Raw genomic sequence first — 916,103 nt, 5'->3', positions numbered from 1 at the left:
GAAGGTCGCGACATACAACGGTGGATAGCCTGTGCGCGGCCAGCGTCGTGGCGCACCGGCAGGCGGCCGCGAAATCATTTGCCTCATCTTCTATGCAGCCTGCGGCACGTCGGTCAGAGGTCCGTCTGGCCGAGGTGTCAAATTCAGTCAAGCGGCGAACGATATCACGCGCGGGAGCACTTGGTGACGCGCCAGTTCGAGAAATGGTCGATAGATCGCTGGGCGAAGGCATCCTTACCGCCCCTGGAAGATAGATGTGTCGTGCGCGGTGCAAGTCTCGTCGCATCTTCGTCGCGCCGATGAGACGAACCGGCAATTACTGCGTACTTTCCCTATTCCCGTCTACCATAACGTCGGTATCATTTGCGCCCCACGCCAGCGATACCCCGGGCGCTCCGCAGGATTTCTGCGTCGAGACGCTAAATAGTCGCTGCGTCGTGCCGTTAATTGGACGGACCACTTAATTACGTCACTTGCTTACTAAGGAATGATCGGGCCGGCTGTTCCGCCCCGATGCTGACTGTTTTCAACGCGCAAACACCGATATGCCCGATCTGCACTGGACCATTCCGGTTGCGCGCTGGTCCTTTTGGCCTGCCACCGCGACCGCCGCGCCTGACGTGAGCTTCGTCGCGCCGATGGCGCGGCGCCGGCTCAGTGCGCTATCGCGGGCCGCGCTGAAGGTTGCCTTCGATTGCGCATCGGCGCTGCCGGCGGTGCGCGTCGTGTTCGCGTCGCGTCACGGGGAACTGCGGCGCACGACCGGCATCCTCTGCGACATCAGTGCAGGCGAACCCGTCTCGCCGACTTCCTTCAGCCTCTCCGTTTTGAACGCGATGACCGGCGTATTCGGCATCGAGCGCGGCGACCGTGCGCCCGCGAGTGCGGTGTCGGCGGGCGCGCAGACGCTCGGCTACGCGTTGCTGGAAGCCCACGCGCAATATGCGACGGATGCTTCGTCCCCGGTGCTGCTCGTCTACGCCGACGAGCCTGCCGATCCGGCCTTTGGAACGATCGAAGACGAAGTGGAGGGCGGCGCGCTCGCGATCTTGCTCGATGCGTCCGCGCAAATCGGGCGACTCGAATGCGTGCGCACAACGTTCGCCGATGACCGGAGCAACGCGTTCGCGAGCGCCCGATGCGTCACGCAAAGCGAAGCGGTCAGGCAGTGTCTGAACGCGAAAGCGCCCGTCCAATGGCGCGGCGCGACGTCGACATGGCAATGGAACTGGCATGAAGGCGTGTGACTATTACTGGCGCCTTGTCGCGACGGCCCTTGCGTTCACTACCTTCGGCATCTGCGGCCTCGGCTTCTCACTGATCGTTTTTCCGATCGCTTCGGTGTGGCCGCATCGCGCGTCGAAGCAGCGCATCATCGCCGGGATCATTCACGCGTTTTTTCGCGCGCTCGTCGCCGTGCTCGTCGGGGTTCGCGTGATGAAGCTCGACGTGAGCGGCGCGCACGCGCTCAATCGCAAAGAGAAGGGCGCCGCGATCGTGGTCGCCAACCATCCGACCTGGCTCGACGTCATGGTGCTTCTGTCGCTCACGCCGCGCGCATGCTGCGTCGTGAAGAGCGCGCACTGGAGCAATCCGTTCTTCTGGGGCGTCATGCGAGCGGCGGATTACGTGAGCAACGCAGACCCCGTCGAACTCGTGGAAGAAGGCGCGCGGCAACTCGCGCGCGGCTACACGATGATCGTCTTTCCGGAAGGCACGCGCAGTCCCGCGCGCAACCGCCTGCACGATTTCTCGCGCGGCTTCGCGCACATGGCGCTCCAATCGCGCGCGCCGATCCTGCCCGTCCTGATCGACTGCGACCCTCCCGCGTTCACCAAAACCATGCGCTGGCACGACGTGCCCGAGCGCGCGTTCCATATGCGCGTGAGCGTGCTCGACGCGCTCGGAGCCGACGCGCTCGTCACTCGCGATGAACCGCCCGCGCTCGCGGCCCGAACCCTCACGAACACGCTGCAAGCCCACATTACCCGGCATCTGATCGACCATGGATTCTTTAAAGCTTGAAATCAAACGGCTTCTGATCGAAGCGCTCGATCTCGAAGACCTGACGCCCGACGATATCGCCGACGATGCGCCGCTCTTTTCCACCGATGGCGTCGGTCTCGACTCCATCGACGCGCTCGAGATCGGCATCGTGCTGCGCAAACATTATCAACTGACGATCGCCGCCAACGACGAGCGCGCGCGCGAGCACTTCCGCTCGATCAACACGCTCGCCGAACTGGTCGCAAGCCAGCGCGAGACTGCGCGCGCATCGGACGACACTGCAACAAGAGGGGAATGATTGTGACCGACACCGAAATCCTTGAGCGCATCCGCGCGATCTTCGAAGAGAACTTCGGCATCGCGCCCGAGCGCGTGACGCCGTCCGCGCATCTGTTCGAGGAACTCGACCTGGACAGCATCGATGCGGTCGATCTCGCGATCAAGCTGCAGGAGATGACGGGCCGCCGCATCAAGCCCGAGGAGTTCAAGTCCGTGCGCACGGTGGGCGATGTGATCGCCGCTGTCGAGTCGCTCCTGGCAGCGCAGGACTGATGCAGCCGCAGACCGCCCGCACCCGCGACGACGCGCATCGCAGCTCTATCGGCCCTGCGCTGAGCGTCGCGTTCAAGCTCGCCTATCCCGCCGCTATTCTGTGCGGCTGGTTCTGGAACGCGCCGCGCTATCTCGGTTGCCTGCTGTTCGCGCTGGTCTGGCTGCAGCGCTGCGCGGGCACGGGCGTTCTGGGCGCGTCGCTGCGCACGCTTACGCGCGTGGAATGGGCGGTCGGGTTCATGTTGAGCGCGGCATCGGCCGCGATCGTCTGGACCGACAGCGAGCGGTTGCTCCATATTTATCCGTCTCTCGTGAATCTCGGCTTGCTGATTGCATTCGCTTCGACGCTCGTGCGCGGCCCGTCGATGATCGAAAAATTCGCGCGCATCCGCACGCCCGATCTCAGCGAACCCGCCGTGCGTCACACGCGCCGCGTCACGCAAGTCTGGTGCGCGTTTTTCGCGGCGAACGGCCTGTTCTCGCTCTACACGGCACTGTACTGGTCGCGCGAGGCGTGGTCGCTCTACAACGGCGCGATCGCATACGGCTTGATCGGCGTGTTGCTCCTCGCCGAGGTCGCGTGGCGTTATCTCGTGATTCTTCCGCGCGCGCGGCGCATGGAAGCGGAGGCGTCATGATCCCGCTGCACGAACTGCTCTCGCCAAGACGCGATGCACGAACGCCAGTCTGTCGCGACGACACGACCGACGCGGTCATCACGCATGCCGCATTTCGCGCACGCGTGGCGTCGCTCGCGTTGCAATTGCGCCAAGAGCCGGCGCGCCGTTATGCGCTCTCTATCGACGATCCATTCGACTTCGCCTGCGCACTGTTCGCGCTCTTCGCATGCGGCAAGACGCCGGTGATTCCGGCGAGTTCCGCTCCGGGCTATCTGGCCGATCTCGCCGACGCCTACGACGCCGTCCTGACGGATGCCGTCATAGCCGCTGCAACCGTCGACACGCGCGGGCTCGACACGCTCATGCTGCGCGTGGATTCGCGCGCCCCGCTCACGCTCTACACGTCGGGCAGCAGCGGTACGCCGAAGCCGATCCACAAGACGCTCGCCCAGTTCGACGCCGAAGTGCAGACGCTGGAGCGCGACTGGGGCGCGCTGATCGGCGATGCGACGATGCTTGCGAGCGTGCCGCATCGCCATATCTACGGTCTGCTGTTTCGCATCTTGTGGCCGCTTGCGGCGGGCCGCGCTTTCGACCGCGCGATTTGCGTCGAGCCGCAGCACATTCAGACGCGCATCGCGCGATGCGGTGCAACGGCCATGGTCTCGTCGCCGGCGCAACTGGCGCGCTGGACGGAACTCGCCGGTTTTGCATCGCTCACGCCTGCCCCGCGTGCGTTCTTCTCGTCGGGCGGGCCGCTCGCGAAGGACACGGCGCTCCAATACGCTGGCGTGTTCGGTCACGCACCTGTCGAGATCTACGGGAGCACGGAGACGGGCGGCATCGCATGGCGCAGGCAGAATGAAACGGCGGCGTGGCGTCCTGTGAGCGGCGTGGCAGTGCGGCGTGCCGATGACGGCGCGCTCGAAGTGCGCTCGCCGCATCTGGGCCACGATGACTGGCATCGCACCGACGACGCCATCGCGCTGGACGCCAACGGCCGCTTCACGCTGGAAGGCCGGCTAGACCGCGTCGTGAAGCTCGACGGAAAGCGCGTCTCGCTGCCCGAGCTCGAAGCGCGTCTCACGCTGCATCCCTACGTGGCAGCGGCAAGCGTGGTCCCGCTCGCGGGCGCGACGCGTGAACGCATCGGCGCTGTGATCGCGCTGACCGACGCGGGCTGCGCCGCGCTCGATGAGATCGGTCGCGCGGCGCTCGCAATGATCTTGCGCCGTCATCTCGCCGCCTACTTCGACATCGTGCTGTTGCCGCGTTTCTGGCGCTTTCGCATCGCGTTGCCGTTCGATGCGCGCGGCAAGCTGCCGGTCAAGGCGGTCGCGGCGGCCTTCGGTCCGCGCGCCGAAGGCTTCGAGTTGCTCGCCGAATCGCGCGCGGGCGACACCTTGCGCTATGAACTGCGCGTGCCGCCTTCGCTCGCTCATTTCGCCGGCCACTTTCCGGGCCTGCCGATTCTGCCCGGCGTCGTGCAGGTCGACTGGGCGATCCGGCTCGCGTCCGAACATATCGCGGCGGTGCGTGCAATCGAAAGCGTCGATCGACTGAAGTTCATGGCGCCCGTGCCGCCCGGCGCGGTGCTCGAACTACGGCTCGCGCACGATGCCACGCGGCGGCGCGTGCAGTTCGCTTATCGCATGAACGGACGCGAATGCGCGTCCGGCGCGATCGTGTATCGGGAGAACGCATGAGCGGTGCGACTATCGCGGCGTGCATCGTCATCCCGATCTACAACCACAAGGACGCGATCGGCGATACCGTCGCGCGCCTGAGCGTTCACGGCTTGCCGATGTTCGTCGTCGACGACGGCAGCGACGCCGCGACGCAAACCGTGCTCGGCAAGTTGGCGTGCCGGTATCGCAAGGAAATGACGCTCGTGCGTCTGCCGGTGAACGGCGGCAAGGGCGCTGCCGTGATGGCGGGCCTGCGCGCGGCGCGGCGAGCGGGCTTCACGCACGCGTTGCAGATCGACGCCGACGGACAGCACGACGCGAACGACGTGCCGCTCTTTCTCGACGCGGCGCGCGCCGAGCCGGGCGCGGTCATTCTCGGCCGCCCGGTCTATGACGAGAGCGTTCCGAAATCGCGCTTGTATGGCCGCTATCTGACGCATGTGTGGGTGTGGATCGAGACGCTGTCGTTCACCATTCGCGATTCGATGTGCGGCTTTCGCCTGTATCCGCTCGATGCCGCGTGCGCGCTCATCGACAGCGTGCGGCTCGGCACGCGCATGGACTTCGATATCGAGATCCTCGTGCGTCTCTACTGGCGACGCCTTGCGTTCCGCTCGATCCCGACGCGCGTCGTGTATGCGACGGACGGCGTATCGCATTTCGACGTGCTGTGGGACAACGTGCGCATCAGCGCCAGTCATACGCGGCTCGCGTGCGGCATGGTGCTGCGCTCGCCAATGCTACTCGCGCACAAGCTGATGCCGCGCATCACCACTGCTGGCGACGCCGGGCCGGGCTGGTGGCGCGTCGCGGAGCGCGGAAGCCGCATCGGCATGTCCTTGCTCGCGCTTAGTTGCCGCGTGTTCGGCATGCGATTCACGGGGCTGTGGCTGCATCCTGTGGTCGGCTATTTTCTGCTGACGGGACGCGATGCGCGCGCGGCATCCCACCGGTATTTCGCGCGTCTCGCCGAAGCCGCGCCGGGCGAACGCACGCCGCGTCCCGGCTGGCGCTCTGCGTATCGCCAGATGCTCGCATTCGCGCAGTCGGGGCTCGACAAGCTCGCGGCGTGGTCGGGCCGGATAGCCGATCACGACGCCGTCTTCGACGACCCCGCGCCTTTCGAAGCGCTCATTGCGAGCGGGCGCGGCGCGCTCGTCCTCGGCGCGCATCTCGGCAACCTCGAAATGACGCGCGCGCTCGCCGCCCGCAACGGCCGCGCGAAGGTGACGGCCATCGTTTATACGGAGCACGCCAGGCGCTTCAACAGCGTGCTGTCTTCGGCGAATGGTGACTTCGCGAAGCATCTGATTCACGTGAGCGACTTCGGCCCCGATACCTCGATGATGATGCAGGCGCGCATCGACGCGGGTGAACTGCTGGTGATCGTCGGCGACCGTGTGCCCGCGCATGAGTCCGGCCGCACGACCGAGGCGCGTTTCCTCGGCGCGCCTGCGCCGTTCGCGCAGGGCCCGTATGTGCTCGCGCACGCGCTCGGCTGCCCCGTGTATCTCTTCTTTTGCCTGAAGGAGAACACGGGCCGATATCGTATGTACTTCGAACGATTTGCCGAGCGAATCGAGTTGCCGCGCCGCGAGCGCGCACAACACATCGCGGCATGGGCGCAGCGCTATGCGTCGCGACTGGAACACTATTGCCGCAAGGCGCCGTATCAATGGTTCAATTTCTTCGATTTCTGGGCGCGTGCCGGCAAAGCCTCGCCGATGCCCGGGTCCGGTTTCACCGAAAGCAGGCGTCATGGATCAACTGAATAACAAGAAGACGCTCACCGCGAGCGCGATGGTCGAAGTGCCATTTCATGATGTCGACGCAATGCACGTGTGCTGGCACGGCCACTACCTGAAGTATTTCGAAGTGGGGCGTGCCGCGTTGCTGCGCGCATTCGATTACGACTACGGCGACATGCTGGCGTCGGGCTATGCGTGGCCTATCGTCGAGGCGCATCTGAAGTACGTGCGTCCGGCGCGATACGGGCAGCGCATCGACGTGCGCACGGAACTGCTCGAATACGAGAACCGCCTGAAGATCGCGTATGAACTCGTGGATTGCGTGACGGGCGATCGGCTGACCAAGGGCTATACGATTCAGGTCGCCGTCGACGCGGCCACGCAGGAGTTGCAGTTCGTGTCGCCGCCCGTGGTGTTCGACAAGCTGGAGCGCGTATGGTCGCGTCGATGAAACTTCGCTGCGCGCGTGCCGCGCTCATCGCGTTGCTGCTGACGGCGACCGCAGGCGCGCTTCATGCAGCCACGCCCGCGCAAAGCGCAAGTCAGGATGCGGCGCTCGTCTCGCAAGTGGCTTCGCGGCTGGGTCAGATCAAGGGCGTGCGCGCGCAGTTCACGCAGACGCAGACGCTTTCGGCCATGAAGCAACCGCTCGTGAGCACGGGCACGCTCGTGTTCTATCGGGAGCGCGGCGTGATCTGGCGCGTGCTGACGCCATATAAGGCCACGTTCGTCATCACGGACGCAGGCGTCGCCGAAGTCGATGCCAACGGCAAGCGCATCGGCAGCAAGAGCGCCCGAGGCGTGCAAGGCGTCGCGCAAGTGTCGAAGATGATGCGCGCCATGCTCGGCGGCGACCTGTCGGCGCTGTATTCGCAATTCGATGTCGACGCGCAAGGCTCGCCGTCGCAGTGGACGCTCGATCTCAAGCCGAACCAGCCGCAACTCGCGCAGGCCGTCAAAGCGCTGCAAATGAAGGGCGGCGCGTTCCTGCAGAGTCTGAGGATCGATCTGGCAAGCGGGGACGTCACGCAGATCGACTTTACGAAGAACGAAGCGCTCGACGCGCTGCCTGCCGCCGAGCGTACCTTGCTGGGAGCGCAGTGATGCGGATGGAAGGGCATCGCAGCGCCTTGACGCTTCTCGCCATACGAGCCGCGTGGTTCGTGCTCGCACTCGTGGCTGCGTGGTATTGCGTCTATCGTTTCCAGGGGCCGTCGCCGCTGGAGACGAACCTGCTCGCGCTGCTGCCTGCGACAGAAGCCGATCCCGTCGCCGAAAAAGCGGTGGATCGACTCGCCAATGCGCTGGGCGACCGCACCGTGTTCCTGATCTCGAGCCGCAATGCCGACCACGCGAAGGCGGCGGCGAAGCGCTACGGCGCCGCGTTGCGGGAAAGCGGCGCATTCGCGTCCGTGACGGCGGAGCTGCCGCCGTTCGACGTCGCGCAGATCGCGGCTCTATATGCGCCGTATCGATTCGGTCTCCTGACCCGCGATGACCGCGACGCGCTCGCCAACGCGACGAACGGCGCGCAGGCGCTCTCCGACGCTCTGATGCAGCGCATCTACAACCCGGTGCACGGACCGCTCGCGACGCAACTCGCCGACGATCCCTTCGGCTGGCTCGAACACTGGCTCTCCGACTTGCCGCTCGCCACCTCTGGCCTCGAACTCGAAGACAACCTGCTCGTCGCACATCGCGGCGACATGACGAGCGTACTCGTCGTCACGACGCTGCACGGCTCGGCATATGAATCGCGCACTCAGCGCGCGGTGTTGTCGGCGGCGGCGCAGGCACATGCAGACATGAAGACCGCATGGCCAGATACAACGGTCGCGAGAGCCGGCGCCGTGTTCTACGCTCAGGCGGCGCGCAGCGCGTCGGAGCGCGAAGTGCATCTGATCGGCGTCGTGTCGGCGTGCGGCATCGCGCTTCTCATGCTGTGGGTCTTCCGCTCGCCGCGGCTCTTGCTGCTCGGCTTTTTATCGACGGCGCTCGGCATCGTGTGCGCGCTCGCGTTCACGATGCTCGTGTTCGGCAAGCTCCATTTGCTGACGCTCGTGTTCGGCGCGAGCCTGATCGGCGAAGCCGTCGATTATTCGATCCAGTATTTCGTGGTCTATCTCGGCGCGCAGCGCGAATGGGATGCACGAAAGGGCGCGCGATCGGTGCGGCCCGCGCTCTCCGTGGCGCTCGCTACCAGTCTGCTCGGTTACGCGATACTCGCGTGGGTGCCGTTTCCCGCGCTCAAGCAGATCGCGTGTTTCGCGATGGCCGGCATCGGCGTCGCATTCGCGTCCGTGATGTCGCTGCTGCCCGCGCTGCTCGTGAAGGGACCGACAGCCGCGCGGCGACGCCTCTTCGCGCACTCCGCGACGCTGCTCGCACGCTGGCGCGGCGCGATCGGCGGCAAGCGCGCGTGGCTTCTCGCGGCCGTTCTCGTGGCCATTGCGCTGCCTGGCTGGCTGCGTCTTGCCAGCGACGACGACATCCATCTGCTGATACAACGCGACCCCGTGCTGGTCGCGCAGGAGAACGAAGTGCGCGCGGCAGTCGGCGTCGAAGACACCGCGCAGTCCTTCGTGGTGCGGGGCGGCTCGGAGCAAGCGGTGCTCGAACGCGCGAAAGCGCTCGGCGAAAGGCTCGATGCGCTGACGGGCGACCAATCGGTCGACGGCTGGCGCTCGGTCACCCAATTCGTGCCGTCTGCCCGAACTCAGGCGCAAGCGCGCGCGCTCATCGCGCAACACGTGTTCGCCGATCCGGCCGCGTTGCGCGCGACGCTTTCGCGCGCCGGCTTCCGCGATGACATCGCCGACGCGTGGATGGCTTCGTTCGGCCATGCGCATGCCGAGCCACTGTCGGTCGGGCGCTGGCTCGCCGCGCCGTGGTCGCAGCCGTTTCGGCATCTGTGGCTCGGTCCATACGATGCGGCCGGTCAGCGCGGTTACGCCGCCATCGTGATGCCGCGCCGCGTGACGCCGAAGAACGAGCCGGCGCTCATCGAAGCCGCGCGCGCGATCGAGGGCGTGACCTTCGTCGACAAGGCGGCGAGCGTCTCGAAGCTCTTCGGCGCGTATCGCGTCGATAGCGGCATGTGGCTCGGCGGCGCGCTGGTGCTCGTGCTCGCGCTGTTGATTTTGCGCTATGGTCCGCGCGGCGGCATGGCGACGACGCTGCCCGTGCTGCTCGCCGTCGGCGGGACGCTCGCGGCGTTCGGCTACGCCCGCGTGCCGTTCAATCTGTTCAACTGCCTCGCGCTGATGCTCGTGCTCGGCGTCGGCGCGAACTACGCCGTGTTCCTGCGCGAGGGATGCCTGCGCAGCGACGCCGATCTCGGCGCAGTCTGGGCGGGCGTGCTGCTCTCCGCGGCGACGACGCTGCTGTCGTTCGGACTGCTCGGCATGAGCGCGATGCCCGCATTGAAGAGCTTCGGCGCGACGCTCGCGCTCGGCATCCTCGTCGCGGTGTTGCTCGCGCCGATGAGCATGCCGCCTGAAAGGAGAAACCACGCATGACGCTGCCATCCGTCTATCTGCATGCGCTCGGCATGGTCAATGCGCTCGGCGGCGACCTCGATTCCATCGCGTCCGCGATGACCTCGGGGCAATCGCCGGGCATGGGACCGATGCGCACGCGCCGCGGCGATGCGTTCGTCGGCCGCGTGCTGACTTCGCTCGACGTTGCGCCTACTGCGCCCCTCGCGCGCTTCGACTGCCGCAACAACCGCCTGCTGCTCGCCGCGCTCGAACCGATTCGCGCCGAAATCGAAGCGGCGCGCGAGCGGTACGGCCCGGCGCGCATCGGCGTCGTGCTGGGGACGAGCACGTCGGGGATATCGGCGGCGGAAGAGGCGTTCCTGCATCGCGCAAAAAAGGGCTGCCTGCCAGAGAGCTTCGACTATCGGCAGATGGAGATTGGCACGGCCGCGCCGTTCGCCGCCGCCGCGCTCGACGTGCAAGGCCCGGCGTTCACGCTCTCGACGGCATGCACGTCGAGCGCGAAGGCGTTTGCCGCGGCCCGCAGACTCTTGCAACTCAAGCTTTGCGATGCCGTGGTCGTCGGCGGTGTCGATACTTTGTGCGAGCTCACGTTGCAAGGCTTCGAATCGCTCGAATCCACGAGTATCGAACGCACCAATCCGATGAGCCGCAACCGCAACGGCATCAACATCGGCGAAGGCGCGGCCGTGTTTCTGATGACACGCGACGAAGGCGCCGTGCGTCTTGCGGGCGTGGGGGAATCCAGCGATGCGCATCATATATCCGCGCCGGACCCGCGCGGCGTCGGCGGCGAGCTCGCGTTGCGCGCGGCGCTCGCGGATGCCGGCGTCGCGCCCGCCGACATCGGCTACGTGAACCTGCACGCGACGGCCACGCGCAAGAACGACGAGATGGAAGCGCATCTGATGGCGCGCGTCTTTCCGCAAGGCGTGCCGACGAGCGGCACGAAGCCGATGACGGGGCATCTGCTCGGCGCGGCGGGCGCGACGGAACTCGGCTTCGCGTGGCTCACGCTCACGCGATCCGATTGGCCGTTGCCGCTGCATCGATGGGATGGCGAGGCGGACGCCGATCTGCCTACGCTTGATCTCGTGCAGGAAACGCGCTTCCTCTCGCGCGAAGCGGGCACGCGCCATGTCATGAGCAACTCTTTCGCGTTTGGCGGCAGCAATGTCAGCCTCATTCTCGCAGGCTGACGATGACCGGACACATTCAAAGCGACGAACACGACGGCCCGTTTCCGCCGATCGAAACGATCATTCCTCATCGCGGCACGATGCTGCTCGTGGACGAAGTGATCGCGTGCAGCGATGCCGCGCTCACCGCGCTCGCCACCGTGCGCGCCGACGCGTGGTATGCCGACGAACACGGCGCGATGCCCGCATGGATCGGCATCGAACTGATGGCGCAGGCCGTCGCCGCGCATGTCGCGCTCGTCGCGATGCGCGCGGGCGGTCGCGCGCGTCCCGGCGTGCTGCTCGGCACGCGCAGCTATCGCGCGCATGTCAGCGCGTTTTCTCGCGATGCACGGCTCGCCATTCGCGCGGAAGAAGTGCTGCGCAGCGAAGAGGGCCACGGCGCGTACGAATGCACGATAGACCGCGATGGCGAGCGCTGCGCCGAAGCCGTCATCAAGGTCTTTCAACCACACGATTTTCAGACATTCATCGAAGGGAGCTTCAGTTCATGAGCCGGCGCGTTCTCGTAACGGGCGCAAGCCGCGGCATTGGCCGGGCGATTGCGTATCAACTGGCCGCTGACGGCTTTGCCGTCACCGTGCATTGCCGCACCGGACGCGCCGAAGCAGAAGCGGTGACGGCTGGCATCGTTGCGCAAGGTGGCACGGCGCGCGTCGTGCAGTTCGACGTGCGCGATCGCGCCGCGTGCCGTGAAGCGCTCGAAGCCGACGTCGCCGCGCACGGCGCGTATCACGGCATCGTATGCAGCGCGGGCGTGACGCGCGATGCAGCGTTTCCGGCACTCAGCGACGAAGATTGGGACGTCGTGATCGAAACGGGCCTCGACGCCTTCTACAACGTGATCCATCCGCTCACCATGCCGATGGTGCGCGCGAAACAGGGCGGCCGCATCGTGACCATCGCGTCGGTGTCCGGCGTGATGGGCAATCGCGGACAGGTGAACTACAGCGCGGCGAAAGCCGGTCTCATCGGCGCGACGAAGGCGCTCGCGGTCGAGCTGGCGTCGCGCAACATCACGGCGAACTGCGTCGCGCCCGGACTGATCGATACCGGCATGCTCGACGACGTTCCTGTCGAACACGCGCTGAAGACGGTGCCGATGAATCGCGTCGGGCAGCCGAACGAAGTGGCCGCTGTCGTCGGCTTCCTCATGTCGGATGCGGCTTCTTATGTGACGCGCCAGGTGATCGGCGTGAATGGCGGGATGATCTGATGAAGCGCGTCGTTGTTACGGGCATGGGCGGCGTCACGGCGCTCGGCAGTTCGTGGAATGAAATCGAAGCCGCGCTGAAGAGCGGACGCAATGCGGTGCGCCGCATGCCGGAGTGGGACTTCTTCGAAGGCCTGCATACGCGCCTCGCGTGTCCGCTGCCCGCGTTCGAGCAGCCTTCGGCCTGGCCGCGCAAGAAGACGCGGTCGATGGGCATCGTGTCGATGTACGCGGTACGCGCGAGCGAACTCGCGCTGGCGGACGCGGGCCTCGACGGCGACGCGTCGATCAGCGACGGACGCATGGGCGTCGCGTACGGATCGTCCTCGGGATCGGTCGAGCCTATTCGCGCGTTCGGCACCATGCTGCGAACCGGCTCGATGACCGATGTCACGTCGAACAGCTACGTGCAGATGATGCCGCACACGACGGCCGTGAACGTCGGCCTCTTTTGGGATCTGAAGGGCCGCATTCTGCCGACGTCGTCGGCGTGCGCGTCGGGCAGTCAGGCGATCGGCTTCGCGTATGAAGCCATCGCCACGGGCAAGCAGACGATGATGCTCGCCGGCGGCGCGGAAGAGCTCTCGGGTCCGGCCGTCGCCGTGTTCGACACGCTCTACGCGACGAGCACGCGCAACGACGAGCCGCATCTCACGCCGCGTCCGTTCGATGCGAAACGCGACGGACTGGTTGTCGGCGAGGGCGCGGCGACGCTCGTGCTCGAAGACTATGAGCACGCCGTGGCGCGCGGCGCGACGATTCATGCGGAGATCGTCGGCTTCGGCTGCAACTCGGATGGCGCGCACATGACGCAGCCGACCGCGAGCACGATGGCGCGCGCCATGCAGCTCGCGCTGCACGACGCGCGGCTCGATCCGCAGGCCATTGCTTACGTGAACGCGCATGGCACGTCCACCGATCGCGGCGACGTCGCGGAAAGTCATGCGACCGCGCAGACCTTCGGCGAGCGCATGCCGATCAGTTCGCTTAAGAGCTACGTCGGACACACGCTGGGCGCTTGCGGTGCGCTGGAAGCGTGGTGGACCATCGAAATGATGAAGCGCAACTGGTACGCGCCGACACTCAATCTCACCGAAGTCGATGCCGCCTGCGCGCCGCTCGATTACATCGCGGGCGAGGCACGCACGATCGACGCCGAATACGTGATGAGCAACAACTTCGCGTTCGGCGGCATCAATACGTCGCTCATTTTCCGGCGCGTTCGATGAACCGAGCGCGAGGCATGCAGCGCGTCGTCGTGACGGGCATGGGCATCGTATCGTGTCTGGGCAATGCGCTCGACACGGTCAGCGCTGCGTTGAGGGAAGGGCGTTCCGGCATCACGCGCATCGACGCGTGGCGCGAGCGAGGCTTCGGCTCGCAAGTGGCGGCGGTGGCGTCGGTGGCAGATGAGCCGCCTTTCGATCGCAAGCTCGAACGGTTCATGGGCGAGACGGCGCGCTTCGCGTGCCACGCCGCGCGCAAAGCCATCGACGACGCGCGGCTCGATCACGCCCTGCTGCGTTCGCCGAAAGTCGGCGCGGTGATCGGCTCGGGCGTCGGCGCGATGGCCGAGTACGACGCGGCACTGTGCATCGCGGTGACGCGCGGCATCGAAAGAACGCCGCCGTACACGGTACCGAAGGCGATGAGCAGCACCGCATCCGCGAATGTCGCGCAGGCATTCGGCATCGAGGGCGTCGCGTATTCGCCTTCGTCGGCGTGCACGACATCCGCGCTCGCCATCGGACAAGCCATGCAGTTGATCCAGACCGGACGTCAGCAGATCGTGCTCGCGGGCGGCAGCGAGGCGCTGCACGACAACATGACGCTGATGTTCGACGCGATGCACGCGTTGTCGCGCGGTTTCAACGAAGCGCCTTCGCAAGCCTCGCGCCCTTACGACAGCGCGCGCGACGGCTTCGTGATCGGCTCCGGCGCCGGCGTGCTGGTGCTCGAGGCGCTCGAACACGCGCTCGCACGCGGCGCGCGCATCTACGCGGAACTGACTGGCTTCGGCGAGAGCACGGACGGCGCGGGCATGGTGTCGCCGCACTCGCACGGCATATCGCGGGCGCTACGCATGGCGCTGGACCAAGCGGGCGCATCGCCCGATTACATCAACACGCACGCGCCTTCCACGCCGCTCGGCGACGTCGAAGAACTGCGCGCGTTGCAGACGGTGTTCGGTGCGAACGTGCCGCCATTTTCGTCGACGAAGGGCCTGACGGGACATCCGCTCGGCGCGAGCGGCGTGCATGAAGCGATCTACACATTGCTGATGATGCGCGACGGTTTCATCGCAGGCACGCGAACGGCCGGCTCGCCTGAACCGCTCGCGCTTGGCATGCCGCTCGTGCGCGAGACAGGCGAGGCGCGCATCGAGCGCGCGATGTCAGTGTCGTTCGGTTTCGGCGGCAGTTCCGCGAGCCTCGTGTTCGAAAGATTTCAGCCGCTGCCCGTCGGCGCATAACGGGCGCTTATCTATGACCACACAGAAGCGAAACCGCACTATGAAAAAGATAATCCTTCTGACGATGATGGCTGGCGCGTTCATCACGCAAGCAGGCTGCACGACGCAGGTCCGCTCGCTGCCGATGCCGCAAGCGGCGCAGACGCAAAGCGCGAAGGACGTCACGTTGTATTTCGGCGACCAGAAGCACGCGAACGTCAAGACGATGCTCGGCAAGAAGGAAGTTGCGGTGCGCGTGCCCCGCACGATGGACGGCCAGGATGCGACGTGCAATATCGCGCTCGGCAAGGCGCTCGATCAGTTGCGCGACTATGCGCGCGAGCAGCACGCGGACGCGGTGATCAACGTCAGGACGCGCTTCCAGCACACGGAGACCGCGTCAGCGACGGAGTTCATCTGCGGCTCTAGCAATAACGGCTCGACGCTCGCCGTGCGCGGAGATATCGTCAAGCTGGACGTCGAATAAGCGATCAACCACGAACTCGAAACCTATGAAGCGTCTTTTCTTTTGCGCGGCACTTGCCGCCATGCTGCTTTCGTCGCAAGCGTTCGCGCGCAATACGATCCGGATCTATCCCGTCGCACCCGCGCTGGTCAGCGAACCCGATAAGGTCGACAAGAACATTCCGCTCTATTTCGCGGGACAAGCGCATCCGGCGGTGGTGAAATCGCTCGGTGTGTTCGCGACCAACAAGAAGACCAACGCGTTCGGCAAGAGCGACGAGGACGCTTGCCAGCACGTCTTCCTTTCGGCTGTGATGGAGTTGCAGGAGCGCGCCCGCAAGGAAGGCGGCGACGCGGTCATCAATATCAAGAGTAACTACCAGAACGTGGAGCGCGAGAGCGCAACGGAATTCACGTGCGGCGCGGGCGCCGTGGTTGCAGGGGTCGCGCTGAAGGGCGAAGTGGTCAAGCTGAAGAACTGAGGCAGAAGCCGGGAGCGGCGCATGCCTCGACGCATGCGCCGCTCGCTCGTCATGCCGTCAATCAGAGGTCTTTCTTGCGACGACGTTCACGAGCGTTTCACGCCGCTTCCCGGGCTTCGGCGTATGGAGCCCGATGCGTTCGAGCAGCCCGAAATCTTTCGCGCGGCTCCACCACAGATACGGCAGCGAAACGTTGTGCGGTCCGAAGCTGAAACCGCCGTTGCGGATCATGTCGAGATAGCCGTCGGCGCTCTTTTGCACTTGCATCGGATGACGAAAAAGCAGCCGGATGACCCAGGACTTGATATAGGCATCCGTCGATTCGGCGAACATGAGCACGCCGCCTGGCTTGAGTACGCGACGGAATTCGGCAAGCGCGCGTTCCTGTTCGACGAGGTGATGAAACGTCTGATGACAGAAGACGATATCGGCGCTCGCGTCCTGCAGCGGAAGATTCGCGCAATCGCCGTGAAGCAACTCGATTTGCGTCGCTGCCGTATCGGGGCGCTGGGCGCAGACTTGCGCGGATTGGGCCGCAAGCGCGAGCGACGGCTCGTGAAAGTCGATGCCGACGATGCGCTGCGGCTTGAACGCTTGCGCAAGCAGACGGAACGACAAGCCCTGACCGCAGCCGACATCGACGATCACGGGCGCGGTGGGCAACGGAAAGTCGATGAGGCGCTTGAGGTCGTTGATCGCGACGCGCAGAACGTGGTGCTCCCACGTATGCGTGCGCAGGAACCAGACGCCGAAAGATGTCTCGGGCACGAACGGCACATTCGATGTTTCGGTGAACTGCACGATTGAATCCGGTAAAGAAGTGTTGGTGTTATTGATGCATGGTCCGCGCGTGATTGTAATCGCTGATGCGCGGCGAATGTGTCGTGTTTGCAATACGTCGCTGCGTGCGACGAAAGGAAGTAGAAGATGAACACAGAAAATTCGATGAACGCTGAAGTCGATGTCGCCATCATCGGCGCGGGACCGTCGGGCGCGGTCGCTGCCGCGCTGCTGCGCAAAGCCGGTCGATCCGTGCTGGTGCTCGAACGCCAGCATTTCCCGCGCTTTTCGATCGGCGAAAGTCTCTTGCCGCAAAGCATGGCGTATCTCGAGGAAGCGGGCATGCTGCGCGCGGTCGTCGAAGCGGGCTTTCAGTACAAGAACGGCGCGCAATTCGTGTATCGCGATCAGGCGGCGGCTTATGACTTCCGCGACAAGCATTCCGACGGATGGGGCACGACGTATCAGGTGGAACGAGCGGTATTCGACGACTTGCTCATCCGCTGTGCGATGGAGCAGGGCGCGGACGTGCGCTTCGGTCACACCGTGCTCGCGATGAAGACGGGCGATGCGCCGGTGCTCGATGTCGTCGACGAAGCCGGTACGCAGTATCAGGTGCATGCGCGCTTCGTGCTCGACGCAAGCGGTTTCGGACGCGTGCTGCCACGGCTTCTCAACCTCGAAGCGCCGACGCGCCTTGCCACGCGCGCGGCCATTTTCACGCATGTGCGCGACGGCATTCCGGTCGAGGCGCACGATCGCAACAAGATTACCGTGGCCGTGCATCCCGAGCATCGCGATGTGTGGTACTGGATGATTCCGCTCGCGAATGGGCGGTCGTCCGTGGGTTGCGTGGCCGAAGCGGCGTTTCTCGACGTCGATGAAGCCGAGCGCGAGCAGAAGCTCCGTTCGCTGATTCAGAGCGAACCGACGCTGAACCGCTTGATCGGCAATGCGCCTTTTCTGATGCCGGTGCGGCATATCGGTGGTTATTCCGCGAACGTCGAAGCGCTGCACGGCGAGGGGTATGCGCTGCTCGGCAACGCGGGCGAGTTCCTCGATCCGGTGTTCTCGTCGGGGGTGACCATTGCGCTGCGTTCGGCGCATCTCGCCGTTGAGACACTCGACCGTCAATTGAATGGCGAGGTCATCGACTGGCACGCGCATTACGACGTGCCGTTGCGCCGTGGCATCGACACGTTCCGCGCGTTCGTTGAGCGCTGGTATTCGGGGAAATTGCAGGACATCATCTTTGCACCGAATCAGACGCCTGTGATCCGACGCATGGTCAGCGCCGTGCTGGCCGGGTACGCGTGGGACGAGACGAATCCGTATGTCGCGGATGCCGCGCGACGGCTGGATAGCCTGCATGCCGCGTGCATGCTGCGTGATTGACGGAAGCGGAAGCGCCGGCTGCGGGTTGGCCGGTTGACTTAAATTGACGCACGAGTGTCCGTCGCGGCGTTCGACGCGGCTGCAATCAGGTGCGTGAGCGCAGGACAGGCCGTCGGTGCATATGTTGTTGTGAGCCACGTCGACCAGAACCATGGCGTCCTCGTACTGACATGTATTCCTTCCACTGGCGCCGGAAATAGCAGATTCCAAAACGTGGGATAAACCTCGCGCGATGGCACAGACGAAGCCAGCATTTACTTAGAATCCCCGCAGTGAATTAGCAATCCGCAACGCCCATCAACCGTGTTTTCCCTGATATCAGTCTTGGTATCCTCGACGCCGAATAAGTGATTGGACCCGCATGCGTCGTCAGACTAATCTTGCGCAGGACTCAATCCTGAGTCGAGGACCCCGGACTCAGAGCCGCGGCAAAAATGATCCATCAGGAGACGATAATGAAACAGACCCGACGCACGGTGCTGAGCGCAATGCTTGGTTCGGTCCTGTTGTTTGCCGCGGGCATCAGCGCACATGCCGAGAACAAGCAGATCACGCTGGGCTTCGCGCAGGTCGGCGCCGAAAGCGCGTGGCGGACCGCCAATACCGTCTCCGTTAAAACGGCCGCCAAGGACGCGGGCATCAACCTCAAATTCTCCGATGCCCAGCAGAAGCAGGAAAATCAGATCAAGGCTATCCGCTCCTATATCGCCCAGAAAGTGGATGTCATCGCGTTCTCTCCGGTCGTCGAATCCGGATGGGAGCCGATTCTCGTCGAAGCGAAGAACGCCAAGATTCCGGTCATTCTCACCGACCGCAATATCGATGTGAAAGACAAGTCGCTCTATGTGACGATGATCGGCTCCGACTTCCTCGAAGAAGGCCGTCGTGGCGGCAAGTGGCTGGAAGATCACTATAAGAACGAGAAAGGGCCAATCAATATCGTGGAATTGCAGGGCACGGTCGGCTCGGCTCCGGCCAACGACCGGCGCGCGGGTCTGCTGGAGGTCATCAAGAACGACCCGAAGTTCAAGGTCATCGCTTCGCAAAGCGGCGACTTCACGCTCGCGGGCGGCAAGCAGGTCATGGAAGCGTTCGTGAAGACCTACGGCAAGCAGATCAACGTGGTCTACGCGCATAACGACGACATGGCGCTCGGCGCGATTCAGGCGATGGAAGAGGCCGGCATGAAGCCCGGCAAGGACGTGACCGTCGTTTCGTTCGACGCCACCAAGGGCGGCTTCGAAGCGATGATCGCCGGCAAGATCAATGTGGACGTCGAATGCAGTCCGCTGCTCGGGCCGCAGTTGATGACCGCAGTGAAGGATATCGTCGCGGGCAAGCAATTGCCCAAGCGCATCGTGACCGAAGAAACCATCTTCCCGATGAGCGTGGCCGCGCAAACCCTGCCGCAGCGCAAGTACTAAACGCGTGCGCGTCCATCGCGCAGGCGTTTTGCCGCGCGATGGACCATTCTTTTCTCTAGCCGGCGCTCTCCATGACCGACGCTCCCGTGCTCGAAACGATCGGCCTGTCGAAGTCTTTCCCCGGCGTGCGCGCGTTGCATGACGTCCGCTTTCGCTTGTTCCCCGGCGAGGTTCACACGCTCATGGGGCAGAACGGCGCGGGCAAGTCGACGCTCATCAACGTGCTCACCGGCGTGCACGAGCCCGACGCCGGCGAGATCCGGCTCGCCGGCCAACCGGTGCACTTCACCGCGCCGCTCGAAGCGGAAGCGGCCGGCATTCAGACGCTGTATCAGGAAGTGAATCTGTGCCCGAACTTGTCGGTGGCCGAGAACATGTTCGCGGGCCGGCAGCCGAAGCGGCGCGGCGCAATCGACTGGCGAACGATTCACGCGCGCGCACAAGCGGCGCTCGCCGAACTCAACGTCACGGTGGACGTCACCAAGTCGCTCGATACGTATCCCATCGCGGTGCAGCAGATGGTGGCGATCGCGCGGGCGCTGTCGGTCGATGCGCGCGTGCTCATCCTCGACGAACCCACATCCAGTCTCGACGACGGCGAAGTCACGCGGCTCTTCGACGTGCTGCGCAAACTGCGCGATTCCGGTCTCGCGATTCTCTTCGTCACGCACTTTCTGGAACAGACTTACGCGATATCCGACCGCATCACGGTCATGCGCAATGGCGAGCGCGAAGGCGAATATCTCGCCAAGGACTTGCCCGTCGAACTGCTCGTGTCGAAGATGGTCGGCCATGAACGCATGACCGAGCGGCTGGAACGCGCGGCGACGGAAGCGCCCGCTGAACAGAGCAGCGTGGCGCCGTTCCTGGAGATGCGCGGCGTGGCGCGGCGCGGCGTGATGAATCCCGTCGATATCGACGTGCAGCCCGGACAGATACTCGGACTCGCCGGTCTGCTCGGCTCGGGCCGCACCGAAACCGCGCGGCTTCTGTTCGGCGCGGAGCGTTCGGATGCGGGCGCGACGCGTATCGGCGGCAAGACGGTGAAGCTGCATTCGCCGCGCGATGCGGTGCGTCACGGCATGGGCTACTGTCCCGAAGACCGCAAGAAGGAAGGCATCGTCGCGGATCTCTCCATACGCGAGAACATCATCCTCGCGGTGCAGGCGCGGCGCGGACTGTGGCGCTGCATCGGCAAGGCGAAGCAGCGCGAGATCGCCAATCGCTATATCCAGCAGTTCGGCATCAAGGCGCGCGACGCGGAGCAGCCCATCGGCCTGTTATCGGGCGGCAATCAGCAGAAGGTGCTGCTTGCGCGCTGGCTCGCGACCGAACCGAAGATGCTGATTCTCGACGAACCGACGCGCGGCATCGACGTGGCCGCGAAGTTCGAGATCATGGACCGCGTGCTCGCGCTGTGCGCGAAGGGCCTTTCCATTCTCTTCATCTCGTCGGAAGTGAGCGAGGTCGTGCGCGTGAGTCACCGGATCGCGGTGCTGCGCGATCGACGCAAGGTCGCCGAAGTCGCGGGCCATACTGCGTCCGAAGATGACGTGTACCGGCTCATCGCGGGAGGCTCGGAATGAACACGATCAAGGCAATGTCTCAGCATCCGCTCGTGTGGCCGTGCCTGACGCTGATCGCGCTGTGCGTGCTCGATCTCTCGCACAACGCGAACTTCCTCTCCATCACGATGCTCGACGGCCATCTGTTCGGCGCGCCCATCGACATTCTCAATCGTGCGGCGCCGCTCGTGCTCGTGTCGCTCGGCATGACGCTCGTGATCGCGACGCGGGGCATCGACATCTCCGTGGGCGCGATCGTCGCCATCGCGGGCGCGACCGCCGCCACGATTCTCGCCGACGATCCGTCGCGCGTGCCGCTCGCCATCGCGGCGGCGCTCGGAGTCGGCGTGCTCGGCGGCATGTGGAACGGCTTGCTGGTGGCGTTCATCGGCATGCAGCCGATCATCGCGACGCTCATTCTGATGGTCGCGGGACGCGGCGTCGCGCAGTTGCTGACGGGCGGACAGATCATCCCCATCGGCGCAAAGGGCTATCTGCTCGTCGGTGGCGGCTATCTTGCGAGCGTGCCGTGTTCCGTGTGGGTCGCATGCGGCGCGCTCGTGCTGACCGCGCTCCTCGTCAACCGCACGGCGCTCGGCCTGTTCATCCGCGCTATCGGCGTGAATCCGGTCGCGACGAGGCTCGTCGGCTTGGGTTCGAGCATGATCGTGTTCGGCGTGTATGCGTTCTCGGGCCTTGCGGCCGCGATGGCAGGCGTGCTCGCCAGTTCGAACGTGCGCAGCGCCGACGGCAACAACGCCGGGCTGCTGCTCGAACTCGACGCGATCCTCGCCGTCACGCTCGGCGGCACGTCGCTGCTCGGCGGGCGCTTCAGTCTCGCGGGCACCGTGCTCGGCGCGCTCATCATCCAGACGCTCACTTACACGACATATTCCATCGGCGTGCCGCCCGAAGCGACGCTCGTCGTCAAGGCGGCGGTCGTGCTGGTGGTGAGCGTCATTCAATCGGCCACTGCGCGCACGGTGCTGATGCGTCAGTTGAAGCGCGTCTTCCCGGTCGCATCGAAACAGCCGCTCGCGGAGTCATCGAAATGAGAAATGTGTTCGACCGCGTGACGGACCCGCGCGTCTTGCCCATCGTCATCACCATCGTGCTGTTTGCCGCGCTCTTCGGCTTCGGTTCGGTGATGTACACCGGCTTCTTCTCGCTGCAAGTGCTGCTCGGCCTTTTGATCGACAACGCGTTCCTGCTGATCGTCGCCATCGGCATGACGTTCGTCATCGTGTCGGGTGGCATCGATCTGTCGGTCGGCTCGGTCGTCGCGCTGACCACCATTCTCTGCGCCGTCTTCGCCGAGAAGCTGCACTGGCCGGTGTGGGTCATCGTGCCGCTGGTGCTCGCGGCGGGCGCGCTCTACGGAGCCGCCATGGGCGCGCTCATTCACTTCTTCAAGCTGCAGCCGTTCATCGTGACACTGGCCGGTATGTTCCTCGCGCGCGGCGCCTGCTTTCTGATCACGACGCAATCCATCACGATCAACGATCCCACTTTCCACGCGCTCTCCGGGTTTCATGTGGATGTCGGCGGAGCGTCGGTCACGGCGGGCGCGCTCGTCGCCGTCGCGACGCTGCTGGTGGCGATCTTCGTCGCGCACTTCACGCGCTTTGGCCGCAACGTCTATGCGGTCGGCGGCAACGAACGGTCGGCATTGCTGATGGGCTTGCCGGTCGCGCGCACCAAAGTCGGTGTCTACGCGTTGAGCGGTTTCTGTTCGGCGCTCGGCGGCGTGGTCTTCACGCTCTATGTGCTCTCTGGATACGGGCTGCAAGGGCAGGGCATGGAACTCGACGCCATCGCCGCGACGGTGATCGGCGGGACGCTGCTTACGGGCGGCGTGGGTTACGTGATCGGCTCGGTGTTCGGCGTCGGCATCCTCGGCACTATTCAGACGCTGATCACGTTCGACGGCACGCTCAGTTCGTGGTGGACGCGCATTGTCATCGGCGCGTTGCTGTGCGCGTTCTGTTTGCTGCAACGCGTGATCGAGCGGCACGCGGCTCGTCGGAAGTCGAACGGCACCACGCTCGGGGAAGGGCTGAAGCGCAAGAACGCACCGGAGCCGTTGACGTCCGATGCGCCCGGCGAAGCGAAGCCGCTCGGATTGGTGCCGCGCAGTTGACGCCGCGCTGACTGTTCACGACAGTCTTCGCATCGAGCAACGTTGTGCTCAGCGAGCCGAACGCCTCATTCAAGCACTCTCGCGGTCGATGATCGCAAACCCCGTGTCGACCCTCAGTGCCGGTTGCGCGGGGTGCCTTCCGTCCAGCCTGTCTACGAGCGCCTCGGCGGCCAGTCTGCCGATGGTGGCGCCGTCGATGCCCACCGTCGACAGCGAAGGATGAACATGCGCCGCGGTGCTCAAATCGCCGAAGCCCATCACGGCCACGTCGCGGGGAATGGCGATGCCGCGCTTCGCCGCCTCCGCGAGAATGCCCTGCGCGAGCGTGTCCGTGCTGCACACGATGACCTCGGGCAAGCCGCGGTCCAGCAGTCGACCGAAGCCTTCGCGCCCGGTCTGGAGCGTGGCCGGAGCGGGCAGCACTTCCATCGGTACGTCGCCGATTCCGTGGCGCTTCAGTTCGTCGATCAGGCTCATGCTTCGCCGCACGCCGCGCGGGTCGTCGGCCGACAAGACCGCGAACCGCCGATACCCCTTCGCCAGCAGATGGCGCGCGACCTCGACGCCGACTGCTTCGTGTGAGAAGCCGATCAGCATGTCGATAGGGTCGTCGGTCAGGTCCCATATCTCGATGATCGGCACCTTCGTTCTGCGCAGCCGTTCTCGCGTGAGCGGCGAATGCTCGGTGCCGGTCAGGACGATGGCGTCGGGCCGTCGCCCGAGCAGCGTCTCGACAAGCTGCTCCTCGCGCTCCGGAAGATAGTCCGTCAGGCCGAGCAACGTTTGATAGCCGGCAGGCGCGAGCGTCGCCATGAGGCTCTGAACCATGTCCGTGAAGATCGACGTGGCGATGGTCGGCAGCAAGAGGGCGATCAGATGGCTCTTGTTCGTCGCGAGCGCGCCCGCCAGCAGGTTGGGCACGTAGCCGGTGGCGCGCACGGCATCCATCACGCGCTGGCGCGTTTCCTCGCGAACGAGTTCGGGGCGCTTGAGCGTGCGCGAGACGGTCATTGCGGTGACGCCCGCCAGACGCGCGACGTCTTCCAGCGTCACACTGTCGTTGGCTTCTGTCGAACCGAGCTTGGCCGGCGCGTAACTCTCTTCCATTCAAGTCCCCTTGTCTCGTTCGATTGTAGCCTCAGAGGCTCACGTCCGAACGATCGTCGAAATAAGACATCGTATCTCTGGGCAACGGGAAAACCCGGATTTCAGCGATGTTTGCGCTAACATATGCTTCGCTAACGATGAGACATCGCACAACTTAGCCGGAGACGACGATGGAGCGAGGCATACAACGGACGGCAACTTCCATGGCCGGCGACTCACTGGACGAACGAGCGGTAAGCACCGACGGTCAGGCTTCGAGCTACGCCGGACGCAGCAAGGCGCGGTTCCTGATCGTCTTCATGCTCTTTCTCGTCACGACGATCAACTACGCGGACCGCGCGACCATCTCCATCACGGGTTCGTCCATCCAGAAAGCGCTGCACATCTCGCCGGTGGAGATGGGTTATATCTTCTCGTCGTTCGCGTGGGCCTATGTGATCGCGCAGATTCCGAGCGGCTGGCTGCTGGATCGCTTCGGCTCCAAGCGCGTGTACGCATTCAGCATCTTCTTCTGGTCGTTGCTCACGGCAGTTCAAGGCTTCGTTGCCGCATTGCCAGTCGGCGTCGCGTTCGCCACGCTCTTTCTGATGCGCTTTCTCGTCGGCGCGGCCGAAGCGCCCGCATTTCCGGGCAACGCGCGCCTGACGGCGACGTGGTTTCCCACCGCCGAGCGCGGCACGGCATCGGCCATGTTCAATTCGGCTCAGTACTTCGCGACCGTGCTGTTCTCGCCCATCATGGGCTGGATCACGCACGCATACGGCTGGCCGCATGTCTTCTATGCGATGGGCGCGCTCGGCATACTCGTCGCCGGCCTGTGGTTGAAGACCATCTACGCGCCGCGTCAGCATCCGCTCGCCAATGAGGCCGAGCTCCGCTATATCGCCGACAACGGCGCGATGGTCGACCTCGAAGACCGGCAAGTGGCGAAGGAACGCCGCGCCGCGCAAACGCATACGCATACGCAGAACGGCAGCACGCATGGCCGTCATGCGCTCGCGCAATTGCTGAAAAGCCGCATGATGCTCGGCGTGTTCATCGCGCAGTACTGCATCACCACGCTCACGTACTTCTTCCTGACCTGGTTCCCGATCTATCTCGTGCAGGAACGGCATATGTCGATTCTGAAGGCGGGCGTGGTCGCATCCATTCCGGCCATCGCCGGCTTTCTCGGCGGCCTGCTGGGCGGCGTGGTGTCGGATCGGCTGATGAAGCACGGCTTCTCGACGAGTACCGCGCGCAAGGTGCCGATCGTCGTCGGCCTGCTGCTCTCGACCTGCATGATCGCGTGCAACTACGTCGATAACCAGTGGCTCGTGATCGGCATCATGGCGGCGGCGTTTTTCGGCAAGGGCATCGGCGCGCTCGGCTGGGCTGTGGTATCCGACACGGCGCCGAAGCAGGCGAGCGGCCTGTGCGCGGCGCTCTTCAACACGTTCGGCAATACGGCGGGCATCACGACGCCGATCGTGATCGGCTATCTCGTGCAGGGAACCGGCTCGTTCGCGGCGGCGCTCGTCTTCGTGAGCGCGAATGCGTTGATTGCGATCGTCTGCTACGTGTTCGTCGTCGGCAAGATCGAACGCTTCCAGCTGGCCGAATCAACGCATTGAATACGCTTAAAGTTAGGAAACCAAATCAAGTCGCCGTCGAATCCACACGACGCGCGCATTGTCCAAATCAACCGATGGTATTTCGCTCATGTCCATGACTTCGACTCGCGTCAACGCGACGCCCACCGTTACCGAATTGCGCGTGATTCCCGTTGCGGGGCGCGACAGCATGCTGATGAACCTGTCGGGCGCGCATGCGCCGTTCTTCACGCGCAATATCGTGATTCTTACGGACAGCGCGGGCAACACGGGCGTCGGCGAAGTGCCGGGCGGCGAGAATATCCGCAAGACCATCGACGACGCGCGTGCGCTCGTCGTGGGCCAGTCCATCGGCAACATGCAGGCAGTGCTCAATCGCGTGCGCACGCAGTTCGCCGACCGCGATGCGGGAGGGCGCGGCCTGCAAACCTTCGATCTGCGCACGACCATCCACGCGGTCACTGCGCTGGAAGCGGCGTTGCTCGATCTGCTCGGGCAACATCTCGGCGTGCCGGTCGCGGCGCTGCTCGGCGAAGGCCAGCAACGCGACGAAGTGGAGATGCTCGGCTATCTGTTCTATATCGGCGACCGCAATCGCACCGATCTGCCGTACGCATCCGGCGAGGACGGCAAGGACGACTGGGAGCGCCTGCGCACCGAAGTCGCGCTGACGCCGGAAGCGGTGGTGCGGCTCGCCGAAGCGGCGCAGGCGCGTTACGGGTTCAACGACTTCAAGCTGAAAGGCGGCGTGCTCGCCGGCGATGCGGAGATCGAAGCGGTGACGGCGCTCGCAGAACGTTTCCCGGATGCGCGCGTGACGCTGGATCCGAACGGCGCGTGGTCGCTCGCGGAAGCCGTTCGCCTGTGCCGCGATCAGCACGATGTGCTGGCTTATGCTGAAGACCCGTGCGGCGCGGAGAACGGCTATTCGGGCCGCGAAGTGATGGCCGAGTTCCGCCGCGCGACGGGCCTGCCGACTGCGACGAACATGATCGCGACCGACTGGCGTCAGATGGGCCACGCCATTCAACTGCAATCGGTGGATATTCCGCTCGCCGATCCGCACTTCTGGACGATGCAAGGCTCCGTGCGCGTGGCGCAGATGTGCAACGACTGGGGCCTCACGTGGGGCTCGCATTCGAACAATCACTTCGACGTGTCGCTCGCGATGTTCACGCACGTCGCGGCCGCCGCGCCGGGCAAGATCACGGCGATCGACACGCACTGGATCTGGCAGGACGGCCAGCGTCTGACGCGCGATCCGCTGCAAATCGTCGGCGGCAAGGTGAAGGTGCCGAGCACGCCGGGTCTCGGCGTCGAGCTGGATATGGACGAGATCGAGAAGGCGCACGCGCTGTATCAGCAGCACGGACTTGGCGCGCGCGATGACGGCATCGCCATGCAATATCTCATTCCGAACTGGAAGTTCGACAACAAGCGGCCTTGCCTCGTGCGGTGAAGCGGGTCGATGAAGCGCATCGATGAAGCGCACGGTGCGCGCACCGTGCGTCACTTCGCGTCATAGAACCGCGGCGATCATGGCCCTCGCCAGTCGTTCAAGCGCATCGCCGCGATGCGCGTGAACGACCACTCGACTCGCACCGCCGCATCAAACAGGCGTGCAATCGCGCAAATACGCATCCACGCTCGCGGCCGGCATCGGCTTCGAGAAGTAATAGCCCTGAATGGCCGCGCCGCCGAGTTCGCGCACGATCTGCAACTGGTCCGTCGTTTCGACGCCTTCGATGATGCATGTCACGCCGAGGTCGTGGCACAACGTGATGAGCGATCGCACGATGTTTCTGCTTCGCGGATTCGCGCCGATATCGCTGATAAAGCTCTTGTCGATCTTCAGCTTGTTGATAGGCAACGCGTGCACATAGCTGAGGCTCGAATAGCCGGTGCCGAAATCGTCCAGCGAGATGCGCACGCCGACCTTCTGAAGCAGCGCCATGTTCGCGTTGGTCTGCGCGAAGCTGTGCATCAGCGCGGTTTCCGTCAGCTCGATCGCGATGCGCTGCGGCGACACGCGGCTTGCCTGAATGATCTCGATGAGCCGGCGCGTGCGCGCTTCGCTCGCGATATCGTAGGGCGAGACGTTGAAGGAAAGATCCACGTCCTCAGGCCAAAGCTCCGCTGCGGCAAGCGACTTCTGCAACAGAATGGGCGTGAGATCCGCGATGATGCCGGCCTGCTCCGCCACCGGAATGAACGTGCCCGGCGGCACCGCGCCCAGCACCGGACTCTGCCAGCGCGCGAGACTTTCGAGCGCGAGCGTGCGGTTCGTCGATGCATCGACGATAGGCTGAAACACCGGATAGAACTCGTCGGCGAGATTCGCGCCGCGCAACGCCTGCTCGACCGCGCCTTGCTCTTTCAACAGTTGCTCGTGTTCCAGCGAGAACATGACCGAGCGCGAACGGCCCGAACGCTTCGCATGATAGAGCGCGTAGTCCGCGCGTTCGTAGAGGACATCGGCCGTTGCCGCGGCGCGCGGATACATCGCGAAGCCGATCGAGCATCCGACCGATGTCACGAGGCTGCCGACGGCGATGGGCCTGCTCACGGCCTGAATGATCGCATCGGCGGATGCCTGCAGCGAGGCTTCGTCCGCATCCACGACGATGAACGCGAACTCGTCGCCGCCCACGCGCGCCAGCAACGCGGCGTGGCTTGTCATGCGTTCGATGCGCCGCGCGATCTCCGCGAGCACGTGGTCGCCCACGCGGTGCCCGTGCGTGTCGTTGACGGGCTTGAAGCCGTCGAGATCCACGACGCCCACCGCCACCGTGCGCTTCGTCGCGGCCGCCTTCGCAATGGACGACTGCAACTCCTCGAAAAACTGCCGGCGGTTCGGCAGGCCGGTCAGCATGTCGAGGTTCGCGAGCCACACGTTCTCCTTGCTCAACGCAGCTGTTTCGGCCTCCGAACGAATCAGGCTCGAAAAATCGCGCTGATAGCCGAACATGACATAGCTCATCAGCGCGACGGTGATCGCGATGTCCACCGCCGATGCCGTCGCGCCGATATCGCCCATGCTCAGCATGAAGCCGAGGAACGGCAGCATCATCGCGAAGGCGACGAGCGCGGCCGCCGCGCGCAGATGCATCAGGCAGAAGAAGCCCGCCATCGTCGATGCCACGATCTGCATCAGGATGAAGTACTTCGCGTGAACGTCGGCATACTTGAACAGCATCACGTCGACGCCCATTGCGAAGACCGCGCTCACGATCAGCACGGTCGTCGCGCGGGCGAGATGGCGGCGCGCTTCGGCGTCGGTCACGTCGTCATGGCGATGGACGATCCACCAGCAGCCGCGCCAGACGAGCAGCACGATGAAGATCGACGGCATGCCGAGCGCGAGCCATGCAGGCGCGCGCTGACCGAACACGATCATGATCGACAACATCGTGACGACGAGCGATGCGTAGAACGGCGGAATCTTCGCTGCAAATGACCGGAACTGCGCAGTGGCGACGCCGGGCAACGTCTTCATCTCGTGGTGCACGACATCCTCTCAGTGGCTGTCTTCGCGCGCGGGGCGTTGCTCATGCCGCAGCGTGTTCGATGCGGAATTGCGACACCGTCTGCGATAGATGACGCCCCTGATGATCCAGCGCCTGCGATGCCGCAGCCGCCTCTTCGACGAGCGCGGCGTTCTGCTGCGTGACGCGGTCCATCTGCGAGATCGCCTGATTGACCTGCTCGATGCCGCGGCTCTGTTCGCCCGTCGCCGCCGCGATCTCGTCCATGATGTCCGACACGCGGCGCACGGCGGTCATCACGTCGCTCATCGTCGTGCCTGCGTCCTGCGCCAGCGCGAAGCCCGCTTCCACCTTCGCCACCGACGCGCCGATCAGTTCCTTGATCTCCTTCGCCGCATGCGACGAGCGTTGCGCAAGCGAGCGCACTTCCGACGCCACGACTGCAAAGCCGCGCCCCTGTTCGCCCGCGCGCGCGGCTTCGACTGCCGCGTTCAGCGCGAGAATGTTGGTCTGAAACGCAATGCCTTCGATGATGCCGATGATGTCCGCGATCTTCGTCGAGCTCTCGCTGATAGCCGTCATCGTTTCGACGACGCGCGTCACCACGGCATTGCCTTGTTGCGCCACATGCGACGCATTGCTCGAAAGCGTGCTCGCCTGCTGCGCGTTGTCGGCGTTCTGGCGGACCGTCGAGGTCAGCTCTTCCATGCTGGCCGCCGTCTCCTGCAGCGACGACGCCTGCTGTTCGGTGCGCGCCGACAAGTCGGCGTTGCCCGAGGCAATCTGCATGGAGCCGGTCGCGATGCTGTCGGCCGCCGTGCGCACTTCGGCGATCAGGGTGACGAGGCTCTTCTGCATCGCGTCCATCGACGAGAGCACGCTGCCCGCCGGCACCGCGCGAGTGACCGCGACGGGGCTGAGATCACCGGACGCCACGCGCTGCGTGATTTCCTTGAGCGTCGCCGGCTCGGTGCCGAGCGCGCGCGTTAGTCCGCGCGTAATGATGACGCCCGCGGCCACCGCAGCCGCCACCGCCGCGAGGCAAATGGCGATGAGAATGGCCCGCTGCGTCGCGAAGTGTTCGTGCGCTTCGGCCACGAGCGTCTCGGCGCGCTCGTGCGTGTAAGCGGAATAGGCGTCGGTGGCGCTCACGAGCGCGGCCAGCAACGGGCGGCAGTCCTCGTTGATCTTGCGCACGGCTTCCTCTTGACGGTGCTCGGTCGCGAGATTGACGATCGCCTGGGCGACCGGCGCATACAGCGCTTCGATGCGATCGATCTCGGCGACGAGCGAGCGTGCCTTCTCGGTGGTATCGGTCGCCGACGCGATCATCGAGTCGAGCTTGGCGAGGCGCGCGGAGACATCGGCTTGCGCCTGCGCTTCGGCGGCCTTCTCGATATCGAAGTCGGCGGGCGTCGTCACGAGCGCCATGTTGCGCGCCGCGATCGCGCGCCGGTCCACCGCCTGGCGGACTTGCTCGCCCAACACGGCGCGGGTGTTGATGCCTTCGACAAAGCTGAAGAAGCGTTGATTGGCGTCGCCGAGCGCGTTGATGGACACCGCCGATACGATCAGGACGACCGCCGTTAGCAGCGAGAATGACAAGGCCAGTTTTGCCTTGACCGACATGGTTTTGAGGTTCATAGCGTGTTTTGTGTGTTCGCCGTGGTCTTCGGCGCCGCAGGCGTTGTGCGCCCGCGTCGTTTTTAGGAACTTCCGTTTTTACCAATTGTCGAGGTCTTGTCAAAGCGCCCGATGCGAGCCATAATTACCACGTGAGGAAGAAACGCGCGGTAATTGCGACCGAAGGCCGAAATAGACAGCGAAATGGCGTATTAAGAGTAGATTTAACAGAAGAATCGCGCAAGCTAAAACTTCCATTTCTATCAATTTCGGCGATTGTGCTTTTATCTGAAGGTAGCTATCGTTTGCGCCTCGTTCGCGCTTTATCGTAAGGACCGCATGACTAAGGAAGACGATCCCATTCTCACCACGCGCGACGTCGCGGCGCGCCTCGGCGTTTCGGTGAAGACCGCACAAACGTGGATCGAGCAGGGACAAATCGAATCATGGAAGACGCCGGGCGGACATCGGCGCGTGCGCGCGAGCGCGGTGGATGCACTGCGGGAGCAACTCGGCAACCGGCGTCCCGCATCGGAGCGTACAGAGAGCGCCGTGGCGCTCGTCGTCGCGTCGGATGCAGCGTTGCCGTCGTACGTGGAGGCGGCCGCGGCTGCGGGACTGCGCGCCATCGGCCAGAGCGATTCGCTCAACGCAATGCTCGACGCGGGCATCGCCATGCCCGCCGTGATCGCGGTCGAACTGATGCGCGGAGACTGGGAGCGCCTGTCGATGTGCCGGCGGCTGCTCAACTCGCGCGATCTCGCGCACATGCGCATGCTTCTCGTCACCGACATGTCCGCCGCGCAAATCGAAGCGGACCTGGGCGGCCTGTCGCGCGTTGCGTTGCTGCCAGCGCCCGCTGACAAGCCCGCTTTCGCTGCTGCGCTCGTTGCGTGCCTGTCGCTTGCGCCCCCGGACGATCAGGACGCGTCGTCTTATCCGGTAGCGGCGAACGAAGCCGCGCGCCTGCGGGCGGTCGAGCGCACGGGACTCGTCGATTCGGCGAGCGATCCCGAGTTCGACGAGGTCGTGCAGATCACAGCGGAGACGCTGCGTGTGCCGATCTGTCTCATCACGCTGCTCACGCCGGACCGGCAATGGTTCAAGGCGCGCTGGGGACTTAACGCTCAGGAGACGCCGCGTTCGTGGGCGTTCTGCAACTACACGGTCATGCAGAACGATGCCTTCGTGGTGGAAGACGCGGCGGCGGATGCGCGCTTCGAGGCCAATCCGCTCGTCACCGGCGAGCCGCGCATCCGCTTCTATGCCGGGGCCGCGTTGCGCGACGCAGAGGGCAACGCGCTCGGCGCGCTGTGCGCAATCGACCGGCAGCCACGCGTGATGGACGCGACGCAGAAGCGGCGGCTTGTCAATCTGGCGGCGCTTGCATCGAACCGCATTGCGCTCGTCACGCGCAAGCGGCAGGATCGCTGGAACAGGTAGTTCAGACGCGCGACATGAGCAAGCGGATGCCCGCTGCGCCGAATACCAGCGCGAGGCACGCATCGAGGCAGCGCTGCATGCGCGCGTACAGGCGGCGCGGCGCTGCCATCGAGAACAAGACCGCATACCCGCCGAAGACGCTCATGCCGATGCACACGCACCCCGCGACGACTGTCAGCGTGTGCATCGGCTGCGTTGCGGTGGATGAGCCGAGCGCGGCGACCGACATCCACACGAGAATGGCCTTCGGATTCGTGAGATGCAAAAGCGCGCCGCGCGCATAGAGCCGTCGCGCGTCCGTTACCGGAGCGTGTCCTGAAGCGGCGCGCACGGACCCACGCCACGCCGCGCGAGCCGACTTCGACGCGAGCCACAGTAGATACGCCCCGCCGCACATCTTCAGTGCCATCAGGAAGCCGGAATAGGCAGCGAGCGCGGCCGACAGGCCGAGCGCGGCTAGCACCGCCCACGTCAACGAGCCGGACATGACGCCCGCCGCGAACGCCAGCGCTGCGCGCCTGCCGGACGTGCTCGCGATCGACATGATCGCCAGATTGCTCGGCCCGGGGCCGGCCGTTCCCACGAAGTAGGCCGACCAGGCGAGCAACAGGTTGGCGTCGAAGAAGGTGTGTGCATTCATGGCGGATTTCTCTCGTTGGTTCGCCCGAGTTTCCGCAGGCCGTACCGGTCCGAACAGAGACAATCCGCTGCGGCCGGTACAGGCCAGTTCGGCCAGTTCGGGCCGCGATGTCTGCTCGCTCTGCGCGCCGGCCCACATACATCGCTTGATCCGAAACGGCACAGCGCCTACAGTGGACGCTGTGCTTTCGTCCGGCCTTAGCAGCCATTACGTATTCCTAATCGAATGAAGGATGCGATATGAACAAGCCGCCGTCGCCCGTCACTACCGATCAGCTTGCTCCTGAGAGGCTTCTACAGATAGGCATGGGCTTCTGGGCCTCCAAGACGCTGCTCTCTGCGGTCGAACTCGGCGTTTTCACGCAGTTGGCCTCCGGTCCGCAGGAAGGGGCGGAACTTGCCGCTGCCCTTGGACTGCATCCACGCGCAGCGAGCGACTTTCTGGATGCGCTCGTCGCTCTGGGCCTGCTCGACCGTGAAGGCACCGTCTACAGCAATAAGGCCGACACGGATCTGTTTCTCGACAGGGCCAAGCCGTGTTATGTCGGTGGATTGCTGGAAATGGCCAACGCGCGACTCTATCCCTTCTGGGGCGCGCTCACCGAAGCGCTCGTGACCGGTCTGCCGCAGAACGAAGCGAAGCGCGGCGGCAATCCGTTTGACGCGATCTATCGCGATCAGGCGTCGTTGCGCGGCTTCCTTCAGGGCATGACGGGCGTGAGCCTCGGGACGGCTCGCGCCATTGCGCAGAAGTTTTCCTGGGGCGATTACAGCACCTTCGTCGATATCGGCGCGGCGCAGGGCGCGCTGCCGGTGCAAGTGGCGATGGCGCATCCGCATCTGACGGGTGGCGGCTTCGACTTGCCGGCGGTCGGCCCGGTATTCGAGGAGTACGTCGCCGAGCACGGCCTGAGCGAACGATTGCGCTTCTATCCGGGCGACTTCTTCAAGGACGAATGTCCGTCGGCGGATGTTCTCGTGATGGGGCACATTCTGCACGACTGGTCGTTGCCGCAAAAACTCGAACTCCTTGGCAAATGCCATGCGGCCTTGCCTGTAGGCGGCGCGCTCGTGGTCTACGACGCGGTCATCGACGACGAACGCCGCGAGAATGCTTTCGGCTTGCTGATGAGCCTGAACATGCTGATCGAGACGCCGGGTGGTTTCGATTACACCGGCGCGCAATGCCGCGAATGGATGCAGCAGACCGGCTTCAGCAACATACGCGTCGAGCCGCTCGTCGGGCCCGATTCCATGGTGATCGGCTACAAATGACGCGATGCAGCGGCCGGCACTTGCATGGCGTCTTACCGTCCGACGCCTCCACGCGATTCGATGCACGGCAAGCGGCACATTTCCGCCGTTTCGCTTTTGCTCAGAAATAACGTCCCACTGCTGAAATCGCTATATATTGGGATCATCGAGGTGTTCGCGCCCGACGGTTCCCGTGGCAGTGCGTGACCCGAACTCGCGCGCGTCTGTGCAAGGACGGATTGCACAATGGACGAACAAGACGAAGTCTCTCTGGAGTTGCCGCCGCCGCATCGGAATTTTGCGGCGACGCGTGCGATCATCGTCCTTCTCGCGGTCATTTCGGTACTCGGCCCCCTTCTTTGCGTGTGCGGGTACGCCTGGTTCGACTACCACCGCAGGCTGTCCGAAGCATTCGACGAAGTGGATCGCCTGACGCTGGTCGCCGAAGAGCAGGCCGCGACCGTGCAGGGCCTGAACGCAGAAGTGCTCGACCGTATCGCCGAGCTCATGGGCGAGCAGAGACCGGACTGGATCGTCCGTCGGCAACAGAACGTTCATGAATCGCTCAACGCGATCGTCGGCCGCTTTCCGCAGATCGCGAGCGCCGCGGTCTACAGCGCAACGGGACAACTGCTCGCGAGTAGCCGCTTCTACCCGGTTCCGGACGTGTCGATCAGCGGAAGCGAGACGCTACAGGCGGCGTCACGTGTGCGGGGAGAACCTCATATCTCGCTGGCGCAACCCGGCTTCATTACGGGTAGCGACGTGTTCACGGTAAGCACTTCATGGGTCGATAACGAGGGTAGGTCGCTCGGCGTACTCGCAATCGCGCTACGACAACAGTACTTTCTGGACTTCTATCGCGAACTGACTGGAGGCGAGCCTTTCGTTCTCATCGGCCTGTATCGTGCCGATGGCGGAATACTGGCGCGCTTCCCGAATTCGCGGCCTCAAGCGACGTCGGCGGCGGACCCGGGAATCAAGCACGCGATTGTAAACAACGCGCGGTTCGGGCACCTGCTTTCGGTTTCACCGGTCGACGGGCGCGAGCGGGTGCTCGCCTACCGGCGCGTGGGCGGCTATTCGCTGTATGTCCTGGCTGGCATCGAGACCGCTTCTATCGCCGCTAAATGGCGCGCCAATCTAGTCGCCATCACGACCATCTTGCTCGTTCCTTGCGTCGTCGTATGGGTGCTGCTGTGGATGTCATTGCGTAGGCTCGGCGAAGAGGAAATGGCGTGGCAGAACTGGCATAGCGAAGTCAGCCGACGCGTGTCCGCCGAAGAATCCAACCGACAACTGCGCCGCATGGGCGCACTCGGTAACCTCGTGGCCAATGTCGCACACGACTTCAACAATCTCCTGATGGTCGTGAACGCGAACGTGGAGTTGGCGCGACGCAAGCGCTACATGAATCTCGAGAAGGAAGTGTCGGCCATTCAGCACGCGGCGAAAGGCGCGCAAGGGCTCGCGCGTCGCCTGATGACCGTCGCACGCAAGCAGCCGGTCAAGCTCCAGTGCCTGAACGTTTGCGAATGGCTCGAGACCATGCGCGATCTGATCGAGACTTCGCTTGGCGAGCACGTCGTGCTGGATCTTCAGCTCAAGGGTCGAACGGCCAGCGTCATGGTCGACCCTGTGGAACTGGAAGCGGCCGTCATCAACGTTTGCGTCAACGCCAAAGACGCGATGCCACTCGGTGGGAAATTCACGGTTCGCTGCGAGTCCATCACGCTCTCGGAGCAGACGTTCGACTTGCCGCCCGGCGATTATGTGCTGCTGCGCTTCACCGATACCGGCAAAGGCATGACCGATGCGGTGCTGCGGCGCGCATTCGAGCCGCTCTTCACCACGAAGGCGGAAGGAGCCGGCACCGGGTTGGGACTTGCGCAAGTCATGGCGACATGCGAGCAGGCGGGCGGCACCGCGCGCATAGAAAGCGCGCCTGACCGCGGGACGACGATCAGCGTCTACCTGCCGCGTGTCGAGTGCGAGGAGGGTCGCGCCGAGGCTGCTGCCGAAGCGCTTCCGGATGAGGCTGCAGACGGGTTGGCTTCCGGCGTCAGCGTGCTTCTCGTCGAAGATAATCAAAGCGTCGCTGATGGCATTGCCGCGGTGCTCGACGTCCTCGGTTGCACTGTGCGGCATGAGTTGACGGCCGACAGTGCGATCGCACTGCTAGAAGGCGGATACCACGCCGACCTTGTGCTTTCCGACGTTCAGATGCCCGGCAAGCTCGACGGACTCGACCTCGCGGAATACGTCCGCAATCGTTGGCCGAGTCAGATGATCGCGCTCATGACCGGCTATGCGCAGGAATTGAGACGCGCATCCGAAGCCGATGTTGTTATCCTTGCCAAACCATTCGACATTAGCGAGCTGCAATCGGTGGTGAAGAGCTGCGCGCGCGATTGATACCGGGCGCGCGGAGTGGATTGGCGGGTGTTAAGCGAGTCATAAGCTACAGCATCGGAATATGCGTTGGCGCTGATGTCAAAAAAACTAGACGTACGGAGACAAAACCGGGTGAACGCTCTCGACTCGTCCATTCAACTTTGGCTGCTTCACATTCTCCCTTCATCAGGCCTCTTTGCTCACGCGGTCGGCGTGGTGGCGGAGTTCTATCTGTTCAAGGGGCTTATTCCGCTCGCCATCCTGTGCGCGATCTGGTTCAAGCAGGGCAGTACGTCGAGTTACCGTCGCGAGATGGTGATCGCAATTGTGCTATCAGCACTGCTTGCCTTCGCCGTCGGACGCCTTCTTGCGCTCGTCTTGCCATTTCGGCTGCGGCCGATGTATGACCCGGCGTTTGCTTCGAGCTTTCCCGGCGCGAGCCACGCAGGCGATCACCTGCGACTGTGGAGTTCGTTTCCCAGCGACCATGCGGCACTGTGGATGTCGGTCGCAGTGGGTATCTTCCTCATCTGGCGATGGATCGGTGTGCTGGCCGTGTTGCATTGCCTGCTGCTCATCTGCTTGCCGCGCGTGTACCTGGGGCTTCACTATTTCACCGATGTCGTTGCAGGCGCGCTGATCGGAACGGCTGTCGTCACGCTGATGACGCGCGCCCCAATCAGGACGCGATTCGCGCCGCGCATCGTGAGCTGGGTGATTCGACGACCGGGCACGGCATCCATGCTCGCATTTGTTTTCTTCTTCGAACTCGCCACGATGTTCGATGAGCCGCGACTGCTTGCCATCGCGCTCTACAAGATGCTCTGACGCATCGCTAAGGCACGCTGCCTCGTGTCTGCACTGCGAGCCGCGATGCATTTCTGGCGGTTAGCTCTGCTACGTCAACGCCTATTCTCCATACGAATACGCGATAACCCTAAGTCGCCCGAACTACTCAGCCGCATCTCGTGCATGCATACGCTACTCAGGCGACAACTGCATGTCGCACCGGCAGAAATAACCCATTCGGAAGTTTCTTCCTGCTGAATATTTTCAGGCGAATTTTTTTCTGAAATCGTTGTTTACAGTCATCTCATTAGACGATAACCTTGCTTCCGTGCTGACCGATTCGGAAAAGGATGCCTCGAACGAAGCGGTTAGCAAGACGAGTCGGTAAGTAATACCCTTGAACCAGTTTGCATCGGTGACCATCAGTAGTGCGGTCATCGGCCTTCCTCGGCAGGCAATCGTTTGCTGGCTTCACCGCCAGCGCGACAGGAACCAGGCATAGCTCTACGGCCGGTTCAACGCAGTGCGACCGAACCGGTTCCCCAGTAAAGCGAAATACGTTCTTGGTCGTCGGCATGTCATGCCGGCAACCTACTCAAACTCTGCGAGCGAATGCTCGCTCCTTAGTACTGCCAAGTGATCATGAACAACATTCAAGCTACGCAATCCCCGAATTTCCTGTCCAAGGCGAAGGCCGCAACGTTTGCAACCGCAGTGGTCCTGAGCGCGTTGCTCACGGCTTGCGGCGGCGGTGGTGAAGCCGCTATCGATGCCGCAACCAACAAGTCCGCCGATCTGCCGCAGGCAACCGATAAGGCAGCGACCACCGGCTCCATCTTCTATGGCGCGAACGGCCATATCACGAACGGCGGCGCGTATGACAGCACTGCGTACGCAACGCAGCTTGCCCACCTTCAGGACCTCGGCGTGAAGATCTACCGCAACGACGTCTACAGCCAGGCGTCCGCGAAGGTTGTCGCTACGGTTGCGAAGACGTTCGCCGCAGGCGGTGTGCAGGTTTATCCGGTGATCATGCTTGGCCTGAACTTCAACAGCGAGCAGGCGGCCTACAACGCCGGTTACACGCTCGGTCAGCAGACTGCGCAAACGTACAACTACACGTACTACGAAGTGGGCAACGAGATGGAAGCCCACACGCTCGCCGGCAACTACGACGGCAATGTGTGGAACCACTACAGCAATCAGCCGTTCACCATCGCGCGTGGCGCGATCCGCGGCATGATCGCCGGCGTGAAGTCGGTCAACAGCTCGGCGAAGATCATCGTCGACGGTACGTGGAAGCACACCGCGTTCTTCCAGATGCTGGCAGACGGCTCGCAGCCGGACGGCACGCATGGTCACCCGACCGTCAGCTGGGACATCACGGCGTGGCACTGGTATTCCGACCAGGGCGACATGACCCACGCCTGCGGCAATACGGGTTGTCACGACGTCCTCGGCGTGCTTCAGTCGATGGGCAAGCCGATCTGGATCAACGAATTCGGCGTTCGTCCGACCTACGGCACCTACTCGTCGATCGCGTCGTACATGACCGGCAGCCTGATGATGCAGCAGTTCTACAACAATGCGGCCAAGTACAACATCCAGTCGATTCAGGCTTTCGAGATGTATGACGACAGCGAAGGCGCATATGGCCTGATGCAGGGCGACGGCAAGACGCAGAAGCCTGCTTTCACCGCGGTCAAGAACTTCATTGCAACTCACCCGAAGTAAGCAGTCGAAAGGGCCTCCGGGCCCTTTTTTTATGTTCGAATGTTTATGGCGGTGTAGTTCGCATTCCGAAGTAAGGAGCCGAAGCGCCGCGCTCGCAGCGCTGTTGCGAAAGAACCCCGCGAACACCTCGTGCAAGTCCCGGTATCGCAACGTGCTGTCGCTGGTTATGATGCTGGCTTCGAATCCCGCACAGGCTCGCATTGCCACATGAAGGACGAACGCCTCGTCGAAATGAGGATATTCAAGGCCGTCGCGGAGACCGGCGGCTTCACGGCTGCGGCGCTCATGCTGGATCTCCAGCAGCCGTATGTCAGTCGCGCCGTCTCGACGCTGGAAAAGCGTCTCGGCGTCGCGTTGCTCAGGCGCTCGACGCGCCGTCTGCAGGTCACGCAGGAAGGGCAGCAGTATCTTGCGCTCTGCAAGCGCATTCTCGATGAGATCGATGTCGCCGAAGCGCAGCTCTCGCGCGCGGGACAGCATATGACGGGTGGCATCCGCGTCACGGTGGCGACTTCGTTCGGCATGGACCAGATCGTGCCGCTCATTCCCGGCTTTCTCGAACGCTATCCGGGGCTGCGCGTTCGGCTGTCGCTGTCGGATACGCTCGCGGATGTGATCGGCGAAGGGTTCGATGTTGCGATCCGCATGGGCAGTCTTCAAGACTCGAATCTGGTGAGCCGCAAGCTGTGTCATCTCCAGCGCGTGGTGACTGCTTCGCCTTCCTATATCGCGCGTCACGGCGTGCCGTTGACGCCCGCGGATCTCGCGCACCACAACTGCCTGATGTGGGAGCCGCCGATGGACCATTTGAATCATTGGCCCTTCGTGATCGACGGCGAGCGCACTTCCATGCTCATCAACGGAAACTTCCAGACGAGCAGCGGCGTGAGTTCGGTGTATATGTGCCTCGCGGGCGTCGGCATTACGCGCATGGCGGAGCATATGGTGCTTCCGTCCATTCGCAGCAACATGCTCGTGCCACTTCTCACGGACTTTCAGCCGAGCGACGAAACCGCGATCTATGCACTGTATCCGCGCGATTCGTCGCTTCATCCGCGAGTCCGGGCGTTCATCGACTACATTGGCGAAAAGCTCGAGCGGCCGCCGTGGGCCGCCTGAGCCATCGCGCTATTTGTCGTCCAGCGTATTCGGCAGGCGCATCGTCATGGCCGCACCGAGCACGAGGAATGCGGAAATCACATACATGCCGACGTCCGACCTGCCCACAGTCACGTTCAGCATGCCGACGAGATACGGCGACACGAACCCGGCGATATTGCCGACCGAGTTGATGAACGCGAGCGCCGCAGCCACCGATGCGCCGACGAAGAGACTCGTCGGCAACGCCCAGAAAAGCGCGACGCACGAATACACGCCGGCCGCAGCGATGGAAAGACAGACGGTGGTCACGACAGGCCCCGCCGACAACCACATGCTGGCGGCGAGCCCTACCGCGCCGACCAACATGAATAGCGCGAAGTGCGCGCGGCGGCCGCCGGTGCGATCGGCGCTGCGATTGGAGAAGTAAAGCGCGATAGCCGCGACGATATTCGGAATCGCAGAGTAGAGGCCGATGGCGAAGGGGTCGGTTACGCCGCTGCGCTTGATGAGCGACGGCATCCAGAAGCCGAGTGCATAGAGGCCCATGATGAGGCAGAAGAAGATGGCGCAGAACTGCCACAACTTCCGGTTCGCGAGGAACGCACTGGCGCTCGAATGATCGATCTTGCCTGCGTTCTCAGCGCGGATCTCCGCGAGTACGTCTTTGCGCTCGTCTTCGGTAATCCAGCGCGAGCGGGCGGGGTCGTCGTCGAGAAACGCCAGGACAATGAAGGCGAGCACGACCGCCGGAATGGCTTCGATCAGAAAGAGCCATTGCCACGCGGCGAGATGTGCGTTGCCGGAGAATGCGTGCAAAATATAGCCGGAAATAGGGCCTCCGACGACGAAGGCCAGCGGCGCGCCCATCACGTAGATGGACATGGCGCGGCCGCGATAGCGTGCCGGAAACCACAGCGTGAGCAGATACATGATGGCCGGCGCAAAGCCGGCTTCAGCGGCGCCGAGCAGGAAGCGCGCGATGTAGAACATCGTCGGCGTCTTCACGAAGATCATTGCCGCCGAAATGACGCCCCACGTCAGCATGTCCGCGCGATCCACTTGCGCGCGCCGACCTTTCGCATGACGAGATTGCTGGGCACTTCGAAGAAGAAGTAGCCTGCGAAGAAAATGCCCGAGCCGAGGCCGTAGATGGCGTCGTCGAAATGCAATGCATCCAGCATCTGCAATTTGGCGAAGCCCACATTCACGCGGTCGAGATACGCGACCAGATAGCAGATCAACAAGAGCGGCAACAGCCGCCAGTAAGCCCGGTAATAGGTGCGGCTCGTGTCGGCCGGCGTGACGGCTTCTTCGCCATATAGCGCTTCCATGCTTGTCTCCGGTATAGTTTTTTGCGCTGCTTGCGGCATGCGCATTCAAGCTTTCGCGCATGCCGGCCCTGCGGGGACACCTCGTTGAATCAGTCGAGGTAATCGGGCTCCTGTTCCGCGATCTCGTAGAGCATGGTCTGAAAGTGCAGCCAGCTGATGAAAGAGTTACCGAGATGCTCGTGCGAGTATTCGGCGAACTTGGGATCGATAGGAATCGGGCGCGATTCAGTTGCGTCCATCAACAACTGCATCTTGCAGCAATGGTCCAGAGCGATGAAGGTCCACACGGCGTCGTCGATGCTGTGCCGGCTCGCCGTGAGCAGCCCGTGGTTCTGGTGAATGATCGCCTTGTGCTCGTTGAAGGCGCGCGCGATCGGATTGCCCGACTCGTTCGCCACCGGCACCTTGCCGGCGCCATCGCGCACGACGGTATGGCTCCCGTAGAACATGCACGCGTCCTGTGTCACGTAATCGAGCGGCTTGCCCATGGCGGCCCACGCATCGCCGTGCACGGTATGCGCATGGCATGAGCCGATAATGTCCGGATTTTCCGCATGAATCGCCGAATGCAGCACGTAGCCCGCGCGATTGACCGCGTATTTCCCTTCGATAACCGTGCCCGAATGATCGACCAGCACCAGTTGCGAGGTCTTGGTGCGCGACCATGGCACGCACATCGGATTGGTCCAGAAGAGCTCCGGATGCTCGGGATCTCGCACGGTCAGGTGTCCGCCGAAACCGAAGCTGAAACCGTGGCGGGCGAATATGCGGCACGCTGCCGCGAGATGTTCCTTGCGATACCTGCGCTCCTCGGCGGAAGTCGAAAACTTGGGCTCCTGCGGGAAGATCAGGCCATCCTGCGTCGGGCTATAAATCGATTCCTTGGCGTCCATTAACATGCAAGCGTCTCCTCGTTGATGTTCGAGGGGCCAGTATAGAAGCGGATTTCCGGACGATTCAGGGGCCGTCAGGAATAGGTTCTATGCATGTGCAAGGGCAAATGGATGACGCCGGCTACTTCGGTGGCTTGCTTGAGCGGGGTGCTTGTTTCGGGGCGGCGTCGGGCTTGCAGCCGGGGTCCTGCAAGCGGGCCCGCGCCGCGTCGACATCGTTGGGGTAGGTGATCTCGTCGGCGACCGGGTTGTACCCGGCGCATCGATAACGGTCGAGGTCCGAGCGGACTTGCTCGCGGGTGGGGTCGGTGGAATCGGCGTGTGCCTCTAAAGGCAATAGCAGTCCGAGCGACAAGGCGCAGAAGACAGCGAGGCCAGCCGTCGTGCGTTTGCCATTACGGTGCCAGTCGCGTAGCAAAAGCGCCCGGCATGGGGCCGTTTTATTGCGAGCCATTCGAGTTCTCCGTGCTGTCAAGCGCCGGCTACTGCGCCGATGATATCGGCAACTTCTGCGGCAAGTTTTGCAGAAGCTGAGTGGCATGTTGGAGATGATTCTCTCCGATCGGCACGCCTCGCGCCGCGAACGCTTTCACCTGCGCGTCTTCGCCGTGCTGCGCTTCGCTTGCATACAGCGCATTGCCCATCTGATGAATATGCACCTGGGCGATCGCATATTCGCGGTCGAAGGCCGCGCCCGTCATGGTTCCGAGCTCGTCGTATAGCGTGCGGTTCGCCGGATCCATCGCCTGTAACAAGCGAACGTGTTTCTCATCCGCAATCTGGGACAACTCGCCGTTGATGCGCGTATGTTCGGCTACCATTTTCTGCCCGAACTCACGGACCGCCGGTGAGCCACCGCGCTCGGACGCGAGCTTGCCGAGATCGACCTCGGCCTTGCCGACGCTCGCTGCGGTCAGCATGAATTGCTGGTCCGTGGGGCTGACCTGCGCGCCGGACTGCATCAGACGGCAACCCGTGGCTGAAAGGGCGGCTGCGCAGACGAGGGACGCGAGAACCGCTCGACTGTATGGCCGCTCTCTAAGCGCGCCCGCCGCCTTTGTATCCGTATCGCCTTGATAAGCCGGGTGCGCCGGCGCTTTCGAATCCTGACACGTCGCGCTCTCCGTTCGGGTTTGCGTTGCTGACAGCAAGCGCAGCAAAGCGCGGTCCACGAGCGCGGCACATTGCGGTGGCCTTATTGCTAAGACTTGAGTGCCGTATCGAGTATGCGAGAACCGGTAACCGGAAGCACTTCCCGCGCGAGTTCGACGCGATTGCGGCCATTGTCCTTCGCGCGATACAGCGCCTCGTCCGCCTGCTTCAGCAACTGCTCGATGCTTGCATCGGCGGCGCCGAGGTAAGCCACTCCGATGCTGCACGTATAGGAAGGCAGGGCCGAATCGCTCGTGCTCGCAATGCTCGTCTGCAATGCGCGTGCGAGCCCCACTGCCTCGTGGACACTGTCGCACGGAAACAGCACGGCGAATTCTTCCCCGCCCCAGCGTGCGAACTGCGCTTCGGGAGGAAGCGAAAGACTCGCACGTCGCGCGAAGTCCACGAGAATCTCGTCACCCATCGAATGACCGTACGTGTCGTTGATCTTCTTGAAGTGGTCGAGGTCGATCAGCAACAGCGAGAGATAACGCCTCACCTTGCGAGGCGCTTCTCGCGACATGGTGTGAGCGCCCAGAAGGGCGCGTCGATTGAGCAGACCCGTGAGAGGATCGATGCGCGACAGTTGTTCGAGATGAACTCTCAGCCGGTTGACGGCTGTGAGCATGAAGCCGACCGTGATGCTCAGCGACATGAACGCGCCACTGCTCAAGTAGACCATTTGCATCCGGTCGTGCGCGTACAAGCCTTCGTGCGACGCGTCCGGTTGCAGGGACGTCAGGACTCTCGCCGATGCGATGACCGTTTCGAACGCGAACAAGGTGCCGACGACCTTCGCCCCGCTGTCGTCCCGGCCGAAGCGCAGCAACTCATACGCGAGGCGCGCGAAAAGCAGTGTGAGGATCACGTTCGTACACAACGCACGCCCGAAAGGCGTGAAGTGCACCCACGTCATCCAGCTGAGACTGACTGCATCGACGATAGTCAACGCTGCAATGAGCCGTATGAACGTTGGACGGCCGAGGTAGCGTTGGCTACCGATGAGCCAGAGTCCGATGCTGCCGACGATACACGCATTGCCGACGACGACCGATAACCAGTCGGGCAGCGCACCGCGCAGCGCCATCACGAATGCGGCGGCAGAAAAGAGCAGCGAGCCCTGCGCCCATTGCGCGACACCTAGAATCGTTCTAGGGAATGTCCTGCCGATGGAGGACATGACCAGGGCCATCAGCCCAGGCATCACGGATGCCATCAGCAGGACGGTACGCAAGTCGAACGTTGGCATGATGGGCTTGTCGGTGCGCGATGAAATGGGTTTCTCAAGCGTGGTATCGCCGCCATGAAGCCTTGAGGCTTGCAAGCGCAGACAAGCGTGGGCGAGGTAGCCGTCTCCGACGCAACTGGCGGTGGACTCCTTGCGCGTACTGCTGGTGAGGCTCTGTCTACTTGCGTCGGTCAAGGACAGTTATCGGCGTTACGAGGCGAAACTTTAGATAAGCGCGTGTCGTCATGGCAGAGTCGGCAATTGCGGACTATTCGCGCATGATTATTGTCGCGACGACATTTGTCTCCTGCCGCCAGTGCTTCTTGACATAGTGCATACGCACAGATACTCTCCCGTGCTATCGAAGCACTGTAAGCCGCTTCTCATCGGACGAAAAAGTGCATACGCACTCAAGCGAAATGACGACCCCCTCCACGCAACTCCCATCGACGACCGCGCCTCCAATGAGCCGGCCCGCGCGCCGCATTCCCTGGATGCTGCTCGCGCTCGGACTGGTCGCGGCCATACTCATCGCGGCGCTCACTTACTGGGCGCTCGTTCTGCGTTTCGTCCAGACGACCGACGACGCCTACGTCGGCGGCGATGTCACCGTGCTCGCGCCGAAGGTGAACGGCTTCGTGACCGACGTTCTCGTGCAGGACAACCAGCGCGTGACCGCAGGGCAAGTGCTCATTCGTCTCGATGCCCGCGATTACGACGCACGTCTCGCCCAGGCGAATGCCGAAGTATCGAGTGCCCGTGCAGCCGTCGAGGAACTGCGCGCGAAGGACGCATTGCAGGCCGACTTGATCAATCAGGCACAGGCGGAAGTGCGCGCGTCAACGGCCGAACTCACGCGTAGCGGACAGGACCGCGTGCGTTATCGTGAGCTCGTGAAGGACGACGCGGTGTCGAACCAACTCGTCGAACGCGCGGACGCCGACTACAGCAAGGCGCAGGCGTCGGTGGACAAGAGCGGGGCATCGCTCGTCGCGGCGAAGCGTCAGTTGTCCGTGATCGACGCGCAGATCGCCGATGCACAAGCACGCGTGGCGACCGCCGAAGCCGCGCGGCGGGTGGCGCAACTGAACGTCGAATATACGACCATCCGCTCGCCTGTGGACGGCTATGTCGGCAATCGCACCGCGCGCGTCGGCGTGCTGGCGAACGTCGGCACATCGTTGCTCACCATCGTGCCCGCGACCGGCCTGTGGGTCGATGCGAACTTCAAGGAAGACCAGCTCAAGAAGATGCGTGCCGGTGACGAGGCCGATGTGGAACTCGACGCATCGAACATTCCGTTCACGGGCCACGTCGAAAGTCTCGCACCCGCGACGGGAGCCACCTTCAGCGTGCTGCCCGCGGAGAACGCGACGGGCAACTTCACGAAGATCGTCCAGCGCGTGCCTGTGCGCATTCGGCTCGACGTGCCGAAGGGCGCCGAGTCGGTGCTGCGTCCCGGCCTGTCCGCGACGGTGAAGGTGCACCTTCGCAAGCACAACGGTTGAGGCACTCATGAACCGAAACGTGCTCGACAATCCGGCTGAAGCGCCCGTGAGGGGGCGCGTCTTTGCCTTCGCGCTCATGTGCCTCGGCTTTTTCATGGCGACGCTGGATATCCAGATCGTCGCGTCATCGCTGAAGGATATCGGCGGCGGACTATCCGCTAGCCAGGACGAGCTGTCGTGGGTTCAGACGTCGTATCTCATTGCGGAAATCCTCGTCATTCCGATGTCCGGCTGGCTCTCGAAAGTGTTCTCGACGCGGTGGCTCTTCGCGGCCTCCGCCATCGGCTTCACCGTGACGAGCATGCTGTGCGGTCTTGCCTGGGACATCGACTCGATGATCCTCTTTCGCGGCCTGCAAGGCGCGCTCGGTGCAGCGATGATCCCAACAGTGTTCACCACCGCGTTCGTCCTCTTTCCCGGCAAGCAGCGGATCATTGCCTCGACGACTATCGGCGCGCTTGCATCTTTGGCACCGGCCATCGGCCCGGTCATCGGCGGATGGATTACCGACCAATGGTCGTGGCACTGGCTCTTTTATCTCAATCTCGTGCCGGGTCTGGTCGTTGCCGTGCTGGTGCCGAAATACGTGCATATCGACAAGCCTGACCTCACGCTGCTGAAGAAAGGCGATTATTTAGGCATCCTACTCATGTCCGGATTCCTCGGATGTCTGGAATACGTGCTGGAAGAGGGCCCGCGCAAGAACTGGTTCGGCGACGGCGCCATCATCGCGTGCGCGTGGATCTCGGGCATCTGCGGATTTCTGTTCATCGTTCATGCGTTGACGGCGAAGGATGCCATCGTCGACTTGCGGGCGTTATGCGTGCGCAACTTCGGTATCGGCAGTCTGCTTTCCTTCGTGACCGGCATCGGCATCTTTACGTCGGTCTTTCTCACGCCGGTGTTTCTCGGCCGTGTGCGCGGCTTCGATTCGTTGCAGATCGGCATTGCCTTGTTGTCGGTCGGATGCTTTCAGTTGGCATCGATCGGCGTGTACGGCTACGCGTCGCGCATCATCGACATGCGTGTACTGCTTGTTTTCGGTCTGATTTGTTTCGGCCTGGGCTGCTACTTCTACACGCCGCTGACCAATGAATGGGGCTGGCAGCAACTCCTGTTGCCCCAGGCCTTGCGGGGCATCGGCCAGCAATTCGCGGTGCCGCCCATCGTGACGATGGCGCTCGGTTCGCTGCCGCCATCGCGTCTCAAGTCGGCTAGCGGGTTGTTCAATCTGATGCGCAATCTCGGCGGCGCGATAGGTATCGCGGTGAGCGCGACCATGCTCAATGACCGCTTGAATCTGCATTACCTGCGGCTGGCCGAAAACGTGACCATCGGACGGCCCGCCATCGAAGACGTGCTCGCGCGCAGTTCCGCGCATCTCGCCGCCGTTGCAGGCGATGCCCTCGATGCGACGCAGGCCGGTCTCGCATCGCTCAACGCGATGGTGCTGCGCGAGGCGCTCGTTCTGACCTTCGCCGACTGCTTCTATGTGCTGGCGCTGTGCTTTTCCGTGGGGATCGTCAGCGTGCTATTCGCGCGGCCTATCGGCAGCGCGCCGCCGTCCTCGGAAGCGCATTGAGGACATTATGAAGAAAATATATTTAGCCATACTAATGATGTTCGCGCTTGCGGCCTGCGCGGTGCAGCCCGCCACCCACGCCGACTTGCCCGCCACGGTGCGAACCACCGCGCCGGCCGACTGGAGCGTGAACGTGCCTACGGCAGACACAGATGCCGCGACATGGTGGAATCAGTTCAACGATCCCGTCATGCACGCACTCGTCGCGTCCGTGCTAGACAGCAATCTGGATCTGCAAGCCGCAGTCGAGCGCGTAAAGCAGGCGCAGGCTTTGACGACGCAGCGTCGCGCCGCGCTCCTGCCGCAGCTCGATGCCAACGCAGGCGCTTCCAATACGCGGCAGAATACGCCGCCGCCGTTAGGCTACGTTCGTGAGGCGGGATTCGGTCTCGCACTGAGTTGGACGCCAGATGTGTTCGGCGGCGAGCGGCTCGAACTGCTTGCGTCGCAGGCGCAACTCGTCGGGCGTGAGCATGCGGCGGATCAGATCAGGCTCGCGCTAGCGGCGGATACCGCATCCGCTTATGTGGACCTGCGGTGGGCGCAGGCCGAACTGAAGATCCTTCAGGACAACCTGGTCATCCGCGAACGCGCGCTGAAACTCACGCAGCGGCGCTTGCAATACGGTCTTTCGACGCAACTCGATGTCGCTCGCGCGCAGAACCAGTTGAGCGATGTGCAAGCGCGCATTCCGCGCACGAACGCGACCATTCAACATCAGCTGAGCCTGATCGCGGTGTATGCGGGCCGCACGCCGGAATCCGCCGATAGCTTGCTGCTTGCCGATGCAGGGGCCACGCCGGTCATACCGGTGCCTGCGCAAGGCGCGCCGCAGATGTTGCCGTCGGACGCGCTGTTGCATCGTCCGGATGTGCTTATCGCTTATGCGCAGGTTCAGCAGCGCGCCGCCGAAGTCGGCGTCGCGCGCGCCGAGCGTTATCCGAAGTTCTCGCTGCGGCTGACGGACGGCTTGCTCGCGTCGTCGTATCTCGGCTTGCCGACGCTCACCGACAACCTGTTCTCGGCCGCGCTCAACGCGACCAGTCCCATTTTCAACGCGGGCCGCATTAGCGCGGAAATCGAGCAAAACGAAAGCCGGATGCGCGAGTCGGAATCGAACCTGCGTCAGACGCTGCTTCAGGCGTTGAAGGACGTCGAAGACACGCGCAGCGATCTCGTCAGCAGCGCCGATCAGACAGCGCGTCTGAACGATGCGCTCGCCGCGTCCGGGAAATCGCTCACGCTTTCGACGCAGCTTTACAAAGGCGGCGCGGCGAGTTTTCTCGACGTCCTCGACGCGCAGCAAGCGTATTTGCGCGATGCAGACGCGCTCAATCAATCGCGCCGCGAACACGCGCTCGCGGCCGTGGCGATGTATCGGTCGCTGGGGGGCGGGTGGAGCGTGACGAACGATGATGACGCCATCCGCACTGCGATGAGTCGGTGAAACCTTTTGCGGTCATGCCCGCTCGCGGGACTGTCTTGCGGCTATTCAGTTTCGACCTACGCGCAACAGTTGGTGATGCTAACTAATGCTGCCAGGACGAACCCGAATAGAAATACTGTCCTAGCCCTACGGTGAACACGAGGCAGCCATACAACGCATGCTCGAAGCAAGCCAGTGCGAGCGATCGGCGCTCTCGATAAGTTGCGGCGAACAATGCGCCGCCGATAGCCGTCATCGCGGGCGCGACCCAGTTAAGGAAGATGACGTGCGCATAGCCGAAAGCCAAGGCGGACGCGGCGATATAGCCTCGATTCGCGCCGAATAGCGGCTTATAGCGGTGCAGCAGGAAGCTGCGGAAGATCAGTTCCTGTGGCCACACAGACAAGACCGGGTAGAGCAGCATCACGAGGAGCCACGTAGCAGGATGCTCGCGCGGCAATGACAGCAACGCATGTGGCGAGAAGTGCCACACGGCCAAAACGACGAGACACGAAAGGACGGCGAAGCGCAGCATCACGGGCCTGAGTCCAGCCCGAAAACGGCGCCAGTTCCAGTCGTTCTCATAGACCGACGGTCTTCGACGTCGCTCGAAGTAGTGAATGCAAAGAGGCGCGAGCCAAATTATGGCGAGGAGCACGGCGGTTCGTCGCGTGCTCAGGATGAAGACAGGCAGGCCCGTATAGAGCGCGAGGAATTCGGCCCATAAGGCAAGCGGCCTTGAAGTGAGTTTCGTATCGTTGGCGTGGCGATGCATGGGCGAGCGAGGCCTGCTATAGGCGCCGACTACCGCGCTCACCCATATCGAACTCACTCACGGCGTAGGCGGTGCACCAAGATCGGCGGCGGTCTTGCGCTCCGCATCGAAAACAATGCGCCGCGCTTCCCGATCGTACACGCATCGCACGCGCGCGCCTTCGACGATATCGCCCTTGAGCATCTCTTTCGCCAGTTCGTTTTCAATGAGTTGACGAATCTGCCGGCGCAATTCCCGCGCGCCGAATTCCGGCCGGTATCCGGCTTTTCCGAGGTATTCGACGACCGATCCGTCGAACTCCAAATCGATGTCCTGACTGTGCGCCATGCGCCTGACGTGCTCCAGTTGCAATTGCACGATCTGCCGGATTTCCTCACGTCCGAGCGACTTGAACAAGATGATGTCGTCGATGCGGTTCAGGAACTCGGGCCGGAAATGCTGACGCAGCACGTTCATCACGCCGCTTCTCACGGAGTCGTCCGCGTCGCTGTCCGAACTCGTGAAGCCGAGGGTCGCGCGCCTTTGTCCCGCGATCACGTCGGACGCGAGGTTGCTGGTCGCGATGATCAGCGTGTTGCTGAAATCGACCACCCGTCCTTTGCCATCCGTGAGGCGTCCGTCGTCGAAGACTTGCAGCAGCACGTTATAGACAGCGGCGTGCGCCTTCTCTATCTCGTCGAGAAGAATCACGCTATACGGACGCCGGCGCACGCGCTCGGTCAGTTGCCCGCCTTCTTCATAGCCCACGTAGCCGGGCGGCGAACCGATCAGCCGCGACACGGCGTGACGCTCCATGTATTCGCTCATGTCGACACGCAGCATGGCGTCTTCATCGCCGAACACGACTTCGGCCAATGCCTTCGCGAGTTCGGTCTTGCCCACGCCCGTCGAGCCGAGAAAGAGAAAGACCGCGATCGGCCGGTTGCGTCCCTGAAGGCCCGTTCGCGCGCGCCGCACTGCATCGCTTACCGCGCGCACGGCTTCCTCCTGACCGATCACGCGTTCATGCAGGCGCGCCTCCATGTTCAGCAGCCGCTCGCGCTCCTGCTCGGTCAACTGAGTGACCGGAATGCCCGTGAGCGTCGCGACAATCTCGGCGATCTGCGTCACCGTCACATTCGACGTATTCGTGCCGATGCGCTTCTTCCATTCGTCCGTCGCATCGTTGAAGGCTTTCTGCTTGCCGGCGATCTCGGCATCGAGCGCGTGCGCGCGGTCGTATTGCTTGCGCGACGCTGCGTAGTCCTGTTCGCGGCGCAGTTGCGCGAGTTCGGACTCGAGTTCGAGAATGGCCGCGGGCCGCGACGTGGCCGATAGATTGACGCGCGCCGCTGCCTGATCGACGAGATCGATTGCCTTGTCCGGCAGAAAGCGCCCGCTGATATAGCGATCCGACAACTCGGCTGCGGCGACAATCGCATCATCCTGAATCGTCACCTTGTGATGCGCTTCGAGGCGGTCGCGCAAGCCGCGAAGAATGTTGATGGTTTGCGCGACGCTCGGCTCGGGAATCAGCACGGGTTGAAAGCGCCGTTCGAGCGCCGCGTCTTTCTCTATGTGCTTCTGATACTCGGCGAGCGTCGTCGCGCCGATCAGGTTCAGTTCACCGCGCGCCATCGCGGGCTTGAACACATTCGCGATATCGAGTCCGCCTTCGCCGCCGCCCTGTCCCGCGCCGACGATCGTATGCACCTCGTCCACGAAAAGCAGCAACGTCTCGCGGTTGGCCGTAATCTCGTCGATGACCTGCTTCACGCGTTCTTCGAACTCGCCGCGATACTTGGCGCCCGCGACCATCGAGTTCACGTTCAGTTCGATGAGCCGCTTGTCGCGCACCGACTCGGGCACATCGCCGCCGATCATGCGTTGCGCGAGACCTTCGACGACTGCGGTCTTGCCGACGCCCGGCTCGCCGATGAGCACCGGATTGTTCTTGCGCCGACGGGCCAGAACTTCCACCATGGTTTCGATCTCGCTTGCCCTGCCGATCACGGGATCGAGATGACCTTCGCGTGCGAGCGCGGTCAGGTCGCGGCTGAACTTGTCGAGGTTCGGCGTGCGCGAAGGCGGGCCGTCTTTGTTAGGCGGCCCGCCCGCGCCGACCGTTTGCGTCGTCAGCCGCCGCAGCGCCTGCGCGTCCACGCTCATCTTGCCGAGCAATTGCCCGGCGAAGCTGTCCGGCACTTCGGACAGGCCGATCAACAAGTGTTCAGGCCCGATGTAGCTATGCCGCAACTGACGCGAGGCCACGAATGCGCGGTCCAGCGCGCTCTTCAGGCGGGGCGATACGCCGATGGCGCCGCTTGCGGGCGGCGGCACGCCTTCGCGGCGTTGCACGTTCGCGTCGATAAAGCGGCGCACTTCGTTCGCGTCGATGCCAATGTTCTTCAGCATCGACTGCACGACGGCGTTATCGGCAAGCTCGTACAGAAGGTGCTCGGTATCGACTTCCGTACGTCCGAATTGCACGGCGCGTTCGGCCGCGCGCATGAGCATTTCTTTCGCGCTGTCGCTCAAATAGCGCTCCAGCCCGACGCCTTGCGCGCTCGTCTCGCGCTCGGGCGAGACGCGCTGCGCCGCTGCATCGGGCTGGCCGGGGTTATCGCTCATGAAGAGCGCTTCGAAAGGGGATAAGGCGCGTTGATGTCGCGTCAACTGCGCATAGTGAAAGTCGCAGACATTCAGGACGTGCCGGCGGCCATCGCGCAGGACCGCCAATCGAACGGTCGCCGGCCGGGCGCCGCATACATCGCACATATGAGGCATGGTTCGTTTCCCTGTCTCTGAACAAGTGAAGGACGCGCATGCGCGCAGACTCACAGGGCGCGCAACGTTCGTACCCGGCAACGCCAGTGCGGCGCGGCGATTGCTTGACGCAGCAATCCGTTCTGGAGCAGTCCGATGATTCGTTTTATTGCTTTCTTTCTGCGCTTTGCTGGTGGCTTGTTGATCGCAGCGCCCATGTCCGTATTTGCGCAAACGTCCACACAGCAAGTACCGATGACTCGCGCGCGGGCGCAGTGCGAGCTTCGGGAACTGGAAAGCGTCGGCTATCAGCCATGGCAAGAAGATTTCTACTACCCGCGAAACTTGCAACTCGCGCAGGCACGGCTTGCAGCGAAGAAGCGCGCGCAAGGGTTGGAAGGCGTAGACACTTGCGCGGGTAGCGACGCTGCAAAGACGCAGTAAGAGGCGCGTTTATCGACTCTCTACCGCAGACGCGACGCTGCGACCGACTATGCTGCTGGCTGCTTATTGCTGCTGCCATCGCCGAGCGTGTTGCCGCTTCCGCTTCTATCGGAGGCGCCGTCCACTTCGGTCTGCTGCCGCTCCTCGCGAGCCCGTTCGCGCTCCGTCTCGCTTGGCTGCTTGTTTTGCTCTCCAGAAGTCTGCTCGCTCATGGTCACGCTCCGTTGGTTGAGAACGATAGCGCCGCATGCGTCATGCCCGTCGAGAGGCGGTATCGCCATAACCTGGGCATAGCCATTGCAGGTGATGCGATAGCCTGTGCGATACCACGTGAAATAGGAAGGAGGGCGCTTTGCCAGGCGGCGGCCCTGCCATCAACCAAACGGAGTCAGTCATGGCCAGACACGCGAATAGCCCGTCGGGACCCGGCAACCCGAGAGCCGTCGAGACGTCGGATATCACTGAGGAAGAAGGGCTCGTCGAATTGTCCAGCAAGGAAGACACGATAGGCGGGACGGAAGGTGCCGGCGTGCAGCGTCGGGAAGGCGGCAGTAACGAAGACGGCGCGGCGTCCGTGAAAGGCGAATGACGTGGCGTCGTAAGGCGTGTAGCCGCTATTTCAGGTGGCTACACGCATGAGCAGTGCGCGTTGTCTGCTTAAGGATGCGCATGGCGCTCGCATCGCGCGATGCGCTGAAACTCCGACGCAAATTGCAAGCGGTGGCCCTGCGTTGCGTAGCGGCCTAATTCCACGGTCTCGCCCGCGCTGCGAACGAACAGTCGTACGCCTGCGCCGTTCTGCGCGACAAGCAACGTCACCCACCGCGTGTTGAATTGATGCGTGCATTTACGCCTGCCGCATATTGATTCGACGACGAGAACATCGTCCTGCAAGGTAACGAGTTCGCCGTCAACGGCATGCCGCGCATACACGAAGAAGCAGCACCAGATCGCGCAAGCGTGAACGAGCGCGGCAGCGTAAAAGAGAACGCATCCGTTCAGTGCATGCATGGTCGAAGCGAACGCGACCGGAATGACAGAAAGGCCCGCGCACGCGATAGCGAACGACGCCGGACTGCACGACGAACGGCGGTAAAGAAGCCATTGTCGCGAGGACTGGATGTCGGCCATACGCGCTCCACGAGATGTCGCCATGTCGGCATTGCAGAGCAATCGGTAGTCCCATGCACCGCTCGAAACGGCGATACAACGGCATGCCGAATGCTCTTTCTCAGCGCCACTGGAGAGCGCCATGACCGACATCCATCACTCGATCGCAGATCCCGCAATTCCGCATTCCGACTCGCACCACGTCCCTCACGGCCTGCGGCGATGGTTGTTCACGACGAACCACAAGGACATCGGCACGCTCTACCTTGCCTTCTCGTTCATCATGTTTCTGGTGGGCGGAACAATGGCGCTCGCCATTCGCGCCGAACTCTTTCAGCCCGGCTTGCAATTTTTCCGGCCCGAGTTCTTCAATCAACTGGTCAGCTCACACGGTCTCGTGATGATCTTCGGCGCGATCATGCCCGCGTTTGTCGGCTTCGCGAACTGGATGATTCCGCTGCAGATCGGCGCAAGCGACATGGCATTCGCTCGCATGAACAACTTCTCGTTCTGGCTGCTGCCGGTGGCGGCGGTGTTGCTCATCGGGCAGTACTTTTTGCCGGGCGGCGCGATGCAGGCGGGATGGACCATGTATGCGCCGTTGTCGGTGCAACAGAGCGCGGGCATGGACCTGACCATCTTCGCGATTCACATCATGGGCGCGTCGTCGATCATGGGCGCGATCAACATCATCGTGACCATCCTCAACATGCGCGCGCCGGGCATGACGATCATGAAGATGCCGCTTTTCGCATGGATGTGGCTCATCACTGCGTACTTGCTGATTGCGGTGATGCCGGTGCTCGCGGGTGTCATCACGATGGTGCTGTTCGACCGGCACTTTGGGACCACGTTCTTCAATGCAGCGGGCGGCGGCGATCCTGTCATGTACATCCACCTATTCTGGTTCTTCGGGCATCCGGAGGTGTACATCATGATCCTGCCGGCGTTCGGCATCATCTCGCAAGTCGTGCCGGCGTTCTCGCGCAAGCCGCTCTTCGGCTATAGCTCGATGGTCTACGCGGGGTCGTCCATTGCGGTGCTGTCGTTTCTCGTCTGGGCGCATCATATGTTCACGACAGGGATGCCGGTGTCCGGTCAGCTGTTCTTCATGTACGCGACGATGATTATCGCCGTGCCCACAGGCGTGAAGGTGTTCAACTGGACGGCCACCATGTGGCGCGGCGCGCTTACGTTCGAGACGCCGATGCTCTTTGCCATCGGATTCATTTTCGTCTTTACGATCGGCGGCTTTACCGGTGTGATTCTGTCCATGGCGCCGCTCGACATTCCGCTGCACGGCACGTATTACGTGGTCGCGCACTTCCACTATGTTTTGGTTGCGGGGTCGTTATTCGCGCTCTTTGCCGGGTGGTACTACTGGTCGAGCAAATGGACCGGCCGTCTTTACAACGAGACACGAGGAAAGATTCATTTCTGGATCACGATGATCTCGTTTAACGTGACGTTCTTCCCGATGCATTTTCTCGGGCTGGCCGGCATGCCGCGTCGCTATGCGGATTATCCGGCGCAATTCACCGAGTTCAATCAGATTGCGACCATCGGCGCGTTCGCGTTCGGACTGGCGCAGGTGTATTTCCTGTTCTTCGTCGCGTTGCCAACCTATATGCGAAGCAGTAGTACCCGGCCCGTCGCCGAGTCGCCCTGGGATGGGGCGCAGGGCCTCGAATGGACGGTGCCGAGCCCCGCGCCGTATCACACGTTCGAGACGCCGCCTAAGGTGGTGTGAGATGCGGTGCGCGTAGGTTTAGTCGAGAAAGCAAGCGGCGAACTCATGACGCATCGCGAGTTCGCCGCCAATACTTCAGTCATGGATCAGACGATCTGCTCCAATGCGCGGGCCACTCGGGCGACGGCCGCATCCACATCGTGCAGCTTGTCGAGACCGAATAGCCCGATGCGGAAAGTCTTGAAATCGTCGGGCTCGTCGCACTTGAGCGGAACGCCGGCCGCCACTTGCAAGCCGGCATCGGCGAACTTTTTGCCGGAGCGGATGCCGTCGTCGTCCGTGTAGCTGACGACCACTCCCGGAGCCTCGAAACCCTCCGGCGCCACGCTCTTGAAGCCCTTCTCGGCCAATAGCGCGCGCACGCGTTGACCCAGTTCGAGTTGCTCCGCGCGTACCTTGTCGAAGCCGTAGGAGTCCGCTTCCTTCATCGCATCGCGCAGCGTTTCGAGACTGTCCGTGGGCATCGTCGCGTGATAGGCGAAGCCACCTTTTTCGTAGGCTTCCATGATCTGCAGCCATTTGAGCAGGTCGCAGGCGAAGCTGGTGCTCGTCGTCGCTTCGATCCTTTCGCGCGCGAGGGGACTGAGCATCACGAGCGCGCAGCACGGCGAAGCGCTCCATCCTTTCTGCGGTGCGCTCAGAAGGACGTCGATGCCGCTTGTCTGCATATCGACCCACACGGTGCCGGAGGCGATGCAATCGAGCACGAACATGCCTCCGACCGCATGCACCGCGTCCGATACGGCGCGCAAGTAGCTGTCGGGAAGCATCACGCCCGATGCCGTTTCGACATGCGGGGCAAAGACCAGATCGGGCTTGTGCTCGGCGATGGCCGCGACGACTTCATCCACCGGAGGCGGCGCATACGGGACCTGTCTGCCTTGCTGCGCCGGACGGGCCTTCAGGACGACGGACTCGGACGGAATGCTGCCCATGTCGAATATCTGCGTCCAGCGGTAACTGAACCAGCCGTTGCGAATGACGAGACACTTCTTGTTCGTCGCGAATTGACGCGCGACGGCTTCCATGCCGAAGGTCCCGCTGCCGGGAACCACGGCGGCCGAATGCGCGTGATAGACCTTCTTGAGCAAGGCCGAGATGTCGCGCATGACGCCCTGGAAGCGCTGCGACATATGATTGAGTGACCGGTCGGTGAAAACGACTGAATATTCGAGAAGTCCATCGGGGTCCACATCGGGGAGTAAACCTGACACGCTCGCCTCCTGCAATGGCAGAAATAGGGGATTCAATTCATTCTAACGAAAGCCGCGTACAGCATGCACGGCGGCCTCAGCTCGAAGCCGTAAGCTCAACCTGCCGAGGATACATCCATCGAGGACTTTGTTCCGGTTCGATGTTCGCAATCGATTGTCCAAATATAGATAGAGCTACTAACTATCTGGCGACAACCAACATTTCCTGCCCGGCACGATCCCTGCGACAAACGGCGACCGCCGCTAGAATGAATTCGACTCTTCTGCTGTCGCCACCAACGCTTTCATCGAAACTTTCCATCTGAAAGGAGTCTGGACATGATGAACCGGGACAATCCCGTCTGGCTGATTACCGGCTGTTCAACGGGCTTCGGCCGTGAATTGGCGAACGCGGTGCTCGAACGCGGCTGGCGCGCGGTCGTGACGGCCCGCGATCCGTCGAAGGTGCAGGACATCGTCGAAGGGCGCGAAGACCGCGCGATCGTCCTGCCGCTCGACGTACAGAACCGCGAACAGATCAAGAACGCCGTCGATCAGACGATGCAACGCTTCGGCCGCATCGATGCTCTCGTGAATAACGCAGGTTACGGCTACCTTGCGGCGATCGAAGAAGGCGAAGACGACGTGGTGCGCGACATGTTCGAAACCAACGTGTTCGGTCTCGTCGATATGACGAAGGCGGTGCTGCCCGTCATGCGCGCGCAGAAGAGCGGCATCGTGATTAACGTGTCGTCTATCGGCGGACTCGCCAGCTTCGCCGCGACAGGCTACTACCACGGCACCAAGTACGCGGTGGAAGGCATATCGGAATCGCTCGCGACGGAACTGAAGCCGCTCGGCATCGACGTGATGATTGTCGAGCCGGGCCCGTTCCGGACCAACTGGGCGGGGCCGTCGATCAAGTCCTCGGGGACCGAGATCGCCGACTATGCGGCGACCGCGGGCGAGCGTCGCAAGCAGACAGCGGCTCGCAGCGGCAATCAGGCGGGCGATCCGGTGCGCGCGGCGCATGCCATCATCGAAGCCGCGACTGCGGATACACCGCCGCTGCGTCTGCTGCTCGGTAAGACCGCGCTGGAACTGGCGCGCAAGAAGCTCGACATGCTCAAGCGCGACTTCGACACGTGGGAAAAGACGACGGTGGGCGCGGATTTCCCCGAAAACGAAGCGTAACGGGCCGCGAGTGCGTCACTCGATCACGCGCAGCGCTTCGGCGAGATCCATGAGCGGCACCGGCTTCACGAAGTGACGCTCGAACCCGGCGTCAGCCGAGCGCTTGCGGTCTTCGGGCTGACCGTAGCCGGTCAACGCAAAGAGACGCGGCGCGTGAGCCCCGTGTTGCCGTTGCAGCGTCCTGGCAAGCTCGTAGCCGTCCATGCCGGGCAAGCCGATATCGAGCACGGCGAACGCCGGGCGAAAGTCCGCCGCGACTCGCAGTGCCGTTTCCGGCAGGCTCGCCGTCGCCACGTCGAATCCGAGTTCGGTAAGGAACGCTTCCATCGCGAGAAGACCGTCTTCGTTATCGTCGACGAGCAGCACGCGCACGCCGTTTCCGTCGGGAAGCGAATGCCAGTACGGCAATGCGTCCACCGGCGCGAGCGCATGCGGTGCGGTCGGCAGCGTCACGACGAAGGTGGACCCCTTGCCCGGCCCTTCGCTCGTCGCGGTGACGGTGCCGCCATGCAGCTCGACGAGATTCTTCACGAGCGCAAGGCCGATCCCCAATCCGCCTTTCGCGCGGTCGATGGTGGTTCGTCCCTGCTCGAAGATGGTGAAGAGGCGAGGCATCAGTTCGTCGCTGATGCCGGCGCCGTTGTCGGACACGGAGACCACGATCTCCGTCGCACGCGTCACGGCTTCGACGCGGATGGTGCCGCCCGCATCCGTGTATTTCGCCGCGTTGTTGAGCAGATTGCCGAAGACCTGCGTGAGCCGCGTGAGGTCCGCGGAGATCAATGCGCCGTCGTCTCTCACGGAGAGCGACAGGGTTTGGCCGCGCTGCTCGATCAGCGGACTCGCGGCCTCGATCGCCCGCGTCAGCACGGACCCGATTCGCACGGGTTCCAGATGCAGCTCGATGGACCCGCGCGTGATGCGGCTCACGTCGAGCAGATCTTCGACGAGCCGCGACAGATGCGACACCTGCCGCTCGATGATCTCGTGATACTTGTCCGAGGCGCCGCCACGATGTTTGCGAATAAGGCCGAGCGCGGTCGTGATCGGCGCGAGCGGATTGCGCAGCTCGTGACCGAGCATGGCGAGAAATTCGTCTTTTGCGCGGCTTGCCGTCTCGCGTTCGTGAGCGGCCCGCGCGGCCTGCAAACCGGTGGCCGCGAGCGAGGTCGCCGCGCGGAGAAACGCGAGATCCGCGACGGTGGGAAACGAGGGATCCGCCGAGCCGAACCAGACGCTGCCCTGTGCGGCCGTGTAGCCCATGCTCATGCGCACGAGCCGTTGCGCGCCGGCCGGCGTCGCCTGAAGCACGGCTCGCGGGCTGATGGGCATGCTCCGCCACGCTTCGATAGCCGGCTCCCAGGCGAGGCGCGTATCGGCGGTGGCTTGCGCTTCGGACAGACGCAGGCTATCGAAGGGAGGGGCGTCCGGAAGCAGCGGCACGTGCGCGTAGCAAATATCCAGACGCACGATTCGCTCGACGGCCTCTGTCATCAGTGCGATGACCGTGCGGCCGTCTCGCCCCGCCCATAGCGCGGGCAGCGCCAGCAGACCCATGAGATCGCGCAGGCTGCGCTCGGCGGCTTCCCGCGACAGCGCCTCGATAGCCGCGTCAGCGGTCATGCTCTTCCAGAGAGGCGCCGGAGCTCAAAGCCGGCTCGTCGCCCGGCGCGGATTCGGCGGACCGACGCCGTTTGAGTTCGCGAATCATCTCCGAAGGCGGCGTGAAGAAGGGATTCTCCTGCACCACGCCGTTGATGAGCGTCATCGGGTGCGTGCGCAGCAGGTCCATGAGCATCGCGCCAGAGAGCTTCGCCATGTCGTACACGCAGATGGCGGGCTGGCGGTTGCGGGCGAGCACCTCGTTGACCTCGGCTTCGTATTCGATCAGCTTGGGCGCAGTTTCGATGTCCTGGAATATCCAGTCCATGTTCCCCATGATGCGCAGACGCGAGAATCCCGCGTCGCGGCCGGTCCCCGTCAGATGCTCGACGGCGGCCAGCATCTGGTCCTTGTCGAACACGCCTTCGTCATTCAGATACGCATCGCCCCAGGGCACGAGTTCGAGCTGGCCGCAGGCCTCGCAGTGCGCCGCATCGATGCCCGATGCCGTGAGCCGCGCGCGATGGTCGGCGAACAAGGCGGGATCGATGATATGCATGACCTTTTCGCCACTTTCGACCGCCTCCTTGAAGAAGGGATTGAGCGTTGCGTACTCTTCGTCGCGGCTGTTGAAGAACGCGCAGACGTGATACGCGTCGAGCGGCGTACCGGCCAATTTAGGCGGATGCATGAAGGCCTTCTGGTGGGGAATAGGAGGGGGGCGCGGCAATGATACGCTAGACGCGCGGCACCAGTCCGGTAATTCGTCGCGCGCTTGCGACCGTTGTAACGGCGCAAACGCCGGCAAAGACGCTTGCCATGCGCGGGTTTGCCCCTAGCGCGCGATAAACAAATGGAATCGGTTCCGGAGGAATTGTGATTGGATTTCTGACCGGCGCCGACTTATCGTGCCTCAGTCCAATGCCGCCTTGCGCGCGTCGGAATCGACACCCGGCCTCGCCGAAAAAACTATATCCAGGAGACATACCCCATGGAGCAATCCTCCACTGCGCCGCGCGTGCCGGAATCGGACGCGAGCGGCGCGCAGTTCGTCGCGTCCGACGACCGCGCTTCGCCGCGCGTCCGGCGAATTCAGCGTACCGCGCTGGGTTTGCTCCTCTTGAGCGGCATCATCAACTATATCGACCGCGCCACGCTGTCCATCGCGAATCCGCTGATCCGCCATGACCTCGGGCTGTCGGTCGCCGAAATGGGCCTGCTGCTTTCGGCGTTCCTGTGGGCGTATGCGTTCGCGCAACTGCCGGCCGGGGCGCTCGTCGACCGCTTCGGCGCGCGCATCATGCTGGCCGTCAGTCTCGCGACGTGGTCGGTGGCGCAGGCGTTCGGCGGCGTCGTGACGAGCTTCGGCCAGTTCTTCGCCGCGCGCATGGTGCTCGGCATCGGCGAGGCGCCGCAGTTTCCGACGAGCGCGAAGGTCGTGCGCGACTGGTTCGGCAAGAAGGAGCGGGGCGCCGCGACCGGCATCTGGAACAGTTCGTCCACGCTCGGCACCGCGATTTCCGCGCCTTTGCTGACGGTGGTGATGTTGGCCGTCGGATGGCGATGGATGTTCGGGATCATGGGCATTGCCGGTCTCGTCGTGGCGCTGTGCTTCTACGCCGTGCATCGCGACCCGCGTCAGGTCGAGCTGACGCAACGCGAGCGCGCCTACCTCACGGATGTCGATGGCGAAGTGCAGAGCCGGCCGACGTGGCGCGAATGGCGGCGCCTCTTCGAATTCGGCACGACGTGGGGCATGCTGCTCGGCTTCTTCGGCACGATCTACGTCTTGTGGCTCTATAACGCGTGGCTGCCGACGTATCTGCAGATGGAGTTCCATCTGACCATCTCGAAGTCCGGATGGGTGGCCGCGGTGCCTTATCTCTTCGGCGTGATCGGATCGCTCTCCGGCGGCAAGATCTGCGACGTGCTCGCCCGGCGCGGCGTATCGGCGGTCAATAGCCGCAAGTACCCGATGGCGGCTTCGCTCTTCGGCGTCGCTGTGTTCACGGTGCTGACCGGCCTCACGCACAGCGCGACGCTGGCGGTCGTGTTCATCTCCATCTCGATGCTGCTGCTTTACGTGTCGAGCAGCGCGGCCTGGGCGACGGCTTCGGTGGCCGCGCCGGCCAACTGCACGGCGTCGATCGGCGCGATGCAGAACTTCGGCGGCTACTTCGGCGGCGCGCTCGCGCCGGTGGTGACGGGTTTCATCGTGCAGCAGTCGCACTCGTTCCAGCCCGCGCTTTTCGTCGGGGCCGGCGTGGCGTTCGTCGCGGTGATCGGTTATTGGGTGCTGGTGCGTGGCCCGATTCCGCCGGCCGCGCTCGACGAGCGCGCATAACGGCAAACCGACCGCACACCGCCGCGACGCCCGCTATCGTTGATACGTTAGCCGGCGAGCGCGGCGGGAAACGCAATCTCATAGCGCGCGGCGGTGGCTTCCAGCGCCGGCGCGATGGTCGGATGCAGCACCACGCCGTCGCGCAACTGGTCGCGCTTCAAACTCCATCCGCGATCGCCCGGCATCCGCACGCTCGATGTTCCCGGGCGCGGCGGATTCTCCCTGCAAGCGTCGCCGATCCAGTCCATTTGCCGCTCGAACGCAGCGGGACCGCCGAAGGCCGCGGGATCGTACAGCGACAGAAACACGGTCGCGCCCCAGCCATCCGGCGGATCGGCACGGCCGTGACCGGCGAGACCGCCCGTCAGCGCCTCGATCAAGAGCGCCAGCCCGAAGCCCTTATGCCCCCACGTCATGCCGCCGACCGGAAGAATGGAGCCCGGCGGCTCGGCTGAGAGCACGGCGGGATCGCGGCTCGGGTGTCCTTCCGCATCGAGAAAGCAGGCTTCGTCGAACAGCTCGCCCGCTTTATGGCGGCGCGCGGTCATGCCGTTCGTCACGGTGGATGCCGAGATGTCGATCAGAAACGGCGTGCCCGACGTGGGGATGCCCGCTGCGATCGGATTCGGCGTGAACACCGAGCGCGTGCCGCCGTGAGGCGCGACGCTTTGCACCGCCGGATCGGAACTCGCGAGCACGATCATGAATCCGTCCGCCGTGGCTTTCTCCAGGTAACTCGCAAGACAGGCGATGTGGTGGCTGCGCCGGATCACGAGCGTCGCGCTGCCATATTCCTTTGCTCTCGGCGCGAGCGTTTCGATGCCGCTCAGAACGAGCCACGGGCCGGGAAGACGCCGGCCATCCCACAACACGCTGGCGCCGCGGTCCGACACGACCTCCGGTTCGCCGGCGCACGTCATCGCGTCGTTCTCTATCTCGCGGATATAGCCGGGGAGCAACGCGAGGCCATGCGTGTCGTGTCCCATCAAGTCGCCGTCGACGAGCGTGCGCGCCACGGCGTGCGCTTTCACGTCTTCCATGCCGGCTTTCGTGAGCAGATGTCGGGCGAAGGCTTGCAGTTCATCGGCGGAGTATCGGACTGGTGTGTTCATCGTGATGGGTTCGGTCAGGGTAAGAGTTCATGCACTGCGCAGAGCCTTAAATTTTCCGATGCGCTTTCGATAAGCGTCCAATCGCGAATTGAGTAGAATCAATTCCATTCGGTTATGAGTCGGCGCACGTTTACCCTATGTCGCAAGATTCCACGCTCTCCGCTGCGCAGGTGCTGACGAAGCTGCGCTTCAGGCATCTCCAGTTGCTCGAACTGCTGGGGCGTACGCGCAATCTGCGCATCGCGGCCGAACAGATGCACATCACGCAACCGGCCGCGACGAAGATCCTGAGCGACCTGGAAGCGATGTTCGATGCGCCGCTCTTCGAACGCCTGCCGCGCGAAATGCGGCCGACCGATCTCGGGGCCCTCTCAGTGCGCTACGCCAGCACGACGCTCTCGAACCTCGGCAAGTTTTCGGGCGAGTTCGCGACGTTGAAGAACGGCGGTTATGGCCACCTTACGATCGGGTTCATTCCCGCTTCGGCCGCGCAACTGGTCACCGCCGCAATCAAGGAGATACAGCGCCGACGCCCGCGGCTCATCATCAAGCTGGTGGAGCAGAGCAGCGATCAACTCGCGGCATGGCTCGAAGAAAGGCGCATCGATGTCATGGTCGGACGCCCGACCGAAGCGCGGCACGAAGCACTGTTCAATGTCGTGGACCTATTGGCGGAACCGGTGCGCGCGGTGGTCGGGCAGCATCATCCGTTGTTGAAAGAGCGGCGCGTGGAGATGACGAGCCTCGGGCAATGGCCGTGGATTCTGTATCCGCAAGGCACGGCCATGCGGCAGCTATTCGAAGAGACGTTCGCGGCGGCCGGCATGGTCGCGCCGGTGGGCATCGTGGAAACGCCTTCCATTTTTTCGACGCTGGAGTTGCTGCAAGCCACCGACATGATTTCGCTTCAGCCGCAGGCCGCGATGGACAAGTACGTGAAGCACGGCCTGCTCGGTTATCTCAATGTGCCGATACGGCGCACCATGTCGAACTACAGCGTCATCACGCGAAAAGACGAGACGACTTCGCAAGCGATGGACGAGTTCGTCGGCATCCTGCTCGCGATCGCCTCGCAGCACTCGCGTTGACCTGCACCGCTATGCGTCGCTTCTCGTCTGCATGGCGAGCCCCGGCTCGCGCTCGCACACTTGCGCCTGCCAATGCTCGATGCAGCGTCGCAGTGCATCCTGAAGCGTCGGCAACACGGCCGCCCTTCGGCTCGCAAGCGCGCGATAGCGTGGCTGCGGCGCGCGCGGACGCATCGACTCGACGTTGCGCGCCTCGATGAGACTCGTATCGAGACCGGCGAGGCTGACCGCCTGAACCGCGAAATCGAAGCACGTCAGGGCGCCGCGGCTGCTCAGATGCACGATGCCCGACTCGCGGTCGATCAACAAATCGAGGCACGCGTGCACGAGGTCGGGCGCATAGGTCGGCGATATCGTCACATCCTTTGCGGCGACGAACGCGCGGTCTTGAGCGAGGGCGTGCAAAGTCGGGGCGAGAAAGTCTTCGCTGTCCCATAGACCGAAGACAGGACCCGTGCGAACAACGAGCGCCTCCGGAAAACGCCTCAACACCTCCCGTTCGGTCTCGACCATGCGACGGCCGAGACGATCGAGCGGGCTCACCTCGTCGGTTTCGACATACGGCTGCGTCGCGCGGCCGTCGAACACGCGATCCGACGAGAAGACGAGATATTCGATTCCCGCTGCGGCGCAAGCGTCGGCCAGCGCGGCGGCTGTCGTCGTCATCGTGCGAAGGCGATCGCTCGTACTGCGCCCGGCTTCATCGGCATCCGGAGGATCGATTGCATTGACGACGGCCCACGGCTCGAACGTGCCGATCGCATCGTTGCCGAGCACGTCGTCCGCCGACACGGCGGCGTACCGCAAGTCGCGATGTGCGCAGGTGGTTGCGAAAAGTTGCGCCAGCGCGCCGTCGCCGACGATGAGAATCGGAGCAGGTGAGTGCGTCAGATGACTTTGACGCGCCGGTGCGGCCAGTGTGCCCGATGCGTCCAGCACGACCGGCTCGCAGAGAAAGCGTCCCGGTCGGCGCCACCATCCCGTGCCATGCAGAACGGGATGGTCGTGCGGACGGCCCGCCGCGAGATCGCGCATCAGCGCGGCAACGGCTGTTTCGCGCGGCTCGTGTCCGCGCACGTCGAATGCGCCGGATTCGTAGTAGCCGCGCTCTTCCGTGACGAGGCAGTTCCAGTCGTACGAGCCGAGCAGCGCCCACACCGTCACGGCGCGCACGTCAGCGCCTTGTTCGCGTGCTTCGCTCGCGGCGGTCCAGATTTCATGCAGCCAGCGCAACTGGTCCTGACGCGTCGAGTCGATGTGCGCTTCCGTGACCGCGAGCGGCAGGCGATACCGCTGCCACGCTTCGTCGATCACGGTCTTTATGCCCTGCGGCGGATGCGCGAGGGCGCGCGCCGCTTCGATGTCGGCGAGGCGCTGGCCGTACCATTCGCACCGGTACGCTTGCGGATACTGATGCGTCCGGTGATCGAGCCAGCGTTCGCTCGTGATGTAGTAGTTGATGCCGACGATATCGGGCGGACACGGATTGTCGACGAACCATAGAACATCTTCTTCCGCCACGCCCGCATCCACGAAGTATCGCCACAGCGCATGCTCCGGCGTCACCTTTCCGCACAGCAGATCCCACGAAAGCCAGCGCCGCTCGTTGTAAAAGTTGACGAGCCCGGCCATGGCCGGCGTGCCTTGCGTCTTGCCTAGATCGTCGGTTTGCACGAGCTTCGCGTGCGGGTTGACCTTGCGCACTTCGCGCATCGCATGCACCGTCGCCTTGCATTGATTGATCAGCGCTTCGAGATACGTCCGGTCACTCGTGCCGTGCGGATGCCACACGCCGTAAAGCCCGCTGAATCGCGCGGTGGTGTTCGGCTCGTTGACCGGCGTGTAGTACGAAAGCCACGGATAACGCTCAGCGACCGCTCGTGCGAATTCCGCGAGCCTTTGCGCAAAGTGCGGGTCGAGCAATCCGCCGGGCAGCGGCCCGCTTCCGTGATGCAGGAGGCCCGCTATCGGCTCGACGCCCAATGCGCGAAGCGTGGGCAAGCGCGCATCGAGCCATGACCAGTCGGCTTCGTCGATACTCGACGGGGCCGTTCTTTCCCACAGCACCGGATAGCGCAGCGCCCGTATGCCGAGCGAGGCGAAGCGCTGAAGATCGTCCTCCCGCGTCGCGTGACCGTTACGGTCCAATTGGCTGAAGAAGGTGTCCCGCACCCGGTTGACCGTGCATTCCAGTCCCCCCCACAGCACCATCCGATCATCCATATCCAGCATCCCGAAAATTAGTACGACGTGAGAGCGTGTCCACGACGCACTCAAGCACTCGCTATGCCGTCGCCCCGCGCGATCAGTGTTTGCCCCGAGCACGCTCGCGCTGGAACAACGATTGCCGCTTATGTCGCAGATTTGTCAGCAAGCGCGACGACACCGCGCATGAGTGCCTTGCCGGACTCTGCGTGCGGGCCGCCGCGTGCGCGATGCGTAGCGTCACCCGGCTTCAACGCGAGGCGAAAGCAGCCGAGCTTCGGACTCACCGACGCAATCGATGAATGTCCGGGCGGACTTCCGCCCGCCAGTGACTTCCGGAGGCACTCCCTTGCGCGAGACCCAAGCCCGATCACAACCCGCAGCCGCCACCGCGGCCGGGTCCGCAGACAGTCCGTCGACGCACGCTCGCCCGCACATCTCCATCGCGCGCTCGGGCCTGCCGCGGACGTTCCTATGCCTCTCGCACCTTCGCTGGAACTTCGTGTATCAGCGACCGCAGCACTTGCTCTCGCGCATCGCGAAGCAGGCGGAAGTGCTCTTCTTCGAAGAGCCTCGACGAACGGGCAATGATGCGCCTTCGCTGGACGTTCGTACTACTAATGAAGGCATTCGAGTGCTGACGCCCTGCCTTCCTTCCGGCTTCACGCAGGAAGAGGACGAGAGCGCCCAACGCGCGCTGCTCGACGCGTATCTGGCGGACACGCGCACATGGGATCTCGGTCTCTGGTACTACTCGCCGATGACGCTCGCTTTTACCGATCATCTGGATGCAAGGCTCGTCGTGTATGACTGCATGGACGAGCTTTCCGCTTTCAAGAACGCGCCGCCGCAACTCAAGGAGCGCGAAACGCGGCTCATCCGCCACGCGGATGTCGTCTTCACGGGCGGCCAGAGCCTCTACGAGTCGAAGCGGCGTTTTCACCATAACGTGCATGCGTTTCCGAGCAGTGTCGATGTCGCGCACTTCGCGAAGGCGCGCGAGCCGCTGTCGGAGCCTGACGACCAGACGCCGATACCGCGCCCGCGTCTCGGCTTCTACGGCGTGCTCGACGAGCGCTTCGACGCCGCGCTGATCGGCGCGGTCGCCGCCGCGAGGCCGGACTGGCAGTTCGTCATGCTCGGCCCCGTGGCGAAGATCGGGCCCGCTGATCTGCCGCATGCACCGAACATTCATTATCTCGGCCAGAAGTCCTACGACGATCTGCCGCGCTATCTCGCCGGCTGGGACGTCGCGCTGATGCCTTTCGCCATCAACGAGGCGACGCGCTTTATCAGCCCGACGAAGACGCCCGAATATCTCGCGGCAGGCCGCCCCGTGGTATCGACGCCCATTGCCGATGTGGTGTCGCGCTATGGCGAGAGCGGCGTGGTCCGCATCGCCGGCGATGCGGTTTCGTTCGAGCGTGCCATCGAAAACGCGCTCGAGGACGGACGGGACCGCGCAGCATTCATCGGCCGCGTCGAAGCGGTGCTGGCCGGAACTTCGTGGGACAACACGTGTGCCGCAATGCTCGCCGAGGTGAAAAAATGCGCATCGTAGAAACGACAGCAAACGGATCTTCCAATTCCGGCTCGAGCGATCATCCGTCACAGCCCGATGCGCGCCCACAGCAACGCAAAGGCTTCGATTATCTGATCGTCGGCGCGGGTTTCGCGGGTAGCGTGATGGCCGAGAGGCTCGCGAGCGAGTACGGCCAGCGCGTTCTGCTCATCGACCGGCGCCCGCATATTGCAGGTAATGCCTATGACGAATACAACGCGGACGGCATTTTGATTCACCGTTACGGGCCGCATATCTTTCACACGAACGCGCGGCGCGTATTGGACTATCTGTCGCGTTTCACGGCATGGCGACCGTACCGGCATCGCGTGCTCGCATCCGTCGACGGCATGCTCGTGCCGGTGCCGATCAATCTGACTACGCTCAATGGCCTCTATTCGCTCGACCTTTCGCCGCAGCAGGCGGAAGCGTTTCTCGCGGCGCGCGCCGAGCCTCTTGCAGAAATAAGGACATCTGAAGATGTCGTCGTGAGCAAGATCGGGCGGGAACTGTACGAGAAGTTCTTTCGCGGATACACCCGCAAGCAATGGGGCATGGACCCGTCGGAACTGGATCGCTCGGTGACTTCGCGGGTGCCGGTGCGCACGACGGCCGACGACGGCTACTTCAACGACGAGTATCAGTGCATGCCGCTCGAAGGATATACACGCATGTTCCAGAAGATGCTGGCGCATCCGAATATCAAGGTCATGCTCAATACCGACTATCGCGAGGTTCGCGAAGAGGTGACTTATCGCAAGCTCGTTTATACCGGCCCGATTGACGAGTACTTCGATCACTGTCTCGGGAAACTGCCTTATCGCTCGCTCGCATTCCGGCACGAAACGCTGGATCAGGAGCACTTTCAGTCGCTTGCCGTGGTGAATTACCCGGCCGAGAAAGTGCCCTTCACGCGCATCACGGAGTACAAGTATCTGACGGGCCAACAGCATTCGAAGACGAGCATCACGTACGAGTATCCGAGCGACGAAGGCGACCCTTATTACCCGATTCCGCGTCCCGCGAATGCGGAGTTGTTCAAACGCTACGAGGCGCTCGCGGAGGCGCATCCCGAAGTCGTCTTTGCGGGCCGGCTCGGAAGCTACCGCTACTACAACATGGATCAAGTGGTGGCTCAGGCGTTGAGCCTCGTCGAGCGCATGGCGGCGACAGAGGGATTCAAGAGTCGCGCCGAGGTGGCTACCGTCTGATTCTTGCGACTCCAGGGAAGGTATGTTTTACCGTGGTTTTTAGGTTTGTCGTGTCTTGCAGGTAAGGGTCGATTAACTCTACACTTTCGCCGCGATGGAATTTCCGGGTATGGCCATCGCGATGGAAGTGAAATCGGCATTCCTTACCGAGGACGATCGAATCGTCGCCTCGAACAGCGACGATGCACCGAGCATCACTGTCTGGCCCGGTGCCAGTTCGACACTGCAATGCGCGGTGCCGGACATCGATCATCCAACGCAAGACCATGTCGAAGCACGAGCAGGAAATGCTCCTTTTTGTCTCCCTGCAAGGAGCAATCGGGACGCTGGCCGGATTTATCGGCTATTTCGTCGTCGGTGTCGATGACACCGACGCCATGTTTCGTTTTACCGCCTATATGCTGTGCGACGCGAGCGGCGCAGCGCTCTTCGTCTATTTGCTCGGCCCGCGCCTGGGACTCACCGGGCGGCGGCTGATGCGCCTCAGTTTTCTCGTGCCCGGCGCGCTGCTTCTCTGTGGCGGCGACTCCATTCCGGTGATGGCGGCCGTGTACGGCTTCTTTCTCGGACTCACCTGGAGCGCGCGTTACTGGCTCGAAATGAGCGTGCTGACCGACACCGAACGCGATAGCTACGCCTCGCGCTCCGGCGCGCTCGCCGTCGCGGGCGGCATCATCGCGACGCTCATTGCCACGCTCTGCCTCGCGAAGACGGACAACAGCAGTCACGTGCTGTACGTGGCGTATGGCGTCGTGTGCGTCATCGCCGGTCTGGCGCTCGGGCGTCACGTGTCCGAAGCGCCGATGGTCCCCGCGACGAACCCGCTCGGCGTCATCGCGCAACCGGAGTTTCGCGCGTGTTTGCCGCTCTTCTTCGTCGAGTCGGGGCTGCTCGGGGTCGGCGGCGCGGTGGGCTCGGTCGGCGCGGCCATGTCGCTCGGTTCGGCCAGCGACCTCGGCTGGGTGTCCACCGTCGCGGGACTGGCGGGCGCAGTCGCGCTCTACATGACGCGCAAAAGCCGCGGCGTGCATAACCGCGCGGGCTGGCTCGGCTGGTCGTGCCTCGCCGTCGCCATTTCGTTCGTCCTGCTCGGGTTCAGCGCGTGGCTTCCTGCGCTGTTCGTCGCGCATTCGATCCTTCGCGCGGCGGCGGGTCCGTTCCTCAACGCGAGCGAGCATGTGCTCAATCAGCGCGCGCTCGACATACGCGGCGAACTCGTCGACCGGATCGTCGCGCGAGATCTCGTGATGCTCGTCATGCGCATGGCTTCGCTGCTCGCGTTCTGGTGGCTGTCGAGCGCGATGTCTCCGGCGCATCTGCTCGAACTCGGCTCGGCCGTGCTCGCGCTCGGCGCTATCGCCGAATATCGCGTCGGACAAACGTGGTTCGGCGCCGCCACGCGCGGCCGGACCGCCGGGGCGCTGGACGGTTCGCTCAACTAACGCGCCTTTACGCGCTATTCCACGATGCGCGCCGCCAGCCGGTAGCGGTTCCTGCCTTCGCGCTTCGCCTCGTACATGGCGCTGTCTGCGGCGGCGAGAAGCGCATCCGGCGTCGTTCGCGCCCGCGCATTGCAGACGACGACGCCCACGCTCGTCGCGATGCTCACCTCGTTACCTGCGAGCGTGAACGGGCGGTTCATGGCGCTGCAAATGGCATCGGCGATGCGCGCCGCGGTGGCTTCGTCCGCCACGCCGTGACTGACGATCACGAACTCGTCGCCCGCCAGACGGCTCGTGAAATCGCTATGCCGTACCGTCTCCGTGAGCCGGGCGCCGACCAGCCGCAACAACTCGTCGCCCGCTTCATGACCGTATGCGTCGTTCACCGGCTTGAACTCGTCTAGGTCGAGAAAGAACACCGCGAGCGCCTGCCGCGTGGCGCTGTCGGACGCGATGTTCTGCGTGAGGTGCAGCAGCAACGCACGCCGGTTCGGCAGGCCGGTGAGCGCGTCCCGCATGGCTTGCGCGCGTAGCTGGCGTTCGGCCTGCCTGCGGGACGTCACGTCCTGCGCCATCATGTAGAAACCGATCACTTCACGTCCGCGCATGTCGGGCACGAGCGATACGCTCCACGTGCGCGGACTGGCCTCGTGATCCTCCACATCGTCGTGTTGCAGCCGTTCGCCCGCGAGCGCGCGCCGAAAGGAAGGCGTGAGCGTTCGATACATGGCAGCCGGCATCGCCGATTCGACCGGCTTGCCGCGCATGGACGCGGTGTCGCGCCCGAGCAGCCGCCGGTAGCCGTCGTTGTTGAACTGATAGCGCAGGTCCCGGTCGACATAGGCGATCAGCACCGGCATGCTGTCCGTGACCTTCTGGATCGCTTCGCGACTTTCGATGATCTCCGCCTCCACGCGCTTGCGCTCGCTGACATCGGTGATGAACGCGAAGAGCGTCTCGCCGTCCGGCGTCGCGGCGGTCGAGATACGCAGTTCGGCCGGAAAGAACTCTCCCGAGCGGCGCTGCGCGGTGACTTCCGTGGCTTTCGAAAGGATCGTGGCCACGCCGGTTCGGATGAAGCGGCGCATGCCCGCGTCGTGAGCGGCGCGCCACGCGGGCGGAACGATGGTCTCGGTCATCGGCAGGCCCATGACCTCGTGCCGGGCCCAGCCGAACATGTGCTCGGCCGCGTCGTTCCACTCGGTGATATTGCCTTCGCGGTCTATCGCGACATATGCGTCCTGCGCATTGTCGATGACCGCCTGAAGATGCTCGTTCTGCGTGCGCAGCGTCGCTTCGATCGTCTCGCGCCGCGCCACTTCGCCGCGCAGCCGCATGTTGGTCGCGCGCAGTTCGGCCGTGCGCTCGTTCACTTGCTCTTCCAGTGCCGCGCGATGCTCGCGCTGCAGCCGCTCGTTCGCCTTGCGCGCCTCGATGTCCTCGACGATCGCGATGAAATGGAGCGGCTCGCCATTGGCCTGCCGCACGAGCGCGACGTGAAGCTGAACCCACAGCTGCGAACCGTCGCTGCGCAGATAGCGCTTTTCCATCGCGTAGGTCGGGATGTGTCCCGCGAGCAGTTGACGCAGATTCTGCAGATCGCTTTCGAGATCTTCGACGAACGTGATCTGCTGGAACGTCAGCGCCACGAGTTCGTCGGCGCTGTAGCCGAGCATTTCGCAGAGGCGCGCATTCACGTCGATGAAGCGCCCATCCGGCGCCACGACCGCAGCGCCCATCGGCGTCTGTTCGAAGATCGTGCGGAATCGCGTTTCCGAGAGGCGAATGGCCTGCGTGTCCGCGTGATGCAGCACGCGCGCCGAATACGTGCTTTCGCGCGACAGCAGTTCGCGCTCGACGATGGCGGCAAGGTCGCGCATGACCGCGGCATCTTCGGGCGACAGCGCGCGCGGCACCGTATCGATTGCGCAGAGCGTGCCGATGGCATGGCCGTCGCTCGAACGCAGCGGCACGCCCGCGTAAAACCGCACGCACGGCGGACCCGCGACGAACGGGTTATCGGCAAAACGCGGATCGTTGCGCGCATCTTCGACGACGAGCATGTCCGCTTCGTGCAGCGCGTGCGAGCAGAACGAGACATCACGCGATGTTTCGCACGCTTCCAGTCCGAGGCGCGACTTGAACCATTGCCGATGCTCGTCGACGAGCGACACGAGCGCGATCGGCACGCCGAGCACGCGCGCCAGCACGCGCGTGACGCGATCGAACGCTTCTTCGGCGGGCGTGTCCAGAATGTGCAGACTGCGCAATACGCGTACGCGTTCGTTTTCGTCGTCGGGCAGGGGAGCTACTTGCATGAAGGGCGCTTTTGAAGCATGAACGCGGAGAGTACGGTTCATTCTAACGGGTGCCGCCGGGTGCGCTCGCTGGCCCGAGGAGCGCGGAGACTTCCCGGGCCGCCGTGAACCCTCACTCCTGCCGCTGCTGCGACGCGATTTCGCCGAGCAGCGAGAACAGCTTGCCCACGTCGAGCGGTTTGACGAAGTGATGATCGAACCCGGCCGACAGCGCCTTGTCTCTGTCCTGTTGCAAGCCGTATCCGGTCACGGCCACGAGAACGGCATCGGCCGTGCGCGGCTGCTTCCTCAAAAGAGATGCCAACTGATAGCCGTCCATATCCGGCAGGCCGATATCGAGAAGACACACGTGCGGTATCCATTGCTCGGTTTCGTGCAAGGCGGTGATGCCGTTCGCGGCCACGCGCACCTCGTTGCCGAGCGTCTCCATCAACATGGCGAGCGTCTCAGAGGCGTCGATATTGTCGTCGACGATCAGCACTCGCAGCCGCGTCAGGAAGGGCGCTTCCCGCGTGTCGTCGGGTTCTGGTTTTCTTGGCGTCTTCATCATCTCGGCATGAGGAAGACACACGACGAACGTGCTGCCCTTGCCGGGTCCGGCGCTATACGCTCTGACCGTGCCGCCATGAAGCGCGACGAGGCTTCGAACCAGTGCCAGCCCTATGCCGAGCCCTCCTTGCGTGCGGTCGGAACTGCGCTCGGCTTGCGTGAAGAGATCGAACGCGTGTGCCGCAATGTCGGGCGTCATGCCGATGCCGTTGTCCGTGACCGTTACCTTGATGAACTTGCCTTCGACCGCGACGGAGAACTGGATATCGCCCTTTTCGGGCGTATATTTCGCGGCGTTGTTGAGCAGGTTGACGAAGATCTGCGTCAGCCGCTTTTCGTCGGCGCGCACCAGCGCAGCGGAAGACGGCGTGAGCAGCGACAGCCGATGCCTTTTCCGCTCGATGATCGGCCTGACCTGCTCGATGGCGTCAGCCGCTATCCGGTTGGCATCGAGCACTTCCATGTCGAGCTTGATGAGCCCTTGCGTCACGCGCGACACGTCGAGCAGATCGTCGATCAAACCGGTCATGTGCTTCACTTGCCGCGAGATGATCTCGCACGATTTGCTGACGCGCCGCGCGTCGTTGGGCGCGGCGCGCATTAGTTGCGCGGCGCTCGCAATCGGCGAAAGCGGATTGCGCAGTTCATGAGACAGCATCGCGAGGAACTCGTCCTTGCGCTTGTCAGCAAGACGCAGTTCTTCTTCTGCGTTGATGCGGTCCGTGATGTCGAGTTGAGCGACGACCGCGCCGACCACGGCGCCATGCTCGTCGCGTATCGGCGCGCCGGTGCTCAGTAGCGTGCGCCGGTTCGGTGGATCGTCGAAGCTCTCGATCGACACGATGTCCGTCGTCGGTCCGATGCCCTCGAGCACGCGCGCAATCGTCCAGTCATGCGCGTTCAGCATCTGCCCGTGCTTGTCGGAATGATCGGCCCAGCGTCCTTTCCACTGCGCGAAATCGTCGATGGTCGCGGGGCGCGGATGCGCTTGTCCCCATAGCTGCACGAAGGAGCGGTTCACGCGCTCGATGCCGCCATGCTGATCGCACACGACGATGCCGATAGGCGCCGCTTCGAGCACGGCGTCGAGGCGGCGCGTGGCGTCCAGTGCCTCGCGCGCCGCGGCGCGCGCGCTTTGCTCGCTCGCGAGAAGCCGCTCTTCGCTCTTGCGCTGCTCCGTGATATTGGAGAACAGCACGCCGACCTGATTCGGCATCGACGCGTCAGGACGGAACGCATAGATGTCGAACCAGCGGTCCAGCTTCGACGCCTTCACCTGAACGTGGATCGGCACGCCGTTCTTCGCGACCGAGCCGTAGATGTCGAAGAAATGGCGGTCGTGGCCGGGCACCAGTTCCGACATGTTCCTGCCCAAGGCGTTGGTCACGCTCGTCTGCGCTTCGAATGCGGGATTCGTTGCGATAAAGCGGTAGTCGACGGGTTCGCCTCTATCATCGAACGCCATCTCCACGACGCAGAATCCCTGATTGATCGCGTCGAAAAGAGTGCGGAACCGTTGTTCGCTTGCGGCCAGCGCTCTTTGTGTCAGATGCGCGGCAGTGACGTCCGTGGTCGTGTGAGAGATGCAGATCAGCGAGCCTTCCGCGTTGAAAATCGGCGTATTCACCGCGCTCCAGAAGCGCTCTTCATAGCGCATGCTGCCGTCTTCGGCGCTGACCCATAGCGGAAAGCGCTGTAGCGACATGTGATCGGCGCGGCCGCTTTCTCTCGCTCGCGCAATGGATTGGCGCAACGCCTCGACACCCGTATCGTTCGGATCGGATTCGTTATGAGGAAAGATCTCGAAGAGGCTCTTGCCCACCATGTCTTCGCGACGCAGCGTCGAGACCTTCAGGAAGGCATCGTTGACCGCGAGGACGATAGCCTCGGGCGTAGCAGAGAGCAGGTAGCTGCCGACAGGGGCGGTGTTGAATATCTCTTCGAATAATGATGGCGAAGCCATAGGCACGGTGACGCACGAAATGCTGCGTCGCTTTTTGCATGGACGAACTCTTACCCTCGCAACGTCCGTGCCGCCCCCGATTAACGCGGCCGCTGTAACGCGGCCGCGCATGCGATCAATGTTGCGGCGCGCCCTCCCATGCCGGCAGGGTCGCCCCGTGATACACCGCGAGAATGGTCGATGCGACATTCGCCTGCTGATAGCTCTCGACGAGCGTCTTCGCCCACGGCGCCTGAGCGTCCTTCGCGTTGACGGCAATGAAGTTGCGATACGGATTGCCCGGCACTTTCTCCTGCGCAATGCGCTCCTGCGGAATCTGAATGCCCGCCTTGATCGCCCAGTCGGTGTTGACGACGGCAGCATCCAGATCGCCGATGGCGCGCCCGACGATGCCCGCATCGAGTTCCTTGATCTGCACGTGCTTCGGGTTGTCCGCAATGTCGCGAGCGGTCGGCAGGAGACCGACGTTATCGCGCAGTTTGATGACGCCGTTCGCCTGCAACAGCAGAAGCGCGCGGCCTTCGTTGCTCGGATCGTTGGGGACGCCGATCGCCGCGTTCTGCGGCAGATCCGCGACCGACTTCACCTTGCGCGAATAGAGCCCGATGGGCTGCACATACGTGAAGCCGACAGGCACGATCGCATAGTGGCGCGCCTGAATCTGCGCATCGAGATACGGCTTGTGCTGGAACGAGTTCGCGTCGAGATCATGTTGCGCGAGCGCCTCGTTGGGCTGCGTGTAATCGGAGAAGGTCGTGACCTTCACCGTGATGCCGTGCTTCGCTGCGTTGGCCGCCACCGTGCGCCAGACATCCTCGTCCTCGCCCGACATGATGCCGACGCGAACCGTCTGGCCGGCGGCCTGAGCCGGCTGCAACCCTGCCACGCCCCATGCGAGCAGAACCGAGAAGAGAGCGGATTTGAATGGCGTGAAAGTCTTCATGGAAGCGACGTCGTCAGTGGAAAGAGACGTGATGCTAGGGGCGCGCATACGTCGCCGCAAACAATATCGAACGCTATGCATATTGCGCGCGCAGGCTGCAATGCTTATCACGATTTCTCGCTTAGGCCGCGCGGCGAGCGTTGTTACGATGACCGGGAATGCGGCATCGACGATGCCATCGCTCATCGCCCGAGGAACCACGAATGTCATATGAAAACGCGCCGCCGTCGTCGACTCGCAGACGCGCGCTCTTCACACTCGCCGCGCTGGGCGCGAGCGCGCTTGCATCGAATGCCGTGCGCGCCGACGATGCCGGCAAGACCCTGCGAATCGGCTATCAGAAATACGGCAACCTGGTTGTTCTGAGAGCGCGCGGCACGCTCGAGAAGCGCCTCGGCCCGCAAGGCGTCACGGTGCAATGGCTGGAGTTTCCGGCGGGGCCGCAACTGCTCGAAGGGCTCAATGCCGGGGCCGTCGATATCGGCACGGTCGGCGAGACGCCGCCCATCTTCGCGCAGGCAGCGGGCGTCGATTTCGTCTATGTCGGCAGCGAGCCGCCAGCGCCGCGCGCCGAGGCCATCGTCGTGCCGAAAGATTCGAACATCCGCTCCGTCGCGCAACTGCGCGGCAAGAAAATCGCGTTGAACAAGGGCTCGAATGTGCATTACCTCTTCGTCGAGGCCCTCAAGAAGGCGGGGCTCTCATACGCGGACGTTCAGCCGGTCTATCTCGCGCCCGCCGATGCGCGCGCGGCCTTCGTGCAGGGCAGCGTCGATGCGTGGGTGATCTGGGACCCGTATCTCGCCGCTATCGAGCGCCAGGCGAACGCGCGTCAAATCGTAGACGGCACCGGGCTCGTGCGCAACATCCAGTACTACGTCGCGACGCGCAAGTTCGCCGCCGGCCAGCCGCAGATCGTGCGCGCAGTGCTGGAAGAACTGGATCATGTCGATCGCTGGGCGCGCGACAACGTGCCGGCGGTGGCGGCGCAACTGTCGCCGCTCGTCGGGCTGGACACCGCGACGATCGAGCACGCGTTGCAGCGCACCGCGTACGGCATCGAAGCCATATCGCCCGCGACGCTCGCGTATCAGCAGCAGATCGCCGATACGTTCACGAATCTCAGGCTGATCCCGAAGAAGCTCGACGTGACCGAGGCGCGCTGGAACGTCGCGTAAGATCATTCGCGGTTCTAACGAATTAATCTCTACGAGAAACGCCCAAGCATGAATGTCTTCTGGTTCATTCCGACTCACGGCGACAGCCGCTATCTGGGCACGTCGCAAGGCGCGCGTGCCGCCGACTACGACTACTTCCGCCAGATCGCCGTCGCCGCCGACACGCTCGGCTACGAAGGCGTGCTGCTGCCGACGGGCCGCTCGTGCGAGGACGCGTGGGTGGTTGCATCGAGCCTCATCCCCGCGACGCGCCGCCTCAAGTTCCTGGTCGCGATCCGGCCGGGCCTCAGTTCGCCGGGACTCTCCGCGCGCATGGCGTCCACCTTCGACCGGCTTTCGAACGGGCGCCTGCTGATCAACGTCGTGACAGGCGGCGATCCGAACGAACTCGCGGGCGATGGCGTCTTCGAAAGCCACGACACGCGCTACGAAATCACCGATGAGTTTCTGAGCATCTGGCGCGGGCTGCTGGAAAGCTCGCACGAGAAGGGCACTTTCGACTTCGCGGGCAAGCATCTGCGCACGGAAGGCGGCAAGGTGCTGTATCCACCCGTGCAGCGGCCGCATCCGCCGTTGTGGTTCGGCGGATCGTCGGCGGCGGCGCACGAGATCGCGGCGAAGCATATCGACACGTATCTGACGTGGGGCGAGCCGCCTGCCGAAGTCGAGAAGAAACTCGCCGACATTCGCCGCCGTGCCGAGGCGGAAGGGCGCAGCATCCGCTTCGGCATTCGCCTGCATGTGATCGTGCGCGAAACGGAAGCCGAAGCCTGGGCCGATGCGGACAAGCTCATCAGCAAGCTCGACGACGAAACGATCCAGCGCGCGCAGGCCCAGTTCTCGAAGATGGACTCCGAAGGGCAGCGGCGCATGGCCGCGCTGCATGGCGGCAAGCGCGACAAGCTGGAGGTCTATCCGCATCTGTGGGCGGGCGTCGGGCTCGTGCGCGGCGGCGCGGGAACCGCCCTCGTCGGCAATCCGCAGCAGGTCGCCGGGCTGATGAAGCAATACGCCGAACTCGGGATCGAGACGTTCATTCTGTCCGGTTACCCGCATCTTGAGGAATCGTACCGCTTCGCGGAGCTGGTGTTTCCGCTGCTGCCGCGCGCGCAAAAGGCGTCCGCGTCAGGGCCGCTGTCGGGGCCGTTCGGCGAAGTGATCGGCACATCCGAGTTGCCGAAGGCCGCGCAGGGGTGAGAGCCGCGATGAAGCGAAACCAAACGCTGCGACGCGCCGGCGTGCGCGTCTTGCCGTGGATCGTCCCGTTGCTGATTCTGCTTGCGTGGGAAGCCGCCGCGCGCTCGGGCGGCCTGTCGGCGCGCGTGTTGCCCGAACCGCTCGCGGTCGCGAAGGCCGCGTGGTCCGTGTGGCAGTCGGGCGAACTGTGGGCGGACGTAAGGATCAGCGCGTGGCGCGCGTTCGCCGGTTTCGCGGTCGGCGGCGGCATCGGTTTCGTGCTCGGTCTCGCGACGGGACTCTTTCGGCCCGCCGAGATCTTGCTCGATTCGACCGTGCAGATGATCCGCAACATCCCCGCGCTCGCGATGATCCCGCTGCTTATTCTGTGGTTCGGCATCGGTGAAGAGGCGAAGCTCGTGCTCGTCGCGCTCGGCGTGTTCTTCCCGGTGTACGTGAATACGTATCACGGCATTCGTTCCGTGGACCGCGATCTGATCGAGATGTCTCGCAGCTATGGCCTCTCGGGCTTCGCGCTGTATCGACATGTGATCTTGCCCGGCGCGCTGCCGTCCATTCTCGTCGGCGTGCGCTTCGCGCTCGGCCTGATGTGGGTGATGCTGATCGTCGCGGAGACCATCTCGGCGCAATCGGGCATCGGCTACATGACGATGAACGCGCGCGAGTTCATGCAAACGGACGTGGTCGTGCTCGGCATTCTGCTCTACGCAGCGCTCGGCAAGCTCGCGGACATGGCCGCGCGCGCCATCGAACGCGCAAGCCTGCGCTGGCATCCTGCTTATCAAAACGAGGCGCAGCCGTGACTCTGATTTCTCTCGAAACCCTGGATCTTCGACGGCCCGCATCGCGCGCCGCGGAGCCGCTCGCCAGAGCGCCTGCGAGCCGCGATGTCGCCGTGTCGCTGCGTGGCGTCGAGAAGCGCTTCGGCGAGCGTCGCGTGCTGGCTGACCTCGACTTCTCGATCGAGCGCGGCAGTTTCGTGTCGATCGTCGGTCGCAGCGGCTGTGGCAAGTCCACCTTGCTGCGGCTCATTGCAGGTCTCGACGAAGCGTCGGGCGGCGTGGTCGAGCGCCATGCCGCGACGCCCGGCGGTGCCTTGCAGGTTCGCATCATGTTTCAGGATGCGCGGCTTCTGCCGTGGAAAAGCGTGCTCGACAACGTGATGATCGGGCTGCCGCATAGCAGGCATGGCGGACGCAATCGGCGCGAAGAAGCCCGCGCGACGCTGGCCGAAGTGGGTCTGTCCGAGCGCGAGAAGGAGTGGCCGACGCGGCTCTCGGGCGGTCAGCGGCAGCGCGTGGCGCTGGCGCGGGCGCTGGTGCATCGACCGGACCTGCTGTTGCTCGATGAACCGCTCGGCGCGCTCGACGCGTTGACGCGCATCGAAATGCAGGGCTTGATTGAGCGGTTGCGGCGCGAGCACGGCTTCACTGCGCTGCTCGTCACGCATGACGTACAGGAAGCGGTGTCGCTCGGCGATCGCATCGTGCTGATCGAAGAGGGGCGTATCACGCTGGATACGCCGGTGTCGTTGCCGCGGCCGCGTTCGCGAACCGCGAAAGAGTTTGCCGAACTCGAAGAACGCGTGCTGTCGCGCGTGCTGCGTCCGGCTTGAGTCCGGCTTGAGTCCCCGCGTGGCGCTAACTCTGCGCCACCGCCACCTTGTTCTCCACGACATGCCATGCGTCGGGCCGATGCGCGCCGAACGCGTGCGCGAAGCTCGCGGCCTGCTGACCGACCGTGCGCAGCTGCGCGACGACCTTCGGGTCCGAGCAGGTATCGGCCGATTCGAAGCGCGTCTCCAGCGTGTTGACCGCCGCGCCGAACGGCGTCGGCCAGCCGCGCAGCGCATGCACGATCGAGCGCAGCGATGTCAGCACGGTGCCCGCCGCCTGCCAGCCATACGCGGTGACGATGCTGCCCACCGCGCGGCCGTCGAGATACGGACGCTCGTCCGAGCGCAGTTCTTCGAGCGTATCGAGCGCGTTCTTGACCAGCCCCGAGATGCCGCCGTGATAGCCGGGCGTGGCGATGACGAGCGCATCGGCGGCGCGCACGGCTTCGATGAGTTCGTGCTGCTCGTCCGTGAGTACGCGCGATTCGGGCGCATAGTGCGGCAAGCTATGCAGGAACGCGCCGCCGAACAACTGCACGCTCGCGCCGGATTCTTGCGCGCCCTTGAGCGCGAAGGCAAGCGCGCGTTCTGTCGATGACGCAGGCCGCGTCGTGCCGCCGATTCCGACCACGAGCGGACGGCGCGATGTTTCGGTTCGGGTCAAGTTCGATGCTCCTTCGATGTGAACGGTGCGAACCGTCGGACCGATCATCATAGCCAGCGGTCGGGCGCTCTGGAACGCATCATTTTCGCTAAGGATATGCACGGTTGTGCGAGGCCTCGGGCGCTGTCTTCTGAGGCGCTGGGCGAGCGGCTGCCGCATGCGGGATGCGGGTCGCGCAGCGTTAGCGCGTAGACTGTACGTAATGGACGTAACGGTCGACGTCTCGTCGCAGCGCGACGGCTGCCGATCCAAGTCACAAGGGACAACCATGGACGCGCGCATTCAGCGGGACATCGTGGTCATCGGGGCGTCCGCAGGCGGCGTGCCCGCGCTCGGCGCGCTGCTCGCCCGTCTGCCGGCGCAGTTGCCGGCGACGCTCCTCATCGTCATGCACATTTCGCCCTACGGACCAAGCGCGCTGCACACCATTCTGGCCCGCACGACGAATCTGCGGGTCGTCGCGGCGACCGACAACGCGCCGCTCGCAAACGGCACCGTCTTCGTGGCGACTGCGGACCGGCATCTCATGCTCACGAACGAGGGCGTGCGGATCACGCGCGGTCCCAAGGAATGCCGCGCGCGCCCGGCCGTGGACGTGCTGTTCCGCTCGGCGGCGGTGGCATACGGCGAGCGCGTGATCGGCGTGATATTGACCGGCGCGCTCGACGACGGCACCGCCGGACTCTGGGCAGTCAAGGACCACGGCGGACTCGCGTTCGTGCAGGACCCGCTGACAGCCGACCATCCGTCCATGCCGGAAAGCGCGATCGCGCACGTGGAAGTGGATTTCGTCGGTGGCCTGGACGCACTGGCCGGCAAGATCGTGAGCGCGGTCGTCACGCCCGCCGGCAGCCCGGCGCGTGGCGTGTCCGCTCGCACGTACGCTGCCATCGAGAACAGGATTTCGGAGACTGGGGACGGGGGGAGGCGAGTTTCATGAAGCTCGGCAACGTTTCGCGATACACGTGTCCGGATTGCAACGGCGTGCTTACGCAGATAGAAGAAGGGGCGATCATCCGGTTCAGATGTCACACCGGCCACGCGTTCTCGATCAAGACGCTGATCGCGGAAATCGACGAGGCCATCGACGGCGGCTTATGGACCACGCTGCGCGCCATCGAAGAAAGAATCATGCTGCTGCGCCAGATGGCCGATCTCGCCGAACGTGCCGGCTCCGCGCTCGACGCCGCCGCGTATCGCGAGCAGGCCGACGAAGCCGAGAAGCGCCTCGTGCCCCTGCGTCAACTCGTGCCGGACCCCGATTCTCTGACATACGCCAGCCGGGTAACGTGAGCCCGGTCACTCGGCTTGCTGTTCGTTCGTCTCACAGTCCGCTTTGAACCAGGCATCCACCTGACGCTGCGCCGCTTGCAGATCCTCCGGATAGTACGGGTCGTACCATCGCGACGGGTCGTAGCCCGCTTGCCTCAACGCCGTCAGTTCGCTTGCGTTCCGCGCGCGGTTCGGAGGCGCGTTGCTCCGAAGCGCAGCGAGGTCGCGGCATTGCGTCGGACTTAAGTGCGCGGCGTTAGTCGGCGGGCCGCTGGCGGCACAGCCCGCTAGCAGGCAGGCGAGCGCCGGGAGCATCGGCAGGAGTTTCATGGCGGTCGTTCCTTCATTGAGTGTGCTGACAAGCCGGAGCAAAGCGGATGCCTCTACGTGCAACCGTAACGCATCTTCTGCCCGATGTCGGACCGCGAACGGTGCTACGAGTCAGCCATTGCGCCAAAACGAGTGTTTGCTCGACCAAAGCATGCCTTTCGGAAAATATAATTAGGACATTTGACGAAGCGCGCAAGACCTCCGCCGACATATGATGACAATCACCGGCTCCGCGTAACCGATACGCGCGAAATCGCTCGCGTCCTGCGCACGGTGCCCGGTGCATCTCAATCGAAAGAGGATAGCCACAATGTACACAATCGACCGCGACGCACTCGCTCACGCACAGCTTGCCGGCGGCGCCGCAAAAACCACCGGCGGCACCGGCAGCACCTGCCCGGCCGGCGGCTCGACCACGCCGTCCGGCGGCACCAGCACGCAGACCGGCACGGCCACGTCTGTCATCACCGTGAACGGCCAGCAAGTCATCAATCAGACCGTCACGTTCTGATTGCGCAAGGCACGAAGGCGAACCATGCGTTCGCCTTCGTGCTTTCATAACGTTGCGGACTCAGGAGGCTTTCATCGCTTTGCCGGCGCTTCCGGCGCGCTTCTGCAATGCTTCGGTCGTTTCCCCTTCGCCGTCAGGACGCCAGCCGGGCGGGCGAAGCAGAAATCCGATCGCCTGAGTCGCGCTCTTCGCGTGAAATACGTCTTTCGCGAGGCTCACCCAGTGCTCCGTCTGAACGACGAACGGATTGCGCGACGTGGTCGGCGTCGTGAGGCCGTAGCGGCACGGCTCATCGGCGCGTTCCTCCACATACGTGCCGAACAGGCGGTCGAAGATGACGAGCACGCCTCCGAAGTTCGCATCGAGATACGCCGCGTTCGATGCGTGGTGCACGCGGTGCGCAGACGGCGTGTTGAACACGTATTCCAGCCAGCCCAGTTTCGGAATCCAGGTGGCGTGCAGCCAGAACTGATAGAGCAGGTTGATCGACAGCGCGGCGAGCACCACTTCCGGCTTGAGACCGAACCACACGAGCGGCGTGAAGAACAGCGCGGCGCCGGTGATCTTCGAGGTCCAGCCGAGCCGATACGCCGATGAAAGCGTCAACTGGTTCGGCGAATGATGGACCGCATGCGTCGCCCAAAAGAAGCGCACCGTGTGCGACGCGCGGTGATACCAGTAATAGCAGAACTCCATGCCGATAAAGAGCAGGAAGACGGTCAGCGGCGTGTTGGTCGTGACCGTGTGAATGCGGTGCTCCCACGCGAACGCGAAGAACGGCGTGGCGAGCGAGAGCGGCACGAACGCGAGCAGCTTGCGGCCGATCAGATCGGCGAGCGAGATCCACACCTCATGCCAGGCGAACGCCTTGTCGGTGCCCTTGTGTTTGCGGCTCAGCCAGACTGCTTCGATCATCGACGCCGCGAGCACGATGACGAGCACATACACCGATAACTTTCCGATCGCTTCCATGTTTTCCGCCGTGGGTGGGTTAGGCATGTGCGCACTGTAGCGATCGGGCTTGTTAAAAACCACGCGCAGCTTGTGTCGCGGAATGTCATGCGCTCGTGTCGTGAAAGGCTTGCTCACGCATCTGGTCGTCGCTACAATTGCGAACAATTCCTATTTACTCACGCTCGTTACATGGCCGAAGCCGCACGCTCTTCCGTTACCGAGGCACCGTCCGCATGAGGCGCGTGCTCGTGCGGCTGCATCGCTGGTTCGGCGTGGCGACCGCGCTGTTTCTGTTCGTGTCGGGGTTGACTGGCGCCATCATCGCGTGGGATCACGAAATCGACGCTTGGCTCAACCCCTCCTTCTTCCATGCGCAGGCTCAGGCCGCGCCGCTTGCGCCGCTCGATCTCGCGCGGCGCGTCGAGGCCGCCGATCCGCGCATTCAGGTGACCTATCTGCCGCTCGGCGTCGAGCCGGGCCGCACGGCGCAGCTGATGGTCGTGCCGCGCACGAATCCGTCGACCGGTGCGCCATACGCGATCGACTTCAACCAGATCGCCGTCGATCCCGCGACGGGCGCGGTGCAAGGGCGCAGGATGTGGGGCGCGGTGTCGCTGGCGCGCATCGACCTGATGCCGTTTCTCTACAAGCTGCACTACACGCTGCATTTGCCGGTCGTGGGCGGCTTCGATATCGGAACGTGGCTGCTCGGCATCGTCGGAATCGTGTGGTTCTTCGATAGCGGCATTGCGCTCGCGCTGTCGTTCCCGAGCGTGAAGGCGTGGCGCAAGTCGCTCGCGTTTCGTTTCAGGCGCGGCGGATACGCGCTCACGTTCGATCTGCATCGCTCCGGCGGCGTGTGGATCTGGGCGCTGCTCGTGATAGTGGCGCTCACGTCCGTTTCGATGAATCTGAGCGATCCGGTCGTGCGTCCGGTGGTCTCGCTGTTCTCGACGCTCTCGCCGTCGTTCACCGAAAACACTGCGCTCGTGCGTCCAGGCCCGGCGGGGCGCGCCCCCGCGACGCGCGAGCAGATTCTGACCGCCGCCGCGAGCGATGCGAAGCGCGAGCACATTGCCGCACCGATGGGCGCGCTGTACTACGTGCCGACGCTGGAAGCGTACGGCGTCGGCTTCTTCGCGCCGGGACAGGACCACGGCGACGGCGGGCTCGGCAACGCATGGCTCTACTACAACGGCCACACGGGCACGCTCGCGGGCTCGTCGATTCCGGGGCGCGGTTCTGCGGGCGACATCTTCATGCAGGCGCAGTTTCCGCTGCATTCGGGGCGCATCATCGGCGTCGCGGGACGCATCGCAATCAGCGCGGTCGGGATCGCGGTGGCGGTGTTGAGCGCCACCGGGCTCATCATCTGGATGCGCAAGCGCGCGGCCCGCCGGCATTCGGCGGCAGCCAATGCGCGGGCAGGGCGCGGGCGATCGGTCGCATCGTGATGGCCCTTGCGGCGGATAAGGCTCGCCTTGGCGGTTCCACGCCGCCGCCGCGACCACTACGGACGGTATAAAATCAGAAGTACCCGCCTCGCGCTCTATGGCAGCACGTCAATCATGGAACCCACTTCGAGTAAGGAAGCGCCTCGCAGGCGCCTGTCAAAGCGATCGCTCAATGTGCTGTCGGCACTGGTCGGGATCGCCACGCTCGCGCTCGGCTTAGGCTGGCTGATCTACAGCTGGAAGGTGGATCTGGAAGTGCCGTACTTCGCGATTCCGCTCGTGCTCACGGTGCCCGTGATCGCCGCGGTGGCGTTTCGGAACATGTGGGACTAGCGTTGCGACTGACGGCAGAATGGCCGAACGAAGGACAAAAAAAATCGCCGCGATGAACGCGGCGATTTTTTTTGAAGCGAATGCGTTGGTAGGCTCGATTGGACTCGAACCAACGACCCCCACCATGTCAAGGTGGTGCTCTAACCAGCTGAGCTACGAGCCTGTGAAGCCGCGCATTATAGAGACCCTCGCCGCGATGCACAAGCCCGGCGGTTCGAAATCTTCTCGCCCCGGGGACGAGCGCGGTGCACCGCGCTAAAGCATTTTCGCGCCCAGACGTAAACAAGAGCTAAATGATCTCTATCGCGGCCTCGTCAGCCGCTCATACTTTCAAGCCCTCGCTTCGTGACGCCAATGTCTCATCACACTGCCCCTGGCTCCACCGGCGCGCCGCGAACGGGCCACGGTTCTGCCCAGAACCAGGGTTTTCTGTCGTTCTTCCTCAATGCCTGCGCGAAGCGCGCGGGCGTCTCCTGGCGTGACGCCTTCGCGCCTCTTCTTGCGGCGGTCGGCGCGTATGCGCTCGTGCATCTGACGCTCGCGTCCGTCTCGACGCTCGGCGCGATGTGCGTCGGCGCGGTGGCCGCCGTCGCCGTCGGTACGCTCGCCTTGCGGCGCGCGCTCGGTGTCACCGCGCGCCATGATGCGACCGTCGCGCTCGTCAAGGCGCTGCTCGACGCCAATCGCGACTGCCTCAAGCTGCTCGACACCGATGGCCGCCTGCTCCGGATCTCGGAGTACGGCGCCGAACTCATGCGCGCGGCGGGCCCCGAACAACTCGCCGGCGCGGATTGGCTCGGCTTCTGGAGCGGCAGCGAGGCATCGGCGGCGCGCGACGCCTTCGATGGCGCGCTGCAAGGATCGCGGACATCGTTCACGGGGACGTGCCCGACGACCGCCGGCGAGCCGAAGGTCTGGCAATCGCGGCTCATACCGGTCGAAAAGGGCGGCGGGGGCATCTACGGCGTGCTGTGCGCATCGCTCGACGTGACGAAGGAAGCCGAACTCGCCGCCGACCTGCGGGCGAAAGAAGCGCTCATGTCCGAGATGGAAGCGCATATCGGGCTTTGCTTCTATTCGTATAGCGCGGATTTCAGCTATTTCCATCACATCAGCGCGGGCTGTGCGTCCGTGTTCGGCCTCGCGGCGTCCACGCTTCGCGAGCGCCCGGAAGCCTGGATCGACGTCGTGCTGCCCGAGGACCGGCCGCTTGTTCAGGCGGCGATGCAGCGGCTCGCCGAGACGTCGGTCGGTGGACGCACCCAGTACCGCATCCGCGCGAACGGCGGCGAGATCCGCTGGGTGCAGAGCACCGCGTATCCGATCCTCGACGCCGCCGGAAACGTCGCGCGCGTCATCGGCGTGACGGAGGACGTGACGGCGGAGCAGGAACGGCTCGTCGAACTGGACCGGCTAGCGTACACCGATTCGCTCACCGGCCTCGCCAACCGCGGCGCGCTCGTGCGCGGTATCGAGGAACGCTGCCGGCAGGACGCGACCTTCGCGTTGATGTTCGTGGATCTCGACCGCTTCAAGGTGCTCAACGATACGCTCGGTCATACGGCGGCCGACCGGCTGCTCAAGTCGCTCAGCGAGGACATTCAGGCGTCGCTGCCAGCGGGCGCTTTTCTCGCGCGGCTCGGCGGCGATGAGTTCGCCGTGCTGATCGACGACGCGCAGGACAAGGATCATCTCGCCGGCATCGCGAAAAGCATTCTCGGCGCGCTGCGGCGAACGGGCGAGCCGACGCCCGCGGGCACCTTCGTCACGGCGTCCATCGGCATCTCCGTGTTCCCGGAAAACGGCGCGGACCACGAGACGCTGCTGACGAGCGCCGACATTGCGATGTATGCGGCCAAGAAAGCGGGGCGCAACGGTTTCCGCTTCGCCGATCAGGTCGCGACGGGCCGGATCGTCGATTTCAGGCTTGAGCGCGACGTGCCCGCTGCGCTCGCCGCCAACCAGTTCGTGCTGCACTATCAGCCGATTTATCAGCCGCATTCGCTCGAAATGTGCAGCGTCGAGGCGCTGATTCGGTGGCGGCATCCCGCGCATGGGCTCGTGCCGCCCGACGTATTCATTCCGATCCTCGAAGAAAGCGGCTTTATCAACGAGGTCGGCGCGTGGGTGATGGACGAAGCGTTGCGGCAGCTTGCGCAGTGGCGCCAAAGCGGCGCGCATGGGCTCGGCGTGTCGGTCAACGTCTCCGCGCGTCAGCTGCGCGATGCGGCGATCGTCGATGTCGTCAATACCGCGCTGCGACGGCACGGGCTGCCGGCGTCGAGTCTGCAACTCGAATTGACCGAAAGTGCACTGATGGAGAACCCGGAGCTCGCGCAACGCACGCTGCGGGCGCTGAAGGAACTGGGCGTGCGCATCGCCATCGACGATTTCGGAACCGGCTATTCGAGCTTGCGCTACCTCGCGGACTTCTCGCCCGATACGCTCAAGATCGACCGCTCGTTCATCGCGCGGCTGGAAAGCGATTTCGCCATTCACAAGATCGTGCGCGGCATCATTCAGCTATCGCATGCGCTCGGCGTGACCGCCACGGCGGAGGGCGTGGAATATCCGCCGCAGTTGCGGCTCCTGCGCGACGCGCAATGCGACTTCGTGCAGGGCTATCTGTTGAGCAAGCCCGTCGCGCCGGAGCAGGTTTGCGGACTCTCGGTCTTGGGAAGCGGCGCAAGCAATGTCGGAACGGTCGCCGCGCAACACGCCGGGGCGGTGCCGCATACGGCGTGAGCAAGCGGCTGCCGGCGTATCGCGTCAGCCGTTCAGTTCGTCGTGCAGCGCGACGTATTCCTGCGCGAGCTTGTGGCGCGGTTCGAGGTAGATCATCGGCCGCGCGTGCTGATGGCTCTCGCGAATCTTCACCGACGACGAAATGTGCGAAGCGAGCACGGGCAGATCTTCGGCGCGAAGTTCATCGACGAGCTTCTGCGGCAGACTGGCGCGCGGCTGAAACTGGTTGATGACGATGCCTTCGACCTTCAGATCGGGATTGTGGTCGTGGCGGATTTCCTGCACGTTCTCCAGCACCGAATACAGCGCGCGACGAGAGAAGTCGTCGCAATCGAACGGAACGAGACAGCGTTCGACGGCAATCAGCGCCGAGCGCGTGAAGAAGTTGAGAGCGGGCGGCGTGTCGATATACACGGCGTCGTAATCCGACAGGCCCTTGAGCGCGTCGCGCAGCTTATAAATCTTGTAGCGCGATTCCAGCTTGCTTTGCAGCGTGTCGAGGCTCGGATGCGACGGCACGATATCCAGATTCTCGAACGGCGTCGCATGAATGAACGAGTCGAACGCGGGCTCGCGAAAGCTGTAACTCAGCGCCGATTCGAAGAAGCTCGCGAGGTTAGGATGCGCCTCATGCGCCGCGCCGCCGAGCAGATACTGGCTCGCGTTGCCTTGCGGATCGAGATCGACAACGAGCGTGCGCAGACCGCGCGACGCGCTGATCGCCGCCAGATTACAGACGATAGTGGACTTGCCTACGCCACCCTTTTGATTGAAGACGACACGTCGCATCGACTGGCTTCCCCTGAATGTGTACGGGCGTTCGTGAAAGGACAGCATCGTGCGCTGCATGCGCGAGCGTCAGGCGCAGCGTTATACGCTTTGCGTGATAGTAGCGCATCGCTCTTTCGGGCTCGAAGTCACGGTCGGCCGATACCACGTGTTAGCGCATTTCAAAGCCGTTCGCAGCCGAGTACACTTTATTCGCGGTGTCGTTGCCGCGAAAGGAGGTCGCGATGAAATTCGTCGAACTGTTCAGGCGCGCCAGGCGGGGCGTCACGGTCGGTCACGCCGGCGACGCGGAGCCTCATCACAAGGATCATTCAGGCTCCGTGCAGAAGCAGGCCAGAAAGCTATGGGACGCGGTCGGCCGCAGGCGTCATAAGAACGCGAAGTGGCATTAGCCGTCATGCGCCGGTGTCGTCGGATTCAATGCGCGATGCCGGCGTTCGCCCGTCGATCACACACTGCGATGCTCACTAGCCGCCGGAGATCGCGCGGCTTTCTCATTGAGCGGAAATGACTAAAAGGCCGCGGCGCTTTCGCGCCGCGGCCTTCATGCCGCTCACACTCACTCAGACTCACTCACACTCACTCACACTCACACTTGCGCCTGTCCGCCGTCGACGAAGAGTTCGGCGCCGTTGACGAAGCTCGCATCGTCCGAAGCGAGGAAAAGCGCTGCGGCAGCGATTTCGTTCGGGTCGCCCACGCGGCCCATCGGAATGCGCGACGCGAGGTAGTCGAGCAAGCCTTGCTGCTGCGCGGCATCCGGGCCCGCGAGGTCGACGAGGCCGGGCGTCTTCGTCGCGCCGGGGCTAATGGTGTTCACGCGGATGCCGCGATCCTTCAGGTCGAGAATCCAGCTGCGGGCGAAGTTGCGGACCGCCGCCTTCGACGCCGAATACACGCTGAATGCCGCCGTGCCTTCGATGGACGCGGTCGAGCCGGCCAGAATCACCGATGCGCCTTTCGACAACAAAGGCAGCGCCTTTTGCACGGTGAAGAGCGTGCCCTTCACATTGCGGTCGAACGTGTCGTGATAGTGCTCCTCGGTGATCTCGCCGAGCGGCGACATGGAGCCGCCGCCTGCGTTCGCGAACAGCACGTCGAGCCGGCCTTTTTCGCCGCGAATCTGCTCGTAGAGCGCGTCGAGCTGGTCGAGCTTCGACGAATCGACGCGAACGCCCGTGGCGTTGTCGATCGCGGCGACTGCCGCATCGAGTTCGGCCTGACGACGGCCGGTGATATAGACGTGAGCGCCTTCCGCGGCGAAGCGCTTGGCGGTGGCGAGGCCGATGCCGCTGGTTGCGCCGGTAACGAGAGCGATCTTGCCTTCGAGTTTGCGTGCCATGATGTTTTCCCTATCCAATTTCGTTAAGCGATGTAAGGAGGATATCGACGCACGCGTCGTTTCGAAATAGACTGGCCTGCAAACCATCATTGCAGGAATGAAATGACGAAGCTCCCCGATTTCGAAGGGCTGGCGATGTTCGCGAAGGTCGCCGAAGAGGGCTCGTTCGCGGCGGCGGCGCGGACGATGGGCGTGTCGGTCGCGACGGTCTCGCGCGGCGTGGCGAGGCTGGAGGAGCGGCTCGGCGCGCGGCTTTTCAATCGCACGTCGCGCCAGCTCGCGCTGACGGAATTCGGCGGCACGATCGCGGAGAAGGCCGGCGACCTTTATCGGCAAGCAGAGGAGGCGGAGAACGCCGCGAGAGAGATGTCGGTGCAGCCGCGCGGGCTTATTCGTCTGGCCGTGCCCATGTCGTTCGGCGTGCGCTGGCTCGCACCATTGCTGCCCACCTTCCTGCGCACCTTTCCCGACATATCGCTGGACCTGCATTTGTCGGATGCGACGGTCGATATCGTCGCGCAAGGCTTCGATGCGGCGCTCAGAATCGCCGCGTTGCCCGATTCCTCGCTCGTGGCAAGGCGGCTGTGCGCGGTCTCGCAGTTGCTCGTCGCATCGCCGGAGTATCTCGAACGATTCGGCCGGCCGACGCACCCGCGCGACCTGATCGGCCGGCCGTGCCTCTCGTACGCCTACCGCGCGGGCACCGAAGTCTGGCGCTTCGTGAACGACGCGGGCGACGAGGAACCGGTCACGCCGGTCGGGCCGTTGCGCGTCACGAATTCGGATGCGCTACTGCCGACTTTGCTCGATGGACTCGCCATCGCGGAACTGCCCGAATTCATCGCGGGCGAATATCTCGCCGACGGGCGGCTGGAAGCGATTCTGACCGACTGGCACCTGACCCGAGGCGGCCTGTACTTCGTCACGCCATCGGCACGGGCGCGTCCGGCGAGAGTGACGGCGCTTGCCGATTTTCTCGCGGCGCACCTCGCGGAACCGGTGTGGCTTTCGCCGCAAACGAAGGCGGCTGCGCGCGGCAGCGCGCATGCACCGCGCCGTCGTCGCGTGAACGGTTAGCTGTCTCTCAACTCACGCCTGATGAGCTTTCCGGTCGATGTCATCGGCAGCGATTCACGATATTCGATCGAGCGCGGATATTCGTGCGCGGCGAGACGCGTGCGCACATGGTCCTGCAGTTCGCGAGTCAGTTCGTCGCTCGGTGAGAAGCCCTCGCTCAGGACGACGCACGCTTTGACGATCTCGGTCCGCTCGGCATCCGGCACGCCTACGACGGCCACCAGCCGAACGGCGGGATGGCCGAGCAGGCAATCTTCGATGGGTCCCGGCCCGATGCGATAACCCGCGCTCGTGATGACGTCGTCGTTGCGGCCCACGTAGTGGACGAAACCGTCGCTGTCCATGCGGCCCAGATCGCCCGTGAGCAGATAGTCGCCCGCGAATTTCTCGGCTGTGGCCGCAGGATTGTTCCAGTAGCCCAGGAACATGACGGGGTCCGGCGTCTTGATCGCGATGTTGCCGATCTCATCCACCGGCTGCACGACGCCTTGGTCGTTCACCACGCGCACGTCGTGTCCTGGCGCCGCGCGTCCGATTGCGCCGGGCCGGGCCGGAAACCAGTTGCCGCACGACGAGACGACCATGTTGCATTCGGTCTGACCGTAGAACTCGTTGATGGTGATGCCGAGTGCTTCGCGGCCCCACGTCAGCAGCTCTGTGCCTAGCGATTCGCCTCCGCTCGCGACTGAGCGCAGCCGCAGGTTCCATCGCTCGCGCGGCGCTTTTTCGGTACGCAGCATCTTGAGCGCGGTCGGCGGCAGGAATACGTGCGTCACGCCGTGACGGCTCATCAGATCGAACGCCGCGCTTGCACTGAACTTGTCGAAGCGATGCGAAACAACGGTAGCGCCGTGGTGCAGCGCGGGTAGAAGGACATCGAGCAGGCCGCCGATCCATGCCCAGTCCGCGGGCGTCCAGAACATGTCGGTCTGAGTGATCGAACCGCCATGCGACATCTCGACTCCCGGAAGATGACCGAGCAGCACGCGATGCGCATGTAACGCGCCCTTCGGCTTGCCTGTGGTGCCGGACGTATAGATGATGACGGCGGGGTCATCGGCTCTTGTGGCCACGGGCTCGAAGGTGTCGAACTGCACGGCGAGCGCCGTGTCGAAGTTCTCGACTGCGCCGCTCGCTTCGGGCTGCGCGCCTGTCACGAACACCGTGCGCAGCGCGGGCAACCGGTCGCGAATGCCTGCGATTTTTCGCGCGCCTGCGGCATCGGTCACGAGCACGCTGGCTCCGCTGTCGCGCAGGCGAAACTCCAGCGCTTCCTCGCCGAAGAGCGCAAACAACGGCACCGAGATCGCGCCGAGCTTGAAAGCAGCGATATGCGCGATGGCCGTCTGCGGCGATTGCGCGATCAGGATCGCGACCCGACTGCCCTGCACGATGCCATGCGCACGAAAGCAGTGGGCGGCGCGATTGCTCTGGCTTCGCAACTCCGCGAAGGTCATTCGTTCGATGCTGCCGTCGCGATGTTCGTGGATCAGAGCCGTGTCGTCGGGACGCGAGGCCGCCCATTTGTCGCATACGTCCACGCCGATGTTGTAGTGCTCGGGAATGGCCCAGTGAAAGCCCTCGACCGCATCTTCGTAACTGGTTTCTTTCGACAGCATGGGGCGGCTCCTTGAAAGCGTTCGTTGTTGCGCGCGAATGGCGCTTGTTTTGAGGCTTATCGCGCGGGTCCGGTCATTGCTGCGGTGCAAGGAATGAGGCCGCGTCTGCGCTCGATTCTGCCAGCGTATCGCGTTACTTTCCGCAATGTCGACGGAATCGGGAGGCATGAAGTGATCGCGTTCGCGTGTGCGTCGAAGATTGCATGGCTTCGATTGCTGCACTCGGCCACTAGAGATATGCTTGGACGGTTCGCGGTCGTCGAATGCAGGTCAACCGGAGACAACGGCTTGGTCAAACGCGCATGGATCTACCCCTGCTTGTTCGCCTTGAGCGCCGTACTTGGCGGATGCAACAAGAGCGGCTCGCAGAACGCAACTCAGGAAACCGGGGCAAGCGCCAGCCAGGCGCCTGCACAAGCTGGCGCCGCGAGCGGCGCGCAGGCCGCATCGGGCCCGCAGGAGCGAGGCGCATTGCCTGCCGTCGCGAAGGCGCAGTTGCCGGGCGAAGCCGCCGACACATTGCGTCTGATCAAAGCGGGCGGCCCGTTCCCGTATCGAGATGACGGCGTGCTCTTTCGCAATAGCGCGGCGTTGCTGCCGCAGCAGCCGCGTGGGTACTACCACGCCTACACCGTCCGCACGCCAGGCTCGACGGATCGCGGGCAACGCCGCATCGTGTGCGGCGGTCCGCGCAAACAGACCAGCGAGTGCTACTACACCGACGATTACTACGCGAGCTTCAAACGCATATCGGAGTGACGCGAGTCAGTCAAAGGGACTCGCGGTTACTCGTGTCGGCTGGTGTATAGGCATCCTAACAATGCGGTAGTGCAATGAAGCCGGCATGGTCCCATGCCGGCCTTTCGAAGCGGAACGCGTGAAGCTCAGGCAAGCGCAATGCGCGCGTCACCGAGCGGCCGCAGCTTGCCCGGATGCACGGCACGGCAGAGCGCTTCGACGAAGAAGAAATCGCCGAACATGGTCGCGCCATCCACGCCGATGTTATGCGGCTTCGAATAGCAGGAGTTATGCAGCAAGCCGTGCTGGCCGTCCTTCGTGAATTCTTCGCGGCACAATGCTTCGAGCATCGCGGTGCCGTGGCGCTGCCACTTTGCGCCGACCTGCGTATCCGGATGCAGACGCGCCATTTCCAGCAGCGCCGATGCAACCACCGCAGCGGCCGCGGTGTCCTTGATTTCCGCATCGCGGCCTCGGGCGTCGAAGTCCCACGGCGGCACCAGACGCCCTTCCAGGCGACGCAGATAGTAATCGGCAAGACGTTCGGCGAGGTCGAGATACTTGCGCTTGCCGGTTTCGCGCGCAGAGTTCACGTAACCGTAAACCGCCCATGCCTGACCACGGCTCCACGCGGATTCGTCGAAGGCGCCCTGAAACGTATAGCCGCGTTTGCGCGCGCCGCTTTCCACATCGTATTCGACGGCGTGGTAAGTGGAATCGTCATCGCGCACGAAGGCGCGGGCGGTCATCTCGGCGTGCGCATCGGCGGCTTGCCGGTAGCTGCCGTCGTCGGCATGATTCGCGGCCCAGTAGAGCAGCGACAGATTCGCCATCGTGTCGATTGCCGATGCGCTTCGGCCACGCGGATCCGACAGCGGTCCCCATGACGCGAGATAAGCGCCGTCGCGAGTGGTCACGAGCCGCGCGCGCAGCTTGTCGGCGGCTTCGAGCGCCAGGTCCGCGAACCATTCGTCGCCGGTAATGTGATGCCCCGGCACGGCGCTGCTATCGAATATGAAGCCGATGTCGTGCGTATTCGGGTCTTGCGCGCGCTGCCCGACGAGCAGCATGCGGGCACGCGCCCATTCGAGGAAGCGCGCCTCGCCGGTATGCAGATACGACGTCAGCAGAAGCCCGACCCAGAAGCCGCAGAACCAGTTGCCGTGGCTCCACGCGTCGCCGTCATAGCCCGCGGAAAGCGAGGCGGGCAGACGTACCCATTGGCCGTCGGGACCGGTGACTTGCGGGAATTCGACGCCGAACGTGAGTTCGTCGGCGGCGACTTTCTGTGCAGTCTTGTCTAGCGTTTCGCGAAACAGCCTGATCTGTTCCTCGGATAGCGCCATCGGATTCGTTGCGTTCGACACGGTGTCTCCTTGAGTTCGTCATGCGCAGGACGATTCTAAAAAGAGCCTGCGCGACGGCGTTAGGATGAAACGCGTGAACTGTTGGACATTTCCGCACTCAGGCGGCGCACGACGAATCAGATATGCAGCTTGTCGAGGCTGCGCCGGTAGTCGATCGGTGAACGGCCTGTGTGCTTGCGAAAGCAGCGGCTGAAATAAGCGGGATCGTCGAAAGACAGCATGGCGGCGATCTCCGCCACATTCACCTCGGAGTGAAGCAGCAAACGCTTGGCCTCGAGCATCACGCGTTCCCGAATGAGTTTGGGCGCGGTGCTGCCGAGTGCCTGCCGCGTTGCCTCGTTCAGAGCCCGTTCGGTCACGTTCAGGAGGCGTGCGTAGTCGGATGCTTCGTTCACCGAACGAAAGTGTTTCTCCAGCAGGCTCTTGAAGCGGCGCGAGAGCAGCACGCTGCGCGAGGCGGCGGCGTCGCGCATGGCGGCGGCGTCGCACATGCGCGCCACCTTGATCAGGAATACATGCAGCCAGGCCCAGATCGCGTCCGTGTAGCCGATTTGCTCATCGCGATACTCTTCGCGGATTCCGTCCATCACGCGCGAGAGTTCGCGGACCTGTGCATCGTTCAGATGCAGGCACGCACCGAGCTGTTCGAAGTTGTAGACAGGCACCTCGGTTTCGGTGTGGCGGTTCTGCACGCGAAACGCGAAGAACTCGGACGAAAAGCTGATCGAATAACCGAGCGTGTCGGCGGAGAGATCCAGATCGTGAATCTGCCCCGGCGTCATGAAGTACAGCGTATTGGGGCGGACTTCGTAGCGCACGGAATCGATCACGTGCGAGCCGCTGCCGGCGATCACCCACATCACATGATAGAAGTCGTGCCGATGCGGATAAACGAGCGTCGATTTCAGCGCCTCGATGGGCGCGAGGTGAAAGTCCGGCGTCTTGACGTGCGCGCCGTATTCGTAGTCCTCGATCCTGATGACCGGGACGTGGCAACAACAAGCGGTATCCAACTGTCTCCTCCCTGTTGGCGGCGCTGTGTCCCGCGCCTGCCAGCCTGCCCGAAAATCGCGGGCCACTGCACGCAGTGTAGCGGTGCAGTGACCGTCGACGTTACTGGCATTTACACCATGCAAGGTGTGGTGCGGAGGTCATGCGGCGAGATTGCGGGCCATCAGCGCCTGATCGAAGCGCAGTTCCTTGAGCGCGGAAAGCCCGCTCAGCACCACACGTCCCTGCTGGTTTCGAACGGTCGTATCCATAACGAGGATGCGCTTTGCCGGCTTCTTCTCGACGACGCACACGTTGATCGTCACCGTGTCGCCGATATAAACCGGCCCGAGAAAGCGCAGTTCCTGCCCGACGTAAGCGAAGCCCGGGCCCGTGAGTTCCGTGTGGGCTGCCGACACAAGCGCGGCCGTCAACAGCCCATGCACCACGCGCCGTCCGAAGGGCGAGCATTCGGCAAACGCATCTTCCATGTGCAGCGGGTTCAGATCCCCCGACAGACGTCCGAACGCGTTCACTTCCGCTTCTGTCACCGTATGCACGATCACCTGCGTGCGGCCGATCTCGACATCCTCGAAGCGCAGGAGCGCCGGCCAGTTGTTCGGTTGTGCGCTCATGCTTCTCTCCTCGATGTCAACGCAATGCCGCCCTCGACATAAGCGTCGATCTCTTGCGGCGTGTAACCCAGTTCCGCGAGCACTTCGCGGGTATGTTGTCCCTGTTTCGGCGGATGACGGCGCAAGGGCGGCGTCTCGCCGTCATAGCGGACCGGATGCGCGAGCACCCGCACGGGCCCCGCCTGCTCATGCTCGAACGACACGATCATCTGATTGTGCAAGACCTGCGGATCGTGCTCGACCTGTTCGTAATCGTTGACGGGCGCGAACCAGATGTCGTGTTCCTCGAAGGTATGCATCCACTCTGCTGTCGTGCGCGTCTTGAGGGTGTCGTAGACAAGGCGATTGATTTCCTCGCGGCGCCGGACGTTATCCTTCGGATGCGTGAACTCCGCGAGGGCGGGACACGACAATGCGCCCGCGAGTTTCTGTACAGGCGTGAGCGACATCGCGATGTAGCCGTCGCGCGTCTGATACACGCCATAGGGCGCCGGATGAAAGCGGCTGCCGGTCGGCGGATGCGTGCGCGCCCACAGCGGCCCCTTGTTCATGTAGTACGTGAAGGGCTCGATCTGTAGATCGAGCGCGGCGTTGAGCAGATTGCTCTCCACTCGCGTGCCCACGCCGGTCCGCTCGCGCGCCTGCAACGCGGCCACCACGCCGAATGCGGCCAGCGCGGCGGCATGCTGATCGACGATCGCCGAGCCGACCGGCGTGGGCGGCGACTCCGCATCGCCGGAGAGCATGGTCATGCCGCTCATCGCCTGAAGCAGCAAGTCCTGCCCCGGACGCTTCAGATACGGACCCGAAGAACCGTATCCCGTGCAAGAGCAGTAGACGAGGCGCGGATTGACCTCATGCACCTGCGCGTAACCGAAGCCCATCTTGTCCAGCACGCCGGGCCGATAGTTTTCGATGAGCACATCCGCTTCGCGGATCAGACGCCACACGATCTCGCGTGCGGGTTGCTCGCGCAAATCGAGCGAGATGCTTCGTTGATTGCGGTTGCCGAGCAGAAAGAACACGCTCACGCCTTCGACGAAGGCATCCGCGCCGGTCCAGCCGCGTTCGAATGCGCCGCCCGGCGGCTCGATCTTGATGACATCCGCGCCCACGTCGGCGAGCATCTGCACGGCGGCGGGCCCTTGCAAGAAGTGCGTGAAGCTCAATACCTTGATGCCTTCCAGCATAACGTTCCCCTCGGTTCCGAAGCGCGTTCACGCGAGCAGCGTGCGCGCGATGATCATGCGCTGTATTTCCGATGTGCCTTCGACGATTTCGAGCACCTTCGCGTCGCCGAATGCGCGGGCGACCGCGAACTCGGCCATCACGCCGTATCCGCCATGAATCTGCACCGCCTGATGCGCGGCCTTCATCGCGTGTTCGGTGGCGAAGAGCTTGGCCTGCGAAGCCTGCGCGTCGAACGGCAAGCCGGCATCCTTGAGCGCGGCGGCGTCGTAGAGCATGAGACGCGCGGCATGGGCATCGGTGGCCATGTCGGCAACCTTGAATTGAAGCCCCTGAAAGTCGGCGATGGCTCGCCCGAACGCGCGCCGCTCCTTCATATAGGCCATCGAGCGTTCCAGCGACCCTTGCAGGATGCCCAGTGCAAGCGCGCCGATAAGAATGCGTCCGGTGCTGATCTGCGCCAGCGTCTGACGCAGCCCCGCGCCGCGTTCGCCGAGAAGCTGATTCGCCGGAATGGCGCAGCGGTCGAAGAACAGTTCATGCGTGATGGAAGCGCGCCAGCCGATCTTGCGCAGCTTGCGTCCCTTGCTGAAGCCCGGCGTCCCCTGCGGCACGATGAAATTGGAGATCTCCTTGCGGCCGTCGGGTCGCGTGCCCGTCGCCGCCGCGATCACCGTCGGCCCGCCTATCTCCGTGCCCGAATTGCTGATGAAGGTCTTCGCGCCATCGATGATCCACTGCTCGCCGTCGAACACCGCCCGCGTGCCGATGTTCGCCGCATCCGAACCTGCGTCCGGCTCCGAAAGACCGATGGAACCGATCTGCGTGCCGTCGAGAATGGGCCGCAAATAGCGCGCTTTCTGTTCGGTGGTGCCGTAGTTGTTCAGCAGGCTCGCGACGGTGGAATTCGCCATCAGCGCATTGGCGACCGCGCAATCCACGCGGGCCATTTCTTCGAGCACGATCACGAAGGAGAGCCAGTCGCCACCGCCGCCGCCGAACGCGTCCGGATAGGGCAAACCGGTGAAGCCGAGTTCGCAGGCATGCCGCCAGAGCGCATACGGAAACGCCTCGTCCTCCCAGAGCGATTCCGACTGCGGTGCGACTTCGTTTTCCGCGAAGCGTCGCACCGCTTCGCGGATCATCGTGTGCTGTTCGCCGAGCCAGTGAGGCTGATTGAGCGTTGTCGTCATGGCGTGACCGGTGCAAGGTGGGTGCGGGCCGTGCGTCGCGCGGACTGGCGTTCGAGGAATTGCCGCAGCCCGGCCCGCGCGCCCTCGCTCGAAAAGTTCACCGCGTATTGCGCGGCTTCGAAATCGAGTCCCGCCGACAAGGGCAACTCGTTCGCGCGGTTCAGGGCCCGCTTCGACATTTCGATTGCGAACGGATCGTAGGAAGCGAGGGTCGCGGCCAAGGACTGCACGGCGTCGAAGAGCTCGTCAGGAGCCGCGAGCCCGTGAATGAAGCCGTACGCCTCGCATTCCTGCGCGGAAAAGCGCCTGCCGCTCATGACGAAGCGTTTGGCGCACGCGAGCCCCATCTTGGCGACGGCGAGTTGCGTGCCGCCCCAGCCGGGCATCGTGTTGAGCGTGATTTCCGGGAACGCGAAGCTCGCGTTGGTCGAGGCCACGATGAAGTCGCACGCCAGCGCCAGTTCGAAGCCGCCGCCGAGCGCATAGCCGTTGACCATCGCGATGGTCGGCTTCGCGCAATCGTGCAGGCGCAGCAGCGCGCGCTGACCGGCCACCATGTCGCGATAGGCGGCGACGCCATCGAGAGAGACGAGGCGCTCGATATCGTTGCCCGCGGCGAAGGCCTTGGCCCCGCTGCCGGTGATCGCGATCACGCGCGTCGCTTCGTCGGCGAGAGCTTCTTCGATGCTGGCAGAAAGCAAAGCCAGCATCTCGGGCGTGAATGCGTTGAGCTTGTCGGCGCGATTGAGTGTCAAAAGACGCAGGCTGCCGTGCTGCGTGGAGAGAACGGGAAGCGGGCTATTCTGCATGGCGTCACAGCACTTTGAGATAGGTCTTGCCGGATGCGACGACGACGCCGTCCTGGCGCGTCACATCGGCGGCGAACACGCAGACGTTGCGCTCATCGTCCTTCTCTTCGAGCGTCAGACGAGCGGTCACGGTATCGCCGATGAACACGGGTGCATTGAACGTGATGTCATAGCGATACGACACCGCGCCGGGGCTTGGCGCCTTCCGCGCCATATGGCCCATGACGGTCGAGAGAAACCCGACCGACAAGCAGCCTTGCGCGATGCGCCGCTCGAAGCGCGTGCCTTTCGCGTATTCCTCGTTGAGATGCACGGCGTAAAAGTCGCCGACGATGCCGGCAAAACCGTAAATGTCGTATTCGGAAACGGTCTTCGCAAAATCGGCTGTGTCGCCGATTGCATAGCAATCCATATGAGGGCGTTTGGCCATGTCGTGATCTGTCGTGATGGGTCGTGGTCGGTTGCGTGAATACGGTGCGATGCGTTCCGGCACCGTGCCTTTAGCGTGAAACTCACTTTAAAGAGAGCCCGCCTGCAACCGGTAGGACGGTTCACGCGATCTTTTGGACTTTTTTGCAGCGCGCGGGATCACGCGGGACAGCGCCGTAAAAAAGTCCAAGAAATTCGAAAACCGGTCCTAACGCACCATCGCTGCGATCACAAATACTTGCGTCAACCCGCTGGCCTTCGAGCGCGTCGCAAGACGGCAATCTGCCGATGCGAGGCGTGGGCCGGGCGGTGTCCATATCGAGCAAGGAGACAACATGAGTTCGCTTTCCAGAGCGCAGAGCATGCTGCGCGTGGCGATGAGCGCGGTGCTTGCCGCAGTGTGCGTATCGGCATCGACGGGCGCTATCGCGCAGGACAAGGTCGTGATGAAGCTCGGCCACACGCTGGCACCCGACAACCACTATCAGCTCACGGCGCAGGTGTTCGCCAAGGAAGTCGCGGCGCGCACGCATGGCCATGTCGAAATACAACTGTTCCCGCAATCGCAGCTGGGCGGCGAAGTACAGATGACACAGGCATTGCGCACCGGTACGCAAGACCTGATGATTTCCGCGCAGGCGCCTATCGACAACACCATCAAGCAGTGGCAGATCTTCGACATGCCGTATCTCTTCTCCAGCATGGACGAAGCGAACGCCGTGCTGCAAGGTCCGGTCGGCCGCAAGTATCTCGACATGATGAAGCCCGTGAACATGATCGGCCTCACGTGGCTCGCGGTGGGCGAACGCAATCTGTTCACCACCAAGCGTCCCGTCAATTCGCTTGCGGACATGAAGGACCTCAAGGTGCGCGTGATGCAGAGCCCCGGCTATATCGCGGGCTACAAGGCGCTCGGCGCCAATCCGACACCGCTCGCCTATAACCAGTTGTTCCTCGCGCTTTCGCAAGGCCTCGTCGATGGCGCCGACACTTCGCCCGAACAGTTCGTGCAAGACAAGTTCTCGGATGTCGCCAAGCATTTCTATGTGACGCACGTGAACTATCTGCCCGTTGTGCTGGCGATGAGCAAGGCGTCATGGGACAAGCTCTCGCCCGCGGACCAGAAGGCGTTTCAGGAGTCCGCGAAGATCGCGGCCGACTACGACCTGAAGGAATACAAGCATGAATACGACGCCGCTATCGCCGCGATGAAGTCCAAGGGCATTCAGGTCACGACGGTCGACACGGCACCATGGGCGCAGGCGACGAAGGCGGCACGCGATGAACTGATCGCGAAGATTCCGGACGGCCCGGCGCTGTATCAGGAAATCAACACGGCCAAGCAAGCGTCGGCGGTCGCGTCCAAATGAACGATGCGAACGACGCCCGTGGTTCCAACCCGGCATCGGAGGTGACACGCATGGAAAAGCTCGCTCGCGGCTTGATGTTCGTCGACGACATCGTGCTCAGGATGAATCTGTTTGTCTGTAGCTGCCTGCTGCTCGCGGCGGTGATCGTAGCCGGACTCGGGGTGTTCTTTCGCTTCGTGCTGCACGATTCACTGTCGTGGTCGGACGAAGTGTCGGCTTATCTGTTCGTATGGCTGACGTGTCTGGGCGCCGCAGCCGGCGTGAAGCTGCGCGCGCATCCGGAAGTGCGCGTGCTGGCGGACCGCATGCCTGCTGCCATCGCGCCGCTGCTCAAGGACTTCACGGACTGCGCGATTCTCGCGCTCGGCGCGGTGTTCGTGCTGTACGGCACCGACATGCTGGCGCTGATGGGCACCGAAACCGCCGCGTCGATTCCGATTTCGATGGTGTATCCGTATCTTTCGATCCCCGTGTGCGGCGCGCTGCTCGCGTTTCATTCGCTCGTGCGCATCGTCGTCTCGCACCTCGCGCCGCAGGCGCAGACCGATGCCACGCTGATCGAAGGCGTGTCCGAACATCTCTAGGATAAACATCATGTGGGCAATCGCTTTTGGAGCAGGGCTGCTCGGGCTGGGCGTGCCGGTGGCCATCTGCATCGGCATAGCGGCGACCATCGCGCTGTCGATCAACGGCACGCCGCTGCTCGTCATTCCGCAGCAACTGTTCTCGAACCTCAACAACGTGGGCCTGCTCGCCATTCCGTTCTTCATGTTGACGGGGGCGATCATGGACGCGGGTGGCGTGTCCAAGCGCATCATCGAGTTCTCGCAGGCGCTCGTGGGCTTCATGCGCGGCGGCATCGGTCAGGTGACGATCGTCGCGAGCATGTTCTTCGCGGACTTGTCCGGCTCGGCCACGGCGGACACTGCCGCGATCGGTTCCGTGATGATTCCCGGCATGGTGAAGAAGGGCTATAACCGTGCATTCGCGGTGGCGCTGCAATCGGCGGCGGGCTCGCTCGGGCTGCTGTCGCCCGTGTCGATGAGCATGCTGGTCTACGCGTACACGGCGAACGTTTCGGTGGGCACCATGTTCATCGCGGGCATCTTGCCGATGCTGCTCGTGGTCGCGTCGTTCATGATCGTCAATTACGTGACGGCCGTTAAGAACGACTACAGCGCGGTGGAGCCGTTCGATGCGCGCAAGCTCTGGACGACGTTCCGCGAGGCGTTCTGGGCACTGCTCACGCCGATCATCATTCTGGGCGGCATTCTCGGCGGTATCTTCACGCCGGTCGAGGCGGGCGTCGTCGCAGCGGTCTACGTGACCCTGGTGAGCGCGTTTATCTTCCGTACGCTCAAGCTCTCGCATTTCAAGGACATACTGGTTCGCACTTCGGTGAACACCACGCGCGTATCGTTCCTGCTCGGGCTTGCGTTCGTGCTCGGGCGATATCTGATCGAAGCGCAGATTCCGCTGCACGTGGCGAACAGTTTCCTCGCGGTCACCACGAGCGCCATCGTGCTCTTGATTCTGATCAATCTGTTCCTCATCGCGGCCCATACCGTGCTCGAAACCATTTCGAGCATCGCGGTGGTGATTCCGGTGTTCTTGCCGCTCGTCGTGCAGATGCATATCGATCCGATCGTGTTCGGCGTGATCGTGCTCATCAACTCGGCCATCGGCATCAATCTGCCGCCGATCGGCTTCTGCCTCTTCACGGCGGCGTCCATAGGCGGCGTGTCGGTGGAGAAGGCGACTCGCGCGATTCTGCCGTTCATCTTCGCGCTGGTCGTCGACCTTCTGCTGATCATCTTCTTTCCGCATATCCCGCAGTTCCTTCCGCATCTGCTGGGGGCGAAGTGAACGTATGGGGATGGCGTTCGCTTCGGAGCGGTAATACGTGAGCGTGGCTTACCTGGACAAGGGTAAGCCCGTTCGGCTCTGAGCCGGGCGCTGCGCTGGCAGCGATGGTGGGAATGCTGATCGAAGTGCCGGTCATGGCGCTCGTCGCAGGCGTCGTCAGCCCTGCGCAGCGCTGGTATGATGCGCGCTCAGGCTGAGGACAACAATCGATGAGCGCGCTAACCAATGGCCGGAGCCCCCGCTGATGCCTTCCGACTTGCTCAACGTCACACTGCCGTTACTCGACACGCCGGACCTCGATAAGCTCGCGCCGCGCGCCGTCTCGACGCACGCGCCGCGCATCCTGCTGCTCTATGGCTCGCTGCGTCCCACGTCGTACAGCCGCTTGTTGACGCTGGAAGCCGAGCGGATTCTCCGGCACTTCGGCGCCGAAACGAAGGTCTTCGATCCACATGACCTGCCGATTGCCGACAGCGTTCCGGCGGATCATCCGAAGGTCGTCGAGCTTCGCAAGCTGTCGGAGTGGTCGGAGGGACAAGTCTGGTGCAGTCCCGAGCGCCACGGCACGCTGACCGCCGTGTTCAAGAATCAGATCGACTGGCTGCCGCTCGAACTCGGCGGCGTGCGTCCGACGCAAGGCCGCACGCTCGCCGTGATGCAGGTTTGCGGCGGATCGCAGTCCTTCAATGCGGTGAACGCGCTGCGCGTGCTGGGCCGCTGGATGCGCATGGTGACGATCCCGAACCAGTCGTCGGTGGCGAAGGCGTATCAGGAATTCGATGCGAACGGGCGCATGAAGCCATCGTCATACTATGACCGCGTCGTGGATGTGATGGAGGAGTTGTACAAGTTCACGCTGCTCGTGCGCGACCGCTCCGATTACCTGACGGACCGCTATAGCGAGCGGAAGGAGAAAGCGCCCGCCGTGGCGGCGACGCTCGCGAACGCTGCGATGAGCCATGAGCGCGATGCGAAGACTGCGGACAGCGACGACGGGGAAGTGGAATAGGGGGGGCAGCGCATCGCTGACCAAACCTTGCGAGGCGTGACGATGTCCGGTTTCTGCGGACTCTGACGGAGCACAGATACGCCAGAGCGCCCCTCAACTCCTGCGCCTGACGCGAGCTTCAGGCGTTGGTCTAGCCATCAGCGCCAGCGGTGACGAATTCAGACTCCGTATGTATCGTCATATATCGCGCGAAGTGACGCTCCTTCGTACGTCCAACACGGTGCCGGCGCCACGCTGTATTCGAGACACAGATCTCTTCGAGTGGCCGCCGTAAGCGACATCTCGTCTCCCTCGAACTCGACTGTTCGATCGTTGACGACGATTGCCGCCTTGCCGGTCAACACAGACCGCAGTTCGGCGCCCTTGGGAATACCCATTTCCTCGAAGTTCAAGTTTGGCCTGCGCGATTTCATGCGATCGCCAGCGGACTTCGAGAGTTCGTCAACTGACGACGGCTGACGTTCTACTTCGACAGTCACATCCTCGACGTGCAAAAGACGAAGAAGGGCGATTGCCTGCTCCGGCTCAATTTGGAAGAACTCGCGTTTAGGGTTGATCCGGTTGGGTGCGAACGCGAGATGGAGCGCTCGCTCGACCTCTTCGCCATTCCTCACTTTGCAGGCGAATTCAACGGTAAAAGGCACGGGTACGCCCGTGGTGTACAACTGGCCAATGCGCGTGTTGGCGTCTTCCTGCCTCGTGTGACCGATCTTGACCAAACCCGGCATGGCTGGATTAGTCAAGACATAAACAACACACAACTCCATGCTTCACATCCCGACTGTCGGCCTTCTGTTTCTCGCGGCAACGTTGCGCCTTTGTTGGCGCGCAGCGTTGCCCGAATTGCTTCCGTCGTATGGTGCCAGGAATCGCTGCGTGGTAGACCACCGCAATGTCATTTATTGTCAGCCTTACGGACTGCCAATGCGTCGGGGGGCTAGTAATGCCTCATCCGGTCGCTACGTCCAAGCGCGCTGCGCCGCCCGGTATGCGGGCTGAGCATAGTCAGTGCGTCGCCACCGCTGCTCGCACCCCCTCAATTCGCCAGCGACAAATACGGCGAACTAAAAGCCTGCGGCGGAAACACCGCCTGCGCGCCGCCCTGACGCGTGAAGCTATAGCGCACATACACGGCGGCGAGCCATTCGCGATACTGATACGCGTTGCCGAACGATGCCGTCGCGCCGAACGCGAGCTGCGGCGCGAGCTGGTATTCGCCGGTCGCGTTGAGCGAGTATGAAACGCCCGTCTTGCTCGACCCCGGGTAGACCGCGCCCGCGTCCGGATTGAGCGGTGAACTCGCGGCTGCGGACTGACGCGCGCTGTCGGTCGGGAAGTAGTTCGACGCATCCTGCCGGTAATGCTGCACGCCGATCGATCCCTTCACGTCGTAGCTGAACATCCCCAGCCGTCCCATGTATTCGACCGGAAAATTCAGGATCACGTACTGCTGCGGGCTGAAGTAACCGCCCTGTCCGTACGTGAAGTACGAGAGGTTCTTGTCGTAGTGCATCAGCGTGGCGTTCGCGCCCACGGTCAGCGTCTGATCCGCATCCTTGATGAGACGCGTATAGATGCCGCCGCCGCCTTTCACCGCGCTGTTGGTCGCGACGTGCTTGCCGTCGAGAAACTGGTACGCCGCGTTCACGTAGACGCCGTTGGTGCTGTCGTCCCAGCCGAGCGCGGCGCGCGCGCCGCTCGATGTGACGCCGCCCCATTCGAGGCCCGCGCCTGCATCGCGCGCGCCGGCGTAGGACAAGAGGCTGTCGGTGACGGCGCGCCGCGCGACGGCGAGCGAGTACGACACTTTGTCCGTGATGGCGTTCTGATACTGCAGTCCGCCGACGACGTTGGTTTCGCGAAAGCCGAGCGGCGTCGTGCCGACATCGGCCTGGATGTTGCGGTTTTCATAGCCGACGGAAAGGCCGACGCCCGTCGCCGTCTGCGAGCCGAAGTCGTTGGTCAGGCTCGGCGAATTGTTGCTCGCGCCCGCGCCGAATCGCGCGAGCGTGTTGTTGCTGCCGCTCGCGGTGCCGGCATCGAGCGTGACGGGCGTGGCGCGCAGCACGATATGGCCGTTGCCCGCCTTGATGCGGCCTTCGATCGGCGCTTCGATGTCGGTCAGGTTCGACAGGCCGTTCTCGCCATTGCGATTGCGAAACAGCACGCCGCCCGTGATGGTGCTGGCCTGCTCGCGGTTGATTGCCGCCAGTTCTTCCGCGACGCCCACGGTTTGAGGGTTCGTCGCTGGTGCAGGCAAGCCCGAGGCGCCCATCGATGCCGCCGTCGCGGCGCGCTGCGCGGCTTGCGGCTGCGCCGCGTAGTAGGGCTGCGCATAGCCGGCGGGCGGCTGCGGGATGTACGGCTGCTGGGCGTATTGTTGTTGCGGATAAGGCTGCTGCGGATACGGTTGCTGCGGATACGGCTGCTGCGAATACGGCTGCTGCGAATACGGCTGCTGCGAATACGGCTGCTGCGAATACGGCTGCGGCGCGTACGCTTGCTGCTGATACTGCTGCTGCTGATACGGCTGTTGCTGATAAGCCTGCTGCCCGTACGCGTACGGATCGGCCGCACGCGCCTTCTGCGCTGTGCTCTTGCGCGTCGCTGTGCGCTTGCCGACCGGCACGCTCGCCGCGGCTTGAGGTGCGTAGGCGTTGGCTTGAGCATCGCGGGCGGCTGGGGACATCGGCCAAGGCGAACTGTCATAGCCGTCCGATGCGGGCGGGTATGCGGGAGCCTGTTGCGCGTACGGCTGATAGCCCTGCGGCGGATAACCGTTCGCCTCTTGCCCGGGATACGGCTGAAGCGGCGCGCCCGATTGCGCCGCGCCGTAAGTGTCGGGACCGTAGCCATTGCCGTAAGCCGTCGCCGGCGGTGGGGCATAAGCTCCGCGTTGCGCCGGACGGTAGCTGTCCGATCCGTAGCTATAGGCACGAGCCGGCGCGGAGTAACCGACGGATAGCGCTGTGCCATCGGCTCGCGTCGGCTGCTCGCCATAAGCGCCCGCTTGCGCCGAGCCATAGCCATCGCCACCATAGCCGCCTAACTCGCGCCGACTGCCCGCTTGCAGCGTGCCATCGGAAGCACCGTAACCGCCCTCTTGCGCCGAGCCGTAGGCATCGCGGCCATAGCCGCCGAACTCGCGCGGACCGCCCGCTTGCCCCGTTGCATCGGTAGCGCCGCCATAACCGCCCGCCCGCGCCGACCCAAAAGCATCGCCACCATAGCCGCCAAGTTCGCGTCGACTGCCTGATTGCCCCGTGCCATCCGAAGCGCCGCCGTAGCCGCCCGTCTGCACCGATTCATAAGCATCGGGACCAAAGCCGCCGCGCACAGCGCGACCGCCCGCTTGCGCCGTCCCATCCGCTGCACCGCCATAGCCGCCGCTTGCGGCCGCGCGCGGTGTCATCGAAGGAGCGGAATAAGGCACAGAATAAGGCGCTGCACCAGGGAGACTAGGTGGCGGATAGGACGGCACGGCTTGCTGATTGTTCGGTAGGGTGACGGGCCGATACGCGCCCGCGTTATTCGCACTCGACGATGAAAGCGACGCCGCAGCCGTATCGACCGCGGTCTTGCCTTCGAACGGATTGGTGCCCGGCAGCGGCATCGAAGCGATGCGTTGCATCGCGCTCTGCCAGTCGCGCGGCACGCGATTGCTTTGCCCGGACGCGTTCGCCGTCGCAGGCGTATTCGCGGCGACGAGCGAGCGTTGCAGGAACTGCGCGGCGAGATCCAGCTTGCCTTCCGCGCGATACATCCGGCCGATGCCCGCGAGCACGCCCGGATCGTTCGGCGCGGCGTCGTAAGCCTGCTTCGCGAGCGATTCGGCCAGCTTGAAGTCGCGCACGCCGCTTGCCGCCGACATCGCCGCCGTCTGCAAGCCCACGTCGTCGGGACGGCGCGAGAGCGCCGCGCGGTAACACGACAACGCGTTGCGGTCATCGCCCGCCGAGGTGTACATGCGGCCGAGCGCCGCTATCAGGTCGGCATTGTCGGGCATCGCGGCGAGCCACGGCGAGATCACGTCGTAAGCGGCGGCGAGGTCGCCTTGCCTGCGCACCGCATCCGCCTGCGCGATCACGATGCCCACGTTCAGATTGTCGAAGTCGCGACGCTGCTGCGTGGTGAGCTGCGTCGCGGAAAGACGCCGCATGACGAAGCCGAGTTCGGCATCCTGATGCGTGGCGGACAAAATGCCCGCGTATTGCAGTTGCAAGCCGACATCGTTCGGCGCATTCGCGACCGCGCCGCGAATCAGCGACAGCGCGCGCGCCGGATCGCCCGCGTTCACATACGCCGACGCAACCGCACCCATGAGTTCCGCGTTGCCCGCCGCGACCGGCTCGGCGCTGCGCAGGATCGCGAACGCCTGCCCGTTCTGGCCGGCAGCGGCGGCGCGCGTCGCGAGTTCCGCCTGCTGATGCACCCACAAGCGATGCTGCAACGTCGTCATCGCGGACGTGCGCTTTGCCTGCGGCACGCGGTCCAGTTGCGCGAGACCCGCCGACCAGTCCTGCGTCTCCGCACAAAGCAGCGCGCTCGCATAGAGAGCGTCGGTCATGTCTGGATGCGTCGCGAGCAGGCCGTCCATCATGCTGCGCGCATTGCCGACCGCGCCCTGACGCACGTAGATGCGCGCGAGGTCGAGCCGCAGCCACGGATCGTCCGGCATGTTGAGCAGAGCGTCTTCGAAGAGACTGCGCGCCGCGCCGAGATCGCCCCGCGCTTCGGCGGCGCGCGCCTGAGCGGCCTGCGCCTGACCGCGCAGCGTGTTGATGCCGCCGGCTTTCGCCTGCTGCTCCGTATTGAGCTTGTTGGCGAAGGCGAGCGCCTCGTCGCCGCGGCCCTGCGCGGCCAGCGCGCCGACGAGCCCGCGGATCGCATCGGGATTGTCGGCCTGACGGCGCAGCGCCATGCGGTACGCGGCTTCCGCGCCGCGCGGATCGCCGTTTGCAAGCAGCATTTCGCCGAGCAGCACTTGCGCCGTGACATCGGACGGATCGACCGCGATGGCGCGCTCGAAGAGCGCCTTCGCCTGCGCGATCTGGCCGTTGCTGCGCGCGCCGATGGCATCGCTCGTATAGGTCCAGTACGTTGCGCTCGTGAGCGCGTCCTTCCAGCGCGCCGGGTTGCCGGCCCGCGACGCGCGTTCGAGATACGTGCGGGCCTCCGCGAAACGCTCCTGCTTCAGCGCCGCGACGCCCATGCCGCCGAGCGCGTCGGCGTCGTTGGGATTACTCGCGAGCACCGACGAAAAGCGCGCGCGCGCCGCCGCGAGGTCGCCGTGATCCAGCGCGGCGAAACCATCCGCGACGGTGCGCCCGCGCGCATCGACGGCGGCGTCGGCCTGCGAGCGTTCGCGCGCGGACCTGTCCTGCTGCACCATCGAATCGAAGCGGGCCTTCACGGCGGCATCGTCCGGCGAGGCTTGCAGATATGCCTGATAAAGCGGCGCATCCGATGCCCGCGCGCCGAGCCACAAAAGCGCCTGCCGCCAGCTTTTCTTCGCGTCCGCGCCGACCGCGCTGTCGCCCGACAGCTTCGCGAGCCGCGCGATGCCGTCGCGCCGCGTGGCATCGCGATACGTCAGATGCTGCGCATACGCAAGCTGATAGCGCGGATCGTCCGGATTCTGGCGCGCCAGCTGTTCGAGGCCGCGACGCGCTTCGTCCCAGCCTTGCGGCGTGGCGGCGAGCGCCTGGTAATACTCGAGTTGCAGCGCGGGCGTCGCGGGCTTGCCGTCGATCGCGCGCTTGTATTCCTGCACCGCCGACGCGCTCTGTCCGCTTTGCGCGAGACGCCGCGCGTCGTTCACGGTCTGATCGCGCGAACTGGTCTCGCCGAGACGCCGGCCGAGTTCGTCGATATTCGGATAGTTCGGCGCGACCTGACGCAACTGCGCGAGATACTGCTGCGCGCCGCTGCCGTCCTTGCGATCCGCGAGCACCATGCCCATGCCGAAGAGCGCGTCCGGCTGCTTCGGATTCACGCGCAGCACTTTCTGCCACGCCTGTTCCGCGAGGTCGCCGCGCCGGTGCGACTGCCAGTACTTGCCCTGATCGATGAGCACCGTAAGCGGATCGGTCGTCGCCGCCTGCGCCCAGGCCATTGCCGGCGCGGCGCACAGGAGCGCCGCGATCACGCGTTTGCGAGTCGGGATCAGCATGCGCTTCTCCACATCGGCACGAGGCGGCCCAAGTCATCGAAGTGATAACGCCCGTCGATGAAACCGCCGCCGAAAAGTCCGAGCACGCGGTCGTAGTAGACCGGCTCGCGGCCCGCGACCGGCGGCGCGGCCAGCGCTTCGAGACGCGCGCGCGCGAGGCCGAGGCCGCGTTCGTCGTTCAGCGCCTTGAAGTACGGCGCGAGCGCGGCCCAGTACGACAGCGGACCTTCGCCGCTCGCCGCGCCGCTCATGGTCGAGACCTTCTCGGGCGGAAAGCCCGTTTGCGCGACGCTCGCGCGCATGCCGCCGAGCGCGTCGAGCCACGGACGCGCGAGCGGATCGCCCGGCGACGCCATGCCGGCCCACAGATACACGCGGATCGCGTCGTAGCTGCCCACATCGCCGTTCTTCGGATCGACGACGAACTGGCCGTTGCCGCTCGCCTGATAGGCGGCCCAATCCGGCGCGTAGCCGCGCGGCGAGGTGATTCTGATCATCTTCGCGGCGTTCTGCGCGAGCTTCGTCCACGGGCCGTCCGGCATGTCCTGCGCGAGGCCGCGCAAGACCGGCAACGGCAGATAGCCCGGATTCAGCCGCGTGAGCTGGCCGGTGCGAAAGCCTTGCGGGCCGGGCAGCAACATGGGACCGAGTCCCGGCAGATCGGCGACTTCCTGCTTCACGATCTGCGTCGCGAGCGCGTAGGCGAGCTTCGTGTACGCCGGCTCTTTCCAGAGACGCCCGGCCTGAAACAAGTCATAGGCGATCCACACATCGGAGTCCGAAGCGGAGTTCGAATCGATGACGCCGAACGATCCGTCCTGCCGCTTGCCCCATTGCCACGCGGGCAGGCGCAGGCTCGCCGCGTCGAACTGATTGGCCGAGAGATTCGTGCGCGTCCAGTTGAGCACGCGGTCGAAGGTCGCGCGGTCGTTCGCGACGAGCGCGAAGAACATCGCATACGACTGACCTTCGGACGTGGTTTGCTGCGTCTCGGTCGAGCGGTCGATCACGCGGCCGTCGGCCTGTACGACACGCTCGACGAATAGGCGATACGCGGGCCAGTCGCACTGCTGCGCGGCCTGCGCGCCGGGGGCGGCCGCCGCGAGCATCGCGCCGGCGAAGAGTGTGGCGGTGGTTGGCCGCATGTCAGTCCCTCAAACGCCGCGCGGCGATCGAACGCAGCGCGCGATAGAACAGGGCGGCGATGATGAGCGAGGCGAGCACGCCCGCGATCACCAGCAGAAACGGGTGCGAGGAAAGCGCCCAGCGCATGTAGTGCATCGGCGAGAGATGGCCGACGTAATACGCTTCGCCGTTCGACGTGACCGTCACGGTGCGGCCGTGGATCACAGCCATCGCGCCTTGAATCGACGGCAGCAGGTCGTTGTCGAGCAGGGCGGCGGACAGATCGGCGTCCGACTGCCCCGCCGCGCTGATGAGCGCGACCGCGCTGCGTCCGCTCTTGAGCGGCGACTCGAAGCCGGTCAGGAGCGCATCGCCGCTCGCACTCACGAGCGAAAGGTCCGCGCGCGCGGGCGAGCGTTCCGGACCTTGCTCGCCGTGCCACCAGTCGACGAGCTTGAACGCCACATCGGAAAGCTGGAAGGTGCGGGCGTCGCCATCGCCCGAAAAAGGCATCTGCTTCGCCCAGCGTTGCAGCAAGGGCTGGCGTCCCGGCGAGCCGAGAATCAGCAGGTCCTTGTCCGCGAAGCGGTCCACGTCGTTCGCGCTCGTCACGGTCACGCCCGTCACCGGATAACCCGTCGATGCGCCCATGCGGCCCATTTCCAGCAGATACAGGCTGTAGTCGGCCGAATTCGGCTCGTTCGGCAGCACGACCGCCGTCTGCGAGAGGTCCGCCATGCGCGTGAACGGAAAGCCGCCGTTCGCGAACGCGGCCAGATCGGGCAGCGCCATGTAGTGCGGGAAGCCGGAAAGGTCGATGGTCGAATTCGGGTCGACCGCGCCCACGACGTTATCCAGCACGCGGCCCTGGCATTCGCCGGTCTTCGGGATGTCGTAGTAGAAGTGCAGGCGCAGTTGCGCGCGCGGCGTGATGAGCAACGGCGGCAGATAAATCTCGCGGCGCGCGGCGACCGTCTTGTCCGGCAGCACGCGGCTGAAGTACGTGCCCAGATCGAACGTCGAAGTGGACACGGCCGGAATGCGCAGCGACTGCACGAAGCCGTTGTTCACGCTGATATTGAGCGACGAACGGTCGGGCGCCGGGCGCACCGTATAGCGATAGCGCAGGTCCACCGGCACGCCCTTCGTCTGCCACATGAAGAGATCGGGCGGCACGCGCAGGTTCACGCGCACCGCGTCGGCGTCGTAGCCGTGCGCGGTCAGGTCCTGTGCTTCGGCCAGTTCGCCGAAGCGCACGGGACGGTCGGCCGGCAGCCAGTTCGGCGCGTCGTAGGGGCGGCGCGGTTGCAGGTCGTTGAATTGCGTGATGGTCGCGCTCGTTCCCGACAGCGCGTTGCGGCCGATGCCCAGCGCCTTCGCGGCTGTCTTCAGTTCGTTGTCGTCGCGGCCGAGCACGAGCAACAGACGCCCGCGCGCGTTCGCATCGCGTTCGACGAGCGCGATGGTCGGCCCGGACACCGCTGGGATAGCGACGCCCGCGACTTTCGCATCGCCGACGGCGAACACCACGGCATTGCCCGACAGCGGCACGTTGTCGGTCTGCGCCGGGAAGATCGCGCCGCGATAGCCCGCGAGCGAGCCGAAATACGACGCGACGGTGCCGGCCGCTTCCAGCGCGGCGAGGCTCGGCTTGCCCGCGAACACGAACGGCAGTTCGAGACGGCGCACGTCGCGGCGGTCGAAGAAGGGCAGCGGCAGCGCGGCGAGGTCGGGCTTGCCGGCAATCGACGCATACGTGAGATCGAGCGAGCTCGCGTTGCTGACGGTCGCCCATAGCGTCGAACTGGACGGGTCCTCGCACTGCTGCGTGTAATGCCCGATCAACTGCACGTTGAGGTGATTGAACTCGGTGATGAAGCGCGGATCGATCGCCACGTCGCGGGCGACGAGCGTGCCCGCCTGATCGCGCGGCACGGGCAGCGTCGCCGCGACTTCGCCGTTGATCAGCACCTTCAGTTGCGAAATGGACGGCAACAGCGACGGCGAATAGCTGTAGATCAGATGCAGCACCGCGCCCGTCACCACTTCGTCGCCGCGCACCGAGAACGCGATGCCGTTCTGGCCGTCGGTGCCGCGCAGTTGCAGCGGATCGAGCGCGCCGTAATCGGCGAAGGTCAGCGTCTGACGGCGGCCGCCAGGCACCAGCGTGCCGGGATCGGCGGTCGTCGGCATGCGCGAGGTGAGCGGCTTGTCCGGCTTGCCGGAGAAGGCGGGAACGGGCATCGCGAGCGCCGGCTGCTGGATCGCGGCGGGGTTGTAGACGACGGCCGGACGCGGCGCAGGTACTGCGCCCACGCCGGTCGCCTGCTGCGTGCCGCTCGTCGGCGGCGCGCTATCCGCCGCCGCCGCGATGGACGCGAACGGCGCGGCGAAGGCGGTCTGCAACGCGACGAAAACCGCGAATGCACGCGCCAGAGGTCGTTCGCAAAAACGCGGCGCGCGCTCGCCCGTTCGTTGTTCAACGCGCAACTTCGACATTCCCATGCCCATTATCGGTCTTTGGTTTTCAGCTTGTTCACATCGACCGGGCGCTTGTTCATCCAGGTGCGAAGGTCACTGTACAAATGCTCGAACAATCCCGCGATGCCGCGCGTGCCGACCAGCAGCACATGCGACAAGCCGCGCAGCGGCGTATCCGGGCGGCGTCCCTCGGACCAGCCGGTCCAGGCATCGGCGCGCGCGAACGTCGTCTTTACGAAGTCGTATTCCTGCTCGCGCGTGAGTTCGGAGAAGCGCAGGCCGACGCGGCCCGGCTCGGTATAACCGACGGTCGCGGGGAACGCGTATTCCTCGTCGCCGCGAAAGAGCGAGACGGTGACGCGCTCGTGCATCGGCACGGCGATCTTGCCCGGCAGCGCGACGCCCACGCCGCCTTCCGAATAGTCGATGGTCTCGCAGGCGAGCGTGCGCCCGGTCGAGAACTTGAGCATGACGGGCATCTTCATCGACACGCGATGCGTCGCGCGCACCTGCTTGCGCTCGCTCGCCGCCGCCACCGACGCGCCGAGAATCAGCATGTTGTAGACCGTCCAGCACAGGTTGAGCAGCGTCGTGTTCACTTCGCTGCGTACGTGCCAATACATGACGATATGCACGATGCCCGCGACGAAGCCGAGCAGGTTCAAAAGCAGCAGGAACAGATACGGCCGCGAGATGGTCCAGTCGAAGTAGTCCTTCGCGATCTGGCCGCCTTTGGCCGTCACGTTGAACTTGCCGAGCTTCGGGTTGATGACCGCGAGCAGCGTCGGCGCGGTGATGTACGACGCGAGCACCGATTCGTACACTTCGGCCCAGAACGAATGGCGGAAGCTGCGCTGCATGCGCGAATTGGTGATGCTCGCGTGCATCATGTGCGGCAGCGCGAAGATGGCGATGGTGCTCGCCGCCGCTTCGATCACGTGCGCGCCGAAGAACAGGTACGAGAGCGGCGCGGTGAGAAACACGAGACGCGGCACGCCATAGAAGAAGTGCAGCATGCCGTTGAGATAACACAGCCGCTGGCCGATCTTGAGGCCCTTGCCGGTGAGCGGATTGTCGATGCGGAAAATCTGCGTCATGCCGCGCGCCCAGCGAATGCGCTGGCCGATATGCCCGGACAGGCTTTCGGTGGCGAGACCGGCCGCCTGCGGGATCGCGAGATACGCGGTCGTATAGCCGAGCCGATGCAGCTTGAGCGCCGTATGCGCGTCTTCCGTGACGGTTTCGACCGCGATGCCGCCGATCTCTTCGACCATCGACCGGCGCAGCACCGCGCACGAGCCGCAGAAGAAGGTCGCGTTCCAGAGATCGTTGCCATCCTGCACGAGACCGTAGAACAGTTCGCCTTCGTTCGGCACCTTGCGGAACGTGCCGAGATTGCGCTCGAACGGATCGGGCGAAAAGAAGTGATGCGGCGTCTGCAGCATCGAAAGCAGCTTGTCGCGCAGGAACCAGCCGAGGCAGACCTGCAGGAACGAGCGCGTCGGGATGTGATCGCAGTCGAAGATGGCGAGATATTCGCCCTTCGTGATCTTCAGCGCCTCGTTGATGTTGCCCGCCTTCGCATGGCGGTTATGCGTGCGGATGGTCCAGTTGACGCCGGCTTCCTCGCAGAACGCCTTGAACTCGGGACGGCGGCCGTCGTCGAGCACGTGAATCGCGAGTTTGTCGGTCGGATAATCGAGCGCGAGCGCGGCGTAGATCGTCGGCTTCACGACCGAGAGCGGCTCGTTGTAGGTCGGAATGAAGATGTCGACGGTCGGCCACTGGCTGCGGTCCGCGGGCAGCGGCAGCGGCTTGCGCTTGAGCGGCCAAGCGGTCTGGAAGTAGCCGAGCAGCAGCACGAGCGCCGCGTAGACTTCGGCCGCGACGAGCAAAAGGCCCCACGCGGCGTCGAGCGGGCGTTCCCAGTACGTGGTCTCGGTGAGCCGCCAGTACATGTAGCGGCCCGACGCGACGATGGACAGCATGATCATCACGAGCGTCGCGTATTGTCCTTGCAGACGCCGGAATCCGAGCGCGCAGACGAAGCAGATGCTCGCGAACGCAAGCTGCTGGCCGAACGCGAGCGGCACCGTCACGACGAAGTACAGCGCGAACGCGGCGAACATCGTAAGGAGAACGACGACGATGCGGCTGCCCCAGATGCTGGCATCGACGAAACGTTCGAGCCGCGAGGTCGCGACGCTCACCTCCGTCTCGGGCGACGGGATCTTGGCCGAAGTCATGCGAGCTTCCTCGACGAAGCGGCCATCGCATCGATAGCGGCGAGCAGCCACTCGCCGCACGCGCGCAGATCGGCGGCGGCTTGCGAGAGCGGATCGTAGTGAATGAGCGTGGTGTCGCACGCGAGCGATTCACAGACGCCTTCGTCGTGATGGATCACGCCCGGAAACAGCTTCGCGCCGAGCATGTTGCGCAGCACCTTGAGCACGTCCTTGCTCAGCTGGCGCGACTGGTCGACCTGATTGACGACATAGCCCTGGCCGGCGAAGTCCTGTCGCGGCGCGGCGTAGGCATCGACCATGCGCTCCATGCCGGGAATCGCGGCGTAGGAGGCGGCGTCGGCCAAGACCACGTTCAGCGCGAAGTTCGCGGCCGTCAGCGCGGTGCGCGTGTAGACCGACGAGCCCGGCGGCGTGTCGACGATCACGATGTCGTTCGCATCCAGCGCGAGCGCATCGAGCGAGCGCGCGAGCCACGACGGGTCGCTGTCGACGAGCGCCTCGAAGCGGCGGCGGTCGTCCTCGGTCACGGCGCCGTAGGGCAGCACGGTCACGCCATCGACGCCGTCGAACATCACCGACTGCCACGGCTCGCGGCTCAGCGTCGTGCGCGAGATGCCGTCGATGCTGTCGAGCGGAATGCCGAAATGCAGGCGCAGCGCGTTCTGCGGATCGAGATCGAGCACGATCACGCGGCGGTTGCGCGCGGCCACCACCGAGGCGAGATTGGCGGCGAGCGTCGTCTTGCCGACGCCGCCCTTCGCGGAAACTACCGTGATGACTCTCATAAGCGGGGAAGGCGGCCGGCGCGCGTGTTCGTGGGTTCGCTCACCGCGCGGCCGGCGTGCCGCAGACGTTCGAACAGGACGTTGAGTGAATCCGCCGGTGCGTCCGTCGCCTCTTGCGCTTGCGGCTTGAAGAGCTTGCCGAGGATGGACTGGGGCGCGGAAGGCGCGGGCGCGCTCGGCACGCTTTTAGGCACTTGTGCCGGGGCGCGGCGCGCGGGTTCCGGCTTCAGCGCGGCGGCTGCGTTCGCGACCGGCGGAACCGATGCAACGGCAGCAACGGTTGCAACGGCCGAATCAGGAATCGTTCCTGTCTCGTCCGACGCCGATTCGCCCGTCGCCGCAAAGCGCAATGCGCTCAGCGATTCCGCGCCGGGCGGAGTGACCGGCGGAATCGCGCGGCGATGCGCGCGCATGAAGAGCTGGCGCTTGCCGCGATTGATGGGCATGCCCGTGGGCTGCGTGTCGGATGGCTCGCTCGAATGCACTTGCGCCTCGCGGCGCGGCCCGATGTCGGGGATGGCGGGCTGCGCGAAGTCGAGCGTCGCGAGCAGCGGCCAGCGGGTGCGCGCCGACTGCGCCTCGTTCTCCCGGCCGATTTCCTGGTAATCGCCTGCATTGCCGCCGAAATGGTCGAACAGCTTCTGGATATCGCGCGAAGTACTCATGATGCCGCTTCCTCGTCGTGCCTTACGTGATGCGTGGCCGGTACTGCTCGTTGTGGTCCGCCGAACCGGGCGGTCGATGCCGCCGCGTCGAGGCGGCGGTCACCGGTATTCGAAATGCCGGATTCAGACTGCGGCGCGCGCGAGCCTGAACTCGATGGCGGCGTCGCCGCCGAATTCGCTTGCCTGCCGGATAGCGAGCCCTTGCGCGCCCAGGCCGGCGAGCCACTGCTGATACGCGCCTTCGAGAAACGCCGGCGTCCACGCGAGGGCGCTCTCGCCGAAGGCCGGCAACGGCGCGCAGTAATGCACGATGCTCAGGTGGTCGCGCTCGTCGGACAGTTCGACGAAGCCCCAGTCGGTGTCTCGCCACAGCGCGTTGAGCGCATCCGCGAGCGCGGACGTCGAATCGCAGGGCGGCAGCGCATGCGCCTTCGCGAAACGGCTGCCCACGCGATGCATCAGCTCGCGCAGTTCGCCATGTCCGATCTGCGCCTCGAACTCATCCGCGAGCGCGGACAGCACGCCGCGCCATTGCCTGGATATTTGTCTGTCCAAAAGATAATCGAAGATAGCGGCCATGTTTTTATTAGGGCGTGCGAGCACCGATCCGGACGTTTGTCCAGGCGCTATTACCGCCAGAACTTACTTCAATGCGTTTTTTTTTGCCAGTGAAAAGACTAGCTGTTGTTTCTGTCAGTTCGGCGAATGCGGCGGGGAAGCGGCTGTTTCTGGGATCTCGCAGCTCAAGTGAACGTAAGCTGGACAAGCCTTCCCGCGTGACGGCGATGACATGCAACGGCCTTCGCGGCGGCGGCAGTGTACCATCTCGTTAATGTGCCGAAGCCATGCGTCGCGGGTGTTATTTCATCCCGATCGACCCTATGCGGAACTAATTACTTGAGCGATTTCGTCGCCGCTTTATCGTTTGTCTAAGCGTCGTGGGCGTGAATGCGGCCATTGCCAATGGGATGTGGCACGCGACCGGCTGGCGCGTGCGCGGATTGCGTGGTGTCCCGATTACATCAAGCGGCCCCATTCATAATCGACGCTGTCCGGCGTCAACGGGAACAAGCCCGCGCCGGGCGTGAATGTCAGTTCACCGAAATAAATGTGATCGTCCACGTTATAGAGGTCGACCCGCACGAAGTCGAAATCGCTTGCCAGGGTGCGCGCTACCCATAGGATTTCGTCGAGATTGTGCGGACGGGGAGCGGGCGTGTCGCTCTGCGAGTAGTGCCCCATCTTGATGTCGAGCCGGTTCCAGTGAGCGTCGTAGATATCGCCGCGTGGATGTCCTTCGAATCGATCCGAAATCACGAGAATGAAAATCTGCGGATCGTCGGCGTTTCTGTTGAAGACATGGATCTTGATATCGGGCGGCACCTTGTTGTCCGGCCCGAGAAGGAGCTTCTCGAACAGAATGCGGCGCTCGATAGCCTGATAGTGCCGTTCCCTCGCCACCGTGAAGAAGTTCGTCGACAACCAGCGCTGCGCCAGCGCATTCAGCGCCTCGAACGAGGTCTCGCGCTTGTCCCTGACGAGCTTCACGAACCCGCAGCCGTGATTCGCCTTCATCACGAAGGTGGAAGGAAGCGCGTCGAAGTCGCGCTGGGTGAAAGTGGACGGCGCGGCGAACAGCGGAATCAGATACTTTTCGCCGATCTTGTCCGCGACATAAGCGCGAACCTTCAGCTTGTCGGAGAGATCGGTATAACGCGGGTCGGGCGCAAGGCACCGCTGCAAGACCTTCTCGTTGAACGTGGCCGGATTGCGCAGATTCGGGAAGCGGCCGATCCTGCGACGATGATAAAGGCTCAGCAACACCTTGTCGGGCAAGCAAACCTTGATACCGTGAATGAGCATTTGTCTTGCGGTCATTCATCTGCCTCCATCGTCAGCGGTCGACTCGAACGCTCGCTCAGTTAGGATTCTCGACGCGACGTGGCTCGACAAGCGAGCCCGACGGCGGAACGGTCAAACGAGAATGAAGGCACTAACTGGGTGGACGGTTGTAACCGACCGCTACCTCGTCGCCATGATAGGTGTGGTCGTCCGCGCTCGTGGGCGTGGCGTAGCCGAACGTTCGAACGAGCAGTCTTTCCAGATCCGCATCGAGCGCTTGGCCGTTGAATTCGTTCTCCACCTTGCGACGAGCGTTCGTGCGCATCGCCTGCACATCGACCTTTCCCTCCACGATTGCCGAAAGCGCCTCGGCGATGCCGCTTGCCGAACGCTCCTCCACGAGCAGGCCTGTCACGCCATGCGTCACGAGCTCCGGTATGCCGCTGTGCCGGGTCGCGACGACCAGCACGCCCGTCGCCATGGCCTCCATGATCGACACCGGAATGCCTTCCATGTCGCCGTTGCTGGCCACGACGGAGGGCAGCAGAAACACGTCTGCGCTCTTCAGTTCTTCGAACACGCGCTCGTGCGAGCACTTGCCGAGAAAGTTGATCTCGTTCGTACTGGACGACGCAGCGCTGCGCAGCGCGTCTTCGAGCGGTCCGAAACCGATGAGGTTCAACTGCACCGGATGCCGGCAACCACGCACTCCTTCGATGGCGTACGCCAGTCCCTTTTTTTCGGTGAATCGCGCCACGCTCAGTACCTTGAGCGGGCGATGCAACGGCCGGTTGCTCGCCTGCGGAGTCAGCCGGTGCGTTTCCACGCCCACGTGGTGAACCTTCGTTCGCGATTCGGGCGCGCCCCATTCGATGAGCCGGTTGCGCCAGAGATTACTGATCGGCAGTAGCAGCGGGCTCAGGCGAAAGAGGCGCCGATAATGCGGCAGCCATCGCTCGACGACCGCGTGATCGCTCATGTCGGCACCATGAAAGACGGTGACGATAGGCCCGCTCAGCAGTCCGGCTTCCTTCAGATACATGGCGCGCACGCCGATGGGGCCGAAGTGCGCGATCACGACGTCGAAGTCGATGCCCTCCGTGTCGCCGCCCGACACGATGTCGATGAATGCAGAACGACACCCGGTCGCCGCCGCGCGAAGGGCGACAGACAGGCGCTTGCGCCGCTTGTCGTCGATGCAAGCCAGGGCGCCGAGCTTCGCGCACGACACGGAGTGGCGCAGCATGCTGACGTCTTGTCGAAAGACGCGCAACTCCACGCGTCCCCGCGTGGGGTCCACCGCAGTGTCGTCGTACTTCGCAGCCAGGGCGAACACCTCGTGACCGCGCTCTGCGAAGCCTTTCATCTGACGGAGAACGAACGTTTCGGACGGAACCGGCAATCTGTCGACGATGAATGCAATTCGCATCGGCTACCCTCGGAAATGTGGTCGCGTCAAACGCAGTGCATTCGCGTGACTGGCGATGCCACGGCATGGCACGTGTCATCGTTGCAGTCATGCACTGGCTTGTCGTTCGTCTTGCCGATGGTAGTCGATCGAAAATGGAAATGCACTCGCTGCGTGGCCGCCGCAAGCGATTCATTCGTCGTACGAATCGACGGGGAGTGCTGTCCTTGCCGGCTCAACAAGCGGGCAAGCGGTAGAACATTTCGTTCACCGAACGATGTCTACGCTTGCCGGCTGAGGCTCAGCGGACGTTCACGCAGCGAAAGCCTGCATAGACGTACTGATAGTGCCCCTGAAACCAGTTGCGAAAGCTCGGGCGCAGCATGCATGCAGCCGTGCGCGGAGAACCGCCCTTGATGACGAAGTGCTTGCCGTCGAAGAAGTTGGCGGAATAGCCGAGATAGAAAGGAAACGGCTCGAAGCCTGTGAGCGGGCCGAAGGTCGTGGATGTCCACTCCCAGCCGTTGCCGTATTGCCCCTCCACGCCGAAATCGCTGCGGTTATCCGGATGCGCCTGCACGGGCGTCGGGTCCCAGCGGCGGAAGTCGAAGTTGCCTTCCGCGACGTGCGGCGCGCCGATGGCCGCGCGCTGCCACTCCGCTTCCGTCGGCAGGCGCTTGCCGGCCCAGCGCGCATAGGCGTTCGCTTCGGCATAGCTCACGTAGACCGGCCAGTCGAGCGGCAGCGCGATCTCCTCGAACATCGTGCGCAGCTTCCAGCCCGAGTCCGTTGGATGCTGGTTGTCGGCGCCTTCGTCGCCGCGCACCCAGAACGCCGGATGCGCGATGCGCTGCGCTTCCTTCCACGCCCAGTCGTCGTCGGTCCACAGCGCGCGGTTCCAGTAACCGCCCGCGTCGATGAAGCGCAGATAGTCGCCGTTCGACACCATGTAGCGGTCGATGTCGAACGCAGGCACGTCCAAGCGCATTTCGCCGAATTCGTTGTCCCAGCCGAAGCGCTGGCTTTCGCGCGAGAGGCCGAGCGTCACGCTGCCGGTCGGAACGTGCACGGTTTCATGCGAGAGCGCGCGATCCGTTGTGCGCTCGGACGCGGCATCGGCCGGTGCTTTTTTCCTGTCGACCGGTAATTGATGCAACATGTACGCAAGCGTCTCCGCGTGCATCAGCCGATGCTCGATCGCGACTTCGAGCAGCTTCGCGGGCGACTCGTCGGCGGAAACGGGGTGCGCGACGAGCGTGATGGGATCGAAGCGCGCGTCGATGTCCGCGCGCACTCGCGCACGGTATGCGTGCACTTCGTCGAGCGAGGGCCAGTCGCCGGGTTGGTCCGTCGGCAGACCGCCATCCACCGGGTCGATGCCGAACGCGAATAGCTGGTCGTAAGCAGGCTGGGCGTTCGGCAGATGGAACAGGCGCTGGTCGAACAGATTGCGGTCGAACGCCTCGAGATGGCCGATATAGAATACGATACGGTGGCGCTCGGCAATCGGCCGATCGTACAGATGCTCGCGCTTGACGATGTCGAAGAGTTCATCGGTGACGCGGCGCGCTTCGGCGAGCCGGTCGAGCAGCGGATGACGCAGGGATGGTTCGCGATTCATGTCGCTCGGTCTCCGTGGCAGGCCAAGGCTGTGCCCTGGAAAACGAAAAGACTAATGCGAAGCGAAGCGCGTGCCAAGCCGATAATGGCCGGCGTTTGTTCGGGCGCGGCGAAGAATCCGGCACGAAGCCCCACCGGGCGGGGCGGCAGGCTAAATGTCAGGTACTGCGGTCAGATACTGCGCAGGCGCTCGAAATCGCGGATGCGAATGGATTTGCCGTGCGCCTCGATCAGCCCGAGCTTGTCGAAGCGCGACAGCGTACGGCTCACGGTTTCGAGCGTCATGCCGAGATAGCTGCCGATGTCGTCGCGCGTCATGCGCATGGTGAACTCCGTCGCCGCATAGCCGCGCCGCGCGAGCCGCGCCGACATATCGAGCAGAAGGCGCGCGACGCGTTCGTCGGCGCGCAGCATGCCGAGTCGCACGACATGGTCCGATTCGCGGTTGATCGCCTGGCTCATCATGCGGTGCATGCGCCGCTGAAGCGCGTCGGTTTCGCGGCACATGCGCTCGAAAAGCGCGTACGGCACGACGCAGACCGTGCTGTCTTCCAGCGCCACCGCGTCGCACGTATGCCGCCCGTCGCCGATGCCGTCGAGACCCAGGGCGTCGCCCGCGAGTAGCAGTCCGGTAACGCGCTCCCGGCCGCCGTCGCGGCTGCCGTCATGCGTGACCAGCGTCTTGAGCGAGCCGGAGCGCACCGCGTAGAGCGAATCGAACGGGTCGCCGGTGCGAAACAGCGCCTCGCCGCGCCGTATCTTGCGCGTGACGGAGATGATGTTCTCCAGCCGCGAGACATCGTTGGCGCACAGCCCTTCGGGCATGCACAGATGGCGCATGGCGCAGCTGGAACAATGCGCGGCCCGGCGCCGCATGGAAGACGATTCGGACATGGCGGACTTCGTTTCTTGATAAATGACAAAACGATTGTCCCATGGCAGACGTTGCCGGCACCGCGAAAAAATGCCGCGCCCCCGCGCCTTGCCCGATGCTTACATCATGGGTTAGCCGCGGTGTCCCGAACGTCCTGAACGTTTGAAACGCCTGCCGCCGACGGAATCAGCAGCACCGGCAGCGTGGCCTGCCGCAGACAACGCTCGGCCACGCTGCCGAGAATCAGCCGTTGCATGCCCTTGCGGCCGTGCGTACCCATCACGAGCAGGTCGGCATTGAACGTGCTGGCAGCCGAGAGAATGAGCGAGGCGACGTCGTCGCTCGCGGTGGCGTCGGCGGTCACGACACTGCCCGCAATGCCGCTCGCTTTCATCGCCTCGGCGGCCTCGCGGGCGAGCGTCGCGCCTTGCTCGGCGAGCCCCGCCTGCAATGGCGACGGATCGTAGCCGGGGAAGTCCATGTAGAGCGGCGCGCTTTCGACGACGTAGAACGGCTGCATGACGGCCTCGTGCTGGACCGCCAGATCGAGCGCCGTCTGGAAGGCGCGTTGCGACGTGCGGCTGCCGTCGATGGCGACGATGATGCGTTTGAACATTGGCGTGTGCTCCGTTGATCGATGTCGAAAGCGCGATGGCGTTTCGCTGCGTCTCGGTCGTTCGGACCCGCAAACGCACGGGCAGGATAGCGCGCGCAGGCTCGCGCATTTCTGAGATGAGTCGATCCGCCGCACGCAACGCCGTACAATTCGTCTTTCCACCGACTAAGCGCCCGCTTAACACCCGACCGCATGACCGACGCCCGCACGACCGACGCCCGCACGCCTGACGCCCCTTCTCACGCACTTGCGTTCCGCACGGCTCTTTACGCGATGCTCGGCATCGGCCTCGTCAACATGCTGGTCGCGCTGGACCAGACCGTGGTCAGCACGGCGCTGCCGTCCATCGTCGCGGAACTGCACGGCTTCGAGTATTACGCGTGGATCGCGAGTGCCTACCTGCTCGCTTCCGTCGTCACCGTGCCTGTGTTCGGGCGGCTCGGCGACTACTTCGGGCGCAAGCGCTTCGTCATCGCGGCGGTGATCACGTTCACCGTGGCGTCCGTGCTGTGCGGGCTCGCGCCGAACATGCTGTTTCTCGCGCTGGCTCGCGGGCTGCAAGGCGTCGGCGGCGGCATGATGGTCGGCACCGCGTTCGCCGCGATTCCCGATCTTTTCCCCGATCCGCGCACGCGCGTGCGCTGGCAAGTGGTGCTCGCGGCGGCCTACGGCATCGGCACGGCGGCGGGGCCGTCGCTCGGCGGCTGGATGAGCCAGCACTGGGGCTGGCGTTCGACCTTCCTCGTCAATCTGCCGGTCGGCGCGGCGGCGCTGTACTTCATCTGGGCGCATCTGCCGAATCTGCACCGGCCGCGCGAAGGCGGCGTGAAGATCGACTGGCTCGGCGCGGCGCTCGTCGCGCTCGTGCTCGGCGGGTTTCAGTCGCTGATCGAGTCCGTGCCGAAAAGCGGCCTCTCGGGCGGCAACATCGCGCTCGGCTGCTTGGTCGTCGCGGGCGCGGCGGCGCTCCTGGTCTGCGAACGGCGCGCGACGCATCCGATTCTGCCGCTCGACATCTTCCGCGATCCGCATCTGGTCACGCTGTTCACGCTGTCGTTTCTCGCGGGCTTCGTGATGTTCTCGCTGATCTTCTTTGCGCCGCTCTTGTTGCAGGGCGGCTTCGGGCTGTCGCCGCAGGAGGCCGGGCTGCTCGCGACGCCGATTGCCGCGTGCATCGCCATCGGGAGCTTCGTGAATACGCGTATCGTGATTCATCTGCGCAAGCCGACGAAGATTCTGACCATCGGCTTTTCGCTCTTGCTGGTGGCGTCGGTCGCGCTGGCGTTCGCGCGCGCCACGACGCCGCATGTCTGGATCGAGTTGCCGATGGCCGCGGTCGGCATCGGCCTCGGCTTCGTGCTGAACAACATGAACGTGTTCGGCCAGGAGATCGCTGGCCGTGAGCGCTTCGGCATCACGACGGCGCTGCTGCAATCGACGCGCATGGTCGGCGGCATGCTCGGCACGAGCATCGTGGGGACGATCGTCGCGCATCATTACGCGAGCGTCGTGACGCGCACGATCAGCGTGCTCGGCGCGGGCGCAGCGGCGCAATGGCAGCCGCGTTTCGCGGACCCGCGCATTCTGGTCGACGAAGCGTTGCGCGATACCATGCAGCGCGAGCTGACGGCGGCGGCGCTGGACGCGCCCGCGCTCTTCGACGCCGCCCGCGATGCGCTCGTGCAGTCGGTGCACATCGGCGTCATGCTGACGGGCGTGGCCGCGCTCGTCGCCGCGCTGCTCGTGCGGCGCATCGGGCATATCACGTTCCGGCGGGCGGGCAAGGGCTGAGCGGCACGCGTAATGCGTGCGCGGCACGTTCACACTCGTTGGCGCCCGTGACGGGCGGCAGCACCAGCACGGAGAAATCACCATGATGATCACCGGAGAAATGCTGATCGGCGCGACGGCCGTGCGGGGCACGGACGCCACGCTGCGCGCCTTCGACCCGGCGCGCAACGTCGATCTCGAACCCGTGTTCGGCGGCGGCGGGGCGGCGGAAGTCGCGCGCGCGTGCGAACTGGCCGACGCCGCGTTCGATCCGTATCGCCAGGCACCGCTGGAGACGCGCGCGCAACTGCTGGAAGCGATTGCGGACAACATCCTCGGCATGGGCGATGCGCTCATCGAGCGCGCCCAGGCCGAATCCGCGCTGGCTAAGGCGCGGCTCGAAGGCGAACGGGCACGCACCGTCGCGCAGTTGCGGCTCTTTGCGTCGCTCGTGCGCGAAGGGCGCTGGCTCACCGCGACGCTCGATTCCGCGCAGCCGGAGCGCAAGCCCGCGCCGCGTCCGGACCTGCGCTTGCAGAAGATTCCGGTCGGACCGGTCGCCGTGTTCGGCGCGAGCAATTTTCCGCTGGCGTTCTCGGTGGCGGGCGGCGACACGGCGGCGGCGCTGGCGGCGGGCTGTCCGGTCGTCGTGAAGTCGCATCCGGCGCATCTCGGCACCTCCGAGATGGTCGGGCGCGCGGTGCAGAAGGCCGTCGCCGAGACGGGCCTGCACGAAGGCGTGTTCTCGCTCGTCGTCGGCGCGGGCAACGCCATCGGCGAGGCGCTTGTCGCGCATCCGGCGATCAAGGCGGTCGGCTTCACGGGCTCGCGGCGCGGCGGGCTGGCGCTGATGGAGATCGCAGCGAAGCGCCCGGAGCCGATCCCGGTCTTCGCGGAAATGAGCAGCGTCAACCCGATGTTCGCGCTGCCGGGCGCGCTCGCCACGCGGGGCGAGTCGCTCGCGGCGGGCTACATCGACTCGGTGACGCTCGGCGTCGGACAGTTCTGCACGAACCCGGGGCTCGTCTTCGCGCTCGCGGACGCCAAGCTCGACGCTTTCGTGGATCACGCGACAGCCGCGCTCGAAAAGAAGGACGCGCAGACCATGCTCACCGCAGGCATCGCGGCGGCGTACGAGGACGGCATCCGGCATCGCGATGACTCGGGCGCGCAGCGCATCGCGACGGGAAAGGAGACGGAGGCGGCGAGCGGCGCGCTGCCGGCGCTGTATCGCGTGAGCGCGGAGCAGTTTCTCGCGACGCCGCATCTCGCCGACGAGATTTTCGGGCCGACGTCCGTGATCGTCGCGTGCGAGGACGAAGACCAGATGATCGCGGTGGCGCGTCAGCTCGAAGGCCAGCTGACCGCGACGCTGCTGATGGATAACGACGATATCGACTTCGCGCGGCGCCTGTTGCCGGTGCTCGAACGCAAGGCCGGGCGGATTCTGGCGAACGGTTTTCCGACGGGCGTCGAGGTGTCGTACGCGATGGTTCACGGCGGCCCGTATCCGGCGACATCCGATGGCCGCTCGACATCGGTCGGCGCAATGGCGATCGAGCGTTTTCTGCGGCCGGTCTGCTATCAGGACTTGCCGGCGGCGCTCTTGCCCGAGGCGCTCGCCGACGACAACCCGCTCAATCTCTGGCGCCTGCGCGATGGCGAACTCGGGCCGAACTGACAACGCCGTGTCCTCTTGCTGTGCTCCGTCCAACGTTCAACGTTCAACGAGAATCCGAACCGATGACCCTTTCCGACCGCCGCTATCCCGACCCCGCCGTACGCGTGCTCGATCCGCGTTTCAACGCGCTGCGCATTGCATCGGCGTCGGTCGAGTGTCTTTATCAAGGGGCGCGCTGGTCGGAAGGGCCGGTGTGGTTCGGCGACGGGCGGTATCTCTTGTGGAGCGACATACCGAACAACCGCATCCTGCGCTGGGACGAGGAAAGCGGGCAGGTCGGCGTTTTTCGCAAGCCGTCGAACAATGCGAACGGCAACACGCGCGACCGCGAAGGGCGGCTCGTGACCTGCGAGCATCTCACGCGGCGCGTGACGCGCACCGAGTACGACGGCTCCATCACCGTGCTCGCGGACCGCTATGACGGCAAGCCGTTCAATTCGCCGAACGATGTCGTCGTGAAGTCGGACGGCTCGATCTGGTTCAGCGATCCGACCTTCGGCATCGACGGCTTCTACGAAGGCGAAAAGCAGCCCTCGGAACTCAAGCCGTGCGTGTATCGCGTCGACGGCCAGAGCGGCGAGATCACCGTGATGATCGACGACTTCATCGGCCCGAACGGACTCGCGTTTTCGCCCGACGAATCGGTGCTGTACGTGGTCGAGTCGCGCTCGACGCCGCGCAAGATCATCGCGTTCGACGTGCTCGACGGCGGCCGCGCGCTCGGCAAGCGGCGCGAATTGATCGACGCGGGTCCCGGCACGCCGGATGGCTTTCGCGTCGATATACACGGCAATCTGTGGTGCGGCTGGGGCATGGGCGATGCCGAGCTCGACGGCGTGCGCATCTTCACGCCGCAAGGCGAGGCGATCGGCCACATCGACCTGCCGGAGCGATGCGCGAACGTGTGCTTCGGCGGCCGGCATCGCAACCGGCTCTTCATGGCGGCGAGCCACGGGCTCTATTCGCTTTACGTCAACACGCAAGGCGTGAAGGGCGGCTAGGCGGGACGCGCGGCGGTCTTCTCCATGATCCGCTCAGGATGGGCGCTCGCGCGAAAGCCGAAGCGCGCATAGAGCCCGTGCGCGTCGGACGTGACGAGCATCATGCGGCGCAAGCCCTGCAAGTCGGGATGCGCCATCACGCATTCGATCATCCACTTGCCGAGGCCCGCGCCCTGACGCTCGGGCAGCACGAAAACGTCCGCCAGATAGGCGAAGGTCGCGGTATCCGTAATCATGCGTGCATAGCCGATCTGCCGCGCGCCTTCGAAAAGGCCGAACGCGAGCGAATGACGCGCCGCGCGCTCGACCGTTTCGCGCCCGACGCCCGGCGACCAGTACGCCACTTCGCTCAGATAGCGGTGAATCACGTCGAAGTCGAACGAAGCGATGTCCGTCGTCACGCGCCATTCGCCACGAGTCCATTCCATCGGGCTGCTCCTTTCCAGGCAAGCGCCGAGCTTAAGCGAACCACGCGCTCAATGCACGGCATACACGCGGCCGGTTTCCGCGCCTTCCACGCTGCGGCTATAGGCGAGCGCCACGCGCGCGCCGCTCGCCGCCTCGAAGCCGCGAAAATACGGCCCGAAGCTCTCGCGCGCTTCTTCCAGCATGGTCGGGCTCACGGCGTTGATGCGCAGGCCGCGCGGCAGTTCGATCGCCGCGCCGCGCACGAAGCCTTCGATTGCGCCGTTGACGGCTGCCGCGCTCGCGCCTAGCCGGATCGGCTCCGCGCCGACGATGCCGCTCGTGAGCGTGAAGGAGCCGCCATCGTTCAGATAGTCGCGCGCCGTGAGCACGAGGTTGACCTGGCCCATGAGCTTGTCGTCGAGGCCCATGCGAAACTGCGCGGGTGTCATCTTGACGAGCTCGCCGAAGTGGACATGACCGGCCGTGGCGACGATCGCATCGACTCGGCCGATGGCATCGAAAAGGCGCTTGATGCTGTCCAGATCGAGCAGATCGACGCGATGGGCGCCACGCGTCGCGCCGATCTCGATGACTTCGTGACGCGGTTGGAATTCGGCGCAGACGGCCCGGCCGACCGTGCCGGTCGCGCCGATGACAGCGATTTTCATGAGCAGCCTCGCAAGCGTTGCAGTGAAAGAACGGCAACGCATTGTGCCCGCGCAAAGGCGCGCTGAAAAGCCGCTGCAGGAAGCGGCGTCACGCGGCCCGACGCGCAGGCATCGGCGAGAGCAGGAACAGCGACGCCGCGAAACGGCACGCGAGCGTCAGCCCCGACACCACGGCCGCTGCGGGGAAGACGTGCCATTGCAGCGCGAGCGTCGGCGCGACCAGCGCCACCGTGACGAAGCCGAGCGCGACGGTCAGCCAGCGCGCCCATTGCAGGCGGGAGGCGACGCACAGATACAGCAGGCCGACGAGCACACGCGACACGATGGATGCCGCGACCGGATGGCTTGCCGCATCGCCCGGAAAGCCCATGGCGAGCGCGAGCCCGAGTTCCGCCCACGACAGCGCGTACGCGGCCCCGAGGCACGCGAGCGCCGACTTGAACCGTTGCTGCGCCGCGCTGCGTTCGGGAGCGGCGGGACGCGCTTCGCGCAGCGCCTCGCCGTCGCCGGTCTCGTCCGTGGCGTTCAGGCCGTCGTAGGTCTGACTCGTGGTCATCACCTTCCCCTTTATTCGAATGTATGCGGTCCCGGATTCTTGTCTTTGGTTCGCCCGTGAAAGAGCAGAAGGCATGCCGCAATCGTTGTGCCTGCCTCTCGCCGGCTTCGGAATGATCTTTGCTGTGATGCTATCGACGTCACGACAAAAGGAGCCGACGATGAGCAACACGAAAGAGCAGAACCCGACTTCCGAGCGCGATGAAGGCACGGTCGACAAGGCCGTGGAAGACACCTTCCCGGCCAGCGATCCGCCCGCAACGGGCGGCGTGACCCGCATCGAGACGGACGACGAGAAGGACGAAAAGAAGTAAGCGAAGAGCGGGCGGCCGCGTCCTCAACGCGCGGCCGCCCGATTACTTTTGAGGCCGTTCACGACCGTTCGATCACGATCAGCCGCGACGGCCGAAAGTGGTTCAGCGCATAGTGCGTGCGTCCTTGCAGCGTATGGCCGTGCGCATCGCGCGCGACGAAGCGCAGATGTTCCTCGACGTCCGGCACCGCGGGCGCGACCATTCCCCGATCGATGACGCGATACCCGTTCGCCACCGCGAGCGCGAATCCCTTGTGCCCCGGACGGCTATCGAAACCGGCGAGGACGCCGCTCGCCTCCGGCACATGGTTCGATAGCGTGGCATTCGAGAAGATCACGGCATCGGGTTCGCGGGCGAGCATTTCCGCTTCGCGCTTCGCGTGAATGTTCTTCGCGTCGGTATCGACGGTGTCGTCGAGCGTGTCGTCGTTGAGCACATCGACGCCACGCGGCCGGCGCTGCCCGGCATCCGTCACCGCCGCCGGTGCTGCCGCTGCCGGCTCGGCTTGCGCGGGTTGCGGGCGCGCGTCGCGGCCGGACTCTGCCGCTTGCGCATCGCTCATGCGGATGTGCGCCGTCTCCGTCGACGGCGTCTTGATGGGACTGTCGGCCGCGCGGCCGGCTTGCCTGTCTTGCGGCTCGTTGGATTCGGCGTTGTTCATCTGGCGTTCCTCCTGCAAACAAAGAAGGGCTTCGGCAAAAGTCGTTCCGGTTTTTTAGCGACGGAACCGCCGCCCTCATCCGATGGACATGGTCCCGGCCACCCAAAATTTCGCGGGCGATTTTCGAGACTAAGGGCTTTCACTACCAGTATTATTTGTAGCTTGTCGCCGGCAAAGCGCAATAGGCGCGGAACGCCAACAATTCAGGAGGGCGCGTTCAGGACACCTGCCGGCGTGACAGCAATGCCATTCGAAAGAGCAGGGCACTTTAAGACGGGTGACTCATGCAACACGATGCCGCCTTTTCGCATAGAGGCTATCTGCTGAACTGCGCGCCCGCACGGACGGCAGAAGGCACGTACCAACCTTACGTGGTGATCTCGCGATCGAGCGACGGCGAACTGGTCGCGAACCGCTTCTTTCCCGCGGACCTGCGCTTTCGCAGCGAGGACGAGGCCATCGCGCACGCGCGCGACTGGGCCGTGCGCTGGATCGACGCGAGTCACGTCACGGTCTAGCGCCGGGAGCCGCGCCCATGATTCGCAAACGATTGCGCGCAACCTATGCTGGACGTGGGCCGCGCGCGTTGCGGCACGGTCGGTCGAAACCGGGTACTCTTGGCGTTCGTCCGCCGCGCCGGCCACGGCGGTTGTCACCATCGCTCAGAGATTGATACGCAGAACATGGCTTCGCCCAGCAGATCCGTGCCGCCCGGCACTTCGCCCGAATCATCCGGTGCCGTCACCGCTCCCGCACCGCGCGAATGGGGCTTGTCGCGCATCGTGGCGGAGTTGCGCGAGTCGCGCGAACAACTGCATCGCACGCGGCATCCGCTCGGCATCCGCGAGCTGCCGTCGCGCGACGCCATCGTGAAGATCGTCAACGGGCTGCGCTCCGCGCTCTTTCCGACGCATTACGGCACGCCCGATCTCACTGACGAAAGCGTGGACTACTACGTCGGCCAGACGCTCGAAACCACGTTGCGTCTGCTGCACGAGCAGATTCGCCGCGCCTTGCGCTTTCTGCCGGAACATCGCGAGACGAGCGACGCCGACCTGAGCGCGAAGGCGTTCGAAACCGCGCGGGAGTTCGGCGCGCAACTGCCCGCCATCCGGGCCCTGCTGGTGTCGGACATTCTGGCTGCGTTTTCTGGCGATCCGGCCGCGCAGCACATCACCGAGATTCTGCTGTGCTATCCCGGCGTGTGGGCCATGATGCATCATCGGCTCGCGCATGCGCTGCACCGTCTGGGCGTGCCGCTGCTCGCGCGCTTCATCAACGAGATCGCGCATTCGCTGACGGGCATCGACATTCACCCGGGCGCGACCATCGGCCCGAGCTTTTTCATCGATCACGGCACGGGCGTGGTGATCGGCGAGACGGCGGTCATCGGCGAGCGCGTGCGCGTTTATCAGGCCGTGACGCTCGGCGCGAAGAGCTTTCCCGCCGGTGGGGACGGCATGCTCGTGAAGGGCAATGCGCGGCATCCTATCGTCGAGGACGATGTCGTGATCTACGCGGGCGCGACCATTCTCGGGCGCGTCACCATCGGCAAAGGCTCGGTGATCGGCGGCAACGTCTGGTTGACGCACAGCGTTCCGCCGGGGAGCAACGTGTCGCAAGGCAAGGTGCGCGAAGGCACGGGCGCCGATGCGCCGCGCAACGGCTTCGGCGCATGAAAAGCAAAAGGGCCGCGGCGCGGCCCTTTTGCTTTTTCGTTAGCCTCTTCAGGTATTCGACACGCTGAAGCCGGACGGCTGCCCGACGATGGCGAGAAATTCGCGCCGCGTGGAAGGATCGTCGCGGAACGAGCCGAGCATGCGCGAGGTCACCATCGAGACGCCCGCCTTATGCACGCCGCGCGTGGACATGCACTGGTGCGCGGCTTCGAGAATCACGCCGACGCCGAGCGGTTGCAGCACTTCTTCGAGCGTATCGGCGATCTGCGCGGTCATCTTCTCCTGAATCTGCAGGCGCTTGGCGAAAGCATCGACCAGACGCGCGAGCTTGGAAATGCCGACGACGCGCTTGTTCGGCAGATAGGCGACGTGCGCGCGGCCGATGATCGGCACCATGTGATGCTCGCAATAGCTCTCGAAGCGAATGTCCTTGAGCACGATCATCTCGTCGTAGCCCTGCACTTCGGAGAACGTGCGCGCGAGAATCTCGTGCGGGTTCTGCGCGTAACCGGCGAAGAACTCCTCGTAGGAACGGACGACGCGCGCCGGCGTGTCGAGAAGACCTTCGCGGCGCGGATCGTCGCCGGCCCAGCGCAGGAGCACGCGCACGGCGGCTTCGGCTTCCTCGCGCGTCGGACGATCGGCTGATTCAGCGGGCATGTCCGAGCCGGTGAGATGATGGGTGTGCGGGGCGCTCATGAAAGCTCCTGTCGGTCTGTGTTCGGATATCAGCCGACATTGTTCCACGTTTTCGAATGCCCTTATGCGCGTCAGGTGTTTCAGGCTGTTACGCCCCGCATTCCCGCCAACCTTCAGGCGGGCTGGTGCTCCACGCCGCCCAGCACCATCCACGACACGCCGAACATGTCCTGAACCATGCCGAAGCGTTTCGCGAAAAAGGTCTGCGTCATCGGCATCTGAACCTGTCCGCCCTTGGCGAGCGCATTGAAGTACTTCTCGGCCTGCTGCTCGTCGTTTGCCGTGAGCGAGAGTGACACGCCCTGAAAATTCGGCTTGCCGCTGCACATGCCGTCGGACGCCATCACCGTTGAATCGCCGATGGTGAATGCCGTATGCATGATCTTGTCTTCGGAACCGGGCGGCATGCTGCAGCCACTCGCCGCCTGGCTATCTCCTTGCTTGCCTGCGTCGGGATTGTCGCGGTAACGCATGGTCATCAGCACCTGCGCGCCCAGATGCTCGCGATAAAACGACACGGCTTCTTCGCAGCGGCCTTCGAAAAACAGATACGGTTGCACTGTCATGTCTGCTCCTTGGGTGAGGACGGTCAGGATGCTTCGTCGGGGTCCATGTCCATCATGAGCGGCACGGACGCGTGTTCGTGCACCACGCGCCAGTCGCCGCCGATCTTCCGGAAACACACGGTCGCGCGCACGATGTCGTCGCGTCCGCCCGCCGCCACGCGATTGAGCGAGTGCGCATACGCCAGCTCGCCGCTGACCGCGATATGCATCTCCACGATGTCGAACGCGAGCGGGCCGCTGATGCTGTCGAACCAGCGTTGCCAGTTGTCGCGATAACGCTCCACGCCGGTTATCGAAGCGGGCGGCACGACGTCGAACACGACGACATCGGGCGCGTAATGGGCGACGAGCGCCGCTGCGTCCTTTGCCAGCACGGCTTGCCGCCAGGCTTCCGTCAGTCCGCGAATACGCGCTTCGTCACGCGCACGGTCGTTCTCGTCGTTCATGTTCGCTCCAGGCGACGGGCAGGTCTCACTTGTGTACAGCGTCCACAAAAAATAGCAGAGATAATGGACAGTGTCCACATAGGACCGTCACCGTCGGAGATAACAAGAAATCCCATGACAAAAGCCAGGCCGCGAAACACTTACAGACACGGCGACCTTCGGCGCGCGCTCATCGACGCGGGCATTCAGCTCGCCCGCGAAGGCGGCCCCGATGCCATCGTGTTGCGCGAAGCAACGCGCCGTGCGGGCGTCGTGCCGAACGCGGCGTACCGGCACTTCGAGAACAGGGACGCGCTGTTGTCCGAGGTGCGCTCGGCGGCGCTGTCGTCGGTGGCCGAGGCGATGGAAGAAGAACTGGCCGCGCGCCCGAAGAAGCGCCGTCGCGCCGATGCCGCCCGTGCGGGACTGCGCGCGGTCGGCGCGGGCTATTTGCGCTTCGCGCAAGCGGAAACGGGTTTGTTTCGCACCGCGTTCGCGGCGGCCCAGGCGGAATGGAGAGAGCACGATGAACCGTACGGAGCAGGACCGAGCGGTCTGGACCCGTTCCAGCTTTTGAGCCGCGCGCTCGATGACATGGTGGAAGCAGGCGCGCTCGATGCGCGGCGTCGGCCCGACGCGGAATATCTCGCGTGGAGCGCGGTGCACGGCTTTGCGCTGCTGCTGATCGAAGGACCGCTGCAAGGGCTGGGCGCGGAGTCGGTCGAGCCGCTTGCCGCGCGGCTTCTGTCGATGGTCGAAAACGGCTTGTGACGCTAGAAGCGGAGCCGTCACGGGCCAGTTTTTGTCGCAAAGGGAAGAGGGCGCGTAATTAACCGATAATGTCGCCTCGTCGCCGCTTGCTCCCTTAGCCGTCAACCGTTCAGCAATCAAGCTCGTCACGCGCCCGATGTTCGCCAACCTGCTCGTTCAACTCGTCAATGGCCTGGCCGATGCCTGCGCGCTCTTTCTCGTCGCCTCGGGACTGTCGCTGATCTTCGGCGTCACGCGCATCGTCAACTTCGCGCACGGCTCGCTGTACATGGTGGGCGTCTATGTCGCCTATAGCCTGACGAGCCGGTTCGGGGCGAGCGTCATGGGGTTCTGGGCGTCGATTGTCGGCGCGGCGCTGATCGTCGGCGCATTGGGCGCGATCATCGAAGTCAGCGTGCTCAGGCGTATCTATCGCGCGCCGGAGCTTTTTCATTTACTCGCGACGTTCGCGCTCGTGCTGATATTGCGCGACGCCGCGCTCTACCTATGGGGACCGGACGACCTGTTCGGGCCGCGCGCGCCGCATCTCGCAGGCGCCGTGTCATTGCTCGGACATGCGTTGCCCGTCTATGACCTCGTGCTGATCGTCGCCGGTCCGCTCGTGCTGGGCGTGCTCTGGTACGCGCTCACTCGAACGCGCTGGGGCACGCTGGTGCGGGCCGCGAGTTCCGATCGCGAAATGCTCGGCGCGCTGGGCGTGAATCAGGCGTGGCTCTTCACCAGTGTCTTCTTCGCGGGCGCATGCCTCGCCGGCCTCGGCGGCGCGCTGCAAATACCGAGGATGCCGGCGAATCTCTCGCTCGATATCGACACCATCGGCAATGCGTTCGTGGTCGTCGTCGTCGGCGGCATGGGCTCGATTCCGGGCGCATTCGTCGCGGCATTGTTGATCGCGGAGATCAAGGCGCTGTGCATCGGCATCGGGCAAGTGTCGGTGTTCGGTATCGCGTTCTCGCTGTCGAAGTTCACGCTGGTCGCCGAATTCGTGTTGATGGCTGTCGTATTGGTGTTTCGTCCGTGGGGCTTGTTCGGGCGCGCGCAGACCGTTGCACGAACCGCCGCGCCCGCCGACAGGCCGCTTTCACCGGCAACGGGCCGCGTCAAGCTCGGCTGGGCCGTCGTGGTCTTGCTGCTCGCGCTCGCGCCTTTGGCAGCCGGCGTGTTCCCGTATCTGCCCGTGTTGCTCGTCGAAATCCTGATCGCCGTTCTGTTCGCCGCGAGCCTGCATTTCATCATGGGGCCGGGCGGCATGCATTCGTTCGGACATGCGGCTTATTTCGGGCTGGGCGCTTATGGCGCGGCGCTTTTTCTGAAGGCGTTGGCCTTGCCGATGGAAGCGGCGCTCGCGCTCGGGCCGCTCGTTGCGGGCATCGGCGCGATCGTCTTTGGATGGTTCTGCGTGCGGCTATCCGGTGTTTATCTTGCGATGCTGACGCTCGCGTTCGCGCAGATCGTGTGGTCGATCGTCTATCAATGGGATGCGGTCACGGGCGGCAGCAACGGCCTTCTCGGCATGTGGCCGTCGCCGTGGCTGTCATCGCCCGTTGCGTATTACTACCTCACGCTCGTTGCCGCGATAGTCGGCGTGTGGCTCTTGCGACGACTGCTCTTCGCGCCGCTCGGATTCGCGATGCGCGCGGGCCGCGACTCGCCGTTGCGCGCGGAAGCCATCGGCATCGATGTCGCCCGCGTGCAATGGATCGCCTTCGTCGCGGCTGCGCTCGTATGCGGGCTGGCCGGCTCGCTATACGCATTCTCCAAAGGCAACATCTCGCCGGAAGCCATCAGCGTCGGTCGCTCCGTGGACGGTCTCGTGATGGTGCTGCTCGGCGGCATTCAGACGCTCGCGGGACCCATCGTCGGCGCGGCGGTGTTCACGTGGCTGCAAGACACGGTCGCGCGGCAGACCGACTATTGGCAGGCGTTGCTCGGGGCCGCCATTCTCGTGCTGGTCGTGGCGTTTCCGCAAGGCATCGCAGGCTTCGTGCGTGACCGGTTCACGGAGGCGCAATGACGCTCCTGCGCATCGACAAGCTGTCCAAGTCCTTCGACGGCGTGAAGGCCGTCGACGACGTGTCGTTCTCCGTCGAGGCAGGGCAACTGCTCGCGTTGATCGGCCCTAACGGAGCCGGCAAGTCGACGTGCTTCAACATGATCAACGGGCAACTCGAGCCCACGTCGGGCAGCATCCATCTGGACGGCCACGACATCACGGGAAAACGTCCGCGCGATATCTGGCGGCTGGGCGTCGGCAGGACGTTTCAGGTGGCCGCTACGTTCAATTCGATGACGGTGCTCGAAAACATGCAGATGGCGTTGCTCTCGCACGAGCGGCGCGCGTTCGGCTTTTTCTCGCGCGTGGCGTCATCGAACGAAGACGAAGCCATGGCCTTGCTCGATCTCGTCGGCATGGCGGCGCACGCGCGGCGCAGTTGCGCAGTGCTCGCTTACGGCGACGTCAAGCGCGTGGAACTGGCGATGGCGCTATCCAACCGCCCCAAACTGCTGCTGATGGACGAGCCCACGGCGGGCATGGCGCCCGAGGAACGCAACGCGCTCATGGCGCTCACCGCGCGCCTTGCCAGGCAGCGCAACATGGGCGTGCTCTTCACCGAACACAGCATGGACGTGGTGTTCGAACATGCCGATACGCTCGTCGTGCTGGCGCGAGGCCAGTTGATCGCGGAAGGCGACGCCGATGCGATCCGCAACGACGCCCGCGTGCGCGAGGTTTATCTCGGCACGGGCGCATCGTATGCGCCGCGCGCCGTGTCGATCGACGGAGCCGCGCAATGACGCTCTTGCGTGTCGATGCGCTGAATGCGTTCTATGGCCGCGCGCAGATTCTGTTCGACGTCGCGCTCGAAGTCGGGCAAGGCGAGGTCGTCGCGCTGATGGGCCGCAACGGCGCGGGCAAATCCACGACCATGAAAGCCATCATGGGCCTGCTGCCGCGCGTGAGCGGCACGGTCATGTTCATGGGCGAGAACATATCGGGAATGGCGCCGTATCGCATCGCGCGACGCGGGCTCGGTTATGTGCCGGAAGATCGCCGCATCTTCGGCGACCTGACCGTCATCGAGAATCTGGAAACGGGCCGCCAGCCGCCGCGCGAAGGCGCGCCGCGATGGACGCCGGACACGCTCTTTCGCGTGTTTCCGAATCTCGGCGAAATGCGCGAGCGCCGCGCGAGCCGCATGAGCGGCGGCGAGCAACAGATGCTGACCGTGGCGCGCACGCTGATGGGCAATCCGCGCGTCGTGCTGCTCGATGAGCCATCGGAAGGCGTGGCGCCGGTCATCGTCGAGCAGATGGCCGATATGATTCTCCGGCTAAAGCGCGAAGGGCTCGCTGTTCTGCTATCGGAGCAGAACCTGCACTTCGCCGAACTCGTCAGCGACCGCGTGGTCGTGCTGGAAAAAGGCCAGGTTCGCCATGCCGGAGCGATGCAGGCGTTCGTTCGCGACGATGCCGCTCGCCGCGCTTATCTGGGCGTTTGAGCCCGAAGCATAACGTTACAGGAGAAGCATCGATGATTCATCAAGCAGGAAAAGTGCTGCGCGCGAGCGTGGCAGCGCTTGCGGCCGTCGCGGCGTGCGCCGCGCACGCGGACAGCATCAAGATCGGCGAGATCAATAGCTACAAGGCGCAGCCCGCGTTTCTCATGCCCTACAGGAACGGCTGGAATCTCGCGCTCGAACAGATCAACGCGGCAGGCGGCATCGACGGCAAGAAGCTCGAAGTCGTTTCGCGCGACGACAACGGCAATCCCGGCGATACCGTGCGCGTCGCGCAGGAACTGGTTTCGCGGGAACAGGTGAAGCTCCTGTTCGGCGGCTATCTGTCGAACACGGGCCTCGCGCTCGCGGACTACGCGAAGCAGCGCCGCATTTTCTTCCTCGCCGCCGAGCCGCTCACCGACAAGATCGTCTGGCAGGACGGCAACAAGTACACGTATCGCCTGCGGCCATCGACGTATATGCAGGTCGCCATGCTCGTCCCCGAAGCGGCCAAGCTCAAGAAGAAGCGCTGGGCGCTCGTCTATCCGAACTACGAGTACGGTCAGTCGGCCGTGGCGACATTCAAGCGCTTGCTGAAGGCCGTGCAGCCCGATGTCGAGTTCGTCGCGGAACAGGCGACGCCGCTCGGCAATGTCGATGCAGGCGCCGTCACGCAGGCGCTCGCCGATGCGAAGCCCGATGCCATCTTCAACGTGCTCTTCAGCGCCGACCTCGGCAAGTTCGTTCGCGAGGGCAATACGCGCGGGCTTTTCAAGGATCGCGCGGTGGTGTCGCTGCTGACCGGCGAGCCTGATTACCTCGATCCGCTCGGGGCGGAAGCGCCGGTCGGCTGGATCGTCACGGGCTACCCGTGGTATGCCATCGACACACCGGCTAACAAGCAGTTCGTCGCCGCTTATCAAGCGAAGTATCACGACTATCCGCGCCTGGGCTCGGTCGTCGGATATACGGCGATGATGTCGCTCGCCAATGGCCTCAGGAAAGCGGGCAGCACGGACGCGGACAAGCTCGCGGCGGCATTCAAGGGTTTGCCGGTGAACACGCCGTTCGGGCCGATCGTCTATCGCAAGCAGGACAATCAATCGACGATGGGCGCTTATGTCGGCGTCACGGCGCAGAAGGACGGCAAGGGCGTGATGACGTCGTTCCGCTATATCGACGGCGCGAGCGTCCAGCCCTCGGACGAAGAAGTGCGAAAGCTGCGCCCGGCGGACTGATTACGCCTTGGGAAAGGGCTTGCTGACGAACTTCGACCCGGCAAGCCCGAAGCGCCACGGCACATCCATCGCCTTGCTGATGCCGATGCGCGGACCCGTGACGACATCGCATGCCTCGTCGGGCGGCTGAATATCGAACGGCGCTTCGAGCAGCGACGCGCCGTTGTCCTTGTGCGTGATGCCGAGCGCCTGCGCGAGCCGCCCCGGCCCCGAACACAGCAGCTTCAGCGGTTCGACGCCGCGCCGCTCGCGCATGACGTCGATGCCGGTCAGCGGCTCGATTGCGCGGATCAGCACGCCCGCGCCGTGGCCTGCTTCGCGGCACACGAAGTTCAGGCACCAGTGAATGCCGTACGACCGATAGACGTAAGCATGCGCGGGCGGCCCGAACATGGACGCGTTGCGCGGCGTGGGGCCGGAGAACGTGTGCGAGGCGGGATCTTCGCGGTCGTACGCTTCCGTTTCGACGATGCGACCGCCGACGCCGTCCACGGTGAAGATGGCGCCGATCAGGCGGCGCGCGACTTCTTCCGATGCGGCCGAGAAGTCGATGAAGGGATGTTTGATTCTGGGGCTCACAGGCATCATTCTAATCAACGACGCTCACAGGAGACGCGTGATGAAAAAGTCTTGGTTCCTCAGATTCTCCAATGCGCTTTCGCAAATCACGGGCCGGGCATCGACGTTCGTCATCGCGGTCGTGCTGGTCATCGCGTGGGCGGTGTCCGGACCGCTCTTTCACTTCAGCGATACGTGGCAGTTGGTCATCAATACCTCGACGACTATCGTCACCTTTCTCATGGTCTTTCTGATTCAGAACACGCAGAACCGCGACACGGCGGCCATGCAGATCAAGCTCGATGAACTCATACGCGCGACGGAGCGTGCGCATAATGCGCTGCTCGATCTGGAGGAGCTGGATGAAAAGCAGTTGACCGCGTTTCGCAAGCGGTATGAGAAGCTCGCAGAAGAGGCGCGGGGCGGTATTGCGTCTTCGAGCAATGACATCGAATTGACCGGTGCGCCGGCCGAGCACGATAGATGAGAGTCCATGAAGAACGCATGACCGATGCATCTCCAAACCGCGTGACAACGGGACATGAATCGGGCACGGCCGTTGCTCGCCCCATCGACATCTCCACATCACAAGGAGCACCGACATGCCCGAGAAGAAAACCCTCGAACGCGCCGAGAAAGCCAAGCGCGCAGGGAAGTCGCCGAGCACGCAGGCGGGGGCGTTCGTGAAGGAGCAGATCGACCACGTGCGCGAAGGCAAGCACGGCGCGAAGTCGGCCAAGCAGGCCATTGCCATCGGCCTGTCGGAGGCGCGGCGCGCGGGCGTCAAGCTCAAGCCGCCGAAGAAGGGCGAAGCCTCGGAAGGCACGCGTAAGAAAGCCGCGCAGGATACGAAGGCCGCGCATCGCAAGACCAAGAGCCCGAGCACCGAGTCGAAGGCGAAGCGATCCGCCACCTCCACGCGCGTGCTCAAGCGCGAAAGCTCGAAGGCCGCGTCGCACAAGTCGCTGTCGAAGCAGGCGCACGCGAGTGCCAGCCGCCGCTCGGCCGCCGACCGCTCTGCCGCCGCCAGGAAGGGCTGGGCCACGCGACGCGCGAACGCGGCGGGCAAGAAGTCGCATTCGGCTTCGCGTCACGCATCGCGTTGAGGCGGTCTTGCGCGGGCCCTAGCGTGCTCGCGGAAGAAAGCATGCAGCGCTAGCCTTAGTGGTTCGAGCGCGAGATAATCCGTGCGCGGGATGCTGTGCATCGCGCCGAACACGGCCTCGGTCGTCGCGGAGATGAACGCCGGCTCCGAGTGAATGAAATTAATACGAACCACTAAATATGCGGATCGAACGCGCGCCGCTCGTCACGACGACGCTCGGCACCACGCGCGAGCTTGTCAGTTTTCACTTCGGCGTACCCGGTGCGCACGAAAAGGTCTACGTGCAGGCATCGCTTCACGCAGACGAGACGCCCGCCATGCTCACCGCCTGGCGCCTCAAGCAGCGGCTCGAAGAACTCGAAGCGAGCAGGCGCGTGCGCGGCCAAGTCGTGCTCGTGCCGGTGGCCAACCCCATCGGTTTGTCGCAGCATGTGCTGGGTCAGTTCATCGGACGCTTCGAGAGCAACAGCGGGCACAACTTCAACCGCCACTTTCCGATGCCGCCTGCAAGCGCGTTGGTCGAACGCATTCGTCCACGCTTGTCGGCCACGGATGCCACGCACAACACCCGGCTTCTGCGCGCGGCGGTGCGCGAGATGCTCGGCGAAATGACCGCGCCTAACGAATTCGAAGCGTTGCGGCTCGCGCTGCTCAGGCATGCATCCGACGCGGACATCGTGCTCGATCTGCATTGTTCGCGCGAAGCGACGATGCATCTTTATACCAGTCCCGCAAGCTGGCCCGCCATCGAGCCACTTGCCCGCTACCTCGGCGCGAACGGCGTGCTGCTCGCGACCGATTCCGGCGGCCAGTCGTTCGACGAGATTCACGCGTTGCTGTGGAACGAAGTGCGTGCGTTGCTCGGCGACGGCACGCCGCTCGGTGCGCCGAACATCGCCGCGACGGTGGAGCATCGCGGCCAGCGGGACGTGGACTATGAATACGCAGAGCGCGATGCGGAAGCCATCGTCGACTTCCTGATCGCACGCGGTGTAATCGAAGGCGAGGCGCGCGCGCTGCCGCCGCTCGCGCAATCCGCGACGCCCCTCGCAGGCAGCGAGCAGCTGACGGCGCCGGTGAGTGGCATCGTCGTGTACCGCGCGGCAATCGGCGCGATGCTGAAGGCGGGCGATGCAGTCCTCGACATCATCGATCCGCTGACGGATGCCGTGACCACCGTCACCACGAAGAACGATGGCGTCTTCTACATGCGACGCGCCATTCGCTTCGTCTATGCAGGCGCGCCGATCGGGCGAATCACCGGTGCAACGGCGTTCAGAACCGGCGTGCTGATCGGCGCGTGACGCGGCGAAAATGCCGCGGCACCCGCCTGGTCTTTACCGCGCGTCGGTGATGGTCTGATTCAACGTCTTCCCCGCGATCACCGTATTGTTGAGCACGATGTCATGCACGTTGTACGCGTAGATCGGTCCGGGCGTGGTCGCCGTGGCCGGTCCCGCTGCGACAGGCGTGCCGAAATCGCAATTGGTGATCGTGACGCCGGCAATGGCGGGAATCGCGGGCCTCGGCGCGGGTCCGTTGTAGTCGAACGCAACGGGACCTTGCGCGACGATCGCCTGAAAGCATGAGCCGGTCACGCCGTTCAGCGTGACGTTGCTCGCCTTCACGTTCGAGATGTTGACGTTCTGCACCAGCGCCGGCCGCGTGCGGATGGCGTCCTTCGACGGCTGATAGTCGCAATCGAACGTGATGATGCCGCCTTGCGCCGCCGGCGGATTCGCCGCGCTCGCCGTGACCACGCCGAGCGGCACGGTCGCGTTGATCGGGCTGCCCGCGAGCAGGCTGCTGCCGTAACCCGACGGCGTCAGACTCACGCCGTTAGGCAGCGTCACGTTATCGACGTAGAAGTTCTTCACGAAGCCGCCGCGATTCATGTTGGTCTTCACGCGAATCGCGATATTGAGCGAGTTCGTCGCCCAGAACTTGTTCAGCATCTGAAGGTTGCGCGCATAGATGTTCTGCACGCCGCCGCCCATTTCGCTGCCGAGCGTGATGCCGCCGTGGCCGCTGTTCATCGTGCAGTTCTGGATGACGTGATTCTGCGCGGGACCGTATTGTGTATCGAGGTCCTTACCCGACTTGATTGCGATGCAGTCGTCGCCGGTGTTGAACGTGACGCTGTCGCACAACACCATGTCGCAGGCGTCGGGATCGAAGCCGTCGTTGTTGGGCCCGATGCTGTCCACCGTCACGCCGGTAATGACCACATTCTTGCAATCGGTCGGATGATGCTGCCAGAACGGCGTATTGATGGTACGGTAGCCTTGCATCAGAACATTAGTACACCCGATGAATTCCACCATGCTCGGCCGCAGATAATGTCCGATGCCGAAGATGCGCTTTTCGATCGCCACGCCCGCTTCCGACAGCGCGGGCAGATAGTTTTGATCCTGTTGCCACGGCGTCGCGGGATCGGTGAGCTTGGCGTAAAGCGCATCGGAAATACCGGGCGCGGCGGTTTTCAGATCGACGTTGTTCGGATTCGCGAACGCCTGCGAGGGCGTCGACGAGCCTGCGTAGCCGTAGGCGCCGCTATTGCCTTTCCACGTCCACCAGCACGTCGACGTGTTGCCGCTGCCGGCGAACGGCGTCATCGCCTGGCCGTTGAGGACGGATGTATCGCCTTCGCCGGTGATCGCGATGTTCGTCTGATTGCGCGCGTAGACGGGCGGGCCGTAGTTCAGGCAGTCGTTGGCCTGCCACCGGCTGTAGTAGAGCTTGCCGTTCGCGCCGCAGTCGATCGGGCCGTCCTTCGCGTAGTCCGCCGGATTCGGGCTGAAGAAGATTTCGCAATTCGCGCTCAGGTGAAAGTCGACGTTGGATTGCAGGATGATCGGCCCCGCGCAATACCAGTTGCCGGCCGGCACGACCACGCGTCCGCCGCCCGCCGCGCTGCACGCCGCGATGGCCGCGAGGAACGCGGGGCGCGAGTCGAAGGAGCCGGGCGCCTGCGTCTGGTCCGCGCCGGTGCTGAGCGGCGACTTCGACGGATCGGTGTACGGGCTCGTTGCGGCGATCACGGTACACGGCTTTGCGCCGTAATCGGTGACGAGGAACTGGCGGCTCGGCACCATCGACGTGGACACGTTCTTCAGCGCGTTGATGATCTGCGTCGCGGAACCGGACGGGCCCCAGATCGGGTCCTCGGGCGTGGTCGGGGCGCTCGAATCGTGGTTGCCGCCTCCGCAGCCGGCGAGCACGCTCAGACTGCCGAGGCCGCCGATGAGCGGCGCGCTCGCCGACGCGCCGGCGAATTTCAGCAGCGAGCGGCGGCGGGCAGAAGCGGGGGCGGTGGGGCGCTGTTTCATGCTTGTCTCCATTCCGGTATCGACCGGTTTTGATGTAGGCCGCTTCGAATGATGTCGTATGACGACTTTTCAGCGTAAGCAGCCATGTAAGAAACCGTTTTCCTGTCCGACGATACCGACGCCATGCAAGGCGCGTCAAGGCGCGCATCCGCACTTCATGCTCGGGACTTTCCCGTAAGGAAGCGATTACGCGCGCAGCGCATCTCATATGACATCATGCGTCACTATTGCCGCCGCCGTCCGACGTCGAATCGCAGGCGGCTCTAAAATTCACGCTTCGCTTCCCGAATGGAGGAGCCATGCTGACCTTCGAACTGCACGCAGAGACGCCGACGCTCGATATCGCCTACGCCGACGCCGGCCCCGCCGATGGACCGCCCGTCATCCTGCTGCACGGCTGGCCGGACGCCGCGCGCGCCTGGTCGAACGTCGCGGCGCGGCTCAACGCGGCGGGCTACCGCACCATCGTTCCCGAATTGCGCGGCGCGGGCGGCACGCGCTTCCTGCGCGCGGGCACCATCCGCGATGGCTCCGGCGTCGCGCTGGCGCAAGACGCCGTCGATCTGGCGGATGCGCTCGGCATCGCCCGTTTCGACGTGGTCGGTCACGACTGGGGCGCGCGCGCCGCCTACACGCTCGCCGCGCTGTTCCCTGACCGCGTGAGGCGCATGGCCGCCATCGCGCTGGCGTTTCAGCCGCGCGGCAAGTTCACGTTGCCGCGCGATTTCGCGCAGGCGCGGCGCTTCTGGTACCAGTGGTTCATGTCGCTCGATGACGCGCCGGACGTGATCGCCGCCGATCCGAAGGGCTTTGCGCGCATCCAATGGGATACATGGTCGCCGCCCGGCTGGTTCGACGAAGCGGAGTTCGCCGCCACCGCGCGCGCGTTCGACAACCCGGACTGGGTGCCGATCACGCTGAACGCGTATCGCCGCCGCTGGCGCAGCGATCAGCCGTCGGACCCGGCGCTCGAACCGTTGTACGAGCGGCTTGCGACCATCGAGCGCATTGGCGTGCCGGCGGTGATGATCCAGGGCGGCTCGGATTTCTGCGATGACGTCTCGATGTCCGAAGGACAGGAAGGCTGCTTCACGGCGGGCTATCGGCGCGTCGTGATCGACGGCGCGGGGCATTTTCCGCCGCGCGAAGCGCCCGACGCCGTCGCCGATGCGCTCATCGCCCACTTGCGCTGACGGCGAGCGGGCGAGCTACTTGCAAGTGCCGGGCGAAGGCTTCGCCCGCTTTTTGCGACCGGTACTGTATGGGTGTACAGTACCGGTCGCTGCGGCAGGCGCCTGCCGCCGGACAACCGCGCGGCGCCGCCCACGGCCTCACAGGCCGTCCATCACATTGAACCGGTTGAAAAATTGGCATCGAACAACGCAATCCGCATTCGCGGCGCCCGTCAACATAACCTCAAGAATCTCGATATCGACTTGCACACCGGCCAGATGACGGTGGTGACCGGCCCGTCCGGTTCGGGCAAGTCGAGCCTCGTGTTCGACACGCTCTACGCCGAAGGCCAGCGCCGCTACGTCGAAACGTTCAGCGCGTATGCACGCCAGTTCCTCGACCGCATGGACCGCCCGCAGGTCGATCGGGTGGACGGCGTGCCGCCCGCCATCGCCATCGACCAGACGAACCCGGTGCGCAGTTCGCGCTCGACCGTCGGCACGATGACCGAGCTCAACGATCACCTGAAGCTCTTCTACGCGCGCGCCGCCGAACTCTTCGACAGGAAGACCGCGCATCGCGTGCGGCACGACACGCCCGAGACCATCTATGCGGAACTGCTGGAGCGCACGCGCGACGGCGATCCGCGGCTCGCCGTGACGTTTCCCGTCGAACTGCCGGACACGACGAGCGACGACGAAGTCGCGCAGTGGCTTTCCGCGAGCGGCTACACGCGCGTGCAGGCGAAGCGCCACGTTGAGACGGAAGCGGGCGCGCGGCAAGTGCTCGATGTCGTCGCGGACCGGTTTCGCCTACAAGGCACGGAGCGCTCGCGGGCGCTGGAGGCCATCGAAGGCGCGCTCTTGCGCGGCAGCGGTCGCGTGAACGTGTATGTGCTGAAGGACGAAGCCGAACCCGATATCTGGCGCTTCTCGACCGGCCTGCACAGCCCGGAAAGCGACCTGCGTTATGCCGATCCGCAGCCGGCGCTGTTCTCGTTCAACTCGGCCTACGGCGCGTGCGAGACGTGTCGCGGTTTCGGGCGCGTGATCGGCGTGGATTACGGCCTCGTCATTCCGGACGAGAAAAAGACGCTGCGCGAAGGCGCGATCAAGACGCTGCAAACGCCCGCGTGGAAGGAGAATCAGGATGATCTCGTGCGCTACGGTGCGAAGGCGGGCATCCGGCTCGGCGTGCCGTGGAGCGATCTGACGCAGAAAGAGCGCGACTGGGTCATCCACGGATCGCCGGACTGGACCGGCAAGTGGGGCAGCCAGTGGTACGGCGTGCAGCGTTTCTTCGACTATCTGGAGTCGAAGGCGTACAAGATGCACATCCGCGTGCTGCTTTCCAAGTACCGCAGCTATACGACGTGTCCCGCCTGCGCGGGCGCCCGGCTCAAGACGGAATCGCTCTTGTGGCGCCTCGGCACGAAGGAACAGGCCGACGCGGTGCTCGCGCCCGCGGACCGCTTCTTGCCGAACGGCGTCGACTGGACGCGCGATCAGCTCGAAGCGTTGCCGGGCCTGACCGTGCACGACCTGATGCTGATGCCGATCGAGCGCATCCGCCGCTTCTTCGATTCGCTCACGCTGCCGTCCACGTTGCTGGACGAGGCGCTCAAGCTGCTGCACGCCGAAGTGCGCACGCGCCTCAAGTATCTGTGCGACGTCGGCCTCGGCTATCTGACGCTGGACCGGCAAAGCCGCACGCTCTCGGGCGGCGAAGTGCAGCGCATCAACCTGACGACCGCGCTCGGCACGTCGCTCGTGAACACGCTGTTCGTGCTGGACGAGCCGAGCATCGGGCTGCATCCGCGCGATCTGAACCGCATCGTGGAGGCCATGCACCGTCTGCGCGATGCGGGCAATACGCTCGTCGTCGTCGAACATGATCCTTCGGTGATGCTCGCGGCGGATCGCCTGATCGATATGGGACCGGGGCCGGGCGAGCGCGGCGGGCAGATCGTCTATGACGGCACGCCCGACGATATTCAATCGAGCGACACGCTCACCGGCGCGTATCTCGGCGGCCGCAAGCACGTCGCGCACGCGTCCAACTGGACGCGCCGCGCGGTGGATGCGAACTCGCCGCGTCTTGTTCTCGAAGGCGCGAGCGATCACAACTTGCAGGACGTGACGGTCGAGATTCCGCTCGAGCGCCTCGTTTGCGTGACGGGCGTCTCCGGCTCGGGCAAATCGACGCTGATTCAGGACGTGCTCGCGCCCGCGCTCATGCGTCACTTCGGCAAGGCGACCGAAGCGCCCGGCGCGTTTCGCGCGCTGAAGGGCGCGGATCAACTGAGCGACGTCGTGTTCGTGGATCAGTCGCCGATCGGCCGCACGGCGCGCTCGAACCCGGCGAGCTATGTCGGCGCGTTCGACGAAATCCGCAAGCTGTTCGCGAAAGCGCCGCTCGCGGCGCAGCGCGGCTACGGCGCGAGCATGTTCAGCTTCAACTCGGGCGACGGGCGCTGCCCGACGTGCGGCGGCTCGGGCTTCGAGCACGTCGAGATGCAGTTTCTCTCCGACGTCTACCTGCGCTGTCCGGATTGCGACGGCCGGCGTTATCGCGCCGAGATTCTCGACGTGAAGATCGAGCGCGGCGGGCGCGAACTGAGCGTCGCGGACGTGCTGGAACTGACCGTGAGCGAAGCCGTCGAGTGCTTCGCGAGCGACGCGGACGTGCTGCGCGTGCTACAGCCTATCGTCGATGTCGGTCTCGAATACGTGAAGCTCGGCCAGCCGGTGCCGACGCTCTCGGGCGGCGAAGCGCAGCGCCTGAAGCTCGCGGGCTTTCTCGCGGAAACGGCATCGCCGAATCAGAAAGCGCGGCTTTTCATGTTCGACGAGCCGACCACGGGCCTGCATTTCGACGACATCGCCAAGCTGATGCAGGCGTTGCGCAGGCTGCTTGGGCGCGGACATTCGCTGATCGTCATCGAGCACAATCTCGACGTGATTCGCGCGGCGGACTGGATCATCGATCTCGGTCCCGAAGGCGGCGACGGCGGCGGGCAAGTGGTGTGCGTCGGCACGCCGGATGACGTCGCGGCCTGCGAGCAGTCGCACACGGGCCGCGCGCTCCTCGACTACGAAGAAGCCATGACGCCCGGCGCGGCGGAGAAGCGCGCGGGCGTGCCGCTGCAACTCGCGGCGGAAGTGGCGAGCGCGCGGCGCGCATTGCAGGGCGAGGACGTCGTGCGCATCGTCAATGCGCGCGAGCACAATCTGAAGTCGCTCGATGTCGATATCCCGCACAACAAGTTCAACGTGGTGACGGGCGTGTCCGGCTCGGGCAAGTCCACGCTCGCGTTCGATATTCTGTTCCACGAAGGACAGCGGCGTTATCTCGAATCGCTGAACGCGTATGCGCGCTCCATCGTGCAGCCGGCGGGCCGGCCCGAGGTGGATGCGGTCTATGGCATTCCGCCGACGGTTGCCATCGAGCAGCGTCTGTCGCGCGGCGGGCGCAAGAGCACGGTCGCGACGACTTCGGAAGTCTGGCACTTCCTGCGCCTTCTGTACGTGAAGCTCGGCATCCAGCACTGCATTCACGACGGCACGCCGGTTCAGGCGCAAAGCTCAGAGCAGATCGCCGCGCAGATTCTGCGCGACTTCAAGGGCCAGCATGTGGGCCTGCTCGCGCCGCTCGTGGTAAACCGCAAGGGCGTCTATACCGATCTCGCGAAGTGGGCGAAAGTGCGCGGCAACACGCATCTGCGCGTGGACGGCGACTTTCTGCCGGTCGATCCGTGGCCGAAGCTCGACCGCTTCCGCGAACACACCATCGAACTGCCGGTCGCGGATCTCGTCGTATCGGCGGAAAACGAAGCGGACCTGCGGCGTCTGCTCGACGAGACGCTCGAAATCGGCGAGGGCGTCATGCATCTGTGCGCGCCGCTCGACGGCCTGCACGGCGCGCTCTCCAGCGGCAAGCGGCGCGGCAAGGAAGAAAGCATCGTGTTTTCGACCAAGCGCGCGTGCCCGGTCTGCGGCACGAGCTACCCGGAACTCGACCCGCGCATGTTCTCGTACAACAGCAAGCATGGCTGGTGCAATACGTGCGTCGGCACGGGCGTCAAGCTGACGCGCGAGCAGCGCGCCGCGTTCGACGATACCGTGTTCGCGCAGGATGATCGCGGCCGCGAGCAGAGCATCGGCTCGGTGGATCAGGAACCGGACGATATCGTCGATCAGCCGTGCGCGGACTGCGAAGGCACGCGCCTCAACGAGGTCGCGCGCGCGGTGACGTTCGGCAACTATCCGATCACCGAAGTCGGGCGCTGGACCGTGACGGACACGCGCGAGTGGATCGCGACATTGAAGCTCACGGGCCGCGACGCGGACATCGCCCGCGACGTCGTCAGCGAAATCGAAGGACGCCTTCAGTTTCTGGAGGAAGTCGGGCTCGGTTATCTGAGTCTCGACCGCGCCGCGCCGACGCTTTCGGGCGGCGAAGCGCAGCGCATTCGTCTCGCCGCGCAACTCGGCAGCAACCTGCAAGGCGTGTGCTATGTGCTGGATGAACCGACCATCGGCCTGCATCCGCGCGACAACCTGATTCTGCTGAGCGCGCTCAAGAAGCTGAACGACAAGGGCAACACGCTCGTCGTCGTGGAGCACGACGAAGACACCATTAGGCGTGCCGATCACATCATCGATATCGGGCCGGGTGCGGGCAAGCGCGGCGGCACGGTGGTCGCGCAGGGCAGCGTGACCGATCTCGCGGCGCACAAGGCGTCGCTGACCGGACAGATGCTGGCAAACCCGATCGTGCATCCGTTGCAGCCGCGCCGCGAAGTGCGCGCGGCCGTCGGCAAGCGCCCCGCTGTGCCGGAGCAATGGCTCACGGTCGAAAACGCGACGCTGCACAACCTGCGCAACGTGACCGCGAGCGTGCCGCTGAACCGGCTCGTCGCGATCACGGGCGTATCCGGCTCGGGCAAATCGACGCTCGCCCGCGACGTGCTCATGACGAACCTGCTCGATGCCGTCGGCCGCTCGGTGCTGTCGTCGCCGGCGGTGCGGCGCGCGCGCAAGGCGGCCCAGGCCGACGCTCCGGGCGCAAAATCGCGCGCCAGCGTGCTCGCCCGCGAAACGCCGCGCCCGAAGTTCGACGTGGTCCACGCATGGCAGGGCTGCTCGGGCGTCACCGGTTTCGAATCGATCGACCGCGTGCTCGAAGTCGATCAGACGCCCATCGGCAAGACGCCGCGTTCGTGCCCGGCGACCTACATCGGCATGTGGGACACCATCCGCAAGCTGTTTGCGGACACGCTCGAAGCGCGGGCGCGCGGCTATACGCCGTCGCGCTTCTCGTTCAATACGGGCAACGGGCGCTGCCCCGCGTGCGAAGGGCAAGGCGTGCGCACCATCGCGATGAACTTCCTGCCGGACGTCAAGGTTCCGTGCGACGTCTGCCACGGCCAGCGCTTCAATCCCGAGACGCTCGCGGTGACGTGGCGCGGCAAGAACATCGGCGAAGTGCTGACCATGGAGATCGACGAGGCCGTCGAGTTCTTCGCGTCGATGCCGAGCATCGCGCATCCGCTGCAATTGATGAAGGACGTGGGCCTCGGTTATCTGACGCTCGGCCAGCCGTCGCCGACGCTATCGGGCGGCGAGGCACAGCGCATCAAGCTCGTCACCGAGTTGTCGAAAGTGCGCGACGACATCACGCGGCGCGGCCAGAAGCCGCCGCATACGCTCTATGTGCTGGACGAACCGACCGTCGGCCTGCACATGGCGGACGTCGCGAAGCTGATTCGCGTGCTGCACCGGCTGGTGGACGGCGGGCATAGCGTGATCGTGATCGAGCATGATCTCGACGTGATCGCGGAAGCCGACTGGGTGCTCGATCTCGGGCCGGAAGGCGGCGTGAACGGCGGGACCATCGTCGCGGCGGCGGACCCGGACACGCTCGCGAGTCATCCGCGCAGCCACACCGGCACGGCGCTGCGGCCGGTGCTCGGCAGAACGCGGCCCGCCGAGGATGCCGCCTGATGACGCCGACGCCCGTCTCCGATCTGCGCACGCTCCTGGCGTCCATGCAGCCCGAGCTTCAGCCCGGCGTCTATGTGTTCGCGTCGCTGCCGCATGACGCCGCGCCGGGCGGCGCGGGCATCGTCGCGACGTTTCGCGAGCGCGAAGGCGTGACCGTCGTCATGGAAGAAGGCGCGGCTATTGCCGCTGGCGTGACGCCGCTCTTTCGCGCGGCCTGGATCACGCTGAATGTGCACTCGGATCTGAACGCGGTCGGGCTGACCGCCGCATTCGCTCGCGCGCTCGGTGACGCAGGTATCAGCTGCAATGTGATGGCGGCCGCATATCACGACCACATTTTCGTGCCGCTGGAAGCAGCCGGCCGCGCCATGGACGCGCTCTTGAAGTTGCAGCAAGGGCGTTGATATGCTTGCGCGCTTCCACACTTCTATACCGACAAGCAGATGGAAACGCAGGATAAAGCCGTAGCACTGAAAAGGATGAAGTGGTTCGCCGCCGCGTTGCTCGTCGGCGCGGGCGTGCTGTTCGCCATCGGGAAGAGCCAGCACGACGCCGGCGCGTGGGCGTGGGTGTCCGCGTTCGCGGAAGCGGCCATGGTCGGCGCGCTCGCGGACTGGTTCGCCGTCGTCGCGCTGTTTCGCCATCCGCTCGGCGTGCCGGTGCCGCACACGGCCATCCTGCCCGCGAACAAGGCGCGCGTGGCCGACAACCTCGCCGTGTTCGTGCGCGACCGCTTTCTCGGCACGGATGCGCTCGTTGCCCGCGTCGATGCGTTCGATCCGGCAAGCCGCCTGTCGGTGTGGCTCGCGGAGCCGAAGAACGCGGAGCTGCTCGGCAATCGCGCGGTCGGAGCGGTCGGTCAGTTGCTGGCCTTCATCGACGACACGCGCATCAAGTCCATGCTTCACGACGCGATTCGCCGCCGCGCCGATGCCTTCGATCTTTCCGCCGCCGCGGGCAACCTGCTTTCGACGCTCACCGCCGACCGCCGCCATCAACTGCTGCTCGACGAGGGCCTCAAGCAAATGGCGGCGTGGCTCGACAAGCCCGAGGTGCAGGAGATGCTCGCGACGCGCATCGTCGCGGTGGCGGGCGAGGAGTATCCGAAGCTCATCGGCATGCTGGGTTTCGTCGGGCTGGACGCCGGCGACCTCGGCAACAAGTTCGCGGCGGGCCTCGTGCGCGGCGCGAACCAGTGGCTGCACGACGTGACGAGCGACCCGGAACACGAACGCCGCAAAGCCTTCGATGCCGCAGTGGAACGCTTCGTCGAGCGCCTCAAATCCGATCCCGCGTTCAAGGCGCGCATCGACGAACACAAGCGCGAATGGCTTGATCGTCCCGAATTGCGCGGCTACGTGGACGGCCTGTGGGACGAGTTCACCGCATGGCTCGGCGCGGACCTCAAGCGGCCCGATTCCGCGCTGCACGCGAAGGTCGTGGCCGTCGCCGCGAGCTTCGCGCAGGCGCTCGGCGGCGATCCGCTTCTCCGCGATTCGATCAACGAGCATATGCGCGATGCGCTCAAGGCCCTCGCGCCCGAGCTGCGCGAAGGCATTGCGAAGCACATCGCCGCGACCGTCAAGCAATGGGACGACGCCACGCTGGTGCGCGACGTCGAGCTGAACATCGGGCGCGACCTCCAGTTCATTCGCGTGAACGGCACGCTCGTGGGCGGCGCGGTCGGCCTGCTCATTCACGCGGTCACGGCGTTCGCTCTCTGACGCTAGCTGCGCGCGACGGTCAGGCTTCCCGCGTTCAACAGCGACTCAACGGTTGCGCTGCCCTCGGTGCCGCTCACCGTCACGGTAAGCCCGCCCGTCAGCGCCAGCGCGAGCAGCGGGCCGCGTCCCGGCTGGCCTCGCGCGAAGGCGGGCACGGCCCATTCGTCGCCGTCCGGCGTCTCTAGCACGTAGCGCGTGTCCGGACCGAGCGCGTCCGAATCGATCATGCGGACGATGCTGCCGGTCTCGGTCTTCGGAAATCGCGTCGTCTGACAATGAAACGTCGGGCTGCCCCGATGCGGCAGTCCGACCGACGCGCCCGTGATATTCGAATTCGCGTCGGCCGTGACGCTCACCGGCAGGTGCAGCGCGAGCGCCGTCATCAGCATCTGATGGCGGCTCCCATGCTTGGCCGTATTCATCTGCGCGCAGTAGTGCGCGCCGTCCGATCCGCGCAACACGTAGCGGATCGGGCCGAGCGTGTCCGAGTCGATGATGCGCGCGAGCGTCCCGGTCTGCATGCCCGTTAGCCTCTGGCCGAACAGGACCATGGAAGGCGCGGGCTCAGACGACAGCGCGCCGACCGCGATGCCGGTGATGGCGTGCTCCTCGTTCCCGCTGACCGTGACGGGCAAGCCCGCGCGCAATGCCAGCATGGCGAGATGGTGCCGGTTCGCGTGCTCCTGGCGGTCGATTCGGGCGTGATAGCGCGTGGCCTCCGGCGTCTTGACAATGACGCTCAGCGTCTCGTCCGCTTCCTTGTCGATGATCTCGTCGATGATGCCGGAACGCGGCGTCGTCGAAATGAAGCCCGGCGCGCAGTTGAAGTTCGGCCCGAAAGCCCTCGATCCCACGGAAAGCGCAGTGAGATAGTAGTCGGCGTCGCCGGCGACGGTCACGGGCAGCTTCGCCCTGAACGCGGCCATCAGCAGGGCGCTGCGGTAGCCGTGCTCGTGCGGGCACATCTGCACGCAATGGTGCGAGCCGTCCGGGCTGCGGATGATGTACGCCATGCTGCCGAGCAGATTGGCGTCCTCGACCTGCACGACGGCGCCGGTGCGCACGTCCTCCAGCAGACGCCACGCGTAGCCGAGCCCGGGAAGCGGGACGACGTTCGGCACCGTCGCGGCGAGGTCGGTTATGTGATGCGTGGCATCCGCGCGAACCGTGACCGTGAGCCCTGATTCGAGCGCAGCCATGAGTATTGCATTTCGAAGCGGATGCTCCCGATAATCGAGTTGCGCGCAATACTGCGATCCGTCTTCGGTCTTTAGAACGTAAATAATGATATCCGGCGATTGCGGATGTATTGCGCGGCTGATAATGCCGCTGCGTAAGTCCGTCAGAAAATAATCTGCGGACGCCAATGAAAGCGTACTGACTCGAGGCCTGATTCTCATGGTGCGCGGCGTGCGACCTTTAGGCGGGCGCTGGCTGGTGAAAGTGATGGCAATGGCGGATCGTGCGAGCACGAAAGCCGCCGCAGTGTTAAGTGACGGCCTAACTATCGGGATTAGAATGACCGTTCTAGAAATCTAAGTTAAGAAAAAGTCGACGTCAATTAATATCTGTTTTTTTTCAAAAGCGGACTCATTAAGACTTTTCTAGATCGCATTAAGACCGTCTTAAAATAATGCGCTGAAACCGGTTTCCGGTTAATCGAAACGTTGCCTGTTTAATAAACGCGTGCCGTTCTCTGGCCGATTATCTAAACAGATGAAACGCGTGCGAAACGCGGCGATGATGCGCAAATCGGGCGGCGCGCTGCAATCCGGCCGCAGTCGAGCGAGAATGCCAACTTCCGCGCGGCGATTCTCTGCCAGGACCCCTATGCCGAACACGAACGTCCAACTCATCGAACGCTTTTACCGTGCGTTTCAGCGCGCCGACGCCGACGCCATGGCGGCCTGCTACGCGTCCGACATCCGCTTCGAAGATCCGGCGTTCGGGCTGCTGCACGGCCGCGAAGTCGGCGACATGTGGCGCATGCTGCTCGGCCGCGCCGCCGACTTCGCGCTGACTTTCGACTGCATCAGCGCGCTCGGACAGACCGCGAGCGCGAACGCCGTCGCGCGCTACACGTACTCCGCGACAGGGCGCGCCGTGGTCAACGAGATCGCGACGAAGTTCGCCATCCGCGACGGCCTCATCGCCGAGCAGACCGATGCGTTCGACCTCTGGCGCTGGAGCCGTCAGGCGCTGGGCGTCTCAGGCTGGCTGTTCGGCTGGACGCCGCGCATGCAGAGCGCCATCCGCACGAAGGCGCGACGCGCGCTCAGCGAGTACCGCAAACGGGCGGCGGCATGACGGCGATCGACTCGACGCGGCTGGAAGACGAATGGCTCGAAGCGGACGCGCACGGCGGCTTCGCTTCCGGCACGGTGGGAACCATGCGAACTCGCCGTTATCAGGCGCTGTTGCTTGCCGCGACGCAGCCGCCTGCGGGGCGCGTGGTGCTCGTGAACGGCATCGAGGCGTGGGTCGAGATCGGCGGCGCGCGTTTCCCGTTGACCATGCAGCACTACGCCCCGGACGTGCTGTATCCGGACGCCTCCGCGAGTCTCGTTTCCTTCGATACATCGCCGTGGCCGACCTGGCGCTATCGCGTGGGCGATGCGCAAACGGTCGTGGCGGAGTTGTTCGTCGCGAAGGAGAGCGGCGAGACCGTGCTGCGCTGGCGCCTGGAAGCGGATTCGCGCCCGCCTTCCGCGACGCTGCATGTGCGCCCGCTGCTGTCGGGGCGCGACTATCACGCGCTGCATCGCGAGAACCCGGCATTTTGTTTCGACGCCACGACGGACGGCGAGCGCGTCCACTGGAGGCCGTACACCGACCTGCCGGCGATAGGCGCGACGGCGAACGGCGCGTATCGGCACGCGCCGGACTGGTATCGCAATTTCTGCTATTCGCGCGAGCGCGAGCGCGGGCTCGATTTCATCGAAGATCTGGCGACGCCGGGCGTCTTCACGTTCGATCTGGCCGCCCGCGAAGCCGTGATGATCCTGCACGCCGATACCGGCAGCAACGTGCCGCGCGAAGCGGATGCGCTCGCGCACGCGTCGCGGCTCGCGGCCCGCGAGTCGGAGCGCCGCGCGGCGTTCACATCGCGCCTCGCCCGTTCCGCCGATGCGTATGTCGTGAAGCGCAAAGAGGGGCGCACCATCATCGCGGGCTTTCCGTGGTTCACCGACTGGGGCCGCGATACGTTCATCTCGATGCGCGGCTTGCTGATTGCGAGCGGCCGTCACGCGGACGCCGAATCGATTCTGCTCGAATGGACCGACGCGCTTTCCGAAGGCATGCTGCCGAACCGTTTCCCCGACAGCGGCGGCCAGCCGGAGTACAACTCGGTCGATGCGTCGTTGTGGTTCGTGATCGCCGTCCACGACTATCTGGCGACCGGCCATGCGCTCGCGGCCACGGCGAGTCGGCTGCAACGCGCGGTCGAAACGATCCTCGAAGGCTATGCGGGCGGCACGCGCTATCGAATCGGCGCCGACGAGGACGGCCTTTTGCGCGCGGGCGTGCCGGGCGTGCAACTCACGTGGATGGATGCGAAAGCCGGCGACTGGGTGCTGACGCCGCGCATCGGCAAGCCGGTCGAGGTTCAGGCGCTGTGGATCAATGCGCTTGCTATCGCGTCGGCATGGAATCCGCGCTGGCAGACGCTGTGCGCGCGCGCCCGGCAGAGTTTCGCGGCGCGCTTCGTCGACCCGGACACCCACGCGCTCTACGATGTCGTCGATGCCGACCACGAGCCGGGCAAGATCGACCGCTCGATTCGCCCGAACCAGATCTTCGCCGTCGGCGGCCTGCCGTTTCCGCTCGTCGAGGGCGATATCGCCCGCGCGGTGGTCGATCAGGTCGAAGCGCATCTGCTGACGCCGCTCGGCCTGCGCACGCTCGCGCCGTCCGACCCGGCGTATCGTCCGCATTATGCAGGCGGCGTGGTGGAGCGCGACGGCGCCTACCATCAGGGCACCGTCTGGCCGTGGCTCATGGGGCCGTTCGTCGAGGCGTGGCTGCGCGTGCGCGGCGCGGCGGGCGTGCGCGAGCGCTTCCTCGCGCCGCTCTACGCGCATCTGGATCATTACGGGCTGGATCACGTGAGCGAGGTCGCTGACGGCGACGCGCCGCACGCGCCGGGCGGCGCGCCGTTCCAAGCGTGGTCGCTCGCGGAACTGCTGCGCATCGAGACGCTGCTCGGCGCGGCGTGAAGCCCGTCGAATGTGCGTCCTGTCGTAAAAACGCGCTAAATTAGCCGTTTCCCGCAAGCTGCACCGAAGGCCGCAACAGGAGACGCCCATGGCGAAGACGCGCACCGTCAATCAGATCGACACCGTGGAAGGCTCGCGGCTGCATTCGAGCGACTGCCCGCGCTGGCAGCGTTGGGGGCCTTATCTGAGCGAGCGCCAGTGGGGCACCGTGCGCGAAGACTACAGCGAGTTCGGGACCGCGTGGGAGTACTTTCCGCACGATCACGCGCGCAGCCGCGCGTATCGCTGGGGCGAGGACGGCATCGCGGGCTTCGGCGACGACAAGCTCAACTGGTGCGTCTCGCTCGCGCTCTGGAACGGGCGCGATCCGATTCTGAAGGAGCGCCTCTTCGGCCTCACGAATCAGCAAGGCAATCACGGCGAGGACGTGAAGGAGCTGTACTTCTATCTCGACGGCACGCCGACGCATTCCTATATGCGCATGCTGTACAAGTATCCGCATGCGGCGTTTCCGTATGCCGATCTCGTCGATGAAAACGCGCGGCGCGGCGCGGACGTGCCCGAGTACGAAGTGCTCGATACCGGCGTGTTCGACGACGAGCGTTACTTCGACGTGCAGGTGGAATACGCGAAGCACACGCCCGACGATATCGTGATGCGCGTGACCGTCGAAAACCGCGCGGCCTATCCCGCCACGCTCGACGTGCTGCCGCAAATCTGGGCGCGCAACACGTGGTCGTGGAAGCCGACGCCGGCCAAACCGTCGGTGAAGCTGCGAACGGAGCGCGGCGTCGCGCAGGTCGCAGCGGACCATCACGGTCACGAGCCGATGATCGTCACCGCGTGGTCGCCGGATACGGACGGCATCGAATGGCTATTCTGCGAGAACGAGACCAACGTGCGGCGTCTGTTCGGCATGGAAGGCGCGGGCCCGTTCAAGGACGGCTTCAACGACTATGTCGTCGCGGGCGATGAAGACGCCATTCGCCGCGATGCCGGCACGCGCGCCGCAGCCCGGGCGCAACTCACGCTCGACGCGCACGCGACGGCCACGGTGTTTCTGCGCTGGCGTCCCGAATCCGCGCCCGACACGGTCCCGCTCGATGCCGATGCGCTTTTCGCGCGCCGCATCGCCGAGGCCGACGAGTTCTACGGCGCGTTGCAGCACGACATCGCGGGCGCGGATCAGCGGCTCGTGCAGCGGCAGGCGCTCGCGGGCATGCTGTGGTCGAAGCAGTACTACCAGTTCGACGTGACGCGCTGGCTCGACGGCGATCCGCTTCAGCCGAAGCCGCCGAAGCAGCGCCGCACCGGGCGCAATGCGGACTGGCGGCACCTGTGCAACGCGGACATCGTGTCCATGCCGGACAAGTGGGAATACCCGTGGTACGCGTCGTGGGACCTCGCGTTTCATGCGGCGGCGTTCGCGCTCATCGACCCCGCGTTCGCGAAGCGGCAGTTGCTGTTGCTCGTGAAGGACCGCTATCAGCATCCGAACGGCCAGTTGCCGGCCTACGAATGGGCGTTCAGCGACGCGAATCCGCCCGTGCATGCGTGGGCGACGTGGCGCGTGTACGAGATCGACCGCGCGATCACCGGCAAGGGCGATCGAGACTTTCTGGAACTCGTCTTCCACAAGCTGCTGCTCAACTTCTCGTGGTGGGTCAACCGCAAGGACGCCGACGGCCGCAACATCTTTCAGGGCGGATTTCTCGGGCTGGATAACGTCGGCATCTTCGATCGTTCCGCGCCGCTGCCGACGGGCGGTCATATCGATCAGGCCGACGGCACCGCTTGGATGGCCGCGTATGCGCTCGACCTCATGCGCATCGCGCTGGAACTCGCGTATGCGAACCCGGTGTTCGTGGATATCGCGGTGAAGTTCTTCGAGCACTTCCTGTATATCGCGGAAGCGGTCAGTTGCGAGGACGGCTGCGACACGGGCCTGTGGGACAGCGAGGACGAGTTCTTCTACGACAAGCTGCGCCTGCCGGACGGCTCCAGCGTGCCGATGCGCGTGCGGTCGATCGTCGGGCTGATTCCGCTTTTCGCGGTGCATGTGCTGGAGCCGAGCGTGTATCGAGCGTTGCCGGAGTTGCGCGAGCGCCTGCATTGGTTCCTCGAACATCGGCTGGATTTGTCGCGGCTCGTCTCGCGCTGGAATATCGCGGGTCAGGGCAATAGCGTGCTGCTGTCGCTCTTGCGCGGGCATCGCATGAAGGCGCTTTTGAAGCGCATGCTGGACGAGTCCGAGTTTCTGTCGGACCACGGCGTGCGGGCGCTGTCGCGCGTGCATCGCGACAGTCCGTTCGTCTTCTATCACAACGGCGAGAGCTTCTGCGTGCAGTATCAGCCGGGGGAATCGACCTCGCGCGTGTTCGGCGGCAACTCGAACTGGCGCGGGCCGGTGTGGATGCCGGTGAACTATCTGCTGATCGAATCCATTCTCGAATTCCACCGCTATTACGGCGACGATTTTCGCGTGGAGTATCCGACGGGCTCGGGGCAGACGTTCTCGCTCGCCGAGATCGCCGACGAACTCGCGCGCCGCGTGACCAAGCTGTTCCTGCTCGACAAGAACGGCGAGCGACCCGTGATGGCTGCGTATCCGCTGTTGCAAGCCGATCCGCGCTCGCGCGATCTCGTGCTCTTTCACGAGTACTTTCACGGCGACAACGGGCGCGGCGTCGGCGCGTCGCATCAGACGGGCTGGACGGGGCTCGTCGCGCTGCTGTTGCAGCCGCGCGCGTTGGGTCCATCGGGCGTCGTTCCGCTCGCGGGCGAAGCCGATGCCGACGTGCAGGAATTCGCCGGCGCAAAGTAGCCAGTTAGCAGACGCTTTTCCGTGCGCAATGCCTTGGCGGCGCTGTTCGGAGAAGTCTTATATCGCTGTTCTCTGCATCTGCGTAACTTTTACGGACGCGAATCCGCGGTGCATGGAGAACGAAGATGAACCGATCAGCGAATGTTTACGACACGAGACAGGCCACGGCCGGACGCGGCCCGCGGCTCGTTTGCCGCACGGAGCACGAGGAGAGTCCGCCGTTCGCGTGGGTCATGCTGGTGTTCTTCGCGGCGATGTGCGGCGGCGCATGTGTCACCTGCGCGTTCGACAGCATGGCGGCCGGCTGGATAGCGGGCGTCGGCATCCTTGCGGCGCTCGGCGGCGCCGTCGACCACTGGTTCGCGGGCGCTGCGGCGCTGGAACGCCGCCTGGAAGCGCGTTCGCGGGCGCGTCATCGCGCGCTCCACAAATCGGCCTGCAAGGGCGGCCTCGCGGCGCAACGCCGCTACGGCTCCGACGCGACCACACGGGATTGGGCTTCGCTCTCGGCTTATCGCAGGTATCCGCCGCTTCAGTCCGCTTTCATGCCGTCGCTTCGAGGCTAGCGCCGCGCGTTACTGGTCGCAGAGCAGCAGCAGCTTTTCCTGCGCGGTGCAGGAGGACTTCTTCTTTTGCGCGGCGGCGTCCGTGCCGCGCGCCGACACGGTCTGCGCCGAGCCCTGCGACTGCGCGAGCGCCGCGCGCTTGGCAATGCACGCGCGCAAGTGCTTTTCCATCGGCGGATAGTATTTCCAGCCGCGCGTGAGCGGAGGCAATTCGAGGTGGACCTGCTTCCACTTCGGATGCCCGCTCGCCTGCAGCGTATCGAAATTGGCGCAGAGCGAATCCGCGAACTTCGACAGCGCGCCGACCGTGCCGCGCAGACCGTAGTCGTACGTCACGAGGAACGCCTTGACGGTCAGCGTCGGCGTGTCTTCCTGAATCCAGTTCGGGTAGCTCGTCGTGCGGATGGTCGCGGGGAAATACGTCTGCTTCGCGCGAGCCGTTTCAGGCGCGGACGGGTCGAGGCGCAGCAGCTTGATCTGCTGGAGCAACTCGGGGTTCATGTCCTGAAAGAGCTTGGCTGGCTGGCCGGCGACGATCACCGCGACGTCGATCTTGCGCACGATGAGCTTGGCGAGCGCGTCTTCGTTGTTGTAGTGCTGCTCGTTGGCATCGGGGATCGGCTCGCCGAACATCAGCCGGTACAGCGTTTCCGCGGACTGCGCCGTGCCGCTGCCGATCGGCCCGACGCTGATGTTCTTACCCTTGATCTCGTTGATGTTCTTTAGCGGCGAATCCGAACGCACGACGAAATAAATCTCCTCGTCGTACAGCGGCATGATGAGCCGCAGCGGCTGGATGATGCGGCCGGCCTCGGCGTTGCCGGAGCTCGCCATGTCGAGGTAAGCCTGATACACGTCCGACTGCACCAGCGCGAACTTCACGCCGGGCTCGTAGCGCATGCGCTGGACGTTTTCCGCCGATCCTTTCGACGGCAGCACTTCGAGGTCCATGCCGGCGGGCTCGGCCACGTACTTCGACAAATCCTGCCCGATCTGAATATACGTGCCGCGCTCCTGCCCGGTCGTGATTTTGTACGGCACGGGATCGGCCGCGTAGCCGGCTTGCGCGGCGCAGGCGAGTCCGAAGAAAGCGCAGAGGGCGAACGCCCTCCGCGCGGCATTCCGCATGAATTGGCTGGAGACCATGATTGACCCTTGAGTCGAGTTGGACGGGTTCTTCGAAAGTCACGCGACGCGCGGGCGTCGCGTGATACAGGTGATACGGTAATGCCGGTAATGCCGGTGATGCAATAGCGCGGAGGTGATGCGGGAAACCGGTCAGCGCGCGGGCGCGGGCCGCCCGTTGCCGCTGCTCCAGCCGTACTGTTTGATGGCGCGCTCGACGTCGTCGGTCTTGTCGGCGTCCATGCGCGCCGTCACGCTCGACGCTCCGAAGGATGTTGCCGCGCGCGAGGTGCCGCTGACGGTTGTCGTCGGCAGCGTGCTCGCGGTGGCGGTCGCGACGGTCGCGGTGGCGACAGCCGGACGCTCGATGCTGGCGGGCCGGACGGCCTGCGAGCCGGACGGCAATACGTGCGCGGCTTGCGGCTGGATCGCGGCTGCCTGCGGCAGAAGCGGCGGCACTGACGATTGCCCGCCCGAAGGCGTCGCGCGCTGGGTGGGCGCGGCAGCCGGCGCGGGCGATGGCGACGGCGCGGGCCGCGTTGCCGGCGCGACATACATGCCGTTCGGCGCGGCGGGGGCGACATACATGTCGCCCTGCACGCTGCTCGGCGCGACATACATGCCGTTGCTGTTCGGCGGGCTCGTCGCGACGTACATGCCGTTACCGGAATCCTGAGCCTGCGTCGGCGCGGCGGTCGACGGCTTGGCCGCAGCCGGAGCCGGAGCAGCAGGCGCGGTAGCGACAGGCTCGGTCGCTGCGGGCGTCGCAGGCTTGGCTTGCGCCGTGACACTGGGCGACGGCGGGAGAATCGTGGCCGCGACCATCGCGTTCGTCGCGGCTTGGGCACGGGCGATCTTTTCGGCGCGCGATGTGTATTCGGCGGCGCGGGCGTCGTCGAGCGCGGCCTGGCGGGCAGCGGCAGCAGCGGCGGCCGCCGCCGCGTTCGCGTTCACGCTGCGTTGTCCGTTGCGCTTCTCGGGCGCGGGCTTCGCGGCCAGCACGTCGGTCTTGTCCGCTTGCGGAGCCGATGCAACGTTTGCCTGTGCAGCAACGGCAGCAGGCGGCGTCGCGGCTGCGGCGGGCGCCGGCGTGACACTGCCCGCAACGGCGGTGCCGCTATTCGGGTCGCCGATCGCACTGCCGGCCGTACTGCCTTTCTTTGCGCCCTGCGGCGTCGCGACGAGCCAGCCGGCATGCGTGATCACGCGCTCCAGCATGGCTTGCGACTCGGCGTTCCCGCCATCGAGCGCCAGCGCCTCGGCGGCATTCTGCTGCACGCACGCCCACGCGGACGTGCGTTCGCAGGCGCGCGCCAGTTGCAGCGCCGCGTCGCGTTGCTGCTCGCGTTTGACGAGTTCGTCTTTCAGCGCGTCGAATTCGGGCCGCGCCTGCTCGCGAGCCGCCAGCGCCTTCATCCGGGCGCGCGCCAGCGTCAGATCGTGCTGGTCCAGCGCCGCGCGCGTGCCTTGCAGCGGATCGCCGGGAGCGAGCGTCAGCGCGCCTGTTCTCGCGGCGCCGGGAGCCTGCTGCGCGGGCGCGTCGGCAGAAGGGCTGGCGTCGGTCGAATTGGATGCATCGGTTGCGCCGCGCCCGAACGGACCGAGTTTCGCGTCGATCGCACCCGACGCGCTCAGTTCGCCTGACGCGGCGCGGTCGTCCGCGCCGTATCGCATATAGGCGACGCCGGCCGCCACGAGCGCCAGCGCGCACGCGCCGGCGATGAGCGTCTTGCTGCCGTTCCATCGGCCGGTGCCGGGCAGGGCGTCCGGATCGTTGCTCGGATCGGCGTAAGCGTTGCGCGCCGATTGCTCGACGCGCTTTGCCCGGTGCTCGGCGGCCTTTTGCGCGATGCGTTCGCTCGCGCGCTTCGGGTCCCAGCCGCCGGGCCAGGCGGAATGCATGCCGGGTTCGCCATCGTCGACGGGCGCGGAAGCGGACGCCGATATGAACGGCGGATTCGAGATCTGTTGCTCGAACATGTTGGCGCGCGGGCGTGCCGCGCCGCCGCGTTTGCGGCCGAAAGCCGCGCTGCGATCGGCGCCGCAGTTCGGGCAGCTGTCGGCATTTTTGCGCACGGTGCTGCCGCAGCGTTGGCAGACGACGGAGAACATGGATGCGGGAAACGTCAAACGCGTGGTCATGCTGAAGCCCTCGAAGGACATGTGCGATAACGTGGCCGCCGTGCGCCCGGCTCGTATGAACGCCGGGGCGTCCGGGCGGCAGCAATCCTTCGTATTGTTTCCTCTTCCGGTCGGGCTCGCCGGCGGAAGACGAAATTCGAATATGGCGTCAACCCTCGACGCACGTCAATTGCGTTTCGCACCTACTTCGGGCCGCCCGACGGCGGCGGCTGCGCGGTGGCTCCGTGCTGCGTGTCGTCTCGCGCCTGCCGGTGAAACGGCGCGCATGGCCCTCGTCGGATGCGAATGCGCAATGGATGCAGCCGCGACACCGTTCCGGTGCGCGCGCAGCGCCACGCTTCGCTACTCTCATCAGGATATTCTGGGCGCGGCGCAGCGGTAGTGAGACGCCATTCTTTAGCCAATAACCGACAATGGCCGGCGGCCGCTCGCTAAGCCGCTGATGCGAAAGGGTCTTGCAGTGCGCGCGCCGTGTTGTTTTTCCCCCGCCTCGGGCGCGGCCTATGCTAGACCCGGACGATGCGAAGGATTCCGAACTATCGTGAGGCGAGAAACGGAGCGCCCCGAAGGGCGCTCCATGGCAACGATCAGCTTGCCAGTTGCAGCTTGCCGTCGATACGGCGGTTCAGGCCGAGCGGATTGTCCGTCTTGACCGGATCCGGGAGCAGCGCTTCCGGCAGGTCCTGATAGCTGACGGGCCGCAGGAAGCGGTTGATCGCGAGGCTGCCGACCGAGGTCGAGCGGCCATCGGCGGTCGACGGATACGGGCCGCCGTGGACCATCGCGTGGCCCACTTCGACGCCGGTGCCGAAGCCGTTCACCAGAATACGGCCCGTGCGGCGTTCGAGCGGAGCCACGAAGCTGCGGGCATCGGCGTAATCGGCTTCGTCGATCTGCAGCGCGGCGGTGAGTTGACCTTCGAGCGATTCGATCAGCTCGCGCATCGTGGCGAGGTCCGGGCAGCGCACGACGAGCGACGACGCGCCGAAAATCTCGTCCTGCAGCGCGTGGTTCTCACGGAACGCGTCGGCGGTCGTGACGAAGAGCGCCGACTGACCCTGATTGCCGCCCTCTGCCGGCAAGCCGCGAGCGGCGGTCTTCACGCCGTCGTGCGAAGCGATCTTCTCGACCGCGCCTTCGTACGCCTTGTGGATGCCCGGCGTGAGCATCGTCTGCGCGGCGGTTTCCTTGAGCGCCGCCGATGCCGCTTCGATGAACTTATCGAGGTCCGGGCCGTCGACTGCGAGCACCAGGCCGGGGTTCGTGCAGAACTGGCCCGCGCCCAGCACGAGCGACTGCACGAAACCGCGGGCGATGGCTTCGGTGCGGTTGGCGAGCGCTGCCGGGAACAGCAGAACCGGGTTGATGCTGCTCATTTCCGCGTAGATAGGGATCGGCTCGGCGCGTTCGGCCGCGAGCTTCATCAGCGCCGTGCCGCCGCCACGCGAACCCGTGAAACCGGCCGCCTTCACGCGATTGTCCTTCACCAGACCCTGACCGATGTCACGGCCGCTGTCGAAAAGCAGCGAGAAGGTGCCTTCCGGCATGCCGCAGTCCTTCACGGCCTTTTGCACCGCGCGGCCGACGAGTTCCGCCGTGCCCGGATGCGCCGAGTGCGCCTTCGCGATCACCGGGCAGCCCGCGGCCAGCGCGGACGCCGTATCGCCGCCCGCGACGGAGAACGCCAGCGGGAAGTTGCTTGCGCCGAACACGGCGACGGGACCGACGCCGATATGACGCAGGCGCAGATCCACGCGCGGCATCGGCTTACGGTCGGGTTGCGGCGGGTCGATGCGCACGCCGAGGTAATCGCCGTTGCGCACGACATCCGCGAACATGCGCAGCTGGCCGACCGTGCGGCCGCGCTCGCCTTCCAGACGCCCGCGGGGCAGGCCGCTTTCGATCATGCAGCGCTCGATCAGGTCGTCGCCGATATCGAGGATGTTTTGCGCGATCGCTTCGAGAAACTTCGCGCGGGCTTCAGGCGCGGTTTCGCGATAGACGTCGAACGCGGCCCACGCGAGCGCGCACGCGCGGTCGAGATCGTCGAGCGTTGCGCCGCCGAATCCCGGTTCGATGGCTGCGCCCGTCGATGCGTTGACGGCCTTGATGGTGCCGTTCGTGCCGCGCACCGATTGCTGGCCGATGAGCAGGTTGCCTGTGAGTTCCATGGTGTCTCGTCCTTCCGTGATAGAGGGTCGCGACGCTTCCTTGGCGAGCGTCGTGCTGCGCCGACTATACGACCCGGCGAACGCGCCTGTATAGTGAAAGCTTTCCATCGCTTGATCGCTTTTTGGAATCACCCGCGGAATCACCCGCGTTTCTTTTCTTACGATGAAGACCACTCTCGATGTCCTGATGTCGCGGCTGCGCATGAAGCAGCTGCAACTCTTGATCGCGCTCGACGATCACAAGTCGCTGCACAAGGCATCGAGCGCAATGGCGATGACGCAATCCGCCGCGAGCAAGGCGCTGGCCGAACTGGAGTCGATGCTCGAAGCGCCGCTTTTCGAGCGCGCGAAAAGCGGGCTCATTCCGAATCCGTTCGGCCGCTGCGTGGTGCGCTATGCGCGCGTGCTGGCCGCCGATTTGTCTGCGCTTTGTCAGGAAGTTGCGCAGATTCGCGCGGGCACGGGCGGGCGGCTGACCGTCGGCACGATCATGGGCGCGGTGCCGGGCGTCGTCGCGCCGATGGTCAACCAGATGCACGCGAAGCATCCGGATCTCGCGGTCGAGATCGTCGAGGACACGAGCGCCAACATGCTCGCGATGCTGGACGACGGCCGCGTCGATCTCGTGATCGGTCGCGCGAGCGTGTCGGAGCAGCCGTCGAAGTACCACTATCAGCCGCTGACGGACGAGCCGCTGTGCATCGTGGCGGGACGGGCGCGCGGCGACGGGCAGACGCGCGAAGTCGCGCTGGCGGATCTGGCGAACCGCCGCTGGGTCACGTATCCGAGCTATCTGCCGATGAGCGCGCTGCTCGAGCGCGAACTCGATCTCGCGGGTTTGCCGATGCCCGCCAATCCCATTTCGACGGCGTCGCCGTTCGTCACGGTGACGCTGCTGCAGGAAAGCCCGGAACTGGTGTCGATTCTGCCGGCGAGCGTCGCCCGCGTGTTCGAGCGCCACGGCATGCTGCGCGTGCTGCCGATACGCATGAAGCTCAAGTCGCAGACGTATGGCGTCGTGACGCGAAAGGGCGGCGCGCTTTCGCCGGCGGCGCGCCAGTTCGTGCAGATGCTGCGGGACAACGGGCGGGCGCAATAACGCTGCGTCAGCGCGTCCCGACGAAAAAGAGGCGCGGGAACGGCAGCAGCACGGTGCCGTCGGCGAGCACCGCATACGCCGATTTCAGCGCTTCGCGATACTGGTCCAGGAAGGCGGTCTGTTCGTCGGCTTCGAGCTTCGCGAGCATGGGCCGCAGCGCGCTGCCCTTGAACCATTCGATCACGGCGTCGATGCCGCCTGCGAGCGGATGATGGTAGATGGTGCGCCACACATCGACGCGCTCGCACTGCGGCTTGAGTCGCGCGTAGTACCACTGCGCATCGTGGCGGAGCGTGCGCTCGGTGCCTGCGAGCCGCTCGCGCCACGGCCCGTTCGCCGCCACCTCGCGCATGAGCCTGTGAGATGGCTCGTCGAGATTGTCCGGCATCTGCACCGCGAGCCGTCCGCCGGGCGCGAGCAGGCCGACGAGTCGCGGCAGCAGCGTATCGTGATCGGGCACCCACTGCAGGGACGCGTTCGCGAGAATCAGGTCGTACGGGCCGGCTTCGTTCCAGGCCGAGATATCCGCCAGCTCGAAGCGCACCTGCGGCAGACGCTTGCGCGCGGCCTCGATCATGTCGGCGGAACTGTCGATGCCCACGATGCTTGCCTGCGGCGCATAGTCGAGCAGCTTCTCGGTCGAGTTGCCCGGCCCGCAGCCGAGGTCCACCGCAACGCGAACCGTCGCGCCCTGCGCCGCATGAAGGAGATCGCGGACCGGCCGCGTGCGCTCCGCTTCAAACACACTGTACTGCTTGGCTTCCCAGCCGCCCGATGAGGTCATTTTCTCTCCTGCAATTGCCATGTCACGGGTATCGGCGCAATCTTGCACGATTCGAAAGCCGCGCGCGAGCATGAAGGGGAGCGCAGCAGGTAAAGCTTGGCGCAAGTGGTTGAACAGACCGGTCGGATTTGCACTGGACACGGATCTGTCGGCCTATACTGCCGAAGTATGTGCCGCCTTGTCTCACTGCCGCACTGTCGCACTTCCGGTCCAACGAGCGTTCCTTTAACGCCGTCTCCGGCGCACCAAAATCGGAGAATTGCACATGCGCGACATTCGCGCCGACGGCATGAACGGACTCGTGGCCGCGCTGCGCACTCAGCAGACCGCGCTGACGGAGAGATGGATGAAGCTCGTCTTCGGCGATCAGGAAGTCGAGCATTCGGACCAGCTCACGTATCGCCAGCTTGCCGATCATCTGCCGAGCATCCTCGAAGAAATCTGCAATGTGCTCGAAACGCGCAGCCTGAGCGGGCAGGAAGGGGCGCTCGAGCACGACGCCCGCCAGCACGGCCAATGGCGCTGGCAGCAGGGCTATCGCATCGACGAACTGGTGCGCGAGCTCGATCTCTTCAGACAGGTTCTGTTGTCCGCGATCGGCGAATACGCGGCGTCGCATGAAGACTTCAGCCGCGCGGACGAAGAATACGCGCGCCTCATGACCGACGAAGTGGTGAGTCTCGTCACGCTGGCATCCGTTCGCGAAGCGGTGACCGAGCGCGACCGCAAGATCGACGAATACACCGGCATGCTGGAGCGCGCGAACCAGGAACTGACGCTGCGCCAACAACTCATCGGCGATCTGTACGAGTCGCGCATGCAGGTCACGCGGCGCGTCGCGCATGACCTGCGCAACTTCCTGAACGTGTTCTCCACCGCGCTGCAACTGGCCGGGCGCTCGCCCGCCAAGCGCGACACGGCGCTCGGGCTTGCCAACAGGCAGGTGGTGGACATGGCGACGCTCGTCGACGAAATGGTCGAATACTCGAAGCTGTTGAGCGACGATTCCATGCTGACGGTCGACAGCTTCGATATTGTCAGCCTGTTCGACGAACTGATGCAGTCGAGCCGCGTCGCCACCGAGGCGAAGGGGCTTAAGCTCACCGGGCATGTCGATCCCACGCTGAGTACCGTAGTGTCGAACCGGCTGAAGGTCAAACAGGTCGCGCTGAATCTGCTGTCCAATGCGGTCAAGTACACGTCGTCGGGCGAGATCGTGTTGTCGATCACCGCCGCACCCGAGCACCGCTGGCGGCTGCGCGTGGCCGATACCGGCGTCGGCATCAGCGAAGCGGATCAGGAGCGGGTGTTCGAGGAATTCCAGCGCGCCGCTGGGGACGATATCCCCGGCACGGGGCTTGGGCTTGCCATCGTCAAGGAACTCACGCGCACGCTGGAGGGCGAATTGCGCTTTCATTCGTCGAAAGGGCACGGAAGCGTGTTCGAAGTCACGTTTCCGCTCGTTCTGAAGCCGAAGTCGGCAGACGCGGAGTGACTCGCGCGCACCAATGAAAAAAGGCAAACGGATCGCTCCGTTCGCCTTTCGTGCGGCCTAGTTGCTGTCTTACGCCGCGACTGCTTCCTCGGCCGGCGCTTCGTCTTCCACCGATGCGCGGATCAGGTGATCGAACGCCCCGAGCGATGCCTTCGCGCCTTCGCCCACTGCGATCACGATCTGCTTGAACGGCACCGTCGTCACGTCGCCGGCGGCGAACACGCCCGGAACCGAGGTCGCGCCCTTCGCGTCGACGACGATCTCGCCGTGCTTCGACAGTTCCACCGTGCCCTTGAGCCACTCGGTGTTCGGCACGAGACCGATCTGCACGAACACGCCTTCCAGCTCCACGCGATGGCTCACGCCCGTCGCGCGGTCCGTGTAGTTCAGGCCGTTGACCTTCTTGCCGTCGCCGGTGATTTCCGTGGTCTGCGCGCTCGTGACGATGGTCACGTTCGGCAGGCTGCGCAGCTTCTTTTGCAGCACTGCGTCAGCGCGCAGTTCCGCGCCGAATTCGATCAACGTCACCGCCGCAACCACGCCCGCCAGGTCGATCGCCGCCTCGACGCCCGAATTGCCGCCGCCGATCACCGCAACGCGCTTGCCCTTGAAGAGCGGGCCGTCGCAGTGCGGGCAGTACGCCACGCCGCGACCGCGATACTCGCGCTCGCCCGGCACGTTGATTTCGCGCCACCGCGCGCCGGTCGCCAGCACGATCGTCTTTGCCTTCAGCACCGCGCCGCTTGCCAGCTGCACTTCGTGAATGCGGCCCGGCACCAGCTTCTCGGCGCGCTGCACGTCCATCACGTCGACTTCGTAGCTCTTCACGTGCTGTTCGAGTGCCGTGGCGAACTTCGGTCCTTCTGTTTCCTGCACGGAGACGAAGTTTTCGATCGCCATGGTGTCGAGCACCTGACCGCCGAAGCGCTCGGCGACGACGCCCGTCGCAATGCCCTTGCGCGCCGCGTAGATCGCCGCTGCCGCGCCAGCCGGCCCGCCGCCGACGATCAGCACGTCGAACACCGGCTTCTTCTCCAGTTCCTTCGCGGCGCGGGCGGCCGAGCCGCTATCCAGCTTCGCGAGAATTTCCTTCACGCCGCTGCGGCCCTGGCCGAAGCTTTCGCCGTTCAGGAACATCGTCGGCACGGCCATGACCTGGCGCTCTTCGACTTCGCTCTGGAAGAGCGCGCCGTCGATCGCGACGTGCTTGATGCGCGGATTGATGATCGCCATCACGTTCAGCGCCTGCACGACTTCTGGGCAGTTCTGGCACGACAGCGAGAAATACGTCTCGAAGCGGTAGTCGCCGTCGAGATTGCGAATCTGTTCGATGGTCGCGTCGTCCAGCTTGATCGGATGGCCGCCGGTTTGCAACAGCGCCAGCACGAGCGACGTGAATTCGTGGCCCATCGGAATGCCCGCGAACTGGATGCCCGCGCCCTTGCCCGGCTCGCCGATGGTGAACGACGGACGACGCGCGGAGGCGTCCTCTTTCTCGACGACGCTGATCTGCGTCGACAGCGAAGCGATTTCGTCGAGCAGGCCCTTCAGCTCACGCGACTTGTCGCTGTCGTCGAGGAAGGCGACGAGCTCGATCGGCCGGGTGACCTTTTCCAGATAGGCTTTCAACTGATTCTTGAGGTTGGCGTCCAGCATGGCGTTGTCCGTTCCGTGGCGTTGTTCTTGGGATGTTGCGGACACGCTCCGGCACGGCGCGCGAAGCGCCGCATCGAAAGCGTGTTTGGAGCTTTGACCTTGCCGCCGATTCAGCGGCAAGGTCCGTGATGCGCTCGTCGAATGACGAGGCTTAGATCTTGCCGATGAGGTCCAGCGACGGCGTCAGCGTTTCAGCGCCCGGCGTCCACTTGGCGGGGCAGACTTCGCCCGGGTGCGATGCGACGTATTGCGCAGCCTGCACCTTGCGCAGCAGTTCGCCTGCGTCGCGGCCGATGCCGTTGTCGTGGATTTCGCACAGCTTGATCTCGCCTTCCGGGTTGATCACGAACGTGCCACGCAGCGCCATGCCTTCTTCTTCGATCAGCACGTCGAAGTTGCGCGAGATCGCGAGCGTCGGGTCGCCGATCATCGGATACTGGATCTTCGCGATCGTTTCCGACGTGTCGTGCCATGCCTTGTGCGTGAAGTGCGTATCGGTCGAAACGCCGTAGATCTCGACGCCCAGCTTCTTGAATTCTTCGTAACGATCAGCCAGATCGCCGAGTTCCGTCGGGCAGACGAACGTGAAGTCGGCCGGATAGAACACGAACACGGACCACTTGCCCTTCAGGTTTTCATCGGTGATGGTCACGAAATCGCCGTTGTGATAAGCGGTGGCCTTGAACGGCTTGACTTGGCTGTTGATGATCGGCATTTAGCAGATTCCTCTAGCTGTGTTGTTGAAGGAGTGAATGGATTATGAACTAAAACTATCAATCCTTGGAAGTGGATTGATTTTATCATTCTAATTGATCTGGGCTATTGTGTCGATCCACCCGTTGCCACCCTGCGGCATCCGGCGGCATCTGGCTTGCGAAGACGTCTGTCTCAATCGTCCATCAAGAGGTGTTCATGAAGATCGGAATCATTGGAGCGGGAAACATCGGACAGGTTCTGGCCGAGCATTTCACGAAGTGCGGCCATGACGTGAACATCGCCAACTCGCGCGGGCCGGATTCGCTGCGCGACGTCGAGCGCACGACCGGCGCGACCGCCGTCGAGGCGCGCGACGCGGTGAAGGGCGCGGAACTCATCGTCGTGACGATTCCGCAGGCGAAGGTGCCGGATCTGCCGAAGGATCTGTTCGCCGGCGTGCCGGCGAACGTCGTCGTGGTCGACACCGGCAACTACTATCCGCAGCAGCGCGACGGGCGCATCGAAGAGATCGAAAAGGGCATGCCGGAAAGCCGCTGGGTCGAGCAGCAGATCGGCCGGCCGGTTGTGAAGGCGTTCAACAACATCTACGCGGCGCATCTGCGCAAGGGCGGCAAGCCGGCGGGCACGCCGGGGCGTATTGCGCTGCCGGTGTCGGGAGACGACCATCGCGCGAAAACCATCGTGATGAAGCTGATCGACGAAATGGGCTTCGATGCAGTCGACAACGGCGAAATCGACGACTCGTGGCGTCAGCAGCCCGCGACGCCGGTCTACACGGCGGACTTCGACGCAGAGGGCGTGCGCGAGGCGCTGAAGAAGGCCGATCCGGTGCGCAAGCCCGAATGGCGCGCGACCGACCGCAGTCCCGGCACGTTCGAGAATCCGGCGTGAGCCCGGGATAGGGGAAAGGAGTAAAGCCGGCGCGCGCCGTGCGACAATCTGCAAACTTTCCCGATGGGCCTTACCATGACATGCCGGGCCGGCGCGGCGCATACCGCCGCCTTTCCCGGCATCATGGACTCGCTGATTGACTATGAAAACCGCTTCTCCCTCGCTGGACGTACAGAACTCTCATCACCGCTTCGGCGAATGCGCCGAATGCGCGGACGTCGAACTGGCCGCGACCGCCACCATTCCGACGCGCTACGGCACCTTCGGTTCGTACGTTTATCGCGTGAAGGAGACGGATGTCGAGCACATCGCGTTCGTCATGGGCGACGTGAGCAACGGCGAATCCGTGCTCACGCGCCTGCATTCCGAATGCGTGACCGGCGACGTGTTCGGCTCGTATCGCTGCGACTGCGGCGAACAGCTCGACCTCGCGCTGCGCTATATCGCCGCGGAAAACCGCGGCATTCTGCTGTATTTGCGCGGCCACGAAGGGCGCGGCATCGGCCTCGCGAACAAGATTCGCGCGTATGCGTTGCAGGAGCAGGGGCTGGATACGGTCGATGCCAACCTGCACCTCGGCCTTCCCGACGACGCCCGCGAGTACGACTCGGCCGCCGCCATCCTGCGCGCGATGAACGTGAAGTCGGTGCGGCTGATGAGCAATAACCCGTCGAAGTTCGACACGCTTCTGCGCCACGACATTCCGGTGAGCGAGCGCGTGGCGCTGGCCATTCCGATGCGCGAAGAAAACGAGCGTTACATCAAGACGAAGCAGGCGCGCTTCGGCCATTACTTCGACGAGAACGAATAGGGCGATCGCGTTCGCGTGCGCGCCTCAGCGCGCGTCGTGAAAGATCACGCCCAGCATGTGGCGCTTGCCTGACCGCAGGCGGCTCACGCCATGCCGCATGTTCACGCGATAAGAGCCGCGCGTACCGTTCACCGGCCGTTGATGCACGGCGAAGAACACCGCATCGCCTTGCGCGAGCGGCACCACTTCCACGCGCGACTGCATGCGCGGCCGCTGTTCCGTCATCACGAACTCGCCGCCGGTGAAGTCGCGTCCGGGCGCGGACAGCAGAATCGCCATCTGGATCGGGAAGACATGCTCGCCGTATAGGTCCTGATGCAGGCAGTTGTAGTCGCCGGGCACGTATCGAAGCAGAAGCGGCGTCGGGCGCGTCTGGCCCGCGCGATGGCATCGCTCGATGAACGCCGCATGTTCGTCCGGATAGCGCGTCTCGATGCGCATGACCTCGTTCCAGCGATTCGCGATCGGCGCCAGATGCCGGTAGGCCGCGCCGCGCACGGCATCGAGCACGTCGGGCAACGGATACGCGAAGTACTTGTACTCGCCGCGACCGAAGCTGTGCCGTTCCATCACCACCCGGCTGCGAAAGCGCGTGTCGTCGTCGTACAGCGCGGCGAGCGCCGCGCATTCCTCGCGCGAAAAAAGGCCCGGCGCAATGGCCGAGCCTTGGCAGTCGAGTTGCGTGCCGAGATCGTTCCAGTCGAGCGCGTCGATGCGCCCGGGAATGTCCGCGCTCGCATCGGTCGCGAGCGCGCTGTCCATCGCCTTCATGCAGTGACTCCGGATGTGCGTGTGCCACGTCCCACTGTGCGCCTCGCGCGCCGCCCGCACACTCCGGGTCTTGCTGCGCCATTCAGCGCGGCGTCGCCACTTCGGTGATGCGGTTCTGCAGTTCCGTCTTGCGCGCCTCGATCTTCTGGCCGAGCGCCCCGACGTCCAGCTTCGTCTTGCGGATTTCCTTGAAGAGCTCCGACTCCTCTTCTTCGACGTGATGCATCACGTTTTCCTTCAGCACGCGGAAGGTCGCGTCGAAGCCTTCGTCGCCGGCCTTCAGTTGCGTGAACTTCTCGATCAGCGTCTTGACGAGATAGTGCTCGACGTAGGCTTCCTCGACGTCGATCTTCTCTTCGTCGCTGCCGAAGGCTTCGCGTGCGGCCGGATAGAGCAGTTCTTCCTCGACGATCGCGTGAATCGTCAGCAGTTCGCAGGCGCGCTGAACCAGCGTCGACTTGCGTTCGAGATCGTCTTTCGGCGCGCGGTCGAAGGCTTCGAACAACTGTTCGACTGCGCGATGGTCTTCTTCGAGAATCTTGAGCGCGTCGAGCGGTTCTTGTGCGGTGGACATCGGCTTCTCCTTATGTGTGGCCCGGGCTTCGGACAGCCGCAGGCTCATGGGGTGCCGTCAACCAGCAAGAGCGATGCCCACTCTCGTGCCGCTCTCGTTCCGCTCGCGCAGCAGTTTGACGTCCCACCACGCCGGCAGAAGGCGCCGCACGTCGGCGCGGGCGAAACGGTCGTCGATCAGATACAGCACGCCGCGGTCTTGCGGGCCGCGAATCACGCGCCCGGCCGCCTGCACGACCTTCTGTAGGCCGGGAAAAAGATAGGCGTAGGCGTAGCCATCGCCGAATGCGGCGTGCATGCGCGCCTTCAGTTGCTCGTTGACCACGTTCAGTTGCGGCAGCCCTAGCGTCGCGACAAATGCGCCGATGAGCCGCGTTCCCGGCAGATCGATCGCCTCGCCGAACGCGCCGCCGAGCACCGCGAAGCCGATGCCGCGCCCGTCCGGTTCGAAGCGGGCGAGGAACGCGTGCTGGTCGGCCTCGCTCATCCCGCGCGACTGTTGCCAGCACGTAATCGATGGATGACGCCGTTCGAGCGCCGACGCCACTTGCGCGAGATAGTCGAAGCTGCTGAAGAAGCTCAGATAGTTGCCCGGCGCGCGGACGTATTGGGCGGCGATGAGGTCCGCGATGCGGTCGACGGAGCGTTCGCGGTCGCGAAAGCGCGTCGATACGTCGGCGACGGCGCGCACATCGAGTTGATCGGCCGTGAACGGCGATTCGACGTCGATGCGCACGGTCGTCGCGGGCAGGCCCAGCGTGTCGGCGTAGTAATGCGCGGGCGTGAGCGTCGCCGAAAAGAGCGCGACGCTATGGGCGCGGGCGAAGCGCGGCGCGAGATGCGGGCCGGGAATGACGTTGCGCAGGCAGAACACCGCGCGGCCTTTGCCGGACAGCGTGATGTCGAAGATCGAATGCGCGCCGAAACGCTCGGCGATGCGCGTGAAGTGCAGCGCGTCGAAATAGAAGCGCAGCACCTCGGACGTGAAAGCGTCCGGCTGCTCGGCCATCGTTTCGGTGAGCGCCGAGATCGCCTGTCCGAGCGCGCTCAGGAGCGCTGCGGGCGGCTCGTCGTCCGCCGCGTAGTCGATGCCGGCCGCCAGCTGATCGCGGCTCGCGTCGCTGAGACTGCGGCCGACGCGCGCCAGCATCCGCTTGAAAAAAGGCGGCGCGCTGCGGCGCATCGCGTTGAACGCGGCCTGATCGAGCGACGCCGAATACATGCCGCGCGCCCGTTCGACGAGGTTATGCGCTTCGTCGACGAGTACGGCCACGCGCCAGCGATTCGCCTCCGCGAGCGCGAAGAGCACGGCGCTCGTGTCGAAGTAATAGTTGTAGTCGCCGACGACGACATCCGCCCAGCGCGTCAATTCCTGGCTCAGATAGTACGGACAGACGGCGTGCTCGCGCGCCGCATCCGCCACGGTCGCGCGATCCAGATGTCCTCGTTGCAGCGCGGCGGCGCGGGCAGCCGGCAGGCGATCGTAGAAGCCGCGCGCCAGCGGACACGACTCGCCGTGACACGAGCGGTCCGGATGCTCGCACGCCTTGTCGCGCGCCACGAGTTCGACGACGCGCAGCGACTTCGGCGCAGACGCGGCAAGCGTCGAGAGCCCGTCGAGCGCCAGCTGGCGGCCCGCGCTTTTCGCGGTCAGAAAGTAGATCTTGTCGAGTTGCTGCGCGGGCCACGCCTTGAGCAGCGGAAAGAGCGTGCCGATCGTCTTGCCGATGCCCGTCGGCGCTTCGGCGACGACGCATCGGCCGGACACCGCCGCGCGATACACCGCTTCGGCGAGCGCCCGCTGTCCGGGGCGGAACGCGCCGTGCGGAAAGACGAGCTCGGAAAGCGCCGCATCCCGCGCCGCCCGATGCTGCACTTCCTGCTCTGCCCACGCGATGAACCGCTGGCATTGGGCGTCGAAATGGTCTTTGAGCGCTTCGGCGGTTTGAGTCTCCGTGAGCACGGTCTCCGTCTGATCGACGATATCGAAATACACGAGCGCGATTTCGATGCTGTCGAGCCCGAGCTTGCGACACATGAGATGCCCGTAGACGCGCGCCTGCGCCCAATGCAGATGCCGATGATTCTGCGGCATCGAATCTAGCTTGCCGCGATGCGTCTTGATTTCTTCGAGCCGGTTCAGCGCGGGATCGTAGCCATCCGCCCGGCCGCGCACGCGCAGCTGGCCGTAGTCTTCGGACAGCGCGATTTCCTTCTGATAGCCCGCCGCGCGGCGGTTCGTGACGGTGATGTGGCCCGCTACGCCTTCTTGCGCCGTGGGCGTCGGGGTGAAACGCAGGTCGAGGTCGCCTTGCTTCGCGGTGAACTCGCAGAGCGCGCGCACGGCGACGGTGTAGGCGGGCTCGGAAACTGTACGCATGTACAGTAGTCTAGCACGCGGAATAACCGGCTTCGGCGGCGCGTTTAGTGGATGCGGCGTCGATCGTGGCCGCCGTCCAACGAACGGAGGCATCTCATGAAGCTCGCAAGAATCGTGGTGGTCGCTTTGGCGCTGGTTACTGCGGCGCTTGCCGGTTGTCAGACAGACGGCGGCGGCGCGTCGTACAACCGCTCGTCGAGTGGAAGCAGCAGCGGCGGCGGCGCGTATTAGAATCGGACGTCTCTCGACTCGCCACGGATAAATCGAACGATGGGACACGACAACGCGCGCGCGGTCTCAGGCTGGCATGCGCATGTCTATTTCGACGCCGCTAGCCGCGACGCCGCATGGCAGCTTCGGCAGGTGATCGCGGAGCGGTTCGCTGGCGACATTGAAAGCGGCGCGCTGACGCTCGGCCGCTTTCACGAACGTCCGGTGGGACCTCATCCGCTATGGTCGTTTCAGCTCGGTTTCGGCAGCGAGCGACTGACGGCGATGCTCGAATGGCTCGCGCTGAATCACGGCGAACTCGGTGTGTTCATGCATCCTAATACAGGCGACGATCTGCGGGACCATCGCGATTCGGCGGTCTGGATCGGCCGTTCACACAAACTCGTGCTCACGGCCTTTTCCCGCTAGCGCGCGAAGCGGAGCGCGATACTTACTTCTTCGTGCCGGCCGGCTTGTTGGACACGACGCGCACGGCGGGCGGCGTCGGCAAGCTGGCGGTCGCGGTTGCGCTCGCCTCGGTCTGCGCGGCTTCCACGACCTGACGCGTCGAGGTGCGCGCCGCTTCGTAGGCCGAATTCGCCGACTGCGTGGCGGAGTCGATGACGGATTTCCACGCCGACACGACCGCCTCGCTGCCGAGCGGCGCGCTCGTAACGAAGCTCTCGACGAACGCCTGCGCGTTGCGCTGCGACTTCTCCAACTGGTCTTGTGCCGCTTGCACGTAGGCGCCACGCACGCCGGTAGCGATTTCGTTGACGTCCTGCCAATAGGCTTGCGCGCGCTGCGCGTTCGCTTGCATGCGGGCGTTCTGAACGGCGAAGAACTCCTGAATATCGCGGACGAAGAAGCTCTTGCCGATGAATTCCTGCTGCTCCGACAGAGCGGTCCGCAAGGTGCGGACGTTCAGGTCGATCAGTTTTTCGAAGCCCTGAACCGCCTGAGTGGCGAATCCGAAGGTGGCATCCAAGCCGGCCCGCTGGGTCGCGATAAAGGTTTCTGGCGCAAGACTGCTCATGCTGGACTCCATTAGAAGTTGCTTCGGTTACGCGTGATTGTGCAGCGCAGCGAACGACTTATTCTAGAGAAAAGATAATGCCTGTCAATTGCCATCGTCAGGCATCGACATAATCGCTTATTCGCCTGCTGGATTAGTCTGTATTAAACAGTGACGTAATTCCACGCGCGATTAATTGCACGATCGTCCGTATTAATGGTGAACGCTCCTTTGTATCGGCAAAGGGTAAACACCAACGCGCTCACGTGCCGATGCGTTGTTTTCCCACTTGACGCTTCCCCTTGCCGCTTGAAAGAATTCGGCCTTGCGTTTTGCAGTGAGCACGCAGCGAAGAATCGCTTGTCACTGAGCCGTCACCGTGACTTCGTATGATTCCGACCTGCGCGAATATCAGCCGGCGCTGAACGGCGAAAATATAATACGAGAGAGTTGAAGCAACATGGGCCGACATACCCAAACCATCGGACACCTAGAACGTAGTCACGAAGACAACACCCTGCGGCGCGCAATGGCCGCACGCCTGGACCGCGCGATGCAACGCGCCAACGTAAGCTCCGCCAAAGCGGCCAAATGGGTCGATGCGAGCGAACACGACGTGCAGTTCTGGCGGCGCGGCATTACCGTGCCGCCGCTTCACGCGTTCAACCGCATCGCTCATGCGCTCGATGTCGATGTGCATTGGCTTTGCACCGGCCAGACGCACGCGGCCTGAAGCGTTTCTAAATAACTCGGCGCACGTCGACTCGCCGCTTATTTGCGCCCGTGCATCAGCACCGTGCCGATTCCGCTCGCGGCGATCACGCACATGCCGGCCGTCATCCACGCGTCCGGCGCCTGTCCGAACAGCAGCCAGCTAAAGCACGATGCGAACGCGAGCTGCGCGTACGAGAACGGCATGAGCACGGCGAGCGGCGCGCGGCGTAACGCCTGAAGCATCAGCAATTGACCGCCGGTGGCCATCGTCGCCATGAATGCGACGAGCAGCCAGCTGACGGCGCCGACGCGCGCGAGTTCAGGCAGCAGCTGCGCCTGATCGGCCCAGACGAGCGCGCACAGGACGACCGTCGCGACGAGCGCGGTCAGAAAGTTGGTTGTGATCGCGTCGTCCACGCGCGAGAGGTGGCTCGATACCACCTGAAAGCACGCGAAGCTCGTGGCCGAACCGATCGGCAAGATCACCGACCAGGTGAAATCGCTACCGCCGGGTCGCACGATCAACAACATGCCGACGAAACCGAGCACGACCATCGCCCATTTGCCGCGCGAAACGTGGTCCTTCAGCACGAGCGCGGCGAGCAGCGTCGAGATCAGCGGCGCGAGCATCGCAAGGGAAGTCGTGACGGGAAGCGGCAAGTAGCGAAGGGCGGCGAACGTGCATGCCGAGTTCGTCAGCAGCAGCAGCGCGCGGACGATTTGCAGTTTGAGATTGCCGGTCTGGAAGGTGCGAAAGATGCCGAACGCGCCGCGTCGCGCCTGCCAGACGCCAAGCACGATCATCTGGAACAGATAGCGCACCCACAGTAGCGCGATGACCGGGACCGCAGCGCCGATCAGCTTGACCGTGGAATCGCTCGCGGCGAAGGCGGCCGTGGTCAGAATCATGACCGCGATGCCGGCACCGGCGTTGTCCGCAGCCACCGCGTACCGTGCTTTGCCCTCTAAGGTCGCCATCGAGTGTTCGCCGGTTGGTCATCCGAGAATTAGACGGCGCTTTTAAGCCGTTGCTTCCATTCTGCGTACGTCGACAGAAGCTGGCAAGGCGACAGTCAGGTTCCGCGAGCGGTTGTTGTGCAGAGGTCACGGCACTAAAAAATGTACTGGACGGTTCACCCGGATTGATTTTGCGATCGCCTGCGCCTTGAGAAAAGCTGAACGCGGCACGCGATTATTTTGCGCGGAATGCTTTGCCGTCCACGGATTGCCGCCTACACTTAAAGTAATTTCTCAACGCTGCGGCGGGGAGACCACGATGAGAGCCAGACCGAGGGAAATGGTGCGTCTGCTGGCAACCCTGCGGCGTTCGGCGCAATGCCGTGCGCTACGCGCGGCGGCGGCACAGGAGGCGGTGCGTCTCGCACAGCAGGAAGCGGAGGAGGAAGAGGCCGATGAGGCCGATGAGGCCGATGAGGCCGACCCCGATTCGACGTCATCCGGCGAAGCCGGCGCGCCTGGCGTCGAGACCGCGCACCGGCGCATGCATTAGAGCCACGAACGCCGCGTTTCAGGCGCGGGCGTGGTCTCTGTAGGGAGAAAAACGCCAGTGACCGGCCGGGTCCTTGACGGCAACCGCGCCGTGCTCGTGCAGCATGTCGCCGATCGCGCCCGGTTTGATATCGTCGGTCAGTCTGATGATCAGGAGCGTGCGCTCGCGGCAATCCTCGCTGACTACGACGGGCGCGGGCGGCCGCGGCGCCAGCGGCTCGCGCGGCGCGAAGCGGTTGTGCGCGCCGACCACGCCCTGATGTTCGCCATGCGCGACGTACTCGGCCTCGTCTTCTTCGTGCGATGGCATTGCAAGAGCCTCGAGTTGCGTGTCGCCGTGGCCCGCGCGATACAAATGCGCGTCGTCGCGCGAAAGTCCCGCCGTCTGGAGCGCGCGCAGCGCCTCATGTCCGTCGCGATACGAGTCGAACACGCCTACGATTACCTGATTCGTCTGGTTTGCCGTCTGATGCATCGTCGCCCTCCGTCGGCCCGCGGATGCGCAGGCCGCCTGTTCGCGCCGTTGTCGCGGGCGGGCGTCGCTGACCGGTGATCGACGACGGCGCCTTGGCGATACATGCGCGTGTGTTGATCGTAATATGAAAGGAGCAACGGGTGTTCCCGTACGGGTGGACGGTCGCAGAAGCTCTCGCGCGAATTCGGGCGGGTTGCGACCCCAACGTGGATCGCCTAAAGTGTCTACCTCTTTCCAGAATCCGCGTGCCGCCAGCGGCGCGCCCTTCGCGAGGCCCGAATGACGGCGAAAGCGTGCGCGTGGATCTTCGTGCTGTGCGCAGCGGGAGCGGGACCGGCGCGGGCGGCGCAGTGTTACGCCGACGGCGATATCGTCACGCTGGAAGGCACGGTGACGCGCCAGGCCACGCATCAGACCGACGCGGCAGCAAAGCCGGCGTGGGTGCTGTCGCTGGCGAGTCCGGTCTGCGTCGTCAACGCGGGCGGCGGGCAGGGCGGACGGCAGCAGTCGAATGTGTCGGCAGTGCAGATCATCGACGCGGAGCCCGGCGAAAATGCGCGCGTTCAGCTCACGGGCAAGCTGGTCACGGGCAACGTGAGCGCGTATTACGCAGTGCCGACGGCAATCTGGGTGCTCAAGCAGCGCGTGCTATCGGGGCAGTAGTAGGCAGGGCCGTCAGGCGGCTTTTACGCGAGCCCGGCAGTATTGCGCGACGACCCATTGCAGCGGGCGTTCGTCGAGCTTGCGCTCTTCGGCGAACCGCATGATGGCGTCGAGTTGCTGGCCGCTGCAACGAAAAGCCTCGCGGCGCGGTACGGAATGTTTGTTGATGTGCTTGGTCATGGCAATCCCTTTTTGCTTGGTTCTCAACGGACCTTGGGACCTTCCCCGGAGGGCAGGCTGGCCGAACGGTGACCCGTGCGTGCGCCTGCTGCTTTCATCATTAGGCCGGATCGCGGCGATTGAGACCGCCTGCTAGCGCACATAGTCACCGAAACACTTGACTTTCCGCAAAGCGTGGGCCTGAGGCCGCGCTTGACGCTGGCGCGCGTGAAAATTTCCAGTGCGCTCAGTCCTTTAGCACTTCACCAAGGCGACGAGGGATGCCGTCGCGGCATGCGGTGGCCGAGGCACGGGAGCAGGCGCGGGAGACCGCAAGAGGGGAACAAAGGCGCTCGCTCTAGCGCATCTTTGGAGCCGCGTCACCGAAAACCTAGTGGGGAGAGCGCCAATATTGGCGTCGTTTTCGCGCCTCTATAATCGGCGCCATTCCGACTTGAGCGCCCGAACGCACCGATGAGCACGACCGCACCCCTTGCCGGCAGCGCCTCGCCTCGCGCGTTCGAGGACATCGCGTCGCCCCGAGCGTCCGCCTTGCAGGACATGCTCGCGCACTTCGCGCTGCTCGCGCCGGTGTTCGACGCCATGCCCGACATCGTGTTCTTCGTGAAAGACCGCGAAGCGCGCTACGCCATGGTCAACAGCACGCTCGCGCGGCGCTGCGGCCACAAGGACGACAAGACCGCGCTCATCGGCAAGACGGCAGAAGACGTGTTTCCGCGCCGCTTCGGGCGGATCTACACGGCGCAGGATCAGGCGATCATCGCGCAGGGCGTGCAACTGATCGATCAACTGGAGCTGCATCTTTATCCCGGACGCGAGCCCGGCTGGTGCATGACCTGCAAGCAGCCGCTGCACGATGCAGAGGGACGTATCGTCGGGCTGGCCGGTATTTCGCGCGACTTGCAGGCGGCCGAAAGCACGCATCCCGCGTATAGCCGGCTCGCGGCCGTCGTCCAGCACATTCAGGAAAATTACGTGCAGCCGCTCAATATGCGCGACCTTGCGAAAATGGCCGACATGTCCATCGCGCAGCTTGAACGGTACTTCCATAAGGTCTTCCATCTGACGCCGCGGCAAGTGCTGCTCAAGACACGGCTGGATGCCGCCACCGCGCTCCTGGTGACGCACGACAAGGTGACGGATGTCGCCGCGCTCTGCGGCTACACGGACCACAGCGCCTTTACGCGCCAGTTCAAGGCGACAGTAGGCATCACGCCGACGGAATACCGCGCTTTAGTGCAGGCAAACGCGCCGCGCGTCGAGCAGTATGCGAATGTCTGACGGTAGAACCGGCGCGGCGCGTGACGGAATTACCAGCGGATGTGCCGTAACGGTGCACGCCGATCCTTCCGAAATGCGCGCAATGCGCCGTCCCACGGGGCTAAAACGCACGTCGGTCCGTTTTTTGCTCGATAAGAAATGCCGGGACACGGCGGCCGGGCAGTTTCCCGCCGGCGGGTGCCCGGACACCGCGAGACGTTCAGCACCGGCGCACGCGCGGCGAAAAATACGGTGCGTCCGGAATTCCCGCCGCGATTTTCTGTCAATCGCCACGCAAGCGCGCGACGGTCGGCAGAGGTAGTGAAGCGGCGAGCCGTGGAGACCGTGCGCGAGAATTCCGTTTTAGGCAGTTGAAAAGAACATGATGAACGAAGTGGCAAGACTGGGGCATGCGCGGATCGTACTCATCGAAGACGATCCCGAAAGCAGGGAATCACTGCAGATGCTGCTGGAAGAAGAGGGCGCGCAAGTCGTCGCCGTGGCTGACGCCGAAGACGGCGCGGAAACCGCGACCCGTGTGCTTCCCGATGCGGTGATCTGCGATCTCGACCTTCCTGGAATGGACGGTTTCTATCTTATCCAACGTTTGCGCGACCACGAAATACGCGGGAATCTGCCGCCTTCGGTCGCCATCGCGCTCACCGGGCACGACGGCGACGAATACCGATTACGCAGCATCGGCGAGGGCTTTCAGCACTTCATGACCAAGCCCGCGCACCCGGACGAACTCGTCACGCTGATTCAGGACGCGCTCAATGCGCGTGTCGTGACCTGAGACAGGAAGCGCCGCGCGCGATACGGCGCGGCGCTCGCCTTGCAGGACGCTACGAACGGTCGCGGTTGCGCGCCCGCGTGGCGCCCGTGATGACCGCGATTCCCAGCAGAATGACGGCCACGATGGCGATGGTATGTTGCGCCACGTGCATGGCGACGAGCGCCCACGACACGCCGCCGATCAGAATGAGCCAGCCCACGAGATAGATGATCAGGGTCATCGGGTTCTCCTTTTACTTGTCGGAATAGTCAGCGCTGCTGCGCGCCATTCGTCGCCTGCAAGACGCGTACCGTGCAGCACAACAAGAAGACATGCTCACCGTCCATCACCTGAACAACTCCCGGTCGCAGCGCGTGCTGTGGATGCTCGAAGAACTCGGCGTCCCCTACGAGATCAGGCGCTACGAGCGCGATCCGCAGACCATGCTCGCGCCCCCCGAACTGCGCGCCGTGCATCCGCTCGGCAAGTCGCCGGTCGTCACGGACGGCGCGCTCGTCGTCGCGGAGTCGGGAGCGATCATCGAATATCTCGTTGACCGCTACGGCGACGGGCGATTCGCGCCGCCGCACGGGGCGGCGCCTCAGCGCGTGCGCTACAACTACTGGATGCATTATGCGGAAGGCTCGGCCATGCCGCCGCTCTTGCTCAAGCTCGTGGCGTCGCGAATTGGCAAGGCGAAAATGCCGTTTTTCGCGAGGCCCATTGCGCGGCGCATCGGCGAGACGTTGCAGCGCGGTTTCATCGACCCGCAACTGAAGCTGCATTTCGGCTATATCGAAAGCGAACTCGCGAAGTCGCCGTGGTTCGCGGGCGATACCTTCAGCGCCGCTGACGTCCAGATGAGCTTCCCGCTCGAAGCCGGCAGCCAGCGCGCGGGCGCGAAGGATTGGCCGCATATCCGCGCGTTTCTCGAACGCATTCACGCGCGGCCGGCTTATCGGCGCGCGTTGGAGCGCGGCGGGCGATACGACTACGCGGGCTAGGCGCTCGCCCAGAAAAGCCCCGCGCGTTGCGTACAATGAGGCGCACCAAGCGCCGCTTCCTAGCCGCGCGTTTCTTCGCAAGTCCCTCACGCTCAAAGGCAACGCATGGCCCGAATCGTTCCCGACGACTGGAAGAACCTCGAAGCGACCGGCGCCGCGGCGCGCGAACTGGAGACGCTCGCGCAACTCGAAAAGCTGCCCGACGACTACACGGTTTATCACGGCGTCCACTGGACGCGCATCAACGAAGGCTTCTCGGTTTTCGGCGAGGCGGATTTCGTCGTGGTCGCGCCGTCGGGACGCGTGCTGATGATCGAGATGAAGGCCGGCTTCCTGCGCGAAACCGGCGCCGGGCTCGTCAAGGTCTATCTGCAAAAGGAGCGCAATGTCGCCATCCAGCTTGCGCGCACGCTGGAAAACCTGCACCGGCGCTTCACGGTGGCGTTCGGCGCGGGGACGTATCGCATCGAGGAACTGCTGTATTGCCCCGACTACACCGTGAAAGACGCGGCTATCGCGGGCGTGCCGCCGGGCCGTATCGTCGATGCAAGCCGTAAGGCGCAGCTTGCGCGCGTCGTGCTGGAGATCCTGCCGCCCGACGAGCCGCGCTTCGAAGCCGCCGCGCGCATCCACCACTTTCTCGCCGATGAACTCTCGCTCACGCCGGACACGAACGCGCTCGTCGGCGCGGCGAACACGCTCGTCACGCGGCTGTCGGGCGGACTCGCGACGTGGGCGCGGCGCCTCGAATTCGAGCCGTTCCGCCTGCGCGTGATCGCGACGGCGGGCGCGGGCAAGACGCAGCTCGCCGTGCGCGTGATGCGCGACGCGCTGGCCGCCGGCAAGAGCGTGCTGTATGTCTGCTTCAACCGGCCGCTCGCGGACCATATTCGCGCCATCGCGCCGAAAGACGCGAAGATCGCGAACTATCATCAACTGAGCGCAGCCGTTGCGCGCGATGCGGGCAGCCCGCCGGATTTCAGCCAGCCCAACGTCTTCGCGACGCTCGAAGAACGGTTCGCCGCCGTGCCCGTGCCGGAGCACTGGAAGACGGACGTGCTGATCGTCGACGAAGGCCAGGATTTTCAGGCCGCGTGGGTCGAGGCGCTCGAACGGCTGCTCAAGCCCGATGCGGCGTGGTGGTGGCTCGAAGATCCGATGCAGAACCTCTATCTGCGCGAGCCGGTGCCGCTGCCCGGCTGGACCATTCTGCGCGAAACCACCAACTATCGCAGTCCGCGCGACTTGCTCGGCTTTATCCGCAAGATCGTCGGGCCGGACGTGCGGCTCGATGCGGGCAGTCCGTTCGACGGCTCGGACGTGACCGTCTCGACCTATGAGGACGGCCATCCGGACGAAGTCATCGAAGCCACGAAGCGCGCCATCACGCATGCGCTCTCACTCGGCTTTCGCAAGCAGGACATCGCGGTGCTGTCGTTTCGCGGGCGCGAGGGTTCGGCGCTCACGGCCGTCGATCATCTCGGGCCGCACCGGCTGCGCGCCTTTACCGGAACGTACGATCTCTTCGGCAATCCTGAATATCGCGAGGGCGACGTACTGCTGGAGTCGATCTATCGCTTCAAGGGGCAATCCGCGCCGTGCGTGATCCTGACCGAAGTCGACTTCGACACGCTCGACGATCAGGCCGCGCGCAAAGTGTTCGTCGGCGCGACGCGGGCGACGATGAAGCTCATCGTGGTCGCCTCCGAACGCGCGACGCACGCGATGGAAGCGTTGCGCTAGGCCGCGCCGCAGTCGTCTCATGCCATTCACGCAGAACCGGCGTCCGTGGCTGCGCCGCCTTTGGTACGCGGCGCTGATCGCGCTCGCGGTCGCGCCGCCGCTCGGGGCAGTCGGCTACATGCTGTACTCCGGCCTGCTCGCCCGGCAGCCGCACGGCATGGTGGTGCCCTACGAAGGCTTGTATTGGGATGCCGCGCAGTTTCAGATTGCCTACGAACGGTTCGAGAGCCAGGTGCTGCTGTTTCGCAGCGGCATCGACGAAGATGCCGGCGCGGTCCGCGATGCCTATGCCCGGCTGCGGGCGCGGCTCGACATCGTGTCCGACGCCACGCGCACGCCCGAAGGCCACGACGCCATGCACAACCGGCAGCAGGAAATCTTGCGCCAGCTGCATACGGCGCTCGATTCCATCGAAGGCGACGTCAACCGGCTGACGGTCAGGCAAAGCCGCGCGCTGCGGGTCCTCGGCGTGCTGCGGCAAAACGCCCCCGCCGTCGCGGAATTGGCCACCGGCAGGCGGCTGATGGACGCCGCTGAGCGCGAGAACGTCGTACATGACTTCGAGGCCAAGCGCCGCTATCTGCTTTATGGCGGCATTCTGCTCGGCTTGCTATCGGCGGCGGCGACATCGCTGCTATTGCTCAACGGCTATCGGCGCTCGCGCCTGATCGAGCAGCAACGCGCCGCGCTCTCAGCCGAGCATCTGGCGACCCGGGCGGCGCGCGAAACGGCTGTCGCGAAAGACACGTTCCTCGGCATGATCAGCCACGAACTGCGCACGCCGCTGCACGCGATCGTCTCTTCGATCGAACTGCTCGGGCTGAATCTGCGCGGCGAGGCGGATCGCAAGATCATTCAGCGGCTGGAAACCGGCGCGCGTCATCTCGAAGCGCAGATGCGCGACCTGACCGACTACGCGCGCCTCGGCGCCGGGAAGCTCGAACTGCGCCTCGCCGCGTTCGATCCCGCCGAACTGCTCGATTCCATCGTCGATGCAAACCTGCCCGCCGCGTCCGCAAAGGGCCTTGAGTTGCGCGGCGAATACAGCGGCGCGCGCGGGCTGCTGGAATCGGACCCGCATCGCGTGCGCCAGATCGTCACGAATCTCGTCACCAACGCGATCAAATACACGGACGCCGGGTCCATCGACGTTCGCTTCGTGCGCGACAAGGCGCGTCTCGATATCACCGTGACCGACACGGGGCCGGGCATCGCGCGGGAACAACTGCCGCTCATCTTCGAGGAATTCACTCAGCTCGATTCGTCCAGCACGCGGCGTTTCGACGGCGCGGGCATGGGGCTCGCGGTCGTGCGCGGGTTGGTCGATCTGCTCGGCGGCACCATCGACGTGTCGAGCGAAGTCGGTCAGGGCGCGGCGTTTCGCGTGAGCTTGCCGGCGGCGTCCGTCGACGCGATGCCCGAGCGCCGCGACGACGACGCCGAAGCGTCCGGCTTGCGCAAGTCGCGCGTGCTGGTGATAGACGATCACGAGTCGATCCGCGACTCGCTGATCGAGATGCTGACGCTCCTGGGCTACTGGGCCGTGGGCATGCCGGACGTCGACAGCGCGCTCGCGTGGCTGCGCGCCAACGACGCGGACGTGATCCTGCTCGATCTGCACATGCCGGGCAAGGACGGCTACTCGTTCGCCAACGAATACCGCTCGCGGATCGCGCCGGGCGCGAGCGTGCCGATCATCGCGGTGAGCGCGTACGTGCCCGAACTCGTCGATCCGACGGCGACGGTGCTTTTCTTCGACTATCTGCTGAAGCCGGTGCGCTTCGAGGTGCTGAAGGCAGCCGTGCATCGCGCGGCGACGGCGCGGCGGCGCGCTGCCTGAGGCTTAGCTCCGCAACAGCCGCTTCGACAAGTCGGCCACCAGAATGCCGAGCCGCGCCGGCTTCTCGAAGCACGCGACGTTGTAATCGCGAATGATCTGGCTGATTTCCGATTCGCTCGCCTTGCCGGTCGTGAGTTCGCCGGTGAGCACGAAGATCGGCGCGTCCGGGTTGTCGGACTCGCGCACCGCCTGTATCGCGCCCGCCGACGTGTGCGCGCCGAACAGCCAGTCGATCACCACGGCGTCGAAGACCTGCGACTGCAGCGCCTCCAGAAACGCGTCGAGGCCGTAGAAGGCCATCGCGGTGAAGCCGGTCATCTCCAGATAGTCGTGCAGATTGTCGGCCGACGCGTGATCGTCGTCGACGACCGCGATCACGGGCTTCTCCGTGTCCGCGCGGCGCGGCTGGATCTCGATCTTGTGGACGTCGCTGGCCTGCTGCAACAGCACGCCCTCGTGGCGGGTGACGATCCAGCGGCCGTTCACTTTCTGCGCAATGAAATCGGGCCGGCTGCCCGCGTCCAGTGCATCGCCGATCCACGCGGTGCATGGAATCTCGACCGAGCCGAGCTTCAACACGGCGTCGTGCGCGGTGCCTTCGGTGTCGTCGGGGCGCGTATCGATGCTGTCGAAAAGCTGGAGCGCGGGCTCGTCGAAGGCGTCCGCGACGCGGCGAATTTGCGCGAGCGTCCACGGGCTATTGCCGCGCAGCTTGCGGTGCCCTTGCGAAAAGCTCAGGTCGAGGATGCGGCACAGTTCAGCCGTCTGCTGACGCTTGCCGATGCCGTGACGGCTCATCAGCTCGCGCACGCGCTCGGCGACGGCGAGCGATTCCAGTGAAGAGGTTTCAGAGACCATGCTGCCAGGCGGATGCGGGAAAAGCTGCGAACGCGCAGCGAACCGCCCATTGTAAAGGGCAGCGGTCGGCGTGCTCGAAAACGAAACGATGAAGCAGCCGCCAATGTTCAGCATAGGAATGAAAACTCGCCGGTCGATCAATCTTTACAATGTAAAAATTGGTTGACGCGGCTGTCGCTCGGAGACAGAATGTTTCCACCGTAAAGATTTATCTTGTGACTTTCGAAGGGTTCAACGGAGAACGATCATGTCCTTGCAAACTGTCATGGCCGGTACGCCGGCGTGGGTTTGGGTGTTGTTGGCGGTGCTCGTTTCGCGCGGCCTCAAAGCGATGAAAGGCGGCACGGCGCCGCTCTCGAAGCTCGCAGTCGTGCCGGCGATCTTCGCTGCGTGGGGCGTGCTGCATGTCGTCACGGGGCCGGACGCCGGCTGGGAACCGGCGGCGACGTGGCTGATCGGCGGGGCAATCGGCAGCGGCATCGGCGCGATGCTGGCGAAGAGCAGCTCCATCGCCGTGGACCGCGTGCGGCGCACCGTCACCGTGCCGGGCTCTGTCGTGCCGATGCTGCTCATCCTCGCGACATTCGCGTCGAAATTCTTCATCGGCTTCGAACTGGCGACGGGCGCTGGCGTCGAGTCGACATGGGCCGTGCTCAATGCGCTGATTTCGGGCGTGGTCGCGGGAATCTTCGCGGGCCGCTTCCTGATCTACTGGCTGGCGCTGCGGCCGGCGGCGGTTGTGTTCGAACGGGTCTGATGGTCCAAAGAAAATAGCCGTGAAGCCGATGCGACGGCTTCACGGCTTTCGCGTCCGAACTCGCGCTTATTGCGGCTGGATGTTCGCGGCTTGCAGGCCCTTGGGACCCTGGCGCACCTCGAACAGCACCTTCTGATTTTCTTGCAGCGACTTGTAGCCGTCCGCCCGGATTTCCGAGAAATGCGCGAACACGTCAGGGCTGCCGTCGTCCGGCTTGATGAACCCGAAGCCCTTCGTGTCGTTGAACCATTTCACAGTGCCAGTTGCCATTATTTCCTCTTCTTATGCAGCGTTGAGCGAGACCAAATCTCGCTTGGGTGAGTAGTCGTTGAAGGCGTCTTCACGCGAACGCGGCTTCGGCGGGGATTTCGTCGAGCAGCGTGGAGAGCTGGCCCTCGGTCTCGCGGCCGCTGAATTCACGCAGCGTCGCGAGCAGCGTGCGCCACGGCGCCGGCCAGCGCGTTTCCCGCACGCAGCGGCCAGTCGCGTCGGTGATGCGCAACAGCGTGGTGTCGGGGTAGTAGGTGAGGGTGACGGGCATTCCGTCGAGAACGCAAGTAGCGGTACAAGGCTTCGGTGTGAACATGCTTTTTTTGTTGGATAAGTGGTCGTCGGTGCGCGCGGCGCGCGCCTGGTCGGTCGACGGTGCAGAGCATTTAGCAACCTATGTGCCTGCTAGCCGGCGGGTGGCGCGAAAAGCCAATTCCATCGTCCGAGTTCGAAAACGCGTTTCAAGATACTAAACGGCGAATGCTTCAGTTTCGTGTTCAGTTCACCCACGTTCACTGGATAAACTGCTTCGCACTTAGTTCGAGGGATCTCATCATGTTCGTCGCTGCCTTGTTGCTTTGTCCGGTCGGAGTCGCCGCGCTTTTCGCCTTCGCCCTGTATGCGGAAAAGGTGTTTCGTCGCGGCAGCAGCCAGAAGGCGCCCGCCCCGGTGCGTTCCGAGACGCGGCGGCGGGATTCTCACTGCGACTGACGCCCGCACGCGCGCGATCCGGTTTCGTTATCGAACGATCGCCCATTCGGATTGTTCCGTTATCGCTGGCCGACTATAGTGCTATCGACAACACAACGGGAGACAAGGCATGAATCGGATTGATCTGGCGGAACGCACCGTGGTCATCACCGGCGGCGCGCGAGGCATCGGCCTCGCGGTCGCGGAGCGGGCGCTGGCTTCGGGCGCGAACGTCGCGCTGTGGGATGTCGACGCCGAGCGGCTTCAGCGCACGCGCGCCGAACTCGCGTCCAAGCACGAAGCGCGCACCGTCAGCGAGTCGGTCGTCGAACTGACCGATGAAGCGTCCGTCGATGCCGCCGTGCAATCGACGCTCGCCGCGCACGGCAAGATCGACGTGCTGGTGAACAACGCGGGCATCACCGGCGGCAATGGTTCGACGTGGGAACTGGCGCCGGACGTGTGGCGCCGCGTGATCGACGTGAATCTGATCGGGCCGTATCTCACCTGCCGCGCCGTCGTGCCGCACATGCTGAAAAACGGCTATGGCCGCATCGTCAATGTCGCCTCGATCGCGGGCAAGGAAGGCAATCCGAACGCCTCGCACTACAGCGCGTCGAAGGCCGGACTGATCGGGCTCACGAAGTCGCTCGGCAAGGAGCTGGCGGGCAAGAACATTCTCGTGAATGCAGTCACGCCCGCCGCCGCGAAAACCGAAATCTTCGATTCGATGTCGCAGCAGCACATCGACTACATGCTCTCCAAGATACCGATGAACCGCTTCCTCATGCCGGAAGAAGCGGCGTCGCTCATTCTGTGGCTCTCGTCCGAGGACTGCGCGTTCAGCACGGGCGCGGTGTTCGACCTGTCGGGCGGACGCGCGACGTACTGATCCGCGCGCTTCACGGGAGAGACATCGACCACTCCGATGCGCCGGCTGCTGCCGTTCCTCTTGCGGCTGCGCGCTTAGTCATCGTCATATAATAAGCAAACCGAACTATCTACGGGACTTCGACAGCCGGTGCGCGAGACCCAGATTCGTCGCGATTTGCCAGACATACACGCGCGAGAAGCGCACGCCGAAGCGCCGCTCGATCAGTTCGCGCAGCCGCGCATTGGTCCACGCGTCGCTCGGAAAGCCGTGTTTGCGCGGCGAATTCTGCAACGCGGCCGCGATCCAGTCGAGCGCTGCGCGATCCAGCACGGACGTGCGCCCGCCGACGCCCATTTTTGCGAGCGCATCGAGCCCGCCGTCCGACACGATGGCCCGGTAGCGGCGCACTGTCTGCACCGACAGATGCAATTCGTCGGCGACCGTCTCCACCGATGCGCCTTCCAGCAGTCTGCGCCCGGCCGTCATGCGCCGGACGACGCTCGGAAGGGTGGCGGGGCGGGACGGCATCGCGCTGGTCGCTCGGTCGCGGTCCGCGGCTTCTTCGCGCGGCCAGTCAGGCGCAGAGCGCGGCGGCGCGGCCGCGCACCATTGAGTGCGCCTCGGAGGCGCAGGGCGCGTTCAGACAGGGCGCGGCGTCACGGCGTCCGTATGCGTTCATGCGTGGCTCCTTGTCGGGAGACTGCGGAACTCGATCGGGCGTGCTTAACGGCGAAAGGATGCGCGGCGGCGAAAGCCAGCCGGCTACTGTGGGCTACCAATAAACGTTTTACGGCGCAATGGACATGCGTCGCCGAAAATATTTCGTCTTGAATATTGAGCGTGAATTGCCTATGGACGCACGTACGCGCGTATCGACGGGTGTCGACGCTCAGTGATGCGACGGTTTTTCGTCAGTTCGTGCGCGAAGACAAGCCTCGCGGACACGTCAAACGCGATAGAACTCGATGTCCTGGCCCGCATGTACCGCGCGTTTCAACCATTCCGGCATGTCGCCGACGCCGTCCCACGTGTCGCCGCTCGCGTTTCGGAACACCGGACCCGCGCCGTTCGATACCGGCAGGGACGGCAGTTTCGGCATCGCGCGATGCGGTTTCGGCGCGCCATTCGCCGCGTTCCCGTTGGTCCTGGTAAACGTGGGCGGTACGGGAGGCGCGGCCTGCGCTTCGGCTAATGCTTCGGCCAGAGCGGTTTCGGTAATCCCGAATTCGGCCATTCGGCTGCGCAAGTACGCAATGATGCTATCTCGCTTTCTTTCGTCCACGGCTTTCCTGATTCAGCTTTTTGATTTGCAGAAGACGAACCGATGCCCCGCGCGGACCGGGGCGGTTCGAAGACTTAAATATATGTATTACCAAGCGTGGCGCAGTGTTTGCCGCTCGTCAATTGGTGTATTTACCGCGAGGCTGTTTTAATCCGCCAGACTCATTGACGCAATCGCCGATTAGAGCCGGTCCGGCCCATTCACTCGCTCGAGGATCACCGCGACGGACGCACGACGAGAGTGCGTGCGGGAAGTCACGCCGAGAACCGCGATCCGCAGAGGGGCATGCCGCGCCGCCGCGACTAGGCGACGGCCAAAAGGCTCGCTCCAGTTGTATTGTATGCCGGTCTTGGCCGCGTTTAAAAAGTTTTAACGCGAATGTTGTTCTCCCGGTAATTCCGCACCGTGCGCGCGAATCGCGGCAATCAGTTCCGCTGGCGTTATTTCATAACGGACTTCGCGATGAATGCCGGGTTTGCGTTCATCGATCTCGATCAGCAGCACGGCCTTGCCGTCAGCAGCGGGTTCGAGCTTCAACGAGCGCACTTCCTGGCCGGTGGTGTCGTCAAATTCGGTCAGGAGCGTCATGGCTCCGGTGGCTGCGCTTCTCGGCATCGACATTCTTCCTCCCGTCTTGCGACGCATTTGTTGTTGTTCCGCTGCATCGCCCAGCCGCGCGCAGCGAATGGCGTGCGCGCTCCAGGGACGAAACAGGGCGGATACGGCGGACGCGAAGCGCGGCGCCTGCGCGAGCGCGCTCCGGTATCTCATTATTGCCTGTCAAATGCGCGGGCGTCCAGCGCGCGAGATTTCCAGCCGCTTGCGCCCGCTTGCGCCCGCTTGCGCCCGCTTGCGCCCGCTTGCGCCCGTTCCCGCCCTCAGGCGTTGGCGGCGATCTCGTCGCGGACCTGCGCCGTGATCTCGAACGAACGCAGGCGCGCCGCGTGGTCGAAAATCTGCGCCGTGACGATGAGTTCGTCCGCCTGCGTCTGGTCGATGACCGAGCGCAGCCCGGCTTCCACGTCGCTGCGATCGCCGATCACCGAGCACGACAGGGAGTGCTCGACGCCCGCGCGCTCGGCCGGCGTCCACGCAATGGTTTCGACGGGCGGCGGCAGTTGTCCCGGCGTGCCACGTCGAAGATTGATGAACTGCTGTTGCAGCGATGTGAACGCGAAGCGCGCTTCGTCGGCGGTGTCGGCGGCGAAGACGTTGACGCCGACCATCGCGTAAGGCTTGTCCAGCGTGGCGGACGGCCGGAATTGCGAGCGGTAGACGTGCAACGCGGTCATCAGATAATCCGGCGCGAAATGGGACGCGAACGCGAACGGCAGCCCGAGCGCCGCCGCCAGCTGCGCGGAGAAGAGCGACGAGCCTAGCAGCCAGATCGGCACCTGCAGTCCCGCGCCGGGCACCGCGCGCACGCGCTGGCCTTCCACCGGATCGGCGAAATAGCGTTGAAGCTCCACGACGTCGTCGGGGAACGAATCGGCGCTGCCTTGCAGGTCGCGGCGCAGTGCGCGGGCGGTCGTCTGGTCGGTGCCGGGCGCGCGCCCGAGCCCGAGGTCGATGCGGCCCGGAAACAGCGAGGCGAGCGTGCCGAACTGCTCGGCGATGACGAGCGGCGCGTGATTCGGCAGCATGATGCCGCCCGAGCCGACGCGAATGGTCTTGGTGCCTGCCGCAATGTGCGCGATCACCACCGACGTGGCCGCGCTGGCGATGCCCGTCATGTTGTGATGCTCGGCGAGCCAGTAGCGCCGATAGCCCCAGCGTTCGGCGTGCTGCGCGAGATCGAGCGAATGGGCGAAGGCGTCGGCGGCGGTGGAGCCGAGCGGAATGGGCGAGAGGTCCAGCAGCGAGAAGGGGATCATTGCGAGTTTGGCGTGCTACAGCGTGATGGCGTGATGGCGTGGCGGCGCGACATGCGCATGGGCAGAGCGGCCTCGGCGCGGCCACGCGTTGGATATTCGATTGTGCCGAAAGTCTGCGAAGTCTGCCGAAGCGGTCGCGAGCCGGTGATCCGAGCGGAGTATCTGCCGACGCTACGCCAGCACCGGATATCCCTGCTCCGCCGCTTCGCGTTCGTAGCGAAGGATCGGCGCGTAATCCGCCCGCGTGAGGCGCACGAAGCCTTTGAGCCGCAGCCGGCCTGCGAGTGCCGGATCATGCGCGACCGTATCGCCGAGCGCGGCGGCGAGCGCATCGACTATTTCGCGCGGCACGCGTTTGGACGCGATGAACGGCAGCGCGGGCGCGCTCGCCGTCACGCCGATTTCGCGCACGCTGGCGGCCAGTTCCGGCCGATGCGCGCGCACGAATGCCAGCGTCACGCAGTCGATGGCGGCGATATCCGCGCTTTGCTCGATGGCGACCGCATGCAGCGACGCGAGATGTCCGCCGCTCTTCGCCACGGAAGCGAAGAAGCGCGAGCCCTGCGCAAACGGCGCCACGGCATGGCGAAAGAGGTTCATGCCGCTATTCGAATCGTCGTCGTTGTAGACGGCGCGCAGCCCGCGACAGTCCGCGAGCGATGCCGCGTCCACATGCGCGCCCGCGACGAGCACGCTGCGATAGCCGCCGCTCTCGCAGCCGTTTTGGCAGCCGTTTTGGCAGCCGGGCGCATCGAAATCGGGAGTGGCGACGAGCTGCACGCGATGATCGAGCGCATGCAGCAGCGGATAACCGCATGTCTGCGAGAGCAGCAGGTCGTCGCGCAGCCAGAAGGCGGTCAGGTCGGAAACCGAGTCGGTAATGCCGAGCGTATCGCCGCGGGCCTTCAGCGTGTCGGCGAGCCGGGCGTGCACGCCATCGAGCAACGCGCGCCAGTCGGCGGCGAGCGCGGGCGTGACGTTGTACATCGGCAGGGCGGCGGTCCAGTGCATCGTCGGGGAATGGCGGAGGATGTCGCATCGTAGCGGTAATCGCAGCGACGCGTCTTGCGGCGTCCCGGCTGCCGTAACGGACGAACGAACCGGCCGATTCTGCGTCACAAGCCGCCCGAAGCCGCCTCCGCGCCGTCCGCATGCCCGAACGTTCGCACTGCCGCGTCCTCGCCCGCGACCGCGAACGGATGCACCGGCGCGGCCGCCCGCGCGAACCCGTACCGCCGGAACCACTCGCCGTATCCGTCCACGACGAAGCCGCCATTGCTCGCGCGATACGCGTCTCGCCGCTCGCGATAGATGGCAGCCAGCGCAAACCACGGCACGCCCGGCAAGTCGTGATGCACCGCGTGTAAGTTGTTGTTCAGAAAAAGCAGCCGCCACGGCCACGCGGCCTCGTTGATGACCGTTCGCTCACGCTCCGCGCTGGCCGCGCGATGCTCGTGGAACGAACGCACCGAAGCAAGCGCGAGCGCCGCATAGCCGACGCCTGCGAACGCGCGCCACGGCACGCCGCATCGAGTATCGAGCCACCACGCGAGCGCCACAAGCGCGGCGAGATGCGCGATCCAGCTCGCGACGATCCGCCAGTCCCGATCGACAATGGCCTGCGCCGCTTCCCGCCACGACGCGGCGATCGCGAACCACGGCCCGATCAGCACGCGGCCCACGAACGTGTTCCGCGCAGCGATCGCGCCACGCAATACGACACCCGCGTTCGCCCACTGCTCGGGCGTCACGTAGTAGCTTTCGGGATCGCGGGCGGGCACGGTCAGATGCGCATCGTCGTGATGACGCAGATGCGACGCGCGATAGACCGCATACGGGAACCACACGGCGAGCGGCGCCAGCCCGAAGAGCATGTTGACGAGCGGCCAGCGCGTCGGATGCCCGTGCAACAGCTCGTGCTGTAGGGACATGTACCAGCACGACAGCACCGCGAGCAGCCCGAGCGCGAGCGGCATGCCGAGCGTGCGCGCACTCGCCGCGACGCCGAACCAGCCGCCGTACACCGCGACGATGACGAGCCACGTCGGCCATTCGCTGCGCCAGCGCCACGACGCGCGCCGATCCTGGATTGCATCGCGTTGGGCGTCGTCGAGATAGCGTGGCATGGCGGGCTCTGAATGGCGAAGGGCCATGTTAGCCGCGCACCGCCGCAAGCCCAACGAACGAATACGCCTATGTTTTTCGCGCAGCGCGAATTGGAGCGGGTTTTTCACGCTCTTCTCCCAAGGAATCAATAGCACTACGAATCAATGCACGTCTGCGGCACGGCCGCGTGCCCGCACCCGATTATTGGCCGCGAGCCGAAGCAAGGTATTCTCTGATGCTGTCCCCGGTTCTTCGCCGCCACGCGCCCCTATGACCCGACCCACCCATTCCGCCCGCTCCGCGCGTCTTTTCGCCGGACTCATCGCGTTCAACGTGCTCGCGTGGCTCTGGGCGCTGATCGCGTTTCGTCACTATCCGCTGCTCATGGGCACGTCGCTGCTCGCGTATTCGCTCGGGCTTCGCCATGCAGTCGATGCCGATCACATCGCCGCCATCGACAACGTCACGCGCAAGCTGATGCAGCACGGCGAGCGCCCGCTCTCCGTGGGCGTGTTCTTCTCGCTCGGACATTCGACCGTCGTGATGCTCGCGACCGCGCTTATCGCCGCCACCGCGCTCGCCGTGCAGGCACGCTTCGCGGCGTTTCGCGAAATCGGCGCGCTCATCGGCACGTCGGTCTCCGCGTTTTTTCTGTTCGCCATCGCCGCGATGAATCTGGTCGTGCTGCGCGGCGTGTGGCGCGCATTCCGGCGCGCGCGCCGCGGCGACGCGCCGAACGACGACGATGAAGACTTGCTCGTCGTCGCAGGCGGCCCGCTCGCGCGCATCGCGCGGCCCCTCTTTGCGTTGATCGGCAAGAGCTGGCACATGTATCCGCTGGGCTTTCTGTTCGGCCTCGGCTTCGATACGGCAACCGAGATCGGGCTGATGGGCATTGCCGCGTCCGAAGCGGCGCGCGGCATGCCGGTATGGTCGATCCTCGTGTTCCCGGTGCTGTTCGCAGCCGGCATGTCGCTGATCGATACCGCCGACAGCCTGCTGATGGTCGGCGCGTACGGCTGGGCCTTCATGAAGCCGGTGCGCAAGCTCTATTACAACCTCACGGTGACGCTGGCCTCCGTCGTGATCGCGGTGTTCGTCGGCAGCGTCGAGGCGCTCGGCCTGCTCGCGGATCGCCTGCAATTGAAAGGCGGCCTGTGGGATGTCGCCGCGCGTCTGTCGGACCACTTCGGCGCGCTCGGCTATGCGGTCATCGGCCTCTTCGCCGCGTGCTGGCTGGCCTCGGCGCTGCTCTACAAGTGGCGCGGCTACGACGCCGCCGACGACGCGCTCGACTCGGGCATCGCGCGCTAGCTTCGACGTTCGCCCTCCGCGCGAGCTTTCGTTTTCCTGATGCGGGCATCGTTTCTGCTGTCCATGAGCGCCTGCCGTTCATCGGCTTCGGCATCGAACGGCTCTCAGGGAGAACACAACCATGGCAGATACGCAGGACAACTCGCGCGAGGGTTCCGCAGGCGCGGAATCACCGAATCTCGACGATGCACAACGCGAACAGGCGGCCCAGCATTCCACGCCGCACGCGCTCGTCATCCACGAAATCGTGCGGGAAGAAGGCGAGGCCGCGATGGAGCGCACCTTCGCCGCGTTGATGTGGTCCGCGCTCGCCGCCGGCCTGTCGATGGGCTTTTCGTTTCTCGTGCAGTCGATACTGGAAAGCGCGATGCCCGAGTCGAAGTCGAGCCACCTCTTCACGAGCCTGGGCTATACCATCGGCTTCGTGATCGTCATTCTCGGCAGGCAGCAGCTCTTCACGGAAAGCACGCTGACGGCGGTGCTGCCCGTCCTCACGCGCCGCGACATGAAGACGGTCGCCAAGACCTTGCGCCTGTGGATCATCGTGCTCGTGTTCAATCTGATCGGGACGGCGATCTTCGCGAGTCTGCTGCAACTTCCCGGCGTGTTCTCGCCGGATGTGACCGAGGCGCTCGCCAAGGTTGCGAAGGCGCCGTTTTCCGGCAGCTTCGGCGTGACGGTGGCGCGGGCGTTGTTCGCGGGCTGGCTGATCGCGTTGATGGTCTGGTTGCTGCCGAGCGCGAAATCGGCGCGTCTGCTCACGATTCTGCTCGTCACGTACACCGTTGCGGTCGCGAAGCTGTCGCACGTGATCGCGGGCTCCGTCGAAGCGGCGTATGCGGTCATGTCGGGCGCGGCCAGCATCTCCGACTACTTCTTCGTGTTCCTCGTGCCGACGCTCATCGGCAATATTCTCGGCGGCGTGTCGCTCGTGGCGATCGTCAATCACGCCGCCATCGCGCCGGAAATCAACGGCACGCCGCAGAACGCCGACTAAGCGGACTAAGCGGACTAAGCGGACTAAGCGGACTAAGCGGACTAAGCGGACTAAGCGGAAGTACGGCGCGGCGCGCGCTACTTGTTGTTGCCCGCGCCCGTGCCGTACAACCCGTTGTTGAAGCCGCCGGCGCCGTTCGTCGAGTGTTCCTTGCCGACGGTCTTCCCACGCGATGCGCCCGCCGCGTCCTTCGACTGCGGCTTCTGCGTCTCATGCACGGCGACGCCGGACGGATTGGCGCGCGCAGTCGAATCGGACGTGCGGTTCTCCTGCTGATCCGAGCCTTCCGGTTTCGTGATCTGCGCGCTGGCGCACAGGCTGGTTGCGGCGGCGAAGCCCGCGAGCAGCGTGGCGGCGATTCGTTTGCGTGATGCGGACATGAGGTCTCCGTGCAGTTCGTGAGCCAAGAGCCGAGCACGAACGATGCCTGAGAAGCGCCTCCGCCGTGTCGGCTCGAACCCGTCGCCGACGAGCCTGCGCGCCCGCCGGCCGGACCGTGCGGGCGATGAGCGTCGCGCACGTGGCGCGAGTGGCGAAAGCGGCGGTCAGGCCGCTTTCGCCCAAAGCCTGTTGGTCGACCTTTTGCGGCTGCCGCCGTCGCGCGGATGGATGTGGACGGCATCGAGCGCCGCGCGCAGCGCCTCGATGCGCTGCTTCTGCGCGGGCACGAGCGCATAACCGCTGACGACGGCCGCAAGGCGCTCGCGCCAGTATTCGACGTTGAGCGTTCCGGATGACTGGCTCTTCATCGTGCGAAGCTGCGCCACCGCGCGTTCGATGTGCTGCAACTCGACGTCCGCCATCGCCGAGGGCAGCAGGCTGCCCTTGGTCTCGCTTTTCTTCTTCATTGTTGGTCTTCCTCTCAGCCGCGCGGCGTGACGCTGTCTCGCGTCTCCCATCGCACGGGCACCCCGTTCACCCGCGCGCTTTCTGTCGAAACGTCGCGGGCGGCCCTTGCTCATTTTCTGAATTGTTCGGGCGTGACCGGCAGGCGTGATCCGCAGTCTTGCTTCGCGGCTGCCAACGGTACGACCGTTGACAAAAATGTACGCAACGGGGGCCTGTTGCCTCCGTCTGTCATCGCACACTGATCAGGGGCTGACGCGTTTTTCGATGCTGCGCCGCGCCACGCCGGGCGTGTGAGGGGGCAGCGAGTCTAGTCCGCGTCGTCGGAAGAAGGCTTTTCCGCGCGCTTGCCGCTGCGCCCGATCTGCGCTTCGAGCGCTTCGTCGAGCTTGCTGGCCTTGCGCGGTTTCGCCGGTTCGCGTGCGTTGACGAACGCGATGAAGTCGTCCATCGGCAACGGGTCGCACAGCTTCTTCGAGCCTTCGGCTGCGCGTTCTACCAGATAGAAGTAGCCGCCCGGCATGCTCACGGCGGCGTAATGCGGATTGCCGCTGCGCGTCTTGAGCCGTTCGACGGCGCTGATGGCCCGGGTCGAGCGCATGATGCTAGGCCCGTCCGCTCACGGCGCGCACTTCTTGCCCGCGCCTTCGATCCACATGTTCGACACGTGGCGCTCGCCGGGGTAGAAGCGGTAGGTGGTCTCGCCGTTGTCGTAGCGGACCTTGACGACGTTCGAGTCGCCGAATTCGAGCATGGTGCCTTGCGGAATCGGCGTCTGCTTGTAGGTGGCGTTGTGCTTTTTCGCTTCGTCGGTAATGCACTGGACGATGCTCGCAACCTCGTTGTGCGTCGATGCGGCTTCGACTTCCGGCTGGCCGGCGTCTTCGTTATGAAAGCGGCCGCAAGCGGCGATGACAAGGGGCAGCGCGAGGGCCGCGGCGAGTTTCTTCATGATCTTCCCGGTTTAAGGTTGGGCAATCGAACGCTCCATTAGAGCACAGCGCCTTCACAGTTCGGCGCAGTGTCGGACGGAGCAACCTCCGCGCCCGCACGTCTAAGGGTAGCGCCTCGCTCATGCGTCCGGCGGCACGCCCAGAAGCGGCAACGTCCCTCCGACGATGCCCGAGAACACCGGCCCCGCGACGGTCCCGCCGTAGTACGCGCCGCCCGACGGCTCGTCGATCATCACGGCGACGATCACGCGCGGATCGCTCATCGGCGCGATGCCGACGAACGACGCGCGATACTTGTTCGCCGCATACGACCGCCCGACCTGCTTGCGCGCCGTGCCCGTCTTGCCGCCGACGCGATAGCCCTCGACCGCGGCGGCGCGTCCGGTGCCGTCCGATCCTGTCGCCGCTTCGAGCATGTGGCGCACGGCGGCGGCCGTCGCGGGCTTAACGACCGGCGTGCCCGCGCGGCGCGTTTCGCCGTGGATGAGCGTCGCTGCGTGAAAGCGCCCGTCGCCGGCATACGCCGTGTAGATCTGCGCGATCTGAAGTAGCGACAGCGACAGGCCGTAGCCGTAGGCCATCGTCGCCTGTTCGATCGGCTTCCAGCGTTCCGGCGCGCGCAGCCGTCCCGTGGCCGCGCCGGGGAACGTCACTTCCGGGGCCTGTCCGATGCCGTATTCGCGGTACTTGTCCCAGATGGTCCGCGCGGGAATCTTCAGCGCGAGCTGCGTCAGCGCCACGTTGCTCGACATCTGCACGGCCTCCGACACCGTGATGACGCCGTGATTCGACGTGTCGTGAATCACGTTCGGCCCGATCTTCAGCGTGCCGGGGTTCGTGTCGATGCGCGTGTCGGGCCGCACGTGACCGAGGTCGATGGCGAGCGCGGCCACGAGCGGCTTGATCGTCGAGCCCGGCTCGAACGTATCCGTGAGCGCGCGGTTGCGAAGCTGCTCGCCCGTGAGACGGCGGCGGTCGTTGGGATCGAAGCTCGGGTAGTTAGCGAGCGCCAGCACTTCGCCGTTCTTCGCGTCCAGCACGACGACGCTGCCCGCACGCGCCCGATGCTTGGCGACGGCCGCCTTGAGTTGCGAATGCGCGAGTTGCTGGATGCGCCGGTCGATCGTCAAGTGGATGGTCTCGCCGTTCTGCGGCATCTCCGTTTCGCCGATCTGCGACACCACGCGCCCGAGCCGGTCGCGGATGACTTCGCGCTGCCCGGCCGAACCGGCGAGGCGCGCGTCGGCGGCAAGCTCCACGCCTTCCTGCCCGCGATCCTCGTTGTCCGTGAAGCCGACGACATGCGCCGCCGATTCGCCTTCGGGATAGAAGCGCTTGGTGTCCGGCACGAGCGTGATGCCCGCGCGACCGATTTCCGCGATGCGCTCGGCCGTCTCTGCATCCACCTGGCGTTTGAGCAGCACGAAGCTGCGATCCGTGCCGATGCGGCGGGTGAGTTCGCTCGCAGGAAAGTCGAGCAGCTTGGCGATGTCGTCGGCGCGCGCGGCGTCGAAACGCTTCGGGCTCGCCCAGACTTCGTACGTGGCGAGGCTGACCGCGAGCATCGCGCCGTTTCTATCGACGATGCGCCCGCGCGTGGCGTCGAGCGCGAGCGTTCGCTGGTAGCGTTTCTGTCCTTCGCCGATGTAGAACGCGTGATCCACCACCTGCACCCACAGCGCGCGCCCGGCGAGCGCGAGGAACGCGGCGGTGACGCCCGCGAGCACGAAGGTCGAGCGCCACGCGGGCAGCCGTTGCGCGAGCATGGCGCTGCGATGGTGCGTATGGAATTCGCGGCGGCCGCGCGTTTTATTGCTCTTGAACATCGGCGCGATGCGTCAGGCGGGATCGGACTGCGCGAGGCGCGCGAGTGCGGCGTCGAGATCGGACGAAGCGATCGAGCCGTCCGCATCGGGCAGACGAATGCCGAGGTCTTCGCTCAACACGCGCCGAAGCGTTTCGACGCCGTTCAGTTCGCGATGCGTGGTGCCGTCGCGTTCGTCGTGCAGGGACAGGCGCTGGTCGAAGAGCCCGTAGCGGCGTCCGGGCGCAAGCCGCGCAGCAAGGAGGTGATGCACGAAGATCGACTGCGGATACGTGGAGACGAAGTAGTTCGACATCTCGTAGTCGATGTCGTATTGCGGATCGAAGTCGAAGCGGTAGATGGCCGTCCACGTTCCGTCGATGAGCGCTTCCATCCGATAGTTGGGCAGACCCGCGTCCCAGTCGATGCGTTGCAGCCTGAACGCGCCATGCGGCGTGATCTGCTCCAGACCGCCTTGCAGCGCGAGCGGCGCCGAAAGCGTCATGCCGCCGAAACCGACATCCGCGACGAACGCGCCTTCGTCCAGTTCCACGACGAGCAGCATGTGCGAGCGCGGCGGCATGACCGACGGATCGCGGCCCCACAGCACGCGGCCCGCGTAGCTTTTCACGCGAAAACCCAGTGCTTCGAGTACGCTGCGGAAAAGCAGATTGTGTTCGTAGCAGTAACCGCCGCGCCGGTTCGTAACCAGCTTGCGTTGAATCGAAGCAAGATCGATCCGGACCGGACGGCCGAGCAGCACGTCGAGATTCTCGAACGGTATCGCCTGCGGATGCAGCAGATGCAGCGCGCGCAGCGTGTCGAGCGTGGGCGCGGGCCGGTCCCCGCCGCCAAAGCCGATGCGTGCGAAGTAGGCGGGCAGGTCGATGAGCGTGTCGGGTGAAGTCATGTCGATGTTGGCCTCGTGCTGCGAAGTCGCGCAAGCATTCTACGACACGCGAAGCGGAAAATTACAGATAGCCTACGAACGAAGCGGGCGCCGTAATAAGCGATGCGCGATTGAACTGTGCCGCATCGCCGAAGGTCTTTCCATTTTCGCTCAACGGATGAGGACACCCACGTCATGCCGAACGATGCAGACAACAGCAATCAGGCAAGTGCTTCGAAACCGTCTTCAGCGTCGCCCGCAGCGAAGCGCCGCGCGCCTGCGTGCACGCTCGTGATCTTCGGCGCGGGCGGCGATCTCACGCGGCGGCTTCTGATGCCCGCGCTCTATAACCTGTCCGCCGACGGTCTGCTCGACGACGACATGCAGATCATCGGCGTGAATCACGGCGAGCGCGAGACCTCCGCGTGGCGCGACGAACTCACCGAGTCGCTGCGCAAGTTCGCCGCCGACAAGGCCAGCACCTTTCATACGTCGAAGCTGAACGAAGACGCGTGGAACCGCGTCGCGAACAAGCTCGAATACTTCGCGGGCGAGTTCGACGACGAGGAAACCTTCGCGCGGCTCGAAGCGCGTCTCACCGAGATGAAGAGCCGCAATGTCGTGTTCTATCTCGCCGTGAGCGCGCGGTTCTTTGCGCCGATCGCGGAACATCTCGGGCGCGCCGGGCTGCTTACGGAGCAAGACGGCGCGTTCAGGCGGCTCGTCATCGAAAAGCCGTTCGGCACCGACCTCGCTTCGGCGCAGGCGCTCAATCGCTGCATCCTCGCGTATGCGAAGGAATCGCAGATTTATCGCATCGACCATTTTCTCGGCAAGGACACGGTGCAGAGCATTCTTGCCGTGCGCTTCGCGAACGCCATGTTCGAGCCGGTCTGGCGGCGCGAATACATCGATCACGTGCAGATCACGGCGTCGGAGACCATCGGCGTGGAAGGGCGCGGCAGTTTTTACGAGCAGACGGGCGCGTTCCGCGACATGGTGCCGAACCATCTCTTCCAGCTGCTCGGCATGGTGGCGATGGAACCGCCTAATTCCTTCGACGCCGAGGCCGTGCGCGACAAGAAGGCCGAAGTCTTCGACGCGATGAAGCCGCTCACGGCGCGCGACGTGGTGTTCGGGCAATATGAGGCCGGCGCGGCGGGACCGGGTTATCGCGAAGAGCCGGGCGTCGCGAAGGACAGCCGCACCGAAACGTATGCGGCGGCGCGCGTCTTCATCGAGAACTGGCGCTGGGCCGGCGTGCCGTTCTATCTGCGCACCGGCAAGCGGCTGACGGAGCGCCGAACGGAGATATCGGTGCAACTGAAGGCGGTTCCGTTCCGGCTGTTCCGCGACACGCCCGTCGACGAGCTGACGCCGAACGTCTACACGCTGCGTATCGACCCGGCTCACGGCACGAGCTTCGACTTCAACGTCAAGGTGCCGGGCCCGGTGATGCAGATGGGCGCGGTGCGCTCGGCGTTCGATTACGGCGACTTCTTCGCCGAGCGCGCGAACGTGGGTTATGAAACGCTGCTCTACGACTGCATGCTCGGCGACGAAACGCTGTTTCAGCGCGCCGACAGCATCGAGACGGCGTGGGCGGCGGTGGAACGCGTGCTGCATCCGGAGAGCGACCTGCCGGTGCATGGCTACGCGGCGGGCAGCGCCGGGCCGGAAGAAGCCGACCGTCTGCTCGCCGAAGACGGCCGCGCGTGGCGTCCGCTGACCGACACACTCAAGAAGAACTGATTTCTGGATAACAACGATGACAAGCGTGACCACGGAAACCCGAACGAAGCAAAGAAAGCGCGCGAGCACCGCGAAGGGGACGGTGAAGGCTGACCGCATTCTCGCCATCGACATCGGCGGGACAGGGCTCAAGGCCGCGGTGCTGTCCGAAGACGGCGAGATGAAGAGCGAGCGCGTGCGCGTGCCGACGCCCAAGCCCGCGATGCCCGACGTGGTCGTCGATACGCTCGTCGCGCTCGTGCAGCCGATTCTCACCGAGCCGCCGACGCACATCTCGATCGGCTTTCCCGGCGTCGTGCGCGATAACGTCGTGCTGACCGCGCCGAATCTCGGCAACGAATACTGGCAGCGCGTGCCGCTTGCGGACATGATCTCCCAGCGTCTCGGCGGCATGCCCGCGCGCATGATCAACGATGCCGAAATGCAAGGACTCGCGGCTATCGAAGGTCGCGGCCTGGAGTTCGTGCTGACGCTCGGCACGGGCGCGGGCACCGCGCTCTTTCGCGACGGCGAACTCATGCCGCACCTGGAACTGGCGCATCATCCGGTGTCGAAAAGCCGAACCTACGACGAATACATCGGCAACGCGGCGCGCGAGAAAGCCGGCAACAAGCGCTGGAACCGCCGCGTCGAGAAGGTGCTCGGCATTCTCGACACGCTCGTCAATTTCGACAAGCTCTGGATCGGCGGGGGCAACGCCACGCATCTGAACTTCGAGTTGCCGCCGAACGTGGCGGTCGTATCGAACGCGGCGGGCATCGAGGGCGGCGCGAAGCTGTGGCATCCGCGCTCGGTTCGCGAGACTCGCCAACTCTCCGACTTCAATCAGCGCGAAGGAGCGCCTTCATGAATGCCAATGGCCAATTCGGTTTGCACAGCATAAGCGGCGACGCCGCCGCCGCGTTCGAGGCGCTCGCGCACGTCCAACTGGTTGTCTCGGACTGCGACGGCACGCTGCTTCACACCGACAAGTCGATCAGCGAACACGCGAAGGACGCGGTGCGGCGTCTGCGGCAAGCGGGCGTCGAGTTCACCGTCGCGAGCAGCCGGCCGGGCGCGGGCATGCGCTATATCGTGGAGACGCTCGGCGTCGACATGCCGTATGCGTCGTATAACGGCGGCAATCTCGTTCAGCCGGGCACGTGGGAAGTGCTCGCCGCCCACAAGCTGCCGCGCGATGCCGTGCAGACGTCGCTCGAGGCGCTCGCGTCCGCGGGCGTGGATGCGTGGGTGTTCGTCGGCGACGTGTGGTATCTCACGAATCCCGACGGCGCGTATGTGCCGCGCGAACGGCGCACGGTCGGCTATGACGGCGTGCTCGTGCAGCGTTTCGACGATGTGGATCTGGATGCCGTCGACAAGATCGTCGGTTCGACGGCGGACGCGCCGCTGCTCGAACGCGTCGAAGCGCAGTTGCAGACACAGCTCGAAGGGCGCGCGAACGCGGCGCGCTCGCAGAGCTATTACCTCGACATCACGCATCTGCTCGCCAACAAGGGCGACGCGGTGCGCGAACTGGCGAAGCGCCGCAAAGTACCGCTCGAGCGCGTGGCCGTGCTCGGCGACATGAGCAACGATATCGCGATGTTCGACATTGCGGGGACGTCGATCGCGATGGGACAGGCGTCGGACGCGGTGCAACGACGCGCGAGCCTCGTCTCGTCGACGAACGACGAGGACGGCTTCGCGGTGGGAATCAACGCGCTCTTGTCGGCGCGTGGTGTAGCGTGATACGGCTGATTTAACGGCGGCGCATCGGCGCGCGGGCTGCGCCGCCGCCGCTTGCGCGTTCGTCCTTGTGACGGAAGTTGATGCGGCCCTTCGTCATGTCATACACCGACATTTCCAGCGTCACGCGGTCGCCGGCCAGAATGCGGATGTGATTCTTGCGCATGCGGCCCGAGGCATACGCGCCGACGACGACGCCGTTGTCCAGCGTCACGCGATAGCGGCTGTCGGGAAGCACTTCGTCAACGATACCGTCGAGTTCGATGAGTTCTTCTTTCGCCATTTGAGCTCCTGTTCAAGTAATAGTGGTGCCGCGCCGCTCGACGCCACGCAACGGCATTCGCGAGTGTCGGCGCTCGACGGTGCGCAGAGCGCATCGCCGCTGCAACGCGTCGGAAGCGAAGTCGGGCGTGAGCCGGCGCGCTCGAACGACGAACGCGCCGCGTCTTGCTTTCAGGCTCGTGGCGAGCTTGACGGCATAGGCCGGAACGACGGAACTCGCCTTCGAGCGGCAAGCCCTGGCCGGCATGACCGGGACGGCGACGCCGGCTCCCTGCGAGGCTTCGACCGAGATTCAGGGCGATGCCGCGAGTGCCGACGTGCGGTGTGATGCGGTGAATGGGTCTGCTGTGACTTCCAAGTGCGGTCAGAAAGCCGAAATACAAGCTACTGAGACAAGCTACTGATTAGGCACTGAGGCTGCGTCGCGACAGAATCCGTTTAGACAGAGGAAACCGCGCAAAAGTTCCTTGCGCGATGCCCGGCGAATGGTGCTGGTTTCTTGCGATGACTTCGCATAGAACCCGTATTATAACCAACCTGCCTTCTTGAAGCGCCAGTACAGCACGATATCGACCAGCAACATCGCGCCGAGGCACGCCGGATAGCCGTACGTCCAGTCCAGCTCCGGTATCCGGTGGAAGTTCATGCCGTAAATGCCGGCGATCATCGTCGGGACCGCGAAAAGGGCGGCGAACGAGCCGAGGCGCTTTGTGACTTCGCTTTCCGCGAGCGCGATCAGGCCGAGGTTCACCTGAATCGCCGTCACGATCATCTCCCGGCGGCCTTCGATCGTCTTCACGATGCGCAGCAGGTGGTCATAGACGTCGCGGAAATATTCCTGCATGCCCGCACATACGCCCGGCGGCCGCCCGCCATAGAGCTTGCTCACGGCTTCGAGCAGCGGCGCCGTGTGATGCTGCATGAGCGTCATGCGGCGCTTGAGCGAATACAGGTCTTCGATGATCTCGCGCGACGCCGCCGAGCCGTTGCGCTCGAAGATGCGCTCTTCCACTTCGTCGAGCGCGTTGCCGAGTGCTTCCAGCACGGGGAAATAGCGATCGACGACGGCATCGAGAAGCGCATACATCACGAACGCCGGGCCGTGCTTGAGCAGCTGCGGCTCGCGCTCGCAGCGTTTGCGCACTTCCTGGAAACCTTGCGTGGTGCGGTTGCGCACGGAGATCACGTAGTTGCGCCCGACGAACACGTTGATCTCGCCGACGAGCAGTTCGCCTTCCTCGTCGAATTCGACGGTATGGAACACCGCGAAAAGCGAATCGCCGTACTCCTCGATCTTCGGCCGCTGATGCCCGTGTTGCGCGTCCTCGACGGCCAGTTCATGCAGGCCGAACTGATGCGCCATGTGCGCGAGTTCGCCCGGACCGGGCTCCTTCAACGCGACCCAGATGAACGAGTCGGGCAGGTCCCGGTACGTATTGATGTCGTCGATTTGTACGTCTGCGAGCTTTCGGCCGTTCTGATAAGCCGCGCAATTGACCAGCATGGGGCGCCCTTGTTATCTCGATGTAATCAGGCACGCGCCGCCTTTGCAAGATGCACAGAATGCACGACAGGCGCGGGCGCGCGGACTTCATCGTGGAAATCTTAGCGGATCGCGACGCGCCACGCGCCCTGTATTTGCACGCGCGAGCGGCGCTCAGCTTGCCGTGTAGTCGAGCTGCGGGACGACTTCCGCGGCGGGCAGCGCGGCCACGTTCGACTGCATTGCGTCGAGCTTGGTCAGCTTGCCTTCGACCGTCGCGCCGACGTCCATGCGCAGCTTCTGATAGTAGATGTTGCCGTGCACGTGCGCATTCGATTGAAGCTCGACGAAATGCGCGACCATTACGTCGCCGACCACGCGGCCATTGATGATGACGTCGTACGCGCTGACGTTGCCGTGAATCGCGCCCTGATCGCTCACGACGAGCAGCGATTCGTCGCCGGCGCGGCCGGTGACGTTGCCGGTCACCTGACCGTCCATGCGCAGGCCTTCGCTGAATTCGAGGTCGCCCGAAATATGGACATTCTGCGCGATCAGGGTGGAGAGCTTGGCCGGCTTGACGCCTTGCGAATCTTTCTTCGATGAAAACATGGCGGTTCCTTGCGATGCGGTAAAGGTGGCTTCACGACCACGCGTCATTGCGTGCTCGGTCGGTCGGATGAATCAGCGTTGCTTCTTCAAAAAGGCGAGGTCGGTTTGCAGCCGCTCGATCTGCGCGGCGCTTTGCATGGCGCGCTGTTCGAGCGCGGCGCGCGCTGCCGTCTGCTGTTCCAGCGCGAACTGCGCATGCGCCAGCTCTTCGCGCAGCTTCTGCTCGGACACGGGCGGCGCGCGGAGGACGTCGAGCTTGCGCGCCTGTTCGTGCGAGGTCTTGAGCGCGTAGCCGGCCGCGACGAGCGCGCCCATCGCGCAGAGGGCGGCGATCACGCCGGGGATATACGCGGTGCTGCGCTTGGGCGTGAGCGCATAGGAATGTTGGGTCAGCTTCAGCGAGACCCGCTTCGAATCAGCCTTGCGCATTGGGTTTCTGCCTGAAGAGCATGAGATAAGGCTTCGGATTGAGCTGCGCGCCGCCCACGATCACTTCGAAGTGCAGATGCGGCCCGGTCGAGCGGCCCGTCGAGCCGACTTCGGCGATTTCGTCGCCCGGCATCACGAACTGGCCTTCGGTCACGAGAATGCGCGACGCGTGGCCGTAGCGCGTCACCGTGCCGTTGCCGTGGCGGATATCCACCGCGTTGCCGTAGCCGTTGCGCTCGCCCGCCTGAATGACGCGCCCGCCTGCGCTCGCGAGAATCGGCGTGCCGGTCGGCGCGACAAGGTCGAGTCCGGGATGAAAGCTCACGTGTCCGGTGAACGGATCGATGCGGTTGCCGTAAGGCGAGCCGAAGTGCGAGCCGGGCGCGGGATCGCGGCCGGGAAACGCCATGTACGCGGTGTAATGCGCGATGGCCTGGCCTTGCAACTGCGAGAGCGTGTCGCTCAGGCAGCCGATGACCTTCTGCGCGTTCTTGAGGCGCTCTGACGGCGTGCCGTCGTGCGCGCGCTCCGCGTTGCAAAGACGTGGCGGCAGTTCGGGACCGCCCGCGCCGTCGAGCGCGCTGGCGGCGCCTTCGCTGTCGGGCAGCGGCGGCACGTCGTGGACGCCGGCCGCCGTGCCCGCGCCGGGCGCGGCCTTCAGCCGGTTATCGAAATCGCGCAACTCGCCGACCTGCGCTGACAGCGCCGCGACGCGCGGCACGAGCGCGCCGATGTCGGCGTCGATGCGCCCGAGCTGCTCGATCTCGTAAGAACGGCGCGACACGAACGCCTGCTCCTCGCCGAGATGACTGCGCGCGAAGGTCGTGCCGATGGCAATGCCGAGCGCGAGCGCGGCGATGAGCAGCGCAATCAGCCCGATGACGGCGATGGTGCGGGCCGTGCGCGCTTCGACGAAGCGCACGCGCTGGCTCGACACGGAGCGTCTTGACCAGATGACGAACGACATCAGCGAACGGCGGGCAGTGAGCCGGCGCGCGCGTCCGGACTAGGTTGAATTAGCAGAAAGCTCAATCGATTCACGGAGATAGCAACGCCGCGACGGACGACGCGATAACGCGGGCCGGCGATGATGCCGCACGATGGCCCGGCGCGCCGACAATTCGTCGGGATGGCGAATCAAATTAATACGAACCCGGCGGATGACGCCGGTTGCGATGCGTGGACGCATCGCGGGAAAGCGGCCATTAAACCACTTGCGCGCGCCAACAACGTCAAAAAGGTTGAACGTATCGCGAAAGTATCGTCAGGATGACTTGATGTCTACCCAGGCGATGTCGGGTGCGTCGCCCATGAGGAACGCGTGGTTCAGCTCGGCGGCCGCGCGCAGGTAATCCCAGACGGCGGTGATGCGCCTCAACCGGCGCAAGTCTTCGCGACACGACAGGAAAAACGCGCGCGTCACGACGATTTCTTCCGGCAGCACGGGCACGAGCCGCGCGTCGGGCGACGCCATGAAGCACGGCAGAATGGCGAGCGCGCGTCCCTGCAACGCGGCGTGATACTGCGCGATCGCGCTCGTGCTGCGCCAGCGCGACACCGCGCCGGGCACCGCGCGCTCCAGATACAGCAGTTCGTGACTGAACGCGAGGTCGTCGATATAGCTCGCGAAGCGGTGATCGCGCAGATCGTCTTTCGCGCGAATCGGCGCGTGCGCGTCGAGATAGCCGGGCGTCGCGTAGAGCTTGAGGCGATAGTCGCAGAGCTTGGTGTAGACGTACTGCCCTTGCTCGGGGCGTTCGAGCGTCACCGCGATATCCGCCTCGCGCTTCGAGAGGCTCACGAAGTGCGGCACCGGCAACAGGTCGATGGAGATATTCGGATGCGCGTCCTGAAACCGCGCGAGATGCGGCGCGAGAAAGAAGCAGCCGAAGCCTTCCGTCGACCCGACGCGCACGTGACCCGACAGCGCGTGCCCCGTGTTGGCGATCTGCTCGGCGGCGGATTGCACCGTGGTTTCCATTGCGTCGACGAAGCCGAGCAGGCGCTGGCCCTCGGCGGTCAGCACGAAGCCGCCGCTGCGCGATTTGTCGAAGAGCAGCGTGCCGAGCGCGTCTTCGAGCGCGCGCACGCGCCGCGCGACCGTCGTGTAATCGACGCCCAGGCGCTTGGCCGCGCCGCTCGCGCGCTGCGTGCGCGCCACTTCGAGGAAATAGCGCAGGTCGTCCCAGTTCAGTTTCGCGGCGTCGAACTTCGGGCCTTTTTGCATATCGGTCGGGTGTTTTTCTAGTGCCAGGGCGGACTTTTGCATAACTATACTCAAAGGCACGAGCCTGCCGAATAGTGCCGAATAGCGGGCCGAGACCTATAACGGAGACGACATGCCTTTTCCCCCGACGCTCTGTCCGCGTCACGCCCGCGCGTCTTCGCTCCTTTCTCCGCACTGTTCCAATCGAGGAGTCATCCGTGAATATCGTTGCTGAACATCCGGCGCAGGGTGCGCGCTCCGGCGCGTCCGTGCGTACCGCCAAACTGCTGATCGACGGCGCGTTTGTCGAGTCGAAAACGGGCGAATGGCGGGACATCGTCAATCCGGCGACGCAGGAAGTCGTCGGCCGCGTGCCGTTCGCGACGGCGGACGAGGTGAACGCCGCCGTCGCCGCCGCGCAGAAGGCGTTCGAGATGTGGCGCACGACGCCGCTCGGCACGCGCATGCGGCTCATGCTTCGCTTTCAGGACCTGATTCGCCAGAACATGAAGCGCATCGCGCAGACGCTGACCGCCGAGCAGGGCAAGACGCTCGCGGACGCCGAAGGCGATATCTTCCGCGGTCTCGAAGTGGTGGAGCACGCGTGCGGCATCGGCACGCTGCAAATGGGCGAGTTCGCGGAGAACGTCGCGGGCGGCGTCGATACCTACACGCTGCGCCAGCCGATCGGCGTCTGCGCCGGCATCACGCCGTTCAATTTTCCCGCGATGATCCCGCTCTGGATGTTCCCGATGGCGATCGTCTGCGGCAACACCTTCGTGCTGAAGCCGTCCGAACAGGACCCGCTTTCGACGATGGAACTCGTCGAACTGGCGATGGAAGCGGGCGTGCCGCCGGGCGTGCTCAACGTCGTGCATGGCGGCAAAGATGTCGTCGATGCGCTCTGCACGCATCCGGATATCAAGGCGGTGTCGTTCGTCGGCTCGACGGCGGTCGGCACGCACGTCTACAACCTGGCGAGCCAGCACGGCAAGCGCGTCCAGTCGATGATGGGCGCCAAGAACCACGCCGTCGTGCTTCCGGACGCGAACAAGGAGCAGACGCTCAACGCGCTGGCCGGCGCGGGCTTCGGCGCGGCGGGGCAGCGTTGCATGGCGACGTCGGTGGTGGTGCTCGTGGGCGCGTCGAAGGGCTGGCTGCCGGATCTGGTCGACCGGGCGCGTTCGCTCAAGGTAAGCGCGGGCACGGAGCCGGGCGCGGACTTGGGACCCGTCGTCTCGCGCGCCGCGAAGGAGCGCATTCTCGGCCTGATCGCAAAAGGCGTGGAAGAGGGCGCGACGCTCGCGCTCGACGGCCGCGATATCACCGTGACCGGCTACGAGAACGGCAACTTCATCGGCCCGACCATTTTCTCGGACGTGAGCACCGACATGGCCATCTACAAGACTGAGATTTTCGGGCCGGTGCTGTGCGTGCTGGAAGCGGCCACGCTCGACGACGCCATCGCGCTCGTCAACCGCAATCCGATGGGCAACGGCGTAGGTCTCTTCACGCAGAGCGGGGCGGCGGCGCGCAAGTTCCAGAGCGAGATCGACATCGGACAAGTGGGCATCAACATTCCGATTCCGGTGCCGGTGCCGTCGTTCAGCTTCACCGGTTCGCGCGGCTCGAGGCTCGGCGATCTCGGGCCGTACGGCAAGCAGGTCGTGCAGTTCTACACGCAGACGAAGACGGTCACGGCGCGCTGGTTCGACGACGCCACCGTGAACGACGGCGTCAACACGACCATTTCGCTCCGATAACGACAAGGAGACACGCGATGCGAATCGGTTTTATCGGACTGGGCCACATGGGCGGCCCGATGGCCGCGAATCTGCTAAAGGCGGGTCACGCGGTGACGGCCTTCGATCTGTCGCCGCCCGCGCTCGACGCGGCGAAGGCAGCGGGCGCGACGCTCGCCGGTTCGCCGCGCGCCGCATCAGAAGGCGCGGAAGTCGTCATCACGATGCTGCCCGCCGCGCCGCACGTCAAAGCCGTCTATCTGAACGACGACGGCGTGCTGGCAGGCGTGGGCGCGGGCGTGCCGCTCATCGACAGCAGTACGATCGATCCGGCCACCGCGAAGCTCATCGGCGAGGCCGCGGCGGCGCACGGCAATCCGTTCGCGGATGCGCCGGTCTCGGGCGGCGTGGTCGGCGCGCAGGCGGGCACGCTCACCTTCATGGTCGGCGCGGACGAGGCGCTCTTCGAAACGCTGCGGCCGGTGCTCTCGGGCATGGGCAAGAACATGGTGCGCTGCGGCGAGACGGGCACCGGACAGATCGCGAAGATCTGCAACAACCTCTTGCTCGGCATTTCGATGATCGGCGTCGCAGAAGCGATGAGACTCGGCGAAACGCTGGGCATCGATCCTTCGAAGCTGGCCGCGATCATCAACACGTCTACGGGGCGCTGCTGGAGCTCGGATACGTGTAATCCCTATCCGGGCATTGTTGAGACAGCGCCGGCATCGCGCGGTTATAGCGGCGGCTTCGGCGCCGACCTGATGCTCAAGGACCTCGGCCTCGCCGTCGATGCGGCGCGCGGCGCAAAGCAGCCTGTTTTCATGGGCGCAATCGCGCAGCAACTCTATCAGTCGATGAGTCAGCAAGGCCTCGGCGGACTCGATTTTTCAGGCATTATCAAGCTATACGGGAAGCACGAGTGAGTGAGTTCGGCACGCACGTGCGTGCCGAATGCGTTTGCCGGAATAACTGCTTTATTCAGTTGCACTGCACAATGCATCGCGCTGTGGCTTACTGGGCGGAGTCATCGGGATTACGATGATTCGCTTTCCAAAAAAATGTCCTATTCTGAAAGCACGACGCGCGTGTGCCGTTCAGTGCCACACTAGGAGAAACGGTGTCGCGCGCGCCTCCGATGCAGGCGACGAGCCCGGTCTTTCGGGCGATCAGATGAGGAGCACGCGATGCAAGTTACACGTCATTTGAATATGGAACTCCGGCATGCCACGATGCCGACTTACGTAGCCAGCTATTTCTTTCCGTTGCTGCTTTTGGCATACGAAGCCTGGCGAGTGGGATCCTGGGTTGCGGTGAACGGCTTCAACTTCATGAACTTCAATGCGATGGGCTACGAGTTCGCGTTGATGATCGCCGTGTTCGCCATGCAGGTTATCGTGGAAATCGCGTTCCTCGCGGGGGCCGTGCTGACGCGCCATAAGGATGTCGGCCACCGGCTGGCGAATCTGCTGCTCGGACTGTTCTGCTCGATGGTCGTGCTCGGCTTCGACCTTGCGCTGCAATATGGGTTGAGCGGAACCTGATTCGCGGCGCAGTTTTAGTCGTCACAAAGCAAAGGCCGGCTGTTCGACAGCCGGCCTTTGTCTTTTTCCGAAGCGCGTCGTACTAGCAGCCCGCCGCGCTTGTCAGGTTCGGCGGCTTGGCGGCGCGTTCGGCGTACCACTTCTCGCTGGCGTCGCGCAACGCGGTGCGCAAGCCTTCCTCCACAACCGGGTGATAGAACGGCAGCTTCAGCGCGTCGTCGAGCGTCAGTTCGAGCTGGATCGCCCATGCGAGCAGATGGCCGACGTGCTCCAGCGCCGGCCCGCAGCCTTGCGCGCCGCGCAGCCGGCCGGTTTTTGCGTCGGCGTAGACGTGCAGAAGGCCGCGGTTCTGGCGCATCACGCGGCTGCGTCCCTGCGTTTCGAACGACACCGCGCCCGTCACCGTCATCTGCTTGTCGAGCGATTCGTACGACGCGCCGACGATCACCACCTGCGGCTCGCAGAACACGATCGAGAACGGAATCTTGCGCTTCACCGGCTGCACGTCGGGGAAACGCGCGGCGTTCTCGCCGGCGAGCTTGCCTTCGTCGGCGGCATCCTGCAGCCACGGACGCGTGCCGTCGCAGTCGCCGGCGATGAAGATCGCGCTGTCGCCGCACTGCATTGTCGATTCGTCGAAGCGCGGCACGCCCTTTTCGTTCAGTTCGATGCCGGCGTGTTCCAGCGCGAGCGGCTTCAGATTCGGCGCGCGGCCCGTGGCGGCGAGCACGAGGTCGAACTGTTCGGTGCGCGTGGTGCCGTCGCGCGTTTTGAAGCGTAGCGTCGGCCGGCCGTCTTCGAGCGACATCTGTTCGATGTTGCCGTCCGGATCCAGATAAAACTCGTCGGCGAGCGCCGCCGTGAGCGCGTCGCGCACGGGCGTGTCGCAGAGCGCCGCCACGCTGCCGTTGTTGCCGAACATGAACACTTCCACCGACAGTCGCGCGAGCGCCTGTCCCAGTTCGAGCGAAAGCGGCCCGGTGCCGAACACGGCCATGCGCCTGGGCAGCGTGCGCAGTTCGAAGAGATCGTCGCTCGTGATGAGCTTGTCGCCGAAGACTTTGAGCTCGTCGGGCACGCTCGCCGCCGCGCCCGTCGCGATGACGACGCTTTTCGCGTCGATCTGCGTGTGGTCGCCGACGAGAAGCCGCCCCGGCGCTTCGAAGCGCGCCTGTCCGCGCAGGATGGAGCCGTCCGGGAACGCTTCTGTTTCCTCGATCACGCCGCCCACGAAATGATCGCGCTCCCGGCGCACGTAGTCCATGACGCGCGCCGAGTCCGCATCGAGCGCATGCGTGCCTTCTATGCCGCGCGCCGCGAGCGCACGCGCGTCGTGCAAACCGTTGGCGGCGGCGAGCAGCAGCTTCGACGGCATGCAGCCGACGCGCGCGCACGTCGTCCCCAGTTCGCCGCTTTCGATCAGCACCGCCTTCGCGCCCGCATCGCGCGCCGAGCGAAACGCGGCCATGCCGGCCGTGCCCGCGCCGATCACGGCGACGTCCACTTTCACAGAGTTCATAGGCGAATCAGCCGTTGTCGGCGAAACCGGGATACAACGTCATGCCGCCATCGACGAAAAGCGTCGTGCCGACGACGTAATCGCTGTCATCGGACGCGAGCCAGACGGCGGCGCGGCCGATATCCTCGACCTCGCCGATCCGTCCGTACGGCACGAGCTTCAGCAGCCGGTCGAGCGCTTCCTTCGAATCCCACGCGTCCTCGTTAATGGGCGTGCGGATCGCGCCCGGCGCGATCGAATTGACGCGGATGCGCTGCGGCGCGACTTCCTGCGCGAGCGACTTCATCAGCATCTGAATGCCGCCCTTGGACGAAGCGTAGTTCACATGTCCCGCCCACGGAATGACTTCGTGCACGGAACTCATGCAGATAATCTTGCCGAGCGCCTTCGACACCGGCCGCGGCCCGCGCCACACGAACTCGCGCACCGCGCGCTGCGCCGTCAGGAATTGCCCGGTCAGATTCGTGTCGATGACCTGGCGCCACTCGTCGAGCGTCATGTCGACGAACTTCGCGTCCTGCTGTAATCCCGAATTCGCGACGACGATATCCACCGTGCCGAAGCGCTTCACGACGGCGTCGAACATGGCGTCGACGGCTTTCTCGTCTGACACGTCCGCGCCGACGGCGAATGCCTCGCCGCCGAGCGCGGCAATCTCGTCGGCGAGCTTCTCAGCCGGCTCCGCGTGCGAGTGATAGTTGATGGCGACGTGCGCGCCGGCGTCCGCCAGCGCCTTCGCGACGCCCGCGCCGATGCCGGAGCTGCCGCCGGTCACGAGCGCAATCTGGCCTGCGAGGGCTTTTTGCATGAGCCTTCCTGATGTCGGTTGATCCGATGGCAGGCGGCAGCAAGGTGCGCGCCCGACATGCGACGCATTCTCACGCGCCGACGAGTTGCCGGTAGACCTCGGCGTAGCGTTGCGCCGCCGTCTCCCAGCCGAAGTTCTGCGTCATCGCCCGTTTGACGACCGTCTTCCACTCGCTGCGCCGCGCCTTCAGCGCAAACGCACGGCGGATCGAGGCGACCATGCCCGCGCGCTGGAATCGGTCGAAGACGAAGCCGGTGGCTGTGTCGTCGGCGAGATTTTCGAGCGAGCAATCGACGACCGTGTCCGCGAGGCCGCCCACGCAATGCACGAGCGGCAACGAGCCGTAGGCGAGCGCGTATAGCTGCGTGAGCCCGCAAGGCTCGAAGCGCGAGGGCACCATGACGACGTCGCTGCCCGCGATGATCGAATGCGAGAGCGTTTCGTCGAAGCCGAGTTCGACCGCCACCGCACTCGGATGCGCGGCCGCGGCGTTCTTGAGCCCGGTTTCGAGCGCCGGGTCGCCGGTGCCGAGCACCACGAGCTGCCCGCCGCGCTGCACGATCTCCGGCACCGCCGACAGCAGCAGATCGATGCCTTTCTGCTCCGTGAGCCGGCTGACGACGCCGAAGAGCAGCGCGTCGTCGTCGCGTTTCAGTCCCATGCGCTCCTGCAGCGCCGTCTTGCACTTGCTCTTGCCGGCGGGTTTGGCGGCGGTATAGCGCGTGGCGATGGCGTCGTCGATCGCGGGGCTCCAGATCGCATAGTCGACGCCGTTCAGAATGCCGCTGATGTCGTGCGTGCGCGTTTGCAGCAGGCCGTGCAGGCCCGCGCCCTGTGCTTGCGTCTGGATTTCGCGGGCGTACGTCGGGCTGACAGTCGTGATGCGGTCCGCGTAGTACAGACCGGCTTTGAGGAACGACGTCTGGCCGTAGAACTCGACGCCTTCGACCGCGAAGAAATCGGCCGGCAATTGCAGCGCGCCGAACTGCGACGCGGGAAAGACGCCCTGATACGCGAGGTTGTGCACGGTCATCACGGTCGGCACGCGCGGCGCGCCGCCACGCTCGAACGCGCGCAGATACGCGGGCCCGAGACCCGCGTGCCAGTCGTGCGCATGGACGATATGCGGCCGCCACGCGGGATCCGCGCCCGTCGCGATGCGCGCGGCGCTCCAGCCGAGGAGCGCGAAGCGGCGGTCGCTATCGGCGTACGGCTTGTGCGACGCGTCCAGATACGGATTGCCCGGACGGTCGTAGAACTGATCGGCGCGCACCACATAGACCACGACGCCGTGCGGCTGCAACACGCCCCGTTCGAGCCGCACGTCGTTCGCGCCGAAGGCCGCGCCGAGACTCGTCACCGGCTGGATATCGGAAAGCCCGGCGATCACGGCCGGAAAGCCGGGCAGCACGACGCGCACGTCCGCGCCGAGTTGCGATTGCGCGGGCGGCAGCGCGCCGACCACATCGGCGAGGCCGCCGGTTTTCAGAAGCGGAAACATCTCTGCTGCGACATGCAGCACGCATACGGTCATCGGCGCTCCCGTCGATTATGGTTTGACTGCGTTATCGGGCGAGCGGCGCGCCCGCCCCAGGCGTCGCTTCGCGATCAACGCTCGGCGAGCCGCGCGAGCGCGTCGCGCGTGACGAGCGTGACGCCCGACTCCGTGCGGAAGAACCGCGCGGCGTCTTCTTCGGGATCCTCGCCGATCACGAGACCCTCGGGCACCGTGCAGCCGCGGTCGATCACCACGCGCTGCAAGCGGCAACTCGGCCCCACCGTCACCTGAGGCAACAAGACTGCCTCATTGATGTTACAGAACGAGTGCACGCGCACCGCCGACGAAAACACCGACTTCGACACCTGCGAGCCCGAAATCACGCAGCCGCCGCATACCAGCAGATTCGTGATCGCGCCTTGCTGGCCGTTCAGATCGCGCACGAACTTGCCGGGCGGCAACTGTTCCTGATTGGTCCAGATCGGCCACTTGCGGTCGTAGAGATCCAGTTGCGGAATGGTCGAAGCGAGGTCGAGATTGGCGGCCCAGTAGGCGTCGACGGTGCCGACATCGCGCCAATAGGCGGGCGCGTTAGGATCGTTGTCGGACGTGACGCAAGACATGCCGAACGGATGCGCGATCGCCCGGCCGCTCGTCACGACGCGCGGAATGATGTCCTTGCCGAAATCGTGGTCGGTGCTGGACGCGGCGATGTTCTCTTCGAGCAGGTGATACAGATACTTCGCGCTGAACACGTAGATGCCCATGCTCGCGAGCGCGACGTCCGGCTTGCCGGGCATGGCGGGCGGATCGGCGGGCTTCTCCAGGAACGCGGTGACGCGGCGGTTCTCGTCCACATGCATCACGCCGAAGGCCGTCGCTTCCATGCGCGGCACTTCGATGCAGCCGACCGTGCAGTCCGCGCCGCTCTCGACGTGGTCGAGCACCATGCGCGTGTAGTCCATCTTGTAGACGTGATCGCCGGCGAGCACGATGATGAACTCCGGCGCGATCGACCGGATGATGTCGAGGTTCTGGAACACGGCGTCGGCGGTGCCGCGATACCAGCTCGAATCGACGCGCTGCTGCGCCGGCCAGATGTCGATGAATTCGTTGAACTCGCCGCGCAGGAAACCCCAGCCGCGCTGAAGATGGCGCAACAGCGAATGCGCCTTGTACTGCGTGACCACCGCGATGCGGCGAATGCCCGAGTTGAGGCAATTGGACAGCGCGAAGTCGATGATGCGGTATTTGCCGCCGAAGTGGACGGCGGGTTTGACTCTCTTGTCCGTGAGCGGCCCGAGACGCGTGCCGCGACCGCCGGCGAGGACGATTGCGAGCGTGGACTTCTGCAAGTCGGTGCGATTCTTTGACGGCGTCTCCATGTCGGCTCCTGATTTTGACCTGCGTCTGTTGATGTCGTGTGGATGCTAGGCGGTGCTTCGATCCTCGAGGGTTGGCGGCCGCTGCGTCGGGCGGTGCGCGCGTTGATGTTCGTAGCATTATCGGCGCGCGTTCGAATCCTGCGGGGCTGGCGTTCGAATTTTTGTTGCCGGCAGGCATTGGTCGTCGAGCGCAGTGAGCAAGGCGCATTCCAGGACGCGTGTCGTGAACGGCGCAAGTGTGACACGCGGCGCTGTTGCATGCGCGCACTGGACAAAATGCGGCGCCGCAATTTATAACGACCACGCGATGCCGCGCGGGGCGTTGGGGCGGCACAATACACAATGGCCCGCCGAATCGACTTCGACCGTCGTCTCACTGCCTCCCTTGCCAGTCCGGAAATGACAACATGAACAATGTCCTGAGTATCCAGTCGCACGTCGTGTTCGGGCATGCTGGCAACAGCGCGGCGGTCTTTCCGATGCGGCGGCTCGGCGTGAACGTCTGGCCGCTCAACACGGTGCAGTTTTCCAATCACACGCAATACGGCCGTTGGACCGGCGGCGTGGTGGATGCCGAGGAACTGCAAAGCGTGATCGAAGGCATCGGCGCGATCGGCGTGCTCGCGCGCTGCAACGCGGTGCTCTCCGGTTATCTCGGCGCGACGGAACAGGGCCGCGCGGTCGTCGAGATCGTCAAGATGGTGAAGGCGGTGAATCCGCGCGCGCTTTACTTCTGCGATCCGGTGATGGGCGTCGAGGGCGGCTGCACGGTCGCGCCCGGCATCGAAGATTTCCTCGTCACGACGATGCCCGAAGTCGCCGATGCGATCATGCCCAATCACAACGAGCTTCAGAAGCTCACGGGCCGGACCATCGAGAACGTCGAAGAAGCGGTCGATGCGTGCCGCGAAGTCATCGCGCGGGGGCCGCGCATCGTGCTCGTCAAGCATCTGCTGGATCGCAACAGCCGCGCCGATACGTTCAACATGCTCGCGGTCAGCGCGAACGAGGCATGGTTCGCGCAGCGGCCGCTGTATCCGTTCGCGCGGCAGCCCGTCGGCGTCGGCGATCTGACGAGCGCGGTGTTCGTCGCGCGCACGCTGCTCGGCGATTCGTTGCGCAACGCGCTCGAACATACGCTCGCGGCGGTCAATGCCGTGGTGAGGGCCACCTACGAGGCGGGCCGCTACGAACTGGAGATCGTGGCGTCGCAAGACGAGATCGCGAAGCCGACTGACCGCTTTCCCGCCATTCGTGTGACCGGTAACGCGCCCGCCGCCGCCCGCTGAATCAGACGGCTGCGGCTGCCGCTGCCGCCATCGCCCTGAAGTTTTCGGGCGTAGCGAACGCCAGGTACTCGGCCTGCATCTCGGGCGTGAGGAATTCGAGCATCGTGGCGTTCTCGATCCAGAACTCGATCACGTCGAAGAAATGGTCGCCGCGCGTGCAACGCACGGCGCGCCAGCCCTCGCGCTCGCCGATCGCCAGCACGTCGGCGGCGCTGCGCTGTGTCGCGATGGCCATATGGAACGCGCTGTATTGCGGCCTCTCGACCGTTCCCGCGCCGTAGCTCACGCTTGTCTCATGCCCGCCGCCGGGCGTGATCACCCGGTCGCTCGGATAGACCTCGATGATGCTGCCGCGCTCGTCGCCCGCGACGGCCATCCATGCATCGGGAAACGGAGAGAAGGGCGCGGCGAAGCCGTCCCAGAGTTCCGCGAGCACGTGCGCGACGTGCTTCGGATCGCGGGCGGGAATGGACGCGTGAAAGATCATGTGAGCACTCCGATAGAGAGCGGGGCGGTTGCATGAGGCAATGCGCGTGGATGCTTTCACGCGGCGCCAGTGAGTGTCAATTAGCGTTAGCCGTGACATTGCGGATTAATACTTTGTTTTGTCTTCCGCATTCTTTTTGTCTTGTCATTTGAATGACTAATTGCCGCGCGATAACCACGAACATTCATTAGCCCGACAAATTCACTTGCGGCAATTAGGCTTGAACGTTACGCTTCGTTCCACCAGCGATTTACCCATTCGCAGGTACACGTTTCTCTATTGCTCAGAACTCTTGAGCATTACAAGAGCGCCCGTCAGGGCGTGATTCTGTGGCCAGTGCATGTGTCGGGCTTATTCGACCGCATGCAAAAGCCATATAGGCAAAACTTGCGCGCATGAGACCAGCGCCTCCGAGCAAAACACGCGTTTTGCCCGGTTTCATGTCGTTCGCGAAGTTTTGTTGATGCTCGATTCACGCAGAAGGCATGCATGCGCATGTCATCGCGGAGCGTTGTGCGCCTGAAAACGCATGCCGCAACGAATTTATTTAACGATAGGCGGAGTTGAGACATGGAAGGAAAACATACTCAGTGGATTAGCGCCCTTGCTTCGGCAGCCGCGTTGGTTTTACTTGCCGGTTGCGGCGGCGGTGGCGGCGGCACCAGTTCTAACGGAACGGGCACGACCACGACGACGAGTTCCGGCGCAAGCTCGCCGACGGGCGCGAGTGCGCCGAGCGGCGCCAGCTCGACCGGTTCCACCAACGTGACGCCGACGCTCGCCGCTGCGACGCAAGTCGTTGACGGCACGGCTCTTGGCACGGCGCAATGGCCGAGCGGCTCGACCGCGAGCGGCGGCACGGGCCAGCAGGTGAGCAGCCTGAACTGCGCGGTCGCGGGCAATACCTACAGCTACTCGCACCTGTCCATCTATCAGAACGGCAAGCTGCTGGCGCTGCCCGCGGGTATCGGCACTGTCGCGCCGACCATGGCGTTGCAGACCGGCTGCGTCTATCCGGTGCATACCGACGACAACACCGGCAAGATCCGCATGGATGAAACGAGCAATGCGTCGTACACGCTCGGCCAGTTCTTCGCCGTGTGGGGGCAGCCGCTTTCCTCGACGAACGTCGCGGGTATCAGCGGGCCGGTCACCGCATGGGTGAACACGGGCGGCGCGCTTCAGAAGTACACGGGCGATCTCGCCAGTCTCGTCCTGCCGCAGCACGGCGAAGTGACGCTTGCCATCGGCACGCCGCCTGCGCAGATCCCGACCTACACGTGGATCGATCCGCCCGCGTTCAACAACACTCCGGTCACGCTGACCTATGGCGGCGTAGTCGGCGATACGGCCGCGTGGCCGGCGGGCGGCACGGCGACGGGCGCACCGATCGACGGCGTCACCTGCGCTGCGGGCATGGCCGAGACGTTCCACGTCCACGCGCACGTCGCGATCATCAGGGACGGTCAGTGGCTGCAATTCCCGAAGCAGATCGGCATTCCGGGAAGCTGCAACTACGAGATGCACACGCATGACCAGACCGGCATCGTCCATATCGAAACGCCGAACGTGAAGACCTACACGCTCGGGCAGTTGTTCGACATCTGGGGCCAGCCGCTGACCACGACGAACGTCGCGGGCATCCAGGGCAACGTCGTGGTCTACATCAACGATAACGGCGACTCCCGGCGTTACCTGGGCGACCCGCGCGATATCGTGCTGACCTCGCATCGCGATATCACTTTCCAGATCGGCGCGCCGGTCAGCGCGCTGCCCACGTACTCGTGGTATGAGCCGCAATAAGCGATAAGCGGTAAGCGGTAAGCGGTAAGCGATAAGCGTCGCCGGAAACGGCGTCGGGACAGGCGGGCGGCGTTCGGTGAACGCCGCCCGTTTTCGTTGGGCCGGGCAAAAAAAAGCCGCCCGGGGTAGGCGGCGAGAGCGCGTCCGTTGCGAGACTGTCCCGAACGGGGGAACGGACGCGTGAGGAGACAACTGAATGCAGGTGAGTATCGCAAGGCCGGATGGCCGACTCAACCGGCATTTGGAAGCACTGCGTTTCGCGTTGGCGGGATTATCGCGATCCGCGCATTCTTAGCGGTGTCCGTCGCGAAAGCTGGATGCGCTTCGAGCGAATCAGCACTCGTTCGACGGCATCAGACGCGGATAGCCGGGCTGCGCCGAATCGATCGTCGTGACGCATGCGCCGGGTTGCACGTCGAGCGTGCTGTCGATTTCCCGCTTCGCGCCGTCGCGGGTCTGCACGCCGTAGCGATACACCTTCGCGGTCTGTTCCGGAGCCTTGTCGAAGAGGCTCGTGAGATCGAAGCTCAGTCCCGCGCCCGCGCCGATGCCGCTCCAGCCGCTGCCGCCCACGCCGCCGCCGCCGACGCTCACCGCCGGCCCCGATGACGATGCCGCGCTCGTCGTGACCGTGGTCAGGTATTGCTTGTCCGCGATGCGCCCGTTGGCGAGCCGGGCGTCGGCGGGAAGCGCGCCGGACGCGCCCGGACCGGTTGCGCACGCCGCGAGCAGCGCGCATGCGACGACGACGGCGACGCCAGCCAGCGCCGGGCATTTGACCATGCGTTGATACGATTTCATTGCAGCCTTCATTGACCTTCTGAGAACCCTCCGTTCGACGTCGAGCGTCTATGCCGCAAGAGCCGCGAAGCATCGGACAAAAAAATACCGCCCGAAAGGGCGGCGAGCCGATGTTTCGGCGGCGGCCGGCATGCGCGGCTGAGGGAGGCGCGCGCGCCGCGGTATGGTGCAGCAGCGCCGGGCCTATTTGAACCAGACGTCTCCGATTCCGCCAGCCGCCGATTCAATCGCGCAGCAGGAAATCGACGATGGCGTCGCAGACGCGGCCGAACATCTGCGTGCCCGTGACGGTCGGACAGCCGCGAGTCCGGGCGGCTTCGATGAACGGCGTGATGGGCGGCTTGGTCACGACATCGCCGACGAACGTCGTCGCAGGCAGGCGCGATACGTCGAAAGGCAGCGGATCGCCTGCGCGCATGCCGGCCGGCGACGCGTTCACCACGATGTCGTGTGCCGGCGCGTCGCCGTCATCGGCGATGCTGACGGCGCCGCGTCCGAGCGATGCGAGCCGCGAGACGAGCGCGCCGGTGCGCGCTGCATCGAAATCACGGACGGCGAGCGACGCGACGCCGGCCTCGATCAGCGCCTGACCAATGGCCGAGCCCGCGCCGCCCGCGCCGATCAACAGCGCGCGCTTACCAGCCGGCGCACAGCCTGCGTCCGCGAGCGCGGCGACCATGCCGACGCCGTCGGACATGCCGCCGTGCCACGTGCCGTCGGCGTTGCGTCGGAGCATGTTGGTCGCGCCCAGGAACGTCGACTCGCCGGTGAGCGTGCGGCAGTAGCGTACGGCGCTGAACTTGTGCGGCACCGTGATGATGATGCCGTCGACGTTCTGCATCGGCGTCACGCCGGCGAAGAAGGCGTCGAGATCGGCCGGCGCGACGTGCGCGGGAACGACGATCGCGTCGCGGCCAGCCGCGCGCATCGCCGCCGTGACGCCGGAGGGCGAGCGCACCTGCGCGATCGGATCGCCGACGATGAAATACACGCGGGTCGCGCCGCTCAGGCCCGCATCGAGCGATGCGGAAAAGGATGTGTCGTGCGCCATGCGTCGGTCTCTCGGTGAATGCGCGGGGGAGCGCGTGCGTCGATGTGAAAAAGCGTGGATGGCGAACTGTAGTGGAGATTGAAAAGGGCTTCAATGAAGTCCACGGCGAGAAGCAACTAACGGTCGAGCCACTGCGCCTCCGCTGAGTTAAGAGGGGAATACACACGCAGAAACCGCGTCTTCAATAGCAGGCAGATGACCGGCCAGTGAACGCCCGCTGACGCCCTCCCGCCCACCCTGCACTATCCTTTGCAGATCAAGCCCCTTACGAGGCCGATCATGTCAGCCGCGACCGCCATCGCTCCCGCGCGTGAAGTCCACGACTTGCCGTCGCCGCGCGGTCTGCCGCTCATCGGCAATCTGCATCAGCTGCCGCCTGCGACGCATCATCTGACGCTCGAACGCTGGGCCGAGGAACTCGGCACGCCGTACGTGTTCCGGCTCGGCCGCACGCCGGTCACGGTGTGGTCGGACATCGAACTGAGCCATGCCGTGATGCGCGAGCGGCCACATCGCTACCGGCGTTACGAGCCGATCGAATCCGTGCTGAAGGAGTTCGGCTGCAACGGGCTGTTTTCGGTCGAAGGCGCGGCCTGGCTACCGCAACGCCGCCTCGTCATGCAGGCGCTCTCCATTCCGCACATCAAGGCGTTCTATCCGACGCTCGCGGCCATCACCGACCGGCTGCGGCGGCGCTGGGAAGCGGCGGCGCGCTCGGGCAGCGTCGTCGATATGATCGCGGACCTGAAGCGCTTCACCGTCGATGCGACGAGCGCGCTCGCGTTCGGCGAGGACCCGAACACGCTGGAACGCGAAGGCGACCTCATCCAGCAGCATCTCGCGCATCTTCTGCCGATGCTCATGTCGCGCGTGAATGCGCCGTTCGCATACTGGCGCTATGTGAAGATGCCGCGCGACCGTCGATTCGAACACGCGATGGCCGAAGTGCACCGCTATATTCGCGCGCTCATGGCCCGTGCGCGCGCACGCATGCAGGCGCAAAGCGAGCCGCGCAATCTGCTCGAAGCGATGCTGGCCCTGCGCGACGCGCCCGGCGCCGACCTCACCGACGACGACGTCGCAGCCAACGTGATGACGCTACTGGTGGCGGGCGAAGACACGACGGCGACGTCGATTGCCTGGGCGCTGCTGTTTCTCGGAACCGACGATGCGCTTCAAGCCCGCGTGGCCGCCGATGCTCGCCACGCGCTCGGCGACGCGCCTGTGTGCCCGACCTATGACGCCATGCGCGCGCTCGATTCGTGCGAAGCCGTCTGCACCGAGGCGGGCCGTCTGCATCCGGTCGCGCCGTATTTGTCGTTCGAGCCGCTGGAAGACGTGCAGTTGTCCGGCGTGCGCTTGCCGGCGGGCACGAAGATGTTCATGCTGAATCGCCCGGCCATGCTCGATGCGCGCCATTTCGCCGATGCCGCGCGCTACGACCCGCAGCGGTGGCTGCGCGATCGTCGGCGAGAAGCAGACTCGGACGCGCCGACGCATGAACCCCGCGCCTGGATGCAATTCGGCGCCGGGCCGCGCGTGTGTCCGGGGCGGCATCTCGCGTCGGTGGAAATGCGGCTTGTCGTGTCGATGCTGACGGCGAACTTCGTCGCGCGGCTGGCGACCGATCCGGCGAACATCCACGAGGTCTGCGCCTTCACGATGGTGCCGAGCGACATGCCGATGCGGCTTCAACTACGCGAAAAGGGCGTCGCGTCTCACTGATCATCCGGTGCGGACGCCGGGGCCACAGGCACGCCGCCTCCGGTGGCCATCCACAGCACTTCGGCGTCTTCTTCGCTCATGGAGATGGCCGCGTGCCCGGTGCGGCTGTCGAAGTAGATGCTGTCGCCGGCGTTGAGATGCGTCGGCGCGTAGAGTTCCGAGTACAGGCAGACGCTGCCGCTGATCACATACAGAAATTCCTCGCCTTCGTGACGGCCCCAATCGTCGAAGGCGTCGAGCGTGTGCGCGGAAATGCGGATGCGAAACGGCAGCATCGCCTTGTGCGCGAGATCGGTGGCGAGCAGTTCCATCTGATAGCCGCGATACGCGTGACGCTGGCCCTGATCGCGGCGCGTGAGCGCGCGCCGTCCGCTCGCGCTCGGCGCGCTCGTGTTGCCGAAGAGTTCGCCCAGATCGATCTGCAAGCCGCGCACGATCTTCTGGAGCACATCGAACGTGGGCGACATCAGCCCGTTCTCGATCTTCGAAAGCGCCGAGCGCGACACGCCGCACAAGCGGCTCGCCGTCTCCAGCGTCATGTCCTGTGCCACGCGCGCCTGTCTGACGCGGCGGCCGAGATCGGCTGCGGACTGCTCGGGCGCTTGGCGGGTCGGAAGGGTCGTCATTACGATGCCAGGAAATTTTGTTTCCGATAATAACATCGCGACTGCCGCCGACGGCACCGTTGGCTCGCCGGGCGCGCCTCGGGAGAACCCGTATATTGGCGGCATTGTGACGCGAGGCATCCGCGCGTATAGTCTCTCGCAACCGCGCGAAGTTTCTGATCAGAAACACGTCGGCGCACCATTCAACGCAGCAGCACTGAGAGGATTCCACCGTGGACGCACAATCGATTCTTTCCGACCTCGGCATTGCAGGCCTCGTCGAGGACGGCGATCTCGCTGTCACGTCGCCGATCACGGGGCAGGTCATCGGGCGCGTGAAGCGCCACACCGCCGCCCACGTCGACGCGACGCTCGCTCAGGCGCGCACGGCGTTCGCTCAGTGGCGCAACGTGCCCGCGCCGCGGCGCGGCGAACTCGTGCGGCTGCTCGGCAATCGCCTGCGCGAGAAGAAGACCGCGCTTGGGCGGCTCGTCTCGCTCGAAGCAGGCAAGATCCTGCAGGAAGGACTCGGCGAAGTGCAGGAAATGATCGACATCTGCGATTTCGCCGTCGGTCTGTCGCGGCAGCTTTACGGCCTGACGATCGCATCGGAAAGACCGGGGCATCGCATGGCGGAGACGTGGCATCCCTTCGGCGTATGCACCGTCATTTCCGCGTTCAATTTTCCGGTCGCGGTCTGGTCGTGGAATGCGGCGCTTGCGCTCGTGTGTGGCAATGCGGTCGTCTGGAAGCCGTCGGAGAAAACGCCGCTGACCGCTCTCGCCGTCGATCGCATCTTCCGCGAAGCGCTCGACGAATTCGGCAGCGCGCCGCCGGGACTCGCAGCGGTCGTGATCGGCGACCGTGACATCGGCACGCAGCTCGTCGCGGACAAGCGCTCGGATATCGTCAGCGCGACGGGCAGCACGGAGATGGGCCGCGCGGTGGGCGTCGAGGTCGCGCGCCGCTTCGGCCGCTCGATTCTCGAACTCGGCGGCAATAACGCGGGCATCGTCTCGCAGACGGCTAACCGCGATCTCGCGCTGCGCGGCATTCTGTTCTCGGCGGTCGGCACGGCGGGCCAGCGGTGCACGTCGCTGCGGCGTCTCTTCGTTCACGACAGCATCTACGATGACACCGTCGCGCGCCTCAAAGACCTGTACGCGAAAGTGCCCATCGGCAATCCGTTGAACGACGGCGTGTTGATGGGCCCGCTCATCGACGTGCAGTCGTTCGCGCGCATGCAGGACGCGCTGGAACAGGCGAAGGGCGAAGGCGGCAAGGTCTTCGGCGGCGAGCGCGTGACGGTCGAAGGCTGCGAGAACGGCTACTACGTGCGCCCCGCGCTCGTCGAGATGCCCGCGCAAACCGAAGTTGTCCTAAAGGAAACCTTCGCGCCGATTCTCTATGTGATGCGCTACCGCGATTTCGACGAAGCCATCGCGATGAACAACGCGGCCGTGCACGGCTTGTCGTCGTGTGCGTTCACCACGGACCTGCGCGAAGCCGAGCGATTCCTGTCCGCATCGGGCAGCGACTGCGGCATCGCGAATGTGAACATCGGGCCGAGCGGCGCGGAAATCGGCGGTGCGTTCGGCGGCGAAAAGGAAACGGGCGGCGGGCGCGAATCGGGCTCGGACGCGTGGAAGGCCTACATGCGCCGCGCGACCAACACGATCAATTACTCGTCCGAATTGCCGCTCGCGCAGGGCATCGACTTCAATCTAGGCTGAAGCGTTCAGCGCAAACGACTGCGACGGGGGCGGCGTGACTCAACAGGTAGTGATCGTCGGTGGCGGCGTGATCGGGAGTTCGGTCGCGTATTTCTTGCGGGCATCGGACCCGGACGTGCAGGTCACGGTGATCGAGCGCGATCCGACCTACGCGCGCTCGTCCTCTGCGTTGTCGGCGGCATCGATCCGCCAGCAGTTCTCGACGCCGCTCTCCGTGCGCATGTCGCTGTTCGGCATCGAGTTCCTGCGCGAGATCGGCGAGCGGCTCGAAGTGAACGGCGAGCGGCCGTCCATCGACTTACACGAAGGCGGTTATCTCTTTCTCGCGACGCCGCGCGGCGAAGACACGTTGCGCGAGAATCACGCGATGCAACGCGCGCTCGGCGCCGACATCACGCTGCTCGATCCGGACCGGTTGCGGGCGCGCTTTCCGTGGCTCAATACGGACGATTTGGCCGCGGGCGCATTCGGCGAGCGTGGCGAAGGCTGGTTCGACGGCTACGGCCTCGTGCAGGCGTTGCGACGCAAGGCGCAGTCGTTGGGCGCCCGTTACGTGACGGCGGACGTGACCGGCATCGAACGTGAAGGGCGGCGCGCGACGCGCGTGCGCGCATCGAACGGCGAAGCGTATTCCTGCGATGTAGTCGTGAATGCGGCGGGCGCCTGGTCGCGTGCCATTGCGGCGATGCTCGGCATCGAGCTTCCGATACACGCGCGGCGACGCAGCATCTTCAATGTGTCGTCGCCGGCGAAGCTCGACGCCTGTCCGCTGCTGATCGACCCGACCGGCGTCTACTTTCGTCCGGAAGGGCGCACGTACATCTGCGGAACGTCGCCATCGGCGGATAACGACCCCGATGACCTTCCGCTCGACGAAGTGGACCACGCGCTTTTCGACGACGTGATCTGGCCGACGCTTGCGCATCGGGTGCCGCAATTCGAGGCGTTGAGGGTCGAGCACTGCTGGTCCGGTTACTACGAATACAACGTGCTGGATCAGAACGCGATAATCGGCTTTCATCCGGCCATCGACAATTGCATCTTTGCAAGCGGCTTTAGCGGACACGGCTTGCAGCACGGTCCGGCAACCGGGCGCGGCGTCAGCGAACTGATTCTGAACGGCGGCTATACGACACTCGATCTATCGCCGCTCGGTTGGGCGCGTGTCGTGGAAGGCCGGCCTATCGTGGAGAAAAACGTCGTTTAGGCGATGCGGTTTCATACAAGCGGCACTCTTTAAATGATCGACACCGTCCTTCCTCGCGTCTATCGATGAAATCCACTAGGGCCAGTTGGCCCGAGGAAGTGCATCCTGAATATGTCTCGATTATTCGAGTGAAAACAGGAGGCAAAAGATGGATGCTCGATCGAATACGCAACACGCGCATTTTGCAGAATGGATGGACGATCGGCAGGCACCGGGCGAATCGACTGCAACGGCTTCTCACCGCTCCAGCCAGGTGTGCGCCGAACCGGAATATGTTGCCGACGTATGCGGCCGTTTCGCGGGAGAAAAAACAGAAGAGGAACAAAAGTCCTGCGTGGTTCGCGGATATAACTAGGCGTTTTGCACCGTCATTCGTTGCGCGGCAATTCGGCATTTAGAGGTTGGGCGCGCAGCGAATACCGATAGACAAAGGCAATTCGCGCTGCACGGCGGATTTGCGTATCGTAAAGGCGCGTAGTCGTCGCGGTCGGTTCGCCACATTCCAACGATTTGAAGGCATTGCGCCGACGCACGAAGAGAATGTTGCGTCGCTCGAATGCGTTTTCTTTCTAAACGCCTACTCTGGCGCATGCAGAAAGTGCCTGCATATATTTCTCGCCGCGCCTTTTGCGCGTCTCTTTCGCGTCGCTGGAGCGCCGTATAATGAACGTCGATGAACACGCGGCAGTCGAGCCGCGATTGCCGCGTTCCCTTTCCACTGTCGCGTCGGAAATCGACGACGGTGCGCATCGCATCGACTCGCCTGCGCGCGGGCGGTCGTTTGTCGACGCGCGCAACGCAGCGGATCGCCTGCGCCGGGCGCTGGCGGCCTCGACGTGCGTGATGGTCGCGTGGTCGCTCTTCGAAGTGCCGTGGGAAATCGACGCCGACAGCCGCGGTCAACAGATCGCCGCCGTGCTGACCGCGAAGGCGCTCCTGATGCTGATCGCGGGGCTTGCGCTGCGCGGGCGGCGCTTCGCGGGCTATCTGCTGTTGTTCGTGTGCGTCACGAGCGTGCTCGCCATTGCACCCGAACTGCCCGGCGAGTTCGCGCATGCGCCGTGGCTCGGCATTCTGTCGGCCGTGGAATGCGTGACCAAGCTCGCCACGCTGACGCTCATCGCGCTTCACCTCAAACCTCGTCTGCGCTGAACCTGCGTCGTCTTCGCCGGTGCCGGGGCCGGCGCGCGCAGGCGCGGCCCTGCGATGGCACAATCCTCCCAAGCTCAAAAGTCGACGCGACGAAGAAGCACTGACGCAGGGAGGCGCACAGTTGGCGAATCTGGATCTCGACAATCCTTTCCTCGAAGCACTCGGCGCGACACTGACCGCGTGGCGCGACGGCTACGCCGAATTCACGATGCCGATACATGCAGGCCATCTCAACCGTCAGCGCATCTTGCAGGGCGGAGCAATCGCGACGCTGCTGGATGCCGCCTGCGGCTACACCGGTCTCTTCACGACGGCATCCACGCCCATTCACGGCTTCACGCTTTCGCTCACGGTCAATTACCTCGATCGCGGCATCGGCGACAAGGTCGTGGCCAAAGGCTTTCTCGAACGCAAGGGGCGCTCTGTGTACTTTGCGCGCGGCGAGGCGTGGGTCGACGATCGTTTGATGATCGCGAGCGCGCAGGGAACGTTCAAATACGCGCGCTGAACTGACATGGCGCTCAAGAACCTGCTGCGGCGTCTCGACCTCACGACACTTCAGCTCTTCGTCGCGGTCTTCGAGGAAGGCACGCTCACGCGTGCGGCGGATCGCGAGGCCATCGCGGTGTCGGCGGCCAGCAAGCGGCTGCTGGAACTCGAGCAGGCCGTCGGCGCCGCGCTCTTCGAACGCAAGGCGCGCGGCATGGCGCTGACGCCCGCCGGCGAGACGCTGCTGCATCACGCCCGCCGCGTGCTGCGCGATGTCGAGAACATCGGCATCGAACTGGCCGAGCATGCGAGCGGCGTGCGCGGCTACGTGCGCATGATGGCGAACCTCTCGGCCATCGTGGAGTTCCTGCCGGAAGATCTGCGCGCATTCTCCGCCGCGCACGGACAGATCAAGATCGATCTCGAGGAACGTCCGAGCGGCGGCATCGTGGATGGCGTGCTGGACAGCCTCGTGGATCTCGGCATCTGTTCGGGCGATGCCGATACGCGCGGCCTCGAAAGCACGCATTATCGACATGACCGGCTGATTATCGTCACGCCCGGCGATCATCCGCTCGCGAGGCGCGAGCGCGTGTCCTTCGCCGATACGCTCGACTTCGATCACATCGGCCTGCATTCGGCCAGTTCCATCAACGCGCGCACGCACCTCGCCGCGCGGCAGGCGGGCAAGCCGCTGCGGCTGCGCATTCACGTGCCCGGCTTCGATGCCGTGTGCCGCATGGTGCAGGCGGGCATGGGCGTCGGCGTGCTGCCGCTCGCAGTGTTCGAGTCGATGGGGCGGCAACTCGGACTCGCGGCCGTTCCGCTGGACGAAGCGTGGGCCGCGCGCAGTCTCATCATCGTCGTGCGCGATGCCGCGGCGCTCTCCCCGGTAAGCCGGCTGCTGTACGACCATCTTCGTTCGATAGAAGCCGCCCAGCGCTGATCGCTGATCGCTGATCGCTAATCGCTGATCGCTGATCGCCGAGCGTTCGCGTTTGACGAACGGTGCTTGCCGAAATGCGGTTGGACGCGGTGCGTGCGCCGCCCATAAGCTCGTCTTCAACGACACATTCACGGAGACAAGCAAATGAGCGGACCGCTTACGGGCATTCGCGTCATCGAGATCGGCACGCTGATTGCCGCACCGTTTGCCGCGCGCATGCTGGCCGAGTTCGGCGCGGAAGTCATCAAAATCGAGGCGCCCAATGGCGGGGATCCGCTTCGCAAGTGGCGAAAACTTCACGAGGGCACGTCGCTCTGGTGGTATCTCCAGTCGCGCAACAAGAAGTCGGTCTGCGTGAATCTCAAATCGCCCGATGGAGCGGACGTCATCAAGCGTCTCGCCGCCGATGCGGACATCGTCATCGAAAACATGCGGCCGGGCGCGCTCGAGAAACTCGGGCTCGGCTGGGACGTTTTGCATGCAATAAACCCGAAACTCACGATGGTTCGCATCTCCGGCTATGGACAGACCGGTCCATACCGTGATCGTCCGGGCTTCGGCGCGATCGGCGAGGCGATGGGTGGCATTCGGTATACAACCGGCGACGCGGACGGCACGCCGGCGCGCGTCGGCATCAGTCTGGGCGATTCGCTCGCGTCCCTTCATGGCGTGATCGGCGCGTTGATGTCGCTGCTGCGCGTGAAGACGGGGCAGGGCGACGGGCAGGTCGTCGATGTATCGCTCGTCGAAAGCGTGTTCAATCTGATGGAGAGCCTGGTTCCCGAGTACGACTTGCTCGGACACGTGCGCGAGCGTAGCGGCGGTGCGTTGCCGGGTATCGCGCCGTCGAACACGTACCGCACGGAAGACGGCGGCTTCGTGGTGATCGCGGGCAACAGCGATCCCATCTACAAGCGCCTGATGAACGTCATCGGCCGCCCGGATCTCGCCGACGATCCCGCGCTCGCTCATAACGATGGCCGCGTGCGCCAAAGCGCGATGCTCGATGAAGCGATCGGCGCGTGGACATCGCATCACGCGATGAACGACGTGCTGGCCGCGCTCGCAGACGCGGACGTGCCGTCCGGCCGCATCTATTCGGTCGCGGACATCATCGGCGACGCGCATTATCAGGCGCGCGACATGCTGTTGCAGGCGAGCTTGCCGGGCGGCGCATCGGTGAAGATGCCGGGCATCGTGCCGAAGCTCTCCGACTCGCCGGGCGAAGTGCGCTGGCCGGGCCCGGCTCTCGGCGAGCACACGCAAAGCGTGCTGGCTTCCCTCGGCTTCGACGAAAGCGACGTGCAACGGCTGCGCGCCGAAGGAGCCGTTCAATGACGCGCGATTACAGCGAACGGTTGATCGTGCAGGAAGTCGCGCCGCGCGACGGCTTGCAGATCGAAGCGAAATGGGTCGAGACCGCAGACAAGGTCGCGTTGATCGACGGCCTGTCGGCGTGCGGTTTCACGCGCATCGAGGCGGGCTCGTTCGTCTCGCCCAAGGCGATTCCCGCACTGCGCGACGGCGATGCGGTCTTCCGCGGCATCCGACGCGCGCCGGGCGTGGTGTACGTCGCGCTCGTGCCGAACGTGAAGGGCGCACAGCGCGCGGTCGCGGCGGGAGCCGATGAACTGAACCTCGTGATGTCGGCAAGCCAGACGCACAATCGCGCGAACATGCGTATGAGTTGCGAAGCATCGCTCGATGGCTTCGCGGAGATAGTTCGGACAACGAATATAAGTTTGAACGGCACGGTGGCCACGGCGTTCGGCTGTCCTTTCGAAGGGCGCATCGATGAAGACCGCGTCGTGTCCATTGTCCGCAGCTATCGCGAGATGGGTATGGAAGGCGTCACGCTGGCGGATACGACGGGAATGGCGAATCCTCGTCAAGTCGAGCGCGTGGTATCGCGCGTGCTCGAACATGTTCCGGCTTCCGCGTTGACGCTGCATTTCCATAACACGCGCGGTTTGGGCCTCGCCAACGTGCTGGCCGCTTACGATGCCGGCGCGCGACGCTTCGATGCCGCGTTAGGCGGGCTGGGCGGTTGCCCGTTCGCGCCCGGTGCATCCGGCAACATCTGCACCGAAGACCTCGTGAACATGTGCGACGAGATGGGCATCCCGACCGGCATCGATCTCGCGAAACTCATCGCGCTATCGCGGACGCTGCCTGCGCTCGTCGGCCATGACGTGCCGGGGCAAGTGGCGAAGGCCGGGCGCAATAGCGACCTGCATCCCGTGCCCGTTTGAGTACCCCATTACGTCCGAACCATCTGAAGCAGCCTGTCCGATAACAATTCCGATCACGGACGGACAAACAAGGAGACAATCATGAGCGACCTAAGCGTATCCGCCGCGGACAAGCCGCAGGCATTGCAGAATACGAGCGACATCGTTCGCAAAGTGGCATGGCGGCTCATGCCGCTCATCATGCTGTGCTATCTCTTCGCCTTCTTCGACCGTATCAACATCAGCTTCGCGAAGTTTCAGCTGCAAAGCACGCTCGGCTTTTCCGATACCGCCTACGGTCTCGGCGCAAGCCTCTTCGTGATCGGTTACGTCATATTCGAGGTGCCGAGCAATCTGCTGTTGTACAAGGTCGGTGCACGGCGCTGGATCGCGCGCATCATGATTTCGTGGGGAATCGCGACCGCGCTCATGGTCTTCGTGCAGACGGAATGGCAGTTCTATGCGCTGCGCTTCGTCATCGGCGCGATGGAAGCCGGCTTCGCGCCCGGCGTGCTGTACTACCTGACTTTGTGGTTTCCGGCCAGCTATCGCGGGCGAATCACGTCCTTGCTGTTTCTCGCATCCGCGTTCTCGGGGCTCGTCGGTGCGCCGTTGTCGGGCCTCGTGCTCGCGCATATGAACGGCGTGCTCGGCATCGCGGGATGGCATTGGCTGTTCTTGCTCGGCGGCTTGCCTTGCCTGTTGCTGGGCGTGCTCGTGCTCAAGGTGTTGAAGGACCGCATCGACGATGCCGCTTGGCTCACCGGCGCGGAAAAGAACACGCTCAAGAGCCAGATCGCGACGCAAAGTCAGCCGACGACGACGGGTCATTCGCTCTTCGGTGCAATCCGGACACCGGGCTTCCTGATGCTCGGCCTCATCTACTTTCTGATTCAGATTGCATCGTACGGCCTCAACTTCTGGGCGCCGCATCTGATCCGCGCAGCGGGTACGCATAATCCGACGATCATCGGCTTGTTGACGGCGGTTCCATACATTTGCGGCGCGGTGTGCATGGTCGTCGTGGGGCGCATGTCCGACACATCCGGCGAACGCCGCAAGTTCGTCTGTGCGTTGCTCTTGATGGCGGCGGCGGGTTTCTTCGCGGCAGGCGCATTCGACAAGCAGACGACGTTCTTGATCGTCGCGCTCGGCGTGATGGGCGCGGGCGTCATCGCTTCGATCCCCGCATTCTGGGCGTTGCCGCCGAAGCTGCTGACCGGTGCGGGTGCGGCGGGCGGCATTGCGCTGATCAATACCCTCGGGCAGTTGGGCGGAATCGTGAGCCCGGTGATGGTCGGTCGTATCCGCGATGTCACCGGCAGCACGACGCCCGCGCTGTATGCAATCGGCGCGATGAGCGTCGTCTGTGCGCTGTTGTTGCTGTTCGGCTTGCCGCAGGCGTTGCGGCAGCGAGACCATGCCGCAGGCTCGCGTTAAGGTTTGATCGTTACGGCGGGCGCGCCCGGCCAGCATCGTAGCCGCCGGGCGTTTTGCTTCTTGCATGCTGCATGCAAGATGCATCGTTCAGCATGCAAGATGCAAAGAGTCACCCGGCAAGCAAGCGCCGGCAATGCCGGGCAATCTGCGTTTCCTCATCGGTAGGTACAACGCGATGCGGCGCATTCAGAAACGCCAGCCCTTCCAGTATCTGCGCACGAATGGCTTCACTATGCTCGCCTATACCGCCGCTGAACACGATGAGGTCGAGCCCGCCGAGCACGGCCGCATAGGCGCCGATGGTCTTTCGGATCGCGTCACAGAACACGTCGATCGCGAGCGCCGCGTCTGTATCGCCCTGATCGCGGCGGGCGAGCAAGGTCTGCATGTCGTCGTCGGAATTCGACAGCGCCTTCAGGCCGCTCGAACGATTGACGAGCGCTTCGAGCGCGTCCGCGTCGATTGATTCGTGGCGCAACAGATGAATCAGCACGCCGGGGTCGAGATCGCCGCTGCGCGTCGCCATCGGGATGCCGCCCGTCGGCGTCATGCCCATCGACGTATCGACAGAACGGCCGTCTTTCAGCGCGCACAGACTCGCGCCGGACCCCAGATGAGCGATCACGACGCGCGAGGGCACCGCGTCGCCCAGCGTGCTCACGATGTACTCATAAGACAGCCCGTGAAAGCCATAACGCACCACGCCGCGTTGCGCATAGTCACGCGGTAACGCAAAGCGAGTCGCACGTTCCGGCAGCGTGCGATGGAACACCGTATCGAAGCATGCAAAATGCGGCATGCCTGAGAAGATGCGTTGCGCTTCGTCGATCAACGCCAGCGACTGCGGCAGATGCAGCGGCGCGAACGCAACCGCTTCGGTCAGGCGCTTCTTCACCTCCGGCGTGAGTTTGCAATGCGCGCGCACACGCGGGCCGCCGTGCACGACGCGATGCCCCACCGCCGCGAGCGGCTCGTGCAAGTGCTCGCGAAGGGCATCGGCAACGCGCTGCAATGCGTCGTGCTGCGACTCCATCAGGTGATCCTGCGAGATATCGATGCTGCCATCCGCCGAGCGCATGGCGAGCGACCCGTTCTCGCGCCCGATCCCTTTCGCGCTGCCCGTGAGCCACGCATGTTCGTCGCACGCATGTTCGTTAGGGTGCGGCACGAACACGCCGAACTTCAGTGACGACGAACCGCTATTCAACACCACGATGCCTTGTGTCATCGCATCAACCCTTCCACGTCCATTCGCGGATCTCGTCCCGATCGATACCTTCCTCATGCGCATAACGAATGCTCTCGATGATCTGATTCTTGAGCATTTCCTTGGTATGCGCCGCCGTGCTGGAAAGACCCGGCACGCGGTCGATCACGTCGATAGCGAGGCTGTAGCGATCGACGCCGTTGATGATGGCGAGTTCGAACGGCGTATTGATGTTGCCGCGTTCACGGTATCCGTGCACATGCATGTTGTCGTGGTTCGTGCGGTTATACGTGAGCTTGTGAACGAGCGACGCATACGAATGGAAGTTGAAGATCACGGGCTTGTCGCGCGTAAAGAGCGAATCGAAATCGCGATTGGACAAGCCGTGCGGATGATCGGTGTCGGGCATGAGCCTGAACAGATCCACCACATTGACGAAGCGGATCTTAAGGTCGGGGCATTGCGTCTTGAGGATTTCGACAGCGGCAAGGGCTTCCATTGTTGCGATATCGCCCGCCGATGCAACGACTACATCCGGCTCGTGGTTTTGATCGGTCGATGCCCAGTCCCATATGCCGATGCCTTTCGCGCAATGCACCATCGCGTCCTGCATGTTCAGATACTGCAAGTGCGGCTGCTTGTCCGCGACAATCACGTTCACATAGTCGTGCGAGCGCAGGCAATGGTCCGCCACGCTCAGGAGGCAATTCGCATCCGGCGGCAGATAGATACGCACGACCTCCGGGCTCTTGTTGGTGACGACGTCGAGAAAGCCGGGGTCTTGATGCGTGAAGCCGTTATGGTCCTGACGCCAGACAAGCGACGTGATGAGCAGATTGATGGACGGCACAGGCGCGCGCCACGACAACTCTTTCTTCGCTTTCTCCAGCCATTTCGCGTGCTGATTGAACATCGAATCGATGACATGCACGAACGCTTCGTACGTCGCGAAGAGGCCGTGACGGCCCGTCAATACGTACCCTTCGAACCAGCCTTCGAGCGTGTGCTCGGAAAGCATCTCCATCACGCGGCCATCGGTGGAAAGAGCGCTACCGTCGGCGTCCTCGGGCTTGAATTGCGCGAGCCAGCGTTTGCCGGATGCTTCATACACGCCGTCGAGCTTGTTGCTTGCCGTTTCATCCGGGCCGAAGAGACGAAAGCTCTGCATGTTGCGGCGGATCACATCGCGCAGGAAAGTTGCGAGCACCATCGTCGGCGATTGATAGACGCTCGCCGCGCTCTTGAATTCGAAGGCGTAGTCGCGGATATCCGGCATATCGAGTGCTTGCCGCAGCAAGCCGCCATTTGCGTGCGGATTCGCGCTGATACGCCGGCCGCCCACGGGCGCGAGTTCACGCAGGCTTTCGACAAGGCGTCCGTCTTCATCGAAGAGTTCTTCCGGCTTGTAGCTTCGCATCCAGTCTTCGAGCACGGCAAGACTCTTGTAGTTCGTCGCCGGATCGAGCACGGGCACCTGATGCGAACGCCAGAAGCCTTCTACCTTGTGACCATTCACTTCCTTCGGACCTGTCCAGCCTTTCGGCGAGCGCAGCACGATCATCGGCCAGCGGGGACGCGTCACATCGGCAGGGTTCTCGCGAGCGCGTTGCTGTATCGCGCGAATGTCGCCGATGCAGCGTTCCAGTGTCGCGGCCATCAACTGATGCATCGTCTCAGGGTCATCGCCTTCGACGAAATACGGCGCGTAGCCATAGCCCTTGAACAACGCTTCGAGTTCGTCGTGCGGAATACGCGCGAGGATGGTCGGATTGGCGATCTTGTAGCCGTTCAGATGGAGAATCGGCAGCACCGCACCGTCGGTCGCTGGATTGAGAAACTTGTTCGAATGCCACGAGGTCGCGAGCGGGCCGGTTTCCGCTTCGCCATCGCCCACCATCGTCGCAACGATCAGGTCGGGGTTATCGAATGCCGCGCCGAAGGAATGCGACAGGCTGTAGCCGAGTTCGCCGCCTTCGTGAATGGAACCTGGCGTCTCCGGCGTGCAATGTGAGCCGATGCCGCCTGGCGACGAGAACGCGCGAAAGAGCCGCAACATGCCGCGCTCGTCAGGGCTTCGATCCGGATAGATCTCCGAGTAATGTCCTTCGAGATATGAGTTCGCGAGCGTTGCGGGCGCACCGTGGCCGGGCCCGGAAACGAACATGACGTTCAGATCGTCGCGTTTGATGAGGCGGTTCAGATGCACCCACACGAACGATTGGCCCGGGTCCGAGCCCCAATGGCCGAGCAGACGTCGCTTGATGTGCTCAGGCTTGAGGGGTTCGCGCAGCAACGGATTGGCGCGCAGGTAGATCATGCCGACCGAGAGGTAATTGCAGGCGCGCCAATAGGCGTCGATATTACGCAGCAGGTCGGGAGCGAGAGGGGTGTTCGTCGCGGTCTTGCCTTGGACGTCGTCGTTCAATTGCTTCTCCTTGCGGTGAAAGTTCGGGTCGAGCGTCGGCTTGCGGCTTGATGCGAGTGATTCGGCTGTGTCGGAGTCCTGTGATGGAAGGCGGTAGGTTTCAGGGGCGCATCGGTCGCGCGCCCCTGAGATGCGAGACGAATGTGAAGGCGTCGCGCAACATCATACTTGTGTTCTCGCGACGGAGTTTTGACAGAACCGCAGGCGCGGCTCAATACATGGCGGACTGCGCCAGATCGTAATCCATCAGCAAGGCTTTATTGTCTTCCCATACGCCGATGTAATGCACCATGAAGCTGTCGGGACGCCGGTAGATCCACGGCGTATTCCAATCGATGAACGACGCGATGCGCGTTGCGTCGAAGTCCGCATGACCTTCGTATTCGCGGATGAAGAAGTATTGATCGCCCCTATTCACATAGACGCTCGATTTGTCATCCAGTTGCGAGCACTCGTGCAGGATGTGATGAAACGCATCGTAGTTCGCTTGCGTGCGGCGAAAGCCCATGATGCCGGAGTTGAACGTCCAGGTGCCGACGTCGCGGGCGAATACCGCGTCCTGTCCCTGCATGATGGATTCGAGCGTGCGATTCATGTCGTTGAATAGCACGTCGGCATCGACCCAGAAGACCCATTCGTGATGCGGCAGATATTCGCGCAAGAGAGCCGGCTTGAGCCAGTTGCCCGCTGTCTTGCCGTCGTTCAGATGCGCGGGAATCTCGCGGTGAACATACAGCGTATAGCCATGACGCGCGCAATAGCGCCTGAAATTAGCCTCTGCAATGCGCCCGTAACGAGCGACATTCGGCGTATAGAGCGTGACCACGGCAATCGGCTGGCCGGGCTGATAAACGCTTTGTGCGCCAGTTTCGTCCGCTTCTGCGGCCAAGAAAGACAGGAACGGCAGGCCCCGCGCCATGCATGCATTGATATGCGCGAACAGCGCCGTGCGAAACCGCCGATGCTGCGGCTCTTCGCGGATGCATAGCGAGAACGCAGGCCATGTCGCCCACACGCTTTGAAGCGACGCCGCAGCGGGCAAGGTCACATAGACTTCGCCGATCATGCTGCGAGCGGGCAGTGCCTCGAATTCACACAGCAGCATGCCTTCTTCCGCGGGAAGCTCGACGCTGAACCGGCAGCTCGTGACGAGCTTATACAGCTTGCGGCGAACGTCGTCGGTGTTGCGCCATACCTGAACATCGGTCTGCGGATGCGGCGAGTCCTCGCAGGTGAGAAGCCAGTCGCGGCCTTGGAGCAACTCGGCCAACGGCATCGCGCCGATGATCGCGGCGTTCTGCGTCAACAGCATTATGATGGCGCCGGGCTCGGCTTTGTTCAGCCAGTGCAGCAGTGTTTCGTACTTGAACATCCAGAGCGCATGCGCGGTGCTGCCGGACAGTTCCGACAGGTCGATTTCAACATGCCGGTAACCGTGCATGCGGGCATACCGGCGATGATTGGCGAGCGCGCCGGGCGCGTGGTCGGAAAGCAGGCTGATGACGATCATGAATGCAATATGCAAATGGAGGGGAAGCGGCGGGAGCGCGCCGGGACGGCCGTAGGATGGCCGCAATCAACGCCCGGTCGCATGGGATCTGTCCGAAAACGGCATGCGGAATGCAAAACGCGGTTTCGCAACCACCCCTAGAATGTCTGGATGACCACGGACTCCACATCGCCCGACGACGCCCTCGCGGGCTTTCATCCCGCTGTCGTCAACTGGTTCCGCGCGCACTTCGCAGCGCCGACCGCCGCGCAGGCGCGCGCGTGGCCGCTTATTCATGCGCGCCGCTCCACGCTCGTCGCGGCCCCCACCGGTTCGGGCAAGACGCTCACCGCCTTCCTCGCCGCACTCGATGAGCTCGTGCGGGACGGCATCGCGGGCGGCGGCGTTTTGCCCGACGAGACGCGCGTCGTCTATGTCTCGCCGCTGAAGGCACTATCGAACGACATCCGCGTGAATCTCGAAGAGCCGCTTGCGGGCATTGCGCGCGAGTTGCGCGAGATGGGCGCAGCGGCGCCGGAGATCCGCGCCGCCGTGCGCACCGGCGACACCACGCAGCAGGAGCGCAACGCGGTGAAGAAGCGTCCGCCGCATATCCTCGTGACGACGCCGGAATCGCTCTACGTGCTGCTTTCGTCCGACTCGGGCCGCGGTATGTTGTCGACCACGCGCACCGTGATTGTCGACGAAATACACGCGGTCGCGGGCGGCAAACGCGGATCGCACCTGAGCCTCAGCCTCGAGCGGCTCGACGCGCTGTGCGAGGAGCGCGGCGCGGCGCCGCCCGTTCGCGTCGGGCTCTCGGCGACTCAAAAGCCCATCGAGCTCGTCGCGAAGTTTCTCGCGGGGGAAGGCCGTTCCTGCGAGATCGTCGACGTGGGGCACGCGCGCGCCCGCGATCTTGCGCTCGAACTGCCGCCGATGCCGCTCGAAGCGATCATGTCCAACGACATGTGGGAGCGCGTCTACGACCGGCTCGCGGAACTGTCGGCGCAGCATCGTACGACGCTCGTCTTCGTGAATACGCGGCGCATGGCCGAGCGCGCCGCGCGGCATCTGACGGACCGGCTCGGCAAGGAGGCCGTCGCGGCGCATCACGGCAGCCTGGCGCGAGAGCATCGGCTCGACGCGGAACAGCGTCTAAAGCGCGGCGAGTTGCGCGTGCTGATCGCCACCGCTTCGCTGGAACTGGGCATCGACATTGGCGATGTGGATCTTGTATGCCAAATCGGCTCGCCCGGTTCCATCGGCGCATTTCTGCAGCGCGTCGGGCGTTCGGGCCACCATGTCGGCGGCGTGCCGAAAGGCCGGCTTTTTCCGACTTCGCGTGATGACCTTATCGAATGCGCCGCGCTCGTCGACTGCGTGCGGCGCGGCGAACTCGACGCCCTCACGGTTCCGCGCGCGCCGCTCGACGTGCTCGCGCAGCAGATCACCGCCGAGGTCGCGTGCCGCGAGTGGGGCGAGGATGCGCTGTTCGAGCGTATCCGCCGCGCGTATCCGTACGCGACGCTGGACCGCTCGCACTACGACGCCGTACTGCGCACGCTCGCCGAAGGCTACACGGGCCGTCAGGGCGTGCGTGCCGCTTACGTGCACCGCGATGCGGTTAGCCGCACGCTGCGCGCCCGGCGCGGTGGCAAGCTCACCGCCGTGACGTCGGGCGGGGCGATTCCAGACAACGCCGATTTCGCCGTGTTGCTCGAGCCGCAAGGCTTGCAGGTCGGCACGGTCAACGAGGACTTCGCCGTCGAAAGCCTTGCCGGCGACATCTTCCAGCTCGGCAATACGTCGTACCGCATCTTGCGCGTGGAAGGCGGGCGCGTGCGAGTCGAGAATGCCAACGGCCAGCCGCCGAACATTCCGTTCTGGCTGGGCGAAGCGCCGGGCCGCAGCGATGAGCTTTCGTTCGCGATCTCGCGATTGCGCGCGGACATCGATGCACGCCTCGCATCGGGCGATGGCGCGCGGCCGGTCTCTTGCATGATGGATGCTGCATGCAAGATGCAAGATGCCGAAACGCGCGTCGATGCCACGGTCCACTGGCTTGCCGACGAAACAGGCATCGGCACGGAAGCGGCGCGGCAGATCGTCGAGTATCTGGCCCGCTCCCGCGCGGCGCTCTCCGTTCTGCCGACGCAGGACACGCTCGTCATGGAGCGGTTCTTCGATGAATCCGGTGGCACGCAACTCGTCATTCACGCGCCGTTCGGCAGCCGCGTGAATCGCGCGTGGGGACTCGCGCTGCGCAAGCGGTTCTGCCGCACGTTCAACTTCGAGCTTCAGGCGGCGGCGACCGAAGACGCGATCGTGCTGTCGCTCACCGGCAGCCATAGCTTCGTGCTCGACGACGTCTGGCGCTATCTGAAGTCGGCCACCGCCGAGCATGTGCTGATTCAGGCGCTGCTCGACGCGCCGCTCTTCGGCGTGCGCTGGCGGTGGAACGCGACCAACGCGCTCGCGCTGCCGCGTTACGCGGGCGGGCGCAAGGTCGCGCCGCAATTGCAGCGCATGAAGAGCGAAGATCTCCTCGCGGCCGTGTTCCCGGATCAGGTCGCGTGCGCGGAGAACCTCGTCGGCGAGCGCGACGTGCCGGCGCATCCGCTCGTCCAGCAGACCATCGACGATTGTATGCACGATGCAATGGACAGCGACGCGTGGCTTGCGCTCTTGCGGCGCATCGAGGCGGGCGACGTGCGGCTCGTCACGCGCGACTTGCCTGCGCCATCGCCGCTCGCCGCCGAGATATTGTCGGCGCGGCCGTATGCCTTCCTCGACGACGCCCCGCTCGAAGAACGCCGCACGCAGGCGGTGCTCGCGCGTCGCTGGACCGATCCGCAATCGACGGACGACCTCGGCGCGCTCGATGCCGACGCCATCGCAAGCGTGCGCGCGGAAGCGTGGCCCACGGTGACGAGCGCCGACGAAATGCACGAGGCGCTGACGAGCCTAGCGGGAGTGACGGACGCCGAAGCCGCCGCGAGCGACGGCTGGCCTGCATGGCTCGACGCGCTGGCCCGCGCCGGCCGTGCGACGCGCCTGCAGATCGCCGAGCACGACGGCCTGTGGACGCCCGTCGAGCGCCTCTCGCTGCTGCGCGCGGTCTACGAACACGCGCCGATGCACCCGCGCCTCACGCCGCCGCCCGGCTTCGACGCGGAGTGGAACCCCGACGACGCGCTCGTGGAAATCGTGCGCGCGCGGCTGTCGGGCTTCGGTCCGCTGACCTTGGCGGAGATCGCGCGGCCGCTGGCGCTGCCGGCGTCGTCGGTTGCGGTCGCGCTGACGCGCCTCGAATCTGAGGGCTACGTGATGCGCGGCCATTTCACGCCGAACGCATCCGGCGCATCGGGCGCATCCGGCGTCGATGAACAGTGGTGCGAGCGCCATCTGCTTGCGCGCATTCATCGCTATACGGTGCGGCGGCTGCGTCGCGAGATCGAGCCGGTCGAGCGGCAGGACTTCATGCGCTTCCTGTTCGAGTGGCAGCGCGTCGCGCCCGATGCGCGTGGCGAGGGTCGCGACGCGTTGCTCGCCGTCCTCGAACAGCTCGAGGGCTTCGAGGCGCCCGCCGTCGCGTGGGAGGAGGAGATTCTGCCCGCGCGCATCGCGGATTATTCCGGCATCTGGCTCGACGAAATCTGCCGCGCCGGGAAGATCACGTGGTCGCGTCCGGCGGGACGCATGCGCGCTGCGGGCGGTCCCGTGCGCGGCACGCCGATCGTGCTGCTGCCGCGACGCGCCCTCGCGGCGTGGAATGCGCTGATGCGCCCGGACGAAGCGCCCGCGCTGTCGTCGCGTGCCGGACGCGTCTTCGATGCACTGTCGGCGCACGGCGCGATGTTCTTCGACGAACTGCTCGCCGAAACGCGCATGCTGCGCACCGAACTGGAGGACGCGCTCGGCGAACTCGTCGCGCTCGGCCTCGTGAACGCCGACAGCTTCGCGGGCCTGCGCGCGCTGCTCACGCCGGCCGCCAAGCGCAACGCGATATCGCGGCGCACGCGCAGGCCGGGCGGCGGGCTTTTCATCGGCGGAATGGACGATGCAGGCCGCTGGGCGCTGCTGCATCGCGCAAGCCCCGATCATGACGGCAGCGATGCCGAGCACGTCGCGCTAACCTTGCTTCGGCGCTACGGCGTCGTGTTCTGGCGGCTGCTCGAACGCGAGGCGCAATGGCTGCCGCCATGGCGCGACCTGCTGCGCGTCTATCACCGGCTGGAGGCGCGCGGCGAGATACGCGGCGGGCGTTTCGTGGCGGGACTCGCGGGCGAGCAGTTCGCGCTGCCCGAGGCCGTTCCGCTTTTGCGCGAGATGCGCAGGCGGCCGAAGGAGGGCGCATTCGTCGCGTTGAGCGCGGTCGATCCGCTGAACCTCGCCGGAACGCTCCTTCCCGGCGACAAAGTGCCGGCGCTGGCGGGCAACCGCGTGCTCTACCTGGATGGCGTGCCGGTCGGCGCGGTGATCGCGGGCAAGACGCATGTTTTCGGCGATGCCGACGCGCCAATGCGCGAGCGCGTGCGTCTTGCCCTCGTCAAACGAAGCGTGCGGTCGTTGGGCACGTCGTCCGCGCGTCAGATGGCGGTTCCTGACTGATCGCTCTGAATCACTCCGATACCAGCTTGTGAACGAACGGTCCCGGCTGCTGCACGGGCACGTCTTTCACCGGGACGCCGGAGTAATCGACCACGCGCTGCGGGTTTGCATGCAGAATGCGAAATGACGAACGCATGCGCTCGCGCGAGCCACCGGCGATGCTGGCCATCGCTTGCCGGTCAAGCTCGACGCTGTCGGCGAGGTCACTGATCTTGATGACAGCGCTTGATGACAGCGAAGGCGAGCCCGGCACCGCGTTCGAGCCGGCCGTGACGAAACGAGAATGCGCGCGGCGCCGGACTTTCCGCCTCCGTTGCCGCCGCGCGTGACCACCACGCCGGGCACGGGCAGCGACCCGAGCGCCGCGACATCGGGCTAGGCGACGCAAGTGCTCGCGGACACGGACCAAGTGAAGGGCGTCGGGGACACGCTCGATAATCGCTTCGCGCTCGAAGAGTGCCTCGGCATAGGCGGGATGGGCACCGTCTATAAGGCGCTCGATCTGCGCAAGCTGGAGGCATCGGGCAGGCGGCCGTATGTCGCCATCAAGGTGCTGAACCTGCAGTTTCGCGGCAACCCGAAGTCGCTGATCGCGCTGCAACGCGAGCCCGCAAGCCGCAGCAGCTCGCGCACCGCAATATCGTCATGATGTACGACTTCGACCGCGACAGCGCCATCGTCTATCTGAGGATGGAGTACCAGTTCGGTCAACTGCTGTCTAGGATGCTTCGGACGACGAACTATAAACGCATGCCGTTTTCGCAAGTCTCCAAACCGCCAATCGGGCCGGCCCGCCTCCGTGCATACGCGGGCCAACCAGACGCGGCTGACCGAAGGCGATCCACTGATCGTCGAGCTGATGACGCCCAGCTTCGATTCGTACGTGAATGTCGATTACTTCATGCTCGACGGCAGCGTCGTGCATCTGCTGCCGAACGCGCATGCTCGCGACAACCAGGCGCCGCCCGGCTATACCGCGACGCTCGGCAGCATGGGCGAACTCACGGTCGCGCCCCCGCGCCGCTCTTCGACGCCCCGCGCCCCGACAGCGAGGCGAAGCCCGAGTATCTGCGCGCGGTCGACAAGCGGCTCGCCGCGCTCGCGGCCCGCTACGGTCGCGAGCGCGTGGCCGTCGATATCGTTCAGATCACGACGCAGCCGAAGAAGTGAGCGTCAGCTTTGCGGCTTCTCGACCGCAGCCTTCAGTTCCTGCAACGCTTCCTCCATGCGCTTGCTCACGAGCGCGTAGGCTTCGGCCTGCGTCTGCTGCGTGGTGCGCGCGATGTCCTGCATGTCGGCGAGCGCGTTGTGCAGCGCGCGCTGCACGACCTCGTTCGCATTGAACGGCGGCTTGCCCGACGACGACGCGATCTGCTTCGCGATGGACTCCAGATCGCCCAGCGTGCGGCGCAGTATTTCGAGCTGCTTGTCGCGCAACGCTTCGATACCGCCGAACGCGACGCGATTGGTCGCCGCGAGCGCCTCGACGTCCTTGCGCCGCGATTCCATGATGGCGGTGACGTCGAACCCAGGTAGCTGGTACTGCTGGAACATGGCGGCAAACTGGCTGAACGGATCGCTGAATTTTGATTGATTCATCTTGCCTCCCAGGTTCATTCGGACAAGCGCGGGCGCGATTCAATGACCGTCGCCTTCACGCGGCAGCGCGCCGTTTGCCGCCGTTTTCATACGAGCGGCCGGCTCCTGATACTACCAATATACGTGTCCGAAATGGGGCAAGGGAAAACACCAGATCGCGCAACGGGCGACTTGATTCAAGTCAAATGCGGTTCGCTGCAAACGACCATCATAAGAATGAAGAAGCCGCACGAGGCGGCATGGAGAAAACGATGGTCAAAGCCGAAGCGCGTATCGTCGCGGCGGCGATCGCGGTTTTCGTGGCGCTCGCGGGCATCATGGTCGCGTTGCACGGCCTTGTCTTCGACAGGCAGGCCGTGCTGGATTACGGCGCGCTCGCGGTTCTGATCGGCGTCACGTCGTTCGCGGTCCTCTTGATGCCGATGCCCGAAGACCACGCCTGACGCTTCTGGCGAACCGCGCGCGCGCCGCGTCAGAAGTATTCGTCGTCTGCGAATACGCTGTGCTCGGCCTTGATTTGCGCGCGATCGACGCACTGCACATGCCATCGGCCGACGCGCGGGTTCGGCGCGCCCTCGGCAAACCACAGCACGCGCCCCGCGACGCCTTCGGGCGGGCCGCCGGGCGCTTCGACATCGAGTTCTTCCAGCTTGCAGACGGGCTGCTGCGCATGCGGATGGCAGATCAACGTGCCGTCCGCCGCCGAACCGAGCCCGCCCCAGTCCGGCACATCCACCGACTGATGGCCTTCGCGCGACCAGCGGCGGGTTTCCTTGTCGAGCCACAGGATGGCGTAGGCGGCGGGTGGCGCGCCCTCGAAACCATCGAGCTTGACGGTAATACGCATGCCATCCTCCATGAAACGAGTTTCGACGGGACGGACGCTGACTGCGTTAGCGGCGTGTTGTGGGTTGCGTCGCTGGAGCTTCGAATCCGGTTCGACTATGCGCGAGACGTTGGGTTCACGAGCGATGAGAAGGAAAAGCAAGTCCGGTGCCGATGTCGTGACATATCGCGCGCGTGCTTCAAGCATAGTCCTGGCCGTTGACGTTTTGACGACAACCGTCATCATCGCGTGGATATGGCTTGCAGACGAGCGCCAGACGAGTGCGCCGTGCACCACTGCGTCCGGTTTGCGCCTGGAATCGGGCTTTCGCGAAAGATAGACGGCAGAACGAACGATCGTCAGACGTGTGCTAGTCGCGCCCGGTCGACAATATGCAAGCGCCGCCCGGTGAGTTCGATGGCGCGCTCGCGTTGCAGCTTCGACAACGCGCGGCTCACCGTTTCAAGTTCCAGTCCGAGATGGCTCGCTATATCGGCGCGCGTCATGGGCAACAGCATGTCGGCGCAATCGTCCGGAGCGAGCCGTGACGATAAATCGAGCAAAAATGCGCCGACGCGTTCGCGCGCGGGCAGGGTGCCGAGCATTAGCGCGAGCCGTGCGGCGCGCACGATCTCCACGCTCATGATGGCGAGCAGCGCGTGCTGCATCCGCGCATATTCGCGGCACAACGGTTCTAGAATGCCGACCGGCATGATGCGCACGACGCTGTCTTCCAGCGCCACAGCATCGCTCTGATGACATCCGGTGCAAATGCCATCGAGCCCGAGCGTTTCGTCTGCCAAATGAAAAGCGGTGACCTGCGTCCGCGGGGCGGTGTCGTCGGCGGCGGCGAGGCAGACGGCGACGCTTTTGAAGCTGCCGGACTGCACCGTATAGAGGCTCCGAAGCGGCTCGGCGGCGCAGTAGAGCGCATCGCCGCGAACGACGGAACGAGTCGGAAACGCGATGCCGTCGGTCTCGTCGAAGTGAACGTGCAGGGCGGCGGGCCGACGCGCGTTGTCGGAATCGGTGGCGATGGCCATGCCCGTTCTCCTGCAGGTTCCACGCTTCCAGTATGGTCTACGCCGCGCGTAACGGAAATGCATCAATTGGCAACGGCATTCGCCAGCGGCAAGACGAGCCGCGCCTGTGCGCCGCCGCCTTCGCGCGGACGCAGTTCGAGCGTGCCGCCGTGCAGCCGCGCGATGCGCTCCACAATGGCGAGCCCGAGGCCCGTGCCCTTTGGCTGGCCTTCGCCGCCGCCGCGCTTGAAAGGCTGCTTGAGCGATTCTGCGTCGTGCGCGCCGAGTCCCTTGCCGCGATCCTCGACGACGATGCAGACGTTGCGTCTGTCTTCGTCCATCCATGTGCGCACGCCCAGCCCGACGACGCCATACAGCACCGCGTTTTGCATCAGATTCATCAGCATGCGCATCATGCCGATGGGGCGGAACGCGAACGGCGGTATGTCCCCGAGCGACAGCGCGAACTCGTGGCCGAGGCCTGCGAAATCCGCGGCGAGGTTCGCGACCAGCGCATTGATGTCGCCGACCACCGGCGATTCTTTCGCGCCGCTGCCCGCGTAGTCCATGAACTGCTGGAGGATCGTGTCAATCTGGTCGAGATAGCCTTCCGCCGATGCCGCGAACGATGCGTCCACCGACGGCACCGAGGACATCGCCATGGCGAGGCGCAGCTTGGTCATCGGCGTGCGGATGTCGTGCGAGATGCCGGCGAGCATCAGCGCGCGCGTGGCTTCGGCTTCGGCGAGCGCCGCTGTCATGCGATTGAACGCGGCGCTCACTTGCGCGATTTCGGTCGGGCCGTCGGTCGGCAACACGCCCGGCTCGCCGCCTGCGGACAGGCGCCGCGCGGCATCGGCGAGATCGGCGAGGGGGCGGTTCAGGTGGCGTTGAATCGCGTACGCCGTCGCGATGGCGAGCGTGCCGAGCCCGAGCGACAGCAAGAGCGTCGTGGTCAGCCCGTCGTCATGCGCGGCTTCCGGCACGGGAAGCGCGATCCAGCGCGGCTCGCCTGCGAGATGCACGCGAATCCACAAGCGCTGCTGCGCATCGGCGGAAGTCTCGGCGCTTTGCCAGCGCACGAGAATGTCAGCGGGCAGATGACGACGCAGGCTTTCGACGAACGTATCGCGCTGATACGTCCGATAAAAGCGCAGCCACGAGCGGGGCGGCTCCGTGTTCGCGCTCGATGGCAAATCCGCGCGGGCGTCGAGACGCGTCGTGCCGGCGGGCATGTCGCGCAGCACCGTGTCGAGCGTCTCGATGTAACTGGCGAACGTCGCGGCGGCCCGCTCGATGCGCGGCGTCTGGATGAAGTGCAAGAGCACGGCGAGCGCGCAGACCTGACTCACCGCGACGAGCGCGACCAGCAGCAGCACGTTGCGCGCGAAAAGCGAGCGCGGCGCGAGGCTCACGGCTCGATATCCGCGAGCAGCATGTAGCCTACGCCCCACACGGTCTTGATGAAGCGCGGCTTGGCCGGGTCGTCCTCGATCAGCTGACGCAGGCGCAGCACCTGCACGTCGATGCTGCGATCGAGCGCGTCGTGCTCACGGCCGCGCGTTCGGGCGATGAGATTATCGCGGCTCACCGCGCGATTCGGCGACGATCCGAGCGCGTTGAGCAACTGCATCTGCGCCGAGTGCATCTCGAACGGCTCGCCGCCGCGAAACAGGCGTTGCTTGCCGAGATCCAGCCGGAAGTCGCCGAAGCGGATGACTTGCGTGGTCAGCGTCGGATCGCCTGCTGCGATTTTCTGCCGGCGCAGCAGCGCGCGCACGCGGGCGACGAGTTCTTGCGGCAGGAACGGCTTGGCCAGATAGTCGTCCGCGCCGGTTTCGAGCCCGACCACTTTGTCGACCGGATCGCCCTTCGCGGTGAGCATGAGAATGGGCAGCGTATGGCCTTCGGCGCGCAAGCGGCGGCACACGGAGAGGCCGTCTTCCGGTTCCATCATCCAGTCGAGCACGAGCAGGTCGTACGGTTCGCGCTGAAGATAACGGTCGAGGCGCTTGCCGTTTTCCACGACGCGCACAGCGAAGCCTTGCGACGTGAGAAACCGCTGAAGCATGTTGCGCAGTTCCGCTTCGTCATCGAGCACGATGATCTTCGGCGCGGTTTCCATGACGTGGCCCCGGTCAGCGCTGCGCGGCGTGCTCGCGCATGAAGGCTTCGATCTGCGGCAGCGTCACGTAGCCGATTTTCTGCGTGTCGATCTCGTCGAAGTGCTTGGCGACCATCGGCATGCCGGTGGATGCCTGATCGCGCGTGAGCTTGCCGTCGTGCGTGACGTTCGCTTGCGCGAAGCGCGTTTGCAGCATCTGCATGCCGCGTTCGACGCGCGGGGAGACGCCCATCGGCTGCGTCGCGGTCTGCGCGAACGCGGGAGCGGAAAGAAGGGCTAGGCATGTGGCCAATGAGGCAATTGAAGCGGCAATCTTCTGCACGACGTTCTCCTTCTCGAGATGCAAAGCGAAGTAATCGGTGACAGAGATTTTTATTGAGGCGCGCATCGAAGGCAATGACAGCGGCGCTACGAATCATGTCGAGATATTTCGTGGTCCACAGTCATTCACCGCGCCGACATGCGGCGACACAAGTTGCCGCTAACGCTTTCGTTTCTCCTTTGGCTATCGTTCGTCGGGTCGCGCCTTTAGCGATTCAACTCAGCGATTCAACTCAGCGATTCAAACCATCGATACGAAAGGACATCACGATGAACATCCGTCTGCTCAGTCTTTCCGCCGCCGCCGCTTTCACGTTGACCTGCACGCAGAGCGCGTCGGCGGGAACGGCCGTTCAGGTCTCCTATGTCGCGCCGGCCGTGGTCTATGCGCCGCCGCCGCGTCCGGTCTACTACTACGCGCCGCCCGCGCCGCCTTACTACTATGTGCCCGCACGTACGGTCGTCGCGGTGCCCGTTGTGCCCGTCATGCCGCCGGTTGCAGTGGTCGCGCCGCCGCCCCCGCCGCCCGTGCGCGTGTACGCGCCCGCCCGTGCGCGTCATGTATGCGCAGCCGGTCATGGCCGCGCCGATGGTCGTCGTGCGTTGAGCGCGATGCACTGAGCATAGTGCATTTCGCCGACGCCATGCGAACGCGCGGACGCGGGACCGATGCTTGCGCTCAAGCCTGCGATGACGCATCCACGGCTTCTATACTGAATGGACCACGCTGGCGCATTATGTTCGTCGCGTGGCAATCGTCAGAAGGAGGGCCGAGCCATGTTGTTCATCGTCAGTTGGACCGCGCTGCCCGAAGTCCGCGACCGGGCAGCGGAGCGGTTTCTTCAGAACGCCGGCGCGCCGCCGGACGGCGTCCGATTGCTCGGGCGCTGGCACGGCATCGGGTCGATACGCGGCTTCGGCGTGGCAGAAAGCGACGACATAGAACCGGTCGCGCGATGGGCGTACGAATGGTCCGATCTGTTCACGCTCGACATCATGCCCGCGCTGACGGACGAACAGCTCGGCAAGTTGCTCGCCGACGCGGCCGGGCGACGCTAGACGTTTTCGCGGCGAAATCGGGGATACCCCGGACAGGAGACAAGCGTGACGCAAGCCACTACCAACGAACCGTGCATCATTTCCGTCGCCATTACGGGGTCGGTGCCGCGCAAGAAGGACAACCCGGCGGTCCCCATCACCATTGCCGAGCAGATAGAAAGCACCCACGAGGCGTACGAAGCCGGCGCAACGCTCGTGCATCTGCATGTGCGCGACGAAGAAGAGCGGTCGAGTTCGGACCGGCATCGCTTCGAAGAACTGCAAGACGGCATCCGCAAGCATTGCCCGGACATCATCGTTCAGTTTTCGACGGGCGGCCGCGGACGATCGTTCGAGCAGCGCGGCGCGATGCTGGACCTGAAGCCGGACATGGCGTCGCTCGCCACGGGTTCGGTGAACTTTCCGACGATCGTGTACGAGAACCCGCCTGACTTCGTGCGCTCGCTCGCGCAACTCATGCTCGATCACAACGTGAAGCCTGAGATCGAAGTCTTCGATCTGGCGATGCTGTACAGCACGGTCGATCTGGTGAATCAAGGCTTGCTCAAGAGGCCGGTTCACGTGCAGTTCGTGCTCGGCGTGAAAAACGCATTGCCGGCGCGGCGCGAGATTCTCGAATTCGAAGTCGAGCAACTGAGGAAGCATTTGCCCGACGCGACGTGGGTGGCGGCGGGCATCGGTCGGCATCAACTGGAAGTGAACCACTGGACGCTGCAGATGGGTGGCCACTGCCGGACCGGTCTCGAAGACAACGTCCGCTGGGACAAGGACACGCTCGCGAAAAGCAATGCGCAACTGGTGAGCCGCGTGGCGTCGTTGTGCGCGGAGTATGGGCGTCCGGTGGCGAGCGCGAAGGAGGCGCGCAGGCTGCTTTCGCTTTAACGGTCGCGCTGAGACAGCTTGGAGATACGGCGGGCGCCCGCGAGTCTCGGGTGCTCCGCCCGGTTCAATGCCAACGACGCGGTAGCCAAATGCCGGAAAATCTGCCTTACAATCGTCGTCTACCCTGACAAGCCTGTCCAGCGTGAACATGAACGAGCGTAAGTCGCCCGGCCTAGCCGACCGCATCTACAGCGACATTCTCAACAGCATCATCGAAGGCGAGTTCAAGGAAGGCGACCGGCTCATGACCGAGCACGCGCTCGCGGACCGCTTCGCTACTTCGCGGCCGACCGTGCGCGAGGCGCTGGCGCGTCTGCGCGCGGACGGCATCATCGTGACGCGGCGCGGTTCGGGCACGACAGTCGGCCGCCGTCCAGATCCTGACGTGCGGCGCTTCGCCCCGCTCGAGACGCTCTCCGACATTCGCCGCTGCTATGAATTTCGCATCGTCACGGAGGCGGGCGCGGCGGAACTCGCGGCGCAGAAAGCCGATGACGACGATCTGCGCGCCATCGAGCAAGCGTGGAATCAACTGGAGCGCGTGGTGGAAGCGCAGCAGGGCATCGGCGCGAGCGATGACTTCGCGTTCCATCTCGCGGTGGCCCGCGCATCGAAGAACCAGTTCTTCATCAGCGCGATTTCGTTCATCGAAGAGCAGGTCGTCTTCAGCATGAATCTCTCGCGGAATCTGTCGCTTGTGAAGACGCTCGAACGGCAGCGGCTCGTGCAGCGAGAACACCGAGATATTCTCGATGCCATTCGCGCGCGCGATTCCGTGCGCGCCGGTCAGGCGATGAAAACACATCTTGCCGGCGCGCTGGAGCGCATGTTCGGCAACTAGATGTCATACGACTCTCGTAGTCGCATCCGGGGAAACGCTGATTAACAGCTCCTTCGCCTGGAAGTTGTTTGACAACTTGGGGACGCCTTGCTAGCTTCCACGCACGGTCAGCCCATGCCATGCCAGGCGTCACTCATGAAAGTCGAACCCATCACGGTCAGCGAATTCTCCCAAAGCGTCATGGCAGTACCGCCCCTTGCGCGGCGAGCCGACTATACGCTCGACGAAGCGCAGAACCGCGCGCTGGTGGCCCACGTCGAAGCCGGCGGCGTGCGCACTCTGCTGTATGGCGGCAACGCCAACCTCTATCACGTCGCGGTGAGCGAATATCGTGAACTGCTCGACATGCTCGCGCAAATCGCCGGGCCGCAAACGCGCGTGATCCCGGCGATAGGTCCCGATTACGGGAAGATGCTCGATCAGGCGCGCATTCTGGCGCAGACCGACTACCGCACCGCGATGGTCCTGCCGCTCGCGGGATTCACGACGCCGCAAGGCGTCGCCACCGGCCTTAGGCGGCTGACGGATGTCGCCGGCATGCCGTTCACGCTCTACATCAAGAGCGAGGACTACATCGACGTCGATACCCTTGCGGCGCTCGTCGCCGACGGCACGCTGCTCGCCGTCAAATATGCGATCGTGCGTCCCGACCCGTCCGACGATCCTTTCCTGCGGCGGCTTCTTAACAGCGTGCCGGCGTCGCAAGTGATATCCGGCATGGGCGAGCGGCCCGCGCTGGTGCACACGCGCGACTTCGGCCTCGCCGCCTGGACGACCGGCTCGGGGTGCATCGCTCCGCACGCCTTGATGGCGCTGCTGCGCGCCGCGAAGTCCGGAGAGATGGACGAAGCGCAGCGTCTCTACGACCGCTTTCTTCCGCTCGAAACACTGCGCGACGATATCTCGCTGATTCGCGTGCTTCACGACGCCGTTACGCTTTCAGGCATCGCGGACATGGGTCCGATTCTGCCGCTGCTTTCCGCAACGCCTGAACATGCTCTGCCCGCCGTCGAGCGCGAAGCGCGGGCTCTCCTGGCATTCGACCGCACCCTTGCAGGAAACGCGGGGGTAAAAGAAGTAAAACAAGCCGGGTAACGGCGCGCTCCGGGTATATCCCGACAGTCGGCCGCAACGCCGCGCCACAACGCATGAAACTCCCTTTCTACGCTGCAAGGAAACAGGGAAAGCCGCCGCCGATTTGCTTGACATACGATGATTCGGTTGGCTATTTTGCTGCTTCGTGAGCTAATAACGACGCGAGGGCGCCGACCGACAGACCAAGAGCCAGCGCACCGAGCACGACCAGAACGAAGTACGAACAGGCCGGCGATCGAATTCATCGACAGAATCGACTGAATCGACAAGCGACCGGACCTCGTCCCAATAGCGGTTGCGAGAGAAGTGAGGAGACAACATGGCTTTCAAGGCAGGACTGTCAGTGAAACTGGCGGCGCTGTGCGTCGCCGTGAGCGCGGCGTTCGCGACGAGCGCGGCGCAGGCGGCGGACCCGGTGGCGATCAATATCGTGGACGTCGCGGGCAATCTTCAACTGACGCAGAAGGGCTTCGAAGCGTTCAAGGCGAAGTACCCGGATCTCGTGTCCAGCATCACGTTCACCAACGCGCCCGCGCCGCAACTGCCGGGCAAGATCAAGGCGATGCAGGCGGCAGGCCGCTCAGACATCGACCTCGTCGTAACCGGCACAGATGCGCTCGCCGCCGGCATCCAGCAGGGCCTGTGGGAAAAGCTGCTGCCCGAGCACGCCGCCGTGTTCCCCGGCGTGCTGGACAAGTACGCGCCCGGTCCGCGCAAGATGCAGGACATCGCGCAGGGCTACGGTCTCGAAGTGACGTACATGCCCGCCGGCCCGCTGCTCGAATACAACCCGGCCAAGGTCAGCGATCCGCCAAAGACGCCGGATCAGTTGCTCGCGTGGTGCAAGGCGCATCCCAACAAGCTGATCTATGCGCGTCCGGCCAATTCCGGTCCGGGGCGCACTTTCCTCATGGGCCTGCCGTACGTGCTCGGCGACAAGAATCCGATGGACCCGGTCAACGGCTGGGACAAGACCTGGGCGTTCCTGAAGCAGCTGAACGACTGCATTCCTTACTACCCGGGCGGCACGTCGGCCGTGATGAAGGAACTGGGCGAAGGCACGCGTGACATGACCGTCACCGTGACCGGCTGGGACATCAATCCGCGCGCGCTCGGCATCGTGCCGGCCGAATTCAAGGTGCAGGCGTTCGACAACATGACGTGGGTGAATGACGCCCACTACATGGTCATTCCGCAGGGCGTGCCGAAAGAAAAGCTCGACGTGCTCTACAAGCTGATGAACTTCATGCTGGAGCCCGCGCAACAGGCGCTGACTTACGACGACGGCTATTTCTATCCCGGCCCGGCAGTCAAGGACGTGCCGCTGTCCGCCGCGCCCGCGAAGAGCCAGGAAGTGATTCAGAAGTTCGGCCGCCCCGAGTACGCGAAGCTGCTGGCTGACAGGCCGCACGTCGTGCCGCTGAATGCGCAGGCGATGGTCGCCGCGTTCCAGAAATGGGACCGCGAGATCGGCGCGCAGAAGACGAAGTAAGCACATCGCACTCGCAGGGCTTTGAGCGGCGGCGCTCCTTCGGGTGCGTCGCCGCTCGCGCAACGGGAAATCGCCATGAAGCACACTTTTGAGCAGTTGCGCCTCGACTCGGTCTCGCGCAGCTTCACCAACGCGCAGGGGCATCAGCTCGCCGCGCTCAAGGGCCTCGATCTCAACATCCAGCGCGGCGAGTTCATCGCGCTGCTCGGGCCGTCGGGCTGCGGCAAATCCACCGCGCTGAACTGCATCGCCGGATTGCAGCCGCTGACGGGCGGCGGCATCTGGCTCGACGACAAGCGCATCGACGTTCTGCCGCCCGAGAAGCGCGGCTTCGGCATGGTGTTTCAGAACTACGCGCTCTTTCCGCACATGTCCGTGCTGGATAACGTCGGGTTCGGACTCAAGATGCGCGGCGTGTCGAAAGCGGAAGCGGTCAAGCGCGCGAAAGCGGCACTGCAACTCGTGCAGCTCACGGGCCACGACGCCAAGCTCCCCGGCCAGCTTTCGGGCGGCCAGCAACAGCGCGTGGCGATTGCGCGGGCAATCGTCATCGAGCCGCCGCTCGTGTTGATGGACGAGCCGCTCTCGAATCTCGACACGAAGCTGCGCATCGAAATGCGCGCCGAAATCCGCCGCATTCACGGCAAGCTGGAGCGCGCGACCATCTACGTTACGCACGATCAGGACGAAGCGCTTTCGATGGCGGATCGCATCGTCGTGATGAAGGAGGGCGTCGTGCAGCAAGTCGCGCCGCCGAAGGAAGTCTATTCGCGGCCGAAGAACCTGCATGTCGCGCGTTTCATGGGCTTTCGCAATGTCGCGCCGTTCACGTTGGAAGGCACGCAGGGCGACACGGTTGCCGTGAGCGCGAACGGCGTGCGTCTCTTCGGCACGCCGATGGAAGGCTTCGACAGCAAGAACGTGAGCGTCGCGTTGCGTCCCGAAGACATGGAACGCGCCGCGCCCGGCGATCAGAACGCGTTCGATGCGCACGTCGAGACCGTCGAGTACGGCGGCCGCGATTCGCTTATCCGGGTGAATACGGCATTCGGCAAGCTGTGGGCGCGCATTGCGGGCGAATGCGCGGAAGGCGAGCGCATCGTGCTGCGCGTGTCGCCCGCGAAGGCGCTCGTGTACGGAGAAGAAAAATGATCGCGCTTCCCGCGCAGCGCGACCCGAAGGGCTGGCTCGTCGCGCCGGCGCTCGTCTTCATCATCGCGCTGTTCATCTATCCGTTCGCGTACGGGCTGATGCTGTCGTTCAATCCGATGAACGGCGGCGGCGCCTGGGCGAACTACGTGTCGTTTTTCACCGATACGTCGATGTGGCCGACGATCATCGTCACGCTGAAGCTCGCCGTGCCCGCGACGATCATCAACGTCGGCGTTTCGGTGCCGGTCGCGTTCGCGTTGCGGCGTTCGTCGCCGTATCAGAAGTTCGTGACCACGCTGCTCGTCATTCCGGTGACGCTCGGCACCGTCTTGATCGCCGACGGCATGCTCACGTACTTCAGCCCGAACGGCTGGTTCCCGCAGGCGGTTCAGGCGCTGCATCTCTATGGCGACGAAGTGCGGCTCACGCATAACTACTGGGGCGTGCTTATTTCGCTGATCGTGTCGGGCTTTCCGTTCGCGTTTCTGCTGACGCTTTCCTACGTCACGGGTATCGACCCGACGCTCGCGCGCGCCGCCGCGACGCTCGGCGCGAGTCCGTGGCAGCAGTTTCGGCAGATCTATCTGCCGCTTTTGCTGCCCGGCCTCACGATGACTGCGTGCCTTTCGTTCGTGCAGGCGTTTTCGGTGTTTCCGTCGGCGGTGCTGCTCGGCGCGCCGGCGGGTCCCACGCGCGTGATCTCGATTGCCGCGTCCGAGGCCGCGTTCGAAAGCTACGACTATTCGCTGGCATCGACGATCGCGATCGTGATGGGCTTCGTGCAATTGCTGGTCGTGGGCGGCATGCTCGGCGCGCGCCGCTTCTTTTACACCGGCCCGGTGAGCGGAGGGAAGGGATAATGGCAACCGACAACCGCGCGGCGCCCGCCTGGCAGGCCCCCGCGCCGACTCAACGCTCCGGCAAGAACATGAAACAGCAAGCGAGCCTGCGCGACAGGATGTGGAAGGCGTTCGTCTGGGTCACGATGGGCTTCTTCCTGCTCAACGTCCTGGTTCTCATCGCGACGGTCGCGGTGAACTCCGTCGCGACGCGCTGGTTCGGCACGCTGCTGCCGCAGGGCTTCACGCTGCACTGGTACGCGCAGGCGTGGAGCGACTTCCAGTTGTCGAGCGTGCTGCTCGTCACGCTCGAAGTGGTGGGCGCGGTGGTGCTGCTGTCCATCGTGCTCGGCGTGCCGGCGGCGTATGCGCTCGCGCGCGTGCAGTTTCCCGGCAAGCGCTTCGCGATGCTCGTGTTCCTGCTGCCGCTGATGGTCCCGCCCGTGACCTACGGCATCCCGATGGCGACGGTCATGTACAAGTTCCATCTCGCGGGCACGCTGACCGGCGTGATTCTCGCGAATCTGGTGCCTGCGCTGCCGTTCGTGATTCTGGTGATGACGCCGTTCATCGAGCAGATCGATCCGAATCTGGAATCCGCCGCGCGCATTTTCGGCGCGAACACGGTGCGCTATTTCCGCTACGTGCTGTTGCCGCTGCTGGTGCCGGGCATGCTCGCGGCGGGGCTGCTGGTGCTGGTGCGGACCATCGGCATGTTCGAGCTGACGTTCTTCACCGCCGGGCCGACGACCCAGACGCTCGTCGTCGCGCTGTACTACGCGGTGTTTTCGACGGGCGTGCGCGCGCCGCAATCCATCGACGCAATGGCGATGATCTACATGGCCATCACGCTCGTCTGGGTGTTGATCGCGCTGCAATTCGTGAGTCCGACGCAGCTGGTCTCGCGCGTGAAGGAACAGCGGCAGTGACGTCTTCTGAGCCGATGCCGATGCGACCAGTCGTCGAGTTGCACGCCGAGCCGCGCCTTCGCGTGGCGAACGGCCCGCATGTGATCGAGGTGGCGCCGGCCTCTGGCGGGCGCATCACGCGCTTCACGACGCACGACGAAGCCGGCGCACATGACTGGCTCGTGCCGATAACGGCGTCGAGCTGGCCGTGCGACGCGTGGCCGAAGGGCGGCAGCTATCCGCTCGTGCCGTTCTCGAACCGCGTGCGGAATGCGCAGTTTCCCGCGCCCGGCGGCGAGCGCGTGACGCTTGCAACGTTCCCCGGCATGGCGCACGCGCTGCATGGCTTCGGCCAGTACGCGGCATGGCGCGTCGCGCGTCACGATGCCGATTGCATCGAACTGCGTTACACGCATCGCGAGGGCGAGCACGGCTGGCCGTGGGCGTTCGAGGCGATCCAGACGATTCGCGCGACCGCCGAAGGCGCACGATTGTCGATGCGCGTCATCAACCGCTCGCCACGTCCGATGCCGGCGGGCTTCGGTTTTCATCCGTACTTCGCGGCGCTCGAAGCCGAACTGAATGCCGCGACGCTCTGGCGTCACGAAGCCGAGATCGCGCTGGGACCGTCGGACGAGCATCCGCCGCGCCGTCATGTGAAAGAGTCGGACGGCTATACGCGGTATCTCAGCGGCTGGGACGGCCGCGCCACGCTTCTCTATGCCGATGGCCGCACGCTCGCGCTCGAAGCGGACGGCGCGCTGAGGCATGTGGTCGTGCATTGCCCGGCAGGCGGCGGGTACCTGTGCGTGGAGCCGGTATCCCATGTCAGCGACGGCTTCAATCTCGACGCGCAAGGGTTCGGTGGAACGGGCGTCGTCGTCATTGCGCCGGGAAGCGAAGTGTCCGCGACACTCGTCATGAGGCCGCCGCTCACCGCGCGAGCGGCGCGGTAAAGAACGCATCGACCAAATCGACGATGCGCCAGGTCGAACACGGACGCCTGCAATGCGCGTCGAAACCTGCGTCCTTCAGCTGCTGCACCGGATCGGCGGGCCACACGTTGCTCATCGCTACGAGCAAACGCCCCGTCACGTCCGCGTCCATGCGCAGCGTGCGAATGAAGACATAGCCGGAATCGCTGTCCAGGGCCGTGTCGAGCACGAGCGCCTGCGGCTGCCAGCTATGCAGCAGCGCGCGCACCGACGCCAGATCCTGCGCGTGGATGACCTGCAAGCCCTTCAGCCGAAGCTGCACCGCGAGCGACTCCGCGATGGACTTGTCCTTGTGCGCGATCAGCACGCGCCGCGCGGAGTCGCCCGGCCGCGCGCGCTTGATGCGCCACAGGGCGAATTCGCTTTCGTTATCGGATGAGCGGGGTGGCATCGCGTTCTCCACTTCGTGACGGATGCGTCGAGTGTCGGTCGGCCGAGCGCCGCCCGACACCCGGCGGCGGCGGGGAACGGCGAAGATTTTGGGAGACCGCCGAATGTATCCCTTCGAATGGAGGGGTTCGATCGGCGACAGGCGCGCGTAATATCGGAAGCGTTCTCGGGGACTCGCAATGGAAAACGGCTATTTCAAAACAGTATTGCTGGTAGAGGACGAAGGGCTCACGCGCAGCGCGATGAAAACGCTGATCCTCGCGAACGAGCCCTTGCTCGAGATCGACGAAGCCGATGGATTCGAGCAGGCGAAAGCGAAGCTCTCGGCAAATTCGTACGATCTGATGTTTCTCGACTATCACTTGCGCGGCCCGGCCACCGGCATGGACCTGCTCAACTGGATACGCGAGGAGGAGCGCGAGGTTCAGACCATCATGCTGTCCGCTCAGGACGACCGCGATACCGTGCTCGAATGCATTCGAAACGGCGCGTGCGGTTTCATCTCGAAGGGCAGCGAGCAGGGCGCGAGCGTGTTTCGCGAAGCCCTGAAGACCATTCTCAACGGGCGCGTCTATCTGCCTAACACGGTGCTCGGCAAGGGCGGCCATAGCCCGAAGCCGGTCTCGACGCATGCGGGCGTCACCATCGAATCGCTCGATCTTCCGCCGCGCCTGACCGAAACGCTGCGCTATCTGCTGCAAGGGCTGTCGAACAAGGCCATCGCGCGCAAGATGAACATCAGCGAGAACACGGCCAAGGAATATTCGAGCGACCTGCTCGCGCGCTTTCATGTCACGCGCCGAACCTTCCTGATCGTGGAAATGGCGCGGCGGGGCATCGAAATGCCGATGGGCAACACGTCGTCGGCGTCCTGAGCCGTTCTTCGCGGCACGGCGGCGTCGCGCGCACGCCGCGTCCCCTTTTCTCAAAACTCCGAGGATTGGCACCGGAATGGTAAGGTAGAGCCCGGTTTATTTTGAGATGGGAAACGCGCAGGTGAACAGCAGGTCGATGACTTACGGAACGAAAGGCGTCAGCGCGGCATTCGCGCTGGCAACGGCGGTCGCGCTCGCTGCGTGCGCGCCGCTTCCCGATCAGCAGAAAAGCGCGGACGCGGCCGCGGCTGCCTCGGCGGCGCAAGCCGCGCAGGCGGCTTCCGCAGCGGCAGCGGCTAAGGCCGCCGCGCAGCCTTCGGGGCCGACGGAACAGCGCATCGTGATCGGCGCGGCGAACGGGTATCGCGTGACCGTCAAGACCACGCCGCCCGCGCAAGTTTGCGACAACGCCGCCTTCGCGGACGGCGTGCGCTACGGCTATGCGCTGACGTGGAACCGGCTCGTCGGCGAGGCCGTGCGCGAGAACGGCGCCAAGGCGCTCAAGAGCAAGCTCGGCAAGTTCGACCCGTCCGCCATCCACTCGCAAGACGAGCAGTACAAGATCCAGTGGGACGGCAAGGAGCGCACCAACGCGTGCGCGTCCGACGGCTATCTGATCGGGCGCATCGTCGGCACGCATCTCGCCAGCGTCGACATGCGCAACGGCAAGCCGTCGTAATACGCGGCGCGCTTCAGTCGCAGGCGTGCGCCGCCGTGACGTAGCGGCTGCTCGCCGCGCTGTCGCCGTAGATCGTGTAGCCGGTGCCGTACGCCGCCGGCTGCGCGACCACCAAAATGGCCGATGAGCCGCCCTGTCCCGGAACCGATACCGCGAGCGAATCGGGGCCGAGGCCATATTCCCGCACGCGCGGCGCGATGGGCGTCCATCGCGCCTTGACGCACTTCGTGAAATCCAACGTCGCGAGCGTCGACGCGCCCGAGCCGATCGGCACGGTTTTCAGCAGCGCGTCGTCGGTGCTGACGCAGCCGTTGAGCGCCAGCGCGAAACAGACTGCCAGCGTGCTTGTGACACTTTTTCTCATATTTCTGATGCCTTTGGTGGTGTTATCCGCTTAGTCTTCTCGCCGATGATGCACGGCGCGCTCGTATTGAAGCAGCCTTCGCTCCCGGCGCTTTCCCGAATATCGGTCAAGTTGGGTCAACCGTGGCCGTTATACAGGCGTTTCTTACGCGCAAACCGTTTTGTATGGCGAGCCGCAGGCGAATACCGACGCGGCGCGCCCACTGTGCATCATGCGCCGCCCCGATAACAACGATTTGCGCCGCTGTCCGGCAGTGTCACCGCCGGATCGCGGCGCGAGCAAGTCCAGAAAACGCATGTCTCGCAGAAAGTCGTTCACCTCGCTTCGCGCCATTCGCACGTTCGGACGCTCTTGCGTCGCGCGTCTCGATCTCCAACGGTTCGCCGCGCCCGCGCTCACGGTTATGGTGTGCGCGCTGCTCCTCGTCGTGTTCCAGCATTTGTCGCATACGGTCGATTACAAGTCCGTCGTGCGCTCGCTGCGGCTGCTCTCGCTGCAAGCCTGGGGCGCGGCGCTGTTCGCCACCGCGCTGAGCTTTGCCGCGCTCGTCGGCCGCGATGCCGTCGGCTTGCGGCACATCGGCGTTGCCGTGCCGCGTTCGCTGCTGTGGGTGGGCGCGACGGTCGGCTCGGCGCTCGGCAACGTCACGGGCTTCGGCGCGCTGACGGGCGGGGCGGTGCGCTGCCGCGTCTACGGCGCGGCGGAAGTGACGCCCGCGCAGGTCGGCCGGCTGTCCATCTTCACGGGCGTCACGCTCGCGCTCTCGCTCGCGTTCATGGCGGCGCTCGGCATGCTGTGCTCGGCGGGCACGGTGGCGAACATGCTGCACCTTTCGCCCGCGATACTGCGCGTGCTCGGCGCGGCGCTGCTCGCGGTGTTCGTCGCGATGCTCTTCTTCTGCGGCAGCGAGCAGCGCACGCTGCGTTCGCGCTGGACGTGGCTCGCGTTCACGGTGCCGACGCGCCGCGACTTCATCGCGCAAACGGCGCTCGCCGTCGTCGACGTACTCGGCGCAGGACTCGCGCTCTGGGCGATGCTGCCGGGCGCGCACGTCGGCTTCGGCGAATTCATGACGGTGTTTTCGACGGCCATGCTGCTCGGCATGATCGGCCATACGCCGGGCGGCGTCGGCGTGTTCGAAGCGGCAATGGTCTTCGCGCTCGGCGGCAATGTCGCGACGCCGGACGTGCTCGCCGCGCTCCTCGCTTATCGCGCGATTTATTTCGGCCTGCCGCTGATTCTTTCGGCCGCCGTGATGGCCGCGTTCGAAGGCCGGGCGCTGAAAGGCCGCTTCTCGTTCCTGCATCCGCGCCGCGTGTCGTCGCTCGCGCCGTTGTTCCTCGCGATCGTCGCGTTCGCGGCCGGGTCGATGCTCGTCATCTCCGGCGCGACGCCCGCGTTCAAGATGCGCATCGCGCTCTTGCAGACCGTCATTCCGCTGTGGGTGCTGGAAAGCTCGCAACTGCTCGGCAGCGTGATGGGCGTCATGCTGCTTTTCGTCGCGCGCGGCCTCATGCGCCGGCTCGACGCCGCGTGGTGGGTCGCGCTGATTCTCGCGGTCGCGAACTTCGCACTGTCGCTGGCGAAGGGCCTGGCATTCATCGAAGCGGGCGTTCTCGCGTTTCTCATCGCGCTGCTCGTCTTGACGCGCGAGCGCTTCAATCGCCGCGCGTCGCTGTTCGCCGAGCGATTCACGGCGACGTGGCTCGTTTCCGTCGGCATGGTGATGGCGGTCGCGGTATGGATCATGTTCTTCGCCTTCCGCGACGTGCCGTACAACACGGACCTCTGGTGGCAATTCGCCTTCGACGAGCGCGCGCCGCGTGCGCTGCGCGCGACGCTCGCCGCGGGCGTGTTCGCGTGCGCGTTCGCCGTCTGGCAGTTGCTGCGCCCGGCGGCGGGCCGCTTCGAAATGCCCGCACCGCAGGATCTGGCGGACGCCGCGCGCATTTTCCGCGCGCAGGAGCGCAGCGACGCCGGCCTCGCGATGATGGGCGACAAGAGCTTTCTGTTCTCCGAGTCGCGTGAGGCGTTTCTCATGTACGCGAAGCACGGCCGCACGTGGGCCGCGCTGCACGATCCGGTCGGCCCGCGCAGCGAGTGGGCGGGGCTGATCCGCCGTTTCGTGGAACTCGCGCATTCGCACAACGGCCGCGCCGCGTTCTATCAGGTGCGCGCGGACGCGCTGCCGCTCTATCTCGACGCCGGTCTCACGCTGATGAAGCTCGGCGAGGAAGCGCACGTCGCGCTGTCCGAGTTCGATCTGAAAGGATCGCACCGCGCGCATTTGCGCTACGCGTTGAAGCGCGGCGAACGCGACGGCTTCGACACGGAACTGATCGGCCCCGACCGCATCGCGGCAAGCATGCCGATGCTGCGCGAGATTTCCGACGACTGGCTCGAAAGCCGCTCGGCGCGTGAAAAGAGCTTCTCGGTGGCGGCGTTCAACGAGGAATATCTCGCCGCGCAGTCTGTGCTGCTCGTGCGTCAGCAGGGCGTGCCGGTGGCGTTCGTCACGTTCATGACGACGGACCTCAACACCGAAGCGACCGTCGGCGTGATGCGTCACGTGGCGGAAGCCTCGTCGTATGCGATGGAGTACCTCTTCACCAAGCTCGCGCTGCATCTGAAAGAGGCGGGGTTCAAATCGCTGTCGCTCGGCATCGCGCCGTTGTCCGGCATGGAGCCGACGCCGCTCGCATCGCACTGGCATCGGCTGGCGGGGCTCGTATGGCGCTTCGGCGGACGCTTCTACAACTTCCGCGGCCTGCGCGGGTTCAAGAGCAAGTTTCAGCCGCACTGGGAGCCGCGTTATCTCGCGGCGTCCGGTTCGGTCAGTGTGTTTTTCACTTTGGCGGACCTCTCGTTGCTGGCGGGAGGCTGGCGTTCATGAACAAGTCTGGCAAGAAACTGGCGGCGCTCGCGGCGGCCGCCGTCTGCGGCGTCTCCCTGATCGGCGCGGCGCACGCGAACACCGTTTCGGGCGGCCGCTACGGGCAGGTCACGGTGACGAAACCGGCCGGCGCGATGACGGGCTTCGTCGTGCTGTTGTCCGAAAAGAGCGGCTGGAGCGAGTCGGACCAGCAAGCCGCCGATGCACTCGCGGCCAAGGGCGCGATGGTCGTCGGCGTCGATACGCCGCGCTACGCCGCGCGCCTTGCCGCCGAGAAGAAGGAGACGTGTCATAACCTCGTCGGCGATGCGGAGGACATGAGCCATCAGCTCGAACGCACGGTACAGACGAGCCGCTATTTCTCGCCGATCTTCGCCGGTGCGGGCCAGGGCGCGACCGTCGCGGAACACGCGCTCCGCCAGGCGCCGGACAACACGGTGGCGGGCGCGGTGTCGCTCGCGCCGGAGGCCACGCTCGACGCGCGCTTCAAGCCGTGCCCGCCCGACCCGACCATCATCCACATGAAGGGCTTGCCGGGCTTCATGGAGCGCGCCGCGTGGCAGCCCGGCCGCACGAAGGCCGACGCGCTCGTCGCGATGACCGCGCCGCATCTCATCAAACCCGAAGCGCCCGCTGCGAACGACGTGTCCGATCTGCCGCTCATCGAACTGCGCGCGTCGCAGCCGACGGACTTGCTCGCCATCGTGATTTCCGGCGACGGCGGCTGGCGCGACCTCGACAAGACGATGGCGCTCGCGCTTCAGCGCGACGGCGTGTCGGTGATCGGCATTGATTCGCTGCGCTATTTCTGGAGCGAGAAGTCGCCGCAGCGCACGGCGGCGGATATTGCCCGCGTGGTCCGCACGTACAGCGCGCGCTGGCATACGAGCCACGTGGCGCTCGTCGGCTACTCGTTCGGCGCGGACGTGATGCCGTTCGCGTACAACCGTCTGCCCGACGACGTGCGGCGCCAGGTTTCGTATATCTCGTTGATGGGCTTCGCGCCCGAGGCGGATTTCCAGATTCGCGTCACGGGCTGGCTCGGCATGAAGGCGAGCGATAAGGCGCTCAAGGTGAAGCCGGAACTCGCGCAACTGCCGCCCGCGATGGTCCAGTGCATCTATGGCGAAAAAGAAGACGATACGCTGTGCCCGGCGCTGACGAAGACGGGCATCGACGTGGTAAAGCTGCCGGGCGATCATCACTTCGGCGGCGACTACGACGCGCTCGCGCGGCGCATTCTGGCCGGCTGGCGCAAGCAGATCGCGGCGAAGCGAGCGGCTTGAAGCTGCGGCTAGGGCCGGCTCCTTTGAGCCGGCCGTTTCGCTGATCGCTCAACTCTCAACTCGACAATTGCGCCGGCGTCTATCGCGTCGGCGTGTGCGTCCGTAGCGGGCGCGACTTGCCGCTACGCGGACCTCACTTCAGCGGCCCCAGATAATCCCGCTTGCCGATCGGCGCGCCCAGGTGGCGCAAGATGTCGTGAGTCGTCGCGACATGAAAATAGAAGTTCGGCAACCCGAAGCCGAACAGATAATCGACGCCCGAAAACGACGGCGAAAAGTCCGGAAATTTGAGCGTGACGGTGCGCGTCTCGCTGCCTTCCATCGCCGCTTCCTGAATGCTCTTCAAGTACGCGATCGTCTTCGCGATGCGTTCCTGCAACGCCGCGAAGCTGTCCTCGTTGTCCTCGAACTTCGGCGCATCGACGCCGGAAAGACGCTGCGCCGAGAGCTTCGCGGTATCGCTCGCGCGCTGAATCTGCGCGGCGAGCGGCAGCATGTCGGGCGCGAGCCGCGCGGCGATGACATCGGCGTGGGCGAGGCCTTTTTCATCGGCGAAGGCGGCGCCTTTCTCCAATAGCGACGAGCAGACTTCCAGCCCGCGGATGAACACCGGAATCGACGCGCGATACATCGAGAGGGACATGGTCTTGCGCTCCTTGACGTGATGCGGACCGTTGCGGCCCGAGTTGTTATGGGCGACAAGCATAGCGCCCGCCGCGGCGCTGCGCACAAACGGCGGGCTATGGTCGCGCGTGCCGCGCTTCCCACTCGCGCAGTTGCGCCTCATAGCGTTCGAGCGCCGCCTGATAGATGTCGAACACGCAAGGATTGCAGCCGCTCTGGCAGCAATCGCCCGGGGCGGGGCGCTCGGGCGGAGTGGGGCGCGGGTCGTCTGCGGGAGCGTCGGGATCTTGATTGTGCATTGAGCGTGGATGGCGGTTCATCGGGCGCGACTGGCGGCTGCGTTCGCAGGCCGCCACGTTTTGGCAGGCCGACAGTTGAGCTTGGACCGCCGGTTCGTCCGAGGCAAGCGCAAGCCATGCGTCCGCAAGCACCCCGACTGAGGTGCTAACGCAACGGCTAACTTTTGGCGGGTTCATCATGCGCTCAATGCGATACTGCCGCGAACGTCGCGAACGCAGTTGCGGCATCCGACCCACTCGACTGGACCGAAGGACTCCCTCGATGAATCAGACCATCAGGCTCGCGATCTTCGGCGCGCTATTGAGCGCGATGCTCGCCGGCTGCGCCTCGTCGCAGGATGCGTCCGACCGGGCGCGCGCCGCGCCGGGCAAGGACACGCCGTACAGCGCCGAAATCCGCCGCACGCAGTCCGGCATTGCGCACGTGCGCGCCGCCGACTGGGGCAGCCTCGGTTTCGGCTACGGCTACGCGCAGGCGCAAGACACGCTCTGTACGCTCGCCGATGGCTTCGTGACCTATCGCGGCGAGCGGTCCGCGTACTTCGGCGCGGACGCCCGCCTGCCGAGCGGATCGACGTTCGGCCAGCCGCGCAATCTGGACGCCGATTTCTTCTTCCGCTTAGTCGACGATCAAGCCGCCGTCGACCGTTATCGCGCCGCGCAGCCGCCCGAGTTGCGCAATCTCGTCGACGGCTTCGCATCCGGCTACAACCATTATCTGGCCGATCTGAAGGCCGGACAATTTCCCGGCGCGCACGCCGCTTGCCGCAGCCAGCCGTGGGTCGAGGACATCGCGCCGGACGACATCTACCGTCGAGTGATCGCGGCGAATCTGGCGGGCGGATCGGCGCGTTTCGTGCAGGCCATCGCGGCGGCGCACCCGCCAAAGCCAGGCGCGCAGCCGCCGGCCGCGTCGCTCGATATGAGAGAGCAGCGCGACGCCGTCGGCGACATGCCCGGCCTCGGCAGCAACGCGCTCGCGTTCGGCGCGCCGATCACGCGTGACAAGCGCAGCATCCTTTTCGGCAATCCGCACTGGTCCTGGCAAGGCCCGGACCGCTTTTATCAGGCGCAACTGACCATTCCCGGCCGCCTGAACGTGGCGGGCGTGTCGTTTCTCGGCATGCCGCTCGTCGTGCTCGGCTTCAACGAGAACATCGCGTGGACGCATACCGTTTCGACGGGCCGCCGCTTCGGCCTCTTCGAAATGACGCTCGATCCCGCCAACCCGACGCATTACCTCTTCGACGGCGCGAGCCAGCCGATGACACCCGTGCCGCTCACGGTGCGCGTGCGCCGCGCGGACGGCTCGCTCGAATCGGTCTCGCGCACGCTGTATCGCACGCGCTTCGGTCCGGTCGTCGATCTGTCGGCCATGAACGCCGGCCTCGGCTGGAACGCGCAGCGCGCCTACGCGTTCGCCGACGTCAACGCGGACAACGTGCGCAGCTTCGAAAACTTCTTCGCGTGGGACCAGGCTCGTTCGCTCGACGATTTCATCGCGATACAGAAGCGGTATAAGGCGATTCCGTGGGCCAACACGTTCGCCATCGGCCGGGGCGACCCGCGCGCGTGGTTCGCGGATATCGGCCCGATTCCCGGCGTGCCCGATGCGCTCGCCGACGCCTGCACGACGCCGACGGGCCGCGCCATGGCGAGCCGGATGCCGGGCGTGCCGGTCCTCGACGGCTCGAAAACCGCCTGCACATGGCGTACGGATCCCTCGAACGCGACGCCGGGCGCGCAGCCGGGCACGCTCCCGGTTGCGCAATTACCCAGCATGCTTCGTGGCGATTACGTCGGCAATTTCAACGACAGCTACTGGCTCACGAACGCGAACGTCCCGCTCACGGGCTACGCGCGCGTGCTCGGCGCCACGCGCTACGAGCAGTCCATGCGCACCCGCTACGGGCATCTGCTCGCGGCGCGGCTGCAGCGCGACCCCGGCGGCGTGACGCGGGGCGCGGTCGAGCAGGCCGTGCTGGAGACGCACTCGCTGTCCGAGCAGTTGTATCGTCAGCCGGTACTCGACGCCGTCTGCACGCCCGGCGACGCGACGAGCGCGCTCAACGACGCCTGCGACGTGCTGCGCAGCTGGAACGGCACGGCCGATATCGACGCCCGCGGCGCGAATCTGTGGGACGAGTTCTGGCGGCGCGTCACGAAGCTCGCGCCCGAGACGCTGGCCGCGACGCGCTTCGACGCGGCGCGCCCGCTCGCGACGCCGAGCGGCCTGAAGGCGGACAACACGGAAGTCGTGCAAGAGTTGCGGCAGGCGCTCGGCGGCGCGGCGCTCTCGCTGCGGCTCAACGGTTTCGCGCTGGATTCGCGACGTGGCGACCTGCTCCACACGACGCGCAACGGCGCGAACGTGCCGCTCTATGGCGGCTGCGACGACGCAGGCTACTTCACGGTCGTCTGCGCGGGGCGTCCGTTGGACCCGAAGGGTTATTCGATGGACGCGAACGGCCACGGCGACAGCTACATGCAGGTCGTCACGTTCACGGCCGACGGCGCGGCGGGCGTCGAGGCGGACACCATGCTCGCGCCGTCGGAATCGGACGATCCCGCTTCGCCTCGCTCGGGCGACGCCACGCGTCTGTTCGCGGCGAAGCACTGGCAGCGGTTCCCGTTCACCGACGAAGCGATCGAAGCCGATCCGGCGCTCACGCGAGTCGTCGTCACCGGCGCGCGTTGAGCTGACCTCGCGCGAGGCTTCGCGAGCCGGAAGTTTCCCGTCTATGATGGAGGTTTGCCCGCATGGAAACTCCGTCATGGCTACTGGCGACAGCACACCGCAAGAAGAAGCAGTCCGGCTCGACGCGTCCGCGCTGCAAGCATTCGTCGACCGCAAATGGAACGACGAGATCGTTCCGGCGCTCACCGATTACATCGCCGTTCCCGCCAAGAGCCCGATGTTCGACGTCGACTGGGCCCGCCACGGCTTCATCGAGCGCGTGGTCACGGACGCCGTCGACTGGGTGAAGGCGCAGCCGGTCAAGGGCTTGACAGTCGAGATCGTGCGGCTGACCGGGCGCACGCCGGTGATTTTCTTCGAAGCCCCTGCCACGCGCTCGGGCAGCACCGAAACGGTCGTGCTGTACGGCCATCTGGATAAGCAGCCGGAGTTCGAAGGCTGGCGCAGCGATCTGGGTCCGTGGACCCCGAAGCTCGAAGACGGGAAGCTCTACGGACGCGGCGGCGCGGACGACGGCTACGCGACCTACGCCAGCATCACCGCGCTCGCGGCGCTGGACGCGCAGGGCGTCGAGCGGCCGCGCTGCGTCGGCATCATCGAGACGTGCGAGGAGTCGGGCAGCTACGACTTGCTGCCGTACATCGACGCGCTGCGCGACAGGCTCGGCGACGTCGGACTCGTGATCTGTCTCGATTCGGGCGCGGGCAATTACGATCAACTCTGGCTGACCACGTCGCTGCGCGGGCTCGTCGCGGGCGACCTCGAAGTGCAGGTCCTCGAAGAAGGCTTGCATTCGGGCGGCTACGGCGGCATTGCGCCGTCGACGTTTCGCATCATGCGGCAACTGTTCGAGCGCTTGGAGGACGCCGCCACCGGCAATCTGCTGCCGAAAGACTTCCACTGCGGAATTCCGGCGCAACGCCTGCGCGAAGCGGAAGCCACGGCGCAGATTCTCGGCGACGATGTCTGGAAGAAGCTGCCGTGGAGCTGCGGTCAGGACGGAGGCAGCGTGCTTCCGACCACCACCGATCCGAAGGAAGCGTTGCTGAACTCGACGTGGCGGCCGTCGCTGACCGTGACCGGCGCAGCCGGCCTGCCGCCGCTCGCGGACGCCGGCAACGTGCTCGCGCCGCGCACCGCGTTCAAGCTGTCGCTGCGCCTGCCGCCGCTCGTCGAGGCGACGGAGGCGGTCGCGCAGTTGAAGTCCCTGCTCGAATTCGATCCGCCGTACAACGCGAAGGTCACCTTCAAACCGGAAGCGGGCGCGGCCACGGGATGGAGCGCGCCGGACCTCGCGCCGTGGCTCGCGTCGTCGCTGAACGACGCGTCGCGCCGGCACTTCGGCGCGGACGTCGCGTATATCGGTCAGGGCGGCACCATTCCGCTGATGAATACGCTGAAGGAAGGCTTCCCGCGCTCGCAGTTCATGGTGTGCGGCCTGCTCGGGCCGAAATCGAATGCGCACGGACCCAACGAATTCCTTCATGTGCCGTATGCCCGCAAGCTGACGGCGGCAGTGGCGGAAGTGATTGCGGCTGCGCCCTGAGCTTTTTCCACGGTTGTCCGACTGACGCCCGCGCTTGCGGGCGTTTTCTTTGGTTTGGCTGAAAATGAAACTGGTCAGGCCAGTTGATCGTCTGTAAAGTAGAAGGCCCCGCGTCGCACGTAGAGACGACGCGTCAGCAATCGACTTTGGAGACGAGAGTCGCAATGAACGAAACGAGCCAAACCGCAGTAAAAGAGCAGCGCATCGCCGCCGACACCTTGCATGCCTACGTCCGCGCCATCTGGGAACACGCCGGCAGCGCGGCGCGCGAGGCGGAACTCGTGGCCGATCACCTGGTGATGGCCAATCTGTCGGGCCACGATTCGCACGGCGTCGGCATGATTCCGCGCTACACGTCGTCGCTCGCCGACGGACAATTGCAGCTGAACACGCACGCCGAGATCGTCCGCGACGCCGGCGCGGTGCTGACCGTCGATGGCCGCAAGGGCTTCGGCCAGGTCGTCGCGTACGAGGCGATGGAACACGGCATCGAGCGCGCGAAGAAGTTCGGCGTGTGCGCGGTGGGGCTGCGCAACGCGCACCACATCGGGCGCATCGGCCACTGGGCCGAGCAATGCGCGAAAGCGGGCTTCGTGTCGTTCCACTTCGTGAACGTAGCGGGCGATCCGCTCGTCGCGCCGTTCGGCGGCATCGACCGGCGCTTCGGCACGAACCCGTTCTGCGCCGGGTATCCGCGCGACGGCAAGAACCCGCTCGTGCTGGACTTCGCGACGGCGGGCATCGCTTACGGCAAGACGCGCGTCGCGTATAACAAAGGCGTGAAGGTCGCGCCGGGCATGCTGCTCGACCACGAAGGCCGCCCGACCGTGGAGCCGAAAGTCATGCACGAGGAGCCGTTCGGCACGCTGACGGCGTTCGGCCTGCACAAGGGTTCGGGACTGGCCGCGCTGTGCGAGATTTTCGGCGGCGCGCTGTCAGGCGGCTACACGACGCACGAAAGCACGCTGGAGAAGTCGAGCGCCATCTACAACTGCATGACGTCGGTCATTCTCGATCCGAACGCCTTCGACGCGCCCGCCGCGCAGGCCGAAGCGGAAGCCTTCCTCGAATGGATGAAGGCGTCGCCGCGCGCCGAGGGCGTCGATGCGATCTACGCGCCGGGCGAGCCGGAAGAAGCGCGTCGCGCGGAACGCGGCGCGAACGGCGTGCCGATCGACCCGACGACGTGGAAGCAGATTCGCGAATCGGCGCAAAAATCCGGCATGACGGAAGCCGAGATTGCGCAATACGCGGACGCATTGAAGTAAGCGCAAGACGCTGGGCGGCCGAAATTGGTCAAGCCAATTTTGGCCGCGTGGTGACGATCAGCGCACCATCTCTTTCTCGATCCACTCGATCACCGACGTGCGCTTCGGTTGCCAGCCGAGGAGCGTGCGGGCGCGCTCGCCTCGTACGCGGCTGTTCGACCCGAGCCCGTACGACGCCATCTCGTAACCCCATTCCTCGATCGCCTGTTCCAGCGGCCAGTCTTCCGGGCCGCGCAGGCCGAGCGCCTTCGCCATCGCGGTCGTCATGTCGCGAAACTGCGCTTCGCCGCTTTCGATGAAGTAGAACGTGCCCGCCGGCGTCTTCGCGAGTGCCAGCCGGTACGCATCGACGACATCGTCGATATGGACGTTCGACCAGATATTCAAGCCGCGGCCGACGTGCCTGACGACGCCGCTCTTCTTCGCTTGCCGCTCGAGACGCGGCAACTGGACGCTCGCCGTGTCCGGAATCGCGCCGTGTCCGTAGATCAGCGTGTTGCAAAGTACCGCCGAGCGCACGCCGCGCTTGGCTGCGTCGAGCACGAGACGGTCGATGGCGACGCGCGGCGCCTTGTCGGCGGTCGGCTCGGGCAACTGCGCCTCGGTGTAGACGTCCTCCGACGCCTCGCCGCCCGACCCATCCCCGACGATGCTCGATCCGCTCGTGTGCAGCAGCGGCTTGTCCGAACCTTCGAGCGCACGCACCAATGCCTCGACCGCGCCGCGATGATCGCTGCTCGCCGCGTTGATGACGGCATCGGCGGATTGAGCTTCATCGGCGAGCAGGGCGCTGTCGTCCAGACTGCCGACGACCGGCTCGATGCCCGCGCGCTTCAGCGCATCGCGCTGTTCTTCGCGGCGAATGAGTCCGCGCACGCGATGCCCGTCACGAACGAGCCCCGCCGCAATCGATCCGCCGATGAAACCGCCCGCGCCAGTCACAAAGATATTCATTCGTTGCTCCATTGATTGATTCAGTGCGCCCAGTATCGTCCGTTTCGACTTTCGCAAAAAGCGTGTTAGTCTCAAAGCAACCTTGACTGCGATTCAATAATCGACGCGCTGCCATGAAGACCAATACCGACGAATTGCTCGTGTTCGTGACCGTCGTCGACAGCGGGTCCATGACGGCGGCGGCCGAACGCCTGCAACAGACGGTCTCGGGCGTGAGCCGGACGCTGACGCGGCTGGAGAAGAAACTCGATGCGACGCTCGTGCGCCGCACGACCCGTCGGCTGCAGCTCACCGACGAAGGCGAGCTGTTCCTGACCCGCGCCCGCGCGATACTCGCCGCGATGGACGACGCCGAGGAGGCGCTTTCCCGACGCCGCGAGCGTCCGGCGGGCCGGCTGCGCGTGGATGCGGCGTCGCCTTTCATGCTTCATTGCGTCGTGCCGCACGTCAGAGCGTTCGCCGCGCTATATCCGGATATTTCGCTGGAACTGACGAGTAACGAGCGCATCGTCGATTTGCTGGAACAGCGTGTCGATATCGCGATCCGGATTGGCGCGCTGCAGGATTCCACGCTGCACGCACGCGCGCTCGGCAGTAGCCGCTTGCGGGTGCTGGCTAGTCCGGCTTATCTTGCCGAACACGGCGAGCCGCGCGACGTCGACGACCTCATGCGCGCCCGGCTGATCGGCTTCACGGTGCCCGAAAGTCTCAACGACTGGCCGCTGCGCAATACGCGCGGAGGGCGCGAGGCGGAATCCGTCACCATTGAGCCCGCAATCTCAGCGTCGAGCGGCGAGACAATCCGGCAGTTGACAATCGACGGCGGCGGCATTGCGTGTCTCGCCGACTTCATGACTGCCGCCGACGTCAAGGCGGGCCGCCTGCGCCCGATTCTCGACGATGCGCTGCGCGACGTTCGCCAGCCGATCAGCGCCGTCTACTACCAAAGCGAGTCGATGGCCGCGCGCGCCCGCGCGTTCCTCGACTTTCTCGCGGGCAAGCTGTCGCTGTGACGGCACCGCTGCTCCCGCTCGATACAGGACTCCACGATGCCACCGATCGAAGCGATCAACGCCCCCGGCCTGCCGATTCCCGCCGGCCACTACAGCCATGCGACGCGAGCCGGCAATCTGATCTGCGTCTCGGGCCAGTTGCCCGTGCGCCCAGACGGCACGCACACCGGCGACCTTCCTTTCGAAGAGCAGGCCGAGCAGACCTTGCGCAACCTGCGAACGGTGCTCGAAGCGGCAGGCGCAGGGCTGAAGGACTGCATCGAAGTGACGGTCTATCTCGTCGGCGTCGAGCACTGGAAGGCGTTCAACGACATCTACGCGCGCCATTTCGGCGAGTGGAAACCGGCGCGCGCCGTCGTGCCGGTCGGCGCGCTGCATTACGGCTATCTGCTCGAAATCTCGGCGCGTGCGTGGGTTGAACAGGCTTCGGTCTAAGCGAGATCCAGCGCGTTGGTCAGATCGCCGAGCGGCGCTTCGCCGTTGGCCGCCATCGCCCGGTCGCGCGCGGCCACGCCGTCGAGCGGCGCAAGGTCATGCACGCGCGAGATGAAGCGCAGGATCGAGTTCGTGTCGTAAACCGTGTGATCGACATAGCCCTGTTTCCCGAACGGCGAGATGACGAGCGCCGGAATGCGCGAGCCCGGCCCCCAGCGGTCGCCCTTCGGCGGCGCGACGTGATCCCACCAGCCTCCGTTTTCGTCGACGGTCACGATGACGACCGTGTTCTGCCACTGCGGGCCGCGTCGGATATGCTCGATCACATTGGCGATGTGGCGGTCGCCCGAGGCGACATCCGCGTAACCGGCGTGCATGTTCAGATTGCCCTGCGGCTTGTAGAACGTGACAGCCGGCAGGCGGCCGGCGTCGATATCGGCGAGCAGTTTGTTCGTCGAAGGATCGTCACCGATGCCGGCATCGCGCACATGCCGTTCTCGGGCAGCGGTGCCGGGCGCGTAGTTGCGAAAGTAATTGAACGGCTGGTGGTGGTACTGGAAGTCGGGCACCGCGCCCGTGTCGCGGTGGTCGAGCGCGTATTGCCACGCGCCGCTGTACCAGGCCCAGTCAACGCCCTTGTCCGACAAGCGGTCGCCGATGGTCGCGTAGGTTTGCGGCGGGAGGACAAGCGCGTTCGACGTATCCGCGAGGCGCGGGTCGCCGCCGGGCGCGGGCTTCACGTTGCTCGGCTGATACGGCGCGAACATGGTATTGACCGCGTAGCCGTCGGCGGTCAGCGCGCCGTCGCGCACGAACTTCGGCGGGCCGTCCAGCGCGGACTTCGGCGAATCCGGCGCAAGCTTCAGACGCGTGCCGGCTGGGTCGTCGCCGTCGACGACAGCCAGCAGTTTCGCCGCCGGGCCGTTTTTCGCGTCCGGATAGAAGGGTGCTTGCGCCGATATCAGGAAAATGTGGTTCAGCCACGAACCGCCGAATGCGGACATGAAGAAGTTGTCGCAGAGCGTGTACTGCTGCGCCAGGCCCCAGAGCTTCAGCGTATCGGGCGAATTTCGGTAGTGGCCCATGACGAGACCGCCCGAGTCGCCCCACGCCGCGAACTGGTTGTTGCGCCCGGCGTTGATCTGCATCTGGTTCTGATAGAAGCGATGCACCAGATCACGCGTGATGACGCTGTTGGGAAGCGGGTCGCCGTGCGCGTCCATGAGGCGGAACGGGCCGTTGGGCAGTTCGCTGATTTGATGTTCCGCAATGGCGTAACGCTTGCCGTCCACTTCCTGCGCCTGCGGCACGAGGCCGCCCCAGATCTTGGGCAGCGTGGGCAGGGGCGTCACCCCGTCGCGGTCGAACTGCGTGTACTGCGCGGACGTCACTGCGGAGAGCGGATACTGCACGCCCGGATAGTCGCCGTAGAGATTCGTGAAGCTGCGGTTTTCGGCGTAGATCACGACTATCTGGCGCACATGCGCCGCGAGCGCGCGATCCAGCGTAAGGTCTGCCGCCGTCTTCGGCGCGGCCGGCTTGTGATCGAACAGATTGCAGCCGCCGAGGGACCATCCGGCAAGGCCGACGCCCGCAGCCAGCAAGCGCCGCCGCGCCGGGTCGGCGGGGGCGTCAGGGCTTGCGGGAAGTTCGTGATTCGGCTCGATGTTCGGCTTGTCGTTCGGCTCGTCGTTCGGTTTCATCGCGTGACTCCTCGTTGCATGCACACGCCTGCCGGCGCGCGGATGATCGACGCAGAACAACGACGGCCGCGTGACGCTGCGCCTCGTTGGGTCTGACAGCGCATGATGCCGCATCGACCGGCTGCCGGAAACCCGGCCGAACGGCATAAGCAAAAAAACCGGAACATGCGATTTTGCCTATGACATTCGGCCGACTGGAAACCGCCGGGCCGCGTGACTAACATCAACTGAACACGAGCTTTAGTCCGACGAGAACGAGGGTGGCGGCGAGCAGGTAGCGCAGCAGTGCTTCGGGCGCCTTGGACGAGAGATTGCTGCCGATCACGATGCCCGGAATCGAGCCCACGAGGAGCGACACGAGCAACGACCAGTCGACCGAGCCCATCATCCAGTGGCCCGCGCCGGCGATCAGCGTGAGCGGCACGGCGTGCGCGACGTCGGAGCCGACGATGCGCACGGTGGCGAGGCGCGGGTAGAGCAGCAATAGCACGGTCACGCCGATAGCTCCGGCGCCCACCGAGGTGAAGGAAACCAGCATGCCGAGAATCGCGCCGGTCAGCACGGTCCACGCCGCCGTGCGCGCGGGCCGTTCCGGGCGGCTGCGGCCCTTGCGGTAAGCGAAGCGCGCGAGCTGCGGCCGGAGCACGAGGGAGACGGCGGTGATCAGGAGCGCCGTGCCGAGGATCAACTGGATCAGCCGCGCCGTGCCGGGCGAGGTAATGCCGTGCTGATTCAGGAAGTACAGGGTGACGGCGGCCGCGGGCATGCTGCCTGCCGCCAGCCTGCCGGTGATGCGCCAGTCGACGGACCCCTTCAGGCCGTGGACGAGCGTTCCCGCGGTTTTGGTGGCGGCGGCGTAGAGCAGGTCGGTTCCCACGGCGGTGGCGGGATGGATACCGAACAGGAGCACGAGCAGCGGCGTCATCAGCGAGCCGCCGCCCACGCCGGTCAGCCCGACGAGAAAGCCGACGGCCAACCCGGAAGCGGAATAAAGTAAGTCGATATGCGGAAACATGCGCGCGGGGAGAACCGGACAGGCGTCGGTGGGTCGAAAAACCGTCGATGATAGCCGGTCAGCGGTTCACCTGCTGCACGGAACCCGCGCGTGAACCGCCGGCCGTTCGCCTCTAACGGCTCAAGGCGTATTGCGAACCGCCACTTTGCGCCATCGGGCGCCCCTTTCACGTCACTTTCAGGAAGGTGCAATGGATACGAAGGAACAGACGCAGAACCCGACGCAACAGCAACAACAACAGCAGCAACAGCAGCAGTTGACGGCGACGGACGAGGCATTCATTCCCACGGAGAACGTCAACCAGCCCACCGAACGGCAATTCGTCCTCAAATCCGGCAACACCTTCGCCGTCTACGACGCCAACGGCGACATACGCGGTCGTGACGACGGCCTGTTCGTCAACGACACCCGCGTGCTCTCGGAACTCGTGCTGACCTTCGGCGGCCGCGCGCCTTCGCTGCTATCGGGCAGCGTTTCCAGCGATAACGCCGTATTCACCGCGCATCTGACGAACCGGCCTTTGCCGCCCATCGGCGGGGCACGCACGCCGGAGGGTGTGATTCACGTCGAGCGCAAACGTGTGCTATCGGGGCACGTGCTGCACGAAAGCATCGTGCTCACGAACTACGGCACGGAACCGTCGACGGTGCCGCTTTCCATCTCGTTCGCCGCCGACTTTCTCGACATGTTCGAAGTGCGCGGCACGATTCGACCGAAGCGCGGCACCTTGCGCCCGCCCGCAGTCGAAAACGGGGAAGTCGTACTAAGTTATATCGGGCTGGACGAAGTGGAGCGCACCGCGCGCATTCAGTTCACGCCCGCGCCAGATGTTCTCTCGCCGACTCGCGCCGACTACGCGCTCCATATTCAGTCGGAAACGGCGATTTCGGTGTATCTGTCGGTCACGGCGGTCACGCACGCGCTGAACGACGCCAGCGAGGAGAGCAAGCGCAACGCCGCGGAAGCCGCGGAATGCGCGCCGGAGTCGGGTCGCCCGGCCATCCGCGAGGCGCTCGTCGATGCGCACCGCAGCATGCGGGACAAGCGCCGTGCCGGCGCGCGCGTCAGATCGAGCAATCCGCTTTTCAGCGAATGGATCGACCGCTCGCTCGCGGACCTCGGCTTGCTGACCACGGATCTCGAAACCGGCCCGTACCCGTACGCGGGCATTCCGTGGTTCTCGACGCCGTTCGGTCGCGACGCCATCATCACGTCGCTTCAGATGCTCTGGCTGCAACCGACGCTTGCGCGCGGCGTCCTGCGCTTTCTGGCTGCGCATCAGGCGCGCGAAGACTCGGCGTTCAGGGACGCCGAAGTCGGCAAGATCATGCACGAGACGCGCAAGAGCGAAATGGCGGCGACGGGCGAAGTTCCGTTCGCGTTGTACTACGGCGGCGTGGACAGCACGCCGCTTTTCATCGTGCTTGCCGGCGCGTATGCGGAGCGCACGGGAGACCGCGCGCTCATCGACGAAATCTGGCCGGCGCTGCAACTGGCCGCCGGCTGGGTCGCCCGCCATTGCGACCGAAACCCGCATGGTCTGTTGAGCTACCAGCGGGCGACCGAATACGGCCTTGCCAATCAGGGCTGGAAGGACAGTCATGATTCCGTGTTCCATGCAGACGGCCAGTTTCCCATCGGGCCGATCTCGCTCGTGGAGGTGCAGGCTTACGCATCGACGGCGTTCTCCACGATGGCGCGCCTTGCCCGCGAGCGCGGCGAGCATGAGCGCGTTGCCGAGTTCGAGCGGCGCGCCGAGCACATACGCGAACGGGTCGAGGCGCTGTTCTGGATGCCCGAGATGGACTTCTACGGCATCGCGCTGGATGGGCGCAACGAGCTCTGTCGGGTGCTCTCGTCGAATGCGGGGCATCTGCTTGCATTCGATCTCGTCGAGCGCAAGCGCGGCGAGGCGGTCGCGCGGCAGCTGGAATCCGCGCTTTTTCACACCGGCTGGGGGGTGCGCACGCTGGCGGCCGGGCAGCCGCGCTTCAATCCGATGTCGTATCACAACGGCTCCGTATGGCCGCATGACTCGGCCATCTGCGCGCGCGGCCTTGCGCGCTACGGCGAGCGCGGGGCGGCGGTCGGCTTGTTGCAATCGCTGTTCGAGGCGGCTGTCACGTTCGACATGCGCTTGCCGGAGCTCTTCTGCGGCTTCACGCGGCAACGCGGCGAGCGGCCCATTGCGTATCCCGTAGCGTGCCTGCCGCAGGCGTGGGCAGCCGGCTCCCCGTTCATGATTCTGGAGGCGTGTCTGGGCGTGACGATCGACGCGGTCAACGACGAGATTCGCGTCGACCGGCCGCAGTTGCCCGAAGGCATCGACTGGCTGGAGATCGGGGATCTGCGCATCGGCGAGAAGAACGTCACCATCACGTTCCGGCGCGTGGGCGGGCAAGTGGTGCCGTCGGTGGAAGGCGATGCGCGGGTCGTGGCGGTGCTGTGAAGTCGGGAGGGCGCGCGGCGGATGCCGGGCGCCCTCGCCGGAGAGGGAGCGTGATTGGGGGCAGCAGCCGTCAGGTTGCCGAGTGAGTACAGCCGCTGATCAAACTGCCGCCCAGCGCCTTGCCACCAGCGCAGCGCCGAGCGAAGCGAACGCCAACTCAAACCGCGACACTCCCGACATAATTCTCCGCGAGCGCCGTGGCCGCCGCGCGCGACGTCGTCACGTGCTCCAGCTCGGCGACTTGAAGCCGCTGCTCGAAAGGCGACGTGTCGTCGAGCTTGTGCAGCATGCGCGTCATCCACCATGAGAAGTGCTCGGCGCGCCACACGCGCTTGAGCGCGGTCTCGGTGTAGCGCGCAAGCCCGGCCGCGTCGTTGTTTTCGTAGTAGCCGATGAGCGCCGCCGTCAGCACGCGCACGTCCGACACCGCGAGATTCAGGCCCTTCGCGCCGGTCGGCGGCACGATGTGCGCGGCGTCGCCTGCGAGGAACAGCTTGCCGGATTGCATCGGCGTCGAAACGAAGCTGCGCATGCCGACGATGTTCTTCTGAAAGATGCGCCCTTCGGTAATCTGCCAGCCGTCCGCCGTATCGACGCGTGCGTGCAGCTCGGCCCAGATGCGGTCGTCGGACCACGCATCCACCGAGTCCTTCGGGTCGCACTGGAAGTACATGCGCTGCACGCCCGGCGAGCGCGTGCTGATGAGCGCGAAGCCGCGGTCGTGCCGCGCGTAGATGAGTTCGTCGGACGAAGGCGGCGCTTCCACCAGAATGCCGAACCAGCCGAACGGATACACGCGCTGATAGTCCTGCCGCACCGCCTCCGGAATGCACTGGCGCGATACGCCTTGCGAGCCGTCGCAGCCGATGATGAAGTCGCACTCCAGCTCTTCGTCGCGTCCCTCGTGACGGTACTTGATGCGCGGCTTGCGGTCGCTGTTCTCGGCAAAGTCGTGCAGCGACACGTCCGACACGTTGAACTTGAGCGCCCCGTTCGCCGCCAGGCGCGCCGCGACCAGATCCTTGATGACTTCGTGCTGCGCGTAGACCGTGATCGAGTGGCCGGTCAGTTCGGTCAGCGCGATGCGTCGCCGCTGTCCTTCGAACGCCAGTTCGAAACCGTGATGCAGCGCGCCTTCGGCCTGCATCCGCGCGCCGAGGCCGGCTTCGTTGAGCAGGTCCATGGTGCCTTGTTCGAGCACGCCCGCGCGAATGGTGGATTCGATGTCCTGCTGGCTGCGCACTTCGAGCACGACCGATTCGATGCCGCGCAGATGAAGGAGGTGAGAGAGCAGAAGCCCCGCCGGGCCCGCGCCGACGATGCCGACTTGAGTACGCATGAATGTCTCCGTTGCGTCGTGATGTTGTGCGTACAGTGTCGGCATCGCGTCGATATGCCGCAACGCGATACAGCGGATAGCGCCTATCCATTATCGAGATACCGGCCGCAAAGGCCCGTCAAACCGGGTCCGGTGTTTGCTGACCGAGGGTTTATCCCGACTCATCAACACGAGGACACCGACATGGACGCAAGCGCATATCCGAAGCCGCCTTTCGCCGACCAGCAACAGGAACGCACGCCGGGCCTGACCGAAGCGATGAATCCGAAGCCCGATCATGGCGAAGAGACTTACAAGGGCAGCGGCAGGCTTGCCGGCAAAGCGGCGCTGATTACGGGCGGCGACAGCGGCATCGGCCGCGCGGTGGCGATCGCCTTTGCGCGCGAAGGGGCGGACGTCGCCATCGCCTATCTGGACGAGCACGACGACGCGAAGGAAACCGCGCGCTGGATCGAGCAGGCGGGGCGCAAGGCGCTCTTGCTGCCCGGCGACATCACGGATCGCCAGCATTGCCGCGACATCGTCGCGAAGACGGCGGATGCGTTCGGCCGGCTCGACGTACTCGTGAACAACGCGGCGTATCAGATGACCTACGACAGCCTCGAGGAAATCAGCGACGACGAGTGGGACAAGACCTATTCGACGAACATCGGCGCGATGTTCCGCATCACGAAGGCGGCGCTCGCGCATATGAAGGAAGGCGCGGCGATCGTGAACACGACGTCCGTGAACGCCGACGCGCCGAATCCCGGCCTGATCGCGTATGCGAGCACGAAGGGCGCGATCCAGAACTTCACGGGCGGACTCGCGCAGTTGCTCGCCGAGCGCGGCATTCGCGTGAATTGCGTCGCGCCGGGCCCGATCTGGACGCCGCTGATTCCGTCCACGATGCCGGCCGAGAAGGTGAAGAACTTCGGCTCGCAGGTGCCGATGAAGCGCCCCGGACAGCCCGCCGAACTCGCGGCCGCCTATGTGATGTTGGCCTCGGACGAGGGCAGCTACATCTCCGGCGCGACCATCGCGGTGACGGGCGGCAAGCCGATCATCTGACCGGCCTGCCGGCTACCCTCGCAGGCCCGAGACTTACTCGCCCGCCGCTTCCTTCAACTGGTTGCGGCGGTATTCGCCCTGGCGCGTGAGCATCCAGCCGGGGTACTCGGCCGGCAACTGGCTCACTTCGTTGAGCGCGGCGAGTTCGTCCTCGCTCAGCCGCACGTTCGTCGCCGCGATGTTGTCATCGAGCTGCTCGATACGCTTCGCGCCGACGATCACGCTCGTCACCACCTTCTGGTGCAGGAGCCACGCAAGCGCGATCTGCGCAACCGACACGCTCTTCGCCTCGGCCATGCGGCGCATCACGTCGATGCAGTCGTACGCGCGATCGACGTTCACCGGCGGGAAGTCGAACTTCGAGCGGCGGCTGCCTTCTTCCTTGCCGCCTTCGCGCGTGAACTTGCCCGAGAGCAGGCCGCCCGCGAGCGGGCTCCACACCATGAGGCCGACGTTTTCGCTTTGCAACAGCGGCACGAGTTCGCGTTCCAGATCGCGTCCGGCGATCGTGTAATACGCCTGCAACGATTCGAAGCGCGCGAGCCCGAGCCGCTCCGAAATGCCGAGCGCCTTCATGATCTGCCAGGCCGCCCAGTTCGACACGCCGATATAGCGCACGTGGCCGTGCTGCACGAGCGTATCGAGCGCGCGCAGGGTTTCTTCGATCGGCGTGGCGGGATCGAAGCCGTGAATCTGATACAGATCGACGTGATCGAGTTGCAGGCGCTTCAAGCTGGCCTTCACGCCGTCGATGATGTGAAACCGCGACGCGCCGCGCGAATTGACGCTCTTGGTGCCCGCTTCGCCCAGAATCTTCGTCGCGACGACGACATTCTCGCGCGGCACTTTCAGGTTCTTGAGCGCCTGTCCGGTGATGATTTCCGACTGGCCGTCGGCGTAGACATCGGCGGTGTCGATGAAGTTGATGCCCGCGTCGAGCGACCGGCCGACGAGCTTGTCCGCGTCCGCCTGCTGAAGCTGGCCGATGTTGTCCCAGATGCCGCCGCCGCCGCCGAACGTCATGGTGCCGAGGCACAGTTCGGAGACGAAGAGGCCGGTGTTGCCGAATTTCCTGTAGCGCATGGTTGCTCCCGAGTGGACGATAGGCGTGAAGCGTTCGCTAAAAAGCGACGAGCGTTCGGTGCCGCCAATGCAGTATCGTCCGGCAACGCGCGGCGTTCATAGCCTGATCCTGTCGAATCCTTGCCTGTTCCTGCAAACGCGGGGGCAGCTTGCGCGCACGATCGCGCTCGCGCGAGTAAGCTATGTCGACTTCTTCCACGCTCGAGTCCCTTTCGGAAACCATGGCGCTGAACGACACGCCCGGCCTCGCCGGCAAAGATGCTCACGATCATTCCCGCGAAACGCACCGCGTTTCATCCGACTCCACGCTCGATCAGGCGCGTCTCGATCTCGTCGCGCTGATCGACCGCTTTACCGTAGGCTGCGAAGGCACAACGGAGACGCCGGTGCCGGGCCTGTTCCTGCATCGCGTGATGAATCCCGGCGGGCCGAAGCCGGGCATTCAGACGCCGGCGCTGGCGCTCATCGCGCAGGGTTCGAAGCGGGTGATCGTCGGCGACGACGTGTATGTCTACGACCCGATGCACTATCTCGTTTCGTCGGTCGATTTGCCGGTGATCGGCCAGGTCACGGTCGCGAGCGATTCGGAGCCGTATCTCGGCCTGCGGCTCGACCTCGATGTCGAAGAGATCACCTCGCTGATTCAGGACCAGAACCTGCCGCCCGCGACGCAGACCGACGCTTCGCGCGGCCTGTTCGTCAATCGTCTCGGCACGTCGATGCTCGACGCGGTGCTGCGCCTCTTGCGCCTCATCGACACGCCGGAAGACGTGCCGATCGTCGCGCCGCTCGTCAAGCGCGAGATCCTGTACCGGCTGCTGATGAACGGCTCGGGCGCGCGGCTGCGCCAGATTGCGCTCAACGACAGCCAGACGCAGCGCATCGCGAAAGCCATCAAGCTGCTGCGTCAGCATTTCGATCAGCCGTTGCGCGTGGAGGACATTGCGAAGGACGTGCATATGAGCGTGTCGTCGCTGCATCATCACTTCAAGGCCGTGACCGCGATGAGCCCGCTGCAATATCAGAAGCAGTTGCGCTTGCAGGAAGCGCGGCGGCTCATGTTGCTCGATATCGCGGATGCCGCGACGGCCGCGCATCGCGTGGGCTACGAAAGCGCATCGCAGTTCAGCCGCGAGTACAGCCGGCTCTTCGGCGCGCCGCCGCTGCGCGATACGCGCCGCTGGCGCGATGCGGCCGCCGCCGGCGCCTGAGCCGCACGACGCACGACGCACGACGCACGACGCACGACGCACGACGCACGACGCACGACGCACGACGCACGACGCACGACGCACGACGCACGACGCACGACGCACGACGCACGACGCACGACGCACGACGCATCACGCATGACCTCACGAATGCTGACCAGCGATGCGTCGGCGCTGCCGCATCGGTTTATTTCATCGTCCGCGGAATAACGCAGCGCCGCGAGACGTTCTGCGGAAACTGCCACCTACTTTTTCTGCGAGGAAGATGAAATGAACAAGCACATTTGGATGGCCGTCACCGTAACCGTCGCGAGCGCCGCTGCCTGCGTCGCGTCGTCGGCTTTCGCTGCGGCGCCGAAGGAAGCCAACGGCATGTATGTCGACGAAAACGGCATGACGCTCTACACGTTCGACAAGGACACCAAGGGCAGCCCGAGCGCGTGCACCGGCGGCTGCGCAGAAGCGTGGCCGGCTGCGATGGCGAGCGACTCCGACCAGCCGAGCGGCAAATGGACCACCGAATCCGCCGACGGCGGCAAGCAATGGGCCTACGACGGCAAGCGCGTGTACCGGTTCGCCAAGGACACGAAGCCCGGCGACAAGAACGGCGACAACTTCCGCAACGTGTGGCACGTGGTCAAGCCTTGAAGCACTGACCGGCGCTTGATCGAAGAACGCTCCGAAGCACGCTCGTGAACTTCGAGCACGATCTTCTCGCGCATCTCCCGCAGTTGCGCCGCTATGCGCGCGCGCTGACGGGCGATCGCGCGTGGGCCGACGACCTCGTGCAGGATGCCACCGAACGCGCGCTCAACCGCGCCGGCATGTTCCGCGCGGGCACGAACCTGCGCGCATGGCTTTTCACGATCATGCGCAACATCTATATCGACCAGTTGCGCGGACGCCGCGATATTGCCGTCGACGATGAAACCGCGCCCTGGCGGCAGATGGCCGCGCCGCGCGGCGAAGTCGATGGCCTCGTGCTGCGCGACGTGCAGCGCGCGCTGTACTGCCTGCCGGTCGAGCAGCGCGAAGTGATGCTGCTCGTATGCGTCGAGGAAATGAGTTATCAGGAAGCGTCGCAGGTGCTGAACGTGCCGGCGGGCACGGTCATGTCGCGCCTCTCGCGGGCGCGCGAACATATGCGCGTTTTGCTGGGCGAGGAGAAGGGGCGTCCTGCGCCGTTGAAAGTGGTGAGCCGTTCATGACGAATCAAGACCGCCCGGCCGACGACAACGAGCGCGTGTTGCAGGCGCTCTCCGCCTATATCGACGACGCGTTGCCCGGCGACGAACGCGACGCGACCGCCGCGCGCATCGCGAACGACGCCGCCTGCGAAGCGACAGTGGCCGCTTATCGCGCGCAGGACAACGCGTTGCGCGCGCTGTTCGCGGCGGAACAGGCGGAGCCGCAGATCGTCGTGATGCGGCCGCCCGCGAGGCAACGTTATCTGCTGGCTGCGTGCCTGCTGGTCGTCGGTATCGCGTGCGGATTTCTCATGCACATGCTGCTGCCCGCGTTGGGCGAGCCACGTGCGCGTTTCGCGGAGCGCGCGGATATCGCCTATGCGGTGTATGCGCCCGAGCAGCGCCACGCGGTGGAAGTGGCGGCATCGCAGCAGGATCATCTCGTGAACTGGCTGTCGAAGCGGCTCAACCGGACGCTCACGATTCCGTCGCTTGCGGAGTACGGCTTCGAGCTCGTCGGCGGGCGTCTTTTGCCGGGCGAAGAAGGGCCGGCTGCGCAATTCATGTATCAGAACGCATCGGGCGAACGCCTCACGCTGTACATGACGACCGTCGCACGCAACGACGCGAAGGTCAGAATGCTGCGCGACGGTCCGCGCACGACGTACTACTGGGCATCGGATCGCGTCGGCTATGCGCTCTCCGGGCAGATCGGGCAGGCGAAGCTGCAGGCGATCGCCTATGACACGTGCAAGGAGCTGGGCGGGGATCCGAAGAATTGGTGATGAGTCGATTCACGCAATGTCTGTTTAGACCCAAGCGTCAGGTGCCGTGACAGAAATCCATACATAGCATTGTTCGTTAGCGCTACCCTTGCAGCGCCGATTTCGGCATTGATAGGGAATGCTTAATATGCCTAAAGACGTTTATGTGTGCGCAGAGGCCGATGCGGGTAGCGACTTGCGCGGTGCCCGGTTCGTTGACATTCGGCTCATTAGCTCCGAGATGGCTGCGCTGTCGCAAGAACTAATCGCGTTATCTAGCCGAGCCAGCGCGATGACTTGCGGGAACCGTTGGTCTACGCCGCATCCTTTTAGCGCAGTGCGCGAAGCAACAAGGTCTTGAGCATGCCGGTTCGCTGCATTTTCACTCTGAATAATCGCCGCACTTCTACGCTCGTGTGTGAAGGGTATGGAACGGTAGAGGCGTTCTCGGGTCAAAAGGAAGGCCGGGATAATCCGGCACGGATTGAGACGCCCGACATCGGTCCGATACCGCCGGGGATCTATTATCTAGTGGACCGGCAATCCGGTGGACTGCTGGGGAGAATGCGCGACCTCCTCTCACCGATCGCTTCGACCGACCGCACGAAATGGTTCGCGCTGTGGAACCCGAAAAGCGGCGATGTAACGATGGTAAACGGCGTCGCGCGTCGAAACTTTCGCTTGCATCCCGAAGGCCGACGCGGACTTAGCGAAGGCTGCATTACTTTAGTAAATCCCGCTGAATTCGAACTGTTACAACGATTCATTCGGCGTTCGCCGCCAGTTTTGTCGGTGCCAGGATCCTCGATGAAAGCATATGGCACGGTGACGGTTCGATGATGACTCCGCGTACATCAACCCTTCTACGGCGCGCGGCCTTAGGTGGCATCTTTATGATCGGCTCGGTCATCGGGGGCGTGTGGTTGACCCGAGCCATCGTAATCCGTGAGGACGAGATGCCTTATTGGATGGACGTCGCCACGCGCCGTCTATTGGCCGCGTTTGGCGCTAACGATCCACCTATCGAAGACATTATCGACACCAGTCTTCTAGCAACGTTTCTTCTTTGCTGGATGGTTGCGAGCATCGGCATGCTTTGTTTGTGGCGCGTCGCGAAGTGGTGGCGCGCGACGCAACACCGGTGAGCACAGAGGCACGAAACGCGCACACACGGACTCAGTTCGTCGTGTGTTACAGGACTTCTCGAATGACTTCAGATATCTTTATCCATTTCGACGGCATCAAAGGCGAATCACAAGATGCGGATTTCCTCAATGCCATCGACGTAATTCACTGGCAGTTCCTGATCGAACAAGATGCACGCATGCTGTCAGGCTCCGGCGGCGGCGCAAGCAAAGCCTCAGTGTCCGAACTCGTGTTTCAGCACGAGATGGATTGCGCATCACCGACGCTCGCGGCGTTCTGCTTCCAAGGAAAGCACATAAGCGAAGTTAAACTTTCGATGCGCAAAGCGGGGGGATCGCCGTTCACGTTCTATCGCATCACGATGTCCGATGTGGTGATCACAAAGGTCCTTCCTTCGGCTGATGGCGGTTACGCGATCGAAACAGTCGGTCTATCGTTCTCACGCATGAAGCAAGAATATATTCTGCAGAATCGGCATGGCGGCGCGATGGGTGCCGTTACGGGATTGATTGACATGAGGAACAATCAGATCGCATAGGCCCCAACGCAGTCTTGTACACTAACGACCGGCCAAAAAACAAGAAGCCGCAGCACCCAACGCGCTGCGGCTTTCCCATCGAGCCAAATCCGCCCGCTCAACCGTGATGCGCGTGATGACGTTCCCACTCCGCGCGCTGCCAATAACGATGGCCGTCCCAGTAACGATCGCCGTGCCAGCCCATCTTCACGGCATGGTGATGCTCGTGATGCACGTTGGCAGAGGCGACGTTCACGAGGCCCATGCCCAGCGAAGCAGCAACGGACGCGATAAGCAGGCTCTTCTTTGTCTTGTCGAACATGATTGGCTCCTTGGTATTGTGACGACTCGCAGCGTGTCAGACGGTTGCGGCCTTAGCGGTAGTAGTCGTGATGGTGGTGATAGCCGCCGCCATCGGGCACGATAATGCAGCCCGACAGCGTGCTTCCCAACACCACGCTCAGCACTGCAAGAATCGCTAACTTCTTCATGGGTTTCTCCGTGTGAATCCGTGGAAACCAATTTAGCCGTTAGCAAAATGACAAGCCGTGTTCGTTTGTAAGCAAAAGTGTTGCCTGAAATATTTACGAAGCGGGCTTATGAACCACGGCGCTCATAGCCGTTCATCGCACGATCTGCGGCTTCATGTTCGGCGTGAGCGAGACGCCGACCACTTGTCCGTCGCGCACGCCGCACCGGCTATCGACGCGCATCCATTGCGCCTTGCCGCGCGCCTTGGCGAACGCGCGCATCAAGATCACCTGGTCGACGGGAATGGGATTGGCGGGGCTCAGAATCGGCGTGTCGTCGTCGATCTTCGCGGACAGCACGCGGCGGTCCGGCACGATCAGCGTGTCGTACTTCGGCGCATTCTCGACCCAGCGGTCGAAGGCCGCGACGCATTGCACGACGGTATCCGGCACATGCAGGCGCGTGAGATACGAATAGTCTTCGGTAGGGTCGGGCGTCTCTTGAGCCTGAACGATCTGGAACAGCGACGCCGAAAGCAGTAGCGCGAAGAGCGCAGGGGCGATCAAGGTTTTCATGCAGTCACAATGGGCGATGTCGGCAGGGAACGAGAAGGAGCACGGACGCGCATCGCGGGCAGAAGCGCGCGCCTCGTTTTTGAGATGCCGAAGTATACCGTGCGAGGTTTTTCTGCGTCGAGCGCATCGAAGATCGAATGCCGATCGAAAGCCTCGACGTCGCGTTGTATGCTTGTCGTGAGCCGGCTTATGAATCGAGGCACATCATGAAAGAAGCGCGATGGGCGCAGCGGGACGGCAGAGGGCTCGAGCACCTCATGCTCGACGAGAGGTCCGATGGCGTCGTCATCGAAAGCGTCGTCGCGGGCGAAGGCGAGGCCGGGGCGTTCGGCATCACATACCGCATCGAGTGCGATGTGCGCTGGCAGGTCACGCGGCTCGCCGTGAAGCTCGCAGGCGGCGGGTCTATCGATCTGCATCGCGCGCAGGCGTGGACCGACGAGCACGGCGCGCCGCAAGAGGCGCTCGACGGCTGCACCGACGTGGACATCATCGCGACGCCGTTCACCAACACGTTGCCCATCCGCCGCCTCCGCTTGCAGCCGGGCGAGCGGCGCGAGATTCGCGTCGCGTACGTGCGTGTGCCGGAGATGACCGTGAGCGCCGTCGCGCAGGCCTATACATGTATCGAGCCGAACAGGCGTTACCGCTTCGAAGGACTCGACACGGGGTTCACCGCCGAGATCGCGGTCGATGAAGACGGCCTCGTGACCGACTACCCCGGGCTCTTCGAACGAATCGCGTAAAGACGCGCCGGGCCGCAAGCGGCGATAATGCAGGTCATCGAAGACTTTCTGGCATGACTCAAACGATGACCGATACCGCACTTACTCCTGAATCGACAAACGGCCCGCGGCTCACGAGCCTCTCGCATGGCGGCGGGTGCGGCTGCAAGATCGCGCCGGGCCTCCTCGCCGATCTGCTCAAGCGCAGCGCGCCGATGCCCGCGTTTCCGAATCTGCTCGTCGGTAACGACACCGCCGACGACGCCGCCGTGTACCGGCTCAACGATGAACAAGCCATTGTCGCGACGACGGACTTCTTCGTGCCGATCGTCGACGACCCGTTCGACTTCGGCCGCATCGCCGCGACCAACGCGCTGTCCGACGTCTACGCGATGGGCGGCAAGCCGATCCTCGCGCTCGCGCTCGTCGGCATGCCGATCAACGTGCTGCCGCACGAAGTCATCGCGCAAGTCCTGAAGGGCGGCGAAGCGGTGTGCGCGGACGCGGGCATTCCTGTCGCGGGCGGTCACTCGATCGACTCGGTCGAGCCGATTTATGGGCTCGCGGCGCTCGGCATCGTGCATCCGTCGCGCGTGAAGCGCAACGCGGCGGCCCGCGCGGGCGACGTGCTGATTCTCGGCAAGCCGCTCGGCGTGGGCGTGCTCTCGGCGGCGCTCAAGAAGAATCAGCTCGATGCGTCCGGCTATGCCGCGATGATCGCCGCGACCACGAAGCTCAATCGCCCCGGCGCGGAACTCGCGCAGCTCGACGGCGTTCACGCGCTCACCGATGTTACGGGCTTCGGCCTGCTCGGGCACACGCTGGAACTCGCGCGCGGCGCGGGGCTGACGGCGCGCATCCGTTATGCCGCGCTGCCGTGGCTGCCGCAGGTCGAGCAATTCGTGCAGGCCGGCATTTTCACGGGCGCGTCGGGCCGCAACTGGGCCGCGTATGGCGCGGACGTCACGCTGGGCGAACTGAGCGGCACGTCGATGGAAGCGGCCCGAACCTTGCTGACCGATCCGCAGACATCGGGCGGGCTGCTGGTGTCGTGCGCGCCCGAAGCCGTCGACGACGTGCTGGCGATTTTCCGGGCCGATGGCTTCGCCGAGGCCGCGGTCATCGGCGAAATGACGGACGGCGCGGGCCGCGTCGAGGTGCGCTAAACAACTCTCCTGGACAATCATCAGCGGGTGGACATGAAGGAAGAATCGCCGAAAGCCATCTTCTACGCGCTCGCCGCGAATTTCGGCATTGCGGTTTGCAAGTTCGCGGCAGCCGCGTTCACGGGTTCCGGCTCGATGTTCGCGGAAGCCATTCATTCCACCGCCGACTGCGGCAATCAACTGCTGCTGCTCTTCGGGCTCAAGCGCGCGCGGGCTCCGGCGAACGCGCTGCATCCGCTCGGCTCGGGACGCGAGATCTACTTCTACGCGCTTCTCGTGGCGCTGTTGCTGTTCTTCGTGGGCGGGGCGTTTTCGGTGTACGAGGGCGCGCATCGGCTGCTGCACCATGAGCCTTTGTCGAATCCCATCGTCGCGCTCGTGATTCTCGGCGTGTCCGTCGCGCTGGAGGCGTTTTCGCTTGCCGGCGCCATGCGCGAGATCCGCAAGACGACGCCGAACAAGACGCTATGGCGATGGTTCCGCGAGACGCGCGAATCGGAACTGCTCGTCGTGGCGGGCGAAGACGTGGCCGCGCTCGCGGGTCTCGCCATTGCATTCACCGCTGTGCTGCTCACGATGATCACCGGCAATCCCGCCTATGATGCCGCTGGCTCCATCGGCGTCGGCCTGCTGCTCATGGTCATCGCGTTTCTCGTCGCCCGCGAGGTGAAGTCGATGATCGTCGGCGAGTCCGCGAGCCCTGAAGTGCGCAAGGCCATCGACGCCCATTTGCGCGCTCGTCCGGAAGTCACGCATATCATCAGCCTCATCACGTTGCAGTGGGGCAAGCATCTCGTCGTCGCGGTGCAGGCCGAGATGATCGACTACCCGAGCGGCCGCGCGATGATCGACGCGATCAACGTCATCGAAGAAGACCTCCAGCGTGCGTTCCCGCAAGTGCGCTGGGTGTTCTTCGAGCCGGACGTGCCGCGCGAAGTGCGCAAGTCTGCCGCCGCTGCCTGAGCGCCTGCGCCGCCTTTGAAGGCAATTTCATGGCAAATGCGCGGGCGGCCGCGCATAGTGCGGGCGCGGCGTGACAGGCGTCGCGGGCACTTGCGTACGGCCGTGGTCCCGAACCTGCGTGACGCCCATCGCGGGCAAAGGCGCGGCGTCTCGGCCGTCCGCCGCGTGCGCGCCCGACGCGGCGCGCGGCGTGTCCGGCATGCCGCTCGTCGATGCCAAAAGCGGAGCGGGTGCGCCAAGTGCTACGACCAACGAAGCCCCGGCGAGCGTGACTTTCGCCCTGCGCGCTCCGTCTTTCAACCAGCAGAATCGACACCGGTATTGCGAACGTTTGAGCATTGTCCTTGTCATTGTGGTTTCAACATCAACGCGATAGCACGCTTCGGTCCGCAGCGTGCCACGCTTGCGGCGCGCCGCCTGTCGAGCCATCGCGTGATTCCGTGCCGTGCGCGTCGTCCGCATCGAGTCCCCGAAATTTCGTGATCTTCATCCGACCCATGCGCAACTATCTACTTGCCGTCTATTTCATCGTCGTGTCGGGCCTCGTCTCGATGCTCTCGCCCACTGCCCTCGCGGCCGCGCCCGCGCAGCACGGTTCGCAGCCCGCGGTCGCGCTGACGCCGCAACAGGCGCGCGATGCGCTCTCCGTTCTCGACGATCCGCAGCGACGCGCGCAGGTGGCCGACACGCTGCGCGCAGTGGCCGCAGCCGGCACGCTCGCTGCGCCCGCGAGCGCGGCGCAGCCCGCTTCGGCTGCGGGCGCCGAGCCGGCATCCGGGGCGTCGGGCGTGCTGGCGAATTCGCTGAAGGCCAACGGCCTCGCATCGCAGATTTCGCGTCAGGCGGGCAACTGGCTCGTGCATTTCGGCACCGGGCTGCGGCACTCCGTGGCGGCGCTGCTCAATGTTCGCTCGGTCGCGCGCTGGTGGCACGACCGGCTCGCGAGCGAGCAGGCGCGAGATCTGATGGCCCACGTCGCATGGTCGGTGCTGCTCTCGCTGTTGCCCGCGCTCGTGATCGAATATCTGGCGGGGCGTCTTCTGAGAAAGTCCCGCGAGAAAGTGGCCGCGCGCGGAATAGCGGATGCCGAAGTCACCGAGCCGGAGTTGGTGCAGGAGCAGCGCGCCGCCGAACATGCCGAGGATGCGGCGCACCGCTCCGGCGACGAAGTGCAGCAGCATGTCGCGGAGCGCAAGGCCGACGCGGCGCGCGGCAAGCGCCACGCGGCGCGTCACTGGACCTTGCTGCGGCGGCTGCCGAGCGCGCTGCTGTATCTCGTGTTGAGGCTGATTCCGCTCGGCGTGTTCATGGGCGCGGCGACCGTGCTGATGTCGGTTTTCATCGACGACAACACGACCGAGGCGCGCGTCGCGGGCGCGTTGATCGACGTGTATCTGGTCTGCCGCCTCGTGATGATCGTGTTCGGCTTCTTCGTCGCGCCGCGTGCGCGCGGCTTGCGGCTCCTGCAAATGCGCGACCAGTACGCGATGTACATGTATCGCTGGCTCTTGCGCATCGTGATCGTGGCGGGCGCGGGCATCGCGCTCGCGAACGGCTGCGAGCCGCTCGGCCTGACCGATGCCGCGCATATCGCGGTTCTCAAGGTGGTCACGCTCGTCGTGCATCTGATGGTCGCGTGGGTGATCTTCGAATCGCGCAGGCTCGTCGGCGAGAGCATTCGACAGCGCATGACGGCGTACCGGTCAGTCGCGCTCGTCGGCAGCTGGGTCGCCGATGTCTGGGCGGGCGTCGCGATCTTCTTCGTGATCGCGCTGTGGTTCGTGTGGGCGCTCGACGTGCAGAACGGCTACAGCACGCTGTTCCACCTCGGCGGCGTGTCGCTGCTCGTGCTGGTCGGCGCGCGCGTGGCCGCGATCGTCGCGTTCGGCGCGCTCGGGCGCATCTTCCGGGACAACGAAGACGAAGACTTCGCGAGCAAGTCCATCGCGCATCGCCATGCCTACCGCTATTACCCGGTGCTGCGCCGGATCGTGCAGACGGTGATCGGCGTGGCGACCGTCATTGCGCTGCTCGAAGTGTGGGGCGTGCCTGTGGTGCGCTTCTTCACCTCGGGCGGCGTGGGCAACCGGCTGGCGTCGGCGATTCTGACCATCGCGGTGGCCGCCGTCTTCGCGGTGCTCGTCTGGGAGACGGCCAATGTGCTGGTCGAGCGTCGTCTCGAACAGTGGAACGCCACGGGCGACCGCGTGCGCGCCGCGCGCCTGCGCACGCTCTTGCCGATGATGCGCACGGCGCTTCTCGTCGTCATCGGCATGGTAGTCGTGCTGACCGGGCTCTCGGAGATCGGCGTGAACACCGCGCCGCTGCTCGCGAGCGCCAGTATTTTCGGCGTGGCGCTCGGTTTCGGCTCGCAGAAGCTCGTGCAGGACTTCATCACCGGCATCTTCCTGTTGATGGAAAACGCGATGCAGGTCGGCGACTGGGTGACGGTCGCGGGCGTGTCGGGCACGGTGGAGTATCTGTCGATCCGCACGGTGCGGCTGCGCGGCGGCGACGGTTCGCTGTACACCGTGCCGTTCAGTTCCGTGACGACGGTGAACAACACGAACCGGGGCATCGGCAACGCGGCGGTGCGCGTGTCGATTGCGCTCGGCCAGGACGTCGATCTCGCCATCGCGACGCTGAAGGAGATCGGCGACGCCCTGCGCCATGACGAGGCGTTTAGCGACGGCATTCTCTCCGACTTCAGCTTCTGGGGCGTGGATGCGGTCGATGGCTCAACGGTCACGCTCGCCGGCCAGATTCAGTGTCGCGACAGCGCGCGCTGGCCGGTGCAGCGCGAGTTCAACCGGCGCATTCTCAACGAATTCACGGCGCGCGGCATCGAAATCGCGAATCCGCAGCGCAACTTCGTGATCGTCGGCGGCAACGGGCGCGAGGCGGCGCAGGAGCTTCAGCAGGACAGCGAGCGGGCGGGCGCCGAACAGCGCGCGGAGCCGTCGAAGGCGTCGCAGCATCCGACGAGCGAAGCGGCCGCCGGCAGCAATGTCGCCGCGAACGCGCCGCCGCCGCGCGGCGCGCAGAGCGGCACATGAGCGGCACATGAGCATGGGAGCCAAGGCCGTCGAATAGCTTATTGGCTCTCCTATAATCGTCCGGGCCGCCCGCGCCGCCACATGATTGCCACGGCGCGGCGGCTTTCCTTCGAAGTTCGAACCTTCAAGAGGACGATGCCCCCATGAAAATCGCCGCACGGTTTCAATCGACTCGTTTCAAGCGCGCGCCCGCGAAGATGGGCGCGGCGCTCGCCGCCGCCGGCCTCGCGACGCTGTGCGCTTTCACCGGTTGCGCCTTCGCGCAACAACCCGACGACATGAGCGGCGACCGCCACGGAGACGGCGAACGCCACGGAGACGGCGGCCGGCACGTCAAGGTGATGATCGTCACCATGTTCGGGCCGGAAGGCCAGGTCTGGCTCGACAACCTCGGCCCGTGGGAGGCGGTGCATGTGCCGGGACTTTCGCCGGACTATCCGGACGTGCACTGCAACCGCGACGACGTGTGCGTCATCACCACCGGCATGGGCCACGCGAACGCCACGGCGTCGATCATGGCGTTGACGTTCTCCGACCGCTTCGACCTGCGGCACACGTACTTTCTGATCGCGGGGATCGCCGGCATCGATCCGGCGCGGGGCACGCTCGGCTCGGCGGCGTGGGCGAAATATCTGGTCGATTTCGGCATCCAGTGGGAAATCGACGCACGCGAGAAGCCGGCGGACTGGCCGACCGGCTTCCTCGGCATCAACACGAAGAGCCCGCACGACAAACCGCCGCTCGACTATCGCACGGAAGTATTCGCGCTGAACGCGTCGCTCGCAGACGCGGCGTATGAATCGGGGAAACCCCCGTTTTGTCCGATTTCACCGCGTAGTAACAAGACATCGGAAGCTATTACATCTTCAGCCGCGAATCGGTAATTTCCGGTATCGCGGCTTTTTTACCGCTTTTTGGCCCAAAAGCGCGTGTCAAAAATATCCCTTCAAGCTGTCAACCGAATGCCCGAACCCCCCGTTGTTCCGGGCGTCAGGCAATTACTCATATAAAAAACCAGCCTCGCAAATTACGAACGAGCAGACGAAAAACTCACGTCGAAACGCTGTCAAATTTGCCGGTTTCTCGACGAAGCAAACGTTACCGATCGAAAGTGTTGTTTGCAACAAAATATTATTGAGATGGTCTTGCGCTCGATAAAGGCCGTCCTTAGAATCCGTTTCACAGTGTTGTTACAAGTTGTAACGGCCTGTATCAAAGTACGTAGCCGGGCGAAGAGAGCCTGGTGAGGCACAAAAAAGATATCGGCAAAAGCCGGCGAGAAAATCGGGGATTTACTGGAAGCAGCAACCATGAACGGTCGCGAGACGCTGGAATCGATCCGGGAAATCAACTTGTCTTACATCATGCTCGCACAGCGTCTGCTGCGCGAGGACCGGGCCATCGGCATGTTCCGGCTCGGGCTGTCGGCCGAACTGGCTGACCTCCTGTCTGGGCTCACGCTTGCGCAGGTCGTCAAGCTCGCGCAATCCGACAACTTGCTGTGCGCTTTCCGCTTCAACGATCACTCGATGCTGTCCGCATTGACGCAGCCCGCGAAGAACGCGGACATCGCGCCGACGCACGCAGCCATCCTGCTGGCTGGCCAGCCGGCCGAACAGTTCGCTTAAGAGAGACGGAGCGAGCCATGCTGAAGAAGAGCCTCACCGAAGACGCCCAGGAAGTGTTCCGCGCCATCGCGCTGATCGAACTCGGCGCGCGCATGCAAGTGCTGGAGAGCGAACTCACGCTTTCGCGGGATCGCATGATTCGTCTCTATCGCGAAGTGAAGGGCGTGTCGCCGCCCAAAGGCATGCTGCCGTTTTCGGCGGACTGGTATATGACGTGGCTCGCGAATATCCACGCATCGCTTTTCTACAACACCTACACGTTCCTCAAGAACGAAGCCGGTTGTTCGCATCTCGATGCGTTGACCAAGGGGTATCGGCTGTATCTCGAGCACTGCAATCATAGCGGCGCCGAGGCGGTACTCGACCTTACGCGGGCCTGGACTCTTGTGCGCTTCTTCGACGCGGGCATGCTGCAGATGACGGCGTGCTGCCGCTGCACCGGGAAGTTTGTCGCACACAAACATGATTTGCAGAACAACGTGGTGTGCGGGGCCTGCCAGCCGCCGTCACGCGCGGGGAAGACCAAGAAAGCGGCGGCCGCTCGACAGGCCGTTCAAGAAGCCGCTCTGGAGGTTGTGTCTAGCAAGAGCGAAGTGCCGCCAGCACCGGAGTTTCCGGCGCATGTCGCACTCGAAAACGTGGCGGCCTTGCAGCCGCCGCGCGCAAGCCTGGTCGCACAGGCTGCTTAGGCGGTAGCGGCGTCGGCGCATCCTTCGAGGACCATCCAGCGTGGATGTTCTGGATGGTGGATGACCGGCAGGCCGCTACCGCGTTTTACTTTCTGCTTCAGCTTCTTTAGCTTCGTTCACGCCGGCGCGCTTTTCATGCGCGCCGCTGCATTTCCCGCCCCCAAGTAAAATGCTTCGATGGCACGCGCTTTCGAAGGACACGCCTTGGCTCAGGCACCGAACCACTCCCAGCAGGGCTTTTTGCTGACGCGGCATTGGCGCGATACGGCCGCGGGCACCGAGGTCGAGTTCTGGCTCGCCACCGACGACGGTCCGCGCAAGGTCCGCATCGCGCCGCAAACACCGGTTGCCTTCATCCGCGCGGAAGATCGCGACAAGGCCGAGCCGCTCGTGCGGACCGTGCGCGATGCGCAATTGCGCGAACTGCCGCTCACGGACTTTCGACAGAAGCCGGTGCTGGGGCTCTATTGCGCGCAGTATCGTCAGTTGCTTGCGCTCGAAAAGACCCTGAAGAATGCGGGCGTGACCGTCTACGAAGCGGATATCCGTCCGACCGAGCGCTATCTGATGGAGCGGTTCATCACCGCGCCCGTTTCCTTCGAAGGCGAAGCGCGCGGCGGCGTGGTTCACAGTGAGCTGAAGCCTGCGCCGGCGTATCGTCCGACGCTCAAGCTCGTCTCGCTCGATATCGAAACGAGCGCCACGGCCGAGCTTTACTCAATCGCGCTCGAAGGGTGCGGTGCGCGGCAGGTCTATATGCTCGGGCCACCCACGGACGACGTGCATCCGCCGCTCGACTTCGACCTCGAGTATTGCGCGAGCCGCGCGGAGATGCTTCAGCGTTTCAACGCATGGATCGCGGAGCACGATCCCGATGCGATCATCGGCTGGAACGTCGTGCAGTTCGATTTGCGCGTGCTGCAAAAGCATGCCGACGCTTATGACGTGCCGCTGGCCATTGGCCGCGATGGCAGCGTGATCGAATGGCGCGAGCACGGCATGAAGCGCAATCACTTCTTTGCATCCGTCGCGGGACGGCTCGTGGTGGACGGCATCGAGGCGTTGCGCTCGGCAACGTGGAACTTTCCTTCGTTCAGCCTCGAATACGTCGCGCAATCGCTGCTGGGCGAAGGCAAGGCGATCGACAGTCCGTACGCGCGCATGGACGAGATCGAGCGGCGCTTTCGCGAAGACAGGCCTGCGCTCGCACGCTACAACCTGACCGACTGCGAGCTCGTCACGAAGATCTTCGAGAAGACCGAGCTTCTGCCGTTCCTGCTCGAACGCGCGACGGTGACGGGACTCGCCGCCGACCGCAGCGGCGGATCGGTCGCGGCGTTCACGCATTTGTACATGCCGCGCATGCATCGCTTAGGGTACGTTGCGCCCAATCTCGGCGACGTACCAGACGAAGCGAGTCCCGGCGGTTTCGTGATGGATTCGCGGCCCGGACTCTATGACTCCGTGCTCGTGCTCGACTATAAGAGCCTGTACCCGTCGATCATTCGGACCTTCCTGATCGATCCCGTCGGTCTTGCGCAAGGCATGAGCGAAGCGCAAGAACAGACGCGCACCGTACCCGGTTTTCGCGGCGCGCGCTTTTCGCGCGACAAGCATTGTCTGCCCGCCATCGTCGAACAAGTATGGGAAGGGCGCGAGGCCGCGAAGCGTCAGCGCAACAAGCCGCTTTCGCAAGCACTCAAGATCATCATGAACTCGTTCTATGGCGTGCTGGGTTCCAGCGGCTGCCGTTTCTTCGATCCGCGGCTCGCCTCGTCCATCACCATGCGCGGCCATGAAATCATGCATCGCACGCGCGAACTCATCGAAGCGCGCGGCTACAGCGTCATTTACGGCGATACGGATTCCACCTTCGTCTGGCTGCGCCGCGCCCGCAGCGAGGACGACGCCGCGCGTATCGGCCGCGCGCTCGTCGATCATGTCAACGATTACTGGCGCGAGCATCTGCGCGAAACATTCGGCCTCGATAGCGCACTGGAACTGCAATTCGAAACGCACTTCAAGCGGTTCCTGATGCCGACGGTTCGCGGCACCGACGAAGGCAGCAAGAAACGCTATGCGGGACTCACGCAACGCGCGGACGGCAGCGAAGAAATCATCTATAAAGGGCTAGAGACGGTGCGCACGGACTGGACGCCGCTCGCACAGCGTTTTCAGCAAGAGCTTTATATGCGCATCTTCAAGGACGAGCCTTATGAAGACTACGTGCGCGATTACGTCGAACGCACTCGGCGCGGCGAGCTGGATGACTTGTTGATCTATCGAAAGCGCCTGCGCCGCAGCCTCGACGACTATGAACGCAACGTGCCGCCGCATGTACGCGCCGCGCGCAGCGCCGACGAGTTCAACGCGCAGCAGGGACGTCCGCTGCAATATCAGAACGGTGGATGGATCAGCTACGTGATGACGGTCGGCGGCCCCGAACCGGTGGAAGCGCGACATGCGCCCATCGACTACGAGCATTACGTGAGCAAGCAGCTACAGCCCGTGGCCGACGGCATCCTGCCGTTCTTGCGCAACGACTTCGCCACGCTGATGTCGGGACAGCAAGCGCTTTTCTAGGCACTCGGACACGAACGGGCGTGCGCGGGCGCGGCACTTGCTGCCGCTTTACGCGTTGCTTGCATCGACAACGACAATGGAAGCATGCACATGATGACTGCGTCCACGGAAATCAGCCGCTCGCAAGTTCGTAACCGCATCGTGAAGGACCTTTGGCAGGCGATCTGGACGTTTCGCTTGCAGACGCTCGGTGCCGTCGCGTTGATGATTGCGTCGCGCCTTGCGGTGGTATCCGTTCCCCTTATGCTGAAACACGTCATCGACGAGTTCAGCAAGCCCACCGCGAACGCCGTATTCCCGGTCTTCGTGATCCTCACGTACGTGCTGATGCGCTATCTCGGCGACGTGCTCAACGAAGCGCGCGACGTGCTGTTCAGCGTCGTCACGCAACGCACGGTCGCATCGTTTTCAGCGCGCACGTTCTCTCATTTGCACAACATGGGCGCGCGTTTCCATGCACAGCGCGAAACGGGCGGCGTGGTGCGCGACGTGCAAAAAGGCGCGGACGGTATCGGCTTTTTGCTCGGCGTCGCCATTTTCACCATCGTGCCGACGTTGATCGAAATCGGCACGGTCGTCGCCATCATGGTGAGCCAGTATGCGAAGACGTTCATGGTCGCCATCGGCGCGACGTTCGTCTGCTACGCGATCTATACGCTGATCTTCACGCGCTACCGCATGCGCTTTCAACGCGCGGTGAACCGGCTCGAAGCGCAATCGGACAGCCGCCTCGTCGATAGCCTGCTCAACTACGAGACGGTCAAGCTCTTCGCGAGCGAAGACGTCGAACGTCAGCGTCTTTCCAGCGTGCTCGACAAGTGGGTCGACGCGCGCACCGCGAACCAGCGCGCATTGACGATCCTGCACGTGGGGCAAAGCACCGTCATCGCCATCGGCATCGCGGCCGTGATGCTGCTCGCCGCGCAGAGCGTGGTAGCGGGCACGATGAGCGTGGGCGACCTCGTGCTCGTGAACGCGTATATCGTGCAAGTGTGCTCGCCGCTCAACACGCTCGGCTTCGTATTTCGCGAGACGAACGATGCCATCGTCAATGTCGAACGCATGTTCGAGATTCTGCTTGCGCGGGGCCGTCGCGGTGAAGACGTGGACGAGGCCGATGCCAAGCCGCTCGTCGTGACGGCCGGCGAGATCGAGTTCGAGCATGTGGACTTCGGCTACGATCCGGCGCGACAGATACTGCGCGATATCGACTTTCGCGCGCATCCCGGCAAGAAACTCGCGGTGGTCGGCGGCAGCGGCTCGGGCAAGTCCACGCTCATGAAGCTGCTTTTCAGGCTTTATTCGCCGACGGCGGGTGTCATTACCATCGACGGTCAGGACATCCGGCAGGTCACGCAAAAGAGCCTGCGCGAAGCCATCGGCATCGTGCCGCAGGATACGGTCCTCTTCAACGATACGATCGCCTATAACATTGCCTATGGCCGGCCATCCGCCACGCGCGCCGATGTCGTGCGCGCGGCGCGTGCCGCGCAACTGGACAGCTTCATCGAACGATTGCCCGATCATTACGACACGCGCGTCGGCGAACGCGGCGTGCGGCTTTCGGGCGGCGAGCGGCAACGCATCGCGATCGCGCGCGCCATCTTGAAGGACCCGCGCATCATCGTTTTCGATGAAGCCACCTCGGCGCTCGATACGCGTTCCGAGCGCGCCATTCAAAGCGAGCTCGACCGGCTCGCGCAAGGCCGCACGTCCATCGTGATCGCGCACCGGCTTTCGACTGTGGTGAATGCCGACTGGATTCTCGTGATGGAGCACGGCCGCATCGTCGAGCAAGGTCAGCATGCGGAACTGATCGAGCGCGGTGGCGTGTATGCGCGTATGTGGGCGCTGCAATCGCAACAAGGCGAGCTCGCGCAAGTGCAGCGCAAGGTGTCGGCGCAACCGGTCGGCCTCGGCGCGTTGATCGCGGGCGTGGTCGATGGGCTGCACGAGGAAATCGTCGAACATGGCGTGCAGCTTTACACGATGATGCCCGATGCCGACTTACGCGTGACCGGCGACCCCGGCGTGTTGCAGTTGGTGATAGCGGATTTGTGCCGCACAGAGATACGCGCGGCGGAGCGCGGTGAGCGCGTCGAGTTGCGCGTTGAGCGCGAAGCGAATCAGGTGCGCGTGTGCGTGCTGGGCCGTCGCGCGCAGCCCGCGCCGCTTTCGCAGGAGCAGGCTCGCCGGCTCGAACAGGCGCTGGCGGAAACGGGCGGCACTTTCACGGTCGGCTATGTCGACGGCCACCTCGCCTATGTCGCGATGATGCCGTTGCGTCCCGTGGTCGATACCGACAGTCTCGCGGGCCTCGCGGAGCCGAACGCAAACGTTGCCGGCAATCTGGAGGGCCTGTGCGTGATGGTGCTGGACGATCAGGAAGCCGCGCGCGACGCGCTCGGCGCGGTGCTGGAAATGTCGGGGGCGGGCGTGAGGCTGGCGGCGTCGGGCAAGGAAGCGCTCGAATGGCTCGCGCAAGCGCCCACGCAGGAATGGCCCGATGCGTTCTTGTGCGACATCGTGCTCGGGGAAGAGGACGGCTATCAGGTACTGCGCCGCGTGCGCGAACTGGAAGCCAGCCGGCGCGTGTCGCTCGGGGAACGCATGCCGGCCATTGCGTTGACAGGGCACACGCAGACGGAAGACCGGCTGCGCGCGCAGATGGCGGGCTTTCAGCTGCACTTGACGAAGCCCGTTCCCGCCGAGCGGCTGATCGCAGCGATCAGGCAGGTCGCCGCGCGCACCGAAGCATGAGGAGACGATATGGACACCGAATCATCGGCGCGCATCGCTGAACTCAAGCCGACTCAGGGCGCGCTCGGCATGGAGCACGTGCGCGAGAAAATGCATCTGACGAGCAGCACGCCCGAGCACGAACGCGCGGCATTCCTGCGCGAACACGCGTTGCGCGTGGTGCGCGGGCCCGGCGGCACGCTGCATGTGATCGATCATCATCACTGGGCGCGCGCCTGGTACGAACTGGGCATCGACGTCGTGCCGGTCGTGATCGCGTGCGACTTCAGCGACCGCGATCACGATGGTTTCATCGCCGCGCTGCGTGAGCGAGGCTGGGTCCATCCCTTCGACGAGCACGCGCGTGAATATCCGGTGGAGGATTTGCCGCCGTCCATCGCTGCGATACCCGACGATCCTTATCTGAGCCTTGCGGCTTTCGTGCGCATGGCGGGCGTGTATGCCGACCCGCCCGACACCAATGCCAAGTACGCCTGGGCCGACTATTTCCGCGAGCGCATTCAGGGCGATTTCGCGTCGATTGCAGGCTTCGCGAAGGCGCTCGCGCAGGCAGTCGCCGCTTCTCGTGAAGACGAAGCGCGCGGACTGCCGGGATTCAACGTCAAAGCGTAGCCAGTGCCGAACGAGTCTGCTGCGCCTCGATGATCTGGCGGAAGTACGCGGCGGTGCGGCGCAAGCCTTCGTCGAGCACGGTCACCGGCTCCCAGCCGAGAAGCTGGCGCGCCTGCGTGATATCCGGCTGACGATGCCAAGGATCGTCCATCGGCAGCGGGCGGAACACGATCTCCGACTTCGAGCCCGTCAACGCGACGATGCGCTGCGCGATCTCCAGCATCGACAGTTCATGCGGATTGCCGAGATTGACCGGACCCGTCACCTCGTCGGGCGTGTTCATCAAACGGATGAAGGCGTCCACCATGTCGTCCACATAGCAGAAGGAACGCGTCTGCGTGCCTTCGCCGTAGACGGTGATCGGCTCGCCGGCGAGCGCCTGCATCATGAAGTTGGACACCACGCGGCCATCGCTCGGATGCATGCGCGGCCCGTACGTATTGAAGATCCGCGCGATCTTGATGTTGAGACCATGCTGGCGGCGATAGTCCATGAAAAGCGTCTCGGCGCAGCGCTTGCCTTCGTCATAGCATGAGCGCGGTCCGATCGGGTTCACGTTGCCCCAGTACGCTTCCTGTTGCGGATGAACGCGCGCATCGCCGTACACTTCGCTCGTCGATGCCTGAAAGATCTTGGCCTTCACGCGCTTGGCGAGCCCGAGCATGTTGATCGCGCCATGCACGCTCGTTTTCGTGGTCTGCACCGGATCATGTTGATAATGAACCGGCGACGCAGGACACGCGAGGTTATAGATTTCATCGACTTCCACGTACAGCGGGAATGTCACGTCATGACGCATCAGTTCGAAGTTGGGACTGTCGAGCAGATGCGCGATGTTGTCCTTCGTGCCCGTATAGAAGTTATCGACGCACAGCACGTCGTGCCCTTGCGCGAGCAGGCGTTCGCACAGATGCGAGCCGAGAAAGCCCGCGCCGCCCGTCACCAGAATGCGCTTGCGATATGCTTCCTTCATGTCGGTTCCTTTTTGTGGTGATTGGGTCGCGGTCGGTCAACTGCACACATGGCGCAAGGTCGCTTCCCATTCGGCGGCGAAGCGGTCGATGTGAAAGCGTTCCAGCGCGAGACGGCGCGCGCCTTCGCCGAGTCGCCGCGCTTCAGCGGGATCGCGCAACAGTTGTTGCATGACATCGACGAGTGCGTTCGTGTCGGTATGAATGAAGCCGCTCTCGCCATTGCGAATGACGGTGGCGAGCTCCGTCGTCGCGAGACCGATGATCGGCATGCCGATCGTCATGGCTTCGACGATTGCGAGTCCGAGGCTGGTCCAGCGAATCGGGTTGAAGAAAAAGCGGTATTGCGCGGAGAACGCGGCCAGCTCCAGATTGCCGATCTCGCCCAAGCCCCCCGCCGATTCCGCGTCCATGCCGACCAGATCGAGCGGCACGCGTTGCGCGGCATCCGCGAACACGTCGCTGCCGAGCCTGCGCCCGCGCTGCCGCAAATGATTGATCACGACGATGCCGCGTTCTTTCTCGCCCGTATAGCGCACGCCTTGCGGCACCACCACGCCATGTTCGATCACGCGCGTCGGTGTCTCGCCGCTGTCCCACATCAGGCGATTGAAGTGCGTCACGTGCACGAGCAGGGTGTCGCGATCCTGCACCCAATGGCGTTGTTCGAACGGATTCTCCTGCGGCGGATCGTGTTCGATATACACGCGAGGCAATCGCCGCTGCGCATCCGAAAGCAGGTTGATGCGATCGTCGTCCCAGTGCGTGCGATGCTGAAACAGCACGACGTCGAACTCGCGCGACGCCACTTCGTCGGCGGGTACTTCATGGACGTTATCGCCCCACGGCAGCACGCCGACTTTGCCCGCGTAGCCGGGCGAATGACCGGGCTTCGTGACGAGATAGAAATCGTGCTTCGCCTGGGTCAGGTAGTAGAGGTAGTTGCCGTGCACGTGCCATGTGAGCACGCGCAGACGTCGTTGATTAGCAGTGGGCATCGGTTTCCAGTTTTTCTACGGGCAATTGAAGTCGTGCGACATCGAGCACTTGCGCGACGCTCACGTTGAGCGCGCAAGGATGCCCATACGGACACTCGCGAAACGAACACGGACGGCACGGCGGATAGTCCGCGAGCACGCGATGCCTTTCATGATCGAGCGGCGCCCAGCGTTGCGTGTCGCTGCCCGATGCGATGACGACGCTTTTCGTTCGCATCGCGGCCGCCACATGGGAAAGCCCCGTGTCGTTGCACACGATGAGTCGCGCGCGTGCGACGAGCGCAGCCAGCCCGCCGAGCGATGTCTTGCCGGTCAGGTCGATCGCATGGACGCCGGGCGTGTTGGCGATGCTCGCGGTGATGGCCGCTTCGCCTGCGCTGCCGGTCAACGCGACTTGCCAGCCATCGCTCGCAAGCGCGGCTGCCACTTGCGCGAAGCGTTCCGCAGGCCAGCGTCGCGAAGGCAACTGAGCGCCGGCATGCACGAGAACGAGTCGTGCAGTGTCGAGGCCATATCGTTCGATCAGTTCATCGCACTCGCGCGTGTCCTGTTGCGTGAGCGGGATTTCGAGCTGCGTGTCGTGCGCATCGATACCGAGCGCCTGCATCAGCGCGTTATAGCGCGCGACTTCCTGCAACGCGTCGGGCCACGGAATGAAGACGCCCGCGCGCGGCGCTTCGTCCGGCTTGAGAAAGCCCGCGTTGACGCGCGCGTGCATCGCTTCGACGATATCGTTCGCCACGCCGCCGCTGCCGTGCAACTGGATAGCGAGATCGAAGCGGCGCGCGCGCATGGCGTCGTAGAAGGCGGGGAGGTGCGCGTCCGTTTCTTCCTGCTCCGGAAAGCCGACGGCGCCCGGAAACAGGATCAATTCATCGACGAGATGCGCATAACGTTCGACGAAACTATGCGCCCAGGGCAAGCCGATCAGTGCGATATGCGCATTCGGATAAGCGCGGCGCAGGGCGCGCATCGCGGGCACGCAGCACAGCATGTCGCCGAGCTGAAGCGCGCGGAAGATCGCAATGCGCTCGACGTTCTCCGGTTTCATATGAACACCACGCGGAACTTCACGGCGCCGTAGATTCGCCAGTACACCGAAAGAAACGGTATCCATAGCGATGTCCACGCCATTTCGAGCACGTGCGACGGCGTCAGCGCGGTCGACTTCAGGCGCTTGAAGCAGAACCATGCGGTCATGCCGAGCCAGTCCGCGAGGCACACGCCCGCGAGCTTGTTGTTGCCGTTCGCGAGCGCGAAGACGGCCACGACTACCGCGACGATGATCGCGTAATAGAGCAGCGGCGGCAGGCTGCGAATGCGTGTCTTGAAGAGCGACCGATGCTTCTTGTAGAGCAGCGCATCGAACTGGCTTTTCTTCTGCTGCGACAGGCTCACGCCCCAGCGCGCCGGCCGCACCGGATGCAGAACCATTGCATCGTGCGACCGCACGATGCGCGCGCCGATGCGCATCAGTTCGAATTGAAGGTCCGAGTCTTCGCGCCACGCCGACGTGAAGCGCGCATCGAAGCCGTCCACGCGTGCGAGCGCCGGGCGCGTCACGAACGTATTAGCCGTCGCGAATTCCGCGCGAGAAAGACCGGCTGCGTCTTGTTCGTAGTCGGTCGGACGCGGGCCGAGCGGCACCACGATACGTCCCGATACGGCGTCCGCGCCCGCTCGCAACGCGGCGACGCCTGCTGCGAGCCAATGCGGATCGGGGATCGTGTCGTCGTCGGTGAACGCGATCAGCGGCGCGCCCGACGCGCGCCATCCCGCGTTGCGAGCGCCCGCCGGGCCTTGCGTCGCGGTGACGGGTACATAGCGGATGCGGGGCGCTTCGTCGAACTCGCGTGCGAGCGCGGTCACGCGTGAGCGCGTGGCTTCATCGGGACCGTCATCGCACACGATGATCTCGAAGCGCGTCTTGTCATAGTCCTGCGCGATGATCGCGCGCAGACAGCGTTCCAGCATGTCGGGCCGCCGATACGTCGGCACGACCACCGACACGTCGAAGGCCGCGCCCGACGCTGCGCCCGGATTGCGCTGCGTGGACGCGTCCTTCGCGCCGTCGTAGGGAAACGAGCCTGCAATCGTGCTCATGCACGCACTCCCGGCTTTTCGATCAGGAACGGCCCGATCACGAGCGCATCGAGGGGCGAGGTCCAGAACGATTCGAGCGCATCGCGCGGCGAATTGACCATCGGCTCGCCGCGCGTATTGAACGACGTATTCACGAGCACCGGCACGCCCGTACGCGCCTTGAATGCGGCGAGCAAGTCGTAATAGAGCGGATGCTGCGAGCGGTTCACGGTCTGCACGCGAGCGGTGCCGTCGATATGCGTCACCGCCGGAATGCGCGTCTTCATGTCCTCGCGCACATCGAATACGAAGAGCATGAACGGCGCGACGCGTGCATCGACGAACCAGTCCGCAGCATGTTCTTCCATCACGACAGGCGCAACAGGGCGAAAGTCTTCGCGGTCTTTGATCTCGTTCAGGCGCGCCTGCATGGACGGATCGATCGGCGACGCGAGAATCGAGCGGGCGCCGAGCGCGCGCGGACCGAACTCCGTGCGTCCCTGGTACCAGCCGATCACGCGATTGGACGCCAGAATCTCGGCGGTTTCGCTCGCAATGTCGTTCAGCCGGCGATACGGCGTCTTCGACCACTTGAGGAACTGCTCGATCTCGTCGTCTTCATAACGCGGGCCGAGATACGCGTGATTCATATGCCAGCGGCGGCTGCTATCGCCTTGCTTCACGCGCTCCTGATAGTCGGTCCACAGCGCCGCGCCGAGCGCGGTGCCCGCATCGCCCGCAGCGGGCTGAACCCAGATGTCTTCGAACGGACCGCGATCACGCAGACGCGCGTTCATCACGCAGTTGAGCGCGACGCCGCCTGCCATCGCGAGATGCTTGAGGCCGGTGCGTTCATGCAGCCAGCGCGCGAGATCCAGCGCCGTTTCTTCGAGCACCACTTGCAGCGAATGCGCGATGTCGTAGTGATGCTGCGTGAGCGGACCGCCGCGTTCGCGTCGCGGGCCGAAGCGCTCGACAAGACGCGGCGCATCCACGGTATAGCTGCCGTCGTTGCGATACTTCACGATCTCGCGGAACTGATCGACGTATGCGGGCTTGCCGAAGGAGGCGAGCGCCATGACCTTGTACTCGTCCGACGAGTGAAGGAAGCCGAGATAGTCCGTCACGGCTTCGTAGAGCAAGCCCAGCGAATGCGGCAGTTCCACTTGCTTGAGACGCTTGTACTCGCCATCGACGAACTGACCGAGACTCGTCGTCACGCCTTCACCGCGGCCGTCCATCGTGAGCACCGCAGTGTTTTCATACGGCGCCGCGAGAAACGCGCTTGCTTCGTGCGACAGATGGTGATCGACGTTGTGCCACTCGAAGCGCGGCGCGCGTCCGCCGCTTGCGAAACGTTTCTTCAGATGATGCGGCGCGCCGTCGAGCAACTGGCCGCGCGCATTGACGATATAGCTGAGGAAAAGCGGGTCCCACGGCGATTCCGACGGGTTGCCGCTCACATGTTCCGACGGCATGAAGGGCAGGGCGATGGTCGCTTTCGCCTGCTTGGGCATGCCCGAGAACAGATGCGGATCGTACGAATACGCTACATGGTCGATATCCGCGAGTTCGATGCCGGCTTCCTTCAGGCAATAGTCGATGGCATCGAAAGGAAGCTGCCACGTCGAGAAGGGCACGGGGCGCTTCGCATGCTTCACATGCGTGAAACGCTCGTCTTCCGCCGCCGCGATCACGACGCCGTCGCGAACCAGCGCCGCCGCGCTGTCGTGATAGACCGCATTGATTCCGAGTGTGTACATAAGGCGCGTCTCTCAGGGTAGTGTCAGATGAGCAGGATGTTGTTCGGTGCGGGCATCGAGTAAGGACAGCGCAGCATCGACGACTTCATCGACGCTCACGCCGAGCAGACACGCGTGATGCCCTTCGGGACACACGCTGCGATAGCACCAGCGGCAGGGCACATCGCGGTACAGCACGCGATGCGGCGTTTGCCACGGCATATGCTGCGGATTGGTGAGCGCATACAGATCGACGACCGGCGCGTCAAGCGCCGACGCGATATGCACGGGACCGCTGTTGTTGGAAACGAGCACGCGCGCATGGGCGATCAGTGCCGCAAGCTCGCCCAGTCCCAGCGCCCCCGCGAGACTCACGACGCGCGTATCGCCCGCGCTGACGATGTCGCACAACGGCGCTTCGCTCGCCGAGCCGGTCACGAGCACGGGCCAGCCGGTTCTTTCAGCGAGCACGCGTGCGGCCTGCGCGAATCGCTCGGGCGGATAGCGCCGCGATGCGGCGGTCGCGCCGGGATGCATGACAAAGAAGGGCGCGTCGAGATCGATACCGCGTTCGTCGAGCTTGCGCGCAAGCGATGCCTCGTCTTCGGCGCGCAACGCAAAGCGCATGCGCGTATCCGCGTGGGTTGCGCCGACGCTCCCGACGAGCGCAAGCTGCCGCTCGACTTCGTGTCGCGTGCCCTCCTGCGGTTCACGTTCCGCGACCCAGTCCGTTAGGAGGCCGTATGGATTTTCGCGGCAATGCGCAAGGCGCAGGGGAATCTTCGCCAGATGGCAAAACATCGCTGCGGGAAGCGGATTCTGGCTATAGACCGTGAAGATGACGGCGGCATCGAAGCCGAGCGATGCCAGCCGCTCGCACATCGCGAGGTCTCCGCTCGCATCCATCGGCTTGTCATGCTTGACCCAAGGCGCATCGTATTCGATCACGTCGTCGATATCGTCGATGAAACGCGCCGCCTGCGCGCCCCAACGCGATGCGAGCAACGTAAGATGCCGTCCCGGATACACGTGTTTCAGCGCATGCAGCGCGGGCGTCGTCATCAGCACGTCGCCGAGATTATCGAGGCGAATGCAGAGAATGCGCCGCACGTCCGCGCCCCATACGCGTTGAGGCGCGACGGCCGGCGCGCGTGCGTGCGCGTTCGCGGGCTGAAGAGTAATGGCGATATCGTTCGCCCGTGACGGATCGCGCTTCATGTCGCGAGCTCCGTCGCATGCCACGCACGCTCGATGATGCGCGCGGCTTCGGCCATATCCTTGGCAGTGGCATCCGGCTCACGCAACGGACCGCGTTGCCACAGCGTCTCGTTGCCGTTGTCGATCAGCACTGCGCGACAGCCCGCGCGATGGCCTGCTTCGATATCGTCGAGAATGTCGCCGACGAACCAGCTTCGCGCCACGTCTAGGTCGAGTTCGCGCGCGGCCCGTTCAATCATGCCCGGCGCGGGCTTGCGGCAATCGCATGCGCGCGCATAACCTGCGACCGTGCCTTGCGGATGATGCGGACACCAGTAGATGCCCGCGAGGCGCGCGCCCGCTTCAGCAGCAAGCTCGTGCAGCTTGCGTTCGACGTGCCGAAGGGCGGATTCATCGAACTTGCCGAGCGCGACACCGCTCTGATTGCTGATGACGACAATCGGCACATTCATGCGCGCGAAGGTGGCGAGCGCATCGCGTGCGCCCGGCGCAAGACGCATCTTCGCGGGATCGACGTTATAGGGCACGTCGTCGAGCAGCGTGCCGTCCTTATCGAGGAAAACGGCGGGCTTCATGCGGTGGCGCTGCCGTATGCGGCGCGCCGGCTGTCGAGGTCCTGCGCGATATCCACGCCCGCCACGCGCGCATAGACGCGTTCGAGCGACTGCGCGACGCCGGACCATGTGAACATGGCGCGCGCGCGTTCGAGGCCCGCTGCGCCCATGCGTTCGGCGCGCGCGGGGTCGCGCTTCAAAGTGGCGAGGGCATGGGCGAGTGCGCGCGGGTCCTTCGGCGGCACGAGCAGACCTGTTTCCTCGTGCGCCACCGAATAGCGAATGCCGCCCACGTCCGCGCCGATGACCGGCCTGCCGCATGCCATGGCTTCGAGCGGCGTGATGCCGAAAGGCTCGTACCAAGGCGTCGTCACGAACACATCGGCTGCGTTATAGAAAGTCTTGAGGCGTTGCCTTCCATGACGGCCGAGGAAGTTCACCTTGTCGGCCACGCCGCATTCCTGCGCAATGCCGCGCAGACGGCCGATTTCCGGCGTCGCGATCTCATTCGCTTCATCGGAGTTGCCGCCGATCACATACAGATGCGCGTCTTCGTTCAGCTCGCGATTGCAGAGGCCGATGCCGCGCACCACGTTGTCGATGCCCTTGCGCGGCACCATGCGTCCGAGTTGCAGCACGATGAAGCGGTCCTGCGGCCAGCCGAGACGTTCACGCGCTTCGGCCTTCTTCATCGGATGGAACTCGGTGCTGTCGAAGCCGCACGGCACGAGATCGATGCGTTCGCGCTGGGCGTGATACAGCGACACGAGGTCCGCTTCGTCTTGCGGGCATTCCGCGATCACCGAATCCGATTCGCGCACGAGCGCGTCTTCGATCTCGAAGCGTTCATCGGGGAAGCCGTCGCCCGCGCCTTGATGAATGCGCCGCACGCGGCCGAGCGCATGAAACGTCGTGACGAGCGGCACGCCCAGCGCTTCCTTCATGCGCATGCCGACGAGTCCCGACATGAAGAAGTTCGCATGCACGACGTGATAAGGCGTCGCCTGCTTCTTGAAGAAGCCGATCATGTAGCGAGCGAACTCGTCCATGTGCGGAAGAAGCTGCTCCTTCGCCAGTTGCACCGGCGGACCCGCAGGCACATTGATGACGCGAATCCCGCGTATGCCTTCGAAACGCGACACCAGCGGCAAGAGAGAACGGTCGCGGCGCGTGAAGACATCCACTTGATGGCCGTTGCGTGCGAGCTGCCGCGCGACGTGCGCGACGTAGATGTTCTGCCCGCCGCTATCGACCCCGCCCGCTACCGCTAGAGGCGACGCATGCTCACTGATAAGTGCGATCTTCACGTGTAGGCCCCCTCGATTCGCGTTGTTCGAAATGGGCTTCGAGCCGTTGAGCGCGCACAGAGATTGCCGCGTCTTTCGAAGCTTGATGGCTTGTGAGCATTCGTTGTGCCACCGGCCGAAAATTGCGCAGATTCGTTGGTTCGTTGGGAGACGAACAAAATTTCGTTAGACGTGGCGTGAACGACAGCGGCGCGGTTTTACATGGTGTGTGTAGCGTCTGCCGGTATCGTGGCGTGGTTGCTCGCCTCGTCGCGGGCATGGCGGCGATCGTCTTCGCGAACGATCGATCGCATGATCCGCACATGAGCGCCCACCACGCGCCGATGTGCAAGCGCCCAGGGCAATCCACGCAACATCTGAATCGCATCTCGCCAGAACGCACCTTCGCGCCGCATGACGGCGAGCGCCTGCATGCTCGCGTGCAAGGCTTCGGAGAGCGGCAATCGCAGCCACGCGACCCACGCCGCATTGCGCGCGAGCAGGCGTCTGCGCAAGGCGCTATCGCGTATCGGAGAAGGATGGTGATGCAGCACGAGTTCGTCTGCATAGACGAGGGCGTGGCCGTGATCGAGCATGTCGAGCGCGAGCAGCGACTCTTCGCCGCCTATGAAGAGCCGCGGCTCATAGCCGCCCATCTGTCGATAGACGCTCGTGCGAAACACGCTCGCGCCGGCCATATAGCCGATGAGCGCCGGCCCCGGCAGACCGTTCGCGCCGAGCGGGCTCACGCGCATGCGCTCGCAGGTTTCGTCGGCATCGCCGTTTTCTCCGACGACCACGCGCGCGCTCAGCACCGCGACGCGCGGCGCGGCGTCGAGGATCTCCGTTGCGCGCGAGAGCGAGCCGGGGCTCCACCAGGTGTCGTCGTCGCAGAAGGCGACGTATTCGGTGCGGACCTTCGCCACGCCGAGATTGCGCCCCGCCGCGCCCATGTTCGACGGCGCGACGACCAGTTCGACGAACGGGAAGGCTTGCGCGATGCGAGCGGCGGTATCGTCCGATGAGGCGTTATCGACCACGACGATGTCGATGCGATCCGGCAGCGCCGCGAGTCTTGCGAGCGTGTCGAGCACCTGGTCGGCGCGGTTATAGGTCAGCACGACCACGGTGAGGCGCGCGGCGGCGTCGTGACGCGGGCGCGCCAAGGGTTGCTGCAATGGCTGCGGGACGGCGCTCATGCGCGCTTCTCCGCGGGTTCGAGGGTCCAGAAACGCTCGGGCAGGAATACGTCGTCGTATCCGTTCGGGCCGAACGCCTTCAATTGGCTCGTGTACGCGGCCACGGCTTCGCGCTTCAACCCTTCGCGGCGCGCTGCTTCCCCATGCTCGGGAAGACGCGCATTGAGCGGCGTGGCGTCGATGCCGCGTTGCATCAAGTCCGCGAGCCGCTGCTGCAAGAGCGCGCGCTGGCGTCGATACAGCGCCTCCTCGTACGCGATGCATGGCAACTCGGGATGGCGCAACCATGCATCGCACGCGGCTTCATGCACGAGCGCGTGATCCGAATGAAAAAGCCCGAGCGGAATCAACAGCGCTTCGGGGCGGTGCTCTTCAATCGCGTCGAGAAATGCCTGCGTCAACGTCGCGCGCGTGGGCTTGTCGGCCTCGGGCGCGAAAGGAACGTATTGCGAGTCGAGAAAGCCTAGATGCAGCGGCGTCGCGCCGAGCATCCCGAGCGCGCGGTTGTCTTCTTCGATGCGCGCGAGCATCGCCTGCTTCGCGTCCGAAAAGCCGCACTGGGCGTCCCAGTCCGTGCTGGCATCGGCAGCGGGGCAACCCGTGAACACCGTGCAGACGAGCACGTCCGATGCGCCGGCGAGCGACGCGCCGCAGCCGAACACGGCGTCGTCGAGATGGGGAGAAATGAGCAGCGTTTTGCGCGGGACGTCGATCATGGAGGAGCCGTTGAGAGCAAATGACGGCTCGTCCAAACGCAAGTAGCGCGCCAGCGGTGAAACTGGACGGGCGTAACGGCGCGGTCAGAAACGCATGCCGATGCCCGCTTCGATGATGTCCGCATCGCGGTCGTAGCGCGTCACCATGCGGTTCCACGTCGCGCGCGCGAGCCAGCGATTCGTGAAGCGGTAGCTCGCCGACAACGAGACGAGACCCGCGAAGCGGCCGTCGCCAGTGCGGTTCTGCGGCAGATCGTCGTTCTGCGTGATCGACAGATACGGCCCCGCGCCGACGGCGAGCGTCAGCCGGTCGTCGAAGAACGCGCGCGCGGCCCACAGTTGGGCGGCGACGCCGTCGCGCCGCGATTGCACGTGGCCGCCTTCGTGCAGATACGACGCGGTGAAATCGACGTACTTCCACAAGCCGCGCCGGTATTCGATGCTTTCCGCCACGTTCGATTCGGAATCGAGGCTGTTGAGAATGGTCGTGCCGATCAGTACCGTGACCTCGTTGCCGGTGACGTTCGTGGTGCGCGACGGCGGAAAGTCGCGCGGGCCGTGGCCGCTCGGCGCGTCGAGCTGATAGCCGATGCCGAAGAGCAGGGCCGTCGTGTCCGGGCCGCCGAACGCCTGCACGCGATTGAGCTTCATCTCCGCGATCCAGCGGTTATCGAAGTAATACGCGGCGCGCAGCGTGAAGAGGCCGCCCCAGCCGTGGGTATTCGAATAGTCGCCGCCGGCTTCCGCCTCGCTGGTGTCGAAGTAACGGTACGGACCCGCGCCCGCCGCCAACTCGACGCGGTTGTTCCAGAGCGGCATCCGCGCCCACAACTGCGCTGCCTGACCATCGCGGTGATGGTTCGGAATATGACCTTCGTTGACCCACGAGAAGCTCCAGGCCGCGTACGGGCCGAGGCCCTCGCGATAGCTTGCTTCCCAGGAATACGTGTTATGGCTGCGGCTCTGGAGCGGGCCGGCGAGAATCGAGAACTCTTGCGCGTTGGCCACGTGGGTTGCGGCACCGAGCGCGAACGCACAGAGCGTCAAAGCGGCGTTTCGATACTGCCGTCGTAGAGTGAAAGAGGGCATCAAGAAGTCGGAAGCGGAAGTTCGGACGCTTTCAGTTGAAAGCATCGGCGAAGCATACCGGCTAAACGAGAATCATGCCTATCTGGCGCAGAGCGAGTGTTAGTCGACGCACGTCGTGTTTATTATTTTCGCGTTACAAATGATGCGTCGGTTCCGTACTCAGCCTCTTCAAAGCGAGGATCAGATGGACGCCATTCCAGTGGAGTACCGGGGGTGCGAGTTGTCGGCGGTCGTCGCGAGAGCGGCCGGCGAGTTCATCTCGACGGTGTTGATCGAGCGGCCGGGCGGCGTGCGGCGCGCGATCGGCCCGTTCCGGTCGTTCGCGACGGCGAGAGCTGCCGAGCAGTTCGCCATTCAATATGGCAGGGATGAGCTGGACGGACGCCATTTGCCGCGCGGCCTTCACGTGACCACTCACGATGACCCGGCCACGCGGCGCTCGACCGCCTTCGCGCCTGAGCGCCGTCCGTAGCCACGCGGTCGAGGGCTTGGCTGCCTGCGCCGCTCGCGAAGTCGTCGTTGCGCCGCGCGCGGTGAGCGGATCGCCCGAAAGTCACGGCGCGCGCACAATGAACCGCCGTTTCGCGAGGAACGATCGTTCGCATGAAACGCGGAGGACGCAATCTCCAGCGCGCCCGCGCCAAGGATCAGGCAGAAGCCCAGCGCATTGGCGGACAGCACGCTTTTGCACGCGAGCGGCAGAGTCCGTTACCATGCGGGCGCCGCGCGGGTCCGCTTCCCGCGGGCATTCCAAAAGAACAGATGAACAGCGCAATACCCGCCACCCGCGTCAATTACTGGGCAGTCGTCTCCGTGCTGCTCGGAACGTTCCTCGGCAACCTCGATTCGTCGATCGCGAACGTCGCGTTGCCGACCATTGCGCACAACCTTTCGCGCAGCGCCGCCGATACCGTCTGGGTCGTCACCGCGTATCAGCTCGCGGTCGCCGTCTCGGTGCTGCCGCTCGCCGCGCTCGGCGAAATGCTCGGCTTTCGGCGCGTGTTCCTGTGGGGCTTCGTCGTCTTCACGCTTGCGTCGATAGGCTGCGCGCTCGCGCCGACGCTGCCGCTCCTGGTCGCCGCTCGCGCGATTCAGGGCGTGGGCGGCGCGTGCATGTCGACCATCGTGCCCGCGCTGCTGCGGCAGGTCTATCCGCCGAAGCTCGTCGGGCGCGGCATCGCGCTGCTCGGCTTGACCGTGGCGCTCTCGGCGGCGCTCGGGCCGACAGTCGCGGCGGGGATCCTCTCGGTCGCCGGATGGCGCTGGCTCTTCGCGGTGAACGTGCCGCTCGGCATCGTCGGGCTCGGTCTCGCCAGCACGATGCTGCCGCCCGGCACGCCGAACGCCGCGCGCCGCTTCGACTTCGCGGGCGCGACGCTCAGCGCGCTCGCCATCGCGCTCTTCATCCTGGGCGTGGGCGGGCTCGGCGCGGGCGAGGGCGCGGGCGAGGGTCATGTGCAACTGCGGGCGCTGCCTCTCGTCGAGATCGCGTGCGCGTGCATCGCCGGTTTCGCGCTCATCCGCCATCAACGCGGACGGCCCGCGCCGCTCGTGCCGCTGGATCTGCTGCGCATTCCCATTCTCTCGCTGTCCTCGCTGACGTCCATCTGCTCCTACGTGGCGCAGACGCTTGCCTATCTGGCGCTGCCGTTCATGCTGCAACACCAGTTCGCCCGCAGCGCGACGACAACCGGGCTGCTCGTCACGCCGTGGCCGCTCGTGATCGTGTTCGTCGCGCCGCTCGCCGGTCGCCTGTCGGACCGGCACGCGCCGGGGCTGATAGGCGGCTTGGGGCTTGGCATCATGGCAATCGGGCTATGCCTTTTGATCGGGCTGCCGGCATCGCCTTCGAATGTGGACATCGCGTGGCGCGTCGCGGTGTGCGGCATCGGATTCGGCTTCTTTCAGACGCCGAACAATCGCATCATGCTGACGTCGGCGCCGCACGAACGCAGCGGCGCGGCGGGCGGCCTGATGACGATGGCGCGCATGATCGGCCTTTCGCTGGGCGCGGCGCTGGCGGCGGTTGCATTCGGGATCGATGGACAGCGCGGCGCACAGGTGTCCCTCGTCGGCGCGGCGGCAGCGGCTGTGATTGGCGTCGCGGTAGGCATCGTGCGCGTGCTGCGCACACGCGAGCGCGCCGTGCGTCGTTAGTGCTTTCATGCTTCTGCGCACGTCCTACAATTGAGCGCGGGTCGCTCTTCGCTGCGCGCAGCGATACTTCGGTTGACGCAATAATTTGCAAGTTCGTTGACTGCAACGGATATGCTATGGCCCCTTGCGCGCGGCCTCTTGCGCCGCGCTTCGTGCGTCCACGCTATTCACTTGCCGGTACAACATGGTCACACTGGTTAGCTGCTTCTCCGACCGCCGCGCGACATCATCACGCGACAACCACGCCGAGTTCTGTCGCCGAACGCAAGCGGCTCATTACGACGAGTCGATGTCGAGCAGCGTCGATTCGCTCGAACTCGGCGTGCTCTTCAAATACCAGATGATCAGCGACCGGCTCGCGCGCACGGCCGAGGGCGAAGTCGTCATCTTTGCGACGGAGAATGCGCTTTTCGTGCGCTTCGAAGATTTCGGCCGGATCATGGAAGGGCGAGACAGCCTCGTGACCAAAGGCTTCTTCGGCGTCAATACGGAAATGTTCGTTATCCGAAATACCGAGGAGAACCGGCGCATCGCGCGTGGCATGGCTGCGCGATGCCGGGCCTTCTACGAGTACGGCAAGTTCGTCACCGAAGAGGAACTGCTCGAGGCGTTTCCCACGGTTGCCGATTGGGACATGCTCAACGGCGTGATACCGATTGCATCCATGTGGTCGGGCCAACACCCGGACTTGCGCGGCGCGCCGGTGGTGGCGGTGTCGCTCGTGTTCACGCCGCGTCTCTATAGCAAGTACGGTCCGCGCTGGCGGGCCGTGTTCGCGCGTCATCTGAACGCGTGCCATGCGGCGGGACACAGCGCGTTCTTCGACGCCTCGCCGCCGCCTGAATGCGATACAGACGAGCCGCTGACCGTCTATCAACCGGGCAGGGCGATCGCGGTCGTCATGTTGTACACGCCGAACATCGCGGGCTATGCGCGCTTCGGCGAAGCGAGTCTGCGCGCGTTCTGCGAGCGCCACGGTTATACGCTGTATCAACATCGCGCGGTGCCAGCCGATTTCCAGCGCGAAGCATGCGGCAACTGGTCGAAGCCGTTCTTGCTCGCGAAGTATCTGCCGCATCACGAGTGGGTCTTCTGGATCGATGCCGACATTCTCGTCATGAACCCATCGGTCAAGCTCGAACGATTCACCGAGGGCCGCGATCGCGTGCTGACCGCCGATATCTGCGGCTGGCGCTTCAATTCGGGCGTGATGGGCTTTCGCAACACGGAAGCGAATGCAAACGTGCTGCAAAGCGTGCTTGCGCGCGTGCTGGAAACGGAGGACATCAAATACACGTTTTCCAGTCAGGGCGACCAGTTCTATTTCATGGAGCAGATGATTTCGCACGGCCTTTGCCCCGAGCCGGACTCCGCGGAACTCGTGAGCTTCAACGAACTCAACACGCCGTGGTACTACGCGAACCCGGATACGTTCATGTGCCATTTTCACGGCCTGAGCACGGAGCTGCGGATGCTATTCATGTCGATGGATAAGGTTCCGGAAGGCGGATACGAGTCGATAGAAAGGTAGCGCATTGCGCGCCGGCACGGGACCGTGGCTTGCTGGGCCATTCACGAACGATGACTACGCCAAAGGAGGGCAGCATGACTCAGGTTTCAGGCGATAACGACGGCCCACGCGCAACGGCCGACGACATGGACGAACCGGTGGGCGCGCCTGCTTCCGGCGATACGCGGCAAGAGAAACTCGATGCCCGCGAAAAGCAGAAGCATCCCGCGAGCGAGAACGCGCTGCCGACCGCGCAGGACAACAACCCGGTGCCGCCGCAATCGACGCGCGACTAGTCCAACTATCTGACGAGGATTTGCCGAATGAGCGACTATATCGACTGTATCGCCGCGCTGGACCGATGCGCCGCCGCTTGCGACAACTGCGCCTCGGCGTGCATTGCGGAAGGCCATCTGCCGGAGATGGAGAAGTGCATTCGTCTCGATCTCGACTGCGCGGCGCTGTGCCGCTTCACGTCGGAATCGCTTGCGCGCGACACGCAGTTCATGCGCGATTTCTGCGACCTGTGCGCGCGAATCTGCGATGCATGCGCCGACGAATGCAGCCGTCATACCGCGAGCCATTGCCAGGCGTGCAGCGACGCGTGCCGGAAGTGCGCGGAGGCTTGCCGGGCGATGTAAGACACGGCAGCAAGCCGGGATCTCGCGCAGAGCTTATCCACAGTTTCTGTGTTCAACTCTGTGGACAAGCTCGGGACCCGCTTGCTATCCATCTGACGCGACAAACAAATTTCCCCGCGAGCGAATGCGCGTCGCCACACGGTGCGCGTCGCGCATCGATGCTATCTTCACCCACGAACACGAAATGGGGATGAGATGAAGCGCAAGTCATCGGGCGTGGCCGTGGTCGCGGTGCTCGTGGGCGTGGCCGTCGCGGTGACGCTTTATATCGCGAGCTACGGCAGGTCGTCGCATCACGCCGGCATCGACATGCCGACGACGCACGACGCCGTCGCAACGCAAGACATGCACGCGAGCGAAGCGGCCTTCACGGCAGCGCCGATGCAGCCCGTCTCCGGCCCGAACGATACGACCGCAGCGCGTTAAGCTCGAACATCGTCGCGTCTAACGTTTGTCCTGGACGCGACGCGACGCGACGCGGGAATGTCCCTTGCTCATCGGCTTCAAACTTCAAGCCGGAGCACACTCCCTTGGGCCATCCATCGCAGCAGATTCCGCCCGCCGTTCTGCCCATCGATGCGCGCGGCGTAATCGGCAACATGAAGACGGCGGCGCTGGTGTCGGTGCGCGGCACGATCGACTTCATGTGTTTTCCCCGCGTCGATTCGCCCACGCTGTTCGCGTCGCTCCTCGACGACGAGCACGGTGGCGCTTTCGCGATCTCCCCGCGCGACTGCGATGCCAACGTCAAGCAGATGTATCTGCCCGAGACGAACGTGCTGCTCACGCGCTTCATGACGGGCGAGGGCGTCTGCGAGTTGCTCGACCTGATGCCCGTGCCGTCTTCCGAAGCACGCGTCGATGCGGTGCCCAATTGCGTGATGCGCATCGTGCGCATCGTGTACGGCCGCATGACACTGGATGTCCGGTGCGATCCGCGCTTCGACTATGCGCGTGTTCGGCACACGGCGCATGCGGTAGAGAAGGGCGTGCGGTTCGCGAGAGCCGACAACGGCACGCCGCTGGAACTGCGCGCGAGCGTGCCGCTGTCCATCGAGCAAGATGGCGTACGCGCGACGCTCGACATGAAAGAGGGCGATTCGGCCTGCTTCGCGCTGGGCGCGGTCGATGACATGCCGAAGCTCGACACCAAAGAGAAGTTCGACGGCATGTTGCACGAGACCATCGCGTTCTGGAAGGAATGGTCGTCTCGCTCGACCTATCGCGGACGATATCGCGAAGTCGTGCTGCGTTCCGCGCTGACGCTGAAGCTGCTGAGTTCGGACGATCACGGCGCGATCGTCGCGGCGCCGACGTTCGGTTTGCCGGAAGCGCAAGACGGGTCGCGCCGGTGGGACTATCGCTACACATGGATTCGCGACGCCGCATTCTCGGTCTATGCGCTCCTGCGTCTCGGCTATACAGGCGAGGCCGAGCGCTTCATGCGCTGGATTGCCGAGCGCAATCGCGATTGCAGTTCGGACGGATCGCTTGCCGTCATGTATGCAGTGGACGGCGAGCCCGCGCCCGAAGAAACGCAACTCTCGACGCTTGGCGAGTCGGAGCCGGGCGAGCTCGTCGTGGGCAACGGCGCGCGCGGACAGACCCAGCTCGATGTCTATGGCGCGCTGCTCGACTCGGTTTATCTCTACAACAAATACGGCGCGGCGACTTCGTACCAAGGCTGGCAGCATGTGACCCGCACGGTCGACTATGTCGTGCAGCATTGGCGCGAGGCCGACCACGGCATATGGGAATTCCGCAACGGCAAGCGGCCGCTGCTGCATTCGCGGCTGATGTGCTGGGTCACGGTGGATCGCGCGCTGCGTCTTGCGCAAAAGCGCTCGCTTCCCGCGCCGCTGCCGACATGGTTTCAGACGCGCGACGACATTCATCGCGACATACACGAGAATTTCTTCAACGAAGAGCTTCAGTCGTTCGTGCAGACGCCGGGCTCATCGACGCTCGATGCATCCGCGTTGATGATGCCGCTCGTGCGCTTCATCGGCCCGAAGGATCCGCGCTGGACGGGCACGCTGGATGCCATCGGCCGCGATTTGCGCGTCGATCCGCTGATTTTTCGCTATACGCGCGGCACGACGCTCGACGGTCTTCCTGGCATGGAAGGCGGCTTCAGCGCGTGTTCGTTCTGGTATGCGGAGGCGCTTGCACGCTCGGGGCGCGTGGATGAAGGGCGGCTCGTGTTCGAGAAGATGCTCGCCTACGCGAACCATCTCGGGCTGTTCTCGGAAGAAGTCGCGACCAACGGCGCGGCCCTCGGCAATTTCCCGCAGGCGCTGACGCATCTGGCGCTGATCAGTGCGGCGTATCAGCTGGATCGGGATCTGGATCGTACCCATGTGCCGTGGACCTGAGGGCGGAACGTGAGCGCTTCGGCGCTCGACGTAAGTTGGCAATACCGTTTTCATAGAACGACCGTCTGTACGTCCCAAGTCCAAAGGTCGTGTTTCTGGCAAGTGGAGATGTCGCATGTTGCCCTAGGTTCGTGGCCGGACAAGCGTGTCTGGCGCGCGGGCCATGAACACGACTGCGACTATCACGATGTCGATGCGCGAACTGGACCGACTCGCTAGAGGAGGGCGATGAGCCCGATTACCGGTTCAGTGGGAGCGTCAGCTTAAGGTAATCTGGTCGCGGCTGTAGGCGCAACACGCTATCTGCTTTGCGGATGTCCGCCGCCCGACCAACGCCAGGCCGTACTGGCCGTTCCTCAGGATTGGCGGGCCTTCTGGCTTTCTTAGTTGAGCGTAGGACCGCGCTTCGAATAGCAACCTTCGTGCAGCTCTGGCGATCGGAAAGAGAGTACTCGCGCCGCTGCGACAGCATGAAGGAGAGCGGACGCATGTGCCATGCGTGCCGCTGGAGTTCGACAAGCGTTCCTTTCGCGAGGTCTTCAGCAACCATATGGCGCGGCATGTGGCCCCCGCACAAGCCTGCCCTGAGCAGATCGTGCGCTGCGAGCCGTTGTGCAGTTTTCATAACGGCGTTATGATCTTGGAAACCACGGCGCGGTCGTCAATACGCGGAGCGGTCCACGAATCAGCATGGATGTCTTGCCTCTGCTGGCATGCGTGCATCCGAGAGGCGGGCAATGAAAGCGGAACCAACCAAGCAAGCTCCGGCACAGCCGGTTCCCAAGGCGTTGCGGCGATACTTGTCGCTCGATGACTTCGAGATCGCCGCGCGGCGGCATCTTCCGCGCCCCATATTTGGGTACATCTCGGGTGCAGCCGAGCGCAACGCATCGCTGGACGACAACGAACGGGCGTATTCGGAATATCGCTTCGTCACGCGCGTGCTTCGAGACGTATCCCGGCGCACGCAAGCGACGACACTGCTCGGCAAAACCTATCGCGCTCCGTTCGGCATCGCGCCGATGGGCATTTCCGCGTTGTCCGCTTACCGTGGCGACCTCGTTCAAGCACAAGCCGCTCGCGAAGCCGGCATCCCGATGATCATGAGCGGCTCGTCGCTCATTCCTCTCGAGACAGTCGTCAAGGAAGCGTCCGGCACGTGGTTTCAGGCCTATCTTCCGGGCGAACCCGAGAAGATTCGCGCGCTGATCGAACGTGTCGAACGCGCCGGCTACGACACGCTTGTTCTGACAGTGGACACGGCCGTGCTGGCCAATCGCGAGAACAATATCCGCACGGGCTTTTCGACGCCGCTGAAGCCGAGCATGCGGCTCGCGTGGGACGGCGTCACGCGCCCTCGATGGCTCTTCGGCACCGCGCTCAGAACGCTCGTCAACCACGGCATGCCGCACTTCGAGAACTCGTATGCGACGAGAGGCGCGCCCATTTTCTCGGGCCGCGTCGTGCGCGATTTCGGCGCGAAGGACCACCTGAACTGGAGTCATGTGCGTCAGATCCGGGCGCAATGGAAGGGAAAGCTCGTGATCAAGGGCATCATGGCAACCGACGATGCGATCGCCGCGCGCGATCACGGCGCCGATGGAATCATCGTCTCGAACCACGGCGGGCGACAACTGGACGGCACCGCCGCGCCGCTTCGCGTGCTGCCTGGAATCGCGGATGCAGTCGGTCACGACATCGCCGTGATGATCGACGGAGGCATCCGGCGGGGCACCGATGTTTTGAAGGCACTGGCGCTCGGCGCGGATTTCGTCTTCGTCGGCCGGCCGTTCAACTATGCCGCCTCGGTGGCCGGCAAGGCGGGCGTCGCGCATGCTATCGGCATCCTGCAAGCAGAGGTGCAACGCAATCTCGGCTTGCTCGGCGTCGTCAGCATCGACGAATTGACACCGGACGTCCTGATCAGGTTGCCGGAAGGCGTGGCTGCAAGCCAAAGGGATAGGCAATGAAGTCGAACAATAAGGATGACGAACAAATAGACCGGTCAGTGGCCGCAGTCGACAGAACGCTTTCCTTGCTCGAAGCGTTTCTGGGTCAGCCTGGCGGCCGGTCGCTGTCGGAGCTGGAGGAGCGAACGGGGCTCTTCAAGAGCGTGATCTTGCGGTACATGCTCTCGCTCGAAGCGCGCGGCTTCGTGCACAAGGAGCAAAACGGCATGTACCGGTTGGGCTACAAGGCCGCTCAACTCGGCCGCGCATTCGAAAGCAGCGTGGGTCTTGTGACCACATTGCAGCCGGTCGTCGAGCGGCTCAGCGAGAAAACCGGCGCCAGTGCGTCAGTCTATGTGCGGGACGGCGACTCGCGGCTTTGTCTGCTGCGGGCGGAACCCGAGCGCGATGTTCGCGTGGCGATCCGCGCCGGCACGCGGCGTCCAATGGACAAGTCGGCGTCCAGTCTCGCTTTCAAACGCTTCGAGCGCAAAACCGTGCAGGCATTCGCGAGCGCGGGCGTGGCGGGCATCGCTTCTTCGTCGGGCGTCGGCGACCCGCTGCTCGCGTCGATGGCCGCGCCGCTTTTCGGTATGTCCGATGCGTTCGTCGGCGTGTTGACGCTTTCGGGCGTGATAGGCCACTTCGATGTGGACGATGAGCGTATCCGCTCGCAACTCTTCGACGACGCGCTCGCTGCCAGCGCGTTGCTTGGCGCGGCGCCGTGAATCTGCCGATTCGGCCGCTGCGTGAGTTCAGGCCTGACGGCGCTCGCCGGTGCCGTACATGCGCTCGCAAAACGCCATGCTCGCCCCGAGCCGTCGAGAAAGATCGGACGCAGCCTGAAGTTGCGGCGCAATCAGCTCGCCCGTTTCACGCGCCGCGTTCAAGCGCGAGGCCGGGCCGGATAGCGTCAACGCGGCCATGAATTCTTCGTCGGGGCCGAACACGGGCGTGGCGAACGCCGCCGTATGAACATCACGCGCGCCCGAGGTGAAAAGAGGAATCTGCGGCGGCTCGGAAAAGATCGGTTCGTGCAGTCCCCAGTAACGGATCACCTGGCCGATAGCGGTGTCGTCGAGCGGAAGCGATGTTCCCGCGAGCCGGGTCTCGCGCAGACCCTCGGACGGCTCCGCCCGGAACAGGCATAGACGCTGGTTCTTCTCGAGCACGTAATACGAGGCGCTTTCCTTCGTTTGCGCCGCGAGCGCGAAGAGTATGGGCTCCACCACTGACGACAGATGAAACGACTGCTCATACAGCTTGCCTAGATAAAGCACGCGCGCGCCGAGTCCATACATGCCGTCGTCGGAACGCACGACGTAACCCATGCGCTCGAGCGAGTTCATTAGCCGATAAACCGTCGTCTTGTGCATGCCCGACGCGCTTGCGAGCGCAGCAAGCGAGAGTTTCTCTTTGCCGAGCCTGAAGCAATCGAGCAGGCCGAGCGCTCGTTCCACCGCGACCACACCGTCGTTTCCCATCTCGTCCCCTTGACGTTCATCCTTTCGACGCATTGTACACAGTAAAACGATGGTGCGCACCGTAAAAGGGTTAACGCTACTGGCTCGCACATCGAGCGCGCGTTAAAGTGGTTTCACTTCGTACACCACAGTTGCACAGAGTACAACTCTCCCTGAGGTTAGTCCATGAGCACCGACACGAATCAATCGATCATCCGCGACATCGAGCGCGTTTCACCCGAACTCGTACAAGCTGCGGCGAAGTTCCAGGCCGCCATCCTCGCCGACGTCGCAGGCCGGCGCGGCACCGTGCACGGCCGCGTGAAGCCGCTGTCGCCGAAGATGAAAGTCGCGGGACCGGCGATCACCGTCGAGGTGCGACAAGGCGACAATCTCGCGATCCACGCCGCACTGGCAGTCGCGAAGCCGGGCGACGTGATCGTCGTGGACGGCAAGGGCGACGTGAGCTGCGCGCTAATCGGCGAGATCATGGCGACGCAGGCGAAGGTCAGCGGCATCGCGGGCATCGTGATCGACGCAGCGGTGCGCGACGCCCACGAACTCGCAAACGGCGACTATCCGATCTTCTCCGCGGGCCTGAATCCGTGCGGCCCGACCAAGAGCGTGGCCGGTCTCGTCAACCACCCGATTTCCGCGGGCGGCACGGCGGTCAATCCCGGCGATCTCGTGGTCGGCGATGCCGATGGCGTCGTCGTGATTCCGCGTGCGGATGTCGCGCGCATCGTCGAACTCGCGCAAAAGAAGCTGGATATGGAAACGGCGCGTATCGCGGCGATCCACAAGGGCGATGTGCGTCCCGGCTGGCTCGACAAGGAACTGCGCGCAGCCGGCATGCTGGCCGAAGGCGAGGTTCTGTAATGGACGCGAACGCTCGAAAGCCCGTCGTCCTCGTCACGGCAGCCGATCTCGCGCCGCAAGCGCTCGACATGCTGCAGGCGTTCGAAGTCGTGTTCGCCGGCAAGCAGCCGACCGAAGACGACATCGTCGCGCTGTGCGAGAAGACGAAGCCGGTCGCGATCATCGTCCGTTACGGCAAGATCAACGCCCGCATCATGGATGCTGCGGAAAACCTGCAGGTCATTTCGAAGCACGGCAGCGGTATCGACGTGATCGATCAGGAAGCCGCCGCCGCGCGCGGCATCGCGGTGCGCGCGGCAGTCGGCGCGAACGCGGCGGCGGTCGCCGAGCACGCGTGGGCGCTCATTCTTGCGTGCGCGAAGTCGGTGCCGCAGCTCGACGTGCGCATGCGCGCCGGCCACTGGGACAAGTCCACGCACAAGTCCTTCGAACTCGACGGCGGCACGCTCGGCGTGGTCGGGCTGGGTTCGATCGGCCGGCGCGTCGCGGCCATCGGCGTCGCGTTCGGCATGAACGTGTTCGCCTTCGATCCGTTCGCGAAGGAAGCGCCGCACGGCGTGACGCTCGCGTCGATGGACGACATCTACGCCGCGGCCGACGTGCTCTCGCTCAACTGTCCGCTGACGGACGAGAACCGCAACATGATCAATCGCGACACGCTTGCTCGCATGAAGCAGGGCGCGATTCTCGTGAACACGGCGCGCGGCGGGCTGATCGACGAAGCCGCGCTCGTCGAGGCGCTCGCGAGCGGCCGGTTGCGCTCGGCGGGCGTCGATAGCTTCGCGGTCGAGCCGATGACCGTGCCGCACCCGTTCCAGTCCGTGCCGAATCTGATCTTGTCGCCGCACGTCGGCGGCGTCAGCGAAGCGGCCTACGTGAACATGGGCAAGGGCGCGGCGGCCAACGTTCTCGCGGTCATCGAGGAAAACGCCCGCAAGGTGGCGTGACGTTCGCAGGAGTACTGAGCATGTTCTATCTCACGTCGCCCGAAGTGCGCGAAGCGCAGGTGTTCACGCGCATGCCGGAGAAGTACCGCAAGCGGGATGTGCAGACGGATTGGGCACGCGCCAATCGCGGCGGCATGACCACCGATTCGTTTCTCGAAGGTCCGGTCTGGGACCCGCGCGGCCACCTTTACGTGACCGACATTCCCTACGGCCGCATCTTTCGCATATCGCTTTCGGGCGAGTGGGATCTCGTCGCGCAGTACGACGGCGAGCCCAACGGGATGAAGCTGTTCGACGACGCGCACCTGCTCATCACCGACTATCGCAACGGCCTGATGTTGCTCGACATCGAGCGCGGGGAAGTGAAGCCTTACCTCGAGCGCCGCAACTCCGAGCGCTTCAAGGGCGTAAACGACCTGACCTTCGATTCGCACGGCAACCTGTATTTCACGGATCAGGGCCAGTCCGGCCTGCACGATCCGACAGGCCGCGTGTATCGGCTGTCGCCGGACGGCAAGCTCGACATGCTGCTCGGCAATTGCCCGAGCCCGAACGGACTCGTGCTGTCGCCGGACGAGAAGGTGCTGTACGTCGGCATGACGCGCGGCAACTGCGTGTGGCGCGTGCCGTTGCAGGCGGACGGCTCGGTCAGCAAGGTCGGGCAGTTCTTCACGTCCTACGGCCCGAGCGGTCCCGACGGTCTGACGATCGACTCCGAAGGCCGCTTGTTCATCGCGAATCCGGGGCTTGGCCGCGTGTGGGTGCTGAACCGCCGCGCCGAGCCGGTCGAGATTCTGACCGCGCAGGAAGGCGTGTCGCTCACGAATCTGTGTTTCGGCGGCGCGGACATGAAGACGCTTTTCATGACCGAATCGACGAACGGTCTGGTGTTGAAAGCCGACATGAGCGTTTGCGGACCGCTTCCCAAGCAAGCAAAGAAATACTGAGGCTTTCCCGTCGACGGGCGATGCACGCCTGCGCGACGAGAAGTCGAGACATTGCGCCCAAGCCGCGCGATGGAGGAGCCACTCATGCAACTCTCGCAAACCATCGATGAAAGCCGCAGCGCGCGTTCGAAGAACGCGGCGAGCGGCACCGTGCTCGCCAGCGAAGACTTCGCGGCCAGCGAACGCACGCTCGCGAAGGCGTTCCGGCGCATTCTTCCGTTCATCTTCCTCTGCTACGTCGTCAGTTATCTCGACAGAACGAACGTCGGCTTCGCCGCGCTGACGATGAACAAAGACCTCGGTCTCACAGGCGAGCAGTTCGGCCTGGCTGCCGGACTGTTCTCGATCGGCTACTTCCTGTTCGAGATTCCGAGCAACCTCATCATGCAGAAGGTCGGGGCGCGGGTCTGGATCGCGCGCATCATGATCACCTGGGGCGTGTGCTCGATGCTGACCGCGTTCGTCGTCGGGCCGAAGAGCTTCGCCGCCGCGCGCTTCCTGCTCGGCATCGCGGAAGCCGGATTCACGCCCGGCATCTATCTGTATTTCACGCACTGGTTTCCCGGCAAATGGCGCGCCAAGGTGACGGCCGCGTTCCTCGTCGGCATTCCCGTCGCGAACATGATCGGCTCGCCGATCTCCGGCGCGCTGCTTCAGTTGGGCGGATTGCACGGCCTGAAAAGCTGGCAATGGCTGCTGCTGATCGAAGGTCTGCCCGCGGTGCTGCTCGGCGTTGCATGTCTCTTCATCCTCGCGGATCGTCCCGACAAGGCCAGCTGGCTCAGCGACGAAGAGAAGGCCACGCTCGCCCGGCGCCTTGCCGCGGAGCAGAAGGATATCGGCAGCAAGCACGGCAGCACGTTGCGCGACGCCATGACGAACTGGCGCGTGTTCGTGCTCGCGTTCGTCAACTTCTGCGGGATCGTCGGATCGGTGGGCGTCGGCTTGTGGATGCCGCAGATCATCAAGCAGTTCGGCGTCACGCATTCGGTCGTCGGCTGGCTGACGGCGCTTCCTTACCTGATCGGCGCGTTCGTCATGCTGTGGTGGGCGCGCGTGGCGAACAAGGGGCAAAAGCGCGTGCCGTATGTTGCCGGCGCTTTGCTGGTCGCCGCCGCCGCGCTCGCGTGCAGCGCGCTGACCGACGTGCCGCTTTTCAAGCTCATCGCCCTGTGTTTCACCGTCAGCGGCATTCTCGCGTTCCAGGCGACGTACTGGGCGATTCCTTCCAGCTTCCTCACTGGCCGCGCCGCGGCGGGCGGCCTCGCGCTCATCGTGTCCGTCGGCAATCTCGGCGGCTTCGCGGGACCGTCGATGATCGGCGCGCTCAAGCAGATGTCCGGCGGCTTCACGCTGCCGCTGCTGGCCGTCTCCGCCGTGCTGCTGATCGGCGCGCTGACGATCGCATGGCTCGGCGATCCCGGCGCGAATGTCGGCGAAGCCAGCGCCGCGCGCAAGGCGTGAAACCCCGCATCAATCAATCTATAACTCTGTTTGGAGACGAAATGTCCGTGAAGAAGGCTCACCAGAAAGCCAAGCTTGGAACCGGTCTTGCGCTTGGGACGGTCGCGGTCGCAAGCATGACGTTCGCGTCCGGCGCGGCGCGTGCGCAAAGCAGCGTGACGCTGTACGGCATCGCCGATGTCGGCGTCGAGTATCTGAACAACACCAGTGCCGGCGGATCGCAGGTGAGAGAAGTGTCCGGCAATCTTTCCGGCTCGCGCTGGGGCCTGAAGGGCGTCGAAGACATGGGCGGCGGGCTGAAGGCGCTGTTCAATCTCGAGGCCGGCTTCAATCTCAACGACGGAACGAGCTCGCAGTCGACCCGCGGCCTCGGCACGAACCCGACGACGACCTCGCGCCTCTTCGGTCGGCAGGCGTGGGTCGGTCTCAGCTACAAAGGGCAGCAGTTGACACTGGGTCGCCAGAACGCGCTGATATACGAACAGTCGGTGACGTTCGATCCGATGGGCGTCTCATCGCGGTATTCAGCGCTGTCGCTCGACTACGCGCTGGCCGCTCGCATCGACAATTCGGTGAAGTACACCGGCAAGTTCGGTCCGCTGACGGCGCAGGCGATGTACAGCACGCGCTATGACACGGGCTACGGTTCCGAAGTGCCGGGCGCGCTCATCACCGGCCGGTTCTTCAGCGGCGCGTTGACCTATTCCAGTGGCCCGATCGCGGCGACCGCCGTCTACGAACAGCGCAACAGCAACACGCTGACCACGAACACGAGCACCGAACGCCGCGCGCTCGCCGCCGCGACGTACAACTTCGGGCCGGTGACGGCCTATGCCGGCTACCGCTATCTGCGGGCATCGAACACATTCCTGCCGGTCAACCCGATTGCCGTCGCCAACGGTTCCGCCGCCAATGCCGCCAACCTCTACTGGCTCGGCGCGCAATATCTGATCACGCCGTCGTTCCAGCTGACTGCGGCCGGGTACTACCACGACGTTCATTCGACCGGCGCCGATCCGTGGCTGGCCGTCATCAATGCCGACTACTTCCTGTCGAAGCGCACCGACCTGTACGCGACGGTCGGTTACGCGCACAACAAGGACAGGTCGGCGCTCGGCGTGAACGGCTACGGCACGGTCGCGCCCGGGTACAACCAGACCGGCGTCACCGTCGGCCTGCGCCAGAAGTTCTGACGAGGAAACCGCCGTGCAGATCGTCCATGCGCCTCATTTGCCCGTCCGCGAAGAATGGCTCGCGCGCCGTCAGGAGCCGATTCTGGAGCCGGATCTTCCCATCGTCGATGCGCATCATCATCTGTGGGACCGGCAGAGCGGGCGCTATCTGACGGACGAGTTCGCGCGCGATGTCGGCAGCGGGCATCGCATCGTGTCGAGCGTGTATGTGCAATGCCGTTCGATGCTGCGCGAGCACGGTCCCGCGGCGATGAAGCCGGTCGGCGAAGCGGAGTTCGCCAACGGCATCGCCGCGATGTTCGCAAGCGGGGCGTATGGACCGACGAGAGCCTGCGATGCGATCGTCGGCGGCGCGGATCTCGCGCTCGGCGATGCGGTCGCGCCCGTGCTCGAAGCGATGCTTCAGGTCACGGGCGGCCGTTTGCGCGGCATCCGCAATCCGCTCGCATGGCATGCGAGCGCGGACGTGGTTTCGAGCCCGGTGACGCCGCCGCGCGATCTCATGGCGAACGCCGACTTCCGGCGCGGCGTGAAGACGCTGGCGCGCTACGGGCTGTCGCTGGACGCGTGGGTCTATCACACGCAACTCGCGGAGTTGTACGAACTCGCGAGCGCCGCGCCGGATGTGACCGTGGTCATCGATCACTTCGGCGGCCCGCTCGGCGTCGGACCGCACGCGAACAACCGCGAGCAGGTCATCGCCGAATGGCGGCACGGGCTCGCGCGCCTGGCGAGCCTGCCCAACACGCGCATGAAGCTCGGCGGCGCGGGCATGACCGTGTTCGGCTTCGGCTTCGTGTTCGGCTTCACCTCGCGCGAAACGCCGCCTTCGTCGGAGGAACTCGCCGTTGCGTGGCGTCCTTACTTCGAGACCTGCATCGAACTGTTCGGCGTGAAGCGTTGCATGTTCGAGAGCAACTTCCCCGTCGACAAAGGAATGTTCAGCTACGGCGTGCTGTGGAACGCCTTCAAGCGGCTGGCGCAGTCATTGTCAGCGGATGAAAAAGCCGCGCTATTCAGCGGCACCGCCGCCGCGACGTATCGCTTGCGGCTACCAGGAGACGAGTCATGAAAACCAGCGCTAGCGTCACATCGGGCGCAACCGGAACGGAAATCGGCAGCGAAATCGGCAGCGAAGCCGAAGGGAAGCGTTACAAGGACATCACGCGCGGGGAGTGGCGCTCGCTGTCGCTCGCCGGTCTCGGCTGGACGTTCGAGAGCTACGACTCGTTCCTCCTCTCGCTTCTCTTGCCGACGCTTGCGCTGCAATTCGGTCTGTCGAAAGCCCAGCTCGGGCTTTTCACGAGCATCACGGCAGCCGGGCAGATTCTCGGCGGCATCCTGTTCGGCTACGTGTCAGACCGGCTGGGGCGCGTGCGCACGGCGCTGCTTTGCATCGGCATCTATTCGCTGTTCTCCGGGCTGCTCGCGTTTGCGCCGAACGAGCACTGGTTCGCGACGATCCGCTTCTTCGGCGCGCTCGGCATGGGCGGGACGTGGACGGCGGGCGCGGCGCTCATCGCCGAAACGTGGCACGCGAGCCGCCGCGGCAAGGGCGGCGCGCTGATGCAGATGGGCCTGCCCATCGGCGCGATTCTCGCGATCACGATCTCGGGCATCGTCAGCGGCGTCAACGACGGTCTCGCGGGCCACGGATGGCGCGTTCTGTTCCTGATCGGCGCGTTGCCGTTCTTCATCCTGTTCTTCGTCGCGCGCAAGACGCCCGAATCGCCCATCTGGCTCGAGCGCAAACGCGCGAGGGCGCAGGCAACGACCGCTCCCGTCGATGCGAAGCTGAACGTCCGCGGTCTGCTCACTGCGTTCATGTTCATCTTCTTTCTGCAATACCTGTACTGGGGCGTGTTCACCTGGACGCCGACGTTCCTCGTCACGGTGAAGCACCTCGATTTCGTGCATAGCCTCAAGTTCGTGCTCGCGCTGCAGTTCGGCGCAATCGCCGGCTTTTTGATGTTTTCCGCTTTCGTCGATCGCCTCGGCCGCCGGCCGATGTTCATGGCGTATCTGCTGGTCGGCGCGGCGGCGGTGTTCGGCTACATCCTGTCGTCGAATGCGCTCGTGCTGATGGTCGCCATCTTCTTCACGGGCTTCAGCGTCAACGGCATCTTCGCAGGGGCGGGACCGTTTCTCGCGGAAATCATCGGCAATACGGCATCGCGCGGCTTCCTCATGGGCCTCGCGTACAACGGCGGGCGGCTCGGCGGATTCATCGCGCCGCTCGTCATCGGCACACTTGCAACGACTGCGGGCGGCTTCGTGCTCGGCTTGTCGACGACCATCGTCGCGTTCATCGCCGCCGCGATCGTCGTGTTCTTCGCGCCGGAGACGCGCGGCAAGACGCTCGCATGACGACCGCCCCCAATCAGCCGAATCAGCCGCGATGGATCGGCAGGCTCTTTCCCGCCCTCAATGAAGCGTCGCTGCGGCGCTATCTGAGCGGGCAGGTCGCGTCGGTGCTGGGAAGCTGGACGCAGAACGTGACGCTGAATCTGCTCGTGTATCACCTGTCGGGTTCGGCGGCGATTCTGGCGCTGCTCAACTTCCTGTTGTACGGGCCGCAACTCGTCGTCGCGCCCGTCGCCGGATCGCGCATTCGCGCGGAGAATGCGCGTCGCGTGACGCTGTGCGTGCTCACGGCGTCGCTCATTTTGACGGGCAGTCTCATCACGCTGTCCGCATTGCATCTGCTGAGTGTGCCGCTGATTCTCGCGCACGCGCTGGCAATCGGCATTTCGAGTGCGATCGAAGTTCCCGCGCGTCAGGTGTTGCTGCTGACGAGCCTGCGCGATACGAGCCTGACATCGAACGCGGTCGCGATGAACACCATGGTCTACAACGTCGGCCGCATGGTCGGTCCGACGATTGCAGGATTCGTTTATCCGACGCTCGGTCCGCGCGCATCGTTTGCAATCTACGCGCTCGCGCTGTGTTTCATGGCGATATGCGTGCGTTCGATTCGACTGTCCACGGACGCACGCGCCTCGCGCGCGGACAGCAGCTTGCGCGACGCCGTGGGCTACGTGATGTCGGACGCGTTTTCCGCGCGCTATCTGCCGATCCTCGCTTGCATTGGCCTCTTCGCGGCGAGTTACCAGACGCTCGTGCCGCTTCTCGCGGACCGCGCGTTCCACGACGCGGCGCGCTTCACCGGCGTGTTCTTCGCCTGCGCGGGCGCGGGTTCGCTGAGTTCGGCCGTGCTGCTCTCGTCGGCGCTGGGTCCGCGCGCGTCGGCGCGGTTCATCGCGTGGGCGCCGTGGACCGCGATCATCGCGCTGATGGTGCTCGCCACGACGAGCGCGGTAGGCGCATCGATGCCCGCGTTCTACGCGCTCGGCTTCAGCCTCACGTTCGCGGCGACATCGACGAACGCGACCATACAGCGCCGCTGCCCCGAGCACGTTCGCGGCGGACTCGTCGGCATGTACGGCATGGCCTACAACGGGACGATGCCGTTCGGCTATCTGCTCGTCGGCACGATATCCGAGGCGCTCGGCGTGCGCCACACATTCGCGGCGATGGCGGTGGTGCTCGCAGTGGGCGTCCTGTCCATCGTCGCGTGGCAACGATTCAAACTACAGCGCGAAGGCGCATAAAGTCGGAGACGAACATGTCAAATGCAAGCACCACGACACTCGAGCGGCAGACGATGCGAAAGGTCATCTGGCGGCTGCTGCCGTTCCTGATGATCTGTTACCTGATGGCGTTCATCGATCGGGGCAACGTCGGCATGGCGTCGCTTCAGATGAATCACGACATCGGCATGTCCGCGAAAGTGTTCGGCTTCGGCGCGAGTCTGTTCTTCGTGTCCTACTTCATCTGCGAAGTGCCGAGCAACCTCGCGCTCGAAAAGTACGGCGCGCGCGTCTGGATCGCGCGGATCATGATTACGTGGGGGCTCGTGTCGGCGGCGACCGCGCTCGTGCACAACGCCACGACCTTCTATATCCTGCGATTCCTGCTCGGCGCGGCCGAAGCCGGCTTTGCGCCGGGCGTGCTGCTCTATCTGTCTTACTGGGTGCCGAAGGCGTATCGCGCGCGCGTCGTCGCGACCTTCATGGTGTCGATCCCGGCGGCGAGCTTCATCGGGTCGCCCATTTCGGCGCTCTTGCTGCAGATGGACGGCATTGCGGGTCTGCGCGGCTGGCACTGGCTCTTCATCCTCGAAGGCGTGCCGACGGTTCTGCTCGGCATCGCGTGCCTCTTCATGCTGACGGACAAGCCCGCCAAGGCGACGTGGCTGAACGAAGACGAGCGCGCGTGGCTGCTCGGCGCGCTCGCCGCGGAGAACGCACAGCCTAAGAAGGTCGCGCCGATGCCGCTGACCAAGCTCTTTCGCAACCGCTACGTGCTGTGTCTCGCGCTCGTCGATACCTGCGCGTCCGCTGCGGGGAGCACGTTGTCGGTGTGGCAGCCGCAGTTGTTGAAGTCGTATGGATTGACCGTGCTGCAGACGGGCTTGCTGAACGCGGTGCCGTACGCGCTGGCGTCGGTTCTGATGATCTTCTGGGGCCGTCATTCCGACCGCACGAAGGAGCATCGCTGGCATACCGTCGTGCCGATGCTCTTGATCGGCGGCGGTCTCTTCGCCACGTCGCTCAGCAGCTCGCTGCTGCCCACCATATGCATGCTGTGCTGCGTGCTCGTCGGCGCGTATGCGTTCAAGGGACCGTTCTGGGCGCTCGCATCGGACATGCTGTCGAACAGCACGATCGCGGCGGGGTTGGCCACCGTCAATGCCATCGCCAACTTGCTGGGTGGCGGCCTGATGGTCAACGTCTACGGCTGGGTCAAGGCGGCGACGGGCAGCTACTCGCTCGCGCTCATGCCGCTCGGCATCCTGACGCTGGTCAGTGTCGCCACGCTGCTCCTTCTGACGCGCAAGGGTCAATCCGAGCGCGTGGTCGGCGAGACGGAGGCGGCATGAACAGCAAGGGTCTGTCGCGACGCGGCTTTCTGGAACTGGCTTGCGCGTCCCTCGCGACGGCCGCGCTGCCTCGCACGGCGGCGGCCGAGGAAACGTGGTCGAGCGGTTCGGAGCGACCGTCCTTCGTATTGCCGGAGCATGCCGTCGATTGTCACATGCATATCTATGACGATCGCTTTCCGGTGGCGCCTGGCACCAAGCTGCGGCCGCCCAATGCGACGGTCGAGCAGTATCGGCAGTTGCAGACGCGGCTCGGGATACGACGCAACGTCGTCGTGACGCCATCGACATACGGCACCGACAACCGATGCACGGTGGAAGCGTTGAAGCGCTTCGGCAACGACGCGCGCGGCATTGCTGTGGTCGATACGTCGGTGACCGATGACGAGCTTCATGCGTTGAACGACGCCGGCGTGCGCGGCATTCGCTTCAACCTGAGCTATCCCGGCGCGACGACGCTGGAGATGCTCGCTCCGCTCGCAAAGCGCATCGCTCCGATGGGATGGCATGTCGAACTCGTCGTGCAAGGCGCGAAGCTGCCGCAACTGGAGGGGCACCTCGCGGCGCTGCCTTGCCCGCTCGTCATCGACCATATCGCGCATGTGCCGCAGCCCGGCGGAGCCGCGAGCGACGCGCTACGCACGGTGCAGCGTCTCGTCGAGAGGGGCAACACGTGGATCACGTTGTCGGGGCCGTACGTGGATAGCAAGACCGGCGCGCCCGGTTATGAAGACGTGGCGCCGGTCGCCAGGGCACTCATCGCCATGGCCCCCGAGCGCATGCTCTGGGGCACGGACTGGCCGCATCCGACGCAGACATCGAGCAAGCCGGACGACGCCAGCCTGGTCGATGTCATCGCGGGCTGGATCGACAGGCCGGAGTGGCGGCAGATGATATTCGTGACGAATCCGACGAGGCTTTACGGCTTCGATGCCGTGTAGGTTGTTGTCGATCTGGGAGACACCTGATCGGACGGACACCGCCGACTGCACCGCGGTACGGTGGAGGGCAGCTGTGGCAACCAGCAACGAACGTCCGGGAAGGGTCGGGTACGGCTCAAAACGGACCTCGACGCGATGAGGCGCGAGACATTCAGGGGTCTCGTTCAAGCCAACCAGCGGTTATTTCCGCACAGAGCGCCGACCTGCGTTGTCGACCCTAGCCGACGCAGTCACAAGGCCGCAGCACTTTTCAATGCGCTTCGCATTCTCCGACGCTGCGGGACTTTCACTTGCGCATTCGCCGCTGGCCAGGTCCCGCGAGCGTGTATCGGACCGAGTGTGCCTGCTCCGTTGGATGGGCGCTCGTTGTGTTGAGCATTTGACTCTAAGAGGGCGAGCCGTTCCGAGTCAGCTCGACGACTGCGTCGAGCGCACCATTCACCATGCCGCGTACCACCGGCTCCACCTTCTTCGCGACCTCGGGCAGATAGTCGAACGGCGCGTTCTCGCTCATGTAGGTGGACTGGCACATCTCCAGTTGCACCGCATGCACGCCGTCATGCGGAGCGCCGGCGTGCCGTGTGATAAAGCCGCCCTTGAAGCGGCCGTTCGCAATCCACGTGAACGGACTCGCCGCGGCGACGCGCTGCACCGCTTCCTGCACGGAAGGCGCGGCGGTGCGGCCATCCTGGGTGCCGATGTTCAGGTCCGGCAGCTTGCCCTCGAAAAGGCGCGGCAGCACGCTTGCGATCGAGTGCGCTTCCCACAGCAACACGTTGCGATGCTGGCGGCGCAGGCGCGTCACTTCTTCATGCAGGGCGTCGTGATACGGCTGCCAGTAAGTGGCCACGCGGCGGCTGCGATCGGCCGCGTCCGGCGCGCAGCCCTCGCGATACAGCGGCTCACCGCGAAACGTTTCAGTCGGGCACAACGACGTGGTCGTCTGCCCCGGATACAGGCTTTCGTCGTTCGACGGCCGGTTCAGGTCGATCACGTAGCGCGACACGCGCGCACCGAGAATCGTGGCACCGAGGGCGCGGGCGAATTCGTAGAGACGGTCCAGATGCCAGTCAGTGTCAGCGACCGTCAACGCGATATCGGTGTACCGGTCGCGCAGAGCATCCGGGATCTGCGTGCCCAGATGGGGAATGGAAATCATCAGCGGCGCGTCGCCGCGTTCGAGTGAGAAAAGATCGTTCATGGTGCCGGGGATCGGTTGAGTTGCGTTCAGGCGTCGGCGAGCAGCTGTGCTAGCGCCCGGCGATAGTCTGCGTAATGCCTCGCTTCGTCGCGATGACGGCGCTCGTGGATCACGCGCTCGCCGCCGACGAAGACGTCGCGCACCGGTGTTTCCCCGTGCTCGCAGAACACGACGGACGACAGCCACGTCGCGCTGGTCTGCTCGGCGAGAGCGGGATGGTCGGGATCGAGCACGATCCAGTCCGCCCGCGCGCCCGGCTCGAGGGCGCCGGCCGCGCGGCCGGTGGCACGTGCGCCGCCCGCAAGCGCGCCCTGGAACAGGCAGTCGGCGACATACGCTGCCTGCAGCGAGGCCAGCACGTTGCGCTGACGCCGCACGAGCCGCTGGCCATATTCGAGCAGGCGCAGTTCCGCGCGCCAGTCCACGCCGATATGGCTATCCGAGCCGACGCCGAATGCGCCTCCTGCATCGAGGTAGTCGCTTGCGGGGAACAGGCCGTCGCCGAGATTCGCTTCAGTCGTGAGGCACAGGCCCGCTATCGCGCCGCTCTTCGCGAGTGCCAGCGTTTCGCGTTCGTCGACGTGCGTCGCATGCACGAGGCACCAGCGCGCGTCGACGTCGAAACGTTCGAGCAGCCATTGCACGGGCCGTGCGCCGAGCGCCGCGACGCAGGCATCGACTTCCGCGCTCTGCTCCGCAATGTGGATATGCACGGGTGCTCCGGGCAACATCGCGTCGAGTCCTTCGAGCGCGGCGCGCAATGAATCCTCCGATACAGCGCGCAGTGAGTGCGGCGCGATTCCGTAACGCAGCGCGCCGTGTTCCGGACGCGCGGCGCGCAGCGCGCCGAGAAGCTCCAGAAAGGCGTCGGTCGCGTTGATGAAGCGGCGCTGGTCGGCGCGCGGCGGTTGTGCGCCGAAGCCGCTGTACTGATAGAGCACCGGCAGCATCGTCATGCCGATGCCGGTCTCGCTCGCGGCATCCACGACGCGCTGCGCGAGTTCGGCCGGATGCGCGTGACGGCTGCCGTCCTGCGCGTGGTGCACGTAGTGGAACTCACAGACGGACGTATAGCCCGCCTTGAGCATCTCCACATACAGCCAGCGCGCTATCGCACCGAGCGCTTCGGGCGTGATGCGTGCGGCGAAGCGGTACATGAGGTCGCGCCAGCTCCAAAAGCTGTCCGTGGGATTGGCGCGGTATTCCGTGAGGCCGGCCATGGCGCGCTGAAACGCGTGCGAATGCAGGTTCGGCATGCCCGGAATGACCGGCCCCGCTGCGAGCCCGGCGTGCGCCGGCGCGGTGGTCGTGTCAGGCGTGACGGCGACGAGCGTACCCGCGTCGTTCCACTCGATCAGCACGTTGGTGCGCCAGCCGTCCGGCAGCAGCGCATGCGCTGCGAAGAGCGATTTCGGGGATGAATTCAAGAGTCGGCTTCCGTATTCAGCGACGTGCACACCAGCACGCCGTCTCCTTCCATGGCGATCTCGACGGGATTCGCCCGGTCGATGCGCAGCGTGTCGACATCAAGGTCGGTTTCATGCGCGCGACAGCACTGCCTGCAGAAACGAACGGGTGCGTGGCTGCGACGGCGTCGAAAAGATCTGTGCGGGCGGTCCCGCTTCGACGATCTCGCCGCCGTCCATCACGACCACGACATCCGCCACTTCCTTCGCGAAGCCCATCTCGTGCGTGACGACGAGCATCGTCATGCCTTCGGCGGCGAGCAGCTTCATCACCTGCAGCACTTCGCCCACGAGCTCGGGATCGAGCGCCGACGTCGGTTCGTCGAAGAGCATGACGCGCGGCTGCATCGCCAATGCGCGCGCTATGGCGACGCGCTGCTTCTGGCCGCCCGAAAGGCTCGCGGGCATCGCATGCGCCTTGTGCTCGAGGCCCACCTTCCTGAGCAGGGCGAGCGCGGCGGCTTCCGCGTCGGCTTTCGAGACGCCGCGCAGCATGCGCGGACCTACCGTGATGTTGTGCAGCACCGAGAGATGCGGGAACAGGTTGAACGACTGGAACACCATGCCGACTTCGGTGCGCAGGGCGTTCAGCGAGCGGTCCTTGAGCATCGTGCCGTGATCGACGAGCCGGTGGCCGCAGATGTCGATCGTTCCTCGCTCGGGCTGCTCCAGCCCGTTGCAGCACCGCAGAAACGTGCTCTTGCCGGAACCGCTCGGCCCGATCACCACCACGACCTGGCTGGGCTCAATGTCGAAGTCGATGCCATTCAGTACGCGATGCGCGCCGAACGACTTCGTGAGTTCGCGAATGCTGACGATAGGTTGAGCGCTGCTCATTGCACCATGCCCCCTGCGCGCAGCCGACGCTCGGCGCGATGAAGAATGAAGTTGGTCGTCTGCGTGAGCACGAGGTACACGAGCGCGATCACGATATAGACCTCCAGCGACCGGTAGGACACGCTGATGATCTTCTGGCCTTCGTGCATGAGATCGTGAATCGTCAGCAGCGACACCAGGGCCGAGTTCTTGATCAGCGCGATGAACTCGTTGCCGAGCGGCGGAATCATGCGCACGATGGCCTGCGGCAAAATGATCGCACGCATGGCCTGTCCCGACGACATGCCGATGGACCGCGCCGCTTCCATTTGTCCGCGATCCACGGACTGAATCGCGCCGCGCACGATCTCCGACACATAGGCTGCCGAATACAGTCCGAGCCCGAGCATGCCGCACACGAACGCGGGCAGCAGGATGTCGAACTGCGGCAAGCCGAAGAACAGCAGGAACAACTGCACGAGCAGCGGCGTGCCGCGAAAGAAGATCAAATAGCCGGTGCAGAAGCCGTAGACGAGCCGCCGCTGCGGATAGAGCCGGCCGATACCGATCAGGAGGCCGAGCAGGCACGAGAGCACGAGCGCGGCGGCGGTCACTTCCACTGTGACCAGCGCCCCGTGCGCGATATCGGCCCAACCGGCGAACGCCGGCGTGAAGTCGAGTTGCATCGGTCAGGTCCGGCGGATTATTTCGTGCTCGCCGTGGTGCTGGCGCTCGTGCCGAACCACTTCTTCACGATGGCGTCGTAGGTGCCGTCCGCCTTGATCTTCGCGAGCGCGGCATTCATCTGGTCGCGCAGTTGCGGCTCGTCCTTGCGCACGGCAATGCCGTACGCTTCGGTCGTCAGCTCCTTGTCGAGCACGCGAAAACCGGGGCGCGTGCGCACGAACTGGAACGCGGCGGGCTTGCCGGTCACGGCGGCATCAGCACGGCCGATCCCGACGAGATCGAACATCTCCTGATTTTTTTCCACTTCGACGCGCTGCACCTGCGGATAGTTGTCGCGCAGGAAATTGACCGACTTCGTGCCGACCTGCACGGTCACTTTCTTGCCGTTGAGATCGGCGAGGGTCTTGATCGGCGAGTCCGCCTTGACGAGGGCGGAGAGGCCGCCCGCGAAGTACGGCTGCGTGAAATCGACGACTTGCGCGCGCTCCGGCGTGATGTAGATGCCCGAGATGGCCGCGTCGAAGCGTCGTGCCACGAGACCGGGAATCAGCCCCTTGAAGTCGATGTCGGTCCACTGAACCTGCTTGCCCATTGCATTCGCTAGCGCGTTCATGATGTCGATGTCGAAGCCGGTGCGCTGGCCCTTGTCGACGAATTCCATCGGCGGGAAAGTGGCATCGGTCGCGACGTTGAGCACGTTCGAATCCTGCGCGGCTGCGTTGCCGGGTGCGATCGCCGTCAGCAGCGCCATGCCGAGAGTCGCGGCGGAGAGAAGGTTCTTCAGTTTCATGTGTGGGCTCCAGAGTGTGTGGTCGGTCGATGAGTGAGGTTCAGGCGGACTGCAGCCGGGCGGATATGCCGTTGGCCGTGCGCACGGTCCAGTCGGCGAGTTGCTGTTCGCGGCCCACGGCGCGCGACGATGGGGCCATCAGCGTGATCGATGCGCTCGCGCCCGCGCCGCGCGAGAGGCGCCGGAAAACGGGCGCGCTCACGCCCCAGACGCCGGGATCGACTTCGCTGTCGCTCACGGCGTAACCGCGCGAGCGGATGCGCTCCAGTTCCGCTTCGAGGGCGGCGCGCGCGGCTCCGTCGCCGGCGAACTGGCGTTCGAGCGTTTCACTGCGCGTTTTCTCGGCCATGAAGGCGAGCAGCGACTTGGCCGACGCGCCCGCGCGCAACGGAACCGCGCGGCCTTTTTCGAACGAGCAACGCAGCGAGTGCGTGCTCTCGACCATCTCGAGGCAGATCACCTGGTCGTTCACGGCGATGATGAGCCCGACGCTCTCCTGCGTCGCGCGCGAAAGCTCCGACATGCCGTCGCGGCTCGCTTCGCCCAGCATCGAATTGATGTCGAAGCCGAGTGCGAGCTGCAAGCTCACGGGACCGGGGGCATAGCAGCCCGCGTCTTCCGTCACGAAGCCCCAGCGCTTAAGGAGCGCGATTTGGCGATAGAGCGTGCTTTGCGCGAGGCCGGTCACGCCAAGCATGTCCTTCACGGACATGGCTTTACCGTGGCTCGCGAGTGCAGTAAGTACGAGCAGCAGACGCTCGGCGCCAATGACGCTGGATTCCTGTTTCACCTTGAGTCTTGCCCGAAGAGATGCGGTTCCGATGACGCAGAATGCCACGTCGCTCCCGCCGAACAAAAATGCGATTCCCATTCAACGGGAATGGTGAGCTAGGGTTTACACGGTCTCGTACCTCTGAATTCGGACCCTGCCTGCTTGGGACACTCGCATGGCTCGTCGAGTGGTCCAACGAAAGCAGCGATTCAGCGATGGTTTCTTCCCAACACATGGCCTCGAACCGCATCGGTCATGTCGCGAAGCACCAGTTGCTTGCGCAACCCGTCATGGCCGCGCAACGGGATGACGGCCGCTTCCACCTCGATGGTCGAGCCATCGGTGCGAATGAGTTGTGCCGGCTCGAAGCCGGGATCCCCCGCGATGAAGACGCACGGTTCGCGCGGCGTGCCGTCGAGGGCCAAGGCATCGTCGAAACGGTCTGTCAGGCACTGGCCCACCTCGTACCCGGAAAACCACGCGACCGCCTGCACGTTCAGCGAATAGGGATGCAAGATGCGTTGCGCCGTCTCGATGATCCGATCGACGGTGATCTGCTCGATGGCTTCGCGGTTGCCCGGCGTGAGCTCGCCGAGATCGACGTAGTAGCGAACGAGATAGCCGCCTTCGCGCCGAATGATCAGCATATTGTCTTCGCTTGCGGACTGGATGGCCGCTTTCAGCCGGATGTCTGCGAATCGTGACCGCCAGCGCGTCGATGACACTCCACGCATGATTGCCCCGTCGCCACGCAGCGTCTGGCCGATGGCCAGTCTCGACGCATAAGAGTTCGACGCTGCTTCCGACTGGCGCGGCCTAGACGCGATTCTCCGACAAGTCGCGTGAGTGACAGCACGCTCGCTAAAGCGGATTGGCTGGCAGAGTTCGATGGATAGCAAGGGAAGCAACCGCAGCCTCGCCAATCGCGACGCAGATCTGATTCAGTGAATTCACTGCATCGCCCGCAGCGTATAGTCCGTCTACGCTTGTCCGCTGGTGCTTATCGGTGACAATCATTCCGTCGTTGTCTCGCTGCACATCCAAGCCGCTCAAGAGGTTTGCTTGCGGGAGACAGCCGAGCACCGGATAGATCGCATCGAATGCATGTCGGCGCCCATTCTGGCAGGCAACGCTGAAGGGCGCCTCGGAGCTGCCCGACAACTCGAGCGTTTCAGTCATGATCAACTCGATGGCGTTCTCCGCCGCGAGGGCGCGCTCTTGTTGAGTCAGCGCATCGTTATCGGAGGCGATGACCGCCACCTGCTGACAGAAGGTGCGGAAAAAACAAGGCATGCGACAGCGCCCGCGATGCCGGACCTAGCATTGCAATCCGCTTGCCCTGCGCCTCGAAACCGTCGCATATCGCGCAGAAACGGAGCAATCCTTCCTGGGTCAGCGCAATGGCGTCGTCGATCGGCGGAAGCTTGTCCCGGATTCCACATGCGAGCAGTACATGACGTGCCGCCAGGCTGCGGGACGAAGGACCACTCGTGCTGCGGTATTCGACGAGAAATCCGCCGTGCGTTCGCGTTATCGTCGTGACTCGGCCTTCGACGAGTGGCACGTCGTAACACTCGATCTGGCGACGCATCTTGGCAAGCAGTGCGTTTCCATTGATGCCGCTCTCGAAGCCGGCGAGGTTACGTACGACGGGGATGAGTGACGCTCTGCTCTGACCGTCGTCGATCACGACCGTCGATCGCCTGAATCGTGCGAGATAGAGGGCGGCGGTGAGGCCGGCGGGCCCGCCACCGACAATAATGCAATCAACGATCGGATCGTTCATCTGTGTCTTCGTTAGCGGTCGATAGACCGGTGTTTTTTGCATACTGGCGTGCGCACGCCGTTGCCGGACATGCCGCTTTCATGTCGGAGTGAGTGAGCAATAGCGGTTCCCACGGTGAGGAACGACGCATCCACCTTGCGCTCATCAGCGACGTCGACGCGAGGCCAAGGCTAGTCGGCCTAGGTCAGCCTGACGTTGGGCGTCGCGGAGGACAAGAGTCTGCGCTGGCGATGACAATACGATGCGAAAGAACGGTCGGTCACTCTCTCAGCGCGCCGCATGCTTTCCGTCATCGGCAACGCGAAGATTGGTTTGCAACGCCGTCGCGAACAGTGCTCGCCGCCGCGCGGAACGACGAAGCCGACCAAGAGCGGTCATACTGAGTCGTGGGCAACTCGATGCTTCGTGCAACTCTCCGATCGCACGATGTAGTTCTGAGTGTCCAACGACGAGCCCAGCGAGATCGAGAAATCGAGCAGGTAGCTGTTGCGCGCACCGATCGAAAAAACAGTACGCGAAGACGATAGCATCGACGCGCGTTTCGCTTACTGCTTCGGCAGGAGCTTGTCGAAATCGCGATCGAGCTTGGCCAGCGACGAATCGATAATCCTCCGCTGGTCGGCAATCCACTCGCTTTGTTGCGCAAGTTTCCCGTTCGCCTCTTTCAGCATGCGCTCCATCTCCACAGGCTGCGGCCCGCCCACGGTACGCCGGTCGTTGACTATCGCAACCGGGTCCAGCGTCGCGCGGAACTCCGCTTCGCTCATGGGCAGCACGCCGTTGCTCTCGGCATAACCCTTGGTCGTCTCGGCGTAGATGCGCTTAGCCTCGTCGTACGGGAAGTCGCTCGGCTTGATGTTGTTGGCGCGCGCGTACTCGACGACCTCCGACGCGAAGTGGTGTCCGAGGCGGAAAGGCAGTTTGTACTTGCGCATGAGCACATCTGCGACTTCCTGAGACGCCGTCCAGTCGCTGTCCAGTTCTTCCAGCGCGCGCTTCTGGTCGATGACGAGCGCGTTCATGATCTTGTCCCACTTCTTGAGCACAGTTATCGCGCTGTCGATCATCTCCTTGTTGTCGCTCACGTCCTTCGCGTCGGGCATGCCCGGCGGGAGGTTATGGGCGCGGATGACCGGACCCATCGCGAGCGTGATAGCGGTCGATGCGTCGGCGCGCGTGGAGTTCAGCAATCCAGGGTTGCGCTTCTGCGGCATGGCGCTCGACACGTAGGTATTGCTGCCGCCCTCTTGCAGCAGAATCCACGGTCTCGGCTCCGCGTACTGCGTCATGACATCCTCGATGAAGCTGCCCGCATGCAACGCGATGCTCGTTACGATCGAAGCGACTTCCACGGGATGATCGACCGCTGCAATCTGATGCGCGTCATAGGCGTTGTCGACAATGCCCGGGAAGCCCAGATACTTCGCCATGCGCGCGCGGTCCAGCGGCCAACTCGTGCCATTGAGGACCGTGGTGCCCATCGGACTCAGGTCGACGCGCGCATACGCTTCACGGATGCGCTGCGCGTCGCGGTCGAGCGCGGCCGCGTAGCCTAGCAGGTAGTGTCCGTAGCTGTTGGGCTGCGCCGCCACGCCGTTGGTGTAGTTCGGCACGATGGTATGTTCGTGCTGTTGCGCGAGCTTGACGATGGTCGTCGCGGTCTTGTCGAGCTGGTCGGCCAGGCGGAGCATGTCGTCACGCAGGATCGCCGCTCGGTAGGTCGCGTGCATGTCCTGGCTCGAACGCCCGGCGTGCAGCAGCGTCACATCCATGCCGGCGGCCTGGATCATCAGCGGTTCGAACGTGATGACGGTGGATGGACGCTTTGCCCCGGGCTGGTTGCCGTCGTGAATCACCTTGGCGACGCCGGCCGCGATGTGCGGCGCAAGCGACTTGTCCAGCAAGCCCTCGTCGGTGTTGATGACGGCGGTCGCCTTGTTGATTTCGCCCAGCCAGTAGAACTCGTCGCGGGCGGGCGCTTGCTCGGCCTGCGCGGTGACAGCCGCGGCGTGCATCAGCAACAAAGCAGCTAAGGAAATGGCTCGCTTTCGGAACATAGCCTCGATCTCGTGTTGGTAGGCCGATGCAACAGGACGCCGACGGCACCGTCCGCGTGGGTGTCGGTTATAGCACAGCGGGCGGATGGCTGACTGCGCATGGCGGCATTGACAAGCACGCGTCAGGCGCGATTCGAGCCGATTGATCTGCTCATGCACGTCGAAAAGCTCTGCCGTGATTTGCGTTGAAGGCCGTGACGGTTGTAGGCGTCGCTTGCTAACGGCAACCGCTGCGCCGGACCGGTAGCGCAGTAACCGGTCGGTGCGTCATCTGCTTCGAATCGGTCCGTTCGCGGGTCGAAGCGCACGAGCGCGCTGGTGCTCCTCTTGAGCACGGCGGCGTTCCCCCAATGGTTCGTTGCTCGCGTTCTTTGCAGCCGCTCAGCCGCGGAGCAGGGACCGGCGACGCCGGGCGTGGCGCTTGCTGCCAAACGATTGTCCGCCCCTTCATGGAAACGACTATGGATGCGTTCGCGCAAGCCGGGGACAGGAATGCGGCGCATGGGCAACCGGCGCGGCGCGCGTTGCCCGAGCTCATTCGCGCATCGGCGGAGCGGCTGCCCGTGTTCGATGCACCCGAATTCGCGCAAGCCTTCGATCGCTTCGCAGACAAGCGGGTCGTGCTCTTGGGCGAGGCGAGTCACGGCACGGCCGAATTCTACGAAGCGCGCGCCGCAATCACGCGGCGGCTGATCGAGCGGCATGGATTCGACTTCGTCGCGGTCGAAGCGGACTGGCCGGATGCGGCGCTGATCGACGAACATGTGCGCGGACGTCCCCGCGCCCGTCCCGACGCGCAGCCGTTCCGCCGCTTCCCGACGTGGATGTGGCGCAATGCGGAGTTTGCCGCGTTCATCGCGTGGCTACGCGAGCACAATGCCACGCTAAAGGAACGGCATCGGGCGGCCTTCTATGGCCTGGACCTTTACAGTCTCTCGGAATCCATTGCCGCCGTCCTGGCTTACCTCGACGTGCACGATCCCGAGGCGGCGCGCGTCGCCCGGGTGCGCTACGGGTGTCTCACGCCGTGGCAGAAAGATCCTTCCGTCTATGGCCGTGCCGCGTGGCAGGCGGGCTTCGGCAAGTGCGAGGAGGCAGTCGTTGCGCAGCTACGCGACTTGCTCGACAAGCGCTTCGCGTCGGCCGCGAGCGATCCGGCGCTCCTCGACGCGACGCACAACGCGCGTCTGGTCGCCGCGGCGGAGCAGTACTATCGCGCGATGTACAGCGGCTCGGCCGAAAGCTGGAATCTGCGGGACACGCATATGTTCGACACGCTGCACAGCCTGCTCGATGCGCGCGGAGCGCAATCGCGCGCGGTGGTGTGGGCGCACAACTCGCATTTGGGCGACGCATCGGCGACGGAAATGGGCCGCACGCGCGGCGAGCTCAACGTCGGACAGCTTTGCCGCGAACGCTTCGGCGAGCAAGCGGCGCTGATCGGCTTCGGCACGCACACCGGAACGGTCGCCGCGGCTTCCGACTGGGACGAGCCGATGCAGATCATGCAGGTGCGGCCCTCGCGCGAAGACAGCTACGAGTTCCAGTTCCATGCGGCGGGCGTAAGCCCGTGTTTCGTCGATTTTCGCGCCGGTGCGGACGATGCGCTACGCGGCGCGCTGAGCGAAGCGCGCCTCGAACGTTTCATCGGCGTGATCTATCGGCCGGACACCGAGCTATACAGTCATTACGCGCAGGCCGACCTCTCCAATCAATTCGATGCCTACGTCTGGTTCGACACGACACGCGCGGTCAGCGCCCTATCGTCGTCCGATGCGGCGGGGGACAAGTCGGCCGGCGCCGACACGCCGGAGACGTTTCCGTTCGGCGTCTGATTTCGCACGGCTAGGGCGATCGCAATGTACCTCCTTGCCGGCGTCCGACGGCGCTGTGTGCTCAATGCACACACCGAAACGAAGCAGCGTCATTGACGTCACCGCCTTCGTAGCGGGCCCACTTCGGATAGTCGCATAGGGGTCGCGTGCGGCCCGGAACCCCGGCCGTATCGCTCGTCACTTGCCCCACTGGCGCCTTGTCTCGCTCGACCCACTGAGCGAGCGCCGACAGAGAATCCCAGGTGGCATTGAAGGTACTGCTGGCAGCGTGTCCCATGCCGGGAATCTCGTAGAAACGCACGAACGAATCGACGCGATCAACGCCGAATCGCGCTTGCAGCCGCCGATAGTACAACTCCGTGGCGCGGGTGCTGACGAGTACATCGGATTGTCCGTGAACGAGCAGGAGCTTGCCGCCACGCCGCCGGAACGATGCGATATCGGTGCTTGCGTCCAGTTGCTGACTCAGATCGCTAATGCGGTTGGCCCACACGCCCGGTTGCTCCGGGTCGAGCGACAGGGAATGGAAGTTCGGATCGCGCGTGACCGAATATTTGATCCACTGGTCGGTGAGAACGCTGATGTAAGGCGCCGTGAGCGGCATCGGATCGGCCGGCTGGGAAGTTCCGAATGCAAGGAAGGTGACCACCGGCTCGACCGGCGAAGTGCGGGTCGTAATTCCAAGGTCGGCGCCCCACACGTTGTAGCCGGGATAGTAGGTTTCGCCACTGGCCAGCCGGAACCGCAGCAGCGTTGGCGTATTGATCGTCTTCAACGCCTCGATCTGCGCGTCGGACAGGCAATGGTCGCCGCTGTCCGCGCCCTTGGGGCAGCGCAGCGGCGCACCATCGAGCGTCGCGAACGACGGATCGAATCGCTCATTGCATTCCCGCTGGTCGCTGATCAAGCCGTCGGTGACACCGTCGAGCGCATCGCACGCCTGCATCGCCGCGTCGTACACGGCTTGGCGTTTCGCCACCGACAGATACGCGCCCGGTTTCGCCAGGGCGCGGCTCATGCGCTGCCCTCCGAGGAGGGCGGCAGCATCGTCCCATGCCGGGTACCATGCGATGGCACCGTCCCAGTCCGACGGCCAGCGCTGAATTGCCGTCACTGCTTCGCGCCCGCCAGTCGAACCTCCTGCAAAGTAAGCCTTGCGAGGCGAATGCGCATAGCGGGCTTTGATGATCGCCAGAGCCGCGTCGTGGGTTTTCTTCAGCGCGTCGCCGCCGGAATTGTTCAACGCCTCGTCGTTCGCACCAAAGCGTCCGTCCTGAGAGCCCAACGCATTGGCCTGATGGCCGGAGTCGCTGGCGAACGTCGCGTAGCCGCGACCGAGCGGCACAGCTGCATCGACGGGACCATTGGGTACGTTGCCCGCCACATTGGGGATGGTGCCGTCGAATCCGCCGCCACCGAACATCAAGACCTTGCCGTTCCACTCGGCGGGAAGCGCCACTTTGAACTGGATGTCGGGCGCGAATCTGTCGATGGGGGATATCTTGCCTGTCACTTCGCAGTAGTCCGGTAACGCGCTCGCACCGCTTCCGCTCGCGGCGACCGGCTTGACCGCAGTTACGCTCGCTCCGGATGTGGGCTCGCCGATTTCCGAAGCCGGCACCACGAAGCCTTGAAGACGTTGGCAAGCGGCTTCGTGTCCCGCTGGCGGCGTCGCACCGATGCTGTATGCCGAAACCGCGGAAGTGACGATAGCCGCGATCACGCGCGCGGCCCTCGCAATGCAGCACTGACCTGTTGCCATAACGTCTCCATATAGATAACGCCGCTCGTGGGCGCGGCTTGTTAGCAGTAACGGCATCGGCCGCGAACTGACTCGACCCGTGCAGCGCAACCGACGCATGTCACCGGTCAAAGCCATTCGATAGTAGTGGCGGCATCTGGGCAGCGCGAGGTCAGATTCGGACTCGAAAAGGTGCTGCGAGGACAATTTGTGCATGCTCGTCGCGAACGGAACGGCGCGGACGAAGGGTTCAACGGCAAGTTCGGAGATGAAGGTATATAAAAGCGCGGGAGAACACGACGATGCTGGCCCAATCAGTCGTGCGATTTCCTTGGGAGCAGGGCGATAAGCCAGCTTACGGGTTCAATGGTGCGTCGTCAGCCCTATGGCGCGATGACCTGGCCTCGCCAAGTTGACGCGCCGCGCGCGGCGAATTCGTTTCAAGCGGGCGTGTAGATCGCAAGTCTCAGCGCAGGGTCGTCGTTCGCCTGAAACGTAGCGTAGCTGTAGCGTTGCGCGCCACGCTCAGGATGAGTCAGAACCTTCTGCCCGGACGTGCCACCTCGAACATCGTGCGCGTTCCACCATTTCGCGAACTCGGTGCTGTTCACGCGCAGTCTTTCGACCAGTTCGACAAAGGCCGGATCATCGGCATAGAGATCATGCGTTGCGCGAAACGACGCGATCATGCGACGCGCCTCGCTGGTCCAGGTGGCGCCGAAAAGCCGACGCGAGTGCGGTTCAATAAACATGAAAACCAGGATGTTGCGATCCGCTTTGGCAAGACGCTCGAAGCCGAGCAGATCGGCCGCCGCAGCATTCCAGGCCAGAAGATCCCAACGCCTGCCCGTGACATACGCGGGTAGCTCAAGTTTCGCAATCAGCGCGTGGCACCGCCGGTCACTTGATAAGAGCCGGTGCCTCGCCCCTGCTTCCGGCGCGCCTTCCTCCAATCATTTCTGCGAGCCAGCCGACGACCAAAGCTGTGTAGGCGCGCTGGCTGGCTTCGTCAGAGAGACCGTGATCTGCACCTTCGATTATTCGATACGTCAGCGAATGCGCACGCAGAAACGCTTGCAGATAACTGGCGATCACGGCGTGAGGCACGGTCTCGTCGTGCTCCGATTCGACCAGCAAGACATCGCCGCGAAAGTCGGCAGCCGCTCGCAACGCGCGGTTCTCGTTCGCGGGGACGATACGCCTGCGATAAGCGGCAAGATCGTGTTCCTTGTGCAACGCGCGCTTCGGCATCGTCCATCCTTCGTCGAGATAGAGCGCCGGCACGCGCAGCCCGAGCCAGCGTACGGGCCGCATTGACGAGACGATCGAGGCGAGATAGCCGCCGTAGCTGCTTCCGATCACCGCGATCGACGTACCGTCTACGAGCGGATGCGCGGCCAGGCGGTCGTAGGCGGCCAGGACGTCGTTCAAATTCGTTTCGCGCGTCACGGTCTCCTGCGCTTCCTGGGTGCGCGCATGTCCGGTCAGGTCGAAGGTCAGGCAGACGCAGCCGAGCGCAGTCGCCTGCCGCGCGCGCTCCATGTACTGCTCCTGGTCGCCACCCCAGCCGTGCACGAACAGCACGCCTGGAATCGCGGTCTGGGGCGTCATGAACGTGCCGTCGAGATAGCCGCGCTCAACCGGAATCTGGATCTGCTGCCGCGTCGCTGTCATTCGCTGCCCCTCGTCTAGCCGACAGAGCCGGTACTGGTTTCGACCGTATAAAACTTCGTCACAAGCCCCGAATGCGAGTCCACGCCTTGATAGACGATGCACGCGCCGTCAGGCAACTCGGGGTGTTCGCCGTAGGTCTCGAACGTCGATGCGCGCACGGTCGTGAGCGCCGGATCATCGACGAATGCCTGAAGCGCGCCGATCTCCGCGCCGCTCGCGCCCCCGATCCGCCACGACTGTTCGAGCACGCCGCGATGGCAATGCCCGCTTTCGTCGATGCCCGAGGCCACGTCATAGTTCCTGCGCGATGCGAAGAACGCGGGGAACGCGCTTTCGATGGCGGCATCGAACTCGCGCGCGCACTTGACGGCGGCGCGCGCCTCGTCGGGCATCGAGGTGCGCTCGAGCGCATCGAGGCTGCCGCGCACGACGACAAGGTCGGATCCGCCATAGACCGCATGTCCGCGGCTATTTCGCGTCAGCCGCTGTACGCCGTAATAGCTGGCCCGATGCGCCCGGACGCGCACATCTCCCACGCTGAACGTGGTGATGCTGGGCAGGTTGCGCTCCAGCACGACGCCATTGGTCTCAAGCGCGGCCTCGCCGATATCGTTCAATTGCATATCCAGTTCATGGCGATCGGCGACGACCGCCTGTCCCGTTCCGCCGATGCCGTAGGGGCGCTTGAGCCGTACCGACCCGCCGTTCCATAACAGCGCGGCGGCGGCGAGCGCGTCGTCGCGAGTAAAGGCGGAGTAGCCAGGAAGCACGAGATGACGAAGCTGCTCGCCAAGTCCGTCGTGCCATCCGGGAGGCTTCAATTGCGCACGTGGCGGCAATTCATGCACGACCACTTTGGTCGCGACGAAGGGGAAGGGTACGACGCCGCCGAAAAGGTCGTCATCGGTCGCGACGCCTATTCGTTGCGCGACATCGAGAGGCAGCGTGTCGTCGGGGACGATATAGGCGTCCGGGGTGTACGCACGATCAAGCCCGAAGTCGACGCAGCGCTGCGCACCGAGAAGCGTGGCAAGCCGTCCAGCGAGCGCACGCTGGGTTTCGCGCTCGTGTCGCGGTCGTGCGGTACTTCCACGACAGGAGAACACGACTACGGTGGTCGGGGTTTGGCTAAACGGAATGTGCATCCGCGCCTCCTCCATCGGAGCGCTACAGCGATGTGTCAGGAGTATCCTGCGCATCGGTTTGCGTTCACGCAAGGAGTGTTCCGGCCACGCGACAACAGCGCCGACGCAGCAAAAAGCCCGGGCGTGCTGGATCGCATCAGCCGACGTGAGCGGCTGATAACGAGCGGACGCTCAGGCGATACGATAAACATTCGGGGCACGCGGCGCTTCGCCTGCCGACGCCGATCAAGAAAATACCGGGGTTGAAGATTTTTGCGTCGCACAATTTGCTGACGAGAGGCGATGACCGTCCGTGCATGCAAAAAAGTACATAAAAAGAGGCGAAAAGTTGGTAGAAGAGCGACACTGGCCGATCTAAATTGGCGTCAATAGCCGGCGCCGCGAAAACGGCAAAAAGCAGCCGGCAATAAAAGAATTGGAGACGGCTTCATGAGGCACCCCGATCTAGAGGTGGTCGACGTTCGACACGGCGAGTCGTTCAAGGCCTGGTCGCACGGCTATCCGTACAAGACGGTGCGCTGGCACTTCCATCCGGAATTCGAGTTGCAGTTGATCGTCGCCACGCACGGCAAGTTTTTCGTCGGAGACCATGTCGGCTCGTTCGGCCCGGGCAACCTCGTTCTGATGGGAGAGAATCTTCCGCACAACTGGGTCAGCGAAGTGCCGGACGGCGAATTCGTGGAGCGGCGCAATCTCGTGATTCAGTTCGGCAGGGACTTCGTCAAGCGCTGCATGGAAGCATTCCCCGAGTGCCGCGACGCTCAACCGTTGCTCGACAACGCACGTCGCGGAATCTTGTTCGACTCGCAGACGAGCGCCGTCGTGGCGCCGCTATTCGAAGAACTGTTGACGGCGCGCGGCATCCGGCGCATTTCGCTGTTCCTTCGTATTCTCGAATGCCTTTGCGATGCGAAGGAACAGACGCTCCTCGCGAGCATCGCTTACGAGCAGAACGTCGCTTCGTCCAAGCGGTTCGGTCATGTGCTTGCGCACATCGGCAAGAATCTGGCGTCGGACCTGCGCGAGTCGGATCTCGCCGGGCTCGCCGGACAGAGCGTGAGCGCATTCTCGCGCGCGTTTCATCGCCATACGGGCGCGACGTTCGTTCAGTACGTGAACCGCCTGCGTATCGAAGCGGCGTGTCACATGCTGCTCGCCGACGAAATCAACATCACGCAGATCTGTTTTCAGGCCGGCTTCAATAACGTGTCGAACTTCAATCGGCAGTTCCGGGCGGCAAAGGGGATGACGCCGTCGGAGTTCCGCGCGCTGCAGCGGATCAATGCGCGCAGCCGGGAAGTCAACCTGAACGCGCCGTCGGAAGGCAGCCCGGAGCATGTTTCGCCGGGACGCACGGCCGCCGGCTACGCGTCGTCCGTCGAACGACGAATGCGATCGTCGCCCACGTAACGCGTAACACGCGCGCTCGCGCTCCTTTCGCCGTACAGCAGCCGTCTTGTCGAGATTCGCCCTTCGCTCGCGCGAGGGCTTCATTCACCTTGAAGAAGTGCAAACTATTTAGGAGACACAACTATGAACCGCATGTCCGTTTCGTCGCTGCGCCGGGGCGCGTTGATCGGCACGCTTGCTTTCGCGGGCGCGTTTTGCGGTGTCGCGCACGCGGCGGCACCGCTCACGATCGGCATGACCTTCCAGGAAATGAACAACCCGTATTTCGTCACGATGCAAAAGGCGCTGAACGAAGCGGCGAATTCGATCGGCGCGAAGGTCGTCGTCACCGACGCACACCATGACGTCAGCAAGCAGGTCAGCGATGTCGAAGACATGCTGCAGAAGAAGATCGACATTCTGCTCGTCAATCCGACCGATTCGACCGGCATTCAGTCGGCCGTCACGGCGGCGAAGAAAGCGGGCGCGGTCGTCGTTGCGGTCGATGCGAACGCCAACGGTCCGGTCGACTCCTTCGTCGGCTCGAAGAACTACGACGCCGGCGTGATGTCGTGCGAATACCTGGCAAAAGCGATCGGCGGCAGCGGCGAAGTGGCGATCCTCGACGGCATTCCCGTCGTGCCGATTCTCGAACGCGTGCGCGGCTGCAAGGCGGGGCTCGCGAAGTTCCCGAACGTGAAGCTCGTCGATACGCAGAACGGCAAGCAGGAGCGCGCGACCGCTCTGTCGGTGACGGAGAACATGATCTCCGCGCATCCGAACCTGAAGGGTATCTTCAGCGTCAACGACGGCGGCGCGATGGGTTCGCTCTCGGCCATTACGTCGTCGGGCAAGGACATCAAGCTGACGAGCGTCGATGGCGCGCCCGAAGCGGTCGATGCGATCCAGAAGCCGAACTCGAAGTTCATCGAAACGACGGCGCAGTTCCCGGCCGATCAGGTTCGCATCGCGCTCGGCGTCGCATTGGCCAAGAAGTGGGGCGCAACGGTGCCGAAGGCCGTGCCGGTCGACGTGAAGGTGGTCGACAAGGACAACGCCAAGGGCTTCACCTGGTAAAACGCGATGTCGGCGGGCGGCTCGCCGTCCGCCTGAAAGAGGCGCAGATGGACACCATTCTCAGGCTCAAGCACATCACGAAGAGCTTTCCCGGCGTGAAGGCGCTGCAGGACATTCACATCGAGATCGCGCGTGGCGAGATTCATGCGCTGCTCGGCGAGAACGGCGCGGGAAAATCGACGTTGATGAAGATCCTTTGCGGGATCTATCAGCCCGACTCGGGCGAGATCGAGATCGACGGGCAGACGCGTCAGTTCGACAACTATCACGATGCGGTCGCGGCGGGCGTGGGTATCGTGTTTCAGGAATTCAGCCTGATTCCGTACCTCAACGCGGTCGACAACATCTTTCTGGGCCGCGAGCGCCGCACGGTGTGGCGCACGCGCGACCGTGCCGCGATGCGCCGTGAAGCCGCGGATATCTTCGCGCGCCTCGGCGTCGGCATCGATCTGGATGTGCCGATTCGTGCGTTGTCGGTGGCGCAGCAGCAGTTCGTCGAGATCGGCAAGGCGTTGTCGCTCAACGCGCGCATTCTGATTCTCGACGAGCCGACCGCCACGCTGACGCCCGCCGAGGCCGATCATTTGTTCGCGATCATGCGGCAGTTGAAGCAGCAGGGCGTGGCGATGATTTTCATCTCGCACCATCTGGAAGAGATTTTCGATGTCTGCGACCGCATCACCGTGCTGCGCGACGGCCAGTATGTCGGCATGACGGACGTGGCGAAGACCGATGTCGAACGGCTCGTCGAGATGATGGTCGGACGGCGCATCGAGAGCAGCTTTCCGCCGAAGCCCGCGTTACGCGACGATGCGAAAACCGTGCTCGACGTGAGATCGCTGCAGATCACGAAGGACGGTCCTGTCAACGCGTTCACGCTGCGCGAGGGCGAGATTCTCGGCTTCGCGGGCCTCGTGGGCTCGGGCCGCACGGAGACTGCGCTTGCCGTGATCGGCGCAGAGCCGGTTCATGCGAAAGAGATTCGCGTCCACGGCGCGATGGCGAAACTATCGGACCCCGCGGATGCGCTCCGTTCAGGCATCGGCATTCTGCCCGAGAGCCGCAAGACGGAAGGGCTCGTCACTTCGTTCTCGATCCGCGACAACATCTCGCTGAACAACCTCGGCAAGTACCGCTCGCTGCGCTGGTTCTTGAACCATCGCACCGAAGCTAGCACGACGGCGCAGATCATGAAACGCGTCGGCGTGAAGGCGCCGTCGATGCACACCGAAGTCGCGACGCTGTCGGGCGGAAATCAGCAGAAAGTGGTGATTGCGCGCTGGCTGAATCATCACACGCGCATCCTCGTCTTCGACGAGCCGACGCGCGGCATCGACGTCGGTGCGAAAGCGGAAATTTACGGGCTGATGCGCGAACTCACCGCGCGCGGCTACTCGATCATCATGATCTCGTCGGAGCTGCCGGAGATCGTCGGCATGTGCGACCGCGTCTGTGTGTTCCGCCAGGGACGCATCGAGGCGATCCTGAGCGGCGACGAGATCGATTCGAACACGGTCATGACCTATGCAACAGCCGGGGCACGCGGAGCGACACATGAACACGCCTGACACATCTTCTCCGAACTCACGTGACGTCGCCGCCGCCAGCGCGCACGGCAGCGCGAGCTCGCGCTTCGCGAACTTCAGACGCTCGACGCTCTTCTATCCGCTCATCGGCCCGATCGTCGTCTGTATCGTGATGATGGTAGCGAGTTCGAGTTTCCTGTCCGCCGCGAACCTCGAAAACGTGCTGCGGCAAGTGTCGATCAACGCGATCATCGCGGTCGGCATGACCTGCGTGATTCTCACGGGCGGTATCGATCTGTCGGTCGGTTCGGTCATGGCGCTGTCGGGCACCCTCGCGGCCGGATTGATGGTCTCGGGCCTGAACGCGGTCGCGGCCTTGCTGACGGGCGTCGCCGTCGGACTCGGCTTCGGCGTGGCCAACGGCTTCTTCGTGGCGTTCGCGCGCATGCCGCCGATCATCGTCACGCTCGCGACCATGGGCATCGCGCGCGGCCTCGGTCTCATCTATACCGGCGGCTATCCGATCGACGGCCTGCCCGACTGGGTCAGCTTCTTCGGCAGCGGCAAGGTGCTCGGCATCCAGGCGCCGGTTCTCATCATGCTCGCCGTCTATCTCATTGCCTGGCTGCTGCTCGACCGCATGCCGTTCGGCCGTTACGTCTATGCGATCGGCGGCAACGAACAGGCCACGCGCTTGTCGGGCGTGCGCGTGGCGCGCGTGAAGCTGATCGTCTATACGCTGTCCGGGCTCACGTCCGCGTTCGCCGCAATCGTGCTGACCGGGCGTCTGATGAGCGGCCAGCCGAACGCGGGCGTCGGCTTCGAACTCGACGCGATCGCGGCGGTGGTGCTCGGCGGCACGTCGATATCCGGCGGACGCGGATCGATCCTGGGCACGCTGGTCGGCGCGCTGTTGCTAGGAGTGCTTAACAATGGCCTAAATATGATCGGCGTCAATCCGTACGTACAGAACGTGATCAAGGGCGGAATCATCCTGCTCGCGATCTATATCAGCCGCGAACGCTCGCGCTGATCTCCTCAAGCTGCGAACTTCCAACGAGAGACATATGACGACACAGAACACCGAGTCCCGGATGACCGCCATCGTGTGCCACGCGCCCGAGGATTACCGCGTCGAACAGGTGACGAAGCCGCGCGCCGGGCGCAACGAACTCGTGATCCGGATCGCTGCCTGCGGCATCTGCGCGAGCGACTGCAAGTGCTACACCGGCGCAAAGATGTTCTGGGGCGGCCCGAGCCCGTGGGTGAAGGCGCCGGTGATTCCGGGCCACGAATTCTTCGGCTACGTCGAGGAAGCGGGCGAGGGCGGGGCCGAGCATTTCGGCGTGCAGGTCGGCGATCGCATGATCGCGGAACAGATCGTGCCTTGCGCGAAATGCCGCTATTGCAAGTCGGGCCAGTACTGGATGTGCGAGGTCCACAACATCTTCGGCTTCCAGCGCGAAGTCGCCGATGGCGGCATGGCCGAGTACATGCGCATTCCGCCGACGGCGATCGTTCACAAGATTCCGCTTGGCGTATCGCTCGAAGATGCGGCGATCATCGAGCCGCTGTCGTGCGCAATCCACACGGTCAATCGCGGCGACGTTCAACTGAACGATGTCGTGGTCATCGCCGGGGCGGGTCCGCTCGGTCTGATGATGACGCAGGTCGCGCATCTGAAGACGCCGAAGAAACTCGTCGTGATCGATCTCATCGACGAGCGCCTCGAACTCGCGAAACAGTACGGCGCGGATGTGGTCATCAATCCGACGAAGGACAACGCGCTCGACGTGATCAGGTCGCTGACCGATGGCTACGGCTGCGACGTGTATATCGAAACGACCGGCGCGCCGATCGGCGTGACGCAAGGTCTCGATCTCATCCGCAAGCTCGGGCGCTTCGTCGAGTTCAGCGTGTTCGGCGCGGATGCCACGGTGGACTGGTCGATCATCGGCGACCGCAAGGAACTGGACGTGCGCGGCGCGCATCTGGGACCGTACTGCTATCCGATCGCGATCGATCTGCTCGCGCGCGGGCTCGTCACGTCGAAAGGCATCGTCACGCATGGGTTCTCGCTGGAGGAATGGGACGAGGCGATCAAGATCGCGAATTCGACCGATTCCATCAAGGTGCTGCTCAAGCCCGCCGGCGAGCGCTGATCACGCGGAGAAGCGATGGAATACGTGATTGGCGTGGACATAGGCACGCAGAGCACCAAGGCGCTGCTCGTCGGGCGCGATGGCGCGATCGTCGCGAAGCATTCGAGCAGCTATCAGCCGGATACGCCGAAGCCGCTTTGGGCCGAGCAATGGCCGTCGGTGTGGTTCCATGCCGTCGACGAATGCATCGCGCATTGCGTGGCGCAGGCTGTGGCGCAGGGCATCGATGCGGCTTCGATTCGGGGCGTGTGCGTGAGCAGTCTGTACGGCGGCTCGGGCATCCCGGTGGACGAAGCGATTGAACCGCTGCATCCCTGTCTCATCTGGATGGACCGGCGCGCGACCGCAGAAGCCGATCGCGTGCGCGAGGAGGTCGATCTCGATCGATTGCAGGCGATCACCGGCAATGGCGTCGACAGCTATTACGGTTTCACGAAGATGCTGTGGCTGCGCGAGCATCGACCGGACGTGTGGGCGAAGACGCGCTATTTCCTTCCGCCGAATGCGTACGTCATTCATCGTCTCACCGGGGAGATCGCGGTCGATCACAGCTCGGCGGGAAACATCGGCGGCGTGTATGACGTCGCGCGGCGCGGCTGGTCTGCCGAGATGCTCGACGCGCTCGGCATCCCCGCGCGCATGATGCCGCAGCGGCTCGTCGAATCGACGGATATCGTCGGCGGACTGCTGCCGCAATGGGCCGCGCGATGGGGTCTGGCGGCGGGCACGCCGGTGGTCGCGGGCGGCGTCGATGCGGCCGTGGCGACCTTCGCGGCGGGCGCGGCGCGCGCGGGACAGCATGTCGCGATGATCGGCACGAGCATGTGCTGGGGCTACATCAACCAGCACGTCGATGCCCGTCATGGGCTCGTGTCGATGCCGCACGTACTCAACGGCACGCGCGATCTGTACGTGTTCGGCGGCGCGATCACGGCGGGCGCGTCGGTGACGTGGTTTCGCGAGCAGTTCTGTCAGGCGGAGGTCGCGGCGGCGCACGCGTTGCCGCACGGCGATCCGCACGTGCTGCTGCAGGAAGCCGCCGCAGGCGTGCCGCCCGGCGGAGAAGGCGCGATGTTCCTGCCGTACTTGATGGGCGAGCGCAGTCCGGTCTGGGATGCGAAGGCGAGCGGCGCGTTCGTCGGCCTGAGTCTCGCGCACACCCGCGCGCATCTCTACCGGGCCGTGCTCGAAGGCGTTTCCTTCGCGCTCAAGCACAACATCGAGGCGGGACGAAAGGGCTCGGAATCGCTCGACGACAAGCTGATCGTCGTGGGCGGCGCCGCGCATTCGCCGCTGTGGATGCAGATCATCGCGGACGTCACGGGCTTTCCTGTCTGGACGATCGGCGAGGAAGTGGAAGCCGCGTTGGGCGCGGCGCTGCTCGCGGCAGTCGGCACCGGACTGGTGACGCCCGATGCCGCGCAAACCGGCTGGTCGACGCTTATCGAGCGTGCGCGGCCGGACGCTGCGCGCGTGGCCCGTTATGCCGATTATTTCGATGTCTACACGGCGCTTTATCCGGCGCTCATGCCATCCATGCACAGGTTGCAATCGATATGAAAACCGAGTTCGACTTTAGCGGCAAGCGCGTTCTGGTGACGGGCGCATCAAGCGGAATCGGGCGTGCCTGCGCGCAGACGCTGGCGCGTTGCGGCGCGCATGTCGTCGCGGCGGGGCGCGATGCCGCCGCGCTCGATACGCTCGCGAACGAAACGGGCTGCGAAACGCTGCGGCTCGATGTGGGCGCGCATCGTTCGGTCATCGATGCGGCGCTGGAGCCGTTCGATGCGTTCGATGGTCTCGTGAACTGCGCGGGCATTGCATCGCTCGAACCGGCGCTCGAACTCGACGCGGATGCGTTCGACCGCGTGATGGCCGTCAATGCGCGAGGCGCCGCGCTGGTCGCCCGAGCCGTCGCGCTAAAGATGGTCGGCCGTGGCGGCAGCATTGTGAACGTGTCGAGTCAGGCGTCGCTCGTCGGCTTGCCTGACCATCTCAGCTATTGCGCGTCGAAAGCGGCGTTGGATTCGATTACTCGCGTGCTTTGCATCGAGCTCGGACGACATGGCATCCGCGTCAACAGCGTCAATCCGACGGTCACGCTCACGCCGATGGCGCGCTTTGCCTGGAGCGATCCGCTCAAGAGCCAGCCGATGCTTCAGGCGATTCCGCTCGGACGTTTTGCGGAGCCTGAGGAAGTCGTGGGGCCCGTGCTGTTCTTGCTGAGCGATGCGGCGTCGATGATTAGCGGGGTGTCGTTGGCGGTCGATGGGGGGTATACGGCGCGTTGAAGGATGGTTGCGTTGGCGTAGCCAACTTGTCGACACGATCGTTCGACCCGGCGTGCTCTTGCTCGGCAACGCTCACAGCGCTTTTCTGCGGTTCCACGTCTCTGACTTGGGAGTACCACGCATAGAGGCTGAAGCTGCGCATTAAGGCAGAACGGCAGTCCGCGTGAGGTGGTTCCGTAGCGGTAATCCAGCGACGGCTCGTTGCTGATATCCGTTGGCGCGAAGCCGCGAGAGGCGCTTGGTCGGCGATAGACTTTTTCGCTGATGGCGTGACTCGTGCGCCGGCAAGGCCGAATTACAAAACAGGGTGGTCACGATGCTGCGTTTCGGTACCGAAACGCAGTCATGGTCAGGATCGCATGTGCGGCCCAGTTCGGCCGCTATTGTCGAGATGATAGTTGACATAACATAAATTAGCGATGTTTTAGTAAGCGCCCAAAACAGACTTAGCCGCTTCCGAAGCATGTCTTGCCAACCGGCCGGCTTATTTCGCTGGCGGCGTCGGCTCCGATGCGCCGAGCGGACTTTCTTGCCCGGCGACGCGCCCGGTCCCGCCGGGTTCACATCCGGCGGCGTGCCGAGCGCCGGGCTCGGCTTGCGCTCGGGCGGCGCGACCGGTTCGTTGGACGGGTCCGCAGCGGGCGACGTGTTTGCATCGGAAGGCAGGCGTTCGCCTAGTTCGTAGACGACGAAAGCCAACCCGTCCGCAGACGAACGTTTAGACGACCTTGCCCGGATTCAAAAGCCCGAGCGGATCGAGCGCGCTCTTGATCGCGCGCATCGCGTCGATGTCGGTCTCGCGACGGCTTTGCGAAAGGAACGCTCGCTTCTTGACGCCGATGCCGTGCTCCGCTGATATCGACCCGTTCAACTCGCGCGTGACGTCATAGATGACGCGGTCGATATCGTCATGGTCGTGCTTGCCCATGCCCGGCACGTCCACGACGATATGAATGTTCCCGTCGCCCAGATGCCCGTAAATCATGACGAGCGACTGCGGCCAGTGCTCGCGCAGACGCGCCTCGCAGCGCGCGGCAGCCTCGCCGACTTGCGCGATCGAAAAGCTCACGTCATACGCAGCGTGGTTCGGTATGAACCGCTGATACTCGCCGGGCGCATCGCGGATCGCCCAGAACGCAAGCGCATGCGCTTCCGACGACGCAATCGCCGCGTCCGTCACGATGCCTTCTTCCAGCATCGCGCCGAGAAATTCTTCGAACGCTTCGCCGTGGCGCGCCGGATCGGTCCCGACGCTTTCGAGCAAGACATAGAACGGATGCGCTGAACCGAGCGGCGCGCGCAGCTGCGGCAAGTTGGCCAGCACCGCATCGTGATAGCCGGCCCACATGACCTCGAATGCCGACACGCCCGACGCCAGCCTCGCCTGCGAGCGGGCGAGCAGCGTGGTCACCGCGTTGAAGTCCGGCAAGCCGCACCATGCCGTTGCCGTCGCAGTGGGCTTCGGCCGCAGACGCAGCACGACGCGCGTAATGACCGCAAGCGTGCCTTCGCTTCCGATCAGCAGATGCCGCAAGTCGTAGCCGCTGTTGTTCTTGATCATCTTGTTGAGATCGCCGACGATGGCACCGCTTGCCAGCACCGCCTCCAGCCCGAGCACCTGATCGCGCATCATGCCGTACTTGATGACGCGATTGCCGCCCGCGTTCGTCGCGAGATTGCCGCCTATCGAACAGCTGCCGCGTGCGCCGAGATCGAGCGGAAAGTAGAAGCCCGCCGCGCTCGCCGCTTCCTGCACGGTCTGCAACGCGGTGCCGGCTTCGACCGTCATCGTGCCGGACACTTCGTCGATCTCGACGATGCGGTTCATGCGATCCAGGCTCAGCGCCACTTCGCCGCCGCGCGCATTGGCGCCGCCGACGAGTCCCGTCAATCCGCCCTGTGTGACCACGGGCTGCCGGAAGCGCGAGCAAATGGAAAGCGCCTGTGCCACTTCTTCCGTCGTGCGCGGGCGAATGAGCGCGAGCGGAATCTCGCCCGGCAGTCCGCTCCAGTCCACGACGCGCCGGTCGCCGAATTCATCCGGAAGCGCGACCACGTCCGCGCCTAGAGTCTCGCGCAATGCGCGTATTGCTTCTGTTGCCGTCATGTGCCGCGTGTCTCCGTGTGCGTTGCGGCGCGCTTGATCGAATGCGCGCCTTCGTCACCATATACCGCACCGGGCCGCGACGGCAAGCGCACGACCGTACGCGCCTTGCATGCGGTCATCGTGCAGCCGCGCCCTGCCCGTTCCTCGCGGTCAATTGTTCGTACACGTCATGCGAAACGGCCAGCAATTGCGGACGCGCGATTGCACCCGACACCGCATAGCCGAAATCGCCATCGACCCAATAGAACACGTTGACGGAGCCATCCTGATAGAGCTTGAACGCAGTCACGTCCGTGCTCACCTTGCGATGCGACACGTTGAGCGTGATGCGCTCGCCCTTCGCATCGTGATACATGAATTGCGCAATCGGACCTTCGTCGCCGGGCAATAACCGTCCGCCCATCAGATTGAACCCCACGCGCGTGAGCACGGGCGCATGCACGTCGGTGCCGAGCCGGTTCGACAGCCACTTGACGAGCTCTTCTTCCTGATCCGCGCCGACCTCGACCGGGCGCGTCACCATCGGCGCATACGTGACATAAGCAATCGCGGATTGCCGCGCGAAGGACTCGTCCTTCGTCAGGCTTGCATGACGAAGCGACGGGTTGTCATTGCCGGACGCGAGCATGTCGCGTGCGGGCGGACTCATCATGCCGGCCACGCCGATGCCTATGCCGAGCACGAGCGTCGCCGCCATGCCCGCATACTTCGGCCAGTTCGCCGCGGGACCGCGGCCGGCGTTCACCTTTGCGGCGCGCGTGGTGCTGGCATCGGGTGTATCGGGCGCATCCAGCGTGTCCAGCACGCGCGTCAAACGCTCCGGCAACGGTTCTTGCATTACGCGATCGAAGCGATCGTGAAGCATGCCGCTCAACGCGAAGTAATCGCTGACGCGGTTTGCGAGCGCAGAATCGGTTTCCAGCAGCCGATCGATCTCTTCGCGCCGTTGTTCGCCGAGCACGCCATCGACATAGCCCTGGATATCCTCTTCGCTGATGGAAGTCGTTTGTTTGTTCATCGCACCACCTTCAGTTGCACGCCTTCCTGCTTGCCCGCCATGAGCGCGCGTAACCTTTCGCGTCCACGCGATAGGCGCGACATCACCGTGCCGAGCGGAATCTCCAGCGCAAGGGCCACTTCCGCATACGACATCTCTTCGAGGCCGACCAGCAGCACCACCTGACGCTGTTCGACCGGCAGCCGTTGCAGCGCGTAATCGAGGTCTCGCATTTCGAGCGATTGCGTGTCCCGGCTTGCCACCGCGAACTGGCTTTCGTCGAGAGGGTCGTCGTCGACCGATACGTGTACCGCGCGTGCATCCGCGCGTCGCGTCTGATTCGCGAAGACGTTATGCATGATCGTGAAGAGCCATGCACGCAGATCGGTGCCCGACTGAAACTTGTCCGTGTGCCTGAGCGCGCGTTCCAGCGTGTCCTGCACGAGATCGTCGGCGAGTTCCTGATTGCGGATCAACGCGCGAGCATAACGACGCAAGCGCGGCAGATGATCCATGAGTTGTTCGCGCACGCTCATCGGCGCACCTCGCGGGGCAATCTTGCGTTCATCGTTCATTCCATTGCATGTTCTGACGAGCCATCGACACTTCGGCGGCACGCATGAGGCCCGGCGTACCGGCGCGAGTTCCGACCACCGTGCGAACGCCCGATGTCGTGATCCATTCGATAAGACGCGCCGTTCCGATTCTATGCGCGTGCCACGTTGCGCGCATGAACGACGGCGGCGCACACGTCGAGACCAGCACGAGCGGCTGATTGCTCGCGTTACGGTAAGCGAACACCTTCACGGTCGAGAATGCCCCGAGCGTGACAGTCGTCGCATCGACGGCGTGAAAGCCCGCCGATGAAAGATCGGGCGCGCCCGCGATGCTCGCCGCGCGCGCAGGCGCCGTCGCCTGAATCGCCAGGGCGGACACGGCTGCGCGTTCCAGTGCTGCGTCCGGTACGCGCACCGTGGCCCAGATTGCGCCGATCACGAGCAGAAGACAACCGGCAACGGCTGCGCACAGCCGCAACCGCGCGCCGGTCCGCCGATGACTCGCTTCTCGCGCGCTGCGGTCGTCGCGGAACATCTCGCGCAACTGGGCATTGAGCCGATCATAGAATACGATCCTGCGCGCTTCCTCCGGCCGGCGAGCGAGATAGGCATGCAGCGACGCGGCCCGTTCCGACGCGAGCAGGCCGTCGGCGAAGGCCTGTACGTCGGCTTCGGAAAGGCGGGTGTCGGAATGCGGGTCCACGGTCGCTGCGCTGAGTCGTCTTTAGAGGGCTAACAACGTTGCGAGGCGTTTATTCCCGCAAGCGTCGACTTTTTTTTGCGGCGATCACGAGCCCGCATAGATATGGCAGAAGCTGTAAGGACCCACGCAGTCGGACGGGCTCATCGACGCACTCCCCGCGCCCGACGCGGTCTTCATGCCGCCATACGCGCCGCTCTCCGGCGCCTTCATGCGCGCTGCCTGATTCTGATAGATGGGGCTGACGTCCGGATAAGAGGCATCGGTCACGAGACGCGAGCCGTTCTGCTCGGCCTGCACGAGTTGCGCACGCACTTCGTCGCGCGTGAGACCTTGCGCGAATGCGCCCGTCGAGACGACGAGTGCGGCGGAAACGGCGAATACTTTGGCGATGTTCATGTTCGACTCCTTGAGAAGAATTCATTGGGCTTGCATGAAGGCAAACCGCCCACGGAGCCGATCTATTCCAGAAAATTTAAATCGACGCGTTGATGGAATAACCGTGCAAGCACGCGTGTTCGCGTCACTGATCCATCGAATAGCGAGCGAAACATCATGAAACAGGCACCTTTCTCACTGATGAGACTCTTGCGGAGTCCAAGGCGACATGCACGCGAACTCGCGAAGCTGGCGGTGATCGGCGGCAGCGTGCTCGCAATCGGCACCGCGTTCGCCTACGTGGCGGGCATCGGCGACACGCACAAGCTGACTTCGACGAAGATCGTCGACACGTTCGAAAGCGTTAGCGGCGTGCATGCGGGATACCGGCGCAATCATGCCAAAGGCGTATGCGTCGAAGGCTGGTTCGACAGCAACGGCAACGCGTCATCGCTCTCCCGTGCAGAAGTGTTCACGCGGGAGCGCACGCCGGTGACAGGCAGGTTCGCGATACCCGGCCCGAATCCGTTTGTCAGCGATTCAGGCAACCCCGTGCGCAGCCTCGCCCTCGAATTCCGGCTGCGCGATGGCGAGCAGTGGCGCACTGCAATGAACAGTACTCCGGTGTTTATCGTGAACAGCGCGCAGGGATTTTATGAGCAACTGGTCGCATCGCGTCCCGATCCGAAGACCGGCAAGCCCGATCCCGCGAAGCTCGCCGCCTTCTTTGCGGCGCATCCTGAAACCCAGCCCTTTCGCGATTGGGTCAAGGCGCACGCGCCGTCATCGAGCTATGCTAATGCCGCGTATTACGGCATCAACGCGTTCCGAGCGACCGACGCCTCCGGCGCTACGCATGCCGTGCGCTGGTCCCTCGTGCCCGAAGCTGACTACGAGGCCGTATCGCAAAGTGACGCCGCGCGTCACGACTTCCTCGACGAAGAGTTGAGAGGACGCCTCGCTCACGGCCCGCAACGGTGGCACCTGATCTTGACGGTCGCGCAACCGGGTGACGTCACGAACGACGCGACCCAAGCATGGCCCGACGACCGCAAGCATATCGACGCGGGCACGCTCGTAATTACCCGCGAGAGCCCGCAAGCCGACGGCGCTTGCCGCGACATCAACTTCGACCCGACCGTGCTGCCCGCTGGCCTCATGGTCTCGGACGACCCTTTGCTCGCGGCGCGTTCGTCCGCGTATTCCGTTTCGTTCAACCGCAGAACGCATGAGGAGGCGCATCATGAAGCGCACTGACGCGAACCACTTCAGTCCGGCCGCGCGCTGGATTCACTGGCTCATGGCGGTCCTCGTGATCGGCATGCTGTTCATCGGCGTCGGCATGGTCGCGACGCTTTCGTCGTGGCATCAGACCTTGATCGCCATACATCGCCCTCTCGGCATCGTGATTCTCGTGCTTACGGCGCTGCGTCTCGCCGTACGCTTGACGCACCGCACGCCCGCCCTTCCCGACGATATGCCGCGTTGGCAGCAACGCATCGCGCATGGCTCGCACTGGCTCTTCTATGCGCTGCTCTTCGCCATGCCGCTCGTCGGATGGTCGATGCTATCTGCAGGCGGGTTTCCGATCGTCATGCTGGGCGGCGTGCATCTGCCGCCGATCGCACCGGTGAACGTGCGTCTTTATGCGTTGCTGAGAAGCGCGCACACGTATCTCGCGCTGCTGCTGTTCGCGACCTTCGTGATGCACTTCGCCGCGGCGCTGTTTCATGGGCTGATTCGTCGCGACGGCGTGCTTTCGAGCATGGCGCGCAGCGGCCGATGACGGACATGCGCGTTCAAACATTGGGCAAGACCTGATCGATTGAAACCAACAAGTCTTCCGTATGGACCATGAGTTCGCGCACTCGTCGCAGCATCGGGTATTGATGCAGCACGCCGCGCCAGCGAGGCGACTCGAGCAGATCATTCCACACGGGTTCGAGCGTTCGGACATCGGCTGGTCGATGATCCTGCAGCATGCAGGCGAAATCGAGGCTCGCTGGCGCCGACAGCAGCTGCATGCGGCTGCCCGCGCCGAGCACGCGCTGCGCCGTGTCGGCAGGCGCATCGCAGCAATACAGAACGGTGCCTTGCAGGCTGGCCTCGTCGGTCGTCAAGCGGTGCAGCGACGAACCGCGCAGGCGCACGGCGCCTTGAGCCGTTTCGAATGCGTACGAGACGTTTTCGTCTGCATGCGCCAGGAGTTCGATACCACGAAGCAGCCGGGACAGATCGGTCGTCGCCGCATCGACAGAGGCCTTCGATTCGACGAGCAGACAGACATCCCATTCCGGCGCTTCATCGGTGTTATCAGCCCGTTCGAGCAGCACCGCATCCCACTCGCTCTTGGCACGTTCGGCGCGACCCGGAATGGACGCGGGAACGTGCATGGAGGTCACGACGCGATACGCCGCACGATCGCCCTCTTCGTCTCCCAGACGGTTTGCAATAGCTTGCAGCGCGTGACTGGCGCGCCCTTCGGCCGCTGCGCCGCGCCTCTGCGAAGCATTACCTTCCGCGGCGGCTTGCGCGCTGCCGGAACGCGGACCATGCCGGTCCCATAGCGACAGATACGCCTGCACGCGCTCATCACGAAGCAGCGTTTCGAGACGTTGCAGCCGAAGCAAGGAAGGATTCTCGATCAGCCGCGTCAGGGCATCGCGAGACTGGGGTTCGTCGGCGATTTCGGCAATGGCCAGTAGGCGTTGTGCGATATCGGCAAGGCCGGATATGCACGGCGACGACGCATGAGCGTGCAATTTCGCGAAGGCCTCGCGTTGCGCATCCGACGACGCGCGTTGTTTGCCAGGATGAGCGATAGCGTTGACACTGGCGCGAATGGATCGACGATCCTGCTTCGCGTGCGCCGACAGCGACACGTATTCACGCACTTCCGCTACGCGGTGCCGGAGCAACGTGGCCTTGAAAACAGGGTCGCCGGATTCGTCCTGCAAGGCTTCTTCGATCAGGCGTGCAAGCCCTTCGAGGAAAGCCTGCTTCATCTCTATGCTCGGCGCTTCACCGTGCGAGACCGCGCAGCGCGCCTCTTCGATAACGATTGCAAGCGCCGTGGCGGGCGACGGTATCGACGATCCATTCGACACTGCAGAGAGCGCCGGCAAACGGTATCGGCGCGCCACGACGCGCAATATTTCTCGAAGCAGGAGCGGAGCAGACATGAGGGCACGAGGGACGAAGCGTAGCCTCGTACTTTACCTCGTCGATGCGCGGGCGGCCGCCTGCCGCCCGGCACCTCGCTGCTTGCGCTTATCGACGCGCGGTTCCCGACACGACATCGATCCACACGGCGAGCACGAGGATCGCGCCTTTGACGATCATCTGCCAGTACGAGTCGACATCCAGCATCGACATGCCGTTGTCGAGGCTCGCCATCACGAGCGCGCCGATGATCGCGCCATACACGGTGCCGGAGCCGCCACGCATCGACGTTCCGCCGATGAAGCATGCCGCGATGGCGTCGAGCTCGCCCATCGATCCGGCAGAAGGCGAGCCAGCCGCGAGACGCGCCGTATTGACGAGTCCGCCGAACGCGCACATCAAACCCATGAGCGCGAAGATGGCGAGCTTCACGCGGTCGGTGTTGATGCCGGACAGGCGCGTCGCCTCCAGATTGGAGCCGACCGCATAGATGCGCCGGCCGAAGACCGTTTGCGTCGCGATATAGGTGAAGACGCCGAGCAGCGCGAGCAGCACGAGCACGGGGACCGGAATGCCGCCGTAACGGTTCAGCGTCGCGACGAATGCGAAGAGAATCACGCCCGCCGCGATGATCTTCACGCCGTCCTGCCACGCCGCGACAACCGGCAAGCCATAACGCTGACGGCTGCGTCGCTGGCGCAAGGTCAACACTGCGAGCAGAGCGAAGAGCGCGATGGCGAGCGTATCGCCGGCCACGCGCGGCAAGTAGCCTTGCCCGATAAACACGAGTGAATCCGACACCGGCGCAATGGTCGAACCGCCGGTTATACCCAGCAAAACACCGCGATAGGCCAGCATGCCGCCGAGTCCCACAATGAACGAGGGCACTCTTCGATAAGTGGACCACCAGCCGTTGAAAAGACCAATGGCAACGCCGAGCACCATCACTACCAGCAAGGTCGCCGCGATAGGCCAGTGATACGTGACATCGAGAATCGCGGCCACGCCGCCGAGCAGCCCGAGCAGCGAGCCCACCGACAAGTCGATCTCGCCGGAGATGATGACGAACACCATGCCGCACGCAAGCATGCCGGTAATCGACATCTGCCGCAAAAGGTTCGAGAGATTGCGCGGCGTGACGAACGCGCCATTGGTCAGGAACGAGAAGAACAGCCAGATGACGGCGACGGCGAGCAGCAGCGCTAAGAGTTTATAGCGCGTGAAGAGCTGCTTCATGCGCTGGCCGGCGGGCTGCGGCGCGCCCTTCTCGTCCTTGCTTGGCTTGGGCGTCGAAATGAGATCGGGAGTCATGCGAGGCTCGCTGAATCGATTGAGTCGGTTTCCTGCCGCGTTGCGATGGCGGCCGAAAGAATGTCTTCCTGCGTGAGGCCGTCGTTGACGAAATCGCCTCGTAACTGGCCTTCGCCGATGACGAGCACGCGGTCCGAGACACCGAGCACTTCCGGCAATTCCGACGACACCATGATGATGGATACGCCGCGTTGCGCGAGTTCGAACATCAGCTTGTAAATCTCGTACTTCGCGCCTACGTCGACGCCGCGCGTGGGTTCGTCCAGAATCAGCACATCGGGATTGGTCAACAGCATGCGCGTGAGTACGGCCTTCTGCTGATTGCCGCCTGACAGACTCGCGATGGACAACATCGGATGCGCCGCGCGCACGGACAGCCGTTTCATCTCGGTGTGGATGGTATCGAGTTCCGCAGCCGTATCGATACGTCCGCCTTTGGCAAAACGCCTGAGCACCGCGAGCGTGATGTTATGCCCGACGCCCAGTTGCGGAACGATGCCATGACGCTTGCGATCTTCGGGCACCATGGCGATGCCCGCTGCGATCGCGTCGCCGGGCGTGCGAATGGCAACGGGCTTGCCTTTCACGATGACCTGCGCAGCACTCTGACCCGCGTATGCGCCGAACACGGCCTGCATGAGTTCGGTGCGCCCCGCGCCGACGAGCCCCGCGACGCCGAGAATCTCGCCTTTTCTCAGTGCGAACGACACGTCGTCCACACGTTTGCGGTTCGGATTGTTGATGTCGAAGCATGTCACGTGACGCGCTTCGAACACCACCTCGCCGATCGGCTGCCGGTCTTCCTTCGCCGGGCGCGGAAAGAGATTCGTGATCTCGCGCCCGACCATCATCGCGATGACGCGGTCGGTGCTGACGTTCCGCATCGGATGCGTCGCGACGTGCTTGCCGTCGCGAATCACGGTCACGGTGTCGCACACGGCTTCGACTTCGTCGAGCTTGTGCGAGATATACACGCAGGCGACGCCGCGCCGCTTGAGGTCTCGCACGATATCCAAAAGAATCTGCGTTTCCGACGCGGTAAGCGATGAAGAAGGTTCGTCGAGAATGAGCAGTCTCGCCTTCTTGTTGAGCGCCTTGGCAATCTCGATCAATTGCTGGTGGCCGCCGCCGTAATTCATCACCGGCTGCGCCACGTTGATGCCCTGTATGTTCAGCTCGCCTAGCAGTTCGCTTGCGCGCTGATACATCGCCGGGTAATTCATGCGCCCGCCGGGCAGCGTGATCTCGTTACCCAGGAAGATGTTCTCGGCCACCGACAGTTGCGGCACCAGCATGAGTTCCTGGTGAATGATGATGATGCCCGCATGCTCGGTGTCGCGAATGCCGGCCGCCCGAAGCGGCTTGCCATCCCAGATGATTTCGCCCTGCCACGTTCCATGCGGATAGACGCCCGACAGCACTTTCATGAGCGTCGACTTGCCCGCGCCGTTTTCACCGCAAAGTCCCACGCATTCGCCTTGATTCACGACGAGGTCGATGCCGTCGAGCGCCTTGACGCCGCCGAACGACTTGGCGATGCCGTGCATCTCCAATAGCGCCTGTGCCATGCTTGGTGTCCTGACTGTGCTGAACAAAGCGGGCATCGCCTAAGGCAATGCCCGCAGGACCATTAATTGCCGGCCAGTTGCGCTTGCGAATAGAAGCCGTCCTTGATGACGACATCGACGTTGGACTTAGTCAGCAATGTCGGCTGCAGCAGGACCGTGTCGACTTGCTTCTTGCCGTTGTCGTATTTCGCGTTGAACGCGGGCTTGTTGCCCTTGGCGAGATCGACGGCGAGCCTGGCGGCATCGCCTGCAATGAGTTTTAGAGGCTTGTAGACCGTCATGGTCTGCGTGCCGGCCACGAGGCGCTTGACCGCGGCGAGGTCGGCGTCCTGCCCCGACACCGGCACCTTGCCCGCGAGCTTCTGCGCGGCTAGCGCCTGAATGGCGCCGCCCGCCGTGCCGTCGTTGGATGCGACGATTGCATCGATCTTGTTGTTGTTCGCGGTCAACGCATCTTCGGTGATTCGCAGCGCCGTGGATGCGCTCCATTCCGGCACCCACTGCTGCCCCACGATCTTGATATCGCCGCGATCGACAGCGGGCTTCAGTACTTTCATCTGCCCTTCTCGCAGCATCTTCGCGTTGTTGTCGGTGGGCGCACCGCCGAGCAGGAAGTAATTGCCCTTGGGCTGCGCGTTATAGACGCCTTGCGCCTGCAATTCGCCGACTTTTTCGTTGTCGAAGGAAATATAGGCATCGATGTCGGCGTCCAGCACCAGGCGGTCATACGACACGACCTTGATGCCCGCCTTGTGCGCCTCCGCCACGACGTTGCCGAGCGTCTTCGAATTGAACGGCACGATCACGATGACATCGACGCCACGCGAGATGAGATTCTCGATCTGCGAAATCTGACGCGCTTCGCTTGCGTCGGCGGACTGCACCGACACTTTCGCGCCGAGCTTCGTCGCAGCCGCTACGAAATAGTCGCGATCGCGCGACCAGCGTTCGACACGCAGATCGTCGATGCAAAAGCCGATCTCGGGCTTGTCCTTGCTTGCGTGCGCGAGCGGCGCCGCCAGTGAAAAGCCTGCGCACATGGCGGCGCAGACGAGCGAACTCAATACCGAACGGCGAATGGATGATTTCATGTCTCACTCCTGTTTTGAATGGCCGCGGGCGTAGTCGTGCGAGAGCGCCCGGCGTTACATACAGTGCGCCGCGAATACGTGTCCGCAGGCGTCGCTATGATTGTTTCGACTCGAAGAGTGGCCGCTATTCGCCCGCGCTGCAATTGCGAAATCGACCGCTTGGGCTAACGTTTTTTATCGTCGCTTACCCGTAGATCGCGCGATTGACCCAATTCTCCAGGCGCTCCTGCTGACCGCTTACGTGCCGCGGATCGATTCCGCGAGAGACGGCATCGTTCGCCAGTGCGTCGAGTGAATAGCCGCCCGCGAACACCTTGCGCCCGAATTCGGATTCCCAACCGGCATAGCGGTCTGCCTTCAGTTCCGCGAGCCGATCGTTCTCTACAAGCCTCGCTGCGCGTTCGAGCGCGATCGCAATGACGTCGATCGCGCCGATGTGGCCATGCAGCAGATCCTCCGCATCGATGCTCTGCCGGCGTACCTTCGAATCGAAGTTCATGCCGCCTGTCGTGAAGCCGCCGTTGCGCAGAATCTCGTAAAGCGCGAGCGTGAGTTCTTCCACGCTATTCGGAAATTGATCCGTATCCCAGCCGTTTTGCGGATCGCCGCGATTCGCGTCGATACTGCCGAAAATGCCGAGCGCGAAGGCCGTCGCGATCTCGTGGTGAAACGAATGCCCGGCAAGCGTTGCATGATTGGCTTCGATGTTCACGCGGAACTCGTCTTGCAGGCCGAATTGCGTGAGAAAGCCATGCACGGTGGCGACGTCGTAATCGTATTGATGCTTGGTCGGCTCTTGCGGCTTCGGCTCGATCAACAGTGCGCCCTTGAAGCCATTCTTGTGCTTGTGTTCGGCGACCATCGCAAGGAAGCGCGCAAGCTGTTCGCGCTCGCGTTTGAGGTCCGTGTTCAGAAGGGTCTCGTAGCCCTCGCGGCCGCCCCACAGCACGTAGTTTTCGCCGCCGAGATCGAGCGTGGCTTGCAGCGCCTCGCGCACTTGCGTAGCGGCAAAGGCGAATACGTCCGGGTTCGGATTCGTGGCGGCGCCCGCTGCATAACGCGGATTCGAGAACAGGTTCGCCGTGCCCCAGAGCAGCTTCACGCCGCTTGCCTCTTGCTTGCTCGCGAGGTAGTCGCGCATGCGCTTGAAGTTATCGACGTATTCGCGAATGCTCGCGCCTTCCGGTGCGACGTCGGTATCGTGGAATGTATAGAACGGCGTGCCGAGTTTGCCGAAGAATTCGAACGCGGCGTCGGCTTTCATGCGCGCCATTTCCATCGCATCGCCGCCTTTGTGCCACGGCCGATCGAACGTGCCGGCGCCGAACACATCCACGCCCGGCCACACGAACGAATGCCAGTAACATACGGCAAGCCGCAGATGATCGGCCATACGCTTGCCGAGGACCATCTTGTCGGCATCGTAATGACGATAAGCGAACGGATTGTCTGAACCTGCACCCTCGAAACGGGCGCTCGGAAGATGTTCGAGCGAAGGCATCGCGTCTCCTGTTTTGGAATGCGCGCGTTTGAATCGCGCTTTAGAGTGACGCCATGCTGCCAGCCGTGCGCCCGGTGCTTCAATTGCGAAATTCGCCAGCGTGATTAGCGATTCTCGGCAATGGCCGGAGTTGAATGACGCATGCCATTAAAATGAAGCGAGAATGAAGCGGCTGCATAGTCAGCAGTCACGCTTCACATATGGAAAACCCTTAAGTCCGCTAAGAGATTTTCATGAATCGTCCGCATCGCATCGCGTTGCTCTTCAACGCCAACAAGGTGTACGACCGCGAAATCATCACGGGCATCGGCCAATACCTGCTGTCCACGCGCGTCGCGTGGGACCTCTTTCTGGAAGAGGATTTCAGGGCGCGGCTGACGGGCATAGAACGTTTCGATGGCGACGGCATCATCGCGGATTTCGATGATCCCGCCGTCTGCGACGCGCTTGCCGATTGCCCGCTTCCCGTCGTGGCCGTTGGCGGCTCGTATCACGATGCGGCGTGTTATCCGGCATCGTTGCCCTATATCGCCACGGACAACGCCAAGCTCGTATCGCTCGCCTATACGCATCTCATCAGCGCGGGACTGCAACGCTTCGCGCTGTACAGCCTGCCGGAATCCAGCGAGAACCGCTGGGCGCAGGAGCGCGAACACGCGTTTCAGGCGCTGGTCGAAGCGGACGGACTCGAAGCGGAGATACATCGTGGCTTGCCGACGAGCGCCCCGGTATGGAGCCAGGCAAGCGCCGAACTCACATCGTGGCTGCAAGCTCTGCCGAAGCCCGTCGGCATCATTGCCGTCACCGATGCGCGTGCGCGGCATCTGCTGCAAGCGTGCCTCATTTCAGGCATTGCGGTGCCCGAGGAAGTCGCGATCATCGGTATCGACAACGATCCGCTCACGCGCTCGCTCACGCGCATCGAGCTTTCGTCGGTGATTCAGGGAACCGAGGAAATGGGACGAACGGCGGCCCACCTGCTGCATCAGATGCTCGGCGGGGCGCGCTTTGCAGGGCGGCGAATACTCGTGCCGCCGGTCGGCATCAACGTGCTCGAATCCACGCGGCATCAACCCGTGGCGAGTCCTTATGTGATGCGCGCGCGCCATTACATTCGCCAGTATGGATGCCAGGGCATCAAGACCGACCAGGTTGCGGACTACGTTGGTGTATCGCGTTCATCGCTAGAAGATCACTTCCGGCGCGAACTGGGCTGCACGGTGCATCAGGAAATCCTCAGCCACAAGCTACAGGTGGCCAAGCAATTGCTTGCGAAGCAGGACATACCCAGTGCGGAAGTGGCGATACGCTGTGGCTTCACATCGCTTCAATACATGTACGCCGTCTTCAGGCGCGAGCTCGATTGCACTCCGCGCGAATATCAGGAACGGCTTCAGGCCACGTCTTCGCACACTGCCTGACGCTACGAAGGGCATCGACTTATGAATATCGCCGACACCGAGGGCGTCGCCCGAACGAACCCCGACCGAATCTCCGCCGAGCGCTGGGGCAGCCTGCCAGGCGGCGACAGCGTGCGTCTCTTTACGCTGCGCAACGCACACGGCATGAGAGTCGCGATCAGCGATCTCGGCGCGACGCTCGTCTCATGGCATGCAGCGGACCGCGCGGGCCGCGTGGCCGATGTTCTGCTCGGACACGACACGCCCGAAGCGTATCTCAAGGGTCGCGCGTTTCTGGGCGGCATCATCGGGCGATGGGCCAACCGCATTCGCGATGCGCGCTTCGTGCTGGACGGCGTGACTTATTCGCTCGATCGCAACGAAGGCTCGCAACATCTTCATGGCGGCGCGGCGGGTTTTCATCGAGCGATATGGAACGCACGCGAAAGCGACGGCGCATTGGTGCTCACGCACGAGTCGCCGGAAGGCGACGCCGGATTCCCGGGCAACGTCGTAACGACGGTGCGCTATGCGCTCGACGACGATGGCACGCTCACGATTCAGTACGATGCCGTCGCGGATGCACCCACGCCCATCAATCTGACGAATCATGCCTATTTCAACTTGTGCGGCGACGGTTCGCCCGGCGCATGCGACATACGCGGCCACGTCATTGCGATAGACGCGGATAGCTTCTTCGATGTAGACGACGCCATGATTCCCGTCGCTCGCGCGAGCGTGGTTGGCAATGCGTTCGACTTTCGCGCGGGCGCGCCCATCGGCGCGCGACTGGAGTGGCCGGATGCTCGTCTTGCGCGCGCCAGCGGCTTCGACCATTGCTATGTTCTGCCGGATACGAACGATGGCGCCGTGCGCAAGGTCGCGGTGCTGTACGACCCTGCGAGCGGAAGAGAATTGACCGTATCGACGGACGCGCCCGGCTTGCAGTTCTATACCGGCAACTATCTGCAAGGCGTGCCCGGCCGCGACGGCAAGCCGTATCGCATTCATGCGGGGCTGTGCCTCGAAGCCGGTGCGTTCCCGAACCAGATCAATATGCCGGATGCGTCGCGCGTGGTGCTGAGGCCCGGAGAGCGCTACAGTCAGACCACGCGCTATCGCGTCGGCGTGCGATAGATTCGCTCAGGAGACAGCGGGCGCGCGCACGCTTAATGTCCCCTCTCGTACCGGCGCGTTCGTTTCCTTGATGACGCTTTCGCATAGCGCGATGACTTGCGCCGCGCTCGCCGGATTGAACAGCGAATGGTCGATGTCCGGAAACGTCATCACGCGGACGTTCGGGTATCGCGACAAGCGCACGCCCAACTTGCCGCAATGCGCGGCCAGCAGATCGAGCCCCGCGTCATAGCTGCCATAGACGAGCAAGGTCTTGACGCCCTTGGCATCGAGCACGCGGGCGATCGCTTGAGGCGTCGTCGCTTGCTCGACAGACGCAACCGTCGAGCTGTCAAGGCGGAACAGGTCCGCGATGCGCGAACGTATGCGCGTCCCGACATAACCCGCAATGAAGCCGAGCACGCGCAGCAGGTTCTTGTCGCCGCGCAGTATCGCTTTCCATTTCTCCAGCTCGAACATCGACGCTGCGTAGCCCGCCATCGAATTGCGTGTCGATTGACGCATCTCGTCCGCTGATTTGTCCTCGGGCTGTTTGAACGTCGGAATGTTCACGGCGATCACGCCTGTAATGGCGGGCTCGGACGCGGCCGCCTTGAGTGCGTGATAGGCGCCGGAACATATGCCGAACGAGAAAATCGACGCGTAGCCGCGTTGCGAGAGCCACCGTGCGGCCGCCGCCGTATCGCGTGTCGCGACCGGATGATAGATGCGGCTATAGGGCGTATCGGTCTGACCCAGGCCGGGTGCAGCGGGACTATCGCCGCGGCCACGCGCATCGAAACGCAAGGAAGCGATGCCACGTCTTGCGAGATCGCGGGCAATGCGCACGGAGAGCCGACTATCACCGACACGCGAACTGGCGGATGTATTGGCAAGCAGAAATGCGGAGCCACGCGACACTGGATGGCGCGGCTCGCACATGATGCCGATGAGACCGTCCTCGCCTATTTTCACGGGCCGCTCGATGGCTTCGGGCGTTTCGATGCTCATGTCCTCGGGCCATTCAGTCGGCATCGACGGTTCGTTGCAACGCTCGTGCGTTCCGTCGGCAAGCCACTGCACCGCCTGCGCGAACGCTGCATGCGGCGTGACCATGAAGGCCGATTCCTGAATGAATCCGGTGAGGTCGTCGAAGGCTTGAACCTGTACGTCGACATCGAGCGAAGCAAGCGCATCGCGCAACGCGTCTTTCGAACCGACACGTCCATGCATCAACAGAACGCGGGGCGCGGGTGCAACGCCCGACTGTTTGACGCTGGCGGCTAGATCGACGGCTTCGATATCACGCCTGAAGTCTTCAGCATAAGTTTGACCCAGAACATTGAGCGGTCCGTCCTGTGGCTGTGCTTCCCGCAACGGCGCGGCGAGCTTCTCTAGCCAGGTCTTGCGCGTCACGCTCAGTTCGCGCATGTACGTGCGCCCGCTTACGACCGGCGCAAGGAGCATGAGTTCGTTTACGGGGCGTCGCAGTGCCGCATGCAACGCGAATGCTGCGCCCACTCGGAAGCCGCAGAGCGCCACGTGTTCGACGCCCGTCTGCTCTCTCAGGAAATCGACGGCGGCGCCGATGTCATCGACCGCCGACTCGAACTGACCCGGCGCGGCATCGTCGCCAATGGAATCGCCAGTGCCGATGTAGTCGAAACGCAAGACCCAAAGGCCCCGGGCCGCGAGCATGTCCGCAAGCAGACGAAAGCCGCTATAGGTCCACACATACTCATGGCCATAGGTATTGCAAAGCACGACGCCCCGCTTACCCGTTCCTGCATGCAGCCACCCCAATCGCCCACCGAATACGACCGGTTTCATTGTTCTGTCCTCGCTCTGGCGACATACACGAATCCCAAGGGATGCCCCCGCTCCCTTTGCTCGCCTTTTGCCGCGGGATTCGTCGTGCGAGATCCGCAGCGTCGGTGTGCTGGTTGTCGCGATTATATTGAGCAAGTCGACTTCGCAATGTCGCCTTCCGACATTTCGGTTCGATTGAGCTATTGATTGGCGGTTACGGCAGCGCCCTAATCATTGTGACGTGGTAGGCGAAGGCATCGCCCGTGTGCTTGTCCTCGCTTCGTGCGGCCATCGCAGGATCGACGGCTTCCTGTGCAGCAAGGCGCGCGTGTGCATAGACTCGGTCGCGCTCTCGGGCAACGAGGGCCTTCTTCGAGGCCACCGTCTGACGATGAAATCTCGGGTCGCCCATCATTGCGACGTATTCGCCGCGGCGGTAGCGCAAGTAACGCTGAAAGAACTCGGCTCCCGGCAAGCCACTGTCGAGCGCGAGAAGCACGCCATAGTCGATGTCCTCGACGTCGCCGAGCGTTTTGACTGCGGACTCCAGCGCGGCGTAACGCTGTGTAAGCGGCACGTCCTTGTCGCACAACGCATGGAAACGCTGATACGTCAGCAATCGCCGATGTGAGGCGCAGCGTCGCAATGCCTTTGCCAGTTTGAGACTGAGTTCGGTTTCCACTTTCCCTCCCGCAATATCACGGAATCGCAGGCGCATGACTGCGCACCATCCGCTTGAAGCCGATGGTGACTGTAACGGTCCTGCTTTCAACTGTTAAAGCAAAGAGAAATGCCGGTATTCACAGTCATGTCTTACACGACTGCCACGGCGAATTAGTTCGATTCGCTTGATGCGAAATCAGAGCGTAGTCAATGAGTGCGAGATTTCGTTAGCATTGCGTCAATGTCGGCAAGCGGTTGTCAGTGCGCGACAACCGATAACGAAGAATCTTGTGCCACCGGACCAAAGCCTTTGTGGGTTCGGCGCGATGGTGTTTACATGCTAGCAAACATATCGCGCGCAACCAAGAACAGATTGCTGTTTTTGCAGCCCGATGCGTTTCATGAAACTGTCAACTGGTAGTTATTCCTTCTGGCGTAACGCGATGAGCTTTGGCCGTTTGCCAATAGGCGCGGCGATAGTTGCGGGACAACTATTATCTTTATTATTCGCGTTGAGTAGGAACCGGCCATTCAACAATAATTGAGCAAACCGCATCGATTGACCGTATTGACGCGGGCAGTCTCAATGGTCGTCCAAAGCGTACGGGAGTGAGACAGTCATCAGGAAGGTGCAAGCGGGCTTGAATAACGAGAGTCACCCGTAGCGGCGACGGACTGCGCGAAGGCGTCTAGTCAACGCCCCGCTCGCGCCTCACCACCGCGCGCCGCAATCCGCCGTGAGTGACCTGATTGTCGATAAAGCTCAGTGCCCGAAATAGACCGGCTTGTTCGCATCGTTCATCGGTCGCAATTCACGCATGCCCGCCGCGGACGTCCCGTTGTTCACGCCACCGTATGCGTTATTTGCGCCTCCCACTGCACCATTCTGGCGGGAGACGCGGCTTTCTGCCTGCTGGACATCGCTGGGGTAGGTCGTGCGATCCGACACCCCGGGGTTATAGCCTGCGGCTTCTACCTGCCGCAGATCCTGCTGCACCTGACTCCGGTCGACGGCGGAGCCCGTTTGGGCGAAGCAAAGCGCCGGGGCGGCGAGCACAACGGCAGCAGCAACTGCTTTAACGATCGACTTCATGACAAACCCTCCAGTTGTTAGACGGCGCCAGCATTTCTGCGCCTGCTCCCAACATTGAGCATCGGCCGTTCCTGAGTTGCCCGCCGCCTTTTCACTCCGCCTTGGCTTCGACCAGTTTGACCAGCACGTGGAGCATGCGATTAGCCGGCGTCGGCACCCCCAGGGCTTCGCCGCGCCGAACGATCAAACCGTTCAGGTGATCGATCTCGCTGTGCTTGCTGCGCGCAAGGTCCTGTGCCGTAGACGAATATTGGTTCGGCATGGTCTCTGCAATGCGGCGCACTGCGGCATCCACGTCGCCGGGGAGCGTCACGCCGTCGGCCTTGGCGACGGCAACGCACTCGTCGATGACATCGCGCATCGCACGCGTGACGCCCTCGCCCTGAACCAGTCGACCATAAGGTACCTGTGCAATGGCCGAAAGCGCGTTGTACGCACAGTTGAGAATGAGCTTCGCCCATAAGGCGCCGCGCACGTTGTCCGATATCTCGGTAGGCACGTTCGCGGCGGCGAACATATGCGCGACGTCTTCGCTCATGGTCGAAGGTTCGATGACCAGTTCGCCGCGCCCATGGTGGCGAATATGCCCGGGACCTGCCATTTCCGCAGCAACATAGACTACGGCCGCCGCGACTTCGTGCGGCAGCAACTCGCGCAAACGCTCGGCGTTCTCCACGCCGTTTTGCAGCGACAAGACCAGCGAGCGTGCATCCAGATAAGGCGCGAGTGCCTGTGCGGCGCTGTCCGTATCAGTCGACTTGACGCAGAACAACACTAACTGCGCGCCCTTTGCCGCGCTCGCGTCTGTGCTGGCCGACACGCGAACGTGCTCATCGAAAGTCTGCGTATCGAGCCTCAAGCCTTCTCGCTGAATTGCTTCGACGTGCTGGGGCCGGGCAATCAGCGCGACCTCGTGTCCTGCGCGAGCGAGCATGCCGCCGTAATAACAGCCCACTGCGCCCGCGCCCATGACGGCAATCTTCATGTTTGGTTTCTCCTGGTCACTGCATCACGCGAAGTCAGTTCGCTTTGCAACGGGAAAATATCACAACACCGCTAAAGGCCTGCGGCGCGGGCTTGAACCCGCAAACGCTTGCGCTCTGCATGTCGTCGGAAGTTTGTGGGACGACGCACGATAGTCAGTCGAATTACCAATGAACCATATTGTTAAATCATGCCGAGGGGCGATACGCTTGCTGCAGCGGATAGACGGCGCGCTTCCAGACCATGACCGACCGCTACGGGGTATGTACTGCACGCCTTCCCGGCGAAGAGAGTGCCGGGAAGGCAGGCAATGTAGGGAGACCAACTTACGGCGCGCCGAGGCGCCGCATAGACAGGAAAAGCGGTAGCGGCCCGGGAACGGGCGACGCGCAGCCGGAGCGTGGGGTGTTTTCACGAGAACAAAAAATGAACCATGGATATGAAGCATCGCTCGTCAAGCGCGTGGTGAACCAACTCGTCGCGGGCATTATTAACGGAGAATACAAAGACAACATTCTGCCGCCTCAGATCCTTCTTTCGCAGAAGCATGGTGTCTCGCGCACCATCATGCGAGAGGCATTGAGCGTTCTCATCTCGCGGCGCATGCTGGATGTACGGCCGAAGACTGGCACCCGTATTCGGCCTGCGCACGAGTGGCTGATCATCGATCCCGAAGTGGCCGAGTGGCGCTTGCGCGCCCTGCCCGATCCCGACTGTCTGCGACGTCTGATCGAATTTCGATCGCTCGTCGATCCACCGGCGGCCGCGCTTGCGGCGGCGCGTGCGAACAGGCATCAGCGCATCGGTATCAACGCAGCATTTCAGCGGCTCGTGCATGCGAGTCCCGAGGAAGCCTCCCAGGCGACCACGGAAGAAGCGTTGCTGAACGCTATTCTCGATGCGAGCGGTGACGAGATTCTGCGCCAGATGGGTAGCGTGGTGCGTGTGGCCATGAGGACCTTCAAAGCCACGTTGCGCAGTCACCCTCAGGGGCTATTGCGCATGCCCGAGTCGGAGATCAGCGATTACGGCAAAGTGGTCCGCGCCATCGACGCCGGCGATGCGGAAAGCGCGCGAGCGATCATGTCGCACATGCTCGAGCGTACTGCTTCGATCTGGATAGAAGAAGCCGTGTAATTGCCTCTGCCTTTTCCAATGCGAGTGCAGGAATCAATGACTACAATGGGTCAAATGATTCGGTCAAATGATTCGGTCAGTGATTCCGTGAATGATTCGGTATGCCAGCCGCTCGGCATTGAGACTCGGAGGCAGAGATGGCAGAACTCGACAAGGAAGAAGTCGTCGCCGTATTGAACCGGATTCTCGAATCCGAACTCGCCGGCGTCGTGCGTTACACGCACTATTCGTTTCTCGTCTTCGGGTTCGGCCGCATACCGATCGTTTCATGGCTGCGCGCACAGGCGGATGAATCGTTGATGCACGCGCATCAGGCGGGCGAATGGATCACCACGCTCGGCGCGTATCCATCGCTGGAAATAGGCCCGCTGCTGGACAATCATACGTTCGATATCGCGACGATTCTTCGCGAATCGCTGCAAGCAGAGAAAGTCGCGCTGGACCTTTATCGCGATCTGCTGAGGCTCGTGGAAGACCGCTCGGTCGCGCTCGAAGAATATGCGCGGCAGATGATTCAGACCGAGGAACTGCACGCAGGCGAAGTGGACAAGATGCTGCGCCGTCCCGGGGAAGTCGACACGTCCCCGGAAAGACGCACGGGGCATGTCTGAGAACATGCGCTGCGCGGGAGCCCGCACAGCGCATCGAAGGTCCTGCAACCGCTTACTTCGGCTGCGCGACCGTACGCAGATACGGCTTGAGCGTCTTGAAGCCTTCCGGATACTTTTTCTTGGCGTCTTCGTCGGAAACCGAGGTCGGGATGATGACGTCATCGCCCGGCTTCCAGTTCACCGGCGTGGCGACGGTGTGCTTCGCGTTCAGTTGCAGCGCGTCCAGCAACCTGAGCACTTCGTCGAAATTGCGGCCCGCGCTCATCGGATACGTGAAGGTCGCTTTCATCTTCTTGTCCGGACCGATGATGAACACGGCTCGAATCGTGGCGTTGTCGACGGCCGTGCGCGGACCGCCGCCGCTCGCATTCGGGTGAATCATGTCGTAGAGCTTGGCGACAGTCAGGTCCGCATCGCCGATCATCGGGTAATTGACGGCCGTGCCCTGCGTTTCTTCGATGTCTTTCGCCCACTTGGCATGATTGTCGACCGGGTCGATCGACAAGCCGATGACCTTGGTGTTGCGCTTGTCGAACTCGGGTTTCAACTTCGCCATATAGCCGAGTTCGGTGGTGCAGACGGGCGTGAAGTCCTTCGGATGCGAAAAGAGGATCGCCCAGCTGTCGCCGATCCACTCGTGAAAGCGAATCGGGCCTTCGGTGGTTTCTGCGGTGAAATCGGGGGCTTCATCGCCAATGCGGATCGACATATTTGATCTCCACGTCAAGGAATAAGCAGGGAGCGTTGCACCTTCGCGCAACAAGTCCCGTTGGTCAAAGCGAAACCGACAAGCCGATTATAGTGCCGCTCTGCGCGCGAGCGGACCCACCGCCATGAATCACCCCGCTGCGCACGCGGTTTTCGGCACGGCGAATGCTTAAGCGTCCGGGCGTTTCCCGATCCATGCGCCCCGGCATGCGCGGCTTCGTTCTCGTATTCCCCGGGGAAATCTGCTATTACGAAACAGCGGCCTCAGGGCGGCGCGCATCTATCGCCCTGCAAGTGCCTTGCCAGAGACCGGAGGTGATCGTGGCCGTCATGCAGAGAAAAACCGTCGCTGCACTGCAAAAGGAAGCGTCGGAAACAGAGGAGGTTCTGCAGGAGCAAGGCGGCCACGCGCTGAAACGTTCGCTTACCGCGCTCGATGTCACCATGCTCGGCATCGGCTGCATCATCGGCGCCGGCATCTTCGTGCTGACCGGACACGCCGCGGCTGCGAATGCAGGCCCTGCCATCGTCATATCGTTCGTGCTGGGCGCAATCGTCTGCGCGCTTGCAGGCCTTTGTTATGCGGAAATGGCCTCGACGGTTCCGGTTTCGGGAAGCGCTTACACCTATGCTTACGCGACGATGGGCGAACTGATTGCATGGCTCATCGGCTGGGACTTGATACTGGAATATGCCGTCGGCGCAACGACGGTGGCGATCGGCTGGTCGGGCTATGTCGTCAGCTTCCTGCATTCGCTGCATATCGACATTCCTGCGCAGCTTTCACAAGCGCCCTTCGCCTATGACCCCGGCAAGGGATGGAGTCACGCCGGCGCTATCCTCAACGTGCCGGCCATGGTCATCGTCGGGCTTATCACCATCCTGCTCGTGATAGGCATTCGCGAATCGGCGCGGGTGAACAGCTTCATCGTCGTCATCAAAGTGCTGATCGTGCTTGCGTTCATCGCAGCAGGCATTGCGTATGTCGATACGAGTCACTGGGTCACCGCAAAGAATCCCACGGGCGCATTCATTCCACCCAATACCGGCGAATCCGGCGTGTACGGCATGAGCGGCGTCCTGCGCGGCGCGGCGGTCGTATTCTTCGCTTATATCGGCTTCGATTCGGTGTCGTGCGTCGCGCAGGAGACGCGCAATCCACGCCGCGACATGCCTATCGGCCTGCTCGGTTCGCTCACCATCTGCACGATTCTGTATGTCCTCGTCTCGTACGTGCTGACGGGCATCGTGTCGTACGACAAGCTCAACGTCTCAGACCCGATCGCCGTCGGCGTCGATGCCATCGGCATGCGCTGGCTCTCGCCCATTGTGAAGTTGGGCGCGATCTTCGGCCTGACATCGGTCATTCTCGTCTTGCTGCTGAGCCAGCCGCGTATTTTCTATTCGATGGCGCGAGACGGTTTGTTGCCGCCCTTCGCCTCGAAGATTCATGCGCGCTTCCATACGCCGTACATCACGACCATCATCACCGGCCTGATCGTCATGGTCCTTGCCGGGCTGCTTCCGATCGGTCTCGTTGGCGAACTCGTCAGCATCGGCACGCTGTTCGCATTCGCCGTGGTCTGCGTCGGCGTGCTCGTCTTGCGTATCACGCAACCTGAACTGAAGCGGGCGTTCAAGACGCCCGCCGTGTTCATCGTGGCCCCGTTAGGGGCGATCTCGTCCGTCTTCCTCATGTCCGGCTTACCTGCCGATACATGGATACGCCTCATCATATGGATGGCGATCGGCATCGTCATCTACTTCACATACGGCATACGCCATAGCCGCTTGCGGGTGGAGAAGCAAACGTCTCCGGCTCAAACAGCGAGAAGCTAGGATTGACGAGGCCGCCGGGTGCCGTGTTCGCGCGCTTCCTGCGGGCTTTCGTAGATATAAGGCGCGACGCCCCGGCGTTTCAGCGCATCGCCGAGTTTCATGCGCAGGAAGCTGCTCGTCGTATAACGCGTCACGCCGCCATAGAACCGACTGACTAGCCGCGTGACCATCTCCGAATAAGCGTCGAGCATGCTGGGGCGAATGGAGAAGTTATCGTAATTGACGATAGCGTGCGGCTTGACGCTCACGCCCGCAAGTTGCTTCTCGACTTCAAGGCGAATTGCTTCGACGTCGTGCAGGCTCGCCACCTCATAGCCTTCGAAGTTGATGAAGAAGAGATTCTTGTCGGGGTCGTAGCTGAATCGCTCCGAAAGATCGAGGCCTAGCAGAATCTTGCGCAGACCCATCGGCTCGTCCGTGAAAATGCGCGGATCCATCAGGCTCGGAGGCGACTGAATCACGGGCCGGAAGTCCATCTGAGCCACGATATCGCGCTCGACATCGATGCCGGGCGCCACTTCCTTCAGCGCCAACCCCTCGCTCGTCAGTTCGAACACACAGCGTTCGGTAATGTATATCACCGTCTGACCGCGCTCCACGGCATAGGGCCCGCTGAACGTGCGATGCTCGACGGCATCCACGAATTTGCGGCAATTCCCGTCGCGGCGAATGAGGAGCTTGCCGTCTTCGATAACGATATTGAGCTTGCCTGCGTTGAACGTTCCGACGAAAACAACCTTCTTCGCCGACTGACTGATGTTGATGAATCCGCCTGCGCCGGCGAGCTTGGGTCCGAACTTACTCACGTTGAGATTGCCTTCGCGGTCTGCTTGCGCAAGCCCGAGGAAGGCGATATCCAGCCCGCCGCCATCGTAGAAATCGAACTGATATGGCTGGTCGATGATCGCCTGCGTGTTCGTCGCCGCGCCGAAATTCAGGCCGCCAGCCGGGATGCCGCCTATCACGCCCGGTTCGGTCGTCATCGTGAAGAGGTCGATCACCTGCTCTTCGTTGGCCACGCTCGCAATGCCTTCGGGCATGCCGATGCCGAGATTCACCACGCTATTGGCCATCAGTTCAAAGGCGGCGCGACGCGCGATCACCTTGCGTTCGTTGAGCGGCATGGGCGGCAGTGAACCCGCGGCGACCCGCAATTCGCTGGAAAACGCGGCGCTGTATTGCTCGCCGAAAGTCTGCCAGTGATTCTCCGGGCGCGCGACAACGACGCAATCCACCATGACGCCCGGCACTTTCACTTGCCGCGCGTTGAGCGTGTTCGACTCGGCGAGCCGTTCCACTTGCGCGATGACAATGCCGCCAGAGTTGCGCGCGGCCATTGCAATGGAGAGCGCTTCCAGCGTCAGCGCTTCCTTTTCCATCGTGATGTTGCCGTTCAGATCGGCGGTCGTTCCGCGCACGATCGCGACGTCGATGGGAAAGGCCTTGTAATACAGATAGTCGGTGCCGTCTATCTGCATGAGACGCACGATATCCTCGGTCGTGCGGGCATTGAGTTTTCCTCCGCCATTGCGTGGATCGACGAACGTGCCGAGACCGACAGTCGATAACTGGCCAGGACGATGCGCTGCGATATCGCGAAAGAGTTGCGAAATCACGCCTTGCGGCAGGTTATACGCTTCGATGCGGTTCTCGATGGCGAGCTTCTGCAAGCCGGGAACGAGTCCCCAGTGTCCGCCGATGACACGCTTCACGAGCCCTTCATGCGCGAAATGATTGAGGCCTTTCGCGCGCCCATCGCCCTGGCCGGCGGCATAGACGATAGTGAGATCCGCGATCGACTCGTCTGCTTCGGCGTCGCCTGCTGTCTTGCCTTCGAGAAAGCGCGCTTCGAGCGCCATCGCCACTTCTTCCGCGAAGCCGACGCCCACGAAGCCGCTCGTTGCTACCGTGTCGCCCGACCGGATAAGGCGCACGGCCTCGCGCGCCGACACGATCTTGCCGCGCTCGACAAGCCGTGCCGACGACGAAAAGGCGTGGTGACGAGGCGGGGCGCTGCTGCTGTTCATGGCGTCTCCTTGTCCGTTTCGGGCAAGGTAACACCAAATGAGCGCAGCGAGAAATGCGCGTCATCCAGAAGTGCCGTGCTATGTGCATTAGCGAGGCGCGCCGGCCTCGATCGCCTGTATGAACTGATGCAGCACGGCGCCGGACGCATCGGTCACGGCCCAGAACGTCATGCCGTCCTGGGTCCAGCGGGCAAGCGCATAGCCGTCGTCGGAGCGCGTGACGACTGCCTTGGCGTCCTTTTGCGACCCTGTCGATGCTTTTTCGGGGAACACGTACACGTCGATCGGATGCTTCAGATAGCGATAAACGACCACCGCTACCGGGCGGTGCCCGATGTAATCGAGCCGTCCGCCGACCAGCGCATAGCCGGGTCCTGCCGGGTCGATGACCGGCGGCGCATAGTCGATGCGGCCGTTGAACCACGGTTTTACCGTATGTTTATCGCTGGATAAAACGTCTATTGGACGATCCGACATGAGCGCCCGCACATGGCTCGATACGATCTCTTGCGCGATCGGCGATTCGGACGGCATGCGGGCCGCGGTCTGAACCCAGAGCACGGCGCCTAGCACGACTGCCGATAACGTCGCGCCCGCGAATGCCCCGCCGAAGAAGGGCCACGGCGTGGAAAAAGGCAGCCGCCATGTGTTTCGCGTGCTAGCCGTTGGCGATTGCCGGCGTGTTTCGCGAGCCGCTTCGTCCCGCACGCGCGCCAGCACTTGCGCTCGCAGGTGCGCGGGCGCCCGGTGATACAGCGAGCCATCGGTCAACCTCGTTTCGAGCGAGGCGGTTTCGTTATTGTCCATTGCCCGATTCCTCGGAATGACCCGGTTCTGATTTACGCACGAGCCGCACGTTCGGTCTGTCGCCCTGCGCTGCGCGCACTGCTGCGGCCAGCATTTTCCGGCCGCGCGCGAGTCTCGACATCACGGTTCCTATCGGCACGCCCGTAATGGCGGCCACTTCCTTATAACTCATGTCTTCCAGCTCACGCAGCACCAGCACCTCCCGAAAGACCAGAGGCAGTGACTCCAGCGCGCGATGCACCAGTTGCACCTCGTCCTTGCGCACTGCGAGCGTCTCCGGACTCGCGCCGGCATCGTCAGACCATCCCGGCAGTGCCTGATCGCCAGCGATCTCCTCGTCATATGGCGTCGCGTCCGCCAACTGCACGCGACGACGCCACTCCGTGAACCATGTATTACGCACGATGGCGAGCAGCCATCCCCGCGCGTTCGATTCATCGCCGTCTTCGAAGCCCGAGAAGAAACGGAACGCGCGCAGATAGGCTTCCTGCACGACGTCATCGGCATCGCTCGGGCTGCCCGAGAGCCAGCGCGCAAGGTTATAGGCGGCATCGAGATGCGGCATGACCGTCGCTTCGAAGCGCGCATGCGGGGACTCGTCTACCTTCGACCTGCTTGGCCACATTGCGCGGATCTCCCTATGCCACCGAATTCGAACCTATTGATTGCGCCCACACTCGCTGTTACCGCTCGTCTCGCCGATTTATTCCTTCCTATTTCGACTGAGCGAAAAAAGTTTCATTCGGGAATATCGGAGGCGCTGCGCCGGTTCGATGGACGCTGGATACGCCACTTCATCAAGGAGCCGCCGTGCAAACCGAACTCACTCCCTTATCTTGTCCGTCCGAACTCGACGATCACGGCAAACGCCGGCGCACGGCGCTCTCGTGCATGGCGTGGGCCGGTGCGGGCGTGCTCTGGACGATTAGCGGCGGCGTGCCGCGCTCGCAACTGATTTCGTCGGCTCATGCCGCCGAACCCACGCGCTCTTTCAGTTTCGTGCAAATCAGCGATAGTCATATCGGATTCAACAAAGATCCGAATACGGAGCCGACAGGCACGCTTCAGGAAGCCATCAATCACGTCCGCGCGATGCCGCAGCGGCCCGCATTCATGATTCACACAGGCGATATCACGCACCTTTCCAAGCCCGCTCAGTTCGACACGGCCACGCAGATCATCAACGATGCCGGCATGCCGGTGCATTACGTGCCCGGCGAGCATGACGTGCTCGTCGAAAACGGCGATCCGTTTTTTGCGGGCTTCGCGGACCAGTATGGCAAAGGCGGCGCGCGTCACTGGTATAGCTTCGATGAAGGCGGTGTCCATTTCATCGGCCTGACGAATGTCCTCGATCTGAAGGGCGGCGGCCTCGGCTTTCTCGGCGACGCACAACTCGCGTGGCTCAAACAGGACTTGCAGGCAAGAACCAGCAGCACGCCGATTGTCGTCTTCGCGCATATTCCGCTTTGGGCGCTCTACCCGCAATGGGGCTGGGGCACCGACGACAGCGCGCAGGCGCTCGCGCTGCTGAAGCGCTTCGGTTCCGTGACAGTGTTGAACGGACACGTCCATCAGGTCGCGCAAAAAGTGGAAGGCGACATGCGATTCTATTCCGCGATGTCGACTGCATTTCCTCAGCCTGCGCCCGGTTCGGCAGCCGGCCCCGGACCCATGAAAGTCGGCGCGGAACAGTTGCGGTCCATGCTGGGCCTGCGAGCGGTCACGCACATACCGGGACGCGAACAGTTGGCCATCGTCGATACGTCACTCGAAGGAGCACGCGCATGAATGCCTCTTTCGCAGGACGATGCGTGCGTCAGCTAGCGGTCGCGATTATCGTCAAGGGACTTTTCGGCCTGATGCCCTCTGCTTGCGCCGAAGAGCCCACGCAACAAGTCGCCGCGGTGGCCGCGCCGACCATCACCATCGACAACTTCGCGTTCAGCCAGCCGACGCTCACGGTCCCGGCGGGAACGAAGGTGACGTGGATCAATCGCGACGACATGCTGCATACCGTGGTCGATGAAACGAAGTCCTTTAAATCGGACCCGCTCGATAGCGGCGACACCTTCTCGCATGTGTTCGATCGGCCGGGCACGTACACGTACTTCTGCTCGTTGCATCCGCATATGACCGGAACCATCGTCGTGCGGTAATCGCAGACAAGGCAAAGGCGCGCGCCGTCAGCGTTGCGCCTTTGCTATCGCATCCAGATTGCCTTCGCCGAAGCCATGATGCCCGCGTCTCTCGACGATCTCGAAGAACATGTCGCCGGGCCGGCGTTCGAGAAACGTTTGGAGAAAGAGTTGCGGCGTGCCGTCCGGAAGTATCTCGCCGTCGACGAGAATGCCGCGTGTACGCAGCTGCTCGATATCGAGGCCATGTCCTGGCAAACGCGTGTCGATCTCGTCGTAATAGCGCGGCGGGGGCGTGAGAAAACGAACTCCGCGTGCGCGCAGGGCATCCACAGAAGCAAAGATGTCCGATGACGCAAGCGCGATATGCTGCACGCCCTCGCCTTCATGGTCCGGCAGATACTGCTGCATGAGGTCCGTGCGATACGTGCCCTCTTCATACACGGGAATGCGAATGGAACCGCACGGCGAAACCGTGACAGCGGAATCTTGCGACACGTGCCAGTCCGGATGCACCTCGTGAATCTCTTCGAAGTGCAGCACTTCCCGGTAGAAGTCGAGCCACTCCTGAATGCGGCCCGCGCCGACGGTTTGCGTGAAGTGATCGACTTCGAGCAGTCCCGTACCGTCGAGTTCAGTGGGCGCTTGATCGAGCGGCCGAAAGTCGATGTCGTAGATCGAGGCTTCCCCGCTGTTCTTGCCGGGCCAGTGATCGACGAAATAGATATGCGAATCGCCGATACCCTGAATAGCGGGAATGGCGAGTTCGTTGGGGCCGATCTTCTCGCCCTCGAAGTCCCACGCGCCGTAGTCCACCGCGCGTTCATGAGCGATTTGCGCGTTCACCACGCGAATGCCGATGGCCGCAATGCCGACGCCATGTGTCTCTGCGAAACGCGTGGCGAAGGAATCGGGCTCGGCGTTCAGCAGGAAATTCATGCTGGCCTGACGATACAGCGTCACTGCCTTGCTGACATGCTGCGCCACCGGCACGAAGCCTAGCCGTTCGAACAGCGCGGCTAAACCTTGCGGGTCCGGGCTCGAGAACTCCACGAATTCCAGCCCCGCAATGCCGAGCGGGTTGTTCCCGGTTTCCGAATCGGGGATCGCGCCGGCGGCCGTGGAAAGGTCAGCGGATTGCGGCTGGGTCATCGACAACACCTCGAGAATGTACGAGTTGGTTCACGGACGCAAAAAGTACCATGACTGCCCCATCGTACGCCACAACGGACGCGGGCGGTCGTGCCAAGCGTAGCGGCAGCACGTCGCCCGTGTCAAAGCGAGGCATTGCTCGGCTCAAGCTGCAAGCCTCCGTTGGGCAGCCTTGCTTTTGCGGGCTTGAACGATGCATGCGATGCTTCAGCTAGCCCGATATGTTGTGGCCGGCCCAGCGCTCTGCGGCCCATTTCGTTGGATGTGAAGCGTCAGTTAGGGCTGCAAGGGCGGCAAGCCGTATCGTCTGCCGAGCGAAGCGGAATGGGAGTTCGCCGCGCGCGGCGGCACGCAAAGCACGTTCTGGTGGGGCGATCAGATGAAAAAAGGCACGGCCGACTGCAAGGACTGCGGCGAGCCGTATCACGCGGATGCGCCGGTGCCCGTGGGTTCGTTCGCGCCCAACGGGTATGGCCTCTACGACATGAACGGCAGCGTCTGCGAATGGGTCGCCGACTGCTGGCATAGCTCATACAAGGGCGCGCCCGCCGATGGCCGCGTGTGGGACGAGCCCTCCTGTTCGGTGCGCGTGATTCGCGGCGGTTCGTGGCGCGAAGGCGGCGACTATATGCAATCGGCCACGCGCTTCAAGTACAGCGCGAGCGTGCGTCAGTCGCAGAACGGCTTTCGCGTGGCGCGCGACACGCAGTGACCGCTCTCACTGCGCCGATACTTTGACGATGATTTGCGCCTGCGTATCGCGCTCGATCTTGCGAAGCGCCGGCAACGATGCCTCGAAATCTTCCGGCGAACAGACCTGCTTGCCGAAGCGCGCATCCAGCGTGCGCGATACCTGGATCACATTGCTCGCTTCATCGAACACATAGCGCGAGCGATAGCGGAAAAAGCCGCTCGTCAGGTCGAGATCGTCGGGCACTTCGGCGACTCGCATGGTCTTCGGCAGCGCGATCTGCGATACCTCGTCGTATGCGCCGCCCACACACAGATAAGGCTGCGTGCGCGAGCGCTCCGCGAGCCAGTTGCGCGTCTGCGTGGCGATGCCGCCCGACAGGCTCGTGAGCGCGGGCAAGGCGGTCGTGCCGGTCGGCCAGACGACGTCGTCGAGCGTGCCGCGCAGCGTCGTCGCGAACGGGCCGCTGGTGGCATCGACGTCGGTCGTGGTCAGCGCGCCCGCGCCGCGCAAGTTCGTGAAACGCAGGCGGTCCGCGGCGATCTGGTCGCGCCGCTGCGCGCTCGCGAGCCGCAGATTCATGCGCTCCAGTTCGGCGCTCCATCCCGCGTCCTGCACCCGATATGCGAACGTCGCCTCGCCTTGCGGCGCGACGTCGATCTGAAGCCGCGCCGTGCGCGACAACGGCTGAGTCGCGGGCGTGCGAGCGAGCGCGCCGCTATCGACGAGCAGTGTCGGCCGGTCCATGTCCGCCAGCGGCAAGAAGCCGAACTCGACGCTCGACGCCGTGCTGTCCGCGAACATCGCGAAGTCCGGCAGATACGTGACGATGTGATTGATCGCGCCCGCGCCGTAGCCCGGCACCGAAGGCAGCGAGTAGACCGAGCCGAGGGCGATCAACGCGGGCTCGTTGCGAATGCCGACCGCGTCGAGCAGCGCGCCGTAGAGCGCGACGTGGTCCTTACAGTCGCCGTAGCGGTTCGCGAGCACGTCCGTCACGCGATGCGGCACGGCCGGACTCTGCCCGATGAACATCGCGACGTAGCGAATGTTGCGGCGCACCCAGTCGTAGAGCGTCCGGGCCTTCGCGCGCGCGTCGGCGTCGTTGGCGGTCAGCGTTCGAGCGAGCGCCCGCACGGCTGGATCGCTCGCGCTCGCATCGGCGGCGGATAAGCGATAGCTCGCCGCGAAGCTCGCGTAGTCGGGAAACGTGGACACCATCAGCCGGTCGCCGTATTGCGCATAGCCGACGGAACCGCTTTCGATGCGCGCAATCCGCTCGCGACGGTAATCGAACACATAGCGCGTGCGGCCGTTTGCGGTGACAGGCGCACGCGCGATATAGCCGCGCGTATCGGCGTAGAGCGGCTTCGTCGCGGGAAGATCGAAAACGAGTTGCTGATCCAGCACCGGCCGCTGTCCCGGCTCGACGTAATAGCCGAACTGGCCGGGAATGACCGGGCTCGCCTGGCTCTTGCGCGAATGCAAGTGCACCGTCGAGCCGACGCCCACAGCCGGAAAGATCACCGCGCGCAGCTTCGCGTCCTGAAACGTCGGCGCGCCCGCCGAGCGCGGCTCCTGAATATCGCGGATCTGATCGGACGAGACGTCGTGGCGCGCGCCGTTCGCATCGACGGAATACGCCTCGACGATCTCCACCTTCGACACGCTGCGGTCGTACCACACGTAGCGCTGCGCGATCTCGTCGACGCCCGCGGCCGTGTTCGCGCGCAGTACGGTGCGGTCGTCCTCGCTGACGGAGCCGTCGTCCGCGACGACGAACTCGTGGACGTCGCTCACGACGGTGGACGGCTCGTCGGCGTCCGGCGCCGGCGCGGCCCACGCGCCGATCGCGACCAGCCACAGCGCCACTGCGTACGGGATTCGCATGAACAACCGGCTCATGTTCGGCTCACGAGGAAACGCGCGTACGTTCATCGTACCCGAGTCGAAGTCGCCGCGACAATTTGTATCACGTTGCGATATAATTTCACGCTTCGCCGCGTTCCCGACGCGCGATTCATTGACCCTCTCACAAGAACTCCTCGCTGAAAACGTGTCGCGCACCGTCCTCTTACGCTGGTTACATGGCTTCCTTCCCGCTCCCGTCACGCTCAGATGGGCCGAACGGCTGCGCGCGGGCGCGGGCGCGCTCATCGGCATTGCGCTGACGGGCGGCATCGCGCGCCTGCTCGTCGGCGATACCTCGGCGATTCCGTTTCTGATCGCGCCGATGGGCGCTTCCGCCGTGCTGCTCTTCGCGGTGCCCGCGAGTCCGCTCGCCCAACCGTGGTCGATCATCGGCGGCAATCTCGTGTCGGCGATCGTCGGCGTGACGTGCGCCGCGCTGATCCACGATCCCGTCGATGCCGCCGCGCTCGCCATCGCGCTCGCCATCTGCGGGATGTTCGCGCTGCGCTGCGTGCATCCGCCTTCGGGCGCGGTGGCGCTGACCGCGGTGCTCGGCGGCCCGTCGATTCACGCGCTCGGCTACGGTTTCGTGCTCGCGCCGGTGGCCATCCAGTCGGCGGCGCTGCTGTGCTCGGCCATCGTCTATCACGCGCTGACGGGGCACCGTTATCCGCACGTCGCGCAGGCGTCGCCGAAAGCGCCGGACGGCGCGGCCTTCATGCGCGCCGATCTCGAAGCCGTGCTCGCGCGCCGCAGCGAAATGCTCGACGTCGATCCGGACGATCTCGAAGCACTGCTGCGCGAAACGCAGTTACAGGCTTACGCGCGCCGCTTCACCGAATTCAGTTGCGCGGACATCATGTCGCGCGGCGTGGTGTCCGTGACGCCCGACACCACGGTCGACGAGGCGCTCGCGCTGCTCGCGCGGCATCGCGTGAAGGCGCTGCCGGTGATCGACATGACGCGGCGCGTGCGCGGCATCGTCACACGAGCGGACCTCGCGCCCGCGCACCGGTCCGCGCCGCGCGATGCTTTCGCGCGCGCCGTCGAGCGCATCATGCGCGGCCCGGCGCAAGCGCCGGCGCGCGTCGGCTCGCTGATGACCACCGATGTCTGCACGGTCGACTCGCGCACGCCCATCGCGGAACTCGTGCCGATGTTCGCGGACTTCGGGCACCACCACATTCCGGTGACCGACAACAACGAGCGCCTGCTCGGCATGATCACCGAAACCGATCTGATCTCGGGGCTGTATCGCCAGAGCTTCGCGAGCGAGCGCAAGAGCGCCTGAAGAAATGACGAAAACCGCACGCACCCTCACCAAGCCGGACTTCGAGCAGCTTTCCGAATTCCGCTATCAGATGCGCCGCTTCGAGCGTTTTTCCGAGCGCGCCGCGCAGGAAGAAGGCATCACGCCGCTGCAATATCTGCTGCTTCTGCACATCAAGGGCTTTCCGGGCCGCGCGTGGGCGACGGTCGGCGAGCTGGCCGAGCGACTGCAGTCGCATCATCACGGCGTCGTGGCGCTCGTCACGCGCTGCGAAGGGCTCGGGCTCGTGCGGCGCGAGCAGAGCGCGGAGGATCGCCGGCAAGTGCACGTGCATCTCGAAGCGCGCGGCGAGCAGGTGCTCGCGCGCCTCGCGGCGCTGCATCGCGCGGAGCTGAAATCGCTCGACGGCGCGTTCCGCGTCCCGCAAATCGACCTCTGAGTCTCGCGGAGTTTTTGGAGTGACAGGCATGAATCATCATAAACGCGACTTTTCCGTGAACGACCGGCTGCTGCGCATCTGCGGGCTCGCGGCGGTCATCGGCGGCATCAGCACGCTCGCGGCGGTCGTGCTGCTCGGGCTCATCCATCTATTCACGAATCTGTTCTTCTTCCAGACGTTCTCCATCGAGGACCGCTCGCCCGCGCTCAATACGCTGGGTCCGTGGGTCATCGTGATTCCGGTGATCGGCGGGCTGATCGTCGGGCTGACGGCGCGCTTCGGCTCCGAGAAGATTCGCGGCCACGGCATTCCCGAAGCCATCGAAGCGATTCTCTTTGGCAAGAGCCGCATGTCGCCGAAGGTCGCGGTGCTGAAGCCGCTGTCCTCGGGCATCGTGATCGGCAGCGGCGGGCCGTTCGGCGCGGAAGGCCCGATCATCATGACGGGCGGCGCGCTCGGCTCGCTGATCGCGCAGTGCATCGACGTGACGGCCGCCGAGCGTAAGACGCTGCTCGTGGCGGGCGCGGCGGCGGGCATGACCGCCGTGTTCGGCACGCCGGTCGCAGCCGTCCTGCTCGCCGTGGAACTGCTGCTCTTCGAATGGCGGCCGCGCAGTTTTCTGCCCGTGGCGCTCGCATGCGCCGTGGCCGGCTTCGCGCGGGCGTTCGTGTTCGGCACCGGCGCGCTTTTCCCGATGCAGACGCAGCCGCCGCACATGATTTCGCTGCTGTCGTGCCTCGTCGCGGGGCTGTTGTCGGGCGTGCTCGCGTCGGGTCTCTCGGCGGCGCTCTACAAGCTCGAAGATGCGTTCGGCAAGCTCCCGCTGCATTGGATGTGGTGGCCGGCCATCGGCGGCGTCGTGGTCGGCATAGGCGGATATCTGGAGCCGCGCGCGCTCGGCGTCGGCTATGACGTGATCGGCGATCTGCTGCATCAGCACATCGCCATTCAGGTGGCGCTCGCGATTCTGGCCGTGAAAGCGGTGATCTGGGTCGTGGCGCTCGCGTCCGGCACGTCGGGCGGCGTGCTGGCGCCGCTGCTGATGCTCGGCGCGGGCCTCGGCACGGTGCTCGGCGCGGTCCTGCCGGGCCACGACACGGCGCTCTGGCCGCTCGTCTGCATGGCCGCGACGCTCGGCGCGACACTCGGCGCGCCGCTCACCGCCATCGTCTTCGCGTTCGGCCTCACGCACGACAGCAACGCGCTCCTGCCGCTGCTGGCGGCCACGCTCGTCGCGCACGGCTTCGCCACCGTCGTGATGCGCCGCTCGATCATGACGGAGAAGATCGCGCGGCGCGGCTATCACATTTATCGCGAATACGGGGTGGACCCGCTTGAGCGTCACCACGTCGATGAAGTGATGACGCGCGACGTGAACACCATCGACGCCGCGACGCCACTCGCCGACGTCCTCGCGCGGCATTTCGGGCCGCAGCAGGCGCACCGCGCGTATCCGGTGGTGCGCGACGGCGCGCTCGTCGGCATGCTGGATCGCGCGGCATTGGCGGCATTGGCGGCGCTCGGCGAGACGTCGCAGGCGGGCGCCGTCACGGTCGGCGACGCGCTCGCGCAGAAGAACGAAGCCGCGCCTGCCGTCGCGCTGCCCGGCGAACCGTGTCGTCTTGCGGCCACGCGCCTCGCCGTGCATGACCTGGAACGGCTGCCGGTCGTGGCGGACAAGGCGTCGATGCGGCTTGTCGGCATCGTCTCGCGCAGCGATCTCGTGAAGCCGGCGCGCGCGCATTTCGACGAAGAGCACCAACGCGAGCGCTTCCGCGGCTTTCGGCGCACTTAGGCGTTGCGCAAGCCGTAAGCGTCATTCGACGCGGCGGAAGCGATGCAGATCCGCGCGCAATTCCGCGAGCGGGTGCGACCAGTCGCCGAGTTGCGTCTGTCGATAGAGACGCATGGACGGATACCACGGCGTGAAGCGCGCGCAGTCGTACCAGCGGCAATCGCACGCCTGTGCAAGCAGCACCCACACCGGGCGATTCAGCGCGGCGGCGAGATGGGCCGGACCGCTGTCGATCGAAATGATCAGATCGAGCGCCTCGAACGCGCGGCCGGTCGCGCCGAAGGTGTGCAGATACGGCGCGATGTCGACGACGCCGTGCGCCTGCATCAGCGCGCGCTCGGCCTCGTCCGGTTCGCCCACTTGCAGCGAGTAGAAACGGCATGTCGTATCGGCGAGCAGGCTGGCGAGGTCGCCCGGCTGCATCGAACGATACGGCTCGTGGCGCGCACTGCTCGCGCTGCGCCAGATCAGCCCGACCTTCGCGCGCGGGCCGTCCGCTTGCAAGAGCGCGTTCGCCTCCGGCGGCAGGTCCATGGCAGCGTCGAGGCCGATCAGCGCTGCCGGATCGGCTTGCGGCGCGTACGGCGAAGGTTGATAGCGTGCCCACAAATGAAACACGGTGGCGGCGCGGTCGCAGCGTTGCGCTTCCACCGTGCGCGCTTCGACCGTCGGAACAGAAAAGCGCACGCCCTGTCGCGGCCGCACGGCGTCGCGCCAGAAGTCGAACATTTCGATGACCACCTCGCGCGCGCCTTCGCGCAACAGGGCATCGACATAGCGCGAGAAGAGCACGAAATCGCCGAAACCGCCTTCGACGAGCAAAAGGATCGACTTGCCGGCGACGGGCTCGTCCATGCCCAGCATCTTCGGCTTGAGCCGCTCGATCCACGGCCTGTCGCCGCAGAACAAGGTGTCGAGGAGCGCTTCCGCGCGCCCGGTGTCGCGATTGACGCGGTGCAGTTCGTGGGCTTCGTGATATTTGCCGAGGCTCAACAGAACCATGATCAGCTCTTCGGTGAGCCGGTAACGGAACACGTCCGACATCGGGTAGTGAAGGCCGTGCCGCAGCCACGCTTCCGCTTCGGCGAACAGGCCGAGATAGCTCATGTCGACGCCCATTTGCCCCGCCCACACGCCGCCGGCATCAGGCCGCGCAGCGATCTCGCGCAGCATGGCTTGCGCTTCGGGCGCCCGCCCTGCCATGCGCAACGCGCGAACGCTGTCTATGTTGACCGGAAGTTGGGCGTCGGATTGAACGTGCATTTTCAGAACGAGAGCAATGACAGCGCACGATGCCAGATCGACTGCGTCTTTCACTGTAATAAAAGGTGCCGACTTGAATGATAGGCACGTTGATGTGAAATTCGATCAATAAAATAACGCTGCTTATTTTGCGATTTGCGCGGGTTCAGCCGCGCCGCGAGTCGAAGGCTTCACGCTCGCGCCGCCGCATCACCGTTACCACGTCTCATGGAATATTTTCGTCAACGCCTTCCGATTATCGCGGGCACGGCCGCGCTCTTTCTCATCACGCTTGTGGGGAATGAATTACTGTTTCCGCATTCCGAGTACGTGCCCGGCGCTAACTGGATTTATCTGCCCGCCGGCATGCGCTTGCTCTGTACGCTACTTTTCGGGGAAGCCGGCGCAATCGGCATGCTGTGCGCTGCCTGGGTCAGTTGCGTTTTCCTGTATTTCCCGCACGATCCGGTGCGGTCGCTTTTCTACGGCACCATTTCAGCGCTCGCGCCTTATCTCATCTATCTGTTCGCGACTGGCGCGCTCGGATTGCGCACGTCCTTATCGAATCTGACGGCGAAGCGCCTTCTTCTGCTGATTCTGCTGTATTCGATTGCCAGTCCCGCACTGCATCAGATTTGGCTCGCCATGCACGGCGAAGCCGCGGGCGCGGGCAAGCGCTTCGTGGTCATGGTGGTGGGAGATTTGTCCGGCAGTCTGATCGTGATCTATGCAATCAAACTGGCGTTATGGGCGATGGTGACACTCGCGCCGTTGCGGCGGCGTCTCGGCGACTCGTGAACCGTCCGGTGGATGACGCCGCCCGGCTATGATGCCAGGCGGCGCCCATTCCACTGCTTCTCTCATCTCTCTCAGGTTCTCGCGTAGCAATCAGCCATATTCAGCGATTCATTGCCAACTCGATTATTTCGCATCATAGCAGTTGCTTATCAGCTTGATAAGTTTTTTTGTGGCGGAGCGCCGGACGCAGACAAGTATGATTCACTGCACTACGATCTCAAATTCCCTGGGTGCTGGAGCAAGCGCATGACCATGACGAAGAAACCGCTCGTCGACGCTTACTTTCGCTTTCTGAATCTTGCCCAAGCCGTACAGGCGCTGCCGTCCGTGCCGAAGCTCGACGCCGCCGAGGAGCGCCTTCTCGAGGCGCTGACGGCGGCCTGGCACGCAGGCCGCACCCTGACGGTCACCGAAACGATGGCGCTGTCGGTCGCCGGCGCGCCCGCCACCGTGCACCGCAAGCTCACGCGCCTCAAACAGCAAGGTCTCGTCACGCTCGATGAAACCGGCGCGGACTTGCGCACGAAATCGGTGGTGCCGACCGCCAAGGCGCTCGCCTACTTCGAAAAGCTCGCCGCGTGTCTGGAGGAAGCGAGGAAGAAGTAGCGCGCGGGTCGGCGCCGCGCGTTTTATTCTGTGGCTCTTGCACAACGAAAGCGGGAGTCATAGCCATGAAGCCTCCCAACACGCGCCGCTCGCCCGCCCGGCGCGATTTCCTGCGCGCGACTGCGGCCGCCGCGCTCGCCCTGCCCGCCGCTCGCGCATTCGCGGCGGACGCGGCCATCGAACCGATGCACAAGCGCCCGATTCCCTCGACCGGCGAAACGTTGCCCGTCGTCGGATGCGGCACCTGGCGCACCTTCGATGTCGGCAATGACGCCGCCCGCCGCCGCGAACTCGCCGACGTGCTGCGCGTGCTGTTCGCGGCGGGCGGCTCGGTCATCGATTCGTCGCCGATGTACGGCAGCTCCGAAGCCGTCGCCGGCGCGCTGCTCACCGAACTGCACGCGCGCGACAAGGCGTTCATCGCGACCAAGGTCTGGACAGAAGGCCGCGAGGAAGGCATCGCGCAAATGGAGCAGTCGATGCAGCGCCTCGTCGCGCCCCGCATCGACCTGATGCAGATCCACAATCTTCTGGACTGGCGCACGCAGCTTGCCACTCTGCGCGACTGGAAAGCCGCCGGGCGCGTGCGTTATATCGGCATCACGCACTACACGTCGGGCGCGTTCCCGCAGGTCGAAGCCGTGTTGCGCGCCGAGCGCGTCGACTTCGTGCAGATCAATTACGCCGCCAACGACCGCGACGCCGAAGCGCGCCTCTTGCCGCTCGCCGCGGACCGCGGCGTCGCGGTGATCGTCAATCAGCCGTTCGGCGGCGGGTCGCTGCTGGCCGAACTGCGCGGTAAGCCGCTGCCGCCATTCGCGGCGGAACTGGGCTGCGCGAGCTGGGCACAGCTTCTGCTGAAATTCGTGCTGGGCAATCCGGCGGTCACGTGCGTCATTCCGGGCACGGGCCGCCGCGAGTACATGATCGACAACGTTCACGCGGGCATCGGCGTCTATCCTGATGCGGCGCTGAAGCGGCGCATCCAGGAAGCCGTCGCGTGACGTTCAACGGGAGAAGACAATCGATGGGCGATCCGTTCAACCTGCAACGCTTCGTGAGTGCGCAGGAAAGCGTCATCGATGAAGCGCGCGCCGAGCTCTCGGCCGGCCGCAAACGCACGCATTGGATGTGGTTCGTGTTTCCGCAGATCGCCGGGCTCGGGCACAGCCCGATGGCGCAGCGTTACGCGATTCAGTCGCTTGCCGAGGCGCAGGCGTATCTCGCCCATCCGGTGCTGGGCGCGCGGCTCGTCGAGCTGACGGGCATCGTCAATCGCGTCGAGGGGCGCAGCGTCGAGGACATTTTCGGCTATCCGGACCACATGAAATTCCATTCGTCGATGACGCTGTTCGCGCGCGCCGCGCCCGACGAGCCGATCTTCGACGAAACGCTGCGCCGCCATTTCGACGGCCACCCGGACGAAGCCACGCTCATGCGTCTACGCTGATTCCGGCGACAGGCATGGCCGTTGCAGCTTGCGCATGTCACCTTCACCGGAGCCCGACATGAGCCGATCGCTGAAAGTCCACGACCACGTAAGCTGGAACACGCCGCAGGGCGAAACCACGGGCCGCGTGGTGCGCGTCATTTCCGAGCGCACCACGCTCGACGGTCACACCGTCAACGCGTCCAAAGACGATCCCCACTACGAGGTCGAAAGCGACAAGAGCGGCAAGCGCGCGGTCCACAAAAGCAATGCGCTCAAGCACATATCGCACTGACGGCTAACGGTGGCGACGCGATTCCTGCAAAAGCCCCGGTAAACGGTCAAACTGCTACCGCGCCGTCCATTGCGCGTCTTCACAGAACCGTTTGCCAAATCTTTTGAGGAATCGATATGAACTTGAAACTCGTGGCATCGCTCTTCGCTTCGTCGGCCATCGGCCTTGCTTCCACGCTCGTTTCCACCCCTTCGTTCGCGCAGGTCGCGGGCGCGCAGCCGCTCGGCGTGTCCGTCCAGGTCTCGACCGCGATCATCGACGGATGGAGCGTCAAGAAGTCGATCCTGAACAAGCCTGTCGTCAATGACGAAGGCGCGCGCGTCGGCGTGATCCACGACATCATCGTCGCACCCGACCGTTCGGTCTCGTTCGCGATCATCGCGGCCAATCAGTTCCTCGGCGTGTCGCACCACGACGTGGCGATTCCGATCGAGCAGATCGACGTGAAGAACGGCAAGCTCGTGCTGCCGGGCGCGACCAAGGACGCCATCAAGGCGCTGCCCGAATTCCAGTACTCGAAGGTGAAGGCCACGCCGGCGCCGCGCGCCGAATTCGAACATCACTGACCTCGTGATTGAATGACGCAGCGGCGCGGTGGCCGCTGCATCCCTCTTACGTTCGACGGAACTCCTATGTTCAACGCGCTGCTGCTCGACAAACAGGACGACCGCACGGTTGCGTCCACTCAGTTAATCGACGAGTCGCGTTTGCCGCCGGGCGACGTGCTCGTGCGCATCGAATATTCGACACTCAATTACAAGGACGCGCTCGCGATCACGGGCAAGGGACCGGTCGTGCGGACCTTTCCGATGGTGCCCGGCATCGACTTCGCGGGCGTCGTCGAGGCGAGCACGCACGCGGATTACAAGCCGGGCGACCTCGTCGTGATGAACGGCTGGGGCGCGGGCGAAACGCACTGGGGCGGCCTCGCGCAGAAGGCGCGCGTGCCGGCCGGGCATCTGATTCCGCTCGCCGCGGGCATCACGACGCGTCAGGCGATGGCCGTGGGCACGGCGGGCTATACGGCCATGCTCTGCGTGCAGGCGCTGGAGCAGCACGGCGTCGCGCCCGGCGACGGCGACGTGCTCGTGACCGGCGCGAACGGCGGCGTCGGCAGCTTCGCGGTCGCCATTCTCGCGAAGCGCGGCTATCGCGTCTTGGCATCGACGGGTCGGCCCGAGGAAGCGGCGCGGCTTCGCGAACTCGGCGCGGCGGATATCGTCGACAGGCAGACGTTGTCCGCGCCGGGCAAGCCGTTGCAGAAAGAGCGGTTCGCGGCGGCGGTCGATTGCGTCGGCAGCCACACGCTCGCCAACGTCTGCGCGAGCTTGCGATACGGTGGCGCGGTCGCCGCGTGCGGACTCGCGCAGGGTATGGATTTCCCGGCGACGGTCGCGCCGTTCATTCTGCGCGGCGTCGCGCTGCTCGGCGTGGATAGCGTCTACGTGCCGAGGGAGCGGCGCATCGCGGCGTGGAACGCGATTGCGGCGGCCGTGCCCGTCGAGACGATGGAGCGCGTCGCGAGCACGATTTCGCTCGCCGATGCGCCGGAAAGCGCGGCGAGTTTGCTGCGCGGTGAGATCAAAGGGCGGGTCATCGTGGATGTGAATGCGTGAAGGCGGCGGGGCGTTGACCGGGACTTTCGCCGGTTAGCACCGCCGACGCCCCGTCGCCATCAACATCTCGCTCGCCGACGCGCCGAATGCGCGCAAGCGAGCTTCGCAATTGAACGGCGCGTGTGCGTCGTTACTAACGTGGAGCGCCGCGTGGCGCGGACTGCCAACGGCGTCGCGGACCCGCCGACGCGCCTAACGCGCCTGATGTCTGCGTCGCGGCGAAACCGACCGGCACGCAATCGTCGATGCGAACGCGAAGCGCACCGCACAGCGACCTGCCACGCGTAGATTGCCGTTCAGAACGTGCTCCACCCACTCCCATCCGCAGCCACGCTCGCCATTTCCTTGCGCACCGGCGCGGGCCGCGTTGCCTTGCGCGCGACGACCGGCGCAGGCGCCGCAACAGCGGAACCGCCCGCCTCCACGCTGAAAAACGCCATCGCCTCGTTCAGCTTGCGCCCCTGCTCCTCGAGCGCATGCGACGCGGCCGCCGCTTCCTCCACGAGCGACGCGTTCTGCTGCGTCACTTCGTCCATCTGCGTGATGGCCTGATTGATCTGCTCGATGCCGCGTCCCTGCTCCACCGACGCCGCCGCGATTTCCTCCATGATGTCGGTCACGCGCGCGACAGCCTGCGTGACTTCGCTCATCGTCGAGCCGGCTTCCCCCGCGAGCGCCGAGCCGTCGCGCACCTTGTCGACCGACTCCGCGATCAGTTCCTTGATCTCCTTCGCCGCCGTCGCGGACCGTTGCGCCAGGCTGCGCACTTCCGTTGCGACCACCGCGAAGCCGCGTCCCTGTTCACCCGCGCGCGCCGCTTCGACCGCCGCGTTGAGCGCCAGGATATTCGTCTGGAACGCGATGCCCTCGATCATCCCGGTGATCTCCGCGATGCGCGCCGAGCTGTCGCTGATGCCCTGCATCGTCGATACGACGCGGCCGACGACATCATTGCCCTTGCGCGCGACTTCCGACGCATTCGATGCCAGCGAGCTCGCCTGCTGCGCGTTGTCCGCGTTCTGGCGGACCGTGGACGTCAGCTCTTCCATGCTCGCCGCCGTCTCCTGGAGGGATGCCGCCTGTTCTTCGGTGCGCTGGCTCAGGTCGGTATTGCCCATCGCGAGTTCCTTTGCCGCACTGCCGACTGCCCCGCCGCTTTCGCGCACGAGGCTCACGGTATCGGTCAGGCGTGCGTTCATGTCGGCAAGCGCGCGCAGCAGATCGCCGGTTTCGTCCTTCGTCTCGGCGACGATCCGGCTGCGCAGATCGCCGCGCGCCACGGTCTGCGCGATCCCGACGGCTTCCGCGATCGGCGCGGTAATGGAGCGCGTCACCACGATACCCGCGATCACGGCGAACAGCCCGCCGAACACGCACAGCGCGAGCAAAACGTTGCGCTGCGTCCGATAGTTCGCCTCGAATTCGCGCACCATTTCGTCGCGGCGCACGTTCGTGTAGGTCGCGTAGTCTTCCGTGGCCTTCACGAGGCGCGCGAGCAACGGGCGGCAATCCTCGTCGAGCTTCACGACGGCCTCGTCGTGACGGCCCGCCAGCGCGAGCGCTTCGATGGCGGTCGCGACCGGCCCGTACAGCGCCTCGACGCGCGTCATCTCGCCGACAAGGCTGCGCGCCTGGTCGCTCGCGTCGCTTGCTAAGGCGAGCATGTCCTGCAACTGCTTGAGGCGCGCCTGGACGTCCGCGTGCGCGCGCTCGACGTCGGCCTTTTCCACTTCGAAATCAGCGGGCTTCGTGACCAGCACCAGATTGCGCGCTGCGATGGCGCGGCGGTCGACGGCGGCGCGGACCTGCGCGGCCACGTCGGCGCGCGCGTTGATGCCGTGCACGTAATGCGCGAAGCCGTCGGTCGCCGTGGACAGCGCCCGCAGCGACATGCCCGCGACCAGCACGAGCAGCACGGCGAGCAGTCCGAAGCCGGCAATGAGTTTGTTTTTGATGGTGATGTTGCGGAAATTCACGCTTGGGCTCTCTCAGGTCCGGAAAATCGTTGTATGCATCGCGCTCACGCTCTTGGCTTGCGTCGCGTCGTGCCCTCGGGCTTTATTACGGCGCGGCGGGCGCTCGTCTGAAGGGCTGCGCGCGTCATCGTCGATATTCTGTTCGTCGACGATAATGACGCCTTTGCGCCTCCACTTTGCTCATGACCGATCCGCTCGATATCCGCACGCCCGAATTCGACGCCGCATTGCGCGCGCTGCCGCCCACGCCTGCGTCGCCCGCCGACGTCGCCGCCGACGAGACGTACTGGAACGCCGTGCGCGGGCTGTACCGGCAGACGGATGCGGTCGTCAATCTGGAGAACGGCTACTGGGGCGCGATGGCCGAGCCGGTGAAATCGGTATTCCATCACTGGATCGACCGCCTGAATTACGAAACGACGACGCTCGTGCGCCCGCACTGGGGCGCGATCCACGACGGCCTGCGCGAGCGCGTCGCGGCGGCGATGGGCTGCGGCGTCGAGGAAATCGAACTGACGCGCAATGCGACGGAGGCGCTGCTCGCGCTGATTAGCGGCTATAACGGCCTGTCGCCGGGCGACACGGTGCTTTACAGCGACCTCGACTACCCGTGCGGCAAGGACGCGATGGAATGGCTGCGCGAGCGGCGCGGCGTGACGCCGGTGCGGATCATGATTCCCGAACCGCGCGCGGACGAGGATTTCGGCCGCGCGGTCATCGATGCCTACGCCGAAGGGCTGCGCACCCACCCGCGAACGCGGCTCGTGCTGGTTTCGCACGTCTGCTTCGCCACCGGCCTCGTGATGCCGGTCGCGGAACTGTCGGCGCTGGCGAAAGAAGCAGGCGCGGACGTGATCGCGGATGCCGCGCATTCCTGGGGCGCGCTCGACTTCGACGTGCCCGCGCTCGACGTGCCATTCGCCGCGCTGAATCTGCACAAGTGGATCGGCGCGCCGCTCGGCTGCGGCGCAATCTACATCCGCCGCGGGCACCTGAGCAGCATCGATGCGTATCTCGGCGACCGCACCTGGCCCGCCGACGACATCCGCTCGCGCGTGCATACCGGCTCGCCGAACTTCGCCGCGTGGCTCACCGTGCCGGCCGCGCTGGAGTTGCACGCGCGCATCGGCGCGCACGCGAAGGAAGCGCGTCTGCGAGCGTTGCGCGATGCGTGGGTGAAGCCGGCGCGCGCGCTGCCGGGCGTGCGCATTCTGACGCCCGACGATCCGTCGATGGCGGTCGGCATCACCGCTTTCCGGCTCGACGGTCAAAGCGCCCGGACGACGTGCGATGCGCTGCGCGAGCGTTTCGGCATCTTCACCGTAACGCGGCCCGGCCCCGACGCGGGAGACGTGGTGCGTGTGACGCCCGCGCTCTTTTCGCGGATGTCGGATGTTGAGCGGCTCGCCGACGCGCTCGGCGTGTTGTCGCGCGAGGCAAGAAGCTAGGCAAGCTAGGCGGGCGCGGCCTCGCTGATTGCCAGCGCCCCGGACGGAGCACGACGCTTCCACCTTCGCGCGCGCAGAGAAGGTTCGACACCTTCACCGCAACGCGGCCCGCGCTGTTCTAGCGGAGGTCGGATGCCGGGCGGCAGCCCCAGGTGCTCAGGGTGTTGTCGAATAAGGCGCGCTAGGCGGGCGCCGCTTCGCTGCCTGCTGATCGCGCGTCGAGCCGCGCGATCAGCTCGCCCAGCGCCTCGGAGCACGGCTCTTCCACCTTCAGCGCGAGCAGCGCATCGGCGCGCGTCTTGCCGATGTTGATCGCCGCGATCGGCTTGCCGCTTTTCGCGGCCCACTCGCAGAAGCGGTAGCCGGAATAGACCATCAGCGACGAGCCGATGACGAGCATCGCGTCCGCGCCATCGAGCGCGCTCGCCGCGTCCTGCACGGTCTCGCGCGGCACGCCTTCGCCAAAGAAGACCACGTCCGGCTTCAATAGCCCGCCGCAACGCGTGCAGCCGGGCACGTCGAACGCGCCGAAGTCCAGGTCTTCGATCAGCGCGTCGCCGTCCGGCACGGCGGGCGCCGTGTAGCCCACGAAGTCGGGATTCGCCGCTTCGAGCAGGCGTTGCACGTCGGCCCGCTCGTGCCGCGCGCCGCAGTCCATGCAGCGCACGCGGCCGATGTTCCCGTGCAGTTCGATCACGTCCGGGTTTCCGGCGCGCGTATGCAGCCCATCGACGTTCTGCGTCACCAGCCGATGCACGCGCGAGCGCGCCGCCAGCGCCCGCACCGCGTGATGCGCCGCGTTGGGCCGCGCGCTCGCCACCACCGGCCAGCCGATCAGACTACGCGCCCAGTAGCGCCGCCGCGCGTAATCGGAGTCGAGAAAGTCTTTCAGGAGAATCGGCGCACGGCCGGTGCGCTGGCCTTCGCGATCGCGATAACAGGGAATGCCGGACTCGGTGCTGATGCCCGCGCCGGAAAGTACGAAGAGCCGCGGATGCCGCTCGACAAAGTCATGAAGTGAAAGCACGTGCTGTCCTTGGTGCGCAAAAGAACGCGCGGTAGTTGCCGGTGCGGTATCTTGAAAATATAAGGCGAAATGCCCACCGATGCACCGGCCTTACCACTTCGTCGATGTTGGAATTGGCTTGACCAAACGGCGGCGCGCCGATAGATTGATGCGCTGCCCCACCTTATTCGAACGAGAGACACGATGCTGACCGTCATCTGCGAAACCCCCGGCACCCTCAAGGCCGAAGAACGCGCGAAGCCGCAGCGCGCCGAGAACGAAGTGCTGCTGCGCGTAAAGCGCGTCGGCGTGTGCGGCACGGACCTGCACATCTTCACCGGGAATCAGCCGTATCTGTCGTATCCGCGCGTGATGGGCCACGAGTTGTCCGGCGTGATCGAGGAAGCCGACGCCGCCAGCGGCCTCAAAGCGGGCGATACCGTCTATGTGATGCCGTATCTGTCGTGCGGCAAGTGCATCGCGTGCCGTCAGGGCAAGACCAACTGCTGCGTGAACATTCAGGTGCTGGGCGTGCATCGCGACGGCGCGTTCACGGAATACCTGAATTTGCCCGCGCAATTCGTCCATAAGGCCGAAGGCGTCACGCTCGATCAGGCGGCGATGGTCGAATTCCTCGCGATCGGCGCGCATGCCGTGCGCCGCGCCGACGTGCAGCCGGGCCAGCGCGTGCTGGTGGTCGGCACCGGACCGATAGGCATGGCGGCGATCACGTTCTCGCGGCTGCGCGGCGCGAACGTCACCGCGCTGGATACGCGCGAAGACCGCCTCGCGTTCTGCAAGCGCGAACTCAAAGTGAACGCCACCGTGCAGATCGGCGAGCGCGACAAGGAGGAGTTGTCGCAACTGACGAATGGAGAGTTTTTCGACGTGGTGTTCGATGCGACCGGCAATTCGCGCGCGATGGAGCGCGGCTTCGAGTTCATCGCGCATGGCGGCAAGTACGTGCTCGTTTCGATCGTGCCGGACCGCATTTCCTTCGCCGATCCCGAGTTTCACAAGCGCGAGGCGACGCTGCTCGCGAGCCGCAATGCGACGCCCGAGGACTTCGAGACGGTGCTCGCCGCGATGCGCCGAGGCGACGTGCCGACGGATGCGCTCAACACGCATCGCATGGCGCTCAACGATGTGCCCGCGCAGTTTTCGTCGTTGCTCGATCCGAAGGCGGGCGTCGTGAAGGCGATTGTGGAGTGCTGAGGCGCTGATCTGGCCGGTTGCGCACGTAGCGCGGCCGGTCTGCGCGGTTGCGCCCGCGCTGTGCAAGGCGGGCGTCGTCATATCGAACGAGATGCGTTGCCCCGCTACTAAACGCAACCGGCCCTACCGGTCGTGCCGCGCCGTTTGTGCTGAGGCTCACGGCGTCGATTCGATTGTGCGTTGCGGAGCTGCTACTGAGGCGGCTGCGCACGGAACGCGGCCGGCCTTGGCGTTCGTGCCCGCGCATTTTGGTTGCCGCTGAAGCTCGACGCGGGCGTCGTCACATCGATCTTGAAGTATTGCCCGCTACTGAGGCCGCGCCGTCTGAGCTGAGGCGCAGCGCGTCAACTCGATCGTGGACTGCCGAGCTGCTATTGAGGCCGGCTGCGCACAAACGCGGCCGGCCTTGACGGTCGTGCCCGCGCAGTCTTCGTTGCCGCTGAATCTCAAGGCGGCCGTCGTCACATCGATCTTGAAGTATTGCCCGCTTCTGAGGCCGCGCCGTTTGTGCTGAAACGGACGGCGTCAACTCGCTCGTGGACTGCCTCGCTGCTATTGAGGCCTGCTGCGCACATAACGCGCCCTGCCTTGAGCGTCGTGCCACGGCTCGGCGGTATCGCACCAGATCTCATACTCGGGCGGATACAGCCCGATCTCGTCGAAGATGCCGGTCGGTACTTCGATCTCCGGCACGCCATCGAACGCGAGATAGACCGGCGAACCGCACGCCGGACAGTGATGGCGGCGCCCCGTCGCGGAGCTTTCCCACGCGATGGTGTCGCCGCAGACCTCCACCGCGTCGCGCTCGAAGATCGCGTACACGCCGAACGGCGCGCCGTGGATGCGGCGGCACGTCATGCAGTGACAGAGATTGACCTCTTTCGGCTCCGCGAACACGCGCACCCGAACCGCGCCGCACGCGCAATGTCCTTCGTGAATGAAATGGCGGCTCATGCATCGCTCCCGGCGTTGCCTGCCTCGCCGCAATCTCGCGACGAAGCTCGAGCGCGCTCAGGCGCTCATCGCACGAAGTATCCGCGGTTTTGCATGCACTCGCCGTACGCGCGCCAGTAGCGGACCATCGGCGGCTCGGGCGGAGGAAGCGGCGGCATCTTCATGTCGCCGCTATAGAGCGCATCCGATGCGCCGCTCGCCGTGCCCGGCATCGCCGGCACACCTGCCACGCCTGTGCCTGCGGCGCCGGACGCGGGCTTCGCCGCCGACGCGCCGCGCGGCGCCGATGCGCCCGCGACCACAGCCGCCGATGCCCCGGACGCCGCCACGGCGGCCGACGCCCCCGAAGCCGTTGACGCAGCCGATGCCGCGAGCGCGCCCGATGCCGTCGGCGGCAGCGGCGGTTCGACGGCACGCGGCGGGCTTATCGTGCGCGTGTCGGCTGTGCTCTGCTTCGGCGCAGCCTGCGACTCGCGCGCCATGTTGACCTTCGTCGTCTGATTGGCGTACGCATAGCAGGCGGCGTTGTCCACGGCCTGTTGTCCCGCGCTCTGGCTGCGGCCGGGCAAGGTCATCGGCTGCTGCGCGAGAGCGGCGCAAGAGCCGACGAGCAAGGCGATTCCCGCGAGATGTGACGGTTTCATTGACTGCGTTCCCCGATGCGGTGTTTTTAGTCGTTGCAGTTCGCTCGCCACCGCGTCGCTCGCGCGTATGGCCGCGAGTCTGCGCCGGGCCTGCTGTCAAGGATACCGCGCCCACGCACCGCGCCACGCCAGAAGCACCGGCATCTTCCGCCAAATTCCGCATCGGGCGCGCCCCGCCGCCGCGTCAGAACTTCATGCCGACGCCCACGCCGAGCACCCACGGATCGATCTTGAGCGACCCCAGATCCGCCGCGCCCGCCGACGCGCTCGTGCGCATCCAGATCTTCTTCACGTCCGCGTTGACGAACACGTTCTTCGCGACGTCCACGTCCACGCCTGCCTGCAACGCCGGACCGAAGCTGCTGCGCTTGATGGACACGGGCGTATCGCCGGCCTTCAGCTTGTCGTTGTAGAAGTACGTGTAGTTCAGTCCCGCGCCGACGTAGGGCCGCACATGGCCTTGATGATTGAAGTGATATTGCAGCAGGATCGTGGGCGGGAGCACGCCCACGCCGCCCAGTCCGCCGATGTTCGATGTCACCTGATGCCGCGATGTCGCGAGAATCAGCTCGACGCCGATCTCATCGCGGATCATGTACGTGAAGTCGAGCTCCGGCACGATCGCGTTGTTCACATCGACGCCGAGCGAGCCGAGCGTTCCGCCCGCCGACACCTGCGGCTGTATGCTGATCGCCCGCAGCCGCACGAGCACGTCCCCGGCGTGGATGCCGGTCATCGCTGCATCGCTGGCCGGTGCTGCATCGTTCGCATATGCCGTCCCCGCAAAGACAGCCGCGCTTGCCAACAGCACCGCCCGAAGTTTCGTTCTCGTTTTCGTTCTCATTTTTCGCATTTTCGGTTGAAAGCTCGATTGTCCCGGCGAGCGGCGCGCGTCTCTTTGACGGCGAACAACGGAATTCAGCGTGTGCTTATCCCGCGACGCGACACCTTGCGCATCGACAAGGAAAGCGGCCGGGTCCGCTGCTTGCTTTTAACGAAGCAAAGGACAGAACATTGGGAGAACGAGATGAGACCCACTTTTGGGGCAGCCGCCCGGCTGGCGGCGATGCTGGCAGGTGCGACGTTCGCATTCGCGGCGAACGCGCAGAATCCGACGTCGAGGCCGGAGGGACACCCGAGCGGTCAGCAGGACACGCAGCCCAACCAGACGAAACCGAGCCGGCTCGATAAAGACAGCACGCCCGCCTATCGGGAACAGAACGTCACGCCGCCGGCCGTCGCGGCCGAGAACGCGAGCGGCGTGCTGAAAACGCAGCCGGGCAAGACGTCGGCGGGAAAAGCGCCGCCGCCGAAGCGCCCGAACGGCCTCGGCTTCGATACGGACGCGGGCAGCATGGGCAAGAAGCCCTGATCGTTTGCAATACGCGAGCGGCGGTCACGCCGACTTGTTCGGCCACGGCCACGTGAGATAGCGAGACGGCTTTTGCGTCTCGCTCTTTCGCTTCGGCGCGTCCTCGCGGGCCGCATGCGCGGGCGCCGCGCTTTCGGCGATCTCGGGCAAGTCCTCGCCGAACCACGGCACTTCGCCGCGCCTCTCTTCCACATACGCGCGCCAGCCGGTCGCATTGTTCTCGAAGAGATCGTGCTTGACGGTATTCGCGAGCATCGGACGATTCAGCGATTCGTCGAGCAGCGCCTTCGGCCAAAGGAAGAACGCGCCCGATGCGCGCCGAATGACCTCGCGCGGCGTCATGCGCGCATCGACGAAACCGAGCAGCGCGAAGCCCGCGAGCGCGTCGTTGCCGCGCACCGCGTCGCCGATGCTCGCGTACTCGTCGGCGCATTGGCTCAGGCAAAACACCGTCTCCAGCACATCGCCGAGATGCAGCAGCAAGGCGCGTCGTTCGTAGGGTTCCTGTATCGGGGCCGCTCGATTCGTCATGCGCTCTTTCCTTCCGGTAGGAGATGAAATGCGGACGGCGCGCATCGCATGACGCACGCCGCGTTCATTTCGATTCTAGCGAACCTCACGTTGGAATCCGACTCGCGCGTGCATTAGCGGCAGATGCGATACGGGCCCATGTCGACGTGAAAATGCGTCTTGTGCAACGCGTTGTAGTCCGGCCCGAGCGTGGTGTCGAACGAACGGCACGCGCCGTCGTGAACGCGGCGCAGAAACGCGGCATCGGGCGACGCGGTGTCTTCCCAGCGCGCGAGCGTGATGCGCCGGCCGTTGGCGAGCACGAAGCCGGTCAGGTCGATGGCGTTGGCGCTCGCATGCTGACTCAGCCCCGCGTCCTTCTGATGATTCACGTTGCGGCACGCGTAGCTGCCGACATGCTCGATGCGCGTCACGCGCTCGCCGTACATGTCGATGGCGGCGGGTTGCAGATACTGATGCTCGAAGAACGCGATGCCGAGCGCGAGTGGACACGTGGCGAGAAACGGCGCGCTGAAGCGCACGTCGTCCGATTGGGTGACGCGCACGACGTTCGTCAGTTCGCAGCCGCCCGGCCCGGACGCGTCCGCCATCGGCCGATACTGAAGGCCCGATTGCGCGAGCGCGGCATCGCAGAGTTGCGGGTCGCGGGTCGTGCGCCAGAGCTTGAATTCGGTCAGCGGGCCGCGCGGCGCGCGCACGTCGAGCGGCGCGAACGGATCGTAGCGTTCCGGCACGGCGATGCGTCGCGTGTACACGCCGTACGCCAGCACCAGCGCCGCGACGAACGCAAGCAGCATCACCCAGCGGATGATTCGCCCGATCACCCTGCTCTCCGCGTTCCGGCGCGCTTGCCGTCAGCCCGCGGGATGCGAGGCGTCCGTTGCACTGGCCTGCACGCGCTCGGCGAGCTTCGCGTCGTAGCTCGAATGGATGTGCGTGCGCTTCTTGTCCGGGTACGCGTACGAATAAGCCTTGCGCAACGCGAGCGACGCTTCGTGAAAGCCCGAGAGAATCAGCTTCTGCTTGTTCGGATAGTTCGCGATATCGCCGACCGCGAAAATGCCCGGCCGCGACGATTCGTAGTTCGACGTATCCACTTCGATGCGCCCGCCGCGCACGTCGAGATTCCAGCCGGCGATCGGCCCGAGATCCGCGACGAGTCCGTACAGCACGATGAGCTTGTCCGCCGCGAGATCCGTCGTGCCTTCGACGTGCTTGATGCGCACGCCGCGCAGCGCGCCATCGGGCGCGTCGAGCGAATCGATCATGCCGACGACGAAGTTCATCTCGCCCGCCTCGACCTTCGCCTTCATCGCCGCGACGGAGGCCGCCGCCGCCGAAAAGCCGTTGCGCCGATGCACGAGCGTCAACTTGCGCGCGACGCCCGCAAGCGCGTTCGCCCAATCCAGCGCGGAATCGCCGCCGCCCGCGATCACGACCTCGCGGTCCTGAAAATCCGCGATGCGCGCGACGCTATAGAGCACGTCGCGTCCTTCGAGCGCCGCTGCTTCCGGCAATTGCAAACGCTGCGGCACGAACGCGCCGTTGCCCGCCGCGATCAGAATGGCGGCGACATCGAAGGTCATGCCTTGTTCTGTGCGCACCGTCCAGCGTTGATCGTCGCGCTGTTCGACGGACTGCACGCGCTGGTCGAGATGAATCGGCACGTCGAACGGGCGGATCTGCGTGAGAAGCCGGTCGACCAGTTCCCGCGCGGTGCACGAGGGAATCGCGGGGATGTCGTAGATCGGTTTGTCGGGATAGAGCTCGATGCATTGGCCGCCGATACGCCCGAGCGCATCCACGATATGACACGAGAGCCCGAGGACGCCCGCCTCGAATGCGGCGAAAAGGCCCACGGGCCCCGCGCCGATGATCAATACATCCGTCTGAATGGTGCTGCCCGATGCGTTCATGTAGTCGTCTTCCGTTGTGCCGGCTGTCCTGCGTTGCCAGCATTCAACGGTCCACGATACAGAAAGCATCCGGGCGCGGCAACGAAGCCCCTGCGCCCAGGGCGGCGATTCCGCGCTGCGGCCTACTGCTTGTTCAACTCGCGCGCGTAATACGCGGACGCGGCGTCGATCTCCTCCGGCGTCATGTTGCGCGCGACGTTGCGCATGACTTCGTTGATGTCGTTGGTGCGCGTGCCGTTGGCGAACGCGATCAGTTGCGCCTTCGTGTACGCCGCCGGCAAGCCGTCGATCCACGGACTGCCCGCCTTGTTGTCGATCCCGCCGTGACACGCCGCGCACGGCGCGACATTGCGCATCGGCGCGCCGTGGGAGACGATGCCCGGCGCGAGCGAATCGCTGACCTTGCGCTGCGCGGGCGGCCTCGGCAGGCTCGCGTAGTAGGCGGCGAGATCGCGCATGTCCTGGTCGCTCAGGTTCGCGGCCATCGGCGACATCACGGCATTGGTGCGCGCGCCCGTCTGAAAATCCATCAACTGCTTGTAGATGACCGACGCATACTGCCCCGCGAGATTGGGCGAATTCGCTTCGCTCATGCCGCGTTCGCCGTGACACATCGTGCAGCGCAGGGCGAGCGTCGCGCCGCGCCCGATGGAGTTCGCGCTCGCGTGCGCGAGCATTTGCGGCGTGACTTCGACGGCGGACAGCTTGATTGTCGGCTGCACGGTCGTGTCACCGCTGTACCATGCGCGCGGCACGCCCGCCGCGCTGCAGATGGCGTTCCACACGCCGGTGAACGAGGCATCGCGCTGGGCGGACGGCAGCCACACGAAGCCGATCAGCGCCGATACCGCCGCGATGCCGACCGTACCGATCACGCTCGTCGCGAACCAGCGGTTGCGGAAGGTGAAGAGGCGTTCCTCGCTCATCGCTGCGCTCCGATGGGAACCGCCGGCACGGAGGTATCGGAGCGCGCCACGAGCTGCGCGATCGGATAGCCGTAGTTCACGAGCGTGAGGCCGATCATCAGCGCGATCCACAGCCCGAAGCTGTTCAGCGCGACCGGAACGGTGCGCGGCTCGTGCACCGCGCGGCTGAAGCGGAACTCTTCGACGCTCACGCGCGGCGCGCCGTGCGCCCGTATCAGCACGACGAAGAACAGAATGGCGGACACGACCAGAATGAACCCGCCGATGGTCGATGTCACCACGGAAGCCGCCTGCGCCGCGATCTGCGGATCGCTGTAATCGTAGAACGCCATGCGTCGCGGCATGCCGAGAATACCGGTGTAGTGCCACGGGAACGTCAGCACGATCATGCCGATGAACCACAGCCATAACTGCCAGCGCATGAGCTTCACGTCACGCAGCGCGCGGCCGGTGAGATGCGGCCACAGGTCGTAAGCGATAGCGAAGTACATGATGACGATCGCGCCCGCGAAAATCAGATGGAAATGGCCCGTGACCCATTGCGTGTTGTGCACGGTCGAATCCAGCTGGTAACTCATGTTGATGAGACCGCCCGCTCCGCCGAAGCCGAGCATCACGAATGAAAACGCGACGGCGAGCATCATCGGGTTGTCCCATGGCAGCGCGCGAATCCAGCCGAGCGCGCCGCGGCCGCCGCGCAGCCGCGCCGCGATCTCCACCGACGCGCAGATGGTGAACACGGTCAGAAGCGTCGGCACGGCGACGAGCGCGGTGAACACCGAATGCATGAACTTGAAGCCCGAGCCCACTTGCGGATCGGCGAACAGATGGTGAATGCCGATCGGCATCGACACCACGAGGAACAGGATGAACGAGATGCGCGCCATCGCGTCGCTATACAGACGCCCGCCGATGGCGCGCGGGATGATCGTGTAATACGCGATATACGCGGGCATCAGCCAGAAATAGACGATAGCGTGCAGCGTCCATGAGAAGAAGACGCGGGCGAGACCGGCGTCGATGGTGCTCTTCCATCCGATCGCCACCGGCAGGATCATGAACAACACTTCGATGGCCGCGCCCACCGCCGTCCAGCCCCACAGATACGCGCCCGCGACGGTCGCGAACATCGGCAGCGGCACGGTCTTGCCGGGGTTGTCGCGCTTCCATGCGTGCAGATTCACCGACATCAGCGCGACCCAGATCCACGATCCGACCACCACCAGCACCACGCCGAGATAGTAGAACGCGTTGCCGATCATCGGCGGATAGAAGGTGTAGAGCACGGAGGCCAGGCCCATCGCGACCGGAATCATCGCCATAACCGAACCGACCGCGACCAGCCAGAAGCCGAGCCACGCCCAGCGCACGCCCACGAGAGCGCGCTTGAGCGCAAGCTCGCTCACCGCGTAGCCGAAGCCCATCGCGATGAGCGTCGGGAACACGTAGCCCATCGCGGAGCCGTGAGCCGTCACGGAGCGATAGTAGATCTCGGGATTTTGCAGTCCGATGTACAGCGGACTGCGCGCGAACATCTGCCAGGCGCCGAGCAACAGCGCGACGCCGAAGGCCGCGAACGCAAGCCAGAAGTGCGCGAGGATAAGGCGCTTGCTATTTAACACAGGACAGTCTCCGCGAATTGGCCGGCAGCTTGTCGGCCATCTGCATGAATTCGGCGCGATCGATGACCTTCACATGCGCCCACATGCCATGGTGCCCGACGCCGCAGAACTCGTGGCAGGGCATCAGATGGTCGCCGGGTTCGTCGAACGTGGTCTTGAAGGTCGAGACATAGCCCGGCTCCAGCATCGAATTGATATTGGTCTTCGTGATGAGAAAGCCGTGCACGACATCGGAACTCGTCGCGCGGAACGTGACCGGCACGCCTGCCGGCACGAGCAGGCATTGCGGCGTGAACGAGTACTGCTGCGCGACGACGCGCACCGTCACCGAGCCGTCGGCCTCGGGCGCCGTGCCGAGATTGCTTTCGACGAATTCGCCGGACACGTGCAGCGTTTCGGGCCGCACGGTCTCGACGCGCGAGGGCGGCATCATCGCCCAGTGCAGGCCGGTGTAGACCACCATCGCGACCAGCACGGCGACGATGGCGAGCACGAGCATCGCCCAGCGTTTCTCGACGCGCTCCGCGACTTCATGTGAACCTGGATTGATGGCCATATAACGCTGCTCAATGAGTCACTGGATCACGCCGCGAGGCAGGAACACGGCAAAGTAAAAGACAAACCAGCTGCCGATCACAATGGCCGTCGCGATGCCCGCGAGCGCGAGCGCCCCGCCCGGCCCGCTGCGCACGATTTCGTCGAGTCTTGCGTCTTCGTTCGGATCGTCGTTCATGGTCGTGTCTAGACTAGTAAAGGGGCGCCGAGCGCAGTTCGTTGACTTCCTTCACGGAGACCGGCGCGCCGTTATTGCCCCACGTCGTGCGGATATACGTGACCACGGCGGCCACTTCCACGTCCGACAGCGATTGCGCGAACGGCGGCATGCCATAGGGCTTCGGATTCTTGAATGTGCCCGGCGGATAGCCGCCATTGAGCACCATGCGAATCGGGTTGACCGCGGAACTCATCACGATCGACTGGTTGTTCGCGAGCGGCGGAAAGTGCGGTGGCTTGCCCTGCCCCTGCGCGGCGTGACACACGGCGCATTGGGCGTCGTAGATCTTCTTGCCGAGCGGCGAGAGACTCGTGCGCTGCTCGACCACGGCCTGCGTCGGCGGCTCGGACTTGTCGCCGGCGCGCGCGGGCAGCGCCTTCAGATAGACGGCCATCGCGCGCACGTCGTCTTCGCTCAGATACTGCAAGCTGTCGTAGACGACTTCGGCCATCGGGCCGTATACCGCGCCGCGGTCGGAGACGCCTGCATGCAGCAAGCCGACGATGTCGTCCATGCCCCAGTTGCCGAGTCCCGCTTCCTTGTTCGACGTGAGCGACGGCGCGTACCAGTTCTGAATCGGAATGAGGCCGCCCTCGAACGCCTTCGAGCTGACGTTGCCGCCGAGCGCGTTGATCGCGGTATGGCACATCGAGCAATGGCCGAGACCTTCGACCAGATACGCGCCGCGATTCCATTCGACGGACTGCTTCGGATCGGGCTGATACTCGCCCTGCTTGAAGAACAGCGACCGCCAGCCGATCAGCAGCTCGCGCCGGTTGAACGGGAAACGCAACTCGTGCTGACGGTTCGGCTGATGCACGGGCGGCGTGGACATCAGAAACGCGTAGATGGCATCCGAATCGGCGCGCGTGACCTTTGTGTACGACGCGAACGGCATGGCCGGATACAGCAAGGAGCCGTCGCGCGAGCGGCCCGTGTGCATCATGTTGTAGAACTCGTCGGCGGTCCATGAACCCAGGCCCGTTTCCTTGTCCGATGAGATATTCGGCGTGTAGAGCGTGCCGAACGGCGTGTCCATCGGACGGCCGCCGCCGAAGGTCTTGCCCGCCGGCAGCGTATGACACGCGATGCAATCGCCCGCGCGCGCCAGATACTCGCCGCGCTTGACGGTGTCGGCATCGGCGCTCTTCGACTGCGCGAGCGCGCTGCCGGCCGGCACGGCGCACGCCGCGAAGAAGACCGCTACGGCAAGCGCCCCAAGTTGGTTGAAACGAAGCACGTCGGCCCTCGCTAGTGTTGGACGCTGCCGCACGCGAGCGGCATCTTCAGCGAGCCGGCGGCGACAGGCGTCGGATTGGCCGGCGCGGGCAGCGAAGCCAGATAGGCGGAGATCGCGGTGATGTCCCGCTCGCTCAGAAGCTGGGCGACCTGCCGCATGCAGTCCGGCGCGATGGTCGAGCGCGTGCCGTAGCGCCACGCGCCGAGTTGCGCGCTGATGTAGTCCGCGTGCAGGCCGAGCAAGCCGGGAATCGCCGGCTCCATGCCGGTCATCGACGCGCCGTGGCAACTGACGCACGCCGGCACCTTGCCCGAGGCATCGCCCTTCATGACGAGCGTCTTGCCGAGATCGAGCGTCTTTGCATCGACGGTGACGGCGGACGGCGGCGGGAACGGCGGGCGCTCGGCGGCGAAATAATCGGCGATCTCTTTGAGATACGCGTCGGGCAAGTACGCCAGCAGGTAGTTCATCGGCGGATACTTGCGCCGGCCGTCGCGAAACGCGAGCAGTTGGTTGTACAGATAACCGGCGGGCTTGCCGGAGAGGCGCGGAAAGTAATCGTTGTCCGTGCCCTCGCCGTGCGCGCCGTGGCACGCGGCGCAACCCATGACGCGCGCCTGCATGGTGTCGGGCGCGCGTTCGAGAGGCGCGTCCGCGGCGCACGCATCGATGCCGCAGAACGTGAAGAGCGCCGAAATCAGGAACAAGGCGCTGCGCTGAGCCACGTTTCCCACGTATCCCCCGTTTCAGGTTGCCGTTTTCGTTTGGACGCGCGGCCGGTCGCATGCAATGGGTTGCATGCAATGGGCGGCGACGCTTTTCTTCAAAGCTAAAGGTCTTGCCGGTGGCGGGCTGTGCTTGGCTTTTCAGATGGTAGGAGACGCGCTTCGTTTTCTCCAGCCCTGAGATTGTCTCAATACATGCGATCGCTGCGCGTGACAAGACGGCAGAAAACTTTGCGTTTGGTCAAAGAAGTTCATTATTTCGAGATGCTCAACCAAGCGGTTGACGGTCTCTGTGGTGCTTAGGACGTGGCTTTGCAGCGATCGTCACGTTTTTCGAGACTCGGGCTCACTATTTGAGCCCGAGGCGTCGCGCGAGCCGGTTCAGGTTCGCCCGATCGATCCCCAACTCGCGCGCCGTCGATGCCCAGTTCTGCTGGTTGCGCGCGAGCGCATCGAGAACCAGCGTGCGCTCGTATGCAGTGACGGCTTCTCGCAAGCCGACAGCAGCGGGCGCATCTGATTCGGCCGGTGCGGGCGGCGCGATGCTCGCCGTATCGCCGATGCCGAAGTCCGCGGCGGTCAGCGTCAGAATGCGCGGCCGTTCGCGATGGCCCGCGAGCGCCTTCAACGCGCTTCGCCCGATCAGGTGCTCCAGTTCGCGCACGTTGCCCGGCCAACGGTAGGCAAGCAGCGCGGCCTGCGCATCGGCGGAAAGCCGCAGGCCCGACAGGCCGAGCCGCGACCGGTTCTCCTCCAGGAAGTAGCCTGCGAGCAGCAAGATGTCGCGGCCACGCTCGCGCAACGGCGGCACGACGAGCGGATACACCGACAGCCGGTGATACAGGTCCGCGCGAAAACGTCCGCCGCGCACTTCTTCGGCCAGATCGCGATTCGTTGCCGCGATCAGCCGCACGTCCACGCGATGCTCGCTGTCCGAGCCGATGCGCTGCAACTGGCCGTTCTGCAACACGCGCAGCAGCTTGGCTTGCACGGCAAGCGGCAGTTCGCCGACTTCATCGAGGAACAGCGTGCCGCCGTCCGCAAGTTCGAACTTGCCGCGCCGGTCCGACGACGCGCCCGAGAACGCCCCGCGCACATGTCCGAAGAGCTCGCTTTCGACGAGCGTATCCGGTAGCGCCGCGCAGTTGAGGCTCACGAGCGGCTTGTCGGCGCGCGGCGAACGCGCGTGAATCTCCGAGGCGACCAGTTCCTTGCCGACGCCCGTTTCGCCGGTAATCAGCACGGTCAGGTCGCTCGACGCCACGATGCCGATCTCTTCCAGCAAATGCCTCTGCGGCGCGCTGCTGCCGATCATCTCGCGGCGGCGCGGGCCGCTCGCCTGCCGGTACACCTCCGCGCGTTGCCGCTCCGCCTCGCTCGTGCGCGCCAGCCGGTCAATGCGTTCGGCGACGCTCACGGTCGCCGCCGTCAGACTCAGGAATGCCTGTAGCGAAGCCATGTCGATGCCGTCGAAGCGCGCGGGATCGAGCGCATCGAGCGTCAGCACGCCCCACGGACGTCCGCCGATAAAGAGCGGGCTGCCGAGGCAATCGTGCACTTCGAGGTGCGCGCCCGCGTGCTTGACGAGGCCGTCGTAGGGGTCGGGGAGACTGGAATGTGCGGGAAAACGCGTCGGCTCGGCGCGCGCGAGAATGCGCGCGAACCGCGGATGGTCGCGCACGAGAAAGCGCCGGCCGAGCGTGTCGCTCGACAGACCGTCGATGGCGAGCGGCACCAGCGTTTCGCCGTCGAGCCGTAATAGCGCAGCGGCATCGCTCGGGAAAAGCGCGCGCAGCGTGCTCAACAGCCGGCGGTAGCGCTCGGCCTCCGGAATGTCCTGCGACAGGTCTTCGATAAGCGGCACAAGGGCGTCGAGGAGGACGCGCGAAGTCATTGCGACTACATCGGCAGTCTTTTGGACCAGAGTCGAATCGACCATAACGCTGTGTAAGCCATTGAAATTATGACAATTCTACACTGGCATAGAAACTGTATAGAAAGACAACATAAACCGCCTGCGGAGCTTGCCGTCTCCGCCCCTTGTCACGAGGACCACCATGCTGTCAGCAGAACACCGAGCCATCATCAAAGCTACCGTGCCGCTTCTGGAAAGCGGCGGCGAAGCGCTCACGCGCCATTTCTACGCCACCATGCTGAACGAACACCCCGAAGTGCGCCCGATGTTCAATCAGGCGCATCAGGCAAGCGGCGCGCAGCAACGTGCGCTCGCCAATGGCGTGTTGATGTACGCGCGGCATATCGACGAACTCGACAAGCTCGGCGGCCTCGTCGGGCAGATCATCAACAAGCATGTCGCGCTGAATATCCAGCCGGAGCATTATCCGATCGTCGGAAGCTGCCTGCTCCGGTCGATCCGCGAAGTGCTCGGCGCAGACATCGCGACCGACGCCGTCATCGAAGCGTGGGCCGCTGCTTACGGTCAGCTGGCCGATCTGCTCATCGGCCTGGAGGAAGGGATCTACAGCGAGCGCGAGCACGCGCCCGGCGGATGGCGCGGCACACGGCGCTTCGTCGTCGCGCGCAAGGTCGCGGAGAGCGATGAGATCACGTCGTTTTATCTCGTGCCGCAGGACGGCGGCAGTCTGCTCGATTTTCATCCGGGGCAGTACATCGGGCTGCGCGTTTTCATCGACGGCGAGGAACTGCGTCGCAACTATTCGCTGTCGGCGGCGCCGAACGGACGCGAATATCGCATCAGCGTCAAGCGCGAGAAGGACGGCAAGGTGTCGAGCTTTCTGCACGACCGGATTCACGAACGCGACACGCTCGATCTGTATCCGCCCGCGGGTGACTTCAGGCTCGAACACAGCGACAAGCCGCTCGTTCTGATCAGCGGCGGCGTGGGCATCACGCCGACGCTTGCGATGCTCCACGCCGCGCTCGCCACGACGAAGCGCCCGATTCACTTCATCCACGCGGCGCGGCACGGCGGCGCCCATGCGTTCCGCGAGACGATCGACGAACTCGCCGCGCGTTACCCGCAACTCAAACGCTTCTATTGCTATGAAAATCGGCGCGACGGCGACAGCGAGCCGCACGGCGTCGGCTTCGTGAACGAAACGCTGCTCGACCAGTGGCTGCCCGCGAACCGCGATGTCGATGCGTACTTCCTCGGCCCGAAGTCGTTCATGAAGGCGGTGAAGAAGCATCTGAAGGCGCTCGGCGTGCCGGAGGCGCAGAGCCGCTATGAGTTCTTCGGCCCGGCTGCTGCGCTCGACTGAACGATGCTTTGCGTTGCGTTGAGAAGACGGACCCGCGCTGGGCAACGGCGGGTCCGTGTTTTCGTCCTGAGCACTTGAAGATCGACGCGGCCCCTTTGCCGAGATCGCCTACTCTTTCAGCGGCGCATAGCCCATCTCCCGCCCCACCTCGCGCGCATGCTTTTGTGTGTGGGCGTTGCGCATTGGCTTGAGCACGAAGAGCGCGAGGAGCGCCGCGAGTGCCGCCATTCCGGCCGCGAGCATAAAGACGGCGTGCCAGCTTCCCGTCGACTTCGTGAGGACGCTCGAAAACGGCACCAGGAGCGCCGCCGTGCCCTTTGCCGTGTACAAGAGGCCCGCGTTGGTCGCCGCGAACTTCGGGCCGAACGTATCGCCGCAAGTCGCGGGGAAGAGACTGTAGATCTCGCCCCACGCAAAGAACACAATGCCGGTCAGCACCACGAACGCCGTCGGGTTGTGGCCGAAGTTGGACAGCGCGACGATCCCCACCGCTTCTATCGCGAAGGCCAGAAACATCGTGTTCTCACGCCCTATCCTGTCCGATACCCAGCCGAAGAACGGCCGCGTCAGACCGTTGAGCACACGGTCGATCGTCAGCGCGAAAGTCAAGGCCGGCAGCGTCAGCCCGAGAATCGACACAGGCGAATCCTGCAATCCGAAGTCTTTCGCGATCGGTCCGAGCTGGGCGGTCGCCATCAGGCCGCCCGCCGCCATCATCACGAACATCGCGTACATCACCCAGAAGATGGGCGACGCCAGTACCTGCTTCGGGCTCGCGTTATAAACGGCGCGCGTGACCGTGCTCTTGACCGCCGCCAGCAACTGAGCGGGCGGCGCATACAGCGCCATGCCGAGCAAGAAGACGACCAGTCCCTGCCCGAGCCCAAACCAGAGGAATGTCGCTTCATAGCCGCTGGATTTGATCATGTGCGCGATGGGCACGACCGTCGCCGCCGATCCCATGCCGAAGCCGGCCGCGGTGATGCCTGCCGCGAGGCCGCGCCGCGTCGGGAACCATTTGAGCGCGTTGCCGACGCACGTGCCGTACACGGCGCCCGCGCCCACTCCGCCTATCGCAGCGGCGAGATACAGGAGCGGCAACGAGGACGCCATCGAGTTCATCGCCCAGGCAATCGCGCAGAGGACGCCACCGCCGACGACCACGGGGCGCGGGCCGTACTTGTCGACGAGATAGCCTTCGATCGGCACAAGCCACGTTTCGGTGACGACGAAGATCGTGAAGGCGACCTGAATCGCCGCGCGGCCCCAGTGATATTTCTCGTCGATCGGATTGACGAAGAGCGTCCATCCGTACTGCATGTTGGCAATCATCGCCATGCAGATGACGCCAAAGACCAACTGCACCCACGGCGACGCGAGACGCGACGCACCCACCTTATTTGATATATCTAGTAAGTCAAGCGAAAGAAACGACGGGGTTTCCACTTAGGACAACGTGGACTGTAAGCAGATGAAAGCGATGATCTAATCGGGCGATGGCGAAAAAAAAGCCCGGCAGTCACGAGGCTGCCGGGCGATGGGCGTGGGCGAGACATGGCAATCCGCTGCACGCACTCTCTTTATAGATGAAAGGGTATCGTAATATAAAGAGTGGTTTCTGTAGGGTAAACGCTCGCGACGGATGGCCCAGTCAAAACACATTAAACGGCACATTCACCATGAGCCGATAAATGTCGCTTGTTCCGTCGGAGTAATATTTGTTGCCCTGGTGATGCATGTAATAGAACTTGACCGACGTGTTCTTGAACTTGCCGTCCGGCACGGTGTAACTCGGAATAATGCCGAATTCGTGATGCGTGCCGTGCACGGGCTGTCCGTTCACGATATAACTGCCCGCGTTGACCGTGCCGCTATTGGCCATGGCACTGCCGTCGGCGCCCCAGCCATAAGCGACCCACGTCGTCACCTTGAAGCCGGGCATACCGTAGTCCTTCAGATTGAGCGAATACGAAAGACTCACGGACTTTTCGTGCGGCTGGTTGTAGTCGACATCCAGCGAGTTCGACAGATAATCGCCGCCCGACTCGTGCATGTAGTCGAACATCTGGTCGCCGAGAATCTGCTGGAAGGCGAATTGCAGCGTATGCGCGCCATGCGTGCCGGCGAGCGCGAGGCTATACGCATTGTTATTGATCGGCCCCTGACGCTTGTCGCCGATGGCGCCCGTGTAGTAATAGTTCAGCGCGCCGGTCCAGCGCACCGACTTCGCGTCGCCGATGCTTTGCGTCGCCGAAAGATAGTACTGCTGCCACACGTTATTCGCGATGCTGCCGTACAGCGTGACCGCCGTATCGTCGCCGCGCGTCCAGTCGCCGCCAAAGTACGTGAACTGCGAGACGTGCTTGCCGCCATATTCCGTCGAGAGCCCCGTCACGGTCGTCATGCCGCGCGAGATCACGCCATCCACCGTGCCGGCCTTTAACGTAAGGTTCTTGAACTCGTCGCTCGCGAGCGAGAAGCCGCGATACGTCGGCGGCAACGCGCGATTGTCGTGCGGCACGAGGAACGGGTTGTCGAAGAGTTGCTGGCCGTATTTGAGCACGGTGTTCGACACGCGCGCCTTCACGTCCCACACGCCCGGATACGCCCACGCGAGCTGGTTCGCCCCGCCGCCGTCCGTGCCCACGTGTACGCGGGTGCCCGCGCCGTTGCCGCCGTTCAGCTTGAACGCGCCGAACATCGACACGTCGCCGCCGAGCCCGATCAGCCCGCGCGTGAAGCCGGATTCGAACACCGCCTGCGCGCCGAGCACCCACGCGTCTTTATCCTTTGCGCCCTTCGGTTCGAAGTGTTCAGAGAAAGAGCGGCCGAGCACGTTGAAATGCGAGTCCTCGATAAAGCCCTTCGACTTCGCCTGATTGCTCACTGGCGCATCGGCTTCGGTATTGGGCGGCGAACTCGGGACAGTTTCGGTATGGCGCGAAAGCGGCTCGGTATCGGCTTCCTGGCCGTATGCGGAGACGGTTGCGGCCATCACGCTGCTGAAAAGCAAAATCGAAAGTGCGACTGAAAGTTTCTCTTTTTTCACGAAAAGTATCTCCAACGACTGACTCAACCTGCGGACTACAAACCAACTCTCAAAATCGACGGCTGCAACAAGCCGCGCCCGGCGACCGAAGCAGTCGGGACGATCGACGCGCGCTTAGGATTGCTACGCATGCATGTCGCGGGCTATGGAAACTTGCGCATCAGGCGAAGAAGCACGCGGCCGACGCGCCGTTATCGAGCGCGCGCAATGCGGGCGATTCCACCGCGCATCGCGCCTCGGCCATCGGGCAACGCGTATGAAACACGCAGCCGGAAGGCGGATTGATGGGACTCGGGATATCGCCCGACAAGATCTGCACGGTCTTGCCACGCTCGACGGCCGGATCAGGCACCGGTACGGCCGAAAGCAGCGCGCGCGTGTACGGATGCCGCGGCGTCTCGTAAAGCGCCCGCTTGTCGGCAAGCTCCATCACGCGGCCGAGATACATGACCATCACGCGGTCCGAGATATGGCGCACCACTGCGAGATCATGCGCGATGAAAATCAGCGACAGCCCCATCTCCGACTGCAACGACTTCAGCAGATTGACGATCTGCGCCTGAATGGAAACGTCGAGCGCGGAAACGGGTTCGTCGCAGATAACCAGCTTCGGCTCCACGATGAGCGCGCGAGCGATGCCGATACGCTGGCACTGCCCGCCCGAAAACTCGTGCGGATAGCGGTTGATCATCTGCTCGCGGAGGCCGACTTTCGCCATCATCGCGCGCACGCGTGCCTGGCTCTCCTGCTTGCCGATGCCCGGCCGATGCTCGGTCAGCGGCTCCGCGATGATCTGCCCGACCGTCATGCGCGGATCGAGCGATGCGAGCGGGTCCTGAAAGATCATCTGCACCTCGGCGCGCGCCGCGTGCCATTCGCGCTGCGAGCCCCGCGTGAGATTCGCGCCCATCCACACGATGTCGCCGCTCGTCGCCGGAATCAGATTCAGAATGGCGCGTGAAAGCGTCGATTTCCCGCAGCCCGATTCGCCGACTACGCCGAGCGTTTCACCGGCGCGCAGATCGAAGCTCACGCCGTCGACGGCCTTTAGCGTGCGCGCTGGCGCCCACGGCAGGCGACTCTTCGACTTCACCTGAAAATGCACGCGCATGTCGCGCACGGAAAGAATGGTGGATGCCGCGTCAGACATGGCTCGCCTCCCGATAACGCGTCTTCAGTGCATCCACGGGCCGATGGCACGCGCGCAGCCAGTGAGCGCCGTCGACTGCCGCGAGCGCGGGCGCGCGCTCGGCACATTCGGCGGCGGCATCGGCGCAACGTTCGTGGAACGGACAGCCCGCCGGCGGATGCGCCATGTTCGGCGGATTGCCGGGAATGCCGGTGAGCTCGCCGCCCTGCTGGTCGAGGCGCGGCAACGCGCGCAGCAAGCCGATGGTGTACGGATGCGAGGGCTTCGCGAACAGCGTGGCGGCGTCGCACTGCTCCATCACGCGGCCGCCGTACATCACCATGACCTTTTCGCACAGGCCGGCGACGACGCCGAGATCATGCGTAATCAACACGATGGACGTGCCGAAATCGCGCTGCAAATCCCGCAGCAGTTGCAGCACTTGCGCCTGAACGGTGACGTCGAGCGCGGTGGTCGGCTCGTCCGCGAACAGCACTTCGGGCTCGCAGAGCAAGGCCATCGCGATCATCACGCGTTGCCGCATGCCGCCCGACAACTCGTGCGGATACTGTCCGATGCGATGCGCCGCCTCGGGAATGCGCACGGCTTCCAGCATGGCGATCGCCCGCTTCTTCGCCTCGCGGCGCGTCATGCTCTTGTGCAGTTCCAGCACTTCGGTCATTTGCCGCTCGATCGTCAGGTACGGATTGAGCGAGCTCATCGGGTCCTGGAAGATCATCGAGAGGCGGTTGCCGCGAATGCGGTTCAGCGCCTTCGCGGACATGCCGAGGAGGTTCTCGCCGCGATACATCGCGCGCCCGCTTGCGCGACCGTTCGACGCCAGCAGCCCGAGCATGGCAAGCACCGTCTGGCTTTTGCCCGAGCCGGATTCGCCGACGATGCCGAGCGTTTCGCCTTCTTCCAGCGCGAAGCTCACGCCGTTGACCGCGCGAACGGTGGCGTCGTGTGTCGCGAACTCGACGCGCAGATCGTTGATTTCGACTAGCGGCATGGCTCACCTGTCCTTGGGATCGAGCGCGTCGCGCAGCCCGTCGCCGACATAATTGATGCAATAGAGCGTCACCGACAGCAGCCCGGCCGGAAACAGCAGAATCCACGGCGACGCTTCCATCACGCCGACGCCGTCCTGAATCAGCACGCCCCAGCTGGTCATCGGCTCCTGCACGCCGAGCCCGAGGAACGACAGCACCGACTCCGTGAGAATCACGCCCGGCACGGTGACGGTCGTATAGATCGCGACGATGCCGAGCAGATTCGGCACCACATGCCGCGCGATGATTCGCCGCGTCGGCACGCCGATGGCGCGCGCCGCCTCCACGTATTCCTTCGAGCGGATGGCGAGCGTCTGGCCGCGCACCACGCGCGCCATGTCCATCCACGAGAACACGGTGATGGTCAGCACGACGAGATAGAACTCGCGGCCGAGCAGCGTCACCATCAGAATGGCGATGAGCAGGTACGGAATGGCGTACATCATGTCGACGAAGCGCATCATCGCGTTGTCGACGCGTCCGCCGACGAAGCCCGCAATCGCGCCCCAGACGATGCCGAGCGTCACGGACGTCAGCGTGGCGAGCGCGCCGATCATCAGCGAGACGCGCCCGCCCACGAGACAGCGCACGAGCAGGTCGCGCCCCGTCTCGTCCGTGCCGAAGAGATGCCAGTGAGCGAACGTGGGCGGCACGCTCATCGCGTTCCAGTCGGCGGAATCGAACGCGTTCGGCAAGACCCACGGCCCGACGATGCACGCGAGCGTGATGACGGCGAGCAGCGCCAGACTCACGACCGCCGCCTTGTTGCGCAGGAATCGCGCGCGCGCGTCCTGCCACGGACTGCGGCCCGCGACCGCCTGTTCGAGCATCGGCGCAAGAGAAGCAGATTTCATCGCGCGGCCCTCAGTAGCGAATCTTCGGATCGAGCCACGCGTACGCGAGATCGACCAGCAGGTTGAGCAGCACGGCCACGACCGTGACCAGCACGACGAGGCCGAGCACCAGCGTGTAATCGCGATTGGCTGCGCCATTCACGATCAGCTTGCCGATGCCGGGCAGCGAGAACACGGACTCCGTGACGACCGCCGCCGTGATCGACGCGATCGCGAGCGGCCCGATTACGGAGACGACCGGGATCAGCGTCGGCTTGAGCGCGTGACGCAGCACGATGGCGCGCATCGGCAAGCCCTTCGCGCGGGCGGTGCGAATATACGGCGTGTTCATCACTTCGATGAGGCTTGCGCGCGTGACGCGGCCCACTGTCGCGACGTTGATCATCACGAGAAGCGCGACCGGAAGAACCATGTAGCGCGCGTCCGCCCCGTTCCAGCCGCCCGCGGGCAGCCACTTGAGGCCGATGGCAAAGACGAGAATCAGCACCGGCCCGATGACGAACGACGGAAACGCGTTGCCCGCGTTGCTGACGAGCATCAGCGCGTAGTCGGCGATGCTATTGCGCCGCAGCGCCGCGCCCGCGCCGAGCAGCACGCCGATGACGATGGCCAACGCCATCGACACGCCCCCGATGGTGAGCGACACCGGCAGCGCGCGCAGCACGAGTTCGTTCACGCTCCAGTCGGCGTAACGGAACGACGCGCCGAGGTCGCCGTGCAGCAGGCCGTCGAGGTAGAGCAGATACTGCTTCCACAACGGCTCGCCGAGGTGATACTTCGCCTGCAGGTTCGCGAGCACTTCGGCGGAGACCTTGCGCTCGCCGTCGAACGGACCGCCGGGCGTGGCGTGCAGCAGCAGATAGCAGACCGTCACGACGATCAGGAGCGTCGGCAGCGTGAGCAGCACGCGACGCAGGGCATATGACCACATGAGAGCGCGTCCTTGGCGTCAATGCTTGACGATGTAGAGGTCCTTGCTGCCGTAGTGATCCATCGGATTCTTCAGCGAATAGCCGCCCACATAGCTGCGAACGAGGCGCGGCAAACCGTATTGCAGAAGCGGCAGCATCGGATAGTCTTCCATCACGAGTTTCGCCGCTTCGGTCAGCAGTTGCTTGCGCTTGACGGCGTCCGTAGTGCCGCTCGCCTCTTTGACGAGCGCATCCGCCTTAGGATTGCAGTTGAAGTTGTCGTTCTGCTCCGACTTGCACTGCACGAGCGTAAGGAAGGTCGTCGCGTCGTTGTAGTCCGCCACCCAGCCGTTGCGCGCGATCTGGTAGTCGCCGTCATGGCGCTTCTTCAAGAGCACCTTGAATTCCATCGATTCGATGTCGGTGGCGAGACCCAGCTTCGTTTTCCATTCGGAGGCCGCGAAGATCGCCATCTTCTTGTTGTAGTCGCTCGTATTCATGGCGAAGCGCAGCGTCGTGCCCGGCTTCACGCCCGCCTGTTCCAGCAGCTTCTTCGCTTCCGCGACGCGCTTGTCCATCGGCCAGCTCGCCCATTCGTAGGCGGACACGTCGGCGCCGCTCACGCCCTTTGGCAGCAGGCCGTAGCTGGGCGTCTGGCCGTCGGCGGTCACGCGTTGCGCGAGCAGATCGCGGTCGATCACCATCGAAAGCGCCTTGCGCACGCGCACGTCCTTCAGGAGCGGATCGCGGTTATTGAAGCTGTAGTAGCGCGTGCCGAGAATCAGCGAGTTGCGGATATCGTTCGGGAACTGCTGACGGTATTTGGCATAGGTGCCGGTGGGCAGCTGATACGTCATGTCGTTCTCGCCCGACTGGAACAGTTTGACGTCCGTGTTCTCGTCCTCGACCGGCAAATACGTCACCTTCGTCAACTGGACATGTTCCTTGTCCCAGTAATGCTCGTTCTTGACGAGCACGAGCTTGCTGTTGACCTGCCAGTCCTTCAACTGGAACGGGCCGTTGCTGACGAGATTGCCCGGCTTCGTCCACTCCTTGCCGAACTTCTCCACCGTCGCGCGATGCACCGGCCCGAGGTTCGTATTCGACATGAGCTCCGGCAGGAACGGCACCGGACCCGAAGTCCTGACTTCCAGCGTGGCCGCGTCGATGGCGCGCACGCCCAGCGTGCTGGCCGGCTTCTTGCCCGCGACGATTTCCGCGCCGTTCAGCAGGAACGGGCCGAAGACGCTCGCGTACGACGACGCCGTTTTCGGATCGATGAAACGCTGACAGCCGTAGACGAAGTCGTTCGCGGTCACGGTGTCGCCGTTGGACCAGCGCGCGTTCTTGCGCAGATGGAAGATCCACGTCGTCGGGTCCTTCTGCTCCCACTTCTCCGCGACGCCGGGGACGACCGTGCCGTCGCCGTTGGTCGCGGTCAGCCCTTCGAAGAGGTCGCGCGCGGGATTCGCCGCGACGACCGATTCGACGAGCGCCGGGTCGAGCGTCTCCACTTCCGAGCCGTTGTTGCGCACGAGTTCCTGCTTGGCGGCAAGCGTCACGCCGGGCGGGACGATGGCGGCTGCGGCAGGCGTCGCCGTGAATACGAAAGCGGCGCTGGCGGCGGTAATTGCCGTGCGATGAAAGGAGCTGAGAGCGGCGAACGACTTCATCGGATTCCTCTTTGTCTCGTTGTAGTGTTTGTTATGAAAGGCTGCGCGCGCGGCAACGTTTAGCGTTTCGGCTAAACGAACGCGCATGCACCATTAGTACTGCCAATCAGCGAGAATCATGCGCCGCGCTCGGAACATTTCCGAACCGCGCTTGATTTGCTTGATGACTGCCGGCGAGTATTTCGCATCGGTCATGCGGATGCCACCCGCAATCGCGCTTGATGACGAAATTTTTCGAAATGTCGCCCGAACGAGCGACTGGGACCGGTGCGAGCCTGCGGCGGCTCGCAAGAACGGACCGCAGCGTGTCGTCGCGCAGATCGCAGCGACGACACGTTAGACCGCGAAGTCAGGCTCCGCCGAAGAGGCGCTCCGCGCGAGCGCGCAATTCCTCGGGCGATACGTCTTCCTTGTGCGTCGCGATCCACCACACATGGCCGAACGGATCGCGCAGCTTGCCGCCGCGGTCGCCGTAGAACTGGTCTTCGACCGCCCGCAGAACGGTCGCGCCCTCGTCGACGGCGCGCTGCACCACGGCATCGACGTCTTCCACGTACAGATGCAGCATCACCGGCGTTCCGCCGACCGCGAGCGGGCCTCTCACGTCCATCTCGGGGAATTCGTCGCTCAGATAAAACGGATTGCCGCCGATCAGCAGCTCCGCATGCCCGACGCGCCCGCCCGGCTCCTGCATGCTGAAGACTTCGGTCGCGCCGAACGCTTTCTTGTAGAAGTCGATGGCCGCGACGCCGCCCGCCACCGCAATATACGGAATCACGCCATGACGGCCTTCGGGAATGGGATCGACTGGTGCACTCATGAATGCCTCCTGATTCGGCAAAGGTTAGCGGACGCCGCATTCGCCACCGGCGGCGCACTCAAGATGGTGCCGGTTTTGGCGAGCGCCGCAAAGAGCGGCCACGTGCCCTTAACAAGTTTTCACTATTCGCTTCATACTCTAGGTCGAAGCACGTCCCACTTCCCCATCAAACGGAGCACTCATGCACGATCTGAAAGGCAAGTCGATTCTCATCACGGGCGCGAGCACGGGCATCGGCGCGGCGGCGGCCCGCGCGTTCGGGCGTTACGGCGCGAATGTCGCGGTGCATTACAACAGTTCGAAGGACCAGGCCGAGGAAGTCGCGAAAGACGTGCGCGCGCTCGGCGTGAGCGCGATCACGGTCGGCGGTGACGTGCGCGATTCGAAGGCGATCGAGGCCGTTGTCGCGCAAACGGTCGATGCGTTCGGCAAAATCGACGTGCTCATCAACAACGCGGGCAGCCTCGTGAAGCGCGAGCCGCTCGAAAGCGCGACCGACGAACTCTTCGACGACATCATCAACATCAATGCGCGCTCGGTCGTCTCGTTCACGCGGGCGGCGCTGCCTTCGCTGCGCTCGGGCGGCGGCGGTTCGATCATCAACGTGACGTCGGTGGCCGCGCGCAACGGCGGCGGGCCGGGCGCGCTGCTGTACGCGGCGTCGAAAGGCTTCGTCAGCACCATCACGAAGGGCATGGCGAAGGAATTCGCCGCCGACCGCATTCGCGTGAACGCCGTCGCGCCGGGCGTGATCGGCACGCCGTTTCACGACCGCTTCTCGACGCCCGAGCAACTCGAAGGCTTCCGCAAGTCGATCCCGATGGGCTATATCGGCGAGGCGGACGATTGCAGCGGCGCGTTCCTCTATCTCGCGTCGGAGGCGATGTCGCGCTACGTGACCGGTCAGATCATCGACGTCAACGGCGGCCAGTTGATGCCGTGACGCGCGCCGGCCGTGTTATAAGGCGCTAGTCGATACCGAAGAAAGGAGAATGCAGGAGATGCCGTTGAAACAGGAACATCGCTTTCGGTCCCTCGCGCTGACAGCCGCGGCCGTCGCCGCATTCAGCGTGGCGGGCTTCGTCGAAACGTCGCCCGCGTATGCGAAGACAGCGGACGCGCAGCCGCAGGTTTTGACGGCCTCGGCCGTCGCCGTCGCAGACAAGTACGCCGCCGACACCGCCGAGCAGATCTTCAAGCAAGGCGGCAACGCAGTCGACGCGGCCGTCGCCATCGCGTTCACGCTCGCGGTCACGTATCCGGAGGCGGGCAACATCGGCGGCGGCGGGTTCATGACGCTTTACGTGAACCATCGGCCCTACTTCCTCGACTACCGCGAGCGCGCGCCGATTTCTGCCACGCGCAACATGTACCTCGACGACAAGGGCGAGGTCATCAAGGGCATGAGCCTGTACGGCCATCGCGCGGTCGGCGTGCCGGGCACGGTGGAAGGCATGTGGGAAGCGCAAAAGCGTTTCGGTAAGCTCAAGTGGAAGCAGGTGCTCGCGCCCGCGATTCAATACGCACAGGACGGTTTCGTCGTCGACGATCAACTGATCGAGCGGCGCGACCGTGCGTCGAAAGACTTCGCCGGCAAGACCAACTTCGACCTCTACTTCGGCGGCATGAAAGCGGGCGAAGTATTCAAGCAGCCGGATCTGGCGCAGACCTTGCAGCGCATCTCGGACAAGGGCGCGAAAGGCTTCTATCAGGGCAAGACCGCTGAACTGATCGCCACGTCGATGACCGGACACGGACTCATCACCGCGCGCGATCTGAAGGAGTACAAGGCGGTCTGGCGGCAGCCCGTGGTGGCGAGCTGGAACGGCTATCGCGTGATCACCGCCCCGCCGCCGAGCTCGGGCGGCGTCGGCCTCGTGCAGTTGCTCAAGATGAAGGCCGACCTGAAGGACAAGTTCGAAGGCGTGCCGCTGGATTCCGCGCAGTACATCCACCTCGTCGCGGAAATCGAGAAGCGCGTGTTCGCCGACCGCGCGCAGTATCTCGGCGATCCGGACTTCTACAAGGTGCCGGTCGCGCAACTGATCGACGACGACTACATCCTGAAGCGCGCGCAGGAAGTGAATCCTGAGGCGCCGTCCGATACCAAGAGCGTGCAGCCGGGGCTCGGCACGTCGATGCCCGAGAAGGCGGAGACGACGCACTTCTCGGTCGTCGACAAGTGGGGCAACGCGGTGTCGAACACGTACACGATCAACGGTTACTTCGGCGCGGGCGTGGTCGCGGAAGGCACGGGCGTCGTGCTGAACGACGAGATGGACGACTTCTCCGCGAAGCCGGGCGTGGCGAACATGTTCGGCGTCGTGGGCAGCGACGCGAACGCCATCGCGCCGCGCAAACGGCCGCTCTCGTCGATGACGCCGACCATTCTCACGAAGGAAGACCAGGTTGCGATGGTGATCGGCACGCCGGGCGGATCGCGCATTTTCACGTCGATCTTCCAGGTGTTGTCGAACGTGTACGACTTCCAGATGCCGTTGCCGGAAGCCGTCGGCGCGACGCGCTTTCACCATCAGCTGCTGCCGCCCAACACGATCTATCAGGAGCCATTCCATCAGCTCGATTCCGAGGTCGTGAAGCAACTCGAGGCGAAGGGCTACACCTTCTCGATGCAGGGCTTCAACGGCGATATTCAGGCAATCCGTATCAACGGCGGAACGCCTGAGCCGATGTCCGATCCGCGCGGGCGCGGCGTGTCGCGCGTCATTCAGTAACGAGGCTCTGGCGCTTTCAGGTTGAAAGCGTCGCGCTCGGTCCGGACTAGGCATTTGCCCTAGTCCGGCTTTCGCCGGTCGCGCTCTTAGGCCCGTCCCCTGCGGGATTCTCAGAAATATAAGAATGCTGGCATGAGCGGCATGTTTCGCGCGGGATTGGACCGCGCGTTTCGTTCCCCTAGTCTCTGTCCTGACCGAGTGCACCATGCGCCGCTGCGCGCGACGCACCCGGCCCATCCAGAACTACATACGAGACGACCCTGACGACGGAACCGCAGTGCGCATCGACGCGCGCACGGGCATTCGTTTCAGCGTGCTGATAAAGGAGCAGCTCATGTTGGAATCCCCCGCCCAGCAGCTTGGCGATATCACGCCCGTCAATCGGGAACAGGATGTTCAGACGGCCAGCGGCGGCGTGCTCGACCGCTACTTCGGCATTTCGCGCGCCGGCAGCACGCCCAAACGCGAAGTCGTGGCCGGCGTCACGACCTTTCTCGCGATGGTCTATTCCGTGTTCGTCGTGCCCGGCATGCTCGGCAAGGCGGGCTTCGATACCAGCGCGGTATTCGTCGCCGTGTGCCTCACCACCGCGTTCGGCTCGCTGCTGATGGGCGTGTGGGCGCGCCTGCCGATCGCCATCGGCTGCGCCATTTCGTTGACGGCGTTCACCGCGTTCGGCCTCGTGCTCGGCAAGGGGCTCTCGCCCGCCATCGCGCTCGGCGCGGTGTTCCTGATGGGTGTCGTGTTCACCGCGATCTCCGTGACTGGCGTGCGCTCCTGGATCTTGCGCAATCTCCCGACGGGCGTCGCGCATGGCACGGGCATCGGCATCGGGCTGTTTCTGCTTCTGATCGCCTCCAACGATGTCGGTCTGATCGTGAAGAATCCCGCGCCGGGCATGCCGGTCTCGCTCGGTCACATCACGGCGCTGCCGGTCTTGATGTCCGTGGCCGGGCTCGCGGCCATCTTCGGTCTGGAGCGCCGGCGCGTGCCGGGCGGCATTTTGCTGGTGGTGATCGGGCTCTCGGCGATCGGCCTCGTGATCGATCCGGCCGTGCGCTTTCATGGCGTGTTCGCGTTGCCGTCGCTGTCCGCGCCGGGTCATGCGTCGCTGATCGGCGCGATGGACATCAAAGGCGCGCTGTCGATGGCCGTGCTGCCGAGCGTGCTCGCCCTCGTGATGACCGCGGTATTCGACGCCACCGGCACGATCCGCGCGGTCGCGGGCCAGGCGGGCCAGATCGACGCGAACGGACGCATCGTGAACGGCGGTCGCGCGCTGACGGCGGATTCCATCAGCTCGATTTTCTCGGCATGTTTCGGCGGCGCGCCGGCGGCGGCGTATATCGAATCGTCGGTCGGCGTGGCGGCGGGCGCGAAAACGGGTCTCGCGGCGAGCGTCGTCGGGGCGCTCTTTCTCGCGGTGATGTTCCTCTCGCCGCTCGCGAGCCTGGTGCCCTCTTACGCGACGGCGCCCGCGCTCATGTACGTCGGCTTGCTGATGCTCGGCAACGTCGCGAAGCTGCACATGGACGACACGGTGGACACGATGTCGGGACTCGTCTGCGCGGTGTTTATCGTGCTGACGGCGAACATCGTGACCGGCATCATGCTCGGCTTCTGCACGCTGGTGATCGGGCGCGTGGTCGCGGGCGAGATCCGCAAGCTGAACGTGGGAACGGTGGCGATCGCAGCGGCGCTCGCGGTGTTCTATCTCGGCGGCTGGGCAATCTGAACGGTGCCTTGAAACGACAAAGCCCCAGAAGCGTTCGCTTCCGGGGCTTTGCCCAATGCTGATGCGCTTGACCGGGCGTCAGGCCGAGGCGGACTCGGACTTACTTGCGATACGCTTCGACGAGGATTTCGCAGTTCTGCAGATGCAATTGCAGCGCGCGATTCCACTCGCGACGCACCGCAGCCTTCGCCGCGCGCATCCACGAACCGAACGAAACGAGCACAGATTGTTGAGCGGTGGTTTTCATGGAAAGCTCTCAGGGTAAGTAGCTAGGGGATAACCCTAACTATACGCTTTTCATGCTGCATTGCAACCAATTCTCAAAAAAGCTACACCGTCCCTCGTCCGTCTGCCGGTCGCATTTTCCGATTCATCACTTCGCCAGCAGTTCGCCGCGACGCGCCGGTCCATTGCCCGCGATCCGCGCGACGAGCATTCCCGTCGTCGCGAAGCGCGTCCAGTGGCGCGCGTATAGCACGCCTTCCGTTTGCGCGACGAGCGGTACGAGCCGGTCTTCGAGCGGATCGAGGATGTCGGCGATCGTCTCGCCGGCACGCACCCGCTCGCCGATTTCGCGCCGATGCAGGATCACGCCCGATGCCGGCGCGTGAAGGTACTCGCAGCCGGCAAGCGGCGTCGCGGGATGGCGGAGCGGCGGCGGCTCGGGCGCGCGGCCCGCGACAAAGCCCGCGTGCGTCAGATAATCGACGATCGCTTGCGCGTCGTGCGCCGCCGTCTCGTGCGACACATCGCGCACGCCGCGCAGTTCGAGCGTGACCGGCGTGACGCCGGTCGGAATAGGGAAACGCGCGCCGAACGCATCGCGCAAAAAACGCCACGCCGACGTGCATGCTTCGTCGAACGGCTCGCCGCCCGACACGTCCGCCAGCAACTGCGCCTCGCTGCCGATAAAGCGCGCGAGCGGCTCGATGTCGGCCCACGCATCCGGCGTCGTGTACAGATGCGCGACGGCTTCCCAGTCGCAATGCAGGTCGATGACGAGATGCGCGTCGCAGGCAAGACGCAACAGCGCGATGCGTTGCGACTCCAGTTCCGTCGCGCCTTCGCTCGCGGCGAAATGGCGGCGCAACGCGGCGCGGATCAGGTCTGCGTTGCGCGCGGCGTCGTCGGTCAGGCGGCCTTCGAGTTGCATCGCCAGCGCCGGGCCGGGATCGGGAAAGCGCCGGTTGAAGTCGTGTCCCGACTGCATGTCGAAGCGGCCCATGTGCGTGCCGAACCAATGCTGATTCAGCCCGGCGGGATTCGCCACCGGCACGAGCACGATCCGCGCGTTGAGCGTGCCCGCGGCTTCCAGCTCGGCGAAGCGGCGCTTGAGCATCCACGCGACCACCATGCCGGGCAACTCGTCGGCGTGCAGCGATGCCTGAATGTAGACCTTCGGCACGGCGTCGTCTGCCGGTCCGAACGAATAGCTCCTGATCGCGCGCCGGGTGCCGAGCGCGGCGCCGACGAGCGGATGATCGTGAATCTGCATTGCGCCTGACCTTCGACACTGCCGCCTGAAAAAAGCAAAAGGCACCGCGAGCGATGCCTTTCGACCGGATGCGCGACCCTTGCGCGCTTACTGAATGGAAACGTCGGTCGCGAAGTACTTCGCCATGATGCGCTTGAACGTGCCGTCCTTCTTGATCGCGTCGAACGCCTGATTCAGGCCCTTCTGCAGATCGGCGTCGCCCTTGCGCAGGCCGATGGCCGTGCCCGGACCGATGAGCGCCTTGTCCTCGACGATCGGCCCGACGAGCGCGAACGGCTTGCCCTGCGGCTTCTTCAGAAAGCCGATGGCCGCCTGCGCCGCATCCGTGAACATGGCGTCGATACGGCCCGCGACGAGGTCGCCTTCGACCTGTTCCTGATCGCCGTACGCGACGACCGTCACGCCTTGCGGTTCCCACTTCGCCTTCGCGTAGCGTTCCTGCACGGTGCCCTGCTCGACGCCGACGCGCTTGCCCTTGAGCGCCAGCGGCGTCGGCAGAATGCCCGAGCCGGCGCGCGCGACGAGTTGCGCGTGCGTGTCGTAAAGCGGCTGGGTGAAGTCGATCTGCTTCAGGCGTTCTTCGGTGACGCCCATGTCGGAGAGCACGGCGTCGAACTTGCGCGCCTTCAGGCCGGGAATCATGCCGTCGAAATTATTCTCGACCCAGACGCACTTGACCTTCATCTGCGCGCACAAGGCGTTGCCGAGATCGATATCGAACCCGACGAGCTTGCCGTCAGGCTGCTTCGATTCGAACGGCGGGTACGACGGATCCACGGCGAAGCGGATTTGCGTGATGTCCTTCGCGTGTGCGGAGAACGAGGTGATGGCGAGTGCGGCGAGCATCGCGCGCAGAGCGAACGATGCGGACTTGCTGACGAACTTCTTCTGCGACATTCCAATCCTTCGAGACTTGCGGTGATTGCTGGCGCGCTGCGTTCCTCTACTTCGAAACACGCGGCGCGCGGTGGCCCCTTTCGGGAAAACCCTGAATGGTAGCAAACGCGATGCGTCACGGCACGACAGAAAGGAACAGAAACGCCGCGAACATCACGAGATGCACGACGCCTTGCAGCACCGTCGAGCGGCCCGTGCCGAGCGTGATGACGGAGACGACGAGCGTCAGCGCGAGCATCGTGATTTCCTTCGGCGCGAGGCCGAGCGCGATCGGCTGGCCAATGGCGATCGACACGACCGCCACCGCCGGAATCGTCAATCCGATGCTGGCGAGCGCCGAGCCGAGGGCAAGGTTGAGGCTCGTCTGCAAGCGGTCGAGCCGCGCGGCGCGCAACGCAGCAAAGCCTTCGGGAAGCAGCACGAGCGCGGCGATCACGACGCCGACGACCGCCTCGGGCGCGCCCGCCGCCGCGACGCCTGCCTCGACGGCCGGCGACAGCAGCTTGGCGAGCCCGACCACCGCGACGAGCGACAGCATCAGAAACGCAAGCGCGATCCACGCTTGCGCCTTCGTCGGCGGCGGCGCGTGCGGGCCGTCGTCGGCGGCATCCGGCGAAGTAGCGGCCTTCGGCGCGAAAGGCAGAAAGTAGTCGCGATGGCGGATGGTCTGCACGAACACGAACATCATGTACAGCACGAGCGACACCACGCCGACGAAAATGAGTTGCGACGTCGAAAGCGCGGGGCCGACCACCGTGCTCGTGAAGTTCGGCAGCACGAGCGTCAGTACGGAGAGCGCGCAGAGAATGGCGAGCGCGGCGCTCGCGCCTTGCAGCTGGAAGTCCTGCACGTGATGCCGCAGGCCGCCCATCAGCAGGCACAGCCCGACGATGCCGTTGCCGCAGATCATGATCGCGGCGAACACCGTATCGCGCGGCAATGCCGCCTTCTCCGGACCGCCGGACAGCATCACGGAGACGATCAGCGCCACTTCGATCACCGTCACCGCCACCGCGAGCACCAGCGTGCCGAATGGCTCCCCGACGCGATGCGCGACCACCTCGGCGTGATGCACCGCCGCGAACACGGCGAACGCCAGCGCGACCGCCGCCAGCGCGGTCAGCACGGCGCCGTGAATGAGCGCGGCCGCGCCGAGCACGACGAGCGCGAGAATCGGCGCAACGAGGGTCCAGTCGAGCTTGAGTTTCATCGGCGCTCCGGGCTGATCGGGTGAATGGGATGGTCGGCCTGCGGCGACGAACCATCGGCATGATAGCGGGCGCACAGCGCGCCGACGACAAAGCGCAATAGCGCGCACACAACAAAACGGACGGCCTGAGCCGTCCGCGATATGCCGTTCGATGGCGAATTACGACTCGAGTTCGGCGTTCAGCGTGATCTTCGCGTTGCCGGCGAAGAGTTTCGACACCGGGCAGCCTTCTTTCGCCGCCTGAGCGGCCTTGTCGAACGCGGCCTTGTCCGCGCCGGGAATCTTCGCCTTCAAGTCGAGCTGGCAGGACGTGATCGTGAAGCCTTCGCCGTCTTTTTCCAGCGTGACCGTCGACTTCGTTTCGAGGCTTTCCGCCTTCATGCCCGCCTGTTCGAGCTGCAGCGAAAGCGCCATCGTGAAACAGCCGGCGTGCGCCGCGCCGATCAGTTCTTCCGGGTTCGTGCCCGGACCTTCCTCGAAGCGCGACTTGAATCCATACGGCGCTTCGTTGAGCACGCCGGTTTGCGTCGAGATGAAACCCTTGCCGTCCTTGATGCCGCCGCTCCATTTAGCCGATGCAGTCTTTTGCACGAGAGTTCTCCGTGAAGATGGTTGCCTATTCATTGCCATGGGTTCGACCGGGCGCACGCGGCGCGCGGTCATCGAGACGCTTGTCGATGAACGCTTCGCGCCGAAGCACTGCGCGAAGCGTCGGGTCCATCGTAGCGGATCGGTGCTCGCGGCGCAGGAAGCGCGCTGCCGCACGACTTTTGTCCAGATGGCGAAGCACCGCCGATTCACTTAGGATGCGTGGGCTCGTTCAACTCTCTGCATGCTTAATACATGATTCCACTCGCACGACGCGCCGCGACCCGGGGAGCGGCCTAACATGGGACCGCCGACCGAACGCATTGCCGAAGATGTTGCGATTCCCGAGCGCGTCGATGTGGTCGTCGTGGGCGGCGGCGTGATCGGCATCAGCACCGCGCGCTTTCTCGCAGAGAAAGGGCTTTCGGTCGCGGTGTGCGAGAAAGGCCACGTCGCGGGCGAGCAGTCGAGCCGCAACTGGGGCTGGTGCCGCGCGACGCACCGCGACTTGCGGGAGCTCGAACTCAGCCTCGAAAGCCTGAAGCTGTGGCGTCGCATGGACGCGGATCTGGGCATCGACAGCGGCTATCGCGAATGCGGCATTTTGTATGCCGCCGATGATGCCGACGCCCTCGCCGACCATGAAGCGTGGCTCGCGCGCGCCGTCGCGAAGGTCGGACGCGGCGCGCTCGATTCGCGCATCGTGTCGCCCGAAGAAACCGCCGCGCTCATGCCGGGCGCGGCGCGGCGCTTCGCAGGCGGCATCTACACGCCGAGCGACGGCCGCGCCGAACCGCAACGCGCCGTGCCCGCCATGGCCGCCGCGCTGCGCGAGCGCGGCGTCAAGATCGCGATGCCCTGCGCCGTGCGCGGCGTGGAAACCAGCGGCGGCGCGGTGAGCGGCGTCGTGACGGAACACGGGCGGATTCGCTGCGACAGCGTGGTGATCGCGGGCGGCGCGTGGACGCGGCTCTTCGCCGGCAATCTCGGCGTCGACGTGCCGCAATTGATGGTGCGCTCGTCGGTCGTGCGCACCGCGCCGCTGCGCGGCGGCCCGGAAGTGAGCGCGTGCAATCAGTCGGTCGGCTATCGCAAGCGGCTGGACGGCGGTTATTCGATTGCGAACGCGTTTCGCAGCTATAGCGACATCACGCCTGACAGCTTTCGTCTCTTCGGCAAGTTCCTGCCCGCGCTCAAGAGCCAGCTCGGTTCCATCAAGCTCGGTTTCAACGGGCGCTTTTTCGAGGAGTTGCGCCGCCCGCGCCGCTGGCCGCTCGACCGCGAGACGGTCTTCGAGCGCGTGCGCACGCTCGACCCCGCGCCGGTCGAAGCCTTCAACGAAACCGCGCTAGTCGAGTTTCGGTCCATTTTCCCTTCGCTCGCGAATGTGACGGTGGAGCAGTCGTGGGCCGGCTATATCGACGTGACGCCCGATGCGGTGCCCGTCATCTCGGGCGTCGAGCGCGTGCCCGGGCTTTTCATCGGCACCGGGTTCTCGGGGCACGGCTTCGGCATCGGACCGGGCGCGGGCAAGTTGATGGCCGATATCGTCGCGAACGACGCGCCGCTCCTCGATCCGCACGCGTTCCGTCTGTCGCGGTTCTTCGACGGCAGCAAGATCGAGATCGACGGCGGCTTCTGACGAACGGGCGCTTTCGCGGCGCGCGGCGGCACGCGCTAACATACCGGATTCGCTGGCGACGCCGCCGCACTTCATTCGTTTCGAGGCTTTCATGGCATCCACGCCCCTTTTGTTCATCGACGTCTGGTCGGACTTCGTCTGTCCGTTCTGTTATCTGGAAACGCCGGTGCTCGACCAGTTGCGCAACGCCTACGGGGACGCGGTCGAGATTCGCTGGCACGCGTTCGAGCTGCGTCCGGAGCCCGCGCCGCTGCTCGACCCGAATAGCGAACACATCGCGGAATCGTGGGAGAAGTCGGTGCGCCCGCTCGCCGACGAGCGCGCCCTGCTCATGCGCATGCCGCCCGTCGCGCCGCGCAGCCGCAAGGCGTTCGAGACGGCGCTCTTCGCGCGTGAGTCCGGCCGCTACGATGTTGTGCATCGCGCGATTTTCAAGGCGTACTTCGAGGAAGGAATCGATATCGGCGACACCGACGCGCTGCTGGACATCGCCGCGACCTGTGGCGTCGATCCGGAACTGCTGGAAGAAGCGCTCGATGAAGGCACGTACACCGATCTCGTCGTCGAAGACGAAGAATTCGCTAAGAAGATCGGCGTGACCGGTGTTCCTTTCGCGGTGCTGTCGCGCGAGCCGGCACCCGGGAAAGAGCCGCCGCCGCCCATCGCTCTGCGCGGCGCCGCGCCAGTCCAGCATTTCGAAGCGGCTATCGAGCGGCTGTTTCCTGACGGCTTTCCCGGCAGCTGAACCGATACGCTCGCTGCAGATCGGCTAGCAGTGGTGCTCCGCCATCAACGACTTCAGCGCGATACGCTGCGACGGTTCCAGCGCTTCGAATTCGAGTCCGTACGCGATGCCCGCGTCGCCGGATTGCGCCGCGCCGACGTGGCGCACTAATGCGGATGTGTCGAGCGGTCTCTTCCCCGCTCGACGTTATGCGCATAAACTCGGTCCGCCCTACAACCCCTGCGCCGAAAACGTATCGCACTGCCTAACATCCCCCGTCGACATCCCTCGCCGCAGCCACCGCTGCCGCTGCGCGCTCGTCCCGTGCGTGAACGCTTCCGGCACCACGCGCCCTTGCGTCTCCTGCTGCAAGCGATCATCCCCGATCGCGCCGGCCGCGTTCAAGCCTTGCTCGAAGTCGCCCGGTTCGATGAGCTTCGCATTGTCCCGCTGGGCCACGGCCGCCCACACGCCTGCAAAGCAGTCCGCCTGCAACTCGACGCGCACTGACAACGCATTCGCCTGCTCGCGCGACATCCGCGCACGCGCCTGGTCGACCTTGTCCGAGATGCCGAGGACGTTTTGCACGTGATGCCCCACCTCGTGCGCGATCACATAAGCCTGAGCGAAGTCGCCGCCCGCGCCGAAACGGTCGCGCAATTCGCGGTAGAACGACAAATCGATGTAGACGTTGCGGTCGGCCGGGCAGTAAAACGGCCCCATCGCCGCCTGCCCCATGCCGCACGCCGTCTGCGTGCCGCCTGAGAACAGCACCAGCTTCGGCGCCGGATAGTCCTGATTGAACTGCGTGCGGAAGATGTGCTCCCACGTGCGTTCCGTATTGCCGAGGACGCGGCGCACGAAGACCGCCCCCGGATCATTGGCGGGCGCCGCGTCGCTCGGCGCGGCCTGGCGTTGCGGCGCATTGCCGTGAAGGACTTGCGCGCCGTTGATGATCGTCATCGGATTGATGCCGAAAAAGTACGACGCCGCCAGCGCGATGACGATCGTCCCGATCCCGATCGAGCCGCCGCCAATGCTGAACCCTCCCGATCCGCGCCGGTCTTCGACGTTCTGACTTTCCGCTTCATCATCGAGGCGCATGTTGCTTTCTCCGTTTAGTTGGCGCGTCGCGCGCTGCTCATGAAAGCGATTATCGTACCCGCGCCGGCGCTCTCCTCTGCGCGGCGCGTCCGTCAAAGTTCGTCCGCTTATTTCGACGCGAACGCATTGCCCAATGTCGCTAAAAACGCGTGATGCAGTGCGGTCGATTGTCGCGACAATGCGTGCTCGCGTCGGTCATGCCTCTAGCGCCCGCCGTCTCGAAAACCCCGCCTTATCAAGCATATAGACGCGTCACTGCGCCGAATCTGCGGCATTTGCGCGCAAGCACGTGTCGCTGACGCAGCGCAACACGTCGCGCGATTCGGCGCTACGCTCTGCCTCGTTATCAACGCAAATCAAAACCTGGCCGGCTTGGCCAAGACACGCAACGTAGCAGACGTCATCATGCAATCGACTCCTGAAGCACTCGATCTGGCGCGGATACAGTTCGCGTTCACCGTATCGTTTCACATCATCTTTCCGGCGCTGTCCATCGGGCTCGCGAGCTTTATCGCCGTGCTCGAAGGCGCATGGCTCAAAACCGGCAAACCGGTCTACAAGGAACTGTGCCTTTTCTGGTCGAAGGTCTTCGCAGTCGCATTCGGCATGGGCGTGGTGTCGGGCGTCGTCATGGCGTACGAATTCGGCACCAACTGGGGCGGCTTCTCCAGCTTCGCCGGTCCCGTCACCGGCCCGCTGCTGACGTACGAAGTGATGACCGCCTTTTTCCTCGAAGCGGGCTTCCTCGGCATCATGCTGTTCGGATGGAACAAGGTCGGCCCGAAGGCGCACTTCGGCGCGACGCTGATGGTCGCCATCGGCACGCTCATCTCCACGTTCTGGATTCTCGCTTCGAATAGCTGGATGCAGACGCCGCAAGGCTTTCGCATCGAAGGCGATCACGTCGTGCCGGTCGACTGGTTCGCGATCATCTTCAACCCTTCGTTCCCGTATCGGCTCGCGCACATGGCGATTGCCGCGTTCATCGTGGCGGCGCTCGTCGTCGCGGCAACGGGCGCATGGCATCTGCTGAAAGGCCGGCGCGATCCGGCGATCAAGAAGACGTTTTCGATGGCGCTGTGGCTGCTGCTCGCGCTGACGCCGATTCAGGCGCTCGTCGGCGACGCGCACGGTCTCAACACGCGCGAATATCAGCCGGCGAAGATCGCGGCGATAGAAGGCATCTGGGACACCGAGAAAGGCGGCACGGCGCTCAACGTGTTCGGCATTCCGGACATGCAGGCCGAAACGACCAAGTACGCGGTCCAGATTCCGCATCTCGGCAGCCTGATCCTCACGCACAGCTGGAACGGCGAAATTCGCGGCCTGAAGTCGTTCCCGAAGGATGAGCGCCCCAACTCGACCATCGTGTTCTGGAGCTTTCGCGTGATGGCGGGCCTCGGCGTATTGATGATCGTGATGTCGGTCGCCGGGTGGCTGCTGCATCGCAAGCGCAAGCTGTTCGACGCGCGCTGGTTTCATCGCTTCGCGCTCTTTATGGGCCCGACCGGCTTCATCACGCTGCTCGCGGGCTGGGTCACGACCGAAGCCGGCCGTCAGCCGTGGGTGGTCTATGGCGTGATGCGCACCGCCGATGCCGTCTCGCCCGTCACCGCGCAGCAGGTGGGCGTGTCGCTGCTCGCGTTCGTGGTCGTCTACACGATCGTCTTCGGCACGGGCATCTACTACCTGTTGAAGCTGCTGCGCCACGGTCCCGCGCTGCCGGGCGAGACGCCGCACGCGCCGGCTTCGTCAGCGGGAACCGCGCGCCGCCCGCTTTCGTTGCCCAATCAGTCCATCGAAGGAGCATGACTATGGACCTCACACTCGCCTGGGCCGCGATCATCGCGCTCGGTCTTCTGATGTACGTGGTGCTCGACGGCTTCGACCTCGGCATCGGCATTCTCTTTCCGTTCTTCCCGGACCAGCACGACCGCGACGTGATGATGAACACCGTCGCGCCCGTCTGGGACGGCAATGAGACGTGGCTCGTGCTTGGCGGCGCGGGCCTGTTCGCCGCGTTCCCGATGGTCTATTCCACCGTGCTCTCGGCGCTCTATCTGCCGCTCGTGCTCATGCTCGTGTGCCTGATTTTCCGGGGCGTGTCGTTCGAGATTCGCGCGAAGGCGTCCCGCACCAAGCCGATGTGGGATCTGGCGTTCATCGGCGGTTCGGCGGGCGCGACGTTCTTTCAGGGCGTGGCGCTGGGCGCGTTCCTCGACGGCATTCCGGTCGCGGACGGCCGCTTTGCCGGCGATGCGTTCGGCTGGTTCACGCCGTTTTCGATGTTCACGGGCGGCGCGCTCGTCGTCACGTATGCGCTGCTGGGCGCGTGCTGGCTGATCGCGAAAACCGAGGGCGACTTGCAGCGGCGCATGTACCGAGTCGTGTGGCCGCTGACGCTGCTGCAACTCGCGACGATTGCCGTCGTCAGCGTATGGACGCCGTTGCTCGATGCGAGCATCGCGTCGCGCTGGTTCGACTCGCCGCTTTTCTATCGGATGCTGCCGGTGCCTGCGTTGGTCGTGGCATGCGCCTGGGCAATGCGTCGATCGATTGCATCGCGCCACGAAAAGCGGCCGTTTGCCGTGGCGCTCGGGTTCGTGGTGCTCGGTTACGCGGGCTTGGTCGCGAGCATCTCGCCGCACGATATTTTCCCGGGCGTGTCGATCTGGGATGCGGCCTCGCCGCGGTCGAGCCAGCTATTCACGATTGTCGGCGCGGCGGTGATTCTGCCGGTCATCATCGCGTACACGACGCTGGGCTATTGGGTATTCAGAGGAAAGGTGCGTCATGGCGAACATCACTACCACTGAGCGCGGCGGCGCGGCTGCAATGACGCGTGCGACGAAGCTGTTCTGGTTCGTCGCGCTGTGGATGGCGGGCGTCGGCGGCGCGATGCTGCTCGCGCTGCCGTTCAAGCTGTTGATTCGGCTCGGGACGGCGATTCATTGAACCGCGCTACTTGCGGCGGACGTCAGAAAAACGCCGCCGCAATCGTGCCCGCGACAACCCCGAACGCCACCACTGCCCCCGCCACGAACGCCAGCACTTTCGGCGGAAACGAGCGGGCGAGCATGGCCATCGACGGCACGCTCACCGGCGGCAGCGTCAACAGCAGTGCGCCCGCCGGACCCGCCGCCATGCCGAGCGACAGCATCGCCTGGATGATGGGCACTTCGCCCGCCGTCGGAATGACGAACAGCGTGCCCGCCACCGCGAACGCGACGATCCACAGCGCGCCGTTACCGATATCCGGCCCGATATGCGGAAAGAGCCACGCCCGCGCCGCGCCGAGCAGCAGCACCAGCACGATGTACTCGGGCACGAGCCGCAGCGTCATGCGCCCGAGAATCTTGATCCAGCGCGAGAACGCAGTGCCCGGCTCGTCTTCTTCGATCAGCTTCGCGAGCGCCTCGCGCGATGCCGCCGCCTGCGCGGGCGTCACCATGCGGTTCACCGCGTAGCCGAGACCGAACACCATCAACACGCCGAGCACGAGACGCAAACCGGTCCACTGCCAGCCGAGCACGAAGCCCATGAACACGAGCGCGGCCGGATTCAGGACCGTGTTGCCGAGCCAGAACGCGATCGCCGCGCCCGGCGCCGCCTGACGCGCACGCAGGCCGGCGACGACCGGCGCCGCGCAGCACGTGCACATCATGCCGGGCAAGGACATGAGTCCGCCGTTGATCACGCTGCCGAAGCTATGCTGGCCGAGCGCGCGCGCGACCCATTGCGGCGGAATCAGCGCCTGCACCGCCGAGCCCAGCAACAGGCCAAGCACCATCGCCTGCCAGATGGCCTTGCCGTAGGCCATCGCGTAATCGAGCGCCGCCTGCCACGACGGCTCCGGCGCGCTCGCGGACGCGCCCATCAAAATCGACTTGCCGATGGAATGCTGACTTGCCGCGACGAACGCGCGGTTGTAGTACGGAAACCATTTGACGTAGAAAAGGCCCGCCACGGCGATCAGCAGGAACACCAGCCAGCCGAGCGCGACGCGGGGTTGTCGAAGCGTGGTCATATTCTTTGGTCGAATCGGAAGAAAGAAAATCAGCCGAGCGCAGCGGTCGTGTCGGACAACTGCGCTAGCAGCGCCTTGGCCTGATCGACGCTGTCGGCGTCGTTCGGACGAAACAGCATATGCGCCGCGTGCGGCAACTGCGTGTAGAGCGCCCGGCTGCTGCGGCCGTACGCCGGATCGTAATGGCGGTCGATCAGCTCGGCGAACAGCGCAGCGCGCTCGCCTTCGTCGATCAGCCGATGCCAGTGCTCCACACGCTCGCGGCTATGCAGCGCGACGAGCTTCGCCAACTGCGCCTTGAAGAACGCCGGTTCGTCGAAAAGATGCGCGTAGTCCTGCAACAGAAACGCGATGCGGTCCTCGCGGCGCGCTTCGACTTCCACGCAGGCGGCCGCGTGCAGGCTGTCGAGCAGCGAGTCGGGCGTCGAGATCGAACCGATGCGCCGGCCTTCCGCCTCGATGAAAACGGGTTTGGCCGGATCGAAGCCGCGCAGCGCATGGACGAGCGCGGAATCGAATGCCTTCTGCGACGGCTGCGCGTGCCCCGGCAGCGCGCCGAGCAGCGAGCCGCGATGCGCCGCGAGCCCCTCGAGGTCCAGCACCTGAGCGCCCGCCCGCGCCAGCGCGTGCAAGAGCCGGGTTTTGCCGCTGCCCGTGTGGCCGATCAACGCGATAAAGCGGAATTGCGCCGGCAACGCCGTGAGCCTCTCCAGCACGTCGCGCCGGTAGCTCTTGTAGCCGCCATCGAGCTGCCGCGCCTGCCAGCCGATCATGTTCAGCCACGTCGTCATGGAGCCGGAGCGCTTGCCGCCGCGCCAGCAGTAGATGAGCGGCCGCCAGTTGCGCGGGCGATCCGCGAAGATCGTGTCCAGATGACGGGCGATGTTGCGCGCGACCATGGCCGCGCCGACGCGCGTGGCTTCGAACGGCGACACCTGCTTGTACATGGTGCCGACGATCACGCGCTCCTCGTTTTCGAGCACCGGCGCGTTGATCGCGCCCGGAATGTGGTCCTCGGCAAATTCGAGCGGCGTGCGGACATCGACGATTTCATCGAAATCCTGAAGACGGTCCATTGAAACGAGCAGGTTTTTCACGGAATTTGAGCGCAATTCGGCGGCGGCGAAGCCCGAAATTATCGCACGGGCAGCAAATTCGGTTTTGCGGCGGATTTTTGCGCGCGCCGCGATCCGGTTACAGTAAGGGCATCGCGAATCCGGTCAGGCGGGCAGGAGAATCGATGGGCTATCAGGCAACTATCGGCGTGCGGCGCTACCGTTTCGACGACCTCAAAACGCTGCTCGCCCGCGCGAGCCCGCAGCGGTCGGGCGACGAACTCGCGGGCGTCGCGGCGGCCACCGAAGAGGAGCGCGTCGCCGCGAAGATGGCGCTCGCCGACCTGCCGTTGCGCGCATTCCTCGACGAGCCGCTCATCCCCTATGAGACGGACGAAGTGACGCGGCTGATCGTCGATACGCACGACGCCGCCGCGTTCGCCCGCATCGCGCATCTGACCGTCGGCGAATTGCGCGAATGGCTGCTGTCCGATGCGACCGACACCGCCGCACTCGAAGCCGTGCAAATGGGCCTGACACCCGAAATGGCCGCCGCCGTCTCCAAGCTCATGCGCAATCAGGATCTGATTCTCGCCGCGAGAAAGCGCCCTGTCGTCACGCGCTTTCGGACGACCATCGGGTTGCCGGGCCGGTTGTCGGTGCGCCTCCAGCCGAATCATCCGACGGACGATCCGAAAGGGATCGCCGCCTCCATCCTGGACGGCCTCTTTTACGGCTGCGGCGATGCCGTAATCGGCGTGAATCCAGCGTCCGATTCGCCCGGGGACATTGCCGCGCTGCTCACGATGATGGACGACTTCCGCCAGCGTTACGACGTGCCGATGCAGTCGTGCGTCCTCACGCACGTGACCAACACGCTCGCGGCGATCGAGCACGGCGCGCCCGTCGATCTCGTGTTTCAGTCGATCGCGGGCACCGAGCGCGCCAACGCGAGCTTCGGCGTGTCGCTCGCGCTGTTGCACGAAGCGCACGACGCGGCGCAATCGCTCGCGCGCGGGACCGTCGGCGACAACGTGATGTACTTCGAGACCGGTCAGGGCAGCGCGCTCTCCGCGAACGCGCATCATGGCGTCGACCAGCAGACGTGCGAAGCGCGCGCCTACGCGGTCGCGCGACACTTCCGGCCGCTTCTGACGAATACGGTGGTCGGCTTCATCGGCCCTGAATATCTGTACGACGGGCGGCAGATCATCCGCGCGGGACTCGAAGATCACTTCTGCGGCAAGCTGCTCGGCGTGCCGATGGGCTGCGACATCTGCTACACGAATCACGCGCAGGCCGATCAGGACGATATGGACACGCTTTTGACGCTGCTCGGCGTCGCGAACGTCAATTTCATCATGGGCGTGCCCGGCGCGGACGACGTGATGCTCAACTATCAGAGCACGTCGTTCCACGACGCGTTGTACGTGCGCCGCGTGCTGAATCTGAAGCGCGCGCCGGAGTTCGAGGCGTGGCTCGCGCGAATGCGGGTCACGGATGCGCACGGCGCGCTGCTTCCGCATTCATCGGGCGCAGTGCGGCAACCGCTTCTCGACTGGATCGACTCATGACCGACGACGCCACGCCAAGCCCGGTCGACGCGGACCCTTGGGACGCGCTCAGGCGGTTCACGAACGCGCGGATTGCGCTCGGACGCGCGGGCAACAGCCTGCCGACGGCGCCCCTTCTCGCGTTTCAACTGGCGCACGCGCAGGCGCGCGACGCCGTGCATCAGCCGCTCGACACCGCATCGCTCGGCGAAGCGCTGCGCGCAGCCGGCTTTGCGACGCTCGAAGTCGCGAGCGCCGCGCCGGATCGCGAGCATTATCTGCGTCGCCCTGACCTGGGCCGTATGCTCGACGACGCCAGCGCCGCGCGCCTCGCCGCATACGAAGCCGAGCACGGCGATGCGCCCGATGTCGTGTTCGTCGCCGCCGACGGCCTGTCCGCTTTCGCTGCCCAACGCCACGCCGCGCCGTTGTTGTCCGGGCTGCGCGCCATGCTCGACGGCTGGAACGTCGGCCCCGTCGTCATCGCGACGCAGGCGCGCGTCGCGCTGGGCGACCGCATCGGTGAGCTTTTGCGGGCGCGGATCGTCGTAGTGATGATCGGCGAGCGGCCGGGCCTCAGTTCGCCCGACAGCCTTGGGCTTTACGTCACTTACGAGCCACGCGTCGGACGGATGGACGCCCAGCGCAATTGCATCTCCAACGTGCGCCCCGAAGGACTCGGCTACGATGCCGCCGGGTTCAAGCTGCACTGGCTACTTAAGGAAGCGCGGCGGCTCGGGCTAACGGGCGTCGGATTGAAAGATCACAGCGGTGCGCTGGCGCCGCCTGCGGGCGCGGGGCGGATCGAGGGCTAACGCCGAGCGACGCTCGTCGCTACCGATAAGTAGCCCCGTCAAAGCACGAGCGACCCAGCCGAAATCGCGACGACCAGGAAGATCACGAACAGCACGAGGAAGATGAAGAAGCAAATCTTCGCGATACCAGCCGCACCCGACGACACGCGTCCGAAACCGAAGAAGCCGGCGATGACCGAGATGATTGCAAAGAGAATAGCGAGCTTGAGCATGGACGAACCTTTTTTGTTGTAGATACGCACGCCTCCTGCAAGCCTCGTGCCTCGCCAGATTGTTGGCAGTCCACGCTGAAGACCGTTAGTTGCGAAGTGCGCCGATAAAAAAGCACCGCCAAAAGACGGTGCCCTATCGCCGGATTCACCGCACGCCGCGCGCCGGATTCTCCCCCGCTGCAACAACGGCTGCGCTTGCCGCAGGAACGCGCGTGCGCTTGCCGAGCCAGTTCGCCACCGGCTGGCGCAAACGCGGCACCGAAAGCAGCGCCATGACGGCAACCGCGTCCCCGACCAGCCCGGCCGGCACGTTCACGAGTCCGTCCGTCAGCGTAAAGAGAATCGAATCGACCACGAGCGAAATCACCGCGCCCGCGACGAAGCACACCATGCCGTCGCGCCCTACCGCTCCGATCCACGGCAATCGGTTTGCGACCGCCTTCACGACGCCGTATCGCGCGAGGTTGGTCGCTATCCAGGCAATCGCGAGAAAATTGACGACGCGCGCGCCCGCCAGGTCGCGCTTGAACGCGCTGTCGAGCACGGGCGGCAGCACGAGCAGCTTGTAGTACGCCATGCCGACGATCACCGCGAGCGCGGCGGCGCTGATCGCCCAGCCGAAGCGGTGCGACGCCACGCGCTGATAGACCGGCTGGCAGCGCGCCAGCACCCCGAGCGTGAACATGAGTTGCCAGGCGGCGGGATTGAAGTCCCAGAGGTTATCGTCGACGGACGGCATATATTCGCCGATGCCGGGCGCCAACGACCACAGCGCGAGACTCAGGCCCAGCAGCACCCACGGCTTCGTGCGCGCGAGCGGCAACACGAGCGGCACCGCCAGCGCGAAGAGCGCGTACATCGGCAGGACGGCGGCGAGATACGGCTGGCGCTCGAACGTCAGAATCTGGGCAATCGACGTCACCGGTGCCGCCGTCAGCGTGTCGAGGTCGTGCAGGACGAGATTCGGCGCGTGACCATAGAACGGTCGCAGCAGGAAGGTGGCGACGAGCATCAGCGCGGCGGTGATCAGAAACGCGCGGTAGATCTCGAACGCCCGCCGCACGAAGCGCAGCCCCGCGGCGCGCTCCGACCGGCGCTGAGCCAGCGACGCGTAAGCAGTCGCAGTGGCGAAGCCGCCCAGAAACACGAAGACTTCGGCGGCGTCGTTCAGCGCAAACGCGTGCAACGTGAAGTGGGACAGCACGCTGCCGCCGATATGATCGACGACGATGATCAAGAGCACGAGCCCCCGGAAGAAGTCGAGCTCGACGAGGCGTTGGGATTGTCCGGACATGCGGCGTGACCGTGTGTGCTGCAGAGTGCAGGAGGTGGACGGAGAGCGGCTCGACAGCGGCCGCATCGAAGCATCGGAGTTTACCCGTATTCGTTGCGGCGCATCATCGGAACAGGAGGACTTTTCGGCCTTAGTTCGGTATTTGTCGGTAATTCGCGGCCAACTTGCCGCCAGCGCGACGTTTCAAGGAACCAAGCTGCGGCCAAGGTTTCAAATACCTTTCACTATACCGCTTCGCGGGCTAAGATCACGCCTCTCGCCCTTCCAGGAAAACGCATCGCATGGACTACATTGCCGCCCTCCTCACCGACCCCGCCGCCTGGGCGGCCCTCGCGACGCTCGTCGTGATGGAGGTCGTGCTCGGCATCGACAATCTGATCTTCATCTCCATCCTGACCAACAAGCTGCCGGCCGAGCACCGGGCGCGCACGCAGCGCATCGGCATCGGGCTCGCGCTCGTGATGCGGCTCGGCCTGCTCGGCACCGTCGCGCTGATCGTGCGGCTCACCGCGCCGATCTTCGAGGCGTTCGGCCACGGCTTCTCGTGGCGCGATCTGATCCTGATCGCCGGCGGCGTGTTCCTCGTGTGGAAAGCCACGAGCGAGATCCATCATCATGTCACGCACGACGCCGACGATCACGCCGGGCCCGCATCCGGCGCGCGGCTCACGCCGTTGTCGGCCATCGGCCAGATTTTGCTGCTCGATCTCGTGTTTTCCATCGACAGCATCGTGACTGCGGTCGGCATGACGGAGCACATCCCGATCATGTTCGTCGCGGTCATCGCGGCGGTTTCCGTGATGCTGTTCGCGGCGGGGCCGCTCTCGCGCTTCATCGAACGCAATCCGACCATCGTGATGCTCGCGCTCGGCTTTTTGCTCGTGATCGGCATGACGCTGATCGCGGAAGGCTTCGGCACCCACGTACCGAAGGGCTACATCTATGCCGCGATGGCGTTCTCCGCGCTGGTCGAAGGACTGAACATGCTGGCGCGCCGCGCGACCAGCAAACGCCGCGTTGCGGGGCCGCGCGAGCAGAGGCCGCATTGAGCGTCAGAAGGGCAACTCGCGCTGCGGGTTGTCCTCGGTTGTCTCAGCGGCAGGCGGCATAGGCTGCGCGCGCAGCCATCGCTCGATGGCATCGACCACATGCTGGCGCTCGGCATCGTCGAGCACTTTTCCCGCCGCGATGCCGTGCCATTTGGCGAGACAGGTCCGGCAGCACGTCGCCGTCGCATGCTGCGCGATAAACACGGGATGCCCGCGAAACGGCGTCTGCTTGCCGTCGTTGAGCGGCGCCTGGGGCGCGAGCCGTTTTGCGATCAGTTCATGCGCCTGCGCGACCACCGTTTCCACGCCGCGCTCGCGCACATAGCGGCCTTCGCGCACGCCGAGCGCGAATCGCCGGCGAAACGCGGATTTCGCGAGCGCATCGAACACGGCGTCGAGATCGCGCATGGACGCTCAGTCTTTCGCGTAGAGCGTCGAATCGGCGAAATCGCGAGCGTCGAGCACGCGGCCGACGAGAATCAGCGCCGTGCGCTCCATGCCCGATGCACGCACTTTCTGCGCGATATCGACGAGCGTGCCCTGCACGCGTTCTTCGTCCGGCCAGCTTGCGCGGAAGATCACCGCAACCGGACAGTCCTCGCCGTAATGCGGCAGCAGATCCGCGACGATCCGCTCGATATGCCGCACGCCGAGATGAATGGCGAGCGTCGCGCGATGACGCGCGAGGTCCGCGAGCGATTCACCGGGCGGCATCGACGTTTTCGCCGCATAGCGCGTGAGAATCACCGTCTGCGAGATGCCCGGCAGCGTCAGTTCGCGCCCGAGCGCCGCCGCCGATGCCGCCGTCGCCGTCACGCCCGGCACGACTTCGTAAGGAATCCCTACCATTTCCATGCGACGAATCTGCTCGCCAATCGCGCCGTACAGCGACGGATCGCCCGAATGCACGCGCGCGACATCCTCGCCATTCACGTGCGCTTGCTGCAACAACGCGACGATGGCATCGAGATCGAGTTCCGCCGTATTCACGACGCGATGCGCCCGATGCCCTTCGAGCACGCCTTCCGGCACGAGCGATCCCGCATACAGAATCACGGGGCACGCGCGAATCAGCCTTTGCCCCTTGACGGTGATGAGTTCCGGATCGCCCGGTCCCGCGCCGATGAAATAGACCGTCATGTCAGTGAGAGTCGAGAGCAAGCAGCGCATGAAGCGCGCTCGCGGGGTCGTCGAATTCGCGGTCTGCTTCGGGCAGCGTCGGCCGCGCGAGCATCACCACGGGTAAGTGCCGTTCACGCGCCGCCGCGAGCTTCGCCTCGGTCGCCTTGCCGCCGCTGTTCTTGCTGATGACGACATCGATGCGCGCGGCGTCGAACAATGCGCGCTCGCCGTCGATAACGAACGGACCTCGCGCATCGAGAATGCTGGCGCGCGCCGTTCCTTCATGCGCGCCGAGACAGCGAATGGTCCAGTGCTGCGACGCGGGGATCTCGTCGAGATGCTTGAGCGGCTCGCGTCCGAGCGTGAACAGCGGCCGGCGAAACGGCGCGATGCGCTCGACGATGCCGCGCCAGTCAGCCGCATCGCGCCAGTCGTCGCCGGGCTGCGGCTGCCATGCGGCCCGGCGCACGGCCCAGAGCGGCACATCCGCCAGCGTGCAGGCTTCGCGCGCATGGCGGCTCATTTGCGCGGCATATGGATGCGTGGCGTCGATGACGAGCGTGATCCGCTCAGCATGCAGATAATCGACGAGACCCGCCACGCCGCCGAAGCCGCCCACGCGCACGGCACAGGCGAGATCCGTCGGCACGCGAGCAAGTCCCGCGAGACTGTAGACGTGCGGCGCGCCCATGTTGCGCGCGATGGCGAGCGCGTCGCCCGTGCCGCCCAACAGCAACGCGCGCGTCATGCGGCGCTCCCGACGATCACGCCTTGCCTGTCGATTGCAAACGTCTCGACGATCACGCCGCTCGGCACGGTATCGAGCGCCACGTCGCGCGCGCGCGCGCAGACGAGGTCGCCCAGCGCGATGCCTTCGGCGCGCGCCAGCTTCAGCGCTTCCTGACTCGTATTCGCCGCGCGGATGGCCGACTGTAGCGCCCCGCTCGCGCCCGCCTCCGCAGCCCAGCAGGCCAACAACGGCAAGTCGATGCTGGAGCTGCGGCTATGTAGATCCATGTGTCCCGCCGCGAGCTTGCTGAGTTTGCCGAAGCCGCCGCACAGACTAAGCTTCTCGACCGGCGCGCGACGCAGATGCTTGAGCACCGCGCCCGCGAAGTCGCCCATTTGGATCAACGCGATATCCGGCAAGCCGTAGCGCGCGCGCATCGCGTCTTCGCTCTGATTGCCGGTGCAGGCCGCGATATGCCGCACGCCGTTCGCGCGCGCCACGTCGATGCCCTGATGAATCGAGGCGATATACGCCGAACACGAAAACGGCCGGACGATGCCCGTGGTGCCGAGTATCGACAAGCCGCCCACGATGCCGAGCCGCGGGTTCATCGTCTTTTGCGCGAGCGCTTCGCCATGCTCGACGCCTATCGTCACATCGAAGCCGCCCGCATAGTCCGCGAGTGGCGCGAGCGCGAGAAGATGCTCGGTCATCATCTTGCGCGGCACGGGGTTGATGGCCGGATCGCCGATGGCAAGCGCGAGGCCCGCTCGCGTCACCGTGCCCACGCCCGGTCCGGCGTGAAAGCGCACGCCCGTATCCGCCGAGAGACGCACGCGCGCAAACACGAGCGCGCCGTGCGTCACATCTGGATCGTCGCCTGCATCCTTGATGACGCCCGCTTCCGCCGCATCGCGCATGCCGTCGACCGCGCGGCAGAATTCGAGCTTCATCGTGACGCGCTGGCCCTTGGGCAACACGATCTCCGCGCGATCGCTCGCCTGCCCGGTCAGCAACAGACGCGCGGCGGCGAGGCTCGTCGCGGTCGCGCAGCTTCCGGTCGTGTAGCCGCTTCTGAGCGGCGCGGGTTGTTCCGGTGTCTCGTCACGCATGTTGATGAGCGTCGAATGCGGTCAAGGCTTGCTTGCGCAGAGCAGCGTGATGGGCAACGCTTGCCGCCAGGTATCGAAGCCGCCGAGCGGCTCCGCGAGCGCCACGCCGATGCGCAGGAGTTCACCGCCATGCCGCGCGCGCCAGTCGACGAGCGCGGCTTCGCTTTGCAGCGTGACCGCGTTCGCAACCAGCCGGCCACCCTGACGCAGCCGCGACCAGCACATATCGAGCACGCCCGGCACGGTCACGCCGCCGCCGATGAACACGACGTCGGGCGCGGGAAGGCCAGCGAGTGCGGCGGGCGCCTCGCCCTTGACGAGCTGAAGCGCGGGCACGCCGAGCGCATCGCGGTTATGTTCGATCAGACGCTGCCGGCCCTCGTTCGCTTCGATGGCGATGGCGCGGCAGGACACATGCGCGCGCATCCATTCGATGCCGATCGACCCGCAGCCCGCGCCCACGTCCCACAGCAGTTCGCGCGGCTGCGGCGCAAGGCGCGCGAGCGTGACGGCACGCACATCGCGCTTGGTCAACTGGCCGTCGTGACGATACGCGTCGTCGGGCAGGCCGGGCGTGAGCGGCGGACCGGCATGGCCCGCATGCGTGCGGCATTCGATGGCCACGAGATTGAGCGACGCCACGAAGGGCTCGCGCCAGTCGTCCGCGCGCTCGTCGATGCGGCGTTCGTTCGCGCCGCCGAGATGCTCGAAGACCGTCATGCGGCTCGGGCCGAATCCATGCGCCGTCAAGAGCGAAGCGATGGCAGCGGGCGTCGCGCCGTCCGCGCTCAGGACAAGCAGGCGCTCGCCGCGAAACACATGCGCAAGCAGCGAAGCAACGGGCCGCCCGACAAGCGACACGCAGCGCGCGTCCTGCAACGCCCACTGCAAACGGGCAGCGGCGAGCGACAGCGACGAAGGCGCGGGAATCACGCGCATCTCGTCGACGGAAAGCTCGCGAGCGAGCGTCGCGCCGACGCCGAAGAACATGGGGTCGCCGCTCGCGAGCACGCATACGGGCGTGCCGCGCGTGCGCTCGGCGAGCACGGCATCGAGAGAAAACGGGCTCGGCCACGGCACGCGGCGCGCGGGTATACGCGCAGGCAAGAGCGCGAGATGACGCTCGCCGCCGTGTATCGCGCCGGCCTCGACAAGCGCGCGTCGCGCCGCGCGGCTCAGGCCCTGCCAGCCGTCCTCGCCGATGCCTATCACGGTCAGCCAGCTCGACATGAGACGTGCCCTCCTTGCGGTTCGCGACGCGCTTCATGCGACGATACCGGGCACGAAGCGTTCTGATGGTCGATAAAAGCGGGCATAATACATCGGTACGTCGGTGCCCAACGGTTCAACCCGCGGGCCTAACAGGGAACACAGCGAAACTGTGGCTGCCCCCGCAATTGTACGCAGCGAGTCCGCGCTCCACTGCCACTGGTTTATACCGGGAAGGCCGGCGCGGGCGCAGACCTGCCAGCCAAGAGACCTGCCGACTCACGCTTTCCAAGCTATACACGCTCAGCACGCTTTACACGCAATATTCGCGCGACGCCGTCCGGGCGGGGTGTACCGGTGGCATCGCCCGAAGCGAGAATCGCACCGGTCACGCTTTTGAACGCTTCTTTTCCGACACCGCGGCCCTCGGCTTGTCCCGGCCTCATGCGCATCGTGCAGGCGCGCGACGGCGGGCTCGCGCGCCTCCGTCTTGCAGGCGGCGAACTCCGCGCGCACGCGGCGCATGCCGTCGCGCGGGCGGCCGTACAGTGCGGCTCGGGCGTCATCGAGCTGACCAATCGCGCGAATCTGCAACTGCGCGGCATTCGTGACGATGCCCACGCGGAACTCGTCGATATCGCGCTGAACGCGGGCCTCGGTCCGCACACTGAAGGCGGCGACGACTTGCGCAACGTGATGCTGAGTCCGCTCGCGAGCGACGCCACGCGCGGCCTTGCCGCCGCCATCGTCACCGCCATGCAGGGCGATGCCGCGCTGCACGCGTTGTCGCCGAAGTTCGCGCTGCAACTCGACGGCGGCGAACGGCTCGCGATGCTCGATCATGCGCACGATCTCTGGCTTTCCGCGCTCGACGACGGCACGCGTTACGCGTTCGGCTTCGCTGGTGCGATCCCGCACCGTGATAGCGACTCGCCCGCGCTCGGCAGCATCGCGCGCGAGCATGTCGTGGACTTCGTGATCGCGGCGCTGCGCGCGTTCGTTGCGCTCGCTTCGAACGACGAGCATCGCATGCGTGAGTTGCTCGCGCGAATCGGCGTGACGCGTTTTCTCGCGATGCTTTCGTTCGATCCCGTCGACACTGCCTGGCGTCGCGCGCCTGTCAACGACGCGCTGCGCTTCGGCGCGCATCCGATGCCGAATGGCGCAAACTGGCATGTCGGCGCGCAGACGCAACTCGGACGGCTCGACGCCGCCACGCTCGACGCGCTCGCCGATCTTGCTTCGACGCACGCGCAAGGCCGGCTCTTGATGACGCCCTGGCAAGGCGTGCTCATGCCTGACGTGATGCCGCGAGATACGGAACACGTGCTCGACCGCATGAACGCGCTCGGGCTTATCACGCGCGCAGACGATCCGCTTGCACGCCTCATCGCGTGCGCCGGTTCGCCGGGCTGCGCGAAGAGTCGCGCCGATACCAAAGCCGACGCTCACCGCCTCGCCGCGCTGCTGCCTGTACACGACGATGTGCATATAAGCGGCTGCGAACGCTCGTGCGCCGCCGCGCATCCCGTCGCGAACACATTGATTGCGGTGTCGACCGGACGCTATGACTTGCATGTCGACGCGCGCCTCGTCGCACCAAACGTATCCATCGAAGAGGCGGCCGCGTGGCTCGCCCGGAGCCATGCCGATGCTTGACTATATCCGCGACGGCGCCGAGATTTATCGCCAGTCCTTCGCGACGATCCGCGCCGAAGCGAACCTGAGCGCGATTCCGCGCGACCTCGAAAAGCTCGCCGTGCGGCTGATTCACGCGTGCGGCATGGTGGATATCGTCGACGATCTGCGCTTCTCTCCCGGCGCGGGCGACGCGGGCCGCACGGCCCTCGCAGCCGGCGCGCCGATACTCTGCGATGCCCGCATGGTCGCGCACGGCATTACCGAGGCGCGTCTTCCGGCCGATAACCGCATCATCTGCACGCTCGGCGATCCGTCCGTGCCCGAGCGCGCCCGCGCCATGCGCAACACGCGTTCTGCCGCTGCGCTCGAACTATGGCGGCCGCATCTGCAAGGCGCGGTCGTCGCGATAGGCAACGCGCCCACCGCGCTCTTTCATCTGCTCGACATGCTCGATGCCGGCGCGCCGAAGCCCGCGCTCATTCTCGGGTTCCCGGTCGGCTTTATCGGCGCTGCCGAATCGAAGGCGATGCTCGCAGCCGACAGCCGCGGCGTGCCCTTCGTCGCATTACACGGACGACGCGGCGGCAGCGCGATGGCCGCCGCCGCAGTGAACGCACTTGCTTCGGAGAACGAATAATGAGCGGACGCCTGTATGGTCTCGGCGTCGGTCCGGGCGACCCCGAACTCATCACCGTGAAAGCGCTGCGGCTTCTGAAGTCTGCGCCGGTGGTCGCGTATTTCGTCGCGAAGGGCAAGAAGGGCAACGCGTTCGGCATCATCGAAGCGCATCTCGACGACGCGCAGACACGCCTGCCGCTCGTGTATCCGGTGACGACCGAAGTGCTAGAACCGCCGCTGTGCTACGAGACGATCATCAGCGCGTTCTACGATGAAGCCGCGCTCGCCATTGCCGATCATCTCGAAGCGGGCCGCGATGTGGCAGTGATCTGCGAAGGCGATCCCTTCTTCTACGGGTCGTACATGTATCTGCACGACCGTCTCGCCGGACGTTTCGATGCGCATGTCGTGCCCGGCGTATGTTCGATGCTGGGCGGCGTGTCCGTGCTCGGCGTGCCGCTCGTTTATCGCAATCAGAGTCTCTGCGTGCTGTCCGGCGTGCTGCCGGAAGACGAGTTGAAGTGCAAGCTCGAAGCATCGGATGCAGCCGTCGTGATGAAGCTCGGCCGCAACTTCGACAAGGTGCGGCGCGTGCTCACCGATCTGGGGCTGGACAAGCGCGCGCTTTATGTCGAACGCGCGACGATGGCGAATCAACGGATCGTGCCGCTCGATGAAGTGGATCCGATGGCGTCGCCCTATTTCTCGCTGCTCGTCGTGCCGGGGAAGAAATGGCAGGCATGAACGCGGCGTCATCAGTCGCGATCGTCGTGCTCGGCGAAAGCGCGCTTCCTGTCGCGCGCCGCATTCAGGCGCGTTATCCCGGGTCGCTCGTGCATGGTCTCGCCAATCGCACCCATGCCGATATTGCCTACGACGATTTCGGCGCGCACGTGCGAGCGCTTTATCTTGCCGCCACGCCTATCGTCGCGCTGTGCGCGGCAGGCATCGTGATTCGCTCGCTCGCGCCTTGTCTCACGAACAAAGGCGCGGAGCCGCCGGTGCTCGCGGTCGCGCAGGATGGCAGCGCCGTCGTGCCGCTGCTCGGCGGCACGAGCGGCGTGAATGTGCTGGCGCGCGAGATCGCCGCGGCGCTCGATGTCACGCCCGCGATCACGACGAGCGGCGAACTTCGCTTCGGCATGTGCCTGCTTGCTCCGCCCGATGGCTACGCGCTGGCGGATATGGAGCGTGGCAAGCGCTTCGTGTCCGACTTGCTCGCGGGCGAAACGACGCGCATAGAAGGTCATGCACCGTGGCTCGATCACGCCGACTTGCCTCGCGCTCAAGACGCGCGCCTTGCAGTGCGCGTCACGCCGCATGTGATGAACGATGAGCGCAGTCTCGTGATTCATCCGCGTTGCGTGGCCGCGTGGATCGATGCGCCGGACGATGCGATCGCTGATCGCGTTCGGCATGCATTGCGCGAACACGGACTGTCGCCGCTTGCACTGGTCGCGCTGGTCGCAACGACAGAAAGCACGACGTTCGATGCGCTCAGCGATGCTGCCAACGCGCTCGACGTGCCGCTTCGCTTCAGCAACGAACCGCCGCCCCATGACGCGCTTCGTGCGCACGGAATCGCGCTGAGCGTGGCCGAAGCGCCGATAGATGTCGAGTCCATCGGTCGCGCGCGCGGCACGTTGACGGTCATCGGACTCGGTCCCGGCAGCGCAGACTTGATGACGCCTGCCGCAAGAGTTGCACTCGATTCCGCGCAGGACGTTCTCGGCTACGAGACGTACGTGCGCATGGCCGGCCCCTTTCGCGCAGAGCAGCGCATTCACATGACCGACAACCGCGAGGAGTTGCAGCGCGCACGCCATGCGTTCGAACTCGCGAGCGAAGGGCGAAAGGTCGTGATCGTATCGTCGGGCGATCCCGGCGTCTTCGCGATGGCTGCCGCCGTACTCGAAGCGCTCGACGAAGGACGCGCGACGCATGCCGGATGGGCCGCCGTGAAACTCGCTATCGTGCCGGGCGTATCCGCATCGCTCGCAACGGCCGCGCGCGCGGGCGCGCCGCTCGGCCATGACTTCTGCGTGCTGTCGCTCTCCGACAACCTCAAGCCCTGGGACGTGATCGAGCATCGCATTCGGCATGCAAGCGAAGCGGATCTCGTGATGGCGTTCTATAACCCGCTATCGAAGGCGCGACCCTGGCAGTTTGATCGCGCAATCGACATCGTGCGCGAGCATCGCGACGCGGCGACGCCCGTCGTGCTCGGCCGCGACGTGGGACGTCCAGCGGAAACGATGCGTGTCGTGACGCTCGGCGAATTGCACGGCGGTCTCGTCGATATGCGAACGATGGTGATCGTCGGGTCGTCGAAGACGCGCGTGATCGGCGACGGCGAATGGGTTTATACGCCTCGCTCGTATTGAAGCGATTCGGCGGGTATGTGCTGCGCGCGCCAGTCGAGCGCGAGCGCGTGCGCCGCGCCGACCCGCACGCGTCCTTCCTCGAAATCCACCACGACGATACGGTCGGCCAGCGGGGGCGCTGCGGGCCGTTCGTTCGTGCGTCCATCGCTCAACAGCCACAACCAGCGGCGTTGCGAAGGCTTGCGACGCGCGGCCCGCGCCAGCACCGTCGATGCCGTCGCTAACCCAAGCGTGAGTGGCGTGCCGCCTCCGCCGCCAATCGGCGCAATCCAGCGGTCATTGAACCAATGCGCCGTTCCGGGTTGACGACGCACTTCAGCGCGTCCCCCGCCGAAGCACACCAGCGCGACCTCCGCACGTTCCCGATACGCGCGGTCGAACAACGCGATCAGCAAGCCCTTCGCGCGCGCAAGACGTTCGCCGCCGAGCATCGAGCCGGAGCAATCGAGCACGAAGCAATGCAGCGCGGATGCTTCGCCTTGGCCACGTCGATAGCGCAAGTGACCGGCATCGAAGCGAGCATTGCGTTTGGCGCGCAGTGTCGCCATCCAGTCGACCGATGCAGTAGCGAGCCCTTCACGCGCATGTTCCCGCCCACGCGAACGCGCCTCCTGCCATCGAAGACGATGCGCGTTCGCATCGGCGTCGGGCCTTCGATGGCTCAGGCTTTTTTTGCGGCGAGCGGCCTGACCTGCTTGACCTTAGCGATACCGACGGGCTCCGGCGGCATGTAACCCCAATCGCCGCCTTGCGCGGAATTGGCGCTTGCTTCCGGCCGCGATGATTCACGCGTTGATTCACGAGACGACGCTTCATGCTCGCGCCGGCGATGCCGCAATACCGCGTCGGCCACGCAATCGACATGCTTCGTTTCGACGTATTCCGCGCCTTCGAGCGCCGCGAGCGCACGCGCCGCGCGCAGCATCACGAGATCGGCTCGCAGGCCGTCGACGTTGGCCGCAATGCACAGCTCGCTCACGTGCGCATGCACGACGTCATCGAAATCGAACTCATCGAGCGCCGCGCGCGCCGCTTCGATGCGTTCGGCGAGCGCCGCCTGATTATCCGCGTGCTGTGCGCGAAATGCTTCGGCGTCCGAATCGAATGCGAGTCTTGCCTTGACGATCCGCTGGCGCACATTAGCGTCGAAGCAGTTCGCGAGTTCGACGGCAAGCCCGAAGCGATCCAGCAATTGCGGGCGCAGTTCCCCCTCTTCCGGATTCATGGTGCCGATCAGCACGAACCGCGCGTCATGCCGATGCGATATGCCGTCGCGCTCGATGATATTCACGCCGCTCGCCGCCACGTCGAGCAGTTGATCGACGAGAGGATTCGGCAGCAAATTCACTTCGTCGACATACAGGACACCGCGATGCGCTTTCGCGAGCAAGCCTGGCGAGAACTTCACGCCGCCATCGCGCAACGCGCTTTGAATATCGAGCGTGCCGATAAGTTGCTCTTCGCTCGCGCCGAGCGGCAAGGTGACGAGTTTCCCTTCCGGCAACAGTTCAGCGAGCGCGCGCGCCGCCGTGGATTTCGCGGTGCCGCGCGGTCCGCTCACGAGCACACCGCCCAATGACGGATCGACCGCCGCGAGCAGCAACGCCTGCTGCAACGGCGCTTGCCCGACGAGCGCGGTGAAAGGAAACGCGGGAAAAAATGAAGTTTCGTTCAAGTCTGTCGGCCTTCGAGTTGCTGCTCGACATCGAGCAGATGCTGCGTCACGGACTGCCGATAGCCGCCGGGTTCCTGCCACAGCCCGCGCTGCATCGCTTCGAGCAGGCGCTCGCAGATCGACCGGAGCGCGTGCGGGTTGTGTCGCGCGATGAATTCACGCGTATCGGCATCGTTCACGTAGGCATCCGTGACGAGCGCATATTGATGATCGGAGACGACGCGCGCGGTGGCATCGTAACCGAAGAGATAATCGACCGTCGCGGCGAGTTCAGACGCGCCCTTGTAGCCATGCCGCTTCACGCCGTCGATCCACTTGGGATTGACCACGCGCGAGCGCACCACACGCGCGATCTCTTCGTTCAGCGTGCGCATGCGTGGCGCGGCGGGGTTGCTGTGATCCGCGTTGTACGCCTGCGGCTGCACGCCCGACAAGTAACGCACCGCCGCGATCATTCCGCCCTGAAACTGGTGATAGTCGTTCGAATCGAGCACGTCGTGCTCACGGTTATCCTGGTTCTGAAGCACCACATCGAGCGTCGAGAGCCGCGCGCCGAAGCTCGAACGCGCTTCGACGCCATCGCCGGCTTGCGAATAGGCATAGCCGCCCGTGCTTTGATAAGCGGCGGACAGATCTGCGTCGGTTTCCCATTGCTTCAGGTCGATCAGCTCCTGCAAGCCCGCGCCGTACGCGCCCGGCTTCGTGCTGAACACGCGCCAGCCGGCACGCAGCCGCGCTTCTTTGGCATCGACGCCGCGTCCGATCAACTCGTCGCGCTCACGCAGAATACGCGCGCGAATCGGGTTGACGTCTTCCGGCTCGTCTTCGAGTTCCGCTATGGCCTGCACGGCTGCATCGAACAGATGCATGAGATTCGCGAACGCATCGCGGAAAAAGCCGGATACGCGCAGCGTGACGTCGATGCGCGGCCGGTTGAAGATGGAGATCGGCAGAATCTCGAAGTCGGTGACGCGATGGCTGCCCGCCGCCCATTTCGGCCGCACGCCGATGAGCGCAAACGCTTGCGCGATGTCGTCGCCGCCCGTGCGCATGGTGGCCGTGCCCCACACCGACAGACCGATGGCGCGCGGGTAATCGCCGTGGTCCTGCACGTGCCGCTCGACGAGCAAGTTCGCGGACTTGAGCCCGAGCGACCAGGCCGCTTGCGTCGGCAATGCGCGCGTATCGACCGAATAGAAGTTACGCCCCGTCGGGAGCACGTCGGGTCTGCCGCGCGATGGCGAACCGCTCGGCCCCGGCGGAACGAAGCGGCCTTCGAGACCGCGTTTCAGTTGCAGCGACTCTTGCGGTCCGCATGCATCGAGCCGCGCGAGCACATCGCCATGCAAGCGTTCCAGCACGCGTTGCGTATGCGGACCGGGTGCGGCTGCATTGCCCTCGATAAGCTGCAATGCGAGGCATTCCAGCCGCTCGCGCGTGTCGCCGTGATGACGCCATGGCGCATCACTCACCGCCTGCAATGCCGGCGGACGCGGCCCTTGCCACGACGCGGCCCAGTCGGCGTCGAGCGGATCGAAGTCGTCGCCTAATTGCAGGTCGCGTGCGAGCGCGGTGATCAGGCTTGCATTCGCGCCCTGACCGTCGCCGATCGGGAAACGCCCGAGCGCAAGCAGCGTATCGCGCCGCTGCGCGCCTTGCGGCGACACGCCGAAAACATGCAGTCCATCGCGTATCTGCGCTTCCTTCAGCTCGCACAGGTACGCATCGGCGCGCGTGAGCAACGCGTCTTCGCCCGACGTATCGCGCGGGGCATCGAGGCCGAGTTCTTCGTGCAGCTTGTTCTCGACGATGCTCGCAAGTATGGACTTGCGCAACAGCTTCGCGCGTCGGACGTCGACCATCAATGCTTCGTAGTACTCATCGACCTGCCGTTCGAGGTCTTGCAGCGGACCATAGTTCTCGGCGCGCGTAAGCGGCGGCATCAGATGATCGATGATGACCGCTTGCGCCCGCCGCTTCGCCTGACTGCCCTCGCCCGGATCGTTGACGATGAAAGGATAAAGATGCGGCATCGGCCCGAGAATCAGATCGGGCCAGCACGATGCCGACAGCGCGACGCTCTTGCCCGGCAGCCATTCCAGATTGCCGTGCTTGCCGACATGCACGAGCGCGTCGGCGCTAAAGCGCATGCGCAGCCAGAAGTAGAACGCAAGATAAGAATGCGGTGGAACGAGTTCGGCATCGTGGTAGCTCGCGTAGTCGTTGCGTTCGCGCGACCGCGACGGTTGAATGCCGACGAACACTTCACCGCAGCGATAGCCCGCGATCATGAAGCGGCCGCCCCTCAATGTCGGATCGTCTTCCGGCGCGCCCCACGTCTTTTCCAGCGCGGCGCGTGCATCGGCGGGCAACGCGCGATAAGCGTCGAGATAGTCGTCGAGCGAGAGGCTTTGCAACGCCGGCCGCATGTCGCGAACCACGGGATCGTTCGTCACGCCTTGCGTCAATGCGGCGATGAGCGCGTCGCCGCTCCCCGGCAATTCGCCCACGCGATAGCCTTCGCGTGCGAGCATCGACAGGATGCCGACCGCGGATGCCGGCGTATCGAGCCCTACGCCGTTGCCGATGCGTCCTTCGCTCGCCGGATAGTTGGCGAGCACGAGCGCGATGCGCTTCTTCTGGTTCGGCGTATGCCGCAGCTTGCACCAACGGCGGCTCAATTCGGCGACGAAGCGCACGCGTTCGGCATCGGCCTGATAACGCACCACGTCCACTTGCGTCTGCGCGCAGTGATACGCGAGTCCCTTGAAGCTGACCGCGCGCGTGATGATGCGGCCATCGACCTCGGGCAACGCGACATGCATCGCTACATCGCGCGAATTGAGACCGTGGTTGTCCTTTTCCCACTCTTCGCGATTGCCGCCGCTCAATATCACCTGCAGCACGGGCGCATCGCCCGCGATGTCGAAGTCTTCGCTTTCGCCGATCACGCTGGCTGCGAACGCAGTCGTGTTCAATACGAGCGATGCGCGATGCTCGATGCACAAGCGCGCGATCACTTCGCGGCTCACGCTTTCCTTCAGCGAAGCAATCGCAATCGGCAGCGGATTCAGCCCTTCCTTTTCGAGGGCTTCGATGAGCGCATCGAATACAGCGGTATTGCCCGCTTGCAGATGCGCGCGATAAAACAGGATCGCGACCACGGGCGCGCCGTCGGTCCAGCGCGCCCGCCAGTCGTCGATTGCGGCGATGTCGCGCTCGGGATGATAGATGGCCACGGCAGGCAGCGGACGCGGCGCTTGCGGCGCGCGGCCGAAGCCGAATGCGTGATAACCGATCGCGCGCAAAAATTCCTCGGCATTGCCTGCGCCGCCTTCGCGCAGATAGCGCGACAACTCACGGCAAAACTCGGCATCCGCGGTACTCTTGCTGATCAGGTTCGGGTCTTCGGTGAGATCGCCCGAGAACATGGCAAGCATCTGCTTCTCGTGCTCGGCGAGCGCCACGATTCGCTCGATGCCATAAGGCCAGTACGATTCACCGCCGAGATGATCGACGATGACGACGCGCGCATGACGCAATACATCGTCGACGTAGAAATCGACCGATGCGGGCTGGCGCAAAAACGATTGATTCGCGAGCCGCACTTCGGGAAAGCCCGGCTCGAGACGCGGAAACACGCTTGCAAGCAGCGCGAGCGTGGTATCGGCTGAACTCAGTACGACGATCGGTGCGCGCGTCTGCTCGATACGCATGACGCCTGCCGCGTCATCGACGAAACCGCCCGGCGTCGTGCGTAACAGATGCATTGCGTCAGGCCTGCGCGAGCGCGTTTGCGAGCGCCGCGTTCAACGCTGTTTGCAGGGTTTGACGATCGAGGTCTTCTCCGATCAGCACGAAGCGGCTCGCGGCTTCCCCTTCGTTCCAGCGCCGGTCGAAATAGCTGTCGAAGCGCCGGCCCACGCCTTGCACCACGAGACGCATGCCCGCGCCCGGCAGCGCGGCGAACCCTTTCACGCGATAGATCGTGTGGCTCTCCACCAGCGCCTGCAACGCGGCAATGGCCTGTTCGCGCGATTCCACGTGTGCTTCGACGACGACCGAATCGAATTCGTCATGGTGATGATCCACGTAGCCTTCGTCGTCGGCAGAACCGTGATGATCGTGGCGAAGATGAATGCTGTCCTCGGACGCGGATTGCAGACCGAGCAGCGCATGCAGATCGAGCTTGCCCATTTGCGCGGGCACGACCTTCACTTGCGGCGGAATCTCGGGCCGCACGAGCGCTTCCACGCGGCGCATTGCGTCCGCGTCCATGAGGTCGGTCTTGTTGACGATCACGAGATCAGCCGAGGACAGTTGATCTTCGAATAGCTCGTGCAGCGGCGATTCGTGATCGAGATTGGGGTCGGCTTTGCGTTGCGCATCGACCGCTGCGGGGTTCGCCGCGAACTGTCCGCTTGCGGCGGCAGGACCATCGACCACCGTGATGACGGCATCCACCGTGAACGCATTCTTGATCGACGGCCAGTTGAATGCCTGCACGAGCGGCTTCGGCAACGCGAGGCCCGACGTCTCGATCAACACATGGTCGATGTGCTCGCGGCGTTCCAGCAACTGCTCCATCACCGGATAGAACTCTTCCTGCACCGTGCAGCACAGGCACCCGTTAGCGAGTTCATAGAGATTGCGCTCCGAGGACCCGGCTTCGTCGTCGCAACCGATACCGCAACCCTTCAGGATTTCCCCGTCTATGCCGAGTTCGCCGAACTCATTCACGATGACAGCAAGGCGCAAGCCCTGCGCATTCGACATGATATGGCGCATCAAGGTGGTCTTGCCGCTGCCGAGAAAGCCGGTCACGACCGTGACGGGTATCTTGCGGGTTTGCATCGTCGCTCCGTGGCTCGTGTATGCATGCGTCGTGCGTGCGTCGCGCGAGCAAGGTATCGCCGGCGAGAGCTGCGGAAAAAAGCGCACGACTGATGGATCATGGGACATGCCGCATCCCCGCGGCGTGGGCCCTGCGAAGTTCTGGCCGGTATCCGGGCTTGGGACCTCGTCGCGCAGCCTTCCTGCCGTGTCCCGACAGTGGCTTCGTGCGCAACGCGCGATATCGTACTAGCGATACCGCCGGTCTCTTACCGTTGCGGGGGCAGCGCAGGTTGGCGCGTCCGTTCGCATAAAGGACGATGCGCTTCCTGCTTCCCGTTTAACTGCGTGCGAAAGAAGCTCGCACGCGGGCACCAGAACTGCGTGAAGTCTAGGCTCCCCGCGAAGGAGCGTCAAGGAAGCCGGCGTTGAAACCGGTGCATGTGGTATCGTTGGCGCGCGACTGGTGCTCGCGCGTTCACACGAAACGCGCAGTTAAACGGGAAACAGAAAGCGGCGTCTTCGCGATCATGCAGGCGCTCGCCAACCTGTGCTGTCCCCGCAACGGTACGCGACCGGCGGTATCGGCTTGCACGGTATCGCGCATGGCGCACACGGCCACTGCCCGTTCACGGTGGGAAGGCTGCGCGATGAAGGCCGCAAGCCCGGATACCGGCCATCGCAGGGGACGAAGCGCATCTCGCTGTCACGATGCCTTCGCCGAACGCCGCCATCCGCGAGGGACGCATGGGCGGCGCAAGCATTTCCGTCCATTCGTTCGATGATGTTTCCTTGCGTGAGCCTGCGCCATCTTGCCATCGGCATCGGCTGCAAACGCGGCGTTAGCGCCGATGCGATAGAAGCGGCCGTCCTTCGTGCGCTTCGTGCGCTTTATGCGCTCCGAGCAGCGGAACTCACGTTCGCGCACATCGCGGTGGTCGCGAGCATCGACATCAAACACGACGAAGCCGGCTTGCGTGTCTTCTGCGAGCGTCATGCGCTGCCATTGCGTTTCTATCGCGCAGACCAGCTCGCGCACATGCCCGCCGAGGGTGTATGCGAGCCTAGCGCGCTGCTCGCGAGCGAGGGCGGAGAGCTTGTTGTGCCGAAGATGATCGACGGTCATGTGACTGTCGCCATAGCAACGAAGAAAGCCTGAAAGAGCCCATGAAAACCGATACGGAATCGCATCTGCGCATGACGCAGCGTCGCAAGGAAGGCCACGAAAAGAAGCAGGCCGCCGCCGATCACGAGAAGGGTCTCTTGATCGTCAACACAGGCAATGGCAAGGGCAAGACCACGGCCGCTTTCGGCATGGCGGTGCGCGTGCTCGGGCACGGCATGAAGCTCGGCGTCGTCCAGTTCATCAAAGGCGCGCTGCATACGTCAGAGCGGGATTTCCTGAGCGCGGTCGCCAATTGCGATTTCGTGACGATGGGCGACGGCTATACCTGGAACACGCAAAACCGCGAGGCCGACATGGCGACGGCGCGCAAAGGCTGGAACGAAGCGCGGCGCATGATCGAAAGCGGCGAATATCAGATGGTCGTGCTCGACGAGCTCAACACCGTGCTCAAGTACGAGTACTTGCCGCTCGACGAAGTGCTCGATGTGTTGAAGGCGCGTCCTGCGATGCTGCATGTGGTCGTGACGGGCCGTCATGCGCCGGATGCGCTCGTCGAACTGGCGGACCTCGTCACGGAGATGCGGCTCGTGAAGCATCCGTATCGCGAGCAGGGCGTCAAGGCGCAACGTGGCGTCGAGTACTGAGCTCATGCCGTCCTGCCCCGCACTCTTCATCGGCGCAAGCGCGTCGCATCAAGGCAAGACCACGGTGACGGCCGCGCTGGCGCGTCATCATGCGCGGCGTGGCCTGCGCGTGCGCGTCTTCAAGACCGGCCCCGATTTTCTCGATCCGATGATTCTGGAACGCGCATGCGGATCGCCCGTCTATTCGCTGCATCTGTCGATGGTCGGCCTCGACGCATGCCGCGCATTGCTCGCAGAGGCCTCGCGCGAAGCCGATCTGATTCTGATCGAAGGCGTCATGGGTCTCTTCGACGGCACGCCGAGCAGCGCCGACCTCGCTGCCGCGTTCAACGTGCCGGTGCTCGCCGTGATCGGCGCACATGGCATGGCGCAGACGTTCGGCGCAGTGGCGTTCGGACTGGCGCGTTATCGCGCGGACGTGCCGTTCCATGGCGTGCTCGCCAATCGCGTTGCATCGGCGCGGCATGCGCAGATGTTGGCCGAAGCCATTCCGGATGGACTGCGCTATTGCGGGCATCTGTCGAATGCAGACGATATCGCACTGCCCGAGCGTCATCTCGGCTTGACGCAAGCGCAAGAAGTGGCGGGACTGGATGCGCGTCTCAATCGCGCCGCCGATGCCATTGCCGCTACCGCGCTTGCCCATCTACCGCCGCCCGTTCACTTCGAGGACGCAAAGCCCGAAGCACCGCCGCGTCTGCTCGAAGGCTTGCATATCGCCATGGCGCGCGATGCCGCGTTTTCATTCGTCTATCCGGCCAATGTCGACTTGCTGCACGCAATGGGCGCGCAGGTGAGCACGTTCTCGCCGCTCGCCGATGAACCCGTGCGCGCCGATGCCGACGCGCTCTATCTTCCGGGCGGCTATCCGGAACTGCATGCGGCTACGCTTGCCGCAAACCTGCGCACGCGGGCATCGATAGAAGCGCATGTGGTGCATCGCAGAGCCGTCGTCGCCGAATGCGGCGGCATGCTGTATCTGCTCGATACGCTGACGGACGTGGAAGGCACGAAGCATGCGATGCTCGGTCTTATCCCCGGCAACGCCTTCATGCAGCGCCGCCTCGCGCGTCTTGCAATGCAAAGGCTCGATACCGCGCATGGCGCGCTCACCGGTCACACGTTCCATTACTCCACGCTCGACACACCCATGCAGCCGCATCTGACCTCGAAGCATGCAACGACAGGCGCCGAAGGCGAAGCCCTCTATCGCCACGGCCCGGTCACGGCCACCTATATGCACGCGTATTGGCCATCGAATCCGGCCGCCGCCGCGGCGCTCTTTCGCGGCGAATCGCTATGACGATCATCGACCTCGCCTTTACTATTGCGCGCGCGAAGTCGCAAGAGCCTGTCGGCTCGCCGTGCACCGGCGTATGCAAGCTCGATCCCGCGCATGGTCTGTGCGCGGGATGCTTCAGGAGCCGCGAGGAGATCAAGTCGTTCCGCTCGATGGACGATGCCGCGAAACTCGCGCTACTGGATGAATTGCCCGCAAGGCAAGCAGCGTTATCGCGAGAAAACGCTTAGACGGCCGCCACTTTGCGCAATGCGGGCCGCTCTAGTTCGCGAGCAGCGAGCGCGCCGAACACGAGCCCGAGCGTCGTCCAGATGATGACCTGAATGCCGATGGCCGCGACGCGAAAGTTCCAGAGCAACGACGCCGAGAAGCCTGCCGGCACTTCTTCGATACGCGGCAGCGCGAACTGCGCGAGCAGCATCGACGCCATGTAGAAAGCGCCTGCAATCATCGTTGCGTTCCACTCGCCTCGCCGCACGCGCAGCCGCCTTTGCAGCGCGACGGCGATCACCGCTGCCGCGATCGAGATGGCCAACATGCCGAAGAACAATGCGGTGCGCGGACCGATCGTCGCCGCGTTGCCGACCGAAGGCGGGTTCGGTGGATACTTGAGGAACGGCACGACCGCCACGCTCAAGAAGCCGAACATCGCCAGCAACGCCGATGTGCCGCGCGCACGCAATGCGCCGAGCCGTCCATAAGCAAGCGCAAAGACGAGCGAGAAGATGCCGCCGAGCGCAGTGCCGAATACCGCGACGCCGCTAAAGAGGCCGAGACCGGCCTGCGTGTCCCGGCTCACCAGTTCTTCGTCGCCGTCGTCGCCGTCGTGACCGTGTGAATGAGTCGTGGCTTCGTGATGGTCATGTCCATGCGCATGTTCTCCTTCGAACGCGATGGCTTGTGCAACGAACGGCTCCCCGACGAGCTTCGCAAAACCGAAGCCGAGCAGGCCCGCGACAAAACCCGCGATCATGCCGCGTATCAACAAGCTGCGAATCATGACGCGCCCTTAGTGGCAGGGAAAGCCGAGCAAGTGCCGCCCGTCATGCACGAATTCGTGAACGACCATGCCGGAGAAGATGGACGTCGCGCCCTGCTCCGCACCGACGAAATAAATGGCGATCAAAAGGATCAGGCCGATGAACACGGCCCAAGGCAAGACTTCACGTACCGGAATAGGTACCGGCGCATCGAGGGCGGGCGAAACGGAAGCGGCGGCATAGACCGGCGCGTGAGCGACATTCATTGATTTTCTCCGAGGGAAAAGCGCGTCCCAATAGACGAAAGAGCTTGCAGCGGGGTCTGACTCGCGGACCGTCGTTTTCACGAAAGCCGCTTACAGTGGCGCGACCGTGCCGGGCTTGCACCGGCTTCCTCGCACTGCAAGCTTGCCATTCTAGGACGATTGCGGGCAAAGTAAAGCAACGATGCGCCCATTGCCTCCATCATTGAACGTCACGCTTCTCTGCCACGCGGCCACGCACGCGATGAAAGCCGCCCGCTTTCCGACGGGCGACGAGCCGCCTGCATGCGATGAACGCGCGGCTCTTGCGCAGCGCTTCGCGCATTTCGAAGGCCGCGTGATCGCGAGTCCCGCAGCCGTTGCGCGCGCGACGGCCGCATGGATTGCAAGCACCGTCGAAACGAACGACGCCTTCAACGATATCGACTATGGCCGCTGGCGCGGGCATGCGATACGCGCCATCGCCGAACGCGAGCCTGAAGGCATGAGCGCATGGCTCACGAATGTCGCCGCGCGGCCACACGGCGGCGAGAGTATTGCGATGCTGTCCGAACGCATTGCGAACGCGCTTTCAACTCTTGTGCGCGACGATGCCCGCACCGAACGCTGCCTGATCGTCACGCATGCCATCGTCGTCAAAGCCGCATTGGCGCATGTGCGAGGCGACTCGCTCAAATCCATCTTTGCGATGGACTTCGCGCCCCTGTCGTCCATATCGCTCGACTATGACCGGCAGTGCGGCGTCTGGACCGTGGCCTGAACTTCGTCGTGCGGCTCAAGCTCCAATGCAATTGACGGCATGACGCTGTCAATAACGCTTAAGGAGGCTCACATGGCGCACTATGTGGATGGATTCGTCGTACCTGTTCCCAGCGAGAAGATCGACGCGTATCGGGTCATGGCCGAAGAAGCGGGCAAAATCTGGCTTGAGCACGGCGCACTGCAATTCGTCGAGAGCATTGCCGACGACGTCAAGCCAGGGGAAGTCACTTCATTTCCGCAGAGCGTGCAATTGAGAGAAGGTGAAACGATTGCGTTCTCGTGGATACTGTATGAATCGCGCGAGCAGCGCGACGCAGTCAACGCCAAGGTCATGAATGACCCGCGCCTGAAGGCGATGATGGAGCAAGGTGAGCCGCCGTTCGATGCGAAGCGCATGTTCTTCGGCGGCTTTGCGACCATAGTCGAACTGGCGCGCTCCTGAACCTTCGTTTGTTGAATCACCACAAAGGAAAGTATCGACATGTATATCGCCATGAATCGCTTCAAGATCGTGCCCGGCGCAGAAGCCGACTTCGAGCGCCTATGGACGAGCCGCGACACGCATCTCAAGGATGTCCCCGGCTTCGTCGAATTTCATTTGCTGAAGGGCCCGGCCAAGGACGATCACGTCCTTTATTCGAGCCACACGATCTGGGCGAATCGGGCGGCGTTCGAAGACTGGACGCGGTCCGACGCCTTTCGCGCCGCGCATCGCAACGCAGGCGGCGAGACGCGCCAGCTCTATCTCGGGCACCCCGAATTCGAAGGCTTCGAAGTCATTCAGACCGTCAAGTAGCACGTTTCTTTTACACGTTGATGAAAGAATGTGCTTAAAGAGCGTCCGCTATGACCGCTTGGGCGCTTCGATTTGGGCGCTTCGAATCAGGCCTTGGCTCCGCGCGCCATGCGCTGCAAAGTGGACGAGTCGATGGCGGCGGCGCAAATGCGCACCGCCTCTTTGAGCGTGCGCGGCCGTCCGGCACCGAATTCGCTCTCCAACATGGCGACGGCGCGCACGCGCTCCTCGTTGCCCAACTGCTCGCCGGTCGCCATCTCGAGGACGGAGATGAAATAAGCGGCGGGCGGCGCGGCGCGCCCTTGTGCCGAAGGCGCCGGCGCCCGCGAAACCGCGAGGTCGTTGGTATCGGCGGTTCGGTATGCAGCCGGCCATGCTGCCCGGTCGGTGTCGATTCGACTGTTCATTGATCTGTTCATTCGCTGGAGTGCTTGAGCGCCGTCGCGCAATCGTCATCGAGCAAACTTACAGCAAAGGTTGTTCCACCTGTCACCCGGCTTGGCTCTGGTCCGACAAGACCACCCTCGCGACACGGCAGGCGGCGAGGTCCCACGCCGCGCATCCGACCGACTTGAACACCACCGGAACGTCGGCTCTTTCATGCGATGCAAGCGCCGTCGCGAGCGGCCGCACCGTGTTCCAGTCGATTCCGGCGAGGATGAAATCGCCCGCTTCGTGACGCGCGCCTGCGAGATCGTCGACGAACAAGGCGCTGGCATGAATCGTCGAGGCCGCGATTTCGGCGGCATCGGCGGTGAAAGCGCCGACGCCTATCACGAGTCGCGCCGCGCTAGCCGCAAGCGTGTACACCGGCGTCTTGCTGGTGGTTGTGGTGATCACCACGTCGATGGAGTCCGGTATCGCCGGCCCTTCTAGTGGGACCAGATTCGGCGAAAGCGCGGCGTGGTCCGCGCAGAAAGCACTCGCGCGCCCCGCACGCGAACCGAGAATGTAGAGGCGCGCTTCCGGATACAGGCTTGCAAGCGCTTCCACGTGCGACGCCGCCTGCTTTCCGGTGCCGATCACGAGCACTTCGCGCGGAACATCGGCGGCCAGCGCGCGTATCGCGAGCATGGAGACTGCGGCCGTTCGGCGACCCGTGACCGTGGGACCGTCGAGCATGAACTGGGGCACGCCTGTCGCGGCGTCGAAAGCGGTGACCTGACCGTGAATCGTCGGCAGGCCGCGTGCGCCATTGCCCGGGCACACGTTCACGAGTTTATGCATGGCGATATCGGCAGCCGTTGCGGGCATTGAGAGCATCACTCCGCCGTGCGCGAGCGGGACAACCATCCGCTCGGGACTCGCTATGCGGCCGGCTGCATAATCGAGCATGGTCGCGGCGAGCGCGTCCGCCAAGCGGTCGTAAGGCAGAAGGCGCGCGGTTTGCGCCGCGTCGAAAAAGGGAATTGCGCCAGCTGTGTCGATCATCGTGCGGTTCGCCTCTGGAATGGTTGTGCCAACGTGATGTCCTCAAACCCTCGACCATTCTAAAGGCCGCGCGGCTCGTGTCATAAAGCGCGCGGCTTCATACAATGAATGACGCGCAATGACGCCAAACGACGCGTAAGGCGGTGTCACACGGCTGCCATGCGGGAACGTCACCATCGGGCGTTCAGCGCCGCCCGCATACTGCACCCAAGAAGCAGGCCATAGCACGCACATGGAGTATTCAATGACCACGACGGACAAGCAGCGCCGCTTTCACGCCGACCTGATCGACAGCTACGACGAAGAGTTCGAGATGGAGATCGACGATCGCTTCCTCGATGGCGAAGCGGCGTTCTCGGACGAAGAGCGGCAGCTTCGCAAGACTTATTTCCGCGAGTTGTTCCGGCTGCAGGGCGAGTTGGTGAAGCTACAGGACTGGGTGGTCCATACCGGCCACCGGCTTGTCGTGATCTTCGAAGGGCGCGATGCCGCCGGCAAGGGCGGCGCGATCAAACGCATCACGCAGCGGCTCAATCCGCGTGTCTGCCGCGTCGCCGCCCTCCCCGCGCCCAACAACCGCGAGCGCACGCAATGGTACTTTCAGCGATACGTCTCGCACTTGCCCGCGGGCGGCGAGATCGTGCTGTTCGACCGAAGCTGGTACAACCGCGCGGGCGTCGAGCGCGTGATGCACTTCTGCACCGACGAAGAGTATGAGGAATTCTTTCGCTCGGTACCGGAGTTCGAGAAGATGCTCGTGCGTAGCGGCATCCAGATCATCAAGTACTGGTTCTCGATCACCGACGACGAACAGGAAGTGCGCTTTCAGGCGCGAATCGAAGATCCCCTCAAGCAGTGGAAGCTGAGTCCGATGGATCTGGAGAGCCGCCGTCGATGGGAAGCGTACACGGCCGCGAAGGAAGTCATGCTGCAACGCTCGCATATTCCCGAAGCGCCGTGGTGGGTCGTGCAGGCTGTCGACAAGAAGCGCGCGCGCCTCAACTGCATTCATCACCTGTTGAGCCAGGTGCCGTATCACGAGATAGAACACCCGCCAATCACGCTGCCCGAGCGTGTGTTCAATCCCGATTACTTGCGTCAGCCCGTGCCGGAATCGATGTACGTTCCCGAAGTGTATTGAGTAAGTTCAGCAGCAGTGACGGCAGGCGATGCGCTCCACCGCCGCGCCGCCACGCTGACGCAGCGCCGCCTGATGCATGAAATGATAGGCGTGCTGCGAGCCTCTCAGCAGCATCACGAATGCGACTTGCGCGAGGTTGAAGTCGAGCGACACCATCAGGCGCGTTAGAAGAAGCAGTGGCAGGACCACTGACGGTTGATATAGCTGTCTTTCGATCAAGGCTCTCATTGCACGCTCCCGTTCCCATGATTCAAATTCTAGGGATCGCGTCGCACGGGATAAATGGGCGCCAGGTGAAGACATATGTTCCTCGCGACGAACAATCGGCTTCATAGCAAAAAGCCCCGCTTGGAGCGGGGCTTTGAGCACTGACATTACTTCTGCGCGAGGCTCGGTTCAGGCACGGGCGTAGGCACTGCATCGCCCCAGCCGCCGCCTAAAGCCCGAACGAGATTGACCGTCGATACCGCCTGCGCTCCCGCGAGTTGAACCGCCGCGCGCTGCGATTGCAGCACCGTGCGCTCCGCGTCGATCACGTCGAGATAGTTCACCGCGCCTTCGGTGTACTGCGTGCGCGACAGTTGCGCGGCGCGTACCGACGCATTCACCGCATCCGCTTGCGTCGCCGTCTGCGTCTCCAGAATGCGCAAGTCCGACAGGTTGTCCTCGACTTCACGAAACGCCACGAGCACTTGCTGACGATAATTCGCCACGTCCTCTTCGTAGATGGCGCGCGCATTGGCAAGATTGCCCTTGCGACGCCCGCCGTCGAAGATAGGCAGATTCAGCATGGTGCCCGCGAACGGTCCCAGCAGGAACGTGCGGCTCGACCAGTTGAAGAGATCGCCGAGCGTGGCCGATTCAAACCCGCCCGAGCCTGTCAGCGTGAGCGACGGAAAGAACGCCGCCTTCGCGACGCCGATGCGCGCGTTGGCCGCCGCCATCGACCGCTCGGCAGCCGCAATGTCCGGGCGACGTTCAAGCAGCGAAGACGGCAAGCCGGGCGGCACGTGCACGGTGACAGGCTTGAGCGGATTAGCGGCCATCGAAAACTCGGCGGGCGTCTTGCCGAGCAACACCGCGAGAATATGCTCCGATGCCGCCCGCAGCCGTTGCACCGTCATCGCATCCGAACGCGCGGTCGCGAGTTCCGACTTGGCGCGTGCGACATCCAACTCGCTGATATCGCCTTCGGCGAACCGTCGCTCTGCGAGCTTCAGTGCTTCCTCACGCAACTTCACGGTGCGCGTGTACACGTCCAGTTCGGCATCGCGCTCGCGCAGCTCGAAGTAGTTCTGCGCGACGTCCGCCTGCAACGCGAGCTGCACTGAACGGAACAACGCTTCGCTTTGCTGCGTGTCGGCGTTGGCGGCCTGCACGGTATTCGACACGCGCCCGAACAGATCCACCTCGTACGACACGCTGGCCTGCGCGCGCCACAACGTCTGCGCCGGAACGTTCGCGTTCGGAGGCAGGAATTGCGATGCGGGCGAGAACTTCTCGCGCGTCGGACCGAAGCCTGCGTCGAGTGTCGGAAAGAGTCCCGCGCGCGCGGTCTGATTGATCGCCCGGGCTTCCTTCACGCGCGCCGCCGCGGCTTTCAGGTTCTGATTCGCTTCTTGCGCCTGACGTTCCAGATCGTTCAGCGTGGCGTCGTCGAAAAGCGTCCACCATTCGCCGCGCATCATCTCTTCCGAAGGCTGCGCGGTCTTCCAGGTGCCCGCTTCCGATGGCGACAGCGTCGGCGTTTCCTTATAGGCGCTCGGCGCGTTGACGTCCGGCTTTTCGTAAGTGGGCGCGAGCGAACATCCCGCGACCACCAGCAACGCGCTCATCAGCGCCGGCAAACCCAGCCATTTTTGTATAGGCATCTTGTTCATTGTCGACCTCATTGCGCCTCGTACGAAGCGCCGATACCGCGCATCTGCGGATGCGTGCCATGCTTGTCCGTCACATGTTCGGTGCGGCTCAGCTTGCGCAGAATCACGTAGAACACCGGCGTGAGCATCAGGCCGAAGAGCGTCACGCCCAACATGCCGAAGAACACCGCGACGCCCATGGCGTGCCGCATTTCAGAGCCTGCACCCGACGACAACACCAGTGGCACCACGCCCATGATGAACGCGATGGACGTCATCAGGATCGGACGCAGACGCAGGCGGCTGGCTTCGATCGCGGCCTGCACGATGGAGCGCCCCTGCATCTCGAGTTCGCGTGCGAATTCGACGATCAGAATCGCGTTCTTCGCGGACAAGCCCACGAGCACCATCAAGCCGATCTGCGTGAAGATGTTGTTGTCGCCGTCGGTGAGCCATACGCCGATGAGCGCAGACAAGATACTCATCGGCACGATGAGGATGACCGCGAGCGGCAGCGTCAGGCTTTCATACAGCGCGGCGAGAACGAGGAATACGAGCAGCACGCTGATCGGGAACACCCACAGCGCAGCGTTGCCCGCGAGGATCTGCTGATACGTGAGATCGGTCCATTCGAACTTGATCCCGCGTGGCAGCACTTCCGCGGCGATGCGTTCGGCTGCTGCCTGCGCCTGTCCCGAGGAATAGCCGGGCGCCGGACCGCCGTTGATGTCCGCTGCCGTATAACCGTTGTAGCGCACCACCATTTCGGGGCCATACGTGGGCGAGACTTTCACGAGCGAAGACAAAGGCACCATGTCGCCATTCGCGTTACGCGTCTTCAGCAGGCCGATGTCCTCAGGATTTGCGCGGAACGGCGCATCCGCTTGCACGCGCACCTGATACACGCGGCCGAAGCGATTGAAGTCGTTCACGTACAGCGAGCCGAGATACACCTGCATGGTGTCGAACACATCGGTGACGGAGACGCCCAGTTGCTTCGCCTTCACGCGATCCAGATCGACGTTCAATTGCGGCACATTGATCTGATAGCTGGAGAACGTCGGCCCCAGTTCCGGCGTTTGCGATGCACGCTTGATGAACGCTTGCGTGGCATCGGCGAGCGCCGCATAGCCGAGCGCACCGCGATCTTCGAGCTGCATCTTGAAGCCGCCGAGCGTGCCCAAGCCCAGCACCGGCGGCGGCGGGAACACGGCGATGAACGATCCCTTGATGCCCGCGTACTTCTGATTCAGCGCGCCTGCGATCGCGTTCGCGGAAAGCGCCTTGTCATGCACGCGGTCCTTGAACGGCTTGAGCGTGACGAACACGATGCCCGCGCTCGACGAATTCGTGAAGCCGTTCACCGACAAGCCCGGGAACTCCACCGCGCTTTCCACGCCCGGCTGCTTCAGCGCGATGGCGCTCATTTCGCGGATCACGCCTTCGGTGCGGTCGAGCGATGCGCCGTTCGGCAACTGAGCGAAGCTGATCAGATACTCCTTGTCCTGCGCGGGCACGAAGCCGCCCGGCACGATCTTGCCCATCAATACAGCGCCGCCGAGCAGCACCGCATAGAGCACCATCATGATCGCCTTGCGGTTGATGACGCTTTTCACGCCCTTGCTGTAGGACTCGGAACCGCGATGAAACACCGCGTTGAAGCGCCGGAAGAAGCCACCGAACACGCGATCCATGGCGCGCGTGAGCCAGTCCTTCGGCTCGTCATGACCCTTGAGCAGCAGCGCGGCCAGCGCGGGCGAGAGCGTCAGCGAGTTGAACGCGGAGATGACCGTCGAGATGGCGATGGTCATCGCGAACTGCTTGTAGAACTGGCCCGTCAAGCCGGACATGAACGCGAGCGGCACGAACACGGCCACGAGCGTCAGCGCAATCGCGATGATCGGCCCGCTCACTTCGCGCATGGCCTGATACGTCGCCTCTCGCGCGGACAAGCCCGCTTCGATATTGCGCTCGACGTTCTCGACCACCACGATCGCGTCGTCCACGACGATACCGATGGCGAGCACCATGCCGAAGAGCGACAGCGCGTTGATCGAGAAACCGAATGCTAGCAACAGCGAGAACGTACCGACGATCGACACCGGCACGGCAAGCAGCGGAATGATCGACGCGCGCCACGTCTGCAAGAACACGATCACCACGAGCACGACGAGCGCAATGGCTTCCGCGAGCGTATGGATCACGGCTTCGATACTCGAACGCACGAACTGCGTCGGGTCATAGACGATCTGATATTCGAGGCCTGCGGGCATGTCCGCCTGCAGTTCCTTCATCGTCTTGCGCACTTCGTCGGAGATTTGCAGCGAGTTCGCGCCCGGCTGCTGATTGATCGCGATAGCCACTGCGGACTTGTTGTCGAGCAACGAGCGCAAGCCGTATTCGGACGCCGCCAGTTCGACACGCGCGACATCGCCGAGATGCGTGACCGCGCCGTCCGGGGATGTTTTCAGCACGATATCGCGGAACTCGGACTCGTTCTGCAAGCGGCCGCGCGCATTCACGTTCAGTTGCAGCGGCACGTTAGGCAGCGTGGGCGAACCGCCGATCACACCGGCCGCGACCTGCACGTTCTGCTCGCGAATGGCGTTGACGACGTCGGTCGCCGTCAGGCCGCGCTGCGCCACCTTTTGCGGATCGAGCCATACGCGCATCGAGTAATCGCCCGAGCCCCACAGTTGCACTTCGCCGACGCCGGCGATACGTTCGAGCCGGTCCTTCACGTTGATCAGCGCGTAATTGCGCAGATACGTCATGTCGTAACGGCCGTTGGGCGAGTTCAGGTGGACCACCATCGTGAGCGTGGGCGACGACTTGATCGTCGTGACGCCGAGCCGCTGCACGTCTTGCGGCAGACGCGGCAACGCCTGATTCACGCGGTTCTGCACGAGCTGCGTGTTCTTGTCCGGATCGGTGCCGAGCTTGAACGTGACCGTGGTCGTCAGGTTGCCGTCGCTGTTGGCCTGCGACTGCATGTAGAGCATGTCCTCTACGCCGTTGATTTGCTCTTCGAGCGGCGAAGCGACGGTCTCGGCGATCACCTTCGGATTCGCGCCCGGATACTGCGCATGCACGACCACCGAAGGCGGCACGACTTCCGGATACTCGGAGATCGGCAGCCTGAACATCGCGATGATCCCGGCCAGCAGCACGACCACCGATAACACGCCCGCAAAAATCGGGCGGTCGATGAAGAATTTGGATATGTTCATGACAGGTTCTGTTCGTTACGAATGACGCGCATCACTGTGCCGATGCGGTCTTCACCGCGGGCGCATCGCCGGCGTTGTTCATGGCGACGGCGTTGACCTTCACGACATCGTTCGGACGCACGCGCTGCAAGCCGTTCACGACGATGCGCTCGCCCGGGGCAAGTCCCTTCGCGATGACGCGCAGGCCGTCATGCGTCTGGCCCAGCGTGACTTCGCGGTATTGCACGCGGTTGTCCTTGTCCACCACCATCACGTACTTCTTGTCCTGATCGGTGCCGATGGCGGCGTCGTCGACGAGCACTGCCGGATGGGGCGTGCCGCCGCCCACCTTGATGCGCGCGTAGAGCCCCGGCACGAGCGAGCCATCCGGGTTGTTGAAGCGCGCACGCACGCGGATGGTGCCGGACGTCGTGTCGAGCCGGTTATCGACCGAATCGACGACGCCTTCACGCGAATAGCCGTCCTCGTTAGCGAGGCCCAGCGAGACAGGCACGGTGCTGCCCGCATCGCGGCCGAGATAGCGCAGGTACGTCTGCTCGTCCACATCGAACGATGCGTAAATCGGCGAGACGGAGACGAGCGTCGTCAGAAGCGGCGCATTTGCGCCCGTCGAGACGATGTTCCCGACCGTCAGTTCCGCGCGCGAGACGCGGCCCGACACCGGCGCGACGATATGCGTGTACGCGAGGTTGATCTTCGCGGCTTCGAGCGCGGCCTGCGCGGCCTTCAGGTTCGCGACGGCCTCGCGCGCGGCGTTCTGCTTCTCGTCGTAGTCGCGCTTGGCAATGGCGTTGTCCGCGAGCAGACGTTCGGCGCGCGCCGCATCCGTCGACGTATAGCCGTTGCGGGCCTGCGCCGCCGCGAGCTGCGCCTGTGCGCGGTCCACTTCGGCTTCGTAGGGACGCGGATCGATGGTGAAGAGCGGATCGCCCTTCTTCACGAGCGCGCCGTCCTTGAAATGAACGGCGACGATGGTGCCGGGCACGAGCGGACGAATGTCCACGTGATTCACCGCTTCGAGTCTGCCGGAATAGCTTTGCCAATCCGTGATGGTCTTCGACACGACGGTCGCCACGTCCACTTCGGTGGCGGTCGGACCGTGTGCCGCGGCGTGCGCCTGATTGATGGCTGCGTCGCCCTGGCCGCGCCAGACGGTATAGCCGCCCGCGCCTGCGAGAATCAGCGTCGCGCCTAGCGCGGCGTAGATGCGTTTGCGAGTGAACATCATGATGGAAAGCTCCGGTTGCGTTGAGTTCGTATTGTTGTGGTGCGTGGCTTTGCGCTTATATGGTGCGCGCGAGCCGTTTCCTGAAGAACGCGACGACATCCTTCAATGCCGCCGCATGCGCGGCGAGCGCCTGGTGCGACGCCTTGCAATGGCGCGTGACCTCGGTCGGCACGCCCGCCGCAATAAGTTCGGCCGCGTATTTCTCGGCTTCGATATGCAGAAGGTCATGCTCCGCGCTCGCGATCAATGCAGGAGGCAAGCCAGCAAGACGGCGCGATTCGAGCGGCGCGGCATACGGATGCAAACGCTGCGACGGATTCGGCAAGTACGCGCGATAACACCGCGCGCACTCGCTCAGTTCGAGATCGGGGCACAGAACCTTGCGCTCGTCGGCCACGCGCGTCATGCTCGGATCGAGCAGCGGCGCGAGCAGCGCCTGCGCGGACACGCGAATGTCGCCGCGATCGCGGGCGATGGCGGCCACGCACGTCGCGAGATTGCCGCCTGCATCGTGGCCCGCGACGCCCATGCGCTGCGGGTCCGCGCGCTGGCCGCGCGCATGGGCGAAGGCCCATTGCGCCGCGCGATAGCCGTCTTCCGGCGCAGCGGGAAACGGATAGGCCGGCGCGAGCGAATAGCCGACGGACACGACCCACGCCGGCGTATCGCGTGCGATGGTCGAAGCGGCGATGTCGGCATCGTCCAGATTGCCGTGTGTAAAACCACCGCCATGAAAATAGAGCACGATGGGCAAGACAGTGCCATCGGATGCCGGGCGATAGCTGCGCAGCACGATGGGCTGGACGTGCCCTGCGATATGCACCTCTTCGATACACAGTCTCGGGCGTTGCTCCTGATCCAGCAGTGTTGCCATGGTTATTCCGTTTGCACGGCCTTGCGTACGAGGCGTCCGCGCATGAGTTGCGATGGTCCGAATTCTGGAGTCCACGCCTTTTTAGATAAATGCCTATAATCCGGCAACACAATTCGGTCGCCCCGAACAATCGGGGCAATCGTGGCTAGACCGCGCAACTCCATTTTTAGCCACCGCTTAATTCCTCGCTCACTCAGCATCGAAGGTACGAGAACATGGATCGGCTACAAGCAATGCAGGTCTTTACCCGCGTCGTCGACACGAACAGCTTTTCGCGGGCGGCGGATACGCTCAATCTGCCGCGCGCATCCGTGACGACGATCATTCAAAACCTCGAAGCGTTTCTCAACGTGCGTCTGCTTCAGCGCACGACGCGCAGGCTCAATCTCACACCGGACGGCGCGGCTTATTACGAGCGTTGCGTGCGCATTCTCGCGGATATCGAAGAAGCGGAGAGCACGTTCTCGAACAACGGCAAAGGCCCGCACGGCAAGCTGCGCGTGGACATGCCGGGCGCAATCGGGCGTCTGATCGTGATGCCTCAGCTATGCGATTTCCACACGCGCTATCCGGATATCGAACTGATGATGGGCTTCGGCGACAAGCCCGTCGATCTGATTCAGGAAGGCGTCGATTGCGTGATTCGCGTGGGCACGCTGCAGGATTCGAGTCTCGTCGCGCGGCGCATCGGCGTGTTCCAGGGCGTGACGGTAGCGAGTCCGCAATATCTGGAGCGTCACGGCACGCCGCACACGCTCGACGATTTGCAGAACCACACTGCAGTGAATTATTTTTCGAGCCGCACGGGCCGCATCATGGATATGGATTTCGTCGTGGACGGTGAAACCATCGAAGTGAAGATGCGCGGCATGATCGCGGTGAACGACGCCGAAGCGTACTTGAGCTGCGGGCTGAAGGGCGTCGGCATCGTGCAGATCGCGCGTTTCATGGCGCTGCCCTACTTGCGTTCAGGCGAACTCGTCGAAGTCCTGCCGCAATGGAATCCGCTGCCGATGCCTATTTCCGCGGTCTATCCGCACAACCGGCATTTGTCGCCGAAAGTGCGCGTCTTCGTGGACTGGGTCGCCGAGCTATTCGAACGCTGCCCGCTGCTGCAAGGACAGAAGGATGCGGAAGATCGTTGCCTGCCGACGAGCACCGCATCGCCGATGATCGTGCGTCATGGCACGCCCGAAGTGGCAGGCACGGCAGACGTCGTCGTTTAACGAAGCATCGCTGTTCTTCTCTCGCTGTTCTTCTCTCGCTGTTCTTCCCGTCTCTCGAATGCTTTCCATCGCCATGATGGAAAGCATTTCTCTCGTTTCCCGCTTACTTCAATGACGACGCCGCGAGCGATTATTCGCGGATGTCGATAAATCTATTCGCGGATGGGGCATTTATCCGCCCGCACCGCGCGACTACATTTCGTCCTGCCACGACGCATCGCTCGATTGAACAATGCGCCGTATCCCGATGCATATGGAACGGACCGAAAGGAGTCGCAACATGAAGAACTATCTCGTCGCGAGTGTCTCGCTTGCCGCTATCTCTGCCGTCATTTCGAGCACGGCTTTCGCTGAAGGCGGTCAAGGCATCGGCCGCGCGGGGACGTATCTGACTCAGACAACGTCGAGCACGAGCGAAGCACCGAAGACTCGCGCGCAGGTCCGCGCGGAACTTGCAGCGGCTTACTCCGACGGCTCACTGCCGGCGTTGAATCGCAATAGCTATCCGTCGCGCAGCATGTGGGGCGATGCGGTCGCCGCCCAAGCGGAAGCGCGCAATCGCGGGATCGTCGAGTATGCGAATGGCTCGCCGGTGCGAAACAATCTCGTCGCGCGTTGATTTACTTCGCTTACCTAACTATTTCAAATGAGGTCGATCATGTTCGATAACACATCGCTCGAACAATTCTCCATGCTCGACGATTTCGCGCCGACTGCGCCCGTGTGGCGGCCGTTCGTGCAGCCCGCATCGACCGAGGCGTTGCAGGGCGCGCAAGAATGCGGCGAACATGCTGCGATTTCCTGAGCAGGCTTGATCGCGCCCACGCGTTCCTTGGACGCGGGCGCGATTTGGGCTTCAGACAAGCGCGCGCGGCATTGTAGTCGCGTGACGGCAGTTGCGAAGGCGTCGTCGGCGGTCTGCGGCGTCGAGCAAGATGCAAGCCGCGATGTTGCGCTTCGCGCCGGACGTGACGTCGGGCGCGTCAGCCTCGATTCCTCATCACGGTCGTATTCGCGCGAGCGGACCGGACAGCGGTCCGCAGCGGAACTGCTTACACGTTCTCTTCTCGACGGCTTCTAGTCTCGCTCGCGTGGCTTAACGGGCACGGGCCGTATCGGTCCGAGGCCGCGGCGGTGGACCGGGCCGCCGCCTTGTACTGCAGCCCCTGGCGTTGGACCGCGCGCCCGCATCGGCGACTTCTTTGACGCGGTCAGAACGCTATGGCCGGGCTCCGAGCGCCGCCACCGCGCCCCGGTGACCGGGCTGCCAGTCTTCTCGCGCCAGCTGAGTTCCTAGGCGCTCCTTCGTCGCCTGACGCGACCAGCCGACATTGGCCCGGCAAGTGTCAACGGTCGGACCATTGCCGCACTCGCATTCATTCATCCGCTCTCCGACGGGCGTCTGCTCGCGCTCGACTGCCACTTACATGGCCGGCAGCGGGCCGAGGCCGTGCCGGTAGACCGCCGCTCTGCCTTTTCCGACAGGGATCGGCTTGGGGCCACGAGCGGCCATCTGAGCCAGCATGGTCGATCGACTTCCTGCGCCTCAGACGCGATGCCCACACAAGCAAATCAAAACGGCGCGTGGCTCTCTCTCACGGGCAGGGCCCCGATACCCGCATTTCTGCCCGACAAACCCACATCGGACGTGAGGAAAAGCCCGCTGTTTGTCTCTCTATCGCGACTAAACAGCATCGCGCCAACCAGCCCTCGCTCGACCGGGCGACCCGGCGCAAAGCCCCGCCCTACAAGCCTCCGACCGGGTCCACATGCTAACTCGACGGCCCGGCCGTGAGCGCCGTCCGCCGCCCGTTCGGATTATTCGCAGGAACGGGACAGTGTTTTCACCTATGCCGTATTTATCCGAATATGCTTAATGACGTACGTTCTAGGTCGAGTCAAAGCCTGGAACAATGCCATGACAGCTTTTTCGAAAAGAGCGGACCCGTGGTCACAGACCGTCCACCAACTTGAAACGATCCCCGTCGAGTCGGGCCGCACCGCGCCGTCGCAGAAGACGGCTCGGGCCGAAAGCGCGTTCCTCGAACGCCTGACCCGCGACTGGAATCGCACGCATCCGCGGGAGTCGAACGACCGCTTGCCTTTTCCGCAAGCCATCGTGCGCGTCATCGAGCGCCCGAGCAGCGCGACCGCGCTCGTTTATTGGTCCGACCCGGGAACGTGCCATTACGGCTATCAGGGCTGGCGCGCCACCACCGCATCCGGCGACGGCGTGTGCTCGCTCTCGGGCATGCCGATCCATCGCGGGGACCAGGTTTATCGGCCGTCGCAGCGCGATCCGAAGCCCCAGAACGCATCGGCGATGATTCTCGCCGCCGCGATGCCCAAGACCGAGGAAGTCGAAGCCGACGTCCACGGCTGACCGGCGCAGGCGGCGGCCGCACCGCCGCTTGCGGTCAGTAACCGACGGTGAACCGCTGCTTGATATGCGCCCCGCGCTCGAATTCGTCGAGGAACGCGATCGCGAAATCGTCGAAGGAAATCCAGCTCCGGCCGTTAGCATCGACCAGTAGTTCGTCTACGCCAATGCGGAACCGCTGCGTGCGCGGGCCGCTCACGAACTCCGCCGACGGCGACACGAACGTCCAGTTCAGCTCGCGGTCGCGGCGCAGGGCGTCGAGAAACGCGGCGCCTGCTGTCGCTTCCGCTCGGTAGGAGTCGGGAAAGCCCGGCGCGTCGAGAACGCGCTGGCCGGGCGCCAGATACAGACTGCCCGCGCCGCCCACGACGAGCAGCCGCTCCACCCCCGCGCGCTTCACCGCGCCCACGATCGCGCTCTCGGGCACCGTCGAGAAACGCGTCGCGCTGAAGACGGCGTCGTGGCCGGCGATGGCATCGGCGAGCGCGTCGAGATCGAGTGCATCCACGTTTCGCGCGTCGAGACCTTCGCGCTTTTCCAGCTTCGACGTGTCGCGGGCGAGGGCCGTCACGGCGTGTCCGCGCCGCAACGCTTCGTGCGTGAGCCGGCTTCCGACATTGCCGGTGGCGCCGATGATTGCGATCCTGCTCATGTTTTTTCTCCTTGTTTTGTCGCGTGCGCATGGCCATCGCGCCGGCCTCTCGCGCCGGGTGCGAATAAGGAACGGCGAGTGAGCGGTCCTGATGCTTCGGATTCCTTCCCGCGAACAGCCCATGCTGAGTACGATCGTACGCTACGCCGCTTCTGGAGCGGCACGCCCGTTTGCGGCGGATGCAATTTCCGCGCCGCTTTGCCGCATCCGCATCCGATACCGCTACGCGAGCGTCATAAGAAAAACTCGCTTCGGCCGGCGCGCGCCGCCGTTACACTAGAGCCCCCGCGCTCTTCGACAACTGCGTCATGACGGCGAATACCGGCGCGCCGGACGCGAAAGTTTCGGATGCGTGCTCAATCGAAGTCGTCAATTTGTCACGACACTGGTTTATCTTGCAGGTCCTCGCCGCTCCCTTACCGGAAAGGAGTTAATCGTGAAGAATCCGCAATTGCAGAGTGCCATCGAAGGACGCAACAATCCGGCAGGCGAGACTGCCTACGAGCCGATTCCGGTCGGCGCTGCGCCCGCCGAGTCGGCCGAGAAAACGGGCTACTCGGATTCGCTGGACATTCCGCTCAATTACGGCATTGTGATGGACGCTCTCAGGGACGCAGTGCGCGCGAATCTCTGAGCGTTCGAATCCCTCATCCGAAAGCGCCCCCGAGCCGGGGCGCTTTTTTTTCGCCGGGCCGGTTCGTGGCGCGCTGTCGTGCGCGTGCGCTCGTTCACATGGGTGACAGACGATTTATCGCCTACGATGTAGGGAAGCTCTCTAGACGGAAGCGCGCAGACGCCCGGCGGCCGCGCCGTACGGGCGCTACGCGTGCCTCGGCGTGAACTCCAGCCCCACGCGCCGGCAGGACCCATGCCACATGAACTCCACCTTCAAGGACCGGCGCGAGGCCGGCCGCGAACTCGCCACGCTGCTCGCGGACTACGCGAACCGCGACGACGTGATCGTGCTCGGCCTTCCGCGCGGCGGCGTGCCGGTAGCCTTCGAAGTGGCGAGCGCGCTGGGCGCCGCGCTGGACGTGCTCATCGTGCGAAAACTGGGCGTGCCGTCGCAACCCGAGCTTGCGATGGGCGCGATCGCATCCGGCGACGCCTTCTTTCTCGATGACCGCATCGTCGCCTATGCGGGGGTGAGCAAGCCCGAAGTCGACGCCGTGATCGAAAGCGAGCGCGCCGAATTGGCCCGGCGCGAAGCGATGTATCGCGGATTGCGTCCGCCGCTCGATACCGCCGGCAAGGTCGCAATCGTCGTGGACGACGGCATGGCCACCGGCGCCACTCTGCGCGCGGCCGCGATATCGCTGCGCAACGGCGGCGCCCCGCCCGCGCGGGTGATTGCGGCGTTGCCGGTCGCGCCGCTGGATGCGGCGTCGCGTTTCACCGAAGTCGTCGATTCATGCGTCTGCGTGCTTCAGCCGCGTCACTTCATGGGCGTCGGGCAGTTCTACATCGACTTCGAGCAGACGAGCGACGACGAAGTGCGCGCGCTCCTAGGACTCAGCGCCTAGCGCGTCCACGGAGCGTCGCGTTCGGCATGCGTCGCGCCGTACTTCTCCCGTGCGAGCCGCAGCACCGCGCGCTCGATCAGGCCGTCGTCCGCCAGGGCTTTCAGCGCCGAAAGCACGATGGCCACGCGATCCACTTCGAAGAAGGCGCGCAGCGACTGCCGCGTGTCGCTGCGCCCGAACCCGTCCGTGCCGAGCGTCACGTAACGGCGCGGCACATAGGCGCGGATTAACTCGGGCACCGCGCGCACGTAGTCGGTCGCGGCGATCACCGGCCCGCGCGATGCCTGAAGCGCACGCGTCACATAGGGCGTCGGCGCGTCGTCGGAGAGGCGGTCCATGCGCTCGCACGCCGCGCCATCGCGATGCAGTTCCGCATAACTCGTCACGCTCCACACGGCCGCCGCGATGTTCCAGTCGGCTTCGAGCATGGCGCGCGCGGCGATCGCCTCGTTCAGAATCGCGCCCGAACCGAGCAGTTGCACCTGAGCGCGACTCGCCTCGTCGTCGCCGGAAATGCGGTGGATGCCGCGCAGAATGCCTTCGCGCGTGGCCGCATCGAGCGTCTTGCCGGGCGCGGAGGGTTGCGCGTAGTTCTCGTTCGTGACGGTGACGTAGTAGAAAACGTCGCGTTGGCGCGTCAACATCTCCTGCATGCCCTCGTCGACGATCGCCGCGACTTCGTACGCGAACGCCGGATCGTACGCGCGGCAGTTCGGAATGGTCGATGCCGTCAGATGACTCGTGCCGTCCTGATGCTGCAAGCCCTCGCCGCCGAGCGTCGTGCGCCCGGACGTCGCGCCGATCAGAAAGCCGCGCGAACGCTGGTCCGCCGCCGCGAAAATCAGATCGCCGATGCGCTGAAAGCCGAACATCGAGTAGTAGATGTAGAACGGCAGCATCGGCAGGTCGTGGACGCTATACGACGTCGCCGCCGCGATCCACGACGAAATCGCGCCCGCCTCTGAGATGCCCTCCTCGAGAATCTGCCCGCGCGTGTCCTCGCGGTAGTAGAGCATCGAGCCCATGTCTTCCGGCTCGTAAAGCTGGCCGAGCGGCGAATAGATGCCCACTTGCCGGAACAGATTCGCCATGCCGAAGGTGCGCGCCTCGTCGGCCACCACCGGCACGATGCGCGGGCCGAGCGTCGCGTCCTTCATCAGACTGCCGAGCATGCGCACGAACGCCATGGTCGTGGACATCTCCTTGCCGGCGCTGTCGAGCGCGAATTGCGCCCAAGTGCCGAGCGCGGGCGGCACGAGCGATTCCGACGCCTTCGGGCGTCGTCGCGGCAGGTAGCCGCCGAGCGCCGCGCGGCGTTCGTGCAGATAGCGCATCTCCGGCGCGTCGTCGGCGGGCTTGTAGAACTTCAGCGCCTCGACGTCGGCATCGGAAAGCGGCAGGCGAAAGCGGTCACGGAACGCCTTCAGGTCGTCCAGATCCAGCTTCTTCTGCTGATGCGTGGTCATGCGGCCCTGCCCGACCGTTCCCATGCCGAAGCCTTTCATCGTCTTCGCGAGGATCACCGTCGGCTGGCCAGCGTGCGCCAGCGCCTTCGCATAGGCCGCATGCAGCTTGCGCACGTCGTGGCCGCCGCGCCGCAAACGGTCGATGTCTTCATCCGACAAATGCGCGGCAAGCGCGGCCAGTTCCGGGTTTTGGCCGAAGAAGCGCTCGCGGTTGTAGCGGCCGTCGTTGGCGGAGAACGTCTGAAACTGGCCGTCGACGGTATGGGCGAACGCGCGCAGCAGCGCGCCGGTGCGGTCGCGGGCGAAAAGCGCATCCCAGTCCGATCCCCACAGCACCTTGATGACATTCCAGCCCGCGCCGGTGAACTGCGCTTCGAGTTCGTCGACGATGCGCCCGTTGCTGCGCACCGGCCCGTCCAGCCGCTGCAGATTGCAGTTGATGACGAACACGAGGTTGTCGAGCCGTTCACGCGAAGCCAGCGACAGCGCGCCGATCGACTCGGGCTCGTCCATCTCGCCATCGCCGAAAAAGCCCCAGACCTTGCGCCCTTCCGTCTGCTTCAGGCCACGGTTCTCCAAATAGCGCATGAAGCGCGCTTGGTAGATGGAGTTGATCGGCCCGATGCCCATGGAGCCGGTCGGAAACTGCCAGAAATCAGGCATCAGCCACGGATGCGGATACGAGCACAGCCCCGGCCCGCCGATCTCGCGCCGGTAGTGCTGCAAGTGCGCTTCATCGAGGAAGCCTTCGAGAAAGGCTCTCGCATACACGCCCGGCGACGAGTGTGGCTGAAAGTAGACGAGATCGCCGCCGTGGTTCTCTCCCGCTGCGCGAAAGAAGTGGTTGAAGCCCACTTCGAAGAGATCCGCGGCCGACGCGTAGCTCGCAATATGGCCGCCGAGTTCGCCGTAGGCGCGGTTCGCGCGCACCACCATCGCCAGCGCGTTCCAGCGCAGCACGCCGGCGAGCTTCTCTTCGATGTCGAAGTTGCCCGGATACGGCGGCTGCTGTTCGACAGGAATGGTGTTGGCGTACGGCGTCGCGCGCGCCCGCGCCGATTCGACGCCGACCGACAGCGCGTGCTCCGCGAGGCGGTCGAACAAATATTGCGCGCGCTCCTTGCCGACGTGGGCCACCACCGCGTCGAGCGCATCGAGCCACTCGGCTGTTTCGCCGGGGTCGGCGTCTTCACGCCCCCGCGCAAGAGAAAGAAGCTGACTGGTTCCGTTCGACAAGTCGGTCATGGCGCGGCTCCGCTGGCAGGGCTAGTATCAGTCGAGGATAACCAGTCGCGCGCAGAATGTGCATCTCATTTGGCTATGAGATCGCTTTGCGGTAGTGTTCTTATTCTGCGAAAACGCGCAAAACAGGAACGTCTCGACTATGAGCACCCAGGCGAAGCAGCGGTTAGACCGCATCGACATCGGCATTCTCAACGCGCTTCAGCACAATGCGCGCATCACGAATTCGGAGCTTGCGCGCGCCGTCAATCTGTCGCCGACGCCGTGCTTCAATCGCGTGCGGGCGCTGGAGAAAGCCGGGCTTTTCAGGCAACACGTCACGCTGCTCAGTCCCGAGGCGCTGGGACTCAGCATCAACGTGTTCATTCAAGTGAGTCTGGAGAAGCAGATCAAGGACGCGCTGGCGCGCTTCGAGCAGGCGATCAGCGAGCGCCCGGAGGTCATGGAGTGTTATCTGATGACCGGCGATGCCGACTATCTGCTTCGCGTGGTGCTGCCCGACGTGGCGGCGCTGGAGCGCTTCATTCTGGAGCGGCTCACGAAGATGCCGGGCGTGTCGAATATCCGCTCGAGCTTTGCCCTCAAGCAGGTGCGCTACAAGACGGCGCTGCCGCTGCCTGCGTCCGGCCTGACGTTGCCCGAGCCGAAGAACGGAGAGGAAGACTGGGCGTGACTTGTCCTACTACAAAGGCTCCCGGAAAAGGGAGCCTTCGAACAACCGGGGTTCGCTCTCACGAAGAGAGCGGCGACCTTACGCCGAGATGTTGATATCGACGGTCGTGTTGGTCGACGACGAGCTCGACGCCTTGGCCGTGCCGCCAGCGATGTTTGCTTGAGCCAGAGCAGCGCGTTCGATCTTTTGCATTTGCATACCTTCTTGGATAACGGTTGAAGCGATAGTGCTGTAACGCCGACGTCGCAGCTTTAAGCCGTGATCGTGACGGAGACGTTGGTGGTCGACGAAGACGTGCTCGACGCCTTGGCGGTGCCACCAGCGATGTTTGCCTGAACCAGAGCTGCGCGGTCGATTTTTTGCATGAGAGTGCTTCTCGCTTGAAACAGAAAAATGTAGGTAATACGCCGGAAGAGATCTGCGCTGCGCGCAATCCCGGCCAGCGCCGCCCTCAGTCACGACGACTATTCGTTTTGCACAACGAACGGATAACTGCATTCGCGATCGACTGAGTGGGAGAAAGTCTATCGAAGTCGCCCCCGGAACTGAACGCTGAAAAGTCTGAACTATCGAAGCTATTCTGTGCTGCTTCGCTGCGCGGACGTTTTATAGCAGCCGTCCGGAGACAGTTTCTGCACGCAATATGCGCAAAGGCAGCAGAATGCCCATTCCGGCAATCACTCGTCAGGAACATGAGCTCAACCTCACTGCCAGAAGCGCCTTCATGGCAAGACGTCGTCGATCAGACGGCGCGCGCGCTCGCGTGCGGCGCGCTGCGTCCGTTCGAGACGATCGAGCGCGTCGTCGAGGAAGGCGGCGTGCGCTTTCTCGTGCGGCAAGCGGCCAATCTCGCGCGCAAGGACGAGGCCGCGAAGCTCGCGGCCAAGTCTGCCACCGATGCTGCAAGCGCGTGGCGCGATCCGTTCTCGCCATGCGAGGACGCGTTGCGCGTCGGCGATATCGGCGAGAGGCACTTTCTGTTGCTGAACAAGTTCAATGTCATTGCGCACCATCTGCTGATCGTGACGACGCAGTTCGAGCCGCAAGAAGCCCTTCTCGACACGGACGATTTCGCCGCCCTGCTCGCGTGCCTGAACCCGTACGACGGGCTCGGCTTCTACAACGGCGGCGCCGTCGCCGGATCGAGCCAGCCGCACAAACACATGCAGATGGTGCGGCTGCCGCTCGATGGTCTTCGAGCGCCCATTGAACCGTTGATCGCTAACGCGCGAAACGGCGCGATCTTCCGCGTGCCGGGGCTCGCGTTCGGTCACGCGGCGGCGTGGCTCGACGACTCGTCCGGGAACACGCCGCACCGCGCGCACGACACTTATCGACGGTTACTGGACGCAATCGGCGTCGAACCGCTGGACGTCGCCGGGGCAACGCATCAGGCCGCGCCGTACAACTTGCTTATCACCCGCCGCTGGATGCTCGCCGTGCCGCGCACGGTGCCCGACGTCGAAGGCATCGCAATCAACGCGCTCGGCTTCGCCGGTTCGTTTTTCGTGCGGGACGACGCCCAGCGCCGCATCGTCGAGACGCTCGGGCCGATGAACCTGCTCGCCCGCGCCGCGCGGGCTTGAAAAGCGCCGGCGCGGCCCGCATGTCGCCTCTCGAATATCGGGAGTCCAACATGGGAAGCCGGCCACAATTCATCGACGATCTTGCGCGCGGCCCGCAAGACGCCCCGCAGTCACAGCCGCAGCCGCTCGACGACACTCCGCTGCTCGACGCGTATTCGCGCACGGTGATCGGCGCGCTCGAACGCGTGCAGCAGGCCGTCGTTTTCATTTCGGTCGAGCGCGAACTGGCCGATGCCCGCGGCGCGCGCCGTCAGGCGGGCGGCACCGGCTCGGGGTTCATCTTCACCCCCGACGGTTATCTGCTGACCAACAGCCACGTCGTTCACGGCGCGACGCGCATTACCGTGACGCTCGCTGACGGCGCGCACTTTCACGCCGATCTCGTCGGCGACGATCCGGGCAGCGATCTCGCGGTGCTGCGCATCGGCTCGCCGGAGCCGCTGCCGCATGTCGAGCTCGGGGAATCCGGGAAGCTGCGGGTCGGCCAGATCGCAATCGCGGTGGGCAATCCGCTCGGCCTTGCGCAGACGGTGACGACAGGCGTCGTCTCGGCGCTCGGACGGTCGCTTCGCTCGACCTCCGGCCGCATGATCTACGATGTGATCCAGACCGATGCCGCGCTCAATCCCGGCAACTCGGGCGGTCCGCTCATCAATTCGGCGGGACAGGTGATCGGCGTGAACACGGCCATTATTTCGGGCGCGCAGGCCATTTCGTTCGCGACTGCCATCGATACGGCCAAGTGGGTCATCATGCAGATTTTCGCGTACGGACGCGTCCGGCGCGCCTACATCGGCGTGGCGGGAACGACCGCGCCGGTGTCGCGGCGCGTGCAACGCTTCTTCGGGCTGACCTCGGCGAGCGCGGTCCACGTGATGGAAGTCGTCAAGGGCAGTCCGGCCGCGCTGGGCGGGCTGCGCACGGGCGACCGTATCGTTGCGGTGGATGGCGTGAGCGTCGATAGCGTCGACGGTTTGCAGCGCGCGCTGGATGCATCGCGTATCGAGCGCGCGGTGAAGGTCGCGGTGCTGCGCGGCACGCAGATGATCGATGTCGACGTGACGCCGGTCGAGCAGACGGGATGATGGTTGGCGGGCGGCGCCCGACGCGCGCCGCTCAACTGAATCCACGGCGCCGGGAGCGCTTGATATAGTCGCGACGCTCAGGTATCCAATCGATCTCGTTCCTCCATGTTCAAACTCGCCACCTCATTCGCCGTTGCTGTTCTATTGGCCGCGTGCATGTCGCCTGCCCCTTCCGCCACCGGCGTTACTGCAGACCAGCCCGCCCCGCGGGCCAATCCGCAGATAGGACTTCCAAACCCCGCTTCCACGAATTGCATCCGCCGAGGCGGGACGCTGCGAATCGTCGATAGTGGCGACGGCCAGATCGGCATATGCCGCTTTCCAAGCGGCAAGTCGTGCGAGGAATGGGCGCTGCTTCGCGGCCAATGCTCGCCAGATCAGGAGTAACCGGTCCTACCTGGGCGCGTTTCCTCCGTAGCGCAACGCCGGCGCAATTTTGAGATACATCCGATGGCAAGCAAAAGCACACTATCTCAAAATTGAACCTGTCCAAACGCAACCGAGGTAACGAATCATGAGCCCCTTCTTCCTGATCGACGTCGCAGCCCTGTCCCGCCAGTCTGACCTGCGCCGCAATTCCCTTAACCAGGCGGTGCCGACGACGATTCTCGAGACGCTTGCACGCCTGCTCTCTTCGCTTTTTCATTAATCGACGGGCGCATGGCATCAAATGCCGGAGTTCCGAAGTTCGACTTTCGTCTTCGTTTAGCCTGCCTAACGAATTAAAACATTTGATCAAACCGAGGCGAACACATGGACGCCGCTACGCTGATCGTGCGAAGCTTGGCTCCTTTGATTAATACAAAAAAAATCGCCGATGAATCAAATCAACGAGCAAGCCGCACCGGAAACCGACACACGCCCCGCATCATTCCAGCTTGATCGCGACATGGCACTGTTCGTCGGAAAGAACATCGATTACTACAGTCGCAAATGGGTGATTCAAAACCCGCGCACGTCGAAGCTAACCTGGAACGGCGCCGCGTTCCTCTTAGGGCCGGTCTGGCTCGTGTACAGGAAAATGCACTGGCAAGCCGCCGCATACATTGCGATCGCTGTGGCTTGCACCGTAGCGACGTCTTCGCTGAGTGATGGCATCAATCATGCGCTTTCTTACGCGTTTCCGGTGACAATGGGGTTCAGCGGTAATTTAATTTACCTCGCGCACGTCGAGAAGGTTCGCAAGAAGGTCAGCGATTCTCCCTTACCGGCTGAAATACGCGACGCCGAGCTAGTCCGTCGCGGAGGCACGAATCCCGTCGCCGCGTGGCTTCTCGGTATTGCAATTATCGTGCTTACGGCCGTGGCGGTAATCAGCGCGTGAGACAGCGTCTAACTGAGTCGCTATTCAACGTCTGAACAAGTGGACGGCTTCATTTCAGCCAAAAGCGAAAATGCCGTCTCGCGACGGCATTTTCATTCAGCTTCGTTCAATCACGCCTCAAGCAGCGATTCGCGCATGCTCCGTTTCCACGCGATCGTCGCCCGCGTCTTCGCCGTCGTCGTAAAGATGGAGCAGCCGATAGCCGCTCTTATACACCGGCTGCAGGCGGAAGTGATTCACCGGCTCGATCTCCAGCGCGAGACGCAAACGCGACACATGGCTATCTATGGTGCGCGTGGTTTCGCGGAATTCGCGGCCCCAGACCATCGCGAAAATGTGATCGCGCGATAACACGCGGCCGATATTCGAGAAGAATAGCTGCGCCAGCCGGAATTGCGTGCCGCTCAATTGCACCGGGCGGCCGCGCACGGTGACGGTCTGCTGGCGCGAATCGAAGCGATACGGCCCGATCTCCAGGCACGCGCTGGAAGTCGTCGGATACGCGCGGCGCAGCAACGCTTCGACACGCGCGCCGAACTCGCCCGGACGGATGGGATAGACCACGAAGTCGTCCGCGCCCGCCGTCAGCGCGCAGACGACGTTGTGCTCCGCGCCGTCCGCAGTGGCGAACATGACGGGAACGCGCTCGCCGAAGCTCGAGCGCACGGATTTCAGCAGATCGAGTCCGCACAGACCCGTCGAGTTCCAGTCGAGGATCAGCAGATCCACGGTCGAGCGGGACAGCGCCTTGGAAAGCAGCAGGCCGTCGCCGAAGGTGACGACAGTGTGTCCGAGTCGTTTGACGACTTCGGCGATGAGATTTCGGTAACTTGGGTCGGTTTGCAAAACGGCGACGCGCATAGTGTCAAGCCTGATGAGTCTAAGGACATGGGCCGATACCGCTTTCGCGGCATCTCCCCGGGCGTCTCGTTACAAAAAGAGACGGCAAATACAGGCACGCATTCTGGTCAGCGCGACCACCCTTTCCCATCGGACTCCTCCGAAATGTCAACGCATGTAACCGCCGCGCGCCGTCAGTGGCGCGAGCACGCGACATTCGAATGTGATTTTTTGTGTAGTGGCGACTTACATCCTGTAACATGCCGCCTTCGGCTTACATCGAGCCGAAAGTCCCCGCTTCCGCCGCCTTACAGAGACGGCGGAAGCGCAAGCTGCGACACGGCTGTCCGCCGGCATGCGCAGCGCGGTGACGGGCGCGTGTTTCGGACCGCTCCCCAGTCGTTCCCGTTTTCGCGCTCACCCGGCGCATCGGACATCCCGCAGGGCACCGCCTCGTCCCATGCGTCGCTCGACCGCACGCGTGGCTTTTCTCATTACGGGTTCTCATTCGATGCAGGCAACACCTTTCGACGGCGCGTCGCACGCCGCCGGCCGCGCGCTCACGCGCGGCGATTACAAGACGCTCGCGCTCGCCGCGCTCGGCGGCGCGCTCGAGTTCTACGACTTCATCATCTTCGTGTTCTTCGCGCCGGTCATCGGCCAACTGTTCTTCCCGGCGTCCATTCCTGACTGGCTGCGGCAATTGCAGACTTTCGGCATCTTCGCCGCCGGGTATCTGGCGCGGCCGCTCGGCGGTATCGTGATGGCGCATTTCGGCGATCTGCTCGGACGCAAGCGCATGTTCACGCTTTCCGTCCTGCTGATGTCGGTGCCGACGCTTTTGATGGGCCTCTTGCCCACGTACGCGTCCCTCGGTCTCATGGCGCCGGTTCTGCTGCTGGTGTTCCGCGTGATGCAGGGCGCGGCGGTCGGCGGCGAAGTGCCGGGCGCGTGGGTGTTCGTCTCGGAACACGTGCCGCGCCGTCATATCGGCTATGCGTGCGGCACGCTCACGGCGGGCCTGACCGCGGGCATTTTGCTCGGCTCGCTGATCGCGACCGCCATCAACAAGACGTTTGCTCCTGCCGATGTCGCGAGCTTCGCGTGGCGTCTGCCGTTCCTGCTCGGCGGTTTGTTCGGGCTTTGCTCGGTCTATCTGCGCCGCTGGCTGCATGAAACGCCAGTGTTCGCCGAACTGCAGAAGCGCAAGTCGCTGGCGGCGGAACTTCCGCTGAAGGCGGTCCTGCGCGACCACGGCCGCGCCGTCATCGTGTCGATGCTGCTCACGTGGATGCTCTCGGCCGCCATCGTCGTCGTGATTCTGATGACGCCCACGCTGCTCCAGAAGCAGTTCCACATTGCGCCGGCCACGGTGCTGATCGCGAACTGCGCCGCGACGCTCTGCCTCACGGTCGGCTGCGTGCTCGCGGGCGCGATTGCCGGCCGAATCGGCGCGGGCAAGACGCTTTTCGTCGGCGCGTTCCTGCTGGCGGGCTCGTACTACGCGCTGTTCCAGCAAGTCGCAGTCGATGCCTCGACGCTGCTGCCGTGGTACGCGCTCACGGGCTTTACGGTCGGCGTGATCGGCGCGATTCCGTTCGTGATGGTCAAGTCGTTCCCGCCCGCCGTGCGCTTTTCGGGCATCTCGTTCTCGTACAACGTCGCGTATGCAATCTTCGGCGGACTCACGCCGATCGTCGTTTCGCTGATGATGAAATCGAGCCCGGCCGCGCCCGCGCTGTATGTCGGCGCGCTGTGCGTGGTCGGCGCGGTGACCGCGCTCTTCATCAAGGAAGCGCGCTGAACCCGCAAGCCGGTTCGTCGTGACGGAAAGACAATGGCGCACCCCTCGGCGGTGCGCCATTTTCATTTCAGGCGAGGCCGAAACATCCCGCGCGTCACGCGCCTACGATGAGCGGCATGAACTCGAACCTGTCTTCCCGCCAGTTGTGCGTCGTCGCCGCAACGAGCGTCGGCTTCGTCGTCTCGCAGCTCGATGTTTCGATCGTGAATGTCGCGCTCGCGAGCATTGCACATGATCTCGGCGCGAGCGTCGCGAGCCTGCAATGGACCGTGGACGCCTACGCGCTCGCATTCGCCGCGCTGATGCTTTTGGCCGGCTCGCTCGGCGACCGGCTCGGCGCGCGGCGGCTGTTTGTCGGCGGCCTCGCGGTCTTCGCGTTCGCTTCGCTCGTCTGCGCCTTTTCGCGCGATGCCGCGCAGCTGATCGCGGCGCGCGCAATCCAGGGCGTCGGCGCGGCAGCGATGCTGCCGAATTCGCTCGCGCTGCTGAACGCCGCGTGCGGCCACGATCGGCGCGTGCGGGCGCGCGCGGTCGGACTATGGACGGCGGCGGGCGCGGTGTCCATCGCGGCAGGCCCGATTGTCGGCGGTGCGCTGATCGCGACGTTCGGCTGGCGCAGCATCTTCTGGGTCAATCTGCCGATCTGCGCGGCGGGCGTCGCGGCGACGCTCGCATGGGTGGACGAGTCGCCGTCGCACGGGCGCGGCGACGGCATCGACGTGAGCGGCCAGGCGCTCGCCATCGTGGCGCTCACGGCGCTGGTCGGCGCGGTGATCGAGGCGCGGCCGCTCGGGCTGTCGCATCCGCTCGTGACCGGCGCATTCGTGATCGCGGCGACGGCGACGGCCGCGTTCATCGCAGTCGAGAGAAAAAGCCGCGCGCCGATGCTCCCGCTCGCGCTCTTTAGCGAACGCACGTTTAGCGCTGCGGTGCTGTTCGGCATCGCCGTGAACTTCACCTACTATGGAAGCGTGTTCGTGCTGAGTCTGTATCTGCAACGCGTGCTCGGCCTGACGCCGTTGCAGACCGGCCTCGCGTTCTTGCCGCTCACGGGCGGCTTCCTGCTGTCGAATCTCGCGAGCGGTCCGGTGGTGGCGCGCTTCGGCTCGCGCGGCCCGATGATCGCCGGCGCCTTGCTCGACGCGGCGGGTTTCGCGGCGCTCGCTTTCGTCGATGCCCACACGCCGACGGTCGCTCTGCTGCTTCCGTTTCTGCTGATCCCGTCCGGCATGGGCGTGGCCGTTCCCGCGATGACGACCGCGCTGCTCGGCACCGTCGGCCAGCGGCGCGCGGGAACGGCGTCGGCTGTTCTGAACACCGCGCGGCAGGCTGCCGGCGCAATGGGCGTGGCCGCGTTCGGCGCGTTGGCGGGCCACGCGGGAGGCGCGGCGGCATCGGCGCAAATCGTCGATGCGGTGCGCTGGTCGGCGGCTGCTTCGGTGGCGATGCTGGCGTTCGCGGCGGTCATCGCGCGCGGCGTGCGCGGCGGGACGGCGGCGGACGGCGATCAAGCCGCGGACCGGCACCGACGCGCGGCGAAATAGCTTGGCGCATCGGCGGGAACACAGGTTGCGAACCGGCTCAGGTCACTTCAAGGAGAACCCGCATCATGTCCAACCAGCCACACGCCCCAGAAGAAACCGTCGAACCTGATCCGGACAAGTTGCTCGATCCGGATGCGGCGCCGAATCCCGACGATCCCGACATGCCGGACGGTCCCGATTCGGCGATGCCGCTCGTCCCGGCCGATCCGAAGAACGGCGAGCCGCGCATGTAGCGGCTTCTTCGTGTCCGCATGAGACGAATGCCCGCGCACCCTTCCGGGCTGCGCGGGCATCGTCGGATAGAAACACGCTAGAGGCTCGTCGTCTGAACCTCGCCGGTTTCCAGCGCCCGTTCGATCAACGCTTCCTGCTGCGCCTTGCGCACTGCGTCCGCGACGAACGTATCCGGTGCTTCCACTTCCGCCCTGATCGTGCCGATGATGCCATCGGCCTGGACGATGACGAGCGATTCCGCCGAGTCCGCCCGGCTGATGATGACGCGCTGCGGTCCGCCGCCTTCCGCGATGCTCGCGCAAAACTGCATGCGCTCGCCGCCGATCACGTGTTCGAATGTCTGAATCATGGCTGCCTTCTGCGTTGGTTGGACAAAAGCTGACGCAGGCACCGGCGCGTGTTGATAGCGCGCGCCGCTCCCCTCCTGTTGATTGATTCGCGCGGCGGCAGCAGGTTCCACATCACCCGTCAGCGACGCTCGCCGTGCGCCCGATGGAGTATGCGCGCGGTGGCGTCGTCTGCGGGGAAAAAGGCTTCGATTGCAAGCTCGGCGAGCGTGATATCGACCGGCGTGCCGAATACCGTGGTCGTGCTGATGAGCGACAGCACGCCGAGGTCCGTGCGCAAGCGCAGCGGCACGACAACAAGATCGGTTGCGCCGCGTTCGGCGCGTCCCGCGTGCGGCGGCGCGGGATACGCTTCGAGTTCGTCGAGCAGCGCGGCGAGCGTCGTGTCGCCTGACACGTCGATCTGCCGACGCAGCCGCGCAAGCAGATGCGCGCGCCACTCGTGCCAGTTCTCGATGGCGCTCGCGAGCCCGCGCGGATGCAGCGACAGGCGCAGCACGTTGACCGGCGGCGCAAGCAACGACGCATCCGCCGCTGCGACAAGCGGTTGCAACGCGGCATTGGCGGCGATCATCGTCCAGTGACGATCCACCGCGAGCGCGGGATACGGCTCGTGGCCCTTCAGCACGAGCTCGATGGCACGCCGCGCGGGTTCGAGCTCCGCGTCCGCAAGTGGCCGCTCCTTGTACAGCGGCGCATAGCCCGCCGCGAGAAAGAGCGCATTGCGCTCGCGCAAAGGCACGCCTAGTTGCTCGGCGAGCCGGATCAGCATGTCGCGGCTCGGCACTGAGCGGCCGGATTCGATAAAGCTCAAGTGGCGCGTCGAAACGTCCGCTATACAAGCAAGCTCAAGCTGACTCATGCGCCTGCGTTGACGCCATTCGCGCAGCAACATGCCCACCGTGGCAGGCGTGACGCCCGGCGCGCGGGCCTTGGCTTCGGTCAGTGTCGTGTCCATGCGCCGATGTTAGACGAAGCGCATGGCAGCAATCCATTACCTTGCGCATAAAGCATGCGCGTAAGTTTTACCTTGACGGAGGCCGCCTCGAAATCTTTGCGGGCGCCACCCTAAATGTCGGCGTGTACCGCGCCGTTAAAAAGCCCAGCATCATGCAGACAATGCATTGCGAGCCGTGCGTGTTTCGCTAACGAGTGCGCACGGCTCGCAACGCCCGGACATTTGCGGAGAAATCATGTTTGTCGTTATCGGATGGGTACTCGTCATCGGCTCCGTCATCGGGAGCTTCATGGGGGTCGGCGGTCACTTGGCGGCCCTCGTTCAGCCTTTTGAATTGCTGTGTATTTTCGGCGCGGCCATCGGGGCGTTCGTCGTATCGAACCCCACGTCCACGCTCAAGAAAACCTTGCAGGCACTGCCCAAGATCTTCAAAGGCGGCGGGTATAGCAAAGAGAAATACCTCTCGCTCATCGCGTTGCTGTACGAACTGCTGCAGAAGGCCCGCAAGGAAGGAATGATGGCGCTCGAAGCGGACGTCGACGCGCCCGAGTCCAGCCCGGTCTTCCAGAAGTACGAACACGTGATGGCGGATCATCACCTGCTCGATTTCATCGTCGATTACCTGCGCATGATGTCGGCGGGCAACGTGAACGCGCTCGAATTGCAGGACCTGATGGACGAGGAACTCGAGACGCATCACACGGAAAGCGCGGTGGCCGCGAACGCCATTCAGAAGATGGCGGATGGCTTGCCCGCATTCGGCATCGTGGCCGCGGTGATGGGCGTGGTGCACACGATGGGCTCGGTCGGTGCAGCGCCCGCCGTTCTCGGCGAGATGATCGCGGGTGCGCTCGTCGGCACGTTCCTCGGCATCTTGCTCGCGTACGGCTTCATCGGCCCGCTCGCGGACCTGCTCAACGCGAAGGGCGCGGCAGAAGCCAAGCCGTTCCAGTGCGTGAAGTCCGTGCTGCTCGCATCGATGAACGGCTATGCGCCGACGGTCGCTGTCGAGTTCGGCCGCAAGGTGCTCTTCACGGCGGACCGTCCGAGCTTCAAGGAACTGGACGACGCGGTGCGCGCCACCAAGTCGCCGAAGTCGGCCTGACCCGCTTCTGCGTAGACACAAGGAGCATCGTTCATGGCTGAAAGACCGTCTCGCGACCCGTTGCAATCCGTGCTCGCGCCCACTGTCGTCGTGCGTCGCAAGAAGAAGGGCGGCGGCCACGGCGGCCATCATGGCGGCGCGTGGAAGATCGCCTATGCGGACTTCGTGACCGCAATGATGGCGTTCTTCCTCTTGATGTGGCTGCTCGGCTCCACGTCGAAGTACGACAAGGAAGGCATCGAGCAATACTTCAATACGCCGCTCTCGGCGCTGTTCGGCAACGAAGGCGGCGCCTCCGCCCATACGAGCGTCATCAACGGCGGCGGCAAGGACCTGTCCAGCTCGCGTCCCGGCGAAGCCAACAAGAGCCAGACGCAGCCGGTGCCGCCTTCCGTCGCGCGCGCGGCCGTTGCCGTCGACGACATGCAGCGCCTGCAACAACTGAAGCAGAAGCTGACCGCGCTGATCGAGAACACGCCCGCATTGCGCGCGTTCAAGGATCAGATCCGCATTGCGATCACGAGCGAAGGCTTGCGCATCGAGATCGTCGATTCTTTGAAGCGGCCGATGTTCGCATCGGGCAGCTCGAAGCTCGAAAGCTATGTGACGACGATTCTGTCCAACATCGGCGCATCGCTCAACGACGTGGACAATCGCGTGTCGATTGCAGGCCATACGGATGCCGTGCCCTACTCGGGCAATCAGAAAGGCTATTCGAACTGGGAACTGTCGAGCGAGCGCGCGAACGCGGCGCGGCGTGCGCTGGTCGCGGGCGGCATGAACGAAGGCAAGGTGCTGCAAGTGCGCGGTCTCGCAGACGCCCTGCCGCTCAACAAGGACGTCATCGACGAGCCGACGAACCGGCGCATCAGCATTCTCGTGCTGAACAAGGCGGCTGAACTCGCATTCTTCCGCGATGGCGGACGCACCACGGTCGATCAGGCACTGCCCGCCGACGCTGCGATTCCCGCTGCCGTCGCGGCGAAATCGAATACGCCGGTCGCTGTCGTCAAGTAAGCGGTAAGCAGTAATCGGTTCGCGTAGGCCTCGCGCTTACGCGAACCACTCGGTCGCGGTCTGCACGACGAGCCAGATGTTCGCGGCGCTGATGACGATGAAAAGCAGCCACGCGATCACCTTCGTATGCGACGCGTTCGCAAAGCTGCCCATGAGCGCGCGATCGCTCGTCATGCGAATCAGCGGATACAGCGCGAACGGCAATTGCAGACTCAGCACGACCTGGCTCGCGACCAGCAGCTTCCCGACCGCGCCATTACCAAGCATATAGACCCCGATCAGCGCAGGCACCAGCGCGAGCGCCCGCGTGATGAAGCGCCGCTGATAACACGGAATCTTCAGGCGCAGAAAGCCTTCCATGATGACCTGCCCGGCAATGGTCCCCGTGAAGGTCGAGCTTTGCCCCGAAGCGAAGAGCGTCACAGCGAACAGAATGGCGGCGAGCCCGCTGCCGACGATGGGCGCGAGCAGCTTGTATGCGTCCTCGATCTCAGTGACCTGCGTGTGACCTGTCGCATGAAACGCGGAAGCCGCGAGAATCAGGATCGCGGCGTTGATGAGGAGCGCAAGCATCAATGACGCGATGGTGTCGAGCCGCGAAAGCCTGATCGACGAAGCAAGATCCTTCGGCTCGCGAGTGACCACGCGTGTCTGCACGATGGACGAATGCAGATACAGGTTATGCGGCATCACGGTCGCGCCCAGAATGCCGATGGCGAGATAAAGCGGCTCGCGCTCGGACAGCACGTGAAACGATGGCACGAGTCCCGCCGCGACGGACGGCCAGTGCGGCTTCACGAGCGCCAACTCCACGATGTATCCCACGCCGATGGTCGCGATGAGCCCGAGCATGATCGCTTCGAGGTCGCGGAAGTTCTTGCCCTTCAGCCCCAGCACGATGAGCGTGTCGAATGCCGTGAGCACCACGCCCCACATCAGCGAACAGCCGAAGAGCAGATGAAACGCGAGCGCGCCGCCGAGCACTTCGGCGAGATCGCACGCAATGATCGACAACTCCGCGAGCATCCATTGCGCATTCGCGACAGGCTTCGCGTAACGCTCGCGCGACAACTGCGCGAGATCGCGGCCGGTGACGATGCCAAGGCGCATCGACAGACATTGCAGCACCATCGCTGCGATGCTCGACAACACGACGACGAACAGCAGGCTATAGCCATAGCGCGAGCCTGCTTCGATGTCGGTTGCCCAATTGCCGGGGTCCATGTAGCCGATCGAGATGAGCAGCCCCGGCCCCGCGAATTGCAGCAGCTTTTTCCAGAGCGGCGTGCCCGGCGCAACGATGACGGAGCCTTTGACTTCGGACGGGCAGAACGGAGCGGTAGCGGTAGTCGGCAGCTTGAACGGCAATTGATCGTATCCGGTTCGATAAAGGAAGGCGCGGCGTCGAGCATTTCGTCGGATGAGCCAGCCTCGCGCGCAGGCGAGTCTATCACTGGCGGCGCCGTCTTTCAGGCAGCCGACACGCGCGCGCCGCTGACCGAAACGTCATGTACGCGCCAGCATCTCGTCACGGTACGACAAATAGAATTCAGCCGTGGCGAAAGCGCTCTTCTCTGCTGTCGCTCACCGTTCCCGACCGCATGCCGCGATCGCCCCTCACCCGTTATCAGGAGTTCGCCATGAAACTCGTCATGCGTATCGTTGCCGCCGCGCTTATTGCCTCGCCCGTCGCCGCGATGGCCCAGCAAGGCCTCACGCGCGATCAGGTCAAGCAGGACCTTCAGCAACTTGAGCAGGCCGGCTATCGGCCGGCGGCACGCGAGGCGTTCTATCCCGACGACATTCAGGCTGCCGAAGCGCGCGTGCATGAAGGCACGGCGTATGGTGCATCGCCGGAAGGCACGTCGGTCTCGGGCGGCGCGATGTCGAACACGCCTTCGCAACAGATGCCGCAATAGTCCGCGCATCTTTCCCGGCAACCGCCGCAAACAGGCGAATTCTCGCAACCACTCGTGCTTACAATGGACCGGTCCACGGCACGTCAGCCGTGGACGCGCATTGCGATTGCGTCCGTCCATCATCTGCATGAGGAGTTCGCCATGAAGCCAGTCACGCGCATTGCCATCGTTGTGTTCGCGCTCTCGCCGCTTGCCGCCGCCGCGCAGTCGAACGGTTTGACGCGGCAGCAGGTCCGCGACGACCTGATCAGAGCCGAGCGGGCCGGATACTTTCCGGGCGTCGACGATCAACGCTATCCCGGCAGCTTCCTCGACCGACGCGAGGGCATCTATACCGGCGCAAGCGTGTATCGCTCGGCGGCACCGCAATCGTCGCCCAACGACACCAACGGCAACTTGAACTGATGCCGTAGTGGAGCGATCGGCCCACGCGGTCGCTCCGCTTTCCATGAACGTCCGAACGTTCGCGTAACAGCGAAAATGACCGCTGCGCCATTTTCGCGTCATTATCTCGTTGGTGCCCGCGCACTACCATAGCGGCACCGAACGTAAGGCGCCCGCCTCTTCGTGGAACGCCGCGCGCTGACCAGCACGATTCCGGCGCCCTTCCCCGCACTCTCCTAACGACTCAATGTGGATCGTCAACGTTGCGCTGAAGCGCCCCTATACGTTCATCGTCATGGCCATCATGATCGTGCTGGCCACGCCGTTCGCCCTCTTGACCACGCCGGTAGACGTGCTCCCCGAGATCGACATTCCCGTGGTCAGCATCATCTGGACGTACACGGGCTTGTCGTCGCAGGACATCGCCAATCGCATCACGTCCGTCAACGAGCGCAGTCTGACGACGACGGTCAATAACATCGAGCACATCGAGTCGCAGTCGCTTCCCGGCATCGCCATCATCAAGCTGTTCCTGCAGCCGACCGCCAACATTCAGACGGCGATTGCGCAGACGGTAGCCGTCGAGCAGGCGCAGCTCAAGCAGATGCCGCCGGGCGCGACGCCGCCGCTCGTCATCAGTTATTCGGCGTCGAGTATTCCGGTGATTCAACTCGGCTTGTCGAGTCCCAAGCAGTCGGAGCAGGAACTGAACGACACCGCGCTCAACTTTCTGCGTCCGCAACTGGTGACCATTCCGGGCGCGGCCGTGCCGTATCCGTATGGCGGCAAGACGCGCCTGATTTCCGTGGACCTGAACACGCGGGCGCTTCTCGCCAAGGGCCTCACGCCGATAGATGTGGTGAGCGCCGTCAACGCGCAGAACCTGATTCTGCCGACCGGGACCGCGAAGATCGGCTCTAAGGAATACACGATTAACATGAACGGCTCGCCGACGACGGTGGCGGGCCTGAACGACATCCCGGTGCGCACGGTGAACGGCGCCACCACGTACTTGCGTGAAGTAGCGCACGTACGCGACGGTTCCTCGCCGCAGACGAATATCGTGCGGCAGGACGGTCGACGCGGCGTGCTCATTTCAGTGCTGAAGAACGGCAATGCGTCGACGCTCGCCATCGTCAATACGTTGCATAGCCTCTTGCCGCAAGCACGCGCCGCGCTGCCGCAAGATCTCAAGATCACTGCGCTCTTCGACCAGTCCGTCTTCGTCAAGGCCGCCGTGGAAGGCGTGATCCGCGAAGCGTTGATTGCGGCTGCATTGACCGCCGCGATGATCCTGCTCTTTCTCGGCAACTGGCGCAGCACGTGCATCATCGCCGTCTCGATTCCGTTGTCGATTCTTTCTTCGCTGCTCGCGTTGCATGCGCTCGGGCAGACCATCAACATCATGACGCTCGGCGGCCTGGCGCTTGCTGTCGGCATACTGGTCGACGACGCGACCGTGACGATCGAGAACATCGAGCGTCATCTGCACATGGGCACGGACTTGCACGAAGCGATTCTCGAAGGCGCGGGCGAAATCGCCGTGCCTGCGCTCGTTTCCACGCTATGCATCTGCATCGTGTTCGTGCCGATGTTCTTCCTGACCGGCGTGGCCCGCTACCTGTTCGTGCCGCTCGCGGAAGCCGTCGTCTTCGCGATGCTCGCGTCGTATGTCCTCTCGCGCACCCTCGTGCCGACGCTCGCGATGCTTCTGATCGGCCACGCGCACGCAGCGGATGGGAAGGCCCGGCCGAATCTCTTCATGCGGCTGCATCGCCGGTTCGATCACGGTTTCGAACGCATGCGCGCTGCTTACATCGTGATTCTGAGTACCCTGCTCGTGCGGCGGCGCGTGTTCGGCTCGCTATTTCTGGGCTTCTGTCTGTTGTCGGCAGGACTCGTGTTCGTGCTCGGCGAAGACTTCTTCCCGAGCGTCGATGCAGGCGATATCCGCATGCACATGCGCGCCCCGACCGGCACGCGCATCGAGGAAACTGCGCGTCTTGCGGATGAAGTGGAGAAAGTCGTCCGCAAGGTCGTGCCGCAGGACGAACTCGCCACCATTCTCGACAACCTCGGCCTGCCGTATAGCGGTATCAACCTGTCGTATAGCAACGCGGGCACCATCGGCACGCTGGATGGCGAGATACAGGTCGCGCTCAAGCCCGACCATGCGCCGACGCAAACCTACATCGACCAGTTGCGCTCCCTGCTGCCGCGCCTCTTTCCCGGTGTCGAGTTCTTCTTTCAGCCAGCGGATATCGTCACGCAGATTTTGAACTTCGGTCTGCCCGCGGCCATCGACGTGCAGATTCAGGGGCAAAATCAGCAAGGCAATTTCCAGGTGGCCAGCAACCTGATGAAGCAGATACGCATGATCCCCGGCAACGTGGATACGCATATCCAGCAGAAACTCGACCAACCCACGCTGAATCTCGTGATGGACCGCACGCGTTTGCAGCAGCTCAATCTGTCCGCGAGCAATGTCGCGCAGAACGTGCTGATTTCGCTGTCGGGCAGTTCGCAGACGTCGCCGGGCTTCTGGTTCAATCCGCGCAACGGCGTCGAATACAACATGGCGGTGCAGACGCCGCAGTATCAGATATCGTCGATCGATGAACTGATGCGCACGCCGGTCTCCGCGCCCGGCACGGGGCCGACGCAATTGCTCGGCAACCTCGTGCGTTTGTCCCCGCAGAGTCAGTTCGCAGTCGTGTCGCACTACAACATCCGCCCTGTCATCGATATCTTCGTGAGCGTGGAAGGACGCGATCTCGGCAGCGTCGCGCGTCGCGTGAACGAGCTCGTCGATCAGGCGCGCGGCACGCTGCCACGCGGAAGCCAGATCGCCGTGCGCGGACAGGTGGAGACCATGCGCACATCGTTCTTCGGCCTGGGCGTCGGCGTCGCGATGGCGATCGTGCTCGTGTATCTGCTGATCGTCGTGAACTTTCAGTCATGGGTCGATCCGCTCATCATCGTGAGCGCACTGCCTGCCGCGCTTGCAGGCATCATCTGGATGCTCTTCCTCACGGGCACGCATCTGTCCGTTCCGGCGCTGACCGGCGCAATCATGACGATGGGCGTGGCCACCGCGAACAGCATCTTGATGGTGTCCTTCGCGCGCCAACGCCTCGCGGCCGGCGCGCCGCCGCTCACGGCTGCGCTCGAAGCCGGCGCGAGCCGCATTCGCCCTGTGTTGATGACCGCCTTCGCGATGATCATCGGCATGATTCCGATGGCGCTCGGCCTCGGCGAAGGCGCGGAGCAGAACGCGCCGCTCGGCCGCGCGGTCATCGGCGGCCTGCTGTTCGCCACCGTATCGACGCTCTTCTTCGTGCCGCTCGTATTTGCCGGCATTCACGCGCGGCTCGCACGCCGCGCACGGCGCAACGACGAAGCGCAGCATCACGATCAACATTGAACCGCATCACGCCCGAAGCCGAACATGACTGAAAAGAACCACGCATCGCTGGCCATTCCCGCGCGCGATCCCGACGAAGGCCCGGCGCTGCCGCCGCGCAACCTCGAATGGAAGCGCGCGAAGATTGCGATCGTCATCGTGCTCGCGCTGCTGGCGATAGGCGCGGCGCGCACGGTCGTGAGCGAGCTCGTGCATAACCGCTCGGTCGCCACGCGCACGCAGCAGAACGCCCAGCAATACGTCAACGTGGCTTCGCCGACGCAAACGGACGGCAGCGGAGAAACCACGCTGCCGGGCACGTTGCGCGGCTTCGTCGAGTCGCCGATCTATGCGCGCGCAACCGGTTATCTGCTGCACTGGTATGTCGATATCGGCGCGCGCGTGAAGCAGGGACAATTGCTCGCCGATCTCGACACGCCCGAGATCGATCAGGAACTCGCGCAGGCTGTCGCGCAACGCGACCAGACCGCATCGAGCCTCGGGCTTGCGAAGACATCGCTCGAACGGTGGAAGCAATTGCGCCAACGCGATGCCGTTTCGCAGCAGGAACTGGATGAACGCCAGAGCACCTATAACCAGGATGTCGCCAACCTCGCGGCCGCCGATGCCAACGTGAAGCGCCTGCGCCAGCTCGAATCGTTCAAGCGTATCGTGGCGCCGTTTGCTGGCGTCGTCACGCAGCGCAATGTCGATGTCGGCGATCTCATCGATGCAGGCAGTGGCGCAAGCCGCGCGCTCTTCGCGCTCGCGCAGTCCGATCCGTTGCGCGTGTATGTGCAACTGCCGCAGGCCTATGCGCAGAACGTGTCGGTCGGGCAGCAGGTGGTCGTCACGCAAGCCGAGCTGCCGGGGCAACAGTTTCACGGCAAGATCACGCATATCTCCGGCGCGATCGATGTCCCCACGCGTTCACTGCAAATCGAAGTCACGCTGCCCAATGCCGATGGACGCCTGCGCCCCGGTGCGTATGTGCAGATCGCGGTGCCGTCCGTCGCGCACGCGCGTCTGATTGTTCCCGGCAACGCGTTGCTGTTTCGCTCGGAGGGTCCGCGCCTGGCCGTCGTCGATTCGAGCGGACACGTGCATCTGCACAAGATCGTGATCGCGCAGGACCTCGGGCAGACGCTGGAGATCGAGAGCGGCATCGAAGCAAACGAGAAGATCATCATCAACCCGAGCGACTCGGTGGCGGACGGCGATCATGTCGTGATCGCGCCGCAACAAGGCCAGCAGCACGAGCAGCAGCAACAACCCGAGCAGCAGGCGAGCGACAAGAAGGCCGCATCATGAGACGCATCGCCTCTATCGCGTTGCTGTCGATGCTCGCGGCCTGCACGGTCGGCCCCGACTATCAGCGGCCGCTTGCCGACACGCCGCCGACATGGACGACGGACTCGTACTGGCGCGTGGGCGAGCCTTCGCACGCGCCGCTTGCCCTCGACTGGTGGCGCGGCTTCGATGACGACATTCTCGACGGGCTCGAAACTCAGGCGCTCGCACAGAACCAGACGCTCGCCGCCGCGAGCGCGCATTACGAGCAGGCTCGCGCGACACTCGCGCAAACGTCATCGCTCGCGCTGCCCGAAGTGGATCTCGGCGCACAAGCGGCACGCACGCGCACCTCGCGCAATCGCCCGGTGAACAACTACAGCACGCCGAGCATGTCGACCGTGCAGAACGATCTCAAGCTCGCGCCCACGGTCGATTACGACCTCGATCTCTTCGGCCGCATTCGCCGCGAAGTGGAAAGCGCGCAGGCATCGGAAGACCAGACACGCGATGACCTCGCCAACGCGCGCCTCGTCTTGACCACCGATCTCGCGAGCGCTTACTTCTCGATGCGCGAACTCGATGCTGAGATCGACGTGCTCAATCGCTCGGTGAAGTTGCAGGAGAAGGCGCTCGACTACGTGAATACACAGCACAGTCTCGGCGCGGTATCCGGCCTCGATGTGTTGCAACAGCAATCGCAGCTCGATTTGACGCGTGTGCAAGCGCAACTGCTGCTCAATCAGCGCGCGCAATACGAGCACGCGATCGCCGCGCTGGTCGGCACGCCCGCGCCGCAATTCTCGATTGCCGCGAAAATCGATGAACGCCCGATTCCGCCGATTCCGCTCGGCCTGCCGAGCGACGTGCTGCAACGCAGGCCCGATGTCGCGTCCGCAGAACGCGCGATGGCCGCCGCCAACGCGCAGATCGGAGTGGCAAAGGCCGCGTTCTTTCCGAGCCTCACGTTGCACGGCTCTATCGGCTGGGAAAGCACCGCGCTCACGAACCTGATCTCTGCGCCGAGTCTCTTGTGGACCATCGGCACGATGGCGAGCCAGGTCGTGTTCGATGGCGGCCGTCGCTCGGCGGCGGTCGCATTCGCGAGCGAGGGGTATCGCGCAACGGAAGCGAATTACCGTCAGACCGTGTTGAACGCGTTCCAGCAAGTGCAGGACGGCATCGTCGGACTCTCCGTGCTGGATGGCGCAGCGAAGCAGTCGCATGCCGCCGTGATGGATGCGCAGCGCCTGCTCTCGCTCGCGAATGACCGCTATTCCGGCGGCCTCGTCGCCTATCTCGACGTCATCACGGCGCAGCAGCAGTTGCTCACGAGCGAGCGGCAGGACGTGCAAATTCGCGGCCAGCAGCATACGGTATCGGTCGCGCTCGTGAAGGCATTGGGCGGCGGATGGGATGTGAGCGAGCCGGCGCAGACGCAAGATGTCGCCGACGCGCGTGCCAAGTGAATACCGCCGCGGCACAATAAGCACACACTGAACACACAGGTGCAGGCATGAAAGTCCTGATAGTGGAAGACGAGCACAAGGTGGTCGATTACCTGCGTTCCGGCCTGACCGAGCAGGGCTGGGTCGTCGATATCGCAATGGATGGCGAAGAAGGCACGCATCTCGCCGTCGAATACGACTACGACGTGATCGTGCTCGACGTGATGCTGCCGCGGCGCGATGGCTTCGCCGTGCTGAAGGCGCTGCGCATGCAGAAGTCGACGCCGGTCATCATGCTCACCGCGCGCGATCACATCAATGACCGCGTGCGCGGACTCCGCGAAGGCGCGGACGACTACCTCACGAAGCCCTTCTCCTTTCTGGAACTCGTCGAGCGGCTGCATGCGCTCGCTCGACGCACGCGCGCGCAGGAATCCACGCTGATTTCGGTCGGAGATCTTTACGTCGATCTGATCGGACGACGCGCGACACGCGACGGCGTGCGCCTCGATCTGACCGCGAAGGAGTTCCAGCTTTTGAGCGTGCTCGCGCGTCGTCACGGCGATATCCTCTCGAAGACGGCGATCACCGAGCTCGTATGGGAAGTGGATTTCGAAAGCCATACGAACGTGGTCGAGACGGCGATCAAGCGCTTGCGCGCGAAACTCGACGGACCGTTTCGCACGAAGCTGCTGCATACGGTGCGCGGAATGGGCTATGTGCTCGAAGTGCGCGAGCCGCGCGATGCACGTGACACGAGGGAAGACGCGAGGCCATCATGAACGTTCCGTGGGCAGCATCGCACGAGGGTCCGCACGCACAAACTCTGCCGCGTTCGCAGCGCTCCATCGCGCGGCGGCTCGCGGTCATGTTCGCGCTCGTCGCGCTGTTCGTGTTCTCGCTCGTGGGCTCGGGGCTTTTTCTCGTGCTTCGCATGCAGCTCGAACAACACTTGCGCGATTCGCTCGATAACCGCGCCGAAATTGCGCGGCTCATCGTCACGCATGTGTCCAACGCGGACAAGTGGAAGATCGCGAAAGAGAAGCTCGCGGATATCACGCCGCGCGACGGCTCCACGCTTTTCGCGGTGACGAGCAACGACGCGCGCTTCCGCTACGGCACGCCGCCTGCGGGGCACGTCACCAAGCGCGTGCTCGGCGGCTATGCACGCTTCAAGCCCGAAGGCCGCGCGTACGACATGCTGATGACCACGCTCACGATTCCGCCCAACGCCGACCGCCCGCCGCTACAGCTTTTCGTCGCAGTGGATTGCTCGCCGAACGTGCGCACCATGCGCGTATTCGGCGTGGCGCTCGCCGCGCTGACGGCGCTCGCGACGGTCGCTGTTCTGCTGCTGAGTTACTCCGTCGCTCGGCTCGGACTCGCGCCGCTCACGCGGCTCACGCGCGATGCCCAGAGCGTCAGCCCGAACAATCGCTCGCAACGGCTCAACACGCGTTCGTTGCCATTTGAACTGGAAGACCTCGCGAAGTCGTTCAACGGCGCGCTGGAACGGCTCGATCATGCATACGGGCGTCTCGAAGCATTCAACGCCGACGTCGCGCACGAACTGCGCACGCCTGTCACCATTCTCATCGGTCAAACCGAAGTGGCATTGACGCGGGACCGTCCGATAGAAGAACTGCGTCATACGTTGCAGTCGAATCTGGAGGAATTCGAGCGCGTGCGCGCGATCATCAACGACATGCTGTTTCTTGCACGCGCCGATCAGGGCGAGCGCGCGACGGGCCTCGTGGAGGTGTCGCTTGCCGCGGAAGTGCAACGCACGCTGGACTTCCTGGAGATTCCGCTCGAAGAAGCGCAAGTGCGCGCGGTATCGAGCGGAGATGCGCGGGCTTTCGTGAACACATCGCTATTCGGACGCGCGTTGTCGAATCTCGTGATGAACGCGATTCAGCATTGCGCGCCGGGCGCGACCATATCGGTGTCGATCAAGCGGGAGCAGACGCGCGTGCGCATAGCGGTCGCCAATCCCGGCGAGCCGATTGCGCCGCACATCATGGAACATCTGTTCGACCGCTTCTATCGCGCGGAGAGTTCGCGAACGAATAGCCGCGAGAATCACGGGCTCGGGCTTGCCATCGTGAAAGCGGTCGCGGAGATGCATCGCGGCACGGTGTCGGCGACGGGCGAGAACGGCACCAATACGTTCGCGTTCTCCGTTGCGCGCTTCGGCAACGACGATCGGCCGATGCACGATCTACGCATGCACGGCACGGGTCATGCCGTCGCGAAGAACGGCGCACCGCAATCACCGCAGACACGCGAAGGCAAGATAGGCATACGGCCCGCCGGATAGACGAGGCGAGGCGTCAGCCGGCGCTCAGTTGCGCCATCTCCGTCTCGACGATGAGCTTCTTCAACTCCGGCACGCAGGACCCGCAATTGCCGCCCGCCTTCACGCAGGCAGTGACCTGCGCCGCTGTTTTCAGCCCTTTCTCGCGGATCGCGTTGCAGATGGTGTTGCGGCCCACGCCGAAGCACGAGCACACCGTCGCTCCCGTATCCTCGCCCTTGCCGATCGCCTGGCCGAGCAAGAGGCTCGCGCGGTCATCATCGCTTAGATGCTCCTTATCGAAGAGACTCGCGAGCCATGCGCGCGCCGGCAGGTCCGGGCGCTCGCAGATGAACACGCAGCTCTCGATGCGATCATCCACCACATGCGCCGCGCGATACACGCCCGCGCTCTTGTCCTCGTACTCGATCCAGTCGGCGTGCGGATCGTCGACGCCGAGAAACGCACGCGCCCAGTCGTGATGATTGCCATGCGAGTCATCGAAGCGATTACGCCCCGCGAGTTCATAACGCATGAAACGGTCGCCGTGAACGCGCGTCCAGTGCGTGACCGAATCGATGACCGGCGTGCTGCGCGAAAGCGAGAAGCCGTGCCACGTCACATGGAATTTCTCGACGGCCACCGGCGTATGCTTGAACTCGGGCTCGCCCGAAACCGGATCGACAACGGGATTCACCACTGCGCCCACGCGCGCATCCGATGCCACCTGGTCGTTCCAGTGAATCGGCACGAAGACGCTGCCGCGCTGCATGCCGCCGCTGTGTTGCACGCGAGCGATCATCGAACCCCAGCGGCTCGTGATACGCGCCAGTTCGCCTTCACGCACGCCGCATGCAAGCGCGTCTTGCGGATGCATGTCGATGAACGACTCGCTGATATGTCCTGCGAGCTTTGCTGAACGGCCGGTACGCGTCATCGTGTGCCACTGGTCGCGCACGCGGCCGGTATTGAGCACGAACGGGTAATCGCTATCAGGCGCATTGACGGGTGCGCGCGGCGGCGTTGCGACGAAGCGCGCGCGGCCGTCCGCATGGCTGAACCGGCCCGTTTCGAACAACCGCGTGCCGCTTGCGGCTTCGGCGGCACGCAGCGGCCATTGCACGGGCTGCAGTGCATCGTACTGTTCGCGTGTCAGATCGCTCAGTCCGCCGATATCGAATGCGCGATACACGCCGCTTTCCGCATCGTTGCGATACGAGGAAAGACGCGCATGCTCGTCGAAAATCTCATGCGGGGCGTCGAAGTCGAAACCATCGTAGCCCATGCGCCGCGCGACATCGCAGATGATGCGCCAGTCCGCGCGCGCGTGTCCCGGCGCGGGCAGAAACGCGCGCTGACGCGAGATGCGCCGCTCGGAGTTGGTCACCGTTCCTTCCTTCTCGCCCCATCCGAGCGCGGGCAACAGCACATGCGCGAAGGCATTCGTATCCGTCTTCTCGATGATGTCCGATGCGACGACCAGTTCGCACTTGTCGAGTGCCCGCTTGACGCGATCGCCGTCGGGCAGACTCACCACCGGATTCGTGCCCATGATCCACACTGCCTTCACACGGCCCGCTTCGATGGCATCGAACAGTTCGACAGCCTTCAGGCCAGCGCGCGCTGCCATGCGCGGCGACGACCAGAAGGTTTGCACCATGCCGCGGTGATTCCCGTTATCCAGTTCGAGATGCGCGGCGAGTGTGTTGGCGAGGCCGCCGACCTCGCGGCCGCCCATGGCATTGGGCTGGCCCGTGAACGAGAAAGGCCCCATGCCCGGCTTGCCGATGCGCCCTGTCGCCAGATGACAGTTGATGATGCTGTTGACCTTGTCCGTGCCCGCGCTCGACTGATTGACGCCTTGCGAATAGACCGTGACGACACGCTCGGTACGCGTGAAGAGACGATAGAAGTTCAGCAGGTCATGCGCATCCACGTTGCAGTCGCGCGCCACTTGCTCGATGTCCGCGGCTCCCGCTGCCGAGAGCGCGGCATCGTAGCCATCGGTATGAGCGTCGACGAACGCGGCATCCGTCGCCCCATGCGCCGCGAGAAACGCCAACAGTCCGTTGAAAAGCCGTACGTCGCTGCCCGGCTTCACCGGAAGATGCAGGTCCGCCATCTCGCACGTCGCGGTGTGACGCGGATCGATCACCACGATCTTCACGTCCGGCCGCGCTTCCTTCACCTTCATCATGCGTTGAAAAAGGATCGGATGACACCACGCCGTATTCGATCCCACTAGCACGATCAGGTCTGCGAGTTCGAGGTCCTCGTAGTTCATCGGCACCAGGTCCTCGCCGAATGCGCGCTTATGCCCCGCCACCGACGACGACATGCAGAGCCGCGAATTCGTATCGATGTTCGCGCTGCCGATATAGCCCTTCATCAGTTTGTTGGCGACGTAATAGTCCTCCGTCAGCAACTGCCCGGACACATAGAACGCGACGGCATCGGCCCCGTGTTCGGCAATGATGCGCGCAAAGCCGCTCGCCACCGTGCCGATTGCATCGTCCCATGACACGTCGCTGAGTGCGCCCGTCGCTCGGTCGCGCAGCTTCGGATTCAGCAGGCGCCCTTCGAGGCCGACCGTATCGCCGAGCGCCGAGCCCTTCACGCACAGCCGGCCGAAGTTCGACGGATGCGTTTCGTCGCCTGCAATGGCAACGTCGGTCGCGGTTCGCGGCGTGGCGACGACGCCGCATCCTACGCCGCAATAAGGGCATGTCGTGCGCACGCCGACCGGATCGGCGCGCGTGATGGGAATGATGTCGATGCTGCTCATGCGGCCCCTTCGCAAAGTGTCTTGCCGAACAACAAGCGGTCGCGATACCGCGAAACATCCGTGCCGTTCTGAATCAGATCGAAGTACCAGCCGCCGTCCTTCACGTCGCCGTACAGGACCGTGCCGATCACGCGGCCCGCTTGCAATACGAGTCGCTTGTACACGCCGCGGCGCGGATCGCGCAGCACGAGATCTTCGCTGCCTTCGCCGCCGATGAGATCGCCCGCGGAATACAGGTCCACGCCGGTTACTTTAAGCTTGGTCGCGGTTGCACGCTGCACGTAACGCCGATGCCCCGCGCCCGCGAGATGCGCGCCGGCCACGCGCGCCTGATCCCAGATCGGCGCAACCAGGCCGAACGTGGCCGAGCGATGCTGCACGCATTCGCCCACCGCATACACGCGCGGATCGAACGTTTGCAGCGTATCGTCCACGACGATCGCGCGATCGCAGTGCAGACCCGAAGCCTTCGCCAGCGCGATATTCGGGCGCACACCCGCAGTCATTACGACGAGGTCCGCCTCGATCTGGGTGCCGTCGGCAAAACGCACGGCACGCACGCGTTCTTCGCCGACGATCTCGGTGGTTTGCGCGGCCATCGCGAAGCAAAGGCCCTTTGCTTCGAGCGAACGCTTGAGCAGCGCGGACGCGCTCGCGTCGAGTTGCCGATCCATCAGGCTATCGCTCGCATGAACGACGGTCACCGACATGCCCTGCCGCTGCAATCCGTTCGCCGCTTCGAGCCCGAGCAGTCCGCCGCCGATGACAACGGCACGGCGATGATGACGCGCGGCCTCGCGCATCGTTTCGACATCCTGAATGTCTCTGAACGCGATGACGCCCGGAAGATCGCGGCCGGGTACGGGGATCACGAACGGCGTCGAACCGGTCGCGATCAGCAAGCGGTCGTACCGTGCTTCGCGTCCCTTTTCCGATCGCACGATACGGCGCGCACGATCGATTTCGACGACAGCATCGCCCGCATGCAGCGTGATGCCGTTCGCGTCGTACCATTCGCGCGTGTTGATGACGATGTCGTCGATGCTCTTTTCCCCGGCGAGCACCGGCGAGAGCATGATGCGGTTGTAGTTGCCGTGAGGTTCGGCACCGAACACGGTGATGTCGTAAAGCTCGGGCGCGATCTTCAGCAACTCTTCGACGGTGCGCATGCCGGCCATGCCGTTGCCGATCACCACGAGCTTCTGCCTCTCGATGCGAGCCGCGCCTGCCGCAGCCGCAACCGCATATTCGGTTCTCATGCCGCGATCCAGACTTTGCCGCCCGCGACGCGCGCGCGATACGCATTGACCGAACGCTCCGGCGCTTCGAGGCATTCGCCCGTGCGCAGATCGAAGTGCTGCTTGTAGAGCGGCGAGGCCACGACGATCCGTTCGCCGAGACTGCCGACGATGCCGCGCGAAAGCACGGCGGCCTGCGAGTGCGGGTCGACGTTGTCGATGGCGTACACCGTGTTCGCATCCGCCGCGACGTGAAACACGGCGACCTGCGCGCCGTTGATGAGCGCGCAGACGCCCGTGTCGGGCACGATATCGTCCAGTTCGCAAACGGCGGTCCAGTCGGGTTCGATTCGGTCGTTCATGATGTGCTCCTGAGTTCAGACGGTTTCGACAACCACGGAAATGTCGATGCGCTTAGTCTTGCGTTCGTCCGGCGTCGCGGGCCGGATCTGGCCGCGCTCTTCCACGAAGGTCACGGTCTCATCGCCCTTGTCGCTGTTCACGAAATGACGGAAGCGCTTGCGGGTTTCGGGGTCCGTGACGGCCTTCTTCCACTCGTCTTCGTACGTGTCCACGACGAGTTGCATCTCGGCTTCCAGCTCATCGGCAATATCGAGCTTGTCGTTGACGACCACGTCGATCAGATAGTCGAGGCCGCCTTCGAGGTTGTCGCGCCATACGCTCGTACGCTGCAGGCGGTCGGCAGTGCGCACGTAGAACATCAGGAAGCGATCGATGTAACGCACGAGCGTCGCCTGATCCAGATCGGATGCGAGCAGTTCCGCGTGACGCGGCTTCATGCCGCCGTTGCCGCAGACGTACAGGTTCCACCCTTTCTCTGTGGCAATGACGCCGATATCCTTGCCCTGCGCCTCGGCGCATTCGCGGGTGCAGCCCGATACGCCGAACTTGATCTTGTGCGGCGTGCGCAAGCCCTTGTAGCGATTCTCGAGCTGCACCGCGAGCCCGACCGAATCGCCGACTCCATAGCGGCACCATGTCGAGCCGACGCAGGACTTGACCGTGCGCAGCGCCTTGCCATACGCATGCCCGGATTCGAAGCCGGCCGCAATGAGTTCTTCCCAGATGAGCGGCAATTGCTCGACGCGCGCGCCGAACATATCCACGCGCTGCCCGCCGGTGATCTTCGTGTAGAGCCCGTATTTCTTCGCGATCTGACCGACGGCGATCAACCCATCGGGCGTGACTTCGCCGCCCGCCATGCGCGGCACGACGGAATATGTGCCATCGCGCTGAATGTTGGCGAGGTAGTAGTCGTTCGAATCCTGCAAGCTGGCGTGCTCTTTCTTGAGAACGAACTCGTTCCAGCACGAAGCGAGAATGCTTGCGACCACGGGCTTGCAGATATCGCAGCCGAGGCCCTTGCCGTGCTTCGCGAGCAGGGACGCGAACGTGCGATGTCCTTCCACGCGCGCGATGTGATACAGCTCTTGCCGCGAATAAGCGAAGTGTTCGCAGAGGTGATTGTTCACCGCCAGGCCCTGACGACTCATCTCCGACTTCATCACTTGCGTGACGAGCGGCACGCAGCCGCCGCACGATGCGCCCGCCTTGCATGCGCTCTTCAATGCGCCGATGCTGGTCGCGCCCGCGCAGACCGCCGCGCAGATCTCGGCTTTGCTCACGTTGTTGCACGAGCAGATCTGCGCTGCGTCCGGCAATGCCTCGACGCCGAGCGCCGGTTTGGCCTTGCCGTCTGCCTGCGGAAGAATCAGGAATTCCGGCGCTTCGGGCAGTTCCATCTTGTTCAGCATGAACTGCAGGAGCGTGCCGTATTCGGTCGCATCGCCGACCATCACGCCGCCGAGGAGATACTTGCCGCAATCCGATACGACGAGCTTCTTGTAGACCTGCTTGCGTTCATCGCTGAATTGATAAGAGCGGCTGCCGGGCGTCTTCGCGTGCGCATCGCCTATGCTCGCCACATCCACGCCCATCAGCTTGAGCTTCGTGCTCATGTCCGCGCCCGCGAACGACGCTGCTTCGCCCCGCAACTGCTTCGCGACGATGCGCGCCATGTCGTAGCCCGGCGCAACGAGGCCGAACACTTGACCGTTCCACGATGCGCATTCGCCGATCGCGTAGATATGCTCGTCGCTCGTGCGGCAGGTGTCGTCGATCACGATACCGCCACGCGGGCCGACTTCGAGCCCTGCGGAACGGGCGATATCGTCGCGCGGACGAATGCCTGCGGAGAACACGATCATGTCCGTGTCGAGATGCGCGCCGTCCGCAAAGTTCATGCGGTTGACCGCGCCTTCGCCGTCGACGATGGCGAGCGTATTGCGGTTGGTATGCACCGTCACGCCGAGCGCCTCGATCTTGCTGCGCAGCACGCGGCCGCCGCCCTCGTCCACTTGCACCGCCATCAGGCGCGGCGCGAATTCGACGACGTGCGTTTGCAGCCCCATGTCGCGCAGCGCCTTCGCGGCTTCGAGCCCGAGCAAGCCGCCGCCCACCACGGTCCCAGTCTTCGCACGCGCGCTGAACGCCTGCATCGCTTGCAAATCTTCGATCGTGCGATAGACGAAACATCCTTCGCGGTCCTTACCTTCTACCGGCGGGACGAATGGGTACGATCCGGTCGCCAGAACGAGCTTGTCGTAGGCGAGCGTCTCATCGGTCGATGTCGTGACGGTGCGCGCTGCGCGGTCGATGGCGACGGCTCTCGCATTCAACTTCAGCGCGTAACCCGAACGCTCGAAGAAGCCCGCTTCGACGAGCGAGAGGTCGTCCGCCGACTTGCCCGCGAAGAACTCGGACAGATGCACGCGGTCGTACGCTGCGCGCGGTTCCTCGCACAGCACCGTGACATGCAGTGCTTCATTGGCGCTTTCAGCGAGGCATTCGAGGAATTTGTGGCCGACCATGCCGTGGCCGATGACAACGATATTCATGACAGGGACCTTTCCTCAGTTGGCAACGCCGTTATTGACTGCGAGCGCGCTTTCACGCAGCGCGGCTTCGCGGGCCTTGTGTTCGGGAGAGAAGCGCACGGCGATGGCGCACAGCGCCGAGCCCGCGACCAGCACGCCGAGCAGCGACAGCGTCTGCTGCACGTTGCCGACGCCCTTCATCAGAAAGCCTGCGGCTACCGCGCCCACATTGCCGCCCGCGCCGATCACGCCGGCCACGCCGCCGAGCGCCTTGCGGTCGATGAACGGCACGAGCGCATACGTCGCACCGCATGCCATGTGCGTGAAGAGACCGAACGCGATCATCGCGATGAGGGCAAGCGCAATGCTGTCCGCGTGAGCGAACGCATAGAGCCCGACGCCCTCGCCCGCGATCAGCACGAAGAGCAGCGTCGCGCGTATGTCGAGGCCGCGCCGCGCGGCGGCTTTATCGGAAAGCCAGCCGCCGAGCGCGCGGGCGAACAATGCAAGCAAACCGAAGCTGCCCGCCGCCATGCCTGCCTGACCGAGCGACAGGCCGAAGTGATCGACGTAATAGACCGCCGCGATGTTGTGGATGAACACCTCGACGCCGAAGCACGCGCCATACGTCACGAAAAGCATCCATACGCGATAGTTCGCGCAAGCGGTGACGAAGCTCTGCCAGCCGCCCTTCTTGCCGCCGTCGATGGCGATGCCCGCGCGACGCAGTTGCGCGAAGTCGCCTTGCGGGCAGTCCTGCGTATAGCGCCAGTAGAAGAAGGCCATCACGGGCATCGCCAGGCCCGGCACGATCAGCGCGATGCGCCATGCCGATGCTTCGCCTGCGCCCAATGCAATCGCCGCCGCGACGAGCAAGGGCACGATGGCCTGCGCCGCGCCCGCGCCTGCGTTGCCCCAGCCTGCGGTCGTCGCGTTGGCCGTGCCGACGACGTTCGGCGCGAACATCACCGACGTGTGGTATTGCGTGATGACGAAGCTCGCGCCGATAGCGCCGATCGCGAGACGGCACCACAGGAAGCTGTCGTATCCCGTGGAAAGCGCCGCGCCGATGACCGGCACCGCGCCGACGAGCAACAGCGCGCTATACACCTTGCGCGGGCCGAAGCGGTCGCACATCGGGCCGACCACGAGCCGCACGAGAATCGTCACCGCGACCGCCGCGATGTTGATGTTGGCGATCTGGTCCGCGTTGAGTCCATATTCACGCTTGATGAGCGGCATGAGCGGCGCGCACGCGAACCACGCGAAGAAGCACACGAAGAACGCCATCCACGTGAGATGGAAGGCGCGCATCGGCGCCGTGCGCAAGCTGAAGAGATCGATTCGGGTGGCTTTGTCCATCGTCTTTCCGCAAAAAAGAAAGGCGTCCCGTGCACCGGGCCGATGGCCAGATGCAGGGGACGCCGTTGTCCGTGCCCACTTGGCTTCAATCAGCCGGGCGCTATATTCAGGACGGATCGCCGTTGATCCGATGGCGAGACTAAAGGCAAGGGCTATGCCATGCGCGTGGCATCGTCCGCATTCGCTTGTGGCATAAGGCTTCGAGCGCAGCGCGCACTCGTTGCGTGCATTCGGCCCGCGTCGCATTCGGATGCACGCCGGCACAGCGATGGTGCGACGCAGCACTCATCGCGTGCGAAGGGCGAATCCTGATGCGTGTGTACGATCCGGTTAGCACACGCTGATCTCCACTGTTCACGCGACTTCTACGCGGCGGATGGCATTCACAGAGAAAATGGCCCGCTTATTGCATTGGAAAGACCGCCGCGGCAACGACGCTGTGGCGCATGAGTAGTGAAGGATCGAACGCACCGACTGCGAACCACGGACAACGGCGTCCCTCGTGCCCGACACGAGCGGACGCTTTTCGCGTTCGCCGCGCCGAATCCAGCAACATGCGATACAGGACCCAACATGAGCACCACTCCCGCGAAGAACCCAGGCAAAGTCACGCTGCTGAGCGCAGGACCCGGCGACCTCGATCTCTTGACCATCCGCGCCGCCAACGTGCTTGCCGCAGCGGACATCCTGCTGCTCGACGACCTCGCGAATCAGGACATCGTCACCCTCGCACCGCGCGCTCGCGTGATTCGCGTGGGAAAACGCGGCGGCTGCAAGTCCACGCCTCAAGCGTTCATCGAGCGCCTCATGCAGCGTTACGCGAAGAAAGGCCTGCACGTCGTGCGCGTTAAGGGCGGCGACGCCTTGTTGTTCGGTCGCGCAGGCGAGGAGCTGACCGCGCTGCGCGGCGCGGGCATTCCGGTGGACATCGTGAACGGGGTCTCGTCGGGCTTTGCTGCGGCGGCGAGTCTCGGCATGTCGCTCACGCATCGGGATCATTGTCAGGGCGTGACCTTCGTGACCGCGCACATGCAGGACCACGGCGAGCCCGACTGGCGCGCGCTCGCGGCCACCGGCATGACGCTCGCCATCTACATGGGCATGAGCCGCATCGCGAGTATCGCGGCGACGCTGCTCGACGCGCTGCCGGCGAGCACGCCGGCGGCGGTCGTGCAGCATGCCGGCTCGGCGCATGAGAAGCGGCTCGTGACCACGCTCGATCGCCTTGCCACCGATGCCGCCGCAGCCGGACTCGGCAGCCCGGCAGTGATCTTGGTGGGCGGAGCGATCGGCGAAGCGGTCGAGTTTGCGGTTGATTCGGCGCCGCGCCGCGAGCGCGGTTTCGCGCACGCGGCCTGAGAGACGCCGTCATGCGGCCTATGCCATTCGGCCAGGTTTTCGCTCGTGGCGTCGTGCGTTAGAGTCGAATCCACCGATACTTCGAACACCGCTCCCCGCTCAACAGATGCTTCGCGTCCTACTCGTCACCGACACCGACAAGCCCATCGGCGATCTTCGCGATCAGCTCGCCCGCATGGGCTATGAGATGCTCGCCGAGGTCGCCGCGCCTGCCAAGCTGCATGCAGCCGTCGAGAGCCAGAAGCCGGATGTCGTCATCATCGACACGGACTCCCCTTCGCGCGACACGCTCGAACAGCTCGCGGTGATGAACCAGGCCGCGCCGCGCCCCGTGCTGATGTTCAGCAACGACGCGGATCAGCAGTTCATCCGCGCTGCCGTCGGTGCGGGCGTGACGGCCTACTCGGTCGAGGGCCTCGCGCCGGAGCGGCTCGCGCCGATCATCGAGGTCGCGCTCGCGCGCTTCGCTCACGAGGCGCGGCTGCGGCTGCGGCTGGAACAAGTCGAGAACGAACTCGCGCAGCGCAAGCTCATCGACCGCGCGAAGCGTCTGCTGATGGAACGGCGCGGCATGTCGGAAAACGACGCTTACGCCACGCTGCGCAAACGCGCGATGGACCAAGGCGTGAAAGTCGCGGAAATCGCCCGCCAGCTTCTTTCCGTGGCCGACCTGCTCGGTTAGACAGTACTCCTTATCACGTCATGAATTCGCCTATATCCGCTTCATCCGCCACGCACGCGCCCGAACGCACGCATCTGCGGCTCGGCTTTGTCGCGCTCAGCGACGCCGCGCCGCTCGCCGCCGCCGCGCTGCGCGAGATGGGACAGCGCCACGGCATCGAGATCGAGTTGTGCCGGCAGCCGTCGTGGGCCGTCGTGCGCGACAAGCTTCTGTCGGGCGAACTCGACGCGGCGCACGCGCTCTACGGGCTCGTGTATGGCGTGCAACTCGGCATCGGCGGGCCGCAGGCCGACATGGCCGTGCTCATGGTGCTCAATCGCAACGGACAGGCGATCACGCTATCGACTCCGATCGCCGACGCGATCCGCCAACGGGCCAGCGTGAAGGACGCGCTGGCATCGCTCGGTCGCGTGCCGGTTATCGCGCAGACGTTCCCGACCGGCACGCATGCGATGTGGCTCTACTACTGGCTCGCGGCGAACGGCGTGCATCCGTTGCGCGACGTGCGCAGTGTAGTGATTCCGCCGCCGCGTATGGCCGAGGCGCTCGCCGAAGGCACGCTCGACGGCTTCTCCGCGGGCGAGCCGTGGCACGGCGTCGCCGAAGCGCGCGGCGCGGGACGCACGGTCGTCCATACGAGCGAGATATGGCCGGATCATCCGGAGAAGGTGCTCGCCTGCCGGCGCGATTTTGTCGCGCTGTATCCGAATACCGCGCGTGCGCTGGTGCGCACGATGCTCGATGCGTGCGCCTGGGTTGACCGACCCGAGCATCGCGCGGAGATCGCGCAAGCACTCGCTTCGTCCGACTTGCTGGGCGTGCCGCGCGAGTTGATCGAAGCACGGCTCGGCGCGCCGCATGGCATCGCGCCGGTGCGCTTCTTCGATGACGGCGCGGTCAACTATCCGCGCGCCTCGGAGGGCTTGTGGTTCATCACGCAGTATCGTCGATGGGGCATGCTCGTCGCCGAGAGCGACGACGCCGCCATTGCCGCGGCCGTGAACCAGACGGCTCTGTATCGCGAGGCGGCGGGCGCTTCGGGCGTGCCCATCCCTGCGGAAAGGCAAGCCGCCACGCTCTGCGACGGCCGCGTGTGGGATGGCAGCGATCCGGTGGCGTATGTCGCCGGGTTCGATGTGAGAGCCTGAAGCGGCGCGGACCACACCGAAGATGGCGCATTCAGCAAGAACCGGTGAATGGACCGCGTTGGGCGATCGGCGTGCGTGCTTCGGGTCCGCCCCGCCTCGTTCGGCTGGATGATCACTCGCCGGTGCTGTGATGGCATCGCCGTTTAGATGGTGTCGTCTGCGCTGCTTGTGTGATACCACGCCCGCCAGCGATTGCGCTTTGCTCAATAAACTTCGTGGATGCTTCGCGCGGCCGCATCGGCTTGTGCCTTGCGGCTTTGGCTCACGGGTTGCGGTCTGCGCGTGGCGGCTTGTGGCGGCTTGCGAGCCGAGGCTCCGCGCCACCGCTCGGGGCTGGGCTCGCGGCTCGGGTTGAGACCTGAGCTTACGCGTGGCTTGCCCTCGAACTCAACCTCGCACCCGGACCCGGCCCCTTACTTGGCCCCGATTCGCCGCCCGGCCGCGAAAGCTCGACGCTTCAGCCATGCGCGCCGCGCCAACGCGCAAACGCACACCCCGCCTTGACTTACCCCCGCAAATCCCGAGAATGAGCGCCGCCGCCACGCGCGACGCCCCCGACGAGCAGCCAGCCCAAACCCGCCCGCGAGGATGTTTTCCCGCGTGATGCGCAACTTCATGGACAATAACGGGATGAGGCACGAACGCCCCGGCGTTTCCTGCGCTCGTCTCACCGGCGCGCGATGCATGTCGCGCCGACGCAGCATCCACGGCAACCGGCCCTGCGGCCGGTCAGCCACCGAATTCGGCCACCCGCGCCGCCCGAGGATAAGGTCGTCCTCGAACGCGGCCTACAGGAGCATCATCCATGACCGACATGAATCCGTCCTTTTTCGGCCGGCTGTCCATCGCCTTCGGCGCGTTTTTCGGCATCCTCGGCAACAGCGCGTTCGCCGGCCGCGTGCAGCGTCTGCGCGAAGCGGGCGAAGCGCCGGAAGCGCCCATCAAGACGCCGGCGCCCGCCGCAGCGCCCGTTGCACCGGTTGCACCGGCACCCGCGCCCTCGCCGCTGAAGGAAGCGAGCCCGGTCGCCGCGCTCCAGTTGCTGGGCCTCCTGCAGCGCGACGCCCGCTTCATCGACTTCGTCGAGGAAGACATCGCCAATTACAGCGACGCCGACATCGGCGCGGCCGCGCGCCTCGTGCACGACGGCTGCCGCGCCGTGCTGCGCGAGCACTTCACCATCAAGCCGGTGCGCAGCGAAGCGGAAGGCAGCCGCATCACGCTGCCGGACGGCTTCGACGCAAGCGCCGTGCGTCTCACGGGCAACGTCGTCGGCAAGCCGCCGTTCAACGGCAGCATCAGCCATCGCGGATGGAAGGTCGAGGCAACGCGCCTGCCGAAGCTCGCCGAGACGCATGACGCGAGCATCGTCGCCCCGGCGGAGGTGGAGCTATGAGCGACTTCGACCAGCAAAACACGCCGCGCTATTCGATCGGCGTCGATCTCGGCACGACGCATTGCGCGCTGTCGTACGTGGATTTGTCCGCGAGCGACGGCGAGAAAACCGCGCAGGGCGTGCTGTCCGTCGCCCAGCTGACCGCGCCCGGCGCCGCCGAGGAGCGCGATCTGCTGCCGTCGTTCCTCTACTTGCCGCATCCGAACGAACTCGCGCCCGGCGACCTGACGCTGCCGTGGACGCAGGAGCGGCCGTTCATCGTCGGCGAACTGGCGCGCAGTCGCGGCGCGGGCACGCCCATCCGGCTCGTGTCGAGCGCGAAAAGCTGGCTGTGCCACCCCGGCGTGGACCGGCGCGCCGCGATCCTTCCGGCCGACGCGCCCGAGGAAGTCGAGCGCGTGTCGCCGCTGGAAAGCTCGGTGCGCTATCTGACGCATTTGCGCGAGGCGTGGAACCACGCGCATCCGGACGCGCCGTTCGATCAGCAGGACGTCACGGTGACGATCCCCGCCTCGTTCGATCCCGCCGCCCGCGAGCTCACGGCCGAAGCGGCGGCCGCCGCGGGCTATGCGCGCATGACGCTGCTCGAAGAACCGCAAGCGGCACTCTATAGCTGGATTCAGAAGTCGGGCGGCGGCTGGCGCAAGCAGGTGAAGGTGGGCGACGTGATTCTCGTCGTCGATGTAGGCGGCGGCACGACCGACTTGTCGCTGATCGCGGTGGTCGAGCGCGAAGGCAATCTGGAATTGCATCGCGTGGCGGTCGGCGAGCATATTCTGCTCGGCGGCGACAACATGGACCTGGCGCTCGCGCACGTCGTCGCTCGCAAGCTCGCCACTCAAGGCACGCAGGCCGATCCGTGGCAATTGCGCGCGCTGACCTACGCGTGCCGCTCGGCCAAGGAAACGCTGCTCTCCGATCCCAATACCGACACCGTGCCGCTCGTCGTGCCGAGCCGCGGCTCGAAGCTGATCGGCGGATCTCTGCGCACCGAGCTCACGCGCGCCGAGCTCACGCAGATTCTGCTCGAAGGTTTCTTCCCGCAAGTGGACGCGTCCGCCCGCCCGGTGGCGCGCGCTCGGGTCGGTCTCACGCAACTCGGGCTGCCGTACGCACAGGATGCGGCCGTCACGCGCCATCTGGCCGCGTTCCTCGGCCGGCAAGTGAACGCGCTTGCCGAAGTCGAGGGCATCCAGCGCGACGTGCCGCCCGGCGCGACGCTCCTGCATCCCACCGCCGTGCTGTTCAACGGCGGCGTGTTCAAGTCGCACTTGCTGGTCGAACGCGTGATGACGACGCTCAACGCGTGGCTCGCTGCCGAGAACGCGCCGCCCGCGCGGCTGCTCGAAGGCGCGGACCTGGACCTCGCGGTGGCGCGCGGCGCGGCCTATTACGGCTACGTGCGTCGCGGCAAGGGCGTGCGCATCCGCGGCGGCACGGCGCGGGCGTATTACGTGGCGGTGGAATCAGCGATGCCCGCCGTGCCCGGCCTGGAGCCGCCAGTGTCCGCGCTGTGCGTCGCGCCGTTCGGCATGGAGGAAGGCACCGACGCGGCATTGCCGGCGCAGGAGTTCGGGCTGGTCGTCGGGGAGCCGGTGCATTTCCGCTTCTTCGGCTCGTCGGTGCGCAGGCAGGATCAGGTCGGCACGCTGCTCGATTACTGGCAGCCGGACGAATTGCAGGAACTGGAAGAGATCGAAGCATCGCTGCCGTCCGAAGGGCGCACGCCGGGCGAAGTCGTGCCGGTCAAGCTGCACGCGCGCGTGACGGAAGCCGGCACGCTGGAACTCGAAGCGGTCCCGCGCGGCTCGCAGGAACGCTGGAAGGTCGAGTTCGACGTGCGCGGCAGCGCAAGCGCGGATCACGGCGCGGGCCTGTAAGTGTCGGCGCGCAAGAAGAAGCCGTCGGCGGCGTCGGGCGCGCGGTATCGCGTCGGCATCGACCTCGGGACGAGCAATACCGTCGTCGCCTATGCCGAGGCCGGCTCGAACGATATCCGCGTGTTTCCGGTCGAGCAGCTCGTCGGTCCCGGCGAAGTGGCCGCGCAGCCGCTGCTGCCGTCGCTGCGGTATCACCCCGCGCGGGGCGAACTCGCGCCGGGCGACGTGCAATTGCCGTGGCCGCCGGCTTCGGCGACCGAGCCGCCCGCGGTTATCGGCCGCCTCGCTCGCCATCTCGGCGCGCAGGTGCCGGGGCGGCTCGTGTCGAGCGCGAAAAGCTGGCTCTCGCATGCATCGGTGGATCGCGTCGCGCCGATTCTGCCCTGGGGCGCAAGCGACGATGTCGCCAAGATCTCGCCCGTCGCCGCGAGCGCGAGCTATCTCGCGCACGTGCGCGCCGCGTGGAACCAGCAGTTCCCCGACGCGCCGCTGGAAGCGCAGGACATCGTGCTCACCGTGCCCGCTTCCTTCGATGAAGGCGCGCGCGCCCTCACCGTCGAAGCAGCGCGCATGGCCGGGCTTCACGCGCTGCGGCTTCTCGAAGAACCGCAGGCCGCGTTCTACGACTGGCTCTTTCACCACCGCGAGACGCTCGGCGACGAACTCGCGGAGACGCGCCTCGTGCTGATCTGCGACGTCGGCGGCGGCACGACCGATCTCACGCTCATTCAGGTCGAAGCCGGCGACGGCGAAGAGCCGCGTCTCACGCGCATCGGCGTCGGCAATCACTTGATGCTCGGCGGCGACAACATGGACCTCGCCCTTGCGCATCTCGTCGAGAAGCAGCTCGCGGGCGGCGACGGACGGCTGTCGGCGGCGCGGCTGTCGCAACTGGTCGAGCGGTGCCGCGCCGCCAAGGAACAGTTGCTCGGCGAGAACGCGCCCGCGTCCGCGTCCATCACGCTGCTCGGCGCGGGATCGAAGCTGATCGGCGGCGCGCGCTCGGCGGAGGTGACGCGCGAAGAGATCGAACGGATCATCGTCGAGGGCTTCTTTCCGCTCGTGTCCGAGAACGAGCGGCCGGGGCGCACGCGCGCCGGCATCGTCGAATTCGGGCTGCCTTATGCCAGCGATCCGGCGATCACGCGCCACGTCGCGGCGTTTCTCGCGCAGCACGCGACGCCTTCGCGCGAAGCGTTGCGCGAAGCTTCGAAAGCCGATGACGCCCTTCCCGTTCCCGACACGCTGCTGTTGAACGGCGGCGTCTTTCGCGCTGCGCCGCTGGCGAAACGCGTCGCCGATACGCTCGGCCGCTGGCGCGGCGAGCCGGTGCACGTGCTCGCCAACGACGACCCGGACGTGGCCGTCGCGCGCGGCGCGGTCGCCTATGCGCTTGCGCGCGCGGGCCACGCGCCGAAGATCGGCGGCGGTTCGGCGCGCAGCTACTTCCTGCTGCTCGACGAAGACGGCGACGCGTCGCGCGGCGTCTGCGTGCTGCCGCGCGGCACCGAAGAAGGCCAGGCGATCCATCTCGCCGATCGCACCTTCGCGCTGCGGCTCGGCGCGCCGGTGCGCTTTCACCTCGTCTCGTCGGTCGCGGATACCGCGTACCGGGCTGGCGAAATCGCCGATGTGAGCGCTGCAGGCGGCGACTTCGTGCGACTGCCGCCGATCGCGACGGTCGTCGATCCGCGCGGCCACGCCAACGCCGGCAAGCCGAGCGAGACGCCGGTGCAGCTCACGACATCGCTGACGGAAGTCGGCACGCTGGAGATGCACTGCATCGCCACGGACGATCCCGCGCAACGCTGGCTGCTCGAATTCCAACTGCGCCGCGAGGAACCGAAGGGCGATGCCGCCGCCGGAGAGACGCATCCGGCGCTGCCGAAAGCCATCGAACTGATCGACCGCACTTTCGGCACGCGCGCGCAGGACGTCGCCCCGAAGGAAGTGAAACGGCTGCGCGCGCAACTCGAACAGGCGCTCGGGCCGCGCGACACATGGGACATCGTGGTACTGCGTGAACTCTTCGGCGCGCTGTGGGACCGGGCGAAGAAGCGTCGGCGCAGCGCCGACCACGAACGCCTGTGGCTCAACCTCGCGGGCTATGCGATGCGTCCCGGCTTCGGGCATCCGCTCGACGAATGGCGCGTCGAGCAGTTGTGGACGCTCTTCGATCAAGGCATCCAGTACGTCAACGAGAACCAGATCTGGTCGGAATGGTGGACGCTCTGGCGGCGCGCGGCGGGCGGGCTCGACGAAGCGGCGCAACTGCGTCTGCTCGACGACATGGCTTTCGTGCTCCAGCCGCCCGGCACGAGCCGCTATCGGCGCGCGGCGGGCGCGGCGCGCGCGGGCTACGAGGACATGGTGCGGCTCGCGGCATCGCTCGAACGCGTGCCGGTCGAGCGCAAGATCGAGGTCGGCGAGTGGCTGCTCACGCGCCTGAAGAAGCCTTCGGAGAATCTGCAAAGCTGGTGGGCGGTCGGGCGCATCGGCGCGCGGCAGCCGTTCTATGGCAGCGCGCATGGCGTCGTGCCGCCGGAGGTCGCCGCGCGCTGGCTCCATGCGATCCTCGCGCTCGACTGGAAGAAGGTCGAGCCTGCGGCGTTCGCGGCGGTGCAGATCGCGCGCATGACCGGCGACCGCTCGCGCGATGTCGCGGACGACGTGCGCGCGGCCGTCATCGAACGGCTCACGACGCAAGGCGCCGCGCAATCGTGGATCGCGATGGTGAGCGAGACCGTCGCGCTCGATCGCGCCGACGAAGGCCGCGTGTTCGGCGAGACCTTGCCGGCGGGGCTGAAGCTCATCGGCTGAACGGCCCGAGCCCGGCGCGTGCAATTGCTTCGCTCTCAGAAGCGATTTGGCGCGCTCGGACTCGTCATCGCTTGAATAGCGGCCGCACGCGTCCTAAGGTTATCAGTGTGTCGCTTCGACACTCACTGAAGGAGGTCCACCATGCCATCCCCGCGTAAGGCTCAAGCGAGCCACCCCGCCGACACGGAAATGTCGAGCCGCAAGAAAACCGCCGGCACCAAGGCGAACACCGCGAAGACCGCGAGCGCGAAGGAAATGAGCGTCGGCAAGCGCACCACGAAAGCGAAACCGAAGTCGTAAGTGATCGGCTGGTACCGCGCTCGAGCGCGGGGATCGGTCACGGCTGTCCTTCGAAACGGCGAGCGGCAAGCGATAACCATCGGTCCGCTCGCCGTTCGGCTTTCTGCGCTCCCGAAAAGCAATCGCGATCCGCGAGACCGCACTTTTTGCCGCCCGCCAGCAGATCGGCGCGCAAAAAAGGCGTTGCCACATGGCAGCCTTCATTTAAAGTAGTTAACCTCCCCTGCACCGCTCTTTCGAGATCCCGACGATGGCCGTCCCGCCACGCGCCGCCTCCGTGCGCGCTGAAGGAATCCTGACCGCCGCCGCCCGCGAAGCCGGCGCGAGTCTCGTGCGCAACTTGTCGATTCCGGCGCCCTTCTCCGACGCCGCGCTCGAAGCGCAGTTTCTGGAGGACCACAGCCAGCGGTTCTGCGCGTTCCGGCGCGCGTCGGCGCTGCTCGCGCTCGTCATCTGGACGTGCTTTCTGTGGTGGGATTTCAGCTTCGTGCGCGGCAACAAGGCGCTCAACGTGCGGCTCGCGGACATTTTGACGCTGCGCTTCGCCGGCGTCGCGCTCCTGATCTGCGTCGGCTTTCTGGTGCTGCGGCCGTCGTTTCGCTCGCACGCGACGGCGCACCGCGTCATCCTCACCGGCATTTACGGCCTGCTCTGCCTCATCCTGACGATGGTGGCGATCACGCCCGCGCCGTATAACTACACGCAGTACTTCATCGGCCTGTACCTCGCGCTCTTCTTTCAGTTCAGCTTCTTCTATCTGCGTTCGCGCGCCGCGCTGATGGTCGGCGTCATCACGATGGCCTCCGTCGTCTTCCTGCAGATCACGGTCGGGCTGCTCAACGCGGAGGATTTCTTCGCCGGGCTCTTTTATATGTTCAACGTCGTGGTGGTCGGGCACGGCGTCTGTGCGCACGCCGAGCGCGTGTCGCGGGAACGGTATCTGGCCGAGCGCGCGCTGGCGTCGCTCAACGACGAACTGCGCGGCGCGAACGGCTCGCTGGAACGCAAGAATCGCGAACTGGAAATCGCGAAGAAGGATCAGGAGACGAAGACCAACGCGCTGCTCGCGCTGCGCGAACAGCAAATGATCGCCGCGCAGACGGCGAGCCGCGAGAAATCCAACTTCCTCGCCGCCGCGACGCACGACCTGCGGCAGCCGATGCACGCGCTCAATCTCTTCCTGCAAGCGGCCGCCGAAGCCATTCGCAACGAGGAATTCGATCAGGCCGAGCGCCTCATCAACGAATGCGGGCGCTCGTCGGTGATTCTCGCGCGCCTCCTGAACGCCGTGCTGGACTTGTCGCGGCTGGAATCGGGGCGCGTCGTGCCGCGCTATCACGTATTCGATGTCCGCGAGATCGTCGAGGAAGCCGCCGAGCAGTTGCGCCCGTTCGCCAGGAGCCGTGGCGTGGACTTGCGCCTGCGCCTGCCGAAAGACGATGTCGTATGCGTGCGCAGCGACGCGCACTGGCTCGGCCGCGCGGTGGCGAATCTGGTGTCGAACGGCATCAAGTACGCGGATACCGCCAAGCGCGCGAAGCCGACGGTGATCGTCGGCGTGGTGCGCTCGCCGACGCGCGCGCGTATCGACGTGCTCGACAACGGCATCGGCATACCGGCGGATTACTTCGACGCCATTTTTCAGCCGTTCTTTCAGGTCGACAACCCGGAGCAGGATCGCGACAAGGGGCTGGGGCTCGGCCTGTCGATCGTGAATGCGGTGATCTCGATGCTCGACGAACACCGCATCGAACTGAAGTCCGCCGAAGGACGCGGCTCGCGCTTCTCCGTGGATATTCCGCTATGCGGGCCGTCGCCCGATCAGCCGTCCGCGCGCGCGCCGGCGCGCTCCGAAGCCGCCGAAGCGGCGCAACTGGACGGGCGCTATGTGCTGCTCGTGGAAGACGACGGTCTCGTGCGCGCCTCCACCGAGGCGCTGCTTTCGCAATGGGGCGTGCTCTACGACTCCGCCGCGACGTTCGAAGAATACGAAGCGATGCTCGCGACCATCGAACGCTTTCCCGATCTCATCATCACCGACTACCGCTTGGGCGATGCGAAAACCGCCCGCGAAGTCGCGATGCTCGGCGCGCGCAAGCTCGGGCGCGCGTGCCCTTGCCTCGTCGTGACGGGCGAGCCGGCGGCGACCATCGTGCCGCTCGCCTGCGACCACGACGTGCTGAGCAAGCCGGTGAGCCCGGCCGAGCTGCGTCGCGGCATGGTGTCGATGATCGAGGCGGACGCGTTCAACGGCCGGTAAGCCGCGCCGCGAACCACGCCCGCAGCGCTTCGACCTCTTCCATGCAGACCGTATGCGCCATCGGGTACGCGTGCCAGTCCACGGCGCAACCGTGGCCGCGCGCGAACTCGCACGCTTCCTCGCCGAGCCGCACGTCGAGCACGTCGTCGAAGCTGCCGTGCGCGGCGAACACCGGCGCGGCGCGGTTGCCTTCGCTGATCGAGGCGTCGATCAGACCTGGCGACGGGATATAGCCCGACAGCACGATCAGGCCCGCGAGCTTTTCCGGATGCGTGAGACCGGCGTGATACGTCATCGCGCCGCCCTGCGAAAAGCCGGCGATAAAGATGCGCTCGGTCGGAATGCCGCGCGCGTTCTGCTCGGCGATCAACGCCCGCACGCGCTCGACCGACGCCTCGATGCCCGCTTCGTCCACCTTCCGGTTGATGCCCTCGAACGACAGAATGTCGTACCACGCGCGCATCACGTAGCCGTTGTTCGCCGTGACCGGAATCTCCGGCGCGTTCGGAAAGACGAAGCGCACGGCAGGCGCATCGGCGAGGCGCAGTTCGGGCACGAGCGGCACGAAGTCGTTCGCGTCGGCGCCGAGGCCGTGCATCAGAATGACGGCGAATTCGGGATTCGGCGCAGTTTCGATTTCGACGACCGACGGTGAATCGCTCATGTGCACTTCTCTCTAAATGATGGGAACGAGGATCTGAATGATGCCGACCACGGACACCAGCCACGCAAGCGAGCGCAAAAACGGCACGCCCGCCGCGTACAGCGGCACGTAGACCACCCGCGCGATGAAGTAGGCCAGCGCGCCGTAGTGCGTGAGCGGGTTCTCACGCCCGGTCACGTGAACGATCAGCACGGCCACCGCGAAGACCGGCAGCGTCTCGAAGAGATTCGACTGCGCGCGCATCAGACGCGCGGTGAGCTTGCCGGGCGGCGGCGCGGGGCCGTCGCGCGGGCCGGTGTTGTAGCGGATGCCGGTCTCGCGGTTGCGCAAGAGCGCCGGCAGCAGCACTTGCACCAGCGCGAGCACGAGCGTCCAGGCCAGCATCGTCAGTTCAAAACTCATGGCGTCTCCTGTCGGGCGTCTATTGTCTCAGGCGCGCGCTTCATTCGGCCGATGTCAGCGCCGCAGCCTGCGGCGCACTGTCGAGCGCGAGATCATGACTCGCAAGCTGTTCGAAGCGGCCGCTCGGCTCCGCGTAATCCCAGCGTTCCACGCGCGCGCGCCGCCCGGTCGCGTTGCACGCGTAGCGGATGACGTTCACGGAATTGCCGACGGTCGCCCGCGTGCGCGACGACAGCGCCGTGCCCGCCTGCACCGCCCATAGGCGGCGCGGCAGGTCGGCGAACGTGTCGTGCAGCGGCAGCACGTACGGCAGATGAATATGTCCGCCGAGAATCAGGTCTGCGCCCGCGCGCGCCCAGCGCGGCACCGCGCGCTCGCGCCCGTGCAGCAGGTTCGTCTCGTCGCTCGCGCGCGAGACCGCCACCGGCTGATGCGTGACCACGACGCGCAACTGAGCCGCGCTCGCCGCCTCCAGGCGCGCCGCGACGCGCCGGATTTGCGGCATCGACACTTCGCCGTCCTTGTGGCGATACGGCCGCGTCGTGTTGACGCCGAGCACGAGCACATCGCGCGATTCGAACGACGGCTCCAGTTCCGCGCCGAACGCGCGTTGATGATTCGCGTACGGGCGCACGAGCCGCGTGAACACGTCGTAGAGCGGAATATCGTGATTGCCCGGCACGACCACGGCGGGCGTCGCGCCGAACGTATTCATGAAGGCGCGCGCCTCGTCGAACTGATAGCGGCGCGCCCGCTGCGTGATGTCGCCCGACAGGATCACGACATCGGGCGGCACGGCTTCGGCAAGACGCAACAGCGCCGCGACGACTTTGGGCCGCTCGGTGCCGAAATGCGGATCGGAAATATGCAGCAATACGGTCATGAGCGATTGGCTTCGGCCACGTCGGGCTCGGGCTTGAGCAACAGCAACGGCCGTTCCGAGACGCGGAATTCGAGCGGCATGTCGAGCCACGCGATTTCGCCGTCGGTCGCGGCTTTGACGCGGCGTCTGCCCGTCGAACGCAATCCGCGCGACGGCCGCGTCACCGTGATCCTGTCGAACGTGAAGCTCTCGACGTGGTCCGAATCGGCGAGACGTCCCGCCGCGCCACGCAGCGACAAGAGCAGATGCGCGAGCCGCCCGATGGGTCGCGGCGCAATCGCGACGAGCAAGCCGTGTTCCACTGCGCGGGCCTCGGCCATGCCGATCTGTTCGAGCTGGAGCCGGTTGTTGCCGACGAAGAGCGTCGACGAACGCACTTCGCGCGTGCGTCCCTCATGCTCGATATGCAGCCTCAAATGACGATGCCGCCGCAACAGCGTGAAAAGCGCCGACCACAGCGCGACGAGCCGGCTGCGGCCGAATTGCCGCTTGTAGGCTTCGCGGTCTTCGAGCAGCTTCGGATACAGCCCGAGACTCGCGTTGACGATGAACATGCGGTCGTTCACGTAACCGACCTGCACCGGATACGCGCGCGCGTCGAGCAGCAGTTTCGTGGATGCGTCCAGATCGGCGGGAATGCCGTGATCGCGGCTGAAGTAGTTGAAGGTGCCGCGCGGCAGCACGCCGAACGGCACGTCAGCTTTCAGCGCCGCTTCGGCGACCGTGCAGAGCGTGCCGTCGCCGCCCGCGCCGACGAGCACGCCGCGTTGCGCGCGGGCCAGCTCGGCGGCTTCGCGTGCGACGGCGGCGAGACGCCGGGGCTTGTCGACCACGCGCAGATCGAAGCGCCGCCCCGCTGCGCCGAACTCGCGCGCCAAAGCCGCGCGTGTTTCGTCCGCCTGCCTGCGGCCGGAACCGGCGTTCATCACGATGAAAAACGGCGCGTCGGGCGCAAGCGCGCGGGCGGCGGCCGACGCATCGGCCAAGGGTGCGGACACGGTCATCGGCTGCGCTCCTTGCGGTTCGTCGCATGATTGCCTGCGCCGAAACGCGTCGAAGCGGCCGGCGAGCCGTGCCGATTATAACGAAAGCCTTACAACGGGAGCGTGCGCTGCCTGAGGCTTACGTGTGCTCGCCCCGAATGTAGTACTCGAGCTGCTGAATGGTGAACTGCTGCTCGGAGATAATGTTCTTGACCAGATCGCCGATGGAGATCATGCCGACGAGCTTGCCGTTGTCGATCACCGGCAAATGGCGCATGCGCTTGTCGGTCATGAGCGCCATGCAGTCGTCGGTGGTCTGGTCGGGCCGCACGTAGCGCACGTGCGAAGTCATGATGTCGCGCACCGGCGTGTCTTTCGACGAGCGGTCCATGAGCACGACTTTGCGCGCGTAGTCGCGCTCGGTCATGATGCCGACGATTTCGTCGCCGCGCGTGACGATCACCGCGCCGATGTGCTTGTCCGCCATCAGCTTGATCGCGTCGAAGACCGGCGCCGTGTCCGCGATCGTATAGACCGTCTGTTCGGGTTTCGAGCTCAGAACCTTTGCGACTGTTGCCATCGACCGCCTCCGTCTGACTTGCGCGCCGTTCGCCGTCCGCGTTGTGGACTGCCGGGCGCGCTGCGTTGTATCCGGAACACGTTGCTGCGCTGTATGAGCGTAAGGCTTCCGCCCGATGCCTTCATCGGCATTAACCCGACCATTCGCGAAGAGTATAGGACACGCAGCGGAACACGAGCGCCGCCGCACCTGTGCTTTGCCCGCCTTCAGTTTCACCGATTCCTGCCGCTAATCAGGCATCGCGCGGAATTCCGTCGTCCGCCAGGACTACGCGGCGCAACCGCCCACACCACAGGAGAAGCAGTGAGCACTTCACAACAGGATATCGAGCAGCGCGTGCGGCTCGCGGGCAGCAACATGTTCGAGTTGCTTCTCTTCAAGCTGGGCGAGGCGCCGGATTCGGAGCAGCGCGAACTGTACGGCATCAATGTTTTCAAGGTGCGCGAGATTCTCGCGATGCCGACGATCACCGCCGTTGCCGGTTCGAGCGAGGAGATTCTCGGCGTCGCGGACATTCGCGGGCAGATCATTCCGGTGATCGACCTCGCGCGCATCACCGGCTGCCGCCCGAAGAACGGCCCGAAGATTCTGCTCGTGACCGAGTTCGCGCGCACGACGCAGGGCTTCGCGGTCGAGGAAGTCGACGATATCGTGCGGCTGGAATGGAATCAGGTGTTGTCGGCGGAGTCGCATTCGAGCGGACGCACGGTGACGAGCTTTGCGCGCCTCGACGGCAACGTCGACGGCTCGCGCCTCGCGCAGGTGCTGGATGTCGAGCGCATCGTGCGGGACGTGCTGCCGGGCCAGGAATCGGACATCACGGAAGCGCGCACCGGCCGTCTGCAACTGAAGCCGGGCGCACGCGTGCTGGCCGCGGACGATTCGGGCGTCGCGCGGGCGCTGATCGAACAGAGCCTGACCGCGATGGGCGTGCCGTTCGTCATGACGAAGACCGGACAGGAAGCGTGGGATGTGCTCGAAGCCGCGCTGCGCAAGGCGCAGAAGCACGGCACCGAGGTCTCCGACGAAATCGCTCTCGTGCTCACCGACCTCGAAATGCCCGAGATGGACGGCTTCACGCTCACGCGCCGCATCAAGGCGGACAGCGGCTTGCAGCACATTCCGGTGGTGATTCACTCGTCGCTGTCGGGATCGGCGAACGAGCAGCACGTGCGCAAGGTCGGCGCGAACGCGTATGTGTCGAAGTTCGAGGCGTCCGAACTCGCCACCGTGATGCGCGGCGCGATCGTCAACGCCTGAAACGGCGGCGATCGGCAGCGATCGGCGGCGCAAAAGCATCGGCGCCCGGAGCGGGGAGACCTTGTGAGTCTGCCGCGCCGGGCGCCGAATGGATTGCTTCAGTCTTGAAAGCCGGCGGATAAGCCGGCCAGACCGGTTCGATCAGTGACCGAAGAAGACCGAGTTGGTGCTGTTTGCTGCTTGCGTGCGGGCGCCGGACTGAGCCAGCGAGTCACGCGAACCACCGTAGGCGTTAGCGTCGACGCCGTGTGCGTGCTCTTCAGCAGCGATTGCTTGGGCGCTCGGGCCTTGTTGCGACGTCGGAGCGCCGGCAGCCGGGCGATAGAACGGAGCCGGGCCGTAGCCGCTTGCGAAAGCGGGCGCAGCGAGGGTGGCGGAAGCGGCGATAAGAAGGGTAGCGAGAAGATTGCGTTTCATGGTGTGCTCCAAAGACGGTTGACGTTGATTCAGAAAGCGCCGCAGCGGTCTTGCGAGAAACTGTCTGCTACGTCGATGGAAAGCAGTGTATACCCCTACTATCGTTTTTTTATCCCGATATATTTCAATACACTTTTCATCCAGCGCCAACAATCGCTGGCCGCACGGGCGTGCGAAATGGCTGAAAGCCGCGCCGCGTAAGGCGCAGAGAGTCGTCCGCGTCGACGACGCTGTTCGGTAGGGACAGAATAATTTCGTGCTGTCGGCGTCGGCGAAGCGCGATTCGGGACGTTATCAGTGAACGAGACGCTGCATCAGATGGACGAGCGTCGCGGGAGAGTTGCCCTTTTGGCAGTACGCGTCGAAGCCGGCGTGCAGCCCTTTCGTGCGCACAAGTTCTTCGCCGAGCGCGGTGAACGCGATGATCCCCGCGTCGCGCGTCCGGGCGATGCGCCGTAGCACACGCGCGGTCGCGAAGCCGTCGTGCTCCGGCATGCTGATGTCGAGAATGACGATGTGCGGCACCCAGCCGTCGACCGCATGAAGGGCATCGACGCCGGACAGTGCGACCCGCGTCTCGAATCCGTCGGCGGTGAGCGCCGCGGCGAGCGCCTCGGCGCTGGAAGCGTTGTCATCGACGACGAGAATGCGCCAGCACGGGAGATCGACGTCGATACTGCGGTTGGTCCAGAGAGCGCATCGGGGCGAATGCAAATTCACGGGCATGGCAAGTCGGGATATTCGTCTGACGGCCGTACCGCACGAATCGCGCCAGCCCGGGCGACCGGTCAGGCGCTGGCTTCGCGCTTGCCCTTGCGCCGTTTCGCGGCGTTTTCTTCGCTCTCGCGCAGGCGCGCATTCGCCTCAACGAGCGAGGCGGCGTCGCGCTGCCGCAGCGCCAGGTCAAGTTCGCCGAGCGCGGCCACGAGCGCATCGCGGTCCGCCTCCTCGCACGCCGGCTCGCCGCCGGCCGCTACGCGCCGCGCTTCCTTATCGAGCCGCTTGTAGAGCTTCGCGCCGAAGCGCGTGTCGAGCGCGCCGTCGCGCGCCAGACCGGATATCACCGATGCAAGGCGTATCAGCCCCGCCGCAGTGGTTTGCGTCGCGCCATCCAGATCGTCACGGTCATCGTCCACAAGCCTTCTCCCCAAGTTTGACAGTCGGCGCGCGCCGGGAACGGCGTCTATCGTCGCTTACGCGGTCATCATACGCCGTCAATATGACAATCATTCTTACATTCCGCGGCACGAATGCCGCGACTGTTTCCGCGGGCGAGCGCACCAGACCCGCGTCGCGAGCCCGAGCGGTGGCACACTAGCGCCTGACGAAGCAAGCCGCCAGTCTTCGACCGCACATAACGACCGCATGAAAACCGCTATCCCGCAAACATCGCTCTACGGTTCCGACTTCACCGGCCTCGTCTGCGGCTTCCGCTTTCGCGTCGATCAACCCGGCGAGCCCATCGATTCGGAGCAGGCAAGCGACTGGGTCGACCGCGACGACACGGCAAAAGAGTTCCTCTGGCTGCACTTCGACCTCGCCAACAGCGCATGCGAGCGCTGGATCAAAACCCGGCTCGGCTTGCCCGACGCGTTCTTCGACACGCTGCACGAGGGCTCGCATTCGACGCGCATCGAGCATCAGGAAGGCGCGTTGTTCGCGGTCATCAACGACGTCATGTTCAATTTCGAGCTGACGCCCTCGGAAATTGCGACGCTCTGGGTCTACACGCATCAGAAGCTGCTGGTCACGGCGCGCATGAAGCCGCTGCGTTCCGTCGATTCGCTGCGCGAGTCGGTGCGGCGCGGCGAAGTCTTCCGCTCGCCGGCGGAGCTGCTCGCGCATCTGCTGCGCGATCAGGCGGATCTGCTCGTGCAGATCGTGCGGCGGACGAGCGCGGAAGTAGACGGCATCGAGGATCGTTTCCTGTCTACGCACGCGTCCACCACCCGCTCCGATCTCGGCGCGCAGCGGCGCGTGCTCGTGAGGCTGCAACGGCTGCTCGCGCCCGAACCGGGCTCGGTGTTCCGGCTGCTCGCGCGCCCGCCGCGCTGGCTGCACGCGCAGGACATCCAGGACCTGCGCGACGCGACCGAGGAATTCTCGCTCGTCCTCAACGACCTCGCCGGGCTCGTCGAGCGCATCAAGCTGCTACAGGAAGAAATCGCGACGCGCATGGACGAGCAGAGCAACCGCACGCTTTTCACGCTGACGCTCGTGACCGTGCTCGCGTTGCCGATCAATATCGTGGCCGGTTTCTTCGGCATGAACGTCGGCGGCATACCGCTCGCCGAGAACCATCACGGCTTCTGGCTGCTCGTGGCGATCGTCGCGAGCTTCACCGTGCTCGCCGGAAGGTGGGCGTTCCGCCGCAGGCGCGATATGTGAGCGTCGCTCGCCTTTCTTCGGCTAAAGCCCGAGATCGCTCAGTCCCGGGTGATCGTCGGGGCGGCGCCCGAGCGGCCAGTGATACTTGCGCTCGGATTCCTTGATCGGCAGATCGTTGATCGACGCATGCCGATGCGTCATGAGCCCGGCCTCGTTGAACTGCCAGTTCTCATTGCCATAACTGCGATGCCAGTTGCCCGAATCGTCGTGCCATTCATACGCGAAGCGCACGGCAATACGGTTTCCGGTGAACGCCCACAGTTCCTTGATGAGCCGATAATCGAGCTCGCGCACCCACTTGCGATGCAGAAACGCCTCGACCTCCGCGCGTCCGTTGACGAATTCCGCGCGATTGCGCCAGCGCGTGTCCTCGGTATAAGCAAGCGCCACGCGCTTGGGATCGCGCGTGTTCCAGCCGTCTTCGGCGAGACGGACCTTCAGGGCGGCAGTTTCAGCGTCGAACGGGGGGAGAGGCGGTCTGGTTTCCATGGCATGTCCTGTTGACGTTGGCGCGGTAGACAGAGTTGTCTACCTGAAGCGCACTCTAGCGCAGGTAGACAGACCTGTCTACAATTAGCCGCATGAACATGATCGCCTCCCCCGCCGACTCCACCGAGCTTCCACCGGATGCCCGCATTCTGCGCACCGCGCACGACCTCTTCTACCGCGACGGCATCCGCGTGACGGGAATCGACCGGGTGATCGCGGAATCGGGCGTGGCGAAGAAGACGTTCTACCGGTACTTCGCGAGCAAGGACGACCTCATCGTCGCGTTTCTGGAATATCGGCACGACAACTGGATGACGTGGTTCCGCGACGGCCTTTCGCGTCACGGCGGCACGCTCTCGGCGCTCGTACCGACGCTCGCCGAATGGTTCGGCGGCGACGCGTATCGCGGCTGCGCGTTCATCAATTCGGTGGTCGAAGTGGGCGGCACGCTGCCGCAGGCCGTCGAGATTGCGCGGCGGCACAAGCGCGACATGACCGCCGCGATTCGCGCGCTGATGCCGCCATCACGCACCGCGAAGGCGGACGCGCAGGCGCTCGCGCTCGCGGTGGATGGCGCGATCGTCGCGGCGCAATTCTCCGACGCCCCCGCCGATGCGTTTAAAGCCCTCGCACGCGTGGTCCGCGCGGTGAGGCGCGCGGCAACGAGCGCGGGGTAATGAGAGACGCCTAGCGCGCGTCTGTGCCCGACCTCGGCAATGCGCAGCAGAGCTTGCCGTTCAGGTCCGCGATGTCGTCGGTGCTCAAGGTAGCGACGTCCGCCTTCAACTGCAGAAACGCCACCACCGCCGCATAACGCGAGCGCAGCAGATCGCGGCGGGCGGTGTACAGCGTGTCGATGGCGCGTAGCACGTCATTGCCGGTGCGGCTTCCAATCTTGAAACCGACTTCGGTTGCACTGAGCGTATCGCGGGCGCTTTCCACGAGATGCGAAAGCGCATCCGTCCGCTGGCGTTCGCGCACGTACTTCGCGAAGTTGTCGCGGGCCGAAGCCTCTGCCTGATTCGAAGCAAGCTCGTAGGTCTCTTTAGCCTTGTCTTCGAGAGCAAGCGACTGCTTCATGCGCGCCTGAATTTCGCCGCCGGAATAAAGCGGAATCTGAATCTGCAGCATGCCGGTCGTGGTCGTCGTCGGGCGCGCATAGCCCGACGCGGCGCCGGCGGGCGTATAACTGCCCGTCACGCTGACGACCGGATAATGCGCCGCCCGAGCCTTGGCCGAATCGAACTTGGCGATCTCCCAGCCGAGTTGCTTCGACTGCACATCGTAGCCGCGGGCCTTGGCCTGCTCGACCCACGATTCCTCGCCTCCCGCGAGCGTCGGCAAGCCCGTCCCCGCCGGCAACGGGGCGAGCGCCGCGAACGGCCGCCCGGTCACTTGCTGCAACGCGCGGCGCTTCGCACTGAGTTCTTCACGCGCATCGACCTGTTGCAATTGCGCCTGCTCGCGGGCGGTGTCGGCCTCGCGCTGGTCGATGAGCGTCACCTCGCCCACGGCGCGCTTCCGACGCACCTGTTCCAACTGTGCGTCGATCGCGGCGAGATACTCCGTGCTGCGTTTCACTTCGTCTTCGGCGGCCAGCTCGTCGAAATAGGCGCGCACGGCCCGCAGAATCGACGCCTGTTGTGCGCCGGCAAAATCCACCGCGCCCTGTGCGACGACGAAATCCGCCTGCCGGTAAGCGGTCCACTTGCTCCAGTCGAAGAGCGGCTGCGTCACGGTCACCATCCAGCCGTTCTGCCAATACTTCTGACGCGGAAAACCGTCCATGTCGATGCGGTTGTACGAACGTCCCCACCCGCCCGCGATCTGCGGCAACAGCGCCGCCCGAGCAATGGGCACCGCCTGCTTCGCGGCTTCATACGCGGCCTGCGCCTGGCCGAGTTCCGCGTCGTGATCGAGCGCCTGTTGCACGATGGCGACGAGATCGTCAGCGCGTGCGGCATCGACAAGGACGAGCGCGCACGCCAGCCCGGCCAGCCAAATGCGTCGCTTAAGCATGGAGCGTCTCGCCTGCCGTGGCCGTGCTCGATGCATCGCTCTCCGGCACCAGCGCGCCCGCAGCGAACCGATAGCGCGTGTCGAACGCGGAAGCGAGCGACATGTCATGCGTAATCACGACGACCGTGCGATCGAGATTGCGCAGCAGCGACGCGATGCGCCGCACCGACGCCGGATCGAGATTCGATGTCGGTTCGTCGAGCAGCAGCAGTTCGCGCTGCTGATACAGCGCGCACGCGAGCAACAGCCGCTGCCGTTGACCGGCGGAGATATTGGCGATGGTGTCGCTGATGACGGTGCGCGTGCGCATCGGCAAACGCATGATGTCGTCGAGGAGGCCGACATCGGCGAGAATCGCGTGAATGCGGTCTTCGTCCGTCTCGGCGGCGAATAGCGTCACGTTATCCGCTATGGACCCGTGCAGAATGATGTCGCCCTGCCGCATATGCGCCTGATGCCGGCGAATTTCATCGACCGTCAGGTTCGGCCATGCAATGCCATTGAGCGCAATATGTCCGTGCTGCAGCGGTTCCGCCGCCGACAGCAGCTTGAAAAGCGTGGACTTGCCGCTGCCCGAAGGACCGGTAATCGCGATCTTCTCGCCCCGGCGAATATGGATGCTCGCGCTCCTCAGAATCGGCTCGTCGGAAATGCCGTAGCTGAACGTCACGTCGCGCACTTCGATGTCCTTGAAGGACCGTACTTCGGTGGCGCGCTGCGTATTCGCGAGCGGCGTATAACGTTCGTTCTCGCTCTCCACGATATCGTCGACGCGCGCCGTGGGCACGCTCAACATGAAGTACTGGAACGTGGCGTTGATCCCGCTCGCGAGCCGCTCGGACATGAGCGACTTGTAGATCAGGAACGAATAGAACACGCCGACCGACACCTTCCCGCCGAGCATCAGCCGCGCGGCCAGCCACGTGATGACGATGGTATCGGCGTAAGTCACGAGCTTCAGCAAGCCGTCGCGGGTACACGTGAGACGGCTGCTCTTGAGAAGCGCCGCCGCGTATGCCTTGTAGATCGTCATGTAGATGGCGGTGCGCCGCGTCTCGCCTTGCGCCAGCTTCAGCAGCGAGGCAGCGCGAATGGTCTCGATCAGCGAATCGTCGCAACGGGCGGACGTTTCCAGCACCAGCGCATGGTTGTCGCGCATGGCGGCGAACATGCTGAGCGCCAGCGCGACGTAGACGGCGAAGATCAGCAACGCCACGCCGGCCAGTTGACGGCTTTGGATCAGCATCAGCACGAGCGCGAGCGCGCCGACCGTCAGGTCGATGAAGAGCGACACCGTGGTGCGCGTGGTGAACACGCTGATCTCGTCCTGCGCCTTCACGCGCGCAAAGACATCGCCCACGTGGCGCTTTTCGAACCACGGCATCGGATTGCGCAGCAGATGGCCGAGCAGGCCCTCGGTGGAGTTGATCTGCGTGATGTTGTACAGCAACTCGGTGAGGTACTTCTGAACGAACTCGCTCAGCGCCCCCAGCAAGAAGATGCTGGCGAAGGTCGCGACGAGCACGTTCAGCAGATTGCGGTTGTCCGCCGCCACCACATAATCGAGCACGAGGTTGCCGAAGTACGGCGCGGCCAGAATGGCGAACTGGCTGCCGAGCGCGACGAACACGATCTTGCCGATCTGCGACTTCATCTGCGGACTGAGCGCCCGCACGCGCTTGAGCGCCGCCGGCACGCGCGATTTGGCGCGAATGCGCGGCATCTGCGGCGTGGGGGCGAATTCGAGCAGGAAGCCCGAGACGGCGGAGCGGAACGTGTCCATCGACACGCGGCGGCGACCCGTGGCGGGATCGATCACGCGGACATAGCCGTGCCCCGCTTTCTCGAACACCACGAAGTGAGCGCCGCCGAAATGCAGAATCGAGCCCTTCTTGACCGCCGAGAGATCCGATGCATCGAAACGATACGCCTGCACCGCAAGCCCGAAGTCGGTGGCGACATCGTAGAGGTCCATGAGCGACAGGCCATTCGCCGAAATCGGCTTGTAGGCAGACAGTTCCCGCACTTCGGTCGCGCGGCCGAGATGGGACAGCACCATCGCGAGACACGCATAACCGCACTCGGCGACTTCGTTTTGATAGATAACGCGCACATCAACCTCTCAGCATTCTGAACAGCGGCGCCAGGACCCACTCGGCAATCGTCCGGCGCTCGACAACGATGCTGGCCGTCGCGCGCATGCCCGGAAGAATCTTGAAGTGCTGCCCGTCGAAATCGAAGGTGTTGCCGCGCAGCGTCGCCCACGCTAAGTAGTCGCCGTCGGACTCCTTCGTGGTTTGCGTCTCTTCGGACGGGTCGGGCGCGCCGGGCGTGCCGGGCGGCGCGACCGGACTCGCGGGCAGCACCGTGGTGCCGGAAATGGAATCGATGCGCGCCTCGTACGTCCCGAACTTCGCATACGGAAACGCATCGAACTTGAGGCGCACGATCTGGCCTTCGCGCACGAAGCCGCGTCGGCGCGATGGAATGCTCAACGCCACCCGCAGCGGGCCGCTCTCTTTGGTGGAAATCACCATCGCGACATCGCCGGTCGCGAGCATGCGGCCCGCCACCAGACTGGAAAACGTGACGACGCCGCCCTTCGGCGCGGACACCGTCGAATCCTGACGCTCGCGCTCGAACCGCGCGCGAACGTCCTGTACGTCGCGTGCATGGCGTGCATCGAGCTCGCGCAACTGCGCTTCGAGATCGGTCTGACTGCTGGTGGACGCGCCCAGCTCACCCGCAAGTTGCTGCCTGCGCGCGATGCTCTGCGCCACCGTCACCTTGCCCTGATGCACATCGGCGCGAGCCTGTTCGAGCTTGTCCGCCGTCACGTAGTCGGAGACCGAATTAAGGCGCGCGAGCCGTTGCTCGAATTCGCCGACGAGTTGGGTGTTTTGCGCGATCTGGGCGTCGAGGGAGCCGAGTTCCGCGCGCTTGCTGGCTTCGGTCAGACGCGCCGTCTCCCGCTGCGCATTCAACTGAACCCGGCGCTCACTGTACTGCTCGTCGATCGAGCGGATCTGGTCGTCGCGCATCTTCTCATCGAAGGCTTGACGACGCAGGCCGTCCGTGGTCAGCGAAAAGTCGCGCTGAAGACGGAACAGCGGCGTGCCCGGATCGACATGCTCCGAAGGCCGCGCGTAAATCGCCGATACGAGCCCCGCTAACCCCTGGATCTTGACCTCGGATGCGGAAACGACCTCGCCGGTCACGTCCTGCTTGAGCTCGATTTCATGCACGAAACCGAAGGCAACCGCCACGATCGTGAAGATCGATGTGGCGTACGCTATCCAGCGCCACGGGACATCTTTGAATTCGGGAATTTCGGTCGGTTGCATGAATGGTTGCGTGTAATGCGAATGCCGGTTCGCGTGAAGCGTCTATCGCGAGGGCGCGAATGCGTACATGGCGGGATGGCCAGCCGGGAGCCACTGCTCGTAGTTGTCGGCGAGCGCCGTTTCGATATAGCCGGCCAGACGCTGCGGCGATTCGGGCGCATCGAGCGGAAGCGGATCGAACAGACGCGCCTCGAAGCGGCCACGCGCGAAGCGAACATAGAACGGCAGCAGCACCGCGCCGAACGTCTCACCCATGCGGAAAACGCCGTTGTGTATGCGGGCGCTCTTGCCGAACATGGTGACTTCCACCGTCTCCATCGGGTAACGGTGCATGGTGAACGGCGGCACGTCGCTGAACAGCACCGCCACGCCGTCGCGCCTGAGCGAGCGCGCCACGCGCACGCCTAGCCCGTTGCGGTTGGCGTCGCCATAGGTGTAGAGCACCTTTATGCCAGGAATCAGCGCATGGTCGTCGCCGTATTGATTGCGCGGCACGCCGGACACCACGGACATCGACTGCAAACCCAGCAGCGCCGCCATGCGCTCGACGATATAGATGTTCGCGTATTGAGAGACGAAGTGGAACGGCGAGATAAAGACCGGACGTGCAGGCGCTTCGCGCTTGAGTTTTTCGACGGCTGTCACCAGGATCGTTGCGATGGCATCCAGATCCGCCCACGCCTCCCGCTTGCGAATATCGCGGCCAAAATAGATGCGCTGATCGATGAGCTTTTCGACCTGCGCGCCGAAACACGCCCGGTTCGCGCGGCTCTGTGGCAACCGAAGGACTGAGCTTGCAATCTCGGCACGAATACGGCCATTCGCGCGACAAGTCGCGTCGAACAGGCTACGCACGCTCCACGAGAAACACGCAAGCGCCTCGACCGAACGCATGGGGATTCGGCCGACGATAAAACGGCGCATGCGATGCTTTCGTAGGGCAAGCCATTTTTTCAACGCGGGACGCAAAGCAGGCATGACGAACTCTTTCTGGAACACGGCGGGGCGGGTCCGCGGCCCCGCCCCGCTTTGGCTATTCCCCGCGGAAACGGCGCAGGCGGGAAAACAGCCGGTTATGCAAAGCGAAGCGAGTTACTTACCCTGGATGTAAATAACCACCGTCGTGTTCGCCGACGAGCGGCTGCTTGCCTTGTGGCAACCGCCTGCCAGTGCTGCTTGAGCCAGTGCATTGCGTTCGATCTTTTGCATTTCATTCCTCCTGCCAGTTGCTGAATATACGTGGTCCGAACTAATTTCAGTCCGCTCGATCACCTGCCCTTCATATCTCGGGCTTCGTCAGGAACCATTTAATATTCCTGAACGACGGATATTAGATAGTTCGCGTATGACGGTAAACCGCGAAAACTCTGAAAGAAGCGACAAGAGGCAATTCCCGACGATGATTCGTTTGGTAATGGCAAGGTATTAATCGACTCGTAAGCAAAGTGGCGCGCTATCCATGTGAGCTCGCAGACTTATCACACATGTAACTGATCAATGGCAGCAAACCCGCGTTGCTCGAATCCCTAAAAAAAACAGGCCACCCTTCGACGAGGATGGCCTGTTCGACAAAGCGCGCGATCAGTGCGTGCTCACTCCGATCGTGAGGGTGGCTTTGTCATTCGAGTTGTTGCTGGAGCCGCCGGACCCGCTCGACGCTCCGGCAATCGAAATCGAGACGTTCGTGGAGGATGACGAGCTGCTGGTTGCCTTGGTGGTGCCGCCTGCCACATCACTGTAAGCCAGGGCGTTTCGTTCGATTCTTTGCATTTCAGTTTCTCTAGGTTCTAACGTACAAGGGACGATGACGCCGTTGATGCGCCACCGGCCCAATTCTCCGCGCGGACCCGGCGTAACGCTATAGGGCCTCGTACGGATATTCTGCAATCCTGCGTATCAGTTATAGGCGAAGTTGACGGTGGCCGTTGCGGACACGGTGCCGCCTGTCATCGTACCGAGGCGATAGAACTGAGCCACCATCGGAATGGTCAGGGAGTTGGTCGCACCCACAGTCCCTATGTTCAGGGACGAATTCAGGGTAATCGGCGTGCCGGTCGTATCGCCTGCGTTGACGGCCTTCAACAGCTGCACGCCGACTTGCGCCGCCGTGCCGGTGTTCGCGAGCACGCTTTGGACCGTATCGGAGGTTCCGTTGACGGTCATCGCCACGTTCGTGTTGGCCGCGCAGTTGTTCAGCGTGATGTTGAAGGGAGTAGGGTTCTTCGTGTTGCCCACGGCGGCGAAATCCGTCGTCCTCGCGGTCCCGAGGGCGATCGTTTGATTGACGGAGTTCGAATCGACAGTACACGTCGGCAGGATAATGGTGCCGGTGAATGTCAGCGTGGCGTCGGCCGCGAACGCCGACGCGGCGCACGTGAGCCCAAGGGCCACGATCCCGATCTTCAGTTTCTTCATGTTTTGCTTCTCCTTGATCTCTGTTGCTGGCCGCTCGACGGCGACATGACGCACGCCATGCCGCCGCTTCACGGATCACTGGTACAGCACGGTCATCGTCATGGTCGCGTTCGCGGGACCGGCACCGAGCGCGCCTGTGCGGTAGGAGCGCGCTTGCATCGGTATGGTGTAGTTGCCGCCGTTCGTACTGTCGAATCCGTTCAGCGTCACATACGTGCCATAGGGAAACACCGCGCCCGTGTTGTCGTAGAGCTGAATGCCGACGCCCGCCGCGCTCGGCGATCCGCTCAACGCGGCCACGTTGCTATAGCCGGACACGAGTCCGTTCGATGGATCGATCCTGTACTGAATGCTGTGAATCTGCCGTGCCAATGTTCCGCTCACGGGCGTTCCGCCGGGGCAGTTATTCAGGCTCATATTGAACGATGACACCTTGTTCGGCGCAGGGCCGATGCTCGGCAGGTCCGCCGGTCCCTGAATGCCCATGGGAACCGTGACATCGGGCGTCTGACAGGTCAGCACGGTGATGACCACCGGCGTGATATAGAAGTTGATGACACCGGCCGACGGCACGTCCCCCGCAGGCGGCGGCGTCAGCGTCTGCCACGAGAACGCCTGCGCGATCATGCCGGTCGCGGTGCCGGGCGTGATGTCGCCGATCTTCACGAGGGCGACGATCAACTGTCCGCCGTTGTAGATGGTGCCATTCGCGTTCCACTGACGGCCGAGCTTCGAGAACGTGCGCGGCCCGGCGGGCAGGCTGTTCGGAATGACATAGCCGCCCATCGCGATGCCCACGCCCGGCACGTTGGTCGGATACACCTCGAAATCGACGCCCTGATAGTTCGCGGTGTACACGGTCGGTCCGGCGGTCGTGATACCCGCGGTTTCGAAGTCGGTTCCCGTATAGACCTGCCCGGTGACGATGCAGGTCCAATAGTCGTTCTTCGAGGGCGACAGTGACCATGCCGTGAGAATCGATCCATTCGGCAGATCGCGCGCCACGGCCACCGACGGCGGAAGCGTCAACGTGAACGAACTGTAGTTGACCGTGCAGGTTGCCGTCGCCCAGGCAGACGACGGCACGAACACCAGTGCAGCGACCCAGCACAACACACACCGCAGCAGTCCGGCTGCGAGCCGATTCATGATTTTCATTCTGGTTTCCTGACTCAATGAATGTGAACGGCGCTCACTGACAGACAGCGTCCGATATGCTGATGGAGTTCGGTTTCGAGGCATCCGTCACCGCGGGCAACTGATAGCGCACCACGCAACGCTGCTCGGGCGCTTCGCCCCACTTCACGTTCAGCGTGCCGGCGTCGGACTTCAAACCGGTCGCGATGATGCGGCTGCCCTGCGCCACCGTGCCGACGTTGCGATTCTCGGCGTCGAACACTTCGGAGCCGAACGGCAACGGCTGGCCGTCCGCCTGCGAGACGCGCATGACCGCTGGCTTGCCCATGTTCTCCGTCTCGAACTTGAGGCGCACCACGGCGCCCGCAGTCGGCGCCGTTCGCTGCACGGTCGACTTCAGCGCGATGTTGATCGGCAAGCCCTTCGGGTCCAGTTCGATGTCGTTGTTCGAATACGGCTGCATGCCCGAGACGACGGCGTGTCCCCACCGGTCCACGCGCAAGCCCGCACCGTTGGCAAGTCGTGCGCCGGCCGCATCGCTCGCTTCGACGACAGCGACCGTATCGCCCATGTTCGGCGTGAATGCGACGCCGTCGCGCCATGCCACCACGCCGCCCGACATGCCCGCGCCGACCTGCGAGAAGTTGCGGCCCGTGCTCGCATTCGCGGTAAGCATCGCAAACGGCGCGACATAACCGACGTTGCCGCCCGCGCTCGCCGAACTGCTGGCGTGACTGCCGCCGTCGTTGAAGTTCGCGTTGATGCCGTAGCTGAATGCATTGTCGACGCCGAGCGTGCCCGTGACCGATTGCTGGATGGTCGAGCTGCCGTTGCTGGTGTCGTGCTGGAAATTGGTGGTCGACTGCGGCGCGTGCGCCCCGAATCCCAGCGGGATGGACATGTTCAGCATGATGCGGTTGTCCCACCGGTTCGTGTTCACCTGGAACTGCCGCACGAACGACGCGCCGTAGGTCATGCGCTTCCAGCTGTTGGTGTAGCCGATTTGCAGCTGCGTATCGTGACTGGAGCGGTTCCAGTACGTCTGGAACGAACCCATCGCATAGAGCGAGCCGTACCGCGCGCCCTCGCCGATGCTCTGATTCAGCGTGAACTGCACGCGCGACTTTTGCAGCGCGGTCATGAGACCGAGTTGATGCTCGGCGTTCAGCTGACGCATCATCATCGCGTCGGGCAGCGAGAAGAAGCCGCTCGTCGAATAGCGATACGCGGCAATGGCGATATTCGTATTCGTCGGCTCGAACAGGCGCGAATAGCTGAGTCGCACGCTCGCGCCGTTGCGCGTGCCGTAGCCCTTGAAGCTCGCGCTCGCCTGCGTCACGTCGAGACCGAACGCGCCGACGCTCGTATTGAGCGCGGTGCCGATCATCGTCGAGAAGTACATGTCCGCCGCGCTCACGCCGCCGTACAGCGTCACCAGATTGCTGATGCCCCGCTGCAGCGTGAACTGCGAAACGAACGGATGAATATTGATGTTCGGATCGCGATACTCGCCGATGCTCGCGCTATAGCGCGTGACGCCCGGCCGCAGCGCATTCACCGCCGCCGCGTACGGAACCGTCGAGATGTGCTGAGTGCCGTCGGCCTCGGTGACGATCACATCGAGATTGCCGCCGTAGCCCGTCGGATACAGGTCGTCGATCTCGAACGCGCCCGGCGCGACCGTCGTCTCGTAGATGATGTTGCCGTTCTGCCTGACCTGCACGCGGGCATTGCTATTGGCGATGCCATGCACCACCGGCGCGTAGCCGCGCTGCGACTCCGGGAACATGCGGTCGTCGGTGCCGAGCGTCGCGCCGCGTAAGCCGAAGCTGTCGAACAGCGCGCCGTCCGTGAAGGTGTCGCCAACCGTGAACTGGCTCTTGATGTCCTTGAACGCACGCTGCGCATACGTCTGCACGCTTTGATAATGCGAGCCGCTGATGCTGTTGTGCGTGACGTTGCCCTGATAGCGGAAACGCCACGGACCAAGATTGATGCCGCCGATCAGCCCGAGGTAGGCCGAATTGTTGTCGAAACCGCCCGCGGAGCTGTGATACACGTTCGCGTTGTACTGGAACGTGCCCGCGTTGATGCCGTCGTCCCAATACTTCGGATCGACATAGCCGCGCGCCCTGCTGTTCATCGCGATTTGCGGCACGCTCACATCGAGACGCTGCTCCCCGCCGTCGAACGTGGCGATCGCGCCCGGGATCAGTTCGGGCAGCGTCAGGCACGCATTGCCGGCCGCTTCCAGCTTCGCGGCGGCTTCGGGCGAGAGCTTGCGCAAATCGACACCGAAGCGTTCGAGCAGATCCGCCGTCACGCATGGTTGCACCACACCCGGGTGCTCCGTGGAGTCGCGCACATCGACGCTGAACTTGCCGCGCCATACGTTGTTGACGTATGTATCGGCGCGATACGTGCCGGGCAGGACCGGCTGCCCGTGATTGAAGCGTGAGATGTCCAGCTTCTGGCCGCCGCCGGAATCGAGAAACTGCTCGTTGAATTCGACGGCTGCGGGCTGCGCAGAAGCGTCCGCCCAGGCGTGCGCGCTTACGCCCATGGCGGCCAGAGCCTGGAGCGTGAACAGCGTGACAGGTCTTAATCGCGCGCCGGACAGATGGGCGCTGCAGTAGTGCGTTTTCATTCAGTTATCCGAAATATACGGGCACAGCGATCCCGGGCATGCCGCAAGGGCATGCGCGCTAGTGCATCTTCACGGGGTCATTGCGGCGCGCGACGGCGCGGGCGTCGGGCAGCCGGCTCGGGACTGTCGGGATGCCGCCGGTCAGGGCGCGAGCGTGGCGTCACCGGCCTGCGGGCCGCCGTAGTCGTTGATCGCGGTATAGCGCACCTTCGCGCCGGCAGCGGGAAGCTCGCCCTTGAGCGGGAACGCGCGGCTCTGGCCTGGTCCGACCATGCCGCCGTCGGTGAATTGCGCCGTATGCACGCCATCGGTGAGGTCGATGCGGTCGAACGATACGTGATACTGCGTGGGGTTATCGGCCACCAGCGTGTTCTTGCCGCCTTCGCGCTTCAGATGCCACACAATGGCTTCGGGCGCGTCGCTCGCCTGCCCCTTCAGCCCCGTCGGGCGATAGAAGAACTTGATGCGCGTACGGAACGCGAGTTGCAGCTGATTGGCGCTCGCTTCATCGCCTGTTGGCTTGGGCGGCACTTCCAGCACGTTGAGATAAAGGACGGATTCGGCGTCGCCGGGCAGAGGCTCGCCGGTCGACATGATGCGCAGCGTCTGCGACTTGCCCGGATCGATACGCATCATCGGCGGGGTGATGGTGAACGGCACGTCGATCGTATCCGGCTTGGCGTCGGCATCGCCCTTGTCGATCCAGACCTTCGTGAGACCGGGGAGCTTGCCGTTGTTGGTCAGCTTGACGGTGACTTCGGAATCGCTCTGGTTATACACCACGCGCGTACCGGCGATGACCACCGAAGCACGGGCCTGCGGGGCGAAGCCCTGGATCGCGGCGAGGAGCACCGCGACGGATGCGAGTCGGCTAAACAGTTTCATAGTGACGAAGAAGCGCCCAAGCGAAGCACGATATCAAGGAGAGGCGGGCTTGCGCCCGCCCTTGCACCGGACCATTCGCGAATGTGCGAAGCGAATGGTCCGCTGTCACGACACCGCTTATTGGTAGTCGATGCTGTACACGACCGACGAGTTCGCCGGACCTGCGGACGTCGCGCCGGTGGCGTAGTAGCGCACGTCGTAGAACAGCGTTGCCGCGCCCGACGCGATGGACGCCGGCTTCGAGTTCTGCAGGTCGCTCGAGTAGCCAGCCTTGATCTGCGATCCGTCCTGGTTCAGCAGTTCCAGCTTGACGTTGCCCGCGCCGCCGGCAGCCACGAGCAGACGGCCATCGGAAGGATCGACCGTGGTGCCTGCTTCATAGAACACCGATGCCTTGCTCGTGCTCGTGACCGGCGAGCATGCGGAGAGCGCGATGCTGTACGACGTGGTGCCCGCCGTCTGGCCCGCTGCGGTCAGCGTCGAGGTGGATACGGTCGGCAGCGTGACCGTGAAGTCCTTCGACGAGGTGCCGTTGCCGTTGATCGTGCAGGTGGCGGCCGTGAGCGCGCCGTTGAACGTGATGGTTCCATCGGACGCGAACGCGCCGCCGGCAGCCACGCTCAACAGGCCAGCGATGAGAGCCGAGATTAAGGACTTCTTCATTTTGAAACTCCAAGCAATTAAAAAAGTGGGATCCAGTTTCGAGCGCGGCGCTGCACCGATACGGCAGCAGCGCCCGCTCCCCTTGACGCCGGACAAGTGCATTCCCCTGTGGCCGAGACTGCGTAGGCCCGCGACGGCGTGGCCCTCGGTTTATTTTTAGCCCGTCCAGTTGAAAGCACCCGGGCGGAATTTTCCAATCAATCGAGTTCGAAAGACACCCGAGAATTCTTAATTAGTAAGTCGTCTTGAATGATTGACGAAACGATATGTAAGCTGCCTTTCGCTTGGCAAGAGGCAGCGTTGGGTGAGAAGGGAGCAGCGAGAACGGGTCAGCGCGAGTCGAGGAAACTCGTGCTGACCTCGGGTTTTCGGCGCGCGAATGGCGCTTTGGATCGAGTGGGAACCTCGCTTCGGGTGACGTCTATCGGTAGAACCAAACGGACAGGCGGAGTACCCTGCAAGAGAGGACCTGCGCTGAACGTGCGCACGTACCTGTCGTGATTGGGGGACGTATAAGGCTCACTCCAAAGCCGCGAACAGATGCCGCCCTCAAACCTGGCGAGGTGGTCGGGGCGCTACCAGCGGCGACGATGCATAACGGACGGATGCGCGAAGACGACAGTGTCCGTAGAACGACACGTCGCTCGTGGATTGCCGCGCGGCAGCAGCGAAGCAGTTTTCTGTCTGCGCCGGAATTGCGACGCCCTCCACCTATTGTTACTTAGATAACAAACGCTCTTTCGCAGTCGGCTCGTTCGTGGGTTTATCAATCACGAACGCGAGAGCCGACTCACCCCGCCAAGCTAGAAATCAAGGAAGCGCCGCAACTTGTGCGATGACCGTGCAGCGCGATGTTTGCGCCATCTAGAAGCGATTGTGTGTCCCCTTCCACGATACTGGTGATTCCGCAGTTGGGGCACATCACGCGATCTCCTATGGTGACGACTTGCCGCCCGAAAATGCTGAACTCGTGCGAGGTGGGCAGCACGATGCCGCCATGGGTCGTCGAATCACCCACGCGAATGGGACGCTTGCCAGAAAATTGCATTAGAGCCTCCTTTAATGCTTTGCACTTGATTCGAAGGCGGTCCGATATGTCGCCGGTCGAACGCGACATATCGGACGACGCCCAACTAGCCGCGATCCACCGGATCGCTTCCATCGCCTCCGGCGATGAAGTCGTCCAACATGCGTTGCTCGCGAAGCATCTGCTCCGCGCTGCGGGCGATGAACGGCCGGGTGGTCGGCAGCGGCGGCAGCACCGTAGCCTGCTGCGGTTGCATGATGGCCGAAGGCGCGTCGCTGCTGGCCGTCTGCGGCAGCAATTTGACGCCGAAGGGGTCGGCGCTTGGCTTTTTACCCGGCGTAGGCGACGTTATCGTGATCAGGGTGGCCTGATCGGCGCGGCGCAGCGGCACGACCACGCTGGTATCGGCATTCAGATAGGTCGCCATGGTGGCGAGCGCAATGCCGACGAACGGCGAAGCCGCACCCGTGTCGCCCAGTCGCTGGGTCAGGTCGTAGCTTTCCTTCGATTCGAGTAGATCGAGCGGGCTGCCGGCTGCCTTCAGCGCGGGCATGAGTTGGGCTAGCGGGGGCACTACGGGTTTCTGTCCAGCGTCGTAGAAAACGCGCGAAGGGGCCGGAGTGATGTTTGCCGTCGCACTCTTCCAGCCGTTTGCCAATGCATTGGTCAGCGCATCGTTCTTTAGCCGTGTGCCGGGCTGCGCAGGGTTGTCCAGCGAAACCGTGACGGGGCGATGGATCACAGCAAGAGTCTTGAGCGCGTCCCACTGCTCGAAGGCGCGTTGGGTCCACGGCTCGGGAATGAAGGGAGACGCGACGAATGCCTGCGGGGGCTGACGGGCCCAGCCGTTGAACTGCGGGTCGATGGGATTCTTGTTCGGCTTAGTGTACGGAGCGTAATAGCGCAACCAATTCACGCGCTCGGGACGACCGACTACTAGGGCTACCATGCTGTCGGTAAGCTCGCCGGGCAAGCGCGGGCCGTTAGCTTGTCCGATCGGCCACGTTTTTTTGTCCTTGCTGGCGAGTGCGAGTGCCATGTTGTGGCCTTCGTCTGCGTAGATCAAGATCGCTGGCAGGTCCGGACTACGTTCGAACAATTGGAAAACGTTCTCAAGGATGAACTCGGGCGTGTCGTTGCACACGACGCCGTTGGACACGTTGCGAATGCGGTGCCAGTGTAAGCCTGCGTCGGGACGCAAATCGTTGACCAAGCCAGCTAGCATCTCCCGAGTCATCGCAATCGGCACGCGGGGATCGGGAATATCCGGGGTCCAACTGCGCACCACAGTTACCGTAGGAATAGGCCATATTTCCGGGAAATCACGTAGTCCTAGCTCCAACGCATCAAGTTCTCGTTTGTCGTATGCTAAGTCCTTGTCGTCAGCCTGGGTGGGGTATCGCGTTGGATCCATCGGCAAAATGGAGCGCACGAGAAGACTATTAGATTGCACTGCATTCTGCTGCTGTAGTGCTCCCCACGCTTGACCTTGGCGGAAAACGTCCACGCTTAGACCGATGCTGAATATTTCCAATGTTTCTATACGTGACGTGTCAGCGGGCGCTTGATAAAGAGGTGAGTTGCGCATGGAGATAGCTTTCGCGGCCGAAATAGTAGGAAAGGGTATGACCGATAGGTGAGAGGTAGCAGGCGTTTCAGAGGTGATGTCCGAAGGCATGACTGCACGCACGTACAAACATAGCGCTCGCGCTCAGTTGACATCCTGATAGCAACGGATGCTCATGCCTTGCCCCCCGCAGGCGGAGTACCTCCATACTTCGGACGCCTGCCTAGAATCCGCTCGCCAAGGGTTTGGCTGACAATAAGGCTCGGCATGTCGATGTTCATCTGCTCAGGCGGCTTACCTGTACGTCGGTACCTCGTTGTGGCGTCGATTAGTTCCTTGTTGTTTGGTTGTTCCTCAGCGTAGAACGAAAGAACTGCTGGACTAGGTTCGTCCTCCATAGGGAGATCTGTGCCAACAGATTTCTGCCCATATCCTCCGCTTCGAGTGTTCTTCCAATCCAATCTCCAATCAGCAACGCGGCAAAGATAAGCATAAAACGCCTCGTCCATCACGCTTTGCGTGGGTCCAATTGCCACGTCGTAGGCGAGGACTTGCTGGCTATGTATCGGATTGGCTGGAATTGCAGAATGAAACGACAGTGCCTCCTCCGTGTGCTGCCAACGGTTGATTGCGTCGCTCGGCGTTTCGGTGCGGGTCACGCGCACCGTGCCATCGCCAAGCGGCGTGACACTCCGCACGCGAGTGAAGTTCAGTGGCTCTCTACCGGCATTCAAGGCATCCTGCACATCGGCTGGGCTGTACCCTTGCGCAAACGCCGGATCATCCTGCGAGAGATCATAAACTTTGAATACACCCGGCTTCCAGCCACTCTCGCGTGTGATCGCGATACGCGCATCGATGGGGTCGAGCTTTTGCTTGGCCTGATAGACGCCGCTGGGCGTATCACGCTGCGTGACGTTCGTGCCGTTGGAAAAATCGGCCGTCACGGGCAAAGGTAGCTTCGCAGAGTTTAGCGTAACGCTTTGGCCTTCGGCAAAGCTGGCGCGCCCGAATCGGGCTGTTCCGCCAAGACCCGTATCCTCCCAGGTCTTTTCACCCTTGCGCAACAAGACATATTTGTACTCTGCATTCTCCGCTCCGACTTGCTCGGGCTTGCCGTCTCGCTTCCTCAGAGTGAAGATCCGTTGGCAAAAGCGCGCTCCGAGTTGCGAGAGCACAGGTTGGGCATTTCGCGTATCGGGCACGCCCTGCCAGCCGATGCCCTCCACATTGGACAGTCCCACGGTCTGATCTTGCGGGGTGAAGTACAGGCTGACCAGGCCCCGGTTGTCGCGCTCGGTGACAGTGACGGACTGACCGTTGATCGTGGTCTGGCAGGTCGCGCCGTTCCAGTTCGCCCCGCCCACGCGCTTGTTGACGTCGTTGCCTGCCATCTCGGTGAGTGAGACGGCAGCATTAGGCTGTGCGGTGATGTATTGGATAATGCCGCTGAGCGTAGCCAGCCGTGCCTCGCGGGTTTGCTGATGATGATAGGTTTGCAGCATTTCATTCAGCGGCTCCTCGAGGCTATACGGTGAGTTCATCATGACGAAGCCGTCGATGGGCCGCTGTCCTTCATCCTTAAGCAGCGCATTCGCCAGCAAGGTCACCATCGTGCCCTGACTGTGCCCGACGACATTGACGATGTCGTCCGGATAGCGCTTGCGGATGATGCGAATGAGCATGGCCAATCGCTGCGCGGCCAACACCATGTAGCGTCGGTTCACTGCTGGCAGCAACGGGTGAGTGGCGGTGCCCGCGAGCAGGTCCACTGACACGAAGCCGAACAACTTGCCGTTGAAGCCGTTGCCCCACATGTCGGGCAACGTAGTGGTGGCGTTGGCAAACGGGCCACCCTCCTTGGTGCCGGCCTTGTCCAGGCGGTTGCCGTGGCGATCGAGCCACTCGCCGTGCGGCTCGTGCTTTTGAATGGCGGATTCTTCTTCGCGATACCCCCAATAAAACGGCACCACGATGCCGCACATGCCATCCGCATCCCTTCGGGCGGTGCCGAACTTCCGACGGTAGTAGATCGCATCGGGATTGGGTGCCTGGCCATCGTCATCGGTGGGCAGGCTGTAGGTGGCCGCCTGCAACTTCCCAGGGTTGTCGCCCGTCAGCGGACCGGGTGTAAGCAGATCTAGCCGTTCGTTGAGTCCGCTGCATAGACCTTGCTCGATGTCGGCATAGACGCCGGCCAGGTCGTTGACGCCATGCACGAGGATGGTGACGCACGGACGGTTGGGGCCAATCGGTACATAGACATCGTTGCCCTTAGGCACAGTGATGCTGCTCGCGCGGCCTATTTCTTTTGGTCTTGAATCAAGCATGACGGTCTTCGCAAAACTGAATATTCGATAGCTCTATTGTTTTTGTGGTGTGCTCCGCACGCTGATGTCAGCGGTATGCATCGCCTCTTTGTCTACGTGCTGCGTTGCGCCGAGGGCACGTGGGCAGCACGATTGCCGCCATGGGTTGTCGAATCGCCCACGCGAATGGGACGTTTGCCGGGAAATTGCATCAATGCCTCGTTCAACGCTTTGCATTGGTTTGAAGGATTGGAGATGCCGCCCGGCGCGACGCGCGTCATACCGGACGACGTCTGCCTAGCCGCGATCCACCGGATCGCTTCCATCGCCTCCGGCGATGAAGTCGTCCAGCATGCGTTGCTCGCGAAGCATCTGCTCTGCGCTGCGCGCGATGAACGGCCGGGTGGTCGGCAGCGGCGGCAGCACCGTGGGCTGCTGCGGTTGCATGATGGTCGTGGGCGCGTCGCTGCTGGCCGTCTGTGGCAATAATTTGACGCCGAAGGGGTCGGAGCTTGGCTTCTTACCTGGCGTAGGCGACGTTATCGTGATCAGGGTGGCCTGATCGGCGCGGCGCAGCGGCACGACCACGCTGGTATCGGCATTCAGATAGGTCGCCATGGTGGCGAGCGCAATGCCGACGAACGGCGAAGCCGCACCCGTGTCGCCCAGGCGCTGCGTCAGATCGTAGCTTTCCTTCGATTCGAGCAGATCGAGCGGGCTGCCGGCCGCCTTCAGCGCGGGCATGAGTTGGGCTAGCGGCGGTGCTATGGGCTTTTGACCGGCGTCGTAAAAGACGCGCGAGGGGCTCGAGTTCAGCTTGCCTGCCGCCGCTTTCCAGCCATTAGCCAGAGCCGTGGTGAGCGCATCGTTCTTCAGACGCGCGCCGGTGGCGTCGTTCAGCGAAACGGTGACGGGGCGATGCAGCACAGCGAGCGTCTTCATCGCGTCCCACTGCTTGAATCCCAGCGCGGTCCACGGCTTCGGGATAAACGTCGTCGGGCGGAACGGCACCGGGGGCTGATGATCCCAGAAGGTGAAGCCCGGGTAGATCGAATGGTCCGCTGGCGCCGCGGTGTACGGCACGAAATAGCGCAGCCAGTCCACCCGTTCGGGGCGAGCTACGACTAACGCGACAATCGCGTCGGTGAGCTCGCCCGGTTGACGCGGGCCGGTTCCTAAGCCAATCAGTGGGTAAGTACCGATCTTAGTATTACGACTGGAGAGCGCGTTAGCCATGCTGAAGCCCTCCACGACATACACAAGCATTGCTGGCATATCCGGATTGGCCTCGAACGAGCGGAAGATCATCTCGATCGTGCCTTCGGGCGTGTCGTTGCAGATCACCCCGTTCTTTAACTGCATGATCTCGTGCCAGTGCAAGCCGGCGTCCGGACGGTTATCGTCCACCATCGTGGTGAGGGAGGGCTCCATATTTTCGACGGGCACACGCAACCGCGGCGCATTGCGGTCCCATCCGCGCACCACAGTGACGGTGGGAATCGGCCATGCTTCTCTGAAGTCCTTCAGGGCGAGCTCAAGGGCATTGGCTTGCCGCTGCTCCCAGGCCATGTCTTTCTCGCCAGCGGTGACCGGGTACTGCCTAGGGTCCATCGGCAAGATGGACCCTACATGCAAACTATTGAGCTCGGCAGCATCTTGCTTTCGCATTTGGGCCCACACCTGTCCTTGACGGTAGACGTCCAGACTTATTCCCACGCTGACCACGTCCAGCGTATCGAGATGTGGAGACGTGGTCGGGGCGCTATTGAGCGAAGAATACATATTGGAGGAATCCTCGGCAGACGAAGGTGCGGGGTAGACAAGGTCGTCGTTCGTGGGGTATCGCGCGGCTGAGGCAAAGCAGCTCACCGGCCCGAACGTGTCGGGCATTGCTGCGGCCGTACCGGGCACGCGCGTGAGGAGCGGGTTCAACGGCGGTACTGCCGATGCCACGGTTGCAAGCCCGGCGCACAACAGAGCGAAGCTACCGCGAAGAAATCGACACGCGCTCGGGGAACTGGTGCGGAATCGGAACGACTTGTTCAAAGGTCTCACTCCTGATTAACGACGGCAACTTCGGGTTGAAGTATTGTTTGACCTGCGCTTCGGTCGGTTGGCCGGTAGTACGATAGTCTGCGGTGGCATCGATCAATGCCTTGTTTTCGGGCGCTTCTTCTTGATAGAACTTCAACGTGTCGGCGTCCGGATTGTTATCGTCGAAGGTACGGTTATCAGATGTCTCAATGTCGGCATTCTCGCGCCTACCATTTTGGCTCTTCGATTTTCCGCCCCACCCCAGCCGCCAATCAGCAATCCGACACAAATAGCTATAGAAGGCCTCGTCGTCGATGCTCTTAGCCTGCCCGATGGCCAGGTCGTAAGCCACGGCTCGGCGGCTGTGCTCGGAGTTCGCCGGAATGGCCGAATGGAACGACAGGGCGTCGTCCTTGGTGAGTTGATCGGCCGGCGTCTCCATCAGCCGCTTGCGCGCATCGCTGGGCGTCTCCGTGCGCATCACGCGCACCATGCCGTTGTCCAGCGGCGTGACGCTGGCCACCTTGGTTGTGTCGAACGCCTCCTTGTCCGCGTTGAGCGCGTTCTGCACATTGGTCGCGTCGTACCCCTGGGAGAACACCGGATCATCCGCCGCCATGTCATAGGGCTTGACGACGCCCGGCTTCCACGCGCCATTGGTAATCCCAATGGACGCATCGACCGGGTCCATGGGCGCCTTGACCATATGGATGCCGTCCTTGGCAACGCTTTCGTCGATAAAGTTGCCCGTGCCGTCGAAATTCACGCGCAGCGGCTTGGGCAACCGGGGCGCATTGAGCGTGACGGTCTGCCCCTCTGCCAGTTCGGCCTTGATCAAGTTGCCTGTCCATCCCTGACCATCGCCATCCCAGGTGCTTTCGCCGTGCTGGCGCAGCACGTAGCGATACCCGGGCTCGCGCGCGCCGACCTCTTCGGGCTGTCCATTGCGCTCGCGCAGCGTGAACACGCGCTGATGAAAGCGCCCGCCCAGTTCGCTCAACACATCGTCGGGCACGCCCTGCCAGCCGATACCCTGCACATTGAGCAAGCCAACCGTTTGATCCAGCGGCGTGAAATACAGACAGATGTTGCCGCGATTGTCACGTTCGTCGAAGCGCGTGTGTTCGTTATCCAGCGTGGTCGTGCATTGCTGACCGTTCCAGCGCTGCCCCCCGATGCAAGCGAGCTTGCCCGGATCGGCCATGTCCGTGAGCGAGGGCGTGGGGTGCGGCTGGTCGCCGATAAAGCGGATGATTCTGCTGAGCGTGTCGCGCCTCGCGTCTTTGGTCTGCTGTCGCTGACGCACCTGCACACGCTCCATGAAAGGCTCGATTAAGCTATAGGGCGAATTCATGAATACGGCGCTGTCGATGGGACGTTGCCCTTCGTCCTTGAGAAACGCGTTGGCCAGCAGGGTCAGCATGGTGCCCTGGCTGTGAGCGACTACATTGACCGTATCGTCGCGATGCTTGGCGCGGATGATCTTCACCAGCATGGCCAGCCGCTTGGCCGCCAGCACCATGTAGTTGCGCGGTGGCCCCGCAAACAGCGGATGCCCAGGCGTGCCGGCCAGCGCGTTCATGGGCAAAATGCCGAAGGCCATGCCGCTAAAGCCGTCCAGCCACATGTCGGGCAGCGTGGTGGTAGCGTTGGCGAAGGCGCCGCCCTCCTTGGTGCCGGCCTTGTCCAGACGGTTGCCGTAGCGGTCGAGCCACTCGCCATGAGGCGTATCTTTCTTGATATAGGGCACGCGGGTCTTCGGGTCCGCACCGCCATCTTCACGAAAGCCCCAATAAAACGGAATGACGACGCTGCGCGACGCATCCCCGCCCTGGCCGGTATTGGCCAGACGCCGGAAGTAGACCTTGTCCGGATCTTTGGCGAGATGATCCTGCGCGGTGGGCAACGAATAACTTGCCGGCACCAGCGCCGCCGAATTGGTTTGCCCGCGTGCGTTGCTCAGGTGATCCAGCCGCTCGTTGAGTCCCTCGCAGAGTCCCTTCTCAATGTCGGCATAGACGCCTGCCAGATCGTTTACGCCGTGCACCATGATCGTCACGCACGGCTTGCCTTGCGTAGCCTGCGCATAGGCAGCCTGGCCGCCCGGATAGAGCAGCGTCTTATTTTCTCCAGACAACGGGCGTGTGGACGAAGATGTATCGGCGTTCATAGAAGCGATTTGGGTATAAAGCGTTGGGCGTTCTTTTAAGCGAAGCGCGCAGCGTTCTCACTCGGACTTGTGCAGCACCAGTTGCGCGATGTGCATCGCGTTCTTTTGCAGCAACTGGGTGGCCCCTTGGGCATCGGTGACGCCCTTGACGACTTCGCCGTTGTCCAGTGTGATGCTGTAGGGTTGGTTGGGAACGGGCCTTTGACCGTCGGGCATTAGCACGATGAACCTGCGTTGCGTGTCGCCCACATCGAACTGCGGCAGCTTGCCGTTCTGGCTGGCAGGGCCTGCCATGTCATAGCTGGAGGCCTTGAAGCGAATCTCCCCCGGACATCCGAGTTCGATGTTGCCGCCTTCGAGCTTGATGTAGGCGCCCCCGCACATCAGGGTGACGTGCTTCTTGGCCACACCGAGAATGTGTTCGTCGGTGGCGTACAACTCCACGCTCTGCTTACCTTCCATGCGCACCGTGCTCTGCTGCGCTTGCAACATCAGATCGCCCTGATGAGCGATCTGCTTGATGTCGCCGCCATGCGCGAACAGGCTGATACCCTGACCGGCGTTCATCAGTAGAGCCTGACCCGCAGTCACTTGCTGGTTGTGCTGCGCTACGCTATCAATGTGCTGGCCAGCGGCCCATGTCATCGACTGGGGCGTCCCTGCGGCAATGCCAGCCGGGCTGCTAAGCGCGATGACCGGCTGACCGCCGTTCGCGCCAGTCTTTTCGTCGTTTGCGCCATGGCCCAGATCCCGCACAGCGTCGGTCAAGTGCTCTTGCGCACTAGCGTCGTGCGGCAGGCTCTGATGTTGACCGGCATAGTCGCCAAGCTGCTTGGCCAGTTCGAGTGCGCCTTGCAGGCACTGCACTAACTCTGCACGGCTGAGTTGCCCGCCTTGCGCCTTGGTTTGCCCGTCAGTGGAGAGAAGGAGTCCCTTGCCGGCACGCAGCGCGCCGTGCTCGTCGGTGCGCAGCTCGAAGCCTTCCCCGCGAGGCGCCCCTCCTTGCGGACGAGGATGGGTGAGATACCCCAAATGCAGCGCGCTCGCGCCGTGATCGCTCATCAGCGCGGCACTGATCTGCTGCTGGGTATCGTCGATCCGCAATTCGCTGGCGCGGCTACCCTTGTGTTCCTTGCTGCGGATCGTGCTGATGGTGTTATGCCTAGGCAGCTCATAAGGCGGCAAGTTCGCCGCGTGATACGTGCGCCCGATGATGATCGGCTGGTCAGGGTCGCCGTCCAGGAATGCGACGATCACTTCCTGACCGATGCGGGGAATCGCCATATGGCCCCACGTCGCGCCCGCCCAGTTCTGCGCCACCCGCACCCAGCAGGAGCTTCGCTCGTCGGGCGGGTCGTTCCGCTGCCATGGAAAGCAAATCTTGACGCGACCAAACTCGTCGCAATAGATCTCCTCGCCCGCTGGGCCGGTGACCGTCGCGATCAGCGGCCCGTCGATGCGTGGTTTGTCAGGCAGCGGCGCTTTCCATTCAACGTCGTCGGGCACCAGCTCGGCGGTGTAGCCGTAGTGCGTGCCTTGCTGAGCATCCGCGGCTTCTTCTTCCTGGCTCACATGCTGGGTGCCGTGATGCGTGATGCGCACCGGCCGCCAGCCGCGATTCCATTCCTCGCGCGGATGGTCGACGAGATCGAAGCGCAAGCCCGGGATGAGACGCGCATCGTCGCCCTCGGCGATTGCGACCTGCGCATCGCGCCGCAGCGCCAAGAGGCGCGTCTGCGTGAAGGGAACACCGGCTGCATCTTCCTTGTACCGTCCGGGGTAGCCGTAGCGTTCGTAATCCCGGCCCTGGTGGTCGAGGTTCCCTCCGTCCTGGCTATGCTGCTGGCCGTACTGCGGGTTCTTGAACGTATAGTCGCGTTGCGTCTGGCGGGCCGTGCGTACGCGTTCGGCGTAGCGGAAACTGCGCAAGCCCGGCTCGGGCGCATCGCCGCCGGGGTTCGGGTTATAGGAGACCGGGCCGCCCGCGATCGCGCCATGCACGATGAGCTTGTCGCCGTGGATCAGACGATGGCCGTTCGCGGAGAATTCAAAGGCGTAGTAGAGGCCTTCTTCCGCGCCAATGCGCTGCACCCATTCGAGCGTCGATTCCCCTGCTTGCACACAATACTCACGGGGCAAATACGTGCCGAACGTCATCTGTTCGTAGTCGGTGATGCCTTGCTCGGTCATCAGCGTCTGCAGGATCTGCGGGATGCTCTTCTGCTGGAACACGCGCCAGTTGCTGCGCAAGTCGGCCCTGGCGAGGGCGGGCGTCACCGTCGCGTAATACACGGTGCGCCGAAAGCCAGTCTCGCCCTGCTCGAAGGCGCTGACGATGCCGTGGACGTAGTGCACCGGCACGCCATCGCGCCAGAGCGTGAAGAGCGCAGATTGGTCCAGAACCTTGCCGAAGTCGACGGCGGGATCGTGGCTAGCGAGTTCCAGATCCAGCTCGAACGGCTTAGAGAGCCCCTCCACTAAGTCAAAGCTGCGGACGTCGAGCGCAAGGCCGCTCGCGGTCTCGAACGTGAAGCGCAGGTCGGATTGACGCGGCATGAATGATGAGTTCCCCGAAAGGCTTCGTACGAAGCGAGGTCAAGTCGTGAAGCACGGACAGACATCAGGCGATGTCGCCCGTGCGTCAGTATCCTGACCGGCGAGCCTTTCGATACCAGAAAACTCCGAATGCGTTCCATATTTTGACGACCGATAGGTCTGCGTCCAGCCAGACGCCCTTATGCTTGCTCGTCGGCAAGGTGTTTGAAGAGATTAGTCGTGGTCCACATGCACGAAATGGTAGCCCGGGAAAGAAGATGGACTGGGCAGTTGCGGAGACGCCCGACTCTATTTTGTCCTTGCTTGCCAACAAGCCACGGCGGAGCGACGGACGGAAACTCGCTAAGCCCAACTTCGCGGATTAACACAAGAGTGCATCCGGCGACCGCAACTACCGCATTGATGGGACGTTCACATCGCGGATTGAAGCCCCATAGCCCTCGGCCGACGCTGACCTCGCTCAAGCGGCTTGCGGCAATAGCGTCCTCTCCACATGCACGCAGCCCCCGACCCAAGAAAGATTCGATGGACATGCGACGGTCAACAAGTAGCGTGCTTTAGCACGAGGCTTTCCGTCGCGAGTCCTCAACCGCACGCACCAATCTCCCCACAAGCGGTACAGAAATCACACCCGTCCTTGCGAATCACCGCATTTGCGCCGCACGTCGCGCATTTACGTCCGTGCATCTGCGCGAGTCCATGCGGATCGGCGGGCGCTACAGCCACGTCGTCGGGCGCGTCCTGTTCGTCTTCGGGCTGCAAGGTGCGTAAAGGCGCCGCCGCTTCGCTGCGCTTGCGCGCGAGCACGCGCGAAGGAACCTGATTGCCTTCTGCATCCAAAAAACCGCGTCGATACAGAATCTGCTGGATCGCGTAAGCCAGCGCCGCGACTTCGGAGTCGTGCCAACGCGGACTGCGATGACCGTCGAGCCGCTCGACATCGCCGAGGCGCACTTGTCCCCGGTCCCACGACACCTTGCGCATGTCCTGCAACGTGCGCGCCGCGAAGCCGCCACGCGCGGCAAGCGAAAGCGAACGCATCGTCGCCGTGATCCACTGCTGCGATTCGTCGCTCTGTCCTGTCGGTATAAAGAATTCAATCGGACGCTCGATGGTCACGTCCTCGCCCGCGATGCGCCCGGTCACTTCGATGAACGACACCGCGAGATACAGCGACTTCTTGCCCGCCTGCGTCAGATATTCGACCTTTTCGATGATGGCAGGCAATTCGCCGCGCGGCCGATGGTCGATCGCGATGCGCAGCGGATCGAGGTCGAGTTCGGGATCGGGCGAATCGCTCGGCGTCTCCTGCGGCGTCACCGAAAGCACCGCGCCGAGCGTATCGTTCGGCCGGTAAGTGGCAAGACCCTTGAGGCCGCGCCGCCATGCTTCGAAGTAAAGGTCCTGGAACTTGTCGAACGGATAGTCGGCCGGCACGTTCACCGTCTTCGAAATGGACGTGTCCACGAAAGGCTGCACCGCCGCCATCATTTCGAGGTGATCGTGTGCGGACATGTCGAGCGCGCTCACGAAGTAATCGGGCAGCGCGTTCACGTCGCCGCCCATCTCGCGATAAAGCCGGTACGCGTGGTCTTCCACTGCGAAGCTCTGTCGCGAGCCGTCCGCCATGCGCTTGGTGCGTTGATACGTCCACGAGAACGCGGGCTCGATGCCGTTCGACGCGTTGTCCGCGAACGCGAGGCTCACCGTGCCCGTCGGCGCGATGGAAAGCAGATGGCTATTGCGGATGCCGTGAGCGCGAATTGCGCTCGTGATGTCATCGGGCAGGCGCGATGCGAACGTGCCCTCTTCCAGATATCGCCGCGCGTCGAAGAGCGGAAAAGCGCCGCGCTCGCGCGCCAGTTGGACGGACGCGCGATACGCCTCGTCGCGCATGGTGCGCCCGATGCGCGCCGCGAAGTCGCGTCCTTCCTGCGAGTCGTATCGCAAGCCGAGCATGACGAGCGTATCGCCGAGCCCCGTGAAGCCCACGCCGATGCGCCGCTTCGCCTGAGCTTCGCGCGCCTGTTCCGGCAGCGGCCAGAGGGTTACGTCGAGCACGTCGTCGAGAAAGCGGACTTGCGTGCGCGTCGTCCGCGCGAGGCCGTCCCAATCGAAGCGCGGCGCGCCGCCACGCATCTGCGCGAACGGCTCGGACACGAAGCGCGTGAGATTGAGCGGCCCGAGATTGCAGCAGCCATACGCCGGAAGCGGCTGCTCGCCGCACGGATTGGTCGCGCGAATGGCTTCGAGCGAGCGCAGGTTGTTGTCATCGTTCATGCGCGAAATAAAGACGACGCCCGGCTCCGCAACATCGTAAGTAGAACGCATGATCGTGTCCCAGACCTCGCGGGCCCGCACTTCGCGATACACCCACAAGCCATCTTCACGCTGCCGGATATCGGCCGATGCCCGTTGCGCCGGCGACGGCTCCGCCTTGTGCACGAGTTGCCAGATGGCGTCATCGGCGACGGCCTGCATGAATTCGTCCGTGACCGCCACCGACACATTGAAGTTGTTCCAGCGCCCTTTCGTGTGCTTGGCCGCGATGAATTCGAGCAGGTCCGGATGCGTGCAGTCGAGAATGCCCATCTGCGCGCCGCGACGCGAGCCGGCGCTTTCCACGGTGCGGCACGAGGCATCGAATACGTCCATGTAGCTGCACGGCCCTGACGCCGCCGATCCTGTCGAATGCACGCGCGCGCCGCGCGGGCGGATTGCCGAAAAGTTATACCCCACGCCGCCGCCTCGCCGCATGGTCTCGGCAGCCTGCAACAGCGCGACGTAGATGCCGGGCAAACCGTTGTCATCGACACCTTGTATCGCATCGCCGACCGGCTGCACGAAGCAGTTGATGAGCGTGGCATCGATGCCCGCGCCCGCCGCGCTCATGATGCGGCCCGCGCCCAGTGCGCCGCGCTTGAAGTTGTCGACGAACTCGGCTTCGATCTTCGCGCGCTCTTCGGGCGGTTCCGCGAGCGCGACGCCGCGTGCCACGCGTCGATAGATATCGTCGACGCGCGTCTCGTCGCCTTTGGCGTACTTTTCGAGCATGACGTCGATGGAAAACTGCTGCGGAGCGAGAGCGGTGCTGGGGTTGTCTTCGGCCATGTCCTGATCCTGTGATGTGCGCTGATGCTCGACACGTTGCACGTGCCTCGCGCGTTACGCAATGCAGCGCGGTCGATGCAAGCACGATGCCTGACGATAGCGCGATTCGGCCCGGCTCGCCAAGGAGCCGCTACACTTGCCGGACCCGTTCGATGACTACAACGACACAACCTTCGCATGAATTCGTCGCACCCGCCGCTTTTCGGCATCGCCGGGCGCTCCGGCCAAGGCAAGACCACACTGATCGAAGCCCTGCTGCCGTGGTTTCGCGCGCAAGGGCTCACGGTCAACGTCATCAAGCACAGTCATCATTCCATCGAGCTGGAGCCGCCGGGCAAGGACAGTGCGCGCTTTCGTCGCGCGGGCGCGAGTGAAGTGCTGATCGCGTCGCCGTATCGCTATGCCATCTTGCACGAACTCAGCGATGAACCCGAGCCGCCGCTCGCGGCCCTTGCCGCGCGCCTTTCGCACGCCGACTTCGTGATCGTGGAAGGTTTCGCGCGCGAAGCCATGCCACGGCTTGAAGTCGTGCGGCCGTCGACGGGCAAGGACCCGCTCTATCTGACCGATGTGGAGATGCTCGCCATCGCAACGGACGACGCCGCCGCCATCGAATCGGCATTGCCGGTGCTCGCCCTCGATGACATCGAGCGTATCGGCGCGTTCGTTTGCGCGACGCTCGGCATTGCGCTGCCTCGCTAAGCGAGCCGTTCGATCAACTCGCGATGCTGCGGATAACGCGCCGCGAGTTCATCGCTACGGGCAAGCTCGAACTCGCTGAATTCGAAACCCGGCGCGACCGTGCACCCGAAGAGCGACGCGCCCGACGCGATGCTGCATTCGGCGGCGAACCAGTCGCCCGCTGCGACGACAGCCTGAAACACCGTGTCGGCATGCTGCGTCATGTCGCCGAGCCGGTGCGTGGTGAGCGCGCCGTGCGCATCGAGCACATGCACGAGGAGCGGATCGCCCGCATGAAAGTGCCAGACTTCGTCGGAGCGAATGCGATGCCACGCCGAATGCGCGCCTTCGCATAGCAGATAGTAGATTGCCGTCGATGCCGAACGCGTTCCGCTCGCGCCGTCGCGGGTCACGCGCTGCTCTGCGCGATACGTCTCGCGAAAGTAGCCGCCTTCGGGATGCGGCTGCAGGCCGAGGCGCGTGATGAGGGCTTTGGCATCGAGCGGTGCGGGCATGGCGGTATCCTTTTGCAAGCGTGGTCACGGTTCGCGTATTCTGCATGCTCATGCAACATGAGGCGCACGAAGCCATGACTCTTTCTTCGACCTTGCTGCAAGCCATCGCGCCGACAGGCGTGCTGCGCGCATCCCTCAATCTGGGCAATCCCATTCTTGCGCACCGCGATGCCGAAGGCGAGCCCGGCGGCGTATCGGTCGATCTCGCGCGGGAACTGGCGTCGCAGCTCGGCGTGGACGTCGCGTTCGCGGCTTTCGACACCGCAGCGAAGTCGGTGGAGACCGTCACGAACGAAGCGGCCGATATCGGCTTCTTCGCGATCGATCCCTCGCGCGGCGCGGGCATCGCCTTCACTGCGCCTTACGTGTTGATCGAAGGCTTCTATCTCGTGCGCAACGACTCGCCCCTCGCGCGCAACGACGAAGTGGACCGCCCAGACAATCGCATCGTGGTCGGCAAGGGCAGCGCGTATGACCTCTTTCTCACGCGCGAGATCAGGCATGCGCAGATCGTTCGCGCGGCGTCGTCGCAAGCGGTCGTCGAGACCTTTCTGCGCGACGGGCTGGAGGTCGCAGCGGGCGTCAAGCAGCAACTCGAAGCCGATGCCGCGCGCACGCCCGGCTTGCGTCTGTTGAACGAACGCTTCATGGTGATTCAGCAGGCGATGGGGCTGCCGAAATCGCGCGGCGAAGCAGCCGCCGACATGCTGCGCGAATTCGTCGAAGACGTGAAGCGTTCCGGTTTCGTCGGCGAAGCACTGGCGCGGCACGGGATCAAGGGCGCATCCGTGGCGCCGGCCGCGAGCGTGTGACATGGGCGACATGAGCGACGTAAGCGTGTCCGTCACCGACTGGATCGACGAATCGTTCGAAGACGAAGTCGCGGGCGGGCTCGCCGCGTTCAATGCGGCGCAGCTGGGACCGAGCGGTCATCGCGATCTCGCCGTGTCGCTCTACGTGGACGACGCGTTCGTCGGCGGACTCGCGGGCTTCACCGCGTGGAACTGGCTCTTCGTCAAATGGCTTTGGATACGCGAGGACGCGCGCGGCCGCGGCCTCGCCACGCGCGCCCTCGAAGCGGCGGAAGCGGAAGCGAAAAAGCGCGGCTGCGGCGCCGCGTGGCTGGATACGCTCAATCCGCAGGCGCGCGATCTCTACGCGCGCTGCGGCTATCAGACATTCGGCGAGCTGCCGGGCTTTCACGGCGAACGGTCGCGCTACTTCATGCAAAAGCGCTTCTAATGCTCACGCGTTCGCATTGAGCCGTTGCGCGATGCGCTGCGTGATTTCACGCCGCGCCGCCAGCGACGCAGCCTCGTGCTGCCGCACTATGTCGACAACATCGGCGCTCGCGCGGTCGGGATCGCCTGCATCGAAAGGCGGTGCGGGCGCGTATTCCATCGCGAGCTGGATTGCCTGCGCGCCCTGCTCGCCGATGAGTTCCGCCGCGAGCGTCAACGCGAAATCGATGCCCGCCGTAATGCCCCCGCCCGTGAGCACGTTGCCGTCGCGCACGACGCGCTCGCGCACCGGAGTCGCGCCGAGTTCGGCGAGCAGCGCGTGATACGCCCAATGCGTCGTCGCGCGCTTGCCGCGCAGCAACCCGGCCGCGCCGAGCACGAGCGCCCCCGTGCAGACGGACGTCACATAGCGCGCGCCCGACGCTTGCCGGCGCAAGAACGCGAGCGTCTCGTCGTCCTCCATCAGCGCGCCGACGCCCCCGCCGCCGGGCACGCACAGCACGTCGAGCGCGGGGCAGTCGTCGAATGTCGTGTCCGGCGTGAGCACCATGCCCGCCGTCGATCGCACCGGCTCGCGCGTCTTCCAGATCAGGTGAACCTCGGCGCCGGGCATGTGCGCGAAGACGTCGTAGGGGCCGGTCATGTCGAGTTGCTGCACGCCCGGAGACAGCAACAGGCCGATGTGCAAGGTCATCGCTTTCTCCTTGGTCGATGTGAGTGGACGAACCCATGCTACCCGGCTACGCTATGGCGAAATCGACAGCCAGCCCACGTTTTACGCCATCATGAGCCCTTCCGATCCGACGCCGCGCGACGTCGACGTTCTCGCCTTTCCCGACGTGCAACTGCTCGATGTCGCCGGGCCGCTCCAAGTGTTCGCGTCGGCGAACGAGCTGGCCGTGGCGGCGGGCATGCCGCGGCCGTATCGCGCGCGGGTGGTCATGCCCGGCGCGGCGGCGACGGCTTCGGCGGGCCTCGGCCTCGTCGGGCACCCGCTGCCGGCGGCTGACGCGCCGTGCGACACGCTAATCGTCGCGGGCGGCTGGGGCGTGCATGGCGCGGTGCGCGACGCCGCGCTCGTCGACTGGCTGCGCGAACGCGCGAGGCATGCGCGGCGCACGGCGTCCGTATGCACCGGCGCGTTTCTGCTCGCGGCGGCGGGCCTTCTCAACGAGCGCCGCGCCGTCACGCACTGGACCCGCTGCGACGAGCTTGCCGCGCGCTTTCCGGCCGTGCGCGTGGAATCCGATCCCATCTTCATTCGCGACGGCGCCGTCTGGACATCGGCCGGCGTGACGGCGGGCATCGATCTGGCGCTGGCGCTCGTCGAGGACGATCTCGGGCGCGCGCTCGCGCTCGACGTGGCGCGTCATCTCGTCGTGTTTCTGAAGCGTCCCGGCGGGCAGGCGCAGTTCAGCGCCGCGCTCTCGTTGCAGAAAGCGGGCGACCGCTTCGGCGAGCTGCACGCGTGGATCGCCGAGAATCTGGCGGCGGATCTCTCGGTCGCGACGCTCGCCGCGCGCGTCGGCATGAGCGAGCGCAGCTTCGTGCGCCATTACCGCGCGCAAACCGGCATGACGCCTGCGCGCTCCATCGAACGGATGCGGCTGGAAGCCGCGCGGCGTCTTCTGGGCGATACCGCGCTGCCCGTCAAGCGCGTGGCGGCACGCTGCGGCTTCGGCACCGAGGAAACCATGCGGCGGGGCTTTCTGCGCTCGCTCGGCGTGTCGCCGCAGGCCTACCGCGAACGTTTTGCAGGAAGCGGCGCGTCCGCTGGCTGAAACGCTCTCGCACGATTTTTTTCCCTGAAGCTCAAGCCTGTATTCTGGCTGCCGTTAGCCCGGTAAGAGCGAATGCTCGAAAAAGAGCGGACCGCCGGCTCGGCGGTCAACGAAAACCGAATGGCCTGGAGCGCCGATGACTGTGTTTTCCGCGTACAACGCGCCCGTTTCGACGCCCGGCGCGCCCGGAACCGACGTGTCCGATGCCGACCCGATCGAGGCCTTGCTGCGCGACGCCGCCGCGACGGGCTGCGGGCAGGCGTGGGCGTGGTATCGCGCGGGTGAGCAATTGCATCTCGCGCAGCGCGGCGATGCCCCGCTCGTCTGGCCGCGCAGCATCCCCGAGGAGCGTCTGGAGGGCTTGTGCGCCGCGCATGGCTGGCACCGCTGGCCGACAGGCCGTGGCGAAGGCGTGCTCGGCTGGCTGCTCGCGCCGCTCGCGCAACGCGACGACGCGCATCTCGCCGAGCTTGCGCGGCGTCTGGGCGAGCGCGTGCAGTCCGACGCCCTCGCTCGCGCGCAGCTCACGCAGCGCGTGCTGTACGAAATCGCCTATCTGGCGAGTTCGGTGCCGGACCGCGCCGGGTTTCTGCGCTGCGTGCACGAGCGCCTCGGCACGCTGATCGACGCGGAAAATTTCTATCTCGCGCTGTACGACCGCAAGACCGGCAAGATCACGTACCCGTATTACGTGGACGTGATCGACAAGGACGTCGTCGAAGCCGACAACTTCGATATTCTCGACCCCGATCACCTCTCGATGACAGGCCGCGTGCTGACGAGCGGCAAGCCGCTTTTCGTGACCACGGCGGACATCACGGCGGCAGAGCGCGAGGGCCGCTTCTACTGCCTCGGCGACCGCCCCGAGTTCTGGATGGGCGCGCCGCTGAAGAATGCATCCGACGAAGTGTTCGGCATGCTCGCGATGCAGGTCTACGACGTGTCGCGCATCTACACGGCGGAGGACCGCGCGCTCTTTCTCGTGGTGGCGCGGCATGTCGCGATGGCGCTCGACCGCATCCTGCATCGCGCGGATCTCGAAGAAAAGGTCGCGCGCCGCACGTCCGAACTGTCGCAATTGAACGCCGCGCTGCGCCACGGCATTGCGGAGCGCGAGCGCTCCGAGCATCTGCAGGCGGCGCTGTATCAGATCGCGGAACTGTCGAGCCGGCCGGGCGACACGATGGAGTTCTTTCGCAGTCTGCACGGCATCGTCGGCGAGCTGCTCTATGCGCGCAACTTCTATATCGCGCTGTACGAAAAGGAAACCGACGAGGTGTCGTTCCCGTATTACGTGGACGAGATCGTGCACGAGCGCCCCGATCCGCGACGCGGCCGGCGCGGGTTGACGGAATACGTGATCCGCGAGCGCCGCCCGCGGCTGATCGACCATCAGGAAGCGGTGCGGCTCATCAGCGAGGGCGCGTTCGAGGCGGACAGCGATTCGGTGCGGCTGCGTTCGTGGCTCGGCATTCCCCTTTTCGACGGCGATGACGTGCGCGGCGTGCTGGCCGTGCAAAGCTATTCGCCGCTCGTCCGTTACTCGCTGCGCGATCAGGAACTGCTGACGTTCGTGTCGCGCCATATCGACACGGCCCTCTCGCGCCGTCGCGACGCGGAAGCGTTGCACGCAGCCAATCTCGAACTCGAAGCGCGCGTGCAGGCGCGCACGCGCGAACTCGACGAAGTGAATGCGCGCCTCGTTCACGAGAATTCGCATGACGCGCTCACGGGCTTGCCTAACCGAAGCTATCTGATGCAGCGGCTGCAAGGCGCATGGAATAACTATCGGACGCGCGGCCACGATCTTTCGGTGATGTTCATCGACCTGGACCGCTTCAAGGTGGTGAACGACAGCCTCGGTCATCATTTCGGCGACATGCTGCTCGTGCAGGCCGCCGCGCGCCTCGGCGCCTGCGTGCGCGCCTCGGATTTGCTCGCGCGTCTCGGCGGCGACGAGTTCGCCATTCTTTCGCCGAACGCGGTCATTCAGGATGCCGTCGCTATCGCGAAGCGCATCCTCGCGGCCTTCGATCTGCCGTTTCATATCGAAGAGCACGTGGTGTTTTCATCGTGCAGTATCGGCATCGTCAGCGCGGACAGTCAGTTTCATACCGAGCCGGCCGATCTGTTGCGCGACGCCGATACCGCGATGTATCGCGTGAAAAACGCGGGACGCGACAGCTTCGTCGTGTTCAACCAAGAATTGCGCCGGCAAGTGTCCGATCAGGTCGAGCGCGAAGGCGCGTTGCGCAATGCAATGAAACGCGACGATGAATTGCTGCCCTACTTCCAGCCGATCGTCGATGTGAAGAGCGGTGAAGTGGTGGCGCTCGAAGCGCTGATTCGCTGGCGGCAGTCGGATGGGCGCATCGTGGGGCCGGGGGAATTCCTGCCTGCGGTGGAAGGGCTGCGGCTCATCGGCCGACTCGATCTCTACATGCTCGAACGCGTCGCGGCCATTCTCTCGAACGAGCGTTTCATGCACTGGCCGCCCGTCCACGTGAATTGTTCGAGCTACAGCATGACGCGTCCCGAATTCGCCGACGACGTGCTCGCGCTATTGCGGCGCTATCGCGTGTCGCCGTCGCGCGTGTGCCTCGAACTGACCGAAGGCGCGCTCGTCGCCGAACCGGATCTCGCGCGGCGCACCATGCAGCGGCTGGCGGATAACGGCATGTCCGTCGTGCTCGACGATTTCGGCTCGGGGTTTTCGTCGCTCAGTTACGTGCACCAGTATCAATTCAGCGGCCTGAAGATCGACAAGTCCTTCATCCTCGAACTGACGCGCAGCCCGCGCAGCCGCGCTATCGTGCGGGCGATCGTGCGCATGGCCGAATCACTCGACCTCACGCTCGTCGCCGAAGGCGTCGAAGATGCGGCGACGCTTGCGGTCCTGCGCGACATGGGCGCCGCGCAGGCGCAGGGCTATTTCTTCGACAAGCCATTGCCGCTCGAAGCCTTGACGCGCGAATCGCTTGCGCCCCGCTCGACGACGCACTCACTGCTCTGACCGCGAACGGCGATCAGGGCATGCCGCCGAGCGACGGCGAAATAATGCTGCCCGGCTCGCCTTCTGCCGGGCCGCCCGTCGTCGTCGCGGCGCGCGTGGAGACAGGCGCGTGGTTGCGAGTGCAGGCGTCGAGCGTTTCGCTTCCCAGGCATTGCTGGAACGCATCTGCCCTGTCTTTGCCATCGAACGTATAGATGGTCTCTTCGACTTTGATCTCGGTATCGGAGAGTCGCTCCGCGGAAATAGTCATGCGCGTGTCCTCCTTCTGACTTTGTTATGGGTTGCGTAGCATCTTGCGCGCCCGGAAGAACCATGCACGGGTATGCGCGTTGCTGCCCTTTCGACGTTGCAGATCAAACTGGAAAGGAGGCGCTATGTCACAACATCCCGCGCAGTCGCAGAATCAGCGGCATCTGGATGAGCCGGGGCCGGACGCGATCGTGCGTGCGCTCAAGGGCGCGGAATATCCGATGCACAAAGAGAAGCTGCTGGCGCTGGCTAAAAGCAACGGCGCGGACGGTGAAGTGCTGGCCGTGCTCAGAAAACTCGCCGATCGCAATTACGACAGTGACTCCGCCGTGCTGCGCGAAGCAGCGCGCGCCGAATGAATCATCGTACGAGGCAATCCAATGGCTGAAACCCCAAAAGCACCCGATACACACGACAAATCGCACGCGCCCGGCGGCAACGAGCTGAACAATATCAGGCCGGAGGATGTAGATAGGGTTATCCCGCGTCCTGGCGAAATGATGGAGCGCGACGAAGCGACGGACCCTGACAAGATCAGTACGAACCCTGACGATTCCGGAAGCCGACCCCGGCCGCTATGACGCTATAGATAAATTAAATGAATGCCGAGGCAATTTCCAATGATGGAGGCGGTGAAGTCGCGCTAGGATCAAAGAGCGTCGATTTGAGCGCCGCCCTGCACGCGCTCAGGAAAACAACCGCGCAGCGGCACGGCATCCGTCGGCCGCTCAATGCACAAGGAGGCTCTATGAAGTGGGAAACCCCTAGCTTCACCGATATGCGCTTTGGCTTTGAAATCACGATGTACATTGCCACGCGTTGATCGGCAATTCCGCATGAAAGCAAAGCGGCCGCGATGAGCGGCCGCTTTGCTTTTGCGCTTTTACTTCGTGAATCAGTTCCCGCGAGGCGGCACGTCCTGTCCCGGCGATGCCGCGACGTCGCTGACCTGTCCACCTCGTCCCGCCGGCTCCGGACGATTGCCCGAGCCGAGCGGCACTTCCGCTGTCTGATGCGGCTGCTGGTCCAGACGACGATTCTCCGGTTCGACTTCCCCCGCGTTCGGCTGACGCACGCCCTGATGCGGATCGCCGCCCGTCGCCGCGCCCGGCCCCGGAAGATTGCCGAACGAACCGCCGCCGGTGGCGCCGCTGCCTGCATCGCCGAGCGGCTTGTCGGTGCTGCCCGGTCCTTCGATACGATCGTTGTTGCTCATCGCTGGCCTCCTTTGCTCAGGTGCCAGAGGATCAGCAACGGGCATTCCCACAGCATTGCGGACGAAGGTTCGGCAATTGCTTCCATCTTCCGAAAAGTCTCGGAGAACGCATGCCCATGATTCCGTTCGAGCCTGCTCGCGTGCGCGCCGCCACGGCGTTGTCACCTAGCGCCCCCGCGTAACGTTCCGATGGCGACGACCCCACAGCCCGGCGTAGAGCCCGATCAGACACCGGATACGCTCGACGCCTGTCATCGCTGCGCGCTCTACAAAGACGCAACGCAAGCCGTTCCGGGCGCCGGTCCGCGCCACGCGCCGCTGATGATCGTCGGCGAACAACCGGGCGATCAGGAAGATTTGCAAGGCAAGCCCTTCGTCGGGCCGGCGGGCGCCATGCTGGACCGCGCGCTCGAAGAAGCCGGCGTCGCGCGCAAGGAAGTCTATGTGACGAATGCCGTCAAGCACTTCAAATGGGAACCGCGCGGCAAGCGCCGCATGCACAAGACGCCAGCGCAGCGCGAGATCGACGCGTGCCACTACTGGATGGACCGCGAGACGGCCAGCATCGACCCGAAGGTGATCGTCGCGCTGGGCGCGACCGCGCTCAAGTCGGTGATGCGCGATTCGAAGGCCAAACTGCAAGCGTCGATGGGGCACCCTATCGAGCACGAGGGGCGCCTGATCGTTGCCACGTATCACCCGTCGTATGTATTGCGCGCGCCCGATCCCGAGACGCGCCATGCCGCTTATCAGGCTATCGTCGATGCGCTGCGGGAAGCGCATCGGCTGATGAAACATAAACGTTGATGGAGGAACCGTCATGCCGACGGCAAGCAAGACCAAGAAGACCGGAACTAGCGGGGGCAAGACGAGTTCAGGCAAGCGCAGCAACACGCGGCAGCGCCATACGCTCGCGAGCGATCACAAGAAATCCGGAAGCAATTCGACGCACCGCTGGTCGCACCATGTAATGGAAACGAGCGACGCGATGGATATTCAGCGCGATATCTTCAAGAACGGCAACGCCGAAGAGATCGCGCAGTCGCTCAAACGCTCGTCGACTGAAAGCACGCGGCGCAAGGGCACGCCGTTTCAGTCGGCCATGTCGATGCTCAATTTCTATATCAATCGCGCGGGGCGTAATCTGCCGAAGACGCGGCGCAATACGTTGGAGCAAGCAAAGAGGCACTTGCGTGAAGCATTTGGACGCAAGCCCTGAGGGCGAACGCACGGCTGGGCACGCTGCTGCGGAATAGTCTTTGCTTCTCGCCAAGGCACATCAACCAAGGAGACAGTCATGGCGCAAGAACCTCCTCTCAGTCCAGGCGATGAAGCCGAACCGGGCGCACCCGGCACCGGCGAGGACATCTGTCCCGACTGCAACGGCACAGGCAAGCAAGACGGCGCGGATTGTCCCACGTGCGACGGCACCGGAAAGATCGTGCAAGGCATCGGCGGAGGCTGATGCATGGCGTTTCCTGACGCGCGCAAGTACCGCTGCGTCGCGCTCGCCGCGATGCTGACCGTCTCGTGCAGCATCGCGCTGGCGGATGACTACCCGACCGACTTCGGGCCTGATCCCGCGCTTCCCGCGCCGCGCCGTGCGTTGTTGCCGACGGTGAACATCGCGCCCGCCAAGCAGTGGGCGCAAGGCCAGAAGCCCCTATCGCCGGCGGGCTTCGATGTAACCGCCTTCGCGTCCGGGCTCGATCATCCGCGCTGGATCATCGCGCTGCCCAACGGCGACGTGCTCGTTGCAGAGAGCAACGCCCCCGCCCAGCACGACGAGAACTCGGGCATCAAGGGCGTCGTCATGAAGAAGGTGATGAAGCGCGCGGGCGCAGGCATGCCGAGTCCCGATCGCATCGTGTTGTTGCGCGATGCCGACGGCGACGGCGTCGCGGAGACGCGGACCGTATTCATCGACCATTTGCATTCGCCCTTCGGCATGGCGCTGGTCGGAGATGATCTTTATGTTGCCGATACCGATGCCGTGCTGCGCTTCAAGTATCGGACCGGCGAAACGGCCATCGAATCGACGGGCGAGAAGTTCATCGATCTGCCCGCAGGGTCGATCAACCATCACTGGACCAAGAACATCATCGCGAGTCCGGATGGCAAGCGGCTCTACGTGACGGTCGGCTCGAACAGCAATGCCGCGGAGAACGGCATCGAGGCGGAAAACGGGCGCGCGGCCATCATGGAAGTGGATATCGCAAGTAGACAGACCCGTCTCTATGCAACCGGGCTTCGCAATCCGAACGGAATGTCGTGGCAGCCGCAAACCGGCGCGCTGTGGACAGCGGTGAATGAGCGCGACGAACTCGGCAACGAGCTCGTCCCCGACTACATGACTGCGGTGAAGGACGGTGCGTTCTATGGCTGGCCTTATAGCTATTACGGCCAGCATGTCGATGATCGCGTCAAGCCGCAACGCGCGGATCTCGTCGAGTCGGCTACCGTGCCCGACTACGCGCTCGGCGCGCATACGGCCTCACTCGGTCTCGCTTTCTACGACGCAAAAGCGTTCCCGCAGCATTACTGGAACGGCGCGTTCATCGGTCAGCATGGGTCGTGGAATCGCAAGCCGAGAAGCGGCTATAAGGTGATCTTCGTGCCGTTTGAGGATGGCAAGCCTTCGGGTCCGCCCGAAGATATCCTGACCGGATTCCTTTCAACGGACGGGCACGCGCTGGGGCGTCCCGTCGGCGTCGCCGTGGACCACGCAGGCGGCTTGCTGGTCGCCGACGATGTCGGCAATACGGTATGGCGGGTCGCGCCCGCATCGAAATAACATGGCCGCCCGCAAACCCGCATCGAAGGCAAGCACTGCGCCGAAGACGAGTCTCTTCGCGCTTGCTGAACGGCAGATCGTCGGTTTATACGATGCAGGCGTGCTCTCGCCTGCGGTGTTGCAACATGTGATCGCAGCGTATGCCGGCAGCGGCATCGACTGGAACGAAACAGGCACGCTGGATACCGTCGATGATCGCACCGTGCAGGAAGCGGTCGTGCTCATCATGATGCCGGGTCGCGCGCTGAAGTCCGCGCAGAAGGACTTCGTCTCGGTCATGGAGCATCTCGCAGGGGCCGGGCAAGCGACCGCCGCAGCCGCGCAAGACGACTCGCAAGACGACTCGCAAGCAGACGAAGAAGCCACCGACGACGAAGGCCTGCTCGATCAACTCGGCGGCAAGCGCACGAATGCGCGCGGCGCGAAGCCCGCGGCCGACGACGAAGCGCCGACGGAGAAGCGCCGGTCGTTCAATCCTCTCGTCGGCGCACGCCCCATGCCGAAGCATAAGTAACGTCCACTCAATGCGGCACGCCGTCCGTAATCAGGTCGCGCAAGTCGTCCATGTCGAACGGCTTCGCGAGGATCGGCACGCCGAGATGCTTCGCGCGTTCGATCTCGTCCGCATAGCCCGTCATCAACACGAGCTTTTGCGAAGGCAGCCGCTTCACGATCTGCTCCGCGAGGTCGATGCCGTTCATCTTGCCGGGCATCTGCACGTCGGACAGCACGAGATCGAAGCTGTAGCCCTCGCCCATGAGCGCGAACGCCGCATCCGCGCTTTCCTCGTGATGCACGGTGCAGCCGAAGACTTCGAGCACGGCCATCACGCCCGCCGCGACGTCGGTGTTGTCTTCGACGAGCAGCACCGACATGCCCCGGAACGGGTGGTCGTCGTCCGCGACTGGCGACGGTTTGGCGGGCGGCTTCTCCGTCTCGACGGGCGCAGCCGCCGCTACCGGCCCGTGATACCGCGGCAGATAGAGGCGCACGGTGGTGCCCGCGCCCGGCACGCTGGTGATGCGCGCGGTGCCGCCCGCCTGTTCGCAGGCGGCCAGCACTTGCGAGAGGCCGAGCCCCGTGCCCGCGCCGCGCACTTTGGTCGTGAAGAGCGGTTCGAACGCGCGGCGCAGCACGGCTTCGCTCATTCCCTCGCCGTTGTCCGTCACGGAAATGAGCACGTATTCGCCATCGGGCAGATCGGTTTCCGCGCCACGCAGCCGCGCGTTCTGACAGCGGATGACGACCCGCCCGCCATGCGGCATCGCCTCGCTCGCGTTCGCGACGATGTTGACGAGCGCCAGTTCGAGCTCGACTGCATCGGCCATGATGGGCCATACGTCCGCTGAGAACTCGACCGTCAACGAGACCGACGGATGCACCGCACGCTTCGCGATTTCGAGCATGCTTCTGATCCACGCGGCGGGGTCGATCACTTCCTGCTTCAGCGGATGCTTGCGCGCGACGCTCATCAGCCGCCGCGCAAGCGACTCCGCGCCGGCCGTCGCGCGTTCCACCGCGAGCACTTCGCTCTCGACATTGTTGAAATGCTTGCGCCGCGCCAAGGCCATGTTCGCCGACACGACCATAAGCAGGTTATTGAAGTCATGCGCGACGTTCGCAACGAGATTGCCGAGCGCGCTCATGCGCCGCAAATGACGGGTCGATGCTTCGACGGACAGCCTCGTCGCGACTTCGGCCTGCCAGCGTTCCCACGCGACGCGTTCCGCATCGAGCCGGCGGATGGAGAAGGCGATGAGAAGCCATACGGCCATGCATGGCAGCACCGCTATCGCTGCCACGAGCGCGAAGTTCTCGCGCCAGCGCGCCCGCACGACCGACGTCGCATAACCAGTCGCGACATAGAGCGGAAAATCGCTGACGCGCCGGTAGGCAAGCACGCGCTCGACCTGATCGATGGTCGATGTCATGCGCATGCGTCCGAACAGCTCGTTGTTGCGGAACGCGTCGGTGAACGGCGTATTGTTCGCGGCTTGCGACGAGGCGGGGCTCGGCGGATAGCGCACGAGAATGCCGCCGTCGCGCCGATATAGACCGATCACGAGCGCTGCATCGCCCGCCGCGATCTCGCGATAGAAGTCGATGAAGTAGTCGCGCTTCAACGCAATCGACACGACGCCGAGAAACTGCCCGTTATGGCTGATGCGCCCCATGGTCGTCGTGAAGACGTCCGAGCGCGCCACCTTGCCGCGCAACGGCAGCGAGAAATACGTGACGGGCGCGAAGGCGCGCGCTGAAAGGAAGTCGTCGCGCTCGGCAATGGACACTTCCGGCGCGGGATAGTAGCGGCTATTGGCAAGCAGCGCGCCGTTTGCGCCGAAGACTGAAATCGCTGCGACCTGTGCAAGCGTGCCGCTCATGTCGTCGAGCGCGCGATGCAAGGCTTCCTCGCGCATTTTGATGTCCGCGTCGCCACTGTCGCCCAGCATGTCGACGACGCGCGTCTCCAGTTGCTGATTCAGGTCGAGCACTTTGAGCGCGTGTTCGTTCGCCACGCGTGCGAGCCGCTCGGTCAGGTCTCCGGCCTCGGCAATGCGCCGCTGATAGTCGTAATAGCCGTAAATGCCGAGACACGCGAGCGGAACGGCGACGGATGCAGCCAGGACGAGCAACAGCACGCGTCGCGTCAACGCGAAGTTGCGCGACGGAAGCGGTAAATCGAAGGACCCGGTCTCTGTAGGATTCAAACTCTCGGCCTTGTTGAGGATCGGCCGGTATATCGTAACCGGCGAGCACGCATCGGCATAGCAAGCCGACCGTGACCGGGCCGCGATTCTCGTCAATCGAACATTTCTGCGCCAATCAGGCAAAGCACGCGTCGCTTGCCGGTTGCTTGGCGCTTGCCCGCCGGTCGGGTCGGAGCGGTCGCTTTCAGCGAAGCGCATGCCCGGGCTTTTACGGCGACGCCGGCTGGCGACAGTCGCCGGACTCGGCCGGCGGCGGCATGCAAAATGCCAGTCGGGCGCATCTTGCATGCAATCCGGCGCTAAAGGCCGGGGGGCGAAGTGCCAGTTCAACCGGCCATTTCGCGATCAGGCGTCGACGAGATGCGATGGATCGCCAGATCCGCGCCGTTGAACTCGTCCTCGCGGTCGAGGCGCAGGCCCACCGTCATCTTGATGACGCCGTAGACGGCAGCGCCGCCCGCGAGCGCGAGCAAGACCGCGCCGATGGTGCCGATGCATTGCGACCACATCGACACGCCGCCGATCCCGCCCAACGTTTTCTGCCCGAACAAGCCTGCCGCGATGCCGCCCCACGCTCCGCAGAGGCCATGCAGCGGCCAGACGCCGAGCACGTCGTCGATCCGCCAGCGGTTCTGCACACAGGTGAACATCTGCACGAACAGGACGCCCGCCACAGCCCCGACAATCAATGCGCCGAGCGGATGCATCACGTCGGACCCCGCGCAGACCGCTACCAGTCCGGCCAGCGGTCCGTTGTAGGCAAAGCCCGGATCGTTGCGACCCGCGACCCACGCGGCGAGCGTGCCGCCGACCATCGCCATCAGTGAATTCACCGCAACCAGACCGCTGATCTTGTCGACCGTCTGCGCGCTCATCACGTTGAAGCCGAACCAGCCGACCGCGAGCACCCACGCACCGAGCGCGAGGAAGGGAATGCTCGACGGCGGATGCGCGGCGATGCGTCCATCCTTGTGATAACGGCCGTGGCGCGGCCCGAGCAGCAACACCGCCGGCAACGCGACCCACCCGCCGAACGCGTGCACGACGACCGAACCGGCGAAGTCGTGAAACGGCGCACCGAATGCGTGCGTGAGCCACGCCTGGACGCCGAACCGGTCGTTCCAAGCGATTCCTTCGAGCAGCGGATAAATGAACCCGACGATCACGCAGGTCGCGAAGAGTTGCGGGTTGAACTTCGAACGCTCGGCGATGCCTCCCGACACGATCGCCGGCACGGCTGCCGCGAACGTCAAGAGGAAGAAGAAGCGCACGAGCGCGTAGCCGTTGTGCTGCGCGAGGACGTCGGCCCCATGCATGAACTGCACGCCGTATGCAATGTTGTAGCCGATGAAGAAGTACGCGAGGGTGGATACCGCGAAGTCCACGAGGATCTTGACCAGCGCGTTCACCTGATTCTCGCGCCTGACCGTCCCCAATTCGAGAAACGCGAAGCCCGCGTGCATGGCCAGCACCATGGCGGCGCCCAGCAGTAGAAACAGGGTGTCGGTACCGGATTGAAGTGCCTGCATGTCGACTGACGTCCCGAAAAAAGCGGCGACAAGTGCAATATCCGGGCCAACCGCGCGTTCACTGTGCACTGCCTGCGCGAAAGCGGTGCAGACGCCTTCGGACGGTGCAGCTGATTCAATCTCGCGTAAAGCAGCCGCACCCATGTTGGTGCTTCTTGTGCCGTGATGCTCTATGCAAGTGCATTCTGTGCATTGAATGGTGCATCCAATATGCGAAAGCCGCCGCGATGCCAACGCCTCGGAATCGAAACGGGTACTTACAAACACTTGTCATTTTATGTAATGATACTGATTCTCATTTAGCACCCGCGTGCGTCGGATGCAGATGACATATGACGAACGGACAGACGTCCATCGTCGATCCGAACTTACTAACAAAATATCGGGGAACGATATGCTGAGGAAAACGCCGCTCGCCGCGGCTTTGGTCACTGTGGCAACCGTGCCGATGGCCACGCCGCTCTACGCGCAAACGGCAGCAGAGAACACACGAGCCGCCTCCTCCGTTCAGAGCGGCTCGGCGGACACGACCAGCGGCGCCGCAAGCGTGAACGCAGATGCCGCTGCGGCCGCGCCCGAAACCGCCGCCCTGCCCGCAGTCAAGGTGACGGGGCAAAGCGACACGTCGCGCGACTTCCAGCCGGAAGTATCGAGCGTCGGTGCGAAAGTGCCCACCGCCTTGCGCGACATTCCGCAAGCAGTCGTCGTCGTGCCGAAAGCGGTTCTGCAATCGCAGGCGGTGAGCTCGTTCTCCGATGCGCTGCGCAACGTGCCGGGCGTCACGCTCGGCGCAGCGGAAGGCGGCCAGATCGGCAACAACATCAATCTGCGCGGCTTTACCGCGCGCACCGATATTTATCTCGACGGCTTTCGCGACCGCGGCCAGTACTATCGCGATACGTTCAACCTCGAATCCATCGATGTGCTGTACGGGCCGTCGTCGCTGTACTTCGGGCGTGGCTCGACAGGCGGTGTCATCAATCAGGTGAGCAAGCAGCCGGAGTTGAAGCCGCGCGCCGATGTGTCCGTGCAAGCGGGCACGCACGACCGCTACCGCACGACCGTCGACATCAATCAGCCGATGACCGAGACTTCCGCGTTCCGCATCAACGCGTTCGGTCAGGACCTCGGCTCGACCCGCGATCAGATGAAGAGCAAGGACTATGGCGTCGCGCCGGAAGTGAAGTTCGGCATCGGCACGCCGACGCAGGTGACGCTATCCGCGCTCATTCAGCACAACCGCGATCAGCCCGACTACGGCATTCCGCCATTGAACGGGCATCCCGCACCGGTCGATACGAAGACCTTCTATGGCTTCACCGACGACCGCACGATTCAGGACGTGCAAACGCTCAACGCGCGCGTGGAGCATCGCTTCAACGATGTCTTCACGCTGCGCAATCAGACGCAATTCAGTCACTACAGCACCGAAGCGCGCGCGACGAACGCAGCCGCCGTGCTGACTGGACCGCTCGGCACATCCCCTGCACTGACGAACGGGAACTACACGACGCTGCCGCTCTCCTCGCTCTACGTGCGGCTGCAAGGCAAGGATCGCAACATCAACGATCACTCGGTCTACAACACGACCGATTTCGAAGGCAAGTTCTCGACGGGCTTCCTCAAGCACGACATGCTCGTCGGCGTCGATCTGAGCCACGAGACTTACAGCAACCAGAGCTTCACCGCGACGACGCCCGGCCTGCCGTCCAATACGCTTGCGATCGTGCCGCTCGTCAATCCGACCTATGCGACGCGTCCGTCGAATTATCGCGAGGTCGCTACCAATCTCGCCGAATCCAGCGCGAACGGCATCGGGCTCTACCTTAACGACACCATCTCGTTCGGCGAACACTGGAAATGGATCGGCGGGGTGCGCTGGGACCGCTATGAAGCATCGATTCATAACTCGATCAATGCACCGCGTTATGCCACGCAGACGAACTATTTCACGAGCGTGCGCACCGGCGTCGTGTGGCAGCCGAGCGAATGGCAGTCGTATTACGTGTCGTATGGCACGTCGTTCAATCCGTCGCTAGAGGCGCTTACGCTCACCAACAATCAGCAGAACACGCCGCCCGAGAAGAATCGCTCGTACGAGATCGGCTCGAAGTGGGATCTGTTGAACGGCGGGCTTTCGGTGACGCAGTCGCTTTTCAACATCGAGAAAACCAACGCGCGCACGCAGGTCTCGACCGGCGAATATACGCTCGATGGCGATGTGCGCGTGCGCGGCTATCAGCTCGGTCTTGCCGGCCACCTCACGAACAAGTGGCAGGTGTTCGGCGGCTATACCTACATGGACGGCACCGTGCAGAAGGCGCTCGACGGCACCACCGGCCACACGCTCGCCAACACGCCGCATCACATGCTCACGCTCTGGTCCACATATAACGTCACGCCGAACTGGGAATTCGGCGGCGGTCCATCGTATGTGTCGTCGCGCTATGCGGCCAACAACAACCTCGTGCAGGTCGGCGGCTACACGCGATGGGATGCAATGGCCGCGTATCATCAGAAACGCTACGATATTCAACTCAACGTGGTGAACCTGACCGACAAGAAGTACTACGATGCCCTGATCCCGTCCGACGGCGGACGCGCGGTGCCGGGCCTTGGCCGCACGTTCCTCGCGACGTTGAACTACCGCTTCCGCTGATGCACCTTTGACTTGAAGCATCTGAAGCGCGCGCCGTTTGAGCGCGGCGCGCGCAGCGACATCACCGAGCCATGCCATGATTCTTTCGATACCCGGCGTCCTGAGCGCCGAAGACGCCGCCGCCATGCGCTCGCGCCTCGAAGCCGACACCGACTCATGGGTCGACGGCCGCGCCACCGCGGGTTATCAAGGCGCGCCCGTCAAGCGGAACCAACAGATTGCCGAAGGCTCCGCCATTGCCCGCGAAATGGGCGATGTGATCGTCGGGGCGCTCGAACGTCATCCGCTTTTCATCAGCGCGGTGCTGCCGAACCGCGTGTATCCGCCGCTTTTCAATCGCTATGAAGGCGGCATGCATTTCGGCAGTCACGTCGATGGCGCCATTCGCATCGTGCCGGGCCATGGAGCCCGCGTGCGTACGGATGTATCGATCACGCTCTTCCTTTCGCGCCCTGAAGACTACGACGGCGGGGAACTCGTCATCGAAGACACGTACGGCGTGCAGGAAGTGAAGCTGCCCGCGGGTCACGCCATCGTGTATCCGGCAACGAGCCTGCATCAGGTGCGTCCTGTCACGCGCGGCGCGCGCGTATCGAGCTTCTTCTGGGCGCAGAGCCTCGTACGCGACGATGCGCAACGCGCGTTGCTTTTCGATCTCGACAACTCGATACAGCGTCTCAATGCGACGAACGGCGACGAAGCAGCGAAGCGCTCGCTCGTTGGCTGCTATCACAACCTGCTGCGCATGTGGAGCGAAACGTGAGAATGTGAGGGCAGCGGTGTGATCTGCCAGAAGCGTTATCGCCCTTTCCGGTGGGTATGGGCACCATTGCCGATACTGTGCTTTCGGATTGCGCGTGTCGCGTTGTCGAAGCATCGCTCAAGCATCGTGCCGATGGCCACATGAACGTGTCCGACGGTCATCGACAGGCGAGCGCGTCCGCTGTATCGCGATTTCTTGCGCGACCCATACCGCAGCGCAGCAGCGCGCAGCGGACAAGCGCCGCATTGTCCGCACGGGGCGTTCCCCTTGCGTGAACGCTTCGTAAAGACCGCTTCCATGCTGCAACGCCACAGCACGCCGGGCTGTTGAGCGCCGCGAATCGGCGCACAATGGCGCGAGCGTCGCTCGAAGCCGGGCGAACAGGAGGAAGCATCATGACCGCCATCACGTGGGTTCTTGCCGCCGACGAGCATCGCGCCCGCATCTTCGAAACGCGCGGACTCAAGGTCGATCTTCAGCAAGTCGAGGACATCAGGAATGCCGGTCCAACGCGAAGCGGGGCAAGCGAAAAAGACCGCGAGACATTCGCTCGAGCCATTGCGACTTTCCTCGAACAGGCGAGGCAGCAGCATCGCTTCAATCGATTGCGTCTTGCCGTGGACGCAAGATTCCTCGGCATGTTGCAAGCGAGCTTGAGCAGCGAAACACGCATGCTCGTTTATGACGACAGCGGCAACGGCGCCCCGCGCGCGCAGCGCCACGTGGAACGTCGATGAGCGTCGATGAACGACGTGCGGCGCGCGCCGACCGCGCCGACCTCTAAGCAGGCTGGATGTTCTGATTGCTGCGGAACACGTTCTCCGGATCGTAACGGCGCTTCACTTCTGCGAGCCGCTCGTAATTCGGTCCATAGGCCGCTTTCACGCGATCGCCCTCGTCGCCCGCCAGGAAGTTCACGTAGACGCTCCCCAGCGCATGCGGCGTCAGCGCGGCGAACATGTCGCGCGCCCATTGCGTGCAGGCGTCGTCGTCCGCCGCTTCGGTCCAGCGACCGTGTATGTTGATGGTGAACACCGAATCGCGATTCGCGTAAGCGGTCGCATTCGAGGGAACGCGGTTCGTCTGGCCGGCCATCGCGCCGATGAAGATCTCGCAATGCGGCGACGGCAACGCCTTCACGGCATCCGTGAGAATGCGCAACGTCTCGTCGTTGAGCGCGGCGAAGTTATGAGACTTCCAATAGTTGCGCGCGCCGGGTGTCAGCAGCGGATCGAACGCCTTCTGCCACGCGGTGAAAGGCATCGGGCCGAGGTGCTCGCCATACGGCGTGCCGAATTCACGCACGGCCTGCAACGCCTCGGGCCCACGCCCGACATCACCGATATAGCAGCACGCGAGCGCAATGACGGGCTTGCCGTGCACGTCGGCCGGCAGGAACGGTAGTGGGGGCGCCAAGCGCATGACCGCCCATACCGTCAGGTCGTCCGGCGCATCGGCGATGAACGCGCGATACTTCGGCAACACCTGATCCGCCTGTTCGAGCGGATACACGACGAGCCCGCCATAGATCTGCGGCCCCACTTCATGCAGGCGGAATTCGAACATCGTCACGATGCCGAAATTGCCTCCGCCGCCGCGCAGCGCCCAAAAAAGATCCGGCTCGGATTCAGCGCAGACGCGGCGCCACTTGCCGTCCGCCGTCACGATGTCAGCGGCGACGAGATTGTCCACCGTCACGCCATATTTGCGGCTGATCCATCCGAAGCCGCCGCCTAGCGTGAGCCCTGCCACACCCGTCGTCGAGTTGATGCCAAGCGGCGTCGCGAGACCGAAGGCCTGTGCTTCGTGATCGAAGTCGGAAAGCAGCGCGCCCGGCTCGACATAGGCGCGTTTCGCTTGCGGATCGATGCGCACCGACTTCATCGCGGACAGGTCGATCATGAGTGCATCGTCGCTCACGGCGCTGCCCGCGATATTGTGCGCGCCGCCGCGTATGGAAAGCAGCGCGCCGTGTTCGCGCGCGAAACCGAGCGCCGCGAGCACGTCGGCCGTTCCTGCGCAACGCACGATGAGCGCCGGGCGCCTGTCGATCGTAGCGTTCCATACCTTGCGTGCTTCGTCGTAGTCGGAGTCCGTGGGCGAAATGACCTTGCCGCGCACGGCGGACTTGAGCGTATCGATTGCGTCGACCGGGAAGTTGATCATGGATGACCTCGCTGCATGAGAAGCGCGCCGCGACGTGCCCGACCTGCCATCTGGAACGTGAAAGCGCAAGAATTCCGCTTCGCGCGCCACCGACGCCACGCATCGGAGAGGAAGCGGATTGCGATGACGGACGCGTTCGTCCGCTCGTTGATTAAAGTCTTGCGATTACGAAATGTAAAGACGAGGACCCGCAATTTCGCGCACGATATCTAGCATGCATCGGCCAAAGTTTCCGGAAACGCGCGGTGTGATATGCAGCACTCCGTTCATTGATTCGCATCCCTTACTTCATGCCCCGTTAAGGATGCGTTGCTTACATACGCCGCATCGACTTATCGCCGATCTGCGAAAGATTGTTGAATGTCCTTACAGCAAAGCAACAAGCGTCAACGCGTGACCAACGCGAACGTTGGTTGGGCATGGCAGATCATCCGGTCTGCATGTTCAAAGCAAGGAAGTTCGACATGAAAAAGCTGTTTGCTGCTGCTCTCATCGCCTGCCTGTCGGCGGGTGCATTCGCCAAGTCACACGAAGCCGAGCGCCATCTGCGACTTGAGCGCAAGGAGCATCGCGAGCGCGTCGATGAGGCACGCGAGCGCGATGCCCGCAACGAACGCGAAGCGCATCTGGCGCGTGAAGAACACAAGCGCCAGGAAGAAATCGCCCGTCACGACGCAGCGCCGGGCAACCCGCACGTCGAATTCCACAACGGCGAGGCGAACGGCCTGCACGTCACGCACTAAGCCGCGTGAATCAACGAGCCGTTGATTCGAACGAGCGCCTGCGGGCGCTCGTTCATGCGTAGCGACAGCTCAATAGCCGAAAGCGCCGCTTCCGGTCGGGAAGTCGATCGTGCCCTGGTCGGAGAAGCGCGCGCCGCCAAACGGCCCGCCTGCGAGACGGCCGCGCGCCACGTACGACACCTTGGTCACCTCGTCGCCGCTCGCAAAGCCCAACGCTTGCCGCGCGACCGACCATGCCGACACCGTCACCGGCACGGACACCACCAGTTCACCGAAACGCGGCACGGATCCACGCTGCGGACTCACGCCGCTCGCGAAAGCCCGGCCGTTCACATCGAGATCGAGCGCCACGCCGTCGAAGTCGATCGGCGTATCGTTCGGATTCTGCACGCGCAGCTTGACGGCGAAGCGCATTTCAAGCCCCTGCCCTTCGAGCGGCTCGATGCCTGCAACGCTGACGCGCAACGCATCGCGGTTCATGAAGCCCGCGCATCCGCCGAGCATGAGCGTGGCCAACACGAAGAGGACGAGGAAGAAGCGGTTTCGCGCTTGATTCATATGCATGGGTCGAGGTCCGGTAGCGTAGTGAGAACTGGCAGGATTCTATGGCGATCAGACGCGCAACACGTCGAGCAGCATGCGGCCATACGCATGATGAAACCAGACACCGTCGGCGACATAAAGTGCCGCAATCCACGCCGCGCCGACGACGATCAGGTCGCAATGCCCGCTCGTCCACAGTCTCAACGAATGGCGTCCACCGATCCAGGGGACGCCCAGAGGGTTCGGCCAGTCCGCGAGCAAATGCATGATGCCGCCGCACGCGAAGCCGAATGCGAACGGCACGGCGGGGTGTTTCCCGAGCAGATGCCATGACAACGCCAGAAGCGCGGCCCAGCCCACGCCCCAATGCGTGAGCGTGCGATGCGTGATCCACAGCTTGCGCTTGCGGGTCCACCACGCGACTTCGAGCCAGTCCGGCGCGGTCGCCCCGATCACGCCGCCCAACACGGCCAGCGCGCAGGCGAGATAGTCGACGCCTGCCGCCTTCGTGACCAGCGCCGCCGCGATGATGCCCGCTGCCCATCCCGTCGCATGATGGGCCTTGCTCGATGCCATGTGAACCTGCCTTGAACCGCTTGCTTAAGAAAGCGCGCATATTCGCACGGCGCATGCTTCAGTGTGCGAGGCGATACACAAACTTACGCAATTGCGTGCGCTGGGGCACCATTGGCGCGCCGCGGCGGCGAGCTCGCGCGTCTATGACTAAAATGATTGATGGCACCGTTGCGCGACTACCCGCGCGCGTCGACGTATCCCGCCAAGGCCCTCTATCTCGTCAGCCGTCATGCAACACCTGAAATACCTGAGCGCCTACCCGAGCACGCTTCAGGAAAAGGTGCGCCGACTCATCGCCCAACAGCAGCTCGGGCCGTATCTCGACGCACGCTATCCTTCGAAGCATGCCATCCAGTCGGACCGCGCGCTGTATCAGTACTGCGCCGATCTGAAGAACGAATTCCTGCGTGTCGCGCCGGCCATCGACAAGGTCTGCTATGACAGCAAGCTCGACGTGCTGCGCCATGCGCTCGGCCTGCATACCGCCATCTCGCGCGTGCAAGGCGGCAAGCTCAAGGCGAAGAAGGAGATCCGCATCGCGTCGTTGTTCAGGGACACGGCCCCCGAATTTTTGCGGATGATCGTCGTGCACGAACTCGCGCATCTGAAGGAGAGCGACCACAACAAGGCGTTCTATCGCCTGTGCGAGTTGATGCAGCCGGGCTACCATCAGATCGAGTTCGATTTGCGTCTGTATCTCACGCATCGCGATCTAATGCGCAATCACACGGTCTGACATTCACTCGGCCGACCACGCCAGCGCGGCCACATAGCCGCGAGGCGCGGCGAGCGACACTGCGCGATACGCGGCTGCTTCATCGGACAGCGCATAGCGCGCGCCATCGCGCGGCAAGACCGAAAAGCGGTGCATCGCCAGCGCCTGGCTGCCGATGCCCACGCCATGGGCCTTCAGCACCGCCTCTTTAGCCGTCCAGCAGGCGAGAAAAGCGTCGCGCTGATCGGCTTGCGGCAGGGCTTGGACGACGCGCTGGTCCGCAGCATGCAAAACGGTCGATTGCAGTTCGCGCCAGTCGAAGGAATGCCGCGCCTTTTCGATATCGACACCCACGCGCCGCTCGAATGACATCGCGATCAATCCATGCGCGCCCGAATGCGCGACGTTGAAATCCGGCGCGTCGGGGATGGCGAGCATTGGACGGCCGTTTGGGTCTGACACAAGCGCAAGTTTCGCGGGAGAGCCACCTAGCTCGACGGCGAGCAGCCGGCGCAAAACGGCGCGCATCGTGGCGAAGCGGGCGGCATCTTCATGTCGCATGAAGCGGTGTGCGCGTTGCAACTCGTCGGCATGCAATATACCTTCGGCGGCTTCCGGCAACGGCACGCTCAGATCGATGTCGACGAGCCACACGCGAACGTCGGCGGGGGCTTCGGTCGGCAACGCTGTGCATGGTGTTGTCATTTGCCTTAACGGGTATGTAAATACGCGCCGGCGCTGTCGCGGAGGTGATGGCGAAGGCCGACCTCTGTTGGGTTACCGGTCTCGTTTCTGTCGGTCAATGAGAAGTCGGTATTCTTCATACCGTACATCGCCTTCAAAACGAGCTTTCGTGAATGCTATCAAGCGCTCGGGTGCGGCTTTCTGTTCGCTCAAATTCCCTCGATATTCTTGCGGCTTGCGCTTCTTAGTCGTTCCGCCGCGCGCGGGTGAAGCTTCGGTAGCGAGGCATTCACGAGTGCAGTCATTCATGTAAATTCGATTTGGACGGCGGCTTGGAAGCGTTCGGTGGCGGTGGCGCTCAGGAATCGCTCGATGCGGTGGCAGTGCTCGGGCGCCGCTGGCCGAGCGCGCGCCGCCCTGCAAGGTGCGGCGCCGCTTGCGGGCTACGACGCAAGAGCCATTGGAACGGTGGCACTCGACGCACCTTCCAATCCCGAACAGGCGTCTCATGCGGTGCGGGCTTGGCGCTTATGGTTTCGTCGCTTGATTTGCCCATGGGCACGACAAAGGCAGCGGCCGATTATGGGTCGGGTCGGACAGCGGCCCGTCGGTGGCGCCCTTTGCGGGCGCCGCCATTGACCGTTCAACGTCGGCGGCAGGGATGACGCATCTTTGTAGCCTCAGAATTGCGCGGTCATCTGAGAGCCAAGCGTCACGCGTGACGTATCCAACGTGGCCGGCTTGTAGAGCGGCGTGCCGGCGAACAAGTCGTAGCTGAAACCGGCGTACTTCGACGGCACGCCGCCGCGAATACCGATTACCGCGCCGACGAGTTGCGTTCCTGCGAGAAAGGCCGTATTCGGTCCGAAGACGTGGCCGTAGTCGATCCCCGCGTATAGCGTCTGCCCGGTCTTGCCGATCGGCGCTTGTAGCTCGTTGCGCCAATAGAAGCCCTTTTCGCCCGCCAGCATTTGCTCGCCGTCGAAGCCGCGAACGGTGTAGCGGCTGCCGATGGTCAGGTCGTCGATGTAGAACAACGTGTCGTTCGTGTATTGACCGTGGAACGTCGTCACGTATCGGAGCGGTTGAGATGCGATTGCGAACGGCACTGACAGGTTCGCATCGATCATGGCCATGTGGAAAAGGTAGGTCGGACCCGACGGCTTCGTTGCGGGCGTCGGCGCGATGTTGGCATCTGCCGGCTGCGAGGGATCCCCTGTTGCGCCGAACTCGTTAATGCCTTGCCGATACGCGAGTGAGCCGTCGAACTGCGCTCCGCCGAAGTAATGGCGGTCGGTCAGCCCCGTTTCGAAGAACGTGTTGTTGCGGTGCTGTAGCACGATCTCCGTGTCGTCGATGAAACTTGCGCCGAAGCGCTTGGACAACTGAGCGTAGCCGCCGAAAACATCGTTCTGGCCGCGATGCAGCACGCGCGCGAACTTGAACCCCGCCGTCTGCGCGTTGCCGCTCGACACGAAGGTCTGGTTCACGCCCGCGATCTGCTGATAGTACGTGTTCGTGTTGCCGACCGCACCGTTGCTGTTCACCCCCGCGCCGAGCGTGCCCGTCGAGGCGACGCTGCCGGCGTTGATGGTCGTGTTATTGAGCGCTGCCACGACGCCGCTGTTGGTCAGCGTGCCGGCAGTCGATGCGACGACGTTCTGTTGCGCGTAGGTCGTCCCGCTGTTCTGAATGCCCTGCGCGGCGCTCGCATTGATGGAGCCGCTCGCGTTCGTCGTTCCTGCGAGCACGAGCTGACCGTTGGATTGCAGCGTCAGATCGCCCGCTTGCGCGGCCAGCACGCCCTTGTTCGAAACGCCGACGCCATACTCGTTCGATACCAGATAGATGCGGTTGGCATACATGCCGCCCAGCGCGCTGACGTCGATTGCAACGGATGGCGCGGGTCCATTGCCCGCGATGGGCGTCGCCGCCAGCGTGCTGTGATCGACCTGATTGGACCCGGCGACCACGTTCACGTTGTTGGCATAAATCGCGGCGTTCACCTGAATCGCACGGGACAGCAAGTCGACCTGATCGACGTTCGTCGCATTCAGCCCAGCGCCCTGCACGGTGATATTGCCGCCGGTGACGTTGAAGCCCGCGAGACTGCCATTCGCGCCGAAGTTCGGCGTACCGGTCGTCAGAATCGCGCGCGATGTGTTAATGAAACCGCCGCCGTTCACCACCAGGCCATTCGGATTGGCAACCACGACTTCCGCGCGCTGCCCGGCCACTTCCAGATAGCCGTTCAGTTGCGACGGCGAATTGCTCAGCACCTGGTTGACGATGATCCCCGCCGACTGCCCCGACGAGAGATTGGGGTTGCCATTGATATAACCCGCCTGCTGCGTCTGCACGAGGGTTGGCGAGTTGTTCAGAATCGCGCCCTTCGACGGGATATCGAATTGTGAATAATTGTTAAGGGAAACGCCGGCAGCAGACGGCTTGGCGATGTTGACTTGTTGCAGCCCATTCTGCGTCTGGATCACCTGCGCAGCCGACCCGGGCGCTGCGACGATCTGCGCCTGCGATACAGACATAGCCGTACCCAGCAGCAGCATCGCGGCGAATGCCACGGCACGCATGGGAAGGCTCGAACCGATGCTCAGAGACGATGCGACCGACCCGCGTTGCGTCGCGCTACCGCCTTGCGCGCCCTGCCCCGTGGCGAAATCAGCAACCGCTACCATCATGTGCCGCACGCGGCTGAAGACCAGCTTGTAAATCCCGTTATTCATTATTCGATGCTTCGCTTTTTCACGGTGCGGGAGGCGCTAAGGGCAACCCGCAAACAGGCCGTGAGTGTTTCCGCGATCAGCATTGGGGAATATGGGAGTAATCCGAATTCGTTCACGCTGCTGCCGTTCGATCACGTGAGATCTTTCGCAGGCTTAGACGTAGGATTTGTAGCTGCAACCCGTGCTTAGTTGCGTGAAAGCAACGGATGATGCTGCGTTGGTGCAACTGCGCGCTCGCGAAGCCGAATGCGGTCGCGATGCCCGCCTTCGACAATCCGCGCGCGACCGACATAAACGAAGGTACAGGCGGCCAACGCAATGGATATGAGCGGCATGCCGTCATATGCGTTTGATTCGCGCGACGTTGGCGAGTACGCAGATGTGCCGGCTCGCTTCACACGCTCGCCACAGCGAGCCAAAACGCGGTTCGTGCTCGGCCCGCGATTCCGACGAGCCCCACCATCAGGCCGACGTGCCGGTTAGCGCGCTTTGAATCGTCGTGCCGCAGAATTATTGTCTGTGGTGACCAGCACGCCGGTCCCATCGCTCGCCATCGCGACAACGATATTATTCGCAGTCCGTACGATTCCTCACGTCGCAGTGCACGCGCATTCATTCTCGCATAGCTGCGCAGCCACGGACTCTGCCGCCGCGTGCGCATGCCGGAATCGCTGTTGCAGATGCCTCAAGCGAGCCGCGGCTGTCGGTTGTTTCCCTGGCCCGCGTGGTGGTGCCGATGGAACGCATGCCTACCGCGTCCACATAGCGGCATGTGCCCCCGCGAGTTAGTGTGCGACTCCGCCGATCACGACCTTCGCCAGCGCGGCCCGTTGAGGATCACGCCTCGCCCGGCGAATGCATCCCAGTCGGCATTGAGCGACGCACAGCCGAGCGACGAGCCGTCGTTTCAGTGCAAATCCGTCTCTTGGTCCCGTCTGGGTATTCAACCGGAAGCCCTGCCATCCCTAGGCAGCAACACTGCGCTTATGCATCGTCGCGGACATCGCGTCAAGGGCGAGCGACCCGCGCCGCATCAACCAGCGAGATTGGCGAGAGCACGGACATTAGGCCGTTGATGTCCCGCCCGAACGGCGAACGCCGCACGATGCGCGACGTCCTTCCCTGCGCCAAGTCGAACGGCATGGGAGCGCTCTATTCGGTTACATATATCGCGGATGCACCCGCAATTGCGCTAGCCCATCGCTCTTCACGACCACGACGGCGTTCTGTTCAAACGCCAGCATGAAGTCGTCGGCGTCCAGTTCAGTCGCGCCGAGCACGAACAGACTCGGTTCGGCGCGCCATAGGTTGTTCGGATCCATGCCTTCGCCGGAAAGCGCCATCCAGCCTGCTTGCGCAATGTGCGCTTCGAGTGTCTGCTGCCGCGCGGCGTTCTCTTCGGCGCTCAGTTCGCAGCCGAACGGATTGAACGCGGTCACGAATACCGCGCTCGCAACGCCGTGACCGGCCAGCAGCGCGGCGACGGCTGCGTTCTTCGCGCCGATCATCATATCGATGGGCGGCTCGCCGTGTATCCGGTAGATGGCGGCGCGGTACGCTGCGAGAGTTGCGTCGGGAAGCGATGGAGCGTTCATGAGCATCGACGTTACCCGACTGCGCAGGCGCGCGCAAATCGCCATCGCAGCGTGGACGACCGCCTATACTGAAAGCAGCGCCTTCATGCCGGGAGGACGCCATGACACGCATGTACATCGATTGCCGCGAGTGCTCGAGCGACAGCAACTGCACGATCGCACTGGCGGCCGACTCCGAAGGAGAATTGATGCAAGCCGCCGTGCAACATGCGGTGAGCATGCATCAGCACGAAGATTCGCCGGAGTTGAGAAAGGAACTGAGGAAGTTCTTTCACGAGGGCACGCCGCCGCTCGAAAGGCCGTCCGCATAGGACGTCACGCAATTGATTTCCGCCAGCTAGCGTTTCTTAGCGCGCTAGGCGGTAGGGCTTTGTCGTTTGGATAGGAGAAGACGCGGAAAGCAGCGACGCGCCGCTACTTTACGGGCAGCCGGTGCGCCGCTCGCTGCGGCTGAATCGTTGACGCGAACGCCAGTCTTCCGAGCGCAGCACCTGTTCGCCGTCCTCGCGGGCTTCGTCCTCGGAATCGAAGCCTTCGTCGCTATAGGCGACCACCTTCATGCCGCCGCCTGCCGCGCGCTCTACGGTGATGCCCCAATGCCACCCGCCTTCCTGGTGGAAGATATGCAGCGTGGGCTTCGACGATCCGATCAGATCCATACATGCGGCTCCTTCAAGTTGACGTCCGTAAGGCTTGCTGCCTTGCCTAGACGAACGCCCTTGATGTCGGGCGCTTCTCTTTGCGTTGCCCGTACGCGGAAATCGTTCAGGGCACTGTTACTCTAACGAGGGCTTGAGCACCCGCTTAAGACAGCATACTCAATCACATGTTGCATTGCAACACGGGCTTTCCCCGATCGTGCGCTCGCGAGACGACGCCTCGTCGACGAAAGGCGAATGGAAGCGATCATCGTTGCAGAAGTCATCGGACTGTCACGCTCAAGCGCGCGCCGGTGACATTCGGCGTTGTGTCCTAGAATGAGTAAGCCGTCATCAGCGGCGTAAGAGGGACTCAGGAACGCTACTTCCCGAATCATGCTCGGCGCGCTCGCTGCGTGCTGGGCGGCGTCTGCATTCGCGCAGCCGCTCGCCGACGATCCTTCCGCGCCCAAGACACGCGCGCAAGTGCGTTACGAACTGCACGCGTGGATCGCTGCCGGCTACGATCCGAACGACTGGATCAATTATCCGGACAATGCCATGCGCGCCGGCCGCATCGCGGCGCAGCGACGAGCCGACGCGCCGCCCACGACGCACTGAAGCGGCGCGCGTAACCGCGCTCATGCAGCCGGCTCATGCAGCCCGCTTCGGGCCGCGCAAGATGCGCCGCGCGATACTCCAGCGATGCACTTCCGAGGGGCCGTCGTAGATTCGGAACGCGCGCATGTCCGCGAAGATGCGCGCGACGACCGTCTCGTGCGTGACGCCCTGCCCGCCCAGCACCTGCACGCAACGATCGACGACGCGCCACAACGCCTCCGACGACACGACCTTCGCGATGCTCGACTCGTGCTTGCCGAGCACGCCCTGATCGAGCACCCACGCGCAATGCCAGATGGCCAGGCGCGTGACGTGCAGGTCCATCTCGTTGTCCGCCAGCATGAAGCCGACGCCTTCGTGCTCGCCTAACGCCTTGCCGAACGCCTGACGCTGCCGCGCGTAGCCGCTCGCGACGTCATGCGCGCGGCGGGCTGCACCGAGCCACCGCATGCAGTGCGTGAGACGCGCGGGCGACAAACGCACCTGCGCATAACGAAAGCCTTCGCCGGGTTCGCCCAGCACGTTCGACGCCGGCACGCGCAGACCGTCGAAACGCACGACGCCGTGGCCGCCGGGAAAACATGTGTCGAGCGAATCCATCGCCCGTTCGATGACGATGCCGGGACTCGACATGTCCGCGAGAAACATCGTGGCCGGGCCGTCCGCGAACTTCGCCATGATGATCGCGACTGCCGCGCCCTCGGCGCCCGTGATGAACCACTTGCGGCCGTGAATCACGTACTCGTCGCCGTCGCGCGTGGCGGTGGTCTGGAGCATCGCCGGGTCCGCGCCCGCGCCGGGCGACGGCTCGGTCATGCAGAAGCACGAGCGGATCTCACCCGCCGCGAGCGGACGCAGCCAGCGTTCCTTCTGCTCGGACGTCGCGATGGCTTCGAGCAGATGCATGTTGCCCTCGTCGGGTGCCGCGATATTCAGCGCGACGGGGCCGAGCGGCGAATAGCCCGCTTCCTCGAACAGAATCGCCTTCGCGACATGACCGAGCCCGAGCCCGCCGAACTCCGGTGAAATGTGGCTCGACAGCAAGCCCGCCTTGCGGCCCTTCGCGATCAGTTCGGCGCGTAGCTCTTCGTTCGGCCCGTGCGGCGTGCAGCGCGGATCGCGCTCCATCGGCACGATTTCATCGGCGATGAACGCGCGCACCCGCGCCTGCAATTCGGTCAACTCCGGCGAAAGCGAAAAATCCATCGGCATCCTCGGTCGTTAGTGGATCAGGCGAGCTTAAACCGCGCGCGCCCTGTTCGTCATTCATCGTATTCGCTGTATTTGCGCGCGTCGCCGCGGACCTTGTGCGCCGGATACTTCGCGCGATTGAGCGCCATCTTCTCCAGCAACGCCTGATGCAGATCCACATCGAGCGCGTCGGCAAGCATCACGAGATAAGCGAGCACGTCGGCCATCTCATGACGAATGGCGCGCAGCTTCGCGTCGTCGAGTTCGGCCTTGTCGCCCGTCTGAAGCCACGTGAACGGCTCCAGCAGCTCGCTCGCCTCTACGCTTAGCGCCACCGCAAGATTCTTCGGCGCATGAAAGCGGCGCCAGTCGCGCTCGCGCACGAACTCGCGCAGCATGTCGCGCATGGCGACGAGTTCACTCGGGGATTCTTTCATCACGTCCTCGACTCATTGCTCATTGCTCATTACTCATCGCTCATTGCGCCGGATAAAGGCCCAGCGTGCGCGCATGCAGGCGCGCGAGGCCGAGCAGCGCGTCGGTGAATGGCGTCGGCACGCCGGTCATCGCGCCGAGTTCGCGCACCGACGCGACGAGCGCATCCAGTTCGACGGCCTTGCGCGCTTCGACGTCCTGCAGCATCGACGTCTTCATCGCGCCCAGTTTCGCCGTGACGGCATGCCGGTCCGCCGGCTCCTGCTCGATGGGAATGCCGAAGCGCGCGCCGATTTCCTTCGCCTCCAGCATGATGCGCGTGACGAAGCCGCGCACGAGATCGTCGCCGAGAATGCGGTCCGTGGTCGCGCCGGTGATGGCGCTGATCGGGTTCATCGTCATGTTGCCCCACAGCTTGAACCACACGTCGCGCTGAATGTGCGGCGAAGCGGATGCGTCGAAGCCCGCCCGCGCAAAAAGCGATACGAGCGAATCGACGCGCGCGCTCGGCTTGCCAGCCGCCTCGCCCAGAATCAGCCCGTTGCCCTGATGATGCCGGATGACGCCCGGCGCTTCTACGAAGCAACTCGCGTGAACGACGCAGCCGACCGTCTGCGCGCTCGGTATCGCGGCGGCGATGGTGCCATGCGGGTCGACGGAGGAGAGTCGCTTGCCGGCGAACGCATCGCCTAAGCCCTCGCAAAACCACCACGGCACGCCGTTCATGGCGGTGAGCACCGTGGTCCGCGCGCCGAGTAACGGCGCGATGTGCGCAGCCACGGATTCCATTGCCGGCGCTTTGACGGCGACCACCACGAGGTCTTGTTCCCCCAGTGCTTCGGGCGCGCCGCTCGCGCGGACCTGCGCCGTATGCGTCGCGTCCTTCTCGACGAGTTGCAGGCCGCGCGTGGTGAGCGCATTCAGCGTCGGGCCGCGCGCGACCACGCTGACATCGCAGCCTGCCTGCGCGAGCCGCACGCCCATCCATCCGCCGATTGCGCCCGCGCCGTAAATGCATACCTTCATCTTGTCGTCCCCGCCACTGGTTGGTCGCTCATTGTAAGAGCGGATTGAATTCATCAGCGGCTGACGCTCAAACGGTCCAATCTATGAGTCGCAAAACGCATTTCAAGAGTCGCCGGACGAATAAAAAATGCGCTTGAAAATGCAGTCCGGCTTATTGAAAAGAGCCTTCCCGCACCTATTTTTCGATCCGAGGGCAGCGACGCTCGAACGCCCTGCCCACAAGGATCAACGCACTGTGCCGGCCTGGATGCGGCCGCATTTTCGGAGACTGAATCATGAGTGACTTCTACTTTGGCGGCGACGTGTTCGCGGAACTGGATCGCATGCAGCGGCAAATGTCGACGCTGTTCGGCAACCTGCCGTCGAGCATCCGGACCAGCCGCGCGGATGTCTTCCCGCAATTGAATATCGGCAGCACGGACGAGGCCGTCGAAATCGTCGCGTTCGCGCCGGGCGTGGATCCCGCATCGCTCGATGTGACCGTGGACAAAGGCACGCTCACGATCAGCGGCGAGCGCAAGGCCGAAACGCTGACCGAAGGCGCGCGCACCTATGCGAAAGAGCGCTTCACCGGCAGCTTCCGCCGCGTGATCGAACTGCCGCAGAACGCCGACACCGACAAGGTGCAGGCGCGCTATGAGAACGGCACGCTGTCCATCACGGTCGGCAAGCGCGAAGCGTCCAAGCCCCGCGCCATCACCATTCAGTAATCCAGCATTCGGGAGCTCACGATGAACGACACCACTCAACTGACGCAGCGCAACGAAGGCGACGTGACGCGCAAGAACGAAGACAACGTGCGCCGCGCGAGCATCACGCCCGCGGTCGATATCGTCGAAGATAGCCACGGCATCACGCTTTGGGCCGACTTGCCCGGCGTGCCGCGCGAAAAGCTGGACGTGAAAGTGCATGACGCGCGGCTTTATATCGAAGCCGAAGCGGTGGTCGCCGCGCAAGCCGGCTTGCGCGTGCATCACGCCGAAGTGCGCGCGCCACGTTTCGCTCGCGCCTTCACCGTCAGCGACGACTTCGACACCACGAAGATCGACGCGAATCTGACGAACGGCGTGCTCAAGCTCACGATTCCGCGCCGTGAAGAAGCGCGTCCGCGTCGTATCGAAGTGCGCGCGAGCTAAGAGAAGCTTCAGCAGCAACGCAATGCTTCAACCGAATGGCCGCGAATTCGCGGCCATTTTTTTAGCGCATGCTTAACGCCTCTATAATCTTCCGCGGCAGTCCGAGAACTATTCAAACTTATCGCTAGGAAGAGACGAACGTGAAGACGCTGTTGAAGGTGTTGTTGAGTTCCATGCTGGCCGTGTCCATCGGCGCGCATGCGAAAGACTGGTCCACTATCCGGTTCGGCGTCGATGCCAGTTATCCGCCCTTCGAATCGAAAGCGCCCGACGGCCAGCTCGTCGGCTTCGATATCGATGTCGGCAACGAACTGTGCCGCCGTCTCGACGCAAAGTGTGTATGGGTCGAAAACGCCTTCGACGGCATGATTCCCGGCCTCAAGGCGCGCAAATTCGACGGCGTCCTGTCCACCATGTCGATGACGCCGGCGCGCGTCAAGCAGATCGCATTCTCCAGCAAGCTCTTTCATGTGCCTACGAGGCTCGTCGCGAAGCGCGACTCGAAGATTCAGCCGACGGCGGAATCGCTTGCGGGCAAATCGGTCGGCGTCGAACAAGGCTCCATGCAGGAGAGCTACGCGAAGGCGCATTGGGGCGCCAAAGGCGTGACGGTCGTATCGTATGCGGATCAGGATCAGGTCTATGCCGACCTGCTCGCCGGCCGTCTCGACGCATCGCTGCAAAACGCGGTGCAGGCCGAACGCGGCTTTCTCGACACGCCGCGCGGCAAGCCGTTCGCGTTCGCCGGCCCGGCTCTGGAAGACAGCGCGATCTTCGGTCCCGGCACCGCGATCGGCCTTCGCAAGGAAGATACCGATCTGAAAGAGAAGCTCGACGGCGCAATCGCTGCGATGATCAAGGACGGCACATACAAGCGTATCGAGCAGAAGTACTTCGACTTCGATATCTACGGCGAATAAGCATAAGAAAGCAGTCGGCGCGAGCGCACTGTAGGCCTCGCGCCAACACATGCGTTGGCGCGCCGATGGCTTTTTTTCACGCACGTCATGCTGAAAATTACACGTCGCCCGCCGGCATGCGGGGAAGCTGCGTGGTCGAAGCATCGGCATAGTGTTTGCATGCCCGGCAACGCACAGAGAGACTGTTTCCGGGGGCATCATGCATCATTCGATCGAACCTCACGAGCTCGGCAAGGTTGATCTCGCGCGCTTTCAGATCGTGCAAGTGTCGGACGGCACGCATACCGTCGTGCTCTGGGAAGCGCCGGAGCCCGACACGCTGGTGCCGCTGCACGCACGCGCCGCCACGCTCACCATTCGTCTGTGCGATCCGCTCAATCCGGTGCGCAGAAAAGACGTGTGCGAGCGCTTGCAGGCGCACCTCGCGGCGTCGCGTGGTCGCAAGAGCGCAGCGCGGCCGCGCACGCATCTGCATCGTCTGAGCGCGAGTCCGCGCGCCGCGCTGTAGCCGCTAAAGCGACTTGCCGAGAAAAGTCCACAGCGCGTCGTCGAGCGAATACGGCACGTTGAAGCGAAAGCACGCGCTCGGTGCATCCCCGGGCCGGAAATACGAACCCGGCGCGAGCCAGATGCCGTGCTCGAGCGCGCGCGTCGCGACATCGCTCGCATGCGATGGGTCGATCGGCAACTCAGCCCACACGAAAAGTCCCGCACGCGGACGGCGGAACAACGTGGCGCCGAGCGCATCCATGCGCTGCTCGACGATCGCATGCGCGTCCTTCAGCTTGTCGATCACGAATTCGACATGCCGCGCATAGCGCCCTTCGGTCAGCACCTTCTCGACGATGCGCTCCGTCGCCTCCGACGACGTCAGGCCCACCGCCATCTTCGTGCGCGCCAGTTCGCGCAGCACGTCGCGTTCGGCGACGACATAGCCGCAGCGCAGCGACGGCGTGATCGTCTTCGCAAAGCCGCCGACATACACGACGCGGCTCAATCCTTCCAGCGCCGCGAGCAACGGCGCGCCGGGCGGCGCCAGCTCGCGGTTCACGTCGTCTTCGACGACCCACAGGCCATGCCGCTCGGCGATCTGCATTAAGCGAAACGCCGACGCCATGCTGAATGTCGCGCCGGTCGGGTTCTGCAGCGTCGTGTTGAGAAAGACGGCCTTCGGACGATGCTCCGTCACGATGCGCTCGAACACGTCGGTGTCGATACCCGCGACGGTGCGCGGCACGCCATGCACGTTCAGGCCGGCAAGCCTGAGAATCTGCAGCAGATTGCAGTAGCCGGGATCTTCGACGACTACGGCATCGCCGGGACGCAACAACGTGCGCACGATCAGGTCGAGCGCCTGCGTCGCGCCGCTCGTCAACAGCACGTTGGATGCGGCATCGACCGGCAAGCCGTAACGGTCCAGTTGCTCGGCAATGCGCTCGCGCAGCGGCGCGAAGCCGTATGGATGCCCGTAATCCGCGATGCGCGCCGCCGGCACGCGGCTCACCGCGCGCAGCGCGTGGTGCAGCCCGCTTTCGTTGACCCATTCGTTCGGCAGCCAGCCGCAGCCGGATTTGATCGGCACCGAATGGTCCGCGAAGACATCGGAAAGCAGCCACGTCGCCGTGAGGCTCGGCGGTTGCCACTCGACCGAGCGCGCCCGCGCGCGCGGCCCGCGCACGGCCACGCGATACCCCGAGCCGCGCCGCGCGGTCACGAGGCCCATCGACACTAGCCTGCCGTACGCTTCGGTCACGGTGAACGTGCTCAGGCGCTCGCTTTCGGCAAGACGCCGCACCGAAGGCAACAGCGCGCCCGCGCGCAACGTGTCCGACTCGATGGCGGATGAAAACGCGCGCACGAGTTGCTCGACGAGCGTCGGCGCCTGCCGCGAGCCGCGTTCCAGGTTGAGTTCGATCATCGGTTCAATCAGCCAAGGTAATCAGCCAAGGTCTGCCAGCACAGTTCGCCCCATTTTGCCAGCACAGTTGGCAGCGCGGTGAAGCAACTGTCTATGCCGCGCAAAATTGCGTCGACATACAGTGACCGTTCTTTCGAGGAGAGACCTAGCCATGAACGCCCGCCCCGTCATCGACGACCTGTCGTCTTTCTGGATGCCCTTCACCGCGAATCGCCAGTTCAAGGCCGCGCCGCGGCTTCTGGAAAGCGCCAAAGGCATGTACTACCGGTCGACCGACGGCCGCGAAGTGCTCGACGCCTGCGCGGGGCTGTGGTGCGTGAACGCCGGTCATTGCCGCGAGGAAATCGTCGAGGCCGTGCAGAAGGCGCTCGGCACGCTGGATTTCGCGCCGACATTCCAGATGGCTCACCCGCTCGCGTTCGAAGCCGCGACGAAAGTGGCCGGACTGATGCCCGACGGCCTCGACCGGATCTTCTTCACGAATTCGGGCTCGGAGTCGGTCGACACGGCGCTCAAGATCGCCATCGCCTACCATCGCGCGCGCGGCGAAGGCCAGCGCACGCGGCTGATCGGGCGCGAGCGCGGCTATCACGGCGTGGGCTTCGGCGGCATTTCGGTGGGCGGCATCGCGCCGAACCGCAAGACGTTCTCGGGCGCGCTGCTGCCCTCGGTCGATCATCTGCCGCATACGCACGATCTCGCGCACAACGCGTTCTCGAAAGGCCAGCCGGCGTGGGGCGCGCATCTCGCGGACGAGCTCGAACGCATCGTCGCACTGCACGATGCATCGACGATCGCGGCGGTCATCGTCGAACCGGTAGCGGGCTCCACCGGCGTGCTGATTCCGCCGCAAGGCTACTTGCAGAAGCTGCGCGAGATCTGCACGAAGCACGGCATTCTGCTGATTTTCGATGAGGTCATCACCGGCTTCGGGCGTCTCGGCAAGGCGACGGCCAGCGAGTTCTTCGGCGTGACGCCGGACCTCATCACCATGGCCAAGGCAATCAACAACGCGTCCATTCCGATGGGCGCGGTCGCGGCGCAGCGCCAGGTGCACGACACGATCATCGACGCAGGCGCGGCCAACGCCATCGAACTCTTTCACGGCTACACGTACTCGGCGCATCCGGCCGCGACGGCTGCGGCCATCGCGACGCTCGACCTCTACGTGCGCGACAAGCTGTTCGACCGCGCGGCATCCAAGTCTCCGGCGTTCGAAAGCGCGGCGCATGCCCTGCGCGACGCGCCGCACGTGAAGGACATTCGCAATCTCGGGCTCGTCGCGGGCATCGAACTCGAACCGCGCGACGGCGCGCCGGGCGCGCGGGCCTACGAAGCGTTCGTCAAGTGCTTCGAGGCAGGCGTGCTCGTGCGCTATACCGGCGATACGCTCGCGTTCTCGCCGCCGCTCATCATCGAAGACGACCAGATCGACCGTATCTTCACGACGGTGAGAGAAGTGCTCGAGACGGTGCAATAGAAGATGAGACGATCGCGCGTTTCGTTGAGACGCGCGCGCATTCACGGCGGCGCTGCTCCGGCCTACAGTTGACTCACGCCATTCAGATGGCTCACCAACGAACCGGAGCACACCATGTCACGTCTTTCCCAAGTCAACGTCAACGAAGCCACCGGCAAGACCGCGGAACTCTTCACCGCCATCAAGAAGGCTGCGGGCCGCGTGCCGAACGCGTATGCCACCATCGGCACGCATAGCCCGGCGGCGCTCGGCGCGGCGCTATCGAACGATGCCGTGCTCGCGAAGAGTAGTCTCGACAAGGCCGATGCCGAAGCCATCAAGCTCGCCGTCAGCGAACTGGCGGGTTGCGACTACTGTGCCGCTGCGCATACGGTCGTCGGCAAGATGGTCGGGCTCACGCAAGCCGAAACGCAGCAGATCCGCGCGGGCGACGCGACCGGCAATGCGAAGCGCGATGCCCTCGTGCGCTTCGTGCGGCAAGTGGCGGATTCGCGCGGCACGGTGGACGCCCGCGTGCTCGCCGATGTGCGCGAAGCAGGCTATAGCGAGGCGCAAGTCATCGACGCGCTGTTCGCGATGAGCGTCATCAACTTCACGAACCTCGTCAACCGCGTGAACGACACGACGCTCGACTTTCCCGCGCTCGTCTAAGGGTTGGAGGACTTCGTGAACCGGTCGACCACAGCGCTGACAAGATCGACCGGGACCGGAAACACGATCGTCGAATTCTTGTCGCCCGCGATCGTCGTCAGCGTTTGCAGATAGCGCAGTTGCATTGCCTGCGGCGCCTGGGCGAGCATCTGCGCGGCCTGCAACAGCTTCTCCGATGCCTGCAATTCGCCTTCCGCATGAATGATCTTCGCGCGACGCTCGCGCTCAGCTTCGGCCTGACGAGCGATCGCGCGAATCATCGTCTCGTTGATATCGACGTCCTTGATCTCGACGTTCGACACCTTGATGCCCCACACGTCCGTCTGCGCGTCGAGCACGCGCTGGATGTCGCTGTTCAGGCGCTCGCGTTCGGACAGCAATTCATCCAGTTCGTGCTTGCCGAGAATCGCGCGCAGCGTCGTCTGCGAGAGCTGGCTCGTCGCGTCGAAATAGCGCGCGACCTGAATCACGGCCTTCTCCGGATCGACCACGCGAAAGTAGACGACCGCGTTCACCTTGACCGAGACGTTGTCGCGCGTGATGACGTCCTGCGGCGGCACGTCGAAGACGACCGTGCGCAGGTCCATGCGCACGACCTGCTGCACGACCGGAATGATGAGCACGAGCCCCGGCCCTTTCACCTTCCAGAAGCGCCCGAGCATGAACACGACGCCGCGCTCGTACTCGCGAAAAATGCGCACCGCCGACGCGAGCAGAAAAATAATGAGCGCGAGGATGATGCCGCCGAAACCGAAAGTCAGCCCCATGTTTTTAGCCTCGTTCAAGCTGCATGGTGATGTGACTCGTCGAACGGCTCGACGGTCAGCGTGAGTCCGTCGCGCGCGGTCACGCGCACGCGCGCGCCCTGCCCCGGCAACGCAGCGGGCGATGCCGGCTGCACGCGCCAGCGTTCGCCCTGCACGCGCGCCCAGCCGACAGCTTCGCCGCCCTCCAGCATCACGCCGATGCTGCCGAGCATGGCCTCGCCGCCGCTGACGACGGGCCGCCTGCGCGCCTTCAACGCGAGCCCCGACACCGCGAACACGAAGACTGCCGAAATCAGCGCGAGCGCCACGACGAGCCCGGGCGGAACGCCAAAGCCGGGCGCGTCAGTATCGACGAGCATCAGCGCCCCGATGGCGAACGCGACGATACCGCCGATGCCCAGCGTGCCGAACGTCGGCAAGAACGCCTCCGCGACGAGACAGCCGATGCCGAGCATCAGCAAGCCGAGGCCCACGTAGCTCACCGGCAGCAATTGCGGCGCGAACAGGCCGACGAGCAGGCAAATGGCGCCCGCGACGCCCGGCAGCACGTAGCCGGGATTCGCGAACTCGAAGAAGAGGCCGTACATGCCGATCATCATCAGTATGAGCGCGACGCTCGGGTCCGTGATCGCCGCGAGAAAGCGGTTGCGCCAGTCGGGCTGGAACGCGACGACGCTCGCCTCGCGCGTCGCCAGCACGCGCTCGCCCTGCGCCGTGCGCACGCGGCGGCCGTCGAGTTTGGCGAGCAGGTCGGGGATGTCGGTCGCGGTGACGTCGATCACCTTCTGCGCGAGCGCCTCGTTGGCCGAGAGCGCGACGGCCTCGCGCACCGCGCGTTCGGCCCACTGCGCGTTGCGCCCGCGCAGTTGCGCGAGGCCGCGGATATACGCGGCGGCGTCGTGAACCTGCTTGCGCGTTTCGGTCGATGCCCCTTCCGCCGCACCCGACGCGCCCGACGCCGCGCGCTCCGCTCCACCGGCGCCGAGCTGGATCGGCGTGGCCGCGCCGAGATTCGTGCCGGGCGCCATCGCGGCGATAGGCGCGGCGTACACGATATACGTGCCCGCGCTTGCGGCCCGCGCGCCGCCCGGCGCGATGTACGCGACCACCGGCACCGGCGAAGCGAGGATCGCCTGAATGATGGCGCGCATCGAGAGATCGAGGCCGCCGGGCGTGTCGATCCGGAGGACGGCGAGTTGCGCGCGTTCGTCTGCGGCGCGGGCGAGCGACCGCACGACGAAATCCGCGCTCGCCGGGCCGACCGCGCCGGTCAGCGGAATGACGACGACGGGCGCGGCAGCTTCCGCGCGAAGCGGGAACACGGCGAACGCCAGCAGCAGCAAGAGGCGTCGGACGAACGGCAGGAGCCGGTCAGCGGGTATCGTTCTCATCATCGGCAATCGCCGGCCGAGTCCGGCGTCGCGCAGGGTCTCGCTTTCAGCTTAGGCGATAGAACCGTCATGCGGTCGATGATCTTCTCGACGTCCGCCGTCTCGCTCAAGCCCGCCACGAACCGCGCGCGGTCGAAGTCCGGCGACACGCAGCCGTCCACGTAGACGAAGCGGCGCTGCAGCGTGAGCCAGAGACTCGTCTTGTCGCGCCATTGAAGCGATGCATTCAGCGCGTTCAGACGGCGCGTGACGCTTTCGGCGATCTCGCGGTCGTAGTCGTAACTGTTCGGCAGACGGCAGCGGCCCGCGATCCAGCAACTGTTGCCGCGCTCGATGCGATAGTGCGCTTCAGCGAGCCATTCGGCTTCCGTTTCGAACGGGCCGCGCGGCGCGGGGCAATCCGCGATGGCGTTGGATACGTGCAGGAACGGGTCGTTGCCGCGATTGGCGAGCGTGCCGTCGGCATGGAGGGCTAGCGCGTGCAATGCCAGCAATACGCCGAGCAGCGCGGTGGTCTTCGGTTTGCGCATGATCGTCCGATCGTGTGAACGGCACGCGCCAAGCATAGACCATCATCGCGCGAACCAGCCGTTACACTGGAACCCGCACTTTCCCTCGGATTCAAAACGACATGAAACAGGCACTTCACCATCTGACGCTCGCCACCGGCTCGCGCGGCCTGCACGAAGTCACGCGCGACGTCGACCGCTGGATCGACTTGCAGGATATCCGCACAGGTCTGCTGACGGTGTTCTGCCGTCATACGTCGGCGTCGCTGCTGATTCAGGAAAACGCCGACCCGGACGTGCGCGCGGACCTCGAACGGTATTTCGAATCGGTCGCGCCGGAAGCGCCCGGCCGCTATATCCACGACGCCGAAGGCCCCGACGACATGCCCGCGCATCTGCGCACCGCGCTTACCACCGTGCAGCTTTCGATTCCCGTCGAAGCCGGCCGCATGGTGCTCGGCACGTGGCAGGGCATCTATGTGTTCGAGCATCGCGCGGCGCCGCATCACCGCGAACTCGTATTGCATCTGATCGGCGAGTGATGGCGGGCTTCAGAGAGATCCGGCGCGGTCACGGTTTGATGATGGTCCGTCCGGCCAGCGCGCAGGTGTGATCCTGCAATTCTTCCGACGACGCGAGATTGCCCGGACCGACGTGATCGTTGAGCAGAAAGAACGCGGGCGCGCCGTCGCTGCGCTCGGCGCCCACGAGCAGCAACGTTTGATCGCCCATGGAACCGCCTTCCTGCGCGACTGTGGCGGCGAGCAGCCTGAACGGATCGGTGCGCGACAAGTCCGCGTCGTCGATGCGCAGCGCGCGATACCTGTGTCCGCGAAGGCGCACGGGCAGCGGCGTCCAATGCGTGCCGATGCGCGGCCCCGCTTCGCGCAGCGCCTGCACCACGTCATCCGCGAGGCAGTCGATATGGATATGCAACTGGTTCTGCGTGCGTCCGCTCGCCGAGTTGACCGCGAGGGACATCTCGTCGCGCGGCAAGCGGCGGCGCAGCGCGTCGTCGACGTAATGGCGCGCGTTCCATGCATCGCGCCAGTAGTTCGGCGTGTCCGATTGCAGTAGCGCCGGACTTTCGATGCCGCTCACGCGCGCGGTCGGAATCAGCAGATATTGCGCGACGCCGACGATGTCCTTGAGCACCGCATAGCCGCCTGCGACGTTCACCTCGGCGCACGGCTGCTCGATGCGCGCGCCGTCGGCGGCGGGGACGCAGCGGTCATGGACGATCTGCCAGAGCGCATCGGGATTGCCCGCGCGCGCGGGCGAGCACGCGAGGCCCAGCATGACGGCGGCGCTGGCGAGGAGACACTTCGTGAGGATGTGCATCGGCAATGATCCGGGACGGAGACCCTAGCGTGCCGGATTATGCTTTCAGGCGCATGACTTCGCTGCGGCCGCCTCGCGCGTGCCGACCGCACAGCAAAAAGCGCCGGCTGCGATAACGCGGCCGGCGCTTTCTTTACTACGACTGCCCTGCTCCTGCTGCCCGCCGCGTGCCATCCGCTGCGGGATCACAGACTCCGGCTTAGTGGCCGAAGTAGACCGAGTTGCGATCCGACATCGTGACGGCTGCACGCGCGCCCGACTGGGTGTTGCCAGCGGTCGATGCGCCATACGACGTCGTTGCAACCGCGCCTTGCTCCGCGTTCACGCGAGCCTGGGCCGCTTGCAGGTTTTGCGGATAGTTCACGCGGTCTTGCGACGGGTTGTAGCCAGCCTTTTCCAACTGAGCGAGTTCGGCGCGAACCTGAGCGCGCGTCACGGGCGCATTGTTTTGCGCGAAGGCGAAAGTCGGAGCGGCCAGAGCCGAAGCGAGGACGAGAGCCGGAACGAATGACTTGATCATGATGACCTCCAATAATCTTGTTTTGAAATCGACTGGAAATCGGAGAGCTTTTTAAGCGTTTTCTGATTTCCTTTCGCTTGGAGAGAAGTTTAGGAGGTCCAGGACCTAGGGGAAACCCCGATTCTCATGAAAGATCTTTGTTCAACGAGCAATAATCCGGGCACGAATCGAAGCTGATGACCGCTCCCGACGTCACCGCGCGACGACGTGTTCGAGCGCGACGCTCATCAACTCGCGCAGCAGCGGCTGTACGGCGCTGGCGCGGGTGTCGTCGTACGCATAGGGCGACGTTTCTTCCATATACGTCACCTGCGTCAGTTCCAGTTGCACGGCGTGGATGCCGCGCGCCGGCTCCCCGTAGCGCCGCGTGATGTAGCCGCCCTTGAAACGCCCATTGGCGATGCTGGTGTAACGCCCGTCGCGCGATACGACTTCCGCCAGCCGCTCGGCAAGCCCCGGCGCCGCCGATGCGCCGTCCGCCGTGCCGAAATTGAAGTCGGGCAAGCGGCCTTCGAAGAAACGCGGCACGACCGAGCGGATGGAATGCGCTTCCCACAACAGCACGCGCCCGTGCGCTTCGCGCAGCGCGGCGAGCTCGCCGGCGAGCGCGTCGTGATACGGCTGCCAGTACAGCGCGCGGCGCGCCTCGATCTGCTCGCGCGAGGGCGCGTGCCCCGGCCGGTAAAGCGGCTCTTTCTCGAACGTATCGACCGGACAGAGACCCGTCGTGTCGCGGCCGGGGTACAGATTCGCGTCGTCCGGCGGGCGGTTCAGGTCGATCACGTAGCGCGCGTATTCCGGCAGCAGAATCGACGCGCCCAGCTCGCGCGCGAACGCATACAGCCGCTCCAGATGCCAATCGCAATCGTCGACGCGCAGCGCCACCGGCGTCATCTCTTCGACGAGCGCCTCCGGAATGCGCGTGCCTCGATGCGGAATCGAAATCAAGAGCGGCGCGGTGCCGCGTTCCAGCGTGTAGATGGAGCAATCGTGAACGGTATCCATGTCTGCGGCTCCGGGAGTTGAACGTTACGCGAGGAGTTCGCCGAGCGCCGCGCGATAACGCGCCAGTGCCCGCTCTTCGTCGGCGTGGCGGCGGTCGGTGACGACCTTGCGGCCGCCGACGAACACGTCGCGCACCGACGTCTCTCCATGCTCGCAGAAGACTGCGCTGGACAGCCACGCGTCGCAGGAAAGGCCGCCGATGCCGGGATGCGCTTCGTCCAGCACGATCCAGTCCGCACGCATGCCCGCAGCCAGCGCACCGACGCGCCGCCCGGTCGCGCTCGCGCCGCCGTCGAGGGCGGCGTCGAAAAGACGGTCGGCGGGGCGCGTGTCGCGCGCCGATGCGAGCACGTTACGCTCGCGACGCAGCAAACGCTGGCCATATTCGAGCAGCCGCAGTTCCGAGCGCCAGTCGACGCCCACGTGACTATCCGAGCCGATGCCGAAGCGCCCGCGCGCATCCACATAGTCGCGCGCCGCAAAGAATCCGTCGCCGAGATTCGCCTCCGTCGTCAGGCACAGGCCGGCGATCGCGCGGCTGTCAGCGAGGCTGCGGCATTCGCTCGCGTCCATATGCGTGGCGTGGACGAGGCACCAGCGCTCATCCACGTCGAAGCGATCCAGCAGCCACTGCACCGGCCGCTGGCCGGTCGCGGCGACGCACGCATCGACTTCGGCAAGCTGCTCGGCGATATGAATGTGCACCGGAGCGCGGTCGAAGCGGGCGTCGAAGCCTTCGAGGAGCGCCGCGAGCGACTCGCCCGAGACCGCGCGCAGCGAATGCGGCGCGACGCCGTAACGCCGCGCGCCGTTCTCCGGCCGGGCGCGGGCGAGCGCATCGAGCATGTCGAGCAGGCTCTCGGGCGTATGCAGGAAGCGGCGCTGATCGTCGCGCGGCGCGGCCTGGCCGAAGCCGCTGTACTGATAGAGCACCGGCAGCATCGTGATGCCGATGCCCGCGCGCTCTGCCGCATCCACCACGCGCTCGGCCAGTTCCGCACGGTTCGCATACGGCGAGCCGTCCTGCGCGTGATGCACGTAGTGAAATTCGCAGACCGATGTGTAGCCCGCCTTCAGCATTTCGATGTAGAGCCAATGCGCGATGTCCGCCAACGCGTGCGGCTCGATCTTCGCGGCGAAGCGGTACATCAGGTCGCGCCAGCTCCAGAAGGTATCGGCGGCGCTCGCGCGATATTCGGTGAGCCCGGCCATCGCGCGCTGGAACGCGTGCGAATGCAGGTTCGGCATGCCGGGCAACACCGGGCCTTTCGCCCGTTCGACGCCTGCCGGAGCCGCGCTGTCCGGCTCGACGCGCGTGAGCGCGCCATCGTCGCTCCACTCGATCAGCACGTTGCGCCGCCAGCCATCGCGCAAGCGCGCGTGGTCCGCGAAATAGAGGTTCAAGCTCGTGTCTCCTCGATGCCGATGCAGAGCCACGCGGCATCGCCCGCGGCTTCGACGATGCAAGCGCGCTCGATGCGCACGGTATCGCCGGGATAAAGCATTGCGCGCGTTCCATCGGCAGACGCGATGTTGAGGCTGCCGCTCGCGCAGTAGACGAACGTCGATCCGTACTCCGGCGCCAACTCGTGACGCCCGGCGCGCCGGACGCACACCGACATGCGCGCCCGGTCGCGGCGCACCATCACGTTGAAGTCGCGCGTCGGCCCGTCTATCAGATTCGCGTGGATCGGCGTTTCGCCCGCGAAGCACGCCATCGCGAGCGGTTCGTCGAGCCGATGCTCGCGGCCACCCGCCTCAGTGAGCAGCATGCCCGCGCCGTCGAGCAGGACGAGCGCGCGATCGACACCGGCAAACGCCGAGAACGCGCCATCCGACGACACGTCCGCGACCGACAGCCGCCACGCGAACGCTTCGAGCGACGCGCCCGGCGGCCCCGCCGCGATCTCGCGCGTGATGCCGCCGCCGTTCTTCCACGGCACGGCGTTGAGCGAAGCCGCAGGAATGATCGTCACGTCAGAAGTGCCCGGTAAATTGATAACGGTCGCCGGGATGCCAGAGATTCGCGACCGACGCGACGGCATCCCGCGACCACGTGCGCCGATGCAGCAACAGACAAGGCTCGTACTCGCCCATTGCGAGCGCCGCGCGGATTTCAGGTGACGGCACGGACGCCTCGATCCGGTACTCGACGCGCTGCAGCGGCGCGGCGATCATCAGGTACTGGTTCGGCGTGATCGTCGTGAAATCCTGCCGCGCGTATTCCGGCGCGAGCGCCGGGTTCACGTAACGTTCTTCGAGCTGCACCGGCTCGTCGTTCTCGAAGTGCAGCACGCGCGAATGAAACACCGGGCTGCCGAGCGCGAGCTGCATCTCGCCGGCGAGCGCCTCGTCCACGATGGACGCGCCCAGATGCAGCACCTGCGCGCGATACGCATGACCGCGCGCAGCGATCTCGTCCGAGATGCTGCGAATCTCGACGAGCGTCGACGCGTACTTCGGCTGCGCCACGAAGGTTCCCGCGCCCTGCACGCGCGTCAGGACCTGCTCGGCCGTCAGTTCGCGCAGCGCCCGGTTCACGGTCATGCGCGCGACCTTGAACTCGCGGGCCAGCTCGTTCTCGGACGGCACCTGATCGCCCTCGCGCCACTCGCCGATGTGAATGCGCTGCAGGATGTAGTCCTTGATCTCCTGATACGCGGGCGGGTTCATGCGCTCGCTTCCGCTTTCTCAGCGGCTTCGGATGCAAACGCGAACGGGCTGTGCCGCGCGATGGCGCCCTGCTCGACGAGCCTGGCGATGGCCGCGATATCCGGCGCGAAGTAGCGGTCCAGGTCGTAATGCGGCACGTGCGCGCGCAGCGTGTTCATCACTTCGGTGAGCGGCGCGCTCGTCTTGTGCGGTGCGCGCAGATCGACGCCCTGCGCCGCCGCCAGCAGTTCGATGGCGAGAATGTTGGCCGTGTTGCTCGCGATATCGCCGAGCTTGCGGGCCGCGAACGTGGCCATGGAAACGTGATCTTCCTGATTCGCCGACGTGGGCAGCGAATCGACCGAAGCGGGATGCGCCAGCGTCTTGTTCTCGGAGGCGAGCGCCGCCGCCGTCACGTGCGCGATCATGAAGCCGGAGTTCACGCCGCCGTCGCGCACGAGGAACGGCGGCAGGCCGGAAAGCGTGGCGTCGATCAAGAGCGCGATGCGCCGCTCGGCCAGCGCGCCGATTTCAGCGGCGGCGAGCGCGAGATTATCGGCGGCGAAAGCAACCGGTTCAGCGTGGAAATTGCCGCCCGACAGCACTTCGCCGGTGTCGGGGAAGATCAGCGGGTTGTCGGAGACCGCGTTCGCTTCGATCAGGAGCACGTCGGCGGCGTGGCGCATCTGGTCGAGGCACGCGCCCATCACTTGCGGCTGGCAGCGCAGGCTGTACGGGTCCTGCACCTTTTCGCAGTCCGCGTGCGACAGATTGATGCCCGAGCCCGCGAGCAGCGAGCGATACGCCGCCGCCGCGTCGATCTGCCCGCGATGCCCGCGCAGTTCATGGATGCGCGCATCGAACGGCACCACCGAGCCCGCGGCCGCATCCACCGACAGCGCGCCTGCCACGAGTCCGGTGCGGAACAAGTCCTCGATGGCGAACAGGTGATACAGCGCGAGCGCCGCCGACGCCTGCGTGCCGTTGAGCAGCGCGAGCCCTTCCTTGGCTTGCAGCGTCAGCGGCTTAAGGCCCGCGACCGCGAGACCGTCGAGCGCGCTCGCGCGTTCGCCGCGAATGGTGACTTCGCCGATGCCGAGCAGCACCGTCGACATATGCGCGAGCGGTGAAAGATCGCCGGATGCGCCGACCGACCCCTTGACCGGGATGATCGGCAGCACGTCCGCGTTGAACAGCGTGACGAGCGCCTCGATCACTTCGCGGCGGATGCCCGAATGGCCGCGCCCGAGGCTCGACAGCTTGAGCGCCATGAGCAGCCGCACGACCGGGCGCGACATCGGCTCGCCCACGCCGACCGCGTGCGAAAGCACGAGATTGCGCTGCAACAGCTCAAGCTGGTCAGCGGGAATATGCGTGTTCGCGAGCCGCCCGAAGCCCGTGTTGATGCCATACGCCGGATCGCCCTTCGCGGCGATGGCCGCGACCGCGCGCGCGCTGGCGTCGATGGCGTCGAAGCTCGCGGGATCGAGCCGCAGAGAATCGGAGCCGCGGGCGATGCGGCGCAGTTGCGGCAGCGTGAGTTTTCCGGGCGTCAGCGTAATCATGTTTCATCCTGTCTATACAAGTCAGACGCCAGTCTAAACGGGCATAAACGACGAAACAAGAGGCTTTCCGGGATTCCCCTTAGCTCGAACAGCGGATATAGGCGGCGCTTGTCTATACAGAACGCGCGATGCTCACAGCACTTTCTCCATCACGAACTGCACGAACCGCTGTCCGCGCACGACGACCGCGCGTGCCAGCAGCATCGTGAATCCGCAATATTCGAAGAACGGACGGCCCGTCGCGCTCGCGTAGGTGTGCAGCACCTGCATGCCCGCCTCGTCCGCTTCGGCCTCGATGCGCGCGAGCAGCGCGGTCGCCACGCCTTTGCGCTGGTGCTCCGGATGGACGAACATCATGTCGATCAGGCCGTTGCGCTCGAGATCGGCGAATCCGGCAAGCTGGCCGCCGCTGAACGCGACCCACGTCGGGCGGCTCGCGCGGGCAAGCGCCCATTCGTCGGGATCGGCCTGCGCCCAGACGTCGATCTGCTTTTGGTTGTAATCCGCCGATGCGGTCTCGCGCACGGCGCGGAGAAACAGGTCGATCATGCCGTCGAGATCACTCGCCCGGTACGGTCTGATTTCGATTAGCGGGAACTCGGGCATGTCTTCACCTTCTGTATTGCAATAAGAATCGGGCCGCGAAAGCGCGGCCAAGTGTCGGGCGTCTGAAACGCGGGAAGGATTGTAGGAAACGGACGCGGGATAAAAGCCAAAAGGTGTCGCCAACGTGTCGCCGATTAGCTCGCGACGGCCACCGTTGCAATGCCGAGCGCAGTCATCAGAAGCGATGCCCCGACGTGGACCGCGATCTCCGCCAGCGCCCAGCCGAGCCGCCCCTGCTGAAGATGCGCGACGACTTCCGCCGAGAACGTCGAGAACGTGGACAGGCCGCCCATCAGGCCGGTGATGACGAAAAGCCGCCACTCGACGGAGAGGTCCGGCATACGCGCAAAGAACGCAACGGCCACGCCGATGATGTAGCCCGCGATGACATTGGCCGCGAACGTGCCGAGCGGCAGGTTCGGAAAGACGGCGTTCAGGCGCAGGCCGAGCGCCCAGCGCAGCAGCGAGCCGAGGCCGCCGCCGAGTCCCACCGCGATGATCGACAGGTACATGTAGTTGTTCAGTTATCTTGATGAAAGAGCAGGCGCGCCGACGTCATGCCCCGCGAGCCAGCCGTTCGATCAGCGCGGCGCGGCTCGGCTCGACGATCCATCCCTGGCCGTGCCGCAGATGCGCCGTCCACGTGCCGTCGCGCCGGGCTTCCCAGCAGCCGGCTTCGTGGCCGTCGATGAACAGCGATCCGCGCATGACAGGCATCGGATCGGCGGGATCCAGCGTGGTGTCGTCGTTGTGTGCGAGCCTGACGTCGTGCATGAACTTCGCCTGCCGGGGATTGAATGGAGCGTGCCTGCTCAAGGGCTCCATTCTAACGATACTTCCGGCCCTCACCGCAACATAAACGACATTGCCGAAAGGCAATTGAGCGTGCGAACGACATGCTCGGCGCTGGGCACATCGAAGGCGAGCGTCACCGCGTCGATGCGTTCGAGCGACGGCCACTGGCAGAAAAGATCGGCAAGCGCGCTCGTCTGAACACGCAGTTCGCAGTGTCGTGTCGAAGATCCATGTCGCGTGCCAAAGCGCCCGGATGCAGCGCCTTTGACGACCTCTTGCGCCGCGCGACGGATCGCTTCGCATGCCGCAGCAGGCGTTTGCGTGACGCCGCTCGAATAGCCGTGCGCCGTTTTCACGCAGACGAAGCGCGCGCCTTCGAACAAGGGCAAGGTCTCGGCGCCGAAGACGTCATCGCCTGTCAGCAGCGCCACGCGCGCGCCGCGTTCTTCCGCGAGCCGGCCGTACAGCGCCGCCTCGCCGGCCTCTTCGCCGTCGATCATCACGCGCGCGAACGCCGTGCTGTTGATCGTATGCGCGAGAATGCCGCGGCTTTGCGCCCGCGCGTGATAGCCGACCATGAACACGAGATCAGGCGATGCTTCGAGGCCCGCCATCATGCCTAGCGTGCGTGGCTTGCCGAGCACGAGCCGCACGCGTGAATCGAACGCATCGGGCAATAAGTTGCGAAAGCCGCCATGCGAATCGTTGACCCATACTTCAGACGCGCCGCCTTCGAAGGCACCTTCGGCCGCCGCATTTGCTTCATGCGTCATCCAGCGTCGCGCCTGCTCGTACTCCACGTTGCCGGGCCGCGTTTGCTCGGGATGAAAAACACCTGCGATGCCTTCGATGTCCGTCGAGATCAGCACTTTCATGGCGTCGGTTTCAATGCGTCCGTGAGCGATAGCCGCCGATGCCCGTTGCGGCCGGTCACGGTCTCCGCGCTGAAGAGCGCATCGAGAATGGCTTGTTCGATGCTGTCGGCAGCCGCCTGAAACAGCGGATCGAGCCGCGCGTCAGGAAGCAAAGGCGGCAGCGTGACGAATGCGGCGTCGTGCGGCACGGTGTACGCCGTCGAGAACGCGAGCGCAATATCGCCGCTTCCATGGCCATAGACCGAGCCCGTGCGCGCGAGGCCAGCGGCGGCGCGCATTGCCATGCGTCGCAACTGTCGCGAGTCCAAAGGCGCATCGGTCGCGAGCAGCATGATGATGCTGCCTTGCTCCGGCTTCATCTGCCCTTGCGCGGTCGCGTGCAACGCAAGGCCGACGCGCTCGCCCGCTATCGTGAGTTGGGGCAAGCGCCCGAAGTTGGCGAGCACGAGCGCGCCGACCACATACGCGTTCGCGTCGATATCGACGATCCGCGACGCCGACCCGATGCCGCCTTTCAGTTCGAAGCAAGACATGCCGCGCCCCGCGCCGACCGCGCCGCGTGCGAAGTCCTCCGCACATCGGGCGAGTGCTTCGCGGTAGTGCAACTCTTCGACGGCGAACGCCTGCAAGTCGTTCAGATAGCCGTCGTTGCACTCGAAGACGAGCGGATTGACGCTCGGCCACTCTCGCCCTATCTCTGCATTTACTTCGCACGCCGAACGAATCTGAGCCGCTGCAACGACACCGACGCCGAACGTATTCGTCAATGCAATCGGCGTTTCGAGCAGGCCGAGTTCATCGACTTGCACGAGGCCGACGCTCTTGCCGAAGCCATTGATCACGCACGCGGCGGCGGGCACTTTCTCGAGATACAGATCGCCGCCATGCGGAAGCACCGCGGTCACGCCGGTCTGGACGTCGCCGGCATCGAGCGTGCAGTGCCCCACCGCGACGCCCGCGACATCCGCTATCGTCGCGCGTGCGCCCGCTCGCAATGTGCCGATATGCGGTGCTTTTCTCACGGCCGGTCCAGTTTGGGATCGAGCGCGTCGCGCAAACCGTCGCCGAGCAGATTGAACGCGAGCACCGTGAGGAAGATCGCGAGGCTCGGGAAGATCGCGACGTGCGGCGCCATCGCCATGTCGGCGCGCGCTTCGTTGAGCATCGCGCCCCACTCCGGCGTCGGCGGCTGCGCGCCGAGGCCGAGAAACGAGAGGCTCGCCGCCGTGATGATCGACGTGCCGATGCGCATCGTGAAGTACACGACCACCGATGAAATCGTGCCCGGCAGAATATGTCGCACGATGATCGTCCAGTCCGACGCGCCGATGCTGCGCGCCGCTTCGATATACGTCAGGTGCTTGAGCGCGAGCGTGTTGCCGCGCACGAGCCGGGCAAACGCCGGAATGCTGAAGATGGCGACCGCGCACACCACGTTCACCATGCCGTTGCCGAGAATCGCGACCACGCCGATCGCGAGCAGAATGCCGGGAAAGGCGAAGAGCACATCGGAGATGCGCATCACGATGCGGTCCCACCATCCTTCGTAATAGCCCGCGAGCAGGCCGAAGAACGTACCGATCACCGCGCCGATCACGACCGACAGCAAACCGGCCGTCAGCGAAATGCGGCTGCCGACGAGTATGCGGCTGAGAATATCGCGCCCCAGCGAATCGACGCCGAACCAGTGCGCAGCCGATGGACCCGCGTTGAGCGCGTCGTAATCGAAGTAGTTCTCCGGGTCATAAGGCGCGATATACGGCGCGATGATCGCGATCACGATCAGCAGGAGCACGAACACCGCCGCAACCATCGCGACATGCTGCTGCCTGAACTTGCGCCAGAACTCGGTCCACGGCGTGCGGACGTTTTTCTGCGTGTCGTGTGCGGCTTGCACGGTTACGCTCATGCCGTCCTCACTTGAAGCGAATAGTCGGGTTGATGACCGCGTACAGCACGTCCACCACCAGATTGATGACGATGAATTCCAGCGAGAACAACAGCACTTCTGCCTGAATCACCGGATAGTCGCGCATCTCGACGGCATCGACGAGCAGGCGTCCGAGGCCCGGCCAGTTGAACACCTTCTCGACCACGATGGAACCGCCGAGCAGGAAGCCGAACTGCAGGCCCATCATGGTGACGACGGGAATCATCGCGTTGCGCAGGCAGTGCTTCACGATGACGATCGGCTCATGCACGCCCTTCGCGCGTGCCGTGCGCACGAAGTCTTCGCCGAGCACTTCGACGAACGAAGCGCGCGTGAAGCGCGCCATCACGGCGGCCACGGCGGCGCCGAGCGTGAGCGACGGCAGCACGTAGCTTTGCCACGTGCCATCGCCGACGATAGGCAGCCAGCCGAGCTTCACCGAGAAGATCTCCATCAGCAGCATGCCGAGCGCGAACGCGGGAAAAGAGATGCCCGAGACGGCAAGCGTCATGCCGAGCCGGTCGGGCCACCGGTTGCGCCATACCGCCGACACGATGCCGATGCTCATGCCGAACACCACGGCCCACGCCATGCTGGCGAGCGTGAGCCACAGCGTCGGCATGAAGCGCTCCGCGATTTCTGTGCTCACGGGGCGCTTGCTTCGCGTCGATTTGCCGAAGTCGAAATGCGCGACCTTGCCGAAGAAGCTCGCGAGTTGCTGCGGCAGCGGCTTGTCGAGGCCAAGGTCCGCGCGAACGAGTGCAACCGTCGCTTCGTCCGCTTCGGCCCCGGCTGCGAGCCGCGCGGGATCGCCCGGCAACAGATGCACGAACATGAACACCAGCACCGCGACGATGAAGAGCGTCGGCAGCAGCCCGAGCAGGCGTTTGGCAAGGAAGTTAAGCATCGCGGGTCTTTACTTGATGGCGATCTCGTCGAAATTGAACGAGCCGTCCGGCATCACATACGCACCGGAAAGACGCTTGCTGCGCGCGTACACGACCTTCTCCGTCACGAGGAAAATCCACGGCGCGTCGGCCCAGATGCGCTTTTGCGCATCGGCATAGAGCGCGGCCTTCTCGTTGCGGTCGGTGGTGGCGAGCGCCTTTTGCAGGTCGGCATCGACGTTGTCGTTCTTGTAGTACGCGGTATTCGCGAGCTTCGGCGGAAACGATGCACTGGAAAGCAGCGGCGAGATGGCCCAGTCCGCTTCGCCCGTCGACGACGACCAGCCGATGTAGTACATGCGCACCGGCGCCGTCGCGGGATCGGGCGCGCTGTCGACGCGCTGCACGCGCTGCCCCGCTTCGAGCGCCTCGACCGACGCCTTGACGCCCACCTGCGCGAGCTGCTGCTGCACGAACTGGATGATCTTCTGCGCGGTCGTGTGGTTATAGCCGGACCACAGCGTCGTTTCGAAGCCGTTCGGATAGCCCGCTTCCTTCAACAGTTCACGCGCCTTCGCCGGATCGTACTTCCACGGGCCGGTCTTCGTCGCGTAGTCGACGCCGGGCGGGACGACGCCTTCGGCAGGCACCGCATAACCCGCGAACGCGACCTTGACCAGTGCTTCCTTGTTGATCGCGTAGTTCAGCGCCTCGCGCACCTTCGGATTGTCGAAGGGCTTTTGCTGCATGTTCATGCTGATGTAGCGCTGGATGATTGAAGGCGAAGCGATCAAGTCCACCTTCGGGCTCGACTTCAGCGTGGCCGCCTGCTCGAACGGCACCTGGAACGCGAAGTCCGCTTCGCCCGTTTGCATGAGCGCGGCGCGCGTGTTGTTATCGACAACCGGCTTCCAGTCGATCATGTCGATCTTCGGATAGCCCTTCTTCCAGTAGCCCGCGAACTTCTTCACCTTCAGGTCGTCGGTCTGTTTCCACTCGACGAATTCGAACGGCCCCGTGCCCACCGGATGAAACGCGATCTCCTTGCCGTACTTCTTGATGGCGGTCGGCGAGATCATCACTGCCGACGGATGCGCGAGCACGTTGATGAACGCCGAAAACGGAATCTTGAGCGTGACCTTCACCGTGTACGGATCGACCACTTCGGTCTTGTCGATCTTGTTGAAGAGGTTGTAACGCTTGAGCTTGTTCGCGGGATCGGTCACGCGGTCGAAGACGGCCTTCACGGCTTCGGCATTGAAGTCGGTGCCGTCGTGGAACTTCACGCCCTGGCGCAGATGAATGGTGTACACCTTCGCGTCGGGACTCGCCTCGTAGCTCGTCGCGAGCACGGGCTGAATCTTCATGTCCTTGTCGAACCCGAATAGCCCTTGATAGAACGACTTCGCGACCGCCTGCGAGAGCGTGTCGTTCGCATCGTACGGATCGAGCGTCGTGAAGGTCGAGGCCACCGCCATGACAGCGGTGCTTTGCGCCTGCGCGGACACAGGACCGAGCGCGGCGAATGCAGCGAACCCGGTGAACGCACCGGCGGATATGAACGCGCGCAACGGTGAAGGACGAGAGGACGGCATCGTGAGGCTCCTTGGCTTGACGTTATGGTTCACAACGATGGGGTGCGGTATCGGCTCAACGATTAATAAGCGCCGCCGACATGATGCTCGGCGACGTAATGGCCGGGGCCGACGGCAACGAGCTTCGCGACCACAGGCTCGTCGCCGAGCTTGCGAATGGGACTCGGGATTTCGTCGGCAGCCAGCATGCGTTTCGCGTGACGGCGCGCGGGATCGGCCACGGGCACCGCGCTCATCAGCTTCCTCGTGTACGGATGACGCGGCGCTTCGAATACCGCGGCGCGCGGCCCGATTTCGACGATCTGGCCGAGGTACATCACCGCGACGCGATGGCTTACGCGCTCCACCACGGCCATGTCGTGCGAAATGAAGAGGTAGGCGACGCCGAGTTCGCGCTGCAAATCGAGCATCAGATTCACGATCTGCGCGCGCACCGAGACGTCGAGCGCGGAGACGGACTCATCGGCGATCACGACCTTCGGGTTCAGCGCAAGCGCGCGAGCAATGGCAATGCGCTGGCGCTGCCCGCCTGAAAACTCGTGCGGGTAGCGCTGCGCCGCTTCGGGCGGCAAGCCCACTCTTTCCAGCAGCCAGTCGACGCGCGCCTGCGCTTCCTTGCCGCTTGCGACGCCATGAACGAGCAGCGGCTCCATCACCGAAAAGCCGACCGTGAGACGCGGGTTCAGCGATGCGAACGGGTCCTGAAAAATGAACTGGATGTTACGCCGCAACGCCTGCAGCTCGGGGCCTTGAAGCGCGCTGATGTCGCGTCCGTCGAATTCGATCGAACCGCTCTGGCTTTCCACTAAGCGCAACAGCGAGCGACCGGTCGTCGATTTTCCGCAGCCCGATTCGCCGACGAGCGCGAGCGTTTCGCCACGGCGCAGATCGAAGCTCACGCGTTCGACGGCATGCACCGCCGCCGTCATGCGCCCGAAAATGCCGCTTCTTACAGGAAAGCGCGTGACGAGATCGCGCACGCGCAGAATCGGCTGACTGGTTTCATCGACGGCAGGCTGCACTTCGTGCTCCACTGCCGCAGATGGGCGCAGCGCGCTCGCGTCGTCGGGGGCCACGTCTGCCGGAGCGACTTCGAGAATCGGGAACTTGGCGGGACGGTCGGTGCCGCGCATTGCGCCGAGCGTCGGCACAGCAGCGAGCAATGCCTTCGTGTAGGCATGCTTCGGGCTCCGAAACAATTCGTCGGATCGGCCCTCTTCCACTTTCTCGCCGCGATACATCACCAGCACGCGGTCCGCGACTTCCGCCACCACGCCCATGTCGTGCGTGATGAAGATCACCGCCATGTTCATCTCGTCCTGCAAGCCGCGCACGAGTTGCAGAATCTGCGCCTGAATGGTCACATCGAGCGCGGTGGTCGGTTCGTCGGCAATCAGCAGCGCGGGCTTGCAGGAAAGCGCCATTGCAATCATCACGCGCTGGCGCATGCCGCCCGACAACTGATGCGGATAACGCGCGAATACGCGGCGCGCTTCGGGAATGCGCACGAGATCGAGCAGCCGCAATGCTTCGGCACGCGCCTCTGCGCGGCTCTTGTTCTGATGCAGCGCGATGGCCTCGGCAATCTGGTCGCCCACCGTGAACACCGGATTGAGCGATGTCATCGGCTCCTGAAAGATCATCGCGATATCCGCGCCGCGCACGCCGCGCATGGTTGCCGACGACGCGCGCGCGAGGTCGAGCACCTGTCCGTTGCGCCGCCGAAACGCGATGCTGCCCGATGCAATGGAGCCGCCGCCATGCCCGACGAGCCGCATCAATGCCAGCGACGTCACCGATTTGCCCGATCCCGATTCGCCGACGATAGCGAGCGTCTCGCCGCGATCCACGTTGAACGCGATGTTGCGCACGGCTTCCACGGTGCGCGAGCGCGACCGGAATGTGACGGACAGATCGCGCACGTCGATGACGCGCGAGTCCGGTAGTGTCGGCGTCGCGCTCATGAGCGGTAGATGGCCGTGACCGCCTGTTCGCCGACCCGCGCGAACCCGCGATACATGCCTTCGGTGTTGAACGGCAGCGTGACGTTGCCGCGCGCATCGACGGCGATAAGACCGCCGCGTCCGTCGATGCGTGGGAGCTTCTTCATCACGACGTCTTCGGCTGCGGCCTCGAGCGTCATCCCGCGATATTCCATCTGCGCCGAGACGTCGTAGGCCGCGAGAATGCGGATGAACATTTCGCCCGTGCCGGTCGTCGATACCGCGCACGTCGCGTCGTTCGCGTAGCAGCCCGCGCCAATCAACGGCGCATCGCCGACGCGGCCCGCCTGCTTGTTGGTCATGCCGCCCGTGGACGTGGCCGCCGCGAGATGGCCGCGTGCATCGAGCGCCACTGCGCCAACCGTGCCGAACTTCTTCTTCGGATCGATGGGGTCGTCCTCGCCGCTCTGCTGCGCGGCTCGTGTGGTGGCATCGTGATCCAGTAGCGTGCCGGACTTGCCTCGCGCGTTGAGCCATTGCTGATAGCGCGCATCGGTATGAAAGTACGACGGATCGACGAATTGCAGCCCTTGCGCCTGTGCGAACGCCTCGGCGCCAGCACCCGTGAACATCACATGCTCGCTCACGTCGAGCACGCGGCGCGCGGCGAGCACGGGGTTTTTTACGCGCGTCACGCAACTGATTGCGCCGGCGTCGAGCGTCGCGCCGTCCATGATCGACGCGTCCAGTTCGTGCGTGCCCGCTGCGGTGAACACCGCGCCGTGGCCCGCGTTGAAGAGCGGACAGTCTTCGAGCAGGCGCACGGCTTCGGTCACGGCATCGAGCGCGCTGCCGCCATCGGCGAGCACGCGCTGGCCCCCGCGCAGAATGTCGCCGAGCGCGGCGTGGTAGCGCGCTTCGGCGTCGGTGCTCATGGCCGAGCGCAGGATCGTGCCCGCGCCGCCGTGAATGGCGATGACTGGAATGGCGCTCATGTTTCGCGCGGCTCCGTGTGAGTGGGTCGTTTGGCGGATGCGCGACGCGGCGCGCGCGCAGGCGTAGCTGGCGGCACGGTCGCGGCGCCGTTCAACATCGGCGGCGCGACGAGCCACGGCAGCACGAATTCGGTCAGGCCCGATGCCGCTTGCACCGAGCGTTTCGCGCGATGCGCGACTGCGTCGCACAGTGCTTCGATGACGGCGAGCACCGCCGTATCGCAATTGGCGGCAAGGCGGCGCTCGGCGCGGATGGTCAGTACAAGGTCCGCGATGCACGCGAGCGGCGATGCGCCGCTGTCCGTGAGCGCCACGACGCGCACGCCCCGCTGCCGCGCTTGCCGCGCGAGCACGATGGTGTCGTCGACATAGCGCGGAAATGCAATGGCGACGAGCACGTCGTCGCGCGATGCGGTGAAGAGCCGCCGCGCCGCGTGCGACGGCCCGCCGTGAAGCGCGAGCGACTGCACGTTCGCGCAGTACGGCGTGAGGCCGTGTTCCATGAGACCCGCGAGAAACGCGCTCGCGCCGTATCCGAGCACGAACACGCGCTGCGCGCTCAAGACGGCCTCGACGAGCGCTTCGGCCTTCGCGGCATCGACCGAATTCTGCGCGAGACGCACGTTGGCTGCGGCCTGCGCGAGCGACGATTCGAAGACCTCCGCGCCGCTCGCCGGCGATTCCAGCGACGAGCGCAGACGCTCGACCGGCGCGATGGTGGCCTCGAAGCCGCGCACGAGCGCCTCGCGGAATGCGGGATACCCCGAGAAACCGAGCGCCCGCGCGAAGCGGTTCGCCGTCGCGATCGAGGCGCCGACGGCGTCCGCCAGTTCGTCGATGCGCATGGTCGCCGAGCGGAACAAATTCGCCAGCACGAACGCGCCCATGCGCTGATGAATCGGCGTGAGCATCGGCATGGCGGCGGCGATGCGCGTCGAAATCATCTCATCGGCACTCGCGGGCGAAACGACCGGTGGGCGGCGGGACATACGAGGGCGGCAGGCTGCTCGGAAGTCGTGGTGAAAGTATGTTTACCCAAAACCGCCGCCAAAAAAAATTCATTTTCATCGGACTGGGGTTTTCGATAAGGCGACTGCGCGTTCATCGAGCCGTGGGCGTTCATGCACAATACGGGACGCATCACTTCCTTGGCCATGATCCACGCATGAATCTCGACTGGCTTCCAGACACGCTTTCACGACATCTTCCGACGCAGCCCTGGGCGCAACTGCTGCTCGGGCTCGTCGCCCTCTTCGTCATCGCCGAGTTCGCGCAATGGGTCATCGCGCGCGTGTTGCTCCGCATCGCGCACCGGCTGCTGGTGCTGGCTGGTCATGCGGCGTGGGATCAGGCGTTCATCCGGCACCGCGCGTATCACCGGCTCTGGTATGCGGCGCCATTCGCGGTCGTCGCGCTCGGCATCGGCGAAGTCCCGCATATCGGACACTGGGCGACAGCCGTGGCACGCCTCGCGCACGGCGCGGCATGGGTGTGCGTGTTCCTCGCGACGGGGAGCGCGCTGTCGGCGTGGCAGGACGTCTACGCCGCGAGCAAGGAAGCGCAGACGCGCTCGATCAAGGGCTACATTCAGATCGGCAAGCTCGCGCTCGCGCTGATCTGCTTCGTGCTGGTGCTGTCCATTCTCATCGACCGTTCGCCGCTCTGGATGCTCTCCGGGCTCGGCGCGCTCTCGGCGGTGCTGCTGCTCGTCTTCAAGGACACGCTGCTATCGCTCGTCGCCAGCACGCAGCTCACGTCGAACGACATGCTGCGCATCGGCGACTGGATCGAGATGCCGCAAGCCCTGGCCGACGGCGCGGTGAAGGACATTGCGCTGCATACGGTGAAGGTCCAGAACTGGGACAACACCATCACGACGGTGCCCACGTACAAGCTCTTTTCGGAGAGCTATCGCAACTATCGGCACATGTTCGAATCGGGCGCGCGGCGCATCAAGCGGTCCATGCGGATCGACGCGCAATGCGTGCGCTTTCTCACCGATGAGGAGACCCAACGCATGATGCGCTTTCGCCTGCTGCACGATTATCTGCTGCAAAAGCAGACGGAAGTGGAACAGGCGAACCGCAATCTCGGCGAACTCGCGGCGGAGCCTGCGAACCGGCGGCGGCTTACGAACATCGGGACGTTCCGCGAGTACGCCCTCGCGTACCTGAAGCATCATCCGGAGATACGGCAGGACCTGGCGATCATGGTTCGCATGATGGAGCCGGAATCGGAAGGCATTCCGGTCGAAGTCTATTGTTTCACCGCGACGACCGCATGGACGCAATACGAGCGCATTCAGGGCGACGTGTTCGATCATCTGCTCGCGATCCTGCCCGAGATGGGCCTGCGGCTCTATCAGGCGCCTTCGGGCACCGACTTCGCCGGCGTCGCCGGGCGTCTGCGCGGCGAAATGCCGACGCTCTGAGGCTTCGAGTTTTCTGCCGGAAGAATCAGGCAAGAATCGTCCAGTTTTGTGTATTCACGCATCGCGCGCCGGTCCTTACGATGTGACCATTCGCCGATGCGCCGTCCGGCTTGCCGCGCGCGCATCGCCATCCATCGCGAACAAGGAAAACTCACCGTGATCGATCGCGTCCATGCCATGCGTGTCTTTACGCGTGTCGTCGATACGAACAGCTTCACGCGCGCCGCCGAATCGCTCGGCATGCCGCGTGCAAGCGTCTCGACGACCGTGCAACAACTCGAAGCGCTCGTCGGCGTGCAGTTGCTCGCCCGCACGACGCGGCGCCTGAACCTGACCGTCGACGGCGCCGCCTACTACGAACGGTGCGCCCAGATTCTCGCCGACATCGACGAACTCGAATCCGGCTTCGGCGCGGGCGAAGAACGGCTGCGCGGACGGCTGCGCGTCGAGATGCCGGATACGGTCGCAACGTCGATCGTCGTTCCCGCGCTGCCGGAGTTTCATGCACGTTATCCGCAGATCGAACTGTCGATCGGCATCGGCATTCGCAACGTGGATCTCGTCGGCGAAGGCGTCGATTGCAGCATTCAGCTGGGCGAATTGCCCGATTCGGGCTTGATCGCGCGGCGGCTCGGCATGCTCGAACAGGTGACCTGCGCGAGCCCCGCCTATCTGGAGAAGCACGGCACGCCCGCGACCCTCGACGAACTCGCGCAGCACGTCGCGGTGAACTGTGTCCCGGAGAAAAGCGGCCGCCCTGCGGACTTCGAATTCGACGTGGACGGCAAGCCGTTCACCGTGAGCATGCGCGGGTTCGTGCAGGTCGCCGACGAGCACGCGTACCTCGCGTGCGGGCTCGAAGGGCTCGGCCTGATCCAGCCGCTTTCCATCGCGGCGCAGCCGTATCTGCGCTCCGGCCAACTGCGGGAAGTGCTGCCGCAATGGAAATCGCCGCCGCTCAAGGTGTCGGTCGCGTTTCTGAAAAGCAGGCAGGCGACGCCGCGCGTTTCCGTTTTCGTCGACTGGCTCGCGGAATTGTTCGAGCGCTCGCAACAGATGGACGACACGCTCACGAGCCTGTATCGCGCGGCACGGCGTCGGCCCGAGGAAACGGCGGACGCCTGAGCCCGCCGTCTTCCGTCTAGCGCACGGGCGTGGCCGCGTCCTCGCCCACCACCGTGTTCCATTTGCGCACTTCCCAGCGCTCGACCAGTTCGTTCGTCACATACGGATCGTTGCGCGCGAACGCTTCGGCGGCGGCGGGCGAGTCACCCTGAAACAGCAGCATCGCCCGATCCGCCGGCGCGTCCAGTGCGCCCGCCAGCACGATTTCCCCGCGTTCGACCGCTTCCCACGCCAGCTTCAGATGCGCATCCCGAAATTGCGCGCGGCGGTCCAGATAGTCCGCGCAAAGGTGATAAATCAGCAGATAGTGCATAAGCATGTCTCCTTTCTCGAAGTCGTGTCATAGGCCGAACGGCTATCCGATGCTTTTCTGCCCCGTTTGCGGGCAATTTTGAGACTCAATCAGAACCGTCTGATCGTCAATCGTTACAAGATGGCACATGATGCGCGGGTACTCGAATAAGGACCCTCCCCATGTATCGCGATCAACCTCCCTGCAACACCTGCGCGAAGCACGATTGCCGCTCTTGCGCGTGGACCTCGCCGCTCGACGCATCGTATCGCAGATTCATCCACGCCCAGTCCGTCTTGTCGCTACTCGCCGTCGCTGCGCGCGATCTTGAAACGCCCGCCGCGAAGCCGTCATGGTTCGAAGTCGTGAAGGCGCGCCTCGGACGCATCTTTTCGGATTCGTCCGCGCGTTCTCGCTGAAAACGAACTGTCAAGCGCTGCAATCGCCTTCTTTAATGGAGTGGCGTGCGTGCGGCACATATGTAAAGAAATATCCCACCGTCTTTTCAGGATACCTGCACATATAGAATGCGCACGTCATTGCGCCCGCGCTCGGCGTCATAGTAAAAGGATAGGCAGTCGATGAGTATCAATCTGGTTCAGGCGGTCAACACCGCGATCTCCAGCGAGATTGCGGAACAGTTATCGCAAAAGTTCGGCATTCCTGCGCAGATCGTGCAGCAACTGGCCGCGCGCACGGCGCCGGGGCTCGTGGCCTCGGTCATGGACCGGTCGGCGCTCGCCGACGGCGCGCGTGCCGTGTATTCCGTCATCATGTCGCCCGAAGCGAACGCCTTCGTGGCCGAGCAGTTGCGAAACGTCATCACGACGACCGCCGGCCTGAAGCATCTGGAGACGTCGGGCCATCTGCTCGCTTCCCGCGCCACGGGCCAGCGTATCGACGCGCTGACCGACGCAGTGTCGGCCGAAACCGGCGTACCCGTGCAAGCCACCTCCGCGCTCGCGGGCATGTTGTCGGCCATCATGTTCGGCATTCTCAAGCATCACTTCCTGCTCTCGCAGGCGAACCTGTCGCAGTTGCCGGGCTTGCTGCGCGACCAGATCGGCGAGATGCGCGCATCGCTCACGCATAACGCGGCGAGCGCAATCGGCGTGGGCAACGTGGATGGCTTCGTGAGCAGCATCGGTGCGCGGCTCGACGCGGTCGGATCGACGCTGGATATCGCCGATGAGCCTCCCGTGCCCACAGCGGGTTCCGCGAGCTACGCTTCGCCTGCGCCGGCGCGAAACACGCCGCCTGTGGTGGCGCCGCCGGCTCCGCCCGCGCCGCCCGTTGCGCCGGCGCCGACGATGTCCGCGCCGCTGCGCGCGCCGGTGCGCAAGCCCGCGCCGAAGCGCTCGAACAAGGCAGTGTGGCTGCTTTTCGCGGTGCTCGCCGCGATTCTCGCGCTCGTGTATTACCGCGGTTTCACCCACAACCCGAACGTCGATCTGAGCTCGAACGCGGCAACGACGCCCGTTGCGACGGTCGCGCAGTCCGCTTCGCAGGCCACCGCTCCGATGGACTCGGCGTCGACCGCCAACGCCGCTTCCGCTTCGGAACCCGCCGCCCGTTCCGGCGCGGCAAGCGACGCAGCAGCCAGCACGCCGGTCGCGGCAGCGAAGGACGCGCAGATGGTGTTTTCCGTCAGTGAAGCGGGCGTCCCTTCCGTTCAGGCGACGGTCGGCACGGACGCTGAAAAGCAGCAACTGATTGCGGCGCTGGAACATCGCTTCGGACAAGGCTACAGCGCGGAAGTGACGGTGGCGCCGGGTACGCCTGCCGCCCCGTGGCTCGGCCGGCTCAAGGAATTGACGCCGTTGATGGCGGTGCCGGGCGCGGAGGCGAAGGTCGTCGGTTCCAAGGTTGAATTGAGCGGCGCCGCGGCGGACGCCAAGCTCGGCTGGACCGAACGCCTGAAGAACTCGCTCGGCGGCATGTTCCAGGTCAGCTCGTTCGACGTGGACAGCGCGGTGGCGCACGCCACGCAATCGTTCCGCAGCGCGATGAAGACGCTGCTGGCCACCGACGACGCCTGCTCCGGACCGAAACTCACGGCGGTGCTCGACCTGCAGGTGGTCAACTTCGGCCGTTCGAGCGCGACGGTGCCGGAAGGCGCGGCCGCGACGCTTGGCGAAACCGCGCAACTGCTCAAGAATTGCGCGGCGAAGGGTTCGATGGTGAATCTGGAAATCGCGGGCTATTCGGACGGCGTAGGCGCGCCGCCCGCGAAGCTGGAAATGTCGAAAGAACGTGCGCAGGCTGTCCGTGCGTTTCTCGTGAAGAACGGCGTGCCGCCGCAGTCGCTCACCGCGACGGGCTACGGCGACGCGAATCCCGTTGCCGACAACACGACCGCCAGCGGACGCTTCGCGAACCGTCGAATCGAGTTCGTCGTCAAGTAAGCGTTGCCTGCCCTGCGGCACAGAAGAATGCCGTCACGTTCGCGTGACGGCATTTTGTTTTTCGCGGCAGGCGTGCGAGCCGCTTAATTCGGTTTGGCGAAGTCGTTCTCGGCCCACCGCTCAGCGCTCGCCTTGTTCAGCCTGAACGCCGGCGAGACGCGTACGTGCGCCAGTTGCGCGCCGAACGCATCGATGGCCTTCAGGTCGGCGTACGGGTCGTCGTCATCTGGAACGATATCGAGCGTCACCGTAATCTCCTCGCCGCGCAGGTCGATGGTGACGTTCTTGTGCAGCATGGCGTGACGCTGTTGCTCATGGCGGCGCAGCACCTCGGAAGCCGTCTTCACGAGCGTGCGAAACGCGGCGGCATCCAGCGGCTTGGGGTTCTTCTTGTCGCGGCCCATCGTCCACGGACCGACGAGCGCCGGTTCCGCCTCGCCCGCCTGAATCATCTCGACGGCCCAGCCGTCGTCATCTTCGTTCTTGATCACGCGGGCGGTCCAGCCGTCATCGCGCCAAAGGCGGTCTTCGTGAAGCGGCTCGTCGGTGGAATGGAGTGCGGAGTCGGTCATCGTGCAGTGCAGTGTCTGTGCGTGAAGCAATGCAACGAATTCTACCTGCTGTACTGCGTGGCATCCCGTGTGCTACCCGCATTAGCCGAACGGCCTATGCCGTCCACGGCCGGCGCGGCCATACTCAAACGCGACCGGTCGTGCTACGTTGAAGGACCGGGCGACGCCCGGACCCTATCTGCTAACACGCAGCAATCACGTGAAGGAGCAACCGCATGCTTGCATTCATCGGTACCTTGATCGTTGGACTGGTCGTCGGTCTGATCGCCCGCGCCATCAAGCCGGGCAACGACAGCATGGGCTGGATCATGACCATCGTGCTCGGCATTGCCGGATCGCTGATCGCGGGCTATGTGGGCCGGGCGCTCGGCTGGTATCAGCCGGGACAGCCTGCCGGGTGGATCGCCTCGGTCATCGGCGCGATTATTCTGCTTGTCATCTATGGGATGGTGCGCGGACGCCGCGCTTAACCACCCTGCACGCAATACCACGCCCCGTCGGAAGCGTCGGGGCGTCGTCTTATCCAGCGCGTATATCGAAGGCGATTTCCTCGCCATTGCGCACCACCCGATTCGGCAGCGCGCCGCCCAGCCAGTACGCGAGCTCCGCGGGCCGGTCGATGCGCCAAGCCACGAAATCGGCCGCCTTTCCCGCCTCCAGCGAGCCATGTGTTTCCGTGAGGCCGAGCGCCCGAGCAGCGTGGATGGTGACGCCCGTCAGCGCTTCCTCCGGCGTCAGACGGAACAGCGTGCAACCCATGTTCAACATCATGCGCAACGACAGCGCGGGCGACGTGCCCGGATTCAAATCACTCGCCAGCGCAATCGGCACGCCGTGCCGCCGCAGCGCGTCGACGGGCGGGACTTGCGTTTCGCGCAGCATGTAAAACGCACCGGGCAGCAGCACGGCAACGGTTCCGGCGTGCGCCATCGCGATAGCGTCGTCCTCCGTCATGTATTCGAGATGGTCCGCCGATAACGCCTCGTAGCGCGCCGCCAGCGTCGCGCCGCGCAGCGACGACAACTGCTCCGCGTGCAGCTTGACCGGCACGCCGAGGTCGCGCGCCGTGCGGAACACGCGCTCGACTTGCTGCGGCGAAAACGCGAGATGTTCGCAGAAGGCATCGACGGCATCGACGAGATCTTCCTCGACGAGCGCCGGCAGCATGGTTTCGCAGACGTAGGCGATGTAGTCGTCCGCGCGGCCCGCGTACTCGGGCGGCAGCGCATGCGCCGCGAGGCACGTCGCGCGCACCGTGAGGGGCAACGCGCCGGCGAGACGCCGCGCGACGCGCAGCATCTTGCGTTCGTTCGCCAGGTCGAGGCCGTAGCCGGATTTCACTTCGATGGTCGTCACGCCGTCGCGCATCAGGGCCAGCGCGCGAGAGCGGGCCGCGTCGAACAGCGCGTCTTCGCTGGCTTCGCGCGTCGCTCGCACCGTGCTCGCGATGCCGCCGCCGCGCGCCGCGATTTCCGCGTAAGTCGCGCCTTCGAGACGCGCCTCGAACTCGCTGCTCCGGTCACCGCCGAAGACGAGGTGCGTATGACAATCGATCAGCCCCGGCGTCACCCACGCGCCGCCGAGGTCGACTCGCTCGCAATTGCTATCGCGCGGCGCATCGGCAAGCGGCCCGATCCACTCGATGCGCCCGCCGTCCGTCAAAATCGCGGCGTCCTCGATGGTCGAATACTTGCCGCCTGTCATCGTTGCCGCGTGACAGTGATGCCAGAGCGTGCTCATCGCGGAATCATCGGCAGATCGAGATTCTTCTCGCGCGCGCATTCAATTGCGATGTCATAGCCCGCGTCCGCGTGGCGCATGACGCCGGTCGCCGGATCGTTGTGCAGCACCCGCGCGATACGCTCGTCGGCTTCGCGGCTGCCGTCGCACACGATCACGACGCCTGCGTGCTGCGAAAAGCCCATGCCGACGCCGCCGCCGTGGTGAATCGACACCCACGTCGCGCCGCTCGCCGTGTTCAGCAGCGCATTGAGCAGCGGCCAGTCGGAGACGGCGTCGGAGCCGTCCTTCATCGCTTCCGTTTCACGATTCGGACTCGCGACCGACCCCGAATCCAGATGATCCCGCCCGATCACGACCGGCGCCGACAGTTCGCCGTTACGCACCATTTCGTTGAACGCGAGGCCGAGCTTCGCGCGCTGGCCGAGCCCGACCCAGCAAATGCGCGCCGGCAAGCCCTGAAAGCGGATGCGCTCGCGCGCCATGTCGAGCCAGCGATGCAGATGCGCGTCGTCGGCGATCAGTTCCTTCACCTTGGCGTCCGTCTTGTAGATATCCTCGGGATCGCCCGAGAGCGCGGCCCAGCGGAACGGCCCGACGCCGCGGCAAAAGAGCGGCCGGATATACGCGGGCACGAAGCCGGGAAAGTCGAACGCGTTCTCGACGCCTTCTTCCTTCGCCATCTGGCGGATGTTGTTGCCGTAGTCGAACGTCGGCACGCCCTGTTCACGGAACGCGAGCATCGCGCGCACGTGCTCCGCCATCGACTGCTTCGCGGCCTTCACGGTCGCCGCCGGGTCGCTCTGCGCCCGGTCGCGGTATTGCGTCCACGTCCAGCCTCGCGGCAGATAGCCGTTCAGCGGATCGTGCGCGCTCGTCTGATCCGTGACGAGGTCCGGCCGCACGCCGCGCCGGACCAGCTCGGGCAGCACGTCGGCGGCATTCGCGCACAGTGCGACCGACACCGCGCGGCCCTCGGACGTGTAGCGGCTGATCCGCGCGAGGGCATCGTCGAGATCGCTGGCTTGCTCGTCGACGTAGCGCGTTTTCAGACGAAAGTCGATGCGGCTCTGCTGGCATTCGATATTCAAGGAGCACGCGCCCGCAAGCGTCGCGGCGAGCGGCTGCGCGCCGCCCATGCCGCCCAGGCCCGCCGTGAGCACCCAGCGACCTTTGAGATTGCCGCCGTAATGCTGCCGTCCCGCTTCGACGAACGTCTCGTACGTTCCCTGCACGATGCCCTGGCTGCCGATATAGATCCAGCTTCCCGCCGTCATCTGGCCGTACATGGCAAGACCTTTCGCGTCGAGCGCGTTGAAGTGCTCCCAGTTCGCCCAGTGCGGCACGAGATTCGAATTGGCGATGAGCACGCGCGGCGCGTTTTCGTGCGTGCGGAAGACGCCGACCGGCTTGCCTGACTGGATCAGCAGCGTTTCATCGGATTCCAGGCGCTTGAGCGTCTCGACGATCTTGTCGTAGCACGCCCAGTCGCGCGCCGCCCGCCCGATGCCGCCATAGACCACGAGTTCGTTCGGATTCTCGGCGACGTCCGGGTCCAGATTGTTCATCAACATGCGCAGCGGCGCCTCGGTCAGCCAGCTTTTGGCGTTGAGTTGGCTACCGCGCGGCGCGCGGATCTGGGTATCGCGGAAACGGGAGGAAGACGTCACGGTGGCTCCTGCGCACGGGCATTGAGTGGTTCACCGCATGTTCTTGTATATACAAGTCGCGTTGTACTAGGGAATTCCCGTATGAAACCGCGATGTTTGTCGCTTTTCTTGTATAGACAGGAACCGCCAACTGCCGCGCCGGCTATTTCGTCCGCGTATTTTGGCCGGTTATGTTGAACGCCTTCTTCAAATGCCTCGATCGAGACAAACGACATGAGCACACTCGAAGCTTTTCACGCAATCGTCACGGACGATAATGCGCCGCAGATCATCCGCGATCACGTCGTCGATGCGCTCCAATATGCGCTTCGAAATCACGCCGGCTATTTCACGCGGAAGGAACTGCAATGGCTGGCGCAATGGGACGACACGCGCATTCCCATTGCGGCGGAAAAGATTCTGAGTGAGATAAAAGCGGCCTGAGCCGGCCGCCGAAAACGCACCGATTATCAGTGCGTGCTCGCGGCGCGCGTGCGCCGCTCGAAGTCGATGGCAATGGCCTGCGCCGGCTCCGACAGACACTGCACGAAGCTGACGACCTCCGGGTCCTTGACGAAACTCGCCGCCGAGCGTGCCGCGAGAATGGCCGAACTGTCCTGCGGCCGCGCGACCAGAAAGCCCTGCACGTAATCGACGCCGATTTCCTGCAATGCGCGCAGCGTATCGATATCTTCGACCCACTCCGCCACGCTTCGCATGCCGAGATTGCGCGCCAGCGCGACGATTGCCTCGACGATTGCGATATCCGCCGGATGCTCGCACATCGAGCGCACGAATTCGCCGTCGATCTTGAGCGCATCCGCCGAGAGCGACTTCAGGTATTTGAACGACGTATAACCCGCGCCGAAATCGTCGAGCGCAATCTTCCCGCCCATTTCGTGAACCCGCGCAATGAAACGCTGCGTGTTTTCGAGGTCGTGCAGCGCTACGCTCTCGGTAATCTCGAGGCACAGATACTGGACGACCGACGGGTGCCGCGCGAACAGCGCGAAGATGTCCTCCATGAACTGCTCGTCGTTGAGCGAGCCGCCGGACAGGTTCACGCAAATAAACTGCGTGTTCATCAGTTCGTGGCGGTGGGTCTCGATCCATTCGAGCAGCGTCGAAATCACCCAGCGGTCGATTGCCGCGATATTGCCCGATTCCTCCGCCGCCACGATGACCTTGCCCGCCGGCAGCGTTGTCCCGTCGGGCGCGCGCATGCGCAGCAGCACTTCGAAGTTCAGCGACTCGTTCGGCGCGCGCAGCGACATGATCGGCTGCATCACGAGAAAGAGGCCGGGCGGCAGGCGATTGCGGCCGAGCGTTTCGACGAGCTTCAATTCTTCCGCGCGTTCCTCGAACGCCGCCGCGCCCTTGCGATACGTAACCAGATGCGTGTGCGCGACCTTCTTGGCTTCGCGGCACGCGCGGTCCGCGTGCGAGAGCGCGTCCTGCACGCGCACGCCCTGCGAACATTCCACGAGCCCGATCGACGCTTTGACCTGGAACGCGCGATTGCCGACCTGATACGGCGCGTCGCTCAGAATGGAGATGAGTTCGCGGCATTGCGCGATGGCGTCTTCGATCGACGTGTCGTTCATCACGCAGACGAACTCGTCGCCGCCGATGCGGCCGACCGGATAGCTGCGCGCAAAATGCGCCCGCGTGCGCGCGGCGACTTGCCGCAAGACTTCGTCGCCGCTTCGGTGTCCGAAGAGGTCGTTGACGAGCTTGAAGCGGTCGAGATCGACATATGCCAGCGCCCACGGCAGCGATTCCTCGTTCTGCGCAGCGATCGCTTTCTCGACGCCGCGGCGGTTCAGCGAGCCGGTGAGCGGATCGTGCTCGGCGAGAAAGCGCAGGCGCTCGACCGCCTTCGAACGTTCGGTCGTGTCCTGCAGTGAACCTTCTATCCAGCCGTTCGAGCGTATGGCCTTCAGCAAGTAGCGCCGCTCGCCGGTGCCGCGTTCCACCGAACCGCTCATTTCGAGTTCGCCGTCGCTGCCCTTCGATGCAAGCGCCTGCAACGCGCCCCACGCGCCGGGTTCGAAGTAGTCGTGCCAGTGACGCAGCTTGTACTCGCCCTTCTGCAGGTCCAGCATGGCGCGCAACGCGGGATTCGTGCGGACGAAGTGACCTTTCTCGTCGAGCGTGAAAAGCCCGATGGGCGTCACCTCATAGGTATTGCGCAATTCCATCTGCGCCTGCCGGCGGACGTCGCGCTCGGCACGCATCTGCTCGGCGATGGCGAACGCGGCCATCATGCTCGACGACAGCGCGGCCATAACCGTGTTGACGCCGCTCAGCAGCAGCTTCACGCCGAACGCGGCGCCGAGCACTTCCGAGAAGGTGGCGAAGAGCACAATGGCAAGCGACGCGACATACCACAGCACGGTCCGCGAACGCGCCATCCACACGAGGCGCACGAGGAAGAACACCAGCACGCAGATGCCGAATCCCGCGATGATCCACAGCGTCGGGATGAAGAGCGAATAAGGCAACGCGAGCGCCGCGGCGAGCAGCACGATGCCCACGTACTGGATGACCCGCAGCAGCCACCGATAACCGACCACGCGAAGCTCGCGACGGAACAGCTGCGCGAACAGCGCGGCGGTCAGCAGATAGTAGGCGGCGAAGGTGATCTGCCGCAGCGGCATCATGAATTCCGACGGCAGCACGCGGCCGAGCCACTGCATGTCCCAGCCCATGGCGTTGGCGCACAGCCGGAGATTGCCGACGAGCCATACGGCGAAGATGACGTACGTCCATTCGCGATTGATCAGAGCCGTGACGAAAACGAACACGGCGAGCGTCAGGAGGCCGCCCGCGATCAGACCGGAGCTTTCCTGAAAGTCGAGCGCGGAACTGCGCAGGCCCTGCCATTTCCATGCGAGCACGTTGATTTGCGCCGGACCGGAATATGTGCCGCGGCAAAGGATCGTCTCGGGTTGCGTGAGGCGCCCCGCCTGGATGAAGAAGCCGGCCTTCACCGGATGCATCGCCCCGCTCGCCGAATCGCGGTCCGCGCGGCCGAGCGGAAGCAACGTCGCTGCGTCCCAGCAGGCAAGCGTTTGCGCATGACGCGAAGGCAATTCCACCGTAGTCGACAACTCGCCGCCCATCGGGGGCGCAGTGAACGTGAACCACACGGGCTTCTCGGAAAGATGGGTGCTGTAACCCTCAAGAGGCGCTGCGCCGTTCAGCGCAGCGAGCGCCTCGGCGGGTCGCAACTGCTCGCCTTCGTCGGCCACGACGCGCAGCGGCAGCGCAATGGCCCCGCGCGATTCGTACTGGCGCGGCAGGAAATAAAGCGTGGCGATGGTGCCGATCGCGATGAGAAGCGGCACCGCGTAGACGGCGACCGCGTACAGCGCGTCGTCGATCCACGAGCCGCTTCGTTTGAATCTCGATAAGGAAGCTGGAATAACCGACGCCATACCTGGACAACCCCCGTTCACGCCGCCAGCGCCCCGTCGCGCCGGCATCGGCGAACAGCGGGACGGCACGCCGTCACCGCTGCCTTTTGGCCAACCGGACCGCGCCGGGGTCCGGTTAATTGCTTTTTACCTTCGTTGGTGCATTCCTGAAAACGGCGGTGCCATTAACGGCCATAAGCCATCAACGGCGCCTCCGGGCATCCTACCGTTTCCCAATCAAAAGATAAATCGACAGATTGCAGATCGATGTCCGGATGATGCGTGTTCACCATATAGTTGAACAATGGATGACGCGCTTCTTCCCAACGCTGCCGCGCGACAGCCACTTCTTTCGCCAATACTCGGTGCGGTAACCCACCGACATGCGACATCGGCAGATATTCATTCGCACCGAAAACATCCTTGAACAGCATGGCCTCGTATTCACGGTCGAGCGGCGCGCGCGCGGTAATCACCATCCAGTCGATGTCGTGCAATTCGGAGAACATCCACAACGCCTTGCACAGCGCGACCTTCACGACACGGCCGACCATGCCGCCCGCGACTCCCAGCCGCGTGGCTTCTGCAAGGCGGCTCGTCGCAAGGTAATCCGGCAACGTGATCGACTGCTCGACTGCGAGCGGCCCGTACGCATTGGTCTGAATGCGCATGGTTCCGAGCGGCGCGCCGTCGAGTTTCGACTCCGCGAGCAGCACAGCGGTGCCGGGATCGCGATCGGAATGCTCGATTGACATTTTCTCGGCGAACTCGGGCAAATGCCGCCCATAAGCAGAACGTCGGATGCTTACGGCTTTCTGCAGTGCATCGTCGTCGCGGACGATACGAATAGTAAACGGCATGCGCTCGGTTTTCTGAAGCGAAGGCACGACCGTAAGCGTCGGGCGAAGCGCGCTGTCGAATTGATTTGCTTGGTGGACGGCGGCGTGATTGGCAAGATCCAGACGTTCCATTTGTTAAACCCCATTTTTTCTCGGCGATTAGGATGTGCCGCGTGATGAGGGCTGATGGTAGGTAGGACCCTCATGGCGGCGTGTCGAGCCTCTCACGAAGTCAAATAACGGGGTGCGCGCTTGCCGCTGTTCAAGAGCAACTTTCGGGCAATGTCGGTGGAGGAAATCTTCTAAAACGAATTATCGACCGGTAGGCATCTAATTTCGAATAAAGATCTGCCGTACGGGAATAATCGTGCACGAAATTGGTGAACCGAAACGAGGGCAAGCCAAAGCAAAACCCCGCGCGAGAGGCAATTCGAAGAATAGCTGTCTATGACGAAATAAGACATGACGCTTAAGCGATTGCGAAATAGAAAACCACCGCCGGAAACGTTTGCGTGTCGTATTTGCCGCTGACAGGCGCCGCCAAAAGAAAACGCGGATTGCAGGCGTAGCCGCAATCCGCGTTCGTCGCGAAAACAGCGCGGTCAGCGCGGTCAGTCTTCCTCGTCGAGCCAGGGAATATCGACGTCTGTAATGAACGCGACCATCGCGAGCGGCCGGCCCTCCTGCCGCCCGAGGTTGCCGTCTGCCCGCTGCCATTCGCACCGGAACACCGTGCCGGGGGTATCGGCGAGCAGCGTGACCGTGCGGATCTCGTCGGGATCGTTTTCTTCGACCGGGCCGTCGAGCGAGACGAGCAATTGCTGCGGCCAGACGCCATCGGCGGGATCGTAGATCTTGTCGCCATCGTGGATGACGACGTGCGCCTCGACGCCGATGGTCGCCGATGCCTCGACGATCATCTTGCCGAGCGCGCGCAGCACCGCCGTGGCGCGGCCCGAGTTGGCCTGGCGAATCGCCAGATCGCCGCGCGTGAGCGCCTGCTCGAGTTTGGGATTGGTTTTCTGTTGCGCCATCGATGTCTCTCTTGAAGTTCGAATGCAGCGTTCGACGAGCCGCGCGCCAGGTAGTTGCAGCGCGATCGTATCACCGCAACCTCAAAGATAGGTCGCGGGACGTGGACCGGCAAACCCGGCGCGCGCTCAAGTTCGTGTTGGTCACGCCGATAACGTGAGCATCTCATTTCAAGTCTTGCATTGCCGCCGTGCTGCCGTTCTCCGATCTGTGTGCCGACCCGTGCGTGTCCTCGTCCGCTTTGCCTGACGAGCGCTGCCGCGCGCCGCGCGAGCGGGCGGAAGACTGATGCGGCGCGCAGAAGTCGTCGACGGCATCACGCTCTCGACGCACGTCCAGCCCATCTTCAGCCTCCCGCATCAACGGGAAATCGGCTATGAGGCGCTGCTGCGCGGCAAAAAGCAGGCGAGTGATGAAGAACCGCTGATCGGTCCGTTCGATCTCTTCGGCCGCGCGATCGTGGCGGGCACGGTCGTCGAGCTGGACCGCCTGAGCCATCTCACGCATCTGCGCAGCGCCGCCGGCTTCCTGCCGAGCGCGCAATGGCTCTTCGTCAACATGAACCCGGCAACCTTCACCGACGCAGGCTATGCGCGCGAATTCGCGCAGCGTACGCGCGATGCCGGCCTCGCGCCCGAGCAGCTCGTGATCGAAGTGCTGGAATCGGGCGGCACCGACGTCGAACGCATTGCCGGCGCGACGCGGGCGTTTCGCGCGGAAGGCTTTCTCGTCGCGGTCGATGACTTCGGCGCGGGCCACTCCAACGTCGACCGGCTGCTCACGATGCGCCCGGACATCGTCAAGCTCGATCGCAGTCTCATCCGCGTGCAAAGCGGGCAAAAGCGTCCGCATTTCAGCGACTGGGTGCTGCCGAAGCTCGTCGATCTGCTGCATCAGTCGGGCATGTTCGTGGTGGCGGAAGGGATCGAGACGCGCGAGGATCTGCTGCTCGCCGCGCGTGCCAACGTCGATTTCGTGCAGGGCTACCTTCTCGGCAAGCCGTGCGAAGGGCTGGCGCCGGGCGGCGCGGCGACCGCGTTGATCGAAGAGGCGTTCGACATGCTTGCGCAGGCCCGCCGCAGCGAGCGCCTGACGCACGACCTCTTGCTGATGCCGTATCGCGCCGGGCTCGCGCAGGCGGCGCGACGCCTCGCGGGAGGCGCGAGCGGCGAGTCCGCGTGCGCCGAGATTCTGGCGCTGCCGAACACCGTGAGCTGCTTCTTTCTCGACGAAGCTGGCCGCGAGTTCATGCCCGCCCTGCCCGGCGTCTGCGCGAAGCGGCGCAGCGAGCGTTTCGCGCCGATTGCGGACCCGTCGCGCGGGCGCTGGGACAATCGCTCGTATTTCGTCGATGCCTGCGCGCAGCCGCAGCAGGTGATCACGTCGGCGCCGTATCTGTCCGTGACCGGCACGTCGCTGTGCGTGACGCTCGCCATTGCCACGCGGCGCGGGGAGCGGACCATCGTCGCGGGCGTGGATCTCGACTGGCGACGGCTCGCGGAAGCGGCGCGCACGCCGTTGGCTTGATTGCTCGTCTGCGCAGGCTAGTAGGCAGGTGGCGGGCCGCGTACCCCACCGTCGCAGACGAAACCCTCGACTAGCGTCGACTTCAACTCACACACCGCGAACCGCTTCGGCAAGCGCCGACGCGCCCGCGCGCAGCGCCGCCACGTTGCCCGGCTCGAACGTCCAGTGCCCCGCGCCGCTCACGACGGCCAGTTCCGCGCCGGGCCACTGCGCCGCGAGCGCCACCGCCTGATCCGCCGGACACACCATGTCGAAGCGCCCGTGGACGATTCGACACGGCAGATGCGCAATGCGCGCGACGCGCGGCAACAGCGGCACCGGCGGCAGTTCCACCGCCATGTAGTGCCGCTCGAGCAGCGCCATGGACACCGCGGCGGCGTTGGCTTCGGCGCTCGGCCGCTTGTCCTCGTCGGCGGGTTCCGTGGCCGGCTTGTTGACGACCGATAGCGTCGTTTCATACAGCGTCCACGCTCGCGCGAGCCGAGCGCCCGCCTCGTCGAAGCGCGCAAGCGGCGCCTCGGTCAGCGTCAGAATCTCCTGCGCGTTTGCCGGGCGCTGGCCGCAGGCGGCTTCGATCGCGTCGAGAAACGCGCGGTGCGCTTCGGGAAACACGCGACGCACGTCCCACAGGAACCAGTCGATATCCTCCTGGCGCGCGAGGAACACGCCGCGCAGCAGGAAGCCCGTGCAACGTTCCGGATGCGCGACGCCGTACGCGAGTCCGAGCGTCGTGCCCCACGAACCGCCGAAAATCGCCCATCGCTCGATGCCGAGCGCGACGCGCAGCTTTTCCATGTCGCCGACGAGCGCGTCCAGGCCGTTGTGTTCGAGCTTGCCGAAAGGCGTCGACTTGCCGCAGCCGCGCTGATCGAAGAACACGACGCGCCACGCGTCCGCGCCGAGCACCTCCGCCCACTTCACGTTCATCGCGCCGCCGGGGCCGCCGTGCACGACGACAAGCGCAGGCGCATCGCGCGGGCCCTGCGCGCGCCAGTAGATCGAATGTCCATCGCCGACGTCGAGCATGCCCTCGTCGAAATTCACCGGCACTGCATCCATTGCGTCTTTCCCGTGAGTGTTGAACCGCGACCATTGTTGCATTCGGACGCGAGAGCGCGCATGAAAACTCCTGAAAGAGCGATACGCTATGCTTCTGCCCTTATCGCTTCCTTCAATCCGATCGCTCCCACGCCCGATGCGCCGCACTTTCGTCAAGTGGCTATTCGCTACCTATCTGCTCGGCAGCGGCACGCTCTGGTCCATCCTGATCCTGCCGCTCTTCCCGTTCGTCGGCCGAAACGGGCGCTACTGGCTCGCGAAGCTCTGGTGCCGCGCAATGGTCGCGATGATGCGCGTCATCGCCGGCGTCACGTGTTCGGTCGAAGGGCTGGAGCATCTGCCGCAAGGACCGTTCATCATCCTGAGCCGGCATGAATCGACATGGGAGACGCTCGCGTTCATGGCGCTCTTCCCGCGCCGCATCAGCTTCGTCTTCAAGCGCGAACTGATGAAGATTCCGTTTTTCGGCTGGGTTTTGCGCGGACTCGACATGGTGAGCCTGGATCGCGGCTCGATCCGCCAGGCGCATCAGGCGGTCACGCGGGAATGCGCGGCGCGGCTCAAGAAGGGCGATGCCGTCGTCATTTTTCCGGAAGGCACGCGCGTTGCCCACGATGCGCCGCTCAAGCTCGCCTCGGGCGGCGTGCGGCTCGCCTGCGCGACCAAAGTCCCCGTGGTGCCGGTCGTCCACGACGCCGGGAAGGTGTGGCCCGCGAAAGGCTGGCCGGACCGCGGCGGGCATATTCGCGTGATCGTCACGCCGCCGCTGCCGCTGGATTGCGAGATTCCGCAGGAGTTGAACCGGCTCGCGCAGCATCAGATGGACGAAGCGCTCGCCGAACTGCGTTAATAGAGCGGGCGTTTCTTCGCGGCGCACAGCCGGTTCACCGCCGAGAGCAGCGTTTCCATATCCACGGGCTTGCGCAGATAGCCGTCGTAGCTGACGAACGCCGGCGGGTTCGGATGCCCCGAGATCATCAGAAACGGAATGTGCGAAAGCGACGCGTCGTTCTTCATCGTCTGGCAGAGCAGCGCGCCGCCTAAGCCCGGCATCATCCAGTCGGACACGACGATGTCCACCGTCTGCTCACCGAGGATCGATAACGCCCGGTTGCCGTCGAGCGCGCTGAGGACGGTGCAATCCTCGCCCTTCATGCAAAGAGTCCAGGCTTCGATGGTGCTGGGGTCGTCGTCGACGAGAAGTACGGTCTTCATGGGGCGAACGGTGCGGGCACGGGTTGAATGCGGGAACGAGGGCCGGGCGGCGGCGAGTGGTTGACCGTGAACGTTTGCTTTCGATGCCGCGAGCACCCCATCTCCGCCCTTTCGTCATAGTATTTTGTTCCCGCGAAATTTGCGCGGTAAATGCTGCCTGAGCAAGCAGCGGGCCGCGCGCAGGCGTCGGTCATTTGCTCGCCGCGCGCGAGCGTCCCGCCTCGCGGATCGCATCCACGAGCGATTCCTCCACCGCCGTGCGGGCGGCATCGTTGCGGCGGATGAGACCGATGGGCTCGTCGGTGCCGGCGAACGGCATCGGCAGCGCGACCAGCAGCCCGAGCGCGATGTCGTGTTCGACCGCGCCGGCAGGCACGAACCAGACGGCGTCGTTATGAAGCGCGAGCGAGCGTCCGAGCGAAACCGACAGCGTTTCGACGAGCGCGGTGAGGGCATGCGCGCCGAACGCGGTCAGCATGCTCTCGGCGGACTGCCGGATGAGCGTGCCGAACGGCGGCACGACGATGGCAAAGCGCGTCAGCAGCGCCGGCGTGAGCGGCGTTTCGAACACCAGCGGATGATCGCGCCGCACCGCTACCGCGAGCGGCTCGCGATAAATCTGCTCGAACGACAGCCCGTGCATGGCCTCGGGTTCAGACAACCGCCCGACCACCAGATCGACTTCGCCGGCCTTCAGACGGTCGAGCAGCGGCGCGTTGGAGTCGGTCTGCACGCTCAGCGAGACCGCCGGCCATTGCTGCCGGAAGGCGGCGAACGCGGGCGGCAGCAACGCGTTGGCGACCGTCGGCAGCACGCCGATCGACACCGCGCCCGGCACGTCCCCGCGGTCCCGCAGCAGCATGTCGACGCCCTCGCGCAGCGACGCCACGCACGCGCTCGCGTGCGGCGCGAAAAGCCGCCCCTCGCGCGTGGGCACCGCGCCGCGCCGTCCGCGCTCGAAGAGCCGCACGCCTAGAATGGATTCGAGTTCGCCGATGGTTTTCGACACAGCCGGCTGCGTGATCGACAGGCTATCGGCTGCGCGCTGAACGCTGCCGAGTTGCGTCACGGCCAGGAAGCACTGCAAATGGCGGAACTTGACGCGCGTGTTGGTGAAGTCCGTATCCATGAAGAGCCGTTATGGTTCGCCGCATAAAACGTCATTTTCCATAACTCGGCGCGTTCGATAAAGTAGTCGCCAGAAATATCCCATTTACGTCACAACATCAGGAGACAGTGACATGACGTCCCCCATTCTCACGCCGCGCGACTGGGAATCGCATCCGCCGTATCTGTCGCCGGGTTACCGGTCGTCGGTGTCGCGCAGTCCTTCCTTGCCGCTCATTCCGCTCAAGGAAAACCTGCGCAACCGCCGCGTGCCCGTCTACGGCGCGGACGACCTCGGCATGTACGACAACGACCTCACGCGCAATGCCGCGAAGAACGGCGCGCCGCTCGGCGAGCGCATCATCGTGACGGGCCGCGTGCTCGACGAAGGCGGCCGCCCCGTGCGCAACACGCTCGTCGAAGTGTGGCAGGCGAACGCCGCCGGGCGTTACGTGCACAAGGCGGACCAGCACGACGCCCCGCTCGACCCGAACTTTCTCGGCGCAGGGCGCTGCCTGACCGACGATCAGGGCCGCTACCGCTTCATGACGGTCAAGCCGGGCGCGTATCCGTGGGGCAACCATCCGAACGCATGGCGGCCGAATCACATTCACTTCTCGCTCTTCGGCGAATACTTCGGCTCGCGCCTCGTCACGCAGATGTACTTCCCCGGCGACCCGCTGCTCGAACTCGATCCGATCTTCCAGGGCATTCCGGAGCATGCGCGGCATCGGCTGGTTTCGCGCTTCTCCATCGATACGACGCAGGAAAACTACGCGCTCGGCTACGAATTCGACATCGTGCTGCGCGGCCCGGACGAGACCCCGACGGAGTGATCATGACGACCCTCAAGCAAACGCCCTCGCAGACCGTCGGACCGTATTTCGCGTACGGCCTCGTGCCCGAGCAGTACAACTTCGACCTCAAGAGCCTGTTCACCGCTTCGGCGGCAGACCGTGAAGTGCCGGGCGAGCACATCGCCGTGGTCGGCAACGTGTTCGACGCGGAAGGCAAGCCGATCGGCGATGCGCTGATCGAAGTCGCGCAGGCCGACGCGAACGGCCGCTACGTACAGAGCGTGGAAGAAGCGCGCGAGTCGGGCTTTCGCGGCTTCGCGCGCGTCGGCACGGGCACGGACCCGAAGCTGCGCTTCATCGTCGATACGGTGAAGCCCGGCGCGACCGACGACGATTCCGCGCCGCACCTCGACGTGATCCTGCTGATGCGCGGCATGCTGCTGCATTCGTACACGCGCATCTACTTCGACGACGAAACCGAGGCGAACGCCAAGGACACCGTGCTGCAAAGCGTGCCGGCCGAGCGCCGCCACACGCTGATCGCGAAGCGCGAGCCGGGCACCTCCTCGACCATCTACCGCTTCGACATTCATCTGCGCGGACCGAACGAGACCGTGTTCTTCGACCTGTAATTCGCTGTAGGCTGCAAAGAAGGCGTCCGGCACTGCGCTATAGTGTCGGACGCCTTTCGCTTTTATCGCATTCCCGCCATGACCGACGCCGCCAATCCCAGCCCGCTCTATGTGAAGCTCCTCGCCGAAACCGCGCAGATCGGCTGGTCGGAACTCGAACGCTTCTTCGCGAAGGGCGTGCTGATCTGGGTGAAGCGCGATCTCGATCTCGTGAGCGTGGCCGAAGCCGTCGCCAGCGATGACACGCAGCAGGTCACGCAATGGCTTTCGGCAGGGCTCGTCGAGCGCGTGCAGTCCGAAACAGCCGCCGATCTCGCCGCGCGCGATCCCGAGTTGTGGGCCGTGGTCGTGTCGCCGTGGGTGTGCGTGCAGGAACGCGGCGACTGACCGAACGCACGGATCAGGCGCGAACCCAGTCGGTCCACAGCACGACGAGAATCGTCATCAGCGCCGGGCCGATGAAAAGCCCGAGCAGCCCGAAGGTCTCCGCGCCGCCCAGAATGCCGAACAGCACGAGCAGAAACGGCAGGCGCGTCGACCCGCCGATCAGCACCGGCCGCACGAAGTGCTCCGAGACGAACACCACGACGAGCCCGAAGATCGCCACGCCGGCCGCCGCGATCATCGAGCCTTGCGCGAGCAGCCACAACGCCGAGCCGAGAAAGACGATCGGCGCGCAGAACGGCAGCATCGCGGCAACCGCCGTCAACATCCCGAGCAGCGTCGCGTGCGGCACGCCCGTCACGGCGTAGGCAATGCCGAGCAAGGCGCCCTCGCCCAATCCCACGACGACCAGGCCGACGACCGTGCTGCGCACCGAATCGGCCATGCGCTGCAACAGCGCCGCGCCGTCCGCGCCCAGCGCGCGCCGCGAGCCCGCGATCAGTTGCCTGCCGAGCTTCGCGCCCGCCTGAAAGATGAAGAACAGCGTCATCAGCATGAAGCCGAAGATCACGAGGCCATGCACGACGCGGCTGCCGAAATGGCGCGTCATCGCCACGAAGGTCGCGCTATGCAGGTTCTTGACTGCCGGCGACGATTCGAGCGGCGTCGCGAGATTGGCCTGCCACCAGTGCGCGATCTGCTGCCCGCCGGTCGGCAGCCGTTCGATGAACGCGGGCATTGGAATGCCGGTGCGCAGCACGTCATGGAACCATTGCAGCATGTCGTGCGCTTCGTCCGCGGTCTGAGCCGCGACGACGGCGAACGGCACCACGAAGAGCAAGCCGACCGCGAGCGTCAGCAGCACCGCGAGCAGCGTTTGACGCTGCCGGAAGATCGGACGCCGTTCGAGCCAGCCGAACGCGGGCCACAGCGCAATGGCAATCACGATGGCCCAGACGACCGCTGGGATGAAGGTGCGCGCGGTATAAGCCGCGACCAGCACGAGAACGGTATAGAGCACCGCCGACGCCGCGCGCTGCATCCTGCGCGTGCGATCGGCCGCTTCAGCCGCGTTGGGCGTGGTCTCGGTGCGCGAAGAAATCGCCATGAAAGGGAGCCTCTGAGGGAATCGACAGCAAGCGAAAGCGATAGAGCCGGGTGCATTGTAATCGCACGATTCGTTCCACTTCGCGCCAACGATTTATGCAACGTTCTTTACAAAACTGTGCTCAGTCGTCCCTATAATCGCGGCTCGGGCATTAACGCAGGAAACTCGGAATGGTCGGCAAAGGCTTACTGGCGGTTGCAGCATGTGCGTCGCTCGCGCTGTTGACGGGCTGCGGAACCAAGTTGGACCGCTCGACGGAAGAGCGTCTGAATGCGCAGTACGGCATCTCGATGCAGCAGGTGAACGGCGGCGTGGAGATGCGGCTTCCCGAAGTCGCGCTTTTCGATACCGACGAAGCGGAGATTCGGCGCGGCAGTCTGCCCGCGCTGGACCGGGCGGCCACGGTGCTCAAGCGCAGCATGCGGCCCGTGCTGATCGAAGGCCACACCGATAACGACGGCACCCTCGCCTATAACAAGACGCTTTCTCAGGCGCGCGCCGAAGCGGTCGCGCGCGCGCTGATTGCGCGGGGCGTGCCGGCCGAGCGCCTCACGACCAAGGGCATGGCGTATCTGCGGCCCATTGCCAGCAACGACACGCCGCAAGGCCGCGCGATGAACCGGCGCGTCGAGATTCTCGTGCGGACGGAGAGCGAAGATACGCTGCTCGGCCGCCCGCCGAAGAAGAAGCGCTAAGCCGGCTGCGCTTCCAGCACGAGCAGTTGCGAGCCGTCAGCGACCTGATCGCCGACATCGAAGAGAATTTCGCCGATTCTCCCCGCCGTCGGCGCGACGATCGTGTGCTCCATCTTCATCGCTTCCATGACGATCAGCGGCGCGCCCTTCTCGACCGACGCGCCCGCTTCCACCAACACGGCGATCACCTTGCCCGGCATCGGCGCGGTCAGCCGCCCTTCGTGCTCGGCGTCGCCTGCGTGCGCCATCAGGTTCTGCCATTCGAAAGCGAAGGCCGCGCCTTCGTAGAAGACGTGGAACGTGTCGCCGTCGGTGAAGACGTGGCCTTTAACGAGTGCATCGTCGAGCTGGACCGTGAACGACGTTTCTCCGCGATGCGACCAGTCGAAGCGCGCGGTTTTATCCTCCCATTGCAGGCGCTTGTCACGATCTTTCGTGAAGACGACCTTCAGCGCTTCGTCCGTGTCGACCGCGCGCCAGTTCAAGTCCTGGCTGTAGCCGCCCGCCATGCGCCAGTGCGAGAGCGCGTCCCACGGCGAATGGCCGTGCGCTTCGCCGCCCTCGCGCGTGAGCAGCGCGGCGCACGCAAGCGCGAGCGCCTTGCCGCGCGATACCGGCGACGGCGCGAACAGCGCATCGCGATGACGGTCGATGAGCCCCGTATCCAGTTCGCCTTGCGAGAACGGCTCGCTTTTCACGATGCGTTGCAGGAACTCGACGTTCGTCTGCAAGCCGACGATCTCGCACTGCGCGAGCGCGCGCGCCATGCGAGCGAGCGCATCGCGACGGTCGCGGCCATGCACGATCAGCTTCGCGATCATCGGATCGTAGAACGGCGTGATGGCGTCGCCTTCGCGCACGCCGCTGTCGATGCGCACGTTGCCGTCGAGCGTGAATTCGACCGCTTCCGGCAGCGCCAGGTGCTTGAGCGTGCCCGTCGACGGTAGGAAACCGCGCGACGGATTTTCGGCATAGATGCGCGCTTCGATCGCGTGGCCGTTCACGCGCAGCTCGTCCTGCTTCAGCGGCAGCGGCTCGCCGGCCGCCACGCGCAATTGCCATTCGACGAGATCAAGCCCTGTCACCATCTCCGTCACCGGATGCTCGACTTGCAGCCGCGTGTTCATCTCCATGAAGTAGAACTGGCCGTCCTGCGTCATGATGAACTCGACCGTGCCCGCGCCGACGTAGTTCACGGCGCGCGCAGCGGCAACGGCGGCTTCGCCCATCGCGCGGCGCGTCTCATCGGAGAGGCCGGGCGCGGGCGCTTCTTCCAGCACTTTCTGATGACGCCGCTGCACGGAGCAATCGCGATCGAACAGATACACGGCGTTGCCGTGCCTGTCCGCGAAGACCTGCACCTCGACATGTCGCGGACGCAGCAGATACTTTTCGATCAACACGCGGTCATTGCCGAAGCTCGACGCCGCCTCGCGCTTGCACGACGCGAGCGCCTGCATGAAGTCTTCGCTGCGCTCGACCACGCGCATGCCCTTGCCGCCGCCGCCCGCGCTCGCCTTCAGCAGCACCGGATAACCGATGCGGTCCGCCTCGCGTTGCAGCAGCGCCGCGTCCTGATCGTCGCCGTGATAGCCGGGCACGAGCGGCACGGATGCGGACTGCATCAGCGCTTTCGCCGCGGCTTTCGAACCCATCGCGCGAATGGCTTCCACCGGCGGTCCGATGAACACGATGCCCGCCTGTTCGCACGCATTGGCGAACGCTTCGTTCTCCGAAAGAAAGCCATAGCCGGGATGAACGGCCTGCGCACCGGTCGCTTTCGCCGCTTCGACAATGCGCTCGATGCGCAGATAGCTCTCCGACGCAGCCGATCCGCCGACGTGCACCGCTTCGTCGCAGACATCGACGTGCTTGGCTTTGGCATCCGCATCCGAATAGACGGCGACGCTCGCCACGTTCAGGCGCCTGGCCGTAGCCGCCACACGGCACGCAATCTCGCCACGGTTGGCAATCAGTATCTTGTTGAACATCAGCATCACATCCGGGTTACATGCGGAACACGCCGAAGCGCGTGTCTTCGATAGGCGCGTTCATCGTCGCGGCGAGTCCGAGGCCGAGCACGTCGCGCGTTTGCGCCGGATCGATCACGCCGTCATCCCACAGGCGCGCGCTCGCATAGTACGGATGGCCTTGCACCTCGTATTGCTCGCGAATCGGCGCCTTGAACGCTTCCTCATCTTCCTTCGACCACGTGCCGCCTTTCTTTTCGATGCCGTCGCGCCGCACGGTCGCGAGCACGGACGCGGCCTGCTCGCCGCCCATCACCGAGATGCGCGCGTTCGGCCACATCCACAGGAAACGCGGCGAATACGCGCGGCCGCACATGCCGTAATTGCCCGCGCCGAACGAGCCACCGATGATGACCGTGAACTTCGGCACTTTCGCCGTTGCCACCGCCGTGACCATCTTCGCGCCGTTACGCGCGATGCCTTCGTTCTCGTACTTGCGGCCCACCATGAAGCCCGTGATGTTCTGCAAGAACACCAGCGGGATCTTGCGCTGGCAGCACAGTTCGATGAAATGCGCGCCCTTCAACGCGGATTCGCTGAACAGAATGCCGTTGTTCGCGACGATGCCGACCGGATGCCCCCAGATATGCGCGAAGCCGCAAACGAGCGTGGTGCCGTAACGCGCCTTGAATTCGTCGAACGCGGAATCGTCGACGATGCGTGCGATCACTTCGCGCACATCGAAGGGCTTACGCGTATCGACCGGAATCACGCCGTAGACGCTCTCCGGCTCATAACGCGGCGGCAGCGGTTGCTTGAGCGCGAGCGCCGGCGCTTTCACGCGATTGAGATTGCCGACGATGCTGCGCGCGATGCCGAGCGCATGCGCGTCGTTTTGCGCGAGATGATCGACGACGCCCGAAAGCCGCGTGTGAACATCGCCGCCGCCCAGGTCTTCCGCGCTCACTTCCTCGCCCGTTGCTGCTTTCACGAGCGGCGGACCGCCCAGGAAGATGGTGCCCTGATCTTTCACGATGATCGATTCATCGCTCATTGCGGGCACGTACGCGCCGCCTGCCGTGCACGATCCCATCACAACGGCGATCTGCGCGATGCCTTGCGCCGACATGTTCGCCTGGTTATAGAAGATGCGGCCGAAGTGATCGCGATCAGGGAACACGTCGTCCTGATTCGGCAGGTTAGCGCCGCCCGAATCGACGAGATACACGCACGGCAAGCGATTCTGCTCGGCAATTTCCTGTGCGCGCAGATGCTTCTTCACCGTGACCGGATAGTACGTGCCGCCTTTCACGGTCGCGTCGTTGCAGACGATCACGCACTCCTGCCCCGCAATGCGCCCTATGCCGGTGATGATGCCCGCGCCCGGCGCTTCGTCGTTGTACATGCCATACGCTGCAAGCTGCGAGAGTTCGAGAAACGGCGTGCCGGGATCGAGCAACTGCGCGATGCGATCGCGCGGCAGCAGCTTGTTGCGCGACAGATGACGGTCGCGCGCCGCCTGCCCGCCGCCTTCCGCAATCTTGGCGACTTTCTCTTTCAGGTCCGCGACGAGCGCTTCGAGCGCGGCCGCATTAGTGCGAAACTCCTCGCTGCGCGGATTCAGCTTCGATTCGATGATGGTCATGGCGCGCGCCCTTAAGCCGTCTCTGCGAACAGTTCGCGCCCGATCAGCATACGGCGAATCTCGCTCGTGCCCGCGCCGATTTCATAGAGCTTCGCATCGCGCCAGAGACGTCCGACCGGATATTCGTTGATATAGCCGTTGCCGCCGAGAATCTGGATCGCTTCACCGGCCATCCATGTCGCTTTTTCGGCGGTATAGAGAATGACGCCTGCGCAGTCCTTGCGCACGTCGCGCACGTGGCCGGAGCCGAGCGTATCCAACTGACGGCCCACCGCATAGAGATACGCGCGGCACGCTTGCAGCGTCGTATAAAGATCCGCGACCTTGCCCTGAATCAGCTGGAATTCGCCGATGGCCTGCCCGAACTGCTTGCGATCGTGGATATACGGCACGACCGCATCCATGCACGCGAGCATGATGCCGGTCGGACCGCCCGCGAGCACGGCGCGTTCATAGTCGAGACCGCTCATCAGCACCTTCACGCCGCCGTTCAACGCGCCGAGGATGTTTTCCTTCGGCACTTCCACGTTCTCGAACACGAGCTCGCCCGTATGCGAGCCGCGCATGCCGAGCTTGTCCAGCTTCTGCGCGACGGAAAAGCCCTTCATGCCTTTCTCGACGATAAACGCCGTAATGCCCTTCGCGCCCGCTTCGATGTCCGTTTTCGCATAGACGACGAGCGTGTCGCAGTCCGGCCCGTTGGTGATCCACATCTTCGTGCCGTTGAGCACGTAGTGATCGCCCTTTTCGTCGGCGCGCAGCTTCATGCTGACCACATCCGACCCGGCGTTCGGCTCGCTCATGGCGAGCGCGCCCACGTGCTCGCCGGATACGAGCTTCGGCAGATACTTGCGCTTCTGCGCTTCCGTGCCGTTGCGATGAATCTGGTTCACGCACAGATTCGAATGCGCGCCGTACGACAGCCCGACCGACGCCGACGCACGCGAGATCTCCTCCATCGCGACCATATGCGCCGTGTAGCCCATGTTCGCGCCGCCGTATTCTTCCGAGACCGTCATGCCGAGCACGCCGAGATCGCCGAACTTCTTCCACAGGTCCATCGGAAACTGATCGGTGCGATCGATTTCCGCGGCGCGCGGCGCAATCTCCTTCGATGCGAAGTTGGCAAGCGTATCGCGCAACATGTCGATATCTTCGCCCAGCGCGAAGTTCAGGCCCGGCACGGTGCTCATGAGTGTCTCCTCGAAATGCAGTGGGTTCGGCGTACGCGAATCTGAGTTTGGCTCACAACGCGTATTAATCCGAGCGGTGGCTTATTTCACGCTCAATTCAAGTAGCCGTCAATAGGGTTTTGAGCTACGCTCACATTTGTTCCCGACAAACTCCGGCACAACCATGTCCACGCAATCCACCGCCACCGGCCGCCGCACGCCTGCCGGCGTCAAATCGCAGCAACGCGTGCGCGACATTCTGCAAGCAGGCCGCGATGTCTTCGCCGAGAAAGGCTACGACGCGGCGACCACGGCGGAAATCGCGCAGCGCGCGGGCATTTCGGAGGCGACCGTCTTCAGCTACTTCAGCGGCAAGCGGGCGCTGTGCGCGCGCGTGATCGCGGACTGGTATGACGAGATCATCGACGCGTTCGAGAGCGGGCTGCCGCGCGAAGGCTCCATCAGGCAACAGTTCGCGTTCATCGTGCGGACGCATTTGCGGCTGATGCTCGTCAACGGCACCGGCTTATGTTCGCTGGTGCTGTCGGAAGGCCGCACGAAACAGCACGATCTGTCGGATACGCTGACCGAATTGCAGCGCCGCTACACCGCGCCGCTGATGGACGTGCTCGCGCGCGGCCAGGCGCTCGGGCAAATACGCGCGGACGTGTCGCTGCGCCTGTTGCGCTCGCTCGTATTCGGGCCGATGGAGCATGTGCTGTGGGACGCGACGCTGGCGAAGCGCCGCCTGAGTCAGGCTCAGATCGAGACGACGGCGGATGAACTGGTGGACGTGTTGTGGGCCGCGCTGCAGCCGCCCGATGCGCAGCTCGCGGCGCTGGCACGCTTCAGGCAGGACGTGGAGGATGCGTCGCGGCGGTATGAGGAGCGGGCGAAAGGACCCGGGGCAAACTCGGCTACTTGACGAACCGCCGCGCCAGCCGCGCGAGCCTCGGCACGGTGGTCGGCCGCAGCAACCGCGCGTCGTAGCCCGCCATGCGACGCTCGTTCTCGATGAGACACAGATCGATCAACGCGCCCACCGATACGTTGCCCGCCACCGAATCCCCGACATTTGCCGGAAAATTCGCGTCGTGCGCCGCGCCGCTCTTGTCGAAGCCGCGCGCGAGCGAAATGCGATCGCGGATCAGCGAAAGCCACACGCCCGCCGTCTTCAGCAGAAAGCCGGGCTTGCGATACCACGGCAAGCTGCGCCGATACCACGCCACCCAGTTCGCGAAGAACAGAATGTGCCGCGCTTCTTCCTGAATCACCGGCTCGAACGTCTCGACGAGCGCCTCGGGAAAATAGCCGGACTGTCGCGCCGCCTCGAAAAGACCGAACGCGAAGAAACTGTCGATGCACTCGCTGTAGCCCGTGAGCATCCACGCGCGCAGGGCGTCGTCGGGGGCGGGATACGGCGGCTCGGGCGCGAGTTCGATGCCGTAGGCCTCGACGAGCTTCGACAGCACGAGCTTGTGCCGCGCCTCCTCGCCGCCGTTCATGCGCAGCGCTTCGTTGAGCAGCGGGTCGGACACGCTCGCCGCATACGTCGCCACGCGGATCGACGCCCGGCCTTCGGTCTGCACCGCGATATCCCAGATGGGCAGCGACGTGACGCGCCTGAGCGCCGCCGGGTCCAGCTTCGGCCACTCGATGACGGCGGGCTTATAAGGGTTGTGCGTCGTCAGCAGCATCTCGCAGAACATGCGCTTGTGCATCTCCGAACCGATCCTGATCCGGCCTTCGGATCGATAGATCCAGTTGCGCATCGCATGATCTGCTTCGACTGGGGTGAGCGTGTCGGACATATTCGAATAGTGGGCGTCTACAAGGAACGTTCTGCGGATTCTGGCATACGGGACGCTCACACGCAGCAATCGGCACGCCTTTGCCTCTCAATGCGAGATCTTCTCGAGCGCCATGTCGCGCGTTCTCGGCCCCATCAGACCGATTGCCGCCATCACGATCAACATGGCGCCCGCGATGAACACGAACACGCCCGTCGTACCGAAACCCTTCAGCACGCCCGCGATGATGAACGACGTGAAGATCGCGGAGAACCGGCTCCACGAATAGACGAAGCCGACCGCGCGCGCCCGGATGCTCGTCGGAAAAAGCTCGGCCTGATAGGCGTGGAAGCTGTACGACATGATGTTCGACGACAGCGTGAGCCCGACGCCCATCGCGATCAGAAACGCGGCATTCGACGACTGACTGAAAAGCAGCCCGCACACGATATTGGCCGCCGCCATCGCGACGATGGCCGTCTTCCGCTCGATCCTGTCGGCAATCGCGAGGCCGATCATCGGGCCGATGGGCGCGGCGATCGCGATGATGCTCGAATACATCAGGCTCGACGTCACCGTGATGCCCTGCTTGATGAGCAGCGTCGGCACCCAGTTCGCGAAGCCGTAGAAGCCGACGGTCTGAAACACGTTGAAGATGATCATCATCGTCGCGCGCTTCCCGTACGGCGGGCGCCACATGCGTGCGAATGAGCCGCCTTTCGCGCGCTCGGCGTCCAGAACCGGCTCGGGCTCGGCGGGCGGCGGCAGCGGCTTGCCGTATTCGCGTTGCACCTGCGCTTCGAGCGCGGACATCACGCGGTCGGCTTCGTCCAGCCGCCCCTTTTGCGCGAGCCAGCGCGGGCTTTCGGGCAAGCGGCGGCGAATCCACCAGACGAAAAGCGCACCGTGCGCGCCGATCACGACGACCCAGCGCCAGCCGTCGATGCCGAACGGCGCGTGCGGCACGAGCAGATACGCGAGAAACGCGACCACCGGCACCGCCATGAAGCCCACCGCCTGCTCGCACGCGAACGCGCGGCCGCGAATGTGCTTCGGCGCGAGTTCGGAGATATACGTGCCGATGGTCACCAGTTCCACGCCGATGCCCACGCCCGCCATGAAGCGCCAGAAGTTGAGGCCCGTCGCCGTCTCCTGAAACGCCATCACGACGTTGGCCGCCGTGTACCACAGCAGCGAATATGTGAAGACCGCGCGACGCCCGAAGCGGTCGGCGAGCCAGCCGCACGCGACAGTGCCGATAAAAAGCCCCGCGAACAGCGACGCGATGAAGCTCGCCACGCCCGTCATGCCGAAGAAGCCGTTCGTGGTGGGCGTCAGAATGCCGCTTCGCACGAGGCCCGGCGCGACATAGCCCGAATACAGCAAGTCGTAAAGCTCGAAGAAGAACCCGAGACTCAGCAGCACGATGAGCGTCCAGACCGTGCGCGTGGCGGGCAGCCGGTCGAGGCGCGCGGAAATCATGCCGGCGGACAGCGCGGGCGGCGCGGCATCGGCGGATGCGCGGCTGGAAGTCGCCGCAGGTGAGGTGGCCATCGGTGTCGTCTCCTGATCCATGTCGGGCTTATATCTGGCGATGCGCGGACTTCGGCGCTATGAGGTCCGCAAAGCGAAGGCCGCATCTTAACCGGATGGATCACCTGCGGCGCGCCGGTAATCGCGCGCTAAACACGGCTTTTGCAAACATGCCGTAAGGAGGACGTGGTCTAATCCACCGCTATCCGGGGTTTCACTAGGTTCCGAACTATTTTGGCTTGGTAACCTTCTGCCGATTCTGCACGGACACGATCCGCGGAATGCGCGCCTTCCGGCCTGTTTCAGGCGACCGCCCGCCTCGCCGGACGGCACCGGAACGAGACCTTCCGGGCCGAACTGACCACCTTCTGGAGTTAAAACAGTGAAGAAACTGCTTGCCGCCTTGTCGATGTCCCTTCTCGCCGTCACGTCGTTCACCGCCGTCACGGCCCATGCCAAGGACTATTCGACGATCCGCTTCGGCGTCGACGCAAGCTATCCCCCGTTCGAATCGAAAGGTTCGGATGGCAAGCTGGTCGGTTTCGACATCGATCTCGGCAACGAAATCTGCGCGCGCCTGAAGGCCAAGTGCGTGTGGGTGGAGAACGATTTCGACGGCATGATCCCCGCGCTGAAGGCGAAGAAGTTCGACGGCGTGCTCTCGTCGATGTCCATGACGCCGCAACGCGCCGAGCAGATCGCCTTCTCCAGCAAGCTCTTCAATACGCCGACGCGCCTCGTCGCGAAGAAAGGCAGCGGCATCCTGCCGACGGCTGAGAGCCTGAAGGGCAAGAACGTGGGCGTCGAGCAAGGCACGATTCAGGAAACCTACGCCAAGACGTACTGGGCGCCGAAGGGCGTGACCGTTACGCCGTACCAGAACCAGGACCAGGTCTACGCCGACCTGACCTCGGGCCGTCTGGACGCCGCACTGCAAGACGCGGTGCAGGCCGACATCGGCTTTCTGAAGACGCCGCGCGGCGCGGGCTACGATTTCGCGGGCAAGGATATCGTCGACCAGAAGATTCTCGGCAACGGCGCCGGTATCGGTCTGCGCAAGGAAGACACCGACCTGAAGGCCCAGATCGACAAGGCGATCGCCGACATCATCAAGGACGGCACGTACAAGAAGCTCGAGAAGAAGTACTTCGACTTCGACGTGTACGGCGGCTAATTCTCCGGAAGCAGCCAATGAACGAACGGGCTCCGCGGAGCCCGTTTTTCATTGCGCGCCGTCCATCCGGTGCCGGCCATCCGCCCGCCCGCCGCGCCGATTTCGGCTAAGATCGAACGTCTGAGGCGGCGCCGGCGGACGGAGACACCGCGGCGCCCCACTCGCCCCGTATCGGAGCGCCTCAGCCCGTCCAGCAACCATCGAGGCAAGACCCCGCGCACTCGCGTGCGCGCGAACACTATGCAGACCAGAACTCACCAGCTCATCTCGCCGACGCTCGGCACCTCACGCAGCATCGCCAGTTTTCATTACGGTCCGGGTGACGGACAGAAGATCTACATTCAGTCGTCGCTGCACGCGGACGAACTGCCGGGCATGCTGGTCGCGTGGAAGCTGCGCCGCCAGCTCGCCGCTTTCGAAGCCGCCGGCAAACTGCGCGGCGAAGTGGTGATCGTGCCGGTGCCGAATCCCATCGGCCTGAATCAGTTCCTGCACGGCAATCTGCTCGGCCGTTTCGATACCAACAGCGGCCACAACTTCAACCGCAATTTCCACGATCTCGCCGCGCTGGTCGCGCCGCGCATCGAAGCGCGCCTGACGAACGACGCGGATGCCAACCGCCTCGCCGTGCGCGCCGCGATGAAAGAGGCGCTCGACGAACAGACGCCGCGCACCGAGCTAGAATCGCAACGCCTCGCGCTGCAAAAGCTCTCCTACGACGCGGACGTGGTGCTCGACCTGCACTGCGATCTCGACGCCGCGCTGCATCTGTACACGAACCCGGACATCTGGGAAGAAGTGGAGCCGCTCGCGCGTTATCTGGACTCAAAGGCATCGCTGCTCGCGCTGAATTCGGTCGGCAATCCGTTCGACGAGATTCACAGCTTCTGCTGGTCGGATCTGCGCGCGCGTTACGGCGATCGTTTCCCGATTCCGAACGGCGGCATCTCGGTGACGGTGGAGTTGCGCAGCCAGCACGACGTGTCGCACGAACTTGCGGACAAAGACGCGCAGGCTATCGTCAACTACCTGATTCACCGCGGCGTGATCGACGCGCCGCAAGCGCCGCTGCCCGCGCTCGCGTTCCCCGCGACGCCGCTCGCAGGCGCGGAGCCGATCGTCGCGCCGGTGTCGGGCGTGCTCGTGTTTCGCGCGCAAGTAGGCGCGTTCATCGACGCGGGCGAAGCGATCGCCGATATCGTCGATCCGCTGACCGACACCGTGACCACGGTCAAGTGCAGCACGTCGGGCGTCATGTACGCGCGGCATATCACGCGTTTCGCGACGGCCGGTCTCGAAGTCGCGCGCATCGCGGGCGCGAAGGCGTATCGCACGGGCTCGCTGCTGTCGGCCTGAGCGTTCTACGTCTCTAGAAAGCCATGAGACCGCACTGCGCCGCGACCACGCGCCAGGCGCCTGCGGTCTCGCCCCACGTCCGCGTATAGCGCAGGCTGCCCGCAAAGGGCGCGCCGCCGAACGTGCCCGATATCGCCACGCGGGTCACCGTGATGGCGAACGCGCCGTACACGCGGATGCTCTGCTCCTCGATGCTCAGCGTGTCGATGCGCTGCATGCCATAGCGATGCCCGTTGAGGTCGTCCGCCTTCGTCCAGACCTTGCCGGTTGCGTCGACGAAGCTCAGATCGTCGGCGAGAAGCGCGTCGAGCGCTTTCACGTCTGACGCGATCATCGCCTGTCTCAGCCGTTCCTCCAGTTCGCGGATTCCCTGTTCGTCCATGTCCCGATGTCCATTTGCTCGCGGTGATGAACCGCCAGCATAGCGCGGCCACGCGTGCGCGCGTTGGCACACCCGAGCGCGACACGCCAGCCCCGTTGCACCTGCGAGACACGCGAAGTCGAGGTAAACCCTGTCACATTTCTTTCTTCAGTCATCGCTACATTTGCGCCGTCGCCGCCACGCGCCAGACAGAGCGCGACACGCCGCAGACAGCGCTGCCCTCGCAGCGCACCACACCGCGAACCCACTGACGGAGCACGTTTTGAAGAAGAATCTTTTGGCTACTGCCGCCCTCGCCGCATTCGCCACCATCGCCACGTCCGCTCATGCACAGAGCAGCGTGACGCTGTACGGCATCATCGACGCCGGCATCAGCTATGTGAACAACAGCTCGACCAGCACCACGCGCGCCGGCAAGTCGCTCGTGAAGTACGACGACGGCGTGGCTCAGGCCAGCCGTTGGGGCATGCGTGGCGCCGAAGACCTGGGCGGCGGTCTTAAGGCCATCTTCACGTTGGAGAACGGCTTCAATAGCGGCACGGGCACGCTCGGTCAGGGCGGCGCGGAGTTCGGCCGTCAGGCTTATGTGGGTATCTCGAAGAACGACGTCGGCTCGCTGACCTTCGGTCGTCAATACAGCTTCAGCACCGACTATCTCGGCTCCGCGTATTCCATCGGCGGACAGACCGTCGCCGGCAACTACGCGTACCACATGAACGACTTCGACCAGTTGACGTCGAGCCGGATCAACAACGCGGTCAAGTTCTCGAGCGCAAACTTCTACGGCTTCACGTTCGGCGCGTTGTACGGCTTCTCGAACACGGCGGGCGCATTCGCGGGCACGCCCAACACGACGGTCGGCACCACGACCACTCAGGGTTCCTCGCGTGCCTACAGCTTCGGCCTGAACTACAAGGCCGGCCCGCTCGGCATCGGCGCGGCGTACACGGACATTCACTATCCGACGGCTGCGACGCCCGCATTCAGTTCGACGATCGCCAACATCAACACGACCGGCACCACCAACAACGCCAAGGACCTGCGCTCGTTCGGCGTCGGCGCGACTTACGCGTTCGGCGCGGCAACCGTCTTCGGCCTGTGGACGAACACGCGCTTCGAGCCGATCGTCGGTTCGAGCTCGCGCATCAATGCGTTCGATATCGGCGGCAAGTACGCCATCACGCCCGCGATGACGGCGGGTCTCGGTTACACCTACATGGACCTGTACGACAACCTGAAGGGCCACTGGCACCAGATCGACGCGAGCTTCGACTATGCGTTGAGCAAGCGCACCGACGTGTACCTGCTCGCCATCTATCAGAAGGCTTCGGGTTCGAACAACGGCGTGGAGAATCAGGCGTCGATCGGTTCGTCGTCGTCGAGCTACTTCGGCACGTCGGGCGCGGGCGAGAACAATCAGCTCGCGTTCCGCATCGCCATGCGCCACAAGTTCTAAGCGTCGCGCTCGATGCGCTCGACAATCGGGCCGCCTTGCGCGGCCCGATTGTCTCTTACTTACCCTTCTTGCCGTTCTGCGCCTGATATTGCGCGACGTGCTCATCGAGCATCTTGCGAATCGCGCGGCCAATCTGCCTGTAGTCGCTTTCGTTGAGATTGGCGAGCGACACGCGTCCCGAAGGATGCTGGGTGCCGAAGCCGCGCCCCGGCAGCAGCACGACGCGCGCTTCCTGCGCGAGCCTGAAGAGCAGTTCTGTCGGCTTCGTGTTCTTCATGACCCAGTCGACATAGTCGCGCCCATACATGCGCTCGCCGAGGTACTCCATATCCAGGATCGTGTAGTAATCGACGAGATTCTTGTCGTCGTCTTCCAGCGGAATACCGATCTCGCGATAGAGCGCCTGCTTGCGATTGCGAATGAGCCGCTTGAGCGCGTTCTTGTACGCATCGGGCGTGTCCATCAGCGAGAAGAGCGAGAACAGCACCATCTGCACCTGCTGCGGCGTAGAGAGGCCCGCCGTGTGATTCAGCGCGACCGTGCGGCTATCGGCCACCAGCCGGTCGATGAACTTGAGCTTGTCGGGCTCCGTCGTGATGGATTCGTAACGCTCGTGCAAGATCGCCTTTTGCTCTTTCGGCAACGCGGCGAGTTGTTCATCGAAGACATTCTCGCGATGCGTGGCGATGGTCCCGAGCCGCCAGCCCGTCGCGCCGAAGTATTTCGAATAGGAGTACACAAGAATCGTGTTCTTCGGACACAGCGCGAATAGCGATACGAAGTCGTCGGCGAAGGTGCCGTACACGTCGTCGGTCAGAAGAATGAGATCGGGCCGTTCCTTCACGATCTCCGCGATATATCGCAGGCTCTCGTCGTCCATCTTCACGGAAGGCGGATTGCTCGGATTGACGAGGAAGAACGCCTTGATCTTCGGGTCGCGCAGCTTGTCCAGCTCTTCCCTCGAATACTGCCAGCCTTGCTCGACGTCCGCATTCAGGTTCACCACTTCGAGCTTGTAGTCGTTGAGCTTCGGAATCTCGATGTACGGCGTGAAAATCGGCATACCGAGCGCAATCGTACCCCCTTGCTTGATGAGGAAATTCTCGCGCATCGTGTTGAAGATGTACGTCATCGCGGCGGTGCCGCCCTCGACCGCGAAGATGTCGAATTCACCGACGAACGGATGCTTGCCGATCATCTCGCGCCGCAGATATTGCCCGACGATGACCTCCGACAACTTGAGCATGCGGTCCGGCACCGGATAGTTCGAAGCGAGAATGCCTTCGCACATCTCGTAGAGAAAGTCGCCTGCGTTGAGGCCCAGTTGATCCCGCACATACGACACCGCGCCCGTCAAAAACGCGATGCCCGGCGTGCCCTTGTTCTCGCGCGCGAAGATTTCGAACCGTTCTTCGAGACCTTCATGCTTCGGAAAGCCGCCGATGCCTTCGGGCATGTACGCGAAGGAACGCTCCGATTCGCGCATCGCGAAGAGACCGAGTTGCCAGAAGCCGTGGCGCGGAATGGTCGCGAGGAAATTCGGATTGCCGCGGCCCGCGTTGAGCATCGCGACGTTCGCGGGACGCTCCACCACGCCGCCGCCCGCTGCCTTGATGAGTTCGTCCTTGAGTTCGAACGGGCTGAGCGAGGCCATCGCTGCACGATCGTCGGAACCGGACTTCGAGGACTTTGACATCCAACACCCCCAGTAAAAGAGCAATCAGGTACAGGAAGAAACGTTGAGACACGCAATGCCCGCCTTCACGTCATCAGCATCACCATGACCATCCCCCAGATGGTGAGCAGCGTATTGCCGACCGCATACGTGACCGTGTAGCCCAGGCCCGGCACCTGGCTCTTGGCCGCATCGCAGATCATGCCGAGCGCGGCTGTCGTCGTGCGCGCCCCCGCGCAAATGCCGAGCAGAATCGCGGGATGGAACTTGAAGACATACTTCGCGATATACATGCTGATGATGAGCGGCACCGACGACGCGAAAATACCCCACAAAAACAGGCTCACGCCGAGCTTTTGCAGGCCCGCGACGAAGCCCGGCCCCGCCGATATGCCGACGACCGCGATAAATACATTCAGTCCTACTGAATTCATGAACCAGATAGTCGGCGACGGAATGCGGCCGAACGTCGGATGTATCGCGCGCAGCCAGCCGAAGACGATGCCCGCAATCAGCGCGCCGCCTGCCGTCGAAAGCGTGATCGGGACCGCGCCGAAGCGAATCACGATTGCGCCGATGAGCGCGCCGAGCGTGATGGCGAGACCCACGAACGCCATGTCCGCCATGTCGCTCGGGCGGTCGATGACGCCCACCGCGTTCGCCACCGCGGTCGTATCCTGCGTGCGTCCGACGAGCGTCACGGTGTCGCCGCGATACAGCTTGGTGCTCGGCAACACGGGAATCAGCGTCTCCGTTGCGCCACGCTTGATGCGCCGTATGAACACGCCGCGCGCGCCCGGCGTTTGCCCCAGCTCGGCGAGCGTACGCCCTTCGACGTGCTTGCTCGTGATATAGACATCGACGCCTTCGACGGGCACTGCGAGCAGTTCCGCGTCGTCCACTTCGGTCGCGGTGCCGCCGAGCAAATCGACAAGATGCTCGCGCCGCCCGACGACCGCGACGACATCGCCCGGCTGGAGCACATCGTCGAGCTTTGCTTCCTGAATCTTCCCGTCGCGCCGGATGCGTTCGACGAAAAGCCGCGCGCCGGCTGGCCTCAGCGCTTCCAGCTGGCTCACGCTCATGCCGGCTGCGCGGCCCTGATCGGCGACGCGATACGCGCGCAGCGCGAACTGGTGCCATCCGCTGCCCGGCCCGCCCAGTTCGGCCGTTCCGCCGAGTTGTCGCTCGTAGTCCTTGCACGCGGCAACGAGATCGATGTTGAGGAGCTTCGGCCCGAGCATCGCGAGAATGATCGCCGAGCCTATGGTGCCGTAAATGTAGGTGACGGCGTATGCGGTCGGCATCGCGTCGAGCAATGCCTTCGTCTCGGTGGCGGGCAGGCCCAGGCGATTGATCGCGTCGGTGGCGAGGCCCATCGACGCCGAGATGGTCTGCGATCCCGCAAAGAGCCCGGCCGCCGATCCGACGTCATAGCCCGCGATCTTCGCCGCGGCATAGGGCGCGGCGAGACAGAGCACGCACTGGATAACCGAGAAAAGCGCCTGTGGCAAGCCGTCTTTCGCGATGCCGCGCACGAATTGCGGGCCGACGCCGTAGCCGACCGCGAACAAGAACATCAGAAAGAAGACGGCCTTCACATTAGACGAGATGGTGATGCCGAGCTGTCCGATGGCGATGGCGGCGAGCAGCGTCGCGGTCACCGCACCGAGGCTGAATCCTTTGAACGACTTCCCGCCGACCCAGTACCCGATGCCGAGCGAAAGAAAGATGGCGATCTCCGGGTAACTGCGCAGCGTTTGCGTAAGCCACGACATATGCGCTCCTTTGCGGGATGAACCCGCGACCGTCAGGTGCCCGACGGGCACGGGAAAAACGTAAGGAATGAGCGGCGTCTTGAATCGTTCATGAAACGAATCGCGGCATGCATCTTGTTCGTGTCGTTCCGGCGCGCGTATGCGTGTTCAAGGGCACGGCGGGCAGAAGGTCAGACGCACCAATACACTATTTTCGCGGTGCGGTTGTAAGCGAATGCGATAATTTCGCAGTGTGTCTGAAGAGGTGAGATCGTTGCACTTTGCATGGCAGCGCATGAGACCGACCGTGGGGCAAAAAAAAAACAGCGGCCGAAGCCGCTGTTTCCAAAACATGCCCGAAGCGAGCGTTGCTTACTCCGCCGTCTCCAGCAACGGGTAGTCGGTGTAGCCCTTCGGACCCGGCGCGTAGAACGTCGTGGTATCCGGCTGGTTCAGCGGCGCGTCGACTTCGAAGCGGCGCACGAGGTCCGCGTTCGCGATGAACGGCTTGCCCCACGCCACGGCGTCCGCATCGCCACGCTCGATGATGGCCTCCGCGCTTCGCTTGGTGAAGCCTTCGTTGGCGATATACACGCCGCCGAATGCCTTCTTCAGTTGCGGTCCGAGGCTGTCCGGGCCTTCCGCCTCGCGCGCCGCGATGAACGCGATCTTGCGCTTGCCGAGTTCACGCGCCACGTAGCCGAAGGTCGCTGCGCGGTCGCTGTCGCCCATGGTGTGCGAATCGGCGCGCGGCGCGAGATGCACGCCCACGCGATCCGCGCCCCACACGGCGATGCACTCGTCGACCACTTCGAGCATCAGGCGCGCGCGGTTTTCGATCGGGCCGCCGTACTCGTCGGTGCGCTTGTTGGTGCTGTCCTGCAGGAACTGGTCGAGCAGATAACCGTTCGCGCCGTGCACCTCCACGCCGTCGAAGCCCGCGCGCTTCGCGTTCTCCGCGCCCTTGCGATAAGCCGCGACCACGCCAGCGATTTCATCCAGTTCCAGTGCGCGCGGCGTGACGTACGGACGCTGCGGACGCACGAGGCTCACGTGCCCTTGTGCTGCGATTGCGCTCGGCGCGACCGGCAGTTCGCCGTTCAGGAAGATGGGGTCCGAAATGCGCCCCACGTGCCACAGTTGCAGGAAGATCTTGCCGCCCGCTTCGTGCACGGCGCGCGTGACGAGCTTCCAGCCTTCGACTTGCTCGTCCGACCAGATGCCGGGGGTATCGGCATAACCGACGCCCTGTGGCGTGACGGAAGTCGCTTCGCTGAGAATGAGACCGGCCGATGCGCGATCGGCGTAGTACTGCGCCATCATGGCGTTCGGCACGCGTTCGACGCCTGCGCGCTGGCGCGTGAGCGGCGCCATGACAATGCGGTTCTTGAGCGTGATTGCGCCTACCTGAAGCGGATCGAAAAGAGTCGGCATAACGATAAGATATGCTAATTGAATTGAAATGATGCTGTCACCTAAAAGGCATCCGGACGCTCAAAGATTCCCGATGGAATCGCGAAACGCCTGAATGACCGCTTCGTCGCGCTTGAAGAACACCCACTGCCCTACGCGCTTGGTGGTGACGAGCCCCGCTTTATGCAAAGTGGCAAGATGCGCGGAAACGGTGGACTGCGACATGCCGCAGCGCCCATCGATCTGGCCCGCGCAGACGCCATGCGACAGCGGCAGTTCCTGATTGGGGAAATGTCGCTCCGGCTCCTTCAGCCACTCCAGAATCTCGCGGCGAAGGGGGTTGGCAAGGGCCTTGTGAATTGCGTCGATGTCCATTTCGTTGCTCGTGTGCCTGACGGCCGGCCCATGCGGCGGTGAGCACGCGCGTTCCGAATCGTCTTGAGGCGAAGTATATATCGTTAATTTGCGATATGCAAGATCGCGCGTCGGCGGAGACGAGGAGAGACGACATCACGTGTATGCATAGTCACGACTATCGTTTCTTAAATCGATACATACAGGGCGAAACATAATAAGCAATCCATACATTCATGCGCCGCGCCGATTCGTCGGCTCTTTATAGAAGCGCCGTAAAGCTATGCCTTCGTCCGTGATCCCCACCAAATTTTCTATAGCGTTTTGGATCGTCTTCGTTTATTACTGGACTCATCGACACGTCGCGCCTGACGGTTGAGAGCCGACGTTTCGGGCGCTTTGCACCGTTACGATCGGAGTCCGCTAACACATCACAAGTATCAGGCTCGCGCTCATTGACGTCGCTTGGCCGTTCGGTTGTATGCGATGACGTCGCTCGGGAAGCCGAGGCTTCACGGCACGCCGTCGTTTAGCACGCAGTCGCCAATTGCATCGCGCGAGCATGCCGTGGCGAGCACGCGTCAGCGCGTTCGCTCCCGACTATCGGCCATCCCAGGGGGGAGGCGCTCATGGCGTTCATGTGCAAACAGATGCTCGACTGCAAGCGGTTCCACGAACTGCCGCGCCGGATGCTCGCACTGCGCTTGCGTTGCTCTGCCTCCATCGTGCTGTTCTCGCTCGCGGCGTGCAACAAGCCGCCTCCCGAAGCGCCACGGCCAGCCGTCGATGTCACCGTCGTCACCGTCACGTCGAAGTCAACGCCAGTTGATTTCGAGTTCACCGCGCAGACGCAGAGTTCGCGCGAAGTAGAAATACGCGCGCGCGTCGACGGCTTCCTCGAGAAGCGCATGTACACCGAAGGCGCGCTGGTGGAAGCCGGACAGGTGATGTTCCTCATGGACAAGCGCCCGTTCGAGGCCGCGTTGCAAACGGCCAAGGGCGCACTCGCGCAGCAGCAGGCGCGGCTCTTCGTCACGAAACAGAATCTCGCGCGCGTGGTGCCTCTCGCCGCGATGAACGCGTTGAGCAAGAAGGATCTCGACGACGCCACCGGTAATGAAAAGCAGGCCGAGGCCGCCGTCATCGCCGCGCAGGGCGAAGTGCAGACCGCGCAACTCAACCTGAGCTATACGACGATCCGTTCGCCGCTCAAGGGCTTGTCGAGTTTTGCGCGCGTGCAGGAAGGCAGCTACGTCACGCCGACGCAATCGGGCCTGCTCACCTACATCTATCAACTCGATCCTATGTGGGTGAACTTCAGCATCTCGGAGAACGAGTTGTTGAAATGGCGCGAGGAGATTCGCAAAGACGAACTGCACTTCCCGCCCGGCAACAAGTTCGACGTGACCGTCATTCAGGCAGACGGATCTGTCTACCCGCAAACCGGCCACATCGACTTCACGAATCCGGCATTCAGCACGGAGACGGGCACGTTCCTCGTGCGCGCGGTGTTCGCGAATCCGCGCGGCACGCTGCGCCCCGGCCAGTTCGTGAAGGCGCGCGTGGCGGGCGCGGTGCGCCCCAACGCGATTCTGGTGCCGCAGCGCGCGATTCTGCAGGGCGCGAAAAGTCATTTCGTCTGGGTGCTCGATGATCAATCCAAGCCGCGTCAGCGCGTGGTCGAAGTGGGCGAATGGCATGGCGACGACTGGTTCGTGACGAGCGGCCTGAAGGCGGGCGAGCGCGTGATCGTGGACGGCGCCGTGCGCGTCGGAGCCGATTCTCAAGTGCGCGTGGTGAGCGCACCGACGCCGGGCGAGGCACCCGCAACAGCGCCAGCCGCGACGTCCGCTCCCGGCGCGCAGGCGTCCCTGACCCAAACGAAAAACGAAGGCGGCGGCAACAACGAGAAGTGATGTGACAAGCCGACTACCGGAAGCATCGAAAGCATCGGAAGCACGTCGCGCGGAAGAGGCCAATGAACATCTCACATTTCTGCATTGACCGCCCGATTTTTGCCTCGGTCATTTCCATCGTCATCACGCTGGGCGGCGCGCTCGCGATGCTCGCGCTGCCGACCGCGCAGTATCCCGACATCACGCCGCCGCAAATCACCATCTCCGCCAGCTATCCGGGCGCGAGCGCCGATGTCGTCGCGAACAACGTGGCCGCGCCGATCGAGCAGCAAGTCAATGGCGCCGACCGGATGATCTATATGAGTTCGTCGAGTTCGTCGACGGGCAACCTGACCATCAACGCGTACTTCGAGATCGGCACGAACCCGGAGCTGGCGCAAGTGGACGTGCAGAACCGCGTCAACCTCGCGCTGCCGCAACTGCCGCAGTCGGTGACGGCGCAAGGCGTGCAGGTGCAGAAGAAATCGCAGGCGTTCATGATGGTGATCGCCATCTATTCGCCCGACGAGCGTTATGACGCAACCTATATCGCCAACTACGCGAACGTCTACGTGCTGGATGCGCTCAAGCGCATCCCCGGCGCGAATCAGGCGAGCATCTTCGGCACGCCCGATTACGCCATGCGCATCTGGCTCAAGCCCGACCGCATGGCGCAACTCGGCGTCACGGCGGCCGATGTGCAGACAGCCGTCGCCAATCAGAACCAACAGTTCGCGGTGGGACGTCTCGGGCAATCGCCGACGGGCGCACCCGTCGAGCAATCGTTCGCGGTGACGACATCGGGGCGGCTCACGGAGCCGTCGCAATTCGAGAACATCATCATTCGCGCGGAGTCGGGCGGCGCGGCCATCGTGCGTCTGAAGGACGTGGGCCGCGCGGAGCTCGGCCAGAAAGACTATTCCATTCGCAGCCGCTTTCAGGGCAAGTCGGCGACCGTGCTCGCGGTCTATCAGCAGCCGGGCGCGAACGCGCTCGACGTCTCGAAGCAAGTGCGCGCGCGTCTCGCCGAGATGAAGAAGTCGTTCCCGGAAGGCATCGACTACCAGATTGCGATGGATACGACCGAGTTCACGCGCGCGTCCATCTCCGATGTCGTGCACACGTTCTTCGAAGCGGTCGTGCTCGTGGTGATCGTCGTGTTCGTGTTTCTGCAAAGTCTGCGCGCGACGCTGATTCCGGTGCTCGCGGTGCCGGTGTCCATCGTCGGCACGTTCATGGGCATGTCGGCGCTCGGCTTCTCGATCAACATGCTGACTCTCTTCGGCATGGTGCTGGCTATCGGCATTGTGGTCGACGATGCGATCGTCGTGATAGAAAACGTCGAGCGCAACATGACGGTGCACAAGCTCGATCCGAAGGCCGCAGCGAAACTCGCGATGGACGAAGTGGCCGGCCCTGTGGTGGCCATCGTGCTCGTGCTGTGCGCCGTGTTCGTGCCGGTGGCGTTTCTCGGCGGCATCACGGGGCAAATGTACAAGCAGTTCGCCATTACCATCGCGATATCGGTCATCATCTCGGGCATCGTCGCGCTGACCTTGTCGCCTGCCCTCGCCTCGCTGCTGCTGAAGCCGGGGCATCACGAGAAGAAAGGCTTCTTCCGCTGGTTCGACCGCCAGTTTGCGCGCATGACGGCGGGCTACACGAGCGTCGTGCGGCTCGTCATCAAACGCTTCGTGATCGCGTTGCTGCTGTTCGCCGGAATGATCGCGCTGGCTGTCGTCATGATGCGCGACATTCCCACTGCGTTCCTGCCGCCGGAAGATCAAGGCTATCTGCTGGGCGCGGTCATCATGCCGGACGCGGCGTCTCTGGATAGAACGGGACAAGTCTCAGACCGCGTCACCGAGTACTTCATGAAGCAGCCGGCCGTCGGCAGCATCACGACGGTCGACGGCTTCAGTCTTCTCGACAGCCAGAACAAGAACAACGCTTCAACATTCTTCGTGGGCTTCAAGAGCTTCGAAGAGCGATACACGTCCGCGAACATCCGCACGCAAAATGCGCGCTCCGTGCTGGTCAATGCTTACAAGTCGCTCTCGCAGATCAGGGAAGGCATCGTGGTGCCGCTCAATCCGCCGTCGATACCCGGCCTCGGCACCACGGGCGGCACCGAGATGTGGATTCAGAGCAAGGGCGATGCGCCCACCGCGCAATTCGCGGCGATCGTCGAGGACTTCGTGGCGAAGGCCAAGCGCCGGCCCGAGCTGACCGGCGTGACGTCCACCTTCAACGCGTCTTCGCAGCAATTGCTCGCCGACGTGGATCGCGACAAGGCGGAGACGCTCGGCGTGCCCGTCGAAGACGTGTATAGCGCGATGCAGACGATGTTCGGCTCGCTCTATGTGTCGCAATTCAACCGCTCTAGCCGCCTCTGGCAAGTGATCTTGCAGGCCGAGCCTTCGTATCGGCTGCGGCCCGACGATCTCACGCAGATCTTCGTGAAGAGCAAGAGCGGCAGCATGGTGCCGCTCAAGTCGGTGGTCAATACGCGCTACGTCACGGGGCCCGATCTCATCACGCGCTTCAACAACTTCCCGGCAGTCAAGATCACCGCGAACGCCGCGCCCGGTTATGCGTCCGGTCAGGTCATTCAGGCGCTGGAAGAAGTGGCAGCGGGCTTGCCGTCCGATTACGGCATTGCGTGGAGCGGCGAGGCGTTCGAAGCGAAGCAGTCGGGCAGTTCGTCGGCACTCGTTTTCATATTCGGGCTCGTGATGGTGTTCCTGATTCTCGCCGCACAGTACGAGAAGTGGAGCCTGCCGTTCGGCGTCCTGATGGCCGTGCCGTTCGCCATCTTCGGCGCGCTGCTCGCCATTCTGCTGCGCGGGCTCAACAACGACGTGTATTTCCAGATCGGCCTCACGATGCTCGTCGCGCTGGCCGCCAAGAACGCGATTCTCATCTTCGAGTTCGCCGTGATGAACCGCGAGTCCGGCAAATCCGTGTTCGATGCCACGATGACCGCCGCCGAAGAACGTCTGCGGCCGATCGTCATGACATCGCTCGCGTTCATTCTCGGCTGCGTGCCGCTCGCCATCGCGACGGGCGCATCGGCGAACAGCCGGCATTCCATCGGCACCGGCGTGATCGGCGGGATGCTGGGCGCAACGGTCATCGCCGTGTTCTTCATTCCGATGTTCTTCTACGTGCTCGAAACGATGTCCTCGCGTTCGAGCAAGAAGAGCGGACACGCCCCGCCCGCTTCGGATGCGGCGCCAACTCACGGCGCATCGGGCGGCGGCGCCGACGCGCGGCCTTCCGCTCCCAACGAGGGGAACTGACATGCGGCGCGCCCGGCTCTTTCTTTCGCTTGCGGGTCTCGTCGGCGTCGTGTCGCTGAACGGCTGTTTGCTCGGGCCGAACTATTCGCGCGAGCCCGTGCCGACGCCCGCGACCTTTCGCTTCGCCGCCGCCGAAGTCGCCGACACCGCGAACACCGAATGGTGGAAGCAATTCCAGGACCCCGTTCTCGACGACCTCATTGCCACCGCGCTCGCGAACAACAAGGACGTGAAGATAGCGGCGGCGCGCGTCGAACAGTTCATGGGCCAGTTCGTCACGACGCGCTCGGCGCTCTTCCCCCAAGTCTCGGCAGGCGCGACGGCGGCACGGCAGCGTATTTCGAGGGCAGGACCGCAGCCTACGCTGCCGGGCGTCGGACCGGTCTTCAACGACTTCGAGCTTTCGGTGTCCGCGGCGTGGGAGATCGATGTCTTCGGCCGCATCCGCAGGCTGACGGAAGCGGCGCGCGCGAATCTGCTGTCGAGCGAGGAAGCCCGCCGCGCGACGATCCTGTCCCTCGTAGCGTCGGTCGCGTCGTCGTATCTGAATCTGCGCAGCCTCGATCAGCAGCTTGCCATTGCGAAAGCGACGACCGAGAGCCGCGCGGAATCGGTCCACGTGTTCACGCTGCGCTTCGAAGGCGGCGAAGTTTCGCAGCTGGAACTGGCGCAAAGTCAGTCGGAGTACGAGGCTTCTCTCGCGACCATTCCGCAGCTCGAAACGCAGATCGCGCAACAGGAAGACGCGCTTGCCATCCTCCTCGGCGACAACCCGCGGCCGATCGTGCGCGGCCGCGAACTCGGCGCGCTCGCCACGCCCGTGATTCCGGCGGGACTGCCTTCCGATCTGCTCGAACGCCGCCCCGACCTGCTGCAGGCCGAGCAGGACCTGATCGCAGCGAATGCGCTCATCGGCGCGGCGCGGGCGCTGTATTTCCCGCAGATCTCGATCACCGGCTTTTTCGGCACGGCGAGCGGGCAGTTCTCGTCGCTCTTCACCGGGCCGTCGCGCGTGTGGTCGTTCGCGGGCGCGGTGACGCAGCCCATCTTCACGGCGGGCAACATCTCCGGTCAGGTGCAGACGGCCGAAGCGCAACAGCGGGCTGCGCTGCTGTCGTATCAGAAAGCCATTCAGGTCGCCTTTCAGGAAGTCGACGACGCGCTCATCGCCTCCGAGAAGCTGCACACGCAGCTCGAAGTGCAAGGCCGCCAGGTCACGGCGCTCGCCACGTATGCGCGGCTTGCGCGGGCGCGCTACGAGGGCGGCTATACGAGCTACATCGAAGTGCTCGATGCCGAGCGCAGTCTCTTCGACGCGCAACTCGCGCAGACGCAGACGCAGGCGGCCGCGCTCACGTCGTTCGTCACGCTGTACAAGGTGATGGGCGGCGGCTGGGTCGTCGAGGCGGACAAGATGACCGGACAGGCGAGCGCGCGCCCGAACGCTCCGGCCGGGACAGCTCAGGCGCTGCAATGAGCACGCTGCCATCCGCGCCGGCCGCCTCGCGCGGCGCCCGTCCGCTGATCGCGTGCCACGAATGCGATCTCATTCAGCGGGAGAACCCGGTGCCGCCCGGCGGCGCGCTGACCTGCTGCCGATGCGGCGCCGTGCTCTACCGGCGCCGCCGAAAGGGTTTCGACCGCGCGCTCGCCTACGCGCTCACGGCCTCGGTGCTGTGGATCGTCTCGAACGCGTTTCCGATCGTGGGTCTATCGGTGAGCGGCTCGCTCGTGCAGACCACGCTCATGGGCGCGGCGCGCGTGCTGTATCGCGACGGCATGTGGCCGCTCGCCGGGCTCGTCTTCTTCACGACGGTTCTCATGCCCGGCTTGCAGGCGCTCGGCATGGTGTGGCTGCTGCTGCCGCTGCACCTGAATCGCAGGCCGTGGCGCGCGTATGCCGTGTTTCGCCTGCTGCGGGTCGCGCGTGAATGGGGCATGACCGAAGTGCTGATGCTCGGCCTCCTCGTCGCCGTCGTGAAGCTCGCGCACATCGCGTCGGTGGTGACGGGTCCGTCGCTGTGGTCGCTCGCGGCGTTGATGCTGCTGCTCGTCGCGGCATCGTCGGCATTCGACGAGCGGGCCATGTGGGCCCGCATCGAAGGCGCGCCGCCCGGCATGCCGCCCGACACGCCGCTGCGGGGCGCGACCGCCGCCGCGAACGGCATCTTCGTCTGCCACGACTGCGGCCTGTGCACGCGCGGCGCGCGCCGCCACGCTCACCTGTGCTGTCCGCGCTGCGGCGCCCGCGTGCATCTGCGCAAGCCCGCCAGCCTGTCGCGCACATGGGCTTACCTGAGCGCGGCGGCGATCCTTTACATCCCCGCCAACACGCTGCCGGTGATGAACACGAGCTCGCTCTTCGGCGCGCAGAAGGACACGATTCTGAGCGGCGTCGCATATCTGTGGCAGTCCGGATCGTGGCCGCTCGCGATCATCGTGTTCATTGCGAGCATCGCGGTGCCCATGCTCAAGATACTCGCCATCGGCTATCTCGCCGCGAGCGCCAACCTGCGCATGACCCAGCGCAACGAGCAGCGCGCCCGCATCTACCGGATCGTCGAACTGGTGGGCCGCTGGTCGATGCTCGATATCTACGTGATCGCGGTGCTCGTCGCGCTCGTGCAGTTCAGCGCGGTGGCGACCATCGAGGCCGGGCCCGCGTCGATTGCGTTCGGCGCGGTCGTCGTGCTGACCATGCTCGCCGCCATGTCGTTCGACCCGCGCCTCATCTGGGACACCGCGACGCCACACAAGGAGGCACGATGAGCACGCCGGACGAAACGCCCGACGCCGAGGTGGTGCCCAGACGCCGCTGGCGCATTCCGTGGGTGTGGATCGTGCCGGCCATCGCGGTGGCGATCGGCATCTGGCTCGCGGCGCAAGCCGTGCTCGCAAAAGGGCCGACCGTCACCATCAGCTTCAGAACCGGCGAAGGGCTCGAAGCGGGCAAGACGAAGATCAAGTTCAAGGACGTCGAAATCGGGCTCGTCAAGTCGGTGGCGCTCTCGAACGACTATTCGCGCGTCGTCGCCACGGCGGAGCTGACCCGCGATGCGAGCAAGATGCTCGTCGACGACACGCGCTTCTGGGTCGTGCGGCCCCGCGTGGCGGGCGGCTCGGTCTCGGGCATCAGCACGCTGCTTTCAGGCGCGTATATCGGCATGGACATCGGCCGCACGAAGCGCGAGCGGCGCGACTACGTGGGCCTCGAAACGCCGCCTGTCTTCTCGAACGACGTTCCCGGGCGGCAGTTCATCCTGAAAGCGGCCGATCTCGGCTCCATCGATGTCGGCGCGCCGATCTACTTCCGTCGCCTGCAAGTGGGCCAGGTGACATCGTTCGAGCTGGACCCGGACGGCAGCGGCGTCACCCTGCGCGTCTTCGTGAACGCGCCCTACGACCGCTATGTGAACGCGGACTCGCGCTTCTGGCAGGCAAGCGGCATCGACCTCACGCTCGGCACCGACGGGCTCAAGCTCAACACGCAGTCTCTGGTTTCGATGGTGATCGGCGGCCTCGCGTTCGAGACGCCCGCAGCGTCCCTCGCCTGGGCCGAGGCGCCCGCGAACACGACGTTCTCGCTCTTTGCGACGCGCGCCGACGCGCTGCGCGTGCAGGAGCGCATCGTCGAGACGTACGCGTTCGACTTTCACGACTCGGTGCGCGGGCTCGCGGTCGGCGCGCCCGTGGACTTCCGGGGCATCACCATCGGCGAGGTATCGGCCATCTATACGAGCTTCGATCCGGCGACGCGGCGGATCAGCATCCCCGTCGAAGTGAGGCTCTATCCGGAGCGGTTCACGTCGCGTTTCGCCAACGGCGCGACGGGCGGCCGGTTGGTGAGCGACCCGCGTGCGCTGGCGGAACTGCTCGTCGCTCGCGGCTTACGCGGACAGTTGCGAACGGGCAGCCTGCTCACCGGACAACTGTACGTGGCGCTCGACTTTTTCCCGACTGCGAAGAAGGCGAGCATCGACTGGAGCCGCACGCCGCCGCTCATGCCCACGACGCCGAGCGGCCTCGCGTCGTTGCAGGATTCGGTCAACCGCATCATGACGCGCGTCGACAAGCTGCCGATCGAGGAACTCACGGCAAGCGCGAAGCAGACTCTCGACAACACGAGCCAGCTGATGAGCAACCTGAACACGCAGATCGTCCCGCAAGCCGCGACGACGCTTGCCGCCGCCCGCGCCGCGCTCGATGCCGCGCATTCCACGCTCATGCCCGATTCCGGCTTGCAGCAGGACACGGCCGAAGCGGTCCGCGAACTGACGCGCACGGCGGCCTCGTTCCGCAGTCTCGCGGACTATCTCCAGGAGCATCCCGAAGCGCTGCTGCGCGGCAAGCCGGAGGACAAGAAGTGATGCGCGCCGCTCTCGTGTCCGTCGTTTTTTTCGCCGCAATCTGCGCCGGCTGCGCGTCGCCGCGCGCGAGCTTCTACCGGCTGAGCGCGGAACCGTCGCTTACCGCGACGACCCGTTTCGAACCGGGCCGGCCGCTGATCGTCGGCCCGGTGACGGTGCCGGAACTGGTCGATCGTCCGCAGATCGTCACGCGCGATTCGGCCAATCAGGTCACGCTCAACGAATACGCGCGCTGGGGCGCGCCGCTCAAGAGCAGCATCGCCGATGCCATCGCCGGGGATCTCACGCTGTTGCTCGGCTCCGACCGCGTGGCGGTGGCGTCGCGCGCGGTGGCGGACTCGCAGGCGTGGCGCGTGCGCGTCGATATCCAGCAGTTCGAATCCGTTCCCGGCGAAACGGTCGTGATCGATGCGCACTGGACGGTGCGCAGCCTTGCCGGCGATACGGCGCAAAGCGGCCGCTCGGTCGTGCGCGAACCGGTGACCGGAACCGGCTTCGATGCGCTCGTCGCCGCGCATAGCCGCGCGCTCGCGAGCGTGAGCCGCGACATCGCGGCGGGAATCGGGCGCGGCGCCGGGCCGTGACGCGCGATCTCGCCAGCCCGGCCACGAGTGGATGCGTCGAAGCGTCTCGGCGCTACTGGATCGAATAACCGCGCCCCTGCATACAGGCGGCCCACGCCCGGTAGTAGGTGTCCATCGCGCCCTGGCTTTGCGCCTGCGCGTTTGCCTGCTGCGCGCGCCGGTTCTGCCGGGCTCTCGCGCCGCCCGCCATCGTGCCGGCGGTCGCGCCGATGGCCGCGCCCTTGCCCGCATCGCCCGCGATGGCGCCGACCACCGCGCCGCCCGCCGCTCCGCGCGCCGCGCCGCCCACGCGCTCGCCGCCGCCCACCGCGGGACCGGACGGCGGCGGCGGCGCGGTCGACGCTGTGGCGGGATCGATGCCGGTGTTGCTCTTGGCCCAGCTGTAGCACGCGCCGTCGTCGCTTTGCTGTTGCTGCGGGCTCTGCCCGTGCGACGGATAAGCCATCGGCTTGCTTTGCGCCGCGACGTTCTGCGCCAGCGCGGCGATCACGACGGCACTGACCGCGCGCCCTCTCATTGCATTCATGGTCACTCCTTGTCCTGGTCGACCACGTTCGAGCACGGCGCTAGCGATGCAATCAATCACGCGCTCGGCAATCACAGGGATCGCATGTCGTACGCCATGCGCGAACGGGCACACGTACCCGCTCGTCGCGCGGATACACGAACATTAAAGGCGCTTTGCACCGCTCAGTCCAGCGATGTTTGCGCATCACCACTCGAACGGATGCGGCATGAACGAGGTGTCAACAACATGCGCCATATCTTTCGGTATCCGAAACGAATACGCCGGAGAAAGTTTCGCAAAGAAGCTCACCGGCTGACAGATTTCGACAGCCGAAGTCCAGCGGCCACTTACAATCCCCCTCGTTCGCGACTTCTTCGCTCAACTCCGGCGTCTGGTAATCTGCCCGGTTTCTTCGCCGTCAAAACATAATCGAACCGCTTATGGATACACCCTTCAACGAACGCGGCGTGACGCTCTCGCGCGCCGGCCTTTCCGCTTCCGGACAGATGATTCCGCTGCGCGAATTGCGCGCGGCGCGGGTCGTGAAGATCGAGCGCAAGAAGCCGCTGCCGATCATCATCGCGCTGATCGGACTGGCGGGACTCGGCGCCGGCGTGGCAACCGGTTCGGGCGCAGCGCTCGTGCTCGGCGTGATGATCGTCGTGGTGGGCTATCTGTCGTGGATCACGCAGGACGTGGTCTATCAGCTGATGGTCTCGACGCCCGATGGCGAACGCGAACTGCTGATCACCAAGGATCAGGCGTTCGCGGACCGCGTGGCGGCGCTCGTGGGCGAGGCCGTGGCGAAGCACGCGGCGCGGCCGCAGGCGTGACTTCGGCTGGCCGCACGCTCGCGGCCAGCTTCTTGCCGCAGGTCAGTCGAAGCTCAACGGCTCCACATGCCAGATCTCGCGCGCGTACTCGGCAATCGTGCGGTCCGATGAAAAAATGCCCATTCCGGCGACGTTTTCGATGGCGCTTCTCGTCCACGCGTCCTTGTCGCGGAACTTGAGATCGACCTCGGTCTGCGTCTTGTCGAAGCTCTCGAAGTCGGCGAGCACCATGTAGTGATCGCCCCAGTCCACGAGCGTGTGGAAGATGTCATAGAAGCGATGCGGCTCGTCCGGCGAAAAATGCCCGAGACGAATCTGGTCGAGCGCGAGCTTCAACTCCGGATTTTCTTCATAGATCAGCCGCGGCCGATACCCCGCCGCGCGCAGCGATTCGATTTCGTCGGTCGTATTGCCGAAGATGAAGATGTTCTCGCGCCCGACCGCTTCGCATATCTCGATGTTCGCGCCGTCCAGCGTGCCGATGGTCAGCGCGCCATTGAGCGCGAGCTTCATGTTGCCGGTGCCCGAGGCTTCGGTGCCCGCCATCGAGATCTGCTGTGAAAGATCCGCCGCCGGAATGATGAGTTCCGCGACGCTCACGCCGTAGTTCGGAATGAAGCCGATCTTCAGCCGGTCGCCGACGAGCGGGTCCGCATTCACCTTGCGCGCGACCTCGTTGATGAGCTTGATGATGTTCTTCGCCATCTTGTAGGCCGACGCCGCCTTGCCCGCGAACATCACCACGCGCGGCGTCCAGTCGCGTTCCGGATTCTCGCGAATGCGGTTATAGCGCACGATCACGTACAGAATATTGAGCAACTGCCGCTTGTATTCGTGGATGCGCTTCACCTGCAAGTCGAACAGCGCCTCGGGATTGATGACCGCGTTGGCTTCGCGCCGCGCGCGTTCCACGAGACGCAGCTTGTTGGCGAACTTCGCGTCGTGAAATGCCTTGCGGAACTCGGGATCGTCGCGCCATTCGCGCAGGCGTCCCAGTTCGAAGAGGTCCGTGCGCCAGCGCGGCCCGATGCGCTTGTCGATCAGCGACGACAGCGACGGACTCGCCTGCGCGAGCCAGCGTCGCGGCGTGATGCCGTTCGTCACGTTCGTGAAGCGGTCCGGATACATGCGCGCGAAGTCGGAGAAGATGTTCTGCACCATCAGTTGCGAATGCAGCTTCGAGACGCCGTTCACCTTCTGGCTCGCGACGATGGCGAGATGCGCCATGCGCACGCGGCGCTGGCCGAATTCATCGACGAGCGAGATACGGCGGATCAGTTCGACATCGCGTCCGAACTTCTCCGTGACCTGTTTGAGGAATTGCGCGTTGATCTCGAAGATGATCTCCAGATGCCGCGGCAACAGGCGCGCGAGCATTTCCACATCCCACGTTTCGAGCGCTTCGGGCATCAACGTGTGATTCGTGTACGAGAACATCTGCTGCACGAGCTTCCACGCCTTGTCCCAAGGCACGCGATGCGTATCGACGAGCAGGCGCATCAGTTCGGGAATGGCGAGCACCGGATGCGTGTCGTTCAGATGCACGGCGACCTTTTCCGCGAGCCGGCCGAAATGCGTGTGCGTGCGCTGATAGCGGCGAATCAGGTCCTGCATCGTCGCGGAGACGAAGAAGTATTCCTGGCGCAGACGCAATTCGCGGCCGGCCTGCGTCGAATCGTCGGGATACAGAAGACGCGACACGTGCTCCGACGTGTTCTTCGCTTCCACCGCGCGGCGGTAGTCGCCCTGATTGAACGCGGAGAGATCGAATTCGTCGGTCGCGCGCGCGGACCATAGGCGCAGCGTGTTCGTGGCGGTGGTCGCAAAGCCGGGGATGACCGTGTCGTAGGCCATCGCGTTGACGTGCTCGGTGTCGATCCAGTCGATGCGGTCGTCGTGCTGGACCGTCCGCCCGCCGAAATGCACGGTGTACACCACTTCCGGCCGCGGAAATTCCCACGGATTGCCCGCGCGCAGCCAGTAATCGGGCATTTCGACCTGATTGCCGTCCACGATCGTCTGCCGGAACATGCCGTATTCGTAGCGGATGCCGTAGCCGAAGCCCGGCACGCCGACCGTCGCCATCGAATCCAGAAAGCAGGCCGCGAGCCGCCCGAGACCGCCGTTGCCGAGCGCGGCGTCGGGTTCGAGGTCCTCCAGCGCGGCCAGATCGACGCCGAGACTCGCGAGCGCGTCGCGCACTTCGTCGTGAATGCCGAGCGCGAGCAGCGCGTTGGTGAAGGTGCGGCCGATGAGAAACTCCATCGACAAGTAATAGACGCGCTTCACGTCCTGTTCGTATTGCTGGCGCGTCGTGCGCATCCAGCGGGCGACGAGCCGGTCGCGCACGGCGAGTTCCGCCGCATGCAGCCAGTCGCGCGGCTGCGCGGTCGCCGCGTCCTTGCCAACGCCGTACATCAGGCGGTTCGAGATGGAGCGCCGCAGCGCTTCGACGGTGCTGTTGAGCTGGTCGAATTCCAGGTCGACGGATGTCATCTAAACCTCCGGTGTTTTCAACTTATGCAACGACAGCGACGGGCGCCGCGAGTTCGGCCGGATTTCGCATGACCGACTGATTTCGCGCACAGACGCGCGGACGCGGTCGCCCGAAAAAGGCAGGTTACGCCAGTTTTATTTTTTTTGGTATGACGAGCGGCGCGAAGGTTCCTGCCTTTGTGGCGCAAAAACCCGGTAAATTTTATTTCGGATGCCGAACTATTTAGCTTTCACGACGTGGCGCGCGGCCCGCGATCACGAAGAGCGCGGCCAGCGAAACGGCCAGCAGAATGAAAGAAAGCGCCGACGCGGGCAGATAGTAGCCGCGATTCACCTGCCCGACCACGACGATAGGCACGGTCGCGAAGCCCGGCGGATACACGGTGAGCGTCGCGCCGAGTTCGCCGAGCGACAGCGCGAAGCCGAGCGCGAGGCTCGCGCGCACGGCGGGCAGCAGTTGCGGCAGCACCACGCGCGCGAGCACCATGCGCGGCGGCGCGCCGAGACTCGCGGCGGCTTCGCGCAACGTGGTCAGTTCCGGGCGCAGCGCCGCAGCGGCGCAGCGGTAGCAGAACGGCAGCACGAGCGCGAGCTGCACGAGAATGACGATGGCCGCCGACCCGGACAAATCGACCGGCCGCTTGTGATACGCGATCAGCACCGCGAGCCCCAGCACGACGCTCGGCACGCCGCTGCCCGCCATCGCCACGGCATCGACGAGGGCGCCGAGCGCGCCGAGCCCGCGACGGTCGCGCCCTTCGAGCGCCAGCGCGAGCCACAGGCCGAGCGCGGTGCCGAGCACGGCGACGGCGAAGCCGGTCGTCAGACTCGTCGTGAGCGCGTCGAATTCGCTGGAGCCAAGCCGGGCGAACCAGCGCGCGCTGAAGCCGTCAGGAAGAATCGTGCCCGACCAGTGCGACGCCACGCTCGACAGCGCGACCACGATCACCGGCAACACGAAGAGCCAGAAGCAGACGAGCGCGACGAGACACATCGCCGCCATGCGCAACAGCGAGACCCGTTTGAACGATGCCGAAAGCTGCATGTCAATGCCCCTTCGTGCGCGCATCGACGCGGCGGTACAGCGCGTAAAGCGACAGCGACATCAGCAGCATGACGACCGAGCCCGCCGCCGCCGCGCGCAGGTCGAGATCGACGGTAGCGGCGCTGTAGATCGCGATGGGCAAGGTAATCAGATGCGCGCTGCCGAGCACGAGCAAAATGCCGAATTCGTTCAACGTCAGCAGGAAGCACAGAATGGTCCCCGCCGCGATGCCCGGCCACGCGATCGGCAGCACCACTTTCGTCGCGACCATCCAGCCATCCGCGCCCAGGCTTTTCGCGGCTTCGACGAGACGCATGTCGAGCGTGGCGTAGGAAGCAAGCGTCGGACGCACGACGAACGGCGCATAGAACACCACTTCCGCCAGAATCACGCCGCCGATGCCGAATAGGAAATCGAGCGGCGGCGCTTCCAGCGACAACATGCGCTGCAATCCGATGCTCACCGCGCCCTGCGATCCGTACAGAAAAATCAGCGTGAACGCGACGAGAAACGACGGAAACGCGACGAAGAGTTCGAGAAAGCGCGTGAGCAGCTTCGCGCCGGGAAACGGCCGGAAGAACAGCATCGAAGCCAGCGCGACGCCGAGCAGCGAGGCAATCGTCGCGCTCGCGAAGAGCACGCCGAAGGTCGTGCCGATCACGCCGCGCGTCTCCGGGTTGCCGAAGAACGCGGTGTACGCATCGAACGTGAGGCCGTGCGGACCCGTTGCACTCAGCCACACGAGGCGCGCGAGCGGATACACGACGAGCGGCCCGAGCACGAACACAAGGATGAAAAGCAACTGCCACTGCGCGCGCTTTTCTCGACGCCGCGCCGCCGCCCGATGCGCGGCGAAGCCGCTCTCGTTCGCTGGCGTTTGCGCGACGCTGTCAGGGACGAACAAGGACGACATCGTCAGCCTCGAATCGAAGAGAAACGCGCGCGCCTTTTTCGGGCATGCGGGCGTGGCCGCGCTGCATCGTGACGAGCACGGGCTCGCCGGGCAGCGCATCGAGCGCGACGGCAATCGACAGCGCCGCGCCGTACCAGTCCACCGATGCAATCGTGCCGTGCAGCGCGCCTTCGCCGAGCGGCGCAATCGCGAAACGCTCGGGACGGATGCACGCAAGACGCTCGCGCTCGTCGTGACGCGCATCGCCGACCGGATACACCACGCGCGGCGGCAGCAGATTCGCCGCGCCGAGATAGCGCGCCACGAAGCCGTCGTTGGGCGCATCGTAAAGCTCGCGCGGCGAGCCGAGTTGCGCGATGCGGCCATCGCGCATCAGAAGCGTGCGATCGGACAGCACGAGGGCGTCGTCCTGATCGTGCGTCACGCAGACGATGGTCAGGTTCGGCAGACGCTCGTGCAGCGCCTTGAGTTCGCTGCGCACGGACGCGCGCAGGTTCGCGTCGAGCGCGGAGAGCGGTTCGTCGAGCAAGAGCACGTCCGGCTCGATGACGAGCGCGCGCGCCAGCGCCACGCGCTGCTGCATGCCGCCGGAAAGCTGCGCGGGCATCACGTGGCCGGCATCGGCGAGCTGCACGAGCTTGAGCGCATCGGCGACGCGGCGCGCGATTTCCGCCGCTTTCAGCTTGCGCGCGCGCAACCCGAAGGCGACGTTATCGAACACGGACAGATGCGGAAAGAGCGCGTAGTTCTGAAACAGCAGGCCCAGGTTGCGGCGATGCGCCGCCACGTGCGTCAAATCGCGCCCGGCGATGCTGAGCGTGCCCGCGAGCGCGTCCGCGTTGACGAATCCCGCGATAAAGCGCAAAAGCGTGGTCTTGCCGCAGCCGCTTCGGCCAAGCACGGTCAGGAACTCGCCGCGCTCGATATCGAGAGTGAGATCGTCGAGCACCGTGCGCGCGCCGAAGCGCACGGTCAGACGCTCGATGCGCACGCCGGACGTCGCGGCGAGCGAGCGTTCCTCGCGCGCGGCCGGCGACAGTGCAAGCGTGCTCACGACTTGGGCTTCACGACTTCTGTCTGCTTGCCCGAATTGCCGATGACTTCGTTCTTCCATCGGTCGGTCCAGCCGGCCTTCTTCTGCATCACTTGGTTCCAGTCCACCGGAATCAGCCTGACGCCGGAAATGGCCTGCTTGACCGTGTCGCCGTTCTTGCCCGCGAGCGGCACGTCGGTGCGCGCCGGGATGCCGTAGATGTCCGGCACTTTCGCCTGCACGTCGGCCGACATCAGGTAGTCGATCAGCTTCTTGCCTTCCGCCTGATTCGGCCCGCCCTTGATGAGACCGATGGCGTACGGAAGCTGGAACGTGGTCGGCGCTTCGCCCGCGGCGTGCGAGAGGAACAGCGGCTTGATCGACAAACCGCCGTTCGCGGCGTCGTCGAGATCCATTTGCAGGTCGCCGTTCGCGAACGCGATTTCGTTACGCGAAAGCAGCACGTCGAGATAGCCCGTGCCCTTCGTGTGGAACTTGGCGCTTTGTTCGAGCGACTTCAGGTAGTCGAATGCCTTGTCCTCGCCCATCAGCGCGGACGTCAGGATGATGACCGCCATGCCGTCGCCGGCGGTCGCCGGATTCGAATACGCCACCTTGCCCGCGTAGCTCGGATGCAGAAGGTCCGCGAACGTCTTCGGCGCGGTCTTCGTGACTTCCGGATTGATCGCGAAAGAGAAGTAGTTGTTCACGAACGTGGCCCACGCGCCATCCGGCGCCTTGGCGATGGCCGGCACGTTCTTGTAGTTCACGCTCTGATAGTTCTGCAGAAGCCCGCTTTGCGCGGCCTGCTGGATGAACGGCGGCAGCGTGACGATGACATCGGCCTTCGGCGAGTCCTTCTCGACGGTCGCGCGGTTCACCACTTCGCCGCTGCCCGCCGTCACGATATTCACCTTCACGCCTTCTTTCTTCTCGAAGGCGGGCAGCACGTCCTTATAGAGATTTTCGAGGCCGTCGGCGGTGTATAGCACGAGCGCGTCGGCGGCGAGCGCGGGCGTCGCCGCGAATGAAGCCAGTGCAGCCAGTGCAATCGATGCGCACGCGCCGGACAGCAGCCGGCGCGCGAAGGATGAATCGCGGGTCATGTAGGGTCTCGTGGCTGGATGACAGAGGACGGTAGTGGCGAAGCATTGCAGAGCTCTGTGACATCGGCGTGACTGCGCGGCGCTGTCATGTGCGCCTTCGGCTGTGCACGGTTGAACAAGACGGCACGCGCAAATACGTCGATACTGCTGCCTTTTTGGTCTGCCTTTTTGGTCTGCCACACTCGCTCATGCTCTCCTTGCTCATTGCGCCCGTATTCGTGTTTCTCTGGTCGACGGGCTTTATCGTCGCGCGGGCGATCACGCCCTACGTCGATCCGAATCTGTATCTGCTCGCGCGCTTTAGCGGCACGACGCTGCTGTTCGTCGTGCTGGCGCTCGCTGCCCGCGTGGCATGGCCGAATGCACGCGATGCCGCGCGGCATCTGTTCGCGGGCGCGCTGCTGCAAGGCGTGTATCTGGGCGCGGGCTACTGGGCGGTGGCGCAAGGTCTGGGCGTCGGCGTCATGGCGCTGCTGGGCGCGCTTCAGCCGCTTCTGACGGCCGCCATCGCGGCGCGTGTATTCGGCGAGCGGCTTTCGGCGCGATCGTGGAGCGGGCTGCTCGTGGGTCTCGCGGGCGTCGCGCTCGTTCTCGCGCCGAAGCTCGCGCAAAGCGGCGCGCCAGCGGCGCATAGCGCGAACGCCGCGCCGCAATGGCTCGTCGTGACGATCGCGGTGGTTTCCGTTTTCGCGATCACCGCGGGCACGCTGTATCAGAAGACATCGCTCGCGAGCGCCGATATCCGCAGCGCGAGCGCCTTGCAGAACGCGGGCGCGACCATCGTCGCGGCGGTGCTCGCTCTGTCGCTCGGCGAACACCGCTTCATTCCGACGATGACGACGTGGGCGTGCATCGCGTGGGGCGTGCTGATGCTCTCGGGCGTTGCGACGACGCTGCTCGTATGGATGGTCCGGCGCGGCGATGCGTCGCGCGCGACGGCCCTGCTCTTTCTCGCGCCGCCGCTCGCCGCGCTGATGAGCTACCTCGCGTTCGGCGAGACGCTCGGCGCGCTGCAATTGGCGGGGTTCGCCGTGGCGTTGGCGGGCGTGGTGCTCGCGCGGTCGAAGTAGCGTTCGCCGCGTTCAGTCGACGGAATTCGCGCCCACGGGCGTGCGCGCCCGCGCTGCCTTGCCGGGTCCGGGCGACCACGCGGGCCGCGCCTTCACGCCGCTATCCACGACGACGAGGTAATGTCCCGCCCACGGCGTCGTCTGCCGCGTGGGCTTCAGCACCCACATTGATTCCCCTTCGGCCGCGCGCGCTTCGTACTGCGCATCGAGGATGCCGTGGTGATCGAAGAACGTATTGAGCGTCGACGGAATGCGCACGCAGCCTTTTGAATGCCGCATGCCAAGAAGCGGCTCGAGCTTGTCGGGATCGGTGGCGTGCATCTGGAAGCGCATCGGCGAGACGCCGCCTTTGCCCCAGCCGCGTTCGCCATCGGCCCAGCCGAAGTCGTAGATGCGCATGTCGCGCGCCCCGTAGCCGCGAATTTTGAATTCGTTTTCCGTGCCCTCCGCGCGAAAGTCCATGTTGCCCGGCACGTGCTGGAATACGCCGAGCGGCGTCAGGAAGTGGTCGTATGTGCCGGGCCGTCCGGTCGATACCGGCGATGCCCCGATCATCGACCAGGCATCGCCCGGCTTCGCGCGAAAGTAGACGAAGAGCGCCTGCACGTTCTCGCTGCGATCGACGAGCACGACGAATTCGTTCGCGAGATCGCCGTGGCCGTGTTCGTCGAGCGTGTGCTGCAGGAGGCGGCCATAGGTCTGCTGTGCGGCGAGCGGCACGTTCAGGCGGCGATCGACTTCTTTCGCGAACGTCTGACGCATTGCGTAGGCGCCCGTCGCGGGCAGGCCGGTGCGCTGCGCGACGTTCGGCTCGGGCGGCTCGGGCGGTAGCGGAACCTCGGGCGCGGCGGCTTCGGATGCGGCGGAGGCGGCTTCGGCGGCTGATGCCGCAGAGGCTGCGGATGCTTCGCTCGCTGGTGATGCTTCGCTTGCCGCAGATGCACCCGATGCTGCTAACGCCGCCGACGCTTCTTGCGGTGTCACTGGCACTGGCATCGCAGGCAACGCGCGGGGCGGCGCGCTCGCCGGCTGCGGTGCGCTCGCGCTGCGCAGAAGAGGCGGCGCGGGCGGTACGGGCGCAGGCGCGACGCGCCCCTGCACGACCGTCGCCGACGACGCCGGTTCTCCGCTAGCTTGCGGCATGCAGGCGAACAGTGCGGCCAACGCCGCGACCCCGGTGATTCGTGCGCCCATTGGCGTCTCGTTGTTTTCTTCGTCCTGCATTGAATGATCCGCTTGAGTCTCGACTACGGACGGCTTACACGACCGACTGTTTCGGGGAACAAGCCCATCAAAAAAAGCCGGTGGCTGCGATGAAACCGGCTCGGCCGTAATGTTCCGTTCGTCGCAAATGGCACAGCAAGGTCTGTTCCGGACGCGGGGAGTAGCGAACGGCAGTTTTGCAAACCAGAACGACGATCAATCATATGGCGATCGCTAGCTGCAGCCCCCTCTATTTCGGCAAAGCCACACAAAGCCGAGACGCTTTCCGTAGGCCAAGCATTCAGCCACTCTTCGGATTCGACGAAGTCCTTTCCTTTGACACGATACCTTGCTTTGAAACCCGTATCTCGCGGCGCCTGCATCATCATCGGCTTGCAATGTGATGCGCCCAAATACACGCGACACAAAAAGGAACGCCGAGTTTGCCGCGTCCGCCTGCTGATTACCATTTATCCTGTCGTGCGACTTCATGCCCGCCGACGCATCTCCTTCGCTTGGCTCCAGTCCTTAGGGACTGTGAAGATAGTGCGTTACGTTCAGTTCGAAGAAGGGAACTCTAGAGAGATCGCGCCGGGAAATGATCGTTGCCTCGGTTCCCATAGAAACATAGTAGTCGGCACCATCTCGACCCGTGAAATTACCGATGCTTGTTTCCCAAACGCAGCAAGCACGCTTGAGTCGGCTAACGTGCGCCAGTCGGACGAGCCAATCTTCGACGTTCAGAACATCTTTTCCCTGCACCCGATATTGCGCCTTCAGGTTGCTTACGCCGCCGAATTCTCCGGGCCTACATGCGACGAACTTCACGTCTGGGCGTTCTAATCCAAGAGACTTGAGAAAATCGTCGCACCGCAATGGTGGCTCGGGTCGTGCCGCCGCTTTCAATGTTCCGCCCGCACATGCGCTGCTTAGTATAAGAGCCGACAGACAAGCTAGCAGCCACTTCACTTCGTTACCTCAAGCATAGCCACGTACTTTCCTTGTTCATTCGGCAAACGGTGAGAGATTAGGAAGTTGTAAACTTCATTCCATCGGTCGAGCGCATAAACCGTTAAGCAACCCTCGGAAAGGTTCCCGATATGAACGTACCGGCTCGAATTACCGCGAGAACCCTCCAATTCGATAGGAAACCATACCTGGTCTCCCACTACTTCCCCTAATCCATTCTTATTCGCGTACTCCGCATAGAAATTGGTGTACGACGCATCATGTGGCGCGTCAGGTGCCATGATGCGATGAGTTCCAGCAGGTATAGGTGTCCATTGCCCGTTCCATAGCGAATTCAGCGTTAAGGTGACTTTCATATGCGCCCCCGGCAGAGTGATTTCTGCCCATTGCTGATCGAGTGATTGGTTGTTCCTCGGCGCCGAAATCGCAAACGAACGCTTACCGTACTGCACTCGAAGCGTCTCAGTAACCATCTCTGGAGACCGTTTGGACAAGCAACGCTCAACGTTCTCGTTCCTGAGACTTACCGTCTCTCCTACGTAATCGCTGTTGCCATCTGCGATCCGAAAATACGTTCGGCCCCCCGTCGACTTGATCATCGTGACAGTTGTGTATTCACAAATGGCGACCTGTTTTCCTGTCTGCTCCCGTAAGACCTGTAGCCAACGACTTCGGAACGGTGCCCGGGTATAACGCGTTTCGACGATCGAAGTATGAGTACTGCCTCGATTGTCATTCGTCACCGCCCTGCGGTTCCGCACATACTCAGCATATGAATCAGCCATCTTCACACCAGTAGTTCAAGTTCAATATCCATCGGCATGCTAGTGCGGACACGCACTGTCTCTCCCGCCTCATTCGTTGTCCCTTCCTGCGTCGAGCCGTCGCCCATCTTGAGCCGGAAACGCTGGTTCGAAATCGGGTTGCCGTCCTGATCGACCAGCACGATCAATTCGTCATAGCTACAGGCGCCACTGTCCGACGACCACGGCGCGCCGGAAGGCTGCGCGTGAGCATATGGAGCCGACGTATCTTCGATGACCCAGCCCGTTCCGTATCGGGCTAGGATGACCGGTCTCGTGTCGCACTTACATCGCACGAAGTCGCCGGCCACGGCCTGCCTTCGGCCTGACGGAACGTCATACACTCGTGCGTTGTCACCGCAACCCGATCCGCCGATGATCGTTCCGACGCTCTTGCACTTTCCGCAGTAGGCGTTGCCGCCCACGAATGCCATCGTGCGATTGCCGTCGTCGCTGAAAAATGCGTTCACACCCGAGGACATCACGTAGCTGTCGGGACTGCTGGAAAGCGGATCGCCTTCGACCGCTGAGAAATATTGACCCATCGCGCTACACCGACCCTTCAGAGGCACGGTCTATCGGAGTGCTCGTATAGACCGCAAAGACATGCTTCGTCCCGTTCTTCATAACGTCTCCCATCATTGTTGTTGCGGGAGCTTGAAGTTATCGGATCGCGTTTTACTTTTGGAGTCCTTTATAGTAATCATTTGTCGCTGAATCTGGCGCGCATCTCGCGCCGGTAAGACGATCATCGCTCAATGGCCGGAATGAGAGCGATACACATGCGCAAAGACAGCTATTGCTTACGTACTCTCACGGCCCTGTGCGGAGACCGCTGTGACGGGTTAGCTGGTTACGCCGACTGCGAGGGCCACCACGAGCCGCTAGACAGGAGTTGCATGAAGTGCCGGCCGGGATCGCATCGACAAAATCGCCGCATCCACCGATGCCCTCCTCAAAACCCCTGACAAGACATACTAGAAAGATTCGGAAAGAGATTCGCCCAGTCCCCCGCCATAGCCGACTGCGCGGCCTTGAGGGACATGTCGCCGGTACAAACGCACCGCTTGAGATAAACCGCGAGCCGCTCCTTGCGACGCTCGCCGCTGCGTCCTTCCCAGCGGCGCACGTCGAGGTTGGCGGGCGCATTCGGCGAGCCGCCGAGGAGCACCGGCATCCGGTGATCCAGCGCGTATTCCGATGCGAACGATGCGTCGATGCCGCGCTGCTTCAAGAGCCGCTCCTTCTGGCGCATCTGCGTCTCGAAGGACGGCAACACGCGATCGACGTAACCCGGCACGCAGATCGTATCGACGATGGTGGCCTGCGTGACGTGCGGGTCGAGCCAGTCCGGCTGCTGCGCGCGCGCCGCGTCGGTGCAAAGGGTCGCGGCCGTCGCGATGCACGTGAGAAGCACGAAGGCCGCCGCCCGCACGACGCCACGCGAACGACGACGGATTGCGTATGTGTCCCTTCGATTCATGCCTCGTTGGCGCAAGCTGATCGCGCGGCCAGCGCACGGCCGCTAATTCGAGATGAACGGAGGTTCAATTAGAACACACGATCAAGAACATACGAATGACGAGCGGCGAGCGAGCGCGTCGGTCACACCGAAGGCCGCGCAACGGCGGCGTCGAGCGCGGCATCGAGTGTCAGCGCGGCATGCTCGAAGGCGGCGAACGCTGCGTCGATGGAGGCATCGTCTTCGCCGTTGCGATCTTCGTCGATGGCGCGGTCACAGTCCCGCTGGAGCGCGACGCACGTCTCCTGGAACCGCGCCGCGCCGATAACCGCAGCCGCCCCCTTCATTCGATGCGCGATCTCACGCAGACGTTCGTGATCGCACGCGTTCCTCGCCGCATGCGCCTCTTCGAGATCGTGCGCGTTGGCCGAACGGAGCGTCTCCAGGAGCGTCGCGGCCTGATCGCCGAAGGTGACGAGCGTGGCGGCGTCGAAAGGCGGCGTGGTGTCGGTGCTTCCTTTGTCATCGCGGGTCTGTACCGCAGGCGTCGACTGTGTTGTCGTGGCTTGTATGGGCTCTGAGATCGCGGACGCGGTCGGCCTGCCCCCACCTCGCTCGCTTTCAGCGATATGTCTCGTCTGCCCGAATCCAGCTTCCCGCTCGTCCCTGCTCGCGGCGACCGCCAGCGCATCGCGCAGCGCATCCAGCCCGATCGGCTTCACGAGGCACATCGTCATGCCCGCCGCCACCGCGCGCCGGGCCGCCTCGGGCTGCGCATTCGCCGTCAGGCCGACAATGGGCGTCGCGCGTGCGCCGAACGCGTGTGTCGCTTCCTCGGCGCGGATGGCTTCGGCCAGCTCCTCGCCGCTCATCTCGGGCATCGAGCAGTCGGTGAGAATCACGTCGAACGCGCCCGGATGGTCGCGCCAGCGCGCAAACGCGCTGCGGCCGTCCACGGCCACCTCGGTCGAGCCGCCGAGCAGCCGGATCTGTCCGTCGAGCACCATGCGGTTCGCAGGATGATCGTCCACGACGAGCACGCGCAAGCCTCTGAGCGCGCGCGCGGTCTCGGCCGCCGGAGCGCGCGCGTCGGAAGGCTGTGGCAGCGCCGTCTCCTGCGCTTCCGGAAACGCGGCGCACACCGTGAAGCGGGTTCCGTGTCCGGGTGTGCTCGCGAAGGCGATGCTGCCGCCCATCATCGACACGAGCCGCTTGCTGATGGTGAGTCCGAGCCCCGTGCCGCCGAAGCGCCGCGCGCCGCCGTCGTGGGCCTGCACGAACGGCGTGAAGAGCGACGCCTGCCGCTCCGGCGCAATGCCGACGCCCGTATCGGACACGACCAACCTGACCGCGCGCTTGCCGTCGCGCGGCGGCGCGACATCGCACGCCAGCGTGACCGCCCCGGCATCGGTGAATTTGATCGCGTTGGACAGCAGGTTGCCGACGATCTGCCGCAGCCGCTGCGCGTCCGCCATGATCCACGCCGGGCCGTCGCGCTCGCCGTGCCGCTCGACGACGAGCGCGATGCCCTTCGCCCGCGCCGCCGGCTCGTAGATGGCCGCGACGCTCGCGACCCACGCAAACAGCTCGACCGGCGACGGCGCGAGCACCAGCCGCTCGGCTTCGATCTTCGCGACGTCGAGCAGATCGTCGATCATGCCGAGCAGATCGCGCGCCGCGTGATGCGCCGTGCGCAGCGACCGCTCGGTTGCCTCGCGGTTGCCGGGCGCGCGCAATTCGAGTTCGAGCAGGCCGAGCACGGCGTTCATCGGCGTGCGGATTTCGTGGCTCATCGTCGCGAGAAAGGTGGACTTCGCGCGGTTGGCGGTCTCCGCTTCCTCCTTCGCGGCGCGCATCGCCTTCTCGGCGGCGATGCGTCGCACGATCTGCGCGCGCAGCGACACCGCCCACGCGGCCAGCACGAGCACGAGCGCCCCGCCGAGCGCCGCGCCCAGCTCGACGCGCGGACGCCTTTCTTCCCACAACGTTTCGGGATGCTCAGTAAGTTGCCAGCGCGCACGAATGGCTTCGAGTTCGTGCGGCGGCGGCGCCGCGACGGCGCGATTCAGAATGTCGAGCAACACCGGCTGATTGCGCGCGACGAGAAACACATGCGGCGACGGTTTCGACGACAACACGCCGCTGATCGTGAGCCTGCCGCGATACGGATTGCCGACCGCGTAATTGGCGAGCTTCATGTCGAGCAGGGCCGCGTCGGCCTTTCCGTTCGCGACAGCGGCGAGTTGGCCTTCGATCGGACCCACTTCGACGATGCGCGCCGTCGGTGCCTTGCCGGTCAGCGTCGGCGGCACGGGAAAGCCGGAAGGTAGCGCCACACGCTTGCCGGCGAGCGCGGCCGCATCGGCGAGCGGCGGCACGCCCGAGCGCGTGACGATGGCGACGAGCCCTTCGCCGAACGGCAGCGAGGCGGCGAAGTCCGGATCGTCCGGATCGCGCGGCACGCTGATCGGCAGGAATGCCGATTCGCCGGTCTTCACGTCCTGCTCGATCCGCGCGATGTCGCGGCGCAGGCGTCCCTCGAAGCGCAGCCCGGTCATGCGCGAAACGGCCGCGAGCAGGTCCGGCGCGAGACCGGCGGGCTGACCACGCGCGTCGCGGAACATGAGCGGCGGCGCGTGAGAGAGCATCGAGTAATAGACAACCGGATGCGTCGCGATCCACGCCTTCTGCTCGGGCGTAAGTACGAGCGCGCCCTGCGCCGATACTACGGTCATCGCCACTTCCCAGCGAGCGCGGGCGACGATCGTGAAGCGCGGGGGCAGGCGCGCCAGCGCGGCATCGACCCGCTGCGCCAGCGCCTGCGTGTGCGGCCGGCCCGCTGCGAACGCGAAGCTGTAGCCGCCCTCGTCGAAGGGCGCGAAGCCCGTGACCGCGAGACCGGGCAAATCGAGGTGTCCGATGCAATACGCGGCGGCGGTCACGTCGCCGGCGAACGCATCGGCCTGACCGAGCGAAACCGCGAGCAATGCCGAAACGGTGTCGGCGTAAGCGGCGGGCGTCATCGACGGATACGCGGCCGCAAGCCGCGCGGGCGATGTCTGCGTCTGCACGTACGCCATGCGATGCGTGGCGGCGTGCTTTGCAAGCGGCTCGACGATGACCGTCTTGATGGGCAGATAAGGCCGCGAGAGCAGCAGCGAGCCGCCGGGATCGTCGCCGGTCGCGCCGGTAGCCATGTCGATTTCGCCGCGCGAGAGCGCGTCGATGAGCGCGGCGCGATTCGGATAGCGCCGCCATTGCGGCGTCATGCCGAGCGATTCGGCCACCGCCTGCGCGAACTCGACGGAGACGCCGCGCGGCGCGGCGTTCGCGTCCGGGCCTGCGGCGACATCGAGCGGAGGAACCATGCCCGGCACCGCGCCGATCACGAGCCGCGCGCCGGCATGGGAAGCGCCCGCCGTCAGCGCCGCGAGGAGCCATGCGATAGCGAGCAGAAAGCGCAACGCGCGTTGCGGCCTCGAAGAATGAGACACGCTGCACCCCCAATCCGAGCGGTGCAGCTAGTGTGTCAGAAAGCGCAGGACGCGCCAATCGGACAGCCGACGAGCCTTTGACACGTTCGCGCGTGCCGTTGCGATACCCGAAACGGCACGCGCCGCCTTACTGCGCGTTCTCCGGCGAAAGCGCCTTGCCCGCCTTGTCCGCGGTGACCTTCTGCAGCGCGATGATCCGGCTCATCGCCGCATGGTTCGACGTCGCTTCGCTGTACATCTTGGCGAGATCCGCCTTCAGCTGCGTGCGCGAACCGCCGTCCAGATAGACCATGTGCCCCGACGGATAGAACGTCGCCGAGAGGTTCTGCCGCACGGTCTTGTCGATGAGGGGCATCTGCTGGAGATCGAGGATGGTCTGGTAGAACGGCGTCACGAAGTCGTACATGCCGTTTGCAGCCAGCACCTTCAGATCCACGTTCAGCGCCATCACCGCTGCGAGATCGCCGGCCGTGTACAGCACGACGTTGCCCTTTGCATCGACGCCCTTCTCTTCGCCGGTCGGATCGGTGTGCTTGAAGTCCCAGTTGATGAACGCCTGATCGTTGAGGTCCGTGAACGATGACGTGGACGTGAACTTCAACTGCTCGTTCAGATAGCTGTTCCACATCGCCGTGTACACGCCGCTCACCGCCGTCATCGTCGGGTCGTTGCCGCCGCTGTTCGGGTCGATCTTGCCCGCGATGCCCGTCGATACCGCCGTCACGCGGCCATCGTAAGAGCCCAGCGACTCGCCTTTCGACTTGAGCAGCGTCGTCAGAAAGAGCGAGTTGCCGCGGCTGTCGTAAGCGGCGATATCGAGACTCCACGCCAGCAGCGTCACCTTGTCGATGCCTGTGTATTCCGCGAGCTTTTCGACGACTTCGTCGTCAGTCTGCGGGAACTTGCGCAGCGCGTTCAGATAATCCGTGCGCGCGAATTCCGCGACTTCCTCCATGAAGTTCAGCAGGTTCGTCGGCGTCGGATGCACGCCGAGCTTCTTGTGATACCACGCATCGGCGGCGGCGGTCGGCAGCGCGCCCACCGGATTGCCCGCCTGCCGGTAGTCGAGAATCGACGATTGCAGCGTGATGCCGTTCAGATCGACGCCGTCCTCGTGCAGCCGGTACGCGAGCACGCAACTGCGCGCCGTGCCGTACGATTCGCCGAAAAGAAACTTCGGCGAATTCCAGCGATTGTTCTTCGTCAGATAACGCTTGATGAACTGCTTGATCGAATCGGCGTCCTGATCGACGCCCCAGAAATCGCGATTCTTGTTCGGCGCAATCGCCGCCGAATAGCCGGTGCCGACCGGGTTGATGAAGATCAGGTCGCTCTTGTCGAGCAGGCTGTCCGCGTTGTCCTCCATCTCGTACGGCGCGGGCGGCGTGAAGCTCGGCATGGCCGTCTTGATGCGGCGCGGCCCGAACGAGCCGAGCAGCACGAACACCGACGACGAGCCCGGCCCGCCGTTATAGAAGAACGTGAGCGGGCGCTCCTCCTCCTTCGCGCCGTCCTTCGTGAACGCGACATAGAACATCTTCGCGTCCGGCTTCGAGCTGCTCGGGTCCACGGTCACCAGATGACCGACGGTCGCGGTGTACGCGATCTTCTCGCCGCCGATGGTCACCGTGTGATGGGTGATCGCGGCGTTCTCGTCGGCTTCGGTGGCTTCGACCGAATCGTCGGGGCCGTTGCCGTAGGCGACCGGATCGAAATACGGCTGGTCCTTCTTGCCCGCGCCCTTGGCGGGTGCTTTGGCGGGTGCTTTCGCCGCGTGCTCCTGCGCCGCGGGCTCGCTCGGCTCGTCCGGCCGGGGCGCGATGGCGCCCGCATCGGGCGCGACGCCCGTGCCGGTGTGGCCGTGAATCGTCTTCGTTGTCAGTGGATCGGAGTTCATCGTGATCGCTCCAGAATCATCGTCGTGGTTGTTGTTCACTGTCGTGCCTCCGCTTGTGGCTCAGCGCGTGCTCGACTGCCGTGCCTGGCCGCCGGCGGGCGTGAGCGCGGCGGCGATCTTTTCGCCGTCCGGGCTGCCTAAACCCGTGCATGCATCCCATCCCGCCGATGCCGCAAAGCTGCCGTTGTTGCCCTGCGTGATATCGCGAAACGCGGTCTTCGCCTTGTACAGCTTCGGATTGACGAAGCCGCACGGCGCGCCGTTGATGGCGTTGATCCGCGCGATCAGCGCGGCCCACAGCGGCGCCACCGCGCTCGTGCCGCCGACGACGGTTTCCTCGCCGTCGATCACGACTTCGTAGCCGGTTTGCGGCGAGGCGTCGCCGGCCACGTCGGGCACGCCGCGCTTCGAGAGCGGCGTGTGCTTGCCGCCCGTGTGCGCGACGCTCAAGCCCTTCTGCCACGCGGGCAGCGCAAAGACCGCGCTGACGCCGCCGCCGCCCGAGCCGCCCTGATCGCCGTCGTTCCACACCACTTCATGCGTAATGGACTGCGCCGACGCCGCGAGGCTCGTGCCGCCGCAGCCGAGCACATACGGGCTGGAGGCCGGGAAATCGACGTGGTTCGTGCCGTCGCCCACGCCGTCCGACGAGCCGCTGTCGCCCGCTGCCGCGCACACCGTCACGCCGAGCGCGGCGGCGCTTTGCAGCACGTCGTTGAACGCGTTGATGGCCTGCGACGTCCAGCTCGTCTCGGGTCCGCCCCAACTGATCGACACGACGGACGGCTTGTTCGTGTTGTCGTGAATCGCGCGGTTGACGGCATCGACGAAACCCGCGTCGCTGTTCGGCGCGAAGTACACCGCGATGCGCGCGCCGGGCGCGATGGCTCCCGCGATTTCGATGTCGAGCATCACTTCGCCGTCCGGCCCGTTCGGATTGCCGGTCGGCGCGTTTTTCGCGTTGTCCACGCTCACCGACACGACTTTCGGCGACTTCACGCCGAGCTTCGAGAAGTACGCGGACAGATCCGTGTCGCGATAGCCGCCGCCGAGTTCGATGATCGCGATGCACTGGCCCGCGCCGTCGCCTTCGGGGAAGTCGTAAAGAGCGGCGAGATCGACGGGCGAGAACGACGCAGGCGTGACGCCGCGCGCCGGCATGAACGGCGGCCGGAAGCGGAAATGCGGGCGCGCCTGCGGCCGGCTGTCGAGGCCGAGCACGGCGGTGACGGCGTCGTGGATATCGTCCGGCACGTTCACCGGGCCGCTGCGCCCGCGATACTCGCCGATGTTGTGATGCTGGAAGCGTTCGAGCTTCACGTCGAACGCCTTCTGGAACTGGTCGATGCTGCCTTTGAGCACGACGCTGCGCGTGCTCGGCTCGGCGCGCACGACGGTCAGGCCGTTCTCTGCCGCAAACTTTTTGATTTTCTCGACATCGTCCTCGGATGCGCCGAAGCGCTTGTCGAATTCGTCTCGCGTGACGGACTGCGCGGGGGCATCGCCCGCGTCGATGCGCGCCATCATCTGGCGAAAGCCCGCTTCGTCCTTGCGCCGCAGCATGACGATGACTTCGATCTGCTCGCCGAGGTCGCACGCGCCGACGCACTTCGCGCCCTCGGGATGGGTTTTGTCGCTGCCGCTAACCGGTTGCTTCGCCATGGTATCGATGCTCCTCGTAGGCTTTGAAGGTCAAAGGTTCTCGATCCTGCCGCTTGCCGCGCATCCGGCGCGCGTGCCTCGCTCGTCGCTTTTTTGACCGCTTTTTCTTTTGCGCGAAGCACGCCGCTTATCGTCTTATTTTCCTGACGCGAATGCAATCGATGCAATGGGTCGGACCGTTGAGTGAAGAATGCAGTTCCGGCGGGACAATCCGTGTCCCGTTCGATTCGGACACGAAATAGCTCGATACGGCCGGCTTTCACGACGCGTTTCAGCCGCCGCTTTCCGGCTTCACGCCGAGGCGTTCCATCAGCCGGCGGGCATCGAAAGGCGCTTGCACTTTCTGGTCGTTGTCGAAATAGCAGTACACGTCGCGCGATGCGCGGCGGCGCGCCGCCGCCGTCGAGATGAGCCGCGCATCCTCCACCTGCCCGCCCGCCGCCCATCGCTCGATGCGCCGCGTCCAGCCGTCGAGCGCGTCGTCGGAATACGCGCCGCCGTAGAGCGTTTCGGTGCCGTGCAGCCGCAAATACATGAAGTCGGACGTGAGGTCTTCGGCATACGGCCAGTCCGCCACGGAGTCCGATACGACGAGCGCCGCGCCGTGCTTGCGCAGGAGCCGCACGAAGGCATCGGTGCAGAAGCTCTGATGGCGGATTTCGATGGCATGGCGCAGCGCCCGCTTGCGCCGCGCCTCGAACCACGGCTCTTTCACGCGCGTGTCGTGCTGCTGCGCGAGCGCGGCGGCAGCTTGCGTGTCCTTCGGCAAGAGTTCGAGAAACCGTTCGAACGAGTCGGGCTTGAAACTGAAGTTCGGCGGAAACTGCCACAGGAAAGGCCCGAGCTTTTCGTCCAGCGCGAGCACGCCCGAAGCGAAGAAATTGGCGATGGCGGGAATCGCCGTTTCATCGCGAAAACGCAGCATGTGAGTCAGATAGCGCGGCCCTTTCACGCTGAAAACGAAGCCGTCCGGCGTGGCCTCGTGCCACGCGCGCCAGCTCGATAAGCTTTGCAGCGAATAATGCGATCCGTTGATCTCGACCGTCTGCACCGCGCGCGATGCGAATTCGAGTTCGCGCGCCTGCGCGAGCTTCTTAGGATAGAACACGCCGCGCCAGCCGGCATAACGCCAGCCCGAAATGCCGATGCGAATGTGTCCCTCGCGTGCCGGCATGGCGCTCACCTTTCGGGACGCAAGCAACGGCGGCGCGCGATCATGCCGTCCGTTCCTCGGCGTACTCCGGGCGCGCGCCGCTCGGCAGCCACGGCTCACGGTGCACGCACCAAAGCTCGTAGGCCGGCTCGAAGAGGCCGGTTTCATCGAATGCGCCGAGCGGCAGATCCACTTCCGGGCGGCTCACGAACTCCATGTACGCCACCGATCCGCACGCCGGACAAAAGTGCCGCCGCCCGTCTTCCGAGCTTTCCCACGTTTTGAGCGCGCCGCTCATCTCCACTTGATCGCGAGGAAAGATTGCGTACGCGCCGAACGCCGAGCCGTGCACGCGCCGGCAGGTCATGCAGTGACACAGCGCGACGCGCCGCGGCGTGCCCTTCGCGCGAAAACGAAACGCGCCGCACGCGCAACCGCCTTCGTGAATCTCGCTGTTCATGACGCTCTCCACCACCGAGTCGAACTGTCGAGCGAGAAGCACGTCCTGCGCCCGCTCTCCTGAAGTGGCACGGTTTGTTACGATAGCCGTTCACGATCGGAGACGGCACTCATGAGCACATCGGGCACCATCGACTTACCTCTTCTGAAGCTGCTTCCCGGCCCGGGTTCGGAATTCGGTCCCGCCGCGTCCGACCTCGCCGCGCATGTCCTGTCCCACGCCCGTTTCGACTCGGCGGCCAACGCGCCGCTGCCGCGCGAGACGTTCGTCTCGGTCACGGTGGACGAAGCGATGTCGGACGAGTACATGTTCCCGCTCGGCGATACCGGCCAGTCAGTCGTGCTGACGGGCTATCGGATCGCGGCGGGCTTCATCGCCGAACGCGCCGCCGACGAGTGGCTCGAACTGGCGCACAAGGCGCGCGTCGCGCAAGGGTTGCCCGCCGCGCCGCGAGCCGACGAACCGCCGCTCGCGCCCGATCCCGCCGAAGCCGATCAACTGCTCGACCGCGCGCTCGAATGCGCCCAGCGCATCCTCGATCCGGTCGCGAGCCAGCCGGTCGCGTCGCTGTTCGAGGCACATTACCGTGGCGGACGCGAGTTCCTGCGTCTGTCGTGGGAAGGGCTGCCGGAAGATCTCGTGCCGGAATCGCGCCGGCCGCTTGCCGCGCTGGCGTCGTCGGTGGAAAGCGGCGAGCGCCGCGAAAAGCGCGACTACGACCCGTACGGCCTGCAAGGCACGGACGACTACGACGTGGACCGGCCGCTCGCGTATCGCGAGAAAATGGGCCCGCTGCTTTTCACGATGACGTATCGCCACGAGTATCCGCAAGTGGACGACGAGCGGCTCGGCACCGCGTTCGCCGTCTTTCACGAAGCAGGCAGCGATATCGTCGCGGCGGCGGTCGAACTGAAGCTCGTCAAGGTGCCGCCGCTCACGAAGAGCGCCGATCTCGTCTACACGCTCGACACCTATTCGGGCGAAATGCTCTCGCTTGCGCTCGCATCGACCGAGGCGCTCGGGCACGAGCGGCTGTGCGAAATCTACAGCACGCACCGCGTGATCTACATCAGCAAGTGGGAAGTGCGCAAACCGTGGCGCGGCGAAGGGCTCGGCGTGGCGCTTCTGCATCAGGCGCTGGAGCGCCTTCCCGCCGATGTCGAAGGCCGTCCCAACGCGCTGTGCGTCGCGCCGGAGCCGTATCAGACGGACATGCGTCACTTCGAGAAACTGCCGCCGGTTCTGCGCGAAGAACTGCGAGCGCCCGGGCGGCGGCTGGAAGCGCATCTGACGAACTGGCTCGAAACGTCGAAGCTGCCGATCGCGACGCATTTCTTCGTGCCGATGGCCAAGCACGCGGGCATCGGATCGGCGGGCGAGAACGCGCGCTGGATCGACCGGATCATGGAGAGCGAGGCGTGACGTCTTTCGGGCGACGCCAGTCGGTCAGCGCATCGACGACGCGCTCGATCACCTCGATCCACTGACCCGGCGCGCGCTGGCGGAAAAGCCGCGCGGTTGGGTACCACGGCGAGTCGTCGCGGTCCTCCAGCCAGCGCCAGCAGGCGTTCGCGCACAGCAGTATCCACACCGGTTTGCCGAGCGCGCCGGCCAGATGCGCGACCGCCGTATCGACGGAAATCACGAGGTCCAGTGACGCGATGGTCGCGGCGGTATCGGCGAAATCGGCGACGTCGTTCATCGGATCGAGCGGGCGCAGCCGGGCGGGCAGCGCGGCAAGCTGGGCGCGTGCGGTCGGGCCTTTTTGCAGGCTTACGAACGTCACGCCAGGCGTCGCGAAAAGCAGCTCGCACAGAGACGCATCGAGCCAGCGGCGGCTGAACGCGCCGAACGAGTCCGGCATCCACGGGCGCGGCTCGCCCGACCATGCGATGCCCACCTTCGGCGTATCCGGCAAGCGGCGCATCCAATACTCGATGCGCGATGCGCTCGCGTGCAGATACGGCGTCGCGCGGGGAATCGTGTCCAGCGTCGTGCCCGCGCGCGCGGGCAGAAAGCACCAGTAGTCGTGCGGTTGCAGCGCGGCGAGCGCATCGGGCGTGACGCATCGAGCGACGCCATTGGCGGATTCGAGCAGTGCGGCGAGCGCCGGCGGGCACACGACCGTCAGCTTTGCCGCGCCTTGCGCCTTCAGCATCGGCAGATAGCGAATGAACTGGATGCTGTCGCCGAAGCCCTGCTCCGTGACCACGAGCAGCGACTTGCCCGCGAGCGGTTCGCCGCGCCATTGCGGATACGACACCTGCGGCGGAAGAACCGAACGCTGCGAGAGGCGCGCGTCGGCCGGCGTCTTTCAGCAGATTGCCGAGGTTGTTGTGCGCTTCCGCGTAGCCGGGCCGCGCGGCCAGCGCCTGCCGGTACGCGGCCTCGGCTTCGGGCAGGCGGCGCGCTTGCGCGAGCAGCGCCGCGAGGTTCAAGTGCGCTTCCGCGAAATCCGGTTTCAGGCGCAGCGCCTGCCGAAACGACGCTTCGGCTTCGTCCATTTGGCCGAGCTTCTGCAACACGTTCGCGAGGTTGTAATGCGCCTCGACGAAGTCCGGCCGCAGTTCGACCGCCCGGCGATAGAGCATCCGCGCATCGCTCAGGCGGCCGCGCGCCGTCAGCGCGCTCGCGAAGTTGCTGTACGACCCCGCGTCGTTCGGATGCTCACCCATCGCGCGTTGCCAATAAGCATCGGCGAGTTCGTGACGATCGGCACGGAACGCGCACAGCGCCGCAAGGTTCAGCACTTCGCTCGTCGCGGGATGCCGCGCGAGCATCGGCGCGAGCAGCGCGAGGGCGTCGTCGAAGCGTGCGTTCGAATAGTGGGAAAAGGCGGCGTGATAGCGATCGGCGTCGGCTGTCATGGACGGATTCGGAGCGGACTTCACGCGATTGTGCGACCTGCGCGGCCGAGAAACCGTCACAAAGTGCGGCCTCGTTCCTGACAAATACCGAAACGATGGCAAGCGCGAGGCGAACGCGGATTTACTCGCGGATGCAGGATTTACGCGCAGCGCTCGACCGATCCACGACAGAACGCCCGCGCGATAGGCCGTGGCACCCGACTTGCATGGACATGCGGTCGCGAATTGCCGAACGTTCGGTCGCCTTACAGTCGGCTGCGCTTCGGCTCGCAGACACCTTGCGCCGCGCGGACCCGGGCACCGGCGCTCATCGGCCGAAAGTCGCGTCGGCCGCGAGCGATCAGCCCACGAAGACCCGAGCCGGACGACGCCCTTCCGAACGAGCGAGGAGCCTTCTTTCGCCATGTCTCCAGTCAATAGAGCTTCACCTTCCGTCGACGACGCGGCGCAAAAGCCGTCGCGCAGGCGCTTTCTTCAATCGGCCGCGGCGGCAGCGGCCGTGACCGCGACGCCGCTTGCGCACGCGCAGCAAGCCGGCGCGCAGCAAGCGGACGCGCAGGCATCCACGCCGATGCCGCCATCCGCCGCGCCGGTCATGCCGGTCAAGCTGACCATCAACGGCCATCCGTACGAATTGCAGGTCGAAGCGCGCACCACGCTGCTCGACGCGTTGCGTGAATACGCGGGACTCACCGGCACGAAGAAAGGCTGCGACCGCGGACAGTGCGGCGCGTGCACGGTCATCGTCGGCGGCAGGCGGATCGATTCGTGTCTCACGCTCGCCGTCATGCACGAGGGCGAAAGCGTGACGACCGTCGAGGGCCTCGCGCCCGCCGCCGACAGCCTGAGTCCGCTGCAACAGGCGTTCATCGAAAAGGATGCCTTCCAGTGCGGCTACTGCACGCCGGGTCAGTTGTGCTCGGCGACGGCGCTCATCGACGAATATCGCAACGGCGACGCGAGCGCCGCCACCGCCGACGTGCGCTTTCGCCCGCCGCAACTCTCGGACGACGAAATCCGCGAGCGCATGAGCGGCAACATCTGCCGCTGCGGCGCGTATCCGAACATCGTCGCGGCGGTGAAGACCGTCGCTTCGACGCGCAGTTAAGGAGACGACATGGACGCGATCTCCTATCAGCGCGCCGCCGACATCGGCTCGGCGGTGCAGGCGGGCGGCCAGCCGGGCACGGTGTTCATCGGCGGCGGCACCAACCTGCTCGATCTCATGAAGAACGGCGTGGCGCGCCCGGCGCGGCTCGTCGATATCACGCATATCGACGGCCTCGGCGGCGTGACGCCGTTGCCGGACGGCGGCTTGCGCATCGGCGCGCTCGTGCGCAACAGCGACGCCGCCAATCACACGTGGGTGCGCGAGCGGTATCCGCTGCTGTCGCAGGCGCTGCTCGCGGGCGCGTCGGCGCAACTGCGCAACATGGCGACCGTCGGCGGCAATCTGATGCAGCGCACGCGCTGCTATTACTTCTACGACACCGGCTTTCCCCAATGCAACAAGCGCGCGCCGGGCAGCGGATGCGCCGCGCTCGACGGCAATACGCGCATTCACGCGATTCTCGGCGCGAGCAATCAGTGCATCGCGACGAATCCGTCGGACATGAGCGTGGCGCTCGCCGCGCTCGATGCCGTCGTGCGCGTGACTGGCCCGAACGGCGAGCGCGTCATTCCGTTCGCGGAGTTCCATCGGCTGCCGGGCGACCGGCCCGATCTCGATACGACGCTCAAGCCGGGCGAGCTGATCACCGCCGTCGATCTGCCGCCGCCGCTTTTCGCCGGCCACTCGAAGTATCTGAAGATCCGCGACCGGGCGAGCTATGCGTTCGCGCTCGTCTCGGTGGCGGCCGCGTTGCAGATGGACGGCAACACGGTCAGGACCGCGCGCATCGCGCTCGGCGGCGTCGCGCATAAACCGTGGCGCGCGAGCGCGACCGAGGCGGCGCTCGTCGGCAAGACGCTCGATGCCGCCACGCTGCAAAGCGCCGCCGCGCTCGCCGTGCAGGGCGCACAGCCGCGACGCGACAACGCGTTCAAGGTGACGCTCGCGCAACGGGCGATCGTGCGCGCCGTAAAACAAGCAGGAGGTGTCGCATGAGTGTCATCGGTCAACCGATGGATCGCACGGACGGCGTGCTGAAGGTGACGGGCCAGGCGCGCTATTGCGGCGACAACAGCGAGGCCAAGCTCGCGCATGCGGTGCTCATCACGAGCACGGTGGCAAAAGGCCGCATCGCGTCGATCGACGCGAGCCGCGCGCAGTCCATGCCCGGCGTGCTCTTCGTGATGACGTACCGCAACGCGATGCGCCTGCCGCACAGCGGCGTGCCCGACGCGCAGCCGCCCGCCATTCGCGGCCTGTCGCTGCTGCAAAACAACGAGGTGCGCTACAGCAACGAGCCGGTGGCGGTCGTCGTCGCGGATACGCTCGAACATGCGCAGGGCGCGGCGCGTTTCGTCGATATTCGCTATGACGCCGCCACGCCGAACGCCGATTTCGACCGCGCGAGGCCCACGGCGTATCAGCCGCAAAAGATGATGGGCCGCGCGATCACGACGCAGCGCGGCGACGTGGATGCCGGCCTGCGTCAGGGTCCGACGCGGCTGAACACGGTCTACACGACGCCTATCGAGCATCACAATCCGATGGAGCCGCACGCCACGCTCGCGCGCTGGGACGGCCCGAAGCTCACGCTCCACGACACGACGCAAGGCGTCTCCGGCGCGCGCAGTTCGGTGGCGAAGTTCTTCGGCATTCCGGAGGACGACGTGCGCGTGATCTGCCCGTTCGTCGGCGGCGGCTTCGGCTGCAAGGGCTCCGTGTGGTCGCATGTCGTCCTGGCCGCGATGGCCGCGAAGCAGACGGGGCGGCCGGTCAAGCTCGTGCTCGATCGCACGCAGATGTTCGGCATGGTCGGCAACCGGCCGTTCACCGAGCAGCGCATCGCGGTCAGCGCGCGCGAGGACGGGGCGATGACCGGCATGCGCCACGACGTCGTGTCGACCACATCGACGTTCGAGGACTGGACCGAAAGCTCGGCGATCGTCACGCGCATGTCGTACGCGGTGCCGAATCTCTCCACGTCGCACAAGCTCGTGAAGCTCGATGTCGGCACGCCGACCTTCATGCGCGCGCCGGGCGAAATGAGCGGCTCGTTCGCGCTGGAAACGGCGATGGACGAAATGGCGTATCAGCTCGCGATGGACCCGCTCGCGTTGCGCATCAAGAACTACGCGAACATGGAGCCGCAGGACAAAAAGCCGTGGTCCAGCAAGGCGCTGATGGAGTGCTATCAGGAAGGCGCGCAGAAGTTCGGCTGGTCGAAGCGCCGCGCCGCGCCGAGGTCGATGCGCGAAGGCAATACGCTCATCGGCTGGGGCATGGCGACGGCCACGTATCCGGCCAATCGCAGCGAATCGTCCGCGATCGCGCGCACTCTGCCCGACGGCACCGCGATGGTCGCTGCCGGCACGCAGGATCTCGGCACCGGCACGTACACCGTGATGACGCAAGTGGCGGCGGACGCGCTCGGCTTTCCGCCCGGCTACGTCAACTTCGCGCTCGGCGATTCGTCGCTGCCGAAGGCGCCCGGCTCGGGCGGCTCGCAGTCGGTCGCGAGCGTGTCGCCGGCGGTGCAGGCGGCCTCCAGACAGGCGCGCGATCAGCTCATCGCGATGGCGATCGCCGACCGCGGCTCGCCCGTCGCGGGACTGTCGCGCGAGGACGTGACCGTGGCCAACGGCTGGGTCGTGAGCCGCTCGAACCCGGACAAGCGCGATCCGGCGGCGGCCGTGATCGCGCGCAACGGCGGCAGGCCGATCGAAGCCATCGCGACGACGAAGCCCGGCGACGAGAAAAAGGAGTACGCGTTCCACTCGTTCGGCGCGGTGTTCGCGGAAGTGCACGTCGATGCCGAATTGGGCACGATCCGCGTGCCGCGCATCGTCGGCGTGTACGACGTCGGCAATCTGCTCAACGAAAAGACCGCGCATAGCCAGTTGATGGGCGGCATCGTGTGGGGCGTCGGCTCGGCGCTGATGGAAAAGAGCGATCTCGACCCGCGCTATGGCCGCTATACCAACGCCAATCTCGCGGAGTACCACGTGCCGGTGAACGCGGATATTGGACAGATCGACATCGCGTTCGTCGGCAAGCCGGACCCGTTCATCAATCCGCTGGGCGTGCGGGGAATCGGCGAGATCGGCATCACGGGCGTGGCGGGAGCGATCGGCAATGCGGTGTATCACGCGACGGGCGTGCGCGTGCGGGATCTGCCGATCACGCTCGACAAAGTGATGCCGCGCACCGCCTGAACGGCGCATCACGGCGGGGCCAGGCGCGGCATTTCTTCGCGCTTGCCCCGCCTCTCGTCGCACTGCACAATCGGCTTTCCTTGTCCTTCGAGCCGCGCGATGACCTACTCGTCGACTGCGACCGGCATCCTGCTGGCGGCGGGCCTCGGCACCCGCTTCGATCCTTCCGGCCTGCAAAACAAGCTCCTCGCGACACTGCCCGGCGGCACGCCGGTCGTGTTCCAGTCCGCGCGGCGGCTGCTTTCGGTCGCCTCCGACGTAATCGCGGTCGTGCGGCCGGGCGCCGAGAAGCTCGCGGACGTGCTCAACGAAGCCGGCTGCGACGTGATTTTCAGCGCGGACGCCGTGCGCGGCATGGGCGCAACGCTCGCCGCCGCGGTGCGCGCGACCTCCGAAGCCGAAGGATGGATCGTCGCGCTCGGCGACATGCCGTGGATCGAGCCCGCGACGATCGAGGCCGTCGCGCGGCCGCTGGATGCGGGCGCGGCGCTCGTCGCGCCGGCGTATCGCGGGCAGCGCGGGCATCCGGTCGGCTTCGGGCTGACGCATCGCGCGACGCTCGCCGCCCTGGACGGCGACGCCGGAGCGCGCGCCATTTTCGCGACAGCGGCGCCGCTTCTGGTGGAAGTCGACGACCCGAACGTGTTGCGCGACGTCGATCAGCCGGGTGATCTGCAGCAGGGCTGACTGCACGCGGCCCGCAGCGTCAAAAGGGCACGACCACCTTAAAAAGGTTGCCTACCGGCCGGAGCCATCGCTAGAATTACTGTATGGATATACAGTACTTTTCGGCTTTTTCTGGTTCCGGTTTCCGATGAAAAGCGTCACTCTTGATCCGTCGTTCGCTGCATGGCGCACCGTTGCGCGCTCGCTCGTCATGGAGGGCGTGCCGCCGGAAGACGTGCTGTGGCGGGAGTCGAGCGCATCGGCAACCGTGTTCGGCACCGTCGGTTCGCCGTGCGGCCCGGCGAATCCGAATGCGCCAAAGCCCGTGAAGATCGCCCGCGAATTTCTCGCCATGCTGGAAACGGCGGCGTGTTACCGCGCGCCGGACCGCTGGCCGTTTCTTTACAAGGTGCTGTGGCGCTGGACGCAGGGCGACCGCGCGGTGGCATCGCCGGAAGACGAGGACGGGCAGCGGCTCCTTCGAATGATCGAAATCGTGGAGGCGGAAGAAACCAGAATGCGCAAGACGCTGCGCTTCCGGCACCGGGATTCGTCGCTCGGGCCGCCGGAGTTCATCAGCTGGTGCGAGCCGGTGCACGATCTGCTGGAGCACGCCGCCATGTATTTCGCCACGCGCATGGGCAGCGCCACGTGGATGATCGCCACGCCGCACGGCGCGGCGTTCTGGGACGGCGCCCTGCTGCGCGTGGACCGCACGAGCGAGCCGGAGGAAAAGCCCATGGACTTCGGCGTGGGCCCGGACGCCATGAGCGGCGAGGCCGTGAGCGGCGACGCCATCGAGGCATTGTGGCTCGCGTATTACGAGAGCACCTTCACGCCAGCGCAGGAAAATGCCGCCGAAATGGCGTCGCACATGCCGGTGCGCTACTGGAAGAACTCGGAAAACAAGCGCGCCGATCCCGCGCTGATCGCCCGGGCCGATCCTTACACGCGGCGCGACCGCCATCCGTGCAACGTGCCGGCGGACATGGAAGTCGCGCTGAATACGGATCTGGAGCCGCTCAACGGCACGTCGCTGAAGGAGCCACCCTCGCTCGACGCGTGCAAACGCTGCTCGCTCTGGCGCAACGCGACGCAGGCCGTGCCGGGCGCGGGTCCGGCGGGGGCGCGCGTCATGCTGGTCGGCGAGCAGCCGGGCGACCACGAAGACCGCGCGGGCAAGCCGTTCGTCGGCCCGGCGGGGCAACTGCTCGACGAGGCTATCCGCGAGGCGCAGCTCGAACGCGAGTCGCTTTATCTGACCAACGCGGTAAAGCATTTCAAGTGGGACGCGCACGGAAAGGACAACGAGCGGCTGCATGTCACGCCGTCGCAGCGCGAGCGCGAAGCCTGCCGCCATTGGCTCGACGAAGAACTGACGCGCATCGGGCCGAAGGTGGTCGTCGCGCTCGGGGCCACGGCGCTCAAGGCGCTGACCGGGCATCGCACGGCGCTTTCCGAGTATCTCGGCAAGACAATCGAGCACAAGGGGCGCATTGTCGTGCCGACCTATCATCCGTCGTATCTGCTGCGCCTGACCGACGACAAAATCCGCGCGGAAGTGTTCGGAACGATTGTCGAGGCGCTCGTGTTCGCGCAACAGATCGCCGACGGCACCGCCACCGTGCGCACGCCGATAAAGGACCCGACGGACCCGACGCGCTGACCTGAATTGCAACAACCGGAAACAGAAGGCAACAAGACGAAAGCATCGTCAACGGTCCTGTAAGCAAAGCGTTATACCGGTGTCGCGCCGCTTGGGCGCTTACTTGCAGACACTTTCATGGCCGCTCTTCCGCTCGACGCCTTGCAGCAGCAACTTTCCGTGACCGCGCTCGTGCCGAAGTCGGCCCGCCAGTTGCACACCGAACGCGAGCGCATCGTCGCCCGCGCCGGCTGGCTGCTGAATGCGACCATCGCGCTTGCAGTCGTCGGCGCGGCGTTCGTCGCGTGGCTGCCGTTTTCGCCGCTGCCGCGCGAAATCCGCTTCGGCGTGCAGGAAGTGCTGGCCGTCGCGGCGTTCGCCTCGTGCCTCTTTCTGCTGCACCAGCGCGCCGAACTCTTGCTCGGGCTCTACGACTACGAGCCGGTCGAGCAGACGACGCAGGGCGAATTGCGCGCGCTCCTGCATCGCGTGCCGGAAGGCGCGTCGTATCAGCAGGCGCTCGCCGCGGACAACCGCACCTTCGTCACCGGCGAAATCGACGGCATCCGCCGCCGCGCCGACGCGTTCACGCCGGAAACCTTGCCCGCCGAGGACGGTCCTTCCGAGACCTGAGCCTTCTCGCATCCTCCGGCAACGAAAACCGCCGCTCTCGCTTGACGCGAGGCGGCGGTTTTACTTTGACTCTGCGCGTCACCGCACGGTCAGCTGGGCATGCGACGTGCTGGAACGAATCCCGCAGTCCGCTCACGCGGCCACGCCCTTAGCAGGAGTCAGAATGCGAGCCGATCCCGTTTTTCCCTTGTCCCAGTTGACCGACGTGCTTTCCCCCGATCTCGCGCTCGTTCCCGATGCGCCGAGCGCCGGGCCGCGCGCGCCGTCGGGCGACATGTCGGACGCGGAATACGACGAACTCGTCGCGTTTCACGGCATCGAGCGCGAGCGGCTGGTGCTGATTCACCCGGGCAGCCATATGTCCGCGCCCGCGTGGAGCGCCGAGCAATACGCCGATGTCGCCGATCAGCTCGCCGCCGATGGCTGGCAGATCGCGATCGTCGGCGACGCGCCCGATCCCGAGCGAACCGCCGGCGTGCTCGGCGCGATGCAGACGGCGGCGCTATTTCTGGCGGGCGCGGTCGGGCCGCGCACGCTGCCGCGCCTGATCGCGGATGCGCAGCTTCTCCTCTCCGACGACGCCGCCGCGCCCTCGCCCGTCGCGGTCGCTCGCGCGCTGGGCACGCCGCATATCGTGCTCGCGGAGCAGCCGCGCGCCGTCGGCAGCGACACGATCACGCGACGCGCGCGCGCCGAACTATCCGATGTCGAGCACGCGCATCCGGGCCGTCCGTTCACGCTGCACATGCCAGCCGTGTACGATGCCTCGTGACCTTCTTTCGGGGACCATCATGAAATTCGACTTGCAGACCAGTCCCGTTCCGGACCCGATTGCGGACCCGAACCGTGATCCGGAAGCCGATCCGCTCACGCCGCCCTCGCCGGGGCATCGCCCGGACGAGCCGCAGCATCCGGACGCGCCGCCCGACAAGGATCCGATCCGGCGCTTCTGAGCCGCCGCGCGAGCCTCGCTTTACGGGTATCCCCGCCCTACAACCGCCGCATCGCCTGCCGTAAAGCAGACGAGCGGCGGCGCGCGCCGTCGCTTCGTGGAAGACACGTTAATCCAACGAAGACATGCGGGCGCACCTATGAACAAAATGACGTTGAACAAGAAGCTCGGCTCGCTGATAGCCGTGCTGTGGATCGGGCTGATCGCCATCGGCGTGATCGGCGCGTGGCAGAACCGCGCGTCGATGATCGACGACCGCAAGGAGCAGTTGAAGTCGCTCGTCGGCGAGGCGCATGCGATCGTGTCGCACTACGCCGCGCTCGCCGCCAACAAGACCCTGACCGACGAAGACGCGAAGAAGCAGGCGCTGGCCGTGGTCGCGGCGATCCGTTACGGCACGGACGGTTATCTGTCGATCAACGACTCGCACCCGACCATGGTCATGCATCCGATCAAGCCTGCGATGATCGGTCAGGACATGTCGAACTACGCCGATCCGGCGGGCACCCGGCTTTTCGTCGATATCGTCAAGGCGGGCGACCAGCCGGGCGGCGGTTTCGTGCACTATCTCTGGTCGAAGCCGGGCAACGACAAGCCGGTCGCGAAACTCTCGTATTCGCAACGGTTTGCGCCGTGGGACTGGTACATCGTGACCGGCATGTACATGGACGACGTGCAAAGCGCGTTCTACGCGAGCGCGCTGCGCTGGCTGCTCGTCACGGTGCTTCTGGGCGCGGCGGCGACGGTGGCGATGCTCGTCGTCGTGCGCAGCATCAAGCGAAATCTCGGCGGCGAACTGGAGTTGGCAGTGGGCGCCGCTCACCGCATGGCCCACGGCGATCTGACGACGGCCGTGACCGTGCATCCGGACGACACGACGAGCCTGCTGCACGCCCTTTCGACGATGCAGCGCGGACTCGTCGAGACCGTTTCGCGCGTGCGCAACGGGACCGAGAACATCAACGTGGGCGCGTCCGAGATCGCGGCGGGCAACACCGACCTCTCGCAACGCACCGAGGAACAGGCGGCCGCGCTCGTGCAGACGGCGTCGAGCATGGACGAAATGACCGCCAACGTGAAGAACAACGCGCAAAGCGCGGCGCAAGCGGCGCGGCTCGCGGAACAGGCGGCGGACGTGGCGACGCGCGGCAGCGGCGTGGTCAGCGAAGTCATCGACACGATGACGCGCATCACCGCGAGTTCGCAGCAGATCGGCGACATCATCGGCGTGATCGACGGCATCGCTTTCCAGACGAACATTCTGGCGCTGAACGCCGCAGTCGAAGCGGCGCGCGCCGGCGAACAGGGCCGCGGCTTCGCGGTGGTCGCGGCGGAAGTGCGCAGCCTCGCGCAACGTTCGGCAACGGCGGCCAAGGAAATCAAGGCGCTGATCGAGACGTCGACGCAGACGGTGCAGCAAGGCGCGTCGCTCGTTTCGAACGCAGGCGCGACGATGGGCGAGATCGTGCAGTCGGTGCGGCGCGTGAACGAGATTCTCGACGAAATCAGCGATGCCTCGCGCGAGCAGAGCGCGGGCATCGAACAGGTCAATCGCGCGGTCGTCGAAATGGACCAGGTGACGCAGCAGAACGCGGCGCTCGTCGAAGAAGCGGCCGCCGCCGCGCATTCGCTGAAGGATCAGGTGGACGTGCTGCGCGAGGCGATCGGCAGTTTCAAGCTGCCGGCGTAACGCCAACGCAGCCGGCGGCGCGGCTCAGTCTTCCAAAAACCGCTCTACGAGCCGCGCCCAGTACGCTGCGCCGACCGGCAGGTTCTTGTCGTTGAAGTCGTAATGCGGGTTGTGGACCATGCAGCCGTCCTCGCCCGCACCGTTGCCGATGCGCAGGAACGTGCCCGGCCGCTCCTGCAACATGAATGCAAAGTCCTCGCTGCCCATCAGCAGATCCGCGTGGGCGACGACGTTTTCCTCGCCGACCAGTTCGCGCGCCACTTGCGTCGCGAACTCGGTCTGCGCATCCGAATTGACGACGACAGGATAGCCTTCGAGATACTTCACCGTCGCCTTCGCGCCGTAACTCGCCGCCTGCGACTCCACCAGTTCCTGAATGCGGCGCTTGAGCAGCGCGCGCACCTCCGGGCTGAACGAGCGCACCGACAGTTCGAGCGTCGCGCGGTTCGGAATGACGTTATTGACCGTCCCCGCGTGCATGGAGCCGACCGTCACGACGGCGGGCTGCGCCGGGTCGACGTTGCGCGCGACGATCGTCTGGAGCGCCATCACGATGCTCGCCGCGACGACCACCGGATCGACCGACAGATGCGGCCGCGCCGCATGCCCGCCGACGCCTTCGATCACGATCGACACCTGATCGCCCGCCGCCATGAACGGCCCCTTGCGGAAGAGGAACGTGCCCGGCTGCGCGCCCGGATGGTTGTGCACGCCGAACACAGCATCGCAATGAAAGCGGTCGAAGAGGCCCTCTTCGATCATCTTCTGTGCGCCGCTCGGCACGCCATGCTCTTCCGCCGGCTGAAAATACAGGTGCACCGTGCCGTTGAAGCGCCGCGTGCGCGCGAGATGACGCGCCGCGCCGAGCAGCATGGTCGTGTGGCCGTCGTGACCGCACGCGTGCATCTTCCCGGGCGTTTCGCTCGCGTACGGTTTGCCGGACTGCTCGAGGATCGGCAGCGCGTCCATGTCCGCGCGCAGGCCGATGCTCTTGGTCCCATCGCCCGCCTTCAGCGTGCCGACGACGCCCGTGCCGCCGACGCCGCGCGTCACCTGCCAGCCCCATTCCTCCAGCTTCGCCGCGACGAGCGCGGCGGTGCGCGTCTCTTCGTACGACAACTCCGGATGACGGTGGATGTCGTGGCGAATCTCGCGCAGTGAGAGCGCGTCGTCGGCGAGATCGGCGATTTCGGTGTAGCGGTGGTCGGACGAAACGGTCGTCATGAGGGAAGCCCTTGCCAAGATGAGTCATGCGGCGCGCGGCAAACCTGCGAAGCTGCGCAACCGCGAAAGCGGAAAGGCGCACATCTTCCTCCAGTCGGCCGATGCTTGCCAGTTCCGCGTTGAGCGCTGTGCGTTTTTTGCACGGTGGCTCCCCGCGTGCGCGGCGCGAACCGGCTTTCTCCCAAGGTGGCGAAACGTCCTGAACCGAAACGGCAAACCTCGCGATGCGGATATGAGGCCCAGCCACGCCGGCTGCACGGCACCGAATCGCGGGCCGTGGAGCGTTTGCAGCGTGGCGAGCAACCTGGAACAGGGCACGAGCGGCATCCATGCCGAGGCGTTTCGGATGAAGCCGGGCGCTTCGGGAGCGTTGACGACCGCCTCGTCAGAGCCGCTGCGTCTACTGCCCGGCGCTAGTCGCGCTGGCAGGCGTCACCTTGACCGCCGCCGCCGATACGAACACGGCGTGAACCGTATCGCCCTTTCTCAGCTTCTGCTCTTCGAGCGCCGGTGAGATGTCGAGCGTTTCCGTGCGCCACGGGCCGCGCAGCGTGATGGTGCGCCGTTTGTTATCGATATGCTCGACGGTCGCGAGAATCTCCACCCGCCGCGACGAATCGAAACCGCTCGCGCCGCCCGGCCCGGACGCGGGCGCGATCGATTGCGTGTCGACACGCGTGCGCACGCCCTTCCCCCGTCCGTTCACTTTCTCGGCAGTCACGAGAAGCGCGTTCTTATAGAGCACGTCCACCTTGTCGCCGACATGGAGCTGGTCGAAATTGGTTACCTCGTTGCTGACAATGAACGAAGCATCGCCACGCGGACCGTGAACTGTCACCATGCGGCTCGCGGGATCGATGCCGGTGATCGTCGCCTGAACGTGAACCGGCTGCGCAGAGGCTATGACTTCTTGCGCCTCTTTGCTCAACGCGTCGTCGGCTTGCGCGAACACCGCGCCGGGCGATGCAACGATGATTGCGCACGTGGCCGAGGCCATCGTCGCGAGAAATGCAAACGCGCGCCGTTTCGTCTTCATGTGCGTAGGCTCCTTGCCGAGAGGTCAGTGCCTGCCATTCAATATCACGTTGCTCGGGCGCTTGAAATCGAATCGCGCTATGCGTTGCGACGGCGCCAAAGGATCGCCCAATCGAATGTGCAACATCGTAGATCCGACACTCATCTGCACCGACTTCCACCGCCCACGGCGGGATTCCCGGCGAACCGGTAGAATCGGCTGCCTGATGGCGACCGTCTGCGTCGCGTCTTGTGAATCCACACGAACCTTCTTTCATGGGGCCGAGCGCAGCGCAACGAGCGCCGACCTCGCCCGACAGGGGCGCTATGCGACGTTCCGCATTCTTCATCCGGTTCATCGGTGTCGGTGTTCTGTTTCACCTCTATGTGGGCTGGCGGCTCATTCCGGCCGCGCCCGTCGGCATGCCGCTCAAGGTGCTCGCAGCAGCGTGGCTCGTCGCGTCGCTGATTCTGATTCCACTCGGGATGATGGCGCGCAACATCGAGGCGCAGCCGCTCTCCGACCGTCTCGCGTGGTGCGGCCTCACCGCGATGGGCTTCTTCTCGTCGCTGCTATTGTTGACCTTCGCACGCGATGTCCTGCTCTTGTGCGTGCATCTCGCCGACTGGCTGCGCGGCGCGCCGATCGGTTCGCCTGCGCTCGTCGCCGATAGCGCGCTCGCCGTGCCGATTCTGGCCATTCTGCTGTCCGCGATCGGCTTCTACAACGCGCGCAAGCGCGCGCCGGTCGTGACCGTCGACGTGCCGATCGCCGATCTGCCCGCCGCGCTCGACGGCTTCACCATCGTGCAGATCAGCGACATCCACGTCGGCCCGACGATCAAGCGGCCTTACGTGGAGCGCATCGTCGCGGCGGTGAACGGCCTCGCGCCGGATGTAATCGCGGTGACGGGCGATGTCGTCGACGGCGCGGTGCCGCATCTTTCCGATCACACGCGCCCGCTCGCCGGCTTGAGCGCGCGGCACGGCGCATTTCTCGTGACGGGCAACCACGAGTATTACTCGGGCGCGGACAAGTGGATCGCGGAGTTCCGTCGGCTTGGACTGACGGTGTTGCTGAATCAGCATGTGGTGGTGGACCATGATGGCGCGCAGGCCGTGATCGCAGGCGTCACCGATTACAGCGCGGGCAGCTTCGACCCGGCGCACCACAGCGATCCGGCGAAGGCAATCAACGGCGCACCGGCCGATGCGCCCGTGCGCGTCTTGCTGGCGCACCAGCCGCGCAGCGCGCCGGCGGCGGCGGAAGCGGGCTTCACGTTGCAACTTTCGGGACACACGCACGGCGGCCAGTTCCTGCCGTGGAACTTCTTCGTGCGCCTGCAGCAACCGTTCGTCGCGGGACTCGTGAAGTTCAACGGGCTCTGGGTCTATACGAGTCGCGGGACGGGATACTGGGGCCCGCCGAAACGGCTCGGCGCGCCGTCCGAGATTACGCGCGTGCGGCTGGTGGCCGCGACTGCGTGAGGAGCGGAGGAAGTGGACGCGCGTCGATGACGCGCGTCCGGCGCTCAGGGAAAGCGCGACGTCCGGACACGGGAATGAACGGACGCCCTTCGTCGGCGAGCGGGATCTCTGCCAACGAAGTAGCGACAACTTAAACAAGTGCCGGATCATCGGCCACTAGATATTTCTTAATCTGCCGACCGGCGCGCGGCGGCCGTTGTCGATTGTCAGGGAGTGCGAACTTTTTTGCCCAGGCTGGCGAAGGTATAGCCGCAACAGGACCCGCCTCGCGATGCCCCCGATCGCATGTCACGTCGCTTGAAAGACGAGCGCCGCGCCGTTGATGCAATAGCGCAGGCCCGTCGGATTCGGGCCGTCGTCGAACACATGGCCCAGGTGGCCGCCGCAACGCCGGCAATGCACTTCGTTCGGCAACGGTACTGACGCACTGCTCGCATGCGTCGATACCGCGCCGTCCAGCGGCACCCAGAAACTCGGCCAGCCGGTTCCGCTTTCGAACTTCGTCTCCGACGAAAAGAGCGGCAACCCGCATCCCGCGCACGCGAACGTTCCCCTGCGGCTTTCTTCGAGAAGCGAACTCGAAAACGGCGGCTCCGTCGCCCCACGCCGCAACACGCGATACTGCTGCGCGGACAAGCGCCGGCGCCAGTGCGTGCGACTGTGTTCGACCTCGAACTCAGGAATGGCGCTCGCCCGCGTGCCGGCCATCCCCTGCCGCCACGGCGCAATGCCGCCGGCCAGCGTCGCGGCCATCGCGCCGAGAAAATTTCGTTTCGTGCGTCTGATGATTTTCATCGGATGAACGCCCTCCTTCTTTCCCGTCGCGTGGCGCCGCGCTTTGCTATGCCTTCAGTCGATACCCGGTCTTGAAGATCCACGCGACGATGGCAATGAAGATTGCCAGGAACACGAGCGTCATCGCAAGGCTTGTGCCGACTTGCACGTCCGCGAGGCCATAAAAGCTCCAGCGGAATCCGCTGATGAGATAGACGACGGGATTGAACAGCGCGACCGTCTTCCAGAACGGCGGAAGGATATTGATCGAATAAAAGCTGCCGCCGAGAAACGTGAGCGGCGTCACGATCAAGAGCGGAATGATCTGGAGTTTCTCGAAGCCGTCGGCCCATATTCCGATGATGAAACCGAGCAGGCTGAACGTGACCGACGTCAGCAACAAGAACAGAATCATCCACACCGGATGGTCGATGCGCAACGGCACGAATAGCCGAGCCGTGGCAAGAATGATGAGGCCGAGAATGATCGACTTCGTGGCCGCCGCGCCGACATAACTGATGACCAGTTCCAGATACGACACCGGCGCGGACAGCAGTTCGTAGATGGTGCCGGTAAAGCGCGGAAAGTAGATGCCGAACGACGCATTCGCGATGCTCTGCGTGAGCAGCGACAACATGACGAGCCCCGGCACGATGAACGCGCCATAGCTGATGCCGTCCACTTCCGGAATGCGCGTGCCGATGGCCGCGCCGAACACGACGAAGTAAAGCGATGTGGAGATGACCGGCGACACGATGCTTTGCATCAGCGTGCGCCCGGCGCGCGCCATCTCGAAGCGGTAGATTGCTCGAACTGCGTGTAGATTCATTTGGCGTCCCTGACGAGGCTCACGAAAATGTCTTCCAGTGAGCTTTGCGTCGTTTGCAGATCCTTGAAGCGCACGCCGGCTTCGTCGACATGGCGCAAGAGCGCGATGATGCGCCCCGGCTCGTCGTGCGCGTCATACGTATAAGTGAGTTCCGTGCCGCTCGCCGACAGCGTGAGACCGTAGGGCGCGAGCGGAGCGGGAACCGCGGCAAGCGGTTGCTCCAGTTGCAGCGTGAGATTCTTCTGCCCGAGCTTGCGCATCAGTTCGGCTTTCTCTTCGACGAGCACGATCTCGCCGCGATTGATGACCCCGATGCGGTCGGCCATCTCCTCCGCTTCTTCGATGTAATGCGTCGTCAGAATGATGGTGACGCCCTTCTCCTTCAGCGCCCGCACGAGATTCCACATATCGCGGCGCAGTTCGACATCGACGCCGGCGGTCGGCTCGTCGAGAAAGAGAATGTCGGGCTCGTGCGAGAGCGCCTTGGCAATCAGCACGCGCCGTTTCATGCCGCCCGAGAGCGTCATGATCTTGTTGTCCTTCTTGCTCCACAGCGACAGTGACTTCAAGACACTCTCGATGTGCGCGGGATTCGGCGCGCGCCCGAACAGTCCTCGGCTGAACGAGACAGTGGCCCACACGGTCTCGAACGCGTCGGTCGTGAGTTCTTGCGGCACGAGCCCGATCATCGCGCGGGCGGCGCGGTAGTCGGTGACGATATCGTGACCCGCGACCGTGACCTGCCCCTGGCTCGCTCTCACGATGCCGCAGACGGTGGAGATGAGCGTCGTCTTGCCCGCCCCGTTCGGACCGAGCAGCGCAAAGATTTCGCCGCGCCGGATCTCCAGGTTCACGCCCTTGAGCGCGGAAAATCCCGACGCGTAGGTCTTGGAGAGATTGGAAATAGTGATGATGTTCGGCATGGCGTGGACGATAGCAGATACCGCGCGATTCGGCATGGACGAAGGGGTCGTCCGAATGGCCCATGTTCGGCGCGCCGTGCGGTGCCTACAATGTGTCCGCCACGAGCGAAGGAGCCGACATGTTTTTCGAACAGATTCAGACCGCCTGCCTCAACGACGCCGACGTGCCGTGGGTGCCCTTCACGCCCTACAGCGAGCATGTGATGGTGAAGTACTTCAAGCTGGACGCGATTCGCGGCGAGACCATCGCGCTATTGAAAGCGCCGGCCAAGGGCGAGATGCCGCGTCACCGGCATACCGGCACGGTCATCGTCTATACGGTGCAGGGGCGCTGGAAGTATCGCGAGCACGACTGGATCGCCCAGACCGGCAGCATCGTGTATGAGACTGCCGGGTCGAGTCACACGCCGGAAGCCGTCGCGCCGCAGCCGGGCGCGCCGGACATCATCACGCTGAACATCATTCACGGCGAACTCGTGTTCGTCGACGAGAACGGGCGCACGCTCGCCACGGAGAACTGGCGCAGCGGCTGGGAACGATACGCGGGCTACTGCCGCGCGCATGACCTGACGCCGAAAGATCTGACGGCGTTCGGCTAGCGGGCGGGCGGTTGCCTCAAGGCTTCGCGAAGAGCGCGTCGAGCGCGTCCGAATAGGCGCGCACGTTGGCATCGTGCAGCGGGTCTAGCGTTCGCAGAAACGCCTGCGCGGTCGCGCGGTAAGCGTCGAGATTCGCGTCGTGTTGCTGGAACGCCGTGCGCAGTGCGCGGCCGCCGTCTTCGCAGTCGAAACCGTGATAGCGATAGCCGCACGCCCCGATGAGATGCGAGTTGTGAATCAGCGGATAGCCGCCGTGAAGCGCCTCGTAATACAGATAATTCTGCGCGTTCTCCCAGTGATGACTGACAACTGCATCGACTTCGCGCGGCACGATCTGCGCAAACGGAAAGCGCGCTTCGAACGACGCGAGGTTATGCCTGACCACGTCGAGACTGCGCGCGAATTCGACGAACGTCGGCTGCTCTTTCAGCTTGGCAGTTCCGTAGACGCGCACGGCGTCGATCACGTTCGGGTCGGCCCGATGCGCGCACTCGCAACTGAGCAGCGGCACGTGGCTCGTCTTCACCATCGAGACGTTAGGTTCGAAGATGCCGATGCGCCAGCGCCGCTTGCCCGGCTGATAACCGAACGCGAGGCCATCGGGCAGATTGCGCGCATCCTGTTCGAGGAGCATCGGGCTCCAGATGTGCGGCACGATGATGACCGGCGCGCGGCCGAGCGCCTGAAAGTACGGCTTGCACGACTTCTCGTACTCGGGCAGCGTCCACACGGCATCGTATGGCACTTGCGGCACGAGTCCCGCTGGCGGCAACGAAAAGATCATGCGCTCGATATCGAGCACGTAGTCATTGCCGACGCGCATCGAGACGATCTTTCCGCCGCGCTCACGGAACCGGAGCACCCAGTCGCGCTGAAGCTGCGCATGCAGCTCGATCATCACATCCAGACGGCCGAGCGCCGATTCCGGCTCGATGATCGGCGCGGGTGCATCCGCCATGAAGCGTTTCGCGTCCTCGCGCGTGCCGTCGCCGCTCGCGACGATGTACACCGCGTCCACGCGCGGCGAGCGTGCCAGCAGTTGAATGAGGAACAGCGCGTTCTGCGCGATGCCGCTCTCGAACATCGACTGTCCGCCTGCGCGGACATACACGGACACGCCCACGCGCAGGCGGCGCGGCGTTTTCTTGCTGGCGGTGTTGATGGAGCTCATCGTGCGGCGCTCCGGTTCGGTCGGTTCCAAAGGTGCATCAGACGATGCGCGTAAGCGTCGAGATTAGCCGCATTGAACGGATTCACCGCGTCGATCACCCGAGCGGCGCGTGCCCGATAATCGTCGAGCGCGGCGTCGTGCTCGCGCAGCGCGCGCAGCAACTGGCGCGCGCCCTCCTGAACGTCGAAGTCGGGATAGTAGTAGCCCGCGTCTGCAAGCCACGGCGAGTTGTGGATCAGCGGATAGCCGCCGTACAGCGCGTCGAGGTAAAGATAATTCTGGTCGTTGGCCCATTGATGCGACACGATTGCGTCGCCGTGCATCGCCATGAAGCTCACGACATCGTGCCGCCCCTCGAAAAGCGCGCGATGATCCCGCACGAGGTCGAGCGAATTCGCCATGTGCAGAAGCGTCGGGTGTTCCTTCATGTGGACGGTGTTGAGCGCGATCATGGACGCGACACTGCCGCTCTCCGCGCGATACGCCTCGTCGCAGATCAGCATGGGAATAGCCGAGGCTTTCTGCACCGAAATGTTCGGTTCGAGGATGCCGACGCGCAGCCCCTGCGCGCCCGCTTCCGCCCGCGTCCGGTAACCGTAGTGGTAGCCGTGTTGCGCGACATGCGCGATGCGCGCCTGCAAGAACTGCGGATGCCAGATATACGGCACCTCGAACACGTCGCAGCGATGCAGCGTGCGCATGATCGGCGCGGACGGCGCGTCCTTGGACAGCAGCCAGACTTCGTCGCAGCGATCGGGGCGCGACATGTGGCTCGGCTTCTCGAACACGGCAGGTTCGACGAGTCCGAGATACGGCTGGCCCACCACATAGAACACGACCTTGCGCCCGCGTGCGCGCATCAGGTCGAGCCAGCCCACATCGAGCGCGCCGCCCAGTTCGATGACGACATCCACGGCATCGGTGGCCTCGCGAGTGCCGATCACGCGCAGCTTCTTGCCGGCCACGTCGACGTCTTGCGGCATGGCCGCGAGCGCGCCGACATCGATCAGGACGACGGACGAAACGAACGGCAGACGCTGAAACAGTTCCGCGAGAAAGACGATGTTCTGGCCCATTCCGTTGGACCAGATGCTTTGCCCTTCGTAACTCGCCATCGAAATGCCGATTCTCATTGACACCACTTTCAAGACTCCGAGAAGACGCTGCCGGACGCCCGGCGAGGCAAGCACGACGCAGCGCCGTTGCGCAAGACCGGCGCGGCTTCGAAAGTTGATTCAGGACAATGACCGGAGCGCGGAAAAAGTCGAAGGGACGCGACGGACGACCACGCTGACGGGCGAATCAAGGGCCGCGCATTCTATCAACTGCTTTGCGGCCGTCGTTTGATGAACTGAGTGTAGGTCAAAGATTAGGAAATATCGCAAGGCCAGGGCGTGCCCGGACGCTGCTGTTTAGAATCAGCGTGGGCGCGGGCACGAAACATCTCAACGCATCACGAACAGGAGGAACGCAGGATGAACATTCAGACCGTCGGTATCGTCGGGGCAGGAACGATGGGCAACGGCATCGCGCAGGTCGCGGCCGTCGCGGGCTTCGGCGTCGTGATGATCGACGTCACCGACGCCGCGCTCGCCAAGGGCGTCGCCACGCTGACTGCGAGTCTCGAACGCCTCGTCGCGAAGGACAAGCTCGACGCCGCCACGCGCGACGCGGCCATCGCGCGCATCGAGACGTCCACGGACTATGCGCGGCTTTCGGCAGCGGACATCGTAATCGAGGCGGCAACCGAGAACGTCGAGCTCAAGCATCGCATTCTCGGGCAAATCGAGGCGGCGGCGCGCGCGGATGCGATCATCGCATCCAACACGTCGTCCATTTCGATTACCGCGCTCGCCGCCACGCTCGCGCATCCGGAGCGCTTCATCGGCATGCACTTCTTCAATCCGGTGCCGCTGTTGCAACTGGTGGAAGTGATCCGCGGCGTGCAGACGAGCGATGAAACAGTGGCCGCCGTGCGCGAACTCACCGAGAAGCTCGACAAGTCGCCGATCGGCGTGCGCAATTCGCCCGGCTTCGTCGTCAATCGCGTGCTCGTGCCGATGATCAACGAGGCGTTTTTCGTGCTGTACGAAGGCGTGGCAACGGCCGAGGAGATCGACACGGGCATGAAGCTCGGCGCGAATCACCCGATCGGCCCGCTCGCGCTCGCGGATCTGATCGGCCTCGACGTGTGCCTTTCCGTGATGGACGTGTTCCTGAAAGACTTCGGCGATTCCAAGTACCGCGCGTGCCCGTTGCTGCGTGAACTCGTCGCCGCGGGGCATCTCGGCCGCAAGACCAAACGCGGCGTGTACCGCTACGATTGAGCGGTCGGGCGGCTGCGTGCCATGCATCGGATACCGTATGATCGCGGTCTTCCGCTGCAAGGCGCTTGCTTGCGCCACCGCTTTGGCTTATTCCTTAGCGGATGCGCCGCTCGCCGCGCTCATCGAATCATCCCGATACGCTCGCATCATGCAAATCTCTCCCAACGGGCAGCCGAACCTGAATCCGCGACAGCCGGTCGACATCGCCCGCATTCTGCTCGTGATTGCCATTCTGTCGGCGCTCGCGGCCGGCAGCCTCTTCATTCTGCGCCCGTTTCTGCCGGGTCTCATCTGGGCGACGACCATCGTGGTCGCCACGTGGCCGCTGATGCTCGCGGTGCAGCGCCGCTGCGGCAATCGCCGCTGGATCGCGACCACGGTCATGCTGCTCGGGCTGCTGATCGTGATCGTGCTGCCGCTCTATCAGGCGATCAGCACGCTCGCGCTGCATGGCGGCGAGATCATGTCCGCGATCAAGAGCCTGCCGACGTATGCGCTGCCGCCGCCGCCCGCCTGGGTCCACGACGTTCCGCTCGTTGGGCAGCGCGTGTCGGCCGAATGGCAATCGCTTTCCGACGCCGGCCCCGGCGGCATGCTCGCGAAGCTCGAACCTTACGTGACCATCGCGGCGCGCTGGATGCTTTCGCACGCGGCGGTCGTCGGCGTGTTCGTGATGCACATGGTGATCACCATCATCATCGCCGGGATTCTGTACACGCGCGGCGAGGCGGCGGGCAGCTTCGTGGTGCGCTTCGCGACGCGCGTCGCGGCGCAGCGCGGCGCGGAGGCCGTCAAGCTCGCCGGGCTCGCCGTGCGCGCGGTCGCGCTCGGCATCGTCGTCACGGCGGTCACGCAGTCGGCGCTCGGCGGAATCGGTCTGTGGATCGCCGGGGTGCCGGCCGCCGGCGTCATCACGGCGGTCATGCTCATGCTGTGTCTCGCGCAGATCGGCCCGCTCCTGCCGCTGCTAGGCGGCGTCGCCTGGCTTTTCTGGCACGGCTCGCACGTCGCGGCGGCTTTGTTGCTGGTGTGGTCGCTCATGATCGCGATGCTCGACAACTTTCTGCGTCCGCTGCTGATTCAGCGCGGCGTGAATCTGTCGATGCTGCTGATTCTCTCCGGCGTGCTCGGCGGGATGTTCGCATTCGGAATAGTCGGATTATTCATCGGGCCCGTTATTCTTGCGGTCACTTCCACCATTTTGAATGCGTGGATTAACGAGCAGCCGTCCATGCCTCAAGTCGACGAAATCGCCAACGAGGACATCGCCCGCGCCGCCCCGGAAAAGGGATTGGCGGATGCGTCGCGGCCGCGCCCATGATTTATCTCAAAATGAGTTTTTACAGAATCGCGCGGAAATGTCGGATTTATTCCAAATGTGTCCTAGGAGTGTGACTAAAAACGCTGTTGCGCCTTACAGCACGCGGCGTTTCACGCGAAATCGACGGCACACATCCGTTACAATGCGGGTCTTTGATACTTGCCCGCTGAAGGGCGTAGGGGAATGACCATGTCTCTGCGCGACGTGGACGCCATCGATTACATCGGAATCAATATTCTGTTCAAGCAGGTATATGTTGGCCTTTTCGACGAACTCGACTGGCAAGACGAAGAACTGCACCAGGATTTACTGACGAAGAAAATCGACCGCTACACCCGATATATCCGGTCGGGAAAATTACTACTGAATTATCCTAAAGTCCGGGGTTATGAGATCGTGATCGAATATGTGTCGATGCACGCCATGCCCCCGTCCGCCGCCGCGTTCTGGAGAACGCGCGAGAGTCTGATTCGCAGCGCGGGCTTTGCCGTCCGTGCCCGTGGCGTGGATGTGCGTCGTTCGCTCGGGCTCAAAGCCGAGGAACCGGCGCAAGTCGTGGTGGCAGAAGAAGTCGAAGAACTCGTCGAGCCGCCTGCGCTGGAAGTGCTCGACCCGGAGCCGCGCATGCATCTGGCGGAAAGCGCCGAGATTTCTTTTTTGCCGCCACTGGTGTCGCAGCAGCGTCGCGCGCATACGCTGCCGATTCTGACGCGGCTGTCGCTGCGGCGTGCTTCGATGTAGTCATCGAAAAGACGAACCCACGAAATGAAAAGGCGAGGCCCGGTGCCTCGCCTTTTTTCGTTCGCGATACCGCCTCTTACTTGCCCATGCCGAGCGCGGAGCTGGCAATCGACGGCACCGAGATGCCGTTCGTCTTGGCGTACTGCACCGCCTGCGTCAACGTTTGCACGAGCGATTGCAGTTGCCCCGGCGCCGACTGCGCAATGTAAGTGGCCGCCTGCGCCGTTGCCGGGTTCGATCCCGCCTGCAGTAGCGACGACACATTCATCGTGTCCTTCACCGCGCCCAGGTCCGACTGAAGCCCCGCGTACTGCTTCACGCCCTGGCCGAGCGACGCCAGTCCGTCCGTGAACGTCTGCTTGCTCGCGGCGGTCGGCGGCGTTGCCGCCTTGTTCGCGAACGCCTGCATCAGCGATTGCGAGACGCTCTGCTGCGTGCCGCCGAGCTGCGACAACATGCTGGTGCTCGGCGCGCCGCCGCTCGTCGCGCTCGACAACATGCCCGCCGCCGACTGCGCCTGGCTCGCGACGCTCGACATGCCCATCGCCGACGCGAGACTCGACTGCCCGCTCAACACCTGCTGGTTCGCGCCGAGATAGTTCTGCACGAGCGAGCCGAGGGCGGACGGCTGCGCCGCGCTGTCGCCAGTTGAGCCCGACGACTCCGACTTGTTGCCGAAGCCGAACTGCTGGAGATTGATTTGTGCGTAAGACGCGGCCGGCGTCGCGAGCGCGCCTGCGAGAGCCGTTGCAACCAGCGCGATCCGTAGCGACCGATTCGACATGATCGGGTTCCTCCTTCAAATGTTCCGACGTGAATGAGCCGTTTCGACCAGCGGCCCTCCCGACGGTTCGCGGCGCGCTGCCCCGCGTTACATTTGCTTGCCAATTCCTCCGACCGTCGATGCAACGCCCCGCCCGATCATTTCGCGGCATCGGCCACGCCCGACTGCCGCAGTTCGGGGAAATCGTCCTCCCAGAATTCGAACTGGCCGCGCGCGCCGTCCTGCGCGCGGGCCGCTTCCTGTCGGCGCAAATCGACGCGCCGGATCTTGCCCGAAATCGTCTTCGGCAGTTCGGCGAATTCGATCCGCCGGATGCGCCTGTACGGCGCCAGCCGCTCGCGCGAGAACGCGAACACGCTGCGCGCGAGGTCGGGGCCCATCGTGAAGCCGTGCCGCAGCGTGACGAACGCTTTCGGCACCGAAAGCCGCAGCGGATCCGGGCTCGGCACGACCGCGGCTTCGGCAATCGCTTCGTGTTCGATCAGCACGCTCTCCAGTTCGAACGGGCTCAGACGGTAATCGGAAGACTTAAACACGTCGTCGGCGCGGCCGACATACGTGAAATAGCCGTCAGCGCCGCATGCCGCAACATCGGATGTGCGATAGAAGCCGCCGCGCATCGCGTTCTCGGTGGCGGCGGGGTTGTCGGCGTAACCGGTCATCAAACCGAGCGGCGGCGGATCGAGCGAGAGCGCAATCTCGCCCTCGTCGGCGCGATTGCCTTCCGGATCGAGCAGCACCACGCGATACCCCGGCAGTGGACGTCCCATCGACCCGGGCACGAGCCGCTGGCCCGGCGAGTTGGCGATCTGCGCGGTGGTTTCCGTCTGCCCGTAGCCATCGCGGATCGGCACGCCCCACGCTGCCTGCACGCGCTCGACGACCTCGGGATTCAACGGCTCGCCCGCCCCGACGATCTCGCGCAGTTTCACCTTGTACGACGCCAGCGGTTCCTGCACGAGCATGCGCCACACGGTCGGCGGCGCGCAGAGCGTGGTGACGTCGTGCGTCACGAGCACGTTCAGCGTGCGCGCGGCGTCGAAGCGGCTGAAGTTGTAGATGAAGACGCACGCCTGCGCATTCCACGGCGCGAAGAAGCAGCTCCACGCGTGCTTCGCCCAGCCGGGCGAACTGATGTTCCAGTGCACGTCGCCGGGTTGGAGGCCGATCCAGTACATCGTCGAAAGGTGGCCGACCGGATAGCTTTCGTGCGTATGCGCGACGAGCTTCGGCTTCGACGTGGTGCCGGACGTGAAGTACAAGAGATACGGATCGCTTGCCTTCGTTTCGCCGTCCGCGTGAAATTCGGGCGATGCATCGTAGCCCGCATCGTAGCCGAGCCAGCCGTCGCGCGCCCCGCCGACGGACATCCGCAGTCCGCGCAAGTCGATGCCGTCGAACTTGTGCGTCTCGTTTGCATCCACGATGACGTGGTCCACACGCCCGAGCGCGATGCGATCGCGCAGGTCGCCGCTCGCGAGCTGCGTCGTCGCGGGCAGCACGACTGCGCCGAGCTTCATCGCGGCGAGCATCGTTTCCCACAACTCGACGCGATTCGGCAGCATCAACAGAATGCGCTCGCCGCGCTTCACGCCGAGCGCGCGCAAGTGATTCGCGACGCGCGCCGACCGCTCGCTCATCTCCGCGAAGCTGAGGCGCGTTTCATCGCCGCTTTCATCCACGATGCAAAGCGCGGGCGCGTGGTTGCCGCGCGCCATCGGATCGAAATAATCGAGCGCCCAGTTGAAGCGGTCGAGCACGGGCCATTTGAACTCGCGGTACGCGGTGTCGTAGTCGGTGCGGTGACGCAGCAGAAAATCTCTCGCTTCGATGAACGGCCGGGCTCGATTCATGGCGTCTCCTGTCTCCTTTTCTATGCCGCTAGACATTGCGCGCAATCACCATGCGCTGGACTTCGCTCGTGCCTTCGTAAATCTGCGTGATGCGCGCATCGCGATAATTCCGCTCCACCGGGTAGTCCTGAAGATAGCCGTAGCCGCCGTGAATCTGGATCGCGTCCGAGCACACGCGCTCGGCCATCTCGGATGCGAACAGCTTCGCCTGCGACGCCTCCGACAGACACGGCACGCCCTCCGTGCGCATGCGCGCCGCGTGCAGCACCAGAAGCCGCGCGGCGTTGATCTGCGTCTGCATGTCGGCGAGCATGTTCGCGACCGACTGATGCTCGCGGATCGGCTTGCCGAACTGCACGCGATCGCGCGAGTAGGCGCGCGCTGCATCGAAGGCCGCGCGCGCGATTCCGAGCGCCTGCGCCGCAATCCCGATGCGCCCGCCTTCCAAATTCGACAGCGCGATCTTGAGCCCCTCGCCGCGCGCGCCGAGCAGGTTCGCGGCGGGAATGGCGCAGTCGTCCAAGGTGATCGGACACGTATCCGATGCGCGGATGCCGAGCTTGTGCTCGGGCGGTCCGACATTGAAACCCGGCGTGTTCTTCGGCACGATGAACGCCGAAATGCCGCGCTTGCCCGCCTCCGGGTCCGTCACGGCAAACACGATGGCCACGCCCGCGCGCCGACCGTTCGTCACGAACTGCTTGCTGCCCGAGATGATCCACTGTCCGTCGCGCTCGACCGCGCGCACGCGCAGGTTGTTCGCCTCGGAGCCGGCTTGCGGCTCGGTCAGGCAGAACGCGCCGATCACTTCGCCGCTCGCGAGCTTCGGCAGCCATTCGGCCTTTTGCGCGTCGGTGCCGTACGCGAGAATCGGCCCGCAGCCGACGGAGTTGTGCACGCTCATCATCGTCGCGCACGACGCGCAGCCGGCGGCGATTTCCTCCATCGCGAGCGCGTAGGCGGTGTAGTCGCTGTAGGTGCCGCCGAGTTCCGCCGGCACGATCATGCCGAGCAGGCCGAGTTCGCCCAACTGCCGCACGACGGCGTCGGGAATCGCGCCGTCTTTGTCCCATTGGCCCGCGTTCGGCGCGAGCACTTCAGCCGAGAACTGGCGCGCCGCATCGCGGATCATGCGCTGCTCTTCGGTGAGAAAACTGTCGATCATGGTTGAACTCGCAAATGGCCTCGTCAGTCGTTCGGATACACTGGCTCGCCGGTCAGCGGCGGGCGCTCCGCAAGTCTAGGCAATCGTCCGCGCCCGGCCGATGACCAGAACGATCACGCTAACTGAACGCTTTCGCCACCTAGTGACAACCCCAATCCGCAGAAGAGAATTCGAGCGCGATTCGATCGCCGTCAGTCTCGTCGACGCGGCGCTGCGGTGCGCCGAAGCGCGCGGCATGGCGCGCGCGACGTTGCTCGATGCAGCGGGCATCGCGCCGGCGATGCTGGATTCGCCGCGCGCCCGCGTTTCGCCCGCGCAGTACGGCCGGCTGTGGCACGCGATAGCCGACGCGCTCGACGACGAATTCTTCGGCCAGGACCCGCACCCGATGCGGCGCGGCAGCTTCGTGCTGATGTCGCAGGCGGCGCTCGGCGCACGCGACGGCGCGCAGGCGCTGGGACGTATCGCGGCTTTCATGCGGCTCGTGCTCGACGAGTTGACGTTCGAGCCGCACATCGACGAGAAGCGCGTGCGGATCGTGCTGCGCGACGCGCACGCGCCGAAGACGATGTTCGCCTACGCGACCGGCTTTATCCTCGTGTATGGCTTGCTGTGCTGGCTCGTCGGGCGGCGCATTCCGGTGCTCGCCGCGAACCTTCGCTGTGCGGAGCCGCACGACAGCGACGAATACCGCCTGATGTTCTGCGACGCCATGCGCTTCGATCAGCCGCAAAGCTATGTCGATCTCGCGCCGGAGTGCGCGGCGCTTGCCGTGGTGCAGACGGCATCGACACTGAAAACGTTTCTGCGCGACGCGCCCGCGAACTTCATCGTGAAGTATCGCAATCCCGAGTCGCTCGCGGCGCGCATCCGCAAGCGCCTGCGCGAGACTGCGCCCGCCGACTGGCCGGATGCCGATTGCATGGCGCTGTCGCTGAATATGGCCGAAGCCACGCTGCGGCGGCGTCTGAAACAGGAAGGGCTGACGCTTCAGTCGATCAAGGATGCGTTGCGCCGCGACCTCGCGATCTCGCGTCTCGCGGACACTAACGAGACCATTCCGGAGATCGCCGCCGCGCTCGGCTTCTCGGAACCGAGCGCGTTCCGGCGCGCGTTTCGCAAATGGACAGGCGTGCGCCCAGCGGACTACCGGTGGGCGCGCTGACGGCGCGACTGCTATATTGAGACGTCCGATTCACATCGCGGAGCGCGCCATGACCCAGCCACGCCAGACCGAAGCGACGAAAGAGCAGAACCCGGCGAACGAGGAGGACTTGCTCGACGAAGCCCTCGAAGAGACGTTCCCGGCCAGCGATCCGATCGCGGTGCATCCTGAGCCGGAATCGCCGGGCGAGGATAAGAAAGCGAAGAAGTAATTCAGCTGTCGTTCGGACCGGGCTCGTCCGGCGTCGAAAGCAGCGCGACGAGTTTCTCGACGTGCTGATGCAACAGCTTCACGTGCTTGTCGATCTGTTCGAGCCGCCCGGAGAGATCAGCCTTCGCGGCTTCGCTCATGCGATCGGAGGCGATGAGTTCGTCGGCTCGCGGCAGCATCGGCTCCACTTGCAGCAATCCGAGCTGGCGCTCCAGCCGGCGCAAATCCTGTGACAGCAGTTCGCGATTCTTCCTGAAAAGCAGATCGCGCCGGTTGACCTCGGCCTGCTGCTGCGCGAGATCGGCGACGCGCCGCGTGGCTTCCGTCTGCGAGAGAAGCGGCTCGGGGCCGCGCAGCACCGAGCGCTTCGGCGCGGGGTGCGCGGTGCCGCGAAAGACGGCGAACGGTCTTTCCTCGTCGAGCGCGCGCTTGACTTCGGCGGGCACGTCGGCGGCATTGCGGCGCTCGTCCATCCAGTGAGGCGGCAGGCCGGACACCAGTTCGATGCCGCGCACGAACTCCTCGTTGAAGTCCCGTTGACCCGCGACGATGAGCTTCATGAACGACGGCGAGAAGTTCATCATGCGCGCCAGACGCGCCGCGCCGCCAGGCGAACCGACCAGAACGTTCAGGTTCGATCGCCAGACGACAAACAACGTTTCGTCGAAATCTTCCATGGACAGGCTCCCTGCAGGCCGCGCCGCAACACGCCGCGCCTCGCTGTAGCGCGCGATCCGGCCGCGCGCATGCTTATCCTGTTTCCGATTGCCACCGCGCGCCGGGCCCGGCGCGTCGTCTACCGATACATACCGCATAAAACACCATACTACCGTCATCGGCAAGCCGGGCGGACTTGGATGTCCGCGCCGGGCGCGCCGGATTGAGAATGCCGCGCCGGTCCGGACGCGGCAGAAAGCTTACGGTTCGTTGCGCAGATACCCTTCCTTGCTCGGGTCCATCATCCGCCACGAGACCAGGAGCGAGATGGCGCACATCACCGTCACATACCAGTAGAAGCCGGACTCCATGCCCTCCGTCTTGAACTTGAGCGCGACATACTCCGCCGATCCGCCGAACACCGCGTTCGCCACCGCATACGAAAGCCCTACGCCCAGCGCACGCACTTCCGGCGGAAACATCTCGGCCTTGATGAGACCGCTGATCGACGTATAAAAGCTCACGATGGCGAGCGCCGCGACGACGAGCACGAATGCCATGACCGGACTCGTCACGTCGCGTAGCGCGTGCAGCAGCGGCACGGTGCACAGCGTGGCGAGCGCGCCGAACCACAGCATCGACTGGCGGCGGCCGATGCGGTCCGACAGCGCGCCGAACACCGGTTGCAACAGCATATAGACGAGGAGCGCGACCGTCATCACGTTGCTCGCGGTCTTCGCGTGCATGCCCGCCGTGTTGACCAGATACTTCTGCATGTACGTGGTGAACGTGTAGAAGATGAGAGAGCCGCCCGCCGTGAAGCCGACCACGGTCATGAACGCGCGCTTGTGCTGCATCAGCCCGGCGAGCGTGCCGGCTTCCTTGCGCTCGCGGATTTCGGCGGTCGTGGTTTCATTCAGCGAGCGGCGCAGATACAGCGACACGAGCGCCGCGCAGGCGCCGACGAAAAAGGGAATGCGCCAACCCCACGCCTTGAGTTCTTCCGTCGACAGAAAAAACTGGAGGATGACGAGCACCAGCAGCGCGGCGAGCTGCCCGCCGATCAGCGTCACGTACTGGAATGACGCGAAGAACCCGCGCCGGCCGCGCAGCGCCACTTCGCTCATATACGTGGCGCTCGTGCCGTATTCGCCGCCCACCGACAACCCCTGAAACAGCCGCGCGATCAAGAGCAGGAGCGGCGCCCACGCGCCGATGCTCGCGTAAGTCGGCAGAAAGGTGATGACGAGGGAGCCGCCGCACATCATCAGCACGGAGATCATCATCGCGTTGCGGCGGCCGTGCTTGTCGGCGATCCGGCCGAACAGCCAGCCGCCGATCGGACGCATCAGGAAGCCCGCCGCGAACACGCCCGCCGTGTTGAGCAGTTGGACGGTCGGATTGCTTCCGGGGAAGAACGCGGCCGAGAAGTACAGCGCGAGAAAGGAATAGATATAGAAGTCGAACCACTCGACGAGATTGCCCGACGATGCGCCGACGATGGCGAAAACGCGTCGCCGGGTGTCCTCTGCGGTGTATTGGGGAAGATCGGTCATGTTTGTGGTGAACTCTTTTGTCTCGTTCGTATGGCAAGCCCGGCGCACGAGCCGGGACGGAACGCTCTCTCGGCGTTCGGGCGCAAGTTTAAACGACGCGTCGGCACGCCGGCGCGCCAAACCGCGTGTCGCGTGATCGGCGCGAAGCGCTTTCCGGCAGCTTGCAACGAGTGTAGGCACGGCGGGCGGCGGACGAGCGGCGTTCTTGTCGCACACGGCTAGGTGATTTCCCCAATGAGAGACTTTATCGAGCATTTATCGATAAAGTCTCGGTTTCAGGCCGAATCGGATAACGGAAACGCGAGGTTTGCATGGACAAGCAGAAACCGGTCACGCTCGACGCCGCGCTCGCGTCGAAGTTCGCGCAAGTGGCGCTCGGCCATTTGACGCGCGAGTACCCCAACAAGCTCGATCACGTGCTGGCGAGCAATGCCGACGCGCAAAGCCCGCGCGCGCTGCATCCGATCTTCTACGGCAGCTTCGACTGGCATTCGTGCGTGCACGGCTACTGGCTGATTGCGCGCCTCTTCGACCGCTTTCCCGGCCTGGCCGAAGCCGGGCGCATTCGCGCGGTCATCGACGAGCATTTCACCGAGGCGAATGTCGCCGCCGAAGTCGCTTATCTGCAACGGCCCGCCTCGCGTGGTTTCGAGCGGCCGTACGGCTGGGCGTGGCTGCTGGCGCTCGCGGGCCAGTTGCACGCGATGCAATCGGACGACGGCGCGCGCTGGGCGCGCACGCTGCAACCGCTCGCGGATGCGTTCGTCGATCGCTTCACGGAGTTCCTGCCTAAGTCGACGTATCCGCTGCGCGTGGGCACGCATTTCAACATGGCGTTCGCGCTGACGCTTTCGCTCGGCTACGCGCGCGCCGTCGGCAATGCGTCGTTCGAACGGCTGCTCGTCGAGACCGCCAGGCGCTGGTTCGAGAACGACGCGGGATGTCAGGCGTGGGAGCCTGCGGGCGACGAGTTTCTGTCGCCTGCGCTGATGGAAGCGGTGCTCATGCGCCACGTTCTGCCCGAAGCGCGCTTCGCCGGCTGGCTCGATGCCTTCCTGCCGCGCCTCGCCGACCGGGAACCTGCGACGCTCTTCGTGCCCGCAACGGTCACGGACCGCAGCGACGGCAAGCTCGCGCACCTCGACGGCCTGAACCTGAGCCGCGCGTGGTGCCAGCGCACGATCGCGCGGGCGCTGCCGCCCGGCGATGCGCGCGTCGCCGTGCTTACGGCGAGCGCCGCCGAGCATCTCGCGTCCGGCATCGAACACGTCGCGGGCGACTACATGGGCGAGCACTGGCTCGCGACCTTCGCGCTGCTCGCGCTCGAAGCGTGATGCCGACGTGACGCGTCAACGCGGCTGGAAGGCGATCACGCACATACCGACGAGCGCGATCGCCGCGCCTGCCACGTCCCACGCGCTCGGCCGGATGCGCTCGACCGCCCACAGCCACGCAATTGCCACGCCGATATAGACGCCGCCATACGCCGCGTAGACGCGTCCGGCGGCGGCATCGTGCAAGGTCAAGAGCCACGCGAAAAGCGCGAGCGACAGCGCGCCCGGCACGATCAGCCACGGCGAGCCGCCGCCTTTGAGCCATCGATACGGGAAATAGCAGCCCGCGATTTCGGCTATCGCGGTCACGACATACAGCAGGAAAGTTCTCATCGAAGGGCGAAGGCGCTGACTGGATTCGCATTATCGGCTGGGCTCGGACGTTGCGCCGTCGCCGCGCGCTGACGACAATGTCGCGTTTCCCACCGACGCCCTTCGAAGCCCACTTGACCGCTCCCGACGATTCCTCGCAACGCGCCGTCCTGCCCACACACTGGCATCGCCGCGTCCTGACGCTCGCCTTTCCCATCGTCCTCGCGAATCTGACGCAGCCGATTCTCGGCGCGGTCGATACCGCCGTCGCCGGCCATCTCGACGGCCCGCAGTATCTGGGCGGCGTGGCGCTCGGCGGCCTCGTCTTCAGCTTCGTGTTCTGGGGCTTCGGCTTTCTGCGCATGGGCACGACGGGATTGGTGGCGCAGGCGTTCGGCGCGCGCGATGCCGCCGCGCTGCGCGCACACGTGCTGCGCGCGCTGATGCTGGCGCTCGCGATCGGCGTGGCCGTGCTCGCGCTGCAAGCGCCGATCATCCGCTATGCGCTCGCCGCGCTCGGCGGCAGCGCGGCCGTGCAGCAGACGGCGAGCGCGTATTGCCACGCGCGCATCTGGGCCGCGCCGTTCGCGCTCGGCAACTACGCGGTGCTCGGCTATCTGCTGGGCTGCCAGCGCGTGAGGCTCGCGCTCGCGACGCAGGTGTTGATCAACGCGGCGAACATCGTCGCGGTGCTGCTCTTCGTGTATCGCTTCGGCTGGGGCATTGAGGGCATTGGCGCGGCAACCGCCTTCGCGGACTTTTGCGGCTTCGCGTTCGGTCTCGCGATCCTCTGGCGTCTGCGCGAGCCTGGCTTGCCGCCGCTCGCGCTCCGCAGTTTGATCGATGCACGCGCGATCAGGCGCCTCGTCGCCCTCAACCGCGACATCTTCGTGCGCACGCTGTGCCTGCTCGGCGCGTTCGGCTGGTTCGCGCACGTGGGCGCGCGTCAGGGCGACACGATTCTCGCCGCGAATGCCCTTCTGCTGAATTTCCAGACCTTCATGGCATTCGGGCTCGACGGCTTCGCGCACGCCGCCGAAGCGCTGGTCGGCGCGGCCGCCGGTGCGCGCGACCGGCACGCGTTCCGTCAGGCCGTCAAGGTGACGATGCTGTGGTCCGCCATCGGCGCGGCGGGCTTTGCCGTCGTCTATTGGCTGGGCGGCGAATGGATCATCGCGCGGCTGACCGATCAGGCGGCCGTGCGCGCGGCGGCGCTGCGCTTCCTGCCGTGGGCGGCGATTCTGCCGCTCGTGTCCGTCGCCGGCTTCCAGCTCGACGGCGTGTTCATCGGCGCGACCGGCACGCGCGAACTGATGCGCGCGATGGCCGCATCGGCCGTCATCTTTCTGCTCGCGGCGTGGGTCTTCACGGGCGCGCTCGGCAATCACGGGCTATGGCTCGCGCTCACCGTTTTCATGGTCGCGCGAGGCGTCACGCTGCTGGTTCAACTGCCTTCGGTCGAGCGGGCGTCGTGCGCGGGCGAATCGCGGTGAAGCATCATTCGGCTTTCGGATGACGCGCCGCGAGGCCGTCCAACAACGCCTTATGAAACACCGCCGGCTCCTGCATCTGCGGCGCGTGACCGGCGTCCGGAAACTCGACGAGCGTCGCGTTCGGAATCCGCTCCTTCGCCTGTTTCGCCAATTCGGGATAACGCCCGAGCGTCGCGCGAATGTCGGGCGGCGCGAGATCCTTGCCGATGGCCGTCGTGTCTTTGTCGCCGATCAGGAGCAGCGTCGGCGTCTTGAAGTTCGGAAACTCATAGACCACCGGCTGCGTGCAGGACGCCACGGCATAAACATCTCGCCAGCACCATTGGTGACACTATCCGCAAACTTACGCTTCCATACGCTCAAGGAGAACCCTTGTCGCGGTCACCTTTCCGAAACGTTATGCAGAGGGATTCGAGCGCAGTACAGATCTATCGAAGGCAGGACCATCCCTCTTGGATTTCCGAAGAGAGTCGCTTTCCCAGCCACAGCGGAGTCGGCGCGGACGAATTCGCAGCTGGACTGTGGACGTCCGAGCAGTGCACACCGGGCCTCAAGCGTTTGCACCAGGCACGGCGGCACGGCGGGACTTGAAATGGTTCTTTTCGGCCCCATTTCTGCCGTCCCGGCGTCTCTGTTGGGACACTTTGCGGAATTGGCCGTCAGGTGGGAACTCTTAGGAGCCTTAATGAGCTATCACAGAATGAGTAATCGCGAAGGAAATCAGCGGCGCATCATGGAGATGCACGAGGCGAACATGTCGCCGCTCGCGATCGCAACGTATATGACCAAATGGCAGGTGCCGATGACTTCGGAGGACGTGCAAGGCATCATCAACACTTACGAACCGATGGGCGAACGCGCCGTCAAGAAGTCCGACGTGCATTTGGCCATCGAGACACACAAGCGGTACGTCGAGCCCTTGAACGAGCACCAGCAGATCATCGAGGATTACGAGGGTTCTGAATCCACGTTTGTCCACCACGACTTCGATGAAAACGAGGAGATCTAAGTAGCTTCAGGCTTGCAACAAGCCACGAGTACCTTTATTCCCCTGTGCCTCAAAGACTATTCCGAATATAGCTTTCTCGAGGATCGCCGTTCTCAACCGACTTTCCTTGCCGCTTGCTCGAGTACGCAAGCGGCCTCGCCGGATCTCGCGATGACCAGCAAACTAGCCCCGAATGGTTTCGCATATTGGCGAGCGATACAGGAATTTAGTGGCCGGACAGAGGCCCTCACGACCGCTCAGCGATTCCCCGCCATCCCCTCTGACAGCGCCTTACGAAACGTCCCCGGTCTTGCACTGTAGGTCTAAACCGCCTCTTCGTTGCGCGGACGAACTCCTGGATATTCTAGAGATACAGGTTAGTTACCTGTTGCAATCACATTCGACGGCCAAGTAGTTTCTGTATCAATTCGTCGACGACCGAGCCGGGAAACGTGTCGCCTTCGAAAATCTCGTACAGCGGTTGTATGGCGGTCTTCACATATTCCCCAAGCGCAGACGGCGGCGCATCGAGCGGAACAGTGACCAACGACGTCACACAATTCTGTTTAGTCGTGCGCTGCGTAACATAGCGCATTCGATCTGACCACGAGGTAAGAACGCGATCCTTTAGTCCGTTCCAGCGGAACATGAACTCCAGTTTCGCATGCTCTTCAGCTTGCAGCGCCTTGGCGAACGCCAGACCGACCGCGATCGCCTCACCAGTCCGAAGTACCGGCAAGATCGCATCAAGGACTCTCATAGGTTTGGGCGCGTTCTGGTTTGAACTAATGTCGTCCTCTAGCGCGCGATAGCTATAGAATCGGCCCCTTGGGTCTTTCCGCATGAAGTCGACATGACTAAAGAAGGAGGGATCAATTTGCACGATCATCGCTTCCCATCCCCCATCCAATACGTAAGGTCGCGATTCTGGATCGCTGAATTGCCGGCTGCTCAGCCAAACCGGCCACCCGGTGTAGTCAGGGTTACTTACGCTCAGCAGGTTAGCAAAAGCCTGCAAATCGCGTTGCGCACGAAATTCACCATCAATGATCAGCCCAACTTCCCATGAGCCATGCGGAGGAAGTGTCAAATTGCGCTCCTTGACGATGCTTCGGAAGCGGCCCAAGCCCTCGGTCATAAGACTTTCCAGGCGTTCCGCGATTGATCTCTGAGCGGTTGCGTTGCCAGTAACCGCCATCGCCAAGGTGGCAGGATCCACTCCAGCAAGATGTCTGCGCAGAAATCTGCCAATGTCGGCTTCGCGGTTGTCGAAACAGACATCTAGCAGATCCCGCCAGTCTTTCCACTTGATTCGGGCGGTGCTGACTACGTTGCTTGAATTAAGAGTGCGGAAATAAACATCGTCGGTACGGAGCAGGAAAGTATCTCCGTCCTTTAGATCTGCTCTGATGGCGACAGGTGTACGGACGCCGGCCGGAATCACTAAGACTGGATGGACAAGGCCCTCGTGCTCAACAAACTCGACGGCAATTTCGAACGGCTCCGACGCGTATTTGGCGACCAGCCCTTGGATAATATCCACGTGAAATGAAGCACGTACGTCTGGAGGAACACCGTCACGGTCTTGCTGCTGCGTCTTGTCGTTGAACCCGACAAGGAGATAGCCGCCGCCGCGGTTGCGCAATGCGATCGCGCCCTTGACGATTTTAGCCAGTCCAGCTGGCTCCTGCGGCGATATCCAAGTCTTGATCTCGACGACCAGACTTTCGCCCGGACGTCTGACCAGTTGCTCGATACGCTCACGGCTGATCTCTGCCATATTCTCCGACTTCGCTCTCGTACTGTTGTTTAACTATTTGGCACGCGGTTTCCAGCGCGTTTGAAAACTGGCACCGCGAAATTCTCGTCTCGCGTCCCACTTGACACGAGAAGTTTCGATCGTCGGCAATTCTAACTGGTCGGTCACACTTCCGAGATTGGCCGGCTCCAGCACATTTGCAAGTGTCTCTCTGCGGTCCGCGAAGAAGCATAGAGTAGAAGCAGATGTTTCTGCCTAACGGCAACTGAGCGTCGGAGCAACGGTAGCTATACGACGCCTCGAACGCTCACCGATCTATTCGCCCCGCCGCGAGCCCCTCCAACAACGCCTTATGAAACACCGCCGGCTCCTGCATCTGCGGCGCGTGACCGGCGTCCGGAAACTCGACGAGCGTCGCGTTCGGGATCCGCTCCTTCGCGCGTTTCGCCAATTCGGGATAGCGCCCGAGCGTCGTGCGAATCTCGGGCGGCGCGAGATCCTTGCCGATGGCCGTCGTGTCTTTGTCGCCGATCAGGAGCAGCGTCGGCGTCTTCAACTTATCGAATTCATAGACAACAGGCTGCGTATAAATCATGTCGTACAGCAGCGCCGAATTCCACGCGACGATATCCTTCCCCGGCCCGCGATACATGCCCGCGAGCATCTGCACCCACGGCTCGTAGTCGTCGCGCCACTGGCCGGCGTAGTACGTGTTCTTCTCGTAATTGCGAATGCCCTCGGCGCTCGTCTTGAGCTCGCGCGCATACCAGTCGTCGATGGAAATGGACGGCACGCCCTTCGCCTTCCAGTCTTCCAGCCCGATCGGATTGACGAGCGCCAGTTGCTCGGTCTCCTGCGGATACATGAGCGCGTAGCGAACCGCGATCATGCCGCCCGTAGAATGCGCGATCAGCGTCGCGCGATTCACGCCCAGCGCGCCGAGCAGCGCGTGCGTGTTGCGCGCCAGTTGCTGGAAGCTGTACTGATAGCGCTCGGGCTTCGTCGACTTGCAAAAGCCGATCTGGTCCGGCGCGATCACGCGATAGCCCGCATCGGACAACGTCTCGATCGTCTCTTTCCACGTCGCCGCGCAGAAGTTCTTGCCGTGCAGCAGCACCGCGGTGCGCCCGTTAGGATGCGCCGGATGGACGTCCATATACGCCATGCGCAGCACCTGCCGCTGCGACGTGAATGCAAAGCGCGCGACCGGATACGGATAGTCGAAGCCCTGCAACTCGGGACCGTACGCGGGTTCATCGGCGGATGCGGGCGCTGCAGTCATCGACGAAACACAGCAAGCGAAAGCAAGCAGCAAGGACCGCGCGAAGAGAGGCATCGATTTCATGAGCTGTTTTTATCGAGATGAATGGCCCGAGCGATTCTAGCGCGCGGCAAGCCCTTATACTGTGCCGCCCTCGCTGGCCGCGCGTCGAATCGGGCGCAGCCGGGGGCGTTTCAGGGCATCGCAATCAGTCGGGATTTTCAAAGCATGCAAGCAAGGTTCAAGGCACTCGTCGCCGCGCTGCTCGGCGCCGTGTGCATCAGCGCGGTCGCGAACGACTGCCCGCAGTTCAGCCCGTCCGGGCGCGAACCCGTCGTGACGAACGCGAAGATGCGCGCGTCCACGCAGGAAATCTGCTATTCGGATTTCGCGCTCCTGCACTCGGGCGTCACGCACGGGCCGCTGTGGTCGGCGGAACATCTCACGGCGCAGAGCGTCGATGACGCGAAGGACAACACGCGCACCAATCGCTTCTTCGTCGACAAGCGGCTGCCGCGCGGCGACAGCGCGCAACTCGACGACTACAAGCGCAGCGGTTACGACCGCGGCCACATGAGCCCGGCGGGCGACCGGGCGAGCAAGCAGGGCATGGCCGAATCGTTCTCGCTCGCGAACATCGTGCCGCAGGATCCGTCGAATAACCGGCGCATCTGGTCGCGCATCGAGCAGGCGGTGCGCCGGCTCACGGAGGAGTCCGGCGAGGCGTACGTCGTCACCGGGCCGCTGTTCTCGGGCCGGCAATTGCAGACGATCGGCGAATCGCGTGTGTTCGTGCCGACGCAGTTGTACAAGGTCGTGTATTTGCCGCAGCGGCAAGTTGCGTTCGCGGTAGTCGTCGAGAACACGCCGACGAATACCTATACGATGAAGACCGTGCGCGAACTCGAAGCAATGAGCGGCCTCGCGTTTCCCGGCATTCCGGACGCGCTCAAGGACAAACGAATTGGAGGATTGAGAGGTGTTTAAGCCCTTTGCCAACGATACCGACGCCCTGAACATCGCGGGCGACGCCATCAACATCGTCAACGGCAAGACGCGCGTGACGATCAGCGGCGATCTGACCATCGCGCGGGACCAGGCCGGCCTCGCCGCCGCGAAGGCGCTGCACGACGCGCTCGGCGCAATCGTCGAGTCGCTCGCGAAGGACGCGCATCTGCCGGCGAAGCTGCCGGACGAGCCGCCCGCGCCCACCGGCACGGCCGATAATCCGTTCATCTGACGGCATCGGCGCGTCTCGCGAGCGCAGCGTGATCGAATGCCACGTCCGCCCGAGTCCGCTCGGGCCGATTCTGTATCGCGCCGAGGACGCGCATCTGACCGGCCTCTTTTTCGTCGGGCAGAAGCACTTCCCCGCCGGGCTGCCGCCGCACGCGATTGTCCACGACGGCCGGCCCGCGCCGCGCGTGATCGAAGCCGCGTGCGATGAAATTGCCCAGTATTTCGCCGGTGAGCGGCTGACCTTTTCAGTGCCGGTCAGACTGCGCGGCACGCCGTTTCAGCAGCAGGTCTGGGACCTCTTGCGTCAGATTCCTTTCGGCGATGCGTGGACGTACGGCGATCTCGCGCGGCGGCTCGGCTTGCCGCCCGGCGCATCGCGGGCCGTGGGCGGCGCGAACGGGCGAAATCCGGTGGCGATCATCGTGCCATGTCATCGCGTGATCGGCGGCGACGGTGAGTTGACGGGCTACGCCGGCGGCGTGGAGCGGAAGCGATCGCTTCTGACGCTCGAAGGCGGCCGGGGACGCGCGCAACTCGCCCTCTTCTGAGCGTCGCGACGACGAAAAAAAGCTCGCGGACTGTGCGGTCCGCGAGCTTTTGCTTTTGTCTGCCTACGACGCTTCAGCGCGTTATTGCGTCAGCACGACTTCCACGCGACGGTTCTCGGCACGGCCAGCGCTCGTCGCGTTCGATGCGATCGGATGCGACTCGCCGTAAGCCTTCGTCGCGAAGTCCTGCGCTTGCAGGCCGTGGGTCTTCAGGTATTCGAGCACGGCGCGCGCGCGGCGCTGCGACAATGCGACGTTGTACGACGCCGAACCGATGGAATCCGTATAACCCTGCACCACGACGGACGAGAACGTCACGCCGCGACCTTCGGCGATGAGCTTGTCGAGAATGGCGCGGGCTTTCGGCGTGAGTTGCGCGCTATCGAACGAGAAGTTGGTCTTCTCGTCGAGTGTGACCTTGCGCACCGGCGCAATGACCGGCGTCGCGGCGACCACCGGCTGCGGCTCGGCCTGCTGAACGGGCGTCTGCGCGACCGGTGCTTGCTGCGGCATCCCGCACGTGAAGACGACTTCGCCCGCGTTGCCCGGCGCATTCGTGCCTTCTACGTTTTGCAACACATTGACCGGCTGATTTCCACACATTTTCTGCGCGGCTTGCATGCACGAACTGCCGTTCTGGAATACGCCGTAGCATTCGGCACGAAACGCCTTCTGCCCGCTCGATGTCTGGATTTCATTGACATTGAACGTCGGCCCGGAAGTGGTGGAGCAACCTGCGAGCACAGCGGCGGCAGCGAGAACGGCGGCAACGGTTTTCTTAAGCATCTTTGATTCGATTGGAGAACGCGAGATCTGGATTCAGGCGCGCTATGTAATACGGCATGACGCCTGATGTTTCCCGGCTTGAATGAAAGCGGGCGTTTTGAAGCGTTGCGATTCTAGCAACGGGTTTTGCATTTCCCGCCGGGATAAATCCCAAATTTCTCGAACTTTTCCGAGTCGAGAATGAGGCGTTATTTTCCCGATGCGGAAAGATCGCCGTCGGCCTGCTTCTGCAACTCCTGCACGCGCAATTGCAGCGCGCGAAGCTGCGCCTGCGCCGCCGCCTGCTCGGTGCGCAATTGGCGAATGGCGTCCTGCTCCGCTTGCTGATGACTCGCCACTTCGCTTTGCTGCGCGTGAGCGACATCGAGATCAGCCTGCAAGCGATTCGCGCGCTCCTGCTGCGCGGCGATCTGCCGCTGGGAGAAAGCCGTTTCCGCTTCGAGCTTGATCCGGCGGATTTCCGCATCGGCCAGCGTCACCGACGACTTCGCGAAGTCCGAATAAACCGATTCGGCGCGCGCCTCGTTTTGCGTCTTCAATACGCGCCAGAATTTGTCGAGTTGAAATAACGCCGCGTAATACGTCATTTGCTCGCGATAATAAGCGAGGCTCGCGCCGTAACTGCCGTTCGCGGTTTTCCGCAGGACTATGAGCTTGCCGTCGCGGGTCAGCGCTTCTAATTCCGCGACGTCGCCGTTCGCGGATGGCGCAGTGGCCGGCGTATCCGGCGCGCGGGCGGATTGTGCTTCGACGGGCGCGGCGCCGACGCTCATCGATAACGCGCAAAAGCCCACGGTCAGCGCCAGTTTCGAAACAGCCACGCGTTTCATTGCAATCTTCCCCGGCCATTTAAAACGGAATCAGCCTGGATTATGACGAGACGCCGCGATGAATGCGAGCCGGTTTTAGAGCGGCGTTATGCGAATTGCGGACGCTTGTTTCGCGCTTCCGAGATGTTCACCGTTTCGCGATTACCCGGCGTTTGAAGCGGAGAAAATATGCGCGAGTCCGTAGGTGAAACGGGCATCGGCGAGAAAATGCCGCTATCGGCGGTGAAAACAAACGGCACAGCCGAAAGAATATGCGGGTCCGGCAACGGCTCGGCGGCTCGTGAAGGCGTAGCGGACGAGAGCAGGTAGGAAGTCAGACAGGCGGCGAGCGCGACGGCGCTCCAGATCGAGTGCGAACGGTTCATGGCGAGAAAAGCAGAGACTGGCGCGACGCGCCGGGAGGCGGAGCTGGAGAACGCGCGGCTCCAGACATCGAGGAGCGTATTTGACCAGCGGCGACGTCCGCCGCCCATGAGACGGTTCTCAAACTGCCGTTCTCCGGGACACATCGGGCATCGGGGAGCCACGGGCTCGGAATATGCAAGCCGAAGCGTCAACGCACTCGCGAGGACCGCTTGCGTCGGCGGCGCGGGCAGTAATCGAGCCGCTCCACGAAGCCCGCGCGAGAATGCGAGCGATTCAAACGGCGACATGTTGACCATTGTCAGCCATAATTCGCGTTCTGTACGAGCCGCTGCGCCGAGTAAAAACGAAAATTTCATGACCCAAGACGACAATCTGCCCTCCGAACCTGCACCCGAGCGCGCCGCGAACGACGACAACGTGACCACGGGCGTCCCGGGCCTGGACGAGATACTCGGCGGCGGCTTTGTCGGAGGCGGGCTCTACCTGATCGAAGGCATGGCGGGCGCCGGCAAGACGATTCTCTCGTCACAGATCGCCTTTCATCGCGTCGCGCAAGGCGACAAGGTGCTGTACATCACGCTCATCGCGGAATCGCACACCAAGCTGCTTTCGCATTTGCGGGCGCTGTCCTTTTACGACGCCAACGCCATTTCCGGCCGCATGCTCTTCGTGAGCGGCTATCACGAACTCATGCGCGACGGGCTTTCCGGCTTTCTCGCGCTGATCGCTTCGACGATCAAGGCGAGCCGCCCGCGCTTCATGGTGATCGACGGCTTTCGCAGCGCACGCGAGTTCAGCTCGACGGAGCTCGAACTCTCGCAGTTCATCCACGAGCTTTCGGCGTTCGTCAGCGCGGCGCGGTGCACCACGCTGATTCTCGCGCCGCTCTCGGGCAACGAGCCGCATCCGGAGCACACGCTCGTCGACGGACTGATCGAGCTGAACCGCTTCAGCACCGGCATGCGCCGCTCGCGCGAGATCGAGGTGCATAAGTTGCGCGCCCGCGATCATCTGCTCGGCAAGCACTTCTTCAGCATCTCGAACAACGGCCTCGCCGCGTATCCGCGTCTCGAGGCTTCGCGCGCGAACCAGCACGCGCCACGCCACTACGATACCAAGCTGTCGTTCGGTTTCGCCGAGTTCGACCGCATGATGGGCGGCGGCGTGGCGCGCGGCTCGACGACGACGCTCGTCGGGCCTTCCGGTGTCGGCAAGACGCTGCTCGGGCTCAAGTTCCTGCAGGCGGGCGTCGAACGCGGCGAGCATTGCGTCTATTTCGGTCTGTACGAATCGCCGGACCGGCTGATTGCAAAGGCGCGGTCGGTCAATATCGATCTGAGCGACGCGGCGAAGGACGGGCGCCTTACGATCGAGTGGCATTCGGCGGTCGAACTTTCCATCGACGAACTCGCCGCGCAACTGCTCGGCGTCGTCGCGCGCACGAACGCATCGCGGCTCGTGGTGGACGGCATCGACGGCTTTCAGCAGTCGGCGAACCGCGCGGAGCGTTTCGGGCTGTACCTGAACGCGCTCACGCTGCGCCTGCGCGATGCAGGCGTCACGACGATCGTCACGGAGGAACTGCCGCTCTACGGCGAATCCGCGCCGCCCAGCACCATGCGCGCGTCGGCGATGACCGAAAATATCGTGCTGATGCGCTATGTCGAGGCGAATTCCGCGCTCTATCGCATGGTGTCTGTCGTCAAGCAGCGCGAGAGCGCGCACGATTCCGGAATTCGCCGCCTGACGATCGACGCGCGCGGCCTGCACATCACGGAGAGCTTCATCGGGCCGACAGGCATCCTGTCCGGCCATCCGTCGCTCTCGCCTGCGCTGTCCGTGTCGGATCCCGGCCCGCGCACATGAAAAAGATCCTTGTCGTCGACGACGAATTCGACATCCTGACCACCTGGCGGCTCGTGCTGGAGATGGAAGGCTACGAGGTGACGACGGCGTCCAACGGACGCATTGCGCTCGATGCCGCCAACATGGACGCGCCGGACATCATCATCACCGACTGGATGATGCCGCACATGGACGGCGTCGAGTTGATCCGCAGTCTCGCGCAAAGCGATACGCTCAACAAGGTGCCGGTCATTCTGATGAGCGCCGCCGCGAACGCGCCGGAACTCGATCATCCCGACGCGCGGTTCCGCAGAAAGCCGCTTTCCATCGACGATTTGCTCACGCTGGTGGCGGATCTGGCGAGCCGCAGGTGAGCGGGCGGCGCGCTGGGCATGAAGCGTGCTCTATCGTCCGTTCCGGCGCTGCCGGTTGATTCGAAGCAGTAACGGGGCAATACCAACGCAAACCGCTTCAACGAGAATGGGAGGCACCATGGTGCAAGATCAAGTGGAAGGCACGGCTCAAAACGTGGTCGGCAAGGTGCAGGACGCGGTCGGCGCGCTGACGGGCGATTCGGGCACGCAGGTCGAGGGCAAGGCGCGTCAGGCGCTCGGCTCGCTGCAGCAGACGTACGGGCAGACGCTCGACAACGTTCGCAGTGTCGTCTCGGATCAGCCGATCAACGGCGTTCTGATTGCTGCGGCCGTCGGGTTCCTGCTGGGCGCGTTGTGGAATCGCGATCGGTAGTCTAAAGCGCGACGCGCTGCGTAATACCGCAGCGCGCACGCCTTCGAGCGACAAAGCCGGCGTCTCGCGCGCCGGCTTTGTCGTTTGTGGCGCTCTTACGCTCTACGCGGCGAGCACATTCGACAAGGTGCCGATCCCCGCGATCGACACATCGACGCGCGCGCCGTCCTTGATCGACCCCACGCCGATGGACGTTCCGCACGCGATCACGTCGCCGGGCGCAAGCGACATGTCGTGCGAAATGAGGCTCACTTGCTCGGCGGGCGAGAAAATCATGTCGTCGAGCGGGTAGTTCTGGCGCTCGACGCCTTCCACCGTGGTCACGACATTCGCGCTGCGCCAGTCCAAACCGCTGACGATTCCCGGCCCGAGACACGTGAACGTGTCGAAGCCCTTCGAGCGGCACCACTGCGCGAAGTTGGGATCTTCCTGAAGCAGTTCGATGGCGGTGACGTCGTTCACGCAGGTAAAACCGAAAATCGCATCCTCGGCTTCTTCCACCGACGCGCACGACACTTTCTTGCCGATCACGACGCCTAGTTCACCCTCGTAGGCGATCTTGCCGTGATAATTCTTCGGCCGGCGAATCGATTCGTTCGGCCCGATCACCGACATCGGCGGCTTGATCAAAAAGAGCGGATGTTGCGGCGGCGCCTTGTCGAGCTTCTGCGAGAGCGCGTAATATTTGTTCCAGAGCGCGATGACCTTGCTCGGCTCGCACGGCGCGAGCAGCGTGAGGTCGTCCACGGGAAAGGAGATGTCGGTCGGGCGCGGCTGGTCGAACAGCGCGCCGTCGTGCTGCACGACGCGGCCCGAGCGCTCGTCGAGCGCGCCGAAGCCGATATGCCCGTCGGCATCGCGGAAACGTATCCAGGTGGTCACGGGAGTCCTTTTCTAATTGGCGCGAGCCGCGGCCCGCGCCGTTCCCTCGGATCGAATCGGATCAGATCAGGCCCGCGCCGCGCGCCCACTTGTATTTCGCGCCGAGCACCGCGACGGGCAACTCGGTCGAATACGCGTAGGCCGGCACGCCGTGTTCGTACAGATACTCGGCGGCCTCCTCCACCTGCACGTCCCCGGCCAGCGACGCGACGATCGGCTTTTCGATGCCGCGCGCCTTCATCTCCTCCTTCACCTCGATCACGAGCTTGGCGAAGACCATCGGCGGCGTGATGATCGTGTGCCAGTAGCCGAGAATGATCGAATGGATGCGGTCGTCTTCCAGCCCGAGCTTGATGGTGTTCTTGTACGTGGTCGGCGGCTCGCCGCCCGTGATATCGACCGGATTGCCCGCCGCGCCGAACGGCGGGATGAACTTGCGGAACGCGGCGTCGAGATCGTCGGGCATCGTCATCAGCGAAAGGCCGTTGTCCACGCAGGCGTCCGAGAGCAGCACGCCCGAGCCGCCCGCGCCCGTGATGATGACCGTGTTCTCGCCCTTCGGCGTCGGCAGCTTCGGAATGCCGCGCGCGAATTCGAGCAGATCGCGCAGCGACCGCGCGCGGATCACGCCGCATTGCGCCAACACGTCCTCGTAGATTTTGTCGTTGCCCGCGAGCGCGCCGGTGTGCGAACTCGCCGCCCGCGCGCCGAGGCTCGTTCTGCCCGCCTTCAGCACGACGACCGGCTTTTTCTTCGACACGCGCCGCGCGGCTTCCGCGAAGGAACGCCCATCCTTCAGATCTTCGCAGTGCTGCGCGATGATTTCCGTGTTGTCGTCTTGCTCGAAGAACGTGAGCAGATCGTCCTCGTCGATATCGCTCTTGTTGCCGAGGCCGACGATGGCCGACACGCCCATCTTCGCCGAGCGCGAAAAGCCGATGATCGCCATGCCGATGCCGCCCGATTGCGACGAGAGCGCCGCCTTGCCCTTCACGTCGTACGGCGTGCAGAAGGTCGCGCACAGATTCTTCGGCGTGTAGTAGAAGCCGTAGATGTTCGGGCCCATCATGCGGATATCGTACTGACGCGCGATGCGCACGAGCTCTTCCTGCCCCTCCTGGTTGCCCGTTTCGGCGAAGCCGGACGGAATCAGCACCGCGCCGGGAATCTGCTTCTCGCCCACCTCCACCAGCGCCTGCGCGACGAACTTCGCGGGAATCGCGAACACGGCCACGTCGATCACGCCGGGCACGTCTTTCACGGTCTTGTATGCCTTGCGGCCCATGATCTCGTCGGCCTTCGGGTGGATCGGGTAGATGGTTCCCTGATAGCCGCCGTTGATCAGGTTCTTCATGACCGAGTTGCCGATCTTGCCGTCCTCGTTCGACGCGCCGATCACCGCGACTGCATCCGGCTTCATGATGCGGTTCATCTGCCTGACGATCTGCTCCTGCGTCGGGCGATAGCGCGGCTCGGCCGGCTCGAAGTCCATCACGATGCGCACGTCCGCCGCCACGGCGCCGCTCGGGCTCGCGAAGACCGGGTTCAGGTCCATCTCGGAGATCTGCGGGAAGTCGTCGACGAGGTGCGACACGCGCTCGATCAGCGTCACGAGCGCCTCGCGATTCACGGCCTCCGAACCGCGCACGCCGCGCAGGACATCGGCGGCCTGAATGCCGTCGAGCATCGACGCGGCTTCTTCGCGCGTGACGGGCGCCAAGCGGAACGTCACGTCCTTCAGCACTTCGACGAGCACGCCGCCGAGCCCGAACGCGATCAGCTTGCCGAACGACGGGTCCGTGACCGCGCCGATGATGACTTCCTGCCCCGCGCCGACCATCTGCTGAACCTGCACCCCGACGATGGTCGCGTTGGCGTCGTACTTCTTCGCGTTCTCGATGATGGTCGCGAAGCCCGCCTTCACGTCCGCTTCGTTCTTCACGCCGACGAGCACGCCGCCCGCCTCCGTCTTGTGCAGAATCTCCGGCGAGACGATCTTCAGCACCACCGGAAAGCCGATGAAGGACGCGAGTTTGGCCGCGTCCTCGGCGCTGGTCGCGACGCCTTCCTGCGGCACCGAAATACCGTAGGCGTCGCAGACGAGCTTGCCTTCCGGCGCGGTCAGCGACGCGCGGCCCTCGGCCTTCACCCGCTCGAAGATTTCCGCGACGCGGCGCTTGGCGTCGGCCGCGTGCAACGGCACGACGTTCGATGCCGGCGTGGAAGATTGGACTGTTTCGCTGCGTTCCTGGACGACCGTGCTGTTCATGTTGGCGTGTCTCCGTGTATTCGAGGACGTGTCTGGACCGCGCGCCGCCCGTTGCGGGCAGCGCGCGAAGGGCGCATAGGGAGTGAAGGCTCAGATCGCGCCGAGGCTCTTCAGCGTGGCGATCTGGTCGGGCGTGTAGCCGAGCTCGGCCATGACTTCGTCCGTATGTTCGCCGAGCAGCGGCGAGCGCACGACTTCGGTCGGGCTGTCCGAGAGCTTGATCGGGTTGCCGACCGTCAGGTATTTGCCGCGCACCGGATGGTCGACTTCCACGACCGTGCCGGTCTTTCTGAGCGACGGTTCTTCGGCGATTTCCTTCATCGAGAGAATCGGGCCGCAGGGAATGTCGTGCTTGTTCAGGATCTCCATCGCCTGGAACTTGGTTTTCGACATGGTCCAGCGCTCGATTTCCGCGAAGATCTCTTTGAGACGCGGCAGGCGAGCGTTCGGCGTCTTGTAGTCCGGATGCTCGATCCACTCTTCCTTGCCGATGACCTTGCAAATCTCGCCCCACACCGGCGCCTGCGTGATGAAGTAGATGTACGCGTTCGGATCGGTTTCCCAGCCCTTGCACTTGAGAATCCAGCCCGGCTGGCCGCCGCCCGACGCATTGCCCGCACGCGGCACCGCGTCGCCGAACTTGCCGTTCGGATACTGCGGGTACTCCTTCATGACGCCGGTGCGTTCCAGCCGCTGCTGGTCGCGCAATTTCACGCGGCACAGATTGAGCACGCCGTCCTGCATCGCGGCGAGCACTTTCTGCCCGCGCCCCGTGCGGTTGCGCTGATACAGCGCCGTCACGATGCCGAGCGCGAGATGCAGCCCCGTGCCGGAATCGCCGATCTGCGCGCCGGTGACGGTCGGCGGGCCGTCGTCGAAACCCGTGGTCGATGCCGCGCCGCCCGCGCACTGCGCGACGTTCTCATAGACCTTGCAGTCTTCGTACGGCCCCGGCCCGAAGCCCTTGACGGACGCCACGATCATCGCCGGGTTCAGCTCCTGGATGCGCTCCCACGTGAAGCCCATGCGGTCGAGCGCGCCCGGCGCGAAGTTCTCGACGAGCACGTCGCACTTCTTGACGAGCGTTTCGAGCACTTTCTTGCCCTCGGGATTCTTCGTGTCGATGGTGATCGACCGCTTGTTGTGGTTCAGCATCGTGAAGTAGAGGCTGTCGGCATCGGGGATATCGCGCAGTTGTTCCCGCGTGATGTCGCCCGCGCCGGCGCGCTCCACCTTGATGACGTCGGCGCCGAACCACGCCAGCAACTGCGTGCAGGTCGGACCCGATTGAACGTGCGTGAAATCGAGGATGCGTACGCCATCCAGTGCCTTGCCCGAGGTGTTCATGGCTGTCTCCCTGTGTCTTCGATCGCGTTCTTTATTTGTACATGGTCTGGGCCATCGTGCCAGGGGCGTAAACCGTAGGATCGACCCAGATATTGATGACCGCGCTCTTGCCCGTCTTCGCGATCGACTCGCGCGCCCGCTGCAACGCGCCCGCGATCTTCGACGCCTCGTACACTTCCTCGCCGTAGCCGCCGAGCATTTCGGCGAAGCGGCCATACGGCACGTCCGAGAGCAGATTGCCGACGTTGCCGCGCTCTTCGCCGTATTTCGCGAGCTGGCCGTAGCGGATCTGGTTCATCGCCGAGTTGTTGCCGATCACCGCGATGTACGGCACGCCGAAGCGGTTGGCCGTTTCCATGTCGAACGAGGTCATGGAGAACGCGCCGTCGCCGTAGTAGCACAGCACTTCCTTTTCCGGATTCGCGAGACCCGCCGCGATGGCGAAGCCCGTGCCGACGCCGAGCGAGCCGAGCGCGCCGGGGTCCATCCACTGGCCGGGGCGGCGCGGACGCACGGCTTGCGCCGAAATCGTGACGACGTCGCCGCCATCGCCGATATAGATCGTGTCGTCGGAAAGGAACTGGTTGATCTCGTGCGCGACGCGATACGGATGAATCGGGCTTGCATCGGACGTGAAGAGCGGCATGAGCTTGGCGGCCGCGGTTTCTTCCGCCGCCGCGAGTTCACGCATCCACGCCTGGCGCGACTGGCGCTTGTCGTTCTTCAGACGCCCGCTCGCGGCTTGCAGCACCGCGCCGAGAATCGCGCCCGGATCGCCGACGAGCCCGAGGTCGATATCGCGGTTCTTGCCGACCGTGCGGTAGTCCATGTCGATCTGCACCAGCTTCAGCTCTTTGCTGATGCGCTTGCCATAACCCATGCGGAAATCGAACGGCGTGCCGACGATCACGATCAGATCCGCCTCCGCGAAAGCCTGCGAGCGCGTGCGGTCGAAGTGATGCGGATCGCCCGGCGGCAACAGGCCGCGGCTCGCGCCGTTGAAGTAGCCGGGAATATCGAGGCCGCGCAGCAGCGCGATCGCTTCTTCGTGGCCGCGCGCCGTCCAGACTTGCTGGCCGTAGAGGATCGCCGGGCGCTCGGAGTTCACGAGCAGATCGGCGAGCGTTTCGATGTCCTTCGGATCGCCCACCGATTTCGTCGATGCGCGATAGCGTCCGGGCTGCGGAATCACGGCCTTGCTGACGTCGATTTCACGGTCCAGCACGTCGCGCGGAATTTCCAGATACGCCGGGCCGGGCGCGCCGTTGAAGGCTTCGCGCGCGGCCATCGAGACCATGTCGGCGACGCGCTCGGTGCTCGGCACGGTCGCCGCGAACTTGGTGATGGGCGACATCATGTCGACGTGCGGGAGGTCTTGCAGCGAGCCCATCTTGTGCTGCGTGAGCGCGCCCTGCCCGCCGATATGGATGATCGGGCTTTCCGAGCGAAACGCCGTGGCGACGCCCGTGACCGCGTTCGTGCAGCCGGGTCCGGCCGTGGTCACGACGCAGCCGAGCTTGCCCGTCTGACGCGCGTAGCCGTCGGCGGCGTGAGCGGCGACCTGCTCGTGGCGCACGTCGATGATGCGGATGCCTTCATCGACGCAGCCGTCGTAGATATCGATGATGTGGCCGCCGCACAGCGTGAAGATGGTATCGACGCCTTCGTTCTTGAGGGCGCGCGCGACGAGATGGCCGCCCGAGACGACGCCCGCGCCGCGCGTCTTTTGCTTGAGCGTGTCATCGGCGGTGGTGGTGGCTGGAGCGACTTCCGGACGGCTGCTGACGACTTCGGACATGTGGTGTCTCCTCCTCGAATGGGGTGATGTTCTTTCGCTCAGGACCTCGCGCTGTTGTCCCGTTGCTGTGATATACAATATTCCACACACGGTATTAGTCAACGATGATCTGATTGGAACAAACCCTGTGATGCGGTGCATGAACGACTTTCTGCTCGACAGGCCGGGAGTTGCACGCTCCTTCATGCTGCAACGCAAAACGGTCCGTAGCTATCACCGCGATCTTGATATGTGATATATCTAATATCAGCGCTGACCGCTGCATTCGTCACGCGCATCCACGACAACGGCCGGAGCGCTCGGGCTGTCCGCACGCGCCGGACGAAACAGGAGACGCAATGAACATCCACGAATATCAAGCGAAGGCGCTGCTGCGAAAGTACGGCGTCGCGGTGCCGCAAGGCCGCGTCGCTTTCACGACGCAGGAGGCCGCCGATGCCGCCAGCGCGCTCGGAGGCCCGGTCTGGGTCGTCAAGTCGCAGATTCATGCGGGGGGACGTGGCGCGGGCCGCTTCGCCAACGATCCGGAGGGCAAAGGCGGCGTGCGCGTGGTGAAGTCGGTGGAAGACGTGCGCGAGAACGCGCAGAAGATGCTGTCGTCGGTGCTCGTGACGAAGCAGACCGGACCAGCCGGCAAGGAAGTCAAGCGCCTTTATATCGAGGAAGGCTGCGACATCGCGCGCGAGCTGTATCTCGGCATGCTGGTCGACCGGGCGAGCTCGCGCATCACGATCATGGCGTCGACCGAAGGCGGCATGGAGATCGAGGAAGTCGCGCATCGCACGCCCGAGAAGATTCTCAAGGTCGCGATCGATCCCGCGACCGGCCTTCAGCCCTTTCATACGCGGCAAGTTGCGTTCGGCCTGGGGCTCACCGGCAATCAGGTGAAAGCGGCGTCGAAGTTCATCGCCGCGCTGTATCAGGCCTTCGTGGAACTCGACGCATCCGTGGTCGAGGTCAATCCGCTCGTGGTGACCGGTTCCGGCGACGTCATGGCGCTCGACGCGAAGCTCAATTTCGACGACAACGCGCTGTATCGCCATCCGGACGTCGAAGCCCTGCGCGACGAAGACGAAGAAGACCCGGCCGAAATCGAAGCCGCGAAGCACGGGCTCAACTACGTGAAGCTAGACGGCAGCATCGGCTGCATGGTGAACGGCGCGGGCCTCGCCATGGCCACCATGGACATCATCAAGCTCTACGGCGGCGAGCCGGCGAACTTTCTGGACGTGGGCGGCGGCGCGACGCAGGAACGCGTCGCGACCGCGTTCAAGCTGATTCTGCGCGATCCGAAGGTGCAAGGCATTCTCGTCAACATCTTCGGCGGCATCATGCGCTGCGACGTGATCGCAGAAGGCGTCGTCGCGGCGGCGCGGGAAGTGGACCTACGCGTGCCGCTCGTCGTCCGCCTGGCCGGCACGAATGTCGATGCCGGCCGCGAAATCCTGCGCACGTCCGGTCTCACCATCATCTCCGCCGAAAACCTCGCCGATGCCGCCGACAAGATCGTCAGCGCCGTCCGCCCTTGAGAGGAAGCCTCCATGAGCGTTTTGATCGACAAGAACACGAAGGTGATCTGCCAGGGCTTCTCCGGCGCGCAAGGCACCTTTCACTCCGAGCAGGCGATTGCATACGGCACGCGAATGGTCGGCGGCGTCACGCCCGGCAAGGGCGGCACGACGCATCTCGACCTGCCGGTCTTCGACACGGTGGCCGATGCGGTCGCGAAAACCGGCGCCGACGCGTCCGTGATCTACGTGCCGCCGCCCTTCGCCGCCGATGCGATTCTCGAAGCCATCGACTCGGAAGTGCCGCTGATCGTCTGCATCACGGAAGGCATCCCGGTGCTCGACATGCTGCGCGTGAAGCGCGCGCTCGCGGGGTCGGCGAGCCGGCTCGTCGGGCCGAACTGTCCGGGCGTCATCACGCCGGGCGCGTGCAAGATCGGCATCATGCCGGGACACATTCATCAGCCGGGGAAGATCGGCGTGGTGTCGCGCTCGGGCACGCTGACTTACGAGGCCGTCGCGCAGACGACCGCCGCCGGGCTCGGCCAGACGACGTGCATCGGCATTGGCGGCGATCCGGTGAACGGGACGAACTTCATCGACTGCCTGTCGCTTTTCCTCGCCGACGACGCGACCGAAGGCATCATCATGATCGGCGAGATCGGCGGATCGGCGGAGGAAGAAGCGGCGCAGTTCCTGAAGGACGCGAAGACGAAGAAACCGGTGGTCGGCTTCATCGCCGGGACGACCGCGCCGCCGGGACGCCGCATGGGCCACGCGGGCGCGATCATATCGGGCGGCTCGGGCACGGCGAGCGCGAAGATCGACGCGATGAAATCGGCGGGCATCCACGTCGCCGATTCGCCGGCGGCGCTCGGCGAAACGATGCTGCGGGCGATGCGCTAGCGCGTCTTGCGGGCGCATGAAAAAGGCCGCACGGCGGTTGCCGTGCGGCCTTCTGCTTTACTGCTCGTGCTGCCCGACACTCAATCCAGAAAATCGCAGTTCGCCTCGACGAACGCCGCGAGATCCAGCGAATGCTGCCGCACGAGCCGCTCGACGAGCTCGGTGTCGCGCTTCTCCAGCGCCTCGATGATGCGCATGTGATCGACGATCGAGCGCGACGCGCGGTCGCTCTGCGAGATCGTCATCTTCCGGATGGCGCGCACGTGCACGAAGATGTTCTTGATCGTGTCGAAGATGATCTGCGACTTCGACAGCCGCACGATGGCCTGATGGAACGCGATATTCGCTTCCGAATACTCGTCGATATGCTCGGCCGGCGTGCTGTCGCGGAAATTGTCGAACATGTGGCGAAGCTGGGCGATCTCCTCGTCCGTCGCGCGCTGCGTGGCAAGGCGCGCCGCCATGCTTTCGAGCGCCGCCCACATGTGAATCATCTCGACGATCTCGCGCTTGGTCTTGCGCAGGATATACACCCCGCGGCGCGGCACCGTGCGCAGAAAGCCCTCCTGCTCCAAGAGCGTCATGGCCTCGCGGATAGGCGTTCGCGAGACGCCCAACGCTTCCGTCAGCTCTTTTTCGTCCAGACGGATTTCTTCCCGCGAACGGTAGATGTCCGCCTCCGCAATCGCCTGCCGCAGTTTCGCGTACGCCTGATCGCGCAGCGAAACCGTGGCGTTGATCGGCTCCAGCGAGAGCGTCAGCCCGTTCGGGCGAACTTCCGGCCTGTCTACGGATTGAGTATCAGATGGCATTGATGGCTTGGTTTCCCATTTGCGGACGGTCCGCGACGACGCGCTTGCCCGAACCGCCGTTCTGGTCGTCCGCCGCGAGTCCGGCAAAGCGACCGTGTTCCTGTGCGCGCTGCAGCATGTCCTGCGGCACCGCCGACGCAATCATAAACGTAACGCCCACACCCACGGCAACCAGCGCGATTCCAACGACAACCAACAAGGCGATGCTCATTTCAGGCTCCGGTCAAATCACTCAAGAGCCCCTAGTATATGTTGCGTCGCAACAGGACGCAACATATTTTGCATCTTGTATATCAGAAACAACGCTGGTGCCCTCCGATCCAGTTTAGGCCGCTTTTTGCGTTTGCGGCGGCGCAGGCGTCCGCGTGGTTCCCTGATTCACCGCTTCGCGCAGCTTGATCAATGCGAGGACCGCATCGATCATCGGCGTTTCCACGTGCACCAGGCGGCCGATCTCCTGCACGACCGTAATGAGCGGGTCGATCTCCATCGGCCGGCCGGCTTCGCAGTCCATCAGCATCGACGTCTTGTGCGCGCCGACCGCCCCCGCGCCGTTGATACGCCGCTCTACGTCCACGCGGAAGTTGACGCCGATCTTGTCGCCGATCGCCTTCGCTTCCAGCATCATCGCCTTGGAGAGCGCGCGGGTGCCGGGGTCGCTCGTGAGGACATCGAGCGTCGCGTGCGTGAGCGCGCTGATCGGATTGAAGCAAAGGTTGCCCCAGAGCTTCAGCCAGATTTCATCGCGAATGTTGTCGCGCATTGGCGCTTCCATGTCGGCGGCGGCCATGATGTCGTGCAGTGCCTGAAGGCGCGGCGTGGTCTCCCCGCTCGGCTCGCCGATGGGAAACTTCTTGCCGTAGTGATGTTCGATGACGCCCGGCTCCACGATTTCCGCCGCTGGAAGCAGCACGCAGCCGATGGCCCGCTCCGGCCCGAAGACGCTCCATTGCCTGCCGCCCGGATCGATGCTTTGCAGCGTCGTGCCGGCGAGCGCGCCGCCGTGCTGATAGAAGTACCAGTAAGGCAAGCCGTTGACCGCTGTGACGATGGCCGTGTCCGGTCCGAGCAGCGGCGGCATCAGGTCGACCACGCCCGGCACCGAATGCGCCTTCAACGCGATGATCACGTAGTCTTGCGGCCCGAGTTCGGCGGGATTGTTCGTGCAGCGCACTTTGACCGTGTGCTCTTGCCCGTCGATCCTGAGCCGCACGCCGTTCGCCTGCATCGCCGCGAGGTGCGGCCCGCGCGCCACGAAGCTGACGTCCGCTCCGGCCCGCGCGATTTGCGCGCCCATGTAACCGCCGATGGCTCCGGCGCCATACACGCAGATCTTCATGCTCGTCTCCTAGAGTCGTAGTCTTGCGGTCTTCTGATATACAAGATACTACATTCCACGCTCACCCAGAACAAGGCGATTCGTGCGGCGGCAGACGAGCGAAAACCCGCATGCGCCGGCGGCGTTGCGGTGTCGTCGGGATAAACGGACGCGTCGCTCAGGCCTCGATGGCCTGTGACGTGTTGAGAGTATGCGTCGAGGATGCGATGAAGTGCGACCAGACATGCGCCGCGCTCTCGCGCAGCGCGCGGCCACGGCGGCGCACGATCATGACCGTGCGCGCGGGGTCGGGCGCGAGGGGAATGAATCGCGTGCGGGCGCTGTCGCAGGCGAGGCGGGCGTGCATCGGCAGAACGCCGACGCCGAGACCGGCCTCCGCCATGCGCGCCACCGCGACCGGCTGCGTCAGCCGCTGCCGCACTGCGCCCGCCACCGCGTGGCGCGCGAGCGCGGCTTCGACGGCGGCGAGGCTGCCGGTGTCGTCGTCGAGCAGAAGGAGCGGCATGCCGCGCAACTGCGTCCACTCCAGAAGCGCCGCGTCCGCCAGTCGATGCGACGCGCCGACCACCGCTGCGAAACCATCGGCGAATAGCGGTTCGAAGGCGAGTTCGTCCAGATTGTCCGGCGCAATGACGACGCCGATTTCCGCCTCGCCCGAGCGCACAAGCTGGAGCACGGCGTTCTGCGGCCGGTCCAGCACGGTGATGCTCACGTCCGGCAGCCGCTCCTTGCACGACGCGAGCAGCGCGGGAAGCACGCTCGCCGTCAGGCCGCAACTGCTCGCCATGTGGACAATGCCCTGCCCGGCTTGAGCGTCGGCGCTCGGCCGCAGTGTCGCTTCCAGTTCCTCGACGAGCGGCGCGATGCGCGCGAGCAGCTTGCGTCCAGTGTCGGTGAGCGTGACCTGGCGCGTGGTCCGGTCGAAGAGCCGCAGCGCGATTTCGTCTTCGAGTTCTCGAATGCTGCGGCTCACCGCCGATTGCGTGATGCCGAATTCGTCGCCGGCGCGGGTGAAGCTGCGGTATCGCGCGAGCGTCACGAAAAGCCGCAACTGATGCAGCGACACCGAAAGCGCATGCGCGGGAGCGGCCGGGCGTTCGCGCATGCGCTGCCTTCCTTTGCGTTCGTTATTGAACCGACGTCTTGCCCGGTGCTTCGGGCCAGCCCGCCTGGAACGACGCGTTGATCGACGAATCGCCCGAGGTGGCGGCGACCGTGTTCTCGATCCAGCGCTTTCTCATCGGCGCGAGCACGAACTTGGCGCACAGACCCGCGGCAATCGACGTCGTGGCGGCCGTGATGAACACCGCATTCCACGATCCGACCGACGCGAGCACCGATGCGAGCGGCACCAGCATCGAGGCCGTGCCCTTGGCCGTGTACAGCGTGCCCGCGTTGGCGGCGGCGTACTTGCTGCCGAAGGTGTCCGCGCACGTGGCCGGGAAGATCGAGAAGATTTCGCCCCAGCAGAGGAACGTCATCGCGGCGAACAGCATGAAGAGATACGGATGATGTCCGAACTGCATCAGCCCGAGCAGCGCCACGCCCTCGCCAAGGAAGATAATGAACATCGTGTTCTCGCGGCCGATCTTGTCCGAGATGAAACCGCAGAGCGGACGCGTGAAGCCGTTGCATAGGTTGTCGATGGAAAGCGTCATCGCGAGCAGCGGCAGCGTGATGCCCAGCACATTCACCGGCATCTTCGCGAAGCCGTATTCCTTCGCGATCGGCCCGAACTGCGCGGTGGCGATCACGCCGCCCGCCGCGACGAACACGAACATCAAATAGAGCACCCAGAAGAGCGGCGAGCGCACCATCTGGCCGGTCGTGTAGTCGATTTTGGTGGACACGATCCGCTTGGCCGGCGCGACGTTCACCGGGGGCTTCGGACGCACGAGCATGAGCGCGAGCAGGAAGATGCACACGCCCTGGAAGATGCCGAAGAACATGAACGCGTGTTCGTAGCCCGAGGACTGGATCATGTTCGAGATCGGGATGACCGTGACCGCCGCGCCGGCGCCGAAGCCCGCCGCCGTCAGGCCGGCCGCGAGACCGCGCTTGTCCGGGAACCACTTCAGCGCCGTGCCGACGCACGTGCCGTACACGCATCCCGCGCCGATGCCCGCGATGACCGCCGCGATATAGAGATGAACGAGGCTTGTCGCGTGCGCGTCGATGACCCAGCCGATGGCCGCGCACACCGATCCGCCGATCACGACCGGACGCGGCCCGAACTTGTCGACGAGCCAGCCTTCGACTGGCACGAGCCAGGTTTCGGTGACGATGAAGATGGTGAACGCCGTCTGAATGGCCGCTTGGCCCCAATGGTGCTTGGCATCCATCGGCACGACGAAAAGGGTCCAGGCGTACTGGAGATTGGCGACGAGGCCCATGCATAGAATGCCGATCGCCAGCTGGATCCAACGGTTGTGGTGACGCCCGTGCGACTGCCCGGACACCACCGTGTCTGCGCTTGCCATGTCTGTCTCCGATATCTGTCTCTGCGCTCGTGCGGCGCTTGATGTACAGCGAGATCACCGGCGCGGGGCCGGCGGGCGTTGCGGTCGGTCAGGGAAGGTGCTCCGGCCAGGCGGCGCGGGCGTGGCGTCGCGTGTCCAGAAGGGCGATGGGTTCGCGCTTGGGGCCAACATCCGCGTCAGGCGATCGAAGAATCATTTCGAGCGATTCCCAAGAGGTCCGGATGGTCGATGCAGCCCTGTCGGGCTCGATGCTGCGTGCTCTGCGGCGCTCACTGCGTCGGCTGAAAACCGGCTTACAACTGCGGGGCACGTGAAAGCATCGTGGGGGACAAAAATGATTAAGGAAAGTTAAAATAAATTATTGTATAAGTTAGCTATCGTGAATGGATGAGGGCCTGCCGTGCTGCGAAATGCCACTCTGCGCCAACTCAAAATCTTCGAAACGGTCGCGCGACGCCTGAGTTTTTCGCGGGCGGCGGAAGAGCTCTATCTCACGCAGCCCGCCGTATCCACGCAGGTCAAGCAGCTGGAAGAGCACGCCGGCTTGCCTCTTTTCGAACAGCTCGGCAAGAAAATCTATCTCACTCCGGCCGGGAACGAAATGCTCCATTACAGCAGGGCGATACTCGAGCAATTCCGCGAAGCCGACGACGCAATGGCGCGTCTCAAGGGTATTTCCGGAGGCACGCTCAACGTCGCCGTGATCAGCGCGGGCGATTACTTCTTTCCTCGTCTGCTGGCCGAATTCACCAAACGTAATACGGACGTCCGGCTCAATCTCGCCGTGCATAACCGCGAGGAACTGCTGCATCAACTCTCCGACAATTTGACGGATCTCGCCGTCATGGTCCGGCCGCCGCGCGATATGGACACGGTCAACGTGTCGTTTGCGCCGCATCCTTATGTGATCGTCGCGCCGCCCGATCATCCGCTCGTCGGACGAAGCAATATTCCGCTGGAATCGCTCGCCGACGAACCGTTCATCGTGCGCGAGCGTGGCTCGGACACGTGGAATTCGATGGAAGAAGGCTTCGCGGGCAGGCTCACTAATCTCAACGTCGCGATGGAGATCACGAGCACCGAGACCATCAAACAGGCCGTGATTGCCGGAATGGGACTGAGTTTTTTATCCGCGCATACCATCAGCATGGAATTGCAGGTCGGCAAGCTCGCCGTACTGGATATAGAAGGCTTTCCCGTGATGCTCAACTGGTTTGTCGTGCATCGCAACAACAAGCGCTTGCCGCCAGTAGCGCTCGCCTTCAAACAATTTCTGATCGACGAAGGCGCCGCGCAGATCGAAGCGATCACGCATATCGTCGCAAAGACGGGGAAACCCGATTCATAACTCAAACGGAATGGTTAGCCGAAGAAACTTTGACTGTCCTGTATGAATGGCTTTTCCTATCCTGCGTGTATGCCCTGCGGCCACTGAGGAGACGATCATGAGCCAAGCCATGCATAGCGACGACCGGGAAGTTCTGGCGCAAGTCTGCGCGTTCAACACCGCTTTCGAAGAACTCGACCTGATGTTCCGCTGGGACGCGGACACGTATCGCTCGCTGGCATCGGCGGACAGCGACTACGGGAAGATTGCGCAGTACATCGGGACCCAGTGTCCGCATCTGCTCAAGGCGTATAGCGCGGAGTTTCTCTGCCAGGCGATCGTCGAGCGCAAGAACATGACGATCGAAGCGTGCCGGCAGAACACGGTTCAGTACGAGGACAGCACGCAGCGCGCTCGGCTTTGGCGCGCGCGCGACAAGGAAGGCGTGCAGGCGCGCGTTTAAGTCTTTCTTTCGCGATGTATTCGGGGCGGCTTCGGCCGCCCTTCTCGCGTTGTGCGAGAACCGCCGCGCGTCTTGAACGCGCGGCGCTCATCGGTCGCTCAGGGCGTCAGCGACACCCACACTGCCTTGGGCTCCGTGAAGTTCTCGATGGCCACGTCGCCGTGCTCGCGGCCGAAGCCCGAATCGCCCGAACCGCCCCACGGCAGCCGCACGTCCGTATAGCCGTAGGTATTGACCCAGACGGTGCCCGCCCTGAGTTCCGCCGCCATGCGATGCACCCGTCCGATGTCCGCGCTCCACACGCCCGCCGCGAGGCTATAGGCGGTGCCGTTGGCGATGCGCAGCGCGTCCGCTTCGTCGTCGAAAGGAATGACGCTTGCCACCGGCCCGAAGATCTCTTCCTGCGAGATGCGCATTTCGTGCTCGACGTTCGCGAACACCGTCGGCTCGACGAAATAACCGCGCTCGCCCGCGCGCCGGCCGCCCGTCACGAGCGACGCGCCCTCGCCCGTGCCGATATCGACGTAATCGAGCACGGTCTTCATCTGCTTCGCGGAGATGAGCGGTCCCATGTTCGTCTCGCGCTTCGATGGATCGCCGAGTTTGATGGTTTGCGCGCGCTGGGAAAGGCGCTCGACCACGTCGTCGTAGGCGGCGCGCTGCACCAACACGCGCGATCCCGCCGAGCACACTTGTCCCGCGTTGAAGAAGATGCCCGATGCCGCAGCGCGCACCGCGCTGTCGATGTTGGCATCGGCGAAGATCACGTTGGCCGACTTGCCGTCCAACTCCAGCGTCACGCGCTTGAAGTTGCCCGCCGCGCCCTGAAGGATGCCCCGCCCGACCGAAGGCGAACCCGTGAAAGTGATTTTGTCGATGCCCGGATGCGCGACCATCGAATCCCCGACCACCGAGCCCTTGCCCGTGACGATGTTCAGCACGCCCGGCGGCACGCCCGCTTCGAGCGCGAGGCGGCCGACCATCAGCGCGGAGAGCGGCGTGATTTCGGCGGGCTTCACGATCAGCGTGCAACCGCAGGCGAGCGCCGGCGCGATCTTCCACATGCCGATCATCAGCGGGAAATTCCACGGGACAATGGCGCCGACCACGCCCACCGGCTCGCGCACCGTGTAGGTCAGCGCATCGGGCCGCGCCGGCACGACCTGACCGTTGATCTTGTCGCACCAGCCGGCGTAGTAGGCGAGCGTATCGATGGCGGCGGGCACGTCCTGCCGCTGGACGCCGGCGATGGGCTTGCCCGCATCGAGGCTTTCGAGCGCAGCGAGTTCTTCTTGATTTTCGCGCAGCAGTTCGGCAAGCCGCATCAAGATGCGGCCGCGCTCGGCGGCGCGGATCGCGTTCCAGGGCTTCAACGCGGCGCGCGCCGCCTGCACTGCGCGGTCTACATCAGCCGACGTGCCCTGCGCGACGTGGGCGATGGGCTCTTCGGTCGCGGGATTCAGATTGGTCGAATATTCGCCGCCGCTCGGCGCGATGAATTCCCCGCCTATCAATAACTCGTAGCGCTTCACATCCGCTGTGCTTTCCATGTCTCTCTCCATGCTTTATTAAATCGTTTCATGGTGGGCCAGAAAGCCGCCCGACGATAGAAAAACATTTTTATTGTTCTTATTCAGCGTCATGTATGGGCGGATATCGTATTGCGACGCTTTGCCCGTCAGAGCTTACCGCCCGATGCGCGTAATGCGCGTAATCGGAAGTAAGCGTTGCTTACACAATCTCACGTCATCGCGCCGCCTTGCAACGTAGAGCGACCGCCTGTTCGCGCACAAGGGCAATAACCCCTGGCAAGCGATCAATCACTACTTTACGAGGAGAAACGTTCCATGAAAAAAGGAATCGTCGTTGCGCTGTTATCTGCAGGTCTCGGACTTACTGCGGGGGCGAGTTTCGCACAGCAGTGGCACGGCCAGGATGAGAATCACGGCCCTCAAGCCAATCACGCGCCGATGATGCACGGCCACGATGCACACGACGGCCACGATGCACACGACGGGCCCCGCCCGCAGGAGCATGCGGATCGCGACCGCGGTCATCCGGACTGGCACAAGGGCGATCGCCTTTCGAGCGAATATCGCGACCATCAGTATGTGGTCGACGATTGGCGCGGCCACGGCCTGCGTCAACCGCCGCGCGGATATCAGTGGGTCGGCGTCGGCGCGGACTACGTGCTCGTCGCCGCAGCGACCGGCCTGATCGCCCAGGTCGTATTGGCGCAGTAATACGGCGCTCGCGCGCGCAGGATGGGCTTACGCGAAGCCTTCGTCCCTGCGCGCGCTTCAGTCTTCGTCCGCGAAGAGCGAAGCCTGCGAAGCGTGCCGCGGTGGCAGGCTCGCAGATTGTTCGACCAGAAACGCGTCCCGATCCTTGCCCGCGATCCACTGCGGCGCGCGACCGCGCCCGCTCCACGTCGCCCCGCTTTCCGGATCGCGATACTTGATGGCCGCGTCCGGTGCCGGATGCTGCGTGCCGGGCTTACGGCCCATCAGTTCGTTCAACGAGATGCCGTATTGACGCATCTTCTGGACGATCTCGATCAACGCGAGGCGCTCTTCTTTGCGCCGTGCTTCGGCCAGTTCTTTCTCCAGCGACTCCCTTTGCGCCATCAACTCGGCGACTTGCGGACTTCTGTACGTCATATTCGTGATGTGCGATTGATTGCAGCAGCCCAATGCCCCGCCGCCGCGACAAAAAACGAGAGGCTAACATGATCGGGCTCGGCGCGAGCAGACGGCGCCGATCGCCCAGTAGGGGTATTTTTTTCCCGGCGGCAATCAATCCTCATATCGATATCGTTCGTTGGGTCTCCGAAGTATTATGGAACGCGCCGAATCGCTTTTCCCTCAATGCATGCGCCGTTACGTCACGCCATGAAACATCAATAAGGATACCGAACTTTATAGCCGGTTCGCGCACAATGGAGACGGAATGATTTGCGCTGAAGGTTTACATCGAAGCGAGAACACAGTAATCTTTCGCCGCTGCCTCGGGTTTCCGGCAACGCTTGCCTATTCGACGCATCACTTCGCATAGAGCGGGTAAATCTGACTGCTCATGTTTGATGCGGCGGATTCGAGTCAGCGTGGATCGACCGCGATGCTTGCATGCTTCGCCGCGAATCCGTCTTGAACGCGCGATGAGTCGCGCATGACCGAACGCATCGGCGATCTTTTGGTCGCCCTCGACTGCCGTGCTTCTGCTGGCAGTACGTTTCAACCATCGGTTTCATCCATTCGTGGGTTGATGTGCGCCGCGATGATTTTTTGCGCGGCCTGCTTCCCTTTCAGTCCGAGCCATCCGAGACGATGAAAGCACTATCTCATCGTGCATGACTCGGCACGCCATTTAGTACGACTAATGATCATGACGAAATCGACTCGACCTTGCTCACTCCTTATCCGGCCTTTCACGTCGCTTAAGCGCGGCGCGGTAGTCAGCGCGATGATGACGAGCCTGCTGCTTGCAGCCTGCGGCGGCGAAAGCGGAAGTCCCGTTGACGCAGCCACCGACAAGAGCAGCACGCTCGCAGCGACGGTGAAAAGCGCGAACACGAACGGCTCGATCTTCTATGGCATGAACGGCCATAACAACAGCGGCGGCGCATACGACATCTCCAGCCCTGAGACGCAGCTTTCGCAACTCCGCGATCTCGGCGCGACGATCTACCGCAACGAGGTCTACAACCAGGCTTCGGCGAATAAACTTGCGGGCATTGCACGAACCATGGCGGACGGCGGCGTGACCGTCTATCCCGTCATGCTGCTGGGTCTTGGCTATAGCAACGAGCAAGATGCGTATAACGCGGGTTATAGGCTCGGCAAACAGACCGCGAGCGCGTACCACTACAAGTACTACGAGGTCGGCAACGAACTGGAGGCGCACACGCTCAACGGAAATGTCGACGGCGTCTATTGGCAACATTACGACAATCACCGGTACGAGATTGCCCGAGGCATCATTCGTGGCTTGATTGCGGGTGTGAGATCGGAGGACACGGAAGGGAAGATCGTTCTGGGCGGCACGTGGCTGCACTATGCGTTCTACCAGATGCTGGGCGACGGTTCGCAGCCTGACGGCTCGTGGGGCCATCCGACCGTAAACTGGGACATCACGGCATGGCACTGGTACTCGAACGAAGGCGACATCACGCACGCCTGCGGCGGTACCGGCTGTCACGACGTGCTGGCGGTGTTGCATCAGATGGGCAAGCCGATCTGGATCAATGAATTCGGCGTGCGCCCGAGCCTTGGGTCGCTTTTGCAGATCGCAAGGTATCTCACGGGCGGCGACATGATGTCCCAGTATGTGGATGTCGCGTCCAAGTACAACATCCAGTCGATTCAGGCGTACGAGCTCTACGACGATGCGGAAGGCGCGTATGGAATGATTCGCGGTGACGGGCATTCGCAGAAGCCGGCTTATTCGTCTTATCGGGATTTTGTGCGGAATCATCCGCGGTGATGGTTGGCAGGCCCGCAATGCCTTCGGGCGTTGTGGGCCGAAGCGTACGCGTTCCTGGTCGCGCCGCTTCGGTCGTCGACGTCGACGGTTCGAGTGTGATCCAAGGAGTACACGTGACAACCACGGCGATTTCGATGAGAATATTGGCCGCAACGGCGCGGAATCGGGCGACAATTATGCGAAATCTCGGTGCCGAACCGGAAACGCAGATTTTGGCGCGCTAGCCTCTCCCAATCCCCTGATTTCACTCTCCCTCAGCTTCGGCAGTCGCTAGTAGTTCGTGGCGAAGCCTGCAGCCGCCTCCATCTCGCCACTCGTTATCGGGGCGTTCTCCCATTAGTCGCGCCCCACCTCTCGTCGCTTGGATTTCGCATCCGGGGCCGCCACCGAAGACAACTGCACTTGCAATTTGCCAGTCTTTGGCGGCTCCCACTTGAGCCTTGAGGATTTTTGCGCCCAACGGTATAGCCAACAGGATTCGCGCCGCGAGATCCGCCTTTACCGAGCGCAAAGGACGCAACCTCGCAGATCGAAGTCAGATAAGTCTCCATTACGACACTTCAGCCGAAGACATATTCGTATCGGTCATTGAATGACGCGGTGATCTCAATGCGCGGCACATAGCAAACATGAAACATTTCTGCACGCCGGAACCGAACGGTGGTTTGCACATGTAAAGTCCCGCTATTTAGGCGCTCGCTCTTATCATTTAAGGCCCACGCAGAGAAAGACGCGAGCAATGCGGCTTTACATCTTTTCCGGGCTAGATATTGATCGACGGCCCAAGCCTGATGCTTCACATAACGAATAACACGCGCAGCATGATTCGTCCGATTCACAGGCTTTCCATCGTTTTAGCGTTCCTGAGCGCCACAGCCGTGCAAGCAGCGCATTCTGACGCTCATGTTGCCTGGAAGACTCCGAATCATCCTCTCGCAATATTCATCCTAAAGCGCAAGTCGTCGTGCCCTGGCTGCACGAGCAGTTGGGTGCGAACGGAATCCACTGAATGGGTAGGCAGCGGTGCTCGCCAGGTTCAGCGTCTGCCCGAACCGGTCGGCGTCGACTTCGTGGTTATGACGCCGCTTCTGCGCGAACGCCTGTCGACGAATGTCACCGTCTACCGCGATGCTTATCCAAACTCGCCGGACTCGCCGGGCGCGAAGGACGTGCGACAGGCGACCCGGCTGACGGTGCAACTGGATATCCACGGGCCGTCTGGCGCCGACAACGCACAAATTGTCAGCACCCTGTGGCGCGATGCGACCGCCTGCGACGCGCTCGCGGCAAGGTGATCGGAAACTTGTCTCGCATCTCAAGCGCGAGCGGGCGGCCGGACTGGCAAAAGCAAAGAAGGCGCAATATAAACGTCTGCACCGAAAACTCACTTGCGAGCGCTGCAGGTTGGATCCTGTCACGGCATTCGGCACTGAGCTTGCGGAAGCTTGTATCGAAGTCCACCATTCGACGACTCACGTCAGTCAGATGGGCGCCCAGCACACGACAGCACTGGATGATCTGCAGTGTCTATGTGCGAACTGTCACCGACTTGTACATCGACTCCTGCGAGAGGAAGCCGACGCCTAGCCCTAACCGCATGGGCGAGGACACTTCCAGCTTCTCTCTGGGGAGTCACACCGCCGCCAACGCTGCATCCGAGATCCGCATCGGCCGCCGTGCGATGAGCAGCGCGAAGGCGCGCGACAGCGCGTCCACCTGATCGTCGTGCGTGCCGAACGGGAAGCCGCGCAGTTCAGACACCAACGCCGCGTTCCAGTCGCCGCGCAGCATCACCACGTTGCCCACGTTTGCCTGCGCGGCGAACGGCTCGGCCCGCGTGACTTTGTCGCCCGTCTCAGGGCTGCTCGTCACGCGATAACCCGCCAGTTCACGCGTCAGATACAGCACCTGCGTCTTTCCTGCCTGGCCCGGGTCTTGTGGCAAGCCGATGCGCGTGCCAACGCCATCGAGCTGCGCGGTCGCGGCGATGATCGCGTCGCGCCGGTCCGGTCCCCACCGTCCGCGCGTCATGTCGCCGATCACATAGCGGCCGTCGGCCAGGCGCCCGAGCTTCGCGCCTGCTGTCCAGTCGCCGTCACCCTCCACGCTCGCCAGATCCCAGCCACGCACCCACTCGATGTAGGTGGTCGGCACGATGTCGACCACGGTCAGCCGCTCGGGCCTGAAGAGATCGCCCTCGGGCGGCACCGGCATCTGCTGATACAGCGACGCCCAGGTTCGCGGGTTCGTCTCGTACTGCGCCCAGTGCTTGCGGTCGAACCATTCGGGCCACAGGTACTCGCCCTTCGCGCGATTGAGCGGATCCGTGTCGGTCTCGCAGCGCGCCTGCAGGCACAGCACCTCCCACGTGTTGCCGTCTCGGCACGCGATCTGACCGCTCTCGCCATGCCAACCCTCGGGCAGGATGCGGCCGGCCAGATCGTCGTCGTGCCAGCGTGTGTTGTGGCTTATCAAACCGTTAGCAATGCAGTTTTCGGTGCGCTCAATCTCGACATCAAAGACATCCTCGATACCGCGCTCGGCAACTTCAGCGACGACGTCTCTCGTTATCTCGTAAGTATTGAGCCGCCGCACGAAGAATGTCCTCAGTCTTGCCGTAGCCGATCGCAAGGTTGCAATCGTTGCGGAGAAGCCCTCTAACCTTGTCACTGTCGTGGCAATGGTCGACGCATAGCTTTGCATTCCAATGAGCGCGCGTGTTCCGGTTCGAGGCAGGTTGCTTGCAGATGGCGCAGACTCCGCCCTGCTCGGCCAGCAGACGCTCATAGTCCGCGAGACTAATCCCATATCGGTGGCGTAGATGTGCTTCACGCCTCGATGCAGGATTGACCGAAGGCGCTCGAACGCCGATTTTCCATTGATGCTGGCTGTAGTGGTGCATGCACATCCCTTTGCACCTGGCTGGCTTATCGCACTCTGCTGCGGAGGATGTAATGCCTTTCCATTTACCCCAGTGACCGTCAGGATGACGCTGCCCTTTTTTAGCGTAGCCGTTTGCTGCCATAACCTCTCGCCCTTCCGCTCGACAAGGAACGGATGCCTTGCATTTGCTTTAACGAAGGTACCCGACTTCATCGTGATTTCATAGACGCGGTCAGGACCTCGGTTCGCCCAATTGCGCACCCTTGATGCCGAAATCCTGCCGTTGTCATATGTCGCTACGCGATCGCCCGGACGAATATTTCGCAGCAACTCCTCGTGTCCGTCCTCCATCAGCACGCGCGTGTCACCGGTCATGCATTGGATCAGCACGATCCAGCCGCCGGGGACCAGCCGCGTCTTGAGATCGTCCTCATACGCGTCGAATACCTTGTCGCGCACCACCTCCGAGTCAGCCTGCTCGCGCCCGCGCACGGGGTCGTCGATCAGCAGCCCTTGGCACCGATTGCCAGTGACGCCGGACAGCAGCCCACAGGCGAGATACTCGCTGCCGTTGGTGAGTGCGAACGCGTGCGCCGCGTGCGAGTCAGCCGTCAACTCCGTGTTCCAGATGCGCTGCCAGCGCGGCTGCCGCACGATCGAGCGCGTGCGCCGGCCCATGCGGCTCGCCAGCGCGTCGCCGTAGCTCGCGAGGATCAGCCGGCGGTCGGGCGCGGCGCCGAGATACCAGGACGGGAACACCACCGAGGCGTAGGTCGACTTGCCGCTGCCCGGCGGCGTGAAGATCATGAGCCGTCCGTGCGGCGTGCGGCTGGTGGCGTCGACCCACTCGAGGATCAAGCGGTGGTGCGCGGCCAGGGGCTTGGCGAGCGGCTCGAACTGATCGCAGTCGTTGTCCGCGTCAACCGGGGCGTCATCGTCCCCGCTTGCACTGTCGATGGCGTTGTCGTCTACGTCGCCGTTCACCGGCCGCCCCGGCACGTCGATCGCGTTCGCGTACGCGAGGATGTCGGTGCGCGCGCGGCGGCGCGTGAGCAGCTCCGCCGCGGCTTGGTCAGCCCCGACGCGAGCGACGGCCTTGTCGTCCATGCTCAACGATGGCTTCGAGTTCGGCATCGCTCATCGACTGCACGCGCAGCGGACAATAAGAACGTCCGCAAGCTGCTCGCGCGCTATCCCGGACTGGATGTCACCCGCACCGACCATCATGTGCGCGTGCGTCACAGAGGCACGGGCGACTTCATCATCATTTCGATGACCAGCTCCGACTGGCGCAGTCTGCGCAAGGTTAAACGGGATCTCGAGCATCTCACGGCGGGCAACGGCTACTTGCAACGCGCGGCTCGAGGTCGGGCCTCGAGCCGACGCGGGCGATGACCGCGATGCCGGTCATCGCCGATCGGGCGCGAAGGAGTCAAGCCGTTTCTGGCGGCCCGCCGCATCCTGCCGACTGAACGCGACACTCGCGCTCGACGCCCGCTTCCGACTGGCTGTTCGCGCGACACGACGCTACAGTGCGCCTGCCGCTCACCCACACGGGGACGGACGGCCAGGGGCCGGCCCCGCAGACCGAACCGCACTCGCACACGAGCTTAACGGTAAGGATCACTCACCATGCGTAGGCCGTTGGAAAAGCCAGTCGCGAACCCGCCGCCGGGCAGCAACTACGTGACCGTGGCGCTGGCTGCTGCCCTCACGGGACTTTGCGAGAAGGCGATCCGCCGCAAGATCGAGCAAGGCCGGTGGCTCGACGGACGTGAATACCGCCGCGCACCGGACGGCCACATATTTATTTCATTGACGGGATATCAAAGATGGGTAGAACAACAGGGGGCGTAGAAGTTCGCGAAGCCTCGATTCGCCTGAGTTTCACTGCGGGTGGCGTGCGCTATCGGACGACGCTCATGATCGACGGTGCCGCGATGTTGCCGACGCCCGCCAACATCATGTACGCCAACCGGCTCATGGCCGAGGTCAGCACGCGCATCAAGGCGGGCACCTTCGACATGGCCGAGTATTTTCCGCAAGGCGCCACGCCGGTCAAGCGAGGGGCAGCGTCGAACGCGCTGGCCGTCGAGACGTCGGTCGAGCCACCGGTGAGAAGTTCACCGAGGACCGCGAGCGCACAGCAGCCGGCGGAGAAGCCCGCTGAAACGCCCTCGCAACGCAAGGCGAAGGAGCACGCGAACGCCGCGCCCACCGTCGAAGCCTGGCTCACGCAGTGGCTCGACATGACGCGCATCGAAACGTCCACGCGCATCGGCTACGACGCCGCCGTCAAGCTCTGGTGCCGCGCGTCCTGTGACAACCGAGGGCGCAAGGTGGGTAGCGTGCCGCTCGACACGCTGAAGCTCTCGCACATCCTCACGGCCATCGCGAGCCGCCGCGAACTGTCCGGCAAGACCATCAACAACTACGTGTCGGTGCTGCGACTGGCGCTGGGTGTCGCCGTCGCCGATCAGCTGATGCCGACCAACATCGCCGAAAGCGTCTCGCGCGCCAAGCATCAGCGCCAACCCACCGACCCGTTCTCGCGCGAGGAGTCGGAAGCGATCATCGCCGAAGCGGCCAAGGTCGACGTGCAGATCCACAACTACATCGAACTGTGGTTCTGGTCGGGGCTGCGCACGTCGGAGATCAACGGGCTCGAATGGTGTTTCGTGGATTTCAAGGACAACACGATCGCTATCGAGCGTGTGCTGGTGGCCGGCGAGGAGAAGAACCGCACCAAGACGGCGGAAGCTCGCCTGGTGCGCCTCAACAGCCGGGCGTGCGCCGCCCTGCAGCGCCAACGTGCCTTCACGCAGGTCGCGGGCGGACGCGTGTTCCAGGACCCGCGCAGCGGCAAGCCGTGGCACAGCGAGGAGGCCTTCACCCTTGTGTACTGGTCTCGCATCTTGAAGCGCCTCGGCATCCGCTACCGCCGCACGTACAACATGCGCCACTCCTACGCGACCAGCATGCTGATGGCCGGGATGACGCCCGCGTTCTGCGCGCGCCAGCTCGGGCACACGGTTGAGATGTTTCTGCGCACCTACGCGAAGTGGATCGACGGGAGTCAGAACGATCTGGAAATGGCGCGGCTGGAGAATGCGCTGACGGATCTCCCGGCATCCTCGGGAGCCGCCAGCATGGCGCACCGCGTATGATGCGTCTCTAAGAAGAGTGTTCCGCACGGCCACCCAAAAGGTCTGTCGCGTCTCGCGGCGAGCCTCGCACCACCGGGTCCAGCGCCACCCGCTAGGTGCGGATGCACGCACAGCAAGCCGAAGCCCGTGATAGGCGGGCATCCGAATGCTAGAATCGCAGCAAATCTTCGACCGAACCCATGACATTTAAAGCTCCACTTCGTCAATCGACGCCCGGGTGCCCAGTCGAGCTGCTGCGCTTCGACGACCAGAACCCTCGACTTGAGGACGGGCGCGACCGGACTCTGCGTAATGACGCCGAGATCATCCGATCTCTGAAGGAGGTAGCAGCACTCGGTGAATTGATCAATTCGATCTGCGCTAACCGTTATCTTGATATCGAACCGCTGATTGTCATTGGGGATAGCGAAAGCGGGCCCTTCACCGTTCTTGAAGGGAATCGCCGCTTAGCCAGCATCAAACTGATACGAGATCCGGCGCTGGCTGCGGACTGTAAGATCGCTATACCGGAAGTGACTGAGGAGGTCCGGACTTCGACCGATACAGTAACCGTCTATCGAGTTGGCAGTGTCGACGAGGCGAGAGCATTCATCGGCTTCAAACACATCAATGGCCCTCATCGCTGGGAATCATTCGCCAAAGCGAAGTTCGTGACAAACTGGTACAAAGCTGGTCGCCAAGGGGGGCTTAGCATCGATGATATCGCCCGGGAATTGGGCGATGATAATAAGACTATCCGCAACATGATCGCGGGCATGTTGACGTTAGAGCAAGCCGAAAGAAACGGTTTCTCGGTGCAGGACAAGTATGCTCGAGGACGATTTGGATTCTCCCACTTGTACACTGCCCTGTCGCGCGGTGAGTACCAGGATTTCCTAGGACTTAAGAAAGGCTGGGCCCAAAATCCCACGGATAATCCCGTTCCTAGCACGAATAACGAGAATCTGAATGAGGTGATGCTGTGGCTCTACGGATCCAAGTCCCGAGATAAAGCGCCGTTAATCCGCTCGCAAAACCCAGACTTAGCCGACCTCGGCGATGTCCTTAAAAATCGAGTCGCACTGGCGACGATACGATCAGGGGGATCGCTGGCACAAGCGTTGGCCGAAGTGAAGCCGGTCAATACGCTTTTGGCCGATGCAATGGTTGACGCCAATGCAAAGATTCGAGAGGCCGTTGGACTGGCGGGTCGCGCGGATGTTCATGACGAATCCCTCTTCAACATTGCAAAACAGATCTACACGCAAGCCCGATCGTTAGTGACATTGATGAGCGTTTTAGCGCAGAGCGAGGGTAAGACATCTGGAGAAGATGATTAAATGCAGTTGCAACCGCCGCCATTTGATGCTGATGTATATCGGTGCGCAGACTGGCTCGAACTGAAGGTACTCTCGGTAGCGACGGGCGAGGTATTCTTTTCTGACATTGAACGAGCATGGGAAGCGCGACGCGAAGCCGAAGAAGAAGACTTTGAGGGACAGCAGCGAGAATTCGATCTCTGGCTCAATGCAGTCTGCGATGAAGTTGAGACACGCAGAAAATCGCTCGGATCAGCTTATCCTTTCGAATTTAACGATGACGAAAGCGGCCTGACGCTCGGAGTCGATCCAGGCGCCTTCACTACGGGGGCTTTCGTCTACCTTTTCTGCTTGATGCTGTCCACCATCGGAGAAACGCAACTGTTCGAAGGGGATGCAGGAAACATAACGCCTGAAATGCGCGATCTCTTCCAAGCCTGCGCCGCATGGGCTGCGGCCGGAGTGGTCGCAGGTTGCGCCTACGCCTTCGGCTGGCCGCGTCCGGAGCGCAACGATTTCTTGACAGCGCTGCGCTACGTTTACCATGACTTGCTACGAGAAGGGGTTGTGGTCAACGAGGCACCGCCCGGTGCTTCCTTGCAGGAGAAGGATGGGGGAATTGACGTAATAGCGTGGTCGCCCAGGCCCGATTTCGGACCGGGGCAGCCCTATTTGATTGGACAGGTTGCAACCGGAGAAAATTGGCAAGGAAAGAGCGTCGAGGTTTATATCAAACCGCTGCACCTCAACTGGTTCGTCCGCGCACCTCGAAGTGTGCCGCAGCCAGCTATGTTCATTCCGTTCTGTATCAAGCCTCGCGGGAACGCCACCGTCACGCAACAACTCGAGCACTATACTCCCATGTTTGGGAGCATTTATTATCGCCTTGTGTTGCCAGAATACGCCGCGCGTGGCTTGAAATTGGCCGCCGGAAACCAGGCGCTCTTTCTGCACCGTACGGAGGATTTACCGCATGTGCAGAAGGAAGTTACCTCCTTCATAGCAAGGCTAGCTCACTGAGTTCCGGCTCATGGAATCGCTCCTTTTTCATCGGCTGGCACGCCGCTGGTATGGTCAAGCCGTCAGCAAAAATCAGCGCCTCAGATCCTTGATACCGCTCGGCCGCGCTGTAGCTTAGAGAATAAGTCATCTGCCGAAAAGAGGAATATAGAGCGCGTATTTCTGGATGATTGTCATAGGAGGCCATCCAGCGAATATGCGATGGTAAAGCGGCAATTGTGGACGCCAGCCGAGCGTGGTCATTGTGACAATAATAATTCAAGTACAGATCCTGTCCTTTTTGATAGTACGGCGGATCAAGATAGATAAAAGCCTTCTTGGCGATCGACCTGGCTAGTCGTTTGATCAGGCGTTCAGCGTCGACATTGTGCAGCGTAATCTTTGTAGAGTAGTCGGCAATCCGCTCAATACGAGAAATAAGGTCGCGCTTATTGAACCGCGCGTCGATTTTCCACTCTCCCGTCTGCGCTAGACCTCCGATCACGCCGCCCCGGTTGACAATGCCGGACCTATTGGTGCGGTTTAGAAAGAAGGTTGAGAAGCCAAGTTCGAGCGTTCCAGCCTTGTCGTCCCACTGTACTGCGCGTTGACGTTGCCATTCACTAATCGTTACTGGCGTATCAGCGATCATGCGACAAAGTTCGTCAGGGCAATCCAAAACCGACCGCCAGAAAGCATGAATGGACCTGTTCAGATCGTTGATATGAATTCTGCGCACCTTGCCCAAGATAAGAAGTTCCAATGCGACGGCTGCGCCGCCCGCATAAGGCTCGACATAGGTACCGTCCTCCAGACCGTTCAGACGCAGCAGTCGGGAAATGAAAGGGGTAAGTTTGCCCTTGCCGCCCGGATAGCGGAGTGGCGAAAAATATCCATGAGAGAGGCCGGCGGTCACAAAACCCTCCAAAAGTGACCGAAATTATATCGGGACTAAGCCTCAAGTCGAAACGTTGTTATGAGCGGATGGCAGACACGAGGGGCTCCAGGCCGCTCGACTAGCAACCCAGGAAAGCCCAGTGGGTCACGCAACCCACCAGCGTCCCCGAATGGTCCCCAGAGTGTCCCTAAAGCCACCCGCCGGGGACCAAACCCCCGCTAACCCTTTGATATCCTGAAGTAAATACTGGTGGGCCGGGTGGGACTCGAACCCACTGTCGGTCGATTATGAGTCGACAGCTTATACCAGTTAAGCTTCCGGCCCCTCTCGAAAACGGAGGGCAAAAAGAAAGCGCCGTGCGGCGCTTTCTGATGCTTCAGAAGGATGCCAAAGGCGACTCTCGAAGGTCTGCGAGTTTGCCTTACAACGTCTCTCAATACAAGCCCGGGACGCGCATCAATTGCCCTCGAGGAACGACTTCAGCTTGTCCGACCGGCTCGGGTGACGCAGTTTGCGCAGCGCCTTCGCCTCGATCTGGCGAATGCGCTCACGCGTCACGTCGAACTGCTTGCCCACTTCCTCCAGCGTGTGATCCGTGCTCATCTCGATGCCGAAGCGCATCCGCAGCACCTTCGCCTCACGCGGCGTCAGCGAGTCGAGCACGTCCTTCACCACGTCCCGCATGCTCGCATGCAGCGCAGCGTCGGAAGGGGCTACCGTGTTCGTATCTTCGATGAAATCGCCAAGATGCGAGTCGTCGTCGTCGCCGATCGGCGTTTCCATGGAGATCGGCTCCTTCGCGATCTTCATGATCTTGCGGATCTTGTCCTCGGGCATTTCCATCTTCTCGGCAAGCGTCGCCGGATCCGGTTCCAGGCCGGTCTCCTGCAGAATCTGCCGCGAAATACGGTTCATCTTGTTGATCGTCTCGATCATGTGAACCGGAATACGAATGGTGCGCGCCTGATCCGCAATCGACCGCGTAATGGCCTGGCGAATCCACCACGTCGCGTAAGTGGAAAACTTGTAGCCGCGACGATATTCGAACTTGTCCACCGCCTTCATCAGGCCGATATTGCCTTCCTGAATCAGATCGAGGAATTGCAATCCGCGGTTCGTGTATTTCTTCGCAATCGAAATCACGAGGCGCAGATTGGCCTCGGTCATTTCGCGCTTCGCCTGACGCGCCTTCAGTTCGCCCGCCGCCATCTGGCGATTGGTTTCCTTCAGGTCCTTCAGCGGCAACACCACGCGCGCCTGCAAATCCAGCAGACGCTGCTGCTGTTCGCGGATCGCCGGGATATTGCGCTCCAGCACCGCGCTGTAATCGTGCCCTTCCGCGACGACCTTGTCCGCCCAGTCGAGGTCCGTCTCATTGCCCGGAAAGCGGGCGATGAACTCCGCGCGCGGCATGCCGCACTTGTCGACGACCGTATGCAGGATCTGCCGCTCGACCTGCCGCACTTCATCGACTTGCGCGCGCAGCGTGTCGCACAGGCGCTCGACGGTGCGCGCCGTGAAGCGGATCGACATGAGTTCGGTCTGAATGGCTTCCTGCGCCTTCAGGTACGCCTTCGACTTATAGCCTTCCTTCTCGTACGCGCGGCGCATCTTGTCGAACCACTCGCTGATGAGGGAGAACTTTTCGAGCGACTGGCGCTTCAGCGCTTCGAGTTGGGCGGCGTTGGCGCTCGCCTGCGCGGCGCCGTCATCGTCGTCCTCTTCTTCGTCGCTTTCCTCGTCGGCTTCCTCGTCCTCGGACTCGATCGCCTCGGCTTCCTGTTCGGAGAAGCCGTCGGTGTCTTCCGCGTTCGGATCGATCAGGCCATCGACGAGTTCGTCGACGCGCGTTTCCTCGTTCTGCACGCGCTCGGCCATCGCGAGAATGTCCGCGATGGTCGTCGGGCAGGCGGAAATCGCCATGACCATGTGCTTGAGGCCGTCCTCGATGCGCTTCGCAATCTCGATCTCGCCTTCGCGCGTCAGCAGCTCGACCGTGCCCATTTCGCGCATGTACATGCGCACGGGGTCGGTGGTTCGGCCGAACTCGGAATCGACCGTGGAGAGCGCGACTTCGGCTTCTTCCTCGACCTCGTCGTCGGCCGAGGCGTTCGGCGCGTTGTCGTTCAGCAGCAGCGTCTCGGCGTCGGGCGCCTGCTCGTACACCGCCACGCCCATGTCGTTGAACGTGCTGATAATGCCTTCGATCGCCTCGGTTTCCGTGAAGTTGTCCGGAAGGTGATCGTTGATTTCGGCGTACGTGAGGAACCCGCGCTCCTTGCCGAGCTTGATGAGCGCGCGCAGTTTCGAACGGCGCTCTTCCAGCTCTTCGACCGTGCCGGGCGCGCTCGACGCGAACGCGTCTTTCAGAAGCGCCTTCTCCTTGGCGCGGCGGTCGCGTGCCTTGGCCTTTTCGACCTTCGCCGCGGGTGCGGCGGCCGGCTCTGCAGTTTGCGGTGCGTCGTCTTCGACGGGTACATCGTTCAGCTTTTTCGTCATGGAGTTCGCCATACAGGCTCTAGTCTCGACTCGCGGCTGCCGGACGGCAACCGATGGAACCGTGAATACCCAATGCGCACGTGCCTCGACCTGCCTGGCTGCGTGCCCTGCCCGGGGCGCTACCGCGGTTCGAGCGATGCGCTCGCACGCGAATCGCTCCTACCCGCAATAGCAGCCGCTTCCCTTGCGCCCGTCTGTTCGTCGGCGTGCTTATCCGCCTGTTCTATGTGTCGCGCCCCGCTCGAGGCGAAACCGCCCTTTCGCGCGCCGCGACAGCCGATTCAGCCAGCGCCCTTGCAACTCTCGCAAATTCCCTCAAAGCTTCCGTACGTCTCGCCGCTCAGACTGCGCTAGCCAGCGAATTCGTACAAATCGTTGAAAAAAAGCAACGAATTTTCAACTTTTTATTATAGCAGTTCACTTTTCCCGATCCGGGCTTGCGGCCCGTCCCGCCTTGATCTGCGCGACTTTCGCCGACAGATCCGAGAACTCCGCCACCTCCTCCGCCGAGAGGCTCGACTGCCGCGCCAGTTGATCGAGCCGCGCGCGATAACTGTCGTGCCGCAGCTTGACGACTGTCGCGAGCAACTCTTCGGTCAACAAGCGCTTCTGCTCGTCCACGCGTTGCGCGGCGTCTTCGTCGGACGGGTCGCGTAACAGCAAATCCCGCACGTTTTCATCATAGGCGAGAATTTCCTGGAAGATATCCTCGTAGGTCGGCGCATTTGCTGCATTTCTCAAAACGTCCGACAACATCTGGAATTCCGCCGCGCCGCCCAGTTCGCGCACGTGGCCGAGCACTTCGCTGAAAAGCTCGCCATGCTCGGTCATGGTCACGAGCGTGCGTTCGCTCTCTTCATCGAGCGATGCCGCGATGCCCGGATACATGACCAGATTGCGCAGCGCCCGCTGTTCCTGCCCGGTCACGCGACGCCGCTCGCTCTTCGGCACCGACGCGCGGGCGACGGCCGCCGCCCGGGAATCGATATCGCAAAGCGCCGCAATTTCCGTGAACGGCGTCGCGAGCCGGTCTGCCAGCATATGCAGGATCTGCACCCGCAGCGCGTTGGCCGGAAGCGCCTGCAGGAGCGGCTTGGCGTCGAAGAGCGCCTTTGCGCGGCCTTCGGGCTGCTCCAGCTCCTTGTCGTTCAGCACTTCGTTCAGCAGGAACTGCGACAACGGCATGGCGCGGTCGACCTGCTCGCCGAAACCGTCCGCGCCGAACTCGCGCACGTAGCTGTCCGGATCGTGCTCTTTCGGCAGAAAGAGGAACTTGATGGTCCGGTTGTCCGCCGCGTGCGGCAGCGCTGCTTCGAGCGCGCGGCGCGCGGCGCGTCGGCCGGCCGAATCGCCGTCGAAGCTGAACACCACGGTGTCGGTCTGACGGAAGAGCTTTTGCACGTGGACGGGCGTGCAGGCCGTGCCCAGCGTTGCGACCGCGTTCGCGAAGCCGAGCTGCGCGAGCGCGACGACATCCATATACCCTTCGACGACGAGCGCATACCCCAATTCCCGGATCGCAAGACGCGCTTCGAACAGGCCGTAAAGCTCGCTGCCCTTGCTAAATAGCGGCGTTTCAGGGGAATTCAAATACTTCGGCTCGCCGCCGTCCAGCACGCGCCCGCCGAAGCCGATGACATTGCCCTTCACATTGCGGATGGGGAACATCACGCGCTCGCGGAAGCGGTCGTAGCGGCGCGGCTGGCCTTGCGCGTCGGTCTTCTCGCTGACGATGACGAGGCCCGCTTCGACGAGATTGTCGTTGCGGTAATCGGGGAACGCGGCTTCCAGGTTCTGCCAGCCGTCCGGCGCGTAGCCGAGGCCGAAGCGCGCGGCGATCTCGCCGGTCAGTCCGCGTTTCTTGAGATACGCGATGGCGTTCGGAGCCGCGCGCAACTGCTTTCGGTAGAAATCGCAGGCGGTCTGCATGACTTCCGTGAGCGCGACGCTCACTGCCTTGCTCGGCGCGCTTTCGCTGCCATAGCCGCCGCCGCGGAACGAATTCGACGGCTCCTGCGGCACCGTCAATCCCGCGCCTTGCGCCAGATCCTTGACGGCTTCGGGGAACGTGAGCCCCGTGTGCTCCATCAGGAAGCCGATGGCCGTGCCGTGCGCGCCGCAGCCGAAGCAATGATAGAACTGCTTCGTCGGACTCACGGTGAACGACGGGCTCTTCTCGTTGTGAAACGGGCACAGGCCCATGAAGTTCGCGCCGCCCTTCTTCAACTGGACGTAGCGGCCCACCACGTCGACGATATCGACGCGGTTGAGCAGATCCTGCAGAAATGCGTGAGGAATCACCGGATGCGAGCGCGGAGTCGGTTACTTCGCGAGCGCCGCTTTCACCTGCGCGGAGACGGCGGTCATATCCGCCTTGCCCGCGAGCTTCGGCTTGAGCACGCCCATCACCTTGCCCATGTCCTGCGGGCCCGCTGCGCCGGTCGCGGCGACGGCGGCCTGCACTTCGGCGGCGATGGCATCGGCGGAAAGCTGCTCGGGCATGTACGCGGCGAGCACGGCGAGCTCCGCGTTTTCCTTCGCGACGAGATCGTCGCGGCCCGCAGCCTGGAACTGGCTCACCGAGTCCTTGCGCTGCTTGATCATCTTGTCGATGACGGCGGTCACGCCCGCGTCGTCGAGGGTCACGCGATCGTCGACTTCACGCTGCTTGATGGCTGCGAGCAGCAGGCGAATCGTGCCGAGGCGCTCGGTTTCGCGCGCGCGCATGGCCGTCTTCATGTCGTCGTTGATCTGGTCCTTGAGGCTCATCTTTCACCCGGTGCAATTGCAAAAAGAATTTCGGCTGACTTCCTGCGCTGCGAAAGCAAAAACCCGCTTGGGGACGTTCCTCAAGCGGGACTGTAAGCGGGCCTTCTGGAGCTTGCAGCGATGCGCGCCGCGGGTCGCGTCAGCCAGAGCGAAGAAGCGCGGCGAAAGGCGCGCGAACTCCTTCGATGACCGTCCGAGTATAGCAAACGGGTCTGCGATTCGAGACCGGTGAAACACCTGCCGCGAGGAAGGCTCAGGCGACTTTCGCCGCGCCGCGCGCGTACTCCGACGCCGCCTTTCCCGCCGCCACTCCGGATGCCCACGCCCACTGGAAGTTGTAGCCGCCGAGCCAGCCGGTGACGTCCACCGCCTCGCCGACGAAGAAGAGGCCGGGCACGCGTTCGCTCATCATCGTGGCCGACGAGAGTTCGCGCGTATCGACGCCGCCGCGCGTGACTTCCGCCTTGCGGTAGCCCTCGGTGCCGCTCGGCGTCAGCGTCCAGGCGGACAGCGACGCGCCGATGCCTTTAAGCGTGCGGTCGGGGAGATCGGCGAGGCGCGCATCGACCGGCACGCGCTGCGCGTCGAGCCATGCGTGCGCGAGGCGCGCCGGCACGTGTTCGGCGAGGAAGTTGCCGATCTGTTTGCGCGATCCGGCTTTCGCTTCCAGCAGTATTTCGGTGGCGTCGAGGTCGGGGAGCAGATCGACGCGAATCGGCTCGGACGGATTCCAGTAGCTCGAAATTTGCAGCACGCCCGGACCCGACAGCCCGCGATGCGTGAGCAGCAGGTCTTCGTCGAACTCGCCGCGCGTCTTGCCGCTTCCCGTGCTGATGCGCACCGGCAGCGAAAGCCCCGACAGCGCGGCGAACGGCGCCCAGTCGGCGGAGGTGAACGTGAGCGGCACCAGCGCGGGCCGCGTATCGACGAGCTTGTGGCCGAACTGCTTCGCGACGCGGTAGCCGAAGTCGGTCGCGCCGATCTTCGGGATAGACAGCCCGCCCGTCGCGATCACGAGCGCGGCCGCGCCGATCGCGCCGGCGGTCGTATCGAGCGCGAAACGCGCGCCGTCGTGACGGATCGCGTGCACGCTCACCGGACGCCGCCACGCGACGCCACCCGCGTCGCACTCGCTGCGCAAGACGTCGATGATCGTCTCGCTGGAGTCGTCGCAGAAAAGCTGGCCCTTGTGCTTCTCGTGCCACTTCACGCGATACTGCTTCAGGAGCGCGAGAAAGTCGCGGGGCGTATAGCGGGCGAGCGCCGAACGGCAAAAATGCCGATTCGCGGACAGAAAATTGGCCGGCTGCGCGTTGATGTTCGTGAAGTTGCAGCGCCCGCCGCCGGAGATGCGGATTTTCTCGGCGAGGCGCTCGGCGTGGTCGATCAGCACGACGCGCCGGCCCGTCTGAGCCGCGACGGCCGCGCACATCATGCCGGCCGCGCCCGCGCCGATGACGGCGATATCGAAGGATTCCATGCCGCGCATTGTAACTGCCGCCCTGAAACGCGCCGCGCGGCCCGCTGCTATACTTTTCGGTTCGCTTTGATGCACCCAATGGATGTCACCCCCATGCTCGTTCTCGGCATCGAAAGTTCCTGCGACGAAACCGGCCTCGCGCTCTACGACACCGAGCGCGGGCTGCTTTCGCACGCCCTTCACTCGCAGATCGCCATGCATCGCGAGTACGGCGGCGTGGTGCCGGAACTCGCGTCGCGCGATCACATCCGCCGCGCGCTGCCGCTCCTCGAACAGGTGATGGCCGAGGCGCGCGTCGAGCGCGAGAGCATCGACGCTATCGCGTTCACGCAAGGGCCGGGGCTCGCGGGTGCGCTTCTGGTTGGCGCGAGCATCGCCAATGCGCTCGCGATGGCGTGGGACAAGCCGACGGTCGGCATTCACCATCTCGAAGGGCATCTGCTCTCGCCGCTTTTGGTCGATTCGCCGCCGCCGTTTCCGTTCGTCGCGCTGCTGGTGTCGGGCGGCCATACGCAATTGATGCGCGTGACGGACGTGGGCGTCTACGAGACGCTCGGCGAAACGCTCGACGATGCCGCCGGCGAAGCCTTCGACAAGACCGCGAAGCTGCTCGGGCTCGGCTATCCGGGCGGGCCGGAAGTCTCGCGCCTGGCCGAATTCGGCACGCCGGGCGCCGTCGCGCTGCCGCGCCCGATGCTCCACTCCGGCGATCTCGACTTCAGCTTCAGCGGCCTTAAAACCGCCGTGCTGACGCACAGCCGCAAGCTCGACGCATCCGGCGGCAATGTCTGCGAACAGGCGAAGGCGGATCTCGCGCGCGGTTTCGTCGATGCCGCCGTCGACGTGCTCGTCGCGAAATCGCTGGCGGCGCTGAAGAAGACCGGCCTCAAGCGGCTCGTCGTGGCGGGCGGCGTCGGCGCGAACCGGCAGTTGCGCGAGGCGCTGTCGGCGGCGGCGAAGAAGCGGCGCTTCGACGTTCACTATCCGGACTTGTCGCTCTGCACGGACAACGGCGCGATGATCGCGCTGGCCGGCGCGCTGCGGCTCGCGCGCTGGCCGGAGCAGGCCGTGCGCGACTACGCGTTCACCGTGAAGCCCCGCTGGGATCTCACTGCGCTCGCTCGGGCCTGACTGCCTATTTCGGCGGATTGAACGGCTGCACGATGGCATTGAACACCGGCAGCGTCTCGCAGCGATCCGCGTGACCGATCAGCGACGGCCAGCGCGTTTGCGCGAAGACCTGCGGATGGGCTTCGCGCGCAAAGCGCAGCGCGCACGCCACGGCGATGTCCGCATGACCGATCGAATCGCCGAACCAGTACGGCGTCGGGCGCGCGGCGCGGTCCGCTTGGAGCACGTCGAGCACGCGCTCGACCTGCCCCGTGCAGCGATCCACCCACGCTTGCGATTTTTCCTTGTGCAGCACACGCTCGTAGACGAGCGCGACGGCTTTGTCGGCGAGGCCCGTGGCAAGCGCGCACACCTTCAGCGCCTCGCGCCGCGCTGGTCCCGCTGATGCGATCAGCGCGCGTCCGGGGCCCGCCTGTTCGTCGAGATAATCGAGAATCATCGCGCTTTCGATCAGCGCGTCGCCCGAATCGAGCACGAGCGTCGGCACGCGAATCAGCGGATTGAACGGCGCGATCTTGTCGGCATCGCCGAACACGGACCACGGGCGATGCTCGAACGCCATGTCGTACAGCGTCAGCGCGATGGCGACGCGCCGCACGAACGGAGAATCGTATTGGCCGATCAGGATCAAGATGCCCTCCGTATGCTCGTGAAGGTCGGGAGAGCATTCTACGGGCGGGCGCGTTCCGGAGACAATGGCGGCGAGCCGGACGGCAAGCAAACGCCAGCGTGCGGAAGTGGAAGCCGCAACAAAAAAGCCGGTCGCTCAGACCGGCTTTCGCTCAACTCGATCGCGTCACGCCATTAGCGTTTGTCGCGCTCGATCACCGCATACGCGCTGTGATTGTGGATCGACTCGAAGTTCTCCGCTTCGAGCACGTAGGCGACGATGCGCTCGTCCGCGTTCAGCCGGGTCGCGATATCGCGCACGAGATCTTCGACGAACTTGGGATTCTCATACGCGCGCTCGGTCACGAACTTCTCGTCGGGGCGCTTGAGCAGCCCCCACAGTTCGCAGGACGCCTCTTCTTCCGCAATGCGCACCAGCTCTTCCACCGCGACTTCGCCCGCCAGTTCCGCCGTGATCGTCACGTGCGACCGCTGATTGTGCGCGCCGTACTGCGAGATCTTCTTCGAGCAGGGGCACAGGCTCGTGACCGGCACGAGCACTTTCAGCGTCAGACGCGTGTGGCCGTCGCGCTTCTCGGCGATGAACGTCGCCTCGTAATCGAGCAGGCTCTGCACGCCGGACACCGGCGCGGTTTTCATCACGAAGTACGGCAGCGTCACTTCGATACGGCCCGAATGCGCTTCGAGTTTCGCGAGCATCGACGCGAGCATGGTGCAGAGCGCAGCCTGATCGAGCGGCTCGCGATGTTCTTCCAGCAGCGCGACGAAGCGCGACATGTGGGTGCCTTTTTGTTCGGCCGGCAGGTGCACGTCGAGATTCCACACGCCGACGCTCGGCTGCACGCCGCTTTCCGTGCGCACCGATAGCGGATGCCGCACGCCTTTCACGCCGACGCGCTGAATCGCGATCTGGCGCGTGTCGGGCGTGCTCTGAACGTCCGGCATCACGAAGGCGGGATTCATCTGATTCATATTTTTATGTCCTATTTGCACCGACGCTTCACGCGCGTGGCGCCAAACGGTGAAACGCATACGGCGCGGGACGAAGCCCGCGCCGTATGCAAAACACTGCGGCCATTGCCGATGAACGGCGCGCCCCGAGCGCCCGTGGCCGGTTCCGCGTCAGGCGACGCGCTTGGTCAGCTTGCCCGCCGCTTCGACTGCGGACAGGAAACGCTCGCGGATGGAGTGCGCAATGCCGGCCGCATCCAGCCCGACGCTCGCGAGCAGCTTGGCAGGATCGCCGTGGTCGATGAACACGTCCGGCAGGCCCAGTTGCAGCACCGGCTTCACGACGCCGCTTGCCAGAAGCGCCTCGACGCATGCGGAGCCCGCGCCGCCCATGATCGTGCCTTCCTCGACCGTCACGAGCGCGTCGTGCGTTGCGGCCAGTTCGCGCAGCAGGTCGGCGTCGACGGGCTTCACGAAACGCATGTTCGCCACGGTGGCGTCCAGTTCCTCGGCGGCGGCCAGCGACGGCGCGACCATCGTGCCGAACGCGAGAATCGCGATGCGCTTGCCCGAACCCATTTTCTGCGACGACTGACGGCGGATTTCGCCCTTGCCGAGCGGAATGGCGGTCATCTGCTTGACGGTGGCCACGCCCGTACCCGCGCCGCGCGGATAGCGCACGGCCGTCGGGTTCGGCTGCTGGAGCGCCGTGTAGAGCATCTGGCGGCATTCGTTTTCGTCCGATGCGGCCATCACCGTCATGTTCGGGATACAGCGCAGGAACGCGAGATCGTAATTGCCCGCGTGCGTCGCGCCGTCGGCGCCGACCAGACCCGCGCGGTCGATTGCAAAAACGACCGGCAGATTCTGCAACGCGACGTCGTGGATCAACTGGTCGTACGCGCGTTGCAGGAACGTCGAATAAATGGCGACGACCGGCTTCATGCCGTCCGCGGCCAGTCCGCCCGCGAACGTGACCGCGTGCTGCTCGGCGATGCCGACGTCGAAGTAACGGTCCGGGAAACGCTTTTCGAACTCGACCATGCCCGAGCCTTCGCGCATGGCCGGCGTGATGCCGACCACGCGCGAATCCTGCGCGGCGGCGTCGCAGAGCCATTCGCCGAAAACCTGCGTGTAGGTCTTCTTCGACGGCGCGGTGGAGGGCTTGATGCCTTCGGCCGGATTGAACTTGCCGGGGCCGTGATAGAGCACGGGATCGGCTTCCGCGAGCTTGTAGCCCTGGCCCTTCTTCGTGACGACGTGCAGGAATTGCGGACCGCGCAGTTCCTTGATGTTTTGCAGCGTCGGAATGAGCGAGTCGAGATCGTGGCCGTCGATCGGGCCGATGTAGTTGAAGCCGAACTCTTCGAAGAGCGTGGCCGGCACGATCATGCCTTTCGCGTGCTCTTCGAGCTTGCGCGCGAGGTCGAGCACCGGCGGCGCGGCGCGCAGCACGCGCTCCACGCCCGCGCGGGCGGCGGCATAGAAGCGGCCCGACATCAGACGCGCGAGATGGCGGTTCAGCGCGCCGACCGGCGGCGAGATCGACATGTCGTTGTCGTTGAGGATGACGAGCAGCGGCAGGTCGTCGGCGACGCCCGCGTTGTTCATCGCCTCGAACGCCATGCCGGCGGTCATCGCGCCGTCGCCGATCACGGCGATGGAATAGCGGTTGTCGCCCTGCAGCTTGTTCGCGATGGCCATGCCGAGCGCCGCCGAGATCGACGTGCTCGAATGCGCCGTGCCGAACGTGTCGTACTCGGATTCGCTGCGGCGCGGAAAGCCCGAAATGCCGTTCTGCTGACGCAGCGTCGGCATTCGGTCGCGGCGCCCGGTCAGAATCTTGTGCGGATACGTCTGATGGCCGACGTCCCAGACGATACGATCGTTCGGCGTATCGAACACATAATGCAGCGCGATCGTCAGCTCGACCGTGCCGAGGTTGGACGACAGATGGCCACCCGTTTGCGAGACGCTGTCGAGCACGTAGGCCCGCAGTTCGTCGGCAAGCGGCTGCAGTTGGCGTCGATCGAGGGCACGCAAATCGGCCGGATCGTCGATGGTTTTCAGCAAGTCGTACATCGTCGTCCCATTTAGGAAAACTGGCGTGATTCGTTCAGCGCGACAATTCGGTTCGCGCCGTGGGCCTCGTCACGCGTTCAACAATTAATGCGCCCGGTTCACGACCAGGTCGGCGAGTTCGGCGAGGCGCTGCGCGCGAGCGCCGAACGGCTGGATGGCGGCGTGCGCGTCGCGGCCGAGTTGCGCCGCGAGTTCGCGCGACGCGTCGAGTCCGATGATCGACACGTAAGTCGGCTTGTCATGCTGCGCATCTTTGCCGGCGGTCTTGCCGAGCGTCGCGGAATCGGCCGTGACGTCGAGAATGTCGTCGACGACCTGGAACGCGAGCCCCACTGCGGCGGCGTATTGATCGAGCGCGGCGAGCACGTCCGCGCCCGGCTCGTCGCCGGCAAGCGCGCCCATGCGCACCGACGCGCGCAGCAACGCGCCCGTCTTCTTGCGATGCATGGTTTCGAGTTCGGGCCGCGACAGCTTGCGCCCGACGCTTTCGAGGTCGATGGCCTGCCCGCCCGCCATGCCGACAGAGCCGCTCGCGACCGCCAGTTCGCGCACGAGCGCGGCCTGCTGGCGGTCCGACAGACCATTGCCCTCGGCCGTCAGCGCGATGAACGCCTGCGACTGAAGCGCGTCGCCGACGAGCAGCGCCGTCGCTTCGTCATATTGAATGTGTACCGTGGGCTTGCCGCGACGCAGCGCGTCGTCGTCCATCGCGGGCATGTCGTCGTGCACGAGCGAATAGACGTGGATCATCTCCAGCGCGGCGCTCGCGGCTTCCACCGCCTGCGCGCTCGCGCCCGTCAGTTCGCCGGCTGCGTGAACGAGAAGCGGACGCACGCGCTTGCCGCCGCCGAGCACGGCATAGCGCATGGCTTCATGCAGGCGCGCCGGCGCGAGGTCCGTGCCGGGAAGATAGTGCTCGAGCGCGGTTTCGACGCGGTCGAGCGTGGCGCGCATCCATTGTTCGAAGGTCATAGATCGTCGTCCCCGTTGTCGTTCGTCGCGCGTTCTGCGTCGCCGGGCAGCGGCTTGAGCGTCTCGCCGTCGAGCACGCGAACCTGCTGCTCGACTTTTTCGAGCTGTTGTTGGCAAAAGCCGACAAGCGCCGCGCCCCGGCGGTACGCGGCAAGCGATTCTTCGAGGCTCAACGCGCCCTCTTCCATGCGCGCGACGAGCGATTCGAGTTCGGCCAGCGCCGCTTCGTAATTCTGCGGAAGCGGCGCGCTGTCCGCGCCCGGCGCATCGGCGCGGGCTTCTTCGCTTGTTGCGTCTTCTGCGGTCTTCGCCATGAATCGTGGATGTGCGGTGAAAATTGGAACCAAGTCGCACATTCTACGGCAAAAGCCGATTTTTCGACCCGCAACCCGTGCGCGTGACGCGACGGCCACCCGCGCGTCCGGCGCCGCCGCGTCGAAGCTGCATGCACGCGGCACGATGCTTGCGCCAAATCAGCTAAATGCGCATTTGTAGGAACTCTCGCGACAATTTATACCCAAATCAAGACCTTATGCGCCCCGGCGAGGCGGATTTCGGTATAATCGCGGGCTCCCTAAATCGAATCTTCGATGGTTGGGTTGTTCACTGCTTTCACGTCTTCATCGGGAGTGGGAATGTCCAATCTGAGCAATGCATTGCAGTTGAAGGCTGTTCATAGTCAACTGCCAGTCACGGCTTACTTTGACGAAGCGCTTCTTACGCGCGAACTCGACGTACTTTTCAAGCAAGGTCCACGCTACATCGGGCACGAACTCATGGTCCCCGAAGCGGGGAACTATTTCGCGCTTCCGGGCGAAGGCGAAGGGCGCGTGCTCGTCCGCAATCAGCAGAACAACATCGAACTGCTGTCCAACGTGTGCCGTCACCGCCAGGCCATCATGCTGAATGGGCGCGGCAGCGCGGAGAACATCGTCTGTCCGCTGCATCGCTGGACCTATGATCTGAGCGGCCAGTTGCTCGGCGCGCCGCATTTCGCCGACAAACCGTGCCTGAATCTCGGCGCTACGCCGCTACAGAACTGGCAAGGCCTGCTCTTCGAGGCGGAGGGCCGCAACGTCGCGGCCGATCTCGCCAAGCTCGGTACGGCGCGTCACTTCGATTTTTCGGGCTTCATGTTCGATCACGTCGAAGTGCACGAGTGCAACTACAACTGGAAGACCTTCATCGAGGTCTATCTGGAGGATTATCACGTCGCGCCGTTCCATCCGGGTCTCGGCAGTTTCGTGTCGTGCGACAACCTCGAATGGGAATTCGGCGACTGGTACAGCGTGCAGACGGTGGGCGTCCACAAGAATCTGGAAAAGCCGGGCAGCCCGACGTACCGCAAGTGGCACGACCAGGTCCTGCGCTTCCGTAACGGCGCGCCGCCGGAGTTCGGCGCCATCTGGATGGTGTACTACCCCGGTCTCATGATCGAGTGGTATCCGCACGTGCTCGTCGTGTCGTGGCTCATTCCGCGCGGCACGCAGAAGACGACGAACATCGTCGAGTTCTATTACCCCGAGGAAATCGCGCTGTTCGAGCGCGAGTTCATCGAGGCCGAGCGCGCCGCGTACATGGAAACCGCACGCGAGGACGATGAAATCGCCGAGCGCATGGACGCGGGCCGTCGCGCGCTGATGTCGCGCGGCGAGAACCAGGTCGGGCCGTATCAGAGTCCGATGGAATCCGGCATGCAGCACTTCCACGAGTTCCTGCGGCATCAGCTCGGCAGCATCTGAGCGCGGCGCATGATCACAAGAGACGGGCTTTCGGGCCCGTTTTCTTGTTTACACTAGGCGTTCATCCACTTCGAAGTCCTTGCCGAAGATATCAGGAGCCGCCATGCCGCACACTCACTACACCACGCTCATTTCAGCGGCCAATCTCGCCCAATGGCTCGCCGACGCGCCCGGCAGCGTGCTCGTCTTCGACTGCCGCTTCGATCTCGCCGCGCCGGAAGCTGGAGAAACCGCCTACGCCGCGGGCCACATTCCGGGCGCGCATTACCTGCATCTCGACCGCGACCTGTCCGGCGCGAAAACCGGCACGAACGGCCGGCATCCGCTGCCGGAACGCGCCGCGCTCGTCGAGAAGCTCGCGAGTTTCGGCTTGAACGAAGGTCAGCAGGTCGTCGCTTACGACGCGCAAGGCGGCATGTACGCCGCGCGTCTGTGGTGGCTTTTGCGCTGGCTCGGGCATGATTCCGTCGCCTTGCTCGATGGCGGCCTGCAAGCGTGGGAGGCTGCGGGCAAGCCGCTCGACACGGCCGTGCCGCCGAAGACGCAGGGCACGTTCAAGGCCGGCCAGCCGCTGCAAGTGACCGTGGATGCGCGAGCGATCGAACGCAGTATCGGCACGCGCGATCATCTGCTGATCGATGCGCGCGCCGCCGACCGTTATCGCGGCGAGAACGAAACGATCGATCCGGTCGGCGGCCACATTCCCGGCGCGCTGAACCATTTCTTCAAGAACAATCTGACGCAGGAAGGCCGCTTCAAGACGGCGCACGAACTGCGCGAAGCGTTCGCCTCGCTCATCGGCGAGACGCCCGCGGATCGCGTGGTGCTGCAATGCGGATCGGGCGTGACGGCGTGCCACAACGCGCTCGCCATGGAAATCGCCGGGCTGCACGGCGCCGCGCTGTATCCCGGCTCGTGGAGCGAATGGAGCGCCGATCCGGGCCGCCCCGTCGCGACCGGCGCGAATCCCTGACGCCTGCTTAACGGACGCCGTGCTCGCGGAACCACGCGAGCGCGCGCTTCCAGCCGTCCTCGGCGTCGGCCTTGCGGTAGCTCGGACGATAATCGGCGAAAAACGCGTGCGGCGCGTCGTCATAGACCACGAACTGCGAGCCGCGCGCGCTCGGCGGGCCGTTCGCGATGGCCTGTTTCATCTGCTCGATGGTGTCCTGCGGGATGCTCGGGTCCTGCCGTCCATATAGGCCGAGCACGGGCACCTTCAGTTCGCCGGCGTTGTCGATAGGATTGCTCGGCGAGTTCGCCGTCTTGTTGCCGGCGAGGCGCCCGTACCACGCCACCGCCGCCTTCACGCGCGGATTGTGCTCCGCGTACAGCCACGTGATGCGCCCGCCCCAGCAGAAGCCGGTGATGCCGAGCCGCTTCACATCGCCGCCATGCTCGCCCGCCCATTTGACCGTCTCGTCGATATCGGAAAGCACCTGCGAATCCGGCACTTTCGAGACGATCTGATCGTTGAGTTGCTGAATCGACGGATACACCGACGCATCGCCTTGCCGCGTATAAAGATCCGGCGCGACGGCGAGATAGCCGAGCTTGGCGAAGCGGCGGCAGACATCGGCGATATGCTCGTGCACGCCGAAAATCTCGTGAATCACGATGATGACCGGCAGATGCGTCTTGCCGAGCGGCTGCGCGCGATACGCGGGAATCAGCGTGCCGTCCGCGCCGCGCACGCCGATCGCGCCCGCTTCGAGGCCGTCGACATCGGTATGAATGGTCTGCGCGGAGACGGGCAGCACGGCGGCCGCGAAGCCGGTGCCGAAAGCGGCCTTGATGAAGGTGCGTCGATCGAACGGAACGTGCGGGATGAGGCTGTCGACTTCGGGACTCAGCATACGAAGCTCCTGCGGCAAGCGCCGCCAACGCGCCGCCGATGCGGCTCGCTCGTCGTCGTCGAGCCACAGCCGCACCGATGGCACTGAACCGGAAACCGCGCTGAAACGTCTCAGCGCGGCGCTACACGACCAGACACGGGCGGCAAGCCGCATCGCCCGGGCGCGCACGACACCGCGCGCCGCCCATTCTAAACAGCTTTGTTCCGCAAACGCTTAAGCGGTCAGTGCAGCTTCACGCGCGGCGCGGTGGACCGGCGCAGCCAGTGCGCGAAGGTATCGAGCACCATGCGCGCGTAGCCATGCAGCGCAGCCACATGGAGCCGGTACAGCGACATGTACATGAAGCGCGCGAAGAGCCCCTCGATCAGCATGTTGCCGCCGATCAGCCCGCCCATCAGATTGCCGACCGCGCTGTAATGCCCGAGCGAAACCAGCGAGCCGAAATCGCGATAGGTGTATTCGGGCAGCGGCTTGCCGTCCATGCGCCGCGCGAACGCCTTGAAAAGAAAGCTCGCCTGCTGATGCGCCGCCTGCGCGCGCGGCGGCACGTTGCGCTCGTTGCCGGGCCACGGACAGGCCGCGCAATCGCCGAGCGCGAAGACGTTGTCATCGATCTCGGTTTGCAGCGTGCGGCGCACGATCAACTGGCCGAGGCGGTTGGTCGGCAGGCCGTCGAGTTGCGACAGCACCGCGGGCGCCTTGATGCCGGCCGCCCACACCGTCAGGTCCGCGCGGATGATCTTGCCGCTCGCCGTGCGGATCGAGTCGCGCGAGACCTGCGCGACGGTCTCCCCCGTCATCAGCTTGACGCCGAGCTTCGTGAGCAGTTCCGCCGTGGCTGTCGACACGCGCTCCTGCAACGCCGGCAGAATGCGCGGCCCCGCTTCGATCAGCACGATGCCGATATCGTTCTTCGGATCGAGCTTGTGCAAGCCGTACGCCGACAGCACTTGCGCGGTGTTGCGCAGTTCCGCCGACAGTTCGACGCCCGTCGCGCCCGCGCCGACAATCGCGATCTGAATGCGAGGCGCAGCTTCCACGACGACCGGCTCCTGCGCCGGCCCTTCGACGGCCAGTTCGGGCACGACGTGCTCGGCGCGCATGCACGCGGCAATCAGCCGTTTGCGGAAAAGCTCCGCCTGACCGACCGTATCGAGCGCGATCGAATACTGCTGCGCGCCCTCGACGCCGAAGAAGTGCGTGGTGCTGCCGATCGCGATCACGAGCGTGTCGTATTCCAGCTCGCGCTGCGGCAGCAGTTCGCCGGCTTCGTCGTCGCGCAGCGCGCCTATCGTGATGCGCTTTGCCGCGCGGTTCAGGCCGATCATCTCGCCCTGCTGGAACTCGAAGCCGTGCCACAGCGCCTGCGCCGCGTATTCGAGTTCCTGCGTGAACGGGTCCATGCTGCCCGCCGCGACTTCGTGCAGCAACGGCTTCCAGATGTGCGTCGGATTGCGGTCCACGAGCGTGATCTGCGCGCGCGGCGTTTTGGCGTTCGTCTTGGCGTCCGCCTTGCCTTCGCCCGAACCGAAGCGGTCACCGAGACGCGTCGCGAGTTCGAGACCGCCCGCCCCGCCGCCGACGATAATGAAGCGATGCATGAAGAGCTCTCCCTTTGCCTGATGGATTGCACGGCGCTGTCCGCTCGCCTCGTTGCTTCATTGTGCGTGATGCGACGCGGCATTCACAAGCGCCGCCGCCGCATGAACGACATATGCTCGATGCCCGCCGCTCAGTAGGCCCTCAGTGCGCTTCTTCCCAGTTGTTGCCGACGCCCACTTCCGCGACGAGCGGCACCTTCAGTTCGGCGACGCCGCACATCAATTCGGGCAGACGCTTGCGCACGTCCGGCAGCTCTTCTTCCGGCACTTCGAGCACGAGTTCGTCGTGGACCTGCATGATCATCTTCGTGCGCATGCCCGCTTTTTCGATCCAGTCCTGCACCGCGATCATCGACATCTTGATGAGGTCGGCGGCGGTGCCCTGCATCGGCGCGTTGATCGCGGCGCGCTCGGCCGCCTGGCGGCGCGGACCGCTGCCGCCGTTGATCTCGGGCAGCCACAGACGCCGCCCGAACACGGTTTCGACGAAGCCGTTCATCTTCGCCGTGACGCGCGTGGTTTCCATGTACGCGGCCACGCCGGGATAGCGCGCGAAATAGCGGTCGATATAAAGCTTCGCCGCATCACGCGTGATGCCGAGATTCGACGCGAGCCCGAACGAGCTCATGCCGTAGATCAGGCCGAAGTTGATGACCTTCGCGATGCGCCGCTGGTCGTTGTCCACTTCGAGCGGCGTCACGCTGAACACTTCGGATGCCGTCGCGCGGTGCACGTCCTCGCCTGCCGTGAACGCGCGCATGAGCGACGCATCGCCCGAAATGTGCGCCATGATGCGAAGTTCGATCTGCGAATAATCCGCCGACACGATCTTGCTGCCCGGCGGCGCGATGAACGCCTCGCGAATGCGACGGCCTTCGCCCGTTCGCACCGGGATGTTTTGCAGATTCGGTTCATTCGACGACAGGCGCCCCGTCACCGCGACGGCCTGCGCATAGTTCGTGTGCACGCGGCCCGTGGACGGATTGACCATGCGCGGCAGCTTGTCCGTGTAGGTCGACTTGAGCTTGGACAGCGCGCGATGTTCGAGCAGCACCTTCGGCAGCGGATAGTCTTCGGCGAGCTTTTGCAGCACTTCTTCGTCGGTGGAAGGCGCGCCGCTCGGCGTCTTCTTCACGACGGGCAATTGCAGCTTCTCGAAGAAGATCTGGCCGATCTGCTTGGGCGATCCGAGATTGAATTCGCCGCCCGCATGCTCGTACGCTTCCGTCTGTAGTTCGATCAGGCGCTTCGCGATTTCGTTGCTTTGCGCGTCGAGTTTCTCGCGGTCGATCAGCACGCCGTTGCGCTCCATCTTGCGCAGCACGCGGGCGGTCGGCATTTCGATATCGCGATATACGCGCAGCAGTCCTTCTTCTTCCGCGACCTGCGGATAAAGCGTCTGATGCAGGCGCAAGGTCACGTCGGCGTCCTCGGCTGCGTATTCGGCGGCCTTCTCCAGCGCCACTTCGTCGAAGCCGATCTGCGCCGCGCCCTTGCCCGCGACGTCTTCGTACTTGATGGTCTTCACGCCCAGATGCCGCAGCGCGAGGTTGTCCATGTCGTGCGGACGATGCGACTCGAGCACGTACGATTGCAGCAGCGTGTCGTGCTCGACGCCGTTCAGTTCGATGCCGTGATTGGCCAGCACTTGCTCGTCGTACTTCAGATGCTGGCCGACCTTCTTCTTCGATGCGTCTTCGAGCCAGGGCTTGAGCTTCGCGAGCACTTCGTCGCGCGGCAACTGCACGGGCGCGTCCGGCCCGCGATGCGCGACCGGAATATACGCGGCATGTCCCGGCTCCACCGCCACGGACAGCCCGACGATCTGCGCGACCATCGGATCGAGCGACGTGGTTTCCGTATCGAACGAGGTGATCTCGGCGGCTTCGATGCGCGCGAGCCATGCGTCGAACTGCTCCCACGTCTGCACGGTCTCGTAGTGATGGACGATCTCGGTGACTTCGGCGGGCGGCGTATCGGTCGGGCCTTCGACGGCATCCGCGATTTCGATCTCGCGCAGCCACGTCTTGAAGCCATGACGGAGGAACACGTCGCGCAACTCGTCGCGGGATTCGGGGCGCGTTTGCAGCGTCTCTTCGATGGAGTCGATCTGCGAAGCGAGGTCGCATGCCGTGTGCACGGTGACGAGCTTTCTCGCCATCGGCAGGAAGTCCAGAGCCTTGCGCAGATTGTCTCCTACCGCACCTTTGATCTCGCTCGCGTGTGCGACGATGCCATCGAGCGTTTCGTATGCGGTAAGCCATTTGAGCGCGGTCTTGGGTCCGCACTTTTCGACGCCGGGCACGTTGTCGACCGTATCGCCGATGAGCGACAAATAGTCGACGATGCGCTCCGGAGGCACGCCGAACTTGTTCACGACGCCTGCGCGATCGAGCGTTTCGTTGGTCATCGTATTGATGAGGGTGACATGATCCGTCACGAGCTGAGCCAGATCCTTGTCGCCCGTCGACACGATTACCTTCATGCCGCGCTTTTCGGCCTGCACGGCGAGCGTGCCGATGACGTCGTCGGCCTCGACGCCTTCGATCATCACGAGCGGCCAGCCGAGCGCGCGCACCGCGACATGGATGGGCTCGATCTGCTTGCTCAGGTCTTCGGGCATCGAAGGACGGTTGGCTTTGTAGTCGGCGTACCAGTCGTCGCGGAAGGTCTTACCCTTGGCGTCGAAGATGCACGCGCTATACTCTGCATTGATTTCGCGGCGAAGGCGCCGCAGCATGTTCACCATCCCATACAGTGCGCCGGTGGGACCGCCGTCGGGACCACGCAGGTCAGGCATCGCATGGTAAGCCCGGTACAAGTAGCTAGAACCGTCGACCAATAGCAGGGTCTTACCTTCAAGACTGAGTTCTTCAGGCATTATGAACAAGAGAAAAGTGATTCCGAGTCTGCGATCACTCGCAGATCAAGAGCGCGCGACAGCCAAGAAGGCCCGCGCGTCGTGGCAGATGTTCACGATTATGGCAGAGTTTATCGAGGCGACCGAGTACCTCTCGGAGATCCGCCCTGCCATCAGCATCTATGGTTCGGCCCGTCTGAAACCGGAGTCGCCGTACTATCAGCGCACCATCGAAATAGCGCAAAAATTCTCCGATGCAGGCTTCGCCGTCATCTCGGGCGGCGGTCCGGGCATCATGGAAGCGGCCAACAAGGGCGCGCATGCGGGCAAGTCGCCGTCGGTGGGTTTGAACATCGAATTGCCGCATGAACAATCCGGCAATCAGTGGCAGGACATCTCGCTGCGCTTCCGTCACTTCTTCACGCGCAAGGTCACGTTCGTGAAGAATTCGGATGCGGTCGTCGTGATGCCGGGCGGCTTCGGCACGCTCGACGAACTCGCGGAAGTGCTCACGCTCATTCAGACGAAGAAGTCGCGTCATGTGCCGATCGTGCTCGTCGGCGCGGAGTTCTGGGCGGGGCTGCTCGACTGGTTCAAGAAGACGCTGTTGACCAATGGCGTGATCAGCGAGAAGGACCTCGATCTGATGCAGGTCATCGACGAGCCGGATCAGGTGCTCGATGCCGTGCTGCGGTTCTATGAAGACCGCGAAGAGAAGGTCGAAGAGCCGGCTGAGGGCAAGTCGGACGAGGATCGGATGTTTTATTTGTAATCAAGCCATGCACGGGCGCTTCGCAGTCGGAGGCGCCCGTTGTTTCGGCATGAAAACATAGATGTCCTAACTATCGAATAGGCTTGATCGACTCGCGTTGAATCGCTAATATCGCCCGCCACGGGCTGGATAAGCCGCAGCGTCATTGGCGCATGCGGCTATTTTTACGGCTCGTCGATAGCTTTTATTAATGCAAATGCGGTTTTTGAGATACAGCGGCAATCAACGCGCCTGTGTCTCACGCATGATCCAGAGGCAATAAAGCAACATGAAGCACGCATCAAACTCCCTTCTGAAGTTCGCTGGCACCCTGGCAGCGGCGATGGTTCTGCTTGCAGGATGTCATGACAAGCAGCAAGCCGACGCATCGGCTGCGACGACGGCAAGCGCGCCTGCGCCTGCCACGGTCAGCGCAGACCAGCCATCCCAGGCCGACCGCATGAAACAAGCGAGGGACTCATTGCTGGACGCAATCTCGGGCGTGTGGAAGCCCGCGACGGGCGCCGGCCTGACGGTCATCTCGGCATCGGGCAACGACATTCAGATCGCACAAGGCGACGCGCTGCTGCCCGCCGCGCTCGGCGATGTGGACGTGGACAACAACACGGTCAACGTCAAGCTCTTCTGGAAGAGCGGCAAGCAAGAGGTGCGCACCATCAGCCCGACGAAATGCGGTGAGTGCGACGGACCTGGCCCAATCACGATCACTGCCGGAGACGGTACACAACGGGATTACAGCTTCGTTCGCAAAGTCAGCCAGGACGACCTGACCCGCATCGGCGCATTGTCCGCACAAGCCGCGGCGTCGGCTCCCGCGGCGGTTCAGCCTTCGACAAGCGCGGCCACTAACCGCGGCATCGTCGACATGTATCTTGGCGGCATCGACATGAACATACGCTCGTGTCCCGGTTCGACCTGCGCGGCCGTGATCATCGTGCCGAAAGATTCGAAGGTGAGCGTGGATACATCGACGATGCGCGACGTCACCGAGTCGTCCGGCAATAACACGCCGTGGGTGCGCGTGACTTACGAGGGTGCTTACTGCGCGCCCTCGGAGCAAGATTCGCAAACCGGCTGCACGCCCTCCCACGGCACGGACGCACCCGTGACCGGCTGGATGAACTACACGCGCTTGTTGAGCGCGCCGCGCCCGCAACAATAAAACACTGCATCGCGGGCGGCGACCCTGCCCCGCCCGCATGCGTGTCCTTACTGAAACGCCACCTCCGCGAAACTCCGCAACTTGCGCGAGTGCAGCCTCGACAAGCCGTTCATCCGCAGCAGTTCCATCGCTTTCACGCCGATCTGCAAGTGCTGATCCACCTGCGCGCGATAGAACTGGTCTGCCATGCCCGGCAGCTTCAGTTCACCGTGCAGCGGCTTGTCCGATACACATAGCAACGTCCCGTACGGCACGCGAAAGCGGAACCCGTTCGCCGCGATGGTCGCGCTTTCCATATCGAGCGCGATCGCGCGGCTTTGCGACAACCGCTGCACCGGCTCGCGATGATCGCGCAGTTCCCAGTTGCGGTTATCGACACTCGCGACCGTCCCCGTTCGCATCACGCGCTTCAGCTCGACGCCTTCCAGCTGCGTCACCTGCGCCACCGCTTTTTCTAGCGCGACCTGCACTTCGGCGAGCGCCGGCACAGGCACCCAGAGCGGCAGATCGGCATCGAGCACGTGGTCTTCGCGCACGTAACCATGCGCAAGCACATAGTCGCCGAGCCGCTGCGTGTTGCGCAGGCCCGCGCAATGCCCCAGCATGACCCACGCATGCGGACGCAGCACCGCGATGTGATCCGTAATCGTCTTCGCGTTCGACGGCCCCACGCCGATATTGACCATCGTGATGCCGCTGCCGTCCGCGCGCTTCAGGTGATACGCGGGCATCTGCGGCAAACGGGCCAGCGCGGTGCCTTCGTCGGGCTGCTCGCCGAGATTCGCGTTGTACGTGATGACGTCGCCCGGCTCCACGAACGACGAATATTCGCTGCGATACGCGCGCGTCTCTTCGTCGTCGGCGCGCGACATCAGCGTGCGGCCCAGCTTCACGAACTCGTCGATATAAAACTGGTAGTTCGTGTAGAGCACATAGTTCTGAAAATGCGTCGGCGACGTCGCCGTGTAATGACGCAGCCGATGCAGCGAAAAGTCCACGCGCGCCGCCGTGAAGAGCGCAAGCGGATGCGGCTCGCCCGGTCCCGGCTCGTACGTGCCGTTGACGATGCGGTCGTCGAGTAGCGCGAGGTCCGGCGTATCGAAGACATTGCGCATCGCGAGCAGGCGGTCGCGGTCGAGATCGCCTTCGAGGTGAATGCCTTCCGCAAACGCGAAGTGGATCGGAATGGGCTGCGCCGACACGCCCACTTCGATGCCCACGTGATGATTCTTCGTGAGCAGGCGCAACTGCTCGCGGTAGTAATCGCCGAAGAGATCGGGCCGCGTGAGCGTGGTCTCGAAGATGCCCGGCCCCGCGACGAAGCCGTACGAGCGGCGCGAGTCGATGTGCGTGTTCAGCTCCGTTCGCACCCGCACGAACGGATAGCACGCGCGCACCCGATGCGTGAACTGCTCGTTGCGCCGGTAGCGCGCGAAGGCGTCGCGCAGGAAAGCGGTGTTCGCTTCGTAGATGGCGGAAAGGCGCGTGACGGCGGCGACCGGGTCATCGAAGGATTCGGTCGGGAAATCGTTGGCCGGCGTGCCTTGCGTGGTTTGAGTGCGGTCGTTGGTCATGGTTTTGTGTGCGTGTGCTTCAATGCCTTGTCGATGAATCGACATTAACACGGAAGAAAGTGCGGACCATGAAGCCCCTACCGCGCGCCTTCCGATAGCCGAATACGCGCCACGCAACGCAGTCCGTTACGCTTCGATAGGGTTTGTTAGAATCCGGCCATCCCTGGAGAATTATCATGAAGCCGCTTCTTTCTGTCGCGACGGCGGCAGTCCTCGCCGCCGCAAGCGTTGGCGCCTTCGCGCAGCCGATATCCGACGCGAACCCGTCGGCGGCGCAACCGGCTCAGCACACCATGTCGGCGGAAGAAGCCGCGGGCCTTCCGGATCTCAAGGCCATCAACCGTCCGCCCGCCAATGTCAGCTCCAAGGTCGAGATTTCGCCGCCGCGCACGCCGAGCTTTCACGAACTGAGTCCGAACGGAACCGAGATCACCGAGTATCGCGACAAGGGCAAGCCTGTCGAGATCAACGTCCACTCGAATTTCGGCACGCATTATCAGATGAGCGCGCCTGCGGATACGTCGCCGCAAGTGCGCGACAACGGCCGCGCGAGCACGCGCCTGCCGTCCGTGAATCTGCGGTATTGAGTCAAGTAAGATAGCTTCGAGCCCGCTCTTCGTGAGCGGGCTTCGTCATTCGGCCCCGCGCGGGCCAATCAACCAGACAGACGTTTCCTGCATGGCCGTATTCACCCCCGTCTCTGACGCCGAGCTCGGCGACTGGCTGCAACATTACGATCTCGGCGATGTCGTCGAATTTCGCGGCATCCAATCGGGCATCGAAAACAGCAACTTCTTCCTCACGACCACGCACGGCGAATACGTGCTGACGATCTTCGAGAATCTGACGGCCACGCAGCTTCCGTTCTATCTTGATCTGATGCGGCATCTCGCCTCGCATCGCGTGCCGGTTCCCGATCCGATGCCGCGCTGCGACGGCTCGCTCTTCGGCATGCTGCGCGGCAAGCCGGCCGCCATCGTCACGAAGCTCGAAGGCACGCCCGAACTGGCGCCGACGCCCGCGCACTGCATCGAGGTCGGCAACATGCTCGCGCGCATGCATCTCGCGGGGCGCGACTTCGCGCGGCATCAGCCGAATCTGCGCAGCCTGCCGTGGTGGCAAGAGAATGTCCCCGCCATCATCGATTTCCTGAGCGACAGCCAGCGCGAACTGATCGAATCCGAACTCGCGCATCAAACGGCCTTTTTCGCCTCGGCCGATTACGCCGCGCTGCCCGCCGGCCCATGCCATTGCGACCTCTTTCGCGACAACGTGCTGTTCGCGCATGGACGCGAGCACGCGCGGCTCGGCGGCTTCTTCGATTTCTATTTCGCGGGCGTCGACAAGTGGCTGTTCGACGTGGCCGTGACCGTGAACGACTGGTGCGTCGACCTGTCGACCGGCGCGCTCGATGCGGCCCGCGTCGATGCGCTGTTGCGCGCTTATCAGACCGTGCGTCCTTTCACACCGGCCGAGGAACGCCACTGGAACGACATGCTGCGCGCGGGCGCCATGCGTTTCTGGGTGTCGCGGCTCTATGACTTTCATCGACCGCGCGAAGCGCAGATGCTGAAGGCGCACGATCCCGGCCATTTCGAGCGCATTCTGCGCGAGCGCGTCCAAGCCGCGTCCTCTTCCGCCCAACGGTAACTCAGCGACTCCCCATGCGACTGATCGAAGTTCCCGCCAAAACCGGCTACGTGTGGTTTCGCCAGGGCATCTGGCTCTTCCGCCGCAACCCGTTCGCGTTCCTCACGGTGTTCTTCGCCTATTTGTTCGTGATGACGCTGATTTCGCGCGTGCCGCTCGTCGGTCCGTTGCTGCCGCTCCTGTTTATTCCCGGCGTCGCCGTGGGTTTCATGGCCGCGTGCAGGAACACCATCGCCGGCAAGCCCGTCTGGCCGACCATTCTCGTCGACGGATTCCGCTCGTACGGGAGCGTGGTCGCGCGCCGCCTGCTGGTGCTGGGCGCGCTGTATGTCGTCGCGATGGCGGTGATTTTCGGCGTCTCCGCCCTCGTCGACGGCGGCGCGCTCCTCAACCTCATGATGGGCAACGGCCCGTCCGGCGATCCGGAGACGGTCGCGGCCGGCTTCAGTCCGTTGGCCGTGCTGGTCGCCATGGCGTGTTATCTGCCGGTCGCCATGCTGTTCTGGTTCTCGCCGATTCTGATTGCGTGGCACGAGGTTCCGACCGCGAAGGCGCTGTTCTTCAGCCTCGTTTCCTGCTGGCGCAATCGCGGCGCGTTCATCCTGTACGGCGTCCTATGGATTGCGGTGGCGCTTGCCATTTCGTTCGGCATCACGGCGCTGATGCAGGCGCTCGGCGTCGGACAGGAGATGGCGTTCGCCGTGCTGATGCCGGCGTCGATTCTCGTAACCACCGCGCTCTACTGCTCTTTCTACGCGACGTATCGCGGCTGCTTCGGCGTGCAGACGCCGGACGCGCCGGACCTGCCGAATACGTCCGGCGCCTCTGGGCGCTGACGGTGCCGCGTGAATGCGGCGAATAGGCAACAAAAAAGCCGGCTAAGTGCCGGCTTTTTCACATCGACTCGAACTCGCGCGGAGGGCGACTCAGTTCGCCATCCACGACGGATGACGGGCTGCCGCACGCTGGTCCAACTTCTTCATGCGATATTCGAGATCGTAGATGTCGGTGGCTTCAGCGAGGTACGCGTCGTCACGCTCGCGGTCACGCTCTTCAGCGGTCTTGGTCAGGAACAGGAAAATACGGGAAAGCAGGAACATGATTGGCCTCGCTGGATACTGGGGTAACTACCTATAAGCGTGATTATAGGGTAATCCCTGAGCCAGCGCCAGCATTTACCGCTAGAACGCTGATACTAAAGACGAAATTGCAACACCCGAAACAAAGCCGGCCGCGTTTAGGCGACGAACGCCGCGCGCGCGGTTTGGCTGGAGCGGCGCTGGTGCTTGAAGAACTCCCACAGCACGGCGGATGAATCCGGCCCTTTCGACGAATGGAAGGCCACCGTGTCGTCGCCGCCGGCCCACGAATGGCCGAGCCCACGCACGATCGACGTCTTCACGACGCGCCGCCCGTTCTTGAAGTAGTCGCGCACGACGCCATCGGGATGCGTTTCCTCCCGTACTTCGCCCGCGCGCGGCTGGCCTGCTGCGTCGATGAAGCCGTTCAGCCGAAGGAACTGCTGCGTCAGTTGCTCGGCGTTCTCGGCGGACACCACCGAATCGAGTTCGCCATGGATGATGACGGCCGGCATGCCCGGGTAGTCGCGCACGTCGAGCGCGGCGTCGATCAGCGTCACCGGGTCGGTGCGGCTTGCGCGGCGCATGACGTCCATCGCGCCGATCGCCGAGTTCGCCTCGCCGAAAACGACGCCCGAATGCAGCCCGACCGCCGCGAACAAGTCCGGATAGCGGACCGCGAGCAGCGCCGCGAGCCCTGCCCCCGCCGACATCCCCGCGAGATAGACGCGCTCGGGGTCGAATTGGTGCTCGGCGACCGTCGCGCGAATCAGCGAGACGATCGACGCCGCCTCGCCGCCGCCGCCGCTGCTCGAATCGTCGTACCAGCGCCAGCAGCGATGCGGATGGTCATGCTTCGACTGCTCCGGGTACAGCACCGCGAAGCCGTATTTGTCCGCGAGCAGATTCATGCGCGTGCCCTGCGCGAAGTCGTCGGCGCTTTGCTTGCATCCGTGGAGCATCACCACGACGGGCATGCGGCCCAGGCCGGTTCTCGGCGGCACGTACAACGCGTAGGAAAGATGGTTGACGAAACGGCCGGCGGTCGGCGGGGCCGAGTGATAGGAGCGGTCCCACTTGCCACGCGCCCATGCTGACGCACGCGGCCGGACGCGCGATTCGCGCGTTTCCGGTCGGCGCGTGGCGGGGGCGAAAGCCGCGGCCTTCGCGGCGGCGCCTGACTTGAGCTTGGACCGTAAGGTCTTCGAACGCGCGGGCTTCGTGGCCGGGCGCGGCTTGGGCGGGTGGATGCTCTCGGCTTGGACAGCGACCAGGCGTCTCAAGCCACGCAACCAGAGTTTGGTAAGGCTCTTCGACATTCGGCTGGTTCTCCTAAAGCGTGTTTCAGATGACGTGCGCTCGGCGCGTCGTGTTGCACTGCACAATACCATCAAACGAAGCGATTTGCCGAGTCCTTCGCCACACCCGAGCTAGAGGTTTGCGACATTTAGACCAATAAGACTGAGCTTGTTGCCAGATGAGCCGCGATGCAAACAAAGAATAAGCCGAAATTTCGTCTTCTTCCCAACCGGTATACTGCTGCTCGCACCTGCTTTCCAATTCCATCGCTGCCGCAATGCAGCAACTGCTATTCCTATTGCCCTTGATGAACGTCGAAATTCCCATCTCGGTCTGGTTACGCGTCACCGCCCTCGGCAGCGTCGGCGTCATGCTGCCCGTCGGGCTCGCGGCTGCGGCGTGGCTTGCGCTGGGTTATCGCTGGAAGTACACGCTCGAATGGCTCGCGCTCCTCGGCGCGGGCAGCGCATGCGTGGCTCTGAGCAAGATCGCGTTCATCGGCTGGGGAATCGGCGTGCGCAATATCGACTTCACCGGCATAAGCGGCCACGCGTTCATGGCGACGGCGGTGCTTCCCGTCGCGCTCTTCGTCGCGCTGCTGCCAGCACGCGGCGCGTTGCGCGCGGGCGGCGTGGCCGTTGGCCTGCTGCTCGGCGCCCTGATCGGCGGGTCGCGCGTTGTGGTCAACGCGCATTCGGTATCGGAAGTCGTCGCGGGCTGCGCGCTCGGCGGCGCGGTTGCCATCGCGTTCGTGCGCATCGCGTGGAAAGCGGAGGCCGGCAAGCTATCGCCCGCGCCCGTCGCGGCAAGCCTCGGCGCAGTCGTCGTGGCGCTGCATGGCGTGCCGGTGCCGACGCAGCACTGGATCACCGAAATCGCGCTCGGATTGTCGGGCCACGAGCGCCCGTACGTTCGGGCGCGCTGGAAGGCGAAAGTCTATCGCGTGCCGGACCGGCGCGCCGACTCGCACGCGCCGCGCGAACCCGTCGCCGCGTAAAGCAATCGAAGATGCGTCAGTCGTTCACGCCGATGATCACGCTCGACGCCTTGACGACGGCGACAGCCTTCTGTCCCTCCGCCAGCCCGAGCGCCTCCGCGCTCTGATTCGTGATGATCGCGGTGACGGTCGTCGACTCGTCGAGCGAGAGCGTCACTTCGGCGTTGACCGCGCCGCGCGTCACGCTGGCAACGGTCCCGCGCAACTGATTGCGCGCCGACAGCTTCGCGGGCGCGTCTTCCATCACCATGACCCACGACGCCTTGATGAGCGCGAACGCGTCGCTGCCCTGCTGCAAGCCTAGCGCCTCCGTGCTCTCATGCGTGACGACCGCGACGATGGTCTGACCGCCCGGCAAGCCGAGTTCCACTTCGTCGTTCACCGCCCCGCGCGTAATTTTCGTGATCTTGCCGGCCAGCTGGTTCCGCGCACTCGTTCTCATCCCCAATCTCCCCATAAGCCGCCAATCGCGGTCGAAGCCTTCGATGGCCTCGCTCACGTGTTCAAGAAACTTGCGATGCTCGCGTTCCACCGCGCGATAGGTGTCGACCAACCGCAGCGCCGACGCAGTCAGTCTCGTTCCGCCGCCGCCCCGGCCGCCGGTCGCGCTGGCCACGAGCGGCTCGCCCGCGAGATTGTTCATCGTATCGACCGCGTCCCACGCCGCCTTGTAGCTCATGCCGACGCGTTTTGCGGCCGAGGTGATCGATCCGGTGTCGCGAATCGCTGCCAGCAGCGCGATGCGCCCCGCGCCGCCGAGCGTTTCGCCACCGCTTTTTATCCACACCGAGCCGCCGAACTCGAGCGGTTCGGGGACGGAGGGCGGTGTTTCCTTGGTCATCGGTCGCCTCTCGAGTGAGGGAATGCGCGAATCGTGCCGCCGAATTATATCGACGCCCTTGCCGCGCGAGCGGGTGGCTCATAAACGTTCGCGATGCGACACATCAGAGGAAATATGAATTGTTCCGAGAGTCACGAAACGGACACATGCCCCATGAAACATGACCTTTTTCCTTCGCCGGCCTAACGCTTCACCGTTGCCGGAGTTCCTCGCCTCAAGGACGCGCCATGAACCAGGTTGTCTTTCCCCAAACGCAAGGCCGCACGCCAGGGCAACGCTTCGCGTTCCTGCTGTTTCTGCTCGCCATCGGAGCGGGCGTCGTGTATTGCATCCTGCACCTGTTCGAAGATCTCGCGCCGGTGCGCGAGTCGTCGGTGTTTCCCTACCTTCTGCTCGGCGTCGCGCTCGTGATCGCGCTCGGCTTCGAGTTCGTGAACGGCTTCCACGATACGGCCAACGCCGTCGCGACCGTCATCTACACGCACTCGCTGACGCCCAACCTGGCCGTCGTGTGGTCCGGCGCGTGGAACTTCATCGGCGTGCTGATTTCGAGCGGCGCAGTCGCGTTCGGCATCCTTCAGTTGCTGCCGGTCGAACTGATCATCGGCGTCGGCAGTTCGCAGGGCTTCGCGATGGTCTTCGCGCTGCTGATCGCGGCGATCATCTGGAATCTCGGCACGTGGGCGCTCGGCCTGCCGTCGTCGAGTTCGCATACGCTGATCGGCTCGGTCATCGGCGTCGGCCTCATGAATCAGATGCTGCACGGAAGCAACGGCACGTCGGGCGTCGACTGGAGCCAGGCAGTGTCGGTCGGTAAGTCGCTGCTGTTTTCGCCGCTCGTCGGTTTCGTGCTCGCAGGCTTTCTGCTTTACGTGCTGAAGCTCGTCGTGCGCGTGCCGGAGCTTTACCAGGAGCCGAAAAAGAACACGCCGCCGCCTTTCTGGATTCGCTGCCTGCTGATCCTGACGTGTACCGGCGTGTCGTTCGCGCACGGCTCCAACGACGGCCAGAAAGGCATGGGCCTCATCATGCTGATCCTGATCGGCACGGTGCCGACGGCCTACGCGCTCAACAAGGCAGTCACCCCTGCCGAGACGCAGACGTTCCTTGCGGTGAGCCACAGCGCGACGGAAACGCTCCAGCGATACAGCGGCGGCGCGTCCGCGGCGCCGGACGCGCGCGCGCAGGTCGAGAAGTTCGTGCAAACGAAGAAGCTCGCGCCCGACACCATCGCCTCGCTGAAGGCGCTGATCGGCTCGATCGAATCGCAGATCCGCCCGAGCGAGACGATCGCCTCCGTGCCGCAAGGCAACGTCCGCAACGTGCGAAACGAGATGTACATCGCGTCCGAAGCCCTGCGCGTGATGGAGAAGCAGAAGTCGCCCGCGTTCGCGCCTGCCGACGTCGCCGTGCTCGACAACTACAAGCATCAGCTCGATCACGCGACGAAGTTCATTCCGACGTGGGTGAAAGTGGCGGTCGCCGTGGCGCTCGGGCTCGGGACGATGGTCGGCTGGAAGCGCATCGTCGTGACGGTGGGCGAACGCATCGGCAAGACACATCTGACTTATGGGCAAGGCGCGTCGGCGGAACTCGTCGCGATGCTGACCATCGGCGCCGCCGACGTCTACGGCCTGCCCGTCAGCACGACGCATGTGCTGTCCTCCGGCGTTGCGGGCACGATGGCCGCCAACGGCTCCGGTCTGCAATGGCGAACCGTCCGCAGCCTGGCGCTCGCGTGGCTGCTCACGCTGCCGGTTTCGATCGCGCTAGCCGGCGCGCTCTTCTGGGCGTTCCGAGGGCTGTTCTGACGCATGGCCGGGCGCGCGCTCCAGCATTGAAAATTTTGCGCGCGCCGATACCTCGTCTTTCATTTTGACAATGGGCATCGCCGCACGCAGCCTTGCCGACGCGTGCGCCGCCTTGCTGCCGAGCCCGCGGCCCGCACGGCACGGGCCTTGCTTTTCGCTCCTTGTCGATCGCAACGCCGGACGGCCAGCGGCTTAAGTGCCGCTGCGCTAAGACGTGTAGCGGGTTGGGAGGTCCACGTCGAGCCGGATGGTCGCGCGGTCTTTTATAAGGAGAAGTCAAATGACGATCGGAACCATCCTGCTCATCATCCTGATTTTGCTGTTGATCGGCGCCATTCCGTCCTGGCCGCACAGCCGAAGCTGGGGCTACGGACCCAGCGGAATTCTCGGCGTCGTGTTGATCGTCGTGATCGTTCTGTTGTTGATGGGCCGCCTATGACATCGGGCGGGCGCCGCAAGCGTCCGCCGCCTCGCTGGAAAAAAGAAGGGCGCTCGACGGAGCGCCCTTCTTCGTTCGATGCAGTGCGTAATGCGTTTCAGACCTGCATGACCTGGCCGTTCGGCTCGATTTTCCGGGGAATGACAGGCTCCGTCTGCCGGGGCGACGCCGCCTTCGCGCGCGGTACGACCGTCGGTGACTGGATGGCGGCTTTGTCGGCGATCTGCTTGACCGCCGCCACGCTTCGGGCCTTCTTCTTCGCGGCCGTCCGGGATGCGGCGTGCGTCTTCGCCTTGCTCTTAGCCGATTGCGACTTCGCTTCCGGCGGGTTCCAGACTTCCGTGTACCGCTGCGCCGCCATGACCGGCGACGTTCCGAGCACGAAAGCCATCGTCAGGAATGCGAGTTTCAATTCGTTTCGCTCCATCGGTTCAGTATCGGTTGCAACTCAGTGACCCTGACGCGCGCTGCGCGACAGAATTGCGTCGAGCGTGCGTTCGGACGTTTCCAGTTCGCGTAGCGCGGCGTCCAGGCGTTCGAGCGAATGCGCGACGGATTGCGTGCCCTCTTCGAACTGCGGCTCGCCTCGCGTGGCGTCGAAGGCGGCGTCCACGGCGCGGCTTGCGCGCATGAAGCGTTCGAGCGCGGCAGCTTCGAGCGAATCGTTGCGAGAGATCATCGGCAAGCTCCTTGTTCCAGACAAGCTGTACGAATATACAGTAATGCAGCGGGCCGGCAAACTGTCGATACGCGCCGTGGCGAAAATGCCGAAGCGGCTATTGACCGTCGCAGCGACGCAGCGCAGACCGCACGGCAAGCGACGTTTTGCCGCATATCGCAGCCAGCGGATAGCGATTAAGCCGGGCTTAATTCTCGGCGCACACACTCGATGCGCGATCACGCCCGGCCGCCGACAGCCGGGCATCCACGTGAGGAATGTGCCATGTCCGCCAACACCGCCGCGCGCCCTTTCGCCAATCTCGCCCGCGCCATGCGCCGCCACACGGCGCTCCAGTTGAGCCGCTGCCGCTTGTCCGCGCCCATCGAGCCGCCTTGGGGCGAGCCGTATCGGACCGTCGAATGGACGCTCAAGAGCGATCCGCGCGTGCAGCGGCGCGTGCTGCGGGCGGATTGCACGCCGTCCGATATCGCGGATGCGCTTCAATCGCATACACCGGGCCGCTGCTACGGTCCCGCCGACGACGACGATTGACCGCACGAACGGCGCGCCGAAGCTAGATTTATCTTGTATAAATCCATATGTGGACTAACATGCGTTAAAGGTTCCTTTGGAGACTTAACGACATGCCCCATGCCGCACGCGCCGCATCGTCGGCGGCCGGCCATCCGGCGCCGCGTCCCGCGCCGGATCTCGGCGACCTGTCCGCTGCCGGCCTGCGCGCCTTTTTCAAGATCGCGGAAGCGTGGTCCCTTTCCGCCGACGAGCAAATCGTCCTGCTCGGCAAACCCGGGCGGTCGACCTTCTTCAAGTGGAAGAACGCGCCGCAAGCCGCGCGCGTCGGGCGCGACACGCTCGAACGCCTGTCGCTGATTCTCGGCATCTACAAGGCGCTGCAAATCCTTTTGCCCGATCCGCAAGCCGCCGATACCTGGGTCAAACGCCCGAACACCGCGCCCGCGTTCGGCGGCCGGCCCGCCCTGGAACGTATGCTCGCGGGCAACGTCAGCGATCTCGTCGCCGTCCGGCAATATCTCGACGCAATGCGGGGCGGCTGGGCGTGACGGGCACTCACGATGTATCGAACTGGCGGGACCGTTGGCCGCACGCCGAACTGGACTGGTCGCCGGCGTTTCGCGTGATTCCGACTCGCTTTCCCGCCGTGAATCTCTTCGACCGGGTGGCATCGCCGCAAGATTTCGACGCGCTGTACGCGCTCGAAGCCATGACCAACGACCGCCTGCGCACCGAAGTCGGCGAGCTCGATCTCGTGCCACCCGAAGAACGTTGTTTCGGGCCCGGTTGCGGCCCGATCATGGCCGCCTTCACGCATCTGAACCCAAACGGCAGCCGGTTTTCGGACGGCAGCTACGGCGTGTTCTATTGCGCCCGCGACCGGCAGACCGCGATTGCCGAGACGCGCTATCACGCCGGCCTCTTTCTCGCCGCGACGAAGGAAGCGCCGCTGCGTCAGCAGATGCGGCTCTACCGCGTGACGGCGCGCGGCGAAGTCGTGGATGTACGGGGCGATCGCATAGCGCAAGCGGGGCTGGATCCGCGGATTCTCGCGCCGGACGACTACGCGCCCGGCATGGCGCTCGGCCGGGCGGTGCGGGCGGCGGGCGCGCCGGGCATCGGTTATCCGTCGGTGCGCGATCCGCAAGGCGAATGTCTCGCCGCGCTGCGCACGACGCTCTTGCGCGACTGTCATCACGCCGCGTATCTCGAATACAACTGGAACGGTCACGCAATCGATTGCGTGTTCGAACTGAATCAGGTCGGCTAGCTTCGGGCTAGTTGATCGCGACGGCCGTCGAACTGCGCGTGCGCGACAGCTTTTTCGCGGCGGGCCGCGCGGCTTTCGGCGACGTCTTGCGCGCCACCGTCTGAAGCGCCTGCGCCGCCGCGCCCTTTGCGCTGCCCTTCAGCGCCCCTGCGCGCGCCTTCTTGCTCGATTCCGCGAGCAGCCCGGTGAGCCGCGCGTCGCTCGCCGCTGCGCCCTTGCGATTCGCACGGGCCGCCTCGCGTGCGCGGCGCTTCGCATCCTTCTCCAGAAAGATGACGAGCGCGGCCTCATCCGTCTTGAGCCCGTGCCGCCGCGACGCCGGCAGCGCCTCGGCGAGTTCGCCCGCCTCGAACGCCTCGATCACGGCCGGATGCACGTAGCACTTGCGGCACACCGCCGGCGTATTGCGCAGCAGTTGCGACACTTCCTTGATCGTGCCGACCACATGCTTGCGCGCTTCCGTCACCGTCTCCCATTGCAGCTTGCGCAGCGCCGCCAGCGCGAACACGCTGCCCGCCCACGTGCGGTAATCCTTCGCGGTGAAATCCGCGCCGGTGATCTCGCGCAGATAATCGTTGATGTCGGATGAACTGACTGCGTGCCGCTCGCCGTCGGCATCCAGATACTGAAACAGGTCCTGCCCCGGCAGATCCATGCAGCGCTTGACGATCCGGGCGACGCGCGCATCGCTCACGGCCACGTCGTGCTCGATGCCGCTCTTGCCGCGAAACTTGAAGCGCAGCGTCCCCGACGACACCTTCAAATGGCGCTTTCTCAGCGTCGTCAGTCCGTAAGAGCGGTTTTCGCGCGCATATTCCTCGCTGCCGATGCGAATGAGCGTCGTATCGAGCAAGCGGACGACCGTGGCGAGCACCTTGTCGCGCGGCATGCCGTCGAGCTCGAGATCGCGCGACACTCGGGCGCGCAGCTTCGGCAGCACGGCGCCGAACGCGAGCATGCGTTCGTACTTGTTGGCGTCGCGCGTTTCGCGCCATTGCGGGTGATAGCGATACTGCTTGCGGCCGCGCGCGTCGCGTCCCGTCGCCTGCAAATGGCCGCGCGAGTCCGGGCAGATCCAGACATTGACGTAAGCCGGTGGAATCGCAAGCGCGTTGATGCGCCGGATCTCGGCTTCGTCCTCGATCCGCTTGCCCTGCGTATTGAAGTAGACGAACGCGCCGTCGATCCATTCGCGCGTGTAGCCGCGCCGGGAATCGTCCACGTAACGCAGGCCGGGCGGAAGCTCTTCCGCGAGCGACTGCGCAAGAACGTTCTGCGCGCCACGCGGTTGTTCCGAAACCCCGTTGCCGCCGCTGCGTGCGGTGTTTTGTCCAGCGTTGCGTCCGATTCTCGCCACTGCGTGCCTCGACTCGTTGCTTTTCGTTCGTGGCGAGACTGCGAGCAACGGCCGTGCCGCGCGCTACTTTCCGAGCGCAACGCTCAAGGCAACGCGAGTTCGCGCGCCCCTTCCGACGCCGCCCAGCGTTCCTTGACCGACCAGATCTCGTCGCTGCCGACTTCCACGATGGTGAGCCGTCCTTCCGCCGCGAACGCGCCTGTGTCGATATAAATCTGCGAGCCGATTTGCCGCACCGCGCGCATCGGCGTGTGGCCGCAATAGGTCGGCGAAAGCCCGCGCTGGCGCGACGGGTCCGCGTTGCCCAGCGCAAGGCTGCGGCCCCAGAGCATTTGGCTGCGCGTGTCGTCGGAGAACTCGGCGGCATCCAGATCGGCGTCGCTGCCGAAGAATTCCGCGTGCAGCACGTTGAAGCGCCGCGCGCCTTCGCCCACGACGCGCACGAGCGGCAGCGTCGAGAGCTTGGCGGCGAGCGCGGCGAGGTGGTCGTCGGGAAGCGTCTCGGCCCACGCGCCGCCGATGGCGTACCACGACTGACGGCGCATCTGGCCCGCCGCCACCGCGACCAGCGAATCCTCGTGATTGCCGAGCACCGGATAAAACCACGGTTTGTCGATGAGCTCGACGGCCGCGAGCGAATCCGTGCCGCGGTCGACCAGATCGCCGACCGAAAAAAGCCGGTCGCGCGAGCCGTCGAAGCCGATCTCGCTCAGAAGATAGCGCAGCGCATCGACGCAGCCGTGCAGATCGCCCACGACGAAGTCGCGGCCGACATCGTTGGCCGGATGCCTGCAGACGGCGGAATAGGTCGGATCATTCATGCGTCGATCTTAGCGCTGGGAAAATGGAACGTGTGCGTGGTGGGTCGCTTTCGCTGCGGATTTCGCAGCGTCGGCGGACGGCGTTTTGCGTGCTGGTTCGATGCTCGTTTCGACTCTCGACAGGAAGCGAATCGAGCGAGCCCTATTATTGCGCGATCGAGCGCAGCCGCGCGACATCTTCGGCCTGCGTCGTCGCGCGAGGGTCGCCGAACTGGTGCGTCACATAGTTGGCGAGCGCCGCGACGTCCTCGTCGGACAAGGACGCGCCGAACGCCGGCATGAGCGCCGGGGCAGCGCGGGTCTCGCGGTTCACACCGTGCAGAATCACGAGGACGAGGTTGCTCGTGTCCATCGAGCCGAACGCGGCAGTCACAGCGTCGTGGACGAGCGACGGGAATGCGCCGCCCGCGCCTTCGCCCGAGACGCCGTGGCAACTTGCACAGGCGGCGGCATACAGCCGGGCGCCTTGGGGATGGGCGGCGTTGGCTGCGCCGGGGTCGGCTTTGGTCGCGTGTTGCGGGCTCTTACGGGCGTCTGCGCTGGCGCGGTCCGAATCCGTCGAGGCGGTCGGCGTCTTCGCGGTGCTTGCGCTGTCGCCGCCAGATTCCGTCGCGGTGGCCGGCGTTTTGGCGGTGCTTGCGCCGTCGAGAGCGATCTCAGTCGAGGTGGCCGGCGTTTTCGTGATGCTCGCGCTGTCGCGGCCAAGTTCCGTCGCTGTGGCTGGCGCTTCTCCGGTGCTCGCGCTGGCGCGGCCAAATTCCGTCGCGGTGGCTCGGGTTTTCGCGGTGCTCGCGCTGTCGCGGCCAGATTCGCTCGCGGTGGCCGGCGTTTTCGCGGTGCTTGCACTGTCGCGGATGGAACTGGTCTCGGTAGTCGGCGTCCGGGCAGTGCTCGCGCTGTCGCGGGCGATCTCGGTCGAGGTGGCTGGCGGTTTCGCGATGCTCGCGCTGTCGCGGCCAAGTCCCGTCGCGGTGCCCGGCGTTCCGGCGGTGCTTGCGCTGTCGCGACCATTCTCGGCCGCGGCGGTCGGCGTCTTTGCGGTGCTCCCGCTGTCCCGGACAGCATCCGTCGCGGTGCCCGCCGTTTTCCCGGTGCTCGCGCTGTCGCTTTTGCTTTCCATCCCCGCAGCCCGCGCTCTCCCGCCGTCGTGCTCGAACGCGCCCACCGCGTCCAACGTCGTGATGTCGTCCTGCCCCGCCGCGCCGAAGCTCCATCGCGAACGCGCGCCGCTCTGCGCAGCGACAACCGGCATCGAGCGAAGATAAACCACCATCGCCCGACGATCCTCATCAGTCAGATACTGCGTTCCGTTCGCGACGACTTCCGCCATCGGTCCGATCGCGTACGCGCGCCCCTGCGCCGCGCCGCTCGCCAGATAGCGCAGCAATTCGTCGTCGCGCCATGCGCCGATGCCCGCCACCCGATCGGGCGTCAGATTGCCCGCGCGCCACCCCGCCACCGACGCGCCGCCCAACCGCTCGCTCTCCTTCAACCCGCCCAGCACGTTGCGCGGCGTGTGGCACTGTCCGCAATGCGCGAGCGCTTCGACGAGATACGCGCCGCGATTCCACTCCGCGCGCTTGCCCGCGTCCGGCACGAAGCGGCCCGGCGTGAAGTTGAATGCATTCCACGCGGCCATCAGCCAGCGCCAGCCGAACGGAAACCGCAGCGCGTGCGGCGGCGGCGTGTAGCGCACGGGCGGCACCGTCGCGAGATAGGCGCGCATGGCGAGCACGTCGGCGTCGGAGACCCGCGTGTAGGCCGTGTACGGAAACGCGGGATAAAGATGCTCGCCGTCCCTGCCGATGCCCTCGCGCATCGCCCGGACGAACTGCGCGTCGGTCCACGCGCCGATGCCGGTCGCGCGGTCGCTCGTGATGTTCGGCGTATAGAAGGTGCCGAAGCGCGTTTGCATGGCGCGGCCGCCCGCGAACGGCCGCGCCGGGTCCGCCGTGTGGCACGCCATGCAGCCGCCCGCGCGCACCAGATATTCGCCGCGCGTAACGCTTTCGGCCCGCGCGGGCGCGGCGGTCCCGCCGTGTTGCGATTGCGCCGAAAGATGGCCGAACGCGACCGCGAGCGCGACGGCAAGCGCAGCCGCAAGCGCAAGCATCGCGGTCACGACGAGCGGACGCCGCCGCGTCATCGCAGCGACGCTTCGATGGTGCCCGCGAGCCGCAGCGCGAGCGCCGCAATCGTCAGCGTGCAGTTGACCGAGCCGCCCGCCGGCATTACGGCGCTTCCCGCGACGAAGAGATTCGGGTGATCGTGCGCGCGGCAATCGGCATCGACGACGGAATCGCTCGCGTCGCGGCCCATGATCGCCGTGCCCATGATGTGGCTGCTCGGCGCGAGACCGTCGTCGTGCTCGATCTGCTCGCCGCCGAACCATCCGGCGATGCGCTCGAAGACCGCCCGCGTATCGGCGGCGCTGCGGCGCACGTAATCGTCGATGGCGTAGCGGATTTCCGGGCGCGGCAGGCCGAGCGCGTCTTTCTGCGCGGACAGCGTCACGCGGTTGTCCGGAGACGCCAGTTGTTCGTGAAAGCTGCCGAGCGTCAGCCGTCGCGCGGACTGCTCGCGGATTTGCCGGTCGAGTTCGCCGCCGGTCAGGCCCGCTTCGATCAGTTTCGACGTGACGACGAGCGTCGGCGACGCATTCGACAGATGCAGCTTCTTCGCCGCCTGCTGCGCGCGGAATGGGCCGTCGCGGAAATCGACGACCGAACTCATCTCCACCGGCCCGCGCCCCGGCCAGAGCGCCTCGTTCGCAAGGAAGCTCACGGCCACGCCCGGATGGTCCATCAGGTTGCGTCCGACCTGATCCGACGCATTCGCGATGCCCTTCGGAAAGCGCGCCGACGCCGACATCAGCAATAACTTCGGCGTTTCGATGCCGTTCGCCGCGATCACGAAGCGCCTGCCGGTCACGCGCGTGCTCGCGCCGTTCGGGTCTTTGTAGTGGATGGCGATGATCTCGCCTTTGTCGTTCGCTTCGATGCGATACGCGACCGCTTGCGCAATCAGCGTCGCGCCGGCGCGCTCGGCCTTGTCGGCGTGCGTGCCGCCGTGATAGAGCGCGCCGATCGGGCACACCGGCATGCAATTGTTCGCGCCGCAGCACGGCGGCCGGGCGTCGTAGGCGCGGCTGTTGCGCGCCATCGGCTCGGGCACCGCGCGCATCGACTGGGCTGCGAGCACCTGCGCGAACCGCTGATCCAGATACGAGAGCGGCAGCGGCGGCATCGGATACGGCGTCGAGCGCGGCGAGCCGAGATCGACGTCCGGCCCCGCGACGCCCAGTTCGCGTTCGGCCTGCCCGTACCACGGTTCCAGCGTTTCATAGGGAAACGGCCAGTCACGGCCGACGCCATGCAGCGTGCGCAGCCGAAAGTCCGCCGGCAACAGACGCCATGCCGCGCCTGCCCAATGCCACGTCGTGCCGCCGACGAGCCGCAGAAACTGCGGCTCGTACGCCTTTTCCCCGCGATTCACGAGATAGCTGCCCGGATTCACCGGATCAGTGCGCGGCGCATGGCGAACGAGCGGATACGGCGCGCACAGATCGCGCTTCTCGGGCGCGCGGCGGAAGTTCTCGACGATCTGCCAGCGCGCGAGACGCGGCCCCGCTTCGAGCAGGATCACCGACGCGCCCGCCTTCGCCAGCCGGTACGCGACGAGACTGCCCGCCACCCCCGACCCGACGATGACCACGTCCGCCGCTGTCGATCCCGCCATGCGCTTCGCCTTTGTTCGTCGTTGTCGTTGTGGTTGGGGAGTCGGATGTCGGCTACGGCTTTTTCGCCCAGTCGGCGGGCGCGCCGCAGCAGTACGAGGGAACCGTGAGCATGTCGCGGACGGGATCGAACATCAGTGCGCGTTCGAACGCAACGACCTCCGCCTGCCCGCCTTCGCCGACGACGCCCAGATACCACGCGCGCATCACGCTGCCGACCGCCTTCGCGAGATCGGGCTGCGTCGCCTGCAGCGCGGCGGTTACGACATCGCTGGGCGTGCCGCCGTGCGTCGCAAGCCAGTGATCGAGCCGCTTCATGTTGTCGGCGAAATTCGCGTCGGCGCGAAGCAGGGCCGCATGAATGCGCCCGGCGACGAGCGGATCGAAGGCGGCGCGGCCGGTCAGCTTCATCGAGACCGCGATGAACGTGTCGAAGTCTTCGGCGACAGCAGGCGCTGCACGCGACGGCGCGAACGCCAGGGCAGCCGACGCACCCGCGCCCGCCAGCATGCCTCGACGCATCGCGAAGGACACGCGCTTACGTTCAGCCATCGGTCATCCTCATGTCGATGTAAGGCGCGTCAGCAATAATCGCTGGCGTCGATCCATCCGAACCGTTGCCACGCGATGAACCTTCTCCCGCCCGTTTTGCGCACTCGTCCGCGAGCCATGATCGGCCTGCTGGTTGGTTTCGTCATCGCGGCTTTGGTTCCGGCGCACGTGCGGCCGGCCGCCCGCGCGCTGATCGGCTGGGACTCGGCGGTCTGGCTCTATCTCGCGCTGATCTGGCTGCAGATGGGCACCGCCCGCCAGAGCAACGTGCAGGCGCTCGCCGAACGCGAAGACGAGAACGCCGCAGCCGTCCTCGTGATCGTGAGCCTCGCGGCCATCGCGAGCCTCGTGGCGATCGTCGTCGAACTCGCCGCGGCGAAGAGCCTCGGCTTTCGCGCGTTTCCCAACTATCTGCTGACCGGCGCGACGATGCTCGGCGCCTGGTTCCTCATTCCCACGATGTTCACGCTTCACTACGCCCGCCATTACTACCGTTCGCCACCGGGCGATGCGGCGCTGAAGTTTCCCGACCGGCATCTGAAACCCGATTATTGGGATTTCCTCTACTTCTCGTTCACCATCGCGGTCGCTTCGCAGACTGCCGACGTCGTGCTCTGCTCGACGAGCGCGCGCCGCACGGCGCTCGCGCAGTCCGTTCTGTCGTTCTTCTTCAACCTCGCGGTGCTCGGGTTGTGCGTGAACATCGCCGCGAGCCTCGTCGGCGGCTGACGCCGACGCGGCGCGCAACGCGCCTGTCACACGCCGTCCCTAAGCTCTTCCAAAAGCGCCCGGCGAAACGCCTCATGTAAAAACGCGGCGCGCGCGGCTGTCAGTTTTACATGCGCGACGGCCTCGCGCCGTTCCCGTTTGCGCGTGCGCGCGAGCAGACCCTCGTCGAGCATCAGTCCGAAATGATCGTGGTCCAGCGCACATACCGCACCGCCGAGTGGCACGTAGATTGCTGCACTGCGCCAGCACTAAGAATAAACCCCGATCAGCACCACGATCGCGCGGCCCGGCCTTTTCCTCGTCACCCGAGTATGCACGTCGATGCACGTGAACGAGGCGCATGGTCATCGTCCGCGTCTGCCCGCACAGGAGCCCATTTTGCCTTTGAACGTACTGCTGGTCGCCTCCGAGGCCGTGCCGCTCGCCAAGACGGGCGGCCTCGGCGACATGGTCAGCGCCTACGCCGCCGCCCTGCGCGCAGCAGGCGTCGATGCCACCATCCTTCTTCCCGCCTATCCGAAAGCACTCGCGCAGGCCGAAGGCGTGAGCAAGCTGTGCACCTTGCGCGGCCTGCCGGGCGGCGACGCCGCGCTCCTGCGCGCGCGCATGCCGGACACCGGCGTCCCGGTTCTTTTGCTGCGCTGCGATGCACTGTATGCGCGCACCGGGCTCTATCAGGATGCGCAGGGCCGCGACTATCCCGACAACGCCGTGCGTTTCGCGACGCTTTCGGCCGCCGCCGTGCGCATCGCGCAGGGCGTGCGCGGCGTGAAGAAGCCCGACATCGTTCATGCGCACGACTGGCACACCGGCCTCACGCCGCTCCTGATGAAAGACGCGGGCGTGCAGGCGAAAAGCGTCTACACGATCCACAACCTCGCGTTTCAGGGCAACTACGCGCTGTCGCTGGGCGCATCGCTCGGCGTGCCGGCGAAGTGGCTCGTGCATGCGTTCAGCAATCCGGAAAGCATCGAATTCTATGGCGCGCTGAGCCTCATGAAAGCCGGCATCGTCCATAGCGACCGCATCACGACCGTCAGTGAAACGTATGCGCGCGAGATCCTGACGCCGCGCTTCGGCCATCTGATGGAAGGCGTGCTGCAAAGCTGCGCGGACAAGCTCTCGGGCGTGGTGAACGGCATCGACGAAGACGTGTGGAATCCGGCGACGGACCCGCTGATCGAGCGCGCCTATTCCTTCGACGACATGCGCGGCAAGCACGCGTGCAAGCGCCGTCTGCAGCGCATGTTCGGGCTGCCCGCCGATCCGTTCGCGCCGCTCATGGCCATCGGCAGCCGCATGACCGGGCAGAAGCTCGCGGACGTCGTGATCGACGCCTTGCCGCGCCTCTTGGAGAAGCATCCGCGTCTGCAACTGGCCGTGATCGGCCAGGGCGAGGCGTACATCGAGCGCGGTTTCCGGCAGCTTGCGCAGCAATGGCCGGATCGCGTCGGCGTTCATATCGGCTATGACGAGCGCCGCGCACACGCGCTGCACGCGGGCGCCGACATTCTTCTGCACGGCAGCCGCTTCGAGCCGTGCGGCCTCACGCAGATGTACGCCATGCGCTACGGCACGCTGCCCGTGGCCTCGCGCGTGGGCGGGCTCGCCGACACCATCGTCGATGCCGGACACCACACCGAAATGGCCTCGCGCGAGACCCTTTATTTCCGCGACGGCACGCACGACGCGCCCATCGCGATGCACGACGCGCACGACACGGCGCCCGCGCCCACGGGCTTTCTCTTCGACGGCGAAGCGCCCGACGACGTGATCGCCGCCGCGAGCCGCGCCATCGACGCCTACATGCGCCCGCCGGTCTGGCGCGCGATGCAGCGCAACGCGATGTCCAGCGACTTCGGCTGGGGCGAAACCGTCGCGAAGATGGTCGCGCTCTACAGCGATCTCACCGGCCTGCGCCCGAGCCGCACCGCCGTCCGTCCGCGCCGCGCCGCCGACAGCGCCGCGCACGCGCTCGGCCACCGCACGCACGAGAGCGCCAAGCCGCTCGTCGCGAAGACCGCCTGAGCACCGCGTGAGCCCATGCCGCGCGCGTCCGCCCGCCTGAGCAGACAGCAGCGATGCAGCGAAAGCGTCGCCGTTGCGCCGGGGGCGGCACGCAACATGCTCCCAAGCCCGTGCAATGCCCGCAGGAAATCCCTTCTGGGACCGTGGCGCCCACCGGCGAGCGCGACCAGGCGGCAGCTGCGCTCGATGCATGGTGCACACGAGACGCGACCGGGACTTGCGCCGCTCGACGGCGCGGCGGTGTCCCACGGTTCGCGCCGCGCAATGCGCGCCATGCGGCGTAACGTGCGGACCGGCTCTTCAGCCAGTTTGACCCGTGAGCGTGATCGCGATTGGTTGCCCGCATCCCCGCCACCGCAGGACGACTCTGGAAAAGACGAACGATGGAAAACCATCAAGCTCATCATGCGTACGCACCCCGTATTTATTTCATCGATCCCCTGCTCGTCGGCCCGCTCTCCAACTGGCCTGCCCAGTTCGAGCACGCGGCGGCGCTCGGTTTCGATCATGTCCTGATCGGCTCTCCGTTCGTGCCCGGCAGCAACGGGCATCGCGAGGCCGTCGCCGATCATCATCGCCTGCACCCTGTCTTCGAATGCGACACGAGCGCCGCGGACGGCCTGCGCCAGCTCGCCGACGCCGCGAAAACGCATGGCCTGACGCTGCTCGTCGATATCGTGATCAACCGCGTGAGCGCGGAAGGCGGTCTGTATCAGGACAACAAGCACTGGTTTCAGCCGTTCGAGAGCGCGGATGCGCGGCTCGATCCGCGTCGTCCGCCGCAACAGCGCGACGTGGCCTACGCCAATTTCGCCGATGGCGAAGCCGCGCATCAACTGACGCAGTGGTGGGCGCGCGAGTTGAGCGTGATCGCGGATGCAGGCATCGGCGGCTTCCGCTTCGACTCGCCGCACGCGGTGCCGGCGCATGTGTGGCGGCGGCTCGGGGCCGCGGTGCGGGAAAAGCATCCGCAGACGCGCTGGCTCGCGTGGACCGTCGGCGTATCGCGCGATGACTTGCGCGCGCTCGCCGATGCCGAGTTCGATGCCGTCTTCGCCTCGACGCGCTGGTGGGACTTCAAGGGCGCCTGGCTCGTGGACGAGCACGCGGCGCTTTCGCGCATCGCGCCGCCGGTCTCCTTCCCGGAGGAGCCGTTCGGCACGCGCCTGATCGCGGACCTGAGCGATACGAGCGATACCGCGCTCGTCGAACGCGCATATTGCCGCGCGCTTTATACGGCCACCGCGCTCGGCACGGGCCTGCTGGTGCCGATGGGCTTCGAATACGGCGTCGGCTTGCCGATGTCGCAGCAGTACGGCGTCGCAGCCGAGTATCAGCGCGCGAAAAGCGAGGCGCGCATCGACCTGTGCGAGCAGATCAAGCGCGCCAACGGATTGCAGCGCGATACCGCGACGCTTTCCGATGTCGGCGAACTGCGCTCGCTGACGGGCGCGGGCACGCCCTACGCCGCGCTCATTCGCGCCGCCGGCGGCGACTTGCGCGACAGCGATTCGGCGGTGCTCATCGTCGTCAATCCGGATCTGGTGGCACCGGTCCATGTGGACACGCGGCATCTGCTGGAAGGCGTGCCCGGCAACTACACGCGCTTCGCGCCGCTCGGCGACGCGAACGCCCCGGCGGAGCGCCTCGCGGCGTTGTCGCTGAAAGCCGGCGAAGTGCGCCTCTTCCGCGCGGAAGCCGAGCCGTTCATTCTGCTCGCGCAGCCGCAAGTGAAGCGCGGCGCGAAGACCGCCGACAAGAAGTCCGTGAACGAAGCGATCACCGCGCCGCGCGTGTCGATCGAAAGCGTGACGCCTTCGGTCGATCACGGGCGCTTTCCGGCCAAGCGCATCGTCGGCGAAGCGGTCGAGATTCAGGCCGCGATTTTCGCGGAAGGTCACGACAAGATCGCGGCAGCAGTGCAATGGCGCGCCGCCGACGAAACCGAGTGGCACGAAACGCCGATGTCGCTCGTGCTTCCGCTCGGCAACGACTTGTGGACGGCGCGCATTCCGCTCGATCGCGTGGGACGTCACGAATTCGTGGTGATGGCGTGGCGCGACGACTTCGCGTCGCTCGTCGATCACATGCAGAAGAAGCTGAAGGCCGGGCAAACGGTCGAACTCGAACTCGAAGAAGCCAAGCACCTGTTCGCGCTGATCCTCGCGGAAGTGAAGACCGTCGAGGACTCCGACAGCGCGCCGCTCGAAACCATCGTCAAGGAATTCACGAAGGCCGAGCCCGAGCGCAAGCTGGAACTGGTGCTGTCGCCCGCGACGGCGAAGGCGGTGGCGGCGGCGCGGCACCGGCCGTTCCTGTCGCGCGATCCGGTCGTGTATCGCATCGATTCCGAACGTGCGGCTGCGCGCTTCGCAAGCTGGTACGAGATCTTCCCGCGCTCGATGAGCGACGACGAGAACCGTCACGGCACGTTCATCGACGTGATCGGCAAGATGCCGCGCATTCGCGAGATGGGCTTCGACGTGCTGTATTTCCCGCCGATCCATCCTATCGGCACGGCGAACCGCAAGGGCAAGAACAATTCGCTGACGGCCGAGCCGGGCGACGTGGGCAGCCCCTACGCGATCGGCGCGAAGGAAGGCGGCCACGATGCGGTGCATCCCGAGCTCGGCAACTTCGACGACTTCAAGCGCATGCTCGAAGCCGCGCATGAACACGGGCTTGAGATTGCGCTCGACTTCGCGGTGCAGTGCTCGCCGGATCATCCGTGGCTGAAGGAGCATCCGACATGGTTCGCGTGGCGGCCCGACGGCACGCTGCGCTATGCGGAGAATCCGCCGAAGAAGTATCAGGACATCGTGAATCCGGACTTCTACGCGCAGGACGCGAAGCCCGAACTGTGGATCGCCTTGCGCGACGTGTTCCTGCATTGGATCGCGGCGGGCGTGCGTATTTTCCGGGTCGATAATCCGCATACTAAGCCGTTCCCGTTCTGGGAATGGGTCATCGGCGACGTGCGCGCGCGTCATCCGGATGTGATCTTCCTTGCCGAAGCATTCACGCGGCCGCGCGTGATGAACCGGCTCGCGAAGCTCGGCTTCTCGCAGTCGTACACGTACTTCACGTGGCGCGAGACCAAGCGCGATTTCCTCGAATACATGCACGATCTGACGCAGACCGATGCCAAGGATTACTTCCGGCCGAACTTCTTCGTCAACACGCCGGACATCAATCCGCGCTTCCTGCAAAGCTCGGGGCGTCCCGGCTTCGTGATTCGCGCCGCGCTCGCCGCGACGCTTTCCGGGCTGTGGGGCGTGTACAGCGGCTTCGAATTGTGCGAGTCCGCCGCGCTTCCGAATAGCGAAGAGTATCTGGATTCCGAGAAGTATCAGTTAAAGGCGTGGGACTGGAACCGGCCCGGCAATATCGTCGGCGAAGTGACGGCGCTCAACCGCATTCGACGCGCGAATCCCGCGTTGCAGACGCATCTCGGCGTGAACTTCCTGCCCGCGCATAATGATCACATCCTGTTCTTCGAGAAGGCCAACGCATCGCGCGACAACGTCGTGCTCGTCGCGATCAATCTCGATCCGTTCAACGAGCAAGGCGCGGATATCGAACTGCCGTGGCAGACGCTGGAACGCTGGGGCGTGCGCGAAGGGGACGCCATCGCGGTCGAGGATCAGATGACGGGCGAACGTTTCGAGTGGCGCGGCCGGCGTCAGCATGTGCGGCTCAACCCGCATTCGCTGCCCTTCGCGATCTGGCGCATCTCGCCGACGTGGGGTCTGCCGAAGCCTTCGCCCGACGGAGAACGTTAATTGCGACATGGTACGAACGAGCAGCGAACGTCAGTGACGATAGCGAACCGATAACAGCGCGAGAAGCGCCTACAAGAGTACTGGAGCAAACCGTGGATACAAGGGTGAAGCGCAGCAAGAAGTCGTCGACTCTCAGCGACGATCCGCTGTGGTACAAAGACGCGATCATCTATCAGGTGCACATCAAGTCGTTCTTCGATGCGAACAACGACGGCATCGGCGACTTCCCGGGCTTGCTCGCGAAGCTGGATTACATCGCGGAGCTGGGTGTCGACGCCATCTGGCTGCTGCCGTTCTATCCCTCGCCACGCCGTGACGACGGTTACGACATCGCCGATTACCGCAACGTGCATCCGGACTACGGCACTATTGCCGATGTCAAACGCTTCATTCAGGAAGCGCACGCACGCGGCATTCGCGTCATCACGGAGCTGGTCATCAATCACACGTCGGACCAGCATCCGTGGTTTCAGCGCGCACGCCGCGCAAAGCCGGGATCGAATCACCGCAACTTCTACGTGTGGTCCGACACCGACAAGAAGTACGAAGAGACGCGGATCATCTTTATCGACACCGAGCCTTCGAACTGGACGCATGATCCCGTCGCGGGTCAGTATTACTGGCACCGCTTCTATTCGCACCAGCCGGATTTGAACTTCGACAATCCGGCCGTGATGAAGGAAGTGCTGCAAATCATGCGCTTCTGGCTCGACATGGGCATCGACGGTCTGCGGCTGGATGCGGTGCCGTATCTCGTCGAACGCGAAGGCACCAACAACGAGAATCTGCCCGAGACGCACGCCATCCTGAAGCAGATTCGCGCGACCATCGACGCCGAGTATCCGAACCGCATGCTGCTCGCCGAAGCGAACCAGTGGCCGGAAGACGTGAAGGAGTACTTCGGCGACGAAGACGAATGCCACATGGCGTTCCACTTCCCGCTGATGCCGCGCATCTACATGTCGATTGCGAGCGAGGACCGCTTCCCGATCACCGACATCATGCGGCAGACGCCGGACCTCGCCGAAACGAACCAGTGGGCGATCTTCCTGCGCAACCACGACGAACTCACGCTCGAAATGGTCACGGATTCCGAGCGCGATTACCTGTGGAACACGTACGCGAGCGACCGCCGCGCGCGCCTGAACCTCGGCATTCGCCGGCGTCTCGCGCCGCTGATGGAACGCGATCGCCGCCGCATCGAACTCATCAATTCGCTGCTCTTTTCGATGCCGGGCACGCCCGTCATCTATTACGGCGACGAGCTCGGCATGGGCGACAACATTCACCTCGGCGACCGCGACGGCGTGCGCACGCCGATGCAATGGTCGTCCGATCGCAACGGCGGCTTCTCGCGCGCCGATCCCGAACAACTCGTGCTGCCGCCCGTGATGGGCTCCCTCTACGGCTACGACGCGATCAACGTCGAAGCGCAAAGCCGCGACCCGCATTCGCTCCTGAACTGGACGCGCAAGATGCTCGCGGTGCGCCGCTCGAAGCATGCGTTCGGACGCGGCACCATTCGCTTCCTGAAGCCGAGCAATCGCAAGATTCTCGCGTATCTGCGTGAACTGAAGGGCGAGCCGCCTATTCTCTGCGTCGCGAATCTTTCGCGCGCGCCGCAAGCGGTGGAGCTCGATCTGTCGGAATTCGCGGGCTCCGTGCCGCTCGAAATGACGGCGGACCAGCCCTTCCCCGCCATCGGTCAGCTGACCTATCTGCTGACCTTCCCGCCTTACGGCTTCTTGTGGTTCCAGCTTTGCCCCGGCAACATGCGCCCCGCATGGTCGCAGGCACCGTCGGAGCAGTTACCGGAGTTCGTCACCATGGTGATTCGCGCAGGGCAAACGGGACCGACGCCCGAGAACGTGCGTCTGCTCGAATCGGAAGTGCTGCCGAGCTATCTCAGCAAGCGCCGCTGGTTTGCATCGAAAGATCAGCAGCTGCATGCGGTGCGCCTTGCCGCGCTCACGACCATAGAAGGCGCGGGCTTCGCGTTCACCGAAATCGAAGCGGACGTCGGCGATCACACCGAACGCTACGTGCTGCCGCTTTCCATCGCGTGGGGCACGGAAACCACGTCGCCGCTCTACATGCAGCTTGCGCTCGCGCGGGTGCGGCGCGGCCGCACGATCGGGCACATCACGGATGCGTTCGCGGTGCCGCAATTCACCTACGGCATCTTGCAGAAGCTCGCGCAGCGCGCCGTGGTGCCGACCGTGCAGAAGAGCGAGATTCGCTTCTTGCCGACCGAACGCTTCGCTACGCTCGACATGAATCCCGCGTCGCCGCCCGAGATTCGCTGGCTCGCGGCGGAACAGAGCAACAGTTCGCTCGTGATCGGCGACAAGATCGTGCTGAAGCTGGTGCGGCGCGTGGTCGGCGGCATTCATCCGGAAGCGGAAATGAGCCGCTATCTGACGAAGCTCGGCTATGCGAACACCGGCCCGCTGTATGGCGAAGTGGTGCGCGTCGATCCGCAAGGCGTGCCGCATACGCTCGTGATCTTGCAAGGCTTCGTCGACAATCAGGGCGATGCGTGGAATTACGCGCTCGACTATCTGCGCCGCGTGGTGGACGAGCTTGCGGTCACGGTCGATACCGAAGAGAGCAAGCCGGATCACAGCGCGCAACTGAACGGCTTCGAAGGCTACGGCAACATCATCGGCATCATCGGCAAGCGGCTGGGCGAGTTGCACGTCGCGCTCGCCACGCCGACCGACGACGAAGCGTTCTCGCCGCGCCGCGCGACGGCCGAAGACGTGCAAGGCTGGATCGACGGCACGCTGCAACTGCTGACGAGCGCGCTCGATATCCTCGCGCAGAAAATCGGCGGCTTCAACGAGCACGACCGCTTCCTCGCGCAAAGCCTGCTGGACCGCCGCGAGAAGCTGATCGAAGCGGTGAAGCAACTGGTGACGGCCGACGCCGATGCGCTGTGCATTCGCATCCACGGCGACTTCCACCTCGGCCAGGTGCTGATGGCGCAGGGTGACGCGTATCTGATCGACTTCGAAGGCGAGCCTGCGCGCACGCTCGAAGAGCGCCGCAGAAAGACGAGCCCGCTGCGCGACGTGGCCGGTCTCTTGCGTTCGCTGTCGTATGCAAGCGCGGCCGCGCAGCCGACCACCGAAGCCGCGCCCGCGCAAACGGCCGACCGCAAGCGCGCGCTGTTCGAGCGCATGCGCGCCGTCGCGGAAGAGAGCTTCATGCGGCAGTACCGGGAAGCGATTGCGTCGTCGCCTGAGCCGATTGCGGACGAGAGCGCCTTGTCCGCGCTGCTCGATCTCTTCTTGATCGAGAAAGCCGCTTACGAAATCCGCTACGAAGCGGCGAACCGGCCGACGTGGATCGGTCTTCCGCTGCGGGGCCTCGCGTCGCTCGCGAGCCGTCTGCTCGGCGACACGGGCGAGCCGCCCGCGCCCGGCACGCGCCCCGTGTTCGATGCAAACAAGGACAATCCGGATGGAACTCACCATGAATAACCGTAGCGATCCGGGAGCGGATACGAGGAATCCGGCCCACGGCCTGAATCCGCTCGACATCGATGCGCTCGTCGAGGCGCGGCATCCCGATCCGTTCTCGATGCTCGGCCTGCATCAGACCGAGCACGGCTCTGTCGTGCGCGTGTTTCTGCCGAACGCGGCCGGCGTGAGCGTGCTGGATGCGGGCAGCGGCGAGCCGCTCGGGACGCTCACGCGCATTCACGATGCGGGTCTTTTCGCGGGATTCATCGAGCGGCCCACGGCTTACCGGCTTCTGATCGACTGGCACGGCACGCCGCAGGAAACGCACGATCCGTATTCGTTCGGCCCCGTGCTCTCGGATGACTGGCTGCATCGCCTGTCGCAGGCGGACCCGTATGCGGTGCTCGAGTGTCTCGGCTCGCGGCCGATCACGCATGGCGGCGTGGCGGGCGTGCGCTTCGCGGTGTGGGCGCCGAATGCGCGGCGCGTGTCGGTGGTCGGCGACTTCAATACGTGGGACGGACGCCGTCATCCGATGCGTCTGCGTCATAACGCGGGCGTGTGGGAGTTGTTCATTCCGGGCATCGGCGCGGGCACGCGCTACAAGTACGAGATCGTCGCGCGCGAAGGCTACACGCTGCCGCTGAAGGCCGATCCGTGCGCGATGCAAAGCGAGAAGCCGCCTTCGACGGCATCGGTGGTGGCGGATGCGGATGCCATCGACCATTACGCATGGACCGACGGCGAATGGATGAACTCGCGCGCCGGCAAGCAGACGCCTCAGGCGCCGATCGCGATATACGAAGCGCATGCGGAATCGTGGCTGCGCGTGCCTGAAGAAGGCAATCGCGGCATGAACTGGCATGAGCTCGCCGAGCGCCTCATTCCGTACGCGAAGGGCATGGGCTTCACGCATATCGAGTTCATGCCGGTGGCGGAGCATCCGTTCGGCGGATCGTGGGGCTATCAGCCGCTCGGGCAGTTCGCGCCGTCCGCGCGCTTCGGCACGCCGGAGCAGTTCGCGGAGTTCGTGAACCGCGCGCATGAGGCGGGGCTCGGCGTCATCATCGACTGGGTGCCGGCGCATTTCCCGAACGACGCGCATGGTCTGATTCAGTTCGACGGCACGCCGCTCTATGAGCACGCCGATCCGCGCGAGGGGTATCACCAGGACTGGAACACGATGATCTACAACCTCGGCCGCAACGAGGTGAGCGCGTTCCTGATCGCATCGGGGCTTGCGTGGCTGAAGCGTTATCACGTCGATGGCCTGCGTGTCGATGCGGTCGCGTCGATGCTGTATCGCGACTATTCGCGCAAGGCGGGCGAATGGGTGCCGAATATCTATGGCGGCCGCGAGAATCTGGAATCGATTGCGTTTCTGAAGCGGCTGAATCAGGAAGTGCGGCACATTCCGGGCGCGATCACGATTGCGGAAGAATCGACGGCGTGGCCGGGCGTGACGGCGAGCGTGGATAGCGGCGGCCTTGGTTTCGACTTCAAGTGGAACATGGGCTGGATGCACGACACGCTGCACTACATGCAGGAAGACCCGGTGTACCGGCAGTATCACCATCACCTGTTCACGTTCGGCATGGTGTACGCGTATTCCGAGCGCTTCGTGCTGCCGCTCTCGCACGATGAAGTGGTGCATGGCAAGGGATCGCTCATCGGCAAGATGCCGGGCGACCGCTGGCAGAAGTTCGCGAATCTGCGCGCGTATTTGAGCTTCATGTGGACGCATCCGGGCAAGAAGCTGCTTTTCATGGGCGGCGAGTTCGGCCAGGTCGCGGAGTTCAATCACGATCAGTCGCCGCACTGGCATTTGCTCGATGACGCGATGCACGGCGGGCTTCAGAAGCTCGTGCGCGATCTGAACCTGCTCTATGCGCATGAGCCCGCGCTGCATAAGCTCGATAGCGATCCGCGCGGCTTCGAGTGGATTGTCGGCGATGACAACGGCAATAGCGTGTTTGCGTTTCGGCGTACGGATGCCGAAGGGCGCGAACTCGTGGTCATATGCAATATGACGCCGGTGCCGCGGCAAGGGTATCGCGTGGGGTTGCCGCGCGGCGGGCGCTGGAGTGAGATCCTCAATTCGGATGCGGCCATTTATGGCGGGTCCAATATGGGCAATGGCGGCGTTATTCATGCTGATGACCATGCCAGTCATGGGAAGCAGCATTCTGCTGCACTGACTTTGCCTCCTTTGGCTGTTATCGTTTTGCGGGCTGATTGAGTTTGGCTTTAGCTTTTGCTTTGCGGCTCTCTTCGGGGAACTTGTTTTCGTGTCGGTCTATTGGCGTTGCCCCTCCCCGGGGCGGGGGTCACTTTCTTGGCTGTCGACCAGAGTAGGCGCTTTAGCGCCGTACTCTGGTCCCATGCAAAGAAAGTAACCAAAGAAAGCAGCTTTTTTCTGGGCCCGCAGCACCGAAGAGGTAGTCACTTCGCAGAGAGACCGTGGCACTCAGTTGGAAACAACCTTGAATCACCTTCCACGCCCGCTGAGCACCACGTCCTCCGAGCCCCTTGGCTCGTTAACACCAACGTGCGTTTGCGCGTGTCGCATGGAAGAAAGAAGTGCCTGTGTCGAACTACGTCGCGTGCTTGTCCGGGTTCAGCGCGGGCAGCGTCTGTCGCGCGGATTCCACTCCAGGCGCTGGAGGCAGTCGCGTGCTCGACGGATAAGCCTGGGCAACGTGAGAAGAAGGACATGAGCGATGTTCCCGAAGGTTTTGACGAGCCAAGGGGCTCGGAGGACGTGGTGGTCAGCGGGCGTGGAAGGTGATTCAAGGCTGTCTCAAACTGAGTGCCAAGGTTTTTCTACGGAGTGACCACCTTGTTACTGCTGCGGGCCCAAAAAAGCTGCTTTCTTTGGTTACTTTCTTTGCATGGGACCAGAGTACGGCGCTAAAGCGCCTACTCTGGTCGACAGCAAAGAAAGTGACCCCCGCCCCGGGGAGGGGCAACGCTAATAAACCGACACGAATACAAGTTTCACGACGAAAGAAGACCCGCAGAACCCCGCAAAACCAAGCACCCCTGAGCGAAGCTCAAGAAAACCAATTATGCCGAACGCACTCCCCGAAAAGTTGCTCCCGGGCGCTCCGTACCCGCTCGGAGCCAACTGGGACGGTTTGGGCGTCAACTTCGCCGTGTTCTCGTCGAACGCGCACCGCATCGAGGTGTGTCTCTTCGACAGCACCGGCCGCAAGGAGCTGATGCGCTTCGACCTGCCCGAATGCACCGACGAAATCTGGCACGGCTATCTGCCAGGCGCGCATCCCGGCACCGTGTACGGCTTTCGCGCGCACGGGCCGTATCAGCCGCAGCACGGGCATCGCTTCAATCCGCACAAGCTGCTGCTCGATCCGTACGCGAAAAAGCTCGTCGGCCCGTGGCGATGGTCCGATGCGCTCTTCGGTTATCGCGTGCATTCGAACCGGCTCGACATGTCGATGGATCGCCGCGATTCCGCGCCCGCAATGCCCAAGTGCATCGTCACCGACGACGCCTTCGACTGGTCCCGCGACGTGCGCCCCGATACGCCCTGGGGCGAAACCATCATCTACGAAACGCACGTGCGCGGCGCATCCATGCTGCGCGGCGATATCCGTCAGCACGAACGCGGCACGTTCGCGGCGCTCTCCTCGCCGTGGTTCATCGAGCACTTGCAGAAGCTCGGCATCACCGCCGTCGAGTTCCTGCCGGTGCACGCGTTCCTGAACGACCGCTTCCTCATCGAGCGCGGCCTGCGCAACTATTGGGGCTACAACACCGCCGCGTTCTTCGCGCCCGAGCCCACATATCTGTCCACGCATCGGCTCAACGAAATGCGCATCGCCGTGCGGCAACTGCATGCGGCAGGCATCGAAGTCATACTCGACGTCGTCTACAACCACACATGCGAAGGCAGCGAACTCGGGCCGACGCTGTCGTGGCGCGGGCTCGACAACGCGAGCTACTATCGTCTGATTCCCGGCGACGAGAGGCATTACATCAACGAGACCGGCTGCGGCAATACCGTGAACCTCTCGCATCCGCGCGTGCTGCAAATGGTGATGGATTCGCTGCGCTACTGGTGCACGGCGTTCAACATCGACGGCTTTCGTTTCGATCTCGGCGTCACGCTCGGGCGCGAAGGTCATGGCTTCGATCCGGGCTCCGGCTTCTTCGACGCCATCCGGCAAGACCCGATCCTCTCCACGCGCAAGCTCATCTCGGAGCCGTGGGATATCGGCCCGGACGGCTATCAGGTCGGCAATCATCCGCCGGGCTTCGCGGAATGGAACGACAAGTTCCGCGACGGCGTGCGGCGCTTCTGGCGCGGCGACGCCGGCATGCGGCCCGATCTCGCCGCGCGTCTCACGGGCTCGGCGGAACTCTTCAACCGGCGCTTTCGCAAGCCCTGGGCGTCGGTCAACTTCGTCGCGTCGCACGACGGTTTCCCGCTCGCCGACGTGACCGCCTATACGCACAAGCACAACGAAGCGAATCAGGAAGGCAACAACGACGGCCACAACGAGAACTGCAGCGCGAACTGGGGCGTGGAAGGCCCGACCGACGACCCGAAGATCCTCGACATCCGCGCGCGGCTCGCACGTTCAATGATCGCGACGACGCTGCTCTCGCTCGGGACGCCGATGATCTTGGGCGGCGACGAATTCCTGCGCACGCAGCGCGGCAACAACAACGCGTACTGTCAGGACAACGAGTTGTCGTGGATGGACTGGGAAGCGGCGCAAAGCCCGCGCGGCGTGGAGATGACGGAGTTCGTCGCGCGCGTGATCGCGCTGCGCAAAAAGTACCCGGTGCTGCGCGAAACGCGCTTTCTCTACGGCGACCGCGAAGTGCTGCCGGGTCTGTACGACGTCAGCTGGTTCGACGAACGCGGCAACGCGCTCGCCATCGAAGCGTGGCAGGACCCCGAAGGCCGCGCGTTGACTTTGCGGCGCGCCGGGCCCGGCATCGACAGTGAAATCGACGTCATCCTCATCATGATCAACGGCTCCGCGAGCCCGCTCGCGTTCGCGCCGCCAGCGCCGCACTTGGAATGGAACGTGCTGCTAGACAGCGCGGAACCTGACGCCGTCGAACGGCCGCTCGTGGGCACCGAACTGCAGCTGGAAGCGCACAGCATCGTCGTGCTGCTGGCGCAGCCCTCGGGCCAAGCGGACTGGCAGGCTGTCTGGATGGCGGGCGCGCATCAGGGCCCGCGACTTCTGACCGCGCTGCCGCCGGACCCCGGCACGTTGCCGTCGAACCGGCCACACGAGACCGATTCGACGCAGTAGCGCCACGTCGGACGCACGACGTCGAGGCTCGCGCGGCACGCTCCACCGTAGGCAATGCGACAAGCAAACTGGCACTCAATCATGTCCGAACGTCCGATCGATCCTCATCAGCATCACCACGCGCATTGCCTTCCTTTCGGCGCGCATCTCACCGGCGCGGCGGGCGACAATCCGCGCACGCGCTTTCGCTTCTGGGCGCCTTCGCGCGACCACGTTCAAGTGGAGATTCAACGCCCCGGCAACACGACGCCCGACCTCGTCGACATGCAGGCAGCGGGCGACGGATGGTTCGAAGCCGAAGCCGATGGCGGCGCGGGCACGCTGTATCGCTATCGTCTGGATGCGGACCTCGCCGTGCCCGATCCGGCCTCGCGCTTTCAGCCGCAGGACGTGAACGGCCCGAGCGAAGTGGTCGACCCGCGCGCCTATCGCTGGACGAATACCAACTGGCACGGCCGGCCGTGGGAAGAGACCGTGCTCTACGAGTTGCACGTCGGCGCGATGGGCGGCTACGCGGGCGTCACCGCGCGCCTGCCGGAACTCGCGCAACTCGGCGTCACGGCCATCGAACTGATGCCGCTCAACGACTTCTCCGGCACGCGCAACTGGGGCTATGACGGCGTGCTGCCGTACGCGCCCGATTCGGCGTATGGCCGTCCGGAAGAACTGAAGCAGCTGATCGACACCGCGCACGGCTTGGGTCTCATGGTCTTTCTCGATGTCGTCTATAACCACTTCGGCCCGGACGGCAACTATCTGCACGCCTACGCGAAGACCTTCTTCCGCGAAGGCGTGAACACGCCGTGGGGCCCGGCGATCGACTTCGAACGTCCGCAAGTGCGTGACTTCTTCTTCGACAACGCACTGTACTGGCTCAACGAGTACCGTTTCGACGGCCTGCGCCTCGACGCGGTGCACGCCATCAACGACGACGAATGGCTGCGCGAACTCGCGGACCGCGTGCGCAGTTCCGTGGAAGCGGGACGTCACGTGCATCTGGTGCTTGAGAACGAGCACAACACGGCGAGCCTGCTCGAGAACCACTTCAACGCGCAGTGGAGCGACGACGCGCACAACACGCTGCACGTGCTGCTCACGGGCGAAAACGAAAGCTACTACGGCGCGTATGCGGAGGAGCCCATTCAAAAGCTCGCGCGCGTGCTGTCCGAAGGCTTCGTGTATCAGGGCGATCCGTCGCCGATTCACGACGGCGCGCCGCGCGGCGAGCCGAGCGGTCACTTGCCGCCCACGGCCTTCGTCATGTTCCTGCAGAATCACGATCAGGTCGGCAACCGCGCGATGGGCGACCGCCTGCGCGCGCTGACCGACGACGAATCGCTCTATGCGGCCACCGGCCTTCTGCTGCTGTCGCCGCAGATCCCGATGCTCTTCATGGAAGAGCAATACGGCTCGAAGCAACCGTTCCTGTTCTTCACCGACTATCACGACGAACTCGCCGACGCCGTGCGCGAAGGACGTCGCAAGGAATTCGCGAAGTTCTCCGCGTTCACGGATGAAAAGCGCCGCGCGCAGATTCCCGATCCGAACGACAAGCGCACCTTCGAGATGTCGTCGCCGAACATCGCGAACAAGGAAGACGAACTCGATCGCCTCGAATGGCTGCATTTCTATCGCTCGGCGCTGACGGTGCGGGCGAAGCTCATCACGCCGCGTCTGAAGGGCGCGAAGGCGCTCGGCGCGAGCGTGCTCGGCGAGAAGGCGCTCGTCGCGCGCTGGAAGCTCGGCGACGGCGAGACGCTCACCATCGCGCTGAATCTGGCGGATGCGCCCGTCGCGCTTTCCGATGCACCTTCCGATGCACCCCAGGGCAAGGTGATCTTCGAGACGCCGCCGCGCGCGCAGGATCGCACGGCAGAAGGCGAACTGAGCGGCCGCACGTTCGTCGCGTGGCTGACCGGCGAAGTGAACGAATACGCGACCGCGCACGACGCGCGCCGCTTCGAACCGACTGAAGGACAACGCTCGTGACCGCCGCGAATCAAGGCCAAAGTGAGCGCCCGCGCTCGTCGATCGAAACCCTCGCCGAGCGCGCGGGTTTCGAAGTCGAGTGGCAGGACGCGCACAAGAAGACGCAGCGCGTGCCGGAAAACACGCTGCGCATCCTGCTCGAAAAGCTCGGCCTGCCGTGCGGCAACGCCACGCAGATCAAGCAAAGCATGGCCGCCATCGATGCCGAAATGAGCGGCCGCAAGCTGCCGCCGCTCATCACGGCGGAAGTGGATGGCGGCATCGCGCTGCCCGCGGCGGCGGCGAAGTCGGGTGCGCGTTATCGCGTCGAACTGGAGAACGGCGAGATCATCGACGGGCGCTTCACGTCGCCCAAAGGCGAAACCGCGCTGCTCGCGCCGATTGCCGAGCCGGGCTATCACACGCTCGTCATCAACGACCATCGCACGACGCTCGCCGTCGCGCCGACGCGCTGCTATACGGTCGATGACGCATGGCGCGCGTTGCATGACGACGCCGACGACACTGAAGGCGCGCCGCCGCTCTGGGGCATCGCCGCGCAAGTGTATGGCTTGCGCCGCAACGGCGACGGCGGCGTGGGCGACTTCACCGCGCTCGCATCGCTTGCGACGCAGGCGGCCAAGCAAGGCAGCCACGCGCTCGCCATCAGCCCGATGCACGCCATGTTCACCGCCGAGCCGAACAAGTGCAGCCCGTACTCGCCGTCGTCGCGGCTTTTTGTGAACATTGCGCATATCGATCCGGCCGCCGTGCTGGGCGCACCGGCTGCGCGCGCCGCGATCGAGAAAGCCGGCGTCGCCGATGAACTCGCCGCGCTCGAAGGACTGCCGCTGATCGACTGGCCGCGTTTGATGCAAGCGCGCGTGGCCGTGCTGCGCGCCCTCTTCGACGGCTTCTCGCAAGACGACGATTCGCCGTTCGCGAAGGACTTCACATCGTTCGTCGAGAAAGGCGGCCGCGCGCTCCTGGACCACGCGCGCTTCGAAGCGCTGCAAGCGGAACAGATCGCGCAGAACGGCGAAGGCCACTGGCGCAACTGGCCCGATGAACTGCGCGACCCGCGCAGCGAAGCGGTGGCTGCATTCGCCGAAACGCATCGGCGCGAAGTGGACTTCTATCTCTTCACGCAATGGCTCGCGGCCAAGGGACTCGCGCACGCCCAGCACGCCGCGCGCGATGCCGGCATGGCGGTCGGTCTCGTGGCGGATCTCGCCGTCGGCTGCGATAGCGCGGGCAGTCACGCGTGGTCGTATCGCGACGACATGCTGACCGGCGTGTCCGTCGGTGCGCCGCCCGACCTCTTCAATCAGGCCGGGCAATCGTGGGGACTCACGACGTTCTCGCCGCGCGCCATGCGCATGCAGGGCTTCGTCGCATTCATCGACATGCTGCGCGCTGCGTTCGCGCACGCGGGCGGCATCCGCATCGACCATATTCTCGGGCTGCGCCGCCTCTGGCTCGTGCCCGAAGGCGAAAGCGCGAAGGACGGCGCGTACCTGCGCTATCCGTTCGAAGACCTGTTGCGGCTGATTGCGCTGGAATCGTGGCGGCATCGCGCGATCGTGGTCGGCGAAGACCTCGGCACCGTGCCGCCTGGCTTCAGCGAGCGCTTGCAGGAGCAGGGTTTGCTAGGCATCAGGGTATTATGGTTCGAACGTGCTCAGGACGGCGAAGGATTCAAGCCGCCGGGCGAATGGAGCGATGGCGTGACGGCAACGACGACGACGCACGACCTGCCGACCGTCAACGGATGGTGGCGCGGCGAAGACATCGAATGGCGCTCGAAGATCGGCCAGACGATGGCGCGCGCCGATGGCCGCGATCCGGTCGAGGCGGCGATGGAGGAGCGCGGCGTGGATCGCGGGCATCTGTGGCAGGCGTTTCAGGAAGCCGGCATCGCGCCGAAGGACGTGCCGCCGCCTTCCGTCGACAACGCGCCGGTGGACGAGGCGTTGGCCTTCGTCGGCATGACGCCCGCGCCGCTCGTCACGTATCCGCTCGAAGACCTGCTCGGACTCGTGGAGCAGCCGAATCTGCCCGGTTCCATCGACGAGCATCCGAACTGGAGGCGGCGTCTCGCGCTGCCGGTGGACGAGATGATGAACGACGATGCGTTCCGCGACCGTCTGCTCGCCGTCGATTCAGCCCGCAAGCGCGCCGTGCGCCCTGACAACTCAGACACACCCAAATCCGAAACACCATGACCGTACCGCGCTCCACGCTAAGGCTTCAGCTTCACAAGGACTTCACCTTCGACGACGCCGCCGCGCAAGTGGACTATTTCGCGTCGCTCGGGGTGAGCCACGCGTATGCGTCGCCGATCACGACCGCGACCTCCGGTTCCACGCACGGCTACGACACCGTCGACTACACGAAGGTCAACCCCGAGCTCGGCGGCGAGGAAGGCCTGCGCCGCTTCGTCGAAAAGCTGCGCGCACATGACATGGGCTTGATCGTCGACGTGGTGCCGAATCACATGGGCGTCGGCGGATCGGAAAACGCGTGGTGGCAGGACATCCTCGAATGGGGACGACACGCGGCGCATGCGCGCTTCTTCGACGTCGACTGGCACTCGCCCGATCCCGCGCTGCGCGGCAAGGTGCTCGCGCCGTTTCTCGGCGCGGCCTACGGCGAAGAGCTGCAAGGCGGCAAGATCAAGCTCGCGTATCGTCAGGAGGAAGGGCGCTTCGTCATCGAGTATTACTCGCATGTGTTCCCGGTGTGTCCGGTGGATTACCCCGCCGTGCTTCAGGAAGCGCCCGAGCTTGCGCAACGCTTCGCCGGCCTGACGACGCAGCCCGTCGATCAGCCGCGCGCCGCCGACGCACGCAAGGCGCTCGTGACCATTGCGAACACGGAAGGCGGCCGCGCCGCGATCGAAGCGGTGCTCGCCGCGCATTCGCCGCAAACGCCGGCGGGCCGCGAGCGTCTGCACCGGCTGCTGGAGCGCCAGCACTATCGGCTCGCATGGTGGCGCACGGCAGCGGACGAAGTGAACTGGCGGCGCTTCTTCGACGTGAGCACGTTAGGCGGCGTGCGCGTCGAGCGGCCGGAAGTGTTCGAGGCATCGCATGCGCTGATCTTCCGGCTCTTCACCGAAGGGCTGATCGACGGCGTGCGGATCGATCACGTCGATGGTCTCGCCGAACCGCGCGAGTATTGCCAGCGCTTGCGCGCGCGGCTCGAAGAATTGTCGGCGGAGCGGCCCGAAGCGTTGCGCAACGGCAATGGCCACACGTATTTCGTCGTCGAAAAGATCTTGGCGCGCGGCGAGCCGTTGCGCCGCGACTGGCAGGTGGATGGCACGACCGGCTACGACTTCATGAACGACGTCGGCGCGCTCCTGCATGATCCGGCGGGCGCGGAGCCGCTTGCCAGGCTGTGGGCCGAACTGACTGGCAAGAGCAGCGAATTCTCGGACGAAGCGCTGATCGCGCGCCGCAAGATCCTCGCGGAGAATTTGTCGGCGGAGCTGGATCGCGTGACGCGGGCGCTGCATCGCATTGCACGCGATGCGCAGACCACGCGCGACTACACGTTCACGTCGATTCGCCGCGTGGTGGCGGAACTCGTCCTCCATTTTCCGGTGTATCGCATCTATCCGGTCGGCGGCGTGCGCAGTCCCGAGGACGAGCGCTACTTCTCGAAGGCACTAGAAGCCGCGCGCGCGTCGCTGGCGAGCGCGGATCACCAGATACTCGATCAGGTCGCGCAATGGCTCGGCGGCAAGCTGCCCGACGACGGCGCGCAGCACGAGCGCGGCGACAGGAACGACCGTCAGCGGGATCGCGCGGCCGAACGCAATCGCGAGCGCAATCACGCGCAGGTCCATGCGGCTCAAGGCCAGAATCCGAACCAGAGCCCGCAGGCATCGGCGGGATCGCAGCGGCGCGCGGCGCAGACCTTGTTCTCGCAACTGACCTCGCCTGTCGCGGCGAAGGCGGTCGAGGATACGGCGTGCTATCGCTACGGCCGCCTCATTTCGCGCAACGAAGTGGGCGCCGATCCGGGCGAGTTTTCGCTGTCGCTCGAAGAGTTCCACAAGGCCAATCGCGAGCGCCTTGCAAGCTTCCCGCACGCGATGCTCTGCACCGCGACGCACGACCACAAACGCGGCGAGGACGTGCGCGCGCGCATCGCCGCATTGAGCGAGATTCCCGACGAATGGGGCGCGACGCAGAAGGCGTGGTCCACGCTGAACGCGCCGTTGCGGCGCGGCCCGAACGGCGGCCACAACGAAACGAGCGACAGCCACGACTGGGCGCCCGGTCCCGCCGCCGAATCGATGCTCTATCAGACGCTCGTCGGCTGCTGGCCGCTCACGCTGTCGCCGGACGACGAAGCGGGCGTGCAGGAACTCGCCGAACGCGTCGCGCAATGGCAGCTGAAGGCATTGCGCGAAGGCAAGCTGCGCACGAGCTGGTTTGCGCCCGACGAGGCGTACGAGCAGGCGTGCCGCGACTTCCTGTTCGATATCGTCGCGCCGCAGCGCCGCAGCGGCTTTCTGCAGGAGCTATCGAAGTTCGTCGAGCGCATCGGGCCGCTCGGCGCCATCGACAGCTTCCAGCAGACGCTCTTGCGGCTCACGTCGCCGGGCGTGCCGGACCTGTATCAGGGCACCGAGCTGTGGGATTTCAGTCTCGTCGATCCGGACAATCGGCGCCCGGTGGATTACGCGCTGCGCCGCAAGTGGCTCGAAGAGATCGACGAAAAAGGACCGCCGTCCGAGCAGATGGAGAACTGGCGCGACGGCCGCGTGAAGCTCGGGCTCGTGCGGCGCGCGCTGGCGCTGCGCAAGCACTGCGAGTGGCTGTTCGCGCAGGGCGATTACGTGCCGCTCACCGTGCAGGGCGAACACGCGAAGCATGTGATCGCCTATGCGCGGCATGCGGGCAGCGCGTATGCGATCGTCGTCGCGACGCGGCATGCGGCGCGGTTGCTCGGCGATAAGCGCGATGTGCCGCTGGTCGAGCCTTCGGTATGGGGCGATACGTCGATCGTGCTGCCGGAAGCGCTGCATTCCCGCGCGCTTTTCGACTGGCTCAGTCCCAACGCGCCGAAGGCCGACGGCGAGCGGCTGTTCGTGCGCGACGTGCTCGGCGTGATGCCGGTGGCGTTGCTCGTCGAGGAAGGCGTTCCAGGCGCCTGATGCCGCGTTTGTCTGCGATGGCCGCTCGCGGCCATCGCATTATTCGGCCCCTTCGAGCGCCTCTTCACGGGGATAGACGCGAACGAGCACGATTCTCGGCCCGTTCATCTTCTTGACGACGATATCGAAGTGGTCGAAGCCCACGCGCTGCCCTTCCGATGGCAGATCGCCCAGCGCGTTGATCACGAGCCCGCCGACCGACTCGGCGCGGCCTTCGTCGATATCGATACCGAGCGCACGCTCCAGCGACACCACCGGCAACGAGCCCTTGCCCATCAGCGTGCCGTCGTCCATGCGCGACCAATCCGCGTCGCCCTGACGGAATTCATCGTGAATCTGGCCGACGAGCGCGCCGAGCAGGTTATCGAGCGTGATGAAGCCGATCGGCTTCGCGCCCTTCCTGCCGACGATGGCGAGATGCGGCGCACCCTTGCGAAAGCGCCGGAAGAGTTCGAGCGCGGACAGATTCGGCGCGACGTACTGCACCGGCCGCGCATAGCGCGCGAGCTTCTCCAGCTTGCTCGCGTCCTTCGTGATGCTGAAGCTGAACGTGCGGCTCGCCAGTCCGCGATCGAGCAACAAGTCCTTCAGATGAACCATGCCGATCACGCGCTCGCCCGAAGCATCCGCATACAGCGGATAGCGGCTGAAGCGATGCCGCGAGATCACCGCGAGATTCTCGCGGGCGGGCAAGTCGTTGCGCAGGCCGACGAGTTCGTGCGCCGGCCGCATCAAGTCGGAGACCGTCATGCGGCTGAAGTCGAGCGAATGCGCAATGGTGTTCCACTCGTCCGCGTTATACGACGACGCGCCGCCATGACGCCGGCCGCGCAGGATCAGCTTGAGTTCATCGGTCGAATATTGGGCGTCGTGGCCGTGCTCGCCGGACATGCCGAAGAGCCGCAGCACGAGATTCGCGCTCGTGTTCAGCACCCAGATGAACGGGTACATGAGCCAGTAAAAACCATAGAGCGGCGTGGCGAGCCACAAGCCCACCTGCTCGGCGCGGCGAATGGCCCACGACTTGGGCGCGAGTTCGCCGACGACGATATGCAGAAACGAAATGACCGAGAACGCGAAGAAGAGCGAGACGGACTCGATCACCTGCTCCGAATGCACGCCGACGAGCGCGAACAGCGGATGCAGCAACGCGGCAAACGCCGGTTCGCCGATCCAGCCGAGCCCGAGCGAAGCCAGCGTGATGCCGAGCTGGCATGCCGAGAGATAGGCGTCGAGCTGTCCGTGCACTTTGGCGAGCAAGCGGCCGGGCAGGCCGTTGGTCCGCGCGATGGCCTTGACGCGCGTCGCCCTCAGTTTCACGAGGCCGAATTCCGCCGCAACGAAAAAACCGTTGAGGGCGACCAACAACAATGCGCCGATCAGCGCGACAACCTGAGCCAAAGCAACTCTCGTCGAAAATGGAAAGCGTCAGTATATGGGCGACAGGTAATCGAAAGTCAACTTACATCCCTGCGACCGCGATACGCACCGATACCACGGCCTCCTGGCCGTCGACGATATTCGCGTGCTCGAAGCCGCCGCCGTGCGCCTCTGCGACGCGCTTGCAGAGCGCGAGCCCCCACGCGATGCGTCCGGCCTCGCGCGGTTCGAGCGCCTGCCTGCGCGCGAACGCTTCGAGCGCGTGCGGCGCCGACGCATCGGTCAGCGCCTGCGCCGATGTCGTGAAGCGGACGTCCGTACGCCACATGCCGCCCTCCATGACGCTCGACACCTGCACGCTCGCGTCGCGCGCGCTCGCTTCCGCGGCGAACGTGAGCATGAGCCACAGCATCTGCGTGAGCCGCTCGGCATCGCCTTCGACCTGTTCTTCGGCCAACGACGACTCCACCCCGAAGGTGATGCCACGCGAGCGCGCGATGCTCGCACGCGCGAGCGCCACGCTCTTGTCGAGGAGCGGTCGCACGGCGACCGGCGCGAGCGACAGCGCGACGGCGCGCGTTTCGGCGCGGGTGGTATCGACGGACTGCTCGATCAGCTTGACCTGCTGCTCGACGCCCGAGCGGATGCCGGTCAGCGCGCGTTGCGCGGCGGGATCTTTCGCGTCGACTTTGCGTTCCAGCACGTAGCCCCAGCTATGTATGGCGTTGAGCGGCCCGCGCAGGTCATGCGAGACGATGGACAACACGTGATCGCGCATGAAGAGCGCGGCCTCCGCCCGAAGATGCGCGATGCGGCCGGGCGCCACTTCCTGCGACGCATCGGCCGACGGGGAGACCACGACCGTCACCGACCCTGCCGACGGCAGCGCGAGGATGCTGAAGCTGCGCGAGGCGGCGTCGTCATCGAACGTCACCCGCGCACGGCTGATGCCGTGACCGGCGAGCGCGGCATCCGCGGCTTCGGCGAGCGCGGCGGCGAGCGGCTTGGGCAGCGGCGTGTCGGCGAGCGCGCGATTCGCGAGGGCCGAGGCATCCAGTTCGAAGAGATGGGCGAAGGTGGCGTCGGCCGAGACGCAGCGCAGGGCCGCATCGAGGACCAGAACGCCGTCGTTTCCTGCGACGACCGGATCGCCGGACTGCGCGCCTGTGCGTTCGACCGTACTTGAGAAAGACGTGGTCACGGTTGTTAGTCCTTGCATGTATCGATGTTGCAGTGGATGACGCTGGAGCGGATGCGTTCCGGTCGCCGATAAGCGCCCTGAGCGATGCAAGCCGTGTGGCCAATCTGTGTAGCCGCGATCTGTGTACTCTATCTGTGTACCCTATCGTCAGCCCATTATATGTGAGCGCCGAACGCACAGCGGTGCGAAGAGCGCCACTGCTCAACCCCGGCTCGCAACCGTTCCCGTTGCGACTGAGCAAACCGCGTGCGTGAGCGCGCACGCCCGTGCGGCTCGCGGGCGTCGTCGAATGTCGACGCACGCGCAGGCTCTACATCACAGCGCTTCGGCCTTTTGCGCAGCATGCATACGCGCGCCGATTCGTTCGTGTGCAAACCCACTGAACAATTCTTTTTTTTCCTGTTAAATACCCATTACTTGTGTCCGCGTCATACTCGTGCCCCTTGGTGCGATACTGAAGCGGACACCGTCATGTCGTTGCATCGTTACCCTCGCATGTCCTTCGCTCACTCGCTGTCAGGCCAAGACGCGGGTGCTTCGCCCTGTATGGCTTACGTCCTGCCGTTGCGAGCCGCGCGTCCGACGAAACTATTCGTCCGATGCGTTGTCTGGCAATGGCTCGCCGAAGGGCGAACATGCACGAGGCACGTATGAGTCAGCATTTTTTGCGTCATCGAAATCAAGCGCAGCACTCAAGCCGGGAAAAATCGCTCAATGGCATCTTTTCGAAAGAACTTCACGATTCTGATGACGTTGCAGGTATCGACCTACCTCGCACCGCTCCTGACGCTGCCATGGCTCGCACGCGTTCTGGGTCCGAGCGAGTATGGCCGGCTTTCGTTTGCGATGGCCTTCACGGCCTATTTCATCACTCTCACGAACTTCAGCTTCTCACTGACCGCCACGCCCAAGATATCCATCAATCGCGATAACCGGGCGGTGCGTTCCCAGATTTTCTGGGAAACCATGTATGCGCAGATCGCGCTCTCGGTAGCCGGCTTTCTCGTACTGCTCGGGTTGACGTTCGTCGTGCCGACGCTCGCGGAGAATCGCCAACTGCTGCTCGTGGGCTTCGGCATGGCCATCGGCTCGATGCTCATTCCCACGTGGTATTTTCAGGGCGTCGAAGATCTGGGCGTGATCAGCGCGCTCGTGTTCGTCGGACGCGCGCTCAGTATCCCGGCGATGTATTTCTTCGTGCGTCATCACGACGACGTGAACAACGCGATGCTCGTGAACACGCTCGTGCCGCTCGGCTCGGGCATCGCGATCTGCATCTACCTCTACTTCCGGCGCGATATCGACTTCGTTCACATCTCGCTTCGGACCGTCATCGATCGCCTGAAAGACGGATGGAGCGTCTTCATGGCGACATCGCTCGTCGACATCTATGCGTCGAGCAACATCGTGTTGTTGACGTTCATCTCGGGCAACGTCGCGGGCGGTTACTTCGCCGCGGCCGACAAGCTGATTCGCGCAGCGCTCAACATGCTGAGACCGCTCAAGACGGCGGCTTATCCGCGCGTGAGCTTCCTCATGCACCATGCACGCGAAGATGCCTTCGCGTTCCTGCGCAAGATGTTCGTCGTGCAAGGCACGATCGTTTCGCTCATCTCCGTGTGCATTTTCTTCGGCGCGCCGCTTGCCGTGAAGCTGCTGTACGGTCCGCAGTTCGGGCCTACCGTCGATGTGCTGCGCTGGATGGCCTTCGTGCCGCTGATGTCGGGCCTGACCGACCTCTTCGGCGTTCAGACCATGCTTCCGCTCGGCATGAAGACGCACTTCAGCCGCGTGCTGATCGGCTCCGCGATTCTGAACTTCAGCCTGCTCGCGTTGCTGGCTGTGCTCTTCGGCGAACAGGGCGCGGCGGCAACCGTCCTGATCGTGGAGACGGCCATTGCCGCAGCCATGGCCTTCACGCTTCATCTCGAAGGCGTGCCCTTGCTGAAGCGTCCCATGACGCCCGGCGGAGCCGGTTGAGAGCTGGCCCGTTTCCTGCGTCCTCACGTGGGCTGTCTGTCTGACAGCCCCGGTTTTCCTTCACACCCCGACTTTTGCCTGCACTGTCCTGCTATAGAACTTTCACGGACGACATGCCAAAGCTGCACGTCGCCCGATGAAGCTTTTGTGTCTTGCCTGCCCGCTACTCCGAAAGTTGCACCGGTGTATGTGGGGCAGCGCACGGACGGCTGACAAATCGGGGCTTATGGTACTAGGTATCAATCCTTATTGTGAGCCGTGGCATGAAACAAGACGACCTATCGTTCGAACGCGTGCAAAGGCTGGTCGAGCGCGCTGAAAATCTGCGTATGCAATCCGCTGCGGTACCGGTCAAGGATCTTCGTATCCTGCTGGACGTATGCGAAATAGCCTTTGCACAACGGACCATGTCCGACATCAAGACAGAACCCGAAGTCAATTGACTTCGACATCATCAGTAAAGTCCGCGTGGGTCGGCCGGCACGGGAATGCGTAGCATGTCCCGGCGTATGCGTGCGAGCAGGCGCTTTTCGCCAGGGCGGTCGTTCGACTGATTGCATGACGAATTGCATGACAAGTGGACTTTACGTTCCGTACGGATTTTTTAGCAGACTCGACAACCCTGATTGCGCGCGATTCGTTTTTGCGTGAACGGGCCTGCGTTATCTGTTCGGAGAGAAGTTGTACCGGACTTGCCTGCTCGGATGAACAGGCGAGCCTGACGGGATGACGCATCTCACGGTTGACCTGGAATTCACGCAAGACAGGCGATACGTTGTAGTCGCATGCGGCGTGCGTGGGGTGCGTTCCGACCGAGTGGTCGAAACCACACTCGGTAAGCGATGCTGCGCGCCTAGTTCTGTTTTTTGTGTTTTCCTTTGAACGTGGATGCGCCCTTGCCGTCAGAGCATGCTGCATATGGCGATGTGTGGTTTACCGACCATTGATAACGACAAGACCGCTGTTCTTCTCCATTGCGATTGCCGCGGGGCGCAGGTAATACGCTATTCGAAGAGTCAAACATGAAAGAGATCGTCCATATAACAGAAGCGTTCGGAGGCGGGGTTCTCTCGATGCTCACCCAGCTTTCCAATCGCGCAGCGGCCGCAGGAGTCGGCGTAACGATCCTTCATTCCATCAGGCAGGAAACCCCAGCGAACTTCGAGAAGCTGTTCCACCCCGCGGTCAGACTCAAGCACGTCAACATGTGCCGCGAAGTGCATCCGAAGAATGATTGCGTCGGCGTGCGAGATCTGGCGCGCGCGCTTCGCGAATGCGATCCGTCGGTCGTGCATCTGCATTCCTCGAAGGCGGGCGTCTTGGGCCGCATCGCTGCGCGCATCGCCGCGCCGCGAGCACGCGTGTTCTATTCGCCGCATGGACTCTCGTTCCTGCGACGCGATGTATCGCCTGCCAAGCAGTTCGCGTATCTCACGTTCGAGCGCATCGCGGCGCGCATGGGCGGGACCATCGTCGCGTGTTCGATGAGCGAGCTGCGCGAGATCGAAACGAAGGTCAGGCCGCCTGACGCGCGGGTGATCGAAAACGGCGTGAACGTAGCTGAGATTCCGCCGCGCATCGAGAAGACGAGCGGCGAGCTCGTCATCGGCATGAGTGGCCGCGCTTCGTACCAGAAGAATCACGAGGCATTCGTGAAGCTCGCGACGGACCTGCATGCGCCATCGGTCAAGTTCCTGTGGATCGGCGGCAATGTCGAAGAACTGCCGGGTCAGTCGGCGAGCGCCGTCACATGCAGCGGCTGGGTGACGCGCGAGCGCGCCCTCGAGCTGACATCGGAACTCGACATCTACGTGCAGACGTCGCGCTGGGAAGGCATGCCTATCGCGCTGATCGAAGCGCAGGTGGCGGGCATCCCGGCAGTCGTCACCGACGTGGTGGGAAACCGCGACGTGGTTCAGCACGGCGTGACAGGCTTCGTCGCGAAGAGCGACGAAGAAATGGAAGGCTACATCGCGCGTCTGCGCGACGATGCGGCGCTGCGCGAACGCATGGGCGCCGAAGCGCGCGCGTCGGCGTGCAAACGCTTCTCGATGGACGCGATCTTCCGCCAGTGGCTCTCGATGTACGAGTTCGGCTCGGACCGTCATTCGCGCGAACCGCTCGGCGCGAATGAAGTGGCATCGTATGAGACGAGCTCCGATTCACAGTTCTGACGCGTAACACATGAATACCTCCTTCGCCCCAAACAAGCTCGTCTACAACGGCCGCTTCACCAGCCAGAAGACTACCGGCGTGCAGCGCGTCGCAAGAGAACTCGTCGCCGCGCTGATGAAGCTGCCCGAAGGCTCGCATGTAACGCTGGCCGTGCCGCCGCAACCGGGCCTCGTGCCGGTGGACGGCGTGCCGACCGTCGAACTGGGATTCGGCAAGGGCGTGTTCTGGGAGCAGATCGTGCTGCCGCTTTTCGCGGGGCGCTCGCGCATCGTCAATCTCAGCAACTCGGGCTCCATCTTCCGGCCGAACCAGATCATCTACATGCACGATGCAGCGGTGTTCGACACGCCTGCGCATTTCTCGTGGAAATTCCGCATGTGGTACCGCGTGATGTTCTGGATTCTCGCGCGTACTTCGAGCTGCGTGATGACGAACTCCGAGTTCTCGCGTGACCGTCTCGCGCATCACGTCGGCGTGAATCCGCAGCGTATCGGCGTCGTGCCGCTCGCGGCGGACCATCTGGATCACATCGTGCCGGATACGTCGGTCATCGGCGACCTGAAACTCACGCCGAACCGTTACGTTCTGGCCGTGAGCAGCATGAATCCGACGAAGAACTTCAAGCGTCTCGTCGAAGCGTTCATGCGCCTGAACGATCCGTCCATCGATCTCGTCATCGTCGGCATGAAGAATGCGACGATCTTCGGCAAGGCGCAGGACTTGTCGAGCGCCCCGAACATCAAGCAGGCGGGCTACGTGAGCGATGAAAAGCTCAAGGCGCTGTACCAGCACGCAGCCTGTTTTCTTTACCCTTCGATATATGAAGGCTTCGGCATTCCGCCACTGGAAGCGATGCGTAACGGATGCCCCACGCTCGTCGGCCGCGCAGCCGCGCTGCCCGAAACGTGCGGCGATGCGTCCATTTACTGCGACCCCTTCTCGGTAGAGGACATCGCCGCGAAGCTGCGTGAGCTGCTGGACTCGCCGCAACTGAGCGAAGAGCTCCGACGCCGGGGACTCGCGCATGCAGAGCGGTATCGCTGGACCGAGAGTGCGCGAATGCTCATGCAGTTCATAAATAGACGATAAGCAGATGTCAAAGCGCGCCGACGCGCGCGACAGGGGAAACACAGTGAACGTTGGAATCTATTGCGATTCGGGCATCAACGGTGGGCACGAGGAGATGCTCAAGCGTTTCATGCTCGCGCTTATTTCGAGCGGGAACGTCGACACGCTCCACATTCTGGTGCCGCGGACGAACGCAGCCCTTTACCGTTATGTCAGCGATCTGAGCCGCCAGCACGCGAAGGTCCGCACCATCGGGCTCGCTTATACGGCGGAATCCCTTCGCGGCGACCTCTTTGCGCTGTTGCGCGCGATTCGCTCGACGGCGGCGACGCTGCGCACGCTCAACCTCACGAAGCTGCTCATTGCACAGGGCACGATTGCATCGGGCCTCGCGGGACTGCTGGGGGCGCGTTATGCGCGCGTGCCGACTCTGAGCTATCTGCCGCTCGTCGACGAAGCGCCGGAGGATGGCGGCGTTACCGACAAGATCAAGTGGCTCGTCAAACGCGTGCTGTACCGCATGCCGGACGAGTTCGTCACGCTCAACGAACATCTGCGCGGCCAGCTGCGCGCGCTCGCGCCTCAGGCGCGCACGATGATTCTCGAAAACTACGTCGACGACCGCTTCAGCCGTTCCATGCTGACGAAGCCCGCCGCGCGCGCCGCGTTGGGCCTGCCGGACGATGGCACGACGATCATCGCGCATATCGGCCGGATCAACTTCAAGCAGAAGCGTCAGGACTTCCTGATGGAAGCCATTGAGCGGCACGCGGACGCGTTCAGGCATACGGTCGTGCTGATCGTCGGCGAAGGACCGGATGCCGCGCGCCTTGCCGAGATGGTCGATGCAAGCCCGGTCTTGTCCGCATGCGTGCGCATCGTCGGGCCGAAGCACGACGTGCTGCCCTACATCGTCGCAAGCGATACGCTCGTGTTGCCGTCGGCCTTCGAAGGCGTGCCGCTCGTGATGATCGAAGCGGTGCTGGCCGAGCGGCCCATCGTCGTGTCGCGCATCTCGGGCCTCGATTCTTATTTGCCGAATGCCCTGCTGTTCCGTCCGGGCGACCACGAGGCGTTCGTCGAGCGCATTTTTGCGGCGCGGGATGTGCCGATGACGGCGCTTGCCAACAGCTTCCGCCGCCGCTTCTCACGCGAAGCGTTCGATGCGCAAGCGCAAAACGTGATGCTGCCCGCCATGCCGTGCCGCGGCGCATTCGATCCGGCATCGCCGCAACACTCGGACGTTCCCAGTTGATTACGCTTTCTCGCGAGGGATGAATGTTGAAGCGAAGGCTGTGGGTGGCAATTTCGTTGGTCGGCGCGCTGCTGTGCGGCTCCGCCGTGGTGCAGGCACGCACTGGCGCAGTGCAGTCCGCACCGTCCGATGCCGCAAACATGCAATGCGACGATCAGACGAAAGGTGTGTTCTACGGCGTGGTCGGTCATCTCGAACATCGCGGCGTCTATCGCACGACCGACTTCGCCCAGCAGATCTCGCAAGTGCGTGATCTCGGCGCCACGATCTACGCGCAGGACGTGTCGAGCGAAGACAGCGCGCACCTCGTCGCAAAGTTCGCGCGTCAGGCCGCGGAATCCTGCATCAGCGTACTCGCGCTCGTGACGCCGTTCGAACCGCAAAAGCGCGCGAACGAGCAGGAGACCTTCGAGCGCGGCTATGCGCTCGGCAAGACGGCGGGGCGCGTATTGAAGGGCCTCGTCACTTACTATCAAGTGGGCAACGAGTACGACAACTGGACCATCCTGGGCTCAGATCGCAGCGGCGAGCATCCGTCGGATTACGACAATGCGAGGTTCATGAAAGCGCGTGGCTCGATACTCGGCCTCATCAAAGGCATACGCGAAGCGAACCCGGACGCGAAAATCCTGCTCACGTCCTTCGGCTGGCTGCATTACGGCTTCACGGACATGCTCTTCGCCGGCACACAGCCGGACGGCACCAAAGGTCATCCGATTCCGAAATGGGACATCACGGCGTGGCACTGGTATTCGAACATGGGTTCGATCACGGCGGCCGGCCCGAAAAAGGTCAATGTGCTCGAACGTCTGCGCGACAGCTATGGCAAGCCCATCTGGATCACGGAATTCGGCGTGCGACCGAATCATGCGGACCCCGGCGGTTTCCTGACAGGCAAGGACGCGCTTGCCGGCTTCGTGAAAGTGGCCAAAAAGTACGACGTTCAGAACGTCACGCTTTATGAGCTATACGATGACGAGCGCTTCGGCGGCGATGGGAATTACGGCGTGATTCACGACGACGGGCAGACGCGCAAGCCGCGCTTCAACGTCGTGCGGGACTTCATCACAGCGAATCCCATGCCTTAACGGACAACGCAACGGAAAAAACGTTATGTCTGACGAATGTCTTTCGGGCGAAATCAGTAATTATCGCCCGAAACCTCGTCGATGCAAGTGCGGTACGCACCACTACGCTCTAGATTGGTTCGCTACTTAACAGACGTAAGCACTTCGAGGCTGGAAGATTAGCCTGACGCTACGTATTTTTTTTGGGCGTATGGTGTCGATTCGCACACAGGCGTGGGGCGAACACCCTGCCGTTGCAGATCGATAGAGAGCGCCTCGCCGATTCGCGCTCTCCTCGTTCGAGCGCAACTCGACGAGCCGTACCGCCTGAAGCCTTTGACTCTCCCGGCCACGCCGGATACACACACGAACGACGTAACGCGGCCAACCGCGCGGGCTTTGTGTTTCTGTTTGGCCCGGAAAACCACGCTCAACATTCGAACAGAGGATGCCGCCTTTGAACACGCTATACGTCAACTCCGGATCTTCGCGTCCTGGCAAGGACGACAATGAATTCACTGCGGGCGACATGATCAAGCTGCTGCGCGATCACATCGGCATGTTGCTGGTGTTCGTCGTGGCGGCCGCTGCGCTTGCCTCCGCCTATGCATTCCTCGCGAAACCGATCTATTCGTCCGACGTCGTCGTGCGTGTCGATCCGCCTGATCCGAATGCGCTCGGCATTGCGCCGCAAAACCAGATGCAGGCGCAGCAGCCGCAAATGTCGGCCACTCAGCTCGCGCCGGCTGAAATCTCGGTGATGAAGAGCCGCTCGGTGCTGGAGCCGGTCGTCAACCAGTTCCACTTCGACGTCAAGGTCAAGCCGCATACCATGCCGGTGCTCGGCTGGATCGCGGGCATGTTCGCCGAGCGCGGCCATCTCGCGCCCGCATGGTTCGGCATGAAATCGTACGCGTGGGGCGGCGAAGATCTGCGCATCGCGCGTCTTGACGTTCCGCCGTCGCTGGAAGACGCAAAGCTCGACTTCACGTTGCTCGACAACAATCAGTACCAGCTCGAAGACCCGGACGGCAACGTGCTGTTGCGCGGCACGATCGGTCGTCCCGCTTCGGCGCACGGCGTGTCGATGCTCGTGGACGGCGCGGTCGGTCATCCGGGCGTGCACTTCACGGTCACGCGCTACAACACGCTGGATGCCATCGACCTGCTGCTGAAGTCGATCAAGGTCGCCGAGTCCACGAAGGACACGGGCATCGTCGAAATCTCGTATAACGGCGAGGATCCCGATCAAACCGCGGAGGTCGCGAACGCGCTGGGTCAGGCGTATCTCGCCGCCGCCGTCGCCAGCCGTCAGGCCAACGATACAAAGACGCTCGAATTCATCCGCTCGGAACTGCCGCGCCTCGAGCGCGATCTGAAGGACGCCGAAGGCCGCCTGAGCGCATTCCGCGCGAAGTCGCAGTCGGTGCAGCCGATCAACGAAGCGCAGGCGTATCTGCAAGGCAGCATCACTTCCATGCAACAACTCGCGATGCTGCAACTGCAGCGCACGCAAGCGTTGCAGCGCTTCACGCCGGACAGCCCGCAGGTTCGCAATCTCGATCAACAGATCGCGCAATACGAGCAGACGAACAAGCAGATCCAGTCGCGCTTCGACAGCATGCCCGCTTCGGAACGCCAAAGCGCCGAGCTCACGCGTGATGCGCGCGTTGCGGAAACCGTCTACCTCGGCATGATGAACAAGGCCGAAGAGCTGTCGATTCGTCGCGCCAGCACGAGCGGCGGAGCGCACATCGTCGATAACGCGCTGCGTCCGCATCGTCCGGTGAAGCCGAACAAGCCGCTCGTGATCGTCGCGGGCACGGCGCTCGGCTTCTTCGTCGGCACGTTCTTCATCTTCCTGCGCCGCCACGCGATGATCGGCGTCACCGATCCGATGTTCGTCGAACGTCGCCTCTCGGTGCCGGTGCTCGGCGAGGTGCTCTTCAGCCGTCAGCAGCAGTTGCTCGATCACGAGATCTCGGTGTCGCCGGTCGGTCACGCGCTTGGGTCTTCGAGCACGCAGGCAGGCAGCGCGCCGAAGGCGTTGCCGCACGTCAAGCGCGAGCCGCATGACGACATCACCATGCCGAACCTCGCCGGCGCCGACCGCGACGCCTTCGTGCTCGCCACGCGCTATCCGCACGATCCGGCCGTCGAAGCGCTGCGCGCGGTGCGCACCGAGCTGTATCGCGACCTCGTGAACGCGCCGAACAACATCGTGATGCTGACCGGTCCGATTCCCTCGGCGGGCAAGAGCTTCGTCGCAGCCAATCTGTCGGTGCTGCTCGCGGAAATCGGCCTGCGCGTGCTGCTGATCGACGGCGATTTGCGCCGCGGCCATATCGCGTCGTTCTTCAAGCAGGCGAATCCGGGCGGTCTGTCGGAAGTGTTGAAGGGGCAAGTGGGCACGGCCGAAGCGATTCGTCAGGTCGGCGTGCCGGGGCTCTCGTTCATGTCGTGCGGCAGCTACCCGGAGAATCCGTCGGAACTGCTGATGATGCCGGGCTTCCGCGACATGCTCGCGCGCCTGAGCGATCAGTACGACCTCGTGCTCATCGATACGCCGCCCTTCCTCGCCGTCACGGACGCGGCCATCGTCGCAAGCGATGCGGGTTCGACGGTTCTGGTTCTGCGCTCGGGCATCCAGAGCGAAGAGGAAATCGAAGAGACCGTCAAGAAGGTGCAGCGCGCAGGCGGACGTCTCGTCGGCTCGGTGTTCAACGCCATCCCGAAGCGCCGCAGCAACCGCCGCACGTATGGTTACGCGGCGGCCTACACGAGCAGCTTCAAGTCGGCGAACTGATGGACGTCTCGAAGCAACGCATGACTGCTTGAGCGAAACGCCGCGTGCCCGTCACGCGGCGTTGCGTTTCAGGGCACGGCCTTCACACGTAACGGCAAGCAAACAAAAGACGCAGCCACACTCTCTACGATGAAAGACAAAGCAACGCTGGTCGACAAGTACTACCGCATCTGGGCCTTCGCGATGCCGGTGACGTCGTTCCTCGTGATCCCGTCGATTCAGGGCACGACGATCGGCTATCTCATGTGCTTCCTTTCCGTGCCGCTCGTGCTTCTCTTCGGGGGCCGTGCGCGCAAGAACTACCTGCACTTCGTGGGCGCGGCCATCCTCGTCTGGCTGCTGATGCTGTGCACGACGCAACTCGCGGACGTCATGGCTCCGTTCGATGCCGACTTCAGCAAGATCGCGCTCGTCGACGACAAGGACCCGGTCACGTTCATCATGCGCAAGAGCATGTTCACGCAGTCCATCTACGTGGCGGCGGTGGTGCTGTACGCGGCGTACGTGTACTACTACTACCGGCCGACGTGGGACCAGTGGATCTTCGCGGCGGTGACGCTCTTTGCCCTCTACGGCATCTATGAAGTGGTGTTCTACGTGCTGACGGGCTCGCCCGGCGACTTCATCTCGAACCGCGCGTTCGGAGACCAGTTCGGCCGCGGCATCGTGCGCTCGGACGGCACCGTGAACGGCAGTTCGTTCCAGACCGTGAGCGCGGGCGGCATGTCGATACAGCGTCTCAAGGCGCTGACCGGCGAACCGTCGATGTACGCCATGTCCATCTTCCCCTTCTGGATCTACTTCAACGCGACGGCCCGCGTGCGCTGGCCGGTGTGGATCATCGGGATCTCGCTCCTGATGAGTACGTCGTCGACGGTGTTGATCGGCTATGCGGTCTTCGCGCTCATTCGCATGCGCAAGCTCGGCATCAATCCGATCAAGGCGCTCATCGGCCTCTTCCTGGTGGCGTTGGTCGCATTCGCGTTGCAGGACTATATCGCCGACCTGTTTCAGCAGATGGTGATGGACAAGCTGGAAGGAAAGAACGAGTCCGGCTCCGACCGCGCGAAGCTGTTCCTGGAGTCGTTGCGCTTGTGGGCGCATGCATCGCCGCTGAACCAACTCTTCGGCATCGGCTTCGGCTATATCCGGTCCACCGACCTGTTCTCGACGCTGCTCGTCAACACGGGCGTGATCGGTCTCGTCGGCATCAGCGCGCTGATGCTCTACCCCGCGTTCAAGCTCGACTGGGACGCGCGCGGCATGGCCCTGCGCCAGTGCTGCGTGGCGACCTGGACCATGATGATGGTGTCGGTGCCCGAGTTCGCTTACCTCGCGCCGTGGACGTTCATCGCCATGGCGTACGTCCGCGTGCGGGCGCTGAAGCTCGCGAAAAGGGACACGCGCCACCTCATGCCGGGCAATGGCATGGAGCCTTCGTACATCAGCCCCGAATTTGGCGTGAGCGTAAGCCCGAACGTCGGCGCCCGGGTCGGTTCGCCGATGAACGCGGACCGCCCGCGCATCGGCAGCCGCATGAATCCACGCGGCCGTCACTCCTGATCGCCCTGACTCGCTTCGTTGCTACGCTCTACAATGGTGGTTTCGACCATCGGCGTAGAGCCGTGCAACCAGGAGCAAACAATGTCGACAGTCACGACCGATTCCGGTCTCAAGTATGAAGACGTCACCGTCGGCGAAGGCGCCGAAGCCGTCGCGGGCAAGACCGTCAGCGTGCACTACACCGGCTGGCTGACCGACGGCCAGAAGTTCGATTCCAGCAAGGACCGCAACGATCCCTTCGCCTTCGTGCTCGGCGGCGGCATGGTCATCAAGGGCTGGGACGAAGGCGTGCAGGGCATGAAGGTCGGCGGCGTGCGCCGTCTCACCATTCCGCCGCAACTCGGTTACGGCGCGCGCGGCGCGGGCGGCGTGATTCCGCCGAACGCCACGCTCGTCTTCGAAGTGGAACTGCTCGACGTTTGAGCAAGACGGCATGAGCGCGCCGGTCCCCCGCCCTACCGTTTCGCTGCGCCGCTACGAAGCGGTGCAGGCGTCCGACGAGCACGACTTCCATCAGATCGTGCTCGGTTTCGACGGCGCAATGGGCATGGCGGTGGATGGCGGCGAATCGCTCATCGACCGTCATCGCGCGTGGATCATTCCTGCCGGCGCGCGTCACGAGTACTGGGCCGAAGGCGTCAACCGCCAGCTCGTGCTCGATCTTCCCGCTTCATCGGTCGCGGTGCCTGCGCGTTTCTTCGAACGTGCGCGTACCGTCGATCTCGATTCATCGGTCACGCAGCTCGTCGCGAGCGTCGCGGGGCGCCTTCCTACCGACGATACTGCCCTGCCCGCGCGTCTCGGCTGGCAAGCGGCCACGCATCTGTGCGGCGCCTTGATGGCCGGCGCGGGCGCACCGCTCAATGCCGAATTGCGCGGCCTCGACTTCGCGCGCATCGACCGGTGGCTGCGCGCGCATCTTTGCGAGCCGCTGCGCATTGCGGATCTCGCCGCGCATTGCGGCTTCGGCATGCGGCGCTTTCACCAATTGTTCAGCGAGGCGTTCGGCGAGACGCCGCATCGCTATGTGCATCGCCTGCGTCTGGACACGGCGTTGACGCTGCTCGCCGATCCGCGCGCCTCGCTCACGCATGTCGCGCTCGAAGTCGGGTTTGCGGATCAGAGCGCGTTCACGCATGCGTTCTCGAAACGCTTCGGCATCGCGCCGGGGCAATGGCGCAGCGGCGCATTCAAGACGCCGCGCGAGCAACAGACGCAAAAAAGCCCGCTCGTCTGATCGACCGAGCGGGCTTCTCGAAGCCAATACGAAGGCTTATTCCACCGACAGTTGCAGATGCAGTTGCGAACGCGCGGGACCGCCTTCGAGCGCCTCGCCCGCGATGTCGCGGTCCGTCTGCTCTTGCGGCGCGAGGCGCGCGGTTTCGATGCGATCCAGATAGTCGGTCGTGACGTCGCCGGTGATGTAGTGACCGTCGAAGCAGGACGCCTCGAAATCCTTCAGCGCCGGATTGATGTCGCGCACCGCGTTCTTCAGATCCTCGACGTCCTGATACACCAGATAGTCCGCGCCGATCATGCGCGCCACTTCTTCGTCGCTGCGGCCATGCGCGACGAGTTCGCCACGCGTCGGCATGTCGATGCCGTACACGTTCGGGAACTTCACCGGCGGCGCGGCGGACGCGAAGATCACCTTGTTCGCGCCGGCATCGCGGGCCATCTGCACGATTTCATGCGATGTCGTGCCGCGCACGATCGAATCGTCGACGATCAGCACGTTCTTGCCCTTGAACTCGATGCCCATGGCGTTCAGCTTCTGGCGCACCGATTTCTTGCGCACCGCCTGTCCCGGCATGATGAACGTGCGGCCCACGTAGCGGTTCTTGAAGAAGCCTTCGCGATATTCGACGCCGAGCTTGGCCGCCACCTGCATCGCGGCGGGACGCGACGAATCGGGAATCGGCATCACGACGTCGATCGGCACGTCGGGCAGCACGCGCTTGATCTTCTCGGCGAGATAGTCGCCCATGCGCAGACGCGCGTTGTAGACGGGCACGCCGTCGAGGCACGAATCCGGACGCGCCAGATACACGAGCTCGAAAATGCAGGGGTTCAGCACCGGCTTTTCGGCGCATTGATGGCTGTGCAGATTGCCGTCGGCGTCGATGAAGATCGCTTCGCCCGGCTCGATGTCGCGCACGAATTCGAAGCCGATGCCTTCGATCGCCACCGATTCCGACGCCACCATCCACTCGACGCCCGTCGACGTTTCCAGCTTGCCGAGCACGAGCGGGCGAATGCCGAACGGATCGCGGAACGCCACGAGCCCGTAGCCAGCAATCAGCGAGACGATCGCGTAGGACCCTTTCACCCGCCGATGCACGCCCGCGACCGCCTTCCACAGCGCGGCTTCGTCGAGTTCAAGGCCGGAGCTCGCGAGTTGCAGTTCGTGCGCGAAGACGTTCAGCAGCACTTCGGTGTCGGACGCGGTGTTGATGTGCCGGCGGTCGATCCGGAACATCTCGTCCTTCAGCTGCATCCAGTTCGTCAGATTGCCGTTGTGGGCGAGGATGATGCCGAACGGCGCGTTGACGTAGAACGGCTGCGCTTCTTCCTCGTTCGACGCCGACCCGGCCGTCGGATAGCGCACTTGCCCGATGCCGACGTTGCCCGGCAGGCTGCGCATGTTGCGCGTGCGGAACACGTCGCGCACCATGCCGTTGGCTTTGTGCATGTGGAAGTTGTTGCCGTTCGCTGTCGCGATTCCCGCCGCATCCTGCCCGCGATGCTGCAAGAGCAGCAGGCTGTCATAGATGAGCTGATTGACGGGGCTTTGGGAAACTACACCTACGATGCCGCACATGGCATGGTCCTTCAAAGAGTCGAAACGGTAGAGAGGCGTGCCGGCGTCGCGCCGGGTCGAACGAGTCCCGCGAGCGGGCGCGTTCGGCGGCGCAAGTGGCCGTCGCGCGTTCCTCGTGTAGCCTGCCGTTCGTCTATTGTGCGGCGCTTGGCGCCGTGTCGCCTGACTGCGGTGCGACGTGCACATACGCGGCGAGCGTATCGGGGAGAAGCGGTCTCAATTCGCGCACGCCCTGCTCGGCCATGGGCCGCAGCAGCGCGTTACGCCAGAAATCCTTCTGCGGCAATTCCGTCAGACCTGCGAGCGCGACCAGAATCACCACCAATATAGCGCCTCTGACGAGGCCGAACAGCAGGCCCAGCGAGCGATCCACGCCGCGCAGGCCCGTTACTTCAGTCATGCGCGTGAGCAGCGCCGACAGCACGCTCGACAGCAGCAGCACCGCGCCGACCACCAGCAAAAACGCGACGAGCCACTGAGTCAGCGCGCCGCCCGGCCAGTATGTCGGGATGTACGGCACCACCACGCTCACGAACCGGCCCGCGATCAGAATGGCAGCGACCCAGCCGACCAGCCCGAAGGCTTCGGCGAGCAACCCGCGCCACGTGCCGCGCAAGGCGGACAGGCCGATCACGGCCATCACGGCGTAGTCGAAGCTCGTGAACATCGACATCGACGCTTAGTTCGACGCCGACCGCTTGCCGCCGGCCAGGCCCGCCTGCCGCACCTTGACGAGCGCGGCGGACGCCGACGCGCGATCCGGGAACGGTCCAGCGCGCAACAACGCGCGGGACGAGCCATCCGACTGCTGACGATGTTCGAGATATGCGGGCACGCCCGCGGCTTTCAACTTGTTGACCCAGTTCTGCGCTGCGGTGTCGTCGTCGAACGTGCCGATCTGGAGCACGAAGCGGCTGCCTGCCGGCGACGACGGCGTGTTCGCCGCGCTCGATGCCGGGCTTGCCGTCGTGTCCTTTTCCGCGGCCGGTTGTGCCTGCGGCTTCGCGGCTTCCTTGGCAACGGGTGCCGGCTTGCTTTCGGGCTTCGCTTCCGGCTTTGTCTGAGCAGTGGCCGCAGGCGCCGAAGCCGACGGTTGCGGCTGCGTCACGCCTGCGGCGACATTGGCCGTATCGGTTGCGGCGGGCGGCGTATCGTGCGCGACGCCTGCCTGCGTGTCCGCGTCGTTCGCCTCGCGGGACTGCTTCGCGGCGGGCGCGGCGCGGTTGGGGATATCGATGGAAATGTCGTCAGCGACGGGTTTCGGGCGCGAATCCAGCACCATCGGCAAGACGATGACCGCCGCCAGCACTAGCGCGATGGCCCCGACGAGCCTGCGCCGCGCGCGCTGCTTCTCGGGAAGCGTGGGGTCGAGCATCATGGCGTCGGCATCGGGACGGTCCGTGCGGCGCGTGCGGCGCTCCGTGCGCACGGTATGACGCGAGCCGCGCGGGGAATCGGAGTATGCGTCGCTCGCGGCGCGGGCGTCGTCTTTCTTGCCGAACGAGAAAAGTCCCATGTATGGCTTGGTGCGAGAAGCTTCAGACGGGCTGCCGTCTTAGTGATGCTGCGATTTACGGTAGGCCATGACGCCAGCCACCGTATAGAAACTACCGAAAACCACGATTCTATCATTTTCGGACGCGCGGCTTAACGCGTCTCGAAATGCATCCGCCGGGGTCTCGAATCGAGCAACGCTGCTGTCGGGGCCGTCGTTGACACCGGCATCGCGCAGAACGGCTTCCAGACGGTCGGCGGTGGCCGCACGCGGCGTCGGCAGCGCGGTCACGTTCCAGTGATCGATCTCGCCCGCGAGCTGCTTCACGATGCCCTCGATGTCCTTGTCGCCCATCGCGCCGAAAACCGCGTAGGTGTACGGGAAATAGCCCATGTTGCCGAGGTTTTGCGCCAGCACGGCGGCGGCGTGCGGATTGTGCGCCACGTCGAGAATGATCTGCGGCTTGCCCGGCAGCACCTGAAAGCGCCCCGGCAATTCCACGTTCGCGAGCCCAAGGCGAATATCCTGCGCGGACACCGGCAACCGGTCGCGCAGCGCCTCCAGCGCGGCGAGCGCCGCCGACGTGTTGATAAGTTGATTCGCCCCGCGCAGCGCCGGATACGCGAGCGCCGCGCGCCGCTGCGTGCGGCCGATGTAGCTCCACTGCTGGCGTTCGTTGCCCGGCTGCGCTTCGTAGCGGAAATCGCGGCCGACGAGCCACAGATCCGCGCCGACCGCGGCGGCATGGTCGATCAGCGTCTGCGGCGGCGAAGGATCGCCGCACACCGCAGGCTTGCCCGTACGGAAGATGCCCGCTTTCTCGAAGCCGATCTTCTCGCGCGTGTCGCCGAGATAGTCCGCATGATCGATATCGATGCTCGTCACCACGGCGCAGTCCGTATCGACGATATTCACCGCGTCCAGCCGCCCGCCGAGCCCGACTTCGAGGATCACCACATCCAGCCCGCGCGACGCGAACAGATGCAGGATGGCGAGCGTCGTGAATTCGAAATACGTCAGCGAGACCGGATCGGCCAGGCTGGCGCGCGCCTTCTCGACCGCTTCGAAGTGTTCCAGCAAGTCCGCGTCGGTGGCTTCCGCGCCGTCGATGCGCGCGCGCTCGTTGAAAGACAGCAAATGCGGCGACGTATGGCAGCCCACGCGATAGCCCGCGCGCAGCAGAATGCTTTCGAGGATCGCGCACGTCGAGCCCTTGCCGTTGGTGCCGCCGACGGTGATCACCGGGCAGTCGAAGCGCAGGCCGAGCGCCTCCTTGACGCGCCCGATGCGCGCAAGGCCCATGTCGATGCCGACCGGATGCGCCGCTTCCAGATGGGCGAGCCACGCGTCGAGAGTGGGAAATGTGGTCATGTTCGGTAGTCGGAAAAGCAAAAACGCCGCGCGGAACCTCGCGGTTCACGCGCGGCGCGGCGCGGGCACAAAACGGCGTCAAGCCACCGAATCGGCCGGCTGTCGCGTCATCAGCGCCATCAATTGCGCGATTTCTTCGCGCATCTTGCGGCGGTCTACGATCATGTCGATTGCGCCCTTCTGCAACAAAAACTCCGCGCGCTGGAAGCCTTCGGGCAGCTTCTCGCGCACCGTCTGCTCGATCACGCGCGGGCCGGCGAAGCCGATCAGCGCCTTCGGCTCCGCGATCACGACGTCGCCCAGGAACGCGAAGCTCGCGGACACGCCGCCCATCGTTGGGTCGGTGAGCACCGAGATGAACGGCAGTTTCGCGTCGGCCAGCTTGGTCAGCATGGCGGTGGTCTTGGCCATCTGCATCAGCGAAAGCAGGCTTTCCTGCATGCGCGCGCCGCCCGACGCCGTAAAGCAGATGAACGGCACGTTTTGCTCCAGCGCGTTGCGCGCGCCGCGAGCGAAGCGTTCGCCGACCACCGAGCCCATCGAGCCGCCCATGAACGCGAACTCGAAGCACGCGACCACGCACGGCAGCGTATGGATCGCGCCGCCCATGACGACCATCGCGTCGGTTTCGTCGGTGTCTTCCATCGCCTCTTTCAGGCGGTCCGGATACTTGCGGCTGTCCTTGAACTTGAGCGCGTCGACCGGCACGATTTCCTGGCCGATTTCATAGCGGCCTTCCGGGTCCAGCAGGCGGTCGAGCCGCTCGCGCGCGCCGATACGCATGTGGTGGCTGCACTTCGGGCAAACATGCAGATTCGCCTCGACGTCGTTGCGGTACAGCACCGCCTCGCACGACGGACACTTCACCCACAGCCCTTCCGGGATGCCCTTGCGGTTCTTGGGATCGGTTTGCTTGATCTTGGGCGGCAGCAGTTTGTCGAGCCAGCTCATCGTTGTTCCTTGACTGATCGGGGCAGCGCCGCGCACCGTCTACGACGGCGCGGCGGCGAAATGTTATTTGGCGGAATCGAGCGCCGCGCGAATTTCCGCGATGAAGTTCGTGAGCGACGCGGCGGCCGTGTCCGGCGGCGCCTCTTCGAGCAACTGCACGAGCCGGCTTCCGATGACGACCGCGTCCGCGACTTCCGCGACGGCGCGGGCCGTCTCTGCGTCGCGAATGCCGAAACCGACGCCGACCGGCAGCGGCACCTGCGACTTGATGGCCGGGATTTTACTCGCGATGCTGGAAACGTCCAGATTTGCCGCGCCCGTCACGCCCTTGAGCGACACGTAATACACGTAGCCGCTCGCGATCTTGCCGACCGCCGCCACGCGCTCATCGGTCGATGTGGGCGCGAGCAGAAAGATCGGATCGATGCCGGCCGCGCGCATCGTCGCGCCGAAATCGCTGGCTTCCTCCGGCGGATAGTCGACGACGAGCACGCCGTCCACGCCCGCCTCTTTCGCGGCCTGCGCGAACGCGTCGGCGCCCATGCGTTCCATCGGATTCGCGTAGCCCATCAGCACGACGGGCGTGTCGGCGTCGGTCTCGCGAAAGCGCGCCACATCGGCGAGCACGCGCTTGAGCGTGACGCCGCGCGCCAGCGCGCGCTCCGACGAACGCTGGATGACGGGACCATCGGCCATCGGATCGGAAAACGGCACGCCCAGTTCGATGACGTCCGCGCCGCCCCGGGCGAGCGCGTGCATGAATTCGACGGTTTGCTCGGGGTTCGGATCGCCCGCCGTGATGAACGGAATCAGCCCTTTGCGGCCTTGCGCGGCAAGCGTCGCGAAAGTGTTCTTGATACGGGACATGAGAATTCTCGTAAGCGTATTCGTTAGCGTCGATCATCGACGCGATCAGCGACGAAGCTGCGGCTCGCGCGTTATTCGGCGGTCTCGGTTTCGGTCTCGGCGGTCAGCGGCGCATCGAGCTTTGCCAGGCGGTTTTCCGCGATGGCGCAATAGTCCGCGTTGATTTCGAAGCCCGTGAAAAGTCGGCCGTGGCGCGCGCAGGCAACAGCGGTCGTGCCGCTGCCCATGAACGGATCGAGCACGCGGCCGCCCGGCGGACAACTCGCCAGCACCATGCGCTCGACGATTTCCAGCGGCTTCTGCGTCGGATGATCGACCCTCTCCGCGTGCTGCCGGTGCAGCCGCGACACGGACCAGACGTCCTTCGGGTTGTAGCCCATTTCGAGCCACTTGCTGCCCTCGAAAATCTTGCGCGAGCGCGCCTTTTTCGTCGCTGCGTCGTAGGGAATGCGCACCGGATCGAGATCGAAGTAGTAGTCCTTCGATACCGCGAAATAGCCGATGTTGTCGTGCACCGACGTGTATTTGCGCGTCGTTCCGCCCATGCTCGGCACGCGCCGGTCCCAGACGATTTCGTTGACCATCGTCATCCGGCGCTTCAGGAACACGAACAGTTCGGGCGAATACTGCCAGGTGCAGAAGATGTACATCGACCCGCTTTTCTTCAGCTTCGGTATCGCGATGTCCAGCCAGCGATACGTCCACGCGAGGAAGGCTTCGCCGGACAGCATGTCCGAGTCGTTCCCGTAGTCCTTGCCGAGCCCATAAGGCGGGTCGGCGACGATCAGATCGATCGACGCATCGGGAACGGAGGCGGCATCGGCGAGAAAATCGCGGTTCCGAATGTCGATGCCGGCGCCTTGCAGCGCGCCAGCGGACATCGGTTCGTCGATAACGGTGCGCATCTGCGGCTTAGAACTGGATGCCCGATCGCTCGGCGACCGTGTGCATGTCCTTGTCGCCGCGGCCCGACAGGTTGACGAGCAGCACCTTATCGCGCGGCAGCGTTTTCGCGAGCTTCGCGCCGTACGCCAGCGCGTGACTCGACTCCAGCGCCGGAATGATGCCCTCGATGCGGCAGCAGTCGTGGAACGCCTTGAGCGCCTCGTCGTCCGTAATGCCGACGTACTCGGCGCGGCCCGCGTCCTTCAGCCACGCGTGCTCCGGACCGACGCCCGGATAGTCGAGCCCCGCCGACACCGAATGCGTCTCGATGATCTGGCCGTTGTCGTCCTGCAAGAGATACGTGCGATTGCCATGCAGCACGCCGGGGCTTCCGCCCATGAGCGACGCCGCGTGCCGGCCGGTGTCGATACCGTCGCCCGCCGCTTCGACGCCTATCAAACGTACGGCTTCATCTTCGATATACGGATAAAAGATGCCCATCGCGTTCGATCCACCGCCCACACACGCGATCACGGCATCCGGCTGACGGCCCGTCATTTCGGGCATCTGCACGCGGCATTCGTCGCCGATCACGCGCTGGAAGTCGCGCACCATCTTCGGATAAGGATGCGGACCGGCCACGGTGCCGATGATATAGAACGTGTTTTCGACGTTCGTCACCCAGTCGCGCATGGCCTCGTTGAGCGCGTCCTTCAGCGTGCGCGAGCCCGATTCCACGGGCACGACGGTCGCGCCCAGCAGCTTCATGCGATAGACGTTGGCCGCCTGCCGCTTCACGTCCTCCGCGCCCATGTAGACCACGCACTCCATGCCGAAGCGCGCCGCGATGGTCGCGGTCGCCACGCCGTGCTGCCCCGCGCCGGTCTCGGCGATGACGCGCGGCTTGCCCATCTTGCGGGCGAGCAGCGCCTGCCCGATTACGTTGTTGACCTTGTGCGCGCCCGTGTGATTCAGGTCTTCGCGCTTCAGATAAAGCTGCGCGCCGCCGAGCATGTCGCTCCAGCGTTTCGCGTGATAGATCGGGGAAGGACGGCCGACGTAATGCTTCAGTTCGTAGTCGTATTCGGCCTGGAATGCGGGGTCCTGGCGGGCTGCGTCGTAGGCTTGGCGCAGTTCGTCGAGCGCGTGGATAAGCGTTTCGGAGACGAACACGCCGCCATATTGGCCGAAGTGGCCTCTTTCGTCAGGCAAGTTGTACATTGCGTCACTCTCTCGGTGGCGAGCCATGGTTGGCCCGCAGTCGGAATCAGCCGGCGTCCGCTTCGCGCACTGCGCGCACGAACGCGGTCATTCGGGCGGAATCTTTCACGCCCTTTGCGCCCGGCACTTCGATGCCACTGGAGACATCGACCGCGAACGGGCGCACGCGCCGGATGGCGTCACTGACGTTTTGCGCGTTCAACCCACCACTCAAAACGGCCCGATGCCCGAGATCTGTTGGAATAAGTGACCAATCGAATACCTTTCCACCGCCGCCGAAGCCTTCGACGAGTGCGTCGAGCAAAATACCGCCCGCCGCCGCATAGTTAAGCGACGATTCTACCAAATCGCTTGCGGCCGCATCAGGCCTTACACGCACCGCGCGCCACCAGGGCAAACCCGCAATCGCGGCCAGTTCGGCGCATTGTTCCGGTGTTTCGTCGCCGTGGAATTGCAGCAGCGAGAGCGGCACGTTCGACGTCACCTCGCGAACCCATTCGGGCGTCGCATTGACGAACAGACCGACCGCCGCCACGAGCGGCGGCACGTAGCGGCACAGTTCCGCCGCTTCGGACACGGTCAGCGAGCGCGGACTCGGCGGATAAAAGACGAAACCCACGGCATCCGCGCCCAGCGCGACGGCGTGCTCGACGTGCTCCACGGTCGAGAGCCCGCAGAGCTTGATTCTGGTCCGGTGCAAATCTTGATCTGTCATGGCTGGTCGGCCCAAACGGCGCTCCACGGCATGCTTGCGATATGCGGCGGCGGAACCGCGAAACGCTCGGGGTATCCGACTTCCGCGAGGTAAAGCCCGTCGGGCATGAAGGTGGGCGCGGCGGCGCGACGGTCGCGTGCTTCGAGCACGTCGGCCATCCACGACGCGGGATGTCGTCCGCGCCCGATCGCGACAAAGCAGCCCATCAAATTGCGCACCATGTGATGCAGGAACGCATTCGCCCGAAACCGAAAGTGGATGAAATCGCCCTGTTCGCGCACGTCGATGCGATAAAGATGCTTGACCGGCGTCTTCGACTGGCAATCGGCCGCGCGAAACGACGAGAAATCGTGCTCGCCGATGAGGCACGCGGCGGAATCGCGCATGGCGGCGACGTCGAGCGGCGTGTGCACCCAGCCCGCGCGTTTCGCCAACATGGGTGAACGCACCGGATTGACGTACAAAACGTAAAAATACGTGCGCTCGAAGGCGGCGAAACGGGCGTGGAAGTCGTCGGGCATCGCCTTCGCCCACTGCACCGCGACCGAACCCGGCAGAAACGCGTTCGTCCCGCGCACCCACGAAAAGTCGGTACGGTCCAGTTCGGTGTCGAAGTGCACCACTTGGCCGAGGCCGTGAACGCCCGTGTCCGTGCGTCCGGCGACGACCGTCTGAACCGGCGTCTGCGTGAATTCCGCGAGCGCGCGCTCCAGTTCATTCTGCACCGTATTGCCGTGCGGCTGCGATTGCCAGCCGCAGAACGCCGCCCCGTCGTACTGAACGCCTAACGCTATGCGCATATCAGGAGTGCGGCGCGAGCGTCGAGAGCAAGCCGGCCGCTTGCTGGCGCGTCGCCTGATCGTTCGATGCGATCACTTCCTGCAACAACGTGCGAGCGCCGGAAAGATCGCCCAATTCGATGTATTCCACTGCCAATTCGAGCTTATTGCGCGCGATGGTCGCCAGTTGCGCGGCGGTCAGCGCGGGCAGCGGCTCCGTGTGGCTGGAAGGCAAGTCGAGATTGAAGTCGAGACTCAAGGGGCCGAACTGCGTCGCCCCCAGCCCGGCGACCGACGGCGCGCCGGCCGTTCCCGCTTCGATACGCGCGGCGGCAGACGACTGAACCTCGTCGGCAACCGACGGCAGCGCGAACGCCTGCGCCTCGTGGGCCGCGTCGGTCTCGGCAATCGGCTGCGGAACGAACGGCTCCTGACCGACCGACGCGTGCGCTGGAGCGTCATGGCGCGGAGCGTGGTCGTCGGAAGGCGGAGCCAGCGTCAGTTCCATGCGAGGCGGCAGGCTCATGTCGAGCGAATCCAGCGCCTGGACAGCTTCGGTCGGAAACTTGGGCATCGGGAAGCGGTCGGCGGACACCGGTTCGTCGTCCTCGACCCCCGCAGGATGCTGCTCGACGTCGCGCGCGGCTTGCTCCTCGACGGCGCGTTGTTGCGCTGCGCGCTGCTCCGCTGCGTGCTGCTGGGCGGCAACCGCCTGCGCTTCGCGCAACTCGGCTTCGCGAGCGATGATTTCGCGCGCCGCCGCCTCGCGAGCCTGATGCGCCTGCGCTTCCTGTTCGGCGGCTTCGCGCGACGCCTGGTCGCGGCCGGCAAGCTCGCGCTCGAGTGCTTCGCGCGCTGCGGCTTCACGCGCGCGGATTTCGCGCTCCTCCGCTTCCCGGGCGGCGGCCTGCCGCGCGGCGGCTTCCCGTTCTTCGGCTTCCCACTTTTCGGCTTCGTGCGCTGCGGCTTCGCGGGCGGCGATTTCGCGCGCGTGGGCCTCGTGAGCCTCGTGCGTTTGCGCGTCGGCCGTTCCTGCGTGCGAAAGCGGCGGAACGAAGGCCGCATGCGCCGCAGCCGGCGGCGTCGGAATCAACGACTCGGCGGGCTCCGTGCGCGCTTCAGGCGTTCTGGCGGACTCGGGCGCGTCATCCGCCGACGGCGTCGCGAAAGACTGCGCCGCTTCGTAGCTTGCGAGGCTCGCGGCGACGGCGTTCAGCTCGGATTGATCGCGCTCGACGGCGTTGCCTTCCAGATCGGCTGCCGATTCAGGACGCGGCGGCGTTGCGGCGGGAACCGGCGCGGGCGGCTGCTGGCGGGCTTCGGCTTCGGCCCGAGCGCGGCGCTTGTTGCGGCGGAGCAGCAGAAACAGCAGCACGGCGATGACCGCGAGAACGAGCGCGATCACCTTCGGATCGATGCCGCCGTGGGCTTGCGGCGCGCTATCGGCTGCGGGCGCGCTCGCGACGGGCGCGACGGCAGGCGCGGCCTCGGGCGCGGCTTGCGATGCCGCCGAAGCCGTGGCCGGCGTGGCCGGCTCGCTCGCGGCCGGTTCGGCGGCGGACGCCGCCGGCTGAACCGGCGCGGTTTCGACGGCCGGCGACGACGCCTGCGCTGCGCTGGCCGCATTTGCCGACGGCGTGCTCGGCTGAAGTGCCTGCGGCGCCGACGCCGGCGCCGTTGCGTTGTCAGAGGCCGCGGCCACATCCGCGCCCGGAACGTTCAACACCGCGCCGAGCTTCAGCCGATTGATGTCGTGACCCGCGAACGCGTTCGGATTCGCGTCGAACAGCGCGCGCGCCATCTTCTCCTTCACGGCCCGCTCTTTCGAACCGGTCAGTTCGCCCGCAATATCGCTCAGGGACTGCCCCGGCTTCACGGCGTACCGCTGCGCGGGCGCATTGCCGGGTGCGGCCGCATCGGCTGTCGCGCTGCTCGCCTGCGCGAACGCCGCGCCGGAATTCGTCCAGAGCGCCGCGCACAGAACGGCGCTGGCCGCGGCAAACGCCGCACGCGATGACGGGATGAAGGACCGGCGGGGTCGTCGAATCATTGAAGCTCCAGAAGTACGGCGAAGGTTGATACGAACAGCAAGACTGATGCGCGCCCCAATCGTACGACCGGTCGATTCGCTCGCAGTCCCAAAAATGCGGCTCCATAAACAAAAAGCGCCGCGATAACGCGACGCTTCCTGGACGAGGTCCGCGCTCTCAGGCGCGTAGTTTACTTTACTTGTCCAACAGAATGCGAAGCATGCGGCGCAACGGCTCCGCGGCGCCCCACAGCAACTGGTCGCCGACGGTGAACGCCGACAGGTATTCGCCGCCCATCGCGAGCTTGCGCAGACGGCCGACCGGCACCGTCAGCGTGCCGGTGACGACTGCCGGCGACAGATCGCGCATCGACGCTTCGCGCTCGTTCGGCACGACCTTCACCCAGTCGTTCGCCGAAGCCAGAATGCCGTTGATTTCGTCGAGCGGCACGTCCTTGTTCAGCTTGATGGTCAGCGCCTGCGAGTGGCAGCGCATCGCGCCGATGCGCACGCAGAGGCCATCGACCGGAATGGAACCCGGCTGGCCCATTGCCGGCTTGCCGAGAATCTTGTTGGTTTCCGCGCCGCCCTTCCACTCTTCCTTCGACATGCCGTTGCCGAGATCCTTGTCGATCCACGGAATCAGCGAGCCGGCGAGCGGCACGCCGAAATGGTCGGTCGGCATGGCGTCGCTGTTCATCGTGGCGAGCACCTTGCGGTCGATATCCAGAATGGCCGACGACGGATTCGCGAGATCGCCCGCCACCGACGCGTTCAGCGCGCCCATTTGCGACAGCAGTTCGCGCATGTTCTGCGCGCCCGCGCCCGATGCGGCCTGATACGTCATGGCCGTCATCCAGTCGACGAGGTTTTCGCGGAAGAGGCCGCCCAGCGCCATCAGCATCAGGCTGACGGTGCAGTTGCCGCCGATGAAATCGCGCCCGCCCTTAACGAGCGAATCCTTGATGACGTCGAGGTTCACCGGATCGAGAATGATGACCGCGTCGTCGTTCATGCGCAGCGCCGAGGCCGCGTCGATCCAGTAGCCCTTCCAGCCCGCCGCGCGCAGCTTCGGATACACGTCGTTCGTGTAGTCGCCGCCCTGGCAGGTGATGATGGCGTCGCACTTCTTCAGGTCGTCGATGCTCGTCGCGTCTTTGAGCTTCGTCTCGTTTTTGGCGAACGACGGCGCGTTGCCGCCCGCATTGCTGGTGCTGAAAAACACCGGTTCGATCAGGTCGAAATCGCCTTCCTGCTGCATGCGCTGCATCAGCACGCTGCCGACCATGCCGCGCCAACCCACGAGACCTACGTTCATGACTAACCTTATTTGTTGAGGCTTCCCCGCATCCTTACCCGGCGTGGCCGCGCGGGGAAGACGCTCGGACACGAGGGACGATCAGCGAATCGTGATCGCTTTGATGGAGACTTTCGTAATGCGCGTTTTGGACGTGCCGATAGCGCCGATAGCGCCGATAGCGCCAATGCTGGCGATGCCGTCGATGCGCGTGACGAGGGCGAAGCCGGTCGCGCGAGCGTCGATGCCGCGGCCGATGCAATCCGTAGAGAATTGAGAGTTCTTCGCCATGACCAAAGAATATACACGAAACGCGGCGTTTTCGTCGGAAGTACCGTCTTTCCGGTGAAATCGCCGCGAATTGCGCGTCAACTGTACCGACTCGGGCGATCCCGAGATCAGTACTACAGCGCCGCGAGTACGGCGTCGCCCATCTCTTTCGTGCCGACGGTCCGGCCGTCCTGCGTCGCGATATCGCCCGTGCGGTAGCCCTGCTCGAGCACCTTTTTCACCGCGTTCTCGATGCGATCCGCCTGCTCCGTCTTGCCGAGCGAATAACGCAGCATCATCGCGGCCGAAAGAATGGTCGCGAGCGGATTGGCCACGCCCTTGCCCGCGATATCCGGCGCGGAACCGTGCGACGGCTCGTACAGGCCCTTGTTGTTCTTGTCGAGCGACGCCGACGGCAACATGCCGATGGAGCCGGTCAGCATCGCGGCTTCGTCGGACAGAATGTCGCCGAACATGTTGCCGGTCACGACGACGTCGAATGCCTTCGGCGCCTTGACGAGCTGCATCGCCGCGTTGTCGACATACATGTGCGACAGCTCGACGTCCGCGTATTCCTTGGCGACGTCGATCATCGTGTCGCGCCACAGTTGCGACGTTTCCAGCACGTTGGCCTTGTCGACGCTCGTCAGTTTCTTCTGGCGCTTTTGCGCGGCCTGAAACGCGACGTGCGCGATACGGCGCACTTCCGGCTCCGAATAGCGCATGGTGTCGAAACCTTCGCGCGCGCCTTCGAACGGGCCGTCCGGCGCTTGCCGCACGCCGCGCGGCTGGCCGAAGTAGATGTCGCCATTCAGTTCGCGCACGATCAGGATGTCGAGCCCCGACACGATTTCCGCCTTCAGCGACGAAGCGGCCGTCAGTTGCGGATAGCAGATTGCCGGACGGAAGTTCGCGAAGAGCTGCAAATGCTTGCGCAGGCCGAGAATCGCTTGCTCCGGGCGCAGCGCGCGCTCGAGCGAGTCGTACTTCCAGTCGCCGACCGCGCCGAAGAGAATCGCGTCGGCCTCTTTCGCGAGCGCGAGCGTCTCGTCGGGCAGCGGATGCCCCTTCGCCTCGTAACCCGCGCCGCCGACGGGCGCTTCCTCCAGCTCGAACTTTTCGCCGAGCGCGTTCAGCACCTTGACCGCTTCGGCCGTGATTTCCGGACCGATCCCGTCGCCGGGGAGCACTGCAATCTTCATGTGGCTTCCTTCTACGTGTGCGTGTTTCGTTTATCCGACGAGCCGATTGTTGAGCCACGGCTGCTTCGCGAGCCGCTCGGCTTCGAACTGCTTTATCTTGTCCGCGTGGCGCAGCGTGAGACCGATGTCGTCGAAACCGTTCAGCAGGCAATACTTGCGAAAACCGGGCACGTCGAACGCGTACTCGGTGCCGTCGCCGGTGCGCACGACTTGCGCTTCGAGATCGATGGTCAGCTTGAAGCCGACGAACGCGTACGTCTCGTTGAAGAGCTTGTCGACCTGTTGCTCCGACAGCACGACCGGCAGCAAGCCGTTCTTGAAGCAGTTGTTATAGAAAATGTCCGCGAAACTCGGCGCGATGATCGCGCGAAAGCCGTACTGTTCCAGCGCCCACGGCGCATGCTCGCGCGAACTGCCGCAGCCGAAGTTCTTGCGCGTGAGCAGAATCGACGCGCCCTGATAGCGCGGCTGGTTCAGCACGAAGTCCGGATTCAGCGGACGCTTGCTGTTGTCCTGCCCAGGCTGGCCGACGTCCAGATAGCGCCATTCGTCGAACGCGTTCGGGCCGAAACCGGTGCGCTTGATCGACTTCAGAAACTGCTTCGGGATGATCGCGTCGGTGTCGACGTTCTCGCGGTCCAGCGGCGCCACGAGGCCGCTATGCACGGTGAATTTTTCCATGATCTGTCTCTGTGTCCCGTTGGGTTACGCGAGCTTGCGCACGTCGACGAAGTGGCCTTCGATTGCCGCCGCGGCGGCCATCGCCGGGCTGACGAGGTGCGTGCGGCCGCCCGCGCCCTGACGCCCTTCGAAGTTGCGGTTCGACGTCGATGCGCAGCGTTCGCCCGGCTCCAGACGGTCCGCGTTCATCGCGAGGCACATGGAGCAGCCCGGCTCGCGCCACTCGAAACCGGCGTTGGTGAAGATCTTGTCGAGCCCTTCGCGCTCGGCCTGGGCCTTCACGAGACCGGAGCCCGGCACGACCATCGCCGTGCGGATGTTCGACGCCACGCGCTTGCCGAGCGACTTCACCACGTACGCGGCGGCGCGCAGGTCTTCGATGCGCGCGTTCGTGCACGAGCCGATGAAAATCTTGTCCGGCTTGATCGATTCGATCGGCGTATTCGGCTGCAGCGCCATGTAGTGCAGCGCGCGCTCCATGGCATCGCGCTTGACCGGGTCTTTTTCGCGCTCGGGATCGGGCACGCGACCGTCGATGGACGTCACCATTTCCGGCGACGTGCCCCACGTGACTTGCGGCACGATCTCGGCGGCATTGATTTCCACGACGCGATCGAAATGCGCGTCCGGGTCCGACTTCAGCGTGCGCCAGTACTCGACTGCCTGATTCCACTCGACGCCCTGCGGCGAATACGGACGATCCTTCAGATAGTTGATGGTCGTATCGTCGACAGCGACCATGCCCGCGCGCGCGCCCGCTTCGATCGCCATGTTGCAGACCGTCATGCGGCCTTCCATGCTGAGCGCGCGAATGGTGGAGCCGCCGAACTCGATGGCGTAGCCCGTGCCGCCCGCCGTGCCGATCTTGCCGATGACCGCGAGCGCGATGTCCTTGCCCGTGCAGCCGCGCGGCAGCGGACCTTCCACCTTGACGAGCATGTTCTTGCTCTTCTTTTGCAGGAGCGTTTGCGTGGCGAGCACGTGCTCCACTTCCGATGTGCCGATGCCGTGCGCGAGCGCGCCGAATGCGCCGTGCGTGGACGTGTGCGAGTCGCCGCAGACGATGGTCATGCCCGGCAGCGTCGCGCCCTGCTCCGGCCCGATGATATGCACGATGCCCTGACGCAGGTCGTTCATCTTGAACTGCGTGATGCCGAACTCGTCGCAATTGGCGTCGAGCGTGTCGACTTGCAGCTTCGACACCGGATCGGCGATGCCTTGCGAGCGGTCGGTGGTCGGCACGTTGTGATCGGACACGGCCAGATTCGCGCTGATGCGCCAGACGGGACGCTGATGCAGCTTCAGCCCTTCGAAGGCTTGCGGGCTCGTCACTTCATGCAGCAGATGACGGTCGATATAGAGGATCGAGGTGCCGTCCTCTTCCGTGTGGATGACGTGCGAGTTCCACAACTTGTCGTAGAGAGTCTGGGACATGGTGAGCGCTTCTCAGATGACTGCGGGGTGACGCTGCTTCGCTTCGTCGGCAGCTTGTTGGACGATTATGCCACCTCCGCGCGCCGCGTGGGTACTAGGCTAAGGCAAAAAAGCTATTGAAAACATGGGGTTATGGTGGTGGTATCAGTACCTGGATGGGTACTACCAGCCTAACGTTTTCTTGCCTTCAATGCTGGAGCACCGCACCGACTCCAAGCTCTTGGGCGACTTTGTGCAAGCGCTTATCGCGCGTCCAGATCTTCATGTCCTTCCGGCGGACCACGGCGAGCGCCTTCAACGTCCGGCTGACTGCCGCCGAGGCTCGCAAGCCGCCGCGCTGCTTCGCGTTGCACGAGCGCCTTCAGTGCCTCGTGAACAATTGCGGATTCGTCGGTCAGACCGGTGTAAGCCTGAACTCTAGCCAGTAGGTTACGATCAATCGCGATAGTCGTTCGCATATCAGTATCCCCGTTGATCCTGTCATCCACAACGCAAAAAGGCCCCGGCAGTCGCCCGCCGGGGCCTTCAATCTACCTCAACCGTGAATCGGCTTACCGCTGATCGAGCGGCTTCGCTTCACGCGGCGTATGCCCGACGAACAACTGACGCGGACGGCCGATCTTCTGCTCGGGATCCGCAATCATCTCGTTCCACTGCGCGATCCAGCCGACGGTACGCGCCATTGCGAAGATGCAGGTGAACATCGACGTCGGAATGCCGAGCGCGCGCTGCACGATACCCGAGTAGAAATCGACGTTCGGGTACAGCTTGCGCGACACGAAGTATTCGTCTTCCAGCGCGATCTTTTCCAGTTCCATCGCGAGCTTGAAGAGCGGGTCGTCGTGCAGGCCGAGCTCGTTCAGCACTTCGTGGCAGGTTTCGCGCATCAGCTTGGCGCGCGGATCGTAGTTCTTGTAGACGCGGTGGCCAAAGCCCATCAGCTTCACGCCCGAATTCTTGTCCTTCACCTGCTTGATGAATTCGGGAATGTTCTCGACCGAGCCGATCTCTTCCAGCATATTGAGCGCGGCTTCGTTCGCGCCGCCGTGCGCCGGGCCCCACAGACACGCGATACCGGCCGCGATACATGCGAACGGATTCGCGCCCGACGAACCCGCGAGACGCACGGTGGACGTCGACGCGTTCTGCTCGTGATCCGCGTGCAGAATCAGGATGCGGTCGAGCGCGCGCACCAGCACGTCGTTGACCTTGTACTCTTCGCACGGGTTCGAGAACATCATGTGCATGAAGTTCGCGCTGTACGACAGCTCGTTGCGCGGATACACGAACGGCTGGCCGATGCTGAACTTGTACGCCATCGCGACGAGCGTCGGCAGCTTCGCGATCATGCGGATCGCGGAGACTTCGCGGTGACGCGGGTCGTTGATGTTGAGCGAATCGTGATAGAACGCCGACAGCGCGCCGACTGCCGCGGTCAGCACGGCCATCGGGTGCGCGTCGCGACGGAAGCCGCGGAAGAAGAAGTGCATCTGCTCATGCACCATCGTGTGACGCGTCACCGTATCGACGAATTCCTTGTTCTGCGCCGCGTTCGGCAGTTCGCCCTTCAGCAGCAGATAGCAGGTTTCGAGGAAGTCGGCGTTCACGGCCAGTTGCTCGATCGGGTAGCCGCGATACAGCAGCTCGCCCTTGTCGCCGTCGATATACGTGATCGCGGAATTACACGCCGCCGTCGACATGAAGCCCGGGTCATACGTGAACTTGCCGGTCTGCCCGTACAACTTGCGGATGTCGATCACGTCCGGGCCCATCGTGCCCTTGTAGATCGGCATTTCGACGCTCGGCGAGTTGTCGCTGAACGATAGCGTGGCTTTAACATCTGACGGGGTCATAGCACATCCTCAATCGAAGTATGGATACAGGTTTTCGATAATTTGCACGACGGAAGCTGCGCGGCAACGCTTCAGGGTAGCCGCGAGTGCTCAGGCTGGTCGTCGCTTCGTGTTTCGGCCCGGTTGCTGCGCGTATTGTGCAAAACTCCCGGGATCTCTGCCGAAATCACACCGAACGCAGCCACTGCAGCAGGCGCATCACGTCCGGCGTGGCGAGATCGCCTTCCGGTTCGGTGCGCGCGAGCAGCAGGTCCATCAATTCGTTGTCGCTCAGCTCCAGCAGGCGGGTCAATGCGGCCACGTCGGCGTCGCTGAGGTCATGCTCATATCGGCTGAAAAAACGCTCGAAGATCAGATCGTTTTCCAGCAAGCCGCGCCGCGCGCGCCAGCGAAGACGCGCACGGCGAAGAGGGTCGGACTGATGCGAGTCGTCTTGCTTGTCGACCATGTCATCATCCTTTGTCAAACCGCCCGCCGCACCAGCATTTCCCTGATCTTGCCGATGGCCTTCGTCGGGTTGAGTCCCTTCGGGCACACGTCGACGCAGTTCATGATCGTGTGGCAGCGGAACAGGCGATACGGGTCTTCCAGATTATCGAGCCGCTCGCCGGTGGCCTGATCGCGGCTATCGGCGATGAAGCGATACGCCTGCAGCAAGCCCGCCGGACCCACGAACTTGTCCGGGTTCCACCAGAAGCTCGGGCACGACGTCGAGCAACTCGCGCACAGAATGCACTCATACAGCCCATCGAGTTCGTCGCGCTCCACCGGCGACTGCAAACGCTCCTTCTCCGGCGGCGGCGTGTCGTTGATCAGGTACGGCTTGATCGAGTGATACTGATTGAAGAACTGCGTGAAATCGCAGATCAGATCGCGCACCACCGGCAGCCCCGGCAGCGGACGCAGCACGATGCGCTGCGGCAGATCGTTCAGGTTCGTGAGACACGCGAGACCGTTCTTGCCGTTGATGTTCATCGCGTCCGAGCCGCACACGCCTTCGCGGCACGAGCGACGGAACGACAGCGTTTCATCGAGCTCCTTCAGCTTCACCAGCGCGTCGAGCAGCATGCGTTCATGCGTCAGATCTAGCTCGTAGCTCTGCATGCGCGGCGCGGCGTCCTTGTCCGGATCGTACCGGTAGACCTCAAAAATTCTCTTTGCCATTTGGATATCCTTGCCCTTGCCTTAGAAGGTACGCGCCTTCGGCGGCACCGATTCGACCGTCAGCGGCTTCATCTGCACCGGCTTGTAGTCGAGGCGATTGCCTTCGCTGAACCACAGCGTATGACGCATCCAGTTCTCGTCATCGCGATGCTCGTAGTCGCTATGCGCATGCGCGCCACGGCTTTCCTTGCGCGCCTCGGCCGAGACCATCGTCGCGCGCGCCACTTCGATCAAGTTCGCCAGTTCCAGCGCCTCGACCTTCGCGGTGTTGAACACCTTCGACTTGTCCTTCAGATGCACGTGCTTCACGCGCTCGGCCAACTCCGCGATCTTGCCGACGCCCTCTTCCAAGAGCTTCGAAGTGCGGAACACGCCCGCGTGCGATTGCATCGTCGCGCGAATGTCGTTGGCGATGTGCTGCGTGTATTCGCCCGAGGTCGACTTTTCCAGCACCGCGAGCCGTTCCATCGCGAAGTCGGCGGCATCGGTCGGCAGCGGCTTGTGCTCCTTCATCTCGGTCGCGTGCTTGATGATGTGATTGCCCGCCGCGCGGCCGAACACCACGAGGTCCAGCAGCGAGTTCGTACCCAGACGGTTCGCGCCGTGCACGGAGACGCACGAGCATTCGCCCACTGCATAGAAGCCGTTAACCGGATCGTCGTAGCCCTTCGCCGTGCCGACCACTTGCCCGTGCATGTTTGTCGGAATCCCGCCCATCTGATAGTGGATGGTGGGCACCACCGGAATCGGCTCCTTGATGCAGTCGACGTTGGCGAACTTCAGCGCGATCTCGCGAATCGACGGCAGACGCTTCATGATCGTCTCGGCGCCGATGTGCGACAGGTCCAGCAGCACATGGTCCTTGTTCGGGCCGACGCCGCGTCCTTCCTTGATCTCCTGGTCCATCGAGCGCGAAACGAAGTCGCGCGGCGCGAGGTCCTTGAGCGTCGGCGCGTAGCGTTCCATGAAGCGGTCGCCGTTCGCGTTACGCAAGATGCCGCCTTCACCGCGCACGCCTTCGGTGATCAGCACGCCGGCGCCCGCGACGCCCGTCGGGTGGAACTGCCAGAACTCCATGTCCTGCAGCGCGATGCCCGAGCGCGCGGCCATGCCGAGACCATCGCCCGTATTGATGAACGCATTGGTCGATGCCGCGAAGATGCGACCCGCGCCGCCCGTGGCGAACAGCGTCGTCTTGCCTTCGAGGATGTAGACGTCGCCCGTTTCCATTTCGAGCGCGGTCACGCCGAGCACGTCGCCGTCGGCGTCGCGGATCAGGTCCAGCGCCATCCACTCGACGAAGAAGTGCGTCTTGGCCGCGACGTTCTGCTGATACAGCGTGTGCAGCAACGCGTGACCCGTGCGGTCAGCCGCCGCGCACGCGCGTTGCACCGGCTTCTCGCCGTAGTTCGCGGTATGGCCGCCGAACGGGCGCTGATAGATGGTGCCGTCCGGATTGCGGTCGAACGGCATGCCCATGTGTTCCAGCTCGTACACGGCATTGGGCGCTTCGCGGCACATGAACTCGATCGCGTCCTGATCGCCGAGCCAGTCGGAGCCCTTGATCGTGTCGTAGAAGTGGTAGTGCCAGTTGTCCTCGCTCATGTTGCCGAGCGATGCGCCGATGCCGCCCTGTGCGGCCACCGTATGCGAGCGCGTCGGAAACACCTTGGAGAGCACCGCGACGGACAGGCCCGCGCGCGCGAGCTGCAGCGACGCGCGCATGCCCGAGCCGCCCGCGCCCACGATCACCACGTCGAAGCGCCGACGCGGCAAGGAAGTCTTGATTGCAGCCATGTTCTTTAAACTCTCCAGAGAATCTGTGCAGCGTAGCCGGCGCATCCGAGCAGCCACAGGACGGTGAGCACCAGCAGGCCCAGGCGCAATCCGACGGGCTTCACGTAATCCATCCAGATGTCGCGCATGCCGACCCACGCGTGATAGAAGAGCGAGAGCAAGGCGACGAAGGTGGCGAGCTTCATCCACTGCATCGCGAAGATGCCGGCCCAGCCTTCGTAGGAGAAGTTATGCGCGCCGAAAAAGAGCACGAGCAGCAAGAGCGTGTACACCGCCACGGCGACGGCGGTCACGCGTTGCGCGAGCCATTCGCCTGTGCCGTAATGCGCGCCCACGACGAGGCGCTTCGGGCCGACCCGGTTTTGCGTTCCCATGTTAGAAGGCTCCGAAAAGTTTCAGCGCGACGGCAAGCGTCAGCACGAGCGACACGACCAGCACCGCGATGGCGGTCTGCCGTCCGCCTTCCTTGTTGACGGCCACGTGCATGTCGAGCACGAGAAAGCGGATACCCGCGCAGAAGTGATGCAGATACGCCCACGACAGCACGAGCGTGATGATCTTGACGATGGGGTGCGCGAGAAAGCCCTTGAATGCGTCGAAGCTGATCTCGGACGTGAGGCTCTGGTCGAGCAGATACAAGAGAAAGGGCAGCGCGATGAAGAGCAACAGACCGCTGATGCGATGCAGAATGGACACCTTGCCCGCCCACGGCAAGCGATACTTCGCGATCTGTCCAAGCCCGATGTTCCGGTACTCGGGCCTTGGTTTTTTTACGGCTTCAGCCATGCTAGACCCCAACTTGTTATTACACTAACCCGCGATTTTAGCGCCTTTTCATTCCGCACCGCAGCGAAAAGCGGCCGAAGAGACTGTTGCCGCCCACGCGAAAATAGCGCCCTCGAATGCCCTTGCCGGGCGGCTTTCAACCAGGCGGACCGCTCGACCCAAGCCCGCGCGCTCAACTCAGGTCGTTCTGATAGTAATAGCCGCTCGTCACGTACCAGCCGCGCCGCACTTCCACCGGACGATCGCCGTAGGTGTACGAAATACGTTCGACCGACAACAGCGGATAGCCCGGCTGCACCCCCAGCAATTGCGCGACCGGCTCTTCCGCCGCGACCGCCCGAATCTTCTCCGACGCGCGAATCATGCGCGTGCCGAACTCGGTTTCGAACATCGCGTAGAGCGGGCCTTTGTAGTCGGCGAGGCGCTCCGCCGTCAGCCCGCGGAATACGGCGCCCGGCAACCAGATCTCGTCGAAGACCGTGGTGACGCCATCGAATTGCAACAGACGCTTGATAAGAACGACGGGATCGGCGGGCTTGAGATCGAGCTGGCGCGCAATTTCGGCGGGCGCGCGCAGGCGTCGGCATTCGAGCAGGCGGCTGACATGGGGATGAATGTCGCCATCGTCGGGCAGAAGGCGCAGGAAGCGGAATTGCACGCGATCTTCGCTGTGCGTCGCAACGAACGTGCCTTTGCCCTGACGGCGCACGAGCAGGTTGTCGGCGGCCAGTTCGTCGATGGCCTTGCGCACGGTGCCCTGGCTCACCTTGTAGCGGGCCGCGAGCTCGACCTCGCTCGGGATGATCTCGCCCGGCTTCCATTCGCCGGATTCGAGGCCCTGCGTGATGAGCGCCTTGATTTGCTGATACAGCGGGCTAAACGTCGGCGACGGCGCGCCCGCGGGCTCGCCCGCCTGTGCGCTGCCGTTCTGTGGGGGCGTGCCCGCCGAGTTTGGCGCGTTCGAATTCATGCCGCGCATTTCAACACAAAGCCCTGTCGCACGTCCACATTTTCGCGCGAGGTTCGATGTCTTATATAAGACATAAGATAGTGTTGACTTTGCCTGCGGGCAATCCTACACTCCTTGTCGAGCAAGGGTTTGCGGGTCGTCGCAGGGTTTTCGGAAACGTTCGTTCGGCGCGGTTTTTCCAGCGGTTATCGCCGGAATCGCCAGTGTCGGGCGCGCGCCGGTCCACGCCACCAACCGCCAGGCACGCCCTTTCGCTTCGCCTTACGCCGATCGGCCACACGATTCGCGCGCCGCTGCCTGTCTACCGCCTCGCAACGTCCAGCGCCGTCTCGAATGGGCGCTTGCCGTCAGACTCTAGCGAAAATGCGCCTCCTCGCGCAGTCCCGCACTTTCCGCTCATAGAAGGATTCATGGCATGACGGTCATGCCGCCACGCAACCATGCGGGAAAGCGCAGTCATACGGCGCGCGGCCCGCGTGGCGGAAGGCTCTCAGCAATCCGCGGGCGGCATGTCCGGCATGACATCATCAACGCTTTGCGTAACGCGCATAAAATGGCGTTTTTCCCTAGCGTTCCACGCACCGTCCAGGAGAGTTTCAATGGCTAAGTCCGCAAAGCGCGTTGCCGTCACCGGCGCCGCAGGTCAAATCGGCTACTCGCTGCTGTTTCGCATCGCCAACGGCGATCTGCTCGGCAAAGACCAGCCCGTGATTCTTCAGCTGCTCGATCTGCCGCAAGCGCAAGCCGCCGTGAAGGGCGTCGTGATGGAACTGGAAGACTGCGCGTTCCCGCTGCTCGCGGGCGTGGTCGTCACGGACGATCCCAAGGTCGCGTTCAAGGACGCCGACATCGCGCTGCTCGTCGGCGCGCGTCCGCGTTCGAAGGGCATGGAGCGCAAGGACCTGCTCTCGGCCAACGCCGAGATCTTCACGGTTCAGGGCAAGGCGCTGAACGAAGTCGCGAGCCGCGACGTGAAGGTGCTGGTCGTCGGCAACCCGGCGAACACGAACGCCTACATCGCCATGAAGTCGGCGCCGGACCTGCCGAAGAAGAACTTCACCGCCATGCTGCGTCTGGACCACAACCGCGCGCTGTCGCAACTGGCGGCCAAGTCGGGCAAGCCGGTCGCCTCCATCGAAAAGCTGGCTGTGTGGGGCAACCACTCGCCGACCATGTACCCGGACTTCCGCTTCGCGACTGCCGAAGGCGAGTCGCTGACCAAGCTGATCAACGACGACGAATGGAACCGCAACACGTTCATCCCGACCGTCGGCAAGCGCGGCGCGGCGATCATCGAGGCGCGCGGCCTGTCGTCGGCGGCATCGGCGGCTAACGCGGCCATCGACCACGTGCGCGACTGGGTGCTGGGCACCAACGGCAAGTGGGTCACCATGGGCATTCCGTCGGACGGCTCGTACGGCATTCCGGAAGACATCATCTACGGCGTGCCCGTCACCTGCGAAAACGGCGAGTACAAGCGCGTGGAAGGCCTGGAAATCGACGCGTTCTCGCGCGAGAAGATGGACAACACGCTGAACGAACTGCTCGAAGAGCGCGACGGCGTCGCGCATCTGCTGGGCAAGTAAGCACGGCGGCACGGGGAAGCGCACGCGCTTCCCTTCAGCGCGGACTTCGCGGTTCGCGCCTGATCCGGCCGCGCTTGCGTACCTCGCGTACCGCTGCGAGCGCGGCCGAATCAGACATACGAGCAGCATCGAATACACTTTTTTCGGACCCGACGCCGACAATGCCCGCTCTTACTCCCGCCGACGTGCTGTTTGACGGCGAGCCGCAACCGGCAGCTCTGCCGCCCTGCGATCACTACGCGGGCAGCGAGAAGCTGATCAGGAAGTCGCTCGCGTTGCAGGCGCAGCTCGGCCCGGTGTTCGACATCACGCTCGATTGCGAGGACGGCGCGCAGGTCGGTCACGAGGCCGAACATGCGGAGATGGTGGCGTCGTTCGTCGGCGGCGAGGATGACCGCTTCGGGCGCGTCGGCGTGCGCATTCACGACTTTCAGCATCGCGCGTGGCGCGACGACGTGCGCATCATCCTGCGTCAGGCGAAGCAAGCGCCGGCCTATGTGATGCTGCCGAAGATCCGCAGCGTCTCGGATGCCGCGGAGATGGTCGCGTTCATCGAGGCCACGCGGCGCGAGTTGGATATCGCGAAGGCTATCGCCTCTCATGTGCTGGTCGAAACGCATGGCGCGCTCGCGGATGTCTTCCGGCTGGCCGCGCTGCCCGGCGTCGAGTCGCTGAGCTTCGGGTTGATGGACTTCGTGTCCGCGCACAACGGCGCGATTCCGGATTCCGCGATGCGCTCGCCCGCTCAGTTCGATCATCCGCTCGTGCGACGCGCGAAGCTCGAAATTGCGGCCGCATGTCACGCGCATGGCAAGGTGCCGTCGCATAACGTGTCGACGGAAGTGCGGGACATGACGGTCGTCGCGAACGATGCCGCGCGCGCGCGCAACGAGTTCGGCTACACGCGCATGTGGAGCATTCATCCGGAACAGATTCGCCCGATTGTCGAGGCTTTCTCGCCGCGCGCCGACGAAATCACGCTCGCCGCTGACATTCTGCTCGCGGCGCAGCACGCGCAATGGGGGCCGACGCGTCACGGCGACACGCTGCACGACCGCGCGAGTTATCGCTATTACTGGTCGGTGCTGCGCCGGGCGAAGTCGACCGGACACGCGCTGCCCGACGAATGCGCGCGGCTCTTCGGCGCCAACTAGATGCAAGCTGACACGAGCCTTTGGTCACGCGGCGCGAGCGCAAGCCCGGCGCGCGTTTCAAGCGAAAGAGACGACGCCGCGAGACGGGCGTTCACAGGAGACTTGAAGCAATGAGCGACACCGTATCGAGCGACGCACCCGCAGCCGGTGGTTTCAAGCCGAAGAAATCCGTCGCGCTGTCGGGCGTGACAGCGGGCAATACCGCGCTGTGCACGGTCGGCAAGACCGGCAACGATCTGCACTATCGCGGCTACGACATTCTGGATGTGGCGACCACGTCCGAGTTCGAAGAGATCGCGTATCTGCTCGTGCACGGCAAGCTGCCGAACGTCGCGGAACTGAAGGCGTACAAGACGAAGCTGAAGGCGCTGCGTGGCCTTCCCGCGAACCTGAAGGCCGCGCTCGAATGGATTCCCGCGTCCGCGCATCCGATGGACGTGATGCGCACCGGCGTCTCCGTACTCGGCACGATACTGCCGGAGAAAGAGGATCACAACATCGCGGGCGCGAGAGATATCGCCGACAAGCTGATGGCCTCGCTCGGCTCGATGCTGCTCTACTGGTATCACTACTCGCACAACGGCAAGCGCATCGAAGTCGAAACCGATGACGACTCCATCGGCGGGCACTTTCTGCATCTGCTGCATGGCGTGGAGCCGTCGCAGTCGTCGGTGCAGGCGATGCACGTATCGCTCAATCTGTATGCCGAACACGAGTTCAACGCTTCGACGTTCACGAGTCGCGTGATCGCAGGCACGGGCTCGGACATGTATTCGGCGATTACCGGCGCAATTGGCGCGCTGCGCGGCCCGAAGCACGGCGGCGCGAACGAAGTCGCATTCGAAATCCAATCGCGCTACGAAACGCCCGACGAAGCGGAAGCCGACATCAAGCGTCGCGTCGAGAACAAGGAGGTCGTGATCGGCTTCGGGCATCCGGTTTATACGATCTCCGATCCGCGCAACAAGGTCATCAAGGAAGTGGCGAGGTCGCTGTCGAAAGAAGCGGGCAACACTAAGCTCTTCGATATCGCGGAACGCCTCGAAACCGTCATGTGGGACGCCAAGAAGATGTTCCCGAATCTCGACTGGTTCAGCGCCGTGTCGTATCACATGATGGGCGTGCCCACTGCGATGTTCACGCCGCTCTTCGTCATCTCGCGTACGTCGGGATGGAGCGCGCACATCATCGAGCAGCGTATCGACAACAAGATCATCCGGCCGAGCGCGAATTACACCGGGCCCGAGAATTTGAAGTTCGTGCCGATAAATAAGCGAAAATAGCGGGCTGCGCGATCGGAATTCGCGTTCTGGCGATTCCCATCCGCGCAGCAACCGCCACTCAACCCAAATGTTTCTGAAAGGTTTCACCGATGAATAAACTTCTGATCGCTGCAATCGTCGGCACGCTCGCCACGTCGAGCGTGTTCGTGAGTGCCGACGCCTTCGCCGCGACAACCGAATCGAGCGCGGCCAAGGCCAAGCGCCCCGCTCCGGCACGCCGACTGATCAAGCGCAAGCCCAAGGCCGAAGCGGCTGCGGCAGCGAAGACGGACCCGATCCCCGACGGCGCAGTGAAGTGGTCCTGCAAGGACGGCATGGCTTTCTACCTGAAAGGCGACATGAAGCGTGACACGATCGTCACGGTGAACTGGGCCAAGAAGGACTACAAGCTGCCGCGTCAGGACACGACGACCGGCGCAGACCGCTTCCACGACGCCGCAACCGGCATGGACCTCGTCGTCATCCCGACGAAGGCGATGCTGTTTTCGGACAAGGACTCGTCGCGTCTTGCCGACGAGTGCGTGACGGCCGAGATGGCTGCCGGCGCCACGGCGCCCACGCAGGCGGAAGCGTTGAAGCAGAACCCGCTGATGCTCAAGCCGGCGGAATAAGCAACATCAGTATTCAATACAGGAATCCTCGATGTCCGCACCGATCTCCAATGTCCGGCCCGAACCGGACAAGGTACTCGTCGACATAGTCGACTACGTTCTCGATTACGACGTCGACAGCGCCCTTGCGCTGGAAACCGCGCGCAACTGCCTGATCGACACGCTCGGTTGCGGACTCGAAGCCCTCTCGTACCCCGCCTGCACCAAGCTGATGGGACCGATCGTGCCCGGCACGATCGTCCCCAACGGCGCGAAGGTGCCGGGCACCCAATTCCAGCTCGACCCGGTTCAGGCCGCGTTCAACATCGGCGCGATGATCCGCTGGCTCGATTTCAACGACACGTGGCTCGCCGCCGAATGGGGCCATCCGTCGGACAACCTCGGCGGCATTCTCGCCACCGCGGACTGGCTCTCGCGCAACGCCGTCGCGACCGGCAAGAAGCCGCTCGCGATGAAAGACGTCCTGATCGCGATGGTCAAGGCGCACGAGATTCAAGGCTGCATCGCGCTCGAAAACTCGTTCAACAAGGTCGGGCTCGATCACGTGCTGCTCGTCAAGGTCGCATCGACGGCGGTGGTCGGGCAGATGATCGGCCTGTCGCGCGAAGAACTGATCAACGCGGTATCGCTCGCCTTCGTGGACGGCCATGCGCTCCGCACGTACCGCCATGCGCCGAACACCGGCTCGCGCAAGTCGTGGGCGGCGGGCGACGCGACTTCGCGCGCCGTGCGTCTCGCGTTGATCGCGAAGACCGGCGAAATGGGCTATCCGTCCGTGCTGACCGCCAAGACCTGGGGCTTCTACGATGTCCTCTTCAAGGGCAACGAGTTCAAGTTCCAGCGTCCGTATGGCTCGTATGTGATGGAAAACGTGCTCTTCAAGATTTCGTTTCCGGCCGAGTTCCATGCGCAAACGGCGGTCGAAGCGGCCATGACGCTGCACGACAAGCTCAAGGATGCGGGCAAGGGCGTCGAAGACATCGCGAAGATCACCATTCGCACGCACGAAGCGGCCATTCGCATCATCGACAAGAAAGGTCCGCTCGATAATCCGGCTGACCGCGATCACTGCATTCAGTACATGATCGCCGTGCCGCTGATTTTCGGCCGGCTGACCGCCGCCGATTACGAAGATGTCGTGGCGAAAGACCCGCGCATCGACACCTTGCGCGCGAAGATGGAATGCGTGGAAGACCCGCAATTCACGAAGGATTATTTCGATCCGGACAAGCGTTCGATCGCGAATGCGCTGACTGTCGAGTTCAACGACGGCACGAAGCTCGATGAAATCGCGGTCGAGTATCCGATCGGACACAAGCGCCGCCGCGCGGACGGTATTCCGCTGCTCGTCGAGAAGTTCAAGACGAACCTCGCGCGGCGCTTTCCCACCAGGCAACAGCAGGCGATCCTCGCGGTATCGCTGGACCAGGCAAAGCTGGAAGCAATGCCGGTCAATGAATACGTCGATCTGTACGTGATTTAGTCGATCGACTCGGTCATACAGAAACGTTGCATCGAAGCTATTTCCTCGTTTAGCCCTAGGAAAATAACCATGGCCCACAATCTCCACAATACGCTCAAGGAATTCGACAGCGGCTCCGGCAAAGGCAAGTACTACTCGCTGCCGCAACTCGGAAAAGCACTGAACGTCGACATTCAGCGCCTGCCGGTTTCGATTCGTCTCGTGCTCGAATCCGTGCTGCGCAACTACGACGAAAAGAAGATCAGCGAGGAGCACATCAAGCAGCTCGCGAACTGGAAGCCGAACGCGGCCCGCGTCGATGAAATTCCGTTCGTCGTCGCGCGCGTGGTGCTGCAGGACTTCACCGGCGTGCCGCTGCTCGCCGACATCGCCGCGATGCGCGGCGTGGCGAAGCGCACCGGCAAGGACCCGAAGGCGATCGAGCCGCTGGTTCCGGTGGATCTCGTCGTCGATCACTCGGTGCAGATCGATCACTTCCGTGAGCCGAACGCGCTCGACCTGAACATGAAGCTGGAATTCCAGCGCAACAACGAGCGCTACCAGTTCATGAAGTGGGGCATGCAGGCGTTCGACACGTTCAAGGTCGTGCCGCCGGGCGTCGGCATCGTGCACCAGGTGAACCTCGAATACCTCGCGCGCGGCGTCCACAAGAAGGACGGCGTCTATTACCCGGACACGCTCGTCGGCACCGACAGCCATACGACGATGATCAACGGCATCGGCGTCGTGGGCTGGGGCGTGGGCGGCATCGAAGCGGAAGCGGGCATGCTCGGCCAGCCGGTGTACTTCCTGACGCCGGACGTGGTCGGCGTCGAGCTGAAGGGCAAGCTGCGCGAAGGCTGCACGGCCACCGACCTCGTGCTGACCATCACTGAAATGCTGCGCAAGGAGAAGGTCGTCGGCAAGTTCGTCGAGTTCTTCGGCGAAGGCACGGCGTCGATCGCGGTGCCGGACCGCGCGACCATCGGCAACATGGCGCCGGAATACGGCGCGACCATGGGCTTCTTCCCGGTCGATGAAAAGACCATCGACTACTTCCGAGGCACGGGCCGCACCGACGAAGAGATCTCGGCATTCGAGAACTACTTTAAGGCGCAGAACCTCTGGGGCGTGCCGAAGGCCGGCGACATCGAATACACGAAGACGCTGACGCTCGATCTGTCGACCGTCGCGCCGTCGCTCGCAGGTCCGAAGCGTCCGCAAGACCGCATCGAGATCGGCAACGTGAAGAGCACGTTCACCGACCTGTTCTCGAAGCCGGTCGGCGAAAACGGCTTCGCGAAGAAGCCGGAAGACCTGCAAGCCACCTACAAGACGGCAGACGGCATCGAAGTGAAGAACGGCGACGTGCTGATCGCGGCCATCACCTCGTGCACGAACACGTCGAACCCGAGCGTGCTGCTCGCCGCCGGCCTGCTCGCGAAGAAGGCCGTCGAAGCCGGCCTGACTGTTGCGCCGCACATCAAGACGTCGCTTGCGCCGGGATCGCGCATCGTCACCGACTATCTGACGAAGACGAACCTGCTGCCGTATCTCGACCAGCTAGGCTTCACGCTGGCCGCTTACGGCTGCACGACGTGTATCGGCAACGCGGGCGACCTGACGCCGGAACTGAACGACGCGATCGTGAAGAACGATATCGTCGCCGCGGCCGTGCTGTCGGGCAACCGCAACTTCGAGGCGCGCATTCACCCGAACATCCGCGCGAACTTCCTGGCATCGCCGCCGCTGGTCGTCGCGTACGCGATCGCCGGCAACATCACGCGCGACCTGATGACCGAGCCGGTCGGCCAAGGCAAGGATGGCCGCGACGTGTTCCTGGGCGATATCTGGCCGACGAGCGAAGAAGTGCACGCGCTGCTCAAGTTCGCGCTGGACGCGGATACATTCCGCCAGAACTACTCGCAGCTCACGAAGGAAGGCGATCTGTGGAGCAAGATTGCGGGCGAAACCGGTCAGGTCTATGACTGGCCGAAGTCGACGTACATCGCGGAGCCGCCCTTCTTCGGCAATGACTTCTCGATGAAGCCGGCCGATTCGATTCCGGCGGTGACGAAGGCACGCGCGCTCGGCATCTTCGGTGATTCGGTGACGACCGACCACATCAGCCCGGCGGGTTCGATCAAGGAAACGTCGCCGGCGGGCGTGTGGCTGAAGGCGAACGGCGTGCAGAAGGCCGACTTCAACAGCTACGGCTCGCGCCGCGGCAACCACGACGTGATGATGCGCGGCACGTTCGCGAACGTGCGGATCAAGAACCTGATGATCCCGCCGAAGGCGGACGGCACGCGCGTGGAAGGCGGCCTGACGATTCACCAGCCGAGCGGCGAACAGCTGTCCATCTACGACGCCGCGATGAAGTACATCGACGAAGGCACGCCGACCATCGTCTTCGCGGGCGAGGAGTACGGCACGGGTTCGTCGCGCGACTGGGCGGCGAAGGGCACGCAACTGCTCGGCGTGAAGGCCGTGGTGGCGCGCAGCTTCGAGCGGATCCATCGTTCGAACCTTGTCGGCATGGGCGTGTTGCCGCTGCAGTTCAAGGGCTCGGACAGCGTGCAGTCGCTCAACATCACGGGCGAAGAGACGTACGACATCGAAGGTCTCGGCGACGATTTCAAGCCGCAGCAGGAAGTGACGCTGGTGATTCACCGCAAGGACGGCAAGGAAGATCGCGTGGCGGTGCTGCTGCGTATCGATACGCCGATCGAAGTGGACTACTACAAGCACGGCGGCATTCTGCCGTTCGTGCTGCGGTCGCTGCTCGCGGCTTAAGCGCAAGTGTTTTGCAGGTGACCGCGCCCGAAAGGGCGCGGGAACATTGAACCCGGCCTTGGCCGGGTTTTTTTTCGGGTGTGTGGCATCCGTGCGCCCAACCCCCCCCTTACATCGGCGGCACAACCCCGTCCTTCTCCACCACGATCCGCTGCGCCGCATAATCCCCACCGGCCGGGCTCGCCACGACGAACACCTTCTTCCCCGGCTTCAGATCATCATGCGTAGCAGGCGCGAACGTCACCACCGGCACGTTCTCCGGCACCGTGATCGAACTGGAACCGCCCTTGTACGACAGTTTCAGATCGCGCCCGCTCGTGCCCTGCACCACCTGATCGACGTTCGCGTTCGTCATCGAGCTTTGCGGGCCCAGGTCCCAAGCGTAATGCCCCTCGCCCGTGCCGCGCGCCGCTTCCGGGAACACCAGCACTTCGGTCGCCGTCAGCTTGCCGTCGGTGCCCGTGGTCGCGGCCGTGCCGACGAATTCGCCCGGCTTGATGTCCTGCAGCTTGATGTTCCTGAGCGCCGTCACGGGCGTCTCGGCCTTGATCGTCACCTTCACCGTATCGCCGCTACGACGATGCACCGTAAGCGTATCGCCCGACAGCGCGACGATATCGCCGCGAATACGCGTGGGCTTGGCGGCAGGCGTCTGCGCAAACGCGCCAGCCGTGAATGCGAGCGCCGCGATGCTGACGCCGAGTTTCATGCGAATCGACATGCAATCTCCTTGTGGTTGAACAAAAGACAAGCGTTGAATCAACGTCGGATCAGGAACCGCCGAACCAGTTGTAGCCCTGGTTCTCCCAATAGCCGCCGGGGTATTCGTTCGTGACGGTTATCGCGACGATATGCTTCGGGTTCTTGTAGCCGAGCTTGGTCGGCATGCGCAGCTTCATCGGGAAGCCGTACTTCGGCGGCAAGACTTGACCGTCGTACGTTAGCGTGAGCAGCGTCTGCGCGTGCAGCGCGGTCGGCATATCGATGCTCGTCGAGTAGTTGTCCGCGCAATGGAACGCGACATACTTAGCGCTCGTATCCGCGCCTGCGCGCGCCAGAAAATGCGCGAAGCGCACGCCGCCCCATTTGCCGATCGCGCTCCAGCCTTCTATGCAGATATGCCGCGTGATCTGGCTTTCCTGCGGCATCGCGTAAAGCTCTTCGAGCGTCCACACACGCTTGCCTTTCACAAGACCGCCGACTGCGAGCTTGTACGCCGACGGATCCACTTCCGGCACTTGGTCGATGTCATAGAACGCGTTGAACGGAAACGGCCGCGTGATCATCGACTCGGGATAGGTCGGCGCGAGCTTGCTCGGATCAAAGAGCAGCGCCTGCGCGTCGTCGTTCAGCGACGAAATCTTGCGCAGCATCGCGTTCACGGATTTGTCGTCGGTGATATTGCAGCCGGACAGCATGACGAGGCCGCCCAGCGAAAGAATGCGCTTGCCGAACAGGCGCCGCGCGGGCGCTTTCAGTTCCTTCGCTGCGGTTTTGATGATGGACTCGGCGTCGAGTGTGTTCTTGCTGATGCGCATGGCGTCAACGTCCTTTGATCATCAATACGAGCGAGCGCGGCACGAGCGCGACCATCGCCACATGCAGCACGACGAACGCAACGAGAAAGCTCATGCCGAAGAAATGCACGACGCGGGCGTTGTCATAGCCGCCCAAGAGCGTGCGCAGCCACGGAAACTGCACGGACTTCCACACGACCAGCCCCGACAGAATGATGACGACGATATCCACGATCACCGCGAGATACGCGAACTTCTGCACCGCGTTGTAGTGCGTGAGATCGTCGTGGCCGAGCTTGCCGCGCAGCGCCGCGAACGCATCGCTGAACACGCTCTTGATGCTCAGCGGAAACATGCGACGGCGCAGGCGGCCGGTCGCCACGTTCATCGCCAGATAGACGATGAAGTTCGCGACCAGCAGCCACATCGCCGCGAAATGCCATTGAAGCGCGCCGCCGAGCCAGCCGCCGAGCGTGATGGCGGGCGAGAACGTGAGCGCCTTGAAGATCGGCGACGCGTTATAGATTTGCCAGCCGCTTGTCACCATCACGAGAATGGCGAACGCATTCACCCAATGCGTGATGCGCAACCAGAGCGGCTGGACCGTCCGAAGTGTTCGTTCTTGCACGTATTGCCTCGCGGTTTGATGATCGAGCACGGAACGCATGCTAACGGCCCCGCGCTGATCGATCGATGACGTCTCCATGACGTTTTTGTCATTTGCGGCGGGACGCGGCCGACGCTCGTTAGAATCACGTCAACCTGATAACGAAGCGCGCGCGCATGACCATCCTCGTGATCGAAGACGACCGCAAGACCGGCGATTACCTGAAAAAAGGGCTTATCGAGTCCGGCTATCAGGTGGACCTCGTGCGCAACGGCACGGACGGCCTGCATCAGGCGCTTGCGAACCCGTACGAACTGATCGTGCTGGACGTCATGCTGCCCGGCATCGACGGATGGCAGGTCATGGCCGCGTTACGCGCGAAACGTGACTTGCCTGTCATTTTTCTCACGGCGCGCGATCACGTCACGGACCGCATTCACGGACTCGAACTGGGCGCGGACGATTACCTCGTCAAGCCGTTCTCGTTCACCGAGCTTGTCTTGCGCATTCGCACGCTGCTGCGTCGCGGCGTGATGCGCGAATCCGATACGTTCCAGATCGCCGATCTACATGTGGATGTCTTGCGCCGCAAGGTCACGCGCAAGGGCATCGACATCGTGTTGACCAACAAGGAATTCGCGCTGCTGCATCTCTTCTGCAAGCATCCCGGCGAAGCGTTGTCGCGCACGCTCATCGCATCCGAAGTGTGGGACATGAACTTCGACAGCGACACCAATGTGGTCGATGTCGCCGTCAAACGCCTGCGCGCGAAGATCGACAACGCATTCGAGCCGAAGCTCATTCACACGGTGCGCAGCATCGGCTATTCGTTCGGAGAGGATGCTTGAACTGGCGCTTGATTCCGCGCTCGCGCTCGCTTGCGCTGCGCATCGCGTTGTCGTTCGCGGCCATCGTGTGGATCGTGGTCGGCATGGTCGGCGTGGCGCTGTATCAGGCGACGAACTCGGCGCTGTCCACGCGCGCCGATTATCAGTTGATCGGGCGCGTGGAGCACTTTCGCTCGCTGCTGCACGATCTTTATACGATCAACGAGATCGAAGCGCGCCCGCGTCTCTTCGAAACCATGCTCGGCGACCGGCAGGACGTGATCCTCTTCCGGCGCGCGGGATCGGCGGCGTTCATCAACGTCAATCCCGACCATATGCCGCTGCCGCCGCTGCATATCGTGCCGGTGAACCGCGCGATCGGGCTCGACGATCTGTACGAAGGCGCCCGCGCCGACGGCGTGCGCATGCGCTGGATCGGCGCGCAGGCACGCATCGGCGAGAGCGGCGAAGTGGTCGAGATCATCGCGGCGCACGTGATGACGCAGGAAGCGCGCGTGCTGTCCACGTATCTCGTTCGCGTGTGGGTCAACATGATCGGCGCGGCGCTCATCGCGATGTTGCTCGCGTATTGGGCCACGAGCCGCGGCCTGCGACCGCTCAAGCTCATGGCCGACAAAGCCGCCGAGATCACGCCTCACCGCCTGTCCGCGCGTCTCGACGTGGCGCATGCGCCGACTGAATTGCAGGGCTTGGCGGCGTCGTTCAACGCGATGCTCGACCGTCTCGAAACCGGCTACGAGCGCCTGCTGCAATTTTCGGCGGACCTCGCGCACGAACTGCGCACGCCCATCGGCGTGTTGATCGGCGAGACGCAAGTGACGCTCGCGCACGCGCGCAGCGCGCCGGAATATCGCAGCGTGCTCGAATCGAATCTCGAAGAACTGGAGCGGCTCGCGCGCATCGCGCAGAACATCCTGTTTCTCGCGCAGGCGGATCACGGCGAACAGGCGATCGAGCGCGAGCGTCTCGGCATACGCGAGGAATTGCAGAGCATCGCGGCGTATTTCGAAGGCATTGCGGAAGAACGCCGCATCACGTTCGATATCGACGCAACCGGCGACATGCACGCCAACGCGATCATGTGCCGCCGCGCTATCGGCAATGTCGTGGTGAACGCGGTGCGGTATGCGACGCCGGACAGCGTCGTGCGTCTGTCCGGCCATGCGGATGCCGAGGGCGCGTGCATCGTCGTGGGAAACCGCGGCGCGCCGATTCCGCGCGAAGCACTCGCGCGGCTTTTCGACCGCTTCTATCGCGGCGACGCGGCGCGCAGCGAATGGACCGAATCGAGCGGACTGGGCCTCGCCATCGTGCAGGCGATCATGCGGATGCACGGCGGAAGCGCGTCGGCTCAGTGCTCGGCGGACGGCTGGATCGAATTCACGCTGCGCTTTCCCGCGCAAGCCTGAGCGCGCCCGGCCAAGCACTCACGCACCCGCGACGCTCTCCACTTCGCGCTGCGCCAGCAACGCGTGAATCTGCGAGACCACCGCCGCGCCTTCGCCCACGGCCGCCGCCACGCGCTTGGTCGAACTGGAGCGCACGTCGCCGATGGCGAACACGCCCGGCACGCTCGTCTCCAGTCCCATCACGCCTTCGGTGCGTCCCCCGTGCGCCTCGGGGCCGGTCAGCACGAAGCCTTTCGGGTCGGTATTCACGCTGCAATCGCGCAGCCAGTCGGTGTTGGGGTCCGCGCCGGTGAACAGGAACAGATGCCGCGATTCCAGCTTCAGCGGCCCATCCGGCGTCTTGCAGTTGATGGCCGTGAGCATGCGGTCATCGCCTTCCAGCGAGGTGATCTGCGTATGCGTGCGTACCGTCACGTTCGGCAACGAGCCGATGCGCTCGACCAGATAATGCGACATGCTCGCCGAGAGGCTCGCGCCGCGAATCAACACGTCGACGTGGCGCGCGTGCGATGCGAGATACACCGCCGCCTGCCCCGCCGAATTGCCGCCGCCCACCAGCACGACGTCCGCGTTCTTGCAGAGCTTCGCCTCGACCGGCGACGCCCAGTAGTACGTGCCACGGCCCTCGTAACGCTCCAGCCCTTCGATGGCCGGCCGCCGGTATGCCGCGCCCGACGCGATCACGACCGTCTGCGTGGCGACGCGCGTGCCTTTTTCCAGTTCGATCTGAATGGGCGACTCGCCGCAATGCAGCGCCTTGATGCGCGTCGGAATGGCGATGTGCGCGCCGAACTTCTGCGCCTGCACGAACGCCCGCCCCGCGAGCGCCTGACCGGAGATGCCGGTCGGAAAGCCGAGATAGTTCTCGATGCGCGAACTCGCGCCCGCCTGCCCGCCCGGCGCGCGGCAATCGAACACGGCCACCGACAATCCTTCGGACGCCGCATAAACCGCCGTCGCGAGACCGGCCGGCCCCGCGCCGACGATCGCGACATCGTAGACGTGATTCGCATCGAACTCCGGCAGCCAGCCGAGCTGCGTCGCCACCTGATTCTCGTCGGGCGCGCGCAACACCGTGCCGTCCGGGCAGATGACGAGCGGGAAATCCGCCGTGGAGGCCGAGATGCGCTCCAAGAGCGCGATGGCGTCCGGGTCCGTGTTGGCGTCGATGACCGTGTGCGGATAGCCGTTGCGCCGGAAAAAGCCTTGCAGCGAGATGAGCCGGCCGTCGTCCGCCTGGCCGAGAAGGACGGGGCCACTGCCCTTCTCGATCAACCCGACGCGCCGCAGGATCAGCGCGCGCATGATGCGCTCGCCCAGTTCCGCTTCGGCGACGAGCAGCGCGCGCAGCCGTTCGGGCGGGATCACGAAGCCTTCGACATCTTCGGCCGCGATGCCGTCGACCAGACACGGCTTGCCGGAAAGCTGCGCGACTTCCGCGAGAAAATGCCCCGCGCCGTGTTCGACGACGATATGCGTCTTGCCGAGCGCATCGCGCCGCGTGACGCGCACGAGTCCCTTGAGTATGACCACCATGCCGCGCCCGACTTCGCCGGTGCGGAACATCCACTCGCCCGCGCGCCAGCGCGCCGCCTTGCCGAAGCGGGACATGCGCTGGATCTCGTCGTCGGTGAGACGCGGAAACATCTGGTGCGCCCGCGTTTGCAGCGGCGAGAACGGCGCGCTCTCGGCTTCGGGCGCGGCCGCGGCCGGCGCTGGCGTGCCCGAATCGTCCGGCGGCGGCATGCCCGGACTCCACGCCACGACATTCGGCATCTGCGTGGCGCGATCGCTGTTCGGGGTGGTGCTCATGCGTGATCTCCGTGAGGTAAGCCGGGTTCATGCAGAGGCGCTGACGTTATGTTGGCGGACGGCGTGTTGGGCGACGCCGCATCTCGCACCATCGGCAGCGAGCACGTATTCGCCATCTGCTCCGCTTCTTCCGGCGTCGCCGCGACGATTTCGCCGAACTCCGTCAGCTTCGCCACGTCGAAGCCGGCGAGCCGCCATGCGTCGAGGCCGCCCGTGAGCGGAAGGACATCGCGAAAGCCCGCGTTGCGCAGCGTCTTCGCCATCCATGCGGCGGACACTTCGTTCGGGCAGGAGCAATAGATGACGAGCTTGCGGTCCTTGTCGTAGCTCTCGATGATCTTCTGCAACTCGCGTTCGTCCGCGAACAGCGCGCCCGGAATCACGTACGGGTCGAGCATGCGCTTTTCCGCCGAGCGGATATCGAAGATGACGGGCAGCGGATTGCCGTGCATCAGCGCGTAGAGGTCGTCCACGTTGATGCGCGCTTTCTCCAGCGTCGCCATGAGCGCGCGGCGGCGCCACCAGCGGTAGGTCACGTAGACGGCGAGCAGCACCGCGACGACGATCACCGCCTGGCGTCCGAGCCGCGAGATCATCGCGAAGACCATCTCCAATTCCGCCGCGAACAGGACGCCGACGGTGAGACCGACCGTGCTCCACAACGCGACGCCCGCGCCGTCGTGCAGGATAAAGCTGCGCAGCCGCACGCCCATTGCGCCCGCGAGCGGCACCGACACGAGCGACAGACCGGGGATGAACTTCGCGACGAGCAGAATGCGCACGCCCCAGCGTCCGAAGAAGCGTTCGGTCTTCTTCACGCAGGTATCGCGCGAGAGCGACAGCTTGCAGATGGTCTTGAGCGTGCGGTCGCCGTACTTGCGCCCGCCCTGAAACCAGACGAGGTCGCCGAGCACGCCGCCCAGCACGGCGACGGCCAGCACGCCCGCGAGCGGCGGCCAGAACGCTCCGCCGTTCACGGCCATGAGCGCGGTGGATGCACCGACGATGATCATCGTCGGCATGGCGGGCACGGGCAGCCCGAGCGCGGAGCCCATGACGTTGATGAAAACGATCGCCGGGCCGAAACGATCGACTAACTGGTGGAGCAACATGGGATCTCCCGCGTGCGCGATGGCGTTCTGACGTGACCGAAGCGCTTGCCGCGAGCGCGGCGAAGGCGGCAATCCGGCCGCGAGCGAGGGAGAAACGGGCGTGCGACGCCCGTGATCCACTGCGGCCTTCGTCACACTGAAGAGAGAAGTGTAGCGCGGAAATAAGGATGTAAGCGTGACACGTGCGCGGCATGCCGGGCGCGATGGCGTTAGCTATTCGCTCCTTGAATTGGCTTCGGGTGTTTGCGCGAAGAACGCGGCTAAGAGGTCGGCGGCGGCACCACCCGACATTCTGCCGCGCCGCTTCCGCATGAGCTTTCGCCGTCTTGCCCGCTACCCGCGCATATCCTCGATATAAGCGCGGATCACGTCAGCGAACGACCGGTCGCCCGTCAGTCCCAATTGCTGGGCGCGCGACGTGTCCCACGCGCCCGGCCAGCTTGCGACGATCTTCGCGATGCGCTCGTCGCGCTGCCAGTCGATGCGCGACACGACCTCGTCGCCGGCCACTTCGCGCAGCGCCGCGACCATCTCGTTCACGCTCACCGACAAGCCCGGCAGATTGATGATCGGCCGCATGCCGAACTCGGTGCGGTCGATCTCGCAGCCGGCGATCAGCGCATCGACGGCGCTCTTCGGCGAGAGCAGCCACAGCCGCGTTTCGCCGTCCACGGGACACACCGAGCGTTCGCCGTTCAGCGGCTCGCGAATGATGCCGCTCGCAAACGACGATGCCGCCGCGTTCGGCTTGCCCGGCCGCACGCTGATGGTCGGCAGCCGCAGCACGCGGCCATCCACGAAACCGCGCCGCGAGTAATCGCAGAGCAGCAGTTCGGCAATGGCCTTCTGCGTTCCATACGACGTTTGCGGGTTCAGCGCCGTGTCGTCCTGCACGATGTCAGGCAGCGCGCCGCCATACACCGCGACCGAACTCGTGAACACGACGCGCGGCGCGTGCCCCGACGCGCGGCACACTTCGAGCAGCGTGCGCGACGCATCCAGATTGATGCGCATGCCGAGATCGAACTCCGCTTCGGCCTGACCCGAGACGATGGCCGCCAGATGAAAGATGGCGCGCGTCTCGCCGTCGATGCAGCGTTCCAGCACCGCGCGTTCCGCGATATCGCCGGTTTCGGCGCGCACGCGCGAGTCGGCGAGCAGACTCGCGTCGGCGGGACGCGCCACGTCGAGCAGCAGCACTTCGGTGACGGGCTGGCCGTCGAGCGTGCCACGCGCAAGCAACCGCTTGGCGAGCCGCTGGCCGAGAAAGCCCGCGCCGCCCGTGATCAGGATTTTCATGTCGTCGCTCCGGAACGCATCACACGAATCAAAGATAGGGCTTGAGCCAGCCGAGACCTTCGGACGTACCCGCTTTCGGCCGGTATTCGCAGCCGATCCAACCGTCGTAGCCGAGCGAATCGACGAGTTCGAACAGATACGGATAGTTGAGCTCGCCGATATCCGGCTCGTTGCGGTCCGGCACGCCCGCAATCTGAATGTGCCCGATGCCGGCGTTCGGCCGCTTCATGTCGCGCTTGAGTTTCACGGCGATATCGCCTTCGACGATCTGGCAGTGATAGATGTCGAACTGCACTTGCAGATTCGGCGCGCCGATTTCATCGCAGATGGCTTGCGCCTCGTCCTGTCGATTGAGGAAGAAGCCGGGGATATCGCGCGTGTTGATCGGCTCGATCACGATACCGACGCCCGCCGTCTGCGCCGCTTTCGCCGCGTATTCGAGATTGCGCAGATAGACGGCGCCGTGCTCGTCGCGCGGCTGATCCGGCGCGATGAGGCCGGCCATCACGTGCAGCTTCTTGTTTCCGAGCGCGGCCGTGTACTCGAGCGCCTTGTCGATGCTTTGGCGGAACTCGTCCTCGCGCCCCGGCAACGACGCGATGCCGCGCTCGCCCGCCGCCCAGTCGCCGGGCGGCGCGTTGAAGAGCGCTTGCGTGAGGCCGTTGTCGGTCAGGCGCGCCTTGATGTCGGCGGCGGGAAAGTCGTACGGGAACAGGAATTCGACCGCCTTGAAGCCGTCTTTCGCGGCGGCGGCGAAGCGGTCGAGGAACGCGTGTTCGGGGTACATCATCGTCAGATTCGCGGCGAAGCGGGGCATCGCGTGTTCTCCTTGAGTGTCTTCGTGGCGGCGCGGCCTATTGCATCAGGCTGCATCAGGCTGCATCAGGCGTCACTTCGCGCCTTTCGGAAGCTCGATGCCGGGAAAGATCTTGATGACCGAGGAATCGTCCTCGCCGCCGTAGCCGGCCGTCGACGCCATCATGAACATCTGATGCGCGGCCGCAGAAAGCGGCAGCGGAAACTTCGTGGTGCGCGCCGTATCGAGCACGAGGCCCAGGTCCTTCACGAAGATATCGACGGCGGAAAGCGGCGTGGTGTCGCCCGCGAGGATATGCGGCACGCGGTTCTCGAACATCCACGAATTGCCCGCGCTGTGCGTGATGACGTCATAGGGCGCCTCCGGATCGACGCCTTCGCGCAAGCCGAGCGCCATCGCTTCGGCGGCCGCCGCGATATGCACGCCCGCGAGCAGTTGATTGATGATCTTGACCTTCGAGCCCGCGCCGTGCGCGTCGCCCAGCCGATACACCTTGCCGGCCATCGCGTCGAGCACGTCTTCGCAGGCGGCATAGGCGGCGGCGGGGCCGGAGGTCATCATCGTCATTTCGCCGGATGCGGCCTTCGCCGCGCCGCCGGACACGGGCGAGTCGAGCATGAGCACGCCTTTTTGCGCGATGCGCTCGCCCAGTTGCACGGCGAACGCGGGCGCGACGGTCGCGCAGGCCAGCACGACGCTGCCCGGCTTCATCGCGTCGACGGCCCCGGACTCGCCGAAGAGCACCGCTTCCGTTTGCGCCGCGTTGACGACGAGCGTCACGACGACATCGCACTGGCCGCCCAACTCGGCCGGCGACGCGCACGCGATGCCGCCTTCCGCCGCGAAGGCGTCGAGCACGTCGCGGCGCACGTCGCACGCATGGACGGCGAATCCCGCCCGCAAGAGCGAGCGCGCGACGCCCATTCCCATCGCGCCCAGCCCGATGACTCCGACGTTTCTCGACATGGCGTTCCTCTGGTTTGATGTGAAGTGTTAGCGAATGCCCGCTTCCGCGAGACGGCGCGCGGCGTTGATCAGATGCGTCTGCGCGGCGTTGCGCGCGGCCACGGCGTCGCCCGCGCGGATGGCGTCGGCAATCGCGGCATGCTCTTCGCGCACCTGCCGCGAGAAGTCCTCGCGCAGCGCTTCGTTGCGGCGCGTGACGACCGTGCCCGCCTCCAGATACTGATTGAGAAAAGCGAGCGTCTTCAAAAAATACGGATTGCCGGTCGCATTCGCGATCTCGCGATGGAACGCCACGTCTTCGGCCACGCCGTCGCGTCCCTCGCGCACGGCTTCATCGATACGGCCGAGCGCCGCGTCGATAGCCTGCAAATGCGCGTCCGTGCGATGCATCGCGGCTTCAGATGCCACTTCGGCTTCGATCGCGCGCCGCAGCGCGAGAATCTGCACGACCGCGCCCGGCTCGACGGCCTGCGCGTAGTCGATGCGCAACGGCCGGATGCCCGCGCGCTCCACGATGAACACGCCGCTGCCCTGCCGCGGCTCGACCATGCCTTCGTTCTTCAGACGCGAGACGGCTTCGCGGATCACCGTGCGGCTCACGCCGAACTCCTGCGCGAGCACGGCTTCGCTCGGCAGCTTGCCCGTCGCGGCGAAACTGCCGTTCTCGATCAGCGTCTGCAATTGCTGCGCGACCGTGTCCGACAAGGCACGAGGCGGAATCTTTTCGAACAGGCGCGGCGTGGACGGTTGCAAAGTCATCGGGTCATCATACAAGTCAGGCGTGGCGCTGTCTTGCTGGCGATAACCCTGAGCGCGCTAAGAAGCGCGAGCGGTTACTCGGCGAGCGGCTCGTCGATGAGCGCGAGCGCGTCGCGAATCTCGCCGACGTCGCCCGGGCGCACGAGGCGCGCGACTTCCTTGCCTTCGAGCATGAAGATGAGCGTCGGCCACAGCTTCACGCGGAAGGATCGGCCGAGCGGGCGGCCGCTGCCATCTTCGACCTTGATGTGATGCACGCCGCGATGCGCCTGAAACGCCTGCGCGATCAACGGCTGCGCGGCGCGGCAGAAGCCGCACCAGTCCGTGCCGAATTCGACGACGGTCGGCGCGGTCATCGCGTCGATTTCGCTGCGGTCGGGCGCGGTCTTCGCGTATTCGGTGGTCATGGTCATGGCGCGCTCCTCGTGTTTGCATCGGCTTGAGAAGCAGCAGGAAGCCTGCCAGGCTGGCGCTCAGCCGGTTCGTGGCCGAAGCCCGAGCGCTATTCATTCGTCGGTTACTGCCCCGAGCCGGACATCAGCGCGCCGTACGGCTTGCCGTAGCTCGCTCGCTTCGAAAGAACCGACAGTCTCAATCAATTGGCCGTTGTTCGGTCACTGCCCGAAGCCCGACAGCCCGATCAGCGCGCCGCCCGCCAGGAGCCACAGCGGATGCAGCTTCGTCTTGTACGCGAGCACCGCGACCGCCGCCGTGATGCCGACGAGCACCGCCTCGCGGTCCGACGCCTCGGCGATCAAGAGCGCGCTCGCCGCGACGAGCCCGACGGTGATCGGCACGAGCCCGAGCTGCACATAGCGCCGCCACGGGCGGTCCTTGAACCGCTCCCACGCGTGCAGCGCGAGAATCGTCACGAGCGACGACGGCCCGAACTTCGCGAGCGACGTCACCAGCACGCCCGGCCATCCCGCGACATGCCAGCCGATCAGCGTGACCACCATCATGTTCGGCCCCGGCGCGGCCTGCGCGAGCGCGAAGAGCGCGGAGAAATCCGCCTTCGTCATCCAGTGATGCACCTGCACGACCTGCCGCTGCATCTCCGGCAGGATGCTGTTGCCGCCGCCGAACGCGAGCAACGACAACTGGCTGAAGATGGCCGCGAGCGAAAAGAGATCGTCTTTCATCGGCGCACCTTCCAGGCGATCAGCACGGAAATCGGCGTGAGCACGAGCATCGACGGGAGCAGCGGCGTGCGCAGCAACGCGATGCCCGCGAACATCACGAGCGCGACGGCGGCGGCCTCCGGCTTCTTGCGCAGCGGCCAGAGCAGCTTGACGGCCATCGCGATGAGAAGCCCCGCCGCGGCCGCCGCGAGCCCCGCGAAGAGATGCGCGACGCGCGGGTCCTGATGCGTGCGCTGATAGATGATGCCGAGCCCGATCACGATCAGCGACGGCCCGACGAGCAGACCGAGCAGACCGGCGAGCGCGCCCGGCACGCCGCGAAAGCGCATGCCGATAGCCACCGACAGATTGATTACGTTGCCGCCCGGCAGGAACTGGCAGAGGCCGAGCAGATCGGTGAAGGTGTCGGCGTCGAGCCATTTGCGGCGCTCGACGATCTCGCGTCGAGCAAGCGGCAACGCGCCGCCGAACGCCGTGAGGCCGAGCGTCAGAAAGCCTAGGAAAAGTTCGGGAATCGTGGGACGCGGGGAATCCGGTGGCATGGCGCGGAAAAGAGCAAAAGCCGAGAGCGTACAGCGTCGGGCCGCGCGGCAAAAGCGGCCGGCGCACGGGTTCATGCCTGAGAAGCGCGCGCCCGCCTTGCTTCGTATGCCTTCAAATGCGCATAGGCCGTTGCGAGCACGGACGACGACGCATCCACCGCCGACTTTCGCCGCGCAAGCAAATCGCCGACGATATGGTCCGCTTCGATCGGCGCGTTGTTCTCTATATCGCGCAGCATGGAGGCCGTCATCTGCGAACCGCGCTCGGAGAAGAACGCACGCGCACGCGCGAGCACGGCATCGCCGGGCGCGTGGCCGTTGTCGGCGGCAATGCCGCGGCATTCGTCGAAAAGCCGCCGCAGCAGATCTTCGCCGCCCGGCGCCGCCACGATGTCGCCGATCGGCGCGCGCATCAGACACGTGCCGCTTGCGAGCGTCGCGAGAAAGACCCACTTGTCCCACATCGACTGGAGGACGTTCTCGCTCACGTTCAGTTCGAAGCGCGCGCCGCCGAGTTGCTGCGCGATGGCGTCGATGCGCGGCGTCCGGCCGCCCGCGCGCTCGCCGATGGTCATCGACTGCATGTTGTTCAGATGCACGATGGTGCCTTCTGCATCGAGCGTCGCGGCGATCACGCATTGGCCGCCTAGCACGTTCGCGGCGCCGAAACGCGCGTCGAGTGCATCGAGGTGAGCCATGCCGTTAAGAAGCGGCAAGATGGCCGTGTTCGGACCGACGGCGGGTGCGAACGAACCGATCGCGCCTTGCAGATCGTAGGCTTTGCAACTCAGCACAATGAGATCGAAAGGCTGGTCGATATTCTGCGCGAGAACGATGGGCGGATTCCCGAACGTGAGATCGCCCTCAGGGCTTCGAACGTTGAGGCCGCCTTCGCGCAGCCGCTCGGCGCGGCGTTCACGCACGAGGAAGGTCACGTCCCTGCCCGCTTCCAAGAGCCGCGCGCCGAAATAACCGCCGATCGTCCCCGCGCCCACGACCAGAATCCGCATGTCTCGCTCCATATCGCAATAGTTGTTCAATGTCTTCCGCTATGCCTGCCAGACGCCGTAGCCCGCCTCGCGCAAGCCGATCGCAAGCTCCACTTCCATGTCGCGCGCGCCGTCGTAGGGCATCGGGTTATACATCTCGTACAGATGGGGCAAGAGCCGCAGCCCGAATTCGCGCACATAACGGTTCGACTGAATGCCCGCCTTGTGTTTGTCGAAGCGCACGTCCGGGTCCACGCCCGTCATGCCGACATACACGAACGGCTTGCCGAGCACGTAGTCCGGATTTGCACGACGAAAGCGCGCCTCGTTCCAGACCGCGTCCGAGAGTTCGACGACATAAACCGAATAGTGATGCGCTCGCGTGCGCCGGGAAAGCGCCATGATTCGTTGATAGCGTGGCTCTTGGCGTGTTGCGCCGATGGCGGGCGTCCATTCTATGCCGGCGAAACGCGCCGCGCACAACCGCGCTCGCTGCCGGATAACGCCCGAAGTGGTAAATTCGGGCGGTCTGCGCTCGCGCACCGGCCGGGCGGCGGCGCAATCCTTCGCCGGTCGGACATGAGGACGACCCCTCGCGCGCGAAGCCCGCATTCAATCGACACGTTTCTTTCCCGAAGCGACACGCGCCACGAGCCGCGCTCGCTTCGGTCATTCGGAGATCAAGCATGAGCAAACAAGCTATCGGCGTGGTGGGTCTCGCCGTCATGGGCAGCAATCTGGCCTTGAACATCGAGAGCCGCGGGCACGCTGTGTCGGTCTACAACCGCAGCCGCGCCAGAACCGACGAACTGATTGCCGAACACCCGGACAAAAAGCTCGTGCCCACCTACACGCTGGAAGAGTTCGTGCAGTCGCTGGAAACGCCGCGCCGCATTCTGTTGATGGTGAAAGCCGGCGCCGGCACCGACGACACGATCGCGGCGCTGCGTCCGCTGCTGGAAAAGGGCGACATTCTCATCGACGGCGGCAATACGCATTTCACCGACACCATCCGCCGCAATCAGGACCTCGCGAAGTCGGGCCTGCATTTCATCGGCACGGGCGTGTCGGGCGGCGAGGAAGGCGCGCTGAAAGGGCCGTCGATCATGCCGGGCGGACAGAAGGAAGCCTACGAACTCGTCGCGCCGATCCTCACTGAAATCGCCGCGAAAGCGCCGGACGGCGAGCCGTGCGTCGCGTACATGGGACCGGATGGCGCGGGCCATTTCGTGAAGATGGTGCACAACGGCATCGAATACGGCGACATGCAGCTGATCGCCGAAAGCTACGATGTGCTGAAGCGCGTCGCGGGCCTGTCGAACGAAGAGTTGGGCAAGGTCTACGTCGAATGGAATCAGGGCGAGCTGGATAGCTATCTGATCGAGATCACGTCGAAGATTTTCTCGAAGAAGGATGAGGAAACCGGCAAGGATCTCGTCGATGTCATTCTGGATCGCGCCGCGCAGAAGGGCACGGGCAAGTGGACGAGCCAGAACGCGCTGGATCTGGGCGCGCCGCTGCCGCTGATTACGGAGGCGGTGTTCGCGCGCGTGCTGTCGTCGCTGAAGGATCAGCGCGTGGCGGCGAGCAAGGTGCTGTCGGGACCGACGCCGAAGTTCGACGGCGACCGCGCGGCGTTTATCGAGTCGGTGCGGCGCGCGCTGTATCTTTCGAAGATCGTTTCTTATGCGCAGGGCTTCGCGCAGTTGCGCGCGGCGTCGGAAGAGTACAACTGGAATCTGCAATACGGCGAGATCGCGAAGATTTTCCGTGCGGGCTGCATTATTCGCGCGCGGTTCTTGCAGAAGATCACCGATGCTTATAAGACGGACCCGGCGCTCGCGAATCTCTTGCTGGATCCGTATTTCAGCGATATCGCCGCGAAGTATCAGGACGCATTGCGCGATGTCGTCGTCGCGGCGGTGAAGGCGGGTATTCCGGTGCCGGCTTTCTCATCGGCGATTGCTTATTTCGACGCGTATCGGTCGGAACGGCTGCCGGCGAGTCTCGTCCAGGCGCAGCGGGACTTCTTCGGCGCGCATACGTTCGAGCGGACGGATAAGGCGGGGAGTTTTCACGCGAATTGGGGGTGATTGTTTGTTGATGGCGTTAGGCGTGACGGGCGGTTTGTGTTGCGCTGAGTGGTGAGGGAGCCCTGGCTTTGGCCGGGGCTTTTTCGTTTGTGGCGTCGTGCTTTGGTTGCGCTCGCGGGGTTCGGAGCACGCATCGGGGGTTGCGCTGTCGACGGCGCCAACTCGCTATGGACTCTTGCGGCGCGCTTGTCGACTTCCCCGTAATTGAGCGTCCGGCGACACGCTTTGACAGGCAGTCGGTCACAGTGGATGTGCAGGTCTGTGGCGTCGATCGGTAGAATCGCGGGAACGGTGCAGAGGGAGTCTGCCGACTGCAAAGTTACCCTTTTTCTTGTTAGGCTATTTCGAGCCTTTGGATTCAAGGGTTTGCGACGATGCCGGGGTTTTGGGTATCTGAGTCTGGCAACGGGCGAATCTGTTGCGGATCAATAGTTTGGTGTCGTTTGTGTCTAGTTCGCTGCCGCGTAGGCAGCTTAGAAACGCGAGTCCATCGTGAACTGCGGCTCCTTATGGTTCGCTGCCGCGTAGGCAGCTTAGAAAATATCCAGTTTTGCGCGCTGACGTTCCGACAGGTTCGCTGCCGCGTAGGCAGCTTAGAAACAAGGTATGCAGGCCGACCCGCTCACACGCGCGTTCGCTGCCGCGTAGGCAGCTTAGAAATGCCGTCTACTCGGCATTGATTGACACGTCGCGTTCGCTGCCGCGTAGGCAGCTTAGAAATTGACAGTGTGTCTCATCGTGCTACTCACCCAGTTCGCTGCCGCGTAGGCAGCTTAGAAAGTATTGGGGCCTACGCGACTATGGCGTCGATGGTTCGCTGCCGCGTAGGCAGCTTAGAAAATTGGTTTTTGCTCATGCGTTCACCACTTTGGGTTCGCTGCCGCGTAGGCAGCTTAGAAATCGGCGTATGCGCGGGGCTTCTGCAGCAGCACGTTCGCTGCCGCGTAGGCAGCTTAGAAAATTCCGAAAGATCGGCAGCGGGATAGCCGAGCGTTCGCTGCCGCGTAGGCAGCTTAGAAATCCGTCATCGGGTTGTGGATCTGCAGATCGGCATTCGCTGCCGCGTAGGCAGCTTAGAAAATCAAGCCGAAGCACGTCTATGGCTATCTAGAATTCGCTGCCGCGAAGGCAGCTTAGAAAAATGCAATGGGTCATAGACAAAGACACGCTAAATTCGCTGCCGCGTAGGCAGCTTAGAAACAGCGCCCATCGGGGAGTCGATGGACCTCACAGTTCGCTGCCGCGTAGGCAGCTTAGAAACGCACGCGCTTCAACGCCATGAAGCACGGCCTGTTCGCTGCCGCGTAGGCAGCTTAGAAATTCGTGACGCCGAACGCTTCGAATGCCGCGATCGTTCGCTGCCGCGTAGGCAGCTTAGAAATTGCTGAGTCCAAGCAGTGATCGCATGCCAGAGTTCGCTGCCGCGTAGGCAGCTTAGAAATGTC

826 protein-coding genes, 2 tRNA genes, 8 pseudogenes, 1 CRISPR repeat array and 4 riboswitches (2 of these 841 cut by a window edge) are annotated in these 916,103 nt (G+C 64.3%); of the genes and pseudogenes, 400 read left to right on the top strand and 436 right to left on the bottom strand.

What is annotated here, in order from left to right; translation table 11 throughout:
* A protein-coding gene (locus tag LDZ26_RS18060; protein ID WP_244849519.1) for a polysaccharide deacetylase family protein crosses the window boundary here: on the bottom strand, positions 1–87 show its start. 813 nt of this gene lie to the left of the window's left edge; only the first 87 of its 900 coding nucleotides appear in the window; it begins with the start codon at positions 85–87; its stop codon lies off the left edge, out of view.
* Positions 88–545: 458 nt separating this feature from the next.
* Between LDZ26_RS18060 and LDZ26_RS18055 the strand changes: the two genes are divergently transcribed.
* Genes LDZ26_RS18055 through LDZ26_RS17975 form a run of 17 tightly spaced genes read left to right on the top strand, consistent with a single transcriptional unit; the run spans position 546 to position 15,926 of the window.
* On the top strand, positions 546–1,247 hold the full coding sequence (locus LDZ26_RS18055; RefSeq protein ID WP_244849518.1) for a beta-ketoacyl synthase chain length factor: 702 nt from the start codon (positions 546–548) through the stop codon (positions 1,245–1,247).
* A complete protein-coding gene (locus LDZ26_RS18050) occupies positions 1,234–2,025 on the top strand; it encodes a 1-acyl-sn-glycerol-3-phosphate acyltransferase (RefSeq protein WP_244849517.1) in 792 nt (263 codons plus the stop codon). The genes LDZ26_RS18055 and LDZ26_RS18050 overlap by 14 nt, the downstream gene beginning before the upstream one ends.
* Positions 2,006–2,305 (top strand): phosphopantetheine-binding protein, encoded by a 300-nt coding sequence (locus LDZ26_RS18045; RefSeq protein ID WP_244849516.1) that lies wholly within the window; start codon positions 2,006–2,008, stop codon positions 2,303–2,305. The genes LDZ26_RS18050 and LDZ26_RS18045 overlap by 20 nt, the downstream gene beginning before the upstream one ends.
* 2 nt (positions 2,306–2,307) lie before the next feature.
* A complete protein-coding gene (locus LDZ26_RS18040) occupies positions 2,308–2,559 on the top strand; it encodes an acyl carrier protein (protein ID WP_244850306.1) in 252 nt (83 codons plus the stop codon).
* Positions 2,559–3,197, top strand: coding sequence for a hypothetical protein (locus LDZ26_RS18035; protein ID WP_244849515.1), 639 nt, complete (start codon positions 2,559–2,561; stop codon positions 3,195–3,197). Before LDZ26_RS18040 ends, LDZ26_RS18035 begins: the two co-directional genes overlap by 1 nt.
* The gene (locus LDZ26_RS18030) at positions 3,194–4,885 is read left to right on the top strand and encodes an AMP-binding protein (RefSeq protein WP_244849514.1); all 1,692 of its coding nucleotides are present in this window, start codon (positions 3,194–3,196) and stop codon (positions 4,883–4,885) included. The genes LDZ26_RS18035 and LDZ26_RS18030 overlap by 4 nt, the downstream gene beginning before the upstream one ends.
* Complete coding sequence (locus LDZ26_RS18025) at positions 4,882–6,642, top strand: glycosyltransferase (RefSeq protein WP_244849513.1); 1,761 nt, start codon at positions 4,882–4,884, stop codon at positions 6,640–6,642. The genes LDZ26_RS18030 and LDZ26_RS18025 overlap by 4 nt, the downstream gene beginning before the upstream one ends.
* On the top strand, positions 6,626–7,066 hold the full coding sequence (locus LDZ26_RS18020) for a thioesterase family protein (RefSeq protein WP_244849512.1): 441 nt from the start codon (positions 6,626–6,628) through the stop codon (positions 7,064–7,066). Before LDZ26_RS18025 ends, LDZ26_RS18020 begins: the two co-directional genes overlap by 17 nt.
* Positions 7,063–7,719, top strand: a complete 657-nt coding sequence (locus tag LDZ26_RS18015; protein ID WP_244849511.1) for an outer membrane lipoprotein carrier protein LolA — start codon at positions 7,063–7,065, stop codon at positions 7,717–7,719. Before LDZ26_RS18020 ends, LDZ26_RS18015 begins: the two co-directional genes overlap by 4 nt.
* On the top strand, positions 7,719–10,133 hold the full coding sequence (locus LDZ26_RS18010) for an MMPL family transporter (RefSeq protein ID WP_370650702.1): 2,415 nt from the start codon (positions 7,719–7,721) through the stop codon (positions 10,131–10,133). The genes LDZ26_RS18015 and LDZ26_RS18010 overlap by 1 nt, the downstream gene beginning before the upstream one ends.
* A complete protein-coding gene (locus tag LDZ26_RS18005) occupies positions 10,130–11,314 on the top strand; it encodes a beta-ketoacyl-[acyl-carrier-protein] synthase family protein (protein ID WP_244849509.1) in 1,185 nt (394 codons plus the stop codon). The genes LDZ26_RS18010 and LDZ26_RS18005 overlap by 4 nt, the downstream gene beginning before the upstream one ends.
* A 2-nt stretch (positions 11,315–11,316) precedes the next feature.
* Positions 11,317–11,808: a beta-hydroxyacyl-ACP dehydratase gene (locus tag LDZ26_RS18000; RefSeq protein WP_244849508.1), complete on the top strand. Its 492-nt coding sequence runs from the start codon at positions 11,317–11,319 to the stop codon at positions 11,806–11,808.
* Positions 11,805–12,530, top strand: a complete 726-nt coding sequence (locus tag LDZ26_RS17995; RefSeq protein ID WP_244849507.1) for a 3-ketoacyl-ACP reductase FabG2 — start codon at positions 11,805–11,807, stop codon at positions 12,528–12,530. The genes LDZ26_RS18000 and LDZ26_RS17995 overlap by 4 nt, the downstream gene beginning before the upstream one ends.
* Positions 12,530–13,756: a beta-ketoacyl-ACP synthase gene (locus tag LDZ26_RS17990; RefSeq protein WP_244849506.1), complete on the top strand. Its 1,227-nt coding sequence runs from the start codon at positions 12,530–12,532 to the stop codon at positions 13,754–13,756. Before LDZ26_RS17995 ends, LDZ26_RS17990 begins: the two co-directional genes overlap by 1 nt.
* Positions 13,753–15,000 (top strand): beta-ketoacyl synthase, encoded by a 1,248-nt coding sequence (locus LDZ26_RS17985; RefSeq protein ID WP_244849505.1) that lies wholly within the window; start codon positions 13,753–13,755, stop codon positions 14,998–15,000. Before LDZ26_RS17990 ends, LDZ26_RS17985 begins: the two co-directional genes overlap by 4 nt.
* A 40-nt stretch (positions 15,001–15,040) precedes the next feature.
* Entirely contained in the window at positions 15,041–15,466 is a 426-nt protein-coding gene (locus LDZ26_RS17980) for a hypothetical protein (protein ID WP_244849504.1), read from the top strand.
* Between the two features lie 25 nt (positions 15,467–15,491).
* A complete protein-coding gene (locus tag LDZ26_RS17975) occupies positions 15,492–15,926 on the top strand; it encodes an excinuclease ABC subunit A (RefSeq protein WP_244849503.1) in 435 nt (144 codons plus the stop codon).
* Between the two features lie 57 nt (positions 15,927–15,983).
* Here the strand turns inward: LDZ26_RS17975 and LDZ26_RS17970 are convergent, their stop codons facing one another.
* On the bottom strand, positions 15,984–16,727 hold the full coding sequence (locus LDZ26_RS17970; protein WP_244849502.1) for a class I SAM-dependent methyltransferase: 744 nt from the start codon (positions 16,725–16,727) through the stop codon (positions 15,984–15,986).
* Between the two features lie 126 nt (positions 16,728–16,853).
* Between LDZ26_RS17970 and LDZ26_RS17965 the strand changes: the two genes are divergently transcribed.
* The 5 genes from LDZ26_RS17965 to yjfF all read left to right on the top strand — a co-directional run bounded on the left by LDZ26_RS17965 (position 16,854) and on the right by yjfF (position 23,230).
* The gene (locus LDZ26_RS17965; protein ID WP_244849501.1) at positions 16,854–18,101 is read left to right on the top strand and encodes an NAD(P)/FAD-dependent oxidoreductase; all 1,248 of its coding nucleotides are present in this window, start codon (positions 16,854–16,856) and stop codon (positions 18,099–18,101) included.
* 488 nt (positions 18,102–18,589) lie between these two features.
* Positions 18,590–19,525, top strand: a complete 936-nt coding sequence (locus LDZ26_RS17960) for an ABC transporter substrate-binding protein (protein ID WP_244850304.1) — start codon at positions 18,590–18,592, stop codon at positions 19,523–19,525.
* 71 nt (positions 19,526–19,596) lie between these two features.
* Positions 19,597–21,111: a sugar ABC transporter ATP-binding protein gene (locus tag LDZ26_RS17955; protein WP_244849500.1), complete on the top strand. Its 1,515-nt coding sequence runs from the start codon at positions 19,597–19,599 to the stop codon at positions 21,109–21,111.
* A complete protein-coding gene (locus tag LDZ26_RS17950) occupies positions 21,108–22,145 on the top strand; it encodes an ABC transporter permease (protein WP_244849499.1) in 1,038 nt (345 codons plus the stop codon). Before LDZ26_RS17955 ends, LDZ26_RS17950 begins: the two co-directional genes overlap by 4 nt.
* Entirely contained in the window at positions 22,142–23,230 is a 1,089-nt protein-coding gene (gene yjfF / locus LDZ26_RS17945) for a galactofuranose ABC transporter, permease protein YjfF (RefSeq protein ID WP_244849498.1), read from the top strand. The genes LDZ26_RS17950 and yjfF overlap by 4 nt, the downstream gene beginning before the upstream one ends.
* A gap of 69 nt (positions 23,231–23,299) precedes the next feature.
* Here yjfF and LDZ26_RS17940 read toward each other — a convergent pair whose 3' ends face one another.
* Positions 23,300–24,337, bottom strand: a complete 1,038-nt coding sequence (locus tag LDZ26_RS17940; RefSeq protein WP_244849497.1) for a LacI family DNA-binding transcriptional regulator — start codon at positions 24,335–24,337, stop codon at positions 23,300–23,302.
* A 203-nt stretch (positions 24,338–24,540) separates the two neighbouring features.
* Here LDZ26_RS17940 and LDZ26_RS17935 point away from each other — a divergent pair, with 203 nt between their 5' ends.
* Both LDZ26_RS17935 and gudD read left to right on the top strand, forming a co-directional pair.
* Positions 24,541–25,950, top strand: coding sequence for an MFS transporter (locus tag LDZ26_RS17935; protein ID WP_305038319.1), 1,410 nt, complete (start codon positions 24,541–24,543; stop codon positions 25,948–25,950).
* Between the two features lie 88 nt (positions 25,951–26,038).
* The gene (gudD, locus tag LDZ26_RS17930) at positions 26,039–27,388 is read left to right on the top strand and encodes a glucarate dehydratase (RefSeq protein WP_244849496.1); all 1,350 of its coding nucleotides are present in this window, start codon (positions 26,039–26,041) and stop codon (positions 27,386–27,388) included.
* A 150-nt stretch (positions 27,389–27,538) separates the two neighbouring features.
* On the opposite strand, the gene LDZ26_RS17925 is transcribed toward gudD, so the two are convergent.
* Positions 27,539–29,425: a bifunctional diguanylate cyclase/phosphodiesterase gene (locus tag LDZ26_RS17925; RefSeq protein WP_244849495.1), complete on the bottom strand. Its 1,887-nt coding sequence runs from the start codon at positions 29,423–29,425 to the stop codon at positions 27,539–27,541.
* Positions 29,426–29,480: 55 nt separating this feature from the next.
* A pseudogene (locus tag LDZ26_RS17920) lies at positions 29,481–31,058 on the bottom strand (methyl-accepting chemotaxis protein); the annotation flags it as partial.
* A gap of 318 nt (positions 31,059–31,376) precedes the next feature.
* Here LDZ26_RS17920 and LDZ26_RS17915 point away from each other — a divergent pair.
* On the top strand, positions 31,377–32,480 hold the full coding sequence (locus LDZ26_RS17915; RefSeq protein ID WP_244849494.1) for a GAF domain-containing protein: 1,104 nt from the start codon (positions 31,377–31,379) through the stop codon (positions 32,478–32,480).
* A gap of 1 nt (position 32,481) precedes the next feature.
* On the opposite strand, the gene LDZ26_RS17910 is transcribed toward LDZ26_RS17915, so the two are convergent.
* Positions 32,482–33,120, bottom strand: coding sequence for a LysE family translocator (locus LDZ26_RS17910; protein WP_244849493.1), 639 nt, complete (start codon positions 33,118–33,120; stop codon positions 32,482–32,484).
* A gap of 239 nt (positions 33,121–33,359) precedes the next feature.
* Between LDZ26_RS17910 and LDZ26_RS17905 the strand changes: the two genes are divergently transcribed.
* From LDZ26_RS17905 to LDZ26_RS17895, 3 genes are all read left to right on the top strand, one after another.
* A complete protein-coding gene (locus LDZ26_RS17905) occupies positions 33,360–34,394 on the top strand; it encodes an acetylserotonin O-methyltransferase (protein WP_244849492.1) in 1,035 nt (344 codons plus the stop codon).
* Positions 34,395–34,619: 225 nt separating this feature from the next.
* Positions 34,620–36,788 carry a hybrid sensor histidine kinase/response regulator gene (locus LDZ26_RS17900; RefSeq protein WP_244849491.1) on the top strand — a complete coding sequence of 723 codons (2,169 nt, stop codon included), beginning with the start codon at positions 34,620–34,622 and terminating at the stop codon, positions 36,786–36,788.
* A 75-nt stretch (positions 36,789–36,863) separates the two neighbouring features.
* A complete protein-coding gene (locus LDZ26_RS17895) occupies positions 36,864–37,595 on the top strand; it encodes a phosphatase PAP2 family protein (protein WP_244850301.1) in 732 nt (243 codons plus the stop codon).
* Positions 37,596–37,820: 225 nt separating this feature from the next.
* Here LDZ26_RS17895 and LDZ26_RS17890 read toward each other — a convergent pair whose 3' ends face one another.
* A complete protein-coding gene (locus LDZ26_RS17890; RefSeq protein WP_244849490.1) occupies positions 37,821–37,994 on the bottom strand; it encodes a hypothetical protein in 174 nt (57 codons plus the stop codon).
* 204 nt (positions 37,995–38,198) lie between these two features.
* Here LDZ26_RS17890 and LDZ26_RS17885 point away from each other — a divergent pair, with 204 nt between their 5' ends.
* Complete coding sequence (locus LDZ26_RS17885) at positions 38,199–39,290, top strand: lipopolysaccharide biosynthesis protein (protein ID WP_244849489.1); 1,092 nt, start codon at positions 38,199–38,201, stop codon at positions 39,288–39,290.
* A gap of 207 nt (positions 39,291–39,497) precedes the next feature.
* Entirely contained in the window at positions 39,498–40,409 is a 912-nt protein-coding gene (locus LDZ26_RS17880) for a LysR family transcriptional regulator (RefSeq protein WP_244849488.1), read from the top strand.
* Between the two features lie 9 nt (positions 40,410–40,418).
* Here the strand turns inward: LDZ26_RS17880 and LDZ26_RS17875 are convergent.
* The 5 genes and pseudogenes from LDZ26_RS17875 to LDZ26_RS17850 all read right to left on the bottom strand — a co-directional run bounded on the left by LDZ26_RS17875 (position 40,419) and on the right by LDZ26_RS17850 (position 45,016).
* A pseudogene (locus LDZ26_RS17875) lies at positions 40,419–41,722 on the bottom strand (MFS transporter).
* Between the two features lie 89 nt (positions 41,723–41,811).
* Positions 41,812–42,621, bottom strand: a complete 810-nt coding sequence (locus tag LDZ26_RS17865; RefSeq protein WP_244849485.1) for a class II aldolase/adducin family protein — start codon at positions 42,619–42,621, stop codon at positions 41,812–41,814.
* 115 nt (positions 42,622–42,736) lie between these two features.
* Complete coding sequence (locus tag LDZ26_RS17860) at positions 42,737–43,069, bottom strand: DUF4148 domain-containing protein (RefSeq protein ID WP_244849484.1); 333 nt, start codon at positions 43,067–43,069, stop codon at positions 42,737–42,739.
* A gap of 28 nt (positions 43,070–43,097) precedes the next feature.
* Complete coding sequence (locus LDZ26_RS17855; RefSeq protein WP_244849483.1) at positions 43,098–43,577, bottom strand: DUF4142 domain-containing protein; 480 nt, start codon at positions 43,575–43,577, stop codon at positions 43,098–43,100.
* Between the two features lie 239 nt (positions 43,578–43,816).
* On the bottom strand, positions 43,817–45,016 hold the full coding sequence (locus LDZ26_RS17850; RefSeq protein WP_244849482.1) for a diguanylate cyclase: 1,200 nt from the start codon (positions 45,014–45,016) through the stop codon (positions 43,817–43,819).
* 398 nt (positions 45,017–45,414) lie between these two features.
* Here LDZ26_RS17850 and LDZ26_RS17845 point away from each other — a divergent pair, with 398 nt between their 5' ends.
* From LDZ26_RS17845 to LDZ26_RS17835, 3 genes are read left to right on the top strand one after another with little or no spacing between them, the layout of a single operon-like run.
* Positions 45,415–46,503, top strand: a complete 1,089-nt coding sequence (locus tag LDZ26_RS17845) for an HlyD family secretion protein (protein ID WP_244849481.1) — start codon at positions 45,415–45,417, stop codon at positions 46,501–46,503.
* 7 nt (positions 46,504–46,510) lie between these two features.
* The gene (locus LDZ26_RS17840) at positions 46,511–48,085 is read left to right on the top strand and encodes a DHA2 family efflux MFS transporter permease subunit (protein ID WP_244849480.1); all 1,575 of its coding nucleotides are present in this window, start codon (positions 46,511–46,513) and stop codon (positions 48,083–48,085) included.
* 7 nt (positions 48,086–48,092) lie between these two features.
* On the top strand, positions 48,093–49,532 hold the full coding sequence (locus LDZ26_RS17835; protein WP_244849479.1) for an efflux transporter outer membrane subunit: 1,440 nt from the start codon (positions 48,093–48,095) through the stop codon (positions 49,530–49,532).
* A gap of 82 nt (positions 49,533–49,614) precedes the next feature.
* Here the strand turns inward: LDZ26_RS17835 and LDZ26_RS17830 are convergent, their stop codons facing one another.
* Together LDZ26_RS17830 and LDZ26_RS17825 are read right to left on the bottom strand one after the other, a co-directional pair.
* On the bottom strand, positions 49,615–50,286 hold the full coding sequence (locus tag LDZ26_RS17830; RefSeq protein WP_244849478.1) for a CPBP family intramembrane glutamic endopeptidase: 672 nt from the start codon (positions 50,284–50,286) through the stop codon (positions 49,615–49,617).
* 57 nt (positions 50,287–50,343) lie between these two features.
* Entirely contained in the window at positions 50,344–53,052 is a 2,709-nt protein-coding gene (locus LDZ26_RS17825; RefSeq protein WP_244849477.1) for an ATP-dependent Clp protease ATP-binding subunit, read from the bottom strand.
* A 135-nt stretch (positions 53,053–53,187) separates the two neighbouring features.
* Here LDZ26_RS17825 and LDZ26_RS17820 point away from each other — a divergent pair, with 135 nt between their 5' ends.
* Positions 53,188–53,475 carry a DUF4148 domain-containing protein gene (locus tag LDZ26_RS17820; RefSeq protein ID WP_244849476.1) on the top strand — a complete coding sequence of 96 codons (288 nt, stop codon included), beginning with the start codon at positions 53,188–53,190 and terminating at the stop codon, positions 53,473–53,475.
* 47 nt (positions 53,476–53,522) lie between these two features.
* Here LDZ26_RS17820 and LDZ26_RS17815 read toward each other — a convergent pair whose 3' ends face one another.
* Complete coding sequence (locus LDZ26_RS17815; RefSeq protein WP_244849475.1) at positions 53,523–53,687, bottom strand: hypothetical protein; 165 nt, start codon at positions 53,685–53,687, stop codon at positions 53,523–53,525.
* Between the two features lie 182 nt (positions 53,688–53,869).
* Between LDZ26_RS17815 and LDZ26_RS17810 the strand changes: the two genes are divergently transcribed.
* Positions 53,870–54,064, top strand: a complete 195-nt coding sequence (locus LDZ26_RS17810) for a hypothetical protein (protein WP_175942137.1) — start codon at positions 53,870–53,872, stop codon at positions 54,062–54,064.
* A gap of 68 nt (positions 54,065–54,132) precedes the next feature.
* Here LDZ26_RS17810 and LDZ26_RS25685 read toward each other — a convergent pair whose 3' ends face one another.
* Complete coding sequence (locus LDZ26_RS25685) at positions 54,133–54,606, bottom strand: DUF2244 domain-containing protein (protein WP_370650699.1); 474 nt, start codon at positions 54,604–54,606, stop codon at positions 54,133–54,135.
* A gap of 121 nt (positions 54,607–54,727) precedes the next feature.
* Between LDZ26_RS25685 and ctaD the strand changes: the two genes are divergently transcribed.
* On the top strand, positions 54,728–56,335 hold the full coding sequence (ctaD, locus tag LDZ26_RS17805; protein ID WP_244849474.1) for a cytochrome c oxidase subunit I: 1,608 nt from the start codon (positions 54,728–54,730) through the stop codon (positions 56,333–56,335).
* Between the two features lie 86 nt (positions 56,336–56,421).
* Here the strand turns inward: ctaD and LDZ26_RS17800 are convergent, their stop codons facing one another.
* On the bottom strand, positions 56,422–57,549 hold the full coding sequence (locus LDZ26_RS17800; RefSeq protein ID WP_244849473.1) for an aminotransferase class V-fold PLP-dependent enzyme: 1,128 nt from the start codon (positions 57,547–57,549) through the stop codon (positions 56,422–56,424).
* 318 nt (positions 57,550–57,867) lie between these two features.
* Between LDZ26_RS17800 and LDZ26_RS17795 the strand changes: the two genes are divergently transcribed.
* On the top strand, positions 57,868–58,722 hold the full coding sequence (locus tag LDZ26_RS17795; RefSeq protein WP_244849472.1) for an oxidoreductase: 855 nt from the start codon (positions 57,868–57,870) through the stop codon (positions 58,720–58,722).
* 15 nt (positions 58,723–58,737) lie between these two features.
* Here the strand turns inward: LDZ26_RS17795 and LDZ26_RS17790 are convergent, their stop codons facing one another.
* Both LDZ26_RS17790 and LDZ26_RS17785 read right to left on the bottom strand, forming a co-directional pair.
* Positions 58,738–60,345, bottom strand: coding sequence for a hybrid sensor histidine kinase/response regulator (locus tag LDZ26_RS17790; RefSeq protein WP_244849471.1), 1,608 nt, complete (start codon positions 60,343–60,345; stop codon positions 58,738–58,740).
* Positions 60,335–61,132, bottom strand: a complete 798-nt coding sequence (locus LDZ26_RS17785) for an MEDS domain-containing protein (RefSeq protein WP_244849470.1) — start codon at positions 61,130–61,132, stop codon at positions 60,335–60,337. The genes LDZ26_RS17790 and LDZ26_RS17785 overlap by 11 nt, the downstream gene beginning before the upstream one ends.
* Before the next feature lie 183 nt (positions 61,133–61,315).
* On the opposite strand from LDZ26_RS17785, the gene LDZ26_RS17780 reads away from it, so the two are divergent.
* Positions 61,316–62,668, top strand: coding sequence for an MFS transporter (locus tag LDZ26_RS17780; protein ID WP_244849469.1), 1,353 nt, complete (start codon positions 61,316–61,318; stop codon positions 62,666–62,668).
* Positions 62,669–62,715: 47 nt separating this feature from the next.
* On the opposite strand, the gene LDZ26_RS17775 is transcribed toward LDZ26_RS17780, so the two are convergent.
* The gene (locus LDZ26_RS17775; RefSeq protein WP_244849468.1) at positions 62,716–63,780 is read right to left on the bottom strand and encodes an Ldh family oxidoreductase; all 1,065 of its coding nucleotides are present in this window, start codon (positions 63,778–63,780) and stop codon (positions 62,716–62,718) included.
* Positions 63,781–63,917: 137 nt separating this feature from the next.
* Between LDZ26_RS17775 and LDZ26_RS17770 the strand changes: the two genes are divergently transcribed.
* Positions 63,918–64,868 (top strand): LysR family transcriptional regulator, encoded by a 951-nt coding sequence (locus tag LDZ26_RS17770; protein WP_244849467.1) that lies wholly within the window; start codon positions 63,918–63,920, stop codon positions 64,866–64,868.
* 9 nt (positions 64,869–64,877) lie between these two features.
* Here the strand turns inward: LDZ26_RS17770 and LDZ26_RS17765 are convergent, their stop codons facing one another.
* Positions 64,878–67,091 carry a family 1 glycosylhydrolase gene (locus LDZ26_RS17765; protein WP_244849466.1) on the bottom strand — a complete coding sequence of 738 codons (2,214 nt, stop codon included), beginning with the start codon at positions 67,089–67,091 and terminating at the stop codon, positions 64,878–64,880.
* Positions 67,092–67,575: 484 nt separating this feature from the next.
* Between LDZ26_RS17765 and LDZ26_RS17760 the strand changes: the two genes are divergently transcribed.
* The gene (locus LDZ26_RS17760; protein WP_244849465.1) at positions 67,576–68,634 is read left to right on the top strand and encodes a glycosyltransferase family 1 protein; all 1,059 of its coding nucleotides are present in this window, start codon (positions 67,576–67,578) and stop codon (positions 68,632–68,634) included.
* Positions 68,622–69,845, top strand: a complete 1,224-nt coding sequence (glf, locus tag LDZ26_RS17755) for a UDP-galactopyranose mutase (RefSeq protein WP_255774972.1) — start codon at positions 68,622–68,624, stop codon at positions 69,843–69,845. The genes LDZ26_RS17760 and glf overlap by 13 nt, the downstream gene beginning before the upstream one ends.
* Before the next feature lie 78 nt (positions 69,846–69,923).
* On the opposite strand, the gene LDZ26_RS17750 is transcribed toward glf, so the two are convergent.
* Positions 69,924–70,091, bottom strand: a complete 168-nt coding sequence (locus LDZ26_RS17750; protein WP_244849464.1) for a hypothetical protein — start codon at positions 70,089–70,091, stop codon at positions 69,924–69,926.
* Positions 70,092–70,132: 41 nt separating this feature from the next.
* On the opposite strand from LDZ26_RS17750, the gene LDZ26_RS17745 reads away from it, so the two are divergent.
* The gene (locus LDZ26_RS17745) at positions 70,133–71,287 is read left to right on the top strand and encodes a hypothetical protein (RefSeq protein ID WP_244849463.1); all 1,155 of its coding nucleotides are present in this window, start codon (positions 70,133–70,135) and stop codon (positions 71,285–71,287) included.
* 14 nt (positions 71,288–71,301) lie between these two features.
* Here the strand turns inward: LDZ26_RS17745 and LDZ26_RS17740 are convergent, their stop codons facing one another.
* The 3 genes from LDZ26_RS17740 to LDZ26_RS17730 all read right to left on the bottom strand — a co-directional run bounded on the left by LDZ26_RS17740 (position 71,302) and on the right by LDZ26_RS17730 (position 77,060).
* The gene (locus LDZ26_RS17740) at positions 71,302–73,605 is read right to left on the bottom strand and encodes a PAS domain S-box protein (RefSeq protein ID WP_244849462.1); all 2,304 of its coding nucleotides are present in this window, start codon (positions 73,603–73,605) and stop codon (positions 71,302–71,304) included.
* 112 nt (positions 73,606–73,717) lie between these two features.
* On the bottom strand, positions 73,718–76,117 hold the full coding sequence (locus LDZ26_RS17735) for an ATP-binding protein (RefSeq protein WP_244849461.1): 2,400 nt from the start codon (positions 76,115–76,117) through the stop codon (positions 73,718–73,720).
* Between the two features lie 115 nt (positions 76,118–76,232).
* Entirely contained in the window at positions 76,233–77,060 is an 828-nt protein-coding gene (locus tag LDZ26_RS17730) for a MetQ/NlpA family lipoprotein (RefSeq protein ID WP_244849460.1), read from the bottom strand.
* A gap of 203 nt (positions 77,061–77,263) precedes the next feature.
* On the opposite strand from LDZ26_RS17730, the gene LDZ26_RS17725 reads away from it, so the two are divergent.
* Genes LDZ26_RS17725 through LDZ26_RS17710 form a run of 4 tightly spaced genes read left to right on the top strand, consistent with a single transcriptional unit; the run spans position 77,264 to position 81,050 of the window.
* Positions 77,264–78,238, top strand: coding sequence for a sulfonate ABC transporter substrate-binding protein (locus LDZ26_RS17725; protein ID WP_244849459.1), 975 nt, complete (start codon positions 77,264–77,266; stop codon positions 78,236–78,238).
* A gap of 48 nt (positions 78,239–78,286) precedes the next feature.
* Positions 78,287–79,435 (top strand): FMNH2-dependent alkanesulfonate monooxygenase, encoded by a 1,149-nt coding sequence (gene ssuD, locus LDZ26_RS17720; RefSeq protein ID WP_244849458.1) that lies wholly within the window; start codon positions 78,287–78,289, stop codon positions 79,433–79,435.
* Positions 79,436–79,443: 8 nt separating this feature from the next.
* Complete coding sequence (gene ssuC / locus LDZ26_RS17715) at positions 79,444–80,238, top strand: aliphatic sulfonate ABC transporter permease SsuC (protein ID WP_244849457.1); 795 nt, start codon at positions 79,444–79,446, stop codon at positions 80,236–80,238.
* Positions 80,239–80,240: 2 nt separating this feature from the next.
* The gene (locus LDZ26_RS17710; RefSeq protein WP_244850296.1) at positions 80,241–81,050 is read left to right on the top strand and encodes an ATP-binding cassette domain-containing protein; all 810 of its coding nucleotides are present in this window, start codon (positions 80,241–80,243) and stop codon (positions 81,048–81,050) included.
* A gap of 25 nt (positions 81,051–81,075) precedes the next feature.
* On the opposite strand, the gene LDZ26_RS17705 is transcribed toward LDZ26_RS17710, so the two are convergent.
* Positions 81,076–81,762, bottom strand: coding sequence for an NADPH-dependent FMN reductase (locus LDZ26_RS17705; protein WP_370650736.1), 687 nt, complete (start codon positions 81,760–81,762; stop codon positions 81,076–81,078).
* A 220-nt stretch (positions 81,763–81,982) separates the two neighbouring features.
* Between LDZ26_RS17705 and LDZ26_RS17700 the strand changes: the two genes are divergently transcribed.
* Both LDZ26_RS17700 and LDZ26_RS17695 read left to right on the top strand, forming a co-directional pair.
* Positions 81,983–82,654 carry a chemotaxis protein CheB gene (locus tag LDZ26_RS17700; protein ID WP_244849456.1) on the top strand — a complete coding sequence of 224 codons (672 nt, stop codon included), beginning with the start codon at positions 81,983–81,985 and terminating at the stop codon, positions 82,652–82,654.
* The gene (locus LDZ26_RS17695) at positions 82,651–83,007 is read left to right on the top strand and encodes a hypothetical protein (RefSeq protein ID WP_244849455.1); all 357 of its coding nucleotides are present in this window, start codon (positions 82,651–82,653) and stop codon (positions 83,005–83,007) included. Before LDZ26_RS17700 ends, LDZ26_RS17695 begins: the two co-directional genes overlap by 4 nt.
* A 6-nt stretch (positions 83,008–83,013) precedes the next feature.
* Here LDZ26_RS17695 and LDZ26_RS17690 read toward each other — a convergent pair whose 3' ends face one another.
* The gene (locus tag LDZ26_RS17690; protein ID WP_244849454.1) at positions 83,014–83,316 is read right to left on the bottom strand and encodes a DUF4148 domain-containing protein; all 303 of its coding nucleotides are present in this window, start codon (positions 83,314–83,316) and stop codon (positions 83,014–83,016) included.
* A gap of 310 nt (positions 83,317–83,626) precedes the next feature.
* On the opposite strand from LDZ26_RS17690, the gene LDZ26_RS17685 reads away from it, so the two are divergent.
* Positions 83,627–83,827, top strand: coding sequence for a hypothetical protein (locus tag LDZ26_RS17685; RefSeq protein ID WP_244849453.1), 201 nt, complete (start codon positions 83,627–83,629; stop codon positions 83,825–83,827).
* 60 nt (positions 83,828–83,887) lie between these two features.
* Here LDZ26_RS17685 and LDZ26_RS17680 read toward each other — a convergent pair whose 3' ends face one another.
* Positions 83,888–84,799 carry a sterol desaturase family protein gene (locus tag LDZ26_RS17680; RefSeq protein ID WP_244849452.1) on the bottom strand — a complete coding sequence of 304 codons (912 nt, stop codon included), beginning with the start codon at positions 84,797–84,799 and terminating at the stop codon, positions 83,888–83,890.
* Positions 84,800–85,014: 215 nt separating this feature from the next.
* On the opposite strand from LDZ26_RS17680, the gene LDZ26_RS17675 reads away from it, so the two are divergent.
* Complete coding sequence (locus LDZ26_RS17675; RefSeq protein ID WP_244849451.1) at positions 85,015–86,235, top strand: PepSY domain-containing protein; 1,221 nt, start codon at positions 85,015–85,017, stop codon at positions 86,233–86,235.
* A 114-nt stretch (positions 86,236–86,349) separates the two neighbouring features.
* On the top strand, positions 86,350–86,568 hold the full coding sequence (locus tag LDZ26_RS17670; protein WP_244849450.1) for a hypothetical protein: 219 nt from the start codon (positions 86,350–86,352) through the stop codon (positions 86,566–86,568).
* Positions 86,569–86,654: 86 nt separating this feature from the next.
* Here the strand turns inward: LDZ26_RS17670 and LDZ26_RS17665 are convergent.
* Positions 86,655–86,731, bottom strand: a tRNA-Val gene (locus LDZ26_RS17665).
* 191 nt (positions 86,732–86,922) lie between these two features.
* On the opposite strand from LDZ26_RS17665, the gene LDZ26_RS17660 reads away from it, so the two are divergent.
* Positions 86,923–89,313, top strand: coding sequence for a bifunctional diguanylate cyclase/phosphodiesterase (locus LDZ26_RS17660; RefSeq protein ID WP_244849449.1), 2,391 nt, complete (start codon positions 86,923–86,925; stop codon positions 89,311–89,313).
* A 24-nt stretch (positions 89,314–89,337) separates the two neighbouring features.
* On the opposite strand, the gene LDZ26_RS17655 is transcribed toward LDZ26_RS17660, so the two are convergent.
* On the bottom strand, positions 89,338–90,102 hold the full coding sequence (locus LDZ26_RS17655; RefSeq protein WP_244850294.1) for a ParA family protein: 765 nt from the start codon (positions 90,100–90,102) through the stop codon (positions 89,338–89,340).
* A gap of 224 nt (positions 90,103–90,326) precedes the next feature.
* On the opposite strand from LDZ26_RS17655, the gene LDZ26_RS17650 reads away from it, so the two are divergent.
* Positions 90,327–90,494, top strand: coding sequence for a hypothetical protein (locus tag LDZ26_RS17650; protein WP_244849448.1), 168 nt, complete (start codon positions 90,327–90,329; stop codon positions 90,492–90,494).
* A gap of 197 nt (positions 90,495–90,691) precedes the next feature.
* On the opposite strand, the gene LDZ26_RS17645 is transcribed toward LDZ26_RS17650, so the two are convergent.
* Positions 90,692–91,444 carry an SDR family NAD(P)-dependent oxidoreductase gene (locus LDZ26_RS17645; RefSeq protein WP_244849447.1) on the bottom strand — a complete coding sequence of 251 codons (753 nt, stop codon included), beginning with the start codon at positions 91,442–91,444 and terminating at the stop codon, positions 90,692–90,694.
* 102 nt (positions 91,445–91,546) lie between these two features.
* On the opposite strand from LDZ26_RS17645, the pseudogene LDZ26_RS17640 reads away from it, so the two are divergent.
* Positions 91,547–92,461, top strand: a pseudogene (locus tag LDZ26_RS17640) (LysR family transcriptional regulator); the annotation flags it as partial.
* A gap of 56 nt (positions 92,462–92,517) precedes the next feature.
* On the opposite strand, the gene LDZ26_RS17635 reads toward LDZ26_RS17640, so the two are convergent.
* Positions 92,518–94,140 carry an acyl-CoA synthetase gene (locus LDZ26_RS17635; RefSeq protein WP_244850292.1) on the bottom strand — a complete coding sequence of 541 codons (1,623 nt, stop codon included), beginning with the start codon at positions 94,138–94,140 and terminating at the stop codon, positions 92,518–92,520.
* A gap of 237 nt (positions 94,141–94,377) precedes the next feature.
* On the opposite strand from LDZ26_RS17635, the gene LDZ26_RS17630 reads away from it, so the two are divergent.
* Complete coding sequence (locus tag LDZ26_RS17630) at positions 94,378–94,899, top strand: ribonuclease (protein ID WP_244850289.1); 522 nt, start codon at positions 94,378–94,380, stop codon at positions 94,897–94,899.
* A 125-nt stretch (positions 94,900–95,024) separates the two neighbouring features.
* On the opposite strand, the gene LDZ26_RS17625 is transcribed toward LDZ26_RS17630, so the two are convergent.
* From LDZ26_RS17625 to LDZ26_RS17595, 7 genes are all read right to left on the bottom strand, one after another.
* Positions 95,025–96,245, bottom strand: coding sequence for a glycoside hydrolase family 88 protein (locus LDZ26_RS17625; RefSeq protein WP_244849446.1), 1,221 nt, complete (start codon positions 96,243–96,245; stop codon positions 95,025–95,027).
* Between the two features lie 116 nt (positions 96,246–96,361).
* Positions 96,362–97,258: a helix-turn-helix domain-containing protein gene (locus LDZ26_RS17620; protein WP_244849445.1), complete on the bottom strand. Its 897-nt coding sequence runs from the start codon at positions 97,256–97,258 to the stop codon at positions 96,362–96,364.
* Between the two features lie 138 nt (positions 97,259–97,396).
* The gene (locus LDZ26_RS17615; protein WP_244849444.1) at positions 97,397–97,870 is read right to left on the bottom strand and encodes a MaoC family dehydratase; all 474 of its coding nucleotides are present in this window, start codon (positions 97,868–97,870) and stop codon (positions 97,397–97,399) included.
* Positions 97,867–99,060 (bottom strand): CaiB/BaiF CoA-transferase family protein, encoded by a 1,194-nt coding sequence (locus LDZ26_RS17610; RefSeq protein WP_244849443.1) that lies wholly within the window; start codon positions 99,058–99,060, stop codon positions 97,867–97,869. The genes LDZ26_RS17615 and LDZ26_RS17610 overlap by 4 nt, the downstream gene beginning before the upstream one ends.
* 27 nt (positions 99,061–99,087) lie before the next feature.
* Positions 99,088–100,251 carry an acyl-CoA dehydrogenase family protein gene (locus LDZ26_RS17605; RefSeq protein ID WP_244849442.1) on the bottom strand — a complete coding sequence of 388 codons (1,164 nt, stop codon included), beginning with the start codon at positions 100,249–100,251 and terminating at the stop codon, positions 99,088–99,090.
* Complete coding sequence (locus tag LDZ26_RS17600) at positions 100,248–101,060, bottom strand: enoyl-CoA hydratase/isomerase family protein (protein ID WP_244849441.1); 813 nt, start codon at positions 101,058–101,060, stop codon at positions 100,248–100,250. Before LDZ26_RS17600 ends, LDZ26_RS17605 begins: the two co-directional genes overlap by 4 nt.
* A 4-nt stretch (positions 101,061–101,064) precedes the next feature.
* Positions 101,065–101,490 (bottom strand): MaoC family dehydratase, encoded by a 426-nt coding sequence (locus LDZ26_RS17595; protein WP_244849440.1) that lies wholly within the window; start codon positions 101,488–101,490, stop codon positions 101,065–101,067.
* A 334-nt stretch (positions 101,491–101,824) separates the two neighbouring features.
* Here LDZ26_RS17595 and LDZ26_RS17590 point away from each other — a divergent pair, with 334 nt between their 5' ends.
* The 4 genes from LDZ26_RS17590 to arsH all read left to right on the top strand — a co-directional run bounded on the left by LDZ26_RS17590 (position 101,825) and on the right by arsH (position 105,734).
* On the top strand, positions 101,825–102,859 hold the full coding sequence (locus LDZ26_RS17590) for a TRAP transporter substrate-binding protein (protein ID WP_244849439.1): 1,035 nt from the start codon (positions 101,825–101,827) through the stop codon (positions 102,857–102,859).
* A gap of 50 nt (positions 102,860–102,909) precedes the next feature.
* Positions 102,910–103,443: a TRAP transporter small permease gene (locus LDZ26_RS17585; protein WP_244849438.1), complete on the top strand. Its 534-nt coding sequence runs from the start codon at positions 102,910–102,912 to the stop codon at positions 103,441–103,443.
* A gap of 10 nt (positions 103,444–103,453) precedes the next feature.
* Positions 103,454–104,725 carry a TRAP transporter large permease gene (locus LDZ26_RS17580; RefSeq protein ID WP_244849437.1) on the top strand — a complete coding sequence of 424 codons (1,272 nt, stop codon included), beginning with the start codon at positions 103,454–103,456 and terminating at the stop codon, positions 104,723–104,725.
* A gap of 244 nt (positions 104,726–104,969) precedes the next feature.
* A complete protein-coding gene (gene arsH / locus LDZ26_RS17570) occupies positions 104,970–105,734 on the top strand; it encodes an arsenical resistance protein ArsH (protein WP_244849436.1) in 765 nt (254 codons plus the stop codon).
* A gap of 158 nt (positions 105,735–105,892) precedes the next feature.
* Here the strand turns inward: arsH and LDZ26_RS17565 are convergent, their stop codons facing one another.
* The 13 genes from LDZ26_RS17565 to LDZ26_RS17505 form a co-directional block, all read right to left on the bottom strand.
* Positions 105,893–106,501: a GIY-YIG nuclease family protein gene (locus tag LDZ26_RS17565; RefSeq protein WP_244849435.1), complete on the bottom strand. Its 609-nt coding sequence runs from the start codon at positions 106,499–106,501 to the stop codon at positions 105,893–105,895.
* A gap of 269 nt (positions 106,502–106,770) precedes the next feature.
* Positions 106,771–111,906 (bottom strand): cellulose biosynthesis protein BcsC, encoded by a 5,136-nt coding sequence (locus tag LDZ26_RS17560; protein WP_244849434.1) that lies wholly within the window; start codon positions 111,904–111,906, stop codon positions 106,771–106,773.
* Positions 111,900–113,051 (bottom strand): cellulose synthase complex periplasmic endoglucanase BcsZ, encoded by a 1,152-nt coding sequence (gene bcsZ / locus LDZ26_RS17555; protein WP_370650698.1) that lies wholly within the window; start codon positions 113,049–113,051, stop codon positions 111,900–111,902. Before bcsZ ends, LDZ26_RS17560 begins: the two co-directional genes overlap by 7 nt.
* Position 113,052: 1 nt before the next feature.
* A complete protein-coding gene (gene bcsB / locus LDZ26_RS17550) occupies positions 113,053–115,542 on the bottom strand; it encodes a cellulose biosynthesis cyclic di-GMP-binding regulatory protein BcsB (protein WP_244849433.1) in 2,490 nt (829 codons plus the stop codon).
* Complete coding sequence (gene bcsA, locus LDZ26_RS17545; RefSeq protein ID WP_244849432.1) at positions 115,542–117,758, bottom strand: UDP-forming cellulose synthase catalytic subunit; 2,217 nt, start codon at positions 117,756–117,758, stop codon at positions 115,542–115,544. Before bcsA ends, bcsB begins: the two co-directional genes overlap by 1 nt.
* Positions 117,755–118,543 (bottom strand): cellulose biosynthesis protein BcsQ, encoded by a 789-nt coding sequence (bcsQ, locus tag LDZ26_RS17540; protein ID WP_244849431.1) that lies wholly within the window; start codon positions 118,541–118,543, stop codon positions 117,755–117,757. Before bcsQ ends, bcsA begins: the two co-directional genes overlap by 4 nt.
* Positions 118,540–119,208: a cellulose biosynthesis protein BcsP gene (gene bcsP, locus LDZ26_RS17535; RefSeq protein WP_244849430.1), complete on the bottom strand. Its 669-nt coding sequence runs from the start codon at positions 119,206–119,208 to the stop codon at positions 118,540–118,542. Before bcsP ends, bcsQ begins: the two co-directional genes overlap by 4 nt.
* 123 nt (positions 119,209–119,331) lie before the next feature.
* Positions 119,332–119,787, bottom strand: a complete 456-nt coding sequence (gene bcsD, locus LDZ26_RS17530; protein ID WP_244849429.1) for a cellulose biosynthesis protein BcsD — start codon at positions 119,785–119,787, stop codon at positions 119,332–119,334.
* A 438-nt stretch (positions 119,788–120,225) separates the two neighbouring features.
* A complete protein-coding gene (locus tag LDZ26_RS17525) occupies positions 120,226–121,086 on the bottom strand; it encodes an ATP-grasp fold amidoligase family protein (RefSeq protein WP_244849428.1) in 861 nt (286 codons plus the stop codon).
* A 115-nt stretch (positions 121,087–121,201) separates the two neighbouring features.
* Positions 121,202–122,479: a glycosyltransferase gene (locus tag LDZ26_RS17520; protein WP_244849427.1), complete on the bottom strand. Its 1,278-nt coding sequence runs from the start codon at positions 122,477–122,479 to the stop codon at positions 121,202–121,204.
* A gap of 280 nt (positions 122,480–122,759) precedes the next feature.
* Positions 122,760–124,079: an SUMF1/EgtB/PvdO family nonheme iron enzyme gene (locus LDZ26_RS17515; RefSeq protein WP_244849426.1), complete on the bottom strand. Its 1,320-nt coding sequence runs from the start codon at positions 124,077–124,079 to the stop codon at positions 122,760–122,762.
* Between the two features lie 170 nt (positions 124,080–124,249).
* Positions 124,250–124,972, bottom strand: coding sequence for a helix-turn-helix domain-containing protein (locus LDZ26_RS17510; protein ID WP_244849425.1), 723 nt, complete (start codon positions 124,970–124,972; stop codon positions 124,250–124,252).
* Positions 124,973–125,076: 104 nt separating this feature from the next.
* Positions 125,077–125,568, bottom strand: coding sequence for a universal stress protein (locus tag LDZ26_RS17505; RefSeq protein ID WP_244849424.1), 492 nt, complete (start codon positions 125,566–125,568; stop codon positions 125,077–125,079).
* 273 nt (positions 125,569–125,841) lie between these two features.
* Here LDZ26_RS17505 and LDZ26_RS17500 point away from each other — a divergent pair, with 273 nt between their 5' ends.
* The 3 genes from LDZ26_RS17500 to LDZ26_RS17490 all read left to right on the top strand — a co-directional run bounded on the left by LDZ26_RS17500 (position 125,842) and on the right by LDZ26_RS17490 (position 130,020).
* Positions 125,842–127,359, top strand: a complete 1,518-nt coding sequence (locus LDZ26_RS17500) for an MFS transporter (protein ID WP_244850285.1) — start codon at positions 125,842–125,844, stop codon at positions 127,357–127,359.
* A gap of 82 nt (positions 127,360–127,441) precedes the next feature.
* Complete coding sequence (locus LDZ26_RS17495; RefSeq protein WP_244849423.1) at positions 127,442–129,019, top strand: aldehyde dehydrogenase (NADP(+)); 1,578 nt, start codon at positions 127,442–127,444, stop codon at positions 129,017–129,019.
* 62 nt (positions 129,020–129,081) lie between these two features.
* Complete coding sequence (locus LDZ26_RS17490) at positions 129,082–130,020, top strand: SMP-30/gluconolactonase/LRE family protein (RefSeq protein ID WP_244849422.1); 939 nt, start codon at positions 129,082–129,084, stop codon at positions 130,018–130,020.
* On the opposite strand, the gene LDZ26_RS17485 is transcribed toward LDZ26_RS17490, so the two are convergent.
* The 3 genes from LDZ26_RS17485 to LDZ26_RS17475 all read right to left on the bottom strand — a co-directional run bounded on the left by LDZ26_RS17485 (position 130,017) and on the right by LDZ26_RS17475 (position 131,652).
* Complete coding sequence (locus LDZ26_RS17485) at positions 130,017–130,448, bottom strand: GNAT family N-acetyltransferase (protein ID WP_244849421.1); 432 nt, start codon at positions 130,446–130,448, stop codon at positions 130,017–130,019. The genes LDZ26_RS17490 and LDZ26_RS17485 overlap by 4 nt on opposite strands.
* A gap of 48 nt (positions 130,449–130,496) precedes the next feature.
* Positions 130,497–131,096: a short chain dehydrogenase gene (locus tag LDZ26_RS17480; protein ID WP_244849420.1), complete on the bottom strand. Its 600-nt coding sequence runs from the start codon at positions 131,094–131,096 to the stop codon at positions 130,497–130,499.
* Between the two features lie 88 nt (positions 131,097–131,184).
* Positions 131,185–131,652, bottom strand: coding sequence for a hypothetical protein (locus tag LDZ26_RS17475; protein ID WP_244849419.1), 468 nt, complete (start codon positions 131,650–131,652; stop codon positions 131,185–131,187).
* A 160-nt stretch (positions 131,653–131,812) separates the two neighbouring features.
* Here LDZ26_RS17475 and LDZ26_RS17470 point away from each other — a divergent pair, with 160 nt between their 5' ends.
* Positions 131,813–131,965 carry a hypothetical protein gene (locus LDZ26_RS17470; RefSeq protein WP_244849418.1) on the top strand — a complete coding sequence of 51 codons (153 nt, stop codon included), beginning with the start codon at positions 131,813–131,815 and terminating at the stop codon, positions 131,963–131,965.
* 58 nt (positions 131,966–132,023) lie between these two features.
* Here the strand turns inward: LDZ26_RS17470 and LDZ26_RS17465 are convergent, their stop codons facing one another.
* A complete protein-coding gene (locus LDZ26_RS17465; protein WP_244849417.1) occupies positions 132,024–132,626 on the bottom strand; it encodes a DUF3005 domain-containing protein in 603 nt (200 codons plus the stop codon).
* Between the two features lie 284 nt (positions 132,627–132,910).
* On the opposite strand from LDZ26_RS17465, the gene LDZ26_RS17460 reads away from it, so the two are divergent.
* Both LDZ26_RS17460 and epsC read left to right on the top strand, forming a co-directional pair.
* Positions 132,911–133,144 (top strand): hypothetical protein, encoded by a 234-nt coding sequence (locus LDZ26_RS17460; protein WP_175942044.1) that lies wholly within the window; start codon positions 132,911–132,913, stop codon positions 133,142–133,144.
* A gap of 165 nt (positions 133,145–133,309) precedes the next feature.
* Complete coding sequence (gene epsC / locus LDZ26_RS17455; RefSeq protein WP_244849416.1) at positions 133,310–134,305, top strand: serine O-acetyltransferase EpsC; 996 nt, start codon at positions 133,310–133,312, stop codon at positions 134,303–134,305.
* A 48-nt stretch (positions 134,306–134,353) separates the two neighbouring features.
* Here epsC and folE read toward each other — a convergent pair whose 3' ends face one another.
* The 3 genes from folE to LDZ26_RS17440 all read right to left on the bottom strand — a co-directional run bounded on the left by folE (position 134,354) and on the right by LDZ26_RS17440 (position 136,016).
* Positions 134,354–135,004, bottom strand: a complete 651-nt coding sequence (gene folE, locus LDZ26_RS17450) for a GTP cyclohydrolase I FolE (protein ID WP_244849415.1) — start codon at positions 135,002–135,004, stop codon at positions 134,354–134,356.
* 113 nt (positions 135,005–135,117) lie between these two features.
* Positions 135,118–135,570, bottom strand: a complete 453-nt coding sequence (locus LDZ26_RS17445; protein WP_244849414.1) for a VOC family protein — start codon at positions 135,568–135,570, stop codon at positions 135,118–135,120.
* Positions 135,571–135,593: 23 nt separating this feature from the next.
* The gene (locus tag LDZ26_RS17440) at positions 135,594–136,016 is read right to left on the bottom strand and encodes a nuclear transport factor 2 family protein (RefSeq protein WP_244849413.1); all 423 of its coding nucleotides are present in this window, start codon (positions 136,014–136,016) and stop codon (positions 135,594–135,596) included.
* A 114-nt stretch (positions 136,017–136,130) separates the two neighbouring features.
* On the opposite strand from LDZ26_RS17440, the gene LDZ26_RS17435 reads away from it, so the two are divergent.
* The 5 genes from LDZ26_RS17435 (at position 136,131) to LDZ26_RS17415 (ending at position 141,504) form a co-directional block, all read left to right on the top strand.
* Complete coding sequence (locus LDZ26_RS17435; RefSeq protein ID WP_244849412.1) at positions 136,131–136,766, top strand: TetR/AcrR family transcriptional regulator; 636 nt, start codon at positions 136,131–136,133, stop codon at positions 136,764–136,766.
* A 136-nt stretch (positions 136,767–136,902) separates the two neighbouring features.
* Entirely contained in the window at positions 136,903–138,780 is a 1,878-nt protein-coding gene (locus LDZ26_RS17430) for an ABC transporter permease (protein WP_244849411.1), read from the top strand.
* Positions 138,777–139,562, top strand: a complete 786-nt coding sequence (locus tag LDZ26_RS17425) for an ABC transporter ATP-binding protein (protein ID WP_244849410.1) — start codon at positions 138,777–138,779, stop codon at positions 139,560–139,562. The genes LDZ26_RS17430 and LDZ26_RS17425 overlap by 4 nt, the downstream gene beginning before the upstream one ends.
* Positions 139,559–140,266, top strand: coding sequence for an ABC transporter ATP-binding protein (locus LDZ26_RS17420; RefSeq protein ID WP_244849409.1), 708 nt, complete (start codon positions 139,559–139,561; stop codon positions 140,264–140,266). The genes LDZ26_RS17425 and LDZ26_RS17420 overlap by 4 nt, the downstream gene beginning before the upstream one ends.
* Before the next feature lie 32 nt (positions 140,267–140,298).
* The gene (locus LDZ26_RS17415; protein ID WP_244849408.1) at positions 140,299–141,504 is read left to right on the top strand and encodes an ABC transporter substrate-binding protein; all 1,206 of its coding nucleotides are present in this window, start codon (positions 140,299–140,301) and stop codon (positions 141,502–141,504) included.
* On the opposite strand, the gene LDZ26_RS17410 is transcribed toward LDZ26_RS17415, so the two are convergent.
* The gene (locus LDZ26_RS17410) at positions 141,505–142,083 is read right to left on the bottom strand and encodes a DNA-3-methyladenine glycosylase (protein ID WP_370650697.1); all 579 of its coding nucleotides are present in this window, start codon (positions 142,081–142,083) and stop codon (positions 141,505–141,507) included.
* 40 nt (positions 142,084–142,123) lie between these two features.
* On the opposite strand from LDZ26_RS17410, the gene LDZ26_RS17405 reads away from it, so the two are divergent.
* From LDZ26_RS17405 to LDZ26_RS17395, 3 genes are all read left to right on the top strand, one after another.
* The gene (locus LDZ26_RS17405) at positions 142,124–142,549 is read left to right on the top strand and encodes a low affinity iron permease family protein (protein WP_244849407.1); all 426 of its coding nucleotides are present in this window, start codon (positions 142,124–142,126) and stop codon (positions 142,547–142,549) included.
* Between the two features lie 115 nt (positions 142,550–142,664).
* Positions 142,665–143,168: a DUF6496 domain-containing protein gene (locus LDZ26_RS17400; RefSeq protein ID WP_244849406.1), complete on the top strand. Its 504-nt coding sequence runs from the start codon at positions 142,665–142,667 to the stop codon at positions 143,166–143,168.
* A gap of 178 nt (positions 143,169–143,346) precedes the next feature.
* Positions 143,347–144,471, top strand: a complete 1,125-nt coding sequence (locus LDZ26_RS17395) for a succinylglutamate desuccinylase/aspartoacylase family protein (RefSeq protein ID WP_244849405.1) — start codon at positions 143,347–143,349, stop codon at positions 144,469–144,471.
* Positions 144,472–144,504: 33 nt separating this feature from the next.
* Here LDZ26_RS17395 and LDZ26_RS17390 read toward each other — a convergent pair whose 3' ends face one another.
* Positions 144,505–146,496: a glycoside hydrolase family 28 protein gene (locus tag LDZ26_RS17390; RefSeq protein ID WP_244849404.1), complete on the bottom strand. Its 1,992-nt coding sequence runs from the start codon at positions 146,494–146,496 to the stop codon at positions 144,505–144,507.
* 299 nt (positions 146,497–146,795) lie between these two features.
* On the opposite strand from LDZ26_RS17390, the gene LDZ26_RS17385 reads away from it, so the two are divergent.
* The 4 genes from LDZ26_RS17385 to LDZ26_RS17370 all read left to right on the top strand — a co-directional run bounded on the left by LDZ26_RS17385 (position 146,796) and on the right by LDZ26_RS17370 (position 155,398).
* Positions 146,796–147,689 carry an alpha/beta fold hydrolase gene (locus LDZ26_RS17385; protein WP_244849403.1) on the top strand — a complete coding sequence of 298 codons (894 nt, stop codon included), beginning with the start codon at positions 146,796–146,798 and terminating at the stop codon, positions 147,687–147,689.
* Between the two features lie 174 nt (positions 147,690–147,863).
* Entirely contained in the window at positions 147,864–153,674 is a 5,811-nt protein-coding gene (gene uvrA / locus LDZ26_RS17380) for an excinuclease ABC subunit UvrA (RefSeq protein WP_244849402.1), read from the top strand.
* Entirely contained in the window at positions 153,674–154,078 is a 405-nt protein-coding gene (locus LDZ26_RS17375; protein WP_244849401.1) for an ACT domain-containing protein, read from the top strand. Before uvrA ends, LDZ26_RS17375 begins: the two co-directional genes overlap by 1 nt.
* Before the next feature lie 39 nt (positions 154,079–154,117).
* Positions 154,118–155,398, top strand: a complete 1,281-nt coding sequence (locus tag LDZ26_RS17370) for a DUF445 domain-containing protein (protein WP_244849400.1) — start codon at positions 154,118–154,120, stop codon at positions 155,396–155,398.
* A 2-nt stretch (positions 155,399–155,400) separates the two neighbouring features.
* Here LDZ26_RS17370 and LDZ26_RS17365 read toward each other — a convergent pair whose 3' ends face one another.
* On the bottom strand, positions 155,401–156,597 hold the full coding sequence (locus LDZ26_RS17365) for a hypothetical protein (RefSeq protein WP_244849399.1): 1,197 nt from the start codon (positions 156,595–156,597) through the stop codon (positions 155,401–155,403).
* A 631-nt stretch (positions 156,598–157,228) separates the two neighbouring features.
* Between LDZ26_RS17365 and LDZ26_RS17360 the strand changes: the two genes are divergently transcribed.
* From LDZ26_RS17360 to LDZ26_RS17345, 4 genes are all read left to right on the top strand, one after another.
* Complete coding sequence (locus LDZ26_RS17360) at positions 157,229–157,705, top strand: nuclear transport factor 2 family protein (protein ID WP_244849398.1); 477 nt, start codon at positions 157,229–157,231, stop codon at positions 157,703–157,705.
* Entirely contained in the window at positions 157,702–159,615 is a 1,914-nt protein-coding gene (locus LDZ26_RS17355; protein WP_244849397.1) for an amylo-alpha-1,6-glucosidase, read from the top strand. The genes LDZ26_RS17360 and LDZ26_RS17355 overlap by 4 nt, the downstream gene beginning before the upstream one ends.
* Before the next feature lie 88 nt (positions 159,616–159,703).
* Positions 159,704–162,439 (top strand): glucosidase, encoded by a 2,736-nt coding sequence (locus LDZ26_RS17350; protein ID WP_244849396.1) that lies wholly within the window; start codon positions 159,704–159,706, stop codon positions 162,437–162,439.
* A 125-nt stretch (positions 162,440–162,564) separates the two neighbouring features.
* Entirely contained in the window at positions 162,565–163,005 is a 441-nt protein-coding gene (locus LDZ26_RS17345; RefSeq protein ID WP_244849395.1) for a hypothetical protein, read from the top strand.
* A gap of 9 nt (positions 163,006–163,014) precedes the next feature.
* On the opposite strand, the gene LDZ26_RS17340 is transcribed toward LDZ26_RS17345, so the two are convergent.
* Entirely contained in the window at positions 163,015–164,151 is a 1,137-nt protein-coding gene (locus LDZ26_RS17340; RefSeq protein ID WP_244849394.1) for a TAXI family TRAP transporter solute-binding subunit, read from the bottom strand.
* Positions 164,152–164,283: 132 nt separating this feature from the next.
* Positions 164,284–166,110 carry a zinc ribbon domain-containing protein gene (locus tag LDZ26_RS17335; protein WP_244849393.1) on the bottom strand — a complete coding sequence of 609 codons (1,827 nt, stop codon included), beginning with the start codon at positions 166,108–166,110 and terminating at the stop codon, positions 164,284–164,286.
* Between LDZ26_RS17335 and LDZ26_RS17330 the strand changes: the two genes are divergently transcribed.
* Positions 166,076–166,654 (top strand): hypothetical protein, encoded by a 579-nt coding sequence (locus LDZ26_RS17330; protein ID WP_244849392.1) that lies wholly within the window; start codon positions 166,076–166,078, stop codon positions 166,652–166,654. The genes LDZ26_RS17335 and LDZ26_RS17330 overlap by 35 nt on opposite strands.
* 205 nt (positions 166,655–166,859) lie before the next feature.
* Here the strand turns inward: LDZ26_RS17330 and LDZ26_RS17325 are convergent, their stop codons facing one another.
* A complete protein-coding gene (locus tag LDZ26_RS17325; protein WP_244849391.1) occupies positions 166,860–168,443 on the bottom strand; it encodes an aldehyde dehydrogenase (NADP(+)) in 1,584 nt (527 codons plus the stop codon).
* Positions 168,444–168,606: 163 nt separating this feature from the next.
* Here LDZ26_RS17325 and LDZ26_RS17320 point away from each other — a divergent pair, with 163 nt between their 5' ends.
* On the top strand, positions 168,607–169,542 hold the full coding sequence (locus LDZ26_RS17320) for a LysR family transcriptional regulator (RefSeq protein ID WP_244849390.1): 936 nt from the start codon (positions 168,607–168,609) through the stop codon (positions 169,540–169,542).
* Positions 169,543–169,549: 7 nt separating this feature from the next.
* On the opposite strand, the gene tam is transcribed toward LDZ26_RS17320, so the two are convergent.
* Positions 169,550–170,326 (bottom strand): trans-aconitate 2-methyltransferase, encoded by a 777-nt coding sequence (gene tam, locus LDZ26_RS17315; protein WP_244849389.1) that lies wholly within the window; start codon positions 170,324–170,326, stop codon positions 169,550–169,552.
* 265 nt (positions 170,327–170,591) lie between these two features.
* Here tam and LDZ26_RS17310 point away from each other — a divergent pair, with 265 nt between their 5' ends.
* The gene (locus tag LDZ26_RS17310) at positions 170,592–171,821 is read left to right on the top strand and encodes a sensor histidine kinase (protein WP_244849388.1); all 1,230 of its coding nucleotides are present in this window, start codon (positions 170,592–170,594) and stop codon (positions 171,819–171,821) included.
* Between the two features lie 69 nt (positions 171,822–171,890).
* Here the strand turns inward: LDZ26_RS17310 and ahpF are convergent, their stop codons facing one another.
* The gene (gene ahpF, locus LDZ26_RS17305; RefSeq protein ID WP_244849387.1) at positions 171,891–173,477 is read right to left on the bottom strand and encodes an alkyl hydroperoxide reductase subunit F; all 1,587 of its coding nucleotides are present in this window, start codon (positions 173,475–173,477) and stop codon (positions 171,891–171,893) included.
* Positions 173,478–173,628: 151 nt separating this feature from the next.
* The gene (ahpC, locus tag LDZ26_RS17300; protein WP_244849386.1) at positions 173,629–174,192 is read right to left on the bottom strand and encodes an alkyl hydroperoxide reductase subunit C; all 564 of its coding nucleotides are present in this window, start codon (positions 174,190–174,192) and stop codon (positions 173,629–173,631) included.
* 197 nt (positions 174,193–174,389) lie between these two features.
* Here ahpC and LDZ26_RS17295 point away from each other — a divergent pair, with 197 nt between their 5' ends.
* Positions 174,390–175,085: an NADPH-dependent F420 reductase gene (locus LDZ26_RS17295; RefSeq protein WP_244849385.1), complete on the top strand. Its 696-nt coding sequence runs from the start codon at positions 174,390–174,392 to the stop codon at positions 175,083–175,085.
* 142 nt (positions 175,086–175,227) lie between these two features.
* Entirely contained in the window at positions 175,228–175,896 is a 669-nt protein-coding gene (gene ribA / locus LDZ26_RS17290) for a GTP cyclohydrolase II (protein WP_244850281.1), read from the top strand.
* A 24-nt stretch (positions 175,897–175,920) separates the two neighbouring features.
* On the opposite strand, the gene LDZ26_RS17285 is transcribed toward ribA, so the two are convergent.
* The 3 genes from LDZ26_RS17285 to LDZ26_RS17275 form a co-directional block, all read right to left on the bottom strand.
* Positions 175,921–176,658 (bottom strand): 2OG-Fe(II) oxygenase, encoded by a 738-nt coding sequence (locus tag LDZ26_RS17285; protein ID WP_370650735.1) that lies wholly within the window; start codon positions 176,656–176,658, stop codon positions 175,921–175,923.
* A gap of 91 nt (positions 176,659–176,749) precedes the next feature.
* On the bottom strand, positions 176,750–177,241 hold the full coding sequence (locus LDZ26_RS17280; RefSeq protein ID WP_244849383.1) for a hemerythrin domain-containing protein: 492 nt from the start codon (positions 177,239–177,241) through the stop codon (positions 176,750–176,752).
* A gap of 57 nt (positions 177,242–177,298) precedes the next feature.
* Entirely contained in the window at positions 177,299–179,620 is a 2,322-nt protein-coding gene (locus LDZ26_RS17275; protein ID WP_244849382.1) for an ATP-dependent DNA helicase, read from the bottom strand.
* A 96-nt stretch (positions 179,621–179,716) separates the two neighbouring features.
* Here LDZ26_RS17275 and LDZ26_RS25555 point away from each other — a divergent pair, with 96 nt between their 5' ends.
* Both LDZ26_RS25555 and LDZ26_RS17270 read left to right on the top strand, forming a co-directional pair.
* Positions 179,717–179,851: a hypothetical protein gene (locus tag LDZ26_RS25555; protein ID WP_255774964.1), complete on the top strand. Its 135-nt coding sequence runs from the start codon at positions 179,717–179,719 to the stop codon at positions 179,849–179,851.
* Between the two features lie 39 nt (positions 179,852–179,890).
* Positions 179,891–180,259, top strand: coding sequence for a DOPA 4,5-dioxygenase family protein (locus tag LDZ26_RS17270; RefSeq protein WP_244849381.1), 369 nt, complete (start codon positions 179,891–179,893; stop codon positions 180,257–180,259).
* 22 nt (positions 180,260–180,281) lie between these two features.
* On the opposite strand, the gene LDZ26_RS17265 is transcribed toward LDZ26_RS17270, so the two are convergent.
* Positions 180,282–180,866 carry a phasin family protein gene (locus tag LDZ26_RS17265; protein WP_244849380.1) on the bottom strand — a complete coding sequence of 195 codons (585 nt, stop codon included), beginning with the start codon at positions 180,864–180,866 and terminating at the stop codon, positions 180,282–180,284.
* A gap of 532 nt (positions 180,867–181,398) precedes the next feature.
* Here LDZ26_RS17265 and LDZ26_RS17260 point away from each other — a divergent pair.
* Positions 181,399–181,578, top strand: coding sequence for an XRE family transcriptional regulator (locus LDZ26_RS17260; RefSeq protein WP_244849379.1), 180 nt, complete (start codon positions 181,399–181,401; stop codon positions 181,576–181,578).
* A gap of 38 nt (positions 181,579–181,616) precedes the next feature.
* On the opposite strand, the gene LDZ26_RS17255 is transcribed toward LDZ26_RS17260, so the two are convergent.
* Complete coding sequence (locus LDZ26_RS17255) at positions 181,617–182,537, bottom strand: DMT family transporter (protein ID WP_244849378.1); 921 nt, start codon at positions 182,535–182,537, stop codon at positions 181,617–181,619.
* A 319-nt stretch (positions 182,538–182,856) separates the two neighbouring features.
* On the opposite strand from LDZ26_RS17255, the gene LDZ26_RS17250 reads away from it, so the two are divergent.
* Complete coding sequence (locus tag LDZ26_RS17250) at positions 182,857–183,069, top strand: hypothetical protein (RefSeq protein WP_244849377.1); 213 nt, start codon at positions 182,857–182,859, stop codon at positions 183,067–183,069.
* A gap of 18 nt (positions 183,070–183,087) precedes the next feature.
* Here the strand turns inward: LDZ26_RS17250 and LDZ26_RS17245 are convergent, their stop codons facing one another.
* Entirely contained in the window at positions 183,088–183,543 is a 456-nt protein-coding gene (locus LDZ26_RS17245) for a hypothetical protein (RefSeq protein ID WP_244849376.1), read from the bottom strand.
* Positions 183,544–183,822: 279 nt separating this feature from the next.
* Between LDZ26_RS17245 and LDZ26_RS17240 the strand changes: the two genes are divergently transcribed.
* Positions 183,823–184,206 carry a hypothetical protein gene (locus LDZ26_RS17240; RefSeq protein WP_244849375.1) on the top strand — a complete coding sequence of 128 codons (384 nt, stop codon included), beginning with the start codon at positions 183,823–183,825 and terminating at the stop codon, positions 184,204–184,206.
* Between the two features lie 12 nt (positions 184,207–184,218).
* Here LDZ26_RS17240 and LDZ26_RS17235 read toward each other — a convergent pair whose 3' ends face one another.
* The gene (locus LDZ26_RS17235; protein ID WP_244849374.1) at positions 184,219–184,386 is read right to left on the bottom strand and encodes a hypothetical protein; all 168 of its coding nucleotides are present in this window, start codon (positions 184,384–184,386) and stop codon (positions 184,219–184,221) included.
* A 540-nt stretch (positions 184,387–184,926) separates the two neighbouring features.
* Here LDZ26_RS17235 and LDZ26_RS17230 point away from each other — a divergent pair.
* Complete coding sequence (locus LDZ26_RS17230) at positions 184,927–185,667, top strand: AraC family transcriptional regulator (protein ID WP_244850279.1); 741 nt, start codon at positions 184,927–184,929, stop codon at positions 185,665–185,667.
* A 361-nt stretch (positions 185,668–186,028) separates the two neighbouring features.
* A complete protein-coding gene (locus LDZ26_RS17225) occupies positions 186,029–186,442 on the top strand; it encodes a response regulator (protein ID WP_175941956.1) in 414 nt (137 codons plus the stop codon).
* Between the two features lie 49 nt (positions 186,443–186,491).
* On the opposite strand, the gene LDZ26_RS17220 is transcribed toward LDZ26_RS17225, so the two are convergent.
* Positions 186,492–186,662 carry a hypothetical protein gene (locus tag LDZ26_RS17220; RefSeq protein WP_175941955.1) on the bottom strand — a complete coding sequence of 57 codons (171 nt, stop codon included), beginning with the start codon at positions 186,660–186,662 and terminating at the stop codon, positions 186,492–186,494.
* A 91-nt stretch (positions 186,663–186,753) separates the two neighbouring features.
* Between LDZ26_RS17220 and LDZ26_RS17215 the strand changes: the two genes are divergently transcribed.
* The 3 genes from LDZ26_RS17215 to LDZ26_RS17205 all read left to right on the top strand — a co-directional run bounded on the left by LDZ26_RS17215 (position 186,754) and on the right by LDZ26_RS17205 (position 191,008).
* A complete protein-coding gene (locus tag LDZ26_RS17215; RefSeq protein ID WP_244849373.1) occupies positions 186,754–187,425 on the top strand; it encodes a glutathione S-transferase family protein in 672 nt (223 codons plus the stop codon).
* Positions 187,426–187,530: 105 nt separating this feature from the next.
* On the top strand, positions 187,531–189,168 hold the full coding sequence (locus LDZ26_RS17210; protein ID WP_244849372.1) for an ATP-binding domain-containing protein: 1,638 nt from the start codon (positions 187,531–187,533) through the stop codon (positions 189,166–189,168).
* 19 nt (positions 189,169–189,187) lie between these two features.
* Complete coding sequence (locus LDZ26_RS17205) at positions 189,188–191,008, top strand: ATP-binding protein (RefSeq protein WP_244849371.1); 1,821 nt, start codon at positions 189,188–189,190, stop codon at positions 191,006–191,008.
* 3 nt (positions 191,009–191,011) lie between these two features.
* Here the strand turns inward: LDZ26_RS17205 and LDZ26_RS17200 are convergent, their stop codons facing one another.
* Positions 191,012–191,866, bottom strand: coding sequence for a helix-turn-helix domain-containing protein (locus LDZ26_RS17200; RefSeq protein ID WP_244849370.1), 855 nt, complete (start codon positions 191,864–191,866; stop codon positions 191,012–191,014).
* A gap of 247 nt (positions 191,867–192,113) precedes the next feature.
* On the opposite strand from LDZ26_RS17200, the gene LDZ26_RS17195 reads away from it, so the two are divergent.
* A complete protein-coding gene (locus LDZ26_RS17195) occupies positions 192,114–192,623 on the top strand; it encodes a DUF6622 family protein (protein ID WP_244849369.1) in 510 nt (169 codons plus the stop codon).
* A 66-nt stretch (positions 192,624–192,689) separates the two neighbouring features.
* On the opposite strand, the gene LDZ26_RS17190 is transcribed toward LDZ26_RS17195, so the two are convergent.
* Positions 192,690–192,893: a cold-shock protein gene (locus LDZ26_RS17190; protein ID WP_175941946.1), complete on the bottom strand. Its 204-nt coding sequence runs from the start codon at positions 192,891–192,893 to the stop codon at positions 192,690–192,692.
* Positions 192,894–192,963: 70 nt separating this feature from the next.
* A complete protein-coding gene (locus LDZ26_RS17185; RefSeq protein ID WP_244849368.1) occupies positions 192,964–193,209 on the bottom strand; it encodes a hypothetical protein in 246 nt (81 codons plus the stop codon).
* A 239-nt stretch (positions 193,210–193,448) separates the two neighbouring features.
* Between LDZ26_RS17185 and LDZ26_RS17180 the strand changes: the two genes are divergently transcribed.
* Together LDZ26_RS17180 and LDZ26_RS17175 are read left to right on the top strand one after the other, a co-directional pair.
* Positions 193,449–193,604 carry a hypothetical protein gene (locus LDZ26_RS17180; protein ID WP_244849367.1) on the top strand — a complete coding sequence of 52 codons (156 nt, stop codon included), beginning with the start codon at positions 193,449–193,451 and terminating at the stop codon, positions 193,602–193,604.
* Positions 193,605–193,713: 109 nt separating this feature from the next.
* Positions 193,714–194,475, top strand: a complete 762-nt coding sequence (locus LDZ26_RS17175) for an SDR family NAD(P)-dependent oxidoreductase (RefSeq protein WP_244849366.1) — start codon at positions 193,714–193,716, stop codon at positions 194,473–194,475.
* A gap of 105 nt (positions 194,476–194,580) precedes the next feature.
* Here LDZ26_RS17175 and LDZ26_RS17170 read toward each other — a convergent pair whose 3' ends face one another.
* The 6 genes from LDZ26_RS17170 to LDZ26_RS17145 all read right to left on the bottom strand — a co-directional run bounded on the left by LDZ26_RS17170 (position 194,581) and on the right by LDZ26_RS17145 (position 199,739).
* A complete protein-coding gene (locus tag LDZ26_RS17170; RefSeq protein WP_175941921.1) occupies positions 194,581–194,985 on the bottom strand; it encodes a helix-turn-helix domain-containing protein in 405 nt (134 codons plus the stop codon).
* 418 nt (positions 194,986–195,403) lie between these two features.
* The gene (locus tag LDZ26_RS17165; protein WP_244849365.1) at positions 195,404–195,739 is read right to left on the bottom strand and encodes an H-NS family nucleoid-associated regulatory protein; all 336 of its coding nucleotides are present in this window, start codon (positions 195,737–195,739) and stop codon (positions 195,404–195,406) included.
* A 369-nt stretch (positions 195,740–196,108) separates the two neighbouring features.
* Positions 196,109–196,327: a hypothetical protein gene (locus tag LDZ26_RS17160; RefSeq protein WP_370650694.1), complete on the bottom strand. Its 219-nt coding sequence runs from the start codon at positions 196,325–196,327 to the stop codon at positions 196,109–196,111.
* Between the two features lie 290 nt (positions 196,328–196,617).
* Entirely contained in the window at positions 196,618–197,613 is a 996-nt protein-coding gene (locus tag LDZ26_RS17155; RefSeq protein WP_244849364.1) for a luciferase-like monooxygenase, read from the bottom strand.
* 171 nt (positions 197,614–197,784) lie between these two features.
* Positions 197,785–198,624 carry a phosphate/phosphite/phosphonate ABC transporter substrate-binding protein gene (locus tag LDZ26_RS17150; protein WP_244849363.1) on the bottom strand — a complete coding sequence of 280 codons (840 nt, stop codon included), beginning with the start codon at positions 198,622–198,624 and terminating at the stop codon, positions 197,785–197,787.
* A gap of 104 nt (positions 198,625–198,728) precedes the next feature.
* A complete protein-coding gene (locus LDZ26_RS17145; protein WP_244849362.1) occupies positions 198,729–199,739 on the bottom strand; it encodes a fatty acid desaturase in 1,011 nt (336 codons plus the stop codon).
* Between the two features lie 250 nt (positions 199,740–199,989).
* On the opposite strand from LDZ26_RS17145, the gene LDZ26_RS17140 reads away from it, so the two are divergent.
* Positions 199,990–201,033: a HoxN/HupN/NixA family nickel/cobalt transporter gene (locus tag LDZ26_RS17140; RefSeq protein WP_244849361.1), complete on the top strand. Its 1,044-nt coding sequence runs from the start codon at positions 199,990–199,992 to the stop codon at positions 201,031–201,033.
* A gap of 121 nt (positions 201,034–201,154) precedes the next feature.
* A complete protein-coding gene (locus tag LDZ26_RS17135) occupies positions 201,155–202,030 on the top strand; it encodes a formate/nitrite transporter family protein (protein WP_244849360.1) in 876 nt (291 codons plus the stop codon).
* Positions 202,031–202,107: 77 nt separating this feature from the next.
* Here LDZ26_RS17135 and LDZ26_RS17130 read toward each other — a convergent pair whose 3' ends face one another.
* From LDZ26_RS17130 to LDZ26_RS17105, 6 genes are all read right to left on the bottom strand, one after another.
* Complete coding sequence (locus LDZ26_RS17130) at positions 202,108–202,410, bottom strand: beta-xylosidase (RefSeq protein WP_244849359.1); 303 nt, start codon at positions 202,408–202,410, stop codon at positions 202,108–202,110.
* A 165-nt stretch (positions 202,411–202,575) separates the two neighbouring features.
* The gene (locus tag LDZ26_RS17125) at positions 202,576–202,878 is read right to left on the bottom strand and encodes a hypothetical protein (RefSeq protein ID WP_244849358.1); all 303 of its coding nucleotides are present in this window, start codon (positions 202,876–202,878) and stop codon (positions 202,576–202,578) included.
* 308 nt (positions 202,879–203,186) lie between these two features.
* Positions 203,187–203,477 carry a hypothetical protein gene (locus LDZ26_RS17120; protein WP_244849357.1) on the bottom strand — a complete coding sequence of 97 codons (291 nt, stop codon included), beginning with the start codon at positions 203,475–203,477 and terminating at the stop codon, positions 203,187–203,189.
* 18 nt (positions 203,478–203,495) lie between these two features.
* Positions 203,496–203,828: a hypothetical protein gene (locus LDZ26_RS17115; protein ID WP_244849356.1), complete on the bottom strand. Its 333-nt coding sequence runs from the start codon at positions 203,826–203,828 to the stop codon at positions 203,496–203,498.
* A gap of 120 nt (positions 203,829–203,948) precedes the next feature.
* The gene (locus LDZ26_RS17110) at positions 203,949–205,655 is read right to left on the bottom strand and encodes a penicillin-binding protein 2 (protein ID WP_244849355.1); all 1,707 of its coding nucleotides are present in this window, start codon (positions 205,653–205,655) and stop codon (positions 203,949–203,951) included.
* 12 nt (positions 205,656–205,667) lie between these two features.
* Positions 205,668–206,543: an arylamine N-acetyltransferase gene (locus LDZ26_RS17105; protein ID WP_244849354.1), complete on the bottom strand. Its 876-nt coding sequence runs from the start codon at positions 206,541–206,543 to the stop codon at positions 205,668–205,670.
* A gap of 174 nt (positions 206,544–206,717) precedes the next feature.
* Here LDZ26_RS17105 and zwf point away from each other — a divergent pair, with 174 nt between their 5' ends.
* The 3 genes from zwf to LDZ26_RS17090 are packed head-to-tail and all read left to right on the top strand — an operon-like array spanning position 206,718 to position 210,005.
* On the top strand, positions 206,718–208,274 hold the full coding sequence (zwf, locus tag LDZ26_RS17100) for a glucose-6-phosphate dehydrogenase (RefSeq protein WP_244849353.1): 1,557 nt from the start codon (positions 206,718–206,720) through the stop codon (positions 208,272–208,274).
* 25 nt (positions 208,275–208,299) lie between these two features.
* On the top strand, positions 208,300–209,124 hold the full coding sequence (locus LDZ26_RS17095) for an ROK family protein (protein WP_370650693.1): 825 nt from the start codon (positions 208,300–208,302) through the stop codon (positions 209,122–209,124).
* Positions 209,121–210,005, top strand: coding sequence for an HAD family hydrolase (locus LDZ26_RS17090; RefSeq protein WP_244849352.1), 885 nt, complete (start codon positions 209,121–209,123; stop codon positions 210,003–210,005). The genes LDZ26_RS17095 and LDZ26_RS17090 overlap by 4 nt, the downstream gene beginning before the upstream one ends.
* Before the next feature lie 10 nt (positions 210,006–210,015).
* Here the strand turns inward: LDZ26_RS17090 and infA are convergent, their stop codons facing one another.
* The 5 genes from infA to LDZ26_RS17065 form a co-directional block, all read right to left on the bottom strand.
* Entirely contained in the window at positions 210,016–210,285 is a 270-nt protein-coding gene (infA, locus tag LDZ26_RS17085) for a translation initiation factor IF-1 (protein WP_175941889.1), read from the bottom strand.
* A gap of 525 nt (positions 210,286–210,810) precedes the next feature.
* A complete protein-coding gene (corA, locus tag LDZ26_RS17080) occupies positions 210,811–211,788 on the bottom strand; it encodes a magnesium/cobalt transporter CorA (protein ID WP_244849351.1) in 978 nt (325 codons plus the stop codon).
* A gap of 153 nt (positions 211,789–211,941) precedes the next feature.
* On the bottom strand, positions 211,942–212,379 hold the full coding sequence (locus LDZ26_RS17075) for a polymer-forming cytoskeletal protein (RefSeq protein WP_244849350.1): 438 nt from the start codon (positions 212,377–212,379) through the stop codon (positions 211,942–211,944).
* Between the two features lie 72 nt (positions 212,380–212,451).
* Positions 212,452–212,808: a hypothetical protein gene (locus LDZ26_RS17070; RefSeq protein ID WP_244849349.1), complete on the bottom strand. Its 357-nt coding sequence runs from the start codon at positions 212,806–212,808 to the stop codon at positions 212,452–212,454.
* Positions 212,795–213,775 (bottom strand): M23 family metallopeptidase, encoded by a 981-nt coding sequence (locus LDZ26_RS17065; protein WP_244849348.1) that lies wholly within the window; start codon positions 213,773–213,775, stop codon positions 212,795–212,797. Before LDZ26_RS17065 ends, LDZ26_RS17070 begins: the two co-directional genes overlap by 14 nt.
* 120 nt (positions 213,776–213,895) lie before the next feature.
* Between LDZ26_RS17065 and LDZ26_RS17060 the strand changes: the two genes are divergently transcribed.
* Entirely contained in the window at positions 213,896–214,081 is a 186-nt protein-coding gene (locus tag LDZ26_RS17060; RefSeq protein WP_244849347.1) for a hypothetical protein, read from the top strand.
* Here the strand turns inward: LDZ26_RS17060 and LDZ26_RS17055 are convergent.
* Positions 214,073–215,035, bottom strand: a complete 963-nt coding sequence (locus LDZ26_RS17055) for a LysR family transcriptional regulator (protein WP_244849346.1) — start codon at positions 215,033–215,035, stop codon at positions 214,073–214,075. The genes LDZ26_RS17060 and LDZ26_RS17055 overlap by 9 nt on opposite strands.
* Before the next feature lie 197 nt (positions 215,036–215,232).
* Between LDZ26_RS17055 and LDZ26_RS17050 the strand changes: the two genes are divergently transcribed.
* The 3 genes from LDZ26_RS17050 to LDZ26_RS17040 all read left to right on the top strand — a co-directional run bounded on the left by LDZ26_RS17050 (position 215,233) and on the right by LDZ26_RS17040 (position 218,300).
* A complete protein-coding gene (locus LDZ26_RS17050; RefSeq protein WP_244849345.1) occupies positions 215,233–216,777 on the top strand; it encodes a CoA-acylating methylmalonate-semialdehyde dehydrogenase in 1,545 nt (514 codons plus the stop codon).
* Between the two features lie 17 nt (positions 216,778–216,794).
* Positions 216,795–217,682, top strand: a complete 888-nt coding sequence (gene mmsB, locus LDZ26_RS17045) for a 3-hydroxyisobutyrate dehydrogenase (RefSeq protein ID WP_244849344.1) — start codon at positions 216,795–216,797, stop codon at positions 217,680–217,682.
* A gap of 369 nt (positions 217,683–218,051) precedes the next feature.
* Complete coding sequence (locus LDZ26_RS17040; RefSeq protein WP_370650692.1) at positions 218,052–218,300, top strand: hypothetical protein; 249 nt, start codon at positions 218,052–218,054, stop codon at positions 218,298–218,300.
* Between the two features lie 82 nt (positions 218,301–218,382).
* On the opposite strand, the gene LDZ26_RS17035 is transcribed toward LDZ26_RS17040, so the two are convergent.
* The 4 genes from LDZ26_RS17035 to glgC all read right to left on the bottom strand — a co-directional run bounded on the left by LDZ26_RS17035 (position 218,383) and on the right by glgC (position 223,510).
* Positions 218,383–219,819, bottom strand: coding sequence for a dihydrolipoyl dehydrogenase (locus LDZ26_RS17035; protein ID WP_244849343.1), 1,437 nt, complete (start codon positions 219,817–219,819; stop codon positions 218,383–218,385).
* Positions 219,820–219,826: 7 nt separating this feature from the next.
* Entirely contained in the window at positions 219,827–220,627 is an 801-nt protein-coding gene (locus tag LDZ26_RS17030; RefSeq protein WP_244849342.1) for an SDR family oxidoreductase, read from the bottom strand.
* 70 nt (positions 220,628–220,697) lie between these two features.
* Positions 220,698–222,161, bottom strand: a complete 1,464-nt coding sequence (gene glgA, locus LDZ26_RS17025) for a glycogen synthase GlgA (RefSeq protein ID WP_244849341.1) — start codon at positions 222,159–222,161, stop codon at positions 220,698–220,700.
* 74 nt (positions 222,162–222,235) lie between these two features.
* Positions 222,236–223,510 carry a glucose-1-phosphate adenylyltransferase gene (glgC, locus tag LDZ26_RS17020; protein WP_244849340.1) on the bottom strand — a complete coding sequence of 425 codons (1,275 nt, stop codon included), beginning with the start codon at positions 223,508–223,510 and terminating at the stop codon, positions 222,236–222,238.
* A 407-nt stretch (positions 223,511–223,917) separates the two neighbouring features.
* Here glgC and pdxY point away from each other — a divergent pair, with 407 nt between their 5' ends.
* Complete coding sequence (gene pdxY, locus LDZ26_RS17015; RefSeq protein ID WP_244849339.1) at positions 223,918–224,799, top strand: pyridoxal kinase PdxY; 882 nt, start codon at positions 223,918–223,920, stop codon at positions 224,797–224,799.
* A 1-nt stretch (position 224,800) separates the two neighbouring features.
* Here pdxY and LDZ26_RS17010 read toward each other — a convergent pair whose 3' ends face one another.
* Positions 224,801–225,286: a hypothetical protein gene (locus LDZ26_RS17010; protein WP_244849338.1), complete on the bottom strand. Its 486-nt coding sequence runs from the start codon at positions 225,284–225,286 to the stop codon at positions 224,801–224,803.
* A gap of 570 nt (positions 225,287–225,856) precedes the next feature.
* On the opposite strand from LDZ26_RS17010, the gene LDZ26_RS17005 reads away from it, so the two are divergent.
* Complete coding sequence (locus LDZ26_RS17005) at positions 225,857–227,089, top strand: hypothetical protein (protein WP_244849337.1); 1,233 nt, start codon at positions 225,857–225,859, stop codon at positions 227,087–227,089.
* Positions 227,090–227,422: 333 nt separating this feature from the next.
* On the opposite strand, the gene LDZ26_RS17000 is transcribed toward LDZ26_RS17005, so the two are convergent.
* Positions 227,423–227,890, bottom strand: a complete 468-nt coding sequence (locus tag LDZ26_RS17000) for a hypothetical protein (RefSeq protein ID WP_244849336.1) — start codon at positions 227,888–227,890, stop codon at positions 227,423–227,425.
* A gap of 223 nt (positions 227,891–228,113) precedes the next feature.
* Positions 228,114–228,941, bottom strand: a complete 828-nt coding sequence (locus LDZ26_RS16995) for a shikimate dehydrogenase (protein ID WP_244849335.1) — start codon at positions 228,939–228,941, stop codon at positions 228,114–228,116.
* 279 nt (positions 228,942–229,220) lie between these two features.
* Between LDZ26_RS16995 and LDZ26_RS16990 the strand changes: the two genes are divergently transcribed.
* Complete coding sequence (locus LDZ26_RS16990; RefSeq protein WP_244849334.1) at positions 229,221–230,666, top strand: cytochrome P450; 1,446 nt, start codon at positions 229,221–229,223, stop codon at positions 230,664–230,666.
* On the opposite strand, the gene LDZ26_RS16985 is transcribed toward LDZ26_RS16990, so the two are convergent.
* Positions 230,660–231,292 (bottom strand): helix-turn-helix domain-containing protein, encoded by a 633-nt coding sequence (locus LDZ26_RS16985; protein WP_244849333.1) that lies wholly within the window; start codon positions 231,290–231,292, stop codon positions 230,660–230,662. The genes LDZ26_RS16990 and LDZ26_RS16985 overlap by 7 nt on opposite strands.
* A 212-nt stretch (positions 231,293–231,504) precedes the next feature.
* Here LDZ26_RS16985 and LDZ26_RS16980 point away from each other — a divergent pair, with 212 nt between their 5' ends.
* The 9 genes from LDZ26_RS16980 to LDZ26_RS16940 all read left to right on the top strand — a co-directional run bounded on the left by LDZ26_RS16980 (position 231,505) and on the right by LDZ26_RS16940 (position 240,469).
* Positions 231,505–233,004, top strand: coding sequence for an aldehyde dehydrogenase family protein (locus LDZ26_RS16980; protein ID WP_244849332.1), 1,500 nt, complete (start codon positions 231,505–231,507; stop codon positions 233,002–233,004).
* A gap of 34 nt (positions 233,005–233,038) precedes the next feature.
* The gene (locus LDZ26_RS16975) at positions 233,039–234,211 is read left to right on the top strand and encodes an FAD-binding oxidoreductase (RefSeq protein ID WP_244849331.1); all 1,173 of its coding nucleotides are present in this window, start codon (positions 233,039–233,041) and stop codon (positions 234,209–234,211) included.
* 148 nt (positions 234,212–234,359) lie between these two features.
* On the top strand, positions 234,360–234,566 hold the full coding sequence (locus tag LDZ26_RS16970; RefSeq protein ID WP_244849330.1) for a hypothetical protein: 207 nt from the start codon (positions 234,360–234,362) through the stop codon (positions 234,564–234,566).
* A 308-nt stretch (positions 234,567–234,874) separates the two neighbouring features.
* Positions 234,875–235,363 (top strand): hypothetical protein, encoded by a 489-nt coding sequence (locus tag LDZ26_RS16965; protein WP_244849329.1) that lies wholly within the window; start codon positions 234,875–234,877, stop codon positions 235,361–235,363.
* Positions 235,364–235,484: 121 nt separating this feature from the next.
* Positions 235,485–235,871 carry a PaaI family thioesterase gene (locus tag LDZ26_RS16960; protein WP_244849328.1) on the top strand — a complete coding sequence of 129 codons (387 nt, stop codon included), beginning with the start codon at positions 235,485–235,487 and terminating at the stop codon, positions 235,869–235,871.
* A gap of 6 nt (positions 235,872–235,877) precedes the next feature.
* The gene (locus LDZ26_RS16955) at positions 235,878–236,798 is read left to right on the top strand and encodes a LysR family transcriptional regulator (protein WP_244849327.1); all 921 of its coding nucleotides are present in this window, start codon (positions 235,878–235,880) and stop codon (positions 236,796–236,798) included.
* Between the two features lie 144 nt (positions 236,799–236,942).
* Entirely contained in the window at positions 236,943–238,136 is a 1,194-nt protein-coding gene (locus tag LDZ26_RS16950) for a CaiB/BaiF CoA-transferase family protein (protein WP_244849326.1), read from the top strand.
* A complete protein-coding gene (locus LDZ26_RS16945; protein WP_244849325.1) occupies positions 238,133–239,050 on the top strand; it encodes a hydroxymethylglutaryl-CoA lyase in 918 nt (305 codons plus the stop codon). The genes LDZ26_RS16950 and LDZ26_RS16945 overlap by 4 nt, the downstream gene beginning before the upstream one ends.
* Positions 239,051–239,131: 81 nt before the next feature.
* The gene (locus LDZ26_RS16940) at positions 239,132–240,469 is read left to right on the top strand and encodes an MFS transporter (protein WP_244849324.1); all 1,338 of its coding nucleotides are present in this window, start codon (positions 239,132–239,134) and stop codon (positions 240,467–240,469) included.
* 109 nt (positions 240,470–240,578) lie between these two features.
* Here the strand turns inward: LDZ26_RS16940 and LDZ26_RS16935 are convergent, their stop codons facing one another.
* From LDZ26_RS16935 to LDZ26_RS16925, 3 genes are all read right to left on the bottom strand, one after another.
* Positions 240,579–241,697, bottom strand: a complete 1,119-nt coding sequence (locus LDZ26_RS16935) for an acetate/propionate family kinase (RefSeq protein ID WP_244849323.1) — start codon at positions 241,695–241,697, stop codon at positions 240,579–240,581.
* A 4-nt stretch (positions 241,698–241,701) separates the two neighbouring features.
* Positions 241,702–244,101 carry a phosphoketolase gene (locus LDZ26_RS16930; RefSeq protein WP_244849322.1) on the bottom strand — a complete coding sequence of 800 codons (2,400 nt, stop codon included), beginning with the start codon at positions 244,099–244,101 and terminating at the stop codon, positions 241,702–241,704.
* Between the two features lie 211 nt (positions 244,102–244,312).
* Positions 244,313–245,611 (bottom strand): hypothetical protein, encoded by a 1,299-nt coding sequence (locus tag LDZ26_RS16925; RefSeq protein WP_244849321.1) that lies wholly within the window; start codon positions 245,609–245,611, stop codon positions 244,313–244,315.
* Between the two features lie 150 nt (positions 245,612–245,761).
* On the opposite strand from LDZ26_RS16925, the gene LDZ26_RS16920 reads away from it, so the two are divergent.
* Positions 245,762–250,204 (top strand): DEAD/DEAH box helicase, encoded by a 4,443-nt coding sequence (locus LDZ26_RS16920; protein WP_244849320.1) that lies wholly within the window; start codon positions 245,762–245,764, stop codon positions 250,202–250,204.
* Between the two features lie 10 nt (positions 250,205–250,214).
* Here the strand turns inward: LDZ26_RS16920 and LDZ26_RS16915 are convergent, their stop codons facing one another.
* Complete coding sequence (locus LDZ26_RS16915; RefSeq protein ID WP_244849319.1) at positions 250,215–250,457, bottom strand: hypothetical protein; 243 nt, start codon at positions 250,455–250,457, stop codon at positions 250,215–250,217.
* A gap of 135 nt (positions 250,458–250,592) precedes the next feature.
* Here LDZ26_RS16915 and LDZ26_RS25680 point away from each other — a divergent pair, with 135 nt between their 5' ends.
* A complete protein-coding gene (locus LDZ26_RS25680) occupies positions 250,593–250,853 on the top strand; it encodes a hypothetical protein (RefSeq protein WP_370650691.1) in 261 nt (86 codons plus the stop codon).
* Entirely contained in the window at positions 250,850–251,374 is a 525-nt protein-coding gene (locus LDZ26_RS16910; protein ID WP_370650690.1) for a hypothetical protein, read from the top strand. Before LDZ26_RS25680 ends, LDZ26_RS16910 begins: the two co-directional genes overlap by 4 nt.
* 3 nt (positions 251,375–251,377) lie before the next feature.
* Here the strand turns inward: LDZ26_RS16910 and LDZ26_RS16905 are convergent, their stop codons facing one another.
* Positions 251,378–251,803, bottom strand: a complete 426-nt coding sequence (locus tag LDZ26_RS16905) for a phasin family protein (protein ID WP_175941815.1) — start codon at positions 251,801–251,803, stop codon at positions 251,378–251,380.
* Positions 251,804–252,054: 251 nt separating this feature from the next.
* Between LDZ26_RS16905 and LDZ26_RS16900 the strand changes: the two genes are divergently transcribed.
* Positions 252,055–252,246, top strand: coding sequence for a DUF2964 family protein (locus LDZ26_RS16900; protein WP_244849318.1), 192 nt, complete (start codon positions 252,055–252,057; stop codon positions 252,244–252,246).
* 29 nt (positions 252,247–252,275) lie between these two features.
* On the opposite strand, the gene LDZ26_RS16895 is transcribed toward LDZ26_RS16900, so the two are convergent.
* The 5 genes from LDZ26_RS16895 to LDZ26_RS16875 form a co-directional block, all read right to left on the bottom strand.
* Entirely contained in the window at positions 252,276–252,650 is a 375-nt protein-coding gene (locus LDZ26_RS16895) for a DUF3564 family protein (RefSeq protein WP_244849317.1), read from the bottom strand.
* A gap of 338 nt (positions 252,651–252,988) precedes the next feature.
* Entirely contained in the window at positions 252,989–253,735 is a 747-nt protein-coding gene (locus LDZ26_RS16890; protein WP_244849316.1) for a Crp/Fnr family transcriptional regulator, read from the bottom strand.
* The gene (locus LDZ26_RS16885; RefSeq protein ID WP_244849315.1) at positions 253,735–255,066 is read right to left on the bottom strand and encodes an ATP-binding protein; all 1,332 of its coding nucleotides are present in this window, start codon (positions 255,064–255,066) and stop codon (positions 253,735–253,737) included. Before LDZ26_RS16885 ends, LDZ26_RS16890 begins: the two co-directional genes overlap by 1 nt.
* Positions 255,063–255,776 (bottom strand): response regulator, encoded by a 714-nt coding sequence (locus tag LDZ26_RS16880; protein ID WP_244849314.1) that lies wholly within the window; start codon positions 255,774–255,776, stop codon positions 255,063–255,065. The genes LDZ26_RS16885 and LDZ26_RS16880 overlap by 4 nt, the downstream gene beginning before the upstream one ends.
* A 13-nt stretch (positions 255,777–255,789) precedes the next feature.
* Positions 255,790–256,089 carry an EF-hand domain-containing protein gene (locus LDZ26_RS16875; RefSeq protein WP_244850273.1) on the bottom strand — a complete coding sequence of 100 codons (300 nt, stop codon included), beginning with the start codon at positions 256,087–256,089 and terminating at the stop codon, positions 255,790–255,792.
* Positions 256,090–256,367: 278 nt separating this feature from the next.
* Here LDZ26_RS16875 and LDZ26_RS16870 point away from each other — a divergent pair, with 278 nt between their 5' ends.
* The 10 genes from LDZ26_RS16870 (at position 256,368) to LDZ26_RS16825 (ending at position 265,321) form a co-directional block, all read left to right on the top strand.
* Entirely contained in the window at positions 256,368–256,718 is a 351-nt protein-coding gene (locus LDZ26_RS16870; protein ID WP_244849313.1) for a hypothetical protein, read from the top strand.
* Positions 256,719–256,874: 156 nt separating this feature from the next.
* On the top strand, positions 256,875–257,156 hold the full coding sequence (locus LDZ26_RS16865) for a DUF3303 domain-containing protein (protein WP_244849312.1): 282 nt from the start codon (positions 256,875–256,877) through the stop codon (positions 257,154–257,156).
* Positions 257,157–257,201: 45 nt separating this feature from the next.
* Positions 257,202–258,038 carry a 3-keto-5-aminohexanoate cleavage protein gene (locus LDZ26_RS16860; RefSeq protein ID WP_244849311.1) on the top strand — a complete coding sequence of 279 codons (837 nt, stop codon included), beginning with the start codon at positions 257,202–257,204 and terminating at the stop codon, positions 258,036–258,038.
* Between the two features lie 148 nt (positions 258,039–258,186).
* Complete coding sequence (locus tag LDZ26_RS16855) at positions 258,187–258,879, top strand: FadR/GntR family transcriptional regulator (protein ID WP_244849310.1); 693 nt, start codon at positions 258,187–258,189, stop codon at positions 258,877–258,879.
* A 135-nt stretch (positions 258,880–259,014) separates the two neighbouring features.
* Entirely contained in the window at positions 259,015–259,974 is a 960-nt protein-coding gene (locus LDZ26_RS16850) for a dihydrodipicolinate synthase family protein (protein WP_244849309.1), read from the top strand.
* A 319-nt stretch (positions 259,975–260,293) separates the two neighbouring features.
* Positions 260,294–261,466, top strand: a complete 1,173-nt coding sequence (locus tag LDZ26_RS16845; protein WP_244849308.1) for an extracellular solute-binding protein — start codon at positions 260,294–260,296, stop codon at positions 261,464–261,466.
* Between the two features lie 75 nt (positions 261,467–261,541).
* Entirely contained in the window at positions 261,542–262,618 is a 1,077-nt protein-coding gene (locus tag LDZ26_RS16840; RefSeq protein WP_175941791.1) for an ABC transporter ATP-binding protein, read from the top strand.
* Positions 262,615–263,478, top strand: a complete 864-nt coding sequence (locus LDZ26_RS16835; protein WP_244849307.1) for an ABC transporter permease — start codon at positions 262,615–262,617, stop codon at positions 263,476–263,478. Before LDZ26_RS16840 ends, LDZ26_RS16835 begins: the two co-directional genes overlap by 4 nt.
* Before the next feature lie 68 nt (positions 263,479–263,546).
* The gene (locus tag LDZ26_RS16830; protein WP_370650734.1) at positions 263,547–264,386 is read left to right on the top strand and encodes an ABC transporter permease; all 840 of its coding nucleotides are present in this window, start codon (positions 263,547–263,549) and stop codon (positions 264,384–264,386) included.
* Positions 264,383–265,321, top strand: coding sequence for an aldose epimerase (locus LDZ26_RS16825; protein WP_244849304.1), 939 nt, complete (start codon positions 264,383–264,385; stop codon positions 265,319–265,321). Before LDZ26_RS16830 ends, LDZ26_RS16825 begins: the two co-directional genes overlap by 4 nt.
* On the opposite strand, the gene LDZ26_RS16820 is transcribed toward LDZ26_RS16825, so the two are convergent.
* A complete protein-coding gene (locus LDZ26_RS16820) occupies positions 265,299–265,751 on the bottom strand; it encodes a histidine kinase (protein ID WP_244849302.1) in 453 nt (150 codons plus the stop codon). The two genes, LDZ26_RS16825 and LDZ26_RS16820, sit on opposite strands and share 23 nt — an antisense overlap.
* Before the next feature lie 178 nt (positions 265,752–265,929).
* Between LDZ26_RS16820 and LDZ26_RS16815 the strand changes: the two genes are divergently transcribed.
* Both LDZ26_RS16815 and LDZ26_RS16810 read left to right on the top strand, forming a co-directional pair.
* On the top strand, positions 265,930–266,625 hold the full coding sequence (locus tag LDZ26_RS16815; RefSeq protein WP_244849301.1) for a response regulator transcription factor: 696 nt from the start codon (positions 265,930–265,932) through the stop codon (positions 266,623–266,625).
* 136 nt (positions 266,626–266,761) lie between these two features.
* A complete protein-coding gene (locus tag LDZ26_RS16810) occupies positions 266,762–267,304 on the top strand; it encodes a hypothetical protein (RefSeq protein WP_244849300.1) in 543 nt (180 codons plus the stop codon).
* Positions 267,305–267,317: 13 nt separating this feature from the next.
* On the opposite strand, the gene LDZ26_RS16805 is transcribed toward LDZ26_RS16810, so the two are convergent.
* Positions 267,318–267,668 carry a hypothetical protein gene (locus LDZ26_RS16805; RefSeq protein WP_244849299.1) on the bottom strand — a complete coding sequence of 117 codons (351 nt, stop codon included), beginning with the start codon at positions 267,666–267,668 and terminating at the stop codon, positions 267,318–267,320.
* Between the two features lie 295 nt (positions 267,669–267,963).
* Between LDZ26_RS16805 and mprF the strand changes: the two genes are divergently transcribed.
* Together mprF and LDZ26_RS16795 are read left to right on the top strand one after the other, a co-directional pair.
* A complete protein-coding gene (mprF, locus tag LDZ26_RS16800) occupies positions 267,964–270,561 on the top strand; it encodes a bifunctional lysylphosphatidylglycerol flippase/synthetase MprF (protein WP_244849298.1) in 2,598 nt (865 codons plus the stop codon).
* Complete coding sequence (locus tag LDZ26_RS16795; RefSeq protein WP_244849297.1) at positions 270,558–271,847, top strand: virulence factor family protein; 1,290 nt, start codon at positions 270,558–270,560, stop codon at positions 271,845–271,847. Before mprF ends, LDZ26_RS16795 begins: the two co-directional genes overlap by 4 nt.
* A 133-nt stretch (positions 271,848–271,980) precedes the next feature.
* Here the strand turns inward: LDZ26_RS16795 and LDZ26_RS16790 are convergent, their stop codons facing one another.
* Positions 271,981–272,490, bottom strand: coding sequence for a DUF1993 family protein (locus LDZ26_RS16790; protein ID WP_244850271.1), 510 nt, complete (start codon positions 272,488–272,490; stop codon positions 271,981–271,983).
* Positions 272,491–272,587: 97 nt separating this feature from the next.
* Positions 272,588–272,770 (bottom strand): oxidoreductase-like domain-containing protein, encoded by a 183-nt coding sequence (locus LDZ26_RS16785; RefSeq protein WP_244849296.1) that lies wholly within the window; start codon positions 272,768–272,770, stop codon positions 272,588–272,590.
* A gap of 262 nt (positions 272,771–273,032) precedes the next feature.
* Between LDZ26_RS16785 and LDZ26_RS16780 the strand changes: the two genes are divergently transcribed.
* The 3 genes from LDZ26_RS16780 (at position 273,033) to LDZ26_RS16770 (ending at position 278,282) form a co-directional block, all read left to right on the top strand.
* Positions 273,033–275,468 carry a penicillin acylase family protein gene (locus LDZ26_RS16780; protein WP_244849295.1) on the top strand — a complete coding sequence of 812 codons (2,436 nt, stop codon included), beginning with the start codon at positions 273,033–273,035 and terminating at the stop codon, positions 275,466–275,468.
* A 76-nt stretch (positions 275,469–275,544) separates the two neighbouring features.
* Positions 275,545–277,014 carry a M20 family metallopeptidase gene (locus tag LDZ26_RS16775; protein WP_244849294.1) on the top strand — a complete coding sequence of 490 codons (1,470 nt, stop codon included), beginning with the start codon at positions 275,545–275,547 and terminating at the stop codon, positions 277,012–277,014.
* A 164-nt stretch (positions 277,015–277,178) separates the two neighbouring features.
* Entirely contained in the window at positions 277,179–278,282 is a 1,104-nt protein-coding gene (locus LDZ26_RS16770; protein ID WP_244849292.1) for a malate/lactate/ureidoglycolate dehydrogenase, read from the top strand.
* 57 nt (positions 278,283–278,339) lie between these two features.
* Here LDZ26_RS16770 and LDZ26_RS16765 read toward each other — a convergent pair whose 3' ends face one another.
* Positions 278,340–279,236 (bottom strand): NAD-dependent epimerase/dehydratase family protein, encoded by an 897-nt coding sequence (locus LDZ26_RS16765; protein WP_244849291.1) that lies wholly within the window; start codon positions 279,234–279,236, stop codon positions 278,340–278,342.
* Positions 279,237–279,349: 113 nt separating this feature from the next.
* Here LDZ26_RS16765 and LDZ26_RS16760 point away from each other — a divergent pair, with 113 nt between their 5' ends.
* Both LDZ26_RS16760 and LDZ26_RS16755 read left to right on the top strand, forming a co-directional pair.
* Positions 279,350–280,249: a LysR family transcriptional regulator gene (locus LDZ26_RS16760; protein WP_244849290.1), complete on the top strand. Its 900-nt coding sequence runs from the start codon at positions 279,350–279,352 to the stop codon at positions 280,247–280,249.
* A gap of 36 nt (positions 280,250–280,285) precedes the next feature.
* On the top strand, positions 280,286–280,684 hold the full coding sequence (locus LDZ26_RS16755; protein ID WP_244849289.1) for a RidA family protein: 399 nt from the start codon (positions 280,286–280,288) through the stop codon (positions 280,682–280,684).
* Here LDZ26_RS16755 and LDZ26_RS16750 read toward each other — a convergent pair.
* Both LDZ26_RS16750 and LDZ26_RS16745 read right to left on the bottom strand, forming a co-directional pair.
* Positions 280,681–282,387: an acid phosphatase gene (locus tag LDZ26_RS16750; protein ID WP_244849288.1), complete on the bottom strand. Its 1,707-nt coding sequence runs from the start codon at positions 282,385–282,387 to the stop codon at positions 280,681–280,683. The two genes, LDZ26_RS16755 and LDZ26_RS16750, sit on opposite strands and share 4 nt — an antisense overlap.
* Positions 282,388–282,610: 223 nt before the next feature.
* Positions 282,611–283,402, bottom strand: coding sequence for a sulfite exporter TauE/SafE family protein (locus LDZ26_RS16745; RefSeq protein WP_244849287.1), 792 nt, complete (start codon positions 283,400–283,402; stop codon positions 282,611–282,613).
* Between the two features lie 190 nt (positions 283,403–283,592).
* Between LDZ26_RS16745 and LDZ26_RS16740 the strand changes: the two genes are divergently transcribed.
* The gene (locus LDZ26_RS16740) at positions 283,593–285,851 is read left to right on the top strand and encodes an amylo-alpha-1,6-glucosidase (protein WP_244849286.1); all 2,259 of its coding nucleotides are present in this window, start codon (positions 283,593–283,595) and stop codon (positions 285,849–285,851) included.
* Between the two features lie 157 nt (positions 285,852–286,008).
* On the opposite strand, the gene LDZ26_RS16735 is transcribed toward LDZ26_RS16740, so the two are convergent.
* On the bottom strand, positions 286,009–287,190 hold the full coding sequence (locus tag LDZ26_RS16735; protein WP_244849285.1) for a 4-hydroxybenzoate 3-monooxygenase: 1,182 nt from the start codon (positions 287,188–287,190) through the stop codon (positions 286,009–286,011).
* 183 nt (positions 287,191–287,373) lie between these two features.
* Here LDZ26_RS16735 and LDZ26_RS16730 point away from each other — a divergent pair, with 183 nt between their 5' ends.
* Positions 287,374–288,240, top strand: a complete 867-nt coding sequence (locus tag LDZ26_RS16730; RefSeq protein WP_206468381.1) for an SDR family oxidoreductase — start codon at positions 287,374–287,376, stop codon at positions 288,238–288,240.
* Positions 288,241–288,273: 33 nt separating this feature from the next.
* Here the strand turns inward: LDZ26_RS16730 and LDZ26_RS16725 are convergent, their stop codons facing one another.
* Entirely contained in the window at positions 288,274–289,323 is a 1,050-nt protein-coding gene (locus LDZ26_RS16725) for an aldo/keto reductase (protein WP_244849284.1), read from the bottom strand.
* Between the two features lie 221 nt (positions 289,324–289,544).
* Between LDZ26_RS16725 and LDZ26_RS16720 the strand changes: the two genes are divergently transcribed.
* The 7 genes from LDZ26_RS16720 (at position 289,545) to LDZ26_RS16690 (ending at position 294,169) form a co-directional block, all read left to right on the top strand.
* Positions 289,545–290,534, top strand: coding sequence for an AraC family transcriptional regulator (locus LDZ26_RS16720; RefSeq protein ID WP_244850270.1), 990 nt, complete (start codon positions 289,545–289,547; stop codon positions 290,532–290,534).
* A 270-nt stretch (positions 290,535–290,804) separates the two neighbouring features.
* On the top strand, positions 290,805–291,182 hold the full coding sequence (locus tag LDZ26_RS16715; RefSeq protein ID WP_370650689.1) for a hypothetical protein: 378 nt from the start codon (positions 290,805–290,807) through the stop codon (positions 291,180–291,182).
* A gap of 44 nt (positions 291,183–291,226) precedes the next feature.
* Positions 291,227–291,742, top strand: coding sequence for a sigma-70 family RNA polymerase sigma factor (locus LDZ26_RS16710; protein WP_244849283.1), 516 nt, complete (start codon positions 291,227–291,229; stop codon positions 291,740–291,742).
* Entirely contained in the window at positions 291,739–292,506 is a 768-nt protein-coding gene (locus tag LDZ26_RS16705; RefSeq protein ID WP_244849282.1) for an anti-sigma factor, read from the top strand. Before LDZ26_RS16710 ends, LDZ26_RS16705 begins: the two co-directional genes overlap by 4 nt.
* 342 nt (positions 292,507–292,848) lie before the next feature.
* Complete coding sequence (locus tag LDZ26_RS16700) at positions 292,849–293,325, top strand: DUF2778 domain-containing protein (RefSeq protein WP_244850266.1); 477 nt, start codon at positions 292,849–292,851, stop codon at positions 293,323–293,325.
* Positions 293,322–293,630, top strand: coding sequence for a hypothetical protein (locus LDZ26_RS16695; RefSeq protein WP_244849281.1), 309 nt, complete (start codon positions 293,322–293,324; stop codon positions 293,628–293,630). Before LDZ26_RS16700 ends, LDZ26_RS16695 begins: the two co-directional genes overlap by 4 nt.
* Before the next feature lie 62 nt (positions 293,631–293,692).
* Positions 293,693–294,169, top strand: coding sequence for a type VI secretion system tube protein Hcp (locus tag LDZ26_RS16690; RefSeq protein ID WP_244849279.1), 477 nt, complete (start codon positions 293,693–293,695; stop codon positions 294,167–294,169).
* Between the two features lie 97 nt (positions 294,170–294,266).
* Here the strand turns inward: LDZ26_RS16690 and LDZ26_RS16685 are convergent, their stop codons facing one another.
* Together LDZ26_RS16685 and LDZ26_RS16680 are read right to left on the bottom strand one after the other, a co-directional pair.
* The gene (locus tag LDZ26_RS16685) at positions 294,267–294,470 is read right to left on the bottom strand and encodes a hypothetical protein (RefSeq protein WP_244850335.1); all 204 of its coding nucleotides are present in this window, start codon (positions 294,468–294,470) and stop codon (positions 294,267–294,269) included.
* A 301-nt stretch (positions 294,471–294,771) separates the two neighbouring features.
* Positions 294,772–295,194, bottom strand: a complete 423-nt coding sequence (locus tag LDZ26_RS16680) for a BspC domain-containing protein (RefSeq protein WP_244849278.1) — start codon at positions 295,192–295,194, stop codon at positions 294,772–294,774.
* 206 nt (positions 295,195–295,400) lie between these two features.
* Here LDZ26_RS16680 and LDZ26_RS16675 point away from each other — a divergent pair, with 206 nt between their 5' ends.
* From LDZ26_RS16675 to LDZ26_RS16665, 3 genes are all read left to right on the top strand, one after another.
* Entirely contained in the window at positions 295,401–295,940 is a 540-nt protein-coding gene (locus LDZ26_RS16675) for a putative glycolipid-binding domain-containing protein (protein ID WP_244849277.1), read from the top strand.
* A 65-nt stretch (positions 295,941–296,005) separates the two neighbouring features.
* A complete protein-coding gene (selD, locus tag LDZ26_RS16670; protein WP_244849276.1) occupies positions 296,006–297,085 on the top strand; it encodes a selenide, water dikinase SelD in 1,080 nt (359 codons plus the stop codon).
* Positions 297,086–297,118: 33 nt separating this feature from the next.
* Entirely contained in the window at positions 297,119–298,048 is a 930-nt protein-coding gene (locus tag LDZ26_RS16665; protein WP_244849275.1) for a cation diffusion facilitator family transporter, read from the top strand.
* A 27-nt stretch (positions 298,049–298,075) separates the two neighbouring features.
* On the opposite strand, the gene LDZ26_RS16660 is transcribed toward LDZ26_RS16665, so the two are convergent.
* Positions 298,076–298,249: a hypothetical protein gene (locus LDZ26_RS16660; protein WP_244849274.1), complete on the bottom strand. Its 174-nt coding sequence runs from the start codon at positions 298,247–298,249 to the stop codon at positions 298,076–298,078.
* A gap of 296 nt (positions 298,250–298,545) precedes the next feature.
* Here LDZ26_RS16660 and LDZ26_RS16655 point away from each other — a divergent pair, with 296 nt between their 5' ends.
* The 7 genes and pseudogenes from LDZ26_RS16655 to LDZ26_RS16625 all read left to right on the top strand — a co-directional run bounded on the left by LDZ26_RS16655 (position 298,546) and on the right by LDZ26_RS16625 (position 309,376).
* A complete protein-coding gene (locus LDZ26_RS16655; RefSeq protein ID WP_244850264.1) occupies positions 298,546–301,104 on the top strand; it encodes a mechanosensitive ion channel domain-containing protein in 2,559 nt (852 codons plus the stop codon).
* A 278-nt stretch (positions 301,105–301,382) separates the two neighbouring features.
* Positions 301,383–301,905, top strand: a pseudogene (locus tag LDZ26_RS16650) (purine nucleoside permease); the annotation flags it as partial.
* Between the two features lie 509 nt (positions 301,906–302,414).
* Entirely contained in the window at positions 302,415–302,732 is a 318-nt protein-coding gene (gene flhD, locus LDZ26_RS16645) for a flagellar transcriptional regulator FlhD (RefSeq protein ID WP_175941724.1), read from the top strand.
* Between the two features lie 17 nt (positions 302,733–302,749).
* Positions 302,750–303,421 (top strand): flagellar transcriptional regulator FlhC, encoded by a 672-nt coding sequence (gene flhC / locus LDZ26_RS16640; protein WP_175941722.1) that lies wholly within the window; start codon positions 302,750–302,752, stop codon positions 303,419–303,421.
* Between the two features lie 177 nt (positions 303,422–303,598).
* Positions 303,599–306,004, top strand: coding sequence for a DNA polymerase II (locus tag LDZ26_RS16635; RefSeq protein WP_370650688.1), 2,406 nt, complete (start codon positions 303,599–303,601; stop codon positions 306,002–306,004).
* A 93-nt stretch (positions 306,005–306,097) separates the two neighbouring features.
* On the top strand, positions 306,098–308,764 hold the full coding sequence (locus LDZ26_RS16630) for an ATP-binding cassette domain-containing protein (RefSeq protein ID WP_244850262.1): 2,667 nt from the start codon (positions 306,098–306,100) through the stop codon (positions 308,762–308,764).
* A 9-nt stretch (positions 308,765–308,773) separates the two neighbouring features.
* Complete coding sequence (locus LDZ26_RS16625; RefSeq protein WP_244849272.1) at positions 308,774–309,376, top strand: ParB/Srx family N-terminal domain-containing protein; 603 nt, start codon at positions 308,774–308,776, stop codon at positions 309,374–309,376.
* On the opposite strand, the gene LDZ26_RS16620 is transcribed toward LDZ26_RS16625, so the two are convergent.
* The 11 genes from LDZ26_RS16620 to LDZ26_RS16570 form a co-directional block, all read right to left on the bottom strand.
* Complete coding sequence (locus LDZ26_RS16620; protein ID WP_244849271.1) at positions 309,366–310,349, bottom strand: UDP-glucuronic acid decarboxylase family protein; 984 nt, start codon at positions 310,347–310,349, stop codon at positions 309,366–309,368. The two genes, LDZ26_RS16625 and LDZ26_RS16620, sit on opposite strands and share 11 nt — an antisense overlap.
* A gap of 36 nt (positions 310,350–310,385) precedes the next feature.
* The gene (locus tag LDZ26_RS16615; RefSeq protein ID WP_244849270.1) at positions 310,386–311,345 is read right to left on the bottom strand and encodes a glycosyltransferase family 4 protein; all 960 of its coding nucleotides are present in this window, start codon (positions 311,343–311,345) and stop codon (positions 310,386–310,388) included.
* On the bottom strand, positions 311,332–312,396 hold the full coding sequence (locus tag LDZ26_RS16610) for a glycosyltransferase family 9 protein (RefSeq protein ID WP_244849269.1): 1,065 nt from the start codon (positions 312,394–312,396) through the stop codon (positions 311,332–311,334). Before LDZ26_RS16610 ends, LDZ26_RS16615 begins: the two co-directional genes overlap by 14 nt.
* Entirely contained in the window at positions 312,393–313,448 is a 1,056-nt protein-coding gene (locus tag LDZ26_RS16605) for a glycosyltransferase family 2 protein (RefSeq protein ID WP_244849268.1), read from the bottom strand. The genes LDZ26_RS16610 and LDZ26_RS16605 overlap by 4 nt, the downstream gene beginning before the upstream one ends.
* On the bottom strand, positions 313,445–315,190 hold the full coding sequence (locus tag LDZ26_RS16600; protein WP_244849267.1) for a carbamoyltransferase C-terminal domain-containing protein: 1,746 nt from the start codon (positions 315,188–315,190) through the stop codon (positions 313,445–313,447). Before LDZ26_RS16600 ends, LDZ26_RS16605 begins: the two co-directional genes overlap by 4 nt.
* Before the next feature lie 12 nt (positions 315,191–315,202).
* The gene (waaF, locus tag LDZ26_RS16595; RefSeq protein WP_244849266.1) at positions 315,203–316,387 is read right to left on the bottom strand and encodes a lipopolysaccharide heptosyltransferase II; all 1,185 of its coding nucleotides are present in this window, start codon (positions 316,385–316,387) and stop codon (positions 315,203–315,205) included.
* Positions 316,384–316,962, bottom strand: coding sequence for an HAD-IIIA family hydrolase (locus LDZ26_RS16590; protein WP_244849265.1), 579 nt, complete (start codon positions 316,960–316,962; stop codon positions 316,384–316,386). The genes waaF and LDZ26_RS16590 overlap by 4 nt, the downstream gene beginning before the upstream one ends.
* Positions 316,959–318,248 carry a glycosyltransferase family 1 protein gene (locus LDZ26_RS16585; RefSeq protein ID WP_244849264.1) on the bottom strand — a complete coding sequence of 430 codons (1,290 nt, stop codon included), beginning with the start codon at positions 318,246–318,248 and terminating at the stop codon, positions 316,959–316,961. Before LDZ26_RS16585 ends, LDZ26_RS16590 begins: the two co-directional genes overlap by 4 nt.
* A 197-nt stretch (positions 318,249–318,445) precedes the next feature.
* The gene (locus LDZ26_RS16580; RefSeq protein WP_244849263.1) at positions 318,446–319,426 is read right to left on the bottom strand and encodes a glycosyltransferase family 2 protein; all 981 of its coding nucleotides are present in this window, start codon (positions 319,424–319,426) and stop codon (positions 318,446–318,448) included.
* On the bottom strand, positions 319,423–320,142 hold the full coding sequence (locus tag LDZ26_RS16575; RefSeq protein ID WP_244849262.1) for a PIG-L deacetylase family protein: 720 nt from the start codon (positions 320,140–320,142) through the stop codon (positions 319,423–319,425). The genes LDZ26_RS16580 and LDZ26_RS16575 overlap by 4 nt, the downstream gene beginning before the upstream one ends.
* Before the next feature lie 84 nt (positions 320,143–320,226).
* Positions 320,227–321,231, bottom strand: coding sequence for a hypothetical protein (locus tag LDZ26_RS16570; protein ID WP_370650687.1), 1,005 nt, complete (start codon positions 321,229–321,231; stop codon positions 320,227–320,229).
* Between the two features lie 184 nt (positions 321,232–321,415).
* On the opposite strand from LDZ26_RS16570, the gene LDZ26_RS16565 reads away from it, so the two are divergent.
* The 7 genes from LDZ26_RS16565 to LDZ26_RS16535 all read left to right on the top strand — a co-directional run bounded on the left by LDZ26_RS16565 (position 321,416) and on the right by LDZ26_RS16535 (position 327,914).
* Complete coding sequence (locus tag LDZ26_RS16565; protein WP_244849260.1) at positions 321,416–321,703, top strand: hypothetical protein; 288 nt, start codon at positions 321,416–321,418, stop codon at positions 321,701–321,703.
* 290 nt (positions 321,704–321,993) lie between these two features.
* A complete protein-coding gene (locus LDZ26_RS16560; protein WP_244849259.1) occupies positions 321,994–323,388 on the top strand; it encodes an MFS transporter in 1,395 nt (464 codons plus the stop codon).
* 289 nt (positions 323,389–323,677) lie between these two features.
* A complete protein-coding gene (locus LDZ26_RS16555; RefSeq protein WP_244849258.1) occupies positions 323,678–324,919 on the top strand; it encodes a hypothetical protein in 1,242 nt (413 codons plus the stop codon).
* A 74-nt stretch (positions 324,920–324,993) separates the two neighbouring features.
* Positions 324,994–325,194: a hypothetical protein gene (locus LDZ26_RS16550; RefSeq protein WP_244849257.1), complete on the top strand. Its 201-nt coding sequence runs from the start codon at positions 324,994–324,996 to the stop codon at positions 325,192–325,194.
* A gap of 27 nt (positions 325,195–325,221) precedes the next feature.
* Positions 325,222–325,539, top strand: coding sequence for a four-helix bundle copper-binding protein (locus tag LDZ26_RS16545; RefSeq protein WP_244849256.1), 318 nt, complete (start codon positions 325,222–325,224; stop codon positions 325,537–325,539).
* 195 nt (positions 325,540–325,734) lie between these two features.
* Complete coding sequence (locus LDZ26_RS16540) at positions 325,735–325,965, top strand: hypothetical protein (protein ID WP_244849255.1); 231 nt, start codon at positions 325,735–325,737, stop codon at positions 325,963–325,965.
* A gap of 104 nt (positions 325,966–326,069) precedes the next feature.
* Positions 326,070–327,914, top strand: a complete 1,845-nt coding sequence (locus tag LDZ26_RS16535; RefSeq protein ID WP_244849254.1) for a glycoside hydrolase family 15 protein — start codon at positions 326,070–326,072, stop codon at positions 327,912–327,914.
* A gap of 436 nt (positions 327,915–328,350) precedes the next feature.
* Here LDZ26_RS16535 and LDZ26_RS25675 read toward each other — a convergent pair.
* Positions 328,351–328,518, bottom strand: a pseudogene (locus LDZ26_RS25675) (LysR family transcriptional regulator); the annotation flags it as partial.
* 133 nt (positions 328,519–328,651) lie between these two features.
* On the opposite strand from LDZ26_RS25675, the gene LDZ26_RS16525 reads away from it, so the two are divergent.
* Positions 328,652–329,884 (top strand): alpha-hydroxy acid oxidase, encoded by a 1,233-nt coding sequence (locus LDZ26_RS16525; RefSeq protein WP_244849253.1) that lies wholly within the window; start codon positions 328,652–328,654, stop codon positions 329,882–329,884.
* Positions 329,881–330,591, top strand: coding sequence for an IclR family transcriptional regulator (locus LDZ26_RS16520; RefSeq protein WP_244849252.1), 711 nt, complete (start codon positions 329,881–329,883; stop codon positions 330,589–330,591). The genes LDZ26_RS16525 and LDZ26_RS16520 overlap by 4 nt, the downstream gene beginning before the upstream one ends.
* Positions 330,592–330,618: 27 nt before the next feature.
* Here LDZ26_RS16520 and LDZ26_RS16515 read toward each other — a convergent pair whose 3' ends face one another.
* On the bottom strand, positions 330,619–331,347 hold the full coding sequence (locus LDZ26_RS16515) for an IclR family transcriptional regulator (protein WP_244849251.1): 729 nt from the start codon (positions 331,345–331,347) through the stop codon (positions 330,619–330,621).
* Between the two features lie 165 nt (positions 331,348–331,512).
* Here LDZ26_RS16515 and LDZ26_RS16510 point away from each other — a divergent pair, with 165 nt between their 5' ends.
* From LDZ26_RS16510 to LDZ26_RS16465, 10 genes are all read left to right on the top strand, one after another.
* The gene (locus tag LDZ26_RS16510) at positions 331,513–332,205 is read left to right on the top strand and encodes an RraA family protein (RefSeq protein ID WP_244849250.1); all 693 of its coding nucleotides are present in this window, start codon (positions 331,513–331,515) and stop codon (positions 332,203–332,205) included.
* Positions 332,205–333,152, top strand: coding sequence for an NAD(P)-dependent oxidoreductase (locus LDZ26_RS16505; protein WP_244849249.1), 948 nt, complete (start codon positions 332,205–332,207; stop codon positions 333,150–333,152). The genes LDZ26_RS16510 and LDZ26_RS16505 overlap by 1 nt, the downstream gene beginning before the upstream one ends.
* 20 nt (positions 333,153–333,172) lie before the next feature.
* A complete protein-coding gene (locus tag LDZ26_RS16500; protein ID WP_244849248.1) occupies positions 333,173–334,099 on the top strand; it encodes an SMP-30/gluconolactonase/LRE family protein in 927 nt (308 codons plus the stop codon).
* 84 nt (positions 334,100–334,183) lie between these two features.
* A complete protein-coding gene (locus tag LDZ26_RS16495) occupies positions 334,184–335,563 on the top strand; it encodes an MFS transporter (RefSeq protein ID WP_244849247.1) in 1,380 nt (459 codons plus the stop codon).
* A 41-nt stretch (positions 335,564–335,604) separates the two neighbouring features.
* On the top strand, positions 335,605–336,756 hold the full coding sequence (locus LDZ26_RS16490) for a porin (protein ID WP_244850260.1): 1,152 nt from the start codon (positions 335,605–335,607) through the stop codon (positions 336,754–336,756).
* A 13-nt stretch (positions 336,757–336,769) separates the two neighbouring features.
* On the top strand, positions 336,770–337,828 hold the full coding sequence (locus LDZ26_RS16485; protein WP_244849246.1) for an amidohydrolase: 1,059 nt from the start codon (positions 336,770–336,772) through the stop codon (positions 337,826–337,828).
* Positions 337,825–339,123: an MFS transporter gene (locus LDZ26_RS16480; RefSeq protein WP_244849245.1), complete on the top strand. Its 1,299-nt coding sequence runs from the start codon at positions 337,825–337,827 to the stop codon at positions 339,121–339,123. The genes LDZ26_RS16485 and LDZ26_RS16480 overlap by 4 nt, the downstream gene beginning before the upstream one ends.
* A complete protein-coding gene (locus LDZ26_RS16475; RefSeq protein ID WP_244849244.1) occupies positions 339,120–340,367 on the top strand; it encodes an MFS transporter in 1,248 nt (415 codons plus the stop codon). The genes LDZ26_RS16480 and LDZ26_RS16475 overlap by 4 nt, the downstream gene beginning before the upstream one ends.
* A 14-nt stretch (positions 340,368–340,381) precedes the next feature.
* A complete protein-coding gene (locus tag LDZ26_RS16470) occupies positions 340,382–341,698 on the top strand; it encodes an MFS transporter (protein WP_244849243.1) in 1,317 nt (438 codons plus the stop codon).
* Entirely contained in the window at positions 341,695–342,639 is a 945-nt protein-coding gene (locus LDZ26_RS16465) for an amidohydrolase (RefSeq protein ID WP_244849242.1), read from the top strand. The genes LDZ26_RS16470 and LDZ26_RS16465 overlap by 4 nt, the downstream gene beginning before the upstream one ends.
* Positions 342,640–343,024: 385 nt before the next feature.
* Here the strand turns inward: LDZ26_RS16465 and hutG (LDZ26_RS16460) are convergent, their stop codons facing one another.
* From hutG (LDZ26_RS16460) to LDZ26_RS16420, 10 genes and pseudogenes are all read right to left on the bottom strand, one after another.
* Complete coding sequence (gene hutG, locus LDZ26_RS16460; RefSeq protein WP_244849241.1) at positions 343,025–343,840, bottom strand: N-formylglutamate deformylase; 816 nt, start codon at positions 343,838–343,840, stop codon at positions 343,025–343,027.
* A 26-nt stretch (positions 343,841–343,866) separates the two neighbouring features.
* On the bottom strand, positions 343,867–345,267 hold the full coding sequence (locus tag LDZ26_RS16455) for a formimidoylglutamate deiminase (protein ID WP_244849240.1): 1,401 nt from the start codon (positions 345,265–345,267) through the stop codon (positions 343,867–343,869).
* A gap of 111 nt (positions 345,268–345,378) precedes the next feature.
* The gene (locus tag LDZ26_RS16450) at positions 345,379–346,143 is read right to left on the bottom strand and encodes an amino acid ABC transporter ATP-binding protein (protein WP_305038317.1); all 765 of its coding nucleotides are present in this window, start codon (positions 346,141–346,143) and stop codon (positions 345,379–345,381) included.
* Complete coding sequence (locus LDZ26_RS16445; RefSeq protein WP_244849239.1) at positions 346,140–346,808, bottom strand: amino acid ABC transporter permease; 669 nt, start codon at positions 346,806–346,808, stop codon at positions 346,140–346,142. Before LDZ26_RS16445 ends, LDZ26_RS16450 begins: the two co-directional genes overlap by 4 nt.
* 17 nt (positions 346,809–346,825) lie before the next feature.
* Positions 346,826–347,599: a transporter substrate-binding domain-containing protein gene (locus LDZ26_RS16440; protein ID WP_244849238.1), complete on the bottom strand. Its 774-nt coding sequence runs from the start codon at positions 347,597–347,599 to the stop codon at positions 346,826–346,828.
* Positions 347,600–347,639: 40 nt separating this feature from the next.
* Entirely contained in the window at positions 347,640–348,389 is a 750-nt protein-coding gene (locus tag LDZ26_RS16435) for an IclR family transcriptional regulator (RefSeq protein ID WP_244849237.1), read from the bottom strand.
* A 356-nt stretch (positions 348,390–348,745) separates the two neighbouring features.
* Positions 348,746–349,147, bottom strand: a pseudogene (locus LDZ26_RS16430) (3-hydroxybenzoate 4-monooxygenase); the annotation flags it as partial.
* A gap of 85 nt (positions 349,148–349,232) precedes the next feature.
* A complete protein-coding gene (locus LDZ26_RS25550; protein ID WP_255774948.1) occupies positions 349,233–349,664 on the bottom strand; it encodes an FAD-dependent oxidoreductase in 432 nt (143 codons plus the stop codon).
* Complete coding sequence (locus LDZ26_RS25545) at positions 349,609–350,157, bottom strand: NAD(P)/FAD-dependent oxidoreductase (protein ID WP_255774947.1); 549 nt, start codon at positions 350,155–350,157, stop codon at positions 349,609–349,611. The genes LDZ26_RS25550 and LDZ26_RS25545 overlap by 56 nt, the downstream gene beginning before the upstream one ends.
* Before the next feature lie 545 nt (positions 350,158–350,702).
* A complete protein-coding gene (locus LDZ26_RS16420; protein WP_370650685.1) occupies positions 350,703–352,214 on the bottom strand; it encodes an argininosuccinate lyase in 1,512 nt (503 codons plus the stop codon).
* Positions 352,215–352,663: 449 nt separating this feature from the next.
* On the opposite strand from LDZ26_RS16420, the gene LDZ26_RS16415 reads away from it, so the two are divergent.
* On the top strand, positions 352,664–354,049 hold the full coding sequence (locus LDZ26_RS16415; protein WP_370650684.1) for an erythromycin esterase family protein: 1,386 nt from the start codon (positions 352,664–352,666) through the stop codon (positions 354,047–354,049).
* A gap of 61 nt (positions 354,050–354,110) precedes the next feature.
* On the opposite strand, the gene LDZ26_RS16410 is transcribed toward LDZ26_RS16415, so the two are convergent.
* From LDZ26_RS16410 to LDZ26_RS16395, 4 genes are all read right to left on the bottom strand, one after another.
* Entirely contained in the window at positions 354,111–355,811 is a 1,701-nt protein-coding gene (locus tag LDZ26_RS16410; RefSeq protein WP_244849236.1) for a tannase/feruloyl esterase family alpha/beta hydrolase, read from the bottom strand.
* Positions 355,812–356,230: 419 nt separating this feature from the next.
* Entirely contained in the window at positions 356,231–356,743 is a 513-nt protein-coding gene (locus LDZ26_RS16405) for a hypothetical protein (protein WP_244849235.1), read from the bottom strand.
* Positions 356,691–357,464: a S9 family peptidase gene (locus tag LDZ26_RS16400; RefSeq protein ID WP_244849234.1), complete on the bottom strand. Its 774-nt coding sequence runs from the start codon at positions 357,462–357,464 to the stop codon at positions 356,691–356,693. The genes LDZ26_RS16405 and LDZ26_RS16400 overlap by 53 nt, the downstream gene beginning before the upstream one ends.
* Positions 357,465–357,478: 14 nt before the next feature.
* Positions 357,479–358,681, bottom strand: a complete 1,203-nt coding sequence (locus LDZ26_RS16395) for a DUF3182 family protein (RefSeq protein ID WP_244849233.1) — start codon at positions 358,679–358,681, stop codon at positions 357,479–357,481.
* A 357-nt stretch (positions 358,682–359,038) separates the two neighbouring features.
* Between LDZ26_RS16395 and LDZ26_RS16390 the strand changes: the two genes are divergently transcribed.
* From LDZ26_RS16390 to LDZ26_RS16360, 7 genes are all read left to right on the top strand, one after another.
* On the top strand, positions 359,039–360,019 hold the full coding sequence (locus LDZ26_RS16390; RefSeq protein WP_244849232.1) for an AraC family transcriptional regulator: 981 nt from the start codon (positions 359,039–359,041) through the stop codon (positions 360,017–360,019).
* A gap of 123 nt (positions 360,020–360,142) precedes the next feature.
* Positions 360,143–361,075, top strand: coding sequence for a substrate-binding domain-containing protein (locus LDZ26_RS16385; RefSeq protein ID WP_370650683.1), 933 nt, complete (start codon positions 360,143–360,145; stop codon positions 361,073–361,075).
* 47 nt (positions 361,076–361,122) lie between these two features.
* The gene (locus tag LDZ26_RS16380) at positions 361,123–362,643 is read left to right on the top strand and encodes a sugar ABC transporter ATP-binding protein (RefSeq protein ID WP_244849231.1); all 1,521 of its coding nucleotides are present in this window, start codon (positions 361,123–361,125) and stop codon (positions 362,641–362,643) included.
* The gene (locus tag LDZ26_RS16375; RefSeq protein ID WP_244849230.1) at positions 362,630–363,634 is read left to right on the top strand and encodes an ABC transporter permease; all 1,005 of its coding nucleotides are present in this window, start codon (positions 362,630–362,632) and stop codon (positions 363,632–363,634) included. The genes LDZ26_RS16380 and LDZ26_RS16375 overlap by 14 nt, the downstream gene beginning before the upstream one ends.
* 34 nt (positions 363,635–363,668) lie before the next feature.
* Positions 363,669–364,763 (top strand): alcohol dehydrogenase catalytic domain-containing protein, encoded by a 1,095-nt coding sequence (locus LDZ26_RS16370; protein ID WP_244849229.1) that lies wholly within the window; start codon positions 363,669–363,671, stop codon positions 364,761–364,763.
* Between the two features lie 15 nt (positions 364,764–364,778).
* Complete coding sequence (locus LDZ26_RS16365; RefSeq protein WP_244849228.1) at positions 364,779–366,323, top strand: FGGY-family carbohydrate kinase; 1,545 nt, start codon at positions 364,779–364,781, stop codon at positions 366,321–366,323.
* Positions 366,320–367,054, top strand: a complete 735-nt coding sequence (locus tag LDZ26_RS16360; protein ID WP_244849227.1) for an SDR family oxidoreductase — start codon at positions 366,320–366,322, stop codon at positions 367,052–367,054. The genes LDZ26_RS16365 and LDZ26_RS16360 overlap by 4 nt, the downstream gene beginning before the upstream one ends.
* Before the next feature lie 718 nt (positions 367,055–367,772).
* On the opposite strand, the gene LDZ26_RS16355 is transcribed toward LDZ26_RS16360, so the two are convergent.
* From LDZ26_RS16355 to LDZ26_RS16335, 5 genes are all read right to left on the bottom strand, one after another.
* Positions 367,773–369,161: an FAD-binding oxidoreductase gene (locus LDZ26_RS16355; RefSeq protein WP_244849226.1), complete on the bottom strand. Its 1,389-nt coding sequence runs from the start codon at positions 369,159–369,161 to the stop codon at positions 367,773–367,775.
* 115 nt (positions 369,162–369,276) lie between these two features.
* A complete protein-coding gene (locus LDZ26_RS16350; protein WP_244849225.1) occupies positions 369,277–370,179 on the bottom strand; it encodes an anti-sigma factor in 903 nt (300 codons plus the stop codon).
* Positions 370,176–370,694, bottom strand: a complete 519-nt coding sequence (locus LDZ26_RS16345; protein ID WP_206469523.1) for a sigma-70 family RNA polymerase sigma factor — start codon at positions 370,692–370,694, stop codon at positions 370,176–370,178. Before LDZ26_RS16345 ends, LDZ26_RS16350 begins: the two co-directional genes overlap by 4 nt.
* Before the next feature lie 28 nt (positions 370,695–370,722).
* Positions 370,723–371,418, bottom strand: coding sequence for an anti-sigma factor (locus LDZ26_RS16340; protein ID WP_244849224.1), 696 nt, complete (start codon positions 371,416–371,418; stop codon positions 370,723–370,725).
* 84 nt (positions 371,419–371,502) lie between these two features.
* Positions 371,503–371,814, bottom strand: coding sequence for a DUF4148 domain-containing protein (locus tag LDZ26_RS16335; RefSeq protein ID WP_244849223.1), 312 nt, complete (start codon positions 371,812–371,814; stop codon positions 371,503–371,505).
* Positions 371,815–371,994: 180 nt separating this feature from the next.
* Here LDZ26_RS16335 and LDZ26_RS16330 point away from each other — a divergent pair, with 180 nt between their 5' ends.
* Positions 371,995–373,050 (top strand): catalase family peroxidase, encoded by a 1,056-nt coding sequence (locus LDZ26_RS16330; protein ID WP_244850252.1) that lies wholly within the window; start codon positions 371,995–371,997, stop codon positions 373,048–373,050.
* Positions 373,037–373,579, top strand: coding sequence for a cytochrome b (locus LDZ26_RS16325; protein ID WP_244849222.1), 543 nt, complete (start codon positions 373,037–373,039; stop codon positions 373,577–373,579). The genes LDZ26_RS16330 and LDZ26_RS16325 overlap by 14 nt, the downstream gene beginning before the upstream one ends.
* 13 nt (positions 373,580–373,592) lie before the next feature.
* On the opposite strand, the gene LDZ26_RS16320 is transcribed toward LDZ26_RS16325, so the two are convergent.
* The 5 genes from LDZ26_RS16320 to xylA all read right to left on the bottom strand — a co-directional run bounded on the left by LDZ26_RS16320 (position 373,593) and on the right by xylA (position 380,426).
* Positions 373,593–374,975 carry a 3-deoxy-D-arabino-heptulosonate 7-phosphate synthase gene (locus LDZ26_RS16320; protein WP_244849221.1) on the bottom strand — a complete coding sequence of 461 codons (1,383 nt, stop codon included), beginning with the start codon at positions 374,973–374,975 and terminating at the stop codon, positions 373,593–373,595.
* Positions 374,976–375,063: 88 nt separating this feature from the next.
* Positions 375,064–376,266, bottom strand: a complete 1,203-nt coding sequence (locus tag LDZ26_RS16315) for a sugar ABC transporter permease (protein ID WP_244849220.1) — start codon at positions 376,264–376,266, stop codon at positions 375,064–375,066.
* A complete protein-coding gene (xylG, locus tag LDZ26_RS16310) occupies positions 376,263–377,834 on the bottom strand; it encodes a D-xylose ABC transporter ATP-binding protein (RefSeq protein ID WP_244849219.1) in 1,572 nt (523 codons plus the stop codon). Before xylG ends, LDZ26_RS16315 begins: the two co-directional genes overlap by 4 nt.
* Before the next feature lie 62 nt (positions 377,835–377,896).
* The gene (gene xylF, locus LDZ26_RS16305; protein WP_244849218.1) at positions 377,897–378,925 is read right to left on the bottom strand and encodes a D-xylose ABC transporter substrate-binding protein; all 1,029 of its coding nucleotides are present in this window, start codon (positions 378,923–378,925) and stop codon (positions 377,897–377,899) included.
* 184 nt (positions 378,926–379,109) lie between these two features.
* Positions 379,110–380,426 carry a xylose isomerase gene (xylA, locus tag LDZ26_RS16300; RefSeq protein ID WP_244849217.1) on the bottom strand — a complete coding sequence of 439 codons (1,317 nt, stop codon included), beginning with the start codon at positions 380,424–380,426 and terminating at the stop codon, positions 379,110–379,112.
* A 233-nt stretch (positions 380,427–380,659) separates the two neighbouring features.
* Here xylA and LDZ26_RS16295 point away from each other — a divergent pair, with 233 nt between their 5' ends.
* Together LDZ26_RS16295 and LDZ26_RS16290 are read left to right on the top strand one after the other, a co-directional pair.
* Positions 380,660–381,847, top strand: a complete 1,188-nt coding sequence (locus tag LDZ26_RS16295) for a DNA-binding transcriptional regulator (protein WP_244849216.1) — start codon at positions 380,660–380,662, stop codon at positions 381,845–381,847.
* 21 nt (positions 381,848–381,868) lie between these two features.
* Positions 381,869–382,963 carry an aldose epimerase family protein gene (locus LDZ26_RS16290; protein WP_244849215.1) on the top strand — a complete coding sequence of 365 codons (1,095 nt, stop codon included), beginning with the start codon at positions 381,869–381,871 and terminating at the stop codon, positions 382,961–382,963.
* Positions 382,964–382,969: 6 nt separating this feature from the next.
* On the opposite strand, the gene LDZ26_RS16285 is transcribed toward LDZ26_RS16290, so the two are convergent.
* The 4 genes from LDZ26_RS16285 to LDZ26_RS16270 all read right to left on the bottom strand — a co-directional run bounded on the left by LDZ26_RS16285 (position 382,970) and on the right by LDZ26_RS16270 (position 387,492).
* Positions 382,970–384,772, bottom strand: coding sequence for a serine aminopeptidase domain-containing protein (locus LDZ26_RS16285; protein WP_244849214.1), 1,803 nt, complete (start codon positions 384,770–384,772; stop codon positions 382,970–382,972).
* 193 nt (positions 384,773–384,965) lie between these two features.
* Entirely contained in the window at positions 384,966–385,523 is a 558-nt protein-coding gene (locus LDZ26_RS16280; RefSeq protein WP_244849213.1) for a hypothetical protein, read from the bottom strand.
* Positions 385,524–386,177: 654 nt separating this feature from the next.
* Positions 386,178–386,507: a DUF4148 domain-containing protein gene (locus tag LDZ26_RS16275; protein ID WP_244849212.1), complete on the bottom strand. Its 330-nt coding sequence runs from the start codon at positions 386,505–386,507 to the stop codon at positions 386,178–386,180.
* Positions 386,508–386,598: 91 nt separating this feature from the next.
* Positions 386,599–387,492: a ketopantoate reductase family protein gene (locus LDZ26_RS16270; protein WP_244849211.1), complete on the bottom strand. Its 894-nt coding sequence runs from the start codon at positions 387,490–387,492 to the stop codon at positions 386,599–386,601.
* A 242-nt stretch (positions 387,493–387,734) separates the two neighbouring features.
* Here LDZ26_RS16270 and LDZ26_RS16265 point away from each other — a divergent pair, with 242 nt between their 5' ends.
* Positions 387,735–388,628, top strand: coding sequence for a FadR/GntR family transcriptional regulator (locus LDZ26_RS16265; RefSeq protein ID WP_244849210.1), 894 nt, complete (start codon positions 387,735–387,737; stop codon positions 388,626–388,628).
* A gap of 137 nt (positions 388,629–388,765) precedes the next feature.
* Entirely contained in the window at positions 388,766–389,239 is a 474-nt protein-coding gene (locus LDZ26_RS16260; protein WP_244849209.1) for a bacterioferritin, read from the top strand.
* Between the two features lie 52 nt (positions 389,240–389,291).
* Here LDZ26_RS16260 and LDZ26_RS16255 read toward each other — a convergent pair whose 3' ends face one another.
* Positions 389,292–389,948, bottom strand: coding sequence for a peroxiredoxin (locus LDZ26_RS16255; RefSeq protein WP_244849208.1), 657 nt, complete (start codon positions 389,946–389,948; stop codon positions 389,292–389,294).
* Positions 389,949–390,277: 329 nt separating this feature from the next.
* On the opposite strand from LDZ26_RS16255, the gene LDZ26_RS16250 reads away from it, so the two are divergent.
* Positions 390,278–391,786, top strand: coding sequence for an amino acid permease (locus LDZ26_RS16250; protein WP_370650733.1), 1,509 nt, complete (start codon positions 390,278–390,280; stop codon positions 391,784–391,786).
* Here LDZ26_RS16250 and LDZ26_RS16245 read toward each other — a convergent pair.
* The 3 genes from LDZ26_RS16245 to LDZ26_RS16235 all read right to left on the bottom strand — a co-directional run bounded on the left by LDZ26_RS16245 (position 391,783) and on the right by LDZ26_RS16235 (position 395,245).
* Positions 391,783–393,813, bottom strand: a complete 2,031-nt coding sequence (locus LDZ26_RS16245; protein WP_244849206.1) for an acyl CoA:acetate/3-ketoacid CoA transferase — start codon at positions 393,811–393,813, stop codon at positions 391,783–391,785. The two genes, LDZ26_RS16250 and LDZ26_RS16245, sit on opposite strands and share 4 nt — an antisense overlap.
* A gap of 87 nt (positions 393,814–393,900) precedes the next feature.
* Positions 393,901–394,620 carry an anti-sigma factor gene (locus LDZ26_RS16240; RefSeq protein WP_244849205.1) on the bottom strand — a complete coding sequence of 240 codons (720 nt, stop codon included), beginning with the start codon at positions 394,618–394,620 and terminating at the stop codon, positions 393,901–393,903.
* Positions 394,610–395,245 carry an RNA polymerase sigma factor gene (locus tag LDZ26_RS16235; RefSeq protein WP_244849204.1) on the bottom strand — a complete coding sequence of 212 codons (636 nt, stop codon included), beginning with the start codon at positions 395,243–395,245 and terminating at the stop codon, positions 394,610–394,612. Before LDZ26_RS16235 ends, LDZ26_RS16240 begins: the two co-directional genes overlap by 11 nt.
* A 266-nt stretch (positions 395,246–395,511) precedes the next feature.
* On the opposite strand from LDZ26_RS16235, the gene LDZ26_RS16230 reads away from it, so the two are divergent.
* The gene (locus tag LDZ26_RS16230) at positions 395,512–396,411 is read left to right on the top strand and encodes a metallophosphoesterase (protein ID WP_244850250.1); all 900 of its coding nucleotides are present in this window, start codon (positions 395,512–395,514) and stop codon (positions 396,409–396,411) included.
* Positions 396,408–396,779: a cupredoxin family copper-binding protein gene (locus tag LDZ26_RS16225; RefSeq protein WP_244849203.1), complete on the top strand. Its 372-nt coding sequence runs from the start codon at positions 396,408–396,410 to the stop codon at positions 396,777–396,779. The genes LDZ26_RS16230 and LDZ26_RS16225 overlap by 4 nt, the downstream gene beginning before the upstream one ends.
* 27 nt (positions 396,780–396,806) lie before the next feature.
* Here LDZ26_RS16225 and LDZ26_RS16220 read toward each other — a convergent pair whose 3' ends face one another.
* The gene (locus LDZ26_RS16220; protein WP_244849202.1) at positions 396,807–397,910 is read right to left on the bottom strand and encodes a 4-hydroxyphenylpyruvate dioxygenase family protein; all 1,104 of its coding nucleotides are present in this window, start codon (positions 397,908–397,910) and stop codon (positions 396,807–396,809) included.
* A 307-nt stretch (positions 397,911–398,217) separates the two neighbouring features.
* Here LDZ26_RS16220 and LDZ26_RS16215 point away from each other — a divergent pair, with 307 nt between their 5' ends.
* A complete protein-coding gene (locus LDZ26_RS16215) occupies positions 398,218–398,622 on the top strand; it encodes an SUMF1/EgtB/PvdO family nonheme iron enzyme (protein WP_244850248.1) in 405 nt (134 codons plus the stop codon).
* A gap of 6 nt (positions 398,623–398,628) precedes the next feature.
* Here the strand turns inward: LDZ26_RS16215 and LDZ26_RS16210 are convergent, their stop codons facing one another.
* Positions 398,629–400,491, bottom strand: a complete 1,863-nt coding sequence (locus tag LDZ26_RS16210) for a DUF3857 and transglutaminase domain-containing protein (RefSeq protein WP_244849201.1) — start codon at positions 400,489–400,491, stop codon at positions 398,629–398,631.
* 166 nt (positions 400,492–400,657) lie between these two features.
* Between LDZ26_RS16210 and LDZ26_RS16205 the strand changes: the two genes are divergently transcribed.
* From LDZ26_RS16205 to LDZ26_RS16195, 3 genes are read left to right on the top strand one after another with little or no spacing between them, the layout of a single operon-like run.
* Positions 400,658–401,803 carry an HPP family protein gene (locus LDZ26_RS16205; RefSeq protein ID WP_244850246.1) on the top strand — a complete coding sequence of 382 codons (1,146 nt, stop codon included), beginning with the start codon at positions 400,658–400,660 and terminating at the stop codon, positions 401,801–401,803.
* Between the two features lie 4 nt (positions 401,804–401,807).
* Entirely contained in the window at positions 401,808–402,221 is a 414-nt protein-coding gene (locus tag LDZ26_RS16200) for a MarR family winged helix-turn-helix transcriptional regulator (RefSeq protein WP_244849200.1), read from the top strand.
* A 28-nt stretch (positions 402,222–402,249) separates the two neighbouring features.
* Positions 402,250–404,016 carry a chloride channel protein gene (locus LDZ26_RS16195; protein ID WP_244849199.1) on the top strand — a complete coding sequence of 589 codons (1,767 nt, stop codon included), beginning with the start codon at positions 402,250–402,252 and terminating at the stop codon, positions 404,014–404,016.
* Between the two features lie 21 nt (positions 404,017–404,037).
* Here the strand turns inward: LDZ26_RS16195 and LDZ26_RS16190 are convergent, their stop codons facing one another.
* Positions 404,038–405,219, bottom strand: coding sequence for a glycosyltransferase family 9 protein (locus tag LDZ26_RS16190; protein WP_244849198.1), 1,182 nt, complete (start codon positions 405,217–405,219; stop codon positions 404,038–404,040).
* A 267-nt stretch (positions 405,220–405,486) separates the two neighbouring features.
* On the opposite strand from LDZ26_RS16190, the gene LDZ26_RS16185 reads away from it, so the two are divergent.
* The 7 genes from LDZ26_RS16185 (at position 405,487) to LDZ26_RS16155 (ending at position 410,002) form a co-directional block, all read left to right on the top strand.
* Positions 405,487–406,056: a hypothetical protein gene (locus LDZ26_RS16185; protein ID WP_244849197.1), complete on the top strand. Its 570-nt coding sequence runs from the start codon at positions 405,487–405,489 to the stop codon at positions 406,054–406,056.
* A 246-nt stretch (positions 406,057–406,302) separates the two neighbouring features.
* On the top strand, positions 406,303–406,662 hold the full coding sequence (locus tag LDZ26_RS16180) for a winged helix-turn-helix domain-containing protein (RefSeq protein WP_175941611.1): 360 nt from the start codon (positions 406,303–406,305) through the stop codon (positions 406,660–406,662).
* Positions 406,663–406,727: 65 nt separating this feature from the next.
* Positions 406,728–407,666: an aldo/keto reductase gene (locus LDZ26_RS16175; protein WP_244849196.1), complete on the top strand. Its 939-nt coding sequence runs from the start codon at positions 406,728–406,730 to the stop codon at positions 407,664–407,666.
* Positions 407,667–407,689: 23 nt separating this feature from the next.
* Complete coding sequence (locus LDZ26_RS16170; protein ID WP_244849195.1) at positions 407,690–408,112, top strand: DUF1810 domain-containing protein; 423 nt, start codon at positions 407,690–407,692, stop codon at positions 408,110–408,112.
* 58 nt (positions 408,113–408,170) lie between these two features.
* A complete protein-coding gene (locus LDZ26_RS16165; RefSeq protein ID WP_244849194.1) occupies positions 408,171–408,386 on the top strand; it encodes a DUF2945 domain-containing protein in 216 nt (71 codons plus the stop codon).
* 116 nt (positions 408,387–408,502) lie between these two features.
* Positions 408,503–408,952, top strand: coding sequence for a PRC-barrel domain-containing protein (locus LDZ26_RS16160; protein WP_244849193.1), 450 nt, complete (start codon positions 408,503–408,505; stop codon positions 408,950–408,952).
* A gap of 66 nt (positions 408,953–409,018) precedes the next feature.
* The gene (locus tag LDZ26_RS16155) at positions 409,019–410,002 is read left to right on the top strand and encodes an MDR family oxidoreductase (RefSeq protein ID WP_244849192.1); all 984 of its coding nucleotides are present in this window, start codon (positions 409,019–409,021) and stop codon (positions 410,000–410,002) included.
* Positions 410,003–410,298: 296 nt separating this feature from the next.
* Here LDZ26_RS16155 and LDZ26_RS16150 read toward each other — a convergent pair whose 3' ends face one another.
* On the bottom strand, positions 410,299–411,978 hold the full coding sequence (locus LDZ26_RS16150) for a methyl-accepting chemotaxis protein (protein ID WP_244849191.1): 1,680 nt from the start codon (positions 411,976–411,978) through the stop codon (positions 410,299–410,301).
* A 182-nt stretch (positions 411,979–412,160) separates the two neighbouring features.
* Here LDZ26_RS16150 and LDZ26_RS16145 point away from each other — a divergent pair, with 182 nt between their 5' ends.
* Positions 412,161–413,426 carry an aminotransferase class V-fold PLP-dependent enzyme gene (locus LDZ26_RS16145; protein WP_244849190.1) on the top strand — a complete coding sequence of 422 codons (1,266 nt, stop codon included), beginning with the start codon at positions 412,161–412,163 and terminating at the stop codon, positions 413,424–413,426.
* A 181-nt stretch (positions 413,427–413,607) separates the two neighbouring features.
* Here the strand turns inward: LDZ26_RS16145 and LDZ26_RS16140 are convergent, their stop codons facing one another.
* Positions 413,608–414,534: an NAD-dependent protein deacetylase gene (locus LDZ26_RS16140; RefSeq protein ID WP_255775068.1), complete on the bottom strand. Its 927-nt coding sequence runs from the start codon at positions 414,532–414,534 to the stop codon at positions 413,608–413,610.
* A gap of 102 nt (positions 414,535–414,636) precedes the next feature.
* Here LDZ26_RS16140 and LDZ26_RS16135 point away from each other — a divergent pair, with 102 nt between their 5' ends.
* Positions 414,637–415,647, top strand: a complete 1,011-nt coding sequence (locus LDZ26_RS16135) for a zinc-binding alcohol dehydrogenase family protein (RefSeq protein ID WP_206468337.1) — start codon at positions 414,637–414,639, stop codon at positions 415,645–415,647.
* 552 nt (positions 415,648–416,199) lie between these two features.
* Here the strand turns inward: LDZ26_RS16135 and LDZ26_RS16130 are convergent.
* The 3 genes from LDZ26_RS16130 to LDZ26_RS16120 form a co-directional block, all read right to left on the bottom strand.
* Positions 416,200–416,601 (bottom strand): GFA family protein, encoded by a 402-nt coding sequence (locus LDZ26_RS16130; protein ID WP_244849188.1) that lies wholly within the window; start codon positions 416,599–416,601, stop codon positions 416,200–416,202.
* Between the two features lie 65 nt (positions 416,602–416,666).
* Complete coding sequence (locus LDZ26_RS16125) at positions 416,667–417,245, bottom strand: hypothetical protein (RefSeq protein WP_244849187.1); 579 nt, start codon at positions 417,243–417,245, stop codon at positions 416,667–416,669.
* Between the two features lie 184 nt (positions 417,246–417,429).
* Complete coding sequence (locus tag LDZ26_RS16120; protein WP_244849186.1) at positions 417,430–418,089, bottom strand: OmpW family protein; 660 nt, start codon at positions 418,087–418,089, stop codon at positions 417,430–417,432.
* Between the two features lie 183 nt (positions 418,090–418,272).
* Here LDZ26_RS16120 and LDZ26_RS16115 point away from each other — a divergent pair, with 183 nt between their 5' ends.
* Positions 418,273–418,617, top strand: coding sequence for a hypothetical protein (locus LDZ26_RS16115; RefSeq protein WP_244850199.1), 345 nt, complete (start codon positions 418,273–418,275; stop codon positions 418,615–418,617).
* 24 nt (positions 418,618–418,641) lie between these two features.
* Here the strand turns inward: LDZ26_RS16115 and LDZ26_RS16110 are convergent, their stop codons facing one another.
* The 10 genes from LDZ26_RS16110 to norR all read right to left on the bottom strand — a co-directional run bounded on the left by LDZ26_RS16110 (position 418,642) and on the right by norR (position 428,291).
* Positions 418,642–419,148, bottom strand: coding sequence for a hypothetical protein (locus LDZ26_RS16110; protein ID WP_244850197.1), 507 nt, complete (start codon positions 419,146–419,148; stop codon positions 418,642–418,644).
* Between the two features lie 113 nt (positions 419,149–419,261).
* Entirely contained in the window at positions 419,262–419,972 is a 711-nt protein-coding gene (locus tag LDZ26_RS16105; protein ID WP_244850194.1) for an extensin family protein, read from the bottom strand.
* A 30-nt stretch (positions 419,973–420,002) separates the two neighbouring features.
* Positions 420,003–421,064, bottom strand: a complete 1,062-nt coding sequence (locus LDZ26_RS16100) for an NAD(P)/FAD-dependent oxidoreductase (RefSeq protein WP_244850191.1) — start codon at positions 421,062–421,064, stop codon at positions 420,003–420,005.
* A 122-nt stretch (positions 421,065–421,186) separates the two neighbouring features.
* Entirely contained in the window at positions 421,187–421,990 is an 804-nt protein-coding gene (locus tag LDZ26_RS16095) for a cytochrome c (RefSeq protein WP_244850189.1), read from the bottom strand.
* A complete protein-coding gene (locus LDZ26_RS16090) occupies positions 421,987–423,612 on the bottom strand; it encodes a b(o/a)3-type cytochrome-c oxidase subunit 1 (protein WP_244850181.1) in 1,626 nt (541 codons plus the stop codon). Before LDZ26_RS16090 ends, LDZ26_RS16095 begins: the two co-directional genes overlap by 4 nt.
* A complete protein-coding gene (locus LDZ26_RS16085) occupies positions 423,602–424,168 on the bottom strand; it encodes a cytochrome C oxidase subunit II (RefSeq protein WP_244850173.1) in 567 nt (188 codons plus the stop codon). The genes LDZ26_RS16090 and LDZ26_RS16085 overlap by 11 nt, the downstream gene beginning before the upstream one ends.
* Before the next feature lie 18 nt (positions 424,169–424,186).
* On the bottom strand, positions 424,187–424,345 hold the full coding sequence (locus tag LDZ26_RS16080) for a hypothetical protein (RefSeq protein WP_244850170.1): 159 nt from the start codon (positions 424,343–424,345) through the stop codon (positions 424,187–424,189).
* Between the two features lie 13 nt (positions 424,346–424,358).
* Positions 424,359–425,627 (bottom strand): cytochrome c, encoded by a 1,269-nt coding sequence (locus LDZ26_RS16075; RefSeq protein WP_370650729.1) that lies wholly within the window; start codon positions 425,625–425,627, stop codon positions 424,359–424,361.
* A gap of 11 nt (positions 425,628–425,638) precedes the next feature.
* Positions 425,639–426,250 carry a c-type cytochrome gene (locus LDZ26_RS16070; RefSeq protein ID WP_244850243.1) on the bottom strand — a complete coding sequence of 204 codons (612 nt, stop codon included), beginning with the start codon at positions 426,248–426,250 and terminating at the stop codon, positions 425,639–425,641.
* 451 nt (positions 426,251–426,701) lie between these two features.
* The gene (gene norR / locus LDZ26_RS16065) at positions 426,702–428,291 is read right to left on the bottom strand and encodes a nitric oxide reductase transcriptional regulator NorR (protein ID WP_244850169.1); all 1,590 of its coding nucleotides are present in this window, start codon (positions 428,289–428,291) and stop codon (positions 426,702–426,704) included.
* Positions 428,292–428,409: 118 nt separating this feature from the next.
* Here norR and hmpA point away from each other — a divergent pair, with 118 nt between their 5' ends.
* Positions 428,410–429,594: an NO-inducible flavohemoprotein gene (gene hmpA, locus LDZ26_RS16060; protein ID WP_244850167.1), complete on the top strand. Its 1,185-nt coding sequence runs from the start codon at positions 428,410–428,412 to the stop codon at positions 429,592–429,594.
* Positions 429,595–429,702: 108 nt separating this feature from the next.
* Here hmpA and oxlT (LDZ26_RS16055) read toward each other — a convergent pair whose 3' ends face one another.
* From oxlT (LDZ26_RS16055) to LDZ26_RS16020, 8 genes are all read right to left on the bottom strand, one after another.
* On the bottom strand, positions 429,703–431,001 hold the full coding sequence (oxlT, locus tag LDZ26_RS16055) for an oxalate/formate MFS antiporter (protein ID WP_255775067.1): 1,299 nt from the start codon (positions 430,999–431,001) through the stop codon (positions 429,703–429,705).
* Positions 431,002–431,245: 244 nt separating this feature from the next.
* Positions 431,246–432,643 (bottom strand): OprD family outer membrane porin, encoded by a 1,398-nt coding sequence (locus LDZ26_RS16050; protein ID WP_244850162.1) that lies wholly within the window; start codon positions 432,641–432,643, stop codon positions 431,246–431,248.
* Positions 432,644–432,803: 160 nt separating this feature from the next.
* A complete protein-coding gene (gene oppF, locus LDZ26_RS16045; RefSeq protein ID WP_244850160.1) occupies positions 432,804–433,793 on the bottom strand; it encodes a murein tripeptide/oligopeptide ABC transporter ATP binding protein OppF in 990 nt (329 codons plus the stop codon).
* Positions 433,786–434,784, bottom strand: coding sequence for an ABC transporter ATP-binding protein (locus LDZ26_RS16040; protein WP_244850158.1), 999 nt, complete (start codon positions 434,782–434,784; stop codon positions 433,786–433,788). The genes oppF and LDZ26_RS16040 overlap by 8 nt, the downstream gene beginning before the upstream one ends.
* A 3-nt stretch (positions 434,785–434,787) precedes the next feature.
* The gene (locus tag LDZ26_RS16035) at positions 434,788–435,678 is read right to left on the bottom strand and encodes an ABC transporter permease (protein WP_244850156.1); all 891 of its coding nucleotides are present in this window, start codon (positions 435,676–435,678) and stop codon (positions 434,788–434,790) included.
* 10 nt (positions 435,679–435,688) lie between these two features.
* On the bottom strand, positions 435,689–436,609 hold the full coding sequence (locus tag LDZ26_RS16030; RefSeq protein ID WP_244850154.1) for an ABC transporter permease subunit: 921 nt from the start codon (positions 436,607–436,609) through the stop codon (positions 435,689–435,691).
* Positions 436,610–436,627: 18 nt separating this feature from the next.
* Positions 436,628–438,262 (bottom strand): peptide ABC transporter substrate-binding protein, encoded by a 1,635-nt coding sequence (locus tag LDZ26_RS16025; RefSeq protein WP_244850152.1) that lies wholly within the window; start codon positions 438,260–438,262, stop codon positions 436,628–436,630.
* 349 nt (positions 438,263–438,611) lie between these two features.
* Positions 438,612–439,082 carry a VOC family protein gene (locus tag LDZ26_RS16020; RefSeq protein WP_244850142.1) on the bottom strand — a complete coding sequence of 157 codons (471 nt, stop codon included), beginning with the start codon at positions 439,080–439,082 and terminating at the stop codon, positions 438,612–438,614.
* A gap of 181 nt (positions 439,083–439,263) precedes the next feature.
* On the opposite strand from LDZ26_RS16020, the gene LDZ26_RS16015 reads away from it, so the two are divergent.
* The 3 genes from LDZ26_RS16015 (at position 439,264) to LDZ26_RS16005 (ending at position 443,552) form a co-directional block, all read left to right on the top strand.
* Positions 439,264–440,025, top strand: coding sequence for an SDR family NAD(P)-dependent oxidoreductase (locus LDZ26_RS16015; RefSeq protein WP_244850139.1), 762 nt, complete (start codon positions 439,264–439,266; stop codon positions 440,023–440,025).
* A 58-nt stretch (positions 440,026–440,083) separates the two neighbouring features.
* Positions 440,084–441,817, top strand: coding sequence for a gamma-glutamyltransferase (gene ggt, locus LDZ26_RS16010; RefSeq protein ID WP_244850137.1), 1,734 nt, complete (start codon positions 440,084–440,086; stop codon positions 441,815–441,817).
* A gap of 334 nt (positions 441,818–442,151) precedes the next feature.
* Positions 442,152–443,552, top strand: a complete 1,401-nt coding sequence (locus tag LDZ26_RS16005; RefSeq protein ID WP_244850135.1) for an NCS2 family permease — start codon at positions 442,152–442,154, stop codon at positions 443,550–443,552.
* 100 nt (positions 443,553–443,652) lie between these two features.
* On the opposite strand, the gene LDZ26_RS16000 is transcribed toward LDZ26_RS16005, so the two are convergent.
* From LDZ26_RS16000 to LDZ26_RS15980, 5 genes are all read right to left on the bottom strand, one after another.
* Positions 443,653–443,799, bottom strand: coding sequence for a hypothetical protein (locus LDZ26_RS16000; protein ID WP_175941675.1), 147 nt, complete (start codon positions 443,797–443,799; stop codon positions 443,653–443,655).
* A gap of 126 nt (positions 443,800–443,925) precedes the next feature.
* Positions 443,926–445,047: a succinylglutamate desuccinylase/aspartoacylase family protein gene (locus tag LDZ26_RS15995; protein ID WP_244850133.1), complete on the bottom strand. Its 1,122-nt coding sequence runs from the start codon at positions 445,045–445,047 to the stop codon at positions 443,926–443,928.
* An 87-nt stretch (positions 445,048–445,134) separates the two neighbouring features.
* Positions 445,135–445,944, bottom strand: coding sequence for an ABC transporter substrate-binding protein (locus LDZ26_RS15990; RefSeq protein WP_244850131.1), 810 nt, complete (start codon positions 445,942–445,944; stop codon positions 445,135–445,137).
* 115 nt (positions 445,945–446,059) lie between these two features.
* Positions 446,060–447,154: a calcium:proton antiporter gene (locus tag LDZ26_RS15985; protein WP_244850129.1), complete on the bottom strand. Its 1,095-nt coding sequence runs from the start codon at positions 447,152–447,154 to the stop codon at positions 446,060–446,062.
* Between the two features lie 159 nt (positions 447,155–447,313).
* Complete coding sequence (locus tag LDZ26_RS15980) at positions 447,314–447,745, bottom strand: OsmC family protein (RefSeq protein ID WP_175941681.1); 432 nt, start codon at positions 447,743–447,745, stop codon at positions 447,314–447,316.
* A 298-nt stretch (positions 447,746–448,043) separates the two neighbouring features.
* Between LDZ26_RS15980 and LDZ26_RS15975 the strand changes: the two genes are divergently transcribed.
* Positions 448,044–449,384: an FAD-binding oxidoreductase gene (locus LDZ26_RS15975; RefSeq protein WP_244850125.1), complete on the top strand. Its 1,341-nt coding sequence runs from the start codon at positions 448,044–448,046 to the stop codon at positions 449,382–449,384.
* 91 nt (positions 449,385–449,475) lie between these two features.
* Entirely contained in the window at positions 449,476–450,129 is a 654-nt protein-coding gene (locus tag LDZ26_RS15970; protein ID WP_206468357.1) for a DsbA family protein, read from the top strand.
* 210 nt (positions 450,130–450,339) lie between these two features.
* On the opposite strand, the gene LDZ26_RS15965 is transcribed toward LDZ26_RS15970, so the two are convergent.
* Positions 450,340–451,212 carry a neutral zinc metallopeptidase gene (locus LDZ26_RS15965; protein WP_244850123.1) on the bottom strand — a complete coding sequence of 291 codons (873 nt, stop codon included), beginning with the start codon at positions 451,210–451,212 and terminating at the stop codon, positions 450,340–450,342.
* Positions 451,213–451,617: 405 nt separating this feature from the next.
* On the opposite strand from LDZ26_RS15965, the gene LDZ26_RS15960 reads away from it, so the two are divergent.
* The 3 genes from LDZ26_RS15960 to LDZ26_RS15950 are packed head-to-tail and all read left to right on the top strand — an operon-like array spanning position 451,618 to position 454,167.
* Entirely contained in the window at positions 451,618–453,024 is a 1,407-nt protein-coding gene (locus LDZ26_RS15960) for a cytochrome ubiquinol oxidase subunit I (RefSeq protein ID WP_244850121.1), read from the top strand.
* Positions 453,025–453,026: 2 nt separating this feature from the next.
* Positions 453,027–454,028 carry a cytochrome d ubiquinol oxidase subunit II gene (cydB, locus tag LDZ26_RS15955; protein ID WP_244850119.1) on the top strand — a complete coding sequence of 334 codons (1,002 nt, stop codon included), beginning with the start codon at positions 453,027–453,029 and terminating at the stop codon, positions 454,026–454,028.
* Entirely contained in the window at positions 454,006–454,167 is a 162-nt protein-coding gene (locus tag LDZ26_RS15950; protein ID WP_244850117.1) for a hypothetical protein, read from the top strand. The genes cydB and LDZ26_RS15950 overlap by 23 nt, the downstream gene beginning before the upstream one ends.
* Before the next feature lie 22 nt (positions 454,168–454,189).
* On the opposite strand, the gene LDZ26_RS15945 is transcribed toward LDZ26_RS15950, so the two are convergent.
* Positions 454,190–455,239: a permease gene (locus tag LDZ26_RS15945; protein ID WP_244850114.1), complete on the bottom strand. Its 1,050-nt coding sequence runs from the start codon at positions 455,237–455,239 to the stop codon at positions 454,190–454,192.
* Between the two features lie 29 nt (positions 455,240–455,268).
* Positions 455,269–456,336 carry a tRNA 2-selenouridine(34) synthase MnmH gene (mnmH, locus tag LDZ26_RS15940; protein ID WP_244850113.1) on the bottom strand — a complete coding sequence of 356 codons (1,068 nt, stop codon included), beginning with the start codon at positions 456,334–456,336 and terminating at the stop codon, positions 455,269–455,271.
* Positions 456,337–456,479: 143 nt separating this feature from the next.
* Between mnmH and LDZ26_RS15935 the strand changes: the two genes are divergently transcribed.
* Together LDZ26_RS15935 and eutC are read left to right on the top strand one after the other, a co-directional pair.
* The gene (locus LDZ26_RS15935; RefSeq protein WP_244850112.1) at positions 456,480–457,868 is read left to right on the top strand and encodes an ethanolamine ammonia-lyase subunit EutB; all 1,389 of its coding nucleotides are present in this window, start codon (positions 456,480–456,482) and stop codon (positions 457,866–457,868) included.
* On the top strand, positions 457,865–458,662 hold the full coding sequence (gene eutC / locus LDZ26_RS15930) for an ethanolamine ammonia-lyase subunit EutC (RefSeq protein WP_244850111.1): 798 nt from the start codon (positions 457,865–457,867) through the stop codon (positions 458,660–458,662). Before LDZ26_RS15935 ends, eutC begins: the two co-directional genes overlap by 4 nt.
* A gap of 38 nt (positions 458,663–458,700) precedes the next feature.
* Here eutC and LDZ26_RS15925 read toward each other — a convergent pair whose 3' ends face one another.
* Complete coding sequence (locus LDZ26_RS15925; RefSeq protein ID WP_244816255.1) at positions 458,701–458,874, bottom strand: DUF1328 domain-containing protein; 174 nt, start codon at positions 458,872–458,874, stop codon at positions 458,701–458,703.
* A gap of 145 nt (positions 458,875–459,019) precedes the next feature.
* On the bottom strand, positions 459,020–460,168 hold the full coding sequence (locus LDZ26_RS15920) for an OpgC domain-containing protein (RefSeq protein ID WP_244850110.1): 1,149 nt from the start codon (positions 460,166–460,168) through the stop codon (positions 459,020–459,022).
* 281 nt (positions 460,169–460,449) lie between these two features.
* On the opposite strand from LDZ26_RS15920, the gene LDZ26_RS15915 reads away from it, so the two are divergent.
* A complete protein-coding gene (locus LDZ26_RS15915; RefSeq protein ID WP_244850109.1) occupies positions 460,450–461,217 on the top strand; it encodes a TerC family protein in 768 nt (255 codons plus the stop codon).
* Between the two features lie 3 nt (positions 461,218–461,220).
* On the opposite strand, the gene LDZ26_RS15910 is transcribed toward LDZ26_RS15915, so the two are convergent.
* The 5 genes from LDZ26_RS15910 to cbiE are packed head-to-tail and all read right to left on the bottom strand — an operon-like array spanning position 461,221 to position 465,411.
* Positions 461,221–461,625 (bottom strand): DUF4186 domain-containing protein, encoded by a 405-nt coding sequence (locus LDZ26_RS15910; protein ID WP_244850108.1) that lies wholly within the window; start codon positions 461,623–461,625, stop codon positions 461,221–461,223.
* A 6-nt stretch (positions 461,626–461,631) separates the two neighbouring features.
* Complete coding sequence (gene cobM, locus LDZ26_RS15905; protein ID WP_244850107.1) at positions 461,632–462,357, bottom strand: precorrin-4 C(11)-methyltransferase; 726 nt, start codon at positions 462,355–462,357, stop codon at positions 461,632–461,634.
* Between the two features lies 1 nt (position 462,358).
* Positions 462,359–463,087, bottom strand: coding sequence for a cobalt-precorrin-6A reductase (locus LDZ26_RS15900; RefSeq protein ID WP_244850106.1), 729 nt, complete (start codon positions 463,085–463,087; stop codon positions 462,359–462,361).
* A complete protein-coding gene (locus tag LDZ26_RS15895; protein WP_244850105.1) occupies positions 463,084–464,181 on the bottom strand; it encodes a cobalt-precorrin-5B (C(1))-methyltransferase in 1,098 nt (365 codons plus the stop codon). Before LDZ26_RS15895 ends, LDZ26_RS15900 begins: the two co-directional genes overlap by 4 nt.
* 21 nt (positions 464,182–464,202) lie before the next feature.
* Positions 464,203–465,411 (bottom strand): precorrin-6y C5,15-methyltransferase (decarboxylating) subunit CbiE, encoded by a 1,209-nt coding sequence (gene cbiE, locus LDZ26_RS15890; protein ID WP_244850104.1) that lies wholly within the window; start codon positions 465,409–465,411, stop codon positions 464,203–464,205.
* 84 nt (positions 465,412–465,495) lie between these two features.
* Positions 465,496–465,684, top strand: a riboswitch (cobalamin riboswitch).
* Between the two features lie 150 nt (positions 465,685–465,834).
* Between cbiE and cobG the strand changes: the two genes are divergently transcribed.
* Genes cobG through cobJ form a run of 4 tightly spaced genes read left to right on the top strand, consistent with a single transcriptional unit; the run spans position 465,835 to position 470,033 of the window.
* A complete protein-coding gene (cobG, locus tag LDZ26_RS15885) occupies positions 465,835–467,049 on the top strand; it encodes a precorrin-3B synthase (protein ID WP_244850103.1) in 1,215 nt (404 codons plus the stop codon).
* Positions 467,042–467,668, top strand: coding sequence for a precorrin-8X methylmutase (locus LDZ26_RS15880; protein ID WP_244850102.1), 627 nt, complete (start codon positions 467,042–467,044; stop codon positions 467,666–467,668). Before cobG ends, LDZ26_RS15880 begins: the two co-directional genes overlap by 8 nt.
* Complete coding sequence (locus LDZ26_RS15875; protein ID WP_244850101.1) at positions 467,668–468,393, top strand: precorrin-2 C(20)-methyltransferase; 726 nt, start codon at positions 467,668–467,670, stop codon at positions 468,391–468,393. The genes LDZ26_RS15880 and LDZ26_RS15875 overlap by 1 nt, the downstream gene beginning before the upstream one ends.
* Positions 468,390–470,033, top strand: a complete 1,644-nt coding sequence (gene cobJ, locus LDZ26_RS15870) for a precorrin-3B C(17)-methyltransferase (protein ID WP_370650728.1) — start codon at positions 468,390–468,392, stop codon at positions 470,031–470,033. The genes LDZ26_RS15875 and cobJ overlap by 4 nt, the downstream gene beginning before the upstream one ends.
* Here the strand turns inward: cobJ and LDZ26_RS15865 are convergent.
* The 4 genes from LDZ26_RS15865 to cobW all read right to left on the bottom strand — a co-directional run bounded on the left by LDZ26_RS15865 (position 470,012) and on the right by cobW (position 476,562).
* The gene (locus LDZ26_RS15865; RefSeq protein WP_244850099.1) at positions 470,012–470,581 is read right to left on the bottom strand and encodes a VWA domain-containing protein; all 570 of its coding nucleotides are present in this window, start codon (positions 470,579–470,581) and stop codon (positions 470,012–470,014) included. The two genes, cobJ and LDZ26_RS15865, sit on opposite strands and share 22 nt — an antisense overlap.
* A gap of 113 nt (positions 470,582–470,694) precedes the next feature.
* Positions 470,695–471,708, bottom strand: coding sequence for an ATP-binding protein (locus LDZ26_RS15860; protein ID WP_244850098.1), 1,014 nt, complete (start codon positions 471,706–471,708; stop codon positions 470,695–470,697).
* Complete coding sequence (gene cobN, locus LDZ26_RS15855) at positions 471,705–475,478, bottom strand: cobaltochelatase subunit CobN (RefSeq protein WP_244850097.1); 3,774 nt, start codon at positions 475,476–475,478, stop codon at positions 471,705–471,707. Before cobN ends, LDZ26_RS15860 begins: the two co-directional genes overlap by 4 nt.
* A 4-nt stretch (positions 475,479–475,482) precedes the next feature.
* Positions 475,483–476,562 (bottom strand): cobalamin biosynthesis protein CobW, encoded by a 1,080-nt coding sequence (gene cobW / locus LDZ26_RS15850; protein ID WP_244850096.1) that lies wholly within the window; start codon positions 476,560–476,562, stop codon positions 475,483–475,485.
* 125 nt (positions 476,563–476,687) lie between these two features.
* A riboswitch (cobalamin riboswitch) is annotated at positions 476,688–476,935 on the bottom strand.
* A gap of 53 nt (positions 476,936–476,988) precedes the next feature.
* A riboswitch (cobalamin riboswitch) is annotated at positions 476,989–477,237 on the top strand.
* Between the two features lie 85 nt (positions 477,238–477,322).
* On the opposite strand from cobW, the gene LDZ26_RS15845 reads away from it, so the two are divergent.
* Genes LDZ26_RS15845 through LDZ26_RS15830 form a run of 4 tightly spaced genes read left to right on the top strand, consistent with a single transcriptional unit; the run spans position 477,323 to position 479,841 of the window.
* Positions 477,323–477,700: a cobalamin biosynthesis protein gene (locus LDZ26_RS15845; protein WP_244850095.1), complete on the top strand. Its 378-nt coding sequence runs from the start codon at positions 477,323–477,325 to the stop codon at positions 477,698–477,700.
* Between the two features lie 8 nt (positions 477,701–477,708).
* Positions 477,709–478,311, top strand: a complete 603-nt coding sequence (gene cobO, locus LDZ26_RS15840; protein WP_206469486.1) for a cob(I)yrinic acid a,c-diamide adenosyltransferase — start codon at positions 477,709–477,711, stop codon at positions 478,309–478,311.
* 4 nt (positions 478,312–478,315) lie between these two features.
* A complete protein-coding gene (locus tag LDZ26_RS15835; protein ID WP_244850094.1) occupies positions 478,316–479,614 on the top strand; it encodes a cobyrinate a,c-diamide synthase in 1,299 nt (432 codons plus the stop codon).
* On the top strand, positions 479,611–479,841 hold the full coding sequence (locus LDZ26_RS15830) for a DUF1289 domain-containing protein (RefSeq protein ID WP_244850093.1): 231 nt from the start codon (positions 479,611–479,613) through the stop codon (positions 479,839–479,841). The genes LDZ26_RS15835 and LDZ26_RS15830 overlap by 4 nt, the downstream gene beginning before the upstream one ends.
* On the opposite strand, the gene LDZ26_RS15825 is transcribed toward LDZ26_RS15830, so the two are convergent.
* Together LDZ26_RS15825 and LDZ26_RS15820 are read right to left on the bottom strand one after the other, a co-directional pair.
* The gene (locus LDZ26_RS15825) at positions 479,838–480,611 is read right to left on the bottom strand and encodes a CbtA family protein (protein WP_244850092.1); all 774 of its coding nucleotides are present in this window, start codon (positions 480,609–480,611) and stop codon (positions 479,838–479,840) included. The two genes, LDZ26_RS15830 and LDZ26_RS15825, sit on opposite strands and share 4 nt — an antisense overlap.
* Positions 480,612–480,620: 9 nt before the next feature.
* Positions 480,621–480,857 carry a CbtB-domain containing protein gene (locus LDZ26_RS15820; RefSeq protein WP_244850091.1) on the bottom strand — a complete coding sequence of 79 codons (237 nt, stop codon included), beginning with the start codon at positions 480,855–480,857 and terminating at the stop codon, positions 480,621–480,623.
* A 30-nt stretch (positions 480,858–480,887) separates the two neighbouring features.
* Positions 480,888–481,011, bottom strand: a riboswitch (cobalamin riboswitch).
* Between the two features lie 27 nt (positions 481,012–481,038).
* On the opposite strand from LDZ26_RS15820, the gene LDZ26_RS15815 reads away from it, so the two are divergent.
* The 3 genes from LDZ26_RS15815 to LDZ26_RS15805 all read left to right on the top strand — a co-directional run bounded on the left by LDZ26_RS15815 (position 481,039) and on the right by LDZ26_RS15805 (position 482,412).
* Positions 481,039–481,614 (top strand): histidine phosphatase family protein, encoded by a 576-nt coding sequence (locus LDZ26_RS15815; RefSeq protein WP_370650727.1) that lies wholly within the window; start codon positions 481,039–481,041, stop codon positions 481,612–481,614.
* A 72-nt stretch (positions 481,615–481,686) separates the two neighbouring features.
* A complete protein-coding gene (locus LDZ26_RS15810) occupies positions 481,687–482,058 on the top strand; it encodes a DUF1428 domain-containing protein (protein WP_244850089.1) in 372 nt (123 codons plus the stop codon).
* A 39-nt stretch (positions 482,059–482,097) separates the two neighbouring features.
* A complete protein-coding gene (locus LDZ26_RS15805; RefSeq protein WP_159833808.1) occupies positions 482,098–482,412 on the top strand; it encodes an antibiotic biosynthesis monooxygenase in 315 nt (104 codons plus the stop codon).
* A gap of 86 nt (positions 482,413–482,498) precedes the next feature.
* On the opposite strand, the gene LDZ26_RS15800 is transcribed toward LDZ26_RS15805, so the two are convergent.
* On the bottom strand, positions 482,499–482,861 hold the full coding sequence (locus LDZ26_RS15800) for a hypothetical protein (RefSeq protein ID WP_244850088.1): 363 nt from the start codon (positions 482,859–482,861) through the stop codon (positions 482,499–482,501).
* A 40-nt stretch (positions 482,862–482,901) separates the two neighbouring features.
* Positions 482,902–483,843: a bifunctional Delta(1)-pyrroline-2-carboxylate/Delta(1)-piperideine-2-carboxylate reductase gene (gene lhpI, locus LDZ26_RS15795; protein WP_244850087.1), complete on the bottom strand. Its 942-nt coding sequence runs from the start codon at positions 483,841–483,843 to the stop codon at positions 482,902–482,904.
* Between the two features lie 244 nt (positions 483,844–484,087).
* Between lhpI and ppk2 the strand changes: the two genes are divergently transcribed.
* The gene (gene ppk2, locus LDZ26_RS15790; RefSeq protein WP_244850086.1) at positions 484,088–484,984 is read left to right on the top strand and encodes a polyphosphate kinase 2; all 897 of its coding nucleotides are present in this window, start codon (positions 484,088–484,090) and stop codon (positions 484,982–484,984) included.
* A 6-nt stretch (positions 484,985–484,990) separates the two neighbouring features.
* Here the strand turns inward: ppk2 and LDZ26_RS15785 are convergent, their stop codons facing one another.
* From LDZ26_RS15785 to LDZ26_RS15765, 5 genes are all read right to left on the bottom strand, one after another.
* The gene (locus LDZ26_RS15785) at positions 484,991–485,212 is read right to left on the bottom strand and encodes a hypothetical protein (protein ID WP_244850085.1); all 222 of its coding nucleotides are present in this window, start codon (positions 485,210–485,212) and stop codon (positions 484,991–484,993) included.
* A 146-nt stretch (positions 485,213–485,358) separates the two neighbouring features.
* The gene (locus tag LDZ26_RS15780; protein ID WP_244850084.1) at positions 485,359–486,876 is read right to left on the bottom strand and encodes an efflux transporter outer membrane subunit; all 1,518 of its coding nucleotides are present in this window, start codon (positions 486,874–486,876) and stop codon (positions 485,359–485,361) included.
* Positions 486,873–490,073 (bottom strand): efflux RND transporter permease subunit, encoded by a 3,201-nt coding sequence (locus LDZ26_RS15775; RefSeq protein ID WP_244850083.1) that lies wholly within the window; start codon positions 490,071–490,073, stop codon positions 486,873–486,875. The genes LDZ26_RS15780 and LDZ26_RS15775 overlap by 4 nt, the downstream gene beginning before the upstream one ends.
* Before the next feature lie 31 nt (positions 490,074–490,104).
* Positions 490,105–491,301, bottom strand: a complete 1,197-nt coding sequence (locus LDZ26_RS15770; RefSeq protein WP_244850082.1) for an efflux RND transporter periplasmic adaptor subunit — start codon at positions 491,299–491,301, stop codon at positions 490,105–490,107.
* A 55-nt stretch (positions 491,302–491,356) separates the two neighbouring features.
* Positions 491,357–492,175: an alpha/beta hydrolase gene (locus LDZ26_RS15765; protein ID WP_244850081.1), complete on the bottom strand. Its 819-nt coding sequence runs from the start codon at positions 492,173–492,175 to the stop codon at positions 491,357–491,359.
* A gap of 215 nt (positions 492,176–492,390) precedes the next feature.
* Between LDZ26_RS15765 and LDZ26_RS15760 the strand changes: the two genes are divergently transcribed.
* The 4 genes from LDZ26_RS15760 to LDZ26_RS15745 all read left to right on the top strand — a co-directional run bounded on the left by LDZ26_RS15760 (position 492,391) and on the right by LDZ26_RS15745 (position 495,784).
* Positions 492,391–493,401 carry a LysR family transcriptional regulator gene (locus LDZ26_RS15760; protein ID WP_244850080.1) on the top strand — a complete coding sequence of 337 codons (1,011 nt, stop codon included), beginning with the start codon at positions 492,391–492,393 and terminating at the stop codon, positions 493,399–493,401.
* A gap of 280 nt (positions 493,402–493,681) precedes the next feature.
* Complete coding sequence (locus LDZ26_RS15755) at positions 493,682–494,020, top strand: DUF4148 domain-containing protein (protein ID WP_244850079.1); 339 nt, start codon at positions 493,682–493,684, stop codon at positions 494,018–494,020.
* Between the two features lie 39 nt (positions 494,021–494,059).
* Positions 494,060–494,206, top strand: a complete 147-nt coding sequence (locus LDZ26_RS15750; protein ID WP_244850078.1) for a hypothetical protein — start codon at positions 494,060–494,062, stop codon at positions 494,204–494,206.
* A gap of 1,113 nt (positions 494,207–495,319) precedes the next feature.
* Positions 495,320–495,784 carry a DUF3331 domain-containing protein gene (locus LDZ26_RS15745; RefSeq protein ID WP_206469470.1) on the top strand — a complete coding sequence of 155 codons (465 nt, stop codon included), beginning with the start codon at positions 495,320–495,322 and terminating at the stop codon, positions 495,782–495,784.
* 34 nt (positions 495,785–495,818) lie between these two features.
* Here LDZ26_RS15745 and LDZ26_RS15740 read toward each other — a convergent pair whose 3' ends face one another.
* The gene (locus tag LDZ26_RS15740) at positions 495,819–496,433 is read right to left on the bottom strand and encodes an NAD(P)-dependent oxidoreductase (protein WP_244850077.1); all 615 of its coding nucleotides are present in this window, start codon (positions 496,431–496,433) and stop codon (positions 495,819–495,821) included.
* Between the two features lie 436 nt (positions 496,434–496,869).
* Between LDZ26_RS15740 and LDZ26_RS15735 the strand changes: the two genes are divergently transcribed.
* Entirely contained in the window at positions 496,870–497,067 is a 198-nt protein-coding gene (locus LDZ26_RS15735) for a hypothetical protein (protein WP_159833576.1), read from the top strand.
* 241 nt (positions 497,068–497,308) lie between these two features.
* The gene (locus LDZ26_RS15730; RefSeq protein ID WP_244850076.1) at positions 497,309–497,956 is read left to right on the top strand and encodes a phosphoribosyltransferase; all 648 of its coding nucleotides are present in this window, start codon (positions 497,309–497,311) and stop codon (positions 497,954–497,956) included.
* Here LDZ26_RS15730 and mdeB read toward each other — a convergent pair.
* Complete coding sequence (mdeB, locus tag LDZ26_RS15725) at positions 497,953–500,667, bottom strand: alpha-ketoglutarate dehydrogenase (RefSeq protein WP_244850075.1); 2,715 nt, start codon at positions 500,665–500,667, stop codon at positions 497,953–497,955. The two genes, LDZ26_RS15730 and mdeB, sit on opposite strands and share 4 nt — an antisense overlap.
* Before the next feature lie 139 nt (positions 500,668–500,806).
* Between mdeB and LDZ26_RS15720 the strand changes: the two genes are divergently transcribed.
* The 6 genes from LDZ26_RS15720 (at position 500,807) to LDZ26_RS15700 (ending at position 505,332) form a co-directional block, all read left to right on the top strand.
* Complete coding sequence (locus LDZ26_RS15720) at positions 500,807–501,337, top strand: Lrp/AsnC family transcriptional regulator (protein WP_244850074.1); 531 nt, start codon at positions 500,807–500,809, stop codon at positions 501,335–501,337.
* Positions 501,338–502,029: 692 nt separating this feature from the next.
* Positions 502,030–502,923, top strand: coding sequence for a DUF4922 domain-containing protein (locus LDZ26_RS15715; protein WP_244850073.1), 894 nt, complete (start codon positions 502,030–502,032; stop codon positions 502,921–502,923).
* A gap of 50 nt (positions 502,924–502,973) precedes the next feature.
* Positions 502,974–504,008, top strand: a complete 1,035-nt coding sequence (locus LDZ26_RS15710) for a S1C family serine protease (RefSeq protein WP_244850072.1) — start codon at positions 502,974–502,976, stop codon at positions 504,006–504,008.
* A gap of 105 nt (positions 504,009–504,113) precedes the next feature.
* Complete coding sequence (locus tag LDZ26_RS15705) at positions 504,114–504,395, top strand: DUF333 domain-containing protein (protein ID WP_370650726.1); 282 nt, start codon at positions 504,114–504,116, stop codon at positions 504,393–504,395.
* A 127-nt stretch (positions 504,396–504,522) separates the two neighbouring features.
* Positions 504,523–504,657, top strand: coding sequence for a hypothetical protein (locus LDZ26_RS25540; RefSeq protein WP_255775051.1), 135 nt, complete (start codon positions 504,523–504,525; stop codon positions 504,655–504,657).
* 168 nt (positions 504,658–504,825) lie between these two features.
* Positions 504,826–505,332 (top strand): DUF2628 domain-containing protein, encoded by a 507-nt coding sequence (locus tag LDZ26_RS15700; protein WP_244850071.1) that lies wholly within the window; start codon positions 504,826–504,828, stop codon positions 505,330–505,332.
* A gap of 117 nt (positions 505,333–505,449) precedes the next feature.
* On the opposite strand, the gene LDZ26_RS15695 is transcribed toward LDZ26_RS15700, so the two are convergent.
* Positions 505,450–506,193, bottom strand: coding sequence for a response regulator transcription factor (locus LDZ26_RS15695; protein WP_206469465.1), 744 nt, complete (start codon positions 506,191–506,193; stop codon positions 505,450–505,452).
* A gap of 490 nt (positions 506,194–506,683) precedes the next feature.
* Here LDZ26_RS15695 and LDZ26_RS15690 point away from each other — a divergent pair, with 490 nt between their 5' ends.
* The 3 genes from LDZ26_RS15690 (at position 506,684) to LDZ26_RS15680 (ending at position 509,753) form a co-directional block, all read left to right on the top strand.
* Positions 506,684–507,976 carry an MFS transporter gene (locus tag LDZ26_RS15690; RefSeq protein ID WP_244850070.1) on the top strand — a complete coding sequence of 431 codons (1,293 nt, stop codon included), beginning with the start codon at positions 506,684–506,686 and terminating at the stop codon, positions 507,974–507,976.
* Between the two features lie 107 nt (positions 507,977–508,083).
* Positions 508,084–509,520 (top strand): MFS transporter, encoded by a 1,437-nt coding sequence (locus tag LDZ26_RS15685; RefSeq protein WP_244850069.1) that lies wholly within the window; start codon positions 508,084–508,086, stop codon positions 509,518–509,520.
* A 65-nt stretch (positions 509,521–509,585) separates the two neighbouring features.
* A complete protein-coding gene (locus tag LDZ26_RS15680; protein ID WP_244850068.1) occupies positions 509,586–509,753 on the top strand; it encodes a hypothetical protein in 168 nt (55 codons plus the stop codon).
* Positions 509,754–509,830: 77 nt separating this feature from the next.
* Here the strand turns inward: LDZ26_RS15680 and LDZ26_RS15675 are convergent, their stop codons facing one another.
* Positions 509,831–510,103, bottom strand: coding sequence for a hypothetical protein (locus tag LDZ26_RS15675; protein ID WP_175941399.1), 273 nt, complete (start codon positions 510,101–510,103; stop codon positions 509,831–509,833).
* 119 nt (positions 510,104–510,222) lie between these two features.
* A complete protein-coding gene (locus LDZ26_RS15670; RefSeq protein ID WP_244850067.1) occupies positions 510,223–511,059 on the bottom strand; it encodes a helix-turn-helix domain-containing protein in 837 nt (278 codons plus the stop codon).
* Between the two features lie 235 nt (positions 511,060–511,294).
* Between LDZ26_RS15670 and motA the strand changes: the two genes are divergently transcribed.
* Positions 511,295–512,164 (top strand): flagellar motor stator protein MotA, encoded by an 870-nt coding sequence (gene motA / locus LDZ26_RS15665; RefSeq protein ID WP_244850066.1) that lies wholly within the window; start codon positions 511,295–511,297, stop codon positions 512,162–512,164.
* Between the two features lie 33 nt (positions 512,165–512,197).
* On the top strand, positions 512,198–513,181 hold the full coding sequence (motB, locus tag LDZ26_RS15660; RefSeq protein WP_244850065.1) for a flagellar motor protein MotB: 984 nt from the start codon (positions 512,198–512,200) through the stop codon (positions 513,179–513,181).
* A 36-nt stretch (positions 513,182–513,217) separates the two neighbouring features.
* Here the strand turns inward: motB and LDZ26_RS15655 are convergent, their stop codons facing one another.
* Entirely contained in the window at positions 513,218–514,549 is a 1,332-nt protein-coding gene (locus tag LDZ26_RS15655; RefSeq protein WP_244850064.1) for an Nramp family divalent metal transporter, read from the bottom strand.
* Between the two features lie 272 nt (positions 514,550–514,821).
* Between LDZ26_RS15655 and LDZ26_RS15650 the strand changes: the two genes are divergently transcribed.
* From LDZ26_RS15650 to LDZ26_RS15620, 7 genes are all read left to right on the top strand, one after another.
* Positions 514,822–515,100, top strand: coding sequence for a DUF4148 domain-containing protein (locus LDZ26_RS15650; RefSeq protein WP_244850063.1), 279 nt, complete (start codon positions 514,822–514,824; stop codon positions 515,098–515,100).
* A 141-nt stretch (positions 515,101–515,241) separates the two neighbouring features.
* Entirely contained in the window at positions 515,242–515,505 is a 264-nt protein-coding gene (locus tag LDZ26_RS15645) for a DUF4148 domain-containing protein (protein WP_244850062.1), read from the top strand.
* A 226-nt stretch (positions 515,506–515,731) separates the two neighbouring features.
* Positions 515,732–518,908 (top strand): efflux RND transporter permease subunit, encoded by a 3,177-nt coding sequence (locus tag LDZ26_RS15640; protein WP_244850061.1) that lies wholly within the window; start codon positions 515,732–515,734, stop codon positions 518,906–518,908.
* Between the two features lie 24 nt (positions 518,909–518,932).
* Complete coding sequence (locus LDZ26_RS15635; protein WP_244850060.1) at positions 518,933–520,198, top strand: efflux RND transporter periplasmic adaptor subunit; 1,266 nt, start codon at positions 518,933–518,935, stop codon at positions 520,196–520,198.
* Positions 520,195–521,646: an efflux transporter outer membrane subunit gene (locus LDZ26_RS15630; protein WP_244850059.1), complete on the top strand. Its 1,452-nt coding sequence runs from the start codon at positions 520,195–520,197 to the stop codon at positions 521,644–521,646. Before LDZ26_RS15635 ends, LDZ26_RS15630 begins: the two co-directional genes overlap by 4 nt.
* A 47-nt stretch (positions 521,647–521,693) precedes the next feature.
* Positions 521,694–522,407, top strand: a complete 714-nt coding sequence (locus tag LDZ26_RS15625) for a heavy metal response regulator transcription factor (protein ID WP_159834444.1) — start codon at positions 521,694–521,696, stop codon at positions 522,405–522,407.
* Positions 522,404–523,945, top strand: coding sequence for a heavy metal sensor histidine kinase (locus LDZ26_RS15620; RefSeq protein ID WP_255775049.1), 1,542 nt, complete (start codon positions 522,404–522,406; stop codon positions 523,943–523,945). The genes LDZ26_RS15625 and LDZ26_RS15620 overlap by 4 nt, the downstream gene beginning before the upstream one ends.
* A gap of 13 nt (positions 523,946–523,958) precedes the next feature.
* Here LDZ26_RS15620 and LDZ26_RS15615 read toward each other — a convergent pair whose 3' ends face one another.
* From LDZ26_RS15615 to LDZ26_RS15595, 5 genes are read right to left on the bottom strand one after another with little or no spacing between them, the layout of a single operon-like run.
* Positions 523,959–526,706: a nitrate reductase gene (locus LDZ26_RS15615; RefSeq protein WP_244850058.1), complete on the bottom strand. Its 2,748-nt coding sequence runs from the start codon at positions 526,704–526,706 to the stop codon at positions 523,959–523,961.
* On the bottom strand, positions 526,703–527,965 hold the full coding sequence (locus LDZ26_RS15610) for an NAD(P)/FAD-dependent oxidoreductase (RefSeq protein WP_244850057.1): 1,263 nt from the start codon (positions 527,963–527,965) through the stop codon (positions 526,703–526,705). The genes LDZ26_RS15615 and LDZ26_RS15610 overlap by 4 nt, the downstream gene beginning before the upstream one ends.
* Positions 527,962–528,306 (bottom strand): nitrite reductase small subunit NirD, encoded by a 345-nt coding sequence (gene nirD, locus LDZ26_RS15605; protein ID WP_244850056.1) that lies wholly within the window; start codon positions 528,304–528,306, stop codon positions 527,962–527,964. The genes LDZ26_RS15610 and nirD overlap by 4 nt, the downstream gene beginning before the upstream one ends.
* A 15-nt stretch (positions 528,307–528,321) precedes the next feature.
* Positions 528,322–530,862: a nitrite reductase large subunit NirB gene (nirB, locus tag LDZ26_RS15600; protein WP_244850055.1), complete on the bottom strand. Its 2,541-nt coding sequence runs from the start codon at positions 530,860–530,862 to the stop codon at positions 528,322–528,324.
* Between the two features lie 15 nt (positions 530,863–530,877).
* The gene (locus LDZ26_RS15595; protein WP_244850054.1) at positions 530,878–532,203 is read right to left on the bottom strand and encodes an MFS transporter; all 1,326 of its coding nucleotides are present in this window, start codon (positions 532,201–532,203) and stop codon (positions 530,878–530,880) included.
* Between the two features lie 573 nt (positions 532,204–532,776).
* On the opposite strand from LDZ26_RS15595, the gene cobA reads away from it, so the two are divergent.
* From cobA to LDZ26_RS15555, 8 genes are all read left to right on the top strand, one after another.
* The gene (cobA, locus tag LDZ26_RS15590; RefSeq protein ID WP_244850053.1) at positions 532,777–533,562 is read left to right on the top strand and encodes a uroporphyrinogen-III C-methyltransferase; all 786 of its coding nucleotides are present in this window, start codon (positions 532,777–532,779) and stop codon (positions 533,560–533,562) included.
* Between the two features lie 106 nt (positions 533,563–533,668).
* Entirely contained in the window at positions 533,669–534,244 is a 576-nt protein-coding gene (locus LDZ26_RS15585; RefSeq protein ID WP_175941369.1) for an ANTAR domain-containing response regulator, read from the top strand.
* A gap of 20 nt (positions 534,245–534,264) precedes the next feature.
* Positions 534,265–535,392, top strand: coding sequence for a CmpA/NrtA family ABC transporter substrate-binding protein (locus LDZ26_RS15580; protein WP_244850052.1), 1,128 nt, complete (start codon positions 534,265–534,267; stop codon positions 535,390–535,392).
* Between the two features lie 805 nt (positions 535,393–536,197).
* On the top strand, positions 536,198–536,788 hold the full coding sequence (locus LDZ26_RS15575; protein WP_244850051.1) for a DUF2760 domain-containing protein: 591 nt from the start codon (positions 536,198–536,200) through the stop codon (positions 536,786–536,788).
* Complete coding sequence (locus LDZ26_RS15570; protein WP_244850050.1) at positions 536,785–538,668, top strand: Hsp70 family protein; 1,884 nt, start codon at positions 536,785–536,787, stop codon at positions 538,666–538,668. The genes LDZ26_RS15575 and LDZ26_RS15570 overlap by 4 nt, the downstream gene beginning before the upstream one ends.
* The gene (locus LDZ26_RS15565; RefSeq protein WP_244850049.1) at positions 538,669–541,488 is read left to right on the top strand and encodes an Hsp70 family protein; all 2,820 of its coding nucleotides are present in this window, start codon (positions 538,669–538,671) and stop codon (positions 541,486–541,488) included.
* A gap of 141 nt (positions 541,489–541,629) precedes the next feature.
* The gene (locus LDZ26_RS15560) at positions 541,630–541,788 is read left to right on the top strand and encodes a hypothetical protein (RefSeq protein ID WP_175941360.1); all 159 of its coding nucleotides are present in this window, start codon (positions 541,630–541,632) and stop codon (positions 541,786–541,788) included.
* Between the two features lie 250 nt (positions 541,789–542,038).
* Positions 542,039–544,048 carry a hybrid sensor histidine kinase/response regulator gene (locus tag LDZ26_RS15555; RefSeq protein ID WP_244850048.1) on the top strand — a complete coding sequence of 670 codons (2,010 nt, stop codon included), beginning with the start codon at positions 542,039–542,041 and terminating at the stop codon, positions 544,046–544,048.
* Here the strand turns inward: LDZ26_RS15555 and LDZ26_RS15550 are convergent.
* From LDZ26_RS15550 to LDZ26_RS15530, 5 genes are all read right to left on the bottom strand, one after another.
* Complete coding sequence (locus tag LDZ26_RS15550; protein WP_244850047.1) at positions 544,035–544,712, bottom strand: alpha/beta hydrolase; 678 nt, start codon at positions 544,710–544,712, stop codon at positions 544,035–544,037. The two genes, LDZ26_RS15555 and LDZ26_RS15550, sit on opposite strands and share 14 nt — an antisense overlap.
* A 12-nt stretch (positions 544,713–544,724) precedes the next feature.
* A complete protein-coding gene (locus LDZ26_RS15545) occupies positions 544,725–545,114 on the bottom strand; it encodes an MAPEG family protein (protein WP_244850046.1) in 390 nt (129 codons plus the stop codon).
* A 40-nt stretch (positions 545,115–545,154) separates the two neighbouring features.
* A complete protein-coding gene (locus tag LDZ26_RS15540) occupies positions 545,155–545,997 on the bottom strand; it encodes a metallophosphoesterase (RefSeq protein ID WP_244850045.1) in 843 nt (280 codons plus the stop codon).
* Positions 545,994–547,001, bottom strand: a complete 1,008-nt coding sequence (locus tag LDZ26_RS15535) for a diacylglycerol kinase family protein (protein WP_244850044.1) — start codon at positions 546,999–547,001, stop codon at positions 545,994–545,996. Before LDZ26_RS15535 ends, LDZ26_RS15540 begins: the two co-directional genes overlap by 4 nt.
* A 118-nt stretch (positions 547,002–547,119) precedes the next feature.
* On the bottom strand, positions 547,120–547,560 hold the full coding sequence (locus LDZ26_RS15530) for a CBS domain-containing protein (RefSeq protein WP_175941349.1): 441 nt from the start codon (positions 547,558–547,560) through the stop codon (positions 547,120–547,122).
* Between the two features lie 303 nt (positions 547,561–547,863).
* On the opposite strand from LDZ26_RS15530, the gene LDZ26_RS15525 reads away from it, so the two are divergent.
* Positions 547,864–548,820 (top strand): chemotaxis protein, encoded by a 957-nt coding sequence (locus LDZ26_RS15525; RefSeq protein ID WP_244850043.1) that lies wholly within the window; start codon positions 547,864–547,866, stop codon positions 548,818–548,820.
* A gap of 141 nt (positions 548,821–548,961) precedes the next feature.
* Here LDZ26_RS15525 and LDZ26_RS15520 read toward each other — a convergent pair whose 3' ends face one another.
* The 3 genes from LDZ26_RS15520 to LDZ26_RS15510 form a co-directional block, all read right to left on the bottom strand.
* Positions 548,962–549,237 (bottom strand): hypothetical protein, encoded by a 276-nt coding sequence (locus LDZ26_RS15520; RefSeq protein WP_244850042.1) that lies wholly within the window; start codon positions 549,235–549,237, stop codon positions 548,962–548,964.
* Positions 549,238–549,531: 294 nt separating this feature from the next.
* A complete protein-coding gene (locus LDZ26_RS15515) occupies positions 549,532–549,963 on the bottom strand; it encodes a response regulator (RefSeq protein ID WP_244850041.1) in 432 nt (143 codons plus the stop codon).
* 62 nt (positions 549,964–550,025) lie between these two features.
* A complete protein-coding gene (locus LDZ26_RS15510; RefSeq protein WP_244850040.1) occupies positions 550,026–550,373 on the bottom strand; it encodes a hypothetical protein in 348 nt (115 codons plus the stop codon).
* 229 nt (positions 550,374–550,602) lie between these two features.
* Here LDZ26_RS15510 and LDZ26_RS15505 point away from each other — a divergent pair, with 229 nt between their 5' ends.
* Positions 550,603–551,625: a transporter gene (locus tag LDZ26_RS15505; RefSeq protein WP_244850039.1), complete on the top strand. Its 1,023-nt coding sequence runs from the start codon at positions 550,603–550,605 to the stop codon at positions 551,623–551,625.
* Between the two features lie 21 nt (positions 551,626–551,646).
* Here LDZ26_RS15505 and LDZ26_RS15500 read toward each other — a convergent pair whose 3' ends face one another.
* On the bottom strand, positions 551,647–552,114 hold the full coding sequence (locus LDZ26_RS15500) for a nuclear transport factor 2 family protein (RefSeq protein WP_175941336.1): 468 nt from the start codon (positions 552,112–552,114) through the stop codon (positions 551,647–551,649).
* A 92-nt stretch (positions 552,115–552,206) separates the two neighbouring features.
* Here LDZ26_RS15500 and LDZ26_RS15495 point away from each other — a divergent pair, with 92 nt between their 5' ends.
* Positions 552,207–552,791, top strand: a complete 585-nt coding sequence (locus LDZ26_RS15495; protein ID WP_244850038.1) for a TetR/AcrR family transcriptional regulator — start codon at positions 552,207–552,209, stop codon at positions 552,789–552,791.
* 10 nt (positions 552,792–552,801) lie between these two features.
* On the opposite strand, the gene LDZ26_RS15490 is transcribed toward LDZ26_RS15495, so the two are convergent.
* From LDZ26_RS15490 to LDZ26_RS15475, 4 genes are read right to left on the bottom strand one after another with little or no spacing between them, the layout of a single operon-like run.
* Complete coding sequence (locus LDZ26_RS15490) at positions 552,802–554,133, bottom strand: TolC family outer membrane protein (RefSeq protein ID WP_244850037.1); 1,332 nt, start codon at positions 554,131–554,133, stop codon at positions 552,802–552,804.
* Positions 554,126–556,246 (bottom strand): peptidase domain-containing ABC transporter, encoded by a 2,121-nt coding sequence (locus LDZ26_RS15485; RefSeq protein ID WP_244850036.1) that lies wholly within the window; start codon positions 556,244–556,246, stop codon positions 554,126–554,128. The genes LDZ26_RS15490 and LDZ26_RS15485 overlap by 8 nt, the downstream gene beginning before the upstream one ends.
* 1 nt (position 556,247) lies before the next feature.
* The gene (locus LDZ26_RS15480) at positions 556,248–557,477 is read right to left on the bottom strand and encodes an HlyD family efflux transporter periplasmic adaptor subunit (RefSeq protein WP_244850035.1); all 1,230 of its coding nucleotides are present in this window, start codon (positions 557,475–557,477) and stop codon (positions 556,248–556,250) included.
* Positions 557,478–557,519: 42 nt separating this feature from the next.
* The gene (locus LDZ26_RS15475; protein WP_244850034.1) at positions 557,520–558,257 is read right to left on the bottom strand and encodes a hypothetical protein; all 738 of its coding nucleotides are present in this window, start codon (positions 558,255–558,257) and stop codon (positions 557,520–557,522) included.
* A gap of 808 nt (positions 558,258–559,065) precedes the next feature.
* On the opposite strand from LDZ26_RS15475, the gene LDZ26_RS15470 reads away from it, so the two are divergent.
* Complete coding sequence (locus LDZ26_RS15470) at positions 559,066–559,218, top strand: hypothetical protein (RefSeq protein WP_244850033.1); 153 nt, start codon at positions 559,066–559,068, stop codon at positions 559,216–559,218.
* Between the two features lie 155 nt (positions 559,219–559,373).
* Here LDZ26_RS15470 and LDZ26_RS15465 read toward each other — a convergent pair whose 3' ends face one another.
* From LDZ26_RS15465 to LDZ26_RS15410, 12 genes are all read right to left on the bottom strand, one after another.
* Positions 559,374–559,892 (bottom strand): fimbrial protein, encoded by a 519-nt coding sequence (locus LDZ26_RS15465; protein ID WP_244850032.1) that lies wholly within the window; start codon positions 559,890–559,892, stop codon positions 559,374–559,376.
* 75 nt (positions 559,893–559,967) lie between these two features.
* The gene (locus LDZ26_RS15460; RefSeq protein ID WP_244850031.1) at positions 559,968–561,050 is read right to left on the bottom strand and encodes a fimbrial protein; all 1,083 of its coding nucleotides are present in this window, start codon (positions 561,048–561,050) and stop codon (positions 559,968–559,970) included.
* A 34-nt stretch (positions 561,051–561,084) separates the two neighbouring features.
* Positions 561,085–563,676, bottom strand: coding sequence for a fimbria/pilus outer membrane usher protein (locus tag LDZ26_RS15455; RefSeq protein ID WP_244850030.1), 2,592 nt, complete (start codon positions 563,674–563,676; stop codon positions 561,085–561,087).
* Positions 563,677–563,817: 141 nt separating this feature from the next.
* Positions 563,818–564,561: a fimbria/pilus periplasmic chaperone gene (locus LDZ26_RS15450; RefSeq protein WP_244850029.1), complete on the bottom strand. Its 744-nt coding sequence runs from the start codon at positions 564,559–564,561 to the stop codon at positions 563,818–563,820.
* Between the two features lie 117 nt (positions 564,562–564,678).
* Positions 564,679–565,224, bottom strand: coding sequence for a fimbrial protein (locus LDZ26_RS15445; RefSeq protein ID WP_244850028.1), 546 nt, complete (start codon positions 565,222–565,224; stop codon positions 564,679–564,681).
* Between the two features lie 790 nt (positions 565,225–566,014).
* Entirely contained in the window at positions 566,015–566,272 is a 258-nt protein-coding gene (locus LDZ26_RS15440; protein ID WP_244850027.1) for a PAAR domain-containing protein, read from the bottom strand.
* A gap of 85 nt (positions 566,273–566,357) precedes the next feature.
* Positions 566,358–567,839 (bottom strand): DUF2875 family protein, encoded by a 1,482-nt coding sequence (locus LDZ26_RS15435; RefSeq protein WP_244850026.1) that lies wholly within the window; start codon positions 567,837–567,839, stop codon positions 566,358–566,360.
* Between the two features lie 152 nt (positions 567,840–567,991).
* Positions 567,992–570,148, bottom strand: a complete 2,157-nt coding sequence (locus LDZ26_RS15430; protein ID WP_244850025.1) for a DUF3274 domain-containing protein — start codon at positions 570,146–570,148, stop codon at positions 567,992–567,994.
* Between the two features lie 276 nt (positions 570,149–570,424).
* Positions 570,425–572,017, bottom strand: coding sequence for a DUF2875 family protein (locus LDZ26_RS15425; protein WP_244850024.1), 1,593 nt, complete (start codon positions 572,015–572,017; stop codon positions 570,425–570,427).
* Positions 572,018–572,111: 94 nt separating this feature from the next.
* The gene (locus tag LDZ26_RS15420) at positions 572,112–574,331 is read right to left on the bottom strand and encodes a DUF3274 domain-containing protein (protein ID WP_244850023.1); all 2,220 of its coding nucleotides are present in this window, start codon (positions 574,329–574,331) and stop codon (positions 572,112–572,114) included.
* Positions 574,332–574,388: 57 nt separating this feature from the next.
* Complete coding sequence (locus LDZ26_RS15415) at positions 574,389–576,887, bottom strand: type VI secretion system Vgr family protein (protein WP_244850022.1); 2,499 nt, start codon at positions 576,885–576,887, stop codon at positions 574,389–574,391.
* 585 nt (positions 576,888–577,472) lie between these two features.
* Positions 577,473–579,998, bottom strand: coding sequence for an adenosylcobalamin-dependent ribonucleoside-diphosphate reductase (locus tag LDZ26_RS15410; RefSeq protein ID WP_244850021.1), 2,526 nt, complete (start codon positions 579,996–579,998; stop codon positions 577,473–577,475).
* Positions 579,999–580,175: 177 nt separating this feature from the next.
* Here LDZ26_RS15410 and mobB point away from each other — a divergent pair, with 177 nt between their 5' ends.
* Positions 580,176–580,700, top strand: a complete 525-nt coding sequence (gene mobB / locus LDZ26_RS15405) for a molybdopterin-guanine dinucleotide biosynthesis protein B (RefSeq protein WP_244850020.1) — start codon at positions 580,176–580,178, stop codon at positions 580,698–580,700.
* Here mobB and LDZ26_RS15400 read toward each other — a convergent pair.
* Positions 580,697–581,194 (bottom strand): cupin domain-containing protein, encoded by a 498-nt coding sequence (locus tag LDZ26_RS15400; protein ID WP_244850019.1) that lies wholly within the window; start codon positions 581,192–581,194, stop codon positions 580,697–580,699. The genes mobB and LDZ26_RS15400 overlap by 4 nt on opposite strands.
* A gap of 74 nt (positions 581,195–581,268) precedes the next feature.
* Between LDZ26_RS15400 and LDZ26_RS15395 the strand changes: the two genes are divergently transcribed.
* Positions 581,269–582,006: an ABC transporter substrate-binding protein gene (locus LDZ26_RS15395; protein WP_244850018.1), complete on the top strand. Its 738-nt coding sequence runs from the start codon at positions 581,269–581,271 to the stop codon at positions 582,004–582,006.
* Positions 582,007–582,016: 10 nt separating this feature from the next.
* Positions 582,017–582,436, top strand: coding sequence for an N-acetyltransferase (locus LDZ26_RS15390; protein ID WP_244850017.1), 420 nt, complete (start codon positions 582,017–582,019; stop codon positions 582,434–582,436).
* A 3-nt stretch (positions 582,437–582,439) separates the two neighbouring features.
* Here LDZ26_RS15390 and LDZ26_RS15385 read toward each other — a convergent pair whose 3' ends face one another.
* On the bottom strand, positions 582,440–583,129 hold the full coding sequence (locus LDZ26_RS15385; RefSeq protein WP_244850016.1) for a DJ-1/PfpI family protein: 690 nt from the start codon (positions 583,127–583,129) through the stop codon (positions 582,440–582,442).
* A 91-nt stretch (positions 583,130–583,220) separates the two neighbouring features.
* Between LDZ26_RS15385 and LDZ26_RS15380 the strand changes: the two genes are divergently transcribed.
* Both LDZ26_RS15380 and LDZ26_RS15375 read left to right on the top strand, forming a co-directional pair.
* Positions 583,221–584,216 carry a GlxA family transcriptional regulator gene (locus LDZ26_RS15380; RefSeq protein ID WP_244850015.1) on the top strand — a complete coding sequence of 332 codons (996 nt, stop codon included), beginning with the start codon at positions 583,221–583,223 and terminating at the stop codon, positions 584,214–584,216.
* Positions 584,217–584,352: 136 nt separating this feature from the next.
* Positions 584,353–587,229 carry an EAL domain-containing protein gene (locus tag LDZ26_RS15375; protein WP_244850014.1) on the top strand — a complete coding sequence of 959 codons (2,877 nt, stop codon included), beginning with the start codon at positions 584,353–584,355 and terminating at the stop codon, positions 587,227–587,229.
* A 13-nt stretch (positions 587,230–587,242) separates the two neighbouring features.
* Here LDZ26_RS15375 and LDZ26_RS15370 read toward each other — a convergent pair whose 3' ends face one another.
* A complete protein-coding gene (locus tag LDZ26_RS15370; RefSeq protein ID WP_244850013.1) occupies positions 587,243–587,479 on the bottom strand; it encodes a hypothetical protein in 237 nt (78 codons plus the stop codon).
* Between the two features lie 124 nt (positions 587,480–587,603).
* On the opposite strand from LDZ26_RS15370, the gene LDZ26_RS15365 reads away from it, so the two are divergent.
* Complete coding sequence (locus LDZ26_RS15365; RefSeq protein ID WP_244850012.1) at positions 587,604–587,837, top strand: DUF2795 domain-containing protein; 234 nt, start codon at positions 587,604–587,606, stop codon at positions 587,835–587,837.
* Positions 587,838–588,226: 389 nt separating this feature from the next.
* A complete protein-coding gene (gene pqqA, locus LDZ26_RS25595) occupies positions 588,227–588,301 on the top strand; it encodes a pyrroloquinoline quinone precursor peptide PqqA (RefSeq protein ID WP_008353049.1) in 75 nt (24 codons plus the stop codon).
* Positions 588,302–588,373: 72 nt separating this feature from the next.
* Here pqqA and LDZ26_RS15355 read toward each other — a convergent pair whose 3' ends face one another.
* Positions 588,374–588,694, bottom strand: a complete 321-nt coding sequence (locus LDZ26_RS15355; RefSeq protein WP_175941294.1) for a hypothetical protein — start codon at positions 588,692–588,694, stop codon at positions 588,374–588,376.
* Positions 588,695–588,883: 189 nt separating this feature from the next.
* On the opposite strand from LDZ26_RS15355, the gene LDZ26_RS15350 reads away from it, so the two are divergent.
* The 5 genes from LDZ26_RS15350 to LDZ26_RS15330 all read left to right on the top strand — a co-directional run bounded on the left by LDZ26_RS15350 (position 588,884) and on the right by LDZ26_RS15330 (position 592,002).
* Complete coding sequence (locus LDZ26_RS15350; protein ID WP_244850010.1) at positions 588,884–589,501, top strand: UdgX family uracil-DNA binding protein; 618 nt, start codon at positions 588,884–588,886, stop codon at positions 589,499–589,501.
* 13 nt (positions 589,502–589,514) lie between these two features.
* A complete protein-coding gene (locus tag LDZ26_RS15345; RefSeq protein ID WP_244850009.1) occupies positions 589,515–589,913 on the top strand; it encodes a DUF3175 domain-containing protein in 399 nt (132 codons plus the stop codon).
* Between the two features lie 78 nt (positions 589,914–589,991).
* Entirely contained in the window at positions 589,992–590,159 is a 168-nt protein-coding gene (locus LDZ26_RS15340; protein ID WP_244850008.1) for a hypothetical protein, read from the top strand.
* 51 nt (positions 590,160–590,210) lie between these two features.
* On the top strand, positions 590,211–591,488 hold the full coding sequence (locus LDZ26_RS15335; protein ID WP_244850238.1) for a sorbosone dehydrogenase family protein: 1,278 nt from the start codon (positions 590,211–590,213) through the stop codon (positions 591,486–591,488).
* Position 591,489: 1 nt separating this feature from the next.
* Positions 591,490–592,002 carry a hypothetical protein gene (locus LDZ26_RS15330; RefSeq protein ID WP_244850007.1) on the top strand — a complete coding sequence of 171 codons (513 nt, stop codon included), beginning with the start codon at positions 591,490–591,492 and terminating at the stop codon, positions 592,000–592,002.
* Between the two features lie 7 nt (positions 592,003–592,009).
* On the opposite strand, the gene LDZ26_RS15325 is transcribed toward LDZ26_RS15330, so the two are convergent.
* Complete coding sequence (locus tag LDZ26_RS15325) at positions 592,010–594,196, bottom strand: hybrid sensor histidine kinase/response regulator (protein ID WP_244850006.1); 2,187 nt, start codon at positions 594,194–594,196, stop codon at positions 592,010–592,012.
* A gap of 326 nt (positions 594,197–594,522) precedes the next feature.
* Positions 594,523–595,725 (bottom strand): ammonium transporter, encoded by a 1,203-nt coding sequence (locus LDZ26_RS15320; protein ID WP_244850005.1) that lies wholly within the window; start codon positions 595,723–595,725, stop codon positions 594,523–594,525.
* Positions 595,726–596,119: 394 nt separating this feature from the next.
* Between LDZ26_RS15320 and LDZ26_RS15315 the strand changes: the two genes are divergently transcribed.
* The 3 genes from LDZ26_RS15315 to LDZ26_RS15305 all read left to right on the top strand — a co-directional run bounded on the left by LDZ26_RS15315 (position 596,120) and on the right by LDZ26_RS15305 (position 599,884).
* Entirely contained in the window at positions 596,120–598,384 is a 2,265-nt protein-coding gene (locus LDZ26_RS15315) for a TonB-dependent siderophore receptor (RefSeq protein ID WP_244850004.1), read from the top strand.
* 76 nt (positions 598,385–598,460) lie between these two features.
* Positions 598,461–599,147 carry a Fe2+-dependent dioxygenase gene (locus LDZ26_RS15310; protein ID WP_175941273.1) on the top strand — a complete coding sequence of 229 codons (687 nt, stop codon included), beginning with the start codon at positions 598,461–598,463 and terminating at the stop codon, positions 599,145–599,147.
* 350 nt (positions 599,148–599,497) lie between these two features.
* Complete coding sequence (locus LDZ26_RS15305) at positions 599,498–599,884, top strand: host attachment protein (RefSeq protein ID WP_370650725.1); 387 nt, start codon at positions 599,498–599,500, stop codon at positions 599,882–599,884.
* Positions 599,885–599,927: 43 nt separating this feature from the next.
* Here LDZ26_RS15305 and LDZ26_RS15300 read toward each other — a convergent pair whose 3' ends face one another.
* Positions 599,928–601,313 carry an FAD-binding oxidoreductase gene (locus LDZ26_RS15300; RefSeq protein ID WP_244850002.1) on the bottom strand — a complete coding sequence of 462 codons (1,386 nt, stop codon included), beginning with the start codon at positions 601,311–601,313 and terminating at the stop codon, positions 599,928–599,930.
* A gap of 356 nt (positions 601,314–601,669) precedes the next feature.
* On the opposite strand from LDZ26_RS15300, the gene LDZ26_RS15295 reads away from it, so the two are divergent.
* Positions 601,670–602,056, top strand: a complete 387-nt coding sequence (locus LDZ26_RS15295) for a hypothetical protein (protein WP_244850001.1) — start codon at positions 601,670–601,672, stop codon at positions 602,054–602,056.
* 69 nt (positions 602,057–602,125) lie between these two features.
* Here the strand turns inward: LDZ26_RS15295 and LDZ26_RS15290 are convergent, their stop codons facing one another.
* Together LDZ26_RS15290 and LDZ26_RS15285 are read right to left on the bottom strand one after the other, a co-directional pair.
* The gene (locus LDZ26_RS15290) at positions 602,126–602,620 is read right to left on the bottom strand and encodes an LEA type 2 family protein (RefSeq protein ID WP_244850000.1); all 495 of its coding nucleotides are present in this window, start codon (positions 602,618–602,620) and stop codon (positions 602,126–602,128) included.
* A 48-nt stretch (positions 602,621–602,668) separates the two neighbouring features.
* Entirely contained in the window at positions 602,669–603,175 is a 507-nt protein-coding gene (locus LDZ26_RS15285) for a metal-dependent hydrolase (RefSeq protein ID WP_244849999.1), read from the bottom strand.
* A gap of 229 nt (positions 603,176–603,404) precedes the next feature.
* Between LDZ26_RS15285 and LDZ26_RS15280 the strand changes: the two genes are divergently transcribed.
* Positions 603,405–603,911, top strand: coding sequence for a M48 family metallopeptidase (locus LDZ26_RS15280; protein WP_244849998.1), 507 nt, complete (start codon positions 603,405–603,407; stop codon positions 603,909–603,911).
* A 3-nt stretch (positions 603,912–603,914) separates the two neighbouring features.
* On the opposite strand, the gene LDZ26_RS15275 is transcribed toward LDZ26_RS15280, so the two are convergent.
* The 3 genes from LDZ26_RS15275 to LDZ26_RS15265 form a co-directional block, all read right to left on the bottom strand.
* The gene (locus LDZ26_RS15275; protein WP_244849997.1) at positions 603,915–604,328 is read right to left on the bottom strand and encodes a 4'-phosphopantetheinyl transferase superfamily protein; all 414 of its coding nucleotides are present in this window, start codon (positions 604,326–604,328) and stop codon (positions 603,915–603,917) included.
* Positions 604,329–605,254: 926 nt separating this feature from the next.
* Positions 605,255–607,315, bottom strand: coding sequence for a ShlB/FhaC/HecB family hemolysin secretion/activation protein (locus LDZ26_RS15270; protein ID WP_244849996.1), 2,061 nt, complete (start codon positions 607,313–607,315; stop codon positions 605,255–605,257).
* Positions 607,316–608,475: 1,160 nt separating this feature from the next.
* Positions 608,476–608,910: a DUF3293 domain-containing protein gene (locus LDZ26_RS15265; protein WP_244849995.1), complete on the bottom strand. Its 435-nt coding sequence runs from the start codon at positions 608,908–608,910 to the stop codon at positions 608,476–608,478.
* A gap of 101 nt (positions 608,911–609,011) precedes the next feature.
* Between LDZ26_RS15265 and LDZ26_RS15260 the strand changes: the two genes are divergently transcribed.
* Complete coding sequence (locus tag LDZ26_RS15260; RefSeq protein ID WP_244849994.1) at positions 609,012–609,221, top strand: DUF1059 domain-containing protein; 210 nt, start codon at positions 609,012–609,014, stop codon at positions 609,219–609,221.
* Between the two features lie 108 nt (positions 609,222–609,329).
* Here the strand turns inward: LDZ26_RS15260 and LDZ26_RS15255 are convergent, their stop codons facing one another.
* Positions 609,330–609,569 (bottom strand): hypothetical protein, encoded by a 240-nt coding sequence (locus tag LDZ26_RS15255; protein ID WP_244849993.1) that lies wholly within the window; start codon positions 609,567–609,569, stop codon positions 609,330–609,332.
* Positions 609,570–609,944: 375 nt separating this feature from the next.
* Between LDZ26_RS15255 and LDZ26_RS15250 the strand changes: the two genes are divergently transcribed.
* Positions 609,945–610,169: a DUF4148 domain-containing protein gene (locus tag LDZ26_RS15250; protein WP_244849992.1), complete on the top strand. Its 225-nt coding sequence runs from the start codon at positions 609,945–609,947 to the stop codon at positions 610,167–610,169.
* Between the two features lie 33 nt (positions 610,170–610,202).
* Here the strand turns inward: LDZ26_RS15250 and LDZ26_RS15245 are convergent, their stop codons facing one another.
* Genes LDZ26_RS15245 through LDZ26_RS15235 form a run of 3 tightly spaced genes read right to left on the bottom strand, consistent with a single transcriptional unit; the run spans position 610,203 to position 612,821 of the window.
* Positions 610,203–611,375 carry an acyl-CoA dehydrogenase family protein gene (locus LDZ26_RS15245; protein WP_244849991.1) on the bottom strand — a complete coding sequence of 391 codons (1,173 nt, stop codon included), beginning with the start codon at positions 611,373–611,375 and terminating at the stop codon, positions 610,203–610,205.
* Positions 611,376–611,431: 56 nt separating this feature from the next.
* Entirely contained in the window at positions 611,432–611,797 is a 366-nt protein-coding gene (locus LDZ26_RS15240) for a nucleotide pyrophosphohydrolase (RefSeq protein ID WP_244849990.1), read from the bottom strand.
* 40 nt (positions 611,798–611,837) lie between these two features.
* Complete coding sequence (locus tag LDZ26_RS15235; RefSeq protein WP_244849989.1) at positions 611,838–612,821, bottom strand: 2-dehydropantoate 2-reductase; 984 nt, start codon at positions 612,819–612,821, stop codon at positions 611,838–611,840.
* A 275-nt stretch (positions 612,822–613,096) separates the two neighbouring features.
* Here LDZ26_RS15235 and LDZ26_RS15230 point away from each other — a divergent pair, with 275 nt between their 5' ends.
* From LDZ26_RS15230 to LDZ26_RS15215, 4 genes are all read left to right on the top strand, one after another.
* Positions 613,097–613,531 (top strand): Hsp20/alpha crystallin family protein, encoded by a 435-nt coding sequence (locus LDZ26_RS15230; protein WP_244849988.1) that lies wholly within the window; start codon positions 613,097–613,099, stop codon positions 613,529–613,531.
* A gap of 21 nt (positions 613,532–613,552) precedes the next feature.
* Positions 613,553–613,957 carry an Hsp20/alpha crystallin family protein gene (locus LDZ26_RS15225; protein WP_244849987.1) on the top strand — a complete coding sequence of 135 codons (405 nt, stop codon included), beginning with the start codon at positions 613,553–613,555 and terminating at the stop codon, positions 613,955–613,957.
* A gap of 140 nt (positions 613,958–614,097) precedes the next feature.
* A complete protein-coding gene (locus tag LDZ26_RS15220; protein ID WP_244849986.1) occupies positions 614,098–614,877 on the top strand; it encodes an ABC transporter substrate-binding protein in 780 nt (259 codons plus the stop codon).
* A gap of 199 nt (positions 614,878–615,076) precedes the next feature.
* Positions 615,077–615,385 (top strand): hypothetical protein, encoded by a 309-nt coding sequence (locus LDZ26_RS15215; RefSeq protein WP_244849985.1) that lies wholly within the window; start codon positions 615,077–615,079, stop codon positions 615,383–615,385.
* Between the two features lie 3 nt (positions 615,386–615,388).
* Here the strand turns inward: LDZ26_RS15215 and LDZ26_RS15210 are convergent, their stop codons facing one another.
* Complete coding sequence (locus tag LDZ26_RS15210) at positions 615,389–616,795, bottom strand: PLP-dependent aminotransferase family protein (RefSeq protein WP_244849984.1); 1,407 nt, start codon at positions 616,793–616,795, stop codon at positions 615,389–615,391.
* Between the two features lie 151 nt (positions 616,796–616,946).
* Between LDZ26_RS15210 and LDZ26_RS15205 the strand changes: the two genes are divergently transcribed.
* Positions 616,947–618,275 (top strand): aspartate aminotransferase family protein, encoded by a 1,329-nt coding sequence (locus tag LDZ26_RS15205; RefSeq protein ID WP_244849983.1) that lies wholly within the window; start codon positions 616,947–616,949, stop codon positions 618,273–618,275.
* A gap of 114 nt (positions 618,276–618,389) precedes the next feature.
* Positions 618,390–618,926 carry a carboxymuconolactone decarboxylase family protein gene (locus LDZ26_RS15200; protein WP_244849982.1) on the top strand — a complete coding sequence of 179 codons (537 nt, stop codon included), beginning with the start codon at positions 618,390–618,392 and terminating at the stop codon, positions 618,924–618,926.
* Here LDZ26_RS15200 and LDZ26_RS15195 read toward each other — a convergent pair.
* From LDZ26_RS15195 to LDZ26_RS15185, 3 genes are read right to left on the bottom strand one after another with little or no spacing between them, the layout of a single operon-like run.
* Entirely contained in the window at positions 618,923–619,693 is a 771-nt protein-coding gene (locus LDZ26_RS15195; protein WP_244849981.1) for a slipin family protein, read from the bottom strand. The genes LDZ26_RS15200 and LDZ26_RS15195 overlap by 4 nt on opposite strands.
* Positions 619,694–619,707: 14 nt before the next feature.
* Entirely contained in the window at positions 619,708–621,087 is a 1,380-nt protein-coding gene (locus tag LDZ26_RS15190; RefSeq protein WP_244849980.1) for a nodulation protein NfeD, read from the bottom strand.
* Positions 621,084–621,614: a BON domain-containing protein gene (locus tag LDZ26_RS15185; RefSeq protein WP_244849979.1), complete on the bottom strand. Its 531-nt coding sequence runs from the start codon at positions 621,612–621,614 to the stop codon at positions 621,084–621,086. Before LDZ26_RS15185 ends, LDZ26_RS15190 begins: the two co-directional genes overlap by 4 nt.
* A 101-nt stretch (positions 621,615–621,715) precedes the next feature.
* Here LDZ26_RS15185 and LDZ26_RS15180 point away from each other — a divergent pair, with 101 nt between their 5' ends.
* On the top strand, positions 621,716–622,135 hold the full coding sequence (locus tag LDZ26_RS15180; RefSeq protein ID WP_244849978.1) for a secondary thiamine-phosphate synthase enzyme YjbQ: 420 nt from the start codon (positions 621,716–621,718) through the stop codon (positions 622,133–622,135).
* A gap of 28 nt (positions 622,136–622,163) precedes the next feature.
* Here LDZ26_RS15180 and LDZ26_RS15175 read toward each other — a convergent pair whose 3' ends face one another.
* The 19 genes from LDZ26_RS15175 to LDZ26_RS15085 form a co-directional block, all read right to left on the bottom strand.
* Entirely contained in the window at positions 622,164–622,934 is a 771-nt protein-coding gene (locus LDZ26_RS15175; protein WP_244849977.1) for a CDP-diacylglycerol diphosphatase, read from the bottom strand.
* 199 nt (positions 622,935–623,133) lie between these two features.
* Positions 623,134–623,454: a DUF4148 domain-containing protein gene (locus tag LDZ26_RS15170; RefSeq protein WP_370650724.1), complete on the bottom strand. Its 321-nt coding sequence runs from the start codon at positions 623,452–623,454 to the stop codon at positions 623,134–623,136.
* Between the two features lie 192 nt (positions 623,455–623,646).
* Positions 623,647–624,459, bottom strand: a complete 813-nt coding sequence (gene hutG / locus LDZ26_RS15165) for an N-formylglutamate deformylase (RefSeq protein WP_244849976.1) — start codon at positions 624,457–624,459, stop codon at positions 623,647–623,649.
* Positions 624,460–624,483: 24 nt separating this feature from the next.
* Complete coding sequence (locus tag LDZ26_RS15160; RefSeq protein WP_244849975.1) at positions 624,484–625,863, bottom strand: formimidoylglutamate deiminase; 1,380 nt, start codon at positions 625,861–625,863, stop codon at positions 624,484–624,486.
* Entirely contained in the window at positions 625,860–626,435 is a 576-nt protein-coding gene (locus LDZ26_RS15155; RefSeq protein WP_244849974.1) for a HutD family protein, read from the bottom strand. The genes LDZ26_RS15160 and LDZ26_RS15155 overlap by 4 nt, the downstream gene beginning before the upstream one ends.
* Before the next feature lies 1 nt (position 626,436).
* Positions 626,437–627,132 (bottom strand): histidine utilization repressor, encoded by a 696-nt coding sequence (gene hutC / locus LDZ26_RS15150; RefSeq protein ID WP_244849973.1) that lies wholly within the window; start codon positions 627,130–627,132, stop codon positions 626,437–626,439.
* The gene (gene hutH / locus LDZ26_RS15145) at positions 627,129–628,676 is read right to left on the bottom strand and encodes a histidine ammonia-lyase (protein ID WP_244849972.1); all 1,548 of its coding nucleotides are present in this window, start codon (positions 628,674–628,676) and stop codon (positions 627,129–627,131) included. Before hutH ends, hutC begins: the two co-directional genes overlap by 4 nt.
* A 132-nt stretch (positions 628,677–628,808) precedes the next feature.
* Positions 628,809–629,282 carry a GNAT family N-acetyltransferase gene (locus LDZ26_RS15140; protein WP_244849971.1) on the bottom strand — a complete coding sequence of 158 codons (474 nt, stop codon included), beginning with the start codon at positions 629,280–629,282 and terminating at the stop codon, positions 628,809–628,811.
* Between the two features lie 134 nt (positions 629,283–629,416).
* Positions 629,417–629,794, bottom strand: a complete 378-nt coding sequence (gene crcB / locus LDZ26_RS15135; protein ID WP_244849970.1) for a fluoride efflux transporter CrcB — start codon at positions 629,792–629,794, stop codon at positions 629,417–629,419.
* Between the two features lie 43 nt (positions 629,795–629,837).
* A complete protein-coding gene (locus LDZ26_RS15130; protein WP_244849969.1) occupies positions 629,838–630,056 on the bottom strand; it encodes a hypothetical protein in 219 nt (72 codons plus the stop codon).
* A 71-nt stretch (positions 630,057–630,127) separates the two neighbouring features.
* Positions 630,128–630,952 (bottom strand): M55 family metallopeptidase, encoded by an 825-nt coding sequence (locus LDZ26_RS15125; RefSeq protein WP_244849968.1) that lies wholly within the window; start codon positions 630,950–630,952, stop codon positions 630,128–630,130.
* On the bottom strand, positions 630,949–631,974 hold the full coding sequence (locus LDZ26_RS15120; RefSeq protein ID WP_244849967.1) for a P1 family peptidase: 1,026 nt from the start codon (positions 631,972–631,974) through the stop codon (positions 630,949–630,951). The genes LDZ26_RS15125 and LDZ26_RS15120 overlap by 4 nt, the downstream gene beginning before the upstream one ends.
* Positions 631,971–632,861, bottom strand: coding sequence for a glutathione ABC transporter permease GsiD (gene gsiD / locus LDZ26_RS15115; RefSeq protein ID WP_244849966.1), 891 nt, complete (start codon positions 632,859–632,861; stop codon positions 631,971–631,973). The genes LDZ26_RS15120 and gsiD overlap by 4 nt, the downstream gene beginning before the upstream one ends.
* 7 nt (positions 632,862–632,868) lie before the next feature.
* Complete coding sequence (gsiC, locus tag LDZ26_RS15110) at positions 632,869–633,789, bottom strand: glutathione ABC transporter permease GsiC (RefSeq protein WP_175941194.1); 921 nt, start codon at positions 633,787–633,789, stop codon at positions 632,869–632,871.
* A gap of 9 nt (positions 633,790–633,798) precedes the next feature.
* Entirely contained in the window at positions 633,799–635,364 is a 1,566-nt protein-coding gene (gene gsiB / locus LDZ26_RS15105) for a glutathione ABC transporter substrate-binding protein GsiB (RefSeq protein ID WP_244849965.1), read from the bottom strand.
* Between the two features lie 62 nt (positions 635,365–635,426).
* On the bottom strand, positions 635,427–637,328 hold the full coding sequence (locus LDZ26_RS15100; protein ID WP_244849964.1) for a dipeptide ABC transporter ATP-binding protein: 1,902 nt from the start codon (positions 637,326–637,328) through the stop codon (positions 635,427–635,429).
* Complete coding sequence (locus LDZ26_RS15095; RefSeq protein WP_244849963.1) at positions 637,325–638,302, bottom strand: isoaspartyl peptidase/L-asparaginase family protein; 978 nt, start codon at positions 638,300–638,302, stop codon at positions 637,325–637,327. Before LDZ26_RS15095 ends, LDZ26_RS15100 begins: the two co-directional genes overlap by 4 nt.
* A complete protein-coding gene (locus tag LDZ26_RS15090) occupies positions 638,299–639,246 on the bottom strand; it encodes a MurR/RpiR family transcriptional regulator (RefSeq protein WP_370650723.1) in 948 nt (315 codons plus the stop codon). Before LDZ26_RS15090 ends, LDZ26_RS15095 begins: the two co-directional genes overlap by 4 nt.
* Positions 639,243–639,458 carry a hypothetical protein gene (locus LDZ26_RS15085; protein ID WP_244850339.1) on the bottom strand — a complete coding sequence of 72 codons (216 nt, stop codon included), beginning with the start codon at positions 639,456–639,458 and terminating at the stop codon, positions 639,243–639,245. Before LDZ26_RS15085 ends, LDZ26_RS15090 begins: the two co-directional genes overlap by 4 nt.
* Positions 639,459–639,467: 9 nt before the next feature.
* Between LDZ26_RS15085 and LDZ26_RS15080 the strand changes: the two genes are divergently transcribed.
* Together LDZ26_RS15080 and LDZ26_RS15075 are read left to right on the top strand one after the other, a co-directional pair.
* Positions 639,468–640,733, top strand: coding sequence for a mechanosensitive ion channel family protein (locus LDZ26_RS15080; RefSeq protein WP_244849961.1), 1,266 nt, complete (start codon positions 639,468–639,470; stop codon positions 640,731–640,733).
* A gap of 156 nt (positions 640,734–640,889) precedes the next feature.
* Positions 640,890–641,858 (top strand): LysR family transcriptional regulator, encoded by a 969-nt coding sequence (locus LDZ26_RS15075; protein WP_244849960.1) that lies wholly within the window; start codon positions 640,890–640,892, stop codon positions 641,856–641,858.
* A 16-nt stretch (positions 641,859–641,874) separates the two neighbouring features.
* Here LDZ26_RS15075 and LDZ26_RS15070 read toward each other — a convergent pair whose 3' ends face one another.
* Positions 641,875–642,171, bottom strand: a complete 297-nt coding sequence (locus tag LDZ26_RS15070; protein ID WP_244849959.1) for a YciI-like protein — start codon at positions 642,169–642,171, stop codon at positions 641,875–641,877.
* Positions 642,172–642,731: 560 nt separating this feature from the next.
* On the opposite strand from LDZ26_RS15070, the gene LDZ26_RS15065 reads away from it, so the two are divergent.
* Positions 642,732–644,555, top strand: coding sequence for an OmpA family protein (locus LDZ26_RS15065; RefSeq protein WP_244849958.1), 1,824 nt, complete (start codon positions 642,732–642,734; stop codon positions 644,553–644,555).
* Positions 644,556–644,638: 83 nt separating this feature from the next.
* Here the strand turns inward: LDZ26_RS15065 and LDZ26_RS15060 are convergent, their stop codons facing one another.
* Positions 644,639–645,127: a hypothetical protein gene (locus LDZ26_RS15060; protein ID WP_244849957.1), complete on the bottom strand. Its 489-nt coding sequence runs from the start codon at positions 645,125–645,127 to the stop codon at positions 644,639–644,641.
* A gap of 215 nt (positions 645,128–645,342) precedes the next feature.
* Here LDZ26_RS15060 and LDZ26_RS15055 point away from each other — a divergent pair, with 215 nt between their 5' ends.
* A complete protein-coding gene (locus tag LDZ26_RS15055; RefSeq protein ID WP_244849956.1) occupies positions 645,343–645,597 on the top strand; it encodes a GlsB/YeaQ/YmgE family stress response membrane protein in 255 nt (84 codons plus the stop codon).
* A 49-nt stretch (positions 645,598–645,646) separates the two neighbouring features.
* Here the strand turns inward: LDZ26_RS15055 and hutI are convergent, their stop codons facing one another.
* On the bottom strand, positions 645,647–646,867 hold the full coding sequence (gene hutI / locus LDZ26_RS15050) for an imidazolonepropionase (protein WP_244849955.1): 1,221 nt from the start codon (positions 646,865–646,867) through the stop codon (positions 645,647–645,649).
* Positions 646,864–648,537: a urocanate hydratase gene (gene hutU, locus LDZ26_RS15045; RefSeq protein ID WP_244849954.1), complete on the bottom strand. Its 1,674-nt coding sequence runs from the start codon at positions 648,535–648,537 to the stop codon at positions 646,864–646,866. The genes hutI and hutU overlap by 4 nt, the downstream gene beginning before the upstream one ends.
* Positions 648,538–648,750: 213 nt before the next feature.
* Here hutU and LDZ26_RS15040 point away from each other — a divergent pair, with 213 nt between their 5' ends.
* The gene (locus LDZ26_RS15040) at positions 648,751–648,960 is read left to right on the top strand and encodes a hypothetical protein (protein WP_244849953.1); all 210 of its coding nucleotides are present in this window, start codon (positions 648,751–648,753) and stop codon (positions 648,958–648,960) included.
* Between the two features lie 26 nt (positions 648,961–648,986).
* On the opposite strand, the gene LDZ26_RS15035 is transcribed toward LDZ26_RS15040, so the two are convergent.
* The 3 genes from LDZ26_RS15035 to LDZ26_RS15025 all read right to left on the bottom strand — a co-directional run bounded on the left by LDZ26_RS15035 (position 648,987) and on the right by LDZ26_RS15025 (position 653,808).
* The gene (locus tag LDZ26_RS15035; RefSeq protein WP_244849952.1) at positions 648,987–651,956 is read right to left on the bottom strand and encodes a bifunctional diguanylate cyclase/phosphodiesterase; all 2,970 of its coding nucleotides are present in this window, start codon (positions 651,954–651,956) and stop codon (positions 648,987–648,989) included.
* A gap of 164 nt (positions 651,957–652,120) precedes the next feature.
* Positions 652,121–652,906, bottom strand: a complete 786-nt coding sequence (locus LDZ26_RS15030) for a hypothetical protein (RefSeq protein WP_244849951.1) — start codon at positions 652,904–652,906, stop codon at positions 652,121–652,123.
* A gap of 479 nt (positions 652,907–653,385) precedes the next feature.
* Entirely contained in the window at positions 653,386–653,808 is a 423-nt protein-coding gene (locus tag LDZ26_RS15025; RefSeq protein ID WP_159834340.1) for a hypothetical protein, read from the bottom strand.
* A 286-nt stretch (positions 653,809–654,094) separates the two neighbouring features.
* Here LDZ26_RS15025 and LDZ26_RS15020 point away from each other — a divergent pair, with 286 nt between their 5' ends.
* Entirely contained in the window at positions 654,095–655,333 is a 1,239-nt protein-coding gene (locus LDZ26_RS15020; RefSeq protein ID WP_244849950.1) for an EAL domain-containing protein, read from the top strand.
* Positions 655,334–655,420: 87 nt separating this feature from the next.
* On the opposite strand, the gene pip is transcribed toward LDZ26_RS15020, so the two are convergent.
* Positions 655,421–656,392 carry a prolyl aminopeptidase gene (gene pip / locus LDZ26_RS15015; protein ID WP_244849949.1) on the bottom strand — a complete coding sequence of 324 codons (972 nt, stop codon included), beginning with the start codon at positions 656,390–656,392 and terminating at the stop codon, positions 655,421–655,423.
* Between the two features lie 136 nt (positions 656,393–656,528).
* On the opposite strand from pip, the gene LDZ26_RS15010 reads away from it, so the two are divergent.
* Positions 656,529–657,242: a 1-acyl-sn-glycerol-3-phosphate acyltransferase gene (locus LDZ26_RS15010; RefSeq protein ID WP_244849948.1), complete on the top strand. Its 714-nt coding sequence runs from the start codon at positions 656,529–656,531 to the stop codon at positions 657,240–657,242.
* Here LDZ26_RS15010 and LDZ26_RS15005 read toward each other — a convergent pair.
* Both LDZ26_RS15005 and pcaQ read right to left on the bottom strand, forming a co-directional pair.
* On the bottom strand, positions 657,239–657,607 hold the full coding sequence (locus LDZ26_RS15005; RefSeq protein WP_244849947.1) for a two-component system response regulator: 369 nt from the start codon (positions 657,605–657,607) through the stop codon (positions 657,239–657,241). The genes LDZ26_RS15010 and LDZ26_RS15005 overlap by 4 nt on opposite strands.
* A 190-nt stretch (positions 657,608–657,797) precedes the next feature.
* The gene (pcaQ, locus tag LDZ26_RS15000) at positions 657,798–658,736 is read right to left on the bottom strand and encodes a pca operon transcription factor PcaQ (protein WP_244849946.1); all 939 of its coding nucleotides are present in this window, start codon (positions 658,734–658,736) and stop codon (positions 657,798–657,800) included.
* Positions 658,737–658,848: 112 nt separating this feature from the next.
* Between pcaQ and pcaH the strand changes: the two genes are divergently transcribed.
* From pcaH to LDZ26_RS14985, 3 genes are all read left to right on the top strand, one after another.
* Positions 658,849–659,550 (top strand): protocatechuate 3,4-dioxygenase subunit beta, encoded by a 702-nt coding sequence (pcaH, locus tag LDZ26_RS14995; protein ID WP_244849945.1) that lies wholly within the window; start codon positions 658,849–658,851, stop codon positions 659,548–659,550.
* A gap of 2 nt (positions 659,551–659,552) precedes the next feature.
* Complete coding sequence (gene pcaG, locus LDZ26_RS14990; protein WP_244849944.1) at positions 659,553–660,143, top strand: protocatechuate 3,4-dioxygenase subunit alpha; 591 nt, start codon at positions 659,553–659,555, stop codon at positions 660,141–660,143.
* A 78-nt stretch (positions 660,144–660,221) separates the two neighbouring features.
* Complete coding sequence (locus LDZ26_RS14985) at positions 660,222–660,530, top strand: DUF2288 domain-containing protein (RefSeq protein WP_206469326.1); 309 nt, start codon at positions 660,222–660,224, stop codon at positions 660,528–660,530.
* Positions 660,531–660,543: 13 nt separating this feature from the next.
* Here LDZ26_RS14985 and LDZ26_RS14980 read toward each other — a convergent pair whose 3' ends face one another.
* Entirely contained in the window at positions 660,544–661,635 is a 1,092-nt protein-coding gene (locus LDZ26_RS14980) for an AI-2E family transporter (protein WP_244849943.1), read from the bottom strand.
* A 170-nt stretch (positions 661,636–661,805) separates the two neighbouring features.
* Here LDZ26_RS14980 and LDZ26_RS14975 point away from each other — a divergent pair, with 170 nt between their 5' ends.
* Positions 661,806–662,330 (top strand): OmpA family protein, encoded by a 525-nt coding sequence (locus LDZ26_RS14975; protein ID WP_244849942.1) that lies wholly within the window; start codon positions 661,806–661,808, stop codon positions 662,328–662,330.
* On the opposite strand, the gene LDZ26_RS14970 is transcribed toward LDZ26_RS14975, so the two are convergent.
* From LDZ26_RS14970 to LDZ26_RS14960, 3 genes are read right to left on the bottom strand one after another with little or no spacing between them, the layout of a single operon-like run.
* Entirely contained in the window at positions 662,327–664,321 is a 1,995-nt protein-coding gene (locus LDZ26_RS14970; RefSeq protein ID WP_244849941.1) for an acetyl/propionyl/methylcrotonyl-CoA carboxylase subunit alpha, read from the bottom strand. The two genes, LDZ26_RS14975 and LDZ26_RS14970, sit on opposite strands and share 4 nt — an antisense overlap.
* 16 nt (positions 664,322–664,337) lie before the next feature.
* Positions 664,338–665,945: a carboxyl transferase domain-containing protein gene (locus LDZ26_RS14965; RefSeq protein WP_244849940.1), complete on the bottom strand. Its 1,608-nt coding sequence runs from the start codon at positions 665,943–665,945 to the stop codon at positions 664,338–664,340.
* 11 nt (positions 665,946–665,956) lie between these two features.
* Entirely contained in the window at positions 665,957–667,138 is a 1,182-nt protein-coding gene (locus LDZ26_RS14960) for an isovaleryl-CoA dehydrogenase (protein ID WP_244849939.1), read from the bottom strand.
* A gap of 163 nt (positions 667,139–667,301) precedes the next feature.
* Here LDZ26_RS14960 and LDZ26_RS14955 point away from each other — a divergent pair, with 163 nt between their 5' ends.
* Positions 667,302–668,042, top strand: a complete 741-nt coding sequence (locus LDZ26_RS14955) for a TetR/AcrR family transcriptional regulator (protein ID WP_244849938.1) — start codon at positions 667,302–667,304, stop codon at positions 668,040–668,042.
* On the opposite strand, the gene LDZ26_RS14950 is transcribed toward LDZ26_RS14955, so the two are convergent.
* Complete coding sequence (locus LDZ26_RS14950; protein WP_244849937.1) at positions 668,035–668,928, bottom strand: ferritin-like domain-containing protein; 894 nt, start codon at positions 668,926–668,928, stop codon at positions 668,035–668,037. The genes LDZ26_RS14955 and LDZ26_RS14950 overlap by 8 nt on opposite strands.
* Before the next feature lie 87 nt (positions 668,929–669,015).
* On the bottom strand, positions 669,016–670,389 hold the full coding sequence (locus LDZ26_RS14945; RefSeq protein WP_244850236.1) for an MFS transporter: 1,374 nt from the start codon (positions 670,387–670,389) through the stop codon (positions 669,016–669,018).
* A 433-nt stretch (positions 670,390–670,822) separates the two neighbouring features.
* Between LDZ26_RS14945 and LDZ26_RS14940 the strand changes: the two genes are divergently transcribed.
* Both LDZ26_RS14940 and LDZ26_RS14935 read left to right on the top strand, forming a co-directional pair.
* Positions 670,823–671,614 (top strand): ABC transporter substrate-binding protein, encoded by a 792-nt coding sequence (locus LDZ26_RS14940; RefSeq protein ID WP_244849936.1) that lies wholly within the window; start codon positions 670,823–670,825, stop codon positions 671,612–671,614.
* Positions 671,615–671,854: 240 nt separating this feature from the next.
* Complete coding sequence (locus tag LDZ26_RS14935; RefSeq protein WP_244849935.1) at positions 671,855–672,970, top strand: succinylglutamate desuccinylase/aspartoacylase family protein; 1,116 nt, start codon at positions 671,855–671,857, stop codon at positions 672,968–672,970.
* A gap of 13 nt (positions 672,971–672,983) precedes the next feature.
* Here the strand turns inward: LDZ26_RS14935 and LDZ26_RS14930 are convergent, their stop codons facing one another.
* Entirely contained in the window at positions 672,984–673,352 is a 369-nt protein-coding gene (locus LDZ26_RS14930; protein ID WP_244849934.1) for a nuclear transport factor 2 family protein, read from the bottom strand.
* Positions 673,353–673,614: 262 nt separating this feature from the next.
* Between LDZ26_RS14930 and LDZ26_RS14925 the strand changes: the two genes are divergently transcribed.
* A complete protein-coding gene (locus LDZ26_RS14925; RefSeq protein WP_244849933.1) occupies positions 673,615–674,808 on the top strand; it encodes a porin in 1,194 nt (397 codons plus the stop codon).
* 55 nt (positions 674,809–674,863) lie between these two features.
* Here LDZ26_RS14925 and LDZ26_RS14920 read toward each other — a convergent pair whose 3' ends face one another.
* From LDZ26_RS14920 to LDZ26_RS14905, 4 genes are all read right to left on the bottom strand, one after another.
* Positions 674,864–676,504, bottom strand: coding sequence for a bifunctional aspartate transaminase/aspartate 4-decarboxylase (locus LDZ26_RS14920; protein ID WP_244849932.1), 1,641 nt, complete (start codon positions 676,502–676,504; stop codon positions 674,864–674,866).
* Positions 676,505–676,569: 65 nt separating this feature from the next.
* Complete coding sequence (gene aspT / locus LDZ26_RS14915; RefSeq protein ID WP_244849931.1) at positions 676,570–678,261, bottom strand: aspartate-alanine antiporter; 1,692 nt, start codon at positions 678,259–678,261, stop codon at positions 676,570–676,572.
* A gap of 351 nt (positions 678,262–678,612) precedes the next feature.
* A complete protein-coding gene (locus LDZ26_RS14910; RefSeq protein WP_244849930.1) occupies positions 678,613–679,674 on the bottom strand; it encodes an alkene reductase in 1,062 nt (353 codons plus the stop codon).
* 60 nt (positions 679,675–679,734) lie between these two features.
* Positions 679,735–680,028: a helix-turn-helix transcriptional regulator gene (locus tag LDZ26_RS14905; protein WP_244849929.1), complete on the bottom strand. Its 294-nt coding sequence runs from the start codon at positions 680,026–680,028 to the stop codon at positions 679,735–679,737.
* 608 nt (positions 680,029–680,636) lie between these two features.
* Here LDZ26_RS14905 and LDZ26_RS14900 point away from each other — a divergent pair.
* From LDZ26_RS14900 to LDZ26_RS14875, 6 genes are all read left to right on the top strand, one after another.
* Positions 680,637–681,923 (top strand): efflux RND transporter periplasmic adaptor subunit, encoded by a 1,287-nt coding sequence (locus LDZ26_RS14900; RefSeq protein WP_244849928.1) that lies wholly within the window; start codon positions 680,637–680,639, stop codon positions 681,921–681,923.
* A 62-nt stretch (positions 681,924–681,985) separates the two neighbouring features.
* Positions 681,986–685,204 (top strand): efflux RND transporter permease subunit, encoded by a 3,219-nt coding sequence (locus tag LDZ26_RS14895; protein WP_244849927.1) that lies wholly within the window; start codon positions 681,986–681,988, stop codon positions 685,202–685,204.
* Position 685,205: 1 nt separating this feature from the next.
* Positions 685,206–686,681, top strand: coding sequence for an efflux transporter outer membrane subunit (locus LDZ26_RS14890; protein ID WP_244849926.1), 1,476 nt, complete (start codon positions 685,206–685,208; stop codon positions 686,679–686,681).
* Complete coding sequence (locus LDZ26_RS14885; protein WP_244849925.1) at positions 686,678–687,973, top strand: paraquat-inducible protein A; 1,296 nt, start codon at positions 686,678–686,680, stop codon at positions 687,971–687,973. Before LDZ26_RS14890 ends, LDZ26_RS14885 begins: the two co-directional genes overlap by 4 nt.
* Positions 687,970–689,571 carry an intermembrane transport protein PqiB gene (locus tag LDZ26_RS14880; RefSeq protein WP_244849924.1) on the top strand — a complete coding sequence of 534 codons (1,602 nt, stop codon included), beginning with the start codon at positions 687,970–687,972 and terminating at the stop codon, positions 689,569–689,571. Before LDZ26_RS14885 ends, LDZ26_RS14880 begins: the two co-directional genes overlap by 4 nt.
* Positions 689,571–690,155 (top strand): membrane integrity-associated transporter subunit PqiC, encoded by a 585-nt coding sequence (locus LDZ26_RS14875; RefSeq protein WP_244849923.1) that lies wholly within the window; start codon positions 689,571–689,573, stop codon positions 690,153–690,155. The genes LDZ26_RS14880 and LDZ26_RS14875 overlap by 1 nt, the downstream gene beginning before the upstream one ends.
* A gap of 52 nt (positions 690,156–690,207) precedes the next feature.
* Here the strand turns inward: LDZ26_RS14875 and LDZ26_RS14870 are convergent, their stop codons facing one another.
* Positions 690,208–690,672 carry a glycine zipper family protein gene (locus tag LDZ26_RS14870; protein WP_244850235.1) on the bottom strand — a complete coding sequence of 155 codons (465 nt, stop codon included), beginning with the start codon at positions 690,670–690,672 and terminating at the stop codon, positions 690,208–690,210.
* Positions 690,673–691,103: 431 nt separating this feature from the next.
* On the opposite strand from LDZ26_RS14870, the gene LDZ26_RS14865 reads away from it, so the two are divergent.
* Entirely contained in the window at positions 691,104–691,496 is a 393-nt protein-coding gene (locus tag LDZ26_RS14865; RefSeq protein WP_244849922.1) for a DUF6232 family protein, read from the top strand.
* A 42-nt stretch (positions 691,497–691,538) separates the two neighbouring features.
* Here the strand turns inward: LDZ26_RS14865 and LDZ26_RS14860 are convergent, their stop codons facing one another.
* From LDZ26_RS14860 to phnS, 5 genes are all read right to left on the bottom strand, one after another.
* Entirely contained in the window at positions 691,539–693,992 is a 2,454-nt protein-coding gene (locus LDZ26_RS14860; RefSeq protein ID WP_244849921.1) for a glycogen/starch/alpha-glucan phosphorylase, read from the bottom strand.
* Between the two features lie 223 nt (positions 693,993–694,215).
* Entirely contained in the window at positions 694,216–694,995 is a 780-nt protein-coding gene (gene phnV / locus LDZ26_RS14855; RefSeq protein ID WP_244850229.1) for a 2-aminoethylphosphonate ABC transport system, membrane component PhnV, read from the bottom strand.
* A 43-nt stretch (positions 694,996–695,038) separates the two neighbouring features.
* Positions 695,039–695,950, bottom strand: a complete 912-nt coding sequence (phnU, locus tag LDZ26_RS14850; protein ID WP_244849920.1) for a 2-aminoethylphosphonate ABC transporter permease subunit — start codon at positions 695,948–695,950, stop codon at positions 695,039–695,041.
* Positions 695,928–697,004: a 2-aminoethylphosphonate ABC transport system ATP-binding subunit PhnT gene (gene phnT / locus LDZ26_RS14845; RefSeq protein WP_244849919.1), complete on the bottom strand. Its 1,077-nt coding sequence runs from the start codon at positions 697,002–697,004 to the stop codon at positions 695,928–695,930. Before phnT ends, phnU begins: the two co-directional genes overlap by 23 nt.
* The gene (phnS, locus tag LDZ26_RS14840) at positions 697,001–698,089 is read right to left on the bottom strand and encodes a 2-aminoethylphosphonate ABC transporter substrate-binding protein (protein ID WP_244849918.1); all 1,089 of its coding nucleotides are present in this window, start codon (positions 698,087–698,089) and stop codon (positions 697,001–697,003) included. The genes phnT and phnS overlap by 4 nt, the downstream gene beginning before the upstream one ends.
* A gap of 188 nt (positions 698,090–698,277) precedes the next feature.
* Here phnS and LDZ26_RS14835 point away from each other — a divergent pair, with 188 nt between their 5' ends.
* Positions 698,278–699,159, top strand: coding sequence for a DMT family transporter (locus LDZ26_RS14835; protein ID WP_244849917.1), 882 nt, complete (start codon positions 698,278–698,280; stop codon positions 699,157–699,159).
* Positions 699,160–699,171: 12 nt separating this feature from the next.
* Here the strand turns inward: LDZ26_RS14835 and LDZ26_RS14830 are convergent, their stop codons facing one another.
* From LDZ26_RS14830 to LDZ26_RS14790, 9 genes are all read right to left on the bottom strand, one after another.
* Positions 699,172–700,383: a L,D-transpeptidase gene (locus LDZ26_RS14830; protein ID WP_244849916.1), complete on the bottom strand. Its 1,212-nt coding sequence runs from the start codon at positions 700,381–700,383 to the stop codon at positions 699,172–699,174.
* Between the two features lie 507 nt (positions 700,384–700,890).
* Positions 700,891–701,190, bottom strand: a complete 300-nt coding sequence (locus LDZ26_RS25670; RefSeq protein WP_370650722.1) for a DUF4952 domain-containing protein — start codon at positions 701,188–701,190, stop codon at positions 700,891–700,893.
* 928 nt (positions 701,191–702,118) lie between these two features.
* The gene (locus LDZ26_RS14820; RefSeq protein WP_244849914.1) at positions 702,119–702,679 is read right to left on the bottom strand and encodes a hypothetical protein; all 561 of its coding nucleotides are present in this window, start codon (positions 702,677–702,679) and stop codon (positions 702,119–702,121) included.
* A gap of 410 nt (positions 702,680–703,089) precedes the next feature.
* Positions 703,090–703,617, bottom strand: a complete 528-nt coding sequence (locus tag LDZ26_RS14815; RefSeq protein ID WP_244849913.1) for a hypothetical protein — start codon at positions 703,615–703,617, stop codon at positions 703,090–703,092.
* Positions 703,618–703,739: 122 nt separating this feature from the next.
* Positions 703,740–707,090 (bottom strand): transporter substrate-binding domain-containing protein, encoded by a 3,351-nt coding sequence (locus LDZ26_RS14810; RefSeq protein WP_244849912.1) that lies wholly within the window; start codon positions 707,088–707,090, stop codon positions 703,740–703,742.
* A gap of 127 nt (positions 707,091–707,217) precedes the next feature.
* On the bottom strand, positions 707,218–708,987 hold the full coding sequence (locus LDZ26_RS14805; RefSeq protein ID WP_244849911.1) for a S10 family peptidase: 1,770 nt from the start codon (positions 708,985–708,987) through the stop codon (positions 707,218–707,220).
* Positions 708,988–709,047: 60 nt separating this feature from the next.
* Positions 709,048–710,649: a protease pro-enzyme activation domain-containing protein gene (locus LDZ26_RS14800; protein WP_244849910.1), complete on the bottom strand. Its 1,602-nt coding sequence runs from the start codon at positions 710,647–710,649 to the stop codon at positions 709,048–709,050.
* A 271-nt stretch (positions 710,650–710,920) separates the two neighbouring features.
* Positions 710,921–711,823 (bottom strand): DUF72 domain-containing protein, encoded by a 903-nt coding sequence (locus LDZ26_RS14795; RefSeq protein ID WP_244849909.1) that lies wholly within the window; start codon positions 711,821–711,823, stop codon positions 710,921–710,923.
* A gap of 40 nt (positions 711,824–711,863) precedes the next feature.
* Positions 711,864–712,262: a GFA family protein gene (locus tag LDZ26_RS14790; RefSeq protein ID WP_244849908.1), complete on the bottom strand. Its 399-nt coding sequence runs from the start codon at positions 712,260–712,262 to the stop codon at positions 711,864–711,866.
* 111 nt (positions 712,263–712,373) lie between these two features.
* On the opposite strand from LDZ26_RS14790, the gene LDZ26_RS14785 reads away from it, so the two are divergent.
* Positions 712,374–713,684, top strand: a complete 1,311-nt coding sequence (locus LDZ26_RS14785; protein ID WP_244849907.1) for a GNAT family N-acetyltransferase — start codon at positions 712,374–712,376, stop codon at positions 713,682–713,684.
* Here the strand turns inward: LDZ26_RS14785 and LDZ26_RS14780 are convergent.
* Positions 713,665–714,525 (bottom strand): glycosyltransferase family 9 protein, encoded by an 861-nt coding sequence (locus LDZ26_RS14780; protein WP_244849906.1) that lies wholly within the window; start codon positions 714,523–714,525, stop codon positions 713,665–713,667. The genes LDZ26_RS14785 and LDZ26_RS14780 overlap by 20 nt on opposite strands.
* A gap of 94 nt (positions 714,526–714,619) precedes the next feature.
* A pseudogene (locus LDZ26_RS14775) lies at positions 714,620–715,042 on the bottom strand (tetratricopeptide repeat protein); the annotation flags it as partial.
* Positions 715,043–715,532: 490 nt separating this feature from the next.
* Here LDZ26_RS14775 and LDZ26_RS14770 point away from each other — a divergent pair.
* The 9 genes from LDZ26_RS14770 (at position 715,533) to LDZ26_RS14730 (ending at position 725,038) form a co-directional block, all read left to right on the top strand.
* Positions 715,533–716,237: a (2Fe-2S)-binding protein gene (locus LDZ26_RS14770; protein WP_244849905.1), complete on the top strand. Its 705-nt coding sequence runs from the start codon at positions 715,533–715,535 to the stop codon at positions 716,235–716,237.
* A 9-nt stretch (positions 716,238–716,246) separates the two neighbouring features.
* Entirely contained in the window at positions 716,247–717,236 is a 990-nt protein-coding gene (locus LDZ26_RS14765; RefSeq protein WP_244849904.1) for a xanthine dehydrogenase family protein subunit M, read from the top strand.
* Positions 717,233–719,452, top strand: coding sequence for a xanthine dehydrogenase family protein molybdopterin-binding subunit (locus LDZ26_RS14760; RefSeq protein WP_244849903.1), 2,220 nt, complete (start codon positions 717,233–717,235; stop codon positions 719,450–719,452). Before LDZ26_RS14765 ends, LDZ26_RS14760 begins: the two co-directional genes overlap by 4 nt.
* Positions 719,453–719,551: 99 nt before the next feature.
* On the top strand, positions 719,552–720,139 hold the full coding sequence (locus tag LDZ26_RS14755; RefSeq protein ID WP_244849902.1) for an NTP transferase domain-containing protein: 588 nt from the start codon (positions 719,552–719,554) through the stop codon (positions 720,137–720,139).
* A 127-nt stretch (positions 720,140–720,266) separates the two neighbouring features.
* The gene (locus LDZ26_RS14750; RefSeq protein WP_244849901.1) at positions 720,267–721,784 is read left to right on the top strand and encodes a UdgX family uracil-DNA binding protein; all 1,518 of its coding nucleotides are present in this window, start codon (positions 720,267–720,269) and stop codon (positions 721,782–721,784) included.
* Positions 721,785–721,901: 117 nt separating this feature from the next.
* A complete protein-coding gene (locus tag LDZ26_RS14745; RefSeq protein ID WP_244849900.1) occupies positions 721,902–722,396 on the top strand; it encodes a hypothetical protein in 495 nt (164 codons plus the stop codon).
* 163 nt (positions 722,397–722,559) lie between these two features.
* Positions 722,560–723,168: a glycosyltransferase family 9 protein gene (locus LDZ26_RS14740; RefSeq protein ID WP_244849899.1), complete on the top strand. Its 609-nt coding sequence runs from the start codon at positions 722,560–722,562 to the stop codon at positions 723,166–723,168.
* A 19-nt stretch (positions 723,169–723,187) separates the two neighbouring features.
* Positions 723,188–723,349, top strand: a complete 162-nt coding sequence (locus tag LDZ26_RS14735) for a hypothetical protein (protein ID WP_244829287.1) — start codon at positions 723,188–723,190, stop codon at positions 723,347–723,349.
* Positions 723,350–723,496: 147 nt separating this feature from the next.
* The gene (locus tag LDZ26_RS14730) at positions 723,497–725,038 is read left to right on the top strand and encodes a methyl-accepting chemotaxis protein (protein WP_244850227.1); all 1,542 of its coding nucleotides are present in this window, start codon (positions 723,497–723,499) and stop codon (positions 725,036–725,038) included.
* A 24-nt stretch (positions 725,039–725,062) separates the two neighbouring features.
* Here the strand turns inward: LDZ26_RS14730 and LDZ26_RS14725 are convergent, their stop codons facing one another.
* Together LDZ26_RS14725 and LDZ26_RS14720 are read right to left on the bottom strand one after the other, a co-directional pair.
* Positions 725,063–726,262, bottom strand: a complete 1,200-nt coding sequence (locus tag LDZ26_RS14725; protein WP_244849898.1) for a M20 aminoacylase family protein — start codon at positions 726,260–726,262, stop codon at positions 725,063–725,065.
* 400 nt (positions 726,263–726,662) lie between these two features.
* Positions 726,663–727,298: a hypothetical protein gene (locus tag LDZ26_RS14720; RefSeq protein ID WP_244849897.1), complete on the bottom strand. Its 636-nt coding sequence runs from the start codon at positions 727,296–727,298 to the stop codon at positions 726,663–726,665.
* A gap of 305 nt (positions 727,299–727,603) precedes the next feature.
* On the opposite strand from LDZ26_RS14720, the gene LDZ26_RS14715 reads away from it, so the two are divergent.
* A complete protein-coding gene (locus LDZ26_RS14715; protein WP_244849896.1) occupies positions 727,604–728,764 on the top strand; it encodes a metallophosphoesterase in 1,161 nt (386 codons plus the stop codon).
* A gap of 288 nt (positions 728,765–729,052) precedes the next feature.
* Here the strand turns inward: LDZ26_RS14715 and msrB are convergent, their stop codons facing one another.
* Genes msrB through LDZ26_RS14700 form a run of 3 tightly spaced genes read right to left on the bottom strand, consistent with a single transcriptional unit; the run spans position 729,053 to position 731,326 of the window.
* Positions 729,053–729,559 (bottom strand): peptide-methionine (R)-S-oxide reductase MsrB, encoded by a 507-nt coding sequence (msrB, locus tag LDZ26_RS14710; protein ID WP_244849895.1) that lies wholly within the window; start codon positions 729,557–729,559, stop codon positions 729,053–729,055.
* Positions 729,560–729,605: 46 nt separating this feature from the next.
* Positions 729,606–730,367, bottom strand: a complete 762-nt coding sequence (locus LDZ26_RS14705; protein ID WP_244849894.1) for an ABC transporter permease — start codon at positions 730,365–730,367, stop codon at positions 729,606–729,608.
* On the bottom strand, positions 730,364–731,326 hold the full coding sequence (locus tag LDZ26_RS14700; RefSeq protein ID WP_370650721.1) for an ABC transporter ATP-binding protein: 963 nt from the start codon (positions 731,324–731,326) through the stop codon (positions 730,364–730,366). The genes LDZ26_RS14705 and LDZ26_RS14700 overlap by 4 nt, the downstream gene beginning before the upstream one ends.
* Positions 731,327–731,409: 83 nt before the next feature.
* Here LDZ26_RS14700 and LDZ26_RS14695 point away from each other — a divergent pair, with 83 nt between their 5' ends.
* On the top strand, positions 731,410–731,889 hold the full coding sequence (locus tag LDZ26_RS14695) for a 2,4'-dihydroxyacetophenone dioxygenase family protein (protein WP_244849892.1): 480 nt from the start codon (positions 731,410–731,412) through the stop codon (positions 731,887–731,889).
* A 16-nt stretch (positions 731,890–731,905) separates the two neighbouring features.
* On the opposite strand, the gene LDZ26_RS14690 is transcribed toward LDZ26_RS14695, so the two are convergent.
* Complete coding sequence (locus LDZ26_RS14690) at positions 731,906–733,060, bottom strand: DUF2827 domain-containing protein (RefSeq protein ID WP_244849891.1); 1,155 nt, start codon at positions 733,058–733,060, stop codon at positions 731,906–731,908.
* Positions 733,057–734,193: a DUF2827 domain-containing protein gene (locus tag LDZ26_RS14685; RefSeq protein ID WP_244849890.1), complete on the bottom strand. Its 1,137-nt coding sequence runs from the start codon at positions 734,191–734,193 to the stop codon at positions 733,057–733,059. Before LDZ26_RS14685 ends, LDZ26_RS14690 begins: the two co-directional genes overlap by 4 nt.
* A gap of 342 nt (positions 734,194–734,535) precedes the next feature.
* Between LDZ26_RS14685 and LDZ26_RS14680 the strand changes: the two genes are divergently transcribed.
* The 3 genes from LDZ26_RS14680 to LDZ26_RS14670 all read left to right on the top strand — a co-directional run bounded on the left by LDZ26_RS14680 (position 734,536) and on the right by LDZ26_RS14670 (position 737,449).
* On the top strand, positions 734,536–735,387 hold the full coding sequence (locus tag LDZ26_RS14680) for a 3-hydroxybutyryl-CoA dehydrogenase (RefSeq protein ID WP_244849889.1): 852 nt from the start codon (positions 734,536–734,538) through the stop codon (positions 735,385–735,387).
* A 148-nt stretch (positions 735,388–735,535) separates the two neighbouring features.
* Positions 735,536–736,708: an AI-2E family transporter YdiK gene (gene ydiK, locus LDZ26_RS14675; protein WP_244849888.1), complete on the top strand. Its 1,173-nt coding sequence runs from the start codon at positions 735,536–735,538 to the stop codon at positions 736,706–736,708.
* A 183-nt stretch (positions 736,709–736,891) separates the two neighbouring features.
* Positions 736,892–737,449 carry a DUF6572 domain-containing protein gene (locus LDZ26_RS14670; RefSeq protein ID WP_244849887.1) on the top strand — a complete coding sequence of 186 codons (558 nt, stop codon included), beginning with the start codon at positions 736,892–736,894 and terminating at the stop codon, positions 737,447–737,449.
* A 76-nt stretch (positions 737,450–737,525) separates the two neighbouring features.
* On the opposite strand, the gene LDZ26_RS14665 is transcribed toward LDZ26_RS14670, so the two are convergent.
* The 3 genes from LDZ26_RS14665 to LDZ26_RS14655 form a co-directional block, all read right to left on the bottom strand.
* Positions 737,526–738,233 (bottom strand): hypothetical protein, encoded by a 708-nt coding sequence (locus LDZ26_RS14665; RefSeq protein ID WP_244849886.1) that lies wholly within the window; start codon positions 738,231–738,233, stop codon positions 737,526–737,528.
* A gap of 137 nt (positions 738,234–738,370) precedes the next feature.
* Positions 738,371–740,086 carry an AMP-binding protein gene (locus tag LDZ26_RS14660; protein WP_244849885.1) on the bottom strand — a complete coding sequence of 572 codons (1,716 nt, stop codon included), beginning with the start codon at positions 740,084–740,086 and terminating at the stop codon, positions 738,371–738,373.
* Between the two features lie 28 nt (positions 740,087–740,114).
* Positions 740,115–741,248 carry an acyl-CoA dehydrogenase family protein gene (locus LDZ26_RS14655; protein WP_305038321.1) on the bottom strand — a complete coding sequence of 378 codons (1,134 nt, stop codon included), beginning with the start codon at positions 741,246–741,248 and terminating at the stop codon, positions 740,115–740,117.
* Between the two features lie 103 nt (positions 741,249–741,351).
* Here LDZ26_RS14655 and LDZ26_RS14650 point away from each other — a divergent pair, with 103 nt between their 5' ends.
* Both LDZ26_RS14650 and LDZ26_RS14645 read left to right on the top strand, forming a co-directional pair.
* The gene (locus tag LDZ26_RS14650; protein ID WP_370650719.1) at positions 741,352–742,416 is read left to right on the top strand and encodes an AraC family transcriptional regulator; all 1,065 of its coding nucleotides are present in this window, start codon (positions 741,352–741,354) and stop codon (positions 742,414–742,416) included.
* A gap of 49 nt (positions 742,417–742,465) precedes the next feature.
* Positions 742,466–742,627 carry a hypothetical protein gene (locus LDZ26_RS14645; RefSeq protein WP_244849882.1) on the top strand — a complete coding sequence of 54 codons (162 nt, stop codon included), beginning with the start codon at positions 742,466–742,468 and terminating at the stop codon, positions 742,625–742,627.
* A gap of 1 nt (position 742,628) precedes the next feature.
* On the opposite strand, the gene LDZ26_RS14640 is transcribed toward LDZ26_RS14645, so the two are convergent.
* Positions 742,629–743,303 (bottom strand): hypothetical protein, encoded by a 675-nt coding sequence (locus tag LDZ26_RS14640; protein ID WP_244849881.1) that lies wholly within the window; start codon positions 743,301–743,303, stop codon positions 742,629–742,631.
* 240 nt (positions 743,304–743,543) lie between these two features.
* On the bottom strand, positions 743,544–744,839 hold the full coding sequence (locus LDZ26_RS14635) for an MFS family transporter (protein WP_244849880.1): 1,296 nt from the start codon (positions 744,837–744,839) through the stop codon (positions 743,544–743,546).
* Between the two features lie 311 nt (positions 744,840–745,150).
* On the opposite strand from LDZ26_RS14635, the gene LDZ26_RS14630 reads away from it, so the two are divergent.
* Positions 745,151–746,173: a DUF2891 domain-containing protein gene (locus LDZ26_RS14630; RefSeq protein WP_244849879.1), complete on the top strand. Its 1,023-nt coding sequence runs from the start codon at positions 745,151–745,153 to the stop codon at positions 746,171–746,173.
* 15 nt (positions 746,174–746,188) lie between these two features.
* Here the strand turns inward: LDZ26_RS14630 and LDZ26_RS14625 are convergent, their stop codons facing one another.
* Positions 746,189–746,506: a YnfA family protein gene (locus tag LDZ26_RS14625; protein WP_244849878.1), complete on the bottom strand. Its 318-nt coding sequence runs from the start codon at positions 746,504–746,506 to the stop codon at positions 746,189–746,191.
* A 77-nt stretch (positions 746,507–746,583) separates the two neighbouring features.
* Here LDZ26_RS14625 and LDZ26_RS14620 point away from each other — a divergent pair, with 77 nt between their 5' ends.
* Positions 746,584–747,978: an MATE family efflux transporter gene (locus tag LDZ26_RS14620; RefSeq protein WP_370650718.1), complete on the top strand. Its 1,395-nt coding sequence runs from the start codon at positions 746,584–746,586 to the stop codon at positions 747,976–747,978.
* Positions 747,979–747,982: 4 nt separating this feature from the next.
* Here the strand turns inward: LDZ26_RS14620 and LDZ26_RS14615 are convergent.
* Positions 747,983–748,264 (bottom strand): annotated as a pseudogene (locus LDZ26_RS14615) (alpha/beta fold hydrolase); the annotation flags it as partial.
* A gap of 399 nt (positions 748,265–748,663) precedes the next feature.
* Here LDZ26_RS14615 and LDZ26_RS14610 point away from each other — a divergent pair.
* Positions 748,664–748,987 carry a hypothetical protein gene (locus tag LDZ26_RS14610; RefSeq protein WP_244849876.1) on the top strand — a complete coding sequence of 108 codons (324 nt, stop codon included), beginning with the start codon at positions 748,664–748,666 and terminating at the stop codon, positions 748,985–748,987.
* 373 nt (positions 748,988–749,360) lie between these two features.
* On the opposite strand, the gene LDZ26_RS14605 is transcribed toward LDZ26_RS14610, so the two are convergent.
* Both LDZ26_RS14605 and LDZ26_RS14600 read right to left on the bottom strand, forming a co-directional pair.
* Positions 749,361–750,746 carry a helix-turn-helix domain-containing protein gene (locus LDZ26_RS14605; RefSeq protein ID WP_244849875.1) on the bottom strand — a complete coding sequence of 462 codons (1,386 nt, stop codon included), beginning with the start codon at positions 750,744–750,746 and terminating at the stop codon, positions 749,361–749,363.
* Positions 750,747–751,032: 286 nt separating this feature from the next.
* Positions 751,033–752,007, bottom strand: coding sequence for an alpha/beta fold hydrolase (locus LDZ26_RS14600; RefSeq protein ID WP_244849874.1), 975 nt, complete (start codon positions 752,005–752,007; stop codon positions 751,033–751,035).
* Between the two features lie 207 nt (positions 752,008–752,214).
* On the opposite strand from LDZ26_RS14600, the gene LDZ26_RS14595 reads away from it, so the two are divergent.
* The 3 genes from LDZ26_RS14595 to LDZ26_RS14585 are packed head-to-tail and all read left to right on the top strand — an operon-like array spanning position 752,215 to position 753,773.
* Positions 752,215–752,973 carry a DNA/RNA non-specific endonuclease gene (locus LDZ26_RS14595; protein WP_244849873.1) on the top strand — a complete coding sequence of 253 codons (759 nt, stop codon included), beginning with the start codon at positions 752,215–752,217 and terminating at the stop codon, positions 752,971–752,973.
* Complete coding sequence (locus LDZ26_RS14590; protein WP_175941054.1) at positions 752,966–753,226, top strand: hypothetical protein; 261 nt, start codon at positions 752,966–752,968, stop codon at positions 753,224–753,226. The genes LDZ26_RS14595 and LDZ26_RS14590 overlap by 8 nt, the downstream gene beginning before the upstream one ends.
* A gap of 28 nt (positions 753,227–753,254) precedes the next feature.
* Complete coding sequence (locus LDZ26_RS14585; RefSeq protein ID WP_244849872.1) at positions 753,255–753,773, top strand: methylated-DNA--[protein]-cysteine S-methyltransferase; 519 nt, start codon at positions 753,255–753,257, stop codon at positions 753,771–753,773.
* Between the two features lie 81 nt (positions 753,774–753,854).
* On the opposite strand, the gene LDZ26_RS14580 is transcribed toward LDZ26_RS14585, so the two are convergent.
* The 3 genes from LDZ26_RS14580 to LDZ26_RS14570 form a co-directional block, all read right to left on the bottom strand.
* The gene (locus LDZ26_RS14580; protein WP_244849871.1) at positions 753,855–754,559 is read right to left on the bottom strand and encodes an OmpA family protein; all 705 of its coding nucleotides are present in this window, start codon (positions 754,557–754,559) and stop codon (positions 753,855–753,857) included.
* A gap of 188 nt (positions 754,560–754,747) precedes the next feature.
* Positions 754,748–755,389, bottom strand: a complete 642-nt coding sequence (locus LDZ26_RS14575; RefSeq protein WP_244849870.1) for a DUF2968 domain-containing protein — start codon at positions 755,387–755,389, stop codon at positions 754,748–754,750.
* An 86-nt stretch (positions 755,390–755,475) separates the two neighbouring features.
* Positions 755,476–756,111, bottom strand: a complete 636-nt coding sequence (locus LDZ26_RS14570; protein ID WP_244849869.1) for a hypothetical protein — start codon at positions 756,109–756,111, stop codon at positions 755,476–755,478.
* Between LDZ26_RS14570 and LDZ26_RS14565 the strand changes: the two genes are divergently transcribed.
* The 3 genes from LDZ26_RS14565 to LDZ26_RS14555 all read left to right on the top strand — a co-directional run bounded on the left by LDZ26_RS14565 (position 756,110) and on the right by LDZ26_RS14555 (position 758,347).
* Positions 756,110–757,621, top strand: coding sequence for an ATPase domain-containing protein (locus LDZ26_RS14565; RefSeq protein ID WP_244849868.1), 1,512 nt, complete (start codon positions 756,110–756,112; stop codon positions 757,619–757,621). The two genes, LDZ26_RS14570 and LDZ26_RS14565, sit on opposite strands and share 2 nt — an antisense overlap.
* The gene (locus LDZ26_RS14560) at positions 757,618–757,974 is read left to right on the top strand and encodes a response regulator (RefSeq protein WP_244849867.1); all 357 of its coding nucleotides are present in this window, start codon (positions 757,618–757,620) and stop codon (positions 757,972–757,974) included. Before LDZ26_RS14565 ends, LDZ26_RS14560 begins: the two co-directional genes overlap by 4 nt.
* Positions 757,975–758,092: 118 nt before the next feature.
* A complete protein-coding gene (locus LDZ26_RS14555) occupies positions 758,093–758,347 on the top strand; it encodes a CsbD family protein (RefSeq protein WP_244816874.1) in 255 nt (84 codons plus the stop codon).
* A gap of 102 nt (positions 758,348–758,449) precedes the next feature.
* Here LDZ26_RS14555 and LDZ26_RS14550 read toward each other — a convergent pair whose 3' ends face one another.
* The 4 genes from LDZ26_RS14550 to LDZ26_RS14535 form a co-directional block, all read right to left on the bottom strand.
* Positions 758,450–759,229, bottom strand: coding sequence for a fumarylacetoacetate hydrolase family protein (locus LDZ26_RS14550; RefSeq protein WP_244849866.1), 780 nt, complete (start codon positions 759,227–759,229; stop codon positions 758,450–758,452).
* Between the two features lie 61 nt (positions 759,230–759,290).
* Positions 759,291–761,498 carry an acetate--CoA ligase family protein gene (locus LDZ26_RS14545; RefSeq protein ID WP_244849865.1) on the bottom strand — a complete coding sequence of 736 codons (2,208 nt, stop codon included), beginning with the start codon at positions 761,496–761,498 and terminating at the stop codon, positions 759,291–759,293.
* 90 nt (positions 761,499–761,588) lie between these two features.
* Positions 761,589–762,845, bottom strand: coding sequence for a formyl-CoA transferase (frc, locus tag LDZ26_RS14540; RefSeq protein WP_175941045.1), 1,257 nt, complete (start codon positions 762,843–762,845; stop codon positions 761,589–761,591).
* Positions 762,846–762,876: 31 nt separating this feature from the next.
* A complete protein-coding gene (locus LDZ26_RS14535; RefSeq protein ID WP_244849864.1) occupies positions 762,877–764,643 on the bottom strand; it encodes a thiamine pyrophosphate-binding protein in 1,767 nt (588 codons plus the stop codon).
* A 338-nt stretch (positions 764,644–764,981) separates the two neighbouring features.
* On the opposite strand from LDZ26_RS14535, the gene sucC reads away from it, so the two are divergent.
* Both sucC and sucD read left to right on the top strand, forming a co-directional pair.
* On the top strand, positions 764,982–766,172 hold the full coding sequence (gene sucC / locus LDZ26_RS14530; RefSeq protein WP_244849863.1) for an ADP-forming succinate--CoA ligase subunit beta: 1,191 nt from the start codon (positions 764,982–764,984) through the stop codon (positions 766,170–766,172).
* Positions 766,173–766,184: 12 nt separating this feature from the next.
* On the top strand, positions 766,185–767,057 hold the full coding sequence (gene sucD / locus LDZ26_RS14525; RefSeq protein WP_244849862.1) for a succinate--CoA ligase subunit alpha: 873 nt from the start codon (positions 766,185–766,187) through the stop codon (positions 767,055–767,057).
* An 80-nt stretch (positions 767,058–767,137) separates the two neighbouring features.
* On the opposite strand, the gene LDZ26_RS14520 is transcribed toward sucD, so the two are convergent.
* From LDZ26_RS14520 to oxlT (LDZ26_RS14500), 5 genes are all read right to left on the bottom strand, one after another.
* Entirely contained in the window at positions 767,138–767,869 is a 732-nt protein-coding gene (locus tag LDZ26_RS14520) for a GntR family transcriptional regulator (protein ID WP_175941041.1), read from the bottom strand.
* On the bottom strand, positions 767,859–768,080 hold the full coding sequence (locus tag LDZ26_RS14515) for a hypothetical protein (protein ID WP_244849861.1): 222 nt from the start codon (positions 768,078–768,080) through the stop codon (positions 767,859–767,861). The genes LDZ26_RS14520 and LDZ26_RS14515 overlap by 11 nt, the downstream gene beginning before the upstream one ends.
* Positions 768,081–768,194: 114 nt before the next feature.
* Positions 768,195–769,208, bottom strand: coding sequence for a 2-dehydropantoate 2-reductase (locus LDZ26_RS14510; RefSeq protein WP_244849860.1), 1,014 nt, complete (start codon positions 769,206–769,208; stop codon positions 768,195–768,197).
* Between the two features lie 157 nt (positions 769,209–769,365).
* Positions 769,366–770,313, bottom strand: coding sequence for a LysR family transcriptional regulator (locus tag LDZ26_RS14505; RefSeq protein ID WP_244849859.1), 948 nt, complete (start codon positions 770,311–770,313; stop codon positions 769,366–769,368).
* Positions 770,314–770,335: 22 nt separating this feature from the next.
* A complete protein-coding gene (gene oxlT / locus LDZ26_RS14500; RefSeq protein ID WP_244849858.1) occupies positions 770,336–771,688 on the bottom strand; it encodes an oxalate/formate MFS antiporter in 1,353 nt (450 codons plus the stop codon).
* A 403-nt stretch (positions 771,689–772,091) separates the two neighbouring features.
* Here oxlT (LDZ26_RS14500) and LDZ26_RS14495 point away from each other — a divergent pair, with 403 nt between their 5' ends.
* On the top strand, positions 772,092–773,036 hold the full coding sequence (locus LDZ26_RS14495) for a LysR family transcriptional regulator (RefSeq protein WP_244850224.1): 945 nt from the start codon (positions 772,092–772,094) through the stop codon (positions 773,034–773,036).
* 97 nt (positions 773,037–773,133) lie between these two features.
* Positions 773,134–773,478, top strand: coding sequence for a hypothetical protein (locus tag LDZ26_RS14490; RefSeq protein WP_244849857.1), 345 nt, complete (start codon positions 773,134–773,136; stop codon positions 773,476–773,478).
* Positions 773,479–773,576: 98 nt separating this feature from the next.
* On the opposite strand, the gene LDZ26_RS14485 is transcribed toward LDZ26_RS14490, so the two are convergent.
* Positions 773,577–775,028, bottom strand: coding sequence for an aldehyde dehydrogenase family protein (locus tag LDZ26_RS14485; RefSeq protein WP_244849856.1), 1,452 nt, complete (start codon positions 775,026–775,028; stop codon positions 773,577–773,579).
* Between the two features lie 297 nt (positions 775,029–775,325).
* On the opposite strand from LDZ26_RS14485, the gene LDZ26_RS14480 reads away from it, so the two are divergent.
* Positions 775,326–775,721, top strand: coding sequence for an RcnB family protein (locus tag LDZ26_RS14480; RefSeq protein WP_244849855.1), 396 nt, complete (start codon positions 775,326–775,328; stop codon positions 775,719–775,721).
* 57 nt (positions 775,722–775,778) lie between these two features.
* Here LDZ26_RS14480 and LDZ26_RS14475 read toward each other — a convergent pair whose 3' ends face one another.
* Positions 775,779–776,138, bottom strand: a complete 360-nt coding sequence (locus LDZ26_RS14475; protein WP_244849854.1) for an H-NS family nucleoid-associated regulatory protein — start codon at positions 776,136–776,138, stop codon at positions 775,779–775,781.
* 685 nt (positions 776,139–776,823) lie between these two features.
* Here LDZ26_RS14475 and LDZ26_RS14470 point away from each other — a divergent pair.
* A complete protein-coding gene (locus tag LDZ26_RS14470; protein WP_370650716.1) occupies positions 776,824–777,960 on the top strand; it encodes a lipopolysaccharide biosynthesis protein in 1,137 nt (378 codons plus the stop codon).
* Positions 777,961–778,781: 821 nt separating this feature from the next.
* Positions 778,782–779,255, top strand: coding sequence for a hypothetical protein (locus LDZ26_RS14465; protein ID WP_244849853.1), 474 nt, complete (start codon positions 778,782–778,784; stop codon positions 779,253–779,255).
* Positions 779,256–779,592: 337 nt separating this feature from the next.
* Here the strand turns inward: LDZ26_RS14465 and terL are convergent, their stop codons facing one another.
* Positions 779,593–781,950, bottom strand: coding sequence for a phage terminase large subunit (gene terL, locus LDZ26_RS14460; protein WP_244849852.1), 2,358 nt, complete (start codon positions 781,948–781,950; stop codon positions 779,593–779,595).
* A 537-nt stretch (positions 781,951–782,487) separates the two neighbouring features.
* On the opposite strand from terL, the gene LDZ26_RS14455 reads away from it, so the two are divergent.
* The 4 genes from LDZ26_RS14455 (at position 782,488) to LDZ26_RS14440 (ending at position 786,328) form a co-directional block, all read left to right on the top strand.
* Positions 782,488–782,700 carry an excisionase family protein gene (locus LDZ26_RS14455; protein WP_244849851.1) on the top strand — a complete coding sequence of 71 codons (213 nt, stop codon included), beginning with the start codon at positions 782,488–782,490 and terminating at the stop codon, positions 782,698–782,700.
* Complete coding sequence (locus tag LDZ26_RS14450) at positions 782,676–784,010, top strand: Arm DNA-binding domain-containing protein (protein ID WP_244849850.1); 1,335 nt, start codon at positions 782,676–782,678, stop codon at positions 784,008–784,010. Before LDZ26_RS14455 ends, LDZ26_RS14450 begins: the two co-directional genes overlap by 25 nt.
* Before the next feature lie 179 nt (positions 784,011–784,189).
* Positions 784,190–785,329: a hypothetical protein gene (locus tag LDZ26_RS14445; RefSeq protein ID WP_244849849.1), complete on the top strand. Its 1,140-nt coding sequence runs from the start codon at positions 784,190–784,192 to the stop codon at positions 785,327–785,329.
* On the top strand, positions 785,330–786,328 hold the full coding sequence (locus LDZ26_RS14440; RefSeq protein ID WP_244849848.1) for a hypothetical protein: 999 nt from the start codon (positions 785,330–785,332) through the stop codon (positions 786,326–786,328).
* Here LDZ26_RS14440 and LDZ26_RS14435 read toward each other — a convergent pair.
* From LDZ26_RS14435 to LDZ26_RS14410, 6 genes are all read right to left on the bottom strand, one after another.
* Positions 786,306–787,223, bottom strand: coding sequence for a DNA adenine methylase (locus LDZ26_RS14435; RefSeq protein ID WP_244849847.1), 918 nt, complete (start codon positions 787,221–787,223; stop codon positions 786,306–786,308). The two genes, LDZ26_RS14440 and LDZ26_RS14435, sit on opposite strands and share 23 nt — an antisense overlap.
* A 229-nt stretch (positions 787,224–787,452) precedes the next feature.
* Positions 787,453–787,529: transfer RNA gene (locus tag LDZ26_RS14430), tRNA-Ile, on the bottom strand.
* Positions 787,530–787,661: 132 nt separating this feature from the next.
* Positions 787,662–789,716 carry an RNA polymerase sigma factor RpoD gene (gene rpoD / locus LDZ26_RS14425; protein WP_206469201.1) on the bottom strand — a complete coding sequence of 685 codons (2,055 nt, stop codon included), beginning with the start codon at positions 789,714–789,716 and terminating at the stop codon, positions 787,662–787,664.
* Positions 789,717–790,121: 405 nt separating this feature from the next.
* The gene (gene dnaG, locus LDZ26_RS14420; protein WP_244849846.1) at positions 790,122–792,005 is read right to left on the bottom strand and encodes a DNA primase; all 1,884 of its coding nucleotides are present in this window, start codon (positions 792,003–792,005) and stop codon (positions 790,122–790,124) included.
* Between the two features lie 21 nt (positions 792,006–792,026).
* Positions 792,027–792,473 carry a GatB/YqeY domain-containing protein gene (locus LDZ26_RS14415; RefSeq protein WP_159835794.1) on the bottom strand — a complete coding sequence of 149 codons (447 nt, stop codon included), beginning with the start codon at positions 792,471–792,473 and terminating at the stop codon, positions 792,027–792,029.
* 253 nt (positions 792,474–792,726) lie between these two features.
* Entirely contained in the window at positions 792,727–793,953 is a 1,227-nt protein-coding gene (locus LDZ26_RS14410) for an NAD(P)/FAD-dependent oxidoreductase (protein ID WP_244849845.1), read from the bottom strand.
* A gap of 93 nt (positions 793,954–794,046) precedes the next feature.
* On the opposite strand from LDZ26_RS14410, the gene tsaD reads away from it, so the two are divergent.
* Positions 794,047–795,084 (top strand): tRNA (adenosine(37)-N6)-threonylcarbamoyltransferase complex transferase subunit TsaD, encoded by a 1,038-nt coding sequence (gene tsaD / locus LDZ26_RS14405; RefSeq protein WP_244850218.1) that lies wholly within the window; start codon positions 794,047–794,049, stop codon positions 795,082–795,084.
* Between the two features lie 4 nt (positions 795,085–795,088).
* Here the strand turns inward: tsaD and LDZ26_RS14400 are convergent, their stop codons facing one another.
* From LDZ26_RS14400 to LDZ26_RS14380, 5 genes are all read right to left on the bottom strand, one after another.
* Positions 795,089–795,715, bottom strand: coding sequence for a glutathione S-transferase family protein (locus tag LDZ26_RS14400; RefSeq protein ID WP_244849844.1), 627 nt, complete (start codon positions 795,713–795,715; stop codon positions 795,089–795,091).
* 173 nt (positions 795,716–795,888) lie between these two features.
* On the bottom strand, positions 795,889–796,686 hold the full coding sequence (folE2, locus tag LDZ26_RS14395; protein WP_244849843.1) for a GTP cyclohydrolase FolE2: 798 nt from the start codon (positions 796,684–796,686) through the stop codon (positions 795,889–795,891).
* 150 nt (positions 796,687–796,836) lie between these two features.
* Positions 796,837–798,747, bottom strand: a complete 1,911-nt coding sequence (dxs, locus tag LDZ26_RS14390; protein WP_244849842.1) for a 1-deoxy-D-xylulose-5-phosphate synthase — start codon at positions 798,745–798,747, stop codon at positions 796,837–796,839.
* Positions 798,748–798,831: 84 nt separating this feature from the next.
* Complete coding sequence (locus tag LDZ26_RS14385) at positions 798,832–799,719, bottom strand: polyprenyl synthetase family protein (protein ID WP_244849841.1); 888 nt, start codon at positions 799,717–799,719, stop codon at positions 798,832–798,834.
* Entirely contained in the window at positions 799,716–800,033 is a 318-nt protein-coding gene (locus LDZ26_RS14380) for an exodeoxyribonuclease VII small subunit (protein WP_244849840.1), read from the bottom strand. Before LDZ26_RS14380 ends, LDZ26_RS14385 begins: the two co-directional genes overlap by 4 nt.
* A 321-nt stretch (positions 800,034–800,354) precedes the next feature.
* Between LDZ26_RS14380 and LDZ26_RS14375 the strand changes: the two genes are divergently transcribed.
* The gene (locus LDZ26_RS14375; protein ID WP_244849839.1) at positions 800,355–801,461 is read left to right on the top strand and encodes an aromatic ring-hydroxylating dioxygenase subunit alpha; all 1,107 of its coding nucleotides are present in this window, start codon (positions 800,355–800,357) and stop codon (positions 801,459–801,461) included.
* Positions 801,462–801,564: 103 nt separating this feature from the next.
* Positions 801,565–802,434, top strand: a complete 870-nt coding sequence (locus tag LDZ26_RS14370; protein WP_244849838.1) for a sulfurtransferase — start codon at positions 801,565–801,567, stop codon at positions 802,432–802,434.
* Between the two features lie 7 nt (positions 802,435–802,441).
* On the opposite strand, the gene LDZ26_RS14365 is transcribed toward LDZ26_RS14370, so the two are convergent.
* The 3 genes from LDZ26_RS14365 to polA all read right to left on the bottom strand — a co-directional run bounded on the left by LDZ26_RS14365 (position 802,442) and on the right by polA (position 807,799).
* A complete protein-coding gene (locus LDZ26_RS14365; protein ID WP_244849837.1) occupies positions 802,442–803,317 on the bottom strand; it encodes a dienelactone hydrolase family protein in 876 nt (291 codons plus the stop codon).
* A 221-nt stretch (positions 803,318–803,538) separates the two neighbouring features.
* Positions 803,539–804,918, bottom strand: a complete 1,380-nt coding sequence (locus LDZ26_RS14360) for an NAD(P)/FAD-dependent oxidoreductase (RefSeq protein ID WP_244849836.1) — start codon at positions 804,916–804,918, stop codon at positions 803,539–803,541.
* 142 nt (positions 804,919–805,060) lie between these two features.
* The gene (gene polA / locus LDZ26_RS14355) at positions 805,061–807,799 is read right to left on the bottom strand and encodes a DNA polymerase I (protein ID WP_244849835.1); all 2,739 of its coding nucleotides are present in this window, start codon (positions 807,797–807,799) and stop codon (positions 805,061–805,063) included.
* Between the two features lies 1 nt (position 807,800).
* Here polA and LDZ26_RS14350 point away from each other — a divergent pair, with 1 nt between their 5' ends.
* Positions 807,801–808,550 (top strand): TIGR00730 family Rossman fold protein, encoded by a 750-nt coding sequence (locus LDZ26_RS14350; protein WP_175940962.1) that lies wholly within the window; start codon positions 807,801–807,803, stop codon positions 808,548–808,550.
* Positions 808,551–808,989: 439 nt separating this feature from the next.
* Positions 808,990–809,712 (top strand): hypothetical protein, encoded by a 723-nt coding sequence (locus LDZ26_RS14345; protein WP_244849834.1) that lies wholly within the window; start codon positions 808,990–808,992, stop codon positions 809,710–809,712.
* Between the two features lie 47 nt (positions 809,713–809,759).
* Here the strand turns inward: LDZ26_RS14345 and LDZ26_RS14340 are convergent, their stop codons facing one another.
* Positions 809,760–811,286: an AMP nucleosidase gene (locus LDZ26_RS14340; RefSeq protein ID WP_206469192.1), complete on the bottom strand. Its 1,527-nt coding sequence runs from the start codon at positions 811,284–811,286 to the stop codon at positions 809,760–809,762.
* Between the two features lie 176 nt (positions 811,287–811,462).
* Here LDZ26_RS14340 and LDZ26_RS14335 point away from each other — a divergent pair, with 176 nt between their 5' ends.
* The 3 genes from LDZ26_RS14335 (at position 811,463) to LDZ26_RS14325 (ending at position 813,772) form a co-directional block, all read left to right on the top strand.
* Positions 811,463–811,873: a hypothetical protein gene (locus LDZ26_RS14335; protein WP_244849833.1), complete on the top strand. Its 411-nt coding sequence runs from the start codon at positions 811,463–811,465 to the stop codon at positions 811,871–811,873.
* A 91-nt stretch (positions 811,874–811,964) separates the two neighbouring features.
* Positions 811,965–812,936: a homoserine kinase gene (locus LDZ26_RS14330; RefSeq protein ID WP_244849832.1), complete on the top strand. Its 972-nt coding sequence runs from the start codon at positions 811,965–811,967 to the stop codon at positions 812,934–812,936.
* 14 nt (positions 812,937–812,950) lie between these two features.
* Entirely contained in the window at positions 812,951–813,772 is an 822-nt protein-coding gene (locus LDZ26_RS14325) for a BPSS1780 family membrane protein (RefSeq protein WP_244849831.1), read from the top strand.
* 90 nt (positions 813,773–813,862) lie between these two features.
* Here the strand turns inward: LDZ26_RS14325 and LDZ26_RS14320 are convergent, their stop codons facing one another.
* Positions 813,863–814,036, bottom strand: coding sequence for a DUF3563 family protein (locus LDZ26_RS14320; RefSeq protein ID WP_175940956.1), 174 nt, complete (start codon positions 814,034–814,036; stop codon positions 813,863–813,865).
* Between the two features lie 137 nt (positions 814,037–814,173).
* Entirely contained in the window at positions 814,174–815,334 is a 1,161-nt protein-coding gene (locus tag LDZ26_RS14315) for a PHB depolymerase family esterase (protein ID WP_244849830.1), read from the bottom strand.
* A 287-nt stretch (positions 815,335–815,621) separates the two neighbouring features.
* Here LDZ26_RS14315 and LDZ26_RS14310 point away from each other — a divergent pair, with 287 nt between their 5' ends.
* Positions 815,622–816,311, top strand: coding sequence for a phosphatase PAP2 family protein (locus LDZ26_RS14310; RefSeq protein WP_370650732.1), 690 nt, complete (start codon positions 815,622–815,624; stop codon positions 816,309–816,311).
* Between the two features lie 16 nt (positions 816,312–816,327).
* Here LDZ26_RS14310 and LDZ26_RS14305 read toward each other — a convergent pair whose 3' ends face one another.
* Complete coding sequence (locus tag LDZ26_RS14305; protein ID WP_244849828.1) at positions 816,328–817,152, bottom strand: TOBE domain-containing protein; 825 nt, start codon at positions 817,150–817,152, stop codon at positions 816,328–816,330.
* Between the two features lie 227 nt (positions 817,153–817,379).
* Between LDZ26_RS14305 and LDZ26_RS14300 the strand changes: the two genes are divergently transcribed.
* Together LDZ26_RS14300 and LDZ26_RS14295 are read left to right on the top strand one after the other, a co-directional pair.
* Entirely contained in the window at positions 817,380–818,963 is a 1,584-nt protein-coding gene (locus LDZ26_RS14300; protein ID WP_244849827.1) for an inorganic phosphate transporter, read from the top strand.
* Between the two features lie 280 nt (positions 818,964–819,243).
* Positions 819,244–819,402 (top strand): DUF3309 family protein, encoded by a 159-nt coding sequence (locus LDZ26_RS14295; protein ID WP_244849826.1) that lies wholly within the window; start codon positions 819,244–819,246, stop codon positions 819,400–819,402.
* Between the two features lie 97 nt (positions 819,403–819,499).
* Here the strand turns inward: LDZ26_RS14295 and LDZ26_RS14290 are convergent, their stop codons facing one another.
* Both LDZ26_RS14290 and LDZ26_RS14285 read right to left on the bottom strand, forming a co-directional pair.
* The gene (locus tag LDZ26_RS14290; RefSeq protein WP_244849825.1) at positions 819,500–819,814 is read right to left on the bottom strand and encodes a hypothetical protein; all 315 of its coding nucleotides are present in this window, start codon (positions 819,812–819,814) and stop codon (positions 819,500–819,502) included.
* A 36-nt stretch (positions 819,815–819,850) separates the two neighbouring features.
* Positions 819,851–820,081, bottom strand: coding sequence for a hypothetical protein (locus LDZ26_RS14285; RefSeq protein ID WP_244849824.1), 231 nt, complete (start codon positions 820,079–820,081; stop codon positions 819,851–819,853).
* Between the two features lie 264 nt (positions 820,082–820,345).
* Between LDZ26_RS14285 and LDZ26_RS14280 the strand changes: the two genes are divergently transcribed.
* The 3 genes from LDZ26_RS14280 (at position 820,346) to LDZ26_RS14270 (ending at position 821,867) form a co-directional block, all read left to right on the top strand.
* Positions 820,346–820,615, top strand: coding sequence for a DUF2866 domain-containing protein (locus LDZ26_RS14280; protein WP_244849823.1), 270 nt, complete (start codon positions 820,346–820,348; stop codon positions 820,613–820,615).
* 92 nt (positions 820,616–820,707) lie between these two features.
* Positions 820,708–821,145, top strand: coding sequence for an MbcA/ParS/Xre antitoxin family protein (locus tag LDZ26_RS14275; RefSeq protein WP_206469176.1), 438 nt, complete (start codon positions 820,708–820,710; stop codon positions 821,143–821,145).
* Positions 821,142–821,867 carry an RES family NAD+ phosphorylase gene (locus tag LDZ26_RS14270; protein ID WP_244849822.1) on the top strand — a complete coding sequence of 242 codons (726 nt, stop codon included), beginning with the start codon at positions 821,142–821,144 and terminating at the stop codon, positions 821,865–821,867. The genes LDZ26_RS14275 and LDZ26_RS14270 overlap by 4 nt, the downstream gene beginning before the upstream one ends.
* Before the next feature lie 7 nt (positions 821,868–821,874).
* Here LDZ26_RS14270 and LDZ26_RS14265 read toward each other — a convergent pair whose 3' ends face one another.
* From LDZ26_RS14265 to LDZ26_RS14245, 5 genes are all read right to left on the bottom strand, one after another.
* Entirely contained in the window at positions 821,875–823,215 is a 1,341-nt protein-coding gene (locus LDZ26_RS14265) for a DNA topoisomerase IB (RefSeq protein ID WP_370650731.1), read from the bottom strand.
* Positions 823,216–823,307: 92 nt separating this feature from the next.
* Entirely contained in the window at positions 823,308–824,045 is a 738-nt protein-coding gene (locus LDZ26_RS14260) for a metallophosphoesterase (protein WP_244849820.1), read from the bottom strand.
* A gap of 145 nt (positions 824,046–824,190) precedes the next feature.
* Positions 824,191–826,191 carry a c-type cytochrome gene (locus LDZ26_RS14255; RefSeq protein WP_244849819.1) on the bottom strand — a complete coding sequence of 667 codons (2,001 nt, stop codon included), beginning with the start codon at positions 826,189–826,191 and terminating at the stop codon, positions 824,191–824,193.
* Complete coding sequence (locus LDZ26_RS14250; protein ID WP_244849818.1) at positions 826,188–827,783, bottom strand: GMC family oxidoreductase; 1,596 nt, start codon at positions 827,781–827,783, stop codon at positions 826,188–826,190. Before LDZ26_RS14250 ends, LDZ26_RS14255 begins: the two co-directional genes overlap by 4 nt.
* 52 nt (positions 827,784–827,835) lie before the next feature.
* The gene (locus LDZ26_RS14245; RefSeq protein WP_244849817.1) at positions 827,836–828,333 is read right to left on the bottom strand and encodes a sorbitol dehydrogenase family protein; all 498 of its coding nucleotides are present in this window, start codon (positions 828,331–828,333) and stop codon (positions 827,836–827,838) included.
* A 75-nt stretch (positions 828,334–828,408) separates the two neighbouring features.
* Between LDZ26_RS14245 and LDZ26_RS14240 the strand changes: the two genes are divergently transcribed.
* Positions 828,409–829,062, top strand: coding sequence for a DUF1345 domain-containing protein (locus LDZ26_RS14240; protein WP_244849816.1), 654 nt, complete (start codon positions 828,409–828,411; stop codon positions 829,060–829,062).
* A gap of 26 nt (positions 829,063–829,088) precedes the next feature.
* Here the strand turns inward: LDZ26_RS14240 and LDZ26_RS14235 are convergent, their stop codons facing one another.
* A complete protein-coding gene (locus tag LDZ26_RS14235) occupies positions 829,089–829,235 on the bottom strand; it encodes a hypothetical protein (protein ID WP_244849815.1) in 147 nt (48 codons plus the stop codon).
* 205 nt (positions 829,236–829,440) lie between these two features.
* Here LDZ26_RS14235 and glgA (LDZ26_RS14230) point away from each other — a divergent pair, with 205 nt between their 5' ends.
* From glgA (LDZ26_RS14230) to treY, 8 genes are all read left to right on the top strand, one after another.
* A complete protein-coding gene (gene glgA, locus LDZ26_RS14230) occupies positions 829,441–831,090 on the top strand; it encodes a glycogen synthase GlgA (protein WP_244849813.1) in 1,650 nt (549 codons plus the stop codon).
* 383 nt (positions 831,091–831,473) lie between these two features.
* On the top strand, positions 831,474–834,872 hold the full coding sequence (locus LDZ26_RS14225; protein WP_244849812.1) for a maltotransferase domain-containing protein: 3,399 nt from the start codon (positions 831,474–831,476) through the stop codon (positions 834,870–834,872).
* A 92-nt stretch (positions 834,873–834,964) separates the two neighbouring features.
* Positions 834,965–838,357, top strand: a complete 3,393-nt coding sequence (gene treS, locus LDZ26_RS14220; protein ID WP_244849811.1) for a maltose alpha-D-glucosyltransferase — start codon at positions 834,965–834,967, stop codon at positions 838,355–838,357.
* Positions 838,350–840,578, top strand: a complete 2,229-nt coding sequence (gene glgB / locus LDZ26_RS14215; RefSeq protein WP_244849810.1) for a 1,4-alpha-glucan branching protein GlgB — start codon at positions 838,350–838,352, stop codon at positions 840,576–840,578. Before treS ends, glgB begins: the two co-directional genes overlap by 8 nt.
* Positions 840,579–841,407: 829 nt before the next feature.
* Entirely contained in the window at positions 841,408–843,633 is a 2,226-nt protein-coding gene (glgX, locus tag LDZ26_RS14210) for a glycogen debranching protein GlgX (RefSeq protein ID WP_244849809.1), read from the top strand.
* Between the two features lie 81 nt (positions 843,634–843,714).
* Positions 843,715–845,622 carry a malto-oligosyltrehalose trehalohydrolase gene (gene treZ, locus LDZ26_RS14205; RefSeq protein WP_244849808.1) on the top strand — a complete coding sequence of 636 codons (1,908 nt, stop codon included), beginning with the start codon at positions 843,715–843,717 and terminating at the stop codon, positions 845,620–845,622.
* The gene (gene malQ / locus LDZ26_RS14200; RefSeq protein WP_244849807.1) at positions 845,619–847,826 is read left to right on the top strand and encodes a 4-alpha-glucanotransferase; all 2,208 of its coding nucleotides are present in this window, start codon (positions 845,619–845,621) and stop codon (positions 847,824–847,826) included. Before treZ ends, malQ begins: the two co-directional genes overlap by 4 nt.
* The gene (gene treY / locus LDZ26_RS14195) at positions 847,823–850,771 is read left to right on the top strand and encodes a malto-oligosyltrehalose synthase (protein ID WP_244849806.1); all 2,949 of its coding nucleotides are present in this window, start codon (positions 847,823–847,825) and stop codon (positions 850,769–850,771) included. Before malQ ends, treY begins: the two co-directional genes overlap by 4 nt.
* Before the next feature lie 39 nt (positions 850,772–850,810).
* Here treY and LDZ26_RS14190 read toward each other — a convergent pair whose 3' ends face one another.
* Both LDZ26_RS14190 and LDZ26_RS14185 read right to left on the bottom strand, forming a co-directional pair.
* A complete protein-coding gene (locus LDZ26_RS14190; protein WP_244849805.1) occupies positions 850,811–852,172 on the bottom strand; it encodes a hemolysin family protein in 1,362 nt (453 codons plus the stop codon).
* Positions 852,173–852,233: 61 nt separating this feature from the next.
* Positions 852,234–853,352 carry a sensor histidine kinase gene (locus LDZ26_RS14185; RefSeq protein ID WP_370650715.1) on the bottom strand — a complete coding sequence of 373 codons (1,119 nt, stop codon included), beginning with the start codon at positions 853,350–853,352 and terminating at the stop codon, positions 852,234–852,236.
* Between the two features lie 714 nt (positions 853,353–854,066).
* Here LDZ26_RS14185 and LDZ26_RS14180 point away from each other — a divergent pair.
* The 10 genes from LDZ26_RS14180 (at position 854,067) to LDZ26_RS14135 (ending at position 866,503) form a co-directional block, all read left to right on the top strand.
* Positions 854,067–855,332, top strand: a complete 1,266-nt coding sequence (locus LDZ26_RS14180) for a flippase (protein WP_244849804.1) — start codon at positions 854,067–854,069, stop codon at positions 855,330–855,332.
* Positions 855,333–855,595: 263 nt separating this feature from the next.
* Entirely contained in the window at positions 855,596–855,775 is a 180-nt protein-coding gene (locus LDZ26_RS14175) for a hypothetical protein (protein WP_159835836.1), read from the top strand.
* A 579-nt stretch (positions 855,776–856,354) separates the two neighbouring features.
* Positions 856,355–857,506 carry a glycosyltransferase gene (locus LDZ26_RS14170; RefSeq protein WP_244849803.1) on the top strand — a complete coding sequence of 384 codons (1,152 nt, stop codon included), beginning with the start codon at positions 856,355–856,357 and terminating at the stop codon, positions 857,504–857,506.
* A 10-nt stretch (positions 857,507–857,516) separates the two neighbouring features.
* The gene (locus LDZ26_RS14165) at positions 857,517–858,596 is read left to right on the top strand and encodes a glycosyltransferase family 1 protein (protein WP_244849802.1); all 1,080 of its coding nucleotides are present in this window, start codon (positions 857,517–857,519) and stop codon (positions 858,594–858,596) included.
* A gap of 43 nt (positions 858,597–858,639) precedes the next feature.
* Positions 858,640–859,830, top strand: a complete 1,191-nt coding sequence (locus LDZ26_RS14160; protein ID WP_244849801.1) for a glycosyltransferase — start codon at positions 858,640–858,642, stop codon at positions 859,828–859,830.
* 44 nt (positions 859,831–859,874) lie between these two features.
* Positions 859,875–860,918: a glycosyl hydrolase gene (locus LDZ26_RS14155; protein WP_244849800.1), complete on the top strand. Its 1,044-nt coding sequence runs from the start codon at positions 859,875–859,877 to the stop codon at positions 860,916–860,918.
* 427 nt (positions 860,919–861,345) lie between these two features.
* Positions 861,346–863,703: a polysaccharide biosynthesis tyrosine autokinase gene (locus LDZ26_RS14150; RefSeq protein WP_370650714.1), complete on the top strand. Its 2,358-nt coding sequence runs from the start codon at positions 861,346–861,348 to the stop codon at positions 863,701–863,703.
* A gap of 129 nt (positions 863,704–863,832) precedes the next feature.
* Entirely contained in the window at positions 863,833–865,266 is a 1,434-nt protein-coding gene (locus tag LDZ26_RS14145; RefSeq protein WP_244849798.1) for a hypothetical protein, read from the top strand.
* An 81-nt stretch (positions 865,267–865,347) separates the two neighbouring features.
* Positions 865,348–865,689, top strand: coding sequence for an FKBP-type peptidyl-prolyl cis-trans isomerase (locus LDZ26_RS14140; RefSeq protein WP_040049973.1), 342 nt, complete (start codon positions 865,348–865,350; stop codon positions 865,687–865,689).
* A gap of 10 nt (positions 865,690–865,699) precedes the next feature.
* Positions 865,700–866,503, top strand: a complete 804-nt coding sequence (locus LDZ26_RS14135; protein ID WP_244849797.1) for an AraC family transcriptional regulator — start codon at positions 865,700–865,702, stop codon at positions 866,501–866,503.
* Positions 866,504–866,539: 36 nt separating this feature from the next.
* Here LDZ26_RS14135 and purF read toward each other — a convergent pair whose 3' ends face one another.
* The 24 genes from purF to LDZ26_RS14015 form a co-directional block, all read right to left on the bottom strand.
* Positions 866,540–868,087 carry an amidophosphoribosyltransferase gene (purF, locus tag LDZ26_RS14130; protein WP_244849796.1) on the bottom strand — a complete coding sequence of 516 codons (1,548 nt, stop codon included), beginning with the start codon at positions 868,085–868,087 and terminating at the stop codon, positions 866,540–866,542.
* Positions 868,088–868,220: 133 nt separating this feature from the next.
* Complete coding sequence (locus tag LDZ26_RS14125) at positions 868,221–868,754, bottom strand: CvpA family protein (RefSeq protein ID WP_244850212.1); 534 nt, start codon at positions 868,752–868,754, stop codon at positions 868,221–868,223.
* Positions 868,755–868,766: 12 nt separating this feature from the next.
* Positions 868,767–869,603 (bottom strand): SPOR domain-containing protein, encoded by an 837-nt coding sequence (locus LDZ26_RS14120; protein WP_244849795.1) that lies wholly within the window; start codon positions 869,601–869,603, stop codon positions 868,767–868,769.
* A 39-nt stretch (positions 869,604–869,642) separates the two neighbouring features.
* Positions 869,643–870,953 carry a bifunctional tetrahydrofolate synthase/dihydrofolate synthase gene (gene folC / locus LDZ26_RS14115; protein ID WP_244849794.1) on the bottom strand — a complete coding sequence of 437 codons (1,311 nt, stop codon included), beginning with the start codon at positions 870,951–870,953 and terminating at the stop codon, positions 869,643–869,645.
* Positions 870,954–871,031: 78 nt separating this feature from the next.
* Positions 871,032–871,904 carry an acetyl-CoA carboxylase, carboxyltransferase subunit beta gene (gene accD / locus LDZ26_RS14110; protein WP_244849793.1) on the bottom strand — a complete coding sequence of 291 codons (873 nt, stop codon included), beginning with the start codon at positions 871,902–871,904 and terminating at the stop codon, positions 871,032–871,034.
* Positions 871,905–871,967: 63 nt separating this feature from the next.
* On the bottom strand, positions 871,968–872,771 hold the full coding sequence (gene trpA / locus LDZ26_RS14105; protein WP_244849792.1) for a tryptophan synthase subunit alpha: 804 nt from the start codon (positions 872,769–872,771) through the stop codon (positions 871,968–871,970).
* Between the two features lie 71 nt (positions 872,772–872,842).
* Positions 872,843–873,676, bottom strand: coding sequence for a site-specific DNA-methyltransferase (locus tag LDZ26_RS14100; protein ID WP_244849791.1), 834 nt, complete (start codon positions 873,674–873,676; stop codon positions 872,843–872,845).
* Between the two features lie 7 nt (positions 873,677–873,683).
* Positions 873,684–874,877, bottom strand: a complete 1,194-nt coding sequence (gene trpB, locus LDZ26_RS14095) for a tryptophan synthase subunit beta (RefSeq protein WP_244849790.1) — start codon at positions 874,875–874,877, stop codon at positions 873,684–873,686.
* A 46-nt stretch (positions 874,878–874,923) separates the two neighbouring features.
* The gene (locus LDZ26_RS14090; protein ID WP_244850209.1) at positions 874,924–875,592 is read right to left on the bottom strand and encodes a phosphoribosylanthranilate isomerase; all 669 of its coding nucleotides are present in this window, start codon (positions 875,590–875,592) and stop codon (positions 874,924–874,926) included.
* Positions 875,589–876,392, bottom strand: coding sequence for a tRNA pseudouridine(38-40) synthase TruA (gene truA, locus LDZ26_RS14085; protein ID WP_244849789.1), 804 nt, complete (start codon positions 876,390–876,392; stop codon positions 875,589–875,591). Before truA ends, LDZ26_RS14090 begins: the two co-directional genes overlap by 4 nt.
* 1 nt (position 876,393) lies before the next feature.
* On the bottom strand, positions 876,394–878,421 hold the full coding sequence (locus tag LDZ26_RS14080; RefSeq protein ID WP_244849788.1) for a FimV/HubP family polar landmark protein: 2,028 nt from the start codon (positions 878,419–878,421) through the stop codon (positions 876,394–876,396).
* Positions 878,422–878,596: 175 nt separating this feature from the next.
* Positions 878,597–879,718, bottom strand: a complete 1,122-nt coding sequence (gene asd / locus LDZ26_RS14075; RefSeq protein WP_244849787.1) for an aspartate-semialdehyde dehydrogenase — start codon at positions 879,716–879,718, stop codon at positions 878,597–878,599.
* Positions 879,719–879,799: 81 nt separating this feature from the next.
* The gene (locus LDZ26_RS14070) at positions 879,800–880,069 is read right to left on the bottom strand and encodes a hypothetical protein (RefSeq protein WP_244849786.1); all 270 of its coding nucleotides are present in this window, start codon (positions 880,067–880,069) and stop codon (positions 879,800–879,802) included.
* Positions 880,070–880,101: 32 nt separating this feature from the next.
* The gene (gene leuB / locus LDZ26_RS14065) at positions 880,102–881,169 is read right to left on the bottom strand and encodes a 3-isopropylmalate dehydrogenase (protein WP_175940914.1); all 1,068 of its coding nucleotides are present in this window, start codon (positions 881,167–881,169) and stop codon (positions 880,102–880,104) included.
* A 30-nt stretch (positions 881,170–881,199) separates the two neighbouring features.
* On the bottom strand, positions 881,200–881,850 hold the full coding sequence (leuD, locus tag LDZ26_RS14060) for a 3-isopropylmalate dehydratase small subunit (protein ID WP_175940913.1): 651 nt from the start codon (positions 881,848–881,850) through the stop codon (positions 881,200–881,202).
* A gap of 24 nt (positions 881,851–881,874) precedes the next feature.
* Positions 881,875–883,284 carry a 3-isopropylmalate dehydratase large subunit gene (leuC, locus tag LDZ26_RS14055; protein ID WP_175940912.1) on the bottom strand — a complete coding sequence of 470 codons (1,410 nt, stop codon included), beginning with the start codon at positions 883,282–883,284 and terminating at the stop codon, positions 881,875–881,877.
* Positions 883,285–883,526: 242 nt separating this feature from the next.
* The gene (locus LDZ26_RS14050) at positions 883,527–883,742 is read right to left on the bottom strand and encodes a type II toxin-antitoxin system VapB family antitoxin (RefSeq protein ID WP_244849785.1); all 216 of its coding nucleotides are present in this window, start codon (positions 883,740–883,742) and stop codon (positions 883,527–883,529) included.
* Positions 883,743–883,835: 93 nt separating this feature from the next.
* Positions 883,836–885,137, bottom strand: a complete 1,302-nt coding sequence (gene gltA, locus LDZ26_RS14045; protein WP_244849784.1) for a citrate synthase — start codon at positions 885,135–885,137, stop codon at positions 883,836–883,838.
* Between the two features lie 166 nt (positions 885,138–885,303).
* Complete coding sequence (locus LDZ26_RS14040; RefSeq protein ID WP_175940910.1) at positions 885,304–885,585, bottom strand: succinate dehydrogenase assembly factor 2; 282 nt, start codon at positions 885,583–885,585, stop codon at positions 885,304–885,306.
* Positions 885,586–885,599: 14 nt separating this feature from the next.
* The gene (locus LDZ26_RS14035) at positions 885,600–886,301 is read right to left on the bottom strand and encodes a succinate dehydrogenase iron-sulfur subunit (protein WP_244849783.1); all 702 of its coding nucleotides are present in this window, start codon (positions 886,299–886,301) and stop codon (positions 885,600–885,602) included.
* A gap of 21 nt (positions 886,302–886,322) precedes the next feature.
* A complete protein-coding gene (gene sdhA / locus LDZ26_RS14030; protein WP_244849782.1) occupies positions 886,323–888,098 on the bottom strand; it encodes a succinate dehydrogenase flavoprotein subunit in 1,776 nt (591 codons plus the stop codon).
* A gap of 5 nt (positions 888,099–888,103) precedes the next feature.
* Positions 888,104–888,472 carry a succinate dehydrogenase, hydrophobic membrane anchor protein gene (sdhD, locus tag LDZ26_RS14025; RefSeq protein ID WP_244849780.1) on the bottom strand — a complete coding sequence of 123 codons (369 nt, stop codon included), beginning with the start codon at positions 888,470–888,472 and terminating at the stop codon, positions 888,104–888,106.
* A gap of 1 nt (position 888,473) precedes the next feature.
* The gene (gene sdhC, locus LDZ26_RS14020; RefSeq protein ID WP_175940906.1) at positions 888,474–888,884 is read right to left on the bottom strand and encodes a succinate dehydrogenase, cytochrome b556 subunit; all 411 of its coding nucleotides are present in this window, start codon (positions 888,882–888,884) and stop codon (positions 888,474–888,476) included.
* Positions 888,885–889,056: 172 nt separating this feature from the next.
* Positions 889,057–889,863, bottom strand: coding sequence for a GntR family transcriptional regulator (locus tag LDZ26_RS14015; protein WP_244849779.1), 807 nt, complete (start codon positions 889,861–889,863; stop codon positions 889,057–889,059).
* Between the two features lie 590 nt (positions 889,864–890,453).
* On the opposite strand from LDZ26_RS14015, the gene LDZ26_RS14010 reads away from it, so the two are divergent.
* The 6 genes from LDZ26_RS14010 (at position 890,454) to acnA (ending at position 898,746) form a co-directional block, all read left to right on the top strand.
* Positions 890,454–891,440, top strand: a complete 987-nt coding sequence (locus LDZ26_RS14010) for a malate dehydrogenase (RefSeq protein WP_244849778.1) — start codon at positions 890,454–890,456, stop codon at positions 891,438–891,440.
* A 161-nt stretch (positions 891,441–891,601) separates the two neighbouring features.
* A complete protein-coding gene (locus tag LDZ26_RS14005) occupies positions 891,602–892,594 on the top strand; it encodes a CoA ester lyase (RefSeq protein WP_244849777.1) in 993 nt (330 codons plus the stop codon).
* A 110-nt stretch (positions 892,595–892,704) separates the two neighbouring features.
* Entirely contained in the window at positions 892,705–893,877 is a 1,173-nt protein-coding gene (prpC, locus tag LDZ26_RS14000) for a 2-methylcitrate synthase (protein ID WP_244849776.1), read from the top strand.
* An 89-nt stretch (positions 893,878–893,966) separates the two neighbouring features.
* Positions 893,967–894,488: a hypothetical protein gene (locus LDZ26_RS13995; RefSeq protein ID WP_244849775.1), complete on the top strand. Its 522-nt coding sequence runs from the start codon at positions 893,967–893,969 to the stop codon at positions 894,486–894,488.
* Positions 894,489–894,519: 31 nt separating this feature from the next.
* Entirely contained in the window at positions 894,520–895,971 is a 1,452-nt protein-coding gene (locus LDZ26_RS13990) for a bifunctional 2-methylcitrate dehydratase/aconitate hydratase (RefSeq protein WP_244849774.1), read from the top strand.
* Positions 895,972–896,040: 69 nt separating this feature from the next.
* Positions 896,041–898,746: an aconitate hydratase AcnA gene (gene acnA, locus LDZ26_RS13985; RefSeq protein ID WP_175940898.1), complete on the top strand. Its 2,706-nt coding sequence runs from the start codon at positions 896,041–896,043 to the stop codon at positions 898,744–898,746.
* A 109-nt stretch (positions 898,747–898,855) separates the two neighbouring features.
* On the opposite strand, the gene LDZ26_RS13980 is transcribed toward acnA, so the two are convergent.
* Genes LDZ26_RS13980 through LDZ26_RS13970 form a run of 3 tightly spaced genes read right to left on the bottom strand, consistent with a single transcriptional unit; the run spans position 898,856 to position 900,930 of the window.
* A complete protein-coding gene (locus LDZ26_RS13980; RefSeq protein ID WP_244849773.1) occupies positions 898,856–899,467 on the bottom strand; it encodes a DUF5666 domain-containing protein in 612 nt (203 codons plus the stop codon).
* A 49-nt stretch (positions 899,468–899,516) separates the two neighbouring features.
* The gene (locus LDZ26_RS13975) at positions 899,517–900,284 is read right to left on the bottom strand and encodes a molybdopterin-dependent oxidoreductase (protein WP_244849772.1); all 768 of its coding nucleotides are present in this window, start codon (positions 900,282–900,284) and stop codon (positions 899,517–899,519) included.
* 4 nt (positions 900,285–900,288) lie between these two features.
* Entirely contained in the window at positions 900,289–900,930 is a 642-nt protein-coding gene (locus tag LDZ26_RS13970; RefSeq protein ID WP_370650712.1) for a cytochrome b/b6 domain-containing protein, read from the bottom strand.
* Between the two features lie 116 nt (positions 900,931–901,046).
* Between LDZ26_RS13970 and LDZ26_RS13965 the strand changes: the two genes are divergently transcribed.
* A complete protein-coding gene (locus LDZ26_RS13965; protein ID WP_206469105.1) occupies positions 901,047–901,718 on the top strand; it encodes a heavy metal response regulator transcription factor in 672 nt (223 codons plus the stop codon).
* Positions 901,715–903,127: a heavy metal sensor histidine kinase gene (locus LDZ26_RS13960; protein ID WP_370650711.1), complete on the top strand. Its 1,413-nt coding sequence runs from the start codon at positions 901,715–901,717 to the stop codon at positions 903,125–903,127. The genes LDZ26_RS13965 and LDZ26_RS13960 overlap by 4 nt, the downstream gene beginning before the upstream one ends.
* Before the next feature lie 18 nt (positions 903,128–903,145).
* Here the strand turns inward: LDZ26_RS13960 and LDZ26_RS13955 are convergent, their stop codons facing one another.
* The 11 genes from LDZ26_RS13955 to LDZ26_RS13905 all read right to left on the bottom strand — a co-directional run bounded on the left by LDZ26_RS13955 (position 903,146) and on the right by LDZ26_RS13905 (position 912,967).
* A complete protein-coding gene (locus tag LDZ26_RS13955) occupies positions 903,146–904,939 on the bottom strand; it encodes an FAD-dependent oxidoreductase (protein WP_244849771.1) in 1,794 nt (597 codons plus the stop codon).
* Positions 904,936–906,048 (bottom strand): DedA family protein/thiosulfate sulfurtransferase GlpE, encoded by a 1,113-nt coding sequence (locus LDZ26_RS13950; protein WP_370650730.1) that lies wholly within the window; start codon positions 906,046–906,048, stop codon positions 904,936–904,938. Before LDZ26_RS13950 ends, LDZ26_RS13955 begins: the two co-directional genes overlap by 4 nt.
* Before the next feature lie 336 nt (positions 906,049–906,384).
* Complete coding sequence (denD, locus tag LDZ26_RS13945; RefSeq protein WP_244849769.1) at positions 906,385–907,350, bottom strand: D-erythronate dehydrogenase; 966 nt, start codon at positions 907,348–907,350, stop codon at positions 906,385–906,387.
* 28 nt (positions 907,351–907,378) lie between these two features.
* Positions 907,379–908,167, bottom strand: a complete 789-nt coding sequence (otnI, locus tag LDZ26_RS13940) for a 2-oxo-tetronate isomerase (protein WP_244849768.1) — start codon at positions 908,165–908,167, stop codon at positions 907,379–907,381.
* 72 nt (positions 908,168–908,239) lie between these two features.
* The gene (gene ltnD / locus LDZ26_RS13935; protein WP_244849767.1) at positions 908,240–909,133 is read right to left on the bottom strand and encodes an L-threonate dehydrogenase; all 894 of its coding nucleotides are present in this window, start codon (positions 909,131–909,133) and stop codon (positions 908,240–908,242) included.
* A 27-nt stretch (positions 909,134–909,160) separates the two neighbouring features.
* Positions 909,161–909,865, bottom strand: a complete 705-nt coding sequence (locus tag LDZ26_RS13930; RefSeq protein WP_244850203.1) for a FadR/GntR family transcriptional regulator — start codon at positions 909,863–909,865, stop codon at positions 909,161–909,163.
* Positions 909,866–909,966: 101 nt separating this feature from the next.
* Positions 909,967–910,305, bottom strand: a complete 339-nt coding sequence (locus LDZ26_RS13925) for a thioredoxin family protein (RefSeq protein ID WP_244849766.1) — start codon at positions 910,303–910,305, stop codon at positions 909,967–909,969.
* A 201-nt stretch (positions 910,306–910,506) separates the two neighbouring features.
* Positions 910,507–911,034 carry a chromate transporter gene (locus LDZ26_RS13920; RefSeq protein ID WP_244849765.1) on the bottom strand — a complete coding sequence of 176 codons (528 nt, stop codon included), beginning with the start codon at positions 911,032–911,034 and terminating at the stop codon, positions 910,507–910,509.
* Positions 911,031–911,576, bottom strand: a complete 546-nt coding sequence (locus LDZ26_RS13915; RefSeq protein ID WP_244849764.1) for a chromate transporter — start codon at positions 911,574–911,576, stop codon at positions 911,031–911,033. The genes LDZ26_RS13920 and LDZ26_RS13915 overlap by 4 nt, the downstream gene beginning before the upstream one ends.
* Positions 911,577–911,647: 71 nt before the next feature.
* Positions 911,648–912,586, bottom strand: coding sequence for a 2-dehydropantoate 2-reductase (panE, locus tag LDZ26_RS13910; RefSeq protein ID WP_244849763.1), 939 nt, complete (start codon positions 912,584–912,586; stop codon positions 911,648–911,650).
* Between the two features lie 39 nt (positions 912,587–912,625).
* On the bottom strand, positions 912,626–912,967 hold the full coding sequence (locus LDZ26_RS13905; RefSeq protein ID WP_206469091.1) for a hypothetical protein: 342 nt from the start codon (positions 912,965–912,967) through the stop codon (positions 912,626–912,628).
* Between the two features lie 284 nt (positions 912,968–913,251).
* Here LDZ26_RS13905 and gndA point away from each other — a divergent pair, with 284 nt between their 5' ends.
* Positions 913,252–914,658, top strand: coding sequence for an NADP-dependent phosphogluconate dehydrogenase (gene gndA, locus LDZ26_RS13900; RefSeq protein ID WP_244849762.1), 1,407 nt, complete (start codon positions 913,252–913,254; stop codon positions 914,656–914,658).
* Positions 914,659–915,110: 452 nt separating this feature from the next.
* Positions 915,111–916,103: direct repeats of the CRISPR family, unit length 28 nt; unit sequence GTTCGCTGCCGCGTAGGCAGCTTAGAAA; it runs 2,164 nt beyond the window's last position.

It is taken from the genome of Caballeronia sp. SL2Y3 (assembly GCF_022879575.1).
GTDB lineage: Bacteria > Pseudomonadota > Gammaproteobacteria > Burkholderiales > Burkholderiaceae > Caballeronia.
This window is presented reverse-complemented; position numbering and strand designations above follow the sequence as displayed.

Coding starts and splice junctions, on each gene's coding strand:
- LDZ26_RS16715 (WP_370650689.1), top strand. CDS start 290,805: ATGAACAAGCACATTTGGATGGCCGTCACCGTAACCGTCGCGAGCGCC.
- LDZ26_RS16950 (WP_244849326.1), top strand. CDS start 236,943: ATGAGCGGACCGCTTACGGGCATTCGCGTCATCGAGATCGGCACGCTG.
- LDZ26_RS15210 (WP_244849984.1), bottom strand. CDS start 616,795: ATGATCGAACTCAACCTGGAACGCGGCTCGCGGCAGGCGCCGACGCTC.
- LDZ26_RS17510 (WP_244849425.1), bottom strand. CDS start 124,972: ATGTCCGAATCGTCTTCCATGCGGCGCCGGGCCGCGCATTGTTCCAGC.
- asd (WP_244849787.1), bottom strand. CDS start 879,718: ATGAACGTAGGTCTCGTGGGTTGGCGCGGCATGGTCGGCAGCGTGCTG.
- LDZ26_RS17685 (WP_244849453.1), top strand. CDS start 83,627: ATGTACACAATCGACCGCGACGCACTCGCTCACGCACAGCTTGCCGGC.
- LDZ26_RS15505 (WP_244850039.1), top strand. CDS start 550,603: ATGAAAACCGCTATCCCGCAAACATCGCTCTACGGTTCCGACTTCACC.
- LDZ26_RS17580 (WP_244849437.1), top strand. CDS start 103,454: ATGTGGGCAATCGCTTTTGGAGCAGGGCTGCTCGGGCTGGGCGTGCCG.
- LDZ26_RS14285 (WP_244849824.1), bottom strand. CDS start 820,081: ATGATCTCTCGCAACGATTCGCTCGAAGCTGCCGCGCTCGAACGCTTC.
- LDZ26_RS16525 (WP_244849253.1), top strand. CDS start 328,652: ATGAAAGCGGAACCAACCAAGCAAGCTCCGGCACAGCCGGTTCCCAAG.
- LDZ26_RS16590 (WP_244849265.1), bottom strand. CDS start 316,962: ATGAAGCCCGCCGTTTTCCTCGATAAGGACGGCACGCTGCTCGACGAC.
- LDZ26_RS16190 (WP_244849198.1), bottom strand. CDS start 405,219: ATGGCAGGGCGGGCGCCCGAAGCGCAAGCCATGCTGCGCGAGATCGCT.
- LDZ26_RS16955 (WP_244849327.1), top strand. CDS start 235,878: ATGGCGCTCAAGAACCTGCTGCGGCGTCTCGACCTCACGACACTTCAG.
- LDZ26_RS16580 (WP_244849263.1), bottom strand. CDS start 319,426: ATGAGCGCCGTCCCGCAGCCATTGCAGCAACCCTTGGCGCGCCCGCGT.
- LDZ26_RS14835 (WP_244849917.1), top strand. CDS start 698,278: ATGCTCTCCTTGCTCATTGCGCCCGTATTCGTGTTTCTCTGGTCGACG.
- LDZ26_RS17925 (WP_244849495.1), bottom strand. CDS start 29,425: ATGAAGACGTTGCCCGGCGTCGCCACTGCGCAGTTCCGGTCATTTGCA.
- LDZ26_RS15330 (WP_244850007.1), top strand. CDS start 591,490: ATGGCCGCCCGCAAACCCGCATCGAAGGCAAGCACTGCGCCGAAGACG.
- LDZ26_RS14040 (WP_175940910.1), bottom strand. CDS start 885,585: ATGGTCGACAAGCAAGACGACTCGCATCAGTCCGACCCTCTTCGCCGT.
- LDZ26_RS14375 (WP_244849839.1), top strand. CDS start 800,355: ATGTCCAATCTGAGCAATGCATTGCAGTTGAAGGCTGTTCATAGTCAA.
- LDZ26_RS14560 (WP_244849867.1), top strand. CDS start 757,618: ATGAAAAAGATCCTTGTCGTCGACGACGAATTCGACATCCTGACCACC.
- LDZ26_RS17810 (WP_175942137.1), top strand. CDS start 53,870: ATGGCCAGACACGCGAATAGCCCGTCGGGACCCGGCAACCCGAGAGCC.
- LDZ26_RS16555 (WP_244849258.1), top strand. CDS start 323,678: ATGTCGAGCAGCGTCGATTCGCTCGAACTCGGCGTGCTCTTCAAATAC.
- LDZ26_RS16480 (WP_244849245.1), top strand. CDS start 337,825: ATGAAAACCAGCGCTAGCGTCACATCGGGCGCAACCGGAACGGAAATC.
- LDZ26_RS14960 (WP_244849939.1), bottom strand. CDS start 667,138: ATGAGCACCGTGCCGGGCCTGAACTTCGCGCTGGGCGAAGATATCGAC.
- LDZ26_RS16270 (WP_244849211.1), bottom strand. CDS start 387,492: ATGAAGATTGCCGTCATGGGCGCGGGCGCAGTGGGCTGTTATTACGGC.
- LDZ26_RS17370 (WP_244849400.1), top strand. CDS start 154,118: ATGGAAACGCAGGATAAAGCCGTAGCACTGAAAAGGATGAAGTGGTTC.
- LDZ26_RS16765 (WP_244849291.1), bottom strand. CDS start 279,236: ATGAATATCTTTGTGACTGGCGCGGGCGGTTTCATCGGCGGATCGATT.
- LDZ26_RS16920 (WP_244849320.1), top strand. CDS start 245,762: ATGACCACGGACTCCACATCGCCCGACGACGCCCTCGCGGGCTTTCAT.
- LDZ26_RS15995 (WP_244850133.1), bottom strand. CDS start 445,047: ATGCAGATTCACGATCATCCGCTCGTCGGCGCCGCGCTCGGCACCCGG.
- LDZ26_RS15515 (WP_244850041.1), bottom strand. CDS start 549,963: ATGCCCGTGAATTTGCATTCGCCCCGATGCGCTCTCTGGACCAACCGC.
- cobA (WP_244850053.1), top strand. CDS start 532,777: ATGAGCACCACTCCCGCGAAGAACCCAGGCAAAGTCACGCTGCTGAGC.
- waaF (WP_244849266.1), bottom strand. CDS start 316,387: ATGAAGCGCGATCCGTCACGGGCGAACGATATCGCCATTACTCTTCAG.
- LDZ26_RS17395 (WP_244849405.1), top strand. CDS start 143,347: ATGCGGATCGAACGCGCGCCGCTCGTCACGACGACGCTCGGCACCACG.
- LDZ26_RS17420 (WP_244849409.1), top strand. CDS start 139,559: ATGACGCTCTTGCGTGTCGATGCGCTGAATGCGTTCTATGGCCGCGCG.
- LDZ26_RS15395 (WP_244850018.1), top strand. CDS start 581,269: ATGACTCTTTCTTCGACCTTGCTGCAAGCCATCGCGCCGACAGGCGTG.
- LDZ26_RS14730 (WP_244850227.1), top strand. CDS start 723,497: ATGACGTTGAACAAGAAGCTCGGCTCGCTGATAGCCGTGCTGTGGATC.
- LDZ26_RS14100 (WP_244849791.1), bottom strand. CDS start 873,676: ATGCGCACCGTTATCGACGAACCGATGTCCGCTGGCGCGCTGCAAGGC.
- LDZ26_RS18035 (WP_244849515.1), top strand. CDS start 2,559: ATGCAGCCGCAGACCGCCCGCACCCGCGACGACGCGCATCGCAGCTCT.
- LDZ26_RS17055 (WP_244849346.1), bottom strand. CDS start 215,035: ATGCAAAAAGGCCCGAAGTTCGACGCCGCGAAACTGAACTGGGACGAC.
- LDZ26_RS17840 (WP_244849480.1), top strand. CDS start 46,511: ATGAACCGAAACGTGCTCGACAATCCGGCTGAAGCGCCCGTGAGGGGG.
- LDZ26_RS16750 (WP_244849288.1), bottom strand. CDS start 282,387: ATGAAACCGAACGACGAGCCGAACGACAAGCCGAACATCGAGCCGAAT.
- LDZ26_RS14680 (WP_244849889.1), top strand. CDS start 734,536: ATGAACATTCAGACCGTCGGTATCGTCGGGGCAGGAACGATGGGCAAC.
- hutG (WP_244849976.1), bottom strand. CDS start 624,459: ATGGATACCGTTCACGATTGCTCCATCTACACGCTGGAACGCGGCACC.
- LDZ26_RS14140 (WP_040049973.1), top strand. CDS start 865,348: ATGTCGACAGTCACGACCGATTCCGGTCTCAAGTATGAAGACGTCACC.
- LDZ26_RS14360 (WP_244849836.1), bottom strand. CDS start 804,918: ATGCATCGCTTCATTATCGTCGGCGGCGGGGCGGGCGGTCTCGAACTC.
- LDZ26_RS17895 (WP_244850301.1), top strand. CDS start 36,864: ATGTCAAAAAAACTAGACGTACGGAGACAAAACCGGGTGAACGCTCTC.
- LDZ26_RS13990 (WP_244849774.1), top strand. CDS start 894,520: ATGTCCGCACCGATCTCCAATGTCCGGCCCGAACCGGACAAGGTACTC.
- gsiC (WP_175941194.1), bottom strand. CDS start 633,789: ATGCTTAACTTCCTTGCCAAACGCCTGCTCGGGCTGCTGCCGACGCTC.
- LDZ26_RS15755 (WP_244850079.1), top strand. CDS start 493,682: ATGAAGAACTATCTCGTCGCGAGTGTCTCGCTTGCCGCTATCTCTGCC.
- cobW (WP_244850096.1), bottom strand. CDS start 476,562: ATGCAAACCCGCAAGATACCCGTCACGGTCGTGACCGGCTTTCTCGGC.
- LDZ26_RS15640 (WP_244850061.1), top strand. CDS start 515,732: ATGTGGATCGTCAACGTTGCGCTGAAGCGCCCCTATACGTTCATCGTC.
- LDZ26_RS17320 (WP_244849390.1), top strand. CDS start 168,607: ATGAAGACCACTCTCGATGTCCTGATGTCGCGGCTGCGCATGAAGCAG.
- LDZ26_RS17135 (WP_244849360.1), top strand. CDS start 201,155: ATGGCAGATACGCAGGACAACTCGCGCGAGGGTTCCGCAGGCGCGGAA.
- phnS (WP_244849918.1), bottom strand. CDS start 698,089: ATGACCCGCGATTCATCCTTCGCGCGCCGGCTGCTGTCCGGCGCGTGC.
- LDZ26_RS17375 (WP_244849401.1), top strand. CDS start 153,674: ATGACGCCGACGCCCGTCTCCGATCTGCGCACGCTCCTGGCGTCCATG.
- LDZ26_RS17385 (WP_244849403.1), top strand. CDS start 146,796: ATGCTGACCTTCGAACTGCACGCAGAGACGCCGACGCTCGATATCGCC.
- LDZ26_RS16245 (WP_244849206.1), bottom strand. CDS start 393,813: ATGAACAGCAGCAGCGCCCCGCCTCGTCACCACGCCTTTTCGTCGTCG.
- LDZ26_RS14320 (WP_175940956.1), bottom strand. CDS start 814,036: ATGTTCCTGCTTTCCCGTATTTTCCTGTTCCTGACCAAGACCGCTGAA.
- LDZ26_RS15545 (WP_244850046.1), bottom strand. CDS start 545,114: ATGAGTTTTGAACTGACGATGCTGGCCTGGACGCTCGTGCTCGCGCTG.
- LDZ26_RS16445 (WP_244849239.1), bottom strand. CDS start 346,808: ATGCAACTCGACTTCACGCCGGCGTTCGCCGGTTGGGCCGATATCGCG.
- LDZ26_RS17255 (WP_244849378.1), bottom strand. CDS start 182,537: ATGGCGACCTTAGAGGGCAAAGCACGGTACGCGGTGGCTGCGGACAAC.
- LDZ26_RS17520 (WP_244849427.1), bottom strand. CDS start 122,479: ATGCGAATTGCATTCATCGTCGACAGATTGCCGGTTCCGTCCGAAACG.
- LDZ26_RS15970 (WP_206468357.1), top strand. CDS start 449,476: ATGGCATCCACGCCCCTTTTGTTCATCGACGTCTGGTCGGACTTCGTC.
- LDZ26_RS16940 (WP_244849324.1), top strand. CDS start 239,132: ATGAGCGACCTAAGCGTATCCGCCGCGGACAAGCCGCAGGCATTGCAG.
- LDZ26_RS17980 (WP_244849504.1), top strand. CDS start 15,041: ATGAAAAAGATAATCCTTCTGACGATGATGGCTGGCGCGTTCATCACG.
- LDZ26_RS17775 (WP_244849468.1), bottom strand. CDS start 63,780: ATGAACACACCAGTCCGATACTCCGCCGATGAACTGCAAGCCTTCGCC.
- LDZ26_RS16180 (WP_175941611.1), top strand. CDS start 406,303: ATGACCATGACGAAGAAACCGCTCGTCGACGCTTACTTTCGCTTTCTG.
- LDZ26_RS14725 (WP_244849898.1), bottom strand. CDS start 726,262: ATGACGACCGTTTCGTCCGACCACCGCTACACCGAAATCGCCGATCTC.
- LDZ26_RS15215 (WP_244849985.1), top strand. CDS start 615,077: ATGCATCATTCGATCGAACCTCACGAGCTCGGCAAGGTTGATCTCGCG.
- LDZ26_RS17105 (WP_244849354.1), bottom strand. CDS start 206,543: ATGACTTCACCCGACACGCTCATCGACCTGCCCGCCTACTTCGCACGC.
- mdeB (WP_244850075.1), bottom strand. CDS start 500,667: ATGACCGACTTGTCGAACGGAACCAGTCAGCTTCTTTCTCTTGCGCGG.
- LDZ26_RS17390 (WP_244849404.1), bottom strand. CDS start 146,496: ATGAAACAGCGCCCCACCGCCCCCGCTTCTGCCCGCCGCCGCTCGCTG.
- LDZ26_RS14350 (WP_175940962.1), top strand. CDS start 807,801: ATGAACAAGAGAAAAGTGATTCCGAGTCTGCGATCACTCGCAGATCAA.
- LDZ26_RS15455 (WP_244850030.1), bottom strand. CDS start 563,676: ATGAAAACGCACTACTGCAGCGCCCATCTGTCCGGCGCGCGATTAAGA.
- LDZ26_RS14870 (WP_244850235.1), bottom strand. CDS start 690,672: ATGAGAGGGCGCGCGGTCAGTGCCGTCGTGATCGCCGCGCTGGCGCAG.
- LDZ26_RS14310 (WP_370650732.1), top strand. CDS start 815,622: ATGAACGTCGAAATTCCCATCTCGGTCTGGTTACGCGTCACCGCCCTC.
- LDZ26_RS16120 (WP_244849186.1), bottom strand. CDS start 418,089: ATGAGAACGAAAACGAGAACGAAACTTCGGGCGGTGCTGTTGGCAAGC.
- LDZ26_RS16375 (WP_244849230.1), top strand. CDS start 362,630: ATGAACACGCCTGACACATCTTCTCCGAACTCACGTGACGTCGCCGCC.
- LDZ26_RS17985 (WP_244849505.1), top strand. CDS start 13,753: ATGAACCGAGCGCGAGGCATGCAGCGCGTCGTCGTGACGGGCATGGGC.
- LDZ26_RS14830 (WP_244849916.1), bottom strand. CDS start 700,383: ATGCAGGACGAAGAAAACAACGAGACGCCAATGGGCGCACGAATCACC.
- LDZ26_RS13965 (WP_206469105.1), top strand. CDS start 901,047: ATGACCATCCTCGTGATCGAAGACGACCGCAAGACCGGCGATTACCTG.
- LDZ26_RS15645 (WP_244850062.1), top strand. CDS start 515,242: ATGAAGCCAGTCACGCGCATTGCCATCGTTGTGTTCGCGCTCTCGCCG.
- LDZ26_RS17120 (WP_244849357.1), bottom strand. CDS start 203,477: ATGCGCTCGACCCGGGCCATCAGCGCCGTCGAACGGCTCAAGACGCGC.
- folC (WP_244849794.1), bottom strand. CDS start 870,953: ATGACCACATTTCCCACTCTCGACGCGTGGCTCGCCCATCTGGAAGCG.
- LDZ26_RS14685 (WP_244849890.1), bottom strand. CDS start 734,193: ATGAGAATCGGCATTTCGATGGCGAGTTACGAAGGGCAAAGCATCTGG.
- LDZ26_RS17660 (WP_244849449.1), top strand. CDS start 86,923: ATGTCTCATCACACTGCCCCTGGCTCCACCGGCGCGCCGCGAACGGGC.
- LDZ26_RS14985 (WP_206469326.1), top strand. CDS start 660,222: ATGACCGACGCCGCCAATCCCAGCCCGCTCTATGTGAAGCTCCTCGCC.
- LDZ26_RS15055 (WP_244849956.1), top strand. CDS start 645,343: ATGCTTGCATTCATCGGTACCTTGATCGTTGGACTGGTCGTCGGTCTG.
- LDZ26_RS17600 (WP_244849441.1), bottom strand. CDS start 101,060: ATGCAGAATAGCCCGCTTCCCGTTCTCTCCACGCAGCACGGCAGCCTG.
- pcaG (WP_244849944.1), top strand. CDS start 659,553: ATGACGACCCTCAAGCAAACGCCCTCGCAGACCGTCGGACCGTATTTC.
- LDZ26_RS14485 (WP_244849856.1), bottom strand. CDS start 775,028: ATGGAAAGCACAGCGGATGTGAAGCGCTACGAGTTATTGATAGGCGGG.
- LDZ26_RS14575 (WP_244849870.1), bottom strand. CDS start 755,389: ATGAAACGCGTGGCTGTTTCGAAACTGGCGCTGACCGTGGGCTTTTGC.
- LDZ26_RS17170 (WP_175941921.1), bottom strand. CDS start 194,985: ATGCCGTCCCGCCCCGCCACCCTTCCGAGCGTCGTCCGGCGCATGACG.
- LDZ26_RS14860 (WP_244849921.1), bottom strand. CDS start 693,992: ATGACATCCGTCGACCTGGAATTCGACCAGCTCAACAGCACCGTCGAA.
- LDZ26_RS16195 (WP_244849199.1), top strand. CDS start 402,250: ATGAATCATCATAAACGCGACTTTTCCGTGAACGACCGGCTGCTGCGC.
- LDZ26_RS17905 (WP_244849492.1), top strand. CDS start 33,360: ATGAACAAGCCGCCGTCGCCCGTCACTACCGATCAGCTTGCTCCTGAG.
- LDZ26_RS16515 (WP_244849251.1), bottom strand. CDS start 331,347: ATGGGAAACGACGGTGTGGTCGCGGTGGAACGAGCGCTCGGCCTGCTC.
- infA (WP_175941889.1), bottom strand. CDS start 210,285: ATGGCGAAAGAAGAACTCATCGAACTCGACGGTATCGTTGACGAAGTG.
- LDZ26_RS16810 (WP_244849300.1), top strand. CDS start 266,762: ATGACTTACGGAACGAAAGGCGTCAGCGCGGCATTCGCGCTGGCAACG.
- LDZ26_RS17235 (WP_244849374.1), bottom strand. CDS start 184,386: ATGACCAAGCACATCAACAAACATTCCGTACCGCGCCGCGAGGCTTTT.
- LDZ26_RS14665 (WP_244849886.1), bottom strand. CDS start 738,233: ATGTCGAATCGGTCGCTACGGATCGCGCTGGTTGCAACGGCTCTCGCA.
- LDZ26_RS17360 (WP_244849398.1), top strand. CDS start 157,229: ATGCCGAACACGAACGTCCAACTCATCGAACGCTTTTACCGTGCGTTT.
- LDZ26_RS16610 (WP_244849269.1), bottom strand. CDS start 312,396: ATGAAACCGGAGAACGTCGAGCGCATTGCGATCTTCCGCGCGCTTCAG.
- LDZ26_RS16000 (WP_175941675.1), bottom strand. CDS start 443,799: ATGAAAACCACCGCTCAACAATCTGTGCTCGTTTCGTTCGGTTCGTGG.
- LDZ26_RS16370 (WP_244849229.1), top strand. CDS start 363,669: ATGACGACACAGAACACCGAGTCCCGGATGACCGCCATCGTGTGCCAC.
- LDZ26_RS17645 (WP_244849447.1), bottom strand. CDS start 91,444: ATGGCACGCAAACTCGAAGGCAAGATCGCTCTCGTTACCGGCGCAACC.
- LDZ26_RS16735 (WP_244849285.1), bottom strand. CDS start 287,190: ATGCGTACTCAAGTCGGCATCGTCGGCGCGGGCCCGGCGGGGCTTCTG.
- motA (WP_244850066.1), top strand. CDS start 511,295: ATGTTTGTCGTTATCGGATGGGTACTCGTCATCGGCTCCGTCATCGGG.
- LDZ26_RS15685 (WP_244850069.1), top strand. CDS start 508,084: ATGAGCGGCATGAACTCGAACCTGTCTTCCCGCCAGTTGTGCGTCGTC.
- LDZ26_RS14120 (WP_244849795.1), bottom strand. CDS start 869,603: ATGGGACTTTTCTCGTTCGGCAAGAAAGACGACGCCCGCGCCGCGAGC.
- LDZ26_RS15520 (WP_244850042.1), bottom strand. CDS start 549,237: ATGAAACGCAATCTTCTCGCTACCCTTCTTATCGCCGCTTCCGCCACC.
- LDZ26_RS14905 (WP_244849929.1), bottom strand. CDS start 680,028: ATGGACATCGACGCAATTCACAAGGCCCTTGCCAACCCCCTTCGCCGC.
- LDZ26_RS17325 (WP_244849391.1), bottom strand. CDS start 168,443: ATGGAACTCACAGGCAACCTGCTCATCGGCCAGCAATCGGTGCGCGGC.
- LDZ26_RS18015 (WP_244849511.1), top strand. CDS start 7,063: ATGAAACTTCGCTGCGCGCGTGCCGCGCTCATCGCGTTGCTGCTGACG.
- leuD (WP_175940913.1), bottom strand. CDS start 881,850: ATGGAAAAATTCACCGTGCATAGCGGCCTCGTGGCGCCGCTGGACCGC.
- LDZ26_RS15250 (WP_244849992.1), top strand. CDS start 609,945: ATGCTCGGCGCGCTCGCTGCGTGCTGGGCGGCGTCTGCATTCGCGCAG.
- LDZ26_RS17780 (WP_244849469.1), top strand. CDS start 61,316: ATGGAGCAATCCTCCACTGCGCCGCGCGTGCCGGAATCGGACGCGAGC.
- LDZ26_RS15315 (WP_244850004.1), top strand. CDS start 596,120: ATGCTGAGGAAAACGCCGCTCGCCGCGGCTTTGGTCACTGTGGCAACC.
- glgX (WP_244849809.1), top strand. CDS start 841,408: ATGCCGAACGCACTCCCCGAAAAGTTGCTCCCGGGCGCTCCGTACCCG.
- LDZ26_RS17615 (WP_244849444.1), bottom strand. CDS start 97,870: ATGAGCGCACAACCGAACAACTGGCCGGCGCTCCTGCGCTTCGAGGAT.
- bcsA (WP_244849432.1), bottom strand. CDS start 117,758: ATGACTTCGGCCAAGATCCCGTCGCCCGAGACGGAGGTGAGCGTCGCG.
- LDZ26_RS14150 (WP_370650714.1), top strand. CDS start 861,346: ATGCCGCCTTTGAACACGCTATACGTCAACTCCGGATCTTCGCGTCCT.
- LDZ26_RS25545 (WP_255774947.1), bottom strand. CDS start 350,157: ATGAACGATCCGATCGTTGATTGCATTATTGTCGGTGGCGGGCCCGCC.
- LDZ26_RS17680 (WP_244849452.1), bottom strand. CDS start 84,799: ATGGAAGCGATCGGAAAGTTATCGGTGTATGTGCTCGTCATCGTGCTC.
- LDZ26_RS17345 (WP_244849395.1), top strand. CDS start 162,565: ATGAACCGATCAGCGAATGTTTACGACACGAGACAGGCCACGGCCGGA.
- LDZ26_RS15830 (WP_244850093.1), top strand. CDS start 479,611: ATGACGATCATCGACCTCGCCTTTACTATTGCGCGCGCGAAGTCGCAA.
- LDZ26_RS16895 (WP_244849317.1), bottom strand. CDS start 252,650: ATGCGTATTACCGTCAAGCTCGATGGTTTCGAGGGCGCGCCACCCGCC.
- LDZ26_RS16990 (WP_244849334.1), top strand. CDS start 229,221: ATGTCAGCCGCGACCGCCATCGCTCCCGCGCGTGAAGTCCACGACTTG.
- crcB (WP_244849970.1), bottom strand. CDS start 629,794: ATGTACCTGTCGATCATCGCGGTGGGACTCGGCGGCGGCCTCGGCTCG.
- LDZ26_RS14785 (WP_244849907.1), top strand. CDS start 712,374: ATGAGCACATCGGGCACCATCGACTTACCTCTTCTGAAGCTGCTTCCC.
- LDZ26_RS17765 (WP_244849466.1), bottom strand. CDS start 67,091: ATGGATGATCGGATGGTGCTGTGGGGGGGACTGGAATGCACGGTCAAC.
- LDZ26_RS16315 (WP_244849220.1), bottom strand. CDS start 376,266: ATGACTCCCGATCTCATTTCGACGCCCAAGCCAAGCAAGGACGAGAAG.
- LDZ26_RS15950 (WP_244850117.1), top strand. CDS start 454,006: ATGGCGAACATCACTACCACTGAGCGCGGCGGCGCGGCTGCAATGACG.
- LDZ26_RS15270 (WP_244849996.1), bottom strand. CDS start 607,315: ATGAATAACGGGATTTACAAGCTGGTCTTCAGCCGCGTGCGGCACATG.
- gsiD (WP_244849966.1), bottom strand. CDS start 632,861: ATGAGCGTAACCGTGCAAGCCGCACACGACACGCAGAAAAACGTCCGC.
- pip (WP_244849949.1), bottom strand. CDS start 656,392: ATGGATGCAGTGCCGGTGAATTTCGACGAGGGCATGCTCGACGTCGGC.
- LDZ26_RS16410 (WP_244849236.1), bottom strand. CDS start 355,811: ATGGCAACAGGTCAGTGCTGCATTGCGAGGGCCGCGCGCGTGATCGCG.
- nirB (WP_244850055.1), bottom strand. CDS start 530,862: ATGAATATCGTTGTCATCGGCCACGGCATGGTCGGCCACAAATTCCTC.
- LDZ26_RS16605 (WP_244849268.1), bottom strand. CDS start 313,448: ATGAGCACGATTGCAGGCTCGTTTCCCTACGACGGCGCGAAGGACGCG.
- LDZ26_RS14325 (WP_244849831.1), top strand. CDS start 812,951: ATGCGACTGATCGAAGTTCCCGCCAAAACCGGCTACGTGTGGTTTCGC.
- cobM (WP_244850107.1), bottom strand. CDS start 462,357: ATGACGGTCTATTTCATCGGCGCGGGACCGGGCGATCCGGAACTCATC.
- LDZ26_RS16005 (WP_244850135.1), top strand. CDS start 442,152: ATGTTGGAATCCCCCGCCCAGCAGCTTGGCGATATCACGCCCGTCAAT.
- LDZ26_RS17610 (WP_244849443.1), bottom strand. CDS start 99,060: ATGCTGGAAGGCATCAAGGTATTGAGCTTCACGCACTTCTTGCAAGGG.
- LDZ26_RS16335 (WP_244849223.1), bottom strand. CDS start 371,814: ATGAACATCGCCAAAGTATTCGCCGTTTCCGCCGCACTCGTCGTCTCG.
- hutH (WP_244849972.1), bottom strand. CDS start 628,676: ATGATTACGCTGACGCCCGGAAAACTCACGCTGCCGCAACTGCGCCGC.
- LDZ26_RS14235 (WP_244849815.1), bottom strand. CDS start 829,235: ATGCTCGACGAGGGTCTGCTCGCGCGCACGCGCAAACGGGAACGGCGC.
- LDZ26_RS16700 (WP_244850266.1), top strand. CDS start 292,849: ATGCCGGTTCGCTGCATTTTCACTCTGAATAATCGCCGCACTTCTACG.
- LDZ26_RS15275 (WP_244849997.1), bottom strand. CDS start 604,328: ATGCTCGCCATCCCCGACGCGCCGGATTTCAACGTCGCGCATTCGGGC.
- prpC (WP_244849776.1), top strand. CDS start 892,705: ATGAGCGACACCGTATCGAGCGACGCACCCGCAGCCGGTGGTTTCAAG.
- gltA (WP_244849784.1), bottom strand. CDS start 885,137: ATGACCCCGTCAGATGTTAAAGCCACGCTATCGTTCAGCGACAACTCG.
- LDZ26_RS15410 (WP_244850021.1), bottom strand. CDS start 579,998: ATGGCCGAAGACAACCCCAGCACCGCTCTCGCTCCGCAGCAGTTTTCC.
- LDZ26_RS15175 (WP_244849977.1), bottom strand. CDS start 622,934: ATGCACATCCTCACGAAGTGTCTCCTCGCCAGCGCCGCCGTCATGCTG.
- LDZ26_RS14380 (WP_244849840.1), bottom strand. CDS start 800,033: ATGGCGAAGACCGCAGAAGACGCAACAAGCGAAGAAGCCCGCGCCGAT.
- LDZ26_RS14800 (WP_244849910.1), bottom strand. CDS start 710,649: ATGGCGAAGCAACCGGTTAGCGGCAGCGACAAAACCCATCCCGAGGGC.
- LDZ26_RS17470 (WP_244849418.1), top strand. CDS start 131,813: ATGAGCAACACGAAAGAGCAGAACCCGACTTCCGAGCGCGATGAAGGC.
- LDZ26_RS14165 (WP_244849802.1), top strand. CDS start 857,517: ATGAATACCTCCTTCGCCCCAAACAAGCTCGTCTACAACGGCCGCTTC.
- LDZ26_RS16230 (WP_244850250.1), top strand. CDS start 395,512: ATGGCGTGGGCCGGTGCGGGCGTGCTCTGGACGATTAGCGGCGGCGTG.
- LDZ26_RS14935 (WP_244849935.1), top strand. CDS start 671,855: ATGCAGACCAGAACTCACCAGCTCATCTCGCCGACGCTCGGCACCTCA.
- LDZ26_RS14670 (WP_244849887.1), top strand. CDS start 736,892: ATGACCATGTCTCTGCGCGACGTGGACGCCATCGATTACATCGGAATC.
- LDZ26_RS15480 (WP_244850035.1), bottom strand. CDS start 557,477: ATGCAACCGACCGAAATTCCCGAATTCAAAGATGTCCCGTGGCGCTGG.
- LDZ26_RS17690 (WP_244849454.1), bottom strand. CDS start 83,316: ATGAAACTCCTGCCGATGCTCCCGGCGCTCGCCTGCCTGCTAGCGGGC.
- LDZ26_RS17065 (WP_244849348.1), bottom strand. CDS start 213,775: ATGTCGTTCGTCATCTGGTCAAGACGCTCCGTGTCGAGCCAGCGCGTG.
- LDZ26_RS15935 (WP_244850112.1), top strand. CDS start 456,480: ATGGGCTATCAGGCAACTATCGGCGTGCGGCGCTACCGTTTCGACGAC.
- LDZ26_RS14920 (WP_244849932.1), bottom strand. CDS start 676,504: ATGTCAAAGTCCTCGAAGTCCGGTTCCGACGATCGTGCAGCGATGGCC.
- LDZ26_RS16540 (WP_244849255.1), top strand. CDS start 325,735: ATGAAGCGCAAGTCATCGGGCGTGGCCGTGGTCGCGGTGCTCGTGGGC.
- LDZ26_RS14370 (WP_244849838.1), top strand. CDS start 801,565: ATGCCGCACACTCACTACACCACGCTCATTTCAGCGGCCAATCTCGCC.
- LDZ26_RS14880 (WP_244849924.1), top strand. CDS start 687,970: ATGAGCACGCCGGACGAAACGCCCGACGCCGAGGTGGTGCCCAGACGC.
- hutG (WP_244849241.1), bottom strand. CDS start 343,840: ATGAACGATCTTTTCTCACTCGAACGCGGCGACGCGCCGCTGATGATT.
- cobO (WP_206469486.1), top strand. CDS start 477,709: ATGAAAACCGATACGGAATCGCATCTGCGCATGACGCAGCGTCGCAAG.
- LDZ26_RS15305 (WP_370650725.1), top strand. CDS start 599,498: ATGGCGCGAGCGTCGCTCGAAGCCGGGCGAACAGGAGGAAGCATCATG.
- LDZ26_RS17210 (WP_244849372.1), top strand. CDS start 187,531: ATGGCCCGAATCGTTCCCGACGACTGGAAGAACCTCGAAGCGACCGGC.
- LDZ26_RS15085 (WP_244850339.1), bottom strand. CDS start 639,458: ATGGCCAAGGAAGTGATGCGTCCCGTATTGTGCATGAACGCCCACGGC.
- LDZ26_RS16545 (WP_244849256.1), top strand. CDS start 325,222: ATGAGCGACTATATCGACTGTATCGCCGCGCTGGACCGATGCGCCGCC.
- LDZ26_RS15060 (WP_244849957.1), bottom strand. CDS start 645,127: ATGACCGACTCCGCACTCCATTCCACCGACGAGCCGCTTCACGAAGAC.
- LDZ26_RS17935 (WP_305038319.1), top strand. CDS start 24,541: ATGGCCGGCGACTCACTGGACGAACGAGCGGTAAGCACCGACGGTCAG.
- LDZ26_RS15595 (WP_244850054.1), bottom strand. CDS start 532,203: ATGGACAAAGCCACCCGAATCGATCTCTTCAGCTTGCGCACGGCGCCG.
- LDZ26_RS14750 (WP_244849901.1), top strand. CDS start 720,267: ATGAAAAGCGTCACTCTTGATCCGTCGTTCGCTGCATGGCGCACCGTT.
- treZ (WP_244849808.1), top strand. CDS start 843,715: ATGTCCGAACGTCCGATCGATCCTCATCAGCATCACCACGCGCATTGC.
- LDZ26_RS16935 (WP_244849323.1), bottom strand. CDS start 241,697: ATGACACAAGGCATCGTGGTGTTGAATAGCGGTTCGTCGTCACTGAAG.
- LDZ26_RS15690 (WP_244850070.1), top strand. CDS start 506,684: ATGCAGGCAACACCTTTCGACGGCGCGTCGCACGCCGCCGGCCGCGCG.
- LDZ26_RS16790 (WP_244850271.1), bottom strand. CDS start 272,490: ATGTCCCTCTCGATGTATCGCGCGTCGATTCCGGTGTTCATCCGCGGG.
- LDZ26_RS15535 (WP_244850044.1), bottom strand. CDS start 547,001: ATGACCGTGTCCGCACCCTTGGCCGATGCGTCGGCCGCCGCCCGCGCG.
- LDZ26_RS15670 (WP_244850067.1), bottom strand. CDS start 511,059: ATGGACACGACACTGACCGAAGCCAAGGCCCGCGCGCCGGGCGTCACG.
- LDZ26_RS15975 (WP_244850125.1), top strand. CDS start 448,044: ATGGGACCGCCGACCGAACGCATTGCCGAAGATGTTGCGATTCCCGAG.
- LDZ26_RS15190 (WP_244849980.1), bottom strand. CDS start 621,087: ATGATGAGAACGATACCCGCTGACCGGCTCCTGCCGTTCGTCCGACGC.
- LDZ26_RS16210 (WP_244849201.1), bottom strand. CDS start 400,491: ATGCGAATCCCGTACGCAGTGGCGCTGTGGCTGGTCGCGATCGGCGCG.
- LDZ26_RS15070 (WP_244849959.1), bottom strand. CDS start 642,171: ATGCACTATCTGCTGATTTATCACCTTTGCGCGGACTATCTGGACCGC.
- LDZ26_RS25555 (WP_255774964.1), top strand. CDS start 179,717: ATGAAGCTCGCAAGAATCGTGGTGGTCGCTTTGGCGCTGGTTACTGCG.
- LDZ26_RS14740 (WP_244849899.1), top strand. CDS start 722,560: ATGCGAGCCGATCCCGTTTTTCCCTTGTCCCAGTTGACCGACGTGCTT.
- LDZ26_RS16775 (WP_244849294.1), top strand. CDS start 275,545: ATGGCTACTGGCGACAGCACACCGCAAGAAGAAGCAGTCCGGCTCGAC.
- LDZ26_RS16400 (WP_244849234.1), bottom strand. CDS start 357,464: ATGACAGCGACGCGGCAGCAGATCCAGATTCCGGTTGAGCGCGGCTAT.
- LDZ26_RS16165 (WP_244849194.1), top strand. CDS start 408,171: ATGAGCCGATCGCTGAAAGTCCACGACCACGTAAGCTGGAACACGCCG.
- LDZ26_RS15460 (WP_244850031.1), bottom strand. CDS start 561,050: ATGAAAATCATGAATCGGCTCGCAGCCGGACTGCTGCGGTGTGTGTTG.
- accD (WP_244849793.1), bottom strand. CDS start 871,904: ATGAGCTGGCTCGACAAACTGCTGCCGCCCAAGATCAAGCAAACCGAT.
- LDZ26_RS15845 (WP_244850095.1), top strand. CDS start 477,323: ATGATGTTTCCTTGCGTGAGCCTGCGCCATCTTGCCATCGGCATCGGC.
- LDZ26_RS17670 (WP_244849450.1), top strand. CDS start 86,350: ATGGAACCCACTTCGAGTAAGGAAGCGCCTCGCAGGCGCCTGTCAAAG.
- LDZ26_RS15765 (WP_244850081.1), bottom strand. CDS start 492,175: ATGGCAACACTGCTGGATCAGGAGCAACGCCCGAGACTGTGTATCGAA.
- cobJ (WP_370650728.1), top strand. CDS start 468,390: ATGAACGCGGCGTCATCAGTCGCGATCGTCGTGCTCGGCGAAAGCGCG.
- terL (WP_244849852.1), bottom strand. CDS start 781,950: ATGGACGACAAGGCCGTCGCTCGCGTCGGGGCTGACCAAGCCGCGGCG.
- LDZ26_RS15065 (WP_244849958.1), top strand. CDS start 642,732: ATGAGTATCAATCTGGTTCAGGCGGTCAACACCGCGATCTCCAGCGAG.
- LDZ26_RS15090 (WP_370650723.1), bottom strand. CDS start 639,246: ATGATTTCGACGCGCATCGCCGCCGCCATGCCGATGCTCACGCCGATT.
- LDZ26_RS15550 (WP_244850047.1), bottom strand. CDS start 544,712: ATGAGCGATTCACCGTCGGTCGTCGAAATCGAAACTGCGCCGAATCCC.
- LDZ26_RS14645 (WP_244849882.1), top strand. CDS start 742,466: ATGACCCAGCCACGCCAGACCGAAGCGACGAAAGAGCAGAACCCGGCG.
- LDZ26_RS15435 (WP_244850026.1), bottom strand. CDS start 567,839: ATGCGCAACTCACCTCTTTATCAAGCGCCCGCTGACACGTCACGTATA.
- LDZ26_RS15715 (WP_244850073.1), top strand. CDS start 502,030: ATGAGCTCAACCTCACTGCCAGAAGCGCCTTCATGGCAAGACGTCGTC.
- LDZ26_RS16770 (WP_244849292.1), top strand. CDS start 277,179: ATGAACGAAACGAGCCAAACCGCAGTAAAAGAGCAGCGCATCGCCGCC.
- LDZ26_RS15125 (WP_244849968.1), bottom strand. CDS start 630,952: ATGAAAGTGCTGATCTCGACGGACATCGAAGGCATCGCAGGTGTTTTT.
- LDZ26_RS14465 (WP_244849853.1), top strand. CDS start 778,782: ATGATTCGTCCGATTCACAGGCTTTCCATCGTTTTAGCGTTCCTGAGC.
- LDZ26_RS14895 (WP_244849927.1), top strand. CDS start 681,986: ATGAACATCTCACATTTCTGCATTGACCGCCCGATTTTTGCCTCGGTC.
- pcaQ (WP_244849946.1), bottom strand. CDS start 658,736: ATGGATACGGACTTCACCAACACGCGCGTCAAGTTCCGCCATTTGCAG.
- LDZ26_RS14705 (WP_244849894.1), bottom strand. CDS start 730,367: ATGAATCTACACGCAGTTCGAGCAATCTACCGCTTCGAGATGGCGCGC.
- LDZ26_RS16740 (WP_244849286.1), top strand. CDS start 283,593: ATGGATACGAAGGAACAGACGCAGAACCCGACGCAACAGCAACAACAA.
- hutC (WP_244849973.1), bottom strand. CDS start 627,132: ATGAACCCGCCCGCGTATCAGGAGATCAAGGACTACATCCTGCAGCGC.
- LDZ26_RS15240 (WP_244849990.1), bottom strand. CDS start 611,797: ATGAAAGAATCCCCGAGTGAACTCGTCGCCATGCGCGACATGCTGCGC.
- LDZ26_RS16865 (WP_244849312.1), top strand. CDS start 256,875: ATGTTGTTCATCGTCAGTTGGACCGCGCTGCCCGAAGTCCGCGACCGG.
- LDZ26_RS14490 (WP_244849857.1), top strand. CDS start 773,134: ATGAGCCAAGCCATGCATAGCGACGACCGGGAAGTTCTGGCGCAAGTC.
- LDZ26_RS17365 (WP_244849399.1), bottom strand. CDS start 156,597: ATGGCTGCGCTCGAATCAGGGCTCACGGTCACGGTTCGCGCGGATGCC.
- flhC (WP_175941722.1), top strand. CDS start 302,750: ATGCTGAAGAAGAGCCTCACCGAAGACGCCCAGGAAGTGTTCCGCGCC.
- LDZ26_RS16890 (WP_244849316.1), bottom strand. CDS start 253,735: ATGCATTTCCGTTACGCGCGGCGTAGACCATACTGGAAGCGTGGAACC.
- LDZ26_RS14795 (WP_244849909.1), bottom strand. CDS start 711,823: ATGCCGGCACGCGAGGGACACATTCGCATCGGCATTTCGGGCTGGCGT.
- LDZ26_RS15445 (WP_244850028.1), bottom strand. CDS start 565,224: ATGAAGAAGTCCTTAATCTCGGCTCTCATCGCTGGCCTGTTGAGCGTG.
- LDZ26_RS15925 (WP_244816255.1), bottom strand. CDS start 458,874: ATGCTCAAGCTCGCTATTCTCTTTGCAATCATCTCGGTCATCGCCGGC.
- LDZ26_RS15615 (WP_244850058.1), bottom strand. CDS start 526,706: ATGAGCAGCATCGACATCATTCCCATCACGCGCGCCGATCCGGTCGGC.
- LDZ26_RS16290 (WP_244849215.1), top strand. CDS start 381,869: ATGAATATCGCCGACACCGAGGGCGTCGCCCGAACGAACCCCGACCGA.
- LDZ26_RS17400 (WP_244849406.1), top strand. CDS start 142,665: ATGCCCGAGAAGAAAACCCTCGAACGCGCCGAGAAAGCCAAGCGCGCA.
- LDZ26_RS17835 (WP_244849479.1), top strand. CDS start 48,093: ATGAAGAAAATATATTTAGCCATACTAATGATGTTCGCGCTTGCGGCC.
- LDZ26_RS16130 (WP_244849188.1), bottom strand. CDS start 416,601: ATGAGCCGCCATTTCATTCACGAAGGACATTGCGCGTGCGGCGCGGTT.
- LDZ26_RS15785 (WP_244850085.1), bottom strand. CDS start 485,212: ATGAGAGCCTTGATCGAAAGACAGCTATATCAACCGTCAGTGGTCCTG.
- LDZ26_RS17060 (WP_244849347.1), top strand. CDS start 213,896: ATGATGCCGCACGATGGCCCGGCGCGCCGACAATTCGTCGGGATGGCG.
- LDZ26_RS16030 (WP_244850154.1), bottom strand. CDS start 436,609: ATGTGGTCATATGCCCTGCGTCGCGTGCTGCTCACGCTGCCGACGCTC.
- LDZ26_RS16495 (WP_244849247.1), top strand. CDS start 334,184: ATGCAACTCTCGCAAACCATCGATGAAAGCCGCAGCGCGCGTTCGAAG.
- glgA (WP_244849341.1), bottom strand. CDS start 222,161: ATGACCGTATGCGTGCTGCATGTCGCAGCAGAGATGTTTCCGCTTCTG.
- LDZ26_RS16665 (WP_244849275.1), top strand. CDS start 297,119: ATGAAGGAAGAATCGCCGAAAGCCATCTTCTACGCGCTCGCCGCGAAT.
- LDZ26_RS14345 (WP_244849834.1), top strand. CDS start 808,990: ATGAAACAAGCGAGGGACTCATTGCTGGACGCAATCTCGGGCGTGTGG.
- LDZ26_RS16965 (WP_244849329.1), top strand. CDS start 234,875: ATGAACGTCGATGAACACGCGGCAGTCGAGCCGCGATTGCCGCGTTCC.
- LDZ26_RS16910 (WP_370650690.1), top strand. CDS start 250,850: ATGATGTACGACTTCGACCGCGACAGCGCCATCGTCTATCTGAGGATG.
- ppk2 (WP_244850086.1), top strand. CDS start 484,088: ATGACCACGACGGACAAGCAGCGCCGCTTTCACGCCGACCTGATCGAC.
- zwf (WP_244849353.1), top strand. CDS start 206,718: ATGCCGAACGATGCAGACAACAGCAATCAGGCAAGTGCTTCGAAACCG.
- LDZ26_RS15720 (WP_244850074.1), top strand. CDS start 500,807: ATGAGCACCCAGGCGAAGCAGCGGTTAGACCGCATCGACATCGGCATT.
- LDZ26_RS15035 (WP_244849952.1), bottom strand. CDS start 651,956: ATGGCGTCGGTTATTCCAGCTTCCTTATCGAGATTCAAACGAAGCGGC.
- LDZ26_RS15005 (WP_244849947.1), bottom strand. CDS start 657,607: ATGAAGACCGTACTTCTCGTCGACGACGACCCCAGCACCATCGAAGCC.
- LDZ26_RS15100 (WP_244849964.1), bottom strand. CDS start 637,328: ATGAGCGCGACGCCGACACTACCGGACTCGCGCGTCATCGACGTGCGC.
- LDZ26_RS16575 (WP_244849262.1), bottom strand. CDS start 320,142: ATGATCGACGTCCCGCGCAAAACGCTGCTCATTTCTCCCCATCTCGAC.
- LDZ26_RS15320 (WP_244850005.1), bottom strand. CDS start 595,725: ATGCAGGCACTTCAATCCGGTACCGACACCCTGTTTCTACTGCTGGGC.
- LDZ26_RS14015 (WP_244849779.1), bottom strand. CDS start 889,863: ATGCGCGGCATGAATTCGAACGCGCCAAACTCGGCGGGCACGCCCCCA.
- LDZ26_RS16025 (WP_244850152.1), bottom strand. CDS start 438,262: ATGAAGTCGTTCGCCGCTCTCAGCTCCTTTCATCGCACGGCAATTACC.
- LDZ26_RS16680 (WP_244849278.1), bottom strand. CDS start 295,194: ATGAAAACCTTGATCGCCCCTGCGCTCTTCGCGCTACTGCTTTCGGCG.
- LDZ26_RS14005 (WP_244849777.1), top strand. CDS start 891,602: ATGCCCGCTCTTACTCCCGCCGACGTGCTGTTTGACGGCGAGCCGCAA.
- LDZ26_RS16095 (WP_244850189.1), bottom strand. CDS start 421,990: ATGAGCGAGGAACGCCTCTTCACCTTCCGCAACCGCTGGTTCGCGACG.
- LDZ26_RS16510 (WP_244849250.1), top strand. CDS start 331,513: ATGAGCACCGACACGAATCAATCGATCATCCGCGACATCGAGCGCGTT.
- LDZ26_RS14565 (WP_244849868.1), top strand. CDS start 756,110: ATGACCCAAGACGACAATCTGCCCTCCGAACCTGCACCCGAGCGCGCC.
- LDZ26_RS15375 (WP_244850014.1), top strand. CDS start 584,353: ATGACTGTGTTTTCCGCGTACAACGCGCCCGTTTCGACGCCCGGCGCG.
- LDZ26_RS16615 (WP_244849270.1), bottom strand. CDS start 311,345: ATGCCCACTGCTAATCAACGACGTCTGCGCGTGCTCACATGGCACGTG.
- LDZ26_RS14010 (WP_244849778.1), top strand. CDS start 890,454: ATGGCTAAGTCCGCAAAGCGCGTTGCCGTCACCGGCGCCGCAGGTCAA.
- LDZ26_RS16880 (WP_244849314.1), bottom strand. CDS start 255,776: ATGGAAACCGCGCCGAAGATCATCGTGCTCGATGACGAAGCGGAACTG.
- LDZ26_RS15820 (WP_244850091.1), bottom strand. CDS start 480,857: ATGAATGTCGCTCACGCGCCGGTCTATGCCGCCGCTTCCGTTTCGCCC.
- yjfF (WP_244849498.1), top strand. CDS start 22,142: ATGAGAAATGTGTTCGACCGCGTGACGGACCCGCGCGTCTTGCCCATC.
- LDZ26_RS17030 (WP_244849342.1), bottom strand. CDS start 220,627: ATGCAAAAAGCCCTCGCAGGCCAGATTGCGCTCGTGACCGGCGGCAGC.
- LDZ26_RS13970 (WP_370650712.1), bottom strand. CDS start 900,930: ATGCGTTCCGTGCTCGATCATCAAACCGCGAGGCAATACGTGCAAGAA.
- LDZ26_RS17515 (WP_244849426.1), bottom strand. CDS start 124,079: ATGAATCGCGAACCATCCCTGCGTCATCCGCTGCTCGACCGGCTCGCC.
- LDZ26_RS16380 (WP_244849231.1), top strand. CDS start 361,123: ATGGACACCATTCTCAGGCTCAAGCACATCACGAAGAGCTTTCCCGGC.
- LDZ26_RS14890 (WP_244849926.1), top strand. CDS start 685,206: ATGCGGCGCGCCCGGCTCTTTCTTTCGCTTGCGGGTCTCGTCGGCGTC.
- LDZ26_RS17955 (WP_244849500.1), top strand. CDS start 19,597: ATGACCGACGCTCCCGTGCTCGAAACGATCGGCCTGTCGAAGTCTTTC.
- LDZ26_RS17480 (WP_244849420.1), bottom strand. CDS start 131,096: ATGAAAATCGCTGTCATCGGCGCGACCGGCACGGTCGGCCGGGCCGTC.
- LDZ26_RS17195 (WP_244849369.1), top strand. CDS start 192,114: ATGTCCTTGCAAACTGTCATGGCCGGTACGCCGGCGTGGGTTTGGGTG.
- sdhD (WP_244849780.1), bottom strand. CDS start 888,472: ATGGGAACGCAAAACCGGGTCGGCCCGAAGCGCCTCGTCGTGGGCGCG.
- LDZ26_RS15530 (WP_175941349.1), bottom strand. CDS start 547,560: ATGGCAACAGTCGCAAAGGTTCTGAGCTCGAAACCCGAACAGACGGTC.
- LDZ26_RS14440 (WP_244849848.1), top strand. CDS start 785,330: ATGCAGTTGCAACCGCCGCCATTTGATGCTGATGTATATCGGTGCGCA.
- hmpA (WP_244850167.1), top strand. CDS start 428,410: ATGCTGTCAGCAGAACACCGAGCCATCATCAAAGCTACCGTGCCGCTT.
- LDZ26_RS15385 (WP_244850016.1), bottom strand. CDS start 583,129: ATGACCTTGCACATCGGCCTGTTGCTGTCTCCGGGCGTGCAGCAACTC.
- LDZ26_RS14475 (WP_244849854.1), bottom strand. CDS start 776,138: ATGACGTACAGAAGTCCGCAAGTCGCCGAGTTGATGGCGCAAAGGGAG.
- LDZ26_RS15200 (WP_244849982.1), top strand. CDS start 618,390: ATGTCACGTCTTTCCCAAGTCAACGTCAACGAAGCCACCGGCAAGACC.
- LDZ26_RS17865 (WP_244849485.1), bottom strand. CDS start 42,621: ATGTTAATGGACGCCAAGGAATCGATTTATAGCCCGACGCAGGATGGC.
- LDZ26_RS17295 (WP_244849385.1), top strand. CDS start 174,390: ATGAAGATCGGAATCATTGGAGCGGGAAACATCGGACAGGTTCTGGCC.
- LDZ26_RS17405 (WP_244849407.1), top strand. CDS start 142,124: ATGAAAAAGTCTTGGTTCCTCAGATTCTCCAATGCGCTTTCGCAAATC.
- LDZ26_RS15650 (WP_244850063.1), top strand. CDS start 514,822: ATGAAACTCGTCATGCGTATCGTTGCCGCCGCGCTTATTGCCTCGCCC.
- LDZ26_RS16635 (WP_370650688.1), top strand. CDS start 303,599: ATGGCACGCGCTTTCGAAGGACACGCCTTGGCTCAGGCACCGAACCAC.
- LDZ26_RS15255 (WP_244849993.1), bottom strand. CDS start 609,569: ATGGATCTGATCGGATCGTCGAAGCCCACGCTGCATATCTTCCACCAG.
- motB (WP_244850065.1), top strand. CDS start 512,198: ATGGCTGAAAGACCGTCTCGCGACCCGTTGCAATCCGTGCTCGCGCCC.
- LDZ26_RS14175 (WP_159835836.1), top strand. CDS start 855,596: ATGAAACAAGACGACCTATCGTTCGAACGCGTGCAAAGGCTGGTCGAG.
- LDZ26_RS14700 (WP_370650721.1), bottom strand. CDS start 731,326: ATGCCGAATCGCGCGGTATCTGCTATCGTCCACGCCATGCCGAACATC.
- LDZ26_RS14630 (WP_244849879.1), top strand. CDS start 745,151: ATGGACAAGCAGAAACCGGTCACGCTCGACGCCGCGCTCGCGTCGAAG.
- LDZ26_RS14170 (WP_244849803.1), top strand. CDS start 856,355: ATGAAAGAGATCGTCCATATAACAGAAGCGTTCGGAGGCGGGGTTCTC.
- LDZ26_RS15290 (WP_244850000.1), bottom strand. CDS start 602,620: ATGCATATGAATCAAGCGCGAAACCGCTTCTTCCTCGTCCTCTTCGTG.
- LDZ26_RS17215 (WP_244849373.1), top strand. CDS start 186,754: ATGCTCACCGTCCATCACCTGAACAACTCCCGGTCGCAGCGCGTGCTG.
- norR (WP_244850169.1), bottom strand. CDS start 428,291: ATGGTCGATTCGACTCTGGTCCAAAAGACTGCCGATGTAGTCGCAATG.
- LDZ26_RS15335 (WP_244850238.1), top strand. CDS start 590,211: ATGCTGACCGTCTCGTGCAGCATCGCGCTGGCGGATGACTACCCGACC.
- LDZ26_RS15625 (WP_159834444.1), top strand. CDS start 521,694: ATGAAAGTCCTGATAGTGGAAGACGAGCACAAGGTGGTCGATTACCTG.
- LDZ26_RS16235 (WP_244849204.1), bottom strand. CDS start 395,245: ATGTGGCCAAGCAGGTCGAAGGTAGACGAGTCCCCGCATGCGCGCTTC.
- LDZ26_RS17335 (WP_244849393.1), bottom strand. CDS start 166,110: ATGTTCGAGCAACAGATCTCGAATCCGCCGTTCATATCGGCGTCCGCT.
- LDZ26_RS17430 (WP_244849411.1), top strand. CDS start 136,903: ATGTTCGCCAACCTGCTCGTTCAACTCGTCAATGGCCTGGCCGATGCC.
- LDZ26_RS14610 (WP_244849876.1), top strand. CDS start 748,664: ATGAGCTATCACAGAATGAGTAATCGCGAAGGAAATCAGCGGCGCATC.
- LDZ26_RS17585 (WP_244849438.1), top strand. CDS start 102,910: ATGGAAAAGCTCGCTCGCGGCTTGATGTTCGTCGACGACATCGTGCTC.
- LDZ26_RS14335 (WP_244849833.1), top strand. CDS start 811,463: ATGAAGCCGCTTCTTTCTGTCGCGACGGCGGCAGTCCTCGCCGCCGCA.
- ahpC (WP_244849386.1), bottom strand. CDS start 174,192: ATGCCGATCATCAACAGCCAAGTCAAGCCGTTCAAGGCCACCGCTTAT.
- LDZ26_RS15585 (WP_175941369.1), top strand. CDS start 533,669: ATGCTTCGCGTCCTACTCGTCACCGACACCGACAAGCCCATCGGCGAT.
- LDZ26_RS15350 (WP_244850010.1), top strand. CDS start 588,884: ATGGCGACGACCCCACAGCCCGGCGTAGAGCCCGATCAGACACCGGAT.
- LDZ26_RS17285 (WP_370650735.1), bottom strand. CDS start 176,658: ATGGACAGCGCGCTCGCGACCGATGCGAGCGCGGACATTCCCGGGCGC.
- LDZ26_RS17915 (WP_244849494.1), top strand. CDS start 31,377: ATGACTAAGGAAGACGATCCCATTCTCACCACGCGCGACGTCGCGGCG.
- LDZ26_RS15910 (WP_244850108.1), bottom strand. CDS start 461,625: ATGCGCGATCTCGACGCCGTGTTCGATGCGCTCGCGAAATCCGCGTTT.
- LDZ26_RS15080 (WP_244849961.1), top strand. CDS start 639,468: ATGAATCTCGACTGGCTTCCAGACACGCTTTCACGACATCTTCCGACG.
- LDZ26_RS14640 (WP_244849881.1), bottom strand. CDS start 743,303: ATGGAAGATTTCGACGAAACGTTGTTTGTCGTCTGGCGATCGAACCTG.
- LDZ26_RS15185 (WP_244849979.1), bottom strand. CDS start 621,614: ATGCGCAAACCGAAGACCACCGCGCTGCTCGGCGTATTGCTGGCATTG.
- LDZ26_RS14765 (WP_244849904.1), top strand. CDS start 716,247: ATGGACGCGATCTCCTATCAGCGCGCCGCCGACATCGGCTCGGCGGTG.
- LDZ26_RS14510 (WP_244849860.1), bottom strand. CDS start 769,208: ATGAAGATCTGCGTGTATGGCGCCGGAGCCATCGGCGGTTACATGGGC.
- LDZ26_RS17175 (WP_244849366.1), top strand. CDS start 193,714: ATGAATCGGATTGATCTGGCGGAACGCACCGTGGTCATCACCGGCGGC.
- LDZ26_RS17990 (WP_244849506.1), top strand. CDS start 12,530: ATGAAGCGCGTCGTTGTTACGGGCATGGGCGGCGTCACGGCGCTCGGC.
- LDZ26_RS17795 (WP_244849472.1), top strand. CDS start 57,868: ATGATGAACCGGGACAATCCCGTCTGGCTGATTACCGGCTGTTCAACG.
- LDZ26_RS15450 (WP_244850029.1), bottom strand. CDS start 564,561: ATGAAACTGTTTAGCCGACTCGCATCCGTCGCGGTGCTCCTCGCCGCG.
- LDZ26_RS17630 (WP_244850289.1), top strand. CDS start 94,378: ATGCTTGGACGGTTCGCGGTCGTCGAATGCAGGTCAACCGGAGACAAC.
- oppF (WP_244850160.1), bottom strand. CDS start 433,793: ATGTCTGACGCGGCATCCACCATTCTTTCCGTGCGCGACATGCGCGTG.
- LDZ26_RS15945 (WP_244850114.1), bottom strand. CDS start 455,239: ATGACCACGCTTCGACAACCCCGCGTCGCGCTCGGCTGGCTGGTGTTC.
- LDZ26_RS14735 (WP_244829287.1), top strand. CDS start 723,188: ATGAAATTCGACTTGCAGACCAGTCCCGTTCCGGACCCGATTGCGGAC.
- LDZ26_RS17820 (WP_244849476.1), top strand. CDS start 53,188: ATGATTCGTTTTATTGCTTTCTTTCTGCGCTTTGCTGGTGGCTTGTTG.
- LDZ26_RS16360 (WP_244849227.1), top strand. CDS start 366,320: ATGAAAACCGAGTTCGACTTTAGCGGCAAGCGCGTTCTGGTGACGGGC.
- gudD (WP_244849496.1), top strand. CDS start 26,039: ATGTCCATGACTTCGACTCGCGTCAACGCGACGCCCACCGTTACCGAA.
- LDZ26_RS14885 (WP_244849925.1), top strand. CDS start 686,678: ATGAGCACGCTGCCATCCGCGCCGGCCGCCTCGCGCGGCGCCCGTCCG.
- LDZ26_RS16325 (WP_244849222.1), top strand. CDS start 373,037: ATGAAGCGCACTGACGCGAACCACTTCAGTCCGGCCGCGCGCTGGATT.
- LDZ26_RS16035 (WP_244850156.1), bottom strand. CDS start 435,678: ATGAAATCTGCTTCTCTTGCGCCGATGCTCGAACAGGCGGTCGCGGGC.
- LDZ26_RS16560 (WP_244849259.1), top strand. CDS start 321,994: ATGAACAGCGCAATACCCGCCACCCGCGTCAATTACTGGGCAGTCGTC.
- LDZ26_RS14690 (WP_244849891.1), bottom strand. CDS start 733,060: ATGAGCTCCATCAACACCGCCAGCAAGAAAACGCCGCGCCGCCTGCGC.
- LDZ26_RS15770 (WP_244850082.1), bottom strand. CDS start 491,301: ATGATGTTCACTCGCAAACGCATCTACGCCGCGCTAGGCGCGACGCTG.
- LDZ26_RS13980 (WP_244849773.1), bottom strand. CDS start 899,467: ATGTCGATTCGCATGAAACTCGGCGTCAGCATCGCGGCGCTCGCATTC.
- LDZ26_RS17425 (WP_244849410.1), top strand. CDS start 138,777: ATGACGCTCCTGCGCATCGACAAGCTGTCCAAGTCCTTCGACGGCGTG.
- LDZ26_RS14910 (WP_244849930.1), bottom strand. CDS start 679,674: ATGCCGACTCTTTTCGATCCGCTTCAGGTAGGCGCAATCACGCTCAAG.
- LDZ26_RS16475 (WP_244849244.1), top strand. CDS start 339,120: ATGACGACCGCCCCCAATCAGCCGAATCAGCCGCGATGGATCGGCAGG.
- LDZ26_RS14580 (WP_244849871.1), bottom strand. CDS start 754,559: ATGCTTAAGAAAACCGTTGCCGCCGTTCTCGCTGCCGCCGCTGTGCTC.
- LDZ26_RS15540 (WP_244850045.1), bottom strand. CDS start 545,997: ATGACCGTATTGCTGCATATTTCCGATCCGCATTTCGGCACCGAGCGG.
- LDZ26_RS16630 (WP_244850262.1), top strand. CDS start 306,098: ATGACTGCGTCCACGGAAATCAGCCGCTCGCAAGTTCGTAACCGCATC.
- LDZ26_RS15560 (WP_175941360.1), top strand. CDS start 541,630: ATGCCATCCCCGCGTAAGGCTCAAGCGAGCCACCCCGCCGACACGGAA.
- LDZ26_RS15880 (WP_244850102.1), top strand. CDS start 467,042: ATGCTTGACTATATCCGCGACGGCGCCGAGATTTATCGCCAGTCCTTC.
- bcsD (WP_244849429.1), bottom strand. CDS start 119,787: ATGGCCGCTATCTTCGATTATCTTTTGGACAGACAAATATCCAGGCAA.
- LDZ26_RS16820 (WP_244849302.1), bottom strand. CDS start 265,751: ATGCCACCCCGCTCATCCGATAACGAAAGCGAATTCGCCCTGTGGCGC.
- LDZ26_RS13975 (WP_244849772.1), bottom strand. CDS start 900,284: ATGCGCATCAGCAAGAACACACTCGACGCCGAGTCCATCATCAAAACC.
- LDZ26_RS18020 (WP_244849512.1), top strand. CDS start 6,626: ATGGATCAACTGAATAACAAGAAGACGCTCACCGCGAGCGCGATGGTC.
- LDZ26_RS15865 (WP_244850099.1), bottom strand. CDS start 470,581: ATGGCGACACTGCGCGCCAAACGCAATGCTCGCTTCGATGCCGGTCAC.
- LDZ26_RS16835 (WP_244849307.1), top strand. CDS start 262,615: ATGATCGCGCTTCCCGCGCAGCGCGACCCGAAGGGCTGGCTCGTCGCG.
- LDZ26_RS16350 (WP_244849225.1), bottom strand. CDS start 370,179: ATGAACAAACAAACGACTTCCATCAGCGAAGAGGATATCCAGGGCTAT.
- LDZ26_RS13955 (WP_244849771.1), bottom strand. CDS start 904,939: ATGAGCACCACCCCGAACAGCGATCGCGCCACGCAGATGCCGAATGTC.
- gsiB (WP_244849965.1), bottom strand. CDS start 635,364: ATGCCGTCCTCTCGTCCTTCACCGTTGCGCGCGTTCATATCCGCCGGT.
- LDZ26_RS17440 (WP_244849413.1), bottom strand. CDS start 136,016: ATGAACGACGAGAACGACCGTGCGCGTGACGAAGCGCGTATTCGCGGA.
- LDZ26_RS15345 (WP_244850009.1), top strand. CDS start 589,515: ATGCCGACGGCAAGCAAGACCAAGAAGACCGGAACTAGCGGGGGCAAG.
- LDZ26_RS15680 (WP_244850068.1), top strand. CDS start 509,586: ATGTCCAACCAGCCACACGCCCCAGAAGAAACCGTCGAACCTGATCCG.
- LDZ26_RS17265 (WP_244849380.1), bottom strand. CDS start 180,866: ATGAGCAGTCTTGCGCCAGAAACCTTTATCGCGACCCAGCGGGCCGGC.
- leuB (WP_175940914.1), bottom strand. CDS start 881,169: ATGAAGATTGCAGTGCTCCCCGGCGACGGGATCGGTCCGGAAATCACG.
- LDZ26_RS16175 (WP_244849196.1), top strand. CDS start 406,728: ATGAAGCCTCCCAACACGCGCCGCTCGCCCGCCCGGCGCGATTTCCTG.
- LDZ26_RS16855 (WP_244849310.1), top strand. CDS start 258,187: ATGAACGAGCGTAAGTCGCCCGGCCTAGCCGACCGCATCTACAGCGAC.
- LDZ26_RS15010 (WP_244849948.1), top strand. CDS start 656,529: ATGCGCCGCACTTTCGTCAAGTGGCTATTCGCTACCTATCTGCTCGGC.
- cydB (WP_244850119.1), top strand. CDS start 453,027: ATGGACCTCACACTCGCCTGGGCCGCGATCATCGCGCTCGGTCTTCTG.
- LDZ26_RS16255 (WP_244849208.1), bottom strand. CDS start 389,948: ATGTCGATCCGCATTGGCGATGAAGCCCCCGATTTCACCGCAGAAACC.
- LDZ26_RS16690 (WP_244849279.1), top strand. CDS start 293,693: ATGACTTCAGATATCTTTATCCATTTCGACGGCATCAAAGGCGAATCA.
- flhD (WP_175941724.1), top strand. CDS start 302,415: ATGAACGGTCGCGAGACGCTGGAATCGATCCGGGAAATCAACTTGTCT.
- LDZ26_RS14515 (WP_244849861.1), bottom strand. CDS start 768,080: ATGAGCATCGCCTTGTTGGTTGTCGTTGGAATCGCGCTGGTTGCCGTG.
- LDZ26_RS14720 (WP_244849897.1), bottom strand. CDS start 727,298: ATGAAGACGAAACGGCGCGCGTTTGCATTTCTCGCGACGATGGCCTCG.
- LDZ26_RS15030 (WP_244849951.1), bottom strand. CDS start 652,906: ATGGAACGTCTGGATCTTGCCAATCACGCCGCCGTCCACCAAGCAAAT.
- LDZ26_RS16995 (WP_244849335.1), bottom strand. CDS start 228,941: ATGGCGCACGACACATCCTTTTCCGCATCGCTCGATGCGGGCCTGAGC.
- dxs (WP_244849842.1), bottom strand. CDS start 798,747: ATGTACGACTTGCTGAAAACCATCGACGATCCGGCCGATTTGCGTGCC.
- LDZ26_RS17415 (WP_244849408.1), top strand. CDS start 140,299: ATGATTCATCAAGCAGGAAAAGTGCTGCGCGCGAGCGTGGCAGCGCTT.
- ltnD (WP_244849767.1), bottom strand. CDS start 909,133: ATGTCGAGAAACGTCGGAGTCATCGGGCTGGGCGCGATGGGAATGGGC.
- glgC (WP_244849340.1), bottom strand. CDS start 223,510: ATGGAGACGCCGTCAAAGAATCGCACCGACTTGCAGAAGTCCACGCTC.
- LDZ26_RS14330 (WP_244849832.1), top strand. CDS start 811,965: ATGGCCGTATTCACCCCCGTCTCTGACGCCGAGCTCGGCGACTGGCTG.
- LDZ26_RS18050 (WP_244849517.1), top strand. CDS start 1,234: ATGAAGGCGTGTGACTATTACTGGCGCCTTGTCGCGACGGCCCTTGCG.
- LDZ26_RS17740 (WP_244849462.1), bottom strand. CDS start 73,605: ATGCAAGTAGCTCCCCTGCCCGACGACGAAAACGAACGCGTACGCGTA.
- LDZ26_RS14790 (WP_244849908.1), bottom strand. CDS start 712,262: ATGAACAGCGAGATTCACGAAGGCGGTTGCGCGTGCGGCGCGTTTCGT.
- ctaD (WP_244849474.1), top strand. CDS start 54,728: ATGACCGACATCCATCACTCGATCGCAGATCCCGCAATTCCGCATTCC.
- LDZ26_RS15230 (WP_244849988.1), top strand. CDS start 613,097: ATGAGTGACTTCTACTTTGGCGGCGACGTGTTCGCGGAACTGGATCGC.
- xylF (WP_244849218.1), bottom strand. CDS start 378,925: ATGAAATCATCCATTCGCCGTTCGGTATTGAGTTCGCTCGTCTGCGCC.
- LDZ26_RS14450 (WP_244849850.1), top strand. CDS start 782,676: ATGGGTAGAACAACAGGGGGCGTAGAAGTTCGCGAAGCCTCGATTCGC.
- LDZ26_RS17465 (WP_244849417.1), bottom strand. CDS start 132,626: ATGAACAACGCCGAATCCAACGAGCCGCAAGACAGGCAAGCCGGCCGC.
- LDZ26_RS16385 (WP_370650683.1), top strand. CDS start 360,143: ATGAACCGCATGTCCGTTTCGTCGCTGCGCCGGGGCGCGTTGATCGGC.
- LDZ26_RS17330 (WP_244849392.1), top strand. CDS start 166,076: ATGAACGGCGGATTCGAGATCTGTTGCTCGAACATGTTGGCGCGCGGG.
- LDZ26_RS16830 (WP_370650734.1), top strand. CDS start 263,547: ATGAAACAGCAAGCGAGCCTGCGCGACAGGATGTGGAAGGCGTTCGTC.
- LDZ26_RS17250 (WP_244849377.1), top strand. CDS start 182,857: ATGGTGCGTCTGCTGGCAACCCTGCGGCGTTCGGCGCAATGCCGTGCG.
- LDZ26_RS15780 (WP_244850084.1), bottom strand. CDS start 486,876: ATGAGGTCGACAATGAACAAGATGCCTATACAAAAATGGCTGGGTTTG.
- LDZ26_RS16330 (WP_244850252.1), top strand. CDS start 371,995: ATGAGACTCTTGCGGAGTCCAAGGCGACATGCACGCGAACTCGCGAAG.
- LDZ26_RS16115 (WP_244850199.1), top strand. CDS start 418,273: ATGAGACCCACTTTTGGGGCAGCCGCCCGGCTGGCGGCGATGCTGGCA.
- LDZ26_RS15500 (WP_175941336.1), bottom strand. CDS start 552,114: ATGGAAACCAGACCGCCTCTCCCCCCGTTCGACGCTGAAACTGCCGCC.
- LDZ26_RS15555 (WP_244850048.1), top strand. CDS start 542,039: ATGGCCGTCCCGCCACGCGCCGCCTCCGTGCGCGCTGAAGGAATCCTG.
- LDZ26_RS15835 (WP_244850094.1), top strand. CDS start 478,316: ATGCCGTCCTGCCCCGCACTCTTCATCGGCGCAAGCGCGTCGCATCAA.
- LDZ26_RS16160 (WP_244849193.1), top strand. CDS start 408,503: ATGAACTTGAAACTCGTGGCATCGCTCTTCGCTTCGTCGGCCATCGGC.
- LDZ26_RS14570 (WP_244849869.1), bottom strand. CDS start 756,111: ATGAAATTTTCGTTTTTACTCGGCGCAGCGGCTCGTACAGAACGCGAA.
- eutC (WP_244850111.1), top strand. CDS start 457,865: ATGACCGACGACGCCACGCCAAGCCCGGTCGACGCGGACCCTTGGGAC.
- LDZ26_RS17110 (WP_244849355.1), bottom strand. CDS start 205,655: ATGTTCAAGAGCAATAAAACGCGCGGCCGCCGCGAATTCCATACGCAC.
- LDZ26_RS15490 (WP_244850037.1), bottom strand. CDS start 554,133: ATGCTTAAGCGACGCATTTGGCTGGCCGGGCTGGCGTGCGCGCTCGTC.
- LDZ26_RS14715 (WP_244849896.1), top strand. CDS start 727,604: ATGCGACGTTCCGCATTCTTCATCCGGTTCATCGGTGTCGGTGTTCTG.
- LDZ26_RS15245 (WP_244849991.1), bottom strand. CDS start 611,375: ATGGATTTTTCGCTTTCGCCGGAGTTGACCGAATTGCAGGCGCGGGTG.
- LDZ26_RS17005 (WP_244849337.1), top strand. CDS start 225,857: ATGGAAGGAAAACATACTCAGTGGATTAGCGCCCTTGCTTCGGCAGCC.
- hutI (WP_244849955.1), bottom strand. CDS start 646,867: ATGAGCACGCTCTGGCATCACTGTCACGCGGCAACGATGACAGGCGGC.
- LDZ26_RS14770 (WP_244849905.1), top strand. CDS start 715,533: ATGTCTCCAGTCAATAGAGCTTCACCTTCCGTCGACGACGCGGCGCAA.
- LDZ26_RS17155 (WP_244849364.1), bottom strand. CDS start 197,613: ATGATCCCCTTCTCGCTGCTGGACCTCTCGCCCATTCCGCTCGGCTCC.
- cobN (WP_244850097.1), bottom strand. CDS start 475,478: ATGCATCTGTTACGCACGACGCCGGGCGGTTTCGTCGATGACGCGGCA.
- LDZ26_RS15425 (WP_244850024.1), bottom strand. CDS start 572,017: ATGCCCGACACGTTCGGGCCGGTGAGCTGCTTTGCCTCAGCCGCGCGA.
- LDZ26_RS17075 (WP_244849350.1), bottom strand. CDS start 212,379: ATGTTTTCATCGAAGAAAGATTCGCAAGGCGTCAAGCCGGCCAAGCTC.
- LDZ26_RS16695 (WP_244849281.1), top strand. CDS start 293,322: ATGATGACTCCGCGTACATCAACCCTTCTACGGCGCGCGGCCTTAGGT.
- mobB (WP_244850020.1), top strand. CDS start 580,176: ATGAATTCGTCGCACCCGCCGCTTTTCGGCATCGCCGGGCGCTCCGGC.
- LDZ26_RS14965 (WP_244849940.1), bottom strand. CDS start 665,945: ATGACCATCATCGAATCGAAGCTGAATCCGCGCAGCGAGGAGTTTCGC.
- LDZ26_RS15920 (WP_244850110.1), bottom strand. CDS start 460,168: ATGTCCGGACAATCCCAACGCCTCGTCGAGCTCGACTTCTTCCGGGGG.
- LDZ26_RS15225 (WP_244849987.1), top strand. CDS start 613,553: ATGAACGACACCACTCAACTGACGCAGCGCAACGAAGGCGACGTGACG.
- LDZ26_RS17090 (WP_244849352.1), top strand. CDS start 209,121: ATGAATGCCAATGGCCAATTCGGTTTGCACAGCATAAGCGGCGACGCC.
- LDZ26_RS16720 (WP_244850270.1), top strand. CDS start 289,545: ATGGCGCTGAACGACACGCCCGGCCTCGCCGGCAAAGATGCTCACGAT.
- LDZ26_RS16620 (WP_244849271.1), bottom strand. CDS start 310,349: ATGAAGGAAGCATATCGCAAGCGCATTCTGGTGACGGGCGGCGCGGGC.
- LDZ26_RS17705 (WP_370650736.1), bottom strand. CDS start 81,762: ATGATCGGTCCGACGGTTCGCACCGTTCACATCGAAGGAGCATCGAAC.
- LDZ26_RS17205 (WP_244849371.1), top strand. CDS start 189,188: ATGCCATTCACGCAGAACCGGCGTCCGTGGCTGCGCCGCCTTTGGTAC.
- LDZ26_RS17825 (WP_244849477.1), bottom strand. CDS start 53,052: ATGCCTCATATGTGCGATGTATGCGGCGCCCGGCCGGCGACCGTTCGA.
- LDZ26_RS14315 (WP_244849830.1), bottom strand. CDS start 815,334: ATGTCGAAGAGCCTTACCAAACTCTGGTTGCGTGGCTTGAGACGCCTG.
- sdhA (WP_244849782.1), bottom strand. CDS start 888,098: ATGGCTGCAATCAAGACTTCCTTGCCGCGTCGGCGCTTCGACGTGGTG.
- LDZ26_RS14545 (WP_244849865.1), bottom strand. CDS start 761,498: ATGAACAGCACGGTCGTCCAGGAACGCAGCGAAACAGTCCAATCTTCC.
- pdxY (WP_244849339.1), top strand. CDS start 223,918: ATGAACAATGTCCTGAGTATCCAGTCGCACGTCGTGTTCGGGCATGCT.
- LDZ26_RS16845 (WP_244849308.1), top strand. CDS start 260,294: ATGGCTTTCAAGGCAGGACTGTCAGTGAAACTGGCGGCGCTGTGCGTC.
- otnI (WP_244849768.1), bottom strand. CDS start 908,167: ATGCCCCGCTTCGCCGCGAATCTGACGATGATGTACCCCGAACACGCG.
- LDZ26_RS14745 (WP_244849900.1), top strand. CDS start 721,902: ATGGCCGCTCTTCCGCTCGACGCCTTGCAGCAGCAACTTTCCGTGACC.
- LDZ26_RS16450 (WP_305038317.1), bottom strand. CDS start 346,143: ATGAGCAGCGCTCAACCTATCGTCAGCATTCGCGAACTCACGAAGTCG.
- LDZ26_RS14225 (WP_244849812.1), top strand. CDS start 831,474: ATGGAAAACCATCAAGCTCATCATGCGTACGCACCCCGTATTTATTTC.
- LDZ26_RS14245 (WP_244849817.1), bottom strand. CDS start 828,333: ATGGCTGAACGTAAGCGCGTGTCCTTCGCGATGCGTCGAGGCATGCTG.
- LDZ26_RS16815 (WP_244849301.1), top strand. CDS start 265,930: ATGGAAAACGGCTATTTCAAAACAGTATTGCTGGTAGAGGACGAAGGG.
- LDZ26_RS16565 (WP_244849260.1), top strand. CDS start 321,416: ATGGACGCCATTCCAGTGGAGTACCGGGGGTGCGAGTTGTCGGCGGTC.
- LDZ26_RS17890 (WP_244849490.1), bottom strand. CDS start 37,994: ATGACCGCACTACTGATGGTCACCGATGCAAACTGGTTCAAGGGTATT.
- LDZ26_RS16520 (WP_244849252.1), top strand. CDS start 329,881: ATGAAGTCGAACAATAAGGATGACGAACAAATAGACCGGTCAGTGGCC.
- gndA (WP_244849762.1), top strand. CDS start 913,252: ATGAGCAAACAAGCTATCGGCGTGGTGGGTCTCGCCGTCATGGGCAGC.
- nirD (WP_244850056.1), bottom strand. CDS start 528,306: ATGAACGACCGAATCGAACCCGACTGGACCGCCGTTTGCGAACTGGAC.
- LDZ26_RS17460 (WP_175942044.1), top strand. CDS start 132,911: ATGCAACACGATGCCGCCTTTTCGCATAGAGGCTATCTGCTGAACTGC.
- bcsZ (WP_370650698.1), bottom strand. CDS start 113,051: ATGCGGCCAACCACCGCCACACTCTTCGCCGGCGCGATGCTCGCGGCG.
- LDZ26_RS15740 (WP_244850077.1), bottom strand. CDS start 496,433: ATGAGCAGGATCGCAATCATCGGCGCCACCGGCAATGTCGGAAGCCGG.
- LDZ26_RS16100 (WP_244850191.1), bottom strand. CDS start 421,064: ATGAACGCATCGGGCAGCACCATTCAGACGGATGTATTGATCATCGGC.
- LDZ26_RS17950 (WP_244849499.1), top strand. CDS start 21,108: ATGAACACGATCAAGGCAATGTCTCAGCATCCGCTCGTGTGGCCGTGC.
- LDZ26_RS16570 (WP_370650687.1), bottom strand. CDS start 321,231: ATGCCCTCTTTCACTCTACGACGGCAGTATCGAAACGCCGCTTTGACG.
- tam (WP_244849389.1), bottom strand. CDS start 170,326: ATGACCTCATCGGGCGGCTGGGAAGCCAAGCAGTACAGTGTGTTTGAA.
- LDZ26_RS16730 (WP_206468381.1), top strand. CDS start 287,374: ATGGACGCAAGCGCATATCCGAAGCCGCCTTTCGCCGACCAGCAACAG.
- LDZ26_RS15495 (WP_244850038.1), top strand. CDS start 552,207: ATGAACATGATCGCCTCCCCCGCCGACTCCACCGAGCTTCCACCGGAT.
- LDZ26_RS15810 (WP_244850089.1), top strand. CDS start 481,687: ATGGCGCACTATGTGGATGGATTCGTCGTACCTGTTCCCAGCGAGAAG.
- LDZ26_RS17475 (WP_244849419.1), bottom strand. CDS start 131,652: ATGACCACGAGTCAGACCTACGACGGCCTGAACGCCACGGACGAGACC.
- LDZ26_RS16250 (WP_370650733.1), top strand. CDS start 390,278: ATGCAGAGAAAAACCGTCGCTGCACTGCAAAAGGAAGCGTCGGAAACA.
- LDZ26_RS15180 (WP_244849978.1), top strand. CDS start 621,716: ATGAAACAGGCACTTCACCATCTGACGCTCGCCACCGGCTCGCGCGGC.
- LDZ26_RS16170 (WP_244849195.1), top strand. CDS start 407,690: ATGGGCGATCCGTTCAACCTGCAACGCTTCGTGAGTGCGCAGGAAAGC.
- LDZ26_RS14595 (WP_244849873.1), top strand. CDS start 752,215: ATGCAAGCAAGGTTCAAGGCACTCGTCGCCGCGCTGCTCGGCGCCGTG.
- LDZ26_RS17230 (WP_244850279.1), top strand. CDS start 184,927: ATGCTCGCGCACTTCGCGCTGCTCGCGCCGGTGTTCGACGCCATGCCC.
- LDZ26_RS16470 (WP_244849243.1), top strand. CDS start 340,382: ATGTCAAATGCAAGCACCACGACACTCGAGCGGCAGACGATGCGAAAG.
- LDZ26_RS14625 (WP_244849878.1), bottom strand. CDS start 746,506: ATGAGAACTTTCCTGCTGTATGTCGTGACCGCGATAGCCGAAATCGCG.
- LDZ26_RS15635 (WP_244850060.1), top strand. CDS start 518,933: ATGACTGAAAAGAACCACGCATCGCTGGCCATTCCCGCGCGCGATCCC.
- LDZ26_RS16780 (WP_244849295.1), top strand. CDS start 273,033: ATGAATCAGACCATCAGGCTCGCGATCTTCGGCGCGCTATTGAGCGCG.
- LDZ26_RS16840 (WP_175941791.1), top strand. CDS start 261,542: ATGAAGCACACTTTTGAGCAGTTGCGCCTCGACTCGGTCTCGCGCAGC.
- LDZ26_RS16265 (WP_244849210.1), top strand. CDS start 387,735: ATGACCGACCGCTACGGGGTATGTACTGCACGCCTTCCCGGCGAAGAG.
- LDZ26_RS17240 (WP_244849375.1), top strand. CDS start 183,823: ATGACGGCGAAAGCGTGCGCGTGGATCTTCGTGCTGTGCGCAGCGGGA.
- LDZ26_RS17830 (WP_244849478.1), bottom strand. CDS start 50,286: ATGCATCGCCACGCCAACGATACGAAACTCACTTCAAGGCCGCTTGCC.
- LDZ26_RS17695 (WP_244849455.1), top strand. CDS start 82,651: ATGAAGCTCGGCAACGTTTCGCGATACACGTGTCCGGATTGCAACGGC.
- LDZ26_RS14900 (WP_244849928.1), top strand. CDS start 680,637: ATGGCGTTCATGTGCAAACAGATGCTCGACTGCAAGCGGTTCCACGAA.
- LDZ26_RS18000 (WP_244849508.1), top strand. CDS start 11,317: ATGACCGGACACATTCAAAGCGACGAACACGACGGCCCGTTTCCGCCG.
- LDZ26_RS16745 (WP_244849287.1), bottom strand. CDS start 283,402: ATGTTTCCGCATATCGACTTACTTTATTCCGCTTCCGGGTTGGCCGTC.
- LDZ26_RS15465 (WP_244850032.1), bottom strand. CDS start 559,892: ATGAAGAAACTGAAGATCGGGATCGTGGCCCTTGGGCTCACGTGCGCC.
- LDZ26_RS14980 (WP_244849943.1), bottom strand. CDS start 661,635: ATGGCGATTTCTTCGCGCACCGAGACCACGCCCAACGCGGCTGAAGCG.
- sucD (WP_244849862.1), top strand. CDS start 766,185: ATGAGCGTTTTGATCGACAAGAACACGAAGGTGATCTGCCAGGGCTTC.
- LDZ26_RS16070 (WP_244850243.1), bottom strand. CDS start 426,250: ATGCAGGCGCGCGTCATGGGTTGCGCCGCGTGCCACGGCGCGCACGGC.
- LDZ26_RS14275 (WP_206469176.1), top strand. CDS start 820,708: ATGCCCCATGCCGCACGCGCCGCATCGTCGGCGGCCGGCCATCCGGCG.
- rpoD (WP_206469201.1), bottom strand. CDS start 789,716: ATGGCGAACTCCATGACGAAAAAGCTGAACGATGTACCCGTCGAAGAC.
- LDZ26_RS14955 (WP_244849938.1), top strand. CDS start 667,302: ATGTCCACGCAATCCACCGCCACCGGCCGCCGCACGCCTGCCGGCGTC.
- panE (WP_244849763.1), bottom strand. CDS start 912,586: ATGCGGATTCTGGTCGTGGGCGCGGGGACGATCGGCGGTTATTTCGGC.
- LDZ26_RS17225 (WP_175941956.1), top strand. CDS start 186,029: ATGATGAACGAAGTGGCAAGACTGGGGCATGCGCGGATCGTACTCATC.
- LDZ26_RS16785 (WP_244849296.1), bottom strand. CDS start 272,770: ATGCACAATCAAGATCCCGACGCTCCCGCAGACGACCCGCGCCCCACT.
- LDZ26_RS16925 (WP_244849321.1), bottom strand. CDS start 245,611: ATGATCGTCATCAGCCTGCTTTCCGACCACGCGCCCGGCGCGCTCGCC.
- LDZ26_RS15130 (WP_244849969.1), bottom strand. CDS start 630,056: ATGCACGACGTCAGGCTCGCACACAACGACGACACCACGCTGGATCCC.
- LDZ26_RS14535 (WP_244849864.1), bottom strand. CDS start 764,643: ATGTCCGAAGTCGTCAGCAGCCGTCCGGAAGTCGCTCCAGCCACCACC.
- LDZ26_RS14340 (WP_206469192.1), bottom strand. CDS start 811,286: ATGACCAACGACCGCACTCAAACCACGCAAGGCACGCCGGCCAACGAT.
- LDZ26_RS17855 (WP_244849483.1), bottom strand. CDS start 43,577: ATGCAGTCCGGCGCGCAGGTCAGCCCCACGGACCAGCAATTCATGCTG.
- ggt (WP_244850137.1), top strand. CDS start 440,084: ATGCCGTTGAAACAGGAACATCGCTTTCGGTCCCTCGCGCTGACAGCC.
- tsaD (WP_244850218.1), top strand. CDS start 794,047: ATGCTCGTTCTCGGCATCGAAAGTTCCTGCGACGAAACCGGCCTCGCG.
- LDZ26_RS25540 (WP_255775051.1), top strand. CDS start 504,523: ATGAGCCCCTTCTTCCTGATCGACGTCGCAGCCCTGTCCCGCCAGTCT.
- LDZ26_RS14240 (WP_244849816.1), top strand. CDS start 828,409: ATGAACCTTCTCCCGCCCGTTTTGCGCACTCGTCCGCGAGCCATGATC.
- msrB (WP_244849895.1), bottom strand. CDS start 729,559: ATGAAAATCATCAGACGCACGAAACGAAATTTTCTCGGCGCGATGGCC.
- LDZ26_RS15280 (WP_244849998.1), top strand. CDS start 603,405: ATGCAACACCTGAAATACCTGAGCGCCTACCCGAGCACGCTTCAGGAA.
- LDZ26_RS17435 (WP_244849412.1), top strand. CDS start 136,131: ATGACAAAAGCCAGGCCGCGAAACACTTACAGACACGGCGACCTTCGG.
- LDZ26_RS15380 (WP_244850015.1), top strand. CDS start 583,221: ATGAGCCCTTCCGATCCGACGCCGCGCGACGTCGACGTTCTCGCCTTT.
- LDZ26_RS16085 (WP_244850173.1), bottom strand. CDS start 424,168: ATGGCCATCAATCCAGGTTCACATGAAGTCGCGGAGCGCGTCGAGAAA.
- LDZ26_RS14090 (WP_244850209.1), bottom strand. CDS start 875,592: ATGACAGATCAAGATTTGCACCGGACCAGAATCAAGCTCTGCGGGCTC.
- LDZ26_RS17700 (WP_244849456.1), top strand. CDS start 81,983: ATGGACGCGCGCATTCAGCGGGACATCGTGGTCATCGGGGCGTCCGCA.
- glf (WP_255774972.1), top strand. CDS start 68,622: ATGCGCATCGTAGAAACGACAGCAAACGGATCTTCCAATTCCGGCTCG.
- LDZ26_RS15825 (WP_244850092.1), bottom strand. CDS start 480,611: ATGATTCGCAGCTTGTTGATACGCGGCATGATCGCGGGTTTTGTCGCG.
- LDZ26_RS17860 (WP_244849484.1), bottom strand. CDS start 43,069: ATGGCTCGCAATAAAACGGCCCCATGCCGGGCGCTTTTGCTACGCGAC.
- LDZ26_RS17745 (WP_244849463.1), top strand. CDS start 70,133: ATGCTCCTTTTTGTCTCCCTGCAAGGAGCAATCGGGACGCTGGCCGGA.
- LDZ26_RS16550 (WP_244849257.1), top strand. CDS start 324,994: ATGACTCAGGTTTCAGGCGATAACGACGGCCCACGCGCAACGGCCGAC.
- LDZ26_RS17010 (WP_244849338.1), bottom strand. CDS start 225,286: ATGATCTTTCACGCGTCCATTCCCGCCCGCGATCCGAAGCACGTCGCG.
- LDZ26_RS15140 (WP_244849971.1), bottom strand. CDS start 629,282: ATGCCCGAGTTCCCGCTAATCGAAATCAGACCGTACCGGGCGAGTGAT.
- LDZ26_RS15310 (WP_175941273.1), top strand. CDS start 598,461: ATGATTCTTTCGATACCCGGCGTCCTGAGCGCCGAAGACGCCGCCGCC.
- LDZ26_RS14975 (WP_244849942.1), top strand. CDS start 661,806: ATGGTCGGCAAAGGCTTACTGGCGGTTGCAGCATGTGCGTCGCTCGCG.
- LDZ26_RS15965 (WP_244850123.1), bottom strand. CDS start 451,212: ATGCGCCTCGATGATGAAGCGGAAAGTCAGAACGTCGAAGACCGGCGC.
- LDZ26_RS14505 (WP_244849859.1), bottom strand. CDS start 770,313: ATGCGCGAACGCCCGGCCGCTCCCGCGCATGCGCTTTCGGTGTCGCTG.
- epsC (WP_244849416.1), top strand. CDS start 133,310: ATGGCTTCGCCCAGCAGATCCGTGCCGCCCGGCACTTCGCCCGAATCA.
- LDZ26_RS17735 (WP_244849461.1), bottom strand. CDS start 76,117: ATGGCTTCGCCATCATTATTCGAAGAGATATTCAACACCGCCCCTGTC.
- LDZ26_RS17495 (WP_244849423.1), top strand. CDS start 127,442: ATGATGATCACCGGAGAAATGCTGATCGGCGCGACGGCCGTGCGGGGC.
- xylG (WP_244849219.1), bottom strand. CDS start 377,834: ATGGCACAGGCGCTATTGGAGATGCACGGCATCGCCAAGTCGTTCGGC.
- LDZ26_RS15390 (WP_244850017.1), top strand. CDS start 582,017: ATGAGCGACGTAAGCGTGTCCGTCACCGACTGGATCGACGAATCGTTC.
- folE (WP_244849415.1), bottom strand. CDS start 135,004: ATGAGCGCCCCGCACACCCATCATCTCACCGGCTCGGACATGCCCGCT.
- LDZ26_RS14445 (WP_244849849.1), top strand. CDS start 784,190: ATGACATTTAAAGCTCCACTTCGTCAATCGACGCCCGGGTGCCCAGTC.
- truA (WP_244849789.1), bottom strand. CDS start 876,392: ATGCGCATAGCGTTAGGCGTTCAGTACGACGGGGCGGCGTTCTGCGGC.
- LDZ26_RS17200 (WP_244849370.1), bottom strand. CDS start 191,866: ATGGTCTCTGAAACCTCTTCACTGGAATCGCTCGCCGTCGCCGAGCGC.
- LDZ26_RS17845 (WP_244849481.1), top strand. CDS start 45,415: ATGACGACCCCCTCCACGCAACTCCCATCGACGACCGCGCCTCCAATG.
- acnA (WP_175940898.1), top strand. CDS start 896,041: ATGGCCCACAATCTCCACAATACGCTCAAGGAATTCGACAGCGGCTCC.
- LDZ26_RS14605 (WP_244849875.1), bottom strand. CDS start 750,746: ATGGCAGAGATCAGCCGTGAGCGTATCGAGCAACTGGTCAGACGTCCG.
- LDZ26_RS15300 (WP_244850002.1), bottom strand. CDS start 601,313: ATGATCAACTTCCCGGTCGACGCAATCGATACGCTCAAGTCCGCCGTG.
- LDZ26_RS17280 (WP_244849383.1), bottom strand. CDS start 177,241: ATGTCCACCGCACAAGAACCGCTCGACGCGCTCAAGATTCTCGAAGAA.
- LDZ26_RS16985 (WP_244849333.1), bottom strand. CDS start 231,292: ATGACGACCCTTCCGACCCGCCAAGCGCCCGAGCAGTCCGCAGCCGAT.
- LDZ26_RS14600 (WP_244849874.1), bottom strand. CDS start 752,007: ATGACTGCAGCGCCCGCATCCGCCGATGAACCCGCGTACGGTCCCGAG.
- LDZ26_RS17130 (WP_244849359.1), bottom strand. CDS start 202,410: ATGTCCGCATCACGCAAACGAATCGCCGCCACGCTGCTCGCGGGCTTC.
- LDZ26_RS14280 (WP_244849823.1), top strand. CDS start 820,346: ATGTCCGCCAACACCGCCGCGCGCCCTTTCGCCAATCTCGCCCGCGCC.
- LDZ26_RS17725 (WP_244849459.1), top strand. CDS start 77,264: ATGTCATATGAAAACGCGCCGCCGTCGTCGACTCGCAGACGCGCGCTC.
- LDZ26_RS16500 (WP_244849248.1), top strand. CDS start 333,173: ATGTTCTATCTCACGTCGCCCGAAGTGCGCGAAGCGCAGGTGTTCACG.
- LDZ26_RS15610 (WP_244850057.1), bottom strand. CDS start 527,965: ATGAGAACCGAATATGCGGTTGCGGCTGCGGCAGGCGCGGCTCGCATC.
- LDZ26_RS14755 (WP_244849902.1), top strand. CDS start 719,552: ATGACCTACTCGTCGACTGCGACCGGCATCCTGCTGGCGGCGGGCCTC.
- mmsB (WP_244849344.1), top strand. CDS start 216,795: ATGCGAATCGGTTTTATCGGACTGGGCCACATGGGCGGCCCGATGGCC.
- LDZ26_RS15195 (WP_244849981.1), bottom strand. CDS start 619,693: ATGGGGCTGACTTTCGGTTTCGGCGGCATCATCCTCGCGCTCATTATT.
- LDZ26_RS16185 (WP_244849197.1), top strand. CDS start 405,487: ATGGAATATTTTCGTCAACGCCTTCCGATTATCGCGGGCACGGCCGCG.
- LDZ26_RS18005 (WP_244849509.1), top strand. CDS start 10,130: ATGACGCTGCCATCCGTCTATCTGCATGCGCTCGGCATGGTCAATGCG.
- pcaH (WP_244849945.1), top strand. CDS start 658,849: ATGACGTCCCCCATTCTCACGCCGCGCGACTGGGAATCGCATCCGCCG.
- LDZ26_RS15415 (WP_244850022.1), bottom strand. CDS start 576,887: ATGCCGCGTCAATCCGACCTGCGCTTCACGTTCGAGACCGCGAGCGGC.
- LDZ26_RS17340 (WP_244849394.1), bottom strand. CDS start 164,151: ATGGTCTCCAGCCAATTCATGCGGAATGCCGCGCGGAGGGCGTTCGCC.
- LDZ26_RS15020 (WP_244849950.1), top strand. CDS start 654,095: ATGCGGCGCGCAGAAGTCGTCGACGGCATCACGCTCTCGACGCACGTC.
- LDZ26_RS16655 (WP_244850264.1), top strand. CDS start 298,546: ATGCGCAACTATCTACTTGCCGTCTATTTCATCGTCGTGTCGGGCCTC.
- LDZ26_RS15095 (WP_244849963.1), bottom strand. CDS start 638,302: ATGAGCGCCATTCCAGTCATCGCCATTCACGGCGGCGCGGGCACGATC.
- LDZ26_RS14295 (WP_244849826.1), top strand. CDS start 819,244: ATGACGATCGGAACCATCCTGCTCATCATCCTGATTTTGCTGTTGATC.
- LDZ26_RS17815 (WP_244849475.1), bottom strand. CDS start 53,687: ATGAGCGAGCAGACTTCTGGAGAGCAAAACAAGCAGCCAAGCGAGACG.
- sucC (WP_244849863.1), top strand. CDS start 764,982: ATGAACATCCACGAATATCAAGCGAAGGCGCTGCTGCGAAAGTACGGC.
- LDZ26_RS16110 (WP_244850197.1), bottom strand. CDS start 419,148: ATGACGAATCGAGCGGCCCCGATACAGGAACCCTACGAACGACGCGCC.
- glgB (WP_244849810.1), top strand. CDS start 838,350: ATGAATAACCGTAGCGATCCGGGAGCGGATACGAGGAATCCGGCCCAC.
- LDZ26_RS16365 (WP_244849228.1), top strand. CDS start 364,779: ATGGAATACGTGATTGGCGTGGACATAGGCACGCAGAGCACCAAGGCG.
- LDZ26_RS17650 (WP_244849448.1), top strand. CDS start 90,327: ATGAAATTCGTCGAACTGTTCAGGCGCGCCAGGCGGGGCGTCACGGTC.
- LDZ26_RS15620 (WP_255775049.1), top strand. CDS start 522,404: ATGAACGTTCCGTGGGCAGCATCGCACGAGGGTCCGCACGCACAAACT.
- bcsB (WP_244849433.1), bottom strand. CDS start 115,542: ATGGGCATGGGAATGTCGAAGTTGCGCGTTGAACAACGAACGGGCGAG.
- LDZ26_RS15760 (WP_244850080.1), top strand. CDS start 492,391: ATGGATCGGCTACAAGCAATGCAGGTCTTTACCCGCGTCGTCGACACG.
- LDZ26_RS13995 (WP_244849775.1), top strand. CDS start 893,967: ATGAATAAACTTCTGATCGCTGCAATCGTCGGCACGCTCGCCACGTCG.
- LDZ26_RS16415 (WP_370650684.1), top strand. CDS start 352,664: ATGGAAACGACTATGGATGCGTTCGCGCAAGCCGGGGACAGGAATGCG.
- LDZ26_RS15805 (WP_159833808.1), top strand. CDS start 482,098: ATGTATATCGCCATGAATCGCTTCAAGATCGTGCCCGGCGCAGAAGCC.
- LDZ26_RS15440 (WP_244850027.1), bottom strand. CDS start 566,272: ATGCAATTTTCTGGCAAGCGTCCCATTCGCGTGGGTGATTCGACGACC.
- LDZ26_RS17635 (WP_244850292.1), bottom strand. CDS start 94,140: ATGCTGTCGAAAGAAACCAGTTACGAAGATGCGGTCGAGGGCTTTCAC.
- LDZ26_RS17900 (WP_244849491.1), top strand. CDS start 34,620: ATGGACGAACAAGACGAAGTCTCTCTGGAGTTGCCGCCGCCGCATCGG.
- LDZ26_RS14180 (WP_244849804.1), top strand. CDS start 854,067: ATGGCATCTTTTCGAAAGAACTTCACGATTCTGATGACGTTGCAGGTA.
- LDZ26_RS16675 (WP_244849277.1), top strand. CDS start 295,401: ATGAAAGAAGCGCGATGGGCGCAGCGGGACGGCAGAGGGCTCGAGCAC.
- LDZ26_RS16850 (WP_244849309.1), top strand. CDS start 259,015: ATGAAAGTCGAACCCATCACGGTCAGCGAATTCTCCCAAAGCGTCATG.
- LDZ26_RS16660 (WP_244849274.1), bottom strand. CDS start 298,249: ATGCCGGACACGCCGCGCGCCGCGTCGGGCGCGCACGCGGCGGACGGC.
- LDZ26_RS16760 (WP_244849290.1), top strand. CDS start 279,350: ATGAAGACCAATACCGACGAATTGCTCGTGTTCGTGACCGTCGTCGAC.
- LDZ26_RS15895 (WP_244850105.1), bottom strand. CDS start 464,181: ATGCGTGACGAGACACCGGAACAACCCGCGCCGCTCAGAAGCGGCTAC.
- LDZ26_RS14930 (WP_244849934.1), bottom strand. CDS start 673,352: ATGGACGAACAGGGAATCCGCGAACTGGAGGAACGGCTGAGACAGGCG.
- LDZ26_RS15400 (WP_244850019.1), bottom strand. CDS start 581,194: ATGCCCGCACCGCTCGATGCCAAAGCCCTCATCACGCGCCTCGGCCTG.
- LDZ26_RS16320 (WP_244849221.1), bottom strand. CDS start 374,975: ATGTCTGCTCCGCTCCTGCTTCGAGAAATATTGCGCGTCGTGGCGCGC.
- LDZ26_RS17160 (WP_370650694.1), bottom strand. CDS start 196,327: ATGACGCTCCTGACCGAATTTGACGACACCACCGGCCAGGAAGTGCGC.
- LDZ26_RS15710 (WP_244850072.1), top strand. CDS start 502,974: ATGGGAAGCCGGCCACAATTCATCGACGATCTTGCGCGCGGCCCGCAA.
- cobG (WP_244850103.1), top strand. CDS start 465,835: ATGCGCATCGTGCAGGCGCGCGACGGCGGGCTCGCGCGCCTCCGTCTT.
- LDZ26_RS17140 (WP_244849361.1), top strand. CDS start 199,990: ATGACCCGACCCACCCATTCCGCCCGCTCCGCGCGTCTTTTCGCCGGA.
- LDZ26_RS15340 (WP_244850008.1), top strand. CDS start 589,992: ATGGCGCAAGAACCTCCTCTCAGTCCAGGCGATGAAGCCGAACCGGGC.
- LDZ26_RS16285 (WP_244849214.1), bottom strand. CDS start 384,772: ATGAAACCGGTCGTATTCGGTGGGCGATTGGGGTGGCTGCATGCAGGA.
- LDZ26_RS15775 (WP_244850083.1), bottom strand. CDS start 490,073: ATGAACATATCCAAATTCTTCATCGACCGCCCGATTTTTGCGGGCGTG.
- xylA (WP_244849217.1), bottom strand. CDS start 380,426: ATGCCTTCGCTCGAACATCTTCCGAGCGCCCGTTTCGAGGGTGCAGGT.
- phnU (WP_244849920.1), bottom strand. CDS start 695,950: ATGTCGTCCTTGTTCGTCCCTGACAGCGTCGCGCAAACGCCAGCGAAC.
- LDZ26_RS16685 (WP_244850335.1), bottom strand. CDS start 294,470: ATGTTCGACAAGACAAAGAAGAGCCTGCTTATCGCGTCCGTTGCTGCT.
- arsH (WP_244849436.1), top strand. CDS start 104,970: ATGCCTTCCGACTTGCTCAACGTCACACTGCCGTTACTCGACACGCCG.
- LDZ26_RS16755 (WP_244849289.1), top strand. CDS start 280,286: ATGCCACCGATCGAAGCGATCAACGCCCCCGGCCTGCCGATTCCCGCC.
- LDZ26_RS16145 (WP_244849190.1), top strand. CDS start 412,161: ATGACCGATCCGCTCGATATCCGCACGCCCGAATTCGACGCCGCATTG.
- LDZ26_RS15285 (WP_244849999.1), bottom strand. CDS start 603,175: ATGGCATCGAGCAAGGCCCATCATGCGACGGGATGGGCAGCGGGCATC.
- LDZ26_RS17115 (WP_244849356.1), bottom strand. CDS start 203,828: ATGAAGAAACTCGCCGCGGCCCTCGCGCTGCCCCTTGTCATCGCCGCT.
- ydiK (WP_244849888.1), top strand. CDS start 735,536: ATGCAAATCTCTCCCAACGGGCAGCCGAACCTGAATCCGCGACAGCCG.
- LDZ26_RS14250 (WP_244849818.1), bottom strand. CDS start 827,783: ATGGCGGGATCGACAGCGGCGGACGTGGTCATCGTCGGGTCGGGGGTG.
- LDZ26_RS15355 (WP_175941294.1), bottom strand. CDS start 588,694: ATGAGCAACAACGATCGTATCGAAGGACCGGGCAGCACCGACAAGCCG.
- LDZ26_RS17350 (WP_244849396.1), top strand. CDS start 159,704: ATGGCGAAGACGCGCACCGTCAATCAGATCGACACCGTGGAAGGCTCG.
- LDZ26_RS16625 (WP_244849272.1), top strand. CDS start 308,774: ATGGACACCGAATCATCGGCGCGCATCGCTGAACTCAAGCCGACTCAG.
- bcsP (WP_244849430.1), bottom strand. CDS start 119,208: ATGAGTACTTCGCGCGATATCCAGAAGCTGTTCGACCATTTCGGCGGC.
- LDZ26_RS14410 (WP_244849845.1), bottom strand. CDS start 793,953: ATGGAATCCTTCGATATCGCCGTCATCGGCGCGGGCGCGGCCGGCATG.
- LDZ26_RS15700 (WP_244850071.1), top strand. CDS start 504,826: ATGAATCAAATCAACGAGCAAGCCGCACCGGAAACCGACACACGCCCC.
- LDZ26_RS17490 (WP_244849422.1), top strand. CDS start 129,082: ATGACCCTTTCCGACCGCCGCTATCCCGACCCCGCCGTACGCGTGCTC.
- ahpF (WP_244849387.1), bottom strand. CDS start 173,477: ATGCTGGACGCCAACCTCAAGAATCAGTTGAAAGCCTATCTGGAAAAG.
- LDZ26_RS15365 (WP_244850012.1), top strand. CDS start 587,604: ATGTCACAACATCCCGCGCAGTCGCAGAATCAGCGGCATCTGGATGAG.
- LDZ26_RS17355 (WP_244849397.1), top strand. CDS start 157,702: ATGACGGCGATCGACTCGACGCGGCTGGAAGACGAATGGCTCGAAGCG.
- LDZ26_RS17525 (WP_244849428.1), bottom strand. CDS start 121,086: ATGACCGCAAGACAAATGCTCATTCACGGTATCAAGGTTTGCTTGCCC.
- LDZ26_RS17485 (WP_244849421.1), bottom strand. CDS start 130,448: ATGGAATGGACTCGTGGCGAATGGCGCGTGACGACGGACATCGCTTCG.
- LDZ26_RS14805 (WP_244849911.1), bottom strand. CDS start 708,987: ATGAACTCCGATCCACTGACAACGAAGACGATTCACGGCCACACCGGC.
- LDZ26_RS17245 (WP_244849376.1), bottom strand. CDS start 183,543: ATGCATCAGACGGCAAACCAGACGAATCAGGTAATCGTAGGCGTGTTC.
- lhpI (WP_244850087.1), bottom strand. CDS start 483,843: ATGATCGACACAGCTGGCGCAATTCCCTTTTTCGACGCGGCGCAAACC.
- LDZ26_RS15815 (WP_370650727.1), top strand. CDS start 481,039: ATGCGCCCATTGCCTCCATCATTGAACGTCACGCTTCTCTGCCACGCG.
- LDZ26_RS16705 (WP_244849282.1), top strand. CDS start 291,739: ATGACGAATCAAGACCGCCCGGCCGACGACAACGAGCGCGTGTTGCAG.
- LDZ26_RS14125 (WP_244850212.1), bottom strand. CDS start 868,754: ATGTTCACGAGCTTCGACTACGCCGTGATGGCCGTGATCGGCCTGTCC.
- LDZ26_RS17260 (WP_244849379.1), top strand. CDS start 181,399: ATGCAACGCGCCAACGTAAGCTCCGCCAAAGCGGCCAAATGGGTCGAT.
- LDZ26_RS17000 (WP_244849336.1), bottom strand. CDS start 227,890: ATGAAATCGTATCAACGCATGGTCAAATGCCCGGCGCTGGCTGGCGTC.
- folE2 (WP_244849843.1), bottom strand. CDS start 796,686: ATGAATCAGATGAATCCCGCCTTCGTGATGCCGGACGTTCAGAGCACG.
- LDZ26_RS17730 (WP_244849460.1), bottom strand. CDS start 77,060: ATGAAGACTTTCACGCCATTCAAATCCGCTCTCTTCTCGGTTCTGCTC.
- LDZ26_RS14035 (WP_244849783.1), bottom strand. CDS start 886,301: ATGGCAAAGAGAATTTTTGAGGTCTACCGGTACGATCCGGACAAGGAC.
- LDZ26_RS14815 (WP_244849913.1), bottom strand. CDS start 703,617: ATGAATCGAAGGGACACATACGCAATCCGTCGTCGTTCGCGTGGCGTC.
- LDZ26_RS15695 (WP_206469465.1), bottom strand. CDS start 506,193: ATGCGCGTCGCCGTTTTGCAAACCGACCCAAGTTACCGAAATCTCATC.
- LDZ26_RS15040 (WP_244849953.1), top strand. CDS start 648,751: ATGAGCACACTCGAAGCTTTTCACGCAATCGTCACGGACGATAATGCG.
- LDZ26_RS16040 (WP_244850158.1), bottom strand. CDS start 434,784: ATGCCGCTAGTCGAAATCAACGATCTGCGCGTCGAGTTCGCGACACAC.
- LDZ26_RS16295 (WP_244849216.1), top strand. CDS start 380,660: ATGAATCGTCCGCATCGCATCGCGTTGCTCTTCAACGCCAACAAGGTG.
- LDZ26_RS17125 (WP_244849358.1), bottom strand. CDS start 202,878: ATGAAGAAGAAAAGCGAGACCAAGGGCAGCCTGCTGCCCTCGGCGATG.
- LDZ26_RS16240 (WP_244849205.1), bottom strand. CDS start 394,620: ATGGACAATAACGAAACCGCCTCGCTCGAAACGAGGTTGACCGATGGC.
- LDZ26_RS17880 (WP_244849488.1), top strand. CDS start 39,498: ATGAAGGACGAACGCCTCGTCGAAATGAGGATATTCAAGGCCGTCGCG.
- LDZ26_RS15580 (WP_244850052.1), top strand. CDS start 534,265: ATGAATTCGCCTATATCCGCTTCATCCGCCACGCACGCGCCCGAACGC.
- LDZ26_RS14970 (WP_244849941.1), bottom strand. CDS start 664,321: ATGTTCAACAAGATACTGATTGCCAACCGTGGCGAGATTGCGTGCCGT.
- LDZ26_RS14135 (WP_244849797.1), top strand. CDS start 865,700: ATGAGCGCGCCGGTCCCCCGCCCTACCGTTTCGCTGCGCCGCTACGAA.
- LDZ26_RS16600 (WP_244849267.1), bottom strand. CDS start 315,190: ATGTACACACTCGGAATCAATGCGGTCTATCACGACAGCGCGGCGGCG.
- LDZ26_RS17070 (WP_244849349.1), bottom strand. CDS start 212,808: ATGCGCAAGGCTGATTCGAAGCGGGTCTCGCTGAAGCTGACCCAACAT.
- LDZ26_RS14385 (WP_244849841.1), bottom strand. CDS start 799,719: ATGACCTTCGAACAATGGATGCGCGCCACGCTCGACCGCGTCGAAACC.
- treY (WP_244849806.1), top strand. CDS start 847,823: ATGACCGTACCGCGCTCCACGCTAAGGCTTCAGCTTCACAAGGACTTC.
- LDZ26_RS16200 (WP_244849200.1), top strand. CDS start 401,808: ATGACGAAAACCGCACGCACCCTCACCAAGCCGGACTTCGAGCAGCTT.
- LDZ26_RS14820 (WP_244849914.1), bottom strand. CDS start 702,679: ATGGGTCAATATTTCTCAGCGGTCGAAGGCGATCCGCTTTCCAGCAGT.
- LDZ26_RS16355 (WP_244849226.1), bottom strand. CDS start 369,161: ATGACGGCAACAGAAGCAATACGCGCATTGCGCGAGACTCTAGGCGCG.
- LDZ26_RS15705 (WP_370650726.1), top strand. CDS start 504,114: ATGTTCAAACTCGCCACCTCATTCGCCGTTGCTGTTCTATTGGCCGCG.
- LDZ26_RS15025 (WP_159834340.1), bottom strand. CDS start 653,808: ATGGCGCAACAGAAAACCAATCCCAAACTCGAGCAGGCGCTCACGCGC.
- trpB (WP_244849790.1), bottom strand. CDS start 874,877: ATGTACAACTTGCCTGACGAAAGAGGCCACTTCGGCCAATATGGCGGC.
- LDZ26_RS14480 (WP_244849855.1), top strand. CDS start 775,326: ATGAAAAAAGGAATCGTCGTTGCGCTGTTATCTGCAGGTCTCGGACTT.
- LDZ26_RS17445 (WP_244849414.1), bottom strand. CDS start 135,570: ATGACAGTGCAACCGTATCTGTTTTTCGAAGGCCGCTGCGAAGAAGCC.
- LDZ26_RS16900 (WP_244849318.1), top strand. CDS start 252,055: ATGGTCAAAGCCGAAGCGCGTATCGTCGCGGCGGCGATCGCGGTTTTC.
- LDZ26_RS16015 (WP_244850139.1), top strand. CDS start 439,264: ATGCACGATCTGAAAGGCAAGTCGATTCTCATCACGGGCGCGAGCACG.
- LDZ26_RS14945 (WP_244850236.1), bottom strand. CDS start 670,389: ATGATTTCCGCGCGCCTCGACCGGCTGCCCGCCACGCGCACGGTCTGG.
- LDZ26_RS14620 (WP_370650718.1), top strand. CDS start 746,584: ATGTCGCGTTTCCCACCGACGCCCTTCGAAGCCCACTTGACCGCTCCC.
- LDZ26_RS17965 (WP_244849501.1), top strand. CDS start 16,854: ATGAACACAGAAAATTCGATGAACGCTGAAGTCGATGTCGCCATCATC.
- LDZ26_RS16465 (WP_244849242.1), top strand. CDS start 341,695: ATGAACAGCAAGGGTCTGTCGCGACGCGGCTTTCTGGAACTGGCTTGC.
- trpA (WP_244849792.1), bottom strand. CDS start 872,771: ATGTCCCGTATCAAGAACACTTTCGCGACGCTTGCCGCGCAAGGCCGC.
- corA (WP_244849351.1), bottom strand. CDS start 211,788: ATGCTGGTCAATTGCGCGGCTTATCAGAACGGCCGAAAGCTCGCAGAC.
- LDZ26_RS16080 (WP_244850170.1), bottom strand. CDS start 424,345: ATGAACGACGATCCGAACGAAGACGCAAGACTCGACGAAATCGTGCGC.
- LDZ26_RS17310 (WP_244849388.1), top strand. CDS start 170,592: ATGCGCGACATTCGCGCCGACGGCATGAACGGACTCGTGGCCGCGCTG.
- LDZ26_RS15370 (WP_244850013.1), bottom strand. CDS start 587,479: ATGACTATTTCCGCGGAGCGACTCTCCGATACCGAGATCAAAGTCGAA.
- LDZ26_RS15960 (WP_244850121.1), top strand. CDS start 451,618: ATGCAATCGACTCCTGAAGCACTCGATCTGGCGCGGATACAGTTCGCG.
- LDZ26_RS13915 (WP_244849764.1), bottom strand. CDS start 911,576: ATGCCACCGGATTCCCCGCGTCCCACGATTCCCGAACTTTTCCTAGGC.
- LDZ26_RS17770 (WP_244849467.1), top strand. CDS start 63,918: ATGTCGCAAGATTCCACGCTCTCCGCTGCGCAGGTGCTGACGAAGCTG.
- LDZ26_RS17975 (WP_244849503.1), top strand. CDS start 15,492: ATGAAGCGTCTTTTCTTTTGCGCGGCACTTGCCGCCATGCTGCTTTCG.
- LDZ26_RS15430 (WP_244850025.1), bottom strand. CDS start 570,148: ATGCTTGATTCAAGACCAAAAGAAATAGGCCGCGCGAGCAGCATCACT.
- mprF (WP_244849298.1), top strand. CDS start 267,964: ATGTCTCGCAGAAAGTCGTTCACCTCGCTTCGCGCCATTCGCACGTTC.
- LDZ26_RS18030 (WP_244849514.1), top strand. CDS start 3,194: ATGATCCCGCTGCACGAACTGCTCTCGCCAAGACGCGATGCACGAACG.
- LDZ26_RS14635 (WP_244849880.1), bottom strand. CDS start 744,839: ATGACCGATCTTCCCCAATACACCGCAGAGGACACCCGGCGACGCGTT.
- LDZ26_RS16945 (WP_244849325.1), top strand. CDS start 238,133: ATGACGCGCGATTACAGCGAACGGTTGATCGTGCAGGAAGTCGCGCCG.
- LDZ26_RS16420 (WP_370650685.1), bottom strand. CDS start 352,214: ATGTTCCGAAAGCGAGCCATTTCCTTAGCTGCTTTGTTGCTGATGCAC.
- LDZ26_RS17185 (WP_244849368.1), bottom strand. CDS start 193,209: ATGTTCACACCGAAGCCTTGTACCGCTACTTGCGTTCTCGACGGAATG.
- LDZ26_RS15875 (WP_244850101.1), top strand. CDS start 467,668: ATGAGCGGACGCCTGTATGGTCTCGGCGTCGGTCCGGGCGACCCCGAA.
- LDZ26_RS13905 (WP_206469091.1), bottom strand. CDS start 912,967: ATGGCGCTTTCCCGGCGCACGCGAGCGCATCACTATTCGGTTTATGTC.
- LDZ26_RS15990 (WP_244850131.1), bottom strand. CDS start 445,944: ATGTCGCAGAAGAAGTTCGTCAGCAAGTCCGCATCGTTCGCTCTGCGC.
- LDZ26_RS17850 (WP_244849482.1), bottom strand. CDS start 45,016: ATGCCAACGTTCGACTTGCGTACCGTCCTGCTGATGGCATCCGTGATG.
- LDZ26_RS15575 (WP_244850051.1), top strand. CDS start 536,198: ATGACCGACATGAATCCGTCCTTTTTCGGCCGGCTGTCCATCGCCTTC.
- LDZ26_RS17560 (WP_244849434.1), bottom strand. CDS start 111,906: ATGCTGATCCCGACTCGCAAACGCGTGATCGCGGCGCTCCTGTGCGCC.
- LDZ26_RS17565 (WP_244849435.1), bottom strand. CDS start 106,501: ATGGAGTTGTGTGTTGTTTATGTCTTGACTAATCCAGCCATGCCGGGT.
- purF (WP_244849796.1), bottom strand. CDS start 868,087: ATGTGCGGCATCGTAGGTGTAGTTTCCCAAAGCCCCGTCAATCAGCTC.
- LDZ26_RS14865 (WP_244849922.1), top strand. CDS start 691,104: ATGGATACACCCTTCAACGAACGCGGCGTGACGCTCTCGCGCGCCGGC.
- LDZ26_RS14555 (WP_244816874.1), top strand. CDS start 758,093: ATGGTGCAAGATCAAGTGGAAGGCACGGCTCAAAACGTGGTCGGCAAG.
- LDZ26_RS14760 (WP_244849903.1), top strand. CDS start 717,233: ATGAGTGTCATCGGTCAACCGATGGATCGCACGGACGGCGTGCTGAAG.
- LDZ26_RS15260 (WP_244849994.1), top strand. CDS start 609,012: ATGACACGCATGTACATCGATTGCCGCGAGTGCTCGAGCGACAGCAAC.
- LDZ26_RS16725 (WP_244849284.1), bottom strand. CDS start 289,323: ATGCGCTACAGGAAATTCGGCAACACCGGCCTCTTCGTCTCCGAACTG.
- oxlT (WP_244849858.1), bottom strand. CDS start 771,688: ATGGCAAGCGCAGACACGGTGGTGTCCGGGCAGTCGCACGGGCGTCAC.
- LDZ26_RS17605 (WP_244849442.1), bottom strand. CDS start 100,251: ATGACGACAACGCTCAATCAGCCTCACTGGCTCGGCGAACAGCACACG.
- LDZ26_RS16505 (WP_244849249.1), top strand. CDS start 332,205: ATGGACGCGAACGCTCGAAAGCCCGTCGTCCTCGTCACGGCAGCCGAT.
- LDZ26_RS14415 (WP_159835794.1), bottom strand. CDS start 792,473: ATGAGCCTCAAGGACCAGATCAACGACGACATGAAGACGGCCATGCGC.
- LDZ26_RS15205 (WP_244849983.1), top strand. CDS start 616,947: ATGAACGCCCGCCCCGTCATCGACGACCTGTCGTCTTTCTGGATGCCC.
- LDZ26_RS13920 (WP_244849765.1), bottom strand. CDS start 911,034: ATGAAAGACGATCTCTTTTCGCTCGCGGCCATCTTCAGCCAGTTGTCG.
- aspT (WP_244849931.1), bottom strand. CDS start 678,261: ATGTCGTGGCTTACGCAAACGCTGCGCAGTTACCCGGAGATCGCCATC.
- LDZ26_RS14660 (WP_244849885.1), bottom strand. CDS start 740,086: ATGAATCGAGCCCGGCCGTTCATCGAAGCGAGAGATTTTCTGCTGCGT.
- LDZ26_RS17145 (WP_244849362.1), bottom strand. CDS start 199,739: ATGCCACGCTATCTCGACGACGCCCAACGCGATGCAATCCAGGATCGG.
- LDZ26_RS17180 (WP_244849367.1), top strand. CDS start 193,449: ATGTTCGTCGCTGCCTTGTTGCTTTGTCCGGTCGGAGTCGCCGCGCTT.
- LDZ26_RS14875 (WP_244849923.1), top strand. CDS start 689,571: ATGCGCGCCGCTCTCGTGTCCGTCGTTTTTTTCGCCGCAATCTGCGCC.
- LDZ26_RS16135 (WP_206468337.1), top strand. CDS start 414,637: ATGCTGACCGTCATCTGCGAAACCCCCGGCACCCTCAAGGCCGAAGAA.
- LDZ26_RS17885 (WP_244849489.1), top strand. CDS start 38,199: ATGAACAACATTCAAGCTACGCAATCCCCGAATTTCCTGTCCAAGGCG.
- LDZ26_RS15745 (WP_206469470.1), top strand. CDS start 495,320: ATGACAGCTTTTTCGAAAAGAGCGGACCCGTGGTCACAGACCGTCCAC.
- LDZ26_RS16225 (WP_244849203.1), top strand. CDS start 396,408: ATGAATGCCTCTTTCGCAGGACGATGCGTGCGTCAGCTAGCGGTCGCG.
- LDZ26_RS16805 (WP_244849299.1), bottom strand. CDS start 267,668: ATGAGAAAAAGTGTCACAAGCACGCTGGCAGTCTGTTTCGCGCTGGCG.
- bcsQ (WP_244849431.1), bottom strand. CDS start 118,543: ATGAGAGTCATCACGGTAGTTTCCGCGAAGGGCGGCGTCGGCAAGACG.
- LDZ26_RS18045 (WP_244849516.1), top strand. CDS start 2,006: ATGGATTCTTTAAAGCTTGAAATCAAACGGCTTCTGATCGAAGCGCTC.
- LDZ26_RS17220 (WP_175941955.1), bottom strand. CDS start 186,662: ATGACCCTGATCATCTATCTCGTGGGCTGGCTCATTCTGATCGGCGGC.
- LDZ26_RS16155 (WP_244849192.1), top strand. CDS start 409,019: ATGTTCAACGCGCTGCTGCTCGACAAACAGGACGACCGCACGGTTGCG.
- LDZ26_RS15900 (WP_244850106.1), bottom strand. CDS start 463,087: ATGACGCGCGCGTTGCTGTTGGGCGGCACGGGCGACGCGCTCGCCATC.
- LDZ26_RS17940 (WP_244849497.1), bottom strand. CDS start 24,337: ATGGAAGAGAGTTACGCGCCGGCCAAGCTCGGTTCGACAGAAGCCAAC.
- LDZ26_RS16345 (WP_206469523.1), bottom strand. CDS start 370,694: ATGAGCGTGCGCGAACAACTCATGGATCATCTGCCGCGCTTGCGTCGT.
- LDZ26_RS14255 (WP_244849819.1), bottom strand. CDS start 826,191: ATGACGCGGCGGCGTCCGCTCGTCGTGACCGCGATGCTTGCGCTTGCG.
- LDZ26_RS17505 (WP_244849424.1), bottom strand. CDS start 125,568: ATGTTCAAACGCATCATCGTCGCCATCGACGGCAGCCGCACGTCGCAA.
- LDZ26_RS15675 (WP_175941399.1), bottom strand. CDS start 510,103: ATGATTCAGACATTCGAACACGTGATCGGCGGCGAGCGCATGCAGTTT.
- LDZ26_RS14305 (WP_244849828.1), bottom strand. CDS start 817,152: ATGACCAAGGAAACACCGCCCTCCGTCCCCGAACCGCTCGAGTTCGGC.
- LDZ26_RS16390 (WP_244849232.1), top strand. CDS start 359,039: ATGAGGCACCCCGATCTAGAGGTGGTCGACGTTCGACACGGCGAGTCG.
- LDZ26_RS14950 (WP_244849937.1), bottom strand. CDS start 668,928: ATGTCCGACACGCTCACCCCAGTCGAAGCAGATCATGCGATGCGCAAC.
- LDZ26_RS17790 (WP_244849471.1), bottom strand. CDS start 60,345: ATGACCGCTGACGCGGCTATCGAGGCGCTGTCGCGGGAAGCCGCCGAG.
- LDZ26_RS16795 (WP_244849297.1), top strand. CDS start 270,558: ATGAACAAGTCTGGCAAGAAACTGGCGGCGCTCGCGGCGGCCGCCGTC.
- LDZ26_RS18025 (WP_244849513.1), top strand. CDS start 4,882: ATGAGCGGTGCGACTATCGCGGCGTGCATCGTCATCCCGATCTACAAC.
- ssuD (WP_244849458.1), top strand. CDS start 78,287: ATGAATGTCTTCTGGTTCATTCCGACTCACGGCGACAGCCGCTATCTG.
- LDZ26_RS14300 (WP_244849827.1), top strand. CDS start 817,380: ATGAACCAGGTTGTCTTTCCCCAAACGCAAGGCCGCACGCCAGGGCAA.
- LDZ26_RS14260 (WP_244849820.1), bottom strand. CDS start 824,045: ATGAATGATCCGACCTATTCCGCCGTCTGCAGGCATCCGGCCAACGAT.
- LDZ26_RS16125 (WP_244849187.1), bottom strand. CDS start 417,245: ATGAAACCGTCACATCTCGCGGGAATCGCCTTGCTCGTCGGCTCTTGC.
- LDZ26_RS17590 (WP_244849439.1), top strand. CDS start 101,825: ATGAGTTCGCTTTCCAGAGCGCAGAGCATGCTGCGCGTGGCGATGAGC.
- LDZ26_RS17675 (WP_244849451.1), top strand. CDS start 85,015: ATGAGGCGCGTGCTCGTGCGGCTGCATCGCTGGTTCGGCGTGGCGACC.
- LDZ26_RS17275 (WP_244849382.1), bottom strand. CDS start 179,620: ATGCGTACAGTTTCCGAGCCCGCCTACACCGTCGCCGTGCGCGCGCTC.
- LDZ26_RS16870 (WP_244849313.1), top strand. CDS start 256,368: ATGAACATCCGTCTGCTCAGTCTTTCCGCCGCCGCCGCTTTCACGTTG.
- LDZ26_RS17595 (WP_244849440.1), bottom strand. CDS start 101,490: ATGGCCAAACGCCCTCATATGGATTGCTATGCAATCGGCGACACAGCC.
- LDZ26_RS14365 (WP_244849837.1), bottom strand. CDS start 803,317: ATGCTGAGTCCCGAAGTCGACAGCCTCATCCCGCACGTTCCGTTCGAT.
- LDZ26_RS15570 (WP_244850050.1), top strand. CDS start 536,785: ATGAGCGACTTCGACCAGCAAAACACGCCGCGCTATTCGATCGGCGTC.
- phnV (WP_244850229.1), bottom strand. CDS start 694,995: ATGGCGGCGATGTGTCTCGTCGCGCTCGTCTGCTTCTGGCTCTTCGTG.
- leuC (WP_175940912.1), bottom strand. CDS start 883,284: ATGTCCCAGACTCTCTACGACAAGTTGTGGAACTCGCACGTCATCCAC.
- LDZ26_RS25685 (WP_370650699.1), bottom strand. CDS start 54,606: ATGGCCGACATCCAGTCCTCGCGACAATGGCTTCTTTACCGCCGTTCG.
- sdhC (WP_175940906.1), bottom strand. CDS start 888,884: ATGGCTGAAGCCGTAAAAAAACCAAGGCCCGAGTACCGGAACATCGGG.
- denD (WP_244849769.1), bottom strand. CDS start 907,350: ATGAAAATCCTGATCACGGGCGGCGCGGGCTTTCTCGGCCAGCGGCTC.
- LDZ26_RS15170 (WP_370650724.1), bottom strand. CDS start 623,454: ATGATCAAGTCATTCGTTCCGGCTCTCGTCCTCGCTTCGGCTCTGGCC.
- LDZ26_RS18010 (WP_370650702.1), top strand. CDS start 7,719: ATGCGGATGGAAGGGCATCGCAGCGCCTTGACGCTTCTCGCCATACGA.
- LDZ26_RS13925 (WP_244849766.1), bottom strand. CDS start 910,305: ATGACCATGACCACCGAATACGCGAAGACCGCGCCCGACCGCAGCGAA.
- LDZ26_RS16275 (WP_244849212.1), bottom strand. CDS start 386,507: ATGAAGTCGATCGTTAAAGCAGTTGCTGCTGCCGTTGTGCTCGCCGCC.
- LDZ26_RS16440 (WP_244849238.1), bottom strand. CDS start 347,599: ATGAAACTGAAGAACCTTCTCTCCGCCGCGACTCTCGGCATGGCGCTG.
- LDZ26_RS17995 (WP_244849507.1), top strand. CDS start 11,805: ATGAGCCGGCGCGTTCTCGTAACGGGCGCAAGCCGCGGCATTGGCCGG.
- LDZ26_RS15750 (WP_244850078.1), top strand. CDS start 494,060: ATGTTCGATAACACATCGCTCGAACAATTCTCCATGCTCGACGATTTC.
- LDZ26_RS14050 (WP_244849785.1), bottom strand. CDS start 883,742: ATGCGAACGACTATCGCGATTGATCGTAACCTACTGGCTAGAGTTCAG.
- LDZ26_RS14520 (WP_175941041.1), bottom strand. CDS start 767,869: ATGCCATCTGATACTCAATCCGTAGACAGGCCGGAAGTTCGCCCGAAC.
- LDZ26_RS16260 (WP_244849209.1), top strand. CDS start 388,766: ATGGCAGAACTCGACAAGGAAGAAGTCGTCGCCGTATTGAACCGGATT.
- LDZ26_RS15985 (WP_244850129.1), bottom strand. CDS start 447,154: ATGAAACTCAAGCTCGACTGGACCCTCGTTGCGCCGATTCTCGCGCTC.
- LDZ26_RS14650 (WP_370650719.1), top strand. CDS start 741,352: ATGACCAGAACGATCACGCTAACTGAACGCTTTCGCCACCTAGTGACA.
- LDZ26_RS16970 (WP_244849330.1), top strand. CDS start 234,360: ATGGATGCTCGATCGAATACGCAACACGCGCATTTTGCAGAATGGATG.
- LDZ26_RS17960 (WP_244850304.1), top strand. CDS start 18,590: ATGCTTGGTTCGGTCCTGTTGTTTGCCGCGGGCATCAGCGCACATGCC.
- LDZ26_RS17035 (WP_244849343.1), bottom strand. CDS start 219,819: ATGAACTCTGTGAAAGTGGACGTCGCCGTGATCGGCGCGGGCACGGCC.
- LDZ26_RS17750 (WP_244849464.1), bottom strand. CDS start 70,091: ATGTCCGGCACCGCGCATTGCAGTGTCGAACTGGCACCGGGCCAGACA.
- selD (WP_244849276.1), top strand. CDS start 296,006: ATGACCGATACCGCACTTACTCCTGAATCGACAAACGGCCCGCGGCTC.
- cbiE (WP_244850104.1), bottom strand. CDS start 465,411: ATGTCGAGCTGGCTGACCGTGATAGGCATCGGCGAGGACGGCTGGCAG.
- LDZ26_RS15730 (WP_244850076.1), top strand. CDS start 497,309: ATGAACTCCACCTTCAAGGACCGGCGCGAGGCCGGCCGCGAACTCGCC.
- LDZ26_RS15420 (WP_244850023.1), bottom strand. CDS start 574,331: ATGAACGCCGATACATCTTCGTCCACACGCCCGTTGTCTGGAGAAAAT.
- LDZ26_RS16905 (WP_175941815.1), bottom strand. CDS start 251,803: ATGAATCAATCAAAATTCAGCGATCCGTTCAGCCAGTTTGCCGCCATG.
- LDZ26_RS14145 (WP_244849798.1), top strand. CDS start 863,833: ATGAAAGACAAAGCAACGCTGGTCGACAAGTACTACCGCATCTGGGCC.
- LDZ26_RS25550 (WP_255774948.1), bottom strand. CDS start 349,664: ATGCCTTGTTTTTTCCGCACCTTCTGTCAGCAGGTGGCGGTCATCGCC.
- LDZ26_RS17190 (WP_175941946.1), bottom strand. CDS start 192,893: ATGGCAACTGGCACTGTGAAATGGTTCAACGACACGAAGGGCTTCGGG.
- LDZ26_RS16020 (WP_244850142.1), bottom strand. CDS start 439,082: ATGAGTGCACCAGTCGATCCCATTCCCGAAGGCCGTCATGGCGTGATT.
- LDZ26_RS17270 (WP_244849381.1), top strand. CDS start 179,891: ATGGGACACGACAACGCGCGCGCGGTCTCAGGCTGGCATGCGCATGTC.
- ribA (WP_244850281.1), top strand. CDS start 175,228: ATGAAAACCGCTTCTCCCTCGCTGGACGTACAGAACTCTCATCACCGC.
- ssuC (WP_244849457.1), top strand. CDS start 79,444: ATGAAGCGAAACCAAACGCTGCGACGCGCCGGCGTGCGCGTCTTGCCG.
- frc (WP_175941045.1), bottom strand. CDS start 762,845: ATGAACACCTCGGGCAAGGCACTGGATGGCGTACGCATCCTCGATTTC.
- LDZ26_RS18055 (WP_244849518.1), top strand. CDS start 546: ATGCCCGATCTGCACTGGACCATTCCGGTTGCGCGCTGGTCCTTTTGG.
- LDZ26_RS17150 (WP_244849363.1), bottom strand. CDS start 198,624: ATGCACTGGACCGCCGCCCTGCCGATGTACAACGTCACGCCCGCGCTC.
- LDZ26_RS15915 (WP_244850109.1), top strand. CDS start 460,450: ATGGACTACATTGCCGCCCTCCTCACCGACCCCGCCGCCTGGGCGGCC.
- polA (WP_244849835.1), bottom strand. CDS start 807,799: ATGCCTGAAGAACTCAGTCTTGAAGGTAAGACCCTGCTATTGGTCGAC.
- LDZ26_RS16220 (WP_244849202.1), bottom strand. CDS start 397,910: ATGACCCAGCCGCAATCCGCTGACCTTTCCACGGCCGCCGGCGCGATC.
- LDZ26_RS17500 (WP_244850285.1), top strand. CDS start 125,842: ATGCTCGGCATCGGCCTCGTCAACATGCTGGTCGCGCTGGACCAGACC.
- LDZ26_RS17910 (WP_244849493.1), bottom strand. CDS start 33,120: ATGAATGCACACACCTTCTTCGACGCCAACCTGTTGCTCGCCTGGTCG.
- LDZ26_RS17655 (WP_244850294.1), bottom strand. CDS start 90,102: ATGCGACGTGTCGTCTTCAATCAAAAGGGTGGCGTAGGCAAGTCCACT.
- LDZ26_RS15265 (WP_244849995.1), bottom strand. CDS start 608,910: ATGAACGCTCCATCGCTTCCCGACGCAACTCTCGCAGCGTACCGCGCC.
- LDZ26_RS15630 (WP_244850059.1), top strand. CDS start 520,195: ATGAGACGCATCGCCTCTATCGCGTTGCTGTCGATGCTCGCGGCCTGC.
- LDZ26_RS16490 (WP_244850260.1), top strand. CDS start 335,605: ATGTCCGTGAAGAAGGCTCACCAGAAAGCCAAGCTTGGAACCGGTCTT.
- LDZ26_RS14695 (WP_244849892.1), top strand. CDS start 731,410: ATGTTTTTCGAACAGATTCAGACCGCCTGCCTCAACGACGCCGACGTG.
- LDZ26_RS15235 (WP_244849989.1), bottom strand. CDS start 612,821: ATGAAGGTATGCATTTACGGCGCGGGCGCAATCGGCGGATGGATGGGC.
- LDZ26_RS14080 (WP_244849788.1), bottom strand. CDS start 878,421: ATGATTCGACGACCCCGCCGGTCCTTCATCCCGTCATCGCGTGCGGCG.